Raw genomic sequence first — 902,126 nt, forward strand, 5'->3', positions numbered from 1 at the left:
TTCTTCGTCATCGTGATCGTCGCCATCTTTGTCGCGGCTGGCGCCGGCGCGTTGCTCGGATTGCCGGTGCTGAGGCTGAAAGGCGACTATCTCGCCATCGTCACGTTGGGCTTCGGCGAGGTCATCCGCGTTCTCGCCAACAACCTCGACAAGCCCGTAAACATCACCAACGGCCCGCAAGGGATCGCCGGGATCGCGCAACCGCTCACGGAGGCCGCTCGCGTTCTCGCAACCGACACGGCGGTGCCCGCCTTCAGATGGCAGGCGCTGATTTATTACGCCGTCGTGCTCGCGCTGGTGCTCGTGGCCGTGCTCGCCAATCGCAGACTGGACAGCTCCAGTATCGGACGCTCGTGGGTCGCGATCCGCGAGGATGAGATCGCCGCGCAGGCCATGGGCGTTCCGCTGGTCAGGACCAAGCTGATCGCCTTTGCGACCGGAGCGGCCTTCGCGGGGACGATGGGCGTCCTCTTTGCCGCGAAGCAGACCTTCGTCAGCCCCGAAAGTTTTGATTTCAATCAGTCGATCGGCATTCTCGCAATGATCGTGCTGGGTGGGCTCGGCTCGATACGTGGCGTGATGATGGGGGCCGGGCTCGTCACGATCCTCAACCTGCAGATCCTCAAGTCGCTTTCGGCCGGATTAAACCACCTGCGCGCGACCGGATTTGAGATTTTCGGCTGGTCCTTCGCCAACCTGCCGACGCAGTTCGAACCCTCCAAATACGAACGGCTGATCTTCGGTCTCATTCTCATCGCCATGATGCTGTACCGGCCGCGCGGGCTGGTCCCTGCCGAACGGCGTCCCATTTCAGCGAGAGACGCCGGGAGAGCCTCGTGACCAGCAATCTGCTCCTGGATGTGACGAACCTGCGCAAGTCGTTCGGCGGCCTGACCGCGGTCGATAACGTCACGCTCAAAGTCGCGCGCGGGTCGATCATCTCGGTGATCGGGCCGAACGGAGCCGGCAAGACCACGTTCTTCAATCTGATCACCGGGATCTACCGGCCGGACGTTGGCGTGGCGCTGCTCGACGGCGTTGACCTCGTCGGCCTCCGGCCCGATCAAGTCGCAGCCGCAGGCCTTGCGCGGACGTTTCAGAATATCCGCCTGTTCGCGGGAATGACGGCCCTCGAAAATGTCGTCGTCGCGAGATCGATGCATATGCGTTCGGGCTATTGGGGCGCCCTGTTCCGCACGCGCGCCTATGCAAATGAGGAGCATTCCGCGATTGCGGACGCCATTCAACTGCTTGGGTTCGTCGGCCTTGCCGACAAGGCGGACGTGCCCGCCGGCAGTCTTGCATATGGCGAGCAGCGCCGCCTTGAAATCGCTCGCGCCCTCGCCACGAGACCGAAGCTCCTGCTGCTCGACGAGCCGTCGGCCGGGATGAATCCGCAGGAAACGGAGGACGCCAAGGCGCTGATCCTGCGGATCCGCTCGGACCTCGGCATAGCTGTCGTGCTGATCGAGCACGACATGCGGCTGGTCATGACCGTTTCCGATCACATCGTCGTCCTCGACTACGGCAGCAAGATCGCTGAAGGCGGAGCAGACGATATCAGGACGCATCCCAAGGTGATCGAAGCCTATCTCGGACGCGGCGTTGCGGCGCGCACGGCCACATCGGAGAGCGGAAAGACGTCATGACGAATGCATCGGGATCGGCCGGCCGGCCTCTGCTTGAGGTCAAGAATATCGACGTGTTCTACGGAGCAATCCACGCGATCCGCGATCTGTCGGTGATCGTGAACGAGGGCGAAATCGTCACGCTCATCGGCAGCAACGGCGCTGGAAAGACGACAGCCCTCGGTGCGATCTCGCGCCTGCTGCCCATCCGCTCCGGCGAGGTCCTGTTGGACGGACGCTCCCTCGGATCGGTTCCGCCGCATGACGTCGTGCGCCTTGGACTCGCCCACGTCCCGGAGCGGCGTCGCATCTTTGCCGATCTGACCGTGATCGAGAACCTCGAAATGGGCGCCTTCACGGTCAACTCGAAGGCCGATATCGCCAGCCGAATGGCCGAGATGCTCGAGCTGTTCCCGCGCCTTGCCGAGCGACGCAAGCAGTTCGGCGGTACGCTGTCGGGAGGTGAACAGCAAATGCTCGCTGTGGCCCGCGCGCTGATGCAGCGCCCACGGATACTCCTGCTCGACGAGCCATCGATGGGACTTTCGCCGCTCTTCGTCGAGCGCATCTTCGATATCATCGAGACGATCAACAAAAGCGGGGTCACGATCCTGCTTGTGGAGCAAAACGCCCATATGGCCTTGGCAATCGCCGACCGCGGCTACGTGCTGAAGAGCGGTACGATCGTCGATCAAGGCAGTGGTGCCAACCTCATGTCGGACGAGAGCATACAAGCGGCCTATCTCGGCGCGCACTGACACCCGAGACAATCGTCGCTACCGGTGCTTACAGGCGTTGACCTGGATCAAGGAAAGTCGCGACCTGCTCAGGACGCCGCCTTATGCGGTGCGAAACTAGCCACGCCGCGGCCTTTGTCGCAGCTCCCTATTGCTTGAGCTGCTTGATGAGGTCTTCGATCTCGCGATTGCCCTGCATCAGGCGTGAGAGCTGTTCGGCGTAGCCGACGGCAGATGCGGAATCCCCTCTCTCGCGACTCAGCGTGAGCGCCGCGGAAAGCATATCGCGATCGTTGGGATGCATCTGCAAACCGTTCCTGAGCACAGCAATCCGCAGCCTATCGACACCCCTCGGTTCAATCCCATTTTCACGTTCCGATTCCATCAGCGACTCCATCACCAGATTCGGCGATGTGATCCCGCAGTTCGCCCTGCGCTGGAATGCCGGCGTCAACAACTACATGACCTACATCACGGGCGACATCCCGGTCGGGGCTTACCAGTCGGGACGCCTTGCCAATCTCGGGGTCGGGCACGGCACGATCGATGCGGGCGGTGGCTATACCTATTTCAATCCGCAGACCGGACATGAGTTCTCCGGCGTGCTCGACTTCACCTACAATTTCGAGAACCCGGACACGAAGTATCAAAGCGGCGTCGACATGCACTTCGACTGGGGCGCCTCGCAATTCCTTAGCAAGCAGGTCCAGGTCGGTTTGGTCGGCTACGTCTACAAGCAGCTCGGCTGCGATAGTGGCTCTGGCGATCGCGTCGGTTGTTTCCGCTCGCAGGTGGCTGGTATCGGCCCGCAGATCGGGTTCATTTTTCCGGTCGGTGACATGCAGGGCTATCTCAACTTCAAGGCCTATGGGGAATTTGCTGCCGAAGCCCGACCAGCGGGCTGGAACGCCTGGGTGACATTTGCAATCTCGCCGCCCGCGCCTCCGCCAGCGGTCACGCCGACGAAGCACGTGATCACAAAATAACCGGCTTCCAGCAAGCCGCGACGATTGATGATGCGCGACTTCCCGCTCGAACCGAAGATTTTGGTTCTTCGAACAATGAACCGGCCCGGCCCCGCACTGCAGCAGGCGGAGCGCTGGTTGATCTGAATCAACACTCGCCCGGAACACTGTGGCTCCCTGCAAACGACGTTTACCGAATGCAGGAGAGTGTTAGTGTTCTTCAATGCATCGCGCGTCCTCACGCTTGCCGCTGCGGCTTTCGCAATAACCGGCACTGCAACCGCCCAGACAGCTGCGCCGCAGATGACGATTGACGCGGGCACGCCCGAGGTGGTGCCATCGCTCTCCGTCCGCTATTCCAAGAGTGCCGCGCTGCAAAGTGCCCAACCGGTGCGGGCCGTAGTGTCACCGAATGCGATCGTCTTCGCCGGTGGCTGCAAGAGCAGCTTCATCTGCCGGCAAGACCTATTCGATCGCAACAGCAGGAATAACCTGCGGTCCGATTGGCCCGCTCCGCCGGCTCAACCAGGTCAGTTCTGACGCGGCGCCTTTCGGTGCGGCGAAGCAGTTCAATTGCCAGTACTTGAAGGAGGTTGAGATGAAGATTGCGGCATTATCTGCAGCGTTTCTCGGAAGCCAATTGTTCGTGATACCCGTTTCCGATCGCGTCCCCGAACTGAAGGTCGAAGCGCAGTGCCAAGCCACCACCGCGACCGACAAGGCGATGGGTCTCTCGGAATCCCAGAGTTTTGCCGACTGCATGCGCGACGAAACGGACGCGCGGCAGCAACTCCAGACGCTCTGGACGGCGACCCCAGGGCCCGTTCGCGACAGTTGCCTGGGCGAAGCGACAGGCGAAGGAAGTCCGAGCTATGTCGATCTTCTCACCTGCATCCAGATGCGGCAAATCGCCAGTGCGACTGCGACGGACACGGCGCCGAAATTGCGAGGCGCTAGCAAGAACCGAAACAAGCAACACTAGCTCGCCGGAGTGGGAAGGCCGGCAGCTCCGTCAGCGCCGCCGGGGTTGCGCGTCGAACCACGCGGCGAGCGGTTGTGGGAGGCGCGGCGGTTGGGGCGGCGTTCCGATCGAGGTGGAACTCCCGCAAGGCCCATGCCGCGACGATGGCATCATCTCACTGTTTTGCCCGACGGGTCAAATCGATTCGCAAAATACGAAAACACCTTTGAGCCCGCGACCGGGCCGCGGGCTACTGTGCATGGGGTTGTTTTCACGTTTTGTTATTCGAGCTCGACCACTTGGCCGTTCGACAGCGACACGCGCCGGTCCATCCGGCCGGCGAGTTCCATATTGTGGGTCGCGATCAGCATCGAGACCTTGGTCGCCTTGACCAGCTGCATCAGCGCCTGGAACACGTGGTCGGCGGTGTGCGGATCGAGATTGCCGGTCGGCTCGTCGGCGAACAGCACGCGCGGCGCATTGGCGACCGCGCGCGCAATCGCGACACGCTGCTGCTCACCGCCCGACAGCTCCGCCGGACGATGGGTGATGCGGTCGCCGAGACCGAGATAGCCGAGGATCTCCTTGGCGCGCTTGACGCTCTCGGACTTCTTCAGGCCGCGGATCATCTGCGGCATCATCACGTTCTCGAGCGCCGAGAACTCCGGCAGCAGCCGGTGCGACTGGTAGACGAAGCCGATATCGGTGCGCCGCAGCTGGGTGCGCTCGATGTCGGGCAGTTGCGAGGTCGGCGCGCCGTTGACATAGACCTCGCCGGAATCGGGCGCCTCGAGCAGGCCGGCGATGTGCAGCAGCGTCGACTTGCCCGAGCCCGACGGCGCGACTAGCGCGACCGACTGGCCCGCCCACAGCGCGAGCTTGGCGTTGTCCAGAATCGTCAGCGCCGCCTCGCCCTGCAGGTACTGCCGTTTTATCTCGTGGAGATAGATGACCGGTACATCTTCCGCCCCCTGCTGCTGCTCCATCAGCCCCTCACTCGTACCGCAGCGCTTCGACCGGATCGAGGCGCGCGGCGCGCCACGACGGGTAGAGCGTCGCCAGGAACGACAGCGTCAGCGCCATGATGACGACGGCCGTGGTCTCGCCGACGTCGATCTCGGCGGGCAGTTTCGACAGGAAATAGAGCTCCGGCGAGAACAGCTCGGTAGAGGTCAGCCAGGACAGGAATTGCCGGATGGATTCGATGTTGAGGCAGATCACAAGGCCGACGAAGAAACCGACCAGCGTGCCGACCACGCCGATGGAGGCGCCCGTGATCAGGAAGATCCGCATGATCGAGCCTTGCGAAGCCCCCATCGTGCGCAGGATCGCGATGTCACTGCCCTTGTCCTTCACCAGCATGATCAGGCCGGAGACGATGTTCAGCGCCGCGACCAGCACGATCATGGTCAGGATCAGGAACATCACGTTGCGCTCGACCTGGAGCGCGTTGAAGAACGTCGAGTTGCGCTGCCGCCAGTCGACCAGGAACACCGGCCGGCCCGCGGCCTCCGTCACCGACTTGCGGAAGGCGTCGATCTTGTCGGGATTGGTGGTGAACACCTCGATCGAGGTGACATCGCTGCTGCGGTTGAAATAGGCCTGCGCTTCGGCGAGCGGCATGAAGACGAAGCCGAGATCGTATTCGGACATGCCGATCTCGAACACCGCGACGATCTTGTAGGGCTTGATGCGCGGCGTGGTGCCCATCGGCGTCACCGCGCCCTTCGGCGCCACCAAGGTCACGCTGTCACCCGCATGCAGCGACAACTGGTCGGCGAGCCGCCGGCCGATCGCGACGCCCTGCCCGTCGTCAAAGCCCTCGAGCGAGCCCTGCTTGATGTTCTTGGCGATCGAGGTGAGGTTGTTCAGGTCGTCGGAGCGGATGCCGCGCACCAGCACGCCCGAGGCGTTCCAGGGCGAGGACGCCAGCGCCTGGCCGTCGACAACGGGGGCAGCGAGCCGGATGCCCTGGACCTGGCTGATGCGCTCGGCGACGTCCTTCCAGTCGGTCAGCGGCGATTCCAGCGGCTGGACCAGAATGTGGCCGTTCAGCCCCAGGATCTTGTCGAGCAGCTCTTTGCGGAAGCCGTTCATCACCGCCATCACGATGATCAGCGTGGCCACGCCGAGCATGATGCCGAGGAAGGAGAACCCGGCGATGACCGAAATGAATCCCTCCTTGCGCCGCGCCCGCAGATAGCGGGCCGACAGCATCCACTCGAAGGGTGCGAACGGCGCAGTTTGAACGGTTTCGGTCATGGTTTCATCCATCGCTCGATAATCCCATGATTCGGGGTCAATTGTGGCCGGATTGGCGGCCGGGATATCGGGCGATGAACAATATTCAGCCGACCAGGCGCGCGACCACGTCCGCCGGAGACAGATTCTCGCGTGAGCCGTCGGCGCGGCGCTTGAGCTCGATCTTGCCGTCAGCCAGCCCCTTCGGCCCGATCATGATCTGCCAGGGGATGCCAATCAGGTCGGCGGCGGCGAATTTGGCACCGGCGCGCTGGTCGGTGTCGTCATAGAGCACGTCGACGCCCTTGGCCTGGAGCTCGGCATAGAGCTTTTCGCAGGCCGCATCGACCGCGGCATCGCCCTGCTTCAGATTGAGGATCGACACGCGGAACGGCGCCACCGCCTCCGGCCATTTGATGCCGGCATCATCATGGCAGGCCTCGATGATGGCGCCCAACAGGCGCGAGACGCCGACGCCGTAGGAGCCGCCATGGATCGGCACGTCCACGCCGTCCGGGCCCGCCACCATCGCCTTCATCGGCTCGGAATATTTCGTGCCGAAATAGAAGATCTGGCCAACCTCGATGCCGCGGGTATTCACGCGCTTGTCCGCTGGCACTTCCTGCTCGAACCGCGCGGGATCATGAACGTCCTCCGTCGCGGCATAGACCGAGGTCCACTGCTTGATGATCGGGGTCAGGTCGCCCTCATAGTCGACATCCTCGCCGGGCACCGGCAGGTCCAGCACGTCGCGATTGATGAACACGCCGGATTCGCCGGTTTCGGCGAGCACGATGAATTCGTGGCTGAGGTCGCCGCCGATCGGGCCGGTCTCGGCGCGCATCGGGATCGCCTTCAGCCCCATCCGCGCAAAGGTGCGCAAATAGGCGACGAACATCTTGTTGTAGGCGACGCGCGCGGCGGCCTCGTTGAGATCGAAGGAATAGGCATCCTTCATCAGGAACTCGCGGCCGCGCATCACGCCGAAGCGCGGACGCTGCTCGTCGCGGAATTTCCATTGGATATGATAGAGATTCAGCGGCAGGTTCTTGTAGGACTTCACGTAAGCGCGGAAGATCTCGGTGATCATTTCCTCGTTGGTCGGCCCGTACAGCAGCTCGCGCTTGTGGCGATCGGCGATGCGCAGCATCTCCGGGCCGTAGGCATCATAGCGGCCGCTCTCGCGCCAGAGGTCGGCGAGCTGGAGCGTCGGCATCAACAGTTCCAGCGCGCCGGAACGGTCCTGCTCCTCGCGCACGATCTGCTCGATCTTCTTCAGCACCCGGAAGCCCAGCGGCAGCCAGGCATAGATGCCGGCCGCCTCCTGCCGGATCATGCCGGCGCGGAGCATCAGCCGATGCGAGACGATCTCCGCCTCTTTCGGATTTTCCTTCAGAATGGGCAGAAAGAACCGCGACAACCGCATGGGAATACTCTGGGAATCAGTGATGGCCCGCAGTGAAACCGGATTGGGAGCGAAAACACAAGGCCGGGAATGAGGAAAAGCCGCTAACGCGGCGGAATTCCTGTCATTTTTCCGTTGCCTTCAGGTTCGACATGAACCGTGTTCGCCTTAAGGCGGTGCGACCTCGAGATCGTCCTCGAGCGTGATCTTCTCGAAATCGGTCACCAGCGCGTCGATCCGCACATGCCAGCGGCCGGCGAAGGGCAGCTCGACCTTGCGGACGTGCCAATAGCCGTCAGGCCCGAGCTTGGCGTCGCGCTCCATCGGTTCGATGTCGCGCTCGGGCAGGCTAAGCGTCAGAGTAGCCTCCTTGGCCTTCAGCGGCGTCGCCTCGCCGGTCATGAGCTGGAGCACGAAATCGTCAACGCCGGCCTTGCCCGGCGACACCAGCACCTGGAACATGGCTTTGTCGGTGTGGATGTGGATTGCCAGCGGCGTCTCCGGAACGATAGTCCGCGGCGGCGGCGTGAAGCGCCAGCCGGCGACGACGGCGAAGATACCGAGCGCGGCCCCACATTCGAGCAGGATCGAACGCTTGAGCGCAACCGCCGCACCCTGGCCTTTCGCCAGCGCCGGCGTCAGCCGAGTGCGATTGAGCCCGGCGAGCGCCAGCAGGGACAAGACCAGCGCCAGCTTGACCGAGAGAATGAGCCCATAGCTGGTCTCGACCAGCGCAGAAAACTTTTCCAGCTGGATGACCGCAAGCGTCAATCCGGTCAGCGCCAGCGCTGCGACCACCGGCATGGCGATGCGCGAGAAGCGGTTCAAGAGCGGCAGCACCGCCGGCGTCGGCTTCGACAGCAGCGCCGCGAGCGGTGCCAGCGCGCCGATCCAGAAGGCAACGGCGAGGCCATGGAGAAAGATCGCCGGCCGCGTTAACACCTCGGGCGACGCCGTTGCCGCGTGCCCGGTGATGGCAAGCGAAAGCCCGACGCCGGTGAACGCAATGACCGCAAGAGCGCGCGCATACCACGCGCGGCCCAGCGCCATCAACGCGAGCAGCATCGCCGCGATGGCGACGAGCAAGGCGGGGCCAGCGCTGGTCGCGAACGCGATTTTCCAGGGGGCCCCCGTCGTGATCGATGCTGGCGGCAGACCGAGGAGATCGAGCCCAAGCGCACCGAGAGAGACAATTGCACTCGGGAGGCCAACAAGGAGCGCCGCGCGGGGCACGCTCATGCCCGTCATCGACCACGAGATCCAGCGGGCAAAGAATACGCCGCCTACACCGACAAACAGTCCGATATAGAGACCGATCCGCGACAGCCAGATCAGCGCGTTCAACCGGCCATCCTCATTGGCCGGAGGCTGCGTCGCCGTCGGCCTGCCGACCGAGAAGATCACCGATCCCGCGACGGGATGACCGTCCTGCGAGATTACCCGGTAGCTCACGACTGCGGTGCCCTGCGGCAGGTCCGGCGGCATCGTGATCGAAACGCCCTCGCCTGATGTCGTGACGGTTGCGTCGTCGCGAGCCCTCCCCGCGCCATCGATCAGCTGGATCGCACCGGGGGTCACCGCCTCGTTGAAGCGCAGCTCCACCGCCTTTGGCGCGCTCGCCAGGATGCTGCCACTCGCCGGCTCGACCGAGATCAGCGCCGCATGCGCCAACGCGCCGGTCGAAGTGCCGGCGACGACGAACAGCATCGCGAGCGCAGCGAGACGACGCATTACGGCTTGGGCAGAAGCTTCACGCCTGGCGCCGGCGACTTGTCCTCGTGCGAACGCGCGGCCCCTTCGGCCGGAATTTCGATCCAGCGGCTGACGCCTTTCTCGCATTCCTGCACCACCGGGAAATACAGCGTGGTGTCAGGCTTCAAGCTGTCGGTGAGGAAGCTGCTGACGACGAACTCGTCGTAATTCTGGTCCAGCAACTTGCCGCCGGACCAGACCACTTCCTTCACGCCCGAAGTCAGCTTGTTGCCGTGATAGTCGTAGGCGCTGGCATACTGCCCCTCGACGACATCGACGTTCCAGCCGGCCTTCGGCATCGGCTTCACGGCGATGACGCCTTCCGGAATCTGCACACGGATCTTGACCGTCGGCGAGCCGGAGCAGCCGTGCGGCACGGCGAACACGGCCTTGTAGGACGCACCGACCGTGGCCTGCTTGCCTTCGAGATAGACGTGTGCGGCCGCAGGCGATGCGGCAAGCGCAGCCATCACGATCAGCCAGATTCGCTTCGACATGTTTAGCCTCTTCGACACCGTCACTTGATCAGGATCGGTGATTCCACGTTGACATGATCTGCCTCGGAGATCGCAATTCCGAGGCCCAGCATCCAGCGCCCCGGCGTCAATTGCGCGACCTTCACGCGCCAGCCGTCCTCGCCGTCGCGCCTAGCTTCGACCGGCGTGAGCTTCCGACCCGTCTGCGTGTCCACCAGTGTCACCGACACGGCCTTTGCCGTGAGCGGCGCCTCGTCCGTCGTTTCGAGTTGGATGGCAATCTCGACCGGACCGGCGCGACCGGGCGAGACCGTAACATTGGCCATCGCCTTCTCGGTATGCAGATGGGTAAAGAAACTGTCGTCGTCAGCCGCAACGGGTGTTGCCGCGGCCGACAACAATACAGCCGCTCCGAGCACCAGGCTCGTGATGGTTCGACGCAGGGTCATCTGGGACTTGATCAGCTTCATCACATCTTCATTCCCGAATGATCGGGCATTTTCTTCATCATCATGCTTCCGCCGCCGCCAGGCGCCTGCGCACCGACACCCTGGACGTCGAGCGACACCACGACCTTGCCGGCCTTCTCGAACTCCAGCGTGACCGGCACCTTCTCGCCCTCCTTGAACGCGCCCTTGAGATCCTGGAGCATCAGGTGATAGCCGCCCGGCGCGAGCTTCACGGTCTTGCCGGGCTCGATGACGAGCCCCTTGTCCAGCGGGCGCATCTTCATCACGCCATTGTCCATCGCCATCTCGTGGACCTCGGTCTTCCCGGCGATCTCGGCGGTCACTGCGACGAGCTTGTCGGGCGCCGAGCCCTTGTTCTCGATGGTCAGGAAGCCGCCAGCGACCTTTGCGCCGCCAGGCGTCGCCCGGCTCCAGGCCTGGGAGATCACGAGATCGCCCGCCTTGACGTCGTCGGCGCGGACGGGAGCCGCGATGACAACGGCCGAGAACGCCGCAAGCGTGAAGATGCGTGAGAGTTTGTTCATATCGATTGCCTTTCTTGTCGCCATTCAGAGTCTACCACCCGTCAGAACGTGTACTTGCCGGCGAGAACGAAAGTTCGTCCCGGGAACGGATGGAACAGGATGTATTGCTCGTTGAAGAGATTATCGATGCCAAAGTCGAACGCGAAATTCTTCGTCGCGTTGTAGTGGATCTTCAAGTCCACAACGAAAAAGTTATCGAAGGCGCCGTAGACGTGCGGGATGATATCCGAATTATCCAACGTCGAATACTGCTTGCCGCTGTAGCGCGCCGCAACCGTATAGGCCCAGCTATCATTCGGCCGATAGGTGACGCCGAACTTGGCGCGCCAGTCAGGAACGAAAGGTACGCGCTTGCCGACGACGCTGGTCGGGCCCTTCCAGTTCGGATCAGAGATGATTCTGGAATCGACGTAAGTGACGCTGCCGAAGACTTGCAGTCCGCTTACCAGCACATTGTCCTTATCAGCCGACAATTCGACGCCCTGCATTCGGATCGCCGCGACGTTGCCAACCGCCGTCTGCACCGATTGCGCCCCGCTCGCGTCCGTCACCGTGGTTGATTGCGAGATAAGCGCATTGTTGGTCCGCTCGCCGAACACGGTGAGCCGCACCCGCCCATCGACCCAGCGCCGCTCGAGATTGAGCTCGCCGGTGAAATCCTGCTCTGGCGACAGCAGCGGATTAGCGAGATAGGTGACACCGCCGACGCTGATGTTCTGGTAGAGCTCGGTCACCGTCGGATAACGGTAGGCCTCACCGAAATTCGCGGTGACATTCCAGTCCTTGTTGGGATCGAACGACAACGATGCCTTCGGCGAGAAATTGGTCGAGGACAGGCCCGGCTGCCACGTCGGCACCGCGGACGTGATGACGCCGGCGCTGGTCGTCGTGGTGTTGAGATTGAAACCCTCGACCGCCTGCCAGCTCTCCAGCCGTCCACCGAGCGTCAACTTGACCATTGGCGTGATCTTCCAGGCATCCTGTACCCAGAGAGCTTCGGTGCGCGTCTCGCCAACACCGGTCGAATAGAGCTGGCCGTTGCCGGTCGAGGGCGCATTGAACCAGACGGTCGAGGCATAGACCGGGTTTTCAAGCCGGTAGCGGTCGCCGTGCAGGCCAAAACTGATCTCGTGCGGACCATCGATTCCGAACGGACGCCAGATGCCCTTGGCGTCAGCGTTCTGCCAGTTGGTGCCGTCCATCCGCGTCACCTTACCGTTCAACGAATAGCCAAGGCCCGGCGGCGCCACCACCGTAAAGGGATTGACCAGGGTATCCTCGAGATAGTTGTAACTCGAGGCCGCAAGATCGAAGTCGAACACGCCCTTGGTATCGCTCTTAAGCGAGACAGCGTTGCTCATATGGAGCTGATCCCAGGTGTACTTGCTGCTCGCAAAGCTGCCGATGCCGCCGAACGTCGGCAAGCCCGTTGCGGTCGATCTGAGATAGGTCTGCGGGTCGGAGGTCTGGTGATTGTTCCAGATGCCGAGCGAATACGTCGCCTGCACGAGCGGCGTAATGTCGTAGGCGAGCCGCAGATTGCCGGAGGTCTGCTGCGAATGCGCCAACGTGCCGGTGCCAACGACGTTGGCAGCGCCGCCCGTCTTGTTGAGCGCGGCAAAGCCGCCTGTCGTGCCAGCCGGGAACGTCGCATTGGTCGTGTACGTCAGCGGCTGCTGATAACTGTCGAGATGATTGGCGCTGACGAGCCAGGACAGCTTGCCGTCGCGATTGCCTGCAGCAGCGCTCGTCTGGCTGGTGACATAGGTGTCCTTGGTGCCGTATTGATTCCACGGCATCACCGAGACGGTTTCCTTGGCCACCGCAAAGGGCTTGTCCGGCATCTTGGACGTGATCAGCAGAACGCCGCCGATGGAATTGCCGGGATAGGCGGCCGCGAACGGACCGTTGAGGAAATCGACCCGCCCGATCGCTTCGGGCGAGATCAGATTCCATTTCGGCGAAGCGCCGGAGTTGTTGTTGCCGATCAGCGCCGAAATCAGCAGATCGTCATAATAGATCAGCGTCCGCGCACTCGAGTTCAGGCCCCAGCTTCGCGTCGCGAGCACCGCCTGATTGTCGCCGTCATTGCGCTTCCGCACGAACAGGCTCGGCATATATTTGACGGCGTCCTCGGGGTCCTTGAGGTTGATGGTCTCGTCGACCTGCTTTGCCGTGATGCTGAAGGACCGCTGCGGCAGTTGATAGCGGGCCACCGCCGCCGGCTGATCGAGCGACGCACGGGCGCTGCCCGCACCCTGCTCATTGGTTGCAGCCACCGAAGCCGGCTGTTCGGCCACCGGCTTTGCCGAATTCCTCCTGGCGCCTGCGGTTTGCATGGCCGGCTTGCGCGGCTTGGGTTTCACCGTCGCGGGCGCATCGACGGTCACCGCAGGCAGTTCTCTGGGGCTGCTCTGGGCGAAAACGCCGCTCGACGAGGCAAGCAGCGCGGCCTGAACGGCAACGAGGCTCACGCCGCAGCGGGCATGACGAGGTAACATGGGGACATTCCTGACGCCGGCTTTCTTTCCGGCCATTCGACAGCATCAATCGCCAACGGGTGAACCAAGGCGATCACGAGAGGTCGTCAGGAGAAGTGGGGAGGCCCCCGCGCCTGAGCGCTTGAGCCTTTATGGGCGGCGAGAGCGGACGCATCCGCCTCATGCCACACCACTCGCGCGGCGTGGCGCAAGGGAACGGAGAGCGTCGCGTGCGGCGGCGAATCGAAGGATGCGTTGGCCTGCGCCAGGCAACACAGCGCGCAGGCACCGGCATGCGCGGTCGGCGCTCCGTTCTGGTCGTTGGGTGTACCCTGCTCGCTGACGCTGTGGCAGATGACCCCCGCGCCAAGCGGATCGGCAACGGCCTGGCCGGCCGCCCAGCAGGCGGCGATCGGCGCCAGCACCTGCATCGCCAAAGCGAGCAGGACAACCGGTAAGAATTTTTGCAGCCGAGCGCGCATCCGCCGAACCATTCGTTCGTCTGCTAACTAAACACTGCGCCCGCTCCGAGTCGAGATCACATCGCCGCCTTGGTTGGGGAGGCGCAAACTCCCAAAAAATGTGACCAGCGGACCCCACCGAAGGCGGACGCCCAGCATTTGAGGCAGTTTGGCCACCCTCGCCAATCCACATATTTCTTATATTTGTCATATGCTTATGGGACAAAAAGCCCGAACATTTCGTCAACTGCTCGAATTTTGAACAATCGTTGCCGAAAATGATGACAAGTGAGAAAAGTTGATCTAGCATCCCTCTTGCTCAGGCTAGCCGCGAGGTCAAAGTCTGGTGGTCCAAGTCTCGGGAGGAGCCCCTGGCGCGCAAAACGCAGCGTCGCCCCGCCAATCAAGATCAAATCTTAGAATCGGGGATAATAGGGTCGACACAATTTTTGAGCGGGGCTAGGGCCCCGCTCTTTTTTTGTCTTTTGCGGCTGATGGGCCGATGAGTGCTTCTCCCAACTTGATCGAACAAAGCTTTGAGCTTGTAGCCTCGCGCTGCGCCGATCTCACGCCCCTCATCTATCAACGGCTGTTCAACGAACGTCCCGAAACGCGGGCGATGTTCCGTTCGCAGGGCAGCGAGTTGGTGATGGGATCGATGCTTGCCCTGACCATCGAGGCGATTCTCGACTTTGCCGGCGAGCGCCGTGGCCATTTCCGGCTGATCGCCTGCGAAGTCGTCTCGCACGACGGCTATGGCACGCCGCGCGAGCTGTTCATCGCTTTCTTCGCCGTCATCAGGGATACGCTGCGCGATCTGCTCGGCGACGAACGGTCAGCCGAGATGGCGCAGGCGTGGGACGCGCTGCTCGCCGAGATCGAGGTCTTCGCTGGCATCGCAGCGTAGCGCTTTGCGCTGCACCAACACGGGCCGCGACGATACCGACGTTGATTGTACGTTGAGTGGCATCAACTCTTGTGAGACACTTTCCGCCTCGGTAGCGCAATCAATGACGCGCCGACGATAAAATATATGGGAGCGAGCGATGTCCGGGACGAAAGATTTCTCGACGACGAGGCGCGATCTTCTTCAGGCGGCAGCAACCGCCGGCGCCGCTACTGCCATCCTCGGCAGCATGGGCATAAATCCAGCACTTGCAGCCGAAGTCGGACGATCCGAGAAGCCGCTGAAGGCGGCGTTCTCCAACGCAGGCCTCCAGGCGACCTGGTGCGCACAGGGCAAGCAGGCGGCGGAATTCTGGGGCAAGCTGTTCAATGTCGAGGTCACCTGGTTCGATGGCCAGCTCGACGCCGTGAAGCAGCGCGCGGCGATCGACAACATGGCCTCGCAGAAATGGGACTTCGTCGCGATCCAGGCCTTCGGTATCGGCACCCTCACCCAGCCCGTGCAGAAGATGATCGACGCCGGCACGCCTGTCATCGACATGGACACGCTGATTGCGCCGCTCGACCAGATCAACGTCCACTCCTTCCTCGCCCCCGACAACGAGTTCATGGGCGCCTCGGTGACGCAGGCGCTGTGCAACGCGATGGGCGGCAAGGGCAAGATCATCATGACCCAGGGCGCGCTCGGCCACACCGGCGCACAGGGCCGCGCCAAGGGCTTCAACAACGTCGTCAAGCAATTCCCCGGCATCGAGGTGCTCGACACCCAGCCGGCCGACTGGGACGTCTCCAAGACGGCGCGGCTCTGGGAAACCTATTTGACCAAATACCCGCAGATCGACGCGGCGTTCTTCCACAATGACGACATGGCGCTTGCGGCCGCCAACATCATGAAGGCGCACAACCGCACCAATATCCTGATCGGCGGTGTGGACGCGATGCCGCCGGCGATCCAGGCGGTGAGCGAGGGCCGCATGTTCGCGACCGTACGCAATCCGTCATGCCGCATCCATGGCGGCGCGATCATCGCGGGCGTCGCGGCCGTCGCCGGTGGCGAGAAGAGCGGCCAGGGCATCCCCAAGAACGTCGTCACCGACGGTCCGGTCGTGACCAAGGCCAATGCCGCCGGCATGCAGTGGATGCAGGATCACTTCCTGATCTGAAATCCTCCAAGATCTGATCTTGCATGCCTGAGGGTCAACAGCCCATCCTGGAACTCCAGGGCATCACGAAGAGCTTCGGCGGCGTCGAAGCGCTTCGTGGTGTCGACTTCGCGCTTCTTCCCGGCGAGATCCATGGTCTCGTCGGCGAGAACGGCGCCGGCAAAAGCACGCTGATGAAGATCATCGCCGGCGTGCACACCGAATTCTCCGGCCGCTTCCTGGTCGACGGGGCGGAGACCCATTTCCGCTCGGCCCGCGATGCGCACGCGGCCGGCATCGCCATGGTGCATCAGGAGCTCTCTGTCGCGCCCGATCTGACGGTCGCGGAGAATGTCTTCCTGGGCAATCAGCCGACCAACCGCCTCGGCCTCGTGCAATGGCGGCGCATGGCGCGCGAGGCCGGCGAGCAGCTTTCGCGTTTCGGCATCGACGTCGATCCGATGAGCAGGCTCGGCGATCTGCCGATCGGGCTGCAGCAGCTGATCGAGATCGCCCGCGTGCTGTTCTCCGGCGCCCGCATCGTCATTCTGGACGAGCCGACATCGGCCCTCTCCCCGCCGGAGGTCGAGCGGCTGTTTACGACGCTGCGGCGGCTGCGCGAGCAAGGCACCGCCATCGTTTTCATCTCGCATTTCATCGAGGACATTCTTCGCGTGTCCGATACGGTGACCGTGTTCCGCAACGGGCGGAAGGTCGCAGAAACGGCAAGCGCCGCGACCAGCAAGGGCGCGCTGATCGAGGCCATGATCGGCCGCGGCGGCGAAGCGCTCGAGCACAGCTACACGGACGATCTGATGCTGCCCAAGCCAAACGACAGCTCCGTCGTGCTGAAGGTCGACCAACTGTCGCTGGCGCGCAGCCTCAACGACGTCTCCTTCGAGGCCCGCGCCGGCGAAGTGCTCGGCATCTACGGCTTCATGGGCTGCGGCCAGCAGGAGCTGTCGCGCATCCTGTTCGGCAAACTGAAGCCGGACGCCGGAACGCTCGCCGTCGACGGCACGCAAAAATCCTTCGCGAGCACGGCGGCGGCGCGGCGCGCCGGCGTGGCGCTGGTGCCGGAAAGCCGGCGTGCCATGCTGTTTCACCAGGAGCCGGTCTTCAAGAACATCTCGATCAGCATCCTGGACCGCATCTCCTCGCTCTTGCTGAAGCCGGCGCAGGAGCGCGACATCGCGCAGCGCCAGGTCGAGCAGTTGCAGATCAGGCCGCCGGTGGTCGGCCTCGATCTCGGCATGCTCTCCGGCGGCAACCAGCAGAAGGTCGCGCTGGCGAAATGGCTCACCTATCCGCCAAAGCTGCTGGTGCTGTGCGAGCCGACCCGCGGCATGGATGTCGGCGCCAAGAACGACGTCATCAACATCGTCCGCGACCTCCGCGCCAAGGGGCTCGCGATCATCGTGCTGTCGACCGAGCCGGAAACGGTGCTGTCGCTGGCCGACCGCATCCTCGTGCTCAAGCGCGGCGCGGTGGTGCGGGAATTCAAGAACGAGCCGGTCAGCAAAGACCGCCTGCTGGAGGCGGCGTGACGGAGAAGCACCATGGCGAGCAGTGAGACGGCACCAGCGGCGGGTCACCGCGCAAAGGGCCTTGCGCCCTTCCTGCGCTCGCAGATGCGCAACATCGCGCCGTTCCTGACGCTGATCTTCCTGTCCGCCTTCTTCGCCTTCGCCAGCCCCTCCTTCGCGACGATCGACAATCTCGGCAACATCCTGACGCAGGTGTCGGTCACCGGAATCATCGCGGTCGGCCTCACCTTCGTGATCCTCTGCGCCGAGATCGACCTGTCGATCGCCAGCATCGCCAATGTCACGGGCATCGCGGTCGCCTACTTCACGCTGCAGGAATCCTACGTCAACATTCCCAACATCCCCCTTCCCGGTGTCGCCGCGATCCTGCTGGCGCTGCTGCTCTGCGCGGCTCTCGGCCTCGTCAACGCGCTGGGGCTGACCGTGATCGGCATCCCCTCCTTCATCATGACGCTCGCCATGATGCAGATCGCGGCCGGCATCTCGGCGCTGCTGGTGCGCGGCCAGATCGCCTACAAGGTGCCGGGCCTGATCTCGACGCTCGGCTCCGGCTCGATCGGCGGCATCCCCTGGATCGTCATCGTCGCGGCCATCATGCTGCTCGGCGGGCACCTGGTGCTGACCTACACGCGCTTCGGCCGCTACGTCTACATGGTCGGGGGCAATCGCGAAGCGGCCGAATATTCCGGCCTCAACGTCAAGCTCATCCTCGGCGCCGTCATGGTGATCTCGGCGGTGTGCTCCGGCATCGGCGGCATGCTCGGCGTCGCCCATTTCGGCAGCGCGCAGCAGAACGAGTTCGACACCTATCTGCTCGACTCCATCGCCGCGGTCGTGGTCGGCGGCACCAGCCTGTTCGGCGGCCGCGGCGGCATCGGCAACACCATCGTCGGGCTGTTCGTTCTCGGTGTTCTCAATAACGGCCTCGACCACGTCAACATCGACAGCTTCCTGAAGATCCTGATCCGCGGCGTGATCCTGCTGGCGGCGCTGATCATCAACGTCTATGCGCAGCGCTTGCGAGAAAAAGCGGCGGACTAGACGCCTTCAACGCAAAAGCGCGAAAACAACCCCATGCACAGTACGGATCATTGGGGACTTTCGCGTGGAGCAACCTGCGCCATTTCCGAAATTCAATTTGACACGTCGGGCAAAACAGGAGCACAATTCCATCATCGCGCCGATCGCGTGTCTCGGGAGCACTGAGCTCAAGCCGGGGACGAGCGGCTCTGTGGTTCGAGCCGCACGCGTCTCCTCAGGAGCTTGAATCACGGCTCGACGACCAAGCGGACAACACGCAGCCCCCAAGACCTCGCGCGCCCTCCGAGTTCGACGCGCCGTCTGGTGTGGGTACCCACCTGTTGTAGCCCGGCGGAGCAAAAAGCAGGTGCGGCGCCCCCCACGACAGGCGCGCCACGTCTGTCGTTCTGCTATAGTGTCATGATGACGATCGGGATTTCCGGACCCGAACGGAAGGCACCAGGGCGAGGCGCCGTGGTGGGATTCATCATCGCGGCCATCATCGCCGTGATCGGCCTGATCCTGCTCGCTCTCGCCGGCGACGTCCTGGTCGACTGGATGTGGTTCTCGTCGATCGGCTACAGGCAAATCTTCTGGACCACGATCGGCGCGAAAGCCGCCGTCTTCCTCGTTGTTTTCGCGGCGAGCGCCACCATCTTGTGGACCAACGCGCGCCTTGCACTTGGCCTCGCCGGGCGCCGACGCCGGTTGCCTGCCGCCTTCGCCCCGACGTTTGCGGCCGTCGTGACGCCGCCCGATCCGTTGGAATTCCTGCGCGAGCGGCTGCCCTGGCGCATTGTGATCGGCGCGGGCAGCGGCCTCTTCGCTCTGTTCGTCGCCTGGGGCGAAGTCGGCAGCTGGAGCACTCTGCTGCGCTTCATCTATCAGGTGCCCTACGGCACCAACGATCCCTTGTACGATAAGGATATCGGCTTCTACCTCTTCTCCCTGCCCGCCTTTGTGGCCGTGAAGAATTGGGCATTGCTGATGCTCTTCACGGGCGCACTGTTCGCCGGATCGATCTACTGGGTGTTTGGCGACATCGAAGACAGAGCCCAACAAGTATCGCCAGCAGCGATCTCGCACGGTTCGGCGCTTCTCGGCCTCTTCTTTGGCGTGAAGGCGTGGTCCTACAGTCTCGACCGCTATCTCCTGCTGTACGGCGACAATGGCGTGGTGGTCGGTGCGGGCTTCACCGACGTCAATGTGGAACTGCCGGTCCTGTGGCTGCTGATCGCACTTTCGATCGTCGCCGCCTTGGCGGCATGCGCGAACCTGTGGGTGCGAACCTACCGCCTTCCCACAGCCGCGATTGTGCTGTTGTTCGGCGGCGCCTTGCTGCTGTCGGGCATCGTCCCCGCGGTATTTCAGCGCTTCTACGTCGGGCCGAACGAGCTGGAGTGGGAGCGGCCCTACATCGAACGCAACATTGCCCTGACCCGCGAGGCCTACAATCTCAATCGGATCGTGCCGAAGCCTTTCCCTGCGGAACAGAACCTGACTTTCCGGGCACTCGAGGCCAACAAGGCCACCATCGAAAATATAAGGCTGTGGGATTGGCAACCCTTGGCCGACACCTACGCGCAACTGCAGGAGATTCGCACCTACTACAAACTGCGCGATCTCGATGTCGATCGCTACTGGCTTGGCGATACCTACCAAAGCGTGATGATCTCAGGCCGCGAGCTGAATTCCGCGCTGCTGCCATCCAACGCGCAAACCTGGGTCAACCGGCATATCCTGTTCACCCACGGCAATGGTGTGGTGATGAGTCCGGTCACCCAGAAGAGCGGTGAAGGACTTCCGCTGCTCTATCTGCACGACATTCCTCCGGTCGCGCACGGAAGTCCCGCCATTCATGAACCGCGCATCTATTACGGACAGCAGACCGAGGACTACGTCATCGTCAAGGGAACCGTGCCGGAGTTCGATTATCCCAAGGGAAAGGACAATGTCTACGCGTCCTATGACGGCTCCGGCGGCGTGCCGCTGTCGGGCATGGTGCGGAGACTGATCTTCGCCCACCATTTCAACGATGTGAACCTGGTGCTGTCAGACTACATCGGCGACGACAGCCGGATCATGATCCGGCGCAACATCCAGAAGCGGGTCGGCACGATCGCCCCGTTCCTCGCGCTCGATCGCGATCCCTATCTGGTCGTCAGCGAGGGCCGGATGTTCTGGATGCAGGACGCCTACACGACGAGCGAATATTTTCCCTACGCACAGCCTGCGCCCGGCCTCAACCTCAACTATATCCGCAATTCGGTGAAGGTCGTGATCGACGCCTACAACGGCACCGTCGACTTTTACCTGATGGACCCGGCGGACCCGATCGCCGCGACCTATCGACGAATCTTCCCGGACCTGTTCAAGCCGTTCGCGGCCATGCCGTCCGATCTTCAGAAGCACATTCGCTATCCCGAAGACCTCTTCCTGATCCAGGCGCGGCTCTTCCAGACCTACCACATGGAAGCGGCCGATGTTTTCTATAACCGCGAGGACCTCTGGCAATTTCCGCGTCAGCCGGCCAGTGACGGCGTCTCTTCAATGGACGGCATCACCGCGATGGTCCCTTACTACATCATCATGCGGCTGCCCGGAGAGGCACAAGCCGAGTTCTTCATCATGATCCCGATGGTGCCGAGCCGTCGCGACAACATGATCGCATGGCTCGCCGCGCGCTGCGACGAGCCCGGCTATGGCAAGCTGGTCGTGTACGAATTTCCCAAGGAGAAGCTGGTCTACGGACCGTTCCAGATCGAGGCGCGAATTCATCAGAACACCGACATCTCCCAACAGATATCGCTGTGGAACCAGATGGGGTCGCGGGTGATCCGGGGAAATCTGCTCGTGATCCCGATCGAGAATTCGATTCTCTACGTGTCACCGCTGTATCTGCGGGCCGAGCAAGGACATTTGCCGGAGCTCAAGCGGGTGATTGCCGCCGATGGCGAGCATGTCGTCATGAGGGAAACACTTGCTGAGGCCCTGTCGGCACTCTTCGTGGACGACGGAGCTGCGTCGGCGCCGGCTGCGACCGCGGAATCGCCTGGCGATGAGGCCGCGGCAAGGCGCGCGCAGGAGGCGCTCGATCACTACAATCACGCCATGGAGCGGTTAAAATCCGGCGATTGGACAGGCTTTGGCAAAGAGATCGGCCTGATGCGCGGCATTTTGGAGGATATCCGCCGGCAATCGGGTAGCCGCTGATTGACCCATCAGCGGATTTTGGGCCATCCGTGCGCTTGGAAACGCCCAAGAGTTGCAAAGTGTTGGACGCTCGTTGCAAGTCCAACCGCTGCATGCCAAGCTCTACCACGAGGGGCGCCCTGCACCATCCATTTGCACGGCTTCGCGCGATCAAGTTTGCCGCGTTGCGAACATTGGCTCGACAACGGGGTGTTCCTCGATGAGCGAGGTCGTAGTAGCTTGAGACATTGTTCAATCAGGAGTGGATTTCATGGCTAAGGAAAAGGACGAGGGCGTTCCTCTCGCCAAGGATTTTGTTGCGGTTCGTGTCAACGTGACCTCGTCGCAACTGGACCAGGTCCTCTCGGCGCTCGGCATTGCAGCGAAGCATAGGGCCAGTTTTGCTGCCGGCAGCGTGTTCATCGTGCAGAAGAGGAAGCCTGCGGCGAAAAAGAAAGCGCAGCGGCGGCCAGTGAAGAAAAAGAAGTAGGCGTGACCGAAATTGACAAGTGACTGGAAGCTTACGTCGGTTCTTAGACGCTCGGGATCGTTCAAACGGTCTCGATGGATCAAGCGCCCAGCCTTTGAGGGAGATGTTGGCGCGTTCAAGCTCCTCGCAAGTGAAGCGCCCATCTCCCTGGAACACCCATCCGGCAGGTCGATGGCGGTCCTGCCGGGTGACATTTTTGTTGCGACGCCCGGTCATCGCGAGTCGACCCGATGGGTGGTCGGTGGCGTTCCCAAGGAGGGCCTCCTTCCGGACAAGGAGTATTCGGTCCTGTCGAGCTGCGGCATTGTCGGCGAGTTGATCGGTTCGTCTTCGCAACGGAAAAGCCCGCTCGGCAAGGTCGAGTTTCTCGGAACGTTGGGATCGCAAAAGGCGAATATTCGGGATTTTTCGGCTATCAACGACGAAGAAGGCTCTGACAAGGGCGCAGAGCTCTATCTGATCGTGGGCACTTCCGCAGAAGTTGGAAAAACGACGGCCGGGCTCACAATCCTACGGTCGCTTCTTCATCAGGGTCACTCGAAGATCGCGGTCCTCAAGGCCACCGGTACCTCGTCCATCGTCGAGCTTTTAACCTACCGGGATTTCGGAGCTTACACGACGATGGATTGCGTCGACTTCGGCCTTCCCACGACGTATCCCTCCGAGAGAAGCGATATCGCGCCGGTATTTGATCGCGCCATCCGGCATATGCTCGGATTGCCCGCAGAAGCCGTGTTGATCGAGTGCGGCGGCGACATCCTGGGTGCAAACGTTCCTGTTTTCCTCGAACGTCTCAAGAAAGCGCGCCCCGTTGACAAGCTCGTGCTCGTCGCGCCGGATTCACTGGCGGCCTTTGGCGGCCTCCGTATCCTGGATAAGATGGGCTACGCGGTGGATCTGCTGACTGGCCCCTGTACCGACACGCCGACCCTGCTGGAAAGGACACAGAAACTGTGTGGGGTCAAAGCGATGAATATGCTGGGGCCACGTCCTTGATGGTGGGTTCGGGCTCACGCGCCAAGGCGCGACGATCATGCTTTAGTCACGCGCCTTCACGCGCGCGCTGACCGCCCAGAAATGTCTAAGTCGAGTTATGCGTACGCGATCGCAATGTTCCGAAAGCGAGTGCCTTAGACCATCATCGTCAGGATAATTCTTGACGATCTCATAGAGCACGTCGTCCTTGCCCACCCTGATCTCATATCTATCTCCAGATCGATCATGCCTCGACATCGGGTTCTTCGCCGCATCCTTGCGATAGGCCTCATCGACGAGCAGGAGCTTTGCGCCCGGCGCAAGTCGCGACAAGAATTGCGCGATGAACCTGCCCTGCTCCTGCTTCTTCAGATGTGACCACCAAAGCACCGCGATCCCGACTTCGAATTGGGTCTCGAATGCGGGTAGGCGGAATGCGTCCGCTGTTACGAACGAAACCTCCGAACCGAGGCGCCGTCCGGCTGCAACGGCCAATGTATTGGCATTGTAGTCAGTGGCGACGACCAGCCTGGCGGACCGGGAACATACCTGTGTCCAATAGCCCGTGCCTGCGGCTATCTCCAACACCGTCTTTCCGTTGACGTGCCGCGTGACCCATCTGCGCAGCCAGGCAAGGTCTGACTGACGCCGGCGCAGTTTGTAGATGTCATCGTACTCGAACGCTCGATGCTTGTAGTATGCCTTGAGCGCGCCCGAGCCTCTGCGGATCATGACTCCGCTCGATTTCAGCATAGGAATGCCTCAGCCCTCTGAATGATTCTCGGACAGGCACGGCGCGCCGATGACGGCCGTTATCTGCGCGAGAAGCTCTGAGGCCACCCTGAATTCCGACATCGATTGACCTTCGGTCAAGCCAGCCAAAGCTGGCAAAAGAACCTCGTACGCTGCGTCGACTCTTCCTTCGGCATGCCAGCATCTTGCCTGAGCGGTGGCGGCCCTCAACTCCCAGAGCCTTGCTCCCTGCTTCCTGGCTATCGCGATGGCTTCGGCGAGCCACAGATCTCTTTCGCCGACCTTTGCGGCGCAAACCAGAGCCCGCATTCGCATGATCTCGGACTTGCACCAAATCTCGCCCGTCTGCTCCACCAGGTGGAACGCTCTCTCCAGCAGCAAGGACGCCTCGGCACCCTGTCCCTGCTCGTGGTGCACTTCCGCGGCCGCCGCCATGAACAACGGGAGGATGACCGAGTGGCCAGCTTCGTGCAGCTCCGCAATATGGCTCCGCATGGCTTCCAGATGAGTTGTGGAGGGTTCCATCCGCGACAACGCCCACGAGTGGAAAAAGCCGCCTTCACGCGACCCGAGGAAGGTTTCGTGGTCCTTGTTGACTTCCAGAAGTCGTCCGGAAAGCGCTGCGCAGCCCTCCACGTCCCTCCACATGATACGCTGTACGCAAGCTCTCCTGACGGCGAGCACCAGCGTTATGACATGATTGAGCGATTCCGCATGCCTCACGCCTTTCATTGCCGTTTCGCATCCGGATTCAGGATAGCCCATCGCGGTCTGCGACATTCCGACTATCGTATACATGGACGCCTTCATGTCCCGACTGGCCAAATTGGCCTCTGGGCCATCCCGATCGACCTCGTAGTCGGTCAGTAATCTGGAGAGGACGTCGCAGGTCTCGCTGAATTCTCCGCGAATGAAATGAGCCAATCCGGCGGCCCGGAACGACATCATCCGCGACTGGGAGTCGGCCAGTCTTGCGTCCTGGTGAAGCTCTCTGATGTCAGCGGCGCATCGCGCCAGGCTGTCCGCATCGGAATGAGTAAAATAATGATTGATCAGACCATCATGGACTCTGAGGAGAGATATCGCATCACCGGTCTGAAGGCTCAGTTTGCGGGCTCGCTCATAGCAGGTGAGGACTTCCTCGCTGCCAGATCCACGCAGATCTATCAGTGCCCGCCCGAGCTGCAATTGCAAGAACAGCTCCCGTTCAGCACTCTGTGCCTCCGACGGAAGCAAGTCTTGCTGACGAAGCGCATTCTTCAAATGACTGGCTTTCTCGGCCAGCGCGGAGCGACCGGATGCTTTTTCTGCAGCGAGCAAGTAGTACTTGATCGATCGGTCCGGCTCGCCGGCTTCTTCAAAATGAAACGCCAGTACCTCCGCGTTCGCAATCGGACTATGCTCAGCGGCTTTCTCCAACACTTCGGCAAGGCGTAGATGCAGCTGGCGTCTGCGAGTACGTAAAATGGAGTCATAAGCTGCGTTCTGAACCAGGGCGTGCTTGAACGAATAAGAGCTGTCTGGCACGCGCCCGCGACCATGCACGAGCCCCGCCGCAGTCAACTCGTCCAGCGCGGCAATCAGGGCGCCCTCATCCAGGTCACCGATGCTGTTGAGGACGTCGAACGAAAACTCTCGCCCGATCACCGAAGCAGTCTGGGCCACTTCCTTGGCACTCGGATAACGATCCAATCGCGCGGTCAAGGAGGCATGCAGCGAAGGAGGCACCAAGGACGTATATCCCGCACCACCCTTGAGCTGGTCCAGCTGGCTCTCCAAAACCGACTTGGTCAACTCCTCGATATGCAACGGCACGCCATCAGAGCGGGATATGATTTCATCGATGACTTCTGCCGGAAGGGCGTGCTCGCCGGATACAGCATCGACTAGCAACGCTGCATGCCGCCGATCAAACCCGGTCAAGATCAAGTCGGTGACCTGCGGACGGGTAATCCAGGGCGGCCGGAATTCCAGACGACTGCTGGCAATCAACATCAGGGGAAATTGATCGATTTCGTCGATCAACCTGTCGATCAGATCCAGCGTAACTTGATCCGCCCAATGCAGGTCTTCAAAGACAGCCAACCTGGCGGATTGAGACGCCTGCATTCTCAGCAGCCGAATGATCGACGCCAGGGTCATGTCCCTTTTCCTGCGCGCCGGCAAATCGGGCGGCAGTCCTGGCGTTGGCATCGCAATCGAAAGGAGGTCGCCGATCAGAAAAGCATCGGCTTCCGTAGCACCATATTCATCGAGGAGACGCGCCAGTTTCTCCGCCCTGACCGGCATGGAATCTCCGCCTTCGATCTTCGCTGCGAGCTCGATATGGCGGATGATCGGGTAAAGCGGTGCGTCCTGTTGGTGTGGTGAACATGAGAACTGCAGCGGCGGAAATCGATCTCCTTCCTGGCTCGCACGTTCAAGGACTGAAATGAGTCTGGATTTTCCGACGCCTGCTTCGCCGATCAAGAAACAGACCAGCCCCTGACCGGCGACGACCTGCTCCCATCGACGCAGAAGCAGGCCCTTTTCGTCTGCTCGGCCGATGAGCGGCGTCTCGCTTGAACGGAGCGCCTTGAAACGGCTCTCGATGACATTTTCCTTGGTCACCGCCCAAGCGGTGACCGGACCCTTCAGGCCTTTCAGATCCAAGGGGCCGACACGTCGGTACTGAAACATCTCACCGATAAGTCGACGCGTAGCCTCGTCGATAACCATCTCACCTGCCTCGGCGACGGCTTGTAGCCTGGCTGCGAGATTGGGAGTTTCTCCGACCGCAGTCTGGGAATCCCTATCCCCCTCCACGATGGCGCCGATAACGGCTATGCCCGTTGCGATTCCAACGCGACAGTTAAGCGAACCGGGAGGTCCCGCAGGGCTGCTCAGATGATGAACGGCCTCAACCGCAAGCAAGCCGCTTCGCACGGCGCATTCGGCATCGTCCTCGTGTGCACTTGGATAGCCAAAATACGCAAGGATGCCATCGCCAATGTAGCGAGCGACGTATCCTCCGTTTTTCGAAACCAGGTTCGTGACACATTCGTGGTGAGCGGAGATCGCCTCTCGCAAATCTTCCGGATCGAGCCTCGTTCCAAGCGATGTCGACCCGACCAGGTCAACGAACATGACCGTCAGCCGGCGCCGCTCGACTTGGGGCTTTGCGACGGCTTCGGGAGCACCTGCTCCGCGATCTCCAGAAAATTCTTTGGCGCTCGTCTGACCGCATTCAGAGCAAAATCGCGCGCCCGCAGCGTTCTGGTGTCCGCATGAACCACATTGCCACGAAAGTGGCATGCCGCAATCGCGGCAAAACTTCGAGCCAGCAGCAACACGCAACCCACAGCGGGAGCAGAGCATATCAACCTGCTAATCCGATCGGTAAAAGGCCTGACCCTTTCCAAAAGTCTAGATTCCAGCAGACCTGCTGTCACGTGTCAGGAGAAGCGTACGGAGACAATTATGCAATTATTACGCCTCGGCAGCACCGCGTACTAAGGCGCGGGCTGGGCTTGCGCTCCGTCCGGGGGATGACCGCTTCCCTTCGAGACCGCCACCAGCCGACCCGCAATCTCCTCGCTCCGCCAGCACCGCACCGCATGCCCATCCGGCCGCGTCTCCAGCACGGGCCCCGGCTCGTGACGGCACACATCTTCCGCATATCGGCAACGCGGGCTGAAGGCACATCCGTTCGGCGGATTGAGAGGATTGGGCAAGTCGCCGCCAGTCGTCGCCAGCGGTGCATGGTGCAAGGGATCGGGGATCGCCGCGATCAGGGCTTGCGTATAGGGGTGCGCCGGCCGTTCGAAAATTTCGCGCCAGTCGCCGTTCTCGACGATGCGGCCGAGATACATCACGGCGACCCGGTCGCTCATGTGCTCGACGACGCCGAGGTCGTGGCTGATCATGATGTAGGAGAGACCGAGCGTCTCCTTCAGCTCCAGCAGCAGGTTGATGATCTGGGCGCGGATCGAGACGTCGAGCGCCGAGACCGGTTCGTCGCAGATGACGATCCTGGGGTTGAGGATCAGCGCGCGGGCGATGCCGATGCGCTGGCGCTGGCCGCCGGAGAATTCGTGGGGGTAGCGGTCGGCCTGTTCGGGCCGCAGGCCGACATGGCGCAGCATGGTCGCGACGCGATCCTCGATCTCGCTTCTCGCGGTCACGCCATGCACGCGCAAGGGATCTTCCAGCGTGCGCCGAACGGTCTGGCGCGGATTGAGCGAGGCGTAGGGATCCTGGAAGACGATCTGGACGGTCCGAGCGAGCGATTTGCGGTCGCCGGATTGCCTGTTGGTCACGACCTGCCCGTCCAGCACGATGCGGCCGCGCGTCGGGGTGAGCAGACCAAGGATCGACAGGGCGACCGTCGATTTGCCGGAGCCGGACTCGCCGACGAGGCCGAGGCATTCGCCACGTTTCAGCTTGAGATCGACACCGTCAACGGCACGGAGCACCCGACCGCCGCGGCCGAGCAGGCCGCCACCAATCGGAAAATGAACCGCGAGATCCTCGACGCTGAGGATGAGATCGTCGTCCGCCCTTCCCTCGCCCGGTCTGCTCTGGGGTTCATGCATGGTGATGACACCTCACCAAACCGCCCGACTCCAGAGGATCCGCCACCGGCACGACGCTCCTGCAAATCTCGGTCGCCTGCGCGCAGCGCGGATTGAACCGGCAACCATCAGGGAAGTTCGTGATGGCCGGGACGACGCCCGCGATCTCCTTGAGCCTGCTGCGGCCAAGTGCTGCGCGGCTGCCGAGCCGCGGCAGCGAGTCGACCAGGCCTTGGGTGTAGGGATGCGAGGGGGTGCGAAAAATGTCGGCGGAACCGCGCTCTTCGACGATGCGGCCGGCATACATCACCGCGACGCGGCGGCAGACATTGGCGACCAGGCCGAGATCGTGGCTGATCATCAGGATGGCCGTGCCGCGTTCGGCGCAGAGATTGCGCATCAGTTCGATGATTTCGGCCTGCACGGTCACGTCGAGCGCGGTGGTCGGCTCGTCCGCGATCAGGAGATCCGGACCGCAGGCCAGCGCAATGGCGATCATGACGCGCTGGCGCATGCCGCCGGAGAGCTGGTGCGGGTAATCGTTCACGCGCCGCTCCGGCGCCGGCACGCGGACGCTCGCCAGCGCCTCGACCGCGAGCTGGTTGGCCTCCCGCCAGCTCTTGCCCTTGTGCAGCACGAACATCTCGGCGATCTGGCGTCCGACGGGCGAGACCGGGTTGAGCGCCGTCATCGGCTCCTGGAAGATCATGGCGATGCGGTTGCCGCGCAGGTCGCGCTGGGCGGCCGCGGACAGGTGCTGGATCTCGCGCCCGTCAAACCGGATGACGCCGCTTCCGATCGACAAGGGCGGCCGCAGCAGGCCGATCAAGGCGAGTGCCGTGATGCTCTTGCCGCAGCCGGATTCGCCGACCAGGCCGAAAGTCTCGCCGCGATCGATGCGGAACGAAATGCTCTCGGCCGCCGCAACGCGTTTCGTTCCATCGTCGAGATCGATGCGGAGATCCTCGACTTCGATCAGGGGCGCGCCGGTCATGTGCGCCGGCTCCGCGACTGGGGATCGAGGATGTCGCGCAGGCCATCGCCAAGCAAATTGAGGCCGAGCACCGTCAGGAAGATGGCCAGCCCCGGGAAGATCGAAAGCCACGGCGCCGTCGTGATCTGGTCGCGGGCATCCGACAGCATGCTGCCCCAGCTTGGGAATGGCGGCCGAACGCCGAGCCCAAGGAACGACAAGGCGGCCTCGGACAGCACCGCGCTGCCCATGCCGAGCGTGCCGATGACGACGATCGGTCCCAGCATGTTCGGCAAGAGCTGCGTGATCATGATGCGGAGATCGCCGTAGCCGAGCACGGTCGCGGCCTGCACATAGCCCTGGCTTCGAAGCGACAGCGCCGAGGCCCGCGCGATCCGGCAGGTGAAGGACCAGTTGGTGAGGCCGAGCGCAATCAGGAGGCTGGTCAGGCCCGGTCCGAGCACCGCCATGATGGCGAGCGCGAAGATCAGCGAGGGGATCGCCAGCATGACGTTGGTCAGGGCGTTGACGACGTCGTCCCACCAGCCGCCCCAATAGCCGGCGCTGAGGCCCAGCGCGACGCCGATGACGCTGTTGATGAGCTGCGAGACGATGCCGACCGTCAAAGAGACCCGCGCGCCGTAGACGACGCGGGAATAGATGTCGCGGCCCTGGTCGTCGGTGCCGAACCACCAGGTCCAGCTCGGCGGCTCTTCCGCATTCATGAGGTTGGCGTCCAGGACGGGATCGGTGTGCGCCAGCCAGGGCGCGAGCACGCCGACCAGGATGGCGAGCGCAAACAACGCGCCGCCAATGATGAGGTTGGCGCGCAGCTTCATGCGTATCTGATCCTGGGATCGATCACGCCGTAGAGCAGATCGATCAGCAAATTGATCGCGAGGAAGGCCAGCACGACCACGAGAATGGAGCCCTGGACGGCGGGAATGTCGCGCTGGAGGACGCTGTCGACCAGCAGCGAGCCGATGCCCGGCCAGGAGAACAGCTTTTCGACCACGACCGCCTGCCCCATCAGCCCGCCGAATTGCAGGCCGACGGTGGTGAGAATGATGACGAGCGCATTGCGCATGACGTGCCACTTCACCACGCGCGTCTCGCTCATGCCCTTGGAGCGCGCGGTGCGGACGAAATCGGCTGTCATGATCTCGAGGACGGCGGCGCGCGTCGTCCGGGCAAACAGCGCCATCGGCGAGACGCCGAGCGTCAAGGCCGGCAGCAGCAGATATTTCAGGCCGCCATCGCCATAGCCGAAGCTCGGCAACCAGCCGAGCTTCAACGCAAAGACGTACATGATCACCAATCCGAGCCAGAATTTGGCGATGGAAAGGCCGGACACCGCCACGACCATTGCGAGCGTGTCAACAAGTCCGCCCGGCCGCAATGCGGCGACGAAACCGAGCGGCACGCCGAGCAGAACCGCAAATGCCATGGCCGTGAAGATCAGCTGCAACGTCGGCCAGGCCCGCTTGGCAATCATCGATGTCACCGGCTCGCGCGTCCGGAACGAGGTGCCGAAATCACCGGTCGCGAGCTTGGCGATGTAATTGCCGAAGCGCACATAGACGGGATCGTTCAGGCCGAGCTGCTGCTTCAGGCGCAGCTCGACCTGGGGATCGACGTCGTCGCTCATGGTCGAGGCGATGCTGCCGGGAACGACGCTGAACAGCACGAAGACCAGCAGCACGACGGCCAGCACGGTCGGAATGGTCTGCAGGAGGCGACGGATCAGGAAGGAGAGCATCGGCACTTTCTTCCCTCCCTTCATCGCTCATGGCGATGAAGGGAGCACGAGAACGCGTGTTACTTTGCCGGCGAGGTCTCGTCGACCCAGAGCTCCTCGACGTTCTGATGGGTCAGCTCCGTCGCATTGAGCTGAACGCCATGGAGCCAGGGCTGCACGGCCATGACGGCCTTGTTGTAGTTGAAGAACCAGACCGGCGCCTCCTCGTAGAGCAGCGCGTTGGCCTTTTGCAGCAGCTGGGTGCGCTTAGATGAATCGTCGGCCTGCCCTGCCTCGTCCATGATCTTGTCGAACTCAGGGTTCTTGAAGATCATGTAGTTGCAGGCCGATTGCGGCGTCGACGAATGGAAGCATTTCAGCGCGGCCTGGGGGTCCGGACCGGTCTGTTGCGAATAGATGTAGGCCTGGTAGTCGCCGGTGCGGACCACCTCCGACAACACGGCGGCCTCGACCTGCTTGACCTTCACCTTGATGCCGACCTTGTCCAGCATCGGAATGACGGCCGAGACGATCGGCAGGCCCCAGCTTTCGTTCTGGCTGGTGGTCCATTCGAATTCGAAGCCGGAGGCGTAGCCGGCGTCAGCGAGCAGCTGCTTGGCCTTGGCAGGATCGTAAGCGTACGGCTTCATCGTCTTGTCGTAGGCGGTCGAGGTCAGCGGCAGCCAGCTGGTGGCGCGATAGGCCTTGCCCTTGACCAGCTTGCTGATGATCAAATCGGTATCGATCGCGTAGTTGATCGCCTGCCGGACGCGCTTGTCGGAGAACGGCTTGAAGTTGGGGTTCATGCCCATGTAACGCGTGAAGACCTCGGCGACCTCGGCGATGGTGCCCTTGAGATTGGGGTCGGTCTGATAGGCGACATATTGCGCCGGCCCGAGCACGGAGGTGTCGATCTCCTTGTTGCGGAAGGCGACGTCGCGGGCCGCCGCCTCGCCCATGATCGAGACGATCAGCTTGTCGGCGTAGGGCTTGCCGGGCTTGTAGAACTTGTCCCACCGCTCCATGACGATGCGCGAGCCCGGCACGTGCTCGACGAACTTGAACGGGCCGAGGCCGATCGGATGCTGGATGAAGCTGTCCTTGGCGGCCTCGTCGGCGGGGTAGATCGAGGTCAGCGCCGTGAAGAAGTAGAAGCCGGGCTCGACCTTCTCGGTCAGCTTCATCTCCACCGTGAAATCGTCGATCTTCTTCAGGCCGGAGATTTCCTTCGCCTGCCCTTTCTCGACCGCGGCCGCGCCCTCGATGACGCGAACATAGCGCGCACCGGGATAGGCCTTGGTGCCGTCCATGATGCGGTTGAACGACCAGATCACGTCGTCAGCCGTCATCTTGCGGCCGTTGTGGAAATAGGCGTCGTCGCGGAGCTTGAAGGTCTGAACGAGCCCACCGCTGGAGACGATGACCTCCTTCGCGAGTTCAGGGACCGGCTTTCCTTCCGCGGAGTCCCAGATGTAGAGCGAGCGATGCAGGCCCTTGGCGTAGATCTCGTCCTGGGCGCGCTGGGTGGTGTGAATGTCGAGACTGGTGAAGCTCGAGCCATAGGGCGCCGTCATGCGGATGGTTCCGCCCTTGCGCGGCGTCTGGGCCTCTGCCGGGGCGGCGAGCGCCAGTCCCAGGCCCGCGACGATCGCCAACATCCTGAACATCATGTGTCCCCTAATGCAGGTATTCCGATCAGGGATTTGATCATTCACAGCCTGTCGAACGCAAGCTTCGTTTTGCGTCCCCGGCAATGCAAGCCACCGATTGACGCGGTGCGTCATCGCGCAATGGGAACAGTGAACATTTTTCGCAATCGACGCGACCAAGCTCAGGATCGTTGTCTGAGCCCCAGGGATCGCGGAAAAAATGAAACGCCGAATGCTAGGTATCCTGCTCGTGGGCAGTCTGGTCGCCGCGACAGCGGCGATGGCGATCCCTGTTACGCCGGATCCGGGCCCCGCTGACGGCATCGACGTCGGCTGGTATCGCAGCACGGGCCTGGACACGGCCGTCGACCAGACCTGGTGGGCGACCAGGAACCGCTGCGTCCCGGACACTCTCGGCGAACGCCTGATCTGCGGCGCTCTCGGGTATTTGGCGCGGGCAGCAGGCCGGACCTTCGAGGCCAAAATGTCCGACGACGCCGGTCTGCCGCTGCCGGCCGGCTGGGACCTGATGACCACGAAGAACGCGTCCTTCATCAGGTCGGCGCATGTCGAGACGCCGCTCGATCTCGCAGCCGTGCTCGACTTCTATCGCGCCTCGCTCGGACAGCGTGGCTGGACCGAGACGAACGGCGCGGTCATCGCGCCCGACAGGGCCGAGATCGCTTTCACGACGTCAGACGGACCGGCGACGCTCCGGCTCGTCCGCCAGGACAACAAGACCATCGCCGACCTTTCCCTGCGCAAGCGGTGGAGCGTGACGGCCGGCATCGCGCCAAAACCGGGGCAAGTGAAATTGATGCTCGGCAACGAGACGGATAAAGCGGCAGTTATCACCGTCAATGAGCGAACCGTCAGGCTGGCGGCGCACGCGGGAGAAAAACTGACCCACACCGACGATGCGGCGAGCGAAAAGTCCGATATCCCAAAGCTCGATCTGCCGCCAGGCAAGCACAAGATCACTGTCAAGGCCGAGGGCAGCGCTGCGCGGAGCCGGGAGCTCGAGATCGCAGCCAACGAGACCTGGGGCCTGCTGGTCGGCCCGGATGGCGCACCGCTGCCGATACGGCTGTATTGAGGCGCGCGACGCTCTCTCTCCGTCAGCCCGACAGCTCCGGCTGCCAATCCCCCAGCTTCCGCGCAGCCCCCGTGATGTCGGCGATGGTTCGAAACGCCACCGCCTCCACCATCATCCCGCGCGCGAGCCGCACGGCGCGGGCCTCGCTCACCGCCCGCACCTTCGGATCCTCGATCAGCTCGAAATCGATGTTGTGGGCAAGGCCGAAGATGCGGCGGATGGTTTTGGCGGCGGCGAATCCGACCGTGTCGGTGAACAGGCGCTGCATGTAGGCCTGCCGCTCGGCCTCGAGGCGCATCGCGCCCTTCTCGCCGGCAAAGAGCGAGACCGGATAGGCATCGCCGCGGGCCTCCGACCGCCAGAGATCGAGGAATTTTCGCGAAAACTCATTCCAGACCTGGTCGACCGTCTCCAGCACCCAGCCCTCGAATTCGCGGCGCTCGCCCGGCCTGCGCTCGTGGCCGGCAGAGGCGAAATAGGCCATCAGCAGATTGGCCAGCACCGCGCCGACGTCAAAACCCATCGGGCCGTAGAAGGCGAATTCGGGGTCGATCACCCGCGTCTCTGCCGACGTCACCATGATCGAGCCGGTGTGGAGATCGCCATGCAGCAGCGCTTCCGGGCTCGCCATGAATTTCAGCTTCAGCCGGGAGATCGCGACATGCAGCTCCATGTCCTCGCGCAAGGACGCGGCCAGGCCGTCGAGATACGGCGCCGTCCAGCGGTTCTGCTCGGCGATCCTATAGGGATCGGTGAAGATCAGATCCTCGGTGATCTTGCACAGCGCATGATTGCCGGCGAAGGCGGCGATGGCCTCCTTCTTCTCCGCGGCCGTGAGCGCGAGGTCGGAGGTGAAGAACAGCGTCCGCGCCATGAACGTCGTGATGTCATCGACGAAGCGCGGATAGGACGTCGCAGCCACCAGCCCCTTGCGCATGATGATATGGGGCTCGAGCAGCTCCATCACCGTGAGTGCCAGCGTCTCGTTGTGGTGCAGCAAGGCCGGCACGAGGCCGGGCGCGAGCTGGGCCTGCCGGGACAGCGCGAGATATTCGTAATGGGCCCGCGACAGCGGCAGCGGCCAGCTCTCGCCGACCAGGCGAACGTAAGGCAGCGCCTGCTTCACGGCGATGCCGCCGCTGGCGCCTTTCACGATGAAGACGAGGTTGAGATTGCCGTCGCCGACCTCGGTGATCCCCCAGGCGGCCGGCGCGCCGCCAAGCAGTGCCGCGATGTCAGGCAGGCCCGCGAGATAGTCCCGCAAGGCCGCTTCCTGAAGAATCCGGTAATCCCCCGCCTGCCCTTGCGCCATGACGATCCCATCCCATGCTCGATGGCCGGATCGTTACTCCCGCTCCAGGAAGCTCGAGCCGATCTCGGCCTTTCTTTTGATCGGATCGTAATCGCAATAGACGTTGTCCGCCACCAGCGTGTAGCTGGCGCTAACGGTGTATTTATCGAGCTTGACCGAGTTCAGACCGATCACCGAGGTGCTTTTTCCGCCGTTCCATTTGAACGGCGTCGAGCTCTTGGCCTGCTCGCAGGCCATCACGGCTTCGTTGAACACGTAGCCCTCGACGAACGCCTTCAGCGTTCGCGCCTGCAAGGCGATCTTCCATTCGACATAGCCAATGGCACCGAGACCGGCGACGATCAGCACCAGAAGCGCGACGACGATCCTCTGAAAAGTCATTCGTTCCCCCAACAACGACGCAACGCGAAAAATCCGGCAAAATCGCTAAAACGGCATCCCCATCAATTTCGACAGCCGTTCGATCGAGAGATAGCCGGCCTGATAGGCCGCGACCCCGATGCCGTAGATGATGGCCGAGATGATCGTGGTCCAGATCAGCTTGCGCTTCATGCCGGTCAGGACAGGTGCGCCGGGGTCGGTGCCGGGCGCACCGACGCCGTCCTCGTGCTGGCTGCGCACGCCGAACGGCAGCGTCAGGAACAGCGCGATCCACCAGATGACGAAGTAGATCGCGAGCGCGGTTGAGATCTGGATGGCCATGGGGCGGTCTTACGCCTGCTCGATTTCGACGAGCGCGCCGGAAAAGTCCTTCGGGTGCAGGAACAGCACCGGCTTGCCATGGGCACCGATCTTCGGCACGCCGTCGCCGAGGACGCGGGCGCCCTCCTTCACCAGGGTGTCGCGCGAGGCGATGATGTCGACGACCTCGTAGCAGATGTGGTGGATGCCGCCGTCGGCATTGCGCTCGAGAAATTTCGCGATCGGCGAGGCCTCGCCGAGCGGCTCGATGAATTCGATCTTGGTGTTGGGGAGCGTCGCGAACACGGTGATGACGCCATGCTCGGGCAGCGGCACGGCTTCCGAGATCTGCGCCCCGAACGCCGCGCCGTAGATTTTTGCGGACTTGACGGCATCCCTGGTCGCGATCGCGACGTGGTTGAGGCGACCCAGCATGTTTTCTTCTCCCTCAGCGCATGATCCGAAGACCACGCTTAGTCTACACTGTCAGGACGTGGACCAGACAGGGGGGCTTTTTGCCCCAATGTTCGTTGATGACGGCCCGGACGGCGCGTCGCACCGATTCCGCCAGCGCATCCGGATCCCGGCGGCGCGCCTTCGGCAGGCCCTCGATGGTGGACATCACGGCGTCGAAGACGATGTCGTCGAACGGCTCCCCCGCCCGGTTCTTCTCGGGGATGCCGATCAGATCGACCTCGGGCTCGTCCACAAGCTCGCCCTGCGCGGTCATCGCGATGGCGACGAAGGCGCAGCCGGAGAACGCCATGCGGCGGCGCTCGACCACGGCGCGGGACTTGGAATCCTCCAGGATGGTGCCGTCCTTGTAGAGCCGGCCCGACGGCACCTCGCCGACCACGCCGGGATCGCCGGGGCCGAGCTTGACCATATCGCCGTTGCGGACCACCAGCACGCGCGGCACGCCGGCGGCGCGCGCGAGTTTTGCGTGCTCGTTCAGGTGCAGCGCCTCGCCATGGACGGGGATCAGCAGTTGCGGCTTCACCCAGGAGATCATGTCGCGCAGCTCGTCGCGGCGGGGATGGCCGGAAACGTGGACCAGATGATCGCGGTCGGTGAGGACCTCGACGCCCTGCAGCACCAGATTGTTGATGATCGAGCCGACGGCCTTCTCGTTGCCGGGAATGGTGCGCGAGGAGAAGATCACGCTGTCGCCGCGGTTCAGCGTGATCTCGGGATGGTCGTCATTGGCGATACGGGCCAGCGCCGCGCGGGACTCGCCCTGGCTGCCGGTGCAGAGCGCGAGCACCTTGTCCTGCGGCAGATGGCCGTAGACCTCGGGCGAGCGGAAATTCTGGACGCCGTCGAGATAGCCGGTCTCGCGCGCGACCTGAACCACGCGCTCCATGGCGCGGCCGACCACCACGACCTCGCGGTCGGCGGCCTTCGCGGCATCGGCGACGGCCTTGATGCGGGCGACGTTGGAGGCGAAGGTCGTGACCGCGACGCGGCCCTTGGCCGCCTTCACCAGGTCGATGATGGTGCGGGCGACCTCGGCTTCGGACGGCGAGCGGCCATCGCGCACCGCGTTGGTGGAATCGCCGATGAGAGCGAGCACGCCCTCCTCGCCGAGTTCGCGCAGCCGCTTTTCATCGGTCGGACGACCCAGCGTCGGGGTCGGATCGATCTTCCAGTCGCCGGTGTGCAGCACCACGCCGGCCTCGGTGTGGATCGCCAGCGCATGCGCTTCCGGAATCGAATGCGCGACCGGGATGAACTCGACGTTGAACGGGCCGACATCGATGCGCCCGCCTGACGGGACCACGGTGACGGGGATCACGGGCGCATTGCGCTCGGCGGCGCATTTGGCCTCGAACAGCGCGGCGCTGAACTGCGTCGCATAGATCGGGCATTTCAGCCGCGGCCAGAGATCGATGATGGCGCCGAAATGGTCCTCATGGGCGTGGGTCAGCACCAGGCCCATCAGGTTCTTGCGTTCCTTCTCCAGGAAGCTGATGTCCGGCATGATCAAATCGATGCCGGGCAGATGCTCCTCGTCGCCGAAGGAGACGCCGAGATCGACCGCCAGCCAGGAACGCTGGTGGCGGTTGCCGAGGCCGTAGATCGACAGGTTCATGCCGATCTCGCCGACGCCGCCGAGCGGCGCAAAAACCAGTTCGTCGGGTCTCGCCATCACGCAGCTCCCACCGAACGGACCGGGCCAAAAAACACCTCGCCCGCGGCGATCGGCACGCGACGGCCCTCCGCGGTGCGGACGATCAGGCAGCCGGTGTCGTCGATCGTGTCAAATATACCTTCCAGCACCTTGGTTCCCGTGTGGATCGCGATCGGCTCACCAAGGCGCGCGGCGCGCTCCAGCCAGAGCTTTCGGATCTCGGCAAAGCCACGGCCATTGTCCCAGATGCCGCGGAATTCCACCCAGGCGTCCGACAGGGCCGAGAACAGCTCTTCCGCGCTGATCTGGACGCTGAGGGCTGCCAGCGACACCGCCGGCGTCGGCGTGCCCTCGGGCGCCGCCACGATGTTGGTGCCAATGCCTGTGACGATGGCCAGGCGATCGCCGACGGCTTCGGCCTCCAGCCCGATGCCGACCAGCTTCTTGCCGTTGGCAAGGACGTCGTTCGGCCATTTCAGGGCGTATCGGGGACGGTCGGGGCCGAGCCGCAGCGCAGCCTCGAGGCTGACTTTCTCCAGCGCAGCCTCCTCGGCCAGTCCCGCGGCAAAACCGATCGTGGCAGCCACCGCTGGCGCGATGTCGAGGACTTCGAGGACGCTGGCTGCCAAATTGCCCTTCGGCGCGATCCAGGGCCGCTGACGGCGGCCGCGGCCGGCCGTCTGCTCATCCGTCACGAACCAGATCGGGCCGCGCTCGCCGGCGCGGGCCGCTTCGATGGCATCGGTATTGGTCGAGCCGGTCCGCTCCAGGGCTGCGAGCTTATAGCCCGCCGCGATTGCGCGAGGACCGAGCGCGAACCCCATCCTAGAACAGCGATTTTGCGGCGGCGGAGGCGACGTTCACCACCGGACCCGCGAACAGCGCGAACAGAATTGTGAACAGGCCCGCAACCGCCAGCACCGTCTTGACCTCGGCGCGCATCGGATCGATCTGGCCGGCCGGTTCGTCAAAGTACATCGTCTTGACGATAGTGAGATAATAGTAGGCGCCCACCACGCTGGAGAGCACGCCGATCACGGCGAGCGTGAACAAATTCGCCTTGATGGCCGCGACGAAGACGTACCATTTGGCGAAGAAGCCGGCGAGTGGCGGAATGCCCGCGAGCGAGAACAGCAGCATCGCGAACATGAAGGCGAGCAGCGGGTTGGTGCGCGACAGGCCTGCGAAGTCGCTGATCTTCTCGACGGCCTGGCCGTTACGCTTCATGGCGAGGATGACCGAGAACGAGCCGAGCGTCATCGCGACATAGATCACGATGTACATCAGCACGCCCTGCGCGCCCTCGACGGTGCCGGAGGCAAGGCCGACCAGGGCGAAGCCCATATGGCCGATCGAGGAGTACGCCATCAGGCGCTTGATGTTGCTCTGGCCGATCGCGGCGAACGAGCCCAGCGCCATCGAGGCGATCGCCACGAACACCAGGATCTGCTGCCACTGCGAGACGATGCCCGGGAATGCGGTCAGCGTGACGCGGGTGAACACGGCGAGTGCAGCGACCTTCGGCGCGGACGCGAAGAAGGCGGTGACCGGCGTCGGGGCGCCTTCGTACACGTCGGGCGTCCACATGTGGAACGGCACGGCCGAGACCTTGAAGCAGAGGCCGGCGAGCAGGAACACCAGGCCGAACACGAGGCCGACATTCGCGGCGGTCGCAGCCGTAGCGATGCCGGCGAAGCTGACGGTGCCGGTGAAGCCGTACACCAGCGAGGAGCCGTACAGCAGCATGCCCGAGGACAGCGCGCCCAGCACAAAGTACTTCAGGCCGGCTTCGGTCGACTTGGCATTGTCGCGGTTCGAGGCCGCCACGACGTAGAGCGCGAGCGACATCAATTCGAGGCCGAGATAGAGCGAGATCAGGTCACCGGCCGAGATCAGCACCATCATGCCGAGCGTCGAGAGCAGCACCAGGATCGCGTATTCGAAGATGCGGCGCGACGGATCCGACAGGAACTCGGTCGACAGCACCAGCGTCACCGCCGAGCCGATCAGGGCCAGGATCTTCATGAAGCGGGCGAAATCGTCGACGATGAAGCTGCCGCCGAACGTCACCTGCTTGCCGGCGGGCAGCATGTATTCGAGCACGCCGACCACGATCAGCAGCAGCACCGCGAGCGTGGTGACCGCGCTGGTGGTGCCCTGCCCGCGATAGGCGCCGAGCATCAGAAGCGCCATGGCGCCGATCGCGAGCACGATCTCGGGCAACACCGGCGCCAGTTGATAACCTGCAGTCGTAAAGCTCATGGCGATATCCTGACCTGCCCGATCACTGGAGCAGTGCGGCGGCCTTCACGGCCGTCACAGCGGTGTTGTAATTATTGACGAGTTGCTGGACCGAGGCGGCCGACATGTCGAGCACCGGCTTCGGATAGACGCCGAACAGGATCGTCAGCGCGATCAGCGGGAACAGCGTCACGCATTCACGCAGGGTGAGATCCTTCATGCTCATCAGCGTCGGCTTGACCAGCGCCCCGAACACGACCTTGCGGTAGAGCCACAGCGCGTAGCCGGCCGACAGGATCACGCCGAAGGTGGCGAAGAACGCGGTCGGGATCGAGACCTTGAAGGTGCCGAGCAGCGTCATGAACTCGCCGACGAAGCCGCTAGTGCCGGGCAAACCGACGTTCGCCATGGTGAAGATCATGAAGGTCAACGCGTAGAGCGGCATCCGGTTGACGAGGCCGCCATAGGCCGCGATCTCGCGGGTGTGCAGGCGGTCGTAGACCACGCCGACGCAGAGGAACAGCGCGCCGGAGACGATGCCGTGCGAGATCATCTGGAACATGCCACCGGCGACGCCCTGCATGGTGCCGGCGAAGATGCCCATGGTGACGAAGCCCATATGCGCGACCGACGAGTACGCGATCAGCTTCTTCATGTCCTCCTGCATCAACGCCACCAGCGAGGTGTAGATGATGGCAATCGCGGACATGGTGAAGATCAGCGGCGCGAAGTCGTGCGAGGCCAGCGGGAACATCGGCAGCGAGAAGCGCAGGAAGCCGTAGCCGCCCATCTTCAGCAGGATCGCGGCCAGAACCACGGAGCCCGCAGTCGGCGCCTCGACGTGCGCGTCAGGCAACCAGGTGTGCACCGGCCACATCGGCATCTTCACCGCAAACGAGGCGAAGAAGGCCAGCCACGCCCAGGTCTGCAACGACCGCGGCACCGCGGTGTGCATCAGGGTCGGGATGTCGGTGGTGCCGCCGTTCCAGTACAGCGCCATGATGGCGAGCAGCATCAGCACCGAGCCGAGCAGCGTGTAGAGGAAGAACTTGAACGACGCGTAGACCCGGCGCGGACCGCCCCAGACGCCGATGATCAGGAACATCGGGATCAGGCCGCCTTCGAAGAACAGATAGAACAGCACGAGATCGAGCGCCGAGAAGGTGCCGATCATCAGCGTTTCCAGGATCAGGAACGCCATCATGTATTCGCGGACGCGGTTCGAAATCGCCTTCCAGCTCGCGATGATGCAGAACGGCATGATCGCGGTGGTGAGGATCACCAGCGGCAGCGAAATGCCGTCCACGCCCATGTGGTAGGTGATGCCGGTGGCGAGCCAGCTCGCCTTCTCGACGAACTGGAAGTCCGCATTCGACGGGTCGAAGCGCATGACCAGGAGCACCGACACCGCGAAGGTGATCAGCGTGGTCCACAGCGCGATCCAACGCGAGTTGCGCCGGGCCGCCTCGTCATCGCCACGGCTCAGGTAAACGATCAGCGCGCCGACCAGCGGCAGGAACGTCGTGACCGAAAGGATGGGCCAGGTTGTCATTTACTGGCCTCCAAAGCCGAACATGAACCAGGTGATCAGGCCGGCGGCGCCGATCAGCATGGCGAATGCGTAGTGATAGAGATAGCCGGTCTGGATCTTCACGACGTTACGGGTGATGTCCAGCACGCGGGCCGAAATGCCGTCGGGACCGAAGCCGTCGATGATGAAGCCGTCGCCCTTCTTCCAGAGCTGGTAGCCGATCCACTTCGCCGGACGGACGAAGATGAAATCGTAGAGCTCGTCGAAGTACCATTTGTTGAGCAGGAACTGGTACAGCATCGGCTGCGTGTTCGCGAGCTCGACCGGGAGGTACGGCTTGCGGATGTAGAAGGTGTAGGACACCAGGAAGCCGCCGACCATCATCACGAAGGGCAGCCAGCCCAACAGATGCGGCATGTGCTCCATATCCTCGAGGATATGCGGGTTCATCTTCACGGACTCGCGGAAGAACTCTTCCACGCCGTGAGGACCGGTGAAGAGCTCCTTGAACGGGAAGCCGGCCAGCACCGAGCCAACCGCCAGCACGCCGATCGGGATCAGCATCCAGATCGGGCTCTCATGCGCGGCCTCGTAGTGCTCCTGGTCGTGGGGCTCGCCGAAGAAGGTCTTGAACACCAGACGCCAGGAATAGAACGAGGTCAGGCCCGCGGCCACGATCGTCATCAGATAAGCGTAGGTCGAGAACGGGTTATGCGAGGCATAGGCCGCCTCGATGATCGCGTCCTTGGAGAAGTAGCCGGCGAACAGCGGGAAGCCGGTCAGCGCCAGCGTGCCGACGGTCATCACCGCGAACGTGTACGGGATCTTCCTCCAGAGGCCACCCATGTTGCGGATGTCCTGCTCGTGGTGCATCGCGTAGATCACCGAGCCGGAGCCCAAGAACAGCAGCGCCTTGAAAAAGGCGTGCGTGAACAAATGGAACATGCCGACCGAATAGGCCCCTGCTCCCATCGCCACGAACATGTAGCCGAGCTGCGAACAGGTCGAGTACGCAACGATGCGCTTGATGTCGTTCTGGACAAGACCGATGGTCGCGGCGAAGAACGCCGTGGTGGCACCGAAGAACATCACGACGGCCTGGGCGTTCGGGGCGAGCTCGAACAGCGGCGACAGGCGCGCCACCATGAACACGCCGGCGGTGACCATGGTCGCGGCATGGATCAGCGCCGACACGGGCGTCGGGCCTTCCATCGCGTCCGGCAACCAGGTGTGCAGCAGGAACTGCGCCGACTTACCCATCGCGCCCATGAACAGCAGGAGACAGGTCAGCGTCAGCGCATCGGCATGCCAGCCGAGGAAGTCGATGGTCTTGCCGGTGAGGCCGGGAGCCGCATGGAAGATGGTCTCGAAATCGGTCGAGCTGGTCAGCATGAAGATCGAGAAGATGCCGAGCGCGAAGCCGAAATCGCCGACGCGGTTGACCACGAAGGCCTTGATGGCGGCGGCGTTCGCCGACGGCTTCTGGTACCAGAAGCCGATCAGCAGATAGCTCGCCAGACCCACGCCTTCCCAGCCGAAGAACAGCTGCACGAGGTTGTCCGCCGTCACCAGCATCAGCATGGCGAAGGTGAAGAGCGAGAGATAGCCGAAGAAGCGCGGGCGGTACGGATCCTCGTCCATGTAGCCGATGGAATAGAGGTGCACGAGCGAGGACACCGTCGTCACCACCACCAGCATCACGGCGGTGAGCGTGTCGACGCGTAGCGACCACCAGACCTCGAGCTCGCCGGAGAAGATCCAGGGCAGAATCTGGATCCGGGCGTCGTGGCCGTTGAAGCCGACGTCGACCAGCGTCATCCAGGACAGCGCGGCCGCCACGAACAGCAGTCCGGTGGTGATCAGCTCGGCGCCGCGCGAACCGGCGGCCGCCGGCTCGACCGGACCATGGCCATGGTCGTCATGGGCGTGATCGTCGTGGCCATGATCGTCATGAGCCGCCGATGCGTGCGCATCGCCGTGACCATGATCGCCGTGATGCTCGACCTCGTCACCCGAGGGGTTGCGGGCATGCGCGCCGGCCAGGGCGATGATCCCGGCCAGAATGGCGCCCAGCAGGGGCAGGAAAACGATTGCCTGAACCATGACTGCGCTCAGCCCTTCATCAGATTGACGTCCTCAACCGCGATCGAGCCACGGTTGCGGAAATAGACCACCAGGATGGCGAGACCGATCGCGGCTTCGGCGGCCGCAACGGTCAAGACCAGCAGCGCGAAGACCTGGCCGACAATGTCGCCGAGGAAGGTCGAGAATGCCACCAGGTTGACGTTGACCGAGAGCAGGATCAGCTCGATCGACATCAGGATGACGATGATGTTCTTGCGGTTCAGGAAGATGCCGAGGATGCCGAGCGTGAACAGGATCGCGCCGACCGCCAGATAATGTCCGAGCCCGATCGTCATTTCACCCACTCCGCCGCGTCGGCGTCCGAAAGCCCCTGCCCCGGTGCCACCTTGCGCATCGCCATCGCCATCTCGGGCGTGCGTGCGTTCTGAACGTTGATGTCCTGCCGCTTCACGCTCGCCTTGTGGCGCAGCGTCAGCACGATGGCGCCGATCATGGCGACCAGCAGCACCATGCCCGAGAGCTGGAAGTAGTGGACATACTTCGTATAGAGCACCAGGCCGAGCGCCTCGGTGTTCGACACGTTGGTCGGGATCGGCGCCGTGATGGTCTTGCTCACGGTCGGGTTGATGACCCAGGCGCCGACGGTCAGCAGCAGCTCGAACAGGAAGATGCCGCCGATCACGACACCCACCGGCAGGTACTGGATGAAGCCTTCGCGCAGCTCGAGGAAGTCGACGTCGAGCATCATGATGACGAACAGGAACAGCACCGCGACGGCGCCGACATAGACGACGATCAGGATCATCGCGAGGAATTCGGCGCCCATCAGCACGAACAGGCCGGAGGCGTTGACGAAGGCCAGGATCAGGTACAGCACGGAGTGAACGGGATTGCGCGAGACAATCACCATCACCGCCGAGGCGACGCAGACGCCGGCGAAGAGATAGAAGAACAGCGCAGGAAGGATCATGCTCTCATCTCACCGGTAAGGCGCATCGAGCTCGATCGCTTTCGCGATCTCGCGTTCCCAGCGGTCGCCATTGGCGAGCAGCTTGGCCTTGTCATAGAACAGTTCCTCGCGGGTCTCGGTCGCGAACTCGAAGTTCGGACCTTCGACGATGGCGTCGACCGGGCAGGCCTCCTGGCAGAGGCCGCAATAGATGCACTTCACCATGTCGATGTCGTAGCGCACAGTACGGCGGGTGCCGTCGTTGCGGCGCGGACCGGCCTCGATCGTGATCGCCTGCGCCGGGCAGACCGCTTCGCACAGCTTGCAGGCGATGCAGCGCTCTTCACCGTTCGGATAGCGGCGCAGCGCATGCTCACCGCGGAAGCGCGGCGAGATCGGGCCCTTCTCGAACGGATAGTTCAGCGTCGGCTTCGGCTGGAAGAAATAGCGCATGGCGAGGAAGAACGCCGAGACGAATTCCGACAGCAGCAGCGAGCGTGCAGTGGCGTTGATGTTGATACCCATGACGGCCCTCACTTCGGCGCGATGCCGGCGAATTGCAGCACGCCCGCCACCACGACCACCATCACCAGCGAGAGCGGCAGGAACACCTTCCAGCCGAGGCGCATCAGTTGGTCGTAGCGGTAGCGCGGCACGATCGCCTTTGCCATCGCGAACAGGAAGAACATGAAGAAGAGTTTGAGCGCGAACCAGATGATCCCCGGCACCCAGTTGAAGGGCGGCAGATCCACCGGCGGCAGCCAGCCTCCGAGGAACAGGATGGTTGCCATCGCGCACATCGTGACGATCGCGACGTATTCGCCGAGCATGAACAGCAGATACGGCGTCGAGCCGTATTCGACCATGAAGCCGGCGACCAGCTCGGACTCGGCTTCGACGAGGTCGAAGGGCGGACGGTTGGTTTCCGCCAGCGCCGAGACATAGAACACCACGAACATCGGGAACAGCGGCCAGACGTACCAGTTCAGGATGGTGAGCTGCGGCAGCCCGATCAGACTGGCGAGGCCGCGGACATGCTGGGCCTCGACCACGGCCGAGAGGTTCAGCGTGCCGGCGCAGAGCAGCACCGTGATGATGACGAAGCCGATCGAGACTTCATACGACACCATCTGCGCCGCCGAGCGCAGCGCGGCCAGGAACGGATACTTCGAGTTCGACGACCAGCCGGCCATGATGATGCCGTAGATCGACAGCGACGAGATCGCGAAGATGAAGAGGATGCCGACATTGATGTCGGAGATCACCCAGCCGAGATTGGTCGGGATCACCGCCCAGGCGGCGAGCGCGAGCACGCATGAGACCAGGGGCGCAAGAAGGAAGACGCCCTTGTTGGCGCCAGCCGGAATGATCGGCTCCTTCAGCACGAACTTCAGCAAATCGGCGAAGGACTGGAACAGGCCCCAGGGCCCGACCACGTTCGGACCGCGGCGGATCTGCACCGCCGCCCAGATCTTGCGGTCGGCGAGCAGGATGTAGGCGATCGCGACCAGCAGGACCACGAGCACCAGCACGCTTTCCGCGATCATGATGATCAGCGGCCAGAGAAAGCCGGTCCAGAATGCGCTTGCGAAAAATTCCATCTCGCTCACTCCGCTGCGGTCAGCATCTGCCCGGAGGCAAGCCGCGAGCATTCCGCCATCACGGCCGACGCACGCGCGATTGGGTTGGTCAAATAGAAGTCCTCGATCGCAGCCTTGAACGGCGCCTTCTCGGGCGAACCGCCCTTCCCCGCGAGCTTCTTGATCTGGTCGGCTGCGCCCGCTTCGATCTGGTCGAGACGGATCAGGTGCGGCACGGCCTTGAAGAGCGCCTGGCGCAGCGCGGCAAGCGAGTCGTAGCCGAGCTTCTTGCCGAGCGCCTCGGAGAGCGCGCGGACGATCGCCCAGTCCTCGCGGGCTTCGCCCGGCGGGAACGCGGCGCGACCGGTCATCTGCACGCGGCCTTCGGTGTTGACGTAGATCGCGGACTTCTCGGTGTAGGCGGCCGCCGGCAGGATCACGTCGGCGCGGTGCGCGCCGCGGTCGCCATGGGTGCCGATGTACACGACGAAGGTACCGTCCGGCGCCTTGATCTCGTCGGCGCCGAGCAGGAACAGCAGGTCGAGCGTGCCGAAGGTCGTCATCTGCGCGGCGTTCAGCCCGCCCTGACCTGCGACGAAGCCGATGTCGAGCGCGCCGACGCGCGAAGCGGTCTCGTGCAGCACGCCGAAGCCGTTCCAGCCGTCCTTCACCGCGCCGACGTCGAGCGCGAGCTTGGCGGCGGCGGCGAGAATGGCGGCGCCGTCGTGACGCGAGGCCGCGCCCGCGCCGATCAGGATGATCGGGTTCTTGGCGTTCTTCAGCACATCCATGAAGGAGTGCTTGCCGGCCGCGAGCTCACCGAGCGTTTCGGTGCCCGCACCGAGATGATCATAGTCGTAAGTGAGATCGGCCTTGGCGCCGATCACGCCGACCTTGAAGCCGCCGGCGCGCCAGCGCTTGCGGATGCGGGCGTTGAACACGGCCGCTTCCTTGCGCGGATTGGCGCCGACGATGAGCAGCGCATCCGCCTGCTCGACGCCCGCCAGCGTCGGGTTGAAGATGTAGGAGCCCCGGCCGAGCGCGGGATCGAAGGCGTCGCCGCCCTGCACCGCCAGATTGGCCGAACCGAATTTCGCCAGCAGATCCTTCACCGCGAACATCTCTTCGACGCCGGCGAGGTCGCCCGCAATCGCGCCGATGCGCTTGCCGTCGGTGCGGGCCGCCTTCGAAGCGATCGCCGCGAACGCTTCCTGCCAGCTCGCCGCACGCAGCTTGCCGGCTTCACGGATATAGGGCCGGTCGAGGCGCTGGGTGCGCAGGCCGTCGACGATGTGGCGGGTCTTGTCGGAGATCCACTCCTCGTTCACGGCCTCGTTGATGCGCGGCAGCACGCGCATGACTTCGCGGCCGCGGGTGTCGACGCGGATCGCGGAACCCACGCCGTCCATCACGTCGACCGACTGGGTCTTGCCGAGCTCCCACGGACGCGCCGCGAAGGCATAGGGCTTCGAGGTCAGCGCACCGACCGGGCAGATGTCGACGAGATTGCCCTGCAGTTCCGAGGTCAGCGCATGCTCGAGATAGGTCGTGATCTCCATGTCCTCGCCGCGACCGGTCGCGCCCATCTCGGGGGCGCCGGCAACTTCCGCCGAGAAGCGGACGCAACGCGTGCACTGGATGCAGCGGTTCATCGAGGTCTTGACCAGCGCACCGAGGTACTTGTCCTCGACCGCGCGCTTGTTCTCGGCGAAGCGGCTGGTGTCGACACCATAGCCCATCGCCTGGTCCTGCAGGTCGCACTCGCCGCCCTGATCGCAGATCGGGCAGTCCAGCGGATGGTTGATCAGAAGGAATTCCATCACGCCTTCGCGTGCCTTCTTCACCATCGGCGAACGCGTGGAGATTTCCGGCGGCTCGCCCTTCGGGCCCGGACGGCAGTCGCGCACGCCCCAGGCGCACGATGCGACCGGCTTCGGGCCACCCTTCACCTCGACGAGGCACATCCGGCAATTGCCGGCGATCGACAGGCGCTCGTGATAGCAGAAGCGCGGAATCTCGGCGCCGGCCGCCTCGCACGCCTGAAGCAGCGTGTACTCGGCCGGAACATCGATCTCTTTGCCGTCGATGATGAGCTTGGTCATTCTCTCTACTCCGCCGCGACCATGTTCACGGGATCGCGGACGCCGGCATCGTCGATGTCGGCCTTGTGCGAATACTGGTCGATACGCGCTTCGATCTCATGACGGAAATGCGCGATCAGGCCCTGGATCGGCCAGGCGGCTGCGTCGCCGAGCGCGCAGATGGTGTGGCCTTCGACCTGTTTTGTCACTTCGAGCAGCATGTCGATTTCGCGCTTGTGGGCGCGGCCGTCGGCCATGCGGGTGAGCACGCGCCACATCCAGCCGGTGCCCTCGCGGCACGGCGTGCACTGGCCGCAGCTCTCATGCTTGTAGAAATAGGAGATACGGGCGATCGAACGGATCAGGTCGGTCGACTTGTCCATCACGATCACGGCCGCGGTGCCGAGGCCCGAGCGCAGCTTGCTGAGGCTGTCGAAATCCATCGGCGTGTCGATGATCTGCTCCGCCGGCACCATGCGCACCGAGGAGCCGCCGGGGATCACGGCCTTGAGGTTGTCCCAGCCGCCGCGGATGCCGCCGCAATGCTTGTCGATCAGCTCACGGAACGGAATGCCCATGGCCTCTTCGACGTTGCAGGGCCGCTCGACATGACCGGAGATGCAGAACAGCTTGGTGCCGACATTGTTCGGACGGCCGATGCCGGCGAACCACGCCGCGCCACGGCGCAGGATGTCCGGCGCAACCGCGATGGACTCGACGTTGTTGACGGTGGTCGGGCAGCCGAACAGGCCGACGTTGGCCGGGAACGGCGGCTTCAGGCGCGGCTGGCCCTTCTTGCCCTCGAGGCTTTCGAGCAGCGCGGTCTCTTCGCCGCAGATATAGGCGCCGGCGCCGTGCGCGACGTAGATGTCGAACGGCCAGCCGTTGACGTTGTCCTTGCCGACCAGCTTGGCGTCATAGGCCTGGTCGATCGCGGCCTGAAGATGCTCGCGCTCGCGGATGAACTCGCCGCGGACATAGATGTAGCAGGTGTGTGCGTTCATCGCGCAGCTGGCGATCAGGCAGCCCTCGATCAGGAGATGCGGATCGTGCCGCATGATCTCGCGATCCTTGCAGGTGCCGGGCTCGGACTCGTCGGCGTTGACGACGAGATAGCTCGGACGACCGTCGGTGGACTCCTTCGGCATGAAGGACCACTTCAACCCGGTCGGGAAGCCGGCGCCGCCGCGGCCGCGCAGGCCCGACGCCTTCATCTCGTTGATGATCCAGTCGCGGCCCTTGTCGATGATGTTCTTGGTACCATCCCAGGCGCCGCGGCGCCGCGCACCCTCGAGGCCCCAATCATGGAGGCCGTAGAGGTTCTTGAAGATGCGGTCCTTGTCCTCGAGCATATCAGTGCTTTCCGATCAACGATTGGCCTGCTTGTAGGCAAGCCCGGCGGCGCAGACGGCGAAGGTCAGCGCCCAGAGCAGACTGGTTTCCTGCGTCGCGTTCATCACGAAGCGCTGCAGCAGGAACATGAAGGCGGCCGCGAGCGCGGCATGCATGGCAACGAAGCCCCATTTGTTCACGGCTTCGCTCCCCCGGTTCGTCGGAAGACCCATCAGGAGGTCTCCTTCAGCGTGGTCGGTCCGCCCGACGGCGCGGAGAACTGGCGGCCGTTCTGCGGACCGGGCTTCGGCGGATTGCCCGAGGCGAAGCCATCGAGCACCTTGCCGAAGGTCTCCTTGGTCAGGTCCTCATAGGTGTCCTTGCCGATCAGCACCATCGGCGCGTTCACGCAGGCGCCGAGGCACTCGACCTCTTCCCAGCTGAAATTGCCGTCCTTGGAGAGATGGAAGGGATCGTGATGGATCCGGCTCTCGCAGACATGGATCAGGTCTTCGGCGCCGCGCAGGCGGCACGGCGTGGTGCCGCAGACCTGGACGTGGGCCTTCTTGCCGACGGGAGCGAGCTGGAACATCGTGTAGAAGGTCGCGACTTCGAGCACGCGGATATAGGGCATGTCGAGCAGGTCGGCGACGGCGCGGATCGCGGCCTCCGACACCCAGCCCTCGTGCTGCTCCTGGACGCGCCAGAGGATGGCGATGACGGCCGAGGCCTGGCGTCCGGCCGGATATTTCGCGATCTGCTGCTTGGCGAAGGCAAGGTTCTCGTCCGTGAACGCAAAGCTCGCGGGCTGGACTTCCTTCGGTGCTAATCGGCGAACGGACATGTCTTATCTCTCACTGCATGCGGCGCGCGGTTTTCGCATTCAGGGCATTGATCCTGTCCTGCCAGAATGCGCTTGCGGTGCCGAAAACGTTGTAGCCGACGTGGGTCGAGACCTTGATGCGATCGAGGATCGACAGCTCGGTCACGGTCTCCAGCCGGTTGGTGCGCGGATCGAGCACGATCAGCTTCAAGGGCGTCTGCTCGAGGATGTAGCGCGACACCGCATGCGTGCGGTCACTGCCGTGCTCCTCGCACATGATGACGCTGTCGGTCTGGAGCAGCCGGGCGCCGCCCTTGATCGCCTCGATCTCGACGCCTTCGACGTCGAGCTTGATCAGGTACTTGCCGGTGGCGGCGACCTTGCCGTCGTCGATGAGGTTATCCAGCGCCAGAACGGGCACGTCCTCGCCGCCATCCGACGGAGCGCCGGCGATGCTGAAGGCCTCGTGCTTGGTGCCCGACAGGCGCGCGGTGCCGCGGGCCGCGCCGATCGCGCACTTCAGGGTCTCGAAGCGGTTGCCGTTGACGCGGGCATTGTTGGCAAGCTTCGGATAGTTCTGGCCCGACGGCTCGATCGCGATCGACTTGTGCGAGCCGAACGGCTTGCTCGACACCAGCACCGACCAGTAGCCGTAATTGGCGCCGCAATCGAGCAGCGTGTAGTCGACGTCGATGGAGTCGGCGAACAGCAGCTCCAGCTCGTCCTCGTAGCAATAAGAACGGTTGAGCAGCTTGCTCCAGTAGCCGTCGCCGTAAGGGAATTCGAACACGGCGTCCGGGTTGAGCTTGATCGCGATGTTGCGCTCGGGCAGCGTCTTCCGCAGCAAATTCGCACAGGCGATGTAGCCCATATGCGAGAAATGCGACGAGATCTTCGACCCCGTCACCAGCGCCAAGGCAGCCGTCCGCTCCCACAGGTTGGCCCCTTCAAGGGCCCCCGAGGCACGGTCAAACTGGATTGGCGCCTGAGCCATCACCGATCGACCTCTCCGAACACGATGTCGAGCGAGCCGAGAATGGCCGAGACGTCGGCGAGCAGATGGCCGCGGCAGATGTGGTCCATCGCCTGCAGATGCGCAAAGCCCGGCGCGCGGATCTTGCACTTGTAGGGCTTGTTGGTGCCGTCCGAGATCAGATAGACGCCGAACTCGCCCTTGGGCGCCTCGACCGCGGCATAGACCTCGCCTTCCGGCACGTGGACGCCTTCGGTGTAGAGCTTGAAGTGGTGGATCAGCGCTTCCATCGAACGCTTCATCTCGCCACGGCGGGGCGGCGCGACCTTGTTGTCTTCGACGACGACGGCGCCCTTCCCTTCGGCTGCGTTCAGCTTCTGGATGCACTGCTTCATGATGCGCACGGACTGGCGCATCTCTTCCATGCGGATCAGGTAGCGGTCGTAGCAGTCGCCGTTCTTGCCGATCGGGATGTCGAAATCCATCTCGGCGTAGCACTCATAGGGCTGCGACTTGCGCAGGTCCCAGGCTGCGCCCGAGCCGCGCACCATCACGCCCGAAAAACCCCACTCCCAGGCTTCCTTCAGCGGCACCACGCCGATATCGACGTTGCGCTGCTTGAAGATGCGGTTGGCGGTGAGCAGGCGGTCGAGGTCGTCCACGACCTTCAGGAACGGATCGCACCAGGCCTCGATGTCGTCGACCAGCTTCTGCGGCAGGTCCTGATGCACGCCGCCGACGCGGAAGAAGGCTGCGTGCATACGGCTGCCCGAGGCGCGCTCGTAGAACACCATCAGCTTCTCGCGCTCTTCGAAACCCCACAGCGGCGGGGTCAGCGCGCCGACGTCCATCGCCTGCGTGGTAACGTTGAGAAGATGCGACAGGATGCGGCCGATCTCGCAATAGAGCACGCGGATCAGCTGGCCGCGGCGCGGCACCTCGATGCCGAGCAGCTTCTCGGCGGCGAGGCAGAAGGCGTGCTCCTGATTCATCGGCGCGACGTAGTCGAGCCGGTCGAAATACGGGATCGCCTGCAGATAGGTCTTCTGCTCGATCAGTTTTTCGGTGCCGCGATGCAAGAGACCAATGTGCGGGTCGACGCGCGCGACGACCTCACCATCCAATTCAAGCACAAGACGAAGAACGCCGTGCGCCGCCGGATGCTGCGGTCCGAAATTGATCGTAAAGTTGCGAAGCTGTTCAGGTTGCTCGTTCATGATCAGGCCTTCGGTCCTGCCTTCTCGTCACCGGGAAGCGGATAGTCCGCCCCTTCCCATGGCGAGAGGAAATCGAACTTGCGGAATTCCTGGTTGAGCCGGACCGGCTCGTACACCACGCGCTTCTCCTGGTCGTCGTAGCGGACCTCGAGGAAGCCGGTGAGCGGGAAATCCTTGCGCAGCGGATGCCCCTCGAAACCGTAATCGGTGAGGATGCGGCGCATGTCGGGGTGACCGACGAAGAACACGCCGTAGAGGTCGTAGGCCTCGCGCTCGAACCAGTCGGCGCCGGGGAACACCTCGATCAGCGACGGAACCTGCGTGGTCTCGTCGGCCTGGGCCTTGAGGCGGATGCGCGTGTTCAGGGTCGGTGACAGGAAGTGATAGATCACGTCGAAGCGCTTCTCGCGCGACGGATAGTCGGCCGCCGTGATGTCGGTGAAGTTGACGAAACGGCAGTTCGGATCGTCGCGGAGGTACCTGACCACCTCGACGATCTTGCTGGCCTCGACATCAACCGTGAGTTGGTTGAAGGCCACCGAATGACCGATGGCGGCGCCCGGAAGCGCGCTCACGATCGTCTGCCCCAGGGCGTCGAGCTTGGCGTCGTCCATGACGTAAAACCTTAGCGTTCGATGGTGCCGGTGCGGCGGATCTTCTTCTGCAGCAGCAGCACGCCGTAAAGCAGAGCTTCCGCCGTGGGCGGGCAGCCCGGCACGTAGATGTCGATCGGCACGATGCGGTCGCAGCCGCGCACGACCGAGTAGGAATAGTGATAGTAGCCGCCGCCGTTGGCGCAGGAGCCCATCGAGATGACGTAGCGCGGCTCGGGCATCTGGTCGTAGACCTTGCGCAAAGCCGGAGCCATCTTGTTGGTCAGCGTGCCCGCGACGATCATCACATCGGACTGGCGCGGCGAGGCACGCGGCGCGAAGCCGAAGCGCTCGACGTCGTAACGCGGCATCGACACCTGCATCATCTCGACCGCGCAGCAGGCGAGACCGAAGGTCATCCACATCAGCGAGCCGGTACGGGCCCAGGTGATGAGGTCGTCGGTCGCGGCCACGAAGAAGCCCTTGTCGGACAGCTCGTGATTGACCTCGAGGAAGAACGGATCATTGGCCCCGACCGGCCGGCCGGTCGACGGATCCAGAATGCCCTTGGGGGCCGGCGCGATCGCCGGGCCAGTGGACGGCACAGGGTTCAATCCCATTCGAGTGCCCCTTTCTTCCATTCATAGGCGAAACCGACTGTCAGCACGGCAAGGAACACCAGCATCGACCAGAAGCCGGTCGCGCCAAGCTTGCCGAACGCCACAGCCCAGGGAAACAGGAACGCCACTTCGAGGTCGAAGATGATGAAGAGGATGGCGACCAGATAGAAGCGGACGTCGAACTTCATGCGGGCGTCGTCGAAGGCGTTGAAACCGCACTCATACGCCGAGAGCTTTTCCGGGTCCGGCTGCTGGAACGCCACGATGAAGGGCGCGATCAGGAGCACCAGGCCGATGATGGCCGCTACCCCTATGAAGACGACGAGTGGAAGATAGTTCTGTAGAATGCCGCTCATTGACGAGCCCTTTTTCCCGCAGCCTCGGGACAGCCACGGATTCGTCCGATTTGGAATTATTCTGAGCCTTAGCGCAGTGCACCAATGGGCGCAAGACACGCTCTTTTTAGGCCCTTTGCTGCTCCCAGACCGGTGGAAATCCCGGAATCACCCCGCGGCTGGTATGGAGCAGATCGCCGAACCCGACAAGGGCGGCCATAGTTTTGCAGGGTAGCAGGTTCGAGATTGGGGCGCACGGGCCGCGTCGGCTATCTGCCGCGCGTCGCCTGCGAAAATCGCACGTTTTTCTTGCTGCGGCGGCGCACCCAAACCCAGGCGACGACCGCAACAGGCGCCCCGACTGTCACCCAGGCGACATACTGGCCGACCGTTCCCCACAGCAACGCAGCCAGCAGGCCCATGATCGTCGCCGCGGCGAGCAGACCAGGTGCAGCAAAGACACGTATCCACAGGCGCGCGCGGTCAGAGGAGCCATGCATCACGACGGGACCGGGGCTCGTCTGGCGAATGCGTCGGCCTTGGCAGGGGCACGCTTGCGCCGCCGCGCCACCCAGAGATAGAGGCCGCTGCCGATCACAACGATGGTGAGCCCGTCGAGGGCGGCCCAGATCACCTTCAGCGGCATCCCGCCATAATCGCCGAAATGCAGCGGCTGCGAGATCAGGAGCGCCTGGAGATAGAGCGGCAGCGCGCGGGTATCGGCCACCTCCCCGGTTTCGCCGTCGAGCAGCACCGGCTTCAGAAGCCGCGCCGTCAGCACCGTGTCGCCGCGCATGAAGGCCGCGAAATGGTGCGAGGACGTGAACGGCGTGCCCGGGAACGCGATGAAGGCGACCTCCATGCTGGGCGCAGCCTGCATGGCGCGCGCGACGACGTCGTCGAGCGACGCGAGATGCGCAGGCGCCGGCTTCCCGGAATACGGCGCGACCATGCTGGCGAGCTCGGTCGCCTTCCACTGGTTGAGCATCAGCTCGGCCCAGGTGTTGACGACGCCGGTCAAGCCCACCACCAGCGCCCAGGCCACCGTCACCACGCCGATCAGATTGTGCCAGTCGAGCCAGCGGACGCGGCGCGCGGCACTGTCGCGGATGGTGGCAAAGCGCAGGCGGCGGGTGAACGGCCAGTACAGCACCACGCCGGAGACGATGGCTGTCGCAAACAGCAGCCCCATCGCGCCGAGGAACAGCTTCCCGGCCTGTCCAGCGAACATGTCGGTGTGCAGCTTGAGCACGATCAGCATCGGCCCGACGCCGACCGGCCCGAGCAGCTTGGCCGAAACCGCATCGAACGCACGTACGGTCGCGTTGTCGGGCGCACCGTCAGGGGCGCTGTTGGTGAAGGCCATCACCAGCCCGGGCTCGTCCTTGTCCCAGGACACGTATTGCAGGACGCGGCCGGGATCGGCGGCGAGCGCGGCGGCGGCGACGACTTGGGGCGTCGCGCGCGCCGCGCTCGCATGAGCTTCGGGCTGGGGGGCGTAGCCCAGGAGCTCATCGATCTCGTGATGGAAGATCAGCGGCAGCCCGGTCAGGCAGAGCAGCAACAGGAACAACGTCGAGATCAGGCTGGTCCAGGTGTGGACCACGGACCAGAGCCTGACCGTGCGCGCCTTCACAAAGCCCTCCCCTTGCCGAGCCTTACCATTTGTACGAGACGCTGGCGGTGACGCGGCGGCGATCGCCGTAGAAGCAGGACGAGGCCGAGGCGCAGCTCGCGACGTAGATCTTGTCGGTCAGATTGAGCACGTTGATGGCGGTGCGCCAATTCTGCCATTCGTAGTGGACCGCGAGATCGCCGAGCACCACAGCGGGAACTTCCAGCGTGTTGGCGGTGTCCGCCCAGGACGAGCCGACATAACGCACGCCGCCGCCGAAACCAAAGCCCTCCAGCGGACCGTCCTTGAAGGTGTAGTCCGCCCAGCCCGAGATCAGCGTCTCGGGCGTATTGGTCGGCGTCTTGCCGATCAACGACGGATCGAGATCCTTGCTGTTGAAGAGATGGTAGGCAGTGAAGGCACCGATCAGCTTCAGCTCCTTGGTGGCGTTGGCCACCGCTTCGAGCTCGATGCCGCGCGAGGTCACCTCGCCCGTCTGGTTCTGCAGGAAATTGCCGGATGCGTCGGCGGTGACCGCCGTCGTCGGGACGTTCTGCCGCTTCAGGTCGAACACCGAAGCCGTGAAATAGCCGTCAAATCCCTTCGGAGCGACTTTCACGCCGATCTCGGCCTGCTGGCCTGTCTCCGGCAGGAACAGCTGGTTCGACGCATTGAGGCCGATGATCGGATTGTAGCTCGTGGCATACGAGACGTAAGGCGCGATGCCATTGTCGAAATTGTAGATCAGCCCGGCGCGCCCGCTGAACCTGCTGTCGTCGCGTTGGGCAATATTTGCTCCGGTGTCGCGGGCAGCCTGCGTCGTCTCCACCCAGTCATTGCGGCCGCTCAAGACCAGTGTGAAGTTACCGAGCTTCATTTGGTCCTGGACATAGGTGCCGGCCTGCTTCTGCGTGAGCAGGAAGTTGCGGAACGGCGCGCCCGTCAGCGGAATGTCGAGACCATAGGTGGGATTGAAGACGTTGATGGACGGCACAGTGCCGAAGTTGAACGCCTGGTAGTCGTCGATCTGATAGCCCTTCAGATCGACCCCGAACAGCATCGTGTGCTTCACGGGACCGGTGTCGAAGCGGTACTCCAGCTGGTTGTCGAGATTGGCCTGGTTGGCAGTGTTCTTCGCATACCAATTGTAGCGGCCCATCGTGGCCGTGTTGATATTGTCCCAGCCATTGCCGACGAAACCGCGATAGGTCAGGTCGATATGCGCGAACCGCGCATTCTGCCGGAACGTGAGGTCGTCGGTGAGATTGCGCTCGAACTGATAGCCGAGCATCTCCTGCTCGCGCGTGAACTTGTCGACATTGGGATCGCCGACGAAGAAACTGGTCGGGATCTTGCCGAACGGCGCATTGGTCACCGTGCCCTGATAGGGCAGGAAGTTGATGCCGCGGGTGTCCTGCTTCGAGGCCGACGCCAGCACCGTGAATGTCGTGTCGGCGTCCGGCTTCCAGGTGAAGGACGGCGCGATGAAGTAATTGTTGTCGGGCGTGAAATTGACCTGCGTGTTGCCGTTCTGGACCTGGCCGACGACGCGGTAAAACAGCTTGCCGTCCTGTGGCTGCATCGCGACGGGACCGCCGACATCGAAACCGACATAAGCGTTGCCGAAATTGTTGACGCCGGCCTCGATGTAGCGGACCGGCTCGGTCGGTGGCATCTTGCTGATGACGTTGACGATGCCGCTCGGGCTCGATCCGCCATAGAGCACGGCCGACGGACCGCGCAGCACCTCGACGCGCTCCATGTTCGGCGGCTGCAGCTTCCAGCTCGCATAGGACGTGTAGAACAGCTGCATGCCGTCGAGAAACAGCCCGACGTCGTCGGACTTGAAGCCGCGGATCAGCCACCAGTCGTTGCGGGTGTCGGCGCCAAAGGTGCCGGCGCGGACGCCGGCGGTGTAGCGCAGAACTTCGTCGAGCTTGTTCGGCTTCTGGTCGCGGATCTGGTCGGCGCCGATCACCGATACCGATTGCGGCGTCTCCATGATCGGCGTGTTGGTCTTGGTGCCGGACGAGCTGCGCCTGGCAACATAGCCCTGCACCGGACCACGCGGATTCTCGACGACACCGACATTGCGTTGTTGTTGCGGTTTGCGGCTGTTCGCCGCCTGCACCTGGCTTTGCGTCCGGCGCGGCGCGCGGACGGCAGCGCGGCGGCGTTCCTGCGGTGCAGCCACGTTCACCGGCGGCAGGCTCTGCGCACCGCCTTGCGATGCGGATTGTGCGAGCGATGCCTGCGGCATCAAAACCAAAGCGGACACGGTCGCCAACACGGCCGACCGCAGCATTCCAAGACTGTTCAACGCGCCACCCCAATGTGCATTTGATCGTCATGCCGCCTGTCCCGGGACGGCATGCGTTGGGGTGACGCTTAGGGGAGCGCGTGCGGTTCCCCTAATTGAAAGGCTCTTAGAACATCTCTTAGAGACGCTCTTAGAAGCACTCGAATATTTCCGGAGATTGCTGCGCGATCAGCGCGAAACCTTCTCGGCTTCGAGCATCGCTTCCGCCGTCGCGGTGAGACGCTCGACCTGCGCGAGCAATGTCTCCAACTCGGCCTCGCTCAATTGCTCGAGCAGCATCCGGTTGCGCTCCTGCGCGCCTTCGACGATGGCGTCATGTGCCGCGAGCCCGGCAGGCGTCAGCGACACCAACACCTCGCGGCTGTCTTTCGGATTCGCCGACTTCGCGATCAGCTTGCGCGAGACCAGCTCGGCCAGCGCACGGCTGATCTGGCCCTTGTCCTGACCGACTGCCTCGGCAAGCCGGGCAACGCTCATCGGCGGTCGCCGGCCGAGCGAGGCGACCAGGCCGAACTCGACCGAGGATAGGCCTGCGAGGCGCTTGTAGCGCAGGATGGCGCCGCGCTTGAGCAGGTTGGCGAGCACCATCAGCCGTGATGACAGCATCACGGTGATCGGCGCCGGCGAGTGATTGTCGTCCGTCTCGGACGATTCACGCCCGTCCGTGCTCGATGTCTGGCTCATGATCCACCTCTGCCAAGAAAGCCAAGACGTGCCAAGCCTTGGTAGCGCAACCTCCCCAACCTGTTCCGAATGCGATTAAGACGCATTCTGGAGGATCGTTGACATTGTCATCGAATTATCTTTCACTGGGACAACACAAGGCGACCCGGCCACCAAGGCCTGCGGCGGGAGGAACAAGCATGACGATCACTCAGCGGGATCGCGATCTCGGCACGGCCTATGCGATGAAACCGGCGCACACCCGCACCGAGCTCACCTCGGTCGTGCGCGGCACGCCGATGGGCGAATTGCTCCGCCGCTATTGGCATCCGGTCGGCTTGACCGGCGACGCCACCGACACGCCGAAGAAAGTGCGCGCGCTCGGCGAGGACCTCATCCTGTTTCGCGACAAGCACGGTCGCGTCGGCCTCCTCCACGCCCGCTGCTGTCACCGCGGCACGACGCTCTACTACGGCAAGGTCGAAGAGGACGGCATTCGCTGCTGCTATCATGGCTGGAAGTTCGACACCGAAGGCCATTGCCTTGAGCAGCCCTGCGAGCCCGACGGCGGCCAGTTCAAGGACAAGGTGCGCCAGCCCTGGTATCCGGTCGAGGAGCGCTACGGGTTAATCTTTGCCTATATGGGCCCGGCCGAGAAACGCCCGGTGCTGCCGCGCTACGAGTGCCTCGAAAACATGGACGACGGCGAGTTCGTCGAGGCCGACGATTCCTCGATCGGCGGCGGCGGGCCCGCGGTCATCCCCTGCAACTGGCTGCAGCATTTCGAAAACGTCGTCGATCCCTACCACGTGCCGGTGCTGCACGGCTCGTTCTCGGGGCCGCAATTCACCACCATGATGGCGTCGATGCCGGAGGTGAAGTTCGACAAGACACCGCGCGGCATCGCCGTGCGCTCGATCCGCAAGCAGGACGACGGCCGTGTGTTCTACCGCGTCACCGAAGCCGCCCTCCCCACCTTGCGCGTGGTGCCGAACCCGCGCGTGGCGCAGTTCGCTCGCGTGGAATCGATCGGCTGGACGCTGCCGATCGACGACACCTCGTTCCGCATCTACGTCGCCGGCCGCGTCAAAAATTCCGGCGACATCGGCCGCATGCGCTCGAAGTTCAACGGGAAATTCTGGTGGGACATGACGGAACAGGAGCACCAGCAATTCCCCGGCGATTACGAGGCCCAGGTCGGCCAGGGTCCGGTGACGGTGCACTCCGAAGAGCACTTCGGCCAGAGCGATCGCGGCATCCTGATGATCCGGCGCATGCTCGGCGACCAGCTCGAAGCGATGGAAGCGGGCCGCGACCCCATCGGTATCTCATTCGACGCAAGCGCGCCGCTGGTCGAGTTCGAAGCGGGGAACTACATTCGCGAAGGGTAGCCACTTCGCTCGAAAAAGCTCTCACGCAACCAGCTCCGATAAGGGCTGGACCCATAATGATAACAAAGACAAATTGGGGGAAGCGATGGTCGATGTGACGTCAGAGGTGCCGGTGCAAACGGCCGCCGCGGCAAAGCCCGCGGCGCGGCGCTATTACGTGCTGGGTCTGCTCACCATCATCTACGCGCTCAACTTCCTCGACCGCACCATCTTCAACGTCCTGATCGAGCCGATCAAGAAAGAGTTCCAGCTCAGCGACACCATGATGGGCCTGCTCGCAGGCTTCGGCTTCGCGCTGTTCTATTCCCTGCTCGGCATTCCCATCGCGCGCGTCGCCGACCGGCTCAACCGTCGCAACATCGTGGCGCTGGCGTTCGCGTTCTGGAGCGCGATGACGGCGCTGTGCGGCATGGCCTCAAGCGTGACCGCACTGGCCTTTGCCAGGATCGGCGTCGGCATCGGCGAATCCGCCGGCTCCCCCGCCTCGCAGTCGATCGTCGCCGATCTCTTCGCCAAGAACGAGCGCCCGCGCGCACTCGGCATCTACGCCATCGGCACCTATCTCGGCGTCTTCCTCGGCTATTTCGTCGGCGGCTACGTCAACCAGCACTATGGCTGGCGGATGGCCTTCTATGTCGCAGGCGTGCCCGGCATCCTGCTGGCGCTGATCCTGTGGCTGACGATCTCGGAGCCGAAGCGTGGCGCGATGCAGGAGAACTTCGTGCCCGAGCCGCTCGGGCCGACGCTGCGCTTTCTCACCTCGCAGCAGAGCTTCGTCATCGTGCTGATCGGCTTCTGCCTCACCACCTACACGAATTATGCGACGGCGGCCTGGATCCCGCCGTTCCTGGCGCGCGTGCACCATCTGTCGAGCGCCGAGATCGGCACCTATGCCGGCACGTTCAAGGGGCTCGCGGGCATGGCCGGCACCCTGCTCGGCGGCTTTGTCGTGGCGCAAGTGAGCCGCCGCGACGACCGCTGGAAGCTGTGGGCGCCGGCGATCACCTCAGGCCTCGCCGGCCCCGTCTTTGCGCTCTGCATGCTGACGCAGGATTTCTCGATGATGGTCGCGATGCTGGCGCTGACCTCGTTCCTGGTCGGCTTCCATCTCGGGCCGATCTTTGCGATCGCGCAGACGGTGGCCAAGCCCAGCATGCGCGCGCTCGCCTCCGCGCTGATCGCGCTGACCGCGACCTGCTTCGGCCAGGGCGTCGGTCCGCTCGCGGTCGGCGTGGTCAACGACGCGCTGAAGGGCAGCTACGGCGCCGACGCCGTGCGCTATTCCCTGCTCTCGGCCGCGGTCACGACCACGCTCGGCGCCCTGCTGTTCGTCTGGGCGGCGCGGACCATCCGCGCCGACATCAAACGGGCGAGCTGAGCCCTCTCACGCGCTCATGAAGGCGAGCATGTCAGAGATGAGACGCTCGCCATGCGTCAGCGGCAGCGGGTGTGGCCCGCCCTCGTAGACAATCAGCTTGCTGCCCTTGATCAGCTTTGCGGTCTTGGCGCCCGTCAATGGCAGCGGCGCGCTGGCATCCTTGTCGCCATGGAGGATCAGCGTCGGGCGGTCGATCCTGGCGGCCGCCGCACGCAGATCGGCGAAGCTGATTGTCTTGCGGCATGCCAGCGCCACCGGCAGCGGCACGCTGAGCATCATCTCGCGGATCCAGGTCCGCGTGATCTCCGGCGTATCCGGGAGAAAGAACGGCGCTTCATTCGCCGCGATCCATTTCGCGAAGTCGCGTGCGACGGCCGCATTGTCGGCCTCGATCATCGCCTTGGGAACCGCATCCGGATTGTCCTCGGTCTTGACCAGGAATGGCGTCGTCGGCGCGACCAGCACCAGCCTGGCGATCCGGTCCGATCCGTATCGGGCGAGATAGTTCACCGCCTCGACCGTCCCCATGGAGAATCCGACCAGCGTCACATCGCGGAGGTCGCGCGCCTCGATCACGGCTGCGACGTCGTCGGTCAGCATGTCCAGATCATAGCCTGATGACGGCATCTCGGACCGGCCGTGCCCACGCCGGTCGGGCGCGATACAGCGGAAACCTTTTTCGTTGAGTGCCGCAATCTGGCTGCCCCAGGTGCTGGCGTCGAACGTCCAGGCCGTCAGCAGCAGCACCGGCTTTCCGTTGCCCCAGTCCTGCACGAACAGCTTTGTGCCGTCCGTGGCCGTCACGAAGGACGGCCGCGCGACCGGCTGTGCCGCGGCGGCTGGTGCGTTCCTGCTCGACGCCGCCGCGAGGGCGGTTCCAAACAACGTGGCTTCGAGGACGGTTCGACGGTTCATGGTGCTTCTCCCTTGCCGGATCGTTCGCGGCCGATGAGAACCATCATGACGAAGGGATTTGGCCTCCGCGATTACGCGGCAGGTAAGAGCCCATCCGGCGTCCGGCCGGCCCTTCAGGCCCGCCCACCACGAAACCCGCCAAATGGCCGGATGAAACCATTTTGCGGAACCCGCGAAACGATCCGGAAACAGATGCTCCTTAAGACATCAGCCTACAGACGGCGCCAAAGCCCGTCGGGAGGCTTACGATGAACCACTCAATTCACTCTGCAGATCGGGGTACCCACCTGAAGATCGTGGTGGTGGCGCTGGTGGCCGGCATCGCAGTGGCCGCCTTCGGGATCGCAGCCCGCACCAACGCCGATTACAGCCAGACCGCCCAGTCCACCCACGTGATCAAGGCCGGCAAGCCGGTGGCGATCACGAGCTCGGGCACCTCGACGGTGCGCTGACTGCAGGAAAAAGGTCCGGTTTGAGACGCAATGGCCGCCCTGGGGCGGCCTTTTGCTTTTGGCCATCATTTGGCCTGCGCCGCGCAACAGCCCCGCCAGCGCTCATGCAGTTCGATCGCCTCCAGCAGCAGCGCCATCAGCGTGTTGCCGAGATTGGTCGGGGCCATCGGGAAGTTCGGGTTGAGCGCGATCCCCTTCTCCTGAATGGCGCGGGCGTCCTCATAACGCTTGAGGTCGAACAGCACTGTGCCGAGATCGAATGGACATTGGACACACGCGGGCTGACCGAGATCGCGGCGCGCAGGACCTGCTCTGCCTCATCAGCCGCTTTGGATCGCTGCTGAGACAGACCCCAAGCGCATGCAGTGTCGAAATGGTCGGGATGATTCGGAGCCCGGAGGCAGCCGTCCGGGCCGTAGCGATACGGTCCCGCCCCGTTCCAACAGGCGTTTGCTCCCCATCAACGCAACGTCCTTGACTTCACCATGTCCCCCCTTTAAGTCCCCCCTCGTTCCGCGCGGACACATACGCGTCACGCGGGAGTAGCTCAGTTGGTTAGAGCGCCGGCCTGTCACGCCGGAGGTCGCGGGTTCGAGCCCCGTCTCTCGCGCCATTTTTGGCGGAATATCAATCACTTAAATTAGGCCGATCCGGACCCTTCGATATCGAAGTGTCAGGCTTGCCGGTGTCCTGAGTTCAAAAGTTAACGCTTGTTGACGGCACCGAACTCCGTCTCGCCGGTTGTTTCTCGTGACGGAACGGACCTCGGCTTTTGTCCGTGATGAGAACGCCTCCTCGCGCTCCGCCGCGCCGACGAGGCACCCCGCAAATTTCCCGATGGCGGCCTCGACGCGATTGGTCAGGCGCGCGGGTTGCCCCGCCGGTTACCGGCGTCATCAAGTCTCCGGTTTCAGAAACCGCTCCGTAGCCGCGTGCGGCAAAACTCGCCAAATCCGATCGCACCGGCGGCCATCGCGGGCGGCTCTGCGTCATCGGAAAGGTGCAGCACCGCGGAAAACACCCATGAACACATCTGAGCGACCGGCTGTTGAGTACGATACGCCGCTTTGCGATATCGACGTCAGCAATCCAGCCATCTACCAGCAGGACATCTGGCAGCCGTTATTCGCCCGTCTGCGGCGCGAAGCGCCGGTCCACTACTGCGCCGAAAGCCGCTATGGTCCGTACTGGTCGGTGTCGAGCTACAACGACATCATGGCCGTCGAGCTCGACCATGCGACTTATTCCTCGCAACTCGGCGCCGGGTTCCAGATTGCGGACATACCGGCCGATATGAACCGCCGCAGCTTTATCCGCATGGACCCGCCGCGCCATACGGCGCAACGCAAGGCGGTCGCTCCAGTGGCGGCGCCCAAGAATCTCGCAAGCTATGAGATCTCCATAAGGGAGCGCACCCGCGCCGTGCTCGACGCGTTGCCCCGCAACGAGAGCTTCGATTGGGTGGACAAGGTGTCGATCGAGCTCACCACCATGATGCTGGCAACGCTGTTCGATTTTCCCTGGCAAGAGCGGCGCAAGCTGACCTATTGGTCGGATGTCGCCGTCTGCGATATCAACGCGCCCGATGCACTCGTGCACTCAGAGGAGGCACGCTCCGCCGAGCTGATGCGGATGGCCGACACCTTCAAAGGCCTGTGGCAAGAGCGCGCGAAGGCGCCGCCGCGGCTCGACTTGATCTCGTTGATGGCGCACAACGCGGAAACGCGCGACCTGCCCGCGATGGAATTTGTCGGCAACCTGACCCTGCTCATCGTCGGTGGCAATGACACAACGCGCAACTCCATGTCGGGCGGCTTGCTGGCTCTGTCGGAGAACCCCGATCAGCTTGCAAAGCTAAAGGCCAATCCTGGGCTCGTCCCTGGTCTGGTCGCCGAGACGATCCGCTATCAAACGCCCGTCATACACATGCGGCGGACAGCGACGCGCGATTGCGAGCTTGCCGGCCAGCACATCCGCCAAGGCGACAAGGTCATCATGTGGTATGTTTCCGGCAACCGCGACGAGAGCGTGATCGACCGCCCGGAGCATTTCATCATCGATCGAGCCAAGCCGCGCCAGCACCTCTCCTACGGCGCGGGTATTCATCGCTGTGTCGGTGACCGGTTGGCGGATCTGCAACTCCGGATACTCTGGGAAGAAATCCTGGCCCGCGACCTCGACATCGAGGTGTTGGGACCGCCGCGGCGGCTGCACTCCAACTTCATCCGCGGCATCCGGGAGCTGCAAGTCCGGATCAATGGATGAGTCGCCTGTTGGCCCATCGATACGCCGAGTACAAGACCACGAGCCTACTCAAAGCTCAGAGGGCTGTTCTGTTCGCTTGAGCACATCAGCAACACGCACCGGCGCGGAACCGGTTCTGGCGACTCGTTGTCGCACCGCTGTAGCGACCAAGTGTGGTCACGATGAATAGCCGCCTGACCGGCACCGCCCGCCTTGTGCGTCGCCTGCTGCGCTTCCGCGCCCTCGCCTTCAACACTATCGACGATTGCTCGAGCGTGTCACCGCAGTTGTAGCCCTGCGTGAAAGCCTCGAGGAACGAACGGCAATCGACCGCGATCTCGTTCAGCCCTGCGACGATTTCTCCCAGTCGCGTTGACACAGAATTCGCTCATTGAGGACGTCCGATATCTCAATGAAGGACGACCTACATCGGAACACGTTGCCGTTGGTGCGAAGACGTTCGCGGTCTGCGCCCGACGGCATGAGGACTATTTCGAGTGCGATGCCGGCAGTGTTGTCCTTGGTCCAAGTACCGCTTGTAGGGCCAGTCAAGGAGCTGTCATGAAAGCGTCGGAAGTCATTTCGAGATTGCAGGCCGTCGTCAACAACCGCGGCGATCTTGAAGTATTCGTCGGGCACCACAAGGGCTTGATCCGAGACATTCACTTCTGCCGCGATGAAGAGATGCTGGAAGGCGATTTCATCACGATTGCGACGGAAAGCTTTATCATTCAGCGGACCGTGCCTGACGATCCAGCCTAAGAATTATGGCCCCGATATATACAGCCTCGAACCAAGTTCGGATCGGAAGTGAGTGGGAGGTCCGGCCGGCACACGAAAGTCGCTCAGTTATCTCGTGCGCGAATATGCACCTCTGAACATTCCCCGATGTCCTCCCGAAAACCAAACATTGGTTGGTGCGGGAACATCTACTCCAACAGACAATGCCCCACCGGGGCTGGCTGCATATTTCACGTCGATTTTTCACCCGGTTCATTTGACCACGCGGGCCGCAGCTGCCCCCAGCTGCGGCCTTCGCATTCGGTTCGAAGGATTGACCCTATGCCCAACGAACATTGCCTGATCGTCCACGCAGCTGGAAGACAGCTGGATCTGCTGCGCGGAGAGGCTTCGCGCATCGCCAAAGGGAAACTCATCAACTGGTGGACCGATCGCGCCGAAGTCGGCACGCGGTTTTGTTTTGAAGATCTCGCGGCGAAAGAAGCCTTTGCGCTAACCTGCGACGACTTTGGCATTCGCTGCCGAGACGGCTAGTCCAAAACAAATCCGCCGGCACGCCGGAGGTCGCGGGTTCGAACCCCGTCCCCCGCACCATTTTGGCAACATTTTCAAAAACTTATCTGAACATCCTCAGCCAGAGTGACGATGCCTGTGTCGAAACTCGCCCCTTGCGCTCGTCCGGAGCCGGCAGAAACGTGCGGATTCGTCTGAACAAGCACGCGAAAACCCCGCTCCCGTCGGCCGGCATAGTCAGTCCCAGCCCGAATCGTCTAGGCCTGCGGGAACTTGGCAGCTGGGAGCCCGGCAAGCTTCCGCGACACACCCGAGGAGGCCAGACATGGCGAAAAAGGATTCGACGAAGAAGGATTCGGCGAAGAAGGCAGCGGCTCCAGCCACCATCACGCTCAAGCACCTGGCCGCCGACATCGCGGAAAGCCAGGACCTCTCCAAGAAGCACGCCGAGGCCGTCCTCACCGACATGGTCGACCTGATCACCAAGCACCTGAAGAAGGGCGACCGCGTCCGCATCGTCGGGCTTGGCATCCTGCAGGTCCGCAAGCGCGCCGCCCGCACCGGCCGCAATCCCGCTACCGGCGAGGCGATCCACATCAAGGCCAGCAAGAAGGTCGCGTTCCGGCCGGTCAAGGAACTGAAAGAGGCGATCTAGCCGGTCATTTTTCGTTAAGCCTGATCCGCCGTCCTTCGGCCGCAACGCGGCCCGCTTTTCTGGTATACCGGCTGCTTCCTGCTCCCAAAAGCTCCCGTGGTTTGACCAGACATGTCCCTGACCTTCGCGCATACCGTGACCGAGCGCTTTCTGCGCTACGTCACCATCGACACCCAGTCCGATCCGAATTCCCCGGCCTCGCCATCGACCGAGAAGCAAAAGGATCTCGGCCGCGTTCTCGTCACCGAGCTGAAGGCCATGGGCGTCACGGACGCCCATCTCGACGATTACGGCTATGTCTACGGAACGATCCCGGCCAACACCGACAAGAAGGTGCCGGTGATCTGCTTCTGCTCGCACATGGACACCTCGCCCGACGTCACCGGCAAGGATGTGAAGCCGCAAGTCGTGAAGAACTATCGCGGCGGCGACATCACCTTGCCCGGCGATACGACCCAGGTGATCCGCTTCACCGAGCATCCCGCGCTGAAGAACCAGATCGGCAACGATATCATCACCACCGATGGCACCACGCTGCTCGGGGCCGACAACAAGGCCGGCGTCGCCGAGATCATGGATGCCGCGCATTTTTTCATCAACAATCCCGATGTGAAGCACGGCACCATCAAGATCCTGTTCACGCCGGATGAAGAGATCGGCCGCGGCGTCGACAACGTCGACATCAAGAAGCTCGGCGCCGATTTCGGCTACACCATGGACGGCGAGAGCGCGGGCAGCGTCGAGGACGAAACGTTCTCGGCCGACGGCGCCACCATCACCATCACCGGCGTCAGCGCCCATCCCGGCTATGCCAAGGGCAAGATGGAGCACGCCATCAAGATCGCGGCCGCCATCGTCGAGCGTCTGCCCAAGGAAGGCTGCTCGCCCGAGACGACGTCGGGCAAGCAAGGCTTCCTGCATCCTGTCGGCATCGAGGGCGCGCTGGAACAGGCGACCCTCGCCTTCATCGTACGCGACTTCACCGAGGAAGGGCTGAAGGAGAAGGAGGTCCTGCTCGAGGACATCGTCAAGGACGTGATGAAGGATTTTCCGCGCTCGAGCTACAAGTTCGAGGTGCGGGAGCAGTACCGCAACATGAAGCAGGTGATCGACCGTCACCCGCACATCCTCGAATACGCCATCGAGGCGATCCGCCGCGCCGGCCTGCGTCCGATGCGCACCGCGATCCGCGGCGGCACCGACGGTTCGCGCCTGTCCTTCATGGGCCTGCCCTGCCCCAACATCTTCGCCGGCGAGCACGCGTTTCATTCACGGCTGGAATGGGTGAGCCGGCAGGACATGGAGAAGGCGGTGCAGACCATCGTGCACCTCGCCATGATCTGGGAGGAGAAGGCGTAAGCCTTCTCCTCTACGGCACCGGCATCGCACGCCGGCCGCGGTGGAAACGGTTCGAGCTCGCCATCCAGTTGGGCAACGGCTCGCCGTCGCGGTGCCGCCCGCCGGCAACGGCTGCAGCCCAGGCGACCGCGGCACCGATCAGGGCCGCCGCCGCAATCGAGAAGGCGACGATCACCGAATTGCGCCGGGCGCGGTTGATCGCCGTATGCGCGTCCACGATCGATGCATCCACCCGCTTCTCGGCGTCCGCCGCAGATAGTCCCGTCAGCGCCGTGACCTGCTGCGCCAGATAGTTGCGATCATCGAGCACGACGCCACTATGGCTCGACGACGTCATCAGGATGCGCCCAGCCTCCGCGCGGGCTTCCCGCATGTCGGCGGGAGGCCGCCGCGGTGCGCGGAACAGCTTGTCGAGCTCGTAGCTGAGCAGCGGCTCGGCGGATGATGCATTGCCGCTCGCGCTGCGCACCGGCGAGCGTTCGAGCGCCGCCGCCCCGATGATCGCCAGCAGCGTCGCGCCGAACAGCACGGCCATCGCCCAGGATGCCAGCCCATGAAGCCCGTCGCGCCGCTCACCGTCATCTTCGATCGTTGCCAGACCAGGGGCTGGCCGTGCCGTCCGGCCGGCGATGTAGCCGCCGAAGCCAAAGCTGATGATCGCCTGGATGATCAGGTAGAGTCCCGACAGCAATGCCAGCGCCGCCGAGGCATCGCGCCACGTCGGCGAAGCCGAACTGACACCAAGCCCGATCGCGACGCCAAAGCTGACCAGGATGAACGACATCGCGCCAGACGCGAAAGCGCCGGCGATGACGGAGCTCCACTGGATGCTCCGGCTTTCCTCGGCGGCGACGAGGCCGCCCTCCATCACGTCTTCCCGCACGAGAGTTTCGATCGCCATAGCAGCTCTCTCAGCGCAGGCCAAAGAACGACAGGATCGCCATGATCACGACGATCAAGCCGATCAGATAGATCAGTCCGTCCATAGTCCCATCCTCCTCAAATGCTCCGAGGCGCTAATGAGGGGGACGGGAGAACGTTCCTAATTTTGCACCGGGCTACGGAACGAACCGCTGGGACGCGGATTGTCGCCGCAAGTCCCAAAGGATGAGATTGTGAGCACAAGAGGCCTCAGCCCGTCAGTCGCGGGCTGAGGCCTTTTCGTCTAGGCTCGTGCGACATCGAGTTCCCCACACGTAACAATGTTGCGGGTCGACACTGTTCCCGGCTCCGTGCTACCCGAAGCGGATCAGGAACCTGAGTGTCGCAGTGACCACGATCCGCCGCCCCCACAGCTTTTACTCCTTGCGCCACTGGCGCGGGCTCGTGGCTGTGCTCGTTGCGGTGATGTACCTGCTGTCGGGCGCGCTGCATGGCGCGCACGACATCGATGTGACGAGCCCGGCCGGCGGTTCGGAGATCGCCTCGATCCTCGATGACGGCCCAGCCGGTCATGGCGATCACAAGGCCATCGGTGGTCATCACTGCCACGGCTGCTTCTCGGTGGCCGTCATGCAGACCGCGCAGTCCGAAACCGCGACCGACATGGTTGCCACGCCGGCTCTGCAGCGCGCGCCCGCGCTCGTGGGTATCGCGCCGGACACGGACTCCCCGCCCCCCAAACATCTGACCTGAACTGATCAGCCGGGCGCTGCATGCGCCCACGATGCTTTTGTTCACAGGTCACCTTCATGTCTTGCAGACGAACTGCCGCGCGCCTTGCGTGCGCGATGGCGATTTTGGTCAGCCCCTGGCTGACCCAGCACGCCCACGCCCAGACGCTGACGATGCGCGCCGCGCTGTCGCGTGCGCTAGCCGCGAGCCCGCGCCTGACGGCGGCGGAGCGCGATGTCGGCATCGCCACGGGCCAGCGCATCCAGGCCGGTGCCCTGCTCAATCCGGAACTGTCCTATGAGCAGGACAATTCGTTCGGCTCCGGCATCTATCGCGGCACCAAATCGGCCGAGACCACGCTCCAGATCAGCCAGGCCTTCGAGCTCTTCGGCAAGCGCGACGCGCGGATCGCGGCCGGCGCGGCCGGCATCGAGGTCGCGGCGATCCAGCGCAAGGCGATCAGGCTGGAGGTGCTGTCGGAGACGGCGATTGCCTTCCTCGGCGTGCTCGGCGCGCAACGGCGCATCCAGATCCTGGACGAGCAGATTGCAGCCATCGACAAGCTCACGCCGCTGTTGCGCCGCCGCGTCGAGGCCGGCGCCTCCTCGCCGGCCGAGACCGGCCGTGCCGAGGTCGCCTCCGCCCTGGTCAAGGCCGACCGCGAGCGCTTCAAGGCGACGCTGGCAAGCGCCCGGCGCGAGCTGGCGGTGCTGATGGGCGATCCCGCTGCAAAATTCGGCGAGGTCTCCGGCCGGCTCGACACCATGGGCAAGCCGCCGACGTTCCAGTCGGTCGTCGCCGCGATCGATGCCAATCCGCAGCTGGTGCGCTGGACCGCGGTCTATGCGCAACGAAACGCCGAGCTGTTGATGGCGCGGCTGAGACCCTACCCTGACGTGCGGATCGCGGCCGGCTGGCGCCATTTCAACGAGACCAATGACGATGCCGTGCGCCTCTCCGTCTCGGTGCCGATCCCCGTGTTCGACCAGAACCAGGGCAACATCCTCTCGGCGCAGGAGAGCCTCGCCAAGACCCGGGCCGAGCGCGAGGCCAACCGCAACACGCTGATCGTTATCGCGGGCCGCGCTTACGACTCGCTGCAGGGCTCGCTGCGCGAGCTCGCGGTGCTGCGCGAAACCGCGATCCCGAAGGCGACTGAAGCATCTGAGGCGATCTCGCAAGGCTACGGCCAGGGCCGCTTCAGCCTGCTCGAAGTGCTCGACGCCCAGGCCAGCGTCGCCCAGGCGCGCTTGCGCGAACAGGAGGCGCTGCAGAACTTCCATGCCGGCGTTGCGACCATCGAAGGCCTCGTCGGCAATCCCTTTGCGCTGGCCCGGGAGAGCGCACGATGAAGACGTCGTCCACCATCCTCATCGCCATCCTTGCCGCCGCGCTCGGCGCCTACGGCTATTCGCGGCTCGGACCGTCCAAGGTCGCGCACACCGACCATGCCGAGCATTCCGAACAGAAGAAGCCGAGCGACCATGTCGAGCAGGACGAGCATGGCGCCGACCGCATCCGTATCTCCGACGTCAAGCTCGCCGCAGCCGGCGTGACGCTCGCGGAAGCCGCGAGCGCCACGTTGACCGATACGCTTTCCTTCAACGGCATCCTGCGCGCCAATCAGGAGGCCGTCGTGCAAGTCACGCCGCGCTTTCCGGGCCTCGCAAAATCGATCCAGAAACGCATCGGCGACAAGGTCGGCAAGGACGATTTGCTCGCCACCATCGAGAGCAACCAGAGCCTCACCGTCTACGAGCTGAAGGCACCGATCGCCGGCACCATCATCGAACGGCAGATCTCGCTCGGCGAATACGCCTCCGAGCAGAAGCCGGCCTTCGTCGTCGCCGACCTCTCGACCATCTGGGTCGATCTCTCGATCTACCGGCAGGACCTCAAGCGTGTCCGCCTCAAGGATGAGGTGCTGATCGACCCCGACGACGGCCGCGGCGAGATCAGGGGCACGATCTCCTACATCGCACCCGTGGGCTCGAGCGAGACCCAGACCGCGCTCGCGCGCGTGGTGCTGCAAAATCCCGACGGACGCTTGCGACCTGGACTGTTCGTCACCGCGCGGCTGATCCTCGCCGCCCGCAATGTCGCGGTGGCCGTGCGCCGCAGCGCGATCCAGACATTGGAAAACAGGACCATCGTGTTCGTCCGCGAGGACAGCGACAAGATCGAGGCGCGCCCGGTCGAGCTTGGGGATTCCGATCCGCAATTCATCGAGATCAAGGCCGGCCTCACAGCCGGCGAGCACTACGTCGCCGAAAACAGTTTTGTCGTGAAGGCCGAGATGGGCAAGGGCGAGGCCGAACATGATTGAGCGACTGATCGCCGTTTCGCTGAAGCATCGCTGGCTCGTGCTCCTGCTCGCACTCGCGGCCACAGCCTTCGGCGCCTGGAATTTCCAGCGGCTTCCGATCGATGCCGTGCCGGATATCACCAACGTCCAGGTCCAGATCAACACCCGCGCGCCCGGCTATTCGCCGCTGGAGACCGAGCAGCGCATCACCTTCCCGGTCGAGACCGCGATGGGCGGCCTGCCCAAGCTCGACTATACGCGCTCGCTGTCGCGCTACGGCCTCAGCCAGGTGACGGTGGTCTTCAAGGACGGCACCGACATCTATTTTGCCCGTCAGCTGGTCGGCGAGCGCATCCAGCAGGTGAAGGACCAGCTCCCGGCCGGCGTCGAGGTCGCGATGGGCCCGGTCTCGACCGGGCTCGGCGAGATCTTCATGTACACTGTCGAGGCGAAGGCCGGCGCGAAGACCCAAGGCGGCCACGACTATTCGCTGACGGATTTGCGCACCGTGCAGGACTGGATCATCCGGCCGCAGCTTCGCAACGTGCCGGGGGTCATCGAGGTCAACACCATCGGCGGCTTCGAGCATCAGTTTCACGTGCTGCCGGACCCCGGCAAGCTGATGGCCTACCGTCTCGGCTTCCGCGACGTCATGACGGCGCTCGCGGCCAACAATGCCAATGTCGGCGCCGGCTATATCGAGCGCAACGGCGAGCAATATCTGGTTCGCTCCCCGGGCCAGGTCGGCAATATCAGTGAAATCCGGGACATCGTCATCGGCTCGCGCGGTGGCAACCCGGTCAGGATCAGGGACGTTGCTGTCGTGACCGAAGGCCGCGACCTGCGCACGGGCGCGGCAACGCGTGACGGCGAGGAGACCGTGCTCGGCACCGCCATGCTGCTGATCGGCGAGAACAGCCGCGCGGTGGCGACCGGCGTCGCCGCCCGTCTTGCGGACATCGCCAAATCACTGCCCGAGGGCGTGGTCACGCGCACCGTCTACGACCGGACGCATCTGGTCGAAGCAACCATCCGCACGGTCGAGAACAATCTTCTCGAAGGCGCCGCGCTGGTCGTGGCCGTGCTGTTCCTGATCCTCGGCAACATCCGCGCCGCGCTCGTGGTGGCCTGCGTCATTCCGCTCTCCATGGCCATGACGGTCACCGGCATGGTCGAGACCAGGGTGAGTGCCAATTTGATGAGCCTTGGCGCGATCGACTTCGGCATCATCGTCGACGGCGCCGTGATCATTGTCGAGAATTGCCTGCGCATGCTTGCCGAGGCGCAACGCGAGAAAGGCGGGCTGCTCTCCACCTCCGAACGGCTGCGCACGATCCTGCGCGGATCGAGCGAGGTCATCAAGCCGAGCCTGTTCGGAACGCTGATCATCGCCGTGGTCTATCTGCCCGTCCTGACGCTGACCGGCGTCGAGGGCAAGATGTTCACGCCGATGGCGCTGACCGTGCTGATGGCGCTGGGCGCCGCCGCGCTGTTCTCCATCACCTTCGTGCCGGCGGCCGTGGCGATCTTCGTGACCGGAAAAGTGTCCGAGCATGAGAACATATTCATGCGGATGGCCAAACGGGCCTATCTCCCCCTGCTCCGCCTCGCCATCGACAATCGCGTCGCGGTTGCCGTCATGGCCGCCGTGATCGTCGTCGCAAGTGGCGTCGCCGCCTCGCGCATGGGCGGCGAGTTCATCCCGAGCCTGGACGAAGGCGATGTCGCACTGGCCTCGATCCGGATTCCCGGCACCAGCCTGACGCAGTCGCTGGACCTGCAAAAGGCGCTGGAAAAGCGCGTCACGCAGGTTCCTGAAGTGAAGGAGTTCTTCACCCGCATCGGAACGGCGGAGGTCGCGACCGACCCGATGTCGCCGGCGCAGACCGATGGCTACATCATGCTCAAGCCGCGCGCCGAATGGCCGGATCCGCTCAAGCCGAAATCCGAGGTGGTCGAGGCTATCGACAAGGCTGCCGACGACATTCCCGGCAGCGCCTATGAAATCTCCCAGCCCGTTCAGCTCCGCGTCAACGAGCTGATCTCGGGCGTGCGCAGCGATGTCGGCATCAAGGTGTTTGGTGACGACCTCGACATCCTGCAGGGCGCTGCCAAACAGGTGGAGGCCGCGATCCGCGGCATTCGCGGCGCCAGCGACGTCAAGATCGAGCAGGTCTCCGGCCTGCCGATCCTCACCGTTCGGCTCGACCGTCAGGCGCTGGCCCGCTATGGCCTCAGCGTCGGCGAGGTGCAGGGCAACGTCGAGATCGCGGTCGGTGGCAAATCGGCAGGAAAACTGTTCGAGGGCGACCGGCGCTTCGAGATCGTGGTGCGCCTGCCGGAGCACCTGCGCGGCAATCTCGATGCGATCAGGGCGATTCCGATCCCGCTGCCGCCGAGCGAGGAAGCCCCATCCAGCACCGCCATTCGAACCGCGCTGTCCGCTTCTCCCCTCGCCCAGATGCGCTACGTGCCGCTTTCGTCGGTTGCCACCGTCGATGCGACGCCCGGCCCCAATCAGATCAGCCGCGAGAACGGCAAGCGGCGCATCGTCGTCACCGCCAATGTCCGCGCGCGCGACCTCGGCTCCTTCGTCGCCGAGGCACAAGCCGCCGTCGCGGAGAAGGTCAAGCTGCCGCCGGGCTACTGGATCGGCTGGGGTGGCCAGTTCGAGCAGCTGGTCTCTGCGACCAAGCGGCTGACCATCGTGGTGCCGGTGGCGCTCGCGCTGGTGTTCCTGCTGCTGTTCATGGGCATGGGATCGGCGGCGGACGCGGCGCTGGTGTTCTCCGGCGTGCCGCTGGCACTCACCGGCGGTGTCGCCGCGCTGCTGCTGCGCGGAATCCCGCTCTCGATCAGTGCCGGCGTCGGCTTCATCGCACTGTCGGGCGTCGCCGTGCTCAACGGCCTCGTCATCATCGCCTTCATCGAGCGCCTCCGCAGCGAGGGGCGCCCGATCGCCGAGGCCGTGCGCGAGGGCGCGCTGACGCGGCTGCGTCCGGTGCTGATGACCGCGCTGGTCGCCTCGCTCGGCTTCGTGCCGATGGCGCTCGCGACCGGCGCCGGCGCCGAAGTGCAGCGGCCGCTCGCGACCGTCGTGATCGGCGGCATCATCTCCTCGACGGTGTTGACGCTGCTCGTGCTGCCGGCGCTCTACGTACTGTTCCGGCGTGACGCGACGGGCGAAACGCCTACAATGGCGCCTGATTTGGCGATTTCCCGGGAGCGCTAGGTTTGGGCAGCCACGACCATCACGGTCATCACCACCACGATCATGCCGGCCATTCGCATGATCATGGTCACGACCACAGCCATGATCATGGTCTTGGCCATGCGCATGTCCATGCGCCCGCCAATTTCGGCAAGGCGTTCGCGATCGGCATCACGCTCAACACAGCGCTGGTCGTGGCCGAGGCCATTTACGGCTATCTCGGCAACTCCACCGCCCTGCTTGCGGACGCCGGCCACAATCTGTCCGACGTGCTCGGCCTCGTCGTGGCCTGGGGCGCCTCGATCGCGGCGCGGCGCGCGCCGAGCGGCCGCTTCACCTATGGCTTCCGCGCCTCCACCATTCTGGCGGCGCTGGCGAACGCCGTGTTCCTGCTGGTCGCCACCGGCGCGATCGGCTGGGAAGCGATCCTGCGGCTGCGCGAGCCCGCGCCGGTCGCGGGCGTCACCGTGATGGTGGTCGCCGGCATTGGCATCCTCATCAACGGCTTCACCGCGTTGCTGTTCGCCAGCGGCCGCAAGGACGACATCAACATCGAAGGCGCGTACCTGCACATGGCCGCCGACGCCGCGGTCTCGCTCGGCGTCGTGATCTCGGCGGCGCTGATCATCTGGACCGGCTGGCTCTGGCTCGACCCCGTCACCAGCCTCGTCATCTGCGCCAGCATCCTGTGGGGCACGACCAGCCTGCTGCGCGGCTCCATCGACATGTCGATGGCGGCGGCGCCGAAGGGCACCGACCTCGTCGCCATCAAGGACTTCCTCCTCGCGCGCCCCGGTGTCTCGGCGATCCACGATCTCCACGTCTGGCCGATCTCGACCACCGAGACCGCGCTGACCTGCCACCTCGTGATGCCCGCGGGCACCGTCGATGCATTCCTGATGGAGACCGCTCAGTTGCTGAAGACCAGCTTCCGCATTGGCCACACCACGCTCCAGGTCGAGACGCATCCGGACAATGGCTGCGCGCTTGCGCCGGACGATGTGGTGTAGGGTCTGCGTCGGGCGCCAAACTCCGCTGTCGTCCCGGACAAGCGAAGCGCAGATCCGGGACCCCCGCGCGAGCGCTTGCGCTCGTCGCGAGAACCACAGGAAGCGGTTTTACGAAGACTCGGAGTTGTCAGCTCGCGCCACAACCACTCCCTGTGGTTATGGGTCCCGGCGTTCGCCGGGACGACACCGAGTGTGTGGCGACGCCTACTCTGCCTTCGCCGTCACGATCCAGATCGCACCCGGAAGTGCGACGCTCTGCCCCTTCAGGAACGGCGCAAGCGTCTCGCGGATCGAGGCCTTCGCCGCCGCGTACGTCTCCGGCGGATGGCCTTGCAGCGCGCGGCTGGCGGGGCCGATCTGGAGCGAGCCATCGACGGCGGCATCGAGCCCACCGCCGATGGCGATGTCCATCGGAAGGTTATGCGGCTCCATCGCCACGTCGACGAAGCCGGCGCCTTTCAGGATGCGCGTCACGCGTTCCTCCGAGGCGAAGGCGAACGGGCCCGGCTCTTCCGGCCCGACCGGCGGCATTTTGGGAACGTGTTTGTAGACCGCCATCAGCGGCGCCATCATCCACGGATTTTCCTTCGGCTCGCGCCAGCAGACGAAGGCGAGCCGCCCTGTCGGTTTCAGCGCGCGGTGGAGGTTGGTGAAGGACGCAATCGGATCGGCAAAGAACATCACGCCAAAGCGTGAGGCGAGCAGATCAAAGCTCGCCGGCTCGAACGGATGCACCGTTGCATCCGCCAGCACGAAATCCAGCGGCAAACCCTTCGGTGCAAACGTGCGGGCCTGCGACAGCATCGGATCGGAGACGTCGAGGCCGAGCGCGAAGCCATTTGGCGCGACAGCCTTCGCGAATGCAAAAGTCGTCGCCCCCGAACCGCAGCCGACATCGAGAACGCGTTCGCCCGGCTTCGGCTTCGCGCGGTCGATCAGCACATCGGCGATCGGTCCGAGCAGGCTCTCCTGCGCTGAGTGCCGGTCGGCCCAGCGCTGGCCGCTCGGGCCGTTCCAATAGGCAATCTGGTCGGCGTTTTGCTCGTGTCCGCTGGGCTGTTCCATTGGGGCCTCTGTCATTTTTGCAGGCGGGTGATACCACGCCGGAGGCCCATCAAGCGGTCAAATGACCGCGGTTTGGCATGCGGCGACCTCTTGCTCCGACACCCACGGGGGCGCTAAAGAGGCGCCGTGGGGCGGTTAGCTCAGCTGGTTAGAGCATCTCGTTTACACCGAGAGGGTCCGCGGTTCGAATCCGTGACCGCCCACCAGCCTTCGCTCGCTTCGCGAGCTTCGGCTCGGCAAGCCAGCCATTGACCTTATTGGCGCGAAGCGAGCGAAGGCTGCCGCGCCGAAGCCCAACGGGCGAAGGCGGGCTTTGAGCGGCAAGCTACGGCTTGGCAAGCCCGCCCCTCAATCTTCCGGCCGGCCCGGCAGCAGCGGCACCGCATCGATCCAGACCGCGGCCGACTGGCACCAGATCTGCCTGACGGGCCGCAATTTGTCGCGCTGGCGGATAGATCCCCAGCGGATGCCCCAATCGTCGGCCTGGTCGCCCTCGCCGCTGGTGAACAGCGGGGAACCGCAATCGGCACAGAAGTGCTGGAAGCGCATCCGGCCGTTGTCGCCGCGCTTGCCGTAGACCTTCGGCGCGCCGGCGGTGAGCCTGACGTCGGCGGCGGTGCAGATCGCGGTCACCCGGAATGGCGACCCCGTCAGGGTCTGGCAGTCGCGGCAATGACAAACCGAGACCGCCTCGGGGTCGACCTCGGCCTCGAAGGTGATCTGCCCGCAATGACAGTGACCGTCGACCTGCATCGCACTCCCCCCGCTAGCCGCCGCTATCCTATGACGTTCGCCGCAGGGAAGCGATTTCGAAGATCGTCGAGGATGCTAGCCCGGCTGGTGGTAACCTCTATGAACGTATCGTCGTGCGCGATCACCTCGATCAAGGAGCCTTCGATCCGCGGTCCCGGCTCCCCCTCAGCGGAAACTTCTTCGTGCAAGACAACCGGATCGCTTGAGAGAGAAAATCCTGCAAACAGTCCGAAGTCGAGTTGGTAGAAGCTAAGGCTCCCAAGCAGTTCGAGCACCCGACACGTGTTTCCGATTGGAAGAGCCACGGGGCCCGCATACGGCGCAAGGGGTCCGAGGGCAGGCTCGAAATCGCCCGCATACCAGAGCAGATCACGCCCTTCAGGGTACCCGGCTATCAGCCGGAACATGGCAATGAGTTGTGCGACGGTGCAAGAGTGTTGATCGCCGTCGATATCCGAGCCGCTCAATTGAATTGTAGCCACAGCGGTTCCCAACGGTTGCCAACGCGGCGCGCCCCAAAACAAAAACGGCGCCCGAAGGCGCCGTTTTATCATCTTTTCGAATTGCGATCTCAGTGCGCGGTCAGGCCGCCGGCGGCTTCGTCGCCATCGGGCTTCACCGTCACCTTGGTGTCCTCTTCCCAGACGATCGGCACGGGCTTCTTCACCAGTGCCTTGGCGATGACGTCGTCGAGACGGGAGACCGGGATGATCTCCATGCCGCCCTTGATCGCATCGGAAATCTCCGTGAGATCCTTGGCGTTGTCCTCGGGGATCAGCACCGTCTTGATGCCGCCGCGGGCCGCGGCCAACAGCTTCTCCTTCAGACCGCCGATCGGCAGCACGCGGCCGCGCAGCGTGATCTCGCCGGTCATCGCGACATCGTGGCGGACCGGAATGCCGGTCATGACCGAGATGATCGCGGTGGCCATCGCCACGCCCGCCGACGGACCGTCCTTCGGCGTCGCGCCTTCCGGCACGTGCACGTGGATGTCGCGCCGGTCGAACAGCGGCGGCTCGATGCCGTAGGTGATCGCACGGGAGCGGACGTAGGACGCCGCCGCCGAGATCGATTCCTTCATGACGTCGCGCAGGTTGCCCGTGACCGTCATCTTGCCCTTGCCGGGCATCATGACGCCTTCGATGGTCAGCAGCTCGCCGCCGACATCGGTCCAGGCAAGGCCGGTGACGATACCGACCTGCGGCTCGCTCTCGATCTCGCCGAAGCGGTACTTCGGCACGCCGAGCAACTCTTCCAGAGTCTTCTCGGTGACCTTGACCGACTTCTTCTTGGAGATCATCAGCTCCTTCACCGCCTTGCGGGCGAGCGTGGAGAGCTCACGCTCCAGGTTACGCACACCCGCTTCGCGGGTGTAGCGGCGGATCAGAAGCAGCAGCGCGTCGTCGTCGATCGAGAACTCCTTGGAGTCCAGGCCATGCTTGGACACCGCGGTCGGGATCAGATGCTTGCGCGCGATCTCGACCTTCTCGTTCTCGGTGTAACCCGCGATCCGGATGATCTCCATGCGGTCCATCAGCGGGCCGGGAATATTGAGCGTATTCGCGGTCGTGATGAACATGACGTTCGACAGATCGTAGTCGACCTCCAGATAGTGGTCGGCGAAGGTCCCGTTCTGCTCAGGGTCGAGGACCTCGAGCAAGGCCGAGGACGGATCGCCGCGGAAATCGGCGCCCATCTTGTCGATCTCGTCCAGCAGGAACAGCGGATTGGACGACTTCGCCTTCCGCATCGACTGGATGATCTTGCCGGGCATCGAGCCGATATAGGTGCGGCGGTGACCGCGGATCTCGGCCTCGTCACGCACGCCGCCGAGCGACACGCGCACGAACTCGCGGCCGGTCGCCTTCGCGATCGACTTGCCGAGCGAGGTCTTGCCGACGCCGGGAGGTCCGACGAGACACAGGATCGGCCCCGTCAGCTTGTTGGCGCGCGACTGCACCGCGAGATACTCGACGATACGTTCCTTGACCTTCTCGAGCCCGTAGTGATCGGAGTCCAGAATGGCCTGCGCCGATTCCAGATCCTTCTTCACCTTGGACTTCTTGTTCCACGGGATCGACAGCAGCCAATCCAGATAGTTGCGCACGACGGTCGCTTCCGCGGACATCGGCGACATCTGGCGCAGCTTCTTCAATTCATGCTGCGCCTTCTCGCGCGCTTCCTTGGAGAGCTTGGTCTTGGAGATCTTCTCTTCGAGATCGGCGAGCTCGTCGCGACCATCGTCGTCGCCGAGTTCCTTCTGGATCGCCTTCATCTGCTCGTTGAGATAATACTCGCGCTGGGTCTTCTCCATTTGTCGTTTGACCCGAGAACGAATCCGCTTCTCGACCTGCAGCACCGAGATTTCACTCTCCATCAGGCCCAGCACCTTCTCCAGGCGCGTCGTGACGGACAGCGTCTCCAGGATGCCCTGGCGATCCGCGATCTTGACAGCAAGATGAGAAGCAACGGTGTCGGCGAGCTTGGCGAAGTCGGTGATCGCCTGCACGACACCGACGACCTCTGCCGAGATCTTCTTGTTGAGCTTCACATAGCTCTCGAAGTCGGACACGACCGAACGCGCCAAGGCTTCCGCCTCGACCGACTTCGCATCGGTGTCGGCGAGCGCCACGGCAGTGGCTTCGTAATAGTCGGCGCGATCGGTGTACTTCTGCACGCGCGCACGCTCGAGCCCTTCGACCAGCACCTTCACGGTGCCGTCGGGAAGCTTCAAGAGCTGCAGCACGCTTGCGAGCGTACCGGTCTCGTAAATGGCATCGGGCGCCGGATCATCATCAGACGCATTCTTCTGCGTCGCGAGCATGATCAGCGCGTCGTTCTTCATCACCTCTTCGAGCGCGCGGATCGACTTCTCGCGACCGACGAAGAGCGGAACGATCATGTGCGGGAAGACGACGATATCGCGCAGCGGCAACACGGGATAAGCGTGCGTCTCACCATGGACGATGGTTGGCCGGGGTTTTGGATTAGTCATGGCCTTTTCCTTTTGCTTTGCCCCCTCGCACGCAGCCCGCTTCTCTCATGCGCAACCGCCACAAGGTGCCGAGGTGATCCACAAAACCAGCCTACCATTTGAAGGTTGGACCGGGCTTGCCGGATCGGAACTGAGGCGAATCTTGAACAGAATTCTCGCTCGCCGCCGACATTAGGTGGCTATCGACCCGGGGGGTGTCAAGTCATTGAAAAACACGCGCCATCAGGCGCTTACGCACTTGGGTAAGCGACGCAACGCCGGCTGCGGAGGACATGTCCGCAGCCGCTACTATGAATGACGACAGGAGCGTTCCAGCGCCGCAAAATCAGGCGCTGGCGTTCTCGACGGCACGATCGGACCGATCGGCGTAGATGTAGAGCGGACGCGCCGTACCTTCCACGACTTCGCGGGAAATCACGACTTCTTCCACACCTTCCAGGCCCGGCAGGTCGAACATCGTCTCGAGCAGGATCGCTTCGAGGATCGAACGCAGACCACGCGCGCCGGTCTTGCGCTCGATCGCCTTGCGGGCAACCGCGCCAAGCGCCTCGTCGGCGAAGGTCAGCTCGATGTTCTCCATCTCGAACAGCCGCTGGTACTGTTTCACCAGCGCGTTCTTCGGCTCGGTCAGGATCTTCTTCAGCGAGGTCTCGTCCAGATCCTCGAGCGTCGCCACGACCGGCAGACGGCCGACGAACTCGGGGATGAGGCCGTACTTCAGGAGATCCTCAGGCTCGACGTGACGGAAGATCTCGCCGGTGCGGCGGTCTTCCGGCGCCATCACCTGGGCGGCGAAACCGATCGAGGTCGACCGACCGCGCGCCGAGATGATCTTCTCGAGGCCGGCGAACGCACCGCCGCAGATGAACAGGATGTTGGTGGTATCCACCTGCAGGAATTCCTGCTGGGGATGCTTGCGGCCGCCCTGCGGCGGGACCGAAGCCACCGTGCCTTCCATGATCTTCAGCAGCGCCTGCTGCACGCCCTCACCCGACACGTCGCGCGTGATCGAGGGATTGTCGGACTTGCGGCTGATCTTGTCGATTTCGTCGATGTAGACGATGCCGCGCTGGGCGCGCTCGACATTGTAGTCGGCGGCCTGGAGCAGCTTCAGGATGATGTTCTCGACGTCCTCACCGACATAGCCGGCTTCGGTCAGCGTCGTCGCATCCGCCATCGTGAACGGCACGTCCAGGATGCGCGCGAGCGTCTGCGCGAGCAGCGTCTTGCCCGAACCGGTCGGACCGATCAGCAGGATGTTCGACTTCGCGAGCTCGACGTCGTTGTGCTTGGTCTGGTGGTTGAGGCGCTTGTAGTGGTTGTGCACCGCGACCGACAGGACCTTCTTCGCATGGCTCTGGCCGATGACGTAATCGTCGAGAACCTTGCAGATTTCCTTCGGCGTCGGAATCCCGTCGCGCGACTTGACCAGCGAGGATTTGTTTTCCTCGCGGATGATGTCCATGCAGAGCTCGACGCACTCGTCGCAAATGAAGACCGTGGGACCCGCGATCAGTTTGCGGACTTCGTGCTGGCTCTTGCCGCAGAACGAGCAATATAGCGTGTTCTTGGAGTCGCTCGTGCCGACCTTACTCATTCATGTCTCCGTCCGCGGTTCGATCCCGTCCGCTCGATCGTCCCATCCCGAAACGTTGGCGGGTAAGGGATTCAAATAGAGCAAATTCCGTACCAAAAAAGACCCTACGCGTTACATCCCGTGCGAATCACGGTCACTCGATTCTCCGCGATCATAGCCGATCAATCGTAGCCAACCATGCTGTCACCCGACTATCAAGAATTCGCTAATCGGGGGCTCGCTGGCTACCCGTGACAATACCGTGATTTCACGTCTTGGCACGGGCGAAGTGACCGAAATCACCCCAGCGTTGCTGGATTACCACGAAAAAACGAGCACGAAAGCGGAACTTTCTGCCTGCCGCAGGGCGCAAAACTGGATTTTGCGCCCGTGCCAACGCGTCCTTAACGTGAACGCGGTGCTGACGATCCCCGCTCACTCCGGGGATCGCTGTTGCGGTCCCGCGAGTGCTACGGGGTCTTCGCTGCTGCGGCCTCTTCGGCGCGCTTGTCGATGACCTTGTCGACCAGACCAAACTCCTTGGCGTCGTTGGCGGTCAGGAACTTGTCGCGTTCCAGCGCGTCTTCGATCGTCTTGTAGGTCTGGCCGGTGTGCTTCACGTAGATCTCGTTGAGCCGCTTCTTCAGGTTCAGGATTTCCTGAGCGTGCAGCATGATGTCGGTGGCCTGGCCCTGGAAGCCGCCGGAGGGCTGATGCACCATGATGCGCGCGTTCGGCAGCGAGAAGCGCATGTCCTTCTCGCCGGCGCAGAGCAGCAGCGAGCCCATCGAAGCCGCCTGGCCCGTGCACAGCGTCGAAACCGGCGGGCGGATGAACTGCATGGTGTCGTAGATCGCAAGGCCCGACGTCACCACGCCACCCGGCGAGTTGATGTACATCGAGATTTCCTTCTTCGGATTTTCCGCTTCGAGGAACAGGAGCTGCGCGACGATCAGCGTCGACATGCCGTCCTCGACCGGTCCGGTCACGAAGATGATGCGCTCTTTCAGCAGGCGCGAGAAAATGTCGTAGGCGCGCTCGCCACGGTTGGTCTGCTCGACCACCATGGGCACGAGGTTCATGTAGGTTTCAACCGGATCGCGCATGAGTCACCTAGGTTTTCGGAGGACGCCGCCACTCTTGCCGGAAGGCCGATGGACGTCCCGTGATGCAGGAAGTTGGTAGAACAGGAACGCTTGCAAGTAGAACGCTTGGGTACAGGGTGCACCGACAGATATAGCCCAATTCGCGCGAGACAAGTGCGGAACGAATTAAGGCTTAATCTACCGGGCACTTGAAGCTGATTCTCGCAAAAAGGCCCAGCCGGCCATCTGGCTAGCTGGGTCCCTTCGCAGATCATCCTTAATAGAAGACTGTCTCAACGCCTTCAGGCTGCAGTCTTTTCCTCGTCGTCCTTGTACAGATCCTCGCGCGAAACCTTCTTCTCGGTCACGTTGGCGAGCTCGAGGATGAAGTCGACGACCTTGTCCTCGTAGATCGGTGCACGAAGCTGGGCCAGCGCCTGGGCATTGCTGCGGTAATAGTCCCAGACTTCCTTCTCGCGGCCCGGCATCGAGCGCGCACGCTCGATCACGGCACGGCCGACCTCGTCGTCCGTCACGGTGATCTTGTTCTTCTCGCCGATCTCGGAGAGCACGAGACCGAGACGCACGCGGCGGTCGGCGATCTTGCGGTACTCCTCCTTGGCCTTGTCCTCGGTGGTATCCTCGTCGGCGAAGGTCTTGCCGGCGGAATCCATCTCGGCCTTGACCGAGTTCCACATCAGATTGAACTCCTCGTCGACGAGCGAGGGCGGCGCCTCGAAGCGATGCGCCTCGTCGAGACGGTCGAGCAGCGCGCGCTTGACGCGCTGGCGCGTCGCACCGGCGTATTCGGCAACCAGCCGCTCGCGCGCGGCTTCCTTGAGCTTGTCCAGCGACTCCAGGCCGAGCGTCTTGGCGAACTCGTCGTCGATGGTGAGATCCTGCGGCGCCTCGATCAGCGTCGCGGTGGTCTCGAACTCGGCCGGCTGGCCGGCCAGCTTCTCGCTCATGTAGTTCTTGGGGAACGACACCTTCAGCGTGCGCGTCTCGTTCGCGCCGATGCCGATCAGCTGCTCCTCGAAGCCCGGGATGAAGGTGTTGGATCCGATCGCGACCTGGATGCCCTCGCCGGTGCCGCCCTCGAAGGCCTCGCCGTTGATGGTGCCCTTGAAGTTGATGGTGACGCGGTCGCCGGAGGCGGCCTTGGCGCCCTCACCCTTGTCGGCATAGCCGCGGTTGGTGTCGGCGATGCGCTTGATCGCCTCGTCGACGTCCGAATCGGACACGTCAGCGACGGGCTTCTCGACCTGGAAGGTCTTGAAGTCGGCGAGCGCGATCGCGGGCACCACTTCGATTGCGACCGTGTAGGTCAGGTCGGACTTGCCCGACAGCAGCTCCTCGACCTCGGCCTGCTCGGTCGGCATGGTGATCTTCGGCTCGGTCGCGAGCTTGAAGCCGCGCTCGGAGAACAGCTGGGTGTTGGTGTCGCGGATGGTCTGGTCGATGGTCTCGGCCATCACCGAACGGCCATAGACCTTCTTGAGGTGGCCGACCGGCACCTTGCCGGGACGGAAGCCGTTGAGGCGAACCTTGTCCTTGAGGTCGACGAGCTTGGCACCAGCCTTGGCGTCGAGATCAGACGCGGGAACGCTGATCTTGAACTCGTGCTTCAAGCCTTCCGAGAGGGTTTCTGTGACCTGCATGGCGTTCAATCTTCTTCCCGTTCGGTCCCGGCACGCTTCCCGCGTCGGGACGCTGTCATTAATCGATCCGGCGCGAGGCAAACGCCTCAACACCGGTGGTTCATCGAGCCCGGCTCCATGCGGAAAAACGTCCGCGCGGAGCGAGGCCCCTCAGTAATCCGTGCAAACGCTGAAAGCGCTTGGTGCGGGCGGAGGGACTCGAACCCCCACAACTTTCGTCACTGGAACCTAAATCCAGCGCGTCTACCAGTTCCGCCACGCCCGCGTAAATTTGCATCAAGACCGGCCGCGATGCCGCGGGCGGCCGGGCTTATAGCATGTGCCCGATTGTTCGCAGCAAAAAAATGGCCTGTTGGAGGCACTCTCCAAGTAGGCACGATGGCTGGACTTATCCAGCGCGGCATGGTCCGGATCGCGCTTATGACACCGCGGATTTTTGACCTGAACCGGCGCGAGGTTTTGGCCGGAATTGGCACCTCCCTGGGGGCCTCGGCCGCCGGCCTGATGGCCGGCGGTGCCGGCCCGATTCCGACCGCCCAGGTCGCGCTTCAGGCGAGGCCGGCCACGCTGGCTCTGAGGCCGGGTCAGCCGGCTACACCGATCTGGGAGCTGGCCGCCGCAAGCCACATCGGGAATGTGCGTTTCAAGCGCGGCGACCGCTGCGAGGTGGTGTTTCGGAACGATCTGCCTGTGCCGCTTGCCCCAGCCTGGTACGGCCTCGATGGCACCCCCGTACCGGACCCGTTGGCGGGACGGGCACCCACTGCACCGGGCTCGACCGAAACATCAATTATTTCAATACCAAACGCGGGAACCTTGCTGGCCAACTTCCGTCTCTTTGAGGACCGCCTGAACCAGCCGGCACGCCCGCTCCCGATCATCGCCGCGGAGACGAGCCCCGTCGCCACCGACCGCGACGAGGTCCTGCTGATCGAGGAATGGCGCGTGAAGCCGGACGGCACCGCGCTTCCGCCGGGCCGGGATCCCAAGGACACGACCCCGCTCTACACGCTGAACGGACGCACTTCATTCGAACTCTCAGCCTCGGCCGGCGAACGGCTGCGGCTGCGCTTCATCAACGGCTCGCAACGCTCTGTTCTGGCAATCAAATTGGAAAGCCACGAGGTCCAGGTGATGGCGTTGGACGGTCAGCCGGCCGAGCCCTTCCCGGCCCGCAACGGCGCCCTGGTGCTCGCCCCCGGCGCGCGCGCCGATGCCTTTGTGGATGCGGCCACATCGGCCGCGTTGGTGCTGCACGACGGCAACGAGGCGCGCCCGATCGGGCGCCTCACCGTTTCCGGCAAACTGGAGCGGCGCACCCCGCTGCCCGCGCCGCAGCCGCTGCCTTCGAACGACCTTCCCGAAAAACTCGATCTGAGGGGCGCCCTGCGGTTCGATGTCGCGCTCGGCCCCGCCGACGCCGGCTGGGCCCGGACGGCCAATTTCTCCACTGCCTCGGCGCCTGCCTTCCGCGCCAAGACCGGCCGGACCGTCGTGCTGGCGGTGAAGAACTCCGGCCCTGCGACCAACGTCTTCCACCTGCACGGCCACCATTTCCGCCTGCTCGACCGGCTCGACGACGGCTGGAAGCCCTACTGGCTCGACACGCTCGCCATCGAGCCCGGCCAGACCCAGCGCGTCGCCTTCGCCGCGACCTCGCCGGGACGATGGCTGATCGAATCCGTCGTCACCGATTGGGCCGCGCCGCGGCTGGTGCGGTGGTATGGGGTGGAGTGAGCTAGGCGCGCCGCCAGGCGTAGCGGGCGTCCGGCTCCCGCTCCTCGTTACGCGCCCCGTCGGTCGCCTCGACCATCCTGAACCCGCGCGCCTCATAGAAGCGGCGCGCCGGAGCGTTGCGCTGGAAGGTCCAGAGCTCGAGCCGCTCGCTGGCGCCCTTGGCGATGTCGAGCAGTTCCGTGCCGATGCCGCGTCCATGGAAAGCGGGAAGCACGTAGAGCTGCTCGATCCAGCCGTCACGGAAGGCGATGATCCCGCTCAGCTCATCGCCGTCGAAGCGTCCCCACACGCGGCAAGTCGGAAGGATTCGCTCGCGATAGAACCAGTGATCCTCGTCGGGCGTATGCAGCCCGGTGAGCCACGGCATCGCCCGGTCAAACGCGGCCCGATGGACCCGCGCCGCCGCGCCCATGTCGGGGAGCGCGAGCGGCCGAAGCATCAGTATTCGATCCCGAGCGCGCTGTAGATCCGCCGATGCACGGCCGGCAGCGTCTCGGTGAGGTCTTCGGCGATCAGTCCGGGCCCCGCTTCGCTTGCCGCCTCGCCATGCATCCAGACGCCGATGCTGGCGGCCTCGAACGCCGGCACGCCCTGCGCCAGGAGACCCGCAATGATGCCGGCGAGCACGTCGCCAGCGCCGGCGGTGGCGAGCCAGGGCGGCGCGTTGGCGGCGATGGTGGCGCGGCCGTCGGGGGCGGCGATCGTGGTGTCGGGGCCCTTCAGGAGCACGACGGCGCCGGAGCGTTCCGCGGCAGCGCGCACCCGCTCGAGCTTCGAGCGACCCGGAGTCTTGTTGCTGAGGTCGGAGAACAACCGCGGAAACTCGCCCTCATGCGGCGTCAGCACCACCTCGGCCTCAGCCGCGGACTTGATCGATTCAAACAGCCGCTCGGGATTGGCGGCAAAGCTCGTCAACGCATCCGCATCGAGCACGACATGGCGCTGCGCCGAGATCGCGGTGTGCACCATGTCGCAGGTGCGCGCACCGACGCCGGCGCCGGGACCGATCATGCAGGTATTGTAGCGTTTGTCGGCGAGCAGCTCGCCGAACTCGACCACGGTGTCGACGGGACGCACCATCACGGCGGTCAGTGCGGCTGCATTGATCGCGAGCGCATCGCGCGGGGTCGCGAGCGTCACCAGGCCAGCGCCGGCCCGCAAGGCGCCGCGGGCGGCGAGCCGCGCAGCCCCGGTCGCGGCCGCATCGCCGGAGAGCGCCAGCACATGGCCACGCGCGTATTTATGGCCGTCGATGCGCGGTACCGGAAAGGCGGCGCCCCAGAAATCCGGATCGTTCTCGAAGAGCTGCGGCGCGATCTCGTCGAGCACCTGCGCGTCGATGCCGATGTCGGCGACGCGCACGCGGCCGCAATGCATGCGACCCGGCAGCAGCAAATGCGCGGGCTTCTTGCGAAAGAACGTGACGGTCTCGGCGGCATTCACCGCGACGCCCAGCACGGCCGCGCTGGTGCCGTTGATGCCGCTCGGCAGATCGACCGCCAGCACCGGCGCGCCATTGGCATTGATCGCCTCGATCATCGCGCGTGCCTCGCCCTCGACGGGACGGCTGAGGCCCGCGCCGAACAGCGCATCGATGATCAGCGCCGGCTTTCCGATCGCCTGCGGATTGAACGGCAGCACCGGCTGCTTCCAGCCGCGCGCGGCGGAGGCGGCGTCGCCCTGCAGCTGATCGCGCTCGCACATCAGGATGATGGAGACCTCGCGCCCCTGCGCGGCGAGCTCCGCGGCTGCGACAAAACCGTCACCGCCGTTGTTGCCGGGGCCGGCAACGATCAGGATTGGCCCCTCCTCCACCAATGCGTTGGCGGCCTCCGCGACCGTCTGGCCCGCACTCAGCATCAGCTTGAAGCCGGGCGTGCCGGCAGTGATGCTGAGTTGATCAGCGCGCTGCATTTCGGCGGTGGTTAGAACTTCCATGCCACTTCCCTGGTCTAAACGCCTTTTCAACAGGCACGTTTCATGCCGATCCGGGCAACGGAACAACGATCTGCACAGATATTGAACCGTTTGCCTATTTCGTAGTCTGCGGTATTTTGAGCCGGTCGGCTCCACCTATCAGAGATGCTCGTTAAAAGGCTGATAACGCTCCAATAATCAGGGCATTTGCAACTTGGCATAGACCCTGCTTTCGAGGAAGTCGCTTCGGCTCGTCGTGCTCACTGGCATTATCTGGGTGTGGCCGGCCGTTGTTGCCGGGCTGGTCAGGTCCCGGCATAGCGAAGACAAGATCGTGCGTTAAGAAAAGCGCATCCTGACGAAGACGTTGCTAATTGATCGAAAGGCCGGGAGGCGCGCAGTGAAGAAAATCGAAGCCATCATCAAGCCGTTCAAGCTCGACGAGGTGAAGGAAGCGCTTCAGGAAGTCGGCCTCCAGGGCATCACCGTGACCGAGGCCAAGGGCTTTGGCCGGCAGAAGGGCCACGCCGAACTCTACCGCGGCGCAGAATACATCGTCGACTTCCTGCCCAAGGTGAAGATCGAGATCGTGATCGGCGACGACCTGGTCGAGCGCGCGATCGACGCGATCCGCCGTGCCGCGCAAACCGGGCGCATCGGCGACGGCAAGATCTTCGTCTCCAATATCGAAGAGGCGATCCGCATCCGAACCGGCGAATCCGGGCTGGACGCTATCTGAGCCGGGTGCTATCCCGAATTTTGCGACACTCTGAAAGAAAAAAGGCTGCTTCGGCGGCCTGATTTCGTTTGTGCGGTTGCGCCAACTCGCCGAAAGCGAGAACGAATCTGCTCATCTGGAAACCGACCCGCAGAGCCAAAAGGGGTATGCATGAAGACCGCCAAAGACGTCCTGAAATCGATCAAGGACAACGACGTCAAGTACGTCGACCTGCGCTTCACCGATCCGCGCGGCAAGTGGCAGCACGTGACGTTCGACGTCAGCATGATCGATGAGGACATTTTCGCCGAAGGAACGATGTTCGACGGCTCCTCGATCGCCGGTTGGAAGGCGATCAACGAGTCCGATATGTGCCTGATGCCCGATCCGGTGACCGCGACGATCGATCCGTTCTTCGCCGAAACCACCATGGTCATCACCTGCGACGTGCTCGAGCCGACCACCGGCGAGCCCTACAACCGCGACCCCCGCGGCATCGCCAAGAAGGCCGAGGCCATGGTGAAGTCGATGGGCGTGGGCGACAGCGTGTTCGTCGGCCCCGAAGCCGAGTTCTTCGTGTTCGACGACGTCCGCTTCTCGTCGGGCCCCTACAACACCGGCTTCCGCGTCGACTCCTCGGAGCTGCCGACCAACTCCGACACCGAATATGAAGGCGGCAATCTCGGCCACCGCATCCGCACCAAGGGCGGCTACTTCCCCGTCCCGCCGCAGGACTCGGTGCAGGACATGCGCTCCGAAATGCTCGGCGCCATGGCCAAGATGGGCGTGAAGGTCGAGAAGCATCACCACGAAGTCGCTTCCGCCCAGCACGAACTCGGCATGAAGTTCGACACGCTGACGCTGATGGCCGACCACATGCAGATCTACAAGTACTGCATCCACCAGGTCGCCCACATCTACGGCAAGACCGCCACCTTCATGCCGAAGCCGGTCTATGGCGACAACGGCTCGGGCATGCACGTGCACCAGTCGATCTGGAAGGACGGCAAGCCGGTGTTCGCCGGCAACAAGTACGCCGACCTGTCGGAGACCTGCCTCCACTACATCGGTGGCATCATCAAGCACGCCAAGGCGATCAACGCCTTCACCAACCCGTCGACCAACTCCTACAAGCGTCTGGTCCCGGGCTATGAGGCGCCCGTGCTGCTCGCCTACTCCGCGCGCAACCGCTCGGCCTCCTGCCGCATCCCCTACACCGCTTCGCCGAAGGCCAAGCGCGTCGAGGTGCGTTTCCCCGATCCGCTCGCCAATCCCTATCTCGGCTTCGCCGCGATGCTGATGGCCGGCCTCGACGGCATCAAGAACAAGATCGATCCGGGTCCGGCGATGGACAAGGACCTCTACGACCTGCCGAAGGAAGAGCTGAAGCAGATCCCGACCGTGTGCGGTTCGCTCCGCGAGGCGCTGGAAAACCTCGACAAGGACCGCGGCTTCCTCAAGGCCGGCGGCGTGTTCGACGACGACTTCATCGACGCTTACATCGAGCTGAAGATGACCGAAGTCGCCCGCTTCGAAATGACCCCGCACCCGGTCGAGTTCGACATGTACTATTCGGGCTAAGCGGCTCGAAAGATCACGACAGAAAGGCGCCCCTCGGGGCGCCTTTCTTGTTTTGGCGCGTAGGATGGGTAGAGCCATTGCGAAACCCATCACGTCACAACACGCAAGCACGATGGGTTTCGCTACGCTCTACCCATCCTACGACGGCTGAAAACTTTCGTTCTGCATCTGACTCCACTTCGTTCTCAAAGAACGAATCGGAATCGAAAAAATCGGCGCCTACCAATTCTTGCTGATTGGTTTACTCCGTCGGAGATTTCGCAATGTGACGACCAACCGCAATCGCACGCGACGTCGGATTCACTTGTCCGGAAAATTCACCCCGATCTCCGTCACCACCGGCGCCCACTTCAACAGCGTCGCGTTGTCGGAGAGGACCTTCACGCCGTCGCCGAGCAGCGACTTGGGCGCGGCCGCATTCCTGTCGAAACGCACCGTCACCGTGCAGCCACCCTGCATCGGACGGCCGAGTGCGCCACCCTTCCAGTCAGTGACGAAGCCACCGTAATCCCACTCGAAGCCGGCCACCAGGAACGGCCTGCCGTTGACCTTCTGCACGTCGGAAAGACTCGATCCGATCGTGATGCCACTGACGTTCCATTTGCTCGTCCTGGCGGTGTCGTGCAGCATCAGGCCGGAAACGCGCTTCGATTTGTCTTCCGCGAAGGCGACTTCGAGCCGCTGGTCCTTTGCCTTCGGAAACAACACCAGCCCCTTGTAAGTCTCACCTTCCGCGCCCGACAGATCCTGCATCACCGCCTCCTTGCCGTAGCGTTGCATGAGGCTCTTGGCTGTGTCGTCCGGCGCGATCGGCGATGCACAGGTGACCGGGCCCTCGGTCGGCGCGGCGGTTTGAGCGATGGCGGGGAATGCGAGCAGGATCGAGACAGCAACGATCGATCGACAAATCATCGTGCGCAATTCCAGTTTGAAAAATTCAATTCAACAAAATAGCACGCGGCAGAGTGTCTGACTCTGCTGCGTTCGCGGTGCCTGCGGCCAAAAGATCGGCCTACGCCGCCGCCTTCTGCTTCGCCACCATCGCCTCGCCAAACGCCTCGAACAGCTTGCGGTTGATGGGATTGCGTTGCGGGTCGTATTCGGCGTGCCACTGCACACCGAGCGCGAAGGTCGGCGCTTCCGCGATGCGGATCGCCTCGATGGTGCCGTCCTCGGCGATGCCTTCGATCAGCACCCGCTTGCCGGGATCGAGGATGCCCTGCCCGTGCAGCGAATTGACCCGGATCTTCTCGCAGCCGAGCAGCTTTGCGAACGCACCGCCCGGCGTGAGGTCGACGTCGTGACGGTCGGCGAACACGACGGTCGGATCGGGATGGATCTCGCCATTCTCGAGCCGGGGCATGCGGTGGTTCATGCGGCCGGGAATCTCGCGGATCTCGGGGTGCAGCGAACCGCCGAAGGCGACGTTCATCTCCTGCAAGCCGCGACAGATGCCGAACAACGGAATGCCGCGGGCGACGCAGGCGATCGAGAGCGCCAGCGCGACCTCGTCGCGATGGATGTCGTAGGGCTCGTGCTTCTCGCAGGGATCGACGTTGAAGCGGGTCGGGTGCACGTTGGCGCGGGCCCCGGTGAGCACGATGCCGTCGACGGCGTCGAGCAGTGCGGCGATATCGGTGATGTCGGGCGACCCCGCGAACATCACCGGCAAGCCGCCGGAGACCTCGGCCACGGCGCGCAAATTGCGCTCACCGACCATCTGGACCTGAAATCGATTTTCGACGCGATGGGCGTTCCCGATCACACCGACGACCGGCTTTCTCATCTCCCGTTCCGACCTCCCGCGAAAAAGATTCTCCAAACATGCCCCTCGGATGGAACAAATTCAACAGAAGGGTTCGCGGGACGGCAATGCAATTTTTCGCGCAAATGCGCCCTTTCGGGGCACCCCGGCGGACCCAAGGCGTTGGCCCGGGGTCCGAGGGCGCTTCAATCCGGCGCATGGGCCCGGCTTGATCCCCGGCCGGATTTCACCAAAGAGTGCGTCGCAGCTACGCCGAAGTCTTGGCCACGCCGAATTGGCCACTCCGGAAAGGACAAGAAGTGACCGTCTCCAGAGATGACCAACCCGAAACCCGCTCCGATCTCGCCTGGGCGATCACAGTCGGCGGCATCGGGGTCGTGCTGTTCACGGCGATGCTGGTCTTCACCTGGTACTTTGCCGCCACCCTGCTCCTGATCTTCACCGGCATGCTGCTCGGCGTCGGCCTCAACGCGCTGACCAATGCGCTCGGTCGCCGCGTTCAGCTGCCGCATGCGGCGCGGCTCGCGATCGTCTGCATCGTGCTGGCGGCATTGCTCGCAGGCGTCGCCTATCTCGGCGGCGCAACCATCGCCGAGCAGGCCTCGGTGCTCAGCAACACCATCAAGTCGCAGATATCGCATGTCAGGTCGTTCCTGGAGAACCACGGCATCGACACCAGCGTCTTCGATCTCGGCAATGCCGGCTCCGCCGCCTCGTCCTCTGGTGACACGGCGCCGGCGCCTGCCGCGAACCAGACCTCACACGGCCCATTGCCGGGCGCGGGCGCACTTGCCTCCAGCGGCGGGGCGATCGTCAGCCAGACCTTCAAGCTGCTGTTCGGTGCGATCAGCGCCGTCGGCAACATCTTCATCGTGCTGTTCCTGGGATTGGCCTTCGCCGCGCAGCCCGGCGTCTATCACGACGGGCTGCTGTTTCTCGTCCCGGCCAGACATCGCATCCGCGCGACGCTCATCGTCGACCGCATCGGCGAGACGCTGGAGCGCTGGCTGATCGCGCAGATCATCGTGATGATCGCGGTTGGCGTGGTGACCTGGATCGGGCTTGCCATCATCGGCATCCCCGGCTCGTTCATCCTGGGAATCCAGGCCGGCCTGCTTGCGTTCATCCCGACCGTCGGCGCCATCATCGCCGGTGTCGTCGTGGTGCTGGCGAGCCTCGCCTCGGGCTGGATTCCGGCGCTGTCCGCGCTGATCCTGTTCCTCGGCGTCCACGCGATGGAAAGCTACGTGCTGACGCCGATCCTGCAGCGGCAGGCGCTGGACATCCCGCCGGCCACGCTGTTTGCGTTCCAGATCCTGCTCGGCGTCGTCTTCGGAATCTGGGGCCTGGCGCTGGCGCTGCCACTCGTCGCCATCGCCAAGGTCATGATCGACCATTTCAAGACGTATGAGGCGCCGCCTCTTGCAGAGGCGGCGTAGAGCAAGCTCAGGTCGTCAGCACGGTCTCGGTGTGCTCGACCTCCGGGGGCGAGGCAAAGTACTGACCGACCAGCCCGCGCCATTCCGTGAAATTCTCGGAGCCGCGGAAATCCACCGTGTGGTTCTCCAGCGTCGCCCATTTCACCATCAAGCGGTAGCGCTGCGGCTTCTCGATCGATTTGTGCAGCTCGAACCCGTGAAAGCCCTTGGAGCGGCCGAAGGCGGCCTTGGCCTTGGCGACAGCGGCCTCAAAATCCTTCTCGCTGCCCGGCTTGACGTCGATTTGCGCGATCTCGGTGATCATCGGTTTCCACCCTTTTTGTTTGGCGGCCGTGTCTACCGCAGCCGGGGCCAAAGAAAAAGGCGCCGAAACGGCGCCCTGCCCGGTCGAAAATGCGGCGCTCTCAGGCGAACAGCAGCGCGGTGCCGAGGACGATCAGCGTACAACCGATGAACAACGCGACCGGCCAATAGCCGCGGTCCTGCGTGTAGCGCCCCTGGGCACGGCGCTCGGCGATCAGCGCGGTCTCGTATTCGTCCGCGGTCGAGAACAGGCAGGCGAAGCCGCCGCGAGCCGACGCCGCAGCAGCTTCGAGCGACATCAGGGCAGCTTGCGGGTTCTGTCGACGGATCGATTCCATACCTGCAATGGTAGGAACCGAATGGTAAACAGGGGATTACCGCGCGACCCTTTCGCCTCAGGCCGTCGCCGCCTGTGTCTTGGGTGCACCGACCCGCGCGGCGCTCTGGCGGCGCCAGTTCTCCAGCGACAACGGCAGCTCCTCCGCAGCCTCGACGCGGTTACGGCCGCCGCGCTTGGCCTGGTAGAGCGCGGTGTCGGCCGAGGCCAGCAGCACCTCGAGCTCGGTGCCGGCGGGGCCGCCGGCCACGCCGATGCTGACGGTGGTGTCGACCGGGCCTTCATCGACCGCGATGCCGGACGTCTCGAATGCTTCGCGCACGCGCTCGGCGACCAGCACACCCTCCTCCAGCGCGCAAGGCAGCAGCGCTGCGAACTCCTCGCCGCCGATACGGCCCGACAGGTCCGAGATGCGGAGATTGTTGACGACCACGGTCGAGAACAGCTTCAGCATCTCGTCACCGGCAGGATGGCCGAAGCGGTCGTTGATCGACTTGAAGTGGTCGATGTCGAAGATCATCACGGTGACGGGCCGGCCCCCCTTGGCCTCGCGCTCGATCATGCGCGCGCAGGCTTCCGAGAAGCCACGGCGGTTGAGCATGCCGGTCAACGGATCGGTCGACGCAGCGGTGCGGTGCGCAGTCACCGTGCGCTCGGACACCAGCATGAAGATCACGAACACGGTGCCGACGGCATAGAGCACGAGCTCGACCGCGAACACGGTGACCCAGACGCTGTGGGAGAAGCCGGCATCGTTCGGACGCAGGAAGCTGCCGAGCAGGATGGGCAGCATCAGCACGCAGCCGTGCATCACCGGCACGACGAAAGCCGGCCAGCGCCGTTGCAGGCTCTTGCGCCGCTCGACCCAGAGCTCGCTCGCGGTCAGCGCCGCATAGACGGAGACGATACCGGCGCCGATGATCATGCGCAGCATCGACGCCGCGGGATCGAGCAGCGTCACCGTCGCGATCCAGGCGAGCGCGCCGAGCACGAGACCGGGCCAGTTCGGCTTGCGGCCGTGGAAGACGCGCGCCGCATTCCACACCATGCCGCAAGCGACGAAGCCCACCGCATTGAGTGCGAGATAAAGGTGCGGGCCGAGCTTGTCGCCGGTCGCAGTCCACAGCGCGACGGAGGCCGCGCCGAGCAGATAGGCGGTGCCCCACCATTTCAGCGCGGGGCTGTTCTCCTGTCTGCCGAAAAACACCATCATGGCGCCGAGCAGTGCGGCGACCATCGTGGCGACCAAATAGAGCGTGATGCTATCGAGCGACATCATGTCGGCCCCCTCTTGAACATAGCAGTTACGCGATCGGCACATCCGATTTGCGCGCCCTTCCAGATGCGACGCTATGTCCCGCGAGTTCCAATCAGGTTTTCATCGGGGCCCAAGTTTTCGGGAAAGTCGTCTTCAATTTGCGTACAAACGAACAACAAAAAGGGCGCTGAAATCAGCGCCCTTTTGCCTATCATTGAAGCCGCTTTCGCAGCGAATGTGACCGAAGCGATTAACGCTTCGAGAACTGGAAGGACCGGCGGGCCTTGGCCTTGCCGTACTTCTTACGCTCGACCACACGCGAGTCGCGGGTGAGGAAGCCGCCCTTCTTGAGCACGCTGCGCAGCTCGGGCTCGAAATAGGTGAGCGCCTTGGAGATGCCGTGACGAACGGCACCGGCCTGACCGGACAGACCGCCGCCGGCGACGGTGCAGACGACGTCGTACTGGCCGGAACGCGCGGCCACGGAGAACGGCTGCTCGATCATCATGCGCAGCACGGGACGAGCGAAATAGACCTCGACCTCGCGCGAGTTGACCGTGACCTTGCCGGCGCCCGGCTTGATCCAGACGCGGGCGACGGCGTCCTTGCGCTTGCCGGTGGCATAGGCGCGGTTGAACTTGTCGACCTTCTTCTCGTGCTTGGGCGCATCGGGCGCCGCCGCGGTCTTGAGCTGCGAGAGCTGGTCGAGCGACTGAATGGATTCGGCCATGATTATGCGGCCCTCGTGTTCTTGCGGTTCAACTTGGCGATGTCGATCTTCTCAGGCGTCTGGGCCTCGTGCGGATGATCAGCGCCGCCATAGACGCGGAGGTTGCCCATCTGGACGCGGCCGAGCGGACCACGGGGGATCATGCGCTCGACGGCCTTCTCGAGCACGCGCTCGGGATGCTTGCCTTCAAGGATCTGGCGCGCGGTGCGCTCCTTGACGTGGCCGACATAGCCGGTGTGCTTGTAGTAGGTCTTCTGCTCGCGCTTGCGGCCGGTGAGGACAGCATGCTGGGCGTTGATGATGATGACGTTGTCGCCGCAATCAACGTGCGGGGTGTAGGTCGGGAGGTGCTTGCCGCGCAGACGCATGGCAACGATGGTGGCGAGACGGCCGACGACCAGACCCTTGGCGTCGATCAGCACCCACTTCTTCGTCACCTCGGCCGGCTTTGCCGAAAAGGTTTTCATGTCAGAGTTTCCGTGGACGGGGAATAGCGGCGCGAACACCGCACCGGACTGGGCGGGTTTCTAGAGAAGAGACATGCAACGGTCAATGCCCGTCAGCGTAAATTACATCAATAAAATCAGTTATTTAAAAATATGGTGTTATATTACCCGCAAAAAGCTCAAACGTTTGGAATGGAATAGGTCGATGTGACATGGGCGATCGGATCGGGCGACGTCCCCGAGAGGAGCTTGACCTCCCCGACCGCGAGGCGCTTGCCAAGCTTAAGCAGCCGAGCCTCCGCCAGCACGTCCTGTCCCGGCTGCCCCTTGCGCAGGAAGTTAATGTTCAGATTGGTGGTCACCGCGAGCCCGATCGGTCCGATCGCCGACAGCAGCACCACGTACATGGCGAAATCAGCCAGAGCCATCAGCGTGGGGCCGGACACGGTTCCACCCGGCCGCAGCATCCGCTCGCTGTAGCTCTGGCGCAAAAGGCAGGTCTGGCCGTCCGCGCTCTCGATCGTGATGTCGTCGCCGCCGAACGCTTGGGGAAACTCGGCACGGAGAAACTGCTCGACCTCCGCCACGCTCATTTTCGCTAACGCCATTCTGTTCCCCACCCTCGCTTCACGTGACCTGTTACATTAGGTTATCTGCATCATCCAATTGCAATAATCCAACCGGAAACGCCTTGATGTCCACCCAGGCCGCCCGCGCCCCCTCCCCGCAACCGCCAATTCTGCTGCGCGAAATGGTCGGCCCCATCGCGGTGCTGACCCTCAACCGGCCGGCCGCGCGCAACAGCCTGTCGCGCGCGATGATCGCAAGCCTGCATTCCGCGCTCGATGACATCCGCAACGACAAGTCCATCCGCGGCGTCGTGCTCGCGGCCAACGGTCCCGCCTTCTCGGCCGGTCACGACCTGAAGGAGCTGACCACGCGCCGCACCGACCCCGATCGCGGCCGCGCCTTCTTCGCCGAGACCATGAATGCCTGCAGCGCGGTGATGCAGGCGATCGTGCACCTGCCGAAGCCGGTGGTCGCTTCCGTCCAGGGCATCGCGACCGCGGCCGGCTGCCAGCTCGTGGCGAGCTGCGACCTTGCGATCGCCTCGGACGCGGCGAGCTTCGCCACCCCCGGCATCGACATCGGCCTGTTCTGCTCGACGCCGATGGTGGCGTTGTCGCGCAACGTGCCGCGCAAGCAGGCAATGGAGATGCTGCTCACCGGCGAGCCGGTCCCGGCTGTGCGGGCCCGCGAGATCGGCCTCGTCAATCGCGTGGTCGCAGCCGGTACCGAGCGTGACGCCGCGATCGCGCTGGCGCAACAGGTCGCGCTGAAGTCGGCCTACACCGTCAAGCTCGGCAAGGAGGCGTTCTACCGCCAGGCCGAGATGAGCCTTGCGGATGCCTATCGCTATGCGGCAGAGGTGATGACCGAGAACATGATGGCCCGCGACGCCGAGGAAGGCATCGGCGCCTTCATCGAGAAGCGCACGCCGTCATGGCGGGATGAGTGACAACAAGAAAAGACGCCAGATGAACCACGACGCCTATCCCGACAATTACATCCGCAGCATCCTCAACAGCGTGAAGTCGATCGCGATGGTCGGCGCCTCGCCGGTCAATGTGCGGCCGAGCTATTTCGCGTTCAAATATCTGGCGCAGCGTGGCTACGACATGATCCCGGTCAATCCCGGTCATGTCGGCAAGGAGCTGCTAGGAAAGCCCTTCGTCGCCTCGCTCCGCGACATCGGACGTCCCATCGACATGATCGACATCTTCCGCAATTCCAGCCACATCATGCCCGTCGTCGACGAAGCCCTCACGCTCGATCCGCTGCCGAAAGTGATCTGGATGCAGCTTGGCGCGCGTGACGATGCAGCGGCGGAAAAGGCCGAGGCCGCGGGCATCAAGGTCGTGATGAACCGCTGCCCCAAGATCGAATATGGCCGGCTGTCGTCCGAGATTTCCTGGATGGGCGTCAATTCGCGCACGCTCAGCTCCAAACGCCCGCCGGCGCCGACGCAGGGCATGCGTCTATCCCTCAATCGGATGAGTGTCGGCGGTGGCGACACCGCAGCCTCCGATCGCGCCGCGAAGAACAAGACCGAACAAAGCTGACGCAATACATTTCCATTGCACGAACGTGACAATGCGTAGCGCCGTCGTGTGAAGCGGCAGCTTGACGGCAGCCGCGACGCCGATCAGCATGCCGCGCGATTTCAGACCACAAGAACAGGACGCCCCAATGAGCGATCGCCTTCCGGGATTTTCGACCCTCGCCGTGCATGCCGGTGCACAGCCCGATCCGACCACCGGTGCGCGCGCGACTCCGATCTATCAGACGACGTCGTTCGTCTTCAACGATGCCGACCACGCCGCCTCGCTGTTCGGCCTGCAGGCATTCGGCAACATCTATACCCGCATCGGAAATCCCACCAACGCGGTACTGGAAGAGCGCGTGGCCGCGCTCGAGGGCGGCACTGCCGCGCTTGCCGTGGCCTCGGGGCATGCCGCACAGGTCGTGGTGCTGCAGCAATTGCTCCAGCCCGGCGACGAATTCATCGCCGCGCGAAAACTCTATGGCGGCTCGATCAACCAGTTCGCGCATGCGTTCAAGAGTTTTGGCTGGAACGTGGTGTGGGCCGATCCCGATGACATCGCCAGCTTCGAGCGCGCGGTGACGCCGCGCACGAAGGCGATCTTCATCGAGTCCATCGCCAATCCCGCCGGCAGCATCACCGATATCGAAGCGATCTCGACGGTGGCGCGCAAGGCCGGCGTGCCCTTGATCGTCGACAACACACTGGCTTCGCCCTACCTGATCCGCCCGATCGACCACGGCGCCGACATCGTCGTGCACTCACTGACGAAGTTTCTGGGCGGCCACGGCAATTCGCTCGGCGGCATCATCGTCGATGCCGGCACGTTCGATTGGTCGACCGGCGGCAAATATCCGATGCTGTCGGAGCCGCGGCCGGAATATCACGGCATCCGTCTCCAGGAGACGTTTGGCAATTTCGCCTTCGCCATCGCCTGCCGCGTTCTGGGCCTGCGCGACCTCGGGCCTGCGCTGTCGCCGTTCAATGCCTTCATGATCCTCACCGGCATCGAGACGCTGCCGCTGCGCATGCAGAAGCACTGCGACAACGCCAAGGCGGTCGCCGAATTCCTCGCCGGCCACCCGGCGGTGTCCTCTGTGAACTATGCCGGTCTTGCCAGCGACAAGTACAACCAGCTCGCGCGCAAATATGCGCCGAAGGGCGCAGGCGCCGTGTTCACCTTCAGCCTGAAGGGCGGCTACGACGCCGGCGTCAGCCTGGTGTCGAAGCTGCAGCTGTTCTCGCATCTGGCCAATGTCGGCGACACCCGCTCGCTGGTCATCCACCCGGCCTCGACCACGCACAGCCAGCTCGACGACGCCGCCAAGGTCAAGTCCGGCGCCGGCCCGGACGTGGTCCGGCTCTCGATCGGCATCGAGGACAAGGAAGATCTGATCGCAGACCTGGAGCAGGCGCTGGCGTAGCCAGCTCCAAACCATCCATCCGCACCGGGATCTGGCGCTGGCCTTGGCGAAGGCTCCGCGCCAGCTTCCGCCGCTATCGTCGTTCAACGCGCCTCGGACTCACCGAGCGTCATGATCGCGACTGCACAAGGATGGCCATGAATATCGCCGTGCCGGACATCGGAACGCTTTTCCCAATTCCCTCGCAAACAAGCGCTCACGATAAAAGGTTCTTGTTGCAGACCATCGCTCTCGCCAAGAGAGTTTTGGGGTCGTTTTCTTACGTCGAGATCGGCTCCTATCTCGGCGGCAGCCTGACCCCGTTTCTGCTGGATCCCACCTGCAAGGCGGTGCTTTCAATTGATGAACGCGGGCGGCAACAGCCGGACGAGAGGGGCGCCAAATACGACTATTCCGGTATCACGCACCAGACCATGATCGACAATCTGGTGTCTCGTGGCGTTCCGACGTCCAAGCTGACGACGTTCGACGGCTCGGTCGATTCGGTCCAGGGGGCGGAACACAGCTTCGATATCGCCTTCATCGACGGCGAGCACACCGACATCGCCTGCTTCAGGGACTTCCTGTGGACGCTTCCACTGGTGAAGAGCGACGCCATCGTGCTGTTTCACGACAGCACGCTGGTCTACAAGGCGCTCCGCATGATCGGCCTGTACATGAAGAAGTCGGGACAGAAGCATGTGTTCGCGAAGAACAATGACTCCGACGTCACGGCCCTCTTCCTCGGAAAATTCGCCGAGATCGATTTCGCCAGAGAGTTCGGTCAAGCCGCGAACTGGGATGAGTTTTTCGACAAGTCGGAAACAGAGGTCATCCAGCACGTTCTGAAGAACAGGGTGAGCATTCAATTCGACGCGGTCGTCACCCCCGTCAGGACGTTCCCTGCCTGATCAGGGAGTGCGTGAAAGCGCGCCCCTGAATGGTCGGCGGTTAACAGTCATTAACCATATCTGTCGCATAGATCGTCTTTGGATCGCCCTGTTGATTCGGAGCCGACAATGCTGCGCTGGATGGTGCCTGCCCTGGCAGTGATGCTGACGGTTTCAGCCGCTGTTGCCGCCGACCTGCCTGCCAATCCGAAGCGGCGGGCCGTCGCTCCGCCGCAGGAGCCGCCAAAGGTCTATGTCGAGACCGATCCGGATGCACTGATATCGCCGGCCTACGGCATCGGCAGCTACATCCGCAACCTGCCGGGCACGCCGTTGCTGCCGGGCTCGCATACACTGCCGGGCTACTACGGCCGCCCCTGGGACTACGACTATCAGGGCGCCTATTACGGCGGGAAGCAGGTCGATTATTTTTGGCGCCTGCCCTATTCGTGCGGCATCTACGGTTATTGCTGATCATCAGCCGGGCTGATGGCAATCAGCCGGGCTGACCGACCGGAATGACGCGCGACTGCACCTCGGCCGATTGCTTCGAAGCGAGCCGTTCCGCCTGCATCACCGCAAGCGTGAGCACCACGATCGCGACCGCCTGATGCGAGAGCGCGAGATCGATCGGCACCTGGTTGAGCAGCGTGAGGATGCCGAGCACCGCCTGCACGCTCACGGCCGCGAACAGCCAGAGCGCACCGCTCGCCGCCGAGCCCGCGCGGGAACGCACCGCGTCAAACGCATGCAGCGCCGCCAGCGTGAACAACAGGTAAGCCGTCATGCGGTGCTCGAACTGCACCGTCAGCACATTGTCGAACATGTTGCGCCACCAGGGCGTCTCGAACCACAGCCGTTCCCCAGACGGAATGAAGGCGCCGTCGATCTGCGGCCAGGTGTTGTAGGCGCGTCCGGCGCGCAGGCCGGCGACCAGCGCACCGAAATAGATCTGGATGAAGGTCACGATCACCAGTACCGCGCTCGTAAACCGCAGCCGCATGGAAACAGCAATCTGCGGCCGATCGGCGAGCCGCCGCACCGTCCAGACGATGCCGGCAAAGATCAGCAGCGCCAGCACCAGATGCGTCGCCAGCCGATATTGCGACACCTCGACCCGCTCGGACAGCCCTGACGCCACCATCCACCAGCCGACGGCGCCCTGGAGACCGCCCAGCGCGAACAGCAGCCACAGCCGCCGCTTCAACTCGCCGGGCAGACCGCCGCGCCACAGGAAGAACAGGAACGGCAGCAGATAGGCGACGCCGATGAAGCGGCCGAGCAGCCGGTGGCTCCATTCCCACCAGAAGATCTGCTTGAACTCGGACAGCGACATCCCGGCATTGAGTTCGCGATATTGCGGGATCTTCTTGTAGGCCTCGAAGGCGTCGGTCCATTGCGCCTCCGACAGCGGCGGAACGCTGCCGGTGACGGGCTTCCACTCGACGATCGAGAGACCGGATTCCGTCAGCCGCGTCGCGCCGCCGACCAGCACCATCAGCGCGATCAGGGCGGCCACGGAGACCAGCCACCAGCGCACGGCGCGATGCGGGTTGGGCGGGGCGGAAATCGTCGTCATTTCAGGGGTTAAAACCAAAGCTTGAACCGGACTGCGTGCCCCTTATAGTCCCCCGCTCCCGCAGCGCAAGTTACGCGAAAGCCGCAAGTCTCCGCCATGACGATCCGTACCCGCAAGTTCCTCGGCGCCATCCTGCTCCTGGTGCTGGCCACGGTCTGGGCCCTGCTCGGCATGGCCGCGGCGCAGATGCCGTGGATCGCCGAGTCCGGCTGGCGTCAGGCGATCTACTACGTGGTGGTCGGCATGGGCTGGGTGCTGCCGGCCATGCCGATCGTGAGCTGGATGCAGCGGCCGGACCGCGCCAAGACTAGCTCGTAACGCTGCCCGTCGGTTTCACCGGCGCAAACGCAACGCCGGACACCAGCGCGCGCATCATGCGCAACGAGCGCACCCGTCCGTCCCAGGAAATCCGCGGCAGTGCGCGCAGATTGGTGCGCCCTTCTGCGTCCACAATGCCGGGGATGGTCGATACCGCGCTGGCAAAGCCGGCCTCCTCCGCCATCACGACGTGACTGCGCCGGAACGAGGCGCGGTCGCCGAACGGAAACGCCAGATGCCGGATCTCGCGGCGGAACGACGCTTCGGCCACCGCCTTGCCCATCGTCATCTCACGCAACGCGGCAGCGTCCTTCATGTTGGCAAGAACGGGATAGTTCACGGTCGCACTGCCGATCGTGACATGCGGATCGGCAGCCAACTTGGCCAGATCCTCCCAATCCATCGACGCCTCGCGCGAGAGTGCAGCGAGATCGATCCGGTGGCGCGTGCAGAGATCGGCGATCGCGGCTGATAAATCCGCCGGCGCCAGCGAGCGCAACCAATTCTCGAGATGCGAAAACAGCGCCTGCTTGCCGGCACGATCCGTGACGGTGAAGCGCTGCTCCTTGTCACCCATCATCAGATTGATGCGGCTCTCGCGCGCGATCACCTGCTCGAGCCCGAGCCACCACGCCTCGCCGACGCCATCGGGAAAGGCGGTGGGAACATAGAGCGTGAACGGCACGGCGTGGCGCGCCAACACCGGATAGGCAAAGCTGATGAAGTCCTTCGGCACACCGTCGAAGGTGAGCGCCACGAAACGCCGCTTCTCCGGCAGCGTCACCGCGCGCCGGCAGACCTCGTCCATGCCGAGAAAATCATAATTCCAGCGCTTCAACGCGCGAATGGTGCGATCGAGAAATTGCGGCGTGATCTCGTTCCGGCGCAGCGGCTGGAACGCGCCGCTCCGCCGCGGTCGCACACGTTCGAAACGCAGGATTGCGCCTGCGCCACGGCTGCGCAGCAAGGGCTGCCCCGTGAACCAGGCCAGTTCGAGCCGCAACCGCCCCAGCCATCTGTCGTCGGATGCCAATATCCCACCTTCGCGTTCGCCGGCGGCCTGTTCCCTCAGCTATAGTCATTACCCTTTGTTGACATTTATTTGCAAAGGTCGGCCACGGGCCGAAATACGTATTTTTCGTTTTCTCGACAGGTTTCGCGAATGACCATGGCTGCGGCGATGCAAAGCCGGACGGCAGAATCGCCAGCGCGGTCGAAAGCGAGCCGTATCGCGCATGTCGACCTCATCAGCGATATCGCAGAGATCGAGGCGGTCTGGCGCGCCCTCGAGGAGCCCGGTCATCTCTTCACGCCCTATCAGCGGTTCGATCTTTTGGGCTCATGGGCACGATGGGTCGGGGAACGCGAAGGCGCCCGCCCCTTCGTCGTGATCGCTCGCGACGCCGAACAGGCACCGCTCGTGCTGCTTCCGCTCGCGCTGCGCCAGGCCCACGGTGTGCGCACGGCCTGCTTCATGGGCGGCAAGCACACGACCTTCAACATGGGGCTGTGGAACGCCGAGTTCGCTGCACAGGCAGTGACCGCCGATCTCGACGCGCTGTTCACGCCCTTGCACGATCAGGTCGACGTGCTCGCGCTGACACAGCAGCCGAAGCGCTGGCACGACCAGCAGAACCCGTTCGCACTGCTGCCGCAGCAAAGCGCGATCAATGGCTGCCCGCTGCTGGCGATGGAGCCGGGCGGCGCGCCCGCATCCCGCATCAGCAACTCCTTCCGCCGCCGGCTGAAGAGCAAGGAAAAGAAACTCCAGACGCTCGCCGGCTATCGCTACCACCTTGCCACGACGGACGCGGACGTCACGCGCCTGCTCGACTGGTTCTTTCGCGTCAAGCCGGTCCGGATGGCGGAGCAGAAGCTGCCGAACGTCTTCGCCGAGCCGGGCGTCGAACAGTTCATCCGCAGCGCCTGCCTCGCGCCGCGCGGCGAAGGCCGTGTCATCGACATCCACGCGCTCGAATGCGACGACGAGGTGATCGCGATCTTCGCCGGCGTCGCCGACGGCCAGCGCTTCTCGACGATGTTCAACACCTACACGATGTCGGAGCACGCGCGCTACAGCCCGGGCCTGATCCTGATGCGCTACATCATCGACCGCTACGCCGAGCGCGGCTATCGCTCGCTCGACCTCGGCATCGGCACGGACGAGTACAAGCGCATGTTCTGCAAGGACGACGAGGACATTTTTGACAGCTTCGTGCCCCTGACCTCGCGCGGCAAGCTCGCAGCCATGGCAATGTCTTCGCTCAACCACGGCAAGCGCCTGGTCAAGCAGAACCAGATGCTGTTCGACCTGGCACGACGGCTACGGCAGGCGTTCGGTTAGCAGGCTCAAGCCTTCTTAGACTCTATCGACCTGCTGCCCTTTCCTTCTCCCCTTGTGGGAGAAGGTGGCGCGAAGCGCCGGATGTGGGGTATCTCTCCGCACGCACCAATGGCGAATGGGACTCGCGGAGAGAACCCCTCACCCGTCTCGCCGCTACCGCGGCGAGCCCCCCTCTCCCACAAGGGGAGGGTAAGAAACGTCAAGCCGCCACCACGCGCGGCGGCGTCTCGCCGGCATCGGACGGCTGCACCGGCCGGCTCAGCATTGTCACCTCGCTGAAGCCGACGGCCTTGAGCTGCTCGCACATCAGCACGCGTGCATCCGCCTCCATCGACGGATCCGGCACCACGACGGCGCAGGCATTCGCCGTCAGCAGCTCTGCAGGCAAGTCTTCGGCACTGCCGGCGTCCACGAGCACGTGGTCGTAGGCGCGAAGCAAGGCATCGATCGCCAGCGTCACACGCGGTGACTGAAGCAGGCTGCGATCGAAACCGGGCCGACCGGCCATGACCAGGTGCAGCCGCGAGAGCTTGTCGCGCGTGATGATTTGGGCGAACGAGGCCTGCCCCTGCATCAACTCGGCAAGACCGGGCGCCGTCGGATCGACGGACACCGCGGCAATCGTCGGTGAGGATGCGGCAAGATCGACCACGACGACACGCGCGTCGCGCGCCAGATGGCGGGCGAGCGTCAGCGTCGACAGCATGATGGCATCGCCCGATGCGGTGCCGAGCACGGTGACCTTCTTCGCCCCCGCTCCTGCGGCAATCAGGCTTTCGGCCAGCTGCCCGATCTCGGCGAACTCGCTGACATCGGCATTGGCCGTCATCGATGGCTGGAGCGGCGCCGGCTCGATCTCGACCTGATCGACAACCGGCTCTTGACGAACCAATGCCGGCGCGAGCGTGGCCATGGCACGCGGCGCGGTCTGGCGCAACAGCTCACCGGTGACGACGAGGCCGGACGAGAGCAACAACGTTGCCAGCGTCGCGATCAGCACGATCGGCAGCTTCTTCGGATAGGCCGGTGTGTTCGAGACGATGGCGCGCGAGATGATGCGGCCTTCCGCGGGCGCGGTGTCGATGGACTCGCGCGCACTCGCCTCGCGATACTTCCCGAGATACGTCTCGAGCAGATCGCGCTGCGCCTTCGCTTCGCGCTCGAGTGCACGCAGCTGGACATCCTGGCCGTTGGTTGCAGCCGCCTGCTTCTTGAGCTGCTCGAGGCTCGCCGTCAGTTCGGTGACCCGTCCGCCGGCGGCACGCGCATCGTTTTCGAGCGCGCGGGCAATCTTCGCAGCTTCGTCCCGGATCTGAGTGTCGAGGTCGGCGAGCTGCGCCTTTAATTCCTTGATACGCGGATGGTTGCCGAGCAGCGTCGACGATTGCTCGGCCAATTGGGCCCGCAACGCCACGCGCTGTTGGGATGGGTTGCGCACTGATTCGGAGTTCAAGACTTCCGATGATTCAATCGGCTTGCCGCTCTGGATCATCTCGCGGATCAGCCGGGCCTTGGATTCGGCATCGGCCTTCAGCGCGCGCGCATTGTTAAGCTGGGTGTTGATCTCGCCCATCTGCTGGTTCGACAGCGTGGTGTTGTTGGTGCCGACGAAAAGGGACGATTTGGAACGGAAGTCCTCGACCTTGGCTTCAGCGTCGGAGACCTTCTTGCGCAGCTTCTCGATCTCGACTGAAAGCCACTCGCTGGCGTTGCGGGCCTGATCCTGGCGGGCATTCTGCTGCAGCACGAGATAGCCGTCAGCGATCGAATTTGCGACGCGTGCGGCGAGATCCGGATCGGCGGACTGGAATTCGACCACGATCACGCGCGACTTGTCGACGGCGTAGGCCTGGAGGCGCTCGTAATAAGCGTCGAGCACCCGCTCCTCCGGTGTCATGGAGAACGGATCGCGGCCAATGCCGATCAGCGCCGCCAGCGACTTCAGCGGCGAAATGCCCTGCAGCACCGGATCGAATTCGGGGCGCTCGGCCAGCTTGTTCTTCTTGATGATCTCGCGTGCGAGGTCGCGCGACAGCACGAGTTGCACCTGGCTGGTGACGGCCTCGGGGTCGAGTGCCTGCCGCTCCTCGGTGCTGCGGTCGCTGCTCGGCCGCAGGAAGACGTTCTCGCGACCATCGATCAGGATGCGCGATTCGGACTTGAAGCGCGGCGTGATGAGATTGACGATGGCGACGGATGCGACGAGTGCCAGCACCGTCGGCACGATGATCCAGCCGCGCTTGCGCGCGAGCGCGCCGCCAAGCGCGTGCAGATCGATGTCACCAGATTCGGCTGGCGCGGGCTGCGCAACGACCGGTGCGGGCCTGGCTTCAACCCTGGGCTTGGTCTCAGGCTTAGTCTCAGGCTTGGCTTCGTGCTTGGCCTTCGAAACGGCCCGCTCGATGACGGCCCTGTCCTTGCCGGCACGCCAGAACGCTAAACGCATCGAACACTCCCGCAGGGCAACGCCACTCGTGTACCTCAATGGGGCCGATTACACTCCATTAAGGTTGCCGCTGGGTTAATCGCACCGTCCCGCGGGCAGCGCACGCGCGCTCGTCACCGTTTGTTAACCACGAGGGTCCTTAATCCCTCTCGATATTTCGAGAACATTGTTCGGCATTCGCCGTCGAGCGCTGGTTGTGATCATGCCCCCCTCTCCCGACCAGCCGCTTCGCATCCTGCACGCCGTGCGCGCGCCCGTCGGTGGCATTTTCCGGCACATCCTCGACCTCGCCAACGGTCAGGTCGATCGTGGCCATCATGTCGGGATTCTGGCCGACAGCCTCACCGGCGGCGACCGCGCGGACAAAGCGCTGGCCGAACTCGCGCCGCGGCTGAAGCTCGGCGTGCATCGGCTGGCGATCCGCCGCGAGCCCTCGCCGGAGGACTTTCTGGTGTGGCTGCGGATGCGCCGCCTGATCGCCGCACTCAAGCCCGACATCATGCATGGCCACGGCGCCAAGGCCGGCGCCTTCGTGCGCATGCGGCGACGCGCGGACGATACCATCCGCATCTACACCCCGCACGGCGGCTCGCTGCACTATCCCCTCAACACCCTGAAGGGCGAGTTCTACGCGCGGCTCGAACGTACGCTGATGGAAGCGACGGACCTGTTCCTGTTCGAGAGTGCCTTTGCCCGCGACACCTATCAGCGCATCGTCGGCACGCCCAAGGGCGTGGTGCATTGCGTCTTCAACGGCGTGACGCCGGAGGAGTTCGAGCCCGTCGCCATCACGGACGACGCCACCGATCTCGCCTATGTCGGCGAGTTCCGGCACATCAAGGGCGCCGACCTGCTGATCGATGCGGTGGCCCGGCTGCATGAAGGCGGCAAGAAAGTCACGCTGACGCTCGGCGGCGACGGCGAGGAGACGGCGGCGTTGAAGGCCCAGGTCGAGCGGCTCGGCCTGACGGACGCGATCCGCTTTATCGGCCACGTCAAGGCGCGTTATGGTTTTTCCAAGGGACGGCTGCTGGTCGTTCCCTCGCGCGGCGATTCCATGCCCTATGTCGTGATCGAGGCGGGCGCAGCCGGCATCCCCATGATCGCGGCGCGTGTCGGCGGCATTCCCGAGATCTTCGGATCCGAGAGCCCGGCCCTGTTCGCGGCGAGCAACGCCGAAGCCATGGCCGAAGCGATCGCGGCCGCGCTCGACAATCCGCAAGGAACCGCGCAACGCGCGACCTCCCTGCGCGAGCGAATCTCGGCGCATTTCTCCCAGCAGGCGATGGTCGACGGCGTGCTCGCGGGTTACCGCGACGCATTTGCAAATCATTAACTATCCTTAGGGCCGCTTTAGAGAATCTTCCGATTTGTCCGATAATCGAAGCGCCAGGGGATGCTTGCCCGGGGACGCACAGTCGCGTCCACGGGTCTTTGGAATGGACGTGGACGCCCGTGGAACCGCTCAACGCACGCTCGATGCTCGATGCCGCGGCCAGCGCCGCGGCTAAGCCGGCTGACCAGCCCTTTATCGAACGCCGCCGCCGCCTGACGCCGGCCGCACTCGACGTCGTGAACCAGAAGGTCGCACGCGCCTATTCTCCGATCGTGATCGCCGGCTTTGCGCGCGCGATCGATTTCGTGCTGCTGAGCGTGGTCGGCATCGCCGTGTATGTTGGCTACGTCATGCCGGTCGTCGGCTTCAGCTGGGTCTATCCCGCAGAGATCATCGCCATCGCGGTCGCCGCCGTGGTCTGCTTCCAGGCCGCCGACATCTATCAGGTCCAACTGTTCCGCGGGCAGCTCCGGCAGATGACACGGATGATCTCGTCCTGGTCGTTCGTCTTCCTGGTGTTCATCGGCATTTCCTTCTTCGCCAAGTTCGGCAGCGAGATGTCGCGGCTCTGGCTCGCCGCCTTCTACTTTCTCGGGCTCGCCGCGCTCATCGCCGAACGGCTGGTGCTGCGCTCGCTGGTGCGTGCCTGGGCGCGCGAGGGCCGGCTCGACCGCCGCACCATCATCGTCGGCTCCGACAGCAATGGCGAGCAGCTCGTCGAGGCGCTGAAGGCACAGGAAGATTCCGACATCCACGTGCTCGGCGTGTTCGACGACCGCAACGACAGCCGTGCGCTCGACACCTGCGCCGGCGCGCGCAAGCTCGGCAAGGTCGACGACATCGTCGAATTCGCCCGCCGTACCCGGGTCGATCTGGTGCTGTTCGCACTGCCGATCTCGGCGGAGACGCGCATCCTGGAGATGTTGAAGAAGCTCTGGGTGCTGCCGGTGGACATCCGCCTCTCCGCGCACACCAACAAGCTGCGCTTCCGCCCCCGCTCCTATTCCTATCTCGGCGAGGTGCCGACACTCGACGTGTTCGAGGCGCCGATCACCGACTGGGATCTGGTGACGAAATGGCTGTTCGACCGCGTCGTGGGCAGCGTCGCGCTGCTCGTGGCGCTCCCGGTGATGGCGCTGGTGGCATTGGCCGTAAGGCTCGACAGCCCCGGCCCCGTCCTGTTTCGCCAGAAGCGGTTCGGCTTCAACAACGAGCGCATCGACGTCTATAAATTCCGCTCGATGTATCATCACCAGGCCGACCCGACGGCTTCAAAGGTCGTGACCAAGAACGATCCGCGCGTCACCCGCGTCGGCCGCTTCATCCGCAAGACCAGCCTCGACGAACTGCCGCAGCTGTTCAACGTGGTGTTCTCCGGCAATCTCTCGCTCGTCGGCCCGCGTCCGCATGCGGTGCAGGGCAAGCTCCAGAGCCGCCTGTTCGACGAAGCCGTCGACGGCTATTTCGCCCGCCACCGCGTCAAGCCCGGCATCACCGGCTGGGCCCAGATCAACGGCTGGCGCGGCGAGATCGACAACGAAGAAAAGATCCAGAAGCGCGTCGAATTCGACCTCTATTACATCGAGAACTGGTCGGTGCTGTTCGACCTTGCCATTCTCCTGAAGACGCCGCTCTCGCTGCTGACCAAGAACGAGAACGCGTATTGAGTTGGTGGTTTCAAGAACGCGCTGTCATCGCCCGGCTTGACCGGGCGATCCGGTAAACGCCGGCGGCGAACGTCGCCACTGACAGCGCGGAGTACTGGATGCCCCGCCTTCGCGGGGCATGACGGCGGAAGTTGTGTGTGTGTGCGAGTAGCGTGAGCGTATAATGGCCTATGCGGCGACTGCCGGTGGAATGAAATTGGCCGCACCGGCCGCGCCCGGCGTGCTGGCCCTGCAGCGCGCGCTGGTATGGCTGGTCGGCGCGTCCGGTGCGATCGTCTTCATCGAGCCGAGCCCCTACGAGATCGCGACGCTGCTCGCCACCGTCGCCTTCTTCGCCACCGGCCTGCGGCTCAAGCTCGTGCTGATGCCGCTGGTGCTGGCCCTGGTCCTGCTCAATGTCGGCTACACCATCAGTGCGATTCCGCTGCTCGACCAGTCCGAGGTCGCAAGCTGGATCGCGACCTCCTGGTACATGGCGGTGACCGTAGTGTTCTTCGCCATGGTGACCTCCGAGGATACGGCGGCGCGGCTGGACATGCTGCGGCGCGGCCTCGTGGTCGGCGCGATGATCGCTTCGCTTTCGGCGATCGCCGGCTATTTCAACCTCGTTCCCGGCGGCCACGATCTCCTGACGCTCTACGAGCGCGCACGCGGCACCTTCAAGGACCCGAACGTGCTTGGCGCCTTCCTGATCCTGCCGGCGCTGTTTGCGCTCCAGAGCGTGGTCTCCGACAAGTTCGCCAAGGCGCTCCGCAACGTCATAGCTTTCGGCATCATGTCGCTGGCGATCCTGCTCGCCTTCTCCCGCGCCGCCTGGGGCGGGCTGGTCCTGACCTCGGCCTTCATGCTGGCGCTGATGGTGCTGACCAGCCGCACCAACGCACAGCGCTCGCGCATCATCATCATGGCCATCGTTGCAGTGGTGCTGGGCCTCGCCCTGATCGCGGTGCTGCTGTCGTTCGACTCCGTCGCCGAGATGTTCAAGCAGCGCGCGAGCTTCGACCAGAGCTACGACGAAGGCCGCTTCGGCCGGTTTGGCCGGCACATTCTCGGCGCGGAGATGGCGCTCGACCTGCCGTTCGGCATCGGTCCTCTGCAGTTCCACCGCTTCTTCCCCGAAGACACCCACAATTCCTATCTGAACGCCTTCATGTCTGGCGGCTGGCTCTCCGGCGTGTGCTATCCCGCGCTGGTCTTCACCACCGTCATCACGGGCTTCCGCCACATCTTCGTCCGCGTGCCCTGGCAGCGCGCTTATCTCGCGGTGTTCTCGGCCTTCGTCGGCACCGTCGGCGAAAGCTTTGTGATCGACACCGATCACTGGCGGCACTTCTGGATGATGCTGGGCGCGATGTGGGGCATGATCGCGGCCGCACAGGCCTACAAGATCAGGGACATGACCGTTCCGATGGAATCGGAACGGTAATGTCCCGATTCTATTTTGACACGTCTTCTTGACGCGAACCGGTATCCGCTTCGCTCGAAAACGCTTTAGCGAGGATGCTTCTTCAGCTTGAGCGCGGGCCGCTTCTCCGGCGGCGTATCGAGCAGGCCCTTCAGCGCCGCGGTCGCCGCGAGCACGCCCTTGTAACCCTCATTGGCAAAACGCAGCAGTAGGCGCAGTTCGTCGTCGGAATAGGCGCTCCAGACCTTCTCCATCGCCTGCTGCATCGGCACATAAAGCTCGCCGATTTTCATGGCCGTCTCCGGCACGACGGCGATGAAGACCTTGCGCCGATCGGCCTCGTCCCGTTCACGGCGCACGAGGCCAGCTTTCTCGAGCCGATCGACCACGCCGGTGATGGCGCCGGTCGTGAGCCCCGTCACCTCGGCGAGCCGGCCCGCGGTCACGCGCCCCTCGAGATAGAGGATGTCCATGCATTCGAGGTCGGAGTTGGCAATTCCGGCCACGTTCGCAACGGCTTGCCCATAGAGCACACCCTGCGCCGACGACCGCCGCATCGCCTCTTCCAATTCTCCCAGCAGCGCCGCGCGCGCCTTCGCCCTTGACAAGGCTCACCTCATATCTTAGTCGATATATATCTTAGCCACTAAGAGATTTAGTGACCGTAATTTCTCCTAGCACCACGGAAACGTCGGGAGCAAGCCAATGCCTCATCGTCCCCGCAAAGCCCTGATCATCGGCGCCGGCATCGCCGGGCCCGTTGCAGCGATCCTGCTGCGCCGTGCCGGCATCGAATCCGCGATCTACGAAGCCTGGCCCTACTCCAAAGGCATCGGCGGCGGCCTCCAGATCGCGCCGAACGGCATGCAGGTGATGGACGAGATCGGGCTTGCGGGAGAGCTGATCAGCCGTGGCTCGATCGCGGAGTCCTTCGACTTCTATTCGCAAGGGGGCGACAGGCTCGGCTCGATCAACCGCGACATGGCGCGCCGCTTCGGCCAGCCCGCGGTCAACGTCTGCCGCGCCACGCTGAACGAGATGCTGATCGACAAGGCCTGGTGCGCCTGCGTCTCGCTCTATTTCGACAAACGCCTGATCAAGATCGAGGATCGCGGCGACCAGCCGATCATCGCCTATTTCGCCGACGGCACCACCGCCGAGGGCGATTTCCTGATCGGCGCCGACGGCGTGCACTCGATCACGCGACGCCAGGTGGTGCCGGACGGGCCAACGCCCTTCAACACGGGCCTGCTCGGGTTCGGCGGTTTCGTGCCCCACGCGATCCTCGACGGCCGAACGATCGGCCGGCATGTCGAAACCACGTTCGGGCAGAGCGGTTTCTTCGGCTACGGCTATTGCAGCCCGGATCCGAAGGACGGCGTGATGTGGTGGAGCACGCAACCGGCCCACGGCATGGATGCCGCGATGTTCCGCGCGCTCGACCAGCAGACGCTGAAGCAGCATCTGCGCGGCTTCCATCACGGCTGGCACGATCCGATCCCGGCCATTATCGAGGCGGCCGAGAACATCGTGATCACCGACACGCTCGATGTCGCGACCTTGCCGACCTGGTCGCGCAAGCGCTCGCTGCTGATCGGCGATGCCGCGCATGCAACCAGCCCCCATGCCGGCCAGGGCGCCTCGCTCGCGCTGGAAGATGCGATGCGGCTTGCGCGATTGATGCAGGAGGGCCAGGAGCTGACCGCGACCTTCCAGGCCTTCGAGGCCGAACGGCGCCCCCGCGCCGAGAAGATCGTCGCGATCGCCCGCCGCAACGGCAACAACAAGCGCGAATTCAGCGCCACCGGTGCGTGGGTCCGCAATCAGATGATGAAATGGCTGCTGCCGCTGGGCTCGAAGAGCATGGATTTCATGTACGCGTATGACGCGCGGGCGGCTTAGCACACGAGCAGTGCCGTAGAGTGGGCAAAGGCGCGTTCTTCGCGCGTCGCGCCCACCATCTCTCTCGAATCGCGACAATGGTGGGCACGCTTCGCTTTGCCCACCCTACGGAAGCTATGCCTGGGCTTCGACCTCAAACCTCAGCCCGGCGTGATCGACCAACCGCTTGATCAGCTTGCCCTGCATCGCTGCGCCCGGCGTCCAGAGTCCGGCCGGCACGTCCTGCGCGTCGCGCAGCAGGCAGATCGCGCATTCGGAAATCATCTTCGCCGTTGACGCATAGCCGGGATCGAGATCGCCCTTCACGGCCGCGCGAACCTGACGGCCATCGGGTGCGATCGCGACGTAGAGCAGGTCGTAGTGACCGTTCTCCCGCTCCTCCTTCGACGGCCCTTCGCCGGGCTTGAGCGCCTCGGGGCCGGTCTTTTCACTGTTGGCGGCCATCACGAGCCTGGCGTTGGCCTGGCCTTCATCCCCCGGTCCCGTCAGCACCATCTCGTCGTAGACAAAGTCCCTGCCATACGGAAATCCCATCAGCATGTTGGAGCGATGGACGTTGCGCGTATTGAGCGTCGCCATCGCGAACGGAGCGGACCAGGACTGCAGGTCTTCCTCGAAAACAGGCTTGTTGCCGCGTGGTTGCTTGGGCCCCTCGAAGCCGGGCGTGAAGGCGAAGGGGTTCTTGAGGATCGACACCAGGCTGAGATCCTGCGCCACCGCTGCGAAGGTGACCCGTGCGCTCGCCGAGGTGCCGCCGGAGAACTTCCAGCTGAGATCGCGGACCCGCCCCTTGACGCGGGGCGCCGGCGATCCGAACACGCGCCTGGCTTCCTCCTGAACAAAGAACGCACCCAGCTCGAACGGAATGGAATCGAAGCCGCAAGAGAATATGATGCGCGCGCCGCTCGCCTTGGCGGCCGCCTCATGCCTGTCGATCATCTGCTTCAACCAGATCGGCTCGCCGCAGAGATCGATGTAGTCGGTGCCGGATGCGACGCAGGCGGCAAGCAGATCGGACCCGTAAAGCTGGTACGGACCGACGGTGGTGACGATCAGTTTCGCCTGATCTACCATCGCGCGTAACGATGCAGGATCGGCGGCGTCGGCCACGATGAGCGGCGTGTCCTTGGGTGCGCCGATCGCGTCGCGAACAGATGCGAGCTTGTTTCTGCCGCGCCCGGCCATCGCCCATGTCGGCGCCCCCTGACCGACATAGTGCGAGGCGAGGTACTCGGCCACGAGTTGGCCGGTGTAGCCCGTTGCGCCATAGAGGACGATATCGAACGTCGCGGGCATGGATCACGCTCTCTCAGGCGTCGCAGGCCTCATGCTTCCACGGCGAACGTCAACCCCGCATTATCTTGCAGCCGCTTGATCAGCTTGTGCTGCATCGCTGCGCCCGGTGTCCAGAAGCCGGCCGCGACGTCGGTGACGTCGCGCAGCATGCAGATCGCGCATTCGGAGATCATCTTCGAGGTCGAGCCGTAACCGGGATCGCGGTCGCCGGTGACACCGGCGCGAACCGCACGGCCGTCGGGCGCGATCGCGACATAGAGCAGATTGAAGAGCCCGTTCTCGCGCTCCTCCTTCGAGGGTCCCTCACCCGGCTTCGGCGCGCTCGGGCCGGTCTTCTCGGCGTTGGCCGCCATCACGCGCTTGGCGTTGGCCTCGCCCTTCTCGCCGGGGCCGGTCAAAACCATCTCGTCGTAGACGAAGTCCTGACCGTAGGGGAAGCCCATCAGCATGTTGGAGCGATGGACATTGCGGGTGTTGATCAGTGCCATCATGAACGGCGCGGCCCAAGATTGCAGATCCTCCTCGAGCAGCGGCCTGTTGCCCTTCGGCTGCTTCGGGCCGGTGAAGCCCGGCGTGAGCGCGAACGGATCGCTCAGGATCGCGACGAGGCTCATATCCTTGGCGACGGCGTCGAAAGTTGCCTTCGCGCTCGCCGCGGTGCCGCCCGAGAGCGTGCCGCGCATGTCGCGCACACGGCCCTTCACGCGCGCGGCGGGTGCGCCGAACACGCGCCTGGCCTCTTCCTGCACGAAGAACGTACCGAGCTCGAACGGCACGGAATCGAAGCCGCAGGAGAACACGATGCGCGCGCCGCTTTCCTTTGCAGCCGCCTCGTACTTGTCGATCATCTGCCGCATCCAGATCGGCTCGCCACAGAGATCGAAATAATCCGTGCCGGTGGCGACGCAGGCCGCCAGCAGTTCCTCGCCGTAGAGCTGGTACGGGCCGACCGTCGTGATCACCGACATCGTCCGCTCCGCCATCGCTTTCAGCGAGGCCGCATCGGAGGCATCAGCGACAATCAGCGGCGTGTCCGCGGATGCGCCGATCGCGTCGCGCACGGATTTCAGCTTGTCGAGGCTGCGACCTGCCATCGCCCATTTGAGCTGCTTGTCGTTCTTGTAATGCGCCGCCAGATATTCGGCGACGAGCTGACCGGTGAAACCGGTCGCGCCGTAGACGACGATGTCGAATTTCGCAGAGCTCATGACTGGCCTTTTTACTTCTTCGCGTAACTCACGCCCATGCCGGCACGGACGTCGCTTTGAATACCATAGGGCGGGATCGGATAGCGCAGGCCGTTCTTGGCCAGCGCCTTCATGCCCTCGATCGCCTTGGCGAGATGCGCAGGCTTCAGGGCCATCAGCATCTCCTCGTCCGGCACGCCGCCATAGCGCCGTTCGGCATAGCATGGCAAGGACAGGCTGGGCTCGCCGCTTTTGAGCGCCCGCCCCCAGGAATCCGCGCACGCGGTCTCGCCGACCACGCCCCATTCGAACTTCTTGTAGCCGGTATATTGCAGCCCGTTGATCAGGATGATCATTTGCCCGGGCGTCGCATAAACGAGGCAGATGTCGGGCGGATCAAGCCGCCCGCTCGCCAGCGGGCTGACCGCGAGTGCCTGATATTGCCCGAACGGAACCACGTCCAGCGCCTCCTGGCGCTTGCGCGCGTCTTCGGCAGTGCCGTGCCAGACGCCGACATAATTTTCGCCGGCGAGCCATTTCTCGTCCTGCGGCGCGAGCCCAATCACCGCGCGGCACTGCGCGCCGACGAGATCATCGCCGGTAATGCCGACGGTCCACCCCAGGCGCGAGGCCATGCTGACGACCTGGTCGGTGGTGTGGACTGCATTCGGCCGCCGGATCTTCGGGATCGCCTCCATGTCCGCGGCATGGGCGAACAGCTTCATGCCGATCACCGTGGTCTTCAGCCGCAAGAGGCTGTTGAGATCGGCCACGAGGCCGGCAAGATCGATCTTATCAGCGACTGGCTGCTGCATGGCATCCTCCCGGCGCGTCGTTACCGACGCCTATTGTTGGGCTTCCGAGGCCTGTTCTAGTCCTTGGCCGGCCCGGGAAGCAACTCGCTGGTCCTGCCCATGAGGCGGTAGGCGACGAGGCCGATCCATTCGCGTACAGCCACGTTGGTCCTTTCGAGCCCGTCTGCGCCATTGTTCGTGAAGGAGAGAACATCGTCAGGCCCGCCGGTCCGCCAGTCTACGGGATAGGCCTCGACGTCGAAGCCCGCCTTGCGGAAGATTCCCATCGAGCGCGGCATGTGGAAGGCGGACGTGACCAGGAGCCACCGCTCGCCCGGTTTTGGCGCAACCAGCTTCTTCGTGAAGATCGCATTCTCCCAGGTGTTGCGGGAATCGCGCTCAAGGATCAGGCGCTCCTTGGATATGCCGAGGTTTTCCAGGATCGGCGCGGAATAGTCGGCCTCCTTGGCGTCGGTCGAGATCAGGTTCGACGTGCCGCCGGTGAAGACGACGCGCGCATTCGGATAGCGACGTGCAAGCTCGGCCGGCGCGAAAAAACGATCGGCCGCGTGCAAGACCACCGGCGTGTGATGTGCGGCCGACAGGTCGGTATCAACCGAGCCGCCCAGCACGATGATGCCGTCAGGCGCGCCGCGCGATGGATCCCACGCGGGAAAGCGTGCCTCCAGTGGATAGAGCAGCAGATTGTTGAGCGGCGAAAACGCGGCGAGCGCGAGCAGGATCAGCGTGGTCGCGGCCAGTTTCCGGCCGAGCCCGGCAAAGCGCGTTGCCATCAGCACGACCGAGATGATCCCGAGCTCGACCAGAAAATTGATCGGCACCACTGCGGCGCCAAACGTCTTGGAAAGAAAGAAGTACAGGGGAAGCCTCGCTGAAATGATCGTGGTGCCCGGGCTTGACCCGCCCGCCCATCTTCAGAAATCTTCTTGGGAGTGGATCGATTGCCGGGTCAAGCCCGGGCATAACAGATCCCATGACAAGTTCTGATGAAACCGATTGGACGCGGCAAATGACCCATCATCACCTGCATTCAAGTCCCGAAACCTGCCATTGGGGCTTCTTTGAAGCCGCGCTCAAGCCCGTGCTCACCATCGCCAGCGGCGATGAGGTGACCGTCGACACCATCAGCGGCGGCCCGGACATGCTACCCGACCGCAGCAAGTTTCACATTCCGCCGGAGATGTTCGAGGTTCATGCCAAGAACGAGCGCATGCTCCCCGGCCACATCCTGACCGGCCCGATCGCGGTCGAAGGGGCCGAGCCCGGCGATGTGCTCGCAGTCGAGATCCTCGACGTCCAGCTTCGCCAGGACTGGGGCTGGAACATGATCAAGCCGTTGTCGGGCACCCTGCCCGACGATTTCCACGAGACGCGGATCCTCAACATTCCGCTGGACCGGTCGCGGATGGTCGGCCGGATGCCGTGGGGCCTCGATTTGCCGCTCAAGCCGTTCTTCGGCGTGATGGGCGTTTCGCCGCCGCCGGCCTGGGGCCGAATCTCCTCGCTCGTTCCGCGCGCCATGGGCGGCAATCTCGACAACAAGGAGCTCGGCGCCGGCGCGACATTGTATCTGCCGGTGTTCGTCCCGGGCGCGATGTTCTCCTGCGGCGACGGTCACGGCGTTCAGGGCGACGGCGAGGTCTGCGTCACCGCGATCGAGACGGCGTTGCAGGGCCGCTTCCGGCTGACGCTGCGCAAGGATTTGAGATTCGAATATCCGCGCGCGGAAACGCCGACCCACTACATGACCATGGCGATGGACCCCGACCTCGACCAATGCGCGGTGCGAGCACTGCGCGACATGATCGTGCTGCTCGGCGAGACGCGAAACCTGTCGCGCGAGGACGCCTATACACTGTGCAGTCTCGCGGCCGATCTGCGGGTGACCCAGACCGTCAACGGCTCCAAGGGCATCCATTGCATGATCGAAAAGGCGATCGTGCACGGCTGATCGCGCCGGCACCTCCTGACCGTTTCACGCTTCCCCACCGCCCGGACACTCCGGGCGGCGCGCTGATTCACGCCTGATTTCCTTCACGATTCCAATGGATTAGGCGATGACCTCAGCCGGCATTTGACTTCTGCCCTCGAACCTAAATAGAGTCTTAATCGTTACTTTTATGTACCCGAGTAAGAGGCTAGCGTTCGGGCCATGGCCACCGAAAAAGCCGAGACTGACCGCATTCCCGTAACCTTGGCGCTCTCGACCATCACCTACCTGGAGAAGTTGGTGAGACAGGGCACCCACGGCACCAGCGTTCCCGGCGTCGCACGTACCTTGATCGAGGAAGGCATCCGTCTCGCCATCAAGGACGGGCTTTTGTCGATTCGCGACAATGGCAGGACGTGAGCACGCCAGGTACGTGAAGCGGACGGATCTCGCGAAGCGGATGGCCGACATCTGCAACCTGGGACCGTTACAATGCCTGTTCTCTCACCAACCTGGACCAACGAACGAATTGAACTTCTGAAGCTGCATTTCGAAGCCGGCCTCTCCTGCCGCGAGATCGCCGCCGACATCGGCGTCAGCCGCAACGCTGTGATTGGCAAGCTGTCGCGGCTCAATCTGACGCGCAGCCGCGCGGTCGAAGACCGCAGGCTCGAGCGCAGCCTCGCACCGCCGGCGCGCGCGACGCGAACTGTGCCGCGGCTGCAATACGCAATGCTCGCAACGATCTACGGCGAGGCCGATGCGCCTGTGGTGGCAGGTCAAATTGATGACGCCAATCGCTGCTCGCTGATGGAGCTCGGCGAAAACCGCTGCCGCTGGCCGATCTCGACGCCCGGTGCAGAGGATTTCTGCTTCTGCGGCAACGCCGCCCACGACGGACAGCCCTATTGCGCCGGCCACAGCCGCCTCGCCTACCGGCCGAACTCGCGTGCGCGTGTCATGCGCGGCTGACGCGCGCCGTCCCTTGGACCCATAACCCGGCCCCACAACGAAAAACCTCCGGCAGGGCACTACCGGAGGTCTCTGGAGGCTTAGCGTGAAGCTAAGAGCCGTGATCTTTTGAAACCGGCTGACAGCTATATAGCTGAGCAGCTCAGGTAAGTAAATAAGTTTGGTAGCGATCGATACGCATAGCTCGTCTTCGCCGCGCGTGCAGGAGAGTTCGGTTTTTCGAAATCGCCATCGCGGCAGAAAAAAGCCCCGGCGGTTTCCCGCCGGGGCTCTCTGATCGATTGACGCGACCAATCTTAGAAGTTGCGCTGAGCGCGCAGCATCATGGTCACCGAGTTCTGGTCCTTCAGCTCGTACACGGCGCCCGGCTTGGCGGCAGTCGAAATGGCCGGGGCAGTGATCGTGCCGGAGTACTTCTGGTCCAAACGCGACCAGCTCACGTCGGCCGTGAACGCCAGGTTCTTGACCGGGGTCCAGACGGTGTTGACGCCGACGACGCCGAAGTTGAAGTCCGGGTTACAGGTCGCACCGGCCCCTGCGATCGAAGCGAAGTTGGCGCAGATCAGGGCCTTGCCCGTGGTACCGTACTTCAGCTGGGCATAACCGCCGTAGACGGCGCTCGACCAGTTCGGGCTCCAGTTGTGGGTATAGCCACCACGGACGCCCCAGGTCTTGACGGTATCGATGCTGCCGCCAGCGCCGAACACGCCGTCAGCAAGACCGGCAAAGCCGATGCTCTGGTACGCCGCGCTGCTACCGCTGAACATGAAGAAGCTCTGCGGGAACAGGCTCTGGAAGTTGTAGCGCGTTGCACCGTCGGTGTAGACGGCCTGCAAGTTGATAACGTCGCCAGCACCAGTCGGGATGTTCTTGATCGACAACGAACCCTGGACAGCCCAGCCCCACTTGTCCGACGGATGACCGCTGGATTCCGTGGTGCCGTAGTAGCCGGGATGCAGATCCTTCGCAGCAACCGACAGCTGGGCAAGACCCCAAGCCTGGTCGACACGAACCTGACCAATGATATCCGGCGTGCGCGTACCACCCCAGGCCTGGACGCCATAGTTGCCCTGGATCAGAGCAGCGGCAGCGTTTGCAGCAGCAGAGGTGGTGACGATGGCACCCGCGCCGTTAACAGCGCTGGAGGCCGTGAAACCGGTGACGTTCCACAGGTTCGACTGGCCGTTCGACGCCGTCGTTTCTTCTTCCAACGCCAGCGAACCGGTGATGCCCTGGCCGAAGTCAGCCGTATAAGCGAACTGGTTCACGCCGTTGACGTGGTTGGAGCCGCCCGGAATGGAATCGGGACCGCCAGCCGGATAGCTCTGCCACGGGGCGTCGAAGATCGAGACCGTGCGGCCCATGGTGAACCCAGCGAACTGGATGAACGCATGGTAGAGACCGAGCGCAGGCGTGCTGGACGAGATCGTCGACGGGCTGCTGCCGGTGACGTTGGACGTATCATAGGTGAAAACCATGTCGGCGTAGGTGCGAACAACGCCGTACTCGGTCGCCGTGCGGGTGTCGACGTTCAGGTCGAAACGGGCGCGGCTGTAGTAGTAGTTGGTGACGCGGTTGTTTGACCCACCGTTCACGGAGCTCGTGCTGTTATTGAAACCATAGTCGCCGGCGCCGCCAAGAATTGCGTCAGCGCGCAGGTAGCCACCCAGCTTGATGCAGGTGTCGGTGCCCGGGATGTAGTAGAAACCCGCACCGTACAGCGAGCAGATCTTCACGTATTCGACCGCCTTGGCCTTGACCGGAAGATCAGCCGCCTGAGCTCCACCGACGGCGATCAGACCCGCCGCAGTGCCGAGCAAAAGGCTCTTCACCACTTTCATATAAAACCTCCAAGTTGCTCATTTAGCGGAGACCGGACCGTGAGGCCCCCCAGATCCCCGTCTCTTCAAATCCGCTCGGCCGCTTAGCGCTTTCGGACACACCCGCATTCGACGCGAGGGACGTGAGCGAACCACCTGCAACGGGACGATCGAGAACCCCCCACCGTCACGGATCAATATGCCTGCGCCGTTCCCTTAATCAAAATAGTTTATTAGCTCAGCTTTGTTGTTTCACTAACTCTGTGTCCGTAGCGCAACACCGGACCTGAGCCAAAATGCTGACCGGATCATATTTGTAATTTCCGTGACACAATTACCCTGCTCTGCACTTGCGTCAGGGCAGACTTGCGTGGACTATCGCCGCCGCGAACACCGGCCAGAAAGAAACCAGCTTGCGGGAGTGACGCTGTGTCAGCGACGAGGAAAGAAGGAGCGCGCCTCCGCTCCATCGGCAATCTGGATCTCATCAGGCGATTCACCTGGGAGATATCGTCGATCAACATGTATCTGGAGGAGCTGCGTCAGTTCTGGGCGAGGACGCTGGGCATCAGTGGCCCGCAATGGCTGATCCTGATGGCGATTTCCGACCTCGACAAGGACGACGGCGTCCCCGTCAACGTGGTCTCCAAGCTGCTTCACGTCGACCCGTCCTTCGTCACCACCCAGTCCAAGCTGCTGGAGAAGAAGGGCCTGCTGCGCCGCCGCCCCTCACCGACCGACGCCCGCGTGGTGCGGCTGTCGCTGGTGGAAAAGACGCAGAAGCACATCGCGAGCCTCAACGAGCAGTACAAGACGATTCGCGAATTCGTCTTCCAGGAGTTCGATGAGAACGAGCTGACCGAATTCACCGCCAAGCTGGCGACGCTGAAGACCCGGCTGGAAAAGGCCTGCGTCAGGATCTCCCTCGACTTCTGAGGCGCATCCGGATGTGAGCCAGGAAGCTGGCCGCGCTCAGATCCGTTTGCCGACGGCCCCGAGTCGCGATTCGAGCCAATCGAAGATGTATTCGTTGGCAAGGCTCGGATTGTCGGCATGAGCCTGGGCCGCGCCGGTCTCTGCCGCGGTGAACACTTTCAGCACGATGTCCGAGCTGCCGAGCTTGGATTTCTGCACGATCTGGCGTGCCCGGTCGGCCTTGAGCCAGCCGTCCTCGCCGAGCGTGATCAACACCGGACATTCGGCGCCGGAGGCCATCAGCGGCGCATGCGGCACCGGCACGATGCCGAGGTCGCTCACGGCGAAACGGCTTGCGAAGAACGACCGCTCGTGCAGGTCCCACAGGCCGCCGTCGCAGACGGCCGCAGCAAGACGCGGCTCCTGCAACACCGCACGCGCCACGAACGAAGAGCCCCACCCGTCCGCCACGATCGCAACGCGATCGAAATCGACGTCGTCGCGCTGCTCCAGATAATCCATCGCGCAGCCAACCGAGCTTTCGAGATCCCGCCGCTGCATCAGCATGTCGGCATAATCGTCGCGCTGGTCGCCGAGCAGGTCCAGCGCGAGCATCGACAGCCCACGCTCGCGCGCATGGGGCGCGAGCTTGAACAGGAACTCTTCCTTGCGGTGGCCGGGCTCACCGATGCAGATCACCGTCGGCGCGCGACCGTTCCCCGCAGGCGCAGGCAGGAAGTACCCCTGCAATGAATGTCCTTCGACCCACGGGATCGTCACGACCTCGCCGGCCGGCCCACGCGCGGTGAGGAAACGGCGGGCGCATTCCTGCATCGCCAGCACCGCGACCCAGCGGCGCTCGTCGGCGGGGTCGAGCGGCATCGCAGCCGCACCGTAGTAGTTCATCGCGCGCAGCCAGTTGCGCTGTGCCGTTGCCATATGGCCTTCCGCGAAGGCGGCCTCGGCACGATGCCGGTTGGCCTGGGCCAGCCTCTTCCACTCGCGATGCCAGGACTGCTCATCGTCGCGCTTCAGTTGCCGCGCGATCATGAGGCATTCAGCGATGGTGGCGCCGCCCTCTTGAGCCGCTGTCAGCAGCCGCGTGAATTCAGCAGAGATATCCTCTCTCTCCGGGCAGAGGATGAAGTCGTCGGAGAGGCATGCGGGTATCATCGGAGCTACGCTTTATGTGGCGCTAGCTTGATTCAGTAAACTATTTCAGTTCACTAACCAAGCAGCCGCGCGCCGAATGAGACCCGTTCGAGATCACCATCGCTTGAACGCACGTGATAAGTCGCATGCGTGACATGCCGTATCGTCATGAGAGGGCGAACGCGCGCGTGGGCAGGCAAATTACTTGGGTAAAATTGCCTGCCCACCTCTTGCAATGATGATCATCATACCCATTTTTGCGCGCGCTCGTTGACGGTCTCGGCCAAATGGAATCAGCCGAGCCGCCAGCCGACTTCCTGGGTGAAACTTTCGTAGAAGGCGCGGTCATAGGCCTGCTCGGGCGCCGCGCGCACGCGTTCGTCGAGCCGCTGGGCATCCTCGCCGACCAGGATGCGCCAGCGCTCCGCCTTCACGCCGTCGAGGATGATCCGGGCGGCCTGCGCCGCCGTCGTCGGGGCATCCTCGAGGAAGGTGCGGGCGCGTTCGGCGAACGCCGCCTGGATCTCCTCGTCCGATTTTTTGTCAGCATCTGGCACGCCCGCCGCAACCATGCGCTTGCGCGTCAGCTCCACCTCCTCGGCATTGAGACGCTCCGATCCGTCGCCGCTCTGCACCTTGCGTGAGTTGGAGACGATGGAGGTGCCGATATGGCCGGGCATCACCACCGAGCATTTGACGTGCGGGGCGTGCAAGCGCAGGTCGTTGATCAGCGCTTCGCTGAATCCCTTCACCGCGAACTTCGCCGAGCTGTAGGCGGTGTGCGCCTGGCCCATGCCGATCGAGGCCCAGAAGCCGTTGACGCTGGCGGTGTTGATGATGTGGGCTTCGTCGGCCTTGACCAGCATCGGCAGGAAGGTGCGGACGCCGAGATAGACACCGCCCCAGCAGATGTTGAAGGTGCGCTCCCACTGCTCGCGCGTGTTGGTGAACAGGCTGCCGCCGCCGCCGATACCGGCGTTGTTGAACAGCAGATGGATCTTGTCCGTCTTCTGCTGCTCGGCGAGCTCGTCGCGAAAACGCTTGAGATGATCTTCGATCGACACGTCGGCGACATGGGTCGTGACGCGCAGGCCCTGCGGCAGCTTCTCGACCTCGCAGAGCCGCTTGGTCTCCGTCATCGCGGCTTCCGAGACGTCGCACATGGCGACGTTGCAGCCTTCGGCAACAAGCTGCCGGGCGAGCTCGCGCCCCATGCCCGTGCCACCACCGGTGATGACGGCGATCTTTCCAGCAAATTCCTTCATGGGACTTCGGCCCCTCCCCTTGTCGGCATGTTTCTTCGTCGTTGGCGCGCCGCGCGTGCGGCGCGCGCAAAATGTAGCAGCGCCGCATCCGCAGGTAAAAGCGGATCGGCGCTGCTGTTCGACATCAGTTATTTCGGGCTACGGACTATTCGGCCGCCTCGACGCGCACGCCCTTCAACGCGCCGAGGGCCTCCAGCGCCTTGCGTGTCGCGGCCTGCTGCGCCGGCGAGGCCTCCGGCATCGGCGCACGCGGATAGGTTTTGGGCAGGCCCTGGAGGGTCTGCGCGTAACGCGTACAGGCCGGCAAATTGTCGGCGATGACGGCGTTCCACAGCGTCAGCAGCTTCTTGTGCAGGTCGAGCGCACGCGGGTGATCGCCAGCCTTCACCGCATCCCACAACGCGACGGAGGCGTGCGGTGCCGCGGTCAGGATCGCGGCGATCGAGCCGTGCGCTCCCAACGTGTAGGACGGATACATCAGCGCATCGACTGCGCTGTAGATCAGCTTGTCCGGCGCCATCATCATGAGGTCCGCGAACAGTTTCAGATCGCCCGCGCTCTGCTTGACGCCGACGACCAGTGGCACCTCGGTCATGATCCGCGTCAACAGCGCCGGCGACAGATACGACCAAGGCACGACGTTGTAGATGATGATGGGCATGCCGGTCTCATCCGCCATGGCACGGAAATGCGCCACCATCGCCTCGTCATCGGGCTTGAACAAATAGTGCACCGGCGTGACCTGGAGGGCTGCGACATTCATGTCGCGCACCAGCTTGCCGCGGCGGATCGCATCGCGCGTGGAATCGACGATGATGCCGGCGATGACGGGAATGCGTCCCTTCACCGCCTCCACCGTCGCCGCCATCAGGTCGCGATATTCCTCATGGTCGAGCGTGTGCCCCTCGCCGGTCGAGCCGCCGGCCGCGACGCCGTGCGCGCCGGCGCCAATCATCCAGTCGACCTGCGGCGCCACGAGCTTGGTGTCGATCTCGCCGTCTTTCCGGAACGGCGTCGTCATCGGCGGAATCACGCCGGTCGGTCGTACCTTCATGGTCTGCCCTCGCGTTTCCTTTGGTCCTGCGGCGGTCTCGCTCTTTTGACGAGTATCCGCACACGTCGAAGCGTATCGGCTGCGCCGGCCTTGTGAAGGGCGGATCACGCGGCGCAGCCCCCACAATCGCTCATTCCTGCGCGTATTTGTTGGGGGTTCCCGTAGTTGTCCGGCTTCGGTTTAGGGGCATTTTTTTTACAATCCGAATCGTCAAATGAGGAACGCTGAGGCGAGCAGGCTCAGCCGGCGTGTCGTTTGCGACACAGGCTGTGGCACTCGGCTTGCATCCTCCTCGTGGTCGAAACTACCGATGAGGTGACTGGAATGTTCATAACCGTCGTTGCCGTGCTCTGCCGGCTTGGCGCTGCTGCCTCAGGCAGCTGCGTCGAGGAAATCGTGACCGACAGCAACATGACGCCCGATATGTCGATGATGGCGTGTGCGGTCGGTGCGCAGGCACCGCTTGCAAAATGGATGGGCGAGCATCCGATCTATCACACCAACTGGCGCCTCGACCGCTACAAATGCGTGCCGGGTCACTACGAGATCAAGGGCCACGCCTAAGGCCCCGCAAAACTACTGATACCGAGGAAACGCCCGGGGGCCGCCCTTCCCCGCGCGAATTTGCAGCGCCAGACCCGTCACGGCGGCGCCTGCGTGACAACGATCACGCCTTCCCCTCAAGCCACCACACGCAGAATATCCGCACGCGCCTGTCGCCCCTCGGGCGTCGGCATCAGCGCATAATTGTGCGGCTGGTCACGCAGCAGATGCAGCTCGACCGCCACGCCGGCCGCCCTCGCCCGCGCGGCAAGATCGACACTATCGGGGTAGAGCAGATCGCGCGTGCCCGAAAAGATCGTCATCGGCGCGAGCGAACGGAAGGCACCGTTCAACGGGCTGACGAAGGGATGGCCGACATCGAGCTCGCCGGCATAGAGCCGCCCGACTTCGATGATTCCCGGAATGTCCTGGATCGGATCGCGCGCGGCGATCTCGACCTGCTCCGGACGACTCACCGAGGCATCGGCCGCCGGCGAGATCAGGATCAGCCGGTTCGGCTGCCGATGTCCGCGATCGCGCAGCCACTGGCATGCGGCGAGCGCGAGGCCCGCGCCGGCCGAATTGCCGACCACGGCGACCTTCGCGGCCCCCGCATCCTCCAGCAGCATCCGCAGCAGCTCGGCCGTCCGCGGCACGACATCCTTCGCGGTCGCGCGCGGCGCCAGCGGATAGATCGGCACGACGCAGACCACGCCCGCCTTGCGCGTCATCTGGCCGACGAAGCGCCAATGCGCCGGCACGATCTCGTTGATATAGCCGCCGCCATGCAGGAACATCACGTGATTGCAGCCTTCGTGCCCCGATGACGGCGCCGTGTAATAGACCGGCCAGCCGCCCATCTTCGTCAGCGTCACCTCGACACTGCGGCCCAGATCCGGAGGCTCGAACGAGACCGGCTCCAACGCGAGCTTCTGCACATGCGCCTGCACGGCTTCGGCCGAGGCGAGCTGCCGCTTGTAGGGAAGCAGCCCGAGCAGCAGGTTGAAGGCGCGGCTCTGCAAGCTCGGCGCGGGATCGCTCGAGGACTTGGCCCACGCAAAGGGGCATTCGCACAGCCGCCCGACCGACAGCATCTTCGCAACGCTCATGCTCCTGCCCTCATTTTGCTGCGCCCGGCCGGCTCCAACTTGCTTCTATCCATCGGCTGCCGACCCTGCCTATAATGCGAGCATTCACTCGCTTTTCCTACTCGCATTCGGAATGCAGGGATCATGGCGCGCAAGCCACCGACAAAACCCCGGAAAAATGCCCTGCAGGAGCGATCCCGCGCCACCGTCGACGCGCTGGTCGAGGCAACTGCTCGCATTCTGGTTCGCGAAGGTTTTGAGAAGACGAGCACCAACCGGATCGCCGAAATCGCCGGCGTCAGCGTCGGCTCGCTCTATCAGTATTTCCCGAGCAAGGAGGCGCTCGTGGCCGCTGTGATCGCGCGCCACAACGAGGAGATCATGGGCATCGTCCGCACCACGCTCACCGAGGTCATGGACATGCCGCTCGAGAAAGCCGTGCGCCGCCTCGTCACCGTCGCGATCGAGGCGCACCGCATCAACCCTGAACTGCATCGCGTTCTCGCCGAGCAAATCCCGCGCGCAGGAAAGCTCGACGTCGAAGCCTTCAACCGCGAGGTCCACAGTCTCGTCCGCGCCTATTTCGAGAGCCACCGCAAGGAAATGCGCAAGATCGACCTCGACGTCGCGACCTTCATCTGCGTCAGCACGATCGAAGCCGTCGCGCACAACACGGTGCTGAACCAGGCCGAGTTGCTGTCGGAGAAGATGGTGAGGACGCTGGTGGATGAGACGACGCGGATGGTGGTTGGGTTTTTGAGGCCAGCCACGTAGCACTCGTTGTTGGACAACGCTCCGGCGCTGGACTTGATCGAATCAAAGCCGCAATCGGGTCGCGGCGATCAGTACGACACGCGTCACCTCGCTACAAAACCGTCGTGCTTCAAGAAGGCGTGCGCAAACCGTCCGAGGGGTTGAATCGTACGCAGGAATACTTACTTGAGTAAGTCAAATGACTAATTCACCAGAATGGAAGGCGATCGCCATCGCAGTGACGGTTGCGTTCGTGTCGATATCCCTGTTGGCAGTCGACGCGGCGCTGGACCTGAACGTCAACGGGCTGGCCAAACGCCTGGAGAGCGCGCAAGCCTCGTTCGTCGACACGATGGGGCAGCACCAACTTGCCTTCGCCATTCCGACATGGGCCCGCGACAAGTCCCGCGCAGAGGAGAACTGTCAGGAAAGTCGGTGTTGACCGCCGGCCACTGACACCGGATCACTCGGAAGACAGGACATCGCCTGCCGATCAGTGATCGTGCAAACCGCTGGTCGATTTCAGAAGTAAAATGGTCGGAGCGAGAGGATTTGAACCTCCGACCCCTAGTCTCCCAGACTAGTGCGCTAACCGGGCTGCGCCACGCTCCGAACGTCGTTCCATTAGCTAGGATCGCTGCTTTGCGCAAGGCGACCGGCACCATTTTGGTGTCTTCGCCGAAAGCCCCCGGAATGGACCACCAAGTGGACCAAAAGGCCGGTCAGGCGTCCTTCATCGCCTGATCGAGCATGTCCTTGCAGGCCACGAGGTCGGCAAGCACCCGTTCCAGCCGCTCCCGGTCCAGCGCGCTGGGGCCGGCCGGCGCGGCGGGGGCGCCGCCCTTGCGGAAGGTGGTGAGGATCTCTTCGTCGTCGACCTCCGTGAAGCGGAAGTCGATGCCCTCCTCTTCGTCGCCCTGGTAGTCGTCATCGTCGGCATCGGTGATGCCCTTGATGGGCGGCTCGTCGTCCGGCTCCATCAGGCTCGCGCCGATGGCGTCCTCGATCGCCCCGAACGAGACCGCGGCCGAGCCGTCGGCCAGGCCCTGCACCGATTTGACGCCGTGCTCTTTCAGGATCCGCTGCACCCCGCGGATGGTGTAGCCCTCTCCGTAGAGCAGACGGCGGATGCCCTTGAGCAGATCGACGTCGTCGGGGCGGTAATAGCGGCGGCCGCCGCTGCGCTTCATCGGCTTGATCTGGGAGAATCGCGTCTCCCAGAACCGCAGCACGTGCTGCGGAATGTCGAGTTCCTGCGCTACTTCGCTGATGGTTCGGAACGCATCCGGCGCCTTGTCCAAATGCCAAATCCTTTCCGAAGACGGTTAGGCCTCGGGTTGAGCCTTGCTGGCATCGCCATTGGTGCGGTGCTGGGAATTGATCCGCTGCTTCAGGATCGCCGACGGCTTGAACACCATCACCCGGCGCGGCGAGATCGGCACCTCGGTGCCGGTCTTCGGATTACGACCGATACGCTGACCCTTCTTCCGGACCATGAAGGAGCCGAACGAGGACAGTTTCACCGTCTCGCCCTTCTCAAGGCAGTCGGTGATCTCCTTCAGCACGAGTTCCACGAAGGCGGACGATTCCGTGCGCGACAGACCCACCTTCTGGTAGACGGCCTCGCAGAGATCAACACGCGTTACGGTTTTACTTGTATCGGTCATCGCCCTGCCCCACATCACGGCGAACAATTGTTGTCTGAAATTATGAACTTACGTTACGGCGGTCAACACCGTTCATCAATGCAGACGCATTGATAATCGCGGCCGATTCCGGCAAAATTTTATCGAATGTGGCTTTACCAGCGCACCAGCGCGGAGCCCCAGGTGAAGCCGCCGCCCATCGCCTCCAGCAGAACCATGTCGCCGCGCTTGATGCGGCCGTCCTTGCGCGCCACCGACAGCGCCAGCGGAATCGAGGCGGCGGAGGTATTGCCGTGACGATCCACCGTCAGCACCACCTTCTCCGGCGCGATATGGAGCTTGTGGGCGGAGGCGTCGATGATTCGCTTGTTGGCCTGGTGCGGCACGAACCAGTCGATGCTGTCGGCATTGAGCCCGGTCGCCTCGAAGGCATCGACGATCACATCGGTGATCATGCCGACCGCATGCTTGAAGACCTCGCGGCCCTCCATGCGCAGATGGCCGACGGTCTGGGTCGAGGACGGTCCGCCGTCGACGAACAGCTTTGCCTTGTGGCGGCCGTCGGAGCGCAGATGCGAGGTCACGATGCCGCGGTCGGTTGCGGCCTGGCCCGGCTGCTCCTGCGCGTCCAGCACGACTGCGCCGGCGCCGTCGCCGAACAGCACGCAGGTGCCGCGGTCGTTCCAGTCGAGGATGCGCGAGAAGGTCTCGGCGCCGATCACCAGCGCACGCTTGTAGGCGCCGGTACGCAGGAAATTATCGGCGGTCGCCAGCGCGAACACGAAGCCCGAGCACACCGCCTGGAGGTCGAAGGCCGCGCCGTGATTGATGCCGAGCGCGTGCTGCACGGCAACCGCGGTCGCAGGGAACGTGTTGTCCGGCGTCGAGGTTGCGAGCACGATCAGCTCGATCGACTGCGCATCAACGCCGGCGTCGGCGAGCGCGGCCTGTGCCGCCTTGATCGCAAGATGCGAGGTGAACTCGCCGTCGGCCGCAATGTGCCGCTCGCGAATGCCGGTGCGCTGCACGATCCACTCGTCGGAGGTGTCGATGCGCGCCGCCAACTGGGCATTGGTCACCACCTGCTCCGGCAAGTAAGAGCCGCAGCCCAGCACGACCGAACGAATCTTGGTCACGAAACATCCTCCGGCGCGGTTGGCGCGGAACTGAGCGCGCCCCCATCGCGGTTGAGCATCTGATTGATCTTGTTCAGAAGATCGAATTTGGCCATCTCATAACCAACATCGATCGCATAGGCAAAGCCTTCGGCGTTAATGCCGCCATGGCTCTTCACCACAAGCCCGTTCAGCCCAAGCAGCACGCCACCATTCGACTTGTTCGGGTCCATCTTGTCCCGCAGGGCCTGGAAGGCATTGCGGGCAAAGAGATAGCCGAGCCTGGACAGCCAGCTCCGCTGAATCTCGTCACGAAGTAAATCCGCCATCTGGCGCGCGGTTCCCTCGGCAGCCTTGAGCGCGATGTTGCCGCTGTACCCTTCGGTCACGATCACATCGGCCATCCCCTTGCCGATACCGTCGCCCTCGACGAAGCCGATATAGTCGAGCTCGGGCAGATTCCGCGCGCGCAGCATCTCGCCGGCTTCGCGGATCTCCTCGTGCCCCTTGACCTCCTCGGTCCCGATATTGAGCAGGCCGACCGTGGGGCGCTTCTTGTTGAACAGCACGCTCGCCTTGGCCGCGCCCATGACCGCCATCGACACCAGATGGTGCGCATCGCCACCGATGGTGGCGCCGAGGTCGAGCACGACGGACGAGCCGCGCTTGGTCGGCCAGATCGCGGAGATGGCCGGCCGGTCGATGCCCGGCAGCGTGCGCAGATGGAATCGCGACATCGCCATCAGCGCGCCGGTATTGCCGGCGGAGACCGCGACATCGGCCTCGCCTTTCTTCACGGCGTCGATGGCAAGCCACATCGAGGAGGTCTTGCGGCCGCGCCGCAGCGCCTGGCTCGGCTTGTCCGAGCCGCTGACGGCAATTTCGGTATGGATGATCCGGGAGGCGGCCTTGAGCCTGGGATGGCGATCGAGCTCGGGCTCGATTCTGGCGCGGTCCCCGACCAGCAAGAACTCGGTCTCGGGATGCCGGCCGAGCGAGATGGCCGCGCCTGGTATGACGACAGGGGCGCCGACGTCGCCCCCCATGGCGTCAAGCGCGATACGAACCTTGCTTGGCATCAAAATCCCGGAAACCTGGTCTGGCGCGGTCGTCGATCAGCGGGGCCGCGGAATGGGCTCGCCATGGACATGGCGACCGGCCGAGCGCCACGCCGCGCCCGAACCGGGCGGACAATAGCGTTTTGTTATCCCGAAACAACCTCTTGCCCCCAGCCTTTTGGATTAAGGGCGATCCGCCGGCGGATCCTCGAATTGGCAAGAAAACAATAGAAATCAAAGAGCTAAGACGGCCTTTCAAACCAGTCCCGCAAACACCTCACGCTCCGTCACACAGCGGTCTTACGGGGAATGCCCAGCTATTTGCCTTTCTTCTTGCCCTGCTTGTTGTCCTGGAGTGCTTTCAGCGCCGCGAACGGATGATCCTCGGGATCGAGTGCGGTGACCTCCGCCTCGAACACGGCCCCCGGTTTGCGGGGGTAAGGGTCGATCGCCAGGAACACCGCGTCGGTCGCGATACGGCCGAGATCGATGATCCCGTTGACGATAGCCTCCGGTGGATCGGCGACCTCCGGGGGTTCCTCGTTGTCCTCGCCTTCCTCGATCAGGTCAGCCAGCCGCCGCGCCTCGGCCTCGGGCGCAAAGGTCAGATCGACCTCCTCGTCGATGTCGCTCTCCATCGGATCGAGCGTGACCACGCAGGTCTGGCCGATCCGAGCGCGGACCCGGCCCGTGACCTGGAGCCGGCCGCCGCTCTTGGGCACGACGTCGAGGTCGGCATGGACCGACAGGACCTCACGCACGCCCGCGAGATCGGCCATGGCCTGACGCTCGGCCGCCGATGCTTCGAGCTCACGATGCAAGCCGGTATCCGGAATATGCGCCACCATCACGGGCACGCGCCAGGGATCAGGTTCGGATCCGGTCATCGGTCGATTCATGACGTTCCATCCTCCCGAAGCGGTGCGGGAAATTTGAAGGATCCGCGCAGCAGCGCAGCATCTTCGGTCTGGCCGAGATCAGCATCCGTCGCCACCGCGTAGGCCGCCAGCCGCCGTGCGTGATCCATCCCGGCGCCATTCAAGATATTCTTGCAGATTGCCTGCGCCAGCGCCTCGGCGCCCGTATCGATTGCCTGGTCGTAAGCCTGGACGCGGCCGTAAAAGGCCTCGCCGAAGGCCCGCATCCGCTTCGGGACGGTCTGATCGCCGATGCCCATCTCGCGCAGATTGTCGTCCATGTCCTCGCAGAAGCGGTCGAACAGGGCCTGCGACAGCTCCACCCCGCCGTGGGCGACAGTCCGCAGCCGCCGCAGCAACAGCCAGAGGTGCAGCAGCAACAGGTCAAAACGGCCATTAACCGTATCAGGCACGCCCAAGTCCCGGTAAAATATGGGTTCTCGCGCCTGCGTCACGATCATGCCATAGATGGCCTCAATGGTGCCGGCCGGGGCTAGCCGGGGTTTCCTGAAGTGATTGAACGGCCAAAGCATTGTGGTTTCCGCAAGCGGGCGCGCGCGAGTTGCATTCAGAGCCTCCGCCCGGTACTTCAGCGCCTCGCGCGACGCAAGGGGACGGAATCAGTTCCACTATGACGATAACGAACCAGACCAGCCTGCGCGCAGACAAGCGGCGCGGCCTTCATGCACGCTGGCGCGGCTTGCGCATGCTCGCGGCCGTGGCTCTGGTCGGTGGCGCCCTTGCGGGATGCACCGGCGAGCAGTTCCAGAAGGGCTACATCCTGCCCCCCGGCGCGCTCGAGCAGATTCCGATCGGTGCGAGCCAGGATCAGGTGCTGATCGTGATGGGCACGCCCTCCACGGTCGCGACGCTGGACGGTGAGGTGTTCTACTACATCTCGCAGCGCTCGGAGCGCATGGTCGCCTTCATGAACCAGAAGGTGGTCGACCAGCGCGTCATCGCCGTCTATTTCGACAAGAACCGGCGCGTGCGCAGGCTTGCGAATTACGGCCTGCAGGACGGCAAGATCTTCGACTCCATCAGCCGGACCACGCCGACCTCGGGTCAGGAGATGAGCTACCTCGCGCCGCTGTTCAAGCTGCTCAGCTTTAACTGAGGCTCAACCCTGCGGCGTCGTGCCGCCCTTGGCGCGGCACCTGCGGGCGCGCGCGACTTGCCGTTGCACGCCGGGTTCCATACGCTCTCTGCAAAACAAGAAGCAGGGAGTGGATTCGTGCCCAATCAACTTCAGAACAAGATTCTGTCCCGCCGCCGCGTGCTCGCCGGTGCCGCCGGCCTCTCGGCCGCAGCCATCCTGCCGCGATCGAGCCTTGCGGACTGGAAGCCGACCGAGAACATCCGCGTGATCGTGCCGGCTGCGGCCGGCGGCTCGACCGACGTCATGGGACGGTTGCTCGCAGCCCATCTCCAGTCCGCCTGGGGCCAGACCGCGGTCGTGGAGAATCGATCGGGCGGCGGCGGCACGATCGGTACGGCCGAAGTGGTTCGCTCCAAGGCCGACGGCCACACCATCCTGATCGGCAACCCCGGGCCGAACGCGATCGCCTACAGCATTTTCAAGAACCTCAGCTACAAGCCGGACCAGCTCCAGCCGGTCTCCAACATGATCCGGATCCCGAACATCGTCTCGGCGCATCCGAAGACCGGCATCAAATCGGTCGCCGAGCTGATCGCGTATCTGAAGGCCAATCCGGACAAGCTCAGCTACGCCTCCTCCGGCGTCGGCCAGAGCCCTCACCTCACCGGCGCCTGGTTCCTCCAGCTCACAGGGCTGAAGATGACGCACATCCCGTTCCGCGGCGCCGGGCCCGCGCTTCAGGCCGCGCTTGCCGGCGACATCCAGATCCTGTTCGACAATCTCTATCCGAGCCTGCCGCAGGTTCAGAACGGCACGCTCAACGGCCTTTGCGTGACCACGACCGAGCGGAGCGATCTCGCGCCGAACCTGCCGACCATGCGCGAGAGCGCGCCGGAGCTTGCGAACTTCGATGTGTCGTCATGGTTCTCGGTGTTTCTGCCGAGGGCCGTCCCTGCCCCGGTGCTGGAAGCGCTCAATCTCCAGGTCAAGGCGATGCTCGAGCGCGACGACATGAAGAAGCAGATCGCCGCCATGGGCGCCCGCGCCGACTACGGCACGCCGCAGCAATTCGCAGACTTCGTGGACGCCGAGACGAAGAAATTCGCCGGCATCATCCAGAAGGAAGGCCTGCAGATGGACGTGCAGTAGGCGCCTCCTCCGTCATCGCGACTCGCAATGACACGGTGACCCGGCAAACAAAAACCCCGCGGCTCACGCCGCGGGGTTTTATCTTGTGTCATCGACGGATCAGTGCGCCAGGATCGCCAGCAGCAGCAACGCCACGATGTTGGTGATCTTGATCATCGGGTTCACCGCGGGGCCCGCGGTGTCCTTGTAGGGGTCGCCGACGGTGTCGCCGGTCACGGCCGACTTGTGGGCATCAGAGCCTTTGCCGCCGAAATGACCGTCCTCGATGTACTTCTTGGCGTTGTCCCAGGCGCCGCCGCCCGAGGTCATCGAGATCGCGACGAACAGGCCCGTCACGATCACGCCGAGCAGCATGGCGCCGACGGCCGAGAACGCCGCCGACTTGCCGGCCACGCCGCCGCCTGCGATGGCGTAGATCAGGAAGTAGACGACGATCGGCGACAGCACCGGCAGCAGCGAGGGGATGATCATCTCCTTGATCGCCGCCTTGGTGAGCAGGTCGACCGCCTTGCCGTAGTCCGGCTTGTCGGTGCCCTGCATGATGCCCGGCTTCTCGCGGAACTGACGACGTACCTCCTCGACGATCGCGCTGGCCGCACGGCCGACCGCCGTCATGCCCATCGCACCGAACAGGTACGGCAGCAGGCCGCCGAACAAGAGGCCCACCACGACGTAGGGATTGTTCAGCGAGAAGTCCGGATTGACGCCGGCGAAGTAGGGATGCTGAGCGGAGTCCGCAACGAAGAACTTGAGGTCCTGGTTGTAGGCCGCAAACAGCACCAGGGCACCGAGACCGGCGGAGCCGATCGCATAGCCCTTGGTCACCGCCTTCGTGGTGTTGCCGACCGCGTCGAGTGCGTCGGTCGACTTGCGCACTTCTTTCGGCAGGCCCGCCATTTCGGCAATGCCGCCGGCGTTGTCCGTCACCGGGCCGAAGGCATCGAGGGCGACGACCATGCCGGCCAGCGCCAGCATGGTGGCGGTCGCGATCGCGATGCCGAACAGACCGGCCAGGCTATAGGTGACGAGGATGCCGGCGATGATGACGATGGCGGGCAGCGCGGTCGCTTCCATCGAGACGGCGAGACCCTGGATCACGTTGGTGCCGTGACCGGTCACCGAGGCCTGGGCGATCGACTTCACCGGACGATAGTCGGTACCGGTGTAGTATTCGGTGATCCAGATGATCAGGCCGGTGACGACGAGGCCGACGATGCCGCATTCGAACAGCGCCATGCCGGTGTAGTCGACGCCGTCGAGCTTGCCGAAGCCGATCAGATAGTAGATCACGCCGGCAACGCCGATCAGCGACAGGACTCCGGTGGCGATCAGGCCCTTGTAGAGCGCGCCCATGATCGACTGGCTCGGCCCGAGCTTCACGAAGAAGGTGCCGATGATCGAGGTGATGATGCAGATGCCGCCGATGGCGAGCGGCAGCGTCATCATGTTGGAGAGGATCGGCGTCTTGGCGAAGAAGATCGCCGCGAGCACCATGGTGGCGACCGCGGTCACCGCATAGGTCTCGAACAGATCGGCGGCCATGCCGGCGCAGTCGCCGACGTTGTCACCGACGTTGTCGGCGATCGTTGCCGGGTTGCGCGGATCGTCCTCCGGGATACCCGCTTCGACCTTGCCGACGAGATCGCCGCCGACGTCCGCACCCTTGGTGAAGATGCCGCCGCCGAGACGGGCGAAGATCGAGATCAGCGAGGCGCCGAAGCCGAGCGCCACCATGGCATCGACCACGGTGCGGCTATCGGGTGCGAGCTTCAGCGAGTGGACCAGGAAGCCGAAATAGAGGGTCACGCCAAGCAGCGCGAGACCCGCCACCAGCATGCCGGTGATCGCGCCCGCCTTGAAGGCGAGTTCGAGGCCGCCGGCGAGCGACGTCGTCGCAGCCTGGGCGGTACGCACGTTGGCGCGAACCGAGACGTTCATGCCGATGAAGCCGGCCGCCCCCGACAGGATGGCGCCGATCAAGAAGCCGATCGCGACATAAAGCCCAAGGAAATAGGCAAGCAGCACGAAGATGACGATGCCGACGATGCCGATCGTGGTGTACTGGCGCCGGAGATACGCTTGTGCGCCTTCACGCACAGCTCCCGCGATCTCCTGCATGCGCGGTGACCCCGCATCTGCACTCAACACCGAAGACGTCGCCCAAATCGCGTAGACGACGGAAAGCACTCCGCAGAGCACTATCAACCATAATGCTGTCATGTGATTTTTGCCTCAGATCCTTGATGTACGTACCCCCGGTGCCTTTTGTTTTTCCGTCAAGCGGTGCGGCACCCTTATGTTGAACAGGGCCGCCCCTTGCACGAAGGGGTGGCCCTAGTCGGTCACAAGCTTGCCAAAATCAAATTGAGGGTGCAACGCCGGATGAGGCCGAAAAAGCCGATCTCGGCAAGTATTTAGACCTAATCCCGAGCGGCTGGCCGCCGGCCTGGCGCATTTCCTAGAAGTGGCTGTAGGACAGCCGCTTCAAGGCCAGCTCCTGCCCCTGCCCGTCAAGGAAGCGCGGCCGCTCAAGGCCCGCGACGATGGTGCCGATCGCCGTGACGGCCAGACCCGCCGCCCGCCCCGCTTCCATCAGCGCATCGCTCTGTGCCGGCGGCACCGTGCACAGCACCTCGTAATCGTCGCCCCCGGCAAGCAGCGTCTCAACGCAAATGGCATTGCGGGCGACCAGGCCTGCCGCCGCGGCCGAGAGCGGCACGCTCGCCACGTTGACCGTGGCGGACACACCGGATGCTGCACAGAGTTTCGTCAGGTCGCCGGCGAGCCCGTCGGAGACGTCCATCGCCGCCGTCGCGTGATCACGCACGGCCTGCGCCAGCACGTTGCGCGGCTGAGGGATCCGATAGCGCGAGATCAGCGCTTCTCTTGCTGCCGGATCGGAGGTCAGCGCCGTGGCCGCCGCGCCGCCGGTCAGCATATCGAGGCCGAGCGCGGCATCGCCGATCGTCCCCGTCACGAGGATAACATCGCCCGGCTTGGCACCGGTGCGGCCGACCATCCGCCCCTTCGGCACACGGCCGAAGGCGGTGATCGAGATCATCTGCGGTCCCGGCGTCGACACCGTGTCACCGCCGAGCAGCGGGCAGGCAAAGGTCTTGGCGTCCTCGCCGAGCGCATCGGCGAACGGCCTGAGCCAGGCGTCTTCCTTGCTCCGTAGCGCCAGCGTCAGCACGAATCCGGCGGGCGCAGCTCCCTTGGCGGCGAGATCGGACAGGTTCACCCGCAGCGCCTTGCGCGCGATGGTGTCGGGGGGATCGGTGGCAAGATAATGCACGCCCTCAACCACGGCGTCGGTGGTGACGACGATATCGTCGCCCGACGAGGACAGGATCGCGGCATCGTCGACGAGGGCGAACGCGCCGGGATCAGTCGCCAGCGGCTTGAAATAGCGCGCGATCAGGGAGTCTTCGGCGGAGGCTTGGTTTTTGTCCTGCGTCACGATAGCAGACCCGTCATCCTGAGGTGCGAGCCCTTGCGAGCCTCGAAGGATGCACGGCCGAGGTGCAGCCCAGTGGCACGCCGCCGCCCTTCGAGGCCTCCGCTTCGCTCCGGCACCTCAGGGTGACGGCTACGGCGGAAGTCGTCGTCTCAATTACCCCCGCCCGAACTCATCACCGCGAAACTGGCGGCCGATCTGGTCGAGCACCGCGTTGACCATGCCGGTCTCCTCGCGGTCGACGAAGGCGTTGGCAACATCAACGTATTCCGAGACGACGACACGGCCCGGCACGTCCTTGCGGTGCTGGAGCTCATAGGCTCCTGCCCGCAGCACCGCGCGCAGGATCGCCTCGATCCGCTTCAGCGGCCATCCCTTCGACAACGCCTCGTCGATCAGAGGATCGAGCTTCTTCTGGTCGCGAACGACACCGGAGACGACGTCGCGGAAGAATGCCGCTTCCGCCGGCAGGTAAGTATCGCCTTCGACCTCGTTGCCGAGCCAGTGGCTCTCGAACTCCGCAAAGATGTCGTTGATGCCGGCACCGGCGATATCCATCTGGTAGAGCGCCTGGACGGCCGCGAGCCGCGCCGCACCGCGCCGGTTCGCTTTCTTCTCCGCAGGTCCCGCCGGTTTTTTCGCGTCAACCATGGCTCAGGCCCGCGCCAGACGGCGTTTGATGCGCAGCATCGCAAGCGCTGCGCGCGCGGCATCGCCGCCCTTGTTGAGCTCGCTGGCGCGCGCCCGCGCCCAGGCCTGGTCCTCATTGTTGACGGTGAGGATGCCGTTGCCGAGCGGCAGCTTGCGCGCCACCGCAAGATCCATCAGTGCGCGCGAGGATTCCTGCGAGACGATCTCGAAATGAATGGTGTCGCCACGGATCACGCAGCCGAGCGCGATCACGGCGTCATAGGGCTTGCCGTTGCCAGCAGCCGCATCGACCGCGATCGCAATCGCCGCCGGAATCTCCAGCGCGCCGGGAACCGTGATGACGTCATGTGTCAGGCCGGCCGCCTTCAGCTCGGTGACCGCGCCGTCGAGAAGCGCGTCCTGGAGATCGTCATAGAACCGCGCCTCGACAATGAGCGCACGTGCGCCGGAGATGTCGGTCTGGTCCTTCAGGGGTGCGCGCCGCGCGTCTGCCATCGTCTCAATCCGTTTCGTGAAGTCGTCTTTTGGTCGGTTTCTTGGTCGGTCTCTTGGGTCGCCGCGTTATGTAGTCGCCGCAGGCGGGTAAGCCAAGTTTTAAACCGTCATTTCCGTCAGCCGCGCCGCATAGCGGGCCATCAAATCGACCTCGATATTAACCTCGGTCCCGGCCTTCCAGCCGCCGATCGTCGTGACATCAAGCGTATGCGGGATGATCAGCACCGAAAAGGTCACGTCCTTCACGGAATTGACCGTCAGCGAGACGCCGTCGAGCGTGATCGAGCCCTTGGTGGCGATGAAGCGCGCCAGCTCCCGCGTGGTGGAGAGCTCGAACCGCGCCATATCGGGCAGGTCCTCGCGGCTGACGATGGTTGCGATGCCGTCGGCATGGCCGGCGACGATGTGGCCGCCGAGCTCGTCGCCGATCTTGAGCGCACGCTCGAGATTGAGCTTCGTGCCCAGCTTCCAGTGCTTTGCCGTCGTCAGCGCCAGCGTCTCGGCCGCCGCATCGACGTCATACCAGGTTTTGCCGTCTGCGACGCCGGAAGCAACCACAGTCAGGCACACGCCGTTGCTGGCGATCGAGGCGCCGTCGGCGATGGTGGTCTGATCGTAGCTGCAAGCGATACGCAGGCGGTGCAACTGCCCCTGTGCCACGGGCTTGAAGCTGACGATCTCGCCGATATCGGTGACAATGCCGGTGAACATGTTAGGCGCGCTCGTAGATGGTGAGAGTATCGTGATCGAATGTCTCGCTAGCATGAACCTTGTAGGCCTGCGACTGCGTGATTTTCGACAGGGGCAATGCATCGAGCGCATCGACCCCGCCGGCGCCGACCTCTTCCGCTCCGCGGAACAGCCAGATCTCGTCGACGAGGTCGGCGGAGACGAACGATGCCGCCACACGGCTACCGCCCTCGACCATCAGGCGCGTGATGCCCTTCTCGGCCAGCGCATGCAGCACGGCGGGAAGATCGAGCCCGGATGCGCCTCCCGGTGGCATGCGCATGATTTGCGCACCGGCGGCGCCAAGCCGCGTGGCGGCCGCAGCCTCGGCGAGCTCCGAGCCGATCACCCAGACCGGCGTCTCGCGCGCGGAGCGCACGAGCTGGCTCGAGGCCGGGATGCGCAAATTCTGGTCGAGCACGACACGCACCGGAGAACGCGCGTCCATACCCGGCAGGCGGCAGTTGAGCTGCGGATCATCCGCCAGCACCGTGCCGATCCCGACCAGGATGGCATCGCTCGAGGCGCGGAGCAGATGCACGCGGTTGCGCACGGCTTCGCCCGTAATTGCGAGCGGCTTGCCACCGGCGGCGCCGATCTTGCCGTCGGGCGCGACCGCGAGCTTCAGGATCACGTGCGGACGGTGATCGCGGATACGGCGGAAATGGCCGGCGTGGTCGAACGCGGCCTCTGCCGCACACAGCCCCACATCCACGGTAATGCCGGCCGCGCGCAAGCGCGCATGGCCCTGGCCTGCGACGTCCGGATTGGGATCCTCGATCGCTGCGACCACCCGCTTGATGCCGGCGGCGATCACCGCGTCGGCGCAAGGCGGCGACTTGCCGAAATGCGAGCAGGGTTCGAGCGTGACGTAGAGCGTCGCGCCGCGCGCGGCCTCACCAGCCCGTCGCAGTGCTTCAACTTCGGCATGCGGCCGTCCACCGGGCTGGGTCCAGCCGCGGCCGACGATCACGCCGTCCTTGACGATGACGGCACCGACGGCAGGATTGGGCCAGGTGCGCCCCTGCCCGCGCCGGCCCAACGCGAGCGCAAGCTGCATGAACCGGCGATCGGAATCCTTCGTCTCACGGATCTTCTGGGCGAACTGATCCTCCAGGATGCGGAAGATCATTTGCGGATCGCGGCGAGCCGCGCTTCCTCCTCACCGGAGAGCTCGCCGAGCACCTCGGCGAAATCCTTGGCCTCGCGAAAATTGCGATAGACGGAGGCGAAGCGCACATAGGCGACGTCGTCGAGCGTGCGCAGATGCTCCATCACGGTCTCGCCGATCACCTCGGAGGAGATCTCGGCCTCGCCGCCCGTCTCGAGCTCGCGCACGATGGTGGAGACCATCTTCTCCACCCGCTCCGGCTCGACCGGCCGCTTGCGCAGACTGATCGACACCGAGCGCATCAGCTTGTCACGGTCGAACGGCACGCGGCGGCCGTTGCGCTTGATCACCGTGAGCTCGCGCAATTGCACGCGCTCGAAGGTGGTGAAGCGGAATTCGCAGGCGACACATACGCGCCGCCTGCGAATGACGGAGGAATCCTCGGTCGGACGCGAGTCCTTTACCTGCGTATCGAGACTGTTGCAGTTCGGGCAGCGCATCCGTGTATCCAGACCTTACTGATAGATCGGGAACCGGTCGGTGAGCGCCTTAACCCGTTCCTTGATCGCGGCCTCGACCAGCGGCGCCTTGCCGTCGTCGGACTGCGCGATCGCGTTCAGGACCTCGGCGATCATGCCGCCAACCTGCTGGAATTCAGCGACACCGAAGCCGCGGGTCGTCGCCGCCGGCGTGCCCAGCCGAATTCCGGAGGTGACGAACGGCGACTGCGGATCGAAGGGAATGCCGTTCTTGTTGCAGGTGATGGCGGCGCGGACCAGCGCCTTCTCCGAAACGTTGCCCTTCAGGCCCTTCGGCCTGAGGTCAACCAGCATCAGATGGTTATCGGTGCCGCCGGAAACAATATCGAAGCCGTGGCTCTTCATCGCCTCGGCCAGCGCCTTGGCGTTCTCGACGACGTTCTTCGCGTAAACCTTGAAGTCCGGACGAAGCGCTTCGCCGAACGCAACCGCCTTCGCCGCGATCACGTGCATCAGCGGGCCGCCCTGCAGGCCCGGGAAGATCGCCGAGTTGAACTTCTTGGTCAGCGCCTCGTCGTTCCACAGCATCAGACCACCGCGCGGACCGCGCAGCGACTTGTGCGTGGTGGTCGTGGTGACGTGGGCATGCGGCACCGGCGAGGCATGCACGCCGCCGGCGACGAGGCCCGCGAAGTGCGCCATGTCGACCAGCAGATACGCACCGACCGAGTCCGCGATCTCGCGGAAACGCTTGAAGTCCCAGGCGCGCGAATAGGCAGAGCCGCCGGCAACGATCAGCTTCGGCTTGACCTCTTCGGCCTGCTTGGCAACCGCGTCCATGTCGATGAGCTGGTCCTCGCGGCGCACGGTATAGTGCGCGGCCTTGAACCACTTGCCGCTCATGTTGACGGGCGAGCCGTGGGTGAGATGGCCGCCGGCCGCGAGGTCGAGACCCATGAAGGTGTCGCCGGGCTGCAGCAGCGCCAAAAACACCGCCTGGTTCATCTGGCTGCCGGAGTTCGGCTGCACGTTGGCGAAGTTGGCGCCGAACAGCTTCTTGGCGCGATCGATCGCGAGGTTCTCGGCGACGTCGACCCACTCACAACCGCCGTAGTAGCGCGCGCCCGGATAACCCTCTGCGTATTTGTTGGTCATGACCGAACCCTGCGCTTCCAGCACGGCCCGGCTGACGATGTTCTCGGAGGCAATCAGCTCGACCTCATGGCGCTGCCGGCCGAGCTCGCCCTTGATGGCGGCGGCGATTTCCGGGTCGGCCTGCTCGAGCGAGGCGGTGAAAAACGAATCGGGCGCAGAGGCGGACGCTGCAGAGTTCTTGGCGAGGGTCATCTTGCGAATATCTCCACCGCCGCAGCCTTTTGGCGGGCTACGGGGGTCTTGGTGTGGCGATCGGAAGCGGCGAGCGCGATCTACCACATCGCCCGCCCCCGGCCAAGTAGTTGCGGGTCGGGCCTGATATTTATGCAAGATATGGTGGGGATCGGAGCATTTTGGGATGGAAGACTCTCTGGAACCGCCTCCGATCCACCCCTCCCTGAAGGGTCCGCTTCGGACCCTAAATGACGGCCCTGGCGCCGGCTCAAATTCCCCTACAGCCCGGTATACCCCGCCTTCACGGGGTCCACGCTGCCGTCGAGCTGGCGCAGATAGGTCAGGCCGCAGACCGTCAACCTGTGGGTGTCTTTCTCGCCTGCTTCCATCAACGTATTCAGATAGTTCGTGACCTTCAGGCGCGCCTCCTCGCTCGCCGCCGCCGTCCGGTTGGCGAGCAAGTCATAGGTCTGCATGATGCGGTCGATGGCAGCTTCCATGGCACCCTCTGGTCTTTCGGAATTTTGGGAGTCTTGATCAGGCAACCGCTCTCGCCTCGGCCTGCGCCTCGAAGCGCGCGATCGCCTTGTTGGCGAGCCTGATCTTGTTGAATTCGCCGTGCTGGAGCAGCTTGATGATGATCTCGAGCAGGCGTTCGTTGGTGACGAGCGTGTCGGGGATCGCGCCGGAACGACGGAGGTAGTTCGCGGCGATAGCATAAGCATCGCTCACGAGCTCGACGTTCATTGCCTGCAACCCGCGCTCGACCAGCATTGCATCCTCCGATCCCGAGGAGACAACTGCGACGCGAACAACTGGTTCCACCCGGCCGTCATATTTTTCGCAAGTGCGAAAACAACGACAAAACGCACCGGTCCGGGGCAAGCCGGGCCGGCGCGCTTGGGGAAGCAGGCACGTTCGGGAAGGCTTGCCGGTCTTGTTTTGGGCCGGCTTGGCCAAATCCCTCGGAAAACTCGGAAAACTCAGAGCCGATACAGGATCTGGTCGGTCCAGAACCGCTCGAGGCGGTGCAGCGACTTGTTGAGGGTCGAGAACTCCTCGCCCGAGATGCCGCCGACCTGTTCAACGGTCTTGACGTGCTTCTGGTAGAGGCTGTCGACGATGCGGCGGACTTCCTGGCCCTGCGGCGTCAGGCGAATGCGCACCGAGCGGCGGTCAACGCGCGAGCGCTGATGATCGAGGAAGCCGAGCTCGACGAGCTTCTTCAGATTGTAGGAGACGTTGGAGCCGAGATAGTAACCGCGCGTGCGCAGCTCGCCCGCGGTCAGCTCCTTGTCGCCGATGTTATAGAGCAGGAGCGCCTGCACGGAATTGATGTCGGCGCGGCCACGACGATCGAACTCGTCCTTGATCACGTCGAGGAGACGGCGATGCAGCCGCTCCACCAGAGTCAATGCTTCCAGATAGAGCGACTGCACCGAACCCTGCGGGCCCGAAACGCGCTCTGCGGTATCTGCCGCAGTTGCGACGGCTTTCATCATGACACTTCCCCTGTTGTCGTTTTTATCGACACTTATTCGACGAAACTTGTGTCCCGTCTGATAGGTGCAACTTAAGGGGGGCGTTTGAAGATCGGCTTAAATAAGAGAATAAAGAGATCATGAATTTAAGACAGTGAATTGCGGATTAAGCCTGTGCCACAAGGGCTTTTCGCAACCGTCTGTTGACCTTCGCAAGGTCCTGTTCACCCTCCGTGCGCCCGTTCTGTCGCATTCCAGAACAGCCCCGCCCCGTTTCGAAACGCACGCGTAACAGCTGTGGCGGATACCGCTAGGTCAATGAAAAGTTACCTCGAATTTTACGCAACGAGTGGTCAACCAAACGCGCGTGAAATCGCTGGTGTCCCGGAGCTGAACAGATCGTGGGATGGGTAGAGCGAAGCGAAACCCATCATCCTCGCGCGGTTGCATCGATGGGGTTCGCTTCGCCCTACCCACCCTGCAAGATGCCTGCGCGCGACCGCTATGGCGGCCGTTCGCGCGCGGCCATCCAGGCGAGTGCGAGATAGGCGGCGAGCATGAAGGCCTCGACGCCGACCACGATCAGGCTGCCGCCATAGATGCCGGGGAACATCAGCTCGATCACCGCCATCGACACCACGGTGGTGAGCCACACCACCGCGCCCCAGGGCGTGGCGAGCCAGAGGCCGACGGCGGCGACGAGCTCGATCACGGCGAAGTAGATGGTCGAGGCCTGCCAGGCCATCGACTGGTTCTCGAACGCCTCATCCTCGCCGCCGACGAAGCCCGTCACTTGCGCCCAGTGATAGAGGCCCTTGAGGATCGACAGCAGCGCCATCACGCGCAGGAACAGCACCAGCCGCCGCGTCCAGACATTGTCGTCGGACTCGGGGCGCTCCGACGAGATCGCCGCCACCGACATCGCATTGTCGCGGGCGCTGTCTCTGACGGCATCTCTGGCATTGGCGCCGTCGCGGGCCGCATCGCGGGTGGAGATCTCGGACATGGCCCCCTTCTGGCTGGTTCGCCCCGCAAAATCAATCGGCAGCGCAAGTCGGTTCAATTCTGCCTTGCGGCAGGTCAAGCCGCGGTGGCGGGAACCATGCGAGCTGGTATAAGAATAATTCCAGCCGGAGGAAGAGTGATGGCGATCAAATACGGACGTCCGATCGAACTGCGCGAGGTTGCGCGCGGGACGGGTGCAGCTGTGCCCCATGCCCTCGATCTGACCGTCCGCCCGCGCCGCAACCGCAAGGCCGAATGGGCCCGGCGGATGGTGCGCGAGAACGTGCTCACCACCGACGATCTGATCTGGCCGCTGTTCCTGATCGACGGCAACAACAAGCGCGAGCAGATCGCCTCCATGCCCGGCGTCGACCGCCTCAGCGTCGACCAGGCCGTGCGCGAGGCCGAGCGCGCCATGAAGCTGACGATCCCCTGCCTGGCGCTGTTTCCCTACACCGACCCGTCCTTGCGCGACGAGGAAGGCTCGGAAGCGACCAACCCGAACAATCTGGTCTGCCAGGCGGTGCGCGCGATCAAGAAGGAGTTTCCCGAGATCGGAATCCTCTGCGACGTCGCGCTCGATCCCTTCACCAGCCACGGCCATGACGGCCTGATCGTCGACGGCAAGATTTTGAATGACGAGACGGTCGCGGTGCTGGTGCGCCAAGCGTTGGTGCAGGCCGAGGCCGGCTGCGACATCATCGCCCCTTCCGACATGATGGACGGCCGTGTCGCGGCGATCCGTGAGGGGCTGGACCACTCAGGCCTGCTCGACGTGCAGATCATGGCCTATGCGGCCAAATACGCCTCCGCCTTCTACGGCCCGTTCCGCGACGCCATCGGCTCGGCCAAGACGCTGACCGGCGACAAGCGCACCTATCAGATGGACAGCGCCAATACCGACGAAGCGCTCCGCGAAGTCGAGCTCGACATCTCTGAAGGCGCCGACATGGTGATGGTGAAGCCCGGCATGCCCTATCTCGACGTGGTCCGCCGCGTGAAGGACACGTTTGCGATGCCGACCTTCGCCTACCAGGTCTCCGGCGAATACGCGATGATCGCAGCCGCCGCCAACAACGGCTGGCTCGACGGCGACCGCGCGATGATGGAGAGCCTGCTCGCGTTCAAGCGCGCGGGTGCCGACGGCGTGCTCAGCTATTTTGCGCCGAAGGCGGCGGAGAAGCTGCGCGCGCAGACGTAAGTATCGTAGCAAAGGCGCATTTGCGCCGTGCCCACGATTGGTCGCGATCATTACCGGATGGTGGGCACGCTTCGCTTTGCCCACCCTACGAGACTTTCGCTGTCGGCCTCCCCCGCCCCCGAATTGCCGGAATATTTCGGCTTGTTGACGCGGGCGCACCCTTGGCAGGGGAATAGCCTGTTCCCATGTCCTGCCACGGGAGTTTTCCCTGGGAGGACGGACAATGTCTTATGACTCGGGTAGTTCAGGCGCCTGGCGCAGTGATGGCGCGGCTCACGCCTACGACCCCTATCTGCATCCGGAACTGTTCCGCGGCGTCGCGACGCGGCGGGTATTCGCGTTCCTGATCGACATGGTCGTGATCTCCGTTCCCGTCATCCTCGGCTACATCTTCATCGCCCTGTTCGGCGTGGTGACGCTCGGCATCGGCTGGGCGCTGTTCTGGCTGGCTTGGCCGGCTTCCGTGATCTGGGCCATCGTCTATTACGGCGCCTGCATCGGTGGTCCCTCGTCCGCGACCATCGGGATGCGGATCATGGATCTTGAGCTGCGCACCTGGTACGGCGCGCCCGGCTACTTTGTCCTCGGCGCCACCCATGCCGTGCTGTTCTGGGTGACGGTCTCGTTCCTGTCGCCGTTCGTCGTGCTGGTCGGCCTGTTCAACGGCCGCCGGCGGCTGCTGCACGATTTCGTGCTGGGAACGGTCGTGATCAACAATTCCGTTCGGGCGCCCGTGCCGCAAACGGCAAGGACCTACTAACCAGGCTCCGCTAGACTGACTGACCTGACCTGCCAAGCGGACCGATTGACCGGGGGCTTTCGTAGCGCGATGCTGATACTCACTTCGGAGGCCCACGACGTCCCTTGACCCAGCACTCGCGCGACACCCCCCAATTTTACCTCACGGCGCCGTCCCCCTGCCCGTATCTGCCGGGCCGGCATGAGCGCAAGGTGTTTACGCACCTCGTGGGTGATCGCGCCGGCGACCTCAACGACCTCCTGACCCATGGCGGTTTCCGCCGCAGCCAGTCGATCGCCTACCGGCCGGCCTGTGACCAGTGCCGGGCCTGTGTCTCGGTGCGCGTGGTCGCCAACGAGTTCCGCCCCTCCCGCAACTTCCGCAAGGTGATGGCGCGCAATTCCGACATCATCGGCGAACAGCGCAGCGCGGTACCGACCTCCGAACAATATTCGGTGTTTCGGGCCTATCTCGACGCCCGCCACCGCCATGGCGGCATGGCCGACATGACCGTGCTCGACTACGCCATGATGGTCGAGGACAGCCATGTCGAAACCCGGATCATCGAGTATCGCAAGCGCGGTCCCGACAGCGGCATCACCGGCCGCGGTGAGGAGCTGATCGCGGTCGCGTTGACCGACGTGCTCAGCGACGGTCTGTCGATGGTCTATTCGTTCTTCGAGCCGAGTCAGGTCAGCCGCTCGATGGGCACCTTCATGATCCTCGACCACATTGCGCGCGCCCGTCGCCAGGGCCTGCCCTACGTCTATCTCGGCTACTGGATCGAGGGCTCCAAGAAGATGGACTACAAGGCCCGCTTCCTGCCGCAGCAGCGCCTCGCCCCCTCAGGCTGGCTGCGCATCGACGCGCAGGGCGATGCGGCGTCCGAGCCGCAGGATTAGCTGCCTCACATTGTCATGCCCCGGCTTGACCGGGGCATCCAGTACGCCGCGGCTTTTCGGCTCAACAACAACTGTCTCTGGAATACTGGGTCGCCCGGTCAAGCCGGGCGACGACAGTGGGGAGTAATTAGCCGAACAGCGTATCCACCAACAGCTTCACGTTCAAAACCACGATGACGCCCGCGACGATCCACGCGGTCGCAGCGACATAGGGTGCAATCGCAAACTGCCCCATCTTGCGGCGATCCGACACGAAGCGCACCAGCGGGATGACGGCGAACGGCAGTTGCATCGACAGCACGACCTGGCTGAACACCAGCAGATCCGCCGTGCCGCGCTCACCATAGATCGCGGTGACGACGATCACCGGGATGATGGCGATGCCGCGCGTGACGAGGCGCCGCGCCCAGCTCGGCAGGCGCAAATCGAGAAAGCCTTCCATCACGATCTGGCCGGCAAGCGTCGCCGTGACCGTCGAGTTGAGGCCTGACGCCAACAGCGCCACCGCGAACAACGTCGAGGCGATGCCGAGGCCGAGCAGCGGCGAGAGCAGCTCAAAGGCCTGGCCGATCTCGGCAACATCCGAGTGACCACTCTTGTGGAAAGTGGCGGCCGCCACGACGAGGATCGCGGCGTTGATGAACAGCGCCAGCATCAGCGCGACGGTCGAATCCGTCGTCGCCCATTTGATCGCCTCGCGACGGCCTTCGTCGTTGCGCTCATACGCACGCGTCTGCACGATCGAGGAATGCAGGTACAGATTATGCGGCATCACGGTTGCACCGATGATGCCGATCGCGATGTAGAGCATCTCGGAATTGGTGAAGATCTCGCTCTTCGGCACAAAGCCGTGCAGCACCTCGGCGACCGGCGGCGCGGCGGCGACGATCTGGACCGCGAAGCAGACCGCGATGACCGCAAGCAGCGCCATCACGAAGGCTTCGAGGAAGCGGAAGCCCCGGTTCATCAGCACGAGCAACAGGAACGCGTCGAGGGCTGCGAGCAGCGCGCCGCCGACCAGGGGAATGCCGAACAGCAGCTTCAGCGCGATCGCGGTGCCGATGACCTCGGCGAGATCGCAGGCGATGATCGCTGCCTCGCAAGCCAGCCAGAGCAGGAAGTTCACGGCCGGCGAATAGGTCGCGCGACAGGCCTGCGCGAGGTCGCGATCCGTGACGATGCCGAGCCGCGCCGCCAGCGACTGCAGCAGGATCGCCATCAGATTGGAAAGCAGGATGACCGAGAGCAGCGTGTAACCGAACCTGGATCCACCGGCGAGGTCGGTCGCCCAGTTGCCGGGGTCCATGTAGCCGACCGAGACCATGTAGCCTGGGCCGACGAAGGCCAGCAGCCGCCGCCACCACGCCCCCGCTGCGGGGATGGCGACCGTGGCGTTCACCTCGGCCAGGCTCTTCGTGGTCGGCGCGTCGGTGCGCCAGCCGGTACCGGCGGCTTGGGTCAGGTCCTGGGTCAAATCAGGCGATCGGGCATCCATGCTGGCAGAATACCGGGTTTGAGCCTTATTGCAACTCATTTGCAACTGCATCTAGCCGTATCAGTTCCATGCAGCCGGCCCATTTTGCCCGATCCTGTCGGGAAGCGGGTGGGTTTGGCCGTCCCCGGCGCGAATACTGGCCCCAATCCGACTTTGCAGGAAATGAGCCATGTCAAATCCGCCCCGCCTCCCCGAAACCTTCAACCGCCTCGCCTGGTCCAACCTCGCGGCGCAGTCGGCCGAACAGATCGCGCTGGCCGCAGCCCCCATCGTCGCCGTGCTGACGCTGGGCGTGGCGGAGGGCCAGACCGGCCTGCTCCAGACCGCTCTCACTCTGCCCTTCGTCCTGTTCGCCATTCCGGCTGGCCTGCTCGCCGACCGCATCTCCCGCCGCTCGCTGATGGCGGGGGCCGAGGCACTGCGTGCGGTGGCGCTCGCGACCATCGTGCTGCTGCTCGTGCTCGGCGCGCTCAATCTGTCGCTGCTGGCGCTGCTCGGCTTTGCCGCCGTCTGCGGCACCGTCGTCTACAGCGTGGCCGCGCCGGCCCTGGTGCCCTCGCTGGTGAGCGCGGAGCTGTTGCCGGCTGCGAATGCCCGCATCGAGCTCGCGCGCACCATTGCCTTCGCAAGCGGGCCTGCGCTCGGCGGTGCGCTGGTCGGCTGGTGGGGCGCAAGCCTCGCCTTTGGCTTTGCCGCGGCGCTCTCGGCCATCGCCGTCGTGCTACTCTCCGGCATCTATGAGCCTGCGCGTGCGCCCGTGCCGCGCCGCCACCCGTTCCAGGATATCCGCGAAGGCGCGGCCTTCGTGTTTCACCATGCGCTGCTGCGGCCGGTGTTCATCACGCAGTTCATCTTCAACACCGGCTGGTTCTTGCAGATCGCGGTGTTCGTGCCGTACGCGGTGCGTCATCTCGGCCTGACCGCTGCCGGTGTCGGCACCGTGCTGACGATGTACGGCGTCGGCATGGTGATCGGTGCGCTGTTCGCCACGCGCGTGATGAAGCGCATCGCGTTCGGCACCGTGGTCGGCCTCGGCCCGGTCACCGGCTTCGTCGCCGCTGTCGTGATGGCGCTGACGGTGCTGGTGCCCTCGCCGTGGCTCGCGGGTCTCAGCTTCTTCCTGCTCGGCGTCGGGCCGATCCTGTGGGTGATCTCGACTACGACCTTGCGCCAGTCGGTGACGCCGCCGCGCCTGTTGGGCCGTGTCTCCGCCATCAACATCATGAGCTACGGCGCCCGCCCGCTCGGCTCGGCGCTGGGCGCCATCGTCGGCGGCCTCTACAGCGCGGAAGCGTGCCTCTATCTCGCGGCCGCCGTGTTCGGCGTGCAAGCGCTGATCATTTGGCTCTCGCCTGCGGTCGCGCTGGATCGGCAGCCGGCCATGGTGGGGGACGAGGTGGCGGCGCGGTGCTAGCCACGTCGTGATCGAAGCGAAATCCAGCAACAATCTCCGCCGTCGTCCCGGCGAAGGCCGGGACCCATAACCACAGGGCGACGTTTGACGAAGGCTGGCAGTTGCAAGGATCCGTTGGGACGAACGCCCTGCGCCACGGATAGATCACGCGGTATGGGTCCCGGCCTTCGCCGGGACGACAGCGAGGCCTAATTCGCCAGATACCGTTCGTAGCTGCCCGTCACCGGTTCGCTCGCGTCGACCTCGGGATCGAGCGTGTAGAGGTCCTGCGCGCGGCCGATGCCGCGCAGGGCATAGCGACCGGTGGAGACGAGATAGCGACGGCCGGCGGCATCCAGGCCCTTGTAAAACTCGGCTGACGCCAGCAGCTCGCGATCGACCGAGCGGCTCATCGAGGCGATCCGGCTGACCTCGTTGACCGTCGGCCCCACCACGGTGAAGTCGAGCCGGTCCTCGCTGCCGATATTGCCGTAGAAGACCTCGCCGACATGCAGGCCGATATAGGCCGACGTGGTCGGACGGCCGTCGGCCTCGCGCCGCACGTTCAGCGCCGCGACGTTCTGGCGAAACAGGTGCTCGGCGCGCAGCGCGGCGCGGCGGGCATGGGCCATGTCCTCGCCGGTGAACATCGCGAGCACACCGTCGCCAATCAGCTTCAGCACGTCACCGCCGGCCTCGTGGATCGCGTCGATCACGGCCTGCGCATAATCGTTGAGGAACGGGATGATCTCGTCGGGGCCGATGCTCTCGCTGATCCCGGTCGAGCCGCGCAAATCCGAATACCAGAGCACGGCGTTGATGCGTTCGGTGACGCCGCGCGAGATCCGTCCGCCCAGCACCTGTTCGGAGGCGCCGCGGCCGAGATAGACGCGCCCGAGCGTCCGGGCAATGTCGACCTGCTGCGCCGATTTGATCGCAAGCCCCAGCACCGGCACGAGATCGCGCAACGCGACGAGCTCCGGCTCGGAGAAGCCTTCATCGCGCCGCGTGGTCCAGCAGGAATAGAGGCAGTCCATCAGCCCAAGCGCGCCGTTCTCGCCGAAGCGATGCACGAAGGCGAGATAGTGCTTATGGCCCTTCTCGGCGAGATCGCCGATCTGCGAGAAATCCATCGAGGGCGCATCGGCCAGATCGATCACCATCTCGTCGTGGCCGTGCTCGAGCATGTGGAAGAACACCGAACGGCGCCAGTTCTTGGCGGCGTCGCCCTCGGCGGTCGAGCCGTATTCGAACACGTCCCTCTCGTTGCTGGCCCTGTCGTTCCAGAGGAAGCCGCGGCCCTCATAGATCGGATGCAGCGTGTCGATGACGACGAGCCCGCGCGAGAGTTCCAGCCCTTCGGCGCGGCAGCGCTCGCAAAAACCGCGCAGCATCTCGTTCTCGGGAAGGCCGGTGAGGCCCTGACCGGTCAGCCAGTTCATCAGCGCAAGGCGGGAGGTGAGTTGCATACGCCATTATGGCGTGCATTCGTGACGAGCGAAAGGCCGCGCACAACCAAGGCCCTCACCCGCCGCGGGTCGAATATGTCGCGGACGCTGTTGACGCGCGCGCGCCTCGGGCCGCAAATGCAACCAATGACACCGTCGACCAGAAACACTGGACTATGAGCCAGCGCCAGCTTCCGATCATCCTGGCGCTCGGCACGACGCAGACCCTGGCCTGGGCCTCCAGCTATTATTTGCCGGCCCTGATCGCCGACCCGCTGGCGCACGACCTCGGCATCTCCACCAACTGGATCTTCGGCGCATTCTCGGCCTCGCTGGTGATCTCGGCGATGCTGGGGCCGCGCATCGGCCGGCAGATCGACCTCGTCGGCGGGCGGCAGGTGCTGTCGGCCTCGAACCTGACGATCGCTGCAGGCCTCGTGCTGCTTGGATTCTCGCAATCGGTCGCGGTGATGGCATTTGCCTGGCTCGTGCTCGGCATCGGCATGGCGATGGGGCTCTACGATGCTGCTTTCGCCGCGCTCGGCCGCATCTACGGCACGGAGGCGCGCGGCTCGATCACCGGCATCACGCTGATGGCGGGCTTTGCCTCGACCGTCGGCTGGCCCCTCACCGCCTGGGGGCTCGCCCATATCGGCTGGCGCGACACCTGTTTCGCCTGGGCTGCCGCCAATATCCTGATCGGCCTGCCGCTCAACTTCTTCATGCTACCGGCGATCAAGGGGGCGAAGCAGGCCGCGGCAACGGCGGAGAAACCGCACGTCCCGCTCGACCGGACCATGATCCTGCTCGCCTTCGTCTTTGCGGCGGTCTGGACCGTCACCGGCGCCATGGCCGTGCATTTCCCGCGCATCCTCGAGGCAACGGGCGCGACCCATGTCGAGGCGATCGCGGCCGGCGCGCTGATCGGCCCGGCGCAGGTGATCGCGCGCATTCTCGAAGCCAGCGTTCTCAGCCGCTTCCATCCGCTGTGGTCGACACGGCTCGCCTGCCTCACCCACCCGATCGGAGCGGCCGTCGTCGCCATCTTCGGCGCGCCCGCCGCGAGCGCCTTTGCGCTGCTGCACGGCTCCGGCAACGGCATTTTGACGATTGCCCGCGGGACGCTGCCGCTCTCGATCTTCGGCCCGAAAGATTTCGGCTATCGCCTCGGCATCATCGGCGCGCCGGCGCGAATGGCGCAGGCGGTGGCGCCGCTGGCCTTCGGCCTGCTGATCGACGTCATGGGCGCCAAGGTGCTGATAGTCTCGTCCGCCCTCAGCCTGTCAGCGCTGGCTGCGCTGTTCCTGATCCGCGCCGAGAAGCGGGCCGATTGACCGTGCCACCGCTTTCGCGCACAAGCGCAGCATGACCGACGACAAAACTCCGCCTCGCACCTTCAAAGGCCTCCTGCGCTGGGCCATGACGCCGCCGCAGGCCTGGGGCGTCTATCTCCTCGCCATCTTGCTGGTGTGGTTGGTCTCGTTCTATGCCGGAACGCTGAAGCCGAAGAAGACGCCGGATACGAGCCCGCCGCCGGTCACCGCGCCGAAAAGCTAGGCCGGCTTCGGCTGGCTGGTTGCGATCCAGATGCCAGCGAACACGGCAACCAGCCCGATCAGCAGATTTGGCGTGATCGGCTCGCCGATCAGCAGTGCCGCCAGCAAGGTCGCCGCGATCGGATTGACCGTCATCGTATTGGCAACGCGGGTTGGCGTCGCGCGCGCCAGCGCCATGACCCAGAGGATGAAGGCGAGCGCGCCGCCGCCGGCGCCGAGATAGATCCCGGCAATCCATTGCGCCGTCGTGAAATGGTCGAGCGCGGCAAAGCTGCCCTTTGCAAGACCCACGAGCACCAGCACCGCAGCGCCCGCGCCCATGCCGACCGTCAGAAACCCGAGCGCGCTGGAGCGCTGCATCAGCGGCCGTGACAGCACGTTGTAGAAGGCCATGCAGAACACCGCGCCGGTCATGATCAGTTCGCCGCGCCAGGAACCGGGCGGGCTTTGTGCCAGCCCCACGGCCAACGCCGCGGCCACACCGAGCACGGCGATGCCGACGCCGACGATCTTGCGCGCCGTCAATCGTTCGACGCCAAGGATCGCTCCGACCACCATGGTGTGGAGCGGCAGCGTCGCCAGCGCGAGACTGGCACGGGCGGCGGTCGTGTAGGACACCGCGATGTTGTAGAGGATGAAGAACAGGCCAAAGAAGCAGATGCCGAGCGCCATCACGGCCAGCCAGTCCGCCCGCTGCGGCCAGCGGACGCGCAGCAGCAGCGCACACGGCAGCAGACACATGAAACCGATCCCCCAGCGCAGGATCGCCAGCAGGACCGGATCGGCGCCGACGACGAGGTAACGGGTGATCGCGGCAGCAGTGCCGCCGATGCTGCTCGACGCCAGAGCGATCGCGACCCCGAGCCATTCCCCCACAGCGGCCTCCTGATCGGGAGCTTCCGGAGGCGCCTAGCACAGCCCTGCTGCCATCATGGTGGCAACAGGGCGCCGGCGAAGCTAATCATAAAACTCCGGCGACATCTTCTGGCTGTCGCGCTGGGCCTTGTCGTGATTGATCCAGAGCTGCGCCTTCTCCTTGTCGAGCGTTTCGGCGATCTTCTGCATCGAGGCGACCGACTGGTCCTTGCTGACGTTGTTGACGGGAACGCGCCGGTTCTCCCAATTGCTCTTGAAGTGGGCGGCGTCACCGGAAAGCACGACCGCTCCGGTCCTCGGCAATTTCACCAGCAACGACTGGTGCCCCGGCGTGTGACCGGGCGTCGAGAGGACGGTGATGCTGCCATCACCGAACACGTCCTTGTCGCCCCTGAGCAGCTCGACCGGATGCGACGGCTTGAAGCGCGGCTCGTTGTTCGCGCCGGGCCAGTCATATTCGGCCTTCTGCACGTAGAGGGTTGCCTGCGGAAACATCTCGACATTGCCGATGTGATCGGGATGCGTATGCGAGACGCCCATGGCCTTGATGTCGGCGGGCTTGACACCGATCTGCTCGAGTTGGGCGGCGAGCGTCTTCGGCCGCTTCCAGGTCACGGCCTTCGGATCGGCCGGCGCAAGCCCGTTCGGCATCGCCGCGACCGCGTCGGGGATGCCGGTATCCCACAGGAACCAGCCCTGGCTGTGCTTGATGAGATAGCAGGTGTCGACGAAATCCATCGACTGGCCTTCGTTCACCCCCGGCGACCAGCGCCCGATGTCGCCGGCAACCCCCTCCCCGCAATTCATGATGTAGAGTTTCTCGACGCCCGGCTTTTGCGCGAACGCAGCCTGGGCGGACAGCGCGAATGCCGCGACGGCGAGAGCGAGCGTGATCTTGCGTGTCATCCTTGGTCCTTCCCTGCAGCGCCGACTTGCTGCGACCGAGGATCAACCCCGCTTGCGCCGCAGAATTCCGCTTCCACTGAGGACTATAGGCGGCCACAGCATATCTTTCTAACGTTCAATGCGGATGAAACCAGCGATTGACAGTATCGCGGAGTTTCGTTGTAATCAGCGCCATGGGGATTTGAGCGATCTCCCCACGAGGCGACATGCCCAAGTATCGCGTCCCGTTTGCTTTATGCGAGGACGCATCATGTCAACGTTCACGACCATATCATCCGACAAATTGGCGCGCCTGATCGGCACGGCCAATGCCCCTGCTCTGATTGATGTCCGGACGGAGGAGGATTTTGCCGCCGACCGGCGACTGATCCCCGGCTCTGTCAGGTTCAGCCACGAGACCGTTGCGGAATGGGGCGGCGCATTTGCCGGCCGTTCCGCCATCGTCTCCTGTCTGCGCGGCGGCAAGCTCGCACAGGGCACCGCGGCGTGGCTCCGCCAGCTCGGCGTGGAGGCCGAGACTCTCGACGGCGGCTTTGAGGGTTGGAAGGAAGCGAAGCTGCCGTTGCTCGACACCCGCAAGCTACCGCCGCGCGACAGCAAGGGACGCACCGTCTGGGTCACGCGGGCGCGGCCCAAGGTCGACCGCATCGCCTGCCCCTGGCTGATCCGTCGCTTCGTCGATCCCAACGCGGTGTTTCTGTATGTGGCGCCGTCCGAAGTGGTCGCCGTCGGCGAGCGGTTCAATGCCGCGCCCTTCGACATCGAGAACGTGTTCTGGAGCCATCGGGGCGAGCTCTGCACCTTCGACGTCATGATCGAGGAGTTCGGCGTTGCGACGCCGGCGTTGCTGCGGCTGGCCACGCTGGTGCGCGGCGCCGACACCGCGCGGCCGGATCTCGCACCGGAAGCGCCCGGCCTGCTCGCCGCGTCTCTCGGGCTGTCGCGAATGTACGATGACGACCTCGAACAGCTCGAGGCCGGCATGCTGCTCTACGATTCCTTCTACCGCTGGTGCCGCGACGCCACGGGCGAGACCCACAATTGGCCGACCAACAAGGTGAAGGCGTAATGGATATCCGTAACGCCCAGGCAGGAGCTGATGCCGGTCACGGCATCAGCTTCGGCGAAGCCTTTCGCGTCTGGCTCCGGGTCGCCTGCCTCAGCTTCGGCGGGCCCGCGGGCCAGATCGCGGTGATGCACCGCATCCTGGTCGAGGAGAAGAACTGGATCTCCGAGGGACGCTTCCTGCATGCGCTGAATTACTGCATGCTGCTGCCGGGACCGGAGGCGCAGCAGCTCGCGACCTATGTCGGCTGGCTGATGCATCGCACCGCCGGCGGGCTGATGGCGGGCGGGCTGTTCATCCTGCCCGGCATCATCGCCATCATGGGGCTGAGCTACATCTATGCAGCCTATGGCAATGTCAGTTTCGTCGAGGCGCTGTTCTTCGGGCTGAAGGCCGCGGTGCTCGCCATCGTCATCGAGGCCGTTGTCCGCGTCGGCAAACGGGCGCTGAAGAACCGCATCATGATCGCGCTGGCCGCAATCGCCTTTGTCGCGATCTTCTTCTTCGCGGTCCCCTTCCCGATCATCATCATTGCCGCCGGCGTGATCGGCTATGCCGGCGCCCGCGCCGGCCGGCCGGAATTTTCGCCTCCCGGTCACGGCCATGGCGGCAGCGGTGCCGTGATCGACAGCATGCTCGGCGAAGCCGTGCCCGAGCATGTCCGCCCCAACACGGCGCGCGCGATCCGCACCGCTGCGTTGTGGCTTTCGCTTTGGCTCGTGCCGGTGATCGCGCTGCTTTCGGTTCTGGGCCAAGCCAGCGTGTTTAGCCAGATCGCGCTGTTCTTCACCAAGATGGCGCTCGTCACCTTTGGTGGCGCCTACGCGGTGCTGGCCTATGTCGCCCAGCAGGCGGTCGAGCATTATCACTGGCTGAAGCCGCACGAGATGCTCGACGGGCTCGGCATGGCCGAGACCACGCCGGGCCCTCTCATCATGGTGCTCCAGTTCGTTGGCTTCATGGCTGCCTATCGCGACCCGAGCGGCCTGTCGCCGATGCTGGCGGCCATGCTCGGCGGCCTGCTTGCGACCTGGGTCACCTTCACGCCCTGCTTCCTCTGGATCTTCGTCGGTGGCCCCTATATCGAGCGGCTGCGCGGCAACACGGGGTTGGCCGGGGCCCTCAGCGCGATCACCGCCGCCGTCGTCGGCGTGATCCTCAACCTCTCGATCTGGTTCGCACTCCACACGCTGTTTCGCGAGACCGTGCCGGTGCATGCCTTCCCGCTGGATTTCGATAGGCCCGTCCTGACGAGCGTCGATATTCCCGCGCTCGTGCTGTCGATTGCGGCTGCGACCGCGATCTTCCGGTTCAAGCTGGGGATGTTGACGGTGCTCGCCGGCAGCTGCGCCGCCGGCGTGGCGTTGCGGCTGGTGGGGGTGATCTAGGACGTCGAGGCTAGAGGCCGTGTTGCAACGCCTGTCGAGCAGGACAGTCGCGGAACTCCGTGAGCATTGACTTGGATCAGTACTGCCGACGGTCGGAGTGCCACCGGTGTGTTGGGCCAACCTGGAGGAAGCCACAATGCGCAAATTGGCTTTGACGATTTTGACAGTGGGTATCGCCCTGACAGCGGGGCACGCCCGGGCTCAAAGATATGATCCCGCTTTTCCCGTCTGCCTGAACGTCGTCTCTTTCGGAACCAGCCCGTACTACAGATGCAGCTATACGACGATGGACCAATGCAGAGCGTCGGCTAACGGTCAGATGTGCGTCCTCAACCCGTATTACGTTGGTACGAAGGCCAGAGGGAGCAATCGGCGCAATTCCCGCCAAACATACGCGCCGCCCAGGCCGCCGATCCACTCCCGGGCTGCGCCGTACAATCAATACAATGAACCCTATTATGGAGCTTCCCAAGGTTACGCACCGGGCGAGAAAGAGCGATTTCTCCAAAGCGTGAGACAATACATGTGAAGATGACGGGCCGACCGTGTTCGCGCGCGCATGTCATCTGGGCTGGAGGGCACTGTCTCGAAACGTCCGTCATTCCGAGCGGGTATGCCCCCCGCAGAGCTACCGCATCATCATCCGAGCGATCGCCTCGCCAATCACCACCGTCGTGAAGTGGGTGTTAGCACGGCAGTCGGACGGCATGATCGAGGCATCGGCGACGCGCAGGCCCGAGATGCCCTTCACGATGCCATCAGGATTGACCACACCATCGGCATCGTTGACGCCGGTCATGCGGCAACTGCCGGCGGCGTGCTGGATGTCGCCGGTTTCGCGGCGCAACAGCGCGTCGAGCTCATGATCCGGCAGCGCCGCCGCCTGCGGCAGCGTCAGGTCGGTGTCGGCCAGCCTGATCCAGTCGGCGATACCGGCAAGCGCGGGCTGGGAGGTGATCACGGCCAGCCGTTTCACCGCATCCATCATGCGCTGCATGTCGCGGGGATCGGCAAGCATGTTCTCCTCGACGATGGGATCGACGGACGGATCGGTGGAGGCGAGCTTGAGCGTGCCGCGCGAATAGGCGTTGAACAGCCCGGCCCCGATCGCGCCGGGCACGCCGATGCCGCGATGGTTGAACGCGATCAGGATCATGTCGCGCTTGCCGCCATCGGCGAGACCGGACGAATAGGTCACGCAGCAATTGGTGTGGCGGGTGTCGGGATCGGCGGGCCGCAGGTTTTGCTGCAGCTGGATCGTCGCGCGGAACAGCGGATGATCGAAGAAGTGGCGGCCCACCGGCAGGTCGCGTGCGACCGCGATCCCCATCGCCTTCAGCTCGTCGGCCGGCCCAATGCCCGAGCGCAGCAGGATCGCCGGGCTGTGGATGGCGCCGGCGCAAAGCACGATCTGGCGCGCGCTGATGTCGCTGGTGCCCTGCCCCTCGGTGTGAACGCGCAGACCCGTCGCACGGCCGTCGCTGATCAGAACGCGATCGACCAGCGTCTTGCCCCGGATCTCCAGATTGGCGCGGCCGCGCGCAGGCTCCAGATAGCCCTCATTGGTGGTGATGCGGCGACTGTCGCGGCTGTTGATGGGATAGCAGGCGACGCCCTCGCCATCAGGGCCGTTGAGGTCGGCGCACCAGGGATAGCCGCTTGCCAGCGCCGCATCGCGCAGGCCGCGATCGATCGGGCCCCATTTCTCCGGCGGCGCACGATAGACCGGCAACGGTCCGCCGCGGCCGTGACCTGCGGCATCGCCAAATTCGAGATCGTCCTCGATCACCGAGAACAGCGGCATCACCTCCCTGGCCGACCAGCCGTTGCAGCCATTGGCGGCCCATTCGTCGAATGCATCCGCGACGCCGCGAATGGCGATCTGGCCATTCATCATCGACGAGCCGCCGAGCCCCTTGCCGCGCCAGTAGAAGCGCGGCTCCTGCCCCGCCACACGGCGCGTCAGGAGATCAGGCCACTGCCATTTCTCCTGATACTCGCGCTTGTGAATGATCGGGATCGGGTTCGGCGTCCTCACCTCCCAGGGCGCTTCATCAGCACGCCAGTCGAGGCCCGCCTCTAACAGCAGCACGCGACGTGCGGGATCCTCGGAGAGCCTCGCGGCCACGGCGGCGCCAGCCGAACCGCCGCCGACAACAATGACATCGTACATCGCGTTACTTCTCAACGTTCCAGAACACCGGGATGGCGGACGGTATCAGACCGCGCAGAGTGGCGCGATAGGCGGCGGGCTGCGCGAACTGGCCCCACGGAATCGCGGGCGCCTGATCGTACATGACGCTCTGGATCTCGCCGGCAACTGCCTTGCGATCCGCTTCGGCAGGCGCTCTCGCAAAGGCTTCCATCAGCGGCGTGATGCGCGGATCGCACTGCCAGCCGGTGAAGTCGGCGCAGTTGAAGGCAACCATGACGTTGGTCAGCGGCGAGCCGAGGTCGAAACCGCCGGCGTGAACGCCGTAGACGCTCCAGCCTTCCTTCTTGGCACGGCGCGCCAGCACGCTCGCCCAGTCCATCACCTGGAGATCGACGTTGAAGCCCGCCGCCTTCAGCCGCTCGGCCAACACCTGCGCCGACACGCGCGGGGCCTCGAGATCGTTGGCCTCCATCACGACCACCGGCTCGCCGGCATATTTCGTCGCCTTCAGCGCCACCTTCGCCGCTTCGATCGAGGGATTTGCCGCAGCCTCAATGCCGGCCTTGCTCTCATAGGCGGTGCCGCAAGTGAAGAACGTCGCACAAGGCGTGGCGTATTTGGCATCGAGCCCGAGCGCGTCGAGCACCTCGCGCTGATCGACCAGCTTCCACAGCACGCGCCGGATCGCGGGATCGTCGAATGGCTTTGATGCGGCATTGAGGCGATAGGCGCCCGCGAACATGTTGCCGCCAGTGAAATTGACGACCTTCACGCGTGAGTTCTTCTCGAGCTGAGGGAGCAGATCGAACGGCGCATATTGCATGAAGTCGATTTCGCCGGCCTGCAGCGCGGACGCCGCGGTCGAGCCGTCCGGAATGACGCGGATCTCGAGCGTATCGATGTTGACGCGCTTGCCGCCGGCAAGGAAATCGGCGGGCTCGGAACGCGGCACATAGTCGGCGAATTTCTTCAGGATCATGCGGTCGCCGGTCCGGTGATCGGCCTTGCTGTAGACAAACGGGCCGGAGCCGATGATCTCGGTGATGCGCTGATCGCCGGGCGTTTTCGCGATGCGCTCGGGCATCATGAAGGCGACGGGGCTGACGGGATTGCCGAGTGCGTCGATGATGAGCCCGGATGGCTCCTTCAGCGTCAGCACGAAGGTTTTTGCATCCGTCGGCTCCAGCGAAGCCGAGATCGCAAAAATGCGGCGGCCGAGCGCGCTGCGGGTGCCCCAGCGGCGCAGCGACGCGACGCAATCGGCCGCGGTGACTGGTTGGCCGTCATGCCATTTCAGGCCGTCACGCAGCGTGAATGTATAAGTCAAGCCGTCCGCGGAGACCTTCCAGTCCTGCACCATCTGCGGCTTGACGTCGCCCTTGGAGTCCTTCGCGAACAGCGTGTCGAACACCATGTAGCCGAAGGTGCGCGAAATATAGGCCGTGGAGAAATGCGGATCGAGCGTGACGATCTCCGCTTCAAGCACCGCGACGAGATTTCCTGCGGCGTGCACGGGCGCCGCAACGAGTGCCATGCCGAACAGCGCCGGAATGAAGGACTTCAGTTTGAACATTGGTTTCTTTTTGCCTTTTGACTGACACGTTTGCAGTCACCAGGAAAAAGCAATGTTCGTGCCCACACGTATGCGCTCGTGGCTATCTGCCACGCGTTTGCGGAGATGCGCACTTTGAGTTGGAGCGCGACGCTCTCGCATCCCGTCATTGCGAGCGCAGCGAAGCAATCCAGTCTGCCGCCGCGGAAAGATTCTGGATTGCTTCGCTGCGCTCGCAACGACGATGTGGAGGTAGCGCACCGCTCCACATTGTCATCTGCGGCGAGCGCCTACCCCTACTCGATCACCTTGCCGAACTTGTTCGACTTCGGGAAACCCTTCGGCGGCAGGCGGCCGGCGTCGGCGCGGGTGCCTTGCCACTCGGCAAGCTCCTTCATGGTCGCGGAGAATTCGCGACCGGCGGAGTCCTTCCAGGTGAGGCCAGCCTTGGCCTCGAAGACGGCTACGTCCGACAGACCGCCGTCCTTGTACTTCTGCAGGCGCACGCCGCGGCCGCGCGCCATCTCCGGCACCTGGTCGAGCGGGAAGATCAGCATCTTGCGATTGTCGCCAATGACAGCAACGGTGTCGCCGAGCACCTCGGTCACCGTGCGCGCCTCGTTCGGCATGTCGACGTTGAGGATCTGCTTGCCCTTCTTGGTGGTGCCGACGCAGTCGTCCTCGTTGACGACAAAGCCCTGGCCTTCACTGCTTGCGACCAGGAATTTGCGACCACCCTTGTTGACGAACAGAGCAACGGGCGCCGCTTCCTGTTCGAGTTCGATGAACAGGCGGATCGGCTCACCATGACCGCGACCGCCCGGGAGCTTCGCGACATCGAGCGAGTAAAACTTGCCGTTGGTGGCGAACAACAAGAGCTTCGAGGTCGTCTCCGCGAAGAACGCGAAGCCGAGCTTGTCGTCCTGCTTGAAGGCCAGCCCCGAGAGATCCTCGACATGGCCCTTCATGGTGCGGATCCAGCCCTTGTCGGAGACGACCACCGTCACCGGCTCGCGCTCGACGAGGGCCTCCTCCATCGCGGCGAGATCGTGCTCGGGCGCATCGGCGAAGGTGGTGCGGCGCTTGCCGAGCGGCGTCTTCGGTCCGAACATGTCGCGGACCTTGCCGACCTGCTCGCCGACCTTCTTCCACTGCTCGGGTTCCGAGGCGAGCACCGCGTTGATGCCCTTGAGCTCGGCGCGGAGGTTCTTGTCCTCGGTGCGGATCTCCATCTCTTCGAGCTTGCGCAAGGAGCGCAGGCGCATGTTGAGGATGGCTTCGGCCTGCACCTCGGTGAGCTTGAACGCCTTCATCAAGGCCGGCTTTGGCTCATCCTCGGTCCGGATGATCCTGATCACCTCGTCGAGATTCAGGTAGGCGACCAGCAGGCCGCCGAGGACTTCCAGCCGGTGCTCGATCTGCGCTTTGCGGAAGTTGGTCCGCCGGATCAAGACATCGCGCAGATGGTCGAGCCACTCGCGCAGGCACTCCGCGAGCCCCACCACCTTGGGGATGCGGCCCTTGATCAAAACGTTGAGGTTCAGCGGAATCTTGTTTTCGAGCTCGGTGAGCCGGAACAGCGATTCCATCATCAGGGCCGGGTCGACGTTCTTCGACTTCGGCTCGATCACGATACGGACGTCTTCGGCCGACTCGTCCCTGATGTCGCCGACCAGCGGCAGCTTCTTCTGGTCCAGCAGCTCGGCGACCTTCTCGATCAGCCGCGACTTCTGCACCAGGAAGGGAATCTCGGTGACGACGACGACCCAGGTGCCGCGCGCGCCCTCTTCGTGCGACCACCTGGCGCGGACTCGGAACGAGCCACGGCCGGTCGTGTAGGCTTCAGCGATGGCCTGCTTGGAATCGACGCAGATGCCGCCGGTCGGGAAATCGGGTCCCTTGACCCACTTCATCAGCGCCTTGGACTTCGCGTCGGGCTTCTCGATCAGATGCAGCGCGGCGTCACAGAGTTCGGCGGCGTTGTGCGGCGGGATCGAGGTCGCCATACCGACCGCGATGCCCTGCGCACCGTTGGCGAGCAGGTTCGGGAAGCCGCCGGGCAGCACGACCGGCTCTTTCGACTGGCCGTCGTAATTGGCGCGGAACTCGACGCCGTCCTCGTCGATGCCCTCGAGCAGAAGCCGCGCGACATCGGTCATGCGCGCTTCGGTGTAGCGGTAGGCGGCCGGATTATCGCCGTCGATATTGCCGAAATTGCCCTGGCCGTCGACCAGCGGATAGCGCGAGGAGAAATCCTGCGCGAGACGCACCATGGCGTCGTAGATCGCCTGATCGCCATGCGGATGGAACGAGCCCATCACGTCGCCGACGATCTTGGCGGACTTCTTGAAGGCCGTGCCGGGATCGAGTCTGAGCAGGCGCATGCCGTAGAGGATGCGCCGGTGGACCGGCTTCAGGCCGTCGCGCGCGTCGGGCAGCGCGCGATGCATGATGGTGGAGAGCGCATACGCGAGATAGCGCTCTTCCAGCGCGTCACGCAGCGGCACCTCATGAATTTCAGCCGGTTCTTCCGGAGGAACGATTCGTTTTCCCATGCCGCCCGGTTAAACCGTGGAAGCGAATCGGGCAAGGATGGATTGTTCCCTGAGGGCTGCTACTGCCCTCCCCACCCGGCGGTTATGGTTGGCTGGACCTTGGTCGGGGCCGTCGCCGGCATATTGGCGACACAGCGGCGGGCGGCCTCGATTTCGGCTTCGGTGGCGCCGTGGGATCGCGCCCATGTCTCTGCGGCCGCAGCGGAATATTTCGCCACATAGTACCGGACGACCGTGCAGGAGGCCCGGCGAAACACGCCAGGTTGCGGCTCGCCGGCCGTTGCGTCAGGCACAAAAGCAAGCAGCGCCGCGGTCAGCGCAAAACCCCTGATCAACATTTGGGCTGTCCCCGTTGTGGAACCAGCCCGGCCAACGCAGCCAGCCGGACTTGGTTCCCGGGGGAACTTCATATTTTTCTGGCGATGCTGCGGCGCGATCAGCTCATGATGCTGGTCTTGTTGCCTTTTTTGGGTGCAGAAATCTTTAGGGTGCAGGAAGCGCCGCCCTGGCCTGCTGCCGCGTCAGGGCATTGATGAACCCGGCGCGCGCATCGGAATGGACCTGCCCCCGCGGCTCCAGAACATGGCGCAGCAGGAACAGGCCGGTCAGCCGAAAGCCGTCCTGGAGATCCTCGTCGGTGAGGTCGCTCGCGGCTTCGCCATGGCGCAGGAATGGCGGCAGCCGCAACAGCCGATCGCGCCACGGCTCGCCCGCGCCGCGCGACACCGCGCCGCCGGATTTGGGCGATACGTAGATCAGATCCGTCGTCTCCCCCGTCACCGCGCAGTTTTCGAGCGCCAGCCCGAAGCCGAGCTCGGAGAGCATCGCCAGCTCGAAATGAATGAGGTGCACGGCAGCGCTGCCGATGTCGTCGAAATCGTCGAGCGAATGTTCGAGCAGCGAGAAGATCTCCTCGTGCGGATCCCGTTCGGGCAGAAGCCGTGCAATCGAGGCCAGATGGGTGACGCCATAGACGCCATGGGACGAGCCCAGTAGCGTCGCCGCCCGCAGCTTCAATCCCTCGATCGCGTAGGTGCCGAGATGCTCGTCGAGCCGCGCCCGCCACACCGCGCTGACGCTGTTGCCGGGCTGAAGCAGCGGCCGCAGCCGCGAGCTGGCACCGCCGCGCACGAGACCGAGATGCCGGCCGTGCTGGCGCGTCAGCAGTTCGACGATGGCGCTACTCTCGCCATGCCGCCGTACGCCCAGCACGATGCCTTCGTCGGTCCATTCCATGGGAGGAAGTCTAGCGGATTTCGAGGTGCCGTAGGGTGGGCAAAGCGAAGCGTGCCCACGATTTTGATCGTCACGCGTTGAACCAGCCCTGCGCGTCGCCGGTGAACGAGAAGTACAGCCCGAACATCGTCAACACGCAGGAGACGATCTCGATGACACTGTCGAGCTCGAGGCCCTTTTCGCCGATGATCTGACCGAGCGAGATCACGGACAGAACCAGCGCAGCCGCCAGCACCCAGCGCGGCCAGTTCTTGCGCCAATGGGCGGCCAGCCAGACGAAATAGACCAGCAGCAGGATCATCCCGCCGGCGAGCAGCGTTGCCGTCATGATCATCTGGTCGGTCATCTCGATGGTGGGCGTGCGGTCCTGCACCGCCACCGACACTGCATCCAGCATCAGCGATGCATAGAGCAACGCTTCGAAGCGCCGGACGTTCGTAGGCACGCTCATCAAATACCGATCTTTTCTTGCTTATTCCTTGGGAAATTCCAGGCCCATCTCGCGGTAACGATCGGGATCGTCACCCCAGTTCTCGCGCACCTTCACGAACAGGAACAGGTGCACCGGCACGCCGAGGATCTCGGCGAGCTCCTTGCGCGAGTCTGCGCCGATCGACTTGATGCTGGCGCCACCCTTGCCGAGCACGATCTTGCGCTGGCTTTCGCGCTCCACGAAGATCGTCTGCTCGATGCGCACCGACTTGTCCTTGCGCTCCTCCCACTTGTCGGTCTCGACCGTGGACTGGTAGGGCAATTCCTGGTGCAGCTTGCGATAGATCTTTTCGCGGGTGATCTCGGCCGCCAGATGTCGCATCGGCGCATCCGACATCTGGTCCTCGGGATAGAGGAACGGACCCGGCGCCACCATCTCGGCAAGCGTGCTGCGAATGTCGTCGACACCATCGCCCGAGATCGCCGAGACCATGAAGGTCTTGGTGAAGGGCATGCGCTCGTTGGCGGCCTGCGCCAGCGCCAGCAGCTTCTCGCGCTGGACCAGGTCGACCTTGTTGATCACCAGAATCTTGTCGTGATTGACGCTCGCGACCTTGGTGAGGATCGCCTCCGCCTCCTCGTCGATACCGCTTTTGGCATCGAGCAGCACGCAGACGAGGTCGGCGTCATGCGCCCCGCTCCAGGCGGTCGAGACCATGGCGCGGTCGAGCCTGCGCTTGGGCAGGAAGATGCCGGGCGTGTCGACCAGGATGATCTGCGCGTTGTTCTCGATCACGATGCCGCGGATCAGCGCGCGCGTGGTCTGCACCTTGCGCGATACGATCGTGACCTTGGCCCCGACCAGCGCATTGACCAGCGTGGATTTGCCGACGTTGGGCGCGCCGATCAGCGCGACAAAACCGCAGCGCGTCGTGGCAGGCGTCTCGCCGCTTGTTTCAGCCGTCATTGCCGCCGCCAACACCTTCACGTTCAATCATCACCGAAGCAGCCACCTTCTCCGCCGCGCGTTTGCTGCCGCCGATGCCTTCGGCCGGCGCGAGCCCTGGCAGGTCGACGGCTACGCGGAACTGCGGATCGTGGTGCGGGCCGGTGCGCTCGACCTCGCGATAGACAGGCGTCGGCAGCCCCTTCCCCTGCGCCCATTCCTGCAACACGGTCTTGGGATCGCGCAGCGGCCGCCGCGGCTTGTGCATGCGCTCGGTCCAGTTGCGTTTGACGAACTCGTCCGCCGCAGCATGGCCGCCGTCGAGGAAGATCGCTCCGATCACGGCTTCGCAGATGTCACCGAGGATGGACTTGCGCAGGCGCGCATCGGCGCTGGAGCCGACCGAACCGAGCTTGATGTCGTCGAGCAGACCGAGCGACTTGGCGACGTCGGCGCAGCTTTCCTTGCGCACGAGCTCGGCAAGCCGCTTGGACAACTCGCCCTCATCGGCATTCGGGAAGGCATGATAGAGCATGTCGGAGACGACGAGCCCCAGCACGTGGTCGCCGAGGAACTCCAGCCGCTGATAGCTATCGCCGCGCTTGCGTCCGGACTTCAGCGCCGAGACGTGCGTGATCGCCTGCATCAGCAGGTTCGGATCGGCGAAGCTGTGGCCGATGCGCGCCTCGAGCGCCGCGTTCGCGTCGGCTGCCGCCTTGGCCTTGTCCTTGGCCTTGCTGCTTCGCGTCCGCTTCTTCGCAGGCGTCTTGGTTTCAGCAGATTTGGCTTCAGCAGATTTGGTTTCAGCAGTCTTGGTATCAGGAGTCTTGGTCGCAAGCGTCTTTGTTGCAGCTTCGCCCTCAGGAGCGGCTTGCGCCTCGATTGGTTGGGTCGCGATGTCCTTGGCTTCGTCTTTCATCGGACGATTTTGAAGAACCGATTCCAGCGCACCGCCCAGGGCCAGCGCCAGAACATCCAGGCATGCTCGCCTTCGGCGATCGAGAAGAAGATCATCTGGGCGCGGCCGATCAAATTCTCCTGCGGCACGTAGCCGACCTGACCGAGGAAACGGCTATCGGTGGAGTTGTCGCGGTTGTCGCCCATCATGAAGAAATGGCCGGGCGGCACGGTGTAGACGTTGGTGTTGTCCATGTAGCCGTTGTCGGCGCAATCGAGCGTCTCGTAGGAGACACCGTTCGGCAGCGTCTCCTTCCAGCGCTTCACGCGCGAGATGCCGCCGCCTTCGGAGCCGCAGGGATCCTCGCCGACATACTCGCTCATGCGCTGGCGCTCGACCGGGGTGTCGTTGATGTAGAGCAGACCGTCCTTCATCTGGATGTGGTCGCCGGGCAAGCCGATCACGCGCTTGATGTAATCGGTGGTGTCGTCCTTCGGCAGCCGGAACACGACGATGTCGCCGCGGTTCGGATCCGAGCCCCAGATCCGTCCCGAGAACAGCGGCGGCGAGAACGGGATCGAGTAGTGGCTGTAGCCGTAGGAATATTTCGACACGAACAGGTAATCGCCGACCAGCAGCGTGGCCTTCATCGAGCCGGACGGGATGTTGAATGGCTGGAACAGGAACGTGCGGATCACCAGCGCGATCAGGAGAGCATGGATTACGACCCGGATCGTTTCGCCGACGCCGCTTTCAGTTTTCGTTCCCGAAGTCACGCTCATTGCTCTCTCAATTCCGGCCGGCGATCACAGAACGCCCTCCTCCCGCGAACGGCCCACCGGTTCGCGGTCCAAGGAGATTGTCCTGATTCTGATAGTGAGGGCCAATTCCGGCGTAAAGCCGAATTCGCCCAGCCTGATTTGCGTCCGCGGACTTTTAGACGGTTGCCGCAGGCCACGCAATCAAGGATCGCATCAAAAACCCGTAAGACGTTGAATTTTAATGAGAATTATAAAATCGCCACCCCACCCCCGAGGAATCGGTCAGGGCTTGGCCAGTGGCACGGCGGAAATGATCACGAAGGCCTGCGCCAACGGCCAGTCGTCGGTGATCGACAGATCGATCTGGGCCTCGAATCCCTCCGGCGTCAGGGCCTGGAGCCGGGCCAGCGCCCCGCCGGTCAGCCGCATCGACGGCCGGCCCCCGGGCAGGTTGACGACCCCCATGTCGCGCCACCAGACGCCCTGCCTGATGCCGGTGCCGAGCGCCTTGGAGCAGGCTTCCTTGGCGGCAAAACGCTTGGCGTAGGTTGCCACCACCATCTTCTCGTTCTTGGCCCGCCGCTCCGCCTTGGCCCGCTCGGCCGCGGTGAAGATGCGGTCGAGGAAGCGCTCGCCGTGGCGCTCCATCACCTTGCCGACGCGGGTGATGTCGATGAGGTCGGAGCCGATGCCGATGATCATGCCCGGCTCCGTCCGACATCCATCGCGGCGCGCATCTTGCGCACCGTCTCGCCGAGACCAACGAAGAGCGCCTCGCCGATCATGTAGTAGCCGATGTTGAGCTCCATGATTTCAGGCAACGCGGCAATCGTCTCGGCGGTCGCGTAGTCCAACCCGTGGCCGGCATGGACCTCGAGCCCGGCGTCCTTGGCGACCTTCACGCCCGCCACGATCCGCTGCCATTCGGCCTCGGCCTTATCGGCATGGCCGTCGACGACGGCGTCGCACCAGGCACCGGTGTGGATCTCGATCACGGGCGCGCGCAGCCGCGCCGCCATCGCGATTTGCGCGGGGTCCGCAGCGATGAACAGCGAGACGCGGATGCCGGCATCGTTGAGCCGCGCGATATAGGGCGCAAGCGCATTGTGCTGGCCGACAACGTCCAACCCGCCTTCGGTCGTCACCTCCTGGCGCCGCTCCGGCACCAGGCACACCGCATGCGGCTTGGTGGCGAGCGAGATGCGCATCATGTCGTCGGTCGCCGCCATCTCGAAATTCAGCGGCTTGGAGATCTCCGCCTTCAGCCGCGCCATGTCCTCGTCACGGATATGGCGGCGGTCTTCGCGCAGATGCGCGGTGATGCCGTCGGCGCCGGCCTCGATCGCAAGCAGCGCCGCGCGGACCGGATCGGGATGGCGGCCGCCGCGTGCGTTACGGACGGTCGCGACGTGGTCGATATTGACGCCGAGGCGGAGCGGAGGTGCGGGCATTTCAGGACTCACGAGATCGGAGGAACAGGCGACGACAGTGGCCTATCCATTAACACGTTCGACACGGGCGACGACCGCCTTGGCGCGTAGCTGGGCCAGGATCGCGCTCAAATGCTTGAGATCGTAGACTTCGAGATCGATCGTCGTCTCCGTGAAGTCCGGCGAGCGGCGCTGCATGCTGATATTGTCGATGTTGCCGTCGTGCTCGGCGATCACGGTCGCGATCTGCGCCAGCGCGCCGGGCTCGTTGACGTTCTCGACCTTGATGCGCGCCGGGAAGCGTTGCGGGGCGGAATCCTCGATGTCCCAGCGGGCGTCGAGCCAGCGCTCCGGCTCCTCCTCGAAATCCTTCAGCGCCGGCGACTGGATCGGATAGATCGTGATCCCCTCGCCCGGCGTGACGATGCCGACGATGCGATCGCCGGGCACGGCGCCGCCGTTCGGCGCGAACTTCACCGGCAGGTCGGAATTGTTTCCGCCAATGGGGATCGCAACCGGGCTGCGCGACGGCTCCAGCGCCTTCTCCTTGAGCTTTGCGGCGAGCCCCTTCTTGACGCCGTAGCGCGCGACGCGCTCCTCCTTGTAGTCGGGATACATCGCGCGCGCGACGTGGGACGCCTTGATCTCGCCCCGGCCGACCGCCGCCATGACGTCCTCGATCGAGGTGCGCGCCAGCCGCGGCAGCGCGCCCTTGAGCTTGTCGTCGGCATATTCGATCTTGGCGCGCTCGAACAGGCGCTCGACGATGCGCCGGCCGAGGCCGACATATTGATCGCGCACCGCGGTACGGGTGGCACGGCGGATCGCAGCGCGGGCCTTGCCGGTGACCGCGAGCGTCTCCCAGGCCGAGGGCGGCGCTGACTGCGCTTCCGAGGTCAGCACCTCGACCTCATCGCCGTTCTGGAGCTCGGACGACAGCGGCGCGAACTGGCCGTTGATCTTGCAGCCGACCGCGCTGTTGCCGACGTCGGTATGCACGGCATAGGCGAAGTCGATCACATTGGCGTGGCGCGGCAGCGCGATCAGCTTGCCCTTCGGAGTGAAGCAGAACACCTGGTCGTGGAACAGCTCGAGCTTGGTGTGCTCGAGGAATTCCTCGGGGTTGGCGCTCTCCGAGAGGATGCCGATGGTATGGCGCAGCCAGGCGAATGCGGTGGACTCGCGCTTGAGGAACTCGGTCGGCGAGCCCACGCCTTCTTTGTAAAACACGTGCGCGGCGATGCCACGCTCGGCGATCTGGTCCATCGCCTCGGTGCGGATCTGGAGCTCGACGCGCTGGTTGCCGGGGCCGATCACGGTGGTGTGGATCGAGCGGTAGTCGTTCTGCTTCGGCGTCGAGATGTAGTCCTTGAAACGCCCCGGCACGACCGGCCAGGTGGTGTGGACGATGCCGAGCGCGCGATAGCAGGCCTCGATGTCGTTGACGACGACACGGAAGCCGAAAATGTCGGACAGCTGCTCGAAGCCGACCGATTTGCGCTCCATCTTGGTCCAGATCGAAAACGGCTTCTTGCTGCGGCCATAGACCCGCGCACCAAGGCCCTTGTGGCGCAGATTGTTGGAAAGCTGCGCCTCGATCTCGCCGATCAGATTGCGATTGCGTTCGGCGAGCGCGTCGAGCCGCTGCATCACCACCGAATAAGCATCAGGATCGAGGGTGCGGAAGGACAGATCCTCGAGCTCCTCGCGCATCTGCTGCATGCCCATGCGTCCGGCCAACGGCGCATAGATGTCGAGCGTCTCCTCGGCAATACGCCGGCGTGATTCGGTCGGCACGAAGTCGAGCGTGCGCATGTTGTGCAGGCGGTCGGCGAGCTTGACCAGCAGCACGCGAACATCGTCGGCAATGGCCAGCAACAATTTGCGCAGGTTCTCGGCCTGCTTCGCCTCGCGCGACACCAGCTCGAGCCGCTTCAGCTTGGTCAGGCCCTCGACCAGCGCGCCGATCTCGGGGCCGAACAGCTGGTCGATCTCCGCCCGCGTCGCCTCGGTGTCCTCGATCGTGTCGTGCAGCAGCGCGGCGACGATGGTCGCGTCGTCGAGCTTGAGGTCGGTGAGAATCGCCGCCACTTCGAGCGGGTGTGAGAAATACGGATCGCCCGAAGCACGCGTCTGCGAGCCGTGCGCCTTCATGGCGTAGACATAGGCGCGGTTCAGCAGGTCTTCGTTGGTGTTGGGATTGTAGGATCGCACGCGTTCGACGAGGTCATATTGACGCATCATCCGCGCGCGCGGCTTCGCTGGCCGTGCCACCGGCGCAGTCGGGGCCACGGCAACCGATTCGGTTGCGCCCTGCATCTGCGTGGATCTGCGGCGTCGATACACCATACCGTCCTGCCTTCAAACGGACCACGAAACGGCCCGTTGTATACACCCTAAGCTCCGATCGCGGGCGCGGCCGATCAATTCGATGACAGGCGCGCGGCGCAAACCGGCAACGCTATGGTAACCACGAAAACGCCAACAAAAGCAAAGGCCCGAACGCGGGTTCGGGCCTTTGATAAGATCACAAGAAGTCGACGATCGCGAGTAAGACGATTACTCGTCCTCCTCGGGCTGCTCTTCCGGCGGCGCGAGGCCTTCGAGGCCCTTCAGGAGCTCCTCTTCGGTCATGCGCTCAACAGCAACTTCGGTATCGTCGGCATCGACGCTGGCGCCGGCGGAACCGATCAACGGCACCGTATCCGGCTCGGGCTCGTCCACCTCGACGAACTTCTGGAGCGAGTGCACCAGCTCCTCGCGGAGATCCTCCGGCGAGATGGTCTCGTCGGCAATTTCGCGCAAAGATACAACAGGGTTCTTGTCGTTATCGCGGTCAACCGTTAGTTGTGAACCGGACGAAATCATGCGGGCACGGTGGGCGGCCAGCAGGACCAGGTCAAACCGGTTGTCGACCTTGTCGATACAATCTTCTACGGTGACGCGAGCCATAGACTGTCGCTCCGTTGTGGGTGGGACGAAATATGTGGATGATCGGGGCTAGTTATAGGGGCTGGGGCGGTTTCGCAAGGCAAATTTGTGATTTGGCCTCGCCAAACGCCTCTGATACCTCCACATTGGGGCTGGGACGGGTGGTTTCCCGGGTTGCCATTGAGGGCAGCGCCGGGTGTAGGAAAGTCCGCCATAACTATACCTTGATTGCCCCGACTTCTCCGGATTTGCGGTTTCGACGGGTTTCGGCAGCACTTTGAACTGCGCGGTAGGCTGCCGTCGCGCCAACAATAAAACGATCAATCACGAACACACTACGCGAGCAAACTGAATGTCACCTTCCCCTACCAACAAGATCGCGCTCTTCATCGACGGGGCCAATCTTTACGCAACGGCGAAAACTCTAGGCTTCGACATCGATTACAAGCGCCTTCTGAAGGAATTTCAGAGCCGGGGGACGCTGCTGCGGGCGTTCTATTACACCGCGATCATCGAGGATCAGGAATATTCCTCGATCCGTCCCCTGATCGATTGGCTCGACTACAACGGCTACACCGTCGTCACCAAGGCGACCAAGGAATTCATCGACGCCTCCGGCCGCCGCAAGGTCAAGGGCAACATGGACATCGAGCTCGCGGTCGATGCCATGGAGCTCGCCGAGCACATCGACCAGATGGTGCTGTTCTCGGGCGACGGCGACTTCCGCTCGCTGGTCGAGGCCGTGCAGCGCCGCGGCGTGCGGGTGACCGTGGTCTCCACCATCGCCAGCCAGCCGCCGATGATCGCCGACGAGCTGCGCCGCCAGGCCGACGTCTTCACCGATCTCGTCGAGTTGCAGTCCAAGCTTGGCCGCGACCCGTCCGAGCGCCCCGCCCCGCGTGATCGCGGCGAGCGCGAGGCGCGCCACCACGCCCCGCAGTTCCTCCAGCGCGCGACCACGATGGCGCCGAGGGGCGATGACGACTTCGAGGAGTGAGGCGGCCCGGTCCAGCCGCCAGGCCCCCACCCTCGTTCCCGACCGTGACTGCCCGCTCTGTCCGCGCCTGGTCGCCTTTCGCGAGGCGAACCGCGCGCGCGAGCCGCTGTGGCACAACGCGCCGGTGCCGCCGTTCGGCGATATCAAGGCGCGCCTGTTGATCGTCGGCCTTGCGCCGGGAATGCAGGGCGCCAACCGCACCGGCCGCCCGTTCACCGGCGATTATGCGGGCGACCTGCTCTACGCCACGCTGCTCGAATACGGTTTCGCCAAGGGCACCTATCAGGCGCGTCCCGACGACGGGCTGAAGCTTGTCGACTGCCGGATCGCCAATGCCGTGCATTGCGTTCCGCCACAGAACAAGCCGCTGCCGATCGAGATCAACACCTGCCGCCCGTTTCTCGTCGCCAACCTCGAGACGATGCCGAACTTGCGCGCGATCGTGGCGCTCGGACGCATTGCGCACGACACTGTGCTCAAGCCGCTGAAGCTGAAGGCCTCGCAAGCGCCCTTCGGCCACGGCGCCGAGCACCAGGCAGGCCGGTTCAAGCTCTACGACAGCTATCACTGCTCCCGCTACAACACGAACACGGGCGTGCTGACGACGGACATGTTCCGCAGCGTGTTCGCGAAGATAAAGGCCGACCTCGACTAGGTCTTTGCCGGAGTCTTTGCGGGATTGGCCTTCAGCCAGTCAAGCACATCGCCGGCGTTCCGATCGGGCGGGAACACCGGATAGAACACATGCGTGATCCTGGCGTCGTCGACGATCAGCGCGAGGCGCTTGATCAGCGTCAGGCCCGCAACCTCCATGGTCGGCAGGTTCAGGGCGCGCGTGAGCGCAAGCTTCTCGTCCGAGAGCACCGGGAACGGCAGATGCAGCCGCGACGCCATCTCGGTCTGATAGGCGTTGCTCTGGGTCGAAAGGCCGTACACCTGGCCGGCGCCCGCGGCTTTCAGATCGGCAAACAGGTCGCGAAACGCACATGTCTGCGGCGTGCAGCCTCGCGCCCCCGGGATCATGTCCCAATCGTCGACCAGCGCGATCTTGCCGGGCTCGCCGGTGCGCGGATAGGCGAACACCACGGTGCGGCCCGGGAGCGCCGACAGATCGACCGAATTGTCATCGGTCGCTCGCAGGCCGATCGCAGGCAGCGTCAGCCCCTTCAGATGCGCGGCACCGCCATCGTCGGCGGGTGCCGGGATCTGGCTCCAGTCGACCTCGAGCAGGTTTTTCTGAGACATCCCGTCCTCTACCCCCTCGCCCGCATCAGCCGGCCCTTCTCCCGGCTCCAGTCGCGCTTCTTCTCGCTCTCGCGCTTGTCGTGCAGCTTCTTGCCCTTTGCTACCGCGAGCTGCAGCTTGGCCCGCCCGCGCTCGTTGAAATAGAGCTTGAGCGGGATCAGCGTCATGCCTTCACGGTCGACCGCGCCCATCAGCTTGTTGATCTGCCGGCGGTGCAGCAGCAGCTTTCGCGGCCGCTTGGGCTCGTGGTTAAAGCGGTTGCCCTGGAGATATTCGGGAATGGTGGCGTTGATCAGCCAGATCTCGCCGTCCTTGGAGTCGGCGTAGGACTCCGCAATCGTGCTCTTGCCGTTGCGGATCGACTTCACCTCGGTTCCGGTCAGCGCAATGCCCGCCTCGACCGTATCCTCGATCGCATAGTTGAAGCGGGCCTTGCGATTTTCCGCCATGACCTTGATAGGACGTTCGTTCTTATCGGCCATGGCACAGAAACCTGATCGAGATACGCAGCGACGCTAACAGATTGGATGAAGCGCGCGCGTCACTTCTTGAGGAGATCGCGGATCTCGGTCAGCAGCGCGACCTCCGCCGACGGCTTCGCCGGCTCCGCGGGCTTGACCTCTTCCTTGCGCTTGAACTGGTTCATGGTGCGGATGACCATGAACAGCACGAAGGCGACGATGGCAAAGTTCACGACCAACGTGAAGAAGCTGCCGTAAGCCAACACGGCCCCCTGCTTCTTGGCATCGGCGAGATTGTGCTCCGTGACCTTGCTCGAGAGTCCGACGAAATAATTGGAGAAATCCAGGCCGCCGGTGATCGCGCCTATGATCGGCATGATGATGTCGTTGACCATCGACGTCACGATGGCGCCGAAGGCGGCGCCGATGATGACCGCAACGGCGAGATCGACGACATTGCCTTTCATTGCGAAATCGCGAAATTCCTTGAGCATGCGCATCCCCTATGTTTCGACGCCTTGCATTGAATTCGCTAGGGCAGCCTCCGATCGCCTCAGTTGATCAGTCCGGCGTGAACCATGGCGCTGCGCACGGCAACGCGCGTCGGTTCGGACACCGGCACCATCGGCAGCCGCAGCGTCTCGTCGAACTTGCCGAGCAGCGACATCGCGTACTTGATCGGCGCCGGATTGCTCTCGATGAAAAGGTTGTTGTGCAGCGGCATCAGCTTGTCGTGGATCGCGAGCGCCGCCTTGGCGTCGCCCTTCTGCCAGGCGGCGTGGAACTCGGCGCACAGACGCGGCGCGACGTTCGAGGTCACCGAGATGCAGCCGTGGCCGCCATGCGCCATGTAGCCGATGATGGTGGCGTCTTCGCCGGAGAGCTGGTTGAAGTCCTCGCCGAGTGCCGCGCGCTGTTGCGACACGCGCACCATGCTGGCGGTGGCGTCCTTGACGCCGGCAATGTTTTTCAACTCCCACAGACGCTTCATGGTGTCGACCGACATGTCGATCACCGAGCGCGGCGGGATGTTGTAGATGATGATCGGAATCCCGATCGCATCGTTGATCGCCTTGAAGTGCTGATACATGCCTTCCTGGGTCGGCTTGTTGTAGTAGGGCGTCACCACCAGCACGGCGTTGGCGCCCGCCTTCTCGGCGTGCTGGGCCAGCTCGACTGCTTCCTTGGTGGAGTTGGAGCCGGCGCCGGCAATCACGGGCACCCGGCCCTTGGCTTCCTCGATGCACCATTCGACGACCTTCTTGTGCTCGTCGTGGGAAAGCGTCGGGCTCTCGCCGGTGGTGCCGACCGGGACCAGGCCATTGGTGCCCTCGGAGATCTGCCAGTTGACCAGGGAGCGGAACGCCGCTTCGTCCAGCGAGCCGTTTTTGAAGGGCGTGACCAAGGCGGTGAACGACCCCCGGAATTTCGTCTTGGCTGCCATGGACTTCCTCCGTACGCGGCGAGATTTTAGAGCAAGCCCCATTCTTATCGGGTCTATCCGGCCGGTAAAAGACCTGCTGCCGACTGACGCACCGTTTAGGCCGCGATTTTGCCGCGGTAGTGGTGCAAACCGGGCGAAGGTAAGCGGCTGTTGGTATTTTGTCCGCATATTCAATCAAATACAGCCAGATCTTGTACAGACAGGTCTTGAGCCAATTGACTGATTCGGGGCGACGAACCTCCGTGACCTCCTTTCCGCGTACCGCATGGCGATCCGCCGGTCTGGCCATAGGCCTGATGGCCGGCCTGTCGATCGGCTGCGTCGCCCTCGCCAAGTCGAATGAGACCGCCGACGACACCGCGAAGGAACCGGCCAAGCAGGCCGCCACGGGAACTGACAAGGGAACTAATAAGGGAACTGACAAGGGAACTGCGAAGCCGCCCGCGAAGGACGCTTCGAAGGGATCGGCCAAGGACACAGCCAAGGGCGCGAGCAAGGGAGCAGCGGCTCCCGCCCCGGCCAAGAATGGCGCGACGGAAGCGGCGAAGAAATCCGCCAAGGATTCCGGGAAGGATGCTGGCAAGACCGCCAGCAAGGATGCCGCGAAGGACAAGCCGAAGCCCGCCGCGGCAGCCACCGCGCCCAAATCACGTCCAGCCGCCAGTGCTCCCGCCTCCCACGCCGCGCCGGCGGTGACGGCCACCGTCAAACCTTCCGCGCCCGCCCCCGCGAGACCGGTCGCAGCGCCGGTGCTGGCACCGGCGACCCGCCAGCACGCCGCCCCGCGCAAGCCGGTGACGCCGGCCGCCGTTGCGGCGACATCGTCGACGTCGCAAGCCGACAAGGACACGCTGGAAAACGTCATTGAGCTCGTGCGCAAGCGCAAGCCGGGCGATGCCAGCAGTTACGCGGATTCGATTTCGGACCCCGTTGCGCGGAAGCTCGCGGAATGGATCATCCTGCGCAGCGAGGACAATGGCGCGAGCGTTGAGCGCTACCGCGCCTTCCTCTCGGCCAATCCGAGCTGGCCGTCGCAGACCTTCCTGCGCCGGCGCCTGGAGGCCGCGATGTGGGACGACAGGCGCGACGATTCGGTCGGCTGGTCGTGGTTCGAGAACGAATCCCCCGTTTCGGCGAAGGGCCGCTTCGTGCTGGCCAAGGCGATGCTGGCACGCGGCGACCGCGCCAATGCCGAGCGCCTCGTGCGCGAAGCCTGGCGCAGCGATCCGATGTCGGAGGATACCGAGAACAACGCGCTCGACCAGTTCGGCGCCCTGCTTACGCCGGGCGACCAGAAGGCGCGGATGGATACGCTGCTCTACGGCAGCGAGACCGAGGCAGCACTGCGCGCCGCGAGGCGCCTTGGCGCCGGCTATGTCGCGCTCGCCAAGGCCCGCATCGCCTCCTTCAAGAAGGCGCCGAACACGCGCGCTCTGCTCGAAGAGGTGCCGCGCGAGCTGCACAGCGATCCCGGCTTCATCTTCAGCAAGATCCAGCTGCTGCGCCGCGAAGAGAAGTTTCCTGAGGCGGCCCAGCTCATGCTGGCGGCGCCGAAGGATCCGAACCGGCTCTACAATCTCGACGAATGGTGGATCGAGCGGCGCCTCCTGGCGCGCAAGATGATCGACACCGAGGACTTCCGCAGCGCCTATCTGATCGCACGCGACGCGGCGCTCCCCTCACGCGACATCTACAAGACCGAGCAGGAATTCACGGCGGGCTGGATCGCACTGCGCTTCCTCAATGATCCCGCGGCAGCCGCCCAGCACTTTGCCCGCATCGGCGTCGGCAGCGTCAACCCGACCACGCTGGCGCGTGCCGGCTACTGGCAGGGCCGCGCCGCGGAAGCCGCAGGCCGCCAGCAGGAGGCGCGCAACGCCTATGCCCGCGCTGCCGAGCAGTCGACGAGCTATTACGGCCAGCTCGCGCGCGCGAAGCTCGGCTTGCCGCAGATCGAGCTGAACAGCCAGCCACGCGGCCGCGGCGCCGAACGGCTGGAGATCGTGCGCGCGGCGCAACTGCTTTACGAACTCGACGAGCGCGAGATGGCGGTGCCGATGCTTGCCGACATGGGCGAGAACGGCGATCCCGAGGCGCTCACCGGCCTCGGCGAGCTCACCCAGCGCTACAGCGACGCGCGTGGCATGCTGCTGGTCGGCAAGGCCGCGCTCAACCGCGGCCTTCCGTTCGACTTCTACGCCTACCCCGTCAACGGCATTCCGCAGTTCACGCAGATCGGTCCCGAGGTCGAGCGCAGCATCGTCTACGCGATCGCGCGGCAGGAAAGCGCGTTCAATCCGGCCGTGGTCTCGCCCGCGCAGGCCTACGGCCTGATGCAGGTGACACCGGACGCCGCGCGTTACGTCTGCAAACGGCACGGCGCGACCTATGACCTGTCGCGGCTGAGGAACGATTCGTCCTACAACGCCACGCTCGGGGCAGCGGAGCTCGGCGGCCTGCTCGAGGATTATCGCGGCTCCTACATCATGACCTTTGCGGCCTACAACGCGGGCCGCGGCAGCGTGAAGAAATGGATCGACCGTTACGGTGACCCGCGCGAATCCAAGATCGACGCGGTCGACTGGGTCGAGCTGATCCCGTTCTCCGAGACGCGCAATTACGTGCAGCGGATCATGGAGAACCTCCAAGTCTACCGCGCTCGCTTCGGCGGTGGCACGCGGCTCCAGATCGAGGCCGATTTGCGCCGCGGCGCCGGCAGCGTGGAATAACCGGCCTTCTCTCTCGCGCGTAAGAGGCTGCTCCCGCGACAACGGACGTGCGCCTCGCTCAGGCCGAAACGATCGTCGCCTTCGCAGCAACGAGCGTGAAGACCCGTGCCGCCGCACTCTTGCCGCGCCTTAGCCTCCAGGCCTGCGAGCTCTCCAGAACGATCTCGAGATTCTCATCCTCGGACCGGCGCCGCCCGCCGGCTCGTGTCCGCCATGTCGAGCCGTTCGACTTGGGCTCTCTTGTTCGGTGTTTGAACCCGCCCGCTTGACTGACGCCGCGAGCCCACAATGGTGCCGGTTGATGGACCACGCTTGAAGGATAGACCTTCAGGCTTCCGAAACTCGCTCGACGACAGTCGAGTGTCGGACCAGGCTCTGCCCCAGGCACGCCACATCGCCCAACAGAAAAAGCCCCCGGCGGTTTCCCGCCGGGGGCTCTCTACCGATCGTTAGATCGATATTAGAAGGTGCGCTGAGCGCGGAGCAGCAGGGTCAGGGAGTTCTGATCCTTCAGCTCGTACGTCGCAGCCGGCTTCGCGAAGGCCGAGATGGCCGGGATCGCGATCGTGCCCGAGTACTTCTGATCCAGGCGCGACCAGCTCAGGTCAGCCGTGAAGGCCAGGTTCTTGACCGGGGTCCACACGGTGTTGACGCCGATAACGCCGAAGTTGAAGTCGGGGTTACAGGTTGCAGTGGCGGCACCGTAAGCGGCAACGAAGTTGGCGCAGATCAGAGCCTTGCCCGTGTCACCGTACTTCAGCTGAGCGTAGCCACCGTAAATGGCGCTCGCCCAGTAGGGGCTCCAGTTGTGGGTGTAGCCACCACGAACGCCCCAGGTCTTGACGGTATCGATACCGGTACCGGCACCGAAGACGCCATCAGCAAGACCCGCGAAACCGAGGCTCTGATAGGCGCCGACGCCCGAGCCGCTGTACATCGAGAACTGCTGCGGGAACAGAACCTGGAAGTTCTGGCGCGTGTCGCCATCGGTGTAGACGGCCTGCAAGTTGATCGAGTCACCCGCACCAGTCGGGATGTTCTTGATCGACAACGAACCCTGGACAGCCCAACCCCACTTGTCGGAGGGATGACCGGTCGGTTCGGTGGTGCCGTAGTAGCCGGGATGCAGGTCATGCGCGGCGACCGAAATCTGGGCAAGACCCCAGGCCTGGTCAACACGAACAGCACCGACGATGTCGGGCGAGCGCGTGCCACCCCAAGCGTTGACGCCGTACTGGCCCTGGACCAGCGCGTTGCCAGCGTTCGTAGCAGCCGAGGTCGTCACGATCGCGCCAGCGCCGCTAACAGCACTGGAGGCCACGAAGCCGTTGACGTTCCACAGGTTGCCCGCACCGTTGGACTGGGTGTCGGGGCTTTCCAACGCCAGCGAACCGGTGATGCCCTGACCGAAGTCCGCGGTGTAGGCGAACTGGTTGATACCGGTCACGTGGTTGGAGCCGCCCGGAATGGTGTCGGGACCGCCAGCCGGATAGCTGTTCCACGGAGCGTCGAAGATCGAGACGGTACGGCCCATGGTGAACCCAGCGAACTGGATGAACGCATGGTAGAGGCCGAGGCCGGGGTTGGTGCCGTTGAACGTCGCCGGGCTGCTGCCGGTGACCTGGCTCGTATCGTAGCTGAAGATCATGTCAGCGTAGGTACGGACAACGCCGTATTCAGTCGCCGTGCGGGTATCGACGTTGAGGTCCATACGAGCGCGGGTGTAGTAGTAGTTCGTCAGACGGTTGTTCGAACCACCGTTCGCGGTCGCCTGGCTGTTGTTGAAGCCGTAGTCGTTGGCGCCACCGGCAACCATGTCAGCACGGACGTAACCACCCAGCTTGATGCAGGTGTCGGTGCCCGGGATGTAGTAGAAACCCGCACCATACAGGGAGCAGATCTTCACGTATTCGACCGCCTTGGCCTTCACGGGGAGATCGGCTGCCTGTGCTCCGCCCACGGCGATCAGACCCGCCGCTGAGCCGAGCAAAAGGCTCTTAACCAACTTCATGTTAAACCTCCAAGTTGCTCTTCAGGGAAGGTCACTGACCCGAATGGCCAATTCCCCAACCCCCTTTAAATCCCCGCCTTGGTCACCTTCGCGTCTTCGGACACACCCGCATGAACGCGAGGGACTTAAGCGAAAGACCTAAACGGGACGACCTTGGGATGCCCCCCTCCGTCGCCCGATCACAATTACCGAACGTCCTTGCACACACAACAAGAGAACGCTCCGAAACGGCCCTACGACGTGTGTTTTCCGATGGGTGTTGCACAAATAACACGCAGATGTGATCGGAAGGCGCCCGCAACATATTGTTTTTACTATATTTTTTTGAGCGGTTCCATTTGCCGCCGAAATTCCCGATCCGAGGACGCGCGCGTCGGCTTACACACAGAGGCGGCTCTGACGCGCGCGAATCGTGGAATCGGGACGCAGACTCAGGGGATGTGTAACGCGCCGTAACTCTCGGTGATCCCCGGCAGTTCAGCCCCCTTTATGGTGCTGAAGTCACTTGGCCGATTGAAGAATCGGGCCGGCATCCCCGCTGGCGAAGATCAAAGGTTCGCCGTCGATGCCTTATATAAGTGGCGAACGGCGCGGCGAGCCGGCCACTTGCCTCGCAGAGCCAGCCGCCGCAAGAAACTTCGAGTAAATTCAATCGCTTGATCGCGGAGACACAGCGTCGCCCGCAGATACTCTCTCTGTCACCCCTGCCCAACGCCTTGGTTCTGCCCCCGCTCTTCCGGCGTGAAGTGTCTCGACCGGAAAGCAAACCATCGTTATCGGCGCGCAGCGCTGCGGAAATCGTTGGGAATTCGAGCAAAAACACACGCTTCGAAATTGACCGGCCCAAGCAATTAGATGCATAAGGCTCGCACCGGAGAGGTGGCCGAGTGGCTGAAGGCAACGCTTTGCTAAAGCGTCATACGGTCTCAAGCTGTATCGAGGGTTCGAATCCCTCCCTCTCCGCCACCCAGCAGAATCCAGATCCATTCATCTGAAAGCGATCGTCGCGCGGCTGCGACAGCCTGGCGCAAGGATTCGCACAGCCGAGCCCAGCCCGATTCGCGCGCTCCTTATATATGTGTGCCCGCGCCTAGACGCCGGATCGCCAGATCCGCCAATGCGAGGGTGATATCAGCACCGCCTCGCCGGCCCAGACATTGAACCAGACGCCGGCCCTGCGTCGACACGGAAAGGTCAGCGGAAGAATGCCGGTCTTGTGCGGCCGTCCGAGTTCCAGATCGCAATCGTCGGGCGCGATCTGAATCGGCAGCCATTCGTCGTGCTTCTCGATGTCGCTCATGCCGCGGGTCTAGGCGGCGGCGCGACTCATTGGCTTGATCCAGCGCAATCGCGTCGACCCATGAAAACACGGGCCAGTTGCGCGATTAGATTGGCGCCAGTGCCCGCTCAGTGCGCGGACACCCACGCCCTCGCGTCACGCTGCGCGGCCGAGATCTCGGACTCCGACATCTGGCCGGCCACTTCCTGGCGCAGCGCGACGGCGTCCTTGCGGCCCTTCAGCGCAGCGAGGTTGAACCATTTGTGCGCGGCGACGAGGTCGACCAGGCCCGAGCGGCCGCTCGCCCAATAGATCCCACGCTCGAACAGAACGTCCGACAGCGCGCTTGCATCGATCGGCGTTGCCGCATCGAGATCGAAAGTACCCTGAAACATAACGCATCCCCTTTTTTCTTATGCCGCCTCGTTCCCCCGAGCGCGGCTCCCGTCCAACTCTGATTTGCCTGACCCCTTCTGGGATCGTGCGCTGTTCAACTCTTCCCCAATGCCGTTTGCCGGCTTGTTGGAGGCGATGATGGCGGGCAAATTTGAATGGCAGTTTAAGTATCGCGATGAAGCAGACGTAAACGGAGGCGCCTGCCGCGCGCGCAGGGAATTCAAGAAGTCCCTGATTTGCAGGCACTTCTGCGATTCGTCAGATTTGGTTTACCGTGGGATTTTTGGACATCGATAACCATCGCGCGCAGTGGCGCGTGCCCTGTGGTTACAATTTGTGGGAGCGGCGGCGCTGGCGTGACCGCAGCCGCCTGTCGTTCCCCACGCAGGCGGGGTGATCCAAGCGGACGCCTACAAGGACTATGGGGCGCTGCGCCCAGGTCGGGCAGCTCCATGACGTAAAGGCCGCCATCACCGGCATGACGGCTAACGGCGTGTGGCAGCTCGCCTGGAACACGCCGCCCCGATCCTCGCCGATCTCAAGAATGGCTCGAGATGCAGCAGCGGCCGCTTTCCTCGAAGACCGCGCTCTACAAGGCGATTGGATATGCGGTGACGCAATGGGATTCGCTCATCCTCCACGTCGCCGGCGGGCACGTCAGCATCGACAACAATTTGGCCGAACGGTCCCTGCGCGGGATCGCGCTCACCAGAAAGAATTTCCTGCTCCTGGCTCCGAGGGCGATGGCGATCGGGCGGCCGTCCTGTACACAGTGCTGGAGACGACGAAGCTCAACGGGCTCGCCCCGGAGGTCTATCTGGTCGACGTCATCGACCGCATGGCCAAGGGACATCCGATCAATCGGCCGGCGGAGCTTCTCCCCTGGAACTGGACGCAGCAGGCTGTAAAATTGGCGGCATGATAAACGGGCCGCCTTAGCGCATCGCGTCCAATGGAAGGAGCGGTTCGATCTGCTCGTGAGGGATTTTGGAGCGCCGCGCGGTACAGCGGTTTGCACGAGTTACGAATCCATTCGACCGTACATCGGCCAAATGCGTGAGGCCGGCTACACGTCCTCTTCCTTTGGCCCTGGAAGAGAGGGATATGAGTGCTCTTGCGCTGACTTGATTGAGGTCTTGAGCGAATGGGGTTGGTGCGGGGATGGTCCAGCCCCGACATGGATCGCCCCTGCAGACGCTGAAGGCGAAGCCTAATCTCCGCCACCAAATCAGGTCTGTCCCGCTGACCGTGGACCCTGGCTGACGCTTAGCGTCATTGTCAGATCAGCAATGTAGGAAAAGGGAATGCCGGCAATACCCCGGCCTCAGGGAACGAGGGCGTCGGCGAACACGTCAGGACCAAATTCCAAATAAGCCCGAGGGCCGTCTGTGGAATTGCGGAGCCCTTGTTCAGGGAGCCGCACTGAACGAAGAAAACTTGTTTCTTCTGCCGGACCGGGCTTTGACGAGCGAGCCCGTGAAAGCTGACGATCCGACCGTTGACCTGATGTCTCGCCGACACCCTCTATCGTCGACCAGAACCTCTAGGAGGCGCTGATGACGTGCCGGCTGCGAGAGCCGGCAACTTCAGAAGCGAAGTTACTTCTTCTTCTTCGCGACCTTGCGGGTCTTCTTCGCAGTCTTCTTCACTGCGCTCTTCGCCTTCTTCGCCTTCTTCGCTTTCTTGGCCATGTTGCCCTCCGATGTGTGAGATGGCTTTAATCGCTGCGCGCATTCGGGGATCGAATGTGCACTCACCCCGAATACACCAACACGACGAAAAAAACATCTTCTCACTTAAGGAAGTGTTGACGACGCAGCGCGCGTGCGCCAGCCGCGCTTGATTTGCCGACGCGCAGAGACACGCGTCTGCAGTTGCAAATGCTTCTCGCAACATCGACGTCGGCAACAGCCGCGATTGCAAGAATATCCTATGCAGCAAGTATTATTCTGCGCGCGCACATCACGCGTGATCAACGTGATGACGTACGCTGCAATGCGCGCGAGCGCCTCGCGGAGGCGAGTCGCGGACTCTGAGTCGCGAATTTTGGCAACGAAATTATTTTCATGCTTAACGGCGGAAGCGCTCATCGGAGCGCGTGTAAGTCGCCGCTTTGTGCGAATCGCGCCCCCGCGATTCGCAACTGCATCGTGACCTCAACGGGGTGAAGTTTGCCATCTGCGATGCGTGCGCGCGTCTCGTCTCGACGTCGCGCGAGGTGACGGCGAGCGTCTCGCCGTCTCGTCCGAACGCGTGACGTCAGACGCCGAGCTTGGACTTGAGCAGCTCGTTGACCGCCTGCGGGTTCGCCTTGCCGCCGGATGACTTCATCACCTGGCCGACGAACCAGCCGAGCGACTGCGGCTTGTCCTTCACCTGCGCGGCCTTGTCGGGATTGGCCGCGATGATGTCGTCGACAACCTTTTCGATCGCCGAAAGATCCGTGACCTGCTTCATGCCGCGGCTTTCGACCAGCGCACGGGGATCGCCGCCCTCCTGCCAGACGATCTCGAACAGATCCTTGGCGATCTTGCCGCTGATCGTGCCCTCCCCGATCAGGTCGACGATTGCAGCGAGCTGCTCGGAGGTAACAGGAGAGCCCGTAATATCCCGGCCTTCCTTGTTGAGACGACCGAACAGCTCGTTGATCACCCAGTTCGCCGCCATCTTGCCGTCGCGGGCGCGGTTGGCGAGCCTGTCGAGCACCGTTTCGTAGAACACCGCGCTCTCGCGCTCGGCGACCAGCACGCTCGCGTCATAGGCCGACAGGCCGAAGTCGGCGACGAAGCGCGTCTTCTTCTGATCCGGCAGCTCCGGCAGCTTCGCCTTCAGCTCGTCGACGAAGTCTTGCGAGAACTCCAGCGGCAGCAAATCCGGATCGGGGAAGTAGCGGTAGTCGTGCGCCTCTTCCTTCGAGCGCATCGAGCGCGTCTCGCCCTTGTTGGGGTCGTAGAGCCGCGTCTCCTGGTCGATCTGGCCGCCATCCTCGAGGATCTCGATCTGGCGGCGCGCTTCGTACTCGATCGCCTGGCCGATGAAGGTGATCGAGTTCATGTTCTTGATCTCGCAGCGGGTGCCGAGCGGCGCGCCCGGCTTGCGCACGGAGACGTTGACGTCGGCGCGCAAGGACCCCTTCTCCATGTCGCCGTCGCAGGTGCCGAGATAGCGCAGGATCGAGCGCAGCTTGGTCACGTAGGCCTTGGCCTGCTCGGCGTCGCGGATGTCCGGTTTTGATACGATCTCCATCAGCGCCACACCGGAGCGGTTGAGGTCGACATTCGACATCGTCGGCGACCGGTCGTGCAGCAGCTTGCCGGCATCCTGCTCCAGATGCAGCCGCTCGATGCCGATGGAGACACTGCGCCCACCGTCGAGCTCCACGACCACTTCACCCTCGCCCACCACGGGCGATTTGTACTGGCTGATCTGGTAGCCCTGCGGCAGGTCTGGATAGAAATAGTTTTTCCGGTCGAACACCGAACGCAGGTTGATCCTTGCGTTGAGGCCAAGCCCGGTCCGGACAGCCTGCCTGACGCATTCCTCGTTGATCACGGGCAGCATGCCCGGCATCGCGGCATCGACCAGCGACACGTGGCTGTTCGGCTCTCCGCCGAACGCCGTCGATGCGCCCGAGAACAGCTTCGAGTTCGACGTCACCTGGGCATGGATCTCCATGCCGATGACCATCTCCCAGTCGCCGGTCGAGCCCTTCAGAAGCTTGTGCGTGGCCGTGCTCATGTCTTGCTCCCGAGCAGCGTGGCAGCGATCCGCTCCCACTCCGCTTCCAATGAATCCTTTGCCGCAGGCTGGCCGGCCTGGCGGTACCAATAGCCGGCATTGCCGAGATCGCCTTCGACGCGGTGCAAGTATGCGTGCACCCAGGCGGCGTCGCGGCCATTGTCGTCCTGGACGATCTTGTGCGCCTCGTCCCAATCGCCCTTCGCCGCCCACCAGAGACCGACGAGCGGCGCGCTCAGGCCAGGCGCGGGCGCCGCGCCGTCGAGGCTCGCGATGAAATCAGCGACATTCACCACCACCTCGCGGGCGTGAAGCGGCCGGCGGCCTGCTCGATCACCTCGCCGAGCGAGAACAGCGTCTCCTCGTCGAAGGGTCGGCCGATCAGTTGCAGGCCGAGCGGCAGGCCCTGCGCGTCCTTGCCGGCGGGCACCGCAATGCCCGGCAGGCCCGCCATGTTCACGGTCACCGTGAAGATGTCGTTGAGATACATCTCGACGGGGTCGGCGCCGCCCTTCTCGCCGATGCCGAAGGCCGCCGACGGTGTCGCCGGCGTCAGGATCGCGTTGACGCCCTTGGCGAAGCAATCCTCAAAGTCCTTCTTGATCAGCGTGCGCACCTTCTGGGCGCGCAGATAATAGGCGTCGTAATAGCCGGCGGAGAGCACATAGGTGCCGATCATGACGCGGCGGCGCACCTCCGCGCCAAAACCTTCGGCGCGGGTGTTCTCATATTGCTCGATGATGTTCTTGCCCTGCTCGCGCAGGCCGTAGCGGACGCCGTCATAGCGCGCGAGGTTGGACGAGGCCTCCGCCGGCGCCACGATGTAATAGGCCGGCAGCGCGTACTTGGTGTGCGGCAGCGACACTTCGACGAGCTCGGCGCCGGCCGCCTTCAGCCAGGCCGCGCCCTCGCTCCAGAGTTTCTCGATCTCGGCCGGCATGCCGTCGAGACGATACTCCTTGGGAATGCCGATCTTGAGACCCTTCACGGACCTGCCGATCGCAGCCTCGTAATCCGGCACGGCAACATCGACCGACGTCGTGTCCTTCGGATCGTGCCCGGCCATCGAGCGCAGCAGCATCGCGGCATCGCGCGTGGTGCGTGCGATCGGGCCGGCCTGGTCGAGCGAGGACGCAAAGGCGACGATACCCCAGCGCGAGCAGCGGCCATAGGTCGGCTTGATGCCGACGGTGGCGGTGAACGCGGCCGGCTGGCGGATCGAACCGCCGGTGTCGGTCGCGGTCGCGCCCATGCACAACAGCGCCGCCACGGCCGAGGCCGAGCCGCCGGACGAGCCGCCCGGCACCAGCGTCGTATTGCTGCCATCGCGCCGCCAGGGATTGCCGACGGGGCCGAAACACGAGGTCTCGTTCGCCGAGCCCATCGCGAACTCGTCATTGTTGAGCTTGCCGAGCATCACGGCACCGTCGCGCCAGAGCTGCGAGGTGATGGTGGACTCGTAGGTCGGCACGAAATTGCCGAGGATCTTCGAGCACGCCGTGGTGCGCACGCCCTTGGTCGCGAACAGATCCTTGACGCCGAGCGGGATGCCCGCGAGCGGGCCGCCCTCACCCTTGGCGATCTTCTCGTCCACGGCCTTCGCCATGGCGCGCGCCTGGTCGGGCGTCTCCATCACGAAGGCGTTGAGCACGCGCGCGGCTTCGATCGCGTTGAGATGCGCGTCGGTCAGCTCGAGCGACGTGAAAGTCTTGTCGGCGAGACCCTTGCGGGCCTCGGCGAGCGTCAGCGATGTCAAATCGGTCATTTATTGATCGGGCTGCAGAAGAACGGAGACAGGGTCTTGTCGTTGGCCGGGTCGTCTTTCTTGGCAGCGGCATTCGCGGCGGCCTGAAGCTCGTCGAGCACGGCATTGACGGCGACATTGGGGTCGGCGGCCTTGCCCTGCCGCTCCATCTTGTCGAGGTAGTTCATGTAGGCCTGATAGGCCTTCTCATCGTCGCAAAGCATGCACATCGGACAGCGTCCTGAGACTCTTTAGTTTGACGCGTTTTCTTTACGCGAACCGGTATCCACTTCGCTCGAAAACGCTCTGAAAACTATTCAACAACCTTGGGCACCAGGAAGAAGTGACCTTCGGTCGCAGGCGCGTTGGCAACGATATCGTCGGCGATCTCGCCGTCATTGACCACGTCTTGCCGCTTCTTCATCTGCATCGGGGTCACCGAGGTCATGGGCTCCACGCCCTCGACATTGACCTCCGAGAGCTGCTCGACAAACGCGAGCATGGCGTTGAGCTCGCCCTGCAGATGCGGAACTTCGTCCTCGGACACCGCAATGCGCGCCAGATGCGCGATGCGGCGGACGGTAGCGGCGTCGACGGACATTATATAAGGCCTCTCACGGCAAAACCTAAGTGCCGTATAGCAGAGGCCGGTTTTGCACCGCAACCGGCGTGGGCGGCCTAGCCGGCCAGCGCCTTCATACGGGCCAGCGCCGATTTGGCGAGATCCCGGGTCAATTCGGCGGCGGGGACTTCGCGGCCGAGAGCAACGGCCTGTCCGGCCCAGAGATTGGTGAAATCCACCCTGCCCTGCTTTTCGGCAGCCGTCTTCAGCGGCCCCAGCGCGGTCGCCGCATGGGGAAATGGCGGCGCATCCGGCGAGATCGGGCCCGCCTCGCGCATCAGGCGGTTCTGGACGCCACGCGCCGGGCGGCCCGTCATAACATTGGTGATGACGGTGGAATCGTCCCGCGCCTCGGCAAGCGCCTTGCGGCCGCCCGCGCTGACCTTGGACTCCGGACAGCGCAAATAGGCGCTGCCGATCTGCACGCCGGAGGCGCCGAGCGCGAAGGCTGCCGCAATGCCGCGCCCGTCGGCGATGCCGCCGGCCGCGATCACCGGTACCTTCACGGCATCGGCGACCTGCGGCACCAGCGCAAACGTGCCGGGCTGCTCGGCAATCTTGTCGGTCAGGAACATGCCGCGATGGCCGCCGGCCTCGGCGCCTTGCGCGATGACGGCATCGGCGCCGCGCTGTTCGAGCCAGACCGCTTCCTTCACCGTGGTGGCCGACGAAATGACGAGACAGCCCGCCGCCTTGACGCGCTTGAGCAGCGCCGCCTCCGGCAGACCGAAATGGAAGCTGACCACCTCCGGCTTCAGCTCCTCGACGACTTCGCAGAAAGAGGCATCGAACGGTGCGCGGTTCGCCGCACTGATCGGTGCCGACGGATCGAGGCCGTGCTCGGTGTAATAGCCCGTGAGCCGCTGCTTCCAGCGCGCTTCGGCTTCCGCCGTGAGCTCGATCGGCGTGTGGCAGAAAAAGTTCATGTTGACCGGCGCCTTCACACGCTGGCGAATGATGTTGACCTGCTCGCGCGCCTTCTCCGGCGACAGCATCGCACTCGGCAACGAGCCAAGTCCGCCGCCTTCCGCCACGGCGATCACCAGCTCCGCATCCATCACGCCGGCCATCGGCGCCAGCACGATCGGGAATTCGGTCTTGAAGAGATCGATCAGTCGACGGTCAGGCCACATGGTGTGTCTCTCCTGGTTCAGGCGAGCGATGCGAGCGAGTTGCGCCGGCCGGCAAGCAACTGCTCGGCTTCGGTCGCAATCCGTTCGACGATCTCGGCCGCCGGTGGAATATCATGGATCAGGCCGACCGCTTCTCCCGCAAAGACGGCCGCGATTTCGAAATCGCCCGCCATTTTTGCCGCGGCATAGTCCTTGGCAATCTCGTCAGCGCGCTGCAGCAGCTCGACCTCGCGGCCGGTCCAGCTCTTGATATGGGTGTTGATCAGCGTGCGTGCGGTGAACGGCGCCGGCCAGAACAGTTTTCGCGACCAGTCGGGAACGACGCCGCGCACCGTGTTGTTTGCATCGGCCGTGCGGATGCGCTCCTTCGCTTCCGCAGCGCCATTGGCCTCGACGCTTGCGTAGAAGCGCGTGCCGATCAGCACGCCGGATGCACCTAACATCATCATTGCGGCCAGGCCCCGGCCATCGGCAATGCCGCCGGCCGCGACGACCGGCACGCGCCCGGCGGCGAGATCGACGATCGCGGGCACGATATCGACGGTGGTGCGCGATGCGCCGTGGCCGCCGGCTTCCGTCCCCTGCGCGATCAAGATCTCCGCGCCGGCATCGAGCGCCTGTTTCGCCATGTCCTCGCTCTGCACCTGGCAGATCAATCGCGCGCCGCTCGCCTTGATGCGCGGCGCGAACGGCGCGGGATCGCCGAAGGACAGCATGACCGCCTGTGGGCGGGCATCAAGCGCGATGTCGAGAAGCTCGGGCTGCTTTGCCAGGCTCCAGGTGATGAAGCCGATCCCGAACGGCGCAAAGCCCTTCAGCTCGGCGGCCTCGGCCTGAAGCCGGGCGCGGTCACCGTAGCCGCCACCGAGAATCCCAAACCCACCGGCCTCGCTGACGGCGCGCGTCAGCCGGCTGCCCGCGATCGTGTCCATGGGCGCCGACAGGATCGGATGCCTGGTCCCGAGAAGCTCCGTCAGCGGCGTGGTGATCGGCATGGGGTCTTCCACTCTGGACAGGAACATTAGGCGCAACTAGCATTCTCGAAAAATGAATTGTTGCGAACGCTGCCATCACAAAAGCGAAACGACGCCATGGAACTGAGCGACATCCAGACCTTTGCCGCGGTGGCCCGGACCGGCGGCATCACCCGCGCCGCCGAAGAGCTCAACACGGTGCAATCCAATGTCACCCAGCGCATCAAGGCCCTGGAGGCCGAGATCGGCACACCGCTGTTCGAGCGTCACAGCCGCGGCATGGCGCTGACCGGCGCCGGCAAGCGCCTTTTGCCTTACGCCCAGCGGATGGCCGCGCTATCGCACGAGGCCGTGCTCGCGGCGCGAGACGATGGCGAACCCAAAGGGCCGCTGTCGATCGGCTCGATGGAGACGACAGCAGCCGTGCGGCTGCCGCCGCTGCTCGCCGATTTTCATCGCCGCTTTCCCAACGTGCGCCTCTCCTTGCGCACCGCAACGACGGCCGATCTCGTCACCGGCGTGCTCGAAGGCACGCTCGATGGCGCCTTTGTCGCAGGTCCCATCGCGCATGCCGATCTCAGCGCGACCAGCGCATTCCGCGAAGAGCTGGTGCTGGTCAGCGCACGGCGCTGGGCCTCACTCGCCGAGCTGCGCGCCGGCACGCCGGACTCCGGCCCGACGGCACTGGCGTTCCGCGCGGGCTGCACTTACCGCCAGCGCCTCGAGCAGATCTTTGTCGAGTTCGGTTGGCCCTCGGCCGCGCGCTTCGAGCTCGGCACCCTCGACGGCATGATCGGCTGCGTCGCCGCCGACATGGGCGTGACGCTGTTGCCGCGCGCGGTGGTCGAGCGCAGCGCGATGAACGGCAGCGTGACGATGCACACGCTCAATCCGCTGCATGCACGCGTCGAGACGCTGTTCATCCAGCGGCGCGCCGGCCATCAAACCAGCGCGCTGAGTGGCTTCTTGTCGTGCCTGACCAAGGACGACGAAATCATAGCGGCCTGATCCACCATCGCCGCAGCGCAACCAAGGCCCAGATCGCCTCGACCAGACCGAACGGCCAGGCGCCCTGCAGGAAGCCGTAGGTCGAGCCGAGCGCGCAGGAGGCCGCGAACAGCAGCACGAACCAGTGACTGCGGTCTTCGAGAGCATAGCAGACCAGCATCGCGCTGACGGCAAACAAGCCGAATAACGTCAGTGCATCCATTGTTCCGGGTTCACTCCGCTGCGCGACGCGTGATATGCGCTACACCATGCCGGCTCTTATCCTGCCTCTCGTCGATGCTGCAACCCACTGGCCCGAACGCGGCGGGCTGATCGGCCTTGACCTCGGCACCAAGACCATCGGCGTTGCCGTATCCAATCCGGACCGCAGGCTCGCCACGGGCGTCGAGACCATCCAGCGCAAGCAGTTCAAGCAGGACGCCGCCCGCCTCCTTGCGATCGCCACGGAACGCAAGGTCGTCGGCTTCGTGCTCGGCCTGCCCATCAACATGGACGGCAGCGAGGGCCCGCGCGCCCAGTCGACCCGCGCCTTCGCCCGCAATCTGGCCAATCTGACCGCGCTTCCCATCGGCCTCTGGGACGAGCGCCTCTCGACCGCCGCCGTCGAGCGCGAGCTGATCGGCATGGACGTCAGCCGCGCCAAGCGCGCCGAGGTGATCGACGAGCACGCCGCCATCTTCATCCTGCAGGGCGCACTCGACCGGCTCGCCAATCTTCGACAAGGCTGATTGGAAGCGACGAATGCAATTGCCGGCAAGAACAAGAATATCGATCGGCGCCCTTCTCCTTGCTCTGCTCGCCGTCCAGGCTTCCTTTGCCACGGAAGATCATGCCGCCTCGGAGCTCAAGGGCATCTGGTCCGGGACGTTCAATCAATATTCGCACGACATCAACGACAGCTTCGCCGTCAAAGTGACCATCGACGCGATCTCGGGCAATGAATTCACCGGCATGATGGAGTGGCCGACCTTCGACACGACGACAAAAGTGAAGGGAGCGGTCGAGGGCTCGCTGATCAAGTGGACCGAAACTGGATACATCAAGGGCGATGACGCCGTCCTCAATGGGCTCTATGTCGCCCACTTCACCGCCGCGGACGAGATCACCGGCGACTGGATGGACCCGAAGCACACCATCACGCCAAAGGGCCCCCGCTTCGGGACGCGCGGGGCCGATTTCGTGTTGAAAAAGGAATAGGCGCATGGCCGTCGTGATCGCGGCTCTGCTGCCGGTCTTCGTCCTCATCGTGCTCGGCGTGGTGCTGCGGCACAGCCTGATGCGGCTCGACACGCAATGGCACGGGCTGGAGCGGCTGACCTATTTCGTGCTGTTTCCGATGCTGCTGATCCAGACGCTGGTGAAGGCGGACCTCTCACAGGTGCCGGTCGCCGGCGTCGGCGGCGCGCTGCTGCTGTCGGCGCTCGCGATGTCGCTGCTCTGCCTCGCGCTCCGCCCTGCCCTGTCGCGACTGAACATCGACGGCCCCGCCTTCACCTCGATCTTCCAGGGCGCAACGCGCTGGCAGACCTATGTGGCGCTGTCCGTCTCCGCCAATTTGTATGGCGACGTCGGGCTGGCGCTGGCCTCGGTCGCGATGGTCGCGATCATCCCGCTGGTGAACGTGTTCAGCGTCGCCGTGCTGGCGCACTACGCTTCCCCCGAGAAGCAGTCCACGCGCGCGATCATCATGACGGTAGTCCGCAATCCCCTGATCTGGGCGTGCGTCATAGGTCTCGTCATCAATGTCATCCATCTGCCGCTGCCAAGGATCTGGCACGAGGTTGCGGACGCGCTCGGCCGCTCCTCGCTCGCCATCGGCCTGCTCGTCACCGGCGCCGGCCTCCAGCTCAAGGGCCTGCTTCGCCCGAGCCTCGGCGTAACCCTCGGCGTGGCGTTCAAGCTGGCGCTGATGCCGGTGCTCGCGCTGGCGCTCGCCGTCTGGTTCGGGCTGACCGGCACCAACCTCGCGATCGTCGCGATCTGCGCCGCCGTGCCGACCTCGCCGAGCGCTTATGTGCTCGCCCGCCAGATGGGCGGCGATGCGCCTCTATTGGCACAGATCATCACGCTGCAGACGATTTTGGCGGCGATCACGATGCCGATCGCGATCGCGCTGGTGGCGACGGGAAGCTAGGTGTAAGGCCCGCCGAGGAAGACGATCGCCATGTTCATGCCCGAATGGAGCATGACGGTCAGCCAAGTCGAATTGGCTCGCAGGCGAAAATAGCCAAGCGTGAGACCGGTGACAAAAATCCAAGAGCGCTCATACCAGCCGTACTGCGTATGGTTGAGCGCCCACAGTGCCGCTGTCAGCACGATGGCACCGTACGGCCCCAGAAACGACTGAGACCACCCTCGAAACATAAATCCTCGGAAGAGGAACTCCTCCAGTACCGGCGCCCCAACGCACATTCCGATCGCGAAAGTGAGCAATCCTGCCGCCCCTCCAACGACGAGATCGGAACTGGTTTGTGGCCTCACCAGACCGAGCTTGATCGTGACAAAAGCTTCGATGGTTATCAGAATGATCATGACGCCGAACCCGCAGACCACCACGTCGCGACTCGGCCAGTTCAGCGCCAGATAATCAGCGAAGCCTCTCCCGGCTATCCGGACGGCCGCCCACAGCACTGCGATCGCAGCTGGCGTTCCCAAGATGATGCCGGAGGCCTGCCAGCGGCCCTGCTCCCATACAGCCTGAAACTCGGCCGTCGTCAGGTTCTTCGTTCCACCATAGGCGGCGAGCAAGAGCATCAGCGCGACGCTACCCGTCAGCACGAATGCGCCGTCAGCAAGCAACGCGACAAACAGCGTCTCCATGAAATCCCAGGTGCGGGAATTCGGCGCTGAGCCAGCTGCCGGCGGGACGGCACTTTGGAGATCGGACATGCGGGCTTTCCGCGACAACGTCGCAGCGAAGGCGGGAGATGGTTCTACCTAACCTATCCGAGGATCATCAGGCCGGCAATTGCGACCGGCCTTGGCAGAAGCCTTCTCTAACCGTCGCCCTACTCTCCCAGCCACATCGTCAGCACCACCGCCGTCATGTTGTTCAGCGCGTGCAGCACGATGGTGAGCCAGAGCGAGTTGGCGCGATGGCGCATGTAGCCGAACCAGAGGCCGATGGAGAACACCTCGGCGAGGAAGTACAGATCGTATTGCAGATGCACCGCCGTCCACACCAGTGACGACAGGATGATCGCGCCGGGCACGCGCAGGAAGCTCGCCGACCAGCCGCGGAAAAGGAAGCCGCGCGCGAGCACCTCCTCCGACATCGGTGCCGCCACGCTGAAGGCGAACAGCAGCAACAGCGCCGCGCCCTTGTCGCGGCCCGATTTCAGGAGATCGGTCATGAAGCCCGGCGTGGCCTCGCGGCCGAGCGATCGCGAGACGATTTCCCAGGCCATCACGACCAGGATGAGGCCGGCGGCGCCGAGCAGGAGCTGCCTCCAGGTCGGCCAGCGCAGCGCGAGATAGTCGACGAAGGATGCTTTCTTGATGCGGATGGCGAGCCACACCGCAGCTAACGTCGCAGGCAGGCCCATGATGACGGACAGCGCCAGTGCCTGCGGCTCATGACCGACCGACTGGATCGAGGCCATGTCGAGCGGCAGGGCGCGCAGCGCGACCAGCAGCAGGATCGCCCCGACCTGCCCGACGAACATCGCGACGAAGACGAGCAGGCCCCACAGCGCCGTGCCCCAGAACTTCCAGACGCGCAGCGGCGCCTGCTCCGCCGATGTTGCGGTGAGCGCCGGATGGACGGGATCGAGGGAATTGACGTCGTCGGTCGTGATCGCGGGCTCTGTCATGGTGCTTCCTGCGGCCGGAATCAGTTCCGCCGCGGCTGGATCGGGAAATCATAGGCCGCCCCGCCCGCCCCCGGCAGGGAAAAATGCCACCACTCCTTCGAATAGTTCACAAAGCCTTGCTTCGCCATCGCAGCCACCAGCCGCCTGCGCCAGGCGCGCTGATCCTGTGTGATCGACGGTGCTGCGGTATGCCCCATCGCATCGGTGCAATCATAGCCGGTGCCCATGTCGACGCTGCCTTCCGGCAACCGCGCCGCGACCGGCGCCGTGCAGTCGGCGTAGGATTTTGACGGATCGATCCTGGCGGAATTGTCGGCCTTGAGATCGACCAGCGTCAGATCCAGCGCCGCACCCGTAGAGTGCTGCGAGCGGCTCGCGATATAGCCGAGGCGAAACAGCTCGGTCTTGGCGATGCGCGGATTGTAGCGCCGGTCGGCGGCGGTCTCGTGGCCGTTCTGCGACCATTTCACCATATCGAGCGAGGCGCGCGCCGGCCGGTAGCAGTCGAACATCTTGAGCGACAGATTCTGTGCCGCCAGATCCTGCTGCACGGCTTTCAGCCGCAGCCCGACTTCGCGCTTCACCACGCATTCGCCGGCGCCGTAGCCGGCGATCGGGCGGCCGATGAAATTGTTGGAGCTCGCGTAGCGGATGTCCTGGATGATGGTGGGATCGACGTCGCGCAAATAGACGAAGCCGCCGGGAAGCGATTGGGCGTGGGCGAACGGGACTGCAATTGTTGCAATGGCCGCAATCAGGAATGATCTCACAAGCTGCCTCCGCATCCGTCATGGCCGGGCTTGTCCCGGCCATCCACGTTCTTTTGCGTTAAATTCGATAGAAGATCGTGGATGCCCGGGACATAGGCTAGCGGAAGCGACGCCGTCCTTCGAACGGCTATGCCCGGGCATGACGGAGAGAGTGCGGCAGACATCAGGGGATAACTCCCCGCCCCGGCATTGGCCCTTGCTCCCCCCGCCATCCACGCCTATAGCTCTCGCTTTAATGACATCGAAATCGACCTTCGTCCTCGGCCACCGGCATTTGCTGGGCATCGAGGGCCTTTCCGCGGCCGACATCAGCGGCCTCCTCGACCTGTCCGAAGAATATGTCGAGCTCAACCGCCAGGTTGACAAGAAGCGCACCGTCCTGCGTGGACGGACGCAGGTAAACCTCTTCTTCGAGGCTTCGACCCGGACGCAGTCCTCGTTCGAGCTCGCCGGCAAACGCCTCGGCGCCGACGTCATGAACATGTCGGTGTCCTCCTCGTCCATCAAGAAGGGCGAGACGCTGGTCGACACCGCGATGACGCTGAACGCCATGCACCCAGATATATTGGTGGTGCGCCATCACGCCTCCGGTGCGGTGGAACTGCTGGCCCGCAAGGTTGACGGTTCCGTGATCAATGCCGGCGACGGCGCACACGAGCACCCGACCCAGGCTCTGCTCGACGCGCTCACCATCCGCCGCAACAAGGGCCGGATCGAGGGCCTCGTGGTCGCGATCTGCGGCGACGTGCTGCATTCGCGCGTCGCGCGCTCCAACATCATCCTGCTCAACACCATGGGCGCTCGCGTCCGCGTTGTCGGCCCCTCCACGCTGCTGCCGCCCGGCATCGAGCGGATGGGCGTCGAGGTCGCGCGCGACATGCGCGAAGGGCTCAACGGCGCGGATATCGTCATGATGCTGCGGCTGCAGCGCGAGCGCATGAACGGCTCCTTCGTGCCGTCGACCTCCGAATATTTCCACTACTTCGGGCTCGACCAGAAGAAGCTCGGCTACGCCAAGCCGGACGCACTCGTGATGCATCCAGGCCCCATGAACCGCGGCGTCGAGATCGACACGGCCGTGGCCGACGGCGCGCAGTCCCTGATCCGCGAACAGGTGGAGATGGGCGTCGCCGTGCGCATGGCCGTACTCGAAGCGCTCGCCCGTAACCTGCCGAACGCGTGATGCCCATGCTGACCGACCGCCGCCCGATCCTGCTCGCCAACGCCCGCGTCGTCGATCCCTCCCGCGATTTCGACGGAACCGGCGACGTCCTGATTGCCGACGGCATCATCCGCGAGACCCGCCGCGGCATTGGCGCGGCCGGCGTCCCCGAGGGCACCGACGTCGTCAACTGCTCCGGCAAGATCGTGGCCCCCGGCCTGATCGACATGCGCGCCTTCGTCGGCGAGCCCGGCTTCAGCCATCGCGAGACCTTTGCCTCCGCGAGCCAGGCGGCCGCGACCGGTGGCATCACCACCATCATCTGCCAGCCCGACACCTCGCCCGTCATCGACAACTCCGCCACCGTCGATTTCGTGATGCGCCGCGCGCGCGACACCGCGATCGTCAACATCCAGCCGATGGCGGCGCTCACCAAGGGCATGCGCGGCGAGGAGATGACCGAGTTCGGCCTGCTCAAGGCCGCCGGCGCCGTCGCCTTCAGCGACGGCGACCGCAGCGTCACCAATTCGCAGGTGATGCGGCGTGCGCTGACCTACGCGCGCGATTTCGACGCGCTGATCGTGCATCACACCGAGGACCCCGATCTCGTGGGCGAAGGCGTGATGAACGAGGGCGAGTTCGCCTCGCGCCTCGGCCTGATGGGCATCCCGAAGGCCGCCGAGGCCGTGATCCTCGAACGCGACATGCGTCTGGTCGCGCTGACCGGCGGCCGCTATCACGCCGCGGCGCTGTCCTGCATCGAGTCGCTCGAGATCCTGAAGCGCGCCCGCGACGCCGGCCTTGCCGTCAGCGCCTCGGTCTCGATCAATCATCTGGCGCTGAACGAGAACGACATCGGCCCCTACCGGTCCTTCCTGAAGGTGTCGCCGCCGCTGCGCACCGAGGACGATCGTCGCGCGCTGGTGGAGGCGGTGGCCTCGGGCCTCGTCGACGTCATCATGTCCGATCACAATCCGCAGGACGTCGAGGTCAAGCGCCTGCCGTTCGCGGAAGCAGCTCCCGGCGCGATCGGCCTGGAGACCATGCTGCCGGCAGGCCTGCGGCTGGTCCACAATGACGAGCTCGACCTCAAGACGCTGATCCGGGCGATGTCGACCCGGCCGGCCGAACTGCTCGGCCTGCCCGGCGGAACCCTGCGCACCGGCGCACCGGCCGACGTCATCGTGATCGACCCCGACGTGCCCTGGGTGGTCGATCCCGCCGACCTCAAATCGCCCTGCAAGAACACCCCGTTCGACGAAGCCCGCTTTACAGGCCGCGCTATCAGGACCATCGTCGGCGGGCGAACGGTTTTCGAGCATGTCTGACGTGCGGAGGGACAGACATGGGCGCTGGCTATGTCAGCCATGGAGACACCGCCATGGCGCTTGATGCATTCCTGCCGGTGGCCTTCGTCATCGGCTATCTGCTCGGCTCTGTACCGTTCGGGCTGGTGCTGACCAGGCTCGCCGGCACCCAGGATCTGCGCTCGATCGGCTCCGGCAATATCGGCGCCACCAACGTGCTGCGCACCGGCCGCAAGGGCCTCGCCGCCGCCACCCTGCTGCTCGACGCGCTCAAGGGCACCGTAGCCGTGGTGATCGCAGGCTACATCGGCGGCCCCAACGCCGCGATGCTGGCCGGCCTCGGCGCCTTCCTCGGCCACCTCTTCCCGGTCTGGCTCAAGTTCAAGGGCGGCAAAGGCGTTGCCGTCTATATCGGCATCATGCTCGGCCTGTTCTGGCCCGGCGCGGTGGTGTTCTGCCTGATCTGGCTCGCGACCGCCTTCACCACCCGCTATTCCTCGCTCTCGGCGCTGGTGGCGGCCTTCATCACGCCGCTGTTCCTGTGGTGGTTCGGCCAGCTCGCGCTCGCAGCGCTCGGCGCGGTGCTGACCATGCTGCTGTTCTACATGCATCGCGAGAACATCAAGCGATTGCAATCGGGAAAAGAAGGCCGGATCGGCGAGAAGGCGTAATTCCGGAAAAAGTACGGATACCGCCGCAAGGCCTCCGCATTATATGCCAAATCCTGTTCGCAACTCGTCGCCGGCTCGCCGGCGATAGTGGCGAACGGGTTCCATGCCTGTCATCCTGACAGCGGAGATGGCGTTACGCGGTTGCTCAGAATGAGCGAGAAGATTGACGGCACGCATGACGACGGCGGCTCGCAGGGCACTGCGGCAAGCCGGCTGCTCTCTTCGACCAACATCTGGTCCGACGCACCCGTGCCGCCGCCCACACCAAAACCGGTCGCCGTTTCGACGCCACCCGCGCCCGTCTCGCAGGCTCCTGTCCCGCTTGAGATCGTCACCGCCCCCGCGCATGCTGCGCCTGCTCAGCCGCACGCCGATCAATGGCCACCGCGACGATTGTCGCTGGCGCTTCAGGGCGGCGGGACTTTTGCCGCCTTCACCTGGGGCGTGCTGGAGCGGTTCCTGGAAGAGCCGTCCATTGAATTCGACACGATCAGCGGCGCCAGCGCCGGCGCCATCAACGCGCTGCTGCTCGCGGGCGGTCTTGCCGAAGGCGGCCGCGAAGCGGCACGCGCGCGGCTGAACCGGTTCTGGCTCCGGCTGATGCACGAGGCCTCGTTCCGCTCGCTGATGCTGATCGGCGGCTTTTCGCCGGCGGGAAGCTCGGTCGCGTTCGGGCCGACGCTGCGCTCCGGCCAGTTCGATCCGTTCGATCTCGATCCGCTGCGGCAGGCGCTGTCGCGCGACATCAATTTCGCCGGCTTGCGTGATGCCAAATGCCCAAGGCTTCTGATCGCGGCGACGCGGATCCGCGACGGCCAGCAGCTGATTTTTGGCAATGACGCGATCACTGCCGACGTCGCTCTCGCCTCGACCTGCCCGCCGCTGGTTCACTGCGCCGTCGAGATCGACGGTGAAGCCTATTGGGATGGCGGCCTTGGCGGCAATCCGCCGCTGATAGCACTGGCGCAGCAATCGACCACCGCCGACCTGCTGCTCGTCCAGGTCACGCCCACGCGCGACAGCTACGTGCCGATCACGCTCGCTGCGATCGATCGCCGCCTCGACCAAATCGCGTCCAACGCCGCGCTCAAAGCCGAGATCGCGGCGATCGCATGGGCGCAGTCGCACGCAGCCCCCGCGCTGAGGCTCTCGACGATCGCCGCGGAAGACTCGATCGAGGGCCTTGCACAGCGCTCATCGACCGATCTCGGCCGCGGCTTCATTCGCCTGCTGCACCGGAGCGGCCGCGAGGCAGCCGAGCGCTGGCTCGGGCAAGGCGCCGGCGTCTTGCAGCCGGCGCGCGCACGCGCCGCCGAGCCCGTGCTAGCCTGATTTCGCCAGCGCGTTCTCCAAGAACCACGCCGCCGCCAACGCAACGGGATCGTTGCCGAAGCGCGCGATCACCTGCACGCCGATCGGCAGGCCACCGATCTTCATCACTGGCACGTTGACGCAGGGATTGCCCATCAGCGTCCACAGCCGGTTGTAGCGGGGCGAGCCGGTCGAGGCGAGCTCCTTGGCCGGCGCTACGCCCGGCGCCGAATAGGTGAGCAGCACGTCGAAACCTTCGAACAGCTCGCCGAGCTCGCGACGGCCGCGGCGTGCGATCCGGCGGGCGTCGTCATATTCCTTCGGCGTCAATCCGACGGTGGCATCGAGGCTTTCGCGCAGCATCGGCGCGATCTCGTCGTGATGCTGGTCAAACTCCCAGGCGAGCGCGCGATGCGCCTCGAAGTCCTGGATGATCGGATGGATGCGCCAGGCCTCCTTCACCGACTCCGGCAGATCGATGGTCCGGACGCTGGCGCCGGCCTTCTCGGCCGCCTTGATCGCCGCCAGCAACCCCTCTTCCGCCGCCGGCTCGACGGCCTCGGCAAATTCCTGCCTGACCACGCCGATGCGCGGCGCCTTGGCCGGGACGATGCCGTCGAATTCAGTGCGCCCGGTGATCCCCAAAAGTCCGCGCGCGAGATCCTCCGCGCGCGATCCGAACAGGCCGACCGTGTCGAGCGCCCACGAATAGCATTTCACGCCGATGGTCGGCAGCATCCGGAACGACGGCTTGATCGCAGCAGCGCCGCAATAGGCGGCGGGCCGGATCACCGAGCCGCCGGTCTGGGTGCCGAGCGCCAGCGGGATCATGCCGGCGCCGATGGCGGCCGCCGAGCCCGAGGACGAGCCGCCCGGCGTATGGCCCAGATTGTGCGGATTGAGCGTCGGCGTCGGATCGCGCGAGGCGAACGCCGTCGTCGTGGTCTTGCCGATGATGGTGGCGCCTGCCCGCTTCAGCATCATCACGACCGGCGCGTCCGCGCGCGGCTGCCAGCCGCGATAGATCTCCGAGCCCATCTCGGTCGGCATATTGGCGGTGTCGATGATGTCCTTGATGCCGACCGCTATGCCCCGCAGCGGGCCGGAGGATTGTGCTTTCGCCGACTTGTCATGACGGACGAAGGCACGGACGTCCTTCTCGCGTGCCTCGATCGCCGCGTGCGACTGGGCGACCGCGTCATCCGGCGAAAGCTCGCCGCTCGCGATGCGGCGCTGGAGGTCGGCAAGTGAGATCATGGCAAAATCCTTCTTATTGGGACCGCTTTTAGCATCGCGACGAGGCCGTGCAAGCGCACGCTGCTGTTGCCCACGCCCTCAGGTTGTTCCATGCTGCCGCCACAAGGAGACGCCGTGGACGCCATCAACCAAAGCGTGGAGCTGACCGAGCTCGAGCGGATCGACCACCTGCGGCTGATCCGCTCCGACAATGTCGGGCCGCGCACCTTCCGTTCGCTGGTCGATCACTTCGGCAACGTCCACGCCGCGCTGGAGCGGCTGCCGGATCTGGCGCGCCGCGGCGGTGCGTCGCGATCCGGGCGCATCTGCAGTGTGGACGAAGCAAGCACCGAGCTCGCCGCGAGCCGCAAGTTCGGCATCGCCTGGCTCGCGCCCGGCGAGGACGGCTATCCGACGCGGCTGGCGACGCTCGACGATGCACCGCCTTTGCTCGCCGTGCGCGGCGACAACGCAACGCTGATGCGCCCGATGATCGCCATCGTCGGCTCGCGCAACGCCTCCGGCGCCGGCTTGAAATTCGCCGGCCAGCTCGCGCGCGAGCTCGGCGAGGCCGGCTTCATCGTCATCTCGGGGCTCGCCCGCGGCGTCGATCAGGCCGCGCATCGTGCCAGCGTCGAGAGCGGCACGATCGCGGTGCTCGCCGGCGGACATGATTGCATCTATCCGCCCGAACATGGCGATCTGCTCACCGCGATCCTCGATCACCAGGGCGCGGCGATCTCCGAAATGCCGCTCGGCCACGAGCCGCGCGCCCGCGACTTTCCCCGCCGCAACCGGCTGATCTCGGGCGCCTCGCTCGGCGTGGTCGTGGTGGAGGCCGCGCACCGTTCAGGTTCGCTGATCACCGCGCGCATGGCCGCCGAACAGGGCCGCGAAGTGTTCGCCGTCCCCGGCTCGCCGCTCGATCCGCGCGCCGCCGGCACCAATGATCTGATCAAGCAGGGCGCGACCCTCGTCACCGAAGCCTCCGACATCATCAACGCGGTCCAGCCGATCATGGAGCGGCCGCTGATGAGTCCTGCGAGCGAGCCCGACAGCGAGCCGTTCGAGAACGATCCGCAGGGGCACGACCGCGACCAGATCACGAGCCTGCTCGGTCCCACGCCGGTCTCGATCGACGATCTCGTGCGGATGTCCGGCGCCTCGCCCGCGATCGTGCGCACGGTGCTGCTGGAGCTCGAACTCGCCGGCCGGCTCGAACGCCACGGCGGCGGTCTCGTCTCGTTGCTCTAGCCGCCGTTGCGCTCGTCGAAGCGCGTGCGTGCAGCCTCAATTTGCATCAGATGGCCCATCGCCCACTCGCCCAGCGCCTTCACCGGCTCCTGGAGTCCACGGCCGAGATCGGTCAGCTCGTAATCAACGCGCGGCGGAATGGTCGGGAAGATCGTGCGCGTGACGAGGCCGTCGCGCTCCAGCCCGCGTAGCGTCAGGGTCAGCATCCGCTGCGAGATGCCGTTGATCATGCGCTTCAGCTCATTGAAGCGCTTCGGTCCGTCGCTCAAGTTCATGATGACGAACACGCTCCATTTGTCGCCGACGCGCGACAGCACGGATGCCACGCCGCGACAGTCGGAATGGTCGGGGTTCGGCCTCCGTTCGGCAGGCAAATCAGTGTGTGCAGGTCTCAAAGATGTGCCCATGGCTCAAAAAAGTGCGTTCTTGCGGGGTTTTTGATAGTCACTCATGTAGTGCGGGTTACAAATCTATACCATGGGTGACCCCAAATGAAACTCCTCCATATCGACTCCAGCGTGCTCGGCCCCCACTCCGTCTCCCGGCAGGTTTCCGCCGCCATCGTCGACCGGCTCAGACAGGCGACGCCCTCGCTCGAAGTGGTCTACCGCGATGTGACCCAGGTCCCGCTCGCCCACCTCTCAGGACCTCACCTGGCCGTCGCACAGGGCGCTCCCGCGCCTGCCGAACTCGGCCCTGACCTCGCTGCCGGCGCTGCCGCGCTGGACGAGTTCCTGGCGGCCGACATCGTCGTGATCGGCGCGCCCATGTACAATTTTACGATTCCGAGCCAGCTCAAGGCGTGGATCGACCGTGCCGTCGTCGTCGCAGGAAAGACGTTCAGCTATGGCGCGAACGGACCGCAGGGCCTTGCCGGCGGCAAGCGCGTGATCCTCGCGATCTCACGCGGCGGCTACTATGGCGCGGATACGCCGATGGCCGCGCTCGAGCATCTCGAAACCTATCTGCGTGGGGTGTTCGGCTTCATCGGCATCAATCCTGAATTCATCGTTGCGGACGGAATCCAGGTCGGTCCCGATCATCGCGAAAAGGCGCTGGCCGGCGCGCTCCAGGCGGCCACCAGCTTGCGCGCGGCGTAAGGTAACGCCGACGACAGCCGCTGCCGGACTCCGGCGGCGGCTGACAGTTCGAATGGACTAAAACCAGGCGCCCTGCACGCCCAGGATCACGGCGAGAAGCGAAATGAAAAGCCCGATGCCGGAGAAGATGGCGACCCCGATGAACTCGGACGTGTCGGAGTGCTTGGCGGGAACTGCTGAACGTTCGGTGTAAATACGCGGTGCTGAAATCGGAGAATAAATGCGTGCTGCTTTTGGCATAACGGGCTCCCTTAAATGGGTCTTATGACCCTGCCCGTAAAAAGGTCTTGGCAACCTGCGCGAAGGTTCAACGCATCACGCAAGCTTCAGAAAACATGTCTCGCAAGATGTGGGAACCGGCCGACGCAACCGCACCTCGCGCGCCGACCGATTCAATTTTCGCAAATGTCGATCAACCGCGATAGATCGGCGCGCCCGCTGGCGAGGCCACCGCGCCGCCATCGACGAAGATCTCCTGGCCCTGAATGTGCCCGGCATCGTCGGACGCAAGGAACAGCACCGTCTTCGAAATGTGATCCGGTTCACCAATTCGCCCGAGCGGCGTCGACAGCCCGATGCGCTTCTCGAAGGCCTTCTCCGCTTCGGGCGTCGCGATCGCAGCGCCCCAGATCGGCGTGCGGATCGCACCGGGCGCAACGACATTCACGCGGATGCCGCGCGGCGACAGTTCCGAGGCCATGATCCGCGCCATCGCCCGCACGCCGGCCTTCGCCGCGCCGTAAGCCGAATAGCCGGGAATGCCGAGCACGGAGATCACCGAGCCGTTGAGGATGATCGAGGCGTTGTCGTTGAGATAAGGCAGCGCCGACTGCACGGTGAAGAATACGCCGGTGAGATTGGTGCTGATGACTTTCTCGAACACATCGAGCGTCGCCGATCCCAGCGGCGTGCCGCCGGGAATGCCGGCATTGGCAAACAGGATGTCGAGCTTGCCGAACTTTTCGGTGCCCTGCTTGATCGCGGCCTCGGTCGCGGCGATGTCGGTGGCATCGGCAACGAGTGCGATCGCATTCGGGCCGAGTTCCTTCGCTGCGGCCTCCAGCGTCTCCTTGTTGCGCCCGGTGATGATGACCTTGGCGCCCTCGGCCACGAACAGCTTTGCCGTCGCCAGTCCAATGCCGCTGTTGCCGCCGGTAATCAGCGCCGTCTTGTTCTTCAGCCTCATGGTCGTCTCCAGTGGTTGCATTATGAAACTATGTTGCCATCTAGGCCAAATGGTTTTATAATGCAACCACACAAGCGCGTGATCGGCGCCGAAATCGTGCGAACGCGACAGGACCAGGACGATGGTGAAACGAACGAGTTTTGAGGGCGACGGCTGCCCGGTCGCGCGGTCGCTGGAGGTGATCGGCGACTGGTGGACGCTCCTGATCATCCGCGAAGCGATGCTGGGCCTGCGCCGCTTCGGCGAGTTTCAGAGCAAGCTCGGCATGGCCAAGAACATCCTGTCGGTGCGGCTGCGATCCATGCTCGACCATGGCATCCTGGCGATGACCCCCGCCTCCGACGGCAGCGCCTATCAAGAGTACGTGCTGACGCCGAAGGGACGCGGCCTCTTCCCGATCCTGGTCGCGCTCCGACAGTGGAGCGAGGAGTTCGACGACAGCCCCGAGGAGATCGACACCATCATGGTCGATCGCGCCAAGGGCCGTCCGGTGAAGAAGCTCGAACTGCACGCCGAGGACGGCCGCTTGCTCAGCCTGGCCGACATCACCTTGAAGCCGCGACCAGCACCGCGGCGTCGGTCGGCGTAACGAAGGCAAAGTGCTCGCAGTGACGGCGCGGAGGGACTTGTACAAAAGATAGACGGCGTCGAAGATGGCCCGACACCCAAAGTGGCGCCACATGCCCCTCCTCGCCGTTGCTTACTTCTCCATCTCCGGCACCACCGAGAAGCTGGCGCATGCGATGGCGCACGGCGCGGACGGGATGGCGGAGGTCGCGCTGTGTCGGATCGCCGGCGACGACATCGTGTCGGGCCGCTTCCAGAACGAGCGATTGCTGGAGACGATCGACCGCGCCGACGCAGTCGCGTTTGGCAGCCCGACCTACATGGGCGGACCATCGGCGCAGTTCAAAGCCTTCGCGGACGCCTCAAGTGATCGATGGAGCGAGCAGCGATGGGCCAACAAGATCGCAGGCGGCTTCACGACGGGCGCATGTGCAAGCGGCGATCAACTGCACACGCTGACGTACTTTTCCATTCTGGCGGCCCAGCACGGCATGCTCTGGTGCGGGCTGGATGTCCCGGGCGGAGAGGATCCGGGCGGTCGCAATCGCCTCGGCAGCCAGCTCGGACTGGCGACGCATTTGATCGACGATGCCTTGCCGCAGAGTGATGTGAGCACGGCCGAATATCTCGGCCAGCGCTTGGCCAGGATGGCTGGGCGCAACGGCTAACCACGTCCGTGAGAGCGGCGCGCTCAACTATCTCCCCGTCACCCTGAGGTGGCCGCTTCTTCAGCGGCCCTCGAAGGGCGACGGCCTGGCTGCATCTCGGCCACGCATCCTTCGAGGCTCCCCATGGGACGCGATGCGTCCCATGCCTCGCGCCTCAGCGACTGTGTTCTTCGTCAAGCGGGTTGCCATGGTTTTCGATCCCTGAGCATGGCGTTGAGGATGGTGAGGAGCTTGCGGGCGACCGCGATGAGGGCGACCATTTTCGGCTTACCGGCGCTCACGAGGTGACGGTAGAAAAGCTTGAGCTGCGGGTGGCATCGGATCGCCGAGAGGGCAGCCATGTAGAGGGCCGCCCGCAAGGCAGTTCGTCCACCGCCGATCTTGCTCCTGCCTTTCCATCGGCCGGACTGGCGAACGAAGGGAGCAAGGCCGGCAAGGCTTGCGATCTGACGCCGGTTGAGGGTGCCGAGTTCGGGCACCTCGGCAAGGAAGGTGCGTGCGAGTGTATTGCCGACCCCCGGGAAGGTGATCAGCAAATCTTCTTGGTCCCGCCAGGCCGGCGAGCCCCGTACCAGCGTGTCGATGTCGTTGTCGATGTCCGGCAGCTCCTTCTCGAGGACCTTGATGTGGCGGGCAAGGCTCTTGCGGACGCGAACATTCTCCACCCGCTTCTCGCGCTGGCGTTCGGCGACGATCATCTCGATGATCTGCCGGCGTCGGGCAACCAGTTCGGCCAGCAAGCGAGCTTGCTCGTCCGGGACGGGACGCAGGGCGGGCTTCACCGCCTCAACGAACCGTGCGATCACCGCGGCATCGATCGGATCGGACTTGGCGCGCTGGCCAATCGCCTGCGCGAAGTGCCGGATCTGGGCCGGATTGATGACCGCCAGCGGCAACTGGGCGCCGGCCAGTGCTGCCGCGACCACCGTCTCGAAGCCGCCAGTCGCCTCCAGCCCAATCAGGCTCGGCGAACAGGCCGCAAGCCGCGCAACAAGATCTTCCAAGCCCTTGCCGTCGCGCGCCACGGCAAACACTTCTCCGCTCGGACGCATATGAACATCCAACCGGTCCTTAGATACATCTATGCCAACATAGATCGCGTCCATCTGCACCCATCCTTGCGCAACCGGGCTCGCCAGGCGGCCCTCGCGACTGTTCGGGTTCGATGGAACAACGGACGGGGCGCCGCGCTGAGGCACGGGCTTCATAGCCCTTGGATGAAGCGGTCTCCCGTCCGTTACCGCACCGGCTATCTTAGCCGATCTGGCGCGATCTGACTTACAAGGATGACGGGTCTGATAAAAGCACCGGCCCCTCACGACAGCTTGCGCTTGCTCCGCAGCCGCAAATGCTCGTCGGCCTCGAGCTTGGTCATCCCCAGGAGATAATGCAGCACGTCGAGCTTGTGCCGCTCGGCGAGCTTGCGCAATGCGCCCACCTGCTCGGCGATGAAGCCCACGGCCTCATCGACCCCGCCCTCCCCCGGTTCCTCGTTGCGCGAGCCTCCCCGCACGCCCGTTGCGGCGCGCGCCCGTTTCTTTCCTGGCTTTGCCACCAGCCCCACCCGAATCCATGCCCCGCGGAAACATTACGCCGACACCGGCCACAACTCCAAGGTGGTATTTCGCAACTTTCTCGATATGAAACTTTTCCCATTTGGCGGGCTTTCAACACCCTTCGATTTGACAGCGAGGGCCTCACCACCCATGTTCGGGTCGAAACGGCCGACCCGAATCTTGTCGATTTCGGCCTAAGATTTTCCCGTAAGTCACTGGAACTACATGAATATCGTCATTGTGGAGTCGCCGGCGAAAGCCAAGACGATCAACAAGTATTTGGGCTCGTCCTACGAGGTTCTGGCCTCGTTCGGCCATGTCCGCGACCTTCCGGCGAAGAACGGTTCCGTCGATCCCGACGCCAATTTCAAGATGATCTGGGAGGTCGACCCCAAGGCGGCCTCCAGGCTCAACGATATCGCCAAGTCCCTGAAGGGTGCCGACCGCCTGATTCTGGCGACCGACCCTGATCGCGAGGGCGAAGCCATCTCCTGGCACGTGCTGGAGGTGATGAAAGAGAAGCGCGCGCTGAAGGACCAGAAGATCGAGCGCGTGGTGTTCAACGCCATCACCAAGCAGGCCGTCACGGACGCGATGAAGCATCCGCGCGAGATCGACGGTGCGCTGGTCGACGCCTATATGGCGCGCCGCGCACTCGACTATCTGGTCGGCTTCACCCTCTCCCCCGTGCTGTGGCGCAAGCTGCCGGGCGCCCGCTCGGCCGGCCGCGTGCAGTCGGTCGCGCTGCGGCTGGTCTGCGACCGCGAGCTCGAGATCGAGAAATTCGTCCCGCGCGAATATTGGTCGCTGATTGCAACGCTGCTGACGCCGCGCGGCGACGCCTTCGAGGCGCGTCTGGTCGGCGCCGACGGCAAGAAGATCCAGCGCCTCGACATCGGCACCGGCGCGGAAGCCGAAGACTTCAAGAAGGCCCTGGAACTCGCGACCTACGCGGTGACGTCAGTCGACGCAAAGCCCGCGCGCCGCAATCCGCAGGCGCCCTTCACCACCTCGACCTTGCAGCAGGAAGCCAGCCGCAAATACGGCTTTGCGCCCGCGCACACCATGCGCATCGCCCAGCGCCTGTATGAAGGCATCGACATCGGCGGCGAGACCACCGGACTCATTACTTATATGCGTACCGACGGCGTGCAGATCGCCCCCGAGGCGATCACCCAGGCGCGCAAGGTGATCGGCGAGGATTACGGCAACGCCTACGTGCCGGACGCGCCGCGCCAGTACCAGGCCAAGGCCAAGAACGCCCAGGAAGCGCACGAAGCGATCCGCCCGACCGACATGTCGCGCCGCCCCGACAGCATGAGCCGCAAGCTCGATGCCGACCAGGCGCGGCTCTATGAACTGATCTGGAAGCGCACCATCGCCAGCCAGATGGAATCGGCCGAGCTGGAGCGCACCACCGTCGACATCACGGCGAAGGCAGGTGCGCGCACACTGGAGCTGCGCGCCACCGGCCAGGTCGTCAAGTTCGACGGTTTCCTCGCGCTCTACCAGGAAGGCCGCGACGACGAGGAGGACGAGGATTCCCGCCGTCTGCCCGCCATGAGCCAGGGCGAGGCGATCAAGCGGGACTCGCTCTCCGTCACTCAGCATTTCACCGAGCCGCCGCCGCGCTTCTCTGAAGCGTCTCTGGTCAAGCGCATGGAAGAGCTCGGCATCGGCCGGCCCTCCACCTATGCCTCGATCCTCCAGGTCCTGAAGGACCGCGGCTACGTCAAGCTGGAGAAGAAGCGCCTGCACGGCGAAGACAAGGGCCGCGTCGTCGTCGCGTTCCTCGAAAGCTTCTTCAACCGCTACGTCGAGTACGATTTCACGGCCAATCTGGAGGAGCAGCTCGACCGCATCTCCAACAACGAGATCTCCTGGCAGCAGGTGCTGAAGGACTTCTGGACCGGCTTCATCGGCGCCGTCGACGAGATCAAGGATCTGCGCGTCGCCCAGGTGCTGGACGTGCTCGACGACATGCTGGGCCAGCACATCTATCCGCCGCGCGCCGATGGCGGCGACATCAGGCAGTGCCCGAGCTGCGGCAATGGCCGGCTGAACCTCAAGGCCGGCAAATTCGGCGCCTTCGTCGGCTGCTCGAACTATCCGGAATGCCGCTACACCCGTCAGCTCGCCGCCGACAGCGAGACCACCGCGGACCGTTCGCTCGGCCAGGACCCCGATACGGGTCGCGATGTCTGGGTCAAGGCCGGCCGCTTTGGCCCCTACATCCAGCTCGGCGAGCAGAAGGATTATGAGGAAGGCGAGAAGCCGAAGCGCGCGGGCATCCCGAAGGGCACGTCCCCCTCCGACATCGAGCTTGAGCTTGCGCTGAAGCTGTTGTCGCTGCCGCGCGAGATCGGCAAGCATCCCGAGACCGGTGAGCCGATCACCGCGGGCCTCGGCCGCTTCGGGCCGTTCGTGAAGCACGAGAAGACCTATGCCAGCCTCGAGGCCGGCGACGAGGTCTTCGACATCGGCCTCAATCGCGCCGTGACGCTGATTGCCGAGAAGGTCGCCAAGGGCCCGAGCCGCCGCTTCGGCGCCGATCCCGGCAAGGCGCTGGGCGATCATCCGACGCTCGGCACCGTCACCGTGAAGAGCGGCCGCTACGGCGCCTATGTCACCGCCGGCGGCGTCAACGCAACCATCCCCGCAGAGTTCGAAAAGGACACGGTGACGATTGCACAGGCGATCGCGCTGATCGATGAGCGCGCGGCCAAGGGCGGCGGAAAGGCCAAGGCGAAGAAGGCGGCGAAGCCGGCCAAGGCCAAGAAGGCCGCGGCAAAGGCCGCCGACGGCGACGACGCCGCGCCGAAGAAGAAACCGGCCGCGAAGAAGGCGGCCAAGACCAAATCCGATTCCACCAGCAAGGCACGCGCAGCCGTGTCGTCGACCGCCAAGACTTCAGCAGTCAAGACGTCGCCGACCAAGGCGTCCGCCGCCAAAGCTCCGGCCAAGAAGAGTGCCGGCACGACTTAAGAGGTTAAGTGAAACGCAAGAATGACCATGGCTTTCCCGACAGGCAAGCCATCGTCGCCTTCATCAAGGCACATCCAGGAAAGGTCGGGACCCGCGACATCGCGCGCGAGTTCGGCCTGAAGAACGCCGATCGCATCGAGCTCAAGCGCCTGCTGCGCGAGCTCGCCGACGACGGCACCATCAAGAAGAAACGCCACACCGTCTCGGAGCCGGACACCCTGCCGGCGACGCTGGTCGCCGACATCACCGGTCGCGACGCCGACGGCGAGCTGATCGCCTCTCCTGCCGAATGGGACGAGGTCGAGAGCGGCGAGCCGCCGAAGATCCTCATCACCCTGCCGCGCCGGCCGAAGCCCGGCACCGCAGCCGGCGTCGGCGACCGCGCGCTGCTGCGGGTCGAGCCGACCAACGAGAGCGAAGGCCCGGCCTATCGCGGCCACGTCATCAAGGTCTTCGACAAGACCAAGAGCCGCATCCTCGGCGTGTTCCGTGAGCTGCCCGACGGCGGTGGACGGCTGATCCCGGTCGACAAGAAGTCCGCCGACCGCGAGCTGAACATCGCCGCCGCCGACACCAAGGGCGCGCAGGACGGCGACCTCGTCAGCGTCGACATCGTCCGCACCCGCAGCTTTGGCCTCGCTTCAGGCCGGGTGAAAGAGAAGCTCGGCTCGGTCAAGTCCGAGAAGGCGATCAGCCTGATCGCGATCTACGCCCACGACATCCCGCTGCAATTCTCCTCCGCCGCCGAGCGCGAAGCGGAGGCCGCAGAGCCGGCGAACCTGAAGGGTCGCGAAGACTGGCGCGACGTCCCCCTCGTCACCATCGATCCGCCGGATGCGAAGGATCACGACGACGCGGTGCATGCGCAAGCCGATCCCGATCCGAACAACAAAGGCGGCTTCATCGTCGATGTCGCCATCGCGGATGTGAGCTTCTACGTGCAGCCCGGCACCGCGCTCGACCGCGCCGCGCTCGACCGCGGCAACTCGGTCTACTTCCCCGACCGCGTCGTGCCGATGCTGCCCGAGCGTATCTCCAACAATCTCTGCTCGCTGGTGCCGGGCGAGCCGCGCGGCGCGCTCGCGGTGCGGATGATCATTGCCCCGGACGGGCGCAAGCGTTCGCACTCGTTCCATCGCATCCTGATGCGCTCGGCCGCCAAGCTGAGCTACGCGCAGGCGCAGGCCGCGATCGACGGACGGCCGGATGACACCACCGGCCCTCTGCTCGATCCGATCCTGAAGCCGCTCTATGCAGCCTACGCCTGCGTCAAGCGCGCCCGCGACGAGCGCGATCCGCTCAATCTCGATCTGCCCGAGCGCAAGATCCTCCTGAAGAGCGACGGCACCGTCGATCGTGTCGTCATTCCTGAAAGGCTCGATGCGCACAAGCTGATCGAGGAGTTCATGATCCTCGCCAACGTCGCGGCGGCCGAGATGCTGGAGAAGAAGTCGCTCCCGCTGATCTACCGCGTGCATGACGAGCCGACGCTGGAGAAGGTCCACGCGCTCCAGGAATTTCTGAAGACGCTCGACGTCCCCTTCGCGAAGGGCGGCGCACTGCGCCCCGCGCTGTTCAATCGCGTGCTGGCCCAGCTCGAAGGCCACGACCACTTCCCGCTGGTCAGCGAAGTCGTGCTGCGCGCGCAGGCGCAGGCCGAATATTCGTCCGAGAATTACGGGCATTTCGGCCTGAATCTGCGCCGCTACGCGCATTTCACCTCGCCGATCCGCCGCTATGCCGACCTCGTCGTGCATCGCGCGCTGGTCCGCGCGCTCGGGCTTGGCGAAGGCGCCCTGCCCGACAGCGAGACGGCGGAAACCCTCGGCGAAGTCGCCGCCCATATTTCGCTGACCGAGCGGCGCGCGATGAAAGCCGAGCGCGAGACGGTCGACCGCCTGATCGCGCATCACCTCGCCGACCGCATCGGCGCCAGTTTCCAGGGCCGCGTCTCCGGCGTCACCCGCGCCGGCCTGTTCGTGAAGCTGAGCGAGACCGGTGCCGACGGCTTGATTCCGATCCGATCCCTCGGCACGGAATATTTCAACTATGACGAGGGCCGTCACGCGCTGGTCGGCACGCGCAGCCGCACCATGTACCAGCTCGGCGATGTCGTCGACGTCCGCCTGATCGAAGCGGCCCCCGTCGCGGGTGCGCTTCGTTTTGAGCTGCTGTCGTCGGATAGCGCAACTGCGCCGCGCGACCGCAGGCAGGCTGGCCCGCAACGCCGTCCCTCGCTCAAGGCGCACCCCGGACGCAGCCCGGACAGAAAACGCAAGCCGTCGAAGCCAAAATCCGGCAAGCCGAAGAAGGGCAAAGGCAAGAACAAGGGCAAGAGCAAGAAGGGCAAGGCATGGTGACCATGAGCACAGCCCCGAAGATCTGGACGCGCGAGACCGGCCTCGTCGAGAAGCGCGATGTCTGGGCAGCGATGAAGCGCGGATTTCGCAGCCGCTGTCCGCGCTGCGGTGAAGGCAAACTGTTCCGCGCCTTCCTGAAGACCGCGGACAATTGTGCGACATGCGGCCTCGACTTCACGCCGCATCGCGCCGACGATCTCCCGGCCTATCTCGTGATTGTCATCGTCGGCCACATCACCGTGCCTGCGATCCTCTGGATCGAGACCAATTACACGACGCCGGGCTGGCTGACCTTTGCGGCCTATCTGCCCTTCACCTTCTTCGCCTCCCTCGGACTGTTGCAGCCGGTGAAGGGAGCTGTGGTCGGCTTGCAATGGGCTCTGCGCATGCACGGGTTTGACGAGAACCCGCCGGATGGTATTCCGCCTGTGTAATCAAAATAAGCAAAAAGCGGTTTGGGTGAGGATATGAGCGATACGGCGCAGACGGCCGAGAAGGCCAAGGTCCACGAGGAAAAGGAAGCCGACCACCATCCCTATTTCCGTCCCCGGGATGCGGCGACACTGATCCTGGTCGATCGCAGCGGCGCCGTTCCGAAGGTGCTGGTCGGCAAACGCCACGACAAGGTGGTGTTCATGCCGGGAAAATTCGTCTTCCCCGGCGGCCGGGTCGACAAGGACGATTATCGCGTGCCGGTTGCAGCCCCGATCACCACCGAGCTGGCGGCCAATCTCGCCAAGGGCAGCCCGAAGACGCCGGCCTCGCGCGCAAAATCGCTGGCGATCGCCGCGATCCGCGAGGCCTGCGAGGAAACCGGCCTCTGCCTCGGGCGCAAGTCCGAGGGCAAGGCGAAGCTCGAAGGCCCCTGGAAGCCGTTCGCGGACGCAGGCCTCTTGCCTGATCCGTCCAGCCTGTTCCTGATCGCGCGCGCGATCACGCCACCCGGCCGCGTCAAGCGGTTCGATACGCGCTTCTTCACCGCGGATGCATCCGCGATCACCCATCACGTCGAGGGCGTGATCCATGCCGATGCGGAGCTGGTCGAACTGGTCTGGGTCGAGCTCGGCTCAAAGCCGCTCGCCGATCTGCATCCCATGACGCGGAATGTGCTCAACGAGCTCGACACCCGCCTTGCCACCGGCCCCTTACGCCACGACGCACCGGTGCCGTTCTTCCATTTCTACGGCGGCAAGATGCAGAAGGATATTTTGAGCTGACGTCGCGGACGTCGCCGCACGCCGCCATCAATTCCCGTCTGACGCGATGAGGACGCTCAGCGCAGCGCCTCTGAAGGCACGGTCTTCGCGGCCTCCTTGTCCGTAGCCGATCGCCCAATGCCGGGGCCATGACAGCTGCTCCAGCCCCTGCGCCGTCGCAGAGGTGAAGGACGACCAGCGCGCGGAGTCGTGACGGCGATACAACAGACCGCCCGGACCCATGTCCGGGTACATCGTGACGTAAATATCGAAGTCCTCGCCCGGCGAAAGATCCGGTCCGAACCAATAGGTCGGGCTTCGCCCCGGCTGACGGCCCACGATGGCCGTCAGGGTTTGCCGCGGTCCGCGCGTGCCAAGCCAGAACGGCGCGATCGAGCCGGGTTCAAAAGCCGTGAAAATCGTCTGCGCCGTTGCGACATCGGCCCCAGCGCTTTGCCCGACGAGCCTCAGCGCGATCCGGCGCCCGCTTTTCACCTCTCCGCTGAAAGGCGCTTCGACATTTCCGGGCTGTAGCTCTCTCCACCCGGCGGGATCAGCATCGGGCAGCGGCCATTCCAGCCTCTCCCTGACGACGCCGTCGGTATCGAGCACCTGGTAGCGCAGGCCTTCGTCGTCGAGCGCGGCCTGGATGCAGTGCAGATACTCCACGCCTTCCGGCATCCTGTGCGCCGTTCCCGCGCCTGCAGTACAAATCTGGAGAACGCCGCGATGTGCCTGCACGTCGAAGGCGAGGATGTGGCTGCACAGATAGGCCAGCACATTTTCGTTCACGAGGATGTCCCAGAACGGGCGGGAATATTCGTGGCCGATCTCGCGCTGATACGTCCCGGTAAAGCCATTGACGGGAAACACCGGGTGATGGCCCAGGACGAGCTTATGCCGGGCATCGCGATGGTCTCGAAGCGTGGCCTCCAGCCACGCGAGCTCGACATGGCCCTCACCGCCAAGGCCGCTCCAGAGCGTGTTGACGAACACCATCAGGAGGTCGCCGCGCCGCACGAAATAAGAGAGACCAGTCTGGCCCGGTGGCCCATTGTCCGGCAGGTCGAGCACGTCGCGAAACACCGCCTCGCTCATCACATCGTAGGTCGTGTGATTGCCGGTGGTGTGCCACATCGGAATGGCCGCACGGTCGAGCCAGGCCATCTCAGTGTCCAGCCAATATCGCCACTGCGCACGCAGGGCGTCCGGATCAGGCGTAAGTCCGATGATCTCGTCGCCCGGAAAGAGAATGAAGTCAGGCTGCGGCCTCAGGCGCTGTACGACTGCGTTGACCGAGGCGAAGGTCTTTTCGTGCAAGGCGCCAGGCACGCCCGAACAGGCATCGCCATACAACAGAAACTGGTGGCCCTTGCCGCGCGGCAGCAGCGCGGGAATGAAATTTTTGGCGGAGGTCATGGTCTTCCATCGCGGATTCTGCCGCGAGGATGTCAATTTCCGGAATGGATCGCAACCCGGCCTCGATCACTCCGCGTCCGGCTCGGTGCCGACATAGTCGCGCGCCGGCAGTTTTAAGACGCGGCCGATCTCGCTCGCGAGCTTGTCCGCCTCCTCGCGCTTGGTAAAACTCTGAAGCGTGATCGGCTCGGTGCCCTTGTTGCCGCAGAGATTGACGTCGTAGGTCGTCAGCTCGGGATCGTAGTCGTCGGTGATGCTGATGAAGTGATAGTCGGCGAGATCACGCTGCTTGCGGATATTCAGCGGCCCGAACTGCCGCGTGATGACGATCTGGCGCAGCGCCTCGTTGAGCATGACGTAGGTCCGGAACGTGAGCAGGATCACGCCGGGGATGCCGACGAGCAGCCCGAGCCCCGTGAACACCAGCACCGGCACGAGGTCGTCGGCGAGCCTGCCGAATCCGGAGAAATCCTGGCGCAGGCCGAGCCCGACATTCCACAGCAGATAGGCGCTCGCCGCCAGCAGCGGCAGCGACAGCAGCCGGCCGAACCAGGGCATCGGCCGGTCGATCCGGACGATGCCGTCCACGGTCATTGCAACTGCCATTGAAGTCTCCTCACGGGTCATGGCTTGGTCGGGCTGAGCGGCGGGATGGTTCGACCGCCACCGCCGCACGCCGCCCCGGAATGACGCGATTGTGCTGAGCCTGTCGCGAAAAACAAAAAATTCTTCCCGCCTCCCCCGATGGCGGAGTTCCCCAGCGTGCCTATGTCTTTGTCCAACGACACCAGAACGGGATTTTGGGCGCGATGGCACAACGGCAACTCAAGCTCGGCGCGTTCATGCGCCCGATCAGCATCCATACCGGCGCCTGGCGCTATCCCGGGGCCTGGCCCGACGCCAATTTCAACTTCGGCCACATCAAGACGCTGATCCAGAAGCTCGAGGCCGGCAAGTTCGACGCCTTCTTCATGGCCGATCACCTCGCCGTGCTGAACATGCCGGTCAACGCGCTCAAGCGCAGCCACACCGTGACTTCGTTCGAGCCGTTCACGCTGCTGTCGGCGCTGTCAGCGGTCACCGAGCGCATCGGCCTGATCGCGACGGGATCGACCACGTTCGACGAGCCCTATCACGTCGCCCGCCGCTTCGCCTCGCTCGACCATCTCAGCGGCGGTCGCGCGGGCTGGAACATCGTCACCACCTCGAACCCGGATGCGGCGCTGAATTTCGGCCTCGACGACCACATGGAGCACGCCGAGCGCTACAAGCGCGCCCGCGAGTTCTACGACGTCGTCACCGGACTCTGGGATTCCTTCGCCGATGACGCCTTCGTCCGCGACGTCGAGAGCGGCTTGTTCTTCGATCCCGCGAAGATGCATGTGCTCGACCACAACGGCAAATATCTGAAGGTCCGCGGGCCCCTCAACATTGCCCGCCCCGTGCAGGGCTGGCCGCTGATCGTGCAGGCCGGCGCCTCCGAGGACGGCAGGCAGCTCGCCGCCGAGACCGCGGAAGCCGTCTTCACCGGCGGCGGCAGCCTCGCCGACGGACAAAAGCTCTACGCCGACATCAAGGGCCGCATGGAAAAGATCGGCCGCGATCCCGAGCACCTGAAGATCCTGCCCGGCGCCTTCGTCGTGGTCGGCGACAGCGTCGATGAGGCCAAGGAGAAGCGCGCCCTCCTCGACAGCCGCGTGCATTACGACAGCGCCATCGCCTCGCTCTCGGTCATCCTCGGCACCGACGCCTCCGGCTTCGATCCGGATGGACAGCTGCCTGACATCCCCGAGACCAACGCCAGCAAGAGCGGCCGGCAGCGCATGGTCGACCTCGCCAAACGCGACAAGCTCACCGTGCGCCAGCTCGCCCAGCGCGTCGGAGGCTATGGTGGGCTGTCCTTCGTCGGCACCGCCAAAACCATCGCCGACCAGATGGAGGAATGGCTGGTCGGGCGCGGCTCGGACGGATTCAACATCATGTTCCCGTTCCTGCCGGCCGGGCTCGATGATTTCGTCGACAAGGTCGTCCCGGAGCTGCAGCGGCGCGGGATTTTCCGGAAAGAGTATGAAGGGGCCACTTTGAGGGAGAATCTGGGCCTTCCCCGGCCGAAAAACCGCTTCTTCGAGGCCTGATGAGCCCGATTTGAGTGGTTTTCAGGGTGTAAAACCTTGACATCAGGCGGTTTCTGGCTAGGTTGCCGGCCAACGCGGGCCGTTTGGCCGGCTCCAGATTCCCCAATATTCTGAGGTTCAGAACATGGCCAAAGCGGTCACCATCAAGGTCAAGCTCGTGTCCTCGGCCGACACCGGCTTCTACTACGTCGCCAAGAAGAATTCGCGCACCATGACCGACAAGCTGGTCAAGAAGAAGTACGACCCGGTCGCGCGCAAGCACGTCGAATTCAAGGAAGCCAAGATCAAGTAAGATCTCGGTACACTGAAGACTTTTGCGGGGCCCTGACGGGCCCCGTTTTCGTTTGGGCCCTCTCTCCACGCCGTCATTCCGAGGAGCTCTCCGCGCGCTGCGGGCTCGACGACGCACCGCCGTCAGCCTCGCGAAATCCTGGCGTGGTTAGAGGGAAGAGCCTCGCCGGCTTCAATTGCGAGGCTGCCTCGGATCAATCTCCAGCCGTTCATGAATCTCAGAGAGCGCCCCGCCGCGGCCATACCATCCGGACAGGTGACGCCCACCGCGCTGTGCCAGGCGGGCCTCGCACATCTTCAATCGGGGCGCATTGCCGAGGCCGAGCTGTGCTGCCAGCAGGCGCTGACGCTAGACGAGCAGCACCCGGATGCCCTTCACCTGCTCGGCATGCTCTGTCTTCACGCGCAGCAGCCCGACGCCGCCGTGGAATGGATCGGGCGCGCCGTCCAGCAGTCGCCGAAGGCGGAATACCTCCTGAGCCTCGGCACGGTGCTGGAGCGGCAAGGTAAGCTCGAGGACGCACGGCAGCATTACGCCCAGGCGTTGAGCCTCAGGCCTGATGATGCGGTCCTCCAAAATCACCTCGGCAATCTGCTCTGGCAACTCGGGCAGAACGACGAGGCCGTGCTGCACTACCAGCAGGCCCTGAAACGCGATCCGCAATATTGGGAGCCGGCGCAAAACTGCGGCATGCTGCTGCTTGAACTCGGCCGGCATGCGGAAGCCCTGGAATGCTTCGATATCGCCGAGCGGCTCAATCGAAATTCCGCAGCCCTGTACCAGATGCGGGCCGTCTGCCTCTCGAACGTCGACCGCTTCGAGGACGCGCAAGTCGACTACGAAAAATCCATCGCGCTGGACCCGAGCCTCGCCGAGACGCACAACAATCTCGGCCTGCTGCATTGGCGATTTGGACGATTGGAGCAGGCCTTTGCCTGCTTCGATTCCGCGCTGGCGCTTCGCCCCGATTTTCATGCCGTGCTCAACAACAAGGCCGTGGTGTTGCTGCATCTGCAATTGCTGGATGAAGCGTTCGCGACCCTGCACAGGTCGCTCGCGGCCGCTCCCAACGACGCGCAGACGCTGTTCTATCTGGCGACGCTTCAGCTCCTGACCGGCGACTTCGCACGCGGCTGGCTCGCGCGCGAGGCGCGTTGGCGGCTTGCCTCGGTCGGCCTGGTCGATCGCGGCTTTTCGAAACCGCTCTGGCGTGGCGACCTGCCGATCGCAGGCAAGACCATTTTGTTGCACTCCGACGAGGGACTGGGCGATGCGATCCAGTTCGCGCGCTACGTGCCGATGGTCGCCGCGCTCGGCGCCAAGGTCATCCTGGAGGTCGAGCCGCCGATCCAGCAGTGTCTCGGCGGCATCGCCGGGGTCGCAGAGTGTGTCGGCCGATCGTCGACGCCGGCGTTCGACCTGCACTGCCCTCTGGGAACGCTGCCGCTAGCCTTCGGGACACGGCTCGATACGATCCCTTATGCGCACGGCTATGTGCCTGCGCCCCCGGCGGCGCGCGTGAAGGCGTGGCAAGAGCGGCTTGAAGACCGGCTTGAAGATCGGCTTGAAGATCGGCTTGGCCCCCGCCCCCGCTTCCGCGTCGGCCTGGTCTGGGCGGGCAATCCCGATCACAAGAACGATCACAACCGATCGATGGCGCTGCGCACGCTTGCGCAGCTGCTCGATTGCGACGTCCAGTTCATCTCCTTGCAAAAAGGCGTCCGGGATCAGGACCGGACCTTCCTCAGCGAACGCCCCGACATCGTCGACCTCACGCAATATCTGACGGATTTCAGCGAAACGGCCGCGCTGATGTCGTGCCTCGATCTGGTGATCTCGGTCGACACCAGCGTTGCCCACCTCGCCGGTGCGCTTGCGGCGCCCGTCTGGACGCTGGTGCCGTTCAATCCGGACTGGCGCTGGCTGCTCAATCGCGACGACAGCCCGTGGTACCGGTCAATGCGGCTGTTCAGGCAACCCGAGCGCGGCGACTGGGCCAGCGTCGTGGACGACGTTCGCATCGAACTCGACAAGCAGGTCGCCGCATGGCGGGCCAGGCAGGATCGGTCGTCGCTCCTGACAGCCTGATCCGGATGCGGGCTGCGTCCGGGGCACGAGAGCTGAACCCGCCGTCCGAGCGGCGGAGCAAGTGTGACCCACGTCAAAGAGCCTCATGAGGCGATCCAATATCTCCAGCGGGATCGTTGCATGAATCTGGTTCATTCCCGTGAAAAGCCATTTGCCGTTGCTGGATCCGCTGCGCTTCGCCGCCGCCCTCGGAGTCGCGATTTTTCACCAGATGTTCTGGTCCTGGGCCTGGACTTCGATCGGCGTCCCGGGGTTCGAGCGCACCGTCGCCGCCGATGTTCTGTACCCGTCGGCTGCGCCCTTCACATGGTTCGGCTGGGTCGGCGTCGAGATCTTCTTCGTCATTTCCGGCTTCGTCATCGCAAATTCCGCGAGCCAGTCTTCGCCGGGCGAGTTTCTTCTGGGGCGCGCGCTCAGGCTTTATCCGGCGGTCTGGGTCTGCGCCACCGCGACTTTCCTCGTTCTGCTTCTCTTCGGAAGCGGACCGGCATCCGAACTCGTTCTGCCCTACATCCACGCCATGCTGATGGTTCCCAAGGGCGTCACGGGTGAATGGCTCGACGAGGTCTACTGGACGCTGGCGGCCGAGACCGCGTTTTATGGCCTCGTGTTTTGCGCGATGCTGACAAGGAAGATCACCTTGCGGCACCTCGCCTGGGGTCTCACCATCTACAGCGCAATTTTCAACGCCATCGCGCTGCTGGTCGCGTCATGCACGACGCCGTCCGACCTGCCCTATCTCGTCATCCTGATGTTTCGGGTGCCGTGCGCAGCATTTCTGCTGAGCCATGGCTGCTTCTTTGCGCTGGGCATCTGGCTATTCATTTTCGCGAACAGAGAACTGAGGGCCCTCGAACAGGTCGCGATTGCCGTCACCTGTGTTTCGGGCGCCGTCGAGATCTATATCTTTGCCTCTTTCTTTTTGACGTCCATACCCGCCATCGCGGATCAATCAGCTCTTGTGCCGATCATGGTCTGGGCCGCCGCGGTTCTCCTCATTGCCCGTGCCGCGCACCGGAACAGGCGCTCCGCGAGCGCTGCTCCTGCCGAAGCACCAGCCCATTTGCGAACGCTTGGACTGATCACCTATCCGCTCTATCTCACCCACAACGTCATTGGCTCCGCAATCATCCGAGCCCTGGTCGAGGCCGGGGTGGATGCCACCTCGGCCGTATGGGTCGCACTCGGCATGCTCGCGCTGGTCTGCTGGTTCATTTGCGCGAGGATCGAGCCAGCCATCAGGTCCGCGCTGATGCAGACCCTGTCGCGTTTCGGACAGCTGCCGAAGCGGCAGCCGGCCTTCACGCGCCCGGCGCTGGCCCGGGGACTGCGCCTTCCGCTGCCCGTCTCAGCGAAGGTGAACGTCGTGGCGTCGTAACTTACGCCGCCTTCAACACCGGCGTCGGCGGCTGCGCCGGCCGGATCAGGGCGAAGGCGACCTGGATGATGCCGCCGGCAAGGCCGAGCGCGACGCCGATGCGCCAGGCCATATTGTACGAGCCGAGCGCGTCGTAGATCACCCCTCCGCCATAGGCGCCGAGGAAACTGCCGATCTGGTGGCTCATGAAGGCGAGGCCCTGGATCATGGCCTGCCAGCGCAGGCCGAACATCTCGGCGACGGCGCCCGCGACCAGCGGGCCGACGCCCATCCAGAGGAAGCCCATGATGGCGCCGAACAGCAGCGTCGAGAATGGCGTTGCCGGCAGCATGAAGTACCAGGCCAGCGCGAGCGAGCGCAGGATGTAGATGCCGCCCAGCAGCGCGAGCTTGTTCCAGCGCTGGCCGGCCCAGCCGAAGAACAGCGAGCCCAGCACGTTGAAGCCGCCGATCATGCCGAGCGTCTGCGCGCTCAGCATCGGATCGAGGCCGCAGATCGCCAGATATGACGGCAGATGCGTGGTGAGGAACACCAGCTGCATGCCGCAGACGAGATAAGCACAGGTCATCACCACGAAGGAGGCATTGCCGAATGCTGCCTTTGTCACGGACGCGGCCGTGGCGTCGCCGATGTCGTCGGCGGCCGGCTTCGGCAGCGGAACGGCGTCGACGCGCCCGGCATACCATGCGGCCGGAATCATCAGCACCGACATGACGACGAAGCCGGCGAGCCCGATGCGCCAGCCAAAGCCCTCGTTGAGCATCTGCCCGATCGGCGCCGACAGCAGCGCGCCGAGCGAGCCCGCGCCGGAGACGATGCCGAGCACGGTGGAGCGCACCGTTGCCGGCACCGCACGCGCCGCCACCGACATCGCGATCGCGGCCGCGGTGCAGGCCAGCGAGGTGCCGATCAGCACGCCGGCGCCGATCATGATGCTGACCAGCCCGTTCGCGGTCGCCATCAGGATGAGGCCGACGATATACATCAGCGCGCCGACGATCATGATCGGACGGAAGCCGTAGCGCACCGTCATCGCGCCGGCGAGCGGCTGCAGAAAGCCCCAGGCGAGGTTTTGGACGGCCAGCGCCAGCGTGAAGTCGGACACCGAGAGGTGGATGTCGTGCGTCAGCGGCTGCATGAAGATGCCGAGCGATTGCCGCAGCCCCATGCTCAGCGTCAGCATGATCGAGGCGCCGATCAGGATCGGCAATGTCGGGCGCAGGACCTGCAACAGGGGCATTTTTCTTCTCCCTCATGGGCGCTGGACGCGCGCCGGCATCTGCAATTGACGTTGATTTTGGTTACACAGACCTGTGTAATTAGTCTATAGAAGGACCGAACTGTCAAGCGAACAGGACTTGTCCGGCCGCATGGCTCCCCCGCCCGCCCCACAGACGATGAAAGAGCGGATCCTTCAGACCGCCGACAAGCTGTTCTATCTGCAGGGCATTCGCGCCATCGGCGTCGACACCATCGCGGCCGAGATCGGCATCTCCAAGCGCACGCTCTACAACCACTTCCCGTCCAAGGACGCACTGATCGCGGCCTATCTGGAGCGCCGCTTCGTCCATGCCCGCCCCTCCGACAAGCCGCCGGCCGAGCAGATTCTCGGCACCTTCGATTCGCTGGAGCGGCGCTTTGCAGCGAAGGATTTTCGCGGCTGCCCGTTCGTGAACGCGGTCGCCGAGCTCGGGCCCACCGACCGCGCGGTGAAGAAGATCGCTATCGCCTTCAAGGAAAGCCGCCGCGTCTGGTTTCGCGAGCGGCTGACCGAGCTCGGCGTCACGGAAGCGGACGCGCTCGCCACACAGCTCGTGCTGCTGGTCGACGGCTCGATCGCGCAGGATCTCGTCCGCGACGACCCCGCGATGGCGCGCGCGGCAAAGGAAGCCGCAAAGGTGCTGCTGCGGAATGCGGGGGTGGATGTGGATGGTGATGCGAAGCCGACACCCGTGAAAGCCAAGCGGTCGCCGCAATCGTAATTGTCGTCCCGGACAAGCGCAGCGAAGCGGAGCGCAGATCCGGGACCCATACGCCGCACGAGCAGTTTGGCGAAGACTTGGAGTTACCACTTCGCGCGATATTGCGCCCAATGGTTATGGGTCCCCGCGTTCGCGGGGAATGACAGCCGAGTGAGTGCAATAGTGCATCGTGTCGCGATGGGCCGCCTGGGGGCGCGTTTAACGCTACGCCAGCAAGCCGAAAGTCCTTGACGCAACAGAAGAGCATCGATTTGGATCAGTCGGGAGACCTTGATTGGTCGATAGACGGAGCCGACCCGTGAGATTTTTACTGAGAATTGTGCTCGCAACCGCTCTCGTGAACATTGCTCCAGCCGTCGCCCAGGCGCCAAAGAAAGCCGTCGCTTCTCCTGCCTTGCAAAAGGAATTCGATGGCTTCATCGAGAAGTTTCGCGCGGCGCTGAAAGCAAACGATTCCGCCGCCGTCGCTAGTATGAGCCGATTGCCGTTCATGAACGACAAGGAAATTCGCGACGCCGCGCAATTTCGCGCCAAGATCTATCAGACCGACTTCACGGCAAAAAATCGCGCGTGTATCCAGCGTGGCAAGGCGGTCTACGATCGCGATCAAGAGAACAACGACAATTACGGCATCTTCTGCGGCGACACCATCTTCGTCTTTACCAAGACGCCGGCGGGATTCCTCTTTACGGACATCGGCGTGAATGACTGATCGGGCGGCTATGCACTGACGCCGCATGTATGGAAAGCTTTCGCGTGAAAGCGGGGTGACGCGAAGCCGACGCCGGTGAAAGGCAAGCGCTCGCCAAACCCGGAACTGTCGTCCCGGCGAAGGCCGGGACCCATACGTCGCAGCAGCAGTTTTGCGAAGACTCGGAGTTACCACGTCACGCAATAACTGCGCTATGTGGTTATGGGTCCCGGCCTTCGCCGGGACGACGGCTGAATATGAGGCGCAATCAGCGCGCCAGCCTCACGCCGCCTGCGACACCACGCGATTGCGTCCGTCGTGCTTGGCGCGGTAGAGCGCGGTGTCGGCGCGCTTGAGGACGTCGGCCACCGCCTCGCCCTTCTGCTCCAGCGTGGTGAGCCCGATCGAGATCGTGACCTCGATGCGCTTGGTGCCCTTGTGGACGGCGAACGGCTCGCCCGCGATCGAGCGGCGCAGGCGCTCGGCAACCATGCCGGCGACGTGCAGATCGGTCTCCGGCATCACGATCACGAACTCCTCGCCGCCGTAGCGGCAGGCGAGATCGATGCCACGGATCGACTTGCGGACGCGCACGGCGAACTCGCGCAGCACGTCGTCGCCGGCATCGTGCCCGTAATTGTCATTGATCGACTTGAAATAGTCGATGTCCAGAATCATCAGCGCCAGCGGCTTGCCGCGCGTCGAGGCCTGTTCGGCGAGCGTTGCCAGATGGCTCTCCATGTAGCGGCGATTGTGCAGGCCGGTGAGCGCATCGGTGATCGCCATCTCGATCGAGTTCTGGACATTGTCGCGCAGATGATCGGTGTAGCGGCGGCGGCGGATCTGGGTGCGGGCGCGTGCCAGGAGCTCGGTCTTGTCGATCGGGCGCAGCAGGTAGTCGTTGACGCCGATCTCGAGGCCGCGCAGCAGCCGCGTGGCGTTTTCCGCTTCCGCGATCGCCAGGATCGGAACGTGGCGCGTGCGCTCCAGCGAGCGCGCCTGGCTGCAGAGCCGCAAGCCATCGAAATTGTTCAAATCGAGCGAGACGATCAGCAGATCGTAATTGCCCTCGGCGGCGTGGAACAGCGCTTCGGTCGGATTCGGCTCGACGTCGATGGTGTGCTCGGCGGCGAGGATCGTCGCCAGCCGCTCGTAGGACGATGGCCGGTCGTCGACCAGCAGGATCCGTCCGCCCTTGCCCGCATCGGCGATGGCGCTGCGCTCGGGCGCCTGCATGCCGATCTCGAGCGAGGTGATGGCGCGCATGCGCAGCTCGTCCGTCATCATCTTCAGCCGCGTCAGCGAGCGCACGCGCGCGATCAGCACGACATCGGAGACGGGTTTTGTCAGGAAATCATCGGCGCCGGCTTCCAGTCCGCGATTGCGGTCTGACGGGCTGTCGAGCGCGGTGACCATCACGACGGGAATGTGGTGCGTGGCCGGATCGGTCTTGAGGCGGCGGCAGACTTCAAAGCCGTCCATGTCGGGCATCATCACGTCGAGCAGGATGATGTCGCATTCGGCGCGGCTGGCCAGCGCCAGCGCCTCGGTGCCGTTCGAAGCGGTCATCACGTCGAAATATTCGGCGGAGAGACGGGCCTCTAACAGTTTGACGTTGGCGGGAACGTCATCGACAACCAGGATACGCGCGGACACTGTGAACTCACTTCCTATCCGATAAAACGCCGGACCGTCTCAATGAATTTGCCGACCGAGATCGGCTTGGACAAATAGGCTTCGCAGCCGCCCTCGCGGATGCGCTCTTCGTCGCCCTTCATCGCGAAGGCCGTGACCGCGACGACGGGGATGGCGCGCAACTCCGGATCGTCCTTGATCCAGCGCGTCACCTCCAGGCCAGAGACCTGCGGCAATTGGATGTCCATCAGCACGAGGTCGGGCCGCATCTTGCGCACGAGGTCGAGCGCCTCGTAGCCGTTGCTGGTTCCCGAGGTCTGGTAGCCGTGCGCCTCCAACAGGTCGCGGAAGAGCTTCATGTTGAGCTCGTTGTCTTCCACGATCAGGACGGTCTTAGCCATCCCGCCCTCCTGTTTGGTCCTGAAGACCGGTGCATGTGACGCCTGAGGCGCCGCTTTCCGGCGCTTCGAAAACTGGATTCAAACTAGCCTCAGATTCGCTCTAGTTTCGTTAAACCCGAGGGGCCACTTTCTGCGATGTGGTTTCCAGTTGCTTGTCTGAGGCGGCAAGACTGAAGCCCAAGACTCAATCGAAGACTCAGTCCCAAGACTCGGGCATATTCCAAAGTAGACACCGAAAGTTAACGGAAAGGCAAACCGGGCCCGTGAAAAAGCCTGTTCACAACCCTCGCGAAGTCGCTGAAATCGTTGCGATTCAGGCGCTCTCCTTCGTGGCCGGCGAGCCTGAGCGGCTGGGCCTGTTCCTGGCTGAGACAGGGGTCGGCCCGGAGACGCTCCGGAACGCCGCCTCGAACCCGAATTTCCTGCTCAGCGTGCTCGATTTCGTGCTGCGCGATGACGACACCGTGAAGGCTTTTGCCAAGGTTTCGGAACTGCACCCGACCAACGTTGCCGCAGCGCGGCAGGTGCTGGGCGATGCGCTCGGCGACCGGACCTGGGAGCGCGACGTGCCGTGAGGGCCGCCGACCCGGCCGGGCCCCGCTGCTTCTGCCGGGATTGTCTGGCCGATCTGGATGTGGCCGTGCGGCGCTGTTCCGCCTGCGGCTCCCCTCGCCTGGTCCGCCATCGCGCGCTCGCGAACCTGACCATCGCCCATGTCGATTGTGACGCCTTCTATGCGACGGTCGAGAAGCGCGACAATCCTGATATCGCCGACAAGCCCGTCATCATCGGCGGCGGCAAGCGCGGCGTGGTGTCGGCGGCCTGCTACATCGCACGCACCTATGGCGTGCGCTCGGCGATGCCGATGTTCAAAGCGCTGGAGGCCTGCCCGCACGCGACCGTGATCCCGCCTGACATGGCGAAATATGTCCGGGTCGGCCGCGAGGTGCGCCAGGCCATGCAGGCGCTGACGCCGCTGGTCGAGCCGCTCTCGATCGACGAGGCCTTTCTCGATCTCTCCGGCACCGAGCGCGTGCACGGCATGATCCCGGCAAAGGTGCTGGCGCGCTTTGCGCGCAACGTCGAGCGCGACGTCGGTATCTCCGTCTCGGTCGGGCTGTCCTGCAACAAGTTTCTGGCCAAGATCGCCTCCGATCTCGACAAGCCGCGCGGCTTTGCGGCGCTCGATCAGGAGGAAGCGCGCGAGATGCTGGCTTCGAGACCGGTCGGCTTCATTTTTGGCGTCGGACCTGCAACGCAGGAGCGCCTCATGCAGCGCGGCTTCCGCATCATCGCCGATTTGCAAAAGGCCGATGAGATCGAGCTGATGCGGCAATTTCCGAGCGACGGCCGCCGGCTGTGGCGGCTCGCCCGCGGCATCGACGACCGCCGCGTCGAGGCCGATCGCGGCGCCAAGACGATTTCGAGCGAGACCACGTTCGAGACCGACATCCGCGATTTCGCGTCGCTGGAGAAGATCTTGTGGCGGCTGTGCGAGAAGACGTCGTCGCGGCTCAAGAGCAGCGAGCTCGCCGGCTCGACCGTGACGCTGAAGCTGAAGACCGCGGACTTCCGGCAGCGCACCCGCTCGCAATCGATCGCAGCGCCGACGCAGCTTGCCGCAAAGATCTTCTCGATCTGTCGCGAGATGCTGGCGAAGGAAATCGACGGCACCGCCTTCCGCCTGATGGGCGCCGGCGTCAGCGCGCTGCGCGACGGCTCCCCCGCCGACGACACCGACATGCTCGACCGCCGCGCCGCCCATGCCGAGCGTGCCGTGGACACCCTGCGCAAGAAGTTCGGCAGTGCCGCCGTGATCCGCGGCATCGCCTATGAGGGGCCGGAGAAGGCCGAGGAGTGATGGCCTCCTGCTCAAGTCAGTCGCGTTCGAAGATCAGTGCACCCGGATAGGCGCGCCGGGCATATTGAACGACCAACTGCCGATCCTGGGTTTCCAGGAACGGGGTTCGGATATGACTGGACCCGACGACGAGGTGCCACAAGCCGTTGAGCTTCCGAATGACGACGTTCATTTGAGCTTCCTCGCAGTGACCCGCGTGGACTCAGATTGTCAGAATCTTCCGCCGTCGCTCAATTGTACCAGCGTAAGATCAGCGCATCAGAAGGATTACAGAGGATATACAAAGGTATGTTGCATCTCGCTTCAACGGCCGCTGGCGCCAAGGGCTTCGCAGCGGCCCAAACGATCTTGCCGATCTGGAGGCCGGCACCGTGACGGGCGAACGCGATCTCGACGCACTGCTGAACACCATGAAGCCGGAGCTGCAGCCGGGCACTTTCGTCTTCTGCACGATCGCGCCGAACGCCCCCATTCCCGCAGCACTCAATCCGCGGCTGACGTTCCGCGAGCAGGAAGGGACGACGCTGGTCGTTCTGCGTGAAGAAGCCGAAGCGGCAGGATTGCCTTACGCATTCCCCTCCAGCCTGATCACCCTCACGGTTCACTCCGCACTCGACGCCGTGGGATTTCTAGCGGCGATCACGGCGCGCCTGGCCAGGGCCGGCATCAGCGTGAATGCGGTTTCGGCGTTCCATCACGACCATCTCTTCGTGCCCGTGGATCGCGCCGACGAGGCGATAACCATTCTGCAAGCGATATCCGGGAACGCTTCGTAGCCCGGGTTCTCACCGCTTTCGGAAAAATGCCAGCATGACATCATGCCCCTGTTTTGCCCGACGCGTCAAATGGAATTCGCCAAAAACGAAATCCGCGCCGGACCGCGCTTCTACTGTGCATGGGGTTGTTTTTCAGTTTTTGCTGGAGCGGAGGCTACGGGGCCGGCCGCGCGCACAGCGGGAGCAGCTTGTCGCGTGTCAGCGGTGCGAGCTTGACCGATCCCGGCGCGTTGGGGTCCAGCCAGAGAATTTCCTCGATCTCCGCGCCGGGATTGACCGACCGCGCGATGGCGATGCGAAAGATTTCCGCATCGACCAACCAGCCAGGCTCGTGCGCGGCAGGCGCGGAATATCGTCCGACATAGGTCATCTCACTCGGATCGACCTCGATCCCGAGCTCCTCGGACAATTCCCGCCTGAGCGCGGCCTGCGGATGCTCACCGGCCTCGATCTTTCCACCCGGCTGCATGAAGCTTTCCGTGGCACGCTTCCTGACCAGCAGGACATGCCCATCGCTCCGGCTCATCAGCGCTGCCGCGATCCGGATCGAATCTTTCGACATCATGGTCTTCCCACTCAATCCGTGACTGCGATCGCCTCGATCTCGATCAGCCACTCCGGCGCCGCAAGCGCGGAGACGCCGACGAGCGTCGAGGCCGGCGGCTCCATGCCTTCGAAGAAGACCGAGCGGGCCTTGCCGATGATCGGGCGCAGCTCGGGCTTGTAGCCGACGACGAAGGTCGTGATCTTCACGATGTTGGCATAGCTCGCGCCGGCTGCCTTCAATGCATGACCGAGATTCTGCATCACCTGCGTGGTCTGCGCGGCGATATCGCCCTCGCCGACGATCCGCCCCTCCTCGTCCACCGACACCTGGCCGGAGATGTAGATCGTGCGCGCGCCGGAGGCGGTGACGACGTGGGAATAAGCGGGATTGTGGTGCAGGCCGCTGGGGCGGAGATGGTCGAGCTTCGGCATGGGGCTGGCTCCCTGAGTTTGTCGTTAGGGGGAGCGTAGCTGGAGACGCTGTCGAGGGCTAGCCTCGGCGCTCAATTGCAGGGCTTGCTGTCCTTGACGTCGAACTTGCCCATCGCACCGGAAATGACGAAGTCGTTGTAGTCGAGCACGAGTTGGCGGGAGACACCGTTTTCATAGAGCTCGAACGACATCGCATAGACCGGCGTCTGCTCGCCTTCCTTCTGCTGAACCTCGCGGTCGAAATAGCTGACGGTGACCGGCCAGCGCTTCAGCGATTTCATGTGCTCGTCCGACGTCGACGGATCGGGCGACGCGGCGCGGTCGGCGGGGATCGCCTGACCGATCACGGTCAGCGTGTTGTAGACCTTCTGGCCATCGTCGGAGCCGTCATAGACGGAGAGCTCCAGGAGCGATTTGCCTTCTTTCGCCGCTGCAATGATGTGCTGGATCTGCTCGGTCGGGAACACGATCTTGCCGTCGAGGGTGAAGTTCTTCGGCGCCGGCAACTTCAGCTTGACGTTGATGTGGTCGCCGTCGCGCTCGGCCGAACCGTCGACCAGGCCGGCCTCGGTCTCATTCATCCGCGTCTCGATCTTGAAGCGGTAGCTTTTCCCTGTGGCGTCCTCCCAGGAATTCGAGCGAAGATCGCTGAGCGTGATCTTGCCCTCGCCGCTGTCGAGCTCGGAGACCTGGCGGAATTCGGAGGTGTAGCCTTCGCAGCTGCTGCCGGCGAAATTGTAGAGGATGCGGCCGCGCGCGCTGTTGATGGAATTGGAGCGCGATTTGACCAGGCTCAGATCGTAAAGCGCCTGATGCGCGAGGAACGGACCGTTCGCGGCATGGACGCCGCCACTGGAGCCGAGCGCGGCCGCCGCGAGCGCCATCACACCGAGTGAAGTCCGGAAAAGGTGCACCATGTCTGTTCCCTGGGGACGCGCAGATTCGACACTTTAATGACCGTTCCATTGCGTCGCAACTGCGGCGGTTTCACGTAAAGTTGCGCCTCTTCGTTGAACCTCCTGACCTGCCTCGAGAAATACAATCCACCCCGGCGTCCGACCCCCCCATCGGCTTGCTTGCATGTGGCGGCATGATGGGCGAAACAGGGCGCGCCCGGCAGTCACCAGACGTGCCGGTGCGGATGATTTTTCAGACATCGAGGTCGAGACATGGCGGGCACGGTCGAGCAGAAACTGGCGGAACAGGGCATCAAGCTGCACGAGGCCCCCACCCCCGTCGCCAATTACGTGCCGTTCGTGCGCACCGGCAATCTGCTGTTCGTCTCCGGCCAGGTCTGCTTCGATCCCGCCGGCAAGCTGATTGCCAAGGGCAAGCTGGGCGCGGGCGTCTCGATCGAGGAAGGTGCTGCGGCCGCGCGCGGCTGCGCCGTCAACCTGCTCGCACAGGTCAAGGCGGCGCTTGGCGATCTCGACAAGGTTGTGCGTGTGGTGCGCCTCGGCGGCTTCATCAACTCGGCACCGGACTTCCTGGACGGGCCGAAGGTTCTCAACGGTGCCTCCGACCTGATGGTCGCGGCCTTCGGTGACAAGGGCCGCCACGCCCGCACCACCGTCGGCGTCGCTTCGCTGCCCGCTGATGCGGCGGTCGAGGTCGAAGGCGTGTTCGAGGTCGCCTGAGGTCAGCATCGTGCGTGCTCCGGATTGGCTGACAGCGCGGCCGGTCGCCCATCGCGGCCTGCATGACATTTCGCGTGGCATCGTGGAAAACATGCCGGGCGCGGTGCAGGCGGCGATCGCCGGCAACTTCTCGATCGAGGTCGACATCCAGCTCTCCGCCGATGGCGAGGCCATGGTGCACCACGACCATGCGCTCGGCCGCCTCACCGAGGCCAGCGGCCCGGTGGTCGCAAAGACCGCGGCCGAGCTGAAGGCCATCACCTTCAGGGATACGGCCGAGCGGATGATGTCGCTCGACGACCTCTGCGCCATGGTCGCCGGCCGGGTGCCGCTGGTGATCGAGGTGAAGAGCCATTTTGACGGCGACCGCAAGCTGGTGAAGCGGATGGCCGAGGTGCTGGCGTCGTATCAGGGGCAAGCGGTCGGGATGTCCTTCGACCCCGACCAGGTGCTGGCGCTGCGCGAGCTGCTGCCCAACCGCCCGCGCGGCATCGTCGCGCAGCGGAGTTATGAGGACGAATACTGGGCCTACCTGACGCAAGCGCAGCGCGACAGCATGCTGTACCTGCGCCACGGCTTCCAGACCCAGCCGCATTTCGTCGCCTTCAAGGTCGACCACCTGCCGGCGCCCGCCCCCTGGATTGCGCGCAACGTCTTCGGCTGCGCTCTGCTCGGCTGGACCGTACGTACCCCGGAGCAGCGGACGCGGGTCGGGCAGTATGCGGACCAGATGATTTTTGAGGGGTTCGTGCCGCAGGCTTGATGTTCCCCACCCTTGAAGTCGCTGCTGCAATGCACGATCTTGGGCGCAATGGCATCATCCGACATCACGCTGGAGGCCGTACCGTCCATTGGCGAGGTATCGCCGGAGGATTGGGACGCCTGCGCCAATCCTGGCAGAGCCTGCAACGGGCATGGCATGGGAACCTCATCCGGGCTCCCAGGCGATTCGCTCGGCATTTTAAGGCCCGCCTATAACCCATTCGTATCCCACGCGTTTCTTTCCGCTGTCGAGAAATCGGGTTCAGCCACGGTCCGCACTGGCTGGGGACCGCGGCATCTGGTGGCCAAGATCGACGGCCGGGTCGCCGGCGTCGTGCCCTGCTATCTGAAATCACATTCGCAAGGCGAATACGTTTTCGACCGCGGCTGGGCCGACGCCTATGAGCGTGCCGGTGGACGCTATTACCCGAAGCTGCAGGTCTCTGTTCCCTTCACGCCGGCAACGGGGCCGCGGCTCCTGGTCCGCGACGGCGTCGACCGCGAGCGCATCACGGAGGCCCTGGCAAGCGGGCTGGTGGCACTGTGCGGAGTCAGCAAGGCCTCCTCGGTCCACGTCACCTTCGCCCGCGAGGCAGAGTGGAAGCTACTTGCCCAGCACGGATTCCTCCAGCGCACCGACCAGCAGTTCCACTGGCGCAACGAGGGCTTTGCCACCTTCGACGATTTCCTGGCGACGCTGAACTCGCGCCACCGCAAATCGATCAAGCGCGAGCGGCGCGATGCGCTTGCCGCGGGCATCACGATCCACTGGCTCACCGGCAAGGACATCACCGAGGACGCCTGGGACGCGTTCTTCATGTTCTACATGGAGACCGGCTCGCGCAAATGGGGCCGACCTTACCTGACGCGCGAATTCTTCTCGCTGATCGGCGAGACCATGAGCGATGACGTGCTGCTGGTGATGGCCCGCCGCAATGACCGCTGGATCGCGGGCGCGATCAACTTCATCGGTTCGGACACGCTGTTCGGTCGCAACTGGGGTGCTGTCGAGCATCACCCATTCCTGCATTTCGAGGTCTGCTACTATCAGGCGATAGATTTCGCCATCAAGCGCGGCCTCACACATGTCGAGGCCGGCGCTCAGGGCGAGCACAAGATCGCGCGCGGCTACCTGCCGCGGACCACGCACTCCGCCCATTTCATCGCCGATCCCGGCCTGCGTCGCGCCATCGACAATTACCTCAAGCGCGAGCGCGCCTACGTCGCCGAGGCCGGACGCGAACTCGCCGAGCTCGGCCCGTTCCGGAAAGGCATCGACGAGGCGCCTTGACGGTTTGCCTTCGCTGGTGACAGTAAGCGCAAAACTAAGCTCGAAAAATTCCTGGGAGCCGCCACCATGACCGCCTACGACCCGAACAACATCTTCGCAAAGATCCTGCGCGGCGAGTTTCCCTGCCACAAGGTCTACGAGGACGAGCATGTCTTCGCTTTCCTCGACATCATGCCGCGCGTACCCGGCCATACGCTGGTGATCCCGAAGGCGCCTGCCCGCAACATCCTCGACATCAAGGCCGACGATTACGCCCACGTCGCCCGTGGTGCACACAAGATCGCCGCCGCCGCGATGAAAGCGTTCAAGGCCGATGGCATCACCGTGCAGCAGTTCAACGAGGCCGCCGGCGGACAGGTGGTGTTTCATCTCCACATGCATGTGATGCCGCGCCATGACGGCGTGGCGATGCTGCCGCCCGCGAGCCGCAAGGAAGACGTCAAGGTGCTGGAAGAGAATGCGACGAAGCTGATCGCAGCGCTGAAGGCCTGATCGTCACTCCGTCTGAAAATCCCCCGGCTGCGGCGCAGCCAGTGGCGTGAACTCGCAGCGATCGGGCTTGATATCGATCAGCGGCGTGTTGTCGAGGCAATCAAGGCCGCGCACCAGGATCGTGCCGCCCTCGATACCGACGAGCTTCACGATCGAGGTGCCGATCGGATTGGGCCGGACCGGCGAGCGCAGCGAAAACGTGCCGCGGGTCTTCTCGTTGTTCTTCGGGCTTTGCAGCACGATGTCGCGGCGCGACTTGTCGAGCCAGTAGAGCACTTCGAGATTGCTGTAGAAATCGACGCCCTTGATCGCAGGCAGGAAGGGCTCGAAAATCTCGAGGCGACACACCGGACCGTCCGCGCGCCCCTGGCGCGGCGTTTCGAGCCGCGAGGTCCAGGGCGTGCGGATGCGGCCGATGAAGACGAGGCCGGCATCCTCCGTCGACGGCAGCTCGATGGCGACCTCGCCCTCGCGGAGTTCGTTTTCGCGAACCATGTGTCCTGTTCCTTGGCTGTTCGGCGGCGGTTTTAGCCCAACCACCACCTGCCGACCAGCAGGAAGACTTCGCCGGCGACAACGCCCGCGAAAATCGATCGGCGGGTCAGCAGGAACACGACGAGGCCGGCAGCGACCGCGCCGTAGCGCAAGCCGTCCGGCACGCTGGCGAGCGCGCCTGGCGGCTCGACCACGATCTGGGCGATGACGCCGGCCAGGATCGCGGTCGCGACCGCCCTCACCCAGACCAGCAGTTCTGAGCCCTCGTCGATGCCGCCGCCAAACCAGAGGCCGAGCATGCGCCATATCTGGTTGGGAATGACGCCGGCGACGAACAGCACGACCAGCGCCTGCCAGTCGCCGATGAGTTGCGCGGCACTCATGCGCGCACCTCGCGCCACCAGTGCACGCCATAAGCGATTGTGCCCGCCGCGAGGCCGCTGACGAGGATGTCGAGGCCGGAGTTCATCTTCGCAGCCAGCGGATAGAGCAGCACCCCAAGCGCGAGCGCGACGACGTCGGCGACCTCGCGGCTGTTGCGCGCGGTCGAGAACAGGAAGGACAGCGGCGTCAGCAGCAGGATCGCTGCACCCAATGTCTGCGTCAGATTGGCGGCGAGGAAATAGCCGATCGTGTTGGCGGTCAGGCACACCGAGACCAGACCGAAGCCAAGTCCATTGACGAAGGCGATGCGCCGCTCGCGCGGCACCTGCGGCAGGAAGCGATGACATTCGACCCACAGCGTCACGGCCGTCAGATGCGCCGCGAAGAACAGCTCGCGTCGCTTGGTCGTCGGCGTGCGCATCAGCGGCAGCACCGAGACCACCATCGGAAATAGCCGGATCGCGCTGACGGTGACCGCGATCGCCGACTGGATGACCGTCGCGCCCGAACCCAGCGTGGTGATCAAGATGATCTGGGCCGGCCCGGCCCAGACGAACAGCGTCGAGCAAAGCGCCCAGGCCAGGCTGAAATGGCTGTCATGGGCAAGCGCGCCGATGCCGAGATAGGTCGCGAACAGCACGAGCGTGAGGATCGTCTGCGTGATCGAGCGCAGCCCCCAGGTGAAGGCGCGCCACGGACTTTGCCATTGAGGGGAATCGAGCGGAGGAAGCGCCACGGGACGGCCGGCTGAGGTTTGCGGAATCGTGCCTGCATAACGGGCAATGCGGGCGGCCGCGTCAAGGAAGCGCGCGGCGGGGCTGGCATGCGCGCGCTCCCTACCCGCTCACGCCCCGGTTCTTCAGCACGAAGCACGCCCCACCCGCCTTCCGGATGCGATTGCAGAGATCGTCGGCTTCGGGGCGCGTGTCGGTGCCGATGCGTACCTGGTAGAAGGCGTGCGAACCGCGGCTGCGCATCACCGAACTCAACAGGCTGGGATCGCGCTCACCGATCACCGCGCTCAGCCGCGTGACGGCGCGGGAGTACATCGCCAGCGCCTTGTTGCGATCGAATCCGGCGGCGAGCTGCACGCCCCAGATCTTGGCGGCGGCAAGCTCCACATGCTGCTCCAGCTCGGCGACGAACGGATTCGGCGCACGCTTCAACAGGGCCATCAGGTCGCGGCAGCTTGTCGGCGGTGAGCTCGGCGGTCCCTTGCCGGTGCTGCCGGCCTTGGCCCATGCGTCGACCGTAGCACCCGTGATGGCGTAGACGTAGTTGCGGGTCTGCTCCGGCATGCCGCCGGTGCCGGCGAGCCATTCCTGTACTCGCCGCGGTCCGGCATTGTAGGCGGCAGCGGCGAGGCCGAGATTGCCGAACTGGTTGCGCAGCTCGTTCAAGAACTCGGCTGATTTCGGCAGAGCCTGCACAGGATTGAAGGGATTGAGGAGCCCGCGCTCGCTCGCGGTGCCCGGCATGAACTGCGCGATCCCTTGCGCGTGCTCGCCGCTGCGCGTCATCGGGCCCACCGCATCGGCCTGGAAGCGGCTCTCCTGCCAGATCACGCGGGCGAAGAATTCCAGCGGCAGATTGGCATCGCGCGCGGCCGCCTCAACGATCAGGCAGATCGATTCCCGGGTGTCGCTCTCGCGCGCATCGGGCCTCTCCGGAGGATGTGCGAGCTCCTCGACGCTGGGCACGGCGACATTGGTCTTAGCCGGTGAGCTGTCCCATGCGATCGCCTGCGTCGCTGATGTGAACACTACGAGGATGATGCGTGATGCAATTCGCATCAGCCGTGCCCAAGTATCGCCGTGGCACATGCGGGCGCAGCATGCGACAAGATGATCTGCCATGTCGTGGCGTCGTGCCATGGTTCGACGAGTTGCCAATAAATGCTGCCTGACCTGCTTCTCCCAATGCGCTTCCCCGCCAAACGGATCCGCGCCCTCCTTGCCCTCGCCGCACTCATCCTGTCCGCCGCGCCAGCTGCGGCGCAAGTGAACTGGCGGATGACCACCGAATATCCCGAGAACAACATATCCGGGATCGGGCTCAGCAGTTTCGCCGATCGCGTGGCCGCGCGCACAAACGGTTTCGTGAGCGTGACCAACGCCTTCGACAATCAGCTGAAGATCAGCTCGGGCGAAATGCCGCGCGCGGCGCTGGACGGCCGGATCGCCGGCGGCGACGCCTTTGCGGGCGCGCTTTCGGGCCTCGACCCCGTGCTCGGCCTCTCGACGCTGCCCTTCCTGGTACAATCAGTCGACATCGCTCACGCCGCCAATGCGCGCGCACGACCGCTTTACGAAAAGGCCCTCGCCGCGCGCGGCCTCAAGCTGCTCTATCTGACGATATGGCCGGCCACCGGCCTATGGTCGGACCGGTCGCTTGCAGGCGCCGACGACCTGCCGAAACTCAATTTGCGCGCTTACGATACCAATTCCAGCGAGGTGATGACGGCGGCCGGTGCCAACGCGCAGTTCCTGCCGATGGACAAGGCGCTTGTGGGCCTGAAGGAGCATCAACTGAATTCGTTCCTCACCTCCGGCGACGGCGGCGCGGGGCGTAAGCTCTGGGACTTCCTGCCCTATTTCACGGCCATCAATTACGCGATGCCGGTGTCGATCGCCTTCGTCCGCACCGACGCATTTGCCGCGCTGCCAGAGCCGATTCAGCGCGCGGTGCTGGCGGCTGCAGCCGAGACCGAGCAGAGCCAGTTCGCGCTGCTGGCCCACCGCACGACCGAGAATTATGCGCGGATGCGCGACAACGGCGTCAACATCGCCGAGCCAGCGCCGCAATCTCTCATCGCGGCGCTGCGAACGGTAGCAACGCCCACAATTGCCGCCTGGGAGGCGCAGGCGGGCGCGGAGGCCACCGCGATCGTCGAATGGGCCAAACAGCAATGAGGCGATGGGTCTTGACTTGAGACCCGATCCGACTAGCAACGGGCCGTCAATTTCAACGCGGGCCGGCTCCTGATGGCGACAATCTTCTTCGATCTCGACGGTACGCTGACCAACCCGAAACCGGGGATCACCCGCTCCATCCAGTACGCCCTGGAGCGGTTGAGCCTCGCGGTGCCGAGCGAGGACGAATTGACCTGGTGCATCGGGCCGCCGCTGCATGCCAGCCTGAAGAAGCTCACCGGAACCGACGCGCTGGCCGACCAGGCGCTGCTGCTCTACCGTGAGCGCTTCAGCGACATTGGCCTGTTCGAGAACGAGGCTTATGCCGGCATCATCGACACGCTGACGACGATTGCCGCGACCGACCAGCGCATGTTCGTCGCGACCAGCAAGCCCGCGGTCTACGCCAGTCGCATCGTCGAGCACTTTGGCCTGAAGCCGTATTTCGAGCACGTGTTCGGCTCCGAGCTCGACGGCACCCGCGTCGACAAGCGCGACCTGCTGCGCTACGCGCTCGACGAGACCGGCGTCGATGCGACCAGCGCCATCATGATCGGCGACCGCAGCCATGACGTGGTCGGCGCCCGCACCAACGGCATGACCGCGATCGGCGTGCTCTACGGCTATGGCAGCGAGGCCGAGCTCAGGGACGCCGGCGCCCATCACATCTGCGCCGCACATCCGGAGCTGCTCGGCCATTGTGCCGCCTAGGCGGTGACCGTCTCGACCGCCGCAAGCATTCCCGTCTTCGGATGGCAGTTCAGATATTCGAAGAACTGCTCGTCCGCGGCCGCCACCGTAACCTCGTGATACAGCCGCAGCTTCGCTGACGGCCCCAGCGTCGAGAGATATTTCATCGCCGCACCGAAGATTTTCACATGGGTCGGATGCGAATCCGCCCAGCGCTCCAGTGCGGCGAGACTTTTCCACCAGCTCTGGCCGTAGGATTTTTCACTCGCCTTGCCGTCAGCCGAGAGCACCTGCATGTAGCGGTTGGCATAGCAGCCGATCGCGAGCCCGTCGTCGCGCAGGAAATCCATGCCCTCGCGGAGTACCGGCTCGACGTCGTCGAGATAGAGCTTGCGCTCGGATGCCTCGGTATCGCTCCAGTCCTGCCCGGAGCGGATCAGGCAGAGATTGTCGTTTGCCTGCACACGCAACCGCGCACCATCGCGGATCAATTCCGGATGGCCGCCCGGCGACATTGGATCGGTCTGCGACAGCGGAATGCGATCGCGCATGCCGCCCCAATAGGCGTGCTCCTGCACTTCCCCGCTCATCCCGTCGGCGATCACGGCGACACCTTCGGGCCTGCCGAGCGAGGAGAACAGCGTCTCGTGCCGCGCCACCGTGGGACGCAGCACCTCGATGAAGGTGCCGATCCCGTCGCGGTGCTTTCCAGTCCACGCCTCGCGTGCCCGCACAAACCAGGCGTCGAAACGCGCGATGTCGTCCCAATACGCGACCGAGACAATGTTCGCGTGGCCGGCTTGATCGACATAGTGCGCACGGTCCCAATGCGAGGGACCACCCTCGCCGGCGAACAGTCCGGCGATGTCAGCAAGCGCTTCCGTCGCAGCCGCCGGCGTCGCCCCAAGATACTGCACGCCGAAATAGGCCATCACGACGCGGCCGACCGCGGGCTTGTAGCGGGCCACGAACGACGGATACGGCGGCTGGTAATCGTCCGGCACGCGCTTGTGGCGCGTGCGCTGGGTTTCGAGATGCAGAGGAATTGCGGACTCCATGATCGTGCCTCCTCTTGATCCCGGCGATCAGCTCGCTGCAGCGTTGATGTCTGTGGGCTCAATGGCGTCCACCGGCAGCGCGAACTGCTCGACGCGCTTGTACGGCTTCTTGTTGAGCAGCAGCCGCGTGACGTCGGGCCGCGAATAATGCCCCGCGGGATCGGCAGCATTCTTGGCGACGCCGATGGCGCCGAGGTCGATCTCCGCGATCAGCAGCCCCTCCTGGTCTGGCGCCAGCTTGTCGCCGATCTGACTGCCATCGGGCCCGTAGATCGCCGCAAAACCGCCGCCCACATGCAGCAGCGCGTTCTTGTCAGGCCGGTCGCAGAGCTCGTCGATCATCGCCTGCGAGACCGTCGCGCAAGGTGCAAGCACGAAGCAGGAGCCTTCCACCGCATAGACGCGCGAAGCCGCGTTATTGACCTCGGCGCCGAGCGCGGGCGCGAAGGGATCGTAAAGCGAGAAGCTCGGCCATGCCGCAACATGCACCTGCTCGTTCTGGGCGTACATGGCGTATTTCGACAGCGGCTGGAGATGCTCCCAGCAGCACAGCGCACCGATACGGCCGATGTCGGGGCGCGCATGGACCGCGAGATCGCTGCCGTCGCCCTCGCCATAGACGGTGCGCTCGGCATGGGTCGGCCGCAGCTTGCGGCGTTTTGCGATCGTCTCGCCATCCGGCCCGATCAGCCATTGCGCCAGATAGAGGCTGCCGCCGTCGCGCTCGGACAGGCCGAACACGGCCGTAAGCTTGGCTTTCCGCACCGCATCGCGCAGCTTCTCGGCCTGCGGGCTGTCATAGGACAGCGAATTATCGAAATAGCGCTGCACGAAACCGCGACCGATCGCCCAGGCCGGCGAGTCCATCCAGATGTGCCAGGGGTAACCGGGGATGAAGGCTTCCGGAAAAGCGATCAGCTTGGCGCCTTTCTCGGCCGCCTCCTTGATCAGCGCGATCGACTTGTCGATGGACGCGTCGAGATCGAGCCAGGCGGGCGCCGCCTGCACCACCGCGACCTTGTATTTCGGATGTTCAATGCCCATTGCCGCCTCCATTGCCGGTTGATCCAGGACCACGTCCGATGCAGTCTATTGGGCCAAGCCGGGCGGCCGCGCGCTCGACCACGGCGGAACAAAAACTCGACTGGAAGGGATCTCGCCCCGGTACGGAACTTGCCTGCGGTCAGGCCGGATCTGCACCACCATGCGGTTTTGCTGGATGTGAAAGGGAGGCCTGCCGATGACAATCCAGTTCACGACAGACGGCAGCCCCGGCTACCGCCGGCTCGCCCTCTGGCAGGACATCGTCTGCGACGTCTTCGTCGGGCTCGACTGCAAGTCGGACCTCGGCAGCGCCTTTCACGGCTCGGTGACACAGGCTTCGCTGGGCAAGGCCGTCTGCTCAGAGGTCTGCTCCGACCGTCAGCACGTTTTCCGCACGCCCTCGCGCATCGCGCGCTCGGATCAGGACTATGTTCTCGTTGCGCTCGGCCATCGCGGCGATGGCGGCGTGGTGCAGGATGGCCGGGAGACCGTGATCCATCCCGGCGAGTTCGCGCTGTACGACACCACGCGTCCCTATGAGCTGAAGTTCAAGGACGCGTTCTCCCAGACCATCTTCAAGGTGCCCCGCGAGATGTTGCAGCGCCGGCTCGGCGGCACCGAGACACTTACCGCGATCACATTCGGGACCGATCTGCCGCTCGAGCGGCTCGCCTATGACTTCATCTTCCGCCTCTGCCAGAGCGCGGACCGGCTCGCGCCCAACAGCGCCGCCGCCCTGTCCGAGCAAGCCGTCGACCTGCTCGCGATGGCGCTGAGCGAACGGCTTGGCGGAACGTCGCTGCCGTCGTCGACCCATCGTTCCGCCCTGCTCTACCGGCTGAAGGCGCATATCCGCACACGCCTCGCCGACCCCGACCTCTCGCTGGCCGAGACCGCCGCCGCGCTCGGCATCTCCTCGCGCTACGTCAACGATCTCCTCGCCGACGAGGACACCTCGTTCCAGCGCCATGTGCTTGCGGAGCGTCTCGCCCAGTGCAAGCGCGACCTTGCCTCGCCGGTGCTCGCCCAGCGCCACATCAGCGAGATTGCGTTCGCCTGGGGCTTCAACGACCTCTCGCATTTCGGCCGCGTTTTTCGCGAGCACTTTGGAATGTCGCCGCGCGACTTCCGGCAGAGTCAGCTGCGGCACTGAGGGCCATCCCGGTCAGCCATCATTGCAAGCCTTCGTCCCAGGCGAAGGCATTGCTCGGCAATTCCAGATTGCCAGGTCGTGCAGTCTGCATCAGGCTCGCATGTATGAGGACTCACGCGACGATAAGCGGGTCGGAACTGCTGCTGGGCGTGATCGCGATCCGCCTCGCGGTGCTGGTCCTGGTGGGCTGGGGCCTGACGTTCCTGCCGCGGCAGGCCCGTGAGCCAGTCTGCGTTTCGTCCGCCACGAGGATCGAAACGCCCGCTCCTGCGACGACGATCGGTGCGCACGTCGCAGATGCAGCATTCGATGACATGCGTCTGCACGACTAGGCCATTTTCCAAGCAAGGCGGGTATGTCAGCGCGCGATAGGACAACGCGGCTGCTTGCATTACGATCTGCCTCCAAGGCCGCGCCAATCAATCAGCGGCCGCGAGGAGCAGTTCGATGGAATACCGACGCTTGGGCCGGTCCGGCCTCATGGTGCCCGCTTTGAGCCTTGGCACGGGCACGTTCGGCGGCGTCGGCCGTCTCGCGGCCTGGGGAACGACCGACGCCACCGAAGCGCGGCGCCTGCTGGACATTTGTCTCGAGGCCGGCGTGTCGATGTTCGACACCGCCGACGTCTATTCGCTCGGTGAATCCGAACGGGTTCTCGGCGAAGCCATCAAGGGCCGCCGCGACAAGGTGCTGGTCTCGACCAAAGCCACCTTCCGCTTCGGCGACGGCCCCAACGACGTCGGCTCGTCACGGCAGCATCTGCTCGCCGCCATCGACGCTTCGCTGAGCCGGCTCGGCACCGACTATATCGACCTGTTCCAGCTCCATGGCTTCGATGCCATGACCCCGCCTGAAGAGGTGCTCAGCACCCTCGATGTGCTCGTGCGCGCCGGCAAGATCCGCTATGTCGGCGTCTCGAATTTCTCGGGCTGGCACCTGATGAAGTCGCTCGGCGTCGCCGACAAGCACGGTTTTCCGCGCTACGTCGCCAACCAGACCTACTATTCGCTGGTCGGACGCGACTATGAGTGGGAGCTGATGCCGCTCGGTCTCGACCAGGGGCTCGGCGCCGTGGTCTGGTCGCCGCTCGGATGGGGCCGTCTCACCGGAAAGATCCGCCGCGGCCAGCCGAAGCCCGAAGTCAGCCGCCTGCCCCAGACCGCCGATTTCGGGCCGCCCGTGCCGGACGAACACGTTTACCGCGTCGTCGACGCCATCGACGAGGTCGCCAAGGAGACGGGCAAGAGCGTCTCCCAGATTGCGCTGAACTGGCTGCTGCAACGTCCGACCGTTTCGACGCTGATCATCGGCGCCCGGAACGAGACACAGTTGCGCGAAAACCTCGGCGCGGTCGGATGGTCCTTGACCAAGGACCAGATCGCGAAGCTCGATGCCGCGAGCAAGGTGACGTTGCCCTATCCGTACTGGCACCAGCGGGGGACCTTCTCCGACCGCAATCCGCCGCCGGTGTAAGTGCGCCGCACCTAGCGCAGATTGGCACGAAGCTCGCGCACGCCTCGCCCGAGGCGCTCGCGCAGCAGCGTGCGTAACGTCGCGCCGTCGACGTAACCGACCTCGGCGGCGATGGCGTCGAGGTCGAGCCCACTGCCGTGAAGCAGGGACTGGGCGCGCTCGACCCGGAGATCCTGGAAATAGGATAGCGGTGATTTGCCGAGTACGGCCTCGCAGCGCCGCTGCAAGGTGCGTGCGCTCGTCGCCAATGCGTTCGCGGCCTTTTGCAGCGAAAACCCCTCCTTGAGGTGATCGCGCGCCCATCGCTCGAAGCGAAGGATGAGCGGATCGGCCTGCGCCAGATGATTGGGGATGATGTAGGGCGCCTGCGAAGAGCGGATGTCGGCAAGCAGATAGCGCGAGACCAGCGTCGACAGTTCCGGGCTCGCCTTGCGGATCAGCCAAAGCGCCAGATCAAGATGCCCCAGCGCTGCGCCTGCCGTGACGCCGACGTCCGTCGGCACCAGCATTCGGGATTCATCGAGCCTGACGTTCGGATAACGCTGCCGAAACAGTGGCGCGAGCCACCATGTCGTCGTTGCCTCGCGATGATCGAGCAGTCCGGCCTCGGCCAGAAGAAACGTGCCGATGCAGGATGCCGCGATCTGCGCACCTTCGGCGTGCCATTTGCGCAATTGCGCCTGCGCCCGAACGACGTCTCGGCGCTGGAGCGCCGCAATCAGCGGCTCGGGCCTGCCCGTGTTCAACGCCGGCACGACAACCCAGTCCGGCTTCAGGTCCGGCGATACTGGCTGTGTGGGGATCGAGAGACCCTGACCGGACCGAACCCGCCGCCGCATCCCCACGATCGACACGTCGAAACGCGGTGTGCCGTTCGCAAAATTGTTGGCGAGCGTGAACGCATCGAGCAACACGGTGAGCCCGGTGTCGAACAGATCATCAAGCGCGAGGATCGCAAGACGCATGGCGTGAATGACCTTAAAGTTGGCAATTACGACGATACCGAAATCAGCGCATCGCGCCTACACCAATCCTGCGCAAGGTTGAAACGGCGCAGCTCGAATTGGCCGAAACCGCGGCACGATCGCGTGGATAATGCCTGCTTTTCCGCCCGTCCAGCCGTCCAACCTCTCGCGGCGTGAATGACACCAAAATTGTCGTTTCCGCCTACATCAACGAGCGATGGATCGGTCCATCCGATCCTCACCCGCACCTGGTCACAGAAGGAGATCACTCATGAAAGTCATGGCTGTCGCATCGATCACCAAGCCGCTCTCGCCGGAGCAGCGGCAGCAGATCATGCCGAGCGAAGTCCCCGCGACCCTCAAGCTCTATCTCGACGGCAAGATCGAGCAGTTCTGGTATCGCCAGGACGCACCTGGCGTGATCTTCCTCATGAACGTCGAATCCGTCGAGCAAGCCAAGACGACGATCGAAGCGCTGCCGCTCGTGACCAACGGATTCGCGAAATATGAATTCATGCAGGTTGGCCCCCTCGCCCCGCTCGGTCTGCTCATTCAGGCCAAGTGACCGGAGCTTTGGCGTCACGTCTCAAGCACAACACGCGTCGCCGCTCTTGTTCGGCGGCGACGCGATGACGACGGTCCGAGGACAGGATGGACACGTAGACGTGACAGGTTCGAGCGTGGCACGGCTCTGGTCCAGACGTCTCTTGAAAAGCACATCAATGAATCTGAATGCACGTCCCATCGGGAGGACACATGCAAAAGTCTATCACTTTCGCCTTCATCGGCTTGGTTCTCAGCTTGGCAAGTCCGGCTGCCGGACATGCCCAATCCGCCAATCCACCGACACCGACAACGCATATCCTCGCGATCGGAACGCTGAACCCCGGCGTCGATCCCACGGCCGCGCGCGCGATCCTGCCGACGGAAGTCAAGGAAACGGTGAAGCTCTATCTCGATGGCAAGATCGAGCAGTGGTATTCGCTGCAGGGACGTCCCGGCGTCGCCTTCATCCTGAACGTCACGGACCCCGTGGCGGCACACGAGATGTTGGAGAAGCTACCGCTGGGTCAGGCCCATCTCATGAGCTTCGAGCTTATCCCGCTCGGCCCGCTCAATCCGCTGCGGCAGTTGCAGGGCATGGCGCCGGGCTCGCCGTAGGCGGCTTGAGCTGCATCAAGCCGGCCTCGATGGATCGTGGCATCGTGCGGCCTTGCGAGGCAGCCCGATGCGCCGATTTGCCATGAAGGCCCTGTTCGCCGTCCTCAATCTCGATCGCGCCGAGCGGACGCGGATCGATTGGGATCGCACCGCCATCGTCGTCTCCACGGCGGTGACGCTCGGGCTTGTCGCGCTCTACGTCGTCGGCAAGGCGACCTCACGCTGGTGAGTGTGCGAACGGCCCGCCGATCCATGCCTGTGGCGCCGGGAGGCCTGTTTCCGGCACAGGAACCGCCCGTGTCCTGCCGGGTTGCGGTGGATAGCGCAATTTCCTAATCCGGAGAGCATTCACGGCTCGAATCAAGCACGCTTTCATTATGTCGTCTGTCCCGATCGAGCATGCCGACGGCTTGCCACAGCCCCAGCGCAATCAGGCGATCCTCACCATTGCGCTCGGCATCCTCATGGCCGTCGTCGACAGCGCCATCGCCAATGTCGCGCTGCCGACGATCGCAACCGACCTGAACGCGAGCCCGGCTTTCTCGATCTGGATCGTCAACGGCTATCAGCTCGCGATCACGATCTCGCTGTTGCCGCTGGCGTCACTCGGCGAGATCGTCGGCTATCGCCGCGTCTACCTGGTCGGGCTGGCACTGTTCACGCTCGCATCCGCCTTCTGCGCGCTGGCGCATACGCTGCCGTTGCTGACGATCGCGCGCATCATCCAGGGGTTCGGCGCGGCCGGCATCATGAGCGTCAACTCGGCCCTGGTGCGCTTCACCTATCCGCGCAACCTGCTCGGCCGTGGCATCGGGCTCAATGCGCTCGTCGTCGCCTTCTCCGCCGCGGTCGGGCCGACGCTCGCCGCCGGCATCCTCGCAGTCGGCAGCTGGCCCTGGCTGTTTGCCATCAACGTTCCGCTCGGCGTGGTCACGCTCGTACTCGGCCTGCGCAGCCTGCCGCACACGACGCCCGCGAGCCATTCCTTCGACTGGCAGAGCGCGGGGCTGTCGGCGATCACCTTCGGCGTCGGCATTGCCGCGATCGACAGCGTCGGCCACGGCGAGGCGCCGATCACCTGCCTCGTGCAGTTCGCGATCGCGATCGCCGCCGGCGCGCTGCTCATTTATCGCGAGACGCACATGAAGTCGCCGCTGCTGCCGGTTGACCTGTTGCGCATCCCGGTGTTCGGACTCTCGATTGCGACCTCGATCGCCTCGTTCTGCGGGCAGATGCTGGCGTTCGTCGCGATCCCCTTCTACCTCCAGAGCCGCTTCGGCTATTCGGCCGTGCATATGGGCCTCTTGATCACACCGTGGCCGATTGCGGTGGCGTTCGCGGCGCCCCTCGCCGGCCGCCTGGTCGAGCACTATCCCGCCGGCCTGCTCGGGGGCATCGGGCTGACGCTGTTTGCCGGTGGCCTCGCCGGTCTCGCCTTCCTGCCCGCAAGCCCGACACCGCTCGACGTGGTCTGGCGGATGGCGCTGGCGGGCTTTGGCTTCGGCCTGTTCCAGACGCCCAACAACCGCACCATGATCGCAGCCGCCCCGCGCGAGCGCTCCGGCGGGGCCAGCGGCATGCTGGGCACCGCGCGGCTGCTGGGCCAGACCACCGGCGCTGCGCTGGTGGCGCTGTTCCTCGGCCGCTATCCGGTCGAGGGAACCCGGATCGCGCTCCTCACCGGCGTTGGATTTGCGCTCTGCGGCGCCATGCTGAGCATGCTGCGGCTGTCGCCGGCGGGTGCACGCGGTGCCGAGCACGTCCGTGTGCAGGACGACCAGCGCCTGCGGGGCGAATAGCGGCACCGACCCTGGTTAGCACGCCCCCAACGCGCAACCTGTGCGTGGCTTAACTATCTGTACGAATGACGTATTGCCCTCCCGCTCCGGTTGCGCTTGATTGGCGGCGGGGAACCAGGGGCATTTCATGCGTTTATTTGGAATAGTGGCGCTCAGCGTCATGCTGGGCGGCTGCGCGTCTGTCACACGCGGCACGACCGAGAATATCAGCATCTCGTCGACACCATCAGGCGTTGAAGCTGTCGTCAGCGGGATGGAAGTGCCAACCACCTGCACGACGCCTTGCTCGGTGGTCGTCAAGCGCAACGCCGACCTCTCCATCACCTTCCAGAAGGAAGGCTATGAACCACAGATCGTGCCGCTCAGCCGGGACATCCAGACCGGAGGGGCCGCGGGCTTCGCCGGCAATCTTCTGCTTGGCGGTGTCGTCGGCATGGGCGTCGATGCCGCGACGGGCGCGGCAACCGACCACAAACCAAATCCGGTCATCGTCACGATGCAGCCGTCGGCCCCTCCCCGCGCACGACCGCCCGCCCCAAGGAAGCCGCGACCGCCGGCTGCGGCGGCTCCCGAAGCCGGCACCTAGAATCCGGCACCGCGACGCAAACAAAAAGGCCGGCTTTACAGCCGGCCTTTTCGATTCATGATGCGCCAATCAAGCCTTGACCAGCGGGCCCTTCGAGGTCGGCCCCTTGGAGCCGCCGGGGCCGCCCGGCTTGTTGGGCTTGCCCGGCGGGCGCTTGCGCGCTGGCAGCTTTTCCTGCTTCGGCGTGACCGGGCCCTCGACGAACTCGAAACCGATCTTCTCCTTGGTCTCGTCAGCCTCGTCCTTGACCAGGACGACGCGGACATGACCGCCGCCCTTGAGCTTGCCGAACAGCACCTCGTCAGCCAGCGGCTTCTTGATGTGCTCCTGGATGACGCGGGCCATCGGCCGCGCACCCATCTGCTCGTCGTAGCCGTGCTGGACCAGCCAGGTCTTGGCGGGCTCCGACAGCTCGATGGTGACGTCGCGGTCGCCAAGCTGCGCTTCGAGCTGAAGCACGAACTTCTCGACCACGGTGCCGATGACCTCGACGCTGAGATGGCCGAACGAGACGATGGCATCGAGACGGTTGCGGAATTCCGGCGCGAACTGCCGGTTGATCGCCTCGTGGTCATCGCCTTCCCGCTTCGAGCGCGTGAAGCCGAACGCCTGCTTGGCGAGATCCGAAGCACCCGCATTCGTGGTCATGATCAGGATCACGTTGCGGAAGTTGACCTGCTTGCCGTTGTGGTCGGTGAGCCGGCCATGATCCATGATCTGGAGCAGCACGTTGTAGAGGTCGGGATGCGCCTTCTCGATTTCGTCGAGCAGCACCACGCAGTGCGGATGCTGGTCGACGCCGTCGGTCAGGAGACCGCCCTGGTCGAAGCCGACATAACCGGGAGGCGCACCGATCAGGCGCGACACGGTGTGACGCTCCATGTACTCCGACATGTCGAAGCGCAGCAGCTCGACGCCGAGTGTCGCCGCGAGTTGCTTGGCAACCTCGGTCTTGCCGACGCCGGTCGGGCCCGAGAACAGGTAGCAACCGATCGGCTTCTCCGGCTCGCGCAGGCCCGCGCGTGCGAGCTTGATCGAAGCGGCAAGCGACTCGATCGCCTTGTCCTGGCCGAACACGGTGCGCTTCAGGGTCTGCTCGAGATGCTTGAGCACCTCGGCGTCGTCCTTCGACACGCTCTTCGGCGGAATCCGCGCCATCGAGGCGATCGTGGTCTCGATCTCCTTGATGCCGATGGTCTTCTTGCGCTTGTTCTCGGCGACCAGCATCTGCGCCGCGCCGGACTCGTCGATCACGTCGATCGCCTTGTCGGGCAGCTTGCGGTCGTGGATGTAGCGCGACGAGAGCTGCACCGCGGCCTCGATCGCCTCATTGGTGTACTTCAGCCGGTGGTAGTCTTCGAAGTACGGCTTGAGGCCCTTGAGGATCGCGATCGCGTCCTCGACGGTCGGCTCGTTGATGTCGATCTTCTGGAAGCGCCGCACCAGCGCGCGGTCCTTCTCGAAGTGCTGGCGGTATTCCTTGTAGGTGGTCGAGCCCATGCAGCGGATCGTGCCCGAGGCAAGCGCCGGCTTGAGCAGGTTCGAGGCATCCATCGCCCCGCCCGACGTCGCACCCGCACCGATCACGGTGTGGATTTCGTCGATGAACAGGATGGCGTTGGGATGGGCTTCGAGCTCCTTGAGCACCTGCTTCAGGCGCTCCTCGAAGTCGCCGCGATAGCGCGTGCCGGCGAGCAGCGTGCCCATGTCGAGCGAGAACACGGTCGCAGCCGCCAGAACCTCCGGCACCTCGCTGTCGACGATGCGCTTGGCCAGGCCCTCCGCGATCGCGGTCTTGCCGACACCGGCCTCGCCCACGAACAGCGGATTGTTCTTCTGCCTGCGGCACAGCACCTGGATCGCGCGGTTGATCTCGGAATTACGTCCGATCACCGGATCGATCTTGCCGTCACGTGCCTTCTTGTTGAGGTTGACGCAATAGGTCTCGAGCGCCTCGCCCTTCTTCTTGGCGTCCTCGGCACCCTTGGTCTCGGTCTCCTCGTCGACGCCGCGCACCGGCCGCGCCTCGGAGACGCCCGGCCGCTTGGCAATGCCGTGGCTGATATAGTTGACGGCGTCGTAGCGCGTCATGTCCTGCTCCTGCAGGAAGTACGCGGCATGACTCTCGCGCTCGGCGAAGATCGCGATCAACACGTTCGCACCGGTCACCTCTTCGCGACCGGAAGATTGCACGTGGATCACCGCGCGCTGGATCACGCGTTGGAAACCGGCAGTCGGCTTGGCGTCGTCGGCGCCGTCCGTCACCAGATTTTCGAATTCGGTCTCAAGATAATTGACGAGGCTCGTGCGGAGCTTGTCGAGATCGACGCTACAGGCACGCATGACCGCGGCTGCATCGGAGTCATCGATCAAGGAGAGCAGGAGATGCTCGAGCGTCGCATACTGGTGATGACGCTCGTTGGCGATCGCCAGTGCACGATGCAGGGATTGTTCAAGGCTTTGGGAAAAAGTCGGCATTCGCGTCCTCTATGGCCCCCACCATCATGATCGCCATCGCCCGGTCAGGCAACAACAACCTTTGTCACATATAGTTATACAAGACCGCGGCAAAAGACCGGTTCCGCGACTCGATAGGCATTACGCGCCCACCGCATTCTCGATGCAAAACCCGTTCCGATTTGGGCAAAACTACCCATTTGGGCAGGATCGGCGTCGGCGCTGATTTTCGCCGGATCGCGCAGCGGTATCCGCCGGCATCACACACGCACGATCAGAACCGATCTAAAGAACGCGGGACTCGAACGCGCAGTTATTTCTTTTCCATCACGCATTGCAGCGGGTGCTGGTGCTTGCGGGCGAAATCCATCACCTGCGTCACCTTGGTCTCGGCAATCTCGTAGGTGAACACGCCGCACTCGCCGATCCCGTGATGATGGACGTGCAGCATGATCTTGGTCGCGGCTTCGACGTCCTTCTGGAAGAACTTCTCCAGCACGTGGACGACGAATTCCATCGGCGTGTAGTCGTCGTTGAGGATCAGCACGCGATAGAGGTTGGGCCGCTTGGTCTTCGGCTTGACCTTGGTGATGACGGACGTGTTCGGACCCGTCGGGCCACCGGAACGGTTCTCATCATTGCTCATCCGGGGAGCGTGGGCGGCGGCAGCCGCGGACAGGTCGAGTCTGGAAGTCAGTTGCGGCATGGCTCAGGCGTTCAAATTCCCCACGGAAGCGTATGACGGTTTACCGCGCGGTCCCGCACCGGGAGCCTCGCACGGACGCGCCGCCTTGTTGGATCGCCGCTTCCAACCGGCCCGGTCGAAGCCGGATCGATTTCAGGGAATATGGGCCCGCCCCCGGCCCGCCGCAAGCATGCAGGGGCTCAGCCGATGCGGCCGCGACGGTCCCGATTCCCGTCCGGACGATCCGGGCCAAGGTTAACCAATCCAGACTGATTTGCCAAAAATTTCCCGCTGGCCCGTTCAGAAGGTGTTGACCAGGAACCTGACGCGGGCGTGACCGCGGCGGTTTGGCGCGGGATTTCCCCGTTTTTCTACGGCCTAATTTACCCGACATTCAAAGCTGTGGCGTGAAATCGGGCAAAACCACAGATCTCGGGGCTCGTCATGTTTCGCCTACCCGCCGACTCCCGCTTCGGCCGATTGCTTGCCCGCTTTGTGTCCGCCGAGCAAGGCAACATCGCCGTCATTTTCGCCATCACCCTGCTCCCGATCCTCTGCATGGTCGGCGCCGCCGTCGACTACTCTCGCGCATCGCGCGCACGCTCGTCGATGCAAGCCGCCCTCGACTCCACCGCGCTGATGCTGTCGAAGGATTTGACGGCGGGAACGATCACGACTTCGGACATTAGCACGAAGGCGCTGAGCTACTTCTCGGGTCTATATACCGATACCGAGGCCAAAGGCGTCAACATCACCCCCACCTACACGGCCGCGACCACGAGTGCGGCAGCCACCCTGCTGCTGACTGGCACCGGCTATATCACCTCCGATTTCATGCAGATTGCCGGCTTTCCGACGCTCGGCTTCAACACCACCTCGACCTCCACCTGGGGCAACGCGAAGATGCGCGTTGCGCTTGTGCTCGACAACACGGGATCGATGGCACAGGACGGCAAGATCACGGCACTGAGAAACGCCGTGGCCGGATCCGGCGGCCTCATCGACCAGCTCAGCGCCCTCAGCAAGAACAGCGGCGATGTCTATATCTCGGTCATCCCGTTTGCCAAGGACGTGAATGTTGGATCCAGCAATTACACGCAGAGCTGGATCGATTGGACGAGCTGGGAAGCGGAGGCACCGGACCTCGTGTCGTCTAAGCCCTCGAATTGGGCGAACATCGGACCGGGCTCCAACTGCCCGTGGTCGATGTCAAATAACGGCTTCACTTGCGTGAATGGTCCGGGCAGCACATCGGCGGTCAGTACCATCCCGAATTCGGGCTCGAACAAAGGGCTGATCTGCCCCGGTACCAATGGCAGTGGCTCGTACAAGTACCACTATTTGATCAATGGCTGCTATAACAGCGTGGCATCGGGCTCGACGTATACGCACACGTGGCAGCCGAATTCCCACTCGACGTGGAGCGGATGCATTACGGATCGGACCCAGCCGTACGACGCGCAGTCCACGGCGCCGAACTCAAGCACTGTCGCCACCTTGTTCCCGGCAGAGCAATACTACGAGAACAGCACTTCCTTTTGCAGCAGCAGCGCTTCGACCCAGCTCGAGCCGATCATCCCGCTGAGCTATAATTGGAGCACACTCAAGACCGCGGTCAACGCAATGCAGCCAACCGGCGGCACCAACCAGGTGGTGGGTCTGGCCTGGGGATGGCTGTCGCTCTTGCAGAGCGCTCCGTTGAACGCGCCGGCGGAAAGCGGCACCAACGGCACCACCTACAACAGGGTCATCATCCTGCTATCCGACGGCCTGAACACCGAGAACCGCTGGCCGGCCTACGGCGACGGCAGCAGCCAGACCACCACCTACGGCAACAGCACCTTCCCCGGTTCGATCGACGCCAGGCAGCAAGTTCTGTGCGACAACCTGCACAACGCCAGGGACTCCGGCGGAGCACCGATGTACACGATCTACACGATCCAGGTGAACACGAGCTCGCCCGCCGATCCCACGTCGGCGATCCTGAAATACTGCGCGAGCAGTCCGGACAAGTTCTACATGCTCACCAGCTCGAGCCAGATCGTGACCACGTTCAACACGATCGGGACTGCTCTCAGCAAGCTGCGGCTGGCGAGATAGTCCTGCACAATTTGCAAAGAGAAAGCCGGTTTGCAAAGAGAAAGCCGGGCTGAACCAGCCCGGCTTTCTTGATTCCAAAACCTGTCGCGCGAATTACTGGGCGGCCGGGGTGAACTTCGACACGACCGTTTCGACCGGCTTGAACGCCTGCTTGGCGAGGTCGCTGTAGAGGCCGGCGATCTTCTGCGATTCCGCGACGAAGGTCTCGTAGGCGGAACGGGCGAAATCGGTCTGGGCTTCCATCGCCTTGTCCAGCGACTTCACGCCGGAAAGCTTCTCGACGAAGGACTTGGTGTCTTCAAAAGACTTCTTGGTGTAGTCGCCATAAGCGCTGGCGATCGCCTGGAGGCCGTGCTGCACCGAGGTCGCGGAAGCAACGCACGTCTCGAAATGCTCTTTCCCGTAGTTCTGAAAGTCTTCAACCTTGAACATCTTGGAATCCTTTTCCCTGGCTCGCGTCCGGAAGCCCCGGCTCCCTGACTCTGCCCACAATTAGTGCAACGCACAAAAAAGTCAAGAATCTTGTGCGACGCACAAAAGTCGGCGCAAGTTACGGAAATTCCCGGGCTTTCCCGCAAGGGTTTCTTAAGCTTTTGGAAACCGCGGCGCCCTACCTTGATTCCCTGGACGTGTTCACTTCCGCAGACGGTCAAAAGCCGTTTGAGAACATCACCTTAGCCAGAACAGCGGCTCAGGCCCAACGTCTCCCGCGGCGATCACCAGCGGAGAGACAGCCTGAGCAGGTAATGATCCCGGGTCCGCAGGGCACAATTTCGCCTCACGAGCCGGTGATCAAGTCACAAACGGGGACGGGGTTCCATGCTTCGTAACAACTGGTCTTCCTCGCGCTTGGCGCGGGTTGGCGTTTTCGGGCTTCTTACGGTCACCACAGCCGTCATCTTCACGACTGACGCAGCCGATGCGCGGCGCCATCGGCGCCACTATGCGCACCACCGGGTGCAGCGTGAAGCGTCCGAGAGCTCCAGCCCGAAATTCGCGTCGATCATCGTCGACGGCAATTCAGGCACGGTGCTTCAGTCGAACAGCCCCGACGGACTGCGCCATCCCGCCTCGCTCACCAAGATCATGACGCTTTATCTGCTGTTCGAACGTCTCGAGTCCGGCAAGATGAAGCTCGATACCGAGATGCCGGTATCGCAGCACGCGGCCGACCAGGATCCGACCAAACTCAACCTGCGTGCCGGCCAGACCATCCGCGTCGAGGACGCGATCAAGGGTCTCGTCACCCGCTCCGCCAATGATGCTGCCGTTGTGATCGCCGAAGCGATCGGCGGCGACGAGGACGATTTCGCCGCGATGATGACGCGCAAGGCGCGCGCGCTCGGCATGTCCAAGACAGTCTACCGCAATGCCAACGGCCTTCCCAACGACGAGCAGGTGACCACTGCGCGCGACCAGGCCACGCTCGGCCGTGCCATCCAGGAGCGCTTCCCGCGCTACTATCGCTTTTTCTCGACCACCTCGTTCACCTGGCGCGGCGAGCAGATCCGCAACCACAATCATTTGCTCGGCAGCGTCGAGGGCGTCGACGGCATCAAGACCGGCTACACCCGCGCCTCCGGCTTCAACCTCGTGACCTCGATGCGCCGCGGCAACCGCCACCTGATCGGCGTGGTGCTCGGCGGCCGCAGCGGCGGCTCGCGCGACGCCATCATGCGCAATCTGCTGGCGGAGAACCTCGAGAAAGGCGCGACCACCCACACGGTCGTGGCGGTGACCGAGCGCAATAGCGCCGACACCAGCACCGACGTTGCCGACGCTTCGGATACCCCGGCCCGTCCGGCTGCGCCGGTTCAGGTCGCGGCGGCCCCTGCTCCCGAAGCACCCGCACCGCGTCCCGCCTCGCGCCTGTCGGCCCTGGCAGCTGCGACCGCGGCAATGCCGCCGGTCCAGCCCAAGCCCGAAGCCAGGCCCATCGAGTCCAAGATCGAGCCCGCGCCGCTCACCAATGGCGTGATCTCGAGCCAGCCGCTCGCCCTCATTCCGGGCTCGTCCGAGCCGATGAAGCCGGTCCGGGTCAAGACGGTCCAGGTCAAGGCCGGCGCGGTCAAGGTCGCCTCCGCCGCCCCCGCCCAGGTCGCGCCCCAGGTCACCAACACGATTTCGTCCCGCTCCGACGTCGCCGAGACCTCCGGCGCCGTCGTCGCCAGGGCCGACATCATCAACAAGCCGGAGCCCGCCCGGGCCGAGGTCGCCCGGACCGAGATGCCGCAGCAGCCGGCGGGCTTCGGCACCGGCAACGGCATCCTCGGCGTGCTGCCGGCGACCAGTGCCGCTGCCCCGGCGCCCGCCCCGGTCGCCAAGCTCGCTTCCGCCGATCCGTCACCGCAGCCGATCCAGATGAGCGCCACCACCAAGCCGGTCGCTACCCATAGCGGCTGGATCGTCCAGGTCGGCGCGCTCGAGAGCGAGAGCGAGGCCCAGCAGCGCATTGAAGCCGCGCGCAGCTCGGCCCGCGGCCTGCTCAGCAAAGCCGATCCGTTCACCGAGCCTGTTGTCGCCAGGGACAATCGCAAGCTCTACCGCGCCCGCTTCGCCGGGCTCGAGCGCGACCAGGCCGAAGCGGTGTGCAAGGCGCTCAAGCGCGCCGACATCTCCTGCATGACCGTCCGCAACTGATCTTCCTGCCCCTCCAAGCAAAATGCCCGCGCCCTGCGCGGGCATTTTTGTTTTTGGGATGCGGTGGCGCTCGAGGCTGTTCCGCGACAACTTCTCGTCAAGGATTTACGGTTAAAACTTTACTCAAGGGATCGACCACGCCGACAATGGCGGGCATCGGGCGACGGCAGACAGAGCAAGCGGAGCTTACGCGGTACGGGCGTTTGTGGCGTGGTGCCGGAGTTAGCCGTTATGCGTACGAAGCAGAGTATCCTTGGCCTCGTTTACACGGGCAGCGAGGTACGTCGAGCCCCCCTGGTCGGGATGCAGTTTCTTCATGAGGGATTTGTGCGCCCGGCTGATGTCGTCGCGCCCCGCTCCCGGCTGCAAGCCAAGGATTTGATAGGCTTCCTCCGCCGTCATTTTGCCGCTCGACGCCGTGCGGCGCTGCCCCCCTGCCGCGTTGCCCTGCGCGTTCTGACGCCAAGCGGGAAACCGGCGGTCCAGATAGCTTTCAAGTAAGGCCACGCTCTCGGCGTCGAACGCCGGGACCATCGCCAGCAGGCTTGCAAGATCGAACTCGTCGAGGCCGCGCCCGGCGTGAGGCCCGGCGACGATCTGGCCCGAGAGCTGGCCGGACTCGTGATCGAGCCGCATGTCCAGGAATTGCGAGCGTACGCGCGAGCTCTGGTTGGGCGAGCGCGCAGCGCCGCCGCCAAACATGCCCCCGATATTGCCGAAGCCGGCGTTTGCCAACGGCGTCCAGCCGAGCAGTCCGGCGCCAAATATCCCGAGCGGGATCGCCACCGCCAATTCACCCCTTAAGCCCGTGAAGGCCGCCACCGCGAGCGCGACTACGCCGCCCCCGACCTTGATGGCGCGCGCCAGCACGGCCGGATTGGCGGCGCGGAACATCTGGAGCAACAGATACAGCGTGATGATAGCGACAAGGCCGGCAATCAGGGTCATGGCGGGAATATAGTCGCCCTCTTGTCAAAAAGCATGGTGTCCTTCCTTCCCGCCACGATCGGAAGATGACACGCCAGGCCGTTTTGCCGATAAGCAATCTGCCCGATCTCTCCGGCACGCGCGGCCGTAACGACGATCGCGCCATCATCGTAGGAGCGATGGCAAGGGTTTGGGGGAGACGATGAGCAGCGGATTCAAGCCACCGATCGTGCCGGCCGGTTTCTTCGGCATCGTCCTTGGCCTTGCGGGTCTCGGCAACGCCTGGCGTGCCGCGCACCACGTCTGGCACTTGCCGGCGATCGTCGGCGAAATCATCTTCGCCTTCGCCTCGATCGTCTGGGCGGTGCTGATCGCGTTGTTCGCGCTACGCTGGATTTTCGCGCGCGCGGAGTCGCTCAGCGAAGCCCATCACCCGGTCCAGTGCTGCTTCATCGGCCTCGCCGGCGTCTCCACCATGCTGATCGCGATTGCCGTGGAGCCCTATTCGCGCCTCGCCGCCATCGTCCTGTTCGGCCTCGGCGCCGCATTCACGCTCGGTTTCGCACTGTGGCGGACGGGACTGCTGTGGCGCGGCAATCGCGACCACACGGCGACGACGCCGGTGCTCTATTTGCCGACCGTTGCGGGCGGCTTCGTCACGGCCGGCGTTTCGGCGGCGCTCGGCTACCCCGATTGGGGACAGCTCGCGTTCGGCGTGGCGCTGTTCTCCTGGTTCGCGATCGAATCCGTGCTGTTGCACCGGCTCTATACCGTCGAGACCCTTCCCACCGCGCTACGTCCGACGCTCGGCATTCAACTCGCACCGCCCGTGGTCGGCGCGGTCGCCTATCTCGCGATCAATGGCGGTGTCCCCGACATGTTCGCGCATATCATGGTCGGTTACGGGCTGATGATGGCGCTGCTGCTGCTTCGGCTGCTGCCCTGGATCCTGGAGCAGCCATTCTCGGTGTCCTATTGGGGCTTCACCTTCGGTGCGACCGCACTTGCGATCGCTCCGATCCGCATGGTCGGGCACGGCGATACCGGCGCGATCGCAATGCTCGCGCCCTATCTGTTCGCGGCCGCCAATATCGTGGTTGGACTGATCGCGCTTGGCACGCTGCGCCTGATCCTGCAGGGCCGATTGCTGCCGCCTGTCGCCGCACCGCCCGCGGCGCAGGCCGCACGGGCCTGACCTGCTACTTCATCTGTCCGATCAGCTGCGCCGCGCCGCTCGCCGTCTTCGCCAGCTTCAACAATGCCTCGCGACCGCCGGCGGCATAGGCCGCAGCGGCCCGCAACAGCTCGCGCAGCTGCGCCGCCGCGCCCGGATCGAACCGGCACCAGGCGCCGCCGGTCAGGCGCGCGATCTCGCGAAACGCCTGTTCGGCGATCGCATCATGGCCTTCCTGAAACAGGAACAACGGCACCTTCAGCATGCCGAGTTCGCCGGCCTTGGCACAAAGTGCGTCGACCTTCTCCTCCATGGCGTCGCCGACGAAGACCACAGCACGCACACCCGATGCAACCGCCTCGCGCCGGGCGTCGGTCAGCACTCTGCCGATCTGGGTGTCGCCGCCACGGCAATCGATCTTGCTCATCAGCGTCGCGAGCTTGCTGCTGTCCGAAATCCACCCGGTGGCACGGCATTCGTTGAAGCCGCGATAGTAGACGAGCCGGATGTCGAGGCTGCCGAGCGATGCGGCCTCGCGAAACATATCCGCCTGAAGCGCACAGGCCATGTCCCAGGTCGGCTGCCGGCTCATTGTCGCATCCAGCGCGAAGATCAGGCGGCCCTTTGCGCCGGGTGCATGCGGCGACAGCGCACGCGCCTTGGCGACGAAGGCGGCGACGTCGTCCGCGGTCGAGGTCTTCGCCTGCGGCAACGCGCCGTCGTCTTCGGCTCGCGCCGAGACGGCATCGCTACCGCGCGGTTTAATGGGGTCGCCGGACATCTGGGGTCGCACTCGGTCTCACACCACCAATGTGGATAGCGTGCCCTGCCCGGTCAATGCACAAAGCCTCCGCCGGCCGAAGGCCAACGGAGGCTTTGAAAGTAGTTCCAGCGAACGTCTGGCTGATCAGCTCTTGGCTGGCGACATCAGGGCCACGGGACCCGGCTCGAGCACCTTCGGCGGCGACGTCGAGGTATCGACCGGCGCGATGGCGCTGTCGGTGTCGCTCAGGAATTTATCGAGCATGCCCTGGATCGAGTTCTTGGCCGCATCCGGACCGGTGTCGCGCATGTCGTTGTGCTGGAATTCGGTCTTCACGACCTGAATGCCTGCCTTCTCGCACTCCTCATCGGTCGGGATCACGCCCGCGTCAGTCTTGAACTGCGGATCCTGCGAACGGAACGACAGGATCTTGAACTTGCCGGCGGTGACGAAGGGCACGCGGAGATTGTCCAGCGTCACGACCTTCTTGACCTCGTCCGGATACTGCTTGGCGAAGTACATCGTGATGTCGCCGCCCATCGAATGGCCGACCATCGTCACCCGCGAATAGTCGGCGTTGGGCTGGACCTTCTTCATCTCCTGCATCGCCAGATGGATATTGGCGACACCGCGCAGGATCTGCGGCAGCCGGCCGACATAGATTTCGCCGGGCTTGGTCACCATCGGCGGATCGGTCGGCAAATCATGCTGCGGGCTGACGACGAGATAGCCGCGCGCGGCGAAGATGTTGGCGAGGAAGCCGTACTCGGTGTTCTTGACGGTGTTGCCGTGATTGATCACTGCGACCGGCATGGTGATCAAGCCGGCATCGGCCTGCATTTCCTTGTCGCGGCGAATTGCGATGTCGACAGGCACGGGACGGTTGTCGCGCGAAGCGTCGTAGAAGGTGATGGTCTCGTGCTTGATGGCCCACTTGCTCGCCGTGAAATAGGCGACGCCGCAGAGGGCTCCGACAGAAACCAGAACGGCAATTCCACGCTTCATTTTCGTCCTCAGCCTCAGGTCTTGCGACCTGATCCCTGTTGAAAATCGTGTTGTTCGAGGAGCTCTTCGGCCCCTTCGCGCCTATTCCCTAATATATGTCACAGCCGCGTGACAGGAAGGCCAAATATTGTGAACTGGCAGCCCTTTCATTGTGCGGCGCACACGTTTCTTGGGCATCCCGTTCTCACAAGGCTACGTCAGGGTGCAGGTCACCATCCGACGCAACCGGTCTAGATTGGGTTCAATTTCGCGGTAAACGTGGGATGAAAACGGTCGAACACGGCCGCAGTTCCCGCGGGAACCGGTGACTTTGATCGACTGGAAGTAGCGCTATACCGCTTGGGTCAGGCGCCGAGGATGTCGTGGACCTCGAGCGGCTTGTCGACCTGGCTGAACCACTCGGCGCGATTTGCCGCACGGCGACGGCCGCGCTCGTCGAGCGGCAGCTTGAGCTGGCGGAGCAGGCTCGTCACCTCTTCCCGCGCGGTAAGATGTCCGAGATTGGGCCGCATCCCGAGCGTGGCCTCGTCGATCTCGTCGAGCGCCGTCAGGCCGCGCGGAAAAAACTCGCGATAGACGACGCGCTCGGCGAAGCCGTCGACGTAGCGGAAGCCGAGCCGCAGTGACAGATCCTTCAGCCCCTCGGCGACGAGCTGCTTGTTGCGGGAGCCGAGCATCGACAGGCGGTTGCGCACCACGATCCAGTCGGTGGTCGAACCGTCGAGCTGGCGGCGCTTGCGCCTGACGTCGCGCACCATCTCGGCGTAATGGCTTTCCCCCGTGACCGCGTAATTGGCGGGGTCGACGGTGCCGAGCACGTCGAAATCGAGGAAGCTGTCGTTGATCGGCGTGACCAGCGTGTCGGCCATCGAATGGGCAAGCCGCATCAGGTAGCTGTCGGTGCCAGGCGTATCGATAACGATGAAGTCGAAGCTGCTCTCGACCGCCGAGACTGCCTCCATGAATTGAAGGAACTCGGAGTTCTCGTTCTCGGCGACCTGCATCGTCTCGCCGAGCTTGATGCAGCGATGCATCGGCAACTCGAGGTCGAGCTTGGTGCGGCGCGCCCAGGCGGAGCGGTTGTTGATGTAGCGGGTGAAGCTTTGCTGGCGGCAGTCGAGATCGATGGTAGCGACGCGCTGGCCGGCCTTCAGGAGCGCAACTGCGATGTGCAGGGCGGTGGTCGATTTGCCGGAGCCGCCCTTTTCATTGCCGAGCACGACGACATGCGCCGAGCCGGATTGGCTTTGGCTAGCCTGCACAAGCATAGCGATCCTCAACACCCCTGAACAATATCTTCGAGTTGGCCGCGTCTGCGGTCAAGTGAAATGCGTGACAGGATGACGAAATCAATGTGCACTGGTCTTCATCAAGAATCGCATCGCGATGTCGCCTCTGTAATCCGACCGCAATGGCGCGACATCCTCGCTGCGGAGGATGCTGTGCCGCATGTCGATGCATGGCGTCCACGACCGCCGCTTGTTAAGGTTAGCCGCAAGCGCGGCAGACCGCGCCCACCCCCAACGATTCCCGAGTCTTGATGTCACGAAGCCCCTTGATCACCCGCACGGTGCCCGCCCTGCGACGCGCCGTCGACAATCTCCGCAAGCGAAAGGCCACGGTCGCGCTGGTTCCGACCATGGGCGCCCTCCATGACGGGCATGTGTCGCTGGTGCGCCTGGCCAAGCGACGCGCGAGCCGCGTCATTGTGTCGATCTTCGTCAATCCAACCCAGTTCGCCCCGACCGAGGATTTCGGCGCTTATCCGCGAACCTGGAAAGCCGACATCGCCAAGCTCGCGGCCGAGGATGTCGACATCGTCTGGCACCCCGGCGTCGAGGCGATGTATCCGGAGGGCTTTGCGACGCGCGTCGTTCCGGAGGGACCGGCACTGGCCGGCCTCGAGGACCGCTTCCGCCCGCACTTCTTCGGCGGCGTCGCCACCGTCGTCGGCAAGCTGTTCACGCAGTGTCGGCCGGATGTCGCGATCTTCGGCGAGAAGGACTTTCAGCAATTGCGCGTGGTGACGCAGATGGCGCGCGATCTCGACCTTGGCGTGAAGGTGATCGGCTCCCGCACGGTGCGCGAACGCGACGGGCTCGCGATGTCCTCGCGCAATGTGTACCTCTCACCCGAGGAGCGGCAGACCGCCACCACCCTCTACCGCGCCATGAAGGACAGCGCTCGCCGGATCCAGGCCGGCGAGACAATCGCGAGCGCGATGGCGCGCGGCGCCGAGATGATCGAGGCGACCGGCTTTGCGCTCGACTATTTCGAAGCGCGTCATGCCGAGACGCTGGCGCCTGTCACCTCGCGCAAGGACGGGCCGTTGCGGATTCTGGTGGCAGCCAAGCTCGGCACGACGCGGCTGATCGACAATATCGCGGTGCGATAGCCGAGGTTGATCTTGAACCTCGCCTCAACCCTATGGATGATCGTGGCGAGGGAACAAGCCAAGCGACAGGTCCATGTCATCGATCCGCGCCATCATCGTCGGCTGCCTATGGGCGCTGATTGCCGCCACCGCTGCGCAGGCGCAGGAGCGGCCGCCGATCGGCGTGTACGGCTCCCCGCAGGACGCGATGATCTTCTATGTCGCCCACGGCCCCACCGGTGCCTGCGGTCCGGGCTGCTCCGACTGGATTGCAGCCGAAGGCACCGTGCAATGGGACAGCTGGAAGCGGTTGATTGCGATCCTCGACCGTCAGCAGGGACGCAAGCTGCCGCTGCTCATCCATAGCTGGGGCCCTTCCAACCTCAACGTCGCGACCAGCATGGGCCGCATCCTGCGCGAGCACGGCCTGGATGCGACGGCGGGCGCGACCGAGGTCGAGGCCTGCGCCGGCCGGTCGGAGGCGGATTGTTTTGCCGTGAAGCGTCCGGGCGGCCCGCTCGACGCCACGGTGTCGGTGCCGGACCCGGCTTGCGATCTGGCCTGCGTCCTGGTGCTGGCCGGCGGCGTGCATCGCAGCCTGCCCGAGGGCGCCAAGGTGGTGCTGACCGGCCGCTCCATCCACAACCGCCGCGCGCCCAACGTCTCGGCCGAGCAGCGCGAGAGCCTGACGGTGATCTTTGGCGAGCGCTACCGGAAATACCTGCTCGAGATGGGCGTCGAGCCCGGGCTGGTCGACATCGTCGACAGTCTCGACGAAGGCAGCCGCCCGTTCATAGTGCCGCCCGCCGAAGTGGCGCGGTTGCACATCGTCACGCCGCCCTGAGCGGCATTCCTCAGAGCAATCCGAGATCGCGCAGCTCGCGCCGCATCGGCTCCGGCATCGCCGCGATGGTGCCTGCGGCGGACTTGCCGAGATCCGGCGGCACGGAATCGTCGGTGAGATAACGCCAGCCCTGGAACGGGCGCATCGGCCGCGGCGACACCGAGATCACTTTCGGCTGCATCACGATCCGGCAACGCCCGATACCGTCCTTGTCGCGGAACGGCTCGATGCCGATGATCTTTTCGCGCGCCGCGATCTCGCCCTTGATGACCCAATAGAGCGATCCGCCCGACAGAATCTCGGCGTCGCGCTTGGGCACCATGCGGGTGACGTGGATGTGGTGTTGCGGCAGGCCTTTTTTCTTGGCCGTCTGCATCCGCTCGGCGATCCACCCCTTCAATTCCTTGACGGAGTCGCAGCCGACGGCAAGCTTGATCAGATGAAGTGGCATGGCCCAGCATTAGCGGGCCGGCCGCAGGTTTTCAAAGCCGAACTAGTACCTCGTCACACTGATTATGACTGGTTGATTCCGAGCCAGTTCAGGATGGGCAGGTCTTTCGGAGCCACGAGGATTTGGATGCTTCGAGCGACGCCGGGTTGGCGCCGAATGAGACCATTTCGTTCGAGGGTCACGATCATCTGGTGGACCGAAGGCGGGCTGACTTGAAAGTGGCGCTGCATGTCGGTCTCGGCGGGCGGGCGTCGGAACATGTGCGCGTAGGTGTAGATGAAGGCCAGGTACTGGCCCTGCTTTTCGGTGAAGCCTTGAGGGCTGAGGCTGCGAGCGGCGCCTGATTTTCGATTCATTTGTCGATTCGTCCGGTCCTCCGACAAGGAGGTCGCGATGAATGTACGTTATCGGGTCGAATTGAGCCAAGCCGAACGCTGTGAACTCACCGCGATGTTGAGCAAGGGCAAGCGGGCTGCCCGCAAGCTCAAGCGCGCCCAGATATTGCTGGCGGCCGATGCCGGCCGCAGCGATGAAGAGATTGCCCGCGCCGTGGCGGTGGGCGGTTCCACCGTGTACCGGACCAAACGGCGCTTCGTGGAAGGCAATCTGGAGCGGGCGCTGAGCGAGGATCCGCGTCCAGGCGCGGAGCGCAAGCTCACCGGCAAGGAGGAAGCCCTGCTGGTGGCAACGGCTTGCGCAACCCCTCCCGAGGGTCGCGCCCGCTGGACGCTGGAGCTTTTGGCCGACGCCATGGTCAGGCTCACCGACCACGAGAGCCTGTCGGGCGAGACGGTGCGCCGGCGGCTGGCCGAAAACGGCCTCAAGCCGTGGCGCAAGGATATGTGGTGCATTCCAAAGGTCGATGGCGAATATGTCGCCCGCATGGAAGACGTGCTCGACCTATATGCCGAGGCGCCTGATCCCGACCGGCCGGTGGTCTGCTTCGACGAGAGCCCGGTCCAGCTCATCGGCGAGGTTCGCGAGCCGATCCCCGCCGAGCCGGGCCAACTCGAACGTTACGATTGCGAGTATCGCCGCAACGGCACCGTCAATCTCTTCGTCTGCATCGACGTGCATCGGCCATGGCGCAAAGTCAAAGTCACAGAGCGACGGGCGGCAGAAGATTACGCCCAGTGCATGCGCGAACTCGTCGATGTTCATTATCCCGACGCCGGGTGCATCCGCGTCGTGCAGGACAATCTGTCGACCCACTCCGTAGGCTCCCTCTATGAGGCATTCGCGCCTGACGAAGCCCGGCGAATTCTGCGCCGCCTGGAGTTCCACTACACCCCAAAGCACGCCAGTTGGCTCAACATGGTCGAGATCGAGATCGGCGTGCTCCGCGGTCAGTGCCTCGACCGCAGGATCGACGACCCAAACTGGCTCCGCCGCGAAATCGCCGCATGGGAGAAACAACGAAATGCCGCTGGCGCCCGCATCAAATGGATGTTCACGACCGAAAAAGCCCGCGCCAAAATGGGCCGCGCCTATCCCGCAACGTCCAAAGAGTCACAATCACTGTGACGAGCTACTAGTCGTTATCCGCAGCCGCGGGAGCCGAGCCCGGCGGCGGCGCGAGCGGAACCGGCGCCGGCGGCGCGGCGGCGGGTGCGCGCGCAGCCTTCGGCGCCGGCGGCTTCTTCGCAGCCGGTGCCGCGGGTGCTGCGGCCTGTGCCGAGGTCGCAGCCGGGGCACGTGGCGCCGGCGCCGCAGCCGCATTGGCGGCCGGTGACTGGCGCGCGGCCGGCTCAGGATTCATGATGCTCACCGGCGGCGTCGAAGAGGCGCTCGGGAACTCCGCATTGGTCGGTTTGCCCGTCGGCATCGACGGCGGCAGCCCGGCGATCGCACCCAGGGGTGCAGTCCCCGCCGGCGCCGCGGCGGGCGCGTTCCAGGTCGGCGCATAACGCGCGACCAGCATGTCGTAGAGATGGGAGTCCATGTTGGCGGCGACCTGCTGCTGATCGGTCAGCGAGCGGAAGGTGGCACAGTCGAACTGGGTGCAGCCGTCGCGCACGACCAGCACCTGGGCAACGAGGCCGTAGCGATCGCGCTCCAGCGACTTGCGCAGCACCTTCGTGTCCACCGTCATGCTCTTGTCGGCGGTCGCGGCGTCGCCGAGCGCAGTCAGCCGATCGATCCGGGCTGCCGTGTAAGCGACGGCGGCAGCCGCCGCGTCAGGCGCACCGAACAGCGCCTTCTCGCAGCCAGCGGCGACGGCATCGCCGGCGAGGTCGTCGAGGCAGGACAGCGCCGGCAGGCTTGTATTCGCCACGGCCAGCGCACGCGCTTCACTCGGCGCGGCCTGCCCTGCGGGTCCGTAGACGCGCATGGTGGCGGCCACCGCAATGCTGATCGAGAGTAGCGTGATGACGGTGAGCGCACCGTTGGCGACCGATCTTTCGGCCCGCAGCAACGTGATCAGCAGGATCAATCCGAAGAAGCCGGCAGCCGCCAGCGTCATCCACATCGGAAAGGCCGGCGAGCGCCAGATTTGGTCGAGCGACGAGGCCGATGCCCAGTCCATGCGCGATGTCCCCTCACGCGAGCCGAGTGCGAATGGTCAAGCGAGCACCGCGAGTCGGCAACTGCCCCCGCCCACCTTGTCGAGGCGAAGCGGGCCTTTTAACGGCGGGCGAGCGAATTCGCCCGCAATATCAATGCGTGGTGCCGTCAGCGCATTACGAGAGTGCGAGCTGGCTTTCCTTCGCGACTCGTTCGAAGGCCTCGGTCGAGCTCTTGATCCGGTACTGGCAGTCGTCACCTTCCGTCGGCAGCAGGCGAATGACCTCGTACGAACCACTCGCAGCCGGGCGCGCGACGTTGCTGGCAGTGAACAGTACGCGCGTTCCAATCGGGAATTTGTGCTTCAACACCCTCTCCATCACTCAAACAACGCCTGCCTCGCCCGTGGTCCCACTGCGAGGCCGGCTGGAAACCCAGCCGCTGTATAGCACGCATGCGGCGTTTTTGACCAGCCTCATGCGAGCATGGCGAACGTGCCAATTTTGAAGTCTTTTCAGGACGATAACGGGAACAGAGCCGGCCTGGACGACCGCTGGAACCAGGCCTCAGGCGCCATGAGGCAGATGGCCCTGCGGGCTTGCCTGATCCACCGCCTTGGGCAGCTCCTGGGCCAGGATCTCGCCCAGCTGGTCGACCGGGATGTTGTAGCGCGCGGCAAGCTGCCGGACGGTGTCGTTGCCGAGCACGGCGCGGAGCTGGTCGGCGGAGATCGGCAGGTTCTGGCCGTTACCGAGCCAGGATTTGACCTGGTCGCCGAAGCCCGCCTGCTGGAGCTTTGCGACGATCGCGCCCAAGCCGCCCTGGTTGTTGCTACCGAACACCTCGTTCATCACGGCCGGCAGGACGGCGGCGCCGAGCTGGCCAAGCGCGCTGCGCAGCGCGGGATTGTTCTCCAGCGAGTCCAGAATTCCCATGGCCGTCCCTTCTTTCGTTGTTCCCCGTGATTGAGCGCCGCGAGCGGCCGTGCCGTCAAGCTGCGCCCATTCACATTTTCAAGTGAGCATGATCTCGCCGGAGAACCGGTGTCCGCTTCTCCGGATCATGCCCGCAATTACACAGTCTCGAATTTTTCGATGACAAGCGTTTCGGCGAGGCCATCGCGGGTCCACTCCTGGAACGCCGGCATCGCCAGCATCGTGTCCATGTAGGCTTTGGCCTCCGGCGTGACCTCGATGGCGTAGGTCCGGAAGCGATGCACGACCGGCGCATACATCGCATCGGCCGCGCCGAAGCGGCCGAACAGGAACGGGCCGCCGGCACCGTAGCGGGTCCGGCACGTGCGCCAGATCTCCTGCACGCGCGCGACGTTGGCCTTGGCATCCGCCGACAGCGTCACGGGACGCACGGGACGGTGCAGGTTCATGCCGCATTCGCTGCGCAGCGCCATGAAGCCGGAATGCATCTCGGCGCACACCGAACGGGCAAACGCGCGGGCCGCGACGTCATCGGGCCACAGCTTCACTTCCGGATAGCACTCGGCGACATACTCGATGATGCTCAGCGAATCCCACACCGTGATGTCGCCGTCGACCAGCACCGGCACCTTGCCGGCGCGGCTGAAGGACAGGATCTGCTCCTTGTCCGCGGGATTGTCGGTGTAGAGCGGGATCACGGTCTCCACGAACGGGATGTCGTTGGCGCGCAGCGCAAGCCAGGGCCGCATCGACCATGACGAGTAGTTCTTGTTGCCGATCGCGAGCTTGAGCGCTGCCATGTCACGGGTCCTTCGTTAAGTCCTCTGGATGCGGCTGCTTTTAACGCCATCGCCTGCCGCCAATCAATCGTTGCCGCAACCCATCATGCATGGCAATCGTTGCGACCTCGCGAGGAGAGAGACATGAGCAGGCATTGGGTCGACATCACCGCCGTCGGCTTCTTCATCATCGAATGGCTGGCCTATGCCGCAACCCTCGAGCACTCCGCCTATGGCCGCGACAGCCTGTCGGCGCGGATGAATCGCTACCGCGAGGTCTGGGTCCGCCGGCTGCTCGATCGCGAGGCACGCATGGTCGACATGCAGATCATGGCCTCGCTCCAGAACGGCACCGCCTTCTTCGCCTCCACCAGCCTCTTCGCGCTTGGCGGCGCGCTGGCGCTGCTGCACGCCACCAACGACGCCATCACCATTCTGGGCAAGCTGCCGATCGACCTCAGCACCTCGCCCGCAATGTGGGAGCTGAAATGCGTCGGGCTGGTGTTGATCTGCGTCTATGCGTTTTTCAAATTCGCCTGGGCCTATCGCCTGTTCAACTATGTCGCGATCCTCTACGGCGGCATGCCGCCGGCTGCGCTGCGCGACACGCCGGAGGCCGAAGCCCACGTCATCCGCACCACGCGCGTGTTCGAGTCCGCCGGCCGCCATTTCAACCGCGGCCAGCGCGCCTTCTTCTTCGCGCTCGGCTATCTCGGCTGGTTCGTGAGCCCCTGGGTGCTGTTCGTGACCACGGCCGCCGTGGTGATCGTGACCTGGCGACGCCAATTTGCGTCCAGCGCATGGGCGGCGATGGCGCCGGATGTGGTTGATGACGACAAGGTGACGAAGCGCGGTCATTGAGGACCTCATGTGAAGGTGCGAGCGACGCGGCGCGGTGCCGTAGGGTGGGCAAAGCCGCAACGCGCACGCGCCGCTTGACATGGCGTGCACGTTTCCTCGACAACTCACGCCGTGATCAGTTTTCCCAGAATTGCCGACCTGCCGACCACGCCCTTCTCCGGGGTCGATGTGGTTCGGGGCGTCGAATGCGCGGCGTCCGATGGCGACGGCGCGGGACGCGTTTTGGTCGAGGTCGACGGCAAGCCTGACGTCCTCGCGTTCTATGGCGCGGCGCCCGAAGGCGCGCCGGCCGATCCCGTCATCTTCCTGCGCGGCGATGCCGTCGAGAAACGCGATGACGACGTCGTGGTGGCCAACGAGTGGTACGTCGCGGCGACGGCCTACGACGTGCAGGCGCTGGCTGAACAGTTCAGCGCCTGCTTCCATCGCCCCTATGTCCACCTGGCGCGCCCGGGTATCCTCGGTTCGACGGGGCACCATCTCGACCGGCGCCGGCCGCGCGAAGTTGCACTGGTCGATGCGGCGCTGACCCGGCTCAAGGCGCATTTCGGCTGGCGCCGCCTCAATCTCGTCGGCCAGTCCGGCGGCGGCCATCTCGTGGCTGCGCTGATCGCGTGCCGCGACGATATCGGTTGCGCGGTGATCACCTCGGGGAATACGGCGGTGGCCCAGCGCAATCGCGAGAACGGCTGGGCCGCCGACATCACCGGACACAGCGACTTCCTCGACCCGATCGACCATGTCGCCGAGGTCGCGCGCCATCCGCCGGAGAAGATCATCGTGCTGACGGACCCGCAGGACCGGCGCGTGTCGGCGTCCGTCCAGACCGCCTATGTCGAGGCACTGCGCCGCGCCGGCGCCGCCGTGGACCACCGCCTCCTGCCGGCCTCCGGCAAGCTTCGCCACGATCTGCAACTGCCGGGAATTTTGGCAGCCTTCACCTGGCTCGCGAACCAAAACACCTAGCCCGGACATACCGCTCGCTATTGACGCGGGAAAATTTCCCACATATCCCTGCCGTCGCGAATTCAGCGGCAGCCGGACGTAAATGCATCCTGACCTTCGGCCGGCACCGGCACACACTGCAATCGAGCCGAAACGATCGGGAAACGCCGCCTACGCCGGGCTGCTGGCATCGATCATCGCCATGGTTGCAGCCGGCCTCCTGGTGCGGCTGAATTCATTCCCCGGCTTGCACGGTGACGAAGCCTGGGTCGGACTGCGCGCGCTGGAGCAGCAGGCCCGCGGAATGTTCACGCTTCGCGGCATGAACGGCTATACCGGATCACTGTTCCCCGAAATTACGAGCCTGGTCTTTTCGATCATCCCGGCGAGCGTCGGCAGCCTGCGACTGGCGGGCGCGATCTTGAATGGCCTTGCCCTGGGCTTGACCGCGCTCGCCCTCTGGAAACGCGGCGCGGCCGCGCTCTATTTCGCGCTGGCGATGGGATCCTCGCTGCTATTCCTGTTCTACAGCCGGGTCGCCTGGGAGGTGAACGCGCTCCAGAACCTCCTGCTGGCGCTCGTGCTGCTCGCTCTCCCACACCTGCTGGAGCGAGGTCGAAGCCTTGATCGCTGGCTTTTCCTTCTCCTGCTCGCCTTCTCATTGGGGTGCTGGAGTCACGCCATCTTCATTGCCGCAGCGCTGTCCTTTGCTGCCGCGACGCTCCTCGTCGCGCTCACATGGCCTGGCGAAAGCAGCGCAAGGCTGCTGCTGATCGGCCAGCTGAACGTTCTGGTCCAGATCGTCCTGTGCGGACGGCATTTTGTCGGCGACGGCGCATTCGCGACCCGGGCCCTGCCGGCGATGCTGGCCGGTCTCGGCCTGATCGCGCTCGCAACCCGTGCCTATGTCCGCGTCGAGGGCCATCTGCTTCCGCACACGATCAGAGCCTTGACCAATCGGCGTGTCGCGAGGCTTGCAAACGTCGTCCTCGTCGGTTTCGTGGTGCTCTCGCTCGCAGCATCGCTGATCGGCGATGTCAGCTTCTTCGGCACGGTCTCGGGCGTGATCCTGCTCGAGCGTGTCGTCTCCTACCTGCCCGGCCCGATCGAAATGATCGCGCTGCACATGCGCATGGCGCTGCTGCTCGTATTGTTCGCGGCGGCTGCACTGCGATCCCTCCGCGCCAAACCGAGCGCGCCGGAGCAGCTCCTGCTGCCGCTGTTCTGCCTGTGGACGATCGCGTATTTCCCGGCGCTGCGGCTTTCGATCGCGAGCGTTGCCGATCGCTACTACATCATCCCGCAATTCCTGTTTTTCGTGTCGATCGCGCTCGCCATCGACGGCCTTCGCGCAAGCTGGAAAATGCCTGCCTTAACGCTGCTGCTCGCCGGTTTCATCCATGCGCAAGTGACGATGGTCCGCGAAGCCTTTCGCGACGAGGACCGGCCGCCGTTCGAGCTGTTCGACTATGCCGGCTATACCGACACCTCTCGCCATTTCATGAAGCTCCACGCGCTCACGAATGAGCTGAAGTCACGAGCCACTTGCCGGGTGGAGTCATCCAGCTTCTTCATCGCGCAGCCGATGCGCTTCCTGATGGCGGTGGGTCAGCCCTGCTCGGGCAAGGCCGGGGCGCGGGTGGAATATTGTGCCGCGTGTCTCGCACCGGTTCGTGGATTCGAGCTGCAATTGCAGGAATAGCCGGTCATCGGTGCGTAACGCGGCCGCTACCCGCCAAAATCCTGCGGCGCGAACGACAGGTCCATCACCTTCCATTCGTCGTACTTGTCGACGGGCAACATCTTGTAGGGCTGGCAAGCCTGCAGCGCGCTCATCGCTGATTGCACAATGGCCACGCCCTTGGTCGACGGCGGCGCCTCGATCAGGATCGGCGGCCGCGCCAGCGTGCCGTCGGTGGCGAGCACCGCACGCAGCCTGATGTGAACGGCATCGGTCGGTGCAACCCCGGCCGGAAGTTTCGAACAGCTCCTCAAGTGCCGGCGAAGCTCGGCAATGACCTCGGGCGGCAACTTGGCGCCGATCGAATCCTTGGCATCGCCGCCGTCATCCTTGGGCACGTCTTTCGGCACGGGCGGCAATGCCGGCGGCAGGCCCAGCATCACGCCGTATTTGACGGTGACGTCAGGCTCCGGCGTCCGATAGGCGGGGGGCGCGGCCTGCGGCTGCGGCATCGCCGGAGGTGGCTGCTGCGCCGCCTGAGGCTGAGGCGGCGGCTGTTGCGGTGGCACCTGCGATGGCTGGGGCTGCGGCTGCTTCTGCTGCGGCTCCTGCGCGGCCTGCTGCGCCGCCTTCTCTGCTGCCTTCTCCCTGGCCGCAGGCTTGGGCGCTACATCCGCCTTATCCTTGTCGGTGAAGTCCAGCTTCGGCAGCTTCAGGTCAGGGAGCGGCTCCGGCGGCTTCTCCTTCGCCTCCTGTTGGGCCTTTTCCTCCGCCTTGGCCTCCTCCTCCTTCACCTGCTCCAGCGTGACGATATCGACCGCGACGGTCTCGGGCGGTGCGGAATGAAACGGATGGACCTCGCTGATCACGATGATCAGCGCCACCAGCGTCAGATGCGCGATGGCTGACGCCGCAATGTCCGTCCGTATGATCTTCCGCCGTTCCATCGCCCGATCTTGGGTTGCCGACCTGCTCCTAGCATACCGGAACAGCCCCTCAATCCCATTTCGGCGCGAAGCCAAAATCGGTCAGGCGGCCCCTGGGGCTGGCAAGCGCGGCGACCTCCGCCATCTCGTCGTGCGAGAGCTCGAAATCGAAGATCTCGATATTCTCCGACAGCCGCTCGACACGCGACGTTCTGGGAATCGCGGACACATTCTGCTGCACCAGCCAGCGCAGGCAGATCTGTGCCGGCGTCTTGCGATGGGCGCGGCCGATTCCCGCGAGTGTCGGGTCGGCCTTGATGCGGCCCTTGGCGATCGGGCTGTAGGCAACGAGGGCCATCCCATGCCGGTCGCAGGCCGCCCTCACCTTCGCCTGATCGAGGTAGGGGTGATATTCGACCTGGTTGCAGACGAGCGGCTCGGGTGACAGCGCGACCGCCTGCTCGATCAGCGCCACCGTGAAATTGGAGACGCCGATGTGGCGTGTCAGGCCCATCCGCTTGGCGTGCGCCAGCGCACCCAGCGTCTCCTCCAGCGGCACATGCGAATTGGGCCAGTGCAGCAGCACCAGGTCGACGGCGGGAAGCCGCAACCGCACCAGGCTCTCCTTGACCGATCGCTCGAGATCGTGGGGTGCGAAATGGTTGGTCCAGACTTTTGTCGTGACGAAGATGTCGTCGCGACGGACACCGGAGGCGCGCAATCCGTCGCCGACCTCGCGTTCATTGTCGTAGACTTGGGCGGTGTCGATGTGGCGGTAGCCGAGCCGCAACGCCTGCTCGACCACGCGCGCGCAGGTCCGGCCGCTCAGCTCCCAGGTCCCCAGCCCGATCGCCGGAATTTTCGCGCCATTGGCCTCGACGAACAGCATGAGGAATCCTCTCTGTTGCGGCAGCCCCAAATGTCATCACCGGCGTCATTATGGACCCGGTCCGCCAGAGTGCAACGAAGGATGCTAACGTGAGGTTCGTGTCAGGCGTTCAGGCTTTGGCGAGCGCCTGGAACACCGTGTCGGGCGCATGCGCGATCACGGCCAGCAATGCGCGCGCGGGTCCGCGCGGGGCGCGCTTGCCCTGCTCCCAGTTGCGGATGGTCTCGACGGGCACGCCGAGCTTGGCGGCGAACTCCATCTGGGTGAGACAGGCGCGCCGGCGCAAATCGCGCACCGCGAGCGAACCGGCCTCCGCCGCCGGAGTCTCGGCTGCAGACGCGACCGGCTGGACGGGAAACTCTTGCCCGTCCCGCAACTCAACGACCCGTCCGTCCGCCTTCAGCCGCAACCGCATGCTCATTCCCCCAAGCGGGAGGGATCATGCGGCAGCACGCTTAAGGTGGGATTAAAGGTGGTCTCGTGCCCCGGCCGCTGCGCAGCACGAAGTGATGCGCTGCAGAGCCGGGGCCCATCGGACCGCGGAGTTTGTCGCCTCATGGGTCTCGGTTCTGCGCAGCAACGCAAAGAGCGTTGCAGCGCGCCCGGGACACGAGAGCGTGGTTGGCGCCCCCTACTTCAACCCGAACCACAGCGTGGCGATGCCGAGGAAGGAGAAGAAGCCGACGACATCCGTCACCGTCGTCACGAACGTGCCCGACGCCACCGCCGGATCGGCCCTGACGCGTTCGAGCGCCATCGGGATCAGGATGCCGCCGAGCGCGCCGGCGACCAGGTTCACGATGATCGCGAGCCCGATGACGACACCGAGGCCGGGGATCTTGAACCAAGCCACCGCGGCGACACCGGTGATCACGGCGAAGGCCACGCCGTTGATGAGACCGACCAGCGTCTCGCGGATGACGACGCGCCAGGCGTTGGAGGAGCCGAGCTCGCGGGTCGCGAGCGCCCTGACCGCGACCGTCATGGTCTGGGTCGCCGCATTGCCGCCCTGGCTCGCGACGATCGGCGCCAGCACGGCGAGCGCCACCATCTGTTCGAGCTGGCCCTCGAACAGGCCGAGCACGGAGGACGCCAGGAAGGCCGTGGCCAGATTGATCAACAGCCAGTTGAAGCGGCCGCGCGCGATGGTGAGAAACGTGTCCGACAGCTCTTCGTCGCTGGTGACACCGCCGAGCGCCTTGAGGTCCTCGTCCGCCTCTTCCTCGATGACGTCGACGACGTCGTCGACGGTGATGACGCCAACGAGGCGGTCCTGGGTGTCGAGCACGGGTGCCGCGACGAGGTTGTACTTGCCGAACATGCGCGCCACCTCCTCCTGGTCCTCCAGGACGGAGACGCGGCGACGATCCTCGTCGGTCAGCTCGGTGAGAGGCACCGGGCGGCGCGCCCGCAGCAGCACATCCAAGGGAACCGCGCCCTGCCAGTGCCGGTCCTTGTCGACGACATAGATCTCGTAGAAGCGGTCCGGCAGATCGGGCGTGTCGCGCATATAGTCGATCGCCTGCCCGACCGTGAAATCCTGCGGCACCGCGATGAACTCGGTCTGCATGCGCCGTCCGGCAGAGTTTTCCGGATACAGCAGGCTGCGTTCGAGGGCGACGCGCTCCTGCAGCGGCAGCTTCTCGAGGATCTCCTCCTGCTCCTCCTCGTCGAGGGTTTCGAGCAGTTCGACCGCATCGTCGGATTCCAGCTCGCGGACGCCCTCGGCGACCGTCTCGGGCGGCAGCTCGTCGAGGATCTCCTCGCGGACGGTCTCGTCGACCTCGTTCAGTGCGGAAAAGTCGAAATCGGCTCCCGTCAGCTCGACCAGGCGGACGCGGTCGTCGGGCGCGAGCGCCGCGATGAGATCGCCGAGATCGGCCTCGTGCAGGTCGGCGACGCAGGCCCGCAGCGCAGCGCTGTCGCCGGCCTCGATCGCATGGGCGATTTCCTCGACGAATTCGTGCCGAATTTCGCCCTCTTCATTGCGCATCGGGACGTGGTCGAGTACCAATGCCTCGGCGGCCGCAGCACCATCGATATGTTCATCCATGGAACGCCTCGCCGTTGAACAGGTTGGTCATTTTGGGCTGACGGTCAGCCAATACCCTCAACGTAATCGGGAGCGCAATGGCAAAGATGCAGCGGCCGAAATGGACCTCGATCACGATGGGCGTAGCTCTTGCCGCCCTCACCGCGATCGGCTCAGTCAAGGCCGCGGACTGCCCGCGGAGCGATGCGCTCGGCACTTCGCGGATCCTGAGCGTCGATGCCAAGACCACGCCGCGTGTCGGCCTGAAGAGTTTTCCGCAGACGCTGCCGCTCGCTGATCATGAGGTGGTGCTGACCTTCGACGACGGCCCGCGTCCGCAGACCACCTCGAAGGTGTTGGCCGCGCTGGCGCAGGAATGCGTGCGCGCGACCTTCTTCCTGGTCGGCCGGAGCGCCGCCGAACATCCCGACATGGTCAAACGCATCGCCCGCGAGGGTCACACCATCGGCCACCACACCTGGTCGCATCCATACATGGGCCGGATCCCGGCCGATGCGGCCAAATACGAAATCGACCACGGCATCGCCACCGACGAGATGGCGCTGCACGGGGTCGCAACGACGACGCCGTCGACGCCGTTCTTCCGCTTCCCCTATTTCGAGTCCACGCCGGCCCAGCTCGATCTGCTCCAGTCGCGCGGCATCGTCGTGTTCGGTGCCGATCTCTGGGCCAGCGACTGGAACGACATGACGCCGGAGCAGGAATTGAAGCTGATCAGCGACCGCATCACCGCTGCCGGCAAGGGCATCATCCTGTTCCACGATGCCCAGGCGCGTACGGCGGCGATGATGCCGGCCTTCCTGCGGTTTTTGCGGGAAAACGGCTTTCACATCGTCCATATCGTCCCGGCGGATACACCACAGAAGAACGCCGACGCGCATTGATGCCGGAATGTCACGCCGGTGCAAAATGGGGTGATTTGAGCCCTATTAACACTCTGTTCATGCTACCCCATGCAAAGATTGGAGGGTGTTGCGCCTGAACCGTTTCCGGGCGTCTCCGACCTACGGATATGGGCGCAATCGCAGACGAGGACTTACGAGCTTCATGATCGGCAGTAGCGTTGTTTTTCGGACGCGATCGTGGACCGTCCTGCTCCTGGGGTTCCTGACCACGGCATCGCCCGCGGCCTTCGCTGCCGAATGCCCCGGCCATCCGGACGCGCTCGGCACCTCACGCACGCTCGTCGTCGATCCGCATGAGCATCCGCGCATCGGCACCATGCAGTACCGCGAGACGCTGCCGCTGAAGGACCACGAGGTGGTGCTGACCTTCGACGACGGTCCGCTGCCGAAGTATTCCAATCAGGTGCTCCAGATCCTCGCCGACGAGTGCATCAAGGCGACCTTCTTCATCATCGGCGAACAGGCCAAGGCGAATCCGGAAGGCGTGCGCAAGCTTGTCGCGGCGGGCCACACCGTCGGCACCCACAGCATGAACCATCCGCTGACAATGGACCGGATGCCGCTCGACAAGGCCGAGGCGCAGATCAACGGCGGCATCGAGTGGACGTCGGCTGCGATGAGCGATCCGTCCAAGCTCGCGCCGTTCTTCCGCATTCCCGGCCTGATGCGCGCCGATGGCGTCGAAAACCTCCTGATTTCGCGCGGCATCCAGGTCTGGAGCGCCGACTTCCCGGCCGACGACTGGCGCCACATCTCGTCCGATCGCGTCTACCAGCTCGCGATCCAGCGGCTGGAGGCCAAGGGCAAGGGCATCCTGCTGCTGCATGACATCCAGGCGCGCACCGTGGCGGCGCTGCCCAAGATCATCCGTGACCTGAAGGCACGCGGCTATCGCATCGTCCATGTGGTGCCAGCGACCGCCGACCGGCCGGCGACGCCGACCACCGCCGTGGAGTGGCTGCTGCATCCGCCGACGGAAACGACGCCGATCGCACGCTGGCCCGCCGTGCCCAACTTCGTGTTCGCGCAGACCGCGACGCTGCCCGCGCCTGGCCTCGCCGATCTCAACACGCAGACCGCGCTCCAGCCGCAGGTATTGCCGCACAAGACCAGGGCGCAGGACGATGTCGCCGCCACGCTGCCCGCGCCCGGACGCGATCTCTTCGCGATCCCCGAGGGCTCGGTCGAGGTGCTGCTGTCGACGACCTTGTCGCGGCGGGCCGCAACCTGGCTTGCAATGGCAGCCGAAGCACCGCGTGCGGGCAAAGGCAAGGCGGCAAAGATGCAGGCCCGGCGAACCGCGCATGCTGCACACGCAGCGCCGAAGCGCGCCGCTCAGGCCAAAAGCACGGCGCCCCGCCCGACCCGCGTCGCCACCAGCGTGAAGAAGCGCGCCTGAAGCGCGACGAGGTCATCGCGCTTCAGGTTGTTGTTTCGAGCATGATCTCCGCGCAAACGCGTTCCGCGTTTGTCGCGAGGGAAAACCGCTGCACGCTTGTCCGGATCGTGCTTCAAGCTGTCACTGCCGCATGATGTTGGCGACGCAGAGCAGCACGATCAGCGCCAGGAAGAACAAATCCATATAGGATTTGAGCTCGCCGTCACGGCGCAGCCGTGCGACATCCATCACTATCTGCTTGCGCCCGCTGGTTCCGCCCGAGCCGTCATTGATCGGCGCCTGCAGGCGCTTGGTCTCGGCTTCCAGCTTCTCGATCTTCTGGAAGAAGTAGAATGCGCGGAGCGTCGAGGCCGCGCGCATGCCGCTATAGACCAGCACCAGGATCGCGAGGACCGCGCGGTTCTGATACTTTTCCATGAAGTTCAGACTGAAATAGACCAGCGCCATGAATGCGAAGTTGGTCAGGAAGCGGTAGACGAAGCTTAGAAAGACCATGCTGGCTCCAGCCCGAGAGAGGTCGTGCGAGGCCCGTCTACGCCGATTTTGTTTCAACAAAGATACCAGCGCCCGCGTGCCGCCGCCTTTTAGCCACGCGCCGCCATAATGCAAGCGAGAGCGGGGCTGCCCGTCCGCGCAGTCCGCGGCTCGATGGAGATTCGACCGAAGCTACGGTAGACTGCTGCCGCTGCCATATCTGAGGTCTGCGGATTGGGGTCTGCCGATGCCGAAGAAGGGAATCACGGGCCACGACGACTGGGTCCTGACCGAGGCGCTCGCAACCGCGCTGGTCGCGCTGGAGCAGCTTGAGGCCAAGCACCAGCCGAGCGCGCATATGGACGACATCCGCAAGCTGCTCTCGAACGGCAAGGAGCCGTCCGCGGTGAGCCTGCATCTCGCCCAGGCCAAATGCCGCCTGTTCCCGGAGACGGATCCGCTCGAGATCTACAAGGAATACGGGATCGGCGAGGAATATGGCTAGCCGCCCATTGAGCGGTGCCATCCAGCGCGATTTCAACGAGTTGCCGACGGTCCTTCAGGCTCAGGCTTCACCTGAGCCGCGACCGGCGCCGCCATGCCGCGCGGAGAATCGAATTGAAAGCCTTCAGGACCACGATCGCAAAGAGGCAGACCGCTTTCAGCAAGGCGAGCTAGCATGCCAGCTTGCACGGCTACTTCGCCGCCGACGTGATATCGCCCGCCGTTCCCGTTCCGCCTTCCTGTCCATCCGAGCCGAGTGAAAGGATCTCGTACGGATCCTTCGCCCCGGGCCGTCAGGATCCCCGGCCGGCGAACGCGATGGCATTCCACCCTTCGCGATTCCTGCCCCTTCGGCAGTCCGACCGGCGGCGGCCCTGTGCGCCAAGCCGGTATATCCCTGTGGATAGCCTGTGGAGAGGTCGCGCCAAAGCGCGCCCTACGGACCGCAAAACTTCAACAATTTCAGGAGAGTGTGGTGCGCTCGGAGGGACTCGAACCCCCACGATTTTACTCACTGCCACCTCAAGGCAGCGCGTCTACCAATTCCGCCACGAGCGCTTTGGGGATGCCGGCTTAGGGCTTGAGGCCTGCCGGATCAACGGCGCCGATCTAACAAATCCATCAGTGGGGTACAAGCCTGCAAAGGCCCCGAATTCCACAAGCTTGGCAGGAAAATTCCTGCCCCGCCCCCTATCGGCCTTATCTCGTGCCTTGCGTCCGCGGCAGCATCTGCTTGACCTCGACCGCGATCCGGTTGCGGTCGACCAGCACGACGCCGGAGGCCACGGGCAGATTGTTGGCGAGAACCTTGACCTCGTCGGCCTCGGTTGCGTCCAGCTCGATGATGGCGCCGCGGGAAAGACGTAATACTTGATGGATGGGCATGGTGGTCGTCCCGAGGACGACCATGAGATCCACGGTGACTTTGTCGAGAGTAGGCACTGTCAGCACCACCGCAACTGGAGACTTACGCCAAAGGACTTGGCATTTGCGCCTGCAATCATCACCACGTTATGGTTAGCCAATGGTTAATTCGCCCCAAAACCCCCGCCAAGAGCTCGATTTGACGTCGTTTTCCGCCGCAGGCGGCGAACCCGTCGAATGGCGAATCTCGGACGCGCCCGTGCCCTATCCGGAGGCCGTGGCCGCCATGGAGGCCCGCGTCGCCGCCATTGCGGCGGGCGAGGCACCCGAGCTGGTCTGGCTGCTCGAACACCCCCCGCTCTACACGTCCGGAACCTCCGGCAAGGCTTCCGACCTGCTCGATCCCCGATTCCCGACCTTTGCCACCGGGCGCGGCGGCCAGCTCACCTATCACGGCCCGGGCCAGCGGGTGGCCTACATCATGCTCGACCTCAAGCGGCGCCGGCCGGACGTCCGGGCCTATGTCGCGAGCCTGGAGGAACTGATCCTGAAGACGCTGGCCGCCTTCAACGTCCGCGGCGAGCGGCGCGAGGATCGGGTCGGCGTCTGGGTGAAGCGGCCCGACAAGGGGCCTGAGCACGAGGACAAGATCGCGGCGATCGGCGTGCGGCTGAAGCGCTGGGTCTCGTTCCACGGCATCGCCATCAATGTCGAGCCGGAGCTTTCGCATTTCGCCGGCATCGTCCCCTGTGGTGTTGCCGATCCCCGTTACGGCGTCACCTCACTGGTCGATCTCGGCCAGCTCGTGACGCTGGCCGATGTCGACGTCGCGCTTCGGCAGGCTTTTGAAGAGCTGTTCGGGCCGACCCGTGCCCTGCTGCCGGAGGTGGCGGTCTAACTCATTCCTGTTGGACGCACACCGATCGCGTTCTCGATGAGCGCGAATCGGTTACGCTTGGTTCAGGTGCCGCCCACACCTCCCCCCTCCGCCGGGAAAGCAGACCTCATGCCGGGCGACTAAACCATCGGACCGACTGTTCGAGCACTGGGCATAAGGAGGGATTGCGTTATCTGCTCGCAATGGGAGGTTTGACGATGAAATTGTCTGCGCCGATCTATCACCTGAAGCGAAAAGCAAAGCGCCTCTCCCGCGAGGAAGGAATTCCGCTCCACGACGCGCTTGATCGCGTTGCCACGACGGAAGGGTTTTCCGCCTGGAGCATGCTTGCTGCGAAAGCCGCCGCACTGACGCCTGCCAACAGACTGTTCCCGCAATTCAGGCCGGGCGATCTGGTGCTGGTCGGCGCGCGCCCTGGTCAGGGCAAGACCTTGATGAGCCTCGAACTCGCCGTGGAGGCCATGAAGTCCGGTCATCGCGCCGCGTTCTTCTCGCTCGAATACACCGAGAAAGACGTGCTGGACCGCTTGCGTGCGATCGGCGTGGAGCCGGCGGAGTTCGACAAGCTCTTCGAGGTCGATTGCTCCGACGCCATCAGCGCCGACTACATCGTCAAGCAAATGGCCACGGTCCCCCGCGGGACGGTCGTGGTGATCGATTATCTGCAACTGCTCGACCAGCGGCGGGAAAACCCCGATCTGACCGTTCAGGTGCGCGCGCTCAAATCCTTCGCGCAAGACAGGGGGCTGATCGTCGTCTTCATCTCCCAGATCGATCGATCCTATGATCCTTCGATCAAGCCCTGCCCCGATCTCGGCGATGTCAGACTGCCGAACCCGCTGGATCTAGGGTTGTTCGACAAGACGTGCTTCCTGAACAATTCCGAGGTTCAGTTCCGCGCGGCAAGCTGACAAGAAATGCCGCGGGTGAGATCCCTCACCCGCGGCTCGCAGCCTCACGCCGCCTTCAAGGAAACCTCGAGCTTTCCGGCGATGTAGCGGCGCTCCTGGGTCAGGCCGCCGAAGCCGTAGGCATCGCCCTTGACCTCGTCGACGTGCAGGTAGGTCTCGGGATGCAGCGGGCCAAGAATCTCGGCCATGCGCTTGAACATTGCGGCGAGATAGGCGGCCTTCTCGTCCTTGGTGTTGGTGCCTTCGGTGATGTGGATGTCGATCCAGTAGCTCGCGAGCTTCTCGTCGGCGAGCGACTTGCCGCCGGCGAACCAGTCACCCGGATCGACCGACTTCACGATGATGGCGGTGACCTTGGGATCCTTGTGCAGGATCTTTGCGGTGAGCTCGGACACGGCGCTCGCGATGTCGGCCTTCAGCGACGGCGACTGGCGGGACGAAGTATAGGACACGGTGATCAGGGGCATTGTCGTTCTCCTCAAGAAGCTGCGCTGTTTGCGCGGCGTTAGTGAGAAGCTAGACCTTGCCTCATCATTTTGGTATCTTATCTATTCTGATACCAGTGATAAACATTCATAATGACAGCCACACTCGACATTGCGACCGTCCAGGCCTTCCTGCTGGTCGCCGACCTCCAGAGCTTTACCCGCGCCGCCGAGGCACTCGGCACGACGCAGGCGGCCGTCAGCCTCAAGCTGCAACGGCTCGAGACCTTGCTGGGCAAGCGTCTCGTCGAACGCTCGCCGCGTGCCGTCCGCCTCACCGCCGAGGGCGCGACATTCCTCGATCGCGCCCGCGCGCTGATGGCGGCGCATGACCGTGCGCTCTCGGGCGAGGCACCGGCCGCGCAATCGCTCTCGCTCGGCATCTCCGATCATGCCGCCGGCCCGGAGCTCGTGCCGCTACTCGAACGGCTGCATGCGATGTCATCGAACCTGACGCTGGCCGTCACCATCGGCTTCTCGCGCGAGATGCAGGACGCCTATGACGCGGGCGAGCTCGACGCGGTGATCGTCCGCCAGGAAGGCAGCCGCCGCGGCGGCGAAAAACTCACCGAGGACGAGTTCGGCTGGTTCGCATCGCGACGCTTCGCGCTACCGAAGGGCGAAGCGCTGCCACTTGCGACGCTCGCCCCGCCCTGCGGTGTCCGCGCCGTCGCTGTGCGCGCGCTCGACAAGGCCGGCATTGCCTGGCGCGAGCGCTTTGTCGGCGGCGGCGTGACAGCGGTGGTCGCGGCCGCGATCGCGGGACTTGCGATCGCGCCGCTAGCGCGCCGGATTGCGCCTCCTGGGCTCATCGACATCGGGCCTGCGCACAAGCTGCCAAAACTCGGCAGCTCCAAGGTGATGCTGCATTCGAAGGTCAGCGATCCGGCAAAACTGGCGGCTCTTCGTGCGGTAGCGGCGACGTTCCGGAGCGCAGCGACTTAATGCCTCGACCCTCCACGCTCTTCGCCGGCGTATCGGCCTGCGATGGACCAATAGACCGTTCCGGCGATTGCCCCCACCACGACAAACAAAGCACTCAGCTGGGGGAGGATTCGAAATATAAGCGCGCCGCTCATCGCTCCAATCGCGGCACCACCTGAGATATAGAACAGCCTCGAGCGTACTCGCAGAGCTTCAGCGAAACTGATCAAGAGCGCGGCAGGAAGCCCTGTGAACAAACACACGAGAACGAGGGTGAACGGGAACCCCACAACCATGGAAGGAACAGCGCTTAGGGATTGCTCCAACCAGAGCCGGACTGCGAGCATAACCGAGTCCAATGCAAAAGTTGCCGTCAAGCATCCACGAAACCAGCCGCTCGTAACGCGGGGACATGCAGCGCAGGCCATGACGTCACCTCACAGGATCGCCTCGAACGCGCTGCGCAGTGTCTCGTGCCGAAACACAAAGCCGCGGCTCAGCGCCTTGTTCGGCAGCACGCGCTGACCGCCGAGCAGGAGCTCGTCGGCAAAGCCGCCACCGATCCGGCGCAGCAGGCCGCCGGGAATGCGGAACACCGCGGGCCGGTGCAAACGGCGACCGAGTTCTTCCGTGAACTTTGCGTTGGTGACGGGGATCGGCGCGGTGGCGTTGACGGGACCGGCGAGATCGGGCGTTGCCATCACATAGGCGATCAGCCTGATCAGATCGTCGCGCTCGATCCAGGACATCCACTGCCGCCCGGTGCCGAGCGGACCACCAAGCCCGAACTCGAACGGCGTCAGCATGCGCGTGATGAAACCGCCTTCCGTGCCCAGTACGAGGCCGATGCGCAAATTGACCACGCGCACGCCGAACTCTTCCGCCGGCCGCGCCGCACTCTCCCAGGCTGCGCACAGCTCGTGGCTGAAGCAGGCGTGAGATTTCGCCGACTCCGTCAGCACCTGGTCGGCCCACAGGCCGTACCAGCCGATCGCGGAGCCGCTGACGAGCACCTCGGGCTTGCGCTCGAGCCGCGCTATCAGTTTTACGACCTCACCGGTCATGTCGACGCGTGAGCCGATGATCTTCGCGCGCTTCGCCTCGGTCCACAGGCCGTTGCCGATCGGCTCGCCGGCGAGATTGACGATGGCGTCGATTGGCGTGTCCGCGGCAAGCTGATTGAGGCTGGTGATCAGCGTCACCGGGGGCGGCAGCATCTCGGCCTTGGCGGGGTTGCGGATCAGCGCGATGACGTGATGCCCTGCCCCACTGAGACTCGCCGCGAGGCGGCTGCCGATGAACCCGGTGGCGCCGGTGATCAGCACGGTCTTGCGGCCGGAGATCTTCTCAACGAGTCCTTGCGCGGGCACGCTCTTCATCCGGCCGAGCCGACGCATCGCGGCAAAATCCCTGACGCCGCAGAGCGCTGCACCAACTGCGCAGGCAGTCGCGGCGAAGCTGAGCAAGCCCTGATGCACGACCTTCACGCCGAACGGCTGCATCGCCCAATCGATCAGCACGGGCAGCAACAGCACCAGGATAGCCCCGTAATTGATCGCAAGCAGCGTGTGATTGATCCGTTCGCTCGGCGGCAGTTTCCGGCTCAGATCCTCCTCGACGAAATCCATCAGCGTGATGACGATCTCGGCAACGAGGACCGCGACGATCGCCAGCGCCAGCACGCCGTAGACCTCGAGCCACCCGAGCAGCAGGAACAACAGCGCGTAGAGCATGTTGCGGATGCCGTGCAGCTTCAGCTCGAAGCGCTGCGACGGACGCCAGGCGAGGCGCTCGGTGAATTCGTGGTGATAGAAGGTGTCGAACACACCCATCACGATCTGGATGGCGATGAGCGTCCACAAGAGCGGGGTCATGACACGGCCTCCCTGAACACGGCGGACTGGTGGATCAGCGCGCCGTAACGCGGATGAATGACATCGAGGGTGAAGCGGAATGCGCCCTCGCCGAGATCGGAATGCGTCACCGTGAGGTTGCCCGGCGTGAGCCATTGCGGCAGCGGAATCCACAGACTTCCGAGCTGCAGTCCATAAGCAGCGCTGCGGAAAGTCAGCGCCTCGCCTTCAACCGCGATACGCAGCGCCATCGAGACGCCGAAGCCGACATATTCCTCGAGCCCGGTCGGGCCGGCGAAACGCTTGGCGGAATGGATCACCTGCGGAAAGCCGCGCTTGCGCGCGCAAATGCGGGTCCAGGTCTGGCCGCCGGTTGCGCCATCCTCGGTCACGGTCACGATCATCGGCACGCCGGTGTCGCGGCCGGTCGGCAATGGCCCGCCGATCAGGCGCGCGGCCTGCGCAAACCACCAGCCGATGTCGCTGAAGGAGACCTCGTCGACGACCCCGACATAGACCACGCTGTCGCCGTCAGCGACGCGCTTGGAAAAGCGCCGCCAGGTTGCGAGCGGCAGCCGGCCCCAATCCTCATCCGACAACAGCGCGCGGAAACGGCGGTCGTCGAGCAGTTTGATGTGAGCGGAGGGAGTTGCGTTGGAGCCTGATAATCTCGCCGACGTCATCACACCCTCCTCGAAACTATTTGGCCTTGCCCAGCGGCAGCAGGTTGGCGATCTTCTCGCCAAGCCGCATCAGAGCGACCAGCCGCGGCCGCGGCACTTTCAGCATCTGCATGAACCAGTGGTCGGCGAGCTCGGTGAAGGCGAGCATCTCCTTCAGCCGTTTGCTCGCGACCGGATTGATGGTTGGATCGTCGGCAGCATCGGTCACGCAGGCCCGCAGCGCCGTGATCGCCGGATCGAGCTCCCGCTCCTTGCGCCGCGCCGCAATCCTCGCCGCAACCTCCCAGATGTCGGTCTCGGCCTCGTAATGATCGCGGCGGTCGCCGAGGATCGGCACCCGCCGGATCAGGTTCCAGGCGAGCAACTCCTTCAGCGAATTGGAGACGTTGGAGCGCGCCATGCCGAGCGTTTCGGCGATGTCCTCGGCCGTCATCGGCGCTTCGGCGAGATAGAGCAGCCCGTGGATCTGGCTGACCGAGCGGTTGACGCCCCACTGATCCCCCATGTCGCCCCAATGCAGGATGAAGCGCTCGACGGCGGCTGGGAGTTTCTTCTTTCCGGTTGTTTCTGTCATAACAGAAATATCTGACGAATGCGATTGCGTGTCAAGTGCCGGACGACGGCTTGCAACGTGCATACCGGTGGTCGTATTTGCCTAAAAAACATCCGAGCAACGGGAACCAAACGCCTTCTGGAGCGTTTGCACCCGTTAAGGCGGGGTCCGGAATGTTCAAAAAGTCCAGTCAACAGAGAGACTTGTTCGAGAGCGAGCGGAGTTTCCGGCTGTTGGTGGAAGGAGTCGCGGATTACGCGCTCTACATGCTCGACCCCACCGGCATCATCACCAGCTGGAACATCGGCGGCGAGCGGATCAAGGGCTATTCGCCCGAGGAGATCCTCGGACAGCATTTCTCGCGCTTCTATACCGAGACCGACCGTGCCAACGGCAAGCCTGCCCGTGCGCTCGGCATCGCGCGGGACCAGGGCCGCTACGAGGAGGAAGGCTGGCGGGTCCGCAAGGACGGCACCTTTTTCTGGGCGAGCGTCGTGATCGACCCGATCTATGAGGACGGCAACCTCGTCGGCTTCGCCAAGATCACCCGCGACATCACCGAGCGCCGCAACACGCAAATCAAGCTAGAGGCAATGCAGACGCAGCTCGCCGAGTCGCAGAAGTTCGATGCGCTCGGCCAGCTCACCGGCGGGGTCGCACACGACTTCAACAATCTGCTGATGATCATCAGCGGCAGCCTTCACATTCTGAAGAAGGGCGACCCCGACGATTCCAAGTTTCAGCGCGCAGTCCTGGCGATCGAGACCGCCACCAAGCGCGGCGCCGCGCTAACCGGACAGCTTTTGACTTTCGCAAGACGCCAGAGCGTCAACCCGCAGGCAATCCATTTCGGCGACCGCATCGAGGCGATCCGCGAGGTTCTCAGCGCCGGCCTCGGCAGCGCGGTTCGTCTCGCCTTCGACATCGATCGCGAGGTCTGGCCAGTCCGGGCCGACGTCTCCGAACTCGAGACGGGGCTGCTCAATCTCGTCATCAACGCCCGCGATGCCATGCCCGACGGCGGCACGGTGACGATCGGCGCGCACAACGTCGTGCTGCACGATCCGCTCCGCAGCGGCGAGTTCGTCGCGATCACGGTGGCCGATACCGGGCTCGGCATCCCCTCCGACGTCGTCGACAAGATCTTCGAACCGTTCTTCACGACCAAACCGGTCGGGAAAGGCACCGGCCTCGGCCTGTCACAGGTGCACGGCTTTGCGCATCAGGCCGGCGGCACGGTCAAGGTCGCAAGCGAGCTCGGCAAGGGCACGACCTTCACCATCCTGCTGCCGCGAGAGACCGGAGCCACACCGCGCGAGGCGCCTGAGCCCGCGCCGATGCGCGGCAGCGGCACGGTGCTGCTGGTCGAGGACAATCCTGATGTCGCCATCGTCAGCATCGGCTTGCTGGAGCAGCTCGGCTACCGCGTCCGCCGGGTTGCCGACGCAGAGGCCGCACTGCGCGAGCTCGAGCACAACGGCGTCGACTTCGTGTTCTCCGACATCGTCATGCCGGGCAAGATGGATGGGCTCGGCCTTGCCCATCACCTCCGCGAGGTCCACCCCGAACTGCCGATCCTGCTCGCCAGCGGCTACAGCGAAGCCGCCGCCGGTGTGCGCGGCGATTTCCCGATCCTGCGCAAACCCTACGAGATTCACGAGCTCAGCGAGGCGATCTCGAAGCTGCCGAGGTGACTCTTAACCTCTCGATCTCAAGGCACCCAAGCCTCCACGGCGTCATGGCCGGGCTCGTCCCGGCCATCCACGTCTAGCGGCACGAAGAACGTGGATGCCCGGGACAAGCCCGGGCATGACGATCTTCTCCAACGCTACACCGTCGCCAGAACCGAAAACGCTTCCCCTGCCCTGCGCAGATTCAATTCATCCACACTGGCCGTTTCACTCGTCACGCTGTCCACCCGCGATGACGGCGGACCGTGGCGGCACAGCGCGACCATGTCGGCAACGTGCGTCGGCGCTCCCGCGAACAGCGCTTCCACGCTGCCATCGCGGCGGTTGCGGACCCAGCCTTCGAGGCCGCTCGCCGTCGCCTGGTATTCGACCCAGGCCCGGTAACCGACGCCCTGCACGCGGCCGCGGATCATGACCTGGAGGATCGCCCGGCTCATTTTTTCAATCCGAGAAGGTCGGCGCTACGCGCTTTTACCTCGGCTTCGCGCGTGACGCGATTGGTCAGCTCCGCTGACGGCAGTCCCTTCAGCGCTTTCGGCGCCGTGCCCTCTCGCAATGCCTTCTGGACGTCGTAGACGGCTTGCGTTGCGGCCGCGATCGGCGCGTGGCCCTGAAGGGCGATGCGGACGCGTTGGCTGGCAAGATAGTCGATCGCGTTCAATTCGTCCGGCGCCCCGCCAAGCACGATCGGCAGGCGCGTTGCGGATACGATGGATTCGAGCTCGGCGCGCGACTTGATGCCGGTGAAGAACAGCGCATCGACGCCGGTGGCTTCATAGGCCCTGGCGCGGCGGATCGCGTCCTCGATCGAGGTGATCGAGGCAGCTCCGGTGCGGCCCATGATGACCAGTGTGGGATCGCCACGGCCATCGAGCGCAGCCTTCATCTTGCCGACCCCCTCCTCCAGGGAGATCAGCTGCGCCTTCGCTTCACCGAAAGCTGCGGGCAGCAACGTGTCCTCGATGGTGAGACCGGCCGCCCCTGCCGTCTCGAGCTCCTGCACCGTGCGGCGCACGTTGAGCGCATTGCCATAGCCGTGATCGGCATCGACCAGCACCGGCAGCGCGGCGGCACGCGACATCCGCCGCATCTGCTCGGCGAGCTCTGTGAGCGTGATCAGGGTGACATCGGGATCGCCGAGCACGGCAAGCGAGGCCACCGAACCGCCGAACATGCCGAGCGGAAAACCGAGATCCTCGGCAATGCGGATCGAGATCGCGTCATAGACCGAGCCGGGATGGACGCAAGCCGTGCCGGACAGGATGGAACGAAGTTTCTCGCGGCGGGAACGAAAGGCCATGGTGCCCTCTCTCAGTCGGAATGCATCCCCAGCGTCGTCCCGGCGAAGGCCGGGACCCATAGCCCCAGGAAGGAGTTCGGCGAAGGCTGGTCGCCAGAGACATTCCAACGCCGCTGACACCGCACTTTACCGATAGATCACGCGGTATGGGTCCCGGCCTTCGCCGGGACGACACAGAGACCCTTACGCAAACTCCAAAATCAGCGCGTCCACCGCGAGCGTCGCGCCGGCGCTGGCGTGGATCTTCTTCACGGTGCCATCCTGCTCGGCGCGGAGCACGTTCTGCATCTTCATGGCTTCGACCACGGCCAGCGTCTCGCCGGCCTTGACCTCCTGCCCTTCGGTCACTGCGATCGAGACGATGAGGCCCGGCATCGGACACAGCAGCTTCTTGCCGCTGTCGGACGCCGTCGTCACCGGCATCAGCCGCGCCGAGGCCGCTTCCGCTTCGGTCCAGACATAGACCGGCACCTCGACGCCCTGATGTGCGAGACGGATGCCGTTGGCGATCGGGCGCGCCTGTACCGCGATGAAGTGGCCGTCGATGGTGCCCTGCCAGACCGGATCGCCCGGCTTCCACGCCGACTGCAGCAGATGCGCATTGCCGGCCTTGCCATCGGCGTCGATGAAGCGGATCGCGATCGCGTCGCCCTCGCGGGCAACCTCGAGCAAGATCTCCTGGCGGTCGAGCCACACCGCGCGACGACGCTCGCGCTGCACGATCCGTCCGCCCATCTGGCCGGAGATCTGCCGCTTGCGCTCACCGAGCACGTGATCGATGGCGGCGCCGACCGCGGCGATGCGACGTGCAACCTCACCTTCGGGCACGCGCACCGCAAAGCCCTTCGGGAATTCCTCGGCGATGAAGCCGGTCGAGAGATTGCCCTCGCGCCAGCGCGGATGATGCATCAGCGCCGACAGGAACGGGATGTTGTGCCGGATGCCGTCGACATAGAACGAATCCAGCGCGGTCGCCTGCGCCTCGATGGCCGCCGCGCGCGACGGCGCATGCGTGACGAGTTTTGCGATCATCGGATCGTAATGGATCGAGATCTCGCCGCCCTCCTGCACACCGGTGTCGTTGCGCACGGTGATGCCGTCCTTGCTTAACTCCGCCGGCGGGCGATATTTCACCAGCCGCCCGATCGAGGGCAGGAAGTTGCGGAACGGGTCCTCGGCGTAGAGACGCGATTCCACCGCCCAGCCAGTGAGAGTGACGTCCTTCTGGGTGAGCGCAAGCTTCTCGCCGGCGGCCACGCGGATCATCTGCTCGACGAGATCGACGCCGGTGACGAGCTCGGTGACGGGATGCTCGACCTGGAGGCGCGTATTCATCTCCAGGAAGTAGAAGCTCTTGTCCTGGCCTGCGACGAACTCGACCGTGCCGGCGGAATCGTAGTTCACGGCCTTGGCCAGCGCGACCGCCTGCTCGCCCATCTTGCGGCGGGTGGCTTCGTCGAGCAGCGGCGACGGCGCCTCCTCGATGACCTTCTGGTTGCGACGCTGGATCGAGCATTCGCGCTCGCCGAGATAGATCACGTTGCCGTGCTTGTCGCCCAGCACCTGGATCTCGATGTGGCGGGGATCGACGATGAACTTCTCGACGAAGACGCGGTCATCGCCGAACGAGGCCTTGGCTTCTGCCTTGGCGAGATTGAAACCTTCCGCGACCTCGGCCTTCGAATGGGCGATGCGCATGCCCTTGCCGCCACCGCCGGCGGAGGCCTTGATCATCACGGGATAGCCGATCTCGTCGGCGATCTTGACCGCGTGCTTGTCGTCCTCGATGACGCCGAGATATCCAGGCACGGTCGAGACCTTGGCTTTCGCAGCCGCCTTCTTCGATTCGATCTTGTCGCCCATCGCGGCGATCGCGCCGGGGTTCGGGCCGATGAAGACGATGCCGGCGGCCTCCAGCGCGCGCGGAAACGCCTCGCGCTCGGACAGGAAGCCGTAGCCGGGATGCACGGCCTCGGCGCCGGTCTTTTTGCACGCCTCGACGATCTTCTCGATCACCAGATAGCTCTCGGCCGCGGCAGGCGGCCCGATCAGGACGGCCTCGTCGGCCATCTCGACATGGAGGGCGTCGCGGTCGGCCTCGGAATAGACGGCAACCGTCTGAATTCCCATCTTGCGGGCGGACTTGATGACCCGGCAGGCGATTTCGCCGCGGTTGGCGATCAGAATGCGTTTGAACATGCTTTTCTTGAGTCTCGACCTTGGGCGGGACCCATCCCTGGCCGTTGGGGCCTATGGAACGGGCCGTGTGGCTCCCGTGGTACATCAAAATGGGCCGGAGGCAACGGTCTAAATCCGGCCCCGCTGGCGTACCAGCGCAAGACCGATCGGGCCTGGCGAACCCCTTGGATGACCTAGGGCTTCCCGGCCTTGGCCCTATCCTTGGCCACGTCCCGGACAAGGCTGTGAATGAAGCCCAGTTTCGTCACCACCGCGGGCGAGAGAATGAAGGGATAAAGGTCGTGCAGGCCCATGGCGCGGTTGACGCTGTTCATGGCGAAGGTGAAGGGCAGCCATGCGTCGACGATCGCCTCGACGCCTCTCGCCTCGTAGGGGTTGAACCGGATTCGCGTCGACAACTCCCCGTCACGATCGACCTTGGGCCGCACCTCCATGCCGAACTCGCTAGCCATCTCCAGCGTATCGATGATGTGGAGGTAATGCGCCCAGGTCTCCGCGAAGTCTTCCCAGGGGTGCATCGTCGCATAGGCCGAGACGAAATTCTGCTGCCAGTCCGGCGGCGCGCCTTCGGCATAGTGGCGCTGCAGGGCCTCGCCGTAGTCAACGGAATCGTCGCCGAACACCGCGCGGCATTCATCCAGTTTGCCGCCGTCGCGCACCAGTACGTCCCAGAAATAGTGACCGACCTCGTGCCGGAAATGCCCGAGCAGCGTGCGATAGGGCTCGCCCATCTCCAGCCTGCGCCGCTCACGCTCGATCGTATCGGTCTCGGTCAGCGCGATCGTGATCAGGCCATTATCATGGCCGGTCAGGATTTTCTGGCCGCTGTTGGGATCATCGGCGAGGAAATTGAAGATCAGACCGTGCTCGGGGTTCTCCTGCCGGGTCTGGAGCGGCAGCTTCCAGCGGATCAGGGAGTAGAACAGCCGGTGCTTCGCCACCTCCAGCTCGCGCCAGCCGGCGAGCTGCACGGGATCTGACAGATCAGGCACGATGCCGTTGTGGCGGCAGGCGCGGCAATAGCCGGTGGTATCGCCGGCATCGGTCAGCCAGTTGCAGGCGTCATACTCGGCATTGCTGCAGAGCATGCGGCGTTCGCCCTTGTCGGCCAGCGTCTTCCAGCCCTCGTCGTCCGGCTCGATCGCCGACATCGTCTCCTTCTCGGGCAGGAAGGCGACCCGGTGACCGCAACGTTCGCAGGCGCGGTTCTCGAAATAGAGAACATTGCCGCAGGCCTGGCAGACAAAGAGCTTCAAGATTTAGCCTCTCGGGAAAGGGAGCCTTACGAATATCAGTTGTGACGCCTCGCAGATACGCGGGCCGACGGCCGGTCGTTCCAATATCAGGAACAAATAACCAGACCCCGCGTTCGTTCATACCCGCCAAACATCGTTCGGTGGGCGTTTCCCGATCAATTCCCTTTTGAGCAATGGCTATCACGCTTTGTCTGTGTGAATATCGGTTCGGCACGCGCGCTCCCGCATCACAACGGCCGACGCCTTGAACGATCCTTTGCCCGAGACCCTTGCTGCCGAAAGGCTGCGCCAGCACCTCCAAGACATCGCGCGGGAGCGCGATGAAGCCTATCGCGCGCTTCAGGAGCGCGAGGCCGAACTTGCGCGCATTCAGCGCATCGGCAAGGTCGGTGGCCTCGAGGTCGACTTCCGCGAAGGCTTCAAGAACCGCCGCTCGCCGGAATATCTGATGATCCACGGGTTGCCGCCCGAGGCTGCGGACGAAACGCACGAAGACTGGGTCAGCCGCATCCATCCCGATGACCGCGACGCGACCGTCAAACACTTCTTCGAGGCGCTGGCCGGGACCAGCGAGGACTATACCGCCGAATACCGCATCATCCGCCCCAGCGACCGCGAGACCCGCTGGATCCGCGTCGTCGCCAAGATCGAGCGTGACGGCGACGGACGCGCCATCCGCCTCGTCGGTGCCCATATCGACGTCACCGACCAGATGCTGGTGCGCGAGACCTTGCGCGAGAGCGAGGAGCGCTTCCGGCTGATCGCCGACAGCGCGCCGGTGCCGATCTGGGTGACCAAGCTCGACCGCACGCGCTCCTTCGCCAACCAGGCCTATGTCGATTTCGTCGGCCTGCCCTACGATCAGGCCATCGCCTTCGACTGGCGCAAGGTGCTGCATCCGGACGACCTGCCGCATGTCCTGCAGCAATCGGTCCAGGGCGAAGCCTCGCTCAAGCCGTTCGTGCTGGAGGCGCGCTACAAGGATGCGTCCGGAAGATGGCGCTGGCTGCGCTCGGAATCGCAGCCGCGCTGGGACCCGACCGGCAAGCATATCGGCTTCATCGGCGTTGCCCACGACATCACGGTCGCCAAGCAGGCCGAGATCGAGCTGCGGAGCCTCAACGAGACGCTGGAAGAGCGCATCGCGCAGCGTACCACCGAGCTCGAATCCAACGAGGCGCGGCTGCGCGCGATCTTGGAGACCAGCAACCAGTATCAGGGGCTGGTCAACCTTAGGGGTGAATTGCTCTACGCCAACAAGACTGCGCTCGACGGCATCAGGGCGAACTCCTCCGACGTCATCGGAAAGCCGTTCTGGGATACACCCTGGTTCACCGGCACCCACGGCATGAGCGCGACCGTGCGCGAGGCCTTCGACACTGTGCTCAAGGGCGAAGCGGTGCGGATGGAGATGCGGCTGCGGCTGCCCATCGGCGAGCGCGATTTCGAGTTCGGCATGCGCCCGGTGCTCGACCACCACGGCAACATCACCGGCGCGGTGCCGGAAGCCGTCGACATCACCGAACGCCGCCGCGGCGAGGAAGCGCTGCGGCAATCGCAGAAGATGGAGGCGATCGGCCAGCTCACCGGCGGCGTCGCGCACGATTTCAATAATCTGCTGACCATCATCCGCTCGGCGACCGACTTCCTGCGCCGGCGCGAGCTGCCGGAAGAGCGCCGCCGCCGCTATGTCGATGCCATCTCCGATACTGTCGAGCGCGCCTCGAAACTGACCGCACAGCTGTTGGCCTTCGCGCGACGGCAGCCGCTGAAGCCGCAGATCTTCAACGTCGGCAGCCAGGTGGAGGGCGTGGCGCAGCTGGTCCGGCCATTGGTCGGTGGCCGCATCGAGATCATGGTCGAGATCGACGACGCCGATTGCTTCACGGTCGCCGACATCGCGCAATTCGAGACCGCGCTGATCAACCTTGCCATCAACGCCCGCGACGCCATGGACGGCGAAGGCCGCCTCACCATCGCCGTCCGCAAGGTCCAGGGCATCCCGAACCTGCGTGCGCAGTCGGCGCGTGGCGGCGACTATGTCGCAATTTCGGTGGCGGATACCGGCACCGGCATCGCGCTCGAAAATATCGACGCCATCTTCGAGCCGTTCTTCACCACCAAGGAGGTCGGCAAAGGCACCGGCCTCGGCCTCAGCCAGGCGTTTGGCTTCGCCAAACAGTCCGAAGGCGACATCGCCGTGACGAGCACGCACGGCCAGGGCGCGACCTTCACGATCTACCTGCCGCAGGCGCAGAGCCCTGCCGCCGAGAAGGAATCCGCATCACTCACCAGCGAAGGCTCGACCACCGGGCGCGGCTACCGCGTGCTCGTGGTCGAGGACAATGACGATGTCGGCCAGTTCTCGACCGAGCTTCTGGAGGACCTCGGCTATGTCGTCCGCCGCGTCGCCAACGCCAATGCCGCGCTCTCCATCCTCGCCGAGAACGAGTTCGCGGTCGATCTGGTGTTCTCCGACGTCATCATGCCCGGCATGAACGGCGTCGAGCTCGCAGGCATCATCCGCGAGCGCTATCCGGGCCTGCCGGTGGTGCTTACCAGCGGCTACAGCAACGTGCTCGCCGAGAACGCCCATCGCGGATTCGAGCTGATCCAGAAACCGTACTCGGTGGAGTCGCTCTCGCGCATTCTGCGCAAGGCGATCACGGAGAAGCTGTCGGTGGCAAGGTGAGTGTTGGGCCACGCAACGCGATGTCGTCCAGGACAAGCGAAGTATTGGGCTGCAATCCACGCCACGACCAGATGAAAGCAATATCCCGATGAAACCCGCCCTCTTCTCAGCCTGGCAGACCTGGGCGCTTCTCTCCGCCTGCTTCGCCGCGCTGACCGCAATCTTCGCCAAGGTCGGCGTCGAGAACATCAATCCCGATCTCGCCACCTTCATCCGCACCATCGTGGTGCTGCTGGCCTTCTCGGTGCTGCTGTTCTTCACCGGCCAGTTCGCCGTCCCCTCGGCGGTCTCGTCGCGAACATGGCTGTTCCTGGTGCTGTCGGGGCTCGCGACCGGCGCGTCGTGGCTGTGTTACTTCCGCGCGCTGAAACTCGGGCCCGCAACATTGGTGGCGCCGATCGACAAGCTCAGCGTCGTACTGGTCGCCCTGTTCGCATTCGCTTTTCTCGGCGAGCGCCCGACAGCGCAGGGCTGGGTCGGCATCGCCATGATCGGCGCCGGCGCGGTTCTCCTGGCCGTGAAGTTTTAGGGCGGAACAAAGCGGCCTGAGATCGGTTTCTGCCGGGGCGCTTCCCTGCCTCGATCGAGAGACCGATGTCGCGCGAAATCCCCGATCAGGCAAGGCAGGCCGGCCGCGCGCTGGACGCCGCTAATTTCTTCCTCGCCGACGTCCGCGACGGGCTCGGCCCCTATCTCGCCGTCTATCTCCTCACCGAGCAGCACTGGGACGAGGCGCGGATCGGTCTCGTGATGTCGATTGCGACCATTGCCGGCATCGTGGCGCAGACGCCGGCCGGCGCACTGGTCGACGCGACACGGGCGAAACGGATGGTGATGGCGATTGCCGCCATGATGGTCACCCTCGCCTCGCTGTCGCTACCGCTGTTTCCGACCTTCGTGCCGGTCGCAATCTCGCAAGGCATCGCCCAGGCCGCCGCCGTCATCTTTCCGCCGGCCATCGCCGCCGTCTCACTCGGCATCTTCGGCCATGCCGCCTTCACCCGGCGGATCGGCCGCAACGAAACCTTCAATCACGCCGGCAATGCGGTTGCGGCCGGTCTCGCCGGGCTCTCCGCCTATTGGTTCGGTCCCACCGTCGTGTTCTACCTTCTCGGCGCCATGGCGGTCGCGAGCCTCGCCAGCATCCTCGCAATTCCCGAACGCGCCATCGACCACGACCTTGCGCGCGGGTTGGACGACGCCGATGCACAGAGCGAGCAGCCATCCGGCCTCGCCGTGCTGCTGACCTGTCGCCCGCTGCTCGTCTTCGCGATCTGCACCGCTCTGTTCCACCTCTCCAACGCGGCAATGCTGCCTCTGGTCGGGCAAAAGCTCGCTCTCCAGGACAAGAACATGGGCACCAGCCTGATGTCAGCCTGCATCGTGGCAGCCCAAATCGTGATGGTGCCCTTCGCAATGCTGGTCGGAGCCAAGGCCGACCAATGGGGCCACAAGCGCTTCTTTCTCGCCGCGCTCCTGATCCTGCCCATTCGCGGCGCGCTCTATACGCTCTCGGACAATCCGTTCTGGCTGGTCGGCGTGCAGTTGCTCGACGGCGTCGGTGCCGGCATTTTTGGCGCGATCTTCCCTGTGATCGTCGCCGACCTCATGCGCAACACCGGCCGCTTCAACGTCGCGCAGGGCGCCGTCATCACCGCCCAGAGCATTGGCGCGGCGCTGTCGACGACCCTCGCCGGCTTCGTTGTGGTCGGTGCTGGCTACAGCGCAGCCTTCGTCACGCTCGGCGCGGTCGCCGCGATCGGCGCCGTGATCTGCCTCCTCGCCTTCCCCGAGACGCGGCAAAGCGCAGACGGCGGTCCGCGTCCACAGGGGAAGACAGCGGCCGCGGCTTCCGCTATCGCTGCCAAATGAACTCACGCCACAAGGATTGAACGTGCCGTCTGACGCCATCTGGGCCTGGAGCATCATCGTCGCCGCGACCGCGGGCGTCATCATCCGCCCCTTTCGACTGCCCGAGGCGATCTGGGCCGTGCTCGGCGCCGGCGCCCTGGTGCTGCTCGGCTTCCTGCCATGGCAGGACGCCCTCACCGGCATCGAGAAAGGCGTCGACGTCTATCTCTTCCTGATCGGCATGATGCTGATCGCCGAGCTCGCCCGGCTCGAAGGCCTGTTCGATTATCTCGCAGCGCTTGCGGTGGAATATGCCGCGGGCTCACCACAACGGCTGTTCCTGCTGATCTATGTCGTCGGCACGGTCGTGACCGTGCTGCTCTCAAACGACGCGACGGCGATCGTGCTGACGCCGGCCGTCTATGCCGCCACGCGCGCGGCGGGCGCAAAACCGCTGCCTTATCTGTTCGTCTGCGCTTTCATTGCGAACGCCGCAAGCTTCGTGCTGCCGATCTCGAACCCCGCCAACCTCGTCGTGTTCGGCGCGCGCATGCCGCAGCTTGTCGAGTGGCTGCGCCTGTTCGCCCTGCCCTCGGCCGCCTCGATCCTGCTCACCTATATCGTGCTACGCCTGACCCAGCATCGCGCGCTGAAAGACGAGACCATCGCGCGCAGCGTGCCGCATCCCAAGCTCAGCCGCGGCGGCAAGCTGACGGCCGTCGGCATCATCGCCATCGGCGCCGTACTGGTCACGGCATCGGCACTCGACAAGCAACTGGGCCTGCCGACCTTCATCTGCGGCGTGGTGACGGCCGCCATCGTGCTGCTGATCAGCCGCCAGTCGCCGCTCCCCGTGCTCAGGGGCGTGTCCTGGAGCGTGCTGCCGCTGGTCGGCGGTCTGTTCGTGATGGTGGAAGCGCTGGTGAAGACCGGCGTCATCGGACAGCTCAGTGCGCTGCTGCATCAGGCCGTCGCACACTCCGTGACGCACGCCGCCTGGAGCGTCGGCATCGCGACAGCGCTGGCCACCAATATTGCCAACAATCTGCCCGTCGGCCTTGTCGCGGGCTCGGTCGCCGCCAGCGATCATCTGCCGGCCCCTGTCGTCAGCGCCATCCTGATCGGCGTCGATCTCGGACCCAATTTGTCGGTCACCGGCTCGCTCGCGACCATCCTCTGGCTGGTCGCGCTGCGGCGGGAGAAGATCGAGGTCGGCGCCTGGCCGTTCCTCAAGCTCGGCATTTTGGTGACACCGCCCGCCCTGATCGCGGCGCTGGCGGCCGCGATCAGGTGAGCGTGCTCAGTCGATCTCAAAAATATCGAAAACAACCCCATGCAAAGTAGCCGACCACCGTCCGCGCGTCGCCATGCGCATTTTCCGAACCCGTTTGACACGTCGGGCAAAACAGGGGCACAATGTCATCGTCGGCGACACGACACTGCGGCCCATTGGAGGGCCGTCAGTATCCCAACGCCCTCGGCAGGGCCGTGCTGATCTCCGGGACAAAGGCGATCAGGATCAGGCAAAGGAAGAGTATCCCGAGATACTTCAAGATCGGCACGATGGTGTCCTCGAGCCGCACACCGCCGATGAGGCACGCACCATAGAGGCCAAGACCGAGCGGAGGTGCAAATAGCCCGATCCCCATGCCCACGACAAGGATGACGCCGTAATGGAGGGGATCAACGCCGAGTTGCCGTGCCACCGGCATCAGCAGCGGCGCGAAGATGATCAGTGCAGCGGCTCCCTCCAGAACGGATCCCATCACGATCAGGATCAGGACAGAGAGAAGAAGAAAGACCCAACGCCCGTGCTGGGCGGTCAAAGCCACCAAGACATCCGCAATCGCGTGCGGGATCTGTTGCAGCGTCAGGACATAAGCCAGGCTCTGGGCGGCCGCTACGATGAAAAGAACCATCCCTGAGCGCACGGCCGCGTGCCGCATGACCGAGCCGACTGCCGTCCAGGTCATCTCCCGGAATAAGACCCACCCGACGGCCAGTGCATAGACAACCGCAAAAGCAGAAATCTCCGTCGCAGTTGCAAAGCCCGATCGATAGCCGCCGAAAATCAGCACGATCAGGCCGAACGCCGCGACGCCGCTGGTCGCCATGCTCGTCATGGATTCGCCGGCGCCGCCGACAATCGCGGCCTGCGTGGTGCGACGCCCCGCGACCACAGCCGTGAGAATGAGGGCGAGTGCCATCAGCGCCGAAGGGAGCAGACCCGCCATGAACAGGCCGCCGATCGACAAGTTCGCGACAAAGCCAAGGATGATGAGATTCACGCAGGGAGGAATAGTCTCTGCCATGACCGCCGAGGCCGCGAGCAGCGCGACCGCGTCTCCCGGCTTCTGTCCGGATTTGCGGGCCGCTGGCACCAACACGGAGCCGACGGCCGCGATGTCAGCCATCTTCGAACCGGAGATGCCGGAAAAGATCACCATCGCGAGGACCATCACGACGTCGAGGCCCCCGCGAATCCGGCCAGCACCTCGTTGCAGAAGTGAGATCAGACGGACGGACATGCCGTTCGCCTCCATCAGATAGCCGACCAGGATGAAGAACGGCACGGCAAGCAGCACAAAGTTGTCGATGCCGCGCGCCATCTGCTGGGCAAGGAACTGGCCCGGCAACATGTCGCCGCACCAGACAAAAACCAGCGCGGAAAGCGCCAGAACGAAAGCGATCGCGACACCGGCCACCAAAGACGCGACAAAGACGAGACCCATGATCCACGGCAGTCCTGGCGTGGTGTCTGGCGAGAGCGACAGCCAGGCCGTCCAGAGGGCGGCCAGGATCGCATAGCCGGCGACCGCCGCGACGGTATCCCGCCGGCGGAAACGCAGGCAGGTATCGATCGCAAAAAGCGTCATGGCAGCGGTCGCAACGCACAGGGGAGCAAAGAAGACTTCCTGTGGCACCCCGGCCCCGACCGTCTGACCCGACGTTTCAACCAGCAACTGGGTTGCGTAGTAGAACGACGCAGCCGTGATGATCACAACAAGCGCAGCCACCGCGGCATCGAGTTGTTCGCGCCGGCGCGGCGCAATTCGATCGACAAAGAACGTCACGCCGGCATTGTCGCCGCGCGCCAATGCCGCAGCCGCGCCGAGAAAGGTCACGGCAAGGAGCAGCGCGCGAGCAACATCGTCGCTCCACTCCACCGGCGTGTCGAACAAATGCCGGGCGAGGACCGATCCGATGACGACAAGAAGATCAGCCGCGAGCAGAGCCGTTGCCGTCCACTCGAGAACGAGCAGCAGGCCCTTCAGGAAAGCCGGCCAGATGCCTTCGACCGCCAGTTGTCCGGTTCGCGCCACGGTGACAGGCGTCGTCATCGATCTAGCCGTTTTCGGTCTGGCGGATCGCATCCAGCAGCGGCTTCGCGGCGGGTGTGCGCTCGGCGAAGCGATCCCACATCGGTCGAACGTGCTCCCGGAACGCGCCACGATCGCATTCAGAAATGGTCACGCCGAGCTTCTTCAATTCCGCCGTCGCGTCCGCCTCGATCTGACCGGCTTTGGCAAAGTGTTCATCCGTGGCCTGCTGGATGGCCTTGATCAGGCCGTCGCGCTGCGCCGCGGGCAGCCTGGTCATGGTGCGGTCGCTGATGAAAGCGCCGAAGGGCGTGTGAATATGCTTGGTCAGCGTGAAATTCTTGGCCGTTTCATAGAATTTCGCCGAAATGATCGTCGGGGCGTCGTGCTCCAGCCCGTCGATCACACCAGCCTGAAGTCCGGTGTAGATCTCGCCGAACGCCATCGGCGTTGCAGCGGCGCCCATCAGCTTGACGGTCTCCGTCACCACCGGATTCGGCAGGCAGCGAATCTTCTTGCCGGCGAGCTCGGCGGGCTCCTTGAACGCGAACTTTGTCATGAAATTGCGGGCGCCGAGATTGCGCCCCCAAGCAGGGAAATGCACACCGGCCTTTTTCACCAGGAGCTGTCGCACGGCCTCGCCCCCTGGTGAGGATGCAACTCTTCGCATGTGATCATAGTCCGCGAAGATGTAGCCGAGATCGAACGCGCCGATCTCGGGCACGACGTTGGTCCAGATCGACGTGCCGACAAGCATCATGTCGACGACGCCCAACTTGACCTGGTTGACGACATCGGCCTCCTGGCCGAGCTGATTGTCCGGGAAGAATTGTGTCGCAACCTGCCCGTCGGTCGCCTCCTTCAGCCGCGGCAGAAAGAGATCATACCAAATCCGGGCCGTCGAAAATTTCGGGTCATTCGGAAACGACGTCGAGACTTTGAGCGTCGTGGCAGCGGCTGCCGGCCTGATCAGGGCCGGAGCTGCAAGCCCTCCTGCGATACCCGCCAACATCGCGCGGCGCGAAAACTTCGTCATGATGCCTCCCCTTCGGTTTGTTGCTTTGGCGTTATCCGTCAGTCGTTCTCGTAGCCGTAGACTTCCGGCAGGATGAAGATTGCGGCGAGCAATCCGATCAGCGGGAAGATCGCGACCATCAGGGTGGCACTGGCCTGCCCGACTGCAGCGAACACCGTCGGGAATAGGAAGATCGCCAAGAACGACGGCAGCTTCACGAACATGTAGGCGAAGCCGCTCGCCGTGCCGCGGTACTTCGGCTTGGCGACCATGGTCGGGATCGTCATGCAGTTCGACGCGTCCCAATAATGCCCCCACAACATGGCGGCCGCCGCGAACGGCAGCAGGATCTTGTTGTCGGTGTAGAGCGCGAAGGCGGCGACCAGCAGCGAGGCCAGCACGATCGAGAAGCCGGCGATCGCGATGCCGCGGTGGCCGATCTTCGGCGTCAGCAGCGGACCGACCCAGCCGGACAGAGCCGCGAAGCAGAACAGCGCCATGGTCACCAGGTTGATGCCGAGCACGCTCGACACGCCGACCATCACGAACAGCACGGGCAAATAGAACGCGAAGGTCGAGAACTCGCTGCCTTGGGCGAAGCAGGCGATCCAGCCGTAGACCGTCGCGCGCCAGCGGATCGGGTCCTGCTTGAGGTCGGCGAGGAAGGCACGAGTCGAGACCTTCGGCACCGGAACGTCCTGGTCCGGCAGCATGGCGAGGTCGTCGTTGAACATCTCGCGCGCGACCTGCTTGGCCTCACGATAACGCCCCTTCTGCACCAGCCACACCGCCGTCTCCGGCACGTCGTGGCGCATGATCAGGATGATCAGCGCCGGTACCGCACCGAGGCCGAGCGTCACGCGCCACAGCATCTCGTGCTGAATGTCGAGCAGCAGGAAGATCACGATGACGCCGATGGTCAGCACTTCGCCGACGGCGAACATGAACTGCCAGCGATTGCCCATCACCTCGCGCTCACCTTTCGCCATGGATTCCATGATGTAGGTGTAGCCGGTCGAGATATCGGAGCCGAGCGGAATGCCGAGCAGGAAGCGGATCACGACGAGCCAGGCAACGCTCGGCACAAAAGCCTGCGCCAGCGCCAGCACGATGAACATCACCATCGTCACCAGGAACATCACGCGGCGGCCGATCTTGTCGGACAGCCAGCCGCCGAGGAGCGCGCCGATCAGCGCACCGCCTTGCGTGCCGGCCGCGGCAAGGCCGAGCATCAACGGATCGGGATTGTACTGCTCCTTGATGAAGATCAGCACGAAGGCGATCGAATAGAGATCCCAGGCCTCGACCAGGATCGAGGCCATCATCAGCCAGCCGACCTTGTTGCCCTTTGGACTGTAATTGGTGATGAGATAGCGGACCGCGGCTTCGCTCGCGGTCGGTTGTGGCACGGCCATCGTTGACATGTTGGTCCTCTCTTCGAAATTTTTCTACGCGTCGAGCAACGGCTCGATGCTGCAATCGAGCAGGCGCGGATCGATCCCCGTCTCCATGCCGACGAATATCGTATCCATGAAGTCGATCAGCGCGTCGCTCGCCTTCACCGCAGCTTCAACGCGGCGTGTGGCGATCGCATTCAAGATGTCGAGATGGCGATCGATGGTGCTCGACAAGTCGGTCCGCCCCGGCATGTGGCGGTGATGGATGAAGCCGATGCGCCGGTAGAGCGTGTGCAGTGGCCGCATCGTATGCGCGAGGAAGGGCTCGCCGCCGGCCTCGAGGATCAGCGCGTCGATACGGCGGTCGAGGTTGTTGAACTCGTCGAGCGTCAGGTTGGCGCGTCGCTCGCGCAGCACGCGCTCGATATGCAGGGCTTGATTGCGATGCGAGAGGCTGGCGCGATCAGCAGCCAAGCGGATCACGAAGCGTTCCATGTCGCGGCGCAGGCCCAGCAGCATGCGCTCGCGCGCCAGATCGATCGGGGCAACCTGCAAACCATGGCGCGGACGGATAATGATCAGCGTGTCGGCGGCAAGCGTGTTGACCGCATGGTGTACCGGTGTGCGGCCAAATCCAGTGATGTGCTGCAGCTCCAGCATGGTCAGGAACTGACCCGGCCTCAGCTCGCAACTGACAAGAAGATCCTCGATCTTCTGATAGGCAAGCTCGACGAAATTGACGCGGTTGCGCCTGCTGATGGCGCCTTCGCTCTCCGCGTTGACCAACTCGAGCGCGCGTTTGCGCCGCACCATGCTGTCCTCCCCATCGCCCTCGCCTCGTCTTGGGCCAGGTCGCATCATTGTTGTGACATGCTTAAAACATGTTGTGATATATTACAAGTGCGCGTATGACGGCGTCTCCAAGGCTGCGGAGCGGCCAAGGAAGAACGACCAAGGAAGAACAACAAGACGGGCGCTAGCCGCGCTCACGATGGGAGGACAATTGCCGTGAAGATCACGTCGATCGAGACGCTGCGCACCGAGGAATTCTCCAACGTCATCTGGGTGCGCGTCCACACCGATGCCGGCGTCATCGGCTTGGGTGAGACCTTCTATGGCGCGGGCGCGATCGAAGCGCAGATCCACGACACCTTTGCCGGCCGCCTGCTCGGCCGCAATCCGCTCCACATCGAGGCGATCCATCGCGACATGCTGAACCTGCCGATGGCGCAGTCATCGACCGGCGTCGAATATCGCGCAGCATCGGCGATCGACATCGCGCTGTGGGATCTGTTCGGCAAGGTCTGCAATCAGCCGGTGCATCAGATGCTCGGCGGCCTCTGCCGCGACAAGCAGCGCATCTACAATACCTGCGCCGGCACGCAATATGTGCGCTCCACCAATATCAGCCCGGTCTCCAACTGGAATCTCGGCGCCTCCAAGGGCCCCTATGAAGACCTCGACGGCTTCATGAACCGCGCCGATGCGCTCGCCGAAAGCCTCCTGGAAAGCGGCATCTCGGCGATGAAGATCTGGCCGTTCGATCCGGCAGCGCAGGAGAACAAGGGTCTCTACATCACGGCCGCCCAGATGAAGCAGGCGATCGAGCCGTTCGAAAAAATCCGCAAGGCCGTCGGCGACAAGATGGAGATCATGGTCGAACTCCATTCGCTGTGGAATCTGCCGACGGCAAAGCAGATCGCCCGCGCGCTCGAGCCCTACAAGCCGACCTGGTACGAAGACCCGATCCGCATGAACTCGCCGCAGGCGCTCGCCGAATACGCCCGCTCGACCGACGTCTGGGTCTGCGCCAGCGAGACGCTGGGCTCGCGCTTCCCTTACAAGGACATGCTCGACCGCGACGCCATGCATGTGGTGATGGCCGATCTGTGCTGGACCGGCGGCCTCACCGAGGGCCGCAAGATCGCGGCGATGGCCGAGACCTATCACCGCCCCTTCGCCCCGCACGATTGCATCGGCCCGATCGGCTTCATCGCCGCCATCCACATGTCGTTCAGCCAGCCCAACACGCTGATCCAGGAATCCGTGCGCGCCTTCTACAAGGGCTGGTACAATGAGCTCGTCACCACCATGCCCACGATCAAGGACGGCTATGTCTTTCCGATGGAAGGCCCCGGCCTGGGCGTCGACCTTCTGCCCGCCGTATTTGAGCGCTCCGATCTGACCGTGCGCCGCTCCAACGTCTAAGGATCTTTTGAGATGAGCACCGCCCTCTTCGACCTTTCCGGCCGCACCGCGCTGGTAACCGGCTCCTCGCGCGGGCTTGGCCGGGCCATCGCCGAGGGCATGGCCAAGGCCGGCGCCAAGATCATCATCAATGGCGTCGATCCGAAGCGCGTCGAGCAGGCTGTCGCCGAGTTTCGCGCCGCCGGACACCAGGCCGAGGGCGCGGCGTTCAACGTCACCGATGAGCCCGCGATCGTGGCGGCCTTCAACGACTTCGACAAAAAGGGCATTGCGGTCGACATTCTCGTCAACAATGCCGGCATCCAGCACCGCAAGCCGCTGGTGGAATTCACCACCGACGAATGGCGCAAAGTGATCGAGACCGACCTCACCAGCGCCTTCGTGATCGGCCGCGAAGCCGGCAAGCGCATGATCCCGCGCAAGCGCGGCAAGATCATCAACATCGGCTCGCTCGGCAGCGAGCTGGCGCGGCCGACGATTGCGCCCTACACCGCGGCCAAGGGCGGCATCAAGAACCTGACCCGCTCGATGGCGGTGGAATGGGCCCAGCACGGCATCCAGGCCAATGCGATCGGCCCCGGCTACATGCTGACCGACATGAACGAGGCGCTGGTCAACAACACCGATTTCAACAACTGGCTGATGGGCCGCATCCCCTCCAAGCGCTGGGGCAAGCCGGACGAGCTGGTGGGCGCGGCGATCTTCCTCGCCTCGGATGCCTCAACTTATGTCAATGGCCAGATCATCTATGTCGACGGCGGCATGATCGCCGCGATGTAATCGCGAAACAGGGAACGAAACCATGCGCGCTGTCGTCATTCACGCTCCGAAAGACCTGCGGATCGACAACTATCCCGATCCGGCGCCCGCCCCGGGTGAAGTCCGCGTCAAGATCGCCAACGGCGGCATCTGCGGCTCCGATCTGCACTATTACCACCACGGCGGTTTCGGCGTCGTCCGCATCCAGCAGCCGATGGCGCTGGGGCACGAGATCGCCGGCGTGGTCGCGGCCGTCGGCGATGGCGTCACCAGCGTGAAGGTCGGGACGCGCGTTGCGGTCAACCCGAGCAAGCCGTGCGGCCAATGCCTGCATTGCCAGGAGGGCATGCGCAACCAGTGCCTCGACATGCGCTTCCTCGGCAGCGCGATGCGCTTTCCCCACGTGCAGGGCGGGTTTCGCGAGTTCATCTCGGTCGACGCGACGCAGGCCGTGCCGATCTCCGACAAGCTGTCGCTCGCCGAAGCCGCGGTCGCCGAGCCGCTCGCGGTGTGTCTCCACGCCGGCAAGCAGGCTGGCCCCCTCCTCGGCAAGCGCGTGCTGATCACCGGCTGCGGCCCGATCGGTGCGCTGATGATCCTGGTGTCGCGCTTCGGCGGTGCGTCCGAGATCGTCGTGACCGATGTTGCCGACGCGCCGCTCGCGGTCGCCAAAAAACTCGGCGCAACGCATGCGATCAATGTCGCGACCAATGCGTCCGCACTCGATCCCTGGCGCACCGGCAAGGGCGTATTCGACACGCTGTTCGAGGCTTCCGGCAATCAGGCCGCCCTGCGCACCGCGCTCGACGTGCTCCGTCCCGGCGCGACGCTGGTACAGCTCGGCCTCGGCGGCGAGATGACGCTGCCGATCAACTCCATCGTCGCCAAGGAATTGCAGCTCCGCGGCACCTTCCGCTTCGATCCCGAGTTCGAGCTCGCAGTGCGGCTGATGGGCGAAGGCCTGATCGACGTAAAGCCGCTGATCACGGCGACCATGCCGTTCGAGAACGCAGTCGCCGCGTTCGAGCTCGCCAGCGACCGCTCGCAATCGATGAAGGTGCAGCTGACGTTCTAAGCCCGGCCTCAGGGCTGCGCCAGTGCGGCCATGACCTCGCGGGAGACGAAGATTTCGGCACGCTCCCACGATTCGTCGTTGTCGCCGCGGAAGGTGTAGAGCTTGTCCATCACGACCTTCCTGGCGCCAACGTCGATCACCGCGACCTTGGCCCATTGCACCAGCGTGCTCGTCTTCTGGATGCCGCCGATGACCTTGAACGCCGCCCCCTCCTGCACGGACGGCGCAAGCCGGTAGCGCGGGTCGGCGGCGATGTCCCGCCGGAGCGCGACCATGAACGCCTGCAGCCGCCGCTCGTGGGCGGCACTCTGGTCGTTCGGCTCGGCCGATGTGTCGGTGTAGCTGAAATCGTCGAGCGCAATGGCGGTGGCCTCGGCGGCCAGGGCCCGGCCATCCGGCCCGGCCGCGAGAACAACAAGGAAAGACAGCAACGACAGGGCACGGCGCATCGCGAACCTCGCATGATGGAAAGGCCGCAAGCTAGGCGGACGTTTCCCGCGCCGCAGCCGGGGCGATCCCGACCAGTTCCGGGAAAATTTCACGACGTTGCACCGCGGTAAGGGTGTCGCTTTGCGTCGGTCCCGTTCTGCCCTTTAATGCAGAGGCGACAATTCCGTTCGCGCCAGGTGCCCGCCGATGTGGAACCGCCCGAGATTCGATCTCAAGGTCCGCCTGACCTTGCGCGTGGCCGCCATATCGGCGGCCTGCTTTGCCGCGATCTCCGCCTATTTCCTGATCACGGCCGACCGCGCGGCCCATGCGCGCATCGACGGTATCGCCGCCATCGTGGCGAAGACGCTGGAGCTGCAACAGGGCAAAGTGCTGTGGGCTGCGAGCCCCCGCTCCGACTTTCCCAACCTCGACCCCGTTTCGGCCTATGTGATGACGCCCGGCCTGTGCCTGGCTTTCCGCGGCACAAGCGGCGAGATGCTGCAGCGCTTCTGCAGCGGCGCGCCGATTCCGGAGGATCCGCCGCCGCAGATTTTTACGGCGTTCTATCATGGCCTGTTCGACCCCGGTCGCGAAGCGGCCCGGCCCGTGATCCTGCGCGGCACCAAGCTTGGTGAAGCGGTGGTCTCGGTCGATCCGGCCGTGCAGACGGCCGAGGCCTGGCATGAGGCCGGCCGCCTGATGCTCGCGCTCGCGATCGCTTTGCCGCTTTTGTGTGTCCTGGTCTATGCCGCACTGGCCCGCGCGCTGCGCCCCACCCGCATGATCCGCGCCGGCCTCGAGCGGGTTGCCGCGGGCGACCTCACCGCGCGACTGCCGCCGTTCGATCTTGCCGAGCTGTCCGCGGTGCGCGACGTCTTCAACCATCTCGCCGAGAGCCTCGATACCGCCCTTGCCGAGCGCGCCGAGCTGACGCGAAAACTGATCGCGCTCCAGGACGAGGAGCGCCGCCATCTCGCGCGCGAGCTGCACGACGAGTTCGGCCAGTCGCTGGCCGCCATCCGGGCGCTCGCCTCCTCCGCCCGCCAGACGGCGGCGCAGGACTGCCCCTCCTTGCTTGGCGAGTGCGACGGCATCGCGCGAACCGCAACCGGCATGATGGAGACATTGCGCGGCGCGCTGTTCCGGCTGCGTCCGCCGGATGTCGAGGAGCTAGGGCTTGTGGCCAGTCTTGAAGGCCTTGTTGCGGGCTGGAATGGACGCAGCCGCGGCGAGACCCGTTTTTCGATCCGGTTCGACGGCACGTTCGAAACCCTGCCCGCCACGATCAGCGCCAATCTCTATCGCATCGTGCAGGAAGCGCTCACCAATGCCGCCAAGCACGCCGGCGCCACCAAGGTCAGCATGGAATTGGCGATGCATGCCGGCGAGATCGCGCTCGCCATCGACGATGACGGGCGCTCGACCGATCCTGCGGCAAAATCCGGCATGGGCCTGCTCGGCATGCGCGAGCGCGTGGCGGCGCTACGCGGCCGTCTGAGTTTTGAACCCGGCCCCGCCGGTGGCTCCGCGCTGCGCGTCGTCATTCCGCTCGCAGCCGCCGCTCCGCAAGCGCTGGAGCACGCGGCATGACCGCAACCATTTTGCTGGTCGACGACCATTCCGTCGTCCGCGAAGGCTATCGCTCCGTGCTCGAGAAGCAGCCGGGCCTGCGCGTCATCGCCGAAGCCGGCGACGGCGCTGAGGCCTATCGCCTGTTCAAATCCGAGACGCCCGATCTCGTCATCATGGATCTCAGCATGCCCGGCATCGGCGGCGTCGAGGCCGTCAGGCGGATCAGGCAATGGGACAAGGGAGCAAAGATCCTGGTCTTCACCATGCACGAGAATGCCGGTTTCGCCGTGCAGGCGATCCGCGCCGGCGCGAGGGGCTACGTCACCAAGACCAGCCCGCCGGAGACGCTGGTGCGCGCGGTGATGGACGTGCTCGCCGGCAAGATCGCGATCAGTCCCGATATCGACCACGAGCTCGCCCTGAGCCGGATCAGCGGCGAGAGCTCGGCCGCCGACGTGCTGACGCCGCGCGAGTTCGAGGTGCTGCGGCTGCTGCTCGCCGAGAACACGACGGAGGAGATCGCCGAGACTCTCCACGTCAGCCCGAAGACCGTGGCCAACCTGCATTCGCTGATCAAGGACAAGCTCGGCGTCGGCTCCGACATCGAGCTGGTCCGGCTGGCGCTGCGCCAGGGCATCCTGACTGAGCCGAATCTCGGCGACGCCTGAAGCCGACGCCGATCATTCGCGCGCGACCACCTGGTCCAGCCACGCGCAATTCAGCGGCGGCACGCGCGGATCGGCGACCCGCACGCCGCGCGCGGCCGCATCCATCCGCATGTCGCGCAGGCGCTTGCGCTGCTCTTCGGGCATGTTGAGCCGTTCGTGCCCCCACAGCGACGGACCGTCAAAGGTCTCGTGCGGCTGCCAGGTCTGGGGATCGATGATGCGCCCGCCCCAGCCATATTCGATGAAGAAGCCGGACGGCGTGTTCACATAGAACGACGTCATGTGGTCGTTGGTGTGCCGGCCCAGCGTATAGACGACGCGGCCGTCTTCGAGCTGCGCGAGATCGTAACCCTGCCCGACATCGTCGAGACTGCCGAGCTCCACCATGAAATGATGCAGCGCCTTGCGTCCCGAGCCGACCATCGCAAAGGAATGATGCCGGCCGTTGACGTGGAAGAAATAGAGTCCGTAGGGCTTCAGCCCGAAATCGGAGACGTGAAAGCCGAGCACATCGCGATAGAACGGCACCAGCGGCTCGACATCCTCGACATACAGCACGACGTGCCCCATGCCGAGCGCGCCGGTGCGAAAGCCCGAGATCGGGCGGCCCGGTTTGAAAGGCTCGCTGGCAAGCTCGGGGTTGCAGAACGCCTCCAGCCGATTGCCGGCAGGATCGGCAAACGTGATAAGTTCGGCCACGTGCCGTTCATCGGCGAGCGCGCGCGATCCGCGCGTCACCTTGACGCCGTGGCTTTCCAGTCGTCCGGCCAGCTGGTCCAGTTCAGCAGTGGAGAGAACTTCCCATCCCATCACCGCAAGGCCGGCATCGCTGCTGCCATCGACGATCAGGCGCTGCTTGCGATCGTCCATGCGAAAGGCGCGCATCTTGCCGCCGCGATCGACCTGCTGCATGCCGAGCAGTCCGGTCGCCATCTGGCCCCACTGGTCGAGCTGTGATGAATTGATCCCGATATAGCCGAGCGCGGTGATTTCCATCGACGTTCTCCCAAGGGCCTCGCATCCGCTGCACTGCGGCGAACTTGATACCGGCCGCGCTCGATCCTACGGTGTCGTCCCGCAATCGCTTCGCGTTCGCAGAGACGATAGTCGACGGGCCACACGCCACAAGGGAGGAAATACGAAGTGTCCAAGGAGCGGACGCGGAACGGCCAGCCGCGGCAGTCGGAGGGCGTCCGCGCCTTCAAGCGTGGGCTGGACGTGCTGCAGGAGGTCAACCGCTCCGGCGGCATCCGCGCCGGCGATGTCGCCCGCGCGCTCGACCTGCCCCGCCCGACCGTCTACCGCCTGCTCGAGACGCTGGAGGAACTCGGTTATGTCGCCCGCAGCGCCAGCGACGACCGCTTTCGCGTCACCCGCCTCGCCCTGAGCCTCGGCGATGGCTACGACCCCGGCGTGGTGATCTGCCAGGCGGCCGCGCCTTATCTCGCCGAACTCAGCAAGACCCTGGTCTGGCCGGTCGATCTCTCCACCTACGAGAATGCCGCGATGGTGGTGCAGGAAACCACCCATTCCCGCAGCCCGCTCTCGATCGACCGCGGCATGATCGGCAAGCGCCTGCCGATGCTGCGCACGTCGGCGGGCCGCGCCTATCTCGCCGCCTGCCCCGCACGCGAGCGCGACCTCATCGTCGGCCATCTCCGCCGGATCGACGAGGCCGACGATCGCCCCTTCCTCGACCAGGGTCGACTGGACCAGATGATCGCCGAGACGGCCACGCGGGGTTACGCCATCCGCAGCGAAGGCGAGTACAATCCGAAGACGGCCTCGATCGCCGTGCCGATCGTCCGCGACGGTGCCGTCTACGGCTGCATCTCCATCATCTGGATCCGCTCAGCGCTGGCGATCGAAGACGCCATGGCTCAGTTCGTCGGCCCATTGCGCGATACGGCCGAAGCGATCCCGGTCAGCCCCTAGCTCACTCTGACGGGCAACGATGCAAGGCCTCGCAGAACGTTGTTGAGCGCCAGCACGGGCTCGCCGATCTCGAAGCGAACCACCTTCTCGACCAACACTTCCAACAGTGCGGTCATCTCCAGCCGGGCCAAATGCAGGCCGGCGCACATATGCGTCCCGTTGCCGAAGCCGAGGTGGTCGCTGGCGCGCCGGCGCACGTCGAAACGTTCAGCGTCTTGCCATTTCCGCTCGTCGCGATTGGCCGAGGCATAGAGCAGCAGCACCCGGCTTCCGCCCGGAATTCGCACGTCGCCGATCGTCGCGTCCGTGGCAAGATGGCGGGTGAAGCCGCGAATGGGCGATTCCAGCCGAAGCGACTCGTTGATGGCGTTGGGGATCAGCGTGGGCTCGCCTCGAACCAGATCCCATTGCGCGGGATATTTGCCGAACAGCATGATCAGGTTCGCGGTCGCAAAGATCGTGGTGTCGAGGCTTGGACCGAGATAATCGCGCATCAATACCGGACAACGATCCGGCTCGACCTCACCGCGTTCTCCGGCCTGGAAAATACGATCTCCCCAACTGCCCGGCCGCAAATGCGCGCGAATGCTCGTGCCGCCGAGATAGCCGCGCATTTCCTGGACGTCGGTCATGGCGGCACATCCACGTGCGTTCATCGTCCCGAGCACGTTGAACGTGGCCGACGCCCAACGCAACATGCTGCCGCGGCCGTAGTCTTCCAGCCCCACCAGCTTGGACACGATTGTGAGCGGCAGGTGCTGCGCAAGATCCGTCACTGCATCGAATTGTCCGCGCATCACGAGGTCGTCAACCAGCCGCCGCGCCTCAGCGCGAATCTGCGGACCGATCTCTTCGAGAGCGCGCGGCAGCAGTGGCGCGGCAATGATCGCACGCAACCGGTCATGCAAAGGTTCGTCGCTCGCGAGTGTTGTGCCACGCGACATCTCGTTGACGTGATCGTTCGCTGCAACCCCTTGCGCCGATGAAAACACACCGGGGTTGCGCAAAGCGGCGCGGACGTCCTCGAAGCGTCCCAACACATAGAGCCCGTTGTGCGGCAGCCACACCGCGGCGCCCAGATCGCGAAGCGCCCGGTAGTGCGGATAGGGATCGCGCAGGACATCGTCGCCGTAGAGATCGACGTCGTAGACCGGGCACTCCGCTATCGCCGGCATAATCCCTGCTCCGTTCTGCTGCTCAGCGCACGGCAACCCATTCACCCTTGTCAAGCTTGCCGAGCGTCAGCGCGCTCTGGTCCAGCCCTGTGTGGTCGTTCGGCCCGTAATTGTAGACACCGCGCGACCCGGCGATACCCTTGAGCCCCTCGATCGCGCTGCGCAGACCCTCGCGAAATTCCGCGGTTCCGGGCTCTCCCGCCTTCAATGCCGCAGGTACCGCACGCTCGATCAAGATCACTGCGTCGTAGGCCGAGCCTGCAAAGATGTTGCGGCTCCCGGGTCCGAACTTGGCCTCGTAGCGCTGGATGAACTCAAGCGCTGCCTTCTTCGCGGGATAGTCGTCCGGGAAGGACGCGGCGCCGACCGCCGGGCTCAGCGGCACGAAAATGCCCTCGCCCTGCGCGCCGGTCAGCTTGCGGAAATCGCCGAATGTGGCGCCGAGCGTGCCGTAGATCTGGCCCTCATAGCCCTTCTCCCGCAATTGCAACAACGGAAGGGCCGCCGGTGCGCCCGAGGCAGCAATCAGAACCGCATCCGGCCCAGCCGCCATGATCTTCAGGATCTGCCCAACCACCGTGGTGTCCGTCCGTGCATATTTCTCATCGCCGACGAGCTCGATCCCGGCGGCCTTGCACATATCGGCGCTGACCTTGCTCCAGGCGTCGCCATAAGAGTCGCCAAAGCCGATCAGCGCGAGCTTCTTCACGCCGGTCTTCTTCATATTCGCAAACAGCGGCGTCGCCTCGTGATCGTCATTGGTCGTGGTCTTGAAGATCCAGCGCCGCCTGGCATCGACCGGGGCGACCAGCGCGTTGACAGGCGCGAGCGTGATCACCGGCAGTTTGTACTCGACCGCCGGATCGATCGCGGCAAATGAGCCTGGAGTCGAGGTCGGCCCGACCAGGATGTCGATCTTGCTCTCCTGATATAGCTTACGCAGCGCAGCAACCGCCGCCGTGCTGTCGGAAGCCTCGTCGAGGAAGAGATAGTTGACCTTCTTGCCGGCAATCTCTGTCGGGCCGAAAATCGTGCCGTTCCGCTCGGCGTTGCCAATTGCGGCGGCAGGTCCCGTCGCCGACAGGATGATCCCGACATTGATATCGGCGGCAAGGCCTGGTGCCACAAACAATTGCATCGCAAGGCACACGCCCAGCACAGATCGCGGCATGGCTCTCTCCTCCCGCCGGCCGCCTGGTGGGCAGCCTGCATTTTATTGCCTTTGACCCTTCCCTAGCCAAAATGAGCCCGCGGCGCGTAGCGCTATCGCCGAGTTGTCCGGCTGGCGGACAGCAGAGGCCGACAGTGAGATCTCGTGTCCCGATGATCCCCCATCCGCTGGGCGGAGGCTTCGGCCGGCGCCGTTGAAGCGGTGGCATCGTTGCGCGAAACGATGGCCGCCATCTCGATCGAGTCCCCGCGCGCCTTCTACGGGACCTTGGATCCGGCACGTCGCTGCGAATTCAAGGCCTGGGAGGACGCGTCAAAGACAACGCGGCATTGCGGGCTGAGCTGATCGCGCTGAGCCGCCATGCAACTCCTGATCTGGGCGCGGTCGGGAACGTAAGCGGCGCAAAGCCGAAGAGCATCTCCCATGCAGGCCTGCCGCTGGTCAGCCTCGCTCGGCCCGGACTGAGCAAGGGCCGGCGTGATCGTTGCCGTCAGCAAAGCAAGAACAAGACGAAATTGCATAGGACTCACTCTCAGGTTGGGATTTCAGCGAGGCTGGCGATGCCATCCAGCATCATCGTGGAAGGTGAAGAAACGTCGCGATGGTCGTCTCGATCAGCAGATCGCGAGAGGTTTCCGGATCGATCTCCGGCGCGATGCGATTGAGCAGCATCGGAAACGCTGGCGGCTGGTTCAGCGCAGCATTGAGCAGAGCGAAAAACAACGCCGGGTGGCGGCTGCGGATGATGCCTGCTTCAATGCCTGCGGAAAACAGCTCGCGAACCGTCGCGTAGGCGGGATGCAGAAGCCGATCCAGCACCAGTACGGCCCTCTCCGGCGCGTCCGTGGCATGCCGAAGGACGAAATCCCTGACATCCGGATGCGCAGCATAGAAAGCAGCGATCTCTGTGATCACGCCGCGAAGCCGTTCTCCCAGCGGGCGGGCAGAATCGCAGGCGATCTTCTGCACGCCGGCCATGGCGGGAAGCCCGATCGACACCACCCGATCCAGGCAAGCCTCCCAGAGCGCCGCCTTGTTGCCGAAGTGAACGCGAACCAGATTGGCGCTGACCTTGGCGGCAGCGGCTACGCTGCGCAGATCTGCGCCATCGAAACCATGGCAGGCAAACGCGTGGGTGGCCGCCGCCAGGAGCGCCTGGCGACCATCCGGCATATCCTTGCTCCGCCGCCCTCTCGGGCGCGCCGGCACAGCACTCTTCCTGGCCTTCGCCATCATCACCTGCGTATATGTTCATATGTACATATATTCGTCGCTGGCTCATTGCAAGCCCCGATCCCGCGCACGCTTGTCCCGCCGAGGCGTCAGGGAGCCGTGTGTCCGCTGGACGGACACTCGGCGCAGCGCCGTTGAAGAGGCGGCACCGCTTGGGGAAGAGATAGCCCCATGCAAGATAAATCCGCCCCCGAGGAATTCGACGTCGTGATCGTGGGCCGTGGCCCGGTCGGCGCGACGCTTGCCAATCTGCTCGGCCTCTGCGGCCTGCGGACGCTGGTGCTGGAACGCGAGGCGCGGACCTATCATCTGCCGCGCGCGGTGCATTTCGACGACGAATGCATGCGCATATTCCAGACCATCGGTCTTGCGGACGCGATCCTGCCGCACGTCACCCTGAGCCCCGGCATGCTGTTTCTCGACGCCGACGGCAAGATGCTGCTGGACTGGTCGCGGCCGCAGACGCTGACGCCGATGGGCTGGAATCTCAGCTATCGTTTCCATCAGCCTACCCTGGAGGATCAACTGATCGGCGGCCTTGCGCGCTGGCCGCATGTCAGCTTGCGCAGCCGCTGCGATGTCTTCGCGCTCGATCAGGACGAGCGTGGGGTGCGCGTCCGCTACGAGGATCTTTCCAGCGGCAAACTCAGCGAGGTCCGCGCCGGCTATGTGATCGGCTGTGATGGCGCACGCTCTCTCGTCCGCCGCTTCATCGGGTCCGGGATGGACGATCTCGGATTCCATGAGCGCTGGCTGGTGGTCGACGTGCTGCTCAAGCTCGCCCGCGACGACCTCGGCGACTACAGCATCCAGCATTGTGATCCGCACCGGCCGGCGACCTATGTCCGTGGCACCGGCACACGGCGGCGCTGGGAGATCACGGTTCGTCCGGACGAGGATTCGAACGACGTCGCGCAGCCGGCAAAAGTCTGGGAGTTGTTGTCGCGCTGGATCACGCCCGACGATGCGGAGCTCGAGCGCGCCGCGGTCTACACCTTTCATTCCGTCATCGCGCAGCAATGGCGCAACGGCCGGCTGCTGCTTGCCGGCGATTCCGCGCACCAGACCCCGCCCTTCCTCGGCCAGGGCATGTGCGCCGGCATCCGCGATGCCGCCAATCTCGCCTGGAAACTCGCGAGCATCATTCGCGGCGGCGCATCGCCCGATCTGCTCGACACGTATCAGAGCGAGCGCGGGCCGCATGTGCGCGAGTTCATCGAGCTCGCCATTCGCCTGGGCGGCGTCATCAACACCAAGGCGATCGAAGCCGGCCTTGCCGCCGGTGAGGCGCGCGAGAATGCGCCGGTCAAGCTTGAGTCGAAAAAGCCCCTGCTCGGCCCCGGGCTCGCACTCGGCGATCTTCCGCTCGCCGGACATCTCGCGCCGCAGTTCAAGCTCAAGAACGGCGGCCGCGGCGACGATCTCATCGGCTACAGCCACGTGCTCCTCGTCGAGAGCGCGGCGCGTCCCGCGCTTTCGCAAGCGGGAATCAAAATCCTGACCAGCGACGATGCCGAAGGCATCGGACCCTGGCTGCGCCAGCACGGCATCACCGCCGCGCTGGTTCGCCCCGACCGCTACATCCGCGGCACCGCCCGCGATGATGCCGAGCTCGACCGGCTCGTCGCCACCATCATGCCTCCAACCCACGTGCCGTCCGCGGCCTGACCGAACAAACCTCAGGGATATCTCATGAAGCTGCTCTCTTTCATCGCCAACGGGCGCGCCTCCTTCGGAGCCGTCAAGGACAATGGCGTCGTCGATCTCGGCACGCGCATGGCGCCTTGCACCACGCTGCGTCAGTTGCTCGAAGCCGGTCGCGAGGTCGAAGCGGCAAAGCTGGTCGCATCCTCGTCGCCCGATCATCCTCTCGACGCCATCAGCTTCGCCCCCGTCATTCCCGATCCCGGCAAGATCATCTGTGTCGGCCTGAACTATCGAGATCATGTCGCCGAAACCGGCCGCACCGTGACCGAGAAGCCGGCATTGTTCGTCCGCTTCCCCTGCAGCCAGGTCGGCCATCTTCAGCCCATCGTGAAGCCTGCGGTGAGCGACGATTTCGATTACGAGGGCGAGCTCGCGCTCGTCATCGGCAAGCAGGGCCGCCACATTCCAGCGAGCCGTGCGCTCGACCATATCGCCGGCTATGCCTGCTACAACGAGGGCAGCGTCCGCGACTGGCAGCGTCACACCAGCCAGTTCCTCTCCGGCAAGACCTTTGCGGAGAGTGGAAGCTTCGGCCCGTGGCTGGTGACGACGGACGAGATCCCCGATCCGTCGAAGCTCACCCTTCAGACCCGCTTGAACGGCACCGTCGTGCAGAACACGACGACGGATCTCTTGATCACCGCCATCCCCGAGCTCATCGCCTACATCTCGACGATCTGCCCGCTCGTCCCCGGCGACGTCATCGTCACGGGCACACCGGGCGGCGTCGGCCTCAAGCGCACGCCACCACTGTGGATGCGACCCGGCGACACCGTCGAGGTCGAAATCTCCGGCATCGGCATCTTGCGCAACAGGGTCATTGCCGAGGCGGCCTGACCACCGCACCCGATCCACCAACGATAAAATCAGGAAACGCCATGGCCATCATCCGCACGACATCCACAGCCATCCTGCTGACCACGCTGGCGCTCGCGGGCTCCCCTGCGCGCGCCGAGATCAAGGGTGACGCCATTCGCGTCGGTGTCCTCACCGACATGAACGGCATTTTCGCCACCGCGATGGGCCCGGGTTCGGTCGAGGCGGCGCGGATGGCGGCGGAGGAGTTCGGCGGCAAGATCAACGGCAAGCCGATCGAGATCTTGCAGGCTGACCACCAGAACAAGCCGGACCTCGCGGCCTCGCTCGCACGAAAATGGTTCAGCGACGGCGTGCAGGCGATCGCGGATGGCGGCAGCTCCGGTGCGGCACTCGCCGTGCAGGAGCTGGTGCGCGGCAACGGCAAGATCTTCCTGGTCTCCGGCGCCGGGGCCAACCAGCTCACCGACGACGCGTGCGCGCCCAGCAGCGTGCAGTGGACCCAGGACGCCTATTCCACCGCGACTGCGGTTGTCTCCGGCGTCATGCAAACCAGCAAGGAGCCGTGGTTCTTCATCACCGGCGATTACGCCTTCGGCCATTCGATCGAGGCGACCGCCCGCGATCGCATCGCGGCGCTCGGCGGCAAGGTCGCCGGCAGCGTCAAGGCCCAGCTCGGCACGCCAGACTACTCGTCGTTCCTGCTCCAGGCGCAGTCCTCGGGCGCAAAGATCCTCGCGATCAACGTCGCCGGCGATAACGCCACCGCGATCAAGCAGGCCGAGGAATTCGGCCTCGCCGACCAGGGCATCAAGATCGTGCCGATGTCGTTCCAGAACGTCGATATCGAGGCCGTCGGCCTGAAGGCGACGCGCGGCGATCTCATCGTCACCTCGTTCTTCGAGGACGTCTCGCCGGCGGCGCGAAAGTTTTCAGACGCGTTCTACGCGCGCCGCAAGGCGATGCCGTCACAGATCCAGGCCGGCGTCTATTCTGCCGTGCGCCACTATCTGCAAGCCGTGAAGGACACCGGCTCCGATGACAGCGCAACGGTGATGGCGAAGATGAAGGCGACGCAGGTCGCGGACGCCTACACCACCAATGGCCGCATCCGCGAGGACCAGCGCATGGTGCACGATCTCTATCTGGTGCAGGTCAAGACACCGGAGGAATCCAAGGGTCCGTGGGATTTCGTCAAGCTGGTCGCGACCATCCCGCCCGATCAGGCCTTCCGCCCGCTCGACCGCAGCAAGTGCAGCCTGGTTGGGAAGTAAGCAATCAGGCGAGATAGCGCGTGAGATAGCCTTCCATGGCGTAGAGCGCGCAGAGCGCGAGGCTCGACCAGACGGCGGCGCTGAAATACAGGAACATCCAGGTCAGCTCGCCCTTCCAGTGCGCGATGTCATGGGTCACCACCCAGCGCGTCGAGACGTCATGCAGGCCTTCGAGGAAGCCGAGGAACCTGCCACCCTCTTCATGTCCGGCCCGCCAGCGGCTGAGATACATCGGCACGTCAACGGTCACGAGGAAGGCGAGGAAGCAGGCGATGCCGACGATGCCGGCGATCAGCGCCCAACGCACCGGGCCCTGGAATTCCGGCATCAGGCGGCACAGTGCGATGCCGGCGAGGAAGAACGTCACCGCCCACAGCGAATTCTCGATCGCGTTGAACAGGAAGTTGGTGGTGACCACCGCGTACCAGGAGAAGCACTCCGCGATGATGATGATCGGCACGATCACCAGCGCGATGTTCACCGCGGTCTCCGCGCCAGTCATGCGACCGAGCTGATGCAGGATGATCGCCCATTGCGCGGCGAAGCAGACCTCGGCCACGGTCGCCACCGTGCGGCCGATGAAGACACTCGACAGCCAGGTGTCGAACAGGCAGATGCGCTGCACGTCGGCGCGCGGCAGCACCGAGCGGAAGGCGCAGCCGAACACATAGCCCGCGCAAAGCAGGAACATGAGCCCGATATCCGAGCCGCCGCCGACGCTGCCCGCGACGGTCGGATAGAACTCGCGGTACAGCATGAACCAGACGAGAATGTTCGCCGCACTGACAAGCGTCAGGGACCCCCACCACCACGCAAGGGGATTTGACCTTGCCTGCCACTGCAACATGAATCGCTCCGCTGTAGTCAACATGACATCCAACGGTAGCAATTCTGTCATAAATCAGCAGCACGGCGCGACAAAAATCTGCGTGACGGCACTGTCATAATTCGCCTGCGCACTGTCATAATCCGCAGAAGCGCCAGCGTTTTTCGGGCTGATTTCGGGGACGCCATGTCGAGGGCGCCCCCGAATCACGCAAGGCCCTTATTTCTTCAGCCCGCCGACATAGGCCGCGAGCTTGTCCAGCGTCTGGTAGCCGAATTCGACGGCGCCAAAGCCGATCATGCCATCGCGCTGCTCGGTGCTCGCCGCCAGCTGCCGCATCATCAGCACGGTCTTGCCGTTGGCCTGCTCCGCAAAGGTGATGGTGAAGCGGAACATGCCGGGGTCATCGTCCTGGTCGTCGCCGTGGTACATCTCCATGAACGACGGCCGATCGATGCGGAGGAAGCGCATGCGGTTCGGATAGACCGTGCCGTCGGGTCCGATCATGTTGAAGCGCCAGACGCCGCCGACACGCACGTCGATCTCGAAGGTCTCGATCTTGAACCCTTTCGGCCCGAACCATTGCGGCAAATGCCTGGGATCGGACCACGCCTCGAAGACGAGATCGCGCGGCGCATCGATCACGCGCGACATCACGATCTCGCGGTCCATCGACCATTGCGACAGGGCAGCGTTCAACATCACTCAGTACCTTTCCGTTTGCTTGGTTTGTTGGTGGTCTTCTCGGTCGTCTCGTCAGATCTCCTGGACGGCCGCTTGGCGGCCGCCCTCTCCTGCTTGAGCCTCATCACGTAAGCCTCGAACCGGTCGAGCCGCGCCTCCCAGATCGCGCGCTGGTGCTGGAACCAGTCTTCCGCACCGACAAGCGCATCCGGACTGAGGCGGCAGGTGCGCACGCGGCCGGACTTCTCCGACTGCACGAGCCCGCTCAGCTCCAGAACGTGGATGTGTTTCATGAAGCTCGGCAGCGCCATCTCGAACGGCTCCGCGAGCTCGCCGACCGAGGCCTCGCCGGCGCATAGCCGCATCACGATGGCCCGCCGCGTAGGGTCGGCGAGCGCTGCGAAGACCTGGTCGAGCTGGGATAATTGGTTAGCCATACAGCTAACTATAGAGGCACGCCGGTCCGGCGTCAATGATTGTTAGCCCATAAGCTAAGTAATTCTTCCGATATGGAACCCATCACGCGCAATCGTGAATTGGGAGACCGCCCTCGCCTCACTAAAATAGTCAGCGGGGGCGCACATCACCATCGTCAGAGCACGTGCAGCCTATTGTCATCTCACCACAAATCACCCGGCGGGCCCTCGCCGGCGCCGCGCTGGGCTCCTTTGCGGCCGCGCTCGTCCGGCCACGCGGCGCATTGGCGGACTCCGACATGATCGCGCAGATGCGCGACATCGTCGCCGCAGAGCTTGCGCCGACCGCAACGCCAGAGCATCCCGGCGGTCTTGTCGCCGCGCTCTACGCCGGCCGGCATGTCGAATTCTTCACCTACGGCTTCGCAGACGACGCCACCAGGCGGCCGGTGACGCCGGACACGCTGTTCAACCTCGCATCCCTGAGAAAGCCGTTCGAGGCGACGTTGGTGGCGCTCGGCACGCTCCGCGGCGAGCTGCGGCCCGACGATCCCCTGCCGAAATATCTGCCGGAGCTCGACGGCGACTATATCCGCCGGGTCACCGTGGGCGAGCTCGCGACGCACACCTCGGGGCTATTGCTACCGACCGATCACCCGCCCTGGCCGAACGAATCCTACTCGCAGGCGCAATTCATCGCGATGCTCAATGCCTTCGCGCCGCCCGCGGGCGTCGCGCCCGGCAAGCAGCGCATCTACAGTCACGCCGGCTACGTGCTGCTTCAGCTCGTGCTCGAGGGCTGCTATCGCGCACCGGTCGCAAGATTGATCGAGAGCCGCATCCTCACGCCGCTCGGCATGCACACCACATCCATTCCCGAATGCGGACCAGACAACCGCGCGATCATGGATGACGCTGCCATGCGACGCGTTGTGCAGGGCTATTCCGACCAGGGCACGGCCATCGGCCCGGTCGGCAACCAGCAGAGCTATTTCGACTTCCCCGGTACCGGCCAGATGTTCTCATCCGCGCGGGAGCTTGCGACCTTCGTTGCAGCGAACGCCGATGGCCGCTCAATCGATCCGCACCTGCGCGAGGCGCTGCGCATGACACAGCACGAGAGTTTCCACGTCGACCAAAAGTTCGAGCAGGCCACGTTCGGCCAAGCCATGTCGTGGGAGACCGTGCACCTTCCCGGCGTCACCGTCGTCGACAAGCCCGGTGGCCTCAACAACGCCTCCGGCTATATCGGCCTGGTGCCTGCGCACCGGATCGGCATCGTGCTGCTCGCCAATCGCGGCGAATATCCGCACGAGATCGCCCGCTACAAGATCCTGCCTGCGCTGGCGCGTCTGCTCGCCTTGCACGGCGCCTGAGCGTCGAAACAGAAAGCCCCGGCCAGGCCGGGGCTTTCCTCACCAAATCGGAACAAGATTCAGCTCAGTATCGGGCGACGACCGGTCCGCCGAACTTGTAGTTCACGCCGACGCGCACGATGTTCGACTTGATGTCAACCGAGTGCGAGTAGACGTTGCTGGGGAAGGCAATGGCCGGCGTGAAGGCGGCCAAATTGGTGCTTGTCGTGCTGGCGCGGCCGAGATCGACATAGAGGTATTCGGCCTTGAACGACCAGCCGCCGCCGAAGGCATATTCGGTGCCGGCACCAGCAGTCCAGCCGACGCGGGTATCGCGGATCGCGGCCGACTCGGTTGCCGTTGCGAATGTGTCGGTGAAGTTGAAGTTGCCCTTCACGTCGGCGATCGCCGCACCGCCCGTGGCGTAGAGCAGCCAGCTCGGCGTGGCGAGGAAGCCGATGCGGCCGCGGATCGTGGCGAGCCAATCGGCCGAGACCTGCGACGACACGGTAAAGGCGGTCGGGGCGCAGCAGGGATAGACCGCCGAGCCCGACGCACTGCCCTTGAAGCCGAAATAGTTGATGTCGCCTTCAAGGCCGAACACCGCCTGATTGACCTGCCAATTGTAGCCGGCCGTGAAGCCCCCGGTCACGCTGGAGCTGTTGACATTCTGGGCGCCGACCGCGCCGATCGCGGGAACGCTGCTGGTCGCGAAATAGCCGGTCGGCGAAAATACGGTCGATGTCGTCGGATCGGCACTGCCCCACTGCCCGCCGAGATTGGCGCCGACATAGAAGCCGGTCCAGTTGTAGGCCGGCGCCATCATCGGCGCCTTGGTGTATTGTGCCGCGAGGTCGGCGGCCTGCGCGGACGCGGCGCCCAAAACAACCATCGCTGCCGCCAGCAAAAGCTTCTTCATTGCAGTCTCCTTTGCCCCACGCGATCGAAGCCCGCGTTTTTCGAATGCACCGGCGAGGTGTTTCCGGCACGGGTCAGGCATAGGCGGTACACCGCGCAGCGTCTTGGGCTGCCGCGAAGTTCGCTGGGACTGCGACGTAGTATGCGCGCGACGTCGTGCGAACGCATGAGAAGTGTGACCTGGAGGCCACACACCTTTCTTCATCTGTGACGCGCGATGCAGCGCCGTGTCGCATCAGAACAAGACAACGAGAACGCGACTCGGATGAACGCGCCTCAGACCGAGCGCGTCAGCCCGCCGTCGACGCGGATGTTCTGGCCGGTAATATAGGCGGCGCCGTCGGACGCGAGGAACGAGACCGTCGCGGCGATCTCCTCGACCTTGCCGTAGCGCTTGAGCGGCACGCTGTCGCGGCGCGCATCGGTTTGCGGCAGGCTGTCGATCCAGCCGGGCAGCACGTTGTTCATGCGGATGTTGTCGGCCGCATGGGTATCGGTGAAGATTTTCGTGAAGGCGGCGAGGCCTGCGCGGAACACGGCCGAGGTCGGAAACATTGCGCTCGGCTCGAACGCCCAGGCGGTCGAGATGTTGATGATGGCGCCGCCCTTCTGCGCCTGCATCACCGGCATCACCAGCCGGGTCGGACGGATCACGTTCAGCAGATACGTGTCGAGACCGAGGTGCCATTGCTCGTCGGTGATCTCCGTGATCGCCGCGCGCGGGCCGTGGCCGGCACTGTTGACGAGCACGTCGATGCGTCCCCACTTCGCCAGCGCACCATCGACGAAGCGCTGCAGGTCGTCATTGGACTTGTTCGAGCCGGTCACGCCGAAGCCGCCGAGCTCGGCCGCGAGCGCCTCGCCCTTGCCGGAGGACGACAGGATACCCACGCGGAAGCCATCGGCTGCGAGCCGGCGCGCGGCCCCTGCCCCCATGCCGCTGCCGCCTGCGGTGACGAGTGCGACCTTCTCTGCTGCCATGACCGATCATCCCTGTGATAGCGTTGTGGCGAGCCCAAGATTCAGTCTGCCAAGGCTCAGCCTGTCGTCAGGCCTTCTACAACCAGACTTGCCCGCAAACCAGACTTGCCGACAAGCCCGCCGCCACGAGGCCACGCGAGATGAGCGATTTGCAGATCCGCAATTTGCAGCCCGACGAGATCTCCATCGCGATCGACTGGGCCGCGGCAGAGGGCTGGAATCCCGGCCTGCGCGACGCCGCCTGCTTCGCCATTCCGGACGCGAACGGGTTCTTCGTCGGCGAAATCGACGGCGAGCCCGTCGCGACCGTCTCCTGCGTCAATTACGACGACCGCTTCGCCTTCCTCGGCTTCTACATCGTGCGCGCAGGTTTTCGCGGCAGAGGTCACGGCCTGCGCATCTGGAACGCCGCGATCGCGCATGCGGGCTCGCGCGTGATCGGGCTCGACGGTGTGGTGGCGCAGCAGGACAATTACCGAAAATCCGGCTTCCAGCTTGCTTACGCCAATATCCGCTATGGCGGCATCGTTTCCGCACCACCGAAGCCGCCGGGCGACGTCGTCGCGCTCGACTCGATCCCGTTTGCGGATGTTGAAGCCGATGACGCCACGGTCTTCCCGGCTCGGCGCAGCGCCTTCCTGCGCGCCTGGATCAACACGCCCGGCCACGTCGGCCGCGCGCTGCTGCGCGACGGCAGGGTCGCCGCATGGGGCGTGATCCGGCCCTGCCGGAGCGGCTGCAAGATCGGCCCGCTGGTAGCAGATAACCGCGCTGCGGCGGATACCATTCTCCAGGCTTTGCTGGCGAGCGGCGGAAGCAGCGAGATTGTGCTCGACATCCCCGCGGTGAACCGCGATGCTGTGGCGCTTGCGGAATCCCTTGGCCTAAAGCCGACATTCGAAACGGCACGAATGTACACTGGAGCAGTCCCGTCACTGCGGCTCGACCGCGTGTTCGGCGTAACCAGTTTTGAACTGGGCTAGTACCGACTCTTAATCCGCCGGCTTGAAATTTGTAATCTGTTTCACGCTCCCGCTGCGACGCAGCGGGTATTGGTGTTGTATCCGGCGATTTTGTCGGGCCGCTCGACGATCATTTTTCTGACCATCGATATTTCATGCGAGAGAGGATTTCATGACCGAAGCCAGAAGCAAGGCACGCGCTTCTCATCACACGGCCGACGAGATGCAGCGCCCCACAGTTGCGGTTGCGCTGGTGCTTGCCGTCGTGACGGCCTTCGCCCTTCATGCGCTCGTCGCGGCGCCCGCGCTGCGCCAGGCCGCCGAGGCGGAGCTCGCGCGCGTCATTGCGGATGAGGATCGGGATGTCTGCGGCCAGTTCGGGCTGCGCCCTGGCACGTCGTCGTTTGTGGCTTGCAGCCGCGAGCTCGCGAATGTCAGGCGGAAGCAGTCCGACCGCGACCAGGCGGCCGCGGCAGGAATTCTGTAACGCAGTCTCTCGCGCGCTACGCTGCTCAGTAGCAGCGCATGATGTTGACGGTGTGCTCGCCGCCGCCGCGGCCGGGCACCGTCACGGATTCCGTCGGGCAGCTCGGCACATAGGGGCGGTCGGACGGCACGACGTTCGGCGGGAAGCGATGCGACCAGTCCCAGGGAACGTCATAGGTGTAGGTGTAGCGCACGTCGGTGGAGGCCGGCTGCCCGGCATCGACGAAAGGCGGGCTGTAGCCCGCATTGTCGTAGGCGAACGCACCGCCGCCCGGCCAATAGACCCAGGGCGTGTTGCGGCCGCGGAACCGCGCGCCCGGCGCGATCGGCGGACGTACGGCGGCCGGCGGTGGAGCTGCGGTCACCATGGCATGCGGGGCGGCACCGCCCGGTCGTGCAAAACTGTCGCCGGGGCTAAGGAGCAGCGCGGCTGCGCTGAGCGAGGCGAGCAACGCCCCATTTGATCTGGACATCATGATACGCACCAACTCGTTTGGCTTCGCGAATAGCGGCTCCCCACCGCACGCTAGGCCGGGCTGTCGCCCACCCGCAAACGTATAATTAATTATTGGTTAAGGCACGGGATTAACGGGGAACCGGCTGCGGCAGAACGCCCGGAATCTTCATCCGGCGTCAGGCCTTCGTTCCCGCGAATGCGGCGCGTCAGCGGCCCTGCTGCTTGCGCAGCCAGTCCAGCATGTCCTGCGCATTTCCGCTGCCCTGCGACACGATGGCGGTATTGCCGCCGCTGCGGCGGTAGACGGTGGTGCGGCCCGGCTCCTTGTCGACCTTGACCTCGGCCTGCGCCGGATCGCCGCTTTGCGTGATGATTGCGGTTCCGTTTTCGTCCTGGACCACGGTGGTATGGCCGTCACCGGTCTCCCCGGCGCCGGCTGGCGACATCGCAATTGCGCTCATGAGGGTCATTCCGGATGCGAGCAGGAGGAACTTCATGTCACACCTCTTCATCTCGATCATCGCCCGAACTGAAATATCGCCGCCCAGTTGAAGCGTCCGAACTGCCTGACCGTTCCCGTGTTCATGTCGCCGACCTGGAGCAGCAGCGCATTGGTCGAATTGCCGACCTGGGTGATGTCGGCGATGTTGCTGACGCCCGATTGGCCGATCAGCGCATTGGTGGTGTTGCCGACCTGAATCAGATCGACATAGTTGTGCATCCCGTTCTGGACAATCGTCGCATCGACCGTGCCGGTCCCGATTTCGACCACTCGCGCGATGTTGATGAGGCTGTTCTCGACGATCGTGACCGGCTGCGGGTTGTTGCCGGATTGCACGACCGTCTCGATGCTCACATTCCTGTTGATCCAGGAGAGCGCGGGGCCGGCAATGTTTAGCGATTGCCTGGATCCTGCGGATGCCTCGGACGCAACGCTGATGGCGGCGAGCAACGCCGCCAAGGCCAGGAACCCTCGACCATATCTCATCGCCCTGCCCCATCAGCTCACGGACCGGTCTGGATCACCGTCGACGAGTTGACCGCGCCGAATTGCGCGATGGCTCCTGTATTCATAGCACCGAGCTGCGACACGATGCTCGTCGCCGATTGGCCCGTCTGGCCGACGAAGGCAAAATTGTTCATGCCTGTCTGGCCAACCGACGCCGATGTCGTTCCGCCGAATTGCAGGATGCCGGTGGCGTTGTTGCTGCCGTTCTGGGTGACGGTCGCGCTGGGCGCGCCGCCAATCTGGAATACGCCGACCATGTTGAGCGAGCTGCTCTGGTTCACGACCACGGGCGGCCCGTTGATCGAAACGATCGTCTTGATGTCGGCGCCCTGCGCTCGCGCGGGTCCGTTCGCGGTGAAACAGGAGACGAGAACCGCCGTTGCGACGACCAGAAGATGCTTGTTCATCATATGCCTCCACTATATCTGCCGAGTCACCACACGATCCCAGGTCAAGGAGCCTGCTGCAGAATCGTGGAGCCGTTCAGAATGCCAAGCTGGGATACCCCGGCGGCATTGTTCAAACCGATTTGGCCAATCAAGCTCGTGTTGGCGCCTCCGACTTGGCCAGCCGTAGCGATATTGGTCGCGGTGGCCGTCGTGCCGCCTTGTCCAATCGTCACCGAATTGACCGAAGACAATGAACCGAGTTGCATGCTCGATGCCTGGTTGAAGGCCCCGAATTGCAGCGTCGTCGCGGTATTGTTCACCGGGCCGGTCTGCGTTGTGGACGAGAGATTTGTGGTACCGAACTGCAACACGCTGATCGTGTTGGCGGCTTTGGCATCGACAGCGGTCAGCGCGCTCAGCGTGACGACGGCCGTGATGAGAAATTTCGTGCGCATGTCATATCCTCCGTAAAATATCAGCCTTCGACCCGCGGCCCCCGCTCAGGCAATCTGATCGCGGTCATTTCGAGCATGCCGTGTCGAGTATCGCCCGGACGCGCCGCTCGATGGACGCGCCCGGGCCGACACCGGGGCTGGCTTAGTGCTGCGTGATGGTGCTGAGGTTGATGCCGCCACCCAACTGCCCAACGCCAGCGGAGTTGTTCGGCGGGAGGCCGAACAGCGTGGACTGGCTGATCCCGCTCGTGTTGTTGCCGGTGGCAACCTGCCCGGTGGTGGCCGAGTTGCCAAAGACGCCAATCTGGGTCACCGAGCTGACGTTGTTGAGCGACGGAGAGGTCGTGCCCTGCATCGTGCTCGCGCTGTTCACGAGGCCGAGTTGGGACGTGGTCGAGGTGTCATTCACGTGGCCCTGCTGGTTCACGGTGGAGCCGTTTGCGAGACCAATCTGCACAGTGGTCGCGGTGTTGGCAGCCTGAGCGGCAGACGACAGGGCGAACACGGCGACGGAAGCGAGGAGCAATTTGCGCATGGAGTATCCCTTTCGGTTCAAGTTGTCTAACCAGTTTACGGATGCCGTCTTGGAGGAGGTCGACATCGTGGGATGACTCTGAACCGATCGTGCTCCGTGCGACAGACTGCAGTTCATGCTAATCGGTAAGGACTAGACTTTGTGCCGCAAGTCGCCGCGCGAAAGCCTAGCTGTGCGGTTGTCCGGCGGCCGCGCGCGCCGCCGCATCGCGCTCCATGTTGTCGACGAGCCGCACCACTTCGATCGGAGAGCGCAATTCCAACTTGCGCATCATCCTGGCGCGATGAACTTTCGCCGTCACTTCGCTCACGCCAAGCCTTGCCGCGATCTGCTTGGCGACGAGCCCCTCGGCCATCAACAGCAAGATCTCGCGCTCCCGCGCCGTCAGCGCCTCGACGCGCTGCCGCGCATCGCGCACGGCGTCTTCGCGATGCATTCGCTTGCGGTCGCGCTCGATGCCGTGCCTGATCGCGTCGAGGATTTCCTGCTCGCGAAAGGGTTTCGGTAGAAACTCGACTGCACCGCGCTTCATGGCCTCGACCGAGACGCGGACGTCGGAATGGCCGCTGATGAAGACGATCGGAATGGATACGCCGGTCTCGGCCAGCCGGCGCTGAAGCTCGAGGCCGGTGGGCGACGTGCCGGGAAAGCGCACGTCGAGCACGAGACAGGATGGTCCGACGGACAACTCCTCCTCGAGGAACTCGTCTGTCGAGGCAAACAGCCTCACCTGATGTCCGGTCTCCTCGCAGAGATTGCCAATCGCGTTTCGTACCTCAATTTCGTCGTCAACGACATAAACTGTGGCTTGATTTGAAATCATTGCAACAGACTCCCGGACTCAACGCTCGATGATCCAGCAACGAGCCATCCATTGTTCTTGCAAGCGATAACAAGGTGCTTGAATGCATGCGCGATGACCTAGCGAATCTCCTCGGTCCGCAGCTCTCACGTCTTAGGGCCAACAGCCCCTCGAGACGAGTGAAGGCGTTCACATATCTGGTTTCGTGATTGAAAGGACCGGGTACCGCCAAAAGCGGCATCACGCCGAGATACCATGTCAGGGATGTGACAGTCCGGCGCTGCAGCCCTGATATCGCCCACTGCGTCATGGCGTCGCCATCCATGCGCCGACGTGAACGCCAACAGTCCGCAAACAGACGGGACGTTCAGTCAGCTGTCGAGTTTCGATACCGCGCGCATCTTTTTGAATACGCCCGGTATGCGTTCCGCGCAAATCACGAAAGGTCGCAGCCCGCGGACTTTACTTCTGGATCATGGAGCGCACCCGTCCGTCGCCCTAAGAACAGCGACATACTGCCAAGCCACAGATATCGAATTCGATGAAATACAACCATTACGAGAATACAACCACTGCACGATTTTGAACTTCTGCCGCCAACGCAATCATTTTCAAGAGGGCGGGTTTTGATATGCGATTTGTGCCAGTTATTGCCTTGCTGGGAACTGCATGCGGCCTCGCCGCGATCTACGCCACGGGACCGGCCGCTATTGCCGGCGCCGCCGGCAGCGCGGCCGACAAGGCCGCGCGTGCCTATGCCTCGACGAAGCGGCTGCTTGTGCCAGCGACAAGCGAAACTCCGACCTTCGGATCGGACGCCCCATTGTTCCGCTATGCCGCGATCCAGCGCGGCAGCATCGAGCAGACCGTCACCGTCACGGGCGCCTTGCAACCCGTCAAGACGATCGAGGTCGGCTCACAATTGTCCGGGCAACTCGCCCGCGTCTATGTCGATTTCAACGATACCGTCAGCAAGGACCAGCCGCTTGCGCTGATCGATCCCCGCAGCTTCGCGGCCAAGGTCGACGAGGCCAAGGCGGCGCTGGCCGTCGCTGATTCCCTCGTTGACATCGAGCGAGCCAAGCTCGATCGCGCCAGAATCGATCTGCAAAACGCCAAGGGCAGCCGGGACGTGCTGGTCGCCAAGCTCGACAGCGCCCAGGCCGTCAAGGCGTCGGCGCAGAAGACCCTGCAACGCAAGCTGGCGCTTCAGTCGCAGAACGTCGTGGCCACGTCCACCGTCGACGATGCGCAGACGGACTTCGCCGCGCGCGTGGCCCAGGAGCGCGAGGCCGAGGTGATGATGTCTCTCAATGCCTATTCGGTGGAAGGCGCACAGGCCGACGTTCGCCGGATCGAGGCCGAGCTCGACCAGGCCAGGATGGCTGTGCCGGAGAAAGCCGCCGTCCTTGCGGCGGCGCAGGCCGATCTGGACCGCACCGTGATCCGCTCGCCGATCGACGGCGTCGTGGTCGGGCGGTTCGTCAATGAAGGCCAGACACTCGCAGTAGGCCTCGAATCCCGCACGACCTTCGTGGTCGCCCACCGCCTCGAGGACATGGAGATCCACGCGCAGGTCGACGAAGCCGACATCGGGCGCATCGCGCCCGGCCAGCGCGCTCACTTCACGGTCGATTCCTATCCCGACCGCCGCTTCGAAGCCGCGGTGCGGCAGGTCCGCAAGGCGCCGCAGAACCAGCAGCACGTCGTCACCTACACGGTCGTCCTGTCGACCTCCAATCTCGACGGCGCGTTGCTTCCGGGCATGACGGCCCTGGTCAAGATCGTGATCGAGCAGCAGGACAACGTGCTGAAAGTTCCTCTCGCGGCGCTACGGTTCCAGCCTTCGGGCGCGCGGACAGACACAGCCCCCGGACGCAGCGGAGTCTGGGTCCGCACCGCCAGCGGCGCACTCCAGCGGGTCCCCGTGACCGTCGGCGCGGCGGGTACGGAACAGGTTGCGCTCAAGAGCGGAGAGCTCGTCGAGGGCAGCCAGGTTGCGGTCGGACAGGCGATCCGGCCTGCCGGCATGGAATTTCTCGGCATCAGGTTCGGATCATGACAACCACCCTGCCCCTTATCAGCCTCCGATCCGTCGGCAGGACGTATCGCACGGACGGAGTCGCGGTCGCGGCGGTACGCAACGTCAGTTTCGACGTCGATCGGGGCGAGATCCTCGCGGTGATGGGGCCGTCCGGCTCCGGCAAGTCCACCTTGATGAACATGATCGGATTGCTCGACCTCCCGAGCGAGGGATCGATCTATCTCGAGGGCACCAACGTTGCCGATCTTTCGGAAGACCGCCGATCGACCTTGCGCGCCCGCAGTATCGGTTTCGTGTTCCAGTCCTACAATCTGCTCGCGCGCCACAACGCGATCGAGAACGTCGCCCTGCCACTGGTCTATTGCGGCGTGGGCCACAAGGAACGCCTCGGCCGCGCCGAGCAGAGCCTGGCGGCTGTCGGCATGCTGCACCGGGCGCATCACTTCCCGCGGCAATTGTCGGGCGGCGAGCAGCAGCGCGTCGCCATCGCGCGCGCGCTGATCGCCTCTCCGCTGATCATCCTCGCAGATGAACCGACCGGTGCGCTCGATAGCCGCACCGGCGCCGAGATCCTTGCGCTGTTTGCCGCGCTCAACCAGCTCGGTCAGACCATCGTGATGATCACGCACGATCCCGGCATTGCGACCAAGTGTCGCCGCACCATCCGCCTGCACGACGGCGAACTCGTCAGCGACGAGACGATAGTGCCGTTGCTGCCCAAACGGAGCGTCGGGTCATGACGATGTTTCAGGGCTTTCAGATCGCTCTGCACGCCTTGCGGCTGAACCCGTTGCGCAGCTTCCTCACGATGCTCGGCATCGTGATCGGCGTCGCTTCGATCGTGACGGTCTTCGCGATTGGCGCGGGCGCGCAGTTGCGCCTCCAGGAGCAGATCCGCTCGATCGGCGCCAACGTGCTGATGATCATACCCGGCGCGGTCTATCAGGGCGGCGTGCGCCTCAAGGACGGCACCAAGCTGACGATGACCGAGAGCGACGTGCAGGCCATCCTCGAGCAAATTCCGGAAATCCAGGCCGCAGCCGGCTCGATCGCCGGAACGGCGCAAGTCATCCACGAGAGCAAGAACTGGAACACGACGATCAACGGCACGACGACCGGGCACTTCATGGTGCGCGACTGGCAACTTTCCTCCGGGCGCTACTTTTCCAGCGCCGAGGAAGCCGCCGCCGGCAAGGTCGTGATCCTCGGCAGCACCGTTGCGCGCGAGCTGTTCGCGCCGGGCGATGATCCCATCGGCGCGCAGATCAGGATCATGAAGGTCCCGCTCGAAGTGGTCGGCGTTCTCGACGCCAAGGGACCTACGCAGGATGACGTCGCCTTCGTCCCCCTCACCACGGCCAAGCTCCGCTTCCTCGGCAGTGCCAGCAACATCAACCGGGATTCGGTCGCCTACATCATTGCCAAGGTGGCCGCCGACGGTCAGATGGCCGGCGCGCGATCCGAAATCGAAAGCCTGCTGCGGCAGCGGCATCGCGTCCCGGCCGGTCAGGAGGACGACTTCAAGGTCCAGGACCCAGCCGCCGCCATGGAAGCGCAGCAGGGAGCGATCCGCACCGTCGCGCTGCTGCTCGTCGCCATCGCCTCGGTCTCGCTGCTGGTCGGCGGCATCAGCATCATGAATGTCATGATCGTGTCGGTGACCGAGCGCACCCGCGAAATCGGCATCCGCCGCGCGCTCGGCGGGCGGATGCGGGACATCCGTCTCCAGTTCCTCTGCGAAGCGCTCGTGCTCTGCCTGCTCGGCGGCGCCATCGGCGTCCTCAGCGGCGTAACGCTGTCGATGACGGTCGCGCGCATGGCCGGCTGGATCACGTCAATCGACGGCGATGCGATTGCCCTGGCCCTCGCCTTCTCAATCGCGACCGGCCTCATCTTTGGTTTCTATCCTGCACACAAGGCGTCCAAGCTCAGTCCAATCGAGGCGCTCAAGACGGAATGAGAACACGCTGGGTTTGCCGCGACATCAAACCAGAGGCCTGGGAGGAGCAAGTCATGAGCCCGGATTCGACAGATTTGATTACGCCGACGCCGCGTGAGCGTGAGCTGATGATGCTCATTGCGCGCGGACTGCAAAACAAGAACATCGCCTACGAGCTCAAGATCTCGGAGAACACGGTGCGGGCGCATATCGGCAACATCATGCGCAAATACCGCCTCCATAACCGAACCCAGATCGCGATCGTCTATGCCCTCAAGGCGGCCCCGCTTTCACCACGGCGCGATCCAGCCGGGAACGGAGCCAGCCCGACGAAGGTCAAGCCGGTCCAGACGCTCGCACAAGCTCCGCTGGCGCCGACCGTGCCGGAATGACCGTCGCGGCCTCAATCCCTTGCGTGACCCGTCGGGCAAACCGAAGCCCGGGGTCAAGAGCATGGCGACAAAATATTTCTCTTTATTCGAATTCGGAATTTTGTTAGAAGATAATCACTCCCGCCCAAGGAAGAGAGGGCTTATCGCGATCGTCACGACGCCGGCACCCGGTCTTCCCTGCGCCCTCTTTCAATGGAGGGTGAGGCGATGAAAGCAAAGCTCGGGCGAACAGCCGCGAGAACGCGAAGGTGTGTCTACTGGGGCGTAGGATGGGTAGAGCACTTGCGAAACCCATCATGTTTCCGCGCGGAGAAAGCGCTGATGGGTTTCGCTTCGCTCTACCCATCCTACACCTCCGTCATTGAGAGGAGCTCTTGCGACGAAGCAATCCAGGATCTGTCCGCGGAAAGACTCTGATTGCTCCGCTGCGCTCGCAATGACGATGTTGCGACAGTTGTGCGCCCACACCACCCTTTCTTCACCCCGCAATGACAAATGCGTGGACGCCGGGCCACCTCCCCGTCACTTCTGCATGCCAATCCGCTTCTGTAACAAAACTGTCATACAGCAAAACTAAACGATTGCCGGGGGCCGCGGTTCGGCGGCCAAGCCGCCTTACCGCTAGGAGATTACGATGCGCCGTTCACTGGTGTTGCTGTCAGCCGGACTGACAGTGCTGTCCACCGGATTTGCCTCCGCCGAGAATAACACGCCCCGCAACCTGATCCTGTTCATCCCCGACGGGCTGCGCGCGCTGAAGATCACCCCCGAAACCGCACCGGCAATGGCCGAGGTCCGCGACAAGGGCGTCAATTTCAAGAACTCGCATTCGCTGTTCCCGACCTTCACCATGGCCAATGGCTCGGCGATGTCGACCGGCCATTATCTCGGCGACACCGGCGTGTTCTCCAACACGATCTGGACCAACTACACCTCGGTCCCTGCCGGCGACACCGTGGTCCCCTTCATCGAGAACGACTCCGTGCTCGGCGACATCGACGAGCATTTCAAGGGCGATTATCTCAACGAAGAGACCGTGTTGAAGATGGCCCGCGACAAGGGCCTGAGCACGGCCGCGATCGGCAAGGTCGGCCCGACCTATCAGTGGGACCACACCGACAAGCCCGAGAAGCCGGGCAAGCACTCGATCGTCATCGACGACGCCACCGGCAGCAAGGCCGGCGTGGCGCTCTCGGACGAGATGAAGGACGCGCTGACCAAGGCCGGTCTCGCCCTCACCGCCCCCGGCCGCGGCGACAACGGCAAGGCGGGCGACGCCAAGACGCCCGGCACCACCACGGCCAACGTGGTGCAGCAGGCCTATTTCGCTGACGTCGCCACCAAGGTGGTGCTGCCGATGTTCAAGGCGCGCAACAAACCGTTCGTGCTGGTGTTCTGGTCGCGCGATCCCGACGGCACCCAGCATAACCAGGGCGACAGCCTCAACCAGATCCTGCCGGGCATCAACGGCCCGAGCACGATGGCGAGCATCAAGAACGTCGACAACAACCTCGCCCAGATCCGCAAGGCACTGGACGAGCTTGGCCTCGCCGCCAACACCAACATCATGATCCAGGCCGACCACGGCTTCTCGACCATCTCCAAGGAGAGCAAGACCAGCCCCTCGGCCAAGCTCAGCTATGACGACACGCCGAAGGACTTTTTGCCGATGGGCTTCCTCGCCCTCGATCTGGCCAAGGCGCTCGACCTGCCGCTGTTCGACCCCAACGACAAGAACGCGGCCGTCACCGGCAATGCCCATCCGAAGGCCGGCAACGGCGTGCTCGGCAAGGATCCGACCAAGCCCGACCTCGTCGTCGCCACCAATGGCGGCTCGGACCTGATCTACCTGCCGAACAAGGACAAGAAGCTGGCGGCCAAGACCATCAAGGCGCTGATGGAGCAGGACTACATCTCCGGCCTGTTCGTCGACGACCAGCTCGGCCGCTTCCCCGGCACGCTGCCGCTGTCGAGCATCAATCTGCGCGGCAAGGCGGCGACACCGACGCCGGCGATCGTGGTCAACTTCCGCTCCTATGCCAGCGAGTGCGGCGAGGCGCCGACCAACTGCTCGGTGCAGGTCGCCGACACCGTGCTGCGTCAGGGTCAGGGCATGCACGGCAGCTTCAGCCGTGGCGACACCTACAACTTCATGGCCGCGATCGGTCCGGACTTCAAAGCCGGCTTCGTCGACGAGCTGCCGGTCAGCAATGCCGACGTCGGCATGACTGCCGCTCAACTCCTCGGCCTGCGCGGCTCGGAGAATGGCGGCCTGGTCGGCCGTGTGATGTCTGAAGCGCTGCCCAACGGCATCGTGCCGAAGGCATTCAAGGCCGTGGAGAAGTCGAAGAAGAAGTCCGAGAATGGTCTCGAGACCGTGCTCAACGTCCAGCGCGTCGGTAGCCAGCGCTATTTCGACGCCGCCGGATTCCCCGGCCGCACGCTGGGCCTCGAGCCGGAAGCCGGCAAACAAAAAACGGCGGGGAAATAACCCCGCCGCTGTCTCTCGCGCCTCGAAAGGGGCGCGAGAATATTTCCGATGTTACGTGCCCGGATCTTTTACATTCCGATGTCGAACACGTTCGGCAATTGGCCCGCCAGAGGCAGCGCGGTGGCGCCCAGGAAGGTCGCCACCATCGCCATCAGACGACGGTTGTTGTGGCGCTTGCCGCGCATCTGGCCGGCGATCCACTCCAACATCTCGCTGTTGACCTTGGACGCATAAGACGGCGCCCAGCTCTCGATGTCCTGCGCCAGCGCGACGTTGCGCGGCGGCACCTTCAGGCCGGAGGCGCTCGCGGCGTAATGGGCCACCGCCTTGGTCAGCAAATCGTCGAACCGGCCGCCGTCGGTGCGCTCGGTCGCAGCTTCGTTGATCTCGAACAGCGCTTCGGCTTCGGCGCGGCTGATCGGCTGGTCGTTGACGGCGGTCGCGGTCAGGATACGAGCACACCAGGCGGTGTCATCGGCATCGAGCGAGCGGGAAAAATGCACCCGCCCCTTGGTGGTCGGGCCTTCGCCCGTGATGACGCCATCGCGCACGACAGAGAGTGCATGGGCCGCGGTATCGCGGCAGGACGGTTCGAGGGACGGCGCTTCAACGGACTTTTGAGCGGACTTGGGCAGTGCGGCGGACATAGTTCACTTCCAGATTTCTTCTGATCGACCAGCATTTTCATGCGGGCGTAAAGGGGTGGTTAATGATTCGATATGGGGATCGCGACTTTTCTCAATGGTTGCCGATTAGTCGCTACGAGGACCGTTTCGGTTCCGGAGAGCGTCGGGCGGGCGTGATGCGGGTCATAAAAGGCTTTATCGGGGCAATCCAGACCGTGAAGCCCCGGTGGAGATGTTTCGCCGCAGCTGCCGCCGTAACAAAAATGTGCTGACAAATCAGCCCTTCAGAGGAAGAATTCACATTTTACTTGAAGCAGTTCAGTTGCCGTTCACTTGGGCTCATCGAGCCCCTATACTTCCGGCGACGGCCAGGCAGGAATTTCCGTGTAAATTCAAAGCGATGAGGTAGAACCATGACACTCCCGATCGGCACCACCGCCCCCGACTTCGAAGCCGAGACCACCGAAGGGAAGATCAAGTTCCACGACTGGATCGGCAACAGCTGGGCTCTGCTGTTCTCGCACCCGAAGGATTTCACGCCGGTTTGCACGACCGAGCTCGGCGCTCTCGCCAAGCTGAAGCCGGAGTTCGACAAGCGCGGCGTCAAGCTGATGGGCCTCTCGGTCGATCCTGTCGACCGCCATTCGAAGTGGTCGGAGGACATCAAGGAGACGCAAGGCGCTGCGCCGAACTACCCGATGATCGGCGACACCGATTTCAACGTCTCGAAGCTCTACGGCATGCTGCCGGCTTCGACCTCGGGTGATCCTCTCACCCGCACGCCGGCCGACAACCAGACCGTCCGCAACGTCTTCATCATCGGGCCGGACAAGAAGATCAAGCTCGTGCTGGTCTATCCGATGACGACGGGTCGGAACTTCCAGGAGATCCTGCGCGTGATCGACTCGCTCCAGCTCACCGCCAAGCATCGCGTCGCGACGCCGGCCGACTGGTCGCAGGGCGAGGACGTGATCATCGCGGGTTCGGTTTCCAACGACGAGGCCAAGACGATCTATCCGCAGGGCTGGAAAGAGCCGAAGCCCTACATCCGCATCGTGCCGCAGCCCAAATGACGACTTGAAGTAACGGCTTATCCGGTCACACGATCCGCCACCAACAGACCCGCGGTCGACGAGACCGCGGTCACCACCGCGCCCCAGCCGATGTCGAGGAACGCGACCGGCCAGCTCCAATGCTTCAGGAGCGCAAGCGCAGTGAGATCGAACGTCGCGTAGCAAAACAGCCCGAACAGCGCGCCATAGAGCAGCGTCGATTGCCACGTCGCGCCAACCGAGCCGCTGACGAAGATCAAAACGCCGCCGACATAGAGCAGATAGAACAGGATCGCCGGAAAAGGCTTCAGCTCGCCCAGCATGTCGCCAACCTCAGCGGTGAAGAAGCCCTTGGCGACCAGTCCCAAGAACAGGAAATCCAGCCCGGTCAGGATGACGAGGGTTGCGAGATAGAGCACGACAAGGCGGTTCACTGGCGGTCTCCCTGCCCGCAGGCCTCGCGGGCAGTCACATCATGCCGTCAGTTACGTCACGGCGGGCCGATGGTTTCAGCCCGCCAGTCCCCGATCAAGCCGCCTGAACGCGATCGAGGAAGCTGTCGACCTCGGCCTTCAGATGCAGGCTCTCGCCTGACAGCGCCTGGGCAGAGGCAAACATCCGGCTCGAGGTCTCGCCCGTCTCGCTGGCGCCCTCGGCCGCATGACGGACATTGACGGCAACATCGGCGGTGCCCGAGGCCGCGGCGCGAACGCTGGCGGCGATGTTGTGGGTGGCGCTGCGCTGCTGCTCGACCGCAGCCGAGATCGAGCTCGCGATGCCGCTGATACGCTCGATGGTCTCGGTGATCGCCTTGATCGCGGTCACCGACTCCTCGGTCGCAAGCTGCATGCTCGCGATCTGGGTCGAGATCTCGTCGGTCGCCTTGGCGGTCTGGCCGGCGAGCGTCTTGACCTCCTGGGCCACCACGGCAAAACCGCGCCCCGCATCGCCCGCGCGCGCGGCCTCGATGGTGGCGTTCAGTGCCAGCAGATTGGTCTGCTCGGCGATCGAGGTGATCAGCTTGACGACGTCGCCGATGCGGGAGCCTGCTTCCGACAGCTGCGCGATGCGCTGGTCGGTGGCCTCGGCCTGCTGCACCGCCTCGGCGGAGATCGCGTTGGATTCCTGCACCCTTCGGGTGATCTCTGAGATCGATTGAGACAGTTCGTCGGAGGCGGACGCCGCCGAACGGACGTGGTCGGAGGCCTCCTCGGACGCGCCGGCCGATTTCGCCGAGAGGTCGGCGGTGGACCGGGCCGTGTCGGTCAATTGCCGCGCCACGCGCTCGAATTCGCCCGAGGCGTGCAGCACCTTGTCGAGGATGCCGCCGACACTGCCGCGGAACTCGGCGACGAAGTTGCGCAGATCGGCCTTGCGCTGCTCGGCCGCCGCAGCCGCGGCTTCCGCCTGCTCGCTGCGCATGCGCGCCCGCTCCAGCGAATTGCTCTTGAACACCGCAACCGTGCGGGCGATCTCGCCGATCTCGTCGGCACGGTCGTCGCAATCGATCGCGACGTCGCTCTGGCCGTTGGCGAGCGCCGTCAACGAGCGCGTGACCGAGGTGAGCGGCCGGGTGACGCGGCGGACCACCAGCATGGTCAGGACCAGAACCAGCAACGCGGCGATGCCGGCCGCCACCGCCATGCTCTCGATCGCCTGGGCCAGCATCGCCTCGAACTGCGCCATGGGGATGCCGACATAGAGAATGCCGACGATCTTGCCGCTTGCATCCGCGATCGGAAAATAAGCGGTCATGAAGGACTTGCCGAACAGCGTGGCCGGCCCCTTATAGGCTTCGCCACGCCGCAAGACGGCCTGCGCCGGATGGTCGGCGGCAAGCTGGGTGCCGACAGCGCGGTCGCCGTTCTCCTTCTTCACATTGGTCGAGCGGCGGACGAACTGCCCGCTCGCATCGTCAAACACGAACAGGGTCGCGTTGCCGCCCACATAGGACACCGCACGATCGACGATGGCGTGATCTTTGAAGTCCGGCATCTTGGCGATTTCGGCACGCGCCACCGCGCCATCCCGCATCGTGATCCTGGCATCGGGAACGATCTCGGCGAAGGCCAGGGCCAGCGTGCGCAGGCTGACCTCGATGTCGCGCAGCGCGCGATCGTTGAAGGCGGAGGTGAGCGACCAATAGCCGGCGCCGACCACCAATGCGGTGTTCATCGCAATCAGCAGGACGGCACACAGGACGGCCTTGGTACCCAGCTTGAATTGCGGCACGAACTTCGCCGTTAATGAGTTGGTCATGAATGGAACTACCCCCGGAATTCCTGCATATTCATGCAATCCGCTTACGACCCCATTAACGACGGTTCACAGCGCCCCGCGCGACACCCTTTCCAGATCGTAAACGAGGACATTCCCTGACCCCGCCAAGCCCCCCGCCTGTCATCGTCTGGTTTCGCGACGACCTTCGTCTGTCCGATCATCCCGCCCTCCATGCCGCCGCCAAGACCGGCGCGCCGGTGATCTGCCTCTACGTCCTGGACGACGCAGCCGGACGGGCACCCGGGGGCGCAACGCGCTGGTGGCTGGCGCAATCGCTGCGCGCACTCGGCGCCGATATCGCGGCGCGCGGCGGATCGCTGGTCCTGCGCAAGGGACCGGCTGCGAGGGTGATCCCCGACGTGGCACGTGAGAGCCGCGCCGGCGCGGTCTATTGGAATACGATCGCTCAGGGCCCACATCAGGCCGTCGGGAAACAGCTCGAAGCAGCGCTGGCAAAGCTCGGCGTGGACTCGCAAAGTTTTCCCGGCGACTTGCTGGTTCCGCCCTCGGCGATCCGCAACAAGGAAGGCCGGGGCCTGCGCGTGTTCACGCCGTTCTGGCGGCGGGTGCTGTCGCTCGGCGATCCACCCAAACCGCTGCCCGCACCAAAGGAGCTTCGCCCAGCCGCGAAGATCGCGAGTGACAGCCTCGAGAGCTGGAAGCTCGAGCCGACCAAGCCAGACTGGGCCGGCGGCCTGCGGGAGAGCTGGACGCCCGGCGAAGCCTCAGCACGTGCAAGATTGCGCGACTTCCTCAAGCACACCGCGCGCACCTATGTCGGCGACCGCGATCGCCCGGATCGCGAGGGCACCTCAGGTCTCTCGCCGCATTTGCGGTTCGGCGAGCTCAGCCCGCGCCAGGTCTTTCACGCCGCGCGGTTTGCCGCGGCGGAGAATCCGGCGATCGGATCCGGCATCGACAAGTTCCTGAGCGAGCTCGGCTGGCGCGAGTTCTGCCGCCACCTGCTCCACGATCATGCGAACCTCGCCACCGAGAACCTGCAAGGCAGCTTCGACGACTTCCCCTGGAAGTCCGACAAGAAGGCGCTTGCCGCCTGGCAGCACGGCCGCACCGGCTATCCCATCGTCGATGCCGGCATGCGCGAGCTTTGGCACACCGGTGTGATGCACAATCGAGTCCGGATGGTGGTCGCCTCGTTCCTGGTCAAGCATCTCCTGATCGACTGGCGCGACGGCGAAGCGTGGTTCTGGGACACGTTGGTCGATGCGGATGCCGGCAGCAATCCGGCCAACTGGCAATGGGTCGCCGGCTGCGGCGCCGACGCCGCGCCCTACTTCCGCGTGTTCAACCCAACGCTCCAGGGCGAGAAGTTCGATCCTGACGGAACCTATGTCCGACGCTGGGTACCGGAACTGAAAGACGTGCCGGCGAAGCTGATCCATCAGCCCTGGCAGGCGACACCAATCGAGCTTGCGAGCGCCGGCGTCACGCTCGGCAAGACCTATCCGCAACCGATCGTCGATCATGCCAGGGGACGCGAGCGCGCGCTCGCCGCTTACGCCAAGATCCGCAAAGGTTGAGCGTTGCTTTGACACAATGATGAAACCCGCTATCGTCATCGCTCCATACAAACCGTGGGGGACACGATATGGACGATGACAAGCCGATCACCGAGCAGGCGATGGAGACGATCACCAGCGCCGTGGAAGCGACCAAGGACGCAGCGGTCACCGCCGTGAAGAAGGTGAAGAAGGCCGCCAAGAAGGTCGCGAAGAAGGTCGCGCCGAAGAAGGCAAAGAAGGCTTCCAAGAAGAAGGCCAAAAAGGCCGCCAAGAAGTCGTCGAAGAAGGCGGCCAAGAAGTCCGCGAAGAAGGCCGCCAAAAAGACCGCTAACAAAAAGACCGCTAAGAAGGCTGCCAAGAAGAAGGCCAAGAAGGCCAGGCGCTGATCGCGGCGCGACGAGGTCTCCGGGTGCGGGCGCCCGGAGATGTCTGCTCTCGAGGCCCTAGCCTCTCCGCTTCGACGCGCGCCGGCCCGGGTGGTGCTTTCCCTTCGGATCGCGAAACTCGCTGCGATGGCCGCGCCGGTCTTCAGCGTTGAAGCGCCGCCGCTTTGCGGGTGAGCCGAACGCCTTGATCACCTTCCTCCCGTTGACCTTCTTGATGACGTAGCCACCCTCGGTCATCGAGAACGGCGCCTTCAGCGTTCCCTTGTGATCGAACTTGGTACCACGGGGATGCTTGAATGGCTCGAACCAGGACGGATAGACGAAGTTCGACATCGGCAAGCCGTCGACGTCGAAGGAGTCCTCCTCCACCGCGTCGCAGACCTCATAGGCATATTGGGTATTCGGATTCTTGTCGGCCCAGAGATTGGCCATGGGGTCGAGCACCATCTCGAACAGCTCGTGCGAGGCCGCAACACTGATCGGCTCGTCGCCCAACGCCTTGACGAAGATCTTCGAGATCGGCTGGCCGCGGTGGGTCAGTTCGTGCCGCCCGAGCATGTTCTTATGCAAGGCATCGTCGAAATAGACCAGTTGCCAGTCGGTGGCCTTCGGCTTGCGCGTGACATAGAGGTCGATCGGATAGCCCCACACCGGCAGGAAATGCTTGTCGTAGCACCTCTGGAGCGCCGCGGTGAGCCGGCTCATATCGCGATCGCCGATGGATTCCCTGGCGTAGTTGATGCAGGCAATCCGAACCGGCCTCAGGGACTTGCCGAGCAGTGCGCGCTTCGCCTTCTTCATGGAAATCACCGCGTGAAAGGGCAACTGAAATGCGGCAAGCCTAGCACGAACGCGACGCGCACGTCAGGGATGTATTCCGGCAACGGGCCTACGCTCCGAAGCGCCGGTTGACCACGAACACCGCGGCCGCGCACATCGCCATGCCGCCGATCGCCAGCGCATCGAGCTTCTCGCCGAACAGCAGATAGGCCATCAGCGCGGTCACCGCGGGCACCAGATAGAACAGGCTCGCAACCGACGTCGCCGCCGCGTGGCGGATCAACCAGTACAACAGCCCGATCGACCCGATCGAGAGCGCGACCGCAAGCCAGCCGAGCGCAAGCACGAACTCCCGCGTCCAGTGCACGACGCGGTCCTCGAACAGGAAGGCGCCGACCGTGAAGAAGATCGTGACGGCCACATACTGGACGAGGTTGCCCGCGCGCCAATCGATGTGATTGCAGTAGCGGCGCTGATAGAGCGTGCCGAGCGTGATGCTGATCAGCGAGACCACCGAAGCGAGCCAGCCGAGCCCCGCCTCGCCGGTCATGGGACGATTGTGCAGGATCAGCGCCACGCCGCCGAGACCGAGCAGCAAACCGCCCCATTGCACCGGCGTCACCTTCTCGCCGAGCCAGCGGTTGGCGATGGTCGATGTCAGGATCGGCTGCAGGCCGGGAATGAGCGCGGAGAGCCCCGCCGGAATCGAATGCGCGATCGCAATCGCGGTGCCGCCGAGATAGAAGCCGTGAACGAGAATACCGGCGACGGCACTGTGCGCGATGCCGATACGGTCAGGCCATTTCGGGCGGGCAATCGCCGCAATGATCGCCATCAGCACGACCACCACCGCCATGCGGATGGCGAGATAGGTCAAGGGATCGGCGTTGTTGATGACGTATTTGGTGCCGATGAAGCCGGTGCTCCACAGCAGCACGAACAGCACCGGCGCCGCCCGCGCGGCCAGATTTTCCTGGTTATGATTCATTGCCGCCCTCATTGCCCGAGTGGTGGCGGTGCGGCAATGCGAATTTCGGATGCTGCGCTGCGAGGGAGACGCGGCTCGGATCAGCCGATCACCATTCTTCCGGACAGGGATCGATGATCTTCCAGAGCTCGACGCCGTTCTTGATCTTCTTCATGTCGGTGGTGAGCCCGCCATTGCGTCGGATCCAGTCCTTCACCGTGTCAGGATAGTAGGACATCAGGTCGGACGTCCCTTCCGAGCTCGTGACCTTGATGCCGAAGGTGAAGGCCTTGTCGTAATAGGCTTGATGGAAGCCGAGGCTCGCGCGCGGCGTCACGCAGATCTTGTTCATCGGCACGATGCCGAGCACCAGCGTGCAGGCCGAATTGCAGATGCCATCGATGATGACCCGCTCGCCCTTGTCGCGGACGCGCTTGTACTTGACCTTGTACTCCTCGACGTAGCCGCCATGGTCGCGGGTGATGTGCAGTTCCGCGCGCGCTGGCGTGGCAGCAGCGACGAAGAGCAACAGCAGGCTGAGGAGCGTGATGCGCATGGCAGCGTGACGACGAAACCCTTGCAGGAACGAACCGGCCGCGACGAGCCCCCAAGGAAAACCCCGGGCCGGGAGGAATCTTAAACCGAATTCTCTTTGGCCATACTTGTGTGGGGAATTCGTTAAGCATCCCGAAAAGGCCAAAAATGGGCAGGCTTCGGCCCCGGTTCCGGCAATTCTGTCACACCCACCCGGGAATCTGCCCGATCTGCCCCGATTTCCGGGCCTGGGACGGGTGCCTCGGCGGCCCGAAATGGCTATAGATGGGAGACTTATTCGCGGGTTCCGGAGAATCGAGATGAGCAAGTTGAAGCTTGTAGCCGCGGTTGCTGCCCTGTCGGCCGCAATCCTTGCCCCTGGCCTTGCGGAGGCACGGGGACATCACCGGCACCACCGCTACTACGCCAACCCGCTACCCTACCCGATCAGCTATCTGCACAATTACGGCCCGGGCATCACTCCCGGCACCTTCGCCTTCTATAATGGCCCGTCGACCAACCACTGCTACCAGAGCGCGGCCGCCTATGTCGGCCAGGACCGCCGGCGGCACCCCTGCTTCTGAGGGCGCGGCTGCGTTGTCTTGCGGCGGGCGGCCTCACCGGTGGCCCCCGCAGCACCTGCTTCTCGATCTGATAGACCGGCCGCTTGACGAGGTTCTTTCCCACCTCGTCCCGGAGCGCCGAGCGTCCGCTGCACACGACGATCCAATCCTGACAAGCCCACTCTTCGAATTTGGCGGAAGATTGCCCGTGACGACAAGGTTACGGATGAAGCCGCGCCGCCGGATTGCGTAGAAACAAGGATACCAATGGATGTCCTGCGGGCAGTCGAAGCATTGGTCACACGCGAGAACCTGGGATACTCTTGCTGAGTTGAGGTCAGGCCTGCGGCGGGCAAGCTGAAGATTTGTTCATCAGCATTACATTTCGGTTCTGCCACAATTTGATCAGAACAACTTCGATACCCTGTATCGCGTAAGCGGAGGAAGACATTATGAAGCTTAAGATCGGCCTCGTCGTCGCGTCCCTTTTCGGTGCCATCGCGGCATCGCCGACGGCGTCAGCCATGCCCGTTGCGCCCGCGCCTGCGGCACCGCAGGTTTCAAACGTCGAGCAGGTCCGTATGGTCTGCGACGCTTGGGGGCGCTGTTTCTGGCGTCCGAATTATTATGGATATTACGGCGCGCCGGCGCCGTATTACGGCCCCCGATATTATGGACCGCCGCGCTATTATGGCCCGCGTGTCTATGGGCCCGGCTATTACGGCTATCGCCGCTGGTGAAATCTGAGGGGGCCCTCCGGGCCCCTTCGCATTTGCGAGATCGCGGTGGCGCTCTCGCCTGGAGCAATTCCAAAACTGATCTAGATCAAAGATGAAATTCGTCGCGCAGCCATTCTGTGCCGATGGCCGATCTGATTGTTTTCCGGTGCCCGCAGACGGGCATGAACGTGCAAACCCATCTCGAGAAGCGGCAGGGACGCGAGGGGCGAAGCTTCGAGTCCTTCGCCTGCCCTGCCTGTACGCGGCTCCATTTCATTGACCTCACAACGGGTCAACCTATGAGCCGAGACCGTTGACGGTGACATCAATCCGATCATCCTCGTGGGATGATGTCCGCAATATTACGGCATGGAATCCTGTTTACTGAATCGTCCTGTTTCGCCATTGATGGCCATGTACTGACGTTCATTTTATTGTCACATTGCAGCATCCGGCCAGACGCATGTTCTTCGACGCTCTCGCCCCATCCTCCGCGCTCCAACTGACCCGGTTCACCGACGTCGACGCGTTTCGACCGGCTGAATCACTGGAAGACGCCCGGAGCATTCCGCTCGACGTCGCAAATTTCGCCGCGGCGCGAGCGATCGTGAACCTGCCGGCCTGCCGCATCATCGTGGCGCGGTCGTTTGCACGCATCCTGGAGACCACCTATCGCGCGCCGGGCGGCATGGTCATCCTGCCGATGAGCGATGATCTGCGCGCCAGTTCGAGCGGCATGGATCTCGACGCGCGCTTTTTCGTCGCCTTGCGCGGCAATCATCACTGCCATTTCGTCGAGCCCAAGATCAATCATCATGCACTGATCATGTTCTCGCCTACGCTCAGGGATCGCGGCTGGTTCGATCGCGCCGACGCGTTGTGGGTTCGCATCGCCGACCCGGTTGCGCATCTCTATGCGCGACAGCTTGTGCTCGACATCCTCAGGACCGCGTCGTTCGCGCCGCACATGTTCGAGACCACGGAAGCCGCCAGCCATCTCCAGGAGGGGCTGTTGCTCGCTTTCGACGACCTGTTTCGAACGAACCCATTGTCGGAGCGTAGCGCCCCGAATGCGGGTGCGCGATCCGCCAGGCTCGTGCAGCAGATCGACGACTACGTCGCAGCCTATCCGACCGCCCCGATCTATACGGCCGATCTCGCCGGTGAGTTCGGCGTCTCGATCCGGACCCTCGGCGGTGCCGTAGCCAAGGTGCGCGGCATGAGCCTGCATCAATACATCCGCCTGAAGCGGCTGTGGGCCACCCGCACGCAGCTCCTCAGGAGCGGTGGCGCGTCGGTCGCCTCGTGCGCGCGCGCCCAGGGCTTTCATCACCTCGGCGAGTTTGCCGCAGCATACCGCGCGACCTTCCACGAGGCGCCCTCGGACACGCTGGCGCGGGCCCGCTCGCGCACGGCTGCTCCGGAACAAGTGCTGATGAACCACGTTGCCAGTGCCGGACAGTTTTGAAGCCACGCACGTGCTGCACGGCGTTTCTTCACTGTCAGCAACCTTGGTTCAAAGGAAACGGATGTCCATTAGCCGCAATCTGTTGTTTCTCATTATTGGCGCATTGGTCGTGACGGCGGGGGTACTTGGCTACAATCTCTATCAGGCGAAGAAGCAGCCTGACGGCCTCCAGATCAACGTTGGCCCCAACGGGCTCAAGATCCAGGGCAAGTAGGCGAGATTTACGGATTGCGTGGTCAGGCCTGAAGGCTGTGGCCTGACAAATGGCGCGCTCGGAGAGATTCGAACTCCCGACCCTCGGAATCGAAATCCGATGCTCTATCCAGCTGAGCTACGAGCGCCCGGGCCCCGGTCTTGGGCCACAAACCGAAGCGCCGCTGACGCTGACTGGCAGGCCAGCTGGCTGCGACGCTCGGATCGGTTCGAATTAGCAGAGAGACCGGACAATAAAAAGCCCTCCCCGCCTTTATCGAGGCGGAGCAGAGGCGCGCTTGTTACCAGGTCGAGTTGAAAAAACCGAAATGCGGCTGCTGTGCCACCAGCATCATCGGCTGGCCGCGCTGCGGCGCCGGACGCGCCCGGGCCACCTTCCGTTTGGGCTGAACGGGGGCCTGAACCTGCGGAGTCTGCGTCGTTTGGGCCTGAGCTTTCGGCGTGAACTGAGCGAAAGTCTCGCGCACCCGCGCCTTTGCCGAGATGTCAGCCAGCGGGTCCGGCTGCGCAGTCGCCTGAGGCGCCGCGGCGGCGGCCGTCTGCACGACCGGCACGGCGACGGTCGGCTGGCTGGTGTCGAGTACGACACGATCAGGCAGATGACGATCGGACCGGATCCGGATCAGCGGCTGGTCATAATAGCCTGCAGTCGCAACCGCTTGCCCGGCCGGCGACGTCGGCCAAACGAAATCAGCCGCGAACAACAGTGCGAGCAGCGCTCCACCGACGAACATGAAATACCGAAAGATGGGCATTGGCCGCGCTCCGCCCCCCGCAATCCCCGCGTGGGCTCTTCGCCTCAACCGGCGATCCTCTAATTGGTTCCTGCACCCTGCCCTTTGGTTCAAATGGGAACGCCAAGATTCTGGCCAAGGGACTAGGACGGTAACTTTTCCGCTAGCGGAATGTCTGGCTCCTTAGGCGCGCCGCGCCGTGACCAGCGAACATGTCGCCTGATCGGCATTCACGTTGACGAATCCGACCGGGACGCGCGCAAAAGTCTTGCGACTCTTCATGCCGACAATGTCGGCCAGCACGCGGCCGCGGTCGGTCAGATGGCTGCCGTCGCGCCGCGTGAAGGCGCAGACGATCTCGACATCCTTAACGGCATAGTCATTGTCATTTCGCACGGTGAAGGTCACGAGCGCCTTCGAGCCGAGCCCGCCGCGCCGCCAGGTCTGCGATGAAATCTTCATCCGGTCGAGCCCGGCCGGCTCAGCAGCGGAGGTATCTGAGGCGGTTGTCGGAGCAGCTGGATCGATGCTTGCCAGCGCCAATTTGGTCGGCTCGGTTGGCGCGACATTGCCTTCGGAGGGCGGCATCAATAGCCAGACAGCCCCGCCAACCACAAGTGCCGCCAGCAGCCACAACACGCCTCGCTTGAGCCAGACGCTTGCTGGGGAGCGGAGCCGCGGCGGCCCCTCGCCATTCCCGGCGAAGCTTCCCAATCCGATCCGGCCAAACCCTGCGTTCATGGGTGCGTCACTCGCCTCCTTCCTCAATCCGCGAGAGGAACTAAGGTTCCCGCAAGGGCGCGAATCTCGGATAGGAGCCATGGTGGCGATCGTCGGTCGGGATCGCTAACATGCGCTGCAACATCGCGAAGACCCTATCGGGAGGAATTGAAATGCCAGTCGTCGTCACTTGGGATCACATCCATCTGCGCAGCCCTGATCCGGAAGCGACCGCGGCCTGGCTGCGCGACGTCCTCGGCGGCGAGATCGTGCGCGCGCCGGGACGCATCGACGTGAACCTGGGCGGCGCCAGGATCTTCATCGCATCGCTGGAAGGCGAGAACGCCGTCAGCGCGCCGCCGCCACACCCTCATCAGGGCCTCGACCATTTCGGGCTCACGGTGAAGGACATCGACGCTGTCGCCGCCGAGCTCAAGGCCAAGGGCGTGACGTTCACCCGCGAGCCGACCACGATCCGGCCCGGCGTCCGCATCTGCTTCATCCGCGGCCCCGAAGGCATTTCCATCGAGCTGCTCGAGCGCGACAAGAAATATACCTGACGCGACTCCGCATCCGACATCGAGGCGAAGCCGGGCGAGCGCTCGCCCCGCTAAGTCATGCTACCGGGCATAAAGCATCGGATCGTGACGCCCGTGTAGCCGTAGATCGGCCAGACCATGGTGCGTCCGACCCGGTTCGGCTCCGAGATCACGGCCTCCTCGGGCACGTCGACCCAGACGAGCTCCTGCTCCCGGCCTTCGATCACGTAGCCAAGGCGCGGGATACGCACGCGATAGTGCCCGTCCTTGCTCTCCCAATCGGAGTCCGAGATCGCCGAACCGTCGGCATCGGAGCAGCATGGCCCCTTGCCGCTGCGCAAGCCGTCGAACCAGGCTTTAAGCTCCGTACTGGTATTGACGAACTGGCCGCGGTCGCGTGCGTGCCCGAGCGGGGCAATCAGCGCCAGCGCGCAAGCAAGACTTGCCGCGCTTCGCCACCGTGTGGGACGGCCAATTTGCCATCGTCGTGTTTCGCAGTTCGTGGGACGCGCACTGTACAGACGCGGCTCAGCGCCGCCGGAATCGATCCAGTTGCTCACGTTCGTCTTGCTCCAGCACCCCGCGGCCAGTGCAACAATGGTTATGCATTTCGCGGGCCAACTCTGATTCGCAACGACTGGCCTCGCAGCGTGATGAGACCGTCATAACCGTGTCACACACAAGCCGGGACAATTACGGTTAGCAGTGCCGGCATGGGACACCATCGCTGGCGAAACTGCCGCGTTGCGCGAGTGGTTGCGCTTTGGCATAAAAGCTACACCGGTTACGCCATTGGGCGATGGTGGCCGGCAGACGGGGCGTGATGAAGAACGGCCTCTATTCGATTCACGTGAGCCTGCTCGATGGTCGGGTCGGTAAGGGCAGCGGCGTGATTCTTTTTCGCGACGGCAAGATCCTTGGCGGCGATGCCTACCTCTATTACACCGGCAGCTACGTGGTGAAGGACGACCACACCTTCAAAGGCGAGGTGCTGGTGCAACGGCACACCTCGCCGCGAGGTGATGACAACCCGCTGTTCGGCGGCCCGGCTCCGGTCGGCATCGGTGTCAGCGGGACCTACACGGACACCCGCGCGGAGATGACCGGAACGGCGCTGGTCGGCAAGGCCAGCCTGATTTTCGGCGCCACTCTGCACAAGCTCACAGAAGCTGATTAGCGACTGAACTATTCCGCAGCCTGTTCCAGCGGCGCTGTGCGCGGCAGGATCATCTGGATGCGCGTGCCTTCGCCCGGCTCGGAATCGAGGTCGAGCCGCCCGCCGAGCCGGTTGGTCACGATGCTGTAGACGATGTGCAGCCCAAGACCGGTGCCGCCCTGATCGCGCCGCGTCGTGAAGAACGGATCGAAGGCGCGCCGGCGCACGTCAAGGCTCATGCCGCAACCATTGTCGGCGACGATGATCTCGACATTGTCCTTGCCGGACTCGCGCACCCGGATGTCGATGATCCCCGGACGTCCATCCGGGAAGGCGTGCGCCACCGAATTCAGGAACAGATTGGTCAGCACCTGGCCGTACGGGCCGGGATAGCTGTTCATGGTCAGGTTGGGCTGGCACTCGACGTTGAGCGTCAGGTTCTGCTTGCGCAGGCCCGGACGCAGGCTCATCACCACCTGCTCGGTGAGGTCGGCGAGGTCGAAGCTGCGCTGGTCCGAATAGTTGCGGTCGGCCGCGACCTGCTTGAACGACTGGATCAGCTCGGCTGCGCGGTTGAGATTGGAAACGAGCTGCGAGGACGCATCGCGGCTGGTGTTGAGGTAATCGTTGAGCGTCGAGCGGCGAAGCTCGCCGCGCTCGACGTCGGCGCTGAACATCGCCGTCTTGCGCTCTAGCGCGGAGGCAACCGTGAGGCTGATGCCGACGGGATTGTTGACCTCGTGCGCAACGCCGGCGACGAGGCGTCCGAGGGCCGCGAGCTTCTCTGCTTCGATCAGAGAGGCCTGGGTTTCGCGCAGATTGCGCAGCGCGGTTTCGGCGGAGTCCTTGGCCTTGCGCATCTCCTGCTCGCCGCGCTTGCGCTCGCCGATGTCGAGCGCCACGGTGACGATCCGCTCGATCTCGCCCTCGGCATCCAGCAGCGGCAGCTTGTTGACCAGCCATTGCCGCATATTGCCTGAGGAGTCCTTGTACTCCTCCTCGTAGAAGCCGAGCCCCTTGCGGAGCCTGAGCACGTTCTTGTCGTTCTCGTCGGTCTTGGCTGCGCCATAGCGCGACATCAGATCAGCGGTGGTGCGGCCGAGCGCGTCGCCAGGCTCGATGCCGAAGATGCCGGCCATGTAGCGGTTCATCAGCACGTAACGGAGGTCGCGGTCCTTGACGTTGATGACGGCCGGCACGGTGTCGATGACCTGCTGGAGCAGGCGCCGGCCTTCGGCGATGGCGTCTTCTGCCCGCTTCTGGTCGGTGATGTCGCGCAGCGTGCCCTCGTAGCGGACGATCCGGCCCTGCTCGTCCCGTACGCCCGTCGCGCTGTCGGAAAGCCAGAGGATGTTGCCGCTACGCTGGCGCACCTGATACTCGAACTCACGCACGATGCCGTCGCGGTGCATCAGCCGCTGGTACTCCTCGCGCGCCGCGGGATCGACGTAGATGGTGTGGGCGATGTCGTTGATACTGTCGATCAGATGCTGCGGGCTGTCATAGCCCATCATCCGCGCCAGCGCCGGATTGGCGTTGAGGAGATCGCCGGCCGGCGTCGTCACGTAGATGCCGTCGACCGAGCCCTCGAACAGTTTGCGATAGCTTTCCTCGGCCAGCCGCTGCTCGGTGAGCGCCCGCACCGCCGCCTCACGCGCCGTGTCGGCCTCCTCCAACGCACGGCGGAACACCTCTGCCGCGCGCGCGATGTCGCCGATCTCGTTGTCGAGATCGGCCGACGGGATCGACGTCCTTTTCTCACCGGCCGCAAGGGCCCGGATCGAGCGCGCGATCTGGGCCAGCGGTCGCACCGTCCGACGCACCACGAATCCGGCGGCAAGGATGCCGATCAACACACCCATGCTGCCGAGCACGATGCTCTGCCAGCGCGCCTCGGCAAGCGTCCGGGCAAAATCGCGCGACAGCACATGGCCACGGCGGTCGCTGACGTCGCGGAGCAATTCGGTGACGCGGCCGATCAACCGGCCCTCGGTTCCCAGCACCTCGCGGTCGATATCGGCGATCTGACGTTCGCGGACGGCTACCGCGATGATGGCATCGGCGTAGCTGTCCACGGCCGACTTCAGCCGAGCATCGCTGATGGCCATCGCTCGCATGCCCTGCGCGGCCTGTTCGGCAGCCGACGGATTGCGTGCAAGCAGCCCGAGCGCAATCCGGCTTTGCGCTTCCGACAGGCGGGCGGCGAGATCGCGGTCCCCACTTTCGGAGACCGCTGCATCGAACTGATCGCGCAGCGGCGGCAGCCCGGCGAGCAACTCCGCACGGCGATCGATCAGGGTCGAGATCCGCTGCAGCCCGCTGCGGTAAGTCGCAAGCCGTTCGGAGACGCCGTCGATCATGTCCTGTTGCTCGGGGGCAAGATCGATACGGGTCTTCTTGAGGATGTCGCTCAGGGTCGAGGCGGCCTCGCCCACCTGCTTGAACTGGATACCGGCGCCGGGATCGGTGACGAAGTCACGCGCGGCGAGCCGCAGATCGTTCATGCGGCGGTCGATATCTTCGGCGAGATCGCCGACGCTCTGGAGCCGCTGCAGCTCGGCGAAGGTGGCGTCGATATGCCGGATCGCGATCACGCTGGCGGTCGAGGTGACGATGATCACCGCCAGCACCAGGATGAAGCTGCCGAACGTCATCTGGCCGATCGACAGCGAGAACGATCGCTTCGGCGGCGAATTCGGTGGCGTTTCGACGGGCATTGGGGCGGAACCGGACTCCATACCCGCCCAATATACGCTGTATCGCCCCTCCGGGGGAACATGCCTCCGGCAGCCGGAAGCGGCTGTTTTTCATGATGGTTTAGCGACAGCCGGGCGCCGGGCCGGGATCGTCATGGCGGCGACGCCGAGGACGACGCAGGCGAGGCCGATCCAGGCGGTCTGGCTCAGGGTTTCCCCCAGGAAGGCGACGCTGATGGCGACCCCGATCGGGACGCGAAGATAGGCCTGGGCGGTGGTGCCGACTGAGCCGAGGGTCTGGATCAGGCGGAAATAGATCGCGAACGCCGCCGCGGTCGAGAACACCGCGAGTGCCAGCAGCGCCAGGACCGAGCTCAGCGACGGCGACAGCGTCCAGGGCTGCTCGAGCACGAGCGAGGCCGGGATCAGCACGGCCGCGCCCGCCAGCAGCGACCCGGCAGCCGGCGCCATGGGATCGAGGCCCTTGAAGCTCCGGCCGAAGATGGCGGCGCAGGCGTAGCAGATGGTGGCAGCGACGATGGCCGTTTCCGCTACGAGGCCGCTGCCAATGTCGTGGAACGCATCGACGCCGACGATCAGCAGGATGCCGGCCATGCCGGCGACCACGCCGAACAGTTTTCGCGGGGTCGTGGCCTCATGACGGGTGACGACCGCTGTGAGCAGGAAGGTGAAGATCGGCCCGGCCGAGTTGAGGATGGTTGCCAGCGCTGCATCGACATGGCGCTCGCCCCAGGCGATCAGCGTCCAGGGAATGACGCTGTTGAGCACGGCCTGGAAGGCGAAGCGCTGCCAGGTCTGCCCATCCGTTGGCACCCTGATGCCCCTCGCCCACATGACGGCGAGCAGCAACAGGCCCGCGATCGTCGTGCGGGCGGCGATCAGCGTGACCGGCGGGATGGTGGCGACGCCAAGCTTGATGAAGGTGTAGGAGCCGCCCCAGAGCGTTGCGAGCGCGACCAGCAGCGCCAGCTCGACGGTGATGTTGGTGTCCTGCCGGTTGTCCATCGGATGCGTTCTATCCATTCGTGATGGACGGAATTTAGCGCATCCGCGGCCAGCGATACTTCGCTCGATGTCGAACTGTCCTAGCCGACGGCGCCGACCTCGAACACCTCGCCATCATAGCCGGCCTCGCGGGGAATGCGGAGCTGGCGGCCGGTCTCGGTCTTGGTCATGACCGGCATCACCGTGACGATCGACAGGCCCTTCGCATGGTCGAGCGCAGACTTCACCGTCGGCTGCTTCGCCAGCCGGATCAGATTGCGCGTGGTCGGGAATGGCAGCTTGAAGCGGCCGCTGTCACCGCCCTCCACCGCGTCGCGTGCCGACAACCAGATCGAATCTGTCGACTCCCGTCCGTCATGCGCGCCGAGCTGGTCGGGCGGTGCTGCCGCCAGGAAGAACCAGGTGTCGAAGCGCTTTGGCATGCCCTCCGGCGTGATCCAGTGCGCGTAGGGCACGAGCGTATCGAGCGCGAGCTGGAGGCCGTTGTCGGCCAAAATGCTGAGGAAGCTGATCTTGTGCTCGTTGAGCGCGACGCGATGCGCATCGGCGATCTCGCCGGCACGCTTCGCATCGATCGGCGTATTGGTCCCCTTCGCGCGCGCCAGCAGGATGCCGCTTTCCTCAAATGTCTCGCGGATCGCGGCGATGCGGAAGCCACGGTCCGCCTCGCTGAGACCCTCGCCGCCCGAATACAGGTCGGACCGCTTGACGATCTCCTGATCGCCGGCATCGACGCTGCCGCCCGGAAACACCAGCGCGCCCGAGTTGAACTCGATCTGATGATGGCGGACCATCATGAAGATCTCGACTTCCTTCGCGCCATCGCGCAGCAGGAGGATCGTCGAGGCCGGGCGTGATGCTGATGTCTCGGGCATTCAACTAACCTGCGGCGCTGGATTGCGGACCGAGATTGGCGCGCTTGTCGACGCGGCCAACGCGCGACAGCAGGTAATCGACCTCCGCCTTCGCCGCCGGCGTGATGGTCGCGCCGGGCTTGCGCTGGGCGCTGGAGGCGATGATGCCGCGCTTCTGCAGCACGTGCTTGCGCACGGCAAGGCCTGCGCCCGGCTGCTGCTCGTAGCGGATCAGCGGCAGATGGGCGTCGAACAGATCATGGGCGGCGTCGCGCTTGCCGGCCTTGGAGAGATTGACGACGTCGATCAGAAGCTCGGGGAAGGCATAGCCGGTCATGGCACCGTCGGCGCCGCGCTCCATCTCGAAGTCGAGGAACATGCCGCCATTGCCGCAGAGGATCGAGAGCGGACGGAGCGAACCATCCTTCTGGAAATTGCGCAGCGTCGAGATCTTTTCGAGGCCCGGCCAGTCCTCGTGCTTGAGCATCACGCAGTTCGCATTGTCCATCACGATCTTGCGGATCACCGCAGGCGTGAAGATCACCGAGAGCGTCAGCGGATAATCCTGGAGGACCCAGGGCACGTCAGGACCGATCGCCTCGGCCGCCTGCTTGTAATAGCCGATGATCTGGTCGTCGGTGCGGAGCGAAGGCGGCGGCGCGATCATGACGCCGGCGGCGCCTGCGTCCATCGAGGCCTTCGCCAGCGAGCGCATGGTGGCAAAGCCCGGCGCGGAGACGCCGACGATCACCTGCATCTTCTTGGCGCGCTTGACGAAGCGCACCGCCACCTGCTCGGCCTCGGCGGCATCGAGCTTCGGCGCCTCACCGAGGATGCCGAGCACCGTGACGCCATCGCAGCCGACCTCCTCGTAGAAATCGGTCAGGCGGTCGATCGAGCGCTCGTCGATCCGTCCGTCATCGTGGAACGGCGTCGGCGCGATTGCGAAAGTGCCCTTGGCGTCGGCGGTCAGTTTCATCGTCTTTCCTGTCTCTCTCTCTATTCGTCATTCCGGGATGGCCCGAAGGGACAGGCCCGGAATCTATAACCACAAGTCGGGGTTATGGATTCCGGGCTCGCGACTTCGTCGCGCCCCGGAATGACAGTTTTGGCTAAAACCGCCGCGCGCCCATCTTGATCTGCTCCTCGGAGAAGAAGATCTCCTTGGCATGCTCAACGACGTCCTGGGCCTTCCAGCCCGTGTGCGGCGGTTTCCAGCCTTCCATCTCCATCATCCGCATTTCGCGCACGCCGCGGGGCCCGGACACGCCCAACACCTTGCCGGTCTGGTCGCCCGACAAATCGCTGACCATGTATAGCACGGCCGGCGCGATCCCGTCCGGCCCCAGCGCCGCACCGGGGTTCTCCTTATAGCGGGGCAGGTCTGCGGTCATGCGGGTCAGGGCGCCCGGGGCGAGCGTCCAGATCCGGATGTTGTACTTGCGGCCCTCGATCGCCAGCACGTTGGACAGGCCCCAGATGCCGCCCTTGGCCGCGCCGTAATTGGTCTGGCCGAAATTGCCGATCAGGCCCGATGTCGAGGAGGTGTTGACGATGACGCCCCCGCCGTTTTCCCGCATCCAGCGAAACACCGGCATGGTGCAACAAAAGGTGCCCTTCAGATGTACCTTGATCACCTTGTCCCAATCGGACTCAGAGGCCTTGGCGAAGGTCTGGTCGCGCAAAATGCCGGCATTGTTGACCAGGATGTCGGCGCGGCCGAAATGCTTGATGGCGTCGTCGAACACCGACTGGCCGCCCTCCATGGTCGAGATGTCGGCGCCGTTGGCGACGGCCTTGCCGCCCTCGGCCGTGATCGCGTCCACCACGAGCTGCGCCATCGACTTGTCGGCGCCGGAGCCGTCGCGAGGCCCGCCGAGATCGTTGACGACGATCGAGGCCCCTTCCCGCGCGAACAGCTTTGCGTAGGCCTCACCGAGGCCCCCGCCCGCGCCGGTGATCAGCGCAACCTTGCCGTCGAGTAGTCCCATGGTGGCTTCTCCCTGTTTTTGTTGTTTCGTGTCCCGGACGCGATGCAGCGTGAAACACTGCTTCGCAGAGCCGGGACCCAGATCTTTCTTTGCCAGGGCTCTCTGGGCCCCGGCTCTGCAGCGCACCGTTACGCGCTGCGCCGCGTCCGGGGCACGAGACCTATTTAACCCAGCACCGTCTTGCCGTTCTTGATCACCGTGACGCCGCGTGACTTCACCTTGGCTTCGAACGAGATCGTGTTGCCGTCCTTCCAGAGGTCCATGGTCACGGTCTCACCGGGATAGACCGGCGAGGAGAACCGCGCGACGTGCTGGCGGAACGCGCTGGCATCATAGTCGGCATAGGTCTGGAGCACGCTGCGGCAGGTGATGCCGTAGGTGCACATGCCGTGCAGAATTGGACGCGGGAAGCCGGCCTTCTTCGCAAACTCGGGATCGCTGTGCAGCGGATTGCGGTCGCCGCAGAGGCGATAGACCAGCGCCTGGTCGGGACGCGTGACGATGTCGATGGTCTTGTCCGGCGAGCGCGTCGGGATCTTGTGCGGATCGGGCTGGGTCAGAGCCGGCCCGCCGAAGCCGCCGTCGCCGCGGGCGAAGCGCGAGGCGACAAGAGTTGCGAGCTTCTCGCCCTTCTCGTTTTTCAGCACGGTCTGGTGGCTGATCACCACGCCCTTCCCCTCGCCCTTGTCGTAGACTTCGAGCACGGAAGAATCGGCGGTGATGTTGGCGGCGACCGGCAGCGGCTGATGGAAGGTGATGTCGCGCTCGCCATCGACCACCATCACGCGGTTGAGATTCATCTCGCCCGGCCCCGAGCCCCATGCGGCGACCGAGGCGAAGGTCGGCACCACCTTGAGCGGCCGCGGCGTGAATGCGCCCTCATTGACGAAGGCGAGCTCGTTCTCGTCCATCGGATCGGCGCCGAGGCCGATGCCGTAGGCGTAGAGCATGACCTCGCGATCGCCGTAGGAATATTTCTGGCCGATGTTTTTCAGGCCTTTGAGCTCTTCGTATCTGGCGGACATTTTTCTGATTTCCTCTCCGGATTCTTATGCGCCGCGGTCAGTCGAAGTGCCTTCGTAGGATGGGTAGAGCGCAGCGAAACCCATCATTGCTGGCGTCGGTGGGTTTCGCTTCGCTCTACCCACCCTACGCAGCAGGCTATCTCAGGCCGGCGTGAAGAACGGCAGCGGTGCGCCGTCCGTCGGCTTGAACACCACCTTCACCTTCTGGCCGATCTTCAGCTTATCGAGATCGCAGTCGACGAAATTGGTCTGCACCGACGGTCCCTCCTTCAGCGTCACGTAGCCGATGGCGTAAGGACCGGTCGGCGACTTCCGCATCAAGCTCCAGGTGTAGATCGTGCCCTCGCCTGACGCCTCTTCCCACACCGTCTTGTCGGAGTAGCAGAACGGGCAGATCGAGCGCGGGAAGTAATGCGCTTCACCGCACGCGGTGCAGCGCTTGATCATGAACTTGCCTTGCTTGGCCGCGTCCCAGAACGCGGCGGTCTCCGGATTGGTCACCGGGGCCGGATACTTTTTCGCTTCGCTCATCACACGCGCTCCAGAATGGCCGTCGAGGCGGCGTGGCGAACACCGAGAAGGCCGCCGGTGCCGTGGGCGATGGCGAGATCGCAATTCTTGACCTGCACCTTCGGATGCGCCTCGCCGCGCAACTGCCGGACGGCTTCGATGATCTTGGTCATGCCGCCACGGTTGACGGGATGGTTGCTGCAGAGGCCACCGCCATCGGTGTTGAACGGCAGCTTGCCGACGCCCGAGATGAGGTTGCCGTCGGCGACGAACTTGCCGCCCTCGCCCTTCTTGCAGAAGCCGAGATCCTCGAGCTGCATCAGCACCGTGATGGTGAAGCTGTCGTAGATCGAGGCGTATTTGATGTCCTTCGGCGTGATGCCGGCTTCCTCGAACGCACGCGGACCGGACCAGATGCCGGCGGAGTAAGTGAGATCGAGATCCTTGCCGCCGCGCGGCCCCTTCATCGCTTCGCCATGACCGATCAGCTTGACCAGCGGTTTCTTCAGGCTCCTGGCGATCTCCGGCGTCGTCACGATCAGCGCACCGCCGCCGTCGGACACGACGCAGCAATCCATGCGGTGCAGGGGATCGGAGATCATCGGCGAGTTCAGGACGTCCTCGACGGTGACGACGTCCTTGAGCATCGCATGCGGATTGTATTGCGCATGGTGCGAGGCCGCGACCTTGATCCAGGCAAGCTGTTCGCTGGTGGTGCCATAGTCGTGCATATGGCGCATGGCACACATGCCATAGGCATTGTGCGTGGTCGCGCCGTAAGCGGACTCGAAATCGACCTCGGCGCCGGCCGCGCGCGGCGGCATCACGCCGGTCCGCGGCTTGCCCGCGAGTGTGATCAGCGCGATCGAGCACTTGCCCGCCGCGATCGCCTCGGCGGCATGGCCGAGATGGATGATGTAGGAACAGCCACCGGTCTCGGTGGAATCGACGTGGCGGAGTTTCTTGGTGTTCAGGCCGAGATAATCGACCATCGGCCAGGCGCCGCCGGGCGCGTCGCCCGCGCAGAAATAGCCGTCGACATCGTCCTTGCTGATCCCGGCATCCTCGATCGCGCCCTTGGCGACCTCGGCGTGAAGCTGGGCGGTGGATTTGTCCGGCGCATGCCGGGTCGGGTGTTCGTAGATCCCGGCAATGTAGGCCTTGCCCTTGATGGTCAAAACAGAGGTCTCCGCTCGCGTTTCTTCTTGGCTCTTTTTTCTGAACCGCACCGGGCTGCTTGGCAAGCGCGGAAATATTCCGTCGGGCGAGAGGGCAGCGGGTTGGCGCAAGTGCCGACGATCATGAGGCGCTCGTCTGCTTCACATCGACGTTGCGAGCGCGGCAACGGAGAAGACGGACAAAATCCTAAAGGTGTTTTGCCCGACGGCACAAGCGGCTTTTCGCTTTATCGAAAGCGTCCGCTTTTACGAAAACAACCCCATGCACAGTAGAACGGTGGTTGATTTCAAAAGAGAATCCTTAGGGTGGGCAAAGCGACTTGTCCGCCGTAGCTCGAAGAGCGAAGGCGGAAGCGTGCCCACGTCTTTTGCGCAATTTTCGGCGAGATGGTGGGCACGGCGCAAGTGCGCCTTTGCCCCTTTGACTACACGGGTCGCATCTCGCGGCCCGTTGGATCCATCTCGAGTATCGATTCATACAGCCCGCCCATGACCACCGTCGGTCTCTCATCCTCGTCAATTTGAAAAAGCCGCCACGCAACGCCTCTCGCTTCCTCCTCCAGGGAGCCAGGATCATCGAGCAACCGGCAAAGTCCGAATAGCAGTCGCCACTGCATTGCCCTTACCACCGCGGTGAGATCGCTTTCTGCTGCGCCGGCGGAGAGCAAACGCTGGAGGGCAGGACCAATCTCGCCGCCCGGATTGCTCGAAACATCATTGATGCGATCACGTATCCAGCCTGCTCCGTCATCCGCGACGACAAGCTTCCAGGCCTCGCGCAAGAACAGGAACCGCGCCAACTGCGGAAGGTCCTCGTCGAGCTGAGATCGCGCCCAGTCTGCGGGATTGCGAGCCCCTAGTCTCCGGAATAGTTCTGTCAGTTCATCGGGTTTCATATCGCTCTTCCACAGAAGGCGCTCGACACTCCAACTCGGTGTCGCAATTGCAAGCGTGCCAACTCTGGTTCAATCCCGGTGACATGGTCGGCACCGTGCCATGCGCATTCGCCCGTGGATCCGGCACTACTGGCACGGCTCGGGCTCGAGAACCATAGGCTTCATCCCCAGCGACAAGTGGATGATTTTGCCCGCTTTCGTGGTGAAGAGGATTGATCGCTCGTGATCGGGGCTCTCCACCTCGACCTCGTACTCAGGAGAATCCTCACCCTTGGCGTTCTTCGAATCCTGCTCCGCCTTGGCATCGACCGCATCGTTCTCGCCGCGATAGTAGAAGCCGAGACTCTTCTTCACCGGCCCATAAGCGCTCAGGATGGCGTCCTCCGCGGAGCCAATTCCGAGACCGTGCGCATCCGCGACGTCAGGCGCCTTCCCGTCTGAGTCATAGACCTGGATGACGGTGATCCTGCCGTGCTCAAGGACGTAGGCAAGGCCCGGCTCCTTTCCGTCGGCGCGCCAGGTCAAGTAGCACTGGTCATCTTCGAAGGGGGGCTGTCGAGGGAGCAGCTTGGTCTTCAGCGCCTTCTCAGCCGCTTTCACATCCATACCTAGGCGAATGGGGCCGACGCCCTCCCAAGACAAGGTTTCGGCAGTAGCCGGACTCGTCAGCAGCAAGGCTGCCATCATCAACAACCCACGCCGCATTTCGCCACCCCAGAGCATAGTATCGATCGTGCCCCACTTGTAGCCGTGATAGAGCAAAGCGGCCCACGTCTTTTGCGCAGTTTCGGCGAGATGGTGGGCACGGCGCAAGTGCGCCTTTGCCCACCCTACGGCACCTGACCTACTCGGCTGCGATCTGCCTTGGCGCCGGCGGCGGGGTCGCGAGGTCGGCGGCGAGCTGGGCGTAGCGGGCCTTGGCGTCGGCGACCGCCTTCTCCTTCACCGGGCCGTAGCCGCGGATGCGGTCGGGCAGCGAGAGCAATTCGACCGCGGTGTCGACCGTGACGGGCGACAACAGGCCGAGCACGGTGGCGACGTCCTTCTCGTAGCCGACGATCAAATCGCGCTCGAGTTTGCGGTCGGCGCTGCGGCCAAAAATGTCGAGCGGGGTGCCGCGCAGGAATTTGAATTTTGCCAGCACGCCGAACACCTTCAGCATCCACGGGCCGAAGGCACGCTTCTTCGGGCGGCCCAGCGCATCGACGCCGGACGCCAAAATCGGCGGAGCCAGGTTGAAGCTGAACTTGAAGTCGCCTTCGAACTGATCCTGGAGCTGCTTTGCGAAGGCGCCGTCGGTGAAGAGACGCGCAACTTCGTACTCGTCCTTGTAGGCGAGCAGTTTTGCGTAGTTGATCGCGACCGCGCGCGGCAGCGCATCGCCGTAGCCGCCCTTCACCGCGGCATCGCGGACCTGGTCGACCAGCTTGCGATAGCGTTTTGCCAGACGGCCGTTCTGGTAGGCAGTGAGATGCTTGGCGCGATGCTCGATGACCTCGTCGAGCGTCATGGCGTCCAGCGTCTTGGGCGCTTCGACCTCGTCCGTTCCCTTCAGCATGTCGGCAAGGCGCGCGGGGTCCGCGACGGCAAGACGCCCGAGGCGGAAGGCCTCCTTGTTCATCTTGATCGAAACGCCATTGACCTCGATCGCCTGCTCGATCGCCTCCGCCGACAGCGGGAACAGCCCCTTCTGATAGGCATAGCCCATCATCATCATGTTGGTGGCGATGCTGTCGCCGAGCAGCTGCTCGGCCGGCTTGGTGAAGTCGAAGAACACGGAATCCTTGTGCAGCGCCGTCTCCAGCAGCCCGTTCAACTTGCGGGTCTGGAAGTTGAAGTCGCGGTTGAGGACGAAGTCGGCGGTGGGAATAACGTGGCTGTTGATGATGCCGCGGGTGCGGGTGGAGTCGCACAGCGAGATCGTGTCCTTGGCGACCGCGACCACCTCGTCGGCGGCGAGCACGACGTCAGCGGTGCCGGTAACGATGCGCGAGCACGTCACCTCGGCCGGATGATCCGACAGGCGGACGTGGCTCAGCACCGCGCCGCCCTTCTGCGCCAGGCCGGACATGTCGAGGATCATCGAGGCCTTGCCCTCGATATGCGCGGCCATGCCGAGCAGCGCGCCGATCGTGAGGACGCCGGTGCCGCCGACGCCACCAACGGCGATGTTGTAGGGCTTGTCGAGCGACGGCCGCGAGGCCGGCTCGGGAATCGCACCGATATCGCCGAGATCGGCAGGCGCACGGTGGCGCGGCTTGCCGCCGTCGACAGTGACGAAGGACGGGCAAAAGCCCTTGAGGCAGGAATAGTCCTTGTTGCAGGCGGACTGGTTGATGGCGCGCTTGCGGCCAAATTCGGTCTCCAGCGGCTCGACCGAGATGCAGTTCGACTGCACCGAGCAGTCGCCGCAGCCTTCGCAGACCGCCGGATTGATCATGACGCGGCGCGCCGGATCTTCCATCAGGCCGCGCTTGCGGCGGCGGCGCTTCTCGGCGGCGCAGGTCTGCACGAACACGATCGCGGACGTGCCCTTGTACTCCCGGCACATCTTCATGACGTTCTGCAGCTCGTCGCGATGATACAGCTTCACGCCCGGCGCGATGGTGTCGGCCGGATATGCGTCGGGCGCCTCCGAGACCAGATAGATCTCGCGAATGCCTTCGGCGTGGAGCTGGAAAGTGATCTGCTGCGGCGAGAGATCGCCGTCGTGACGCTGGCCGCCGGTCATCGCGACGGCGTCGTTGTAGAGGATCTTGTAGGTGATGTTGGTCTTGGAGGCGACTGCCTGCCGGATCGCGAGAAGGCCGGAATGGAAATAGGTGCCGTCGCCGAGGTTCGCAAAAATGTGGTTCTCGTTGGTGAAAGGCGCGATGCCGACCCACGGCACACCCTCGCCACCCATATGCGTGAACGTCTCGGTCGAACGGTCCATCCACAGCGCCATGAAGTGGCAGCCGATGCCGGCGAGCGCGCGGCTGCCTTCGGGGACCTTGGTCGATGTGTTGTGGGGGCAGCCGGAGCAGAAATACGGGGTGCGGGAGACCGGCGCCGTGGGGATCATCTGGGACGCCTGGCGGCCGTTGAACCAGTCGGCCTTGGCGCGGAGCATCTCCGCAATCTCGGGGTTGAGATTAAGTCGAAGCAGACGTTCGGTCAGCGATGTCGCCAGTGACGCCACGCTCAGCTCGGCGGCGAACGTGAGAAAACGCTTGTCGTGCTCATCCATCTTGCCGACGATGCGCGGGCGGACGTCGTCGCGCCAGTTGAACAGCACCTGCTTGACCTGGTTCTCGACGATCTCGCGGCGCTCCTCGACGATGAAGATCTCCTCGAGACCGACGGCGAATTCATGCACGCCTTCCGGCTCCAGCGGCCAGGGCATGCCGATCTTGTAGAGGCGGAGGCCGATCTTGGCGGCAACCTCTTCAGTCACGCCGAGCTCGCGCAGCGCCTGGCGCACGTCCTCGTAGCTCTTGCCCGAGGCCATGATGCCGAAACGGGCGTTCGGCGAATCCATGGTGACGCGGTTGACCTTGTTGGCGCGCGCAAAGGCGATCGCGGCGAAGCCCTTGTAGTCCTGCAGGCGGCGATCCTGCTCGAAACGGTCGTCCGGCCAGCGCAGATTGAGCCCGCCGGGCGGCAGCTCGAAATCCGGTGGGATGATGAAAGGCTTCATCTCGTCGGTGAGGTCGATCTCGGCGGTGGTCTCCACCGTTTCGGTGATCACCTTCATGCCGACCCAGCAGCCTGAATAGCGCGACATCGCGATGCCGAGCAGGCCCATCTCGATCATCTCGTGGATGCTCGAGGGATAGAGATACGGCATCAGCGCCGACATGAAGGCGTGGTCCGACTGATGCGGGACGGTGGAGGATTTGGCGCCATGGTCGTCGCCGGCCAGACACAGCACGCCGCCGTTCTTGGCGGAGCCGGCGGCATTGCCGTGGCGGAAGACGTCGCCGCAGCGATCGACGCCGGGGCCCTTGCCGTACCAGATGCCGACGACGCCGTCGTATTTGGCGCCGGGCGAAAGGTTGAGCTGCTGCGAGCCCCAGACCGCGGTCGCCGCCAGATCCTCGTTCACGCCGGGCTGGAACTTGATGTTGTACTGCTCGAGGTGCTTTCGGGCGGCGAAAAGCTGCTGGTCGTAGCCGCCGAGCGGCGAGCCGCGATAGCCGGAGATGAAGCCCGCGGTGTTCAGGCCTGCGGCACGGTCGCGGCGAATCTGGGCCATGGGCAGGCGGACCAGCGCCTGGATGCCCGTCGTGAAAATATGACCGGTGTCCTGGGTGTATTTTTGATCGAGACTGATCGGACCCTGGTTGATTCCCATGTTGTCCTCTTTCGCCCTTTTGAGCGTTTGGCTGCTTAAGCCGTTGCCTGCCCGTTGTTTTTAGCTAGGGCGCGCCGACCACCTGCGCCACTCTATGTCGGATATTTAACGCGGCGCATCACAAATCTGGCGCTTCCGCGGCGGCAGGAAAAAAACGCAATTTCGTGGCCGGAAAGGCATGGGCGATTTTCAATTTGTGTCACCATAGCCCTGCGTCGCGAAATGACGTGACGTCCGTATGATGCGACAGGGCTGATGAGTCGCAGCAAGAAGGGTCGACGATGCGGAGGATTCTGGCTGGCCAGGCTCTGGTAGGTTTGATCTTGTGCAGTGCGGTTGCGAGCGCGGCCCTCGCCGCCGAGCCGTCGCCCAAGCTGATCGCCTACGGCAAGACGCTGGTCGAGGCCGGCGACTGCGCAGGCTGCCACACCGCCGATCCCGCAAAGCCCTTCGCCGGCGGCAAGCGCATCGACACGCCCTTCGGCGCGATCTATGCGCCGAACCTGACGCCGGACCGCGACACCGGGATCGGTGCATGGACCGACGATAATTTCACCCGCGCCGTGCGCACCGGCACCGCGCCGGACGGCTCGCTTTATTACCCGGCCTTCCCCTACCCCTACTTCACCCGGATGACCAAGGACGACACGCTGGCGATCCGCGCCTATCTCGGCACACTCGCGCCGGTCGCCAGCCGCAACAAGCCGCCGGAGCTGCGTTGGCCATTCGGCTATCGCGGCCTGATGCGAGCCTGGAACTTGCTGTTCTTCACGCCCGGCCTGTTCGAACCGGACCAGAGCAAGAGCGCGGTGTGGAACAGGGGCGGCTATCTCGTCACAGGGCTCGGCCATTGCGGCGCCTGCCACACGCCGAAGAACTATTTTGGTGCCGACAAGGCCGCGCAGGCCTTGTCCGGCGGCGATCTCGGCGGCTGGTATGCGCCGCGGCTCGATGGTGCCGCGCGCACCGGATTGCAATCATGGAGCGCCGACGACATCACCGAATATCTGCAGAGCGGCCGTAACGCCAAAAGCCATGCCGGCGGGCCGATGGCCGAGGTGATCGTCAATTCAACCTCGAAGATGAGCGATGCCGATGTACGTGCGATCGCGGTGTACCTGAAGAGCCTGCCGCCGGTGCGCCGGGAAACCATCGTGACGCCGCCCGACGAGACCGAGATGCAAGCGGGCCAGGCGGTCTACGCAAAACTCTGCGTCGCCTGCCATGAAGCCGACGGCTCGGGCGCGCCGCGCATCTATCCGCCGCTGCCGGGCAATGCGCTGCTGCAATCGATCAACCCGTCCTCGACCTTGCGCATCATCCTCGACGGCGCCCATACCGTGACGACGCCGCGGGCGCCGAACACCGGCGAGATGCCCGGCTATGCCAAGCAATTGTCGGATGACGAGATCGCTGCGGTGACGAACTATATCCGCAATTCCTGGGGCAATGCCGGCCCGCTGGTGACGCCTGCGCAGGTGAAGAAGGCAAGGAAGCAGGAGCCGTAGCTACTGCGCCGCCGCAAAGACGGCGCGCTCCCTCGCCCCGTTCTTACGGGGAGAGGGTTGGGGTGAGGGGCTGCTTCGGCAGAGACGGCGTCAGTTCGACTCGCGGAGACTCCCCCTCACCCGGATTGCATCTAACGATGCAATCCGACCTCTCCCCGCAAGCGGGGCGAGGTGAAGAAAGCGCCCTACTGCTCCTCATCCCCCGTGAACACGAACTTCGGCATCTCCCATTTGTAGCGCACCGCCAGCAGGCGGAGGCTGATGCCGAGGACAAACGTCAAAATGGTCCAGAGCTCGGCGTTGAGATTGAGGCCGAAAGCGGTGGCGTAGAACAGCCCCGTCACCACCGAGACGGTGGCATAGAGTTCAGAACGAAACAGCAGCGGCACGTCGTTGCAGAGCACGTCGCGCAACACGCCGCCGGCGCAGCCCGTCACCATGCCGGAGACGATGACGATCGGCAGCGAGGCATCCATCTGCCAGGCGACGTCGCAGCCGGTCATAGTGAAGACCACGAGGCCGATGGCATCGAGCACGATGAAAGCGAGCTTGAGCCGATGCACGAGCCGCGCGAACAGAATGGTGAGAAAGGCCGCGCCGCCTGCGAGCGCGAGGTAGATCGGGTTTTGCACCCAGGACAGCGGATAGTGCCCAAGGAAGAGATCGCGCAGCGTGCCACCGCCGAGCGCGGTGATGCAGCCGAGGAAGCAGACGCCAAGCCAGTCCATGCTGCGGCGGCCGGCCGCCAGCGCAGCGGTCATGCCCTGCGCGGCCACCGCGACCAAAGAGAGGAAATGCAGCACGCTATCGCTCGGCGGCAGGCTCCACATCGCTTCTGTTCCCTTCTCCGTGCGATGGAACTTACGCACAAGGTTCCCGCATGAACAGGTTCCCGATTCCTCGCACGAGGGCAACATGCGACGAAAGCATAACGCGCACGGAACAGAATCTCGCAGCTGAGGGTTGTCAGGGGGCAATCAACGAGGAGACCCAATCGATGGCTGACGACCGTTTTCCCAACGATCCGTACCGCCCGAACCTCGCCGACGATGAGTACCTTCGCGCGGCGCGCCGGGATGCCGACCTTCAGGCCGATCCCGAGCTGGGTGAAGGCCCCGCCTCCAGCGGCAAGGTCGCGCTGTTCGCAGTGGCTGTCGCGCTGGTGCTGGGCGCCGTGTTCTATGGCTTGAACAATAGCAGCACGGGCAACCAGGCAAGCAATGCGCCGACCACGCAGACCGCGCAGCAGACGGCTCCGGCCAATCCGGCCGCGCCTCCCGGCATGCGTGACGTGACGCCGCGCAACAACACCGCGCCCGGCGTGACCACGGGTGCTGCCCCGAGCAAGCCGGCCGCTCCGGCGGATATGCCTGCGGCAAAGCCGGATCCGGCTCCGCCGGCTGAGGGCGCGAAGTAACGATTTACAACAGATTGCGACGGCGGCGGGATCGAAAGGTCCCGCCGCTGTTCGTTTGGTCTAGCTGAACATCTTGTTGAGCTCGCCGCCGGAATAGCCGCTGCCGAGTTCGGTGAACGTTCCCTTCTCCGCCATCTCCTTTGCCGCGCGCATGAAGCCGCCCCAGGCGGCGCGGGCGAGCGAGCCGCCGACGCTGATCCGGCGCACGCCGAGATCTTCGGCTTCCTTCAACGACAGGCCGGAGCCACCGATCAACAGGTTGAACGGTCTGGGTGCGACAGCCTTCACCACGGCCGCGATGTCCTCACGCGTCTTCAGGCCCGGCGCGTAGAGGCAATCGGCGCCGGCGTCCGCATATGCGGTAAGCCGGTCGATGACGAGCTTGAGATCGGTCACGCCCCACAGGAACGCCTCGCAGCGGCCGACCAGCAGGGTGTTGCTGTCGCCGATCGCCTTGCGCGAGGCCTTGATGCGCTCGACCGCCAGCGCGCGGTCATAGAGCGGCTTGTCCTTGTCGCCGGTGGAATCCTCAATCGAGAGGCCGGCCACGCCCGTGCGCACGCCGCGCTCGACATTGTCGGCGACCTTGTCCGGTTCGACCGCGAAGCCACCTTCGAAATCCGCATTGACGGGAATGTCGACGGACGAGCTCAGTGCTGCCAGATGCTGACAGACGTCCTCGACGGTGACGCGGTTGTCGGCCTTGCCGATGGTCCAGGCGAAGCCCGCGCTCGATGACGCCAGCGCCTTGAAACCGAGATGCTGCAACGCCTTGGCGCTGCCGACATCGACCGGATTGGGCAGGATGAAGCAGCCGCTCTCGTGCATCTTCCTGAACGTCGCGCGCTTGTCAGCAGTTGTCACATGCATGTTTCTCTCCCTTGTTGGCCGCGCAGAGATAGGCACGCGTTTTGGGCAGCGCTAGTGCGCGCCCGGCAGCGCTAGTGCGCGTCGTGCACGGCGCGGCTGTCCTTTGGTGCCTGCTCGCGATCCGTCATGCCGTAATCGCGGACGACGCTGGCGATGCGCAGGTGATAGTCCGCGAAAATCTTCGCCCTGCCCTTGGCCTGGGTGCGGCGGTGCTCCATCGTGTTGCGCCAGGCTTGCACCGCGGCCTCGTCGCGCCAGAACGACAGCGACAGGACCTTGCCCTTCTCGGTCAGGCTTTCAAAACGCTCGACCGAGATGAAGCCGTCGATGGTTTGCAGGATCGGCTTCAGATCGGCCGCGAGGTCGAAATAGTCCTGGCGATGTTCCGGCTTGGGCCAGACTTCGAAGATCACGGCGATCATGGGCAGCTCCTGCTGTTGGTCTCTTACAGTACCACCTTGCGCAGGAAGGTGCGCTCTTCCGCGAGGATGAATTTGTTATCCTCGGCGAAATGGAAATTGGCCATGCCCTCGGCATCCTGACGCAGCCGCGCGCGATAGGCCTCATAGGCGGCGAGGCTTTCGAAGGTGATCAGCGCGAACGCGATGTTGTTGGTGCCCTCATGCGGCATGAAATAGCCGATCAGGTCGCCGCCGCATTTCGGGATGATGGTGAGCCAGCGCTTCGAATATTCCTCGAACTGCGCGCGCTTGAAGGGATCGAGCTGATAGCGGATGAAGACGGTGACGGGCATGGTTGGCTCTCCTGTGTGTGCTCCTCATCCTGAGGAGCGCGGAACGCGCGTCTCGAAGGATGGAGGCCCGGCCGGTGGCCTCGCCCTTCGAGACGCGCGCAAGAGCGCGCTCCTCAGGGTGAGGATCGGGCTTGCTGTTTCGCTTCGCTGTTCGTTCGCAACAACGATGTGAGACACGCTACGCGCTTGCCCAACCACAATGCTTCGGCTACCATCGAAGCATGAAATCAGGACCCGACATCGCCATGGTCGCCGCGCTGGTCGGCGACCCCGCCCGCGCCAACATGCTCACGGCGCTGATGAACGGACGCGCGCTCACGGCAAGCGAGCTCGCGCAGGAGGCCGGGATCACCCCGCAGACCGCGAGCTCGCATCTGGCAAAGCTCGAGGCCGGCGGGCTGGTCGAGCCGGAGAAACAGGGCCGCCACCGCTACTACCGCCTCACCGACGACGACGTCGCCGGCGTGCTCGAAGGTCTCGCGGGGCTCGCCGCACGCACCGGCCACATGCGCGTGCGCACCGGGCCGAAGGATCCCGCGCTGCGCCGCGCGCGGATCTGCTACGACCATCTCGCCGGCGATCTCGGCGTGCAGATGCTGGATTCCCTGCGCGCACGAAACCTGGTCAGGCAGAAGAAGCAGGACATCGAGCTGACCGCCGAGGGCGAGCGCTTCCTCGCCAAAAATCTGCAGATCTCGCCTGACATGCTCAGCCACCCTCGCCGTCCCGTCTGCAAGGCCTGTCTCGACTGGAGCGAGCGGCGCCACCATCTCGCCGGCACGCTTGGCGCCGCGATGATGCAGCGTTTCGCCGAGCTCAAATGGGCCGCGCGCGACGCCACGCCCGGCAGCCGCGTGGTGAACTTCACCCGCACCGGCGAGAAGCAGTTTGCGGCGCTGTTCGGCGGTGAGAAAGACTGACAACACGATTGCGTGTGGACACTCACAGTCGTCATGGCCGGGCTTGACCCGGCCATCCACGCGGTTATGCGAACGTCATTCCGTGACCGCCAGAGACCTCCATGATCCGCATCCTCCCGGCCGCCCTCGCCGCCGCCCTGCTCGCTTCCCCACTGACCACCGTGCACGCCGCAGACACGCCCCAACGCGAGCCCTACGGCATCGCGCTCGAAGGCTTTGCCTATCCCTATCCAGTGCACCTGCTGCCACTCGTGAACGACGGCGAGCAGCTCAGCATGGCCTATATGGACGTCGCGCCGGCGCAGCCGAACGGCCGGACCGTGGTGCTGCTGCATGGGCGTAATTTTCCGTCGAGCTATTGGGCGCCTGTCATCAAGATGCTCACCGACGCCGGCTATCGCGTCGTGGTGCCGGACCAGATCGGCTTCGGCAAATCGTCCAAGCCCACCGGCGAACTGCATTTCGACAATCTGGCGCGCAACACCATCGCGCTGCTCGATCACTTAGAGATCAACAAGGCCGATGTCGTCGCGCATTCGCTCGGCGGCATGCTGGGCGTGCGCATCGCGCGTGCGTATCCTGATCGCGTCGCCCATCTGGTGCTGACCGCGCCGATCGGGCTCGAGGATTATCGCCTCTACGTGCCGCCGACGCCGACCGACAAGATCATCGAGACCGAGGACAAGCTCACCGCCGACGGGTACCGGAAACAGCTCCAGACCAATTACGCGATCAAGCTGCCGGGCGACGCGATCACGCCGTTCATCGACGCCCGCTTCAACATCAAGGGCAGCCCCGATTATCCGCGCTGGCTGCGCGCCTTCGTCTCATCCGGCCAGATGATCTATCGCGAGCCGGTCGCGCATGAGATTCCGCTCATCACCGAGCCGACGCTGTTCATCATGGGCGCCGACGACCACAACGCGCCGGGCCGGCCGAACGCGCCGGAAGCGCTGCGCGCCAAGATGGGGCAGAACGCCGAGCTGGCAAAAGCGTTCGCGGCGAAGATGCCGAATGCGCGGGCTGAAGTCATTCCGGACACGGGCCACCTCGTCTTCCTGGAGGCGCCCGACAAGTACAAGGAGCTGGTGCTGGGATTCCTCGGCCACTAGCGCCATCCATGTCGCGCGAGGCCGTACGCGGACAATGTTCATGCCGCATTCAGGTCATGATTGGCAGGTTTGGATCGCGCCGTGCCGACATGTCGCAAAAATTAACATGTCGAATCGTATGGTTTGATTCATTGTGCGCCGCAAGCGCCAAGCCCCCTAGTCTACCCTCAGAGACTTTGCCCCCAAGGACCAGAAGGAAGATCACATGAAATATCTGTTTGCCGCCGTGATGCTCGCCAGCGCGGTCGTCGGCTTCAGCGAGGCGGCCAGCGCCGCCGGCGGTTGCGGCCCGGGCTGGTACCGCGGCCCCTATGGCGGCTGCCGTCCGATGGGTGGTCCGGTGGTCGTGGCCCCGGCCCCGGTCGTCGTCGCTCCGCCGGTCGTCGTCGTGCGTCCGCGCGTGTGCCCCTATGGCTTCCGCTGGTACGCGGGCCGCTGCCGCCCGTTCTGATCTTTCGCACTTGCGAAATGGCCGCGCGGGATCAGCCTGCGCGGCCATTTTCGTTTTGAGAGGCTTGGCGCATGGAAAACTGGCGCATGAAAAAAGGGGATCGCCATCGCGATCCCCTTTTTCAGTTCAAGCGTGGCGTTACCAGTGACGCCAGTGGTGGCGGTGCCAGCGTCGGCGCCAGCCCCAATGACGGTGGCGCCATCCCCAGTGACGGTGATGCCAGCGACCGCCGCCATGCCAGTGCACCTGCTCGGGCTTGAGCTGGGCTGCTTCCTCGCTGCTGGTGACGGCGGGATGAGCGTCCGGATTGGCGAGCGGCATGCCGCCATTGCCGAGCGGCTGCGGCGCCAGCGGCGCGGCCTGCGCGGCGGCAGAGAATGCGGCCGCACCGGCCGCGACGCCGATGGCGAGTTTCAGAAAATTGCGGCGTTCCATGACTTCTTCCTCTCGGGCGAGCGTTGCATGATGCAAGAGGAAGTCTCGGGCTCGCGACATGAACTGCCGCTGAATCGCGCGTTCAGGTTCATTGCAATGCTGTCAGGGAAGCGCGCTACGTCGCAAATCAGCGCATCGCCTTCCAACATCGCGTCCTGTTGTTTGGCCGCAGCATAGCTGGTTATAGTGCCTGCAACAAAAAGCCAGCGCGACGGAACATGACGAGCGCGCGACATCAGGGAAGGACCGCCATGCGCAGGATCATCACGGGCATCATCGCGATCGCTGGCCTCCTTCCCCTCGCCTCGCGCGCCGAGATCGTCCGCTTCGATATCACCGAGCGCGTGCCCGCCTTCGCCGGGCGCAGCTTTGGCAATGTCGGCACCTATGAGCGCATCACCGCGCGCGCGACCTTCGCGCTCAACCCGGCCGACGACCGCAACGCCATCATCACCGATCTGGCGCTGGCACCGCGTAACGCCGACGGCAAGGTGGAAGCCACCGCCGATGTCGTGATCCTGCGGCCGACCGATCCTGCGCACGGCAACGGCACGCTGCTGCTGGACGTGCCCAATCGCGGCAGAAAACTCGCGCCGCAATTGTTCGACGATTCCGCCCAGCCCGGCGCCAACAACGCCGACAAGGCCGAGGACGCCGGCATCGGCTTCCTGCACCGCCAGGGCTTCACGATGGTCTGGGTCGGCTGGCAGGGCGACATTCCCTCCAAGCCGGGGCAGCTCGCGATGACGGCACCGGTGATCAAGAACATCAGCGGTCCTGCGCGCGAAGAATTCGTGTTTGACTCGACGGCGAGCCCGGCTCGCGCGACGCTGACCTGGCCCGCGGCGGATGCCGCCAACCTCAACGTCACCGTGCGCGCCGCCTGGGCCGATGCGCGGCAGACGCCGCCAGGTCTCTCCGCAAAGCTGGTCGATCCCAACACCGTGGAGATCATCCGCCCCGACGGTTTTGACGCCGGCGCGCTCTACGAGATCACCTACACCGCGCGCGATCCGGTCCCGCTCGGCATGGGCTATGCCGCCGTGCGCGACGTCGTCAGTTTCCTTCGCCACGACGAAACGCAGGCCAACCCGCTGCTCGACGGCCTGCATCCGTCAATCAGCCGCGCCATCGGCTTCGGCGTCTCGCAATCCGGCCGCTTCCTGCGCGACTTCCTCTATCTCGGCTTCAACGAGGATCTTGGGGGACGCATGGTGTTCGACGGCTTGATGCCGCATGTCGCGGGCACGCGGCGCATGGCAACCAATGTCCGCTTCGGCCAGCCCGGCCGCAACCCGCGCCACATGCAGGATCCGGCGTGGCAGGCCGATCTCTTTCCCTTCACCTATGCGACGCTCAGCGATCCCTATTCCGGCAAGACCGACGGCGTGCTGCGCCGCTGCTCGCTCTCCGTCACCTGCCCCAAGGTGATGCAGACCGACAGCGAGCACGAATGGTGGGCCTCGCACGCATCGCTGCTCGTGACTGATCTCGCCGGCAACCACCTCGACCTGCCCGACAACGTCCGCGCCTACATGATCGCGGGCACACCGCATTTCGCGGAAGCCACTGATGTGATGAAGAAGGGCCTGCCGGCGATGTCGCTGCCGCAGAACCCGATGCATGCAGGCGGGCCGATGCGCGCGCTGCTCACCGACCTCAACGCCTGGATCAGCGACGGCACCAGGCCGCCCGCAAGCCGCGTCCCCATGCGCGCGCACGGCACGCTGGTTGCGGCGAAAGGCGCCGTGCCGACGGATATCCCCGGCCTGCCCTATGCCGGCATCCACACGCTCGCCGCCTTCTCCGACCAGAGCGTGCTGCCGCCGAAGGAGATCGGCCGCTATCCCGTGTTCGTGCCCAAAGCCGACGATGACGGCATGGCCATCGCAGGCATTCGCCAGCTCGCGCTCGCCGTGCCGCGCGCGACCTACACCGCCTGGAATCCGCGCGCGATCGGATTTGGCCCGACGGCGCTCTATCCCTTGCAGGGCGCGGTCGTGCCGTTCGCACCGACCGAAGCCGCGCGGAAAGAAGTGCACGATCCCCGGCTGTCGATTGCGGAGCGTTATGCCGACGACGGCGCGTATGTGGCTGCGGTGAAGCGTGAGGCGGCAAGGCAAGTGGCCGAGCGGATATTGCTGCCGGAGGATGCCGAGCGCGCGGTGGAAGCCGCAAAGCAAGGCAAGCTCGCGAAGCTCGGGCCGTACTGACACCCGCCAGCCGGCGCATCACACCAGCTTGATCGGCGCGTTGCCTTGCGGTTCCGCAGCACGCGGCGTAGCCTGCCACCACAGGTAGCGGGTTCGAAGCGGTTCGGCCTAGCGGGAGAGAGCGATGGTGGACCAGGTCTCATCTCAGGTCTCGTCTCAAGTGTCCTGGAATCTTTCTGGTGACTATTTCGAGAACTGCAGTTGCAGCATCGTGTGCCCGTGCCTGGTGTCGGCGGGTCCGCCGCTGACTGCGCGGCCAACCGAAGGTTTTTGCAACGTGCCGCTGGTCTTCCACATCGAGAGCGGCCGCTACGGCGAAACCACTCTCGACGGCCTCAACGTTTTCGTCGTCCTCCATTCACCCGGAATCATGGCCGATGGAAACTGGTCGCAGGCGACCTATGTCGACGAGCGCGCCGATGATCGGCAGACCGAGGCGCTGGCTGCGATCTTCGGCGGCACCGCCGGCGGTCCCATGGCCGCGTTCACGCCGCTGATCAGCAAGAACCTCGGGGTGAAGAAGGCCCCGATCACGTTCCGGATCGACGGCAAGACGCGATCGGCGGAGATCCCGGGCATTTTGCACATGTCTGTCGACCCGCTGCCGACCATGCATCCGAGCGGAGAGATGTGGGCGAACATCGGCCATCCCGTGAGCCCCGACAGGATGGTGATGGCGGTCGGCGCCACCGACAACACCTATAGCGACCATGGCATGCGCTGGGACAATTCGGGCAGGAACGGTCTCTATGCGCCGATCCAGTGGTCGAACCAGGCCTGACGCGGCCGTTCGCGCGACGGCCGGTGACGCGCATCGCACATGACCAACAGCGCCATCGAAACCGTGCTGCGGCGCGACCGCTGGATCGTCGGCGGCGCGATCGCGATCATCGTCGTGCTGGCATGGGCCTATGTGCTCTGGCTTGCCGACGACATGGACATGGGCGGCATGGACATGACCGGCTACCGCATGATCCCGGCCGGGATCGCAATCATGCTGCCGGCTGATGAGCCATGGAGGACGATCGAGTTCGCCTACGTGTTGCTGATGTGGACGGTGATGATGATCGGCATGATGGCGCCATCGGCCGCGCCCATGATCCTGATGTACGCCCGCGTGGGCCGGCAGTGGCAGACCCAGGGTCGGCCGTTTGTGGCAACCGGATGGTTTGCGGCCGGCTATCTCTTCGCCTGGACCGGGTTTTCGCTGGTCGCGACCTGTCTGCAATGGCTGGTCGAGCGGGCGGCGCTCCTGGATTCCCGGATGACCCTTGCGAACAACCTGATCGGCGCGCTGGTGCTGATCGCGGCCGGCATCTATCAGTGGACGCCGATCAAGGACACCTGCCTCGTCCAGTGCCAGTCGCCGCTGATGTTCCTGATGCGCCACGGCGGCTTTCGCGACAATGCGCGCGGCAGCCTCCTGCTGGGATTTCGGCACGGCGGCTATTGCGTCGGCTGCTGTTGGCTTTTGATGGCGCTCCTGTTCATCGGTGGCGTGATGAACGTGCTCTGGATTGCGCTGCTGGCGCTACTCGTCCTGCTGGAGAAGCTGACGCCGGCCGGACGATGGGTCGCGCGGGCGGCCGGCCTCGCATGTGGTGTCGCGGGCGCCTCGCTACTGGTGTCGTCGCTGCACTGAGCGGCGCGACGAAAAAAATTACGACCATGTCGGATCGCCCGTCCCTCATCCGTCCTATGCCTAGGACAGCACGGAGACGCCACATGCCCGACCTCACCTTGATCACCTACGACTGGGTTCCCCCACCGCCGCGCGGCTATGTCCGCGACCTCAGGGTGCGCTGGGCGCTCGAGGAAGGTGCCCAGCCCTATCGCGTTGCCAGCACGCCGTTCGACGACCGCGGGCCAGCGCATCTGGCGCACCAGCCGTTCGGCCAGGCGCCATGGCTGACCGATGGCGATCTCTCGATCTTCGAGACCGGCGCAATCCTGCTACATCTCGGCGGGCTCAGCGAGAAGCTAATGCCATCAGATCCGCGCGGCCGCAGTGATGTAACGGAATGGGTGTTCGGCGCGCTCAATTCGGTGGAGATGGCGACCCTGCCCTGGACGATGCTGAAGTTCATGGGCGAGCCGGGCTCGAAATTCTTCGACAACTTCATTGAGCTTCGCCTCAAGCGCATGGAAGCGGTGCTGGCCGATCGCGAATGGCTGGTAGGCACCTTCTCCGTCGCCGACATTTTGATGGCGGACGTGCTGCGCATCGTCGAGCGTTTCGACGGGCTCGCCGGCAGTCCGGCCTGTGCCGCTTACGTCGCGCGTGCCACGGGCCGCCCGGCATTCGCCAAGGCGCGGGACGACCAGATGGCGCATTTCGCAGCGGCAGATGCAGCGCGTGCCTAATCCTTAGGGCGGATTAGGCGAAGCCGTGATCCGCCCTCCCCTTGTCGGTGTGGCCTACCGCACATCATTAACCCGTGGTTAGCCATACGCTTACGGCCACTGGAACGAAGCAATTTGCCTCAAATTATCCCGGCGGAAGGTGACACATGGCCCGCATCGATTATCTCAGAGAGCAAGTCGCCCGCGCCGAGCGTCTCGCGAAGGCGATCCTCGACCAACAAGCCGCCGAACGACTTCAGGCGTTCGCCGCCGAATGCCGCGCGGAAATGCAGGTTCTGTCTCTCAAGACTGCTGCGTAAGGCAGCGCGCTACACCAGTTTCATCGGCGTATCGGCAACCACGCGCAAATCGATCCTGCCGATCAACGCCGAACGTCGCGCCTCCGCAGCACCGATCGCATCGTCCGTCTGCCGCAACGTGCTGATGTTCGAGCCGAGGGATACAATCCCGCCCAGCACCAAGGCAATCGATCCGAGCGCGGCAGTCTGACCAAAACCAAACAGCCCGAGGATGGTGACCAGGAGCAGCGCCGCGCCGCTGCCGATCGCGATCTTGGACGCCAATATGTACTTCCGGCAGCGCTCGGCAATCTCGGCGAGCCGCTCGATCCGATCTTCGATGTCGGAGATTTCGTCGGTCGGATCGTCTTCGGTCATCGGATTTTGGATACCGATTGTAGGGCGGATTAGGCGCAGCCGTAATCCGCCGCGTGCATTATCGAAAAAGATGGCGGATTACGCTTCGCTAATCCGCCCTACACGACTACGCCCCCTCACAACGGCAAATTGTCGTGCTTCTTCGCCGGGGCTTCCACCTTCTTGTCCTTCAGCATCGCCAGCGCCCTTGCGATCCGCTTGCGGGTCGAGTGCGGCATGATGACGTCGTCGATGTAGCCGCGCTCGGCTGCGATGAAGGGCGACAGGAAGCGGTCTTCGTATTCCTTGGTGCGGGCGGCGATCTTGTCGGGGTCGCCGATGTCAGAGCGGAAGATGATCTCGACCGCGCCCTTGGCGCCCATCACCGCGATCTGGGCGGTCGGCCAGGCGTAGTTCATGTCGGCGCCGATTTCCTTCGACGCCATGACGTCGAAGGCGCCGCCATAGGCCTTGCGGGTGATGATGGTGACCAGCGGCACGGTGCACTGCGAGTAGGCGAACAAGAGCTTCGCGCCGTGCTTGATCAGGCCGCCATATTCCTGCGCGGTTCCGGGCAGGAAGCCCGGCACGTCGACGAAGGTGACGATCGGAATGTTGAAGGCGTCGCAGAAGCGGACGAAGCGCGCGGCCTTGCGCGAGGCGTCGGAGTCGAGCACGCCGGCCAGAACCATCGGCTGGTTGGCGACGAAGCCGACGGTGCGGCCCGCGATGCGGCCGAAGCCGGTGACGATGTTCTTGGCGAACATGTCGGCGATCTCGAAGAAATCGCCCTCGTCCACGACCTTCAGGATCAGCTCCTTCATGTCGTAGGGCTTGTTCGGATTGTCCGGGATCAGCGTATCGAGCGACATGTCGATCCGGCCGATGTCGTCAAAACTCGGCCATTCCGGCACGCCGTCGCTGTTGTTGGACGGCAGGAAGTCGATCAGGCGACGCATCTGCAACAGCGTCTCGACGTCGTTCTCGAAGGCGCCGTCCGCGATCGAGGAGCGCGTGGCGTGCACCGAGGCGCCGCCGAGCTCTTCGGCGGTGACGACCTCGTTGGTCACCGTCTTCACCACGTCGGGCCCGGTGACGAACATGTAGCTGGTGTTCTTCACCATGAAGATGAAGTCGGTCATCGCCGGCGAATAGACGTCGCCGCCGGCGCAGGGGCCCATGATGACGGAGATCTGCGGGATCACGCCCGAGGCGAGCACGTTGCGGCGGAACACATAGGAATAGCCGGCGAGCGCGGCGACGCCTTCCTGGATGCGGGCGCCGCCCGCGTCATAGAGGCCGATGATGGGCGCCCGTGCCTTCATCGCCATGTCCTGGAGTTTTGTAATTTTCAGCGCGTGCGTCTCCGAGAGAGACCCGCCGAACACGGTAAAATCCTTGGCGAAGACAAACGTCTTGCGGCCGTTGACGGTGCCCCAGCCGGTGACGACACCGTCGCCAGGCACCTTGTTCTTCTCCATGCCGAACTCGGTGGAGCGGTGCTCGACGAACATGTCGAACTCCTCGAACGATCCCTTGTCGAGCAGGAGCTCGATGCGCTCGCGGGCGGTCAGCTTGCCGCGGGCGTGCTGCGCCTCGATGCGCTTCTCGCCACCGCCGAGCTTTGCGCCGGCACGACGGTCTTCAAGGGCGTCCAGGATATTCTTCATTTGCTCCCGCCAGTTCTTAGCCTAAATGCGATTGCCGGGGGTTCTAACACGGCATTTTGCGGACCGGGAAGCGGCTTTCGGCGCCGCAGGGCTGCCTTGCCGCAGCGTGAAAGCGCAAGGAATTACAAAGTTTTGCCTGGGAGGCGACCATGGACGAGAGAGCGGCCGAGACCGGGGCTGCAACCGGCGGCGTCAACATCATGCTTCGGCTGGAGGGCCTGACCCTGTTCGCAGGCATGGTGATGCTCTACGCGACCTGGGGCGGGTCCTGGTGGGTGTTCGCCCTGCTCTTCTTCGTCCCCGATCTGAGCTTCCTGGCCTATCTGTCGGACGCCAAATTCGGCGCGCTGATCTACAACGCCGCCCACAGCTACATGGCGCCGGTGGCGCTGTTGACGTTCGGTTTCGGCCTCGCCTCGCCGCTCACCCTGTCCATCGCCCTGATCTGGCTTGCCCATATCGGCATCGACCGGGCGCTGGGCTATGGCCTGAAATATTCCGCAGGGTTCGGCTTCACCCATCTGGGGCGGATCGGGCGGCAGAAAAACGCCTGACCTGCGCGGCACCCGCGGCGGGATGAGCGCGATTTGCCCGTGCTGATCGGTTGACCCGGCGCGGCGATTCAGGCTTGCTCGGGCTTACGATCAGGCGCCGAATGTTGCGTGAGCTCAGTCGGTACGGCGGCGGTCATCACGTCCGGCTGCAAGCATCACCTCATGTCCGCCAAGGTCGTTCCCCTGCCTCCGAACAGCGCGTCCGAGACCACCGACTTCCTGCGGCGGATGGCCAGCATGGTGTCGGGGCGGAACGGCGAGATGCTGCTGCGCGCGGCAAGCCTGATCGAGTCGCTAGCGCAGCGGGCGATGTCGGCCGAGCGGCTCTATCATCAGCAGCAGGAAGAGAACAAGCGCCTGGTGGAGCTGCGCGAAGCCACCGAACTCGCCTCCGACGCCATGGTCAGCCAGATCGCGGCGCTGCGGGCGCAGCTTGCCGAGGTGACGGCGGCTGCGGCCGCCGAACGGGCCGCATTCGACAGCGAGCGCGGCAGGCTGCTCGACCTGATGCAGCATGCGGAAAGCCACATCGGCAAGCTCACCACCGAGCTCGACACGCTGCGTGCCTCCGTCGACGCCTTCAACGAGACCGTGATCTCCGTGCCGATCGAGGTGCTGCGGCTGGCGCGCACCCAGTTCGATTATCTCTCCAGCGGCTTCGCGCGGAAGGGCGACGTGATCTCGCAGGCGATGAGCGAGATCGGCGGCTTCGCCATCGACCAGGCGCTGACGGCAAAGAAGCCCGCCGACAAGGCGTGACGCGCCCGCGCGAAAATTGACAGCGCGCATTCCGGTTGATCTACTTCCCAAAAATCATAAGGGAGGATCCGATGCCGACGGCATTCCGCGTCGTTGCCACGCTCGTTGCGCTCTGCGTTTCAACCGCGCTTGCCGGTGCTCAATCGCTTCCCAAGGATGCCCCGGCGCGGACCGAGATCTTCCCGATCTCGTCGCTCACCCTTTCCGACCAGCAATTCCTCAGCGGCGATGCCGGGGCCGGCAAGCCCGTCACGGTGGCCGGCGAATTCCGCGTCGCGCAAGGGTCGGGCAAGATGCCGGTCGTGGTGCTGATGCACGGCTCGAGCGGCGTCGGTGCCACCACGGAAGCCTGGGTGCACGAATTCAACGCCATGGGCATCTCGACCTTCGTGATCGACGGCTTTACCGGCCGCGGGCTGACGGTGACCGGGCCGAACCAGGCCCTGCTCGGCCGGCTCAATTTGATCATCGACATCTACCGGTCGCTGGAGATTCTGGCGAAGCATCCCCGCGTCGATCCTGACCGCATCGTGCTGATGGGATTTTCGCGCGGCGGCCAGGCGACGCTCTATGCCAGTCTCGATCGCTTCAACAAGCTCTGGAACAAGTCCGGCGTGCAGTTCGCCGCCTACATTCCGTTCTATCCGGATTGCTCGACGACGTATCAGACCGACACCGAGGTCGAGGCGCGCCCGATCCGCATCTTCCACGGCACGCCCGACGACTACAATCCCGTGAAGAGCTGCAAGGCCTTCGTCGAACGGCTCAAGGCGGCGGGCCGCGACGTGGTGCTGACCGAATACCCCGACAGCGCCCATGGTTTTGACAGCGGCCTGCTCGGCGTCAACACGGTCACGGTGTCCGCCAACGCGCAGACCGTGCGCAACTGCCATATCAAGGAAGGTGACGGCGGCCTGCTGATGAACGGCGATACCAACACGCCCTTCACCTACAAGGACCCTTGCATCGAGCTCAACCCGCATGTCGGCGGCAATCCCACAACGGCTGCGGAGTCGCGCAAGGCCGTGGTGGAATTTTTGCAGGCGCTGTTCAAGCTGGGGTGAGGAGCAGCCCGATTTGCACCGATGTCGTAGGGTGGGCAAAGCGACTTGTCCGCCGTAGCTCGAAGAGCGAAGGCGGAAGCGTGCCCACCGAAACGCGGAGAGAGATCGTGGGCACGGCGCTGCGCGCCTTTGCCCACCCTACGGGATCTCGCATGGAGCCCTACGGCTCACCCGGCTTGAACGGCTCCTGCTTGTCAGGCGGCACCGTTTCCTCGGCCATCGCGAGCAGCATCGCCACCATCACGTAATTGCCGGTGAGCGAGGTGAGATCGACGATCTGCTGGTCGTTGAGGATCTTCTTGGCGCGCGCATAGGTCTCGTCGGTGACCTTCCTGGTCGTGGTGAGCTCTGTGACGAAATCGTAGACCATGGCCTCGTCCTCGGCCATGTTGGACGGCCGCTTGTTGGCCTTGAGTTCGGCGATGATGTCCGCCGACAGGCCCGCCTTCGCCGCCAGCGGCGCATGCGCGAACCATTCCACCTGCGAGCGCCATTGCCGGCCGATGATGATGATCGCGAACTCGTTGAGCTTGGTCGGGACCGAGGTTTCCCAACGCAGATAATGCCAGAGGTCGAACAGACGCTGGCCGAGCACCGGGCTGCGGATCAGGGGATTATAGGGTCCGCCGATGCCGACGCTCGACACCTTCATGATCTGCTCGCCGAGCGGCTTCTGCGTGGCGTCGAGCTGGTCCATGGTGAGCTGCGGAAAGCGCGGCTCCTTGCTGGTGGCCGGTGCGGCAAACATCGTCGCGGCGAACCAGCCGCCGGCCGCAGCCAGCGTGAGCGACGACAGCCAGAGCGGCGTTGATGTCATGAGTGTCCTCCCGACCTTTTCTTGTGCTTGGTCGGAGGATGCTAGTCGAGCCGTACGTTGCGCGCCAGCTTGATGCGCTACCGCGCCCGGCCCGACAGCCGCAGCACGAAGACGAGGACCTCGGCCACGGCCTTGTAGAGATCAGGCGGAATCTCCTCGCCTAGCTCGACCTTGGAGAGCGCGCCGGCCAGAATCTCGTTCTCCTCGATCGGGATGTCGTTGGCCTTGGCGATCTCGACGATCTTTTCGCCGATCGTACCCTTGCCCTTGGCGACGACGACGGGCGCATTGGTGCCCTTCTCGTAATGCAGCGCAATGGCAAGCTTTGATGGATCGCTCATGTGGCGCGATCCAGGAAATGACCGGCGCGGGCCGGCGGTGCCTGCGGCGGCGTACCGTCGCGTACGATGATGTCACCGGGCTTGAGCTCGGCCCTGGTCAGCGCCTGATTGAGCTCACCGATCCCGGCGCGGAGCTGCTGCGCGGTCGCCGGCCGCTCGGCCCACATCCGCACAAAGGTCTTGTCGCCGTTGAGCGTGATCAGCGCGTGCACGGGCCCGCTCGGCTCGACATTGAGCGTGAAGCGCGCGCGCCAGGCGCGCTTCGCGGGATCGGCTTGCTCGTTGCCGCCGTCGCGCGAGATCTCGAACTGCGCCATCGCGGTGCCCTGCTGGGTCGCGAACGGAATCTCGAAATTCCACTGCGGCACGCTCGGATCGATCCGATGGCCGCTGGCATCGGATCGATCGGGCAGCGAGGCGACCTGCAATAGCGTCTGCCGCGCAATCGCGGCATCGGTATCGTCGAGCAGGCGATGCACGGTCGCGGCGAGCGGCGTGTCCGGCGTCAGCGATGGCGAGGCGATTGCTTGCGGCGACGGCAGTGCGCCGCGAAACGGCGGAGGCGTGGTCGTACGCGCGGCCGCTTCGAAGGCGTGGCCGTCGGGCACGGCCTTGGTGGCGCCCTGAACATTCCCGATCAGGCGCGGCAGGTTTTGCGTGACCTCTTGCAGCAGGGTCGCGGCCAGACTTGGGGAGATCGTCCGCGGCAGCGCCGCCTGCGGCGTTTCGCCGGCTATGTCCGCGAGCACGGCGGCCACGACATTGGCGTTGCGCTGCATTTGCGGCGGTGGGGCCATCTCTGCGTCAGGCACCGCCGCCGGCACTGCGTTGCCGGCAGCTTGAGCCGGCGAGCTTGCGGCCTGCGGCGTGGTGACGGCGCTCGTTGCGGCCGCAACGGCCGGCGTCGGTGGCGCGGCAGTTTCAAGCGTGCCTGATGTTGCTGCCAGGGTCTGACGCAGCACCAGTAGCGCGGCCTTCAAATCCGGCACCGCGCCTGACGGTGGCGTCGTGCCTGAGGCAAGCGAGGCCTCGAGAAACAGGCCGGACTTCTGGAAGGCGGATTCGATATCGCCGCCATCAAGAGCGGTATTGAGCGGTGTCTGTTGCGCCAGCACGTCCAGCACGGCCTGCTTCAAGCCGGCCGGCAATTCGCTGCCGGTCACGACGGACGCCAGATTGGCGAACAGCGGCGCCTGGCTGCCTTGCTTGGTCACCGCCTCGGCTGAAGCCACGGTGACGGCGATCTGCTCCGTCGGCGTCAGCGGATTACGCGCCGTGGCCGCGGATGGCGCAAGCGACGGGCTGTCGACCAGCGACGCGGCGGTCGGCGTCAGCGTGACCTGATCCGCGCTCGCCCCGCCTGCCCCGTTGACGACGGCCAGCCGGATGGTGCCGTCGTTCTGCGATACCGCGAGTTGGAGATTTTGCCCTGGCGTCAACGACACCTCGGACATGACGTCCATCGAGAGGTTGGCGATTGCGATCCGCACCAGATTGTCGGCGAGCACGCTCACGACCCTGGCGTCGACCACGCTGCCGGCCTGGAGCACGAGATCGGGCGTCGCCGCATCAGCCACGGGGCTGGCGGCACTGACGGGTATGATCGAGCTTATCGGCGTCGGCATCTTAGGGCAGCCCGGGGAGCGCTACTCCCACCCTAGGGTCCCGTCGTAAACCTCTCGTTAAGGACCTTCGGCCCCGGGCGGATTAACCGCCGCCAGGACCGCCACGGCAGCGTCGAAATCCCGCAACCGGGTCACCCGGCGGGCAGCCGCCTCCTCGTCCACGCCCCATTGGTCGATGTTCCAGTCCTCGTCGACATGGGCGGCGGCCCAGACCTGGCCGGCGTCACGGACGCCATGGGCCAGCGCCAGCGCCAGCAACGCCGAGCCGGTCAGGGTCGTGACGATATGGAGGGCGGCGACCGACCAGGGATCCCCCGGCAGCGCAGCGCGGGCGGCCCGGAGCGCCTCGTCCGGCTGCTTCACATGCATGATGCCCTCGGACAGGATGAAATGCGCCCCCAGCGCCTCCGCGGCCCAGAACAGCACCGGATCCCAATGCGCGGCCTCGCGGGCGACCAGCCCTTCGGGATGGCCGGCGCGATAGAACAGCAGGTCGGTCTCGAAGTATTTTGCGAGGTCATCCGTGACGAGTTCGACGCGGTCGACCACCCCCTCGACCACGCTGTTGGCGATCCGCGTCAGCGGCATGGTCACGGGATCGATCGCCTCGCCCTGCGCCGCCCATTCCGCGGCCACGGCATCGGCGAGCGCCCGCACCGGGATAACCACCTGACGGGCGGAGGGCGTGCGGATCGGCTTGCCATCGAGCGTGATGGCAAAGCCGCCCTCGGCCTCGGTCACGCCGGCCTCCTTGTAGAAGCGCTTGCGCAGCGGCGTCCGTGCGGACGCACGCGCCGATTCCCGCGGATCCGGTGGGGGTTGGCCTGCTGCTTCTTCGAACAATTCGCGCATGTGAGTTTTCGGTCTCCGCCGCGAGTGCAGCCTTTTAGAGTAAGATCGGCTTTTAAGGTAAGATCGGCGGCCGATAAAGCGAGCGGGCATGAGGGAACTTGCGGGCATTGCGGCCCTGTTCGCCGGGCTTTGGCTGGCCGCGGCCGAGGCCGGCTTTCGCACCCCGGAATCGCTGGTCCGCAACATCTACGGCTATTATGGCGAGGGCGCGCCGGAGCTATCCAAGGGCCTGCCGCGGGATGAGGCAACCTCCCGGCAGTTCTTCGACCCCTCCTTGCGCAAGGCGTGGTCCGCCCCGCGCACCGAGCCCTACGATTTCCTGGTGCAGAGCCAAAGCTGGAAGCTCGGCCCGGTCGCAATCGCAATCATCCGCAGGCAATACGACAAGACCTATGTTGCGGCGAACTTCGACAATCTCGGCCGGCCGGTGACGTTGAACTTCATCCTGGTCAACGGGCCCGAGGGCTGGCTGATCACGGATGTCGAGAGCCCGCACGACAGTTTGCGGATGTTTCTGGAGCAGTTTCGGAATTGAGCGTGTTGTGGCGGTGAGCTCGTCGCCCAATACTCCGCCGTCGTCCTGGCGAAAGCCAGGACCCATACCGCGTGATGTATCAAGAGGACGAAATCGAAGTACCGGACGACAAGCCTTCGTCGAACTGCTCCCTGGGGTAATGGGTCCTGGCTTTCGCCAGGACGACGATAGGGAAGCAGCTCGGCCTACTCCTCCGGCGCGTTCTCGATCGGGTCGAACCGGCTCGCGTCCAGCCCGAGCAGATTCCACGACTGCTGCATGTGCGGCGGCAACGGCGCGGTGGCGTCGATCACGCCACCGCGCGGATGCGGGATGACGATGCGGCGCGCCAGCAGATGCAGGCGGTTTTGCAGGCCGCCCGGCAACTGCCAGTTCTCGATGTTGAAATATTTGGGATCGCCGACGATGGGATGGCCGATATGCTCCATATGGGCGCGCAGCTGATGGGTGCGCCCCGTCACCGGCTTCAGCGACACCCAGGTCAGCTTGTTGCCGGCGGTCTCGACCACCGCGTAATACGTCACCGCGTGGCTGGCGCCCTCGTCGCCGTGCTGCGCGATGCGCATGATGGTGTCGTCCTCGCTCTCCTCCTTGGCGAGGAAGGTCGAGATGCGGCCCTGCTTCGGCTTCGGCAGGCCCGGCACCAGCGCCCAATAGGTTTTCCGTGCCGAGCGGGAGCGGAAGGCGCCGGTCAGATGCGAGGCGGCGAAGCGCGTCTTGGCGATCAGGAGACAGCCCGACGTCTCCCGGTCGATACGATGCACGAGGCGCGGCTTCTGGCCCTTGGAATCGCGCATCACCTCCAGCATCTGGTCGACGTGGCGCGTCATGCCCGAGCCGCCCTGCACGGCGAGGCCAGCCGGCTTGTTCAGCACGAGGACGTCGTCATCCTCGTAGATCGTCATCTCCTTCAGCGTGGCGAGCGTCTTTTGCGCGCCTTCCGACAGCTCGCCGACAGCCTTCGGCGTGTCGAGCTTCAGCGGCGGGATGCGGACGCTCTGCCCCTCCTCCAGCCGGTCCTTGCTGTCGACGCGTTTGCCGTCGACGCGCAGCTCGCCTTTGCGGACGACGCGCTGGATGTGGGAGAACGACAGGCCGGGAAAGCGTGCTTCGAGGAAACGATCGACGCGCATGTTGTTCTCGTCGGCCGTGACCTTGACGGTCTGCACCTTGGTCGGCAGGAGCGCCTCGACCGGTTTTGCCGGCGCGGCCTTCTCCAGCTCCGCTCTGGGCGGACGCCGTTCAGCGCGCTCGGCCGCAAAGCGCGGCGGCTTGCCACCGGGCTTGCCGCCCGGACGCGGCCCGGCCTTCTTCGCGGTCCGTGCCTTGAACGGGCGCGATTCCTTGCGCTCATCGCGCGAACGGGGCTCTTGATTGGTTCTTTTGATGCGGCGGCTCATGCTTGCCTGCCTACCCTAAAAGCCGGCTCCCGTCACGGCGAAATGGCCGATTCTAGCGCGAGCCGCCCCGCTCCTTGCGCAGCTTGGCCCAGTACTCCAGCCGCTTGCGGATCTCCCGCTCGAAACCGCGCTCCGGCGGGTCGTAGAAGGTCTGGCGGCCCAGCGCTTCCGGGAAATAGTCCTGGCCGGAGAAGGCGTCGGGCGCGTCGTGGTCGTATTCGTAGGCTGCGCCGTAGCCCTCCGACTTCATCAGCTTGGTCGGCGAGTTCAGGATATGCTTCGGCGGCAGCAGCGAGCCGGCCTGTTTGGCGACCTGCATCGCCGTGCCGAACGCCGTGTAGACCGCATTCGATTTCGGCGCGGTGGCGAGATAGACGACCGCTTGCGCGATCGCGAGCTCGCCTTCGGGATGGCCGAGGAAGTCGAAGGCATCTTTCGCCGCATTGGCGATCACGAGCGCCTGCGGATCGGCGAGCCCGATGTCCTCGACCGCCATGCGCACGACGCGGCGCGCGAGGAACAGCGGATCCTCACCGGCATCGAGCATGCGGGCAAGGTAGTACAGCGCCGCATCGGGATCGGAGCCGCGCACCGATTTATGCAGCGCCGAGATCAGATTGTAATGACCGTCGGCCGATTTGTCGTAGATCGGTGCGCGGCGTTGCAGGATGTCCTGCAACTGTGCGGCGTTGAAAATCTCATCCGCCCGCGCCGAACGCCACACCTCTTCGGCGAGCGTCAACGACGCACGGCCATCACCATCGGCCATGCGCACCAGCACGGCGCGCGCCTCCTCGTCGAGCGGGAGTTTGCGACCCTCGACCTCCTCGGCATGCGCGAACAGTTTTTCGATCGCGGCGGCATCGAGCGAACGAAACACCAGCACGCGCGCGCGGGACAAAAGCGCCGCGTTGAGCTCGAAGGACGGGTTCTCGGTGGTGGCGCCGACCATGACGACGGTGCCGTCCTCCATCACCGGCAGAAACGAATCCTGCTGGGCGCGGTTGAAGCGATGCACCTCGTCGACGAACAGCAGCGTGCCCTTGCCCATCTCGCGGCGGGCACGCGCGGCGTCGAATGCTTTCTTCAGGTCAGCGACGCCGGAGAACACCGCGGAGATCTGCTCGAAATGCAGGTCCGTCGCATCCGCGAGCAGCCGTGCCACCGTGGTCTTGCCGGTGCCGGGCGGCCCCCAGAACACCAGCGAACCAAGCGTGCGCGTCTCCAGCATGCGCGTCAGCGCGCCGTCAGGGCCGAGGATGTGATCCTGGCCGACGACCTCCGACAGCGCACGCGGCCGCAAGCGATCCGGCAGCGGATGCGGGGCCTCGTGATCGAGCCCCGCCGCGGCAAAGAGAGTTGGCGTCTCCTGTGGTCGCTTCGGACTCATCCGCCCAGCGTGACGTTGATCTGCTGACCGCCGCGCACCAGCGTGATGCGCCAGAGCCGCTGGCTTACGCCTGCCGCCTTCTCGAGGTCGCCGGTCTTGCCGATCTTCTGGTTGTTGACGGCCAGGATGATGTCGCCCTTCTGGAAGCCGACCTGAGCGGCCGGCGAGTCATCACCGAGCTCGGTGATGACGACACCTTCGGTATCGGCATCGAGATGCAGCTCGTCGGCCACCGCGGGCGTGATGCTCGCGACCTTCGCGCCCTGGAACGGCGAGCGCGCGGTGACGACGAGCTCGTTGCGGCCGGTATCGGGCGCGGTCTCGAGCGCGATCGTCAGCTTGAGCGGCTTGCCGCTGCGCTGCACGTCGATCTGCGCACTGCCGCCGAGCGGACGGGTGGCGAAGCGGTAGTCGAACGCATTGGGATCGTCCACGGCCTGGCCGTCGATCCCGGTGATGAGGTCGGAGGATTTCAAGCCCGCCTTCGCGGCCGGCCCGTTGGCGACGACGCTCGCGACCAGCGCGCCAGACGGCGAGCGCAGGCCGAGGCTCTCGGCAATCTCGGGGGTCACTGCCTGCAGCTTTGCCCCCAACCACGGCCGCTTCACCGCCTTGCCGCCGCTCTTGGCGGAGGCGACGACGACGCGCACCATGTTGGCCGGGATCGCAAAGCCGATGCCCTGCGAGCCGCCGGAGCGCGAATAGATCGCCGTGTTGATGCCGGCGAGCCGGCCGTTCATGTCGACCAGCGCGCCGCCGGAATTGCCGGGATTGATCGCGGCGTCGGTCTGGATGAAGAACTGGTAGTCGGTGATGCCGACCTGCGTGCGCGCCAGCGCCGAGATGATGCCGTGGGTCACGGTCTGGCCGACGCCGAAGGGGTTGCCGATCGCCATGACGACGTCACCCACCATCAGCTCATCCGAATTGGTGAATTCGAGTGCCGGAAATTTCTCCTTGGTATCTTTCAGACGCAGCACCGCGAGATCGCTGCGGGAGTCCTTCAGCACGATTTCGGCCTCGAACTCGCGCTTGTCCGACAGCGACACCTTCACCTGGTCGGCGCCCTCGATGACATGGACGTTGGTGACGACGAGCCCGGAGGCATCGACGATGACGCCCGAACCGAGCGACCGCTGCACCTGCTCCTGCTGCTGGCCGCCGCCGAAGAAGCGGCGGAAGATCGGGTCGTCCAGCAGCGGATTGCGGTTCTGCACCACCTTGGCGGCATAGACATTGACGACGGCCGGCTGCACCCGCTGCACGATCGGTGCATAGGACAGCCGGAGCTCGGCCGGCGACGACGGGACGCGACGGTCCTGCGCCGCAGCAGGATTGAAGTGGGCCGAAAAGGCTATGCACAATGCCGTGACGATGGCGGTCCAGTTCGCTCGAAACATTCCTACCTCTTGGAAAAGACGCCGGAATATAGGCGTGTTCGCCCCCCAATAGAAGGGCGCCGGGCGGCAATATTCAGCCCCTTACCAGTGTGGCCGGGACGCAAGCTCCGCGTGCAAAATGACAATTTGGGAGGCGCCGCACATTGGCATGATGCACGTCATCTTGCATGCTGCCCAATGGCGGATTCGGCTGCGGCGAATTTGCATCAGGCGGAACCATTGCAGCCGTGGCGCGCCGTCGCGGGACAGTCATCGATCCTTCTTAGGCTCTCCCGTTACGACTTGGGGAAGTTGGTCTAACCGATGGAGTGGTGACGTGAGCAGGACAAGAATGACAGCCGCCGCGATTGGTCTCGCCGGCGCACTGGCGGCCTCGCAGGCCCAGGCACAATCAGCAAGCAACAGCGATCAGGAGATCGCGCTTCTGAAGCAGCAGCTGAAGATGCTGGAGCAGAAGCTCGACAAGCTCCAGAACCAGACCGCCGCGAATACGGCGGCCGCAGCAAAGACGAGGGCAGAGGCGAAGGCTGAAGCAAAGGCCGAGGCGCGCTCGGAGGCGAAGGCGGTCGTCGCCAACGCAAATGCAGCCATTCCGGTCAAGGGGCCAGTCGCTCCGTCCGGCGTCGTGGTGACGATGCCGAACAACCGCCCGACCATCTGCACCGCAGACGAGCAGAACTGTGTGGCCATCACGAGCCGTGTGCACTGGGATGTCGGCGGTTACAACTACCGTCCCAACACGGCAGCGACGACGCCGCAACAGCTCGATAACGGCGAGAACCTCCGCCGTGCGCGCATCGGCGTCGTCGGCAAGTTCTTCGGCGACTGGAACTATGCCCTGATCTACGACTTCGGCGGCTCGGCCGACGGCTTCGGCGGCGCGGCGGCCGGCTCACTGCCAGGCGGAGGGACATCGGGCGTCGAAAATGCCTATCTGAGCTACACCGGTCTCAAGCCGTTCGGCGGCAAGATGGCGATCGAAGCCGGTATCATGGATATCGCCTGGACGATGGACGAATCCACCAGCTCGAACGACATCATGTTCATGGAACGTGCGTCGGCCGGCATCATCGCGCAAAACATCGCAGCCGGTGACTTCCGTTCCGCCGTCGGCACCCGCTGGTGGAATGACCAGCTCTGGATGGGCGCCTATGTCACCGGACCGACCACGGGCCAGATCCACTCTGCGTCGAGCGTCACTCCGCCCGGCTCCAGTGAGCAATATGGCGCGGTCGCGCGCATCGCCGGCAACCCGATCAATGGCAACGGCTACTCGGTGCATATCGGCGCGGACGCGGAATGGCTGATCCAGCCGCCGCGCAATCTGGTGACGCAAGCGCAGACGCTCACGCTCAGTGACCGGCCGGAGCTTAGGATCGATCCGACCACGCTGATCTCGACCGGCGCGATCGCCAACGTCTCCGGGGCTCAGGTCTACGGCGTCGAGGCGGCTGCGACCTATGGCTCGTTCATCGCACAGGGCGAATATTACTGGTTCAACGTCGACCGCACCGCCAATACGGGCCTGCCGCCGTTCGGCGCGTCGAGCCTGAAATTCGACGGCGGCTACGCGCAGGTCGGCTACGTCCTGACCGGCGAGAGCCGTGCCTACAATGCCGCGAACGCCGCCTATGGCGGGATCAAACCGGCCAATCCCTTCTCACTGGCCGGCGGCGGCTGGGGTGCCTGGGAAATCGCCGGACGCGTGAGCACGATGAACCTGAACGATCAGCTCGCGACCGCAGCCGGCATCGCGGGTGGACGCCAGACCATCTACACCGCCGCGCTGAACTGGTACGTCAACAACAACGTCCGCTTCATGCTCGACTATCTGCATGGCGACATCTCCAAGCAGGCGAGCGCCGTCTCCGCGGTAAACACGGGCTCGACGTTCAACGCGATCGCAATGCGTACGCAGGTCGCATTCTGACGTGACGTTCTGACGAAAAGCGCCGGGAGCGGCACAGGCCGCTCCCGGCGTAATAGTATCCAATCGGATACTATGTTCCCGAACTTGCAGTACTTGCCAAACAGGAGCCGGGGCGACAGTTAGAGCGGCAGGCGAATACGCCATCTGATGGAGACAAGCCATGAAGGCCGTCGGCTACAAAAAATCGCTTCCGATCGAGGATCAGGACGCGCTGATCGATTTCGAGACCACCAAACCCGAGCCCAAGGGGCGCGATATCCGCGTCGCGGTGAAGGCGATCTCGGCCAATCCGGTCGATTACAAGGTGCGCAAGCGCGCCGCCCCGCCCGAGGGCGAGACCAAGATCCTGGGTTATGACGCGGCCGGCGTGGTCGATGCGGTCGGGCCCGAGGTCACGCTGTTCAAGCCCGGCGACGAGGTGTCTTACGCGGGCTCGATCCTGCGCCAGGGCACCAATTCCGAATTCCACCTGGTCGACGAGCGCATCGTCGGCAACAAGCCGAAATCGCTCTCGTTCGCCCAAGCCGCCGCCCTTCCCCTCACCTCCATCACCGCCTGGGAGTTGCTGTTCGACCGGCTCGGCGCGGTTCCCGGCAAGAGCGTCGATCCACGCACGCTTCTCATCACCGGCGGCGCCGGCGGCGTCGGCTCGATCCTGATCCAACTCGCGCGCCGCCTCACCGGCCTCACGGTGGTCGCGACCGCGACCCGACCGGACTCACAGAAATGGTGTCTCGATCTCGGCGCGCATGCGGTGATCGACCACGGCAAGCCGATGAAGGAACAGATCGAAAAGCTCAAGCTGCCGCCGGTCGCGCTGGTGGCGAGCCTCACCTTCACCGACCAGCACTACAAGAGCATCGCCGAGTTCATGGCGCCGCAGGGCCGGTTCGGCCTGATCGACGATCCGCCCGAGTTCACTATGGGCACGTTCAAGGGCAAGGCGATCTCGGTGCACTGGGAATCGATGTTCACGCGCTCCTCGTTCCAGACACCCGACATGATTGCACAGCATCACCTGCTCAACGACGTCGCCGATCTCATCGACAAGGGCGTGCTGCGCACCACGCTCGACCAGACCTTCGGCACGATCAACGCAGCCAATCTCAAGCGTGCGCACGCGCTGCTCGAGAGCGGCAAGTCGCGCGGCAAGATCGTGCTGGAGGGGTGGTAGCGACGGTCTCGTAGGTCGAGATCCCGTAGGGTGGGCAAAGCAAAGCGTGCCCACGCACTGCAACATTCGGTCAGAGATGGTGGGCACGGCGCAAGCGCGCCTTTGCCCACCCTACGATTTCTGTTGTTGTCTCACGATCCCGGACAACGCCGACAACAGCCGGTCGATCTGCTCATCCGTACCCACGGTGATCCGCAGATAATCCGAGATGCGCGCTGCGGAAAAATGGCGGACGATCACCGCCCGCTCCCGCAGCGCCGCCGCAAGCGCGGCACCCTGATGCGCGGGATGGCGCGCGAAGACGAAGTTCGCCAGCGACGGTAGCACCTCGAAGCCGGCAGCCTTCAGTCCGCGGGTCAGCCGCTCCCTGCCCTCGATCACGCGACCGCGGCTCTGCTGGAAATAGGCGTCGTCTTCCAGGGAGGCGATCGCGCCCGCCTGGGCAGGCCGGCCGAGCGGATAGGAATTGAAGCTGTCCTTCACACGCGTCAGCCCATCGATCAGATCGGCGTCGCCGATCGCATATCCGACCCGAAGCCCGGCCAGCGCGCGCGATTTGGACATGGTCTGCACGACCAGGAGATTCCGATGCGACGCCACCAGCGGAATTGCGGTCTCGGCGCCGAAGTCGACATAGGCCTCGTCGACGACCACAGGCACATCCGGATGCTGCTCCAGCAATGTCGTGATCTCGGCGCGAGACAGCGCGATCCCCGTCGGCGCGTTCGGATTGGGGACGATGATCGCGCCGGCCGGCCGGCGATAATCGGCGATGCGGATCTGCATGGCCTGGTCGAGCGGCACGGCCTCGTAGGCAATGCCGAACAGGCCGCAATAGACGGGATAGAAACTGTAGGTGATATCGGGAAACAGCAGCGGTGCATCATGCTTCAGCAGCGCGACGAAGGCATGCGCCAGCACCTCGTCCGAGCCATTGCCGACGAACACCTGCTCGGGCCTCACGCCGTGATACGCGGCCAGGGCGGCCCGCAGCGCGGTCGCCTGCGGGTCCGGATAAAGACGCAGCGTGTCGGCTGCCGCGTCGCGGATCGCCTCAAGCGCACGCGGAGACGGACCGAGCGGGTTCTCATTGGTGTTCAGCTTGACCAGATCCGCCATGCGCGGCTGTTCGCCCGGCACATAGGGCTTCAAATCGTGCGTCAAGCTGCTCCAGAAACGGCTCATTTTCCTTCCTCCTCACGCGGACGCGTCGCCCGCTCGACGAAGCCTTTTGCGAGCGCGTGATAGATACCTTCCTCGCAGATCATTCGCGAGACGAAATGCGCGATCAGCGCGGCCGCCATCAACGGCACGACCATGCCGTGATTGTCGGTCATCTCGGTCACGATCACGAAGGCGGTGATCGGCGCCTGCACCACGCCGGCAAAATACGAGACCATGCCGAGCAGCATGATCGCACCGAGCGGCGCGTCGTGGAACAACGCCGCGATGTTGCAGCCGATGCCGGCCCCGACGGCCAGCGAGGGCGCGAAGATGCCGCCCGGTATGCCGCTGATCGCAGCAAAGGTGGTGGCCAGAAGCTTGAGCACGCCAAAATCTCCCGGCAGTGACGAGCCGTGCTCCAACGCCATCTTCACCTGTTCATAGCCGGTGCCGTAGATCGTATCGCCGGACACCAGGCCGCAGATCGCGACAGCCAGGCCGCAGGCGAATGCAAACCACAGCGGGTGGCCCCTGATCGCGCGGCCGAGCGGGTTCTTGAAGCCGCGCGCCATGGCGATGACGACGCGGCTGAACAGGCCGCCCGCGAGGCCACCGGCCACGCCACAGAGCGGAACGGCCAACCAGTCGGCGCCGCGCGCCAGCGACATCGCGCTACTGCCGAAATAGGCGTAATTGCCGGCCAGCGCGAGCGAGGTGAGGCCTGCCGCGATGACGGCCGCAATGATGAGGCTGGACGTGCGGGTCTCGAAGGCGCGGCTCATCTCCTCGATGCCGAAGACGATGCCGGCGAGCGGCGTGTTGAAGGCCGCGGCCACGCCTGCGGCGGCGCCGGCCAGGATCAAGCCGGGCTGACGGCGTGGCGAGACGCGGCCAAGCGCGAACATGATGGAGGCGCCGACCTGAACGGTCGGCCCTTCCCGCCCGACCGAGGCGCCGCAGAGGAGCCCGAACAGAGTGAGGATCATCTTGCCGATCGCGATCCGGATCGAGACCAGGCTTTCGCGCGCCGCCTGATCGGTCAGGTGCCGCGCGGCAATGGCCTGCGGGATGCCGCTGCCCTGGGCATTCGGAAACAGGCGGATGGTCAGGTAGGCCGAGAGCATAAAGCCGAGCGGCGTCACCGCCAGCACGGCATAACGCGATTTGGCCAGGAGCAGCGTAAAGGCGTGTTGAGCGAGATCGGCAAGCTGCGCCAGCGCGACCGCCGCGGCGCCGATCCCGATCCCGCCAAGCAGAAAGATCGCCCGCCGCTGCCATCGCGCGGATGTCAGCCTGAACAGGCGTTTGTGGCGGGTCGAGAGGGGCCAGAGCATGGAGCCCCCGTTTTAGCCTGTCCGGTCCCGAATTGAAGCGGCAAGTGGGCAGACCAGCTAGGTCGGAACCACGCCCTCGACGAACAGCAGCCGCCGTTCCAGCACACCGGCGCGGATCTTCAACGCCTCGGCATATTCCGGCGAAGTGTACCATTCCTTCAGCCGCGCCATCGACGGAAATTCGACGATGACGATAGCCTTCGGCGGAAGGTTGCCCTCCGCCAGTTCCGCCCTGCCGCCGCGGACGAGGTAATGCCCGCCATACTGCGCAATCGTCTTTGCAGCGAGCGCGCGATAGGCTTCGAAGCCATCGGGATCGCGCATCTCGACCTCGGAGATCACATAAGCCGTCATGCGCGCAGGCTCTTCTTTTTGAGCATGATCCTGGCGGACAACCGCTTCACACTTTGCGCTAACGCGGCCCTTCGGGTCCGGATCATGCTCTTACGCAATCGTATTGACGATGCCGCCCTCTGCCCGCAATGCCGCGCCATTGGTTGCGGACGCCTCCTTCGAGGCGACGTAGACCACCATGTTGGCGATCTCGTCGACGCTGGCAAAGCGCTGGATCAGCGAGCTCGGACGATGCTGCTTGACGAAATTGGCGGCCGCCTCGTCGACCGATTGGCCGTTCTGCTTGGCGAGATCCTTCACAAAAGTCTCGACGCCCTCGGACATGGTCGGGCCAGGCAGCACCGAGTTCACGGTCACGCCGCTCCCCCGGGTCAGCTGCGCCAGCCCGCGCGCGACCGAGAGCTGGGCCGTCTTGCTCATGCCGTAGTGGATCATCTCGACGGGAATGTTGAGCCCGGACTCCGACGAGATGAAGACGATGCGGCCCCAGTTGCGCTTGAGCATGCCCTTCATGTACGCGCGCGACAGCCGCACGCCGCTCATGACGTTGACCTCGAAGAAGCGGCTCCAGTCCTCGTCCGGAATCTCGAAAAAGTCCTTCGGCTCGAAGATGCCGGCATTGTTGATGAGGATGTCAACCTCGGGCAGATCAGCCACGAGGGCCTTGCAGCCGGCAGCGGTCGAGACGTCTGCGGCGATGCCGCGCACCTTGGCCCCCGTTCCTTCCAGCTTGCGCACGGCCGCATCGACCTTGTCCTGGCCGCGCCCGTTGATCACCACGCTCGCGCCCGAGCCGGCGAGGCCCCTGGCGATGGCGTGGCCGATGCCGGCGGTCGAGCCGGTCACGAGGGCGGTCTTTCCGGAAAGGTCGATCTTCATGAATCGTCTCCATTGATGTCAGAGCGGATATCGTGCGCTGCACAGGCGCGTGCAATCGCCGCTCACCGACGCGTGAGGATCAACCGCGTGAGTTTGGGGATGGTGGGCACGGCGCGCGAACAGCGCGCCTTGGCCTACCCTACGATTTCGGCGGCAACGTCCGGACGAACGCGACGATGGCATCGAGATCCTGCGGCGACATGGTGGCGTATCCAGCATAAGCCATCGGCGGCTTCAGCTTGTGACCGTCGCGCGCGATGCCTTGCGTAATCGCACGTTTGATTTCGTCGTCGCTCCACTGCCCGAGACCAGCCACGGGATCCGCGGTGATGTTGGGAGAGACGGACTCGCCCCACGGTCCCCGAAAAGTCCGGCCGCCCTTGCCGCTGGCGCCCGCGAAATCGTGCACTGCGGATGGCCCTTCCGGCGTATGGCATTCCAGGCAATGGGCGATCGTCAGAAGATAGCGGCCACGGGCGAGCTTATCGGACAGTTCCGCCTCGGTTGCCTGCTTGCCGGCATAGGTCGGCATCTCCGGCTTCAGCGCGACCTTGTATTCCGGCGCCGGCGTCTCGTGGCGCACGGACGGCACGGAACGCAAGTAAGCCGTGAGCGCATCGAGATCGCGCCCCGTGAGCACCGTGTAGAAGACGGTCGGCATGATCGGCGCCACGGCCGATCCGTTCGGCCTGATGCCGCTGACAAGGAAATGCTTCAGCTCGGCATCGCTCCAATTGCCGATGCCGGTTTCCTTGTCGGGCGTGATGTTGGAAGCGGTGACCTTGAAGGCGGGTTCGTCAAAGGTCTGCCCGCCCGAGAGCATGCGCGTCATATCGAGGCCCTGCGGCCCGCGCGGGGTATGGCAGTTGTTGCAGACCATCACGCTGTTGACGAGATAGGCGCCGCGCTCCACCAGCGTCTCGGCGGCGGCCGGCGACAACAGCAGCGCCAGCACGATCCCAAACACAATCCTCATCAGAGCCCCCGGCCAGAATCGCGTTTCACCACAACGATGCGCGGCATGAGATATCGCCGCCGCATACAAAAAAGCGGCGCCCAGGGGCGCCGCTTTCGAAGATCGCTGTACCGGCCGGCTTACGCCGCCTCGGCTTCCTTTGCCTGCACCGGACCGGAGTCCTGGCCCTTGGCATCGACGTCGCGATCGACGAACTCGATCACGGCCATCGCCGCGTTGTCGCCGTAGCGGAAGCCCGCCTTGATGATGCGGGTGTAGCCGCCCTGGCGATCCTTGTAGCGGGGCGCCAGCACGTCAAACAGCTTCTTGACCTGGTCCTTGTCGCGCATCTCGGAGATGGCCTGGCGGCGCAGGGACAGTCCACCCTTCTTGCCGAGGGTCACGAGCTTCTCGACGATCGGACGAAGCTCCTTGGCCTTGGGCAGCGTGGTGACGATCTGCTCGTGCTTGATCAGCGCGGCGCACATGTTGGCGAACATCGCGCGGCGATGCTCGGCCGTGCGGTTGAGCTTCCGATGAACCTTGCCGTGACGCATATGTCTATTCCTTACGTATGAACTGCCGCGACGGTTCGTCGGATCAGTTGCTCAGGTGGGCTGCCTGCGTTCGCCCATAAAAATGACGGCCGGAAACTCCGGCCGTCACGGTGAAGTACGGATCAGTAGTGATCCTCGAAGCGCTTGGCGAGCTCGTCGATGTTCTCCGGCGGCCAGCCCAGCACTTCCATGCCGAGGTGCAGACCCATCTGGGCCAGCACTTCCTTGATTTCGTTCAGCGACTTGCGGCCGAAGTTCGGGGTACGGAGCATTTCCGCTTCCGACTTCTGCACGAGGTCGCCGATGTAGACGATGTTGTCGTTCTTCAAGCAGTTGGCCGAACGCACCGACAGCTCGAGCTCGTCCACCTTCTTGAGGAAGGCCGGGTTGAAGGCGAGGTCCGGGATGATCTCCTGGGCAACTTCCTTGCGCGGCTCTTCGAAGTTGACGAACACGTTGAGCTGATCCTGCAGGATGCGGGCGGCGTAAGCCACCGAGTCATCCGGCGAGATCGCGCCGTTGGTCTCGATCGTCATGGTCAGCTTGTCGTAGTCGAGGATCTGGCCCTCGCGGGTGTTCTCGACCTTGTAGGAGACCTTGCGGACCGGCGAGTACAGGCTGTCGACCGGGATCAGGCCGATCGGCGCGTCCTCGGGACGGTTGCGCTCGGCGGGCACGTAGCCCTTGCCGGTGGAGACCGTGAACTCCATGCGGATCTCGGCGCCCTCGTCGAGGGTGCAGATCTGGAGGTCCGGGTTGAGCACGGTGACGTCGCCAACCGTCTGGATGTCGCCGGCGGTGACAGTGCCCGGGCCCTGCTTCTTCACGACCATGCGCTTGGGGCCTTCGCCCTGCATCTTGATCGCGATGTCCTTGATGTTCAGCACGATGTCGGTGACGTCCTCACGGACGCCAGCGATCGAGGAGAACTCGTGCAGCACGCCGTCGATGTGCACCGACTGCACCGCCGCGCCCTGAAGCGAGGAGAGCAGGATGCGACGCAGCGCGTTGCCGAGCGTCTGGCCGAAACCGCGCTCGAGCGGCTCGGCGACGATGGTCGCGAAACGCGAGGGGTCGCTGCCGGGCTGCACCTGGAGCTTGTTCGGCCGAATCAGTTCTTGCCAATTTTTCTGGATCGTCACTGTTTCACCCATACAGGCCAGTCGATTTGAAAGTTCAAATACTGGCGTTGGAGAAAGGCCGCAGATCAAACCCGCGGCTTCTTAAAAAAAGCATCGCGGGCGACGATGCGCCCGCAACTTCGTATCAGACGCGCCGACGCTTGCGCGGACGGCAGCCGTTGTGCGGGATCGTGGTCACGTCGCGGATCGAGGTGACGGTGAAGCCCGCGGCCTGCAGCGCGCGGAGCGCCGACTCACGGCCCGAACCGGGACCGGCGACTTCGACTTCGAGCGTGCGCATGCCGTGTTCCTGCGCCTTCTTGGACACGTCTTCGGCGGCGACCTGCGCGGCATACGGGGTCGACTTGCGCGAGCCCTTGAAGCCCATCGTGCCGGCGGAGGACCAGGCAATCGTGTTGCCCTGCGCGTCGGTGATGGTGATGGTCGTGTTGTTGAACGACGAGTTCACGTGCGCGACGCCGGAGGCGATGTTCTTGCGCTCACGACGACGAACGCGGGTGGCTTCCTTGCCCATAGACTACCTTTCCTGGAGATCTCAAACGCCGCCGTAATGCCAGCGGCTACACCTGATGGAACGAAAGGCGCGTGGCGAACGGGTTTCCCCTGTCGCCACACGCCGCGATTGGATTCGAAAACTTACTTCTTCTTGCCGGCGATGGCCTTGGCCGGGCCCTTGCGCGTGCGCGCATTGGTGTGGGTCCGCTGACCGCGCACCGGCAGACCGCGACGATGACGCAGGCCGCGATAGCAGCCGAGGTCCATCAGACGCTTGATGTTGATACCGACCTCACGACGCAGATCGCCCTCGACGAGATAGTCGCGGTCGATCACTTCGCGGATCTGGAGCACTTCAGCATCGCTGAGCTGATTGACGCGACGATCCTCGGGGATCTTCACCTTTTCGAGGATCTCACCAGCGATCTTCTGGCCGATGCCATGGATGTACTGGAGCGCGATCAGCACGCGCTTGTTGGTCGGAATGTTCACGCCGGCAATACGGGCCACGGCCTTCTCTCCTGTTGCCGATCCCTCGTCAGGAATCGGGCTTTAAGTGCTTATGTTTCTCGGGCAGGTGTTCACAAACGCGAACACGACGCCCACCCCTAGTCTTCCTGGGGCCCGGCATCGTTTGAAACTATCCGACTTGGATGCGGGGCTTATTAAGGGATTCAGGGGGCTTTCGTCAACCGCCGCTAGCGCTTGGCTCGCTTTTTCGTGACCTTTTTTGGACCCTTCTTCGAACCTTTTTTGACGACCTTTTTAGCGGTCTTTTTGACCGTTTTCTTGACGGTCTTCTTGGCTGCCTTTTTGGCGCCCCTCACGGCCTTTTTGGCGGATTTGGCCGATTTGGCAGCCTTTTTGGCCGCTTTCGCCGGCTTTTTGGCCGTTTTCTTCGCGGCCTTGGCCTTCGCCTTAGCCTTCTTGGCCCCCGTCTTGGCCGGTGCCGCCTTGGCCGCGCTGCGGGCATGGGTCTTCGGCTCGACCGCGCCGAGCGCCAGGAGCTGCCGGTGGATGGCGCGGGTGACCTCGTCGATGGCCATCATGCCGTCGATGGTCGAGAGCTTCCGACGCTCGGAGTAGTAGTGAATCAGCGGTTCCGTCTGGCTGCGGTAGCTGGCGAGCCGCTTGGTCAGGACCTCCGGCGTATCGTCGACCCGGACCTCCTCCCCGCGCTCCCGCATCTGGGCGACACGGGTCTCGACGCGACTCAGCAGCGCGCTCTCGTTGACGCGGAGCTCGATCACGGCGTCGAGCTTGAGATGCTTGTGCCGGAGCAGATCGTCCAGCGCTTCGGCCTGCGGCACGGTGCGCGGGAAGCCGTCGAGGATGAAACCGTTCTTCGCGTCCGGCTGGTCGATGCGATCGGAGATGATCCCCACCACGACCTCGTCGGGCACGAGCCCGCCACCAGCCATGATCTCCTTGGCTTTCAGCCCGACCGGCGTTCCGGCCGCGACGGCTGCACGCAACATCTCACCGGTCGAGAGCTGGACGATGCCATAGCGCTGCACCAGCAGCTGCGCCTGGGTCCCTTTGCCCGATCCTGGCGGTCCCAGAAGTATAATTCTCATTGGCGTACGCCCCCCGGATTGGTGAGCGATACGTCGCGCACCTGTGTTTGAAAGTTCAGTAACAGTGCAAATCATAATCGGCGCCGCACCGCTACCCATATCATAGGGGAGCAAATGCCCGGACGCCAAGAAGGCCTTTGAAATCAGTGATTGCGCTGCAGTGAGAGCAGCTCTGCCGCCGCAGCCGAATGACCGGCTGATCGTTTCGACGGGCGCCGCGCGTCACTCGCGCGGCGAATCGGCGGCGCGGGCGCGCCGCCGGAAGGGACGCCGCGTCTTAGCGGCGGCGGCCCCGGAGCTTCGACTTGCGGATCAGGCCTTCATACTGATGGGCCAGCAGATAGCCCTGCACCTGAGCCACCGTGTCCATCGTGACGCTGACGACGATCAGCAGCGAGGTGCCGCCGAAGTAGAACGGCACCGAGGCGTAGGAGATCAGGATTTCTGGGATCAAGCAGACGATCGCCAGATAGATCGCGCCGAGCACGGTGATGCGCGACAGCACGTAGTCGATATATTCCGCCGTGCGCTCGCCCGGACGGATGCCCGGAATGAAGCCGCCATGCTTCTTCAGATTGTCCGCGGTCTCGGTCGGGTTGAACACGATCGCGGTGTAGAAGAACGCGAAGAACACGATCAACGCGAGATAGAGGATCAGGAACAGCGGACGGCCGTGGCCGAGCTGGGTCGTGATCCACTGGAACCATTCAGGCCCACTGCCCGCGTTGAAGTTGGCAACCGTGGTCGGCAGCAACAGCAGCGAGGACGCGAAGATCGGCGGAATCACGCCGGAGGTGTTGAGCTTGAGCGGCAGATGCGAGGACTGGCCCTCGAACATCTTGTTGCCGACCTGGCGCTTCGGATACTGGATCAGCAGCCGGCGCTGGGCGCGCTCCATGAACACGATGAAGGCGATCACGGCGACCGCCATCACGATCACGACCAGGATCAGGCCGGTCGACATCGCACCCTGACGGCCGAGCTCAAGCATGTTGGCGAGCGCCGCCGGCAGCTCGGCGACGATGCCGGAGAGAATGATCAGCGAGATACCGTTGCCGATGCCGCGCGAGGTGATCTGCTCGCCCAGCCACATCAGGAACATGGTGCCGCCGGTCAGCGTGATCGCGGTGGAGAGACGGAAGAACATGCCGGGGTCGCTGACGACATTGCCGGCGCCTTCGAGGCCGACCGCGATACCGTAGGACTGGAACGCGGCCAGGATCACCGTGAGATAGCGGGTGTACTGGTTCAGCGTCTTGCGGCCCGCCTCGCCTTCCTTCTTCAGCGCCTCGAGCTGCGGCGAGACGGTGGTCAGAAGCTGGATGATGATCGAGGCCGAGATGTACGGCATGATGTTCAGCGCAAAGATCGCCATGCGGTGGATGCCGCCGCCGGCGAACATGTTGAACATGCCGAGGATGCCGCCCGCCTGCGACTTGAACACCTGCTCCCAGATGTTGGGATCGATGCCGGGCAGCGGGATGTAGGTCCCGAGCCGATAAACGAGCAGCGCACCCAGGGTGAACCAGATGCGCTTCTTCAGTTCGTCGGCCTTGGCAAACGCGCCGAAATTGAGGTTGGCTGCCAGTTGTTCCGCTGCTGAGGCCATATTGGACTTTCTCCCGCCGCCTATTGCGCCGTCATACCCGCGGCCGGGCTATACTAGCGGACGCCGGACATTATCTGGGGCTTCGGCTTCGATAAGTCCATCGTCCCGCATGCGTAAAGGCCCGCGAGCCGCGGGCCGATGACGCAGTTGTTACGCCGCCTCGCCTTCTTCCTTGGCAGGGGCGAGGATCTTCACCGAACCGCCGGCCTTCTCAACCGCTTCGATCGCGGTCTTGGTGGCGCCGTGCACTTCGATGTTGAGCTTGGCCTTGAGCTCGCCGCGGCCGAGCAGCCGCAGGCCGGCCTTGGCGCGGCGCAGCACGCCGGCCTTCACCAGAGCCTCGACGTTCACGACGCTGCCGGTCTCGAGCTTCTTGGCATCGACCGCGTCCTGGAGCCGGTCGAGATTGATCTCGGCGTACTCGACGCGGAAGATGTTGTTGAAGCCGCGCTTGGGCAGACGGCGATGCATCGGCATCTGGCCGCCTTCGAAACCCTTGATGCGCACGCCCGAACGCGCGGTCTGACCCTTGCCGCCGCGGCCGGACTGCTTGCCCTTGCCCGAACCGATGCCACGGCCGACGCGCATGCGCTTCTTGCGCGAGCCGGCGTTGTCGGCGATATCGCTGAGCTTCATCGCCCTGCTCCTTTTACTTCTCGTCGACAATGCGAACGAGATGGTGAACCTTTTCGATCATGCCGCGGACGGCCGGGGTGTCCGGCAGTTCGCTGGTGCGGCCGATCTTGTTGAGCTTGAGCCCGATCAGCGTCGAACGCTGCGAGTGATGGCGGCGGATCGCGCTGCCGGTCTGCTCAAGCTTGATCGTCTTTGCGGCCTTGGCCATCGTGGTCTACTCCGAAAAGCGTTCGTTAGTCCGCAGCCGCCTCGGCATCGCCGCCGACGCGACGACCCTGAAGGGTGGACACCTTGATGTTGCGGCGCGCCGCGACCGAACGCGGGCTGTCCTGGTGCTTCAGCGCATCGAAGGTCGCGCGAACCATGTTGTACGGGTTCGACGAGCCGATCGACTTCGCCACCACGTCCTGGACGCCGAGCGTCTCGAACACGGCGCGCATCGGACCACCGGCGATGATGCCGGTACCGGCCGGAGCGGCACGCAGGTAGACACGGCCCGCGCCATGACGGCCGGCGATGTCGTGATGCAGCGTACGGCCCTCGCGCAGCGACACGCGGGTCAGGTTGCGCTTGGCGGACTCGGTGGCCTTGCGGATCGCCTCAGGCACTTCGCGCGCCTTGCCGTGACCGAAGCCGGCGCGGCCCTTCTGATCGCCGATCACGACCAGCGCTGCGAAACCGAAGCGCTTACCGCCCTTGACGACCTTCGCCACGCGATTGATGTGGACGAGCTTGTCGACGAACTCGCTGTCGCGCTCCTCGCGCTCCTTGCGCTCACGTCCGCCGCCGCGCTGATCGCGTCCACCACGCTGTTCGCGTTCTGCCATGGTTTTTCCAATCCTTCAGAGGCTTACGCCTCAATCCTCAAATTCTGTTAGAAGCTCAGCCCGCTCTCACGCGCTGCGTCGGCAAGAGCCTTGACGCGCCCGTGGTAGAGGTAGCTGCCGCGATCGAACACGACTTCCTTGACGCCCTTCTCGGCGGCGCGCTCGGCCAGCAGCTTGCCGACCGCCTTCGCCGCATCGATGTCGGCGCCGGTCTTGCCGCCGTCGCGCATCGACTTCTCGAGCGACGAGGCAGAGGCCAGCGTCTCGCCCTTCAGGTCGTCGATGACCTGGGCGTAGATGTGCTTGGACGAGCGGAACACCGACAGACGCGGACGACCACCACCGGAGCGGCGCAGCTTCAGCCGCACACTCCGCTTGCGCCGGGCATTGGTAACCTTGGCTTTGGACATGACCGGCTCCGTTACTTCTTCTTGCCTTCCTTGCGGAAGATGAATTCGCCAACATACTTCACGCCCTTGCCCTTGTAGGGCTCCGGCGGGCGATAAGAGCGGATCTCAGCGGCGACCTGGCCGACGCGCTGGATGTCGCTGCCCGTCACCGTGATCTCGGTCGGCTTCGGCACGGTGATCGTGATCCCTTCCGGGATCGCATAGACCACATCGTGGCTGTAACCGAGCGCGAGCTGCAGGTTCTTGCCCTGCATCGCGGCGCGGTAACCGACGCCGGTGATTTCGAGCTTCTTCTCGAAGCCCTTGGTGACGCCTTCGACCAGATTCGCGACCTGGGCGCGAGCCGTACCGTACAGCGCGCGCGCGCGGTTGGTCTCAGCCCGCGGCTTGACCTTGACCTGGCCGTTCTCGAGCTTCACCTCGACGTCGTCATGAACGACGAACTGAAGCTGGCCCTTCGGCCCCTTCATCTTGACGGTCTGCCCGTCGACGGTCGCGGTCACACCCGACGGCACCGCAACCGGCCTTTTGCCAACACGTGACATGGATCAAAAATCCTTCTCAGAACACCGTGAAGAGGACTTCACCGCCCACGTTCGCTTCACGCGCACTGTGGTCGGCCATGATCCCCTTCGGCGTCGACAACACCGAAATACCGAGTCCGTTATTGACCCGCGGCAGAGCCTTCACCGAGGCGTAGACACGACGCCCGGGCTTGGAGACTCGTTCGATCTCGCGGATGACGGGCTCGCCGTCGAAATACTTCAGCTCGATCTCGATCTCGCTGCGGCCCGAGGCGTGCTCGACCGTGGCGAAGCCGCGGATGTAGCCTTCGCTCTTCAGCACTTCGAGCACGTTCTCGCGCATCTTCGAGCCGGGCGTGGAGACCTTGCTCTTGGAACGCAGCTGCGCATTGCGGATGCGGGTGATCAGATCGCTGATTGGATCGTGCGTAGACATCTAAACGACCCTCCTTACCAGCTCGACTTCACGAGGCCCGGGACCATGCCCTTGGAGCCAAGGTCGCGGAGCGCGATACGGGACAGCTTGTTCTTGCGATAGTTCGAGCGCGGGCGGCCCGACAGCTCGCAACGCAGACGGATGCGGGTGGCCGACGAATTGCGCGGCATTTCCGCCAGCTTCAGGGTCGCGGCGAACCGCTCTTCCATCGGCAGCGTCTTGTCGGCGATGATCGCCTTCAACCGCTCGCGCTTCGGGGCGGCGTTCTTCACCATCCGCTTGCGCCGGTTGTTCTTCTCGACTGAACTCTTCTTTGCCATGCTTGGCTCCTGGGTATCCGCGTTTGAGAGGCTTTAGGTCAGCGTCTCACTGCCGGAACGGGAAATTGAAAGCGGTCAACAAGGCCCTCGCCTCTTCGTCGGTCTTGGCCGTGGTGCAGACGGTGATGTCCATACCGCGGGCTTCCGTGACCTTGTCGAAGTCGATCTCGGGGAAAATGATGTGCTCCTTGATGCCGAGCGAGTAGTTGCCGCGGCCGTCAAAGCTCTTCGGGTTCAGGCCGCGGAAGTCGCGGACGCGCGGCAGCGCGACCGTCACCAGGCGATCGATGAACTCGTACATGCGGGCCTTGCGCAGCGTGACCTTGCAGCCGATCGGCTGATTTTCACGCAGCTTGAAGGTCGCGATCGCGATACGCGAGTAGGTCACGATCGCCTTCTGGCCGGCGATCTGGGTCAGCTCGGCAGCGGCGGTCTCGGCCTTCTTGCGGTCGTTGACGGAATCGCCAACGCCCATGTTCAGCACGACCTTGTCCAGGCGCGGAACCTGCATCACGTTCTCATAACCGAACTTCTCGGTCATGGCCGTGCGGATCTTCGCGTCGTATTCCGCGCGCAGGCGCGGGGTGTAAGCGGCCTCAGCCATCGATCTCAGCTCCCGAGCTCTTGGCGATGCGGACCTTCTTGCCGTCCGCCAGAATCTTGAATCCGACGCGGGTCGGCTTTCCATCCTTGCCGACATACGCGATGTTGGACAGTTGGATCGGCGCCTCTTTCGAGATGATGCCGCCCTCCTGGGCCTGCGTCTGCTTCTGGTGACGCTTGACCATGTTGATGCCGCGCACGAGGGCCGTGCCGGCCTCGGGCCGCACCTCGAACACTTCGCCGCTGCGACCCTTGTCGCGGCCGGTCAGCACGACGACCTTGTCGCCCTTGCGGATCTTCGCAGCCATCACAGCACCTCCGGCGCGAGCGAAATGATCTTCATGTGGTTCTTGGCGCGCAGCTCGCGCGGCACGGGCCCGAAGATACGGGTGCCGACCGGCTCGGACTGATTGTTGATCAGAACGGCGGCGTTGCGGTCGAAGCGGATGACCGAACCGTCAGCGCGGCGGATGTCCTTGCGGACACGCACCACGACGGCCTTCATCACGTCGCCCTTCTTCACCTTGCCACGCGGAATGGCTTCCTTGATCGAGACGACAATGATGTCGCCGATCGTGGCGTAGCGGCGCTTGGAGCCTCCGAGCACCTTGATACACATGACACGGCGTGCGCCAGAATTATCGGCCACGTCGAGGTTGGTCTGCATCTGAATCATTGATGCACCTCGTCCTCTTTCTCTTTGCGCCAGCCTAGCCGGCGCTCAACATTTCCCTGAAGTCAGTCGGCCAAGGCCAACAGATCAGGCGCTTTTCTTGTGTTCGCCCCGGATCACGATCCAGCACTTCAACTTCGAAATCGGCTTCGTCTCTTCGATCCAAACCATGTCGCCCGGCTTGAACTCGTTGTTCTCGTCGTGCGCGTGGTAGTTCTTCGAACGGCGGATCGTCTTCTTGTAGATCGGATGCGTGAAGCGGCGATCGACGCGCACCACGACGGTCTTGGCAGTCTTGTCGCTGACGACCACGCCTTGCAAAGTACGTTTCGGCATATCCGTTAGCCCCTTACTTCTTCTTCGCGCGCGCTTGCGCGGCGACGGTCTTGATCCGGGCGATGTCACGACGGGCCTCGCGCAGGCGCGAGGTGTTCTCGAGCTGCCCGGTGGCACGCTGGAAGCGCAGGTTGAAGCGCTCCTTCTTCAGGTTCAGGACGGCGTCGTCCTGCTGGTCGGGGCTCATCGCGCGGATGTCTTCGATCTTCATCTGGGCCATGACCATTACTCCGCAATGCGCTCGACGAAGCGCGTCTTGATCGGCAGCTTGGCGGCCGCGAGCGTCAGCGCTTCGCGCGCCGTCTGGGTGTTGACGCCGTCGATCTCGAACAGCACCCGGCCCGGCTTGACGCGGGCGACCCACAATTCCGGCGAACCCTTGCCGGAGCCCATGCGGACTTCGGCCGGCTTCTTCGACACCGGAACGTCGGGGAACACGCGGATCCAGACGCGGCCGGCGCGCTTCATGTGGCGGGTCAGCGCGCGGCGGGCAGCCTCGATCTGACGCGCAGTGACGCGCTCAGGCTCGGTTGCCTTCAGGCCGAACTGGCCGAATGCCAACGTCGCGCCCGAAGTCGCAACGCCGTGAATCCGGCCCTTATGCGCCTTCCGGAACTTCGTTTTCTTAGGTTGCATCATGGCTTTAAGCCCTCAAATTCTCAGGTCGATCAGGCTGCAGCCGTGTCGCGGCGCCCACGGCCACCACGATCGCTGCTACCACCCGTCTCGCCTTCGGCCATTCTCTTGTCCTGGGCCATCGGATCGTGCTCGAGGATCTCACCCTTGAAGATCCAGACCTTGACGCCGCAGGTGCCGAAGGTCGTGAACGCGGTCGCAACGCCGTAGTCGATGTCGGCGCGCAGCGTGTGCAGCGGCACGCGACCTTCCCGATACCACTCCATGCGCGCGATTTCCGCACCGCCCAGACGACCCGAGCAGTTGATGCGGATGCCTTCCGCGCCGAGACGCATCGCCGACTGAACGGCGCGCTTCATGGCGCGGCGGAACGCCACGCGGCGCTCGAGCTGCTGCGCGATCGACTCGGCCACCAGCGTCGCATCGAGCTCCGGCTTGCGGATTTCGACGATGTTGATGACGACGTCGGACGAGGTGATGTCCGCGACCTTCTTGCGAAGCTTGTCGATGTCGGCGCCCTTCTTGCCGATCACCACGCCCGGACGAGCCGAGTGGATGGTGACGCGGCACTTCTTGTGCGGACGCTCGATCACGATGCGGGCGACGGCCGCCTGCTTGAGCTCCTTGTGCAGGATCTCGCGGATCTTGACGTCCTCGTGCAGCAGCTTGCCGTATTCCTGCTTACCGGCGAACCAGCGGGAATCCCAGGTCCGGTTGATGCCGAGACGCAGACCGATCGGATTGATCTTTTGACCCATCGTTTTCTCCTGCGACCCTTAAGCCGCTGCTGCTTCGGCTTCGACCTGACGAACAATGATCGTCAGCTGCGAAAATGGTTTGTAGACACGGCCCGAGCGGCCACGGCCGCGGGCGGCAAAGCGCTTCATCACGAGGCCGTTGCCGACGAAGGCCTGCGCCACGACGAGATCGTCAACGTCGAGGTCGTGGTTGTTCTCGGCATTGGCGATAGCCGATTCCAGGCACTTCTTCACGTCAACCGCGATCCGCTTGCGCGAAAACTGCAGGTCGGCGAGCGCAGCGGAAGCCTTCCGGCCGCGAATGAGCTGGGCGACCAGGTTGAGCTTCTGCGGGCTCACCCGCAGCATCCGGGCGACCGCCTTGGCCTCGTTCTCGGCGAGGCTCCGTTCGCGCTTAGGTTTGCTCATCGTTTAATCCTCAAGCCTTCTTGGCTTTCTTGTCGCCGGAGTGGCCATGGAAGGTCCGGGTCGGCGAGAACTCGCCGAACTTGTGACCGACCATTTCCTCGTTGACGGCCACCGGCACGTGCTTCTGACCGTTGTAGACGCCGAAGGTCAGGCCGACGAACTGCGGCAGGATCGTCGAGCGACGGCTCCAGATCTTGATGACGTCGTGACGGCCGGACGCGCGCGCGGCATCTGCCTTCTTGAGCAGAGAACCCTCGACGAACGGGCCTTTCCAGACTGAACGAACCATGTCCGTCGTTCCTTACTTCTTCCGCTTGTGGCGGCTTAGGAGAATGAATTTGTTGGTCGACTTGTTGCTGCGGGTCTTCTTGCCCTTGGTCGGCTTGCCCCACGGAGTAACCGGGTGACGACCGCCCGAGGTACGACCTTCACCACCGCCGTGCGGATGGTCGATCGGGTTCATCGAAACGCCGCGGTTATGCGGCTTGCGGCCCAGCCAACGGTTGCGGCCGGCCTTGCCGATCGAGGTGTTCATGTGGTCCGGGTTCGACACCGCACCGATCGTGCCGCGGCAACGGCCGTGCACCAGGCGCTGCTCACCCGAGTTCAGGCGGATGATGACGTAGTCCTGGTCGCGGCCGACCAGCTGCGCGTAGGTGCCGGCGGAACGGGCGAGCTGGCCGCCCTTCCCGATCTTGACCTCGATGTTATGGATGATCGTGCCGACCGGCATGTTGCCGAGCGGCATGACGTTGCCCGGCTTCACGTCGACGTAGTTGCCGGCAATCACGGAATCGCCGACCGCCAGACGCTGCGGCGCCAGGATATAGGCCTGGGTGCCGTCTTCGTACTTGACCAGCGCGATGAACGCGGTGCGGTTCGGATCGTATTCCAGCCGCTCGACGGTCGCCGGCGCATCCACCTTGTCGCGCTTGAAGTCGACGATGCGCAGGGTCTGCTTGTGACCGCCGCCACGGAAGCGCACGGTAATGCGACCGGTGTTGTTGCGGCCACCCGAGGAGTGCTTGCCCTCGGTGAGCGCCTTGACCGGCTTGCCCTTGTAGAGGGCTGAACGATCGACCATGACCAGCTGGCGCTGGCCCGGTGTCGTGGGATTGAATTTCTTCAGTGCCATCGTCGTGCGACCTTACAGACCGGTGGTCACGTCGATCCGATGACCCTCTTCGAGGGTCACGATCGCGCGCTTGGTGTTCGACTGCGAGCCGAGGTTGCCGCGGAAGACCTTGGTCTTGCCCTTGCGGACCAGCGTGTTGACGCTCTTGACCTTGACGTCAAACAGCTTCTCGATCGCTTCCTTGATCTGCGGCTTGGTCGCCTTCGCGGCCACCTTGAACAGAACCTTGTTGTGCTCGGACGCCAGCGTCGCCTTTTCGGTGACGACCGGAGCGACGATCACGTCGTAATGGCGAGCCTCGATGTTCTTCGTCATTTGAAGCGCGCCTCCAGCGCATCGATGGCGGCCTTGGTCAGAACGAGCTTCTGACGGCGCAGGATGTCATAGACGTTGATGCCCTGGATCGGCAGCACGTCCATGTTCGGGATGTTGCGGGCCGCAGCGGCAAAGCCGTTGTTGAGCTCGGCACCGTCGATGATCAGCGCGTTGGTCAGGCCGAGGCCCGAGAAGTGACCGAGCAGCGCCTTGGTCTTGGCGGCTTCCAGCGCGGCCTTGTCGATCACGAGCAGATCGCCGTCCTTGGCCTTGGCCGAGAGGGCGTGCTTGAGAGCGAGCGCACGGACCTTCTTGGGCAGGTCGGTGGCGTGCGAACGCACCACCGGACCGAAGGCACGACCACCGCCGCGGAACTGCGGCACGCGGGCCGAGCCGTGACGAGCACCGCCGGTGCCCTTCTGCTTGTACATCTTCTTGCCGGTGCGCCAGATTTCGGCGCGGCCCTTGGCCTTGTGGGTACCGGCCTGACGCTTGTTCAGCTGCCACTGCACGCAACGTGCAATGATGTCCTGGCGCGGCTCGAGGCCGAAAATGGCGTCGGAAAGCTGGACCGAGCCGGCTTCCTTACCTTCGAGCGTGGTGACCTTCAATTCCATCTCACGCACCCTCTTGCTGGGCCGCAGCCTCGGCTTCGCCGCCCGCAACCTTGAACTTGCCGGGCTTCGGAGCGTCCTTCGGCAGCGGCTTCTTGACGGCGTCGCGCACGCGGATCCAGCCGCCCTTGGAGCCGGGAACGGCGCCTTCGACGAGGATCAGGCCACGCTCGACGTCGAGCTGAACGACGCGGAGGTTGAGCGTGGTGATGCGATCGACACCCATGTGGCCGGGCATCTTCTTGTTCTTCCAGGTCTTGCCGGGGTCCTGACGACCACCGGTCGAACCGATCGAACGGTGCGAGATCGACACACCGTGCGTGGCGCGCAGACCGCCGAAGTTCCAGCGCTTCATACCGCCGGCGAAGCCCTTACCGACCGAGGTGCCGGTGACGTCGACGAACTGGCCGACGACGAAGTGGTCGGCGAGGATCTCGGCGCCCACGGGGATCATGGCGTCCGCGGAAACGCGGAACTCCTCGACCTGCCGCTTCGGCTCGACCTTGGCGACCGCGAACTGGCCGCGTTCTGCCTTGGGCATGTACACGGTCTTGCGGCTGCCAGAACCAAGCTGGAGCGCGACATAACCGTTCTTCTCTTCAGTGCGGTGGCCTACGACCTGGCAATTGCCGAGCTTCAGCACGGTCACGGGGATATGTTCGCCGGCCTCTGTAAAGACCCGCGTCATCCCGACCTTTTGTGCGATCACTCCGGAGCGCATCGGCGTGCTTCCTGTTCTTTCTGTCCGCTAGGTGCGAACGTGATCCAAAATCTTAGAGCTTGATCTCGACGTCGACACCGGCGGCCAGGTCGAGCTTCATCAAAGCATCGACGGTCTGCGGGGTCGGATCGACGATGTCGAGCAGACGCTTGTGAGTGCGCATCTCGAACTGTTCGCGGCTCTTCTTGTCGACGTGGGGCGAACGGTTGACGGTGAACTTTTCGATGCGGGTGGGCAGCGGAATGGGTCCGCGGACCTGCGCACCGGTGCGCTTCGCCGTGTTCACGATCTCGCGGGTCGACGTATCGAGGATACGATGGTCGAACGCTTTGAGACGGATGCGAATATTTTGGCCGTTCATTGCCGTGGTCTCTCTTCGTTGGGTGGCGAATAGCGAATAGCGAATGTCACCATTCGCTACTCGCCGGTCCCTATTCTCGTAATTACTCGATGATCGAAGCGACGACGCCGGCGCCGACGGTGCGGCCACCTTCGCGGATCGCGAAGCGGAGCTTCTCTTCCATCGCGATCGGCACGATCAGGTGCACTTCCATCGCGATGTTGTCGCCCGGCATCACCATCTCGGTACCTTCCGGCAGATGCACGACACCGGTCACGTCGGTGGTGCGGAAGTAGAACTGCGGACGGTAGTTGGTGAAGAACGGGGTGTGGCGACCGCCCTCTTCCTTGGTGAGGATGTAAGCCTCAGCCTTGAACTTGGTGTGCGGCTTGACCGAACCCGGCTTGCACAGCACCTGGCCGCGCTCGACGTCTTCGCGCTTGGTGCCGCGGAGCAGCGCACCGATGTTGTCGCCGGCCTGGCCCTGATCGAGCAGCTTGCGGAACATTTCGACGCCGGTGACGGTGGTCTTCTGGGTCGCACGGAGACCGACGATCTCGATTTCCTCGCCGACCTTGACGATGCCGCGCTCGACACGGCCGGTCACGACGGTGCCGCGGCCCGAGATCGAGAACACGTCTTCAACCGGCATCAGGAACGGCTGATCGATCGGACGCTCCGGCTGCGGGATGTAGCTGTCGACGTTCTTCATCAGCTCGATGATGGCGTCGTGGCCGAGCTTCTTGTCCGAATCTTCGAGAGCGGCGAGCGCCGAACCCTTGATGATCGGGATCTTGTCGCCCGGGAAGTCGTACTTGGAGAGCAGTTCGCGGACTTCGAGCTCGACGAGCTCGAGCAGTTCCGGATCGTCGACCATGTCGCACTTGTTGAGGAACACGACGAGCGCGGGAACGCCGACCTGGCGGGCGAGCAGGATGTGCTCGCGGGTCTGCGGCATCGGGCCGTCAGCAGCCGACACGACCAGGATTGCACCGTCCATCTGGGCGGCGCCGGTGATCATGTTCTTCACGTAGTCGGCGTGGCCGGGGCAGTCGACGTGGGCGTAGTGGCGGTTCGGCGTCTCGTACTCGACGTGCGCGGTCGAGATGGTGATGCCGCGCGCCTTCTCTTCCGGCGCCTTGTCGATCTGGTCGTACGCGGTGAACGTCGCACCGCCGGCTTCGGCGAGAACCTTGGTGATCGCCGCGGTCAGCGACGTCTTGCCATGGTCGACGTGACCGATGGTACCGATGTTGCAGTGCGGCTTGTTACGTTCAAACTTAGCTTTGGCCATTTGACTCTCCGTTCAATCGTCAGTTCGTGACCGACGACAATCAGGCAAACTTCTTCTGGACTTCTGCCGACACGTTAGCCGGCGCTTCTGCGTAGTGGTCGAACTGCATGGTGAAGGTCGCGCGCCCCTGGCTCATCGAGCGCAGGTTGTTCACGTAACCGAACATGTTCATGAGCGGCACCATCGCGTTGATGACGTTGGCGTTGCCGCGCATGTCCTGCCCCTGGATCTGACCGCGCCGGGAATTCAGGTCGCCGATGACCGAGCCGGTGTAGTCTTCCGGGGTCACCACTTCGACCTTCATGATCGGCTCGAGCAGGACGGACTTGCCCTTCTGCAGCGCTTCGCGGAAAGCCGCGCGCGATGCGATTTCGAAGGCGAGCGCCGACGAGTCGACGTCGTGATACTTGCCGTCGACGAGCTGAACCTTGACGTCGACCACGGGGAAGCCCGCGACCACGCCAGAGCTCATCACGCTGTTGAGGCCCTTTTCCACGCCGGGGATGTATTCCTTCGGAACCGCACCGCCGACGATCTTGGACTCGAACTCGTAGCCCTTGCCGGGTTCGTTCGGCTCGACCACGATCGACACTTCCGCGAACTGACCGGTACCGCCGGTCTGCTTCTTGTGGGTGTACTTGACCTCGGCCTTCTTGGTGACGCGCTCACGGAACGCAACCTGCGGCGCGCCGATGTTGGCATCGACCTTGTAGGTGCGGCGGAGGATGTCGACTTTGATGTCGAGATGGAGTTCGCCCATGCCCTTGAGGATGGTCTGGCCGGACTCCTGGTCGGTCGAGACGCGGAAGGACGGATCCTCCGCAGCGAGCTTCGCCAGCGCCACGCCCAGCTTTTCCTGGTCGGCCTTGGACTTCGGCTCGATCGCGATCTCGATGACCGGCTCGGGGAATTCCATCTTTTCCAGGATCACCTGCTTGTCGGGATCGCACAGCGTGTCACCGGTGCGCGCTTCCTTCAGGCCGGCCAGCGCGACGATGTCGCCGGCATAGGCTTCCTTGATGTCTTCGCGGTTGTTCGCATGCATCAGCAGCATGCGCCCGATGCGCTCCTTCTTCTCGCGGGTCGAGTTCACGACGCCGGTGCCGCTCTGCAAAATACCGGAGTAGATGCGGCAGAAGGTGATGGTGCCGACGAACGGATCGTCCATGATCTTGAACGCGAGCAGCGCGAGCGGCTCCTTGTCGTCCGCCTTGCGCACGACTTCGTTGCCGGAATCATCGGTGCCCTTGATCGCGGGCACGTCGATCGGCGACGGCAGATAATCGACGACGGCGTCGAGCAGCGGCTGCACGCCCTTGTTCTTGAAGGCCGAGCCGCACAGCACGGGATAGAACGCGCCGGTCAGCACCGCCTTGCGGATCAGCCGCTTCAGCGTCTCTTCGTCCGGCTCCTTGCCGTCGAGATAGGCAGCCATGGCGTCGTCGTCGAGCTCGACGGCGGCTTCCACCATCTTCTCGCGATATTCCTTGGCCTGCTCGACCAGATCTTCCGGGATGTCGACATAGTCGAACTTCGCGCCGAGCGATTCATCGTTCCAGATGATGCCCTGCATCTTCACGAGGTCGACGAGACCCTTGAAGTTGTTCTCGGCACCGATCGGAAGCTGGATCGCGATCGGCTTGGCGCCGAGGCGGTCGACGATGTCGGCCAGGCACTTGAAGAAGTCGGCGCCGGTCTTGTCCATCTTGTTGGCGAAGACGATGCGCGGAACCTTGTACTTGTCGCCCTGGCGCCAGACGGTCTCGGTCTGGGGCTCAACGCCCTGGTTCGAGTCGAGCACGCAGACGGCGCCGTCGAGCACGCGCAGCGAACGCTCGACTTCGATGGTGAAGTCGACGTGGCCGGGGGTGTCGATGATGTTCAGGCGCTTGCCGGCCCAGAAGGCGGTGGTCGCAGCCGAGGTGATCGTGATGCCACGCTCCTGCTCCTGCTCCATCCAGTCCATCGTCGCGGCACCTTCGTGCACTTCGCCGATCTTGTGGCTCTTGCCGGTGTAATAGAGGATGCGCTCGGTGGTCGTGGTCTTGCCGGCATCGATATGCGCCATGATACCGAAATTGCGGTAGTTCTCTATGGCATGAACGCGAGGCATGGGCTGTTCCTTAGATTCCGTGTGTCGCCGTTACCAGCGATAGTGCGAGAAGGCGCGGTTGGCTTCGGCCATCCGGTGCACATCTTCACGCTTCTTGACGGCGTTGCCGCGGTTGTTCGACGCGTCCAGGAGCTCGGCCGAAAGCCGCTCGGTCATCGTCTTCTCGTTGCGCTCGCGCGCAGCCGAGATCAGCCAGCGGATGCCCAGCGCCTGACGGCGCACCGAGCGAACCTCGACCGGAACCTGGTAGGTCGCGCCACCGACGCGGCGGGAGCGCACTTCGATCGTCGGCATGACGTTCTCGAGTGCCTGCTCGAACACGCCGAGCGGGTTCTGCTTGGTCTTGCTTTCGATGAGACCGAACGCACCGTAGACGATGCCTTCGGCGACCGACTTCTTGCCGGCGTACATCACCGAGTTCATGAACTTCGTGACGATGATGTTCCCGAACTTCGGATCGGGAAGAACTTCGCGCTTTTCCGCTGAGTGGCGACGAGACATTGAGCTGGTTCCCGCTTACTTCGGACGCTTTGCGCCGTACTTCGAACGACGCTGCTTACGGTTCTTGACGCCCTGGGTATCCAGAACGCCGCGGAGGATGTGATAGCGCACGCCGGGCAAGTCCTTGACGCGACCGCCGCGGATCATGACCACCGAGTGCTCCTGAAGGTTATGGCCCTCACCCGGGATGTAGCCGATCACCTCGAACCCGTTGGTCAGGCGCACCTTGGCGACCTTACGAAGCGCCGAGTTCGGCTTCTTCGGGGTCGTGGTGTAGACGCGGGTGCAAACACCACGCTTCTGCGGCGACTGCTGCAGCGCCGGCACCTTCTTGCGCGACTTCTGCACTTCACGCGGTTGAGCGATCAGCTGGTTGATCGTCGGCATCCTGGCCTTACCCTTCGTTATCGCGGTCCCTCGCGGGTCCGCTGTCTTGCCGCGGCCCGTTCCCGGGACCGCAAATTCTTGTCGCACTACCCGTTCGACGGGGCCCACCTCGCACGGAACAATCCGCACAAAGCGAAATCGCGCCAACCGCTCATTGCTGAGTGGAAAGCGCTTCGACGCCACAGAGGACCGCAGTATTGAGGCCGATCAGCGTAAAGCCGCGGCCCGCGCACTGAGGTCATGCATCCGAATTCGGTCTCAGGAGAACATGCTCGAGAGGCCTAAAATCGCACTGGCATTGCCTAGCTATTATCGACAGCGTTTGAGCGGCATTCGTCGAGGTTGGTGCCCGCTTTAGCGACCCCTGGGGATCAACGGGTGGCCCGTTCCGACGTTGGCAATGCTCACCGCCTGTCGTTAAGTGAGGCGCTTTCTATAAGTGAGAATCGCTCAAGTCAAGGCGAAACGACAGTCCGAAAGCGCTTCTCGCGCCTTTCGAAATCGCCTGCCTGGCCCCCTCACCGCGCCTCCCGAATATGGGAACGAAGCCCCGGTTCCGCCAGCCCCAACCGCATTTATATCCGGGAGAAATATACTTTTATAACCCGCGCTAAGGCTTTTTTTCCTCTTGATGCGTCAATCTGCCCTCTCCGGCAGAGACAGACGCCATGCGGTACACGGATATTGCCATCATTGGCGGGGGACTTGCCGGTTCGACTGCCGCCGCGATGCTCGGGCGTGCCGGCATTTCGGCGGTGCTGATCGACCCGCACGAGACCTATCCGGCCGATTTTCGCGTCGAAAAGCTGAGCGGTCATGGCCAGGTCGAGCGATTCCAGCGGACCGGAATCGCCGACTCAGTGCTGCGCCGGGCGACCTTCTCCAGTGAGAACTGGATCGCGCGGTTCGGGCATCTCCTCGACAAGGCGCCGAGCCGGCAGTTCAACATCCTCTACGATTCCCTGGTCAACGCGATCCGCGACGAGATTCCGGAAACCGTCGAGCGAATCTGGACCAAGGCGGTGTCGGTCGAGACCAGCCCGGAGCGCTCGCGAATCGCGCTCGACAATGACGAGATGATCTCGGCCCGCCTTGTCGTGCTCGCCAACGGCCTGAATGTCGGCCTGCGCCACCAGCTCGGCATCACGCGAAATATCGTCAGCGCCTGCCATTCGATCTCGATCGGGTTCGACGTCGCGCCGGCCGGACGGCATTCGTTCGACTTCCCGGCGCTGACCTATTTCTCGGAGCGGCCGAGCGACCGCATCCCCTACATCACGCTGTTTCCGATCGGCACGCGGATGCGCGCCAATCTGTTCGTGTATCGCGGCTTCGACGATCCCTGGCTGCGCGAGCTGCGCCGCGCGCCGGCCGCGACGCTGGACGCTGCCCTGCCGCGGCTCAAGCACATCACCGGCGCCTTCGACATTTTGGGCGAGCTGAAGATCCGTCCGGTCGATCTCTATGTGAATGACGCCACCCACCAGAGCGGCGTGGTGCTGGTGGGCGATGCCTTCGCGACCTCCTGCCCGGTCGCGGGCACCGGCTGCGACAAGGTGTTCACCGACGTCGAACGGCTCTGCAACGTCCACATCCCGCAATGGCTGGCGTCCGACGGGATGGATGCGGACAAGATCGCCGCCTTCTACGCCGATCCGGTCAAGCGGGCCTGCGACGAATGGTCGGCGGCAAAAGCCTTCGACTTCCGCTCGGTGTCGATTGCGACGAGCCCCTACTGGACCGCGCAGCGCTGGGCGCGCTTCATGGCGTGGTCAGCCCAAGGATTGTTGCGGCGATTGGGAGGCGTGGTCCACCTGGAGCCGAACTTCCTCGGTCACTCCTCCTCGTCGTCCTCGTCCTCATCATCCTCGTCGAGGTCGTCCTCATCCTCGTCGTCTTCGTCATCATCGTTGTCGTCGTCGGCCTGAGCGGCCGCGCCGTGCGGCTGATGGATCTGGTCGTTCCATAGCTTGCGATAGGTGCCGTTCTTGGCGAGCAGCTCGGCATGAGAGCCGCGCTCGATCGCCCTGCCCCCTGAAATCACGATGATCTCGTCCATCTCGACCACCGAAGTCAGGCGGTGGGTCGACCAGATCATGGTGCGGCCCTTGGCGACCTTTAGCAACGTGCGGTTGATCGCGGCCTCCGTGGTCTGGTCGAGTGCCGAGGTGGCTTCGTCGAGCAGCAGCACGGAAGGATTGCGGATGATGGCGCGCGCGATCGCGATGCGCTGGCGCTGGCCGCCCGAGAGCGTGTCGCCGCGCTCGCCGACCGGGGTGTCGTAACGCTGCGGCAGGCCCATGATGTAGCGGTGGATCTCGGCCTTCTTGGCGGCCTCCTCCACCTCCTCGTCGGTCGCGCCTTCCTTGCCGAGCCGGATGTTCTCGCGGATCGACATGTTGAACAGCATGTTCTCCTGGAACACCACGGCCATGCTCCGGCGCAGCGAATCCAGCGTCACCTTGCGCACGTCGACACCGTCGATCGAGACGCGGCCCTCATCCGGGACGTAGAGCCGCAGGATCAGGTTGAGCAGCGTGCTCTTGCCTGAGCCGGAGGGGCCGACGATGGCGATGCTCTTGCCGACGTTGAGCTTGAGGCTGAGATTGTCCAGCACCGGCGTCTGGCCGCCATCGTACTGGAACGTGACGTGGTCGAAGGTGATGTCGTGGGTGATGCGCGGCAGGTCGGGCGCGCCGGGACGATCGGCGCCGCGCGTGGGCTCGTCCAGCAACTCCTGGATGTGGCGGATGGCGGCGGCCGAGGAGATCGACACCGGGATGAAATGCATCACGTGGGCGATGTTGTAGGAGACCTCCCAGAACGCGCTCTCGAAGGTGACGAAGGTGCCGATGGTGATCTGGCCCTTGGTCGCCAGATAGGCGCCGATCGCGAGCACGACGAGGTGCAGCAGCAGCACCGAGATGGTGACCGTCCGCTCCACCATGGTCGACAGGAACGCAGCCGCGGCGATCCTGTTGCGGGTCTCGTCGTTGCGGAAATTGAAGAAGCCGAACATCCTGCGTTGCAGGCTGAACGCCTTGATCACGGCCTGCGCCGCCACGTTCTCCTGCACCATGCCGAGCAGCGCGCTTTCGTTGAGCTTCTGCTCGTAATTGGCCTGCACCGCCTTCGGCGTCAGGATGCGCGGGCCGATCAGGGTGATCGGGAACACCAGCAGCGCGACCACCGCGAGCTGCCAGTTCAGGAACAGCATCAGGATGATGCCGGCGATCAGCTCCAGGAACGGCAGCGCGGCGCTGTTGGCAAAGGTCTTGACCGAGCCTTCGAAGGCCGAGAGATCGACCGAGAAGCGCGACAGGATCTCGCCGCGCTTGGTGCGGCCGAAATAGGCCGCCGGCAGGTCCTGGACGTGCTCGAACAGGCGCTTGCGGACGTCGGAGATGATGCAGGCGGCAAGCCGCGCGTCCCAGCGCTCGTACCAGACCGCGACGATCGAGGTGAAGATGCCGGCGGCCGCGAGCACGCCGAGGATCTTGTACAGCGCCTGGAAATCCTCCTCGCCGAGCGCGTCGTCGATCAGGTACTTCAGGCTGAGCGGCATGATGACGTTGAACAGCGTCTCGACCAGAACGCCGAACGCCACATAGCCCAGGATGCGCTTGTAGTTGGACAGGAACGGCTTGACGAAGCCCAGGATGGTCGCGAGCGCGCCGGCGGCTTCGCGGGCGGTAAAGACGACGAGCTCCTCGTCATCATCGTCGTCGAGCTCAAGCTCGTCGTCGTCCTCGTCTTTGTCTTCCTCGTCGTCTTCCAGCTCCGGCTTGTGATCCGCGGCGAGCTTGTCCTCGAGCTCGGCCGCCTCGTGCGAGGCGAGCGTCTGTTTGTCGGGAGAAAGAGGCTTGGACGCCATGAAACCAACCGATGCTGACGGCCGGCCTGACCGCAGAGAAACCAGAGAAATAGCGGAACGCCGCTACTGCCATCGATTCTATGCGATCAGGATGAATTCGGCAAAACAATTGGCGAATTCATCCGCCTTGTGAGGCTAGTCGTCGTCTTCGTCCTCGACCTTGTCGAAGAAGGAATAACGCAAGCTATCGGCGTCGGCATACCACTGGCCCGGGCCCTTGTTGGCGGCGAGCGTCGCCGCCCAGAGCGCATCGGTGCAATCCTTGCGGTGCATCGACAGATCAAAGCCGTTGCCGAAGAACAGTTCGGACCATTCCCACCAGGTGCCGAGCTTCTTGACCCCGCGCAGCAGATCGTAGCGGTCGATCACGGCTGAGGCCATGTCCGAGGTGATCGAGCCGAACACGAGGCCGGTCTTGACCACGCGGTTCAACTCGCGGATCGCGCGGACCACCTGCTTCGGGGCAACGTGGCAGAGGCTGGTCTCGAACACGTAGTCGAACGCGCCGTCCTTGAACGGCATGTCCAGGATCGATCCCAGCTTGTTGTACTTCTTCAGCGCCTTTGGCGTCCTGGCGTGGATGGCGCGGTTGTTCTCGATGCCCCAGGCATCGATGCCGCGATCGCGCAGCGCACCGACCAGCTCGCCGCTGGCCGAGCCCGCGACCAGGAGTTTCGCGCCCTTCGCCTTCCCCCAGACGATGCCGATCAGCCTGGCAAGGTAGTCGGGATCGGTGAACTGCCGCCACGCTTCGCTGTAAGGCCCGACGCCGCGATAGTTCTCGAAATAGTCGCGGTCGATCTTGTCCGAAACCGGCTTGCCGTCCTGGGCGTGCTCGCGGCGCAGCCGCATCATCTCGGTCAGGATGATATCGGTCGCCGCGTCCGACGAATCGAGCAGGCCGTTCAGCGTGGAGTCGAACAGGTAATCGCCGACCACGACGATGCCGGGATGTTCCTTCGGTTCGGGCCGGTGATTGGTCATGACGTCGCGCACGGGCAGACCGCCCGGTATCGCGTTCACCGACGACAGCCAGCGGTGGATCTTGCCTTCCATGAAATGCGCACGGGCATCGCCGAGCGAAGCCGGCAGCGATTTCAGCGCGGCATCGATCAGCTCCTGGTCCGACAGATTGGCGAACGCCAGCGCATCGGAACCGGGAATCAGCCAGTTCAGGACGCCGTGCTTGCCGACGTCATGGCGCGCGCCCTCATTGTAGACGCAGCAGCCGCCGAACGCTTCCGACATGAACCAGGCGCCGGGAATCTTCTCTCCCCAGAACGGGGAATCAAACAGGATCGAGACGCGCAGATAATGCGCGGGACGGTCGAAATAAGAGACGTGCTTGACCATCGACTTGCGCAGCTGCTCGCCTTCCCAGCCGACGGTGGAGAGCCAGGAATGCGGCAGGCAAACCAGCACGAGATCGAAGTCGCGCGTCTCCGGTCCCTTCCCGTTCATCATCTTGAGCTGATAGCGGCCGGTCGGCGCCTTGCCGACGGTGAGCACGCGGTGATTGAGCTGGATGTCGGCGTTGACCTCCGACTGCAGGCATTCGATCAGCTGCTCGTTGCCGTTCTGGATGGAATAGAGGCCGATATAGCCGTCGACATCCATCAGATAGTTCTTGAGCGCGTTGAGGCCGTTGGTGTTGTGGCTCTCGGTCGCGATATCGGAGCGCGCCATCACCTTGAAGAAGCGCTTTGCGATTTCGTCCTTGACCTCCTCGTCGAGCACCTGCTCGGCGGTCTTGTAGGCCCAGGGGTTCTCGTTGTCGTGCGCGCCGACGCCCTCGTAATATTCGATCGGCGACATCTCGTCGGCGCAGCGCTTGCGGAACTGTTCGATCGCAGCCGCAGTCTTGGCGCCGTATCTGCGCCGCATGCCGGCGACGTCGTCGAGCAGCTCGCCGCCGAACTGCACCTGCTCGGCGTCCATCGGAATGGTCTGCAGGCCGAAATGCTGGATCAGCTCGCGCAGCGGATCGGGACCCGTCATCGAGTAGTCGTAGATCTCCGCAACGCCCGCCTCGTACATCGCCGGCGCGGAATCGAATTTGCGCGTGACGATCTTGCCGCCGAGGCGGTCGGAGGCTTCATAGATGGTGATGCGGCAGAGGTCGCCGAGCTTGCGCTTCAGGTACCAGGCGCTCATCAGCCCGCCGGGGCCGCCGCCTACGATTGCGAGATCAAGCATGTCAGTTCCGTGGTCTCCGGCCCTGCCCCCGTCACGGGACCACCGGTCTAAGTTCCCTTAGCAGAAGCGCTTTTGCGCCTGAAGGAAAGATGAACAAAGGTTGATCCTGCATCGCAACAGGCAATCAAAGCAGCAAAAAGGCCGGCTTTCGCCGGCCTTTTCATTGTCCTCGGTATTCCTACGGATGAACCATCATTCCGCGGGCGGAAGCGCAGGAAGCTCGGCTTCCGGAGCGGGCGACACGACGGCCGCCTGCTTCTCGCGCTCGTCGAGGATCAGCTTGTCGCGCTTCATCGCGACTTCGCGGATCTTCGCCATGGAGGCGCCGGTGCCCGCCGGGATCAGCCGGCCGACGATGACGTTCTCCTTGAGGCCTTCGAGCGGATCGACCTTGCCGTTGACTGCCGCTTCCGTGAGGACGCGGGTGGTCTCCTGGAACGAGGCCGCCGAGAAGAACGAACGGGTCTGGAGGCTCGCCTTGGTGATGCCGAGCAGAACCGGCGTACCCGTAGCGACCTTCTTGCCCTCTTCCTTGGCCTTCTCGTTCAGCGCGTCGAACTCGATCTTGTCGACCTGCTCGCCGGAGATCATGTCCGTGTCGCCCTGGTCGGTGACTTCCACCTTCTGGAGCATCTGACGGACAATCACCTCGATGTGCTTGTCGTTGATGAGCACGCCCTGGAGCCGGTAGACCTCCTGGATTTCGTTGACCAGGTAGGCCGCGAGCTCCTCGATGCCCTTGACCGCAAGAATGTCGTGCGGCGCCGGGTTGCCTTCCACGATGAAGTCGCCCTTTTCGACGACGTCACCGTCCTGAAGGTGGATGTGCTTGCCCTTCGGGATCAGGTACTCGCGCGGCTCGTCGGTCTTGTCCATCGGCTCGATCGAGATGCGACGCTTGTTCTTGTAGTCGCGTCCAAACCGGATGGTGCCCGCGATTTCGGCGATGATCGCCGCATCCTTCGGACGCCGAGCCTCGAACAGTTCCGCCACCCGCGGCAGACCGCCGGTGATGTCACGCGTCTTGGCGCTTTCGGTCGAGACACGGGCGAGGATGTCACCCGGGTTGACCTTGGCACCAACGTCGACCGACAGAATGCCGTCGACCGACAGCATGTAGCGGGCATCGCCGCCACGGGCGAGCTTGAGCACCTTGCCGTCCTTGCCCTTGACCACGATGGCGGGACGCAGGTCCGCGCCGCCGCGGGTCGAGCGCCAGTCGATGACCACGCGCTTGGCGATACCGGTGGCCTCGTCCAGCGTTTCCGAGATCGACTGCCCTTCGACCAGATCCTCGAAGCCGATGGTTCCTTCGACTTCGGTGAGCAGCGGACGGGTGTAGGGATCCCACTCGACGATACGCTGGCCACGCTTGACCATGTCGCCCTCGTCGACGTGCAGACGCGCGCCGTACTGGACACGGTGCGTCGCACGCTCGGTGCCGTCGGCATCGACGATCGCGACCACCATGTTGCGCACCATCGCGACCAGGTGACCTTCGCTGTTGCGGGCGATGGCCTTGTTCCGGATCACGATCTTGCCGTCGAAATTGGCTTCGACGAAAGACTGCTCGTTGAGCTGCGCCGCACCACCGATGTGGAAGGTGCGCATGGTGAGCTGGGTGCCCGGCTCGCCGATCGACTGCGCCGCGATGACGCCGACCGCTTCGCCGTGGTTGACCGGCGTGCCGCGGGCGAGATCGCGGCCGTAGCACTTGCCGCAGATGCCGTTGACGAGTTCGCAGGTCAGCGCCGAGCGGATCTTCACCTCCTGCACACCACCTTGCTGGATGGCGTCCAGATGGCTCTCTTCCATCAGCGTATCGCGCTTGATGATCACCTTGCCGGAGCTGTCACGGATGTCTTCGCAGGCCGTGCGTCCGAGGATGCGCGAACCGAGCGAAGCGACCACGGTGCCGGCATCGACGATGGCGCGCATCTTGATGCCGAGCTTCGTGCCGCAATCGGACTGCGTGATGATGCAGTCCTGCGCGACGTCGACCAGACGACGGGTCAGGTAACCCGAGTTCGCGGTCTTCAACGCGGTGTCCGCGAGGCCCTTACGGGCACCGTGGGTCGAGTTGAAGTACTCGAGAACCGAGAGGCCTTCCTTGAAGTTCGAGATGATCGGCGTCTCGATGATCTCACCCGACGGCTTGGCCATCAGGCCGCGCATGCCGGCGAGCTGGCGCATCTGGGCCGGCGAACCGCGGGCACCGGAGTGAGCCATCATGTAGATCGAGTTGATGTCGGCATCGGCTCCACTCGCCGTCTTCTTGGTGGAGGAGATCTCCTTCATCATCGCCTTGGCGATTTCCTCGGTCGCCTTCGACCAGGCGTCGACGACCTTGTTGTACTTCTCGCCGTGCGTGATCAGGCCGTCGTTGTACTGCTGCTCGAAATCCTTCGCCAGCGTACGGGTGGTGTCGACGATCTTCCACTTGGAGTGCGGCACGACCATGTCGTCCTTGCCGAACGAGATGCCGGCCTTGAACGCATTGTAGAAGCCGAGCGCCATGATGCGGTCGCAGAAGATCACAGTCTCCTTCTGGCCGCAGTGACGGTAGACCTGGTCGATGACGCCGGAGATCTCGCGCTTGGTCATCAGCTTGTTGATGATCTCGTACGAGATGCGCGGGTTCCGCGGCAGCAAATTGCCCAGCATGACGCGGCCGGCGGTGGTCTCGATCCAGCGCTTGGAGACCTTGCCGGTCTCGTCCATGCCTTCCCACCGATACTTGATCTTGGTGTGGAGGTGGATGACCTTCGCATGCAGGGCGTGCTCGAGCTCGGCCATGTCGCCGAACAGCTTGCCCTCGCCGGGCAGGCCTTCGCGCATGATCGAGACGTAGTAGAGACCCAGCACGATGTCCTGCGACGGCACGATGATCGGCTGGCCGTTCGCCGGATGCAGGATGTTGTTGGTCGACATCATCAGGACGCGCGCTTCCAGCTGCGCTTCCAGCGACAGCGGAACGTGCACGGCCATCTGGTCGCCGTCGAAGTCGGCGTTGAACGCGGAGCAGACCAGCGGGTGAAGCTGGATCGCCTTGCCCTCGATCAGCACCGGCTCGAACGCCTGGATGCCCAGGCGATGCAGCGTCGGCGCGCGGTTGAGCAGCACGGGATGCTCGCGGATCACCTCGTCCAGGATGTCCCAGACCTCGGGCCGCTCCTTCTCGACCAGCTTCTTCGCCTGCTTCACGGTGGTGGACAGGCCCTTGGCGTCAAGCCGCGAATAGATGAACGGCTTGAACAGCTCGAGCGCCATCTTCTTCGGCAGGCCGCACTGATGCAGGCGCAGCTCGGGACCGACCACGATCACCGAACGGCCCGAATAGTCGACGCGCTTGCCGAGCAGGTTCTGGCGGAAACGGCCCTGCTTGCCCTTCAGCATGTCGGCGAGCGACTTCAGCGGGCGCTTGTTGGCACCGGTGATGACGCGGCCGCGGCGGCCGTTGTCGAACAGCGCATCGACCGCTTCCTGAAGCATGCGCTTCTCGTTGCGGATGATGATGTCGGGCGCGCGCAGCTCCATCAGCCGCTTCAAGCGGTTGTTGCGGTTGATGACGCGACGGTAGAGGTCGTTGAGGTCCGAGGTCGCGAAGCGGCCGCCGTCCAGCGGCACCAGCGGACGCAGGTCCGGCGGGATCACGGGAACGACGGTCAGGATCATCCATTCCGGCTTGTTGCCGGAGTGGCGGAACGCTTCGACGATCTTCAGGCGCTTGGCGAGCTTCTTGTGCTTGATGTCGGAGTCGGTCTCCTGCATCTCCGCACGCAAGGTCAGCTCGAGCTTCTCGAGGTCCATGCCCTTGAGCAGCTCGCGGATCGCCTCTGCGCCGATCATGGCGGTGAAGGAATCCTGGCCGTACTCGTCCTGCGCCTTCAGATACTCGTCTTCCGACAGCAGCTGACGGTCCTTCAGCGCGGTGAGACCCGGCTCGAGCACGACGTAATATTCGAAGTAGAGGATCCGCTCGAGATCCTTCAGCGTCATGTCGAGCAGCAGGCCGATGCGCGACGGCAGCGACTTCAGGAACCAGATGTGAGCGACCGGAGCCGCGAGCTCGATATGGCCCATGCGCTCGCGCCGGACGCGCGACAGCGTGACCTCGACCGAGCACTTCTCGCAGATGATGCCCTTGTACTTCATGCGCTTGTACTTGCCGCACAAGCACTCGTAGTCCTTGATCGGCCCGAAGATGCGGGCGCAGAACAGGCCGTCGCGCTCGGGCTTGAAGGTACGGTAGTTGATGGTCTCCGGCTTCTTGATCTCGCCGTAGGACCAGGACAGAATCTTCTCCGGGGACGCGATCGAGATGCGGATCTGGTCGAAGACCTGAGCCGGCGTCGTCGGATTAAAGAGATTCATAATTTCTTGGTTCATCGTCTTCTCCTCGCGTACCGGTCGCCTCCGGCCGCAAATTCGAAAATCACTCAAGCGGGGCGCCCTGCCCTCAAGGCATCGGGAGGGGCGCCAATGCCCGGCCGCGAAGGCCGGGCATGAAAGGTCGTATTACTCGGCTGCTTCCGACGTCGGCGCCGGTCCCACCTTGGAATTGTGCAGATCGACGTTGAGGCCGAGCGAGCGCATTTCCTTGACCAGCACGTTGAACGATTCCGGAATACCGGCCTCGAAGGTGTCGTCGCCACGCACGATCGCCTCGTACACCTTGGTACGGCCGGCGACGTCGTCCGACTTCACGGTCAGCATTTCCTGAAGCGTGTAGGCCGCGCCGTAAGCTTCGAGCGCCCACACCTCCATTTCGCCGAAACGCTGGCCGCCGAACTGCGCCTTGCCGCCCAGCGGCTGCTGGGTGACGAGCGAGTACGGACCGATCGAACGCGCATGGATCTTGTCGTCGACGAGATGGTGCAGCTTGAGCATGTAGATGTAGCCCACCGTCACCTTGCGATCGAAGGCATCGCCGGTGCGGCCGTCATAGACGGTCGACTGACCCGAAGCGTCGAGACCTGCAAGCTTCAGCATCTCCTCGATGTCGGCTTCCTTGGCACCGTCGAACACCGGCGTCGCGATCGGCACGCCGCGGCTGAGGTTATGGCCGAGTTCAAGCAGCTCGTTGTCGTTGAGCGTCTTGATCGTCTCGTCCTCGCCGTAGACCTTCTTCAAGGTTTCCTTCAGCGGCTTGATGTCCTGCTTCGACAGGTAAGCATCGACCGTCTGGCCGATACGCTTGCCGAGGCCGGCGCAGGCCCAGCCGAGATGGGTCTCGAGGATCTGTCCGACGTTCATGCGCGAGGGCACGCCGAGCGGATTGAGCACGATGTCGGCGTGCGTACCGTCTTCGAGGAACGGCATGTCCTCGATCGGCACGATCTTCGACACCACGCCCTTGTTGCCGTGGCGGCCGGCCATCTTGTCGCCGGGCTGGATCTTGCGCTTCACCGCGACGAAGACCTTGACCATCTTCATCACGCCGGGCGGCAATTCGTCACCGCGCTGAAGCTTCTCGACCTTGTCGAGGAAGCGCTGCTCGAGCCCCTTCTTCGACTCGTCGTACTGCTTCCGCATGGCCTCGATCTCGGCCATCAGCTTGTCGTTCGGCGAAGCGAACAGCCACCACTGCGACTTCGGGTACTCCTCGAGCACCGCACGGGTGATCTTGGTGTCCTTCTTGAAGCCCTTCGGGCCCGCAATGCCCTGCCGTCCCTCGAGGAGCTCGGCAAGACGGTTGTAGACGTTGCGGTCCAGGATCGCCTGCTCGTCGTCGCGGTCCTTGGCCAGACGCTCGATCTCTTCCCGCTCGATCGCCAGCGCACGCTCGTCCTTGTCGACGCCGTGACGGTTGAACACGCGGACTTCCACGATCGTGCCCTGCACGCCCGGGGGAACGCGCAGCGAGGTGTCGCGAACGTCGGAGGCCTTTTCACCGAAGATGGCGCGCAGAAGCTTTTCTTCCGGCGTCATCGGGCTCTCGCCCTTCGGGGTGATCTTGCCGACCAGGATGTCGCCGGCGCGCACTTCCGCACCGATGTAGACGATACCGGCTTCGTCGAGGTTCTTCAGCGCTTCTTCCGAAACGTTCGGAATGTCGCGGGTGATTTCCTCAGGCCCGAGCTTGGTGTCGCGGGCCATCACCTCGAATTCCTCGATATGGATCGAGGTGAAGACGTCTTCCTTCACGATCCGCTCGGAGAGCAGGATCGAGTCTTCGAAGTTGTAGCCGTTCCACGGCATGAACGCGACAAGCACGTTACGGCCGAGCGCGAGTTCGCCGAGATCGGTCGACGGACCGTCAGCGATGATGTCGCCCTTCTTGACGATATCGCCCACCTTCACCAGCGGACGCTGGTTGATGCAGGTCGACTGGTTGGAGCGCTGGTACTTCATCAGCCGGTAGATATCGACGCCCGACTTGGTCGGATCGAGATCTTCGGTGGCGCGGATGACGACGCGGGTCGCGTCGATCTGGTCGATGACGCCCGAACGGCGTGCCGCGATCGCAGCACCCGAGTCACGCGCAACCACGCCTTCCATGCCGGTGCCGACGAACGGCGCCTCGGCGCGAACCAGCGGCACCGCCTGGCGCTGCATGTTCGAGCCCATCAGCGCACGGTTGGCGTCGTCGTTCTCGAGGAACGGGATCAGCGCCGCGGCGACCGAAACGAGCTGCTTCGGCGACACGTCCATGTAGTCGACCTTGTCCGGCGTCACCGGCAAGACTTCGCCGGCGTGACGGCAGACCACGAGGTCTTCGGTGAAGCGGCCCTTCGGATCGAGCGGCACGTTGGCCTGCGCGACCGTGTAGCGGCCCTCTTCCATCGCCGAGAGGTACACGACCTCGTCGGTGACGCGGCCGTCCTTGACCTTGCGATAAGGCGTCTCGACGAAGCCGTACTTGTTCACGCGCGCGAAGGTGGCGAGCGAGTTGATCAGACCGATGTTCGGACCTTCCGGCGTCTCGATCGGGCAGATGCGGCCGTAATGCGTCGGATGCACGTCGCGCACTTCGAAGCCGGCGCGCTCGCGGGTCAGACCGCCCGGTCCAAGTGCCGACAGGCGACGCTTGTGGGTGATCTCCGACAGCGGGTTGGTCTGGTCCATGAACTGCGAGAGCTGCGAGGAGCCGAAGAACTCGCGCACGGCGGCAGCCGCCGGCTTCGCGTTGATCAGGTCCTGCGGCATGACCGTGTCGATGTCGACCGAGGACATGCGCTCCTTGATCGCGCGCTCCATGCGCAGGAGGCCGATGCGGTACTGGTTCTCCATGAGCTCGCCGACCGAGCGCACACGGCGGTTGCCGAGATGGTCGATGTCGTCGATCTCGCCCTTGCCGTCGCGCAGATCCACCAGCGTCTTGATGACGGAGAGGATGTCTTCCTTGCGCAGCGTGCGCTGGGTGTCGGGCGCATCGAGGTCGAGGCGCATGTTCATCTTGACGCGGCCGACCGCGGAGAGGTCGTAACGCTCGGCGTCGAAGAACAGCGACTGGAACATCGCCTGCGCCGAATCCAGCGTCGGCGGCTCGCCCGGGCGCATCACGCGGTAGATGTCGAACAGCGCGTCTTCACGCGTCATGTTCTTGTCCGCCGAGAGCGTGTTGCGGATGTAGGCGCCGACATTGACGTGGTCGATGTCGAGCAGCGGCAGTTCCTTGTAGCCGTGCTCGTTGAGGGCCTTCATCGACTTGTCGGTGATTTCCTCACCGGCTTCGGCGTGGATTTCACCCGTCTTCGGATTGACGAGGTCTTCGGCGAGGTAGTTGCCGACGAGCTCCTCATCCGACAGACGCAGAGCCTTGAGCCCCTTCTCCTGGAGCTGGCGGGCGGCGCGGACGGTGAGCTTCTTGCCGGCCTCGAGCACGACCTTGCCGGTGTCGGCGTCGATCAGGTCGTTGATGGTCGAGTAACCGCGGAAACGGTTGGCGTCGAACGGAACGCGCCAGCCTTCCTTGGTCCGCTTGTAGAGGATCTTCTTGTAGAACGTCGACAGGATCGCCTCGCCGTCGAGGCCGAGGGCGAACATCAGCGACGTCACCGGAATCTTGCGGCGACGGTCGATACGCGCATAGACGATGTCCTTGGCGTCGAACTCGATGTCGAGCCAGGAGCCGCGATACGGGATCACGCGGGCAGCGAACAGCAGCTTGCCCGACGAATGGGTCTTGCCCTTGTCGTGGTCGAAGAACACGCCCGGCGAACGGTGCATCTGCGAGACGATGACGCGCTCGGTGCCGTTCACGATGAAGGTGCCGTTCATCGTCATGAGCGGAATGTCGCCCATGTAGACGTCCTGCTCCTTGATGTCCTTGACCGACTTCGCGCCGGTTTCTTCGTCGATATCGAACACAATGAGGCGCAGCGTCACCTTGAGGGGAGCCGCGAAGGTCATGCCGCGCTGGCGGCACTCGTCGACGTCATATTTCGGCTGCTCGAACTCGTAGCGGACGAATTCCAGCATCGAGGTGCCCGAGAAATCCGAGATCGGGAACACCGAGCGGAACACGGCCTGCAGGCCCTCGTCGAGGCGCCCGCCGACGGGTTCGTCGACCATCAGGAACTGGTCATAGGACGCCTTCTGAACCTCGATGAGGTTCGGCATCTCGGCGACTTCCTTGATGTGTCCGAAGAACTTGCGAACGCGTTTGCGACCGGTGAATGTCTGCTGCGCCATCGTGGCCTCTCATTTCGTCGCCCGCTCTGGGCGCGCCGTCCGGAACGCGGCTGCCACCGCTCCCCGGGTTGAATTTTTCGAACCCGTTTTGGGGGACCGAAAATCCAGTTTCAGGCCGTCATGTCCTGAATCTGTTCTTCAGACCTTCAAAACGCAAAACGACGCGCGGGGCGCATAGGCACGCCCGCCCGTCACAACGATCTTCTTCACGGACTGCAAAAGCCCGAAATAGCCTGCTCTCCCAACGGCTTACAGGGAAATCCGGCATCCCTGCCCACCGCGCTTTCGTGCTGCCGACCCGATATGGGGCGACAATAGTGGAGATTCGAGGGGTATACCCTCAAATCCCCACACATTTTCGTGTTCGGCCTGCGTCGGGACGATCCGTCGCACGCCTTTTGCATCCGGCCCATCCTTTTGAGGGATGAACCAAGGTCCCGAGCCATGGCCCGGAACCCCGCCAGTAAGCGTTGCTTACTTGAGCTCGACCTTCGCACCAGCCTTCTCGAGCTGGACCTTGATCTTGTCGGCCTCTTCCTTGTTCACGCCTTCCTTGACAGGCTTCGGCGCGCCCTCGACGAGGTCCTTTGCTTCCTTCAGGCCCAAGCCGGTGATGGCGCGGACTTCCTTGATGACCTCGATCTTCTTGTCGCCGGCGCTGGCGAGAACGACCGTGAACTCGGTCTTCTCTTCCGCCGGAGCGGCGGCAGCGCCACCACCAGCCGGGCCGGCCACGGCGACGGCCGCGGCAGCCGAAACGCCCCACTTCTCTTCGAGGAGCTTCGCGAGTTCGGCAGCTTCGAGCACGGTGAGGCTCGAGAGGTCGTCAACGATCTTCTGCAAGTCAGCCATTGTTCAGTTTCCTTGAGTGTAAGTCTGGTTCGGGTTTGAGTTTTGCGAAGGGCGTCAGGCCGCTTCGCCCTTTGAGGCATGAGCCTGGATGACGCGCGCGAGCTTGCCCGCGGGCGCGTTGGCGAGCTGAGCGATCTTGGTCGCCGGGGCCACAAGCAGGCCGACGATCTTGCCGCGCAGTTCATCAAGCGACGGCAGCGAGGCAAGCGCCTTCACGCCGTCGACATTCAGGACGGTCTTCCCCATCGAGCCGCCGACGATGACGAACTTTTCGTTCGCCTTGGCGAATTCGATGGCGACCTTTGGCGCCGCTACCGGATCGTTCGAAGTGGCGATCACGGTCGGTCCCTTCAGCATGGGGCCGATGGCAACGACGTCAGTGCCTTCAAGAGCAATTTTGGCGAGACGGTTCTTCGAGACCTTCACCGAGGCACCCGCCTGCTTCATCTGCTGGCGCAGCTTCTGCATCTGGGCGACGGTGAGGCCGGAATATTGAGCAACGACCGCGACGCTCGTGGTCTTGAAGACCCCATTGAGCTGTTCGACCGCTTCCTTTTTTGCCGCTCGTTCCACAGCAAGCTCTTTCCGGTTGGCGGTCATCGCGAAAGCGGGACCGCCGGGTTGCACCCATCGTCCCACCCAAAACCTGAACCTCAGGGCCAAAACCCATCGGACACGCGCCGGGCGAGACGACAATTCAAAGCCTGCCCTCCGGGAGCTCGCTGGAGCCCACGGCGTGTCGAGGTCCGAACCAAACTCCTTCCGCGACCACCCTAAAGTGGGAAGCGAGGTGAAATCCGGTCTTCACCCGTCTATGCAGGCCATGCGATTAAGCCGTTGAGAAATCGAAATTTCCCGCGGGCGCCTGCAGTCTTGGACAGGACAAGGCCAGCCGGCGAACCGCCTGACCTCTGCTCGCACCCCCACCGGCCGATGGATTTTCCTTCCTTTTCGGGCAAATCCTTGCGGACGTCCTGAAAAGGAATGATCTCCTGCGTGTCGGGTTTTCGGAATGCGTGCACGAACGCGCCAGCCAAGGCCGGCACGTCCGGAAGCGGTTCTTTAACCGCTCTCTGCCGGATTGCCAAGAGCAAAATTCACACCAGTTCCAATCCGTTGCCGACCGGGCATGAGGCGGCCTGACAAGGGCCGATTCAGGCCGATTTGACCCCATGGGGCAGCGGCTTGCCCTCGAAAAATGCGCCGAGATTGGCCAGCACGCAGTTCTGCATGGCGACGTGCGATTCGAGGGTGTGGCCACCGATATGCGGGGCGAACACCACGTTGGGGAGCGCGGTCAGGGTGTCGGGGGCGTGAGGTTCCTTCTCGAAGACATCGAGGCCGGCGCCGGCGATGGTCTTGTCGGAGAGCGCTGCGACCAGGGCCTCCTGGTCGATGACCGAGCCCCGCGAAATGTTGACGACGTAGCCGTCGGCACCGAGGCGCCCTAGGATATCGGCGTTGACGACGTGCTGGGTCTCAGCCCCCGCCCGGACCGCGATCATCAGCACGCTGCACCAGTCGGCCAGCGCCTCCAGCGACGGGAAATATTGATAGGGCAGATCGCATTTGCTGCGGCTGAAATAGCCGACCTCGCTCTCGAAGGCGGCGCAGCGCGCGGTGATCTTGCGGCCGATCTCGCCCATGCCGTAGACGCCGATGCGGCGCCCGGGCATCCCCGCCTGCGGGCGCATCATCGGCGACTGCTTCGAGGCCGCCCAATCGCCGCTGCGGACATATTGATCGGCGACCAGGATCCGCCGCGTCGTCGCCAGCATCAGGGTTATCGCGATGTCGGCGACCGAGGCGGCATTGGCGCCGGGGCTGTGACCGACCGCGATGTTGCGGCTGGCTGCCGCCTTCAGGTCGACGCCGTCATAGCCGGTGCCGTAGCAGACGATCGCGCCGAGCTTCGGAAACAGGTCCATCGCCTCGGCGCCGAGCGGCGAGCCGCCGGCCGTCAGCATCGCACGGATGCCGCCGAGTTCTTCCGCCGAAAACACCTCCGTGGCCTTCCTGCCGCCGGTGTCGAGCAGTTCGAACCGCTCGGCGAAGCGCGCCATCATCGTCTTGGGAAAGCGCGAATAGATCAGGACCTTGTCAGCCATTGTTGTTGTTTCCGGTGAGTGCCGTCGAAAATGGAAAGGGGCGGAATCGGTCGCCCGATTCCGCCCCTCGCCTCATGCAATTTCCAAACCTTAGCCGAGGCAAGCCTTAGCCGAGGATGGTGCCCGGCTCGACCTTCACGCCTGGGCCCATCGTCGAGGACACTGCAACGCGCTGGATGTAGGTGCCCTTGGAGCCAGCCGGCTTCGCCTTCGAGACAGCATCGGCGAGCGCCTTGATGTTCTCGACCAGCTTCTCCTCGGAGAACGAGGCCTTGCCGACGCCGGCCTGCAGGATGCCGGCCTTCTCGACGCGGAACTCGACCGAGCCGCCCTTGGCACCCTTCACCGCACCGGTGACGTCCATGGTCACGGTGCCGATCTTCGGGTTCGGCATCAGGCCGCGCGGGCCGAGCACCTTACCGAGGCGACCGACCAGCGGCATCATGTCGGGGGTCGCAATACAACGATCGAAATCGATCGCGCCGTTCTGCACCTTCTCGACCAGGTCTTCGGCGCCGACGACGTCGGCACCTGCGGCCTTGGCTTCGTCAGCCTTGGCGCCACGGGCGAATACGCCGACGCGGAGCGTACGGCCAGTGCCGTTCGGCAGGGTCACGACGCCGCGGACCATCTGGTCGGCGTGACGCGGATCGACGCCGAGATTGATCGCGACCTCGATGGTCTCGTCGAACTTCGCTTTCGCGCGTTCCTTGACCATCTTGATGGCGTCCGCGAGCGGGTAAAGCTTTTCGCGGTCAACACCTTCGCGGGCTTTGTTCAAACGCTTTCCGATTGCCATAGCCGCTTACCCCGCCACTTCCAGACCCATCGAACGGGCAGAGCCCTCGACCATCTTCATGGCCGATTCGATGGTGTCGCAATTGAGATCCTTCATCTTCTTCTCGGCGATCTCGCGCACCTGCGCCTTGGTCACCTTGCCGGCCTTGTCACGGCCCGGCGCCTTCGAGCCGGACTGGATCTTGGCAGCCTGCTTGAGGAAGAAGGACATCGGCGGCGTCTTCATCTCGAAGGTGAAGGAACGGTCCGCATAGATGGTGATGATCACCGGGATCGGGGTGTTCTTCTCTTCCTTCTGAGTCTGGGCGTTGAACGCCTTGCAGAACTCCATGATGTTGAGACCGCGCTGACCGAGCGCGGGACCGATCGGGGGCGAGGGATTCGCCGCACCGGCCGGGACCTGAAGCTTCAGGTATCCGGTCACTTTCTTTGCCATGTATCACTCCTGTTGTGCCGGCCTGGACCGGCGGTTTCAGGTTCGTGGTCTGGGTCGGATGCGGCTGGCAACCGCCCTCTCCCTCCCACGGCCTCTGCTTGCGCGAAAACTTTCGGCCTCGCGCCTTACCCGATCAGACCTTCTCGACCTGACCGAATTCCAATTCCACAGGCGTGGCGCGACCGAAGATCGACACCGCGACCTTCACGCGCGAGCGCGCCTCGTCGATTTCCTCGACCACACCCGAGAACGAGGCGAACGGGCCATCGGCCACGCGCACGTTCTCGCCGATCTCGAACGACACCGACGCCTTCGGCCGTTCCACACCCTCCTGCACCTGGTGCAGGATGCGCATGGCTTCGTTCTCCGAGATCGGCATCGGCTTGTTCTCGGCGCCGAGGAAGCCCGTGACCTTCGGCGTGTTCTTGATCAGATGAAACGCCTCGTCGGTCAGCTTCATCTTCACCAGCACGTAGCCCGGGAAGAACTTGCGCTCGGCGTCGATCTTGCGGCCGCGGCGCACTTCCGTGACCTTCTCGGTCGGAACCAGCACCAGCTCGAACAGCTCTTCGAGCCCGCGCTGCTTGGCCTGCTCGCGGATCGATTCGGCGACCTTCTTCTCGAAGTTCGAATAGGCGTGGACGATGTACCAGCGCTTGTCGGACGATTGGGTTGCGGCGGCTGTTGCCATCAGTGAATGCCCAAAAGGAAGGTGATGAGGTAACGGATGATCTGGTCGGCGGCGAAGAAGAAGATCGAGGCCACGGCGACCATCACGAACACCATGATGGTGGTGATCGTGGTCTCACGACGGGTAGGCCAGGTGACCTTGGCGGTCTCCGAGCGCACTTCCTGCAAGAACTTGAACGGGCTGACTGCCATCGTTTGCGACGCCATTAAGAATTTCAGGGATCCGAACAGCCGCCTGTGGCCCAGCCCTCTGTCTCGAAGGATGAGCCGGAAAACCGGGCTCGATTGTTCGGGGGATTTCAAAGCCGCGCCGGAGATCCGCGTTTAACGGGCCGGCTGCGAGTGCCGGGTATCTACTGCGGATGGGGCCAAAGGTCAAGGTGCGGGCGGGCTGGAATCCACACCGGCCCGGCTGACGGACGTGATGCGGATCAAGGGCTTATGGGCCCCGCATGACCCAGCGCCCGAGCTATTCAGCCCGGCGCCGTCCTGCCTTCAATCCGGATTGTCTGGGATTAGCTGGCAGGAGTGGCAGGGCTCGAACCTGCGACCCCCGGTTTTGGAGACCGGTGCTCTACCAATTGAGCTACACTCCTACGGACCCTTGCGTCGCCGCCGGATCAGGGGCGCTTTCAAGCACAGGGGACGGCCGGATTGCAAGGACGGATTGCAAGGGTGAAGCGCGCTGGCTTCGCTTGTTTGTGCAACGGCTTCTGGGCCACTCTCCGATCCCGATAATCAAGAACAACCGGGAGCCCCCATGACTACCTTAGCGTCGACAGCCGCCGCCCACCCCTCGACCGCGCCAAAAACCCCGTCTCTTCCCGAAGCCAAGCCGGAAACGCTGGGCCTGTCGCGGCCCCGCCTCCAGGCGATGTCGGACGCGTTCAAGCGCGAGATCGACAAGGGAACCGTCCCCGGCGTGACCGTGCTGGTGGCGAGGGGCGGCCAGGTCGGCTGGTTCGAGGCGCTCGGCAAGCAGAGCCCGGCGGGCCCGGCGATGGCGCTTGATTCGATCTTCCGGATCTTCTCGATGACCAAGCCGATCGTCTCGGTCGGCATCATGGCGCTGGTCGAGGACGGCCACCTCCTGCTCGGCGATCCCGTCGCAAAATTCATCCCGGAGTTCGCGGACCAGAAGGTCGGCGTCGTCAGCGGTGGCAAGCTGGAACTGGTTCCACCGAGGCGGCCGATGACGGTGCAGGACCTGCTCCGCCACACCTCGGGTCTCACCTATGAGCACCAGGGCGACGGCCCGGTGCACAAGCTCTACCAGGAGTCCCGCGTCCGCAGCCGCAAGATCACCAATGCCGAGCACGCCGCGCTGGTGGCGAGCTTCCCGCTGGTCTGCCACCCCGGCGACGAGTTCAACTACAGCCGTTCCACCGACATCCTCGGCCGCATCATCGAGGTCGTCAGCGGCAAGTCGCTCGGCACCTATCTCACCGAGCGCATCCTCGCGCCGTTGCAGATGACCGAGACCGGCTTCTCGACCTCAGAGGCCAACGCCGGCCGGCTCGCGCAGCCATTCGAAGCCGATCCCTGGACCGGTGACAAGGTCGCGCTGTTCAACATGCTCGAGCAGCCGGTGATGGAATCCGGCGGCGGCGGCCTGGTCTCCACCACGACGGACTACGCCCGCTTCGCGCTGATGCTGCGCAATGGCGGCACCCTCGACGGCAACAGGATCATCGGCCGCAAGACGCTGGAGCTGATGGCGTCCGATCACCTCGGGCCGCACGTCGTGACCAACGGCACGCTTCTTTCGCCCGGCCACGGTTTCGGTCTCGGCTTCGCCGTTCGCCGCGACGCCGGCATCGCGCCCTTCCCCGGCAGTGTCGGCAACTATTTCTGGAGCGGCATTGCCGGCACGTTCTTCTGGATCGATCCGAAGGAGGATCTGTTCACGGTGTTCATGACCCAGGGACCGGGACAACGCGATTTTACGCGCACGCTGGTGCGGGATCTGGTTTACGCGGCGGTAGAGTGAGGGCGTTCGCTTAGTCGCGCGAGCCGCGAGGCCGCATCCACACACTCACCGTCATGCCCCGGCTTGACCGGGGCATCCAGTACTCCGTAGCGGCAGTTTGTTCACACCACTTCGGCCGCGGAGTACTGGATCGCCCGCTTTCGCGGACGATGACGCTGATGCTGGAGTGAGCTTAGGTGCCCTTCTCCGCAAACCTCAACTGATCGTCGCGCCGCCGTCGATCACCATGGTCTGGCCGGTCATGAAGTCGCCGGCCGCGGATCCCAGGAACACCGCCGCACCCGCGATCTCGTCGGGGATGCCGATGCGCAGCAACGGCGAGCGCGAGGTCGAGGCCTTCAGGTTCTCCGGATTGTCCCATAGCGCTTTCGCGAAATCGGTCTTGATCAAGCCGGGCGCGATGCAGTTCACGCGGATGTTGTGCTTGCCGTATTCGCAGGCGAGGTTGCGTGCAAGCTGCATGTCGGCGGCCTTGGAGATCGCGTAGGCCCCGAGAATGGTCGAGCCCTTGAGGCCGCCGATCGAGGACACGATGATCACCGAGCCGTCCTTGCGCTCGATCATCTGCGGCACCACCATCGAGATCAGCCAGTTGTTGGCGACGATGTTGTTGTCGAGAATTTTGCGGAACTGATCGTCGGAGATGCCGGCAAGCGGACCGTAATACGGGTTCGACGCGGCGTTACACACCAGCACGTCGATCTTGCCGAAGGCGCGGTTGCTCTCGTCGACCAGGTTTTGCAGATTCTCCTTCGATGAAATGTTCGCCGCGATCGCGGCCGCGGTGCCCTTGCCGAACTTGTCGTTGATGCCCCTGGCGACCTCGTCGCAGACATCGGCCTTGCGCGAGGAGATCACCACCTTGGCGCCGTGCTCGGCCATGCGCTCGGCGATGGCAAGCCCGATCCCGCGCGTCGAGCCGGTGATGACGGCAACTTTGCCCTTCATGTCGAACAAGGTCATGTTTCTCTCCCAGGATATGATTTGATTTGCCTGAATCCTACGCCGCGTCCGCGCGAACGGACAACAGCCTCAGGCGAGCTTCTTGACTTCCGGTCCCGCCGGCTGATGCATCTCGGAATGCGCATCGTCCGCGATCCACGGCTGCTGGTTCACCATGGGCAGCCGCCAGACCGAGCGCTCGGGGCTGGCGAAATAATCGAGCCGCGTGATCGAGACATTGTCGATGTCGAACGACAGCGCCCGCTCCACCTGGCCGTCGAGTGCGAGACCGATCGCCGCCTTGATGGTGCCGCCATGCGCGACGGCGATCACGTCCTGCCCCGCCGCCTCATTGTTGATCCGCTCGACGGTGCGGCGCGTGCGGTTGTAGAGATCCATGAAACTTTCGCCGCCGGGCGCGGGCTCGTTGATGTCGGCAAACCAGCTCGAGCCGACGGGACGGCTGGCGATGAACTCGGCGCGATTCATGCCCTGCCAGCGACCGAGATTCTGCTCGGCGAGGTCCGCCTCCCATTTCATCGACACGGGCCGCGGATAGCCCGCCTCCCAGATCGCTTCAGCCGTTTGATGCGTGCGCATCAGATTGCTCGAATACCACACTGCCTTGCGTGGCAGCACCTTGGCAACAGCATTGAACACGTAGGTGTCGCGGGTGTCGCAGGCGAGATCGCTCTGTCCGTAGATGTTGCCGCCGTCATTGCGCACCGGCGCATGACGAACCCACCACCAGCGTGTCGTGACCACATTCGGCTTGTCTGCGGTTGCCATTGAAGCCCTTCCATCTCGTGTGATGTCGCTGTACGTCAGGTGTGAACGTGTCTCAAGACACTTTACTGTTTCAAATTCTGTTTGAAATTCCGTCGCGCGGCAAGCGTCGCACGGCATACCAAAGGGAGAATCGCATGGGCCGTCTGCAAGGCAAATCCGTCATCATCACCGGCGCGGGCAGCGGCATCGGCCGCGCCGCTGCACACCTCTTCACCAAGGAAGGCGCCAAGCTGATCGCGGTCGATCGCACCGAAGCGGTGAAGGAGACGGTCGACGAGGTGAAGAAGGCCGGCGGCGTTGCGGAGGCGATGATCGCCGATGCCGGCTCCGAGCAGGACGTCATCGCCGTCATCGACAAGGCGGTGAAGACGCATGGCCGGCTCGACGTGATCTGGGCCAACGCCGGCGTCTCCGGCGGGCTCGTTCCGCTCGGCGAGCAGACCGTCGAACAGTGGCAGGAGGTGCTGCGCGTCAATCTGATCGGACCGTTCCTCGCGGTGAAGCATGCGATGCCGCACATGGTGAAACAGCAGTCCGGCGCAATCGTGCTCACCGCATCGGTTGCGGGCCTCAAGGCCGGCGCGAGCGGACATCCTTATGCCGCCAGCAAGGCCGGCGTGATCTCTCTGGTGCAAACCACCGCTTATTCGCTCACCGGCACCGGCGTGCGCATCAACGCGGTGTGCCCCGGCCTGATCGAGACCGGCATGACCAAGCCGATTTTCGACCGCGCCAAGGAGCGCGGCACCCAAGACAAGATCGGCCAGCTCAATCCCTTGAAGCGCCCCGGCCAGCCGCACGAGCTCGCCGCGATGGGACTGTTTTTGGCCAGCGACGAAGCGTCCTACGTGAACGGCCAGGCCTTCCCGGTGGACGGTGGCCTCACGGCGTCGATGCCGTATACGGGGAAGCCGGTCTGACAAAGGTCTCGCCTTTGGCTTCAGCAGCGCCACACTCTCAGTGTCGTCCCGGCGAAGGCCGGGACCCATAACCTCAGGGAGCAGTTTGGCGACGACTCGTCGATCGGTACTTTCACTTGAATGCACTCGATGGGTTCCGCGGTATGGGTCCCGGCCTTCGCCGGGACGACGGCGGAGAGAAATCGCGCATAACTGCATCAACATCGTCATTGCGAGCGCAGCAGATTGTAGGATGGGTAGAGCGAAGCGAACCCATCAACGCTTCCTCCGCACCGGAGCATGATGGGTTTCGCAAGTGCTCTACCCATCCTACGCCCCGTTGACACGCCTTCTCATCCTCGCGGCGCATGTCGCCCGAGCTTTGCTTTCGGCGCCTTGCGCCTCTGCCCACCCTACGAGACCGATTGAGCCGCGAGCGCTACGATAAACAGCGCACAGCCTCCAATCGACGCAATCGTCCGCACATGATTCCAGAACACCCAATCCTTCAAATACGCCGCCCATACCGCGCCCGCCTCTGGCGATGACGGCTGCACCGCGGCCAGCGCATCGTTGAGCGGCACGTTGAGCGCAACTGTCACGACGAACATGCCGATGACGTAGAGGCCGCCGCCTGCGATCATGCTCACCGCGCCGGGCTCACTGAAGCGCAACGCGCCCAACACGACCAGCGCCGCGCCAGCCACCGTCGTGCCGAGGAACAACGGCATGAACAGCGAGCGCACGATGTCGACATTAATGGCATTCATCGCCGCGATACCGGCGGCCTGATCGAGCCGGCCGAGCGCGGTCATGATGAAGGTCGAGAACGCGAAATAGATGCCGGCCATGAGGCCGCAGCCGAGCGCCGAGAACCAGAGCAATCCGTTCGTCAAAACCTGCCGCATGCCACGCCTCCTCAAATACGATAAACTCTCGCATTTGATAAAGGCGATAAACTCTCTTATTTCTGACGTCAAGCGCGGATGGTGGGAACAACGATGCCGGAACGGAAGATCAGGGCGGGCAAAGCGACGCAGGCGGCCGGACGGCGCACGCCGCTGGTTCCGACGCAGGAACGTAGCCGGGAGCGGTTCGATCGCATCCTGACCGCCGCGAGCGAGATATTGACGGAAAAGGGCAGCGACGCCTTCCGGATGAGCGACATCGTCGAGCGCACCGGCATCGCCTTCGGCTCGCTCTACCAATATTTTCCGGACAAGAATGCCGTGATCGGGACGCTCGCCGAGCGTTGCAACGCCATCGGCCGCGAGTGCGTGGCGCGCGATCTCGCCGAGATGAAGAAGCTGTCGGACCTGCACGCCGCGCTGTGCCGCATCACCGACGGCTACTACCAGATGTTCCGCGATCACCCGGTGATGCATCACATCTGGCAAGCGACGCAAGGCGACCGAACGCTGCAAGAGATCGACAGGGAGGACGTGGCTTTCCTGGCCGGTCTGTTACGCGAGGCACTCAAGCGTGTCGCGCCGAAACAGCCCGCCGCCGCCCTCACCTCCTTTTCGCAACTGGCGATGGTCCAGATTGCCGCTGCGGTTCGTCACGCCATCGCCTTGCCGCCGGCCGAGGCGCGGCGTACGCTCGACCTGTTCAAGCGAATGCTGCCGAAGGATCTCTCCGCACTCGGCTGAGTCTCGGCGAAAGCAGCCTTCGCGATCGGGTTTGCCCGAACCCGCCACTCCATTGGTATGTTTCGTGCAAGCGGCGATGCCATCCTCCATCTCATGAACGAGACAATGCCCAACCCGATTTTCCCAAGTTCCAGAGCCGATCGCATCCGCAACCTCCTCGCCGACCTGGTCGGCTTCGACACCATCAGCGATCGCACCAACTTGCCCCTGATCGCGCATATCGAGAGCTATCTCGCCTTCCTGGGCGTCAAGGGCGAGCGCATCACCGACGAGACCGGACAGAAGGCTTCGCTCTGGGTCACGATCGGCCCGGAGGACAAGCCCGGTCTCGTGCTATCGGGACATACCGACGTCGTGCCGGTCGTCGGCCAGGACTGGAGCCACGATCCGTTCAAGCTGGTCGAGCGCGACGGCAAGCTGTTCGGCCGCGGCACCACCGACATGAAGGGTTTTGTGGCGGTGTGCCTCGCCATGGTGCCGGAGATGCTGGAAGCGAAGCTGACGACGCCGATTCATCTCGCCATCTCCTATGACGAGGAGATCGGCTGCATCGGTGTGCGGCCGATGCTGGCCGAGGTCGCGAAGAAGAAAGTTCGACCGCTCGGCGCATTCATCGGCGAGCCGACCGAGATGAAGGTCATCATCGGCCACAAGGGCAAGCACGGCGTGCGCGCGACGTTCCACGGACTTGCCCGCCATTCCTCAATCGCGCCCGACGGTGTCAACGCCATCGAATATGCCGCCGAGATGATCACCGAGATCCGCCGCCGCGCGGTGAAGCTCGCGGCCGAGGTCGAGCGCAACAGTCTCTACGATGTCCCGCACTCGACGCTGTTGACCAGCATCGTGCACGGCGGCGCGGCGCTGAACATCGTGCCCGACACCTGCACCGTCGACTTCGAATGCCGCGGCATCGGCATCACCGAGTCCAAAGAGGTGACGGATGCGATCGTCGCCTGGGCCAAGGCCGAGCTCGAGCCCGCGATGAAGAAGCAGCATCCCGAGTGCGGCATTGATTTCGAGGAGATACTCGACTATCCCGCGCTCGACACCAAGGCCGACGCAGCGATCGTCACGCTGGCGAAGCAGCTCGCCGGCCGCAACGATCACGCCAAGGTCGCCTTCGGCACCGAGGCGAGCCTGTTTGCCAGCATGGCCGACATCCCGTCAGTGGTGATAGGCCCCGGCTCGATCGCGCAGGCGCATACGCCGGATGAGTTCGTGGCGATGGCGGAGCTGGAGAAGTGTGCGGGGTTCGTGGAGAAGCTGATCGCGCATTGCGCGAAGGGGTAAGAGCGTAGGGGGCGGACCAGCGCAGCGTAATCCGCCATCTGCCTCGCGTCGTGTGAATGGCGGATTACGCTGCGCTAATCCGCCCTACGAAACTGCGACGGCGAATAGTCCACCGGCACCAGCAGGCGATCCTCGATCTGGCCGACCATCAGGCCGTGCTCCGCGTGGGTCACACGCTTGATCTCGCTCCACTCGGTGTCTGCCATGAAGGCCGCCCACGCGGATGTCTTCGCGGCCTCATCCGGCCACTCCAGAATGTAGGCGAACTCGGTACGCTCGCCGAATTTCGTCTCCCACATCGCCACGATCTGGAAGCCATATCTGGTCCGCATGATGCGCGCGGCGTGGTCGCGGAACCGTGCGTGAAAGGCAGTCTTGTTCTTTTCGAAGATTTCGTAGATGCGCAGTTGCTGGATCATGACCGTCTCCTTGCAGCGGAGATATGGTCAAGCATGGTGCGTGGACAAGGCACACGCGCTCTTCCTCGTCATTGCAGGAGCGAAGCGCGGCGTGCCAAAACAAAAGGCGCGGCCATGAGTCGCGCCTTCGTTGTTTCTACACCGCGCCCGCCTTCTGGGCGTATTCCCATGACGCCTTCGACAGCGGCACGGTGCGCTTGGCGGACTCCAGCGCCTTGGCGTTGGCGGCGGTGCCGTCGCGGACGCGGCCGGCGATGCCCTGCGTGATGCCGGCGAGGCGGAACAGGTTGTAGGCGAAGTACCAGTTGAGATCCGGCACCGTCATCTTGGTGACGTTGCAATAGATCTGCGCGGCCTCCTCCACGCTCGGGATGTTGAGTGCCTTGAGGTCGGCACCGTCGAGGCCCGGCATGATCCACTGCATCAGCAGATAGGTGAAGTCTGCCATGGGATCGCCGAGCGTCGACAGCTCCCAATCCAGCACGGCCTGCACGCGAGGTTCCGTCGCGTGGAAAATCATGTTGTCGAGGCGGTAGTCGCCGTGGACGATCGAGACGCGCGCCTGCTCCGGCACGGTCTTGGGCAGCCATTCCGCCACCTTTTCGAATTCCGGAATGTGCTGCGTCTCGGACGCGCGATACTGCTTGGTCCAGCGGTCGATCTGCCGGGCAAAGTAATTGCCGGGCTTGCCGAAGTCGCCGAGGCCGATCGCAACGGGATCGTACATGTGGAGCTTTGCCAGCGTCTCGATTTTGCTGGTGAAGATCTTGCGGCGCGCATCGTTGTCCTGGCTCGGCAGCGTCGGATCCCAGAACACGCGACCGTCTTCCATCGACATGATGTAGAAGGCGGCGCCGATGATGCTGTCGTCCTGGCACAGCGCATAGGCGTGCGCGACCGGAAAACCCTGCTTTCCGAGGGCTGCGATGACGCGATATTCGCGATCGACCGCATGCGCCGAGGGCAGCAATTTGCCGAACGGCTTGCGGCGCATCACGTAGGAGCGCTTCGGCGTGTTTAGCCGGTAGGTCGGATTGGACTGGCCGCCCTTGAACTGCAGGACGACCAGCGGGCCCTCATAGCCTTCGACGTTGTCGCGCATCCAGGCTTCGAGCCGCATCTCGTCGAAGCGATGACGCTCCTCGACCGGCTTGGTGCCCGAGAACTCTTCGTCTTTCCTGACGCCGTCAGCCACGGTGACGCTCCCTCTTCAGTCCGAACGTGATCCTAATCGGTAACCGCTGACGCACTTGCGTCAAGCGGTTACCCAATCACGTCCTGTCGTTTCTTCAAGTCAGGAGCGCCGCTGGGCTCCCCCGCTTAATGCTTGGGAGAGTTGGCATACTTCCGAACTTCGAGCCGTGCAATGGCGCGATTGTGCACCTCGTCCGGACCGTCGGCGAGACGGAGCGTACGGATGTGCGCGTAGTCCTTGGCAAGACCGGCTTCGTCGGAGACGCCCGCGCCACCAAACGACTGGATCGCCTCGTCGATGATCTTCAGCGCCATGTTGGGGGCTGCGACCTTGATCATGGCGATCTCGGCCTGCGCGGTCTTGTTGCCAACCTTGTCCATCATGTCGGCGGCCTTGAGGCAGAGCAGACGCGTCATCTCGATGTTGGTGCGGGCATCGCCGATGCGCTGCTCCCACACCGAGTGCTCGACGATCTTCTTGCCGAAGGCGGTGCGCGAGGTCAGCCGCTTCACCATCTTCTCCAGCGCCTCCTCGGCCTTGCCGATAGTGCGCATGCAGTGATGAATACGGCCGGGACCAAGGCGGCCCTGCGCGATCTCGAAACCGCGGCCTTCGCCGAGCAGGATGTTCTCCTTGGGAACACGCACGTTCTCGAGCAGCACCTGGGCATGGCCGTGTGGCGCGTCGTCGAAGCCGAACACGGGGAGCATCTTCTCGACCTTGATGCCGGGGGTATCGAGCGGAACCAGGATCTGCGACTGCTGCTGATGTTTTGCGGCGTTGAAATCGGTCTTGCCCATCAGGATCGCGATCTTGCAGCGGGGATCGCCGACGCCCGACGACCACCATTTGCGGCCGTTGATGACGTAATGATCGCCGTCCTTCTCGATGCGAGTCTCGATGTTGGTGGCATCCGACGAGGCCACCGCCGGCTCCGTCATCAGGAAGGCGGAGCGGATCTCGCCGTCCATCAGCGGACGCAGCCATTTGCGCTTCTGCTCCTTGGAGCCGTAGCGAATGAACACTTCCATGTTGCCGGTGTCGGGCGCGGAGCAGTTGAACACTTCCGAGGCCCAGGTGATGCGGCCCATCTCTTCCGAGAGCAGCGCGTATTCGAGATTGGTCAATCCCGCGCCGCGGAATTCGTCATCCTCATGCTCGCTCGGCGGCATGAACATGTTCCAGAGGCCTTCCGCCTTCGCCTTCTTCTTGAGGTCTTCGAGGACCGGGATCACCTTCCAGCGCTCGCCGCTGTGGTCCTGCTCATTGTAGATCGGCACCGCCGGGCGCACGTGCTTGGCCATGAAGGACTGCACGCGGTCGAGCCATTCCTTCTGCTTGGGGGACAGATCGAAATCCATGGGACGCTCCTCGGTCTCGCTTTGAAAGCCTGTTTTGCGCCGGACTGTCCTCCCGCAATGCGCGGCCCGCAAGCGCCATTCGGCGGATCGCGGCTGCGCGGAACTCGCGCCGCTCTCAACAGCGGCGCAATTCCATCATGCGGATTGACTTTCTCCGGCCTTCAAACGATAGTTTCATACAAGTGTTTGAATTGCAACTCCCTCCCTCAGGGGGCATCCATGGCCAGCGATCATACGAGGTCTGCCATTCTCGCCGCCGCCGAACGGCTCTATGCCGATCGCGGCTTTGGCGACGTCACGCTCCGCGACATCGTCGCGGAGGCCAATGTCAATCTGGCTGCCGTGAACTATCATTTCGGCTCGAAGGACGAGCTAATCGCGGAATTATTTGTCACGCGCTCGATCGCGACCAATCGCGAACGCCTGCGCGAGTTAAGGGCCGCCGAAGAGCAAGGCGGCGGCCGCGCACCGATCGAGGTGATCTTGCGCGCACTGGTCGGCCCCACCTTGCGCGGCTGCCTGGGCCCGGAAAACCAGCGCTCCACCGCGGCGCGCTTCATGATCCGCGCCTCGATCGAATCCGTGCCGCCGATCCGTCGCATCAAGAACCGCGAGATCGACCACTTGCGGAAATTCGCAGGCGCGATGCGACGGTCCCTGCCCGACCGCAGCGATGTCGATATCTATTGGGGCCTGAATTTCGCGCTGGCGATGGCGCACCACACCATCCGCGAGAGCGAGCGCCTGACCAAGCTGTCGGAAGGAAAATGCGATCTCGACGACGTCGAGGACGTGGTCGCGCGCGTCGTCAGCGTCGCGACGATGGCGCTGACAGCGGGCAAGGCCGAAGCCAGGGCGCCGTCAAAGGTCGCTGCGCGCTAGCGCAAGACCGTCGCCGCGCCGACGGTCCGCTCCCTCGCCCCGTTCTTACGGGGAGAGGGTTGGGGTGAGGGGCCTCTCTCCGCACGTGAGATCGTCGAGGGACCTGTACCCCCTCACCCGGAATCCGCGCGACGCGCGCATTCCGACCTCTCCCCGCAAGCGGGGCGAGGTAAAGTAACCGCTAGCGCCTCACATCATTGCGATGCAGTCGATCTCGACGTCGAAGGGGCCGAACCATTCCGGCGTGACGACGAAGATCCGCGCCGGCGGATCGACCGGGAAGTAGCGCGCATAGATCGCGTTGAACGTGGCGAAGTGTTTGGCCGAAGTGCCGTAGACGTTGCACTTCATGACGTTGTCGAGCGAGGCGCCGGCCGTCTCGAGGCATAGCTTCATCTGCTCCATGATGATTTCGCTCTGCCGCTCGATTCCCATCCCGCCGATCGCACCCGTCTCGGGGTCGAACGGCGGCAGGCCGGCGACGAAGATCATGTTGCCGGCCCGCGTCACCGGCGAGGTCGGCGCCTTCACGCGATCGAGAAAGGACGAGATCGGTTCGACGCGGAGCGCTTCGCGTTTCATGGGCCACCTTCGGTTCGAGCGAGACTGACGCCTGACTACATTATTTTGCAGCCGGCATGTTTCGCTTCTGATCGAAGTGTGTTCGCTCCCGCGGGGCTTTTATTTGAGCATGATCTTGCCGGAAAACCGCGGCACACTTTTCCGGATCATGCTCTAGGCCCGCTGCGGCATCTCTTCGGCCTCTTCCTTGGCGAGCAGCAGCAGCATCTCGATGCCCATGTCGCCTTCCTGCGGCGAGCGGATGAACTTTATTTCCTCGGCACTTTGCCGCAGCGCGGCAATGATCGCGACAGCCTGGTTGGCCGTCGCCGCCTCGGTCGCCAGAATTGCCTTCTGGTCTTTCGCTTGGAACCCGATCGTATAGGACATGCACTTGTCTCCCAATCCCAGTGGGAGAGATCGAATCTGAGTCGCGCGCGAAGCGGAAGCCGGATGTACTACGGACCGGGTTTATCTGGGGATTGCGCGCAAGCCCCGCACAAGGCCGCGAGATCGTCATGCTTTCGTCAACAACCGAGCGACGACGGCGTGGCTTCTACGCCAGCCCGAGCATCGCGCGCGCCTCCTGCGCACTCGCAACACCGGCGCCAAGGCTCTTCAGAATGTCCGCCGCAAGCGCAACCAGCTCCGCGTTGGTCTTCGCCAGCACGCCCTTGGACATATAGAGATTGTCCTCCATACCGACGCGGACATGGCCGCCGAGCAAATAGGCCTGCGCCACCATCGGGAACTCGGCGCGGCCGATGCCGAAGCCGGACCAGATCGCGCCCGGCGGCAGCAGGCTGCGGGCATAGAACATCGTCTCCGGCGTCGCGGAGAAGCCGTACTTGACGCCAAGCACGAGCGAGAACAGGCCCGGCCCCTTCAGTGAGCCGTCGGCGAGCATGTCGCGCGCCAGATGGCAGTCGCCGGAATCGAACAGCTCGATCTCCGGCAGCACGCCGGCCGCCTTCATCCGCTCTGCCATGATGCGGACATTGCGCGGCGTGTTGATCACGACCTCGCCGCCGGAATTCATGGTGTTGAGGTCGAGCGTGCAGATGTCGGGCTTCAAGAGCTCGATATGCTCGACGCGCTTCTCGGGTTGCAGCAGCGTCGTGCCGGGGCCGGCGATGCGGGGATCCTCGACCGAGGGCACGAAGCGCCCGCCGGGCCCGGTCGTGAGATTGATGACGAGGCTCTTGTTGCGGGCGCGGATGCGCTCCACGACGTCGCGGTAGAGGTCGACCGACATCGACGGCCGCCCCGTGGCGGGATCGCGCACATGGATGTGGGCGATCGCAGCACCGGCTTCGGCGGCCTCCAGCGCCGAGGTCGCGATCTGCTCGGGCGTGATCGGCAGATACGGCGACTGCTCGGGCTTTGTCAGGTTGCCGGTGATCGCGCAGGTGATGATGGTCTTGCCGGTGCTCATGCGATGTTGCCTCTGCCCGTCTGTCTCAATCCGATCGCGGCCTCTTTCCTTCTCCCCTTGCGGGAGAAGGTGGCGCGAAGCGCCGGATGAGGGGTATCTATCCGCTCGCAGATCGATCGTGAGGATAGATACCCCTCACCCGTCTCGCCGCCTTGCGGCGATCCACCCTCTCCCGCAAGGGGAGAGGGTAAGAGCGCGCGCCGCTTCGTAAGGCGCTAGATGATCCCCTGCTGCTTCAGCTCCTCGATCTTCCCGGCATCATAGCCGAGCTTGCCGCCGAGGATCTCCTGGGTGTGCTCGCCGAGCAGCGGCGGGGCGCGGTAGGTCTCGACCGGGGTTTCCGAGAAGGTCAGCGCGTTGCGGATCAGCGACAGGTTCGGCTCGAAGGGATGGTCGACCTTCACCCGCATGCCGCGCGACTGCACGTGCGGATCGGAAAACACCTGCTCGAAATTGTTGATCGGACCCGACGGCACGCCGGCCTCCTCCAGCTTGTCCAGCCAATAGGCCACCGGCTTCTTCAGGAACAGGCCGGCGAAGATCGCCATGATCTCCTTGCCGTGCACGACACGGTCGTTGTTCTTGACGAAGCGCGGATCGCTCGCAAGCTCCGGCTCGCCGAGCACGGCGCAGGTCTTCCGGAACTGGCCGTCATTGCCGACCACCAGCATCAGCTCGCCGTCGGTGCAGCGGAACACGCCGGCCGGCATGCCGCCATTGCCCCAGGTGCCGCGGCGCGGCGGCATCTTGCCGTTGACGAGATAGATCTGGAGCCAGTGCGACAGCGAGGCGATGACGGTGTCGAACAGGCAGACGTCGATGTGCTGACCCTGCCCGCCATTGACGTCGCGATGGTAGAGCGCCGACAGCAGTCCGATCGAGGTGTTCATGCCGGTCATGTAGTCGACGATCGACGGGCCGACCTTCATCGGGCCCTCGCCCGGCTCGCCGTCGATATGACCGGTGACGCTCATCAAGCCGCCCATCGCCTGCAGGATGGCGTCATACCCGGCGCGCGGCGCGTAGGGGCCAGTCTGGCCGAAACCAGTCACGGAGCAATAGATGATCTTCGGATTGATCGCCTTGATCGTCTCGTAGTCGAGGCCGTAGCGCTTGAGATCGCCGACCTTGTAGTTCTCCATGAAGACGTCGGCGTCCTTCGCGAGCTCGCGGATGATCGCCTGCCCCTCGGGCTTGGCGATGTTGACCGTGACCGACTTCTTGTTGCGGTTGGCGCAGAGATAGAACGAATTGTTGTTGTTGGCCTTGCCCTCGGGATCGGTCAGGTAAGGCGGGCCGAAGGCGCGCGCGTCGTCGCCGGTGCCGGGCCGCTCGATCTTGATCACCTCCGCACCGAGATCGCCCAGCATCTGGGCCGACAAGGGCCCGGCGAGCACACGCGTGAGATCAAGGATCTTGATGCCTGAGAGCGGCAGGGCCGACATGTCGATTTCCTCCGGGGAACTGGATCTTGGCGCGGCGGCGATGTCGCGGACCGCGCTTCCTGCGGATACACCATTTTGCGGTCCCGAGCACTGCGCGCCGGGCATACGGCCATCCCCCGCCCCGCAGCAGCGGTAGGCTGCGGCGGCGAATTCCGCGTTGCGAATTACCCGGTCGCGGGTGCCGCGGCCAGATGCGGACGACGCCGGCCCAGCAGGATCAGGATCAGCACGGTCGCACAGGAAAAGGCCAAAGTGAGCCCAAGCGCGCCGCGGCTGCCGAACTGGGTGAGCAGGCCGGCCAGAAGCGGCGGCGAGATCGCGGACGCCAGATTGAGCGGCAGTGCGATCATCGACATTGCCTTCGCGAACTCGGCCTGGTCGTAGAACACGAGCGGGATCGTCGCCCGCGCCACCGCCATCGCGCCGCTGCCGGCGCCATAGAGGAGGATGAAGGTCGCGACCGCCCAGGTCGCGCCCTCGCTCAGCATCAGCAGCACCATGGCGACCGGCAACGCCGTGCCGGCGACGAGCCCAGTGGTGATGCCGTCCCACCGGCCACCGCCGAGAAAATCGAGGCCGCGGGCGCTGACCTGGATCACGCCCAGCATCGAGCCGAATGCAAGCGCCTGCGCCGGCGCAAGGCCCTCCGCCCGCAACAGCTCGATCAGGATGGCGCCGATGCCGAAATTGACGAAGGCGTTCATCGTGATCACGCAGACGACCAGACCGAAAGTGCTTCTCGGAATCGCAGGGGGCGGCTCAGCCTGGGCTGCCTCGCCGCCATCATCCGCCGCAATTTTCCGGCGTGGCGCGATAAACGCATAGAGCGGAAGGTTGATGGCGAGCAGCATCGCCGCGTAGACGAGACAGGTCCCGCGCCAACCGAGCCAACCACTGAGAAACGACGTGGTCGGCCAGAAGATGCTGCTGGAGAGTCCCGTCACCAGCATCAGCCCGCCGATGGCATTCTTGGCGCCCCGTCCGGCGACCTCGTTCAGCATGATATAGGCGCCGGTCGACAGCGTGGCGCTGCCGCCCATGCCGAGAATGACCCAGCCGGCGAAATAGAGCACCGGGTCGCGCGCGAAACACAGAACGATGTAGCCCGGCACGGAGACAACAGTGCCCACCATCATCACCTTGCGGGCACCGTGCCGCGCAAAGGCCTTGGCAAGCCAGGGCGCGCACAGGCCCATGGTGACATAAAGCACTGAGCTGCCCGCAAACACCGCCGGCAAGCTCAGCCCGAGATCGGCTCCGAGGTCGCGGCCGACCACGGCCGGAAGGCCGATCGTCCCCCATCCGATGAGTTGGGTAATTGCCAGCACCAGCAGGACCCCGATGAGCCTGCTGTCAGATTTCAAGAACCGCATTCCACTCGTCGCCTGCCCGGCAGGCGCCGATCACGCCTGTAGGCCTGTCTTACCCGGAGACTCAGCTCACGGGAATGTCGGTTCCGAATGGCAGAAGGCAGCCAGAAGCATGTCAGGAGCAGGCAGTAGCCCTATCCTGCGAGCCCGAGCAGGGACCGCGCCTCGGCCGCGGTTGCAACGCGCCGGCCATGGCGTGTGACGGCCTCGGCGGCGATGGTCACGAGCTCCGCGTTGCTCGCCGCGAGCCGCGTCTTGTCGATCCTGACATTGTCCTCGAGCCCGGTGCGAACCGCGTCGGCGCCTCGCTTGAGCGCCCAGTCCATGACCTCCGCCTGATGGCGTCCAATCCCCGCCGCAGTCCAGGTCGCCTGCGGGATCAGCCGCCTGAGCTCAGCCAGTAGGATGTCGAGGACATGTTCGTCGGCCGGCATCGCATTCTTGACGCCCATGACGAATTGCACGTGCGGACGCGCATCCATCAGCCCCGCCTCGATCAGGCGGCGCGCGCCATGCAGATGCGACAGATCGAAGATCTCGATTTCCGGGCGGATGCCATTCGTCTTCATCCCGGTCGCGAGCGTGTCGACCAGGGCCGCGCTGTTCTCGTAGACAATCGTCGGAAAGTTCACCGATCCCGTCGAGAGCGAGGCCATGTCGGGCTTGAGATAGAGCGATGATCCCCGCGCCGAGGGATCGCGGCCGCGCCCGCCGGTCGAGAACTGCACGATCATCCCGGGACAATGTTTCCTGATCCCCTGCTGCACCAGGGCAAAACGCTCCGGGTCGGACGACGGCGTCTCATCGTCGTTGCGGACGTGGATATGGGCAAGCGTGGCGCCGGCTTCGAAGGCTTGCTGCGTCGACTCAATCTGTTCGGACGGCAGGATGGGCACCGCCGGATTGTCCTTCTTGCGCGGAACGGAGCCGGTGATGGCGACAGCAACGACGACGGGGTTCATCCCTTGACCTCATGATGATCGCGCTCGCGCGCACAAAGTTCGAATATGTAGTCATAAAATGCCCTGCCGCTGCAAACACGATCGATTGCAGCGGCATTGCCTTCAGCCGTTTATCAGGTGTGGACTGCGGTCGCACCGCTCGCGGCTCCTGCACGCTGCCGCTCATAGTCGGCCCGCGGCATCGGGACGGCCTTGGGATTGCCGAGATCGTCGATGCTGATCCGGTAGGTTTCCCGGGCCGAGACGGCCGCCAGCGCCGCGATGACCGTGATGCCGAAGGCGATCGCCCCGACCGTCAACGGAATGTTGGCCGAGCCGGGAGGCGCCACGGTCGCAAACAGGGCCGGAAGCAATGCCGTGATCGTCGTTCCGATGTTCTGCGAGATCGCCATCGCCGACACACGGGTGCGGGTCGGAAACAGTTCCGGGTAGAAGCTCGGGAAGATCGCGTTGTAGCCCTGATAGACCACGCCCCACATCAACAGCGACAGCAGGATCGCGAGCGGCACGTTCTTGATGCTGATGGCATAGAGATAGCCGAAGGCGAGCAGACCGGAGAGCAGCGCGCCCACGATGATCGGCGGCTTGCGGCCGACCTTGTCGGAGAGATTGCCGACGAAGGGAATGACGAACACGGCCAGCATGTTTCCGAGCACCGGGATCCAGAGATAGACGTCCTTGGCAAAACCGATGCCGTAGGCCGGCTGCACCGCATAGGCCGCGCCGAAGATGGTCGCCACGACCGGAATGACGTTCATCAGCGCCATGCAGATGACCCTGAGCATGTCGCGCCAGCTCAGCTTGATGGCCTGAACAATGGGCGCCCGCGGCGTTTCTCCGCGCTCGCCCTCGCGGGCAAAGGCAGGGGTCTCGTCGACTTCGCGACGGATGATGTAGCCGGCGACGATGACGAAGAAGCTCAGCAGGAACGGAATCCGCCAGCCCCAGCTGTTGAAGGCGTCGTTCGGCATGTAGGCCGCCAGCGGCAGGAAGACGGCGGCTGCGAGGATCTGTCCGGCCTGCACGCCCTGAAGGGCGAAGCTCGCATAGAAGCCGCGCCGGCCGAACGGCGCGTGCTCCAGGATCATCGAGCTTGCGCCGGAGATTTCACCGGCCACGGCAAATCCCTGGATCAGGCGCAGGACGACGAGCAGGATCGGCGCCAGGATGCCGACCTGCTGATAGGTCGGCAGGATACCCACGGCCATGGTCGAGATGCCCATCAGGAACATGCAGACGATGAGAACCGTTTTGCGGCCATGGGTGTCGCCCCAATGTCCGAGGACGAAGGCACCGATCGGGCGAGCCACATAGCCGACGCCATAGGTCGCAAGCGAAGCGACGATCGCGACGGTGGGATTTTCCGACGGGAAGAAGACTTGCGGGAAGACCAGCGACGCGGCGGTCGCGTAGATGAAGAAGTCATAATATTCGAGAGCCGACCCGATCCAGCCGCTCGCGGCGGCCTTCCTGGACTGACTCATGTCTTGGATCGCGGTCATCTCAAAATTCCTCCACTGGTTTGCTGGTGTCCCTTGGCGGGCTTCTTGGAGAAATTGGGCAGCACATTCCGCGCGCTCTGCGGACTCTCCGCAAGCGTTTGTCACTGCCGATAGCTACTTGATTGAGCGCGACAATAGGCTTTCGCCGGGCTAACACAATTACCCAGTTATGCGATAAACCTAACATGATGTTAGCTGTGCCGGAGCACCCGGGCCGCGGCCGTGCGCGCGAACCCTCAGCGCGCTACTCCGGCGGATTGAAGGTCCGCACGAAGTACACGGGCTCCCTGCCCTTCTTCGAGCGATAGAGCTGCGCCGGGCGGTTCGGGCCGCGCCGCATCTTTGCGACGGGCTCGATCATGTCGGCCGACAATATCCGGGTACGGAAGGCGCTCTTTTCGAGCGGACGGTCGAGCACGATCTCGTAGACGCGCTGCAGATCCGGCAGCGTGAACTCGGCAGGCATCAAATAAGCGGGCAGCGAGGTGTATTCCACCTTGTTGCGCAGGCGCTGGATTGCGGTTGCGAGGATGTCGCCGTGGTCGAAGGCGAGCTTCTCCTTGAGCCTGCCGTCTCGAATCGGAAACCAACGCGCATCAGGTGTGAGTACGCCCGCCTCTTCCGGGATGAGCGCGAAATAGGCGTGGGTTGCCGACCAGCCGCGCGGGTCGCGCGCAGCGCTTCCCCAGCTTCCAAGCTGCTCCAGATAAGGGCTCGTGACGCCGGTCTTCTCCTTCAGCTTGCGCGCCGCGCAGGCTGCGAGATCGCGGTCTTTCGCGACGTCGACGAAGCCGCCCGGCAGCGCCAGGCTCAGCGGGAACGGTTCACCGTCGCCGGCCGGACGCTGCACCAGCAGCACCTGGAGCCTCTCGTCGAGAATCGCAAAGATCGCGACGTCGACCGTGGTCAGGGGGCGCGGGAAGTCCAATTGTCCTGCTTTTCCAAACCCTTCGACCCGAGCTTCACCCGCCATAGGCGACCTCCCCTGTTCCGGCTTGACAGTAGCATACTTAGTTGTACAGTCCAACTTACTTAGTTGCCCAGACCAACTTATAGTCAATGACAGGAGTAAGCCATGTTCGGCCTCAGGTTCATCAAGGCGCAGCCCACCACCTATCTGATGAAGTACCGCGCCGGCGCAGTCGTCGCCGAGGGCACCGGCCTCTCCACGTTCTACTACGGCCCGGTGACCACGCTCGTCGCCGTGCCCGTCGGCAGTCGCGACGCCTCCTTCATCTTCCAGCAGATCGCGCGCGACTTTCAGACGCTGACCGTGCAGGGCCATGTCACCTATCGCGTCAGCGAGCCGAAGAAGGCGGCTTCGATGCTCAACTTCACCCTGAAGTCCGACGGCAAGACCTATGAGACCGACGATCCGGAAAAGCTGCCGGAACGCATTCTCGGCACGGTCGAGGTGCTCGCGCAGCAGGCGATCAAGGAATTGACGCTGAAGGACGCGCTGCAGGCTTCCGACCGCATCGCCGATATCATCGCGGGCGGCTTGCGCGGGCGCGCCGACATCGAAGCGCTCGGCCTCGAAATCCTCGGCGTGTCGATCCGCGGCATCAAGCCGGCGCCTGATACCGCAAAGGCGCTGGAAGCCCAGGCGCGCGAAGCGATCCTGAAGACCGCGGACGAGGCGATCTTCGCCCGGCGCAATTTCGCCGTCGAGCAGGAGCGCGCCATCCGCGAGAGCGAGCTCGACACCGAGATCGCGGTCGAGCAGAAGAAGCGGTCGATCCGCGAGACCCAGATGGATGCCGAGGCGAGCGTCGCCGCCAAGCGCAACGAGCTGCGCCAGGCCGGCATGGCCGCGGACATCGTGCTGGAAGGCAAGCGCAAGGATTTCGTCGGCCTCAATGCCGAGAACACCAGGACGCTGGCCGACGCCGAGGCCTATCGCGTCGGCGCGCTGATGAAGATCTTCGAGGGCGTCGACACCCGCGTGATCCAGGCGCTCGCCGCAGCAGGGATGCAGCCGGGACAGCTGATCGCACAAGCCTTCTCCGGCATCGCCGAGAAGGCCGAGAAGATCGGCCAGCTCAACGTCTCGCCGGACCTGCTCAGCCAGCTGATCGAGAAGCCGAAGCCGGAGGCCGCCAATGCCCGCCGCCAATGACCGCAAGATCGTGCTGGTGACGCGCAAGACCAGGTTGGAGGACCTGGTCGCGCGTTACCTGACGGCGGCGCAGGCGCGCTTCTACGTCGAGCATCTCGGCGCCGACTTCTCCGACTATGAGCGCGAGCACGAGGTCTATCATGCGCAGCGGCATGCGACGCTGCAGGTGCTGGAGCAATGGGGGCGCTATCAGGTCATCGAGCGCGGATTCCTGCCGACCTTCATCTTCGCGCCTGACGACATCGTGGTCGCGCTCGGCCAGGACGGCGTCGTCGCCAATACGATGAAATATCTCGACGACCATCCGCTGATCGGGCTCAACCCGGACCCCGCGCGTTACGACGGCATCCTCCTTCCCTTCGCGCCGGGCGACCTCGCGAAACTGCTGCCGGAGGTCGCCGCCGACAAGCGCAACAGCCAGGCCGTGACCATGGCCGAAGCACGGCTCAGCGACGGCCAGGTGCTGCACGCCGTGAACGATCTCTTCATCGGCGCCCGCACGCATGTCTCGGCGATCTACGAGATCGCGGCCGGCGGGACGACGGAGCGTCAATCCTCGAGCGGACTGATCGTCGCGACCGGGCTCGGATCGACCGCCTGGTTCAAGAGCATCGTCACCGGCTCGCTCGCCATCGCCGGCAGCTTCGGCCACCCTCCCCCGCTGGCCGGCTACGACGCGCTGCCCTGGGACGCCCCCGAGCTGCGCTTTGCCGTGCGCGAGCCCTTCCCCAGCCGCCACTCGCAGACCAATCTCGTCTGCGGCCGGCTCGCGGTTGAGGAGCAGTTGCGTATCCGCTCATTGATGGCGGAGAACGGCGTCATCTTCAGCGACGGCGTCGAGGCCGACCGCCTCGATTTCAACGCGGGCGCCGAGGTCACGATCGGGATCGCCAGGCGGCACGGGCGGCTGATCGTGTGAAGACTATTGCGCGGGAATCGAGGCGGCAGCCTGATACGCCGCATAGGCACGCTTCAGGCCATCTTCGAGCGACGTCGTCGCGCGCCAGCCGAGCCTTTCCAGACGGCCAATATCAAGCAGCTTGCGCGGCGTCCCGTCCGGGCGCGAGGTGTCGTAACTGATCTCGCCGCGATAGCCGACGATCCCGGCGACCACGCGTGCGAACTCTGCAATGGCGATGTCCTCGCCGGTGCCGATGTTGATCAGGTCCGCACCGGAATAGGTCTTCATCAGGTGCACGCAGGCATCCGCCATGTCGTCGACATAGAGGAATTCGCGCCGCGGCGTGCCGGTGCCCCAGACCACGACGCTGTTTGCGCCCGAGACCTTTGCCTCGTGGAAGCGACGGATCAGCGCGGCGACGACGTGGCTCAGCTCAGGGTGATAGTTGTCGCCGGGGCCATAGAGATTGGTCGGCATCACGCTGATGAAGTCGGAGCCATACTGACTGCGATACGCCTCCGCCATCTTGATGCCGGCGATCTTGGCAATGGCGTAGGGTTCGTTGGTCGGCTCCAGCGGGCCGGTCAGCACGGAGTCCTCGCGCAGCGGCTGCGGTGCGAGCTTCGGATAGATGCAGGACGAACCGAGGAACATCAGCTTCTCGGCGTTGTTCTGTTGCGCGGCCTGAATCACGTTCGCCGCGATCGCGATGTTGTCGTAGATGAACTCGGCGCGCAGCGTGTTGTTGGCGACGATGCCGCCGACTTTTGCTGCGGCGAGGAAGATCACCTGCGGCCGCGCCTTCGCAAACCAGTCGAACACCGCGGCCTGGTTGCAGAGATCGACCTCGCGCCGGTCGACCGTGACGAGGTTCACGTCCTCCCGCGCCAGCCGGCGCACCAGCGCGGCACCGACCATGCCGCGATGGCCGGCGACATAGACGCTTTTGCCCTTCAGCTCAAACGGTACGCTTGCCATTTGCGATGTCCCGTTTGGCCTCGGCCAGATCGCTCGCCACCATCTCTTCGACGAGCTGCGCAAAGGTCCGCTTCGGCTTCCAGCCGAGCACCGCGCGTGCCTTGCTGGCGTCGCCGATGAGAAGATCGACCTCGGTCGGGCGGAAGTAGGTTGGGTCGATCTTCACCACCGTCTTGCCGCTCTTGGCATCGATGCCGGTCTCCTCGACGCCAGTGCCGCGCCACTCGACGCGACGGCCGACCTGCGCGAAGGACAGCTCGACCATCTCGCGCACCGAACGCGTCTCGCCGGTGGCGAGCACGAAATCGTCGGGCTTGTCGGCCTGCAGGATCATATGCATGCCCTCGATATAGTCCCGGGCATGACCCCAGTCGCGCTTGGCCTCGAGATTGCCGAGATAGAGCGTCTCCTCGAGGCCGACCTCGATGCGCGCCACGCCGCGCGTGATCTTGCGGGTGACGAAGGTCTCGCCGCGGATCGGGCTCTCATGATTGAACAGGATGCCGTTCGAGGCGAACATCCCGTAGGCTTCGCGGTAGTTCACCGTGATCCAGTAGCCGTAGAGCTTTGCGACGCCATAAGGCGAGCGCGGATAGAACGGCGTCGTCTCCTTCTGCGGGACCTCCTGCACCAGGCCGTAGAGCTCGGAGGTCGAGGCCTGGTAGAACCGCGTCTCCTTCTCCATGCCGAGGATGCGGATCGCTTCCAGGAGCCGCAGCACGCCGATGGCGTCGGCGTTGGCGGTGTATTCGGGGCTTTCGAAGCTGACGGCGACGTGGCTTTGAGCGGCGAGATTGTAGATCTCGGTCGGCCGGATCTGCTGCACCAGGCGGATCAGATTGGTCGAATCCGTCATGTCGCCGTAATGCATCAGGAACGGCACGTTGCCGACATGCGGATCCTGGTAGAGATGGTCGACGCGCGCGGTGTTGAACGAGGATGAGCGGCGCTTGATGCCGTGCACGACATAGCCGAGCGACAGCAGATATTCGGCGAGATAGGCGCCGTCCTGGCCGGTCACACCGGTGATGAGAGCGACCCGCTCAGCCATATCAGTAACTGCTCCCAAAATGCCCCGGCGGGGCGCCGGCTTCCAGCTCAGTCCGAGAAGCCGTCCCTCTCTCTGACATATCGTTCGCCGGGGTCAACCCACTATGGCGGTGCACCGTTCTTTTTCCGAGGAATTGGCCCCGCGCGGACGAGGATGCCGCCGGTCGCTGCAGGGAAACCTTGAGACGCTGGTAACACTTCTGTGGTGAGATTTTCCCGCATGATTTGACGGGTTTTGAGGTTCAAGTGACGTTCCGGGAAACAGCAGCAGTCACCGATCCGCGCGAGGCCAATCCGCGCCCCTTTCCCCGTGAGCACGGAGATATCCAGACTGCCGTCGTGAACCTCGTCGACGGTCTGGCCTCCATCATCCCCGTCGCGCGCCAGGTGGATGTTGCGCGCGAGATCGCAAGCGTGATCGCGCAACTCCCGAGCACGATGCGCAACAACATGTTTCTGCGCCAGAGCATCATTCGCCGCGGCACCGCGACGGCCGATCAAGTGATCGACGGCTTGGCGGCCTGGGTCACCGTCCTGTTCGACCTTGCCAATCTGCAGCAGGATCGCGACAGGGCGATGAGCCTTGAAGCGAAGATCCCGAAGGCGGCGCTTGGTCGCCTCGCACGGGCGCTCTCGAAATCCCGCAATGGCTGCATCATTGCCGTGCCCCACATCGGCAGTCTCGAACTGTTCGCGGCCCACCTCAGGAATCGTGGGTTCAACGTCGGCTTCGTCTATTCGATCGGTCGCCAGCCGACGCCGACCGAACGCTGGATCTATGCAGGGCGAAGCGCGACCGCAGCCACGCCGATTGCGTTTGCAAGACGCAATACCGGAGCCGAGATCTCCAGGGTGCTTCAAAACAACGGCGTCGTCTTCATGGTCGTGGACGTCTACCCCAGCGCCAAATATGCTGGCATCACCGTCAAGACCCACGATTCCGACTTCCGCTATCCACCCGGACCGGCGCGTTATGCGCGAACGGGCACGTTGGTCCTGCCCGGCTTTGCCTCACGCCGCGACGCGGCGGGCTTTTCGATGAACATCCTCGCTCCGATCGAGTACCGGACCTGGATGCCGGCCGAGGCCGCCGCGTCCGAGTTCACACAAGAGATTGCGGCCCACGTCGATGGCTTCACCGTAGAGCAACCCGCGGCTTACTGGCTCTGGCACCCGATCCCCAACGATCCCTACCTCGCGATCGCGCAACGCCAGCGCCCGGACCTTCTGACCGCGATGGCGCCTGCAGACGACGAGGCCGTCGCCCGAACGGTGGAAGCGGCACACGCCAAATGGTCGGCACCTGATCTGATCGATCCCATCCTCCGGACAGAGGCCCCACCGCTTGCACCGTCCGCTCTGGCGGAAGGTGTATCGGCTGACTGACGGGCGAAAGAATCCCATGAGCCGGCCGCTCGCAGCGATCCTCGCCTGCGCCGCCCTCGAGGCATCAGGCATTGCGCTGATCTTTCCGACGCTGCCAAATCTGCTGCGCGTGATGGCCGACACCGACAACGTGTCCGCGCTCTACGGGACGCTGCTGGCGCTGCACGCGTTCACGCAATTCGTCGTCACTCCGGTGCTCGGCGTCCTGTCGGACCGGCTCGGCCGCCGGCCGGTGCTGCTGCTCGCCCTCGCCGGCTCGACCATCGACTATCTGGTCATGGCCTTCTCGCCCTATCTATGGCTCCTGTTCGTCAGCCGCACCATCGCCGGTCTGACGGCGGCGGGCGTCGCGATGATCACCGCGACCATCGCAGACATCACGCCGGAGGCGATGCGCGCCCGCCGCTTCGGCCTGTTCCACGCCTGCTTCGGCGCCGGCTTCGTCATCGGACCTGTCATCGGCGGCATGCTCGGCGACATCTCGCTCCGCGCACCGTTTCTCGCCGCTGCCGCGTTGAGCGGCGTGAACGTGCTGATTGCGCTGTTCGTTCTCCCGGAGACCCACCGCACCGAGCGCAAGCCGTTCGAATGGCGGACGCTGAACCCGTTCGCCCCGCTGCGCTGGGCGATGAGCTTTCGCGCGCTGATCCCGCTGCTGCTCGTGTTTGTTCTCGTCAGTCTCGTCGGCCAGACCTACAGCACGGTCTGGGTGCTCTTCGTCACGGATCGTTTCCAGTGGACCGCGACCGATATCGGCATTTCGCTCGGCATCTTCGGCGCATTGGTTGCCCTGGTGCAGGCCTTCGCCATTGCGCCACTGACGGGATGGCTCGGTGAACGCGGCACATTGCTTCTCGGCATCTGCTGCGAGGCCATCGCCCTCCTCGTGCTCGCCTTCGCGCAAGCGGGCTGGATCGCGTTCGCGGTGATTCCGCTGATCGCGTTCGGCGGCATCAGCGCGCCTGCACTGCGCGCGCTGCAGTCGAAGGCCGTCGATGGCGAGCGCCAAGGCCAATTGCAGGGGGTCGTCGCAAGCTTCGTCAGCCTCGCCGCCATCTTCGGCCCGCTCGCCTTCGGCGGGATTTATGCCCTGTCCCGGCCGGGCTGGACCGGGCTCGTGTGGATCATGGGCGCCGCGATTTTCGCCGTTGCGGTGCCGATGGTCCTGACGGTGCCGAAGCGGGCGATCCAGCGAGGGTAAGTGGACGGCGATCTCGTCGCAAGATCGCCGCCCCTTGCAGCACGTGTTACTGCGTACGGTCCGAGGTCCAGCCCTTGTAATCCTTGATATTGTCGCGGGTCACGAGCTTCGACGGCAGCAACTCGACGGTCGAGGCCGGCTTCTGCCCGTTGAGAATGCCGACGCCGACCTGCACGGCGCGCCGCGCCATGAAGAACGGGTCCTGCGACGCCGACGCCTGGACCTGCGGTGACGCCGGATCCTTCAGCGCGGCCTCGATGTCGGGCGCGCCGTCGACTGCGGTGATGATGATGCCGCTGCGGTTTTGCTGTTTCGCCGCAAGGTCGGTGCCGATCGCCTGCGGATCATTGATGGCGAAGATGGCGTCGATCTTGGGGAAGCGGGTCAGATAACCTTGCGCAACCGTGAGGCCGCCTTCACGCGAGCCCTTGCCGTCCTGATCGCTCGACAGCACCTTGATGCCGGGATTCTTGCCGAACACATTCTTGCAGCCGGTGACGCGGTCGATGACGGCGGAGACCTGCGGGCCGTTCTCGATGACGACATCGCCCTTGCCGCCCAGCTTGTCGACGATGTACTGGCAGGAGATCTCGCCGGCCTGGACGTTGTTGGTCGTCACCGTGGCATCGGCGCCCTCGGCCGCGGTGTCGACCGCGACGACGACGATGCCCGCTGCCTGCGCCTTCTTGATGGCCGGCCCGATCGCCTTGGGATCGCCGGGGTTCAGCAGGATCAGGTCGACGCCGGCGGCGATGAAATTGTCGATCTGGGTGACCTGCTTGCCGAGGTCGTATTCAAAGCCGACGGTGGTGATCTTTACATTGGGATTGGTCTTCTTGGCCTCGAACTCGGCGCCCTTCGACAGCGCGACGAAGAACGGATTGCCCATCGAACCGAGCGAAACGCCGATCGACTTGAGCTCCTTGGCAGAGGACGGAACGGTGGTGAGAGCGAGCGCCATCGCGGCGCCGGCAAGCGAAATCGTCTTCAACATTGGCTTCCTCCCTGGTCTGTCTTCATCCCCGGTACGGCAGACCAGTTGCCGCAACCGAATCTCACACCGCGCGCTCAGATGCGCGCAAAGCCGTTTAGGTCCTGGCTGAGCCTTGCAGCCGGTAGCGATCCAGCGCCACGGCGCCGATGATCACCAGACCCTTGATCACATATTGCCAGATGTCGGAGACGCCTGTGAGGATCAGGCCGTTCGAGAGCACGGCGATGATCAGCGCGCCGACCAGCGTCCCCCAGATCGAGCCGATACCACCGACGAACGACGTGCCGCCGAGAATGACGGCGGTGATGGCGTCGAGTTCGTAGCTTTGCCCGAGCTGCAGACCGTTGGCCGCGTAGAGCCGCGCGGCCTGCATGGCGCCGCCAAGGCCGGCCAGCAACCCCGACACGCCATAGACGAAGATTACGACGGCCCAGACCTTGATGCCGGCAAGCCGTGCCGCGCTCTCGTTGCCGCCCACTGCATAGATATGCACGCCGAGCACGGTCCGGCGCAGCACCAGCCACGAGACCAGGATGACGAGCAACGCGATCACCGAGAGCCATGGGATCGACGCCACGCCGGGCACGAGCGTCAGCGATCCGTTGCCGATGAAGGCGTAGGGAATGGATGGATTGAACACCGTGGTGTCGGCGCCGAGCAGCCGCGCCAGGCCACGCACGGCGGTGAGTGAGCCCAGCGTGACGATGAAGGGTGGCAGGCGCAGCAGCGCAATCAGCGCGCCATTGACGATTCCGAAGCCGAGGCCGGTGAGAACCGCGGCCGGCAGCCACAGCGCACCCAAGTCGGGCAGTTTCGACATCGTCAGGCCAGCCATTGCCGACGCCGCCAGGATCGAGCCGACCGAGAGATCGATGCCGCCGGTCAGGATGACGAAAGTCATGCCGGCAGCGAGCACGGTGTTGACAGCAGCCTGCTGCAGGACGATGCCGAGATTCTGTCCGGTGAAGAAACGGCCGTCCGACAGATAGTGAAAGCCGGCGCATAGCAGCAGCAGCACCGGCAGCATGCCAGCCGCGCGGATCAGAAGCCTGATGCGCTGTCGCTTGGTCTCCTGCGCGGCGGCAAGGCCGTTTGCCGTGGCGGCCTTCGCCGGCGTCGATCCGTTGTCAGGCATCGAGATGCTCCGTCCCCGTGGCGAGGGCCATGATGTCTTCCTGGGTTAATGGCGCCGTCTCGGTTCGCCTGACTTCGCCCGCGACATGTCCCGACCGCATCACGATGACCCGGTCGCAGATGCCGATGATTTCAGGCAGATCGGACGAGATGACGAGGATCGCGGTACCGGTCTTGGCAAGATTGTCGATGATCGAATAAATCTCGGACTTGGCGCCGACGTCAACGCCGCGGGTCGGCTCGTCGAGGATCAGGACCTTTGGTGCAATGGCGAGAAGCCGCGACAGCAACACCTTCTGCTGGTTACCGCCGGAGAGGCCACCGGCGGGCACGCCGACATTGGCGGCGCGGATGCTGAGCCCCGCAAACGCCCTGTCGGCACGCTCGCGCGCCTTGTCGCGATCCAGGAACCAGCCGAGCTTGGCATCGCGCCCAAGCACGGCGAGATTGATGTTGTCCAGACACGACATGTCCAGAAACAGGCCAAGCGCCTTCCGGTCCTCGGTCAGATAGGCGATGCCGGCCTCGAGCGCTTCGCCGGGCGTGCGGATCTCGATGGGCTGGCCTTCGAGTTCGAGACGGCCCGAAAGTCTTGGCGCTGCGCCGATGATGAGATGCGCAAGCTCGGTGCGGCCGGCGCCGATCAGGCCGGCAAGCCCCACCACCTCGCCCGCATGCACGGTGAGCGAGCAGCCCCTGACGCGCAGCCCGTCCGCCATGTCAATGGCGCTGAGCACGGGATGCCCCTTCCCGGCCTCGGGATCATGATCCTTCTTGTAAAACGACGAGACGTCGCGCCCGACCATCATGCGAACGATGGCGTCGGCACGGATGTCCTGCTTGTCGAGCGAGCCGACCAGGCGGCCGTCGCGCAGCACGGTGACGCGGTCACCGAGCGCATAGACCTCGTCCATGCGGTGCGAGATGTAGATGATGGCAAGCCCCTCGGCGCGGAGCTGACGGATCAGCGCAAACAGCCGCTCGCTTTCGCCGGCTGACAGCGCGGTGGTCGGCTCGTCCATGATCAGGATTTTCGAGCGCGCGTGCAGCGCACGCGCGATCTCGACCAGCTGGCGCTGGCCCATGGAAAGATGCGCGACCAGTGTCGACGGCAGGAAGTCCGCCCCCAGCCGCTCCAGGATCGGGCCGACGCCCTCGCGCATGGCACCGCGCGCCAACAAACCTGAACGCGACATCTCGCGGCCGAGATAAATATTCTCCGCAACGCTCAGATTGGGGGCCAAAGATAGTTCCTGATAGATGATCGAGATGCCCGCGGCACGACCGCCAAGCGGGCCTTCGATCCGCGCCGGCTTGCCCTCGATGCGGATCTCGCCGCCGGGATCGGGCCGGTAGGCGCCCGACAGGATCTTCATCAGGGTCGATTTGCCGGCGCCGTTCTCGCCCATCAAGGCATGAATCTCGCCGGCATAGACGGTCAGGTCGACCGCACGCAGCGCCTTGATGCCGAAGAAGGATTTTGAGACTCCCCGCATCTCGAGGATCGGATCGTTCATCGTGCCTCCCGGCGCACAATGCGTTTCCTGTCCGCGTTTCGTTTTCGAGCGCGGTTCATCCATTAAACAAAAGCCCGTCGCGCAGGGCAACAGCGAACAGGCCAAAATGCGCAACCAAAGCGATGCTAGTGGCGCGGCCGATACAATTCATGCCAGGCGGGACGCCGTTCGGCGTAGGCCTCGACCAGCACGCGATCGGGCTCGAAAGTCTCGACGCGTTGCGGCGGCGTGCAGACGGTTTCGATTGCCTCGCCGGTGACAGCAAGCCGCCCCAATCTCGCCGCACCAAACGCCGCTCCGGTTTCCCCGTCGGCAAAGCGATGAATCGGAACATTGAGAACATTGGCCAGCACCGACAGCCAGAACCGGGACCGCGAACCGCCGCCGATGACATCGGCCTCCGCAACCGCGATGCCGGCGTCGCTCAGCGCGTCCCGGCAATCGGCCAGCGCGAAGGCCACGCCCTCGAGCACGGCCTGCACGATCGCAGTGCGGTCGGTGCCGTGGCTCAAGCCATCAAGCACGCCGCGCACGACGGGATCGTCATGCGGTGTCCGCTCGCCGGCGAGATAAGGCAGGAAGCTCACGGGCGACGGTGCCTGCGGGCGCGCGCCCAGCGGCGCCAGCAACTCGCCTTCCGCGACGCCGAACAACCGCGACGCCCAGGCTAGACACGAAGCCGCCGAGAGGATCGCACCGGCCTGAATCCACATTCCGGGGATGGCATGGCAGAACGTGTGGACCACACGGTCCGGATTGGCGGCGATGTGGCTGGTCGGCGCCAGCAGGGCGCCTGAGGTTCCCAGCGAGATGAACGAGGTTCCGGGCCTGATTGCGCCGATGCCGACGGCACCCGCTGGATTATCGCCGGCGCCGCCCGCGATCATCGGGCACCGCGCCATGCCCCAGCGCTGCGCCAGCTCGCTGCGCAATCCGGCTGCGGGCGCGCATCCCTCGACCAGGCGCGGCATGTGCGCGCGCGACAGGCCGGTCGCGGCCAATGCCGCATCCGACCAGTCCCGGCGCGCCGCGTCGAGCCACAGCGATCCCGACGCGTCCGAGACATCCTCGATCGCCTCGCCCGATAGCACCAGCCGCAGATAGGCCTTCGCCATCAGGACCCGTGTGGTCGCCGCAAAAATCTCCGGCTCGTGCGCCGCGATCCAGAGCAGTTTTGGCGCGGTGAACCCGGGCATCGCCTTGTTGCCCGTGATCGCGCGCAAGGCGGGCCAGCGCTGCTCCAGGATGCGGCACTCCTTGGCGGAGCGTCCGTCGTTCCAGAGAATGCAGGGTCGCAACGGCTTGTCGTTCGCATCGAGCAGCGTGGCGCCATGCATCTGCCCGGACAGTCCGATGCCTTCGACCGCCGCCAGCTGTTTTCCGTGCGATGCCCTCAAAGCATCGAGCGTGGCAAACGTCGCCTCGATCCACTGCGCCGGATCCTGTTCGTAATAACCGGGCTGCGGCGAGGCAATCGTCAGCGCCCGGCTCTCGCTCGCAATCACACGCTGCGCGCCATCGACGAGAACGGTCTTGACTGCCGAAGTGCCGAGATCGATGCCGAGATACATGACGGAGGTGGCTCCCGAGGTCGGCGTCGCGGCGGACGCGACGTCAAACATGACGTGCGTATTTATAAGAACTTTGCGTCCGCAGCCTAGTGCGTCGCGGCTTTGCGCGCAGATGTTACATGAATGCAGCAGTTGACGGTTGCGAGTTCTGGTTGATTGGACCACAGTCCTAGAAAGTGGACGTCGTCTGTTGCGCTTGCGCTGCACAGGCGCAATCCCTTTTGTGCGCCGGAGCAGCCATGCAGCGATCCAGGGCAGTCTTTATCACGGGTCTCGTCTACGCCTTGATCGGCTTGGTCCTCGCGGGAGGCGGCCTCTGGCTCGCCACACTGGGCGGATCCATCTTCTACATCGTTCTCGGCGTCGGCATCATCGCCACCGGCGCGTTGTTGCTGGCGCAGCGCCGTTCGGCGCTGTGGCTGTTTGCGATCGTGCTGGTCGGCACACTGGCGTGGGCCCTCTTCGAGGTGCAATTCGACTGGTGGCCGCTCGCATCGCGCGGCGACATCGTCGTCCCCATGGCGCTCTGGATGCTGACGCCGGTGATCGTTCGCGCCCTGTTGCGAGACGAGCCGGTGTCTTACCTCAGCGCGACGCTGCCACTCTGGATCGGCGTAGCCGCTTCTTCGGTCGTACTCGTCATCGCCCTTCTGTCGAGCTATCACGACATCAACGGTACGATCGCCGCGTCCGGCGCGGCCGTACAGCAAAGCGAAGCCGATCCTCAGCCTGATGCCGATTGGCGGGCGTATGGTCGTACGCAATTCGGACAGCGCTATTCGCCGCTGAAGCAGATCACGCCTGACAATGTCGGCAAGCTCCAGGTCGCCTGGACCTTCCGCACCGGCGACGTCCCGACGCCGGAGGATTCCGGCGAGACCACCTTCGAGGTCACGCCGATCAAGATACGCGACACGCTCTATCTCTGTTCCCAGCACCAGGTGCTGTTTGCGCTCGACGCCAGGACCGGCAAGGAACGTTGGCGATACGATCCCAAGCTGGTGTTCAACAAGACGTTCCAGCATATGACCTGCCGCGGGGTCTCCTACCATGAGACTGCGGCAGGCGCCGTCGACAGCAGCGGCAGTCCCGCGCCCGCCGAATGCCCCCGGCGAATCTTCCTCCCCGTCAATGACGGGCGCATGATCGCGCTCGATGCCGACACCGGCAAGCTCTGTGAGAGTTTCGGCGATCATGGCAGCCTCGACCTCCAGCAGGGCATGGGGATCAAGACGGCGGGCTTCTTCGAGCCGACGTCACCGCCGGTCGTCAGCGACAAGATTCTCGTCGTCGCCGCCGCGGTGATCGACAATTATGCGGTGGAAGTGCCTTCGGGCGTGATCCGCGGTTTCGACGTCTATACCGGCAAGCTGGTTTGGGTCTGGGACTCCGGCGCGGCGGACGAGAATGAGCTGCCGTCGCCGACACGGCACTACACCAACGGTTCGCCGAATTCATGGATCGCGGCCTCGTTCGATCCGAAATTGAACCTGGTCTACATCCCCACCGGCAACAACGGACCCGACATCTGGGGAGGCAACCGCAACGCGCTGGTCGAGCGCTATTCGAGCTCGATCGTCGCGCTCGACGTCAACACCGGCAAGCGCGCCTGGTCGTACCAGACGGTGCATCACGACCTCTGGGACATGGACGTGCCCTCACAGCCGAGCCTGGTCGACGTGACCACAGCCAAAGGCGTCGTTCCCGCGATCATCCAGCCGACCAAGGTCGGCAACATCTTTGTGCTCGATCGCAGGACCGGCGAGCTGATCGTACCGGCGCCGGAGCGCCCGGTGCCGCAAGGCGCCGCGCCCGGCGACCGCACCGCGCCGACACAGCCGTTCTCCGAGCTGACATTCCGGCCCGAGGCGAAGCTGACCGGTGCGGACATGTGGGGCGGCACGATCTTCGACCAGCTGCTGTGCCGGATCATGTTCCACCGGCTGCGTTACGAGGGCACATTCACGCCGCCGTCGTTGCAGGGCACGCTGGCCTTTCCGGGCAATCTCGGGATGTTCGAATGGGGCGGCATCGCGGTCGATCCGGTGAGACAGATCGCCATCGCCAATCCGATGTCGTTGCCGTTTGCCTCGAGGCTCATTCCGCGCGGTCCACAAAATCCTCCCGCACCGACGGCCGAGAAGCCGGTCGGCAGCGAGGTCGGGACGCAGCCGATGTATGGCACGCCGTTCGGGGTGGATATCTGGAGCTTCCTCTCGCCGCTCTCCGTGCCGTGCTACCGGCCGCCCTGGGGATCGATGGCCGCGATCGATCTGAAGACGATGAAGATCGTCTGGCAGCATCCCAACGGCACGATCCGGGACACCACGCCGCTGCCCCTTCCCTTCAAGATGGGCGTGCCGATGCTGGGTGGGCCGATCACGACCGCCGGCGGGGTCGCGTTCTACACCGGGACCTACGAGTACGCGATCCGGGCTTACGACGTGCGCGACGGCAAGGTAATCTGGGAAGACCGCCTGCCGGCCGGCGCCCAATCGACGCCGATGAGCTACGAGGTCGACGGCAAGCAATACGTCGTCACCGCGGCCGGCGGCCACGGCTCGTTCGGCACCAAGCGAGGCGATTACATCATCGCCTATGCGCTGAAGGATTGAAGCGCGGCGAAGTCGCCTTTGGGTCATAAGCGGGCTTCGCCGGGTTGCCTCTCAATCGTCCGCTAATGGTTCGAAAGCCGTCACCAACAGAGTCGGATGCGAAGGTCCCCAAGGGCGCAAAATGGTTTCGGGCTGACTGTCGTTATCGACTCTGTTCGTCGCGGATACCGGTAACTTGCAAACGTGGGTTTATGGTGCGCTCGGAGGGCGGTTGGATTTCTAGCGATTTCAATAAGTTGCATAGGCCCGTCAACGCATGAGGTGCCTTTCCAACCCAAAAGTGTCTTAGAAAAGGTGGCGCTTTGAGATCATCCCATCTCACCCCCGCGCCTACCAATCCGTTCGGAGGTTCCTTGGTTTCGGTCGAATGTCCGGTCGACGGCTCGCCCGGCGAGACTTCAAGCGAGCTTTCGAAGAACAGGTCAGAACGGACGAGACGCGTTCGGCATACCCGAGTGCTCTGGGCATTCCGGCAAATGAGTCGAGTTTGTGCGGAATATCCAGCGCCATCCAACACGATAACGCACAACATACTGGACGAGGCACCTACATCACTTCATATCAAACTGTTGCAAAGGTGTATTGTTTGTTCGCTACAGAAGGCAATCAACGTTACGGGGCTGGCGTCACGGCGCAGCGGGCGGTGCTTGGTCACGCCAAGACCATGAGCCGAGATACTCCTAGCCGGTAGAGTTATGCGACTGTCAATGGATATGCCGTCGCACAGAATCCGTATCGGCTACAGCGGTGGGCGGGACGAAGCTTCGTCCTCGATATCGGCCTTGATCGACCAGCCGTCCAGACTGGCTCGGCGGCAATATTGGATCATTCTCATCGTGCCTGCCGCGACAATAGCCATCGGCCTGCTGTACCTGCCCGTCACCCCCTCGCAATACACCGCGACAGCTACGCTTTTGATCGACGGCAGCACGCTGCGCGTCATGCAGAACCAATTGCAGCCGCAGGCGGATATTCCGCTCGACACGCTTCAGGCGGGCTCGCTTCGGCGGGAGCGAGCTGTAGGATGAATAAACCTATCGCGCTCATCACCGGTATCACCGGGCAGGACGGCGCCTATCTCGCCGAACATCTGCTGTCGCTCGGCTATGTCGTCCACGGCATCAAGCGCCGCTCATCCTCGTTCAACACCGCGCGTGTCGACCATCTCTACCAGGATCCGCATGTCGGTAACGTGCCGTTCCTGATGCATTACGGCGACATGACGGATTCGACCAATCTGATCCGCCTGGTGCAGCAGATCCGGCCGACCGAGATCTACAATCTCGCCGCTCAAAGCCACGTCGCCGTCAGCTTCGAAAGCCCCGAATACACCGCCAACGCCGACGCCATCGGCGTGCTGCGGCTCCTGGAAGCGATCCGCATCCTCGGCATGGAGAAGGAGACGCGGTTCTACCAGGCCTCGACCTCCGAGCTCTACGGCCTGGTGCAGGAGATCCCACAGAAGGAGACCACACCGTTCTATCCGCGCTCGCCCTATGGCGTCGCCAAACTCTACGGCTACTGGATCACAGTGAACTACCGCGAAGCCTATGGCATGTTCGCGAGCAACGGCATCCTCTTCAACCATGAGAGCCCGATCCGCGGCGAGACCTTTGTCACCCGCAAGATCACCCGCGGCGTGGCGCGCATCGAAGTCGGGCTCGAGCAGACGCTCTATCTCGGCAATCTCGAGGCCAAGCGCGACTGGGGCCATGCCAAGGATTACGTCGAGGGCATGCACATGATCCTGCAGGCCGACAAGCCCGACGATTTCGTGCTCGCCACCGGCGAGACGCGCTCGGTGCGCGAGATGGTCGAGCTGTCCTTCGCGCAGGTCGGCCGCCGCGTCGAATGGCGCGGCACAGGCGTCGACGAGACCGGCATCGATGCCAAGAGCGGCAAGACGGTGGTGAAGATCGATCCGACCTATTTCCGCCCGACCGAGGTCGATCTGCTGATCGGCGATGCCAGCAAGGCGCGTCAGGTGCTGGGCTGGAAGCCGAAGCGGACCTTTGCGCAACTTGTCGAAGAGATGATGGCAAGCGATCTGGCCGAGGCCAAATGGGACGTCGCAAGTGGTAAGCGCACCGTTTGAGCTGACAGGCAAAAGCGTCTACGTCGCCGGCCATCGCGGCATGGTCGGTGCCGCGCTGGTGCGTCGGCTGGCGCGGGAGGACGTGAAACTCGTCACCGTGGACCGGCGCGAGGTCGATCTCTGCAATCAGGCCGCGGTGTTCGACTGGTTCGCGCGCGTGCGTCCCCAGGTCATCTTCATGGCCGCGGCCAAAGTCGGCGGCATCGTCGCCAACAACACGCTGCGCGCCGAGTTCATCTACGACAACATCGCGATCGCGGCGAACGTGATCCAGGCCGCGCACGTCAATGGCGCCGAGAAGCTGATGTTCCTCGGCTCGTCCTGCATCTATCCGAAACTCGCACCGCAGCCGCTGCGCGAGGATGCTGTGCTGACCGGCCCGCTGGAGCCGACCAACGAGCCTTACGCCATTGCCAAGATCGCCGGCATCAAAATGGCGGAAGCCTATCGCAGCCAGTATGGCTCCGACTTCATCAGCGTGATGCCGACCAATCTCTATGGCCCCGGCGACAATTATCACCCTGAACTGAGCCACGTCGTCGCCGCGTTGATCCGTCGCTTCCACGAGGCCAAGGTCTCCGGCGCAAAGAGCGTCGTCGTGTGGGGCACCGGCACGCCGCGGCGCGAGTTCCTCTATGTCGACGACATGGCCGATGCCTGCGTGCACCTGATGAAGACCTATTCGCAAGCCGAGCTGGTCAACATCGGCACCGGCGAGGACAACACCATCGCCGAGTTCGCGCGCGTGGTGGCCGAAATCGTCGGCTATCGCGGCGAAATCACCTACGATACCTCGCGTCCCGACGGCACGCCGCGCAAGCTGCTCGACGTCTGCCGTCTCGCCAAGCTCGGCTGGCGCGCGACGACGTCGCTTCACGATGGCCTGAAGCAGGCATACGCGGCGTATCTGTCGGATCATCCAGCCGCGACACGTCTAACCGTCTCAAGTCTTGCGCTGGACTAGTGAGGAAGAGGGCAGCCCGGAGGCGCCGGTTCTGGCGCTCGCCGCGGCGTCACGGTCCGCATCAATAGGCGTTACGTGGCTAGCCCTCTGGAAGCCGTGCTGCGGAGCGATCGCTGGGTCGTCGGCGACGCGATCGACATCATTGTCACGCGGACATGGAGCTATGTGCTCTGGCAACGACATGGACATGGGCAGCATGGACATGAGCGAGTTCCGCATGATCCCCGCAGTGAGCTGGTGGTGTCCTTGCAGCGGTGATGGGCGACCCGCTTCATGTTCAGTTCGGATTGCCTTCAGGAACACCGCAAGCGTAACTTTGCCGACACCGTCCGCACCTTAACTGAAATCACACCATGGCGCCCCCGCGAGACTGCTTTCGCGGAGATCCATTCAATTTGAAGCAATCGCTTAGCGGGATCGCGAGCTGTCTCTGCCAGCCTTCCATTCGGAATCTGATGGGGAACGGGCATGACGAGATTCTGCATGAACGGGCGGACCGCCGCCACACGGCTTCGCGCATGGACACTTGCCGCGATTGCCGTGGCTGCCGTCTTCGCGTTGGATGCTCTCCCGGCTCGCGCCTTCCTTGCCCGTCCGGCGCTGTTCGCCGCGATCGGCGGGGCGACGAAGGCGCCCGGCGGATGGTTGCAGCTCTGCGCCGCAGATACCGACGAATGCAAGCCCTTGGCCGATCAGGCGCGCGAGGTGACCCTCACGCCGGATCTGCTCCAGCAGCTTTACGAGATCAACAAATACGTCAACGACCGCGTGACCTGGACTAGCGATTCCGAGCTCTACGGAAAAGCTGAACGTTGGGCCTACCCGCTCGACCGAGGCGATTGCGAGGACATGGTTCTGCTCAAACGCCGGCTGCTCGCCAAGGCCGGTTGGCCACAGGGCGCCTTGCTGATCACCATCGTCGAGGAGCGCGGCCAGGAGAAGACGCGTCACGCGGTGCTGACCGTCCGGTCCGACCGCGGCGAAATGATCCTCGACAACCAGACCCCGGAAATCCTGTTCTGGTACGAGACCAGCTACCGTTATCTGTCACGGCAGAGCGCCGACGACCCGAATGTCTGGGTGTCCTACGGCGCCGGCCAGACCAAGCCGGCGACCGCGGTAGCGAGTTCGGCTCCGGTTGCGCCCTCGCCCTACCCCCTGCCTCCCCCGTTGGGGATCAAGCCCTAAAGCGCGAACGCGGCCCTCCAGGTGCGGATCAAGTTTCAGCCCTTCTCGGGACGCCGAGGCCGCGGCTCATGCCGTGCACGAAGTTCCTCTTCGTACTTCAGCTTCTCCAGCAACATGTCAGTAACAAGACGTCGCAATTGGGCGTTTTCGAGCTCCAGTCGCTTGATCGTATCGCCAGACGAGGCATCGCGCGGTCCACCCACGCTGCTCATGATGTCGTTGTCTGCGTCATCCGCCCCCGCATCAGGAGATTTGATCATCTTCTTCCAGCGGTGATAGGTCATGACACTCACGCCAAGAGCTTTCGATATTTCGCGCTGAGTCTTGCCTCTGGCCACGAGTTGATCTGCCTGGGCCAGCTTGGCCGAAATCTCCTCCGAGGCATGCCTTTTGCCAACCATATAGTGGCCCTCTCCGGCCGATTCTTGCCCACCAAGAGCTAGTAATCGCAAATCGTAAACCTTTTCAATAGGCCGACGATACCCCTGGACCAGCTATTCGTCGCATGGCGACCTTGGCGCTGCGATCGCTCGCACGGGGTACATGAGGCGACAAGCCGAGCAACCAGGGTCAAAATGCCAGACAGGCCACTTAAAACCGTTGCGAGCCCGTTTCGCGACGCATGCTCGCCTCGATATGCGTCGGGCGATCACATCAACTATCAGTACGATATCGAGCGTCAGGCTCCGGGCATACCATAGCATAGACCGAGCGCGGTCACGCCGGCATCGATTATCCGCGCCGGCCAAGCGGGCAAGATGAGCCACGGCAAATCAGCCGTCTCGGGCGCTGTCGGAACGGCGCTACTAACGCTCAGAACATCGTCAGCGATCAATAACATCCAAGCCGATCATATTCGGCGTGGTGGATTCATGACGTCGAAATTCGTAGAGATCAACCTTGGCAGGAACGATGACCTTGGGCAGATCGGAAATTTCAGCGCGTCGCTCTCAGCACTTCCTGACCCGAGATCATAGCGGTCACCACGCTGGCAACGACAAGCCCCCAAACGACTCCGGTCAACCCTGACTCCCGTTGCAGGATCAACGCCGAGCCGAGGAATGCGATCAAGCCTGCGGCCCGGACAAACATAATAGCGCGCGTCCGGTTCAGCGCCAGCAGCGCTCCCGCCATGCCCTGGTTGACGGCTTCGGTCACGACCAAGATTGCAAATGGCCACATCAAAGGAGCAGCGGCAACGATCTCGGCTCTCCTGTAGAAGAATTCCAGGACCTGGGCAGGCCATCCGACAAGAATGATCGAAAATCCGGATGCGAGAAGCACGAACACTGCCGTCACGGCCGATACGCGCTTGCGCATGGCGTGGCCATCCGATCGGGTCGCAGCTTCGGCAAGCCGCGGCACGGTCAACTGATTTATGGCAACGTTGATCTGACTGATCGGTGTGACGATGTTGAACAGCGCACGCAGGGCTCCTCCAGCGGCTGGCCCGGCAAACGTCGCCACAAGCGGAATGACACCCTGGCTGCCGACCCAGGAGATCAAAGACGCGCCCAGCAACCAACGGCTGGACCGGAACACGTCGCGAGCCACCTCATAGATGGCTGCACGCGAGACGACATCGACCGGTGATATCCGGGCCGCGACACCAAAAATCACAGCTGGAATGCTGGCCGCCGCCCAAACGAAAATCGCCATCACCGGCGTAAGCCGGTCAAGCAGAACGAGACATGCGAGGAGCCCGAAAATCGTTAACGCATAACTCACGCCGCTCAGCGCGGCGATGTCAACGCGATCTTCGATGTAGCAGAGACGACGAACAAATGATTGGAAGCGTTGAACCGGATTTACGACGGCCAGGCAAAGCAGAATTGCGCCGAGCTCCGGCGACCAATACAAGATCGTGATGCCCGCGGCGGCGACGGCAACGCTCGTCAATCCGCCCAATGCTATGCTGATCCACGCGACCGCGCTCCTGAAGTCCCCACGCGGGCCACGCACCCGCGTACTGGCGAATGCCGGCAAGGCGTCGTTAATCAGCGCGCCCGTCACGGTCTCGGCCAATATCGAGGTCGTCCAGGCAATGCTGTAATAGCCAAAACTTTCCAGGGAAACGTGGTTGGCCAGCACGATCGTGAAGAGGAAATTCGACAGGCTCACACAGCCCTGATCAACGAGCGCGAACAGCGCGCGGCCTTTCCATCGACCGGCGACGCGCAAGGCACTCGTCAGCATCATTGCTCCCCCACGACCGCGTTGGCCGATGAGGCAGTCCTTAACCGGCCTTTGGAACAGGTATGCGACAAGCCGGGCTGCTTTCCGAAGAACCGTGTCAGAGTTCGATATTGGCGAGACACAAAGCGCTCGACCGAGCAACGCAGCGACGGGCGCGATCGGTTGATTTGCCTACAGCAACTGCTGTGCTTCAATGTGACGCCACTCGATCGTCGGTTGCTCAGTGGGCGTAGTCGGGTTGCGCGTAGTAGCCGACCACGTGATGTTCGTGGCGGCGAAATGCGTTCATGTCGACCTTGTTGAGAACGGCTCCCAGCAGCCGGTCGTGAACCTCGGGCGCCGCCAACATCTGCTGTCGAACGGCCACCAGGCTGGTCCGTCCCCACTCTATTACGTAGACATAGGAATCGACGAGGCTGGCGCTCGCGCGCACTTCCGTGACAGGCCCCAGCGGAGGCAGGTCGACGATAATGGTATCGAACTGCTCCCGCAGGCGTGCAATCAGCATTCTGAACGACTCCGAGGCGAGAACCTCCCGCGACGGCGCGAGCGGGGAGCCAACAACGGCCGGGAGAAACGCCAGTCCAGTCGTTGCATCGGTGCGCACCGCATCGTCGAGCTCGACCGTTCCGTCCAGGACCTCCAGCAGTCCGTTCCCCTCCTGTGCACCGGCGACGCGGCTCAACGACGGATTGCGCACATCGATATCTATCAAAATGACCTTCTTACCAGCCTGGGCGATCAATTCGGCAAGATTGCTCGCCACCGTCGACTTTCCCTCCGCCGCGTAGGTCGACGTGACACCGATGACCTTGCAGGGCTGGCCGCGTCTGCCGATATCCGCTGCCACCTTGATCGATCTGATCGCGTTCGCAAATGGCGACAACGGCGCAAAGACGACGAACCGGAAAAATTCGCCTCGTCGGGGCGGCGGATGATTTCCCGCTTCTGCGGCCTTGGGCCATGACATGCGCCAGCGCCGACGCGGGTGCGGCTGCACACCGTGCATCAACCGCGGCACGACGGCGAGGCAGCTCGTCTGCAAGATCTCATGCACCTGCCGGGTCGTACGAAATACGCGATCAAGCACTTCCCATGCAACGGCAACGATGACGCTCAACCAGAGCCCAACGAGAATAGAGCCCCCTAGCACAGAGAACGTCTTCGGCCCGCTCTTTGGCGCTCGCGGGTTCGCCGGGCTGACGAGGCGGGCCTCGGTGATCGGGAACGACTGCTGTTGAATCGCTTCCATGTAGCGCGTCAGAAAGTTGTCGTAGATGCTGTGATAGGCTTGAGCGTTGGTTTCGAGCTCCCGTAGACCGATCCGCTCGCGACTGGTCGTGCGGGCGTCCGACACCATGTCGGCGAGCTTGGTCTTGAGCGTTTCCTCCCGAGCCTTTGCGATCTCGTAATCGCTCGTGTTGCTCTCCGCGATGCGGCGAAGCTCGGCCCCGATCGACTGGCGGATCTGGTACATTTGTTCGCGTAGATTGATCGTGGCCTGGTGGTCATTGCCATAACGGGTCGACAAGAGTCCCTCCCGCGCGGCGAGGTCGAGGTACTGGTTGCGCAACCGGATGACGACTTCGCTCTTGATCGATTCCGCCACCCCCGCGTCAGGGATATCCTGCTTCAATATCTCCTGGATGCGATCGACCCGCGTCTTCGCATCGCTGCTCGCCATGCGAGCGGCGCTCAGCTGGCTTGCCAGGTCCCCCAGCTGCTGCTCCTCGAGGGCGCGCATGCTTGTGCTCGCGCCGCCCGGCGAGGAGGCGATCCCAATGTCGACGATATTGTTGTTTTGCTTGTAGTCGAGAACCGCGCGATCGACGGCGGTGGCCTGCGTCCGGAGCTCAGTCATTCGCTCTTCGAGCCATTTACTGGCTCGTCGCGTCGCCTCGTATTTCGCGTCAAGCTGATCGACGATGTAGGCCTCAACAATGGCATTGGCAATCTCGGCTGCCTGGGCCGGGCGCCGCGAGGTGAAGGCAACGTCCAGCGCGTAGCTCCGCCCGACACGGGTGATAGCACGCCGACGAAGGAAGCTGTCGAGAGCAACCGCAATGCGCTCGTCTTCCGAATGGTCCGGGCCCCGCATGTCGTCGCCGCCGAACAGCCAAATGGAGGGCGTCAAGAGCGGGCGCCAGAGCCCTGCCCGCACGAATTCAGGATCGTCCATGAGGTGCAGGTCCCTGACGACGGACTTGGCGACCTTGTCGGACTTGAGCAACTCGACCTGGGATTCCACCTGGGCGGTGTCAAGCGGGACATCGGCCGGTGAGGGCTGCAGCGCCCGTAGCTTGCTGGAGTCGATCATCAGCACCGCATGGGCGGTGTACTCGGCCGGAGCCGTCAACAGATAGACAAGACCAATGCCGGTAGCGAGCCCGGTCACGATCGCGAATATCATGTAGCGGCGCCGGAGAAAGCCGCTGATCCGCTCGACGAGGTCGGAAATGGACACGGATAGGCCCGCCAGCTCGCGCTCGGACAGATCAGCCCCTCTCTCGTGCAAGTGCGTTCGGGTATCCATGTTTGCAGAGTCCAGATTCCGTTGCGCTCGCAGGGAACCACTCGCAGTCACCCCTCCCCCCACTGACATGATAGCTTTACAGTATCATGACGTCATACCTTATCATCATGATAGGGCTTCAAACGCGCACGGCGGGTCATCATGTTGATAACATTACCGACTACGCTTGCCGGCGCTCGATCAAGCCTGATGGAAACCCCGAACAGGCCCCGAAACGATGCTGAAAGGCGACCATGCCTGCGAGTGGGAATTTGCTGGAAACAACCGGATGAGAGGCCGCGACCAAGCATCCAGGCTCGAGGTGTATTTCGCCACCGCCCTGCTCGTCTTTTCTTCCGGAGTGGTATACGTCGCATTCTTGCCGGACCCTGCTGGCGAAACATTCGTCGCAGCCGGTGAGTCCGTTGTGTACGGGGCGTTATGGGCAGCTGGATACCTTGTATTGGCCTTGTTCGTCGGCATGCACTTCCGCGGTGTTCTAACGGTATTCACGACGCATTGGCCGATGCTGGTCTTACTCTTTGCGCACCTACTGCCGGAACTCATCGAATCTCATTCCTGGCCACGTCTCGTGCTGCTGTTTGCCACCGTGACGTTTTGCGCATGGATGGCGTCTCGCTTTTCTCCGCGCCAGATGATTGTCACGCTAACCTACGTCCTGCCGATCGTGATCATCATCCATTCCTTGAGCCCAATCGTGAATACGACTTACGAAGCTGATCTGGCCGAACGGGAAACCCTTATCGGCTCTATAGCCTATGCCGGCCTGTTTTCACACAAACAGCAGGCGGCAATGACATTCAGCATCTCATTCATTTTCTACACGTTGCTGATCTTTGCATCGCGGGTTTCCTGGCAATGGAACTTGCTGGGCGCTGCGACGAGCCTTCTTTTTCTCCTTCTCAGCGGATCGGCGAACGGGATCGTGGTGACCTTGGTGACGCTCGACGTCTCGCTGTGTCTGTGGGCGCTCATAAGAAACAGGACATACCTCTTCTATGTCAGCGCGTTCACTTCCATCGTCATGGCGACGTTGCTGTATGTCCAATCAGACCTGCTGTTCGGAGCGCTGGACCGCTCGTCTGATCTGACCGGGCGGACGACCCTGTGGGAGCAATGGCCTGGATTCTTCTATGACCGCCTGCTCACCGGGTACGGCTACTCTGGCTTCTTTGTAGAAGACGGCCCGGCCGAACGACTGTGGGCCCTGGATGACTATTTCCGTGCCCCGAACTTCCACAATTCATTTCTCGATGTCGGCATAGCGGCGGGCGCACCCGGTTTGCTTTCGCTGCTGCTGATTTTGTTGTTCGGTCTCATCGGCACCTGCTCGGCGGCCTGCAGGTCTCGCCGGTCGTTCGTCGTGATCTTTTTTGCACTGTTCCTGGCGGCCTGCCTGTTCGGAATAGGCGATGGCTCGCTGTTGGTTCACAATAACTTCGTTACGATCTGTTTCGTTACGATCTATTTCAAGTTCGGGATCAAGTTGCGCGCGCGGATCACCCCTGAATTTGCAATTCCACTTCGACGAGAGGACGCATGGCCGCTTCCGCGCGCGGCGGAGTGAAGCAACACGACATCGCGGACGAGGCCAACGACGGATTGATTGTCCGCGAAGAGCGAGCGCTTTCAGGCTGGGATGAGCCACATTTCGAGGCCAAGCCGAGTGAAGCATGGATGTAGGGACTAGAGCGTGCGCCGGCAGCAGTTCGTAGTAGTGGGCGGAGGATTCTTCGGTTTGTATCTATCCGAATTTCTTGCCCTAAATGGCCATGCGGTCCTGCTTTGCGAGCGCGAGCCCGATTTCATGCGGCGGGCGTCACATAACAACCAGGCCAGGGTTCACAACGGCTACCATTATCCGCGAAGCGTTCTGACCGCGCTGAGATCTCGTGTATCGTTCCCTCGTTTCGTGGCCGAGTTTCGGGATTGTGTTGTTTCCGATTTTCACTCGTTCTATCTGATCGGCTCGAAACTCGGCAAAGTGACCCCAGCGCAGTTCGCGAAGTTTTGCGAGAGGATCGGGGCACCATACGAAGTTGCTCCGAACTGGCTGCGGAGCCTGACCAATCCGAATTTCATCGAGGCATGTTTCTCTGCTGTGGAATACGCCTTCAACGCCGACGCTCTGCGGTCAGTCATGCACCGCCGCATCGCGTCGGCCGGCGTCGAATGGCGGCTGCAGACCACAGTCGAGAAGGTGCGCATCGAAAGGGACCGCCTGGCAGCGACCATTCGAAATGCCGATGGCTCGACCGAGGACGTCATAGCCGATCAGATATTCAATTGCGCTTATTCCAACATCAATCATTTGCTGACTAATTCTGCGCTTCCCGCGATCGCACTCAAGCACGAAATGACCGAGATGTGCATCGTTCAGGTTCCCGAGGTGCTCCAGAACGTCGGGGTCACCGTGATGTGTGGTCCATTCTTCTCGGTGATGCCGTTTCCTCCGCTGGCGCGGCATTCATTCAGTCACGTGCGATACACGCCTCGCTACGAGTGCTTCGAGGAACCAGGTGGTGATCCGACCAGGCTCTGGACCGCGAAGCCGTCTGCTAGCTCCTGGGAATTCATGCGCCGCGACGCCGCTCGGCACATGCCCATCCTCGGTGACTGCCGCCATGAAGACTCGCTGTGGGAAGTCAAGACCGTGTTGCCTCGGAGTGAAACCGATGACTCCAGGCCAATCCTCTTCCGTCCCAATCACGGCCTCCCAGGGTTGCACAGCATACTCGGGGGCAAGATCGACAATGTCTACGATGTGATTTCAGTCATTGAAGCGCAGGGCCTCGTGACACGAACCGGGAGCACGCAGCGGTGAAAAGTGACGCCTTCGTTTCCGTCATCATCATCGTCGAGCGCCCGGATGACTCTTTGAGGAGCGGCGTGGCGGCGGTATGGGACGAACTTAATACGCGGTATTCGGATTATGAGCTCATCCTGATCGTACAAGGACCGGCGCGGCGTCTCGTCGACGCCCGCCTCGCCGATATTCTTGCCACAACACCGAGTCTTCGCCTCATTCAACTGGCCTACGCGGTGGACTACGAAGTCGCCTGCAGCGCTGGGATCGACAACGCCATCGGCGATTTCGTTGTCATTTTTGATCCGATCGTCGACCGCCTGCAGTCGATCAGCGATGGGGTCGTCGCCTGTCAGAAGGGGACCGACATCATCATTGGCGTCAACAGCCGCCCGCTGCCGCCGCTCTATGGTTTGACGCGCAGCTTGGCCAGCCGACTGCTCGCCGCAATCGATTACCAAATCCCGGCGAATGCGACTGGATTTCGTTGCGTGAGCCGGCGAGCGATCAACGCTGTCATCGAAACCGGTCGGTTCCACCATCAGTTCGCCCAACGCCTCCAGAAGACCGGCTACTCGTCAGAAGCGCTGGTTTATGAAACCAAAGTCGACGTTCATCGGCAGCGATCGCTGTTCCGCGCGGCCAGGAGATTTCTCCGCCTGCTCGTCTTCAATTCGTCACGACCTCTGCGGTGGATGTCGGGCGTCGGGCTGCTAGGAAGCTTTCTGGGCTTTTCCTTTGCTGTCTACGTTTTGCTCGTCCGCCTCTTGAAGCGCGGCGTGGTCGAAGGTTGGACGACGACGGTCCTCTTCTTGTCAGTGCAGTTCATGCTGTTGTTCGTCATTCTCGCTTTCATCAGCGAATACCTCAGTCGTTTGCTCGAGGAGCAACGGGGGACGAGCGACTACGCCGTCATATATGAGAAGCACAGTCCGGTTGGGCTCGGCGACGCACGGGTAAACGTCCTGTCGCAATCGACGTCTACGGAAATCAATGAGGTTCAGACGGCAATCGGTGCATAGCTCGTTTGGACAATGTGAGGTCCTGGCTTGTGGATCTGGATTTGAAAGCGGCGCAAGGCGCGGAGAGCGAATGGCAAACGCACTAGTTGGTCATACCGGGTTCGTCGGAACAAATCTCCTTCTGGCACACGAGTTCTCGGCCCGCTTCAACTCGCAAAATATCTCCGATATCGAGGGCAAGCGGTACGAACTGGTAGTCTGCGCCGCCGCGCCCGCGTCGATGTGGGCCGCCAACAAGGACCCGGACGGCGACCTGGCCAATATCCGCAGGCTGCTGTCCCATCTTGAGAAAGTCACCGCCGAGCGTTTCGTGCTGATTTCGACCATCGCCACGCTCGCCGAGCCAACCGGCCTCGATGAAGACGCCAACCGCTTCGAGGCGAACAAAGCCTACGGCTCCAATCGTCGTTTCCTTGAAGAAGCGGCAGCGGCGCTGTTTCCAAAGATACACATCCTGCGCCTGCCGGCACTCTACGGCGTCGGCCTGAAAAAGAATTTCATCTTCGACATCGCCAACCCGATCCCCTCGTTCTTCACCGAAGCGAAATTCGCCGAACTGAGCGATCGCCTTCCCGGGCCGGCAGCTGCGGTTCTGCGCGCCGTCTATCACCACGATGCAGCATTGGGAATGCTGCGCTGCGACCGCAAGGCGCTCGTCGGCACCGGCCGGATCGCGTTGACGGACGCCCTCTTCGACGCCGGCTTCACCGCGGTACACTTCACCCATGCCGACAGCACCTTCCAGTACTACGGCCTCGATCGCCTTTGGCGGGACATCGAAGTCGTCATCGCGAACGAATTGCCAATCGTCCATCTCGCTCCAGAGCCGTTGCGGGCCCGCGACATCCACCAGACGCTGACCGGGCGCCCCTTCGACGGCAGAACTGCTCCTCTCTATCATGAGGACATGCGAACGCGTCACGCGACCTTGTGGGACGCGAAGGACCCATACCTCGTCAACTCCGCGGGTGTGCTGCACGATCTCAAAATCTTCTTCGAGAAAGGCGCGGTGTCGTGAAGTTTGCCGTTTCCAACATCGCTTGGCTCTACGCCGAGCGATTAGACGCTTACGCGGTCCTTCGCGACCACGGCTTCTCCGGCCTCGAAATTGCGCCGAGCCTGCTGTTCGCCGAAGAGAACGATCCCTTTGCCCCGTCCGTGCAGGCGGTGGGCTCGCGCGTCGCTGAATTCGAACGGTTCGGTCTGGAGTTGGTTTCCGCCCAGTCGCTGCTTTTCGGTGTCGATGACGCGGATCTGTTCGGCTCTCCGTCAGGTCGGGAACGTTTCGATACCGGCCTTGCACGCGCGATCGAGTTCGCCGGGCGTCTCGGCATCCCCAATCTCGTCGTCGGATCACCGAAACAGCGCATCGTGCCCCCAGGCCTCTCGGAGGACGACGTGACGGGCCGCGTGAGGGACGCGTTCTGCCCGCTGGGCGATCTCGCAGCCGCAAACGGAACGCGGCTGGCGATGGAACCCAACGCTGTGGGCTACGGCACGAACTTCATGACCACCGTCGACGAGACGATCGCCGCAGTTCGCAAGATTGGCCATCCGGCAGTGACGCTGAACTTCGACACGGGCGCACTCTACATGACGGATGGCTACGACGACGTCGCCGCCAGCGTTGCTGAAGCCGCGGCCTATATATCCCATGTCCACGTCTCTGCTGCGAATCTAGCGCCCTCACCGGTAAGTGAAGCCGACGCACACTCCCTGCTCGATGCCCTCGCCGACATTGAGTACGATCGCGCCGTATCGATCGAAATGAAAGCCGTTTCGGATGGTCTTAAGACACTGAAGGCGTGTGTCGTCCGCCTGCGCGCCGCGGCCGAAAGCTGGTCATGAAGATCCTGGCGTTTCCATCTTGGGAAATGCTGCGTTTCGCGGCCGTGATCGTCACTGGACTAGCCGTGGACCTAACGACGGCCTTCGGCGTCACCGCGGCTCTCGGCCTGCCCGTGGCGGCGGGAGTGGCCGCTGGCTTCTTCGTCGGAGCGTTGTTCAACTATGCCTGCCACGAGCTCTGGACGTTCCGCGAGAAAGGACGCGCGCTCTCGGCGCATCGAGCGTCGCTCTACCTGATGTCGGCCGTCCTCGTCCTCTGCGTACGCGTTCTCGTCGCCTCTTCGCTATCGCCGTGGGCGGCGAACCTAGCGTCGCGCTTCGCCGTGCTGATCGCGGCGGCCGGCGTCTCGTTTGTTGTGAATTATCTACTTAGCCGTTTCATGGTGTATCGCCGCGTGTCGTCACGCTGCGAGACAGTCTGATGCAACGCGGCGCTCAGGTTCCAGCACGGTGTCGAGAGGTCCAAAACGGAATGGAAGTCATTACGCAGGAGCCATCGACGGCTCGCCAAGTTCCCGCCTTCGACATCCATCTCTACAATCCCAAGCGAAGCCGCCACGCGCTGGTCATTCCCGTGATCAACGAGGGCGAACGAATACGCCGCCAGCTACGGATGATCGCGGACGTCGCTCCCCCCGTCGATGTGATCGTTGCCGATGGAGGCTCCACGGACAGTTCGGTCAATGCGGAATTTGTTTCGGCCCTTCCCGTCCGCGCCGTGTTGGTCAAGACTGGGCCGGGTAAACTCAGCGCACAGTTGAGAATGGCTTACGCTTGGTGCCTCGACGAAGGTTACGAGGGAATCATCACGATGGATGGCAACGGCAAGGATGGCGCGGAAGCGATCGCCTCGATGTGCGCCAAACTCGCCGAGGGTTACGATTATGTCCAGGGCTCTCGATATCTTCCAGGCGGTAAGGCGGAGAATACGCCCCTGGAACGCACCCTCGCGAACCGCTGCATCCACGCGCCACTGCTGAGCTTCGCCGGACGGCATTGGTATACTGACACGACCAACGGCTTCCGCGGGTACTCCCGTCGTTATCTTCTGGATTCGCGGGTTGCGCCTTTCCGGGATGTGTTCCAGCGGTACGAGTTGCTGTTTTATCTCACGGCACGGGCCGGTCAGCTGGGGATGAAAGTCTGCGAGGTACCGGTCCGCCGTAGCTATCCCCTCGGCGAAGCGCCCCCCACAAAGATCGCCGGCTTCAAGGGCAAGCTTGCCATGCTCGGCGAGTTATTCGACGTCGTCAGGGGCGTCTACGTCCCGTGAAGCAACGCGTCTCCCTGTTCACTCGTGCAGAGCGTTCACAGCGATCCGAGAGGCAGCTTGCCGCTCGATACCTCCGCAGGTTTTTCACCCCAATTTGCGGACAGACGACATTTTGAATCGACGATGCTCGCCAGTCCGAGAGGAATGTATAGCAAGTACCACAAAACGAAATCGATATGCGTATGAATGTACGAATGGCCTTTAGCCAAGACGAACCAGGAGGCAGAACATAGGAAGCTTGCCAAGGTAACTGCGGAGAGGCTCGATCGACGCTTCACCAAGGTATGAAAGACCGCGAGGTTGAACGCCAGAAACGCGAGCACGCTGATCCCGGCTGAGGCGATGGACACAATCAAGGATCGGTTCATGCCGACCGCGATGCGCACAACGCCTTGCATGCTGTGAGATACGATTGCAATCTTAAGCTCGTGCGCGAGCGCACTGATCTCGCTCTTTTTTTCCTCGGACATGTCAGAAAAATAATCGATCCACGGCACAAAATGCTGCATCAACAAATACCTTGGGATCATCTTGTAAACGGATGCGCTGAGAGATGCCCGTAGTCGTCCGACACAGATCCCTGTCTTCTCTTCGGCGGATTTGGCACCCTCGAATTCCGTTGCGCATGCGGCCTTGATACATGCCTCGTCGCAATACTTGGCCGACAAGCGTTTCGCGGCGACTTCGGTGACCTGGCCCAAGCCGGACGCCATGTCGGGTCCGATCACTCGCGCATGAAGCATGACCGCCGTCGCGAACGCCAGCAACGATATGCATCCGACTGCAACAACGAGCGCCAGAATGCGCCACGCCGAAACGCGCTCTCGAAGGCCGTGCAGGAGCAAGAATACGAAACTTGCGAGAACGACCGTGGAGGCGAACTCGTAGCCGCTCAAGAGCCTTAACAGGAAGCTCGCGAACATAAGGATGCAGAGCAGCGCGAACCAACGTAGAGAGAGGTACGCTCGGCCGCCCATCAAGAGCGCGATCAACGCCGGAAGAAACCACGTGAATTCGACCCAGTACAGGTTTGCTGCGAATGCCGCGACCCATGGGGAAATCAACAACGGTAATGCAAACGCAAGCCCGAGCGTATCGGTTGAGATCGACGCGATGCCGACAAAGAAGCCGCAGACGACCGCTGCCATGAGAGCGGAAGCCACCAATTGCATGACCCGGTAGTCACGGCTGACATATTTTGAGAAATGGAAGAAGAAATAATACTGCATTCCGAATTGCGACGTGTATCGGCGGAATTCTCCAGACGTATCCCGATCAACATAAAGCTTCCGCTCGATACCGGGCGAAATGTCGATTAGCCTGTTATACCGCCCAATCATCGGGGTACCATTTTCACCGTGCAAAATTCCATCCAGAATCAACTCCTCTGAATCAGCATTCGTTTGCGCGAAGAACGATGGATCCGCGACGCGGAACAAATTCCAATTGTACGAGGCGATTCCGGCGGAGAAGATCAAGAGCACGAGCAATGTTCTGCGCATGGCGATAGACAGGATCAAAACGCCCTCCATTTCTTCATTGTCGTGAGTACTTTGCATAGTGCCGCGACAATATGGTGAATCGGGAACTTCCACCGAGCGCGCGTGCGGACGACTTTGCACGACCAAGCTATCTCCGAGGACGTGACCTCATGCGACAGTTGCCGCCGGACGCATACGGTCGCAAGGCGTCTTCCGCGGTGGGCACTCGCGCGGGGGGGGGGCATGGACCAGCGGCAGCACGTCAACGATTTCGTTGATCGGCTGATCACGCCAATGATTTAGGAGGCCTCAGCGCCGTAACCATCCCGGTTCGATTGTTGCCAGCGCCAATGGTCGATGCACATTTCCATGATCGACCGTTTTGCTTTCCAGCCGAGCAGCCATTCGGCGACGGTGGCATCTGCATAGGAGGATGCGACGTCACCGGGGCGGCGCGGACCAAACATCACGGGAATATCCCGGCCGCTTGCTTTCGAAAAGGCCTCCACGATCTCCAAGACGCTTGTCCCCGTCCCGGTTCCCAGGTTCACCGTCGTGATTTGTGGAGACTGCAACTTGTTCAACGCCATGAGATGGCCAACCGCAAGATCGACCACGTGAATGTAGTCGCGGACCCCCGTGCCATCCGGCGTCGCGTAATCCTTTCCCCAGACGTTGAGGTACTCTCTGCGACCGACGGCGACTTGGGCTACGTAAGGCAGCAGATTGTTCGGCACCCCCACGGGACTCTCCCCAATCAACCCGCTCTCGTGCGCACCGACTGGATTGAAATAGCGCAGGATTGCGATCGACCAATCGGGCGTCGCGACAAACTGATCGCGCAGTATCTCCTCGATCATCAGCTTGCTGCGACCATAGGGATTCGTGGCCGACAACGGGTGATCCTCACCGAGTGGCAGCCTGTTTGGCTCGCCGTAGACGGTGGCCGACGAACTGAAGACGATCTTCTTCACGCCGACCTCCTGCATCGCTGCGAGGAGCTGAAGGGTACCGCCGACATTGTTATCGTAGTAGGCCACCGGCTCCTGGACGGAATCGCCGACCGCCTTCAAACCTGCAAAATGGATCACTGCGCTGACCTTATGGGTCCGCATCAAGTCCTTCAGCAAAGCGCGGTCCCGAATGTCACCTTCCCGAAACTGCAACGACCGGCCGCATATCTGTTCGACCCGGCGGAGAGAAACTTGACTCGAGTTGCTCAGGTTGTCGACCACGATGATGTCTCGGCCGGCTTTCAGGAGCTCGACGCATGTGTGCGAACCAATATAACCTGCGCCGCCTGTTACCAGTATCATAATCGCTCCAACGATCGACCAAGCACCATCAGAGTGGCGAGCTGAACCTGGTTGATTTGGTATCATCAAATCCAAATGTTATTATGATACTATGATTTCATTTCTGGATTGAAATGGATCCCGATCTTGAGCGCTATGACCGTGGCGCAGCACGACGCTCGCCATCGTCCGCGACGTCAGTCGCGAGATGGCGTTTGAGTTTTCCTTGGCCGAACCAGCCAGATCCGCTCACAGCGGCATCACCAGCACGGAATGGAAGAGACTCTCGAGCCATCCTCGTCTGCAAACGCTACTGACCCTGGCGCTTGGTATTCTCCTCAGGATTCGCACTCTCCCCGGAGTTCGTGCTCGCTCCAGAAGGAGTAGCTTCGGAACTGCCGTCGCCGCCGCCGTAGCCGACCACTTCCACGATGAAGACCGAGGCCCGTTCCCCCCCGCCCGAGGCAGTCGGCGTTTCCGCGCTCTTCGCCGCGGCACCCGCTGTATTCGAAGCCGCGCTGAGCGCGCCCACGTTCGGGACGGAGGTAATCTGAACGCCCGTCGTCGAGCCTCCGACCTTGACGTTGAACGCATTGACCACCTGAACGGCGGCAACGATCAAATTGCCAGAAACCCGGATTCCCGCGGTCCCCGCATCCACGGTCCCACGCGGCGCAAGAAGATAAAGGTTCGAGGTCGTCGCGGCGCTGGAGGTCTGGAGCACCGCGATGCCGGCGCCGGTCACCAGACCGCCGAGATCAGTCGACGCGTAATCATCCTGGTCGAAATGAACCTGAATCGGCGGCAGCGAGAGAGTCGTCTTGGCACCCCGGCCAGCATCGAGATCGCCGTTCGAACTCCACATCAGGATATCGCCGCCCTGCTCCGTGAACACGCGGCTCGAATTGACGCGCACGCTCTGATCCGTGAACGTGTCGATGGACCCGCCCGCAAGCGTCATGATGCCGAGGTCGTTGAGCTTCAGAAGCTGGTTCGGCTCGGTCGCCAAAGAGCCGACCCGAATATTTCCACCCGGGCCCATGATGGAGACGTTGCCTCCCTGCTGAGTCTGGATGGTCGCATGCAGCATGTCGAGATCACCGGTCGCGATCAATTGATTGGCGCCATTCGATCCGCCACCCAGCGCGTTCGCCGTGTAGCCGAGGCCGGCCGGGAAGAGAGTGTTGATCGCCTGGTAACCGCGCTGGTAATTGCCGGATGAATTCGTTTGAGCTTGTCCGACCGCCTTGAGCTCGGCGTAGAAGATCTGGTCGGCGAACACGTGCTGCAGATCCTTCGAGAGGCCCTGGAACGTGGTCCAAGCCGAACTTGCATCGGCCGCTGGGTGACCGATGCGAGCCAGGAAGGATTGAAGTTCGCTCGTGTAATTATGCGCGGCCGGCGTCGTCGAAGCCGCCTGATAAGTACCCAGCGCTGCAGTTTGCGTCGTGCCCGGATTCGCAGCCAGAAACTGCTTCAACTGGACCGATAGCGCCGAATAGTCTCCCGAAACAATCGGATCGATCGAGCCCCGCGCCGGATTCAGATATGCGTCGATGACGCCCGGATAGTAGACGGGTTGATTGGTCAGCGGGTCGAGTTTCCAGAACCCGTCATAGTTGATTCCGTTGGCCACCCCGAACTGCACGATCAAGTCAGCACCCGACTGAGCGAGTAAGGGATTGCGTTGTTTCGGCGTCTGTCCGGTAGGTCCGAGCAGCAACGGATCATACATTCCGGAACTCGCTTGAACGACATAGCGATTTCCAACCGGCGTGAAGCTGGCGTTGCCGACAGCGGTGATGCCCTGCTGCATGACGGCTTCGCTGGCGTTGTCGTGGACCGCCGGAAGCAACGGCCCGAGGTCTCGTCCGGCCTGCACGACGAAGAACCCGGGACCCGCAACCTGCAAACCGCCGGCCAGATTGAAACCTGTGTAGTAGATGTCGCGACCGGCATCGACTTTGCTGACGTCCGACTCGGAGATATTCTGCACGATCAGGTTCAGGTCCACGATGTCGCGGCCGGCATGGACCTCTGCCGGACTGTTGATCTCCACTCTCTGGATGTCGGAGATGCTGACCTGATTGTTGCTGATGCTGGACTTGACGGTGCCGACGCCGACGATATCTCCGGTCATCGCGTAGATGTGAGCGACCTCGGTGTCGTCCTGATGCGCGAGCACTTCGCTGCTCAGCCTGTCGCCAAACCCGTTGTTCGGCCGGAAGGGGTTGAAGGCCGTATCCAGCAATGACGGCCCGGCGGAGAAGGTCGGTCGATTGAGGCCGGACGTCGGGGTGTAGCCGCCCGTCAGGTCGATCGATCCCTGCGCCAGCAACTGGAATGAGCCGCTGGTCGAGCCGCTCAGCATGATGCCCGAGTTTTGGACGGACGTCATGCCGGTGGTCTTGATGTCGCCGCTCAGCGCGACGGCCTCGAAGCTCGACGGATAGGCCAAGTCACGACCGCCATAGAACACTCCAATCGGAGCGACGCCGATCGTTAGGTCGCCCCCGACCGCCAGGATCGAAGCCGCACTGTTCGGTCCATAAGTATCCATGAAAACAGCAGCAGAGCGTCCAAGCGGGTCGCCATAACTTCCGGATTGAGAGTGAATGGCGGCGGGATTGATCACACCGGCAGTGGTGACGGATCCAGTTGCGGCAAGCGCAATTTGCCCGGAGTCGACGGCGAGCAGCGGATAATTGACGGACGAACCGTTGCTGGCGACCAGGTTTCCGGCTTGCCCGACGGAGCCGCGCACCACGACGCTCGCGTGACCGGAACCCTCATACAGGGCGCCGCCAAGCAGGTTGCGTCCCACCTGAACGCTCAAATTCCCGCTGCCATAGACATGGGTCTGCGGCGTGCTGGCAGTGGAGAGGCCGCCACTCACCCGCCCGGTCGTCGGGAGGGAGACGGAGACGTCCACCATATCCCGACCGACCGTCAGCGTGACATCGCCGCCCGCGCTCAGGACGCCTTGCTGAAAGCTGCCATACTGGATCCACCACGCGGATTGCGAGGCGATGCTCGTGCCCGTCGGTGCGAAAACGCCGGCCCCCATCAGGCGGGTGCCGGTGTTAACGGGGACGGGAGTCAACTCCGCCTGCGCCAGCAGCCACGGCGCGAAGTACTGGAAGCTCGTCTGGTTGCCCGATGTCGTCGTGGTGTTGAAGCCGATGAAATCGCGTTGCGCCACGATGTCCACGTTCCCACCGTTCTCCGGGAAGGCCGCGGCAGTGGGCGGACCGTAAAGGGTCGTATTGGCGACCCTGACATTACCATTGTACGCCAGAACTTGCGGGTCGAAAAAGCCGTCCGGATTTTGGGCGCTCACCGTCGTCCCGCTCAACTGGTATTGCGGGTCGGCAAGCCGCGCCGTGTTCACGCCGGCCGAATAGATCGTTCCGGGAGCTGTCGTGTCATTCAGGACGACGTCGCGGGCAGCGGCGATGCTGATGTCGCCTGTCCCGGTCCGCACCATCGTCGCAAGATTGACTGAACTGACAGCGCCCGATTGGGACTTCGGCTGGTTGTACGTCGTATGATGATCGATGATCACGCTGCCGCTGACAACGGTCGCGAGCGACTGCATGGCGATGGGATTGGCGCTCGCCACGTCGGCGCCTGCCGTGAAGCGGTACGTCCATGACCCGGGGTCGACCACCGAAACCTTGGTGCCCCAGCCATTCCCGCAGTAAGTCTGACACGTCAACAGGCTGTGCGGGAACAAATCCGCGGCAGCAAGCGCATCCGAGCCGGGGCTGATGCCGTTCGCCGCCTGGTTGTAGGGAGCGATCGGCACCTTGGATTGTGGGTTGAATCCGTTCAGTAGATACAGATAAACATTTTGCCCGGTGCCGCTGAGACTTCCGTCCATCCCGCGGACCTGGCCTGAGCTTGCGAGATTTGCAAGATAGGTCGCGACTTGGCTGACATACGTCGGATCCAAATAGTTGCTGAACTGGAAGAAGCCATCGGAGATCGACGCATTGACGTTGATGTTCCCGCTGGTCCGCAGCGTCAGCGCGCCCGGGCTGCTGACGCCGAACAGCGCACCAACATTGGCACCATACACGTACGGCGAAAGACGATAGTCGAACTTCACGGAACTGCTGTTGTAGTCGAAGTAAGTCACGCCCCCGCTCGTTTTCAGGTCATAGGCGGTGCCGGAGGCCAGGTTCCAGTTGCTGGCAATCGTGATGTCGCCGTTGTTGACGGACTTGTTGTTATTGATCAGCTCAAGCCCGGGCTGGACAGTGACCATGCCCGCCCCGAGCTGTTGCGCCAACGGGGTGAGCCGGGCGAAGGTGCCGGCGAAACCGTAAATCGTCTGGCCCTGCACATACGACGCGATGAGGTTGTAGAGGAACGGGTCGTTGGCCGGATCGATGATTCCGTTCCAGTGGTACCAGCTTCCATTCAGGCCGATGCTGCCATCGGAGGAAAGAGTGACGTACGGCTCCACGGTCACTGCGCGCATGCCGGTCATGCTGGAGTTGAGGGCGGCAATTCTGACGTCACCTTGTCCAAGGGCATTGCCCATGATGATCGGTGCACGCAAATGAATGGTGCCGCCCACTCCTCCCTTCGGACCGGAGACGTTGATGCCGCCTCCTCGAAGATCAATATAGCCGGCTGCATTCGTGCCGATGCCAAGCACGACGTCCCCACCCCGCTCGTTGCTATGCGCGGTTGAAGCGTCGATATTCGCGCCCGCAGTCAGCACGACGGCATTGTATCCGTAGAGGGACGCCTGCCCGCCTGCCTGGCCAGATCCGTCGATCGTATCGGTGGCGGAGCCGCTTGCGTCAATCTTGCCAGAGATGATCACCTGGCCGTTGTATCCGTCGGTGCCATTCCAGCGCTGATCATCGGCCGTGAGCACGACGCTGTTGGCCTTCAGCGTGGATCCCGCGGAGAGAACCAGATTGCCCGTGCGCGTGTGAATGTCCACCGAGCCATTGAGGCCGCCGGCACCAAGCGTGCTCGCCAAGGTGTCAAGATTGGCCGCGCCCAGGATATCGAGCTTGAAGGTGCCGCCAAGCCCCGTCCCTCCGGAGCCCATCAGCGCGCCCGCGACGACGGCGTTGCCGCTCCGCGCCGTCACGTCGATCTCGCCGCCGTGGCCGAGACCTCCGACGGGCTGCCCGACGTCCACGACGCTGTTCTGGCGCATGTTGACGTTGCCGGCGTCGGACTGGAGAACGACCTTGCCACCTGGAGCATATGTGGTCACGTCGATGAAGGTCTTTTCGTATCCTCCGGCAGCGATATACGCGCCCGGATTGAGGGTGACGTCGCCACTGGTGGCGTGCAGCGTGATGTTGCCGGCCTGCGCCTGAATGATGCCGCCAGCCAGCACCGGCTGGCCGTTTGCATCGACTTCGCCGAGGCGAATGCTCGCCGCCGTGACTGCGAGATTGCCGCCGAGATCGCTGCTGTCGTCCGGCCGGGATACGAGGGCCCTCGGGTCACCGGGCCGAGTGAACGTGACCGTGCCGTTCGTCGTGAGAGCGAATTGCGCGCCGGTTGCGGCTCCAGTCTGACCGCTTACCTGAACGAGCGGTGTATTGATGTTGATGTCGACGGCGGCGGCCTGGCCGGTGGCACCCAGAGCAAGCGAGCCGGGACCGGCAATGTTGAGCTGCTTGGCAGCCGTCAAGTTGACGTTCGAGAAGCCGGCGATTGTCTGCGTCCCGCCTCCAAGTACGATCTTGCCGGCGTCGAGTTCGAAGGTTCCTGAGGTCGACGTGATCGCAGCCTCGCTCGCCGACGAACTGCTGACGAACGTAGCGGTGCCGCCGATGGCAAGCCTGACGTCGCCACCGGTTCCGGCGATCGTGCGAGCGTCCAACGTCAGGTTCTGCATCGCTCCGCCGGGTGTGAAGGCAACATCGCCATAGAACGTCACCGGGCCGGAGAGCGCCTTTAGCGTCAGGCTCTGCGCGCCGGCGAGCTGGCCGAAATTCGTCTGCGAGAGCAGCAGCGACTCCGTCCGGCCCGGGCTCAGGTTGCTCTCGAACCCGATGCTGCGCGCGGTGATGTTGATCTGTTTGGCGTCCAGCACCGCGGGCGGCGCGGCGGGATGGGCCGTCGTCGAGGCGTTGAGGACGACCGCGTTGGTGTTGCTGGTCGCCTGCAGCGACAGGTTCTCGGTCGAGATCCGGCTGCCGGCCTCGATCAGGACTTGGCCGGCGAATGGCAGGTTGATCGTACCGGTCACGGCGGCCCCTCCCGCCGCTGCGACGGGCGCGAAGCTGATCGTCAGGTCCGGCCGGTTCGCGGCTGGACCTGTTACCGTCAGGCTGGAATCGTTCGAGGCGACAAACAGCGCACCTTGGCCGATTGCGAGCGCCGCCAGTTGGCTGGGTCCCACCGCTCGGCCGTCGGGAAGGGTCAGGGGGAGTCTCGTGAGATCGGCGTTGCTGATCTGCGTCCCGTTCAGCGTGCCTCCCAAAGCAGTCGCGAGTTGTTGCGCCGTGACAGGAGTTGATGGCGCAAACACATAATGACGACCGAAGCCCGACTGAATGGCGCCGGTGGTCTCGATAACGCTGCCAGAGGCAATCGTGACCCCGCCGCCGCCAGCCGGGAGCGTGACCTTGACGTCGCCGAGGCCGGCGACGTTCACGGTCTGCACAAGAGAATTCGCGGGTTGCGCCGCGAGCACGAGCTCTGGAGCCGTCAGCGCCGCGCCCCTTGTGTCGATCGTGACCTGGCCAGCGGTCGGTGTGATCAATGTGTCGCCGCTGGCCGTGTCCGTGCGCAGCCCGCCGAGCAGCATGCTCTCCAATCCGAGCGCGTTGAGCTGATCGACCGAAAGCCAGACCCAACCATCGCTTGACGCATAGGTTGGTTCAACGCCGATCGGATTCGTCTGGCTCACGACCAGCTTGCTCGCGGAAATGTCGAGCTCGCCTCCGCGACCGCCTGGCGCCGCTTGCGCTGCGATCGTGCCAGCCAGGTCAAGCGACTGCGATGCAACCGCAGCAAGCCGTCCGACATCGATGGGCAATCGGGGCGCCAAGACGCCATCATGTGCGGCCTTGGCGACGAAATAACTGTTCGCCGAACTCAGGGTGTATTCGCTGTACTGCTTCCACACCGCACCGGTCTGCACCGCGAACAGCTCCTGGCCGGCCGACCGCGTTCCCGGTTGCGTCGACGAGGTGTAATAGCCCGTCGTCAACACGGTGCCATCCGGCAGGGTCGTCCCCGACGCGAGGTTCTTGCCGACATTGCTGCCGTAATCAACGACACGCAGCGCGCCCGGAAGCGTGGCGTAATGACCCGGATAGAGCGTGTAGGTTCCCGCCGGGATGCCGTTTCCGCCATCGATGTAGATCTGCTTGCCGGCCAGCGGATAGGCATCGGCGGCGGTGATGGTCTTGCCACCGTCCAGGCTGCGCGCGGTCGTGAAGTGAATGTCGAAGGCCGCGACCCCATCGTTGCGCGACGGCAGCAACGCATACACGGTTTGTCCGGAGGGTGTGGTGGCGAGCACGTCGCGGCTGCCACCCTTGCCCGAGACGAACTCCATGGCCTGCAGATCGCCGCCGCCCCTCAGGTCGATCTTGGCTCCCGACGCCACTGTCACGTTGGCGCTGTCGAGCACCAGTCCCTTCGACGGGAGCACCGGAGACGTGCCGTTCGGCTCAACGACAGCGCTTCCGTCTGCGTTGCGCGCCTGGAGCGGATAGAGGCTGGCGTTGTAGTACCAGTTCGTACCGTCTGCGGTCTCGCCGTATGGAACCAGCGTATCGGCGAGCGTCACGGAGGTCAGACTGCCCGGGACGAGATCAATCTTGCCGGTCACGACCCCGCCGGTGTTGCGCGCGGCCGTTCCGTCATCGCCCAGCGTGATTTTGCCGAGCGGTGCGAACAGGTTTCCGCCCTGCTCGATGCTCGCCGCATACACCGTGATGCTGCCACCGGCCGAGAGCGGGATCTCGAGATTGCTGCCAGCCGAAGCGCTGAAAGTCACGCTCTTCGGCGTTCGAATGAAGAAGTCGACGGAGGACACCGGATAGATCCGCTGCGCGTCGAGTGTGATATCGCCGGAGCTATCCAGGAAACCGCGATAGGTGGTGGTATCCTGCAGTGCCTGCGGTAGCCCGGATATGAGGCCGTCCGCAACCTTCGGGGTGCTCAGGCGGATGTCACCTGAACTGCTCAGCCTGACCGACGAGAAACCGTTGAAGGCCGCCCCCTCGATGTCGATCGTTTGCGCATTCTTGACATCAAAAGTGCTGGCGCCCGCGCTTGTTGTTCCGTTGCCATTGGGGAATCCACCCGTGAGCAGGACGTAAGGCGCTGCGAGCGTGACCGAGCTCTGCGGCGTCGCGCTGCCAGGCGTCACCGACCGGATCGAGCTCGCGGCGATCTCCAACCGACTGGCTATGTGCAAGTCGAGCGTGCCATCGACGACGAGTTCGGACAGGCTCGGGGCGACGATGTTGTAGGTGCTGCCCGACAGATCGGTGAAAATGCGCCCGGGTCCGCCGGCGGATGTCCCGCTGTAGAGGAACACATTGTCGAACGCACCCAATCGGCTCGAGTCGGCGGCGGCGACGATCGACACCGAGTGCCCGGCTGCCGCAGTCAGTTGCGTCAGAAGCGATTGTGACAGGGTGCCCAGATTCGCCAGCGATGCCTGACCAACGTTGGACAGCGCGGCCGTGACGGCGGTCGAGTCCTGCCGTAAGGATATTGCGCCTCCCCCGAGCATGAGGGTCCCACCCTGGGCTCGCGGATCGATCGCGCGCGCCACGAAGGTCCCTCCCCACGCGAACGCGCCGACGTCGATGCTGACGGAGCCAGCGTCGCTCCACGAGCTCATCAAGGTGAATGTCGACGGACGCGTGCTTCCCGAATTCGCCACCTGGAGCGTGCCGGCGGCGCCGGATACGTCGACCTTGGCGCCTGTCATCGCAACAAGTGCGGTTCCCGACAAATTGGGATTCGTGCCTTTGACACTCGGATCCGCCGCCTCGACAATCAGGTTACCCCCGGCCAGAACCGTGTCGCTCACGGCAGGCCCGCCGCGGCTGCCGAACAGAGCGTTCGTTTGCAGGATTCCCGACAAGTCGATCAAAGCGTTCTGATCGAGCCAGGTTAGCGCGGCGTTCACCGACACCGTTCCCGAATGGTCGATGATCGAACCGCGCAACAGCACGTTCGCTGCCCGCTGCGGCGTCTCCCCTGACGTTCCCTGCTGTGCGGGTGTCCCGGCGATCGTGATCACGGCCCCGGGATCGGTTTGGATCGTTGCTCCTGCGTCGAGCAGAATGTTGTCCGACTTGAGCGTCAGGTTGACGGGCGTTCGCTGACCGTCCGGCGCGGTCACGACGGGCGCGATCGTGGCAATCTTGGTGCCGGTCGCCACCGCGCTATAGTCGGCAAGACTGCTCAAGCTTTGCTTTTGCAGCTTGAGAGAGGTTCCGGCCGAGACCACGATCGTTCCCGTCCCGGGCGAAGTAACCTGGGCGTTGGGTGACCAGCCGCTTGGCGCAGACTGGATCACGAAGCTGCCGAATCCATTGTTCGCGAACAGCGAAACCGGGAGCGTCGCCAACGTTCCCCCGATCCGAATCCCCGACGCGCTGTCAGAGTGCGACGTATTGTCGATCGTTATCGTTCCCGCCGCGGCGAGCGTCAGCGTGCCGCTATCGGCGAACCCATACCCCCGCATGGCGCCATCGAGCTGAAGGACGGCGATGCTTCCCGTCGTTGGGGTGACCGGGGTGTCCTGGCCGCTCGGATCGAAAAACCCCTTGCCTTGATAGACCTTCAGAGAAATGCTGCCGGCGGCGCCGGCCATCAGGCCGCTCGAGACCGTCTTCGGCGTTCCCTTCGCCGAGATGTATCCTCCGCTGGAGACGTCGAGCAGGCTTCCCGCCGCGAGCAGAATGCTTCCCGTGGTGTCCAGACCGTTGCTGCTGTTCTTGTTCGTGGAAATCGTGATGGTGCCGCCGTTGATATAGCCCGGACCCGACGCATCATTGCCGAAGCGACCCGTGTCGTTTGTCCATTGCCCGCTGACATCAAGGACGCCTGAAACGAACACGTTGGCAGGCATGGCGGCGCCCGAGAGCGTCACGGATGGCTTGAACAGATTTTTCAGCGGTGAACTGGTGCCAACTACATAGCCATCTGTCTTCAGATTGACCTTGCCGCCGGCTGCCTGAACCGTTCCGGCAACGTCGATCGCGCCACCCGTCGTGACGGACAACTGCCCGCCCGCCGCCAGACGGAGCGTGCTGCCCTTGGTCACGACCAGATCGTTGGACGTGATGGAAAGCGCGCTGAGCCCGTAGCCCGAAAGCTCGTCTGCCGACAGGAACGTCTGGTAAGCGCTCGTCGACGCGAAATTATCCGAGGACACGAGATCTGTCGCGTTGGTCGGATTCGGCGGGAGCAGCGCTGTCCCCTTGCCGATCAGCGTTCCATTGGCCGAATAGATATTCTGGTTGTATCTGGAATCGAAATCGGCAGGCAGCGACGTCGCGTTCGCCCCGATCACGACGGTCGATGGCGTGGTGAGCGTCAGGTAGCCCTGCGAGGGCAAACTGCCGGACGCGATCTGGCGCTCGCCGGCGACCGAGCCGAACAGCAGCGTCCCCGCCAGCACCGGGTTCACCGTGCTGACGGCAACGCCGCCCGCACCCTGCCCGTCGGTATACCCCGAGACCTGCATCGTGGTGTTGGTGTTCCAGATCTGCTTGTACGTGTCCCCCCAATGCGAATGAGCGGAAGTGAACACGCCGGCAATCCCGACATAGGTCATGTCGGGACTGGCATTTTGCATGCTGTATCTGCGGCCGTCGCTGCCCAGAAGGATTGTAACCGGAACCGTTCCGGGCAGATAACGAATGCTGCCGCCTGCCGTGTTGATCACAGACCCGGACTGAAGCACCACCTCCTGGCCCGCAGCATTGAGTTGGGGCGTGGTCAGCGACACATTGCCGCCGGCCGTCATCAACTGGAAGATGCTCCGGCCGACCGCATTGACGACGTCGTTCGCGTTCGCGAGCGGTGTGCCGAGCCACGTCGTGCCGTCGCTGCGCGTTCCGGACGCGCGAATATCGATCCACAGCGGCTGTCCGTACAGCGCGCCGCTGCGCTGAAGCGGCATGTCCGCAAACTCGTTGGTCGGTGTAAAAGAGATGAAATTGTAGCTCGCCGGAAGCTCGACGTTCTGCAATCCGGCCACGTCGATGGTGGCGCCGGGCGCGAGCAGCACGCGTTGCGGGCCCGACAGCGATGCGTTCACCGATACATCGCCGAACAGGGTTCTGCTGCTGCCCTGACTGCCTGTCAGGTCCGCGACATTGATCGAAATCGACGCGGCAGGAGCCGACACGAGGCCGCTCGATTCGACGGTGACCTGACCTTGTGCCGTCGCTTCGACGTAGGCTGGCATGAAGCTCTGGACGTTGCTTCCCGCGCTGCTCGACTGCGGAAGCGTCGCGCCAGTGTCGGACGGGAGCATGCTGATCGTGCCGCTCAGGTCGACACTCGTCGCCGCATGAAGCAGCACCATGCTGGGAAGGCTGATGCTGGTGTCCGCCGAAATGACACCCTGGGCGCCGATGCTGACCCGGTCACCCGCCATCTCGACGATGGCGCTGCGTGTTTCGATCAGCCCGTTATTGGCGACGGAGCCTGTCCCCGACAAATACGGACCACTGGGGGTTCCAGCGAAATTGTATGAGTTTGCATATGGCGAAAGTTGGAACCCGGTCCCGCGGAACGTCACCTTCGCCGGCAGGACAGCAGACGGAAAACTAGCGGCGGCGTCGCTGTTTGGCGTCAGAAAGATAGCACGCGCCGAAATCAGGGCTGCTTCCCCGTTCGGTACACTGATCTCGCCGTAATTCGCGACGTTCGAGCCGAACAGATAGGCGAACCCACCCGGCTTATCCGGGCCCGGATCATCGGTCTGTATCGTGGCGCCGGCCTGAACGACCACGCCACCGCCGATCGCTTTCGTCTGCTTGTCTTCCCCTCCGATCGAAAAGCTTTTGACGGCAAGCGTTCCATTGGCGATGCCGGTGCCGAGGAAGAACTGATCGCGGTCGAACCGCGTCTGCCCGAGCGTCCCGACATCGAGATCAGAAGCCACCAGCGCGTGAACATTGATCTGGGAGCCGCCGCCGAAGATGATGCCGTTCTGGTTGATGATGTAGACGCCCCCCTTCGCGCTGATCTGCCCGAGGATCGTGCTCGGAGAGGCAGACGGGTCCGAGACCCGGTTCAGGACCGTCCAGTCGCTCGCCTGCTGATCGAAGGTGAGCGTGGTGTTGCGGCCGACGTTGAACGTCTTCCAGTTCAGGATCGCCTTTTGCTGTGTCTGTTGAATATCGACCAGCGTCCGGCCATTGGCGACGGTTTGGGTGGGCGCCAACGCGCCTTGCCACAAGGTCGGGTCGCCGGCGATTCCATCGGCCGGCATCAGTCCGTTGGTCGTGATGCCGTCCGGGACCCCACCCTTCAAGGTCGATGCCAGCGATTTTGCCGATTGCTGCGCAGCCCGCGCCGCCTGGAGTGCCGCGGCTGCACGGGCAAGCGATTGCGACGATTGCTGCGCCGCCGCGGCAGCCTGTATCCCCGCAGCCAATTGCGCCGCGCTGGCGGCGTTCGTGAGCGAAATGCTTGACGAGCTGTTGAGGCTGCGCGCGCCGGCGGTACCGCCGCCCGCCAGCAAGGCGACAATGCTGACGCCACGGAGATAGGTCGAAACGGCGGCGGCGCCCTGGCCACGAAACGCTCGAAGGATTGTCACGCGCAACGTCCTGCAGTGAACATATTCAAACTCCTCGGCTTTCACCCGGCGCCTGGCGACGGTTGCCGCGTGGAGCGCCCACGGCTTTCGCCTGGCGCCCCAATTGTCCGCATATCGTTACGCTAACGTTTACACAATGTTAAGCAACATTGATGTGTCAGTTTTGATGTGTTGCCGGCAATTCACCACCTGTGGATCGGGAACCCGCGCGCATCCTTTCGGCGCCAAAAAAAATGTGCACCCGGTTTCCCGGGTGCACACAGGTCTCGCCAGACGAGACGGAGCGTCGTATCAGGCGCCCGACTTGGCGTTGCAGACGCCGCCGTCGCCGGTGTGGCCGAACGGCGAAGTCGTGGTGATCAGCTTCTGGATCTCGTTGACCCAGGGAGCCGGGGGAACCGCCATGCCGTTGTCGGCAAGGACGCTCGCCGACAGCGCGTTCGCGTAGTGGAAGTTGAGATACTGCGGGATGACCGCAGCCACATCCGCGCCGGCGTAGCACTGGTAGAACAGGAACCACGAGAAGCCCGCGATCGGGTAGGAGCCCGGCAGCGCCGGGTTCGGAACCGTACCTTGAGCCGCCCAGTTCAGCGGGTTCGAACGGCTGGTGTCATCAAACACCGGGGTCACCGCAGCCATGGCTGCCTGAGCACCGGCAGCGGTCGGGAGATGATACAGGCCGGTCGAGTTGTCGATGTCATACTGCGACTGCAGCATGGCGACCTGCGGACCAGAGGCAACGATCGGCTGCACCTGGTCGGCCGTGTTGTACCCGATCGCACCGTTGACGGACTTCACAGTGCTCGCAACGCCGCCGTTGCCGTTCTGGCCATTGAACACGCCACCACCCGGGTTGGAAATCGCGTGGCCGCACTGGTCGTTGACGCCTGAATCGGGCCAGTTGTTCTTGTTCGCACCAACAGCCGGCAGCGCCGGGCACTGGGCGACCGCAACACCGTTGTCGGTCCAGGGGAACGAGTACAGCACCAGCGTCGAGTCGGACTCGTTGTTCGTTCCGAACACGGACCGGCACTGGTTGGCCAGCGCGTTCGTCGTCAGGAAGTTGGTGCCGCTGCCGTCCGTACGGTGAACGACAGTGATCTGACCGGTGCCGACGGTGGTGCCGTTGTCCGCGGTGATCGAGGCGTTATCCCACTTCGTGATGTGGCCGGAGAAGATGCCGCAGACCGACTTGCGCGACAGCTTGATGGTGTTGGCAGGCACGGCCCACGCGTTGTTGCTGCCGTCCTTGGTCGGGTTGATCGAGATAGCCACCGGGCCGATGACGGCCGGCATGAACAGGATGTTGCCCCAATTGGCAGGTCCGTTGTTCGTGTTGTAGGCCGAGACGTCGCTCGGGAGCAGAAGGTCGTCCGAGCCAGCGAACTGGATGCTGGCATACGGCCAGGTGGGAGCAAACGTGTTGTCGGCGTACGGGACGTTGCCCGACACCTTGGCAGTCCAGTTGTTGCTGCCGCCGGGGCTGGCGGTGTGAGCCACGAAACCGGCCTTGCCGGCGCCCGAACCAACCGGCGCGTACAGGAAGAGATACGCATCATGCGGGAAGTTCGGGCCAATGCCGACGCACGAAGCCGAGAGCGGCTGCGTCACGCCAGCGGGGGTGCTGAAGCTGGGGCCGAAGGGCTGGAAGGTCGCGCAATCGAACAGATTGCGATAGGCGATTGAAGGGAAAGTAGCGCCGCCGCCCCGGATGACCGTTTGCGCGCTGGCTGCATCGGCGGCGAACATCGCCCCCAAGGCAACCGACGCCAGGACAAGACTCTTTTTCATTTTCCAACTCCAGTTGGGTTCAGTTTGCCGCAACGGCACCTCGCCAATTGCGCGGGGCACTCATAAATGCCGCGAGTGAAGCTTTGATATTAATTATGTGAACTAACATTGCGGCGATATCATCCCACCAATGATCTGTGGATAAGGATGCGGTCCACCGAAGAACAAGCCCGAACATCTATCGGTGTGGCTCGCGCAAACCATGCATTCAAGCGAGCGACGACAGCGCTGGCACAGCCCCTCGAGCGCGCACGTTCTGATGTTCGCTTGAGAGGATGCTACGCCGCGCACAGCACCAACGTCCGGCCTAAAAGCGCTGAAATCGCAGACGGACCCGCAAGAATTGGGGCGAATTTGTCGGCCTCTCGCGACAACCGATCGCTGCGGCGCGGCTGATAAATTCAACCCGGCGGGCTGCTCCATTGACCGTGCGATGCGCTGCATCGAAGCCGGCCGACGCTCTCATTCGAGCATTTCCCGCACGAGCTCACCGCATCGCGCCTGTGAGACGTCATTGCTTCGTCTCACCTCATTCATCATAACGTTAATAACACAACATACCTACACCGATAACATCTTCCTTCGCATAACTCCGAGCTGTGCCCAACCGCTCCGATCGAGCGGCTTTCGTCTTGGGGCCCCGGGTATGCGAACCGCGCGAGATGTTGGGCTTGCAGAGATCAGGATTGTTCAAATGATAGGTCTACCGCGTCTTTCTCCGATTGCGCCGATTGCGGCAGCCGGGCGGCGTCGCACAGCAGCTTCGACGACAGCCCTCTCGACGATAGTTCTGTTGGGCTCTTTGGCGATCGCCTGCACGTCGAGTTTCGCGCAGACACCGGCGAGCGACCCCGTCGTCGGCGTCGTCGGAGCGACCGAGCTTCACCAGAGCGATATCCAGTTGGCCGAGGAAGATATGGGCAAGATGCTTGCCGGCCTCGATGAGGAGAGCAAGCGCCTCTATATCGCGACCTATCTCCATGACCTCGTCATCCTTTCCAAAGCCGCCAAGGATAAGGGCCTGGTCAACGAGGCCGATCTGCAAAGACGCATGGCCTACACCCGGAACAAGGCGCTGATGAACCGGATGTTGCAGGTCACGGCGGATAACGTGACCGATGCGGATGTTCGCAAATTCTACGATGACGCGATCCGGAATACAAAACCCGAACGCGAGCTTCATATCTGCGCGATCATCTTCAAGTTCTCCAACCCCAACGACGAGGCGGCGATTGCAGCCGCGGAAGCGAAAGCAAAGAGCGCTCTCGAACGCGTCGCCAAAGAAGATTTCGCCGCGGTCGCCCGAGATATGACCGACGCCGAAAATGAAAAGAAGAACGGTGGAGACCTGGGTTGGCTCTCGGCGGCCCAGATGGGCAAGGAGTACGCTGACGTTGCATTCACCCTCGGCAAGGGCGGCGTTTCGAAGCCGATAAAGACCGAGTTCGGATGGCACATCATCAAGATCGAAGACGAGCGGACTCGCAAGCCCAACGAATTCGCTGCCGTACGCGAACAGGTTGAGAACGTCGTTCGGCGCAAGGCCCAGGTGGAGCTTGTCGACAAATTGCGCGCCGAAACGCCGATCGCGTGGCGCGACGACAAGATCAAACCGCAATAGCCCCGCGAAACACGCCGCCAAAAATCAGCGCCCAATCCTGCGGCGCCGCAGAAGCAAAAATCCGGTCGTTTCGCGTATCGGAGGGAGAGCCGACGTCATGTCTGTTGTGTCCGACCAATACGCACCTGTCGTCGGAATGGTCCCCGCGGGGACAGCCATCGCCGAATTAGCAGATCGCCCCAATGACCGGGTGACCGAGCGCTTCTGGATTGTCGGAGCTCCAGTGAGCGTCGTTGACATGGCATCCGCGACAGCGATTGTCCGCGAGTGGATCCAGGAGAAGAAGAGCCGTTACATTTGCGTTACCGATGTGCATAGCATCATGCTCTCTCGGTGGAATCCGGCTCTCAGCCGCGCCCTGAAAGGCGCCGACCTCGTCATCGCGGATGGTACACCTCTGGTTTGGACCGCATGGTCGCGCGGTGTGAAATCGATCGGTCGTGTCCCCGGCCCCGATTTCATGCAGGAGCTTTGTCGTCTGTCTCCCGGGGATTGGAGCCATTTTCTGCTGGGCGGCGCGAAGGGCGTTCCTGATCGGCTGGCCCAGACGCTAACGACACTCAATCCCCGGCTCACGATCTGTGGCACCGAATCGCCGCCGTTCCGGCCGCTCACAGATGACGAGGACAACGAACTGATCGAGCGCATCAACGCATCGAAACCCAACATCGTGTGGATTGGGCTTGGCTGCCCGAAACAAGAGATTTGGATGTCCCAGCACACAGGAGCGATTCCCGGTGCGATCATGATCGGTGTCGGAGCGGCGTTCAATTTTCTGTCCGGAAATACGCCGCGCGCGCCGCTCTGGATGCGGAACAATGGCCTAGAATGGCTTCATCGTCTGGTGACGGAGCCCCGGCGTCTTTGGAGACGCTATCTCGTGATCGCCCCGATATTCGTATTTCTGTCCCTCTTCGAGACGATCGCAATTCGGTTCCGGCAATCTCAAACCCCGAAGAAGCTCCATCACGTTTAGCGCGCCGCGACCGCAGCGCGGCTCACGCGACCGCATCGGGACATTGCGCGATCGAGGTTGGCTTTGAAGATTCTGGTCATTCACAACACCTATCAGGAGGCCGGCGGCGAGGACACGGTCGTCAACCAGGAGATCAATCTTCTCAGACAGCGCGGCCACGACGTGCAGACCGCGTTCTTTGACAATTCGGAGATCAGGAACACCGGCGACCGCATCAGGGTGACGCTGCAGGTTGGACGGAACGGCACCTCGGCTGCCCGCCTGGGCGACATGATTTCGACGTCTCGTCCTGATGTCGTGCATGTGCACAACTTCTTCCCCCTCGTGTCGCCGGGCGGATTGGACGTGATTGCACGCGAAGGCATCCCGGTGGTGCAGACGCTACATAACTTTCGTACGATTTGCCCCGGCGGAATCCTCATGCGCGACGGACAGCCGTGCGAATCCTGTGTCGGCCGCAACCGATGGCCAGCGGTCCGGTGGAGGTGTTATCGGGGATCCGCCATCGGCTCGGCTGCTGCAGCCTATATGGGTCACGTGTTCCGGCGAGTCCTGGATCGCCATCGCGCCCGCATCACGGTCCTGACCATGACGCAGTTCGCAAGGTCGCGATTTCTCGCCGATGGTTTCACGGAGGACCAGATCGTCGTGCGCCCCAACTTCGCGCCGGATATCGGGCCTGGACTGCCATTACGCGACGGGCGCCTGGTCTATATCGGCCGGTTGAGCGAGGAAAAAGGCGCCGATATCGTTGTGAAGGCAGCCGCAAAGGTGCGTGGCGACGTCGAGATCGTGGGCGACGGCCCAGAAACGGATCGCTTGCGGTCGATCGCTCCCCCGAATGTCACCTTTGCCGGACGCATCGCCCGCGAGGAGGTGGCGAGCAGACTGCGGAGCGCGAGCGCGGTCCTCGTTCCGTCGCGCTGTTATGAAGGATTCCCGATGATCGTCGCCGAAGCGATGGCGTGCTCCACCCCGGTCATCGCCAGCAGGATCGGCGCGCTCGCAGAAATCGTGGAGGACCGCAAGACCGGACGATTGATCGCGACCGACGACATCGACGGATGGGTGCACGCCATGAACGAAGCGATCGACGATCCCGGTCAATTGGCGCAATGGGGCCGGTCCGCGCGTCAGGCCTATATTCTCATGTGCAGCGAAGACCGCGGCTACGACAGCCTGATCGGTATCTATCAACGCGCGATCGAAAGGGCTCGCGCCGCCTGATCAAGCGCGCTAATGACGTCGCGAACTGTCCGCGTCAGCCCAGCGAGCTCTTTCTGCCATCACAGCACAGCGTCGGAATACAGCGCGGTAACGCTCGGGGGGGCCGCGCCGGCCGATCTGAAGACATGAGGGCGCGGCTCGGCCAGCCTGACCGCGATCATCGGCCGGCTCGGTAGAAAACGCGGCTGGCAGAGTGACGCCCAGCAGCCGTCGAGTGTGCGGTAGGTCGACAGAAACAGCGTCATCCATCGACGAAAGTGGCCGTAGTCGCTGAGATAGATCGGAATCGAGAGCGCAACGCCCTTGCGCGTTTCGATCGTATGGACCGACAGGCACCATTGGCTTCCGTCCGTCACCAGCACAAATCGGCCACGGCTCCCCCTGCCGTGATCCGACATGATGCGCTTGTGGCGCTCATCGACGATCGCGAATATCTCGTCGAATGAGGTGAGCACGCGCAGCTTGCGTGTCGCGAACGAAACTCCAACGTTGGGAAGCAAGTAGACATGGTCGTCGAGTTTCTTCCAGCCCAGGCCACAGACGATCTTTGCGACCTCCCTGATCGGAGAAAATCCTGTCAGGTTCAACTCCTTCTGCGCCATCATCGCTTTCATGAGACGCAGGCTTTCCCTTCGGTAAGCAGGCTTCACGCACCAATGCGCCAGGTTGGCGAACCGCTCCACCCTGCCCTCAATCATCTGCTCGGAGTGGATGACGATCAGGACGCCGACCACGCCCTCGTTCGGACGAACCAGCGCTATGCCGTAGTCCGAATTCGGTTGCAGCCAGGGATAGCGGAGCATCGATTTCCAGCCTTCGACGGAAATATCACCGTTCAATTCGTGATGGAGGAATTCGCAGGTCGCCGGCAGGAGGTCGTCGGTGATCCGAACCAGTTGCGAGCGCGACGGCGCCGCGGAACCGCTTCCTTTGGCACCATTTGCTGTCGCATTGTCGGCGCCCGCCGGCGCCGCATCGGATATCACGCTGTCAGCCACCTGTCCGTCCTCGCTCGTCGACATCCTGGAATAGTTCATCCTGGCTTTCTCAGTCAGGGGCGACATCGGCACCGCTTCAGGTCGCGGACGCAAGCTTCCTTGCGGCCGGCGGCGGGCCCGCTGCCGCGAAGTTCAACCCGTCAACGTACCTGCGCGCCGATCGATTGAGGTTGAATTGCGATGCGGCCTGGATCGCGGCCTGCGACATCGCCGACCAGCGCGCGGGATCGTCGACCAGCCGCGAAATCGCGGCCGCCCACGGCTCGACCTCGAGCGGGCGCACCAAACCGCAGGCGTCGTCGATCACGAGTTCGTCCGCTGCCCCGACGAATGGAGAGACGATGCATGGCGTGCCGCATTGCATCGCTTCGTTGCAGACCAGTCCCCATGCGTCCGACTTCGACGGCAAGGCGAGCACGCGCGCGGTGGAGAAGACCGACGCAATCTCCTCCGGCGGGACATGCGAAGTATATTCGAATGCGACATCCGCCGCAGAGAGCTGGTCGAGCTCCTCGGGCCTCGACGGGCTATCCGCGATGATGCGCACCGACAAGGCCCGCAGGCGTCCCTTCAGTTCAAGCACGAGCTTGACGAAGAAGGGCCAGTTCTTTCGCTCGTCATTCACCCGTCCGCACCACAGCAGGTCATAGCGGCGCCGGGCGAATTCCGGAATGTCAGCTGGTCCGCCCCAGGCCGGAACGATGTTCGCCACGAAGATCTTCTCCGGGTCCGCGCCCTGCTCCACGAAGAAGTCTCTCCCCTTCGCGCTCGCGCAGATGATCGCCCGGCAACGGTCGACGACCGCCGGTCGCGTCAGGCGATGATAGATGCTTTGCGGCATCATGATCGCCCACCCGTCGGTCAGAAACACCAGCGGTTTCCTGTGGACCCGGCTCCAAGCCGCGGCGACCAGCATCGTCGGATAGACACCGTTGATGGCGACGAGATCGGGAGACAGACGGCACAGCGTGCTCCACATCCCCACATTGATATGCGCCGACCTCGATCCGGGCAGATCGAACTCGATTCCGCGAAGCAGGATGTGGTTATACCGTGCGGCGTACCGTTCCGACCACTGGCGGTTCTTCTCCCGGGCGGCACACGATATCACCGTGAGATCGAGCCCGTGACAATCGATCATGTGATTGAAGAGCCGGTTCGTATACGGCGTGACCATGTTGTTGCAGATCGCGATACCCGGCATTGATTCTGCCCAACAGTCGAACTAACAAAGCCGCCAGATTTCAGCTCGCGCATTGGCCGCCGAAGCGGCCTTCGTCGCAGCCCGGGTGTTCCGGGCCGACGATTTTGAATAGTCAGCAACTATAACGACGTGATGACCAATAACATTTGATCGGCTGCGGCTTATGGCTTCGTTGCCTGTCACAATCAAACGAGATTTCGAATGATAAGAATTGTGTCATGACGTATACTGCAACGCGGCTCCGCGCTTCTATTGGCGCGTTTCACAGAGCGTTCCTGCGCCGGCCTCTTCCGGACAAGCTGGCGCTTTATCTCCATTCGTTGAGCGGACGGGCCTCGGCCGTGGAACAGCTGATGCGGCGGTTTGCCGACCTCGGCTACAGCTTCGTCGGCCCGAACGAATTCCTGACCGGATCAGGCCGGATGATCATGCTGACGCTCGATGACAACTACCAGTCATGGTACGCCTGCCTGCCGATGTTCGATCGGCTCGACGCGAAAGCGACCTTCTACGTCAATACCGTTTCGTTTCGTGACCGCGCTGACGAAGCCGAGCTCCGACGGTTCTTTTCAAGTATTTCCGCGGAGCCCGAGCCGACGCTGACTGTCGAGGAATTGAAATGCATTGCCGCGGCGGGACACGTCATCGGCGCGCATACCCACACACACCCGAATTTGGCGGCCATTTCCCTGGAGAAGGCGAAGCACGAGATCAGGACCAGTAAAGCCATCCTGGAAGACATCCTTCTCGAGCCCGTGATCCACTTCGCCTATCCGTTCGGCATGCGCAGGCATTTTTCCTCGCCCTTGAAACAATACTGCTTCGAGATCGGGTTCAAGACCGTCGCAACCGGCCTTCCTGCCCTGCAGTATGTGAAACCGGAGAGTGGCGTTATTCATCGTTCCGTTGTCCAGCTCGATGTGCCGTTCGAGCGATATGTCGAAAACCTTCAAGTCGATGGGCGGATTTTCGAACGGATCACCGGCCGCAACCCCGTCGCGGTGTGAGTGCGACGACTTTCATCATGCACGGACTTGTCCTGGGCATCGACGTCTTTGCATTCTGACAGCCTGGCGAAGACGTGGATGGCCCGGCCATGACGAGAGCTTCATACCGCTATGGCAGCGCGATTATCGATTGCCAAATGCGCGAACCAATCAAGGCTTGAGAATGAATATCGGCGAGTTTGTCAGCGTGACCTGGTTGCCGGTTATCGTAGTGATGCTACCCGACACATCCTGGTATCGGCTATAGCCCGGACTGAGCGGAAGAACCGTCGGGTTTCCGCTCGAGTCCCAGGCCAGTATCACGGAAGATCCGTCCGCGCGCGTATAGGTCCCCTGCCAGGTGGTGCCATTGTCGATGCTCGGCCGGGCCAGTCGGAGGGTGACGTCGACCGGCTGTCCCGCGCTATAGCCGAACGCAACCGTCGGCACCACGAACGCGCAATACGGGCTCTTGGTGATCGCCATGATCGGATTGTGCTGGAGCGCATAGTCCAACGACGTCGCCGGGGCGTTCTGGCCACTGGTGAAGGTTATAGGTTGCTGAGAGCCATTGTACTCGACGAGGCCGGTCCAGACCGTGACATTGTTGTAGGATCCCTCGATCAGGCTCTGGTTGAAGCCGCCGAACCATTGAGTGCCCTGCACGGACGCGATCGTGCCGGGGGTTTCGAATTCGATCCGGGCAAAAGTACGCGTGGTCGTCGGCGTCCCCTGGATGCGGAAGTCGACAGCGTCGCCCGCGACATTGACGACGTTAATCGCGAGGCCATCGGCGGCAATGACCCGCCAGGACGTCGGGGCCGCTCCGGGAGAGCCGACCATGGCTCCGCTCGCGGAGGGGTTGCTGATCCGGTTCGTGGTCGCTTGACGCGCGACCGGTGTGGCCGGCGTCGTACCGACCAACTGGCCCAGCAAGGCGTAGGCTGTTCCCGTCCCGTTGAGGCTCGTTCCCTGCCCACCCCAGAGATAACCGAGGGCGATATTGTCGTAGGCATACCAGTACGAACGCGCCAGCCCGCCGGCCTGCATCAGCATCGTTGTCTTGACAACATACTCGGCGGACAATTGCCGATTTTGCAGATAGATGGGATTCGTCAGGCAATCCACTGCCTGACAGGACGGGAGCTGTCCGTCGATTCCGTAGTTGTTCTTAAGCCAGACACCAAGGCCGCCCTCGGTGCTCCACACGGCTTCGAGGCCGTAGGTTGAGGCAATGTTCTTGTATTTCTGGATGTCAATGATGGCCTGTTCGCCAAGAAGCGGGTAGCTCGCCGGATCGATAACGCCCAGATAGATATTGCCTTCACCAGTCTGGATGGTGCGCTGGCTCATGAGCGTCTGGTCGCCGAGCTCCGCCCAATTCACCGGATAGCCGTGATAGGCTAGAATGTCCGCGCACGGCGGCGCCGTCGTGCTCCCCGCCGGCGGCACGCTGCACTGCCTGAGAAACTCCATCATCCACGCGACGCCGTCGGTCGCAATCGTGCCGCCCGTGGGATCGGAATAAACAGCCGGCGTCAAGACCTTCGCGGTTGGATCGATACTCTTTATCGTCTGATAGGCCTGCCGCGCCAACGCTACCATCGTCGGAATATCGCCCCTCCAAAAGCCGCCGTCGTTCGGCTCGTTCCATATTTCCCAGAATTTCACCCTGCCGGCGGCATGAGTCACCGCCGCTGAGATCCAGGCTGCCCAATATTGCGTCTGGGGCGCCACACAATTTCCATTAAAGCCCCATGCACATGGACCCGCGCTCGGATTGGACGATGCCCATGCCGGGAAGCCTCCCAGATCGAAAACAACGTCGGCACCACTCGTCGCTGATCTCGCCACGATGGCATCGAAAGCTGTCCAATCGTATTGACCAGGGCCAGCGCTGATGTCCCACCAATTCGCATTGACTATCATGCGGCGCGAGCCGATTGGCAGCGCCGGCCATGGATTGGAATCGCTTAGAATGTGCATTCCGAAATAAGAGAGGGGAATCGGTGACTGGGCTGAGGCGGTTGCGCTCAGAAGCGATATCACAAGCAGTAGGCCAAGTCGGATCAGCAAGGTCGACATCGCCAGCTCCGTGCTTCTTGTTGATCCGTTGACGGAATGGGTTCGAATACGTTCGATGACTGTTCTAAAATGCAGCTCAGCTGTTCGCGATTCCCACACCCATTTCCGTTGCCCGTCTCCGTCTATGGCCTTCCGCTATCGGTCCAGGTCGGACTGACCAGCAAGTCCGCGTGACCGACCGTCAACTCGAAATAAAAAACTCGGAAACTCCCGCCGTTTCTCGACCTTGCGGACGGAGGATCACCGATGCGCCCAGCATCGTCGTACGACTCTAGAGTCCGCGACGACGCACTCTACTTAACATTGCATCATGTTAGCATCATGTCGCCGTGCGGTAACGTTGGTCCGCCAGCGCTAAATTAGAGGTCAAGATAACTGATCATGGTCACGTCGCGGCCGAGGACGCCTCTCCAGTCACCCTCGAGCAGACGCGTCTCATCCGTAAACAGTGGACTGCCAGGATGGCACATCAATTCGACCGTGCCGGTCCAGGGGCACCCGGCGACGACCCGCTCATAGAGCGTCGCAAATTCGGTGAAGGCGTTGGTCGTCTGCGTGGGAACGATCGTGGTGAACGCCGCGTTCCACGCCGTTGTGGCCGCTCGTATCGCCGGTCGCCGGCGGCCGATGTTGAAGATGTTGCGCCTCAGGCGCGCCTTGCGAATGTTGAAGCGGAGCTGGACGCGCTTGAACACGGCGAACAGCGCCGGATGGGTATGGACATGATGGTGCGAGTCGAGATGCGACACCGGTACGCGCAGGTCGAGAGCGCGCTCGACCTGCGCGCACCATTCCTGGAACACCGCGTCCCTCGTTGCTCCGCTCAACGCCAGCTTCTTGACCCAGCCTGTCGCCAGCGCGCCGCTCTCGTCGCACAAAGCGTCGAGCACGGCACCCCGTGTCAATGGCGGAAATTCAGTGACGTTGAGGTGAACCCCGAACGACGCCCGTGGGAAGTCCTGTAGCCGGGCCACCGCCGCCTCAACGGCCGGCCCATTTGTCAGAATGGTCGCTGAGGTCACGCTCCCGGCTTCGATGAACCGGAAAATGTCCTCGTTCACGACGCGGTCGTACCCGAGATCGTCGGCGTTGACGATCAGGCGCCTCATGCAGCGACTTTGTCGCCGGCCAAATCGCTCGCATCCAGAGCAATCACTGCCCCGTCCTCGAGGTCGGCAGTCGCCAGATCAAGCGCCAGCAGGACCCTGCCCGCTTCTTCCTTCTCGGTCGAGAAGCGCATGTCCTCGAACACCTTCAGCAGCGGCTTGTTCTTGGACGTCGGCCGCAGATCGGCCAGCAGCTTCCGATGTCCACGTTCGCGCGCGCGGCGCGCCAACCAGCCGAACACGCTGTGTTCGACACGCTTCTGCGCCACGCGGCAGGACATGACGAAATCCAGCAGCGTGGGTTGCCCGGCGTCTTCGACGACGCTGGCAAACCCGACGATCCCGTAGTTGCCGAAGCGGTCTTCGCACTCCATGGCAAGGCAGAGATTGCCGGGAGCGCGGAGCAGCCGGTCGAACGCCTCCGCATCGTAACTCCGGCCGGAAAGGTTGAGCTGATTGGTGCGCTCGATCAGCTCGAGGCAGCGCAAGGTCTCTGCGGCGGTCGATGGCTTGAAGATGCGCAGTTTTATCGCGCATGAGCGGAGGAAGTCGAGATAATCGCCCCCGAAGACCTCGCGGGCGCGATCGCGGTGCACCTCGGTGAGATAGGACAGCCGCCGCTGGCGGCTGGCCGACGTCACGGGCACATCGAACTCCGGCCGGTCAAGCACGGATTCGAGGCCCTGCTCCGAATAGACCCGCACCATCGGTAGCGCGGTCCCGACCTCTTGCCTTTCGAAGGGAGAGTCGTCGATCAGCGCGAACGTGTCGATGTTGATGTTGAGGCGATCGGCGATCTGTTGCAGGTTGGCGCTCTTCTGGCCCCAATTGATCGCCGGATAGAGGAAATAGTCGCTCAAACCAAAATTGGCGATGACTGTCATGGCGTCGTCGTGATTGTTCTTGCTGACGACGGTCTGAATGATGCCGCGGGCGTCGAGCTGCTCGATCAACGCGGCGGCCTCCGGTCGCAGCCTGAGCTTGGCAACACCGTCCTCGACGAGGATGCCGTGCCACAGGGTGTTGTCGAGATCCCAGGCGACGCATTTGACCTTGCGTGCCGGGCCGCGCACCTCTCCGCCAACAACCGGGAGGTTCGCACCCTGGCGCAAGGCGACGAAGTCAAGCCATGTGAAGATCACCCGAACCTCGTGATCGACTTCAGGCTCAATCGTCAGAAAATATTCTCTTTCAGCGAGATCGTGCGGAAGCGGGACAGGAATGGAGAAGAAGTTCGGTCCCGGCGCCACCTCGACGGCATGGCGGAAGATGGTCGCATCATCGACCCGCAAATTGACCGCCAAGCGAAACGGCGCACTTTCCGGACTAAAGCATTCGATGACGAAGGCGTTGTATCGAGCATGGGCCCGGCCCAGCCGGCGCAACACCCGGCTGCGCAGCCTGGCCAAGAGGTCATGGGAGACGCTGCGCGTCGAATCGATGTGCCGGATCGCCGCATGGGCCGCGCTCACCGCGCCGCTGGCGGCGGCGTCGAACCGCTCGATCACCTGATGTGACCGGGTCGAGACAAGGCAGCCGGTCAGTTCGGTCTCGAGCTTGGCCCAGCGGCGGAAACGAATGTCGGCGCCGAAGCCGAGCCCGCCAGTCGCGGCGGTGTTACGAACGATACCATAGGCAAATCGCGCACAACGCCCATCGCCGCGCGGAACGTACAGGCGGCACGTCGAATAGCATTGCGGCACGGCGCATTCGACGCAGTGCTCCTGCCAGTGCAGCAGCATCACGCCAGCCACATCCGCCACCGGGAGACGCGAGCGAAATTCCGGGATTGGCGCCTCGGTGCACGCCGAGAGGTCGGCCCGCGCCCATTCAGACTGATACATGCCCTTACTCGACCTCCCCCGAGGCGCGCTGGACGTATCAGCGCCTCAGCGAGGCTTAGTGGAAAAACTTGTCAGCGAGATGACTGTTAACATAACGACTAACACGCTTATCACGAACCGTGATGGCCGCCCGCCGACCCGCCTTCCGAGGCCCCGGAAGGCTTGCGGCGATCATTCCGCCGGTGGACCGCGACGGCCAGCAATGGATTGCGGCGGGCAGGCCTGCCCGTTCGCTTCGTTCAATTTCTGTGGGGTGGTCAGCACCAGCGCGCGCAACGCCGGATCCTCCAGCACCACGCCTGCGCCGCGAACAAATGTGTTTCCGGAAATCAGGTTGTACCTCGGTTGTCCGGGCTGCTCCTGCAGCAGCTCAGCCAGGTGCGGATAGCGCGAGCGGTAGGGCTCGCGGTCATAGGGAACAGCGACGAGCCTGCGGCGAATCTCGGATGACGGATCGTTCACCGAGGCTTTGGCCCAGCTCAGGCCGCGCCCGTCGAGCAGGACCCCGAACTGATCTGCATCGGTGATCGTATTTTCCATGACGATATTATCGCGGCCGCCGCCAACCAGGACTCCCCGCCGCAGGCTCACGATTACGTTGCGCCAGACGACGATGCCGCTTGCGGCATCGTCGAGGTAAATGCCGCTCACGTCCCGATCGGGTGCCGGCGTAATTCCGTGGATGACGTTGCCGTCGATACAGGTGCCACGCGCGCTCCAGTCCCTGCCCGTGTAGATCGCAGCGCAGTCGCCACACTCCGACATGGTGCGCGAGATGTCGTTGTGCCGGATGAGATGATCGTTGCCCTGGAAGCCGATCGCCTGCGACGGCCCGCTGCTGAGGACATTGTCTTCGACGACGATACCGACGCCATCGATCCGGATTCCATCCCGACCGCTGCGGATGCGCCGCCCAAAGCGAAACAGAGTGTTGGAGAGGATCCTGTGCCCGGCAGAAACGAGGTTCTGCCGGTCCCCACCCGTGACCCAGGCGCCTTCGTCGCCAGTATCGTGGATCACGGAGTTTTGCAGCAGAAAGTCGTGGCCGCCCTCGACAGCGACCCCGCGCATCCCGCTGTCCGCGACCTGGATGCGATCCAATTGCACGTCGTCACTGTTGACGACCCGGATGGCGTCGCCACGCACGCCCAGCACGCTGAGCCCTTCGATCCGCACGTGCCGCGCGCCCGTCATCACGATCGCGTTGGTCAGGATCGAGGCCTGAATGGTTCGCGCGTCATTGGCGGGCGCCCAGACCGCGAGCACGCGATTGGCGCGATCGAGATAGAACTGATTGGGCGCGCTGAACAGGCTCGGCGGGCCTTCCAGCGCGGCGAAATCGCGCCATCTCGGTGGATAGAAGAACGGGCGAACGGCCCGGATGACACCCGAGACGGGATCGACATCAGCGACCCGCACACGCTCGTAACCCCACTCGACGCCGGGAAATCCCGCGAACCAGACGTCGGTGCGACCGGCAACGGCGGAAAGCGGCGCGTCACGGATCACGACCCGCGATCCATCGACGGCGCGCATGATTTCCGAATAGCCTGTGGCGGGCCACCGGGCCGGGCTCAGGGGCGTATCGCCGAGGAAGAATTCCATCTCCGCCGCATGGCGCGGCAGCGAGTGCCCTCGCGGCAGCTCCACCCCGAGATCAGGAAATTCGGATTGCGGCAAAGCGTAATATTTTATCTTGCCGCGCGCGATCGCGGGAAGCTGGTCTTCGATGTCCTTCGCCGGAGGAATGATACTCTCGACTTTTTTCCAGCCGACGAGGCGCACGTCTGCACCAGGCTTTGCCTTGAGCGTGATCCCGCCATCGCCTGCGAGGCGCGCATCGATCACGATAGGCTTATCCAGATCATAGGTTCCAGGCTGCAATTCGAGCTCGAGCGGCGTCGCGGCATCGGCAACGCGCCGCCTGGCGGCTTCCTCCAGCGCGGCGCCCAGGCTCAGGGGTCCATTCGGCGACTGGCGTGTGTCGGCGCCACCGTCGGGAGCAACCAACAGTCGCTGCGGCTGCCGATCGGCCCGGACCGCTTCTTCGCCAACCGACGAACCAACGGTCGCGAGCAACGCCCACACCGCGATCGATGGTGCAGCCATGACCAATCGTCGGAATAACATGTGGTCCAAACCTTGGATGTGGTCCCGATCACCGAGCGGCGCGGAGAGCCGTTGCTCGCGAAACTAGCCAGCCGTGGCTACTACATCAAATGAATGACAGTCAGTCATGACGCGCGACTTGAAACCGGTCCGGTCAATACGCATTCTGCGCGCGGACCAGTTCAAAAACCGTCCTCAGGATGATCCGGATATCGAGCACCACGCTCCAATTATCAATATACCAGAGATCCAGCGCAATTCGGCGTTCCATGAGCTCCAGTCGCGGCGTACCGCCTCGATATCCGTGCACCTGCGCCCAGCCGGTAATTCCCGGCTTCACGTGGTGGCGAAACGAATAGTTCGCGATCATGCGTCCGTACTCATAGTCATGGACCAAGGCATGCGGACGCGGCCCGACGACGGACATATGCCCTTGCAGCACGTTCAACAATTGAGGGAGTTCGTCGATGCTGGTCGAGCGGAGCACACGTCCCACGCGGGTGACACGTGGATCGCTTGTCGTGGCCTGCACCACGGCAGCGCCATCCTCCTGAACCTTCATGGTCCGCAGCTTGTAGATGGTGAAGGACCGGCCATTGAAACCATGGCGCTGCTGCCGGAAGATGACTGGCCCACGTGATTCAAGCTTGATCGCAATCGCCGCTGCGAACAACAGCGGCGTCAGCAACATTAGCGACGTCGCAGCGACCGTCACGTCAAGCATCCGCTTCACCCCCCGCTCAAGCGTGGTCAGTGGGGTGCGCTGCAACTCGACCATATACAATCGCTGCGGCATCGAGGTCTGGCGCTGAAGCACCGTCGACACCGCGCGATCGGGAAGCAGGCGAACCGGAAGCGGGACCGCCCTCAACTGATCGAGCAGCCACTGAATGTCTTCCGGGCCCGACCACGACAATGCGAGGACGATCTCCTCTGCCGCGGCCTCCCGTACGCGATCCAGCACCGTTTCGGCGTACGCTTTCGATTTCGAGGACGGCGGCAATAATACGCGCCCGACTTCGTCCAGACCGAACCTGACCAGAAGATCGAGCCGCCCGAAAGAAGCCAACTCGCCTTTCGTTCCAATCACGATCGCCCGCCGGCCGCGAATGGCGCCTGTCATCAAAGCCGCACGCAGGCGACGCTTGGCCAGCCTCCGTGCGAGAACGAGACCGATCCCTCCAAGAACGAACAGGCAAACGATCGCGCCGCGCGAGGTTTCCGCACTGGACTTGAAGAGAAACAGGATGACGGCGAGAACCGGAATTGCCACGCTCCAGCAGGTCCAGATCCGCCCGCTATCGTACTCGCGCTGGAGCAAATCGTTCAGCCGATAGAGGCCAAGACAATGCGCCGCGAGCACATAGGCCAGGCTCGCCACCAAACCCAAGCCAGCACAGACGCCGGGATCGCCGGTCCCGGCGCCGAGCACGCCGTGATATAACAGGCCACCCAACGCGCCCGCTGCGACGATGACCAGGACGTCGGCCAACGCGAAAAGCGGCTCGATCAGGCCGAACGGAACGCTGATGCGCGGCCTTGATGCACTCTCGAAGGTTGTCGACGCTTCGATTGCATCGCTTCGGTCGGTTACGTCGGTCACGGCCCACCCGCTTTAATGGCGTTCCCGCGTAACACGTCGTTCATATCATAATTATGATACTTACCCAATTATTAACGCTATGCACACCAGGGTAATTCCCGCCAACGTCACACAGAACTGTCGGATCTAGAGCGGATGCCCGGCACAATACGGCCGGGCCCGTCGGATCAAGCCCGGCACGTGTTCTGCCGTGCGCACTAACGCGCCGGCTGCGCCTCTGACTTTGTCTGGAGCAGTTTCGACAGCGCGATTTCGTTCACGACCGGCGGGGTTTGCTTAAGCAATTCCGTCACATAGGCGCGGCGGTTGGCCTCGACGCGTTCAGCCCGCATGCGCTGGATCAGCGCGTCCCTCACCTCCGCATACGGCCGGGTGTGGGCTGCCTCGGTATCCAGCAGCTTCACGATGTGCCAACCGTCGTCGAGCCGGACGGCGTCGGTGATGCCTGATTTCGGCAGTCCCGTGACCTGGCCACGAATTTCGCCGCGCAGATCAGGCTCGTTCACCCAACCGATGTCGCCGTCATGCTCCGCCGACACAGACTCGTCCGATGAGCTACGCGCAATCGCTGCGAAATCTGCGCCCGGCTGCTTGACCTTCTTCACAACGTCATCGAGCTTCTTCCGCGCGGCGTCCTCGGCGGCCTTGTCCGCATCCTTCGGCACGGCGACCAGGATCTGGGCCAGGCGGAACCGACGCGGGACGAGCAACGCGCTCGCGTTGGCCTCGTACACGCCCTTGATCTCGGCCTCACTCGGGAAACTGTCCGGCGGCGTTGTCACGGATTGGAGATAGCTCTCGACGATCAGGCTTTCGCGGGCGCGAGCCAGCTGGTCGACGACGGCCGGCTGCTGCTCCCATTTCTTGGCCATCGCCTCCTTGAGCACGAGGCGATTGGCGAGGATCGCCCGCACCGTCTGGCTGAGCAGAGCCGGATCGCGTGCCAATGCGGCCTGCTGGCGCGCATCGAGCAGCTGGATCGTCGCACGCACCTGGTCCGCCGTGACGTCGCTGTCACCGACCCGCGCGATGACCTCGCTTGCCTTGGCCACGCCCGAAGTCTCCTCGGCGGCCGCCGGCCGGGTGGGAGCTGCCGGAGCGGGGCGCGCTGGCGTCGGCGTCGGCTGCGGAGCGCTGCGGGTCTGGGCCATGGCCACGGACGAGGTCGCAATGAAGAGCGCGCCCGCAAGCATGGCGGTCTTGAATGCATCATGGGTCATGGCTTGGCCTTCTGTTCGATGATCTTGTCGCGGTAGTCCTGGGCGGCATTCTGATGCTCGACGCGCTTCAAACCAAATACGGGATCGTGGTCGAGAACCTTCTCGAACGGATCCATCGCCTCGTATTTGGTCACGACCTCGTTGGCCGTCTTCACGAGCTGAACGTTCTTGGCCTCGCAGGCCTTGGTGCTTGCCTTGAATGCGGTCGCTTCAGCCTCGAACTTGGCGCGCTCGGCATCCTTGGCGCGCGCCACGCCGGCCGCCTCGGCATAGGCGACCTTCCACTTCTCGAGGGAATCATCACGCTCAGTGAGACGCTCGTTGAAGTCCTTCACGGCCTGGCGATAGGCCTGCTCGGCTTCCTTGACCTGGGCTCGATAGGCCTCGTTCTGCTTACGCAGACGCTCACGTTCCTGCTCGGCTGCCGTCAGCTTGGCCTGGAGAGCGGCACGCTGGTCTTCGGCCGCACGCGCCTGCGCGGTAGCGGATCGCAACGCCTCGCGCAGACGATCGCCTTCCTGATCCGCATGCGCGGTCGAGCAGACCATCAACCCCAATGCGACCAGGGAGGAAACACGCAACAGCCGCATGATCAGAACCTCGCGTTGAGATCGAGCTGGACGACGTCGACGGCGTAAGGCAGCCCGGCAATGCTGTTGGCGCTCATCCAGCGCACTGAAGCCCAGACATTCTCGGCGAGGCCGACATTGCCGCCGATGAAGTAACCCTTGAGATTGGTGCCGCCGAGCCCGAAATCGGAATCGACGAATGCGTCGACCGTTGCGTCCGACTGGAGATATTTGTAGCCGACATGGGCATTCCAGTCCCAGAGATGCTTGATCTCCTTGTCACCCACGGTGAGACGCGCGAGCCAACCCTGGTTGCCACCGTTGAAAGGGCCAGCCGCGCCGGTCGATGTACCGGCAAAATTGTTCACCGCAACGGCTGCCACGGCTGCGCGATCGAATGCCGTGTTCCAGACGTATTCCGCATCGAGAGTAATGTGGATCGGATTGAACTGGGCGAAGTCGAGCTGGGCACTGGCGACAACCGGCCGGAAGTCGGTAGCCAGCCCATAGAACTGGTAGTCCAGCGTGGTGACGGGCGTCGTCAACGTCGGAATGTCGCGTAGCCGCATGTAGGTGTTGCCCTTCTGCGCGAACAGGGGACGCAACAAATCTGTGTCGCAGCTGTCAATGACGGTAATGACCAGGCAGGAGCTCGATAGCTTGCCGCGCAGGTTGGTGAAGTCGTAATAGGCCACCGCCAGTTTCAGGTTGGTCTCGGGATCAAACCGGGCGCCGAAGCCGGTCTGCGCACCCAACAGCCATCTATCGCGGCTGGGAGACTTGATCGGTCCGTTCAGGTCGACGGTGTTGAGCCCCGCATTCAAATCTGTGTTGAAGATCGGAAAGGCACCGCCGACAAAGAAGGGTGTGAAGCCCTCGTCGACTTCGTGCTTGGCCTGGATAGCAAATCCGTCGAAACCGAGATCCTTGTACCAGGCGAGATCGGTCGGCGACCAGAACGGGTTGTCGAACCGGCCGACAGTGGCAACGAAATCCTGCACAGGCTGGTACCTGATGAAGGCGCGATCGAGCCAAAGCGCGTATTTGGAGAAATTCCCGCCATTCCCGCCAAACGTCTGGTTGGTGGAGACCGGTGAGCTGCTATCGCCCGTTGCGATCCGCAGGCCCGCCGAGAAGCCGTCGGACAGATCGACGTCGGCGCCAAGACGGGCGCGGAAGCGGAAACGGTTTCGATCCTGGGTCACGTTGTAGAACGGCGGGAAATAGAGATTGGGTGGGAAGTTGCCATTCTCCTCTTGAAACGGGTTTCCCGTGTTGATCGCGTTGTAGTTCTCCTGCGGCAGGTTACCAGCGGGAAAATGATCGCCCTCGTATCGCGCACGGATGTCGCCGTAGAACCGGATCCGCTGTGCCCATTCCGGATATTTGCCTGGAGACGCCCAGTTCTCCTTCTCCGCCTTCGCCATGACTTCGGCGCGAATTTCGTCGCGCAGCTGTTTCTTGACGATCTCGGGGACATAAGTGACACGCTTCGTGCCGGGCGGAGAGACCGCGTCCGTCGCGGTCGTGGCTGCCTTCGCGGCACCCTCCGCTTTGGTCGTGGCGTCGCGCGTCGCCTGGCGGGCGACATAGGCCTCGTCGTCAGCCTGCTTGATCAGAGCCGCAGCCTGATCCTCGCTCAGCGTGCCCTGCTTCACCAGGAGGTTGATCAAATTGACGGTCGCATTCGACGACGGCGGTGCGTCGCGCGAAACGGTGGGACGCTTGCCCGTCGGTGTATCGTCCTGGGCCGACGCGGGAACGGAAAGCGCAAGCAGGATAGCTGCGGTTCCCGCAAGCTGTCGCTTTGTCATCTCTGCACGCCACATAGCATCAACCCTTCTTCACTCTTCAACTCGTTTGCGGCGACGGCTCTCGCCGTTCCGCCCTCTTCTCACCCCGGACTATGCGCCGTGACTTGCATCACGATCGGCATCGGCATTTCCTTCGGCGGCGGCTCACGCAACGTCATGCCGTTGAGCACCTGGTCGCGGATCACGGCGTCGAGCTCGTTGTTGCCGGTCGAAGACACCAGCTGCACGCGCGTGATCCGGCCGGTCGCATCCGGCCACAACCGGACCCTGACCCGCATCACGGCGTGACGCGTCTTGTCGTTGGCGCGCAGTGCCGCCTCGATCTGGGCCTGCACGATGCTCGCGTACCAACCCCATTTGCTGCTGCCACCACCACCGCCGCCACCTCCGCCGATCAGGCCGCCCTTGCCGCCCTTCAGCGTGCCCGGCCCCGCCGTGTTGGCTTCGAGCGAGGGCGGAGCGTCCATCGGCGTGTCGGGCGCATCCGGCGGCGCTTCCTTGGGGATGTCGACCGGCTTCTCCTCGATCATCTCCTGCTTGACAGGAGTCTGCTCGACCACCTTGTCCTCGGGCTGCTTTTCCGGTGGCGGCGGTGGAGGCGGAGGTGGTGGCGGCGGCAAGATCATCGTGACCTGGAGCTCGTTCACCTTGCGCGGCGGATTCTTGTCGCCGCTCATCAGCACCATGATGCCGCCGACCATCAGCGCGATGACGAGCAGACCGCCACCGCCCAGCAGCAAATAGCGCCGCCAGGCCGGTCCTTCGTTTTCCTCGTTGGTGTCGCGCGGGTCCATCGGCGTCACATGCGCTTTCGTTCACCGGGCCACCGGCTTGGTCGCCATGCCGACCTGGGTGAAGTTGAGGCGGCCGAGCATGTCGAGCACGTCGACAACGTTCTGGTACTGGGTCTGGGCGTCGCCGCGCACCACGATCGGAAACTCCGGCGTCAATGCGCGCTGCTGCACCAGCCGCTGCTCGAGCTCGGGCAGCGTGACGGGAATGGTGTCGAGGAACAGCTTGCCGTCACTGGCGACCGTAATCGCCTTGGTGGTCTGCTGTGCGAGCGACGGCGCCGCGCTCGCCTTCGGCAGGTTCACCTTCATGCCTTGTACGGTCGCCGTGGTCATGATGATGAAGATCACCAGGAGCACGTAAGCGAGATCGAGCATCGGCGTGATGTTGATGTCGTCGTACGGCTTGCTCTCGGATTGGACTTGCATGGATCTACTCCGCCGCCTGCTTCACCGGCTCATCCGGCAGCTCGTAGGATTCCGCAATGCGCGTGATGAATTCGTCGACGAAGACCTGCATCTCGCTGGAGACGTCCTTGATGCGGATCGTCAGATAATTGTAGGCAAACAACGAGGGGATCGCGACGCCGAGGCCGGCGACGGTGGCAACGAGCGCGGCCGCGATGCCCGGCGCGATCGCGTTGACGTTGACGTCGCCGCTCGCTGCGATCGCCGCGAAGGTGATCATGACGCCGACGACGGTGCCGAGCAGGCCCAGGAACGGACCGCCTGAAATCGCGATGGTGAGCATCACCATCAAGCGGTTGAGGCGCTGGCTCTCCCGCACGAAGCCGCTGTCGAGCACGGCACGGATCGACTGGATCGCCTGCGGCGACAGCCGGCGATAACCGCCGCCAGCGAAGCGACGCCGGATCTCCTGCGCGCCGGCTGCGAACAGGCGATACAGCGGCGCACCGTGCACGGCCTTGCGCTGCTTCTTGCCCATCTCACCGCCGAAGCTCGGATCGTTCTCCTCGCTGTCGAGCTGCAGCAGCCCGCCGATATCGGTCGAGGTCTGGCGGAAATGCCCGAGGAACAGCTCGTTGCCGCGTGAGACGCGATTGAGATACGAGATGCGATCGACCATGACGTACCAGCTGATGAAGGCCATGATCGCGAGCAAGCCGATGACGACCCAGCCGTCGAGCGTCACCGAGCGCAGGATCACGCCGAAATAGCCGCCGCTGAACCAACCCGACGTCTCCTCGTCGACGCTGAACGAGATCAGCTTGGCTTGATCCGGCCCCTGCCCGATCGCCTCGAGCTTGATGAAGCCGGCAGGACGCGCGACCTTTGCGATCTGGAATTCGTCGACGTCGCCGGCAAAGCCGACGGCCGCGCTCGCCGGTGCAGGCGCTGGCGGCGCCGCCGCATCGCCTGCGGCCGGAGCCGCCGCGGCGTCCGCAGCAGGGGCTGCTGGCGCGGCCGCAGCCGCACCGAGTTGGGCCACACCCGTCATGGTCGGCAGGCTTGCCGCCAGCGTTGCGGTCTGGCTGCCGTCAACATAGAGCGCGATCTGTCCGCCCTTGGCCGTAAAGGCGACCTGATGCCAGCCGGCGGCCGCAATCGCCGCGCCGCCGGCGCTGCGCTGCGTGTTGCCGCCATTCGCGACCTCGACAAACGCAACACCGTTGTCCAAGCCGACCGTGAGGGCGTTCGCCCCCTCGGTACGGGAGAACAGCACGGCGCCCGGCTGCGGCGCGGTCATCTTGACCCAGATCGACCAGGTCAGTTCGCCGCCTTCCGCGAGCACGAGCGAGGGAGAGCCGGGAAGCGCGATCGCGGTCTGCCCGTCGAGGCGCGCGCCCTGCCCGATGATGGCACCGTCGGCCGCGGGCACCGCGTTCTGTGCGGAGTTCGCCCAGGCGGTGATGTCCTGCGCCGGCGTGCCGCGGTCGTTGAAATGATAGACCAGCAGCGTGTCGGGATCGTAGGTGCCCTTGGCGTCGACCGCGGCCGGCGCCTTCTGGTTTCCGTAGTAGAGCCAGATGTCGTTCTTCGTGCCCGGCTTCAGATCGGGAACACTGACCCACACCAGCGCCTCGCCGAGCAGAGAGTCGTATTTCTCGACGTGATGCTTGAGCGGCGTCTTGTCGTCCCCGGCGATGAAGCGGAGATCGCCGCCATCCTCCTTCGCCGCGCCGAAGCGGAAATTACCGACATGCAGGCGCACCAGCACCGGCGCCGAGCCGATGGCGTCGCTGATGCCGGCGCCGGACTGGCCGGTGTCGATGGTGATCTTCTTGCGCAGCGTCCACTGGTCGTTCCACCACGCGGATGCGGGCTTCGGCCACAACACTGCCATGAGAACGAGAAGCAGCATCACCGGTGCGCTCAGGCCGTGTCCACGGCGTGATCCAAAGCGAAGGAGCGACATCTAGAATTCTCCCCAGACCCGAAAGCTGAACCGTGGATGGTTGGCGACGGTGACCTGCTGGCTGGTCAGCGGCATACCGACGAAAATAATGCTGTTGAGATAGCGAAGAGATTTCATCCGCATGCCGACACCATAGCTGGCGAGGTCGAAATGCGACTGCTGGTCGATCAGCGGCTCAAAGATCCGGGCGTTACCGCCGTCGACGAATGCGAAGAAGCGCCATTCGTCGAACGCGTTGTACTTGATGGATTCGCCGAGCGGGTTGGGCAGCTTTTGCTGCATGTATTGCGCGAGGTTGGGCGTGCGCAGCTCCAGCGTCCCGGCGACGCCGTAATCGCCGAGTACCTCGGATTCGAGATAGCCGCGCACCGTGTCCTGTCCGCCGAGGCTGAGCTGCTCGCTCGACACCAGCGGCTGGTCGGCCGCCTGGCCCTGGAGCTTTGCGTAGAGCTGGAAGCCGCCGGCGAAATCCTGGGTGTGCGAGATATCCGCGTGCAACGTGATGAAGCTCGCCGTGGCATCGAAGCGCTTGGCGTCGAACTCATCGCGGCTCGAGCCAACGCCACGCAGACCGGTGGTGACGGTGGCATTAAGCTGCGTCAGATGCCCCTCGCCCTGCCAGGTCGCACCGTAGCTCGCGACCAGCGGCACATAAGTCACCGGCGAGTCGAAGGCGTCGCTGCCAAGCTTCAGCGATTGCTTGAAATCCTTGTAGTCGACGCCGAGTGACAAGGTCTGAAACAGGTCGCCCTTCGTGGGCAGTGTCAGTACCGCGCGTCCGCCGATCACCTGGCCCGGGCCGACCACGTTCGCGCCGCCGACGGTTGCCACCGAACTGTCCGAGACCAGGCCGTAGACGAGAACGCTGAGCCAGTCGATCTCGGTACGCGCCAGATACGAGCCGGAGACCACCATCGCGTCCTTCGGATTCATCGGCGCGAACTGGTAGGTCCAGGTCATGGAATGGCCAAGCTGCCAGAGGTTGTCATAGTGCATCGAGACGCTCGACCGTAGCGGCGTCGTGCTCGGGCTCTGCTTGTTGTTGAGCTCGATGCTGCCATGCAGCGGAAACGTATCCTCGACATTGAGATCGACGTCGACCGTGCCGGGCGCGACACCCGCGCGCAGCGCCGGCGTGATGCGCCGGTCGGCCCAGCGATTGAGCGCGACGATGTCCTTCGTCACATCCTGGAAGTTCGGCAGCGTCCCCTCCTTCAGCGAGGGGGCGTTGTCCTTGATGTTCTTGAGGTCGAAATAGCGCGAGTCCTTGACGCGCAGACGCCCGACGCGGCTCTCGGTGACCTTGAGCACGATGAATCCGCGCTGCGCATCCTGCTGCGGGACTCCCACGCTCACGGTCTGCAGACCCTTGTCGTGATAGGCCTTCTCCACCGCGGCGCGTGCCTTCTCGACGTCCTGTGCGCTCTTGTTCGGACCGAGGAAGGGATAGACCGCCGCCTCGACCTCGATCTGCGGCAGATTGTCCGCGCCCTCGACGCGAAACTCGTCGATATCGAAATGAGCCTCCGGAGCCGCCGGTTTGCCTGGCTCCGTGGCATTCTTGGCCGGCGTGCCAGCTGCGGGCTTAGCCGGAGCAGGCTTGGCGGCGCTGGCCTCGGTCTTCGCCACCGCGGGCCTCGCACAGACTGCGCAGATCAACAGACCGCAGAGAACGAGCTGCGAAGCGCATGCGGCGGCCGACCGGCTTCTCCGCACATCGCGCAACCGAAGACGCGCATGGCGACGCGCGCTCCTCTCATACAGACCACGCGAATTCACCACAGCCTCGATATCGTTCTCGCATTGCGGCCAGCCTGTGCCGACCGCAGTGATGTTCGGAAAGCCCGAACCAACCGGGATGCACCAGTGTGCCGGGCCTTATTCGGTAGACGTCGCGTTCGCGGCGGTTGCGAAAAGATTCTCGCGCTGCGCGACGCGTCGCGATCATCGGTGTGGTGATTTCACGCAACATAACACGACTATCGTTAGACAACTGTTATTGACTAACAGTTCGTCACATTATCGTTGTGCGCCCTCTCTACCGTCCCGCAAAATTCGGGGTTTAATAAGTGGGGCGTAACATGACGATCGACATCATCTCCAACCTGCGCAGCCTGCTGCTCGCCGAATATGTCGACTTCGACCGGCGACTGACGCGCCGCCTCGGCTCGCCGGACCTCGCCTCCGAGGCCCTCAACGAAACCTATCTCCGTCTCGCCGGCATGCGGGAGATCGGGACCGTGCGCAGCCCCAAGGCTTATTTGTTTCGGATCGCCCTCAATATCGCCACCGACCGCCGCCGCGCCGAGAAGCGCCGCCTGACCTCCGACGAAGTCGATGCCGTGCTCGAGATCCCGGACGATCGGCCGGATGCTGCGCGCGTGATCGAGGATCGTTCGGACGTCGAGCAGCTCAAGCGCGCGATCGCCGAGCTGCCGGAGCGCCGGCGCCGCGTCCTGATGCTCTCGCGCATCGAGGGCCTGCCCAACCGCGAGATCGCGGTCCTCCTCGGCGTCACGGTCCGGACCGTCGAGACCGATCTCAAGCAGGCGGTCGAGCATTGCGCCGAGCGCCTCAAACGACCCGTACGCGGCAAATTCGGTTTTCAGCACGTCGCATCGTCTCACCTACAGAGATATGTCGATCGGGGCCATCCGCTCATGACCGGCATGGGCGGGAAAGCGCTGGGTCGTGACGAAACGAAACCATCAGGTCGATCACTTAGATCCGTTAACCCGTGAGGCATTGTCATGGATCATGCGCCTCAAATCGGGTGAGGCGACGATTGCGGATGCCGAACAGCTGATGGACTGGCGGGGCAGAAGCACCGCCCATGAACATGCGTTCCGCGATGCTGTAAAATGCTGGCGCGCGATTGGCCAGGCGCTATCGACCAGCCGTCCGACGCCTGCGGTGCGGCGTCGGCGTCCGATGGGCGGCAAAAAGCGGGCATGATACCCCGCGCTTGATCCAGGACCGCCAACTTATCTCAGCAGTATGAGATCGATAAACGCCTGATCAACGCAGATCGGAGGGCAATTTTCGCTCGGCTGCGCTGCGCAGACGCGTGTTGAGCTCTGCGAAATTGATCGTACTGCCGACGGCGGTCCGGATCCGGCCACGGCTGGCGCCGCCATTACTCCCACCACCAGCGCTGGCGGACGACCTTCCGAACGTCGGCTGGGGAATAGAGCCGGTGACGGCAACGCCGTTTGCTGCCAGATGCGCGCGAACACGCGTGCAATATTCGACCGACAAATAGGAGAACCGCGTCTCGCCGTGGCCGGCACGATATTTCATCGTCGCCGTGCACAGATCGCCGCCGGCCCTGCGCCAGGCGCCGGCGAGATATTGGACGCCATAGTGGACGTTGACTTCGGGCGTGGCGAGCTCCGATGGTGTGCCGGCAAATCCCATCATCCGGGCCGTCGGCAGCATCACCTGCATCAATCCGACCTCGCCGTCCGAGCCGACGACGTTCGGATTGTACCTGCTTTCGACGGCCATCACGGCATCAACGAGTGCTGGCGGCAGGCCAAACGCGAGCGATTCACGCTCGATGAGTTGACGATACTCGGCACGGCCGGCGCGCCAGTCGCGACCAAATACTGCGCTGCTTCGGAATGAGTAGTTCGCAAGCAGCGGATTGGCCGGCGGAAAATCGGCAGCCGTGAGCGCACGCGGCGCGAACCGCTCGAGCGCCAGTGGTTCGAACGCGCTGTCGTCCGCATCCACCGGCGGAGCGCCGCCGATTTCGGTGCCTTGGCCGGCTTCGTCCTGTTGTGCCCTCACCTGCTCGCTCAGGATGGCGAGCAGGCACACCGCGATCGAGGACCACAGCAATTGACGTGAGGGCGTCGCGGCCCCGCTTTGGGGAGGAGATTTCGACATCAGCGATGCGGCAGCACATTGGCGATGGGCGGCGGACGATAGGGAGTGATTGAGCGACCGTAGTTGGACCCTAACTGTTGGCGGACGGACGCCTCGTTGCCAAGGCCCACGCGCACGTCGGACGATCGCGCATCGATCGGAGGCAGGTTGAGCGACGGATTGACCTTGTCCACCTCTCGACGAAGCTTCTCATTCAGACAGCCGAATGCGCTGTCGCCTCCGATCTGAACATCGACGCAGCGTTGAACGGTGGAACTCGGGGTTGCGCCACCGACAATCGTGCCCGCCCCAGGTCCAGCCGGCAAATTAAGCGGACCTGGCGCCTGTGCCATCGCTGGGATCGCCATGGTCGCGACGAGCCAAGCCGCCAGGCCGGCCCGACGGAGAAATCTAAACCTCGACAGAGCATCGCCCATGCCGCGAAGCCTCCATTAGCCAGCGTGCCTGATGCCGGGGAGCCGAGCGATGATATCATCACCGAACACCGCCCCGGTTGAGACTCTCATGTTAACATGACTCGTCGAAAATGACGCGTTCCCATTTCAGAAAGGCGCGCGCCTTCATCCTTCGGCCTGTTGCGCCCGTCATCACTCAGAGCCTGCTTCGAACCACCTTGATATCGTTGACGAGGAGCGCCCCGTTGTCGGCCGTTCCGACCGCCGTGTTGATGAAATTGAGAACCTTGGTGATGTCGACCTGAGGCGCATTGGCGGCATAAAGCACGTCGAAGGGACGCATCTGCATCTTGGTGGCGACGAAATAGCCCGCAGGGTCCTGGAAATTGACGTTGAAGATAACAGGAACGGTCTCGCCGTCGTATTTTGAACAGTCAATGCCGAGCTGACTTGCGACATCGCGCGGCTCGCGGCGATAGAGAAACACCGAGGCCGGGTCGGCTTGCAGGTCGAGCAGGCCTCCGGCCTTGGCGACGGCCTGCGTCAGATTGATACGCCATGCGTCGAAGTTGAATTCACCTTGCTGGCCGGTCGCGCCAAAGGCGACGAACTTCATCGGCTCACGATAGAGATAGATGCGGTCCCCCGGCTGCACGAAGACGTTGCTTGCGGGGAAATAGACAAGGTTTCCGAACGGTAGCGTAGCGCGCTTACCGCTACGCTCGAGGACAACCCAGGTTTCCCAGCCGGCGCCGCTGATGCCGCCTGCACGGGTGATCGCGTCGGTGATGCGATCCTGCGCGCCGGCAGCCGGCATCGGGAAGCGTACCGGCGTCCTGACCTCGCCAAACACGCTGACCAGCGATGAGCGCTGCTGGCTCGATGTGACGACAACTTGCGGATCGATCGCGCGCTTCTTGATCTGTGCGAGGATGTCATCCTGGATCTGCACATTGGTACGACCCGCCGCGCGTATCCTGCCGGCATATGGCACCGTGATGTTGCCATCGTTGTCGACGGCCTGATCAGGGAGGTTGACGAAGTTGCCGGGCCGGACGCCGGCTTCGAGCGGGATGTACAGACCGCCGGCCGACGCCTCAAAGATGGTGACGCTAACGATATCGCCGATGCCGAAACGGATGCTGGAGGGAGGACGGGCATCCGTTAGACCGCCAGGCAAACCGCTCGGCTCGAACTTCTCCAGCTTATGCACGATATCGGGGGTGAGCTTGACCATGGCGAACGGCAGGACGCTCGTATTCTCCGCCTTGACGTCGACGCTCGCCGGCCCTGACATCGAAACAAATCCGCAGCCGCCCAGCAGCGTGGAACAGATCAGATAACACGCGATCGCTAGACCATCTCTCAATCGCATGATCGTTTCGTACTCAGCCTGCGTACCGCTTGCTGAGCCTGCAAGGCGCGGCGCGCGCCTGCACGCTTTCCGCGACCAATTGCGGATCAGCTTGCGTTTCCTGCTTCATAGACGCTGCAGGTGCGGCGACCACGAAAACAAGGTGTACGATATTGTTCGGAGAGTGCGCGGGAAACCTTCAGAAAAGCAGCCGCGAAATAGTGAACGATCGACGCACCGGCGGCTCATGACAACATCGGCCAGCCGAAACGCGCAGCGATCTTCAGGTGCCGGAGAGGAGTTCGCGTAGGCGCTCGACTTCGAGCTGGGTTTGCTCGAACACGAGCGTCAGAAGCGCGTTCTCGCGCTTGAGGTCTTCGATGCGGCGAAGGCGGCTTCTTTCATCCTGTTTCAGGCCGAGATCGTAGACGTTCTCGTTGGGATCTTGCGCCGCGGACTCAAGGCGAGCCAGATCCGTCGCATTTATCGCGCGCATGTCTACCCCCGAACAAAAACACACGCTCAAAACGTCGAGCGCTCGCGAGGACAGCAGCCCGCTGCCTAGCGACGCATATTTGCCATCGTTGTAAGAATGTTTCTTATCGTTGCTGTGACCGATACTAAAAACAATTTCAGATTTGCGAAGAAAAGCGATCGTTATGTTGGACAAAATGCGGTCATTGCGTGACGACGGTGCAATTTCGATCGATTGTCGCGAATTCCCAGCCCGGAAATAGCTACAGTCCGACCACGTGCGTTCGAGGTACGGCTGTCATCTCTACGGCCGCCCGCAACGACACTCGGGTCTGGCGCGATTATCGCTAGCATTCAAATCAGGCGAAGACGCTCGCCCGCGGCCGGTGCGACACGGTTCACTGACTACCGCGGCCACTGCTGCGCGAATGGATTGGCTAAATTGGCCGGAAGCTGTCCGCGCTGCATGTTCGCATTCGTTGGCGTTGGAGGAATACCGGGCGACTTCGCGTTGACGGCGAGCGCCGCCGGCGAAGGTGGCGGCGGAGCCGCAGCGAGCGCCGCTGGGGGGCCCGGCTTCAGGTCGGGAGGCGGCATGTCGAGAACTGTACTGTCCAGCCCCTTGGCCAACTCGACCTGACGGGGCCGCACCTCGTGCAATGTCCATCCCTGATGGTTCTGTCCCCGCTTCAGCCGCAGCACGGCCTTGCTGGTGGGGTCGATGAACAATCCGATCCTCTCACGCGATCCGGCGACCGTGCCCAGCAACGTGAGCTGCGGCTTCTCAGGCTCTTGCCGCGGTGGCGCAGCGACCGGCGCCGGAGCCGGGCGCGCCAGCAGTTCGGGGCGCGGCGCCGGACGGCGCGACGGCGCGAACAACGGTTGATCGCGGGTCGCGGACAATCGCGCCATGGGAATTGACCAGAGCGGATTTCCGCTCGTGATGTGCTCATTCGATTGCACAGCCGCAGCTGCGGCAGCAGGCACTGCGGGCGGCGTCACGGCGGGCGACGCAGCCACAGCTGGTGTTGGCTCCACGGACCTAGGCGTGAACAGATCGCCGCCACCGGGATCGACGGCCTGCGCATCCATCGTCAGCGGCGTATTCGCGGCCCGCGCCGAGGCATGGCCGATCAGCAACGAACCAATCAGCAGTGCAAGTGCGCGCATTTCCACGCATTTCCCCGTATCGACTTGACGGCGATCAATAACGTTCGCATCTCTCTGAAATGCGACACTATGATAATAATGATATCGCCGCAACTTGATCAAGCCCGATCTCGTGAACAATGATCGTAACGGACGCCCTACTTCTGGCTTTGCCGCTGCCCGGAGACGCCGAGCACGATGCGTAGCTTTCCACCCTGCGTCGATGCTGACGGCGCCTGGATGACCAGCTCGTCGATGAACAGAAGCGGCATACCCGCCTCGAGGTCGTAGAGAAGCGGTTGAAGCTGGACAGGATCGATTTCCAGGCTTGAGGTTGCCGTGATGAAGCCTGACTTCGACTTCGGCCCAAGGAGATCGACCTGCGACGACAGTGTATTGCCGCTTACCCGCTTCGTCGCGGCCGCTAGGCGCTGGAGCAACGCGGCGCCGGCGAGCGAGGCGCTGTTGCCCTCGAGAAAGGGTGAACCCGGCGGGATATTGACGTTGGCTCGCGCGGCCGGCACCCGCTCCGCGCCCCGCACCTCCAGCCGATCGAGGATCTCGGCGGCCGCCCCAACTGCACTACGCCGCTCCAATATGTCGAGCGCTGTACCGATCGTGGCAAACAGAAACAGAGCGATCAGAGCGAGATAGGCGGCAGCCGCCGCGATCGGAAACCGTCCGAGGAGTGCCTGGATTTTCTGCATGCCCATCATGTGCCGGACCCGAAATATGCCTTGAGCTTTGTTTCAATGTGAAAGCGGTCGCCCGGCTCATTGGCGGCGTGTGTCGTCGGCGCAAAAAAGCCCGCGCTGGAAAAGTGTGGCGACTGCTCCAGGATCGAGATCAGCGACGGCGCATCGCGGGTAACCCCGACGATCTGCAGTTTGTCCCCTTCGATCCGGACTTCGGTCGCATAAGTATCCTGGGGCAGCAGCGCCGACAGCGCATCAATCACAATCACGCTGGCGGGTGTGCTCTGCTTGCGGCGGATCAATAGCTCGAGCGGGCTGCCGCCCGCGCCGGTCTGATTGCCCCGCATGATCGCGCGCCGCTCCGAAATCCGCTGTTGGATCTGCTTGGCTTGCGTGTCATAGGAATCGGCGACGAACCCGCCGAACCCAAACGACAGCATCGCCAGCACACCGGTCGTCGCGAGCGTTGCGACGAGGCCGGTTCGCAGCCGGCGGTTTTCGGCCTGCTTGCCGCCGCGCTGGTCCAGCACGACGATCCTCCCGTGATCCGATGTCACGGTCGAGATCTCGACAGCGGTGGCGCCCAGATCGGAGAACGCCTGCGCCAGAGAAGCCGCCGCCGCACGCCCGGTCGTCACCACCGTGGTTTCGATACGATCACCGCCTATGTCACGCGGTGGCGTCCAATGGAAGAGCGCTTCGCTCGCGTTCCAAGGAGTGATGCGATCGATCTGCGCCCGAATGATGCCGTCGAGGAACTCGGCGGCGCGACCGGGCAGCTCGATGGGACGGAACACGAAGCGGGATGGCTGTAACCGCAATTCGACCACACTACCGCGAACCGCGGCGGCCCATAGCGGAGATAGCTCCTTGCCGATGGCACCGTCCGCCATCTCGATCGCAAAGGGAGCAAGATCGCCGTCGGTGGTTTTCGTTCCTGATGAGAGCCGCATTGCGAAGGCGCCGGCCTCATCCTCAGCCACCTCGATGCGACGTACCGGTTTCACATGCGCAAGCCGTGCGCTCACGATGCCGGCGACCGTGTCGATCCACATGGATAGCGCTGCTGTAACATTACTCGCCAGGCTCATCGCTGCGCCGCTCCTGTCGCTGGATCGATTTCGTCCCGCCAGGTGAACACCCGATAGGCAGTCTTCGCGCCGGGTCCGGAAAGCATAATGACGCCTTCCGATATGCTCTTTCGCCCGTCGGGCAAGATGATCTGCATCCGAACGCGATAAGCATCGCTCCCGGCCACCGACGCACCGGCCACCCTGCCGCCGAGCGCACCCAGCACGAATTCCGGATCGGTCGACGGCAATGAGTCGCGCTGATTCAAGAATGCGTCGAGCTTTGTGGAGCTCATCTCGGGCAATGCGGAAATAACTTGCGGAGCGGCGTCCAGCACGTTGATCGCCGCAGTTCCGCTATACACCGTCAAGTATGGCCGTGCCTGCTGCAAAAGCGTCGCAGGCGCACCCAGCACGAGTGAGAGTTCATCGACGCTACTGAAGGGAGCATGGCGTGGCAGGTAGTTCAACCCGGCGGCGACGTACAGCGCGTCTTCGCTGTCCTGCCCGTTGTGCCGGGGCGCGCTCCGCCACGCGACCACTCTGTTGGCAAGTTGACCGGCCGTATCGGCATCTACGCCGAGGGCTGAAAACAGGCCACTGATCATGGACTGAGGAGCCATGTTGAGATTAATGCGTGCCGACTCCGCCTGATACTCGATCGTCACGCTCGCGTTCGCCAGCCGGAAGGCAAATCCGCCATGCGTCGGGCGCGAAACCGCAGCGGGAGCCGAGAGCCTGTAAGCGGTCATTTCGATGCCGGCCGATGATATCATCCCGAGCTGCACGGGCGCATCGAGCGCGGCGAGCGAAATCGCCGACTGCGTCATGTACGCCGAGCTCACCAAGGCAAGCGCTGCCAGCGCAGCGAGCAGCCACAGGGCAGCGACAACAATGAACCCGCGCTGACCGGAGCGCGAACCTTGGATCGTTGCGGAGGTCTTGGTCACCTTGCCTCCGGCGCATTGTTATTCGGTTTGACTTGAGCCTCCGCAGGGGCAGCGTCATCGGCACGGTCCGGCTGCGGCGCTCCCATCTCAGCGCGTATACGGACGGCGGTCGAAATTACGATTCCGCGGTCACCGTCACGAATGTCGAAGCGAACTGCGGCAGGCATACTGGCCCAACTCGGCCACTTGCCGGTCCACCCCCCACCGGCGCCGTCATACGCAAAGGTGACGCGGAATGGCGCGCGCAGCAGCACGACCGGATCCGCGAACGGTATCGGATCAACCAGCGGATCCCCAGTCGGGAGCAGGACGAAAGGTGCGCGCGATCGCACCAGCACCCGACCCTTGCGGTCGCTCGTTTCGGCAATCCGCACGATCTCCAGGCCCGAGCGGTTGTTCGGACCCAGTGCTGAGCGCACGAAGGTGACGGCGGCCTCGTCACCTCGAAACAGCGCCCTGTTGCTGGTTCGATCAGCCGTGACGAACTCGGCCGCGGACAGGTCGGCCGCCAGGCGATCGAGCGCGATCGTCATCTGCTCGTTGCGCTGGGTCTGGAGCAGGCCACGATTCCACGGCGGCAACCACTCGCCCGTCACACTCGCCAGCGCGCCGAGAACCAATCCCATCAAAGCAATGGCGACGAGGGCTTCGAACATGGTGAAACCCGCAGTCAATCTCCACGCTGAGCGCCGGAGCGGCCTCATTGGCGCGGCTCCTCGCGATATTGCAGGCGCACGGTCTCGAGCGAAACGATCGCACCGGTTGGCGACTGCACGCGCAGCTCGATGCGGCGCGGGATGAACGGTGAATCCGGAACCGCTGTCTCGTCATCCACGAATGGCGAGATCCGCATCTGCCAACGATAGCCGGCCTCCCTGCCCGCAAGCTCGGTCGGAAGCGGCTGACCGCCCTGCGGCAGACGTGATGCGATCAGCCGCGCCGTCTGCATCAACGCGGTATGCTGCTCGAGCTGCTGCGCGCCGCGCACGTTCCTGGCGACGAGTGAGCCGATCGCGGCCAGCACGATCGACACCAGCGCCAGCGCGACCACCGCCTCGATCATCGTGAAGCCGGCTTCACTGTGACGCCTGGACGATATCCTGCGCGACAATGTCTACCCCTCCCGTCAACCAGTTCACCCTTACATCGAATCCGCTTCCGAGCCGCGTCAGCCGTATCGCTCCGCCACAGGACATCCCGCTCGGCAGAAACGTGATGGTCGACGGCACGTCGCGCCCGTTGCAGCGCTGCGGCAGCAGCGCGTCGAACTCAACATCGTCAGGCACCCTGACGATGCTCGGGCTTGAGCCCGCCCTGATCGTCCGTCCCGGCGCATCGACGACGGCGCCGACCGCGAGCCGGCGTCCCAGCGCCGCATTGCGGTCGGCCTTGAGCAAGGTCGCGATCTGGATCGCGTAGGCTTCCAGCTTCGGCCGCGACGTCGATATCGGCATGCGCGGCAGCGCGATGGCAACGAGCAGCGCCATGATCGCGAGAACACAGACCATCTCCAGCAGCGTGAAGCCGGCCTCGCCGCTATTTCGCGACTGAAGTGATATCGCCCGCCGTTCCCGTTCCGCCTTCCTGGCCATCCGAACCGAGCGAACGGATTTCGTAAGGATCCTTCTCACCGGGCTGCTTGTAGACATAAGGATTGCCCCATGGATCGTTGGGAACGCTGCCGCCCTTCACATAGGGACCATTCCAGGAGTTCACGCCGCTGATCGGACGCGCGAGCGCAGCCAGACCTTCCGAGCTCGTCGGGAAGCGGCCGGCATCCAGATAGAACAGGTCGAGCGCGCTGCCAAAACTCTGGATCTGGATCTTTGCGGCCTTGACGCGGGACTCGCTGAGATAATTGAGCACGCGCGGGCCGACCAAGGCCATGATCATGCCGATGATGGTGATGACCACCAGCATTTCGACCAGCGTAAAACCTTCCTCCCCGCGACGGCGCCGACGACGCCGCGGCGGAGCGAGCAGGCTCCCCCTGGAAAAACGGATCATGCGTGCCCTCCTCTGTTCATCCGACAACTTGCGTAACCGACAACAGCGCCGTCATGACCGAGACGATCAATCCGCCGACGACGACACTGATGAGGATGATCGCCGCGGGGCCAATGATGGCCACGACGCGATCGAGCTGCCGCTGAAGCTTCTCCTCGTAGAATTCCGCGACCCGGCCTGACAGCGTCGGCAGCTGGCCCGTCTCTTCGCCGAGCCGCAGCATGCGCACCGCGACCGGCGGCAACACGGCCGAGGCGGCCAGCGCTTCGGCGAGCCGACCACCGTGACGGACGCGATCCGCCATCGCCGCCCAGGCCGGCACGTCGCCGGTGGCGGTCATGATGTCGATCAGGATGCGCAGCGTCGCCGTCAGCGTCACGCCGCTGCCGAGCAGGATGCCGAGATTGCGCGAGAACAAAGCGGCGCGATGGAATTCCACGACCGTGGAGATCACCGGAAGCCGCGCGAGTTGCGTCACGACACTGGCCCGGACCCCGGGCCTGCGCCAGGCGAGCCAACTGCCGATGACAACGATGCCGACCACGGCGCCAACCTCGAGGCCATGGCCGCGCAGAATATCGGACAGCGTGAGGAACACCTCGATGACCGGGTCCGTCTTCGCATTGAAGTCACGCAGCACGGCGGAGAATTGCGGCAGCACGAACGTGACGAAGAAGATCAAGACGCCGCCGGCCGCGAGCAGCACGAAGGCGGGATATTGCAGGGCGCCGGTGACCTTGCGCCGCAAAGCCTCGGCCCGCGTGCGCTCGATGCCGATCGTCTCCAGGATGTGATCGAGCCCGCCGGACATCTCCCCGACCCTGACGAGGGCGACATACATCGGCGGAAACAGCGTCGGCTCGCGCCCGAGTGCCTCGGCAAAGCTTTCGCCCGACAGGATCGCGTTCTTGATCTCGTTGATGACGGGCCGCACCCGGCCCACATCCATATCGTTGGCGAGCAGCTCGAGCGCGTCGTTGAGCCGTGCCCCGGCCTTCAGTAGCAGCGCAAGATCGCGGGTGAAGATGGTGACGTCGGCTGGGCCCGGCTTCGACAGCGTCAGCGAGGCCAGCGACAGCGACCAGCCCTTGGCTTCCTCCTCGGGGCCCGCATCGATCGCGACCAGGCCGAGATATTCGATGCGCTGGGCGACCTCGGAGAGATCGGCCGCGGTGATCGAGCCGGAAACGACTTCGCCCTTCTGTGTCAGGGCGCGATAGCGGAAGTTCGGCATCTCGTCACCGCACGGTGGTCACGCGAAGGATCTCCGCCGCCGAGGTCATGCCCGACAGGCATTTTGCAAGGCCGTCCTCGATCATCGTCGTCATGCCGTTGCGGATGGCGACCTTGTCGATAGATTCCCAGTCGGACTGCTCCTCGACCAGCGCGCGGACCTCTTCGTTCATCTCCAGCACCTCGAACACGCCAATACGGCCGCGATAGCCGACGCCGCCGCAACGCTCGCAGCCGGCCGGTTCGAAGATGACGTTACCGACGGACAGACCCACCGCCGTGTAGCGCGGGTCGGCTTCGACGTCGGCATGGGTAAGCGGCCGGCTGGTCTTGCAGCGGTCGCAGAGCTGACGCACCAAACGCTGCGCGATCACCGCGCGCAAGGTCGAGCGCAGCAGGAATGCCTCGACGCCGAGATCGAGGAGACGCGGCACAGCGGCAGCCGCCGTCTCGGTGTGCAGCGTGGTCAGCACGAGATGGCCGGTGAGCGCGGCGTGGATGGCGACATGCGCCGTCTCGGAATCACGGACCTCGCCGACCATGATCACATCAGGGTCCTGACGCACGAAGGAGCGCAGCGCGGTCGCAAAGGTCAGGCCGATCGACGGCTTGGCCTGGGATTGCGAAATGCCGGGGATTTCGTATTCGACGGGATCCTCGATGGTCAGGATCTTCCGTGTCGGCTCGTTGAGCAGCGACAGCACGGTCGCGAGCGTCGTGGTCTTGCCGCTGCCGGTCGGTCCGGTGACGATGATCATGCCGTGCGGCAGGGCCAGCATCCGGCGCAATTTGCCCTGATCGCTCGCCAGAAAGCCCAGCTTGTCGATCGACAGCAGCGCGCGATCCCGCGGCAGCAAACGGATGACGGCGGACTCGCCATGCTGCGTCGGCATGATCGCGACGCGCACGTCGATCTCCGATCGCGCCGCACGTACGCGCGCTCCACCGTCCTGCGGCAAACGGCGCTCGGCAATGTTGAGCCCCGCCAGGATCTTGATGCGGGAGATCACCGCCGCCGGCGGCACGCCGCTCGGCGTTGCCACATTGCGCAGCAGACCGTCGACGCGCATACGTATGGTCAGAGACGAGCGACCCGGCTCGATGTGAATGTCGCTGGCCCGCAGCTCCACCGCCGTCTCGAACAAGTCGTTGACGGCCCGGACGACCGGCGCGCCGCTGGCGAGGTCGCGCAAATTGTCGATGTCGTCGTCCTGCACCGTGGCATTTACGGCGTTGTCGGTGGCTGCAGCGTCCTCCTCACCAAGACGCTGATCGAGCACGGTGCCGATATCCTCGAACGAGGCCACTTTAATAATAGGCGCCGTCCCAAGTACGATACCCGCCGCCTGGATCGACGCGCGATCGGTCGGGTCGGCCAGCACAAGCACCGGCGATCCCCCGGAAGGCTGACACGGAAACACCGCCATCTCGCGCAGAAACCGCCGCGAGAACTGCTGCACCCGGGATTCCGCCGCCATCATCTCCTGCAGCGTGACCCGCGGCAGCTCGAAGAACAGCGCGACCTCGTCGGCAAACTCGCTGGCCGACAATTCGCTCATTTCCCAGAGCTTGCGCAGGCCGCCCTCGGCGGGACCGGATCCGTTCAACCTGCCGAGCTTGTCCGCATCCGCCTTCAGGCCGGTTTTCTGGCTGAAACGAGCTGCAAACTCGTGCGCATTCGGGGAAGCCATGAACGTCTACCGGCAAAACTCTGACAGCCGCTCAAAGCGGCGAGCGCGCCGTTTACCTTACTTGTCCGAATGGAAATGTGACGGTGCGATTGCCCGTGCCGGCGCCTCCGGCTCGGTCCATCGGGACGACACTCAAGGACGTTGATATTCCAGCGCGATTTTCTCCGCCACGCGATCACATAACATTTTGATCACATTCGTAGCATCATCGGCAACATTGATAACACATGACTGTCACAGGACAGCGTTAAGCAGTCGCCCATTCGGCCCGCCCCGCCTCGCGGCGGCAACGGGCAGCGCGTGAGTGGGGTTGATTGTGGGCCGAACAGCATTCCGGATCGGCTTCGTCCTTCAATGCGCACTGATGTCCGTGCTGCTCGGGTCGTGCAACACTGTGAGTAACATCGAGGCCGACTACAATAACAGCAAGGACCCCGACGTCTTCGACAAGGTCCGCTCAGTCGACCTGATGCCGCGTTATCCGAACCAGTTGCCGCAGCGGCAGCTCAGCACTGGCCCCAAGGCCAAGACTGCGATCTATGCAGCCGATCCCGGCGACGATACGCCGATCGCGACATCGGCGCAGGCCGCCACGGCAAGCACGGACAAGTTCGAGTTGAATTTCGACAATTCGCCGATCGCCTCGGTCGCCAAGATCGTGCTCGGCGACATCCTGGGCGTCGGCTACGTCATCGACCCGCGCGTCCAGGGCAATATCAGCCTGTCATCGGGCCGGCCGATCCCCAAGACGGATGTCGTGTTCGCGCTCGAAAACGGGCTACGCCTGGTCGGTGTTGCGCTGGTGCGCGACGACACCGGTTACCGGTTGATGCCCCAGTCCGACGCGGTCGGGGTCGGCTCGGCGGATGCGGCCGACCGCATGGTCCCCGGCTACGGCATCACAGTCGTGCCGCTGCAATATGTCTCCGCGCAGACGGTCATCAAGCTGGTCGACAGCTTTGCCACCAAGCAGGGCATGATCCGCGCCGACACCAGCCGCAATCTCATCCTGGTTCAGGGCACTGGAAGCGAGCGACGTAACGCGGTCGATCTCGTGCTCTCCTTCGACGCGGACTTCCTGAAGGGACAGTCCGTCGGCATCTTCCCGGTGCAGAACAGCAATCCGGGACCGATCATCGCCGAACTCGACAAGATCGTGGATTCCGGCGAAGGCGGCATGACCCAGGGCGTCATCAAGTTCCAGTCGATCGCCCGCATGAATGCGGTGCTCGCGGTGACGCGGAAGCCGGAATTGCTGAGCCGCGTCGAGACCTGGATTCACCGTCTCGACACTACCAATACCGGACGATCGGCAGTCCACGTCTATCGGGTGAAATTCGGCGATGCCAAGCAGATCGCGCGGGTGCTGAACGACGTGTTCGGCGGCAGCGGCTCTTCAGGCTCCTCCTCGTCGCCGCTCGATAGTCCATCCGGCCAGGTCGCGCCGGGCTCCGGCATGTCGGCAAGCTCGAGCGGCGGCTCAGCACTCAATCGCCTGTCGGCCTCGCCGACCGGCCAATCCGGCTCCGGAGGCTTCGGGTCGAGCGGACGCAGCGGCGGCAGCAGCAATGCATCGGCCGACGCCTCCTCCGGCAATCAGGGCGGCTATGGATCGAGCGCCGGCGGCGTCCAGGGCGGCGGTGGCCTGTTCGACAACTCCGCATCCGGCCAGAGCGGCGGACGCTCCGGCCCTGGCGGGGCCGGCGTGCTCGATGGCGTCCGCATCACCGCAGACAGCGTCAACAACACGCTGCTGATCTATGCAAGCCAGGAGCAGTACCGCACTATCGAACAGACCATCAAGGAAGTCGACCAGCCGCAGCTCCAGGTCGCGATCGATGCAACGATAGCCGAGGTGACACTGACGGACGACCTACAGTACGGCGTGCAGTCCTACATCATGAGCCGCGATCTCGGGCTCAAGCCTGATACCGGCTCGTTCGGCTACAATGGCGCCACCTCCGTCGTCGCCGCGGCGGCCGACGTCGCGCTCCAGCGCGCCATTCCCGGCTTCAATTTCCTCGTCGGCAGCGCTTCGACGCCGCGGGCCGTGCTCAACGCGCTGCACTCGATCACTGACGTCAAAGTCCTGTCGAACCCCTCCGTCGTCGTGATCGACAACCAGATCGCGACGCTGCAGGTCGGCGACGAAATCCCGATCCAGACCGGAAGCGCAACCGTGCTGACTGGCAGCAACACCATCGCCAACACCACCGATTATCGCAGCACCGGCATCATCCTGCGCGTGGTGCCGCGGATCAACGCCAACGGTAATGTCAGGCTCGACGTCGAGCAGGAGATTTCCAATCCCGTGGCCGCCTCGCCGTCATCGAGCTCGTCCTCGACCTCGACCAACTCACTCACCCCGACCGTGTCGACCCGCAAGGTGCGCAGCTCCGTTGCGGTCGCGAGCGGCCAGACCGTGCTGCTGGCGGGCCTGATCAGCGACAGCCAGACCAAATCCCGCGCGGGCATTCCGGGGCTCGACCAGATCCCCGTCCTCGGCGAGGCCGTATTCGGGCAGACCGACAAGCAGATCAAGCGCACCGAGTTGATCATCTTCATCCGCCCGCAAATCATCCGTGACGGCGCGGACGCACATTTCGTCGCCGAGGAGTTGCGCACCAAGCTGCGAGGCACGATCAACGCGATCGGGCCGAAGCAGATTGCACCCACCACCTACCGCTGAACCTCGGAGCGGATCTATGATCAAGTCGGGCAGACTCCTCTTGCTCATGGCCGTCCTGGGGATCGCCACAACTGGCGTTGCCCACGCGGATACGCTCGGCGCCGGAAACGCTGCATTCTCCCGTGGCAATTACAGCGGCGCCGCACGTCTGTTGCTGCCGCTGGCCGAGCGAGGAAACGCCCGCGCTCAGGCCATGGTCGGCTTCATGTACGCGACAGGACAAGGTCTTCCGCAGGCCTACGACGCCGCGGGCTATTGGTACCGCCTTGCAGCCGAACAAGGTGATGGTACGGCGCAATATCTGCTGGGCCTCGCCTACGACAAGGGCCAGGGCGTTCCGCAGGACGACGTCGCCGCCTACAAATGGCTCAACCTGGCCGCGGCGCATGCCCCGAAACGAAACCGCGAGAATTTCGCCAAGCTGCGCAACGCGGTCGCCTCGAAAATGAGCCGCGGCCAGATCGCAGCCGGCCAGTGGCACTCGCTGCGATGGCCTGTGGCCTCGCCGTTCTGAGCAACCCCGCAAGCGAAACCATGTCGCAGTCGCGCCCTCACAGCGGTTTACCCCGCCTGTGTGATCGCACGGATAATATTCAAGTAACATAACCGGACAGGAGTAACGTTACCTGCACGATGACGATGAAGCAAAGCAGGATGCACAAATGAAACGCATCAAGCGGCGCGTCAGGCAAGCGAAGGGAAAGTGAACGTTTGTCAGAATGAAAAAGCGCGCTCTGTCAGAATTAGACAGACTTGGCAGACTAAGCCATTGAAAACATTGGAGCGGGTGAAGGGAATCGAACCCTCGTATTCAGCTTGGAAGGCTGCTGCTCTACCATTGAGCTACACCCGCGACACCGGCTCCCTAACACGGCCGGGCGGCGGTCTCAACTGCCACTCACTCCCCTTGGACCGCTTTCGCTGGTTGTCCTGACCTTGCGCACAGGCCTGGTTCCGCTCCTCGCCGCGGCCCCTTAACAGCGACGGCCTTCCTGCCTATATTGAGATCTCCCGCAATCAACGAAAGGAGGTGATCCAGTGTCTTTTACCAAGCGCTGTCACCTCGCTGGGATCGCCCGCTAAGCTCTCGATAAGGGCTTGGCATCGGGGCGCTCTCAGCCCTGGACCAGCGAGCAAGAAATCGGGCGCGACGGGGTCTCCCCGCCGCGCCTTTTTCGTGGTCGGGCCGCTTTCGCCGGTGCACGCTCTGCCTAGAGCGGCAGTTCGCCCGCGAGCATCTCGCGAATCTTCTGAGACAGGTCGGCCTTCCGGTACGGTTTCGGCAGCAGCGCCACGCCGGGATCGAGATGTCCCTCGTGGACGATGGTGTTGTCGGTGTAGCCGGAGGTGTAGAGCACCCGCACGCCCGGCCGACGGAGCCGGACCGCTTCGGCCAATTCCCGCCCGTTCATGCCGCCGGGCATGATGATGTCGGTGAACAGGAGATCGAAGCTCACCCCCTGGTCGACCAAGGCGAGCGCGGTTGCGCCATCGCTGGCAGTCAGCGTGCGATAGCCGAGGCTGCCGAGCTGGGCGATGACATAACCCTGCACGAGCGGATCGTCCTCGACCACGAGGATGGTCTCGTGCCCTCGCGCCGGCGCGGGCGCCGCCACCGGCCCGGTCCTCGTGGCCGCTTCGCCTGCCGATCGGGGCAGGAACAGCCGCATCACCGTGCCGTGGCCCTCCTCGCTCTCGATGGCAACGCTGCCACCGGTCTGCTTGGCGAAGCCATAGACCATGCTCAGACCAAGTCCGGTGCCGCGACCGACCCCCTTGGTGGTGAAGAACGGCTCGAACACGCGGTCGCGGATGTCGGCCGGGATGCCGTGACCGGTGTCGGCCACGGCGACCATGACATAGGAGCCGGCATCGCCGTCGCCAGTGCCGCTGCTGTCGAGCTCCCGGTTTACCGTCTCGAGCGTAAGCGTGCCGCCATCCGGCATCGCATCGCGCGCATTGACGGCGAGGTTGACGATCGCCGACGAAAGCTGCGACGGATCTGCCATCGCCAACCACGCATCGTCTGCGAGCCTAGTCACGATCTCGACATGCTCGCCGAGGATCGGCCGCAACAGCTTTGCCGTCTCGACCACGAGACCATTGACGTCGATCTCGCGCGGCTCCAGCGGCTGGCGCCGCGCGAAGGTCAGGAGCTGAGACGTGATCTCGGCGCCGCGCAAGGCGGCATCGTCGATGAGCTGGGCGATCGCGGCGAGCTCCGGCTTGTCGGCGAGCCCCTCCTGAATGATCTCGATGGTGCCGGTGATGACGGTGAGCACGTTGTTGAAGTCGTGCGCGACGCCGCCGGTGAGCTGGCCGATCGCATCCATCTTCTGGGACTGGCGAAGCCGCTCCTCGGTCTCGTGCTGCGCGGTGAGATCGGTGGAGGAGCCGCGATAGCCCATGAAACGCCCGTCCTCGGCGAACACCGGCTGACCGTTGACACTGAAAGAGTGCAGACGCCCCGTCCGATCGCGGCCGCGATACTCGAACTTCCGGAACGGCTCGTGGCGATCCAGCGTCGCCATGTGATTGCGCCATTTCTCCGCTTCGGCGTCGTGGTCGAAGGCCGCATCGGGACGGCGCTTGCCGATCAGGGCCTCGCGATCCATGCCGAAGGCGCCGGCCCGGTCCGATATGTAGGTGAACACGTGATCCGGCCCGGTTTCCCAGAACCAGTCGGATGCGGTTTCGGCATAGTCGCGAAATCGCTGCTCGCTCGCGCGCGCATCCTCTTCGGCGCGCCGGCGGATCTTCAGGTCACGTTCGAGATTCGCATTGGCCTCGCGCAGCTCGCCATAGGCACGGCCGAGGTTGGCGCACATGGCGTTGAACGCATCGATCACCTTGTCCAGCTCATCGGGATCGTAAGGAGGCCGTCGCTCCAGATGCAACGGCGGCGGCGGCCGCGCCAGGCTGTACTTGCTGACGAAGTCGGCGATGGCGACCAGATGCCGCGTCACCAGAAGATGAACCATGTAGATGATGAACAGCGAGACGAGGAACGTCTTCGCCGCCTGGCTTGCCAGGATGACGAGAGCCCGGTTCAGCAATTGCTGATAGACATCACTCAGCGTCGCCTCGACATGGAGCACGCCGATGGGACGCGCAGTCCCCTGCACGGTGGTGGTCAGGGGATAGTCGCGCGTCACGACCGAGCTGCTGCCTCGCTCGCCGACGGCGACACGGATGGGATTGGGGCGATCGGCAACCTCACGGACCTCGGCGGCGCGGATACTGGGCAGCCGCAGGATGCCGTCGAGCTGGAGCCTGAGCTGGTTCTGGTCGAGATTCCACAGGCTCTCGCCGAGGCTCGCCGTGCTGCTGCGGCCGACCTCATCGAGCCGCGTCTCGATCACGCCGACTTCGCGATCATAGTCCAGATAGAGCTGGAGCGCGGTCAGTGTCAGCGTCACGATCGAGGAGAACAGCAGTACGGCGGCAAGCAGGCGAGGTCCGATGCCGCTGCGTGACCAGTTGAAGATTCGCGACAGCAGCGCCGCGAGCATCGGGGACGTGAACGCGGATCTGATGCCGTTCAAATCCTGCTTCGCAGCCGCAGGCGTAACAGCGCGGCTGCGATCGGGATTGCTGTCACCTGCGTTGCCCATGCACCCCGTCCCCGAAAATGGCGACACCTCTCCGGCCTGCCGGTCGCAGCCTCACACAATTCAACGGTTTTGAATCTCCCTCAGCACGTGATGCGCGCAGCAATCCTGTCGGCCCTTGAGCGATCTGAGGTCGGTGGGGTCATGTCTTGCGGTCCGGCAGCGGGATCCTCGCGCAAGCTACCACTTCGCATGCTAGAATGACATCGGTGAAAATCGGGAGTCGCCCCCATGGCGGGCGAAGGGTCAGTGTTGTTGCTCCGCGCAAGCGCCATCTCCGGTAGATCGCGCGGGCACCAGAACCCAGTGGTAGCATGACCCGACCAGAGAGGCACCTCATGTGGCGGATAGTCGTCGTCTGCGTGTCGCTGTTCGCAGCCGGTTCGTCCTCCGCGCAGTCGGTGATTCGGCTCGCGCGGATCGCCGACATCCCCGATCAGTATGTCGGCGGCGAGATGCTGCGGGCCGTCTATGCCAAGCTGAACATCAAGCTCGAATTCGAGGATGTCCCCGGCAAGCGGGCGCTGGCCCTGTCGAGCGCCGGCGAGGTCGATGGCGAAATCCAGCGGATCGGAACGCTGTCGCGCGAATATCCGACGCTGCTGCGGGTGACGCCGGCGATCAACTACATCGAACCCGCAGTGTTCGCGACCAAACTCCATTTCGACGTGAACGGCTGGAATTCGATCAGGAACTACAGCATCGGCATCGTCCGCGGCGTCGGCTCGTCTGAAGCCGGGACGCGCGGCATGGACCACGTCACGGCGACCACGAGCTTGGAGAACATGATCAGGATGCTGGATGCCGATCGTTTCGACGTGATGGTCACCGACCTCTTCAGCGGGCTGGTCGCCGTTCGCAAGCTCAATCTACAGGGAAGGATCTATCCGCTCTCCCCACCGCTCGAACGCATCCGCATCTTCCACTATTTGCACGAACGCCACCGCGATCTCGTGCCGAAGGTTGGACAGGTGATCGAGCAGATGGAGACGAGCGGCGAGCTGGCGGCGCTGCGCGAGACCCTCGTCAAGCAGGTCCTGAGCGCCCCCTGACAACCCGGCTCAGAAGCCGAAGATGGCGAGCACGGACGGACGCTTGCCGCGGCGGCTCTCGACGATACGCTCTCCGCCACTCTCGGCCGAGCTGCCATAATAACGGTGATGGCCGGCCTGGTCGTGCAGATCGGCAGGTTCGGACTTCCCTGCCCGTCGCGCGTCGCAGATGATCTTGATGGTCTGACCCGACATTGCCGCCTCCGATGAGCCTTAACTGCTCTTGTGGCAATCAGTCGCCCCGTCTCCGGACGGCGTTCACTCCGCCGGGTGGTAATCGGGTTTCAGGACCGTTTCGTCGCACGCGCCGCGGCGCAATATTTTCCGGTCGGCCGTTGTCGGTCTCGGCGGCGACCATACGTCCTTCGGGCTGCGTGCCCGAAAAACAAACGAGGTGAAGATGCTTTACGCGATCCTGGCTTACCATGTGGAAGGCGAGATCCTGTCGTGGTCCGCGGCGGAGGACGCCGCGGTCGTCGCCAAGGTCATCGAGGTTCAGGCGCCCTTGAGGGCAAGCGGGCACCTTGGGCCGGCCGCCCGTCTGGACGACACCCACAAGGCCCGCACCTTGCGTGGCCCCGGCGCCGGCATCGTGCTGGACGGCCCGTTCGCAGAGACCAAGGAGCAGCTTCTGGGCTTCCACCTCGTCAACTACGACACGGAAGAGGAGGCCATCGCGGCCGCGCGATTGCTGCGCCAGGTCAATCCCAGTGCGGTCTATGAAATCCGACCGGTCAAGCTTTACGTGCCAGCCGATGGGTTCGGCGCGACGCCATCGAGCAAATAAGCGCGCGGCCTACGCGTTCGGGCCGCTCGGCGCCCCATAGAAGCGCCGGATCAGGAGCCCGCCGAAGGCAATGAACCAGAGGAAGGGCGCGACATGCGGCGCGAATGCCGCAACGATCGTGCCCGGAATGAACACGAGCAGCGGAAACAGCGAGGCCATGGTCTCGCGCCGCCAGCCGCCCAGAATGATCCACCACAGCCACGCATTGAGGCCTGCAATGGCGGTCAGGTGCAGACCGTAGAGCACGGCCACCGCACTGCTCATGCTGTAATTGGTGTAGAGGCCGTTGGTCACCGGCAGCAGCACGATCGAGAGCAGGAAGAACAGATTGAGGATCACCATGCCGCGGCTGCCCACGGGCTGACGTGCCAGCCGCCGGTGATGACTGATCCAGAACAGGCCGGCGATGATGAAGCTGAGCGCAAAGCCCGCCAGCTTGCCGGAATAGGCCTGGGCGAGATCGCTCCAGTCCGGCGCGCTGGTGAACACCGCCGCTTTGGGCAGGTCGTAGGCCAACAGCGTCATGGCGACACCGAAGATGGTGTTGCTGAGCGATTCCAGCCGCCGCATCTCGAACTGGTCGGGCTTGAGCTCGGTCATGCCGGGCGCGCTCTCTTCGGGCTGGAACCTTGGGCCGTCTTTCCCCCTAAATCCTAATTCTGGTTCCGTCCAGCCGCATTGCGATTCGCGCCGGGATCGCCGACTCTCGGTCTTTCACCGGGGCGATTCGTGACGACCTATCTGGACACGCTCAATGCGGAGCAGCGCCGCGCCGTAGAGCATGGCGTGGCCGATGGCGCGACCGTGGGCGCGCCCCTGCTCGTCATTGCCGGCGCCGGTTCCGGCAAGACAAATACGCTCGCCCACCGCGTCGCGCATCTGATCGTCGCCGGTGCCGATCCGCGCCGCATCCTGCTGATGACGTTTTCCCGCCGCGCCGCCGCCGAGATGGCCGGCCGGGTCGAGCGCATCGCCCGAAAAGTGCTGGGCGAGAACAACGCCGCGATCATGCGCGATGCGCTGACCTGGGCCGGCACCTTCCACGGCATCGGCGCGCGACTGCTGCGCGAATATGCCGAACGGATCGGCGTCGATCCCGCCTTCACCATCCACGACCGCGAGGATTCCGCCGACCTGATGAATCTGGTTCGGCACGAACGCGGCCTGTCGAAGACGGAGAGCCGCTTTCCGGCCAAGGGCACCTGCCTGTCGATCTACTCGCGCTGCGTCAATGCCGAGATGGAGATCGAGAAGGTGTTGGGGGCGCACTACCCCTGGTGCGCGGGCTGGGCCGCCGAGCTGAAAGGTCTGTTCGCCGCTTATGTCGAGGCCAAGCAGGCCCAGCACGTGCTCGATTACGACGACCTGCTGCTGTACTGGTCGCAGATGATGAGCGACGCGCTGATCGCCGACGAGATCGGCGGCCGCTTCGATCACGTGCTGGTTGACGAATACCAGGACACCAACCGCCTGCAATCCTCGATCCTGCTGGCGCTGAAGCCGGATGGACGCGGGCTCACCGTCGTCGGCGACGACGCCCAGTCGATCTATTCGTTCCGCGCCGCCACCGTGCGCAACATCCTGGATTTTCCGCAAAGCTTCTCGCCGCGCGCGGAGATGATCACGCTCGATCGCAACTACCGCTCGACGCAAGCCGTGCTCGCGGCCACCAACGGCGTCATCGGGCTTGCGCGCGAGCGCTTCACGAAAAACCTCTGGACCGACCGCTCCTCCGCGCAGAAGCCGCAACTCGTCACCGTGCATGACGAGGCCGACCAGGCCCGCTACATCGTCGAGCAGGTGCTGGCCAATCGCGAGCAAGGCGCGCTGCTTAAGCACCAGGCGGTACTGTTCCGCACCTCATCGCATTCCGGCCCGCTCGAAATCGAGCTGACCCGCCGCAACATCCCATTCGTGAAGTTCGGCGGGCTGAAATTCCTCGACGCCGCGCATGTCAAGGATGTGCTGGCGCTCTTGCGCTTCGCCGAGAACCCGCGCGACCGCGTCGCCGGTTTTCGCATCCTGCATCTGCTGCCGGGCATCGGCCCCGCGACCGCGCAGCGCGTGCTCGACCAGATGGCCGAGAGCATGGACCCGCTGCACGCGCTCGCGCACCTCCCGGTGCCGGCGCGCACCGGCGATGACTGGACCGCTTTCGTCCGCACCGTCGAAAACCTGCGCTACTCGGAATGGCCCGTCGATCTCGAACGCGTCCGGCTCTGGTACGAACCGCATCTCGACCGCATCCACGAAGACTCCGAGACGCGCCGAGCCGATCTGATGCAGCTCGAGCAGATCGCCAGCGGCTATGCCTCGCGCGAAAAATTCCTGACCGAGCTTACGCTCGATCCGCCGGATGCGACCAGCGACAAATCCGGGCCGCCCTTGCGCGACGAGGACTATTTGATCCTCTCCACCATCCACTCGGCCAAGGGCCAGGAGTGGAAGTCGGTGTTCGTGCTCAATGTCGTCGACGGCTGCATGCCGTCCGACCTCGGCGCCGGCACCAGCGCCGAGCTGGAAGAAGAGCGCCGCCTGCTTTACGTCGCGATGACGCGGGCCAAGGACGATCTGCATCTCGTGGTGCCGCAACGCTTCTTCGTCCACGGCCAGCAAGCCAAGGGCGACCGCCATGTCTACGCCTCGCGCACCCGCTTCATCCCGGAGCAGCTGGTCTATCTGTTCGAGCGCGCCGCCTGGCCGAAGGCCGCCGCGGGCGCGGCGCGCACCGGCGCACAGGGGCCGAAGGTCGACATCGGCGCGCGGATGCGGGGGATGTGGCGGTAGACGCAAGAGGCTAGTCTCGGAATCTGCCAGAATGACTGGAACAACAGAGGTCTGAGATGAAAGCCGTCGTCGTCGAGCAATACGCCCCGATCGATCAGATCGAACTCAAGGAGATCCCGTCTCCGCGCATTGAGCCCGGACAGCTGCGCATCCGGGTGGAAGCGGCGGGCATCGGCTTTGTCGACGGCTTGAAGATCGAGGGACGCTACCAGACCAAGGATCCCCTGCCCTTCACCCCCGGGACGGAATTCGCGGGCCTTGTCGTGGAAGCTCCCGGCGCACCGGGCGGCTATCAACCCGGCATGCGCGTGATGGGCATGACGCGATCAGGTGCGCTTGCCGAGGAGATCGTCGTCAAGGCCGACGCGCTCCATCCCCTGCCGGACGGCGTCGCAGCCGAAGTCGCCGCCTCGTTTCGTGCCAATTACCTGACCGCCCTCTATGCGTTGAGCGCGCGTGCGTCGCTCTGCGCAGGCGAACAGCTTTTGGTGCTGGGCGCGGCCGGTGGAACCGGCACCGCGGCCGTGCAGATCGGCAAGTTGCTCGGCGCCCGTGTGATCGCGGCCGCGTCAACACCGGAGAAGCGCGAGTTCGCGCGGGCGCATGGCGCCGACGCCGACATCGACTACACGCAGACCGGCTGGCGCGACACGCTGAAGGAACTGACCGGGGGACACGGCGCCGACGTGATCTTCGATCCGGTCGGCGGCGACATCTCGGTGCAAGCTTTTCGCTCGATTGCCTGGCGGGGACGCCATCTCGTGGTCGGTTTTGCCGGCGGCGCGATCCCCGCGCTGCCGTTCAATCTGCCGCTGCTCAAGGGCGGCGCCCTGCTCGGCGTCGACCTCGCGCAGATTCCGACGCGCGAGCCCGAGGTGCAGAAGCGCCTGATGTCGGAGCTGATCGGCTGGCTTGCCGAGGGCAAGCTGACGCCCGCGGTCGGCCGCGTCTTCGGGCTCGAAGACTTCCGCGAGGCCTTCAAGACGATGCAGACGCGCGCGGCGCTCGGAAAGATGGTCGTGCGCATCTCGAAATAGGATGCACAAACGGAAACCGAGCATTTCCGAAAGCCGCCTTGTGACCCGGCTGCCGTCGATTAAATCTGGTCGATCCTCCCCACAGAGACCTGATCGATGACCGCACCGCTCGAATTCGGACTGGATACCTTTGGCGACGTGACGAAGGACGCCTCCGGCGCCATGATTCCGCATGCGCAGGTGATCCGTAACGTCGTCGACGAGGCGGTGCTCGCCGACGAGCTCGGCATAGACTTCATCGGGCTCGGCGAGCATCACCGTTCCGATTTTGCGATCTCCTCGCCCGAGACCGCGCTGGCCGCGGTCGCCTCGCGCACCAAGCGCATCCATCTCGGCTCGGCCGTGACGGTGCTGAGCTCCGATGATCCCATTCGCGTGTTTCAGCGCTTTGCCACGCTGGACGCGCTTTCGAACGGACGCGCCGAGGTGATCCTCGGCCGCGGCTCCTTCACGGAATCCTTTCCGCTGTTCGGCTTCGACCTCCGCAAATACGAGGAGCTGTTCGAGGAAAAACTCGATCTGTTCGCCGCATTGCTCTCGCAGAAGCCGGTGACGTGGCAGGGCAAGCTGCGTCCCTCCCTGAAGGATCAGCTCGTCTATCCGCCGGTCGAGAACGGCCGGCTCAAAACCTGGATCGGGGTCGGCGGCAGCCCGCAATCGGTGGTGCGCGCCGCGCATTACGACCTGCCTCTGATGCTCGCCATCATCGGCGGCGATCCCGAACGCTTCGCGCCCTACGTCGATCTCTATCACCGCGCCTTCAAGGAGTTCGGCCGCCCCGCGCAGCCGATCGGCGTGCACTCGCCCGGCTACGTCGCCGAGACCGACGAACAGGCGCGGGAAGAGCTGTGGCCCGACTACAAGGCGATGCGCGACCGCATCGGCCGCGAGCGCGGCTGGCCGCCGATGGGCCGCGACGAATTCGTCAGCGAAGCCGAGCACGGCTCGCTCTATGTCGGTTCACCAGAGACTGTCGCACGCAAGATCGCCAAGACGGCCAAGGCGCTTGGCATTGCCCGGTTTCAGCTGAAATATTCGGCGGGACCGTTGCCGCACGAGAAGCTGATGAAGAGTATCGAGCTCTACGGGCGGAAGGTGGCGCCGATGGTGCGGGAGATGCTGGCGTAGCGCGGCAGTCCGTCTTCGCTCTCGCTGCGCTTAAGCTACGCCGGACACGCTTCGCCCTGACGGGCTACGCTCGGCTGCGCCATGCGTAGCCCTTAAGGGCGAAGCATGGTGGGGGAGGCAGGACTCGAACCTGCGAAGCCATGAGGCGGCTGATTTACAGTCAGCTCCCTTTGCCACTCGGGACACTCCCCCGCTCGACGGCAGCACAATCGGGCCGGACCTTGCCGGCGGACCGAAGACGGCCATGGAACGTGAAGGCCGCGACAGCCCGGATGGGGGCGCGACCGGGCGCGGTTATGGGCGAAGCGATGGGGTAAAGTCAACCGAGGCGAACAGCTAAAATCATCCTCTTGGGCGTCCAAATTGCCATATTCCGGGACCCGTGACACAAGCGAGCCCATGAAGGATCGAAAATTCATCCCCAAGGGCCCCCGGAGCGGGTCTAAGCCCTTCAACAGGCCCGGGAAATCGGCCGGCCGGCCAGCCTGGCGCGAACGTGATTCGCATGCCGACGGGCCGGTCATCCTCTATGGCTGGCACACCGTCACCATGGCGCTCGCCAACCCCGAGCGGAACATCCGCAAGCTGACATTGACCGAGAACGCCGCAAAGCGCCTGGCGGACGACAACATCCAAACCCGGATCGCGCCCGTGATCGTCCGGCCGCAGGACATCGACCGCCTGCTGTCGCCCGACGCGGTGCACCAGGGTCTGCTGGCCGAGGCCGATCCCCTGCCCTCACCCGACGTCGAGGATTTGAAGCAGGAAGGCCTGGTGCTGGTGCTCGACCAGATCACTGATCCCCACAATGTCGGTGCCATCCTGCGCTCGGCCGCGGCGTTCGCGGTGAAGGCGATCGTCACCACCGCGCGCCACAGTCCGGAAGCGACCGGCGTGCTTGCCAAAGCCGCCTCCGGCGCGCTTGAGCTGGTGCCGATGGTCACGGTGCCAAACCTTGCGCGCGCGCTGACCACGCTGAACGAGATCGGCTTCCAGACCGTCGGCCTCGACAGCGAAGGCAGCGAAGACCTCTCGAACATCACACTGCGCGAGCCACTCGCACTGGTGCTCGGCGCCGAAGGCACGGGGCTGCGGCGATTGACCCGCGAGACCTGCAGCGTCGTGGCACGGCTCGACATGCCCGGCGAGATCAAGAGCCTCAACGTTTCGAACGCCGCCGTGCTCTCGCTCTATGTCGGCGCGAGCCGGCTTGGCTTGATGAAGCGATAAAAAAGAAAACGCCCGGCCGTGAGGCCGGGCGCTTCGTCAGCTCAACCGATCAGAGATCAGTAGTAGCGGCGCAGCACGCGATGGCCGCCGTAATACGGCGCGTAGCGATGGGCGTAGCCATAGCGCGGGCCATAGCCGTAATGCGTGCGCGGCAGGTAGCCGTAGCGCGGACCGTAGCCGTAGCGATACGGACGGTAGTACGGGCGGTGATGATAGGCGTACGGCGCGACGGCAGCCGCGCGATAGCCATAGCCGTAGCCGTAATTGGCGGGCGCGACGACCGCGTCTTCCTGGTAGGTCGGGGTCGGCGCGAAGGCGCCCGGACCGGTGTAGGTCGGGCCCTGGTTGACGTAGTAGTACTGCGAGCTCGGCTCGGCGAGGCGCTCATAGCCGCCGTAGCCATAGCCGTAACCACCGCAACCGGTGTTGCAGCCGGAATAGACCGGAGCAACCGGCTGGCACGGGTTGAAGCCGCAAGCCATGGCGGGCGCAGCGCCCACAAACATCACGGCAGCCGCCGCGACCAGTCCCGAAATCATTTGACGCATTACTCTCTCCTGTTGATGTCCGTCTTGTTGGATTCTGACGTTTCTTAACCCGGCGGTTTGCCGGGCATTCCTGCACGCGGCCGTGGTCGCGGAGGCCGCGGACGGTCGTTGATTTCTGGGGCGAGGATCACCGGCGGCGGGTTGACCGGCACATCCATTTGCGGCGGCAGCGGCGCGGACGACGCACCCCAGCTCTCGTGATAGCTCTCGGCGGGCTTCGGCAATTTGCGGTTCGCGGGCGGCTCGATTTCGAGGCGGCCATAGCCGGGCTGCAAACCCATGCTCGGGTAATAATGGCCGACGTCGGGGGGCTGCCGTTCAGCCACGTAGCGCCCGCCATAGATCGTGGGCTGGACCTGGACGTTCTTGCCAAGGCCCCAGACACCTTCGACGACGCTATAGGACGCATCGATATTGTTGATGATGATGGGCACGCCGGGACGGCCGGGCACGACAATATCGAAGCCGCCGCCGGCGAAGGCCGTCGCGGGCAGTCCGATCAGAAAGGCCGCGAGCGCGTATGCGCGCATGGAAGGATCCCGGTTGTCCGGATCACAACCTAACGGATGGCGGCGTAGAGAGGGTTAAGGACAGCTGAGCAAATTCCGGTAAGCCTAACGCGTAAGGATCGCGCGCTGCTCAAATGCGGCGAAGCGCGCTAGTGAAGCGTTAACGGGAGAGACGGCCGTTCCGCCGCTGGCGCCGACAAGGTTGCCTGGCACAGGCTGCACATCCTGCGCGGGTTCACGTCGATGTGACCCCGCAGGCCAGAAAACGCGGCAGACAACGCGGAACGACAGCGTCACGTTGCACTTAGCACAGGTCTCAACAACATGGAGGAAATGCCATGACGAGCCTGAAGCTACTTGGCTTGGCCGCGATCGTTGCGTCCACGCTCGCCACACCAGCCTTCCCGCAAACTGCGGCCGACAATGCGGCCCGCTGCACGGGCTTGTTCCAGGATCCCGCTTGCCAAAATCTCGGCCCCGGCAATCCCACCACCGATCGCGCCTATCGCCGCCGGCACATGGCCCATCAGCAAGTGAACCCGAATGATCAGGGACAATCGGGCTTCTGGCCGGTCGACACGGCGGGGGCGGTGGCAGGCGCCGCCGTCGGCACAGCAGCAGCGGTCGCCGCCGCGCCGTTCCAGGGCTGGAGCAATTCCTATGCGAGCTACGACCGCAGCGGGCCCGGCTGGTACGGCAATTGGGATGCCTATGCCGCCCGCAACGGCATCGTGTGCAGGCCCGGCACGTGGTTCAAGGGGGACGACGGCCGGCAGCATCTCTGCCAATAAGCCCCAAAAACTCAGTCGAAACGGCTCAGGCGGCCCCGATCGGGCCGCCTGTTTCATGCCGGCGGACACCACCGCAGGTTCTGGCACTTCCCGGACAAGTCTGGTATTGCGACCGCGAACAAGCGGACATGCTGGCGCCAGCCGGCAGCCCGCATGGGTTCCTTGCAAGTGGCCGGCTTAGCTCAGCGGTAGAGCAGCGGTTTTGTAAACCGAAGGTCGGGGGTTCAATCCCCTCAGCCGGCACCACGCGCGATGCGTTCGTCAGCTCGACGTCTTCCTGATGCTGCCGTGTGGGAGATGCTCGACGTCTGCGCCGGTGATCTCCACCCATACATGCTTCGACCGCTCGAAGACCGATTTGATTGGCGCGGGGAAGTTCGGGTCTGCGATCGCGCCGAGGGCGACGCCGATCATCGCCGGCAGATTGTCGGCTTTCCAATAAACGGTCGAGCCGCAATCGGGACAAAAATAGGAGCGGACCGTGCCGCCGCTCTCGGCGGGACGGACATATTCCTTCGTCGTCCCTGAAATTGTGACGGTGTCTGCAGGATAAAAGGCACCGACGCCAAATGGCGCGCCGCTCCGCCGCTGGCATTCGATACAATGACAGGCCGCGACCAGGTTGGTCGGTCCCGGAAGCGAAACTACGACTGCGCCACAACTGCATCTGGCATCGATCATTGACTACACTCCTTGCGTCTAACTCTTGCATGTCCGGGCATTTTGTTCCGCCGAATCTCGCATGGCCTCATGCGCAACCATCCGTATCGCGCTCCGTAATTCGAAGCGGTGGACTCGGAGCTTGCATGGCTATTTTGACCAACGAAGAAGATCTCGCCGTTCAGGCGAAACTCAATTTCATCCTCGGTGCCAAGACATACGATACATATTTCCAGGGATTTCACTGCTCGGAATTGTCTGACGGGATCGCCATCGCCTATGCCAAGAGCGAGTACATGGCCGGTGTCATCAGCGCGGAATTCAGCGGCGAGATCGCAGTGGCGGTCGAAAGTATCGTCGGAGAACGCGTGACGGCCGTGCTGGTCTTGCCGCCTCCCACGTTGCGGCGATGAGCGCGGAGCGGCCGGTCAAACGGCCCCCGCGCCGCCGTCCGGCAACTCATCCATCCGCCAGAGCCCGATACTCTTGTCGCGCCAGCCGCCACCGCCCTCGTCGCAGCGCTCATCGATCAGCTCGGACGGGCGCGGCCAGTGGAACGGCGCCTTGGTCATGTTGAGCGCGCGCCAGTCGCCGTCCTCGCAATCGCCATTGTTGTCCCACTCCGGAAACGTCGTAACCAGCAGGAATTGCGCGCCGCTTGCACGAAAGCGAGCGATGGCGCGCGCGATGTTCTGGAAGCTCAGATGCACGAGGCAGTCGCGGCACAGGATGACGTCGCAACCCGGCAAGGAATCGCGCGTGATGTCGGCGACCAGAAAGCGGCCGCGCACATCGCCTCGCGCCACGCGCGCCATGTTGGCCGCGATCAGCGACGGCACGATGTCGATGCCGGTATAATCGACCTCGAGCTCGACGCTGCCGATCCAGCCCGCATCGCCGCAAGGCGCATCGAGCAGCGAACGCGCGCCAAGCCGCTGCAACAGGCCGGGCAGCGTCTCGCGGATTCCTGAGGTGGCATGCCCCTCCGACCCAAGACCCGAGACCGAGGTCGGAGCGCCCCACAGGTTGGTCCGCTGAATCCGCTCGAAGCGCGCGGCAAGATCGAGGCCGGCAAAATTCTCGCGGTCGGCAACGAACCGTTCATGGGCGAGAACAGAGGGACGATGGACAATCATCGGGTGGGAACTCGCGTCAAGATTCCGTCGCAAGCATACTATAAGGGCGAGCCATTCAATCCGGAATCTCTCGCAAGCGAGTTCGTTGATGATCACCCGACGAATGGCCCTGGGCGGTCTCGCCGCTCTGCTGTCACCCATTGCCGCGCGCGGCGCACCCGGCGAGCAATTCAACGTCGCGAGCGGACATGACAGCCTGCCGGTGTCGCGTTATGCGGCGGCAGTCGACGGAAAACGTCCCGCCGTCATCGTGCTGCACGGCTCCCGCGGGATTGAGCTCAGGGCCCGCGCCTATGAGCGATACGCCGACGCGCTGACGGCACAGGGCATCGACACCTATTTTCTCCGCTACATGACACCGGCCGACATGGCTGCGTTGACATCCACCTCGCACGACATCCGCGAGGCCTATGAGACGACGCGGTTCGACGGCTGGGCCGATACGGTCGCCGCCACCGTGACAGCGGTCCTCGATCGATCGGACAGTTCGGGACGCATCGGCCTGCTCGGCTTCTCGCTGGGCAGCTATGTTGCGGCTGAGGCTGCCGCGCGCGACACCCGCGTCGCAGCCCTCGCGGTGCTCTATGGTGGCATGCCGCAGGCCATGACCACCAGGATCAAGCATATGCGGCCGTTGATCGCGCTGCATGGCGAAGCGGACAAGAACGTCCCGATCGCGGAAGGCCGGCAACTGGTTGCGCTCGGCAAGTCGGTCGGCGCCGAGACCGAATTCGTGCCCTATCCGGGCAAGGCTCACGGCTTCGATTTCTCGGACAGCGATCCGATGACCCAGGATGCGATCGATCGGGTCACGCGGTTCTTCCAGGCCAAACTCATCGTCTGAGCTTAATCCGGCTTCTGCCACTCCATGACGTGGAAGAACGGCACGCGACGATGATGGGCAATTCTATTGGGATCGCCGGCTGTGGGCTGCGGTTCAACGAACAGGCGCAACTGGAGGCCGTGATCGAGTAGCAGCGTCATATAGGTGCTGAGCGGACGATGCCAGTTCTGGACACGGATGCCGCTCCAGCTGACCCAGATCGGCCGCTCGTCCATGTAGTGGTCGATCGCGAAGCGCGGGATACCCTCGCGGTCGCGCGTCCATCCATCGGGCTGGCCCGCGGTGTTGAAGCTGGTCAGATTGGCGATCAAAAGCGTGCCGCCGGGCCGCAGCGCCGCCACCATCTTCGCGATAGCCCCAGCAAGATCTGGCATGTCGATCAGGCTGAGGTAACTGACAACCAGGTCGAACTCCGCCTCGACCTCCATCGTCTCGGCGGAGCCGAGCCGGTAGTCGCCCTGCGGATCCAATTCCCTGGCGCGCGCGAGCAGCACCTCGGTCGGATCGATGCCGGCGGTGCGGATGCCGGCACGCTGCATGATGCGGCAGAACCGCCCTTCCCCGCAGCCGACATCGAGCGCATTGCGGAAGCCGCGCCCCTCGACGCGCGCCCGCATCGGTGCATCCAGCACAAAACGCCGGCCATAGTCACCGTGTTCACCCTGCTCGACGATCCATGCAGACGCGGACGCGGCCCAGCCGTCGCCGATGTCATCGCTCATGGCGTAGCCTTCGCGAATGGAGTTGGCCGCTTGCCAGCGGGGACGGCTACTGACCACAGATTGGATCAGAGTTCAACATGAGGTAGCATGCGAGCCGCATGCCGTCCTACACCAACAGAGAAAACGCCAAGATCATCGCCGGAGCCGTCGCGGCCGTCGTCGCGACGCTGTTTCTTTTCGCGGTCGCGATGGCGTTCTTGCTGCAATAAGATCTGTGGTCCGCCGGCGGCTTGGAGTGCCACCGGATCTTCTCCGTCGCGCGGCTCAGGCCGCGCGCACTGTCCGCAGGAATTTTCCGACTTCGTCCTTCAGCCGATTGCTGTCGGTCGCCAGCATCTTCGCGGTCGAGAGCACCTGCGAGGACGCCGAGCCGGTCTCGGCCGCGCCGCGCTGCACGTCCGTGATGTTGGTCGAGACCTGCTGGGTGCCGTGCGCGGCCTGCTGCACGTTGCGCGAGATCTCCTGGGTCGCGGCGCCCTGCTCCTCGACGGCGGCGGCAATGGTCGAGGACACTTCCGACAGCCGCTCGATGGTCGCGGAAATGTCGCGGATCGCCGTCACCGATTCCTGCGTGGCGTTCTGGATACCGGAGATCTGCTGGCTGATCTCGCCGGTCGCCTTTGCGGTCTGCTCTGCCAGTGTCTTCACCTCGGAGGCGACGACGGCGAAGCCGCGGCCGGCCTCGCCCGCGCGCGCCGCCTCGATGGTGGCGTTCAGCGCCAGGAGATTGGTCTGGCCCGCAATGGTGTTGATCAGCTCGACGACGTCGCCGATGCGCGTTGCCGCGACCGAGAGCTCGCTGACGCGCTCGGTGGTGGTGCGGGCCTGATTGACGGCCTCGCTCGCCATCCGCGCGGATTCCTGCACCTGCCGGCTGATCTCGTTGACCGAGGACGACAATTCCTCGGTTGCGGTCGCGACCGACTGGACGTTTCCGGTGGCTTCACCGGAGGCAACCGCGACCACCGAGGTCAGCTCCTGCGCGCGGTGCGCTGTGGTGGCCAGCGTCGAGGACGACGCTTCGAGCTCGGTGGAGGCGGATCCGACGGTGTCGATGATCTCGCCGACCGCGCGCTCAAAACCATCGGCCAGGTTGAACATGTCGCGGCGGCGCTGCTCGGCAGCCTGCTTCTCGGCTTCCACCTGGGCCGCCTTGAGCCGCTCGACCTCGAGCGCGTTGGTCTTGAACACTTCGACCGTCTTGGCCATCTCGCCGATCTCGTCGTGGCGATCCTTCTCCGGCACCTCGGTCTTGAGATCGTTGCGCGCCAGGCCCTCCATGGCGAACTTGAGCCGGGCGATCGGCTTCGACATCGCCACGAGGCCGATGAAGAGCGCAATCGCGATGCCGACGATCAGGCCGCCGGCGCTGACGCTCACCACGGTCCAGGTCGCGGATTTGGTATCACGCTCGATCGCTTCCTTGCGCTGGGTCACGGCCTTGGACGTATCGGCCGTGAACTTGGCAACGCGATCGAGGGCGGCATCGATCAGCGGGTCACACTCCTTGTGAGCACGATCAGCGGCCTTGGCGTTTTCTTCCGGGCTGTTCGCAGCCGCGCCGGCCTGGAGCACGGGATCGCAGCCTGCAAAGGCAGCCGTCAACTGCGCGCCGACGCTCTTCGTCTCGGTTGCTCGCGCCGGGTCGTCCTGCTCCGCAGCGTCCAGGTATTGGCGAATCTCATTGCGATTCTGGTTCGCGATCTTGAGGCGATTGGCGTTGCCCGCCTCGGTCGTCTCGGTGAACACCGCATAGAGTGCGGCGTGGTAGGTCTCGATGCGGCGTTGGGCCCGCGTGAGGTTGAGGGCCGACGACTGCATGGCGGTAAGCTCGCTGAAACCGTCGACGGCCGCCGACAGCTCGCGGATGCCGAAGGCGGCGACGGCGACCAGGGCGAAGCCCATCACGGTCACGATCAGCGCAACCTTCAACACGATCTTCAAATTGTTCAAAAAGCTCATCGCAGCCGCCTAAATTTTTCGATCACCATTGACCGAAGCAGTCCCAGCGGCGGCATTGGAACCCGCTAACGTTAAAATTTGATACTAAATGACGCGCGTAACCTTACGGGAAAATACCCATTCGGCGGCCACCCGTAAGCCTCACGTAAGTTTCGATCGGTTATAGGGCCGCCCGAGCCGCCACGGCTCGCCCGGAACCAACCGCCGGGCTCGCTCGTTCTCGCCCCCATGCGGATCAGAGAAGACAATCGAAACATGTTCCTGCTGACGACGGTCGCGCTGTGCTGCGCCCTTGTCGCCGGCGCGCTCGCGGTGCTCAAGCCCGCGCCCGCGGTGCTCGAGCCCGCGCTTGCGGTGCTTCAGCCGGTGTATGGAGAGCCTCCAGCGAAGCAGGTCGCCGACAGCAGGCCGATCGATAGCTCAGCCCCATCTCAGGTCCGGGTGGTCGGCGGCGCCGCGTTCGTGCCCAACGTCAATCCGCGTCAGCGCTAGCTCGCGATCAGGTCGGAGAGGCCTCGTGGCCGTCCTCGGACCGGGCTTGGGCACGCAGCAGATTCTCGACGAACGCGATCACCTCCGCCCGCTTGTCAGGTGGCAATGACAGAAAGGCGCGCACGAGCCGCAGGCCCTGCGCTTCCTCCGACTGGTCGGCCCCGGAATCCATCCATCCAATGTCGGGCGCCCGGGAAAAATATGCAATCCCTTGCAGACAGCCTGCTTGATTCGGCGCCCCGGCTTTGGTGGAATAGCTCCAAACAGGGTGGTGGATCATGAAGTGGATCAGAGAGCGCGACGCGCTGATCGCGCAGACACTGGCCTTCGTCCAATCGGTTTCCGGCAAGAAGGACGACATCCGTCAGCCGGATACCGCTGCGGCTGCGCCGGTTCTGGCTGCGGAGATCGTCTCCGTCCAGACCGTGACTGTCGCGTTCGAGCCGCAGCCGGCCAATCCACCGCCGCTCGCCCCGCTGCCGCAGCCCCCGCCGGTCCCTTTGCCACCTCGCGCGGCAGGCGATTTCCGCAGCGAGATGCAGGCCCGCATCGCCAATTTCAGAAAGCATCAGGAGCGCTTTGAGCGCGAGCGCGAGGAGTATTGCGCGGCGACCCTGAGCAAGTTGCGCGCCGCCATCAGCGCTTCCGGCCCGCCGCCGGCCCAGAAGTAGGGCCGGCCCGGCTCCGACCTTACAGCCAAGATCTTACAGCCAAGACCAAACCAGCCAGAGATTGGCTGCGCAGGCGCCTAAAAGTGCCAGCGTCAGTGGCAGAAGCATGTGCCCGCAGCAGGTTTTCAGGTCGGTCGTCATGGCCGGAAACATCCGCTGATTCCGCCAAACGAGTCCCAATGTTTCTTTTTTTGCGGATTCAGGACTCGTTAAGGACTCAAGGCCCCAGCTCCCTCCCCCCTCGATCACGGCCCCGTGATCGCTCCGGAACCTCCCATGCCATGAAGTCGTTAACGCGCTTTCCGGGAGCGGGAAGCATGCCCTACGCCCTGTTCTGCAACGACAGCCAGATCAGCAAAGCCTATCCTGATGAGGCCGACGTCTGGAAGCTCGCGCAACGAAGCGGCCTGGTCGTGGACATCGGCACCGACGACGAGCGGCACGGTCCGCGCCGGGTGCTCGACAACGACTATGAGATCAAATCGTGCCGGGCCGCCCAAGGCGAGGACCCCGCCAAGAACAAGGCGGACGCCGAGCGGGAATCCAGGATGGAGCTTGAGCTCAACTCGTGAGATCGGGCCGGAAGGTTCGCCGCGTGCCTCAGGGCGTCGCTGTCGCCAGCGAGGCCTGCTCACCGGCCAGCGCCACGCAGGCCTTGCGGCGGTGCAGCCCGCGGATCGCGCCCGTCACCTTCAGCACCTTGCCCGACTGACAGGAGGCGTCCTTCACGAAGGCGACCTCGTAAGGTGCCAACATCAGAGGCTCGGATTTGAGGATTGTTTGGGCAGAGCACGGCAGGGCGACGAAGCACGAGACCACCACCACCGACGCCAAGATACGCATGTTCGTTGTCCCACCAGCCGGCAATTGAGTAATTAACGCTTTCCGGAGCGCGAGTTCCGTAAGTCGCAAAAATTATTTTTGCTTTACCCGATCCCCGTGACACGCGTGAGAAGGCGCACGCCAGACTGTTTGCTTGCAAATGACGCGCCAGATGGTTCACGTAAGGCAAACAAGCGGTCGGCATGGGGTTGGCAGACGACATGGGCTGACAAACGAAAGGCCGGCGGGAAGCCGGCCTTTGTCAGATCGTGGTCGTGCTAGTGCGCGGCGGATCAGTAGCGCGAGGCCGCCGGGCCGCCCCAGCCGAAGCGGTAGTTCACACCGACCTTGACGGTATGCTCGTCGTCCCGGCCGCGAACGCCGACGACGTCGGCCGGACCGGACGTGATCGTCGTGCTGCCGAAGTTGTAATACTGGTATTCGGCCTTGGCCGACCAGTTCGGCGCGAACATGTATTCCAGGCCGGCGCCGACGGTATAGCCGTCCTTGCTGTTGCCGGTGGCGGTGAAGGTCTGCGGCACGCCGGCAATGTTCACGCCCAGGCCGCCGTTGCGCCAGGCGTAACCGCCCTTGGCGTAGAGCAGCGTCGGGCCCCAGGTGTAGCCGATGCGGCCGGTCACCGATCCGAGTTGGTCGGTGCCGGACGTCACCTGCGTGCCCAGCGGGAACGTGACGCCCTTGTTGTTGGTCGGCAGCCAGGAATACTGCGCCTCGATACCCACCACCCAATTGGGCGCGAACTGGTAGTCGAAGCCGCCCTGCACGCCGCCCAGGAAGCGGGCGTCGCTGGACTGGAAGCTGCTGTCCCCGGCGAAGGCGCCGCCAACATGGCCGCCGATGTAGAAGCCGGTCCAGTTGTAGATCACCTGCGGCGGCGTATAGGCCGGAGCCTTGGTGTAGGTGCGCGGCTGCATATCCGCCGCTGCCGCCGGTGCGGCCAGCGCAAGCAGAGCTGCTGCACCGAGCAAAATCGTCTTCATGGTCATCCCCGTTCTTTCAGTTACGACACTCAGGAAACAACGTGGCGTGAATTGGGTTGCTTCGCGGCGATGCCGGAACGTTGATCGTTCGTGACTGTGACGGAGCGGCAACATCGCGCTTTTGTTCCATCACGTCGGCCTGCGCCGACAGATTTTGTCGTCCGCACAAGTCCGGCCGTAACGATTTGTCGCAAGGCAAAACCGATCCGTTCAAAGCTCGCCGAAATGTGATCCGGCGACTCCGGCGGTTGTTGTCCTAACACCGCGCGATGAAGACGGGCTTTGCGTTACCGCGTCATCTTTTCCAGTTCTGGAAAGGGTGCGTAAACCGCGCCTGCGCAGATCTCGTTGGCGCGATCGATGACGCGGTCGGCGCGGCCGTTGACGTAGACGACGGCGCGCTCACGCACCGTCTTGTAGCTGCCGTCGGTCTCGCGCGGGGTGAAGTGCAGGCAGCTGATATAGAACTGCCGGCCACCAATCTCCCGCAGCACCGGATCGGCCATGCTGGCGTCGCGCACGCCGACCGGATTGTTGAGATAGGCACGCATCAGGGCTAGCGCGTCGGTGCGGAAATTGTCGGGAAACGGCTGAGGGCCTCCGGCCTGGCTTCCCTCCATCAGGCTGGGACGGTCACCGTCGCTGCCGAAACATCCCGCGAGCGCCAACGGCAATGCCAGGATCAGTGCCAGGCTCGCCGCACGTTTCGCCAATCGCCCCACAGTTCGCGCTCACCGCTCAATCGACCTGGAGCGTTCCAGCCCCGAGGTTGCAATGATGCATCTCTAGAGGTGTTTTGCCCGACGAGTCAAACGGATTCGCAAAATCCGCAGACGCGTGTCCATCAGCTCGTTGCTGTCATCTACTGTGCATGGGGTTGTTTTCGAGAGTCCTGCTTGCGCTCTCGACGCGACGGAAATTCGTTGCGGCAAACGGCGCACCGGCCCGCCGCCAGCACCTCGCGCTTGCGCGCGGGGGGTGACGTGCGAGCCGGGCCTGAACTCCACACGCGGCAGCAGGGCAATCCAGGGATGCCGCCGCGCGGGATCAGTTTTTAGCTGCGCTTCTCGGTGGTCACCGGCTTGGTGACACTCGACTGCGTCTTCAGCGACTTCTTGGCCGACAGATGCTTGTGGTGATGGCGATGCGTCCGCACCGTCTTGTGCTCGTCCGGCGTGATCGCTGCATTGGCGTTCATCGCCTTGGTCTTGGTATCGACCTTGGCATCGGCCTTCACATCCGGCTTGGCGGTCGACTTGACGTCGGCGCTCTTGCCATCCGTCTTGACGCCCGTCTTGGCGTCGGCCTTCACGCCGGCGTCGGGTTTGGCGGCGGTGGTCGAGACCTTGCTCTGGGTCTGGTCCGCCTTGATCACCGGTGCAGCGGTCGTGGTCTTGCCGGCTTCAGCGGCAAAGGCCGGGGCTGCGATGACGGAGGCTGCGAGCAAGGCTGCGGAAATGGTCTTCAACATGGTGGTCTCCTCTTGGAAGGATCTTAGGCGGCGCCCTCTCGCCAACCCTTCGATCATGGGTCAGAGCCTAGGGGGAGCGCACTGAACCCTGTCTGAAGCCCTCTGCCAGCTTCCGTTCATCTGGATGACAAGTTTGTCATCTGAGGAAAGGCGAATAGACCGGGGGGCCGGGGAATGTTTTTGCGAACCGGGTGTTCCGGTATTCGGGCAATCGTGTAGGATCGCCACGTTCCATACGGGAGAACTTCAATGCGCAAACTCTCAATGCTAGTTGTACCGGGACTCGTCGCCATGTCGCTGGCGGCCGCGCCGGTGCTGACCAGCGCCTATGCCGCGGGCAGCGACGAGCCCTCCTCGCCGCCAAAGTCGGACTCCTCGTCCACCAAGAAGGGCAAGAAGAAGAGCTCTTCCGTCAGCGATCCGAAATTCCTCGCGGCCTATCGCACCGCCTACACCACGATCTACGACAATCACGACTACACCGGCGCGATTGGCCAGCTGAAGTCGCTCAAGCGTGACGACGTCGCCGACGTCGCCAACCTGATCGGCTATTCCTATCGCAAGCTCGGCGACTACCAGTCGTCCAAGGTCTATTACGAGATCGCGTTGAAGGACGATCCGAACCACGTCCGCACCTGGCAGTATTACGGCCTCTGGCAGCTCGAGCAGGGTAACCGCGAACAGGCCCAGTATCATCTGAACAAGATCGCCATGCTCGCCGGCACCGACAGCTCCGAGTATCGCTCGCTGGCGGCCGCGCTCGACAAGCCGACCGGCGCGACGCTCGTCTACTAAAGGCATCGCATCTTCGCATCACGCGAACGGGCACAACCTGACGGTTGTGCCCGTTCTGCTTTCTCGGCTAGCTTCTCGCAACCAATCCCCTCGCAAACCGGTAGCGCAATGGACAAGTGGCTGCGATCCGCGATCGACTACATCAGCTCCTGGATCGAATTCCAGCAGACGACCTTCCAACAGCCCGGCGTCCTGGTTGCCTTCGTCCATCGCGGCGAGGTCGTCGCCGAGCATGCGTTCGGCCTTGCCAATCTCGACACCGGCGAGAAGCTCACCCCGCGCCACCGCTTCCGCATCGCCTCGCACTCGAAGAGCTTTACCTCGGCCGGCATCATGAAGCTGCGCGAGCAGCGCAAGCTCAGGCTCGACGATCCCGTCGGCCAATATGTCAGCGGCCTGCATCCGCGTGTGGCGGAGACCACGATTGCGCAGGTGCTGTCGCACAGCGCCGGGCTGACGCGCGATGGCGCCGATTCCGGCCAGTTCATCGACAGCCGTCCCTATCTCAACGCCAGGGAGCTGCTCGCCGAGTTGAAGGGGCCGACCGCGATCGAGCCCGGCACGCGCTTCAAATATTCCAATCACGGTTTTGCCCTGATGGGCCTCGTCATCGAAGCCGTGACCAAGGAGCCCTACTCCGCCTGGATCAAGCGCGAGATCATCGAGCCTGCGGGCTTGCGCGAGACGGAGCCGAACGCGCCGCTTCCGAAGGGCGCGCTGTTTGCGCGCGGCCACACGCGCAAGCTGCCGTTCGGCGAGCGCTGCGTCATCCCGGGCGACAATCCGGCGCACGCGATGGCGTCCGCCGCGGGCTTCGTCGCCACCGCCGCGGACACCGCACAATTCTTCGCGCAGCTGGCGCCCAATGCCAGGAAGAGCGTCCTGTCGGTCGCGAGCCGACGCGAGATGACGCGGCATCAATGGCGCGTGCCGCAGAGCTTCGAGGCCTATTACGGCCTCGGCGTCAACGCCGGCAAGACCGACGGCTGGGATTGGTTCGGCCATGGCGGCGGCTTCCAGGGCTATATCTCGCGGACCTGCTCCATCCCCGGATGCGAACTCTCGATCAGCATCCTCAGCAACGCCATCGACGGCGTGGCTCCGTTCTGGATGGACGGTGCGATGCAGATCCTCCGCGTGTTCAAGACCCGCGGCGCACCCGACCGGCGCGTCCGCGACTGGACCGGCCGCTGGTGGACGATCTGGGGCGCGACCGACCTCGTGCCCGCCGGCAATCGCGTGCTCGTCGCCAATCCCCAGTTCAACAACCCGTTCATGGATGCCGCCGAGATCGAGGTCACCGGCCGCGACACCGGCAAGCTCGCCTGGGCGGCCGGCTATTCCAGCCATGGAGAGCCGGTGCGCCGCATCCGCGACAAGCGCGGCAAGATCAGCGACGTCTGGCTTGGGGGAGCAAACCTCAAACCTGCGAGCGCCGTCGCGCGCGAGATCGCGCGTCGGTATCAGCCGCAGAAGAAGAAGCGATAGCAACCGCGCGTCGGAGCATAGACGGGCCACGCTCGGTCAGGGCACACGGCGCCCATTCTGTGGGCTTGACAAATTTTCCCCCGACTTCAACTCTCCCCGGAGATCGCAAGCGATTGTCGCGGATGGTGGAAGATCATGTTCTCAGTATCACGTCGCAGATTCCTGACGGGTTCAGCAGCAGGTGGCCTTGCCCTCGCAGCACCGCGCGCATTTGCCGCCGATAAACTCAAGGTCGCCGGCATCCACGCCTCGCCTGTCGAGAATGCCTGGAATTCACGACTGCACGAAGCGCTGCAATCCGCGGCCAAGGACGGCGTCATTGAGTATGTGTTTTCGGAAGGCGTGTCCGGCACCGATTATCCGCGTGCCATGCGCGAGTATGCCGAGCAGGGCCACAAGCTGATCGTCGGGGAATCCTATGCGGGCGAGGCTCAGGCGCGGCAATTGGCCGCCGACTATCCGCAAACCGCTTTCCTGATGGGATCGAGCGGCAAGCCATCAGGAGACAATTTCGGCACCTTCGGCACATGGAATCACGAGGCCGCCTATCTCGCCGGCATGCTCGCCGCGCCTCTTTCCAAGAGCGGTACCTTCGGCACGGTCGGCGCAATCCCGATTCCGGAAGTCAACATCCTGATCAACGCGTTTCGATCGGGGGTGAAGGAGGTGCGGCCCGACGCCAAATTCCTGATCGGGTTCATCGGTACTTTCTTCGATCCTCCCAAGGCGCGCGAATCCGGCCTCGCGCAGATCGATGCCGGCGCGGACATTCTTTTTGGCGAGCGCATCGGGACGGCCGACGCCGCCAAGGAGAAGAAGATCAAGTCAATCGGTTCACTGCTCGACTACACGCCGCGTTACCCGGACACGGTGTTCGCGAACGCAATGTGGTACTTCCGTCCCATTCTTGACGCGGCCATCGCTGATGCGAAAGCCGGCGCCAAGGCAGGCAAGGACTACTCCTCCTTCAGCTTCATGAAGGCGGGAGGCAACGACGTCGTGTTCAGCAAGAGCATGGTCGCTCCGGAATCGATTGCCGCAATGGAAGCCAAGCGGGACGCGATCAAATCCGGCAGCTTCACTGTCCCTGTCGACCCCAAAGAACCAACCTAGTTCCTTGAGGAGTTGACTGGCGCCGTTTCTCCCAGTCCTTCGGGGATGTGCATTGTGACAGACGCACGCGATCCGCAGGATGGTGTGACCCTCGGTGCAGCCGTTCGTGCTGGACGAACGACAAGCCGCGACGTCCTCGAAGCGGCCCTCGAGCGCGCAAGCGCCGTCAGCCGGTTGGGGGCGATCAGCCATCTCGCGGCCGACATAGGTCAGCAGCAGGCCGCATCGATCGACGCACGCCGTGGACCGCTCGCACAAGACGACCGAGGTCCCTTTTGCGGCGTCCCTTTCCTGATGAAGGACCTCGGTGCTGCGGCCAAGGGCCTTCCCGTCGTCTGCGGCTCGCGCGCGCTCAAGCCGGTGCCGGCCGACAGTGATGATGTCCTTGCACAGCGCTTCCGCAAGTCCGGACTTGTTCCGTTCGGTCTCACCACCGTTCCGGAGTTCGGCCTGTCCCTGAGCAGCGAGCCCGCCCTGGGGCCGATCGCACGCAATCCTCTCGATCCGTCTCGGACGCCCGGCGGATCGTCCGGAGGTGCCGCGGCCGCCGTCGCCGCGGGCGTGGTGGCGCTTGCGCACGCCACGGACGCCGGCGGATCGATTCGTGTTCCGGCGGCCTGTTGTGGTCTCGTCGGGCTGAAGCCAAGCCGTGGTGCCGTCCCTGGAGGACCGAGCTTCCAGAACCACCTCGGCGGTCTCGCCTCGGAACTCGTCGTCAGTCGCTCGCTCCGCGACACGGCCGTCGCCCTCGACTGCTGTAGCGGAGCGGCTGGCGGACCCTGCCCCGATCCCGACCTTGGCAAGCCGCTGGCTGATCGCCTCGACATTCCTCCCAACGGCTTGCGGATCGGGCTCTGCTCCGACGTCAGCGAAGGCGCGCCGATCCAGCCGAGCTATCGCGAGGCCGTGCATCACGCGGGCTCCGTGCTGGCCGCCGCCGGCCATCAGGTCACCGATATCGGTCCCGAAATTCTCAATCCTCTCGCCCGCAACGCCGCTCTGGTTTTTGACAGGGTCATCTCAGTCAATCTGGCGCGAACACTTGGTGACGTCTCCGCCGTGGAGCCGCTGACCGCCGCCGTCGTACAGCGTGGGCTTGCCATCACCGCGCGCGAACTTCAGGATGCCGAGCTCACCGGCGTCCGTGTCGCGCACAACCTCTGGCGGCTTTTCGATGAGTTCGACGTGATCATCACGCCTATGCTGAGCGGGCCGCCGCCATCGATCGGGTCCTTTCCCATGGACCACCGCGACGTCGACCTGCACTGGCGGCGAATGTCGGATTTCGCACCCTACGCCATGATCTCAAATGTGGGCGGCACGCCGGCGCTGTCGATCCCGCACGGGATCGACGACCGGGGCCTTCCGCTGTCCGTGCAACTGATCGGTCCCATGGCGGCCGATGGCCTGCTGCTGCGCCTTGCGCGCCAGCTGCAAAAGGCGGTGCCGTGGCATTTCGCCGCGCCAATCGCCGGATTGCCGCGATGAACGAGACCGTCCTGAGCCTGGAGGGGATCACCAAGCGGTTCGGTTCTCTCATCGCGAACGACGACGTCACTCTGAATTTGCGGCGCGGCGAATTGCTGGCTCTGCTTGGCGAGAATGGCGCCGGCAAGACGACCTTGATGAACATCCTGTTCGGTCACTACGCAGCGGATGCAGGTCGCGTCATCGCTTTCGGCCGCGAGCTGCCGCCCGGGCGCCCTCGTGCGGCGATCGACGCCGGGATCGGCATGGTCCATCAGCATTTTGCGCTCGCGGCAAACCTGACCGTCCTGGAGAACATCGTCGCAGGAACGGAGAACATCGGTCGGCTTCGTGGCCGCTGGCGAGAGGCGCGCGCCAAGCTCACGGAGATTGCCCGGCGCTTCGGCCTTGCGATCGACCCTGATGCGCGGGTCGGCGACCTCTCGGTCGGCGAGCGGCAGCGGGTGGAGATTCTCAAGGCACTCTATCGCGACGCCCGCATCCTGATCCTTGACGAACCCACCGCCGTCTTGACGCCGCAGGAAGCCGAGAAGCTATTCGATACGCTGCGTGTCATGGCTGCGAACGGCCTTTCGCTCATCTTCATTTCGCACAAGCTGCATGAAATCCTTGCTGCCGCAGATCGGATCGTGGTGTTGCGCGCCGGCAAGGTCACGGCCGAACGGATCACGGCCAACACCAACAAGAACGAACTTGCCGAACTGATGGTGGGGCGGCCCGTCACGCGGCCCGCCCGGGAGCCACAACAACCGGGCGCGCTGGTCATGCGGGCCGAAAATGTCAGCGTCGCGGGCTTCAAGCCGCTTTCGGATATTTCCTTCGAATTGCGCGCGGGCGAGACGCTCGGCATCATCGGCGTCTCCGGCAACGGACAGTCGACGCTCGGTCGGCTTCTCGGAGGCCTCGTCAAGCCGACGGCGGGCCGTTTCGAGCTCCTTGGAGCAACCGTTGCAGAGCCGACGCCGGCCTCGTTCGTTGCATCAGGTGTTGGACGCATTCCCGAGGACCGCAATGTCGATGGCACGGTCAGCGACATGACGCTGTGGGAAAATTCCGTGCTGGAGCGGATCGGCGAGCAGCGCTTTTCAGCCTTTGGCCTGGTTCGTCGATCAGGTGCGCGCGCCTTCGCGAAAGCCATCATCGAGCGGTTCGATGTCCGCGGCGGTGTGCCCGACACACCAATCCGCCTGCTGTCCGGCGGCAACATGCAGAAGCTCATTCTCGGGCGAAACCTACTGACCTCGCCGCGTATTCTGATTGCGGCCCAGCCGACCCGCGGGCTCGACGAGGGCGCGGTCGCTGCGGTCCACGCCGAGATCCTCGCGGCGCGTCGCGCCGGCGCCGGGGTCCTTCTCATCTCGGAGGATCTCGACGAAATCCTGCAACTGGCGGATCGGGTCCAGGCGATCGCAAACGGTCGTCTCTCGCCGTCGATCCCGATTGATGATGCAGAGCCGCGCCGGCTCGGCCTGATGATGGCGGGCGCCTGGAGCGAGATGGCTTGATGCGGCTCGATCGACGCGCCCATGTTCCTGTGACGCTCGCCGTTGCGGCCCCGTTCGGCGCCGTTCTGGTCGCGCTGTTGCTCGCCGGCATTCTGATTGCGATGAGCGGCGCTCCGGTCCTGGAGGCCTATCGACGCATCCTGACCAGCGCGTTCGGCTCCAAATCGTCGATCACCGAAACGCTCACGCGGGCGACACCGTTGATCCTCACCGGCCTCGCGGTGGCGGTCGCCTTCCGGACGCGTCTGTGGAATATCGGTGCCGAAGGCCAATTCTATTCCGGAGCGCTGGTCGCGGCGATGCTGGGCTCGCAACACGGGCTACAACTGCCGGGCCCGGCACTGATCCCGGTCCTGATGGTCGCCGGAGCAGCGGCCGGCGCGCTATTGATGCTCGCCCCGCTCGGGCTGCGACTGCGTTTCGGCGTCGACGAAGTGGTCACGACGCTGCTGTTGAACTTCATCACGATCCTGACGGTGTCGATGATGATCGACGGCCCGCTGAAGGACCCCATGGCCTTCGGCTGGCCTCAGTCGGTCCCGATCGTTGGCGACGCCTTTCTGCCCAAGCTCGTTTCGCGCTCCAGGCTGCATATTGGATTTCTCATCGCGATCGGCCTCGCCCTCCTGATCTGGTTCGTCCAGGAGCGGACTGTGTTCGGCCTCAAGACTCGCGCCGCAGGCCTCAACCCCGCAGCGACCAACTTCGCTGGTATCAAGGTCAATCGTCTGCTGGTTCAGGCTGCTTGCGTCTCTGGCGGCCTCGCCGGCCTTGCCGGTGCGATCGAGGTTCTTGGCGTGAAGGGGTATGTGACGACCGACCTGTCGCCCGGTTTTGGCTACACCGGTATCATCGTTGCGATGCTCGCGAGCCTGAATCCGATCGGCGTCGTCGTCACGGCCATTTTCGTTGCGACAATATTCGTCGGGTCGGACGGCATGAGCCGCGGGCTCGGCGTGCCGAGCTTCATTGCCGATGTCATCGTGGCTCTGTCGCTGCTGGCCGTGCTGGTGGCGCTGGTGCTCACCAATTACAGGATCCGCCGTTGACCGCCGCGCTGGACCTTTTCGCATCTGCCGGGCTCTGGGCGGCCATGCTTCGCATCGCAACGCCGCTCATCTTCGGCACGCTCGGCGCGCTGCTCTGCGAGCGGTCGGGCGTTCTCAACCTCGGCATCGAGGGTATCATGACGTTCGGCGCAATGATCGGTTGGCTGACCGTCTATCATGGCGGCGATCTCTGGCTCGGTCTGCTCGCCGCGGCGCTCGCTGGGGCAGCGTTCGGTCTGCTGCATGCGCTCCTCACCGTCCCGCTCGGCGTCTCGCAACATGTCGCCGGCCTCGGCATCACGCTGTTCGCGTCGAGCCTTGCCTATTTCATCTTCCGCCTCGCGATCCCCGTATCGGGTTCGCCACCGACAATCGTGCCGTTCCAGGTCCTCCAGATCCCGCTGCTCTCGAACCTTCCGTTTCTCGGCGAAGCGCTGTTCCATCAGACCGCTCCCACCTACATCGCGATCCTGCTCGCCCTGTTGCTCGGTTACGTGCTGAGCGCGACGCCGTTGGGGCTGGCCATCAGGATCGTGGGCGAGAACCCGCATGCAGCCGAGGCCCAGGGGCTGGATCCGATCGCCATCAGGGTCGGCGCGATCGCCTTCGGCAGCGCCCTCATGGGCCTGGGCGGCGCGTTTCTCACCCTGTCGGCCTTCAACAGCTTCTTCCCGACCATGGTGCAGGGACGTGGCTGGGTCTGCATCGCGCTCGTCGTCTTCGCATCATGGCGCCCGACACGGGCGCTTCTCGGCGCGCTACTGTTTGCACTGTTCGACGCCTATCAGCTTCGCCTCCAGCATATCGTTGGCAAGGCGGTGCCGTATCAGCTTTTCCTGATGCTGCCCTATGTAATGTCGATCGTCGCCTTGCTCGTGATGGCGCGGCGTGCGCGGGTCCCCCAAGCGCTGATGCAACCGTTCCGGCGCGGCGAACGCTAGGATACCCTCGGCGGTCTCCTACTCCCTGATCAGGGTCTCGACCTCGCTCCGAAGCGCCTGTCGCGAGCCGTCGCGCGAATAGAACATGTGGCCGCCGGGATAGACAACGAACTTCACGCGCGACGTCACAAAGGACGGCAGCTGGTCGAGCGCCCGCTTCGTGCCGAAATAGGGCGTTGCGAGATCGAACAGGCCGTGCGCGACCAGCACGTTCAGCTTCGCATCGGTGGCGAGAATCTGGCGCAGCTCCGACAGCGATTGCGGCGGGTTGATGCCACCACCAAAGTCCCAGTTGCGCTCGACCGCGCCATTGAGGACTTCATAGGATCCGTCGGGGCGCCAATTGAGCTTGCGCGTGAGCACATCGACCGCGGCACTCGTCAGCGGCGCCTGAAGCGCATCGCCTGAGGGATCGCCGAAGCGCGAGCTGCTCGAATCCGGATAGGGATCGAGACCGCGCACGGAGGCGTCATAGCGCCCGGTCACCATGCCGTTCTTGCGGTCGAGCTCGCGGCGGAATTCACTGACGTCGAAGCGTCCGGCGAGCCTGCGGCTCACCGCAGGGTCGAGGCCGGTCAGCTCGGCGACCTTGTCGGCCAGGCGATTGGTGGCTTCCTTGTCTGCCTCGCCCTTGACGAGGTCGGCTAGAAACTCGCCGCGGGCGTAGGCCTCGACGTCAGCGAGATCGGCGCGCTTGACCGGCCCCTTGGCTTCACGCGCCACCGCCACATAGCTCGGCAAGGTCGCGACATATTGCAGAAGGCTCGTGCCCGTGAACTCGCGGAAATCGAGGAGCGGCGACACCAGGATCAACCCTTTGACGCCGACGCCGTGCTGAATCTGCAACTGGCGCACGACCTTCGGCCCGCGAATCCCACCATAGCTCTCGCCCGCCACATATTTCGGCGAGGTCAGTCGGTTGTGCTTCTCGAGCCAGCGGCGGATCACGAGCGCAATCGAGTTGACGTCGCCGTCGACCGAATAGAACCGCTTGCGTGTATCCTCGCCGCTCGCGATGACACGGCTGTAGCCTGTGCCGATGGGATCGATGAAGACGAGATCGGTGAAGTCGAGCCAGGTTTCCGCATTCGGCTTCACCTCGGGCGAAGCCGACGGCGACAACCCCTCGCCGTCGAGCGGCAGCCGCCACGGCCCGGCCGCGCCGAACTGCAGCCACGCCGACGAGGCACCGGGCCCGCCGTTGAACAGGAACGTCACGGGACGCGTGGCGCGATCGGCACCGTCCAGCTCGTAAGACGTGGTGGCGATGTCGGCGAGCGGCTCCCCCTTCTCGTCGAATACGCGGACGGAGCCGGCGGTCGCGGCGAAGTTGAGCGTTCGGCCCGGCAGATCGAGGGTCTGCTTGGTGGTCTGGTCGCCCGGCAGACGATGCTGGTCGGCGGCCGCGGGCGACGCCTGCGCTGCATTGCCGCCCCGCCCGCCCTTCTGCCCCGCGGGCGCCGCCGCCTCGTTGCGCGGCTGCGGCGGATCGTCCGCGCGCGCCAAATCCGTGAGCGCCAGGCCCGCAAGCGCGAAAGCAGACACCGCCAGCACCAACCCCGCGCGGCGCAGCATCGGCAAGCTCATGATCATGATCGTTCTCCCAGCCGCCCGTCGGTCCCCGGCCACAGCTGTAGCGGGCAATTGCGACGGTTTGGGGGATCGGAAGCCTTGGGAAGGGCATTCCGGGCCGATCCGCATCGCTTTTGTCTGGAATCGGGATGCCGGGCCGACCGACCCGTTTGCCTTGCCGGGCGGTCGTCCTCGACAATAGAGGCCCAGGTCGTATAGACGACCTCGGCGGAACTTTCTCGAGCCAGCGACACCTGCCTGGAAGCCAAGATCTGGAAGCCATGACCAAGCCATCGCGATACGACCGGATCGCCTTCGTCGCCAGCCCGAGCAGCGACGCAGAGGCCGCCCTCCACCAGCTCACCACGCAATATGGCAATTGCGATCCGAGCGAGGCCGACGTCGTGGTCGCGCTCGGCGGCGACGGGCTGATGCTCCAGACGCTGCACCAGCACATGCGCTCGGGAAAGCCGATCTACGGCATGCACCGCGGCACGGTCGGCTTCCTCATGAACGAGTACTCGACGCACGATCTGCGCACGCGCCTCGAGGCGGCGCATGAATCCGAGATCAACCCGCTGCTGATGCGCGCGACCGATACCAATGACCGCGTCCACCTGCATCACGCCATCAACGAGGTCTATCTGTTCCGCCAGACCTCCCAGGCCGCGCGCCTGCGCATCCTGATCGACGAGCGCGAGCGCATGCCCGAGCTGATCGCCGACGGCATCATCGTGGCGACGCCGGCAGGCTCGACCGCCTATAACCTCTCCGCCCAGGGGCCGATCCTGCCGATCAACGCCGCTTTGCTGGCGCTGACACCGATCAGCGCCTTCCGGCCGCGGCGCTGGCGCGGCGCACTGCTGCCCAACACGGCCTATGTCGTGATCGAGGTGCTCGAAGACGACAAGCGGCCCGTCGCGGCAGTCGCCGACCATGAGGAGGTACGCAGGGTCCGGCGCGTCGAGATCCTGTCCGACAAGACCATCTCGATGCGTATGCTGTTCGACCCCGGCCACAGCCTGGAAGAACGTATCCTGCGCGAGCAGTTCGGTTACTGACCCGCCTGCCCCGCACCCCTCCGGGCGCCCGATCGCAACGCTTCGTTAACCCTCCGCACGATATGGTTAATGAAAGTTGACCCTTTGGCCTGGGCGTCATGTTTCGCATCGACTTCAACAAGCTGCGCTTCCTCGTCTGCGACGACAATCCGCACATGCGCCGCATCCTGCGGACGCTGCTGCATTCGTTCGGCGCGCGCGAGGTCTATGAGGCGGAGGACGGCGCCACCGCGCTGGAAATGTACAGCCATTACGTGCCCGACATCGTCATCACCGACTGGGCGATGCCGATCTTCGACGGGCTCGAGCTTGCGCAGATGATCCGGCAGCCGGAATCCAAGGGTAACCCCTACGCGCCGATCATCATGCTGACGGGGCATTCCGAGAAGCGCCGCGTCACGGTCGCGCGCGATGCCGGCGTCACCGAATTCCTGGCCAAGCCGATCTCGGCCAAGGGCCTGTACCAGCGCATTCTCAACGTGGTCGCCAGTCCACGGCCCTTCATCAAGACCAAAACCTATTTCGGCCCGGACCGGCGCCGCAACACCAATTCCGCCTATATGGGTCCGGAGCGCCGCGTCGGCGAAAAGCACGAGGTGCTCCAGCAGCCCTCACTGCTCGACAAGGCCCGCTCCTCCATCTAGCGCAACGTCTCACCCGACGAGGCAGGCATCATGGCGAAGAACAGCGCAAAGGACATCGAGGTCACGGCCTTCGCCACGCATCATGTGATCACGCAGCCCAATCCGCTGCGCAAGGTTCTGCGCCGGGTCGCAGAAAAGGACATGGACGATCCGATCGCACGCGCCGAGAAGGCGCTTGCCGATCTGTCCGGCGAGTTCAAGAGCTGGATGACGACCGAGGTCAACCGGCTATCGTCTGCCTATGTCGTCATCCGCAACGACGGCTTCACCAAGGAGCGGCGCGACGAGCTGTTCCACGCCGCCCACGACATCAAGGGCGACGCCGCCACGTTCGGCTTTCCCGCCGCGGCGGGAGTTGCCGAGAGCCTGTGCCGCGTCATCGAGCATGCGCCGGATCTCGAGAAGGTGCCGGCCGAGCTGTTCACGCACCACATCAACGCGATCCTCGCCATCGTGCACGAGAACACCAAGCTCGACAGCATCAGCGTCTCCGCCGAGCTCAGCCGCCGTCTGCGCAAGGTCGCCGATGATTATCTCGCCGACGTCAACCGCGACCGCCCCGAGCATCTCGAAGTGATCCTCGCGCCGAGCATCGTACCGGCGGAGTAGTTCTCGCTTTCGGCAAGGCAAGATATCGTAGGGTGGGCAAAGCGGAGCGTGCCCACCAGTCAGCTCATTAGGCGGATAAATCGTGGGCACGGCGCCGCGCGCCTTTGCCCACCCTACGGCATCTCGTTATGCCGCAATCAGATCGTCATACATGGGATCGATTGTGTCTTCCGCGACGAGCTCGTCGCAGAACAATCTCGCCTCTTCGCGCGCGGATTCGGTGGCGAAGCGGCGCAGCAGGACCATCAGCGGCTCGGTGGCGCCGCGGTCGGTCTCGCAATGGGTGAGCACGCGCTCGACCATGCGACGGCGCAAGCGTGCCGCGGTGTCGTCGGTGTCGACAAAGCCCTGCTCGTGGCAGGCATCGAGCGCGACCTGGAAGGCCGCAAACGTTGCCTCGGGCAACCCGGCACGACGGAGTAGCGCGTGCAGGCTATTGCCGCCGCGGTCGTGCAGCAGCGCGGACACGCGCGCGAGCGGCAGATCGGCGAGTTCAGCGAGCGCGGCGTCGAACAGGTCGAGATTGCTCGACAGCAGCGCACGCAGGATCAGACCCGCGGTGAGCTGGCCGGTGATCCGCAGATGCTTCACCAGGCCCTGCATGTCGTCGCCGCGCGAGCGCGCTGCGATGTTGATGGTGGAGCGATCGCGCGCCTCGATCGTCATGCGCTCGGCACGGTCGGCGCTCAGCCAATTCCGCGCCACCACGAACTGCGCCAGCGTCTCGGAGAGCTTTGCCACCAGCGCGGCGCGGGTTGCAGCCGGAATGTCGTCCAGCACCAGCATCGCCTCTCGGATCGCGGCGAGATGGCCGTGGCGCTCGACGATGCGATTCCACGAGAACGGTGCCAGCTCGGCGTGCGGATTTTCGATGAGCTCCAGCGCGGCGGCCGCGCAGCCCACCTCGGCAATGGCGGCGCAGACCGAGACCGGCAGCGCGATGCGGCGTGCGACCGCACATTGCACGTCGTCATTGCCGGTCGCGACGATGTCGACGAGATCGGCATCGATCAGCAGCGGTGAATGTTCGAGCACGGGCAGCGCCACGGTCGGCTGGTCCGCCGACAGCGCCCGCACGATCGACGCCGGCGCATCCGTGCTGCGCGCAAAAGCCTCGGCCATCGCCTGCCGCACCAGCGGCGAGGGATCGTCGAGCAGCATCAGCAGCGCGCCTTCGGCGGCGACACGGTCGTCGTGAGAAAGGTCCGAGATCAGCCAGGCCCGGGCCAATGCCCGCGTTGCCTCCGCCCGCTCACCGGCGGGCGCGGTCCTGATCCAATTGATGAACTGCCGAACAATCATGGTGCTTCCGGCTTACGCAACGAAAAAACGAAACGGTGACGGCTTGTCACCTGCAACACAAAATAAACCACGACGCTTAACAAAGCGTTCACCATAACTGGCTGGTTTTATTGATGATTTGTTAAGGGCTGAAAACGGCCCGACGGCCGCGACCGCGCGCTAGCTCGAGAACGTGCCGCTGCGATCGCTGAAGAGATCGAGCGGTTGCGGCGGCCGCACGTCGGGCGTTGATGACGCGACCGAAGTGAGCGAGGCGTTGTTGCCCCACAATTTCTGCACCGTCGTCGAGACCGGCTGCGTTGTATCGCCGGGTTGATAGATCGAACGGAATGCCGGCGTGACGGGCGCGCTGTCGGCGACCGTCGTCGACGACGTCGCGCTCGCCGGCGTCACGCCACGTGCATCCGGGAAGGTCTGGAGATAGGCGGCGCTGTTGGCCATCGGTGCGGTGGGCTGCACGCCGTTGGCGGCGGCAACCTGCGTGGTCGACGGCGTGTCGCCATACATCGCCATCGCGCTGCGCGTCGATTTCGCATTCGAGGCGCTGGCGTAACGCGCATTCAGCACCGAATAGACTTCGGAGACGCTGCGCGCACGACCATCCTTGGCATAGAAGATCGAGCGGTTGGAAGATGCCGCATTGGGAAACAGCCGCGCACCGACTGCTTGCGGGTTGTCCTCGGCATTGGCGATCAGTTTCGCCGCACCGCCGACGCCCATGAAATGCGCCATGTAGAGCTCGCTGTCGGACGGCCGGCGGCCGAGCAGACCGGTGAGCTTGAAGCTGTTGGACTGCGTCAGCGCCGCCGCCATGCTGGACGCGGCCTCGGGATCGTCGCGCAGCTTCATGATGGATCGCTTCATGAAGGGATCGTCGACGGTATATGTGCCTGACGACGTCCGTGTGATCGCGTCGGAATAGTTGCCGTAGCCGAGCTGGGCGCCCGCCTCCTTCACCGTGCCAAGCCAGGTCTGGTCGATGAACTGATAGAGGCCGTGGGCGGACGAGGTGGTGGCGCTGGCCGACGGATCGAAATCCGATTCCATCTTGGCGGTAGTCAGCATGTATTCGAAGCTGACGCCGGTCTGGTTCGAGCCCTGCTTGATCGCACCAGCGACGCGCTTCAAGCCGTCGGTCGCGGCTGTCTGCGAGGCACTGGAATTGTCGACCGACATGATGGACTGCCCGCCCCGCGCGGCGTTGAGCGGCGCCGGCAATTCGGCGGCCTGATCGTCCCACCGTGGGACAGTTATGGTTAACGCGGGGTTAATTTGGCGATCGCGCTCATTCCGGTGCCCATCGGCAGCGGGCAAGCCCTACTTCTTGTAGACCGCGTTCGGATCGAACAGCCTGTCGGCATCGACGAAGACGAGCTTCGCACCACCACCCTCGGCTTCGACCTTGCGATAGAAGCAGGACCGGCGGCCGGTGTGGCAGGCCGCGCCGATCTGCTCGACGCGGAGCCAGACCGCATCCTGGTCGCAATCGGTACGGATCTCGACCACGCGCTGGGTCTGACCTGAGGTCTCACCTTTTCGCCACAAGGCATTGCGCGAGCGGCTGAAGTACCAGGCTTCACCGGTGGCAATGGTCCTGCGCAGCGCCTCGTCATTCATATGCGCGACCATCAGCACGTCACCGGTGGCGACGTCCGTCGCCACGCAGGTCACGAGGCCGTTCGCATCGAACTTGGGGAGGAAGGCCAGGCCTTCCTCGATCTCGTGGGAGTGAGCGGACACGACAAATCTCGCCGGTTGTTCGCGAGGTCAGCGCGCCATGCCTCGCACCATGGACAGGAAGCGGGCCTGCTCCGCCGGGTTGTCGCGGAACATGCCGGTGTAGCGGCTGGTGAAGGTCGAGGCGCCATGCTTGGCGACGCCGCGAACCGACATGCAGGTATGCTCGGCCTCGATCAGGACAGCAACGCCACGCGGCTTCAGGATCTCGTCGATCGCGGCTGCGATCTGCGCCGTGAGATGCTCCTGGGTCTGGAGCCGGCGGGCGAAGATGTCGGTCAGGCGCGCAAGCTTCGACAGGCCGACGACGCGCTCCACCGGCGTATAGGCGATGTGTGCCTTGCCGTAGAACGGCATCATGTGATGCTCGCATTGCGACGTGAACTCGATGTCTCGCACCAGCACGAAGTCGTCATAGCCGGCGGTCTCGCCGAAAGTGCGGTCCAGCACCTCGGCCGGGCACTGGTGGTAGCCCTGATAGAGCTCGTCGAAAGCCTCGACCACGCGACGCGGCGTATCGAGCAGGCCTTCACGCCCGGTGTTCTCGCCGATATAGGCGAGCAGCGTTTTCACCGCCGCTTCCGCCTCGGCACGCGCTGGACGCGGCTGGTCGGCGCGGACGGCGGCCGCAAGGAATTCGGCAGGATCGAGCTCGGCCGGGCGGCTCTCGAGCTGCTTGTCAGAGGGCTTGCTCGGGCGGATAGATTTGATTGCAGCGTCCATATCGACTCCGTTCGACGGCCTTGCGGCCGGAGTGTCACCGGCAGACGGGGCGGACAAGCCGCCGGACGCCTGAAGAGAACAGTATTTGGCGAAAGAGGTCTCTTGGCAATAACGCCGGCAATGCAGATCTGGATCATCGCCTGCGCACCGCCGGACTGTTTTTCCGCCAGTTCCAGCCCTATATAGGTCCATGGACCGCGCCCGCCAAGGCCGATCCGGCAGGTAAGTGTTGGACTCCATCACATGCTGAACGACATCTATAACAAGCGGATCATCGAGCTGGCCGGGAATATTCCGCGCCTCGGACGGTTGTCGGACCCCGACGCGAGTGCCACCGCCCATTCCAAGCTGTGCGGCTCGACCGTGAAGATCGACCTCAAGATGGAGGGCGACACCGTCACCGACTTCGCCCATGACGTGAAGGCCTGTGCGCTGGGCCAGGCCTCTTCATCCATCATGGCAAGTCACGTGGTCGGCTCGACTGCGAGCGAACTCCGTGAGTTACGCGAAACCGTTCGCAAGATGCTGAAAGAGAATGGTTCGCCTCCCGAAGGCAAGTGGGAGGAAATCAAATTCCTCGAACCGGTCCGCGACTACAAGGCACGCCATGCCTCGACGCTGCTGACCTTCGATGCGGTGGTGGATGCGATCGGCCAGATCGAGGCCAAGGCGAAGCAGCCGGTCCCAGCGCAGGGCTGAGACCACGCTGAAGCCTCTACTTCGGTGGGAGCGCAGCCGGCGTCGCGGCACCACCTGTCGGCACTACAGCTTCGGCCGTCTTGGTCGACTTGGCAGGCTGCGCCTGCTCCTCGCCGAACCTTGCCTGCGTCTTCGGCGCAAGCTCGGCTACCGCAGGCGCCATCACGTCCACATGCGGCAGCACGTCAGCGACCAGATCGGTCGTCACGAGGTTGGTCAGCTTCAGCTCGGCTGCGTCGAGCTCGTGAAGATCTTCCCAGGGCGGCACGTTGAGCGCGAGCGACAGCAGGTCGCCCGCCCCGCCCATGTCGAAGGTGTATTTGGCGAGCCGGCCGATGTCGCGTTCCACGATCATCAGATCCTGCGCGCTGTAGCTCGCCGCCTTGGCGTCATCGGCGCGATCGCCCATCCAGATCTGATGGACGCGGACATGGGCCGCTTCCGGCACGTAGCGCTTCTTGCCGGCCAGCAGCAGGAACACGCACATGGATTCGCAATAGGCTTCCGAGGCAACCGCCGGACGGGTGCCCTGCTGCGTAATGCCCACGGTGGTGAGAAGGCCGAGATTGCGGAAGCGCCGGCCGAGCGTGATGGCGTCGTTGACGGAACCGCCACTGGAATCGAGCACGACGGTGGCGCCGCCGAGCTGGCGTCCGCGGGCGAAGTCGTCGAAGTCCTTCGGTGTATCAGCAGTGATGATGCCGACTGCGCTGACCCAGCCTCGGCAATTGGGCTCGCAGGCCACCCAGCCAAACTTCATCGGCAGCTTGCGCTCTTCAAGCGAGGCGCCGGCGCTGGCCGACGAACCGAAAGTCGCGATGGCGCCCGCCAACACGACGCCACAAGCGGCGGTTCCCATCAGCAACCAGCCACGAAGGTTGAGCGACTTCAGAACTCTCAAACTGGTTCCTTCCCCAAGCCCCAAAAGCAATCAGGTAAGCCCCGTTTCGACGTTCCCTGAGTCTACACATGGACGTCACAAAAATGGTATCCGGGGGAATACAGATCGTCCATAGGTACTTGCTGCACTGCTCCCAGAAAGCAGGCAAACTATGGCGTAGACACAACAGCTCGCTGTTCCCTGCGCTGGAACTGCGCAACCGGACGCTCACGATGGCGGCAAAGCGCACATGAAGCACACAAGCTGCGAGCACTGCTCCACCCCTGTCGCTGAGGCGCTGCGGCTGCCTCGCAGATTCGGCCGCGCGCTGATCTGGCTCTATCGGCACACGCTGTCGCCGTTGGTCGGCTACAACTGCCGGCATCTGCCGACCTGCTCCGTGTATGGCGACGAGGCGATCGAGCGGTTCGGACTCTGGGCCGGCGGCTGGATGACGCTCGCGCGCCTGCTGCGCTGCAACCCCTTCGGCACCTCTGGCATCGACAACGTGCCTGTCGCCGCGCCGAGGGGCGCGCGCTGGTACCTGCCCTGGCGCTACGGCCGCTGGCGCGGTGTCAACGCCTCGTAAGCATGCTGCGGTGCTTTGCGCATCGCTGCTCCGACCGGAACCGGAACTTTTCCATCGCGTTGTCGTGTTGCTCCTCAGGGAGGAAACAATAATGCGCTGGAAAATCAGCCCTCATTCTCACGTCCGGCCTGGTTCACATCTTGGCTCCCATCCGCGGGATCACGACCCCCGCACCATCGACATGGTCGCTATCATCGCGCTGCTCGTGCTCGTCGTCGGCTCCGGCTGGTATCTGGCAACAAGCCTTGCAACGCCGCCGAGCACAACGGCGTTCATCGTGCCAAGCCAGAGCGTGCACTGGTAGCTAGCGGAACCAGAAGAAGCGTCCCGGCGGCGGCGGGATCGACTCGGGCGGACGCAGCCGCTTCGGCCGCGGTTTCGGCGGCGGTTCAACAAACGAGGTCGTCTCCGCGGTCGGCGCGACCTCGCTCCCGGGGATCTTCACCGACAGCAGCAAGTTCGACTCGTGCATCCGCCAGCGATAGCCGACGCCGAAATCGATCGGCTGGGCGCGTGTGAACAGCTCGGCGTAACGCTCCTGATAGCGGCCAGGGAATTCGTCGATCGGCCCCAGATAGCGGCCGAACGGGAAGAAGCGCCACTGCCGCGAATTGTAGTTGGCGAGCGGAATGCCGGAATCGTCCTGGATGATGGTCGCGCTGTTGGCGAGCAGCCAGTCGCGGGCGACGGTGAAGTTTCCCGCGTGCAAGAGATACGACGCACTCTTGAGCAGGCTGTTGCCTGGCCCGAGCGTCTCGCAGAACTTCAGGAAGCCGGTTGCGCGCGCCCCGGAATTGGAAAGATCGGTCGAGAAATAATACAGCGTGCGCACCTCGCCGTCGGCACCTGCAAAGATGATGCGAACCCCGCGCGTGGCGTTCGGCCCCGGATTGTCGTTGCCCGTGTGCACCCCGCCCTTGTTGTCGAGCGCGACCGTCTCGACGTTGCGGATGGTTTTGCCGGAGCGCGCCAGGAAGACGTAGAGGATCGGCAAGGTGCCGTTGACCTGATTGGCGTGCAGGTCGACCTTCATCTGCTTGGTGATGAAGAAGGAGAAGCTCAGGATCGAGCCGAGCGAGCGCTCGACATTGTAGAGCGCGGCACCAACCGAGCCGCGCGGCAGCCTGGTCAGATCGGGCACCGCACCGACCGGCTCCAGCGCACCCAGCACGTAGGTGCTGGCCTTGGAGTAAAAGGCGTTGGCGTAGAGGAAATCCGGGCCGCTGAAGAAATAGAACATGGTCGGCCGCGGTGCGGCGAGATTGACGTCCGACCAGCTCCGGATCTTCGATAATTGCCGCTGCTCGAGTTGGGCGAAGGCGCCGTCGAAGAATTTTGCGTGATGCTGCCAGGACGGGTCCCTGGTCAGCGCAACCAGCGGCGAGTCGGCCGAAGGCTGCATGCCCGCGAGGAAGCGCGCGGTGTCGTCGAAGGTGACGTCGGCCGCGCGCGCGGACGAGATGGCCGCAGCCATAAGGGCAAGAGCGACGGCCGCAATTCTCATGGGTCGAAACATGTCTATTCGCGATTGTGAGACGTAGCAGCGGCGACCGGCCGCCTGCGGAAAACAGCATAAATCACAAGGCCCGAGAGCATGACGAGCATGCCCGACAGCGACTGCACAGGCCGCTCGGTCAAGAGGTAGTACATCATCGACGCGGTCACGAGCAGGAAGATGAGCGGCGTGAACGGGTATCCCCAAGCGCGATAGGGCCGCGGCAAATCGGGATCGGTGATGCGCAGCTTGATGACGCCGGCAACCGTGAAGAACGAGCAGAACAGCAGCGAGAACTGGATGAAGTCGAGCACCGCCTCGAAGCTGCGCGTGAACAGCAGCAGGTTGGCGACTGCGAGCTGAAACAGGATGGCGTAGGCCGGCGCGCCCCTCGCCGATCGCGTCGAGAACATCCGCAGCGCCGGGATGTCCTCACCCATCGTCATCATCACGCGCGGGCCGATCCACATCATCGCGCTGATCGAGGAGATCAGGCCGACGCAGATCATGGCGCCGACGATCCGGCCGCCGAGGCCTCCGAAGATGGCGCTGCCGGCTACGCTTGCGACGTCGAGCTGGCCGGCCAGCGCGCTGATTGGCGTCGAGTAGAGGAACACAGCGTTGAGCGCGACATAGAGCACCAGCACGATCACCGTGCCCGCGAGCAGCGCACGCGGCAGGCTCTGCTGCGGTGTGTTCATCTCGCCGATGATGTAGGTCGCGGCGTTCCAGCCCGAGAACGAGTACATCACGAAGACAAGCCCGATCGCGAAAGGCGCGCTCAAGATATAGGAGAGATCACCGGCGTGCGGCGCAAAGGAGATCGGCTGCGGCGTGCCGACGACGAAGCCGGCGACCAGGAAACCGACGATCAGCACGACCTTGAGGATGGTCGAGATCAGCTGGAAGGTCGAGGAGTGCCTGACGCCAGTCAATTGCACGATCGAGACCAGCCACACCACGCCGATGGCGAGCGGGATCGGTGGCACCTCGGGCATGACGGACTTGGCGTATTCGCCGAAAGCCATGGCCGCGAGCGCTACGGGTGCGGCAAAGCCGACCGTCGCCGAAACCCATCCCGCAAGAAAGCCGAAGGCCGCATGATAGGCGCGGCCGAGGAAATTGTACTCGCCGCTCGAGCGCGGAAACATCGCGCCCAACTCGCTGTAGGAGAACACGCCGCACAGCGCGACGATGCCGCCGACGGTCCACAGCGCGAGGATCGAGAAGCCCGAGGGGATGTCCTTGACCTGGAAACCGAGGCTGGTGAAGACGCCGACCCCGATCATGTCGGCAACGACGATCGCGGTTGCGACCAAAACGGAAACCCCGGAGCCACCTCCGCTCAGCCGCCCGGTCCAGGGCGCCGTTCCCGCATCTGATGCCGTCATCTGGGTCCTTAGCCTCAGGCGTCGCGCCTCGTGGGAGGCATCGTGCAGATTGGTCCAGTCAATTCAAGCAGGGTTAACAAGGGTTAAATGAGGCGGCCAAGATAGGTAACCAGCCACCTTTTAAGCCGGCCTTTGGGCAATAAACCCCTATTTGGCCGCGGAAATACGCACTCCCCTCCCACAATCGCGACACGATTGCATGGTCTTTTTTGACCGTTCCGGATGTGGGGAAGTTTCTCCGGACGCTTAACGTCACCTAAACGCCAGTCGGCTCAATTGTCTCAAGATCGCCGATGGACGTGTGACTTGGGGTCATGGGTGGATGGTCGGGGCCGTTCCGAAATTGAAGGCAGACGTGCGCGCTGACCGGACCAAGGCGTCCGGGGCGCGGCGTCGTGCGCTTCGGATCGCCCTGATCTCAGGCTTGGTGCCGTTGTCACTGACGCTGGTTCAATGCGGCAGGGCTCCCAATCCGACGGCGCTGGCGGCGAACTCGCAGGCCAACGTCCAGGTCGTTGCGAAGACCAATCCGCAAGCCCAGAGCGGTGACACGTTCGAAGATCGCTTCCCCGCCCCGCAGTTCAGGGAGCGCTTCCCTTCGGCGAGCGAGAGTCTTCTGCAACGACAGATGTCGGACTTCTCGCCCAAGCGCGCCGTACAGCAACCGCCTCAGCCGGAGCAGGCACCCTACAAGATCGCCTCGCTGGAGCCGCAAATCCCCTACCAGCGTCCACCACGGCAAGACCTGACGACGCTGGTCAGCATGAAGTCCTCGGCCTTCCCTTATTTCGGCAACAACCCTGCGTCCGACGCGCCCTTCCTCAACATCTCCAAGGGCGACCGCCGCGGCCACCGCAGCTATTCCGGGCGCGTGTTCTGGCAGGACGAGACCTACAACGACAGCCGCGTGCTCATGCACGTCCCCGAGCATTTCGACGTCCGCAAGCCAGGCGTGATCGTGGTGTTCTTCCACGGCAATGGCGCAACGCTCGAGCGCGACGTGCGCGACCGCCAGCTGGTGCCGCGGCAGATCACCGATTCCGGCGCCAATGCCGTGCTGCTTGCGCCGCAGATGGCGGTCGATGCCGCCGATTCCAGCGCTGGAAAGTTCTGGCAACCCGGTGGCCTCAAGCGCTTCATGGAAGAGTCTGCCAGTCACCTCGCGCAGCTGACCGGTGATCCCAACAGCGCGCGTGCCTTTGCCAACATGCCGATCGTGATCGTCGGCTATAGCGGCGGCTTCCTGCCGACCGCCTGGAGCCTCGAGGTCGGCGGCATCAGCGACCGCGTCCGCGGTGTCGTGCTGCTCGATGCGGTCTATGGCGAAATGGACAAGTTCGCCTCCTGGATCGAGAGCCATCGCTCGGGCTTCTTCGTCAGCTCCTATACGCACTACACCGCACGGCGCGACCGCGAGTTGATGAGCATGCTGCGGCAGAAGGGCATCGGCGTTTCCGAGGACATGGATGGGCCGTTGCGTCCTGGCAGTGTCGTGTTCGTCGAAACCGGCGACGGCATTACCCACCGCGACTACGTTAACCGCGCGTGGACGCAATACCCGCTCAAAGACGTGCTGGTGAAGATGTCGGCAACACCGGCGCTGGCGCTGACGCGCGTCGCAGCCACCAGCTCTTCCGCGCCAAGCCGTTAGTCTGGATTTTGCGCGCGCCGGCATTTCGCTGCGTTGGCTGCGATTCCGTCGGGCCGTGATCAAAATGCGGTGTTGATGGCCGACAATCCCCGGCAGCTACCGGATTGCTTCTGCCGGCCACGACCATAATTTGCCGGCCAAGCTGCACTTGAACCAGTGCACCTGGAATACCGCGGGGACAGGCAGTGCGTCAGGGACTGTACAAGGTCGACTTCCATACCGTTCATGGGACGGGCTGCGGAGTCGTCTATGTGACGGATGGCAAGATGCGCGGCGGCAATTCGGCCTTCGCCTTCATTGGCACCTATGCGGGCGAAGGCGACAGCATCAAGGTCAAGATCTCGACCGAGCGCTACAACGACGACCCGTCGTTCAAGGCGCTGTTCGGCATCGACCGGATCACGCTGACCCTCGCCGGCCGCGAGGACGGCGACACGGCCGAGTTCGAAGGCACCGCGCTGCAAGTGCCGGGCGTTGCCTTCAGGGCTGTGCTGAGCCGGATCGCCGACTAGGCGCCCGGCCCTCGAAGCTCGGCCCTAGGTCTTGGGCAGCTTTGGAATGCTCTCGGCAAAGCCGTTGAAGCAGGCCAGCCGCTCGTCCTCTTCCTTGAAGAAACGGCAATCGGCGTAGCCCTTGGCCTTCGCCGGCTTGGGCTTGGGCGTCGGTGGGATAATGGCGTCGTAGCAGTTGAGCCGGTCCTTGGTGCCATCGTCGGTTTCGAGGCAGGCCTGGAGCCGCGCCGCGACCGATTGCGGCTTGCCCTTGGGCGCTGCAGCCGGCTTGGCGGCGGCTTCCTTGGTGCCGGCCTTGGTCCCCTTGGGCTTCACCTGCACCAGCGGCTTGTCCCCCACCATCGGTGGCTTGTCGGTCTGCGCAAATGCGGAGGCTGAATAGAGCACCGCGGCAACCGCCAGAATCATCCTCATTTCAGTCAACTCTCTTTGGTCCCCATGCCTCGCCTTCTAGCGCTCCCGCGCGCGGTTTGCCAAGCGCCTTGCGCACAGGAAAACGCGCGATTCAGGCCGGAGCGGCGGCCCGCTGGGGCCGGCTCAGGATCACCAGGATCAGCGCCAGCACGACGAAGCCGGACGCCACGAAGCCGAGCGGATGCAGCAGCTCGCGGGCGAACAGCAGTCCGCCGATGGCGGAGCCGACGGCCTGGCCGATATAGAGCACGGAGGTGTTGAGGGCGACGGTCGCCGATGCAAGCTGCGGGGCGGCTGCGACCAGCCGCACCTGCTGCATCGAATTGGTCGATGCGAAGCCCAATCCCCAGATCGCGACCGCGCCCGCCATCGACATGAGCGTGCCGGCACCGAGCGCCCAGCCCGTGATGCCCGCCAGCAGCAGGCAGGTGAACAGCAGCGAGGTTCGGTAAGGTCCCCAGGTGTCGACGATGCGGGTCGCGATGACGACACCAAGGAAACCGCAGACGCCATAGGTGCCGAACACCATGCCGATCGCATCGGGGCTGGCATCGGTGAGCTTCTTGAGCAGCGGGCCCATGAAGGTAAACACCACGAACTGACCGGACATTTGCAACATGGTGATCGCAAGCAGCAACAGGATGGTCCGGCTGCGCCCGACCGCGCTCCAGGTTTTCAGGTCGACCGGCGTGCCCTTCAAGCCGGCCGGCAGACGCACCAGCAGCAACAGGAAGCTGACGCAGCCGAGCGCACCGATCCCGCCATAGGCGGCGCGCCAGCCATAGCGGCTGGCAATGAAGGTGATCAGAGGAAGGCCGATGGCGGCAGCCAACGACCAGCCGAGGAAGATGTAGGCAATCGTACTGCCACGCCGCTCCGCCGGCACGATCAGCGCCGCCGTACCGGCGGCCTGAGGCGTGTAGAGCGCGCCGACCGCGAGCATCACCAGGCGGATGACGAGGAGGCTCGCGTAATCCGGCGCAAAGGCCGAGGCGAGATTGCCGAGGGCGAGCACCGCGAGTGTGGTCGTGAGCAAGATCCGCCGTTCGATGCGGCTGGTCAGCCATGCCGTCAGCGGCGAGCCGATGCATAGTGTGATCGCACCGAAGGTGATGAGCAGCCCGGCCGCATGGATGCTGATCCCGAGCCCCGCCGACAATTCCGGCAGCATTCCCGCCGGCGCCAGCACCGAGCAACCGGTGACGAGATTGCCAAGCATCAGGGCGGTGGGCGCGAAACGGCCGGCGCGGGGATTTTCCATGCAAATGCATGTAGAGCAGGCGCGCCGCCAGCGAAAGGGCGCGGTTCGAAATAGTTCGGCCTCGCCCCGGCTTTTGCGCGCCACTTTCTTGGAATTGCCGGATTGCGCAGGCCGAATCGCCTGATATATCGCTCGTTCCCGCTTACCTGCGCTCGTTCGCAGGAGTGAGCCTCAGGAGAAAAGCAATGTCCGATCAGCCCAAATCCGAATCCGGCTTTCAATATAGCCTCAGCAATCTCAAGCCTGTGACCCCAGCCGCCAAAGTCACCCTCACCTTCCCCGACGGCGCCCAGCGCCAATATGACAAGAGCATCACTGGCCTCGAGATCGCCAAGGGCATATCGCCCTCGCTGGCCAAGCGCACCGTCGCAATGGCGCTCGACGGCGAGCTCGCCGACCTCAACGATCCCATCGAAGCCGATGCGAAGATCGAGCTGGTCAACCGCGACGATCCGCGCGCGCTCGAATTGATCCGCCACGACTGCGCGCACGTGCTGGCTGAGGCCGTGCAATCGCTTTGGCCGGGCACTCAGGTCACGATCGGCCCGGTGATCGAGAACGGCTTCTATTACGACTTCTTCCGCAACGAGCCGTTCACGCCGGAAGACTTTGCCGCGATCGAAAAAAAGATGCGCGAGATCATAGCGCGCGACAAACCCTTCACGAAAGAGGTTTGGGACCGCGAAAAGACCAAACAGGTGTTCCGCGACAAGGGCGAAGCCTTCAAGGTCGAGCTGGTCGACGCCATTCCCGGCACCGAGCCGATCAAGATCTACTACCAGGGCGACTGGTTCGATCTCTGCCGCGGCCCGCACATGACCTCGACCGGCAAGGTCGGCAACGCCTTCAAGCTGATGAAGGTGGCCGGCGCCTATTGGCGTGGCGACAGCAACAACCCGATGCTGACGCGCATCTACGGCACGGCCTTCGCCAAGCAGGAGGACCTCGACGCTTACCTCAAGCAGATCGAGGAAGCCGAGAAGCGCGATCATCGCAAGCTTGGGCGCGAGCTCGACCTTTTCCATTTCCAGGAGGAAGGTCCGGGCGTCGTGTTCTGGCACCCGAAGGGCTGGACCATCTTTCAGCAGCTCATCGCCTACATGCGCCGCCGCCTGACTGGCGACTATAACGAAGTCAACGCGCCGCAGATCCTCGACAAGTCGTTGTGGGAGACCTCGGGCCATTGGGGTTGGTACCGCGAAAACATGTTCGCGGCGCAGTCGGCCGGCGACGAGGCCGAGGACAAGCGCTGGTTTGCGCTCAAGCCGATGAACTGCCCCGGTCACGTCCAGATCTTCAAGCACGGCCTGAAGAGCTACCGCGATCTCCCGCTACGCCTCGCCGAATTCGGCGTGGTGCATCGTTACGAGCCGTCCGGCGCCATGCACGGATTGATGCGCGTGCGCGGCTTCACCCAGGACGACGCGCACATCTTCTGCACCGAGGATCAGCTTGCCGACGAGTGCCTGAAGATCAACGATCTCATCCTGTCGACCTATGCCGATTTCGGCTTCACCGGCGATCTCACCGTGAAGCTCTCCACGCGGCCGGAGAAACGCGTCGGCACGGATGCGATGTGGGATCACGCCGAACGCGTGATGGCAACTGTGCTGCGCGAGATCCAGGCGCAGAACAATCACATCAAGACCGAGATCAATCCGGGCGAAGGCGCCTTTTACGGGCCGAAGTTCGAGTACGTGCTGCGCGACGCCATCGGCCGCGACTGGCAGTGCGGCACCACGCAGGTCGACTTCAATCTGCCGGAGCGGTTCGGCGCGTTCTACATCGACCATGACGGCGGCAAGAAACCGCCGGTGATGGTGCACCGTGCGATCTGCGGCTCGATGGAGCGCTATATCGGCATCCTGATCGAGCACTATGCCGGCAACTTCCCGCTCTGGCTCTCGCCGGTGCAGGCGGTGGTCACGACCATCACCTCGGAAGGCGACGAATACGCCAAGGTGGTTATGGAGCAGGCGCGGCGCGCGGGGCTGCGGGTCGAGATCGACCTGCGCAACGAAAAGATCAACTACAAGGTCCGCGAGCACTCGCTGGCCAAGATCCCGGCACTGCTCGTGGTCGGCAAGAAAGAGGCCGAGACGCATTCGGTCTCCGTCCGCCGGCTCGGCAGCGACGGCCAGAAAGTGATGACGACCGAGGAGGCAATCGCCGCCCTGGTCGACGAGGCGACCCCGCCGGATGTCCGGCGGATGCGCCAGGCGGTCTGATCCCTGAAATCGATCTAAATTCGCTTTCGGTTGCGGGCGTGCATGCTTATCTCGGCATGGCACGCCCGTTGCCCATCTGAAGAGGCCATCGCAATGCCCGACGCCATCGAACTCCTCAAGACCCGCCGCTCCGTCAAGCCGCGCGAGATGACCGGCCCCGGCCCCTCGCCGGCCGAGCTCGAGACCATTTTGACCATCGGCGCGCGCGTGCCCGATCACGGCAAGCTCGCACCATGGCGCTTCATCATTTTCGAAGGCGATGCTCGCCAGCGCGCCGGTGAGGTGATCGCCAAAGTCTTCGCGCGGAAGAATCCCGGCGCACCCGCAGCCGATATCGAGACCGAGCGCAAGCGTCTCACCGATGCGCCGCTGGTGATCGGCATCGTCAGCTTCACCAAGCCGCATCCCAAGGTGCCGGCGTGGGAGCAGGAATTGTCGGCGGGCGCGAGCGTCATGAACATCGTCACGGCCGCGACCGCGCTCGGATACGGCGCCTGCTGGCTGACCGGCTGGTTCTCCTTCGATCGCGACGTGCTGGACGGGCTTGGCCTCAAGGCCGACGAGAAGCTCGCCGGCCTCGTTCACATCGGCACGCCGACCAAGCCGAGCGAGGACCGTCCGCGACCGGTCCTTTCCGAAATCGTGACGCGCTTTTAATCGAAGTCTTGTTGACGCATCGGACGTCTTGCGGCTTTGTTCCCTGCTTGGGAGGAAGCCCGGATGAAGCGTCGTGAATTTTTGGTCGGAGCCGCGATGCTGGCCGGCTCGATGGCGCAAGGCCGCGCCGCCGCCAACATCCCGGCCCCGTCGCCTGACGGACTCGACCGCATCACCGACTATTTTAACAACGAGGTGACGACCGGCCGGCTGCCGGGCGCCATCGTCCTGGTGCAGCAGCACGGCAAGGAGGTCTATCGCAAGACCTTCGGCGTACGCGACACCAGGACGGGCCTCGCGATGACGCCCGACACGATCTTCTCGATCCACTCGATGACCAAGCCGATCACGTGCCTTGGCGCGATGATGCTGATCGACGAAGGCAAGCTCGCGCTCACCGACCCCTTGTCGAAATACGTTCCTCTCTTTGCCGACACCCAGGTGGGCATCGAGCCGGATGGCACCTCGAAACTCGGACTGGAGCCGCCGAACCGCCCCGTCAACATCGAGGATCTGCTGCGGCAGACCTCGGGTATCAGCTACGACTACATCGGTGCCCCCTGGGTCATGGAGGTCTATCAGGCCGCCAATATTTTCGAGGGCCCGTTCAACAACAGGCAATTCGCCGACCGCATCGCCAAGCTGCCGCTGACCCGTCAGCCCGGGACATTGTGGCGCTACGGCCATTCCACCGACGTGCTCGGCGCCGTCATCGAGATCATCTCGGGCCAGACGCTGTACCATTTCCTCAAGCAACGCATCCTCGATCCGCTCGGCATGACCAGCACCAAATTCGTGCTGACGACGCCGGAGGAGCGCACGCGGATGGCGCGGCCGCTGCCGAACGACCCGATCCTGCTCGCCGGCGAGCGGGACCGCCTCGCCCATCCCGAATGGGAATCCGGCGGTGGAGGCTTTCTCTCGACCATCACCGACTATCAGCGCTTCTCGCAGATGCTGCTCAACGGCGGCGAGTTCGAGGGCAAGCGTTACCTCAGCCCGGCGGCCTTCAAGGCGATGACGACCGACCACGTCGGTCCCGGCTCCGGCGTCGGCCGCGACTATTTCTATTTCCCCGGCGATGGTTTTGGCTATGGCTACGGCATCGGCGTACGCACCGATCCCGGCAACGCAAAGCCGCCGCCAGCAGGTTCGATCGGCGAATTGAAATGGGACAGCGGCAGCGGCACCTATTTCGGCGTCGATCCGAAGCTCGACATGGTCTACGTCCTGATGCAGCAGACCCAGAACGAGCGCGGCCGCATCACGCCTGCGTTCAAGGAACTGGTTTACGGCTGCTACCCACCCGAGTTACGCCGCCCGTGAGGCGCGCTGGCCGAAATCGGCCAGCAGCTTTGCGATGTCGGCAGCGGGCCGCGCCGCGCTGAACAGAAAACCCTGCACCTCGTTGCAGCCTTCGGCGCGCAGCCAGTCGAGCTGGTCCTCGGTCTCGACGCCTTCCGCGGTCGTGGTGATATTGAGGCTGCGCCCGAGGCCGGAGATCGCACGCACGATCGCCCCGCAATCGGGCCGCTGCGCCAGATCCTTCACGAAGGAGCGGTCGATCTTGATCTTGTCGAACGGGAAGCTGCGGAGATAGCTCAGGCTGGAATAGCCGGTGCCGAAATCATCCATGGAGATGCTCACGCCGAGCTCGCGCAATTGATGCAGGATCGCCAGATTGGCATCGGTCTCGGCCAGGAAGATCGACTCGGTGATTTCGAGCTCGAGCCGTTTCGGCGACAGGCCGGATTGCGCCAGCGCCGAGATCACGACCTGAACCAGGTTGCGGCTGCGGAATTGCGCCGGCGACAGATTGACCGCGACCTTGACGTCGGCTGGCCACTTCACCGCTTCGGCGCAGGCCTCGCGCAGCACCCACTCGCCGAGCTGGGTGATCAGGCCGATATCCTCCGCGACCGGAATGAACTCCGCCGGCGAGATCATGCCCTTGTCGGGATGACGCCAGCGCAGCAGCGACTCGAAGCCTGAGATGCGGTCGGAAGCGATCGACACCAGCGGCTGGTAGTGCAGCTCGAACTCGCCATTGGCGAACGCACGACGCAGGTCGAGCTCCATGTCGCGACGCTTCTGCGCCTGCAGATCCATCTCGCGCTCGAAGAAATGATGCACGCCGCCGCCGTCGGATTTCGCCCGATACAGCGCCATGTCGGCGTTGCGCATCAACTCCTCCGAGGTCACGCCGTCGCCCGGCGACAGCGCGATGCCGATGCTGGCGCCGATTACCATCTCCTGGCCATCGATGTCGTAGGGCGCTTTCAGCATGTCGATCAGCAGGGCCGCACAGGCGCTGGCCTCGTTCGGCGAGACCTCGGCCGCCAGGATCACGGCGAACTCGTCGCCGCCGAGCCTTGCTGCGAGGTTGACGCCGCGGACCACGGTGGAGAGGCGTTGGGCCACCTCCTTGAGCAGACGGTCGCCCGCCGGGTGCCCGAAGGAGTCGTTGATGTTCTTGAACAGGTCGAGGTCGATATAGAGCACGCCGACACGCTTGCCTGCGGCCTGATCGAGTGCCTGCTTCAGACGCTCCTGGAAATATTCGCGGTTCGGCAGATCGGTGAGCCCGTCATGGTGGGCCATATGCGCGATCCGTGCCTCGGCCTTGCGCCGTTCGGTGATGTCGACGACCGCGACCAGGTAGCCGTCGCGATCGTCGAAGGTGACGCGGCGGCCGAAGGTCAGCACCTCGATCTCGCTGCCGTCGGCGCGCAGATGCCGCCAGTTGCGCGAGGAATGATAGGTGTCGCCGATGCGCTCGAGCGCCTCGGCATGGCTGTCCCATTCGTCCTGCGGCCAGATCTCGGGCAACGTCATGCGCAGGAACGCAGCGCGGCTGTAGCCGTAATGCTGGACCGCGGCATCGTTGACGCCAAGGAACTGCTTGGTGTCGGCGTCGAACACCCACATCGGCATCGGGTTGTTGTCGAACAGCAGGCGGAACGAGGCGTCGCGGCGCTTCAGCGCTGTGACATCGGAGATCGTCAGCGAGACCACGTCGGCGAAGGCCGTGGCGCTGAACCGGAGGTAACGCCCCTCGTGCTCGATCTCGAGCTGCTCGCCGCGGCCGCCGGAGACGGCCTTGAGCAGAAAATGCATGATCTCGGGCGAAGCCAGCAGCGTGCTTCCCTCGCCGATCCGCCGCCAGAGCAGGCTTCCGCTCGCGACCTTCAGCAGCAGGCCCGCGCTCTTGTTGTGGTGCACGACCTGCAGATCGAACGGCGCGCCGTTGGCGTCGCGCAGGGTCGCCAGCGACACCACCGCGTCATCGGTCGACGAGAAGATCGCGTCGAGCAGATTATATTGCGCGCCGCGTTCGTTGACGTAGGCGCCGACCAGCGTCGCGCCCCAGCGCGAGGCCGTCGGCAATGCCAGCACATCGTAGGTCCGGACCATGCCGTCGCGCACGCAATGGGCGGCGGCCTGGTGCGGCTGTCCGTTCTTGAGCGCGCTTGCCACCGCTTCCGACAACGCAGTGGCGCAGTCCGGCGACAGCTCGGCGACCGGAATGTCCCAGCGCTCCTCGCCGAGCCATTTCTGCACGTAGCGTCCGCTGCGCGAGAGTTCGAGCGCGCCATCCCCCTTGAGCAAAGCGATATGGTCGGCCAGCCGTCCGAGGCTGCCGAGCATCACGTCCTCATAACGCGGCAGCCGGTCACCCGGCTTCAACGCGGCACGCCATTTGCGCTGAAGCACCGGGATGTCGTCAAACATTTCGGTGACCGGTTTGCCCGGCATCTTCTTCGCGGCACTCATTGTAGTCCCCAACGCACTTTCCCACCGCATCCAATGCAAGCCCGCTTAATGGCATGTAAAAAGGCCGCAGCCGCGGTTCCATTTTAGCGATTATGACAGTTTTAAGTCGCGCCTTGGTTAGTGCGCGTTAGAGACTATGACGGTTGCTTAAAATGCGATGCAGAGCTCCTCGCAATGACTGAGTAGTAGGATGGGTAGAGCGAAGCGAAACCCATCAGCGCTTTCTCCGCGCGGAAACATGATGGGTTTCGCAAGTGCTCTACCCATCCTACGCCCCTCGTTGCAGACACGCCTTCGCATCCTCGCGGCGCATGTCGCCCGAGCTTTGCTTTCATCGCCTCACTCCATTGAAAGAGGCGCAAGGAATTGTGGCCTGAAACCTTGCAGCCCGGATGGAGCGAAGCGCAATCCGGGACTCTATCGATGCCGGCACAGCGGCCCCGGATTTCGCTTCGCTCCATCGAGGCTACGGCCGCGCGTCTGCCATCTTCTCGATCACCAGATCCAGCAACGCCCGCAAACGCGCCAAACGCCTGAGATCGCGGTGATAGCCGACATAGGTGTCGCGACCGGGCGGGCTGGCGCCGATGTCGAGCGCGACCAGGCGGCGATCGCGATCACCAAGTGGACGTGGCAGCACAGCAAGGCCGCCACCACCGGCGCAGAGCTCGGCCTGCGCCTGGCGGTTGTTGCTGCGTGAGGCGATCTCCGCCTTCGGCAGCGTGCGCTTCAGCCAGACCGCGTCGGGCATATCGGAAAATTCGGCGTTCATGGTCACGATGCGGACGCCGCTGCCGTCACCGGCACGCGGCGGCTTGCTGCCCTTCTTACCGTAGAGCCCGTAGGGAATGTGGAGCAGTTTCCTGGAAATGACCTCGGGCTCATCGAAAGGCTTGATGCGAAACACCAGATCGGCTTCGCGCCGCGGCAGGCTGTAGAGCCGCGCATCGGTGAGGAGCTCGACGACCACCTTGGGATGGCGTTTGCCGAAGGCCGCGATCACCGGCGACAGCATCACCGCGCCGAACCAGTCCGACGAGGACAGGCGCAAAGTCCCGTCGAGCTGCGTCTCCGTGCCCGTCGCCTGCCGTTGAAGCGCGATCGCCTCCTCCTCGATCCGCTCGGCATGCGCCAGCACGGCCGTGCCTTCATCGGTGAGGACAAAGCCGTCGGCGGTGCGCTGGAACAGCGTCTGCCCGAGCGCCTGTTCGAGCGCACGCAGCCGCCGCCCCATGGTCGGCTGGGTCTGGCCGATTTTTCGCGCGGCAGCGCCGAGCGTGCCCTCGCGGGCAATCGCCAGGAAGATGCGCAGATCGCCCCACTCCATAGGAGTTCCCCCGATCAAAACCTGGTCATTCAAAAATGCACGATCGTCGTACATCCTTGTTCGTTCCCATGCAAAAAATCATGGGCATATTGGAGGGCGACAACGGAGCAAGACGATCATGACGAGACAATCGACAATGCGCGCAGGCGTGCTGGAGACCCATAACGCGCCCTTGCGCATCTCCACCATCTCAACGCCCGAGATCGGCCCCCGCGAGGTGCTGGTGCGGGTGCGCGCAAGCGGGGTCAATCCGCTCGACACCAAGATCCATGCGGGCGCCGCCGCCCATGCCCGCCATCCGCTGCCGGCGATCCCCGGCATCGATCTCGCCGGCATTGTCGAGCAGGCCGGCCGCGAGGTCTCGCGGTTCAAGGCTGGCGACGAAGTCTATGGCATGACCGGCGGGGTCGGCGGCGTGCAGGGGTCGCTCGCCGTATTCGCCGCAGTCGATGCCGACCTGCTGGCGCTCAAGCCGGCCAATCTCAGCATGCGCGAGGCCGCCGCGCTCCCCCTGATCTTCATCACGGCGTGGGAAGGCCTGATCGACCGGGCTGGCCTCAAGGCCGGACAGAAGGTCCTGATCCATGGCGGCGCAGGCGGTGTCGGCCATGTCGCGATCCAGATCGCGCGTGCGTTCGGCGCGGAGGTGTTCGCGACCGGCTCGGCATCCCAGCGCGCGACGATCGAAAGCTTTGGCGCTGTATTCATCGACCGCGACACCACGGTTGAGACCTACGTCGGCGAACACACCGGCGGCCGCGGCTTCGACATCGTCTACGACACCGTCGGCGGCAAGGTGCTCGATGCGTCCTTTGCGGCGGTGCGCCGCTTCGGTCATGTCGTGAGCGCGCTCGGCTGGGGCACGCATGCGCTGGCGCCGCTGTCGTTCCGCGCCGCCACCTATTCCGGCGTGTTCACGCTGCTGCCGCTGCTCTCCGGCGAAGGCCGCGCGCATCACGGGGAGATCATGGCGGAAGCCGCGCGGCTCGCCGAGGCCGGCAAGCTGGTGCCGCTGCTCGATGCCAGGCGCTTCACCATGGAGAGCGTTGGTGAGGCCTATGCGCTGATCCGGGACCATGCCGCCAAGGGCAAGCTGGTGGTCGATATCTGAGGGCGCGAACTCTTGTAGCCCGGATGGAGCGAAGCGAAATCCGGGCAACCAAGCTTCACGCGCCCCTAATCCTCGCTCGACGCCGTGAAGCGGTTGCGCAAATGGGCCTGCGACAACAGGAAGAACAGCGCGCGCTCGCCATAATATTTGGCGGACGGCCGCGAACGTTCGAAGCCGTCGGCAAATATCTTGCCGGACTGGTCGCAGACCTGCCACCGCCAACCGAACCGTTTGCGTCTGGTGAGGATCACTTCGAACATGCCGACGAGTTTGCCCCTGCTCCTTGCCGGTCGCGCAAGCCCACAAGGCTGCGCCGGCCTCCCCCATTGGACGGATGCCCGACATATAACCCAGCAGGAAGGAAAGCGAATTAAATTGATTATCGGAAATACGTATCCTGCACCGGTATGACGAAGTCGCAACGCGCCTGGAATAAGCCGGTGCCTCCGGTGTTTTTAGTGCCTACGCGGCGGAGCTTGGTAGCGCTTACAGCGATACACAGGGGAGAAATGTCCGGTAAGCGAACGCTCACCGGGCATTCACAACAAATGTTAGCGGCCGACCCGCGCCTGGAGATGTGCGGGGTAACGGTCACCTTGCACCGTCACATTGGCCAGCTCCCCCAGAATCGCAGCGAGATCCGCAGTCGACAGTGTCACCGCAGCCGCGCCGAGATTTTCCGCGAGCCGGTGCAGCTTGGTGGTGCCGGGTATCGGCACGATCCAGGGCTTCTGTGCGAGCAGCCAGGCCAGCGCGATCTGTGCAGGAGTCACATTTCGCGCTGCGGCGAGCTCGCCGAGCAGATCGACCAGCGCCCGATTAGCTTTGCGTGCGCTCGATGAGAAGCGCGGCACGATATTGCGGAAATCGCTGCTGTCGAACGCCGTGCTCTCGTTGATCGCGCCGGTCAGAAAGCCCTTGCCGAGCGGGCTGAACGGAACGAAGCCGATGCCGAGCTCCTCCAGCGTCGGCAAGATCTCCTGCTCCGGCTCACGCCACCACAGCGAATATTCGCTTTGCAGTGCGGTGACGGGCTGCACCGCGTGGGCACGACGGATGCTCGAGGCGCCTGCCTCGGACAGGCCGAAATGCAGCACCTTGCCCTCGCGGATCAAATCCTTGACCGCGCCGGCGGTATCCTCGATCGGCACCGCCGGATCGACGCGATGCTGATAGAACAGATCGATGCGGTCGGTCCTGAGCCGCTTCAACGCAGCCTCCGCCACCGCCTTGACGTTGGCGGGAGAGCTGTCGAGCCCGGCGTCGACCTTGCCGCCCTTGAAGCCGAACTTGGTGGCGATCACCGCCTTGTCGCGGAACGGCGCTAGCGCCTCGCCCACCAGCTCCTCGTTGACGAAGGGGCCATAGGCCTCGGCGGTGTCGAAGAACGTCACGCCGCGTTCGAACGCCGTCCGGATCAGTGTGATTGCTTGTGACGTCTCGGTCGGGGGGCCGTAGCCGTAACTCAGTCCCATGCAGCCGAGGCCAAGGGCCGAGACCTCGAGACCACTCTTGCCCAGTTTGCGCGTCTGCATTGCTGCTCTCCTCTAGAGATCAATTTCGGCAGCAAATTTAGGCCGCGCGCGGGCCTGCGATTAGGTGATAAAATCGGCATGTACTCATGACCTGGACTCATGAATGGCCCGCACCAACACCAACGATCTGCTCGCCTTTCTCGCCGTCGCGCGCGAACGCAGCTTTACCCGCGCAGCGGCCCAGCTCGGCGTGTCGCAATCGGCGCTCAGCCACACCGTGCGCGCGCTGGAGGAGCGGCTGGGCTTGAGGCTTCTCACCCGCACCACCCGCAGCGTCGCGCCAACGGAGGCCGGCGAACGGCTGCTCCGAACCATCGGGCCGCGCTTCGACGAGATCGATGCCGAACTGTCAGCGCTCACCGCGTTGCGCGCCACACCTGCCGGCACGGTCCGCATCACCACGGGCGAACACGCGGCGCAGACGATCCTGTGGCCGGCGCTGGCAAAACTCTTGCCGCGCTATCCCGACGTCAAGGTCGAGCTCGTCGTCGACTATGGCCTCACCGACATCGTCGCAGAGCGTTACGACGCCGGCGTCCGTCTCGGCGAGCAAGTCGCCAGGGACATGATCGCGGTGCGGATCGGGCCGGAGATGCGGATGGCCGTGGTCGGCGCGCCCGCCTATTTCGCCGCGCGCGGCAGGCCGAAGCGGCCGCAGGATCTCACCGAGCACAATTGCATCAACCTGCGCCTGCCGACCTATGGCGGGATCTATGCCTGGGAGTTCGAGAAGCGCGGCCGCGTCATGAAGGTACGCGTCGACGGCCAGCTCGTGTTCAATACCGGCCTGCTCAGGATGAATGCCGTGCTGGCGGGGCTCGGCCTCGCCTACATCCCGGAAGATCTCGTCAAGCGCGAGATCGCCGACGGCCGGCTGGTCCGCGTGCTCGCCGACTGGTGCGCGCCGTTCGCCGGCTATCACCTGTATTACCCCAGCCGGCGGCAGTCGACGCCGGCGTTTGCGGTGCTGGTGGAGGCGCTGAGATACCGGAAGTGAGGGAGCACGCTCTCGTGCCTCGGACGCAGCGGAGCGTCACTTCGTGCCGCACCGCGTCCGGGACACGAGCAAGGTTAGCGCGCGACGACTTCGACTTCGCCGTCGACGCCGTTGACGACGTTGAAACCGCGCTCGTAGACCTTGCCCTCGTTCTTGGCGATGGCGCGGTACTCGCCTTCGGAGAGCACGACGCGCGGGAAGGCGCCGATCGATTCCTTGATGACGTCGCCACCCGGGGTCAGCACCGACCAGGCGGTGTTGGCGAGCGCCTCGCCGCCCTTGTCGCTGACGAGCTTGAGCGTGATCACGGCGGCGCGGTGGGTGATGGTGACGTCGGTCAGCTTGCCGGCCTGGACGCGGATGTCCGAGCGCACCACCGAGTTGGCGTCGCCATAGTTGGAGATGATGTAGTAGGTGCCCTCCGGCAGCAGCACCACGTCGCCGGCGGCGACGTTCGGCACCAGCGAGGCACGCTCGCCGGACTCGAACTGGCTGCCTTTGTAGATCGCGAACGAGATCTGGTTCAGCGGAATGCGGCTGGTGCCGACGCGGCCCTCGATGCGCAGACCGCCGGCCGGCAGCACGAAGGATTCGCGATCGGTCTCGGCCTTCAGGCTGACGGTGCGCACCGCGCTGACGAGGCCGAAGGCGACGTGCACGACGTAATTGCCCGGCGGCAGCACGATGTTGGGCGTCGCACTGCGATCCTCGCGGATCAGCTTGAAGGTGCCGTTCTCGTCGGGACGATCGGCGAACACCCGCCACACCAGGCCGCTGCTGATCGCCGGCGTGTCCTTGCCGTATTTGGCGCTCAGCGACAGCACGGCCTGTCCGGGTGCGGCCGCATTGAGGGGGGCTGCCGGCGGAACGCTCGTCACCGCGGGCGGCGGCATGCTGGGCGTATTCGGCTGTGTCAGGGTCGGCGGCAGGCTCGGCGGGGGACCGGCGCCTGGACCGGAGGGCGGCGCCAGGCTGACGGCCCCGCCCGGATCGGGCACCGAAGCCGGAGGCACCGGCGGCGGCCGATCCGAGAAAAGCTGCGCTTGGGCGGCAGTCTGGCCGAGAACGACAAGGCACGCGGCAAGGACAAGCGCCGGCAGCAGCCTGCCGCCGCGCCGCCATCCGATGATGCCGTCACCCCCGAGAGTCATACTCTCTGCTTTTCACCGAAAACGCGGCAAATTCAAGCCTCTGAAACCCCAAGAACTACGGCCTCAAGGCATTCTTTGGAACCCGGTTGACGCCTGCGTGATTACATCAGAGGCAACCGGCCCCCGCCACACTCCTGCCCCCAGCGTCCCAAACGCTATAAACCAAGCTTTGCCGTCTTTCTGGCGAAGCGGAAGCGCGGCGCCTACTCTGGAGTGAGGACGGCCCGGAGTAGGAGAGTTTCGGTGCTGGAAATCTTGAGAGGTCGCGGCGTGAACGGCGCGAACGGAGAAAAAGTCGGCCTCGGCAGCATCCGCCGGCCCGTCATTGGCCTGGCGCTGGGCGGCGGCGCGGCGCGCGGTTTTGCCCATATCGGTATCATGAGGACGCTGCTGGCCAACGGTATCGTACCCGATGTCGTGGTCGGCACCTCGATCGGCGCGGTGGTCGGCGGCCTCCATGCGGCCGGCCGCCTCGATACGCTCGAAGAGTGGGGTCGCAGCCTGCAAGGCATGCGCAACATCCTCGGCTATCTCGACATCCGCCTCGACGGCTCCGGCCTGATCGGCGGCGAGAAGCTCGCCATCCGACTTGAGAAGGCGGTCGGCCAAACCCTGATCGAAGACCTTCCGATCAAGTTCGCGAGCGTCGCGACCGAGGTCCGCACCGGCCACGAGATCTGGCTGACTCGGGGACGCCTGGTCGAGGCGATGCGCGCCTCCTATGCGCTGCCCGGCATCTTCTCGCCGGTGATGATCGGCGACCGCTGGCTGGTCGACGGCGCGCTGGTGAACCCGGTGCCGGTTTCGGCGGCGCGGGCGCTCGGCGCCGAAATCGTCATCGCCGTCAATCTGTCCACCGACGTCTTCACCCATTCGACGACGATCTATCAGCACGGTGCGGTGCCCGCGCCGGTCGCCCAAGTGACCGAGGAGGCCCCGGCCAAACGGCGCTTTCCGCGCTTCTTCTCGGCGGAGAAAACCGTCAAGCGCGAGTTCTTCGGCAGCGCCGGACGTCCCGGCATCTCCTCGGTGATGATCGACGCCTTCAACATCATGCAGGACCGCATCACCCGCGCGCGGCTTGCCGGCGATCCGCCGGACCTCCTGATCACGCCACGGGTCGGTCAGTTCGGCTGGTTCGACTTCCATCGTGCCGAGGAGCTGATCGCGCACGGCACCCGCGCCGCCGAACGCGCGCTGGAGTCGATCCAGGAAACGATCGACGTGCTGGCGCCGGCGCCCGAAGGCACCGCGCCCAAAGCGATCGAGTAAGCCCGGCGCGTAAGCCCGCTCAGGCCGTCTTGATGTAGTCGCGCAGGGCTTCCTGCTCGGACTCGTATTCCTGGACCCGGCGCTTGACGATGTCGCCGATCGAGATCAGCCCGACCACCTTGCCGTTTTCGACGACGGGCAGATGGCGGAACTTGCCGGTGGTCATCATCTCCATGAGCTCGGCAACCGTGTCGGTCTCCTTGCAGGTGACGACCTTTCGGGTCATGACCTGAGACACCGGCTCTTCCAGCACACCCGCACCGCGCTCGCCAAGCACACGAACGATATCGCGCTCCGACAGGATGCCCTCGAGTCGGCTCTGGTTCATCACCAGCACCGCGCCGATCTTCTTCTCGGCGAGCAGCTTGACCGCGGCAGCCAGCGTCGCGTCGGGCTCGACGCTCATGATCTGGTGGCCCTTGGTATTGAGAATGGAACGTATTGTCATTGTCGCCTCCCTGAATCGAATCCGTCCGCTTGGCGCGGTTTGGACTTGTTCGCGAGTCTTCAACTAACAGTTTCGGCGCCGGTTTCACGTTCAGGCGCTTTGCGAAGCGCAGCTTCTATGAGCTTGCTGCTTCGGAACATTCTTCCAGCGAATGATGGATGAATTCGGGCCGCGCCGCAAGCGCCGCGTCAAATACCGTCCGAAATGTCCTGTGATGACGCATCCGCAGCATCATCGTTTCGCACGCGCGGCACGGGATCGAACAGCGCGAACAGCAACAGCCCTGCGAAGAAGCCACCGATATGCGCTTCCCAAGCGACACCCGCGCTGTCGCTTTCGACACCGATGGCGCCGACGCCGAAGACGATGTTCATCACGAACCAAACGCTCAGGAAGCCGACGATCCGCCGGTCGCGCAGTGCCTGCAACAGCGGCAGTGCCGGAACCTTGGCGGCGGTATCGGCGTCCGAACGGCTGAACGACAGGAAGCTGCCGCGCACGAAGGCGAACCGGATCGCCGCCGCCATCGCCCCCGACACCGAAGCCGAGGCGCCGATCATCGGCACCACCGCGTGCTCATGGGTGACGAGATGGGCGAGCGCGCCGGCAGCCGCCGTCACCGCCAGGAACACGAAGAAGCGCACCGCGCCAAAGCGCCGCGCCAGCGCACTGCCGAACGGCAGCAGCCACAGCACGTTGAAGGCGAGATGGGTGAGATTGGCATGCAGCAGCGAATAGGTGACGAAGGTCCACACCTTGGCACCGGCGCCGCCCTCGAACTGCAAATTGACCAGCGAGGAATCGTAGCGCTTCGGGATGAAGCCGAACACGTCGATGGTCCAGTTCTCCAGCTCCGGCGGCAGCAACACCCGCAGATGGATCACCGCCAGCAGGACGACATAGGCCGTCAGCGGCCAGGGCAGCGTCAGGATCGGCTCGCGCGGGGCCTCTTCGGCGACGACCGGCTGGTCTGACGGTGGTTCTAGCGGGGAATCCAAGGCGGTTCGCTTTCAGGCGCGATCGAAGCAAGAACTTGGAGATAGTCGCCTTTACCGGCCTTGCGCAAGTGCACAAAAGGAAAAGGCAGGGCCCTGGGAAAGCCCTGCCTGTCCGTGTCGATCTTCCTGACACCGCAGAGGAACAAGGCGTATCCCCACCCCTCCCCGCGGCCAGTGACCAAACTGTTTGACGCCTGTGTACAGGCCTCGCCGAGAACCTGGATGAAAGCGGCGAGGCTTGCGACCGCGATGACCTTAGCAGCCGCGCGGCCGAGCGAAAGCGCATAGTTAATTTAACGTTAACGACGCAAAGACGGCCCGCACGAGGCCAAAAACGCTCCCACGGCATGGACGCTGCAATTCCCCTCCTGCACAACAACACAGGGATCTCAGGTGCACTGAAGCGGGACAGATTTGTCCCATGAGGTTGCGCCGAGGGGTGAGCGTCAGTCATGAAACATCCATCGAGCCGCGCGTTCTTCGCGTATTGGGACAAGAAGCGCGGCGGCGCGCGAGCGCCTGACCGGGCCGATATCGATCCCGCCGCCGTGCGCGAATTGCTCGGCGACATCTTCGTCCTGTCCTGCGAGCCGAAGCTTGGCTTCCCCTTCCGCGTTGCCGGCACCCGCGTCTGTGCGCTCGCAGGCTGCGATCTCAAGGACGCAAGTTTTGCCGCGCTGTTCACCGAAGCTTGCCGCAGCGAGATCGAGGAGATCGCGACGATCGTCGCCGACGAGACGTTAGGTGCCATCGCCGGTCTCACGGCCACGCGCGAGGACGGCAGCAAGGCCCATCTCGAGCTGCTGCTGCTACCTTTCAACGCCCGCCCGCACACGCCGGTCAGCGTCACCGGCGTGCTCGCGCCGTTCGACGACGAATGCGGCGCGCTCGGCCCGTTCACCGTCACCTCCTGGCGCTATCTGCACCAGCCGGAGAAATTGTTGCCGCGCGCGATCCGAAAATTGCAGATCGCACGCGGGCTGATGGTGTATGAGGGGCTGCGGTAGCTTTCGTTTCGACGTGAGCGAGCGCCGCAGCTTCGATGCAGCCCCCTCACCTGGACGAAGAACCATGTCCGACATCATCAATTTCGGCGCGCTCGCGCTCCGCTTCCTGCACAGCAAGGATGACACCGGCGGCAGCGTCGACATCTTCGAAATGACGTTGCAACCGAATGCGCGGATGCCGATCCCGCATTATCACGACCGCTGGGACGAAACGATCTACGGGCTGTCCGGCGTCTCGACCTGGACGATCGACAGCAAGCAGAACGACGTTGCCCCCGGAGAATCGGTCTTCATCAAGCGCGGCATCGTGCACGGCTTTACCAACCGCTCCACGGAGCCGGCGACCTGCCTGTGCATCTTGAGTCCCGGGGTGTTGGGCCCGCAATATTTTACGGAGATGGCCGCGCTGCTGTCGGCCGGCGCGCCACCCGATCCCACAAGGATGAAAGAGACGATGCTGTGCTACGGTCTGGTGCCGGCGCCGCCTGCGTAAAACCCGCGATGCGAGGACAGGCTGCATGGTACAACCCGCCCCGCGCGTCTTCGAGATCGCTTACGGCATCGCCAGATGCCAGGCGCCGTTCAGGAAGCCGTCGCCGGTGACATCACCGGGCTTGGTGTCCTTGGCGAAGGTGTAGAGCGGCTTGCCCTTGTGGGCCCACTGCTTGGAGCCATCGTCGCGGGTGATGATGGTATAGCCGTCGCCGGCGGCGTCGCTGGCCTCGGCCTTCAGCGCCGGCCAGTTTGTCGCACACGGGCCGTTGCAGGCCGACTTGCCGTCCATGTCCTTGTCGAAGGTATAGAGCGACATGCCCTTGGCGTCGGTGAGCACGTTACCCTTGTCGGTCTTGCCGGTCTTGGTCGGCGGCGCCGCGAAGGCGGCCGAGGTCATCGCGAGCGTTGCGGCGAGCGTCAGCGCGAGGCGGATCGAGGATGTCGTCATGGTCTCTCCTGTCATGCAATTGGCTTGCACGAGGTAGGACGCCGCGCGACAACTCATATTCCTGAGACGGCAGCAAAGATATTTTTGGCTGCGCACATCAGCGCGGCGGAATAAATCGCGATGGTTGATACGGAACAAGCAAGATGAGCAAGCCGCACTGGCGCCGCGCGCACGCCGGCGACCTCGCCGCGATCAGCGCGATCGCAGCGCGCATTCATCCCGATCTCCCCGAGCGCCCGGACGTGTTCGCGGAAAAGATGCGGCTTTATCCGGATGGCTGTTGCGTGCTCGCTGCAGGCGACGAGATCGCAGGCTACGGCCTCGCGCATCCCTGGATGCAGCAACAGATTCCACCGCTCGACGGATTCCTCGAGCGATTGCCCGATGCTGCAGACTGTCTCTATGTGCACGATGTCGCCGTGCTCCCCGACTTCCGCGGCGGCACGACGCGCGCTTATGTCGTGGAGATCGAACAGCTCGCGCGATCATCAGGCATCACGACGCTTGCGCTGGTCTCGGTCTACACCACGCGACCTCTGTGGGAGCATCTCGGCTTCCGAGGCGTCGTGCCGGATGCGGCGCTGCGCGACAAACTCTCGTCCTACGGCGCGGGCGCGACCTACATGCTACGCGAACTCGCCCAATAGCCGCCCTCTCCGCGCAGTCGGCCTCACGCGGGCGTGAAGCCGATCCCCGAACCGATTTCCACCAGCCGTCGTCGAAGACCTGTGCGAGCCCTTCCGGTCTCGCCGAACAGAGGCTGGAGAACTCCCATGAAACTCACATTGCCTGGCGTGGCGTTGATTGCACTCGCGGCGACGACCGCGTTCACCGCAACCAGCGCCAACGCGCTGCAGCTCCGCACCTATCGCTGCGACGTTCCCTTCTTCGAAAGCTGCGGCGTCATCAACCTCCAACCGCAGCCCCCTGCACCGCCCCCCATCACCCGCCGCAACCGCGATACGTCGCCGACCTACATGAAGCAGATCGATTCGCGTTACAGCTCCGCGATGAATAACGCCGGCGGAGGCGGTGGTGGCGGCGGTGGCGGCGGCGGTGGCGGTGGCGGTGGCGGCGGTGGTGGCGGTGGCGGTGGCGGCGGTGGTGGTGGTGGTGGTGGTGGCGGCGGCGGAGGTCGCTGAGCTCACACTTTGCTTTTCAGATGATGTCGCCGGTGCAACCCGGCGGCATCATCGCTGTCTGCGCTGACGGTCGGCCGCTCAGCCGCGGTGCTTCTTCTTGTTCTTCTTCCCGGCAGCACCCGGCCATTCGGTGACGGACGGCGCATATTTGGCGTCACCCGATTTGTTTCCGAATTTCTTGTTCTTCTTCCCAAACGCCGGCTTGCCGAATTTGTCGCCGTCGTGAGGCTTACCGTGGGGCTTGGCCTGCGGCTTACCCTGGTGCCTGGCTTCCGGCTTTCCGCGCGGCCTGTCGTGAGGCTTCGGCCCCTTCGCGTTCCAGGGATCGTCACTGCGGCGGACAACATGATCGTCGTCCCCTTCATCGCGCTGCGGAGCGCGTGAGCGCTTCTCCGCAGGTGCCTGCTCTTGCGGCGCGCCCGTCATCGGCTCGATGCGGATGCTGTCTTCCTTGTCCGGACGCTTGACCTTGGCGGCGAAGGACTCGGCGACACGCTCGGAGATCTCGAACTCGGTGGTGGTGTCCGAGATCTTGATCGCGCCGATATCGCGCTTGTCGATGCCGCCACGGCGGCAGATCATCGGCAACAGCCAGCGCGCTTCCGCATTCTTGCGGCGGCCGATGGCTGCGCGGAACCAGACCGTGGGCTCCGCCATCACATGCTTTTTGCCCGATTTGGCGCGAGGCCTCTCGGACCGGTCGTCGTCACGCGGCCTTCGATCGTCGCGCGATGTGCGATCGTCACGATGACGCTCATCGCGCGGCCGGCTGCTTCGCTCACCGGGATCGATGATGTCTTCAGGCGACGGCAGTCGCGCCCGATAGAGCCGCGCCAGCGCTGCGGCGATATCCTCGGCCGACCGCTCGGCCAGCAGGGCCTTCGCCAGCTCGAGATCGTCGGCGGTCGTCTCCTCGGTGAACAACACGTCCTTCATGCGCTCATGATCGAGCTTGCGGATCTCATCCGCCTGCGGCGCCGTACCCCAGACCGCGTCGGTACCCGAGAGATTGAGCAGCAGCTCGGCGCGACGCCGTCGCGCTGGCGGCACCAGGAGGACGCTTGTCCCCTTGCGGCCCGCGCGCCCGGTTCGGCCGGAGCGATGCTGCATCACCTCGGGGTCGTTCGGCAGGTCGGCATGAATGACGAGGTCGAGGCTCGGCAGATCGATACCGCGGGCGGCAACGTCGGTCGCGACGCAAACGCGGGCGCGCCCGTCTCTGAGCGACTGGAGCGCCAGAGTGCGCTCGTTCTGCGTCAACTCGCCTGACAGAGCGACCACGGAGAAACCGCGCTCCAGCAGCGCCGCCTGCAAATGCCTGACGGCATCGCGCGTGTTGCAGAACACCAGCGCGCTCGGCGCCTCGTAGAAGCGCAGCACGTTGACGGCCGCATGCTCGACATCGCCGGGAGCGACCCGGATGGCGCGATACTCGATGTCGGCGTGACCGCCCTCGTCGCCGGCGACCTCGATCCGGAACGCGTCCTGCTGGTACTGTTTTGCCAGTGCCACGATGCCGCGCGGGAACGTCGCCGAGAACAGCAGCGTGCGGCGCGTCTCCGGCGTGGTCTCGAGGATGAACTCCATGTCCTCGCGAAAGCCGAGATTGAGCATCTCGTCGGCCTCGTCGAGAACGACGACCTTCAATTCGGAGATGTCGAGGCGGCCGCGTCGCAGATGATCGCACAGGCGGCCGGGCGTGCCGACGACGATATGGGCGCCCGCGGCCAGCTCGCGCTGCTCGCGGCGCGGGTCCATGCCGCCGACGCAGGAGACGACGCGCGCGCGCGCTTGCGCATAGAGCCATGTCAGCTCGCGCTGGACCTGCAAGGCGAGCTCGCGGGTCGGCGCGACGATCAAAGCCAGAGGTGCTCCGGCCTGCTCGAACTGCTCGGCGCCATCGAGCAAATCCTTGGCCATGGCCAAACCGTAAGCGACGGTCTTGCCCGAGCCGGTCTGGGCCGACACCAGGAGGTCGCGGTCGACCGCATCCTCGCCGAGCACGGCGAGCTGAACGGGGGTCGGGGAATCGTAATTGCGCTCAGCCAAGGCACGGGCGAGCGGCGGGGTCAGGGCCGGAAAGGACACGGAATGGAAAACCTTGGTTGGTCCGGGGGCGCGGAACGGAAAGCCGAGGGGCCCGACGCTGCAGTCACTGCAGAAGGCCCGGTCACACCCATGATGATTTTGATTTGGAGGCTCTTTACGCCAGAAGCGGCTAAATCACCATGGCTTTGATGCATGGCATTGGCGACAGGGTGAACAAGGCCGGGATGCTCAACCCCGCACTTTTGGCGCGCTTTAGCCCCTTCAGCGCACTTTTGGGCCGGAACGGCGGATTTTTGCGGTCATCTCGCCTAGATTGCGCGCGGTCGGGCGTACCAGGGATGCATGAATGACCTCGGCGGGCGAACGTCGGTGCGGCGACTGCACGCTCTGCTGCAAGGTCATGGCGATCGAGGCGCTCGCCAAGCCGGCCGGCAGCTGGTGCGCGCATTGCAAGCCCGGCCGCGGTTGCGCGATCTACGCCGACCGGCCTGCCGAATGTAAGGAATTCGCCTGCCTCTGGCTCGTCAACGAGCTCCTCGACGAACGCTGGAAGCCGAGCCGCTCGAAGCTGGTCGTGACCACGTCGGACGACGGCGTCGAGATCCGCTGCGACCCGGGGTCTCCCAACGCCTGGCGCAAGGAGCCTTACGCCACCGATATCCGCACCTGGGCCGTCGAAGGCGAGCACAACGACATGACGGTGCTCGTGATCATCGGCCAGCGCATGATTTTGGTCACGCCGGAGCACGAGTTCGATCTCGGCATTGTGGGGCCGGACCAACGTATCGTCCGTGAGCTGGAGGGCACGAAAGTGGTGGGCGTAACGGTGGTGAAGAACGAGTGACTTTGATGCCGCCTCGAATCGCAGAGAAGCGAAATCGATGGGCTGATGGATACACGTCTTGTCGCGCCGGCTGTCCGATCCCATCTTGCGTCACGGGAACGCACATGGGGTGAAATATGGCCGACAGCATATCGCTTGCCGACAAGCTCGCGACCTTTCAAGATTTCTGGTCGCCGCGCACGGTCACGACCTTCAACGATTGCGACGTGATGGTGGTGAAGGTGAAGGGAGAGTTCACCTGGCACAAGCACGACGACACCGACGATTTCTTTCTCGTGCTGAAGGGCACGCTCGACATCGAGTTGCGGGACCGCACCGTGACGCTCGGACCGGGCGAGCTCTATGTGGTGCCCAAGGGTGTCGAACACCGCCCGGTGGCCCGCGAGGAGGTTCACCTGGTGCTCATTGAGCCCTCGGGCACGCCGAACACAGGCGACAAGGCCACCGCGGCAGCGCGCAAGCTCGCGTAGCAAGTGCGGTGCTAATCCCTTGAGGCCACCAGCCTGCTGACACCGCCGGCCAGCCTTGCCTTGGTCCGCACCACAAAATCTTTTGCCGCACGGCTCAAGGCGCGGATGGCGCGCCAGGCCTCGGTCGCCTGCAGCCATGCCTTCATCTCGGAAAACTTCCCGTAGACCCAGGCGAACGCCGGAATTCGCATCAGCTTGTCGCGCGTGAGGTGGAACAGGCGCTCGACCAGCACGAGCTTGAGCAGCTCGCAACCGATGAACGCCGCTACGCCGCTCAGGAACTGCCCGGTCGCGACGAGGTACGCGGCCACCGGCTTGATCGGCTCCAGGATGATCACTGGCACGGAGAACAGCGCGAGCGACGGATAAGGCGGCAGCGACTTGATCCAGGCGCGCAGCCGCTTGAATTCGAAATGCCGCGAAAGCCAGCGCGAGATCGGCCGCGCCACGGCCATGAACACCGCATCCACCAGAAAGTAGATGGCAGCCAGGATGTAGGTGATGGGCTTCAGGATTCGCTTCACAATGACTCTCCCGCGAACTGAAAGCCGGAACCTTGGCCTAAGTTTCACCGCGACGTGAATAAGTCGCGGATTCCCTGTGGAACTTTTGGGGCAGTTGCCCTGCCCTGATTAGATCTCGGCGTGGATCTCCAGATTCATCGCAACAAGCCGCCACTATACCGCAGTTCGTAAAGCGATGCGCCATCATGCCGCGCGATCGTCTCGATGCCATGGAAGCGATCGAGCGCGCCCTCGGCCTCGTTGCGATAGATCATGCCGGCCTGCTCAAACCGGCGCGGTCCTCGAACGGGCTCCTCGACGCTGACGCCCAGCAGCGCCTGGCGCAGGAATTTGTAGACGGCGAGAAAACTGTCCCGCTCCTTGATCTCTGCGCCCACGCCTCCGCTGTAGCTCATCGACCAGATGACGCGATCGTCGCGCGACACGGTTTCCTGCCCAACGAAAAATCCCATCCCGAAATAGATATCGCGATAAGCGTAAGGCGGCGCACGGTGATCGAGCTGCTTTGAGCCGGCGAGCAGCGGCGCGGCCACGGTCGCGTCGTCATCGAGGCCTGCATAGGTGCGCCGCTTGGCTTCGACCAGAAATGCCGCGAGATCGGGCGGAATGGACGACATCGTCTACTCCACCAAGTCCGGCCACGGCACGATGGTCGACTTCACCGTCTTCATCGCCATCGCGTCCTTTACGGCTTGCGAGACGCCCTCCTCCGTGAACGGATAGATCGTCTGCATTTTCAGCCAGGGATATTTGTCCCGCGTGCGATAGAGCATGTCGACGCCGAGCGGCAGATCGTTGCCGGTGAAGCCCCAGGATCCCAGCACGTTGAGGTCCTTGGTGCAGATGCGGTGCCAGGATGTCTCGATCGAGCCGGCGTCGGTGAACTGGCCCATCTCGACATAGGTGCCGCCGTCGCGCAGCATCTCGATGCCCTCGGGCCCCGCGGTCGGGTGGCCCGAGCAATCCATCACCAGATCAGCACCAAAGCCGCCGACGATCTCGCGCACGCGCGCGATGCGCTCCTGCGGTGATTTGATCTCCTCGATATTGACCGTCGCTTCCGCGCCGAACTCGCGCGCCAGCTTGAGGCGCGGCTCTTCCGGCGCGCCGACGCAGATGACGCGCCCTGCTCCCATCTCGCGTGCCGCCGCAACCGCCAAAATGCCGATCGGGCCGGAGCCCTGGATCACCACCGTGTCGGCCCAGGTGAACCCGCCGGCGCGGGTCGCGCGGTTGAAGGCGCGGATGCAGGAGGTCAGCGGCTCCGACAGCGCGCCAAGGCGCAGCGACATGTCGTCGGGCAGCTTGTAAATCTTGGTGCCCGGAAGCATGTCGAGATCGACATAGACATATTCGGCCCAGCCGCCCCACATGTGCGGCGCCTTGTCGAAGCCGAGATAGCGGCCGTAATAGACCGGCGTCAGGCATTTGTTGGCGGTCTGCGGATAGTGAATGCAGTAATAGCATTTGCCGCAGGGCATCAGCGGCGGGATCATCACCTTCGATCCGACCTTGAGCGGCTTGCTCATGAAATCCTCGGTGAACTCGTCACCGCATTCGACGATGACGCCGCCGATCTCATGGCCAAGCGTGAACGGCCAGGGCAGCGGCTTCGGCCAATGGCCTTTCAGGATATGCAAATCCGTGCCGCAGACGCCGCACGCGCCGATCTTGATCAGCGCACCCTTGCGGCCGACCTTCGGCCACGGCACGGTCTTGATCACGGGCTCCGAGCCCGGTCCGGCGTGGGTGCAGACGCGGATCTGTTCCATGGCTGTTTCCTCGGGGCCCGTCTGTTATGATTGATGGGTGCGGGCGTGGGGCGAAGCGTATGTGAGATGCGCGGTCGTGCCAAGCTGCGATAGTTCGGGGACAACGCCGATGCTGCGTGATTATCGCGACGACGATGCCGAAGCGATCATACGCGTCGCGCTCGCCGCATTCGCCGAGTTCGAGCAGCACTATTCCGACTGGCCGTTGTTCAACACCCATGTCGCAAAAATGCCGACGCTCGCGAGAACCGGCGAGATCATCCTCGCCGAACATGACGGCCAGATCGTCGGCGCCGTGGCCTATGTCGGCCCGAAGGCGCCGAAGCCGGCCTTCTTCGAGCCGGCCTGGCCGATCATCCGCATGCTGGTGGTCGACCCCGCTGCACGCGGCAAAGGTATCGGCCGGCGATTGACGGAGGAATGCCTGCGCCGCGCTGAGCGTGATCAGGCGAGCGTCATCGCGCTCCACACGACGCCGATCATGACGGTCGCGCTGCCGATGTATCAGCGCATGGGATTTGTCTGGGTTCGCGAGGCGCCGGATATTCTGGGCGTGCCGTATGGGGTGTATGTGAAGTCGCTTGCGTAGTCTCCTGGCTACATCGCCGCGACAAACTCCGCCGTCATCCTGAGGTGCTCGTCTTGCGAAGCAAGGCGAGCCTCGAAGGATGGGCCGCGAGCGCTTGCGGCTCATCCTTCGAGGCTCGCTTCGCTCGCACCTCAGGATGACGGCGGTGTGTGTGGCGACAGTGCATGGCAGATGCCTGAGCACATCCAAGTGTCTTGAGCGCCCGCCGTCGAACGTGTAAGGCCCGAGCAGTCCCCACCCAGGTGCCCCCTTGAACCCCCTCCCCCAAAATCCCGTGGCTGCGTCTGGCTCGTTCGCGGCGATGAAGTCCGTGCCCTACCGGCTCCAGTTCATCGCTTACGTGCTGGCGATGATGGCGGACAATATCGAGCATGTGATCAGCTACTGGGTGGTGTTCCAGAAATTCCACTCGCCGACGCTGGGCGGTTTTGCGGTGCTGTCGCACTGGCTGCCGTTCCTGCTGTTCTCGGTCGTGGTCGGCGGGCTCGCCGACCGGTTCGATCCGCGCCGCATCATCCAGTGCGGCATGCTGCTGTTCATCGTGGCCTCGGCCGGCTGGGGCTTCTTCTTCATCACCGACACCATCCAGATGTGGCACGCGATGCTGCTGCTGGTGATCCATGGTTGCGCCGGCGTGCTGTGGCAAACGCCGAACCAGCTGCTGCTCTACGATCTCGTGGGTCCTGCCGACCTTCCGAGCGCGGTGCGGCTGAACGCGATGGCGCGCTATCTCGGCATCCTGGTCGGGCCTGCGGTGGGCGGGCTCATCATGCTGACGCTCGGCACCTCGCACGGCATCATCTTCAACACGCTGTTCTATCTGCCGATGCTGCTGTGGCTGTTCTGGGCGCCGGTGCGCGACAGCAGCATGGCCGTGCGGCGCTTCGCCGTGCGCGGCTTTGCTGACATCCTGCTGACAATGCGCGCCATCGGCTCCCAGCCGGTGCTCACCGCCATGACATGGCTCGCCGGCCTCACCTCCTTCATGATCGGCAACGCCTATCACGCGCAGATGCCGGGCTTTGCCGGCGATCTCGGCCATGGCGATCCCGGCGTCTCCTACAGCGTGCTGCTCGCGGCCGATGCCGCCGGCGCGCTGCTCGCCGGCATCGCGCTGGAATCCTGGGGACGGTTGAAAGGCACGCCGCGCACCGCGATCCTGCTGGCAACGCTGTGGAGCGTCGCGCTGCTCGGCTTCGCCGCGGTGCGGATCTATCCGGTCGCGATCGTGCTGCTGTTCTTTGCCGGCTTCTTCGAGCTGTCGTTCAACACCATGGCGCAGGCGCTGGTGCAGTTGAATGCGCCGGCCGATATCCGCGGCCGCGTCGTAGGTCTCTACAATATGGCGGGACTTGGCATGAGGGCGTTCAGCGGCATCACCGTCGGCGTCTTTGGTGCCGCGATCGGCATTCACTGGTCACTGGGACTATCGGCCGCAGTGCTGCTGATGCTGCTGCTGTTGCTGTATCAGCGCGCGGCGAGGAAGACTGTCGGTTGACTCTCGTCCCTCCCCACCGCACGCTCGATCAGCGGGCGGGGGAGATCAGGCATTGCGCAATCGCTGGACCATTCTTGCGATCCTGTTCGTCGTTCGCCTCACCATCGCGTTCCAGTTCCAGAGCGTGGCGGCCGTCGCGCCGCTGCTCAGCAAGACATTCGGTGTCGGGCTCGCCGACATCGGCATCCTGATCGGGCTCTATTTCACGCCGGGTGTCGTGCTGGCGCTGCCGGGCGGCGCGATCGGCCGCACCCTCGGCGACAAACCGACCACGATCGCCGCGCTGCTGCTGATGACGGCCGGCAGCCTGGTGATGGCCACCACCGAGATCTGGGGCTTGCAGATGGCGGGCCGGCTGGTCTCCGGCGCCGGCGGCGTGCTGCTGACGGTGCAGCTCACCAAGATGGGCACCGACTGGTTCGCGGGGAAGGAGATCGCCACCGCAATGGCGATCTTCGTCAACTCCTGGCCGGCGGGCGTTGCGATCTCGCTGCTGGTGCTGCCGGCGATCGGCACCGCCTATGGCGCGGGCGCCGTATTCGCAGCGACGGGCGCGCTGAGCGCGATCGGTGTTGCGCTGATCATGTTCTATCAGCCGCCACCGGGCGCAACGGTCAGCGCCGCGGGCTCTGCCCGTCTCGATCCGCTCGCGCTGCTCGCGGTGATCGTCGCGGGCCTGATCTGGGGCCTCTTTAATGTCGGCTTCGCCATGATCTTCTCGTTCGGCCCCGCCTTGCTCGCCGAACGCGGCTGGAGCATCGCCGCGGCAGGCTCGGCGATCAGCGTCGTGATGTGGCTGTCGGTGGTTTCGGTGCCGGCCGGCGGGTACCTCGCCGATCGTTTCAAGCACCCCTTTATATTGGTGATCACCGCCAGCCTCCTGGTGGCCGCCCTGCTGGCCTGGTTGAGCCGGTCCGACGCCGTCATCACGATTCTGGTCCTGATCGGCCTGATCGGCGGCCATCCGGCCGGCCCGATCATGAGCCTGGCCGCCCGCGTGCTCGTGCCGGAGACCCGGGCGATCGGGATGGGCGTGTTTTACACCCTCTTCTATGCCGCGATGATGCTGGGGCCGGCGGTGGCCGGGCGGCTGGCCAAATCGGCGGGGACGGCGGCGGTCGCGCTCGACCTCGGCGCGCTGACGGTATTGGCCTGCCCGCCCTTGATGTGGCTTTTCGAACGCATTGTGTCGGTGCGTATTCGTCGCGCCAAATCATAACGCGGCATTAACCCTATGCACCTTAGGGTCGTGCCGGACTCCGCCCGGGCGGGGGGTCGGGTAGTGAAAATGGCGTTGGCGAACAAAAAATTTCTTCCGGCCGCCGAGGAACGTCGGCGTTTCCAGCGGGTGAAGGTGCACCTGCTCGGCCGTTACATGCTGCCGGATCGCCGTGAATTCCCCTGCCAGGTGATCAACATGTCGCCCGGCGGGCTGGCGCTGCTGGCGCCCGGCATCGGCAATGTCGGCGACCGCGTGGTCGCCTATCTCGACCATATCGGCCGCGTCGAAGGCAAGATCACCCGGATCATCGACAACGGCTTTGCCATGACGGTCGGCGCGACGCCGCGCAAGCGCGACAAGCTCGCCGCCCAGCTGACCTGGCTCGCCAACCGCGACATTCTCAACCTGCCGGAAGATCGCCGCCACGACCGTATCGTGCCGCGCAACCCGATCGCGGTGCTGACGCTCGAGGACGGCACCAAGATGACCTGCCGCATCATCGACCTCTCATTGTCCGGCGCGGCCATCGCGGCCGAGAACCGCCCGCCACTGAAATCGACGGTGATGCTCGGCCGGGTCCAGGGCCGCGTGGTCCGAAACCTCGAAGACGGCTTCGCGCTGGAGTTCCTGCACTCGCAGCCGATCGAGACACTCGAAGAGAGCGTTACCGCTCGGTAAAGCGAGAGCTCGCCAAAACCCCTGTTTTCCAGGCCTCAAAGGCGGCTTCCGTGATCCGGACGCCGCCTTTTTCGCGTCTGGCTGCGGCCTGACGCGGGTTAACGCACGACCTGTTCGCGCGCTGAAACGTCGGTTCCGCCAGCGTTTCCGCGTTAATCCCTAAAATTTGAATCAATTGCAGTATTCTCAAATTTTACTCGAATTATCTTCAAGTATAGATCGAATTCACCGCGCCTTTTACTTGTATTCGTCTCGACTTGACTTGGCCGACTTAGCGGCAACTCAAAAGCTCCATGCGAAATGTGGTCCCAACAAGAAACGGGGGCCGCAATGTTGGACTTCAGGGGACGGGGGAAGGCACTGGCACTTGCTGCCATGCTCTTCGGGATCAGCGCTGCAGCGCAGGCCGGTGAAAGCCGTCTGCTCTACGCGAGCCTCGGCGACACCACGCGTGCGCCGATCGGCTGGGTCGAGTTTTGTGCAGAGAATGCCGCTCAGTGTCAGGGCGGGCCGACGCAGCCGCGCGACATCGTGATGTCGCAGACCGCGTGGCGCGATCTGACCAAGGTCAATCGCTGGGTCAACGAGACCATCAAGCCTTTGACCGACCAGGAGCACTGGGGCGTGATCGAGAAGTGGTCGCTGCCGACCGACGGTTACGGCGACTGTGAAGACTACGTGCTGTTGAAGCGCAAGATGCTGATTGATGCCGGTTGGCCGCGTGAGGCCCTGCTCATCACCGTCGTGCGTGACAAGAAGGGCGAAGGACACGCGGTGCTGACGGTGAAGACCGACAAGGGCGAGTTCGTTCTCGACAATCAGAACGAGAGCGTCGTTGCCTGGACGGAGACCGGCTACCGCTTCGTCAAGCGCCAGTCGCAGGCCGATCCCAATGTCTGGGTGTCGCTCGGCGATACCAAGCCGGCGGTCTCCACCGCCAGCGCAAGAGATCAGTAGGAACGAGACAACGAGTTACGCGACCCGGTCACATCCCCACCCCTCCCCGTCCCAGACCGGTTCGCGCGCGGCCAGCCATCCCCCAATGGCTGGCCGCAACTTTTTTGGGCCTGTAAGGCCGCGACGTGCAAACGACGCGCGCCTTCGTCAGCGCGGCAGGATGTTCTTGTAGACCTTGCCGTCCTTCATGATCACCACAAAACTCTTCGCGGGATCCGCAACGAGGGTGATGTCGTCAAGCGGATTGCCATCGACCAGCAGGAGATCGGCGAGCGCGCCCTCCTCGACCACACCGAGCTTGCCGGGATAAGGATTGCGCAGGCCCGACAGGCTCAGCAGTTCCGCGTTGGTCGACGTCGCCATGACCAGCGCTTCGGCCGGCGTGTACCAGCGCGTCAGCGCGGCCAGCATCGAGCCCTGCTTCTCCGCCAGCGCCTGCGAGAACAGGACGTCGGTGCCGAAAGCGGTCTTGAGGTGGTATTTCTTTGCCAACTCATAGACACGGTCGGTGCCGGCAACGACCTGCCGCAACTTGTCCTGCTCCGAAGGCCCGAGCCCGGCGCCAGCCGACATATCCAGGAACGGCTGTGTGCTCAGCCAGATCCCCTTCTCCGCCATCAGCTTTGCGCTGGCCTCGTCCATGAGGTGACCGTGCTCGATGCATTTCACGCCGGCGGCGATGGAGCGCTGGATCGCGACCGGCGTATAGGCGTGCGTGGCGACGTAGGTGCCCCAATTGTCGGCGGCCTCGACGGCGGCGCGCAGCTCGGGCTCGGTGAAGGTAGAGACGTCGAGCGGGCTGAACGGGGATGCGACGCCGCCGCCCGCGGTGAGCTTGACCTGCGAGGCCCCCTGCATCAGCTGCTCGCGGGCACGCACGCGCACCTCGTCGGGACTGTCGGCAACCATGCTGCCGCCGATCCGCTCCATGCGGCTGAGCATGCCGCCGATGGTGCGCGGCAGATCGGAGAGCTGGCGGAAGTCGCCGTGACCGCCGGTGATGGTGATGATGGCGCCGGACGGATAAATGCGCGGACCGGCAACGAGGTCCTCGTCAATGGCCTGCTTCAGGCCAAAGGTCGGCCCACCCATGTCGCGTATGGTGGTGAAGCCGCGCATCAGCGTTGCGGTCGCTTCGCTGGCGGCGAGCAGATTGTTGTAGCCGATATCGCCTGCAAGAGCCGCCGTCGGCGACGGGCGCACCAGCATGGCGTGCCAATGCGCGTCGATCAGCCCCGGCATCAGCACACGGCCGCCGCCGGCGATGATCTGGCTGGTCGCGGTGATGTCCGTGGTCGAGATCTTCTCGATCTTGCCGTCCCTGACGAGGACATTGGATGCGGCCGAGAGCGTCGCGTTCCTGCCGTCAAAGATCCTGACGTTGCGGAACAGGACGGTCGAGTCCTGCTGGCCGGCCGCGGGCGATGCGCTGCAGACAATCATCGCGAGCAGCACCGCGAGGCCGGCCCGCATACTCAATCCCGACATGTTCGATCTCCGCGCTGAGGTGCCGCTACGCGGCGGCTCCGACAGGCCGCCAGGCAATGGTCAGCCAGCCGATGCCGTGCGACAGCAGATCAATGCCGAGCAGCATGCCCAACACCCAGAGCCCTGTCATCGGAAAGCCGGTGAGAATGACCAGACCGGCGAGCACGCCGAACAGTCCGGACGCCAACATGATGCCGCCGCCCTGCTGCCAGCGGCCGATGCCGATCAGGATGCGGACTATTCCGGAGATCAGGAGTGCAAGGCCAAGCGCATAGGTCAGCAGCAGCGCGCCGGTCAGCGGCTGGCTGATGAGCACGATGCCGAAGGCGATGTAGAGAACGCCAAGCACCACCTGCCAGACAAAGCCGCCCCAGCCCTTGGTCCAGAACGCGTGGAAGACCTCGAAGGCGCCGGTGGCAATCGCCATCCAGCCGATGAACAGCGCGCTGATCACGGTAAAGAAGGCAACATCGCCCAGCACCATCAGCCCCGTGAACACCATGAAGAGACCCAGGAGCACGCAGACCCAGCGGCGTGGCTGCGGCAGGCCGGTCGCGCCCATGGGCGCACCATGATCGTAAGTCGTCATGACCTTCTCCCTTGATTATCTCCAGCGCCAGCCGCAATGGCGCCGACCGCGATGCCACCAGCACACCCAGCGCCGGCGCTTCCGATGCCGCGGCGGTGGCCGGTGCGGCGGTCGATGTGGCGGTCGATGCGGTGGACGGTGTGGTGGCCGAGGCGATGGGCGGTGGGGTGACGCCGACGACGGACCGGCACCTTGCGCGTAGGTTTGGCCGGCAGGATCACGCGCGCCGGAGGCAGAATGATCGGCCGGCGATGCCTCAGGCAGAGCCTCGGCGTCCCCTGACCAAATGCTTGCTCCTGCGCCCGCCAGGATAACGCCGCCGAACAGCGTTCGCAGCGCATCGCGGCGATCGATCTCATGCATAGGACTCTCCTTCACAAAGTCCCCTGCCCTCTGAACTCACGTCTTTGCAGCCGACTCATCACTCGGAATCTCACCCGGCAGATAATCCGGCAGCCGCCCGGCCGGGATGATCGCGATCAGTGCGAGGCCCGCCATGAAGAGCAGTCCAATCTTCAGCGCACGCAGCCGCGCTTCGGTATTCACGCGCACGGCTTCGGCGACCTGTTGCGGCGATCCGTTCGTGCGTTCCAGAACGCTGAGCAGACGGTCGTTGCTGACGAAGGTGATGTTGTCGAGATCGACCTGGGCTTGCAGCTCCGGCGTCAGCACCGGGCTCGCCGTGATCTTGCCGAGCGCAATCGTGCTGAGCAGGCCGACCATCAGCGCGCCGGCCACGGCCGTTCCGACCGCGGAAGCCAGGTTCTGCGTCGTCCCGCGCAGGGACCCGACGTCGCCGGCGAGTATCTTCGGCGACGACGTCACCAGGACGTTGAACAACAATGTCACCAGCGAGCCCTGACCGATGCCGAACAGGACGAGCCCGAACAGCACCGGAACCTCGCTCCAGTCGTTGTGCACGACGAAGGCGAGCCAGGCCAGCCCGACGGTGCAGAAGGCGAAGCCGTAGCGACCGATCTGGCGCGGTGTAAGCCGGTCGTAGACATTGACGATCAGCATTGCCGCGAAGAAGACGGTGAGGTTGAACGGCATCATCGCGATCGCGGTCGCGAGTGGCGTGCGCCCCTGCACGATCTGGATGTAGAGCGGCACGGTGAAATTCAAGGCCGCCTCGAGCGCCACCACCGCGAACAGCGAATAGACGGCGCAGCGTTCTTCGGGAGAGTCGATCACCGCAAGCGCCAGCAGCGGCGTCTTGCCGGCGGCCTGCCGCCGGTGCGTCCACATCAGGAAGGCCTGGCCCAGCACGATTCCGAGTACGATCATGACCGGCGCGGGCGAAAGACCGACGAGATCGAACGGCGCATTCGCCGTCGCAACCGCAAGGCCCCATCCGTTGAGATTGTTGAAGCCGAAACTGATAAGGACAATCGCACTCGCGGCGAGCACGACGCCGACGAGATCGATCTCCACATCCGGCCGGCCGTGATCGGGCTTCAGACGGAAGCTCAACAGGAACGCGATGGCGGACGCCGCAATCAGAACGCCGAACGTCGGCCGCCAGCCGATATAAGTTCCGAGCACGCCACCGATGATGAAGGCCAGAACGCCGGCCGCAGCGCGTGCCGAACCAAGTGCACCAAGTGCGGTTGCCTGCTGCTTGCCTGCATAATTCTCGGCAATCAGCGCAACCAGCGAGGGCACGATCACCGATCCCGCCGCGCCACAGAGCGCCTGCGCAGAGATCATGACGGAAGCCGACGGACTGAAGGTCATCATGATTTGCGAGATGAAGAACAGCACCACTGCGCCGCGAAAAACCCGCAACGCACCAAAGCGCTGGGCAAGCTTGGCGCCGAGCATCACAAAACCGGCGACCAGCATCGAATACGCCACGATGCCCGTCGCGACGGTCGTTGGCGGCACACCGAAACTCGCGACCATTCCGCCCATCGCCACTGGCAGCGAAGCGACATTGAACGACATGATCATCTGGCCCAGCGCAATCGCGATCATGGGAACCCATGACGCGCGCTCCTCCTGGTGAATGCCGCCGATCGACATTGTCTGCGTGACCATGACGTCCCTCCGGCTTGGTTAGCGTTGCGATCAGTCAGGCCTGCGGGCCCGCCGATCTTTTTTGCGCATTCATTGTTCCGGTTGCGATACGAACAGATCCATTCCCAGCCGCTGCGACAGGAATTTTGCCGCAAGCTGTCCCCGCACGCTGTTGCCGGCTGCGTCGAGCGGCGGGGCGAAGGTGCCGAAGCCTCCCTTGCCCGGCGACACCGCGACGATGCCGCCGCCGATCCCGCTCTTGCCGGGCAGCCCAATATCGTAGAGCCAGTCGCCCGACGTCTCATACAGCCCGGCGGTGATCATGACGGCGAGCGCGTAATGGCAGACCGCGGCATCGACGACACGCTGCTTGGTGACCGGGTTGACGCCGCCATCGGCCAACGTCGCTCCCATCACAGCGAGATCGCGGGCGCTCACGTTGAGCGAGCACTGCCGCGTGTAGAGATCAGTCGCTTCCTTGGCGTCGCAATAGATGCGGTCGTAGCTCTCCAGCAGCCGCGCGATGCTGCGGTTGCGGAAATTGGTCTGCGACGCCGACGTATAGACCTCTTCGTTGAGCGGCAGCGTGCGGCCGGCAAAGCGCGACAATCCGTCGTGGATGAATGACCACCGCGCTTCGGCAGTCGCGCCCGGCGCAAGGCTCGTCGTCGCGATCGCGCCGGCGTTGACCATCGGATTGGTACGGCCGCTACCCTGCTCGATTGCGGCAAGCGAATTGAACGGAAGACCGGTCGCGTTGGCGCCGAGCTTCGCGCGCGCTTCCTCGGGTCCGATGGTCTCACAGACCAGCGCGAACAGGAACGGCTTCGACACGCTCATGATCGAGAATTCGTAGTCGACGTCGCCGGCGCCATAGACGTGCCCGCCGGTGCCGACCACGCAGACGCCGAACAACTCGCTCGGCACCCGGGCAAGCGCAGGATAGACCTGCGAGTTCTCGCCATCGCGATTTGATTTGAAGCGCCGCTGCGCCTCGTTGACCAGCGACTGCACAGTGTCTGGGGCCGGCAGGTGGCCGGTCGAGACATAGGCCGGCTCCCGCTCTTCGACTGCCGAATGCGACGCCATTGCACTACTCCGTGGAACGGATTCGACTGTGGCCGAAACAGATCCAGAACTCTCCGCGCGACGGTAAGTTGATGCTCCTGTCCTACCAGAGTCAATTTGCAACTATAGGGCGATTTTGCAATTCAGCCATACGCCTCCAATGGAAATACATCTCAAGAGGCATTTGTTTGGGACGCTTCGACAAATGAGTAAGCGAGGCTGCCTCGCTTACATCAAACTCTCGTCAAAATCGAGCAGCGCGCACAGCCTCCAGACAACGCAAGATTGCAACCGAAGCTGACAGGCGTACGATCGGGCGATCTGCGCGCCAGGAGACCAATGGGGCGAGCGGTGGGCTTCAAGCCCAAGGCGCGCAGCAAGCGGTGAGGCGTAACATGGTGGCACAAACGACTGATGGTCCCGTCCTGCTCATCAAGAAACTCGGCGGACTCTTCGCAATCATTATCGGATGCCTGCTGACCGCGGTCGGCGTGACCTTTGAATCCGGCGGCACGACGTTCATCGGCGTGCTTCTGCTGGTCATTGGCGCTGTTCTGCTGGTGCTGAAGATCATCAGGCGCAACGAAGGATCTTCGCTGTCCTAGCCGACCGGTGCGGTTCGCTTACGCGCCCAGCACGTCGGCGAGCCGCAGCTCGTCGGCGGCGGGATCCTTCAGGAACAGCTCGGCCTCGATCTCGTTCAGATGCGACAGCATCTGCGAGCGCGCAGCCTGCTTGTCGCGCTTGCGGATCGCGGTGACGATCTCGGCATGATGATCGGTGCCGCAGGCCGGCGTGTCGTGACGGCGATAGAGCAGGATGATCAGCGAAGAGCGCGCGATCAGCTCCTTCAGAAAGCCGAGATAGATGCTGTGACCGCTCATCTCGGCGATGAGACGGTGAAATTCGCCAGAGAGCCGAACTGACGCGCGCGCATCGCCGCGCAATTCCGCCTCACGCTCTTCGGCGAGATGTTGCTGGAGACGATTGATCCATGCGGGCGAGACGGCTTCGCAGGCGTGATCGACGATGGTGGGCTCGATCAGGCGGCGCGCTTCGAACACCTCGCGGGCATCCGCAGGCGTCGGGCGCGCGACGAAGGCGCCACGGTTCTTCTCGATGTTGACGATGCCCTCATGCGCGAGCTGCTGCAGCGCGGTACGGACCAGCGTGCGGCTCGCGCCATAGATCTCGCCGATCTCGTCTTCGCCGAGCTTGGTGCCCGGTAGCAGGCGATGCTCGAGGATCGCCGCAGTCACGCCTTCCCTGATCCGGCTGACGCGATCGCTCACGTCGGGCGCATCGGATTTCGGGCGGGATTTGGCGGCCATTCGTTCGAGGGTTGGGTTTGAGGGTTTGGTCGGCGACGTTCGGTCTCGAATGGTAATCGACGAGCTGTATCCAATCACAGGCGAAACTTTATACAATCTTCGCCCATTTTGTGTGCATACTATCGCCCGCGCGGCAGGTCGCGCAGCGCTGCTGGATTCGATCTAACGATTTGACTCCACTGCACAGTTCTAAGATTCGGCCGGCCAAGGGCGGTTGGCACGGACCTTGCGGAGAGACGCGGAGCACCGCCCCTCCTTCGGACACACCATGGCCACTCCTGCCGCTCTCGAACTGGTCGCCGTCACCAAGCGCTACGACACGACGCTGGCGGTCGACACAGTCAATCTGAAGATCCCCGCCGGCACCTATTGCTGTCTGCTCGGACCGTCCGGATGCGGAAAAACCTCGACTTTGCGGATGATCGCGGGCCACGAAGCCGTCAGCGAGGGCGACATCATCCTGGGCGCGCAGAACGTCACCGACCTCGAGCCCGCCAAGCGCGGCACGGCGATGATGTTCCAGTCCTACGCGCTGTTTCCGCATCTGAGCGTGCTCGACAATGTTGCGTTTGCCCTGAAAATGCGCGGCGTCGACCGCGCGACGCGGCACAAGCGGGCCGGCGAATTGCTGGAGCTGGTGGCGATGAGCCCTTACGCCGGCCGCCTGCCGGCCCAGCTCTCCGGCGGCCAGCAGCAACGCGTCGCGCTCGCCCGCGCGCTGATCACCGAGCCGCAGATTCTGCTGCTCGACGAGCCGCTGTCCGCACTCGATCCGTTCCTGCGGGTGAGGATGCGCGGCGAGCTGAAGCGGCTGCAGCGCGAGCTCGGCATCAGCTTCATCCAGGTCACCCACGGCCAGGAAGAGGCAATGGCGCTCGCCGACCACATCGTGGTGATGAACCAGGGCAGGATCGAGCAGCAGGGCACGGCCCGCGACATCTTCCATCATCCCCGCACCGAATTTGTGGCCCGCTTCATCGGCGGCCACAACGTCCTCAGCGACGCCGGCAAGCTCATCGCCGTGCGCGCCGATCAGCTCGGCATCAAGCCGGTCACTGACGGCGCGTTCGGCGCACCGGCGCTGCTGACCCAGACCGAGTACCAGGGCTCCTACGTCGCCGTCTCGCTCACGCTCGACGACGGCACCGCCTTGTTCTCCCATGTTCCCGAGGCCACCTTCGACGTCCACCCGTTCCGTCCGGGCGACCGCGTGCTGGCCACCTGGGATCCCGCCAAGGCGCAACGTCTGCAATAGCGCCGTCATCATAGAAAATGCGCAACACAGAGGAGTGACTGGAATGACTGAGACCACCAAGAAGACCGGCGTCAGCCGCCGCACGCTACTCAAGAGCACCGCAGGTCTCGCCGGCCTCGCCGCCGGCTCCGGCGCCATCACCGGCTTCCCCTACGTGATGTCGGCCGAGCCGAAGGTGCTGCGCTATCTCGGCACCGCCGTGAACGAGGGCGACGACATCTCCAAGCAGTGTCTGAAAGACACCGGCATCAAGATCGAATACATCACCGCGACCACCGACGACGTCACCAAGCGCGTGATGACCCAACCGAACTCCTTCGACGTGCTGGATACCGAATATTTCTCGCTGAAGAAGATCGTGCCGTCGGGCAACATCCTTGCCCTCGACGCCAAGAAGATCAAGGAATTCGACAACATCACGCCGGTCTTCACCAAGGGCGAGACGCCCGGCGGCAAGAAGATCGGCGGCCAGGGCACCGCGCCCTGGAAGGTGCTGTACCTCGAAGGCAAGGACTCCAAGAAGTTCGCGACGTCGGCGACCGAGTTCGTCACGCTGATTCCGACCGTCTACAACGCCGACACGCTCGGCATCCGCCCCGACATCATCAAGCGCCCGATCAACTCCTGGGCTGAACTGCTCAACCCCGAGTTCAAGGGCAAGGCCTCGATCCTCAACATCCCCTCGATCGGCATCATGGATGCCGCGATGGTCGTGGAAGCCACCGGCAAGTACAAATATGCCGACAAGGGCAACATGACCAAGGAAGAGATCGATCTCACCATGAAGGTGATGACCGAGGCCAAGAAGGCCGGCCAGTTCCGCGCGTTCTGGAAGGACTTCAACGAGAGCGTCAACCTGATGGCCTCGGGCGAAACGGTGATCCAGTCGATGTGGTCGCCGGCGGTGACGAAGGTGCGCTCGATGGGCATCGCCTGCACCTTCCAGCCGCTCAAGGAAGGCTATCGCTCCTGGGCCTCGGGCTTCTGCGTCTCCAAGGGCGTCTCGGGTCCGAAGCTCGACTGGGCCTATGAGTTCGTGAACTGGTTCTTGTCCGGCTATGCCGGCGCCTATCTCAACCGCCAGGGCTATTACTCGGCCGTGCTCTCGACCGCGAAGGCGAACATGGAGCCCTACGAGTGGGCCTACTGGATGGAAGGCAAGCCGGCCGAGAAGGACATCAAGGCGCCCGACGGCTCGCTGCTGGAGAAGGCCGGCGCGGTGCGTGACGGCGGCTCCTACGAGGACCGCATGGGCGGCGTCGCCTGCTGGAACGCCGTGATGGACGAGAACGACTACATGGTCCGCAAGTGGAACGAGTTCATCGCCGCGTGATGGATACGTCGGAAGACATCCTGCAACAGCCATCCCCGGACCTCGTCCGGGGATCGGTGACGGCGCGCCCTGCGAAAGCGGCGCGCCTGTCGCCCTCCTTCATCTCCTGGCTTCAGGCCGGGCCGATGATGCTGGTGTTTCTCGCCTTCTTCCTGATCCCGCTCGTCTTCGTCGTCATCGTCTCGTTCTGGGACTACAACGAATATCAATTGCTGCCGGCCTTCTCCGGCCGCGGCTACACCGACACGTTCGAAGGCTGCATCGCGCAGCTCCCCGACCTCTGCACCATCGCCAAGACCTATCTGAAGACGCTGAAGCTGTGCTTCCTGGTCTGGGCCATCACGCTCTTCATCGGCTTCTGGGTCGCCTATTTCCTCGCCTTCCACATCAAGTCCAAGACCTGGCAGATGGGACTGTCGCTGCTCTGCACGATCCCGTTCTGGACCTCCAACGTCATCCGCATGATCGCCTGGATCCCGCTGCTCGGGCGCAATGGCCTGGTGAACTCGGGCCTGATGAAAACGGGCCTGATCGGCCAGCCAATCGAATGGCTGCTGTTCTCCGAATTCTCCGTGGTGCTGGCGCTGGTTCATCTTTTCACCTTCTTCATGGTGGTGCCGATCTTCAATTCGATGATCCGCATCGACAAGTCGTTGATCGAAGCCGCCTATGACGCTGGCGCCACCGGCTTCCAGACGTTGGTCAACATCATCATTCCACTCGCCAAGCCCGGCATCGTGATCGGCTCGATCTTCGTCATCACCATCGTGATGGGCGACTTCATCACCATCGGCGTGATGGGCGGCCAGCAGATCGCGGCGGCCGGCAAGATCATCGAGACGCGGGTGAACGCGCTGCAATTCCCGGCCGCGGCCGCCAATGCCGTGATCCTGCTCGTCATCACCTTCCTGATCATCACCATGATGTCGCGCATCGTCGACATCAAGAAGGAGCTGTAGGCGATGAAGGAAGGACGCCCGCGCTCGTTTTACGTGCTCGCGATCTTCTTCGCGGCCTATGTGCTGTTTCTCTACGGCCCGATGATCGCGATCTACGTGTTGTCGTTCCAGGGACCGCAAGGCGGCCTCACCTTCCCGATGAACGGCGTATCGACCTACTGGCTGACAAAGCTGTTCCAGGGCACCGGCATCGTCGATCTCGGCGCGGCCTTCCGCCGCTCGCTGCTGCTCGGCGTCATCGTGATGGCCGTCACCGTCGTGCTGTCGGTCGCCGCCGGAATGGCCTTCCGCAGGAAATTCAAGGCGCAAAGCATCCTGTTCTACTCGGCGATCGCTAGCCTGATCGTGCCCTCGATCATCACCTCGCTCGGGATCTCTCTCGAATTCCGCATCGTCGACGACCTGATCAAGGCGCATTGGAACGAGAACTTCGAGACCTCGATGGGCCTGCTCACCTCCGGGCTCGGCGCGCATCTGACCTGGACGCTGCCGTTCGGCCTGCTCATTATGTTTGCGATCTTCAACCGGTTCGACCCGCGGCTCGAAGAGGCCGCGCGCGATCTGGGCGCGACGCCGTGGCAGGCGTTCCGCCATGTCGTGCTGCCGATCATCCTGCCCTCGGTGATCGGCATCGGCCTGTTCGGCTTCACGCTGTCCTGGGACGAGCTGGCGCGCTCCAGCCAGGCGATCGGCGCGGTGAATACGTTGCCGCTCGACCTCCAGGGCCTGACCACGACCGTGACGAACCCGGACATCTATGCGCTCGGCACCATAATCTCCGCGGTCTCCTTCGCGGTGATCACGCTTGCGCTCGGTACCATCCACATGCTCAACAAGCGGCAGGCGGCCAAGGGCTCGGACGCCGGCAAAGGACTTGTCTGATCGCGATGCGGCTGCACGTCGTCAATCCCAACACCACCGCCACGATGACGGCGAAGATCGCCGCGGCTGCGCGCGCGATCGCCCAGGCCGACACCGTGATCGATGCACGCCAGCCCGCGATGGGGCCGGTCTCGATCGAGGGATTTTACGACGAGGCCTTCGCCGTCCCCGGCATGCTCGGCTGCATCCGTGAAGCCGACCGCGACGGCGCGGACGCGCATATCATCGCCTGCTTTGACGACACCGGTCTCGACGCCGCGCGTGCGGCGGCCAGAGCGCCGGTGATCGGCATTGGCGAGGCCGGCTTCCATGTCGCGAGCCTGGTCGCGGCGCGCTTTGCGGTGGTGACGACGCTCGGTGTCTCCATCGTGCCGATCGAGCATAATTTGCGGAAGTACGGCCTCGCCGAGCGCTGCGCCCGCGTGCGCGCCGCCGAGGTCCCCGTGCTCGCGCTCGAGGAACGCAACGCGGACGCCCTCGGTAAAATCTCCGCGGAAATCGCCGCCGCGATCCGCGACGACCGCGCCGAGGCCATCGTGCTGGGCTGCGCCGGCATGGCCGATCTTGCCGCCGAGCTCTCTGCCACCCACGGCCTGCCGGTGGTCGACGGCGTCGCGGCCGCGGTGACGCTGGCCGAGGGACTGGTGCGGCTTGGGCTGACGACCTCCCGACTAGGCCCCTACGCGGCGCCGCGTTCGAAAACCTATTCAGGCCCGTTCGCGCCGTTTCAGCCGTGAGCCTCCTGTACCCTGATACTCTCGCTCCTCCCGAATTCGGCCCGGACGGCGACTTCTTTTAGGCCTGCCGGCCGCGCCCGCCGGAGCCGCGGCCTTGGGCGAATTGCGCTTTTTCCGCCTGCGGCCACCTTTTCGTCCCATTTGTTGCTGAACTGTAACGCTTTCGGGACGCCCCGGCCGCCTTGTTCTGCGTTCTTGTGCTGCCGCTCTTCGCCACGCACCAAGTTTCAATTTGGGTTTTGTCAGCGATGCTCGATCTCGCAGAGGACACACCGTCCAATCCGTTTCTCCGTCTCGGTGGCCAGCCGATCGCGCTGACGGCCGCAGCGCTGGTGCTGCTGATCGCCGGCGTCACCTCGATCGCGGTCTGGCGCGCCTATAACGGCGTTGCGCCCGAGACCGACCGGGTGGTCGCGTCGCGGCAGCTTCAGGCGCGCACGGCGCAGGCCTCCGAGCAGCTCGTCGAGAAGACCAGGGGACTGGAGGCGACCCAACAGGAATCGATCGACCAGCTTCAGGTCGTGCAAGACCAGCTTTTGACCATGAAGAAGCTGCTCGCCTCGCAGCAGGCCGACACCAAGCGCCTGTCGGACCAGGTCGCCAGCTTGAACGAATCGATCGACGGTCTGCGGCAATCCTTTGCCAGCGTGCGCTCCACCGAGGCGGATACGCCCTCGGTTACCCGGAAGAAACCTGTGCGTCACCGCGTCCATGCCAGCGCCCGCAAACGCTCACGCGGCTGATTCGATCCCGGGCCGCCGCCTTTTATTTTCGCTACTTGTGAACTGGATCACATTCATCCGTATGATTCCGCGCGATGCTCGCCCATACCGGATGGCGTGAGCCGATTTTAATATCCGGGGCTGGCAAGGTCGTTGACGGTATACTGCGTCAACGGCCTTGTTTTTTACTGCCGCGGTATTCTGATGCCTCGGCCAGGCCCCCACACTCCTCGCAGCCCCTATTCGCAGACCTGCGCGCGACGAACGCGCCAGCCCGACTGCGTCATGACGCGCTTCCGCACGAGATAGCACTGCGCGCCATAGCCGCCATCATCGTAGCCAGCGCCGTAATAATAGGGATCGCCGTAGTACGGGTAGCCGTAGCCATAGGCACCGTAATAGCCGGCGCCTGCGATGCCGGCGCCGATTGCGACACCCGGCCAGAAGCCGCCGCCGTGCCAGCCATGGCCCCAGCCACCGTGTCCCCAACCACCGCCGCCGCCCCAATGGCCGCCTCCGCCAAAGCCGCCTCTCGCTTGCGCCGCCTGGGGCGCTGCGAGCCCGACCGCCGCGATGGCCAGTGCGGCCATGATCGTCTTGCGCAACATCAACTCATCCTCCGCGTGGAAACGCTCCACATTCCAAAGAGAGGCCAAGCTAATGTCACCCGATCATTGATGATAGGCAGGGTGGCTCACTTCCGCGCGAGCGTCAGCAGCCGCGGCAGATGCTCTTCATCCTCTCGTCGAGCAGCTGGTTCTCGGCGTTCACATCGGCTTGAAACAGGGAGGCAGAAACGATCATGCGCAAACTGATCGCGTTCGACGAGGATACGTTCGACAAGCTGAAGCAATTGGGGCGCGACAGGATGGCGACGTTTCAGGAGCTCGCCGACGAAGCTTTCGCCGACCTCCTGAAGAAGCACGGCATCCCGATCGACCTCAGGGACGCACTGCGCAAGAGCGCGAAACTCGACGCCGCGGCGGACAAGACAACGGCGCGCACCCGAACCCGAAAGGCAAAAGCACGATGACGGCTGCTAGCCGATCCGCTTCAGGCCCTTCTTGAAGCGCGGACCGTTGGCGACGTAGAAGCGCGCAGCGCTCCCCATCTTCTGCACCTGGGCGTCGTCGAGCGTGCGGATCACGCGCGCGGGCGAGCCGATGATCAGCGAGCGTTCGGGAAACTCCTTGCCCTCGGTGATGACGGAGCCGGCGCCGACGATGCTGTTGCGGCCGATCTTCGCGCCGTTCATCACGATCGAGCCCATGCCGATCAGCGCGCCCTCTTCGATGGTGCAGCCGTGCAGGATGACGTTGTGGCCGACGGTGCAGTTCTTGCCGACCACCATGGGAAAGCCGAGGTCGGTGTGGCAGGTCGAGCCGTCCTGGATGTTGGCGCCCTCGCCGATCTCGATCCACTCATTGTCGCCGCGCAGCACCGCGCCGAACCAGACGCTCGCGCCCGGCTTCAGGCGCACGCGGCCGATCACGGTCGCAGTCTCCGCGATGAAGTAATTTCCGTCGGAGGGAAGATCGGGCGCCTGCCCGTCGAGCTCGTAGATCGCCATGGAGGTCTCCTGTCGCGTCAACCCCAGCCATAGCGAAACGACGACGAACAGGCAAAGGGCTGCCGCGGCGGGCAGTCCTGCGAAACGTCAGCCCAACACGCCGGTCGCGCGCAGCGTCATCAGGAAGAAGGTGCCGCTCATCATGCTCCAGAAGCCGGCGATGACGGTCGCCATCATCACGAACTCGAAGCGGCGGCTTTCCAGCCGCATGCCGCGCAGCGTGTTGCGCATGATGATGAAGGGCGCGGCGAACACCAGGAATGGCACCGCCGCAAAGGTCTTCGGTGCCACGCCTTCCTGCAACAGCCCGAAGCCCGCGGGCCGCTGCGACATCGCCTGGTATCCATTTGCGAGCGCGCCCGCGAGCGCAAAGCCGATGCAGATCGAGAAGAGGGTGTTGAAAGCTTCAGGTGTCATCGGAACAGTCCGCCCATACGCAACGCCGGTACCTTCCTGTGACAAATAGTGCCGGTTAACGCTACATTATCCTTAAGCGAAGGTTAACGCTGCCGCCCGGCCCGCGCAGAGCCCTCCTCCGTTCCCGCCGCGCGGAACCTTCCGCGATATCGCCGCCGCGTGGCATATTCGCCGGTGATTCGTCGGCCACCGGCCGACACCCCGGGCCCATGTGCGCGACGTCATGACGGTGTTTTCGGCAACCTCTCCTCGCTCCTCCAGGACCAGCGCAAAGGCGCGGACGCATCTCATCCCGATTGCACTCACCGGCATCTTCGCGGCGAGCGCGGTCGCGCTGGTTGCCTATCTCTTGTGGCCGACCTGGAGCACGGGCGGTGCGGACGCGCCGGACAAGCTGCCGGTGAGCGTCGGCGGAACGCTGTTCAACCTGCCGATCTCCGCGATCCGTATGAAGATCCAGCGGCACTCCGGACCGCAGGAGCGCATCGACCTCGATTTCCTCTATCCCTCGCTGGAGGCGCCCAATGGGCCGCGGCACGTGACGGCCGAGACTGTCGACACGGCGATGCAGCCGATCGACCGCATCTTCCTGTCGATATCGGCGCATCACGATGCGCTGTCGCCCGAGCAGCGCACCGCGACGATCTATCCGCGCTATTTCGACCAGGCCGCGGCGACGCCGGACGACGGGCTGACGATGCGGACGTTCCGCAGCGACACGCCCTATGGCAGCGAGGATCTCTATTCCGCGACGAGCCCTGCGCTCACCGCGCGCTGCACGCGCGATGGAGCCACGCCCGGCATGTGCCTGTCCGAGCGCCGCGTCGGCGGCGCCGACCTCACCTTCCGCTTTCCGCGCAGCTGGCTGTCGCAATGGCGCGACGTCGTGGACGGAATGGAGAAGCTGACGACGCAGTTGCGCGGGCCGCACAGCTGAGCGCGGACTTCCGGCTTCGCACGAAAGCCGTTCCGCAAAAATTCGAAAACAACCCCATGCACGGTAGCCGGGAGCAAATTCGTCTTTTTCGAAATCCGGCTTGACCCGTCGGGCAAAACAAGCGCATGATGGCACTATGAGGCGATCGACTTGGATGAAGCGGCCGCATGCCGCCGCGCTCCCTGGTGCTGGGATGGCCGCACCGCTGTGTGATAGAAATCACAGATTGTAGATTGCACTCGCCCATTCTGCGGATAATCTGACGCTATTGCATTCGGGGGCTGGAATGCGGTTTCGGCTGTTTGTTTTATTGATTGTTGCGACCTGGCTTTCGATCTGGCTCGGAACCGGCTCTGCACTCGCCGAGAAGCGCGTCGCGCTCGTCATCGGCAACTCGGCCTACAAGCACGTGGGAAGGCTGGCGAACCCCGCAAACGATGCCGCGCTGGTCGGCGGCCTGTTCAGGAAAGCCGGCTTCGACGCCGTGGACGTCAGGGTCGACCTGAACGTGGTCGACATGCGCAAGGCGCTGCGCGAATTCGGCGGCAAGGCCCGCGAGGCCGATGTCGCGGTCATCTACTACGCCGGCCATGGCATCGAGCTCGACGGCACCAACTATCTGATCCCGACCGATGCCGCCCTTGAGACCGACACTGACGTTCTGGACGAAGCGTTCCCGCTCGACAGGGTGCTGTTCGCCATCGAACCCGCCAAACAGCTGCGCCTCGTCATCCTGGACGCCTGCCGCGACAATCCCTTTGCCAAAACGATGAAGCGGACGGTGGCCTCCCGTGGCATCGGCCGCGGCCTAGCCAAGGTGGAGCCGACCAATCCGAATACCATGATCGCCTTCGCGGCGAAGGCCGGTTCGACCGCTTCGGACGGCGACACGAAGAACAGCCCGTTTGCCACAGCTCTCGTCGAACGCCTCCCAACGCCGGGTCTCGATCTGCGCAAGGCTTTCGGTTTCGTGCGCGACGATGTTCTCAAGGTCACCGGATCCAAGCAGGAGCCGTATGTGTACGGCTCGCTTGGAGGCGATGACGTGTCGCTCGTTGCAGCAAAGCCAGTTGTCGCCGGACCGCAAGCCAACCCGGATGCCGAGGTTCGGCGCGACTATGAACTGGCGCTTCAGCTGGGTACGCGTGACGGATGGACGGCCTTCCTGAACCGCGTTCCCAGCGGTTTCTATGCGGATCTCGCCAAGGGCCAGCTGAACAAGATCGCCGCCGAAGAAACCCGCGCCGCCGCTGCGGAAAGGGCCAGGCAGGCCGAGGACGAGAAGGCCCGGCTCGCGACCGAGCGGGCCAAGAAGGCCGAGCAGGAAAAGGCCGCAGCCACCGCGAAGGCCGCCGAAGACGCCCGGCTTGCGGCGGAGAAGACCAAGCAGATCGAAGAGGCCAAGGCGGCCGCAGCCGAGCAGCGGCGGAAGGAGGCCGAAGCCGCAGCGGCAAAGGTGACGGCCGATCAGCAGTCTTCCGAGAACGAGCAGAAAACGGCCGCCGTAAGTCCTCCACCTACGCAGCCGAGCCTGTCTCCGCAGGAGACAACGAGGCTGGTTCAATCCGAACTGCGCCGCGTCGGCTGTCTGGCGACATCGGCAGACGGCGACTGGAATACGTCATCGCAGCGCTCGCTGACGCTGTTCAACAAATATGCGGGGACGACGTTCGACGCCAAGCTTGCGAGCTTCGAAGCGCTGGACGCCATCAAGGCCAAGCCGGGCTGGGTCTGCCCGCTTGTTTGCGATCGCGGCTTCAAGGCCGATGGCGATGCTTGCGTCAAGATCGCATGCCGCGCCGGCTATCGCGTCAATGATGATAACGAGTGCGAGAAGGCGCAAGACAAGAAGCCGGTCGTGACCCGCGAGGATACCAAGAAGCGCGATACGGAGCGGAAACAGCTCGAAGCCGCACCGACGAAGCCGTCTGCATCCGGTCAAATGATTTGTAACAACGCGGGGTGTCGGCCGGTGAGGCCCGGCTGTCGGATCGGAACCCAAAAGTATGGCTCCGCAACCTCCATGGTAGGAGGGGGACAAGCGGAAGTGTGCGACTGAGCCGCGGCCGGGTGGTGTCTCATCAAACTGAGACACCACCCGCGGCCGAGACGATAGCTGCGCCATTCACGGCGAAAGCGCAGGACGTGTCGTCATCTCGCTGGCGAGTAAATTGATCGAGCCAACGACACGAGTCGTCACGCTGTTCACGCAGCCGCGCCCGCGCGGGCCGGTAGATTGCCGCTCTCGGCGAGCACCTGCGCGAACCGGTCGACATCCCCGGCGGTGTTGAACAGGCCGAAGGAAATGCGGATGCCGTCGCGCTCGGGGGATACGCGCACCTGCCGGCTGGCCAGATAGTCGGCCCACGAATCCGCCGGCAGATCCAGCACGTAGATGTGCGGCGAGCGATCGGCGCGCGCGCGCGGCCCGACGAGGCGGACGCCGAGATCATCCATACGCTCGATCAGGCGATCGCCGAGATCGTAGAGATGCGCCTCGACGGCGGATTGGCCGACGCTCTCGATTAGCGTCAGCGAGGCGTCGAGCGCGTGGATATCGGGCAAATTCAAATTGCCGATCTCGAACCGCCCGGCGTCCGCCTTAAGCTGCATGTTGTCGGCGCGCGCGATGTAGTCGCCCGGCGGATGCGCGAGGCTGGACATAGCAAGGTAAGCCGGCTGGAGTTCGTCCAGCCCCTGCCGGCAATAGAGGATGCCGAGACCCTGCGGCACCAGCAGCCCCTTGTGGCAGCCCGACCCGATCAGGCTCGCGCCGCTCGCCCTCGCATCCAGCGGGATGACACCGGTCGACTGCATCGCGTCGATGACGAAATAGAGCTTCTTCTGCGCACAGAGCGCTCCGATGCCGTCGATGTCGAAACGATGTCCCGCATGAAAGGTGACGTGCGAGAGCGAGATCGCGCGCGTGCGGGCATCGATATGAGGCGCGAACATCTCGGCGCGCGCCGTCTCGCCCGTCATCGGCACGAAACGCACCTCCACGCCCTTCCGCCGCAGATTGAGGAAAGCGTAGGCGTTGTTGGGATGATCGCCTTCGACGAGAAGCACGTTGTCTCCCGCCGTCAGCGGCAACGCGTTCGCCGCAATATTCATTCCCTCCGAGGTGTTCTTGGTGAAAGCGATCTCGGCCGGCGCAGCGTTGAGCAGTTTTGCCACCCGGGCGCGGACCTGCTCGATCCGGTCAAGCCAGACAGGCTTGGGGCCCGCCGTCTCGAGCCCTTCCCGATAGAAACCGATCAGGGCTTCGCGAACGCTGGTGGCAAGCGGCGTCTGATGGGCGGAATCGAGATAGAGCAAGCGCTCGGTCACGGGGAACTGGCGGCGGATTGCGGCAACATCGTAGTGCATGATGATTGGCCCTGGCATCAATCGACGAAGGACGGAACGGGGTGGGCCGCAGCGAGCTCCTTCAGCCAGCGAAGCCGCGCCGAATTGACGGGAGCCTTCGGGCCGGCACGCAGGATCTCCGCAACCTCGCGACCGAGCCTGGTTGCCTCGGCCGTGTCGAAGCCGCGGATCGTCAGCGCGATGCTGCCAAACCGGAAGGCGGTCCGCGGTTCGCCGGCCTGCCCCGGCGCACGCATGGCGTTGCCGATGATCCCGTGAGCAGCGAGCCCCGCGACCAGCTCCGGCTGCGTCCAGCTCTCGCCGGTGTAGGCCATGATCATGTGCGAGTCCGTGCCGCCGGTGTAGAGCTCAATCCCGCCCTCCTCCAGGCCGGCGCCGAAGGCCTTTGCATTCGCGACGACGTCACGCATCAGTTGCGCGAAGGCGGGTCGCGTAATCATCTCCATCTGTACCGCCCGCGCCGCGATCATGTTCGAGGCAGCCGGGCCCTGCAGACCGGGATAGACGGCGGCGTCGATGGCGGCGCCGAAGCGCTGCCTGGCGAAGACGAAGGCGCCGTTGCGCGGCCCGCAGAGCGTCTTCTGCGTCGAGGTCGTGGACACGTCGGAGAAGGGAACCGGATTGGCATGAAGACCGGCGGCGATCAGCCCCGCGACATGGGCGATGTCGGTGAAGAACAGCGCGCCGACCTCGTCGGCAATGGTCTTCAGTCCGGCAAAGTCGATCTCGCGCGGATACGAGGATGGACCGGCGAGCAGGACGTGCGGCTTCACCTTGCGCGCGAGGTCACGGGCCTGATCCAGGTCGACCGCGCCGGTGCGGGTGACGCCGAACGACACCACCTCGCGGTTTGCGCCAGTGATATGACGCATGGCGCCGTGGCTGACATGGCCGCCGGCGAGCTCGTCGAAAGTCAGCAACCGCGCGCCTTCGGCCGGCAGGATCGCGCGCAGCACCGCGACGTTGGCGATGGTCGAAGACAGCGCCTGCACGTTGACATATTCGGCGCCGAAGATCGCCTTGGCCCGATCGATGGCGAGGTTCTCGATCGCGTCGAGCTCTTCGCAATTCGCAACGCTGCGACGGCCGGGCAGTCCCATCGGCGCACGGTTGACGAGATGCGTCCCCTCGATCTGGCGGAGTCCGAGCGGCGCATAGGACGCCGAAGCGATCATGTTGAGGGATGACGTCTCCCGCTTCCGATCCTGGTCGATCAGCGCGACGACGTCGGCGCCGATCTGATGGGCATTGGCGCCGAAGAGATCGGGCCAGTTGGCGTCAGTTGAATGGGCCTGAACGGCCGTCGAAAGTGACATGTGTCGTCCTCTTTGCAGGTGATCGGAATGCGCTCGGTTCGCGCGTGCGTGGGCGCCAGCTTCGTCAGTGACGGAGGACGCGCGAGAGAAAGGTTCTGGTACGTTCATGGGTCGGCCGGTCGAAGATCTCCGCCGGCGTGCCGACCTCCAGAATGCGTCCGTGATCGATGTAGACGACGCGGTCGGCGACCTCGCGGGCAAAGCCCATCTCATGGGTCACGATCATCATGGTCATGCCCTCGCGCGCGAGCTCGCGCATGACGTCGAGAACTTCACCGACCATCTCGGGGTCGAGCGCCGAGGTCGGCTCGTCGAACAGCATGATGTGCGGCTCCATTGCGAGCGACCTCGCAATGGCAACGCGCTGCTGCTGACCACCGGACAACTGGGCCGGAAGCTTGTGGGCGTGATCGCGCAAGCCCACCCGCTCGAGCAGACGCAATGCGTTCGCCCTCGCCTCATCCGGCTTGCGGCCGCGAACGCGGATCGGCGCGATCGCGACGTTGTCGGTCGCGCTCATATGCGGAAACAGATTGAACTGCTGGAACACCATGCCGACGCCCTTGCGGATCCGGGCCAGCTCCTTCTCGCCGCCGATCGCACGATCGGCCTCCGTCGGCATGCTGAAGCCGTCCACGGTCAGCCGTCCGCTCTGGTACATCTCCAGACCGTTGACACAGCGGATCAGGGTCGACTTTCCCGACCCGCTGGCACCGATGATGACGACGACTTCGCCGCGCCCGACGTCGAGATCGACGTCTTTCAGGACCTGAAACGCGCCAAAGGACTTGTTGAGATGGCCAATGCTGACGATGGCATCGCGCGACTGCACGGCCGCCGGACTCTGGATGGCGTTCATCGTGATCCCCTTGCGAGATGGGCTTCGAGGCGGCGCGAGGCGTAGGTGATGGCACCACCGATGGCGAGATAGACGGCGAACAGGAAGACGTAGATCTCGTAGGTCCGGCCGCTGTTCTGCGGATCGGCCAGGATCATCTGCCCGGCGCGCAGGAAATCGGTCAGGCCGATGATGAAGACCAGCGTCGCGCCGTTGAAGATGTCGAGGATCTGTCCGACCAGCGAGGGAACGACGACGCGCAGCGCCTGCGGCAGGACGATATCGACGTTGAGAGTCCAGCTGCTCATCGCGAGCGACTTTGCCGCTTCGATCTGGCCCTTCGGCACCGCCTGAAGTCCGCTGCGGACATATTCCGCGACATAGGCTGCAAAGAACAGCGCAAAGCCCGCCATGCCGCGCAGCAGCCCCGGGACCGACGTATCCGGCGCCAGCAGCGGCACGATGATCCAGATCCAGTAGACGACGAGGATCAACGGCACCGACCGCATCGTCTCGATATAGGCGGTCGAGATCACGCGCAGGCTGGTGATGCGGCTCTGCCGGCCGAGCGCGAGCAGGATTCCGAAGGGCAACGTCAGGATCGAGACCGCGATCGTCAGGACGACGCTGAGCAGCAGACCGCCCCAGACCTCGAAGCCCGGCGGCGAGAGCACGACGAAGATTGCGACCACGCCCGCGAGCAGTCCCGACAGCACAATGCGCTGGTCCACAGCCCAACGGTGGGCGCCGATCCATGCCGCGATGCCGAGCGCGGCGCTGGCGGCCGTGAGCATGCCGGAATGCACGTCGATCGCGGTTGCTACCGCTGCCGAGATCAGGATCGCGAGCACAGCGACTGCCGTCAGCGCCGATCGGCCCGGGCGGAGTGAAAGGCCGAGCCCCGCACCGAACATCGCGCAGAGCGTCGCGACGGAGAACCATGCCCGCCACAACTGGTCGGCAGGATAGATGCCGGTCATCAGCACCTTGAAGCTGCCGGCGACGACTTGCCAATGCGCCTGGACCAGCACCCAATAGCCAAAGGCATAGACCGCCCAGGCCAGCAGCGGGATCACGACAAGCGACAGCGCGGCATCGAACGGTTTTGCGAAGAGGTTGCGGTGGACCCACCGCAGCGCGAGCGTGGTCATCGCGTCCTCCGTCCGTTGACACGCGCGTTGAGGCCATTCACGCAGGCGCTGATGATCCAGCTCAGCGCGAGATAGGTCAGCATCACGATCACGACGCCTTCGAGATTTCTCCCGGTCTGGTTCGAGACGGTGCCATAGACGTTGAACAGGTCGGGGAAGCCGATGGCGATCCCGAGCGAGGTATCCTTGGTCAGGCTGATGTAGCGGTTGGCCAGCGACGGCAGGACGATCCGGAAGACCTGGGGAAGGATGATGTCGCGCAGCGTGTGGGAACGCGACAATCCGAGCGAGGCAGAGGCCTCCCATTGCCCCTTCGGCAACGACTCGATCGCGCCGCGGACGATCTCGGCGACATAGGCGGAGCTGTTGACGACGATCGCGATGAGCAGCGCCGTCATTTCCGGTGAAATGGCAAAGCCTCCACGCGCGCCGAACCGGGTCGCGACCGGCAGGTCAAGGCCAAGAGGAAAACCGATGACGGCGGCTACGATCAGGGCCGCGATCGCTGCTGCCAAGAAGATCAACCGGAATCGCGGCCCGCGCAGAATTACGCAAGCGGCAACCAAGGCGAAGGCCGCAGCGAGCAGTCCCCACGACGCAACGCCTGCGCGCTCGGAGACCGCAAGGCCGGGCAGGAACACACCCGAACGACTGGCAAGCAGGCCGCCGAACCAGTTCGACGCGGCGTTGGCGGGAGGAAACCGCAGGACCACCGCAAAATACCAGAACACGATCTGGATCAGCAGCGGCGTGTTGCGGATGGCTTCGACCAGTCCAAAGCAAAGGTTACGCACCAGCCAGTTGGTCGAGAGCCGGCCGATGCCGACCAGCGTACCGAACATGGTGCAGAGGACGATCGCCGAGAGGGCGACCTTGAGCGAATTCCAGAGGCCCGCGAACAGCGCCTGCAGATTGGTGTTGGACGGAGAGAAAGGCTCCAGAATTGGCCACCCACCCGCGAACGAAGGCACGACACCTTCACTGAGGGAGAAGTTCGCGACATTGCCGAGATAGCCGAACGAGAACTGGATGCCCTTGCGGGCGAGCGCCTCACGGACCGCGAGGCCGAGCCAGATCACGAGCCCCGCCACCGCAATGACGATCGCCGCCTGCACGAACCATTTGAACGCGATCAGCAGGCCGCGACGCGCCGGCGGGATGCTGTGATATTCGGCGATCTCTGTGCTCATGATGCCCTCCCGAGATCGAGGCGAGCCCGTTGGCTCGCCCACGACCATGTGGCTCAGTTCCACGGAGGCGAGTACTCGGCGCCGCCCTTGGTCCACATCGCGTTGGGGGTGCCGGCACGGTCGATGAAATACGGCGTCTTGGGTCCGAGGTTACGGTCGTAGATCTCGCCGTAATTGCCGACCGACTTGATCATGCTGGCGACGAAATCGTCAGCGACGCCGAAGTCCTTGCCGAAGCCGTCCTTCACGCCGAGGAATTTCTGGACGAAAGCGGTCTCGTCCTTCTGCCTGTCGGCGAGATTAGCCGACGTGATGTCCCATTCTTCCGCCTGGAACAGCGCGAACGTCGCCCAGCGCAGGAGATTGCGCCATTTGGAATCGTTGGCGATGACGAAGCCCGCGAACGGCGACTTGTTGAGAGTCTCGGGCAGGATGGTGAAATCATCCGGCTTGGGCGAGTTGCCACGCCAGGCCGCAAGCGCGGATTTATCCGTCGACATCGCGTTGCAGCGGTCGCTTTGCAGCGCCCCAAACAGCTTCTCGAGATTCTCGAAGGTGAGAACTTTTGTGGTCTTGAAACCGCGCACGCGGACGAAGGCAGCGAGCGTGGCTTCGGTGCCGGAGCCCTGCGTCGTACAGATCGTCGCGCCGTCAAGCTCGGCCACGGATTTCACGCCGGATGCCGACTTCACCATCATGCCGGTGCCGTCGTAGAAATTGATTGGCAGGAAATCGATGCCGACCGCGGATTCGCGCACCGGCTTGACCGTCGTGTGCGCAAAGACGACATCGGCCTGTCCGGTCTGAAGAGCGTTGAAGCGGCTCTTGTCGGTGACGATGACGAAGTTGACCTTGCTGGCATCGCCGAGAACGGCCGCGGCCATGGCGCGGCAGAAATCGGCATCCAGCCCCTCGATCTTGCCGGTCTTGGTGTTGAGGTAGCCGAAGCCGGGAGCGGTGTTGTCGGTGCCGCAGTTGAGGATGCCGCGCTGCTTGACGTTGTCGAGGACGGAGGCGGATGCACCGCTTGCCCACAGCGATGCTGCGGCGAGCGCAGCGACCAGGAATTTGGAACGAGCCATCTGAAACCCCTCTTTGCCTGTTGTCGTCCAACGCGTGTCAGCCGGGCTTGGGATGTGCTCCTCTTGTGACGACCCGAACTGCTCTGGGAGTAAGGCTACAGCCGCAAAACAATTCTGGTCTACTTAATTAATTTCGCGATATACATTAGAGAATATGCATGATTGTGTTCTGGGCATTTGTTGGAGCTAAAGGATGGATTTCGCCCGACTCCGCACGCTTCGTGAGCTTTCGCTGCGAAAAACAATGGCAGCGGTGGCCGAGGCCCTGCTGATCTCTCCCTCTGCGGTTTCGCAGCAAATCGCGCAGCTCGAGGACGAGACCGGCGTCGAACTGGTCGAACGCAGAGGCCGCGGCGTACGGCTGACGCCGGCGGGACAGCGACTGGCAGACCATGCCGGGCGGGTCATCGGCGTCCTGGAGGAAGCAAAGACCGACCTTGCGGAGCTGAAGAAGACCGTCGCGGGCGAATTGCGCGTCTCGGCTTTTCCCTCGGTCGCCGCATCGCTCATTCCGCCGACGATCCGGGCGATGTCGGCGCGCTTCCCTGATCTGGTGACGATATTCGAGGAGCTCGAGCCCGACGACAGCCTGGCCGCGCTGCGCGCCTGGCAGACCGATGTCGCGATCGTCGACGACCTGACGACGTCGGCAAGCCTCTCGGAGACGCAGGTCGAGATGCTGCATCTTCTCGACGATCACCTCCACGTCCTGCTGCCGCGCGACCATCCGCTGGCCGAGCGTCCTCACCTCACCCTGCCCGAGCTGGCCGCAGAACGATGGGTCCTCGACACGACCTCGGCCACCTATTCGGACGTGATCGTCGGCGCCTGCCGCAGCGCCGGCTTCGATCCCATCGTCAATGCGCGCTGCCACAGTTTCGAAGTGGTCAGGGCCATGGTCGAGGCAGGCTGCTCGGTATCGATCAATCCCGGCTTGCGCGGTCGCGACCATATCGGCACGTTGCGGCTGAAGGAGATCAAGCCGATCATCACGCGGCGGATCTTCGTGGCGTTTCGCACCGGTGAAAGACGCAATCCGGCGATCGCCGAATTCGTCAGCGCGCTTCGGGTGGTGGCTGAGTCGATGAAGGCGCAGCGGTGATCGATATGAGCGATGCAGCAGCAAACCTGCCACCGGGCGCCCGGCTCCTGGGACGCGAATGGATTGGCTTTGACGAGAGCGGCGACGCCGTGATCCGCTTCCAGGCTCAACTCGTCTTCACCAACAGACACGGGACCGTCCAGGGCGGATTTCTCGCGGCGATGCTGGACTCCGCGACCGGAATTTGCGCGCTCGCAAAACTCTCGCCCGACCTGACGGTGGTCACCAAGAGCCTCGACACTCGCTTCCTGAAGCCTGCGGCGGTGGGAGCCATCACGGCACGGGCGCGGGTGATCGAGCAGACGGAGCGCGACATGGTGGTGCAAGCCGAGCTTGTCGATGCCGATGGCATCGCGGTCGCCGACGCAACGGCGCGGTTACGCATTCTTGCAAAGAAATAGATTATGGAGACAGATATGCCTCGCGCCTTCAAAGTCGTCGATGCGTTTTCGGCAAAGCCGCTCCTGGGCAATCCCGTCGCAGTCGTCCTCGATGGTTCGGGACTGACCGACAACGACATGCAGGCCATCGCCGGTTGGACGAACCTTTCCGAAACGACGTTCGTTCTGCCGCCGACCAAGCCCGGCGCGGATTATCGCCTGCGCATTTTCAATCCGGCCACGGAAATGCCGTTCGCCGGCCATCCGACATTGGGGAGCGCCCACGCCGTCCTGGAAGCCGGCGTCGCGCGGCCGAGGCATGGCAAGCTCGTTCAGGAGTGCGGTGTCGGGTTGGTGGACGTTGCGGTGAATGGCGAGGGTCCCGATCGGACTTTGACTCTCACGCTTCCGCCGGCGACGGTGACCTCACTGACGGACGATGAGATTGACGAGGTTGAAGCGATCCTGCGGCACCCGATCTTGCGCGATGCCAGGCCCGCGATCATCAATGTCGGGGCCGTCTGGATCATCGCGCAGCTTGCAAGCGTCGGAGCCGTGCTCGGCCTGCAGCCCGATCTGGTCCGCTCGGCCGCGTTCGAAAGGCGCAAGGGTGCAACCGGCATCACGGTGTTCGCGACGCAACCCGAAGGCAGTCATGACATCGAGGTCAGGACCTTTGCCCCGTCCTGCGGCGTCAATGAAGACCCGGTCTGCGGAAGCGGCAACGGCAGCGTTGCCGTGTTCCGGTCAACGCGGGGCCTGCTGCCTGCCGGCGGGACGCGCTACAAATCCGAGCAAGGCAGGCGTGTCGGGCGCGATGGCAAGATCAGCGTTGCGGTCGACGCAGACGGCCGCGTTCACGTCGGCGGAGCCTGTGTTACGACCGTCGACGGGCTGATCGCGTCATAGCGCGGGTCCGCCTTCGACCGATCTCGCGCACGGCCCGTACGGTCATTGCGAGCGAAGCGAAACAATCCGGTTCCCTTCGCGGAGACAGCCTGGATTGCTTCGCTCGCAATGACGAAAGTGACTATTCCTGATCGACCAGATCGTCCTCGAGGATCGCCATCTGGAACTGGAACGAGCGATCATCGTCCTCGTCGTCGACGAAGAGCACGCCGATGAACTCCTCGCCGATATAGACCTCGGCGCTGTCATCCTTCTTCGGCCGCGGCACGACGCGGATCTTGGGATTGCCGAATACGCGTTTCAGATACGCATCGAGCTTTCTGACTTCTTTGACGTCCACGGCAAGTCTCCGATCAAAATTGGTCGGCGGGTTTTAGGACGAGACGCGGCGAACCGCCAGCAGGAATTGCCAAAGAATTTGGGGACGAAAAGGGCCGGAGAATCCGGCCCTTAACGCGCGAGTCTAGAGCCCCATCGCGTTGATCATCTGGTCCATGGTGCGCGACGGCTCGGCGCAGCCGGCTTCGCCCACGATCTTGGCGGGCACGCCCGCGACGGTGACGTTGTGCGGCACCGGCTTGACCACGACCGAGCCGGCGGCGATGCGCGCGCAATGGCCGATCTCGATGTTGCCGAGGATCTTGGCGCCGGCGCCGATCAGCACGCCATGGCGAATCTTGGGATGACGGTCCTCGTTCTCCTTGCCGGTGCCGCCGAGCGTGACGCCGTGCAGGATCGAGACGTCGTCCTCGATCACAGCCGTCTCACCGCAGACGAAGCCGGTGGCGTGGTCGAGGAAGATGCCGCGGCCGATGCGCGCGGCGGGATTGATGTCGGTCTGGAACACCGCGGACGCGCGGCTCTGGAGATAATACGCAAAATCCTTGCGGCCCTTCAGATAGAGCCAGTGCGCGAGGCGATGGGTCTGGATGGCATGGAAGCCCTTGAAGTAGAGCAAGGGATCGATGAAGCGCGAGGTCGCGGGATCGCGGTCGTAGACGGCGACGAGATCGGCGCGGAAGGCGTTGCCCAAATCGGGATCGTCGCGCAGCGCCTCGTCGAAGGTCTGGCGCACCAGATCGCCCGACAGCGCGGCGTGATCGAGCCGGTCGGCGACGCGGTGGACCACCGAATCCTCGAGGCGGCTGTGATGCAGCACCGTCGAATAGATGAAGGTCGCAAGCTCGGGCTCGCGATGGACGATGTCCTCCGCCTCGCCGCGGATCCGGTCCCAGATCGGATCGAGCGTTGCGAGCTTTCCTCCCGGATTGACCTGATGCACTGCCATGGGATCTGCTCTTTCGAATTGGCTCGTTTGGCTGGGTCTATACCACAGTCTAGACGACAAAGTCCTGACCGGCTTGCCTGAGAGTGAACAGCGCCTTGCCCCGCGAAAGCATACCAACGCGTTGAAACACAAGAGTTTCCCGGAACGCCCCCAAGCGGCAAGGTCGGCTTGAAATGGTCAGAGTTGCGCCAAATTCAAGCCGGGCGGCGTCAAACTATTGGTGAATTTCGTCTCAACCGTTATTGCGGGCATGGTCCGGACGAGGACGGAGCGGATTTGAGCATCACCACCGACAGTTTGCGCAGGCGCGCCACGGATAGCTTTTGGCTGCGGCTGGCGGCGGTGGCACTGCCCCTCCTCCTGATCGCGCCGGCGTTCTGGAACGGCTATCCGCTGTTACAATGGGATACCGGCGGCTATCTGGCGCGCTGGTACGAGGGCTATCTGGTCCCCAGCCGCTCCACCGTGTTCGGCCTCTATCTGCATTACGGCGAGAATTTCGGCTTCTGGATCAACCTCGCGATCCAGTCGCTGGCGACGCTGTGGCTGTTGCAGCTGACGCTGCGCGTGCTGGGCTTGATGCAGACATTCCGCTTTGTTGCGATCAGCCTGCTGCTGATCCTGTCAACGGCGCTGCCCTGGCTCGCCAGCATGCTGCTCACCGACATCTTTGCAGGACTGTCGATCCTGTCGCTGTTCCTGCTGATCGTCGGCGCAGGCCGGACGTCGACGCTCGAAAAGATCTCGCTGTTCGTCTTTACCGCCTTTGCCGCCGCGACCCACAGCGCCACGCTCGGCGTGCTGCTCGGGCTGTGCGCCGCCGGCTGGATGGTGCGGCCGTTCCTCGGGCCTCGCCTCCCGATGGCCGGACTGGCGCAGGCGAGCCTGACGATTGTCGTGGGCGGCTTGATGCTGGTGTCGGCGAACCATGCGCTATCAGGCAAATGGGCCTGGACGCCCGGCGGCACCGGCGTCGCCTTCGGCCGCATGATGCAGGACGGCATCGTTGCGCAATATTTGAACGACCACTGCCCGCGCGAAAACTTCAAGCTCTGTCCCTATCGCAACGAGCTGCCGGCGACCGCCGATGAGTTCCTGTGGGGCCACAGCATGTTCAACACGCTCGGCCGCTTCGAGGGCATGAACGACGAGATGGGCACCATCGTCGTGCAATCGCTCGCGGCCTATCCGGCCTGGCAGGCCGAGGCGGCCTTGCGCGCGATGGGGCAGCAATTGCTGCATGTGGCGACCGGCGAAGGCACCAGCGGCTGGATTCCCCATACCTACGGCATCATCGAGCGCTACATCCCGACGCAGGTGGCGGCGATGCGCGAGGCGCGGCAGCAGCAATGGGGCCTCGATTTCAGCTACGTCAACTGGCTGCACGTGCCGGTCGCACTGGTCTCGATGCTGGGACTGCTCGCACTGCTCGGACGCGGGCTCGGCGATCGGAAGCTCGACGATCTGACGCTGCTGGCCGCGACGGTGACGCTGGCGCTGCTCGGCAACGCCTTCATCTGCGGCATCATCTCGGGGCCGCACGACCGCTACGGCGCGCGCATGGTGTGGGTTGCGACCTTCGTGGTGCTGATGGCGTTGTTCCGGTCGATCGGCGACGACGACGAGCCGGCGGACGAGGCCTCAGCCGCGGCGTGACAGGAAGTCGAGCACGCCGGTCTTGTAGACCTTGTCGCCGACCGCGCGCATGTGATCGCGGCCCGGGATATCGAGCACTTCCGAGCCGGGGATGATCGCACCGAGCGCGCTGGCCGAGCCCGCAACATCATCAAGACTACCGACCGCGATCAGCACGGGCACGTCGATGCGCGCCGCCTCCTCCCTGGTCATGAGATCGCGCGTGCCGCGCAGGCAGGCGGCGAGCGCGCGGCGGTCGGATCGGGTCTGGTCCGCAAACGCACGAAAGGTGCGGCCGACGGGATCGGTGACGTCGTCGAGCGAGGGCGCTTCCAGCGCCTTGGCGACGTTCTCGCCGGGCCCGGTGCCCTCGATCAGGCCGCCGATGCCGATGCCGCCGAGGATCGCCGAGCGCAGGCGCTGCGGCTCGTTCAGCCCAAGCCAGGCCGTCATCCGCCCGCCCATCGAATAACCCATGATGTCGGCCTGCGGGATGGCGAGATGGTCCATCAGCGCGAGCACGTCGCCGGCCATGGTCGGAATCGAGTACTGCGCGGACTCGTAGAGTTTTGCGCTGTCGCCATGGCCGCGATTGTCCAGCGCAATGACGCGGCGGCCGTTCTTGCGCAGCTCCGAGACCCAGGTCGGGTAGACCCAGTTCACGTTCTTGCTCGAGGCAAAGCCGTGCACCAGGATGATCGGATCGCCCTCGCCTTCGTCGAGATAGGCAATTTCAACAGCGCCGTTGTGAAAGCTCGGCATCAGCAGTTCCGCAGATTTGAGGGAAAGGGTGATCTTAGGCCGTGACGGCCGCACTGGCCAGAGCGGCCTCGGCGGCGGCCTGTGCCCGGCGCAGCCGCCGGGCCCGCCTGCGATCGCACCAGGCTTGCGTCAGGCGCTCGGTGGTGGCCTTGATCGAGGACAGCAGGCCGAACAGCGTCAGTGCCGCACCGAACAGCCACAGCGTGAGATCGAACGCGCCGCCGACGAGCAGCAGCGCGCCGCGGCCGAGCAGCTTCATGATCGCACGTGTCTTGCCGCCCTGCGCTTCCGCAAGCCGCGCCGCGCGCGCGACGTCTTTCGGGCCCTCTGCGATGCGCAGCGTGTCCATGGCGCCGCGCGTGCCGGTCTTCTCGGCCACGCGCGTGACGTCCTTGCCGAGCCGGACCAGCGCACCGGCCTTCTCGACGCGGAACGCGGCCTTGATCGCGCTCACCGTCTCGCCCGGGCGGAACACCGAACCCTTGGCCACGGCGTTCTGCAGCATCGGCGTGTCGACGACGTCGCGCGCCGAACGGCCGGCCCATGCGGCGAGCCCTTCGCCGAGCCGTCCGACCTTGCGCGCATCCTTCACCAGCGTCAGCCCGGCCCGCACCGGCGCGGCACCTCCGGCCGACACATAGGTCACGGCCGTCACCGCGAGGCCCGCGGTCGCAAGGCCGAGCACGAGACGATCGGTGTCCTCGCCCATGGCGAGATGCTTGCTCTCGCGGACGACGTCCCTGACATCGCCGATCACGAAGAGATCGCCGGCCACGGTCCCGGACAGGCTCGCGACATCGTCGGCATTGCCGGTGACGAGCCCCGTGGCGAAACGCTTGGCAAAATGCGAGGTCGAATTTTCGGTTTTGACGGCATCGCCGACCCGGCTCAGGAGATCATCGGGCAGCGCGATGTTGCGGTCACGCGCGAGCGCGACAAAACTGTCGGCGAGATCGGCATCGCCTGCACCAAGCGCCGCCTCGATATTGTCCTGGACCAGGCGGTCGTTGTTCGCGAGAGCCGCATCGAGCTTGAGCTCGGACAGAGCGGCGGGATCGTCCTGGGCGGCGAGAATCGCGCCGGCCTCGCGGGCATGCGGTGCTACCTGCGCGAGCACAAGGCTGCATGCAGCGATCCCGGTCAACGCTGAGCTGATTCGCAGCCACTTCATGTTGAAAGCCTGGACGGTCCTAAGATCGGTTGCCTAAGATCGGTTGCGCCTGATCGTTCGTCTTTTGCCGCAATTGGACGCGTCCACAGACATAGTATGCCAAAATTGCGACACAACGTCCCCGACGAAAGAAGGGCTTCTCTCAGGCCGCAAGATTGTGTCGAATTTGCATGAGCAAATGAGCATGGGGCAATTGCGAACCTTTCGGTTCCGGCGGGCTAGCAATCACCTGCACCCATCAGTATGGTCCGCGGCGTCGAAATTATGCCGCGTCACCGCTGATTGTGTCTGCCGCCATTGCCACTCCAGGATGAACTACGATGTCCGACCATGTCGTCCCGCACTTCCATAACGATGCCGGTGTCCCCGTCATCGAGATCGGCTCGCAAGAGTTCATGTGCGTCGGCGCCAACCCTCCGTTCGATCATCCGCACGTCTTCCTGGACCTCGGCAACGACAACGAGATCATCTGCCCGTACTGCTCGACGCTGTACCGCTTCGCGGCCGACCTGAAAGCGGGCGAAGCCCGTCCGCCGGAATGCGTCTTGAAGGACAAGGTCGCCTGACCGCTCACCTCGGTCAGGGGTGGCTCTCCCGCGAACGATCGTCATTGCCGGTGCCGGAATCGGAGGACTGACGGCTGCGCTTGCGCTCGCCGCCCGCGGCTTTCGCATCGTCGTGCTGGAAAAGGCCGAGCGGCTCGAAGAGGTCGGCGCCGGCCTGCAACTCTCCCCCAATGCCAGCCGCGTGCTGGTCGAGCTCGGTCTGACCGAACGGCTGAAGCTGCGCGCTGTCGTGCCCGAAGCGGTCTCGATCATGAGCGCGCGGGCCGGCGGTGAACTTTTGCGGATGCCGCTCGGCGAGGCCGCGGCCACACGCGCCGGCGCCCCCTATTGGGTGGTCCACCGCGCCGATCTGCAATCCGCGCTCGCCGGTGCCGTCGCGGATCATCCCGACATCGACTTGAAACTGGGCGCGACATTCGAGGATGTCGCCCCCCATGCCAAGGGACTGACAGTGGTCCATCGCAGCGGAACCATCCGCCGCAGCGATCTCGCCAGCGCCCTGATCGGTGCCGACGGCATCTGGTCGACAGTCCGCCAGCATCTGTTTCCCGAGGTGCAGCCGCGCTTCTCCGGACTGATCGCTTGGCGCGGCACGCTGGATGCCACGCAGCTGCCCAAGGACTACACCGCGCGGCGGGTGCAGCTCTGGATGGGCGCGAACGCCCATCTCGTCGCCTACCCGATCGCCGCCGGCCGCCAGCTCAATGTGGTGGCGGTGCTGCCGGGCACCTGGAACAGGCCGGGCTGGAGCACGCCAGGCGATCCCTCCGAGGTGATGGACGCCTTCGCCGCACCACGCTGGCCGCCGATGGCGCGGATGATGCTCGCGGCGGTCGAGAGCTGGCGCAAATGGGCGCTGTTCGGCGTACCGGACGGATGTCCCTGGAGCGAGGGCCCGGTCGCCCTGCTCGGCGACGCCGTGCACGCGATGCTGCCGTTCGCGGCCCAAGGCGCCGGCATGGCGATCGAGGATGCAGCCATGCTCGCCCGGCATCTGAGCATCGAAGCTGCCGAGAACGCAGGCAGCGTCGCGGCTGCGCTGAAGCAATATGGCCTGGCACGTCAGGTCCGTGTCAGGAAGGTACAGCGGACCGCGCGGCAGCAGGGCCGGATCTATCATCTCGGCGGCCCCTTCGCGCTCGCGCGCGATCTCGCCATCCGCGCGCTCGGGCCGGAGCGCATGCTGGCGCGGCAGGACTGGATCTACGGCTGGCGTCCCTAGAGCATGATCCGGAAAAGTGCGCAGCGGTTTTCCCTCGCGACAAACGCGGAACGCGTTTGCGCGGAGATCATGCTCAAAGAAACTAACGGACGCGGAAGCCTCAGCGCTTCGGCGCGGGCTTGATGTCCGGCCGTTGCGGCGCGGCCGCCACCGGTGGCGTATTGGGCGGCGTTTCCCGGCACTTGTTGCGGCGCCAGGCGTCGTCGGCCAACTGCGCCATGCCACGAACCGCGACGTAATCGTTGCGATAGGCAAGCTCGGACACGACGGCGCCGCCGGCCCCGGTCTCCGCCTTGTTCATCAGCTTCTGCAAATCGGCGGTGCGGTCGGCGAGCGCCTTGCGCTCCCCTTCGAGCTGCTTGCAGTCGTACAATTCGTATCGGGCGGGATCGGCGAAGGCCGGAGCGATTGTCTCGCTCACGCCGGCGCAGCCGGACAGCGCGAAGCCCGCCGCGACCAGCGCGGCAACCGCGCAGCACGCGCGCAGGGAAGAGGAAAGCGAAGCAGGCATGGCCGGAAAAATAGTCCCCGTGAATTGAGAATGCCTAAAGCAGGGCCAGATGTCCGGATTGAGGCTTTGCCTTGTGCCGCCGGCTCGCTTAAGGAAGAACCGCCTGTCCGGCGCACCAGCGCCAATTCCAGACCGCTGGACAGGACTTAAGTGTTTGATCTCGTTGGATCAAGCGGGCATGGCGGAATTGGTAGACGCAAGGGACTTAAAATCCCTCGGTGCGCAAGCGCTGTGCCGGTTCGACCCCGGCTGCCCGCACCATTTGACAACGTGACGAACGACCGGTCACTTCTTACGATTACATCAGCTGTGCCGCATTGAAAACTCGCCCCGTAGTTGATGCCCCCCTTCCGTCAATGTATTGCATGCTTCTATAAACAAGAAGCAGCCGTCCGAGTACGGACCTGAGCATAATCGGAGTATTTCAATGGAGACTACCCGGTTTCTACCTGTCACGTTGCCGAACGGAAACACCGTTCATGTCGAAGCTACAGTGCTCCCTTCCGAGTACGATGTAGCGGGACAGGACTTTGATTTTGGGGACATTTCGGCCCCTCTTGAGGGAATTGCAAAAGCTGTATCAAGCTCCTTAGACGTCATAAAGCCTAAGAAAGCATCCGTCGAATTTGGATTAGAAGTCGGCCTTGAATCTGGAAAACTTACGGCTCTACTCGTCAAAGGCACTGCGAAGGCGAACTTGAAGATCACGTTGAATTGGGAAAACTAATACGTGAGTTACGACTCCGGCATCTACAAACTGCTGCGTAGCTGCACCGTCAAGATCACCTCCAAGGACCTAAGGAAGTCTGGCAGCGGCTTTTTTGTCGCTCCAGGACTCGTCGCGACATGTGCGCATGTTGTCTCAAACGGGAATGTGCCCGCCAAAGAAGTCGTCGTACGTAGAGAAGGAAAGGAGTGGACCGCAAAGGTGCGGCTTTCCTCTATCAATCCTAAGGTGGACGTTGCGCTTCTAGAGATTGACCCTGACGGCGATAGCACGCCCGAATACGTCTGTTGGGGGGACGTTCCCGAGTCAGGAAACAGCTTCTACTCGTTTGGATTTCCTATCTTTGACTCGGCAGGAAGACAAATCCCAACCAGCGAAATACGGGGTGAATCGGTCACAGTTGAATATGAAGGCGTGCAACAAATCGAAGAGAGCAACGAAAATTTATACTTCCAAAAGTTCAAGGGAGGGCAGGTGATCGGGGGCTCAAGCGGTGCTCCCCTTCTCAATCAAAATACTTGGCACGTCTGCGGCATCATGAAGCGAACGCGGGACGGATCGAGCAACCTCGGAGGAACTGGAATACCTATTTCCTATTTGCTCGATTGTTTTCCTGAACTGAAAACGTATCAGCTCAAGGAATCTGCGTTATGGAGGCAAAGCCGGGAAAATCAAGTTCAAGCAAAGAAACGGGATCAACAGCATGACAGAGAGCGTGGCCGCCATCTCCGGAGTTGGGCCCGCACCACATACGTTTTTTTGCTATTTTCATTGATCGTCTACTGGAGCGTTATTGGCTTCCAAAGCTGGCATATTGCGACACTGGTCTATTCGGAGCCAGGCTCATTTCAAGACCAACCAATTTTTCGGATATTGAACTACGACCCTCAGAAACAACTTCAAAGCCGCTTATCTGATACACGGCTGTTCGCGAATTATTCTTACCGAGAATTCCAACAGATTGTTTCTTTTCGAGAAATCCCAATCTTTGTCATCAAGACGCCCTTCTACTATGAGCCCTACAATAAGGATAAATACGTCCTGCATTTCAACGAGGATTGGTATCTGAAGGCGGGCTTCAGCGGATATGGCGCGCAACTCCGGGTTCGCGAGGACACTGCAGAGTACTCGGATGAATTTGCGGTTCAGAATAAATGCCTTGAAGAGTACAAGCGCCGGCTGCGTGATGACAGAGAGCATAAATTTATTGAGGTAGTCGCACCACCATTCAGATCACTCGGCTTTCTGCTTCCGCAAGAGGCATGCTGGCTGTTTTTGGAAACGTTTGCGAGAGAAGCCAGCTTCTCCGAACTGCTCGACCGCGCCAAACGCGTACGCGAATGGAAGGAGACTGTTTTCCTCATTCCAGAGGGTGTCGGTTATCGCGCCGAACTGACCGGTGGGCGCACGGTCACTTCTAGTACCAATGATTATTTCCAACCAGATGATCTCTATGCTCTTTCCACGAACGATTGCTCCACCAGAGACAGTTGCGTTGCCTACGGTGATAGTGGAAGAATTCGCAGAACGATGCGTGATACGGGAGGTCCACGAAGGGCTGTTGGAATATATGATGATTTCTTTATGGACTCTCACGTCTCTACCAAAAATCCCATCAAAGATCTCTCGCTCTGGTTTTGGCTCAAGGTTTGGCCAGAGAGGGTCCCCGAAGAATTCACGATCTTTGACATCGAAATGCTCGAGCACCTGCGGAATTTTCCGATGCGTGTCGGAATCGTCGACGCCGGTTTATCGAAGCTTGAGTTCGCGAAGCGGGCTTGGACCACAATTGGCAGGTATGCGAGTGTTTCGAATTTTGGTTTAAACATCGACACGTTTGTTGTTTTTATTGGGGTGCTGATCGCGGCATGCATGGATTGCGCTATGCTGATCTTTACGAAGGTCAGAACTACGCTCGGGGCTTGATCGCGGATATCAACGGCAACCTCGTCGGACACTCGCCGCGCATCGCACTGCTTGGTACGGGCTCTTCGAGCAATCTGTTATTTGGCCTGGGACTTAAAATCCCTCGGCACCCGCGCGCCGTGCCGTCTCGCCCCCACCGGCCCGCACCGCCTGCGCTGACGAGGCCGACTGCGTCCACAGCATGATCCAGAAGCAGACGATCGCGACCGTGAGCAAGTCGAATCCGTCCACGAACGCAACGCCCGCGACCGCCACCGCGAAGGGGATGGCGATCGCCATTGTCAGCATCACCGCTATCATCATCGCGGGCAAATCGACGATGAGGATGGCGGCATAGAGCGCCGCCTCGAAGAAGGCATAGACCTTCAGTCTCGGCGCGCAGAGATAGAGCGCGTACATCGCGAGCACGGTGATGCGCATCGCGGCGTCGGGATGATCCATCAGCCAGTCGTCGAGCGCCCTCAGCGGCGGGATCTTCGTGCCCCTGCGCTGTGCCCTGACCATGCGCCACACGACGACGGCGAGCGGCGCGAGCAGAAGCGCGACCGCAATGAGCCCGTAGAGCGCGGCAACGACCGGCTTGCTGTCGGCGCGCGACACGCGGTCGGCAAGCGTCTGGGCGAAGAAGAGCAGCGACGGATTGTCCTCGCCTCCCGGCGAGTGCTGTTCGGGAATCTGGCCGAGGATCGCGTTCAACCAGCTTGAAGACAGCTCCGGATAGAACACCACCGACACCAGAATCGGCAGCGCGAACATGCCTGCCGCCACCGCGATCAGGACGAGTTTCCGATGTCTCGGTTGCGGCAGCAGATAGAGCGCGGCGAGGACCGGAACGAACACCAGCTTGAAAGAGGTGACGAGACCGAGCAGGGCCGCACCGGCGAGTTGCGGCACGAAGCTCGCGTCGCCGTGCCCTTCGGACTGCGCGGGACGCAGCAGCAGCGCAAGCGATGCAGCCGTCAGCAGGCCGCTCAGCATCGCGAAATTGCCGCTCGCCAAAACCCATTCGAAGCCGAGAAATCCACCAAGCGTGAACACGCCACGCAGCACGGCATCGCGCGGGCCCTCGCGCCTCCCGCCGAGACCGGGCAGCAGCAGGACGCAGATCAGCCCAAGAACGAGATAGATGGCCTTGTAGTGCGCGACCAGAAAGCCGCCGGCACAGAGCGGCCGAAAGGCATCGAGGGTGACTGGAAGATAGGGATAGGAAAGATCGGTGTCCTTCAGGTTTTTGACGAAATAGGGATCGCGTCCCTCGCGATGGGCGTCCACCGCCGCACAGTTGACCCGCACGTCCGAGCCGAAGGTGTTGTTGACGCTGAGATCGACGGCGACGGCGGTCGGAAGCAATACGGCCAAAATCAGCAGGAAGCGGCTCAGCCGGCCCCTCGGCGGCATCCCGGCCGCAAGCGGCCGCCCCTCACCCGCATCTGCGGACGAGGCAACGCTCGTCATGGACGCACGCCGTGTTGCTCGAGACGCGTCGGCTCGGCGCGAAAATCGAGCAACAGGATCCAGAAGCACATCAGCGCGACCGCGACCTGGACGAAGCCACCTTCGATCGTGATGCCCGTGATCGAGACCAGCGTCGGCACGGCAACGCCGATGGTCAGCACGGCTGCAAGGGCCGCGGCCGGAAGATCGACGATCAGGACGGCGGCGTAGACCGCGAGTTCGAAGAGCGCATATTCCTTCAGGCGTGGCGAGCAGAGATAGAGGCCGTACATCGCAAGCACCGTGATCCGCATCGCGGCCTGCGGATGATCGATCAGCCAGCGGTCGAGGCGCGCCGGCAACGATCCCTCATTGTTGCGGATCGCACGCAGCAGCGACCAGCCGAGCGGCGCGAGCACGAATGCGGTCGCCGCCAGCGCGTAAATGGCGAATACGAGCGGCTTGCTGTCGACAAGTCCGACATGGTCCACGATGGTCTGGGCCAGAAGCAGCAGCGACGGATTGGTTTCCTCGATCTGGACCGAATGCTGACCGGGGATCCCGCCCGTGATCGCGAGCAGCCAGCTCGAGAACAAGCCTGGATAGAAGACGATCGAAGCCAGGATCGGCAGCGCGAAGCCGAGGCCCGCCACAATCATCAGGACCAGTTTCCGCCGCCGCGACAGCGGCAGGAAATAGAGCGCGGCCAGGACCGGGCAGAACACCAGCTTGAACGACATCACGAGACCGAGCAGCGCCGCCCCTGCAATCCGAACAACGTCATTTCGATCGTCGGGCTTCGCGGGGCGAAGCAGAAGGGCAAGTGCCGCGGCTGTTAGTCCGCCGCCCAGGATCGCGAAATTGCCCGAGGCCAGCACCCATTCGAAGCCAACGAAGGCGCCGAGCACATAGAGGCTCCGCAGCGCCACATCACGCAGACTGCGCGTCCGGCCGATCCCGGGCAGCACCAGGCCGCAGAGCACGGCGATGACGAGAAAGACGCCGCGGTGATGCCCGACGAGAAAGCCGCCCGCGCACAGCGGACGAAAGGCGTCCAGCGTCACCGGCAGATAGGGATAAGAGAGCTTGGTGCCCTTCAGATTTTTCACGTAGTACGGATCGAGCCCGTCGACATGCGCATCGACGGCCGCGCAGTTGACGCGGACGTCCCAGCCGTAATTCACATCGAGCGCGCTATCGTTGGCGAGATTGCCGATCACCAACACCGCCACCAGCGCGATCAGGCAGGCAAGCCAGGCGTTGCGCTTGCCGGCCATGTCGGCCGACGGTCCCGACCATCGTGCAGTTCCGGTGATGTCGGACACGTCTGATACCCTGCCTGTTGCCTGAGTTCCCTCGGCGCCTGACCCGGCGCCCGGTCTGGCCACATTGGACAGGATGCGTTGCGGATTCATCTCTCCGATGGGTTGTCCCCGCGGTTATGGTGAATCCCTGGTTTCCAACCATCGCCTATCGCGACGCGCGGGCGGCCAGCCACGCATCGAGCGCCTCGCGCGTGTTCTGCGTCGCTGCCATCCGTGCGAACTGCTCGCTTTCGATGGCGAGGCCCTCCGCGATCGAGACGTTGAGGCCGCGGGTGGCAGCGGTGATGACCCGGGCCACCGCGAGAGGCGAATGCCGCGTGATGCGGCCGGCCAGCGTGAGAGCGGCGTCCAGGAGCTGCTCGTGCGGGACGACGCGATTGACCAATCCAATCTCGAGCGCGCGTTGCGGCGAAAAGGAATCGCCGGTCAGAAGATATTCCAGCGCCCGCTTCCGGCCCGCGAGCCGCGGCAGGCGCTGCGTGCCGCCGAAGGTCGGCGTGATGCCGATCGCGATCTCCGGCTTTGCAAATGTGGCGCGCTCGCTGGCGATTGCGAGATGCACGGCTTCGGTGATCTCGCAACCGCCGCCGAAGGCGATGCCGTTGACGGCGGCGATGACCGGTTTCGGAAACGCTTCCATGCGCGCCGTCATCGCCTGCCCGCGCCGCACGAAGGCTTTTGCCGCGGCATCGGGACCGGCCTTCACGCTCTCGGAGAACTCGGCGATGTCGGCGCCCGCGGAGAAGGCGCGATCTCCGGCGCCGGTCAGCACGACCGCGCGAATGTCTTCGTCGTCCTCAATGCGGTCGAGCATCGTCATCAGTTGATCGATCAGCGCGTAGCTCAGCGCGTTGAGCTTGTTCGGGCGGTTGAACGTCAGCAATGCGACGGCGCCGCGTGTTTCCGAGAGTACGAGATCAGGCAAGTGCAGGCTCCTTCCAGGCGCGAACAGGCGCGGAAGTCAGCCACAGCGGTTCTGTTGTGTATACTCACTAGGCGGTATACATTGCGCCGATGACGCCAAGGGGTGACAGCACACGCGAGCAGATCGTCGTCGCGGCGACGCGCCTGTTCTATGGCGAGGGCATCAGGGCGGTCAGCATGGATGCCGTCGCCGAGAAGGCGGGCGTCACCAAGAAGACGCTCTATTATCACTTCACCAGCAAGGACGAGCTCGTCGCCGAAACCATCGCAGCCCGGGACCAGCCGACGCTCGAGCTCTACATGCGCTGGTTCGCCGAGACCGACGGAACGGTAGCGGACAAGGTCCGCGGTCTCTTCACCAGGCTCGGCAAATCGGTGGATACGCCGAAGTGGCGCGGCTGCGGCTTCCTGCGCACCATCGCCGAGCTCGCCAACACGCCCGCACACCCCGCGGTCAAGGCCGGCGCGGCCCACAAGAAGCGTTTTGAGGCGTGGCTGGAGACGGAGCTACGTGACCACGGCATTCACGGCGCGGCGGGGCTTGCGCGGCAGATCGTGATCCTACTCGACGGCGCCACGACCGTGATGCTGATCCATCGCGATCTCGATTATGTCGACACGGCCGGCCGACTGGCGCTCGATCTGGTCGAACAGGCACGTCGCGCGGGCTGATCCCGGGCTGCCTGAGCCAGCGACGTCTTCACCATTTGTTGTCCGTCCCCGGCCCCGCCGGACAGCCATCCCAAAACATGGGTTGTGCGATGCAGCATGTACCTTAGATATGGCCTTTGAAATCAGGGGTGAGCTGCTTGTCCGACGTCAATGCCGACGACTGGGTGTCCTCCGGGCACCGTCCGATGGGATTTCCCGAATTCGTTGTCGTGATTGCGTCCATCATGGCGCTTAATCCGCTGGCGATGGACATGATGCTGCCGGCGCTGCCCAATATCGGGGCGGCCTTCGGCATTCCCAACGCCAATCATCTCCAGCTCGTGCTGTCGACCTTCCTGATCGGCTTCGGTGCCGGTCAGTTCGTCATGGGTCCATTGTCCGATCGGTTCGGGCGCCGGCCGGTGCTGCTCGGCGGCATGGCGGTCTATGCAGTGGCGAGCGTGCTGGCGGTCGCGGCGCCCTCGTTCGAGACGCTGCTGCTCGCCCGCGCGCTGCAAGGCCTCGGCACCTCGGCGACGCGCGTGATCGCGACCTCGATCGTGCGCGACTGCTATGCCGGCCGCCGCATGGCGAGCGTGATGTCGCTGGCCATGATGATCTTCATCGCCGTCCCCGTGATCGCGCCCTCGTTCGGACAGGCCGTGCTGCTGGTCACGCAATGGCGCGGCATCTTCGTCGTGCTGATGCTCTACGGCATCATCGCGCTGGCGTGGAGCGTGTGGCGGCTTCCGGAGACGCTGCCCGAGACGGAACGCAGGTCGCTCGCGCCCGCCGATGTGCTGTCGGCCTTCCGCCAGACCGTCACCAACCGCCAGACCATCGGCTATGCGTCGGCCGCCGGCGCCGTCATGGGCGCGCTGTTCGCCTTCGTGTTCTCGGCCCAGCAGGTGTTCACCGGCATCTATCACCTCGGCCATTATTTCCCGCTCGCCTTCGCGGCGATCGCGGCCGGCACAGCGGTCGCCGGCTTCCTCAACGCAAAACTGGTCGGGCGGCTCGGCATGCGCGTGATCTCGCACGGCGCGCTGACGCTCTACACCGTGGTCGCCGGCGTGATGCTGCTGACCGAGATCCTCGGCGTGCTGCCGCTTCCGCTGTTCATGGTGCTGTCGGCGCTGATGATGTTCTCGTTCGGCATGATGGTCGCCAATTTCACCGCGCTTGCGATGGAGCCGCAGGGCCACATCGCCGGCACGGCCTCCTCGCTCTACGGCTCGATCACGACGCTGATCGGCATCGTGGTCGGAACAGCGATCGGCCAGAGTTTCGACGGCACGCTGCTGCCGTTCTCGATCGGATTCTTCCTGTCGACGCTTGCGGCGCTGGCGATCGTTCTGGTGGTGGAGAAGGGGCGGCTGTTCAAGCCGCATCATCGCCCGATCGTGTGAGGAACTTCGCAGGCGCCTCGATGTTGTCCTGCAGCATTTTCGAGAGGTCGCCTCATGGAACCGAAACGCAACGAAACCGATCACGCGTCGGAACCGACTGAGGCGCAGCGAAAGGCTGTTGGCGCCAAGCAGCCCGCCTTCACACCTCCCTTCGCAAGCGAAGGCCTTGAACGGGTGCGCGACAGCCACTGCTGAGAGATGCGCCCTATTCCGGGCTGCGCCTGCTGGCGCCGAACTCCAGCTCTGCGCTTTCGGGCGATGCGCCGCTGTTCGCACGCGGGGGCACCATCAGCACGATGACGTCCCGGCTCAGGCCCGGCCGGCCCCATAGCGAGGCCTGCACGGTGAACTCCCGCCGGACAAAACTCCCGGCGCGCGAAGACACAAATTCCATCCAGCGGCCGCAATAATCCTGGCCACGGAAGCAGAGCGCGGCCCAGCCACGATCGAGCGTCGTCTTTCGCGGCAAGCCCCAGTCGTACTGGTGCTCGAACGGCCGCGCATAATGCGGATGATCGGGGCTGTAGAAGGCCGTGGCGAAGGCGAGCGAATCGTCGCCGCTGACGGCGCCGAGCGGCTCGCCGGTCAGCTCGCGCCATTGCCGGGTGAGCTCGCCAGCCGCTTGCGCGTAAAGGTTCCGTCCCTCTTCATAACCGCGGCTGTTGCGATAGACGGCATGGATTGGTGCGGCGACCAGCACGGCGACAAGCGCAACGCCGGCGACAATGACCGTGACATTGACGGTGTAGAAGCGTTCGAGCGGGTAACGGGCACCACAGACGATCAGCACGACGAACAGGAACAATCCCTGCAGGGCCCATAGCGACGGCAAATCCGTCCCCATCGCGAGCGCCGTGAGCACCGGCAGAGCGACGGTACCGATGGCCACGTAGAAGAGAAGCCGGAGGCTCAGGCTCATCGCGACGAAGTCGGCCGGGAACTGCTTGAGGCGCGTGCCCGCGATGAGCACCCAGAGCACGGCCGCGACGCTGATGGCCGCGACCAATCCCAGCAGGAAATTCGTCACGTCGTCGAGCGAGCTGACGGCATTGCCGTTGGCATGGTTCAGCGCGTAGGTGAAGGTCGATGCCCCCGTGGTCGCGAGCCAGTGGATGTGCGGCGACAACACCGCGAGCCCCGTGACGACCGAGATCCACGGCGACGCGGAGGTGAAATAGGCGCGCCGCGCCGGATGCGCCAGCGCGGCGAGTGCAAAGCTCGCGAGCAGGAAGATCGAGTAATATTTCCCGACCATGGCGAGCGCCGCGGTGCATCCAAGCGCGACCGCCCAGACGGCGGACCTGGTCTCGAACGCGCGCAGAAAGCACCATGTGGCGAGCGGCCAGGTCGCGAGCAGCACGGCGTTGGCGTTGAAGCGCTGGGCGTGGAATTGATAGGCCGGCGTCAGCATCAGCAGCAGCAGCACCAGGATGCGCTTGTGCCCGGTCACGAATTGCCGCGCGACGCAATCGACGAAGACCAGCGCGAGGCCCGCGTTCACCATCGCCATCAGTTGCAGCGACCAGTCGCTGACCGGGAAGACGGCGGTCCAGCTGGCTGCGATCCAGCCCATCAGCGGCGGATGCTTGTGATAGCCGAAGGCGAAGTGCCGCCCCAGCGTCCAGGCTTCGAGCGTATCGGGATGCAGGCCGCCGCCGGCATAGGCGATGGCGAGATACAGCGTCCAGACCGCAACGAAGCACGCAATGAGAAGCGGCACGGCCCAGCCGGCCTCCACGCCGTCGAGCCAGCGCAGCAGCGGCCGCCGCCAGCGCGCCGGCGCGCGATCCGACCGTTCGGCCATCGCCTGGAGTGCAAAATCGATCGGCACGGGAATCAGATCAACAGATTCAAAACGATGGAAGGGAAAGTGATACTCGAAGACGAGCCATCTATTTCAGTTTGGAAACAAATAGCAATCATTGGAGTCTGGAAGACTTAAAAGCTCCCCGGCTTTCACCTCCACGGGGACCGCCAGGAGACACCGGCGCCGCTGATCACGGGTGGCGTCGCGTGCTGATCGGCACCAAAGGTGCAGGAAGCACCCTTGCCCGGGTTCCGGCGTGCCTCACTCGGACTTGTCGATGTTCCAGAACACCGGGGTCGCCGGGCCGTCGATGACGCCGCTCAGCGACTTGCGCCATGCGCTCGGCGACTGATACTGGCCGAGCGGTATGTACAGCACCTGGTCGTAGGCTTCCTGCTGGATCTCGGCCGCAATCTTCTTCTGCTCGTCAAGCGAGGCGGCGCGGACGAAGGCGTCCTTCAACTGTTCCACCTTGGCGTCCTCCGGCCAGCCGAACCAGCCGCCCTTCGTGCCCTGCCCACCGACGGCGATGTTGGAAATCGGGTTCGAGGCGTCGGCGCTGACAAAGTTTGTGACGAACATGTTCCAGCCGCCCTCCTTCGGAGGCTTCTGGCTGGCGCGCCGGCTTACCACCGTCTGCCAATCGGTGGCCTGCAAATCAACCTTGAAGCCGGCTTCGCGTAGGTGCTGGGCCATTACGATCGGTTGAGCCTTCAGCGTCACGACGTCGCCCGGCGCCATGAGCACGACCGGTGTGCCGTCGTAGCCCGACTCGGCCAGCGCCTTTCTGGCCGCAGCCATGTCGCCGCCCTTCGCAAGGACCTCACCGCCAATCTCCGTCGCGAACGGCGTGTCGCAGATGAAGGCCGCAGCGCACGTCTTGTAGTATTTGGGATTGCCGATCAGAGCATCGAGCACGTCCTTCTGGTTGACCGCCAGGAATGCCGCGCGACGAACCTTGACGTTGTCGAATGGCGGATGGAGGAAATTCATCCGCGCACCAGTCTGGAATCCGAACTTGTTCAGGATATCAACCTTGAGGTCCTTGTCGGCCTCAATGGTGGGCAACATTTCGATGGCAGGCACTTCCATGAAATCGATGTCGCCCGACTGCAGCGCGTTCAACGCTGTCTGCGCGTCCGGCATGGTGATCCATTCGACGCGGTCGACCTTCACCACCTTGCCGCCGGCCGTCCAGCTCGGCGGCTCCTTGCGTGGTACGTAATCAGTGTTCTTGACATAGACCGACTTCACGCCCGGCTGGAATTCAGTCGGAACGAATTTGAAGGGGCCGGAGCCTATCTGCTCGGGAATCTGCTTGTCCACCGGGGTATCGGCCAGACGCTTCGGCATCATGAAAGCGACGCGCGAGGACGGCTTGCCGATCGCGTCCAGCACCAGCGCATACGGCTCCTTCAGCTTCAGCGTGATCGTCTTGAGGTCAGTCGCCTCGATACTCGCAGTGAACAGCATCATCTGCTGCCCCATGCTGTCGACGGCGGCCCAGCGCTTCAGCGAGGCGACGCAGTCTTCCGCCGTCACCGGCGTACCGTCATGCCACTTCAGGCCATCGCGCAGCGTAAAGGTGTAGGTCAGCTTGTCGTCGGAGATTGTCCAGTCCGCCATCTGCGGCTGGATCTTGAAGTTGGAATCCGTCGCGATCAGCGTGTCGTAGACCATGTAGCCATGGTCACGTGCGATATAGGCGCTGGTGAAAATCGGATCGAGGATGCGCAGATCCGAATGCATCACCGCGGTGATGGTCTTGCCTGCGGCAAGAACCGGCGTGGCCAGAGCCGAAAGCGCCAAGACTGAAAGCGCGGAGACTGAGAGCGCCGAGACCGAAAGCGCAACTCCGGAGGCGAACGCACGACGCAAATGTCGGAACATTGAAGCTCTCCTGGAAAGCGGCGCCGCTGACGACAGCGGCGCCGCTTGATGATCGGGACCAAAGGCGCCAGACGCGCCTTGGTTTGACTCGGTTTGACTTGGCCTTACTCGGACTTGTCGATGTTCCAGAAGATCGGCGTCGCCGGGCCGTCGAGCACGCCGGACAGCGACTTCCGCCATGCGCTCGGCGCCAGGTACTGACCAAGCGGGATGTAGATCACCTGGTCATAGGCTTCCTTCTGGATCTCGGTCGCGATCTTCTTCTGATCGTCGAGCGAGGCCGCGCGGACGAAGTCGTCCTTCAGCTTCTCGATCTTGGCGTCTTCCGCCCAGCCGAACCAGCCGCCCTTCTTGCCCTGGCCGCCGATCGAGAGATTGGAGATCGGGTTGGACACGTCGGCGCTGACCCAGTTGGTGAAGAACATGTTCCAGCCGCCCTCCTTCGGGGGCTTCTGGCTGGCTCTGCGGCTCACAACGGTCTGCCAGTCGGTCGCCTGCGCATCGACCTTGAAGCCGGCTTCGCGCAGCAGCTGCACCGCGACGGTCGGCTGCGCCTTCAGCGTGACGACATCGCCGGGAACCATGACCACGACGGGCGTGCCGTCATAGCCGGACTCGGCGAGCGCCTTCTTGGCTTCCGCCATGCCGTTGCCCTTGACCAACGTCTCGGAACCGACGTCGGTCGCGAATGGCGTATCGCAGATGAAGAAGGCGCCGCAGATCTTGTAGTATTTCGGGTTGCCGACCAGCGCGTCGAGCACGTCCTTCTGGTTCATCGCCAGGAAGGCGGCGCGGCGGATCTTCGGATTGTCGAAGGGCGGATAGAGGAAGTTCATGCGACCGAGCGTCTGGTAACCGAACTTGTTCAGCGTCTCGACCTTGAGGTCGGAATTGCCTTCAAGCACGGGGAGCAGATCCCACGGCGGCACTTCCATGAAGTCGATGTCGCCCGACTGCAGCGCGTTCACCGCGGTCTGCGAGTCCGGCATGGTGATCCACTCGACGCGATCGACCTTCACCACCTTGCCGCCGGCGGTCCAGCTCGCCGGCTCCTTGCGCGGCACGTAGTCGGTGTTCTTGACGTAGACCGCCTTCACGCCGGGCTGGAATTCGCCCTGCACGAACTTGAAGGGGCCGGAGCCGATCTGCTCGGGGATCTGCTTGTCCGGCGGCGTCTCGGCGAGGCGCTTCGGCATCATGAAGGGCACGCGCGAGGACGGCTTGCCGATCGAATCCAGCACCAGGCCGTAGGGTTCCTTCAGCTTCAGCGTGATGGTCTTTGGATCGGTCGCCTCGATGCTGGCCGTGAAGGTCATCATCTGCTGGCCCATGCCGTCGACGGCGGCCCAGCGCTTCAGCGAGGCGACGCAATCCTCGGCGGTGACCGGCGTGCCGTCATGCCACTTCAGGCCGTCGCGCAGCGTGAAGGTGTAGGTGAGCTTGTCGTCGGAGATCTTCCAATCCGCCATCTGCGGCTGGATCTTGAAGTTCGCATCCGTCGTGATCAGCGTGTCGTAGACCATGTAGCCATGGTCACGCGTGATGTAGGCGGTGGTGAAGATCGGATCGATGATGCGCAGATCCGAATGCATCACCGCGGTGATGGTCTTGCCGGCCGCAAATACCGGCGATGCCATCGCCGTCGAGAGCGCGACGACCGACAGCGCGAGTGTGGAGGCGAACGCGCGTCGCCCCCGGCGCATCAAGCTCAACATAGAAAGTTTCTCCTGACGTGAAACTGTTCAAAGGCGGGTTATTGGTTGAGCATTCGGTTCGTTCCCTAGGCGAACTAACCTCATGCAATGCCTTTATCTTTCGAGACTTGCAGACAGTCTTGAGCGCGTCAATCCGGTTTCGGTGCAAGCCCTTGCGGCGCATGCACGGGCTCCACAAAGATCGGTTTGGCTCTACAACTCTCCCCGCTTGTCCTGCCCGCGCTGATGCAATGCGCATTCCATCTTTCGAAGCTTGAGAGACATTAAGATGAATCCAGCCAATCTTCCCTTCGATTCCGAGGCGATGCTCGAGGGCCTGCGCACCTGGGTGGAATGCGAAAGCCCGACCTGGGATGCGGGCGCGGTCAACCGCATGCTCGATATCGCAGCGCGGGATATGGCGATCATGGGTGCGACCATCGAGCGCATCGCCGGCCGTCAGGGCTTCGGCGGCGTCGTTCGCGCGCGCTTCCCGCATCCCAGGCAAGGCGAACCCGGCATCCTGATCGCCGGGCACATGGATACCGTCCACCCGGTCGGCACCATCGAGAAGCTGAAATGGCGGCGCGAGGGCAACAAGTGCTACGGCCCCGGCATCTACGACATGAAGGGCGGCAACTATCTGTCGCTGGAAGCGATCCGGCAGCTGGCGCGCGCGTCCTTCACCACGCCGCTTCCGATCACCATCCTGTTCACGCCGGACGAGGAAGTCGGCACGCCCTCCACGCGCGACATCATCGAGGCGGAAGCCGCGCGCAACAAATATGTGCTGGTGCCCGAGCCCGGCCGCGCCGACAACGGCGTCACCACCGGACGGTACGCGATCGCGCGCTTCAATCTGGAAGCGACGGGGCGGCCGAGCCACGCCGGCGCGACCTTGTCGGCGGGACGCTCGGCGATCCGCGAGATGGCACGGCAGATTCTCGCGATCGACGCGATGACGACGGAGGACTGCACCTTCTCGGTCGGCGTCGTGCATGGCGGGCAATGGGTCAATTGCGTTGCCACGACCGCCACCGGCGAAGCGCTGTCCATGGCCAAGCGCCAGGCCGATCTCGACCGCGGCGTCGAGCGGATGCTTGCGCTCTCGGGCACGGCGAATGATGTCTCCTTCAAGGTGACACGTGGCGTGACGCGGCCGGTGTGGGAGCCCGATGCCGGTACCATGGCGCTGTATGAAAAGGCGCGCGGCATCGCCAAATCTCTTGGCGCGGAATTACCGCATGCGAGCTCCGGCGGCGGCTCCGACGGCAACTTCACGGGCGCGATGGGCATCCCGACGCTCGACGGCCTCGGCGTGCGCGGCGGCAATGGCCACACGCTCGAAGAGTTCATCGAGGTCGATAGCCTGGTTGAACGCGGCCGCCTGATGGCGGGACTGCTGGCGACGCTCGACTAAAGTGAATCAACTTCGCACTGCACAATGCGTTGGCAGTCGCGGATGAAATTTGGCCTTGTCTAAAAATGAGGCGCATCGTACTGCTCGATGGTCCACGCGACGATGCGGGAGAGATCGCAATGAAGGCATCCAGCTTTCATTGCGGCGCCGACGGAGCAACCGCCCCGGAAACTCTCAGGCAAAAGGACTGTATCGTCAGGACGATCTGGAGAGAGACGGCACGATCGACGTCGTGACGTCCACCGAAGGGGATAGTCTGCGCAGGTCTCGTGAGGTTCTGCCTCGTCGAGGTCCGCGCCGGATCAAGCTCTCAGGTAACCGTGACAGATGGGGCGCCGCCAACGGCTTTCGGGCCGGCGGTTAGCCTATCCTAACTCACGGGAGCCCCTGCTCAACATGACACATATCGCCATCATCGGCGCCGGCATCACCGGCGTGACGACCGCCTATGCCCTGCTCGAACGCGGCTTTGAGGTCACGGTGCTCGACAAGCATCGCTACGCCGCGATGGAGACCTCGTTTGCGAACGGCGGACAGCTCTCCGCCAGCAATGCCGAGGTGTGGAACAGCACCGCGACGATCCTCAAAGGCCTGCGCTGGATGTTCCGGCGCGATGCGCCGCTCTTGATGAACCCGCGGCCGAACTGGCACAAATATTCGTGGATGAGCGAGTTCGTCGCCAATATCGGCAACTACCGCGCCAATACGATTCTGACGACGCGGCTCGCGATCGAAGCCCGCAAGCACCTGTTCGAGATCGCGACGCGCGAAGGCATCGACTTCGATCTCGAACGCCGCGGCATCCTCCACATCTATCACGACAAGAAGGGTTTTGAATCCGGCCTGCGCGTCAATGCGCTGCTGCAGGAAGGCGGACTCGATCGCCACCCGGTGACGCCGGAAGAAATCCGCACGATCGAGCCGACGCTGCGCAAGGATTATTACGGCGGCTTCTACACGCCGTCGGATGCTACCGGCGACATCCACAAGTTCACGCGCGGGCTGGCAGAGGCCTGCAAGCGGCGCGGCGCAACCTTCATCCATGAGGCCAATATCGATTCCATCGCGCAAGCTCGCGGCGCCTTCGTCATCGGCTGGGCCGATCTCAGCGCAAGCGACGCGGTCGCCTCCGCGCGCGGCATGCTGAAGGTCGATGGCGTCGTGGTCTGCGCCGGCGTTGCCAGCCGTCATTTCGCGGCGATGCTCGACGAGCGCGTCAATGTCTATCCGGTGAAGGGTTATTCGATCACCGTCCAGCTCGACACCGCCGAGAGCCGCAACGCGACGCCGACCGTCAGCCTGCTCGACGAGGCCGCCAAGATCGTCACCAGCCGGCTCGGCGCCGATCGTTTTCGTGTGGCCGGCACGGCCGAGTTCAACGACTTCAACCGCGACATCCGCGCCGATCGCGTGCAGCCGCTGGTCGACTGGGTGCGCAGCAATTTTCCGGCGGTCGAGACGTCTCGCATCATTCCGTGGGCCGGGCTCAGGCCGATGATGCCGAACATGATGCCGGTGGTGCGAGCGGGCCGGATGCCCGGCGTGTTCTTCAACACCGGCCACGGCCATCTCGGCTGGACCTTGTCGGCCGCGACCGCGCAGATGATCGCTGGAACCATCGACGGCTGGCGCGGGCTCAACGCACCGCCAACCGTGCCCTCATTTCGGGGCGAACTTGGGGTTGAGCGCGAGATGCGTCGTGCATCCTGAGTGGTCGCAAATCGATGCGGGGCGGCCCCTTGCGACCGCCCTGCCCTTGGCACACAATTTGCCCCACGAGGACGGCTCTCCGGCCGGGTCTTCCAGCCCGAGAGAGAGGCGCGCATGATAGACACGACCGAATCCACGGGCGCCTCTCGGCCCCCCACAATCTGCAGCCGGAGATAGGTGCATGCTAGGTTATCTCATTCGCCGCGTTCTGGCTGCGGTGCCCGTGATGGGCGTCGTGGCGCTGTTCGTGTTCCTGCTGCTGCGGCTGACGCCCGGCGACCCCGCCGCGATCCTCGCCGGCGACAATGCGACACCGGAACGGCTGGAACGCATCCGCACCTCGCTCGGCCTCAATGAACCCCTCATCGTGCAGTTCGTCACCTGGGTCGGCAAGCTGCTGCACGGCGATCTCGGAACCTCCCTGATCTCCAACCTGCCGGTCATGAAGATGATCGGCCAGCGCGTCGAGCCGTCGATCTCGATCGCGCTGTCGACCATCATCCTCGCCGTCATCGTTGCGGTGCCGCTCGGCGTCATCGCGGCCTGGAAGCACGGCACCTGGATCGACCGTTTCGTGATGGGCCTGTCCGTGCTCGGCTTCTCGGTGCCGGTGTTCGTGGTCGGCTATGTCCTGATCGAGGTCTTTGCGATCGACCTGCGCTGGGTGCCGGTGCAGGGCTTCAAGAGCATCTCTGCCGGCTTCGGCGCGTTCTTCGAGCGCATCATCCTGCCGACCTGCGCGCTCTCCTTCATCTACATCGCGCTGATCGCGCGCATGACGCGCGCCGCAATGCTCGATGTGCTCGGCGAGGATTACGTGCGAACGGCGCGCGCCAAGGGCATCAACGAGGTCGCGGTGATGATGCGGCACGCGCTGCGGAACGCCGCCGTGCCCGTGATCACCGTGATCGGCACCGGCTTCGCGCTCCTGATCTCCGGCGTCGTCGTCACCGAGAGCGTGTTCAACATCCCTGGCATCGGCCGCCTCACCGTGGATGCGGTGCTGGCGCGCGACTATCCGGTGATCCAGGCGATGATCCTGCTGACGTCGCTGATCTACGTCGTCGTCAACCTCCTGATCGACGTCGCCTACACGCTGCTCGATCCCCGGATCCGGTACTGAGGCAAGGACAACAACAAGATGTCAGTCGATACCCTTCCCCAGTCGTCCATCCCGATCACGTCGCCGCTGCGGCCGCGTTTCGGCTTCCTCACCTCGACGCCGATCATCGCCACGGCGACGGTGTTGCTCGCGCTGATCGTGCTGATCTCGATCCTGGCGCCGTTGATCGCGCCGCACGATCCGATCCAGCTCGCGCCGTCGCAGCGGCTCAAGCCCGCGTCGGCGCAGTTCCTGCTCGGCACCGACGCCTACGGCCGCGACCTGTTGTCGCGCGTCATCTATGGCGGCCGCATCTCGCTCCTGATCGGCATCGGCTCGGCGATCCTCTCGATCGCCATCGGCCTTGTGATCGGTCTCGTCTCCGGCTTCTTCAAGCTGATCGATTCCGTCCTGATGCGCATCATGGACGGCCTGATGGCGATGCCGAGCATCCTGCTTGCAATCGCCGTGGTGTCGCTGTCCGGCGCAAGCATCTGGACGGTGCTGGTCGCGATCACGATCCCCGAAATCCCGCGCGTGGCGCGCCTGGTGCGCTCGGTCGTCCTGTCGGCGCGTGAGGAGCCCTATGTGGAAGCCGCGATCTCGGTCGGCTCCTCGCTGCCCAAGATCATGTGGCGGCACCTGATGCCGAACACGATCGCGCCGCTGATCGTCCAGGGCACCTATGTCTGCGCGTCCGCGATCCTCACCGAGGCCATCCTCTCCTTCCTCGGCGCCGGCATCTCGCCGGAGACGCCGACCTGGGGCAACATCATGGCCGAGGGCCGCCAGTATTTTCAGCTCAAGCCGACCCTGATTTTCTGGCCGGGCCTGCTGCTCTCGATCGCCATCCTCAGCATCAACCTGATCGGCGACGCCGCGCGCGACGCACTCGATCCCCGCATGAAGCAGCGGGAGGGCAAATAATGACCGATCAAGTGATGACCAAAGACATCGTTCTCGACATCAACAACCTCGTCGTCTCCGTCGGCAAGAAGCCGGGCGGCGCGAAAATCATCGACGGCATCTCGATCCAGGTCCACCAGGGCGAGACGCTGTGCCTAGTCGGCGAAAGCGGCTCGGGCAAGTCGGTGACCTCGCTGACCACGATGGGCCTGCTGCCGAAGGGCACATTGGTTCCGACCAGTGGCAGCGTAAAACTCGTCGGCGAGGAGATCCTAACGGCGACCGATCGCCGCCTGCGCCAGCTGCGCGCGACGAAGATGGCGATGATCTTCCAGGAGCCGATGACCGCGCTCAATCCGGTCGTGCCGGTCGGCCGACAGATCGATGAAGTCTTGCGCGCCCACACCAAGCTCGACGCGAAGGCACGGAAGAAGCGCATCCTCGACATGATGGAGCAGGTCCACCTGCCTCAGGTCGAGCGCATCTTCGCCTCCTACCCGCATCGGCTCTCCGGCGGCCAGCGCCAGCGCATCATGATCGCGATGGCGCTGGTGCTGGAGCCGAAGCTGCTGATTGCCGACGAGCCGACCACCGCGCTCGACGTCACCACGCAGAAGCAGATCCTGTCCCTGATCCGCGAGCTCCAGCGCGATCACGGCACCGCCGTGCTGTTCATCACCCACGACATGGGCGTGGTCGCCGAGATCGCGGACCGCGTCGCGGTGATGCGGCAGGGTCGCCTGGTCGAGACCGGCCAGCTCGAGACCGTGCTGCGCAACCCCACGATGGAATACACCCGCAATTTGCTCGCTTCGGTGCCGAGCCTGGTGCCGCGGCCGCCGCGCGAGGAGAGCAAGGAACCGGTGGTGCTCGAGGCCAACGATCTCAGCAAGATCTACAAGGAGCGCGCGTTCTTCGGCAAAGGCCGCGAGGTCGTCGCCGCCGACAAGGTGACGCTGACGCTGCGCAAGGGCCGCACGCTCGGCATCGTCGGTGAAAGCGGCTCGGGCAAGTCGACCGTGGCGCGCTGCATCGTCCGCCTGATCGATCCGACCTCCGGCGGCGTGCGGCTGGCCGGCCGCGAGATCTCCGACATCTCGCGACGCCTGCTGCAGCCGCACCGGCAGAAGATCCAGATCGTGTTCCAGGATCCCTACCGCTCGCTCAACCCGCGCATCACCGTCGGCGAGAGCATCGCGGAAGGCCCGATCAACTACGGCACCTCGCATGCCGCCGCGATGAAGCGCGCGCGCGAACTGCTCGAACTCGTCGGCCTGCCGGCCGACGCGGTCTCGCGCTATCCGCACCAGTTCTCCGGCGGCCAGCGCCAGCGCATCGCCATTGCCCGCGCGCTCGCGCTCGATCCGGACGTGCTGGTCGCGGACGAAGCGGTCTCCGCGCTCGACGTCTCCGTGCAGGCGCAGGTACTGGAACTGCTCGACGAGATCCAGAAGCGGCTCGGCATCGCCATCCTGTTCATCACCCACGATCTGCGCGTCGCAGCCCAAATCTGCGACGAGGTCGTGGTGATGCAGCACGGTCGCGTCGTCGAACAGGGCCCGGCCGCCGAGGTGCTGACGCATCCGCAGGAGGCCTATACCAAGGCCCTTCTGGATGCGGCACCAGGACGCAACTGGGACTTTGCGAATTTCCGGCCGGTGTCGGAGGGTGTGGCGGCTGCGCTGTAGCGAGACTCTCGGCTGTCGTCCCGGCGCACGCCGAGACCCATACCGCGGAATATATCGATCGCGCCTGGTGCTGATCCCGAACGACCAGCCTTCGCCAAACTCCTCCCTGGGGTTATGGGTCCCCGCGTGCGCCGGGACGACACTGAGTGTTTAGAGGCGCCTTCGCTGACAATACGGACCGCATCCGCAGCATTCCCAAAACGGCCTGAGGCCATGCGTGGCGCGACTGCTTCCCACCTTGCCCTCGCCGCAGCGCCATGGCTAATTTCGCGCAACTTTTAACGCTGGACTTGCATTGATGACACGCATCGCCGTCGGCGGCTTCCTCCACGAGACCAACACCTTCGCCCCGACGAAGGCGACGTTTGCGGACTTCCAGCATGGCGGCGGCTGGCCGGCGATGACCACAGGTCCCGACGTGCTGAAGGTAATGCGGCGCATCAATGTCGGGCTGGCCGGTTTCGTCGACAGCGCCGAGGCCAACGGCTGGGAACTCGTTCCGACGATTGCTTGCGGCGCGAGCCCCTCGGCGCACGTCACCAAGGATGCGTTCGAGCGCATCGTGAAGGTGATGGTGGACGGCATCGCAGCCGCGGGCCCGATCGACGCTGTCTGTCTCGATTTGCACGGCGCGATGGTCACCGAACATCTCGACGACGGTGAAGGCGAGATTCTGGCGCGCGTCCGTCGCGTCATCGGCAAGGATGTCCCGCTGGTCGCGAGCCTCGACCTTCACGCCAACGTCACGCCCGAAATGATGGAACATGCGGACGCGCTGATCGCCTACCGCACCTATCCCCACGTCGACATGGCCGAGACCGGCCGTGCCTCGGCCAAGCACCTTGCTCTGCTTCTGAAGACAAAGCAGCGCTTCGCAAAATCGTTCCGGCAGTTGCCGTTCCTGATCGCGATCAGCTGGCAATGCACCAACGATTTTCCGACCAAAGGCATCTACGAGAAGCTCGCAGCGCTGGAGAACGATGCGGTTCCCACGCTCTCCTTCGCGCCGGGTTTTCCAGCCGCCGATTTCCGCGATTGCGGGCCGAGCGTGTTCGCCTACGGCAGGACGCAAGAAGATGCCGACCGCGCGGCAGATGCGATCGTCAGACTGATCGAAAGCCACGAGGACGACTTCGACGGCAAGATCTGGTCGCCCGATGACGGCGTCCGCCACGCCATGGAACTCTCGAAGAACGCCAGCAAGCCGATCATCATCGCCGATACCCAGGACAATCCCGGTGCCGGTGGTGATTCCGACACTACCGGCATGTTGCGCGCGCTGGTGCGCAACAAGGCGAGCGCCGCGACCGGCGCTATCTACGATCCGGTCTCTGCCAAGGCAGCTCACGAAGCCGGCGTCGGCGCCACCGTCACGCTCTCGCTCGGCGGCAAGTCCGGCATTCCCGGCGACGAGCCCTATACCGAGACCTTCGTCGTCGAAAAGCTCTCCGACGGCCGCTTCATCGCGCCCGGCCCCTATTATGGCGGCCGCGAGATGGAGATGGGCCCGTCCGCGGCCTTGCGCATCGGCGATGTCCGCGTCGTCGTCTCCTCGCACAAGGCGCAGCTCGCCGATCAGGCGATGTACCGCTGTGTCGGCATCGAGCCGACCGCAGAAAAAATTCTGGTCAACAAGAGCTCGGTGCATTTCCGTGCCGATTTCGAGCCGATCGCGGAAAAGCTGATGATCTGCGCAGCGCCCGGCGCGATGCCGGCTGACACCGCCACCCTGCCCTGGACGCGCCTGCGGCCGGGCATCCGCATCAAGCCGAACGGCCCCGCTTTCGCGCCCAAATCTCGCTAATCAAGTCACGCCAACCGGACAGGACACATGCCCACCATTGACCGCATCGACGGCTACGCCGACGAACTCACCGCCATCCGCCGCGACATCCACGCCCATCCCGAGATCGGCTTCGAGGAGGTCCGGACCTCCGGCATCGTCGCCGACAAGCTGCAGAGCTGGGGCATCGAGGTGCATCGCGGCCTCGGCGGCACCGGCGTGATCGGCGTCATCAAGGGCAAGGGCTCGGGCAGCAAGCGCATCGGCTTGCGCGCCGACATGGACGCGCTGCCGATGGAAGAGAACACCAATCTGAAATGGAGCTCGAAAATCCCCGGCCGCTTCCACGGCTGCGGGCACGACGGCCACACCACCATGCTGCTCGGCACCGCGCGCTATCTCGCCGAGACCCGGAATTTCGACGGCACCGTGCACCTGATCTTCCAGCCGGCCGAGGAAGGCCTCGGCGGCGCGCGCGCGATGATCAAGGACGGCCTGTTCGAGAAGTTTCCGTGCGACGAGCTCTACGGCCTGCACAACGCGCCCGACCTCAATCTCGGCGAGATCGCGATCCTGCCGGGCCCGGCGATGGCCAGCGCCGACTTCTTCGACCTCCGCATCACCGGCTATGGCGCGCATGGCGCGATGCCCGAGCGCTCCAAGGACGCGGTGATCATCGCGACCACGCTGGCGCAGGCGATCCAGACCATCGTCAGCCGCAACGTCGAGCCGCTGCAGGCTGCTGTCGTCTCGATCACCCAGATCCACGCGGGCTCCGCCTACAACGTCATTCCCGGCGACGCGCATCTTTGCGGCACCATCCGCACCTTCTCGAAGGAAGTCCGCACCCTGGTCAGCGAACGCATCCGCACGATCTGCGCCGGCATCGCGAGCGCCTATCAGTGTGTGATCGACGTCGACATCCGCGACACCTTCAACGTGCTGGTCAACCAGGTCGAGCAGTCCAAGGTGGTCGAGGACGTCGCCCGCACCATCATCGACCCCGCCAAGGTGATCACCCGTAGCCAGCCGAAGATGGGCAGCGAGGATTTCGCCGACATGCTGGAGACCATTCCCGGCGCCTATTTCTGGGTCGGTCATGATGGCTCGGTGCCGGTGCACAATCCCGGCTTCGTGCTCGACGACAAGATCCTGCCGATCGGCGCCAGCATGTTCGCCCGGATCATCGAAACGCGCATGCCGGTCGCTTAACAATGCAGAAAAAGAGCGTCGAAGAGGCGGTCACCTCGCTGCACGATCTGTCCGCCGTCGATCTGATCGCGGGCTATCGGGCCAAGCAGTTCTCGCCGAGCGAGGTGCTGGAGGACGTGCTTGCGCATGTCGCTGCGTGGGAGCCGCACCTGAAGGCGCTCTATGCGTTCGATCCCGACAGCGCGCGCGAGGCCGCAGCCGCCTCGACCGCGCGCTGGTCAGGCGGCGAACCGTCAGGCCCGCTCGACGGCGTGCCCGTCACGGTGAAGGACAATATCGCGACCAAGGGCGTGCCGGTGCCGCTGGGGGCTGCGAGCGTCAAGCTCGTGCCGGCCGAGAAGGATGCCCCGCCCGCCGCGCGTCTGCGTGAGGCTGGTGCGATCATCTTCGCCAAGACCACCATGCCCGATTACGGCATGCTGTCATCGGGGCTCTCCTCGTTCCATGCGCTCGCGCGCAATCCCTGGGATCTCTCAAAAAACCCCGGCGGCTCCAGCGCGGGTGCAGGCGCTGCTGCGGCGGCCGGCTATGGCCCGCTGCATCTCGGCACCGATATCGGCGGCTCGGTGCGCCTGCCCGCGGGCTGGTGCGGTCTCGTCGGCCTGAAGCCCAGCTTCGGCCGCGTGCCGATCGATCCCACCTATGTCGGCCGCGTCGCCGGCCCCATGACCCGCACGGTCGATGATTGCGCCCTGATGATGAGTGCGATCGCAAAGCCCGACCGCCGTGACGGCATGAGCCTGCCGGCAGAGCCTCTGAACTGGAAAGGGCTGGAAAAATCTCCGCGCAAATTGCGCATCGGCCTGATGCTCGATGCCGGCGTCGGCCTGCCGGCGGAAAGGCCGGTCCGCGACGTTGCGGTGAAAGCCGCAAAGGCGTTCGAATCCGCTGGCAGCGTCGTCACCGAGGTCGACGGCATTCTCACGCGCGAGATGCTCGATGGTCTCGACAATTTCTGGCGCGCGCGGATGTGGGACGATCTGGCGAAGCTGACGCCGGCCGAACAGGCAAAAGTGCTGCCCTATATCTTCAAATGGGGCGCGTCCGGCGCGAAGCTGTCGGGCGTCGACGTCATCCGTGGCTTCAACCAGACCATGGCGATCCGCGCTGCGGCCTCAAAACTGTTCTGCGAGCTCGACTATGTGATCTCGCCGACCGCGCCGAACGTGAACTACGCGGCGGAATGGGCCTCGCCCACCAACGATCCGATGCGGCCGTTCGAGCACATCTGCTATACCGTGCCGTGGAATATGTCGGAGAACCCGGCCGTCTCCATCAATGGCGGCTTCGACGCCAACGGTTTTCCCATCGGCGTGCAGATCGTCGGTCGCCGCTTCGACGATATCGGCGTGCTCGGCATGGCCAAGGCCTTCGAGGGCCTGCGCGGGGCGCAGCAGCCCTGGCCGAAGCCGCCGGCGAAGTAGCTTTGTCCGTCATGGCCGGGCTTGTCCCGGCCATCCACGTTCTTGTACTGCATCATCAGATGCCCAGTCCGCGCAAGACGGACAGTGGCGACCGTGCGTCTCGTCTCATCGAGACCGCATTTAAGCTAAGGAAGGGAACCACATGGCGTATGAGACGATCAAATACGAGGTCGCCGAGCAGATCCTCACCATCACGCTGAACCGGCCCGACAAGCTCAACGCCTTCAACGCGCAGATGCAGGCCGAGCTGATCGACGCGTTCGATGCCGCCGACAAGGACGACAATGTCCGCGCCATCATCGTCACCGGCGCCGGCCGCGGATTTTGCGCAGGCGCGGATCTCTCCTCGGGCGCCGATACCTTCGATCGCGACGCGCGGCGCGGGCCCGTCAAACGCTTCGCCGACGGCAAGGTCGATTACAGCGATCCGCAGGTGCGCGATGGCGGCGGCCAGGTCACCTTGCGCATCTTCAAGTGCCTGAAGCCGGTGATCGCCGCGGTGAACGGGCCAGCCGTCGGCATCGGCGTCACCATGCAGCTCGCCATGGACATCCGCATCGCCTCGGACGCGGCGCGCTTCGGCTTCGTGTTCTCCCAGCGCGGCATCGTGCCGGAGGCGGCCTCGAGCTGGTTCCTGCCGCGCATCGTCGGTATCTCGCAGGCGCTGGAATGGTGCTATTCGGGTCGCGTCTTCCCGGCGCAAGAGGCTCTCGCCGGCCGTCTCGTCAGCAAGGTCGTAGCGCCGGATGATCTGTTGCCGACCGCCCGCGCGCTCGCCAAGGAATTCGCGGCCAAGACCGCGCCGGTGTCGGTGGCGCTGATCCGCCAGATGATGTGGCGCATGATGGGCGCGGACGATCCGATGGAAGCCCACAAGGTCGACAGCCGCGGCATCTACGCCCGCGGCCGCTCCGAGGATGTGAAGGAAGGCGTGGTATCGTTCCTGGAGAAGCGGCCGGCGCAGTTCAAGAACAAGGTGTCGAGCGATATGCCGGACTATTTCCCTTGGTGGACGGAGCGGGAATACAAGTAGCTTCGTAGGGCGGGTTAGCCGAAGGCGTAACCCGCCACTTCTCTCGCGGCAATCAAACGGCGGATTACGCTTCGCTAATCCGCCCTACGAACATAGCGGCACCGTCAATCCATCACCAGCGCCACGCGCCCGATCGCCTTGCGGTCGAGCAGCAGCCGCATCGCCTTGGCGTAGTCCTCCAGCGGCAGGCGATGCGAAATGTTCGGGCGCAGCTTGCCCTCCTCCGCCCATTGCAGCAGCGCCTTCAGGCGCACTTCGCCAAGTGCGGGATTTTTCCGCACCGCCTCACCCGCGCGCACACCGAGCACGCTGGCGCCCTTGATCAGCAGCAGGTTGGTCTTGGCCGAGCCGATGCCTCCGGTGAAACCGATCACCAGCAGCCGCGCGCCCCAGGCGATGCAGCGCATCGAGCTCTCGAACACGTCGCCGCCAACGGGATCGAACACCACGTCGGCGCCGCGGCCATCGGTGATGCGCTTGACGGCATCGCGAAATGGTTCGCGGTCGTAGCGCACGAGATGATCGGCACCGCGCGATTTGGCAATGGCCAGCTTCTCGTCGCTGGACGCCGTCGCGATCACGGTCGCGCCCAGCATCTTGCCGATCTCGACAGCGGCAAGGCCGACGCCGCCGCCGGCGCCGTGCACCAGCAATACCTCGCCCGGCTCGACCCGGCCGCGATCGATCAGCGCGTGATAGGCCGTGCCGTGGCCGGCGAGATAGGTCGCACCTTCCGCGTAGTCGAAGGTCGACGGCATCGGCGTGAGCTGCGCCGGCGTCACCACGGCCTCATCCGTGAAGGCGCCGTGACGCATCTTGACGATGACCTTGTCGCCGACAGCGACGCCCTTCGCCTCCGCGCCGACTTCGGTCACGTCGCCGGCGGCTTCCATGCCGGGCGTGAACGGCAACTCGGGCTTGAGCTGGTATTCGCCGGCCGCCATCAGCACATCAGGGAAATTGAGGCCCGCGGCGCGGATCGCGACGCGGACCTCGCCCGGCTTCAGGGCACGCGAGGGAAACTCTTCCAGCAGCAAGCTCTCGGGCGCGCCGAGCGCGCGGCAAACAACAGCCCGTACCATCAGGCCGCGCTCGCCTTGCTGCGCTTAAGCGCCTCGCGGATCAGTGGCAGGCGGTCATTGCCGAAATACATGTCGGTCTTATTGACGAAGATCGTCGGCGAGCCGAAGCCGCCGCGGGCGACGACCTCCTCCGTGTTGGCTTTGAGCTGGTCCTTGATCGCCTGCTCCGAGATGCCCGCGAAGAACTTTTGCTCGTCGATGCCCGCTTTCTTGCAGATCTCGGCCAGCACCGCATCCTGCGAGATGTCCTTGTCACCGCCCCAATAGGCCTCGAACACGCTCGTGGCGAACGGCACCATGTCCTTGCCCAACCAGATGCAGCCGCGCATCGCCTTGACGCTGTTCACCGGAAACACCGTCGGCGGCATCTTGATCGCAAGACCAGCCGAGCGCGCCCAGTCGGCGAGGTCCTTCTTCATGTAACGCGCCTTCAACGGCACCGGCGTCTCCCGCTGCGCGTAGACGCTCGGGTTGACGGTGTTGAAGATGCCGCCAACCAGGATCGGCCGCCAGATGATCTCGGCGCCGAGCTCGCTCGCGAGCGGCTGGATGTTGTGGAAGGCGAGATAGGTCCAGGGGCTGGAACAGTCGAAGAAGAACTCGATCATGGTGTTTCCTTTGCTGACGGACCTCATCCTGAGGAGGCCGCATAGCGGCCGTCTCGAAGGATGGCCGCGGGTGACAACCGGGCCTTCATGGTTCGAGACGCGCCTGCGGCGCTCCTCACCATGAGGAGCACTACCTCTTTCCCAACACTTCCTTAGCCCTCTGGCCGAACATGATCTTGCGTGATTCCTCGTCGAACGGCTCCTTCACGAATTTTCCGATCGCGAGCCCCGCCTGTACCTGCGGCCTGGCCCGCACCTCGGCGTACCAGCGCTTCACATTCGGATAGTCGTCGAGGGTAAAGCCCTGCGCCTTGTGGGTCATGGTCCAGGGGAAGCAGGCGATGTCGGCGATCGAATAGTCGCCGGCGACATAGGCGCCGGTCTTGGCGAGTTGGCGATCGAGCACGCCATAGAGCCGCGCGGCCTCGTCGCGGTAGCGCTCGATCGCGTAGGGAATCTTCTCCGCCGCATAGAGCGCAAAATGGCCGTGCTGACCAAGCATCGGCCCGAGCCCCGCCATCTGCCACATCACCCATTGGATCGTGGTGGAGCGGCCGCGCAGGTCGCTGGGGAGGAAACGCCCGGTCTTCTCCGCCAAATAGATCAGGATGGCACCGGTCTCGAATACCGAGAACGGCCCGCCGTCATCGGCGGGATCATGATCGACAATCGCGGGTATGCGGTTGTTGGGCGAGATCGCCAGAAAGTCGGGGCTGAACTGCTCGCCGGCGCGGATGTTGACGGGCTTCACCGTATAGGGAAGCCCGAGTTCCTCCAGCATGATCGAGATTTTCCAGCCGTTCGGCGTCGGCGCGTAGTGGAGGTCGATCATCACCTTCCCTGTCGTCGCCAATGGAATAGAGAGCGACTTTTGTTGTTCTGTACCTCGACGTTAAGACATGGCAGACAGAGGCGCAATCACAACCCGCCGGGAGGGACCCATGCTGTTTCCAACGACGATCGCCGGCTCCTTGCCGAAGCCGGAATGGCTCGCCGAACCCAACATGCTCTGGGCGCCCTGGAAGTCGCAAGGCGACGAGCTGCTCCGCGCCAAACGCGACGCCACGCTGATCTGGCTGAAGATCCAGGAGGACGCCGGCATCGACATCGTCACCGAGGGCGAGCAGGCCCGGCAGCATTTCGTGCACGGTTTCCTCGAGAAGATCGAGGGCATCGATTTCGCCCACAAGGTCGAGATGGGCATCCGGAAAGATCGCTACAAGGCAATGGTGCCGCAAGTGGTCGCGCCGCTGCGGCTGAAGGGGCGCGTCCACGACTTTGAGGCCCGCGTGGCGCGCGCGCATACGAAGAAGAAGCTCAAGTTCACCCTGCCCGGCCCGATGACCATCATCGACACCATCTCCGACAGTTACTATGGCGACCGCGTCAAGATGGCGTTTGCCTTTGCCGAGCTGTTGAACGAGGAAGCCAAGGCGCTGCAGGCCGACGGCATCGATCTCGTGCAGTTCGACGAGCCTGCCTTCAACGTCTACATGGACGAGGTCAACGACTGGGGCATCAAGGCGCTGGAGCGCGCCGCACAGGGCCTCACCTGCACCACCGCCGTCCACATCTGCTACGGCTACGGCATCAAGGCCAATACCGACTGGAAGGAAACGCTGGGCGCGCAGTGGCGGCAGTATGAGCAGATTTTTCCGGCGATCGATGCCAGCCCGATCCAGCAGGTCGCGATCGAGTGCCGCAATTCCAAGGTGCCGCTCGATCTGCTCGCGCTCTTGAAGACCAAGATCGTCCAGGCCGGAGTGATCGATGTCGCCAGCGACACGGTCGAGACCGCCGAGGACGTCGTCAAGGTGATCGACGCGGTGTCGAAATTCGTGCCGAAGAGCAACATCATCGCCACCACCAATTGCGGCATGGCGCCGATGCGGCGCGAGATCGCCGAAGCCAAGCTGATGGCGCTCGGCGCCGGCGCTGCGCTGGCGCGTGAGAAACTCGGGTGATGGTGGTTGTTCGGACGGCACTCGCGGTCGCCGCGCTGGCAGCGCTCATGCTGCCGGCGCAGGCGGAAGACCGCTCGGTGCTCATGAATTGCAAGGCGATGGTGGAGCGTGCGTCGAAGGATGCCGGTGCCGCGAGCGAAGCCGAGCTGACCCGCTGCCGCCAGGTGATCCGCGAATGGGCGCTGCGCGATGCGCGCACGACGGTGGATGAAGAGGGCAAGCCGCTGCGCTAGCCGCGTGCGGTCGGATGCAGCACGGGCTGGTAGCCCGCATTCATCGTGCGCAGCGTCGATGGCGGCGTCAGCAGCGTTGCTTCGGCGGGGTGACGCTCGACAGCGCCATAGCCCTCCGGCGACCACAGCAGCGCCCTGCCCTGCGTGACCAGATAGCTCTCGTCCCCCTGCTGCAGCATCGCGCCTTCGGGAAGCTGGTCGAGCGGCACCAGCAGCGCGTGCAGCCGCTTCCTGCCGTGATCGAGCCGCTCGTGGTGCAGCACAGTGTCGATGTCGTGCATGCGGACGTCGTGCACGCGGTTGCCCTTCTCCCACGCGGCGCGGAAGCGGTTGGCGTCGTCGCGACGGCAGTAGAAGCAGGGGCGATGGCCGGCGGCGAGCGCGGTCGCCTCATCCAGGAAGAACAGCTCCGTCCAGCTCCGCTGCGCCATCACCTCGCGGCGGCGGCCGCGAAATTCGCAGGTGCAGGTGAGCCAGGCCGGCGACGACCAGCGCTTCTTCAGCAGCGTCTTCGTCGCGGGATCGTGGATGATGCCGCGGTTGCCGGTGAACAGCCCACGATGCGGGGTGGCGATGATGTCGCCGGTGGGCGTGACGCGGTTTTGCAGGGGCATTATTTTGTCGCCGCTGTGACACGCATCTTCCAGAGATTCCAGACGCGATCGAGCACCTGAACGTTGACCGCATCGGCCTTCGTCGCCTCGGTCGGGGTCAGATAGTTGACCTCGCCGCCGAGCGCGAGGGCCTGCGACAGCAGCCGCGCATCGACGTCGGTGTAATAGGCGCGGAACACCGCGAGCTTCACGGATGGGCCGACCGTCGCATCGCCATGGCCACGCATCAGCACCACCGATTTGTCTGCGAGCGCGAGCGCCAGCGACTTGCCGATCGCCGCGTTGCTCACGAGCATGTTGGTCTCGCCGAACTCCTTGCGTATCTCCCAGACCGGCGCCCCCGCGCCGAGGAAGGCCGCGTTGTGGAAGATGGGCCGCAAGCTCACCTGGCTGACCGTGAACGGGATCACGCCAGGCGAGTGCGTATGCACCACCGCCATCACGTCCGGCCGCGCCTTGTAGATCTCGCTGTGGATGTAGCGCTCGAGGAAGACGGTGCGGCCCTTGGCATCGACGGCGTTACCGTCGAGATCGAACTCCATGACGTCGTCGGCGGTGACCAGCGCCGGCGCCAGCGAGCGCGACATCAGGAAGCGATCGGGATGGCCGGGATCACGCGCGCTGACATGGCCGAATGCGTCAACCACACCGAACTCGGCGAGCACCCGGCTGCCGACCACGATGTCGTCGATGACAGAAGCACGATCCTGGCTGCGCGCCTCGGCCGTCACAAAGATCGCCGCAAGCGCGACGATGAAGCCACAAAGTGCCAACCGCGCGCGTCCGGCCATGGCCATCAGCCTTTCGTGCCTACGCAGCACCGTCGCGGAGCGGCGGGTGGTAGGAAAGCGCAGTGTCCCAGGGGAAGAAGATCCAGGTGTCCTGCGAGACTTCCGTGATGAAGGTGTCGACCAGCGGACGCCCCTTTGGCTTGGCGTAAACTGTCGCGAAATGCGCATCGGGCAGCATCTCGCGCACCAGTTTGCCGGTCTTGCCGGTGTCGACGAGGTCGTCGACGATCAACAGCCCCTTGCCGGTGCCGCCGCCGAGCTTCATGGCTTGTTCGGAAATACCCTTAAGCACCTGCAGCTCGCCCTGCTTGTCGTGGTCGTAGCTGGCGATGCAGACCGTATCGATCACGCGCACGCCCAGCTCGCGCGCCACGATCGCGGCCGGCACCAGGCCGCCGCGGGTGATCGCGATCACCGCATGGAACGGACCGACCTCATTCAGCCGCCAGGTCAGCGCCCGGCAATCCCGGTGGAACTGATCCCACGACACCGGAAAGGGCCGGCCCGCCCGCTCCTGCGCGCTCAGTTCCGGTGCTTCACCAGCCATCATCGTCTCCTGCATTCGTCTGCCGGCAGCTCCATTTGCTACCGGGTGATGTTCAATCCCGCCAGCATTTCCTTCACCGCCGACATCGCGGATGCGAGCTTATCCGCATCGCGCGAGCGCACCACCAGATTGGTGTTCGGCTTTTGCTCCTCGTCCATGAAGGGATAGCTGCCGATGATGGTGTCGGGATGAGCGGCGGCGATCGCCCGCAGCGGGCTGCCGATGTCGCCTTCCCGCGCATTGGCACGGACTGATTCGGAAAGCATCCGCACACCCGATTTCAGCTTGGGCGAAACGATGTCCATCATGGCCTGCATGATTGAGGGCACGCCGGCCATCACGATGACATTGCCGATCTTGAAGCCGGGGGCGAGGATGGTTGCGCTCTGGATCAGCTCGGCGCCGTCGGGAATGCGGGCCATGCGCAAGCGGGCCTCGTTGAGGTCCTGCTCGCTCCAGCGCTCCTTGAAGCGGGCGACCACCTCCGGGTGATGGTCGATGCCGACGCCGAACGCCTTGGCGACGCTATCAGCAGTGATGTCGTCATGGGTTGGCCCAATGCCGCCGGTGGTGAACACATAATTGTAGCGATGCCGCAGTGCATCCAAGGCGGCGATGATGTCGGGCTCGTCGTCGGAGACGACCCGGACTTCCTTCAGGTCGATGCCGATATTGGTCAGGTATTCGGCGATGAAGCCGATATTCTTGTCCTTGGTCCGGCCGGACAGGATTTCATCCCCGATGACCAGAATGCCCGCCGTGACGATCTCGCTCATGCCTTAAGTCCCTCACCTCTGGTCCCGACTTTGCCGAGGTAACGCGTTGAAGTCACGCGGTTTTGCTGCCGAAATAAGCAGTCCTCAGCCATTTTTTCAGGCAGCTCACCGGTCATCCCCGGCAAATGCCCCTTCTCAATGCTTATAGCGCTGGCCCGCCCCTTGCTACCTCCTCAGAGTCATGCACTCTTGCCGCATGGCCAGGACGTTGCGGTCTTCATCAAGGCCTGACGACCTGTCCAATGGCGCAACGCCTAGCGGAGACAAGTCGGGATCTATGGCAGTCGCGTTTGACGAAATGAATATTCCGGGTGGGGACCTACGCCCCGCCTATCAGGAGCTGGCACGCTGGCTCAAGGAGACGCCTCCAGAGGCGCTCGAATATCGCCGCCAAGAGGCCGAGCTCCTGTTCCGCCGCATCGGCATCACCTTTGCGGTCTATGGGGACTCCGAATCCACCGAGCGCCTGATCCCGTTCGACGTGATCCCGCGGATCATGTCCGGCAAGGAATGGACGCTGCTGGAGAGGGGCCTGAAGCAGCGCGTCAAGGCGCTGAACATGTTCCTGCGCGACATCTATCACGGCCGTGACATCCTCCGCGCCGAGATCGTGCCCGACGATCTGATCTTCCAGAACCCGGTCTTCCGCCCCGAGATGAACGGCCAGCAGGTGCCGCACGACGTTTACGTGCACATCGCCGGCATCGATATCATTCGGGTCGATGCCAACGACTTCATCGTGCTGGAGGACAATGCGCGCACGCCGTCGGGCGTGTCCTACATGCTGGAAAACCGCGAGATCATGATGCGGCTGTTTCCGGATCTGTTCGCCCGCCACAGGGTGGCGCCGGTCGAGCGCTATCCGGACGAACTGCTCTCCGCGCTGCGCTCGGTCGCACCGAACAGTGCCTCAGGTGAACCGACGGTCGCCCTCCTCACGCCCGGCGTCTACAACTCCGCCTATTACGAGCACTCCTTCCTTGCCGACAAGCTCGGCATCGAGCTGGTCGAGGGCCGCGACCTCATCGTCAAGAACAACGAAGTGTTCATGCGGACGACCGAGGGCGTGAAACGGGTCGACGTGATCTACCGCCGCGTCGACGACGATTTCCTCGATCCCCTCACCTTCCGTCCCGACTCCGCGCTCGGCGTGCCCGGGCTGATGTCGGCCTACGCGGCCGGCAACATCACGCTCGCCAATGCGGTCGGCACCGGCATCGCCGACGACAAGGCGATCTACTCCTACATGCCGGAGATCGTGAAATTCTACCTCGGCGAGGAGCCGATCCTGAAGAACGTGCAGACCTGGCGCTGCCGCGAGCCGAAGGATCTCGCTTACGTGCTCGACCATCTCGGCGATCTCGTCGTCAAGGAAGTGCACGGCTCCGGCGGTTACGGCATGCTGATCGGCCCCGCGGCGACGAAAGCAACGATCGAAGCTTTCCGCGAGAAGCTCAAACGCGAGCCGGAAGGCTTCATCGCCCAGCCGACGCTGGCGCTCTCGACCTGCCCGACCTGCACGGCAAGCGGCCTCGCGCCGCGCCATGTGGACCTGCGCCCCTTCGTGCTCACCGGCAGCAAGAGCACGACGATCGTGCCGGGCGGGCTGACACGTGTTGCGCTGAAGGAAGGTTCGCTCGTGGTGAATTCGAGCCAGGGCGGCGGCACCAAAGATACCTGGATTTTGGACGAGTAGAGATATGCTGTCGCGTACCGCCGAAAACCTCTACTGGCTCGCCCGCTATGTCGAACGGGCCGAATATCTCGCGCGCACCATTGATGCGACCTTGCGCGTCACCGCGCTTCCCGCCGCCTATATCGGCAAGACCAACGAGTGGGACTCCGCCCTGCTCACCGCCGGCGTCGCGGAAAGCTTCTATCAGACCCACGAGGAAGCCAACGAGCACAACGTCGTCGATTACCTGTCGTTCTCGGCCGACAACCCGTCCTCGATCAGGAACTGCATCGAGGCCGCGCGGCTGAATTCGCGCTCGGTGCGCACCGCGCTGACCAGCGAGATGTGGGACACCATCAACTCGGCCTGGATCGAGCTGCAGGCGGTCTGGAGCAAGGGCACCTCCACACGCGAGGACCTCGCGAAATTCCTGCGCTTTGTGCAGGAGACCTCGCTGCGCTTCGACGGCTCGGCATACCGCACCATGCTGCGCAACGACGCCTACTGGTTCTCGCGCCTCGGCCTGCATCTGGAGCGCGCCGACAACACCGCACGCATTCTCGACGTCAAGTATCACGTGCTGCTGCCCGAGGAGGAGCACGTCGGCGGTCCGCTCGACTTCTATCAGTGGAGCTCGATCCTGCGCTCGGTATCGGCGCTGACGGCCTATCACTGGGTCTACCGCGAGACGCTGAAACCGTGGCTGGTCGCGGATCTGCTCATCCTCAACGGCACGCTGCCGCGCTCGCTTGCGAGCTGCTACGACAATCTCACGCGCAACCTCGACCAGATCGGCGTCGCCTATGGCCGCCAGGGTCCGGCGCAACGCCACGCCCGCGGCATCCGCAACCGGCTGGAACACAGCAACATGAACGACATTTTCCAGCACGGCGTGCATGAATTCATTCAGGAATTCATCGCGGACAATTCCAGGCTGGGCGAAATCATCACGAAGCAGTATTTGATCTGATGTCCCCCGGCTGACGAAACGGGATATCGTCATGGCCGGGCTTGTCCCGGCCATCCACGTTCTTGCTGCCGCGCGGTGAGGAAGAGCGTGGATGCCCGGGACCAGCCCGGGCATGACGAGCTTCTTCGCGAAAGGCAGTCGGGCCTAACCACTAACTGCACGGTTCCCCATGCGCCTGCGAATCCAGCACACCACGACCTATCGCTACGAGCCGCAGGCGACGAGCGTGATCCAGATCCTGCGCATGACACCGTGCAGCCATGATGGGCAATATGTGGCGGAATGGCAGATCGACGTCTCGACCGACACCAAGCTCGATATCCATGAGGACGCCTTCGGCAACGTCACCCATGTCTTGTCATGCGGACCCGTCGGCGACATCAAGATCACGGCCGAGGGCCTGATCGAGACCCACGATACCGGCGGCGTGCTGCGCGGCGCCGACGAGCGCTTTCCCGCCGACATGTTTCTGCGCACCACCGATCTCACGACCGTCAATCCTGCAATGGCAGCGGTCGCGCGCCAGTTGCGCAGCGAGGCCGAAAGCGACACGCTGGGCTTCCTGCACACGCTGATGAGCGAGATCAGCGACCACATGACCTTCGACGAAGATCCGACCAATAGCGGCACGTCGGCGGCCGAAGCGTTCACGCTCAAGCGCGGCGTCTGTCAGGACTATGCGCATATCTTCATCGCTTGCGCCCGCACCGGCGGCGTGCCGGCGCGCTTCGTCTCCGGACACTTCTTGCGCTCCGACGGCACCGTGCATCAGGACGCCGGCCATGCCTGGGCGGAAGCCTACGTTCCCGATCTCGGCTGGGTCGGTTTCGACCCTGCCAACAGCATCTGCACCACCGACGCCCATGTCCGCGTCGCCATCGGACTCGATTATCTCGGCGCGGCACCGGTGCGCGGCACCCGCTATGGCGGGGGCGCGGAGACGCTGACGGTCGCGGTCAAGGTCGAGCAGGCCGGCCGCGGCGGCCAGTCGCAATCGCAATCCCAGCGGCAGAGCTAGGCCCGGCAGCAGGCGTTACAGCCGTAATCGACGGCGACCGCGCTGAAACCGCATCGTAGCGCCGTCTCTTCAACCTCCGTTGCGATCCATCCCGCAACAGAGGTTGAGACAGATGCGGCTTCAAGAAAAAATCAGCAATTCCCTGGCACTGCGCGATCCCCACAAGGGCATGCTTCTGGGCATCGGCGAGTTGGCGCCCGAGATCACGGCACGCGCCGCCGAGATCGAAGCTGCGCGCCGTCTCCCGCCCGATCTGGTGGAACGGCTGAAATCGATCGGACTGTTTCGGATGTTCGTGCCGCGGAGCCATGGCGGGCTGGAGCTCGATCTGCCGGCCGGGCTCGAGGTGATGAAGACGCTGACCCGTCTCGACGGCTCGATCGGCTGGATCGCGATCGTTGCCGGCGTCGGCGGCCTTTTCGCCGCCGCGGCGCGTCCTGAACTGTATCAGCAGATCTATCAGGATGGACCAGACGTGGCGATCTGCGGCTCGTCACAGCCGGCAGGAACGGCGGAGCGCGTGGCCGACGGCTATCGCGTCAAGGGGCGCTGGCCGTTCGCCAGCAGCTGCACCCATGCCGACTGGATCGGCGGATTTTGCGTTGTCACCGACCGCGGCAAGCCGGTCCCGGGCCCGCAGGGCAAGCCGTTGGTTCGTGCAATCATGCTGCCGGCGCGCGATTGGGAGATCGAGGACACCTGGCACGCAGCAGGGCTCAAGGGCACCGGCAGCCATCACATCACGCTGCGGGAGACATCCGTTCCCGATACCCACGTCTTCGATGTCGATGCTGCCCCGCGCCTGTCGGGTCCGCTCTATCAGGCGTTGCGGCAATGGCTGCCGTTGCTGCACGGGACATTCTCGGTGGGCCTGGCCGAGGGCACCGTCGACGATCTGCTCGCGCTGGCCCATACCGGGCGGCAGCAATTATACGCGGCGGTGCCGATGCGGGAGTCCGAGATTTTCCAGTACGAGCTCGGCCGGATTTCCGCGGACCTGAAGGCGGCGCAGGCGTTTCACGAGGTGCAGGTCGCCAGCCATTGGCGGCGCGCGTTGTCGGGAACGCTGAACGATCCGGATCTCCTGGTCGAGGGGGCTCGATCCGCGGCCTGGCTCGCCACGACCTGCGTCGGCATTGCGGACGCCTGCTTTGCGCTGGCGGGAAGCAGCGCGGTCTATGACAGCTCGCCGCTGCAGCGGCGTCTGCGCGACCTTCACATCGGCGCGCAGCACGCTCACGCACAGCAGCGGCAATATGTCGAGGTCGGCAGGCTGGCCTTGCGTCGCTCGGCCGAGCAGGCCTGTTGACCGCACCAGCCGTGCTACACTCGCAGGATCCACCCCGACCCTGCGAGGACCCCCATGGCGACCGTGAAGCTGCTCTCGGACGATGAACTCTCCAGCGAGGCGCGCGCCGTTTTCGACGACATCCGAAAAGTCCGACAATCGGATTTCGTCAACAATTTCTGGCGCGCGCTGGCGCATGATCCGAAGACGCTGCGGCGGACCTGGGAGAGCATCAAGGAGGTGATGGCGCCGGGCGCGCTCGATCCCAAGGTCAAGGAGATGCTTTATGTCGCGGTCTCGATCGCGCATGGCTGCAGCTACTGCATCCATTCGCACACCGCGGCCGCCCGGGCCAAGGGCATGACCGAGACCGAATATGGCGAGCTGCTTGCCATCGTCGGCATGGCTTCGGAAACCAACCGGCTGGTCACCGCGCTCGGCGTCCCCGTCGACCGGGCGTTTCTCGCCGATGCCGCTGACTGAGCTAGGCTTTTTGCCCCGTCTATGCGTGCCATTGGGGGTTTCATGCGCCCCCGAAATTGGCTACTAGATTGGCGCCGGCAAAAGCGCTCGCGTTCGGGGACTGGAAATGACCTATTGTTGTGGAATCCTGGTTCGGGACGGGCTGGTCATGATCGCCGACACCCGCACCAACGCCGGCCTCGACAATGTCTCGACCTTCCGCAAGCTGCACATCTTTTCCAAGCCGGGCGACCGCATCATGGCGATCGCCAGCGCCGGCAATCTCGCCATCAGCCAGTCGGTGCTCTCCACCCTGACCGAGGGTCTCGAGGACCCGAACACGGGCGAGATCGAGACGCTGATGAACGCGCCGACCATGTTCCAGGCCGCCCAGCGCATCGGCCGGGCGATCCGGGCGGTGCACGCGACCGAAGGCCCCGCGCTGAAATCCGAGGACGTGTCGTTCGACGTTTCCTTCCTGTTCGGCGGCCAGATCAAGGGCGCACGGATGCGCCTGTTCATGGTCTACACGGCCGGCAATTTCATCGAATGCACCACCGACACGCCCTACCTGCAGATCGGCGAGCACAAATACGGCAAGCCGGTGCTCGACCGCGCCATGCATTACGACGTCGAGCTCTACGAGGCGCTGAAGACCGGCCTGATCTCGATGGACTCGACCATGCGCTCGAACCTCGGCGTCGGTCTTCCCATCGACGTGCTGGTGGTGCGCGCGGATGCCTGCGATGCCGATCTCAACCACCGCATCGAGGCAGGCGAGCCCTATTTCCACGACCTGCGCTCGCGCTGGTCGGCGGCGTTGCGCGCGGCGCATCAGAATATTCCGCGTCCGCCCTACAAGAACGAAAAAGAACCCAAAACCTGACAACTGAAGAAAAGGCAGGAAACGATGAGTGAAGCAAAAAAGATCGCAGTGGTGACGGGCGCCGGCACCGGTGTCGGACGCGCCGCGTCGCTGGCGCTGATGAACACCGGCTTCACCGTGGTGCTGGTCGGGCGCCGGCTCGACATGCTCGAGGAGACCGCCAAGCTCGGCCCCGCGGGCAAGAGCCTGTGCGTCACCGCCGACATGACCAAGCCCGACTCGATCGCCGCGCTGTTCGACAAGGTGAAGGCGACCTACGGCCGGCTCGACGTGCTGTTCAACAACGCCGGCATGGGCGCGCCCGCCGTCAACTTCGAGGACCTCAGCCTCGAGCAGTGGCAGGCGGTGGTGAACACCAACCTCACCGGCCCGTTCCTGTGCACCCAGCACGCCTTCCGCATCATGAAGGACCAGAGCCCGCGCGGCGGCCGCATCATCAACAACGGCTCGATCTCGGCGCATGCGCCGCGGCCGTTCTCGGCGGCCTACACCTCGACCAAGCACGCCATCACGGGCCTCACCAAGGCGTCCAATCTCGACGGCCGCATGTACGACATCGCGGTCGGCCAGGTCGACATCGGCAATGCCGCGACGCCGATGACCGACCGCATGGTCAACGGCCCTGGCGTGCTGCAGCCGGACGGCACCACCAAGCACGAGCCGCGCATGGATGCGAAGGCGGTCGGCGATGCGGTGGCCTACATGGCCGGCCTGCCGCTCGATGCCAACGTGCTGACCATGACGGTGATGGCCAGCAAGATGCCGTTCGTCGGACGCGGCTGAACCAAAACTACGAAAACAACCCCATGCACAGTAGGCGTCAAGAGGCGCCTGCTGCTGCCCGGCTTGCGGGGTGACGCGGCGTAAGTCCACGCGCTGCTTCAGCAATCGTCATTACGCGCGCAGACTTGCCGCTCTCGTGCCCCGGACGCAGCGCGGCATGCAATGACGCGTTGCTGAGCCGGGGCCCATGCCTCCGCGATCTCGCTCTCGGCCTTCTGGGTCCCGGCTCTGCGCAGCAACGCTCCGCGTTGCAGCGCGTCCGGGACACGAGCCCTACTCCAGGCTCTCCACCTGCCGCAGGCTGGGGAACAGCTTCATCCACAGCAAGGCCACCGCAACCGTGCAGACGCCGCCGAGCACAGCGGCGGGCATCGCGCCGAACAGCGCGGCCGTGACGCCACTCTCGAACTGGCCGAGCTGGTTCGAGGCGTTGATGAAGAGGAAATTGACGGCGCCGACGCGGCCGCGCATCTCGTCGGGGGTGGACAATTGCACCAGCGAGAAGCGGATCACGACGCTGATCGTGTCGGCGGCACCCAGAACTGCGAGCGACAGCACCGACAGCCACATCCAGGACGACAGCGCGAACACGATCGTGGCCACCCCGAACACGATCACCGCCTGGAACATGCGCAGGCCGACATGCCGCGTGATGGCGTGGCGTGCCAGCACCATGGTCATCAGCAGCGCGCCGACGGCCGGCGCGGCACGCAGCACGCCGAGCCCAACCGGACCGGTCTGCAAGATGTCGCGGGCATAGATCGGCAGCAGCGCGGTGACGCCACCGAACAGCACCGCGAACAAATCGAGCGAGATGGTGCCGAGGATCGCCGGATTGCCGCGGATGAAGCGAACTCCGGCAAAGATATTGTCCGTGCTGTCGTCCCTGGCCACGGCCTGCGGACGCGGCTGGATGAAGCCGGTCAGGATCATCCCGAGAATCCAGAACAGCAGCATCACGGCGTAGGCCAGATGCGGCGCGATCGCATAGGCAAAGCCGCCGAGCGCCGGCCCGGTGATGGTCGCGACCTGGCCTGCGCCGCTCGCCACGGCGGTGGCTCGCTGCAGCGAGCCCTGCGGCGCGATCAGTGGCAGCAGGGCCGCCGTGGTCGGGCTCTCGAAGGCGCCGGCAATGCCGAGCACGAAGGTCGCGACGAAAATCTGCACCTCGCTGACCGCGCCGAGATAGGTAATGACGGCGAGATAGAGCGCGGTCGCGGCTTCGACGAGCTGGCAGAGCTGGACCACGCGCTTGCGCTCAAAACGGTCGGCGGCGTGGCCAGCGACGAAGACGAGCAGCGCGGTGGGCGCAAACTGCACGAGGCCGACCATGCCGAGGTCGAAGGCCGAGCCGGTGAGATCGTAGATCTGCCAGCCGATCGCGACCGCCGCGATCTGGCTGGAAAAGCGTGACAGGCTGCGCGAGAGCAGGAAGAACAGGAAGGCGCGGTGGCGGAGGAGCTCTCCGGCGCTGACCGCCGGACGGGCTGCAACTGGCTGCTCTGGCATCGCCTCTTTGGTCACGCTCGGCTGGTCCGCCCCTGATATCGACGCGCCCCCGCGTGGCTGACGCGGGCCTGCTTGTCAACAGCGGGCGGCCCCCGGCGCCATCCGGCATTGCGTTTGCAACGCACGCGCGGCCATAATCATTGGGGCTTTGGGGACATCATGCTGCGGCTGCAATCGACACTCGGCGTTTTCGCATTGCTGCTGATCGCGTTCGCGCTGGCGGAGAATCGCCGCGCCGTCTCGCTTCGGCAGGCGCTGATCGGCCTCGTCGTGACCTTCGCCACCGCGATCGTGCTGCTGAAGGTGCCGATCGTGGCGCACGCCTTCGGCGCCATCAATGACGCGGTTGGCGCCATCTCGGCAGCCTCGCGCGCGGGCTCCTCCTTCGTGTTCGGCTATGTCGGCGGCGGTCCCCTGCCCTTCGACCTGAAGGTACCGGGCGCCGATTTCATCCTGGCGTTCCAGGCGCTGCCGATCGTGCTCGTCATGAGCGTGCTGACGACGCTGCTGTTCTATTGGCGCGTGCTGCCGCCGATCGTGCGCGGCATGGCGTGGCTGCTCGAACGCACGCTCGGCGTCGGCGGTGCCGTCGGGCTCTCGACCGCCGCCAACATCTTCCTCGGCATGGTCGAGGCGCCGCTGTTCGTGCGGCCGTATCTCGCGCAGATGAGCCGCAGCGAATTGTTTCTGGTGATGACCGGCGGCATGGCCGGCATCGCCGGCACCGTGCTGGTGCTCTATGCGACGCTCCTTGCTCCTCTTATTCCCGATGCGGCCGCGCATTTCGTCATCGCCTCGGTGCTGGGGGCGCCGGCCGCGATCCTGGTCAGCCTGATCATGGTGCCCGAGACATCAGACAAGCGCACCGGCGGCGCGCTGGAAGATCCGGAGATGGAAGTCTCCGGCACCATGGATGCGATCGTGAAGGGCACGACCGCGGGGATCGAGCTATTGATCAACATCGTCGCAATGCTGCTGGTGCTGGTGGCGCTGGTCTACCTCGTCAACGCCATCCTCGGCCTGCTGCCCAACATCGGCGGCGGTGCGATCTCGCTGCAGCGGTTGCTGGGCCTCGTGATGGCGCCGGTGTGCTGGCTGATGGGACTGCCCTGGGACCAGGCCGTCACCGCCGGCAGCCTGATGGGCACGAAAACCGTGCTCAACGAGCTGATCGCCTATGTCGACTTCTCAAAACTGCCGCCGGGTACGCTCGATCCGCGCTCGCGCCTGATCATGCTCTACGCGATGTGCGGCTTCGCCAACTTCGCCAGCCTCGGCATCATGATCGGTGGCCTCGGTGTGATGGCGCCGGAGCGGCGCGACGAGATCAACGCGCTGGGGCTGAAGTCGATCGTGTCGGGCACGCTGACGACGTGCTTGATGGGCGCGATCGTGGGGGTGTTGACGTAGGCCCTTTCTAAGCCAAAGCTCCAGCCACGGCGCGAAATGCCGTGACCGCGCGCTCAATATCCGCGTCCTCGATATGGCGATGGGTCACGCAGCGCAATCGCTGCTTGCCCCAAGGCCTCGCCTTCACGCCCATCCCCTCCAGAGCCTCCGACCACGCGGCGCTGTCGCGCCCGGAGCGAGAGACATCGACCTGCACGATATTCGTCTGCGGGATTGTCGCGCTGATCCTCGGATGCATCCCGTTCAGCGCATCGCTCAGGGCGCGCGCACGCCGGTGGTCCTCCACCAGACGCGCACCCATGACCTGAACGGCCTCCAGGCCGGCGGCAGCCAGGATGCCGATCTGGCGCTGCGTGCCTCCCAGCATGCGGCGAAATCTGCGGCTCCGGTCGATCGCCGCGCCCGGCCCTGCGAGCACGGCACCAGCCGGCGCGCTCAGGCCCTTCGATAGGCACAGCGAGACCGTGTCGCAATGCCGCGCAACCTCGGCCGGCGCCGTTTCGAGCGCGACCGCGGCGTTGAAGAGCCGCGCACCGTCGAGATGCACCGGGACGCCACGCGCCGAAGCCATGGCGTGCACCGCCTGCATGTGCTCCAGCGGCAGCACGGCGCCACTTGCATTGTTGTGCGAGGTTTCCATCGCGACAAGGGCGGTCCTGAGCTTGTGCCCGTCGCTCTGTAGGGCGTCCTCCAGCAAGTTCAGGTCCATCGCGCCGTCGGTACCGGCAACAGCGAGGTAGAACTGTCCCGTGAATGTCGCCGCTCCTCGCTCGGACGTGTACATATGGGCTCGCGATTCCAGCACGATCTGTTCGCTGCGCTGCGACTGCGCCAGCGTCGCCAGCAGATTGGCCATGGTGCAGCTTGGCACAAACAGGCCGGCCTCCTTGCCCAATGCGGCAGCCGCGACGGCCTCCAACTCCCGTACCGTGGGGTCACCGTCCAGCCCGTCATCGCCGATCGGCGCCGAGGCCATGCGGGCATACATCGCCTCGGTCGGCTTGGTGACCGTATCGCTGCGCAGGTCGATGGGCGGCGCCCCGGCGCCCGCCGCGTTCGTCACATGTTGATCTGCCATTGCGGGACCTCTAGAGCGCCTGGTGCTTCATTCGTAGGCTGCCGGGTCGCCGGAATCGGTTGGATTGGCCAGCGCCCGCTTGAGGGCGGCGCTCATCGGAAATTTCAGGTTGAGTCCATACGGCGGGATCGGTGAATTGAAATATTTGTCGTAGAGCGCCGCAATCTGTCCGTTCTTCATCAGGTCGATCACGGCTTCGTCGACCACCTTCTTGAAGGCAGGATCATCCTTGGGTTCGACGATGCCGTAAGGCGCCATCTCGAGACCCTTGCTGCCGATCACGAAGTCATCCGGCGTCCTCGATGTGGCGACCGTGGCATAAGCGAGACCGTCGTCGTTGGCGGTGCCGGCCGCACGGCCCGACGACAGCATCAGGAAGGTCTCGGCGGTGTCCTTGGCCGGAACCACCGAGATGCCGAGATTGTTCTTGGCGTTGATCAGCGTGATCACCTTGAACGTCTGGCCGCCGGCCTGGGCGGCGATGGCCTTGCCGCGAAACGAAGTCGGGTCGTTGACATCGACCCCGCCATCCTTGCGCGCGACGAGGACCACCTGCGCAACGAAGATGGTGGGAGAAAAAGCGGCGAGCTTGTGCCGCTCGATATTGTTGGTGGTGTTGCCGCATTCCAGATCGATCGTGCCGTTGGCTAGCAGCTGAATGCGCGTCGCCGAGGTGATGGGTTGATAGCGGATCTCGAGCTTGGGGAGCTTGAGGGCCGTCTTGATCGCCTGCACCACCTGTTCACAGATTTCCACGGTGTAGCCGATCGGCTTCTGGTTGCCATCGAGATAAGCGAAGGGCACCGAGGTCTCGGGATACCCCAGCGTGATCGAGCCGGTCTCACGGATCTTGTCGAGCCTGCCCGCACCCTGCGCCATGGCCTCGCCGGAAAGAACAACAGCAGCGACGGCCGCCGCGGCGAGCGCCTTGATCGTTATCGCTTTCATCTCGTCCCCTTCTTCCGCTGATGTCCGTGATGCCGTCCACGGTAGCCAACGAAAGGACGGCCCGGCGCGAACGGCTTCATGCTCTGGACTATCGTCCAAAAGCTCGATCTGATGAAATTCCAGTTTCACACTCTCCTATACGGATTTGATATGGCCACCAGACGGATGGGCTTGAAGCATGTGGAGGCCTTTCGGGCGGTCTTCGTGACGGGATCGATGACGCAGGCGGCTCAGCGCATGCATACCTCGCAACCCCAGATCAGCCGCCTGATCGGGCAGCTGGAAGCGATCACGCAATTCCCGCTGTTCGACCGCAGCGGCGGCCGTCTCCGCCCGACCGTGGACGGATCGCGCTTTTTTCAGGAGGTCGAGAAAACCTTCATTGGCCTCGCCGGACTGGAGGCCAGCGCAGCCAGCATCCGTTCGTTCGGCATGGGTCGGCTAAGCGTTGCGGCGATGCCGCGCCTGGCCGGCGGCCTGCTGACGCGCATCGCGGCGCGTTTCAAGATGGACTATCCGCATGTGATGATCTCGATCCGGTCCGGCACGGCGAGCGCCGTGCACGACTGGATCAGCTCCGGGCTCTGCGACATCGGGTTGGCCATGCTCTATGGCGAGGTTGCGGGGGTGCATGTCGAGCCGGTGCTCAAGACACGTTGCGTCGCAATCATGCCGAAAGCACATCGCCTTGCGCAGAAGAAGACGCTGCGCCCTGCCGACTTCGCCGATGAGGCCTTCATCTCCTTCGCCACGGGGAGTCCGCTCTACGATCGCATCGATGCAATCTTCGCGCAGGCGGGCGTTGCACGCCGCATTGTTGCCGAGACCGATCTGGGCGCATCGGTCTGTGCCCTGGTCGCAGCCGGCCTCGGCGTCAGCATCATCAACCCGATTGCCGCACACGACGAAAGCTCCGGCGCGGCTCTGGTCACGCGCCCCTTCAACCCTATCGTCCCCGTGACGATCGCGCTGCTCCATCCACCTCATGCCGCGCCCGGCCGGTTGATTGATGCCTTCGGCGAATATGCCCGCAAGGTCATGGGCGCGGAGTTGGGCTATCTCGAGCGGTAGGCGACCGGCGCAATTCCGCTCAGCTGCACAGTTTCTGCTTCTGCAGGATGCGACGCACTTCAGCCATCTTGGCGCGGCACGGCTCGGCCGCCATGGCCTTCGCCTCGCTGGTTCGTCCCTGTGCCAGCAGCAACACCGCCATCAGGCTCTGCGCGCCGGAGCGCACCGGCCCGCCCGCGACATCCGTGGCGGCAAGCGACATGGCGGTTCGCGCTTCGGTCTCGGCGGAGTTGAAGCTGGCTTTTTCCAGGTAGGCGATCGCGCGGAACAGATGAGCCCGCGGGTCCTTCGGATAGCGGGTCACGAGATCGAGCGACCGGCTGGCCATCTCTTCAGCATTCGTCGGCGCTTCCGACGCGCGGATGTAGTGCAAGGCATCGGCCATGTAGGACGAATAATGCATGGCGGCGAAGCCGGCGCAGACCAGGGACACCGCCAATCCTGCGAGCAACGTCATGCCCGCGCTCCGCGGCAGGCTGTCATAGGACCAGAAGGCGAGCCACGGCGTGATCGCAAGCGCGGCGCCGGCCAGCGCACCGCCTGCATGGGCATAGTAGTTGACGTTGCCGGAGGCGCCAAAGGCGAGCGGCAGCAGCGCGGGAATGCCGAAGAACAGCGACGTCTTCAGTCGCGAGATTGTTTGCGCGGCGTCCGCCTCCGGATCGAAGCTCGAAACGAACAGCGCGGCGATGAGCCCGGTAATGGCGCCGGACGCACCGACGCCCACCGCGACGGCGGGGCCATTGCCCAGCAACGAGCCGATTTCGCCGGCGACTGCGCTGGCGACGAAGATCAGCGAAAACCAGCCACGGCCGATGAGGCTCTCCAGCCTGACGCCGACGATGAACAGCGCAACGCAATTGCCGACGAGGTGCCACTGGCTGCCATGCAGAAGCGGCGCAAGGCCGATGCGCCACCATTCCCCTCGTCCGACGACCAGATCGTAGCCGGATGCGCCCTGAGCGATCAGCGAGCGGACATCGAGTGAGCCGTCCTTGGCAATGTCGATGGCCAGACTGCGTTGCAGCGCATAGACGAGCAGCAGAACGAAAATCAGGCCAATGGTGAGGAAAGGGATATCGGCCAGAAGCTTGTTGTCGCGAAACAGCGAGCCCTCATCGGACGAGGGCTGAGTGTCGTCGCGCTCGACCGCCGGGGCGATCGGCGCGGCGGGTTGAAACGATCGACCTGGAGCTGGCGCTACAACGCCGCGTCGGCCAAAAGTGGTCGCCATGAATGCATCTCTCGCGTTCTCACAGCCTTGAGTTGACGCGAGGAATGTTTTCGACGGGTTAGCGCGAGCCCTGCGGGCGGCAGGAACCTTCCGACTGGTAACGGCCCGGTTTCCCGGATCGCGGGCTTTTTAGGGATTGCCTGGAGCCCTTCATACGGACGCCATAGCTCGGATGGAGCGCAGCGCAATCCGGGACCAGCTTCGCCGCGGAGAGACTTTCCCGGATTTCGCTTCGCTCCATCCGGGCTACGCGCTGTCATCGCGAGCTTCTCGCAACGACGTGGAGAGAGTGACCTACGCCTTCAGCTCCACCGTCTTGAACTCCGCCGGCAGGATCACTTCCAGCAGTTCGACGTCATCGGAGTAATCCAAAATCATGTGCTTGATCTTCGGCGGCTGCGTCCAGGCGCTGCCTTCTTTCATCAGGGTCTCGCCCTGCCCGTCCATGTAGGTCTTCACCCAGCCCTTGAGCACGTAGACCATCTGGAAGTCGACATCGTGGAAGTGGAGCTTCGAGACCTCGGCAGGATCGCAAGGACCCTGCAGGCGGATCACGTGGGCTTGCGCGAGGCCGTGGCTGGCCGCGGCGATGCCGAGGTCGCGATACTTGGCGTAGGCGCGCAGGCCGTCGGCTTTGAAATCTTCCTCGCGGTGATGGCTGATGGCGATGCGCTGCCTTGGGCGGGCGGGTTTCTTCGTCGCGGACGTTTTCGCTGAAGTCTTGGCGGTTGTCGTGCGCGCCTTCGACTTCACGGCCTTGCGTGCGGAGGAACGCGCGGCGGCCTTGGCACCGCTCTGCTTCTTCACCGCGGTCTGGGCTGCGCTACGCGATTTTGTTTTTTTGGTTGTTGTCTTGGCCATGGGCCGGCCTCCCCTGTTGTTATGGGAAGAGGCTAACACAGAACGAGATATCGTAGGGTGGGCAAAGCGACTTGTCCGCCGAAGCTCGAAGAGCGAAAGCGTGCCCACGTTCTGCGCGCGATCATCGAGAGATCGTGGGCACGGCGCGCGAAGAGCGCGCCTTTGCCCACCCTACGAGAGCGGTGCTCGCCGCGAGACCTGGGCCCTATCTCAATTCAATCGGAACACGCCGTCCACGGCGCGCAGCTCGGCCGGCTTGATCAGCTTGGAATGCGCCACCGTCACCGAGTGCAGCGGGCCGTCGAGCTTCTCGGTCCAGAACGCGAGGAAGTCGGTCAGCGCCGGGAATTTCGGAAACATGTCGTAGTTCTGCCAGACGTAAGTCTGGAGCAGCGACGGATGATCCGGCATCCGGTAAAGAATCTGCGCCGTCGTCAGCCCGTAGCCCAGCATCTGTTTCCGGAAGTCCTCGGAAACGCCCCCAACCCGCAATCCCATGCCAACCTCCTTTGCAGGAGCGCATTCAGGGGGCGGCTTGCCGGTACGCTGCTTACGAGCCACCCGGTGGAGATGCGCTCACATGAGAGAAATGTGACGCAAACTGATAATCCATCTCAAGCCCAAAAGTTTAACAAGCTGTTGAAATTCAATGCTTTAGCAGCAGAGACGGCTGCGTGCTAATACGGCCCCGGCACGTCCCCAAGCTCGGTTAACGATGGTAAAGAGATTTTGGCAGGCGGGCCTTCAGAGTGCCGAATTTTCTGCTAGAAGCCCTTGCCCCCGCAAAATTCCTGTCCTATTTCAGCCTCGCCTGTGCTAGCACTCGCGGGCACAGACTGCTAATGCCAAAAAATCCTTAACTCGTGCAAATGCTTAGGAGAGCTGCATGAAATTCCGTCCGCTTCACGACCGCGTCGTGGTCAAGCGTATCGACGCAGAAGAGAAGACCGCCGGCGGCATCATCATCCCCGACACTGCCAAGGAAAAGCCCTCGCAGGGTGAAGTCGTCGCCGTTGGCCCCGGTGGCCGCGACGAGGCTGGCAAGCTGATCCCGATCGACCTGAAGGTCGGCGACCGCGTGCTGTTCGGCAAGTGGTCCGGCACCGAAGTGAAGATCGACGGCGTCGATCTCTTGATCATGAAGGAAAGCGACATCATGGGCGTCCTCGACGTCCCCGCTTCCAAGAAGAAGGCGGCCTAACAGCCCCTCTCTCCCTCCCGTCATTCATTACCCAAGGAAAAACTCCAGATGGCAGCCAAAGAAGTCAAATTCTCGGTTGAAGCGCGCGACAAGATGCTGCGCGGCGTCGACGTTCTCGCCAACGCGGTGAAGGTCACGCTCGGTCCGAAGGGCCGCAACGTCGTGCTCGACAAGTCGTTCGGCGCTCCCCGCATCACCAAGGACGGCGTCACCGTCGCCAAGGAGATCGAGCTCGAGGACAAGTTCGAGAACATGGGCGCGCAGATGGTGCGCGAAGTCGCCTCCAAGTCCGCTGACGCGGCCGGCGACGGCACCACCACCGCGACCGTGCTCGCGGCTGCAATCGTCCGTGAAGGCGGCAAGGCGGTTGCCGCCGGCATGAACCCAATGGACCTCAAGCGCGGGATCGACCTCGCCGTCGAGGCCGTCGTCGCGGATCTCGAGAAGAATACCAAGAAGGTCACCTCGAACGAGGAGATCGCCCAGATCGGCACCATCTCGGCCAACGGCGACCAGGAGATCGGCAAGTTCCTCTCCGACGCCATGAAGAAGGTCGGCAACGAGGGTGTCATCACCGTCGAGGAAGCCAAGTCGCTCGAGACCGAGCTCGACGTCGTCGAGGGCATGCAGTTCGACCGCGGCTACATCTCGCCCTACTTCGTCACCAACGCCGACAAGATGCGCGTTGAGATGGACGACGCCTACATCCTCATCAACGAGAAGAAGCTCTCCTCGCTGAACGAGCTGCTCCCGCTGCTCGAGGCCGTGGTGCAGACCGGCAAGCCGCTGGTCATCGTCGCCGAGGACGTCGAAGGCGAGGCTTTGGCCACGCTTGTTGTGAACCGTCTGCGCGGTGGTCTGAAGGTCGCGGCTGTCAAGGCTCCGGGCTTCGGCGATCGCCGCAAGGCCATGCTGCAGGACATCGCGATCCTGACCGGCGGCCAGGCGATCTCGGAAGATCTCGGCATCAAGCTCGAGAACGTCACGCTCAACATGCTCGGTCGCGCCAAGAAGGTGATGATCGACAAGGAGAACACCACGATCGTCAACGGCGCCGGCAAGAAGGCCGACATCGAGGCGCGCGTGGCCCAGATCAAGGCGCAGATCGAGGAAACCACCTCGGACTACGACCGTGAGAAGCTCCAGGAGCGTCTCGCCAAGCTCGCTGGCGGCGTCGCGGTGATCCGCGTCGGCGGCGCGACCGAGGTCGAGGTGAAGGAGCGCAAGGATCGCGTTGATGACGCGATGCATGCGACCCGCGCGGCTGTCGAGGAAGGCATCGTTCCGGGCGGCGGCGTCGCCCTGCTCCGTGCTTCCGAGCAGCTCAAGGGCCTGCGCACCAAGAACGACGACCAGAAGACCGGCGTCGAGATCGTTCGCAAGGCTTTGTCGGCTCCCGCTCGCCAGATCGCGATCAACGCCGGTGAAGACGGCTCGGTGATCGTCGGCAAGATCCTGGAGAACAAGACCTACGCTTACGGCTTCGACTCCCAGACCGGCGAGTACGTCAACCTCGTCACCAAGGGCATCATCGACCCGACCAAGGTGGTTCGTACCGCGATCCAGAACGCAGCTTCGGTTGCGGCGCTGCTGATCACCACGGAAGCCATGGTCGCCGAGCTGCCCAAGAAGGGCGGCGCCGGTCCGGCGATGCCCCCGGGCGGCGGCATGGGCGGCATGGACTTCTAAGCGACGAAGTCGTCCCGGACGCGGCGCAGCGCGAAGCGGTGCACCGCAGATCCGGGATCTCGCTCCAAAAAATACGAAACCCCGGCAGCAATGCCGGGGTTTTTGTTTGTGGGGATCGTCATTCCGGGGCGCGCCCGCTTGGGCGCGAGCCCGTGACGAGACGAGAGACGCGGCTGCCTCACCCCACCTTCCCCATCCGATCCGGACGCAGCTCGCCTCGGGAATCGAGCGACCAGAAGATCCGCGTCACCTTGCCGACGAGATTGTCCATCGGCACGAATCCCATTGCGCCCATCGCACGGCTGTCGGTGGAGTTGTCGCGGTTATCGCCGAGCACGAAGACATGGCCGGGCGGCACCGTGACGATATTGGTGTTGTCGTAATAGCCGTTGTCGATGCAGTCATAGGTGACGTAGTTCGCGTCGTTCGGCAGCACCTCGCGCCAGCGCTTGATCTTGGCACCGGCCTCCAACCCGCAAGCAGCCCCGCCTGCGGCAAAATCCTTGAGCGCGACACGTATCACCGGCTTGTCGTTGAGGACGAGTTGCCCCTGTCGCATCTGGATGCGGTCGCCGGGCAGACCCACCACGCGCTTGACGTAGTCGACAGAAATGTCCTTCGGGTTGCGAAACACCACGATGTCGCCGTAGCGGGGCTCCGCGGCAAGGAAGCGGCCCGAGATCCATGACGGCGAGAAGGGAAACGAATAACGGTCGTAGCCATAGGCATATTTGGCGGCGAAGACGTAGTCGCCGACCACCAGCGTCGGCATCATCGAGCCGGATGGAATGTTGAACGGCTGATACAGGAAGATGCGAAACAGGAACGGCGGCGACCACAACACGGGGACGAGCAGGATCAGGATGACGATCGCCTTCCATTCGCTGGATCTTGTCCGCGGCCGGATGGTGTCCTGAAGAGTGGTCATCGCCTGCCTGCCCAACGAGGTCGCGTGGAGAGACTAGCGCAATCGATAGCGCGAGCAATCCCGATGCGTTCGATCATGTTGGTCGCGGCGGCGCCGGCACACGTTCAACGCATCAATGCGACGGATGGATGAAGGGCCGCCCGTGGGCGGCCCTTCGGTTTCACGCGCTCTCGGGCGCCTTCAGGCGCACGAGCCGGGTCAGGAGGGCATCGAGGCCCTCGCCGTTGCCGGCGTGGAGATCGATGCGGCCGACCTTCTCGACCAGTCGCTCCAGCGACTCCAGCTCCTTGAGCCGAAGCAGCAGGGGGTTCTCCTCCATCAGGCGGGCGGTGTTCAGGAGCGACCGCGTCGCCGCGGTCTCCTCCTGCCGGCGGATCAGGTTCGCCTTCGCGACCCGCTCCGCCTCCACCACCTTGTTCACCAGCTCCCGGATCTCGCCGGGCAGGATCACGTCCTTGACGCCGAGCTCGGTGACCTCGACACCGGACTCCGCGACGCGTGCACGCACATAGTCGCGCAGCTCCGCATCCAGTGCCGCCTTCGCAGACAGCACCTCGTCCAGCGTACGACCCGCAACCGCCTCGCGGATCGCGAACTGCACCAGGCGGTACAGCCACGCATCCACGTCGGGCACGGTCGCCACTGTGCGCTCGGGGTCGACCACCCGGCGGAACGCCGTCAGCGTCACCCGCAGCGCGATGCGATCCTTGGTCAGCATCTCCTGCGCGGTGATCTCGACCGCCTGGGGCCGCAGGTCGAGGCGCTTCACCTCGATCTTGCGACCGACGGTCCAGAACGCGTGCCGGCCAGGCGCGAGCCGCTCGACGAGCCGGCCCTCGACGTAGAGCAGGCCCGCCTCGTGGTTCTCGACCACCGTCTCGGACGACACGGCCGAACGGTTGCGCTCGATCATGCTCAGGTGGCGCGCGTCGATCCTGGGATCGCTGGACACATCGATGCGCTCGACATCGATGCGGGTCGCGACCTTCCAGTAGACGCGCACCTGCCAGGGCGTCATCAGATGCACGGGCCGGCCGTCGAGGCTGACGATGGCGACCTCGTCCGCCCTGGTCTCGACTGCCTCGAACAGTTCGGCGGCAAGATCGGGACGCGCGGCCTTCAGCACCGCGTAGCGATCCGTGGGGAATTCAGTTCCCACGACGTTGTACACGGTGGCGGTCAGCTCGTTGCGCCAATCGAACAGACGATGCCGACCAGGCGCGAGCACCCGCTCGAGCTGGCCGTTTCGCGTGAGTAGCGCGCGCTCACCGTCCTTCACGGTGACAGTGGTCGTCAGCAAATGCCAGGTCATGGCACGCCTCCTTGGTTTGCGCCCGGCCGGATGCCGGACAACACGTTTCGTTTGCAAAGGATGTGAGGACGCGGACGACGCTTCCTGCAGAGATCGACGGGCCGTGGCTTGAGCTTGCACGATGACGGGCGCACGCGCGCGATCGCGCGACATCTGTCGCGCGGCCGTGCGGAGCCACCCGGCATCGGCGCAAGCGGTATCTACCCGCGGCGCAAAGCCGGTCTCACAGTGTCTCGGTTCGGACGGAAAGCCTTGCGGCAAAACGGCCGGACTGCGACTGAAGCGCGCGTCCGGTCCCCTTCAGAGGAATCAGCTTTTCAGGCTGAAACGGAGCGCTGGAGCGGGATTCGAACCCGCGTCACGATGATTAACAGTCATCTGCTCTACCAAACTGAGCTATCCTTTGTGCAAGAGACCGGAATCGAACCGATGCCTTCGGGATTTCAGCCCGACGCTCTCCATGAGCTACGTCCTGCGTTTGCTCTTCATTCGGCGGAACACGAAACCGCAGAGCGGCTCGCGCCAGCCGGGATCTCAACGAGCCCGGGCACATGGCCTAGCGAAGGAGCGCGCTAATAGACGAAGCACGTTCGGGTTGCAAGGGGGCGGTGCAGGATTTTTCGTCGCGCGCCTTCCGCTGTGACGCAATCGTCACACCGCAGCAACGCCTCAACTGCGCGACATGTCCTGGAAACACGCCCTCACCCAGTCGATCGTCACGCGCGTTGCGGCGTCGCGCTTGAGGTGATTTTGCACGAGCAGCCAGACGTCGCGCCGTTTCGGCAGCAGCGTCGCGCGAAGGCGACGATCGCGGAGCAGATCCGTGCAAACATACTCCGGCAGCACGCCGGCAGCCTGATACGAGCGGATCAGGCTGCGGATGACGCGGACGTTGTCGGTGACGCAGCGCGCACGTGCCTGCTTCGTGCGCAGGAATTGCATCTCGGGAATCGCGCCGAGCTCGTCGGGATAGGCGCACAGCACCGGCTCGCCCTCGCTCGCAACAGGCTCGAAATAATAGATGCGGGTCTCGCCGAGTTTTGAGATGGCGAAGTCGCCCTTGTCGGGCTTGCGCAGCCGGATGGCGAGATCGGCCTCCCAGCGCGAGAACCTGACGTTCTCGCTCGAGGTGAGGAATTGCAGCGTCAGGCCGGGATTGTTGCGCAGGAAGTCACTCGCACGCGGCGACAACACCTCCTCGGCGACCGTGTTGGTGGAGGCGATGCGCAGGCGTCCCACCGGACCGGCCAGACTTGCACCGACGCGACCGATCTCGGCGGCATGGGCGGCCATCGCCTCGACATGCGCCAGCACCGCCTCGCACTGCCGCGTCGGCCTGCGGACGCCGTCGGCGGCCTCGAACAGACGCAAACCGAGCGCGCGCTCGATGCGCGCCAACCTGCGTCCGACCGTCGTCTCGTCGATGCGCAGCCGCGCGCTGGCCCCGGCGTAGGTGCCCTCGTCCCTGACGGCAGCGATGATGCGCAGATCGTCCCAGTTCATCGATCGAGGCTATACCGGCCGGTGGCAGCCTGCAATATCGCAGCCACCCGCTGCAATATCCCTGCATATCGGCAGGCGTTCCCGGGGCTATCCTTTGCGCGTTTCTGTCCCGGAGATTTCCAGACCATGACGACCGCAAAGACCCTGCTGCAGCTCGCCGGTGCCGATCTCAACCCGCCGCGTCTTGGCGACGCCGCGCTAGTGCTGATCGATATCCAGAACGAATATCTCGCAGGTCCCCTCGCCTTGCCCGACGCCAAGCCCGCGATCGCGCGGGCGGCTGCGCTGCTGGCGCGGGCGCGCGAGGCAAACGCGGCGATCATCCATATCGCGCATCGCGGCAAGGCCGGCAGCCTGTTCGATCGCGGCGCCGACCGCGGCGCCATCGTCGCAGAGCTGACACCTCGCGCCGGCGAGCTGGTGATCGAGAAGGAGTTGCCGAATGCGTTTGCCGGCACTGATTTGCAGGCGCGCCTTGCCGCAACCGACAGGAAGAACATCGTGCTGGCCGGCTTCATGACGCATATGTGCGTCAGCTCCACCGCGCGCGCCGCGCTCGATCTCGGCTTTCGCACGACAATCGACGCCGACGCCTGCGCCACGCGCGACCTTCCCGACGGCCGCGGCGGCACGCTGGATGCCCGAACCATCCACGAGGTCGCCCTCGCCGAGCTATCCGACCGCTTCGCGATCATCGCGCGCGGCGATGCGCTGACATAACGGAGCAACGCGATGCTGCAGCTCTATTTCTCGCCGATGGCCTGCTCGCTTGCGAGCCGCATTGCGCTGATGGAAGCCGGCCTCGATGCGCACTATCATCTGGTGCATCTCGGGACCAAGAAAGTCGCGGACGACGACGGTGATTTCCGCGGCATCTCGTCGAAGGGCGCCGTGCCGGTCCTGGTGCTGGAGAACGGCGAGCGGCTGACCGAGAGCGCGGCGGTGCTGCAATACATCGCCGACCTGAATCCTGAGCGTGGCCTTGCGCCGCGGCCGGGAGAAGCGGATCGCTACCGCCTGCAGGAATGGCTGAGCTTCATCGGCGCCGAGATCCACAAGGCGTTCCTGTTTCCGACCTTCTGGTACAAGGACGAGGGCTCGCTCGCCAAGCCGCGCGCGAGGATCGGACAGACATTGTCGGTGCCGGCAGCGTATCTTGCAGACCGTGAATTCCTCGTGGGTCAACGCTTCACTGTTGCGGATGCCCATCTCACCTGGGCTTTACTGCTGCTCCGTGCCGCAGGTGTCGACGTCGCACAATGGCCGTCGTTGACTGCCTATCTCGAACGCATGCAGGCGCGGCCCACGGTGAGAGAAGCCGTCGCGACCGAGATGGCGCTGCGCAAGACCATGGCAGCCAGCCCGGCGTGACGGGATGTCACGACCGCCAGATCTGACGGTTCCATAACGGCGAAGCCATTGATGCCGGCGCGGCATGCGCTAATCTGGGAGATATTTTGGATATTTCCCAGGAAGGCATTCATGCGTGCTGCTTCTGGAATTTTACGTCGAATTTCCCTGACTCTTCTCGCCCTCTGGCTGAGCTTTGTCCCCGCGTCGGCGGACAGGCGCGTTGCACTGGTGATCGGCAACGGCGCCTATGTGAGCACGGCGCAGCTGGCCAACCCGTCGCACGATGCGGAGGACGTCGCGGCCTCGCTCAGGCGCAGCGGCTTCGAGGTCCTGCAAGGCATCGACCTGCGCCAGGCCGACATGCAGGACCTGACCATCCGCTTCGCGCGCGCCGCGAGCCAAGCCGACGTCGCCCTGTTCTATTACAGCGGCCATGCGATGCAGTACAACGGCGTCAACTATCTAATGCCGGTCGACGCCGTGCTGGCCGATGAAGCGGACCTCAAGCGCTTCGTGCGGGTCGACGACATCGTGAACGATCTGCAGCAGGCCAAGAACCTGCGCATCCTCGTGCTCGATTCCTGCCGCGACAATCCGCTCGCCGAAAACCTCAAGCGTTCCGCGACGCGCGCCGCCTCGATCGGTCGCGGCCTGTCGAAAGTCGAAGCGCCGCGCGGCACGATCGTGTCGTTCTCGACCCAGTCCGGGCAGACCGCTGCGGACGGCAGCGGTCGCAACAGCCCCTATACGACCGCGTTCCTGAAGCACATCGAGGAGCCGCAGGAGATCGGCGACGTCTTTCGCGACATCAGCAGCGACGTCTATGATTCCAGCGGCAAGACGCAGCTCCCCGAGCTCTCGCTCTCGATCATCGGCAAGTTCTATCTGAACGGGCCGGTGTCGGTCACGGTCGCGCCAGCTGCGCCGCAGGCTGCGCCGAAGGCCGATCCCTGCGCCTCCGCCGAGGCGCACTGGAAGGCGGCCGACAGCATCGGCACGGCCGCTGCCTTCGAGGATCATCTTGCGCGGTTCTCGAATTGCAGCTTCGCCAGTCTCGCCAAGGGAAGGATCGAAGCCCTGAAGCAGAAGATGGTGCTGGCGCCGGCAGCCGGCGACAGCAAGACGTTCGACGGCAAGTGGGACGTCACCATAAGTTGCACGAACTCCGGCAAAGCGCTCGGCTACACCCGATCCCTGTCGGCCACTGTCACGAACGGCGCGCTCCATGCCGAGGATTCGGAGCCGCGCACGAACAACACGCTTGCGATCGACGGACAGATACCGGCTGACGGAAAGACGACGCTGAGCGCTCGGGGCACGACGGGACCGAGCGCCTATACTGTCAACAACGCCGTTCCCGGCTCGCCTTACGCGTACACGATCGACGCGCAATTCGAGCGCACCCGGGGCAGCGGAAAACGCAACGAGCTGCGTCCGTGCAGTTTCACTTTCGTCAAACGCTGATCGTGCGATATCACGCACGAGCGGAGACGGCGATCGGCCTCGATCCCGTAGCAAGCTGACATCTCACAACGGGAACAAGATCATGACATCGCATGACGCTACGAAGATATTGGCCGGCAAGGTCGCGCTGGTGACCGGCGCAGGGCGCGGGCTCGGCCGCGCCTTTGCAGAGAAGCTCGCCGCGCTCGGCGCCGATGTCGCCATCCACGGCATGCGCGAGAACGGGCCGGCGGAATATGGCGAGGGCACGACGCTGACCGCAGTGGCCGCGGAGATCGGCCAGCAATTCGGCGTCCGCAGCCAGCGCGTGCTCGGCGATCTCACCAGGGGCGACGACATCGCGCGCGTGGTGGCCGAGACGGAAGGCGCGCTCGGACCGATCGACATCCTCGTGCACAATGCCGGCGGCGACATCGCAGCCGCGGGCGGCAAGCCCGATCCGAACGACGCGGTAAACATCAGGGAGGCCGATGTGCGCGCGGTGCTGGAGCGCAATCTGCTCTCGACCATCCTGACCTGCCAGGCGGTCGCGAAAGGCATGATGCAGCGGCGGCGTGGCCGCATCGTCACGCTCGGCTCGGTCGCCGCCTTCAAGGGACGCACCCAGGGTTCGATCTATGCGGTGTCGAAGGCCGGCGTGACCCACTACACGCGATGCCTGGCAGACCAGCTCCGCGAATACGACATCGCCGTCAACTGCATCGCGCCCGGCGACACCCGCACTGGCCGCTTTCTCGGCACCCGCGCGGTCGACCCCAACCGGATGGTCGAGACCGGCACGCTCGACCGCATCGCGACCGTCGACGAGGTCGCGCGCGTCGTCGAGTTCTTCGCAGGTCCGATGGGCGCCTTCGTTTCGGGCCAGGTGCTGCGGATCGACGGTGGCGCGCAGTGCTGGCCGGGCTGACAACGCAGAGCCAAAAAAGAAAAGGGCCGCAGCGAGCGGCCCTTTTGCATTGCCTGGACTTGGCTGAGATCAGTCGACCCGCGCCAGCACCGCGAGCTTGCGGATGCCCTTATTGCGATAAGCGTCGAGGAACGCGTAATAGTCCTTGAACGACACGCAGCCGTTGGAGTCGCCGTTCGGCCCGAGCATGAAGGTGTGCGCAAGCAGACCGTCACGGCCGTAGATCGCGCTCTCACCGCCGATCGGGGTCAAACGCAGCGCCGGCACGCCGTGGAACAGCGCTTCGCGCGGCTTCAGATTGTAGATGTGCGGTGGCGTCACGCCGCGCATGCGGACCCGCGAGGAACGGGGATCGTCGAGATTTGAGCCGAGGCCGGAATGCGCCTCGAGCCTGGTGCCATCGGGCAGGTAAACCGTCTTGGCGGTGATGTCGTAGACCGCGGTGTCGCGCTCATAAGGCGCCGAACCGCCAAGCATCGGGTTCTGCTCCTTCGGCGCGATGGCCGAGGTCACGCTGGCATCGGCCGAGGCATAGGCGAGCAAGCCGCCGGACGGCTCACGCTTGCCCCAGAGCTTTTCCACCATCGACTGGCGCGGACCGGTGATCGACATCACCGCGGCCTTGGCGCGATCGGCAAAGGATTTTGGCTTGGCTTCAGGCGCCGGCACGATCTGAGCCGGATCCGCAGAAGCCAATTGCACCGGCGCTTCGGTGCGCTTGGCCTTCGCGGCGTCCGCGATCTTCTCGACGGCCTTGACCGGGCTCTTCAGGACTTCCGCGACCTTGGCGACGACAGTCGGCTTCGCCACGTCCTTGGCTTCGGCGACCTTCGTCGCAGGCACAGCACTCGCGGCGTTGGACTCGACGCCCTGCGTCGCGGCCGCGGCAAAGCGCTCGTTGAACATTTCGCGTGAAATCGGCGCAGCCACCTGCAGCCTGTCGGGCAGCAGTGCAAAGGTTTCCCGGATGGCCTCGCCCGCCTCGCGCAACGCGACCCTGGGCTCACGCTTGATCACGGGCTCGTCGTAGCCGGAGCTGCCGACGGTCGGATAGACGCTGGCGGCGAAGATATTGTTGTAGACGGTCCAGCCGGCAAGCGCGACGCAGCCGATCACGGCCGCGCCAAGCACGTTTTGGGTGGTCATTTTCCGGGAAGACTTCCGATGGAAATTTTTCGGATTCCGTGCCGCGTAACTTTGCGCAGCGATACTCGTACTCATTCGCCTTGCGTCCAGGACGGTGTCACTCAGTCCCCCTTCGAAGTGCCGCTGGTCACGTTCCGGAACCAGCATTTCGCAGAGGGTCGGAGCGTCATTAAGGCGACTTTTAGTTAAATGCGGATTAAGTTCTGGCAGATGTAGGGCAGCCCGTTAACGCTGTGCCATTTCGAGAAAAAGGTCCGCAAAACTACGGACTTAAGCGAAACTGTTAACCATAATTCTCGGCCGGTTCGGCACGGTCAGAGGACGTCTCCGGCCCGCATCTCTAGACCCACCAACCAAGTCGTTTTCGTGGTCATCAATATCCGGAAGATAGCGGAGAAGCGTTGCGCGAGGCTGGTGCAGTCAACTGCAGATGTCAGCAGAACGGCGGCAGCGGATCACAGAGATCACACATCACGCATCGCGCGACGATCGCTCACGCGGCACGGCGCCATGACTGAAAGTTGATCGCGCCGGTCTGGAAATTGCCGCAGCGCAAAAATAGCTAAACGACCCGGCACTTTTCAGCAGCCTCTACGCGTGATACGGTACCGTATCAACATCGCCTTGGACTGTGCCGAGCACGCAAACGGAGGCTGGCATGAGAGGGTTTTCGCGCGCCGGGTTTTGCGCCCTGGCGTGGTCATTCGTGTTGATCGGATCTGCAACTGCACAGCCGGCCGCCAATGCGGGCTGCACGGCATCGGCGTCGGCCGCTGGGACTCAGACCTGGCGTTGCGACAACGGCATCACCATCGTTGCCGAAAACGGCGCCCGATTTGAACTAAACGACGCCAACCGCGACGGACATATTGACTCCGTGGAGTTGAGCAGCAAGGCGCTGCTGATCGAAGTGCCCAAGAAGCCGGGCGGCAATCCCTTCAAGGTGCTGACGCCGCAAGCCATCGCCGCCGTGCGGGGCACCAAATGGGCGGTCGATGTCGCCGAGGCCAAGACGTCGGTGTTCGTCGCCAACGGCCGGGTCGGCGTGACCCGCAGGGCGGCGCGTGGACGAGGCGTCGTGCTGGGAGTTGGCGAAGGCGTCGACGTGGAAGCGACCGGTCCGCTGACCGTCAAGACATGGGGCCAGCCGCGCGTCGACGCGCTGATGGCAAGACTGGGCCAGTAAGACTCGACCAACAAGACTCGGCCAACAAAACTCGGTCGTCACGACCTGCCCAGGCAGGCCCCGACAACAAAAAGAAGATTGCAGTACGGCGGCATGAAGAGACGCGTTCAAATTCTGGTGGCACTTGTCCTCGCCGCGCTGTGGGGCGCGGGCATCTATGCGGGCCACGCCAACGGTCACCTGCGTTTCCTCGATCGGCTCGAGGCCACGCTGACGGATTGGCGAACGCAGGTCCGCGGCGTGCAGGCTCCGCCCGATCTCGTCACCATCGTCGCCATCGACGACACCGTGGTGAAACGTGGCGGCAGCTATCCGCTACCGCGCGCCGATCTCGCCCGCGTGGTCGACACCATCGTGCAGTTCAAGCCGAAGGTCGTCGCGATCGACCTGCTGCTGATCGACCGCAGTGCTGCAATCGGCGACGCCACGCTGGCCAACACGCTCGCCACCGGTCCCATGGTGCTCGCAGCCGCCGCGATCTTTCCGAGCGCGAGCGAGACCGTGGCGCCCGCCAGCGCCGGGCCGCTCGCCGCCCTGCCCCAGGCCGAGCGCTTCCTGCTGCCGTTGCCGGCGTTCGCCGATCACGCCGATGTCGGCATCGTCAACGTCGCGACCGGGCAATCGGGCTCACCGCTCTCGGTGCCGATGCTGTTCCGGACGGACGACAAGGTCGAATTGTCGTTTCCGCTGCGGGTCGCGAGCCGCGCACTGGACAAGCCGCTGACGATCGCCCCCGATCATCTCATGCTCGGCGATCGCGCCGTGCCGACCGACGCCGACTTCGCGCTGCCGATCACCTATTACGGCCCGCGCCGCACCATCCGCACCGTGAGCGCACAGAGCATTTTCGACGGCACGCTCGACCGCAAGGCGATCGAGAACCGGATCGTCGTGATCGGCGCCGCCGTTGCCGGCGGCGGCGATTTCTTCCCGACGCCGTTCGATTCCCTCATGCCGGGCGTGGAGGTGATCTCGACCGCGATCACGCATCTCGTTGCCGGCGACAGCGTCGTGCGCGATCGCAAGGTTCACATCGCCGATGCGCTCATCGCGATCCTGCTGCCGATGCTGCTGGTGGGCCTGCTGGCCTGGCGACGCAGCGCGCTCGGCTTCGTGGCGGCGGCCGTGGTGATGATCGCCTGGGCCGGGCTCAATCTGTTCGCGTTCACGCACGGGATCTGGCTCGATGCCGCGACCACGCTCGCGGCCGCGGTGCCACCGGTTGCGGTGTTCATCGGCGTGCAATTGTGGGCAGGAGGTCGCCGCACGCAGTATCTCGCCGCCAAGAGCCGGTCGCTGGCGCAATTCCAGGCGCCGGCCGTGCAGGAGTGGCTGGCACGCGATCCCGATTTCCTGGCGAAGCCCGTCCGGCAGGATGCGGCCATCGTCTTCATCGATCTCTCCGATTTCACTGCGCTGAGCCAGCGGATCGATCCGGACGAGCTTCAGGATATCTTGCAAGCATTCCACGCGCTGATCGACCGGGCCGCGGTCGATTGCGGCGGCATGATCACGAGCTTCCTCGGCGACGGCGCGATGATCCTGTTCGGCCTGCCGGGCGCGATGCCGGATGACGCGGCGCGGGCGCTGAAATGTGCGATCGACCTGCATCGCGGCGTCGAGCGCTGGATCGCATCATTGCCGCCTGCGATCGGTGGCCGGCTCGGCTTCAAGATCGGGGCGCATTTCGGCCCGATCGTCGCGTCGCGTCTCGGCGAGAGCCATCAGCACATCACCGCAAACGGCGACACCGTCAATCTCGCGAGCCGGCTGATGGAGGTCGCGGCGCAGAACGGCGCCCGGCTCGCGATGACCGACAAGCTGCTCGATGCGGCCGACTTTCACGGCGCGCCTGACGGGGTCCTGGCGGGCCCCCTGCTGACGCAGATCCGCGGCCGCTCCGGCGTCGTGACCGTCTGGTTCTGGCGCGACCAGGACAGGCCGAGCCAGGCCGCGGCCAAAGCCGAGATGATCGACTGAGGCCGCGGGCCAAGCTCCGGCTATCGCGCCTTGCGCTTCAGCACGCCCAAGCCACCCAGCTTGCCGCGCGACATCAACTCGCGGAAACTGTCGTTGAGGAGGATCTCGTCGACTTCGTCAGAGATCAGCTTCGCTTCGGCTTCGGTCATGACGTTGGATATGAACGTGCCGCTCGCCTTCATGGCGTTGAGCACATCCTTGACCAGGGGGGCGCCGTTGGACGGGATCTCCGGCGGCTGCCAGTCGAGATCCTCGATCACGAACAAGCCGCCCGGCTTCAGCGAGGGAAACAGCACGCCGAGCGTCAGGTGCTGGTGCACCGAGGCGTGAGAACCGTCGTCGATGATGATGTCCAGCGCGTTCTCTTTGCTTGCGAGCTCCGCCAGCATGGTCCGGTCGCCCTGATCGACCCGATGGATCCTGACCCGCGAATGGGAGAACCAGCTGAAGTCCTCGATGTCGACGCCGATGACTTCCGCATTCGGGAAGTAGTCCAGCCACATCTGCAGCGACGGCACCTGATCCTGAGTCCAGCCTTCGACCCGCCCGCGGCACAGGCCGATCTCGAGGATGCGAATGGGCTCGAGCGCCTTCGATCGGAACAGCTCGTGATAGACGCGCGTGTAGTGATGGGCAAGGTGGCCCTTGTAGACTGCGCCCTTGTCGGAGTCGTATTTCGCCGCAAGCTGCGTCAGCCAGTTCGGCTCGAGCACCAGCTTCTTGAGATAGCCCGCCACGCTCTGCTCGGGGACCGCATCGAAGCGCAGACCCCGTTCGGCCCACATTTTTCCCCAGAGATGGACACCCGTGACACGGGGATCGCTCAGAAGATCGAAGCCGGCGCGGCCTTCGGCCGCGAACCGATCCACTTCGCGCCAGTCGATCGCGTTGAAGGTCGTCGGCGGCAGAATCGAGGATTGGAGCGCCTCATCGCCTGCCACAAGCAGGTATTCGCTGAGCAGCAGCGGCCCAACCGCGCCGTATTCGACGCGCTTTTCGCTGAACAGCCGCTGCAGCGACAGGGCATACAGATTGGCCATGTGAACCGAGCCCTTGGGCGCGCGCATCACGTCGCCGACGCAGACATGCCCGTTCTCGACTCCCGACCACTGCGCGGAAAACACATGCTCCCGGCCAAACTCCAGCGGCTTCACCAGCACGATGTCCGTGTCGAGCCACCAGCCGCCGAACTCGTGGAGAACGGCGTAGCGGAAGATGTCGCTGAAGTAACGGATCTCGCTGTTCAGGACGGCGTGCTGGTAGATCGCACCCGGCACGAGATTCCCCGCATCGACCACCATGACGCCGGGCGGCACGCGTGCCTGCATGGCAGCGACATTGTCGTAGGTGTACAGCTTCACCGGATGGCCCTGGCGGACCATCGACTGGAGCGAGAGACGCGACATCTCGCTCAGCGGGGCATTCGACCAGAAGCAGTGAATGGGATCGCGGGCTTCAGTTGCGCCCGGGCGGCTCCGAAGATGCGGATTGAACTGCGCCGTCAGGGCATTCCAATCGCTGCGCGGGACCGAACGGCACTCCGCGAGGAATGGCAATTTCTGATATGCCCGCGCGATCAGAACGCAAAGGCTCGCCTGGTTGACATGCCCCGTCCTGCTCAAGGCGTTGCCGAAATTCTCCCAGATTGACGGATCGACGGGATCGAGCGCCACCGCGCGCTGAAACGCCTCCAGCGCCTCCGCCTGGAGACCCTTGCCCAGCAGAGCCGTTCCGAACGTTGCGAGATAGGTCGCCTTCATCTCATTGGTGAGGGCGCGGCCGGCCCACTCCAGGGCGGCATCGTAATTCCCGTTGAGCAGAGAGACACCGGCCATCAGATGAAGCAGACCGGCGTGGTTTCCATCGGAGGCAAGCCCTTCCCGACAACGGGCTTCGGCCTGTTCGAGCTCACCCGTTTTCAGATGCCGAAGGCAGATCTGGTAAACTTCATCCCGCGTCAGCGAAGACGGCCCAGTCGAGATCTCGTTTGTTCTTGCGAGAGTGCCGTCGTGATAATTCATCGGGGACCTTCCGGATCAAGGGAGAGCAGGCAGCAATCCGATTCCTGACAGTGCAGGAAGGTTGCCGCTTCTCAATTATCCCGTGGAGCTTGCTCGAAGCTGGACACCACATTCGCCTCGCCACGCCGGCGCGTGGCGAATCAAGGGGCCCGTTGATATGCCTCAACCAGCGGTCGACGCTTTATCCGAACTTTGAATCTGGTCCTTTCCATGAAGAACTTCGTCGTCAACCTCAACCGTCAGCCGGAAAAGTACGAAAGCTTCCTGAGACTGAATGCCGGATCGAAGATCGCCTTCGAACGATTTGAGGCATCCGAAGGCGCATCGTTCTCATCGCAGGACGCGCTCGGGATGAACCTTGTCGTGCCCGGAGCGCAGTTCACGCCCGGTGCCGTCGGTTGCGCCGCCTCGCACTTGCGGATCTGGCAACAGACCGTTCAATCCGAAGCCCCGGCGCTCGTGTTCGAGGACGACGCGATCATCCGCAATGACATCACCGAGCGCCTGGATTTCCTTCATCGTCTCAAGGACTGGGACTACGTCGCGCTCGGCTACAATACGGACTCCATTCTCGCCCTCGAGCTGACGCCCGGCTTCAAGACCGAGATGGTGTTCACGCCCAAGCATCAGAGCAATGAAAGCGCGCCGGTCTTTCAAAGATCGACCTCGGAGGTCGCCGCGTTTCGGCTCGTCAATTGCTTCGGCACGGCGGGTTATGTGGTTTCGCCCCGAGGCGCGAAGAGGCTCCTGGAGCTCTGCTTCCCGATGGAGAACCGGTTTCTGCAGGTTGCAGCGCTCAATCGCACGATCGCGGTGATGGGGGTCGATGGCATGATGAACTTCATCTACAATTCGATCGAGGCCTTCGCCTGCCTCAGCCCGCTCGTCATTCCCAAGAACAACAACGCGGTTTCGACGACCGTTCCGACCGGCGAAATCCCCCGCTGGTGAGTGCAGCCCGCACCCGCGAGGTGCGGCCGGTTCAGGGCAGAAGTTCAGGCGGCGGCGAGCGGTCCAGCACGTCGCCCTTGGCGCCCTCGAGCAGATCCACGCCGTAGGTCTCGACCACGAGCGGCCCGCGCTTGCGCTGCAGCTCGGCGACACGGCTCACCTGCGTGAAGAGGTCGTTCAGGAACGGATGGCCGTCGGGGCGCAGCTCGTCGACATAGATCAGCTTCCCCGCGAGCAGTTTTGGATCGGGATCGGGCATGTTGACCCAGCGGATGCGCTGGTTCTGCTGCACCACGCAGGTGCCGCGCGGCAGATAGAAGGCAAGCCAGCCCGTGGTGCCGTAATCCGGCGTGAGCACGCAGGTCGCGCCTGCGCGGACACGTGCCGCTTCGATCTCCGCGGCAAGCTCCCGCCAGCCGACGCCGACGCTGCGGACCGTCGCATCGCGGCGATAGCCGGATAGCCAGCCCGTATTGGCCTGAAGGATCAGCGCGGCAAACATCACGATGCCGGTCGGCGCGGCCCAGCGCAGGCAAAAATCCACTAGGCGTTGCGCGCGCGGTTTCCATTGCACGAGATTGGCCGCGGCGGCGGCGGCAACGACGAAGGGCGGATAGACCGGCGCAAACCAGTTGGCCTCGACGCGGGCATGCAGCGAATGCCAGACGAAATAGGCGACGATGGTCCAGAACATCGTCTCGATCAGCACGCGCGAGGCCAGCGCGCCGGCTCTCCGCCAGGTCAGCGCGTGCAGGCCCATCGCACCGAGGATGAAGACCAGCGGGGTCGCAAACGCGATCTGGGTCGGGATCAGCTCGGCAATGAAGACCGGCCGAAAATCCTCGATCCTGGCGCGACCGAGCTGCTTGACGAACGAAACCCAGTGATGATCCGCATTCCAGAGGATCACCGGCGAGAACAGCGCGAGCGCGACGAGGCCGCCGAGATAGGGCCAGGGCGAGAGGAACCAGCGCCGCAGTTTCGGCACGGAAGCGAGCCAGATCAGGATCGCCGCACCAAAGAACATCGCGGTGTACTTCGACAGCAGCGCCGCGCCGACGGCGGCACCGACCGCGAGCCACCAGGCACCGCGACCGGTCTCCAGCACTTTTGCGAGGAAGAACAGCACGAAGCTGGAGGCGACCAGCAACGGCGCATCCGGCGTCACGATCAGCGTGCCGACCGAGGCCATCATCGTCACGTTGAGCAGGATGGCGCTGGTCGCTGCCACCCGGGCACCGCCGAACAGGATCGCGGCCGAACGATAGATCGCATAACTCATCGGCAGCGCGAGCAGGATCGAGACCAGGCGGACGCCGAGCTCGGTGTCGCCGGCGATCATGGTGCCGGCGCGGATGACGTAAGCCACCATCGGCGGATGGTCGTAGTAACCGCCCGCCAGGTTCTGCGACCACATCCAGTAATAGGCTTCGTCGAAGGTGATCGGCGTGAAGGCGGCCGCGACCAGCCGCAATGCGACCAGCGCAAGAATCACCAGCGCCGTATTGCGGACGATCCGCGCGTCAGCCCCGCCCATACCCGAATCCTTGTCCGTTTTCTGGGCGCACTATTTCTTGCGCCAGACGAACAGTCCGGACATCGCGTAATTCCACACCACGCCCATCAGCGCGCCGGCGAGGCCCGCCAGCCACCAGATCGGTTCCTGGTCGTAGACCGAGAAGGCGACGCCGACATTGGCGAGCAGACCGACGCTGCACACGATGTAGAACATGATCAGGCCGCGCAGGATCGCAAAGCCCTTCAACCGCTGATCCCGATAGGTGAGGAAATTGTTCATGATGAAATTGGTCGTCATGGCGATGATGGCGCCTGCCGCCTGCGCCTCCGCGAACGGCGCCTTGAACAACTGAAGTCCGATGAACAGCGTGGTGAGATGCACCACGAGGCCGATGCCGCCCACCATCGCGAACAGGATGAAACGCAGCGAGACGATGTCGTTGGTGAGCTTCGCCAGCACGAGGCCAAGGAAATCGAGCGCGACCATGGAATCGAGCTTGCTCTCGCCATGCTGGCGGGCGCCGAACGTGTAGGGAATCTCGACCGCGCGCAAATTGCCCTGCGCACTCGCGACGAGATCGAGCAGGATCTTGAAGCCGTGCACCGACAGCTTTGGTGCCAATTGCTCGAACCGGTCGCGGCGGACCATGAAGAAGCCGCTCATCGGATCGGCGATCTCGACCCGGAGCATCTTCTTCGCCACCTCGGTCGCCAGCGCACTGGCGCCGGCACGCTGCTTGTTGAAGCCTTCGCTCTTGTAGCCCTCGATGTAGCGGCTGCCGACGACGAGGTCGGCCTGATCGCTTGCGAGCAGCAACAGCATCTTCGGCAGCTGTGTCTCGTCGTGCTGGAGGTCGGCGTCGATCACGGCGGCGAAAGGCGCGCTGGAGGCCAGGATGCCCTCGATGCACGCGCCCGACAGGCCGCGGCGGCCGATGCGGCGGATGCAGCGCACGCGGCTGTCCTGTTGCGCCAGCGCCCGCACCACGTCGGAGGTGCCGTCGGGCGAATTGTCGTCGACGAACACGACTTCCCAGGCAACGTTGACAAGCGTCGCCTCCAGCCGCCGGTACAGCACCGTGACGTTGTCGCGCTCGTTGAAAGTCGGGACGATGACCGACAGTTCCGGCCCCTCTTGAGCCTGGCCGCCGACGCCCGGTCTGATCGCTTCATTCATGACGGCAGCGTATATCTGCCGCGTCCTGCGATGCCAAGCCGGGGTTCTCGGGAGATGGCCCAAAACAGGCCCAAAAATGCCAACGACCCCGGAATGGTGGACCGCGCGTACATCCGGCGCTAGCCCAAGCTATTCCAAGGTCGTCTCAACAACGGAGATTGTTACTCAACGTTGCCGTTGTCACTTAAATGGGTACGACGCGGCCGCTCCGCAAGGGGGCCAGGAGGTCTTTTTCAGGCCATTACTGGTTCGGGACTTCCCGGATCACCGGGCCCCGCGGCGCCGGCGCAGCCGGGGCTGCGGGCGCCATGGCGGCGGGGGCCGGCTCGACCTTGGCCGGCTTCGGCGGCTTGCCGTACTGCCCGATCGGCCCGAAGACGACGGCGACCGCCAGCACGACCGCCGCGACGATCGCGCCAAAGATGCCACCTACCGACTCAGACGACATGCCAACCCGTCCCCGCTCCAGATGCCGCCAGTCATACCACGGATGATCGCACGGCCGGAAGGGCCGCCGGACCGCGACGGTCTGCCGCCCTATTTCTGCGGCGGCCGGTGCTTGACGAAGGCGGTCACGATGTCCTTCTGCGCCGCCTCCACCGCCCTGTTCGCGGTCGCGAGATGGGCACCGGATTCGATGTTCGGATACTGCGAGGTCAGATAGTCGAGCAGCGCCACCCGGTAATATTGCCGTTCCGAGGGGCAGGCCCCCGAAACCGACTTTCCAAAATCCTGTTCCGACATGCCCTGATTGCTGTCGCGCGAATACTCCCGCGCCAGGCAATGCCAGTAATCGTCGCGGCCCTGCATGGCGAGCTTCTGCGCGCCCTTCGCGTCGTCATCGTCAGCCATCGCAACAGACGTCATGGCAGCAGATGTCATCATGACGAGCGCCGCTCCCAGCATCAGCATCCGCATCTTGTTCTCCTTTTTGCGCAGATTTCTTCGTCAGCTTAGACGGGACACCGCAACTGGCCAATCACTTCTGGTTTGACTAGGATGCAGATCTCCCCTTCCCGTCGATGCGAGATCCCCCGTGGCCAAAGCAAAAACCGCGACCAAAAAATCCGGCAACATCTTCATCGGAATCGGCGGCTGGACCTTCGAGCCGTGGCGTGGCGTGTTCTATCCGGAGAAGCTGACGCAGGCGAAGGAGCTGTCCTACGCGGCCTCGAAGCTGACGTCGATCGAGATCAACGGCACCTATTACGGCTCGCAGAAGCCGGAGAGCTTTCGCAAATGGGCAGCCGACGTGCCCGAGGGTTTTGTGTTCTCGGTGAAGGGGCCGCGCTTTGCCACCAACCGCCGCGTGCTGGCCGAAGCCGGCGATTCCATCAAGCGGTTCTATGATTCCGGGGTGCTGGAACTCGGCGACCATCTCGGCCCCGTGCTCTGGCAATTCGCGCCGACCAAGAAATTCGACGGCGCCGATTTCGGCAAGTTTCTGGAGCTGTTGCCGCGCAAGCTCGAGGGCCGCGCGCTGCGCCACGTGGTGGAGGTGCGCCACGACAGTTTTTGCGCGCCGGACTTCATCGCGCTGATCCGCGAGTTCGAGACGCCCGTGGTATTCGCCGAGCACGGCAAATATCCGGCGATCGCCGATGTCGCCGGCGACTTCGTCTATGCCCGGCTGCAGAAGGGCAATGACGAGATCAAGACCTGCTACCCGCCGAAGCAGTTGGACGCCTGGGCCGAGCGCTTCCAGGCCTGGGCCGACGGCGGCGAACCGGACGACCTGCCGAAGGTCGACAAGGCGAAGCCCAAGAAAGAGCCGCGCGACGTGTTCGCCTATGTCATTCACGAGGGCAAGGTGCGCGCGCCGCACGGCGCCATGGAACTGATCGCGCGAGTCTCGTGAGGAGAGTCCATGGCCAAGGCGAAGAAGCTCTTCACCATCGGCTATGAGCAGACGCCGCCCAAGGCCGTGCTGGACGAGCTGGAGCAGGCCGGCGTCAAGCTGGTCGTCGATGTGCGCGCGGTGACGTCGTCGCGGCGGCCGGGCTTTTCCAAGAAGCAGCTGGCCGCAGGCCTCGACGAGCGCGGCATCGCCTATGTGCATCTCGCAGCACTCGGCACGCCGAAGGAAGGCCGCCTCGCCGCGCGCAGTGGCCAATACGACGTGCTGGAAAAGATCTTCTCAAAGCACTTGAAGGCGCCTGAGGCCAGGGAAGCGATGGACGAGCTCTCGGCGCTGGTGAAGAAGGCCGGCCCCGTCTGCCTGCTCTGCTACGAGCGCGACCACACCCACTGCCACCGTCAGATGATCGCCGAGATCATCGAGGAGCGCGATGGCGTGGCGGTGAGGAATCTGGCTGGACGGCAGGTGTAGTTGCCTCCGTAGCCGTCACCCTGAGGTGCCGTAGCGAAGCGGAGGCCTCGAAGGGCGGCGGCGTGGCATTGATGCTGCGACACATCGGCCGCACATCCTTCGAGGCTCGCAAGAGCTCGCACCTCAGGATGACGGGTCTAAGTCTGTTGCCCGGATTTCGCTGCGCTCCATCGGGGCTACAGACTAAGCCTCTCCCGCCAACCTGAACGTCCCCTCCATCATCTGCACGCAAGCGCCGCCGACATGGGCTGATACGACCTTACCGTCCTGCTTACGCACACGGGTGCGCAGAATGCTCGGCCGGCCCATGTCGAAGCCCTGGCCGACCGTGAGCTGCAATTCGCCCTCGCGCGTGGGATCGAGATCGGCGAATAGCGCGGCGGCCGCAACGGTCGCGCTGCCGGTGGCGGGATCTTCGGTGAGGCCGCTCGCGCCGCGCATGAACATGCGCGCCTGCCGCTCGCAGGGCGCCTCGGCCGCAGGCACGTCGCGCGTATAGAACCACACCGAGCGGGCGCCATCGCGCGGCAAAATCTTGCCGTAGGCTGCCGCATCGGGGCGGGCCCGCTTCAATGCCTCGCGCGAATGCAGCTCCATCACCAGAAACGCGTTTCCGACGGTGACGACATGCGGTGCGTGGTTGTCGGTCCTGACATCATCCGCGGTCAGCGAAATGCAGCTCGCGGCTTCAGCCGGTGACAGCGGCGCATACCGCGCCAGCGGCTGCGGCGCGGTAAGCTCCGTCCTGATCACCCGGCCCTGCTCTCTCACGATCTCGACCGGCACGAGCCCGGCTTTCTCCTCGAACAAGAGCCGGGGCTTCGGCTCTTTCGCCATCGAGGCGAGTACGAAGGCCGTTCCGACATTGGGGTGGCCGGCAAAGGCAATCTCCAGCACGGGCGTGAAGATGCGCACCTCGGCGTCGTTGGCCTTGTCGCGCGGCGGCAGCACGAACGTCGTCTCGGAATAGTTGAACTCGGTCGCGATCGCCTGCATCTGCTGCGTGGACAGCCCGCCAGCGTCGAGCACCACGGCAAGCTGGTTGCCGCCGAAGGCGCGGTCCGTGAACACGTCGACGGTGATGTAGCGGCGCTGCATGTAAAGTCCTCACGCAAATGGCGGCAGCAAACCGGCCGCCTCGCGCAGCACTCTACAAGCCCAAAACATTGTCCGTCATGCCCCAAAATAGAGAGCAATCGGAGCAATCGCGATGCGTGTCAGAAACGAAAGAGCGGTCGCGGCGATGCCAACACTTGCGCGCGCTCGCTCGTGTCGACAATGAGCGTGTCGAGGAATTGCCGGTTCTTCGCGTAGCTCTGCGTTGCCTCGAACTGCGTATGCGGCCAGTCGCTGCCCCACAACAGGCGATCGAGGCCGTACGCGTCGCGCAGCAGCGGATAAGCCTCTTTCGCAAAGCTTTCGCCCGCCGCCCCGTTGCGGTACGGCGCGGAGATCTTGACCCACACGTTTCGCGTCGCGCCAAGCTTCAGCACCGATCGAAAGCCGGGATCGGCGACACCGAGTTTCGGATCTGGCAGCGCGTAGTGATCGAGCACGACGGTGACGCCGAGATCGAGCAGCTGCGGCGCGAGCAGCGCGAGATCGGAGGCGTTGCGCTGGATCTCGACCTGCCAGCCCATCGCCTTCACATTTACGAGCAACCCCTTCCATTCGCTCGCAGCGAGATCGGGCAAGGGCTGGCCTACGAGATTGAGGCGAATGCCGACCACGCCGGCGCGATCGAGCTGGCGCAACTCGTCCGCGCTGATCGCGGGATCGACGACCGCGATGCCGCGCAGGCGGCCGTTGGTCTGCTTCAGGCAGTCGACCAGATAGGAATTTTCGGTGCCCAGGAAGCTCGGCTGCACCAGCACGCCGTTGGTCATGCCGTTGTGGTCGAGCTGCTCGAGATAGAGCGACAGCGGCGCGTCATAGTCCGGCGCATAACGCCGGCCCGGCGCGAGCTTGAGCTCGCGATGAAAGACATGGGCGTGGGTGTCGATAACGGGCAATGCCGCCTCACTCCTGGCTGTGGTCGCGACCACGGTGGCGAGCGACGCGAGGCCCGCACCAAACTGGCGGCGCGTCAGGCCGCGCTGGGACAATGTCATGATGGCTGCTCCTCATACTTCGTCAGGCGCGCGTCGCCACGGCCTGCTCGAACACCTTGCCGCGGGTCTCGGGCAGGAGCAGCACCGCGATCAGCACCAATGCATAGGCAAACGCCGCATCGATGCCGATCGCGGGCCCGAGACCGATGCGATCGCCGAGAAAGCCGACCAGGAAGGGAAACGCGGCGGAGACGACGCGGCCGAAATTGTAACAGAAGCCGACGCCGGTGCCGCGTACGCCGGCCGGATAGAGCTCGCTGAACAGCGCCGCCATGCTGGCGGGAAGGCCGGCCGAGAAGAAGCCGAGCGGAAAGCCGAGCAGCAGCATTTCGCCGTTGGTCAGCGGCGCAAAGATGTAGACCAGCACGGTTGCGATGCAGGCGCTGGCGAACAACGCGACATTGGCCCGGCGCCCGATGCGGTCGCTGATGATGCCGCTGGCGACACAGCCGCAGAAGAAGGCGACGATGATGACGGCGAGATAGCCGCTGGAGCCGAGCACCGACAAGTGCCGCACTTCGCGCAGATATGTCGGCAGGAAGGTCGTCAACGCGGCATAGCCGCCATGGGCACCGATGCCGAACAGGCCGCCGACCAGGGTCGAGCGCAGCACGTCGCGGTGGAAGATGCCGGAAAGCGTGGCAAGGAACGGCATCTCTGCATCCTTGGCAACGGCGCGCGGCGGCTCCTTCAGCCCGCGGCGGATGAAGATGATGAGCAGCGCCGGCAACAGTCCGATCGCAAACAGGATGCGCCAGGCGATATCGGCCGGCGCATAGGTGAAGACCAGCGCCGATAACAGCACGGCCGCGCCCCAACCGACGGCCCAGGCGCTTTGCACCGTGCCAAGCGCCTTGCCGCGATGCTCGGGCCGGATGATCTCGGCCATCAGCACCGCGCCGCAGGCCCATTCGGCGCCGAAACCGAGGCCCTGGATCGCCTTGAGCACCAGGAGTTGGGTGTAGCTCATCGCAAAGGCTGAAGCGAACGTCGCCAGCGCAAAGGTCGCAACCGTGATCTGGAGCGCCTTCACCCGGCCGAAACGGTCGCCGAGCGCGCCGCCGAGCCAGCCGCCGAACGCACCGAAGAACAACGTGACCGAGCCGAGCAAGCCGGCATCGGCCTTGCTGATGCCGAAGGCCGCGATCAGCGCGGGGATGGCAAGGCCGAACATCTGGACGTCGAGCGCATCCAGCGCCCAGCCGCCAAAGCTTGCCCAGAACGTGCGCCGCTCCAGCGGCGAGCTTTCACTGTACCAGTTCGACATGTTTCCTACCCCTGTACTCGTTTATTGCTTGATGTCGTTGAAGGCCGCCGTCAGCGGATCTCGGCGTGGTAGCGGAAGCGATCCGCCGGCCCGCGCGAACGGCGCCATTCGATCGGCCGCCGCTCCAGATCGAGCGCGAGGCGTTCGATCACGATCAGCGGCGCGTGGGCCTCGAGCCGCAACAATCGCGCCTGCATCTCGTTGGCGGTCTCGACCGTCAGGATTTCCTCGGCGGAAACCACGACCTCGCCGCAGCGCTCCTCGTAGAGCGGATACAAGAGGTCGCCGAACTCGGCGGTGTCGATCTCGAGAATTTTTGCGAAACGCGATTGCTGGAGCCAGATCTCCTCGGCCAGCAGCGGCACATCGTCGATCAGCCGCAGACGCGAGAGGCTGATCACCGGCTCGCCCACCGGGATACGCAGCGCCGAGGCGACGGCCGATGTCGCGGGCACGCTCTTGCGCCGGATGATGCGGCTCTTCGGCACGCGCCGCTCGCCGCTTTCGGACTGGAAGCGGAAGAAGCGGAACAGCGAGGAGTTGAAGCGCGCGCGGCGCACGAACGTGCCGCGGCCCTGCTGGCGCTCCAGCACCGCGTCCGCGGCGAGCTGGTCGATCGCCTTGCGCACGGTGCCGATGGCGACGCCATAATGGGCGCCAAGCTCGGCCTCCGACGGAATCGGCTCGCCCGGCCGCCATTCATTGCGGTTGATGCGCGCGGCGAGGTCGTCGCGCAGAAGCTGATAGCGGGGAAGGCGTTCGTCGCGCGGAGCTGAATTCATATAGTCATATAGATGACTAGATGAGAGAGGAGTCAAGAACTACCAGGATACCGAAGGAAGATCGGGGCACGCGGGCGCGAGGCCGGGTTGGCTGACGTCGCCCCACCCGGCCTCGCCTGACTTCGATTGTCAGTTCGTCTTCGGCATGCAGGGCGGCTCCTTGTACGGCGCAGTCGCGTACGCACCCTCCGCCGGAGCCCGCGCGCAGTCCGCCGTCGCATGGGTCGCGCCGCGCCGCATCGGAGCGACGTCACGAGCCGCAGCGGCCTGTATTTGATAGACCGAAGCAGCGATCAGAGCAGCCGAGACAAAGGTCAATCGGGTCATGGTTTCCTCTCCAGGTGATATCAGGAAGCCGGGTTGCGGCTTCCTGAAGTCCAAGAGCGGAATGGTGCCGCGGATATTTCAACGCGCGCCTTCAAAGAAACGCGAGCGGTCCCCTCACCCCAGCTGAAACACCGCGACCGGCTGCTCGTAACCGCGCACCGTGACCTCGCCGAGCGCGACCGCATCCTCGCCATCGTCGCCGAGCGCCTCGCGTACGGAGGCGGAGATCAGGAGCTGCGAGCCCAACTCCTTGTTGAGTGCTTCCAGCCGCGAGGCGAAATTCACGGTGTCGCCGATCACCGTGTATTCCTTGCGCCGGGGTGAGCCGATATTGCCGGCGACGACCTCGCCGAAATGGATGCCGATGCCGATCCGCAGCGGCCAGCTCGTCTGCGCATTGATGTGGTCCATTGCGGTCAGCATGTCGCGGCCGGCGGCGACCGCGCGATGGGCGGCATCGGATGCCTCCAGCGGCGCGCCGAACAGCGCGAGAAAGCCGTCGCCGAGAAACTTGTTCACGATGCCGCCGTGGCGGTCGAGAATATCGACCAGCACCGCGAAGGCACCGTCAAGCCGGTCGACGACCTCCTGCGGCGTGCGCGACTGCGCACCGGCGGTAAAGCCGCGGAAATCGACGAACATCACGGCGACGCAGCGGAGGTCGCCCGCCGCGCTCGTCCCCTCCGCCATCAGCCGCTCGACCACTTGCGGCGAGACGTGCTGGCCGAACAGGTTGGTCACCCGGTCGCGCGCGGTGGCCGCCGCGATGCTCGCGGCGAATTGCCGCCGCAGCTGCGCGCCGACGGAGCCCGCCAGCACGCCGCAGACCAGGATGACCATACTGCGCACGGTGTGGAAGTAGATCAGAGGCTCGCCGGCGTCGCTCACCGGATTGTAGTACAGCGCAACAGCCAGCAGTTCGGCTGCGGCGACAAATCCCGTGAAGGTGGACAGCCAGAAATCAAGCCGCAGCGTCGAAAGAATGACGAAGATGAAATAGACCAGAGGCAACACGAAGCCGAGCGCCTGGCTCGCGCCCATGCTGCGGATCTGGAGGATCAGGATGAGCGTCGGCAGCGACGTCTCGATGAAGGCGCCGATATAGCGCCTGACCACCGGCAGGTCGCGATCGAGCTTGATGTTTCTCCTGATCTGGCTGTGGACCCAGACCTCGAACAGCAGGAACCCCGCCACGAGGACATATTCGCGGACCATGCCCTCGGTCCCGCGCCAGATCCGGTTCGAGATGGCAGGATCGATCACGAAGGTTGCCGTGAGCATGACCATCATGACGCAGCCGGTGGCGATCAACGCCTTCACCCGCAACAGCTCGGTGCGCAGCACTTCGCGCGTCAGCTCGCGCTCGAACTCCTCCGACAAGACGGCTTTCTGCCGGACTTTCCCGCTGACCAGGCTGACCATTTCACCCCCTCGATTCCGGGGCAGTCTGCCTCAATCCAGCGTGCGGCGGAAGCGCGTCACGGCGATGGTCATCGCGACCAGCATCAGGATGGCGAGCGCTGCCGCGTCGAAACGCAGGTTAGGCATGGAGGCGCCCTTCAGCATGATGGCGCGGACGATGCGCAGATAGTGTGTCAGCGGCAGGCATTCGCCGACATATTGCGCCCAATTCGGCATGCCCGCGAATGGGAACATGAAGCCGGACAGCAGGATGCTCGGCAGGAAGAACATCATCGACATCTGCATGGCCTGGAGCTGGTTCTGCACCAGGGTCGAGATCGTGTACCCGATCGAGAGATTCGTGGCGATGAAGAGCGTCGACAGCAACGCCAGCAGGAGGACGTTGCCGAGCAGCGGCACGCCGAACAGGCCGATACCGATGCTGATGATCAGGAAGGCCTGGATAAAGCCGACCAGCACGTAAGGGATGATCTTGCCGAACATCACCTCGACCGGCTTGATCGGCATCGACAGCAGGCTCTCCATCGTGCCGCGCTCGACCTCGCGCGTCACCGAGAGCGCGGTGAAGATCAGCATGGTCATGGTGAGGATGGTGCCGACCAGGCCCGGCACGATGTTGAGGCTGGAATTCGCGGCCGGATTGTAGCGGGCGTGCGCGCGGATCTCGAACGGCATTTCCGGGGGATCGCCGATGTAGAGATCGTGCGCCAGCGCAGTCTGCACGATCATGCCGAGCGAGCCGAGTGCGGCGCTCGCCGCGACCGGATCGGTGGCATCGGCCGCGACCAGCAGCGCCGGCTTGTCGCCGCGGCGCACCGCGCGCTCGAAGCCGCGCGGGATCTCGACGCCGAACAGCACCTTGCCGGATTTCAGGAGGTTGTCGAACTCGTCGACGTCATGCACCTCGTAGATGAAGCGGTAATAGGCGGTATTCTCCAGCGCCTTCAGGACCGAGCGGGCGAGATCGGAATCTTCCTGGAGCAGCACCGCGCTCGGCAGATTGTGCGGCGTGGTGTTGATGGCATAGCCGAACAGCAAGAGCTGCATCACCGGCAGCATCACGATCATCGCGAACGAGACCCGATCGCGCTTGAGCTGGATAAACTCCTTGACCAGCATCGCATAGGAGCGCTTCCAGAAGCCGAACCGCTCCCGGATTTCGTGCGCTGGCGCGGGATGATCGACGGCGCTCATTGCAACTATCCTTGAAAATTGTCCTTGGAGCGGCCCATCAGCTCGATGAACACGTCTTCCAGCGAGGGCGCCGATTTGTGCCAGCGCAGACCGCTGTTGTCGCGCCACGGCGCGATGCTGGCCTCGAGCGCTGCGACGTCGCGCCCGGAAACATGCAGCGATGTGCCGAACGGTGCCACCATATCGATTCCGGGCTTGCCGGTGAGCGCGGCCGTGAGGTCGTTCAAATCCTCGCCCGTTACGGTGTAGGTCGAGAGCGCGGATCCCGCGATCACCTCCTCCACCGTGCCGTGCGTCAGCAGATGACCGTAGGCGATGTAAGCGATCTCGTGGCAGCGCTCGGCCTCGTCCATGTAATGGGTCGAAACCAGCACGGTGAGCCCTTCGGCCGCGAGCGCATGGATCTCGTTCCAGAAATCGCGCCGCGCCTTCGGATCGACACCAGCCGTCGGCTCGTCGAGCAAGAGCAGCTTCGGGCTCGGCAGCGTGCAGGCACCTAACGCGAGCCGCTGCTTCCAGCCGCCGGAGAGCTCGCCGGCGAGCTGCTCCTCGCGGCCCGAAAGCCCGAGCCGCTTGATCATGTCGCGCGCCGCACCGCGCGGGTCGGTGATGCCATAGAGCCGCGCGACGAATTCGAGATTCTCGCGCACGGACAGGTCCTGGTACAGGCTGAAGCGCTGGGTCATGTAGCCGACCTGGCGCTTGATCTTGTCGGCGTCCTTCAGGATGTCGTAGCCGAGGCAGGTGCCCTCGCCGCTGTCGGGTGTGAGCAGGCCACAGAGGATGCGGATGGTCGTGGTCTTGCCCGAGCCGTTCGGCCCGAGAAAGCCGTAGATCGAGCCGCGCTTCACCTGCATCGACAGATCGTGCACGACCTCGCGGCCGCCGAACGACTTGGTCAGGCCCTTGACGTCGATCGCGATGTCGTTGCCGGCGTTCATCGCTTGTCCGCCACCGGCGTCTTGGGATGGAGATAGACGTCGATCGGCTGCCCCACCCGCAAGGCATCGGGCCGCGAGGGCCTCGCCTGGATCAGGTAGACGAGCTTGTTGCGCTCCTCCAGGCTGTAGATCACTGGTGGCGTGTATTCAGCCGAGGTCGCGATGAAATAGATCTTGGCGGTGAGATCGGCCGCGCAATTGTCGCAGGCGACCCGCACTTCGTCGCCGATCGACAATTTCGGCAACTCCGCTTCCGGCACGAAGAAGCGCAGCTTCATGTTGCCGGGCGGCATGATCGAGAGCACCGGCCGCTGCGCCGCGACCATCTCGCCTTCGCGGAAATAGATCTGCTGGATGGTCCCGGCGACAGGCGCAAAACCCTTGCGCCGCGCCAACCGCGTCTCCGATGTGACCACCCGCGCCTGCGCGACCCGCAAGTCGGAGACGGCGGAATCGAGTGCTGCTTGCGTGCCCGAGCCGGTCTTGCGCAGGGAATCCGCGCGATCGAACACCTGCTGCGCGTTGGCAAGCGTCGCCTTGGTCTGGTTGAGATCGGCAAGCTGGAGATCGTCGTCGACGGAATACAGGGGATCGCTGACCTTCACGACATCGCCTTCGCGGATGTCCAGCTTGATGACCCGGCCCGCCTCGTCCGGACTGACATAGATCATGTCAGCTTCGACCCAGCCCTGGAAGCCGGGATCGCGCTTCTCATTGCAACCGGCAAGTCCGGTTGCGAGCACAGCGGCCAATGCGATTGCAAATATGATTTGCGACGACCTCATGTCGTCCTCCGTTCGCCAAAAATCAAATCGAGATGGACGCGCAGCATGTCCTGCGCATCGAGCGGCGCGTGCCGCGCAAACAGGCTCTGCCAGATCACCGCGATCATCGCGGGCGCGATCAGGATCTGCGGATAGCGAGCGAGATTCTTCTGGTGGATCTCGCCGCGGGCCACGCCGAGCTCGATCAGGGCGCGCATGCCCGCGATCCCGCGCGACACGACCTCGCGGTAGTAGAAGTCGGCGACCGATGGAAAGCGCGGCCCTTCGGCCACGATGAGGCGGACCAGATCGCCGCGCCTCGTCCCGATCACCTCTTTGAGAAAGTTGCCGGCAAAGGTTTCGATCAGATCGCGCACCGAGCCCGTCGGCGGCGGCAACGCATTGAGCCGCGCCACCACCGGCACGATCACGGTGCGCACCAGCTCCTCGAACATCGATTCCTTGTCCTTGAAATGCAGGTAGATCGTGCCCTTCGCGACGCCTGCGCGCTTGGCGATGTCGTCGAGCCGCGTCGCGGCAAAGCCGCGCGCGATGAACTCCTCCATCGCAGCCTCGACGATCGCATCGCGCCGCTCGGCCGCGCGCGTGGCGCGGCTCGGTGCCGGAGCAGCGGCTTCCCCGTCCGCTTCCGGCTTGCGACTTGCTGCTTTGGCCGCAGCCGCTTTGGTGGGCTTCTTTGTCATTCGTTATTTATGACTGACTAGTCAGTCATAGTCAATGGGAATCGCGGCCATTGACGCCGAACAAATTAGTATTGACTAATGCATTAGCCAATGCTAATTGATTGACATGATCGAAGCCGCCCCAAACCCTGTCTCCGTCGTGATGCGCGCCCTCGCCGATCCGACCCGCCGCGCGGTGTTCGAGCGCGTGTTCGAGAGCAAGGAGATCAGCGTCGCCGAACTCACGCGCGGCAGCGGCGTGACGCAGGGCGCGATCTCGCAGCACCTGAAATCGTTGAAGCAGGCCGGCCTCGTCGCCGAGCGCGCCGAAGGCCGCAACGTCTATTACCGCGCCGCGCCGCAAGGCCTCGAGCCGCTGGTGACCTGGATGGATCATTACGGCGTCTTCTGGCGCGAGCGCTTCCAGAACCTGCGTGACCTCTTGAAGGAGATCGACCCGTGAGTGCAGCCGCGTTGAAAGCCGAGACCAAGGACATCGTTCTGGACGACGTCTTCCCTCACGCACCCGAGACGATCTGGAAAGCGCTGACCAGCGCCCAGCTGATCGCGCGCTGGCTGATGCCACCGACCGATTTCGAAGCCGTCGTCGGCAATGTCTTCACGTACCAGACCAAGCCTGGCGGCAACTGGGACGGCGTCATCCATTGCCGCGTTCTGGAGGTCATACCGAACCGGCGCCTCGTCTATGCCTGGCGGGGCGGCGACGAGCGCAACATCGGCTACGGCGCGCCGCTCGACACCGTCGTGACGTGGTCCCTCACCCCGGTCGAAGCCGGCACGCGGATTCAACTGGTGCATGCGGGTTTCGTGCTGCCCCGGAACGAGAGTGCCTACACCATCATGAGCGGCGGCTGGAAGAAGGTCGTCCGGCAGCTCGACGAGATCAGCGGCGAATAAAAGTAACGAGACAGTCGAGGAGTGATCACGATGGACAAGCCCTACACCGGCGGCTGCGCCTGCGGTGCGATCCGCTATTCGATCGCCGGCGAGCCCCTGTTCGCCAACCATTGTCAGTGCCGGGACTGCCAGCGTGAAAGCGGCACCGGACATGGCTCCTACGCCACCTTCGCGCGCGAAGGCGTCACGGTGACAGGCGACGCCAAAAAATGGGACATGACCGGCGACAGCGGCAATGTGAAGACGCGAGCCTTCTGCCCCGCGTGCGGCGTGGCCGTCTACATGACCTTCAAGGCCATGCCCGACATCTTCACCATCCGCGCCGCGAGCCTCGACGAGCCCGCCCGCTACAAGCCGCACGTGGTGACCTACGCGGCGCGTGCGTATGACTGGGACCATCTCGATGCTGGCCTGGCCAAGTTCGAGACGATGCCGCCGAGCTGAGGTGCGCTCCCTCTCCCGCTTGCGGGAGAGGGTTGGGGAGAGGGTTTCTCCGCAACGGGACAATCCCCTAGAGGAAAGAACCCTCACCCGGCGCGTTGCGCCGACCTCTCCCGCAAGCGGGAGAGGTGAAACTCATCAGCACCTGCTTCAACTATGAAATTTTAGGCCGTCGACGATCTTGTCGATCACTTTGCGATCGGCGCGCATCGCGATGCCGACGAGATTGAGATCGGTACGCGCAACCGTCTTCACCGCCTCGCGATTGGCGGCATCATGCGTGGTCTTGAACATGTCCTCGGTATAGACCGCGGGCGTGACGCTGCGCGTGAGTGCACGATCGAGTGCACGCGACAATGCCGGACCATCGGCACCATAAATCAGGATCGGCTGGCCGATCAGCGCAAGATATTTCGTAGCCGAGGCGTCCTCATAGGTGTCGCCGATGCACTCCGGAAAGGCGGCCGCGACGCCGCTCGTCAGGAACGATGCGACATTGAGCTTCTGCCAGGCCTGGAGATCGTTGCGAATGACAACGGCGATCTTGGTGTCGAACTGCATGATTTCTCCCAACACACGTCCAAGCGTCGGGAAAGAAAGAAGATTCCCCGCGCGAATGACGGCGGACATGAACGTAACCCGGATTGACCCATTGATCACAGCTCGGAAATTTCAATGGAGATGCGACGGCTCGCGCTTCTCCCCGCGAGTCAAGTCGGGTATATGTCTGCGCTCTGTCACCGAACTGTCATAAAGCGTGTATGTCCGAAACCGGCGCCATCAAGCGAGCCCTCGACCCCGTACAACGGCTTGCGAAGGCCAACGGCCATCCGATCCCTGAGGATGGGAAGAAATCTAACGATTTTGTTGTTCCTCCCCCTGGTGAGGCGCCCGGCTCCGCGTTCCCCGACGATGCATCTTCGCACGACGAGTCTTTGCAGGCCGGGTTCTCCGCTGATGACGCGCGTGCGGAGACGACAGCGCCGGAACTCCCGCCGTCTCGCGATGACGTGCCGCGCGCGACCGAAATCGAGCTCAAGCTGCTCGTGGCTTCCGACCGCCTGGCGGGGTTCAACGCTGCGCCCATCATCGCGACGAATGCGCGCAACAAGGGCACGCGCAAGCACCTGAAGGCGATCTATTACGACACGGCCAAGCATGCGCTCCAGCGTAGCGGATTGAGCTTTCGAGTCCGTCAGAGTGGCGCGCGTTTCACGCAGACAGTGAAAGCCGAATTGGCCAACGATCCGTTGCGGCGCGGCGAGTGGGAGGCAAGCGTGCCTTCCATTGCGCCCGACATCGCGCTGGCGCTTCCCTTTATTCCGGAGAAGCTGCGCGCCGATCTCGAACGTCATCCGCTCGAAGCGGTCTTCACGACCGACATTCGTCGACATCAGCGCATGGTGGACCTGCCGTCCGGCACAGTCGAGATCGCCTTCGACCAGGGCCAATTGATATCCGGTGATCGCTCGCTGCCGGTCAGCGAGATCGAACTGGAGCTCAAGAGCGGTAGCCCGTCCGCAATCTGGGAATTGGCTTTGCGGCTTGCCGAGCATGGTCCGGTGAAGCCTTCGATCCGGACCAAATCGGCGCGCGGCTTCGATCTCGCGGCCGATGTGCCGCCGCGGGCACCGAAGCCGCCAAAGCTTCGTCTCGATCCGTCCATATCGCTCGATGAGGCCTTTTCCGAGATCCTGCGATCCTGTCTTTTGCATTTGCTGCAGTCGTTGCCGGCTGCCGAGGACGGGCGCGATCCCGAAGGGATGCATCAGCTTCGCGTCGCGTTGCGACGCCTGCGATCCGCGCTCGATCTGATGCGATCAGTGGTGTCGCTGAACAAGCTCGACCTGATGCGCGCCGAGGCGAAGTGGCTCGCGGCAAGTCTCTCCGGCGCACGTGACTGGGACGTGTTTCGACAGGAGACGTTGCGGACCGTCGCGGATGGCTGTCCGTCTGTCGCCGGCTTCGACACGCTGGGCGCACTCGCCGACGAACGTCGCGCGACCTGCTACGAGGAGGCCCGCCTCGCCCTCGCCGACCGGCGCTGCCAGTATTTCGTGATCGGGCTCGGCGCCTGGATCGAAGCGCGCGGCTGGCGCAGCGAGGTCGCTCCCGAAGGTCTGGCGCAACTCGCAGAGCCCGCGATCAATTTTGCACGCAACATCCTCGCTGCTCAGCATGCAAAGGTGCTGAAGCGCGGCCGTCGCTTCAAATCGCTGCCGACCGAGCAGCGGCACCGCGTCCGTCTCGCCGCGAAGAAGCTGCGCTATGTCGCCGACTTCCTGCTCCCGCTCTGCGAGCACCGCAAATCGGCGCGGCGCTTCTCGCGCAGGCTCGCCGACCTCCAGCAGGAGCTCGGTGTCTACAACGACATGGCGACGACGACGTCACTGCTTGCGGATGTCGGCGCGGGCTCGACCGGCAGCGGCGTGGCCGCCGCGGCAATCGCCGGCTGGCAGGCCCATGCCATGGTCGGCATCGAAGCGCGCCTCTTGAAAGCCTGGTCGGAATTCACCGGGGGCAAGGTGCCTTGGTCGGTGGATGCGCAGGAGCAGCCGGCAAAACTGGTGCAGACCAACGCGGGATGGTTGCGCTAGTCCTGGATGGCTGCGCTAGCCTTGGATCGCTGCGCTAGGCTTGGAATCGCTGCGCTAGCCTTGGATCAATCCTTGATCAGCCTTTGGCGTCGCAGGCCCAGGCGCGGATCACGCATTCCTTGCCGCCATATTTGTAGCATTCGCGCGTGGCCGCATTGAGCGTGGCCGAGATCTTCGGCTTCACGGCATAGCCATAGGCGCCGCAGGGATTGGCCATGTCGACCGACATCGCCGCGCAGGCGCGCTTCATCGTCACGGTCGTGCAGTCGCCCTTGCACTGCTTTTGTGCCGCGACACGCGCTTCGTGCTCGGCACCAAAATCATAGGCCTGGCCATAGGCGCCGCACTTGCCGACGGCAAATGCGCCGGCCGCATGGGCTTCGGTAATATGACGGGCGCCGGCGACACAAACCGACAGCGCAAAGAAAAACATCGCGCAGCGGCGCGCGACGACGTTCGAAATCATGGAAACCCCTCACCCCCAAGGCAGGTGGAGAGGACTCTAAGCGGGGGACCGTTTCCAGATGGTGAACGAGGGGTTGAAATTGGTGATCTGGAATGTGTCGCTGCGGAAACCGCGCCGTAGGGTGGGCAAAGCGACTTGTCCGCCGTGGCTCGAAGAGCGAAGGCGGAAGCGTGCCCACGATCAACTCACTGCATGGCGAGATCGTGGGCACGGCGCTGCGCGCCTTTGCCCACCGGCACCGTCAACTGCGTCTTGCGGCTTCCAAGGCCTGCGGTGTGTCGATGTCGAGAAAAGCGCCCTCACCGTCGACTGGCACTTCGGCGACCGCTTCGGTGTGCCTGGCGATCAGGTGCCGCGCACCGACGTCGCCATCGAGCGTCATCAACTCCTTGAAGAAGCGGCGCGACCACAGCACGGGATTGCCGCGGCGGCCGTCGGCTACCGGCACAACGATGAGATTGCCGCGGTCCGGCGCAAACCCGTCGATGAGACGGTCGATCAGGCCGGCGTCGATCAGCGGCATGTCGCCCAGGCAAACCACGGCGCCGTCGCTCGTTTCGGACACGGCCGCGATGCCGGCCTTGACCGAGCTCGCGATGCCGCCGGCGAAATCCGGATTCTTGACGAAACGCACCTTCAGGCCCTTCAGTGCCTGCTCGACCAGCTCGGTCTGATGGCCGGTGACGACGATCACCTCGGACGCTTTCGACGCCAGCGCCTGCTCGGTCGCGATCCTCACCAGCTTCTTGCCGTCGAGCTCGGCCAAGAGCTTGTTCGGCCCACCCATGCGGGTGGAGCGCCCGGCTGCGAGCACGATGGCGGCGACCTGGCTGTTACCCTCGATCTCCGGCTTGGCGCGTGGCTGCGGCCGCGTCACGATCTCCATCAGGAGGCCGCCGACGCCCATGCCCATCAGCTCGGAGCGCGTCACCTTGATGCCGGCCAGAAGCCGCATCAGCACCCAGTCGAAACCGTTCTCGACCGGCGAACGTGCACAGCCCGGCGCGCCCAGCACCGGCACGCTGCCGGCACGCGCGATCAGCAGCAGATTGCCAGGATCGACCGGCATGCCGAAATGCTCGATCTCGCCGCCGATCTCGGTGACCGCGGCCGGGATCACATCGCGGCGGTCGGCAATCGCCGATGCGCCGAACACGATCACGAGCTCAGCGCCAAGCGCCAGCAATTCCTTGATCGCCGCCGACAGCGCGCGCTCGTCATGCTGCACGCGACGCTCGGCAATGATGCTGGCGCCCGCCGGCGCGAGGCGCTCGGCGGTGACGCGCAGCGTCTTGTCGACCACTTTGGAGGACAGACCCGGTAGCAGCGTCGAGACCACGCCGACGCGCTTGACGACGTAGGGCGCGATTTTCAGCACGTCGTGGCCTGCGGCCTTCACCGCGGCGTCGCGCAGATTTCCTTCAACGCCGAACGGAATGATCTTGACGGTGCCGACCATCTCGCCTTCGACCACCGGCTTGTAGGCGGCGAGCGTGGCGAAGGTGATGGCCTCGTCGATGTTGTTGATGCGGTCGACCGCGGCGCGGTCGATCACCAGCAGGCCGGGACGCGCGGCAAACAGGTTGGCGCGGCCGGTAAAGGCGCGCTCGACGTGAATCCCCTCGCCGCCGATCGCAAGCGCGATGCTGGCGGCCGCGACGTCTTCAGAGACGTCGCCCTCCTCCATCCGCACCACGACGACATCCTTGATGCCGGCGCGCGTCAGCGCCTCGACCTCGGCAGGCCCGATGGTCGTGCCTTTCTTCAGCACCAGCGGACCCTGACGCAGGGTGTGGACGGTCACCCCGCCGATCGCATCCTTGGGGCTCGCCGGGCCGAACTTCATGCCGCTTCTTCTTTTTCTTTTGGTGGTAGCCGCAGCACCGCCGTGATCTCGGCCATGATCGACACCGCGATCTCGGACGGCGAGACCGCGCCGATTGCAAGCCCGATCGGCGCGTGGATGCGCGCGATGTCGGTGTCCTTGGCGCCCTGCGCCCGCAGCCGGTCGCCGCGCTTGGCGTGCGTCTTCCGCGAGCCGAGCGCGCCGATATAGAAGCAGTTACGCTCGAAGGCATGCAGCAGCGCGGGATCGTCGATCTTCGGATCGTGCGTCACCGCAACGAAGGCGGTGTAGGCATCGACATTGAGCGGCGGCAGCGCCGTGTCCGGCCACTCCGCGACCAGCGGAATATCGGGGAAGCGTTCGGGGCTCGCAAATGCCGTGCGCGGATCAACGACGGTGACGTCGTAGCCGAGCGAGCGCGCCAGCGGCGCCAGGGCCTGGCTGATATGGACTGCGCCGATGATGACGAGCTTTGCGGTCGGCGCGTAGACGTTGAAGAACAGCTTCTTGCCGCCGGCCTCGACATTGGCGCTCTTGCCCATGCGAAGCTGCTTGTCGAGCTCGGCGCGCAGCGGATCCCTGGCGAATTCCGCCGCCTTCACCAGGCGCTGCTCGCCGCTCTCGGTATCGGTCACCAGAATCACGGGCCGGCGCGCGGCGCGCTCGGCGTTGAGTTCGTGCAAAATCGCGAGCTTCACGGCTAGCCGACCTTCTCGACGAAGACGCGGATGGTGCCGCCGCAGGACAGACCGACATTCCAGGCGGTCTCGTCAGCGACGCCGAACTCGAGCATCTTGGGCTTGCCGCTCTCGATCACGTCCATGGCCTCGGTGACCACGGCGCCCTCGACGCAGCCGCCGGAGACCGAACCGAGAAACGTGCCTTCGTCGTTGATGACGAGGCTCGAGCCCGCCGGGCGCGGGGCCGAGCCCCAGGTCTCGACAACCGTTGCCAGCGCGACGCCACGGCCGGCCTTCTGCCAGTCCTCCGCCGCCTTCAGAATATCCTCGTCGCGATCGAGCATGGCTTTGCCTCTCAGGCTGCGGGGCGGATCAGGCTGCGGTGATGCGGCGGCAGCGGCCGGGACAGCGTGGTGATCAGCTCCTGGATAGAGCTCAAATTATGCACCGGACGAAATTCGTCAACGTGCGGGAGCATCATTTTGATGCCCTGGGCCTTGGCCTCGAAGCCGCCGAACCGCAGGAGCGGGTTGAGCCAGATCAGCCGCCGGCAGGAGCGGTGCAGCCGGTCCATCTCGAAGGCGAGCTTGGAATCGGCCTCCCGCTCCAGCCCGTCGGAAATCAAGAGCACGATGGCGCCCTGGCTCAGCACGCGCCGCGCCCACAATTTGTTGAAGTTGTGCAGCGAGGTCGCAATCCGCGTGCCGCCGGCCCAGTCCTCGACCGCGGCCGAGCAGCTCGCCAGCGCCTCGTCAGGATCGCGCTGGCGCAACGCGCGTGTCACATTGGTGAGCCGCGTGCCGAACAGGAACACCGAGACGCGTTTTCGCGCGTCCCCGATGGCATGGAGGAAATGCAGGAACAGGCGGGTGTACTCGCTCATCGAGCCGGAGATATCGAGCAGCGCCACGATCGGGGCCGGCTTCTCGATCCGCCCCAGACGATGGATATCGATGATGTCGCCTCCGGTGCGCAAGGACGCGCGCAGGGTGCGACGCATGTCGAGCCGCAGGCCGCGCGGATCGGGCTGGTGCCGGCGCGTCAAGAGCTCCGCCTGCGGCAGCCGCATCATCTCGATGGCACGGAGCGCCTCGGCGATCTCGGCCGCGCTCATCTGCGCAAAATCCTTCTTCTGAAGGATTTCCTTGTCGGAGACCGACAGGCGCAGATCCTGCTCCTGGTGCTGCGGCGTCTCCGTCATCCGCGGCTGCGACATCGCTTCCTGGACGCGACGCGAGGCGGCCGGCGGCTTCTTCTTGGCGCCATCCGGCAACGGCACCGAATCCAGCATGTGCTTCCACTCTTCCGAGGCGCGGAAGAACAGGTTGAAGGCCTGCTTGAAGATCAGCGCATGCTCATGCCGCTTGACGAAGATCGCCTCCAGCGTGGTGAAGACGTCGGCGCGGCTGCCGATGTCGATCACCTGCAGCGCATTCATGGCATCGATCACCGCGCCCGGACCAACCGGCATGCCGGTCGCACGCAGCGCACGCGCAAAGCCGACGATATTGTCGGCGAACTGCTCGGTCTTTTCAGGCGCGAGGTGGTTGATGGCCATGGTTCAGCACTCTCACTCATCCCCGTCGCGACGCGCCGGTTGACGAGTTCAGTCGTGGCGCGAGATCAGCTCTCGCTCGTCGCGTCCTTCAGCGCCTTCTGCAAGGTATCGCCCTGCATCCGCGTGATGTCGTCCTGATATTTGAGCAGCGCGCCCAGCGTGTCTCCGACCACCTGCGGGGTCAGTGAGCGGGCGTCGAGCTCCGACAGCGCGGTGGCCCAGTCGATGGTCTCGGCGACACCAGGCGATTTGTAGAAGTCCTGGTTGCGTAGCGCCTGCACGAAGCGCACGACCTGCTGCGACAGCTTTGCCGAGATGCCGGGCACACGCGACTTGACGATCGCGAGCTCGCGCTCGGCGGCGGGATAGTCGACCCAGTGATAGAGACAGCGCCGCTTCAGCGCGTCGTGGATCTCGCGGGTGCGGTTGGAGGTGATGATGACGATCGGCGGGTGCGGCGCCTTCACGGTGCCGAACTCGGGGATGGTCACCTGGAAGTCGCTGAGGATCTCGAGAAGGTACGCCTCGAATGCTTCGTCGGCGCGGTCGAGCTCGTCGATCAGCAGCACCGGCGGACCGGCCACGTCGGGCTCCAGCGCCTGCAGCAGCGGCCGCTTGATCATGTAGCGGTCGGCGAAGATGTCGCTCGAGAGTTGCTCGCGGTCGGTATCGCCGGCGGCTTCCGCCATCCGGATCGCGATCATCTGCGCGGCGCTGTTCCACTCATAGACCGCGGAGGAGACGTCGAGGCCTTCGTAGCACTGCAGGCGGATCAGCTTCCGCCCCAGCGCCGCGGACAGCACCTTCGCGATCTCGGTCTTGCCGACGCCGGCCTCGCCTTCGAGAAACAGCGGCCGTCCCATACGCAGCGAAAGATACGCCACCGTCGCCAGCGACCGCTCGGCAAGGTAGCCGCGCGAGGTCAAGAGTTCGAGCATCGCATCGACCGATGCCGGCAAGGTCGCTGAAGTCATGAAAGAGCCAGTCTCGCTACGCCCTCACAAGGGCAAGTATTGGGCCAGATCGTGAGGCCCACTCATTCCTTGGCATTGGCGGCATCGAGCGCACGCCGTGTCAGCACGCCGATGAGATGCGCGCGGTATTCGGCGCTGCCGTGGATGTCGCTGTTCAGCCCTTCCACCGGCACCTCGATGCCATCGAGCACCTTCGACGAGAACCGCTTCTTCAGCGCCTCCTCGAATGCCTCGACGCGGAACACGCCGTCCGAGCCGGCACCGGTGACGGCAACCCGCACGTCCGACGGACGCCGCGCCACGAACACGCCGACCAAAGCGTAACGCGAGGCCTGGTTGCGGAACTTGATATAGGCGGCCTTCTTCGGCAGCGGGAACATCACCTTGGTGATGATCTCGTCGGCTTCCAGCGCGGTCGAGAACAGGCCCTGGAAATACTCCTCGGCCTTGAGGCGACGCTTGTTGGTGACGATGGTCGCGCCGAGTGCAAGCACGGCGGCCGGATAATCCGCGGTCGGATCGTTGTTGGCGAGCGAGCCGCCGATCGTGCCCTTGTGGCGCACGGCGGGATCGCCGATCTGGCTGGCGAGGCTGGCCAGTGCCGGGATCGCCTCGCCGACGATGGCGGAGGTCGCGACCTCGGCATGCTTGGCGGTGGCGCCGATCACCAGGGAACGGCCCTTCATCTCGATCGTGTTCAGCCCCTCGATGTGGGAGAGGTCGACCAGATGCGGCGGGCTTGCGAGCCGCTGCTTCATGACCGGAATCAGCGTGTGACCGCCGGCGATCACCTTGGCGTCTTCGTTCTTCACCAGGAGGTTGGCAGCCTGCCGCACGGTCCCGGGGCGATGGTATTTGAATTCGTACATGAGGGTGTCCTGATCGCGGAGGGCGCGCGGTTACGCGAGATCGGATTTCGCCATCGCCTTCGCGCCGGCGGCGATCGAGGCGACGATGTTCTGGTAGCCGGTGCAACGGCAGAGATTGCCTTCCAGCTCCTCGCGGATCGTATGGTCGTCGAGCTCGTGGCCCTTGCGATGCACGATGTCGATCGCGGTCATGATCATGCCGGGCGTGCAGAAGCCGCACTGCAGGCCATGGTGCTCACGGAAAGCCTCCTGCATCGGATGCAGCGGCGCGCCGTCGGCGGCCAGCCCCTCGATGGTCTTGACCTCGTGGCCGTCGGCCATCACGGCGAGCGTGGTGCAGGACTTCACGGCCTTGCCGTCGAGATGCACGACGCAGGCGCCGCACTGCGAGGTGTCGCAGCCGACATGAGTGCCCGTCAGCCGCAGATTCTCGCGCAGGAACTGCACCAGAAGCGTACGCGGGTCGACATTGCCGGTAACAGGATTGCCGTTCACGATAAGGGAGATTTTTGCCATAAGCACTCTCTATCAGCGCCCCGACGGGTCCCGTCGAAGCGGTTCTTTTTTATAATTATTCCAACCCATCATATTGGCCCTTGTCCCCTTGGGCAACATCGCCCGGGACGCAAGCCGCCATGCCAAAAGGCGGTAGGTTTCAGCCTTGTACCGCCTTGGCGAAATTCGCGAAAAACTCGTCGGCCAGCTTCTTGGCGGTGCCGTTGATCAGGCGCTGCCCGAGCTGCGCCAACTTGCCGCCGATCTGCGCCTCGACCTCGTAGGACAGCAGCGTGCCGCCATCCTTCTCCGCAAGCTTCACCACGGCGCCCCCCTTGGCAAAGCCGGCCACGCCGCCCTCGCCTTCGCCCGAGATCTTGTAGCCGTTCGGCGGGTCGAGATCGCTCAGCGTCACCTTGCCCTTGAACCGCGCCGAGACCGGGCCGACCTTCATTTTTGCGGTCGCGCGAAAGCCGCCGTCATCGGTCTTCTCCAGCTCCTCGCAGCCGGGGATGCAGGCCTTCAGCACCTCGGGATCATTGAGCTTCTCCCACACGGCCTCGCGCGGCGCCGCAAGCTGGACTTCGCCGTTCATTGTCATGGCCATGGGGGAGCCTCCCGGATCGCATCAGAATAATATTGCTCAAGTAACGCACGGAGGCCGCAAAGGAAAGGGCAGCCCCCGGTCACGTGCAATGCATATTCGCACCTGCAAAATGCCTTGTGCGGTCGGTCAGGGATTGGCAGAGCCGGGGCATGGTGATTAGGTCCGCCGCAACATGAGCACAGCCCTCTCCCCCCTGCTTGCGCCGATGCTGTCGAGCGCAGCCATGCGCAACGTCTGCGACGACCGCTCCACCCTGCAAAACATGCTCGATTTCGAGGCAGCCCTGGCCCGGGCCGAGGCCGCCGCGGGTGTGATTCCCGCATCCGCCGTGGGCCCGATCGAAGCCGCCTGCAAGGCCGACGCCTTCGATCTGACCGCCCTCGCCGAGGCCGCGACCCGGTCGGGCAATCTCGCGATTCCCCTGGTCAAGGCGCTGACCGCCAATGTCGGCAAGGCCGACGTCGAAGCCGCCCGCTACGTGCATTGGGGGGCGACCAGTCAGGACGTCATCGACACCGCGACCATGCTCGGCTTGCGCGCCGCCATCGATGCGCTGGACGCTGATCTCAGCCGCGCCATCAAGGGCTTTGCGACACTTGCCCGCGCCCATCGCAACACCGCGATGGTGGCACGGACCTGGCTTCAGCACGCGCTGCCGATGCCGTTCGGGCTGAAGGCGGCCGAATACGCATCGAGCCTCGCCCGCGCCCGCTGCCGCCTGCGGCGGCTCCGCCGCGAGGGCCTTGCACTGCAATTCGGCGGCGCCGCCGGCACGCTTGCCGCCCTCGGCGACAACGGGCTCGCGGTGGCCGAACGGCTGGCGCGGGAGCTGAGCCTGCCGCTGCCCGAGGCACCCTGGCACACCCATCGCGACCGCATCGCGGAGGCCGCTTCAAGCTTCGCGATTCTCGCCGGCACCTGCGGCAAGATCGCGCGCGACGTCTCGCTGATGATGCAGACCGATGTCGGTGAAGCCTTCGAGCCCGCCGGCGAAGGCCGCGGCGGCTCGTCGACGATGCCGCACAAGCGCAACCCGGTCGCGGCCGCAAGCGCGCTTGGCTGCGCGACCATGGCGCCGCAACTCGCCGCGACAATTTTCGCGGCCCAGGTGCAGGACCACGAGCGCAGCGCCGGCCCCTGGCACGCAGAATGGCCGACGCTGCCGCAATTGATGCTGGTCACCTCCGGCGCGCTTGCCGCGATCGTCGACATCGCCGAGGGGCTGGACGTCGATGCCGCGCGCATGCGCAGCAATCTCGATGCGACGCACGGGCTGATCATGGCGGAAGCCGTCACCTTTGCGCTGGCCGACAAGATCGGCAAGAGCGACGCCCATCATCTGATCGAGGCCGCGAGCAAGCGCGCGGTTGCCGAGAAGAAACACTTGCGCGAAATTCTCGCCGCCGATTCGCAGGTCACTGCGCATCTGACGCCCGAGAAAATCACGGCATTGTTCGAGCCGATGGCCTATCAAGGGGCGTCGCAGGCCTTGATTGACCGGCTGCTCGACAGCCTCGATCGCGAATAGAGCAGCCCTGAGCGGACATAAAACGGAGACGCCGCATGCCCATGATCGATGCCGACGGTTGCCTGATCAATGTCTCCGTCGAGGGCCGTGACGGCGGGCCGACCTTGATGCTCTCCAACTCGCTCGGCTGTACGCTGCAGATGTGGGAGCCGCAGATGAAGGCGCTGACGCAGGTGTTCCGCGTCATCCGCTACGACCGCCGCGGCCACGGCAAGTCAAGCGTAGCCCCCGCACCCTATACGATGGAACGCTTCGGTCGCGACGTGCTGGCGATCCTCGACGACCTCAACATCGAGAAGGTGCATTGGTGCGGCCTGTCGATGGGCGGCATGGTCGGGCAATGGCTCGGCGCCAACGCGCCGGAGCGCTTCGGCAAGCTCATCCTCGCCAACACCTCCTGCTACTACGCCGAGCCGACCAAATGGCTGGAACGCATCGACGCCGTGAAGAAGGGCGGCATCGCCGCGGTCGCCGACGGCGTGATCGCCGGCTGGCTCACCCAGGATTTCCGCGAGCGCGAGCCTGACATCACCGCCAGGATGAAGGCGATGCTGCTCGCGACCCCGGTCGAGGGTTATCTCGCCTGCTGCGAAGCGCTGTCGACGCTCGACCAGCGTGCGCTGCTGCCTGACATCAAGAGCCCGACGCTGGTGATCGCCGGCCGCCACGACCAGGCAACCCCGATCTCTGCGGGCGAGCTGATCCGCTCGAGCATTCCCGGCGCCAGCATGACCATCATCGACGCCGCCCACATTTCCAATGTCGAGCAGCCGCACGCGTTCACCGACGCGGTGGTGGGATTTTTGACGCAAAGGTAGTTTCGCAGCTCGTCATTGCGGAGAGGAGGATAGATATGGACGATCAGAAGCGCCGCGATGCCGGCATGAACGTGCGCCGGAAAGTGCTGGGCAATGCCTGGGTCGACAAGTCGATCGCCAACCGGAACGCCTTCAACACCGACTTCCAGGACATGATCACCCGCTACGCCTGGGGCGAGATCTGGACGCGGCCGCATTTCGACGAACGCACGCGGCGGGTCCTGGTGATCGGCACCATGGTCGCGCTCGGGCAATGGGACGAATTCCGCCTGCACGTGCGCGCGGCGCTCGCCGAGGGCGGCTTCACCCCCGACGACATCAAGGAAATTCTGCTGCAGCAGGCGATCTATTGCGGCGTCCCGGCGGCAAACCACGCTGTCAAGGAAGCCTCAGCGATTGTGCAGGAGCTCGGCCTGCTCAAGCCCTAGCGATTCAAGACCTGTCGGCACAGTGTCCGCGACATCGACGGTCTTCGGCGCAGGCGCCGGCCGCTCGATCACCAGCACGACCGCGGCACCGAGCAGCAGCAGAAGCTCGGTGGCATGCAGCCGAAGCGCGGCCATCTCGCCGACCTTCGAGGCCATCACCATGCTCACAAACGAGATCAGGCTGCCGATCGCGAGCGCAATGCCGAGCGCCTCGTCGCTGGCGCCGCTCTTGCGGGTGCGCGGAATGGCGAGCAGCGCAAGGTAGATCGCGAAGAACGCCACCACGGTCAGACGCCCGAGCGCCAGCAGCCAGGCCGCGCGCACCGTGCTCATGCCGGACATCTGAAGCTGGTCGCTGAGGAACAGCGCCACCGCGACGCTCGGCCGCTCATAGAGGCCGTGCACGGGCGCCACCATGATGTTGAAGGCGACCATCGTCCAGGCCGGGACGAAATAAGCCGCCAGCAGCGCGCCGTTGATCGAGCCGATCCGCCAATTCGTGAACATGCCGCTTCCCGCTTCGCCTGCTACCCGCCTTCGAGGGAAGGCTTTGCCGGGAGCTAACTCGCATCGGACTGTGGCGGCAATTTAAACCCTTTGTTTACCTTAATCGCCCGGCTGGCCTCCTCATCCAAAGAAAAAGGCCCCGCCTTGCGGCGGGACCCTCTTTGTTACTCTTGTTGTTACGCCTGGGTGGTTGCGCTTGGGCTCCCAAAACTACCTGTTGTCCTGACGAGGCTGACCGCCCTGCTGCTGGCCGGGCTTGTCGCCCTGGCGCTGCGGATCCTGCTGCTGCTGGCCCGGCTTGTGACCGCCACCCTGCTGCTGGCCCGGGTTCTGGCCTTGCTGGCCCGCGTTCTGGTTCTGCTGCTTCGTCATGGGGGAAACTCCCTTGTTGGACGTCAGTGGGGAAACAACAGGCGGCAGCTCATTTGGTTGCTATGCGGAACCCGGTTCCTCGCAGTTGCGGGAACTGGACATGACATCCGTCACCGAAATGACCTCTGTACAAGCCTTTATGCCGAGACATCGACAGTTGCAGCCGCCAGTTCCCTCCTGTTACAAAACGGGAAGAACGCTCAAGGGCTGCCGGGGCCCGAGAAGAAACTTTATCACTCTCTCGAAGTCCTCCCTTTGAGTCGCGTCAGGTTTGGGTAACGGCAGCCTATGGATTATTTCACCCAGCAGCTCATCAACGGCCTCGTGCTCGGCTCCATCTATGGCCTGATCGCGATCGGCTACACGATGGTCTACGGCATCGTCGGCATGATCAATTTCGCCCATGGCGACGTCTTCATGATCGGCGGCTTCATCGCGCTGATCACCTTCCTGATCCTGATCTCGCTCGGCTTGACCGCGATCCCGGTGATCCTGCTTGTGGTACTGCTGGTCTCGATGGCGATCACGGCACTCTATGGCTGGACCATCGAGCGCATCGCCTACCGGCCGCTGCGCCACTCCTTCCGCCTCGCGCCGATGCTGTCGGCGATCGGCATGTCGTTCGTGCTGACCAACTACTCGCAGATTGCGCAAGGCGCGCGCGTCAAGCCGATCCCGCCCTTCATCACCGGCGGCTACACGCTGCATGAGAGCGCGGACGGCTTCGTGATCCAGCTCTCCAACATCCAGATCATGGTGGTCCTCACCACCATCGTGCTGCTGGCGATCTTCACCTGGCTGGTCTCGCGCACGCGGCTCGGGCGCGACATGCGCGCCTGCGAGCAGGACCAGACCATGGCGGCGCTGCTCGGCGTCGACGTCGACCGCACCATCTCCATGACCTTCGTGATCGGCGCTGCGCTCGCCGCGGTCGCAGGCCTGATGTACCTGCTCTATTACGGCCTGGTCGATTTCTTCATGGGCTTCGTCGCCGGCATCAAGGCCTTCACCGCCGCCGTGCTCGGCGGCATCGGCTCGCTGCCCGGCGCCATGCTCGGCGGCCTCGCGATCGGCCTGATCGAGACGTTCTGGTCGGCCTATTTCTCGGTCGAGTACAAGGACGTCGCCGCGTTCTCGATCCTGATCGTCGTGCTGATCTTCATGCCGACCGGCCTGCTCGGCCGTCCCGAAGTCGAAAAAGTCTGACGGACCGCCCCGCGTGACAGCCACCCCACACGAGACCACCAAAGCAAGTCGCACCGCCGGCATCCCCTTCCTTCTGAAGACCGCCTTCATCAACGCAGCGATCGCGCTGGTGCTGTTCTCGCTGATGGTCGGCATCCGCACCGAGGCGGGCTCCGACGGTCAGCTCACTTATTGGACGCGCTTCGGCGACCTCGCCTCGCTCGTGGGCGCCGTGTTCGGCGGCTCGATCGTGATCGAGCTGCTGAGGCAATGGATCGGTCCGACCGGCGCCGAGAAGCTGGTGCCGCCGGCCGTGCAGAGCGGGATGTCGTTCATCGGCCGCTACCTCGCCCCGGCGCTCCTGATCTTCACGCTGCTGGTGCCCGTGATCTTCTATAACCAGCGCTACATCCTCGACCTCGCGATCCTCGTGCTCACCTATGTGATGCTCGGCTGGGGCCTCAACGTCGTGGTCGGGCTCGCGGGCCTGCTCGATCTCGGCTACGTCGCCTTCTACGCGGTCGGCGCCTATTCCTACGGGCTGCTCGCCACCAGTTTCGGCTGGTCGTTCTGGACCTGCCTGCCGCTCGCCGGCATCCTTGCCGCGTTCTGGGGCGTGCTGCTCGGCTTTCCCGTGCTGCGCCTGCGCGGCGACTACCTCGCGATCGTGACGCTGGCCTTCGGCGAGATCATCCGCCTCGTCATCATCAACTGGCAGGAACTGACCGGTGGTCCGAACGGCGTCTCCGGCATTCCCCGGCCCTCGTTCTTCGGCATTCCGCTCGACAACAGCGACGACGGGTTGGCCGCAAAGCTCGGTATCGAATACTCGCCGACCCATCGCATCGTCTTCCTGTTCTATTTGATCCTGGCGATGGCGCTGCTGACCAACTGGGTCACGATCCGCCTGCGCCGCCTGCCGATCGGCCGCGCCTGGGAAGCGCTGCGCGAGGACGAGGTCGCCTGCCGCGCGCTCGGCATCAACACCACGACCACCAAGCTCACGGCATTCGCAACGGGCGCCATGTTCGGCGGCTTTGCCGGCGCGTTCTTCGCCACGCGCCAGGGCTTCATCAGCCCGGAATCCTTCACCTTCCAGGAATCGGCCCTGGTGCTCGCCATCGTCGTGCTCGGCGGCATGGGTTCGCAGCTCGGCGTCGCGCTTGCGGCACTCACCATGATCGGCGGCTTCGAGCTGTTCCGCAGCCTTGAGACCTACCGCATGCTGGTGTTCGGCATGGCGATGGTGCTGATCATGATCTGGCGGCCGCGCGGCATCATCGGCCATCGTGCACCGACGGTGTTTCTGACCAAGGCGCAAGCCATCTCCTCCGACCTCGTCAAGGAGGGGCACGGATGAGCGGCCAGCCAATTCTCAGCGTCGACCGGCTCACCATGCGTTTCGGCGGCATCGTCGCCGTGCAGGAGCTGTCGTTCGCGGCCGAACGCAAGAAGATCACCGCGCTGATCGGGCCCAACGGCGCCGGCAAGACCACCGTCTTCAACTGCATCACCGGCTTCTACAAGCCGAGCGGCGGCGCCATTCGCCTCACGCACGACGATGGCCGGCAAATCGCGCTGGAACGGCTCAACGATTTCCGCATCGCCAAGCAGGCCAAGGTCGCCCGCACCTTCCAGAACATCCGGCTGTTTCCCGGCATGACGGCGCTGGAGAACCTGATGGTGGCGCAGCACAATGCCCTGATGCGCGCCTCCGGCTTTACGTTTCTCGGCCTAATCGGCGTCCCGACCTATCGCGACGCCGAGAAGCAGGCGATCGCGCTCGCCACCGACTGGCTCAAGCGGATCAATCTGCTCGACCGCGCCGATGACGCCGCCGGCAATCTCGCTTATGGCGACCAGCGCCGGCTCGAGATCGCGCGCGCGATGTGCACCGAGCCCGCGCTGCTCTGCCTGGACGAGCCGGCCGCCGGCCTCAATGCGCGCGAGAGCGCCGCGCTCAGCGAGCTCTTGCTGTCGATCCGTGACGAGCTCGGCACCTCGATCCTCCTGATCGAGCACGACATGTCCGTGGTCATGGAGATTTCCGACCACATCGTGGTGATGGACCATGGCGTGAAGATCGCGCAGGGCACGCCGCAAGAGGTCCGCGACGATCCCAAGGTGATCGCCGCCTATCTCGGCACCGACGAGGAAGAGGCTGCGGCCGTGATGGAGAGCGGGACGTGACGTCGGCTTCCACTCCCCTGCTCGCGATTCGGGGCTTGCGCGCCGCCTACGGCAAGATCGAGGCGCTGAAGGGCGTCGACGTCGAGATCAGTGCCGGCGAGATCGTGGCGCTGATCGGCGCCAACGGTGCCGGCAAATCGACCCTGATGATGACGATCTTCGGCAAGCCGCGCGCCCGCGCCGGCCAGATCCTGTACGAAGGCCGCGACATCACCGACGTCCCCACCCACGAGATCGCGCATTTGCGCATCGCGCAGTCGCCGGAGGGGCGCCGCATCTTCCCGCGCATGAGCGTGGCGGAAAACCTCCAGATGGGCGCTGACGCCACCGAATGCACCGATGCGGAGCGCGCGGCGACGCTGGAGCGCGTGTTCACGCTGTTTCCACGGCTGAAGGAGCGCTACGTCCAGCGCGGCGGCACGCTGTCCGGCGGCGAGCAGCAGATGCTGGCGATCGGGCGCGCCCTGATGAGCCGCCCGCGCCTGCTCCTGCTCGACGAACCCTCGCTCGGGCTCGCCCCGCTGATCGCCCGCCAGATTTTTGACGCGATCCGGACCCTGAACCGGCAGGACGGCCTGACCGTCCTGATCGTCGAGCAGAACGCCAACCACGCGCTCAAGCTCGCCCATCGCGGCTACGTCATGGTCAATGGCCTGATCACGCTTGCCGGAACCGGCGCCGAGTTGCTGCAGCGCCCTGAGATTCGCGCCGCCTATCTGGAAGGCGGCCGGCACGGCTGAGCCGCCCAGGTCCGGGGGGCGTCCGCCTCGAACGCGACGGAATGCGCCGAAATATCTGCGCTTATGCCCGTATTTTGCCGGTGACTTCTCCCAGGATTCAATCAAGAATGGCGCCGGTTTGAACCGGGCGAACCCGGCAACTTCCACAGGCGATCACCCGCGAGGTATCTCATGAAATCACTAAAGCTCATCGGTCTGGCATTCGGTGCGTCGATCGCGCTGTCGAGCGCGGCATTCGCGCAGGATGTCACCATCGCAGTCGCAGGCCCGATGACAGGCACGGAGTCCGCATTCGGCCGGCAGATGAAGAACGGCGCCGAGATGGCCGTGGCTGATATCAACGCCGCCGGTGGCGTCAACGGCAAGAAGCTCGCGCTCAACGTCGAGGACGATGCCTGCGATCCCAAGCAGGCCCGCTCGGTTGCGGAAAAGATCGCCGGCGCCAAGATCCCCTTCGTTGCCGGCCACTACTGCTCGTCATCGTCGATCCCGGCGTCCGAAGCCTATGCCGACGGCAACGTGCTCGAGATCACGCCGGCCTCGACCAACCCGCTCTTCACCGAGCGCAAGCTCTGGAACGTGGCGCGCGTCTGCGGCCGTGACGATCAGCAGGGCCTGATCGCGGCGCAGTACATCGCCAAGAACTTCAAGGGCAAGAACATCGCGATCCTCAACGACAAGACCACCTACGGCAAGGGTCTTGCGGACGAGACCAAGAAGGCGCTCAACAAGGCCGGCATCACCGAGAAGATGTACGAGTCCTACAATAAGGGCGACAAGGACTTTAACGCGATCGTCTCGCGCCTGAAGCGCGACAACATCGATCTCGTTTATGTCGGCGGCTACCACCAGGAAAGCGGCTTGATCCTGCGCCAGATGCGCGACCAGGGCCTCAAGACGATCCTGATGGCCGGCGACGCGCTTGCCGACAAGGAATACGCCTCCATCACCGGCCCCGCCGGCGAAGGCACGCTGTTCACCTTCGGTCCCGACCCGCGCAACAAGCCGACCGCGAAGAAGATCGTCGACGCGTTCAAGGCCAAGAACATCGATCCCGAAGGCTACACGCTCTACACCTACGCGGCGATGCAGGTCTGGTCGCAGGCTGCCAAGAAGGCCGGCACCACCGACGCCAAGAAGGTCATGGAAGCGATGAAGGCCGGCAAGTGGGACACCGTGATCGGCCCGATCGAGTATGACGCCAAGGGCGACATCAAGCAGCTCGACTACGTCGTCTACAAGTGGGACGCGAAGGGCGGCTACGCCGAGATCAAGGGCAACGGCACCTGAGACAGGACGCCTGACCCTTTAACCAGACCGACGTCAACGCCCCGGTTCGCCGGGGCGTTTTCTTTTTCAGTCCGATCAGACGGCCGCGGACAACTCGTCGCCCGCGGCATCTTGCGCCTTCCGGAGCGCTTGCAGCAGGTCATTCGGCCGAAACGGCTTTTGCAGGCAGACCACGCCGTCCAGGCCGGGTGCCTCGCCCATGAAGTCCAGCGTCGTCATGCCTGATATCGCTACGATCGGAAATCCGGGAACCCGCTCGCGAATGGCGGCCATGATCTCGATACCGCTGGTGTCGGTCAGGAAAATATCGACAATCGCTGCATCGAAAACGTCCTCGCCGAAGGCTTTCAGGCCGGCCGCGCCGCTCTCCGCTTCAACGACGTCGAAGCGGTTGACCCGAAGCACGATCGAGACCATGGCACGGACGTCCTTCTGGTCGTCGACAACAAGGACACGAGGCATGGGAACAACTCCCGGATTCATATCATTAATTGGTTCAATTCAACGGCGACGTGCGCCAAGGCAGTATGGGTCGGTCCAGTAAAGCCAACCTTACCGATTGCCTATTCCGATTCCCTGTTCGAGTTAAGTAAGCTGTAACCCTCGGTTGAGTCGTGGGCGCTTCCCGTTCGGACACGCGCCCGGAGCCGGCTACCATGAAGACCAAGGCAGCCGGCCAACGAAGTCATGTGGACTACCCATGCCGACCCAGCGAGAGGTCAACGTGCACGCAAAGAACGACCGAAGCACATTCCTGTCGACCTTGCCGGCCGCGCAGAGCGATCGCACTGCAGCATTGGCGATCGTCGGCATCTCCGCGATCCTGTTCGCGCTGACTGTCCCGTTCGCCGGCAGGCCGCTGGCCCAGGTGCCGGCCTTCGTGGCCAGCTACCAGTCGGCGCTCGCCGTGAGCGACATCATCACCGCGGTTCTGCTGCTGTCGCAATTCGCCGTGCTGCGCAGCCGCGCGCTGCTGCTGCTGTCGACCGGCTATCTGTTCACCGCGGCAGCGGCGGTGACCCACGCCCTCACCTTCCCCGGTCTGTTCGCACCGACCGGGCTGTTGGGCGCGAGCACGCAGACCACGGTCTGGCTCTACATGATCTGGCACGGCGGGTTTCCGCTGTTCGTGCTGGCCTATGGCTGGCTCAAGGATGGCAACGGCGATAGCAGGATCGACGGACCGACCGCGCGTCCCATCATGCTCGTCATCCTCGGCGTGATCGTCACGATGGTCGCCATCGCCTGGATTGTCACGGCGCAGCACGATCTGCTGCCGGTCCTGCTCAGGGACGGCCGCTACACCACCACCATGATCGGCGTGGTGTCGTTCGTCTGGTCCTTGAGTTTCGCGGCGCTGGTGACGCTGTGGTTCCGCAAGCCGCATACGGTGATCGACGTCTGGCTCATGGTCACGATGTGCGCCTGGCTGTTCGACATCGCGCTGTCGGCGATCGTCAACGTGGCCCGCTACGATCTCGGCTTCTACGTCGGCCGCCTCTACGGCCTCCTTGCCGCGAGCTTCGTGCTCGCCGTGCTCCTGATCGAGAACGTCCGCCTCCAGGCGCACACCGTCGGCCTCGTCGGCCGGCTGCGCGAGCAATCGGCGTCAGATCGCGACTTCTACACAAAACGTCTCGCGCTGTATGGCGCCGTCGTCGAGTCCTCCAACGATGCGATCATCACCGAATCGCTCGACGGCATCATCACCGGCTGGAACAAGGCTGCCGAGCACCTGTTCGGCTATTCCGCGAGCGAGGCGGTCGGCCAGTCGATCTACCTCGTGGTGCCGGAGGACCGGAGGGCCGAAGCCAGGGGCATGCTCAACCGCGTCAGCAGCAACGAGTCGATCGCCCAGCACGAGACGGTCCGCACCCGCAAGGACGGCCGTCAACTCGACGTCGTCCTGAACGTCTCGCCGCTGCGATCGGACAACGGGCAAATCATCGGCGCATCCAAGATCGCCCATGACATCACCGAGGAAAAGCAATCGCGCGAGAAGCTGCGCCGCGAGACCGAGGAGCGCCAGCGCATCTTCGAAACCTCGCGCGACCTGATCCTCGTCACCGACGGTTTCGGCAATTTCATCCAGGTCAGCCCGAGCGTGAAGGACATTCTCGGCCTGAGCCCGGAAGACATGATCGGGCATAGCGCGACCGACTTCATCCATCCCGACGATCTCGAGAATACGCGCAGCGAGATGCGCGCGGCGCGCCGCGGCCAGACCAAGCGCAGCTTCGAGGCGCGCTACTACCATTTCGATGGTCACGAGGTCTCGCTGAACTGGATGGGGACCTGGTCCGAGCCGGTGAAGCGCCATTTCTTCATCGGTCGCGACCTGACCGAGAAGCAGGCCGCGGAAGCCCAGTTCCGGCAGGCGCAGAAGATGGATTCGATCGGTCAGCTGACCGGCGGCGTCGCCCACGATTTCAACAACGTGCTCACCGTCATCACCGGCACGATCGGGATCCTGGCGGATGCGGTTGCCGACCGGCCAGAGCTCGCCGCCATCACCAAGCTGATCGATGATGCCGCCGAGCGCGGTGCGCAACTGACCAAGCACCTGCTCGCCTTCGCCCGCAAGCAGCCGCTTCAGCCGCGCGAGATCGACGTCAATGCGCTGACGCTGGAGGCGGCCAAGCTGCTGCACCCGACACTCGGCGAGCAGATCTCCATCATGCCGCAGCTCACCGAGGATGCCTGGCCCGCCCTGGTCGATCCGGGCCAGCTCTCCACCGCGATCCTCAATCTCGCGCTGAACGCCCGCGATGCGATGCCCGACGGCGGCACGCTGGTGCTGGAGACCCGCAACATCTTCCTCGACGACGGCTATGCCAGCATGAATCCCGACGTCGTCGCCGGCAATTACGTGATGATCGCGGTCAGCGACACCGGCTCGGGCATTCCGGCGGAGCTGATCGAACGGGTGTTCGACCCCTTCTTCACCACCAAGGAAGTCGGCAAGGGCACCGGCCTCGGCCTCAGCATGGTGTTCGGCTTCGTCAAGCAAACCGGCGGCCACATCAAGATCTACAGCGAGGAGGGCCACGGCACGAGCGTGAAGATCTACCTGCCGCGCTCCACCGGCGTGCAGGAGACCGAGTACGAGGCGCTCCAGAACGTACCCATCGCCGGCGGCGACGAAAGAATCCTCGTCGTCGAGGACGACGCGCTGGTTCGGCAGTATGTCATGACCCAGGTCAAGAGCCTCGGCTACACCGCGCTCGAAGCGGCCAACGCGGCCGAAGCCCTCGTCATCATCGATGCCGACAAGGACATCGACCTGCTCTTCACCGACGTGATCATGCCCGGCAACATGAACGGCCGCCAGCTCGCCGACGAGGCGGCGCGACGACGTCCCGAGCTGAAGACGCTGTTCACCTCAGGCTACACCGAAAACGCCATCGTCCATCACGGCCGGCTCGATTCCGGCGTGCTGCTGCTGGCAAAGCCCTATCGCAAGTCGGAGCTCGCCAAGATGCTCAGGACGGCGCTGGCGAGTTGAGCCTGCCGCTCGGCTGCGCTATCGCTGAGACGATGCAGCGGAGTGCCGTCCTTGAAAAACCTCCTCACCGATATCGCCGGCGTCCGCGTCGGCCACGCCCATGATGCAAAACTCGCCTCGGGCACGACGGCAATCGTGTTCGACCAGCCGGCGGTGGCGGCGATCGATGTCCGCGGCGGCGGCCCCGGCACGCGCGAAGACACGTTGCTCGACCTTGCCAGCACACAGGATCGCGTCGATGCGATCGCGCTGTCCGGCGGTTCCGCCTTCGGGATCGAGGCGGGCGGCGGCGTGCAAGCCTGGCTCGTCGAACAAGGCCGCGGCCTCAATATCCGTGGCGCGTTGATTCCTCTGGTGCCGGGCGCGATCCTGTTCGACCTGCTCAATGGCGGCGACAAGGCGTGGGGCCGCTTCGCGCCCTATCGCGATCTCGGCTACGCCGCGGCCGTCTCTGCCGGGACGGAGTTCGCGCTCGGCAGCGTCGGCGCCGGCTTCGGTGCCACCACCGCGACGTTCAAGGGCGGGCTCGGCTCGGCATCCGCCGTCACCAGCAGCGGCGTTACGGTCGCAGCGCTGATCGCCGTCAATGCAGTCGGCAGCGCCACCGTCGGCGATGGGCCGTGGTTCTGGGCGGCCCCGTTCGAGGTCAACAACGAGTTCGGCGGCCGCGGCCTGCCTGCTGCGTTCACGGACGACATGCTCAGGATGCGCATCAAGGGTGGCCCCGCCGCAACCGAGCGCGAGAACACCACGATCGGCATCGTCGTCACCGATGCGGTGCTGACCAAGCCCCAAGCCAAACGGCTGGCGATGATCGCGCATACCGGCTTCGCGCGCGCGATCTATCCGGTCCATGCCCCGACCGATGGTGACGTGCTGTTCGCCGCCGCGACCTGTGCGAAGCCGATCGATCCGCTTATCGGCATGACCGAGCTCGGCATGGTCGCTGCCAACGTCGTCGCGCGTGCGATCGCCCGCGGCATCTACAGCGCAACCGCGCTGCCGTTCCCGGGCGCGCTGCCGGCGTGGAAGGATCGGTTCGGCTAGGACCTCAGAGCGCGCTTACACGCTCATCGACATCGAGGAAGAGGCCGAGGCAGCGGACGATCCCTGCCCCTGGCGCTGCATCATCTGCGCAAACCAGTCATAGGGCGAATTGCCTGCGCCCGAGCCATTCGAAGAGCTGGAAGCGCCCGGGACCGTCGTCGTCATCTTGAAGCCGTCGGCATAGGTGACGGTGGTGGTGGTCGAGCCGTCGGCGCCGGTCGTCGTGGTCGAGGTCGACCCGCCGCTCGACGATGACGATGAGGAGTCCGAGCCGCTGCCGGACGCATCGTCCGAGCTGCTCGCAGCCTGCGCGTGATGGTGGCCGCCGTGATGGCCGCTGCCCTTCAGCGCCTTCGACATCTCGTCGAGGCTGACGCTGCCGTCGGAATTGCCATCGAGCTTGGAGAACACGTCGTCGGCCTGCGCCAGATTGGTGCCGCCGGCGCCCAGTGCGTTCTCGAACTCGGACTTGCTGATCTGGCCGTCGCCATTGGCGTCGAGCTGCGAGAACAGATCCTTCAACGCATCGTCCCGGCTCGTCGACGTCGAGGACGTCGCGCTCGACGATGTGGAGCTGGTCGAGCTGGACGTAGCACTCGTGCTGTCCGACGACTGGCTTTGCGCGGCGATCAGCGCGCTCATCGTCTCCGGCGAGATCTGCGCGCAATTGCCGGAATTGACCGACGAGGTCGCACCACTGCTGGTGCTGTTGCTGCTGGTGTCGATCGCGAACGGATCGGTCGCTCCTTGCGACGACCCCGTCTTCTGGGTCGACGACGAGGACTTCGAGTTCGTCAGCGATTGAATCGCATCAAGCGCACTCGAGACGGCGCCAAGCGCAAACAACATTGCACAACTCCAACCCATGCGGCATGCCGCAGCCAATGTTCTGGCCGTAAGGTCAGCAAGCGACGTGCCAGCGCGAAAAGCTCAATGAAATCCGTGTCCGCCTCGCTTCTCAGGACCGGGGAACATCGGCAATTCGTGCCGCCGACGGCAGAATTTTCCGCCCACAGGAAGCTCGCCCTCCCTGCATTGCCCGGCTGAGAGGCCCATGTTAGGCGAGGCCATTCGCCCCCATGCCGCCACGGGAAACAGCGCCATGACCCAAGCCTTCGCCCCCCGCCCCCTGGCAATCGCGCCCTCGATCCTCGCCTCGGATTTCTCCAGGCTCGGCGAGGAGGTGCGCGCGGTGGACGCCGCGGGTGCCGACTGGATCCATCTCGACGTGATGGACGGCCACTTCGTTCCCAATATTTCGTACGGCCCCGACGTCATCAAGGCGATGCGCCCGCACACCAAGAAGGTGTTCGACGCGCATCTGATGATCTCGCCCTGCGATCCCTATCTCGAGGCCTTTGCCAAGGCCGGCTGCGACCACATCACCGTGCATGCCGAAGCGGGTCCGCATTTGCACCGCTCGCTCCAGGCGATCCGCGCGCTCGGCAAGAAGGCCGGCGTCTCGCTCAATCCGGGCACGCCGATCAGCGCGCTCGAATACGTGCTTGACCTGGTCGACCTCGTGCTGGTGATGTCGGTCAATCCGGGCTTCGGCGGCCAGGCCTTCATCCGCTCCGCGATCGGCAAGGTCAGCGACATCCGTGCGATGATTGCCGGCCGGCCGATCGACATCGAGGTCGATGGCGGCGTCGGCCCCGACAATGCGGGCGCGCTGGCAGCGGCCGGCGCCAATGCCTTCGTCGCCGGCACCTCCGTGTTCAAAGGCGGCACGCAGGACGCCTACAGGACCAACATGGCGGCGATCCGCAACGCGGCGCTCGGGGCCCGCGGCGAAGCGATCTGAAGCACACGCCATCGCTCGATCAACCGGCAAGGGTCGCGACTCGTCGCGACTCCTGGCGCGCCGCAGCGCGCAATAGTTAAAATTACAACCTCTTTCCGTACTCCTCCGGACTTCCCTGATTCGCGCAAATCACTGCTAGTGATTCTTGCCTGTTTTCACGGGAGCACATCATGACGACGACCCTGGTTTGGACTGGCGTGGCGTTGTGGCTTGGTTTTTGTGCGTTTGTTGTGTTTGGCCCGTCGGCCGGACCAGTGCAGGTCCCGGTGCGCTCGGTTCGTAACATCCGTCGCGACCGGATCTGACACCGTGCAATTCGCACTCGTGAAGCGTCAGCCGAAACGCAGGTGCCGTCTCCCGCGGCGTCCGCATCCGGATCTCGATTTCTTCTTCGGCCGGCTCGAACGCCCCGAAGGCGATATTCGCGAGGATCCGGTCGCCGACACGGCGGACCTCGACTACCCGCTCCGGTCACCACACCGGTACTGAAATTCTAAACTGGACTCTGAACTAATGAAGCCGCACTGCCCGAACTGCCTGAAGGAAATGACCAAAGCGTCAGCGTCGCGTAACCTCTTCAATTGCGAACCCTGCCGCGAGATCATTCAGTACTTCGGCGGCGGCGCGGATCACGGCGAGCCGGGACCTCAATTCTCCTGGCCGATCCGCCGCAAGCGTTCGGTCCAAACCGCCTGCGCGGCGTGATCGTCCCTAGCCCCACACCACGCCGGCGTCTGGTTTCGCCGCCGCCATCCGCGGCGGCCGCACGACGGTGACGGTGCAGGTCGCCTCTGCAGCCACCTTGGCCGAGACGCTGCCGAGCCAGGTACGCCTGAACGAATTCTGCCGCGCCCCGATGATGAGGTGGTCGACCGAGTTCATCTCGGCGAATTCCAGCAGGGCCGTGGCGGGATCGACGGCTTCCAGCACATGAACCGACAGCCGGCTTTCGTCGAGCTTCAAGGGCGTAGCCCAATGCCGGAGCGCAACGAGGCGGTCGATGTGCTTGTTGGAGCCCTGCTCGTCCAGCGTCTTGTCGACCGCAATGCGATTGAGCTTCAGCACATTGACACAGGTGAGCCGTGCTGACGGCAAGGTTGTCAGGATGCGTTCCGTGGTGACCCGCAGCGCCTCGTTCAGCTCCGGCGCACCCTCCGCCGTGTCGAGCGCGACCGCGACGATCGGGCTCATCGCCATTTGAGTCGCGAGGTCCGATCTCGCGCCCGGCTGTTTGACGTCGGGATTGAAACGGCGCCGCCAGGCGACACTGAGCGGATCGCGCTTCGTCCGCTCCGCGCGCGCAGTGAGCTTGACCAGGTCCGGATGGGTCAGATCGAACGCGAGCTGGGCGGCCGTCGGATAGCGCCAGTCCGGCTCGATCTCGAGGCACCGCAGTACCACCTCCTGGAGCCAGGGCGGATAGTCCGGACGAAGTGCGCGCGGCGGATAGGGATCACGCCACAACCGGCGCCGGATCGCGCGCAGCGTCTCGCCCTCGCCAAACGGACGTTCGCCGGTGGTGAAGAAATACAGCAGCACACCGAGCGAAAACAGATCGCTGCGCGGATCGTCGCGCACGCCCCGAAGCCGCTCCGGCGCCATATAGGGCGCGGTGCCGTAAGGCAGGCGGAACTCCGCCTGCAACAGATCGGGCAGATGGTTGTGATGCGACAGGCCGAAGTCGATCAGCACCGCCTCACCATCGTCCCGGAACATGATGCTGCTCGGCTTGATGTCGTGATGGATCACGTTCTGCCGGTGCAGATCGGCGAGCGCGGTCGCGATCTTCGCGACGAGCAGCCGGACTTCGTCGTAAGGCAGCGGCAGGTCGGGCAGCCGCTTGTAGAGTGTCGTCCCCGAAATGCGCTCGATCACGGCGTAGGCCTGATGCGCGAAATCGCCGGTGCCGTAGCAATGCGGCACATGGGGGCCCGTCAGGCGGGGCAGGATCATCATCTCCATCTCGAAGGAGACGATCGCCGCCGGGTCCTCGCCCTCGGACGCTCGCGGAATCTTCATCAGCAGCGGCGCGTCGATATCGGCACGCGTGACGGTCCAGAGCGTCGCCATGCCGCCGGCATGCACGCATTCGCCGATGGTGTAGCCGTCGATGACGGCGCCGGGTTTGACCAGGGGTATCGGCATCGGCTTCTAGCGCCCCTCCGACAGCCGGTCGGCGAGCCAGTGCGGCAGGCCGTTCGCACGGATCCGGCTCGCCGCGGTCGCGACGTCATAGGGCGCGCGGCAATACGTGACCTGGCATGAGACCGTGTCGAACAGCGCGAACGCCGCCGATGGATCACCGTCACGCGGCTGGCCGACCGCGCCGAGCACGGCCAGCCATTGCCGCCCGCGCAGGAGCGGCACGGACACATCGGTCTTCGGCACGAGTCCCGTCATCTTCGCCGTCACCGACATCGAATAGAGCGCGGGACGGTGAATGTGGCCGCAGAAGGTGACGTGGGCGGGGGTCGATATCAGGCTCCTGGCGGCGTCCGCCGTCGAGCGAATGTAGTGCCAGCGCTGGGGATGAGACGCCTCCGAGTGCACGAACAGGCGATCACCGTCCTCGACGAGCATCGGCAGCTCGGCGAGAAACCGGCGCTGCGCGACGTCGAGCCGTCCGCGCGTCCATTCCATCGCGATCTGGGCTTCATTGTTCATGGTTTCGGACGAGGAGTTCACCGCCTGGTCGTGATTACCGCGGACGGCGACGGCCCCCTGGGCGACCAGCTCCATCGCGGTATCCACGACCCATTCCGGATCGGCACCATAGCCGACGAAATCGCCGAGCATGACGAAGCGCTCCGCACCCCTGGCGCGGGCCGCCTTCAGGCATGCCTCGAACGCCTGCCGGTTGCCGTGGATATCCGAGAAGACAGCGAGAAGCACGCACCCTCCACCCTCAAACTCCTAATTGACGCCGATAAAGCCAATTTGAGGGAGGCGGGCAAGATGCGCCAGCGCGGGGCGGTTGACCAGCGCCGCGCTGACGTGATGGTGAAGAGCCTATTCCTCGTCCTTGGGCGGCATCCGGGGCGGCGGAATTGGCGTGAACACCGCGCCTTGCGCACCGGCCGGCGGGGCGTTGAACTCCCCGGTCGAGGAATCGCCGCCGCTGGTCTCGAGGATGACCTTGGGCGTCACGTATTCCCGGACCATATCGATCAGGCTGCCCTCGCCGCCGCCGAAATCCGCCGCGCGTCCGCCTTGCGGGTGGCCGGCCGCGATCTCGTTCTCGGCTGCATGGGTCTTATCCGCCAGGGTGTCGTTGTAGGGAACGCGGAAGGCGCGCGGGATGCCGCTCGGACGATGATCCTCGTCGAGTTCCTCGACCCACAGATAGATCGAGCCGGGATCGCCCTCCAGCGAATGCGGCTCGACGATCCGCGCCTTGAGCAGCTTGAAGTTGGCAGGCAGCCGGTCGGTGCTGGCCCAGCCGAGCAGCCCGCGCATTTCGGTGAAGCTGACGACATAGAAGGCGCTGGTCACCACCACTGCGACAGCCTTGAGCGACCAGTGCAGCCGCGCATAGACCAGCACGACCAGCAGCAGCGCGCCGATCACGGCATAGGCAACAGACAGCGTGAGGATGACCGTCTGCAGATTAATCACGGCGGATCCTCTTTACGTTCGCGCTCACACCGGTGCTCGGGTCGAGGTCGGCCCCATTGCGCCAGGTGCTGCGAAAGGTCTCCATCAGCGATTTCGGCCTTTGGCTGACATCGATGACCTTGCCCTCGGCATCGAGCCGGAACCGCACTGCCGTTTTCTCGTCACCGGTGTGGTCGAGCGTGAACTTGTTGTCGAAGACCACCTGCGCGGTCGGATTGAGTTTCTGCACCTTCACATTGGCCGTGACAGGCTCACCTGTCGTGGCGACGAAATGCGAGACGTTGACGGTGTATTCACCGGGCACGATACCGCGCAACGTCACGATCTCCTCGCGAATGGGCGAAGCGATCTTCTTGCCGGCGACCATGATGAAGTCGTTGGCCCCGCCGCGATCGTCGCGGTCGAGCGTGAGGAAGCCGGCCTCGCGGTGGCGATACCAGGCGATGTTGCCGGCGGGGTCCTGCACGAACAGGTCGAGATCGTCCGGGTGATTGTCCGGCCAGTCCAGCGTGATCATGAACTCGGCCTTGGAGTCGATCTTGCCCTCCTTGGCATCCGGGGAGACCGCAAGCAGCGCAAGGAAGAACAGGAAGGCGACCACCTGGAGCGCCTTGAACAACATCACGCCCAAGGGATCGAACTGCTCCTCGCGCGGATAGAGCCCGAAATCATCCATCATGACGGCGTTCCAGCGCCTTTGCGCTCGAGCACCGGCGTCACATAGGTCTCGGTCAGCACCACGGCATCGGAGAACACCCGCTGGGTCGCGGAATCCAGCATGTAGTACTGGATGCGGACCAGGATGGAACCGACGAGGCCGGCCAGCGTCGTGTACATCGCAACCGCCATGCCGTCGCTCATCAGCCCCATCGAGGAGCGCATCGCGACCTTGTCGGCGGCATCCAGTCCGGCGATCGGCGCCAGCATGATGATGAAACCGATGATGGTGCCGAGCAGGCCGAGCTTCATCAGCGTGTCGGAGACGAAGGCTCCGAACCCGTTGGAGCCGCGGAGCCGGTCGGCGAGCGTCCGCAGCAGCAGCGTCTGATCGACCGGCCGGTAATCCTGCGCGGCGGCCTTGGTCACGAGGCTCTCGATGTGATCCCGCACCAACCCGCGCGGCAGCGCAGGCGCGCTCGCATCGAGCACCCTGCTGCCGTCGGGCGCTGCCAGCACCGTGCGGCACCGCCGTGCGGCCGCCCCCTCACGCGCAATCGCCCGCGTGCGCAGGAAGCAATGACCGCAGGTCAGGATATAGAGCACCGCGATCACGCTCGAAATGTAGGTGCGGTCCGAGGTCAGCATCAGATGGATCAGGCCGAACCGCCACAGCAGCACCACGGCAAAGATCGATAGCCCCGTGAAGATCATCCAGAACAGCAGCGCGCTGCGCTCGGATGGGTCGGTCGCCGTGTTCGCGATCGGTCCAATCGTCATCGAACTCATGCTGCACTGCTCCTGACCTGCGATTCCACCCCGATTAGATCAAAGCCGCCGCATCCGGTCCAAAGACCCATGCCCAATCCGGCTTGGGAAATTTGCCCGAGCTGCAATCTTGCGGTGCCCTGCAATTGGCAAGGCGCGACGGCGTTGTTAGGCTGAGCTTACCAAACTTTGGGGTGATCGCATGCGCCTCGTGCTTCAGCTTGTCGCCCGTCTGCTTCTCATCGTTGCGCTCTGCCTGGGCGCGGCGACCATATGGGCCACGTTCGATGCCTATCGCAGCGTCGACCGGGCGACTGCGACGTCCGCGCAGCGGGTCGCGCAGGCGCTTCAGGGGCTGTATTGGCACGAGCTCTTGCTGCGCAGCAGCAGAATGCGCGAGCATCTCATGCCGGTTCCGGAGTGGCGAACGCTGGAAACGATGAAGCTGATCTCGCCCGGCGTCTGTGTCGAGTTCCAGCCGGCGACTGCATTCGAAAAGCCGCTGTGCGGCCAGAGCCAGGGGATTGGCAGGGTGCCGCCACGCTGGTTCGCGTCCATCGTTCCGACCTTCCTCGGCAGCCACGCCGAGGTGGTACGGCCGGTCAGCCCCCGGGCGGCGGCCGCCGGAACGGTGGTTGCGACACCGGATCAAGCGGCCGCAATCTCGCTCGCCTGGGAGTACATTCTCAATGTGATCGACGTCGCGCTGCTGATGGCGGCGGCGATCGCCCTGCTCGCCTCGCTCGCGATCGCGCACACGCTGGCACCGGCGCGGGCCATTGTGCTTGCCCTGCAACGCATGGCGCGCGGCCAGTATCGCACCAAGCTGCCGCGCTTCCGCTCCATGGAGCTCGGGATGATCGGCGGGGCCGTCGATGCACTGGGCAGCCGGCTGGAAGAATCCGTCGAACAACGCGCGGCGCTGACACGGCGCCTGATCGAGATCCGTGACGATGAGCGGCGCGCGCTCGCCCGCGAACTGCACGACGAGTTCGGGCAAAATCTCTCCGCCATCCTCGCTTTCGCCAACACGATCGAGACGGCGAGTACGAAAGACAGGGATCATGGCATCGCGCAGGACGCGCGCATGATCTCGCAGGCCACGCACCATCTGATGGCCTCGCTGCGCGACGCACTGAAGCGCCTGCGCAATCCACTGCCCGAGGAGCTCGGGCTGGAAGCCAGCCTCGTCAACCTCGTCGACAGCTGGCGCTCGCAGAGCGCGACGCAGCCGACGATCCAGCTCGACCTCAAGGGCGACCTCACCGACATCAGCGGTCCGGCCGCCACGACCGCCTATCGCGTCGCCCAAGAATGCCTGACCAATGCGCTGCGCCACGGTGCGGCCCGCGAGATCTCGTTGCACGTCGAACGCTGCGCAGGCGAGGACGATGCGCTGCTGATCCGCGTCGAGGATGACGGCGGCGGCGATGCGGCGCGCGTGGCGCGCTCGGCCGGTTTCGGCCTCACCGGCATCCGCGAGCGTGTCGCAGCCGCCGGCGGATCATTGTCGATCCTGCCCGCAAGCCGCGGGCTCAGCGTCGCCGCGACGATCCCGCTTGCCGCATGAGGCCGTCATGAGCGAGGTCGCAGCAACAGGCATCTCGGTGCTGCTGGTCGACGACCATCCGATCGTCCGCCAGGGCTACCGGCGCGTGCTGGAGAGCCAGGGCGATCTCCACGTCGTGGCGGAAGCCGACAACGCCGCCGACGCCTACGGCGCCTTCAAGGCGCACGACCCCGACGTCGTCGTGATGGACATCTCGATGCCCGGCGCCAGTGGGCTCGAGGCGATCCGCAACATCCGCGCGCGCAATGCGCGGGCACGGATCCTCGTCTTCACCATGCACAACGAAGCCGTGCTGGTGAAAGCCGCCTTCAGTGCCGGCGCTTCCGGCTTCGTCACCAAGAGCAGCGCGCCCTCCGCCGTCGTCAACGCCATCCGCAGCGTCGCCCGCGGCGAGCGCGCCATGAGCGACGACATCGCGCATGTCCTGGCCGAGGACAGCCTGTCGACAGGCTCGGCGCTGGATCAGTTGGGCGAGCGCGAGATCGAGATCTTGCGCCAGTTCGCCGGCGGCGCCACCACCGAAGAGATCGCGACGCATCTCAATCTCAGCGTCAAGACGGTCCAGAATTATCACTATCTGATCAAGACCAAGACCGGCACACGCACGGATGCGCAGCTCGTGCGGCTGGCGGCTAGCTGTGGATTGACCAGGATTTAAAGCTTAGCGACGACGTGCTCGCATAAGTTCCCAAGGCCCCTCATCAAAGCTCTGCTGCCCCAACGAAGGTCTCCAGCCTCCCTCAGATTGTGCTAGGCTCGATCGCCGGCACGGCATCGAAGCCACCCTCGTTCCCGTTGTATGTTTCGCACAACAGCAGGAGACGCTTCCATGAACATCAGGGACAGTCTTCTTGCAGCACTGATCGCCTTCAGCGTTTTCGCGAGTGGCCCCACCGAAAGCGCGGCAACCGAGGCGAAGGACCAGATCACCATTCTTTATGACGCCTTCGGCACCAATGACGCGATGACAAAGGACTGGGGCTTCTCCGCCCTCGTCGAAGTCGCGGGAAAACGCATCTTGTTCGACACGGGTAACAACCCCGAAATCTTCGCTGCAAACGTGAAGGCCAAGGGTGTCAACCTCTCGGACCTCGATTTTGTCGTTCTTTCGCACCGCCACTCCGATCACATGGCGGGTTTGTCCTACGTCCTGAGCGTCAATCCGACCGTCAAGATCTACGCGCCGAAGGAAGGATTTGGCATCTACGGCTCTTCGCTGCCGTCCGGCTTCTACCGGAAGGACGAGGCCTTGCCGCCGGAGATGCGGTACTATGGAGGCAAGCCCCCAGCGGTGATAAAATCTGGCTCGGCATGGGCCAATGCAAACTTCGAGCTGATCGATCAAACGACCGAAATTGCTCCTGGTATCACGCTTATTTCGCTGATCTCCGACGTGCCCGGGACGAGAGAACTCAAGGAGCTATCTTTGGCCGTCAACACCGCAGAAGGCGTAGTCCTTCTGGTCGGTTGTTCGCACCCCGGGATCGAGCGCATTGTCGAAGCGGCAACCGCCATCAATCCCAGGATTCATCTCATCGCCGGTGGATTTCATCTGGTCGTCGCACCTGACGAGGCCATCGCGAAAGTCGTTACCGCTCTGAAGGACAGATTCAAGGTCGACGCCGTCGCACCGGGACATTGCACCGGTGAGCCGACTTTTGCCGCGCTCAAGCAGGCGTTCGGCGACAACTATCTCTATGCCGGTCTCGGCACGTCGATTTCGGTTGGAACGAGTGGGAATACCAGACGCGGGGAGGGTCCGACGCTTGACGACCTTGCGACGTATCGCAGACTGGCCGGGCGCGAGGACCCGTTCGGCATATTGCGGTCGCGCAACTTGCGGTCGGGATCCGCGCTCTAGCACATCGGCGCGGTTCGCATTTTATCCAACGCTTGAGCCGAGCGGAATGGAACCGACACCGTCGCGCGTTTGTTGGCAGCAGAGTGAAGGAGTTGCGCCATGAGTAAGGCTATGCACCGAACGCTCGTCGATCCTCCGCTCCTCACCGTGGGCGACCTCATCGACGAACTCTGCCGCCTGCCGGATACGGCGGTCGTCCACTTCCGCTGCCCCGCGCTCGATCAGGAGCTTACATTCCACCACCTTCGGAGGCAGTCAAAGAACATCGTCGAAATCGCGGTGAATGCATATCCGCAGAGCCCGCCGGTTGTCCCATCCGCCGACGCCGCTTTTCACGCACGAAAACAATCGTCCCCCTCGCCTTCTCTTCGCGAGGACACCCTTCTGCGCAAGGCGAAAGGCTGAAGCGGCGCTTTGGTGGGAGGGTGTCGGCTTAGGCCGCCTTCAATCCGCGCAGCAACAGCGCGAGCGTCGCGTCGACGCGCGCGGGCAGATCGGCATCTTTCCACTCGTCGGCATGGGCCGGATGGTGGAAGCGGCAGGTCGCATCGAACAGCGCGCGCGCGGTGGTCTTGACGTCGTCCACGGCGAACACGCCCTGCTTGACGCCGTCGGTCAGGATCGCCGCGATCTGATCGATCATCGTGTCCTTGTGACACTTGACCGCCGCGCAGGCCTCGCGCGCCAGCGTGAGATAGGTCTCGAACATCTCGGGGTCGTCGAGCACGCGCGAACGCTTGGCGGCGAACAGCGTGCGCAGCCAGCGGTCGAGCCTGTCGGGCGCAGGGCCCTGCTCCTTGGTGATCGCCAGCAAAGGCGCGTCGATGCGGTCGAGCCAGCGCTTGGCGACGGCCTCGCGCAGCGAAGCCTTGCTCGGGAAATGGCGATAGACGCTGCCGTGGCTCACATCGAGCGCACGGGCAACGTCGACCACGGTGGCCTTGGCAAGTCCGTAGCGCCGCAACACGTCCTCGGTGACTTCGAGGATCCGCTCCGGCGTCAAGACAACAGCTTCATTCATGCCAGCACCATGTTCCCGTTCAGGGTCCAGTTACCCGGCGATGGATGCTTACCGAAGCGCCCATACCGGTCGGTTCGGAAAGCTCTCGCCTTAATGAGGCAGTTTTGCAGCCTGCGCCGCGATCTGGCGCGCAACCAGTAAATTGAGCCAATGCCCAATCGTCCCGGTGAGATTGATGATTTCGGTCGTCATTGTCGTAAGTCTCCATTCGTCCGCGGCCCTCGTCCTTGAATGACGACCCTCGACCCGGTGTTGTTTCGGATCTCGGGCTCCCCCTGGAGGTGGCCACGGGACGCCCAATCGGAGCGTCTGGAAACGGATATACACGTCTCGCTGACAGATTTCAATATCTGTCAGTCAATGATCCGTGATTGACAGCCAATATTTGCGGGACTCTGCCTGGGTTGCCGAACCACACCCGCCTCCGCGGACCATGGTACCTTTCGGCATCATCATCCCCGGCCGCCTTGCCACGCCGTCTGTTTCGCCCTCCCCCTCCGCCACATCACGGCGTAAAAAGCATCTTCGCCGGCGTACCCCGCTTTCGCCCGCCGCCCGCCTCCCCTGCGGCGTACGCTGCGTCCACCCGTCCCACGAAGAAGAAACGGATCCCCTCCATGCCCATCGTGAACCGCATCGCCGCCCTCTCCGATGAAATGGCCGCCTGGCGCCATGACTTCCACGAGAACCCGGAGCTGCTCTACGAAGTCCATCGCACCGCCGGCATCGTCGCCGACAAGCTTCGCGAGTTTGGCTGCGACGAGGTGGTGACGGGCATCGGTCGCACCGGCGTCGTCGGCGTGATCCGTGGCCGCAAGTCGGCCTCCGGCAAGACCATCGGCCTGCGCGCAGATATGGACGCGCTGCCGATCCTGGAAACCGCCGATGTGCCCTATGCCTCGAAGATCCCGGGCAAAATGCACGCCTGCGGCCATGACGGCCACACTGCGATGCTGCTGGGTGCCGCAAAATACCTCGCCGAGACGCGCAATTTCGACGGCACCGCGGTCATGATCTTCCAGCCCGCCGAAGAAGGCGGCGGCGGCGGCAAGGCCATGGTCGAGGATGGGCTGATGACGCGCTGGAACATCGACCAGGTCTACGGCATGCACAACATGCCGGGCCTCGCCGAGGGCCATTTCGCGACCACGCCGGGTCCGCTGCTCGCCTCCTCCGACAACATCCGTATCACCGTCCACGGCAAGGGCGGCCATGCCGGCGCCACCCCGCACCAGGCGATCGACAGCGTGCTGATCGGCTCGCAGATCGTCAACGCGCTGCAATCGATCGTCGCGCGCAACGTCAATCCGCTGCAGTCGGCGGTGGTCTCGATCACGCAATTCCACGCCGGCACCGCCTTCAACATCATCCCCGAGACCGCCGAACTCAGCGGCACCGTGCGCACGCTCGATCCTGACGTGCGCGATCTCGTCGAGCGCCGCATCGGCGAAGTCGCCGAAAGCGTCGCCCGTGCCTATGGCGGGGCGGCGGAGACGACATACACGCGGATGTATCCGGTGACCTTGAATCATGCGCGCGAAGCCGGCGTCGCCGCCGACGTTGCCCGCGACATCGTCGGTGCCGACCGCGTCAACGACAAGATCATCCCGATGATGGGCGCGGAGGATTTCTCGTTCATGCTGGAAGCACGCCCCGGCGCCATGGTGCTGGTCGGCATGGGCGACAGCCCGGCATGCCATCACCCGGCCTATGTCTTCAACGATAACATCCTCGGCCACGGCGCCTCGTTCTGGGTGCGCCTGATCGAAACCGCGATGCCGGTCGGGTAGTCTTGGTCTCGTAGCTGCGTAGGGTGGGTTAGCCGAAGGCGTAACCCACCTCTTCTGCTTCCGCGGTGAGAGACAGCGGTGGGTTACGCTTCGCTAACCCACCCTACGACTGCGTACCTCTCATCCCTGATATTGCAGCACGTGCATGCCGGCGTTCCAGTCGCTGACGAACATCATCCCGTCGGGCCGGACATAGGCGTCGCACGTCTTCGCCGCGAGCGCGACGTTCGGACGGGGGTCGATGAGCTTCTTCGGCGTCGGCGGCACCCAGTAGGCGAGCTCCTTCGGCGCAAAGGCGTCCCTGACGTCGAACACCCGCACGCCGGCATTGTTATAGGTCGCGAAAATCGTCTCCTCGCTCTGGAACGCGCCGGGACGGTTCTCGTGCAGATTATGCGGACCGAAGGTGCCGTTGGTGCAGAAATCGCGGTCGCGCGGCGTCGGCAGGGTTGCGATCGGCACCGGGTTTTCCGGCGCGCGCACGTCGAGCACGAAGGTGTGGAACAGGCCCTTGGCGCATTGGTCCGCGTTCGCTTCATCCGCGACGATTGCGAGCTGACGCTTCGGCAGCGGCAGCGGCGTATGCGTGCCGCCGGCGAAGGGCGGCGACCAGTTGATGTGCGACAGCAGCTTTGGATTGGTGGGATTGCTGATGTCGTGGATGGTGAAGCCGCCGTCGCGCCAGGCCGCATAGCCGCGATCGCCCGCCGTGATCATGTGATGGAGCGCAAAGCGCTTGCCCTTCGGCGTCGCCGGCTCGCCGGCCGCACGGTTCATCCCCGGCAGCCACCATTTCGCGACGATCTCCGGCTTGGTGATGGTCTTGAGATCGACCACGCAGAGGATGTGGTCGGTGAAGCCGTCGAAATGCGCCGACACATAGGCATAGCGCCCACCAGGCCACCACAGCCGGTTGATGCCGAAGCCGGGCATTTCCAGGAACGCGATCTCGCGCATCTCGCCAGGTTTGGAGATGTCGTGGATGGAGAGGCCAGAGCGGAATTTCTTCGCCTTGGTGATGCTGTCGACCAGCGTGTTCTCGAAATAACCGCGCATGTTGTCGTACGACTGCATCGCGACGATGTTGGCGCCGTTCGCAAGCAGCAGCATATCTTCAGCCACCTGCAGATGGTGGGTGCGGGTGTACTGTCCCGCGGTGAAGAAATTGACCGGCTTCAGCGCACGCGGATCGGAGGCGTCCAGGATCGTCACGCCGTCGCTGAACATGTGCCCGACATAGATGTGCTGCCGGTTGAACATCACCTGCACGCTGTCGGGCCGCCCGCCGATGTCGCTGTAGGAGATGTGCTGGATGCCCTTGCCGATGCCTTCAGGGGGAACGTCCGGCTCTGCAGCCCGTGCCGGCCCCGACCAGCCAGACAGCGCGGCAGATCCGAGCACGGCCGACAATTGCCGAAGATGGCTACGGCGAGTGACTTCAGGCATCGCGTTTCCCCCATTTTTTGGGGAGATGATGCTCGCTTGCGGCGAGGCACGCAAGCCTTGTGTCGTCCGCCATGCAAGCGTCACGATCGACGAGCTGCGTCAGCAAATTGGTGAAGACGCGCTGCGCGCACCGCCCGTCAGCGGGCCGCAGAGCGTAGACCTATTGGCTCATCCGCCCTCATCGGGCGAGGTGCGGTCTGGTCTGACGCGAGAGGTAGAGTGAACTGGAAGACGGCGCCCCGCGGCTCGTTTGCACCAGCCCACATCCGTCCGCCATGCGCCTCGATGATCGAGCGGCAAATGGCGAGGCCCATCCCCATGCCAGTGGGCTTGGTGGTGTAGAAGGCTTCGAACAGGCGCTCCACGTTCTTCGGATCCAGCCCCAGACCGGAATCCCGCAAAGTGACGTGCACGCCGTCCGATGCATCCCAACCGGTGCTGATCAGCAACTCGCGCTCCCCCTCACCGACAGCGGCCATCGCCTCGATCGCGTTGACGATCAGGTTGAGCACCACTTGCTGAAGCTGAACCCGATCTGCCTGAACGGCCGGCAAGCCCTCGGCAAACTGCGTTCGCACCGAGACGCTGTTCTTGAACGCTTCGCTGCGGGTCAGCGCGATGACCTCAAGCACCGCCGGGTTGATCTCCAGATTCTCTTTTTGCGGGGGAGCATTCCTGATGAGCGCCCGAATCCGGCCGATGATGTCGCCGGCGCGCATGCCGTCACTGGTAATCCAGCCGAACGTCTGTCGAACCCGCTCCAGATTTGGCGGCTGGGCCTCCAGCCAGTTCAACCCGGCCTCGGCGTTCGCCACCATCGCGGCGATCGGCTGGTTGACTTCATGGGCAATCGAAGCGGTAAGCTGCCCCATCGTGGTGACGCGATTTGCGTGCGCGAGCTCCATCAGGGCTTCACGGTAGCGCCGCTCGTGTTCGCGGCTTTCGGCTTCCGCCCGCTTGAGTGGCGTCAGATCAAGGACGAAGCCGACGCCATTATCGGTACCTTGCCCAAACATGGTCCCGCCGATCAGCACCGGAACACGGCTTCCATCCTTCCGCACATACTCCTTCTCGAATGGTTGCGCCGACCCGATCCGCTTCAATTCCGTCACGGTCTGCAAATCGCGGCCGCGCCATTCCGGCGGTGTGAGGTCGGTCCGATGCAAACGCCCTGAGGCGAGATCCTCCCGGTCGTATCCCACGATGCGAAGGAATGCATCGTTGGCCTCCAGAATGCGTCCCTCGACTTCCCAGATGATGATGCCGATGATGTTGGCATCGAACAGGCGCCGGATCTTGATATCTCGTGCTGCAAGATCACTCTGGAGCTGGATGTTCTCCTCGGTCGCCATTCTTCGCCGTTTCGCTTCGAGCCGCGCGAGCGCCAGCGCAGCTCCGGCCAGCGCGACGACGAGGACAACGGCGCCGGCGATCAGCCAGGTCCAGCGTCGCTCGAATGCTTCAGCGCGCGCCTCCCGGTCGGCGAGCTGAAAGCGCTCGTGATCCACCATCTGGTCGATTTGCGAGCGGATCTCATCCATGCTGCGGATCATAGCCAGCGCGGCCAGCCCGGACGTGCCGGCCGTCTTCAGCAGTTCGTCGATCTCGCGTAGCGTTGCTGCAACGGTCAGTGCCAGATGTCCGGCCCGAAGGCCTTGCAACGGATCGTCCGCGACCAGCGTCTGCAGCGCCTGAGCCTCCCGTCGTACACTTTCGTCAGAGACGCCGTAGGCCTTGAGATAGGCGGGGTCGAGAGTCATGAGATACCCGCGCCGTTCGGTCTCCAGTTCCGCGACGATCGCCCGCAGCCGATCGAGCGTTTCGAGCACCTGGCGGCTATGCTCGGTGAATTGATGAGCTGCTTGCCGCTCCTCCCAATATTGCAGGCCGAGGAGGCCGGTCGCGGTAAACAGGGCCACCAGCACTGCGACCGCAAGGATCAGCGGACGAGTAAACCACCGCAGATAATACCCAGGAGCGAAGACTGGCATGGCCGTGGATCATCGACGCGCGTCGGAGCGGAGTGTTGCCGGAACGATAGCATGGGTGGGTCCGCGCAGGTGAGCGGGGAACCAGCCATTCTCGACGCACGCTACGCCGGCGCCGAAATCCGCCGGTTGGCGGGGCACAATGTCACGGCTGACGTCCCCTTTGGTGCAATTGACTGCCCGCAATTTGAAGCGCCAACATGGTACCAGGCGGAAACTCATGGAGCGGTGGGGTGTCAACCAGCCGTCGGAGCTTCGTCAAGGGATTGGGAGCGGCGGGAGCCGTCTTGCCCGCAGTCGGGCTGTTGCCGGGGCGAGGCCTGGCGGAAGATGCTCCCCCGGGCTATGCCGCCGCGATCGACTGGAAGCAATTTGCGGGACAGACGATCGCGCTTTCGGGAGCGATCCATCCATGGTCGAATGCGATCGCGCCGCTGTTGCCGGAGTTCACCATACTCACCGGCATCAACGTCACCATCGATTTCCAACTGGAAACCACCTACCTCGGCGCCACGCCGATCAAGCTCGCCCGCGGCAGCAGCACGCCCGACGTCTTCATGTTCACGACCTATGGCCAGGGCATCTCGAACGGATGGCTGGAGCCGCTCAACGGCTATTTTTCCAACAGGTCGCTGACCGATCCTGCGTGGTATGACGAGGGCGACCTGCTCAAGACGGCTAGAGCTTTCCCGCTGTGGTCGGACGGCGAACGGTATGCCGTTCCGATTACCTCCGAGGCGATGACGCTTTTCGTCAACAAGGATGCGCTGGCAGCCAAGGACCAGCCGCTTCCCCGGACTTTCGACGAGCTGCTTGTGGTGGCCAGGGCGGTCAAGACCAACGGGATGTCGGGGATCACCATGCGGGCCCAGGCCGGCGGCAATTCCTCCCCACCGGCCATGGGTTTCGTGTTCTCCTACGGCGGGGCCATGGTCGAGCACAACAAGGTCGCTTTCGCGAGCCCGGAGGCGATCGCGGCCGTCGAGATGTACGGACAGCTGCTCAGCCAGGCCGGGCCTGCCGGCGTCGGCAGCTATGAATGGTACAACGTGCTGGACGACTTCCTTCAGGGGCGGACGGCGATGGCGATCGACAGCAGCAACTTCGCGACCGACATCTCCAATCCTGCGAAAAGCCATGTCGCCAAGCAGGCCGGGTTTGCAACCTTTCCGCATCTCGCCGGTCGCGGACCCGTCCCCTTCATGTCGCACTGGCAGGCGTGCATCAATTCCAAATCGCGAAACAAGCGGGCGGCTTTCCTGTTCCTGCTCTGGGCGACGAGCAAGGCGACCTCGTTGCGGACTGCCGCTGCGGGGCTGGCGACGACACGCGTGTCGGCCTGGTCGAGCGAGGGCTTCAAGACGGCGTTCGGCTCGGAGGCAGCAGAGGCGGCGCTGACCAACTTGCAGAATGCCGATGTCGACCGCGCCAAGGCGATCCTTTTCCATCCGCAATCGAGACCGATCCTGGACGCCTTCATGATCGGCGTGAATGAAGTGGTCAACGGTGCGAAATCGGCGAAGGATGCGATGACGGGGGCAGCCGAAAGGGCCAATGCGGCGATCCGCGGGTAGCGGCGATGCGCCATGCGATCGGAAGACATGGGGCCATGCCGCGTGCGGCCCCATCGCGCTTACCCCCGATTAGCCGAAAACCACCTCATGCCGCATCACGAACGGGTCGAGCAGCGCGTGCACCTCGCCGGCGACCGCCTCCTGCTTGTCCCCCGGCGCGCCCACAACCGTTACGGTTGCGATCGAGCCGTGGCTGCCATGGGCGCCGACCTTGACCTTGCAGTCGATGCCGCGCGCGGTCAGCGGCATCAGCACTTTCGTGAACACGCGCTGCGCCGCGTCCCAGCGCAGTTGCGGCTTGAACACCTTGCCGACGCCGGTCACCGGCATCGGATCGATCGGAATGATCTGCACCGGAACGGCGGCGCGCTCCGGCGTGCGCTCGCGCACCCACGTCTCGAGCTCGCCGGGCTCGACGGACGCACCGGGCTTCAACTGTACATATCCAACCGGCAGCTCGCCTGCGTAAGCGTCGGGTTGGCCGACCACCGCAGCGAAACCGACGGCGGGATGGCGGAACATGATCTCCTCGATCGGTGCCGGATCGATGTTGTGGCCGCCGCGGATCACGAGGTCCTTGGCGCGGCCGGTGATCCAGAGATAGCCGTCGGCATCGAGCCGGCCGAGATCGCCGGAATTGACCCAGACCTCGTCGACGAAGGCCCCCTGGTTGTGGGCGTCGTTGAGATAGCCGCCGAACACGCCGGGCCCGGCCATGATGACGACGCCGATCTCGTCCGGCTTGCAATCGCGGATCAGGTTGCCATCGGCATCGAGCTGCACGATGCGGACGCGCGCGTATGGCATGGGAAGACCGACCGAGCCGAGCCGGATCGGTCGGCTGGGATAGGCGAGCGTATGCACGCTCGATGTCTCGGTCATGCCGTAGACTTCGACCACCGGCAGCTTGAGTTTCTCCTGGATCGCAGACCCCACCGCGACCGGGATCGCCGAGCCGCCACCGGCTGCATATTTCAGACTGGAGATGTCGGCATTTCCGGGGGGCACCGCGAGCGTCGCGGCGAGCACCGTCGGCACGCTCGACAACGCCTCGGGCTTGAAGCGCTCAACCAGGCCCCAGATGTTCTTCACCGCGTTCGGATTGCGCCAGCCGCTCGGCGACAGCACGACCAGCGAGCCGCCGGCGGAGAGCGTCAGCAGCACCTGCGTCAATGATCCGCCGACGTGAAACAGCGGCATGCCGAACAGCATGTTCGCGCCCGGTTTCGACTTCAGCAGCAGGTTGAGTGCCCAGGCCTGATAGACCTGGTTGGCGTGGGTATGCCGCACCAGTTTTGGTGTGCCGGTGGTGCCGCCCGTGTGGAAGTACGCAGCGATGTCGCTGCCCGAAATCTTGCGCCCGCCGACAAGCCGATCGGACGGCTGCTGCTTGATCAAATCGTTGAACGCGAAAATTCCGTTGGCGGGATCGCCGCCGGCCACCTGCACGATCGCCTTGAGGTGCTTGAGCTGCGGGCGGATCTGCTCGACCTTCTGCCAGATGTCGGTGCCCGGCATCGGCCCGAGCGCCACCAGGATTTTCGTGTTCGCCGCCTCCAGAATTTCCGCGATCTGGTGCGGCTCGAGCAGCGGATTGACGGGATTGGCGATGCCGGCGGCCTCCGCACCGAACAGCGTCACGAAGGCATCGGGCAGCAACGGCAGCATGAAGGAGATGACGTCGCCCTTTTCCGCGCCGAGCGCGTGAAACATGTTGGCGGCCTGCGTCACGCGCGCGATGAAGTCGCGGTAGGTGACGACGAGCGGCGTGTCCGCCGGATCGGCATTTTGCAGAAACTGGATTGCCGCCGCGTCGGGATTGCGCGCAGCTCCGAGCCTGATGGCATCATAGGTGCTCTCTGCCGCGACACGGTCCGCGTAAGGGACCTGCTCGAAGGCCCGGACCTCCTCGTCCGTCAAGAGCTCCGGATAGTCATTGCCGATGAACCGATCGAGCGCGTGGATGCCCGCCATGGAATTCCGTCCTCCCTCGGATGCATTCCCTCGCCGCCTGTCTTTTGACATTTTGGTTCGGCGAGACCTCGACCGATGACCGGTCGAGCGCGGACAGAATGCTGGATGATTTGGCGTTCGTCCATGGCCTAACGGCTACGGTCGTAGCACTCGGGTGCGCGTCCTTTTGAACCTCCGCGTCCGATCCGGGGACCAAGAACATGCGTCGGATTCGCCGGCCAGCGTCCTGCCGCAAGACTCGAGGTGATCATGACCACGCCCCCGCGGGACCGCGCCACACGGCTGATCGTTGCACTCGCCATGACGTCGGCGATCACGGCAACGGCGATCGCCCTGCCGCGCGCCGCGCTCGCCGATGGCCCGCTCGACAAGATGCGGGCCAAGGTCACGGCCTTCATCGGCGACAAGATGCAGACGCTCGGCGGGTCACGCATCGTCTACCAGGTGGACAGCTCCGGCCTGCGCGAAAGCGTCGTCACGGATCTGCGCGACGAGGTCTACAAGACCTTGCACGACGGCCATGTCGCCTTCTCCAATCTTGCGATCCGCGACGGCGGCGTCGACGTGAAGATCGCGGACGCCAAGGGCCGCGATCAGCTGGCGCGCAAACTCGCCTCGGCCGCGGACGGACTGCCCTCGCATGCGATTGCCGTGACCGACGGCGGCGACGGCGCGGTCAGGCTCGCGCCGACCGATGCCGCATCCGCTGCACGGCTGAATGACCTCGTCGAAGATTCCATTGCCATGATCGAGCAGCGCCTCAAGGATTCCGGCGTCAAGCTCGTCAGCGTCGTCCCTGACGGGACTGACCGCATCCGCATCGTCCTGCCTGGTGTGACCGACCCCGAGCGCGTCACCGCGATCTTCGCCCGGAAGGTCAAGGTCAGCTTCCGCCTGGTCGATGCCTCGATGTCACCGGAGCAGGCGCAATCCGGCACACCGCCCGAAGGCACCGAAGTCCTGCTCGGTTTCAAGGACAAGCGACCCTATCTGGTCGCCAAGGACAGTGCGCTGGACGGCGACGACATCAGCTATGCGGCGCCCGGCTTTGCGGCCGGCACCAAGGACCCGGTCGCTTCGTTCCGCTTCAACGGACGCGGCACCCGGCGCCTCGCCCACGTCACGGAAGAGAGCGTCGGCAGACCCTTCGCCATCGTGCTCGACGACAAGGTGATCTCGGCCCCCGTGATCCGCGAGCCCATCACCGGCGGCTCGGTCCAGATCTCGGGCAATTTCACCCTCGAGGAAGCCAACAGCGTCGCCATGCTGGTCCGCGCCGGCGCGCTGCCCGGGCACCTGACCCTCGTCGATCAGCAGGTCATCCAGCCGGCCACCAAGCCCTGAGGCCCGGAGCCCCCGCCGCGCCGGACAGCTAAGTTCGCTCAAACTCCGTCCAAAGTCCGTTCGCGACGCCCGGGCCCACACCCCGGCAGCCCCGAATCACGGCTGCATCAAGGCCATACGCGCAACCAACGGGCAATTGCCGAAATGCCCGATCAGGCTAAAATTTGCCTCTTGCAGCATGACGGCCGAAGGCTTCATTCAAGCGGTCGTCATTCGATTTCGGCTATACGAATACCGAGCAGGACTGAAGGCCTTACGCAGGGATAGTACCATGCCGTCCGGCAGCGCAGACATTTCCTCGATCCTCGACCGCATTCTGGACGCGGCGACGGATAATCTCAGGATCGCGAAGATCCTGGTCCAGATGGGCCTCGATCCCAACAACGTCACCTACGACGCGATCTTCAACCGGCTGCTGGAGATCTTCGTCCACAACATTACGCTGGCCAACATGTTCGCCGCGGTCGGCGCCGGCTTCTTCGTCGCCACCCTGCTGATGCGGACCATGGTGCCCTTGCGCGTCGCCAACATGATCGGCTGCGCCTTCTTCGCCATCTTCGGCGCGCTTTCGGCCAATGTCTCGACGTTCCTGCTGTATCTGCTGTTGCTTCCGATCAACGCTCTTCGCCTGAGGCAGATGCTCAAGCTGGTCAAGAAGGCGCGGCATGCGGCCGAGGGCGACATGTCGATCGAGTGGCTCAAGCCGTTCATGACCGAGCGCAAATATCGCCACGGCGACACGCTGTTCAAGCTGGGCGATCCGGCCAAGGACATGCTCCTCACGGTCACGGGCAAGTTCCTGGTCAAGGAGATCAACGTCGAGATCGGGCCCGGCGCGCTGATGGGCGAACTCGGCTTCCTCACGCCCGATAACCGGCGCACCGGAACGATCGAATGCATCGAAGACGGCCAGGTGCTGACGATCACCTATGACCGGCTGCTCGAGATCTACTTCCAGGATCCGCAGTTCGGCTATTACTTCCTGGTGTTGACCAGCCAGCGCCTCCTGCAAAACATCGATCGCCTGCAGAAGCAGCTGGCTGCGGCGCGGGCGCCGACCACGAACAGGATCGCGTAAACCGGGCGACCAATTCGGCCGCCCGATTTTCCGATTTTTCCCGCGATCAGGCGTTGGTGCCACCGTCGACCGTAAGATTCGCACCCGTAATGTAGGACGCCTCGGGGCTGGCGACGAAGGCGACCAGCGCCGCCACCTCCTCCACCTTGCCGTAACGGTTGAGGGCGGTCGCTGCCTTCTGCGGGGTCGCCCAGTCGCCGGAGGCAGGGTTCAGATCCGTGTCGATCGGCCCCGGCTGCACGTTGTTGACGGTGATGCCGCGTTCCCCGACCTCGCGCGACAGCCCTTGTGTGAACATCCGGATCGCGGCCTTCGTCGCCGAGTAAGGCACCAGTCCCGGTGTCATCATGCGCTCGCCGACGCATGAGCCGATCGAGATGATTCGGCCGTTGTCGTTCATCTGCTTCAGCGCGGCCTGCGTGGCGATGAACACGCCGCGGATGTTGAGGTTGATCACCTGGTCGAGTTCCTCCAGCGCGGTCTCCTCGAACTTCTTGGGGATCGCGGTGCCCGCATTATTCACGAGCACGTCGAGCTTGCCGAGCGTACTGACGGTCTTGTCGATCGCGGCCTGCACGGCCTTGGGATCGGTGGCATCGGCCTGGATGGCGATGGCCTTCCCGCCTGCGCCTTCGATCGCCATGACGATTGCGGCCGCAGCATCCGCGCCTCGGCTGTAGGTGATGGCGACCTTGGCGCCATCAGCTGCGAGCCGCTTGGCGATGGCAGCGCCGATTCCGCGCGAGCCGCCGGTGACGAGTGCAGTTTTGCCTTCGAGTTTCTTTGACATGTTGGACTTCCTTTTGAGGTCGGGAAAGAAACGGCGGCGGCCAGCTCAGAGTTTCGAGCCTCCGTCGACGTGAACTGTGTCGCCGGTGATCCAGCGCGCATCGGGAGAGGCGAGGAAGGCGACGGCATCTGCGATGTCGTCGGGCTCGGCGATCCGCTTCAAAGTCTGCATGCCGAGCGCATAGTCGCGCCCCGCATCGGTCTTGGTGAAGGACGACATCTCGGTCCCCACCACTCCGGGCGCCACCGCGTTGACGCGCACGCCTCGCGCGCCGAGCGCTGCCGCAAAATGCTTCACAAGCGTGTCGATCGCGCCCTTGGTCGCGGCATAGGCCGGCAGCGTGCCGACCACGGCATGTGCAGCCAGCGAGGAGACCAGCACGACGCTGCTGCCCTCATGCAGGGTGGGCAGCAATTGCTGCACCAGGAAGAACGGCGCGCGGACGTTGACGGCGAACAGCCGGTCGAAATCCTCGACCGTGGTGTCCTCGATCATGGCCGCCTTGGCGACACCGGCGTTGGCGACCAGGATGTCGAGCCGGTCGCCGACGATGCCGCGCACGCGGCTCGCCAGTTGATGCGCCCCGTCAGGCGCGCCGAGATCGGCCCCGATGGCGTCGGCGCGACCGCCGTTCTTGCGAATCTCGGCGACGACGGCCTCCGCCTCCTTGGCACTCTGGCCGTAATGCACGAGCACCTGCGCACCGCGCTGGGCGAGCGCCAGGGCCGAGGCGCGGCCGATGCCGCGCGAAGCGCCGGTGACGAGAGCAGTCTTTCCTTTGAGGTCGGTCATGGTCTTTCTCACTTTCTCTGGAATGCTCTGGAAACGACTTAGCTGGCGGTCTTGCCGCCGTTGACGCGAATGATCTGGCCGGTGATGAACGAAGCTTGCTCCGATCCGACGAACAGCACCGCGTTAGCGATCTCGTCTGGCCTTGCGCCGCGCTTGAGGGGCACGGCGGCGTAGAACGCCGCCTTCTTCTCCGGCGATCCGGTCAGGCGATCGAGCATGGCGGTATCCGTCGGACCGGGAGCGACCGCATTGACGCGCACGCCGAAGGCCGCAGCTTCCAGGGCCGCTGACTTGGTCAGGCCTTCGACGGCATGCTTGCTGGCGGTGTAGAGTGCCAGGTTGGCCGCGCCCCGTTCGCCCATGGTCGAGGAGACGTTGATGATGCTGCCCGCGCCCTGCGCCTTCATCACGCGCAGCTCGTGCTTGATGCTGAGCAACGTTCCGAGCACGTTGGTGTTGAAGATGTCGGCGTAGCTTTGCTCGGTCTGCTCCCACACCGGGCCGGGAGTGCCTTCGACGCCTGCGTTGTTGACCGCAACATCGAGGCGACCAAACCGCTTGACGGTCTTGTCAACGAGATCGCTTATCTCAGCTTCATTGCGGACGTCGGCCTTGACGAATTCGGCCTCCGCGCCAAGGTCGCGCAACTCTGCGGCCAATGCCTGCCCGGCATCGTCTCGCCTGCCGGACACCACCACCCGATGACCGGATCGCGCGAAGGAAACGGCAGTCGCCCGGCCGATACCAGCGAGCGCGCCCGTGATCAATACAACCGGCAAAGCCATGAAAATCCCTTTCCTTCTGTCCTTTCCGACGCCGCCAGATCGATTGGGTCCAACAGCATCGCTTCCGTGAGATAGGGAAAGGCTCTTTTCGTCGCCAAGACTTTGTTAGTTGCCTTTCATGCCTGACAGGTATGGGATGGTCGCCAGCGGCGCCTTTGCCTGGAGGCAATTGGGCCGCGAACCTGTTGAGAGGCATTTGCTCATGGAGCTGCGTCACCTCCGGTACTTCGTCGCTGTCGCCGAGGAAGGCAGCTTCACGGTTGCCGCCGAGAAGCGGCTGCGCACCGCGCAGCCCTCGCTCAGCCGCCAGATCCGTGACCTCGAATACGAGGTCGGCGTGCCCTTGTTTGCGCGCAGCGTGCACGGCGTCGAGCTGACGGTCGCGGGAAAGACCTTTCTCGATCACGCGCGCCTGGCGCTGACGCAAGCGGACGCGGCAATCGAGGCAGCGCGGCGCGCCGGCCGCCCCGAAAAATCACGCTTGGCACTCGGCTTCCTCACCGGGCAGGAAATCGACTGGCTGCCGGAGGCAATGCGCGTGCTGCGCGACGAGTTGCCGAACATCGACGTCACAGTGACGAGCGATTTTTCGCCCGTGCTGGCGGAGGGCCTGACGCGCGGCAGCCTCGACCTGGCCTTCATGCGGCGTGAGGCACACTCGACCGATCTCGTCTACCAAACCGTGATCAAGGAGACGCTGGCCGCTGTGTTGCCGAGCGACCACCGCCTCGCGAAGCTGGACCGTGTCGAGCTTGCAAGGCTTGAGGGGACGCCTTTCATCAACGTCTCCGACACCGCGCCCGAGCTTCTCAAGATCATCAACGACCATTTGCGCGACAGCGGACTCGGCATCGCGACTGCCCATGAGGCCGACAACATCGTCATGGCGGTGTCGATGGTCGCCTCCACCCGCGGCTTCGCGCTGCTGCCAAGCTATGTGAAGAACTTTCTGCCCTGGTCCGTCGTCAGTCGCCCGCTCAAGGGCAACGCGCCGACGATCGACCTCGTCGTCGGCTATCACAAGGCCAATGCCTCGCCGATCCTGGCGAAATTCATCTCGCGATTAGGCGACCTGATCGAACGCGCGACGAAGCACGCGCCGCGGTGATCGTGCCCGCGTGCTGCTCAGCTCAAGAGCAGCGCCATGCCGGGATCGCCCTTCTCCATCGCACGCCGGTAAGCCGGACGCGCGCCGATACGGCCGAGATATTTGACCACGTTCGGGCATCGCGCGAGATCGTAGGGCTGGAAATAACGCATCGTCGTGAGCGAGAAGCCCATCATGATGTCGGCCGTGGTAAAGGTGCTGCCCGCGAGATACTCGGCATCGCGCACGCGCGCATCGACGAGATCGAAAGCACGGTCGACGCGCGCCTTGGTCGCGACCAGCATCGGATTATCCTCGGCGAGCTTGAGCCGGTTCAGCAGCATCAGCCGGCCCATGCCGGCTTGCAGCGTGCCGTTGGCGAAGTGAAACCAATAGAGGAATTGCGCGAAATCGGGCGCGTCCGGGCCGAGCACGAGGCGGCCCTTGCCGTATCTGGTCATGATGTAGTCGACGATGGCGCCGGATTCGGCGAGCACGAGATCGCCATCAACGATGACCGGCGCCGACCCGATCGGATGCAGCGCCTTGTAGTCGGGCGGCGCCAACATCGTGACGGAATCGCGCGCATAGCGCTTCAGCTCGTAAGGAATCCCGAGCTCCTCGCAGAGCCAGACGATGCGTTCGGATTGCGATTTGCCGAGATGATGGACGGTGAGCATGGGCGTCTCCTGCGGGCAGAGTTCCGCCCGGCCCAAGCATAGCGTAGCCAGGTGTCACCTTGAAGGTCGTTCAGGCGACCAGGCTGCGCAGCGCTCCGATCATCTTGTCCGGCGCGTAGGGCTTGTTGAAGAAGCGGCTTCGTTCCGGCAGCTCGGCGTGCTCGACCAGCATGTGCCCGGAGACGACGACCAGCTGAATCGGTGGCCAGCGATTGCGCACGACGGCGGCCAGACGCAGCCCATCCATTGAGCCGGGCATGTCGACGTCGGTCAGCACGATCCGGATATCATCACGGCTTTCCAGCATGACGATCGCCTCGTCCGCATTGTCTGCGAAGATCGGCGTCAAGCCGGCATCCTCCACGAGGTCGCCCGCAATCATCATCTGGAGAGGATCGTCCTCGACGACGAGCACGACGGGCTTCGCTGTCACTTCAATCTGCCCGTCCACTGTCTAAGCCTGCGACGCCGTGAGAGGTTCGTTCCGCAATCTGCCACCTGGCCGCGCTCGCCACCAGCCTCGGATCGTGCGTTCGATGAGATGCCACCTTGTCCCGCATCGCGCTCGTGCCCGCGATGATGGCAGCGTGTGAGTGAACTCTATAAGCTCGAGATCACGCGAAGGTTCCGCCCCGCTTGGGTCACGGCGGCGTGACCCAGCGCATCGCCAACGACGATGCGACGGATGAAACGTGGCGAGCGTTGGCTGCCTTACGCCGCCTCGTCGGTCACCATGCGCGCCACGACGCGGTCGCGGCGGATGAAGTGGTGCCAGAGGGCCGCGATCACGTGGACCGCGATCAAGGCCAGCAGCACATAGGCAAAGAAGATGTGCCGATCCTCGAAGGCATCCGCCGCCGCCTTATCCGGAGAGGTGAATTGCGGCACGTGAAACAGGCCGAAGAAGTCCGAATAGTTGGTCGCGCGCGCACCGGAATGCGCCCAGCCCAGCATCGCGACCAGGATGACGACGAGATAGAGCGCGCCATGGCTGACATGGGCCGCGATCTTCTGCCAGCGCAAGGTCTCGACCGGCAGCGCCGGGGTCGGATTGATGGCGCGCCAGACCAGGCGCAACACCGTGAGCAGCAGGATCACGTAACCGATGTCGGCGTGGATCGAACGGTAGAAAAACCGATCTGGCCGTGCGGGAAAGTGGTTCATCCACCAGCCGAAGGCGATCATGCCGATGATCGCCAGCGCCAAGCCCCAGTGAAACCAGCGGGCAACGCTCCCCCAGCCGGTCCTCGTGTTTCTGATCATGTCGGCTCCCGAAAATTTGCGGATGTCCCAACCGCAGCGCAGCACGGCTGCAAATAGCGGGAACATGCGGCAAAGGTGAAATTGAATCGTTCCAAACTGGGCGTCGGCCGCCCCCGCCGCAAAACCGCCCTAAAAACCGAATGGTAACCATGGCGGGCTAGGGTAATCACGTGACCAATTCCCCGACGATCCTGGTATTCGACTCCGGTCTTGGCGGTCTCACCGTGCTGCGTGAGGTCGTGGCCGCGCGCCCGGACGCCCATTACGTCTACGTCGCCGACGATGCCTTCTTCCCCTATGGCCATCACAGCGAGGACGAGATCATTGCCCGCGTGGTGCCGCTGATGGGGGAGCTGATCGGCACCCATGATCCTGACCTCGTCGTCATCGCCTGCAACACCGCCTCCACCCTGGTCCTATCGCATCTGCGGGCCGCTTATTCCGTGCCCTTCGTCGGCACGGTGCCGGCGATCAAGCCGGCCTGCGCCCGCTCGAAGACCCGCCGCGTCTCGGTGCTCGGCACCAAGGGCACGGTGAAGCGCGAATACACCAAGGCGCTGATCCGTGATTACGCACTGGGCTGCGAGGTCACGCTGGTCGGCTCGCCCGAATTGGCCTCGCTCGCGGAGCGCGAGCTCAGCGGTCACCCGATCAGCGACGGCGATATCCTCACCGAACTCACCCCCTGCTTCGTCGGCGATGCCGCGGACGCGGGCGCGCGCACCGACACCGTGGTGCTTGCCTGCACGCATTATCCGCTGCTGCTCGACCGGATGAAGAAGCTCGCGCCATGGCCGGTCGAGTGGATCGACCCGGCACCTGCGATCGCCCGCCGCGTCTCGGATCTGCTTGGCGCATCGACCTGCGGCATCGCGCAGTCCGGCGCCGAGATGATTTTCACGTCCAACCGCGTGCATGGCCTCAGCGCCACGCTGACGCCGTTCTTCGGCGGGCGCGCGGTCGCCTGACTTGCGCCGCGGCGGCGCGCTGCTAGGCTCCGCCGTCGTCATCCCTCCGCAGGTCATCACATGCCGGTCCCCGCAACGCCGCTCAATCGCCTCCGCCAATTGTGGAGCGAAGGCCGCCCCGCCTTCGGCGCGATCGCAACGATCCCGAGTGTGCAGATGGTGCAGATCATGGCGCGCTCGCTCGATTGGATCATCGTCGATCTCGAGCACGGCCCGATCGGATTGACGGAAGCGCATGCAATGATCGCCGCGACGACGGGCACGCCGTGCACGCCGCTGGTGCGGATCGCGGCGAACGAGCCGTGGCTTGCGAAAGCGCCGATGGACATCGGCGCCTTCGGCATCAATTTCCCGATGATCACGAACCGCAGCGAGGCGGAGAAGGCGGTGCGCAGCGTACGCTATCCGCCGCGCGGCGATCGTCTGTGGGGTCCGTTCCACGCGCCGTTCCGCTGGGGCCAGTCGATGCCGGACTACATGGCGTCAGCCGACGACGAGATGATCTGCATGATCACCATCGAGCATGTCGATGCCGTCAACCGCATCGATGAGATCATGGCAACGCCGGGCATCGACGTCGCCGTCATCGGCCCGGGCGATCTCGCCACGTCCATCAACAAGCGCGGACGGATGGACGATCCCGAGCTGCTCGAACTGGTCGCCCGCGCGGAGGCCGGCATCCTCAGAAGCGGCGTCCCGATCGGCGGCGTGGCCCGTACCGCAGACCAGGCCAACGCCCTGATTGATCGCGGCTACCGCGCGATCGCGCTCGGCTTCGACTGGTCGCTGTTTCAGCGCGGCATCATGGCAGCCTTCGACGGTATCAAGCGCTGAACAGGCCGGTTGCCACCTTGCCGGGAACAGCGGCACTGCTAGGGTCGGCCATTCCAGAGAGGAAAAACCATGCTCAAAAAGACTTTGCTCGCTCTGACCTTCACCAGCCTCGCCGTCGCTGCCTTTGCCCAGCAGACCGGCATCAAGCGCACCCCGCTCCAGAAAGTCGAATTCCCGGATGGCTACAACACCGTTACCGCCATCGCGGAAGTCCCGGCGGGCGGGGCGGCAGGCCGCCATACCCATCCCGGCGTTGAGACCGGCTACGTGCTCGAAGGCGAGCTCAATCTGCTGGTCGATGGGCAGCCGGAGAAGACCCTGAAAGCCGGTGATTCCTACCAGATCCCGGCAGGTGTCGTGCACGACGCCAAGGCTCATGGCGATAAGGCTATGAAAGTGCTGGGAGTTTACATCGTCGACAAGACCAAGCCGCTGGCCTCGCCGGCCCCCTGATAGGGCCGAACCGATACGCCCCCAGGCGGTTGGTTCGTGCTAGAGCAGACGGCGAGCGGGCGCCCCCTCGCCGTCGCTCATTTTCAATCCGCGGGAACCGGAGAACGATGCGCGGTCAACCTAAGAACATTTCGCTGCCGCGCCGCCTGATTATCGACCTCATGCGCGCCTCGATGGGCGTGCCGTTCGTCTCGCTGTCCCGCTCGCTCAATATCCGGCCGCTGCTGGAGGCCCGTGGGGGCGCGATGGCGCCTGCCGGCTGGGCCGCGATGTTCGTCAAGGCCTTCGCCCTAGTCGCCAGGGACGAGCCGGTCCTGCGCACCGTCTATGCCAAATGGCCCTGGCCATCGCTCTACGAGCTGCCGAAGAGCGTGGCCCTCATCGCCATCGCCCGGGTCGAGAACGGCGAGGAATGCGTGATGCCGCAGCGAATCGCGGCTCCCGAGACCATGACGCTGGCCGCGGTCGACGCCGAAATCCGGCGCGCCAAGACCGCGCCGATCGACGACGTCCCGATGTTCCGCAAGATCATGCGGGCGACCCGCCTGCCGCTGCCGCTGCGGCGGCTGTCCTGGGCGGTGGGATTAAATTTCGGCCGGCAGCGGGGCAATTGGTTCGGCAGTTTCCAGGTGAGCTCGGTGGCCGCCTATGGCGGCGGCGAGCTCCACCCGGTCACGCCCGGCCCCTTCATCGTCAGCTACGGGGTCGTCGAGCCCGACCAGACCATCCATGTCGTGATCCGCTGGGACCATCGGGTCACGGATGCCGCCCCCATCGCCCGGGTCCTGACCCGGCTGGAACAGGTGCTGAACACTGAAATCGCTGCCGAATTACGGGCGGCTGGCGCCAAACCAATCCGGGCCGTCGGAACCTGATTCCGGGGCCGTTCGCATTGACAAATCGGCCCAAACTCTCCTAAAAGCCCCCTGCTCGCGGGCCGATTTCGGCCCGCGAAGCGTTTCGCGACCCGTGGTCCTGTTCCTTCAAGCTTTGGGGATCGGACCTGTCAGTGCCGGGCTAGCCCGTCACCCAGGAGGGCGCGTTTCCTCAAACCATGCAACCGAAGAGGACGCGATGACTAAGCGCAGTGAGGCGAAGTACAAACTCGATCGCCGTATGGGCCAGAACATCTGGGGCCGCCCGAAGAGCCCCGTGAACCGCAGGGAATACGGCCCCGGCCAGCACGGCCAGCGCCGCAAGGGCAAGCTCTCCGACTTCGGCGTGCAGCTGCGCGCCAAGCAGAAGCTGAAGGGCTACTACGCCAACATTTCCGAACGTCAGTTCCACGGCATCTATGTCGAGGCGAGCCGCCTCAAGGGTGACACCGGCGAGAACCTGATCGGCCTGCTCGAGCGTCGTCTCGACGCGGTCGTGTACCGCGCCAAGTTCGTCTCGACGATCTTCGCCGCGCGCCAGTTCATCAACCACGGCCACATCAAGGTGAACGGCCGCAAGGTCAACATCTCGAGCTACCAGATCAAGGTCGGCGACGTGATCGAGGTCAAGGAAGCCTCCAAACAGCTCGCCCACGTTCTCGAAGCCAGCCAGCTCCCCGAGCGCGACACCCCCGACTATCTCGAAGTCGACCACGGCAAGATGACCGCCAAGTACGTGCGCATCCCCGGCCTCTCCGACGTGCCGTTCCCGGTGCAGATGGAGCCCCATCTGGTCGTCGAATTCTATTCGCGCTAAGATCTGAATATCGAAAGGCCCCGGTTCGCCGGGGCCTTTTTGCTTAAGAGCCACACTTCAGTGGCCGCAATGCTTTCAGGAGCCGTCGCATGCTCTACACCCCGCCCCCGATCGATTCCAAGGCGCCGCCGGTGCGCATCAATCTGCTCTCGGACACGCAGACCAAGCCGACGGCTGCGATGCGCGAGGCGATGGCGCGGGCCGAGGTCGGCGACGAGCAGGTCGGCGACGATCCGACCGTGAATGCGCTGTGCGAGCGCGTCGCCGATCTGATGGGCAAGGAGGCCGCGGTCTACATGCCGTCGGGCACGATGTGCAATGTCACCGCGACGCTGGTGCATTGCCGTCCCGGCGACGAGATCCTGGCGCATGAGACCGCGCATATCATCGCCCGCGAAGGCGGCGCGCATGCCGCGATCGGCGGCTTCCAGGTGACGCAGCTCAAGGGCGCCGATGGCCAGTTCACGCCGGAGACGTTCCGCAAGGCCCTGCATCCGCGCACGCGCTACCAGCCGACACAGACCGTCGTCAGCGTCGAGCAGACCGCCAATATCGGTGGCGGCACGATCTGGAAGAAGGCGGCGCTCGACGAGATCGTCGCAATCGCCAGACAACATGGCCTCGTCACCCACATGGACGGCGCGCGCCTGCTCAACGCCACGGTCGCGAGCGGCATCTCGCCGCGCGACATGACCGCGGGCTGGGATTCGGCCTGGATCGATTTCTCCAAGGGCCTCGGCGCGCCGATCGGCGGCGTGCTCGCAGGCACGCGCGCCTTCATCGACGCAGTCTGGCAGTGGAAGCAGCGCCTCGGCGGCTCGATGCGGCAGGCCGGCGTCTGCGCGGCCGCCTGCATCTACGCGCTCGACCATCACGTTGACCGCCTCGCCGACGACCACGCCAATGCGCGTACGCTGGCCCGCGGACTGTCGCAGATCTCGGGTGTCGAGGTGCAGGAGCCCGAGACTAACCTCGTCTTCTTCAAGCCCGACGGCGCCGGCATCTCAGGCGACAAGATGGTCGCCGCACTGCGCCAGCGTGGCGTGACGCTCGCGATGATGGACGGCCGCATCCGTGCCTGCACGCATCTCGACGTCAATTCGAGCCAGATCGAGGAAACGATCGGCTATGTCAGAGAGATCGTGCGCGGGGCTTAAGACTTAAGTCCCGTGTAGCCCGGATGGAGCGCAGCGAAATCCGGGCGACGAAAGCGGACAACCGAACGCGATCACCGCCCCATCGCCTGATAGATCAGCGTCTTCAGCGCGAGCTGAATGCGGCCGCGCTGCGACGGGGTCTGCACCATGAAAATCCCGAACAGATCGTCTTCGGGATCGATGAAGAAGAAGGTGCCGCCGACGCCATCCCAGCGATATTCACCGAGCGGCCACGATGTGCCTGACGGCACCGAGATGCGCACGGCGACGCCGAGGCCGTAGCCCGAGCTCTCCCCCGGGTAATAGTTCTTGTCACGCTCGACATGGGTGTCAGGACCGATGTGGTCCGACGCCATTACGGCGAGCGTTTCAGGCTTGAGATAGCGTCGTCCCTCGAAGGTGCCGCGGTTGAGTAGCATCTGCGAGAAGCGCGCATAGTCGCCGATGGTGCCGACGAGCCCCCCGCCGCCCGACTCCCATCGCAATGGTTTCCGGGGATCGCGGACCTGCGTCATCGGGCTGATCGCGCGATCCTGCGGCATCGGCTCGGCGATGCGCGGCCACTTGGCGGGATCGGCGACATAGAACGCGGTGTCCTTCATCCCGAGTGGATCGAGCAGCCGCTCCTTCGCGAAGGCGAGCAGCGATTTCCCCGAGATCACCTCGATGATGCGGCCGAGCACATCGGTGGAGTGGCCGTAATCCCAGATCGTGCCGGGCTGTTCGGCGAGCGGCAACGCAGTGATCTTCGCGACGAGCTCGGCATTGGTCAGGTCTTTGCTGTCGAACAGACCGGCGTCCGCATAGAGCTTGTTCACCAGGCCCCCGCCGTAATAGCCGTAGGGGATCCCGGCGGTGTGGCGCATCAAATCCTCGATCGTCACCGGACGATTGAGCGGCTCGAGCTCCAGCGAGACCTTGTTGTCCTCGGCCTTCTTCTCGACGCCGACCTTCATGCCGGCGAACGCCGGAATGTATTTCGAGACGGGATCGTTGATCGCGAGCCTGCCCTCCTCGACCAGCATCATCGCCAGGACGGAGGTGATCGGCTTCGACATCGAATAGAGCCGGAAGATCGTGTCCGCGCTCATCGAAAGTTCGGTCGCGACGTCGCGGATGCCGAAATTCTCGTAATAGACCGGCTTGCCGTGCTGCTGGAGCAGCAGGATCGCGCCCGGAAACTTGCCGGTCGCGATCTCGTTCCTGATGTAGTCGGAGACTTTTGCCAGGCCATCCGGCGTGAAGTTGTGCGCGCGGTTCTCGGAGCCCGCTTGCGCACCGACGACGGCGAACAAAAGGACGAGCGCCGCAATCAGCCCGCGGCGCCCGTGCATGTCAGTTCTCCATGGCTTCATAGATCAGTTGCTTCAATGTCCGCTGGATGCGCTGGCGCTCGGTCGGGGTCTGTTCAAGCAGGACAAAGAACATGTCCTGCTTGGGGTCGATCACGAAATAGCAGCCGGAGGCACCGTCCCACTTCAATTCACCGAGATCGCCGGGCGGCGGCGGTTTTGCGTTGCCGGGATCGGTGCGCACGGCAAGACCGAGCCCGAAGCCGAAACCGTCGCCGGGAAAGTAGAAATAGTCACGACTGACGCCGGAATTCGGGCCGACCTGGTCGGTCACCATCAGCTTGAACGTCTCGGGCTTGAGGATGGTCTTGCCGTCCAGCGTGCCGCCGTTGAGCAGCATCTGGGCGAAGCGCTCATAGTCGGCCATGGTCGTCACCATGCCGCCGCTTGCAAACTGGATCTTCTTGACGACCGTCGGATCGTTGATGCGGCCGACCCGGAAATCGCTGTCGTTCGGCACCGGCTGGGCGAGGAGCTTTTGTTTCTCGGGGTCCGTGACGAGGAAGCCGGTGTCGACCATGCCGAGCGGACCGAGCAGCGTCTCCCGCTCGATATCGAGCAGCGGCTTGCCCGCCGCGACCTCCATGACGCGCGCCAGGATGTCGGTGGAATGGCCGTATTGCCAGAGCGCCCCCGGCTGGTTGTGCAGCGGCAGCTTTGCGATGCGTTCGGCGAACTCCGCGAGGTCGAAATCGCCGGCATAGATATTGGCGTCGCGATAGGCCTTGCGGACCAGGGTGTCGCCATAAAAGCCGTAGGTGACGCCCGAGGTGTGCGTCATCAGATCATGCACCGTCATCGGCCGGTTTGGCGGCACGAGCTCGAGCGACTTGGTGCCGTCGTCGGCCTTCTTCTCGACGCCGACCTTCACATTGGCGAAGGACGGGATGTATTTGGAGACGGGATCGTCGAGCTTGATCTTGCCGTCCTCGAGCATTTTCATCGCGACCACGGCAGTGATCGCCTTGCTCATCGAGAACAGGCGGAAGATCGTCTTGTCGGTGATCGGCGCCTTGCTGACCACGTCCTGCACGCCGAAGGCCTCGTGGTAGACCGGCTTGCCGTGCTGCTTGATCAGCACGGTTGCACCCGCAATCTTGCCGGTCGCGACCTCGTTCTTGAAGAACTCGCTGACCTTCGCGAGCTTGTCCTGATTGAAATGTGCGCCGGCCGGAATCTCGTAAGTGCCTTCCGCGCGCGCGAGCGACATCGTGCCAAATGACACAAGCGCGCCGCAAACCAACGCAAATCGTCCAAAACGAAAAATCATATCCCCTCCACGGAACATGGGCGGGCGGAGTGTACTGACGGCGCCATCAGGCACAAGGGCCGCTATGTCGCGCGAGCGCCTCGGCATGGAGTTCGGCGCTCGACTCAGAGAAGCAGCAGAAGACGACCCGATCAACGGATGGCGTGGCGGGCAACATCTCGACCGTCGTGCGGACGGCGATCTCGGCCGCCCGGTCGGCCGGAAAACGATAGACGCCGGTCGAAATCGCGGGGAACGCCACCGAGGTCAGCGCGTGCTGTCCGCACAGCTCCATCGCGCGGCGGTAGCAGGAGGCGAGCAGATCGTCCTCGCCGATCGTGCCGCCGTTCCAGACCGGTCCAACGGTGTGGATCACGTGCGCGGCCTTGAGCCGATAGCCTTTGGTGATTTTGGCATCGCCGGTCTTGCAACCGTGGAGCATCCGGCATTCGGCAACGAGCTCAGGCCCGGCCGCCCTGTGGATCGCGCCATCCACGCCGCCCCCGCCAAGGAGCGACGTATTGGCGGCGTTGACGATAGCGTCAACGCCGAGGGTCGTGATGTCAGCAACGAGGACGTCGAGCTGGACGGCGCCGATCTGGCGCGTCAGCACCGTCACGGATCAGGCCGCGACCGCGACGCCCTTCTCGGAGAAGAGCTGCTGTAGCTCGCCGGCCTGGAACATCTCGCGGACGATGTCGCAACCGCCGATGAACTCGCCCTTCACGTAGAGCTGGGGGATGGTCGGCCAGTTCGAGTATTCCTTGATGCCGTTGCGGAGCTCCGCGGATTCGAGGACGTTGAGGCCCTTATAGCCGACGCCGATGTGGTCGAGGATCTGCACGACCTGGCCGGAGAAACCGCACTGCGGAAATTGCGGCGTACCCTTCATGAACAGAACCACGTCGTTCGACTTCACTTCGTTGTCGATGAATTCCGCGATGCTCATATCCGTATCCTTCTGGGGCAGAGCCCTTACCTGTCATTCCGGGCCGGCTCAGCCGATCTAACCCGATACCTGCCTATATATGTAGCCCAAACCGTTGTGCATCCAAAGTAAAATGGCGGCGAACGGCCCCTGGACGGCCGGCCAGGGCACCCCCGGGTCCATTGCATGATGGCACGAATATCATCGCCGGGGAGGACTTTCATACCGTAACGGAGCCCCTATCTAGGACGAACCTTGGTTTTGGAACCGGGTATCGCCAACAACGTTCTCTTGTCCTGTCTGGAGAAAAACGTGACGAAACAAGCCTCCGCAACGGCCAGTCCGCCGCTTTCGTCACCCTCCCCCGACCAGGGCGGCCTCGCCCAGCGGCTCGAGGCCGCGTTTCTCGCGGTCCGCAACGAGACCGAGCGCCGGGCCGCGCCGCTCTCGCCCGAGGACCAGCAGATCCAGTCGATGCCGGATGCGAGTCCGGCGAAATGGCATCGGGCGCATACCACCTGGTTCTGGGAGCAGTTCTTGCTCGGCGAGCACGCCCCTGGCTACCGGCCCTTCCACCCCGATTTCGCGTTCCTGTTCAATTCTTATTACGTCAGCGCCGGCCCCCGCCATGCCCGCAATCATCGCGGCGACATCACCCGGCCCAGTGCCGACGAGGTCGGCGCCTATCGCCGCCATGTCGATGCTGCCGTCGTCAAATTCTTCCGCGAGGCCGGCGAGGACAAGCTTCGGGCCGTCGCGCCACTGGTCGAAGTCGGTCTGAACCACGAGCAGCAGCATCAGGAATTGATGTTCACCGACATCCTGCACGCGTTTGCGCAGAACCCGATCTATCCCGCCTACGATGCAGACTGGCGCTTTCCGGCCGCGACGCGCATGGGTGAGGACTGGCTGACACTCAATGAAGGCATCCACACCGTCGGCCATGTCGACGACAGCTTTCATTTCGACAACGAAAAGCCCGCGCATCGCGCCCTGATCGGCCCGGTGAAGATCGCGCGCAATCTGATCACCAATCGCGAGTGGCTCGCCTTCATGCGCGACGGCGGCTACCGGACCGCAACGCTCTGGCTGATGGACGGCTTTGCCGCGGCCAGCAAGGAAGATTGGCAGGCCCCAGGTCATTGGCGCGAGATCGATGGTCAGTGGCATGTGATGACGCTTGCCGGCGTCAAGCCCGTCGATCCCGACGCACCGGTCTGCCATATCAGTTATTACGAGGCCGATGCGTTTGCGCGCTGGGCCGGAAAGCACCTGCCGACCGAAATGGAATGGGAGGTCGCTGCACGCGCCGGCCAGCTCAACGACGCCTTCGGCATCGTCTGGCAGTGGACGCGTTCATCGTATTCACCCTACCCCGGCTACCGCGCCATTGAGGGCGCGCTCGGCGAGTACAACGGCAAATTCATGGTCAACCAGCTGGTGCTGCGCGGCTCGTCACTTGCGACGCCCGACGGTCATAGCCGTGTCACATATCGCAACTTCTTTTATCCGCACCACCGCTGGCAATTCACGGGGTTGCGGCTCGCCGATTACGTCTGACGTCTTTGAAGTCTCATCCGACGACAACCGCGCGCCGGACAGCGCGTTCAGGAGAGTATCATGAATGTGCACGCCAGCGCCTTGGCCGAAGCCCATCTCCCCGACGAGCAGACGACCGCCTTCGCCCGCGAGGCCATCGAGGACCTCTCGCAGCAGCCGAAAAAACTGTCGCCGAAATATTTTTATGACGCGACCGGATCGGAGCTGTTCGAGGCGATCACGCGCCTGCCGGAATATTATCCGACGCGCACCGAGCTTGCGATCCTGAAGGAGCGCGGCAGCGAGATCGCAAAGATCATTCCCGAAAATGCCGCGCTGGTCGAATTCGGCGCGGGTGCGACCACAAAAGTTCGCCTGCTGCTGAACCAGTCCAGGTTCGCGGCCTACGTGCCCGTCGATATCTCCGGCGATTTCCTGAAGGCACAGGCCAATGGGCTGAAGCGGGATTTCCCCTCGCTCGGCATCTATCCGGTCGCGGCCGATTTCACCACGCCGTTCGAGCTGCCCAAGGCGGTGGCGTCAATGCCCAAGGTCGGCTTCTTCCCGGGCTCGACCATCGGTAATTTCGAGCCGCACGAGGCACAGGCGTTCTTGAAGAGTGCCCGCCAGATCCTCGGCAAGGGCGCGCAGATGATCATCGGCGCCGACCTCGAGAAGGAGGAGCGTCTGCTCCACGCCGCCTACAACGATGCCGCCGGCGTCACCGCGCGTTTCAACCTCAATGTCCTCGTGCGGATCAACCGCGAGCTCGGCGGCAATTTCGACCTCTCCGCCTTCACCCACGGCGCGATCTACAATCACGACCGGCACCGGATCGAGATGCACCTGATCAGCCGGAAGAGCCAGACCGTGCGCCTGCTCGGCACCAGCTTCTCGTTCCGGCCGGGCGAGAGCATCCACACCGAGAACAGCTACAAATACAGCCTCGAGCGCTTCGCCGCGCTGGCGCACGGCGCCGGATGGCGGGTGCGCGAGAGCTGGACTGACGCGGCGAAGATGTTCTCGGTGCACGCGCTCGAGGCGGCGGAGTAAACGCTCGGGCGCCATCGCATTTCAGAGCCGCTTCCTGCAGCGCATCCTTCGAGACGCCCGCCTCAGGCGGGCTCCTCAGGATGAGGACGGATTGTGCGGCAACAGCTCTAACGGGCACTTATGCTGATCAGCCTCATCCTGAGGAGACCGCGCAGCGGTCGTCTCGAAGGATGAGGCGCCTGCTCAGGCCTCCCCGGATTCCTCCTCGGCCGCTTCCGGCTTCGATCCCAGCGACACCGATTCCCATACCGCGACGACGATCATGATCACGCTCGTCGCGACCGAGAGCCAAAGTGGCGAGAGATCGGCGGCGAACCACCACAGCGCCACCAGCAGGATGATGCCGATGCCGTGGGAGAGCTGGAGGAAGCCGCGGATCGAGTGCTTGAACAGGATGGTGCCGACCAGAAACACCAGTGGGCCGCCGATCGTGCTCACGATGGTGCGGATGTCGGAATGTCCGGTCGGGTGCTTCAGCACCAGCTCGTCCGAAACCGCGGTCAGGATGATGCCGGCGACGATCGGCATGTGCAGATAGGTGTAGGCGAGCCGCGCCAGCCGGCCGGACTCGGCGCTCTTCGAGATCCGTTCGGAGCCGGCCTCCGCGCCCTTGTGGAAATAGACCCACCACATCGCGACGCTGCCGACAAGGCACGAGACAAAAGCCAGAATGTTGTCCGCGGTCCAGTCCAGCTCGGCGAAGGTCGCGCCGTTGACGACGACGGCTTCACCGAGCGCGATGATGATGAAGCCGGCGCAGCGCTCGGCCATGTGGCCGCCTTCGACGGCCCAGGCCTCGACCGACGAGAAGCCCAGCTTCGGCACCCAGAAACGCACCGCCGGCGAGACGTATTCGATCGTCAACGCCACGATCCAGAACCATAGCCTCTCCTCGCCGTGCGACAGGCCACCGAGGATCCAACACCGCGGAGCCGCAGAGCCAGACCAGGATGCGGATTGCGTTGTGGCGCACGGCGGTGCGATGGCGCGGGGTCGCGAACAGCCAGAACGCGGTGCGTCCGACCTGCATGACCGCGTACGCAATCGCAAACCACAGGCCGCGGCCGTCGAACGCGGTCGGGATCGTCGTCGACAGCACGAGGCCGCCGAGCATCATCAGGAAGATCAGGATCCGGACCGGCGTCAGCTCGGGGTTGAGCCAGTTGGTGACCCAGGCGGTGTAGACCCACACCCACCACACCGCGAGGAACAGCAGCGTGACCTCGACCGCTCCCAGCGGCGTGAAGTGGTGCAGCAGCGTGTGCGAGATCTGCGTGACGGCGAAGACGAAGACGAGGTCGAAGAACAGCTCGGCATTGGTGACGCGGCTGGGCTGGTTCGGCACGATCACGCGAAACATCGCGCCGCGCGGATTGTCGGCCGCCATAACCGCCCCCGTCGCTCGATCAGGTCAGGCGCCAGGTACGCCGGTTTGCAGCGCCAGCGCATGCAATACGCCGCCCATCTGGCCCTGCAGGGACCGATAGACGATCTGGTGCTGCTGAACGCGGGACTTGCCGCGGAAGGATTCCGAAATCACGGTCGCGGCATAGTGGTCGCCATCGCCGGCGAGGTCACGGATGGTCACCTCGGCATCGGGGATTGCGGCCTTGATCATCGCCTCGATATCGTGGGCGTCCATGGGCATTCGGGTCTTGCTCCTGTCTCGGCATCGAATCGCTTTGCCGGGGGTCCGGATCTGTAAGGCCAAACCTGCCGGCTGGGTCAAACTTAGCGTGAACGGCCTTCTACGTCACGCCTTCAGGCACTATATCCCTGATCCCATCAGGATAAAGGCACGACAAAGTGCCGCGCGCGGCAGATTGAACGAAAAGGCGTGAAATCATGAAGCTTCCCGGGCCGGATCACCCCATCACCATCACCCAAAACCCCCGGCGCGTCCGCGTCACGGCGGGCGATATCGTGATTGCCGAGAGCACCAAGGCGCTGACGCTGAAAGAGGCCAGATATCCGGCGGTGCAATATGTGCCACGCGAGGATGCCAACATGGCGCTGCTGGAGCGCACCGATCGCACCACCCACTGCCCCTATAAGGGGGACGCCAGCTATTACAGCATCAAGGCCAGTGGCAAGACGCTCGATAACGCGATCTGGACCTACGAGACGCCGTTTCCCGCCATGACCGAAATATCAGGCCATCTCGCCTTCTATCCGGACAAGGTGAAGATCGAGGAAGTGGGCTAAGTTCACTGGCGCCGTGACGCCGGGCGATCATCAGGCCGCCTCCCTCAGTCGACATCGGGCATGAGATGCCGCGCAAGGCCGCAAGACTGATTGGGGTCTCGTTGCTGGGATTGGCCGGCGTCCTCGTTGCATTGACCGTTGCCGGACTGGGTTTTCGCGCCTACCGCCAGCATCTAGCCACCGAAACTCTCGCGATCCGCTCTCCCAACGGCATCCAGGAGGGCGCGTTCGTCGATATCGGCGGCATCAAGCAATGGATTCAAATTCGCGGCGAGGATCGGGATAACCCGGTTCTCCTGTTCGTTCACGGTGGACCTGGAGGCTCAACCTTGGCGATTTCGTCGGGCTGGCGTCCCTGGGAAAGGCATTTCACCGTGGTGCAGTGGGACCAGCGCGGCGCCGGCCGTACCTATGGCGCCGCCGGCGACACGCTCGCGCCAACCATGACGCTGGAGCGAATGACACAGGATGGCATCGAGCTGGCCGAATATCTGCGCGCGCATCTGCACAAGGACAAAATTGTCCTGGTCGGACATTCCTGGGGCTCGTTCCTGGGCATTCACATGGTGAAGAGGCGCCCGGATCTGTTCTCGGCGTATGTCGGCACCGGCCAGGTGGTTGGCAGGGTGACGTTCGAGAAGCAATTCGAGATCACGATCGCGCATCTGCAAGCGTTGGCGCAGTCCGCTGGCAACAGCGAGGCCCAAGCCGAATTGGCACCAATCGTGGCGCGCCCTCTGATCAATCCACAAAATCGATTGGTTGCGGACAAGTGGAGCAAAGCGCTGGGGCTACCCTCCATTGAGAGCGTCCAGTTGGCGGGTCCCATTCCACCCCCGTTCATGCCGGATTTCTCGCTGCTGGACTGGTACAACTGGCGCAAAGGCATGGCCTTCTCCGCAAAATATCTGCGCGGACGAGAGGGCCCCATGTTCAAGCGCGACGTCGCCTCGCTGGGACTCGCTTTTTCGATCCCGATGATCTTCATCGAGGGCGATGCGGATGACAACACACCGGGTGGGCCGGCCGAACAACTCTTCAATCAGATCACGGCCCCGCATAAGGAATTTGTCTGGGTGCGCGGCGGCGATCATTTCATTCCGTTCGATCGTCCCGACGAGTTCCTGGCGGAGCTGCTGGCCCACGTCGTGCCGTTCACGCGTAATTGAGAGCGGCGCTACGCTCGGAAGATCGTAAGTCCGAGTATGAGCAGCACCAGGAAGATCACCACGAAAACGTAGAACAGGAAGCGGGCGACATCGGCGGACGCCGCCGAGATGCCGGTGAAGCCGAGCACACCCGCCACGATCGAGATCAGCAGGAAGATCAGTGCCCATTTCAAGATTGTCATCGCCAGCTCCGCGACTGCGGCCACCGCAATCGGCGGCCGACACCTGTTTCGGAAACGCTAACCGTGTTGCGCGGAACTGGTTCCTAAATACACGACGCAAGGTTGTCGTGGCACCAACTGCCCTTGGTGAATCGGGTTCCCCGCCGCACATTCCGACCGGCGCAAGGGGGCAATCGGGGCGATCATGATTTCGATGTCACATTCTGCGGCGATCGGCGCGGAGGCGCATGCCGAGCCGAAGGCCAAGGTGCGCAATCTGTCGCTCGACCGCGCCCGCACGTTCCTGACGCTGGTGGTGCTGCTGCATCACGCCGTCATTCCCTACACCTATTTCGGCCACACCGATCCGACCTCCTGGATCGGCTTCGACATCGTCGTGCTCGCCACCGACAGTTTCTTCATGGCGATGTTCTTCTTCCTGTCGGGGCTGTTCACCTGGCCCGGCATCGCGCGCAAGGCGCCGTCAGTCTTCCTGCGCGACCGCCTGCTACGATTGGGGCTGCCATTCGTGATCGCAGCCTTCACCGTCATTCCGCTCGCCTATTACGCGATCGCGCTGCGCGAACAAGCCGAGCTGACCTTTGCCGCGTTCTGGTGGAAGACGATCACCGTCGGCCCGTGGCCGAGCGGTCCGATCTGGTTCGTCTGGGTGCTGCTCGCATTCGACCTCACCGCAAGCCTGCTCTACCGGGTCTCGGCGCATCTGGTCGATCCCGTCAACCGCATTTCGGTTCGGGGCTTTGGACAGCCGGCCATCTTCTGGCTGCTGCTCACCGTCGTCACGGCCATCGTCTACGTGCCGGCACTGGCCTATTTCGGCGTCAACAAATGGTTCGAGTTCGGGCCGTTCTCGGTGCAGGCGAGCCGCGTGCTGCTCTACTTCGCCTATTTCTTCTTCGGCGTCAGCGTCGGGGCTGCGAACTTCAATCACGGCATTCTCGGCGCCGACGGCCAATTGCCGAGGAGCCGCTGGCTCTGGGCGATCGCGACGCTGATCCCTTATTGCGGGATGTGGGGCATGATCTACATCAAGCGCGGAATCCTGGGCAATCCGGAGGTGCTGCCGGGTTGGTACCAGGCCATCTACGGCACGTTCTTCGTGCTGTTCTCGGCCGCGATCCTGCTCGCGATCCTCGCCTTCTTCCTGCATGCGAAGACGCCGGGACCGACGTTGCTCGACCGCATGCAGGCGGATGCCTATGGCATGTTCCTGGTGCACTACCCGATCGCGCTGTGGACCCAGTACGTCCTGTTCGACTACGGACTGCCGGCCATCGTGAAGGCCGCGATCGGCTTCGTGCTCACGGTGATTTTGAGCTGGGGCCTGACGGCGGCGTTGCGGAAGCTTCCGGGCGCGTCGCACGTGTTGTAGACGTGCTCGTAGCCCGGATTTCGCTACGCTCCATCCGGCTACGGGACTGAAGTTGTGGCGGTGCCTTACGCCGCCTTGCCGCCCATATAATCCGGCAACCAGCGCTCATGCGACGCCTTCAGTGCGTCGATCGACACGGGCGTCTCGCCCGCGATCGAGATCGTATCGCCACCGGTGGTGCCGATGCGCACGCAGGGCACCTCGCAGCCGCGCATCTTGGCGAGCACGCGGCCGGCTTCCGTTTCCGGCACGGTGACGAGATAGCGCGCCTGGTCCTCGCCGAACCAATAGGCATGCGAGACCAGCGACGTCGGCGCTGCCAGCAGCTTTGCACCGATGCCACCAGCCATCGCCATTTCGGCGAGCGCAATCAGCAGGCCACCGTCGGAGAGATCGTGCACGGCGGTCGCAGTGCCCGCATGGATCATGCCGCGCACGCAGTCGCCGTTGCGCTTCTCGGCCGCAAGATCGACCGGCGGCGGCGCGCCCTCCTCGCGACCGCAGATGTCGCGCAGGTAGACGGACTGGCCGAGCCAGCCATGGGTGTCGCCGACCAGCAGGATCGCCTCGCCCTCGGCCTTGAAGGCGAGCGACGCAGACTTGGTGAAATCGTCGAGCAGGCCGACGCCGCCGATCGAGGGCGTCGGCAGGATCGCGCGGCCGTTGGTCTCGTTGTAGAGCGAGACGTTGCCGGACACGACCGGGAAGTCGAGCGTGCGGCAGGCTTCCGAGATGCCCTTCAGGCAACCGACGAACTGGCCCATGATCTCGGGCCGCTCAGGATTGCCGAAATTCAAATTGTCGGTGATCGCGAGCGGCTTGCCGCCGACGGCGGTGATGTTGCGCCAGGCTTCCGCTACCGCCTGCTTGCCGCCCTCGAACGGATCGGCCTCGCAATAGCGCGGCGTGACGTCGACGGTCAGCGCCAGGCCCTTCGGCCCGTCCTGCACGCGCACGACGGCAGCGTCGCCGCCGGGGCGCTGCATGGTGTTGCCGAGGATGACGTGGTCGTACTGCTCCCACACCCAGCGCTTGCTGCACATGTCGGGCGTGCCGATCAGCTTCTCCAGCGCGCTACCTACGCCCATCGGCGCCGGCACGTCGCGCGCATGCACGGTCGGCAGCGCGGCGGAAGGGACATGCGGACGGTCATAGAGCGGCGCCTCGTCGCCGAGCTCCTTGATCGGCAGGTCGGCCATGACGTCGCCGCCATGCTTGACCACGAAGCGCTTGCTCGGCGTGGTGTAGCCGACCACGGCGAAATCGAGGCCCCATTTCTTGAAGATCGCCTCGGCTTCCTGTTCCTTCTCGGGCTTGAGCACCATGAGCATCCGCTCCTGGCTTTCCGAGAGCATCATCTCGTAGGCGCTCATGCCGGTCTCGCGGGTCGGCACCGCGTCGAGATCGAGGTCGACGCCGAGGTCGCCCTTGGCGCCCATCTCGACCGCCGAGCAGGTCAGGCCCGCCGCGCCCATGTCCTGGATCGCGATGACGCAGCCCTTCTCCATGATCTCGAGGCAGGCCTCGAGCAGCAGTTTTTCGGCGAAGGGATCGCCGACCTGAACGGTCGGGCGCTTCTCCTCGGACTTGTCGTCGAACTCGGCCGAGGCCATCGAGGCGCCGTGGATGCCGTCGCGGCCGGTCTTGGAGCCGAGATAGACGATCGGCATGTTCACGCCGGAGGCGGCCGCATAGAAGATCTTGTCGGCGTCGGCGAGGCCGACCGCCATCGCGTTGACGAGGATGTTGCCGTCATAGCGGGTGTGGAAGCGCACCTGGCCGCCGACCGTCGGCACGCCGAAGGAATTGCCGTAACCGCCGACACCGGCAACGACGCCGGAAACAAGGTGACGAGTTTTCGCGTGCTCGGGCGCGCCAAAACTCAACGCGTTGAGGCAGGCGATCGGGCGCGCGCCCATGGTGAAGACGTCGCGCAAAATGCCGCCGACGCCGGTGGTCGCGCCCTGGTACGGCTCGATATAGCTGGGGTGGTTGTGGCTCTCCATCTTGAAGACCACGGCCTGGCCGTCGCCGATGTCGATCACGCCGGCGTTCTCGCCGGGCCCCTGGATCACCCAGGGCGCCTTGGTCGGCAGGCCCTTCAGATGGATGCGCGAGGATTTGTACGAGCAGTGCTCGTTCCACATCGCCGAGAAGATGCCGAGCTCGGTGAAGGTCGGCTCCCGCCCGATCAGCTTCAGGATGCGCTCGTACTCGTCGGGCTTGAGCCCGTGGGCGGCAACCAGTTCGGGGGTGATCTTGGGTTCGTTCTTCATGGATTCGGGGCTTTCGGCGGGCGTTTGGCCGTTCTTAGGAACATCGGGGGCTCTCGAAAAGCCCTTTATGAGGCATTTTCCCGCTGTCCCACGTTTTGCAAGCGGGGTCGGCGGGAACGGGAATTGCAAGGCGCTGACGGATCGGATTTAAGGGCTAAAGACCCGTAATTGAAGGCCCATTTCCTTGCACGAATTGACCAAAGTCCCCGCCACCCGCCGTCCCGACCTGCACGTCGCCACCGAGGGCGAGTTCAAGGGCTGGCGGACCTCGATTCGCGACAGTTTTGAGAGCCATATCGGCCCGTTCTGGCACAAGGTCGAGGACGACGGCAGCGTCCGCTCGGCGTTCCGGGTCGAGAAAAAGCACCTCAACGGCTCCGGGAACGTCCATGGCGGCTGCTTCATGGCCTTCGCCGACTATTGCCTGTTCGCCATCGCCACCCACGAGCTGGACGGTCCGGCCGTGACCACCAATTTCGCCTGCGATTTCCTCGACGCGGCCCGCGAGGGCGAGCTGGTCGAATGCACCGGCGAAGTGTCCCGCGCCGGCGGCTCGCTGATCTTCCTGCGCGGCCAGCTGACCTCGGCAGGGCGGCCGCTGTTCACCTTCTCCGGCACGATCAAGCGGGTGAAGCGGAAGCCGGCCGTGCCGGCAAACGCATAGCCTCGCAGCTTCCCGTTTGGCACGCCCTCGCCCGGGGTTATCTCGGCCGGCTCGTCACACTGACCGCGAATGCGCAAGCGGACTCGCGCATTCCGATCGGATGGGCCTCTGCCATTGGCGATGACAAGGGAAAATTTCGGTTGTCACCGCCCATTGCTCCAATCAAGCAGCCACGTTCGGCTGCCGGAAGGCCGCTTCCATCTCGCGGCGCACCCGCACGGCGAGACTGTTGGGATCGTACTCCACGTCTTCCCATTTCAGGCGCTGGCCCGGCTCGATGTCGGTCTTGAGCTTAACATGGTGGGCGAGGCCGAGCGGCAGGTAGCCCTGCTTCAGTGACGCGTCGGCTGGGGTCTGCTTGCCCCAGACGCAGAAGCCGCCCTCGCCGTCGAGCATCTCGCCGGCCTTCAGCTTGCGCTTCGCGGTCGCGACCACGTCGGAGTTGAAGACGATCGGCGCGCCGGTGGGCTCCTTGCGCAGCGCCGCGGAGGCCACGGAGATGCCGAGCTCGAGCCCGATCATGTGGATCGGCCGATACAGCGAGGCATATTTGCCGGTCTTATCCGGCAGCATGCTGTATTCGCGGAAGCATTCCTCCGAATAGGCGCTGTCGGTCTCGAACACGACATAGGTGCCCATCACGAGGCTCTGCGGCACGTCGGTGCCGTCGCGATAGACCGAGGAGGTCACCTCGGTGACCCCTGATCTCTCCAGCGTGCCGCCGTCGGATTTCGGCTTGCAGATTTCGGCGTGCTCGAAGCGCGTGGCCGGCGGGAAGGACAAGCCTTCGCTCTGCGCATGCAACCCGGTCGCGTTGCACACCGCGGTCATCTCGATACCCGACTTGGTGCCGTCGACGAACGAGTTGAACATCTTCGGATTGATCGAGTTGCGATCCTTGATCTTCATGTATTTGTCGAGGATGTCCCAGACCGTATCCGGCGTCGACTGATGATAGGTCGGGTGATAGCGCGTGCCCTTGCCGGCGGCGACGACCTTGAATCCGGCCGCACGTGCCCAATCGACGTGATCGGCGATCAGTGCCGGCTGGTCGCCCCAGGCCAGCGAATAGACCACGCCGGCCTGCCGTGCCTTGCGCGCCAGGATCGGGCCTGCGACAGCGTCCGCCTCGACATTGACCATCACGATGTGCTTGCCGTTCTCGATCGCCTTCATCGCGAAGCGGATGCCGGCGCCGGGATCGCCGGTCGCCTCGATGATGACCTCGATGGCGGGATGAGTGATGAGCGCATCGGCGTTGTCGGTGACGATGGTGCGGCCGTGCTTGAGCGCATCGTCGATCGTAGCAGCCGCATATTGTTCCTCGGGCCAGCAACCGAGCTTGAGCTGGGAACGGGCGCGTGCGGTGTTCAGGTCGGCGACGCCGACGAGATGCATGCCGTCGGTCTGGCGCACCTGCGACAGGAACATCAGGCCGAATTTTCCGGCGCCGATCAGGCCAATGGTAACGGGCCTGCCGGCCGCCTTGCGCTCCAGCAGCATGCGATGAAGATTCATCTGGATTTCCTTAGCGTTCCTCGGGTGACGACGTTGCTGCAGCCGTGGATTCCGGCCGCGCTCGCCTTGTCCGGAAACGTTAGGCAGCTGCGAATCCGAGGGCAATTCAGATTATCTGCCGCGACGATGTAGGCGCGCTAAACAATCCGCGCGCTTTGGCTCCCAGTTTGCAGCATGATCTTTCTCGGAAAACCGCTTCACACTTTTCCGGATCATGCGCGTGCGCTCCAGGCATCGCGTTCCCCGCGCAACCAATCGAGGAAGGTGCGGGTCTTGCGGTGGCGCAGATGGCCATGCGGACAGACGATCCACTGCGTGGTCAGCACGACCTCCGGCGGATTCCTGACCGGGCAGACCAGGCGGCCGTCGCGCAATTCGCGCCAGGCCAGCAGTTCGCTCTCCAGCCCGATGCCGAGCCCGTCGACGGCAGCGTCGATCGCCATGTGGCTGCGGTCGAACAGCACGCGCTTCCAGCGCTCCGCAGGCTCGATGCCGGCCTCCATGAACCAGCGCGGCCATTGCATCTGCGATTTCACCGAATGGATCAGCCGGTGCTTGAGCAGGTCCTGGGCCGAGAGGCTGCCCGCCGCAAGAAACGAAGGCGCGCACAGCGGGAAGAATCGCTCCTTGCCGAGGCTTTCCACGAACAGGCCGGCCCAGCCGCCTTCCCCATGGCGGATCTCGAGGTCGACATTCTCCTTGCGGAAATCGGTCGGCTCATTGGTGCCGTCGAGCCGCAATTCGATGTCCGGATTGGCGTCGACGAAGCCTGCCAGCCGGGGCAGCAGCCATTTGCTCGACACGCTCGGCGCGGCACGCACCGTCAATGTGGTGGCCGAACGGATGCCGCGAACGTGTTGCGTCACGTCGGTGACGTGCTCGATCTCGCGGCTGATCATCTCGAAATAGCGCTCACCCGCTTCCGTCAGCGTGATGTTGCGCCCGACCCGCGACGTCAGCGCCGTGCCGAGATGCAGCTCCAGCGCCTGGATCTGCTGGCTGACGGCCGACGGCGTCACCCGCAATTCGTCCGCCGCGCGGGAAATGCTGCCCGCGCGCGCCACCGCGTGGAAGACGATGATGGCGCGGAACGGTATCTGCATCGGGAAACCTTTTAGGCCAGCTAAAGTGACGGCGAATATAATTCAATTGTCGTGCATGACCAGCGATCTAGGCTTCAACCTCAAGGCAACCCGCGACAGACGGGTGCCAAAGAGGAAACAGGACCGCGCAGGCAGCCGGTCCGCCCGGGGGAAGGAACGCAAGGCTCAAGCCCTTTCACCAGCTCCAACGATTTTGACGACCGGCGCAGCAAGGCCTGTGCGCGGCAACGAACACGTGCGCCGACAAGGCGCCGCAGGGATCATCAAGGGAGGACCAAAGATGTCGGGCAAAAGCCACAGGATTTCACGCCGCAATTTCATGGTCGCGGCTGCCGCCGTTCCGCTGGTCGCGATCCGCACCAGGCCGGCGCAGGCCGCGGAGTTCGAATACAAGCTCGCTACCGGCCAGTCGCTGACGCAGCCGATCAACACCCGCCTCGATCAGGCGGTGAAACGGATCAGGGAAGCGAGTGGCGGCCGGCTGGAGCTCAAGTTCTTCCCTGCCTCGCAGCTCGGCTCGGACACCGACCTCTTGACCCAGATCCGCAGCGGCGGTGTCGATTTCCTCAACATCGCCGGCTCCGTCCTGTCGACTGTGGCGCCGATCGCCGGCATCGCCAATGTCGGCTTCGCGTTCTCGGACTACGGCCAGGTCTGGAATGCGATGGACGGCGACCTCGGCAAGCTGATCGCCACGCAGATCGAGAAGACCGGCGCACTGGTGATGGCCAAACCCGCCGACAATACGTTCCGGCAGATCTCGTCGTTCACCAAGCCGATCAAGACGCCGGCGGATCTTGCCAGCTACCGCATCCGTGTGCCGGTGTCGCCGATCTTCACCTCGCTGTTCAAGTCGCTCGGCGCCAATCCAACCTCGATCAACTTCAATGAATTGTACACGGCACTGCAGACCCATCTCGTCGACGGCCAGGAGAACGGCCTCGTCACCATCGAGGCCGGCAAGATCTACGAGGTGCAGAAGTACATATCCGAGACCAACCATATCTGGGATCCGTTCTTCATCCTCGGCAACCGCCGCTCGGTGAAGGCGCTCCCCGACGATCTGCAGGCGCTGGTCCGCAAGGAATTCGATCAGGCCGCGATGGAGCAGCGCGCGGACACCGCAAAACTCAATCTGACGCTGAAGGACCAGCTGATCGCCAAGGGCATCACCTTCGAGGCCTCCGACAAGGAAGCGTTCCGCAAGGAGCTGTCGGCCGCCGGCTTCTACAAGGAATGGCGCGGCAAGTTCGGCGAAGACAATTGGAAGACGCTGGAGGCAGCGGCGGGAGCACTGGCATGAGCGCAGTGATCGACATGTCGGAAACGGCGACGCTCGGCAAGGCCCAGCCGTTGCGCGGCCGGTGGCTGGAGCAGTCGCTGCGCTGGCTGGTGGAGATCCCCGCGGCGATCGCCGTCGTCGCCGAAGTCATCATCCTGTTCGCCGGCATCGTGGCGCGCGGCGTCTTTCATCGGCCAATCATCTGGTCGGACGAGCTCGCCTCCATCCTGTTCCTGTGGCTGGCGATGCTCGGCAGCGCGATCGCCGTGCAGCGCTCGGCGCATATGCGCCTGACCTTCTTCACCTCGTATCTGTCGCCACGTGTCGAGGCCTGGGCGTCGACACTCGCCGCGGGCGCCGTCGCGCTGTTCCTCGCGATCATCCTGCATCCGGCGCTGGACTATGTCGAAGATCAGGCCTTCGTGGAGACGCCGGCGCTTGGCTGGTCCGGCATGATCCGCGCGGCCGCCATTCCCGTCGGTTGCGTCATCGCGCTCGCCAGCATCTGCCTCACCCTCGTCAAGCGGTCGGCGAGGGACCTGCTTGCCGTGACTGTCCTGTTTGCGGCAATTGCCGGCGCACTCTATCTCGCAGGTCCCTCGCTGAAGCCGCTGGGCAACTGGAACCTGCTGATCTTCTTCGTCGGCCTGCTCGGCTGCGCCGTGATGGCCGGCGTGCCGATCGCGTTTTCCTTTTGTCTGGCGACCGTCGCCTTCCTGCTCACCACCACGCGGACGCCGTTGCTGGTCGTGGTCGGACGGATCGACGAGGGCATGAGCTCGCTCATTTTGCTCGCGGTGCCACTGTTCGTGCTGCTGGGCCAGCTGGTCGAGCAGACCGGCATGGCGCGCGTCATGGTCGCGTTCCTGGCGTCGGTACTCGGCCATATCAGAGGCGGGCTGTCCTATGTGATGTTAGGGGCCATGCTGCTGGTCTCCGGCATCTCCGGCTCCAAGACCGCCGACATGGCGGCGATTGCCCCGGTGTTGTTTCCCGAGATGCGCAAGCGCGGCATGAAGGATGGTGAGCTGGTGTCGCTGCTGGCAGCGTCAGGTGCGATGAGCGAGACCATTCCGCCGTCGATCGTGCTGATCGCGATCGCCTCCGTCACCGGCGTGTCGATCGCGGCGCTGTTCACCGCCGGCATCCTGCCGGGCATCGTGCTGGCGATCGTGCTCGCTTTCGTCGCGCGCTACCGGGCGGGCGCGGAGGAGAACGCCGCGCTCAAGGTGGCGCGGGCGCCGATGTCGGTGGTGGCGAAGACGTTGTGGGCGGCATTGCCGGCGCTGGCGTTGCCGTTCCTGATCCGCAGCGCGGTGGTCGAGGGTTATGCCACCGCGACCGAGGTCTCGACCATCGGCATCGCCTACTGCCTCGTGCTCGGCCTGATCGTCTATCGCGGCAGCCTGGCCTGGAAGAACGTGCTGCCGATGCTGGTGCAGACCGCCTCGCTGTCCGGCTCGATCCTGTTCATCGTGGGAGCTGCGAGCGCGATGGCCTGGGCGCTGGCGCAATCCGGATTTTCGCATGATCTGGCGGCGCGCATGGCCGGCGTGCCCGGCGGCGCCTACGGCTTCCTGCTGATCTCGGTGATCGCCTTCATCGTGCTCGGCAGCGTGCTGGAGGGGATTCCGGCGATCGTGCTGTTTGGCCCGCTGCTGTTCCCGGTGGCCGCAACGTTCGGCATCAACGAGGTGCACTATGCAATGGTGGTGATCCTCGCCATGGGCCTCGGCCTGTTCGCGCCGCCGTTCGGCCTCTGCTACTACGCCGCTTGCACCATCGGTGGCGTGTCGCCCGATGCCGGCATGCGCCGGATCTGGATCTATCTCGCCTGGCTGTTCCTGGGCCTGCTGCTGATCACCTTCGTGCCCTGGATATCGCTGGTCTTTCTATGAGGGTCACACGATGGAGGTCCATGAGCGAATTTGCATCATGCGCTGCGGACCGCATCGCGCAGCAATCCGCTCGCCAACTGTCGAAACGCGTCCACGGCCTTGTTCAGTACGGCTTTCGGATCGTCGGCCGCGGCGACCCATAAAGCAGCGCTGAGCGCGGCGCCGTTCAGCAATCGCCCCGCCGCTTCAACGTCCACGGGCTTCACCACCTTTTCGTCGATCAGCGAACGGACCGTTCGCATGGTGACCTCCAGGCAGGCGTTCTCGCCGGGCCATTTCGATGGATCACCGAGTACGGCCGGTCCATCCAGAAGCATGATGCGCTGAATTTCAGGATCGAGCGCCATTTCGATATACGCACTGCCCTCTGCGAGGAGGCCTTGCCACAAGGTGGGCGCCTGCTCGCGGATCGCGCGCAGCCGCTCCGCCATTTCGGCGTCGATCTGCTCGACGACGGCCCAGAGCAGCCCCTTCTTGTCTTCGAAATTGTGATAGAGCGCGCCCCGCGTCAGCCCGACCGAGGCCGTCAGCTCATCCATCGACGCGTCTGCATAACCTTGCGTGGCGAACGCCTTGCGCGCGGCCCGGATGAGCTTGACCCGATTTTCCGCCATGGCTGCGGCGCGCTTTCCTTCGACCATGCTCGCTCCACTTTTCAGTTGACATACGCCTCGTATGTGAGCGATACCCACTCACATACGGAACGTATATGAAGAATGTCACGGCCGGCGCCGCAAGGCAATTCGGCCGCCAGCTCCACAGTTTCTTTCGAAAGGCTCAAGCCATGCTCCAACGCGAGGCAATCTTCCCCGCTGACCGCCACGCGCTTTACCAAGCGCATCGGTATTCTCCGGCGATCCGATCCGGTGACTTGCTCTTCGTTTCGGGCCAGGTCGGTAGTCGCGAGGACGGCTCACCCGAGCCGGTGTTCGAGGATCAGGTCCGGCGTGCGTTTGCCAATCTGCGCGCCGTGCTCGCAGCTGCCGGATGCACACTGAGCGATGTGGTGGATGTCACCACGTTTCACACCGATCCTGACAAGCAGATCGATACGGTGATGGCCGTCCGCAGCGCAGAGATCGGCGACGCCCCCTATCCGAACTGGACGGCCGTGGGAGTGAATTGGCTCGCAGGGTTCGACTTCGAGATCAAGGTCATCGCCCGGATCCCTTCAGCCGCGTAAGGCCGTCTCCCGCCAATGCGGGAGAGACGCCTACGGCTTGGCGTCGTCCGCCAGCATCTTCCGGTACTTCTCGACGTCGCGCGTCACGAGTTTTTGCAGCACCTCGGGCGTGTGCTCGTCGGGATCGGGCGCGACGGTCGAGAGATCAGCAAAACGCTTCTTCACCGCGTCGGTCTCGACCGCGGTGCGCGCGGCCGCATTCAGCTTGGCGATGATGGCCGGCGGCGTGCCCTTCGGCGCGAACAGGCCGTTCCAGCCCTGCGCCTCGAACTCGGGCAGGCCGGCTTCGGCCGACGTCGGCAGGTCGGGCAGCGTGGCGAGCCGCACGGTCGAGCCGACCACGAGCCCCCTCACCAGCTTCTCGTTGATCGACTGCGACACCGAGGCCGCAGCATCGCAGACGCCATCGATCTGGCTGCCGATCGCATCGGTGAGCGCGGGCGAAGCTCCGCGATAGCCGACCAGCGTCGCGTCGATGCCGGCGGCCGTGACAAAGCTCTTGCAGATGAGATAGTTCGACGAGCCGACGCCGGCGTGTCCCAGGTTGATCTTGCCCGGATTGGCCTTGGCGTAGGCGATGAACTCCTTCAGGTCCTTCGCCGGAAAGTCCTTGCGCAGCGCGATGATGCCGAAGGTCTTGGCGACCATGGCGATCGGCGCGAAGGAGTCCGGCGTGAACGGCAGCTTCGGATAGATGGTGTAGGTCGCAGCATTGGTGCCGGCATTGCCGATCGCGATGGTGTAACCATCAGGCTCGGAACGGGAGGCACGCGCCAGCGCGGTCGAGCCGCCGGCGCCTGCAACGTTCTCGATCACGATGGATTGGCCGAGCGCCACGCCCATCTGCTCGGCCACAGTGCGCGCGATCACGTCCGAGGTGCCGCCGGCCGCGAACGGCACGATCATGGTGATCGGACGCTTGGGGAAATCCTGGGCGAAGGCGGCAGATGTCAGCGACAGCGCCGCAATCGCGGCGAACGCGCGCTTCAACACGAACGAGATCACGCGGCCTTTTCCAGATGCGCGGTGAGGCCCGCGAACAGGCCGCGGCCATCGGTGCAGCCCATGATGTCTTCGACGTGGTTTTCCGGATGCGGCATCATGCCGAGCACGTTGCCCTTGTCGTTGACGATTCCGGCGATCGAATGCGCGGCACCGTTGATGTTGGACTGGTCGTCGACCGTGCCGTCCGGGGAGCAATAGCGATAGAGCACGCGCCCCTCGCCCAGCAACCGCTTCACCGTCTCTTCGTCGGCCGCATAATTGCCCTCGCCATGCGCGACGGGCACGCGAATGACCTGGCCGGCATTGTAGCCGCGCGTGAACGGCGTATCCGAACGCTCGACCCGCAGGTGAACATCCTTGCAGATGAATCTCAGCCGCGAATTGCGCATCAGAATGCCCGGCAGGAGGCCGGATTCGCAGAGGATCTGGAAACCGTTGCAGACGCCGAGCACGAGGCCGCCCTTGGCCGCATAGTCACGCACCGCATCCATCACCGGCGCCCGCGCCGCAATCGCACCACAGCGCAAATAGTCGCCGTAGGAGAAGCCACCGGGCACGACCACGAGGTCGGTGCCTGAAGGCAGCGAGGTCTCGGCGTGCCACACCATCGCGGGCTCATGGCCCGAGATGAGCTTCAGCGCGCGCGCCATGTCGCGTTCGCGGTTGATGCCGGGGAAGACGAGGATGGCGGCTTTCATCAGAGCAGCTCGACCCGATAGTTCTCGATCACGGTGTTGGCGAGCAGCTTGTCGGCGGCTTCCTTCAGCGCGGCTTCCGCCTTGGCCTTGTCGGCGCCGGCGAGCTCGATGTCGAACACCTTGCCCTGGCGGACGCTGGCGACGCCGTCGACACCGAGCGACTTCAGCGCGCCTTCGATGGCCTTGCCCTGCGGATCGAGGATACCCGTCTTCAGGGTAACGGTAACACGTGCCTTCACGTCAAATCCCTCTCAGCTCTTCACCAGCACCGGACCGGAACCTACCGGACGCTCATTCTCCATGAGGATGCCGAGGCGCTTGGCGACTTCGGTATAGGCCTCGAGCAGGCCGCCGAGATCCCTGCGGAAGCGATCCTTGTCGAGCTTCTCGTTCGACTTGATGTCCCACAGACGGCAGCTGTCCGGCGAGATCTCGTCGGCGACGATGATGCGCATCATCTCGTTCTCGAACAGCCGGCCGCACTCCATCTTGAAGTCGACGAGGCGGATGCCGATGCCGAGGAAGAGGCCGGTGAGGAAGTCGTTGACGCGAATGGCGAGCGCCATGATGTCGTCGATCTCCTGGGGCGTGGCCCAGCCGAACGCGGTGATGTGCTCTTCCGACACCATGGGGTCGTTGAGCTGGTCGTTCTTGTAATAGAACTCGATGATCGAACGGGGCAGCTGGGTGCCCTCCTCGATGCCGAGGCGCTGCGACAGCGAGCCGGCGGCAACGTTCCGCACCACCACTTCCAGCGGCACGATCTCGACCTCGCGAATCAACTGCTCGCGCATGTTGAGGCGGCGGATGAAGTGGGTCGGCACCCCGATGTCGTTGAGGTGCTGAAACAGGTACTCCGAGATCCGGTTGTTGAGGACACCCTTGCCCTCGATCACCTGATGCTTCTTCGCATTGAACGCTGTGGCGTCATCCTTGAAGTGCTGGATCAGGGTACCGGGCTCCGGACCTTCGTAAAGAACCTTTGCCTTGCCTTCATAAATGCGACGCCGACGGCTCATTGGGATGTACCGTGTTTTGTTGAAATCCATGTATTTGGTGTGCTCCGGTTACCAGGTTACGACCCACAGCGGAGCTGCCGTGAACGGCCCGGAACCCCTTCCGAATCCTTGGAAACAGAACGGGAACCAAGCCTTTAGGCAACCTATCCGATTGGCTGTCCCAGCACAATCGATCCGGCCCATCCGACGCTGACTTATACCGCCTCGCCTGCGGCTTTACGGCTCGTTGTTTCGTCGATCGTGCCCTCTATCTAGGCATGCGTGGGGGCCCTCGCAACGAGGGCCGCCAGGTCCATAGCCCCGAGGAATTGGAAGACGCATGAGCGAATTCAACAAGCGCGAAGAAGGCTTTGAGAAGAAGTTTGCCCTCGACGAGGAGCAGAAGTTCAGGGCGGAGGCCCGCCGCAACCGGCTGCTGGGGCTGTGGGCGGCCGAAAAGCTCGGAATCACCGGCGAAGCCGCCACCGCCTATGCCAAGGAGGTGGTCGCGGCCGATTTCGAGGAGGCCGGCGACGGCGACGTCCTGCGCAAGGTCATGGCCGATTTCGCCGCCAAGAACGTCGCCCTCACCGAACAGGCGATTCGCGGCAAGATGAGCGAGCTGATCGCGGTCGCGGCCGCCGAGGTGAAGGCCGGGAAGTAAGCTTAACAGCGAGCGGTGGACGGCCACGGAAGGCCTCCCCGCCGCTCGCGCTGCCGGGCTTGCAGCCGGCCCCCAGCAATGCCAAATGGGCGGCATGTCCCAGGAAAACCGCCAAGATCACATCTCCAACGTCCTCGCCCAACGCTATGCCTCGCCCGCCATGCGGGCCATCTGGAGCGGTGAAGGCAAGGTTCGCCTCGAACGCGATTACTGGATCGCCGTGCTGAAAGGCCAGCGCGAGCTCGGCATTGCCGTACCCAATGGCGTGATCGAGGCTTACGAGCGCGTGAAGGACCAGGTCGACCTGGATTCCATCATGCGGCGCGAGCGCATCACCCGCCACGACGTCAAGGCGCGGATTGAGGAGTTCTGCGACCTGGCCGGTCACGAGCACCTGCACAAGGGCATGACCAGCCGCGACCTCACCGAGAACGTGGAGCAGCTCCAGGTCTATCGCGGGCTGCAGCTGATCGAGACCAAGAGCATCGCCGCACTCATCCGCTTTGCCAAGCACGCCAAGCAGCTCCGCGACATGCCGTTCACGGCGCGCACGCACAACGTCGCCGCGCAGGTTACGACGCTCGGCAAGCGCATCGCCATGTTCGGCGAGGAGATGCTGGTGTCGCATCAGAGCCTGGTCAGCGTGCTCGACAGCTATCCCGCGCGCGGCCTGAAGGGCGCGGTGGGCACAAGGCTCGACCAGATCACCCTGTTCAACGGCGATGCCGGCAAGGCCCGCGCGCTCGAACAGCAGATCCTCAAGCACCTCGGCCTGCCCAAGAGCTTTGATGCGGTCGGCCAGGTCTATCCGCGCAGCCTCGACTTCCGCGCGGTCAGCGTGTTGACCGAGCTCGCCAGCGGTCCCGGCAATTTCGCCAAGACGGTGCGCCTGATGGCGGGCCATGAGCTCGCCAGCGAAGGTTTCGCCAAGGGCCAGGTCGGCTCGTCCGCGATGCCGCACAAGATGAACAGCCGCTCCTGCGAGCGCATCAACGGCCTGCACGTCGTGCTGAAGGGCTATCTCGCGATGGCCGCAGGCCTTGCCGGCGATCAGTGGAACGAAGGCGACGTCTCCTGCTCCGTCGTCCGCCGCGTCATGCTGCCCGATGCCTTCCTCGCCATGGACGGCCTGCTCGAGACGCTGCTATCGGTGCTCGACCAGATGGAAATATTCGACGCCGTCGTTGCGACCGAGCTCAATCGCTACCTGCCGTTCCTGCTCACCACCACGGTGATGATGGAAGCGGTCAAGAAAGGCGCCGGCCGCGAAGGCGCGCATGAGGCGATCAAGGAGCATGCGGTCGCGGCCATCCGCGATCTGCGCACCGGCAAGATCGTGCAGAACGACCTGCTCAAGCGTCTCGCCGCCGACCAGCGTCTCGGCCTCAGCGAAGCCGAGCTGAGCCAGGTGCTCGAGCACGGCCGCGCCAATTCCGGCGATGCCGGCGCTCAGGTTGATTATTTCGCCGAGCAGGTCGATGCGCTGGCGAAGGCGAAGCCTGAAGCGGCCAAGTACACGCCTGGCGCGATCTTGTAAGCGAACAGTTGCGAGCAGCGAATATTCGCTGCTCGCCATTCGCTCCCTCACTCTTCCTTAAATCCATACTCCGGCACGTTGCCGCTGGCGCCGTAATATTTGTACGGCAGGAATTTGCCTGACATCGTGATCTTGACACGGTCGCCCTTCGGGTTGGCGACGCGTTCGATCGCCATGTCGAAGTCGATCGCCGACATGATGCCGTCGCCGAACTCTTCCTCGATCAGCGCCTTCCAGGCCGGACCGTTCACCATCACCATCTCGTAGAAACGGTAGATCAGCGGATCGGTCGGCGGCATCGGCGTGCCCTGCCCGCGCATCGGCACCTCGTTGAGCATCGCGGTCTCGGTCTTCGACAACCCGAACAGCTCCCCGGCGTTGGCCGCTTGCGGCTTGGTCAATTTCATCTGGCCCATGATCGCGCCGACGATCAGCACTTCCGAATAGCCGCCGATTTTCTCGCAGATGTGTTTCCAGCTCCAGCCCTTCTCGCGCTTGATGTCGAGCAGCTTCTCGGTGAGGTCTTCGCGTTTCATGTCGGGGTCTCCCTTGGTCAGGCATGTGACGGGCCTGCCGCTTTGGGAGGCACGAAACGTGCCAATAAATGAGGCTTATCGCTTCAGCGTTTCCATGAATCGCCTGATCGCCTCCAGCACCGGCTGCTGATCGCCGGCAAAGAACCAGTGATCGTGGCCGTCGAGCTCGACGAACTGCGCGCCCTTGATCCGGCTCGCCACATCGCGGCCGGCCGCGATACGCACGGCCTTGTCGTCCCGCCGATGCAGCACCAGCGTCGGCACGGCGATCTGCGGCAGCAGACCGCGCACGTCGGCGTCGCGAAACGCTTCCAGCACGGCCGAGATGCCGCCGGGACTGGACGCGGCGCGCAACAGGCCCGCCCACCAGGCGCGCGCCTGCGGATCGTCCGCAAGGCTCGGCGCAAACGCTTCGATCCCAACCGGGCCGCCCCATTGCGCGATCAGATGCCTGCTCCAGGCGTCATACTGGCTGGCGCGCAGCGCATGCGGATAATCTTCCGCCCAGCACCCCTTGGCCAGCGCGCCGAATAGAATGAGCCCCGCGACGCGGTTCTCGTCATCGGCCGCAAATTTGATGCAGGCCGGTCCGCATTCCGATGCACCGAACAGCACGACGCGACGCGAGCCCGCAGCGCGCAGAACGGTGCCGATATCCTCTGCGGTAACATCGATGCTCGGCGCCGAGCCGACACGGTCGGACAGCCCGATGCCGCGGCGATCGAACACGATGAGGCGCCCGAGCTTCATCAATGACGCCAGGAACGTCCGGCACGCGGGATGCTCCCAGGCGCGCTCCACATGGGAGACGAAGCCGGGCATCACCAGGATATCGAGCGAGCCGCTGCCGTAGGTCTGATACGCCAGATGCACGCCCGCGCCCTTGACGTAGCGCGTGGTCGGAAGCGCATGCGGTGCAGCGGCGGGACTCATCAGCGCTTCGGTCTCGGCTTCCGGCGCAACGTCAAGCTCTCCGCGCAGCCGCTGCGTCAGGGCCGCGTAGTGCCGTTCCGCGGCGCTGCGATCGCCTGATAGCAGCAGGCTGCGGATCAGATGCCGGCCATAGACCTCGCTGAGCGGATCGAGCTCGACCAGACGCCCCGCATGCGCGGTCGCTGCGAAATGGTCGCCCGCGGCGTTCTTGTCCTGCACCAGCCGCTCCAGCGCATGCACGAGCCGCCCCCGCAGCGCCTCGCGACGAAAGAACGCCCAATCGTCGAATTCGGGCGCGTCCTCCGGAGAGAAGCCCGCGAGGAAGTCACCGCGATAGATCCGGCAAGCCTCTTCAAACGCGCCGCGGTCGCAGGCGCTCTCGAACAGATGCGTATCGACCGTCAGTTCGATATCCGGCGACCATCGCACGCTGCTGCGGTCGGTCTCGAACACCGGCTCGCCCAGCGCGAGCTCGATGCGATGAAGCAGGCGCCGCAAGCGCGCCAGCCCGGTCTCGCGGTCGGCCTCGGGCCACAACTGCGTCGCGATCAAATCCCGCGCAACGGCGCCCTTGGCCTCCGCGAGATAGATCAGCAGCGCAAGCCCCTTGCGCAAGGCGAGCTTGATCGGGCGGCCGTCAGCGTGGATCTCGGGGAACCCGAACGTCCCGAGCGAGAAAGCCGTCATGGACATCCTTCCTTCGCAGCAATCCCAGGGGACGCGCAGGGGACGGTCGCGCGGTAGCCATCGGGCTAGATCGAGCCGCCTCGCCTTCGAGCGATTCAGGCTCCTGCATGCGTCACCGCTGCAACAGGCACAATAGGAAAAAACATGATCTCGCGCGTCCTGACCCTGCTCTACGCTCTCGTGAGCTACGCCCTGTTCACGATCTCATTTCTCTATGCGCTCGGTTTCGTCGGCAATTATGTCGTGCCGAAGTCGATCGACGTCGGCAGCCCCACAAGTCCGGGCGAGGCCATCGTCGTCAATCTGCTGCTGATGAGCCTGTTTGCCATCCAGCACAGCGTGATGGCGCGTCCTGCATTCAAACGATGGTCGGCCAATTTCCTTCCCGCGGCCTGCCAGCGCAGCACCTATGTGCTGCTCTCCAGCTTGGTCCTCCTCTTGCTGTTCTGGCAATGGCGACCGATACCGATGCCGATCTGGCAGACGCGCGGAGTTACGGCATGGTTGCTGACCTCTGTGCACTGGCTCGGCTGGTTGATCGCGTTCGCCTCGACCCACATGATCGATCATTTCGATCTGTTCGGCGTGCGCCAGGCCATCGTCGCGTGGCGCGGAGCCAAGATATCAGGTCAATCGTTCCGGACGCCCCTGCTCTACAAGATCGTACGGCATCCGATCATGCTCGGCTTCCTGCTCGCGTTCTGGGCGACGCCCGAGATGACGATCGGCCGTCTGCTGTTCGCGCTCGCGAACACCGCCTACATCCTGGTCGCGCTGCAGTTCGAGGAACGGGATCTGATCGCCGAGTTTGGCGCGACCTATCAGCAATATCGCCAGCGCGTTCCCATGCTGGTGCCGCGGCTGTTCGTGCGCCGCCAGACCGAAGGAGCGCCGCGATGAGAGCGGTTCTTTGTCGTTCTTTCACAGGACCGGCTGACCTTCGCGTCGGCGAGATCGCCGAGCCGAAGCCGGCCGATGACGAGATTCTCATCGACGTCCATGCGGCCTCGGTGAGCTTCATGGACCAGTTGCTGGTCTCGGGCCTCTACCAGATGCGACCACCGCTGCCCTTCGTGCCCGGCACGGAAGCCTCCGGTGTGGTCGTCGCGATCGGCGAGAGGGTCACACAATTCGCCCCCGGCGATCGCGTGGCCTGCAGCAGCTGGACCGGCGGCTACGCCGAACGGATGATTGCCAAGGAATCGAAGAGCGTTCGTCTGCCCGATGGCGTCTCGTTCGAGGCGGCGGCGACCATCCTGCACAATTACGGCACCGCCTATTATGCGCTGGTCGAGCGCGCACGGGCGCTAGCCGGCGAGACCGTTTTCATCACGGGCGCCGCCGGCGGCGTCGGGCTTGCCGCCGTCGATCTCGGCCGCCATCTGGGCCTCCGCGTCATCGCCGGCGTCGGCTCCGACGACAAGGCCCCGCTGGTGCGCCTCTACGGCGCCAGCGATGTGATCAACTATCGCAGCGAGGATCTGCGCGACCGCATCAAGTCGGTCACCTCAGGTCGAGGCATCGATATCGGCTTCGACAACATCGGCGGCGCGATTCTCGAACAGATGGCGCGATTGATGAATTGGGGCGGACGGCTGATGCCGATCGGCTTCACCAGCGGCGAAATTCCACAGGTCCCGATGAACCTGCCGCTTCTGAAGAACTATGCCATCATCGGCGTCTTCGTGGGCGCCTGGGCGGAGAAATTTTCCGCAGAGGCCGCACACATGAACGACACGTTGATGCAATTGCTGGCCGACGGACACATCCGCCCGCACATCGACCGCGTCCTCCCTTTGGAGGAGGCCCGTGACGCCATGCACGCCGTCGCCAACCGGACGGTTCAGGGAAGAATTGTCCTCAAGATCCGATAGAGTAACCCGCACAAGCCCGGCCATGACGCCGTGGAAACTTCAGGAATCTAACCGTTGACCGAGATCATCATCGACAAGCGCTATTGCGGCCCGCCGAACTCCGGCAATGGCGGCTATGTCTGCGGCCGGCTGGCCCAGCACATTCCCGGCGGCGCCGAGGTGACGCTGCGCGCGCCGCCTCCGCTCGACACACCGCTCGCTGCGATCGCAACGGACGACAGCACATGGGAGCTTCGCGATGGTGCCAGGGTCGTCGCCACCGGGCGTGCAGTGAGCGTCGAACTCGCGCGGCTGGAAACAGCCAGCTTCGCGGAAGCCAGCGCCGCCGAATTGCTGACGCCGATCAAGCCGCAGGAGCATCCACTGCCGACCTGTTTCGTCTGTGGCCCCGCAAGGACGAAAGGAGACGGCCTGCGCATTTTCGCCGGACCGCTCGAACGTCACGCACACACGCCCGTCCTCGCAGCGAGCTGGACACCGGATCAGAACCTGGCCGCCGAGGACGGCCTGGTCGCGCCAGAATTTCTCTGGTCCGCACTCGACTGCCCCACCGGCTTCGCCTGCAATTGCGATCCGCAAAACAACGCCGTCGACAAGACGCCGCTCCTGCTCGGGCGGATGTCAGCGCGGATTGAAGCCCGCCCGCGCCCCGGCACGCGCTGCATCATCACGGCATGGCCAACCAGCCGCGACGGCCGCAAGCGCATGGCCGAAGCGGCACTGCATGATGAAAGCGGGACCTTGCTGGCCGTGGCGAAGACGACATGGATTGCCGTCGAACGCGACGTGCAGCTCGGGCGATAGGTGACGGTCTCATAGGGTGGGCAAAGGCGCGAAGCGCCGTGCCCACGAGCTAGAGATGGTGGGCACGCTTCGCTTTGCCCACCCTACGAGACCTTTGCCTTCGACACCTACGCGCCCTGCTCCACCATCCCGGCAAGCCGCACCAGCTCCGCCTCGAGATCGCGCTCGACATCCGCCGCGCGGATCTCCAGCACGCGATAATCGCGCGCCTCCAGCCATGCCCGCCGCGACGCGCGGTCGGCGGCAATCGTCTCGCCCTCGCCTGGATTCACCAGCTCGATCGCGATCCGGTGCGGAAAGGAGACGAAATCCGGGATGTGGCGGCCCACGGGGGTCTGGCGCTTGAACCCACCTGCAAAACGGCGATCGCGCGTGAGCGCCTGCCAGAGCAGGCGCTCGGCATCGGTCGGGTTGCGGCGGAGCAGGCGCGCAAGGCCGCGCACGGTGGAGCCGCTGTCGGGCACGCCGCCGCCCTGGCCGTGCTCGGCCAGCAGCGCGCGCAGGCGCGTGGCCTGCTCGCCATCGAGCACGCCGCCCTTGGCCGGGCCCTTGCGGCCTTCCGCGATGGCCATCACCACGCCGTGGAGCGTGTGCATGTCCTGCTTGGTCGGCTCCATCCTGGAGAAGATGTTGCGCAGGTTGACCAGCATGGTGTCGCGCTTCTCGGCCGGGCGCAAAAATTCGACGCGGTCGAGCTCGCGGATGAGGTTGTCGAAGAAGGACTGCATCTGGTGCTGCGAGGCGCGCTCGGAGCGTTCCGGCATGCCGTGCGGCAGTTCGCCTGATGTCGCGCGCTTGAACCATTCATAGCCGACCAGCAGCACGGCCTGGGCAAGGTTGAGCGAGGCAAAGCCCGGATTGACCGGGAAGGTGATGATGCGGTTGGAGAGCCCGACCTCCTCATTGGTCAGGCCCCAGCGCTCCCGGCCGAACAAGATGCCGGCCTTGCCGCCGGTGGCAACGTGTCCCGAAATCTCCGCGGCGGCCGCTTCCGGCCCCACCACCGGCTTGGCCTGATCATGAGGTCGCGCGGTGGTGGCGAACAGCAGGTCGAGGTCGGCCACCGCCTGCTCCACTGTGTCGAACAGTTCGACCGTTTCCAGAATGTGGTCGGCGCCGGCGGCGGCCCGCTGGGCTGCGATGTTCGGCCAGCCGTCACGCGGGTTGACGATGCGCAAGCGGCTCAGGGCGAAATTACCCATGGCGCGCGCGGCCATACCGATATTTTCCCCGAGCTGCGGTTCGACCAGGATCACGATGGGGCCGTCGAGTGCGAGCCCTGCCTTGGTCTTGTCGGTGCCGGACATCTCAATCCACTTTCTGCTTCAGCTTTCGGCTTCCGAAGAGCTTGAACGTCTGTCCGAAGACCCTGATCCAAACCTTCATCCACGCCGCCCGCCCGCCTTCCGCGCGGCGCAATTTCTCAAGGGAGATAACAGGGTTAGCGGCGTTTGCGAAACCGCAATCGCACCTCAATTGGGGACGATTTCACCGCTCGGCTTGCGCGCGCATTGCTTTCGGATATGGCTATCAACCACAACCAAAGCGAAGCCGAAAGGCCTGAGCTGAAGCAACGATTGAGTGGGGGGATGGCGATGCTGAGCCGATGGAAATTGGCGCTTCTGGGACTGGTCCTGATCGTGGCGGGCGGCCTCATCGCCCATCTGACGCAGACATCAGGCGGCATCCGGATCCAGGATGTCAGGTTCAAGGGCGCCAAGGGCAACACCATGAGTGCCCTGCTCTACATCCCCCAAAATGCCACCGCACAGACCCCGGCACCCGGCATCCTCGCCGTCCACGGCTACATCAATTCCCGCGAGACCCAGGATGGCTTCGCCATCGAATTCGCCCGCCGCGGCTATGTCGTGCTGGCGCTGGACCAGACCGGCCATGGCTATAGCGATCCACCCGCCTTCGCCAACGGCTTCGGCGGCCCTGACGGCCTCGCTTATCTGCGCAGCCTCGACATCGTCGACAAGGCCAATATCGGCCTCGAGGGTCATTCGATGGGTGGCTGGACTGTGCTGGCCGCGGCCACCGCGATGCCGAACGACTACAAGTCGATGGTGCTGGAAGGCTCCTCGACCGGTAAGCCCTTTGCGGCCGACGGCACTCCCAGCTGGCCGCGCAATGTGGCGCTGGTGTTCGCCCAGTACGAGGAATTCTCCACGTTGATGTGGGGCGTCGATCTCGCCCGCGATGTCACCAAGAGCCCCAAGCTGTGGGCGATGTTCGGCACGCAGGGGCCGGTTGAGCCGGGCAAGGTCTATGGCGACCCGGCGGCCGGGACCGCCCGGGTGCTGTACACGCCTGCGATCACGCACCCGGCCGAACACATCTCGCATGAGGCGATCGGCTACAGCCTCGACTGGTTCGCCAAGACGCTGCAGGGCGGCACGCCGCGGCCGGCCGACGACCAGATCTGGTTCCGCAAGGAGCTTGGCACGCTGATCGCGTTTGTTGGTTTCGTCGCGCTGTTGATCGGCACTTTCGACGGCCTGCTCGAAGCGCAGATGTTCTCCCGCCTCCGCCTGCCCGCGGTCCCCGACGGCACCATGCCGCCGCATCACGCCGCCACCGGCCGGCGCTGGACCACAGCTTTCATCCTGTCCGCGTTCATTCCGGCGCTGACCTACTACCCCGCCTTTGCACTGGGCGGCAGCTTCGTGACGCCGTCGGCGTACCTGCCGCAGGGCATCACGAACCAGATCCTGGTCTGGGCCATCATCAACGGCCTGATCACGCTGGCGCTGATGGGCTTCGCCCCGAAGCGCAAGGGGCGGACCGGGCTGCTCGGCCAGTCGCTCGCGATCGCAATTGTCTCTGTCGCCGTCGGCTATGCCGCGCTGTGGCTCGCCGACCTCGCCTTCAAGATCGACTTCCGATTCTGGATCATCGCCCTGAAGCTGATGAACCAGAAGCAGTTTGTGATCTTCCTGATCTACCTGATTCCGTTCACGGCGTTTTTCGTCGTGGCGCTGCACGTGCTGCACCGGAATTTCTCGACCATGGAGGCGCCGCGGCTCGCGCTTTATCTGACCAATATCCTGGCGCTGACGTTCGGCTTCATCGTGCTGCTGGTCCTGCAATACGGCACGCTCTGGCTGACCGGAAAGCTGTTCAACCCGCTCCCCGATCCCGGCTTCGTGCCGCTCTCGACCATCGTCGCCATCCAGTTCGTGCCGCTGCTCGCGATCGTCGCCGTGATCGCGACCTTCACCTGGCGACGGACCGGATCGAGCCTGCCGGGCGCCCTGATCTCCGGCCTGTTCGTGACCTGGTACATCGTGGCCGGCACGGCCACCCAGGCCGCCTTTTAGAAGCGTTCTCGGAGGGCGCCGGTTCGCTCCGGGGATCGGTGCCCAAACAAGGTGCGAGGGCCGTCATTCCGACCTCAGGGAATGGCGGTTCTCGGCGAAAAGATGGGCTGAAAGTGCATAACCGCTCCGCTTCCGCCCGCCCTCGGGCGGTGCTATAGCGCGGGAGATTTCCTCCAGTTCCCAAGAAGGCTTCTCCGATCATGGCAAAAATCAAGGTATCCAATCCCGTCGTCGAGCTCGATGGCGACGAGATGACCCGGATCATCTGGCAGTACATCAAGGACAAGCTGATCAACCCGTTCCTGGATGTCGAGCTGCAGTATTTCGACCTGGGCATGGAGTACCGCGACCACACCAACGATCAGGTGACCATCGACGCCGCCGAGGCGATCAAGAAGGTCGGCGTCGGCGTCAAGTGCGCCACCATCACCCCGGACGAGGCCCGGGTGAAGGAGTTCAACCTCAAGCAGATGTGGAAGTCGCCGAACGGCACCATCCGCAACATCCTCGGCGGCGTGATCTTCCGCGAGCCGATCATCTGCAAGAACGTGCCGCGCCTGGTTCCCGGCTGGACCAAGCCGATCATCATCGGCCGCCACGCCTATGGCGACCAGTACCGCGCCACCGACATCAAGTTCCCGGGCAAGGGCACCCTCTCGCTGAAGTTCGTCGGCGAGGACGGCACCGTGATCGAGAAGGAAGTGTTCAAGGCTCCGGGCGCCGGCGTCGCCATGGAGATGTACAATCTCGACGACTCCATCATCGACTTCGCCCGCGCCTCCTTCAACTACGGCCTGCTGCGCGGCTACCCGGTGTACCTGTCGACCAAGAACACGATTCTGAAGGTCTATGACGGCCGCTTCAAGGACATCTTCCAGGAGATCTTCGACAAGGAGTTCAAGAAGGAGTTCGACGCCAAGGGCCTGACCTACGAGCACCGCCTGATCGACGACATGGTCGCCTCGGCGCTGAAGTGGTCCGGCGGCTACGTCTGGGCCTGTAAGAACTACGACGGCGACGTGCAGTCCGACACCGTGGCGCAGGGCTACGGCTCGCTCGGCCTGATGACCTCGGTGCTGCTCACCCCCGATGGCAAGACGGTGGAAGCCGAAGCCGCCCACGGCACGGTGACCCGCCACTACCGCGAGCACCAGAAGGGCAAGGAGACCTCGACCAACTCGATCGCGTCGATCTTCGCCTGGACCCGTGGCCTGTCGCACCGCGCCAAGCTCGACAACAATCCGGCGCTCGCGAAGTTCGCGGCCACGCTGGAAAAGGTCTGCGTCGACACGGTCGAGGAAGGCTACATGACCAAGGACCTCGCGCTCCTGGTCGGCGCCGACCAGCGCTGGCTCTCGACCACCGGCTTCCTCGACAAGGTCGCTGACAACCTTGTGAAGGCGCTGGCGGCCTAAGCTGCCATCCGCATTTTCGCCCGACTGGGCCAGACATCATCCCGGGCCGCGTCTCACACGCGGCCCGTTCGTTTTTTGAGAGCCCCTTGCGGAGAGATACGACCATGTCGACCAAGTTTGTTGCCCGCTGCCTGCTGCTGCTCGCCGCCATGGCCGCGCCTGCCTCCGCCGCCGAGACGCTGCCCGAGGCCATCGCCGCCGCCGGCGAGAGCGTCGTGCTCAGCGTCCACGCCGAGGGCGCGCAGGTCTATGAGTGCAAGGCCGGCACCGACGGCAAGCTCGCCTGGGCTTTCCGCGAGCCGATCGCGACGCTGCTCTCGGAGGGCAAGACCATCGGCCGCCACTATGCGGGGCCGAACTGGGAGCACGCCGACGGCAGCGCCGTCGTGGGCAAGGCGATCGGCAATGCTCCGGGCGCAACGGCGGCCGATATTCCCTGGCTGAAGCTCGAGGTCGCCTCCCGCCGCGGCAGCGGCGTGCTGACGCCGGTCACCACGGTCCAGCGCATCAACACCCATGGCGGCAAGCTCGAGGGTCCTTGCGACAAGGCCGGCGAGTTCAAAAGCGCGCCCTACTCGGCCGAGTACGTCTTCCTGAAGAAGGGCTGACCGCCTAGCGGTCGGTGCCCTCGCGCTCGGCCTGCGCGAGCTCGGCCGCGGCGAGATCGCCGGTCTCCTCCAGCCGCGCGCGCGCCGTCTCGCGGACGTGGGCGGCGAGCGTCGGCATGCGCGCGATCAGGGCGTGAAAATCCTGGGCGTCGAGCAGCAAGAGCCGCGTCTTGCGCGTCGCCGTCACCGTGCCGCTGCGCTTGGTCTTGTGCAGCAGCGCGATCTCGCCGAAAAACGTGCCGTCGCCGAGCCGCACCTGCTGGCTCGGCAGCGCGATCTCAACCTCGCCGGCGGTGATGAAATACATCGACGAGGCCGCATCGCCCCGCCGCACCAGCACCTCGCCCTGTTCGATCGTGCGCGCGCGGAGCAGCCGCATGATGTCGGCGATTTCGCCGGCCGCGAGATGCGAGAACAGCGGCACGCGGGCGAGCATCCCCCAGGTCACGACGAAATCGCGCCGCTTCACCTCTTCGGCGAAGGCGGTGGAAATGATCGCGACCGGCAGCGCGATCATGGCGAAGCCGCTGATGATGGTGAGGACCGAGATGATCTTGCCGAGCGCCGTCACCGGCACGACGTCGCCATAGCCGACGGTGCCGAGCGTCACGATCGCCCACCACATCGCGTCCGGGATGGTGCCGAGCTTGGTCGGCTGCACGTCGCGCTCGACGGCGTACAGCAGCGAGGCGAACGTCAACACCGCGCCGGTCAGGATGACGAGGCAGCCGATCAGCGCCCGCCGCTCGGCATGCACGGCGGCGAGCAGCGAGCGCATCGCGGGTGAATATCGGATCAGCTTGAAGAACGGCAGCACGCCGAGCGCGGCCAGCGTTGCGTGCCGCCCCATCACCAGCACGATCGCGGCAGGCAGGAACGCCATGAGGTCGATGATGCCGAGCGCCGAGAAGGCATAGCCGAGCCGGTCGGCGAGCGGCGAGCGATTGCGCGGCGTATGGCCCGCCACCGTCCAGAGCCGCGCGGCATATTCCAGCGCGAACACGATGACGCAGAGGATCTTGATCCCGGAGAACAGCGCACCGTATTGCGCATCCAGCTCCGGCACCGAGGCCAGGATCATCGCGAGGACATCGAGCACGATGACGCCGATGATGATCTGGATGAAGCGCGATCCGGCCGAATAGGCCAAGGGATCGTGCTCCAGCAATTCGTAGAGGCGATCCCTCAGATCGGGATCGCGCAGGCCACGCCCTCGCGGAACGAGGCCCATCTGCCTTTAAGCGCCTGCCATCGCTTTTTCGATCGCAGTTAGCGCCTCGGTCGCCTTGCCGCCGTCGGGGCCGCCGGCCTGCGCCATGTCGGGACGGCCGCCGCCGCCCTTGCCGCCGAGCGCTTCGGAGGCGATCTTCACCAGATTGACCGCATTGAAGCGCGCGGTGAGATCGGCGGTGACGCCGACCACGACGCCGGCCTTGCCGTCCTCGGTGACGCCGACGATGGCGACAACGCCGGAGCCGATCTGCTTCTTGCCGTCGTCGGCGAGGCTCTTGAGATCCTTCATCTCGATGCCTTCGACCGCACGCGCCATCAGCTTGACGCCGGCAACTTCGCGCACACCCGAGGCTGCGCCATCACCGGCAGACGCGCCGCCGCCCATCGCGAGCTTCTTGCGGGCATCCGAGAGCTCGCGCTCGAGCTTCTTGCGCTCCTCCATCAGCGCGGTGATGCGCGCCGGAACGTCGTCGATCGAGGTCCGCAGTTCGCTCGCCGCGGTCTTCGCCAGCGCCATCGTCTCGTTGGCGTGCTTGCGCGCGTAGTTGCCGGTCAAAGCCTCGATGCGGCGCACGCCCGAGGCCACCGCGCTCTCGCCGGTCAGCGTGATCAGGCCGATATCGCCGGTGCGCCGCACATGGGTGCCGCCGCAGAGCTCGACCGACCAGCCGAGCGCGTTGGTGCCGCGCTCGCGCGCGGTCTTGCCCATCGAGACGACACGAACCTCGTCGCCATACTTCTCGCCGAACAGCGCGCGCGCGCCGGCCTCGCGGGCCTCGTCGACGCCCATGACGCGGGTGGTGACCTCGTCGTTCTCCAGCACCACGTCGTTGGCGATGTCCTCGACACGCGCAAGCTCTTCGGCCGTGATCGGCTTCGGATGCACGAAGTCGAAGCGCAGACGATCCGGCGCCACCATCGAGCCGCGCTGGGCGATGTGATCGCCGAGCACCTGGCGCAGCGCCTCATGGATGAGATGCGTCGCCGAATGATGCGCGCGGATCGACGAGCGCCTGGAATGATCGACCTCGAGCTGCAGCGCGGCGCCGACCTTCAGCTCGCCGCTCTCCAGCGTGCCGACGTGAACGAAGAAATCGCCGAGCTTCTTCTGCGTGTCGGTGACGCGGAATTTGATGCCGCCCTCGCCCGTCAGCACGCCGGTGTCGCCGACCTGGCCGCCGGACTCCGCATAGAACGGCGTCTGGTTCAGCAGCAGCGCACCGGTGTCGCCGGCCTTGAGGCTGGCAACCTCAGCGCCGTCCTTCACCAGCGCGGAGACCACACCTTCAGCGCTCTCGGTCTCGTAGCCCAGGAATTCGGTGGCCCCGAGCTTTTCGCGCAGCGGGAACCAGATCGCCTCAGAAGCCGCTTCGCCAGACCCCTTCCAGGACTCGCGCGCCTTCGCCTTCTGCCGCTCCATCGCGTCGGTGAACGAGGCCTGGTCGACGCCGATGCCGCGCGACTTCAGCGCGTCCTGCGTCAGGTCGAGCGGAAAACCATAGGTGTCGTACAGCGTGAAAGCGACGTCGCCGTCGAACATGTCGCCCTTCTTCAGGCCCGCGCTCTTCTCATCCAAAATGGCCAAGCCGCGCGACAGAGTTTTGCGGAAGCGGGTCTCTTCCAGCCGCAGCGTCTCCTCGATCAGGTTTTCCGCGCGCATCAAATCGGGATAGGCCTGGCCCATCTCACGGACCAGCGCCCAGACCAGGCGATGCATCAGCGGCTCTTTGGCGCCGAGCAGCTGCGCATGGCGCATCGCGCGGCGCATGATCCGGCGCAGCACGTAGCCGCGGCCTTCGTTCGAGGGCAGCACGCCGTCCGCGACCAAGAAGGCCGAGGAGCGCAGATGGTCGGCGATGACGCGGAACGAGGCGACGGTCTGCTCGTTCGGTCCGCTGCCCAGCGCGGACGAGGTCGCGTCGATCAAATGGCGGAACAGGTCGGTCTCGAACACGCTGTCGACGCCCTGCATGACGCTGGCCATGCGCTCGAGGCCCATGCCGGTGTCGATCGAGGGACGCGGCAGATCAACGCGCTGCTCCTTCGTCACCTGCTCGTATTGCATGAACACGAGATTCCAGAATTCGAGGAAGCGGTCGCCGTCCTCTTCCGGCGAGCCAGGAGGGCCGCCCCAGATGTGATCGCCGCGATCGATGAAGATTTCCGAGCACGGGCCGCACGGGCCGGTGTCGCCCATCGCCCAGAAATTGTCCGAGGTCGGGATGCGGATGATGCGGTCGTCGGAGAAGCCGGCGATCTTCTTCCAGAGTCCGGCCGCCTCGTCGTCGGTGTGATAGACGGTGACGAGCAGCTTGTCCTTCTTCAGCCCGTATTCCTTGGTGATCAGCTTCCAGGCCAGCTCGATCGCGCGCTCCTTGAAATAGTCGCCGAACGAGAAGTTGCCGAGCATCTCGAAGAAGGTGAGATGGCGCGCGGTGTAGCCGACATTGTCGAGGTCGTTATGCTTGCCGCCGGCGCGCACGCATTTCTGCGACGTGGTGGCGCGCTGATAGGGCCGCTTCTCGACGCCGGTAAAGACGTTCTTGAACTGCACCATGCCGGCATTGGTGAACATCAACGTCGGATCGTTGCGCGGCACCAATGGCGAGGACGACACGATCTCGTGGCCGTTCTCGGCAAAGAAGTTCAGAAAGGTCGACCTGATCTCGTTGACGCCGCTCATGTTCATCCAATCGGGTGTGCTTGGACCCGCTTTTCGTGCCATCCAAACCGGTGATTTGGGCTGATATCTGCGGGCCAAAGCGCTTTTAGACAAGGCCAGCTTCGCTGTCCAGAAACTGTGCAGAAAGATCAGAGGGTTGCCGCAGTCGCGCAATCCCGTTGGAAAGCCGCCAGGTGCGCGTTGACAGGCTTGGCCGGGCTGTGGTCTGTACCCATCTGTATCGTACGGCCACGTCGGGAGAGACCGGCTTCATTGCCGGCGCCGAAGGAGCAACCGCCCCGGAAACTCTCAGGCAAAAGGACCGCGTGGCTTTGACGACATCTGGAAAGAGGCGCCGACGGGCTTGAAGCCCGGACTGCGTCCGCCGACGGGATAATACTCTCAGGCACAGCGACAGATGGGGCTTCGACTGGTTGCTTCCGGGGAATCGTCCCCGGGGAACCGCCGAGGACCCCTGCGATGTCCGTGCGTGACGACAAAGACTCCCTGAAACGTACCCCCCTCTACGACCTTCATGTGACGCTGGGCGGCAAGATGGTGCCGTTCGCGGGCTATGACATGCCCGTGCAGTACCCCGCAGGCGTCCTCAAGGAGCACCTTCAGACCCGCTCCTCCGCCGGCCTGTTCGACGTCTCCCACATGGGCCAGATCGCCCTTCGGCCGAAATCCGGCAAGGTCGAGGACGCCGCCCGCGCGCTGGAGCGGCTGGTGCCGCAGGATATTGTGGCGATTGCACCGGGACGGCAGCGCTACGCCCAGTTCACCAATGAAGATGGCGGGCTTCTGGACGATCTGATGGTCGCCAATTTCGGCGATCACCTGTTCCTGGTCGTCAACGCTGCCTGCAAGGCCGAGGACGAGGCGCATCTGCGCGCGAATCTCTCCGACACCTGCATCATCGATTCGCTTGCCGATCGCGCGCTGATCGCGTTGCAGGGCCCAAAGGCCGAGTCAGCGCTGGCGAAATTATGTGCAGCAGCGCCCGCCATGAAGTTCATGGATGCCGGCCCGCACGAGGTTGCCGGCCTCCCCTGCTTCGTCTCGCGCTCGGGCTACACCGGCGAGGACGGTTTTGAGATCTCGGTGGCAGCTAGCGATGCCGAGCGCCTCGCCAAGACATTGCTGGACAACTCCGATGTGATGCCGATCGGCCTTGGTGCCCGCGACAGCCTGCGGCTGGAAGCCGGGCTCTGTCTCTATGGCCACGACATCGACACCGACACGACGCCGGTCGAGGCCGCGCTGGAATGGTCGGTGCAGAAGAGCCGCCGCACCGGCGGCGCCCGCGCCGGCGGTTTTCCTGGTGCCGACAAGATCCTCGCTCATTTCGATCACGGCGCAGCTCGCCGCCGCGTCGGCCTGCGCACTGAGGGCCGCGCGCCGGTGCGCGAAGGCGCGCTGCTGTTCGCGAACAGCGAGGGCGGTGACGCAATCGGAAAGGTCACCTCGGGCGGCTTCGGCCCGAGCCTGAATGCGCCGGTGGCGATGGGCTACGTGCCCACTGCCTCAAGCGCACTCGATACAAAACTCTTTGCGGAAGTGCGCGGGCAACGTTTGCCGCTCACCGTCGCCGCCATGCCCTTCGTGAAAAACACCTACAAACGCTGAGGACAAGAAAATGACCACGACGCTGTACACCACCGACCACGAATGGCTCGCGATCGACGGCGATGTCGCAACCGTCGGCATCACGGATTACGCGCAGTCGCAGCTCGGCGACGTCGTGTTCGTCGAACTGCCCAAGGTCGGCCGCACCCTGAAGAAGGCGGAAGCCGCCGCCGTCGTGGAATCGGTGAAGGCCGCTTCCGACGTCTACGCGCCTGTTACCGGCGAAGTGCTCGAGACCAACGCCGAACTCGCCGCCGAGCCAGCGCTGGTGAACTCGGATGCACAGAGCAAAGCCTGGTTCTTCAAGATCAAGATTGCCGACAAGAGCGAGCTTGGTGGCCTCATGGATGAAGCCGCCTACAAGGCACACACGGCTTAAGGACGATGGAGCAAGCGATGACCGCGCACCGCAAGTCGAACGGCGATACCGCCGCTAATTTCGCACGCCGCCACATCGGCCCCTCGGCGCGCGATGTCACCGCAATGCTCGAGACCGTCAACGCCAAGAGCGTCGACGCATTAATGGCAGAAACGCTGCCCGCCTCGATCCGGCAGGCAGCCCCGCTCGATCTCGGCAAGCCGCTGAGCGAGACCGAGGCGATCGCACATATGGCCGAGCTCGCGCGCCAGAACCAGGTCTTCACCTCGCTGATCGGCCAGGGCTATTCCGGCACGATCCTGCCCGCGGTGATCCAGCGCAACATCCTCGAAAACCCCGCCTGGTACACGGCGTATACGCCCTACCAGCCCGAGATCAGCCAGGGCCGGCTGGAGGCGCTGTTCAACTTCCAGACCATGATCTGCGACCTCACCGGGCTCGACGTCGCCAACGCCTCGCTGCTCGATGAGGCCACTGCCGCAGCCGAAGCCATGGCGCTCGCCGAGCGGCATTCGCGGGTCGAGGCCAAGGCCTTCTTCGTCGACAAGGACGTGCATCCGCAGACGCTCGCTGTGATGCGCACCCGCGCCGAACCGCTCGGCTGGTCGCTGGTCGTCGGCGATCCCCTCACCGATCTCGACAAGCAAGACGTGCTGGGCGCGCTGCTGCAATATCCTGGAACCTCGGGCGCGGTGCGCGACCTCAGGCCCGCGATTGCGGCGCTGAAGGCCAAGGGTGCGCTCGCGATCGTTGCCGCCGACCTGCTGGCCTTGACGCTGATCGCCTCGCCCGGCGAGCTTGGCGCCGACATCGCGATCGGCTCCGCGCAGCGCTTTGGCGTGCCGATGGGTTACGGCGGACCGCACGCGGCTTATATGGCGGTGCGCGATGCGCTGAAGCGCTCGCTGCCCGGCCGCATTGTCGGCCTCTCGGTGGACTCGCGCGGCGCACCGGCCTATCGCCTGGCGCTGCAGACCCGCGAGCAGCACATCCGCCGCGAGAAGGCGACCTCCAACATCTGCACCGCGCAGGTGCTGCTTGCCGTGATTGCGGCGATGTATGCGACCTATCACGGCCCCGAGGGTCTCGCGCAGATCGCACGCAACGTGCATCGCCGCGCGGCCGTGCTCGCGGCCGGCCTGCGCAAGCTCGGCTTTGCGCCGCAGTCTGAGGCCTTCTTCGATACGCTCAGCGTCGATGCCGGCGCTGAGCGAGCCGAGATCATCGCGCGCGCGACCGCCGAGACAATCAATCTCGGCGTTGGTGAAACTGCGCTCCGCATCGCACTCGACGAGACCACGACGCCCGCGACTGTGGAAGCTGTCTGGCGCGCGTTCGGCGGCCAGCTGTCCTACGCCGAGATCGACGCCACCACGCGCGAAGCGCTGCCGGAGGCGCTGAAGCGCACCACGGCGTTCCTGACCCATCCCGTTTTCCACGCGCATCGCTCGGAAACCGAGATGCTGCGCTATATGCGCAAGCTCAGCGATCGCGACCTCGCGCTCGACCGCGCGATGATTCCGCTCGGCTCCTGCACCATGAAGCTGAACGCGACCACCGAGATGATGCCGCTGACCTGGCCGGAATTCGGCAGTCTGCACCCGTTCGCGCCGCGCGAGCAGGCCGCCGGCTATCACGCGCTGTTCGCGCGGCTGGAAAAATGGCTGTGCGACATCACCGGCTATGACGCGATCTCGCTGCAGCCGAATTCGGGCGCGCAAGGAGAGTATGCCGGCTTGCTCGCGATCCGCGGTTATCACGCCGCGCGCGGCGAGACGCATCGAAAGATCTGCCTGATCCCCTCCTCCGCCCATGGCACCAACCCGGCCTCGGCCGCGATGGTCGGCATGGACGTGGTGGTAGTCGCCTGCGAGGCGAACGGCGACGTCGACGTCAACGATCTCCGCGCCAAGGCGGAGAAGCATTCGAACGATCTCGCCGCGGTCATGATCACCTATCCCTCGACGCATGGCGTGTTCGAGGAGCATATCCGCGAGATCTGCGACATCGTGCACGGCCATGGCGGCCAGGTGTATCTCGACGGTGCCAACCTCAACGCGCAGGTCGGGCTGTCGCGGCCCGGCGATTACGGCGCCGACGTCAGCCATCTCAACCTGCACAAGACCTTCTGCATCCCGCATGGCGGCGGTGGCCCTGGCATGGGCCCGATCGGCGTGAAGGCGCATCTCGCGCCGTTCCTGCCGGGTCACCCCGCGACAAAGGCGGATGCTGCGGTCGGTCCGGTCTCGGCCGCGCCGTTCGGTTCGGCCTCGATCCTCACCATCTCCTACATCTACATCCTGATGATGGGCGGCGAAGGCTTGAAGCGCGCAACCGAGATCGCGATCCTCAACGCCAATTACGTCGCGGCAAGGCTCGATGCGCACTTCCCGGTGCTCTACAAGAACGCCAGGGGCCGCGTCGCGCATGAGTGCATCGTCGATCCCCGTCCGCTGAAGGCAACTTCGGGCGTCACCGTCGATGACATCGCAAAGCGCTTGATCGACTACGGCTTCCATGCCCCGACCATGAGCTTTCCGGTGCCGGGCACGCTGATGATCGAGCCGACCGAGTCGGAATCCAAGGCGGAGCTCGATCGGTTCTGCGATGCCATGATCGCGATCCGAAAAGAAATCGCCGAGGTCGAGGCCGGCCGCTTCAAGATCGAGGCCTCGCCTCTGCGCCACGCCCCGCACACCGTGCACGACATCGCGGACGACGATTGGAAGCGCGCCTACGCCCGCAGCGAGGGCTGCTTCCCCCAGGGCACCTCGCGCACCGACAAATATTGGTGCCCGGTCGGCCGCGTCGACAACGTCTATGGCGACCGCAACCTGGTGTGCTCGTGCCCGCCGGTGAGCGATTACGCGGAGGCCGCGGAGTAAATTTCGTAGGGTGGGTTAGCGGGCGGCTGCGCGAAGCGCGGACGCTGGCGTAACCCACCACTTCTGCCTTAACGGAGACAGACACGGTGGATTACGCCTTCGGCTAATCCACCCTACGGCACTGAACGCGTAGCTAAGGCGCAACCAACGACCGGCTTTCGCGATCCCATCGCCAAAGCTTCTCGTTGGTCAGTTCAGTGCCGCCCCACCAGCGCTTGATGGAGTTGTGGCGCCACATGTCGTCTTCGCGGGCGACAAGCGAACGCCCGAGGTCGGTCAGCGTGACCTTCCACTCGCTCCTGCCGAAGTAGCGGTCCTCATTGTCGAACGCCGGATCGCCCAACAGAACCGGCGGCGCCGAATAATCCGCCAGGTCGAGCAAGGAATTTCTCGCTTCGTTTTCGTCGAACACATCGCGAATCCATCTTGCCTCGGTGACGAGCCTTGGGTCGGTATGCCCATCGTTCACATCGGCCAGAATGTCCATTTCGCTGGCACCGAGTCCCGTCACGCTGTCCGGAAGCTCCCCAAGCATCGCAACGAGTGCCGCTCGAAGCCTCGGCAGGATCATCAGATCCGTCATCAGCAGGTCGAAACAGGGTTCTGGCGTTGCAGCCCGATGGGCTCGCCAGGCGCGGCTTGCGGTCACCAAATGGTTGTCGGCCACCTTGCAGGCCGGCAACTTCCATTTTGCGACAGACTCCGGAGCATAGTTCGCGACCTCGACATCCGTATGCACCAAACTCAGCTTCGACGTGATCTCCTTGTAGGGGCGAAGCAGGTCGAGGAGCCAGACCAGCACGAGTTGATCACTATGGAGCGGGTCAACCCACACTTCGATCGAATCGAACTTCGCGCATAGCTCGAAGAAACCGATATCGCGCGTGCCGAAACCATTCAGCGAGCCGCGACAAGTGTCATCAAGCCAATGATCCCCCGAATTGCAGTGCTTTGCCGTTCGCCGCTCCAGCCCCATCAAGAGCTGCTCCTCTGACGGCAACTTCCCCGAGACGAAGCGCAGAGAGAACCCGAGCGCGAGGTTCGCCAGGCCTGATTGGCCAAGGACGTTCTCTGCGAGATGGTTCGTCGCCAAGATCAAATGAGACACGATTGCCGCCTAAAGGTTGATACACAAAAACAGGAACACACATCAGGCCGGCGCAACCAACGAATGGGTCTCCCCGTCCCACCGCCAGAGCCGCTCGTTGGTCAGGTGAGTGCCGCCCCACCACCGATCGATCCGGTTGTGCTGGCGAAAATTCTGGTCGCCTCCCAGCACCGCCTTGCCGAACTCGGTCAGCGACAATCGGGATTGCTTGTACCGTTGGAGACGGTTGGAATCGTTGTGCATGTCCAGTGAAAACGGGCCTTCATCCAATCCAGCGACCGCGGGCCTGTCGCACCGGGCGAGCCCATCAAGCAATTCGCCAACTTCCCAATATCCGTAGACATGCAGCTCCGCGTGCTTCTGACGACCCGGAAAGACATCGAAAGGCTGCAGGCCGCCTCGGGCGATGAGCTGGAGTATCCGCAGCTCCGCGGCTCCAAGGCCCGAAGAGGGGCGCGGCAGCTCTTCGAGGAGAGCCGTTGCATAGGGCGAAAGTTGCGGCAACCAGGCCAAATTCGTCTTGAAGAGATCGCGCCAACTTTCCGGAGTTGGCGCACAATAGGCCCGCCATGCACGGCTGGCTAATTTGAGTTCGTGAGATTCAATCTCGACAATCGGCGGATAGAGCTCTCCCCGCGGCGGCGCGATATCTCTCGCACCCACGGGGAGACAGCGTACGACAAAGCCGGGATCCACGTTGCGCGTACGGCGCCAATGATCGAGCAGCCAGAGCAGGATCAATTGCGCATTTGGCTCCGGCCCTCGCCAAAACTCGACCGCATCGTATTGCGCAAACAATTCGATCAATCCGAGATCCTTCGCGCCCGATTCTTCAAGGCGCCAAGACGGTGTATCGTCGAGCCAATGAAAACCATGTGGCTGCGTTGTACGCGCCGCAAAGAACGCATCGCGCTCAGCAGCGGAGGGCAACGGTCTCCAGACCAGCCGGCGCTCAATCGCAATCACGAGATCAGCAAGGCCTGCCTGTTGGATGGCGCCGGCGATGGACGAGTCGGTCGTCACGATGAGCTTCGTCATGTCGGTCGTCTCAGGGCTTGGTCAGTACAGCGCCGTAGCGCCACAGCTGCTCGTTGGTCAGATGCGTGCCGCCCCACCAGCGGTCGATGGGATTATGGCGGCTGAAGTCTTCCCGGTGGGCCAGGACGGCCTTCCCAAACTCCGTCAACGACAACCGGCTGCGGAGATAGACTTCGTGCCGAGCTCTTAGATTTTGAAGGTCGATGGTACGAAGTTCGTCGCCTAACCCGGCCACAGCAGGCTTGGGGCCGAGGGCGAGGCCTTCGAGCAAATATCCCAGTTCGACCTCACCCCATACGTAAGTGCCGCGTAACGAGCTTAGATGGAACAACGGATTCGTGTTCACATACCAGTCAAGCATCTCCAAAAATCGCATTTCCGTCGCACCGAGTCCTGTCAAGGGAGACGGGAGCTCTGCCAGAAGCTCTAGCAAGGCTGGCCGCAGCATGAGCAAGCCACTCAAATCGCGGTGAAGAAGTTTGGTGCAGGGCTCAGGGGTCGGCGCGCGGTAGGCCGACCACGCCAACTTGGCTGTCTCGAAGTCCTCAGCACGGACGTCCCCGACAGGAATATGCGGCTCGGACTTGGCGAAATCATAATCGGGACTGAACCTCAGATCGGAGTCCAGCAATCGCAACGTGAGCTTCTGGGCCAGCGCAGGACAACCACTGAGGTGGTCGAGCAACCAGACGAGTTGCAATTGGTCTCGGGCGGTCGCCGCGAACCAGAGTTCGATCTCGTCATAAGGCTCGCAAAACTCGGCCAGGGATAATTTGCGCCCCTTGGTACCCCGTGGCCAACGAACCCAATCCGACCAGTGTTCAGCCGGGCCAAGATCTGCCGTGTAGGCCGCGAAATAGGCCGAGAGCTTTTCTGGCGATGGGAGAGGCCCCCACGCGAATTGAAAATGGAACGGGATGACGATCTCGGCCAAGCCCGATCGCGCAAGCTCGCTCCCGCCGCCCCAACCAGTCAAGATCAGACGCTTCATCACACCACCCGATCACGACAACGCAAAGAGAAACGGGCGCTGATGACGTCGGCAACTCAACGTCCTCAGCGCCCGCTCCTCGCGAAACTCTACTGTTTAAGGCTTACTCGTCCGCGGGCTCCTCGCCGTCGGCGTCGCTCTCGGGCGTGCCAGCCAAAATCTGCTCGGAGATCAGGCCGGAGTTCTGGCGGATCGCGGTCTCGATCTTGGCGGTGATGTCGGGGTTGGACTTCAAAAACGCTTTCGAGTTCTCGCGGCCCTGGCCGAGGCGCTGGCTGTCATAGGAGAACCAGGCGCCGGACTTTTCGACGATGCCGGCCTTGACACCGAGATCGAGGATCTCGCCCATCTTGGAGACGCCCTCACCGTACATGATGTCGAACTCGACCTGCTTGAAAGGCGGCGCCAGCTTGTTCTTCACCACCTTGACGCGGGTGGTGTTGCCGACCACTTCGTCGCGCTCCTTGATCGCGCCGATGCGGCGGATGTCGAGGCGGACGGAGGCATAGAACTTCAGCGCGTTGCCGCCGGTCGTGGTCTCGGGCGAACCGTACATCACACCGATCTTCATGCGGATCTGGTTGATGAAGATCACCATGGTGTTGGACTTGTTGATGGAGGCCGTCAGCTTGCGCAGCGCCTGGCTCATCAGACGCGCCTGCAGACCCGGCAGCGCATCGCCCATCTCGCCTTCGAGCTCAGCCTTCGGCACCAGCGCCGCGACCGAATCGACCACCAGCACGTCGACCGCGCCCGAGCGCACCAGCGTGTCGCAGATTTCCAGCGCCTGCTCGCCGGTGTCTGGCTGGGAGATCAGGAGCTCGTCGATGTTGACACCGAGCTTGCGGGCATAGACCGGATCGAGCGCGTGCTCGGCGTCGATGAAGGCGCAGATGCCGCCCTTCTTCTGGGCTTCCGCGACCGTGTGCAGCGCCAGCGTGGTCTTGCCCGACGATTCCGGCCCGTAGATCTCGACGATGCGCCCCTTGGGCAAGCCGCCGATGCCGAGCGCGATATCCAGCCCCAGCGAACCCGACGACACCGCCTCGATATCCATCGAACGGTCGTTCTTGCCGAGCTTCATCACCGAGCCCTTGCCGAACTGGCGCTCGATCTGGGAGAGCGCGGCGGCCAGAGCTTTACTCTTGTCCATGGAAGATCCTTCGACGATACGCAGGGCAGTGGTGGACATTGGGTCGTGCTCCTTATGGCGAGGATTCGGGTGCGGGACAAACGATTGGCGCGGCGGGTCGTCGATAAAAACAACGTACACTATTTGTTCTCAGTTCGCAATATGTTCTTTTGTGGAATTCGATGACAGCCTGGCTCTAGTCGTCACAATGGCCTGTTTTGTTCTGCCAACATCGCGCGTTCCGCCGGGCGAACACCTGATGTAAGGTTCCAGTTTCGAACGTTAATTTCCCTCACGCGTTTTCATTCGGGAGGACGTTCAAATGAAACGCCACCGGTTTAAACAGGATAGAGCGCAGGGCGAGCGCCTTATTGAAGAAGCTCGACGAGCGCGGGAGAGAGCCGAACAGCTGCCGTCCGGCCAGGAGAAGGAAGCCCTCCTGGAGAAGGCTCGACAAGCCGACATGACGGCCCGCATCGATGAATGGTTGAATTCACCGGGCCTCAGAACTCCAACTTGAGCGTCGATAAAAGCGGGCGACTTGCCGCGGCTAAGCAAGGTGGCCTATTTTGCATCTGCGAATGGCCTATTTCGACCAGGCGCCGGGAATTCGGTGCTGGCCGGGTTTTAGCCCCGGCACCCCCAAGTTGATTTTTGTTGTGTCCCGATTGGCTTGTCCCGGTCTAAGGTCGGGAAAAACAAGCAACTGGCTGTGCCATGCAGGACTATCAAAATCAGCTCGAGAAGCTCCGTAAGGACGCCGCAGAATGCGCCCTCATCCGTGACCTTGCGACTGACAAGGCAAAGCAGGAACTATTTGGTCGCCTTGCCGATCATCTGACCGTTCTCGCCGATCAGGTGGAACACGCGATGAATGAGAGGAAGGCCGGATAGTCCCGTCGCTCTCCGACCACGAAGTTGGTTCCGTGGTCTCCGATCCATCTCAAGCAGCGCAGGGCGCGCTTGCCATCCCCTGTCATGGCCATGTGATGTCAGATGCCTGTAAGCCTCTGGGAGCAAGCTCGCCCCATGACGCGCGACAAGCTGCTCTGTCCCTATCGATCGCATGGACTGCCATATTGGCGGGAGCGTTCCTGTACGTCGCCCTCGCGCTTTAAGGCCGCCTCAGATCTGATCGAAGCGGCCCCGGCTAAACCGGGGCCAACGCGCCAGTGTGCTCATCTGCCATCGCGGATGCCAAGCAAAGGGCCGCTGTCCCAAGACAGCGGCCCTCATGCTCCGGGTTTCAATCATTCCGCACTGAAATGGCTTTGCCAGCCCCGGATGTTGCCAGCTTTTCCCGGTTAACAATCCGCTGCCACAACAAATGTGAATCGGACGTGTGTTAATTTCAAATCGCGGGTGAACGAAAAAGGCCCCAGCTCACAGGGGCAAGGAGCCGGGGCAATTCGACTTGGGTCTGCCCTTGGGGAAGGGCATCGGGAAAACTTGGCAGACGAACGAACGTTCCTAAACGCCCAGCATCCACAACGCGAACGCGATGCAGAGACAAGCTCCGCCCACCAGTGTCAGCGCAAGAAAGAACCGTTCCGCCCTATCCATGGCGACCTCCCGCTTGGGTCACCCCATGGCTCTCAACGCAACACCGTTGATAAGTGTCCTAAGCAGGACAGCGCCCGGAATCTGGGGGCCCCGGAACGCAACCTGTTGTTCAAAGAGATGGCAGCGACCTGCCCCACCGTGCCGCCCGGTGCAGTCTTGTCATGTGTCCTAATCCGCCTTTTCAGGTGTGGACCATTGAACCTCTGACTAGTCCATCCAGACTAATCATTACCGGGGTTTTGCGCTTCCCCTCGGGGCTGGAAAGCCGCCGCCCGCAAATATATTTCAAGCGGGCGGCGTTGTTGCTTTCCGACCTGGTTGCTTTCCGACTTGGCTCTCTGCGGCCACTCCTGCCCCTGCCCTTCGCAAGATCTGAGGACGCGTTTGCTTCGAAGATGACGCGCATCAAAGACGCGCCGTCATCATTCCGCAATCTTGTGGCACCGAACCTTTTTCGCAGGCCCGACTTGAAACGGGGCTGCCGCAATGGGGAATTGGATCATGACGGAAAACACGCAAGCCGGTGCTGTCAGGCGCAATTCTCTGCTTGAGGCGGCGCTCGAGGAGATGCGCAAGTTCGAGCGCAAGGAAATCGAGTTCAGCAGGAGGGATCGCGCGGAGCGTGCCGCCGATCTCCGTCTGCCGCTGGACCAGATCAAGGTGCACTAGGAAACGCCAGGCAAAACAGGCTGTTGCCTACTGTGCATGGGGTTGTTTTCGCGCTTGGACCGGCGCGTGCCGCCCGGACCGCCGCTACATCAGCGCCAGCAGCACGATCCCGATGACCGCCACCACGAAGCCAGCCGCCGTTGCGGCGGCGAATGACCGCTCTACCTTGTCCATGATGCCACCCCGTTCGCGGCGCGCCACGTTTCCCCCATGGCTTCGCCGCCCGCAAAGTGTCGCCAACGGATGTGTCTGAAGTTGTGCGCGAGGATGTCTGAATTGGGACGTGAGAGCGGCTCTAAGCGCGAACGCAAGCTCCGCACAAGCTTGAGTAAGGCGCCTGTCAGCCGAATGCTCTAGGAGCCCGTCCAGATATCTTTCTGGTTGGCGCATTTTGACACGAATCCCGCTCATGCGGCCCTTGCGAGGTTAGCGAGCTTCACGAGGTTGTGGGCGGTGCAGATCATCGCCCATTCGGCACGCACGTTGGCCAGGCCCCGCAACAGGAACTGGCGGAAGCCGCGTGCCTGCTTGATCTGTCCGAACACCGCCTCCACGATCTGCTTTCTTAGCCGGTAGGGGGTGTCGAAGCCGCCATCGGCAATCTTTTTTCTCATCGCCTGTGTCAGCGGTCCGCCGACCTTGCCGTTGTCGGCGGTGGGGCGCTTGGCGCGTCCGGTGGCGATGTAGCCGTCGATCCCGCGCTGCTCGAGGCTCGCAAGATTGGCCTCGCTCAGATAGCCGCTGTCGGCGGAAGCTTGTTGTGGCTTGTGGCCGAGATTGGCTTCGATGCCATCGACCAGCGGCACCAGTTGGCCATGGTCGCTCGTGCTCGGCGTCAGCCCGTGTGCAACGATGATCTGCGCTTTGCCATCGACGGCCGCCTGCGCGTTATAACCCTGGATGAAGCCGTCCTTGGTTTTGAGAATGCGGCTTTCAGGATCGGTGAAGTTGCGCTGTGCCTTTGCGGCAGGCTCGTCGGATGGCGGCGCGGCGGGCTTGCCGGTCTTCTTGCGACCCTCAGCCTCGCGGCTCTTCTGCTTCTCGGCCTCGATGCGACGCTCCTCGTCGGCCGCGGCCTTGGCCTCCGCCTCCAGCTCAGCCTTGGCCGCAGCGATCCTGGCGATCCGCTTCTGCTTGTCGGCGACCCAGTCGGGCAGTTCGTCGCCACGTTTGGTGCCGTGCAGCTTGTCGTCTTCGGCATCCGCGGCCTCGGCGGCGGCCAGCCAGCGATCGACCTCGGCCTGCAGTTCGGCTTGGCGCTTCTTCATGTGTCCATAGCTCATCGCCTTGTGTTTGGACGCATTCGCCCTGATCTTGGTGCCATCGAGCGCGACATGCCCAAGCCGTACCAGCCCAGCCTTCTCGGCGAGCTTCAACACCTGCACGAATAGCCCGGCCAGCTGGTTGAGGTGCCGCTTGCGGAACTCGGAGATGGTGCGGAAGTCCGGCGCATCGAGGGCTGCGATCATCATGAAGTCAGCGCGCTCGATGCACGCCTTGGCGATGCGCCGGGAGGAGTAGATGCCGCTCGCATAGCCGTTGAGCAGCAGCCCCACCATCAGGCGCGGATCGAACGGCGGCTGGCCGAGCGCACTCGTGTAGCTGCCGCTAATCTCGGTGAGGTCGAGGCTCTCCCGCACCAGTTCCACGATGAACCGTGACAAGTGGTCCCTTGGTACGAAATCCTGCACGCTGGGCGGCAGAAGCTGCGGCTGATCAATCTTCCAGAGGCGAAAATACTTGCTCATCGCCGCCAATAGAATCAGAAACCCACCCAATTGAACAGGGACTACTCGGACAGGCTCCTAGCGTCACGTGGCCCGGTGGACCAACACCGGGCCTCCATACCATACCCAGTCGACCCCGCTCGATCCCGAGCGGGGTTTTCTGTTTCCGGCGGCCAGAAGCGTTGCCGATTCATGGAATTCGACTTGTGATCGGATCCGTCCCGATCTGTCAGGCTGTCGTAAGCTGAGCGGGCTACGGTTGTCTTGCTATGGTGTTGCAGCCCAGCACCTCAGCCTCCAATAACCTCTTACCCCGCCCGGCTCTCCCCTGGCGGGGTTTTTTTCTTGCGCGCGCATGGATCCATCGCGCGTGCTGCTCGTGCATCTGTCCGTGGTTCTCCCACCATGAACAGAGTTCCTGGCCGAGCGCGGGCCGCGTGAAAACGCGCTCGCGGGTTCCATCTTTCGGAATCCGATTTCGCTTGTTTCGAGCCACGCGCGCTTGCTGAATTCCGATGAACTATCCGCGACTTAACGACAAATTTTGCTTGTCGAAGGAATTTTACGACGCCCAACATGTTAGCCGACATGGCAAGGTGAAGCGTGGAGGTGACCATGAATCACAGGGGCGTTGAGTTCACGGTTGCAAAGACGGCGATCCCGGGCGTTTGGCAATGGCAGTTCCGGATCGGCGACGAGACCAAGACAGGCAAAACCGAGACGAAGATCGACCTGCTGGCGATCCGTCGCGTGCAACTGCGAATCGATCGGGAGCTGAAGGCACATCGGGCCCAGGACGGCCTGAGCCGGCAGGTCGAGAGACCGGACCAGGGCTAGTCGGCGCTGGGCAGCCGCCGCATCGTGAATTCGATGTCGCCGCCGGGCAGCTCGCGCCAGTTCTCGACCTCGCTCATGTAGCCGGCCTTGGGATAGCGCGCGAAGAACGCCTGCGCCCTTGCCCGGGCGGCCGCCCGAGGCAGAGTAAAGCTCTCGCGCAGATAGCCGTCGCCGGCATTGCCGCCCGATCCACCGGCCGGCTTGCGCCGGCGTGCCATCCGCTCGGCGAGGTCCCGCGGGCGATCCGCCATATCCTGCCTCCTCAACGCAACGCTGTGAGGGAATGTAGGATCAGGGCCGGGTCAACGGGAGTCCCGGAAGGAGGCGTCGTCCGCTTCCTGAGCCGCCTACGGTCAGTTGGCGGCCGTGCCGGCCTTGGTCTTCTTGGGCGCGCTGGTGGCGGCGGCGGCCTTCGGTGCGGGCTGCTTCGGCGGGTCGGCGCGCATGCCGCCCCAGGGATCGCTGGACGCCTTTGCGTCCGGAATCTTCTTCAACGTCTCCTTGTAGGCCTTGTCGCGCGCGGCATCTGCGGCCTTCTCGTCCTCGGTCTTGGCAGGGCCATCGGCCATCAGATTGATATGGGGCGACTCCTGCGCAAAGGCCGGTCCAGCCACCAGCGCCAGCACCGCGGCCACACGGAAAAGCTTCATCATTCACTCCTTGATCATCGATAGAGGGGGCGGATGCCTATCCCTGACCTTCTTCACGGGCTCCGAGCGCCGCTTCGCTCCGCTAGAGCCGATCCGATCTGCACGATTTCGGCCCATGGAGCCAGTCGTCCCAGATCGGGCCGCACCTGGTGCAACCGTTCAGCGCCAGACCGAGCGCGGCCAGGCAAATCACAAGGACACATCGACGCAACATCGTCCACCCGCTCCAAGCGTGCCATCATATCGGGCGAAGTCGGGCATTTTCAAGCCGACGGACCCCGGTGACTTTGCCGCTCCCAGGCGGGCAGAATGAGCGAAACATCCGGAAACACAGGAGGGAACGACAACCATGCCACCGCAGCCAGACGCCGAGTTCGGCATCACCGAGGCCAGACGCATCCTCGGCGAGGTCTTTGCGCCCTGGATCCAGGATCTTAACCTGTCCGTCGAGCGCATCGAGCACATCCCACCTGCCGATGCGCCGGATTGGCAGCCGGGCGCGCTGCTCCACATGCCGTTTTCGGAGCGGCTGTGCCGCAATGGCGGGGTGGTCTGCGGTCAGGCCTTGATGGCGCTCGCCGACACCGCGATGGTGATCGCGAACCTCGCGGCCAATCGCGGCTATCGTCCGATGACGACGGTGGACCAGACCACGCATTTCATGCGCGCGGTCTCCTCGTCCGACGTGCTGGCGGATGCGCGCGTGGTGCGGCTCGGACGCACCATGAGCTTTGGCCGCGTCACCCTGCTCTCCGCCACCGACAACAAGCAGGTCGCGATGGTGTCGAGCGCGTTCGCGATGCTGCCGGGTTGAGCATCCCCCAAAAGAAGAGAGCCGCGTCGCACCGCGGCTCTCCATCACGTTTGCATCGAAGCGAGAGACCGAAATTGCATCCGCGCTTCAGTCGACACGCTTCAAGAATTACTTGCCGAGAATTTCGTCGGCCGCGGTGACGACGCTGACGGTTGGATTCTTTCCGCAATAGGCACCGAACTTCTTGGCGTTCTCGATGAACACCTCGGTGTCGATGATCGCGTTGTCCTCGTCGCCCTTGTACCAGCCGTCCATCCAGGTCAGCACGACCGCGATGTTGTCCTCGCCGCTCTCGAGGAATTGCTTGCAGGTCATGGTCGAGAGGTCCCACTTGACGGCGTGGGCGGGCATTGAAGTCAACGAGAGCGCTGCGGCGAACAAAATCGAAAGCGTGGTCTTCATCGGAATCTCCATCGGCGCGTAACGCCATAAAGGAAAGGCTTGCGGGGTAAACTCGGCGGGAAGGAAGTGACTCGCCGCTTCAACGTCGTAAACGAAGTCTGAAGCGCTGTGCAAGTAGCGCCAGTATTGAGTTTAGATCAATGAAATTTCTATGCGCTATTTCACAATCATCGTTATGGATTAACGCGGATGATCGAGAAACGTGCAGCGCAACGTCACCGGGTTTTCAAGGGCGGCACGATCACCTTTGAAAATAGCGGTATCGCGTGCACTGTGCGCAACATGTCCGACGGCGGTGCCGCGATCGATCTCGAAAACCCCGCCATATTGCCGCAATCGTTCACGTTGTCGATTTCACGCGACAATTTCGTGCGGGATTGCCGCACGGTGTGGCGCAACGACAAGCGCATCGGCCTCGCCTTCGTGCAATAGCGCGCACGATGTGAATGACTGTTCGCATCGCATGCACGCAAACATCATGTCGACCTGATACGACGACGTCGGCGACGCCAGCGCAGCGCAACGATCACCAGCGCGACAATCGCGAGCGCGATCGCCGACGATGCCGCAAAGAACCGCCCGCCCGGGCGGTCGATCGTGCGCGACCACAATGACGGCGCTTCGCCCGGGCGCGCGAGACGAAACGCGACGACGCTGTCGCCAATCGAGGTGCCGGCCTCGGAATGACCGCCGGCGCCGATCGCGACATATTGCTCGCCCTTCCAGGCATAGGTCATGGGATTGGCAACGCCGGGCACCGGCAGCCGCCCCTGCCACAGCTCTCGTCCGCTTCGCGCATCGAAGGCACGCAAGTAGGCGTCCATCGCGCCTGTGAAGACGACACCGCCTGCGGTCACCGCGAGCCCGTTCACCAGCGGCGCGCCGAAGGGCAGCGGCACGCCGAGCGGCGCCACATCCTCGGTGGTGCCGACGGTCGAACGCCAGAGGATCCCGCCGGCCTTGAGATCGACCGCGACCATCTCGCCCCAGGGCGGCTTGTTGCAGAGCAGCCCGAACGGCGACATCACCACCGAACGCGACATCGCGAACGGCGCGCCCTTCTGCTGGCCGAAATCATGACCGGGCGGCGGATTGAATCCGGCCGCCTCCGCGCGCGGGATCAGCTTGATGAGATGAACGGCGCGGCTGGTGTTGGCATAGAGGATCTGGTTGACGGGATCGAATGCCGCACTGCCCCAGTTCACCCCGCCGCCGGTGAAGGGAAACACCAGCGTGCCTTGCGTCGACGGCGGCGTGAAAAGACCTTCGTTGCGCGCTTCTGCAAACTGACGTTCGCAGGACGAGCGGCGCAGGCCGGGCAATAGCGAGAGTGCATCGTCGGTCGAGATCGTCTGCGACGTCAACGCCGGCACATGCGTCGGGAACGGCTGCGTCGGCGAAAGTCGTTCACCCTCGGCGCCGCCTTGCGGCACCGCGCGCTCCTCGACGGGCCACACCGGCTTGCCGGTGTCGCGGTCGAGCACGAAGACGAAACCTTGCTTGGTCGGCTGGATCACGACATCGCGCGGGCCGTCGCCCGTGTCGATGCGCGCGAGCGTCGGCTGCGCCGGCAGATCGTAGTCCCAGACGTCGTGATGCACAGTCTGGAATGCCCATACGAGTTCGCCGGTCTCGATGCGCAGTGCGACGACGGAATTGGCATGCTCGTTATTGCCGGGCCGCTTGCCGCCCCAGAAATCCGGCGACGGCGAGGATGTCGGCAGGAACACCAGCCCACGCGCCGCATCGACCGACATGGCGGCCCAGACATTGGCATGGCCGGCCTCGATGCCGTCGCGCTTGAGCGGCTCGAAGGTCCAGCGCGGCTCACCGCTGCGCGCGTCGAACGCGCGCACCACGCCGCTCGGCGCATCGACCCGGCGGTTATCGCCGATCGAGGAGCCGACCACGACAACGCCGTGGCCGACCGCCGGTGGCGACGTGATCTGGAATTCCCCGGGCCACTCCAGCGGCATGCCGATATCGAGCTTGATCTCGCCGCCCTTGCCGAAATCCGCACAGGGAAGACCTGTCCTGGCATCGAGTGCGATCAGGCGAACATCGTTCGTTCCCATGAAGATGCGCGATCGGCAGGCGGCGCCTTGAGGCGCAGCGTCGTCAACCCAGTGGCTGACGCCACGGCAGACATAGCGATTGGCCGGACGCTGGTTGATGGCGATCTTCGGGTCGTAGCGCCACTTCTGCGCTCCGGTGCCCGGATCGAGTGCGATCACCTCGTTGAAGGGCGAGCAGAAGATCAGGCTGTCCTCGACGAACAGCGGTGTCGCCTCGAACTTGGTTCGCCGCATCACTTCGGGAGGACGCGCCGCAACATCGCCGGTGTGAAATTCGAAAGCGCGGATGAGTTGGCCGACATTGTCGGAGGTGATCTGGCGCAATGGCGAGAAACGCGAACCGCCGGGATCGCCACCCCAGTTCTCCCAGGCGACACACGGCCGCGCAACAAGCAGAACAACGAGGCCAACCAGATATCGCAGCCGGCCCGCCACGACACCACCTCGCGCTATTTCGGCTTCTTGGCAGGCTCGCTCGGACGCGCCCCACCCCACGGATCGTATTTTTCCTTGGGGTCCGGAATGCGTTCGAGCGCGGCCTTGTAGGCCTTCTCATCGACCTTGGGCTTGTTGTCCGGCTTCTGGCCGCTGTCCTGCGGCTGGCGCCGGCCGCCGCCCATCTGCGCCTGCGCGGAGGTAACCGCCAGTGCCAGCAGCGCGGCCGCGATGACCAAAACTCTCATTGGTGCAATCCCCCTCATCCGGGGTACAAATTAGCCCGCAATCGCATAATAGCAAATGTGGCCGGTTCTACCCCTTCAGCAAATGTTGATCGGCCGGGACTTCGTCCCGTCGAATTCGCGCCTATCTGTTGGCCCGCAGGGGACCTTCACGAATGTTGCGGATTGTTGCTCATGTGGCGCTGCTCGCCGGCGTGCTCGCGCTCGGCGCGTGCGGCTTTGCCGACAGCCGCGCGCCTGTGCCCGACTTCATGCGCCTCAAGGAGGCCGACCAGCCGCCACCCGAACCGCCGCCTGACGTCAAGCGCGTGGTCCGCGAGCAGATCGACGTGGTTTTCCTCAACACATCCTATCCGCGGGAGGTGCAAGTCGCTCTGCCCCATCACGAGGTCCGCGGACAGGGCTGGACGGCCTGCGTCCGTGCGCAACTCACCTCGGCCACCGGCTCGGCGCTGGGCACCCAGACCTACATCGTGACGATCAATGGCGGAAAGGTCATCGACCGGCGGCGCGCGGAAGCCGACGATATCTGCGGGTCGGAAGCCTACGAGCCGATCTAGCGATTGATCGCGCCGCATGGCGATTGGTTCCGGGAAAAACCTGTAATTTTGCCGGAACGATCACAGCCTCCCATTCTTGTTACCGCCGAGGGCAGTTTCGGAGGAGAACAGGATGAGGACGTTCACGATTGCACTGCTGGCCGGTGTCGGGGCTCTCGCTGCGGCGAGCGGCGCGAAGGCTGCGGATCTGTACACGACCAGCGAATACACCAGCCCCGATCTCATTCAGGAGGTCCGGCTCGTCTGCGATGACGCCGGCAATTGCTATCGCACCCGCGGCGGCGCGCGCGTGATCGTGCGCGACTCCTATGATGCCATGCCGCGCGAGCGCTATTACGAGCGCCGCACCTATCGCGATCACGACTGGGACGACGGTCCGCGCGCCGGCGTCGGCATTCGCGCGCCCGGCGTCAGCGTGGGCGTCGGTGTCGGCGACCGCTGGTAAGCCACACGGCATGACTGCAAAGGACCGGACGAGATCGCTCGTCCGGTCCTGCCTGCGTCAGGACTCGAGCGGATGAACCGGCGCCGCGACGCGCGTCGCTGATGGCAGTTGCGCGATGAAGCGGGCCAGCATCATGCCGGCGCACATCGCGGCGACGAAGATGACGGCCGAGGTCGAGCCGAAGCCGAGCGCGGTCAGCGCCGGTCCCGGACAGAAGCCAGCCAATCCCCAGCCGATGCCGAAGATCGCAGGACCAACGATGATCTTTGGATCGATGTCGCTACGTGTCGGCACGTGGAAGCTTTCGGCGAAGACGGGACGTGCAAGCTTCAAGACGTGCCTGAAGCCGACGAAGGTCACGGCGACCGCGCCGGCCATCACGAAGGCGAGGCTCGCGTCCCATGTGCCCGCCGGGATGCCGCCGAGGTCGAGGAAGTTCAGCACCTTTGCCGGATTCGACATGCCGGAGACGATGAGCCCGAGGCCGAACAGCAAGCCGATCGCGAATTGAACGAGAATGGTCATTGCCGTCAGCTCCAGTGCCGGATGACGAAGACGGTGGCTGCGGCCGTCACCATGAAGGTGATGGTCGCCACCAGCGAGCGCACCGACAAGCGCGACAGGCCGCAGACGCCATGGCCCGAGGTACAGCCGCTGCCCCACACCGCACCGAACCCGGTGAGCAGCCCTGCGACAATCAGCACCGGCGCTCCCGCGGCAATCGTCTGCGCCGGCAGGCTTCCGGTCACAAGCCGCACCAGCACGGGTGAAGCAATGAGGCCGGCCACGAAGGCGAGCCGGCCGGCGAATTCGCGGTCCTCGTAAGGCGGAAACAACCGCGCCGCGATGCCGCTGACGCCGGCGATCCGCCCCGTCGCCCACATCAGGAGCACGGCGGACAGGCCAATCAGCGCACCGCCCAGGAGCGATGCAATCGGCGTGAAGGACGTGGCGACCATTTTTGTTCTCCGGATCGAGACGGCATCCGCCGGCCGGCCGGATGCTCAATGAGACGTTAACAATACCACTCGAATTGAAGCGGCGTCCCAACGGGATTTTCCAATCTTTGCGCTAAGCATGACCTTGTAACGCAGGGCTTCTGCCCGCGCGAACGGGGACGACTGGACGTGGTCGACATCGCGCATCAGGCTGCGATCAATCCGGCATCGGCGAAGGATGCGACGCCCGCGCTCGTCCCGCTCACGGCGATCGAGCCCGGGCAATGGCGCGCGCTGGCGCAGCGCGCGGTCGAGCCGAACGGCTATTACCTGCCCGCCTGGGAGCTCGCCGTCAGCGCAACCGCGCGCGATCGTGTCGGTGCCTCGGCCCTGTCCGTCTGCGGCGGTTCCTCGACGCGGCTGATCGGGTTGATGCCGGTGGTCTCGCTCTGGCATGCCCTGAAGATCCCCCTGCCCGCGCTGGTGAGCGCACATCCCTATGGCACGCTGTGCAGCCCGCTGATCGATCGCGACGCTTCGCTCGAGGCCGCGACGCGCCTGCTGCAACGCGCGCGCGAGGCCGGCGTGCACGCGCTGGTCCTGCGCGATGTCGCGCTCGACGGCGCTGCGATGGCATCGCTCAGGCAAGCGCTCGGGCAGGCCCGCCTGAAGCCGCGCGTGCTCGCCTCCTACATCCGCGCCAGCCTCGATGCGACACAGGATGGCGACAGGCTGCTGCACGAGGCGCTCGGTGCCAAGAAGCTCAAGGAGCTGCGCCGGCAGCGCCATCGCCTGGAAGAACATGGCGCGATCAGCTTTGACGTTGCGCGCAAGGTGGAGGAGATCAAGCCCGCGCTCGAGACCTTCCTGCAGCTCGAATCCAGCGGCTGGAAGGGCGAGCGCGGCACTGCGTTGATTCAGGACGCGGGCGATGCGACCTTCATCCGCCGCGCCGTCCCCGCGCTTGCCGAGACCGCGCAATGCGAGATCGTCACCCTGCGCGCCGGCACCACCCCCGTGGCCGCCGGCATCGTGCTGCGCCATCAGGACCGCGCCTTCTTCTTCAAGCTCGGCGTCGACGAGCGTTTTTCCAAATATTCGCCCGGCGTACAGCTCACGCTCGATCTGACGCGTCATCTCTGCGCCGATCCCGCCATTGCCAGCGCGGATTCCACCGCGAATGCCGACCATCCCATGATCAACCCGATCTGGCGCGGCCGCTTTGCGATCGGCGACGTGCTGATCCCGCTGCGGCGCAACGATCCGATGGTGGCGCTGATCCATGCAGCGCTAAGCGCGCGCGGCCTGGCGCGCGAAGCGGCGCGCCGCGCGATCCACCTGCTCCGCAAATAAGCGTTCGCTACTCCGCGGCCTGCGCGTTGATCTCCGCCGAGACCTGGCGGATGGCGCGCGCAAGCAGGTTCGGATCCTGCGCGCCGGAGACGGCGTATTTCTGCGCGAACACGTAGGTCGGCACGCCGGAGATGCCCTTCTCGGCAGCCTCCTGCGCGTCGGCCGACACGCGGGCGACATCCTCGTCGGTGGCGAGGCGCTTGCGCACGTCGTCGGCATCGAGGCCGATATCGGCCGCGGCCTGCACCAGCACGTTGACGTCGGTGAGATCGCCGCCGTCGCGGAAATACAGCTCCATCAGCCGCTGCTTCATCTCGGGCGCCTTGCCGATCGCCTCGGCCCAGAGGATCAGGCGGTGGCAATCGGTGGTGTTGGGCTGGCGCGCGACGAGCTCGGGCTTGTAGACGAGACCCTCTTCGCTTGCCGCAGCGACCACGCGGCCGGCGATGCCCTTATAGGCCTCGACCGAACCGAACTTCTGGGTGAGATAGTCCTCGCGGCTGATGCCTTCGCGCGGCACCCAGGGATTGAGGAAGAACGGGCGGAAATTCAGTTTGACCGGAACATCGGGGACGAGCGCGAGCGCGCTCTCGATCCTGTGCTTGCCGATATAGCACCACGGGCACACCACGTCGGAGACGACATCGATCTGGAGCGGTTTCAGCGTGCTCATGAGCGCCTCCTTTGGGCGGCAAGAATTTGGGGCGGTGCGGTTTTGTCGGAAGATAAGCCGAACGCCGCCCGAGGCAAGGGGGACTCGATGAGCGTGCTAGGCCATATTTGCCGCCGTCTGCTTCAGCCACGCCGCGGTCCGCTCGTCGGCCGGAAAGAACGTCTCCAGCGCCAGCTCCGACAGGGTGATATCGACCGGCGTGCCGAACACCATGGTGGTTGAGAAGAAACTTAGTATCCCGCCGTCATGGCGCAGCTTGAAGGGGATCGCGACATTATCGCTCGACAGCGGGCCCGAGCGCGCCGGGATCGGATAGCTCTTGAGGTCGTGGTAGAGCTTGACCAGTTCCGGATCGGCCGTCGCCTCGCATTGCCGGTGCAGGCGCTCGAGCAGATGCGCGCACCATTCCGCGAGATTGACCGTGCGCGGTGCCAGCCCCTCCGGATGAAACGCAAGCCGCAACACGTTGAAAGGCTGGCCCAGCAACCGCTCCGGAACGCCCTGCAGCAGCGGTGCCACCATGCGATTGGCGGTCACCAGATTCCAGTGCCGGTCATAGGCCAGCGCCGGATTGGGCTCATGCGCTCTCAGCACGAGGTCGATGGCCTGCCGGGCTGATTTCAAGGCGGGATCCTCCAGCGAGCGCTGCGGAAAGGCCGGCGCGAAGCCTGCGGCCACCAGCAGCACGTTGCGTTCGCGCAAGGGCACGTCGAGACGCTCGGCCAGCCGCAGCACCATCTCGCGCGAGGGCGCGGCGCGTCCGGTCTCGACGAAGCTGAGATGGCGCGCGGAGATCTCCGCCTCACCGGCGAGATCGAGCTGGCTCATGCGGCGGCGCTGCCGCCATTCGCGCAAATGGTCGCCGATATGGACCGGCTGGCTGGGCTCAGTGCGTGCCGTGGATGCATGTGCGTTCATGGTCGAAAACCTACCACGCGCATTTCAGCTCATCCATTACCCCCGAGGTAATCGAATTGGGCCCCCGACCGGCGCATCTTCCCGAGCACAGGAGATGACCATGATCGCGCTGCTGCTCTACCGCACTCTTGCAGACCACCTTCTTCCCTGGGCGATGACGCTCGCGACCCGGATGCTGGCCCGCAGCCTCAACATGCCGGAGCCGCCGGTGCATTCGACCGGCGACTATGTCGTCGCCCAGGTCACCGCCTTCGAGCACAGCGTCGGCAGGAGCCTCTGCCCGTTCCGCCTCGCCCGCCTGCTCCGTGCCTGGTGGCGCGGACCGCACTGAGTTCACCCCAAGTTCACCCAAAGCCCACCCCAACCAAGGAGTCCGACGATGATTGACGCATCCACCTTCCTGCGCCGTGCCCTGCTCGCCGACGCCGTCTTCAGCGGCGTCGCCGCGCTCGGCTTCACTTTCGGCGCCGGCGCGTTCGCCACGCTGTTCAACCTGCCCGAGGCGCTGTTGCGGGAAACCGGCCTGTTCCTGATCGCCTACACCGCGCTGGTCGGCTGGCTCGCCTCGCGCACGGCGGTGCCGAAGCCACTTGTGCTGCTGGTCGTGGTCGGCAACGCCGCCTGGACCGTAGGCAGCATCGCGCTGCTGTTCTCCGGCGCGGTGTCGCCGAACCTCGGCGGCGAGCTGATGGTCGTCGCGCAGGCGATTGCGACCGGCGTGTTCGCCGAACTGCAATATGTGGGATTGCGGAAGAGCGGGAGTGTGGTGGCGGCGTGACACTCACGTGTCCCGGACGCACAGCGCGGTTAGCGTTGCTGGGCAGCGCCAAAGTGGCGCGGCGTTGCGTTCGGGACACGAGGCCGGCGGCGGCGGTCGAACCGGACCTAGACTTTGCCGCGGCCGACCTTGCCGGCAAAATGCTTGCCGTTCAGCTTTTTCTTTTTCACCGCGGTGGTTTTCGCGCCGGCCTTCTGCGCCTTGCGCTCGGCACGGGCCTTGACCTTGGCGCGTTCGGCACGGACCTCGGCGCGCTGCTTCTTGCGCTTGTTTTCGCAGGAGGGGCACTTGCAGCCGATCGGCTTCAGATAGGCTTTGAAATAGTCGGTGCCGTAGTCGTAGTTGATCTCGTCGCCCGGCTCGATGTTCTTGATGGCGCGGATGAAGACCTTGCGCTCGCGCGGGCGGACGTCCGATTCGGCGTTGGGCCGGCAGGAATGGTTGATGTAGCGGGCGAGGTTCTTGCGCACCGAGCCGTCGATGGTCCAGCGGTTGTTGAGCTCGAACAGATATTTGTTCTCGATGTCGTCCTGCGCAGGGATTCGGCAGTCCAGGATCGGTCCGAAATAACGGATGATCCGGGTGCCTTTCTTGATCGGCATGGTGGCGAAGAGGCCGAGTCCCGTCTTGGAACGGCCGACACGATAGGATTTGCTGGAAGCGGTGACTGGCATGATCGATTGTGACGAGGACGCGAACCAGGCTGCATGAGCCCAAGCGAAGCCGCCCTTCTAGAACGATTCCGCGCCGCTGTCAGGTCTATCGAAAGCGCGTTTCGAACCTTGCCCACAATGAAAGATGTGCAGGGCCGCGAGTTCCGCTGCCCGACAACCAAATGTCGCTAACGTTGCGATCTGCCGCCTGATCAAGAAGCGGACAGCCTGCCCGCCACCGTCGACTTCAGGATCGCTTCCAGCAGCTGCTCGGCCGTCGTGCCATCAGGCAGCCGCTCCAGGATATCCTCGAGCCGACCGTCGAGCAGCAGCATGGTGAAGCCGTGCACCATCGACCAGGCCCTTGCGATCGCAGCGCCCTGCTCGATGGTCAGTGCATCGCCGCTGATCGGCTCCTGCCGCATCGCGCCGATGGCATTGGCCAGACCGGCAAAGGAGGATTCCGCGGCCTCCTGCAGCGAGGGCCTGGAATAGTCGAGCCGCTCGGTGCGAAACATCAGGCCGTACATGCCGGGATGGGCCTGGGCATAGGCGACATAGGCTTTGGGCCGCGCCAGCGCCCGCTCCAGCGGCGAGGTGGCCGCGTCGCAGGCCGACGCCATCGCCGCGTTGAACTGGCGGAAGCCGATCGCGGCGAGCTCGCTGACGAGGCCGGTGAGATCGCCGAAATGATGGGTCGGCGCGGCATGCGAGACGCCCGCCTCGCGCGCCACCGCACGCAGCGTCAGGCCGGCGAGCCCGTCGCGTTCCATCACCCGCTCGGCTGCCTGCAGCAGCGCCTCGCGCAAGGCGCCGTGATGATAGGGCGTCTCGGTCTTCGCGCTCGCCGGACGGCGCGCCGGGCGAGATGCCGGCGATGTCTTTTTCGGGGTGCGCAGGCTTCGCGCGGTTTCGCCCTTGGTGTCGGTCTTGGCCATTTGCAAGCTATATGACGCAATATTGACAGTGTAAAGATTTCACTTGACGGAAGCCGCGCATGGCCTTATGGCATCTTTACGATGTAAAGATAGGGAGGGATACGCCGTGCAGCAGGACGCCGTCACCGAGCGCCGCAACAATATCGCACCGATTCCGTTCGAGGCGGACGCGCCTTTCCTCAAGGTCGTCGGCGAATTGCCGCGCGAGCTGAACGGCACGCTCTACCGCAACGGCCCCAATCCGCAGTTCGAGGTGCCGGGTGCGCACTGGTTCGTCGGCGACGGCATGCTGCATGCCTTTCATCTGGAGAATGGCCGCGCCAGCTACCGCAACCGCTGGGTCCGCACCCCTAAATGGCAGGCTGAGCACGACGCCGGCCGTGCGTTCTTCGGCAAGGGTTTTGGCAGCAGGTTGCCGGACACGCCCGCTCACGTCACGGACGGCGGCGTCGCCAACACCAACATCGTCTTCCATGCCGGCAAGCTGCTCGCACTGGAAGAGGGACATCTGCCGACCGAGATCGAGCCGGGCACGCTGGCCACGCGCGGCTATCACACTTATCAGAACCGCATCGCGGGCGCCTTCACCGCGCATCCGAAGGTCGATCCGGTCACGGGCGAGCTGGTGTTCTTCGGCTACAATGCGGCGGGACCGCTGACACCCGCCCTCTCCTACGGATCGATCGACGCAAGCGGCAAGGTGACGCGCTTCGAGCGTTTCGACACACCCTATGCCAGCATGGTGCACGACTTCATCGTCACCAAAAATCACGTGCTGTTTCCAGTCCTGCCGATCACCGGCAGCATGGAGCGCGCGATGAGCGGCAAGCCACCCTATGCCTGGGAGCCCGAGAAAGGCGCCTATGTCGGCGTCATGAAGCGCAACGGCACGGCAAAGGACATCGTCTGGTTTCGCGGTGAAGCCTGCTACGTCTTCCACGTCATGAATGCGTGGGAAGAGGGAAATCGCATCGTCGCCGACGTCATGCAATTCGAGGAGGCGCCGCTGTTTCCGCATCCCGACGGCTCGCCCATCGAGCGCAAGACGCCATTCGCGCGCCATTGCCGCTGGACCTTCGATCTCGCCGGCAATACCGACCGTTTCCAGCAGACCTATCTCGACGATCTCACTGGAGAGTTCCCGCGCGTCGACGATCGCCGCGCCGGCCTGAAGAGCCGGCACGGCTGGTACGCCTGCGCGCATCCAAAGCAGCCGATGTTCGGCGCGCTGTCCGGCGTCGTGCATGTCGACGGCACCGGCAAGCGGCTCGGGCACTATCAGCTGCCGGCCGGCGACACCATCTCCGAGCCGGTGTTCGTCGAGCGATCGAAGGATGCGGAGGAAGGCGACGGCTGGCTGCTGGCGGTGGTCTGGCGCGCGCGGGAAAACCGCAGCGACCTCGCCGTGTTCAACGCCACCGACATCGAGGCCGGCCCCGCCGCGCTGGTGCAGCTCGGCCATCGCGTGCCCGACGGCTTTCACGGCAATTGGGTGGGAGCGCAGTAGCTCCCTCCCCTGTCGTTGCGGTTGCACCACCAGCGAGGCCTCGCATGCACATGCCCTCGATCACGGCGAACTATCTCGCGATCCTCGCGCTGATCTACGCCGCGCTTGCGCTGCAAGTGATCCGGCTGCGGCGAAACAGCAACGCCCCGTTCAACGATGGCGGCAGTGAAGGCCTGCGCAGCGCGATCCGTGCCCATGGCAATTTCATGGAATACGTTCCGATCATCACGCTGATGGTCGCGTTTCTCGAAATGTCCGGCGCATCGCCCTTGCGCATTCACCTGTTGATGGGTGCGCTGGTGCTGTCGCGGCTGTTGCATCCGCTCGGCATGTACGCGACGCCGGGCTCGCTCAAATTCATGATCTGCCGCGGCGGCAGCATCTTCCTGACCATCGGCCTGCTGATCAGCACCGCGCTGACCATGCTGTCGCGCCTGCCCTGGGCCGCCGTCGCCGACGAGATATCGGATCAAGCCATTGCAACAATTCAGTTTTTACAGGTCATCCATACCATTTTGACACTGTAAAGATTTCGCTTGACCCGGCGCCGGCCCTGAACTATCAATCTTGACATCGTAAAGATTGGTTCGATCGAGGCGACCATGACGATTTTCCTGATCCTTGCCCCCTATGGGGTCTACACCTTCCTGATGATGGTGACGTCGGCCGCGACCAGCGTGTTCGTGGCCTCCGCCATCTGCCTTGCGACCATCGCGATCGACGTGACCCGCGGCCGCTCGGTGAAGATCCTGGCCGCGGGTTCGGCGATCCTGTTCGCCGGCATCGGCCTCACCCTCGTGCTGTTCGATCCGAAGCTTGGCAGCCTCGGCGTCAAGCTCTCGGTCGATATCGGCATCTTCGTCATCTCACTCGGCTCGATGCTGGCGCGCCGGCCGTTCACGCTGCAATACGCGATCGAATCCGTGCCGGCCGAGACCGCGGCGATGCCCGGCTTCCTCACCGCCAATTACATCATCACCGGCGCGTGGACCGTCGCGGCGCTGCTGATGATGGCCGCCAACATCGTGCTGCTCTACTTCCCGGGCCTGCCGGTTTGGCTCGGCCTTGCAGTTGCCTTCGCCGCCCGCAACAGCGCGATCTACTTCACCAAATGGTATCCCGAATATCGCCAGATCAAGTATGGTGCGCCCGCCGGCGCGCTGACCGACGCGCAGTGAGACAGGACCGACCATGAAGGACGTATTCGCCCGCCTCGCCTCCGACTTCCTCTCGGCCATCGTCTTCCTGGTGATCTACCTCGTCACCGACAACGTCATCCTCGCGACATCGGTCGCGATTGCCGGCGCGATCGCACAAGTTGTCTATGCCCGCATCAAGGGGCGCGAGCTCGGCTACATGACCTATGCGAGCGTCGCGCTCGTCATCGTGCTCGGCACCGTCACGCTGCTGACCAACGATCCCCGCTTCATGCTGGCCAAGCCTGCGATCGCGCATTTCGCGATCGGCGCGATCATGCTCAAGCGCGGCTGGATGCTGCGCTACATGCCGCCGATCGTGGTCGAGACCGCGCCGGAATACGTCACCGCCGCGGGCTATGCCTGGGCCGCGCTGATGTTCGTCCTCGGCGCCGGCACGATCGCGGTCGCCGCCACCGGCGATCTGAAGCTGTGGGCGTTCTACATCTCGGCGGTCGCAGGTGGCGCCAAGGCCCTCGCCTTTGCCGTGCAGTACGTGGTGTTCAGGCTCGTCGTCACCAGCCGCCGACGCGCCGCCGCCCGCGCCTGAATGCCGCCCCAAGAAGCGTTGAAGGCACGTTAGGCGCGCGAGCCAAGTTGCGCTATACGCTCGACCCAGGACTGGTTGCGGATCATCGCAGCCCGCCGGGACAATGTTCGGGAGACGCGAATGGCCGTGGACGGCAACTGGAATCTGACCATGACGACGCCGATGGGCGAGCGCCAGGCGACGCTGAGCCTGAAGGAAGCGGGCGGCACGCTCACGGGCACGCAGGGCGCGGAAGGCAATACCGCCGAGATCTTCGACGGCACCGTCAGCGGCGACGCCGTCAACTGGAAGGTCTCCATCACCAATCCCATGCCATTGACGCTCGAGTTCATAGGCAAGGTTTCCGGCGACAGCATGAGCGGCGAGATGGGCATCGGCCCGATGGGCAGCTTCCCGTTCACCGGCGCGCGCGCGTAAGCCCGCGCGGCATTCATGCGTGCCCTCCATCGTATCGCGGCAGTGATCCTGTGTGTCGCGGCACAAGCGGCGCGTGCGGATGACACTCAACCGGCGTGGCGCGCAAGCGCGCTCGCCATGGTGCCGGCAGGCTACGTTGCCGGCACCGCCTACAAGACCGAAGGTTCGACCGGCTATCTCGCCGTCTATCCTGCATCGTCGAACGATCCGAAGACACCGGCAAGCGTGTTCGCCGCGCGCCAGGCCCTCGTCGTCACGCTGACGCCGGATGCAACGCGTGCACTGTCAGCCGAACTGAAGCCGCGTGCCGCGCCGGATCCTGACAACGACGACACCGATTTCGCAAAATTGCACGCCGATCTCGCCGCCAACCGGGCAACGCTGCCCGAAGGTACCGAGCCCTGCGATCTCGGCGCCTGGTCGATCGACAAGGATCCGAACGGCCTCAACGTCCGCGCCGAGCCTTCAGCGAAGGCGCGCGTGCTCGGGACCCTGCCGCCGCCCTACCGGCTCAAGCTTGGCGGCGCCGAGAACACGCCCGATGGCGGCTGGCTCACCGAATTCCGCATCATCGGCTTTAGGGACGGCTGGTTCCTGATCGAAGGCGCGAGGCCACCCGGCAAGGATTACGAGGACGAGAAGCGGTATCCGCAGAGCGCGCCGAAGCCTTACGCCGGCCGCGGCTGGGTCGCTTCCAACAAAGTCGGCGCGTCCTACGCCAATGGCGCGACGCGCATGGGCGGCCTGTTTCAGGCGCCCTTCGTCGATGCCAAATGGATGCCTGCCCAGCGCGAGCTCGGCGGCGCGATCGACACCGACGGCGGGCCGAAGCGCATCTTTGCGTGCAGCGGCCTCTGGGGGCTGGTCGAGAGCGAGGACGGCGTCCGCGGCTGGTGGCGCGCGCTGTGTTCCAACCAGGTCACGAATTGCAGTTAGCTTTTTTACCTCTCCCCGCAAGCGGGGAGAGGTGAAAGCAGGCTAGCCCAGATTCAATTCCTTGAAGAAGTCGTTCCCCTTGTCATCGATGATGATGAAGGCCGGGAAGTCGACGACTTCGATGCGCCAGATCGCTTCCATGCCGAGTTCGGGATATTCGAGCACCTCGACCTTCTTGATGCAGTGCTCGGCGAGGTTTGCCGCCGCACCGCCGATCGAGCCGAGATAGAAGCCGCCATATTTCTTGCAGGCCTCGCACACGGCAGGCGCGCGATTGCCCTTGGCCACCATCACCATCGAGCCGCCCGCGGCCTGGAACTGGTCGACGAAGGAGTCCATGCGGCCCGCCGTGGTCGGACCGAACGCGCCGGAGGCGTAGCCCTCGGGCGTCTTGGCGGGACCGGCGTAATAGACCGGATGGTTCTTGAAATAATCCGGCAGCGGCTCGCCCTTCTCCAGCCGCTCGCGCAGCTTCGCATGGGCGCTATCGCGCGCGACGATCATGGTGCCGGTCATCGAGACCCGGGTCTTGATCGGGTTCTTGGAGAACGTCGCAAGGATGTCCTTCATAGGCTGGTTGAGATCGATCTTGACGACCTCGCCGCCGAGCGACTCCTCGACCTGCGGCAGATATTGCGCGGGGTTGTGCTCGAGCTCCTCGAGATAGACGCCGTCCTTGGTGATCTTGCCGAGCACCTGGCGGTCGGCCGAGCAGGACACGCCGAGCCCGATCGGCAGCGAGGCGCCGTGGCGCGGCATCCGGATCACGCGCACGTCGTGGCAGAAATATTTTCCGCCGAACTGCGCGCCGACGCCGAGCGACTGCGTCATCTTGTGGATTTCCTTCTCCATCTCGACGTCGCGGAAGGCGTTGCCGTCGGGCGAGCCGTGAGTCGGCAGCGCATCGAGATAGCGCGCCGACGCCAGCTTCACCGTCTTCATGCAGAGCTCGGCCGAGGTGCCGCCGATCACGATGGCAAGGTGATAAGGCGGGCACGCGGCGGTGCCCAGCGTCAGGATCTTCTCCTTCAGGAAGGCGAGCAGCCGGTCCTTGGTCAGGACGGACGGCGTGGCCTGGAACAGAAAGCTCTTGTTGGCGGAGCCGCCGCCCTTGGCCATGAACATGAACTTGTAGGCGTCGTCGCCCTCGGCGTAGATCTCGCACTGCGCCGGCATGTTGTTGGCGGTGTTCTTCTCCTCGTACATCGAGAGCGGCGCGACCTGTGAGTAGCGCAGATTGCGGCGCAAATAGGCATCGCGCGCGCCTTCCGACAGCGCCGCTTCGTCGTCACCGTCGGTGATGACGTTGCAGCCCTTCTTGCCCATGATGATGGCGGTGCCGGTGTCCTGGCACATCGGCAGCACGCCGCCGGCGGCGATGTTGGCATTCTTCAGAAAATCCAGCGCCACGAACTTGTCGTTCGGGCTCGCCTCGCCGTCCTCCAGGATCGCGCGGAGCTGCTTCAGATGGCCCGGGCGCAGATAATGGTTGATGTCGCCGAAAGCCGCCTCCGACAGCGCCCGCAGCGCCTCACGCGACACCACCAGCATGTCCTTGCCCAGGACCTTCTCGACCCGGACGCCCTCGGCCGTGATCTTCTTGTAGGGCGTCTCGTCCTTGCCCAGCGGGAACAGCGGGGTGTGCTTGTAGGGCGGGACGGGTTTTGAGGCGTCGGGGAAGGCGGTGGGAGCGTTCATGGGGGCAATCTCGGGGTTCTGGAGCCCTCGCGGGCCTCTAAGCATAGAAGCGTTCTAAGCTTTTTTGCCGCAAAGGGAAGGCGTTCCGGCGCGGCCGGGGCATCCGGATTCGGGGCCATTGCGGCCATTTTCCTACCCCCTCCTTCGATCAGAGGGGGGTCGTAGTTGTGCCCAATCAAGCCGGGTTGCACCCCTTGCGCTTCGCGCGCGGCGACGGTTGAATGCGCGCGCTCAAGGGGCTTTTCATCATGATTTTCAAACTGCACGTCCGCGGCGCGATTGTGGTCGCCGCCGCAATCATCGGCCTTGTGACCCTCGCCGCGCCTGCGCGCGCGGACCAGTGCGACGACATCGCAAAGCAGCTCGCCGGCGGCATCGACGGGCTGAAGGTGAACTTCAAGGCCGCCAATATCATCTACCTCACCCACCCGGCAGCGAAGGAGCTGTCGCTCGGTTGCCGGTCGCAGGGACAGACCTATTCCAACGAGCTCTATGCCAAGGGCGACCGCAAGCCGACGCCGCAATTCTATGATCTGGTGGCGTCCGCGGCCGCGATCATCTTCACGGTGACGAAGGACGACACCACGACCGGCGCGACGCGCTGCCTGAAGCGCATGGGCCTGTTGCGCGGCGACAAGGTGACGATGCGCTACAAGCGCCTCAACATGGAATGCACGCGCACCAAGACGGAAGCCGCGATCACGATCACGCGGCCGAAGGACGAGTAGGCCGAGCTGCTCTCACCGCAGTCGCGACACGCATGTGTCGCTTCGCAAGCGGCCACAGACTCCGACATTGCGAGCGCAGTGTGATGTCGGGCGCGAAAACGCCTTCCTTTTCGCACCAGATCCCTCACATTTTAACAATTGGCTTGACGGAGCTTTCGTCCCTCACAGGGCAGGGTCAATTGTTTCAATCTGTGAGGATTTGTGGATGAGCGTTTCCAGTGTTGCGCCGCCGCCTGTGACGATCGTGGTCCCGAGCTACGACACGACCAAGGAGCCGGACGACCAGACCAAGACCAAGGACAACGACCCGACCTATCAACCGACGCCGCCCGCGCCGCTGCCGCCGGGCCAGGGCACGCGGATCGATCAGCTCGCCTGATCCGGCTTGCCTGCGATGGATCGCCCGGTCCGGTTGACCGGGCCTTTCGCGCGTCCGGATTTGCCGGATAGCGCGGCCTCTCCTTGTTTGATCTCACACATCGCGAAGCGAGCCCGCCGGGCCGCGCCGCCGGCCTCGGGCGTGATTGTTCCCAGCCCTGAAGTGTGATCCGGCTCATCAAATTTCCACATCCGGCGTGCTCATGTGCGAGGCCGAACGAGTCCATCCACGCGTTCATGGGACACGCCAATGGAACTGAATGACGAGCTGCTCTCGCTGGTGGGGAACATCTACGACGCAGCGCTCGACGATTCCCGGTGGACGACGACGCTTGCCAGTATCGTCGAACTCGCGGGCGGCCAGGGCGGTGGCCTCGTCCGGATCGGGGCTCGCGGCGAGGCCGTGATCTCGCATGCCGTCGGTGTCGATCTCGCCTATGTTCGATCCTATATCGAAACCTACGAGCCGTTCGATCCGTCGCGCGCGGTGCTCCACGCGCCGGTCGGTCAGATCCAGACCATCGGGGACTGGATCGACGTCGACGAATTCCGAAAGACGATGTTCTACAACGAATGGACACGGCCGCAGGGTCTCGAGGACGCTGCCAACATCCTGCTCGACAAGTCCAGCGATGGAATATCCCGCCTCTCGATCATGAAGGCCGGCGGTCCTGTCGATCGCAAGATGTATCGGGTGATCTCTCACCTCACCCCGCACATGCAGCGGGCGATGCACATCCGGCAGAAGCTGCAACAGCAGAACGCATTGGAGGCGACGTCGGCCCGCACGCTCGATGCCTTGCGAGCCGCCATCCTGCTGCTTGATGCCAACGGTCACATCACGCACTCCAACGCGAGCGCGCAGGAGATTCTGGACGAAGCCGACGTGCTTCGTTCGGTCCATGGCCGGCTCGTGACGTCCGACCTGAATGCGGATCGCATGCTGCGGCAGGCTCTGGCGGGCACGGCTCTCGGCGACCGGGCGGGCCTCTCGCTGCATCTGGCGGCCCGCGACGGATCGCATTATGTGGGGCATCTCGTGGCGCTGACCGCCGGGCGCCGCAAAACATTCGGCGCCGGCTACGAGGCCTGTGCCGTCCTGTTCGTCAGCAAAGCGGCGATCGATACGATCGTTGCACCCGACCTCATCCGCAAGCTCTTCAAGCTGACGCCGGCCGAGTTGCGCGTGTTCCTGTCCATCGTCGAGGTCGGCGGTGTCCCAGACGTTGCCAAAAGCATGGGCGTCGCCGATACGACGATCAAGACCCACCTCGCCAGGATCTTCACGAAGACCGGAACCAAACGGCAGGCCGATCTGGTGCGGCTCGTGGCGGCCTTTACACCGCCCATCAAGATCTGACGCCAACGCCGTCGCGCCGGCCGCTTGTCGGCCGGAAGCGTGCTATCAATGGCCCGGCGCGTGATGGAGGCAGATCGAACATGATCGCACGCCTGTTGTTACAGAACACCGTCCTCACCGCCGGAATGGGCGCGCTGCTGTTCGCTGCCGCCGGCACGCTGCATTGGCCCGGCGCGTGGGTATTTCTCGTCACCTCCGTCCTGCTCGGCCCGCTCTGCGGCTGGTGGCTCTACCGGATCGATCCGGCGCTTCTGGCCGAACGTCTGCGCCCGGTTCTTCAGAGAGACCAGCCGGCTGCCGACAAGGTCTTCATGGTCGCGTTCGTCGTGGCGATGCTGGGCTGGCTCGTCGTGATGGGGCTCGACCGTCGTCATGTTGCATCCCACATGACCATCGCATGGCAGGTGCTCGGCTTCGTGCTGTTCCTCGCCTCGACCCTGTTCACGCTATGGGTCTTTCGCGAGAATTCGTTCGCCGCCCCCGTGGTGAAGCTGCAGACCGAACGTGCGCAGCGCGTGATCTCGACAGGTCCCTACGCCCATGTCCGCCATCCCATGTACAGCGGCATGATTCTGTTCTTTGCCAGCGTGCCGCTGATCCTCGGCTCGTTGTGGGGATTGGCGATCGCGCCGCTCTTCCTGGCGTTGCTTGCGGTCCGCATCCGCATCGAGGAGCGCACGCTGATCGCGGGCCTCGCCGGCTATGCCGACTATGCGGCACGCGTGCGCTACCGCGTGCTGCCCGGACTGTGGTGAGCGCGCGTCACATCGGCGCCTCCTGAAAAGACCTGCGCGTCCTCCGATCGACTGACGCCGTGGCGAATGGACCTCGCTAGAGAAGGCTCGCACCTGCACGCGATTCCGATCCGGATGCGCAACGCGAGAGGCGATGATGTTCTGCAAGCCCCCCTGCCCCGACGAGCATGATCTCTATCCCGTTCCCGATCGCTCGGACGGTCGATCCGGTCCCGAGCGCGCGCAGCCAGTCGGGAGCCATCCCGCCTTTGGGCGACCGATCGCGCCCGAAGCGGCCGGTCCGGAACGGGAGCTGCCGCCAGCCTCCGTCCGGACCGGCTAAAGCTTCTTGCTTTGACGCGTTGTCTTCACGCGAACCGGTACCCACTTCGCTCGAAAACGCTCTAATAATCCAACTCGCGGTAGCGCCGGAAGATGCCCTGCTCGTTGAACGGAATCCGGCGCTCGCTTGCGAGATAGGCCTTGATATTCGGCCGCGCTGCAATCCGGTCGTGCAGACCAACGAGGCCGGAGATATTCTTCTCGAACGCCTTCATGCGCTTCGGGAAGGCATAGCGCAGGCCGGCGACAATCTGGAACAGTGAGAGATCGACGTAAGTCAGGCGCCGACCGGTGACATAGGCGCCGCCATTGTCGTCGAGAAGCTGCTCGAAATAGTCCAGATATTTCGGCACGCGTTCGTCCCAGAATTCGGCGGTGCGTTTCTTCGCCGGCGGCTTCTGGTCCTCATAGTACAGCGAAGGCCCGAGCGGATGATGGGTGTCGTGGATCTCGACCACGAAGTCGGTAATGGTGAGCTGAAGCTGGTGTACCCAGAGTTGTCCTGCTTCCGTCTTCGGCGCGAGAGCGTGCCGGGCGCCGAGATAGAGCAGGATGTTGGCGGTCTGGCCGATGACGAGCTTGCCCGCTTTCAGAAACGGCGGCGCAAAGGGCGGCGTGCCCTTGTGCGCCTCCATCATCTTCATCATCGCGGCCGAGCCACGCGGGCCGCGTGCGACGTCGTCATAAGCCGCCCCCGCCTCCTCCAGCGCCAGCCGCACATATTCACCGCGGCCCTGGATCTCGGGCCAGTAGTAGAGCTCGTATTTCATGAGACAGTCCTTTGAGACGCGCGCAGGAAAGCCTAGCACGCGACGCAAGTTCCGTCGTCGTGAGCGTCCCATTGGCCCCACACGTCATTGCGAGCGCAAGCGAAGCAATCCAGACTGTCACCGCGGAGGGACTCTGGATTGCTTCACGGAGCCTGTCATCGGGCCGCGCTTCGCGCGGACCCGGTGGCTCGCAATGACGGAGGAGAGCTCAGTCGCTCAGTTCGCCGCAAAACAATACAGCAGGCCGTCGCCGCCGGTGGTCTTCAGATCGGCCTGCGAGCAGCCGCCATCGGGGCCGCGCGAAGGGTGAGAGCTGTTCCAGGACTTTGACGGCTCGTCGTCGCGCAGGCCTTGACGGTCGACATGACCGAGCATCGCCGCGCCTTGCGTGCTCGACGTCCAGTTCTTGCAGGTCTTGTCCTCACCCGCGGCAAAGGCGGTACCGTCGGCCTGCGATCCCGTAAGGATGTCATGCCGGTTCGGCGTGTCGCCGCGGCCGTTGATGACCTCGCCCTTCTCGCTGAGCGCGGTCTGCTTGGTGAGATTGTTGGCCGCGCTGTGCAGGTCGGCAACGTCCTTGGCGACCACCACGCCCTTGGCGTTCTGCCACGGTCCCTTGCCGATGCGGTCTTTTGCGTTGACGGCGGGCTTGCCGTCGGCCGCTTGCGTCGAGAGATAGGCGTGCCAGGTTTTTGCAGTGGCGCCGCCGGCCTGCGCCAGCTTCTGGCACTGCGCATCGGCGCCATCGAGGCCGCCGAGATCGGCGCCCTTGCCCGGACCGTTGGAAGTCACGAAGAACGTCATGCCGGCCGACTGCGCCTGCGCCGATGGCGTCGCAAGCAAGGCTGCAGCGAGCGCGAGGCCTGACACCGTCACGGATCTTGCGATGCGGATCATCCTGTCCTCCCAGTTGTATTTGTATTTAGCCACCTGATGTCAACCCGACGCGCGCCCGCTTATTCCGATGCCGCGATGCGAGACGTCCAAAAGAAAAAGGCGCCGTGCCGGAAGCACGACGCCTCGGTTTCTCATGTCGAGCGCGATCAGTTGGTCTGCTGGATCGCCGACAATTCCCAGGCGCTGCCGGGGCGGCGAGCAAACGTCCAGACTTCAGTGACTTCGCCCGGCTGCTCGCTGCCGGCGACGATCGCGCCGGTGTTGCGGTCGACCGTCTTGTCGGTGAGCGCGAAGCGCATCGCCACCGTCGCGTAGTCGGTCTCGCCTTCGCGCCAGGCTTCCGCGAGGTCGCCCTGCAACAGCTTGACGTTGGTCACCTTGTTGACGGCATTGCGCGCGCGGTTCTCTGCGAGATCCCTCTCGAAATAAGAGACCATCTCCGGGGTCGCGAGCGTGTGCAGCTTTGCAACGTCCTCGTTCGACCAGGCCGCCTGGATATCGCCAAGCAGACGCTCGAATGCTTCGTAATCGTCCGGCTTGATCTCGAGCGGCGCGTTGTTGGCGCCGAAGCCGAAGCCGCCGCCAAGACCTGAGCCAAGACCACTGCCGAGGCCGCTGCGATAGTTCGTCTGCGGTCCCTGACCGGCGCTGCCGTCAGCGCCGGCATAGGCCGCCTGCGGCGCGTTGCGGCGCTGCCACCAGGACATCGCCAGCCGCACCACGAACACGACGAGCACGATCTGGATGATCAGACCCAGGATCGATGAGAGCCCGCCGAGGCCGCCGAACAGGCCACCGCCGAACAGCATGCCCAGAAGGCCTGCGCCGAGGAAGCCGGCCGCAAGACCACCCAGGAAGCCGCCGCCGCGGCCGAACAGGCCACCGCGCGCGGGCGCAGCCGTGTTCATGCCGGCGCCCGGCTGGCTGTAGGTGCGGTTGAATTGCGAGGTTGAGCCCGGCGAGGTCGTAGTCGACGGCGGGGCCGAGAAGGTCCGCGAACCGCGCGAACCCGACGAGACGCCGCCGCCAACGCGGGCGTCAGCGGAGGAGATCGCAAGCGCCGTCGGCAGCGCGAGCGCCAGAACGACGGCAATCGTCTTCACCAGACTGCGGGACCATTGCGAGAAATTCATGTTCGTTTCCCAAATCCCCGGCATGGGGAAGCGCTCCTAAGATGGGCAGCCTTCTACAAAAAGGAAGCCGGTTTCGGAACCCCCGGCTGCGGCCCTCAGTCGCGGGGATGTGGCAAAAGCCCATATTTGCCGGGGAGTTGGCCGAATGCGGGAGGGAACTGTGGTCGCGGATTACCGGCGGGTTCAATGCGATATCCGCGATGTCGTCCTGGCAAAAGCCAGGACGACAGCTGAGCCTCACCCCTGCTTCGTCATCGTCTCCTTCACCGCCGCCACGAGCTGGCTGAGCGTGAACGGCTTTGGCAGGAAGTCGAACTGCTGGCCCTCGGGCAGGCTCTTCTCGAAGGCATCCTCGGCGTAGCCGGAGACGAAGATGAAGCGAATGTCGGGGTTCTTCTCCCGCATCGCCTTGAGCAGCGTCGGCCCATCCATCTCCGGCATCACCACGTCGGAGACGACGAGATCGATGCCGCCGCTCTGCTCCTCCAGCACCTCCATGGCCTCGACGCCGTTCTCGGCTTCGACGACGGTGTAGCCGCGCGAGCGCAGGCCGCGTGCGTTCAGCGCGCGCAGACCCTCTTCGTCCTCGACCAGCAGGATGGTGCCCTGCCCCGTGAGATCGGTGCGCGGCTTCGCCTCCGCGGCTGCAGGTGCAGCTTCCTTCGCAGCACCATTGGTCGCGGCAACCGCCGCGGGCTGCTCGACCTGCACTTCCGGCTCGGCGTGATGGCGCGGCAGGAAGATGTGGAACGAGGTGCCCTGACCCGGCTCGGAATCGACGTAGATGAAGCCGCCGGTCTGCTTGACGATGCCGTAGACGGTGGACAGCCCGAGGCCGGTGCCCTTGCCCACTTCCTTGGTCGAGAAGAACGGCTCGAAAATCTTGTCGCGGATGTCGGCGGGGATACCGGTGCCGGTGTCGGCGACCTCGATCCGCACATAGTCCGCCGCCGGCATGCCCTTGTAGGCGAGCTTGCCTGCCTCGTCGGTCGCGACATTGGCGGTGCGGATGATCAGCTTGCCGCCGTCGGGCATAGCGTCGCGCGCGTTCACCGCGAGATTGACGATGACCTGCTCGAACTGGGAGACGTCGACCTTGACCGGCCAGAGATCGCGACCGTGGATCAGGTCGAGCTTGACCTTCTCGCCGATCAGCCGGCGCAGCAGCATGGTGAGATCGGACAAGGCATCGCCGAGATCGAGCACCTGCGGCCGCAGCGTCTGTCGCCGCGAGAATGCGAGCAGCTGACGCACCAGGGTCGCAGCCCGCGTCGCGTTCTGCTTGATCTGCATGATGTCCTGGAACGACGGGTCGGTCGGCTTGTGCGCGTTCAGCAGGAAGTCGTTCGCCATCATGATGGCGGACAGCACGTTGTTGAAGTCGTGAGCGATGCCGCCGGCGAGCTGGCCGACCGTCTCCATCTTCTGCGACTGGTTGATCTGGTTCTCCAGCGCGCGCCGCTCGGTGGTCTCGAGCATGTGCACGATCGCGGCTTCGGCGTCGTTCTCGGCCGCATCGACCGGCGTGACGAAGAACTGGCCCCAGCGCTCCTTGGTCCCCTCCAGCGCCACCTCGACCGGCGCGATGTCGGCCTGGTTTTCGGCGGCCTGATTGATGGCTGCAATCAAAAGGTGGCGGTCGCGCGCGTTGACGGCGCGGAAGATCGACTTGCTGGCGCTGTCGAGCCCGAGGCCCTGCGCGAGCTTGGCGTAGCGCGCGTTCGCCCGCACGACGTTGCCGCCGCGCTCGACGGTGGCGATCGCCATCGGGGTGTGGTCGAAGAAGCGCATGAAGCGCACTTCGGCGGCACGATCGGGATCACTGCGCTCGTCGCGTGCCCGGCTGATGACGAGCGTGCGTGACGGCCCCGGCGCGCCATCGGCACCGAAGGCGAGCTTGTGATAGAGCCGGACCGGCATCGTCTTGCCGGTGCGCATGCGCAAATCGATGTCGAAGACTTCGGTCTTCACTTCGCCCGGCACCGCCACGATCGCGCTCAGCAGCGAAGCGCCGTCGCCGGAGACGATGTCGGCGAGCTTCAAGCCGCCCGAGCCGATCTCGGCGAGATCATAGTCGAGCCAGTTCGCCAGCGTCGCATTGACATAAGCGAGCTCGCCGGCGGGATTGACCGAGAAGAAGCCGCACGGCGCGTGATCGAGATACTCGATCGCGTGCTGAAGCTCCTGGAACACGTCCTCCTGGCGTTCGCGGTCGCGGGTGATGTCAGCGATCGACCACACCGCATATTTGGCTTCGCGCTTCCCGGTGCCGAGCGGACGCACGCGCATGCGCAACCAGCGCCCATGGCTGCCGTCCTGGCCGGAAATGCGCACTTCTTCCTGCTGTCGTTTTCCTTCGCGCGCCGCTTTGAGCAGGCGGAACACGGCTTCCGAAACGTCGGGATTGCCGATGAAGACGCGCTCGACCGGCCGCACGTCCTGCGGGCCGGAGGCGCCGGTCAGCGTCAGATAGGCCGCGTTGGAATAGACCACATGGCCGCGCGGATCGGTCACCGCGAGGCCGTCGAAGGCGTGATCGGCGATGCGGCCCATCACGGGATCGTCGAGGCTGCGATCGACGAAGCGGATGATGCCGGCGGCGAAGGCGAACAGATTGAACAGGCCGATCATCGCCAGCACGGCGAGGATGCCGAGGATATAGGGCTGCGCCTGCGCGCGCCCGAGCGTCATCAACCCGATGGCGACCGCGACAAGGCCGGCGGCCACCAGGAGCACCAGCACAATGCTGCCCGAGCGCGGCGACGGCTCATGCGCCGCAACGGGCTCGCGTGACAGGTCGTGGTCGGTCTCGGCGGTCATTTCACGCTTGTGCAGCCTGTCGGCAGAGAATCAGCGCGCTACGCGGCGCGTGGGGTCCTCCCTGCCTGAATTGGACCCGCGGACGCAAGGGCGGCAGGGGCGAAACGTACGCTGATTCCCAGTTTACAGCCATTTCCGGTACTTTTCGGGGGTTTTATTGCCGCGCGGCGCTGAAACCGCGCTTCAGCCGGATGACGTAGCCGATGACTTCGGCGACCGCATGGTAGTGCTCGACAGGGATTTCCTTGTCGATTTCGGCGGTGGCGTACAGCGCGCGGGCCAGCGGCACGTTCTCGACGATCGGAATGTCGTGCTCGCGCGCGATCTCCCGGATCTTGAAAGCGAGATTGTCGACGCCCTTGGCGACGCAGATCGGCGCCGACATGCCGCGCTCGTAGGACAGCGCCACCGAATAGTGGGTCGGGTTGGTGATGATCACGGAGGCCTTGGGAACCGCAGCCATCATGCGCTTCTTGGAGCGCTGCTGGCGCAACTGCCTGAGCTTGCCCTTGATGTGCGGGTCGCCTTCGGACTGCTTGAACTCTTCCTTGATCTCCTGGAGCGACATCTTCTGCCGCTGGAACCAGCTGCGATACTGGAAGAAATAGTCGCCGATGGCGATGATCGCCAGCGCTGCGACCACCGCGCCGAGCAGATGAACGGTCAGGCTGGTAATGGCGCCCATCATCGCGGCCGGATCGAGTTTGACCATCGCCTCCATGCGATGCCGCTCTGGCCACAGGATCGTGGTCATGACCACGCCGAGCACGATGAGCTTGCCGATGCCCTTGAGAAAATTGGCGCCCGCCTGCTTGCCGAAGATGCGCTTGAAGCCGGCAGCGGGCGAGAGCTTGCTGAATTTGGGCGTGAGGGATTCCGCCGACCATACCAGCCGATGCTGCAGCATGTTGCCGGCGATGGCCGCGATCACCAGCATCAGGAGCGGCACGCCGACCGCCGCCAACACCGCGACCTCGATCTGCTGCATCAACGCGAGCAGGTTCCCGCCATCAGTCTTGATCATCCAGGAATTGGCGAGCAGGTTGCGCAACGGCGTCAAGAGGCCGCTGCCGACCGAGCCGGAGAAGGTCGAAACCACGAGCGTGCCGCCCGCGATCATGAACCAGGTGTTGATCTCCTGGCTCTTGGCGACGTCGCCGCGTTCGAGCGCCTGTTCGAGGCGCTTTTGCGTCGGGTCTTCTGTTTGACTCTCTGGATCGTTGTCTTCCGCCATCGATCTCTCTTATTTCAACGGAAGCATCTGGTGCATGACACCGATGAAGTAGTCGAGATAAGTGCCCATCATCGCCGCAAGCACCAGGGCCAGCACCATGAAACCCACAAAGATCGACAGCGGCACGCCGACGAAATAGACCTGCATCTGCGGCATCAGCCGCGCCAGCACGCCGAGCCCGATATTGAAGACGAGGCCGAACACCAGGAACGGCCCCGACAACTGCAAGCCAAGCAGAAACGCGGCCGAGAAAGCCCGCGTGGCAAGCGAGGCGATGTCGCCGCTCGACACCGTCTCGCCCGGCGCGAAGATCGCGTAGCTGTCGTTCAACGCAGCGATCACCAGATGATGGCTGTCGGTGGCGAACAGCAACGTCACGCCCAGCATGGTAAGGAAATTGCCGACCAGAACACCCTGCTGCCCTTGCGTCGGATCGACCGAGGTCACGAAGCCCAACCCCATCTGCTGCGCGATCACGGCGCCGGCGACCTGGAGCGCCGACAGCGTCACGCGCGCGATCGCGCCCAGCACGATGCCGATCACGATCTCATGCAGCATCAGCACCAGCATCGGCGCGAGCGAACCCATGTCGACCTGATAGGCGTTGCGATGCAGCGGCAGGATGATCAGCGTCAGCAGCAGCGCGATCGACAGCTTCACCCGCGTCGGGATGTTGGTCTCGCCGAGCCCCGGCAGCAGCATCACCATCGCGCCGACCCGGGCGAAGGCGAGCATGAAGGCCGCGGCAAGCGCCGGCAGCAGCGAGACGTCGATGCGCATGGTGGGCGCATTGTGCCTTACCCGCCGATGATTCGCGACGAGATCCGCATCATGTGGGAATGGAGCGCGTCGGCCATGAACGGCAGCGCCAGCAGCATTGTGGCGAAGATGGCCAGGATCTTCGGCACGTAGACCAGCGTCTGCTCCTGGATCTGGGTCAGCGCCTGGAACAGCGACACGATGACGCCGACCACGAGGCCGACCACCATGGGCGGCGACGACACGATCACGATGGTCCAGAGCGCATCGCGCGCGACGTCGAGGGTCTCGGGTCCGGTCATTGCAGAATTCCGTTGTTGGTTGTCTTGATGGCTGCGAATGGTGAGTAGCGAATGGCGAATGGGAGCAACTCCCCACTCGCCATTCGCTACTCACCGCTCTCGTCAGATCGGCATCTTCATGATGTCTTCGTAGGCCGCGATCACGCGATCGCGGACCGAGACCAGCGTGGACACCGCGACGTCGGTGTCGGCGACCGCCGTCACCACATCCATCACGTTGGCCTTGCCGGAGGCCATTGCGACGGTCTGCGCGTCCGATTTGCGGCCGGATTCCATGACGCTGCCAACCGCGTCTTTCAGCAGCGAAGCAAAGGACTGCCCGCTCGCCTCGCTGCCCTTGCCGGCGCCGGTGTTTTCCAGCACGCGGGCAAGGTTGGCATAAGCATTGGCCGCGATTGTCGGTGTTGCCATGGCCTAGGGTTTCCTGTTCAGCTCTTGAGGATGTCGAGCGTGCGCTGGATCATCCGGCGCGTTGCACTGATGATGTTGACATTGGCCTCGTAGGACCGCTGCGCGTCGCGCATGTCGGTCATCTCGACCACTGAATTCACGTTGGGATACTTGACGTTGCCGGTGGCATCCGCCGCCGGATTGCTCGGCTCGTATTTGACGCGGAAGTTGGACTGGTCGGGCTTGATCTTGCCGAGCGTCACGACCTGCGCGTCGAGCGCACGGTCGAGCGCCGAGGAGAACGTCGGCACCTTGCGCCGATAGGGATCGCCGCCCGCGGTCGGCGCGGTCGAGTCGGCATTCGCGATGTTTTCCGAGATCACCCGCATGCGCCCGGCCTGCGCCCGCAACCCGGAGGTCGCGATCGCCATCGAGCGGGCAAAGTCACTGCTGTCGTTCGCCATGATGCGGCTCCCCTAGCCCTAGCCCTTGCCGATCGCGGTCTTCAGAAGATGCAGGCTCTTCGAGTAGAGCGAGGTGACGGCCGCATAATCCATCTGGTTGTTGGCGGACTTCATCATCTCCTCCTCGAGATTGACGGCGTTGCCCGCCGGACGGGTCTCGAAGCCCGCATTCTTGTTCTGGTCGAAGCTCGAGGCCGCGCCTGACGGCGTCATGTGCGAAGCGCTCGTGACGGCCATGGCGAGAGGCCCCATCGAGCCCGCCGGAGCGCCGGTCTTGTCGAATTTCGGCTCGACCAGCTCGCGCGGGCGGAAATTGGGGGTGTCGGAATTGGAGACGTTCTCGGACAGGACGCGCTGGCGTTCCTGGTGCCACTGCATCTTGGTGCGAAGCGCCGACAGCACCGGAAGATCGTTGATGGACATCGTTGCGGCTCCTTCCGCCTCTTGCGGACCCCAAGTGCGGAGTGTGGCCCGAAGCTAGGCAGAATTTGCCGCGTGTATGGTTAACAGGTGGTTAAGGCGAGGCAGATGCGTGTTTCCGATTGAGACACGCATTGTGTCCCCCCGTGATTCTACGCATTCCAAAAGCCGTATTAACCCAACCGCTTGGCGGCCCACGCACAGGCCAAGAAGTCGTTTTGGATCGGGCGATTCATAGGTTATTAAGGGTTGGGGACGGCAAAACTTGCCGCGGAACGTTAAGAGATCGCAGTTTTTGGGGCATCGCACGCCGGTGGTTGGCTGACCATGGGCACGAGAGAAGCGCCATTTACCGGGGACAGGTATGAACGGTAGCCCTATCACTTTCATCGTCGCGTTCATCGTCGTGCTGGCGTTGATCGGCGTCGCGGCGTGGCTGGTCCGCCGATTCGCGACCACCCGGCTCGGCGCCAACACCCAGCGCGGCAGGATGCCCCGGCTTGCCGTGATCGACGCGGCCGCCGTCGATGGCCGCCGGCGCCTGGTGCTGGTGCGCCGTGACAATGTCGAACATCTCCTGATGATCGGCGGCCCGACCGACATCGTCGTCGAACCGAATATCGTGCGCGCCGCAGCCGGCCGCGACCAGATTCCGCAGCGTCCCAGCGCCGCCGAGCCGCCGCGCCTCGCCCCAATGCCCGATGCCGGCAGCTGGGCCGACGAAGCGCCGCGCCCCGAAGTGCTCGACCATCCCGAGCCGCAGATGCCCGAGCCGCCGCCGCGGCCCGCACGTCCGCCCTTCGCCGACGAAGTCCGCCGGCCGGCGCCCGCTCTGGCCGAACGCCGCAGCGAACCGGCCCTCGGCAGCTTTTCGCCGGAACCGATGCCGCCGCGTCCCGAGCGTGAGCCCCGCCCCGAGCCGATGCCGCCGCGCGTTGCGCGCAGCGAGCCGCCGTTGATGCCGCGCCCGCCGCGCGCGAGCGAGCCGGCCAAGGTGCCGCCGGTGCGTGCCGAGCGCGCAGCCGCGCCACCGCCTCCGCCGCCCGTGCCGCAGGCCCCGCCGGGACTACAGGCTCCGCCCGTTCCGCCGCCGGCCCCTGCCGCCGCGCCGTCGAGTGCCGAGCAAAATCTCGCCGAGATGGCCCAGCGCCTCGAGGCGGCGCTCCGTCGTCCGGCCGGCGAGACCATCGCCCCGCCGGTTGCGCCGGAGCCGCCCGCCGCTCCGCCGCGCGCCGCCCGCGTTGAGCCGCCGGCCCCTCCCGCGCCGCCGGCCAGACCGGCTCCGGAAAAGACCAGCTTTGAAAATCTCGAAGACGAGATGGCCTCGCTGCTCGGCCGTCCGAAGCCGTCTTCGTGAGGCTGCCGTCCTTCCCGCGTAGAGTTCTTGTCCCTTCTGTTCTGATCGCCGCGGCCTTGCTCGCCACGGGTTTGCTTGCCTCGCCTGCGCATGCGCAGGACATCAGCATCAATCTCGGCGGCGGCGGTGCTGGCGGTGGCGGCGTCACCGAGCGCGCGATCCAGCTGATCGCGCTGCTCACGGTGCTGTCGATCGCGCCGTCGATCCTGATCATGATGACGTCGTTCACGCGCATCGTGGTCGTGCTGTCGCTGCTGCGGACCGCGATGGGCACGGCGACAGCGCCGCCCAACTCGGTGATCCTGGCGCTGGCGATGTTCCTCACCTTCTTCGTGATGGGACCGGTGCTGCAGAAATCCTACGACGACGGCATCCGCCCGCTCGTCGCCAACCAGATCGGCGTCGAGGACGCGCTCCAGCGCGCCTCCGTGCCCTTGCGCGGCTTCATGCAGAAGAACGTGCGCGAGAAGGATCTGAAGCTGTTTCTCGATCTCTCCGGCGAGCCGCCGCCGGCGACGCCCGATGAGCTTGCGCTGCGCATCCTCGTCCCCGCCTTCATGATCTCCGAGCTGAAGCGCGCCTTCGAGATCGGTTTCCTGCTGTTCCTCCCGTTCCTGATCATCGACCTCGTCGTCGCCTCGGTGCTGATGTCGATGGGCATGATGATGCTGCCGCCAGCGACGATCTCGCTGCCGTTCAAGCTGATCTTCTTCGTGCTGGTCGACGGCTGGTCGCTGGTGGCGGGAAGCCTGGTGCAGAGTTACGGGGGGTAGTCGCCGCGATTTCCGCAGGCCCCCTTACTTCACGTCATACTGCTTGCTGAGGTGATCGCCGATCTGCACCAGCATGGCGACGCTTTCGGGAAAGCCGGGCTTGGCGCGCGTCGCCTGGTCGGCATCGGCGCGGAACTCCCAGCTGTCGCCGTCGCGGACGATCGAGATGGACATGCCCTCGGGGCCGTCGGTATGGACCTTCAACTCGGCACGCGCCATGGCGATGAGTTCGGCTTCGGTCTTGGCAGGCTTGCTCATATCGTCGCTCTCCCGGCGTGAAGATACACAGGTTGCCGTCTCGCCCGGCGCCTGTCGAGAGGCCAGAAGTAGCAGGGTTCCTAAAGCGCGATACGCGCTTTAGGTTATTGTTTGAGCATGATCTCCGCGCAAACGCGTTCCGCGTTTGTCGCGAGGGAAAACCGCGGCGCACTTTTCCGGATCATGCTCTATCGCGTCATCTTGATCTGCCGCACGACCGGAATCGTCGGCAGCGAGCCGGTATGATCGGTCTCGTCCTTGGCCTGCGGGGCGGCCGGTGCGCGGGCGGTGGCGTCGGGGAAGCGCTGCTTCATCTCGCGGAGGAAGCCATCGAGCGTGTCGACGCTTGCGGCGAGTTTTGCAATGTCGGCGAATTCGGCGCTGGACGCCGCGGCCGGCTTGCTGGCGATGTCGAAGGCGAGCCGGTCCGCGCTCTCGCTCATCAGGGGTGCGTATTTCTCGCGGAAGCGTGACAACCCGATCGAGTCGTCGGCCAGCGCATAGCCGACGGCGGCGCGGATGATGTCGCTCTTCTCCACCGCATTGAGCGGCTTGAAGTCGCGGAAGCGGTCGCCGTAATAGAGCTCGATCTGTTCGGCGGATTCGCGCCAGCGACGACCTGCCCAGAAGATGTCGGACCGCAGCCGCAGCACCTCGCGGCCACTGACGTTGGAGACGATGTCGAGTGCGAGATCATGGCGGCCGACGTCGCTCTGCGCGCGCGCTTCCAGCAGCAGGCGTTGCTGTCGCAACTCGCCGGAGAGATCGCTGATGCGGCTCGCGCGCAGCGCCGTGATCGCCATGTCGGGCTTGCGGTTGGCGAGGTAGATCATGGCAAGGCGCGCGGCGACCTGCGCGCGCGCGGCACCTTCGAGGCGGTGGTCGACCTGGTATTGCAGCAGCTCGGCGGCCTGGTCGAGCAGATCGATCGAGGCGAGACGATCGGCCAGGCGGCGGATCAGCTCGTCACCGCGGCGGCCGATCGGCGTCAGCTCGCGGAACTCATAGAACATCCCGAGCGCCTCGACCGGCGGCAGCTCGTCGCCCTTCGGCCCCAGGAAGATCTGCGTAAACAGATCAGAGGCCAGATCCTGCGCCTGGCGCGAGGCTTCCGCATTCGGCTGCAGCTTGGTCGCGGTCCGCGCCGCGGTGAGCGCATCGCGATAACGCCCATTCTCGGAATAGAGCTGCGACAGCATCTGCAGCGTCTTGACCTCGATCGCGTCACCGCGCCACGTCATCGACAGCGTCTCGAGCTCCTTCAGCGCGTCTTCCTTGCTGATCTCGTCACGCTTCTGCCGCAGCGCGACCTCGAGCTGCTTGGCTTCCGCCGCTGCCTGCCGGTCATTCGAGGCGCCCGCGAACTTGTAGTCGTCGAGCGCGTCCTTGTCGTGGCCGAGCGCCTCGGCGAGCCGGCCGCGCAACACGGCAAAGCCGGGCGCAGCTTCCGGCGACACGCCGACCACCTCGATCTCGCCGCGGCGCTTGGAGGCGCCGGCATAGTCCTTCACCTCGAGCGAGGCGCGCATCGCATCCATCGTCACGATGCGCTGGATGTCGAGCGGCAGCGAGGCGATGGCGAATTCGACATTCTTGAACTTCTCGCGGGCATCCGCCCATTTGCCCTGGCGCGCATAGGCGAGCGCCTTCCAGAGCTGCGAGTCGTGGCTGTTGCCGATCACGGGATTGGCGAGATCCTTCAGGCCTAATGCAGGCCGTCCGATCAGGATGCTCGAGATCGCATGCACGATCAACGCGCCGCTCTCCTCCTTGTTGAGGGGATCGCTCAGCATCAATTCGGTCACGGACTTGGCTTCGTGATACATCGCGCGCGACATGTAGAACTGCGCGAGGTCGAGCCGCGGCAGCGAACGCTGTGCCGGCTCGACGGCGGAGATCGCCGCAATCAATTCGCTCTGGCGCGTCCAGAACTCTTCCGACTGGCCCTTGCGCCAGCCCTCGGGATTGAAGACCGGCCGCACCGCAGTCGGTGCGCGCTCGGCCGAAACGTCGACCGGCGACAGCGTCAGGCCGCCCTTCTTGCCGAGGATGACCTTGTCCGATCCGACCTCGACGCCGACCTCGTCGGAGTTCGGCCGGATCGCGATGCCGTGGGCAGATTCCAGCAGCGAGAGATCGACGAGATCCTGCCGCTTGATGAAACCGCGAACCGGCCGCTGCGCGGTGACGACATAGAGCATGTCGCCGGCGTCGGGATCGGTGAGCTTGTGCATCAGGCCCGGATTGGCGAAGGGGATCGCGATGTTGGCGAGCGCGGGATCGGTGATGTTGCGCGACATCATCAGCGGCAGCGGCGTTGCCTGGATCTTGTCGGCGAGCGTGAGCAGCCAGTTGGTCTCCTTGCCGACCTCCTCGCTGGTCAGCGAATAGACCAGCGGACGGGTGAGACGGATGCGCACCGCCTGCCCCTTCTCGAGCGGCATGCGGCTGACCTCGCCGATCATGGCACCGCCTTTGGTGCGGATCGCTTCGACGTCGATCGGCTTTGGCGAGTCGAACACCAGCCACACCGTGTCGCCGCGGCGGAACGCGGCGGCGGGCGTTGAGACCTGAAGCGGGAACGTCACGCTCAGGCCGTCGCTGTCACGCCGCGCATCGACACTCGCCGCAGCGGGCGGTGGCGAAGCTTGGGCTTCGACGGGCGCAGCCTTGGACGTTTCCTTAGGCGTTTCCTTGGTCGCTTCCTTCGGTGCTTCCTTGGCAGCTTCCTTGGGCTCTTCCTTAATCGGTTCCTTCGCGGCTTCCTTCACGGCCTCTTTGGGCGCTTCGGTCACCACGGGCTTGGCAGGAGCGGCAGGCACGGCGGCTTCCGTCGCGGGTGGCGCGGGCTTGGGCGCTTCCGTGACGCGCGGAGCTTCGGTCGAATTTATTGCCGCTGCCGGCTTTGGCGCCTCGGCGGGCGGCATCGCCGCGGGCGCTTCCGGCTTCACCTCGGGCTTCACGTCAATTTTGGCTTCGCGCGCGATCGTCTCCGAGGTCGGCGGCTTGATCTCGCCATGGGCGTCCTTCGGCTTTGCGGCCGCCGGCTTTTCAGTGGCCGACGCCGGCCCGTGACCGCTGGCTTCGGCCTTCGCGATCGCCGCTTCAGGTGTTGCCGCCGTCTTGCCCTTGTCGGGCTGGAAGGCGATGTCGACGACGTAGTTCTTGTCGTCGCGGAAGGAGTGCACGTCGGAATCGCCGATCAGCGCAATCTCGACGCTGGTCTGGTCGATATCGGACTTCTGCTTGATCGACGCGACGTTCGGCGGCGCGGCGACGACGGCATCTGCAAGGTCGAAGCTGAGATTGGCGTTGAAGGCGAGCGTCAGCTTCTGCTCGTTGAGCACGGAGGAGACACCGACGCCGTCGGGCATCTCGAACACGAAGCGCACGAAGGTCGGCTGCATCGAGGCGCGCACGCGGATCGGCGGACGCTTCTTGCCTTCGGCCGCCGCGCGCTGGGCGCGCAGCGCGCGTTCGGCAGCGCGCGCGCGCTCGGCGAGTTCCTTGACCACCTCCTGAGGCAGGCTGGGCGGCGGCCCCTTCCAGCCTTCCGGCATCAGATCGACGAAGGTACGCTCGCCGGCATTCATGGTGTTGACGGTGACGCGACGCGCCAGCGACAGCCTGATCGCGCTGCCGTCGGGATCGCGCCGGGCCGAGTTGACGTAGTCGGGTGCGCCTTCCGGCACCCGGTCGACGGGAACGTCAACGGGACGATCGAAGCGGATGATGAGGATGGAACCGGCGGTCGTCACCTCGGAGGGCACGTCTTCGCCGAGCTTGATCACGAGACGGGCAAAACCACCGCCGGCTGAAAAGCTCGCCTCGCCCCGAACCGTATCGGCCGCTCGGGCACCATGATGAAGGCCGATCAGCAGGCAGGCAGCCAGCACGGGTGCCTTGCTAATATGACGCGACAGCGCCTGCGCCAAAGCGCGGGCTCGCGACACAAATCCAGCGGCAGCCTTCTGCGCCATTGGCGGCATTTCTTCCGGTTCGGCGGGTCATGCCGGCACTGGCGCCGGCCCGTGCCGTCGACTGTAGGTTTTGCCAATTAAGGACTTGTTAATGCTGTAATGAGGACTTGATCGCGCACAGGGGGACGCGACGCCTCGCTCGTGGACCGAGACGTTCGCGCGCCGAATCTGGGAAGCAAAGGGTTAAGGAGGTGTTAACGCCCCGTCCTCGCGCGCACCGTCATCGGCCGCGTGGGCGCAAAAAGACGGCCAATCAAGCGCCGCCATTGGCCGGCAAGAAGCTTATCTCGCCTTGCGCTTCGCGAACTGACTGCATGCTCGATCGCTCTTCCGAGATTCGACTCTCGATGTACTCACGCTCGAGATCCGTCAGCTGCGTGTTCAACAACCGCTGATAGCGGCGAATGCTGTCGTCGTGAGCTCGAATGAGCGCGAACCTTGCATCCATATGCACCTCCGATTCGTTCCGCGTGACCAGGCCAACTCAGTCGGAAGCGACGCCAAAACGTGTGAACTCGTCGCCGATGTTCCCCTGAATTGTCTTGGCTGCCGAAATGTCGGCATCCCCGCCAACCCCGTCGCCTTGCTTCAGTTTGGCAAGCCCGCGGCCAAAAAGCGCGCTGGCCAATGCCGGGGCAGCTCGCAGGGCAGAATTGTAGTCGTTGATCGCGGCGCCGAATTCACCCATCTTCAGGTGGATTAGTCCGCGCGAATCGTACACGGCAGCGCTGGTCGATCCCGATTGAAGCGCTCTGTCGCAATCCTCCAGCGCCGCCTGCCAGGCGCCGAGAACGGCCCGGGTCCAGCATCGTCCGCTCCATGCGGACTGCAGGTCGGGCTGGAGGCGAATTGCCTCGTCGTAGTCGCGCGCCGCGCGCTGGTGGTCCTTCTTCTTCAGATAGGCTCCGGCGCGGTTGACGAAGGCAGCGCCGTAGCCGGGATCGAGCTTGATCGCACTATCGAAGGCTTCGATCGCGAGTTCAAATTCGCCTTGCCTCAGATGAGCCACGCCGCGGTTGTTGAAAGCCTTCGCGTATGTCGGATTGAGTGTGATCGACTGATCGAAATCGCGGAGCGCCCTGTCATAGTCGCCCCTTGCGGTGTAGGCGTTGCCGCGATTGTTATAGGCGATGGCCAGAGCTGTGGTCGGACCTTGACGCGCCTCTATGAAAGCCGTGCAGGCGTCGATCCGGGTATCGAGCGGGGTGGCACCGGTCCCGTTGCATAATTCGATCTTGCTGAGATAGCTGTCCTTCACCTTGGCGTTCTGGGCTGCGACCGGCAGGCCGACCAACAGCAAGACGACAAGTGCGATTCCGCCTTCAGCGATGGAGGACCTTGCTTCCATGTCAGGCTCCCGATCTTCTGAGATCTGGCGATGGCACGGTTAGCACCAATTCTAGCAGCCGCGGCAAATGTTCAGATTGAGCCTGTGCTCGACCCTTTGCTCGGCTTTGGGCGCCCCCGCTGCGCCGGACTTCTTCGTATATTTGTTCTTGCCCTCTTCGATGAGAGTGGAGAATCTGGTGGTTCCGTCGTCCGAAATTTCGACGTGAGGTGTGGTCCCTCGAATGCCCATCGTGGCAACCGGCGTTTCGATCTTCATGTCGCCGGTCTTCGCAACCTGGCCGGCAACAAAAACGAACGTCCCCCGGGTCAGATTGAAAACCGTCGAATTGGACTTCCCAGTCGGGTCGTAGACATATTCGTCCAGCGTCATGTGGGCGTTGCTCGACAGGTTGAACGAAGTTCCATCGACAAAGTTGATGCCGACCCGTCCGTCGGCACCGGTTCGGACCACATCGCCCGAATAGACGGGATCTCCGATCTTCGTCTGGATGGCGTCGCCCGCGACGTTTGCCTGGACAATGGCGGCACCCGCATGCTCGATGATGACCGAGCCATCGGCCGCCACAACTTTCCCGATTGGCGTTGACGCCGAGTCCAGCACGGCACGACGCGGAGAATCGCTCTGCGCCTGGACTGCGCAGGCGGCCTGCGCGAGGACGAGACCTGCCACGAGAATAATCGTTGCACGAGTGCCCATGGCTTCCTCCTCTAGAAAAGATATCGTCCTTGAGCATCCGAACGGCTTGGACAGCGTCGGTGAAGCCATCGCGCATCATGGCAGACCCGTCACAACAAGCCACGACAGGCAAAATGGTTATTCCGGCTTAATCCGAATGGCTGATCGCGGTGCCCAAAAGAGCCACTATCCGCGCCCGGCAATTTCAAACAGCTTTTCTCAAAGCCGTGGCATCCGGCAAACGACAGCAGTTCTGCCGTGATCCGCCTGGGCGGAATTCTCGGAGACCACGGCCTTTAGCGGGCCTGACTGACGTTGCCGGCACAAAATTGTTCCCGATCGCGTGACGCGGCAAGCCGGCCAAGGTACGGCGACGGCTGCGGCCGACTGTTCGGGCAATCGGGGTTGAACAATGTTCGGCACGTCCACTGCAAGGCACGGGGACGAGCGCGAAGCCGCCATGGCCCGGCACCGCCAAGTGAAGACTGCGAAGAGCGGCGCTCTTGATGCGCCCGCTACCCAGATTCGTGAGCGAGCCTCTGCGGGGGGCTTCGGGATGCTGTCGCTCACGGCATTGCTCCTCTCGATGATCAAAGAGGTCGAGGCGGCAGACCCGAACGTAACGTTCCTCGACGACGATACGATTGCGTACAAGGACCTTGCGCACGGCGCGTTCGAGCTCACCACCAAGGAGGCCATCCCGCGGCACATCATCGTCGAGGATCCCGGACAAACGGTCGTCCTGAGTAAGGTCGGCTCCGGGGTTTCCGTGAACCAGCTCGACAACAGCGCGACGCGCATGGAGGAGCTGCGGGCGGTCCAGCAAGAGGCGCTCGAAAATTTCGCGAAGGGATATGGCACGCATGGGTCCGGCACCCCTCCGTTCGTCAAATCTCTGCCGCTGGAGCCGATCCATTTCATAGCGCCCGACGCACCCGCGGCGCCGAACACACTGCCAGCGGTGCCCGTCATCATGATGCCCGAGATCATGATCGTGAAGACGCCGCCGACCTTGAATGCTCAGGCGCCCCCGCTTGAACTCGACACGGCCGTGTTTGACGTCTTCACCGCAACGAGGGGAACGTTCAGCGCCAGCAGTTCCAGCTCCAACGCCGCGCTGACTTTCGCCATCAGCGGAGGCGCTACGGGCAATACCGTGCTGGATGGAGCAACCTACGACGTATCGAAGACCAGCGCTTATGGCACGCTTTATCTGAACAGTACGACTGGCGCCTATGCCTTCGTTCCCGACAATGACGCGATCAACGCGCTGAAGACGTCGACCACCGATAGCTTTGTGATCGCCGTGTCAGACGGGTCGCTTTCGGCACAGCAGGTCTTCACGATCAACATCAATGGCGTCGACGACGCGGCGATCATCTCCGGCGTGACGACCGGCACATCGATCGAATCCGGCGGCGTCGCCAATGCCTCGTCCGGATCATCCGTCACAACCGGCAAGCTCTCGGATGTCGATGTCGACGACCCCGCCAACACTTTCACGGCCGTCAATTCGCCGACGCCGAGTGCACACGGCTACGGCACTTTCACGATGACCGCCGATGGCGTCTGGGCCTACACGCTCGATCAATCCAACAGCGCAGTACAGGCGTTGAACATTGGCCAGACGCTGACCGACACTTTTACGGTGACGAGCATCGGCGGGACCCCGCAGTTGATTACCATCACGATCAACGGCTCCAACGATGCTGCCATCATCTCCGGGACGGCGACCGGCACCGTAACGGAAGCCGCGTATGGGAATCGCGGGACACCGACCGCAACCGGCAGGCTCACCGATACTGATGTCGACAATACTCCCGACAGCTTCACGCCGGTGACCTCGCCAAAGGTGAGCGACCACGGTTATGGCAGCTTCCAGATGACGGCAGACGGCGTCTGGACCTACCTGCTCGACAACGCAAATTGCGCCGTCCAGGCGCTGAACGCCTGCGATACCCTGACGGACACCTTCACGGTGACCACCATCGACGGCACTGCGCAGGTGGTGACGATCACCATCCGCGGCACGAACGATCCCGCCATCATCCACGGCTGCACCACTGGCTCGGTGACCGAGCCCGACTGCGAGGAACGAGGCAAGCCGACGGCGAGCGGCAGACTGACCGACACCGACGTCGACAACCCGCCCAACACATTCACGCCGGTCACTTGTGCGACGCGGAGCGCGGGCGGCTACGGCACCTTCACGATGACCGTCGCTGGCGTGTGGACCTACACGCTCGATACCACCAACTGCGCCGTAAAGGCGCTTTCTTCCTGTGACACATTGACCGACACCTTCACGGTCACCACCATCGATGGCACGGAACAGACGATAGCGATCACAATCCACGGTGCCGACGATCGCGACCATTTCGGTCACGCGGCGGCTCACGATGCCGCCGCCCCGTCCCATGCTACCGCGATCCCCGAAGTCAATACGGCTGCAGATGGTTTGGCCGCCGTTCAGACGGCGGCTGCGAGCACCCACGACGCGCGCACCGGTGACACCGCTGTCTCCGGCGAAAGTCCGGATGATGGCAAGATCAGTTCACAGGACAGTTGCGATGCCCATTCTGGCGAACACGAGTGGAATCTTCTTGCCGGTAGTTCCAGAGACGACCATTTCGTCTTTGCCTCGACATCAAATCCCGGTGCGGCGCGCCCTGATATCGTCTCTGCATTCAAGGTAGACTCTGATCGCATCGACCTGACGGCTCTCGGCGTCGACCGCAGCATCCACTTCGGCACAGGTCCCATCGAGACGTCACACCATGAAAATCAGTTGCTCGAGCATCATCACCGGGACCCGACAGGCGAGAACGACCTTCCTCGTGTTGCCTGGGTTCGCCTCGGCGACTCCTTTCATTTCAAGCAGCCAGCCCCAGACGGTTCGGGTGTCCTTGCGCCCGAGCCGAGACACGCGGCGGCCGAACCCCACGCCACCGAGGATGGCGCTTTGCATGACCACCGCTCAGGGTCCGGCGCAGGATTGGATGATCCCTCGGACCCGTCCGGTCATCACCAACATGCCGGCGTAATCCATGGATTCGGGGCGGCGCCGATACCTGAACTGTCCCCGCCGCATGTTGATCCAGCTCACGGGGCAGGCTCAACTCACGCCCTCGTACCGCACGATCTGATCGTGTGATGCCCGCAGGGCGACGGTGTCAATGTCGCCTTCTCGCGCTCCGCGCCTCTCGAGCCCTCAATTCGGCTTTTGCGTCGGCTTGCCGTCGATCTTGGGAAGATCACTGGCGGAGGCAGCCTGATCGCCGCCCCCATTGGCGCGGCGGGCCATTTCGACGGTCAGCCGCTCGGCCGCTTCCGACGACATCAGTCCCAGGATGTCGGACATCTTGCGCGGGGCGATCGCCGAGGCGATCTCGATCAGCACACCCATTTCCAACCGGTCGAACACCCGCGCCGCGTCCTTGGGCTTCATGCCCTCATACATGGTCACGAGGCCCTTCAAGCGCTGGGCCTCGGCGGCCTTCTGCTCGGCCTGGGTCGCGGTGATGCGGGATTCCACCGCCTTCATCTCCTCGACCTTGTCCTCGATGCGCTTCTCGGCCGACTTCAAAAGGCTCTCGCGGATATCGATCTCGCGCTGACGGGACTCGATCTCCTGGCGGCGCGCCTGCAACCGTTCCAGGATCGCGCGCTCCGAGGCCGAGACCTGCGGCTGGGCTTCGTCCATCTTGACCGGGGTGCCCTCGAACTTGGTTTCGGGCGCGGCCGGCTTCGGCGCCTCCTTCGGCGCGCCATGCGTGGAGCCGGTGATGTCAGGGTCCTCGCCCCCGGGAAAATTCAAATTCTCCTGCGCCCAGGACTTCTTCACCTGCTTCGGCTGGTAGTCGAAGACATAGCCGCCATTGATCACGAGCCCCGCCACTTTCAGCGTGGCGAGACCTGCGACCGCAACCAGGACGACCGGAATGACGCGGATGTTACGAAAGGACTTCATACCCTGACTTTATGCGGCGAGACCGTTGGACCTTCGGCGCTCGGAGAACGCTTCGGCGGCAGCGGCCACCGCCTTCGCCGCCGACGGCTTGGCGACCGGGGCGGCCGCGGTTTCCGGATTCGTGACGGGGCGCGCCGCGATCGCGATCTTGGAGAGGCGACGCACCACGTTGTCGGCTTCGCCGAGCTGCTTGTGGAGCTGGTCGGACATCTGCGTGGCGGCGGCAAGCTGGCTGCCGAGATTCTCGTTGACGTCGCGCACCGCGAGCTTGAGCCCGCCGATCGCGCGCTCGGCGATCTCGGTCGCGGTGATGAGCTCGCCGATCACAGCCTTCAGCGAATGCTCGTCCGCCTTCAGCCGCGTCAGCCGCTTGTTGAGCAGGATGCAGTAGCCGATCGTGAGCATCAGCAGGATAGCCACCAACGTCTCGATCGCCATTCCCAGAGAGTGGTTCATGGGGCCTCCATCAGCTTGTTCTGTTCGTCCACCTTCTCGAACATCGCAAGTGTCGTACTTGGCTTGCGCAAGGGTTTCGTCACGCGGATCGCAACGCGTTCCCCGACCCGGCCCATGCGTCCTTCGGTGATCGTGACGTCGCCGCAGCGCACGGTGACATTGGCATCGGCGCGCATGTCGAGCGGCAGCGTGTCGCCGACCTTCAGCCGCATCAGCTGCTTGAGCGGAATGTCGGCCTCGTAGAGCACGGCGTCGACGGAAATCTCGGCCTGCACGATCTCGGTGGCGAAATGGCCTTCCCAGATCGGGTCGCGGCCGAACTTTTCGCCCATGAACATCTGGAGCAGGACGGCCCGGATCGGTTCGATGGTCGCGTAGGGCAGCAGCAGTTCGATGTTGCCGCCGCGATCTTCCATGTCGATGCGCAGGCGCACCAGGATCGCGGCGTTGGCGGGACGGCTGATCGCGGCGAAGCGCGGATTGGTCTCGAGCCGGTCGATCGTGAAGGTCACCGGCGACAGCGGCCGGAACGCCTGCTCGGCATCGGCCAGCACCACCTCGACCAGGCGCTTGACCAGCTCGGTCTCGATCGTCGTGTAGGGCCGGCCCTCGATGCGGAGCTGGCTCGAGCCGCGGCGGCCGCCGAGCAGCACGTCGATCATCGAGTAGATCAGGCTGGAATCGACCGTCGCCATGCCGAAATTGTCCCACTCCTCGGCCTTGAAGACCGAGAGCACGGCGGGCAGCGGGATCGAGTTCATGTAGTCGCCGAAACGCACCGAGGTGATGCGGTCGAGCGAGACTTCGACGTTGTCGGAGGTGAAATTGCGCAAGGAGGTCGTCAGCAACCGCACCAGACGGTCGAAGACGATTTCGAGCATCGGTAGACGCTCGTAGGAGACCATCGCCGAATCGATGATCGCGCGGATGCCGGAATGGTCGTCGAGCGTGACGTCACCGACGGTGAAGCCGAGGAGATTGTCGATCTCCTCCTGCGACAGCACCCGCTCGCCCGAGTTCTTGCCGTTGCCGAGATCGCGGCTGCCGTCCTCGACCATGGCCGCCCATTGCAGGGCCATGGTCTCCGAGAGTTCGTTTTCGGCAGCAGCCTTCGCGGCCTCTGCGGGATCCTCGGAATCGAGCGACGCCTCCCATTGGGCGGCAATCGCATCCTGGTCCATCTGCTCGTTGCCGGCCATGACGCTAGCCCGTTACCTTCTCTGAACCGTCACTGGAGCACGACTTCCTTGAACAGCACCGCGCTGACCTGGATCGGCGCGACTGCGGCGTTGACGCGCTTGGTCAGCTCTTCCTTGAGGCGGAAGACGCCGGCGGAACCGTTGAGGTCGGAGGAGCGGAGCTCGCGCACATAGGTCTGGAAGATGTCGGTGACCCGCGGCATCGACGGCTTGATCGCCTCGATCTGCTTCTCTTCCTTCAGCTCAAGCACGATCTTGAGCTTGAGATATTGCACGCGCTCGCCGGGCGCACCGGCGAGGTTGACCATCATGTCGGGCACTTCGACGAAGGCCGGCGGTTTCGGCGGGGGAGCGACCTCGGCATGATGCTCGTCTTCGCCATGACGGAAGAACAGGAACCAGGTTGCGGCACCGCCGCCGAGCACGACCAGCGCGCCGACGATGATCAGGATCAGCTTGAACTTGCTTTTGGGGGCAGCGGCTTCCGCGCCTTCGGCGGCTCCGCCGCCTTCCGCTTCATTCTCTGCCATGATCGTCCGGGCTCGCTCATCTCAAAAGGATCGAAAGAGCGAAGCCTCCTGGCAGACAGTGACGCGATACAAATGCCCCAGCGCAAAGCGCTCCTCTTACAAGCAAACGCTACGGTAATAATGGTTAACGGAACCTTTCGATTGGGCCTCCGCTAGGAAAAATCTGCCGGGCAAACATGGCTAACAGAACCTTTCTGCCTCCCGCCCGCGCCGCCGAAAAATCGACAACCCATTGGAATTTAACACCATTTCAAGTTGGCACGGCTTTCGCTGAGAGAGGGGCGAGACCGAACGGTTTGGGAGAACCCGACGGTCTCGTTCACGGGATCGGCCAAGGCGCTTGGGAGAGCGAAATGGCAGATCTCACGCAGGGGAGATCTACCGATGCAGAATGCGCTTCTGATCGGCTTGTCACGGCAGATGACGTTGGAACGGCAGATGGATGTCATCGCCAACAACGTCGCCAATGCCAACACCAACGGCTTCAAGGCCGACCATTCGCTGTTCGAGGAGTACCTCAACTCGAACGCGCATGAGGACAATTTCGTCGGCTCCGACCGCCGGGTCTCCTATGTGCAGGACCGCGGCACCTACCGCGATGTCGGCCAGGGGCCGATGGAGGCGACCAACAACCCGCTCGACATGGCGATCAGCGGCAACGCGTTCTTCGCCGTGCAGGCCAATGGCGCAGAGCGCTACACCCGCGACGGCAAGTTCGCGCTCAGCAGCACCGGCCAGCTCATGACCTCCGACGGCAATCTCGTGCTCGGCACCGGCGGCCCGATCGTCTTCCAGCCGACCGACCACGACATCAACGTCGCCGCCGACGGCACCGTGACCGTGCTCGAAGGCACGGCCAAGACCGACTCGATCCGCGGCAAGATCCGCATGGTGGAGTTCGACGATCCGGCCAAGCTGACCAAGCTCGGCGCCAATCTCTACGGCGCCGGCTCCGCCAACCAGCAGCAGACCACTTCCAAGTCCACCCTGCAGCAGGGCTACATCGAGAAGTCGAACGTGAATTCGGTCGGCGAGATGAGCCGCATGGTCGAGGTCATGCGCAGCTACACCGCGATCGCCAACCTGCTCCAGCAGCAGAGCGACCTCCACAAATCGGCGATCGAAAAGCTCGCCGACGTTCCGGCCTGATTAGGGGACCACTGACATGCAAGCGCTCCACACCGCTGCGACCGGAATGGCGGCACAGGAACTGAACGTTCAGGTGATCTCCAACAACATCGCCAACCTGCGCACCACCGGCTTCAAGAAGCAGACCGCGGCGTTCCAGGACCTGATCTACGAACACGTCCGCCGCGTCGGCGCGCAGGCCTCGGACCAGGGCACCATCCTGCCGGTCGGCGTCGATATCGGCGGCGGCGTCAAGACCGTCGGCACCCCCCGCAGCATGACGCAGGGCACGCTGTCGCAGACCGGCAACGACCTCGATCTCGCGATGTCCGGCGAAGGCTTCTTCAAGATCCTGATGCCCGACGGCACCTACCAGTACACCCGCGACGGCACGTTCCAGATGGACAACCAGGGCCGCGTCGTCACCGCGCAGGGCAATCCGGTGCAGCCGACCATCACGATCCCGAACAACGCCTCGGGCATCACCGTCAACGAGCAGGGCCAGGTGTCGGTGACGCTGCCGGGCTCGTCGAGCAACACCATTCTCGGCCAGATCGGCGTGACCCGCTTCATCAACAAGGCGGGCCTGCAGCCGGTCGGCAGCAACCAGTTCACCGAGACGACCTCATCCGGCGCGCCGCAGGACGGCACCGCGAACTCCGAAGGCTACGGCAAGATCACGCAAGGCAGCCTCGAACAGGCCAATGTCGACGTCGTGTCGGAGATGAGCGACCTGATCGCCGCGCAACGCGCCTACGAGATGAACGCCAAGGTGATCAGCGCCGCCGACCAGATGATGCAATCGACCACGGCGCTGTTCCGCTGAGGTGATGACCATGATCCGCACCACGCTTGCCACTCTCTCCGCTCTGCTCGTGCTGGCGCTGCCGGCGCAGGCCGCCGACGACGGCATCGCCGTGCCGATGCTGCGCGCCAACGTCACCGTCACGTCCGACGTGGTACGGGTCGGCGACCTCATCGAGAACGCCGGCTCGGCCGCGCTGATCGCGGTCTATCGCTCGCCCGATCTCGGCACCACCGGCGCGCTGCCGGTTGCCCAGGTCCTGAGCGTGCTTCGCGCCAAGCAGGTGATCGGCGTGATGACCGGCGACATCAAGGAAGTCCAGGTCACGCGGCTCGCCCGCACCTTCGCCAACAAGGATCTCGAAAACGCGGTCGCCTCCGCGCTCGAACGCCGCTTCGGCCTTGGCGACGCGGCCAACATCACCGTGACCTTCGACCGCGGCGTTTCGGACATGCGGCTCGATGCCTCCAACACCGGCGCGCTGCAGCCGGTCGCGACGCGCTACGACGCCCGCAGCGGCCGCTTCGACCTCGCCTTCGAGATCAACAACGACAGCACCCCGACGCCGACCAAGCTGCGCTTGACCGGTACTGCGATCGAGACCGTGGAAGTCGCCGTCCTGACCCGCGACGTCGAACGCACCGAGACGCTGAAATCCTCCGACGTCGCGCAGGAGCGACGGCCCAAGGCGGAAGTGCCGGGCGAGGCCGCCACGCGCGACCGCACCGTCGGCATGCAGCTCCGCCGGCCGATGCGCGCCGGCACGCCGATCCGCGTCGCCGACATCGCCAAGCCCGAATACGTGTCACGCGACCAGAGCGTCACCGTCATCTACCAGGTCCCCGGGATTTATCTCACCACCCGCGGCAAGGCGATCGAGAGCGGCGCCGAGGGCGACACCGTGAGCGTCCTCAATTTGCAGACCAAGCGCACGCTGACCGGCATCGTCACCGCCCGCGGCCAGGTGACCGTGCAGGGCGCCAGCCAGTCCGCGCCGATGGAGGCTGCGGTCGAGCAGACCTCCTCGCTCAAGCGTGACGAGGCGCCCGCCCCCGTCGACACCGCAGCCCTCCTCCGGAACCTGGTCCAGGCCCCCGCGTCGCCGGCCCAGATCGCAGAAGCCCAGATCCCGCAAGCTCGCGTCTCGCAAGCTCAAGCAAAGTAAGAGTTCGTCATGTCCGCTTTCAGTTCGGCTTACCGTCTTCGTCGCGTCGTGATCTCGGCCCTGCTGCTCGCCACTTGCGCGCTCGCAAGCGGCTGCTCCTCGATCGACCGCCTGTCGCAGATCGGCGAGCAACCGAAACTGTCGGCGATCGACAATCCGACGACGCAGCCCGGCTACAAGCCGGTGCAGATGCCGATGCCGAAGCCGGAAGTCGCCTCCTACAATCCGAACTCGCTGTGGCGGAACGGTAGTCGCGCCTTCTTCAAGGATCAACGCGCGACCCATGTCGGCGACCTCCTGACCGTGACCGTGAACATCACCGACAAGGCCAACCTCTCCAACGAGACCCAGCGCAGCCGCACCAATTCGGAAGATTCGGGCATCACCGATTTCATCGGCTCGAAGACGCTCGGCGTCCAGGCCCAGAAGGTGCTGCCCGGCCGCATCCTCACCGCCGACTCCACCGCCTCGAGCGACGGCAAGGGCTCGGTCAATCGCACGGAAGCCCTGCAGACCAACGTCGCAGCGGTCGTGACCCAGGTGCTGCCGAACGGCAATCTCGTCGTCGAAGGCAAGCAGGAGATCCGCGTCAACTTCGAGATCCGCGAACTCGTGGTCGCCGGCATCGTCCGGCCTGAGGACATCCAGAGCGACAACACCATCGATTCCAGCAAGATCGCGCAGGCCCGCATCGCCTATGGCGGCCGCGGCCAGATCACGGACGTGCAGCAGCCGCGCTACGGCCAGCAAGTCATGGACGTGCTGCTGCCCTTCTAAGTCTCTCCCGAGCTCCCACATCGTGTTCGCGAACCTAGGCGCGAACGACGATGTACTACGCGGCCCTCGCTAGCTCCCCTGGCGAGGGCCGCATGTATTTTGGCGGTGGTGGCGCTTCACACTCGGCCATTGCAAGCGGAGAGAGCGTTCACGTGAACTCCGCCTCCACCGTGCCCAGCCCGTCCAGCTCCATCCGCACCTTGTCGCCGGCTTTCAGCCATAACGTCTTCACCAGACTGCCGGTCAGCACCAGCTGTCCCGCATGTAACCCCTTGCCTTCGGCGGCGAGATGGTTGGCGAGCCAGGCGAGTGCGTTGTGGGGATGGCCGAGCACGTCGGCGCCGGTGCCGTGGCTGACCTCCTCGCCATTGACGAGGGCGCGGCCCTTGACCGCCTTCAGGTCCGGGACCGACGAGCGCGGTACCGCCTCGCCCAGCACGCAGCCGGCGGCGAAGAAATCATCCGCAATCAGCGTCGGCGCGCCCATCGTCTCCCATTTCACGTAGCGGTCGTCGACGATCTCGATCGCGGGATGATAAGCCTCGACGGCTTCGCCGACCCATTCGGCGGTGAACGGCGCCTCGCCGGCGGCGAGGTTCCGCTTCAGGCGCACCGCGATCTCGCACTCGACGCCGACGCGGACATAGTCGGAGGCCGCGAGCTTGACGCCGCTGTCATGCACCCCCTTCTGGAACACACCGCCGCCGCAGGGGTGCGGGATGCCGATATAGTCCTGCATCACCTGGCTGGTGCAGCCGATCTTGTAGCCGACCAGCGGTCCGACATTCTTCAGCAGAAGATCATGCAGCGCACGCTGAACCTCATAGCCCTCGGCTTCATCGGCGGGGGGAACTTCAAGCGCCGCGAGCGGCGCATGGTTGCGGCGCGCCAGTGCGATCGCCTTTGCGGCTTCGAGAATTTTGTCCATCGGCGCCGGCTCCCACGCTACGCACTTGAGAGCCGCACTTCAGCATCCCCGCCCGGGCATGACAAGCGCGGGCGCATATGCCGTCACGCCTTGACCAGGCCGAGCCGGATCAGGCTCTCGGCCGTGGCAAGGATCGCCTCGTCGTTGGAACGGGGCTGCCAGCCCAGCATCGACCTCGCCTTGGCGCTGGTGGAATGCCTGACGCGGCCGAGCATCGGCACGACCGCCTGCAGCAGGGAAATCCGGCTCGCGGCGAGCCGCACCAGCCAGTCCGGGGCCTGGAGCCGCGGAACCCGGCGCGCCCGCGATCCCAGTTCCCGCCGCAGCACCTTGCCGATGTCGAGGATCGACATCGTCTCGCCGGAGACCGCGATGAAGCGCTCGCCTTTCGCCGCCGGCGCGGTCATCGCCCGCAAATGCAGGTCGGCGACATCACGCACGTCGACCACGCCGAAATAGACCCGCGGCACCGCCGGCATGGCGCCGTCGAGCAGCGATTTGACGATCTCGATCGAGCCGGAGAAATCCGGCCCGAGCACCGGACCGAAAATCCCGGAGGGATTGATTACCGACAGTTCGAGCCCGCC

At 64.1% G+C, this 902,126-nt stretch carries 882 protein-coding genes, 14 tRNA genes, 7 pseudogenes and 3 riboswitches (2 of these 906 cut by a window edge); of the genes and pseudogenes, 376 read left to right on the forward strand and 527 right to left on the reverse strand.

Annotated features, from left to right (window positions below):
• The 3 genes in view from NLM31_RS24605 to NLM31_RS24615 are tightly spaced (each overlapping or abutting the next) and all read left to right on the forward strand, a layout consistent with a single transcriptional unit that may run on beyond the window.
• Positions 1-840, forward strand: partial view of a branched-chain amino acid ABC transporter permease gene (locus NLM31_RS24605; RefSeq protein ID WP_254193959.1) — the 3' portion only. The gene continues 435 nt to the left of window position 1, outside the view; the window shows 840 of its 1,275 coding nt (coding positions 436-1,275); its start codon lies off the left edge, out of view; its stop codon occupies positions 838-840.
• Positions 837-1,649: an ABC transporter ATP-binding protein gene (locus NLM31_RS24610; protein ID WP_254131830.1), complete on the forward strand. Its 813-nt coding sequence runs from the start codon at positions 837-839 to the stop codon at positions 1,647-1,649. The genes NLM31_RS24605 and NLM31_RS24610 overlap by 4 nt, the downstream gene beginning before the upstream one ends.
• Positions 1,646-2,386, forward strand: coding sequence for an ABC transporter ATP-binding protein (locus NLM31_RS24615; RefSeq protein WP_254193960.1), 741 nt, complete (start codon positions 1,646-1,648; stop codon positions 2,384-2,386). Before NLM31_RS24610 ends, NLM31_RS24615 begins: the two co-directional genes overlap by 4 nt.
• Positions 2,387-2,513: 127 nt before the next feature.
• On the opposite strand, the gene NLM31_RS24620 is transcribed toward NLM31_RS24615, so the two are convergent.
• Entirely contained in the window at positions 2,514-2,750 is a 237-nt protein-coding gene (locus tag NLM31_RS24620; RefSeq protein ID WP_254135575.1) for a hypothetical protein, read from the reverse strand.
• On the opposite strand from NLM31_RS24620, the pseudogene NLM31_RS24625 reads away from it, so the two are divergent.
• Positions 2,701-3,351, forward strand: a pseudogene (locus tag NLM31_RS24625) (transporter); the annotation flags it as partial. The gene NLM31_RS24620 and the pseudogene NLM31_RS24625 overlap by 50 nt on opposite strands.
• 577 nt (positions 3,352-3,928) lie before the next feature.
• Positions 3,929-4,312: a hypothetical protein gene (locus NLM31_RS24630; protein WP_254193961.1), complete on the forward strand. Its 384-nt coding sequence runs from the start codon at positions 3,929-3,931 to the stop codon at positions 4,310-4,312.
• A 260-nt stretch (positions 4,313-4,572) separates the two neighbouring features.
• Here NLM31_RS24630 and NLM31_RS24640 read toward each other — a convergent pair whose 3' ends face one another.
• The 9 genes from NLM31_RS24640 to NLM31_RS24680 all read right to left on the reverse strand — a co-directional run bounded on the left by NLM31_RS24640 (position 4,573) and on the right by NLM31_RS24680 (position 14,133).
• The gene (locus tag NLM31_RS24640) at positions 4,573-5,277 is read right to left on the reverse strand and encodes an ABC transporter ATP-binding protein (RefSeq protein ID WP_254131834.1); all 705 of its coding nucleotides are present in this window, start codon (positions 5,275-5,277) and stop codon (positions 4,573-4,575) included.
• A 7-nt stretch (positions 5,278-5,284) separates the two neighbouring features.
• The gene (locus tag NLM31_RS24645) at positions 5,285-6,565 is read right to left on the reverse strand and encodes a lipoprotein-releasing ABC transporter permease subunit (RefSeq protein ID WP_200467568.1); all 1,281 of its coding nucleotides are present in this window, start codon (positions 6,563-6,565) and stop codon (positions 5,285-5,287) included.
• A gap of 73 nt (positions 6,566-6,638) precedes the next feature.
• Positions 6,639-7,958 carry a proline--tRNA ligase gene (gene proS / locus NLM31_RS24650; protein ID WP_254193962.1) on the reverse strand — a complete coding sequence of 440 codons (1,320 nt, stop codon included), beginning with the start codon at positions 7,956-7,958 and terminating at the stop codon, positions 6,639-6,641.
• A gap of 147 nt (positions 7,959-8,105) precedes the next feature.
• Positions 8,106-9,668, reverse strand: coding sequence for a CopD family protein (locus NLM31_RS24655; RefSeq protein WP_254193963.1), 1,563 nt, complete (start codon positions 9,666-9,668; stop codon positions 8,106-8,108).
• Positions 9,668-10,186: a YcnI family protein gene (locus NLM31_RS24660; RefSeq protein WP_254193964.1), complete on the reverse strand. Its 519-nt coding sequence runs from the start codon at positions 10,184-10,186 to the stop codon at positions 9,668-9,670. The genes NLM31_RS24655 and NLM31_RS24660 overlap by 1 nt, the downstream gene beginning before the upstream one ends.
• Before the next feature lie 20 nt (positions 10,187-10,206).
• Positions 10,207-10,635: a DUF5060 domain-containing protein gene (locus tag NLM31_RS24665; RefSeq protein WP_254193965.1), complete on the reverse strand. Its 429-nt coding sequence runs from the start codon at positions 10,633-10,635 to the stop codon at positions 10,207-10,209.
• Entirely contained in the window at positions 10,635-11,159 is a 525-nt protein-coding gene (locus NLM31_RS24670; protein WP_254131839.1) for a copper chaperone PCu(A)C, read from the reverse strand. Before NLM31_RS24670 ends, NLM31_RS24665 begins: the two co-directional genes overlap by 1 nt.
• Positions 11,160-11,200: 41 nt before the next feature.
• Complete coding sequence (locus tag NLM31_RS24675; RefSeq protein WP_254193966.1) at positions 11,201-13,660, reverse strand: TonB-dependent receptor; 2,460 nt, start codon at positions 13,658-13,660, stop codon at positions 11,201-11,203.
• Positions 13,661-13,746: 86 nt separating this feature from the next.
• A complete protein-coding gene (locus tag NLM31_RS24680; protein ID WP_254131841.1) occupies positions 13,747-14,133 on the reverse strand; it encodes a DUF2946 family protein in 387 nt (128 codons plus the stop codon).
• Between the two features lie 469 nt (positions 14,134-14,602).
• Here NLM31_RS24680 and NLM31_RS24685 point away from each other — a divergent pair, with 469 nt between their 5' ends.
• From NLM31_RS24685 to NLM31_RS24715, 7 genes are all read left to right on the forward strand, one after another.
• Complete coding sequence (locus tag NLM31_RS24685) at positions 14,603-15,007, forward strand: globin (protein WP_254193967.1); 405 nt, start codon at positions 14,603-14,605, stop codon at positions 15,005-15,007.
• A 139-nt stretch (positions 15,008-15,146) separates the two neighbouring features.
• Complete coding sequence (locus NLM31_RS24690; RefSeq protein WP_148753658.1) at positions 15,147-16,169, forward strand: sugar ABC transporter substrate-binding protein; 1,023 nt, start codon at positions 15,147-15,149, stop codon at positions 16,167-16,169.
• 23 nt (positions 16,170-16,192) lie between these two features.
• Positions 16,193-17,695 (forward strand): sugar ABC transporter ATP-binding protein, encoded by a 1,503-nt coding sequence (locus tag NLM31_RS24695; protein ID WP_254193968.1) that lies wholly within the window; start codon positions 16,193-16,195, stop codon positions 17,693-17,695.
• A 12-nt stretch (positions 17,696-17,707) separates the two neighbouring features.
• Entirely contained in the window at positions 17,708-18,736 is a 1,029-nt protein-coding gene (locus NLM31_RS24700; RefSeq protein ID WP_254193969.1) for an ABC transporter permease, read from the forward strand.
• 402 nt (positions 18,737-19,138) lie between these two features.
• The gene (locus NLM31_RS24705) at positions 19,139-21,928 is read left to right on the forward strand and encodes a UPF0182 family protein (RefSeq protein ID WP_254196256.1); all 2,790 of its coding nucleotides are present in this window, start codon (positions 19,139-19,141) and stop codon (positions 21,926-21,928) included.
• Between the two features lie 250 nt (positions 21,929-22,178).
• Positions 22,179-22,397, forward strand: coding sequence for a hypothetical protein (locus tag NLM31_RS24710; protein ID WP_254131845.1), 219 nt, complete (start codon positions 22,179-22,181; stop codon positions 22,395-22,397).
• Between the two features lie 171 nt (positions 22,398-22,568).
• Entirely contained in the window at positions 22,569-23,393 is an 825-nt protein-coding gene (locus NLM31_RS24715; protein ID WP_254131846.1) for a hypothetical protein, read from the forward strand.
• A 42-nt stretch (positions 23,394-23,435) separates the two neighbouring features.
• On the opposite strand, the gene NLM31_RS24720 is transcribed toward NLM31_RS24715, so the two are convergent.
• The 7 genes from NLM31_RS24720 to NLM31_RS24750 form a co-directional block, all read right to left on the reverse strand.
• Positions 23,436-24,125 carry a class I SAM-dependent methyltransferase gene (locus tag NLM31_RS24720; RefSeq protein WP_254131847.1) on the reverse strand — a complete coding sequence of 230 codons (690 nt, stop codon included), beginning with the start codon at positions 24,123-24,125 and terminating at the stop codon, positions 23,436-23,438.
• A gap of 9 nt (positions 24,126-24,134) precedes the next feature.
• The gene (locus tag NLM31_RS24725; protein WP_309143702.1) at positions 24,135-27,482 is read right to left on the reverse strand and encodes an adenylate/guanylate cyclase domain-containing protein; all 3,348 of its coding nucleotides are present in this window, start codon (positions 27,480-27,482) and stop codon (positions 24,135-24,137) included.
• Positions 27,483-27,616: 134 nt separating this feature from the next.
• Positions 27,617-28,699: an ABC transporter ATP-binding protein gene (locus NLM31_RS24730; protein WP_254193971.1), complete on the reverse strand. Its 1,083-nt coding sequence runs from the start codon at positions 28,697-28,699 to the stop codon at positions 27,617-27,619.
• Complete coding sequence (locus NLM31_RS24735; RefSeq protein WP_254193972.1) at positions 28,692-29,672, reverse strand: ABC transporter ATP-binding protein; 981 nt, start codon at positions 29,670-29,672, stop codon at positions 28,692-28,694. The genes NLM31_RS24730 and NLM31_RS24735 overlap by 8 nt, the downstream gene beginning before the upstream one ends.
• Positions 29,669-30,490 (reverse strand): ABC transporter permease, encoded by an 822-nt coding sequence (locus NLM31_RS24740; protein WP_254193973.1) that lies wholly within the window; start codon positions 30,488-30,490, stop codon positions 29,669-29,671. The genes NLM31_RS24735 and NLM31_RS24740 overlap by 4 nt, the downstream gene beginning before the upstream one ends.
• Positions 30,487-31,410: an ABC transporter permease gene (locus NLM31_RS24745; RefSeq protein WP_254196257.1), complete on the reverse strand. Its 924-nt coding sequence runs from the start codon at positions 31,408-31,410 to the stop codon at positions 30,487-30,489. The genes NLM31_RS24740 and NLM31_RS24745 overlap by 4 nt, the downstream gene beginning before the upstream one ends.
• 59 nt (positions 31,411-31,469) lie before the next feature.
• Positions 31,470-33,059, reverse strand: coding sequence for an ABC transporter substrate-binding protein (locus NLM31_RS24750; RefSeq protein ID WP_254131852.1), 1,590 nt, complete (start codon positions 33,057-33,059; stop codon positions 31,470-31,472).
• A 199-nt stretch (positions 33,060-33,258) separates the two neighbouring features.
• On the opposite strand from NLM31_RS24750, the gene NLM31_RS24755 reads away from it, so the two are divergent.
• Positions 33,259-34,134, forward strand: a complete 876-nt coding sequence (locus NLM31_RS24755; protein WP_254193974.1) for a hypothetical protein — start codon at positions 33,259-33,261, stop codon at positions 34,132-34,134.
• 22 nt (positions 34,135-34,156) lie between these two features.
• On the opposite strand, the gene mtnK is transcribed toward NLM31_RS24755, so the two are convergent.
• The 26 genes from mtnK to NLM31_RS24885 form a co-directional block, all read right to left on the reverse strand.
• Entirely contained in the window at positions 34,157-35,446 is a 1,290-nt protein-coding gene (gene mtnK, locus NLM31_RS24760) for an S-methyl-5-thioribose kinase (RefSeq protein ID WP_254193975.1), read from the reverse strand.
• Positions 35,447-35,479: 33 nt separating this feature from the next.
• Positions 35,480-35,827, reverse strand: coding sequence for a hypothetical protein (locus tag NLM31_RS24765; protein ID WP_254193976.1), 348 nt, complete (start codon positions 35,825-35,827; stop codon positions 35,480-35,482).
• A 45-nt stretch (positions 35,828-35,872) separates the two neighbouring features.
• Positions 35,873-36,148: a DUF1467 family protein gene (locus NLM31_RS24770; RefSeq protein ID WP_254131856.1), complete on the reverse strand. Its 276-nt coding sequence runs from the start codon at positions 36,146-36,148 to the stop codon at positions 35,873-35,875.
• Positions 36,149-36,157: 9 nt separating this feature from the next.
• Positions 36,158-36,562, reverse strand: a complete 405-nt coding sequence (mce, locus tag NLM31_RS24775) for a methylmalonyl-CoA epimerase (protein WP_254131857.1) — start codon at positions 36,560-36,562, stop codon at positions 36,158-36,160.
• Positions 36,563-36,605: 43 nt separating this feature from the next.
• Positions 36,606-38,276: a ribonuclease J gene (locus tag NLM31_RS24780; protein ID WP_254193977.1), complete on the reverse strand. Its 1,671-nt coding sequence runs from the start codon at positions 38,274-38,276 to the stop codon at positions 36,606-36,608.
• Positions 38,276-39,082, reverse strand: coding sequence for a biotin--[acetyl-CoA-carboxylase] ligase (locus NLM31_RS24785; protein ID WP_254193978.1), 807 nt, complete (start codon positions 39,080-39,082; stop codon positions 38,276-38,278). The genes NLM31_RS24780 and NLM31_RS24785 overlap by 1 nt, the downstream gene beginning before the upstream one ends.
• 1 nt (position 39,083) lies before the next feature.
• Positions 39,084-40,520 carry an NADH-quinone oxidoreductase subunit NuoN gene (gene nuoN, locus NLM31_RS24790; RefSeq protein ID WP_254131860.1) on the reverse strand — a complete coding sequence of 479 codons (1,437 nt, stop codon included), beginning with the start codon at positions 40,518-40,520 and terminating at the stop codon, positions 39,084-39,086.
• A gap of 22 nt (positions 40,521-40,542) precedes the next feature.
• Positions 40,543-42,051 carry an NADH-quinone oxidoreductase subunit M gene (locus NLM31_RS24795; RefSeq protein ID WP_254193979.1) on the reverse strand — a complete coding sequence of 503 codons (1,509 nt, stop codon included), beginning with the start codon at positions 42,049-42,051 and terminating at the stop codon, positions 40,543-40,545.
• A complete protein-coding gene (gene nuoL, locus NLM31_RS24800) occupies positions 42,052-44,133 on the reverse strand; it encodes an NADH-quinone oxidoreductase subunit L (RefSeq protein WP_254193980.1) in 2,082 nt (693 codons plus the stop codon).
• 8 nt (positions 44,134-44,141) lie between these two features.
• Positions 44,142-44,450 carry an NADH-quinone oxidoreductase subunit NuoK gene (nuoK, locus tag NLM31_RS24805; protein ID WP_008136131.1) on the reverse strand — a complete coding sequence of 103 codons (309 nt, stop codon included), beginning with the start codon at positions 44,448-44,450 and terminating at the stop codon, positions 44,142-44,144.
• Positions 44,447-45,085 (reverse strand): NADH-quinone oxidoreductase subunit J, encoded by a 639-nt coding sequence (locus NLM31_RS24810; protein WP_254131863.1) that lies wholly within the window; start codon positions 45,083-45,085, stop codon positions 44,447-44,449. The genes nuoK and NLM31_RS24810 overlap by 4 nt, the downstream gene beginning before the upstream one ends.
• Positions 45,086-45,094: 9 nt before the next feature.
• Positions 45,095-45,583: an NADH-quinone oxidoreductase subunit NuoI gene (gene nuoI / locus NLM31_RS24815; RefSeq protein WP_026232873.1), complete on the reverse strand. Its 489-nt coding sequence runs from the start codon at positions 45,581-45,583 to the stop codon at positions 45,095-45,097.
• 14 nt (positions 45,584-45,597) lie between these two features.
• On the reverse strand, positions 45,598-46,665 hold the full coding sequence (gene nuoH, locus NLM31_RS24820; protein ID WP_254131864.1) for an NADH-quinone oxidoreductase subunit NuoH: 1,068 nt from the start codon (positions 46,663-46,665) through the stop codon (positions 45,598-45,600).
• A gap of 5 nt (positions 46,666-46,670) precedes the next feature.
• A complete protein-coding gene (nuoG, locus tag NLM31_RS24825; protein WP_254131865.1) occupies positions 46,671-48,746 on the reverse strand; it encodes an NADH-quinone oxidoreductase subunit NuoG in 2,076 nt (691 codons plus the stop codon).
• Between the two features lie 5 nt (positions 48,747-48,751).
• A complete protein-coding gene (gene nuoF / locus NLM31_RS24830) occupies positions 48,752-50,077 on the reverse strand; it encodes an NADH-quinone oxidoreductase subunit NuoF (RefSeq protein WP_254131866.1) in 1,326 nt (441 codons plus the stop codon).
• A gap of 15 nt (positions 50,078-50,092) precedes the next feature.
• Complete coding sequence (locus NLM31_RS24835) at positions 50,093-50,290, reverse strand: hypothetical protein (protein WP_254131867.1); 198 nt, start codon at positions 50,288-50,290, stop codon at positions 50,093-50,095.
• The gene (gene nuoE / locus NLM31_RS24840; protein WP_254193981.1) at positions 50,290-50,901 is read right to left on the reverse strand and encodes an NADH-quinone oxidoreductase subunit NuoE; all 612 of its coding nucleotides are present in this window, start codon (positions 50,899-50,901) and stop codon (positions 50,290-50,292) included. The genes NLM31_RS24835 and nuoE overlap by 1 nt, the downstream gene beginning before the upstream one ends.
• Before the next feature lie 10 nt (positions 50,902-50,911).
• Positions 50,912-51,874 (reverse strand): FkbM family methyltransferase, encoded by a 963-nt coding sequence (locus NLM31_RS24845; protein WP_254131868.1) that lies wholly within the window; start codon positions 51,872-51,874, stop codon positions 50,912-50,914.
• Complete coding sequence (locus tag NLM31_RS24850) at positions 51,874-53,070, reverse strand: NADH-quinone oxidoreductase subunit D (protein ID WP_254193982.1); 1,197 nt, start codon at positions 53,068-53,070, stop codon at positions 51,874-51,876. Before NLM31_RS24850 ends, NLM31_RS24845 begins: the two co-directional genes overlap by 1 nt.
• A gap of 2 nt (positions 53,071-53,072) precedes the next feature.
• The gene (locus tag NLM31_RS24855; protein ID WP_254193983.1) at positions 53,073-53,684 is read right to left on the reverse strand and encodes an NADH-quinone oxidoreductase subunit C; all 612 of its coding nucleotides are present in this window, start codon (positions 53,682-53,684) and stop codon (positions 53,073-53,075) included.
• An 11-nt stretch (positions 53,685-53,695) separates the two neighbouring features.
• Entirely contained in the window at positions 53,696-54,277 is a 582-nt protein-coding gene (locus NLM31_RS24860; protein WP_375167553.1) for a NuoB/complex I 20 kDa subunit family protein, read from the reverse strand.
• Positions 54,274-54,639, reverse strand: a complete 366-nt coding sequence (locus NLM31_RS24865) for an NADH-quinone oxidoreductase subunit A (protein WP_092290902.1) — start codon at positions 54,637-54,639, stop codon at positions 54,274-54,276. The genes NLM31_RS24860 and NLM31_RS24865 overlap by 4 nt, the downstream gene beginning before the upstream one ends.
• A gap of 248 nt (positions 54,640-54,887) precedes the next feature.
• Positions 54,888-55,118 carry a hypothetical protein gene (locus NLM31_RS24870; protein ID WP_254131871.1) on the reverse strand — a complete coding sequence of 77 codons (231 nt, stop codon included), beginning with the start codon at positions 55,116-55,118 and terminating at the stop codon, positions 54,888-54,890.
• The gene (locus NLM31_RS24875; RefSeq protein WP_254193985.1) at positions 55,118-56,254 is read right to left on the reverse strand and encodes a PepSY domain-containing protein; all 1,137 of its coding nucleotides are present in this window, start codon (positions 56,252-56,254) and stop codon (positions 55,118-55,120) included. The genes NLM31_RS24870 and NLM31_RS24875 overlap by 1 nt, the downstream gene beginning before the upstream one ends.
• A gap of 22 nt (positions 56,255-56,276) precedes the next feature.
• Positions 56,277-58,538 carry a TonB-dependent siderophore receptor gene (locus tag NLM31_RS24880; RefSeq protein WP_254193986.1) on the reverse strand — a complete coding sequence of 754 codons (2,262 nt, stop codon included), beginning with the start codon at positions 58,536-58,538 and terminating at the stop codon, positions 56,277-56,279.
• 183 nt (positions 58,539-58,721) lie between these two features.
• Positions 58,722-59,237: a MarR family winged helix-turn-helix transcriptional regulator gene (locus NLM31_RS24885; protein ID WP_254131873.1), complete on the reverse strand. Its 516-nt coding sequence runs from the start codon at positions 59,235-59,237 to the stop codon at positions 58,722-58,724.
• 179 nt (positions 59,238-59,416) lie between these two features.
• Between NLM31_RS24885 and NLM31_RS24890 the strand changes: the two genes are divergently transcribed.
• Positions 59,417-60,607, forward strand: a complete 1,191-nt coding sequence (locus NLM31_RS24890; protein ID WP_254193987.1) for an aromatic ring-hydroxylating dioxygenase subunit alpha — start codon at positions 59,417-59,419, stop codon at positions 60,605-60,607.
• An 85-nt stretch (positions 60,608-60,692) separates the two neighbouring features.
• The gene (locus tag NLM31_RS24895) at positions 60,693-61,985 is read left to right on the forward strand and encodes an MFS transporter (protein WP_254193988.1); all 1,293 of its coding nucleotides are present in this window, start codon (positions 60,693-60,695) and stop codon (positions 61,983-61,985) included.
• 6 nt (positions 61,986-61,991) lie between these two features.
• On the opposite strand, the gene NLM31_RS24900 is transcribed toward NLM31_RS24895, so the two are convergent.
• On the reverse strand, positions 61,992-62,900 hold the full coding sequence (locus NLM31_RS24900; protein ID WP_254193989.1) for an alpha/beta fold hydrolase: 909 nt from the start codon (positions 62,898-62,900) through the stop codon (positions 61,992-61,994).
• 248 nt (positions 62,901-63,148) lie between these two features.
• On the opposite strand from NLM31_RS24900, the gene NLM31_RS24905 reads away from it, so the two are divergent.
• Positions 63,149-63,352: a hypothetical protein gene (locus tag NLM31_RS24905; RefSeq protein WP_148773714.1), complete on the forward strand. Its 204-nt coding sequence runs from the start codon at positions 63,149-63,151 to the stop codon at positions 63,350-63,352.
• A gap of 65 nt (positions 63,353-63,417) precedes the next feature.
• On the opposite strand, the gene NLM31_RS24910 is transcribed toward NLM31_RS24905, so the two are convergent.
• Positions 63,418-63,597: a tetratricopeptide repeat protein gene (locus NLM31_RS24910; RefSeq protein WP_254193990.1), complete on the reverse strand. Its 180-nt coding sequence runs from the start codon at positions 63,595-63,597 to the stop codon at positions 63,418-63,420.
• A gap of 291 nt (positions 63,598-63,888) precedes the next feature.
• Between NLM31_RS24910 and NLM31_RS24915 the strand changes: the two genes are divergently transcribed.
• The 6 genes from NLM31_RS24915 (at position 63,889) to pepT (ending at position 68,864) form a co-directional block, all read left to right on the forward strand.
• A tRNA-Asp gene (locus NLM31_RS24915) sits at positions 63,889-63,965 on the forward strand.
• 410 nt (positions 63,966-64,375) lie between these two features.
• Positions 64,376-65,617 (forward strand): cytochrome P450, encoded by a 1,242-nt coding sequence (locus tag NLM31_RS24920; RefSeq protein WP_254193991.1) that lies wholly within the window; start codon positions 64,376-64,378, stop codon positions 65,615-65,617.
• A gap of 540 nt (positions 65,618-66,157) precedes the next feature.
• Entirely contained in the window at positions 66,158-66,358 is a 201-nt protein-coding gene (locus NLM31_RS24925) for a hypothetical protein (protein WP_254193992.1), read from the forward strand.
• A 300-nt stretch (positions 66,359-66,658) separates the two neighbouring features.
• On the forward strand, positions 66,659-66,871 hold the full coding sequence (locus tag NLM31_RS24930; protein ID WP_254193993.1) for a hypothetical protein: 213 nt from the start codon (positions 66,659-66,661) through the stop codon (positions 66,869-66,871).
• 304 nt (positions 66,872-67,175) lie between these two features.
• The gene (locus NLM31_RS24935; protein ID WP_254131880.1) at positions 67,176-67,505 is read left to right on the forward strand and encodes an HU family DNA-binding protein; all 330 of its coding nucleotides are present in this window, start codon (positions 67,176-67,178) and stop codon (positions 67,503-67,505) included.
• Between the two features lie 111 nt (positions 67,506-67,616).
• Positions 67,617-68,864 (forward strand): peptidase T, encoded by a 1,248-nt coding sequence (gene pepT / locus NLM31_RS24940; RefSeq protein WP_254131881.1) that lies wholly within the window; start codon positions 67,617-67,619, stop codon positions 68,862-68,864.
• A gap of 10 nt (positions 68,865-68,874) precedes the next feature.
• On the opposite strand, the gene NLM31_RS24945 is transcribed toward pepT, so the two are convergent.
• The gene (locus tag NLM31_RS24945) at positions 68,875-69,765 is read right to left on the reverse strand and encodes a hypothetical protein (protein WP_254193994.1); all 891 of its coding nucleotides are present in this window, start codon (positions 69,763-69,765) and stop codon (positions 68,875-68,877) included.
• Between the two features lie 368 nt (positions 69,766-70,133).
• On the opposite strand from NLM31_RS24945, the gene NLM31_RS24950 reads away from it, so the two are divergent.
• From NLM31_RS24950 to NLM31_RS24970, 5 genes are read left to right on the forward strand one after another with little or no spacing between them, the layout of a single operon-like run.
• Positions 70,134-70,499, forward strand: coding sequence for a hypothetical protein (locus tag NLM31_RS24950; RefSeq protein ID WP_375167497.1), 366 nt, complete (start codon positions 70,134-70,136; stop codon positions 70,497-70,499).
• Between the two features lie 56 nt (positions 70,500-70,555).
• Positions 70,556-71,830 carry a divalent metal ion exporter subunit IhpA gene (ihpA, locus tag NLM31_RS24955; RefSeq protein WP_254193995.1) on the forward strand — a complete coding sequence of 425 codons (1,275 nt, stop codon included), beginning with the start codon at positions 70,556-70,558 and terminating at the stop codon, positions 71,828-71,830.
• Positions 71,827-72,804 (forward strand): divalent metal ion exporter adaptor subunit IhpB, encoded by a 978-nt coding sequence (ihpB, locus tag NLM31_RS24960; RefSeq protein WP_254193996.1) that lies wholly within the window; start codon positions 71,827-71,829, stop codon positions 72,802-72,804. Before ihpA ends, ihpB begins: the two co-directional genes overlap by 4 nt.
• Complete coding sequence (locus NLM31_RS24965) at positions 72,797-76,015, forward strand: efflux RND transporter permease subunit (protein ID WP_254193997.1); 3,219 nt, start codon at positions 72,797-72,799, stop codon at positions 76,013-76,015. Before ihpB ends, NLM31_RS24965 begins: the two co-directional genes overlap by 8 nt.
• 2 nt (positions 76,016-76,017) lie before the next feature.
• Positions 76,018-77,004 carry a cation diffusion facilitator family transporter gene (locus NLM31_RS24970; RefSeq protein WP_254193998.1) on the forward strand — a complete coding sequence of 329 codons (987 nt, stop codon included), beginning with the start codon at positions 76,018-76,020 and terminating at the stop codon, positions 77,002-77,004.
• Positions 77,005-77,208: 204 nt separating this feature from the next.
• Here the strand turns inward: NLM31_RS24970 and NLM31_RS24975 are convergent, their stop codons facing one another.
• Positions 77,209-78,069: a class I SAM-dependent methyltransferase gene (locus tag NLM31_RS24975; protein WP_254193999.1), complete on the reverse strand. Its 861-nt coding sequence runs from the start codon at positions 78,067-78,069 to the stop codon at positions 77,209-77,211.
• 129 nt (positions 78,070-78,198) lie between these two features.
• Here NLM31_RS24975 and NLM31_RS24980 point away from each other — a divergent pair.
• A tRNA-Val gene (locus tag NLM31_RS24980) sits at positions 78,199-78,275 on the forward strand.
• Between the two features lie 142 nt (positions 78,276-78,417).
• Here the strand turns inward: NLM31_RS24980 and NLM31_RS24985 are convergent.
• From NLM31_RS24985 to NLM31_RS25015, 7 genes are all read right to left on the reverse strand, one after another.
• Positions 78,418-78,822, reverse strand: a complete 405-nt coding sequence (locus NLM31_RS24985; protein WP_254194000.1) for a GFA family protein — start codon at positions 78,820-78,822, stop codon at positions 78,418-78,420.
• 23 nt (positions 78,823-78,845) lie between these two features.
• Positions 78,846-79,304, reverse strand: a complete 459-nt coding sequence (locus NLM31_RS24990) for a hypothetical protein (protein WP_254194001.1) — start codon at positions 79,302-79,304, stop codon at positions 78,846-78,848.
• Positions 79,305-79,393: 89 nt separating this feature from the next.
• Positions 79,394-81,817: an endopeptidase La gene (gene lon / locus NLM31_RS24995; protein WP_254131890.1), complete on the reverse strand. Its 2,424-nt coding sequence runs from the start codon at positions 81,815-81,817 to the stop codon at positions 79,394-79,396.
• 325 nt (positions 81,818-82,142) lie between these two features.
• Entirely contained in the window at positions 82,143-83,414 is a 1,272-nt protein-coding gene (gene clpX, locus NLM31_RS25000; RefSeq protein WP_018320118.1) for an ATP-dependent Clp protease ATP-binding subunit ClpX, read from the reverse strand.
• Positions 83,415-83,863: 449 nt separating this feature from the next.
• Positions 83,864-84,499: an ATP-dependent Clp protease proteolytic subunit gene (locus NLM31_RS25005; RefSeq protein WP_254120080.1), complete on the reverse strand. Its 636-nt coding sequence runs from the start codon at positions 84,497-84,499 to the stop codon at positions 83,864-83,866.
• A 281-nt stretch (positions 84,500-84,780) separates the two neighbouring features.
• Complete coding sequence (gene tig / locus NLM31_RS25010) at positions 84,781-86,139, reverse strand: trigger factor (RefSeq protein ID WP_254131891.1); 1,359 nt, start codon at positions 86,137-86,139, stop codon at positions 84,781-84,783.
• A 180-nt stretch (positions 86,140-86,319) separates the two neighbouring features.
• Positions 86,320-86,404 (reverse strand) — tRNA-Leu (locus NLM31_RS25015).
• A 155-nt stretch (positions 86,405-86,559) separates the two neighbouring features.
• Here NLM31_RS25015 and NLM31_RS25020 point away from each other — a divergent pair.
• Positions 86,560-87,876, forward strand: coding sequence for a multicopper oxidase family protein (locus NLM31_RS25020; RefSeq protein ID WP_254196259.1), 1,317 nt, complete (start codon positions 86,560-86,562; stop codon positions 87,874-87,876).
• Position 87,877: 1 nt separating this feature from the next.
• Here NLM31_RS25020 and NLM31_RS25025 read toward each other — a convergent pair whose 3' ends face one another.
• Positions 87,878-88,315: a GNAT family N-acetyltransferase gene (locus tag NLM31_RS25025; protein WP_254194002.1), complete on the reverse strand. Its 438-nt coding sequence runs from the start codon at positions 88,313-88,315 to the stop codon at positions 87,878-87,880.
• Complete coding sequence (locus NLM31_RS25030) at positions 88,315-89,814, reverse strand: NAD(P)H-hydrate dehydratase (RefSeq protein ID WP_254194003.1); 1,500 nt, start codon at positions 89,812-89,814, stop codon at positions 88,315-88,317. Before NLM31_RS25030 ends, NLM31_RS25025 begins: the two co-directional genes overlap by 1 nt.
• Before the next feature lie 379 nt (positions 89,815-90,193).
• Between NLM31_RS25030 and NLM31_RS25035 the strand changes: the two genes are divergently transcribed.
• The gene (locus NLM31_RS25035; RefSeq protein WP_007603495.1) at positions 90,194-90,532 is read left to right on the forward strand and encodes a P-II family nitrogen regulator; all 339 of its coding nucleotides are present in this window, start codon (positions 90,194-90,196) and stop codon (positions 90,530-90,532) included.
• 150 nt (positions 90,533-90,682) lie between these two features.
• Complete coding sequence (gene glnA / locus NLM31_RS25040) at positions 90,683-92,092, forward strand: type I glutamate--ammonia ligase (protein WP_092228756.1); 1,410 nt, start codon at positions 90,683-90,685, stop codon at positions 92,090-92,092.
• A gap of 300 nt (positions 92,093-92,392) precedes the next feature.
• On the opposite strand, the gene NLM31_RS25045 is transcribed toward glnA, so the two are convergent.
• Both NLM31_RS25045 and NLM31_RS25050 read right to left on the reverse strand, forming a co-directional pair.
• Positions 92,393-93,004, reverse strand: coding sequence for a hypothetical protein (locus NLM31_RS25045; RefSeq protein WP_254194004.1), 612 nt, complete (start codon positions 93,002-93,004; stop codon positions 92,393-92,395).
• A 100-nt stretch (positions 93,005-93,104) separates the two neighbouring features.
• A complete protein-coding gene (locus NLM31_RS25050) occupies positions 93,105-93,878 on the reverse strand; it encodes a gamma-glutamyl-gamma-aminobutyrate hydrolase family protein (protein WP_254131897.1) in 774 nt (257 codons plus the stop codon).
• Between the two features lie 278 nt (positions 93,879-94,156).
• On the opposite strand from NLM31_RS25050, the gene NLM31_RS25055 reads away from it, so the two are divergent.
• A complete protein-coding gene (locus NLM31_RS25055; protein ID WP_254194005.1) occupies positions 94,157-95,296 on the forward strand; it encodes an AI-2E family transporter in 1,140 nt (379 codons plus the stop codon).
• 7 nt (positions 95,297-95,303) lie between these two features.
• Here NLM31_RS25055 and NLM31_RS25060 read toward each other — a convergent pair whose 3' ends face one another.
• The 6 genes from NLM31_RS25060 to NLM31_RS25085 form a co-directional block, all read right to left on the reverse strand.
• Positions 95,304-95,600, reverse strand: coding sequence for an antibiotic biosynthesis monooxygenase (locus NLM31_RS25060; RefSeq protein ID WP_035673823.1), 297 nt, complete (start codon positions 95,598-95,600; stop codon positions 95,304-95,306).
• A 100-nt stretch (positions 95,601-95,700) separates the two neighbouring features.
• Positions 95,701-95,937, reverse strand: a complete 237-nt coding sequence (locus NLM31_RS25065) for a hypothetical protein (protein WP_254131899.1) — start codon at positions 95,935-95,937, stop codon at positions 95,701-95,703.
• A 57-nt stretch (positions 95,938-95,994) separates the two neighbouring features.
• Positions 95,995-97,215 carry a GGDEF domain-containing protein gene (locus NLM31_RS25070; RefSeq protein WP_254194006.1) on the reverse strand — a complete coding sequence of 407 codons (1,221 nt, stop codon included), beginning with the start codon at positions 97,213-97,215 and terminating at the stop codon, positions 95,995-95,997.
• A 229-nt stretch (positions 97,216-97,444) separates the two neighbouring features.
• The gene (gene rpsI, locus NLM31_RS25075) at positions 97,445-97,924 is read right to left on the reverse strand and encodes a 30S ribosomal protein S9 (protein WP_254131901.1); all 480 of its coding nucleotides are present in this window, start codon (positions 97,922-97,924) and stop codon (positions 97,445-97,447) included.
• Positions 97,925-97,926: 2 nt separating this feature from the next.
• Entirely contained in the window at positions 97,927-98,391 is a 465-nt protein-coding gene (gene rplM / locus NLM31_RS25080; RefSeq protein WP_008137961.1) for a 50S ribosomal protein L13, read from the reverse strand.
• A 158-nt stretch (positions 98,392-98,549) separates the two neighbouring features.
• Complete coding sequence (locus tag NLM31_RS25085; RefSeq protein ID WP_254131902.1) at positions 98,550-98,978, reverse strand: PaaI family thioesterase; 429 nt, start codon at positions 98,976-98,978, stop codon at positions 98,550-98,552.
• A gap of 86 nt (positions 98,979-99,064) precedes the next feature.
• On the opposite strand from NLM31_RS25085, the gene NLM31_RS25090 reads away from it, so the two are divergent.
• The 5 genes from NLM31_RS25090 (at position 99,065) to NLM31_RS25110 (ending at position 103,241) form a co-directional block, all read left to right on the forward strand.
• On the forward strand, positions 99,065-99,889 hold the full coding sequence (locus NLM31_RS25090; RefSeq protein WP_254194007.1) for an enoyl-CoA hydratase: 825 nt from the start codon (positions 99,065-99,067) through the stop codon (positions 99,887-99,889).
• Positions 99,890-99,908: 19 nt separating this feature from the next.
• A complete protein-coding gene (locus tag NLM31_RS25095) occupies positions 99,909-100,493 on the forward strand; it encodes a CoA-binding protein (protein WP_254131904.1) in 585 nt (194 codons plus the stop codon).
• 127 nt (positions 100,494-100,620) lie between these two features.
• Positions 100,621-101,898 carry an O-acetylhomoserine aminocarboxypropyltransferase gene (locus tag NLM31_RS25100; protein WP_254131905.1) on the forward strand — a complete coding sequence of 426 codons (1,278 nt, stop codon included), beginning with the start codon at positions 100,621-100,623 and terminating at the stop codon, positions 101,896-101,898.
• Between the two features lie 137 nt (positions 101,899-102,035).
• Positions 102,036-102,788 carry a class I SAM-dependent methyltransferase gene (locus NLM31_RS25105; RefSeq protein WP_254194008.1) on the forward strand — a complete coding sequence of 251 codons (753 nt, stop codon included), beginning with the start codon at positions 102,036-102,038 and terminating at the stop codon, positions 102,786-102,788.
• 108 nt (positions 102,789-102,896) lie between these two features.
• Positions 102,897-103,241 (forward strand): hypothetical protein, encoded by a 345-nt coding sequence (locus NLM31_RS25110; RefSeq protein WP_254194009.1) that lies wholly within the window; start codon positions 102,897-102,899, stop codon positions 103,239-103,241.
• A 22-nt stretch (positions 103,242-103,263) separates the two neighbouring features.
• Here NLM31_RS25110 and NLM31_RS25115 read toward each other — a convergent pair whose 3' ends face one another.
• Positions 103,264-104,346, reverse strand: coding sequence for a COX15/CtaA family protein (locus NLM31_RS25115; protein ID WP_254194010.1), 1,083 nt, complete (start codon positions 104,344-104,346; stop codon positions 103,264-103,266).
• Between the two features lie 96 nt (positions 104,347-104,442).
• Here NLM31_RS25115 and NLM31_RS25120 point away from each other — a divergent pair, with 96 nt between their 5' ends.
• On the forward strand, positions 104,443-104,664 hold the full coding sequence (locus NLM31_RS25120) for a DUF2842 domain-containing protein (protein WP_254131909.1): 222 nt from the start codon (positions 104,443-104,445) through the stop codon (positions 104,662-104,664).
• Here the strand turns inward: NLM31_RS25120 and NLM31_RS25125 are convergent.
• Positions 104,654-105,697 (reverse strand): polysaccharide deacetylase family protein, encoded by a 1,044-nt coding sequence (locus NLM31_RS25125; protein WP_254194011.1) that lies wholly within the window; start codon positions 105,695-105,697, stop codon positions 104,654-104,656. The genes NLM31_RS25120 and NLM31_RS25125 overlap by 11 nt on opposite strands.
• 129 nt (positions 105,698-105,826) lie before the next feature.
• Between NLM31_RS25125 and NLM31_RS25130 the strand changes: the two genes are divergently transcribed.
• A complete protein-coding gene (locus tag NLM31_RS25130; protein WP_254194012.1) occupies positions 105,827-107,008 on the forward strand; it encodes a GNAT family N-acetyltransferase in 1,182 nt (393 codons plus the stop codon).
• 199 nt (positions 107,009-107,207) lie between these two features.
• Here the strand turns inward: NLM31_RS25130 and NLM31_RS25135 are convergent, their stop codons facing one another.
• Complete coding sequence (locus tag NLM31_RS25135) at positions 107,208-109,454, reverse strand: exopolysaccharide transport family protein (RefSeq protein WP_254194013.1); 2,247 nt, start codon at positions 109,452-109,454, stop codon at positions 107,208-107,210.
• Positions 109,455-109,656: 202 nt separating this feature from the next.
• Between NLM31_RS25135 and NLM31_RS25140 the strand changes: the two genes are divergently transcribed.
• The 3 genes from NLM31_RS25140 to NLM31_RS25150 all read left to right on the forward strand — a co-directional run bounded on the left by NLM31_RS25140 (position 109,657) and on the right by NLM31_RS25150 (position 113,883).
• Positions 109,657-110,790: a glycosyltransferase family 4 protein gene (locus NLM31_RS25140; RefSeq protein WP_254194014.1), complete on the forward strand. Its 1,134-nt coding sequence runs from the start codon at positions 109,657-109,659 to the stop codon at positions 110,788-110,790.
• 119 nt (positions 110,791-110,909) lie between these two features.
• Entirely contained in the window at positions 110,910-112,457 is a 1,548-nt protein-coding gene (locus NLM31_RS25145; RefSeq protein ID WP_254194015.1) for an undecaprenyl-phosphate glucose phosphotransferase, read from the forward strand.
• A gap of 163 nt (positions 112,458-112,620) precedes the next feature.
• Complete coding sequence (locus NLM31_RS25150) at positions 112,621-113,883, forward strand: O-antigen ligase (protein ID WP_254194016.1); 1,263 nt, start codon at positions 112,621-112,623, stop codon at positions 113,881-113,883.
• A 65-nt stretch (positions 113,884-113,948) separates the two neighbouring features.
• Here NLM31_RS25150 and NLM31_RS25155 read toward each other — a convergent pair whose 3' ends face one another.
• Positions 113,949-114,419 carry a MarR family winged helix-turn-helix transcriptional regulator gene (locus NLM31_RS25155; protein WP_254196260.1) on the reverse strand — a complete coding sequence of 157 codons (471 nt, stop codon included), beginning with the start codon at positions 114,417-114,419 and terminating at the stop codon, positions 113,949-113,951.
• A 148-nt stretch (positions 114,420-114,567) separates the two neighbouring features.
• Between NLM31_RS25155 and NLM31_RS25160 the strand changes: the two genes are divergently transcribed.
• Positions 114,568-115,764 (forward strand): FAD-dependent monooxygenase, encoded by a 1,197-nt coding sequence (locus NLM31_RS25160; RefSeq protein WP_254194017.1) that lies wholly within the window; start codon positions 114,568-114,570, stop codon positions 115,762-115,764.
• A gap of 114 nt (positions 115,765-115,878) precedes the next feature.
• On the opposite strand, the gene NLM31_RS25165 is transcribed toward NLM31_RS25160, so the two are convergent.
• From NLM31_RS25165 to NLM31_RS25180, 4 genes are read right to left on the reverse strand one after another with little or no spacing between them, the layout of a single operon-like run.
• A complete protein-coding gene (locus NLM31_RS25165) occupies positions 115,879-117,060 on the reverse strand; it encodes a trans-acting enoyl reductase family protein (RefSeq protein WP_254194018.1) in 1,182 nt (393 codons plus the stop codon).
• A gap of 29 nt (positions 117,061-117,089) precedes the next feature.
• Positions 117,090-118,268 (reverse strand): trans-acting enoyl reductase family protein, encoded by a 1,179-nt coding sequence (locus tag NLM31_RS25170; protein WP_254194019.1) that lies wholly within the window; start codon positions 118,266-118,268, stop codon positions 117,090-117,092.
• A gap of 11 nt (positions 118,269-118,279) precedes the next feature.
• Positions 118,280-119,062: a DUF169 domain-containing protein gene (locus NLM31_RS25175; RefSeq protein WP_254194020.1), complete on the reverse strand. Its 783-nt coding sequence runs from the start codon at positions 119,060-119,062 to the stop codon at positions 118,280-118,282.
• A gap of 56 nt (positions 119,063-119,118) precedes the next feature.
• Complete coding sequence (locus tag NLM31_RS25180) at positions 119,119-119,886, reverse strand: YdcF family protein (protein ID WP_254131920.1); 768 nt, start codon at positions 119,884-119,886, stop codon at positions 119,119-119,121.
• Between the two features lie 185 nt (positions 119,887-120,071).
• Between NLM31_RS25180 and NLM31_RS25185 the strand changes: the two genes are divergently transcribed.
• From NLM31_RS25185 to NLM31_RS25195, 3 genes are all read left to right on the forward strand, one after another.
• Entirely contained in the window at positions 120,072-121,013 is a 942-nt protein-coding gene (locus NLM31_RS25185; protein WP_254194021.1) for an acetamidase/formamidase family protein, read from the forward strand.
• A 201-nt stretch (positions 121,014-121,214) separates the two neighbouring features.
• Complete coding sequence (locus NLM31_RS25190; RefSeq protein ID WP_007603456.1) at positions 121,215-121,412, forward strand: hypothetical protein; 198 nt, start codon at positions 121,215-121,217, stop codon at positions 121,410-121,412.
• A gap of 72 nt (positions 121,413-121,484) precedes the next feature.
• Positions 121,485-121,964 (forward strand): GcrA family cell cycle regulator, encoded by a 480-nt coding sequence (locus NLM31_RS25195; protein WP_254194022.1) that lies wholly within the window; start codon positions 121,485-121,487, stop codon positions 121,962-121,964.
• A 296-nt stretch (positions 121,965-122,260) separates the two neighbouring features.
• Here NLM31_RS25195 and NLM31_RS25200 read toward each other — a convergent pair whose 3' ends face one another.
• Positions 122,261-123,805 (reverse strand): porin, encoded by a 1,545-nt coding sequence (locus NLM31_RS25200; RefSeq protein ID WP_254194023.1) that lies wholly within the window; start codon positions 123,803-123,805, stop codon positions 122,261-122,263.
• Positions 123,806-124,213: 408 nt separating this feature from the next.
• Between NLM31_RS25200 and NLM31_RS25205 the strand changes: the two genes are divergently transcribed.
• Positions 124,214-124,720: a MarR family winged helix-turn-helix transcriptional regulator gene (locus NLM31_RS25205; RefSeq protein WP_254131924.1), complete on the forward strand. Its 507-nt coding sequence runs from the start codon at positions 124,214-124,216 to the stop codon at positions 124,718-124,720.
• A 36-nt stretch (positions 124,721-124,756) separates the two neighbouring features.
• Here NLM31_RS25205 and NLM31_RS25210 read toward each other — a convergent pair whose 3' ends face one another.
• From NLM31_RS25210 to NLM31_RS25220, 3 genes are all read right to left on the reverse strand, one after another.
• Positions 124,757-125,872, reverse strand: a complete 1,116-nt coding sequence (locus NLM31_RS25210) for a S9 family peptidase (RefSeq protein ID WP_254131925.1) — start codon at positions 125,870-125,872, stop codon at positions 124,757-124,759.
• 272 nt (positions 125,873-126,144) lie between these two features.
• A complete protein-coding gene (locus tag NLM31_RS25215) occupies positions 126,145-127,116 on the reverse strand; it encodes an SDR family oxidoreductase (protein ID WP_254194024.1) in 972 nt (323 codons plus the stop codon).
• A gap of 145 nt (positions 127,117-127,261) precedes the next feature.
• Entirely contained in the window at positions 127,262-128,170 is a 909-nt protein-coding gene (locus NLM31_RS25220; protein ID WP_254131927.1) for a dihydrodipicolinate synthase family protein, read from the reverse strand.
• Between the two features lie 324 nt (positions 128,171-128,494).
• On the opposite strand from NLM31_RS25220, the gene NLM31_RS25225 reads away from it, so the two are divergent.
• Positions 128,495-128,734, forward strand: a complete 240-nt coding sequence (locus tag NLM31_RS25225) for a hypothetical protein (RefSeq protein ID WP_254131928.1) — start codon at positions 128,495-128,497, stop codon at positions 128,732-128,734.
• 116 nt (positions 128,735-128,850) lie between these two features.
• Here NLM31_RS25225 and NLM31_RS25230 read toward each other — a convergent pair whose 3' ends face one another.
• Positions 128,851-129,822: an alpha/beta hydrolase fold domain-containing protein gene (locus NLM31_RS25230; protein ID WP_254194025.1), complete on the reverse strand. Its 972-nt coding sequence runs from the start codon at positions 129,820-129,822 to the stop codon at positions 128,851-128,853.
• A gap of 123 nt (positions 129,823-129,945) precedes the next feature.
• Between NLM31_RS25230 and NLM31_RS25235 the strand changes: the two genes are divergently transcribed.
• Both NLM31_RS25235 and NLM31_RS25240 read left to right on the forward strand, forming a co-directional pair.
• Positions 129,946-130,575, forward strand: a complete 630-nt coding sequence (locus NLM31_RS25235) for a TetR/AcrR family transcriptional regulator (protein WP_254194026.1) — start codon at positions 129,946-129,948, stop codon at positions 130,573-130,575.
• 178 nt (positions 130,576-130,753) lie between these two features.
• Entirely contained in the window at positions 130,754-130,996 is a 243-nt protein-coding gene (locus tag NLM31_RS25240) for a hypothetical protein (protein ID WP_254131931.1), read from the forward strand.
• A 92-nt stretch (positions 130,997-131,088) separates the two neighbouring features.
• On the opposite strand, the gene NLM31_RS25245 is transcribed toward NLM31_RS25240, so the two are convergent.
• The 7 genes from NLM31_RS25245 to NLM31_RS25275 all read right to left on the reverse strand — a co-directional run bounded on the left by NLM31_RS25245 (position 131,089) and on the right by NLM31_RS25275 (position 135,823).
• Positions 131,089-131,166 (reverse strand) — tRNA-Pro (locus tag NLM31_RS25245).
• 110 nt (positions 131,167-131,276) lie between these two features.
• Complete coding sequence (locus NLM31_RS25250) at positions 131,277-131,855, reverse strand: MerR family transcriptional regulator (protein ID WP_254131932.1); 579 nt, start codon at positions 131,853-131,855, stop codon at positions 131,277-131,279.
• Between the two features lie 24 nt (positions 131,856-131,879).
• The gene (locus NLM31_RS25255; RefSeq protein WP_187436991.1) at positions 131,880-132,221 is read right to left on the reverse strand and encodes an integration host factor subunit alpha; all 342 of its coding nucleotides are present in this window, start codon (positions 132,219-132,221) and stop codon (positions 131,880-131,882) included.
• Positions 132,222-132,355: 134 nt separating this feature from the next.
• Positions 132,356-133,336, reverse strand: a complete 981-nt coding sequence (locus NLM31_RS25260) for a beta-ketoacyl-ACP synthase III (protein ID WP_254131933.1) — start codon at positions 133,334-133,336, stop codon at positions 132,356-132,358.
• On the reverse strand, positions 133,333-134,394 hold the full coding sequence (gene plsX, locus NLM31_RS25265) for a phosphate acyltransferase PlsX (RefSeq protein ID WP_254131934.1): 1,062 nt from the start codon (positions 134,392-134,394) through the stop codon (positions 133,333-133,335). The genes NLM31_RS25260 and plsX overlap by 4 nt, the downstream gene beginning before the upstream one ends.
• Positions 134,395-134,690: 296 nt before the next feature.
• On the reverse strand, positions 134,691-135,272 hold the full coding sequence (locus NLM31_RS25270) for a DUF177 domain-containing protein (RefSeq protein ID WP_254194027.1): 582 nt from the start codon (positions 135,270-135,272) through the stop codon (positions 134,691-134,693).
• Entirely contained in the window at positions 135,269-135,823 is a 555-nt protein-coding gene (locus tag NLM31_RS25275) for a ubiquinol-cytochrome C chaperone family protein (protein WP_254194028.1), read from the reverse strand. The genes NLM31_RS25270 and NLM31_RS25275 overlap by 4 nt, the downstream gene beginning before the upstream one ends.
• A gap of 98 nt (positions 135,824-135,921) precedes the next feature.
• On the opposite strand from NLM31_RS25275, the gene NLM31_RS25280 reads away from it, so the two are divergent.
• A complete protein-coding gene (locus NLM31_RS25280) occupies positions 135,922-136,407 on the forward strand; it encodes an outer membrane protein assembly factor BamE (protein WP_254131937.1) in 486 nt (161 codons plus the stop codon).
• A gap of 117 nt (positions 136,408-136,524) precedes the next feature.
• Positions 136,525-137,538 carry a tripartite tricarboxylate transporter substrate binding protein gene (locus tag NLM31_RS25285; protein WP_254194029.1) on the forward strand — a complete coding sequence of 338 codons (1,014 nt, stop codon included), beginning with the start codon at positions 136,525-136,527 and terminating at the stop codon, positions 137,536-137,538.
• 99 nt (positions 137,539-137,637) lie between these two features.
• On the opposite strand, the gene NLM31_RS25290 is transcribed toward NLM31_RS25285, so the two are convergent.
• From NLM31_RS25290 to NLM31_RS25345, 12 genes are all read right to left on the reverse strand, one after another.
• The gene (locus tag NLM31_RS25290) at positions 137,638-139,758 is read right to left on the reverse strand and encodes a sodium-translocating pyrophosphatase (RefSeq protein ID WP_254131939.1); all 2,121 of its coding nucleotides are present in this window, start codon (positions 139,756-139,758) and stop codon (positions 137,638-137,640) included.
• A 238-nt stretch (positions 139,759-139,996) separates the two neighbouring features.
• Positions 139,997-140,998: a thiamine-phosphate kinase gene (gene thiL, locus NLM31_RS25295; RefSeq protein WP_254131940.1), complete on the reverse strand. Its 1,002-nt coding sequence runs from the start codon at positions 140,996-140,998 to the stop codon at positions 139,997-139,999.
• 153 nt (positions 140,999-141,151) lie between these two features.
• The gene (nusB, locus tag NLM31_RS25300) at positions 141,152-141,646 is read right to left on the reverse strand and encodes a transcription antitermination factor NusB (RefSeq protein ID WP_254131941.1); all 495 of its coding nucleotides are present in this window, start codon (positions 141,644-141,646) and stop codon (positions 141,152-141,154) included.
• Between the two features lie 3 nt (positions 141,647-141,649).
• Entirely contained in the window at positions 141,650-142,141 is a 492-nt protein-coding gene (gene ribH, locus NLM31_RS25305; RefSeq protein WP_254194030.1) for a 6,7-dimethyl-8-ribityllumazine synthase, read from the reverse strand.
• Positions 142,142-142,240: 99 nt separating this feature from the next.
• Complete coding sequence (locus NLM31_RS25310) at positions 142,241-142,852, reverse strand: riboflavin synthase (RefSeq protein ID WP_254194031.1); 612 nt, start codon at positions 142,850-142,852, stop codon at positions 142,241-142,243.
• A 1-nt stretch (position 142,853) separates the two neighbouring features.
• Positions 142,854-144,002: a bifunctional diaminohydroxyphosphoribosylaminopyrimidine deaminase/5-amino-6-(5-phosphoribosylamino)uracil reductase RibD gene (ribD, locus tag NLM31_RS25315; RefSeq protein WP_254194032.1), complete on the reverse strand. Its 1,149-nt coding sequence runs from the start codon at positions 144,000-144,002 to the stop codon at positions 142,854-142,856.
• Entirely contained in the window at positions 143,999-144,481 is a 483-nt protein-coding gene (nrdR, locus tag NLM31_RS25320; RefSeq protein WP_063683081.1) for a transcriptional regulator NrdR, read from the reverse strand. The genes ribD and nrdR overlap by 4 nt, the downstream gene beginning before the upstream one ends.
• Before the next feature lie 15 nt (positions 144,482-144,496).
• On the reverse strand, positions 144,497-145,807 hold the full coding sequence (gene glyA, locus NLM31_RS25325; protein WP_254194033.1) for a serine hydroxymethyltransferase: 1,311 nt from the start codon (positions 145,805-145,807) through the stop codon (positions 144,497-144,499).
• 260 nt (positions 145,808-146,067) lie between these two features.
• Positions 146,068-146,289: a hypothetical protein gene (locus tag NLM31_RS25330; protein WP_254131946.1), complete on the reverse strand. Its 222-nt coding sequence runs from the start codon at positions 146,287-146,289 to the stop codon at positions 146,068-146,070.
• Between the two features lie 37 nt (positions 146,290-146,326).
• A complete protein-coding gene (locus NLM31_RS25335) occupies positions 146,327-146,563 on the reverse strand; it encodes a hypothetical protein (protein ID WP_254131947.1) in 237 nt (78 codons plus the stop codon).
• 209 nt (positions 146,564-146,772) lie between these two features.
• Positions 146,773-147,291, reverse strand: coding sequence for a transcriptional regulator LdtR (ldtR, locus tag NLM31_RS25340; protein ID WP_027529973.1), 519 nt, complete (start codon positions 147,289-147,291; stop codon positions 146,773-146,775).
• A gap of 481 nt (positions 147,292-147,772) precedes the next feature.
• Complete coding sequence (locus tag NLM31_RS25345) at positions 147,773-148,276, reverse strand: DUF6163 family protein (protein ID WP_254131948.1); 504 nt, start codon at positions 148,274-148,276, stop codon at positions 147,773-147,775.
• A 138-nt stretch (positions 148,277-148,414) separates the two neighbouring features.
• Between NLM31_RS25345 and hemB the strand changes: the two genes are divergently transcribed.
• From hemB to NLM31_RS25360, 3 genes are all read left to right on the forward strand, one after another.
• Positions 148,415-149,476 (forward strand): porphobilinogen synthase, encoded by a 1,062-nt coding sequence (gene hemB, locus NLM31_RS25350; protein WP_254194034.1) that lies wholly within the window; start codon positions 148,415-148,417, stop codon positions 149,474-149,476.
• 223 nt (positions 149,477-149,699) lie between these two features.
• Complete coding sequence (locus NLM31_RS25355; RefSeq protein ID WP_254131950.1) at positions 149,700-150,236, forward strand: RDD family protein; 537 nt, start codon at positions 149,700-149,702, stop codon at positions 150,234-150,236.
• A gap of 104 nt (positions 150,237-150,340) precedes the next feature.
• Complete coding sequence (locus NLM31_RS25360; RefSeq protein WP_254131951.1) at positions 150,341-151,117, forward strand: arginyltransferase; 777 nt, start codon at positions 150,341-150,343, stop codon at positions 151,115-151,117.
• A gap of 127 nt (positions 151,118-151,244) precedes the next feature.
• Here NLM31_RS25360 and NLM31_RS25365 read toward each other — a convergent pair whose 3' ends face one another.
• A complete protein-coding gene (locus tag NLM31_RS25365) occupies positions 151,245-152,612 on the reverse strand; it encodes an Nramp family divalent metal transporter (RefSeq protein ID WP_254131952.1) in 1,368 nt (455 codons plus the stop codon).
• A 169-nt stretch (positions 152,613-152,781) separates the two neighbouring features.
• On the opposite strand from NLM31_RS25365, the gene NLM31_RS25370 reads away from it, so the two are divergent.
• The gene (locus NLM31_RS25370) at positions 152,782-154,026 is read left to right on the forward strand and encodes an MFS transporter (protein ID WP_254194035.1); all 1,245 of its coding nucleotides are present in this window, start codon (positions 152,782-152,784) and stop codon (positions 154,024-154,026) included.
• A 188-nt stretch (positions 154,027-154,214) separates the two neighbouring features.
• Here the strand turns inward: NLM31_RS25370 and NLM31_RS25375 are convergent, their stop codons facing one another.
• Complete coding sequence (locus NLM31_RS25375; RefSeq protein WP_254194036.1) at positions 154,215-155,474, reverse strand: adenylate/guanylate cyclase domain-containing protein; 1,260 nt, start codon at positions 155,472-155,474, stop codon at positions 154,215-154,217.
• A 155-nt stretch (positions 155,475-155,629) separates the two neighbouring features.
• Between NLM31_RS25375 and NLM31_RS25380 the strand changes: the two genes are divergently transcribed.
• Both NLM31_RS25380 and NLM31_RS25385 read left to right on the forward strand, forming a co-directional pair.
• Positions 155,630-156,787 carry an MFS transporter gene (locus NLM31_RS25380; RefSeq protein ID WP_254194037.1) on the forward strand — a complete coding sequence of 386 codons (1,158 nt, stop codon included), beginning with the start codon at positions 155,630-155,632 and terminating at the stop codon, positions 156,785-156,787.
• A gap of 31 nt (positions 156,788-156,818) precedes the next feature.
• Complete coding sequence (locus NLM31_RS25385) at positions 156,819-157,010, forward strand: hypothetical protein (RefSeq protein ID WP_254131956.1); 192 nt, start codon at positions 156,819-156,821, stop codon at positions 157,008-157,010.
• On the opposite strand, the gene NLM31_RS25390 is transcribed toward NLM31_RS25385, so the two are convergent.
• Both NLM31_RS25390 and NLM31_RS25395 read right to left on the reverse strand, forming a co-directional pair.
• A complete protein-coding gene (locus NLM31_RS25390) occupies positions 157,007-157,885 on the reverse strand; it encodes a DMT family transporter (RefSeq protein ID WP_254194038.1) in 879 nt (292 codons plus the stop codon). The two genes, NLM31_RS25385 and NLM31_RS25390, sit on opposite strands and share 4 nt — an antisense overlap.
• Before the next feature lie 81 nt (positions 157,886-157,966).
• On the reverse strand, positions 157,967-158,791 hold the full coding sequence (locus tag NLM31_RS25395) for an N-acyl homoserine lactonase family protein (RefSeq protein WP_254194039.1): 825 nt from the start codon (positions 158,789-158,791) through the stop codon (positions 157,967-157,969).
• 250 nt (positions 158,792-159,041) lie between these two features.
• Between NLM31_RS25395 and NLM31_RS25400 the strand changes: the two genes are divergently transcribed.
• The 3 genes from NLM31_RS25400 (at position 159,042) to NLM31_RS43250 (ending at position 161,774) form a co-directional block, all read left to right on the forward strand.
• Positions 159,042-159,860: a chromate resistance protein ChrB domain-containing protein gene (locus NLM31_RS25400; protein ID WP_254194040.1), complete on the forward strand. Its 819-nt coding sequence runs from the start codon at positions 159,042-159,044 to the stop codon at positions 159,858-159,860.
• Positions 159,860-161,245 carry a chromate efflux transporter gene (gene chrA / locus NLM31_RS25405; protein ID WP_254194041.1) on the forward strand — a complete coding sequence of 462 codons (1,386 nt, stop codon included), beginning with the start codon at positions 159,860-159,862 and terminating at the stop codon, positions 161,243-161,245. The genes NLM31_RS25400 and chrA overlap by 1 nt, the downstream gene beginning before the upstream one ends.
• Before the next feature lie 136 nt (positions 161,246-161,381).
• Positions 161,382-161,774, forward strand: a complete 393-nt coding sequence (locus NLM31_RS43250; protein ID WP_309143703.1) for a DUF3551 domain-containing protein — start codon at positions 161,382-161,384, stop codon at positions 161,772-161,774.
• Positions 161,775-161,873: 99 nt separating this feature from the next.
• Here NLM31_RS43250 and NLM31_RS25415 read toward each other — a convergent pair whose 3' ends face one another.
• From NLM31_RS25415 to rpoZ, 13 genes are all read right to left on the reverse strand, one after another.
• A complete protein-coding gene (locus NLM31_RS25415; protein WP_254194042.1) occupies positions 161,874-163,418 on the reverse strand; it encodes a GMC family oxidoreductase in 1,545 nt (514 codons plus the stop codon).
• Positions 163,419-163,422: 4 nt separating this feature from the next.
• Positions 163,423-164,973: an ABC transporter substrate-binding protein gene (locus NLM31_RS25420; RefSeq protein ID WP_254194043.1), complete on the reverse strand. Its 1,551-nt coding sequence runs from the start codon at positions 164,971-164,973 to the stop codon at positions 163,423-163,425.
• A gap of 275 nt (positions 164,974-165,248) precedes the next feature.
• Positions 165,249-167,507: a DNA topoisomerase IV subunit A gene (gene parC / locus NLM31_RS25425; protein ID WP_254131963.1), complete on the reverse strand. Its 2,259-nt coding sequence runs from the start codon at positions 167,505-167,507 to the stop codon at positions 165,249-165,251.
• A 59-nt stretch (positions 167,508-167,566) separates the two neighbouring features.
• Complete coding sequence (locus tag NLM31_RS25430; RefSeq protein WP_254131964.1) at positions 167,567-167,845, reverse strand: hypothetical protein; 279 nt, start codon at positions 167,843-167,845, stop codon at positions 167,567-167,569.
• Positions 167,846-167,990: 145 nt separating this feature from the next.
• The gene (gene recO / locus NLM31_RS25435; protein WP_254131965.1) at positions 167,991-168,743 is read right to left on the reverse strand and encodes a DNA repair protein RecO; all 753 of its coding nucleotides are present in this window, start codon (positions 168,741-168,743) and stop codon (positions 167,991-167,993) included.
• 70 nt (positions 168,744-168,813) lie between these two features.
• A complete protein-coding gene (locus tag NLM31_RS25440) occupies positions 168,814-169,194 on the reverse strand; it encodes a hypothetical protein (RefSeq protein ID WP_254131966.1) in 381 nt (126 codons plus the stop codon).
• Positions 169,195-169,215: 21 nt separating this feature from the next.
• On the reverse strand, positions 169,216-170,142 hold the full coding sequence (era, locus tag NLM31_RS25445; protein ID WP_254131967.1) for a GTPase Era: 927 nt from the start codon (positions 170,140-170,142) through the stop codon (positions 169,216-169,218).
• Entirely contained in the window at positions 170,132-171,040 is a 909-nt protein-coding gene (rnc, locus tag NLM31_RS25450; RefSeq protein ID WP_254194044.1) for a ribonuclease III, read from the reverse strand. Before rnc ends, era begins: the two co-directional genes overlap by 11 nt.
• Positions 171,037-171,801 carry a signal peptidase I gene (gene lepB / locus NLM31_RS25455; RefSeq protein ID WP_254131969.1) on the reverse strand — a complete coding sequence of 255 codons (765 nt, stop codon included), beginning with the start codon at positions 171,799-171,801 and terminating at the stop codon, positions 171,037-171,039. Before lepB (NLM31_RS25455) ends, rnc begins: the two co-directional genes overlap by 4 nt.
• 261 nt (positions 171,802-172,062) lie before the next feature.
• Positions 172,063-172,482 carry a holo-ACP synthase gene (gene acpS, locus NLM31_RS25460; protein WP_254131970.1) on the reverse strand — a complete coding sequence of 140 codons (420 nt, stop codon included), beginning with the start codon at positions 172,480-172,482 and terminating at the stop codon, positions 172,063-172,065.
• A complete protein-coding gene (locus NLM31_RS25465; RefSeq protein WP_254194045.1) occupies positions 172,479-173,231 on the reverse strand; it encodes a pyridoxine 5'-phosphate synthase in 753 nt (250 codons plus the stop codon). The genes acpS and NLM31_RS25465 overlap by 4 nt, the downstream gene beginning before the upstream one ends.
• 42 nt (positions 173,232-173,273) lie before the next feature.
• The gene (locus NLM31_RS25470) at positions 173,274-175,559 is read right to left on the reverse strand and encodes a bifunctional (p)ppGpp synthetase/guanosine-3',5'-bis(diphosphate) 3'-pyrophosphohydrolase (protein ID WP_254194046.1); all 2,286 of its coding nucleotides are present in this window, start codon (positions 175,557-175,559) and stop codon (positions 173,274-173,276) included.
• A 210-nt stretch (positions 175,560-175,769) separates the two neighbouring features.
• Positions 175,770-176,162: a DNA-directed RNA polymerase subunit omega gene (rpoZ, locus tag NLM31_RS25475; RefSeq protein WP_014494742.1), complete on the reverse strand. Its 393-nt coding sequence runs from the start codon at positions 176,160-176,162 to the stop codon at positions 175,770-175,772.
• A 331-nt stretch (positions 176,163-176,493) separates the two neighbouring features.
• Here rpoZ and NLM31_RS25480 point away from each other — a divergent pair, with 331 nt between their 5' ends.
• Both NLM31_RS25480 and NLM31_RS25485 read left to right on the forward strand, forming a co-directional pair.
• Positions 176,494-177,138 carry an NYN domain-containing protein gene (locus NLM31_RS25480; protein ID WP_011087827.1) on the forward strand — a complete coding sequence of 215 codons (645 nt, stop codon included), beginning with the start codon at positions 176,494-176,496 and terminating at the stop codon, positions 177,136-177,138.
• Complete coding sequence (locus NLM31_RS25485) at positions 177,119-177,793, forward strand: uracil-DNA glycosylase (RefSeq protein ID WP_254131973.1); 675 nt, start codon at positions 177,119-177,121, stop codon at positions 177,791-177,793. Before NLM31_RS25480 ends, NLM31_RS25485 begins: the two co-directional genes overlap by 20 nt.
• Here NLM31_RS25485 and NLM31_RS25490 read toward each other — a convergent pair.
• The 4 genes from NLM31_RS25490 to dapA are packed head-to-tail and all read right to left on the reverse strand — an operon-like array spanning position 177,790 to position 180,288.
• Positions 177,790-178,383 (reverse strand): peroxiredoxin, encoded by a 594-nt coding sequence (locus tag NLM31_RS25490; RefSeq protein WP_254131974.1) that lies wholly within the window; start codon positions 178,381-178,383, stop codon positions 177,790-177,792. The genes NLM31_RS25485 and NLM31_RS25490 overlap by 4 nt on opposite strands.
• 8 nt (positions 178,384-178,391) lie before the next feature.
• Positions 178,392-178,865, reverse strand: coding sequence for an SsrA-binding protein SmpB (gene smpB, locus NLM31_RS25495; RefSeq protein ID WP_254194047.1), 474 nt, complete (start codon positions 178,863-178,865; stop codon positions 178,392-178,394).
• Positions 178,866-178,924: 59 nt separating this feature from the next.
• Entirely contained in the window at positions 178,925-179,338 is a 414-nt protein-coding gene (gene mscL / locus NLM31_RS25500; RefSeq protein WP_254131975.1) for a large conductance mechanosensitive channel protein MscL, read from the reverse strand.
• Positions 179,339-179,397: 59 nt separating this feature from the next.
• Entirely contained in the window at positions 179,398-180,288 is an 891-nt protein-coding gene (gene dapA / locus NLM31_RS25505) for a 4-hydroxy-tetrahydrodipicolinate synthase (RefSeq protein WP_254131976.1), read from the reverse strand.
• Between the two features lie 296 nt (positions 180,289-180,584).
• On the opposite strand from dapA, the gene NLM31_RS25510 reads away from it, so the two are divergent.
• Positions 180,585-183,017: a lytic transglycosylase domain-containing protein gene (locus NLM31_RS25510; RefSeq protein WP_254196261.1), complete on the forward strand. Its 2,433-nt coding sequence runs from the start codon at positions 180,585-180,587 to the stop codon at positions 183,015-183,017.
• Positions 183,018-183,477: 460 nt separating this feature from the next.
• Here the strand turns inward: NLM31_RS25510 and NLM31_RS25515 are convergent, their stop codons facing one another.
• Positions 183,478-185,028 carry a porin gene (locus NLM31_RS25515; protein WP_254194048.1) on the reverse strand — a complete coding sequence of 517 codons (1,551 nt, stop codon included), beginning with the start codon at positions 185,026-185,028 and terminating at the stop codon, positions 183,478-183,480.
• A gap of 873 nt (positions 185,029-185,901) precedes the next feature.
• Between NLM31_RS25515 and NLM31_RS25520 the strand changes: the two genes are divergently transcribed.
• Positions 185,902-185,994: transfer RNA gene (locus NLM31_RS25520), tRNA-Ser, on the forward strand.
• A gap of 124 nt (positions 185,995-186,118) precedes the next feature.
• On the opposite strand, the gene NLM31_RS25525 is transcribed toward NLM31_RS25520, so the two are convergent.
• Complete coding sequence (locus NLM31_RS25525) at positions 186,119-186,328, reverse strand: hypothetical protein (RefSeq protein WP_254194049.1); 210 nt, start codon at positions 186,326-186,328, stop codon at positions 186,119-186,121.
• Positions 186,329-186,435: 107 nt separating this feature from the next.
• Positions 186,436-186,702 (reverse strand): hypothetical protein, encoded by a 267-nt coding sequence (locus NLM31_RS25530; RefSeq protein ID WP_234678771.1) that lies wholly within the window; start codon positions 186,700-186,702, stop codon positions 186,436-186,438.
• Between the two features lie 549 nt (positions 186,703-187,251).
• On the opposite strand from NLM31_RS25530, the pseudogene NLM31_RS43450 reads away from it, so the two are divergent.
• Both NLM31_RS43450 and NLM31_RS25535 read left to right on the forward strand, forming a co-directional pair.
• Positions 187,252-187,422 (forward strand): annotated as a pseudogene (locus NLM31_RS43450) (transposase); the annotation flags it as partial.
• 53 nt (positions 187,423-187,475) lie between these two features.
• Entirely contained in the window at positions 187,476-187,625 is a 150-nt protein-coding gene (locus NLM31_RS25535; RefSeq protein ID WP_254194050.1) for a transposase domain-containing protein, read from the forward strand.
• A 1,337-nt stretch (positions 187,626-188,962) separates the two neighbouring features.
• Here NLM31_RS25535 and gatB read toward each other — a convergent pair.
• From gatB to NLM31_RS25570, 7 genes are all read right to left on the reverse strand, one after another.
• Positions 188,963-190,441 carry an Asp-tRNA(Asn)/Glu-tRNA(Gln) amidotransferase subunit GatB gene (gene gatB / locus NLM31_RS25540; RefSeq protein WP_254131980.1) on the reverse strand — a complete coding sequence of 493 codons (1,479 nt, stop codon included), beginning with the start codon at positions 190,439-190,441 and terminating at the stop codon, positions 188,963-188,965.
• The gene (locus NLM31_RS25545; RefSeq protein WP_254194051.1) at positions 190,438-190,740 is read right to left on the reverse strand and encodes a hypothetical protein; all 303 of its coding nucleotides are present in this window, start codon (positions 190,738-190,740) and stop codon (positions 190,438-190,440) included. Before NLM31_RS25545 ends, gatB begins: the two co-directional genes overlap by 4 nt.
• Positions 190,731-192,206: an Asp-tRNA(Asn)/Glu-tRNA(Gln) amidotransferase subunit GatA gene (gatA, locus tag NLM31_RS25550; protein WP_254131982.1), complete on the reverse strand. Its 1,476-nt coding sequence runs from the start codon at positions 192,204-192,206 to the stop codon at positions 190,731-190,733. Before gatA ends, NLM31_RS25545 begins: the two co-directional genes overlap by 10 nt.
• Positions 192,203-192,415, reverse strand: coding sequence for a hypothetical protein (locus NLM31_RS25555; RefSeq protein WP_254194052.1), 213 nt, complete (start codon positions 192,413-192,415; stop codon positions 192,203-192,205). The genes gatA and NLM31_RS25555 overlap by 4 nt, the downstream gene beginning before the upstream one ends.
• 83 nt (positions 192,416-192,498) lie before the next feature.
• Positions 192,499-192,786 carry an Asp-tRNA(Asn)/Glu-tRNA(Gln) amidotransferase subunit GatC gene (gene gatC, locus NLM31_RS25560; protein ID WP_008548395.1) on the reverse strand — a complete coding sequence of 96 codons (288 nt, stop codon included), beginning with the start codon at positions 192,784-192,786 and terminating at the stop codon, positions 192,499-192,501.
• A 77-nt stretch (positions 192,787-192,863) separates the two neighbouring features.
• A complete protein-coding gene (locus tag NLM31_RS25565; protein ID WP_254194053.1) occupies positions 192,864-193,940 on the reverse strand; it encodes a nitronate monooxygenase family protein in 1,077 nt (358 codons plus the stop codon).
• 17 nt (positions 193,941-193,957) lie between these two features.
• Entirely contained in the window at positions 193,958-194,935 is a 978-nt protein-coding gene (locus tag NLM31_RS25570; protein WP_254194054.1) for a nitronate monooxygenase family protein, read from the reverse strand.
• Positions 194,936-195,031: 96 nt separating this feature from the next.
• Here NLM31_RS25570 and NLM31_RS25575 point away from each other — a divergent pair, with 96 nt between their 5' ends.
• A complete protein-coding gene (locus NLM31_RS25575) occupies positions 195,032-195,922 on the forward strand; it encodes a LysR family transcriptional regulator (RefSeq protein WP_254194055.1) in 891 nt (296 codons plus the stop codon).
• On the opposite strand, the gene NLM31_RS25580 is transcribed toward NLM31_RS25575, so the two are convergent.
• Positions 195,909-196,124: a hypothetical protein gene (locus NLM31_RS25580; RefSeq protein WP_254131987.1), complete on the reverse strand. Its 216-nt coding sequence runs from the start codon at positions 196,122-196,124 to the stop codon at positions 195,909-195,911. The genes NLM31_RS25575 and NLM31_RS25580 overlap by 14 nt on opposite strands.
• Positions 196,125-196,170: 46 nt before the next feature.
• On the opposite strand from NLM31_RS25580, the gene ruvX reads away from it, so the two are divergent.
• Genes ruvX through NLM31_RS25595 form a run of 3 tightly spaced genes read left to right on the forward strand, consistent with a single transcriptional unit; the run spans position 196,171 to position 198,056 of the window.
• Positions 196,171-196,650 carry a Holliday junction resolvase RuvX gene (ruvX, locus tag NLM31_RS25585; protein WP_254135435.1) on the forward strand — a complete coding sequence of 160 codons (480 nt, stop codon included), beginning with the start codon at positions 196,171-196,173 and terminating at the stop codon, positions 196,648-196,650.
• A 13-nt stretch (positions 196,651-196,663) separates the two neighbouring features.
• Positions 196,664-197,119: a hypothetical protein gene (locus tag NLM31_RS25590; RefSeq protein ID WP_254131988.1), complete on the forward strand. Its 456-nt coding sequence runs from the start codon at positions 196,664-196,666 to the stop codon at positions 197,117-197,119.
• Between the two features lie 4 nt (positions 197,120-197,123).
• Entirely contained in the window at positions 197,124-198,056 is a 933-nt protein-coding gene (locus NLM31_RS25595; protein WP_254131989.1) for an AEC family transporter, read from the forward strand.
• On the opposite strand, the gene NLM31_RS25600 is transcribed toward NLM31_RS25595, so the two are convergent.
• The 3 genes from NLM31_RS25600 to NLM31_RS25610 all read right to left on the reverse strand — a co-directional run bounded on the left by NLM31_RS25600 (position 198,053) and on the right by NLM31_RS25610 (position 200,504).
• Entirely contained in the window at positions 198,053-198,811 is a 759-nt protein-coding gene (locus NLM31_RS25600) for a CPBP family intramembrane glutamic endopeptidase (RefSeq protein ID WP_254194056.1), read from the reverse strand. The genes NLM31_RS25595 and NLM31_RS25600 overlap by 4 nt on opposite strands.
• Positions 198,812-198,930: 119 nt before the next feature.
• Positions 198,931-199,734 (reverse strand): CPBP family intramembrane glutamic endopeptidase, encoded by an 804-nt coding sequence (locus NLM31_RS25605; protein ID WP_254194057.1) that lies wholly within the window; start codon positions 199,732-199,734, stop codon positions 198,931-198,933.
• A gap of 20 nt (positions 199,735-199,754) precedes the next feature.
• The gene (locus tag NLM31_RS25610; protein WP_375167498.1) at positions 199,755-200,504 is read right to left on the reverse strand and encodes a M15 family metallopeptidase; all 750 of its coding nucleotides are present in this window, start codon (positions 200,502-200,504) and stop codon (positions 199,755-199,757) included.
• 235 nt (positions 200,505-200,739) lie between these two features.
• Here NLM31_RS25610 and NLM31_RS25615 point away from each other — a divergent pair, with 235 nt between their 5' ends.
• From NLM31_RS25615 to NLM31_RS25630, 4 genes are all read left to right on the forward strand, one after another.
• Positions 200,740-201,687, forward strand: a complete 948-nt coding sequence (locus NLM31_RS25615) for an aspartate carbamoyltransferase catalytic subunit (RefSeq protein WP_200515468.1) — start codon at positions 200,740-200,742, stop codon at positions 201,685-201,687.
• Positions 201,688-201,692: 5 nt separating this feature from the next.
• Positions 201,693-202,994 carry a dihydroorotase gene (locus NLM31_RS25620; protein ID WP_254196262.1) on the forward strand — a complete coding sequence of 434 codons (1,302 nt, stop codon included), beginning with the start codon at positions 201,693-201,695 and terminating at the stop codon, positions 202,992-202,994.
• Between the two features lie 53 nt (positions 202,995-203,047).
• Positions 203,048-203,644 carry a glycerol-3-phosphate 1-O-acyltransferase PlsY gene (gene plsY / locus NLM31_RS25625; RefSeq protein WP_254135437.1) on the forward strand — a complete coding sequence of 199 codons (597 nt, stop codon included), beginning with the start codon at positions 203,048-203,050 and terminating at the stop codon, positions 203,642-203,644.
• A gap of 150 nt (positions 203,645-203,794) precedes the next feature.
• Positions 203,795-204,976 (forward strand): patatin-like phospholipase family protein, encoded by a 1,182-nt coding sequence (locus NLM31_RS25630; protein WP_254194059.1) that lies wholly within the window; start codon positions 203,795-203,797, stop codon positions 204,974-204,976.
• Here the strand turns inward: NLM31_RS25630 and NLM31_RS25635 are convergent.
• A complete protein-coding gene (locus NLM31_RS25635) occupies positions 204,968-206,212 on the reverse strand; it encodes an amidase (protein ID WP_254194060.1) in 1,245 nt (414 codons plus the stop codon). The two genes, NLM31_RS25630 and NLM31_RS25635, sit on opposite strands and share 9 nt — an antisense overlap.
• Before the next feature lie 90 nt (positions 206,213-206,302).
• Between NLM31_RS25635 and dprA the strand changes: the two genes are divergently transcribed.
• Complete coding sequence (dprA, locus tag NLM31_RS25640; RefSeq protein ID WP_254194061.1) at positions 206,303-207,445, forward strand: DNA-processing protein DprA; 1,143 nt, start codon at positions 206,303-206,305, stop codon at positions 207,443-207,445.
• Here dprA and NLM31_RS25645 read toward each other — a convergent pair.
• Positions 207,442-207,852, reverse strand: a complete 411-nt coding sequence (locus NLM31_RS25645) for a helix-turn-helix domain-containing protein (protein WP_254131996.1) — start codon at positions 207,850-207,852, stop codon at positions 207,442-207,444. The two genes, dprA and NLM31_RS25645, sit on opposite strands and share 4 nt — an antisense overlap.
• Before the next feature lie 84 nt (positions 207,853-207,936).
• Here NLM31_RS25645 and NLM31_RS25650 point away from each other — a divergent pair, with 84 nt between their 5' ends.
• On the forward strand, positions 207,937-208,545 hold the full coding sequence (locus NLM31_RS25650) for an FMN-dependent NADH-azoreductase (RefSeq protein WP_254131997.1): 609 nt from the start codon (positions 207,937-207,939) through the stop codon (positions 208,543-208,545).
• 57 nt (positions 208,546-208,602) lie between these two features.
• On the opposite strand, the gene NLM31_RS25655 is transcribed toward NLM31_RS25650, so the two are convergent.
• Positions 208,603-208,785: a hypothetical protein gene (locus NLM31_RS25655; protein WP_254131998.1), complete on the reverse strand. Its 183-nt coding sequence runs from the start codon at positions 208,783-208,785 to the stop codon at positions 208,603-208,605.
• A 172-nt stretch (positions 208,786-208,957) separates the two neighbouring features.
• A complete protein-coding gene (locus NLM31_RS25660; protein ID WP_254194062.1) occupies positions 208,958-209,731 on the reverse strand; it encodes an SDR family NAD(P)-dependent oxidoreductase in 774 nt (257 codons plus the stop codon).
• A gap of 121 nt (positions 209,732-209,852) precedes the next feature.
• Here NLM31_RS25660 and NLM31_RS25665 point away from each other — a divergent pair, with 121 nt between their 5' ends.
• Both NLM31_RS25665 and NLM31_RS25670 read left to right on the forward strand, forming a co-directional pair.
• A complete protein-coding gene (locus tag NLM31_RS25665) occupies positions 209,853-210,320 on the forward strand; it encodes a helix-turn-helix domain-containing protein (RefSeq protein WP_254132000.1) in 468 nt (155 codons plus the stop codon).
• Between the two features lie 91 nt (positions 210,321-210,411).
• A complete protein-coding gene (locus NLM31_RS25670) occupies positions 210,412-210,966 on the forward strand; it encodes a flavodoxin family protein (RefSeq protein WP_254194063.1) in 555 nt (184 codons plus the stop codon).
• 173 nt (positions 210,967-211,139) lie between these two features.
• Here the strand turns inward: NLM31_RS25670 and NLM31_RS25675 are convergent, their stop codons facing one another.
• On the reverse strand, positions 211,140-212,072 hold the full coding sequence (locus NLM31_RS25675) for an IS110 family transposase (protein WP_254130737.1): 933 nt from the start codon (positions 212,070-212,072) through the stop codon (positions 211,140-211,142).
• Between the two features lie 209 nt (positions 212,073-212,281).
• On the reverse strand, positions 212,282-212,521 hold the full coding sequence (locus NLM31_RS25680) for a hypothetical protein (protein ID WP_254132002.1): 240 nt from the start codon (positions 212,519-212,521) through the stop codon (positions 212,282-212,284).
• A 226-nt stretch (positions 212,522-212,747) separates the two neighbouring features.
• Here NLM31_RS25680 and topA point away from each other — a divergent pair, with 226 nt between their 5' ends.
• From topA to NLM31_RS25700, 4 genes are read left to right on the forward strand one after another with little or no spacing between them, the layout of a single operon-like run.
• Positions 212,748-215,507 (forward strand): type I DNA topoisomerase, encoded by a 2,760-nt coding sequence (gene topA, locus NLM31_RS25685; RefSeq protein WP_254194064.1) that lies wholly within the window; start codon positions 212,748-212,750, stop codon positions 215,505-215,507.
• An 8-nt stretch (positions 215,508-215,515) separates the two neighbouring features.
• Positions 215,516-217,867: a ribonuclease R gene (rnr, locus tag NLM31_RS25690; RefSeq protein ID WP_254194065.1), complete on the forward strand. Its 2,352-nt coding sequence runs from the start codon at positions 215,516-215,518 to the stop codon at positions 217,865-217,867.
• Complete coding sequence (locus tag NLM31_RS25695) at positions 217,861-218,301, forward strand: DUF983 domain-containing protein (RefSeq protein ID WP_254132005.1); 441 nt, start codon at positions 217,861-217,863, stop codon at positions 218,299-218,301. The genes rnr and NLM31_RS25695 overlap by 7 nt, the downstream gene beginning before the upstream one ends.
• A gap of 33 nt (positions 218,302-218,334) precedes the next feature.
• Positions 218,335-219,084 carry an NUDIX domain-containing protein gene (locus tag NLM31_RS25700; protein WP_254194066.1) on the forward strand — a complete coding sequence of 250 codons (750 nt, stop codon included), beginning with the start codon at positions 218,335-218,337 and terminating at the stop codon, positions 219,082-219,084.
• A gap of 27 nt (positions 219,085-219,111) precedes the next feature.
• Here the strand turns inward: NLM31_RS25700 and NLM31_RS25705 are convergent, their stop codons facing one another.
• Both NLM31_RS25705 and NLM31_RS25710 read right to left on the reverse strand, forming a co-directional pair.
• Positions 219,112-220,482: a metallophosphoesterase gene (locus NLM31_RS25705; protein WP_254194067.1), complete on the reverse strand. Its 1,371-nt coding sequence runs from the start codon at positions 220,480-220,482 to the stop codon at positions 219,112-219,114.
• Between the two features lie 66 nt (positions 220,483-220,548).
• Positions 220,549-221,088, reverse strand: coding sequence for a hypothetical protein (locus NLM31_RS25710; RefSeq protein ID WP_254132008.1), 540 nt, complete (start codon positions 221,086-221,088; stop codon positions 220,549-220,551).
• Between the two features lie 203 nt (positions 221,089-221,291).
• Here NLM31_RS25710 and NLM31_RS25715 point away from each other — a divergent pair, with 203 nt between their 5' ends.
• The 4 genes from NLM31_RS25715 (at position 221,292) to NLM31_RS25730 (ending at position 226,375) form a co-directional block, all read left to right on the forward strand.
• Positions 221,292-222,617 carry an LLM class flavin-dependent oxidoreductase gene (locus tag NLM31_RS25715; protein ID WP_254194068.1) on the forward strand — a complete coding sequence of 442 codons (1,326 nt, stop codon included), beginning with the start codon at positions 221,292-221,294 and terminating at the stop codon, positions 222,615-222,617.
• A gap of 124 nt (positions 222,618-222,741) precedes the next feature.
• Positions 222,742-222,909, forward strand: a complete 168-nt coding sequence (gene rpmG, locus NLM31_RS25720) for a 50S ribosomal protein L33 (RefSeq protein WP_057756569.1) — start codon at positions 222,742-222,744, stop codon at positions 222,907-222,909.
• Between the two features lie 210 nt (positions 222,910-223,119).
• The gene (locus tag NLM31_RS25725; RefSeq protein ID WP_254194069.1) at positions 223,120-224,997 is read left to right on the forward strand and encodes a tetratricopeptide repeat protein; all 1,878 of its coding nucleotides are present in this window, start codon (positions 223,120-223,122) and stop codon (positions 224,995-224,997) included.
• Between the two features lie 139 nt (positions 224,998-225,136).
• Complete coding sequence (locus NLM31_RS25730; protein WP_254194070.1) at positions 225,137-226,375, forward strand: acyltransferase; 1,239 nt, start codon at positions 225,137-225,139, stop codon at positions 226,373-226,375.
• A gap of 1 nt (position 226,376) precedes the next feature.
• Here NLM31_RS25730 and NLM31_RS25735 read toward each other — a convergent pair whose 3' ends face one another.
• Entirely contained in the window at positions 226,377-227,615 is a 1,239-nt protein-coding gene (locus NLM31_RS25735; RefSeq protein ID WP_254132013.1) for an MFS transporter, read from the reverse strand.
• A gap of 130 nt (positions 227,616-227,745) precedes the next feature.
• Here NLM31_RS25735 and NLM31_RS25740 point away from each other — a divergent pair, with 130 nt between their 5' ends.
• Together NLM31_RS25740 and NLM31_RS25745 are read left to right on the forward strand one after the other, a co-directional pair.
• Positions 227,746-228,357, forward strand: coding sequence for a TetR/AcrR family transcriptional regulator (locus tag NLM31_RS25740; RefSeq protein WP_254194071.1), 612 nt, complete (start codon positions 227,746-227,748; stop codon positions 228,355-228,357).
• A 298-nt stretch (positions 228,358-228,655) separates the two neighbouring features.
• Positions 228,656-229,069, forward strand: coding sequence for a hypothetical protein (locus NLM31_RS25745; protein ID WP_254194072.1), 414 nt, complete (start codon positions 228,656-228,658; stop codon positions 229,067-229,069).
• Between the two features lie 261 nt (positions 229,070-229,330).
• Here NLM31_RS25745 and NLM31_RS25750 read toward each other — a convergent pair whose 3' ends face one another.
• Together NLM31_RS25750 and NLM31_RS25755 are read right to left on the reverse strand one after the other, a co-directional pair.
• Positions 229,331-230,704 carry a PleD family two-component system response regulator gene (locus NLM31_RS25750; RefSeq protein WP_254194073.1) on the reverse strand — a complete coding sequence of 458 codons (1,374 nt, stop codon included), beginning with the start codon at positions 230,702-230,704 and terminating at the stop codon, positions 229,331-229,333.
• Positions 230,705-230,718: 14 nt separating this feature from the next.
• On the reverse strand, positions 230,719-231,084 hold the full coding sequence (locus NLM31_RS25755) for a response regulator (protein WP_008566616.1): 366 nt from the start codon (positions 231,082-231,084) through the stop codon (positions 230,719-230,721).
• A 263-nt stretch (positions 231,085-231,347) separates the two neighbouring features.
• Between NLM31_RS25755 and NLM31_RS25760 the strand changes: the two genes are divergently transcribed.
• Positions 231,348-231,659, forward strand: coding sequence for a DUF3572 domain-containing protein (locus tag NLM31_RS25760; protein ID WP_254132017.1), 312 nt, complete (start codon positions 231,348-231,350; stop codon positions 231,657-231,659).
• Complete coding sequence (locus NLM31_RS25765; RefSeq protein ID WP_254194074.1) at positions 231,656-232,945, forward strand: DNA polymerase IV; 1,290 nt, start codon at positions 231,656-231,658, stop codon at positions 232,943-232,945. The genes NLM31_RS25760 and NLM31_RS25765 overlap by 4 nt, the downstream gene beginning before the upstream one ends.
• 16 nt (positions 232,946-232,961) lie before the next feature.
• Here NLM31_RS25765 and NLM31_RS25770 read toward each other — a convergent pair whose 3' ends face one another.
• On the reverse strand, positions 232,962-233,117 hold the full coding sequence (locus NLM31_RS25770) for a hypothetical protein (protein ID WP_254194075.1): 156 nt from the start codon (positions 233,115-233,117) through the stop codon (positions 232,962-232,964).
• A 199-nt stretch (positions 233,118-233,316) separates the two neighbouring features.
• Between NLM31_RS25770 and NLM31_RS25775 the strand changes: the two genes are divergently transcribed.
• Entirely contained in the window at positions 233,317-233,721 is a 405-nt protein-coding gene (locus NLM31_RS25775; protein ID WP_254194076.1) for an ACT domain-containing protein, read from the forward strand.
• Between the two features lie 154 nt (positions 233,722-233,875).
• Here NLM31_RS25775 and NLM31_RS25780 read toward each other — a convergent pair whose 3' ends face one another.
• The 3 genes from NLM31_RS25780 to NLM31_RS25790 all read right to left on the reverse strand — a co-directional run bounded on the left by NLM31_RS25780 (position 233,876) and on the right by NLM31_RS25790 (position 235,616).
• Entirely contained in the window at positions 233,876-234,286 is a 411-nt protein-coding gene (locus NLM31_RS25780; RefSeq protein ID WP_254194077.1) for an NUDIX domain-containing protein, read from the reverse strand.
• 11 nt (positions 234,287-234,297) lie between these two features.
• The gene (locus NLM31_RS25785; RefSeq protein ID WP_254194078.1) at positions 234,298-234,699 is read right to left on the reverse strand and encodes a RidA family protein; all 402 of its coding nucleotides are present in this window, start codon (positions 234,697-234,699) and stop codon (positions 234,298-234,300) included.
• A 71-nt stretch (positions 234,700-234,770) separates the two neighbouring features.
• Positions 234,771-235,616 carry a cell envelope integrity EipB family protein gene (locus tag NLM31_RS25790; RefSeq protein ID WP_254194079.1) on the reverse strand — a complete coding sequence of 282 codons (846 nt, stop codon included), beginning with the start codon at positions 235,614-235,616 and terminating at the stop codon, positions 234,771-234,773.
• 252 nt (positions 235,617-235,868) lie between these two features.
• Here NLM31_RS25790 and NLM31_RS25795 point away from each other — a divergent pair, with 252 nt between their 5' ends.
• The 4 genes from NLM31_RS25795 to NLM31_RS25810 all read left to right on the forward strand — a co-directional run bounded on the left by NLM31_RS25795 (position 235,869) and on the right by NLM31_RS25810 (position 238,881).
• Positions 235,869-236,336, forward strand: coding sequence for a RidA family protein (locus NLM31_RS25795; protein WP_008130072.1), 468 nt, complete (start codon positions 235,869-235,871; stop codon positions 236,334-236,336).
• Between the two features lie 10 nt (positions 236,337-236,346).
• On the forward strand, positions 236,347-237,099 hold the full coding sequence (locus NLM31_RS25800) for a glycerophosphodiester phosphodiesterase (protein WP_254194080.1): 753 nt from the start codon (positions 236,347-236,349) through the stop codon (positions 237,097-237,099).
• 48 nt (positions 237,100-237,147) lie between these two features.
• Positions 237,148-238,389 carry a GNAT family N-acetyltransferase gene (locus tag NLM31_RS25805; RefSeq protein ID WP_254194081.1) on the forward strand — a complete coding sequence of 414 codons (1,242 nt, stop codon included), beginning with the start codon at positions 237,148-237,150 and terminating at the stop codon, positions 238,387-238,389.
• 66 nt (positions 238,390-238,455) lie between these two features.
• A complete protein-coding gene (locus NLM31_RS25810; RefSeq protein ID WP_254132027.1) occupies positions 238,456-238,881 on the forward strand; it encodes an HIT domain-containing protein in 426 nt (141 codons plus the stop codon).
• A 3-nt stretch (positions 238,882-238,884) separates the two neighbouring features.
• On the opposite strand, the gene tsaA is transcribed toward NLM31_RS25810, so the two are convergent.
• From tsaA to NLM31_RS25830, 4 genes are all read right to left on the reverse strand, one after another.
• Positions 238,885-239,376, reverse strand: a complete 492-nt coding sequence (gene tsaA / locus NLM31_RS25815; RefSeq protein ID WP_254132028.1) for a tRNA (N6-threonylcarbamoyladenosine(37)-N6)-methyltransferase TrmO — start codon at positions 239,374-239,376, stop codon at positions 238,885-238,887.
• A gap of 32 nt (positions 239,377-239,408) precedes the next feature.
• The gene (locus tag NLM31_RS25820) at positions 239,409-239,759 is read right to left on the reverse strand and encodes an AzlD domain-containing protein (protein ID WP_254132029.1); all 351 of its coding nucleotides are present in this window, start codon (positions 239,757-239,759) and stop codon (positions 239,409-239,411) included.
• On the reverse strand, positions 239,756-240,496 hold the full coding sequence (locus tag NLM31_RS25825) for an AzlC family ABC transporter permease (protein WP_254194082.1): 741 nt from the start codon (positions 240,494-240,496) through the stop codon (positions 239,756-239,758). Before NLM31_RS25825 ends, NLM31_RS25820 begins: the two co-directional genes overlap by 4 nt.
• 100 nt (positions 240,497-240,596) lie before the next feature.
• The gene (locus NLM31_RS25830; RefSeq protein WP_254194083.1) at positions 240,597-241,553 is read right to left on the reverse strand and encodes a lytic transglycosylase domain-containing protein; all 957 of its coding nucleotides are present in this window, start codon (positions 241,551-241,553) and stop codon (positions 240,597-240,599) included.
• A 102-nt stretch (positions 241,554-241,655) separates the two neighbouring features.
• Between NLM31_RS25830 and NLM31_RS25835 the strand changes: the two genes are divergently transcribed.
• Positions 241,656-242,672, forward strand: coding sequence for a TRAP transporter substrate-binding protein (locus tag NLM31_RS25835; protein ID WP_254194084.1), 1,017 nt, complete (start codon positions 241,656-241,658; stop codon positions 242,670-242,672).
• A gap of 72 nt (positions 242,673-242,744) precedes the next feature.
• The gene (locus NLM31_RS25840) at positions 242,745-243,383 is read left to right on the forward strand and encodes an HAD family hydrolase (protein WP_254194085.1); all 639 of its coding nucleotides are present in this window, start codon (positions 242,745-242,747) and stop codon (positions 243,381-243,383) included.
• Here the strand turns inward: NLM31_RS25840 and NLM31_RS25845 are convergent.
• Positions 243,380-244,420 carry a phenylacetaldoxime dehydratase family protein gene (locus NLM31_RS25845; protein WP_254194086.1) on the reverse strand — a complete coding sequence of 347 codons (1,041 nt, stop codon included), beginning with the start codon at positions 244,418-244,420 and terminating at the stop codon, positions 243,380-243,382. The genes NLM31_RS25840 and NLM31_RS25845 overlap by 4 nt on opposite strands.
• A gap of 27 nt (positions 244,421-244,447) precedes the next feature.
• A complete protein-coding gene (locus tag NLM31_RS25850) occupies positions 244,448-245,464 on the reverse strand; it encodes a carbon-nitrogen hydrolase family protein (RefSeq protein ID WP_254194087.1) in 1,017 nt (338 codons plus the stop codon).
• Between the two features lie 196 nt (positions 245,465-245,660).
• Between NLM31_RS25850 and NLM31_RS25855 the strand changes: the two genes are divergently transcribed.
• The 3 genes from NLM31_RS25855 (at position 245,661) to NLM31_RS25865 (ending at position 248,090) form a co-directional block, all read left to right on the forward strand.
• The gene (locus tag NLM31_RS25855) at positions 245,661-246,617 is read left to right on the forward strand and encodes a helix-turn-helix domain-containing protein (RefSeq protein ID WP_254194088.1); all 957 of its coding nucleotides are present in this window, start codon (positions 245,661-245,663) and stop codon (positions 246,615-246,617) included.
• A 104-nt stretch (positions 246,618-246,721) separates the two neighbouring features.
• A complete protein-coding gene (locus NLM31_RS25860; protein WP_254194089.1) occupies positions 246,722-246,949 on the forward strand; it encodes a hypothetical protein in 228 nt (75 codons plus the stop codon).
• Between the two features lie 115 nt (positions 246,950-247,064).
• On the forward strand, positions 247,065-248,090 hold the full coding sequence (locus tag NLM31_RS25865) for an aldo/keto reductase (protein WP_254132038.1): 1,026 nt from the start codon (positions 247,065-247,067) through the stop codon (positions 248,088-248,090).
• Between the two features lie 11 nt (positions 248,091-248,101).
• On the opposite strand, the gene NLM31_RS25870 is transcribed toward NLM31_RS25865, so the two are convergent.
• Positions 248,102-249,055, reverse strand: a complete 954-nt coding sequence (locus NLM31_RS25870; RefSeq protein WP_254194090.1) for a GlxA family transcriptional regulator — start codon at positions 249,053-249,055, stop codon at positions 248,102-248,104.
• A 271-nt stretch (positions 249,056-249,326) separates the two neighbouring features.
• On the opposite strand from NLM31_RS25870, the gene NLM31_RS25875 reads away from it, so the two are divergent.
• From NLM31_RS25875 to NLM31_RS25895, 5 genes are all read left to right on the forward strand, one after another.
• Positions 249,327-249,620: a hypothetical protein gene (locus NLM31_RS25875; protein WP_254194091.1), complete on the forward strand. Its 294-nt coding sequence runs from the start codon at positions 249,327-249,329 to the stop codon at positions 249,618-249,620.
• Positions 249,621-249,811: 191 nt separating this feature from the next.
• Positions 249,812-250,216 (forward strand): hypothetical protein, encoded by a 405-nt coding sequence (locus NLM31_RS25880; RefSeq protein WP_254194092.1) that lies wholly within the window; start codon positions 249,812-249,814, stop codon positions 250,214-250,216.
• 67 nt (positions 250,217-250,283) lie between these two features.
• Positions 250,284-250,445, forward strand: coding sequence for a hypothetical protein (locus NLM31_RS25885; protein ID WP_254132042.1), 162 nt, complete (start codon positions 250,284-250,286; stop codon positions 250,443-250,445).
• A gap of 148 nt (positions 250,446-250,593) precedes the next feature.
• Positions 250,594-252,015, forward strand: a complete 1,422-nt coding sequence (locus NLM31_RS25890) for an MFS transporter (protein WP_254132043.1) — start codon at positions 250,594-250,596, stop codon at positions 252,013-252,015.
• Between the two features lie 127 nt (positions 252,016-252,142).
• Positions 252,143-252,601: a PEGA domain-containing protein gene (locus tag NLM31_RS25895; RefSeq protein ID WP_254194093.1), complete on the forward strand. Its 459-nt coding sequence runs from the start codon at positions 252,143-252,145 to the stop codon at positions 252,599-252,601.
• Between the two features lie 69 nt (positions 252,602-252,670).
• Here the strand turns inward: NLM31_RS25895 and clpA are convergent, their stop codons facing one another.
• Together clpA and clpS are read right to left on the reverse strand one after the other, a co-directional pair.
• Positions 252,671-255,079: an ATP-dependent Clp protease ATP-binding subunit ClpA gene (gene clpA, locus NLM31_RS25900; protein ID WP_254132045.1), complete on the reverse strand. Its 2,409-nt coding sequence runs from the start codon at positions 255,077-255,079 to the stop codon at positions 252,671-252,673.
• A gap of 292 nt (positions 255,080-255,371) precedes the next feature.
• Complete coding sequence (gene clpS / locus NLM31_RS25905) at positions 255,372-255,704, reverse strand: ATP-dependent Clp protease adapter ClpS (protein WP_015685564.1); 333 nt, start codon at positions 255,702-255,704, stop codon at positions 255,372-255,374.
• Positions 255,705-256,187: 483 nt separating this feature from the next.
• Here clpS and NLM31_RS25910 point away from each other — a divergent pair, with 483 nt between their 5' ends.
• Entirely contained in the window at positions 256,188-257,843 is a 1,656-nt protein-coding gene (locus NLM31_RS25910; RefSeq protein ID WP_254194094.1) for a pilus assembly protein, read from the forward strand.
• A gap of 93 nt (positions 257,844-257,936) precedes the next feature.
• Here NLM31_RS25910 and NLM31_RS25915 read toward each other — a convergent pair whose 3' ends face one another.
• On the reverse strand, positions 257,937-258,275 hold the full coding sequence (locus NLM31_RS25915) for a phasin family protein (RefSeq protein ID WP_148754857.1): 339 nt from the start codon (positions 258,273-258,275) through the stop codon (positions 257,937-257,939).
• 387 nt (positions 258,276-258,662) lie between these two features.
• Between NLM31_RS25915 and NLM31_RS25920 the strand changes: the two genes are divergently transcribed.
• A complete protein-coding gene (locus NLM31_RS25920) occupies positions 258,663-260,483 on the forward strand; it encodes a serine hydrolase (RefSeq protein WP_254194095.1) in 1,821 nt (606 codons plus the stop codon).
• 222 nt (positions 260,484-260,705) lie between these two features.
• On the opposite strand, the gene NLM31_RS25925 is transcribed toward NLM31_RS25920, so the two are convergent.
• Positions 260,706-261,431: a DnaJ domain-containing protein gene (locus NLM31_RS25925; protein ID WP_254194096.1), complete on the reverse strand. Its 726-nt coding sequence runs from the start codon at positions 261,429-261,431 to the stop codon at positions 260,706-260,708.
• 181 nt (positions 261,432-261,612) lie between these two features.
• Here NLM31_RS25925 and tehA point away from each other — a divergent pair, with 181 nt between their 5' ends.
• Positions 261,613-262,605 carry a dicarboxylate transporter/tellurite-resistance protein TehA gene (gene tehA, locus NLM31_RS25930; protein WP_254194097.1) on the forward strand — a complete coding sequence of 331 codons (993 nt, stop codon included), beginning with the start codon at positions 261,613-261,615 and terminating at the stop codon, positions 262,603-262,605.
• 4 nt (positions 262,606-262,609) lie between these two features.
• On the opposite strand, the gene NLM31_RS25935 is transcribed toward tehA, so the two are convergent.
• The 3 genes from NLM31_RS25935 to NLM31_RS25945 form a co-directional block, all read right to left on the reverse strand.
• Positions 262,610-263,365 (reverse strand): VWA domain-containing protein, encoded by a 756-nt coding sequence (locus tag NLM31_RS25935; RefSeq protein WP_254194098.1) that lies wholly within the window; start codon positions 263,363-263,365, stop codon positions 262,610-262,612.
• Between the two features lie 126 nt (positions 263,366-263,491).
• The gene (locus NLM31_RS25940) at positions 263,492-264,352 is read right to left on the reverse strand and encodes an alpha/beta fold hydrolase (protein WP_254194099.1); all 861 of its coding nucleotides are present in this window, start codon (positions 264,350-264,352) and stop codon (positions 263,492-263,494) included.
• 344 nt (positions 264,353-264,696) lie between these two features.
• Positions 264,697-265,620 (reverse strand): division plane positioning ATPase MipZ, encoded by a 924-nt coding sequence (locus NLM31_RS25945; protein ID WP_148754852.1) that lies wholly within the window; start codon positions 265,618-265,620, stop codon positions 264,697-264,699.
• A 272-nt stretch (positions 265,621-265,892) separates the two neighbouring features.
• Between NLM31_RS25945 and panC the strand changes: the two genes are divergently transcribed.
• Positions 265,893-266,747, forward strand: coding sequence for a pantoate--beta-alanine ligase (gene panC, locus NLM31_RS25950; RefSeq protein ID WP_254194100.1), 855 nt, complete (start codon positions 265,893-265,895; stop codon positions 266,745-266,747).
• Between the two features lie 73 nt (positions 266,748-266,820).
• The gene (locus NLM31_RS25955; protein ID WP_254132053.1) at positions 266,821-267,570 is read left to right on the forward strand and encodes a hypothetical protein; all 750 of its coding nucleotides are present in this window, start codon (positions 266,821-266,823) and stop codon (positions 267,568-267,570) included.
• A 10-nt stretch (positions 267,571-267,580) separates the two neighbouring features.
• On the opposite strand, the gene NLM31_RS25960 is transcribed toward NLM31_RS25955, so the two are convergent.
• A complete protein-coding gene (locus NLM31_RS25960; RefSeq protein WP_254132054.1) occupies positions 267,581-268,021 on the reverse strand; it encodes a DUF1489 family protein in 441 nt (146 codons plus the stop codon).
• A 62-nt stretch (positions 268,022-268,083) separates the two neighbouring features.
• Positions 268,084-268,377, reverse strand: a complete 294-nt coding sequence (locus NLM31_RS25965) for a LexA family transcriptional regulator (RefSeq protein WP_254128687.1) — start codon at positions 268,375-268,377, stop codon at positions 268,084-268,086.
• 37 nt (positions 268,378-268,414) lie between these two features.
• On the opposite strand from NLM31_RS25965, the gene NLM31_RS25970 reads away from it, so the two are divergent.
• Positions 268,415-269,545, forward strand: coding sequence for an IS630 family transposase (locus NLM31_RS25970; RefSeq protein WP_254191295.1), 1,131 nt, complete (start codon positions 268,415-268,417; stop codon positions 269,543-269,545).
• A 7-nt stretch (positions 269,546-269,552) separates the two neighbouring features.
• Here NLM31_RS25970 and NLM31_RS25975 read toward each other — a convergent pair whose 3' ends face one another.
• The 4 genes and pseudogenes from NLM31_RS25975 to NLM31_RS25990 form a co-directional block, all read right to left on the reverse strand.
• The gene (locus NLM31_RS25975) at positions 269,553-270,548 is read right to left on the reverse strand and encodes a hypothetical protein (protein WP_254132055.1); all 996 of its coding nucleotides are present in this window, start codon (positions 270,546-270,548) and stop codon (positions 269,553-269,555) included.
• A gap of 154 nt (positions 270,549-270,702) precedes the next feature.
• Entirely contained in the window at positions 270,703-270,906 is a 204-nt protein-coding gene (locus NLM31_RS25980) for a hypothetical protein (protein WP_148773938.1), read from the reverse strand.
• Between the two features lie 186 nt (positions 270,907-271,092).
• A pseudogene (locus tag NLM31_RS25985) lies at positions 271,093-271,476 on the reverse strand (YidB family protein); the annotation flags it as partial.
• Positions 271,477-271,598: 122 nt separating this feature from the next.
• Positions 271,599-272,261 (reverse strand): glutathione S-transferase family protein, encoded by a 663-nt coding sequence (locus NLM31_RS25990; RefSeq protein WP_254194101.1) that lies wholly within the window; start codon positions 272,259-272,261, stop codon positions 271,599-271,601.
• A 123-nt stretch (positions 272,262-272,384) separates the two neighbouring features.
• Here NLM31_RS25990 and NLM31_RS25995 point away from each other — a divergent pair, with 123 nt between their 5' ends.
• From NLM31_RS25995 to NLM31_RS26005, 3 genes are all read left to right on the forward strand, one after another.
• Complete coding sequence (locus tag NLM31_RS25995) at positions 272,385-273,101, forward strand: DUF599 domain-containing protein (RefSeq protein ID WP_254132058.1); 717 nt, start codon at positions 272,385-272,387, stop codon at positions 273,099-273,101.
• Between the two features lie 111 nt (positions 273,102-273,212).
• Positions 273,213-274,067: a S9 family peptidase gene (locus NLM31_RS26000; RefSeq protein ID WP_254194102.1), complete on the forward strand. Its 855-nt coding sequence runs from the start codon at positions 273,213-273,215 to the stop codon at positions 274,065-274,067.
• 181 nt (positions 274,068-274,248) lie between these two features.
• Positions 274,249-275,748, forward strand: coding sequence for a hypothetical protein (locus NLM31_RS26005; RefSeq protein WP_254194103.1), 1,500 nt, complete (start codon positions 274,249-274,251; stop codon positions 275,746-275,748).
• Positions 275,749-275,774: 26 nt separating this feature from the next.
• Here the strand turns inward: NLM31_RS26005 and NLM31_RS26010 are convergent, their stop codons facing one another.
• From NLM31_RS26010 to mgtE, 4 genes are all read right to left on the reverse strand, one after another.
• On the reverse strand, positions 275,775-276,674 hold the full coding sequence (locus NLM31_RS26010; protein ID WP_254194104.1) for a hypothetical protein: 900 nt from the start codon (positions 276,672-276,674) through the stop codon (positions 275,775-275,777).
• Positions 276,675-276,723: 49 nt separating this feature from the next.
• Positions 276,724-277,542, reverse strand: coding sequence for an aldo/keto reductase (locus NLM31_RS26015; RefSeq protein WP_254194105.1), 819 nt, complete (start codon positions 277,540-277,542; stop codon positions 276,724-276,726).
• 109 nt (positions 277,543-277,651) lie between these two features.
• The gene (locus NLM31_RS26020; protein WP_254132063.1) at positions 277,652-277,963 is read right to left on the reverse strand and encodes a DNA-binding transcriptional regulator; all 312 of its coding nucleotides are present in this window, start codon (positions 277,961-277,963) and stop codon (positions 277,652-277,654) included.
• 210 nt (positions 277,964-278,173) lie between these two features.
• Positions 278,174-279,595 carry a magnesium transporter gene (gene mgtE / locus NLM31_RS26025; protein WP_254194106.1) on the reverse strand — a complete coding sequence of 474 codons (1,422 nt, stop codon included), beginning with the start codon at positions 279,593-279,595 and terminating at the stop codon, positions 278,174-278,176.
• Positions 279,596-279,672: 77 nt separating this feature from the next.
• Here mgtE and NLM31_RS26030 point away from each other — a divergent pair, with 77 nt between their 5' ends.
• Together NLM31_RS26030 and NLM31_RS26035 are read left to right on the forward strand one after the other, a co-directional pair.
• On the forward strand, positions 279,673-280,479 hold the full coding sequence (locus NLM31_RS26030; protein WP_254194107.1) for a polysaccharide deacetylase family protein: 807 nt from the start codon (positions 279,673-279,675) through the stop codon (positions 280,477-280,479).
• 163 nt (positions 280,480-280,642) lie between these two features.
• Entirely contained in the window at positions 280,643-281,899 is a 1,257-nt protein-coding gene (locus tag NLM31_RS26035) for a polysaccharide deacetylase family protein (protein ID WP_254194108.1), read from the forward strand.
• A gap of 120 nt (positions 281,900-282,019) precedes the next feature.
• Here NLM31_RS26035 and NLM31_RS26040 read toward each other — a convergent pair whose 3' ends face one another.
• Complete coding sequence (locus NLM31_RS26040; RefSeq protein ID WP_254132067.1) at positions 282,020-282,394, reverse strand: hypothetical protein; 375 nt, start codon at positions 282,392-282,394, stop codon at positions 282,020-282,022.
• 226 nt (positions 282,395-282,620) lie between these two features.
• On the opposite strand from NLM31_RS26040, the gene NLM31_RS26045 reads away from it, so the two are divergent.
• Entirely contained in the window at positions 282,621-282,878 is a 258-nt protein-coding gene (locus tag NLM31_RS26045; protein WP_254132068.1) for a hypothetical protein, read from the forward strand.
• 190 nt (positions 282,879-283,068) lie between these two features.
• Here NLM31_RS26045 and NLM31_RS43100 read toward each other — a convergent pair.
• The 3 genes and pseudogenes from NLM31_RS43100 to NLM31_RS26055 form a co-directional block, all read right to left on the reverse strand.
• Positions 283,069-283,155, reverse strand: a pseudogene (locus tag NLM31_RS43100) (type II secretion system protein GspG); the annotation flags it as partial.
• Positions 283,156-283,350: 195 nt separating this feature from the next.
• A tRNA-Leu gene (locus NLM31_RS26050) sits at positions 283,351-283,435 on the reverse strand.
• Positions 283,436-283,576: 141 nt separating this feature from the next.
• The gene (locus tag NLM31_RS26055) at positions 283,577-283,819 is read right to left on the reverse strand and encodes a FliM/FliN family flagellar motor switch protein (protein WP_008141759.1); all 243 of its coding nucleotides are present in this window, start codon (positions 283,817-283,819) and stop codon (positions 283,577-283,579) included.
• 82 nt (positions 283,820-283,901) lie between these two features.
• Here NLM31_RS26055 and lipB point away from each other — a divergent pair, with 82 nt between their 5' ends.
• Both lipB and NLM31_RS26065 read left to right on the forward strand, forming a co-directional pair.
• The gene (lipB, locus tag NLM31_RS26060) at positions 283,902-284,639 is read left to right on the forward strand and encodes a lipoyl(octanoyl) transferase LipB (protein WP_254194109.1); all 738 of its coding nucleotides are present in this window, start codon (positions 283,902-283,904) and stop codon (positions 284,637-284,639) included.
• A gap of 197 nt (positions 284,640-284,836) precedes the next feature.
• Entirely contained in the window at positions 284,837-285,550 is a 714-nt protein-coding gene (locus NLM31_RS26065; protein WP_254132070.1) for a DNA helicase, read from the forward strand.
• Between the two features lie 44 nt (positions 285,551-285,594).
• Here NLM31_RS26065 and NLM31_RS26070 read toward each other — a convergent pair whose 3' ends face one another.
• Positions 285,595-286,017 carry a 4-oxalocrotonate tautomerase family protein gene (locus NLM31_RS26070; RefSeq protein WP_254132071.1) on the reverse strand — a complete coding sequence of 141 codons (423 nt, stop codon included), beginning with the start codon at positions 286,015-286,017 and terminating at the stop codon, positions 285,595-285,597.
• A 111-nt stretch (positions 286,018-286,128) separates the two neighbouring features.
• Here NLM31_RS26070 and NLM31_RS26075 point away from each other — a divergent pair, with 111 nt between their 5' ends.
• Positions 286,129-286,980 carry a LysR family transcriptional regulator gene (locus NLM31_RS26075; protein WP_254194110.1) on the forward strand — a complete coding sequence of 284 codons (852 nt, stop codon included), beginning with the start codon at positions 286,129-286,131 and terminating at the stop codon, positions 286,978-286,980.
• Positions 286,981-287,396: 416 nt separating this feature from the next.
• Here NLM31_RS26075 and NLM31_RS26080 read toward each other — a convergent pair whose 3' ends face one another.
• From NLM31_RS26080 to NLM31_RS26090, 3 genes are read right to left on the reverse strand one after another with little or no spacing between them, the layout of a single operon-like run.
• Positions 287,397-288,833 (reverse strand): TIGR01777 family oxidoreductase, encoded by a 1,437-nt coding sequence (locus NLM31_RS26080; protein ID WP_254194111.1) that lies wholly within the window; start codon positions 288,831-288,833, stop codon positions 287,397-287,399.
• A complete protein-coding gene (locus tag NLM31_RS26085; RefSeq protein ID WP_254194112.1) occupies positions 288,830-289,495 on the reverse strand; it encodes a DUF4166 domain-containing protein in 666 nt (221 codons plus the stop codon). Before NLM31_RS26085 ends, NLM31_RS26080 begins: the two co-directional genes overlap by 4 nt.
• Before the next feature lie 16 nt (positions 289,496-289,511).
• Positions 289,512-290,069: a GbsR/MarR family transcriptional regulator gene (locus NLM31_RS26090; protein WP_254194113.1), complete on the reverse strand. Its 558-nt coding sequence runs from the start codon at positions 290,067-290,069 to the stop codon at positions 289,512-289,514.
• 152 nt (positions 290,070-290,221) lie between these two features.
• Here NLM31_RS26090 and NLM31_RS26095 point away from each other — a divergent pair, with 152 nt between their 5' ends.
• Positions 290,222-291,742, forward strand: a complete 1,521-nt coding sequence (locus tag NLM31_RS26095; RefSeq protein ID WP_254194114.1) for a PAS domain-containing sensor histidine kinase — start codon at positions 290,222-290,224, stop codon at positions 291,740-291,742.
• A gap of 134 nt (positions 291,743-291,876) precedes the next feature.
• Here the strand turns inward: NLM31_RS26095 and NLM31_RS26100 are convergent, their stop codons facing one another.
• From NLM31_RS26100 to NLM31_RS26115, 4 genes are all read right to left on the reverse strand, one after another.
• A complete protein-coding gene (locus tag NLM31_RS26100; RefSeq protein ID WP_254194115.1) occupies positions 291,877-292,176 on the reverse strand; it encodes an acylphosphatase in 300 nt (99 codons plus the stop codon).
• Positions 292,173-293,039: an oxaloacetate decarboxylase gene (locus NLM31_RS26105; RefSeq protein ID WP_254194116.1), complete on the reverse strand. Its 867-nt coding sequence runs from the start codon at positions 293,037-293,039 to the stop codon at positions 292,173-292,175. Before NLM31_RS26105 ends, NLM31_RS26100 begins: the two co-directional genes overlap by 4 nt.
• Positions 293,040-293,222: 183 nt before the next feature.
• On the reverse strand, positions 293,223-295,238 hold the full coding sequence (locus NLM31_RS26110; protein ID WP_254194117.1) for an acetyl/propionyl/methylcrotonyl-CoA carboxylase subunit alpha: 2,016 nt from the start codon (positions 295,236-295,238) through the stop codon (positions 293,223-293,225).
• A gap of 173 nt (positions 295,239-295,411) precedes the next feature.
• On the reverse strand, positions 295,412-296,494 hold the full coding sequence (locus NLM31_RS26115; RefSeq protein WP_254194118.1) for a putative zinc-binding metallopeptidase: 1,083 nt from the start codon (positions 296,492-296,494) through the stop codon (positions 295,412-295,414).
• A gap of 226 nt (positions 296,495-296,720) precedes the next feature.
• Between NLM31_RS26115 and NLM31_RS26120 the strand changes: the two genes are divergently transcribed.
• The 4 genes from NLM31_RS26120 (at position 296,721) to NLM31_RS26135 (ending at position 302,331) form a co-directional block, all read left to right on the forward strand.
• The gene (locus NLM31_RS26120) at positions 296,721-299,186 is read left to right on the forward strand and encodes a PAS domain-containing sensor histidine kinase (RefSeq protein WP_254196263.1); all 2,466 of its coding nucleotides are present in this window, start codon (positions 296,721-296,723) and stop codon (positions 299,184-299,186) included.
• Positions 299,187-299,274: 88 nt separating this feature from the next.
• Entirely contained in the window at positions 299,275-299,715 is a 441-nt protein-coding gene (locus NLM31_RS26125; protein ID WP_254132081.1) for an EamA family transporter, read from the forward strand.
• Positions 299,716-299,780: 65 nt separating this feature from the next.
• Positions 299,781-301,058, forward strand: coding sequence for an MFS transporter (locus NLM31_RS26130; RefSeq protein ID WP_254194119.1), 1,278 nt, complete (start codon positions 299,781-299,783; stop codon positions 301,056-301,058).
• Between the two features lie 22 nt (positions 301,059-301,080).
• Complete coding sequence (locus NLM31_RS26135) at positions 301,081-302,331, forward strand: arsenic transporter (protein ID WP_254194120.1); 1,251 nt, start codon at positions 301,081-301,083, stop codon at positions 302,329-302,331.
• Positions 302,332-302,497: 166 nt separating this feature from the next.
• On the opposite strand, the gene NLM31_RS26140 is transcribed toward NLM31_RS26135, so the two are convergent.
• From NLM31_RS26140 to NLM31_RS26155, 4 genes are read right to left on the reverse strand one after another with little or no spacing between them, the layout of a single operon-like run.
• Positions 302,498-304,378 carry a TRAP transporter large permease subunit gene (locus NLM31_RS26140; protein ID WP_254194121.1) on the reverse strand — a complete coding sequence of 627 codons (1,881 nt, stop codon included), beginning with the start codon at positions 304,376-304,378 and terminating at the stop codon, positions 302,498-302,500.
• A gap of 4 nt (positions 304,379-304,382) precedes the next feature.
• Positions 304,383-305,393 (reverse strand): TRAP transporter substrate-binding protein, encoded by a 1,011-nt coding sequence (locus tag NLM31_RS26145; protein WP_254194122.1) that lies wholly within the window; start codon positions 305,391-305,393, stop codon positions 304,383-304,385.
• A gap of 38 nt (positions 305,394-305,431) precedes the next feature.
• On the reverse strand, positions 305,432-306,796 hold the full coding sequence (locus NLM31_RS26150) for an MFS transporter (protein WP_254194123.1): 1,365 nt from the start codon (positions 306,794-306,796) through the stop codon (positions 305,432-305,434).
• A gap of 24 nt (positions 306,797-306,820) precedes the next feature.
• Positions 306,821-307,582, reverse strand: a complete 762-nt coding sequence (locus NLM31_RS26155) for a GntR family transcriptional regulator (protein WP_254194124.1) — start codon at positions 307,580-307,582, stop codon at positions 306,821-306,823.
• Between the two features lie 195 nt (positions 307,583-307,777).
• On the opposite strand from NLM31_RS26155, the gene NLM31_RS26160 reads away from it, so the two are divergent.
• Genes NLM31_RS26160 through NLM31_RS26170 form a run of 3 tightly spaced genes read left to right on the forward strand, consistent with a single transcriptional unit; the run spans position 307,778 to position 310,811 of the window.
• On the forward strand, positions 307,778-308,977 hold the full coding sequence (locus NLM31_RS26160; RefSeq protein ID WP_254194125.1) for a mandelate racemase/muconate lactonizing enzyme family protein: 1,200 nt from the start codon (positions 307,778-307,780) through the stop codon (positions 308,975-308,977).
• 12 nt (positions 308,978-308,989) lie between these two features.
• The gene (locus tag NLM31_RS26165; RefSeq protein ID WP_254132089.1) at positions 308,990-309,757 is read left to right on the forward strand and encodes an SDR family oxidoreductase; all 768 of its coding nucleotides are present in this window, start codon (positions 308,990-308,992) and stop codon (positions 309,755-309,757) included.
• A gap of 22 nt (positions 309,758-309,779) precedes the next feature.
• Positions 309,780-310,811 carry an L-idonate 5-dehydrogenase gene (locus NLM31_RS26170; protein ID WP_254132090.1) on the forward strand — a complete coding sequence of 344 codons (1,032 nt, stop codon included), beginning with the start codon at positions 309,780-309,782 and terminating at the stop codon, positions 310,809-310,811.
• An 11-nt stretch (positions 310,812-310,822) separates the two neighbouring features.
• Here the strand turns inward: NLM31_RS26170 and NLM31_RS26175 are convergent.
• Positions 310,823-311,260 (reverse strand): annotated as a pseudogene (locus NLM31_RS26175) (DUF2380 domain-containing protein); the annotation flags it as partial.
• Positions 311,261-311,447: 187 nt separating this feature from the next.
• Between NLM31_RS26175 and NLM31_RS26180 the strand changes: the two are divergent.
• Both NLM31_RS26180 and NLM31_RS26185 read left to right on the forward strand, forming a co-directional pair.
• A complete protein-coding gene (locus NLM31_RS26180) occupies positions 311,448-312,833 on the forward strand; it encodes a HAMP domain-containing sensor histidine kinase (RefSeq protein WP_254194126.1) in 1,386 nt (461 codons plus the stop codon).
• A complete protein-coding gene (locus NLM31_RS26185) occupies positions 312,830-313,483 on the forward strand; it encodes a response regulator transcription factor (protein WP_254132092.1) in 654 nt (217 codons plus the stop codon). The genes NLM31_RS26180 and NLM31_RS26185 overlap by 4 nt, the downstream gene beginning before the upstream one ends.
• Positions 313,484-313,495: 12 nt before the next feature.
• Here NLM31_RS26185 and NLM31_RS26190 read toward each other — a convergent pair whose 3' ends face one another.
• Positions 313,496-314,479: a VOC family protein gene (locus NLM31_RS26190; protein WP_254194127.1), complete on the reverse strand. Its 984-nt coding sequence runs from the start codon at positions 314,477-314,479 to the stop codon at positions 313,496-313,498.
• 147 nt (positions 314,480-314,626) lie between these two features.
• On the opposite strand from NLM31_RS26190, the gene NLM31_RS26195 reads away from it, so the two are divergent.
• Positions 314,627-315,418, forward strand: a complete 792-nt coding sequence (locus tag NLM31_RS26195) for a DNA-binding transcriptional regulator (RefSeq protein ID WP_254132094.1) — start codon at positions 314,627-314,629, stop codon at positions 315,416-315,418.
• On the opposite strand, the gene NLM31_RS26200 is transcribed toward NLM31_RS26195, so the two are convergent.
• The 3 genes from NLM31_RS26200 to NLM31_RS26210 form a co-directional block, all read right to left on the reverse strand.
• Positions 315,415-316,629, reverse strand: coding sequence for a cytochrome P450 (locus NLM31_RS26200; RefSeq protein ID WP_254194128.1), 1,215 nt, complete (start codon positions 316,627-316,629; stop codon positions 315,415-315,417). The genes NLM31_RS26195 and NLM31_RS26200 overlap by 4 nt on opposite strands.
• Positions 316,616-317,764: an ABC transporter substrate-binding protein gene (locus NLM31_RS26205; protein WP_254194129.1), complete on the reverse strand. Its 1,149-nt coding sequence runs from the start codon at positions 317,762-317,764 to the stop codon at positions 316,616-316,618. Before NLM31_RS26205 ends, NLM31_RS26200 begins: the two co-directional genes overlap by 14 nt.
• 573 nt (positions 317,765-318,337) lie before the next feature.
• Complete coding sequence (locus NLM31_RS26210) at positions 318,338-318,937, reverse strand: TetR/AcrR family transcriptional regulator (RefSeq protein WP_254132097.1); 600 nt, start codon at positions 318,935-318,937, stop codon at positions 318,338-318,340.
• 231 nt (positions 318,938-319,168) lie between these two features.
• Here NLM31_RS26210 and NLM31_RS26215 point away from each other — a divergent pair, with 231 nt between their 5' ends.
• From NLM31_RS26215 to NLM31_RS26225, 3 genes are read left to right on the forward strand one after another with little or no spacing between them, the layout of a single operon-like run.
• A complete protein-coding gene (locus tag NLM31_RS26215; RefSeq protein ID WP_254194130.1) occupies positions 319,169-320,665 on the forward strand; it encodes a bifunctional 3-(3-hydroxy-phenyl)propionate/3-hydroxycinnamic acid hydroxylase in 1,497 nt (498 codons plus the stop codon).
• Positions 320,666-320,689: 24 nt separating this feature from the next.
• The gene (locus NLM31_RS26220; protein ID WP_254194131.1) at positions 320,690-321,541 is read left to right on the forward strand and encodes a fumarylacetoacetate hydrolase family protein; all 852 of its coding nucleotides are present in this window, start codon (positions 320,690-320,692) and stop codon (positions 321,539-321,541) included.
• Positions 321,542-321,582: 41 nt separating this feature from the next.
• The gene (locus NLM31_RS26225) at positions 321,583-322,794 is read left to right on the forward strand and encodes an ABC transporter substrate-binding protein (RefSeq protein WP_254194132.1); all 1,212 of its coding nucleotides are present in this window, start codon (positions 321,583-321,585) and stop codon (positions 322,792-322,794) included.
• 4 nt (positions 322,795-322,798) lie between these two features.
• Here NLM31_RS26225 and NLM31_RS26230 read toward each other — a convergent pair whose 3' ends face one another.
• The 3 genes from NLM31_RS26230 to NLM31_RS26240 form a co-directional block, all read right to left on the reverse strand.
• Positions 322,799-323,641 (reverse strand): hypothetical protein, encoded by an 843-nt coding sequence (locus NLM31_RS26230; protein ID WP_254194133.1) that lies wholly within the window; start codon positions 323,639-323,641, stop codon positions 322,799-322,801.
• Positions 323,642-323,839: 198 nt separating this feature from the next.
• Complete coding sequence (locus tag NLM31_RS26235; protein WP_254194134.1) at positions 323,840-324,322, reverse strand: SRPBCC family protein; 483 nt, start codon at positions 324,320-324,322, stop codon at positions 323,840-323,842.
• Positions 324,322-324,741 carry a helix-turn-helix transcriptional regulator gene (locus tag NLM31_RS26240; protein WP_254194135.1) on the reverse strand — a complete coding sequence of 140 codons (420 nt, stop codon included), beginning with the start codon at positions 324,739-324,741 and terminating at the stop codon, positions 324,322-324,324. The genes NLM31_RS26235 and NLM31_RS26240 overlap by 1 nt, the downstream gene beginning before the upstream one ends.
• Before the next feature lie 278 nt (positions 324,742-325,019).
• Between NLM31_RS26240 and NLM31_RS26245 the strand changes: the two genes are divergently transcribed.
• The gene (locus NLM31_RS26245) at positions 325,020-326,096 is read left to right on the forward strand and encodes a serine hydrolase (RefSeq protein WP_254196264.1); all 1,077 of its coding nucleotides are present in this window, start codon (positions 325,020-325,022) and stop codon (positions 326,094-326,096) included.
• A 64-nt stretch (positions 326,097-326,160) separates the two neighbouring features.
• On the opposite strand, the gene NLM31_RS26250 is transcribed toward NLM31_RS26245, so the two are convergent.
• Together NLM31_RS26250 and NLM31_RS26255 are read right to left on the reverse strand one after the other, a co-directional pair.
• A complete protein-coding gene (locus NLM31_RS26250; protein ID WP_254194136.1) occupies positions 326,161-326,994 on the reverse strand; it encodes an outer membrane protein in 834 nt (277 codons plus the stop codon).
• A gap of 275 nt (positions 326,995-327,269) precedes the next feature.
• Positions 327,270-327,974 (reverse strand): SDR family oxidoreductase, encoded by a 705-nt coding sequence (locus NLM31_RS26255; protein ID WP_254194137.1) that lies wholly within the window; start codon positions 327,972-327,974, stop codon positions 327,270-327,272.
• A 140-nt stretch (positions 327,975-328,114) separates the two neighbouring features.
• On the opposite strand from NLM31_RS26255, the gene NLM31_RS26260 reads away from it, so the two are divergent.
• Entirely contained in the window at positions 328,115-328,957 is an 843-nt protein-coding gene (locus NLM31_RS26260) for a GNAT family N-acetyltransferase (protein WP_254194138.1), read from the forward strand.
• A gap of 151 nt (positions 328,958-329,108) precedes the next feature.
• Positions 329,109-329,423 (forward strand): hypothetical protein, encoded by a 315-nt coding sequence (locus tag NLM31_RS26265; protein WP_254194139.1) that lies wholly within the window; start codon positions 329,109-329,111, stop codon positions 329,421-329,423.
• A gap of 25 nt (positions 329,424-329,448) precedes the next feature.
• On the opposite strand, the gene NLM31_RS26270 is transcribed toward NLM31_RS26265, so the two are convergent.
• The 7 genes from NLM31_RS26270 to NLM31_RS26300 all read right to left on the reverse strand — a co-directional run bounded on the left by NLM31_RS26270 (position 329,449) and on the right by NLM31_RS26300 (position 333,090).
• Complete coding sequence (locus NLM31_RS26270) at positions 329,449-329,898, reverse strand: hypothetical protein (protein ID WP_254132108.1); 450 nt, start codon at positions 329,896-329,898, stop codon at positions 329,449-329,451.
• 187 nt (positions 329,899-330,085) lie between these two features.
• A complete protein-coding gene (locus NLM31_RS26275) occupies positions 330,086-330,376 on the reverse strand; it encodes a hypothetical protein (protein ID WP_254132109.1) in 291 nt (96 codons plus the stop codon).
• Positions 330,377-330,396: 20 nt separating this feature from the next.
• A complete protein-coding gene (locus NLM31_RS43255; protein ID WP_254194140.1) occupies positions 330,397-330,735 on the reverse strand; it encodes a curlin in 339 nt (112 codons plus the stop codon).
• A gap of 149 nt (positions 330,736-330,884) precedes the next feature.
• A complete protein-coding gene (locus NLM31_RS26285) occupies positions 330,885-331,295 on the reverse strand; it encodes a curlin (RefSeq protein ID WP_254194141.1) in 411 nt (136 codons plus the stop codon).
• Positions 331,296-331,339: 44 nt separating this feature from the next.
• Complete coding sequence (locus tag NLM31_RS26290; protein WP_254194142.1) at positions 331,340-331,732, reverse strand: curlin; 393 nt, start codon at positions 331,730-331,732, stop codon at positions 331,340-331,342.
• A 142-nt stretch (positions 331,733-331,874) separates the two neighbouring features.
• Positions 331,875-332,267 (reverse strand): curlin subunit CsgB, encoded by a 393-nt coding sequence (locus NLM31_RS26295; RefSeq protein WP_254132113.1) that lies wholly within the window; start codon positions 332,265-332,267, stop codon positions 331,875-331,877.
• A 166-nt stretch (positions 332,268-332,433) separates the two neighbouring features.
• A complete protein-coding gene (locus NLM31_RS26300) occupies positions 332,434-333,090 on the reverse strand; it encodes a response regulator transcription factor (RefSeq protein ID WP_254132114.1) in 657 nt (218 codons plus the stop codon).
• Between the two features lie 610 nt (positions 333,091-333,700).
• On the opposite strand from NLM31_RS26300, the gene NLM31_RS26305 reads away from it, so the two are divergent.
• From NLM31_RS26305 to NLM31_RS26325, 5 genes are all read left to right on the forward strand, one after another.
• On the forward strand, positions 333,701-335,131 hold the full coding sequence (locus NLM31_RS26305) for an efflux RND transporter periplasmic adaptor subunit (protein WP_309143704.1): 1,431 nt from the start codon (positions 333,701-333,703) through the stop codon (positions 335,129-335,131).
• Positions 335,128-335,853, forward strand: a complete 726-nt coding sequence (locus NLM31_RS26310) for an ABC transporter ATP-binding protein (RefSeq protein WP_254194143.1) — start codon at positions 335,128-335,130, stop codon at positions 335,851-335,853. Before NLM31_RS26305 ends, NLM31_RS26310 begins: the two co-directional genes overlap by 4 nt.
• Positions 335,850-337,073 carry an ABC transporter permease gene (locus tag NLM31_RS26315; RefSeq protein ID WP_254132117.1) on the forward strand — a complete coding sequence of 408 codons (1,224 nt, stop codon included), beginning with the start codon at positions 335,850-335,852 and terminating at the stop codon, positions 337,071-337,073. The genes NLM31_RS26310 and NLM31_RS26315 overlap by 4 nt, the downstream gene beginning before the upstream one ends.
• A 53-nt stretch (positions 337,074-337,126) precedes the next feature.
• A complete protein-coding gene (locus tag NLM31_RS26320; protein ID WP_254132118.1) occupies positions 337,127-337,444 on the forward strand; it encodes a response regulator transcription factor in 318 nt (105 codons plus the stop codon).
• Positions 337,445-338,078: 634 nt separating this feature from the next.
• A complete protein-coding gene (locus NLM31_RS26325) occupies positions 338,079-339,935 on the forward strand; it encodes an alkaline phosphatase family protein (protein WP_254194144.1) in 1,857 nt (618 codons plus the stop codon).
• A 68-nt stretch (positions 339,936-340,003) separates the two neighbouring features.
• Here NLM31_RS26325 and NLM31_RS26330 read toward each other — a convergent pair whose 3' ends face one another.
• On the reverse strand, positions 340,004-340,582 hold the full coding sequence (locus tag NLM31_RS26330) for a hypothetical protein (RefSeq protein ID WP_254132120.1): 579 nt from the start codon (positions 340,580-340,582) through the stop codon (positions 340,004-340,006).
• 392 nt (positions 340,583-340,974) lie between these two features.
• Here NLM31_RS26330 and NLM31_RS26335 point away from each other — a divergent pair, with 392 nt between their 5' ends.
• Positions 340,975-341,634, forward strand: coding sequence for a peroxiredoxin (locus NLM31_RS26335; protein ID WP_148777002.1), 660 nt, complete (start codon positions 340,975-340,977; stop codon positions 341,632-341,634).
• A gap of 17 nt (positions 341,635-341,651) precedes the next feature.
• On the opposite strand, the gene NLM31_RS26340 is transcribed toward NLM31_RS26335, so the two are convergent.
• Positions 341,652-342,047, reverse strand: a complete 396-nt coding sequence (locus tag NLM31_RS26340) for a DUF2177 family protein (RefSeq protein WP_254194145.1) — start codon at positions 342,045-342,047, stop codon at positions 341,652-341,654.
• Positions 342,048-342,141: 94 nt separating this feature from the next.
• Entirely contained in the window at positions 342,142-343,872 is a 1,731-nt protein-coding gene (locus NLM31_RS26345) for a methyl-accepting chemotaxis protein (protein WP_254194146.1), read from the reverse strand.
• Positions 343,873-344,042: 170 nt separating this feature from the next.
• Between NLM31_RS26345 and NLM31_RS26350 the strand changes: the two genes are divergently transcribed.
• On the forward strand, positions 344,043-345,434 hold the full coding sequence (locus NLM31_RS26350) for a deoxyribodipyrimidine photo-lyase (protein ID WP_254196265.1): 1,392 nt from the start codon (positions 344,043-344,045) through the stop codon (positions 345,432-345,434).
• A gap of 68 nt (positions 345,435-345,502) precedes the next feature.
• Positions 345,503-345,802 carry a histone gene (locus NLM31_RS26355; RefSeq protein WP_254194147.1) on the forward strand — a complete coding sequence of 100 codons (300 nt, stop codon included), beginning with the start codon at positions 345,503-345,505 and terminating at the stop codon, positions 345,800-345,802.
• Positions 345,803-345,859: 57 nt separating this feature from the next.
• On the opposite strand, the gene NLM31_RS26360 is transcribed toward NLM31_RS26355, so the two are convergent.
• The 3 genes from NLM31_RS26360 to NLM31_RS26370 form a co-directional block, all read right to left on the reverse strand.
• A complete protein-coding gene (locus tag NLM31_RS26360; RefSeq protein ID WP_254194148.1) occupies positions 345,860-346,603 on the reverse strand; it encodes a hypothetical protein in 744 nt (247 codons plus the stop codon).
• An 88-nt stretch (positions 346,604-346,691) separates the two neighbouring features.
• Positions 346,692-347,570, reverse strand: a complete 879-nt coding sequence (locus NLM31_RS26365; RefSeq protein WP_254194149.1) for a DMT family transporter — start codon at positions 347,568-347,570, stop codon at positions 346,692-346,694.
• 88 nt (positions 347,571-347,658) lie between these two features.
• Entirely contained in the window at positions 347,659-348,105 is a 447-nt protein-coding gene (locus NLM31_RS26370; RefSeq protein WP_254132126.1) for a hypothetical protein, read from the reverse strand.
• Positions 348,106-348,403: 298 nt separating this feature from the next.
• Between NLM31_RS26370 and NLM31_RS26375 the strand changes: the two genes are divergently transcribed.
• From NLM31_RS26375 to NLM31_RS26390, 4 genes are all read left to right on the forward strand, one after another.
• Positions 348,404-348,667: a hypothetical protein gene (locus NLM31_RS26375; protein ID WP_254194150.1), complete on the forward strand. Its 264-nt coding sequence runs from the start codon at positions 348,404-348,406 to the stop codon at positions 348,665-348,667.
• A 431-nt stretch (positions 348,668-349,098) separates the two neighbouring features.
• Entirely contained in the window at positions 349,099-349,386 is a 288-nt protein-coding gene (locus tag NLM31_RS26380; protein WP_254194151.1) for a hypothetical protein, read from the forward strand.
• A 442-nt stretch (positions 349,387-349,828) separates the two neighbouring features.
• Positions 349,829-350,833, forward strand: a complete 1,005-nt coding sequence (locus NLM31_RS26385; protein WP_254194152.1) for a helix-turn-helix domain-containing protein — start codon at positions 349,829-349,831, stop codon at positions 350,831-350,833.
• A 61-nt stretch (positions 350,834-350,894) separates the two neighbouring features.
• Complete coding sequence (locus tag NLM31_RS26390) at positions 350,895-351,047, forward strand: hypothetical protein (protein WP_187437379.1); 153 nt, start codon at positions 350,895-350,897, stop codon at positions 351,045-351,047.
• A 50-nt stretch (positions 351,048-351,097) separates the two neighbouring features.
• On the opposite strand, the gene NLM31_RS26395 is transcribed toward NLM31_RS26390, so the two are convergent.
• The 3 genes from NLM31_RS26395 to NLM31_RS26405 all read right to left on the reverse strand — a co-directional run bounded on the left by NLM31_RS26395 (position 351,098) and on the right by NLM31_RS26405 (position 352,521).
• A tRNA-Arg gene (locus NLM31_RS26395) sits at positions 351,098-351,174 on the reverse strand.
• A gap of 153 nt (positions 351,175-351,327) precedes the next feature.
• The gene (locus NLM31_RS26400) at positions 351,328-351,801 is read right to left on the reverse strand and encodes a hypothetical protein (protein WP_254194153.1); all 474 of its coding nucleotides are present in this window, start codon (positions 351,799-351,801) and stop codon (positions 351,328-351,330) included.
• A 162-nt stretch (positions 351,802-351,963) separates the two neighbouring features.
• Entirely contained in the window at positions 351,964-352,521 is a 558-nt protein-coding gene (locus NLM31_RS26405; RefSeq protein ID WP_254194154.1) for a hypothetical protein, read from the reverse strand.
• A 152-nt stretch (positions 352,522-352,673) separates the two neighbouring features.
• On the opposite strand from NLM31_RS26405, the gene NLM31_RS26410 reads away from it, so the two are divergent.
• Positions 352,674-353,060 carry a VOC family protein gene (locus NLM31_RS26410; protein WP_254194155.1) on the forward strand — a complete coding sequence of 129 codons (387 nt, stop codon included), beginning with the start codon at positions 352,674-352,676 and terminating at the stop codon, positions 353,058-353,060.
• 50 nt (positions 353,061-353,110) lie between these two features.
• On the opposite strand, the gene NLM31_RS26415 is transcribed toward NLM31_RS26410, so the two are convergent.
• Entirely contained in the window at positions 353,111-353,599 is a 489-nt protein-coding gene (locus tag NLM31_RS26415) for a hypothetical protein (protein ID WP_254194156.1), read from the reverse strand.
• Between the two features lie 263 nt (positions 353,600-353,862).
• Here NLM31_RS26415 and NLM31_RS26420 point away from each other — a divergent pair, with 263 nt between their 5' ends.
• Positions 353,863-354,216: a GrlR family regulatory protein gene (locus NLM31_RS26420; RefSeq protein WP_254132135.1), complete on the forward strand. Its 354-nt coding sequence runs from the start codon at positions 353,863-353,865 to the stop codon at positions 354,214-354,216.
• Between the two features lie 8 nt (positions 354,217-354,224).
• On the opposite strand, the gene NLM31_RS26425 is transcribed toward NLM31_RS26420, so the two are convergent.
• From NLM31_RS26425 to NLM31_RS26475, 11 genes are all read right to left on the reverse strand, one after another.
• On the reverse strand, positions 354,225-356,912 hold the full coding sequence (locus tag NLM31_RS26425) for a PAS domain S-box protein (protein ID WP_254132136.1): 2,688 nt from the start codon (positions 356,910-356,912) through the stop codon (positions 354,225-354,227).
• 90 nt (positions 356,913-357,002) lie between these two features.
• Positions 357,003-357,917, reverse strand: coding sequence for a DMT family transporter (locus tag NLM31_RS26430; protein WP_254194157.1), 915 nt, complete (start codon positions 357,915-357,917; stop codon positions 357,003-357,005).
• A gap of 80 nt (positions 357,918-357,997) precedes the next feature.
• Positions 357,998-358,792: an NUDIX hydrolase gene (locus NLM31_RS26435; RefSeq protein WP_254132138.1), complete on the reverse strand. Its 795-nt coding sequence runs from the start codon at positions 358,790-358,792 to the stop codon at positions 357,998-358,000.
• Between the two features lie 4 nt (positions 358,793-358,796).
• Positions 358,797-359,750, reverse strand: a complete 954-nt coding sequence (locus NLM31_RS26440) for a dihydrodipicolinate synthase family protein (protein WP_254194158.1) — start codon at positions 359,748-359,750, stop codon at positions 358,797-358,799.
• A 133-nt stretch (positions 359,751-359,883) separates the two neighbouring features.
• Positions 359,884-360,762 (reverse strand): SDR family oxidoreductase, encoded by an 879-nt coding sequence (locus tag NLM31_RS26445; RefSeq protein ID WP_254194159.1) that lies wholly within the window; start codon positions 360,760-360,762, stop codon positions 359,884-359,886.
• A gap of 164 nt (positions 360,763-360,926) precedes the next feature.
• Positions 360,927-361,787 (reverse strand): MaoC family dehydratase, encoded by an 861-nt coding sequence (locus NLM31_RS26450; RefSeq protein WP_254194160.1) that lies wholly within the window; start codon positions 361,785-361,787, stop codon positions 360,927-360,929.
• A 141-nt stretch (positions 361,788-361,928) separates the two neighbouring features.
• A complete protein-coding gene (locus NLM31_RS26455) occupies positions 361,929-362,318 on the reverse strand; it encodes a Zn-ribbon domain-containing OB-fold protein (RefSeq protein WP_254194161.1) in 390 nt (129 codons plus the stop codon).
• A complete protein-coding gene (locus tag NLM31_RS26460) occupies positions 362,318-363,475 on the reverse strand; it encodes a thiolase domain-containing protein (RefSeq protein WP_018322309.1) in 1,158 nt (385 codons plus the stop codon). Before NLM31_RS26460 ends, NLM31_RS26455 begins: the two co-directional genes overlap by 1 nt.
• A 425-nt stretch (positions 363,476-363,900) precedes the next feature.
• Positions 363,901-364,371: a hypothetical protein gene (locus NLM31_RS26465; RefSeq protein ID WP_254194162.1), complete on the reverse strand. Its 471-nt coding sequence runs from the start codon at positions 364,369-364,371 to the stop codon at positions 363,901-363,903.
• A 126-nt stretch (positions 364,372-364,497) separates the two neighbouring features.
• Positions 364,498-365,184, reverse strand: a complete 687-nt coding sequence (locus tag NLM31_RS26470; protein WP_254194163.1) for a hypothetical protein — start codon at positions 365,182-365,184, stop codon at positions 364,498-364,500.
• Positions 365,185-365,215: 31 nt separating this feature from the next.
• On the reverse strand, positions 365,216-368,707 hold the full coding sequence (locus NLM31_RS26475; RefSeq protein ID WP_254194164.1) for an indolepyruvate ferredoxin oxidoreductase family protein: 3,492 nt from the start codon (positions 368,705-368,707) through the stop codon (positions 365,216-365,218).
• Positions 368,708-368,988: 281 nt separating this feature from the next.
• Here NLM31_RS26475 and NLM31_RS26480 point away from each other — a divergent pair, with 281 nt between their 5' ends.
• The gene (locus NLM31_RS26480) at positions 368,989-370,215 is read left to right on the forward strand and encodes a cytochrome c (protein ID WP_254194165.1); all 1,227 of its coding nucleotides are present in this window, start codon (positions 368,989-368,991) and stop codon (positions 370,213-370,215) included.
• A gap of 185 nt (positions 370,216-370,400) precedes the next feature.
• On the opposite strand, the gene NLM31_RS26485 is transcribed toward NLM31_RS26480, so the two are convergent.
• A complete protein-coding gene (locus tag NLM31_RS26485) occupies positions 370,401-371,045 on the reverse strand; it encodes a trimeric intracellular cation channel family protein (RefSeq protein WP_254194166.1) in 645 nt (214 codons plus the stop codon).
• Between the two features lie 167 nt (positions 371,046-371,212).
• Between NLM31_RS26485 and NLM31_RS26490 the strand changes: the two genes are divergently transcribed.
• Positions 371,213-371,632 carry a hypothetical protein gene (locus NLM31_RS26490; RefSeq protein WP_254132144.1) on the forward strand — a complete coding sequence of 140 codons (420 nt, stop codon included), beginning with the start codon at positions 371,213-371,215 and terminating at the stop codon, positions 371,630-371,632.
• 60 nt (positions 371,633-371,692) lie between these two features.
• On the opposite strand, the gene NLM31_RS26495 is transcribed toward NLM31_RS26490, so the two are convergent.
• From NLM31_RS26495 to NLM31_RS26505, 3 genes are all read right to left on the reverse strand, one after another.
• Positions 371,693-372,502, reverse strand: a complete 810-nt coding sequence (locus tag NLM31_RS26495; RefSeq protein ID WP_254194167.1) for an oxaloacetate decarboxylase — start codon at positions 372,500-372,502, stop codon at positions 371,693-371,695.
• Positions 372,503-372,573: 71 nt separating this feature from the next.
• On the reverse strand, positions 372,574-372,924 hold the full coding sequence (locus NLM31_RS26500; protein WP_254194168.1) for an antibiotic biosynthesis monooxygenase: 351 nt from the start codon (positions 372,922-372,924) through the stop codon (positions 372,574-372,576).
• A 23-nt stretch (positions 372,925-372,947) separates the two neighbouring features.
• Positions 372,948-373,256 (reverse strand): NIPSNAP family protein, encoded by a 309-nt coding sequence (locus NLM31_RS26505; protein ID WP_254194169.1) that lies wholly within the window; start codon positions 373,254-373,256, stop codon positions 372,948-372,950.
• 221 nt (positions 373,257-373,477) lie between these two features.
• Here NLM31_RS26505 and NLM31_RS26510 point away from each other — a divergent pair, with 221 nt between their 5' ends.
• From NLM31_RS26510 to NLM31_RS26520, 3 genes are all read left to right on the forward strand, one after another.
• Positions 373,478-374,176 (forward strand): winged helix-turn-helix domain-containing protein, encoded by a 699-nt coding sequence (locus NLM31_RS26510; RefSeq protein WP_254194170.1) that lies wholly within the window; start codon positions 373,478-373,480, stop codon positions 374,174-374,176.
• Positions 374,177-374,277: 101 nt separating this feature from the next.
• Positions 374,278-375,288 carry an alpha/beta fold hydrolase gene (locus NLM31_RS26515; RefSeq protein WP_254194171.1) on the forward strand — a complete coding sequence of 337 codons (1,011 nt, stop codon included), beginning with the start codon at positions 374,278-374,280 and terminating at the stop codon, positions 375,286-375,288.
• Between the two features lie 205 nt (positions 375,289-375,493).
• Complete coding sequence (locus NLM31_RS26520) at positions 375,494-375,739, forward strand: GCG_CRPN prefix-to-repeats domain-containing protein (protein WP_254132150.1); 246 nt, start codon at positions 375,494-375,496, stop codon at positions 375,737-375,739.
• A gap of 138 nt (positions 375,740-375,877) precedes the next feature.
• Here NLM31_RS26520 and NLM31_RS26525 read toward each other — a convergent pair whose 3' ends face one another.
• Complete coding sequence (locus NLM31_RS26525; RefSeq protein ID WP_254132151.1) at positions 375,878-376,174, reverse strand: twin-arginine translocation signal domain-containing protein; 297 nt, start codon at positions 376,172-376,174, stop codon at positions 375,878-375,880.
• Positions 376,153-376,410: a hypothetical protein gene (locus NLM31_RS26530; protein WP_254132152.1), complete on the reverse strand. Its 258-nt coding sequence runs from the start codon at positions 376,408-376,410 to the stop codon at positions 376,153-376,155. The genes NLM31_RS26525 and NLM31_RS26530 overlap by 22 nt, the downstream gene beginning before the upstream one ends.
• Before the next feature lie 15 nt (positions 376,411-376,425).
• Here NLM31_RS26530 and NLM31_RS26535 point away from each other — a divergent pair, with 15 nt between their 5' ends.
• From NLM31_RS26535 to NLM31_RS26555, 5 genes are all read left to right on the forward strand, one after another.
• A complete protein-coding gene (locus tag NLM31_RS26535) occupies positions 376,426-378,387 on the forward strand; it encodes an alpha/beta hydrolase domain-containing protein (RefSeq protein WP_254194172.1) in 1,962 nt (653 codons plus the stop codon).
• 124 nt (positions 378,388-378,511) lie between these two features.
• Complete coding sequence (locus tag NLM31_RS26540; protein WP_254194173.1) at positions 378,512-379,168, forward strand: DUF1326 domain-containing protein; 657 nt, start codon at positions 378,512-378,514, stop codon at positions 379,166-379,168.
• Between the two features lie 39 nt (positions 379,169-379,207).
• Positions 379,208-380,029, forward strand: coding sequence for a DUF2182 domain-containing protein (locus NLM31_RS26545; RefSeq protein WP_254132155.1), 822 nt, complete (start codon positions 379,208-379,210; stop codon positions 380,027-380,029).
• Between the two features lie 83 nt (positions 380,030-380,112).
• Positions 380,113-380,751 (forward strand): glutathione S-transferase family protein, encoded by a 639-nt coding sequence (locus tag NLM31_RS26550; RefSeq protein ID WP_254194174.1) that lies wholly within the window; start codon positions 380,113-380,115, stop codon positions 380,749-380,751.
• 146 nt (positions 380,752-380,897) lie between these two features.
• On the forward strand, positions 380,898-381,050 hold the full coding sequence (locus tag NLM31_RS26555; RefSeq protein WP_254132157.1) for a hypothetical protein: 153 nt from the start codon (positions 380,898-380,900) through the stop codon (positions 381,048-381,050).
• A gap of 9 nt (positions 381,051-381,059) precedes the next feature.
• On the opposite strand, the gene NLM31_RS26560 is transcribed toward NLM31_RS26555, so the two are convergent.
• Together NLM31_RS26560 and NLM31_RS26565 are read right to left on the reverse strand one after the other, a co-directional pair.
• The gene (locus tag NLM31_RS26560) at positions 381,060-381,407 is read right to left on the reverse strand and encodes a hypothetical protein (protein WP_254194175.1); all 348 of its coding nucleotides are present in this window, start codon (positions 381,405-381,407) and stop codon (positions 381,060-381,062) included.
• A 116-nt stretch (positions 381,408-381,523) separates the two neighbouring features.
• A complete protein-coding gene (locus NLM31_RS26565; protein ID WP_254194176.1) occupies positions 381,524-383,056 on the reverse strand; it encodes an acyl-CoA carboxylase subunit beta in 1,533 nt (510 codons plus the stop codon).
• Between the two features lie 149 nt (positions 383,057-383,205).
• On the opposite strand from NLM31_RS26565, the gene NLM31_RS26570 reads away from it, so the two are divergent.
• The 3 genes from NLM31_RS26570 to NLM31_RS26580 all read left to right on the forward strand — a co-directional run bounded on the left by NLM31_RS26570 (position 383,206) and on the right by NLM31_RS26580 (position 385,433).
• Positions 383,206-383,610 (forward strand): DUF4260 domain-containing protein, encoded by a 405-nt coding sequence (locus NLM31_RS26570; protein ID WP_254194177.1) that lies wholly within the window; start codon positions 383,206-383,208, stop codon positions 383,608-383,610.
• Positions 383,611-383,772: 162 nt separating this feature from the next.
• On the forward strand, positions 383,773-384,369 hold the full coding sequence (locus tag NLM31_RS26575) for a hypothetical protein (RefSeq protein ID WP_254196266.1): 597 nt from the start codon (positions 383,773-383,775) through the stop codon (positions 384,367-384,369).
• A 71-nt stretch (positions 384,370-384,440) separates the two neighbouring features.
• Positions 384,441-385,433: a dienelactone hydrolase family protein gene (locus NLM31_RS26580; RefSeq protein WP_254194178.1), complete on the forward strand. Its 993-nt coding sequence runs from the start codon at positions 384,441-384,443 to the stop codon at positions 385,431-385,433.
• A 160-nt stretch (positions 385,434-385,593) separates the two neighbouring features.
• Here NLM31_RS26580 and NLM31_RS26585 read toward each other — a convergent pair whose 3' ends face one another.
• The 4 genes from NLM31_RS26585 to NLM31_RS26600 form a co-directional block, all read right to left on the reverse strand.
• Positions 385,594-386,250, reverse strand: coding sequence for a carboxymuconolactone decarboxylase family protein (locus NLM31_RS26585; RefSeq protein ID WP_254194179.1), 657 nt, complete (start codon positions 386,248-386,250; stop codon positions 385,594-385,596).
• Positions 386,251-386,327: 77 nt separating this feature from the next.
• Positions 386,328-386,591, reverse strand: a complete 264-nt coding sequence (locus NLM31_RS26590) for an EscU/YscU/HrcU family type III secretion system export apparatus switch protein (RefSeq protein ID WP_254132163.1) — start codon at positions 386,589-386,591, stop codon at positions 386,328-386,330.
• Complete coding sequence (locus NLM31_RS26595) at positions 386,588-388,216, reverse strand: flagellar hook-length control protein FliK (RefSeq protein ID WP_254194180.1); 1,629 nt, start codon at positions 388,214-388,216, stop codon at positions 386,588-386,590. Before NLM31_RS26595 ends, NLM31_RS26590 begins: the two co-directional genes overlap by 4 nt.
• A gap of 57 nt (positions 388,217-388,273) precedes the next feature.
• Complete coding sequence (locus tag NLM31_RS26600; protein ID WP_254194181.1) at positions 388,274-389,068, reverse strand: ATP12 family chaperone protein; 795 nt, start codon at positions 389,066-389,068, stop codon at positions 388,274-388,276.
• A gap of 88 nt (positions 389,069-389,156) precedes the next feature.
• Here NLM31_RS26600 and NLM31_RS26605 point away from each other — a divergent pair, with 88 nt between their 5' ends.
• Complete coding sequence (locus NLM31_RS26605) at positions 389,157-389,603, forward strand: hypothetical protein (RefSeq protein ID WP_254194182.1); 447 nt, start codon at positions 389,157-389,159, stop codon at positions 389,601-389,603.
• A 185-nt stretch (positions 389,604-389,788) separates the two neighbouring features.
• On the opposite strand, the gene NLM31_RS26610 is transcribed toward NLM31_RS26605, so the two are convergent.
• Genes NLM31_RS26610 through NLM31_RS26620 form a run of 3 tightly spaced genes read right to left on the reverse strand, consistent with a single transcriptional unit; the run spans position 389,789 to position 393,793 of the window.
• Positions 389,789-391,003 (reverse strand): RluA family pseudouridine synthase, encoded by a 1,215-nt coding sequence (locus tag NLM31_RS26610; RefSeq protein WP_254194183.1) that lies wholly within the window; start codon positions 391,001-391,003, stop codon positions 389,789-389,791.
• Positions 391,004-391,055: 52 nt separating this feature from the next.
• Positions 391,056-392,393, reverse strand: coding sequence for a replication-associated recombination protein A (locus NLM31_RS26615; RefSeq protein WP_254132168.1), 1,338 nt, complete (start codon positions 392,391-392,393; stop codon positions 391,056-391,058).
• Entirely contained in the window at positions 392,390-393,793 is a 1,404-nt protein-coding gene (locus NLM31_RS26620; RefSeq protein WP_254132169.1) for a DegQ family serine endoprotease, read from the reverse strand. Before NLM31_RS26620 ends, NLM31_RS26615 begins: the two co-directional genes overlap by 4 nt.
• 316 nt (positions 393,794-394,109) lie before the next feature.
• On the opposite strand from NLM31_RS26620, the gene NLM31_RS26625 reads away from it, so the two are divergent.
• Together NLM31_RS26625 and NLM31_RS26630 are read left to right on the forward strand one after the other, a co-directional pair.
• Positions 394,110-395,723 carry an OprO/OprP family phosphate-selective porin gene (locus NLM31_RS26625; protein ID WP_254132170.1) on the forward strand — a complete coding sequence of 538 codons (1,614 nt, stop codon included), beginning with the start codon at positions 394,110-394,112 and terminating at the stop codon, positions 395,721-395,723.
• A gap of 160 nt (positions 395,724-395,883) precedes the next feature.
• Positions 395,884-396,897, forward strand: coding sequence for a zinc-binding alcohol dehydrogenase family protein (locus tag NLM31_RS26630; RefSeq protein ID WP_254194184.1), 1,014 nt, complete (start codon positions 395,884-395,886; stop codon positions 396,895-396,897).
• Between the two features lie 111 nt (positions 396,898-397,008).
• On the opposite strand, the gene hisC is transcribed toward NLM31_RS26630, so the two are convergent.
• From hisC to rpsL, 36 genes are all read right to left on the reverse strand, one after another.
• Positions 397,009-398,082, reverse strand: a complete 1,074-nt coding sequence (gene hisC, locus NLM31_RS26635; protein ID WP_254194185.1) for a histidinol-phosphate transaminase — start codon at positions 398,080-398,082, stop codon at positions 397,009-397,011.
• Entirely contained in the window at positions 398,079-399,395 is a 1,317-nt protein-coding gene (locus NLM31_RS26640) for a chloride channel protein (RefSeq protein WP_254194186.1), read from the reverse strand. Before NLM31_RS26640 ends, hisC begins: the two co-directional genes overlap by 4 nt.
• A 57-nt stretch (positions 399,396-399,452) precedes the next feature.
• Positions 399,453-399,749 (reverse strand): DUF1330 domain-containing protein, encoded by a 297-nt coding sequence (locus NLM31_RS26645; protein ID WP_254194187.1) that lies wholly within the window; start codon positions 399,747-399,749, stop codon positions 399,453-399,455.
• A 90-nt stretch (positions 399,750-399,839) separates the two neighbouring features.
• Positions 399,840-400,628, reverse strand: coding sequence for an SDR family NAD(P)-dependent oxidoreductase (locus NLM31_RS26650; RefSeq protein WP_254194188.1), 789 nt, complete (start codon positions 400,626-400,628; stop codon positions 399,840-399,842).
• Between the two features lie 139 nt (positions 400,629-400,767).
• Entirely contained in the window at positions 400,768-401,604 is an 837-nt protein-coding gene (locus tag NLM31_RS26655; RefSeq protein ID WP_254194189.1) for a c-type cytochrome, read from the reverse strand.
• A 119-nt stretch (positions 401,605-401,723) separates the two neighbouring features.
• A complete protein-coding gene (gene rplQ / locus NLM31_RS26660) occupies positions 401,724-402,140 on the reverse strand; it encodes a 50S ribosomal protein L17 (RefSeq protein ID WP_212324938.1) in 417 nt (138 codons plus the stop codon).
• Positions 402,141-402,262: 122 nt separating this feature from the next.
• Positions 402,263-403,294 (reverse strand): DNA-directed RNA polymerase subunit alpha, encoded by a 1,032-nt coding sequence (locus tag NLM31_RS26665; RefSeq protein ID WP_254194190.1) that lies wholly within the window; start codon positions 403,292-403,294, stop codon positions 402,263-402,265.
• 112 nt (positions 403,295-403,406) lie between these two features.
• Positions 403,407-403,796, reverse strand: a complete 390-nt coding sequence (rpsK, locus tag NLM31_RS26670; RefSeq protein ID WP_007603045.1) for a 30S ribosomal protein S11 — start codon at positions 403,794-403,796, stop codon at positions 403,407-403,409.
• Positions 403,797-403,918: 122 nt separating this feature from the next.
• Positions 403,919-404,287, reverse strand: a complete 369-nt coding sequence (gene rpsM, locus NLM31_RS26675) for a 30S ribosomal protein S13 (protein WP_014494511.1) — start codon at positions 404,285-404,287, stop codon at positions 403,919-403,921.
• A 188-nt stretch (positions 404,288-404,475) separates the two neighbouring features.
• Positions 404,476-405,354 carry an adenylate kinase gene (locus tag NLM31_RS26680; protein ID WP_254194191.1) on the reverse strand — a complete coding sequence of 293 codons (879 nt, stop codon included), beginning with the start codon at positions 405,352-405,354 and terminating at the stop codon, positions 404,476-404,478.
• A gap of 277 nt (positions 405,355-405,631) precedes the next feature.
• Positions 405,632-406,963, reverse strand: coding sequence for a preprotein translocase subunit SecY (secY, locus tag NLM31_RS26685; protein WP_254132179.1), 1,332 nt, complete (start codon positions 406,961-406,963; stop codon positions 405,632-405,634).
• 150 nt (positions 406,964-407,113) lie between these two features.
• A complete protein-coding gene (gene rplO, locus NLM31_RS26690; protein WP_254194192.1) occupies positions 407,114-407,599 on the reverse strand; it encodes a 50S ribosomal protein L15 in 486 nt (161 codons plus the stop codon).
• 13 nt (positions 407,600-407,612) lie between these two features.
• On the reverse strand, positions 407,613-407,807 hold the full coding sequence (gene rpmD, locus NLM31_RS26695) for a 50S ribosomal protein L30 (protein WP_011088137.1): 195 nt from the start codon (positions 407,805-407,807) through the stop codon (positions 407,613-407,615).
• A gap of 25 nt (positions 407,808-407,832) precedes the next feature.
• The gene (gene rpsE, locus NLM31_RS26700) at positions 407,833-408,426 is read right to left on the reverse strand and encodes a 30S ribosomal protein S5 (protein WP_194482266.1); all 594 of its coding nucleotides are present in this window, start codon (positions 408,424-408,426) and stop codon (positions 407,833-407,835) included.
• Between the two features lie 47 nt (positions 408,427-408,473).
• Entirely contained in the window at positions 408,474-408,836 is a 363-nt protein-coding gene (rplR, locus tag NLM31_RS26705; protein WP_007603036.1) for a 50S ribosomal protein L18, read from the reverse strand.
• A gap of 11 nt (positions 408,837-408,847) precedes the next feature.
• On the reverse strand, positions 408,848-409,381 hold the full coding sequence (gene rplF / locus NLM31_RS26710; protein WP_254132181.1) for a 50S ribosomal protein L6: 534 nt from the start codon (positions 409,379-409,381) through the stop codon (positions 408,848-408,850).
• Positions 409,382-409,397: 16 nt separating this feature from the next.
• Complete coding sequence (gene rpsH / locus NLM31_RS26715) at positions 409,398-409,796, reverse strand: 30S ribosomal protein S8 (RefSeq protein ID WP_254132182.1); 399 nt, start codon at positions 409,794-409,796, stop codon at positions 409,398-409,400.
• Positions 409,797-409,810: 14 nt separating this feature from the next.
• The gene (gene rpsN / locus NLM31_RS26720; protein WP_057745473.1) at positions 409,811-410,116 is read right to left on the reverse strand and encodes a 30S ribosomal protein S14; all 306 of its coding nucleotides are present in this window, start codon (positions 410,114-410,116) and stop codon (positions 409,811-409,813) included.
• A 46-nt stretch (positions 410,117-410,162) separates the two neighbouring features.
• Entirely contained in the window at positions 410,163-410,720 is a 558-nt protein-coding gene (gene rplE / locus NLM31_RS26725) for a 50S ribosomal protein L5 (protein ID WP_011088141.1), read from the reverse strand.
• On the reverse strand, positions 410,713-411,027 hold the full coding sequence (gene rplX, locus NLM31_RS26730) for a 50S ribosomal protein L24 (RefSeq protein ID WP_212235942.1): 315 nt from the start codon (positions 411,025-411,027) through the stop codon (positions 410,713-410,715). Before rplX ends, rplE begins: the two co-directional genes overlap by 8 nt.
• On the reverse strand, positions 411,027-411,395 hold the full coding sequence (gene rplN, locus NLM31_RS26735) for a 50S ribosomal protein L14 (RefSeq protein WP_007603030.1): 369 nt from the start codon (positions 411,393-411,395) through the stop codon (positions 411,027-411,029). The genes rplX and rplN overlap by 1 nt, the downstream gene beginning before the upstream one ends.
• Positions 411,396-411,479: 84 nt before the next feature.
• Entirely contained in the window at positions 411,480-411,728 is a 249-nt protein-coding gene (rpsQ, locus tag NLM31_RS26740; RefSeq protein ID WP_057745481.1) for a 30S ribosomal protein S17, read from the reverse strand.
• A gap of 13 nt (positions 411,729-411,741) precedes the next feature.
• Complete coding sequence (gene rpmC / locus NLM31_RS26745) at positions 411,742-411,948, reverse strand: 50S ribosomal protein L29 (protein ID WP_027535297.1); 207 nt, start codon at positions 411,946-411,948, stop codon at positions 411,742-411,744.
• A gap of 5 nt (positions 411,949-411,953) precedes the next feature.
• Positions 411,954-412,367, reverse strand: coding sequence for a 50S ribosomal protein L16 (gene rplP, locus NLM31_RS26750; RefSeq protein ID WP_027535296.1), 414 nt, complete (start codon positions 412,365-412,367; stop codon positions 411,954-411,956).
• A 29-nt stretch (positions 412,368-412,396) separates the two neighbouring features.
• Positions 412,397-413,122, reverse strand: coding sequence for a 30S ribosomal protein S3 (rpsC, locus tag NLM31_RS26755; RefSeq protein WP_254132183.1), 726 nt, complete (start codon positions 413,120-413,122; stop codon positions 412,397-412,399).
• Positions 413,123-413,140: 18 nt separating this feature from the next.
• Entirely contained in the window at positions 413,141-413,530 is a 390-nt protein-coding gene (rplV, locus tag NLM31_RS26760; protein WP_057745488.1) for a 50S ribosomal protein L22, read from the reverse strand.
• A gap of 10 nt (positions 413,531-413,540) precedes the next feature.
• A complete protein-coding gene (gene rpsS, locus NLM31_RS26765; RefSeq protein ID WP_008136357.1) occupies positions 413,541-413,819 on the reverse strand; it encodes a 30S ribosomal protein S19 in 279 nt (92 codons plus the stop codon).
• A 12-nt stretch (positions 413,820-413,831) separates the two neighbouring features.
• Complete coding sequence (gene rplB, locus NLM31_RS26770) at positions 413,832-414,665, reverse strand: 50S ribosomal protein L2 (RefSeq protein WP_254132184.1); 834 nt, start codon at positions 414,663-414,665, stop codon at positions 413,832-413,834.
• Positions 414,666-414,677: 12 nt separating this feature from the next.
• Positions 414,678-414,980 (reverse strand): 50S ribosomal protein L23, encoded by a 303-nt coding sequence (locus tag NLM31_RS26775; protein ID WP_027535292.1) that lies wholly within the window; start codon positions 414,978-414,980, stop codon positions 414,678-414,680.
• Positions 414,977-415,597 (reverse strand): 50S ribosomal protein L4, encoded by a 621-nt coding sequence (gene rplD / locus NLM31_RS26780; protein ID WP_011088150.1) that lies wholly within the window; start codon positions 415,595-415,597, stop codon positions 414,977-414,979. The genes NLM31_RS26775 and rplD overlap by 4 nt, the downstream gene beginning before the upstream one ends.
• A 1-nt stretch (position 415,598) precedes the next feature.
• Positions 415,599-416,315 (reverse strand): 50S ribosomal protein L3, encoded by a 717-nt coding sequence (rplC, locus tag NLM31_RS26785; protein ID WP_254132185.1) that lies wholly within the window; start codon positions 416,313-416,315, stop codon positions 415,599-415,601.
• A gap of 52 nt (positions 416,316-416,367) precedes the next feature.
• Entirely contained in the window at positions 416,368-416,676 is a 309-nt protein-coding gene (rpsJ, locus tag NLM31_RS26790) for a 30S ribosomal protein S10 (RefSeq protein ID WP_002712302.1), read from the reverse strand.
• Positions 416,677-416,758: 82 nt separating this feature from the next.
• Positions 416,759-417,949 carry an elongation factor Tu gene (gene tuf / locus NLM31_RS26795; RefSeq protein WP_212301602.1) on the reverse strand — a complete coding sequence of 397 codons (1,191 nt, stop codon included), beginning with the start codon at positions 417,947-417,949 and terminating at the stop codon, positions 416,759-416,761.
• Positions 417,950-417,989: 40 nt separating this feature from the next.
• Positions 417,990-420,062 (reverse strand): elongation factor G, encoded by a 2,073-nt coding sequence (gene fusA / locus NLM31_RS26800; protein ID WP_254132186.1) that lies wholly within the window; start codon positions 420,060-420,062, stop codon positions 417,990-417,992.
• A gap of 30 nt (positions 420,063-420,092) precedes the next feature.
• Positions 420,093-420,563: a 30S ribosomal protein S7 gene (gene rpsG / locus NLM31_RS26805; RefSeq protein WP_148750332.1), complete on the reverse strand. Its 471-nt coding sequence runs from the start codon at positions 420,561-420,563 to the stop codon at positions 420,093-420,095.
• 15 nt (positions 420,564-420,578) lie between these two features.
• Positions 420,579-420,950 (reverse strand): 30S ribosomal protein S12, encoded by a 372-nt coding sequence (gene rpsL, locus NLM31_RS26810; RefSeq protein ID WP_007603006.1) that lies wholly within the window; start codon positions 420,948-420,950, stop codon positions 420,579-420,581.
• Positions 420,951-421,618: 668 nt separating this feature from the next.
• Here rpsL and NLM31_RS26815 point away from each other — a divergent pair.
• Positions 421,619-422,878 (forward strand): NAD(P)/FAD-dependent oxidoreductase, encoded by a 1,260-nt coding sequence (locus NLM31_RS26815; RefSeq protein ID WP_254194193.1) that lies wholly within the window; start codon positions 421,619-421,621, stop codon positions 422,876-422,878.
• Here the strand turns inward: NLM31_RS26815 and NLM31_RS26820 are convergent.
• From NLM31_RS26820 to NLM31_RS26875, 12 genes are all read right to left on the reverse strand, one after another.
• Positions 422,785-424,824, reverse strand: coding sequence for an ABC transporter ATP-binding protein (locus NLM31_RS26820; RefSeq protein ID WP_254194194.1), 2,040 nt, complete (start codon positions 424,822-424,824; stop codon positions 422,785-422,787). The two genes, NLM31_RS26815 and NLM31_RS26820, sit on opposite strands and share 94 nt — an antisense overlap.
• 135 nt (positions 424,825-424,959) lie before the next feature.
• The gene (locus tag NLM31_RS26825) at positions 424,960-427,020 is read right to left on the reverse strand and encodes an FAD-dependent oxidoreductase (RefSeq protein WP_254194195.1); all 2,061 of its coding nucleotides are present in this window, start codon (positions 427,018-427,020) and stop codon (positions 424,960-424,962) included.
• Between the two features lie 192 nt (positions 427,021-427,212).
• Positions 427,213-431,409: a DNA-directed RNA polymerase subunit beta' gene (gene rpoC / locus NLM31_RS26830; RefSeq protein ID WP_254132190.1), complete on the reverse strand. Its 4,197-nt coding sequence runs from the start codon at positions 431,407-431,409 to the stop codon at positions 427,213-427,215.
• Positions 431,410-431,538: 129 nt separating this feature from the next.
• Entirely contained in the window at positions 431,539-435,657 is a 4,119-nt protein-coding gene (rpoB, locus tag NLM31_RS26835) for a DNA-directed RNA polymerase subunit beta (protein ID WP_254132191.1), read from the reverse strand.
• 474 nt (positions 435,658-436,131) lie between these two features.
• Positions 436,132-436,509 (reverse strand): 50S ribosomal protein L7/L12, encoded by a 378-nt coding sequence (gene rplL, locus NLM31_RS26840; protein ID WP_212092210.1) that lies wholly within the window; start codon positions 436,507-436,509, stop codon positions 436,132-436,134.
• A gap of 54 nt (positions 436,510-436,563) precedes the next feature.
• Entirely contained in the window at positions 436,564-437,082 is a 519-nt protein-coding gene (gene rplJ / locus NLM31_RS26845) for a 50S ribosomal protein L10 (RefSeq protein WP_254194196.1), read from the reverse strand.
• A 581-nt stretch (positions 437,083-437,663) separates the two neighbouring features.
• Entirely contained in the window at positions 437,664-438,617 is a 954-nt protein-coding gene (locus NLM31_RS26850; protein WP_254194197.1) for a 2-hydroxyacid dehydrogenase, read from the reverse strand.
• 106 nt (positions 438,618-438,723) lie between these two features.
• Positions 438,724-439,416, reverse strand: coding sequence for a 50S ribosomal protein L1 (gene rplA, locus NLM31_RS26855; RefSeq protein WP_063682741.1), 693 nt, complete (start codon positions 439,414-439,416; stop codon positions 438,724-438,726).
• Positions 439,417-439,422: 6 nt separating this feature from the next.
• Complete coding sequence (gene rplK, locus NLM31_RS26860; RefSeq protein ID WP_027554142.1) at positions 439,423-439,851, reverse strand: 50S ribosomal protein L11; 429 nt, start codon at positions 439,849-439,851, stop codon at positions 439,423-439,425.
• Between the two features lie 133 nt (positions 439,852-439,984).
• The gene (gene nusG, locus NLM31_RS26865) at positions 439,985-440,542 is read right to left on the reverse strand and encodes a transcription termination/antitermination protein NusG (protein WP_092294124.1); all 558 of its coding nucleotides are present in this window, start codon (positions 440,540-440,542) and stop codon (positions 439,985-439,987) included.
• Positions 440,542-440,733, reverse strand: a complete 192-nt coding sequence (gene secE / locus NLM31_RS26870; protein ID WP_007611620.1) for a preprotein translocase subunit SecE — start codon at positions 440,731-440,733, stop codon at positions 440,542-440,544. Before secE ends, nusG begins: the two co-directional genes overlap by 1 nt.
• A gap of 328 nt (positions 440,734-441,061) precedes the next feature.
• Positions 441,062-441,137 (reverse strand) — tRNA-Trp (locus NLM31_RS26875).
• A 164-nt stretch (positions 441,138-441,301) separates the two neighbouring features.
• On the opposite strand from NLM31_RS26875, the gene NLM31_RS26880 reads away from it, so the two are divergent.
• Positions 441,302-442,531, forward strand: a complete 1,230-nt coding sequence (locus NLM31_RS26880; RefSeq protein WP_254194198.1) for a serine hydrolase — start codon at positions 441,302-441,304, stop codon at positions 442,529-442,531.
• A 195-nt stretch (positions 442,532-442,726) separates the two neighbouring features.
• Here the strand turns inward: NLM31_RS26880 and NLM31_RS26885 are convergent, their stop codons facing one another.
• Together NLM31_RS26885 and NLM31_RS26890 are read right to left on the reverse strand one after the other, a co-directional pair.
• Complete coding sequence (locus tag NLM31_RS26885) at positions 442,727-443,494, reverse strand: SDR family NAD(P)-dependent oxidoreductase (RefSeq protein ID WP_254194199.1); 768 nt, start codon at positions 443,492-443,494, stop codon at positions 442,727-442,729.
• A 69-nt stretch (positions 443,495-443,563) separates the two neighbouring features.
• On the reverse strand, positions 443,564-444,262 hold the full coding sequence (locus tag NLM31_RS26890) for a histidine phosphatase family protein (RefSeq protein WP_254194200.1): 699 nt from the start codon (positions 444,260-444,262) through the stop codon (positions 443,564-443,566).
• Between the two features lie 134 nt (positions 444,263-444,396).
• On the opposite strand from NLM31_RS26890, the gene NLM31_RS26895 reads away from it, so the two are divergent.
• Positions 444,397-445,182: an SDR family NAD(P)-dependent oxidoreductase gene (locus NLM31_RS26895; RefSeq protein WP_254194201.1), complete on the forward strand. Its 786-nt coding sequence runs from the start codon at positions 444,397-444,399 to the stop codon at positions 445,180-445,182.
• A gap of 392 nt (positions 445,183-445,574) precedes the next feature.
• Here the strand turns inward: NLM31_RS26895 and NLM31_RS26900 are convergent, their stop codons facing one another.
• Positions 445,575-446,069 (reverse strand): DUF1772 domain-containing protein, encoded by a 495-nt coding sequence (locus NLM31_RS26900; RefSeq protein ID WP_254194202.1) that lies wholly within the window; start codon positions 446,067-446,069, stop codon positions 445,575-445,577.
• A 93-nt stretch (positions 446,070-446,162) separates the two neighbouring features.
• Between NLM31_RS26900 and NLM31_RS26905 the strand changes: the two genes are divergently transcribed.
• Both NLM31_RS26905 and argE read left to right on the forward strand, forming a co-directional pair.
• Positions 446,163-446,813: a TetR family transcriptional regulator gene (locus NLM31_RS26905; protein WP_254194203.1), complete on the forward strand. Its 651-nt coding sequence runs from the start codon at positions 446,163-446,165 to the stop codon at positions 446,811-446,813.
• 105 nt (positions 446,814-446,918) lie between these two features.
• Entirely contained in the window at positions 446,919-448,106 is a 1,188-nt protein-coding gene (gene argE / locus NLM31_RS26910) for an acetylornithine deacetylase (RefSeq protein ID WP_254194204.1), read from the forward strand.
• 74 nt (positions 448,107-448,180) lie between these two features.
• Here the strand turns inward: argE and NLM31_RS26915 are convergent, their stop codons facing one another.
• The 3 genes from NLM31_RS26915 to NLM31_RS26925 form a co-directional block, all read right to left on the reverse strand.
• Positions 448,181-448,525 (reverse strand): NIPSNAP family protein, encoded by a 345-nt coding sequence (locus NLM31_RS26915; protein ID WP_254132200.1) that lies wholly within the window; start codon positions 448,523-448,525, stop codon positions 448,181-448,183.
• A gap of 136 nt (positions 448,526-448,661) precedes the next feature.
• On the reverse strand, positions 448,662-449,720 hold the full coding sequence (locus NLM31_RS26920) for a phosphotransferase (protein ID WP_254194205.1): 1,059 nt from the start codon (positions 449,718-449,720) through the stop codon (positions 448,662-448,664).
• Positions 449,721-449,845: 125 nt separating this feature from the next.
• Complete coding sequence (locus NLM31_RS26925) at positions 449,846-451,081, reverse strand: acyl-CoA dehydrogenase family protein (protein ID WP_254132202.1); 1,236 nt, start codon at positions 451,079-451,081, stop codon at positions 449,846-449,848.
• Between the two features lie 219 nt (positions 451,082-451,300).
• Between NLM31_RS26925 and NLM31_RS26930 the strand changes: the two genes are divergently transcribed.
• Positions 451,301-451,963 carry a TetR/AcrR family transcriptional regulator gene (locus NLM31_RS26930; protein WP_254194206.1) on the forward strand — a complete coding sequence of 221 codons (663 nt, stop codon included), beginning with the start codon at positions 451,301-451,303 and terminating at the stop codon, positions 451,961-451,963.
• 189 nt (positions 451,964-452,152) lie between these two features.
• On the opposite strand, the gene NLM31_RS26935 is transcribed toward NLM31_RS26930, so the two are convergent.
• The 8 genes from NLM31_RS26935 to NLM31_RS26970 form a co-directional block, all read right to left on the reverse strand.
• Positions 452,153-452,545, reverse strand: a complete 393-nt coding sequence (locus tag NLM31_RS26935) for a RidA family protein (RefSeq protein ID WP_254194207.1) — start codon at positions 452,543-452,545, stop codon at positions 452,153-452,155.
• Positions 452,546-452,698: 153 nt separating this feature from the next.
• On the reverse strand, positions 452,699-452,914 hold the full coding sequence (locus NLM31_RS26940; protein WP_148778652.1) for a hypothetical protein: 216 nt from the start codon (positions 452,912-452,914) through the stop codon (positions 452,699-452,701).
• Between the two features lie 166 nt (positions 452,915-453,080).
• Positions 453,081-453,959 (reverse strand): 3-keto-5-aminohexanoate cleavage protein, encoded by an 879-nt coding sequence (locus tag NLM31_RS26945; RefSeq protein WP_254194208.1) that lies wholly within the window; start codon positions 453,957-453,959, stop codon positions 453,081-453,083.
• Between the two features lie 215 nt (positions 453,960-454,174).
• Positions 454,175-455,404, reverse strand: a complete 1,230-nt coding sequence (locus NLM31_RS26950; RefSeq protein ID WP_254132206.1) for a CaiB/BaiF CoA-transferase family protein — start codon at positions 455,402-455,404, stop codon at positions 454,175-454,177.
• Positions 455,405-455,568: 164 nt separating this feature from the next.
• Positions 455,569-456,777: an MFS transporter gene (locus NLM31_RS26955; protein WP_254132207.1), complete on the reverse strand. Its 1,209-nt coding sequence runs from the start codon at positions 456,775-456,777 to the stop codon at positions 455,569-455,571.
• Between the two features lie 131 nt (positions 456,778-456,908).
• Entirely contained in the window at positions 456,909-457,736 is an 828-nt protein-coding gene (locus NLM31_RS26960; protein ID WP_254194209.1) for a 3-keto-5-aminohexanoate cleavage protein, read from the reverse strand.
• 113 nt (positions 457,737-457,849) lie between these two features.
• A complete protein-coding gene (locus NLM31_RS26965; protein ID WP_254194210.1) occupies positions 457,850-459,238 on the reverse strand; it encodes an MFS transporter in 1,389 nt (462 codons plus the stop codon).
• A gap of 244 nt (positions 459,239-459,482) precedes the next feature.
• Positions 459,483-460,211 (reverse strand): NUDIX domain-containing protein, encoded by a 729-nt coding sequence (locus NLM31_RS26970; RefSeq protein ID WP_254194211.1) that lies wholly within the window; start codon positions 460,209-460,211, stop codon positions 459,483-459,485.
• Between the two features lie 102 nt (positions 460,212-460,313).
• On the opposite strand from NLM31_RS26970, the gene NLM31_RS26975 reads away from it, so the two are divergent.
• On the forward strand, positions 460,314-461,357 hold the full coding sequence (locus NLM31_RS26975; RefSeq protein ID WP_254194212.1) for an SPFH domain-containing protein: 1,044 nt from the start codon (positions 460,314-460,316) through the stop codon (positions 461,355-461,357).
• Positions 461,341-462,276 (forward strand): sugar kinase, encoded by a 936-nt coding sequence (locus NLM31_RS26980; protein ID WP_254194213.1) that lies wholly within the window; start codon positions 461,341-461,343, stop codon positions 462,274-462,276. The genes NLM31_RS26975 and NLM31_RS26980 overlap by 17 nt, the downstream gene beginning before the upstream one ends.
• A 3-nt stretch (positions 462,277-462,279) precedes the next feature.
• Here the strand turns inward: NLM31_RS26980 and NLM31_RS26985 are convergent, their stop codons facing one another.
• Both NLM31_RS26985 and gmd (NLM31_RS26990) read right to left on the reverse strand, forming a co-directional pair.
• Positions 462,280-463,236 (reverse strand): GDP-L-fucose synthase, encoded by a 957-nt coding sequence (locus NLM31_RS26985; RefSeq protein WP_305884452.1) that lies wholly within the window; start codon positions 463,234-463,236, stop codon positions 462,280-462,282.
• A complete protein-coding gene (gmd, locus tag NLM31_RS26990; RefSeq protein ID WP_254194214.1) occupies positions 463,217-464,287 on the reverse strand; it encodes a GDP-mannose 4,6-dehydratase in 1,071 nt (356 codons plus the stop codon). The genes NLM31_RS26985 and gmd (NLM31_RS26990) overlap by 20 nt, the downstream gene beginning before the upstream one ends.
• Before the next feature lie 245 nt (positions 464,288-464,532).
• Here gmd (NLM31_RS26990) and NLM31_RS26995 point away from each other — a divergent pair, with 245 nt between their 5' ends.
• Together NLM31_RS26995 and NLM31_RS27000 are read left to right on the forward strand one after the other, a co-directional pair.
• A complete protein-coding gene (locus NLM31_RS26995) occupies positions 464,533-465,672 on the forward strand; it encodes a lysophospholipid acyltransferase family protein (RefSeq protein WP_254194215.1) in 1,140 nt (379 codons plus the stop codon).
• A gap of 16 nt (positions 465,673-465,688) precedes the next feature.
• Positions 465,689-466,873: a TCR/Tet family MFS transporter gene (locus tag NLM31_RS27000; RefSeq protein WP_254194216.1), complete on the forward strand. Its 1,185-nt coding sequence runs from the start codon at positions 465,689-465,691 to the stop codon at positions 466,871-466,873.
• Between the two features lie 46 nt (positions 466,874-466,919).
• Here NLM31_RS27000 and NLM31_RS27005 read toward each other — a convergent pair whose 3' ends face one another.
• The 4 genes from NLM31_RS27005 to xylB all read right to left on the reverse strand — a co-directional run bounded on the left by NLM31_RS27005 (position 466,920) and on the right by xylB (position 472,089).
• Positions 466,920-467,867 (reverse strand): ABC transporter substrate-binding protein, encoded by a 948-nt coding sequence (locus tag NLM31_RS27005; RefSeq protein ID WP_254194217.1) that lies wholly within the window; start codon positions 467,865-467,867, stop codon positions 466,920-466,922.
• A gap of 94 nt (positions 467,868-467,961) precedes the next feature.
• Positions 467,962-469,002, reverse strand: a complete 1,041-nt coding sequence (locus NLM31_RS27010) for a ribose ABC transporter permease (RefSeq protein ID WP_254194218.1) — start codon at positions 469,000-469,002, stop codon at positions 467,962-467,964.
• Positions 468,995-470,518, reverse strand: a complete 1,524-nt coding sequence (locus NLM31_RS27015; RefSeq protein WP_254194219.1) for a sugar ABC transporter ATP-binding protein — start codon at positions 470,516-470,518, stop codon at positions 468,995-468,997. The genes NLM31_RS27010 and NLM31_RS27015 overlap by 8 nt, the downstream gene beginning before the upstream one ends.
• A 125-nt stretch (positions 470,519-470,643) precedes the next feature.
• Positions 470,644-472,089 carry a xylulokinase gene (gene xylB, locus NLM31_RS27020; RefSeq protein WP_254196268.1) on the reverse strand — a complete coding sequence of 482 codons (1,446 nt, stop codon included), beginning with the start codon at positions 472,087-472,089 and terminating at the stop codon, positions 470,644-470,646.
• A gap of 239 nt (positions 472,090-472,328) precedes the next feature.
• On the opposite strand from xylB, the gene NLM31_RS27025 reads away from it, so the two are divergent.
• The 5 genes from NLM31_RS27025 to NLM31_RS27045 all read left to right on the forward strand — a co-directional run bounded on the left by NLM31_RS27025 (position 472,329) and on the right by NLM31_RS27045 (position 478,951).
• A complete protein-coding gene (locus NLM31_RS27025; protein WP_254194220.1) occupies positions 472,329-474,704 on the forward strand; it encodes a glucose/quinate/shikimate family membrane-bound PQQ-dependent dehydrogenase in 2,376 nt (791 codons plus the stop codon).
• A gap of 707 nt (positions 474,705-475,411) precedes the next feature.
• Positions 475,412-475,732 (forward strand): Wzz/FepE/Etk N-terminal domain-containing protein, encoded by a 321-nt coding sequence (locus NLM31_RS27030; RefSeq protein ID WP_254194221.1) that lies wholly within the window; start codon positions 475,412-475,414, stop codon positions 475,730-475,732.
• Positions 475,729-476,799 (forward strand): GDP-mannose 4,6-dehydratase, encoded by a 1,071-nt coding sequence (gene gmd, locus NLM31_RS27035; protein ID WP_254194222.1) that lies wholly within the window; start codon positions 475,729-475,731, stop codon positions 476,797-476,799. Before NLM31_RS27030 ends, gmd (NLM31_RS27035) begins: the two co-directional genes overlap by 4 nt.
• Entirely contained in the window at positions 476,780-477,763 is a 984-nt protein-coding gene (locus NLM31_RS27040; protein ID WP_309143706.1) for a GDP-L-fucose synthase, read from the forward strand. The genes gmd (NLM31_RS27035) and NLM31_RS27040 overlap by 20 nt, the downstream gene beginning before the upstream one ends.
• A 483-nt stretch (positions 477,764-478,246) precedes the next feature.
• Entirely contained in the window at positions 478,247-478,951 is a 705-nt protein-coding gene (locus NLM31_RS27045) for a transglutaminase-like cysteine peptidase (protein WP_254194223.1), read from the forward strand.
• Between the two features lie 35 nt (positions 478,952-478,986).
• On the opposite strand, the gene NLM31_RS27050 is transcribed toward NLM31_RS27045, so the two are convergent.
• From NLM31_RS27050 to NLM31_RS27060, 3 genes are all read right to left on the reverse strand, one after another.
• Positions 478,987-479,352: a helix-turn-helix domain-containing protein gene (locus NLM31_RS27050; protein ID WP_254194224.1), complete on the reverse strand. Its 366-nt coding sequence runs from the start codon at positions 479,350-479,352 to the stop codon at positions 478,987-478,989.
• Positions 479,353-479,887: 535 nt separating this feature from the next.
• Positions 479,888-481,150 carry a lipopolysaccharide biosynthesis protein gene (locus NLM31_RS27055; RefSeq protein ID WP_254194225.1) on the reverse strand — a complete coding sequence of 421 codons (1,263 nt, stop codon included), beginning with the start codon at positions 481,148-481,150 and terminating at the stop codon, positions 479,888-479,890.
• A 217-nt stretch (positions 481,151-481,367) separates the two neighbouring features.
• Positions 481,368-483,680, reverse strand: a complete 2,313-nt coding sequence (locus tag NLM31_RS27060) for a polysaccharide biosynthesis tyrosine autokinase (protein WP_254194226.1) — start codon at positions 483,678-483,680, stop codon at positions 481,368-481,370.
• A 217-nt stretch (positions 483,681-483,897) separates the two neighbouring features.
• Here NLM31_RS27060 and NLM31_RS27065 point away from each other — a divergent pair, with 217 nt between their 5' ends.
• The 8 genes from NLM31_RS27065 (at position 483,898) to NLM31_RS27100 (ending at position 490,629) form a co-directional block, all read left to right on the forward strand.
• Positions 483,898-485,247, forward strand: coding sequence for an O-antigen ligase family protein (locus NLM31_RS27065; RefSeq protein ID WP_254194227.1), 1,350 nt, complete (start codon positions 483,898-483,900; stop codon positions 485,245-485,247).
• Positions 485,220-485,363 (forward strand): hypothetical protein, encoded by a 144-nt coding sequence (locus NLM31_RS27070; RefSeq protein WP_254132228.1) that lies wholly within the window; start codon positions 485,220-485,222, stop codon positions 485,361-485,363. Before NLM31_RS27065 ends, NLM31_RS27070 begins: the two co-directional genes overlap by 28 nt.
• Before the next feature lie 10 nt (positions 485,364-485,373).
• Complete coding sequence (locus tag NLM31_RS27075) at positions 485,374-486,504, forward strand: FAD-dependent oxidoreductase (RefSeq protein WP_254132229.1); 1,131 nt, start codon at positions 485,374-485,376, stop codon at positions 486,502-486,504.
• Positions 486,501-487,508: a hypothetical protein gene (locus NLM31_RS27080; protein WP_254194228.1), complete on the forward strand. Its 1,008-nt coding sequence runs from the start codon at positions 486,501-486,503 to the stop codon at positions 487,506-487,508. The genes NLM31_RS27075 and NLM31_RS27080 overlap by 4 nt, the downstream gene beginning before the upstream one ends.
• A 70-nt stretch (positions 487,509-487,578) precedes the next feature.
• Positions 487,579-488,526, forward strand: coding sequence for a hypothetical protein (locus NLM31_RS27085; RefSeq protein WP_254194229.1), 948 nt, complete (start codon positions 487,579-487,581; stop codon positions 488,524-488,526).
• Positions 488,523-489,356 carry a sugar phosphate isomerase/epimerase gene (locus NLM31_RS27090; RefSeq protein WP_254194230.1) on the forward strand — a complete coding sequence of 278 codons (834 nt, stop codon included), beginning with the start codon at positions 488,523-488,525 and terminating at the stop codon, positions 489,354-489,356. The genes NLM31_RS27085 and NLM31_RS27090 overlap by 4 nt, the downstream gene beginning before the upstream one ends.
• Positions 489,353-489,778: a GtrA family protein gene (locus NLM31_RS27095; protein ID WP_254194231.1), complete on the forward strand. Its 426-nt coding sequence runs from the start codon at positions 489,353-489,355 to the stop codon at positions 489,776-489,778. Before NLM31_RS27090 ends, NLM31_RS27095 begins: the two co-directional genes overlap by 4 nt.
• A gap of 50 nt (positions 489,779-489,828) precedes the next feature.
• Complete coding sequence (locus NLM31_RS27100) at positions 489,829-490,629, forward strand: glycosyltransferase family 2 protein (RefSeq protein WP_254194232.1); 801 nt, start codon at positions 489,829-489,831, stop codon at positions 490,627-490,629.
• A 35-nt stretch (positions 490,630-490,664) separates the two neighbouring features.
• On the opposite strand, the gene NLM31_RS27105 is transcribed toward NLM31_RS27100, so the two are convergent.
• The 4 genes from NLM31_RS27105 to NLM31_RS27120 all read right to left on the reverse strand — a co-directional run bounded on the left by NLM31_RS27105 (position 490,665) and on the right by NLM31_RS27120 (position 507,986).
• A complete protein-coding gene (locus NLM31_RS27105; RefSeq protein ID WP_254194233.1) occupies positions 490,665-492,257 on the reverse strand; it encodes a hypothetical protein in 1,593 nt (530 codons plus the stop codon).
• Positions 492,258-492,409: 152 nt separating this feature from the next.
• Entirely contained in the window at positions 492,410-493,429 is a 1,020-nt protein-coding gene (gene galE / locus NLM31_RS27110; RefSeq protein WP_254135445.1) for a UDP-glucose 4-epimerase GalE, read from the reverse strand.
• Positions 493,430-493,715: 286 nt separating this feature from the next.
• Positions 493,716-506,195, reverse strand: coding sequence for a filamentous haemagglutinin family protein (locus NLM31_RS27115; RefSeq protein WP_254194234.1), 12,480 nt, complete (start codon positions 506,193-506,195; stop codon positions 493,716-493,718).
• A 291-nt stretch (positions 506,196-506,486) separates the two neighbouring features.
• Positions 506,487-507,986, reverse strand: coding sequence for a substrate-binding domain-containing protein (locus tag NLM31_RS27120; RefSeq protein WP_254132237.1), 1,500 nt, complete (start codon positions 507,984-507,986; stop codon positions 506,487-506,489).
• A gap of 694 nt (positions 507,987-508,680) precedes the next feature.
• Here NLM31_RS27120 and NLM31_RS27125 point away from each other — a divergent pair.
• The 3 genes from NLM31_RS27125 to NLM31_RS27135 all read left to right on the forward strand — a co-directional run bounded on the left by NLM31_RS27125 (position 508,681) and on the right by NLM31_RS27135 (position 511,810).
• On the forward strand, positions 508,681-509,607 hold the full coding sequence (locus NLM31_RS27125; protein WP_254194235.1) for a peptidylprolyl isomerase: 927 nt from the start codon (positions 508,681-508,683) through the stop codon (positions 509,605-509,607).
• Positions 509,608-509,704: 97 nt separating this feature from the next.
• The gene (locus NLM31_RS27130) at positions 509,705-510,583 is read left to right on the forward strand and encodes a WecB/TagA/CpsF family glycosyltransferase (RefSeq protein WP_254194236.1); all 879 of its coding nucleotides are present in this window, start codon (positions 509,705-509,707) and stop codon (positions 510,581-510,583) included.
• Positions 510,584-510,646: 63 nt separating this feature from the next.
• A complete protein-coding gene (locus tag NLM31_RS27135; RefSeq protein ID WP_256561723.1) occupies positions 510,647-511,810 on the forward strand; it encodes a glycosyltransferase family 4 protein in 1,164 nt (387 codons plus the stop codon).
• Positions 511,811-511,869: 59 nt separating this feature from the next.
• Here the strand turns inward: NLM31_RS27135 and NLM31_RS27140 are convergent, their stop codons facing one another.
• A complete protein-coding gene (locus NLM31_RS27140) occupies positions 511,870-512,808 on the reverse strand; it encodes a hypothetical protein (RefSeq protein ID WP_254194237.1) in 939 nt (312 codons plus the stop codon).
• 76 nt (positions 512,809-512,884) lie between these two features.
• On the reverse strand, positions 512,885-514,012 hold the full coding sequence (locus NLM31_RS27145; RefSeq protein ID WP_254132241.1) for a glycosyltransferase family 4 protein: 1,128 nt from the start codon (positions 514,010-514,012) through the stop codon (positions 512,885-512,887).
• Between the two features lie 218 nt (positions 514,013-514,230).
• On the opposite strand from NLM31_RS27145, the gene NLM31_RS27150 reads away from it, so the two are divergent.
• On the forward strand, positions 514,231-515,019 hold the full coding sequence (locus NLM31_RS27150; protein ID WP_254194238.1) for a polysaccharide deacetylase family protein: 789 nt from the start codon (positions 514,231-514,233) through the stop codon (positions 515,017-515,019).
• Positions 515,020-515,169: 150 nt separating this feature from the next.
• On the opposite strand, the gene NLM31_RS27155 is transcribed toward NLM31_RS27150, so the two are convergent.
• The 12 genes from NLM31_RS27155 to NLM31_RS27210 form a co-directional block, all read right to left on the reverse strand.
• A complete protein-coding gene (locus NLM31_RS27155; protein WP_254194239.1) occupies positions 515,170-517,083 on the reverse strand; it encodes a hypothetical protein in 1,914 nt (637 codons plus the stop codon).
• A 359-nt stretch (positions 517,084-517,442) separates the two neighbouring features.
• Positions 517,443-518,192, reverse strand: coding sequence for a carbohydrate deacetylase (locus NLM31_RS27160; protein ID WP_254132244.1), 750 nt, complete (start codon positions 518,190-518,192; stop codon positions 517,443-517,445).
• On the reverse strand, positions 518,189-520,033 hold the full coding sequence (locus tag NLM31_RS27165; protein WP_254194240.1) for an HAD family hydrolase: 1,845 nt from the start codon (positions 520,031-520,033) through the stop codon (positions 518,189-518,191). Before NLM31_RS27165 ends, NLM31_RS27160 begins: the two co-directional genes overlap by 4 nt.
• 171 nt (positions 520,034-520,204) lie before the next feature.
• Positions 520,205-522,121: a right-handed parallel beta-helix repeat-containing protein gene (locus tag NLM31_RS27170; protein ID WP_254194241.1), complete on the reverse strand. Its 1,917-nt coding sequence runs from the start codon at positions 522,119-522,121 to the stop codon at positions 520,205-520,207.
• Between the two features lie 175 nt (positions 522,122-522,296).
• The gene (locus tag NLM31_RS27175; protein ID WP_254194242.1) at positions 522,297-523,745 is read right to left on the reverse strand and encodes an undecaprenyl-phosphate glucose phosphotransferase; all 1,449 of its coding nucleotides are present in this window, start codon (positions 523,743-523,745) and stop codon (positions 522,297-522,299) included.
• A 197-nt stretch (positions 523,746-523,942) separates the two neighbouring features.
• On the reverse strand, positions 523,943-524,965 hold the full coding sequence (locus NLM31_RS27180; protein ID WP_254194243.1) for a peptidylprolyl isomerase: 1,023 nt from the start codon (positions 524,963-524,965) through the stop codon (positions 523,943-523,945).
• Positions 524,962-525,555 carry a hypothetical protein gene (locus tag NLM31_RS27185; RefSeq protein WP_254132249.1) on the reverse strand — a complete coding sequence of 198 codons (594 nt, stop codon included), beginning with the start codon at positions 525,553-525,555 and terminating at the stop codon, positions 524,962-524,964. Before NLM31_RS27185 ends, NLM31_RS27180 begins: the two co-directional genes overlap by 4 nt.
• Positions 525,556-525,557: 2 nt before the next feature.
• Positions 525,558-527,348 carry a putative porin gene (locus tag NLM31_RS27190; protein ID WP_254194244.1) on the reverse strand — a complete coding sequence of 597 codons (1,791 nt, stop codon included), beginning with the start codon at positions 527,346-527,348 and terminating at the stop codon, positions 525,558-525,560.
• A gap of 80 nt (positions 527,349-527,428) precedes the next feature.
• Positions 527,429-528,142: an energy transducer TonB gene (locus NLM31_RS27195; RefSeq protein WP_254196270.1), complete on the reverse strand. Its 714-nt coding sequence runs from the start codon at positions 528,140-528,142 to the stop codon at positions 527,429-527,431.
• Between the two features lie 21 nt (positions 528,143-528,163).
• A complete protein-coding gene (locus NLM31_RS27200; protein ID WP_254194245.1) occupies positions 528,164-528,568 on the reverse strand; it encodes a biopolymer transporter ExbD in 405 nt (134 codons plus the stop codon).
• 4 nt (positions 528,569-528,572) lie between these two features.
• Positions 528,573-530,516, reverse strand: coding sequence for a DUF2341 domain-containing protein (locus NLM31_RS27205; RefSeq protein ID WP_254194246.1), 1,944 nt, complete (start codon positions 530,514-530,516; stop codon positions 528,573-528,575).
• Complete coding sequence (locus NLM31_RS27210; protein WP_254194247.1) at positions 530,517-532,145, reverse strand: ShlB/FhaC/HecB family hemolysin secretion/activation protein; 1,629 nt, start codon at positions 532,143-532,145, stop codon at positions 530,517-530,519.
• Positions 532,146-532,597: 452 nt separating this feature from the next.
• Here NLM31_RS27210 and NLM31_RS27215 point away from each other — a divergent pair, with 452 nt between their 5' ends.
• Complete coding sequence (locus NLM31_RS27215; protein WP_254194248.1) at positions 532,598-533,257, forward strand: RNA polymerase sigma factor; 660 nt, start codon at positions 532,598-532,600, stop codon at positions 533,255-533,257.
• Between the two features lie 16 nt (positions 533,258-533,273).
• A complete protein-coding gene (locus NLM31_RS43455) occupies positions 533,274-533,471 on the forward strand; it encodes a FecR/PupR family sigma factor regulator (RefSeq protein WP_375143576.1) in 198 nt (65 codons plus the stop codon).
• Positions 533,472-533,534: 63 nt separating this feature from the next.
• Here the strand turns inward: NLM31_RS43455 and NLM31_RS27220 are convergent, their stop codons facing one another.
• From NLM31_RS27220 to NLM31_RS27285, 14 genes are all read right to left on the reverse strand, one after another.
• The gene (locus NLM31_RS27220) at positions 533,535-534,407 is read right to left on the reverse strand and encodes a lytic transglycosylase domain-containing protein (protein ID WP_254194249.1); all 873 of its coding nucleotides are present in this window, start codon (positions 534,405-534,407) and stop codon (positions 533,535-533,537) included.
• The gene (locus NLM31_RS27225; RefSeq protein ID WP_254194250.1) at positions 534,407-534,823 is read right to left on the reverse strand and encodes a hypothetical protein; all 417 of its coding nucleotides are present in this window, start codon (positions 534,821-534,823) and stop codon (positions 534,407-534,409) included. Before NLM31_RS27225 ends, NLM31_RS27220 begins: the two co-directional genes overlap by 1 nt.
• Before the next feature lie 175 nt (positions 534,824-534,998).
• Positions 534,999-536,099 (reverse strand): polysaccharide biosynthesis/export family protein, encoded by a 1,101-nt coding sequence (locus NLM31_RS27230; RefSeq protein WP_254194251.1) that lies wholly within the window; start codon positions 536,097-536,099, stop codon positions 534,999-535,001.
• 340 nt (positions 536,100-536,439) lie between these two features.
• On the reverse strand, positions 536,440-536,826 hold the full coding sequence (locus NLM31_RS27235; RefSeq protein ID WP_254194252.1) for a hypothetical protein: 387 nt from the start codon (positions 536,824-536,826) through the stop codon (positions 536,440-536,442).
• Between the two features lie 209 nt (positions 536,827-537,035).
• Positions 537,036-537,902, reverse strand: coding sequence for a hypothetical protein (locus NLM31_RS27240; RefSeq protein WP_254194253.1), 867 nt, complete (start codon positions 537,900-537,902; stop codon positions 537,036-537,038).
• Between the two features lie 35 nt (positions 537,903-537,937).
• Positions 537,938-538,486: a type II secretion system protein GspM gene (gene gspM, locus NLM31_RS27245; protein ID WP_254132259.1), complete on the reverse strand. Its 549-nt coding sequence runs from the start codon at positions 538,484-538,486 to the stop codon at positions 537,938-537,940.
• A gap of 5 nt (positions 538,487-538,491) precedes the next feature.
• Positions 538,492-539,529, reverse strand: coding sequence for a PilN domain-containing protein (locus NLM31_RS27250; protein WP_254194254.1), 1,038 nt, complete (start codon positions 539,527-539,529; stop codon positions 538,492-538,494).
• A gap of 32 nt (positions 539,530-539,561) precedes the next feature.
• The gene (locus NLM31_RS27255; RefSeq protein ID WP_254194255.1) at positions 539,562-540,494 is read right to left on the reverse strand and encodes a general secretion pathway protein GspK; all 933 of its coding nucleotides are present in this window, start codon (positions 540,492-540,494) and stop codon (positions 539,562-539,564) included.
• Positions 540,491-541,198, reverse strand: coding sequence for a type II secretion system protein J (locus tag NLM31_RS27260; RefSeq protein ID WP_375167499.1), 708 nt, complete (start codon positions 541,196-541,198; stop codon positions 540,491-540,493). Before NLM31_RS27260 ends, NLM31_RS27255 begins: the two co-directional genes overlap by 4 nt.
• Entirely contained in the window at positions 541,195-541,605 is a 411-nt protein-coding gene (locus NLM31_RS27265; protein WP_254194257.1) for a prepilin-type N-terminal cleavage/methylation domain-containing protein, read from the reverse strand. The genes NLM31_RS27260 and NLM31_RS27265 overlap by 4 nt, the downstream gene beginning before the upstream one ends.
• Positions 541,571-542,086 (reverse strand): prepilin-type N-terminal cleavage/methylation domain-containing protein, encoded by a 516-nt coding sequence (locus NLM31_RS27270; protein WP_254132264.1) that lies wholly within the window; start codon positions 542,084-542,086, stop codon positions 541,571-541,573. The genes NLM31_RS27265 and NLM31_RS27270 overlap by 35 nt, the downstream gene beginning before the upstream one ends.
• On the reverse strand, positions 542,031-542,501 hold the full coding sequence (gene gspG / locus NLM31_RS27275) for a type II secretion system major pseudopilin GspG (RefSeq protein WP_254194258.1): 471 nt from the start codon (positions 542,499-542,501) through the stop codon (positions 542,031-542,033). The genes NLM31_RS27270 and gspG overlap by 56 nt, the downstream gene beginning before the upstream one ends.
• A 16-nt stretch (positions 542,502-542,517) precedes the next feature.
• Positions 542,518-543,735 (reverse strand): type II secretion system F family protein, encoded by a 1,218-nt coding sequence (locus NLM31_RS27280; protein WP_254194259.1) that lies wholly within the window; start codon positions 543,733-543,735, stop codon positions 542,518-542,520.
• 4 nt (positions 543,736-543,739) lie between these two features.
• Positions 543,740-545,425: a GspE/PulE family protein gene (locus NLM31_RS27285; RefSeq protein WP_375167500.1), complete on the reverse strand. Its 1,686-nt coding sequence runs from the start codon at positions 545,423-545,425 to the stop codon at positions 543,740-543,742.
• 394 nt (positions 545,426-545,819) lie between these two features.
• Here NLM31_RS27285 and gspD point away from each other — a divergent pair, with 394 nt between their 5' ends.
• Together gspD and NLM31_RS27295 are read left to right on the forward strand one after the other, a co-directional pair.
• Complete coding sequence (gene gspD, locus NLM31_RS27290) at positions 545,820-548,114, forward strand: type II secretion system secretin GspD (RefSeq protein WP_375167501.1); 2,295 nt, start codon at positions 545,820-545,822, stop codon at positions 548,112-548,114.
• A 46-nt stretch (positions 548,115-548,160) separates the two neighbouring features.
• The gene (locus NLM31_RS27295) at positions 548,161-548,628 is read left to right on the forward strand and encodes a tetratricopeptide repeat protein (protein ID WP_254196272.1); all 468 of its coding nucleotides are present in this window, start codon (positions 548,161-548,163) and stop codon (positions 548,626-548,628) included.
• A 265-nt stretch (positions 548,629-548,893) separates the two neighbouring features.
• Here the strand turns inward: NLM31_RS27295 and NLM31_RS27300 are convergent.
• Positions 548,894-548,967: transfer RNA gene (locus NLM31_RS27300), tRNA-Gly, on the reverse strand.
• 358 nt (positions 548,968-549,325) lie between these two features.
• Positions 549,326-551,728, reverse strand: a complete 2,403-nt coding sequence (locus tag NLM31_RS27305; protein WP_254194261.1) for an ATP-binding protein — start codon at positions 551,726-551,728, stop codon at positions 549,326-549,328.
• Positions 551,729-552,063: 335 nt separating this feature from the next.
• Between NLM31_RS27305 and NLM31_RS27310 the strand changes: the two genes are divergently transcribed.
• Positions 552,064-552,777 (forward strand): ABC transporter substrate-binding protein, encoded by a 714-nt coding sequence (locus tag NLM31_RS27310; protein ID WP_254132270.1) that lies wholly within the window; start codon positions 552,064-552,066, stop codon positions 552,775-552,777.
• A 9-nt stretch (positions 552,778-552,786) separates the two neighbouring features.
• Here the strand turns inward: NLM31_RS27310 and NLM31_RS27315 are convergent, their stop codons facing one another.
• Entirely contained in the window at positions 552,787-552,972 is a 186-nt protein-coding gene (locus NLM31_RS27315) for a hypothetical protein (RefSeq protein WP_254132271.1), read from the reverse strand.
• 205 nt (positions 552,973-553,177) lie between these two features.
• On the opposite strand from NLM31_RS27315, the gene NLM31_RS27320 reads away from it, so the two are divergent.
• Positions 553,178-553,564 (forward strand): YciI family protein, encoded by a 387-nt coding sequence (locus NLM31_RS27320; RefSeq protein ID WP_254132272.1) that lies wholly within the window; start codon positions 553,178-553,180, stop codon positions 553,562-553,564.
• A 9-nt stretch (positions 553,565-553,573) separates the two neighbouring features.
• On the opposite strand, the gene NLM31_RS27325 is transcribed toward NLM31_RS27320, so the two are convergent.
• Positions 553,574-554,164: a TMEM175 family protein gene (locus NLM31_RS27325; RefSeq protein WP_254194262.1), complete on the reverse strand. Its 591-nt coding sequence runs from the start codon at positions 554,162-554,164 to the stop codon at positions 553,574-553,576.
• Between the two features lie 129 nt (positions 554,165-554,293).
• On the opposite strand from NLM31_RS27325, the gene NLM31_RS27330 reads away from it, so the two are divergent.
• The 3 genes from NLM31_RS27330 to NLM31_RS27340 all read left to right on the forward strand — a co-directional run bounded on the left by NLM31_RS27330 (position 554,294) and on the right by NLM31_RS27340 (position 558,516).
• Entirely contained in the window at positions 554,294-556,351 is a 2,058-nt protein-coding gene (locus tag NLM31_RS27330; RefSeq protein ID WP_254194263.1) for an ATP-dependent helicase, read from the forward strand.
• A gap of 56 nt (positions 556,352-556,407) precedes the next feature.
• Complete coding sequence (locus NLM31_RS27335) at positions 556,408-557,388, forward strand: NADPH:quinone oxidoreductase family protein (protein ID WP_254194264.1); 981 nt, start codon at positions 556,408-556,410, stop codon at positions 557,386-557,388.
• Between the two features lie 96 nt (positions 557,389-557,484).
• The gene (locus tag NLM31_RS27340) at positions 557,485-558,516 is read left to right on the forward strand and encodes an LLM class flavin-dependent oxidoreductase (protein ID WP_254194265.1); all 1,032 of its coding nucleotides are present in this window, start codon (positions 557,485-557,487) and stop codon (positions 558,514-558,516) included.
• A 106-nt stretch (positions 558,517-558,622) separates the two neighbouring features.
• On the opposite strand, the gene NLM31_RS27345 is transcribed toward NLM31_RS27340, so the two are convergent.
• A tRNA-Tyr gene (locus tag NLM31_RS27345) sits at positions 558,623-558,708 on the reverse strand.
• Between the two features lie 207 nt (positions 558,709-558,915).
• On the opposite strand from NLM31_RS27345, the gene rlmB reads away from it, so the two are divergent.
• Positions 558,916-559,746, forward strand: coding sequence for a 23S rRNA (guanosine(2251)-2'-O)-methyltransferase RlmB (rlmB, locus tag NLM31_RS27350; RefSeq protein WP_254194266.1), 831 nt, complete (start codon positions 558,916-558,918; stop codon positions 559,744-559,746).
• 56 nt (positions 559,747-559,802) lie between these two features.
• Here rlmB and NLM31_RS27355 read toward each other — a convergent pair whose 3' ends face one another.
• Entirely contained in the window at positions 559,803-560,294 is a 492-nt protein-coding gene (locus tag NLM31_RS27355) for a hypothetical protein (RefSeq protein WP_254194267.1), read from the reverse strand.
• A 44-nt stretch (positions 560,295-560,338) separates the two neighbouring features.
• Positions 560,339-560,824 (reverse strand): hypothetical protein, encoded by a 486-nt coding sequence (locus NLM31_RS27360; RefSeq protein WP_254132279.1) that lies wholly within the window; start codon positions 560,822-560,824, stop codon positions 560,339-560,341.
• Positions 560,825-561,141: 317 nt separating this feature from the next.
• Here NLM31_RS27360 and NLM31_RS27365 point away from each other — a divergent pair, with 317 nt between their 5' ends.
• Both NLM31_RS27365 and NLM31_RS27370 read left to right on the forward strand, forming a co-directional pair.
• On the forward strand, positions 561,142-561,594 hold the full coding sequence (locus tag NLM31_RS27365) for a hypothetical protein (RefSeq protein WP_254194268.1): 453 nt from the start codon (positions 561,142-561,144) through the stop codon (positions 561,592-561,594).
• 171 nt (positions 561,595-561,765) lie between these two features.
• Positions 561,766-561,840 (forward strand) — tRNA-Thr (locus NLM31_RS27370).
• Between the two features lie 15 nt (positions 561,841-561,855).
• Here NLM31_RS27370 and NLM31_RS27375 read toward each other — a convergent pair.
• Positions 561,856-562,275 carry a GFA family protein gene (locus NLM31_RS27375; protein ID WP_254132281.1) on the reverse strand — a complete coding sequence of 140 codons (420 nt, stop codon included), beginning with the start codon at positions 562,273-562,275 and terminating at the stop codon, positions 561,856-561,858.
• 125 nt (positions 562,276-562,400) lie between these two features.
• Between NLM31_RS27375 and NLM31_RS27380 the strand changes: the two genes are divergently transcribed.
• Positions 562,401-562,667 (forward strand): hypothetical protein, encoded by a 267-nt coding sequence (locus tag NLM31_RS27380; protein ID WP_254194269.1) that lies wholly within the window; start codon positions 562,401-562,403, stop codon positions 562,665-562,667.
• 15 nt (positions 562,668-562,682) lie between these two features.
• Here NLM31_RS27380 and NLM31_RS27385 read toward each other — a convergent pair whose 3' ends face one another.
• On the reverse strand, positions 562,683-563,390 hold the full coding sequence (locus NLM31_RS27385; RefSeq protein WP_254194270.1) for a class I SAM-dependent methyltransferase: 708 nt from the start codon (positions 563,388-563,390) through the stop codon (positions 562,683-562,685).
• A gap of 88 nt (positions 563,391-563,478) precedes the next feature.
• Between NLM31_RS27385 and NLM31_RS27390 the strand changes: the two genes are divergently transcribed.
• Positions 563,479-564,234, forward strand: coding sequence for a dienelactone hydrolase family protein (locus tag NLM31_RS27390; RefSeq protein ID WP_254194271.1), 756 nt, complete (start codon positions 563,479-563,481; stop codon positions 564,232-564,234).
• Between the two features lie 2 nt (positions 564,235-564,236).
• Here NLM31_RS27390 and NLM31_RS27395 read toward each other — a convergent pair whose 3' ends face one another.
• Together NLM31_RS27395 and NLM31_RS27400 are read right to left on the reverse strand one after the other, a co-directional pair.
• Positions 564,237-564,956 (reverse strand): bifunctional 2-polyprenyl-6-hydroxyphenol methylase/3-demethylubiquinol 3-O-methyltransferase UbiG, encoded by a 720-nt coding sequence (locus tag NLM31_RS27395; RefSeq protein ID WP_254194272.1) that lies wholly within the window; start codon positions 564,954-564,956, stop codon positions 564,237-564,239.
• 264 nt (positions 564,957-565,220) lie between these two features.
• Positions 565,221-566,918 (reverse strand): methyl-accepting chemotaxis protein, encoded by a 1,698-nt coding sequence (locus NLM31_RS27400; protein WP_254194273.1) that lies wholly within the window; start codon positions 566,916-566,918, stop codon positions 565,221-565,223.
• Positions 566,919-567,173: 255 nt separating this feature from the next.
• On the opposite strand from NLM31_RS27400, the gene NLM31_RS27405 reads away from it, so the two are divergent.
• Positions 567,174-567,410 (forward strand): hypothetical protein, encoded by a 237-nt coding sequence (locus tag NLM31_RS27405; protein WP_254132287.1) that lies wholly within the window; start codon positions 567,174-567,176, stop codon positions 567,408-567,410.
• Between the two features lie 7 nt (positions 567,411-567,417).
• On the opposite strand, the gene NLM31_RS27410 is transcribed toward NLM31_RS27405, so the two are convergent.
• The gene (locus NLM31_RS27410) at positions 567,418-567,690 is read right to left on the reverse strand and encodes a hypothetical protein (protein ID WP_254135576.1); all 273 of its coding nucleotides are present in this window, start codon (positions 567,688-567,690) and stop codon (positions 567,418-567,420) included.
• On the opposite strand from NLM31_RS27410, the gene NLM31_RS27415 reads away from it, so the two are divergent.
• Positions 567,689-568,081: a hypothetical protein gene (locus tag NLM31_RS27415; RefSeq protein WP_254132288.1), complete on the forward strand. Its 393-nt coding sequence runs from the start codon at positions 567,689-567,691 to the stop codon at positions 568,079-568,081. The genes NLM31_RS27410 and NLM31_RS27415 overlap by 2 nt on opposite strands.
• 317 nt (positions 568,082-568,398) lie before the next feature.
• Entirely contained in the window at positions 568,399-568,653 is a 255-nt protein-coding gene (locus NLM31_RS27420; RefSeq protein ID WP_254132289.1) for a hypothetical protein, read from the forward strand.
• A 28-nt stretch (positions 568,654-568,681) separates the two neighbouring features.
• Here the strand turns inward: NLM31_RS27420 and NLM31_RS27425 are convergent, their stop codons facing one another.
• The 4 genes from NLM31_RS27425 to NLM31_RS27440 form a co-directional block, all read right to left on the reverse strand.
• Positions 568,682-568,924, reverse strand: a complete 243-nt coding sequence (locus NLM31_RS27425; protein WP_254132290.1) for a hypothetical protein — start codon at positions 568,922-568,924, stop codon at positions 568,682-568,684.
• 272 nt (positions 568,925-569,196) lie between these two features.
• The gene (locus NLM31_RS27430) at positions 569,197-569,904 is read right to left on the reverse strand and encodes an outer membrane protein (RefSeq protein ID WP_254132291.1); all 708 of its coding nucleotides are present in this window, start codon (positions 569,902-569,904) and stop codon (positions 569,197-569,199) included.
• Positions 569,905-570,191: 287 nt separating this feature from the next.
• Positions 570,192-570,626 (reverse strand): hypothetical protein, encoded by a 435-nt coding sequence (locus tag NLM31_RS27435; RefSeq protein ID WP_254132292.1) that lies wholly within the window; start codon positions 570,624-570,626, stop codon positions 570,192-570,194.
• Between the two features lie 332 nt (positions 570,627-570,958).
• Positions 570,959-571,375, reverse strand: a complete 417-nt coding sequence (locus NLM31_RS27440; RefSeq protein WP_254194274.1) for a His-rich protein BRANT — start codon at positions 571,373-571,375, stop codon at positions 570,959-570,961.
• A 249-nt stretch (positions 571,376-571,624) separates the two neighbouring features.
• Between NLM31_RS27440 and NLM31_RS27445 the strand changes: the two genes are divergently transcribed.
• The 7 genes from NLM31_RS27445 to NLM31_RS27475 all read left to right on the forward strand — a co-directional run bounded on the left by NLM31_RS27445 (position 571,625) and on the right by NLM31_RS27475 (position 579,754).
• Positions 571,625-572,170: a lipopolysaccharide assembly protein LapB gene (locus NLM31_RS27445; protein WP_254132294.1), complete on the forward strand. Its 546-nt coding sequence runs from the start codon at positions 571,625-571,627 to the stop codon at positions 572,168-572,170.
• Between the two features lie 108 nt (positions 572,171-572,278).
• Positions 572,279-573,658: a serine hydrolase gene (locus NLM31_RS27450; protein ID WP_254194275.1), complete on the forward strand. Its 1,380-nt coding sequence runs from the start codon at positions 572,279-572,281 to the stop codon at positions 573,656-573,658.
• Between the two features lie 135 nt (positions 573,659-573,793).
• Positions 573,794-574,771 (forward strand): BMP family protein, encoded by a 978-nt coding sequence (locus tag NLM31_RS27455; RefSeq protein WP_254194276.1) that lies wholly within the window; start codon positions 573,794-573,796, stop codon positions 574,769-574,771.
• Between the two features lie 54 nt (positions 574,772-574,825).
• Entirely contained in the window at positions 574,826-576,259 is a 1,434-nt protein-coding gene (locus tag NLM31_RS27460; protein WP_254194277.1) for an amidase, read from the forward strand.
• Positions 576,256-577,764 (forward strand): ABC transporter ATP-binding protein, encoded by a 1,509-nt coding sequence (locus tag NLM31_RS27465; RefSeq protein WP_254194278.1) that lies wholly within the window; start codon positions 576,256-576,258, stop codon positions 577,762-577,764. Before NLM31_RS27460 ends, NLM31_RS27465 begins: the two co-directional genes overlap by 4 nt.
• Positions 577,764-578,813, forward strand: a complete 1,050-nt coding sequence (locus NLM31_RS27470) for an ABC transporter permease (RefSeq protein ID WP_254194279.1) — start codon at positions 577,764-577,766, stop codon at positions 578,811-578,813. Before NLM31_RS27465 ends, NLM31_RS27470 begins: the two co-directional genes overlap by 1 nt.
• Positions 578,814-578,857: 44 nt before the next feature.
• Entirely contained in the window at positions 578,858-579,754 is an 897-nt protein-coding gene (locus NLM31_RS27475) for an ABC transporter permease (RefSeq protein WP_375167554.1), read from the forward strand.
• An 18-nt stretch (positions 579,755-579,772) separates the two neighbouring features.
• On the opposite strand, the gene NLM31_RS27480 is transcribed toward NLM31_RS27475, so the two are convergent.
• On the reverse strand, positions 579,773-581,347 hold the full coding sequence (locus tag NLM31_RS27480; RefSeq protein ID WP_254194281.1) for a S10 family peptidase: 1,575 nt from the start codon (positions 581,345-581,347) through the stop codon (positions 579,773-579,775).
• Positions 581,348-581,607: 260 nt separating this feature from the next.
• Here NLM31_RS27480 and NLM31_RS27485 point away from each other — a divergent pair, with 260 nt between their 5' ends.
• The 3 genes from NLM31_RS27485 (at position 581,608) to NLM31_RS27495 (ending at position 583,640) form a co-directional block, all read left to right on the forward strand.
• On the forward strand, positions 581,608-582,387 hold the full coding sequence (locus NLM31_RS27485; protein ID WP_254132302.1) for an NAD kinase: 780 nt from the start codon (positions 581,608-581,610) through the stop codon (positions 582,385-582,387).
• A 98-nt stretch (positions 582,388-582,485) separates the two neighbouring features.
• Complete coding sequence (locus NLM31_RS27490; RefSeq protein WP_008133731.1) at positions 582,486-583,031, forward strand: response regulator; 546 nt, start codon at positions 582,486-582,488, stop codon at positions 583,029-583,031.
• 30 nt (positions 583,032-583,061) lie between these two features.
• Entirely contained in the window at positions 583,062-583,640 is a 579-nt protein-coding gene (locus NLM31_RS27495) for an Hpt domain-containing protein (protein ID WP_254194282.1), read from the forward strand.
• A 126-nt stretch (positions 583,641-583,766) separates the two neighbouring features.
• On the opposite strand, the gene NLM31_RS27500 is transcribed toward NLM31_RS27495, so the two are convergent.
• The 4 genes from NLM31_RS27500 to folE form a co-directional block, all read right to left on the reverse strand.
• Positions 583,767-584,942, reverse strand: a complete 1,176-nt coding sequence (locus tag NLM31_RS27500) for a DUF2336 domain-containing protein (RefSeq protein WP_254194283.1) — start codon at positions 584,940-584,942, stop codon at positions 583,767-583,769.
• 159 nt (positions 584,943-585,101) lie between these two features.
• Complete coding sequence (locus NLM31_RS27505; protein ID WP_254194284.1) at positions 585,102-586,118, reverse strand: lytic transglycosylase domain-containing protein; 1,017 nt, start codon at positions 586,116-586,118, stop codon at positions 585,102-585,104.
• Between the two features lie 141 nt (positions 586,119-586,259).
• Complete coding sequence (gene hisI / locus NLM31_RS27510; protein ID WP_254194285.1) at positions 586,260-586,682, reverse strand: phosphoribosyl-AMP cyclohydrolase; 423 nt, start codon at positions 586,680-586,682, stop codon at positions 586,260-586,262.
• Positions 586,683-586,709: 27 nt separating this feature from the next.
• Entirely contained in the window at positions 586,710-587,402 is a 693-nt protein-coding gene (gene folE / locus NLM31_RS27515) for a GTP cyclohydrolase I FolE (protein WP_254194286.1), read from the reverse strand.
• A gap of 243 nt (positions 587,403-587,645) precedes the next feature.
• On the opposite strand from folE, the gene NLM31_RS27520 reads away from it, so the two are divergent.
• Positions 587,646-588,101 (forward strand): iron-sulfur cluster assembly scaffold protein, encoded by a 456-nt coding sequence (locus NLM31_RS27520; protein ID WP_254132308.1) that lies wholly within the window; start codon positions 587,646-587,648, stop codon positions 588,099-588,101.
• Between the two features lie 16 nt (positions 588,102-588,117).
• Here NLM31_RS27520 and NLM31_RS27525 read toward each other — a convergent pair whose 3' ends face one another.
• On the reverse strand, positions 588,118-588,960 hold the full coding sequence (locus NLM31_RS27525; protein WP_254196273.1) for a hypothetical protein: 843 nt from the start codon (positions 588,958-588,960) through the stop codon (positions 588,118-588,120).
• A 271-nt stretch (positions 588,961-589,231) separates the two neighbouring features.
• On the opposite strand from NLM31_RS27525, the gene yidD reads away from it, so the two are divergent.
• Entirely contained in the window at positions 589,232-589,570 is a 339-nt protein-coding gene (yidD, locus tag NLM31_RS27530) for a membrane protein insertion efficiency factor YidD (RefSeq protein WP_254194287.1), read from the forward strand.
• A 91-nt stretch (positions 589,571-589,661) separates the two neighbouring features.
• Positions 589,662-589,874 (forward strand): hypothetical protein, encoded by a 213-nt coding sequence (locus NLM31_RS27535; RefSeq protein ID WP_254132311.1) that lies wholly within the window; start codon positions 589,662-589,664, stop codon positions 589,872-589,874.
• Here the strand turns inward: NLM31_RS27535 and NLM31_RS27540 are convergent, their stop codons facing one another.
• Together NLM31_RS27540 and NLM31_RS27545 are read right to left on the reverse strand one after the other, a co-directional pair.
• Complete coding sequence (locus NLM31_RS27540; RefSeq protein WP_254194288.1) at positions 589,875-591,086, reverse strand: hypothetical protein; 1,212 nt, start codon at positions 591,084-591,086, stop codon at positions 589,875-589,877. It abuts the gene before it with no gap.
• A gap of 2 nt (positions 591,087-591,088) precedes the next feature.
• Positions 591,089-592,456 (reverse strand): APC family permease, encoded by a 1,368-nt coding sequence (locus NLM31_RS27545; RefSeq protein WP_254194289.1) that lies wholly within the window; start codon positions 592,454-592,456, stop codon positions 591,089-591,091.
• Between the two features lie 322 nt (positions 592,457-592,778).
• Here NLM31_RS27545 and NLM31_RS27550 point away from each other — a divergent pair, with 322 nt between their 5' ends.
• Positions 592,779-594,107 carry an alpha/beta hydrolase gene (locus NLM31_RS27550; protein ID WP_254194290.1) on the forward strand — a complete coding sequence of 443 codons (1,329 nt, stop codon included), beginning with the start codon at positions 592,779-592,781 and terminating at the stop codon, positions 594,105-594,107.
• A 185-nt stretch (positions 594,108-594,292) separates the two neighbouring features.
• On the forward strand, positions 594,293-594,619 hold the full coding sequence (locus NLM31_RS27555; RefSeq protein ID WP_254132315.1) for a GrlR family regulatory protein: 327 nt from the start codon (positions 594,293-594,295) through the stop codon (positions 594,617-594,619).
• Between the two features lie 24 nt (positions 594,620-594,643).
• On the opposite strand, the gene NLM31_RS27560 is transcribed toward NLM31_RS27555, so the two are convergent.
• Together NLM31_RS27560 and NLM31_RS27565 are read right to left on the reverse strand one after the other, a co-directional pair.
• Positions 594,644-595,033 carry a hypothetical protein gene (locus NLM31_RS27560; RefSeq protein WP_254132316.1) on the reverse strand — a complete coding sequence of 130 codons (390 nt, stop codon included), beginning with the start codon at positions 595,031-595,033 and terminating at the stop codon, positions 594,644-594,646.
• 91 nt (positions 595,034-595,124) lie between these two features.
• Positions 595,125-596,294 carry an MFS transporter gene (locus NLM31_RS27565; protein ID WP_254194291.1) on the reverse strand — a complete coding sequence of 390 codons (1,170 nt, stop codon included), beginning with the start codon at positions 596,292-596,294 and terminating at the stop codon, positions 595,125-595,127.
• A 185-nt stretch (positions 596,295-596,479) separates the two neighbouring features.
• On the opposite strand from NLM31_RS27565, the gene thrS reads away from it, so the two are divergent.
• The 3 genes from thrS to NLM31_RS27580 all read left to right on the forward strand — a co-directional run bounded on the left by thrS (position 596,480) and on the right by NLM31_RS27580 (position 600,505).
• Positions 596,480-598,522 (forward strand): threonine--tRNA ligase, encoded by a 2,043-nt coding sequence (gene thrS, locus NLM31_RS27570; protein ID WP_254194292.1) that lies wholly within the window; start codon positions 596,480-596,482, stop codon positions 598,520-598,522.
• A gap of 93 nt (positions 598,523-598,615) precedes the next feature.
• The gene (locus tag NLM31_RS27575) at positions 598,616-599,179 is read left to right on the forward strand and encodes a nitroreductase (protein WP_254132319.1); all 564 of its coding nucleotides are present in this window, start codon (positions 598,616-598,618) and stop codon (positions 599,177-599,179) included.
• A gap of 63 nt (positions 599,180-599,242) precedes the next feature.
• Entirely contained in the window at positions 599,243-600,505 is a 1,263-nt protein-coding gene (locus tag NLM31_RS27580) for a beta-lactamase family protein (protein WP_254194293.1), read from the forward strand.
• Here NLM31_RS27580 and NLM31_RS27585 read toward each other — a convergent pair.
• On the reverse strand, positions 600,491-602,953 hold the full coding sequence (locus tag NLM31_RS27585) for a bifunctional diguanylate cyclase/phosphodiesterase (RefSeq protein ID WP_254194294.1): 2,463 nt from the start codon (positions 602,951-602,953) through the stop codon (positions 600,491-600,493). The genes NLM31_RS27580 and NLM31_RS27585 overlap by 15 nt on opposite strands.
• A 466-nt stretch (positions 602,954-603,419) precedes the next feature.
• Entirely contained in the window at positions 603,420-604,280 is an 861-nt protein-coding gene (locus tag NLM31_RS27590; RefSeq protein WP_254194295.1) for a LysR family transcriptional regulator, read from the reverse strand.
• Between the two features lie 118 nt (positions 604,281-604,398).
• Here NLM31_RS27590 and NLM31_RS27595 point away from each other — a divergent pair, with 118 nt between their 5' ends.
• Positions 604,399-605,391: a zinc-dependent alcohol dehydrogenase family protein gene (locus NLM31_RS27595; RefSeq protein ID WP_254194296.1), complete on the forward strand. Its 993-nt coding sequence runs from the start codon at positions 604,399-604,401 to the stop codon at positions 605,389-605,391.
• A gap of 65 nt (positions 605,392-605,456) precedes the next feature.
• Here the strand turns inward: NLM31_RS27595 and NLM31_RS27600 are convergent, their stop codons facing one another.
• Together NLM31_RS27600 and NLM31_RS27605 are read right to left on the reverse strand one after the other, a co-directional pair.
• Positions 605,457-605,651 carry a hypothetical protein gene (locus NLM31_RS27600; protein WP_254132324.1) on the reverse strand — a complete coding sequence of 65 codons (195 nt, stop codon included), beginning with the start codon at positions 605,649-605,651 and terminating at the stop codon, positions 605,457-605,459.
• Positions 605,652-605,942: 291 nt separating this feature from the next.
• Positions 605,943-606,926, reverse strand: a complete 984-nt coding sequence (locus tag NLM31_RS27605) for an aldo/keto reductase (RefSeq protein ID WP_254194297.1) — start codon at positions 606,924-606,926, stop codon at positions 605,943-605,945.
• 103 nt (positions 606,927-607,029) lie between these two features.
• Here NLM31_RS27605 and NLM31_RS27610 point away from each other — a divergent pair, with 103 nt between their 5' ends.
• Positions 607,030-607,923, forward strand: coding sequence for a LysR family transcriptional regulator (locus NLM31_RS27610; protein ID WP_254194298.1), 894 nt, complete (start codon positions 607,030-607,032; stop codon positions 607,921-607,923).
• 74 nt (positions 607,924-607,997) lie between these two features.
• Here NLM31_RS27610 and NLM31_RS27615 read toward each other — a convergent pair whose 3' ends face one another.
• Positions 607,998-609,074 carry a hypothetical protein gene (locus NLM31_RS27615; RefSeq protein WP_254132327.1) on the reverse strand — a complete coding sequence of 359 codons (1,077 nt, stop codon included), beginning with the start codon at positions 609,072-609,074 and terminating at the stop codon, positions 607,998-608,000.
• 243 nt (positions 609,075-609,317) lie between these two features.
• Between NLM31_RS27615 and NLM31_RS27620 the strand changes: the two genes are divergently transcribed.
• A complete protein-coding gene (locus tag NLM31_RS27620) occupies positions 609,318-610,346 on the forward strand; it encodes a patatin-like phospholipase family protein (protein ID WP_254194299.1) in 1,029 nt (342 codons plus the stop codon).
• 19 nt (positions 610,347-610,365) lie between these two features.
• Here NLM31_RS27620 and NLM31_RS27625 read toward each other — a convergent pair whose 3' ends face one another.
• Both NLM31_RS27625 and NLM31_RS27630 read right to left on the reverse strand, forming a co-directional pair.
• Positions 610,366-610,794, reverse strand: coding sequence for a CBS domain-containing protein (locus NLM31_RS27625; protein WP_254132329.1), 429 nt, complete (start codon positions 610,792-610,794; stop codon positions 610,366-610,368).
• Positions 610,795-610,982: 188 nt separating this feature from the next.
• Complete coding sequence (locus NLM31_RS27630; protein ID WP_254132330.1) at positions 610,983-611,792, reverse strand: rhomboid family intramembrane serine protease; 810 nt, start codon at positions 611,790-611,792, stop codon at positions 610,983-610,985.
• Positions 611,793-612,244: 452 nt separating this feature from the next.
• Here NLM31_RS27630 and NLM31_RS27635 point away from each other — a divergent pair, with 452 nt between their 5' ends.
• Complete coding sequence (locus tag NLM31_RS27635; RefSeq protein ID WP_254194300.1) at positions 612,245-612,799, forward strand: PAS domain-containing protein; 555 nt, start codon at positions 612,245-612,247, stop codon at positions 612,797-612,799.
• Between the two features lie 64 nt (positions 612,800-612,863).
• On the forward strand, positions 612,864-613,292 hold the full coding sequence (locus NLM31_RS27640; RefSeq protein ID WP_254194301.1) for a cupin domain-containing protein: 429 nt from the start codon (positions 612,864-612,866) through the stop codon (positions 613,290-613,292).
• A gap of 60 nt (positions 613,293-613,352) precedes the next feature.
• On the opposite strand, the gene NLM31_RS27645 is transcribed toward NLM31_RS27640, so the two are convergent.
• Entirely contained in the window at positions 613,353-613,742 is a 390-nt protein-coding gene (locus tag NLM31_RS27645; protein ID WP_254132333.1) for a hypothetical protein, read from the reverse strand.
• Positions 613,743-613,885: 143 nt separating this feature from the next.
• Between NLM31_RS27645 and NLM31_RS27650 the strand changes: the two genes are divergently transcribed.
• Positions 613,886-614,389: a GNAT family N-acetyltransferase gene (locus tag NLM31_RS27650; RefSeq protein ID WP_254194302.1), complete on the forward strand. Its 504-nt coding sequence runs from the start codon at positions 613,886-613,888 to the stop codon at positions 614,387-614,389.
• A 126-nt stretch (positions 614,390-614,515) separates the two neighbouring features.
• Complete coding sequence (locus NLM31_RS27655; RefSeq protein ID WP_309143707.1) at positions 614,516-614,884, forward strand: hypothetical protein; 369 nt, start codon at positions 614,516-614,518, stop codon at positions 614,882-614,884.
• A gap of 78 nt (positions 614,885-614,962) precedes the next feature.
• Here NLM31_RS27655 and NLM31_RS27660 read toward each other — a convergent pair whose 3' ends face one another.
• The gene (locus NLM31_RS27660; protein ID WP_254132336.1) at positions 614,963-616,972 is read right to left on the reverse strand and encodes a DEAD/DEAH box helicase; all 2,010 of its coding nucleotides are present in this window, start codon (positions 616,970-616,972) and stop codon (positions 614,963-614,965) included.
• A 307-nt stretch (positions 616,973-617,279) separates the two neighbouring features.
• Here NLM31_RS27660 and NLM31_RS27665 point away from each other — a divergent pair, with 307 nt between their 5' ends.
• Positions 617,280-617,777, forward strand: coding sequence for a hypothetical protein (locus tag NLM31_RS27665; RefSeq protein ID WP_254194303.1), 498 nt, complete (start codon positions 617,280-617,282; stop codon positions 617,775-617,777).
• Positions 617,778-617,893: 116 nt separating this feature from the next.
• Complete coding sequence (locus NLM31_RS27670) at positions 617,894-618,247, forward strand: cupin domain-containing protein (protein WP_254194304.1); 354 nt, start codon at positions 617,894-617,896, stop codon at positions 618,245-618,247.
• 11 nt (positions 618,248-618,258) lie between these two features.
• On the opposite strand, the gene NLM31_RS27675 is transcribed toward NLM31_RS27670, so the two are convergent.
• The 3 genes from NLM31_RS27675 to NLM31_RS27685 all read right to left on the reverse strand — a co-directional run bounded on the left by NLM31_RS27675 (position 618,259) and on the right by NLM31_RS27685 (position 620,543).
• Complete coding sequence (locus NLM31_RS27675; RefSeq protein ID WP_254194305.1) at positions 618,259-618,771, reverse strand: hypothetical protein; 513 nt, start codon at positions 618,769-618,771, stop codon at positions 618,259-618,261.
• Positions 618,772-618,905: 134 nt separating this feature from the next.
• Positions 618,906-619,388 (reverse strand): DUF5680 domain-containing protein, encoded by a 483-nt coding sequence (locus tag NLM31_RS27680; protein WP_254194306.1) that lies wholly within the window; start codon positions 619,386-619,388, stop codon positions 618,906-618,908.
• Between the two features lie 3 nt (positions 619,389-619,391).
• Positions 619,392-620,543 carry a zinc-binding dehydrogenase gene (locus NLM31_RS27685; protein WP_254132342.1) on the reverse strand — a complete coding sequence of 384 codons (1,152 nt, stop codon included), beginning with the start codon at positions 620,541-620,543 and terminating at the stop codon, positions 619,392-619,394.
• Positions 620,544-620,652: 109 nt separating this feature from the next.
• Here NLM31_RS27685 and NLM31_RS27690 point away from each other — a divergent pair, with 109 nt between their 5' ends.
• From NLM31_RS27690 to NLM31_RS27710, 5 genes are all read left to right on the forward strand, one after another.
• The gene (locus tag NLM31_RS27690) at positions 620,653-621,132 is read left to right on the forward strand and encodes a GNAT family N-acetyltransferase (RefSeq protein WP_254194307.1); all 480 of its coding nucleotides are present in this window, start codon (positions 620,653-620,655) and stop codon (positions 621,130-621,132) included.
• Positions 621,133-621,382: 250 nt separating this feature from the next.
• Positions 621,383-622,630 (forward strand): MFS transporter, encoded by a 1,248-nt coding sequence (locus tag NLM31_RS27695; RefSeq protein ID WP_256561737.1) that lies wholly within the window; start codon positions 621,383-621,385, stop codon positions 622,628-622,630.
• Between the two features lie 52 nt (positions 622,631-622,682).
• Positions 622,683-623,849 (forward strand): CynX/NimT family MFS transporter, encoded by a 1,167-nt coding sequence (locus tag NLM31_RS27700; RefSeq protein ID WP_254194308.1) that lies wholly within the window; start codon positions 622,683-622,685, stop codon positions 623,847-623,849.
• A 69-nt stretch (positions 623,850-623,918) separates the two neighbouring features.
• Complete coding sequence (locus NLM31_RS27705) at positions 623,919-624,530, forward strand: PilZ domain-containing protein (RefSeq protein WP_212331855.1); 612 nt, start codon at positions 623,919-623,921, stop codon at positions 624,528-624,530.
• Positions 624,531-624,860: 330 nt separating this feature from the next.
• Positions 624,861-625,487, forward strand: coding sequence for a transglutaminase-like cysteine peptidase (locus NLM31_RS27710; RefSeq protein WP_254132346.1), 627 nt, complete (start codon positions 624,861-624,863; stop codon positions 625,485-625,487).
• A 147-nt stretch (positions 625,488-625,634) separates the two neighbouring features.
• On the opposite strand, the gene NLM31_RS27715 is transcribed toward NLM31_RS27710, so the two are convergent.
• From NLM31_RS27715 to glsA, 4 genes are all read right to left on the reverse strand, one after another.
• Entirely contained in the window at positions 625,635-626,975 is a 1,341-nt protein-coding gene (locus NLM31_RS27715; protein WP_254194309.1) for an amidohydrolase family protein, read from the reverse strand.
• 25 nt (positions 626,976-627,000) lie between these two features.
• Positions 627,001-627,564: an HdeD family acid-resistance protein gene (locus NLM31_RS27720; protein ID WP_254194310.1), complete on the reverse strand. Its 564-nt coding sequence runs from the start codon at positions 627,562-627,564 to the stop codon at positions 627,001-627,003.
• A 399-nt stretch (positions 627,565-627,963) separates the two neighbouring features.
• Positions 627,964-629,604 carry an MFS transporter gene (locus NLM31_RS27725; protein WP_254194311.1) on the reverse strand — a complete coding sequence of 547 codons (1,641 nt, stop codon included), beginning with the start codon at positions 629,602-629,604 and terminating at the stop codon, positions 627,964-627,966.
• 69 nt (positions 629,605-629,673) lie between these two features.
• Positions 629,674-630,672 carry a glutaminase A gene (glsA, locus tag NLM31_RS27730; RefSeq protein WP_254194312.1) on the reverse strand — a complete coding sequence of 333 codons (999 nt, stop codon included), beginning with the start codon at positions 630,670-630,672 and terminating at the stop codon, positions 629,674-629,676.
• Positions 630,673-631,046: 374 nt separating this feature from the next.
• On the opposite strand from glsA, the gene NLM31_RS27735 reads away from it, so the two are divergent.
• Entirely contained in the window at positions 631,047-631,256 is a 210-nt protein-coding gene (locus NLM31_RS27735) for a hypothetical protein (RefSeq protein ID WP_254132351.1), read from the forward strand.
• An 18-nt stretch (positions 631,257-631,274) separates the two neighbouring features.
• Here NLM31_RS27735 and NLM31_RS27740 read toward each other — a convergent pair whose 3' ends face one another.
• Positions 631,275-631,982 carry a GntR family transcriptional regulator gene (locus NLM31_RS27740; protein ID WP_254132352.1) on the reverse strand — a complete coding sequence of 236 codons (708 nt, stop codon included), beginning with the start codon at positions 631,980-631,982 and terminating at the stop codon, positions 631,275-631,277.
• Positions 631,983-632,250: 268 nt separating this feature from the next.
• On the opposite strand from NLM31_RS27740, the gene NLM31_RS27745 reads away from it, so the two are divergent.
• The 6 genes from NLM31_RS27745 (at position 632,251) to NLM31_RS27770 (ending at position 637,891) form a co-directional block, all read left to right on the forward strand.
• On the forward strand, positions 632,251-633,237 hold the full coding sequence (locus NLM31_RS27745) for an ABC transporter ATP-binding protein (RefSeq protein ID WP_254194313.1): 987 nt from the start codon (positions 632,251-632,253) through the stop codon (positions 633,235-633,237).
• A 43-nt stretch (positions 633,238-633,280) separates the two neighbouring features.
• Positions 633,281-634,570, forward strand: coding sequence for a PotD/PotF family extracellular solute-binding protein (locus NLM31_RS27750; RefSeq protein ID WP_254132354.1), 1,290 nt, complete (start codon positions 633,281-633,283; stop codon positions 634,568-634,570).
• Complete coding sequence (locus tag NLM31_RS27755; protein ID WP_254196275.1) at positions 634,570-635,529, forward strand: ABC transporter permease; 960 nt, start codon at positions 634,570-634,572, stop codon at positions 635,527-635,529. Before NLM31_RS27750 ends, NLM31_RS27755 begins: the two co-directional genes overlap by 1 nt.
• Positions 635,530-635,532: 3 nt before the next feature.
• Complete coding sequence (locus tag NLM31_RS27760) at positions 635,533-636,411, forward strand: ABC transporter permease (protein ID WP_254132355.1); 879 nt, start codon at positions 635,533-635,535, stop codon at positions 636,409-636,411.
• A 5-nt stretch (positions 636,412-636,416) separates the two neighbouring features.
• Positions 636,417-637,148 carry an aspartate/glutamate racemase family protein gene (locus NLM31_RS27765; RefSeq protein WP_254194314.1) on the forward strand — a complete coding sequence of 244 codons (732 nt, stop codon included), beginning with the start codon at positions 636,417-636,419 and terminating at the stop codon, positions 637,146-637,148.
• A 248-nt stretch (positions 637,149-637,396) separates the two neighbouring features.
• Positions 637,397-637,891 carry a hypothetical protein gene (locus NLM31_RS27770; protein ID WP_254194315.1) on the forward strand — a complete coding sequence of 165 codons (495 nt, stop codon included), beginning with the start codon at positions 637,397-637,399 and terminating at the stop codon, positions 637,889-637,891.
• A 218-nt stretch (positions 637,892-638,109) separates the two neighbouring features.
• Here the strand turns inward: NLM31_RS27770 and NLM31_RS27775 are convergent, their stop codons facing one another.
• Positions 638,110-638,478 (reverse strand): hypothetical protein, encoded by a 369-nt coding sequence (locus NLM31_RS27775; protein ID WP_254194316.1) that lies wholly within the window; start codon positions 638,476-638,478, stop codon positions 638,110-638,112.
• Between the two features lie 194 nt (positions 638,479-638,672).
• Here NLM31_RS27775 and NLM31_RS27780 point away from each other — a divergent pair, with 194 nt between their 5' ends.
• Positions 638,673-638,903, forward strand: coding sequence for a hypothetical protein (locus NLM31_RS27780; protein WP_254194317.1), 231 nt, complete (start codon positions 638,673-638,675; stop codon positions 638,901-638,903).
• Between the two features lie 6 nt (positions 638,904-638,909).
• On the opposite strand, the gene NLM31_RS27785 is transcribed toward NLM31_RS27780, so the two are convergent.
• Together NLM31_RS27785 and NLM31_RS27790 are read right to left on the reverse strand one after the other, a co-directional pair.
• Positions 638,910-639,440 carry a gamma carbonic anhydrase family protein gene (locus NLM31_RS27785; protein ID WP_254132360.1) on the reverse strand — a complete coding sequence of 177 codons (531 nt, stop codon included), beginning with the start codon at positions 639,438-639,440 and terminating at the stop codon, positions 638,910-638,912.
• Positions 639,441-639,527: 87 nt separating this feature from the next.
• Positions 639,528-639,857 (reverse strand): DUF6949 family protein, encoded by a 330-nt coding sequence (locus NLM31_RS27790; RefSeq protein ID WP_254132361.1) that lies wholly within the window; start codon positions 639,855-639,857, stop codon positions 639,528-639,530.
• Between the two features lie 223 nt (positions 639,858-640,080).
• Here NLM31_RS27790 and NLM31_RS27795 point away from each other — a divergent pair, with 223 nt between their 5' ends.
• Together NLM31_RS27795 and NLM31_RS27800 are read left to right on the forward strand one after the other, a co-directional pair.
• Positions 640,081-640,794 (forward strand): hypothetical protein, encoded by a 714-nt coding sequence (locus tag NLM31_RS27795; RefSeq protein WP_254194318.1) that lies wholly within the window; start codon positions 640,081-640,083, stop codon positions 640,792-640,794.
• Between the two features lie 286 nt (positions 640,795-641,080).
• Positions 641,081-642,853 carry a caspase family protein gene (locus NLM31_RS27800; RefSeq protein WP_254194319.1) on the forward strand — a complete coding sequence of 591 codons (1,773 nt, stop codon included), beginning with the start codon at positions 641,081-641,083 and terminating at the stop codon, positions 642,851-642,853.
• Positions 642,854-642,999: 146 nt separating this feature from the next.
• Here NLM31_RS27800 and NLM31_RS27805 read toward each other — a convergent pair whose 3' ends face one another.
• From NLM31_RS27805 to NLM31_RS27830, 6 genes are all read right to left on the reverse strand, one after another.
• Complete coding sequence (locus NLM31_RS27805; protein WP_256561740.1) at positions 643,000-644,163, reverse strand: aminotransferase class V-fold PLP-dependent enzyme; 1,164 nt, start codon at positions 644,161-644,163, stop codon at positions 643,000-643,002.
• A gap of 17 nt (positions 644,164-644,180) precedes the next feature.
• Positions 644,181-645,479 (reverse strand): serine hydroxymethyltransferase, encoded by a 1,299-nt coding sequence (glyA, locus tag NLM31_RS27810; RefSeq protein WP_254194320.1) that lies wholly within the window; start codon positions 645,477-645,479, stop codon positions 644,181-644,183.
• Between the two features lie 64 nt (positions 645,480-645,543).
• Complete coding sequence (locus tag NLM31_RS27815; RefSeq protein ID WP_256561741.1) at positions 645,544-646,338, reverse strand: amino acid ABC transporter ATP-binding protein; 795 nt, start codon at positions 646,336-646,338, stop codon at positions 645,544-645,546.
• Positions 646,335-647,468 (reverse strand): amino acid ABC transporter permease, encoded by a 1,134-nt coding sequence (locus NLM31_RS27820; RefSeq protein ID WP_254194321.1) that lies wholly within the window; start codon positions 647,466-647,468, stop codon positions 646,335-646,337. Before NLM31_RS27820 ends, NLM31_RS27815 begins: the two co-directional genes overlap by 4 nt.
• Entirely contained in the window at positions 647,465-648,658 is a 1,194-nt protein-coding gene (locus tag NLM31_RS27825) for an ABC transporter permease subunit (protein ID WP_254194322.1), read from the reverse strand. Before NLM31_RS27825 ends, NLM31_RS27820 begins: the two co-directional genes overlap by 4 nt.
• Positions 648,659-648,711: 53 nt before the next feature.
• Positions 648,712-649,740, reverse strand: coding sequence for a transporter substrate-binding domain-containing protein (locus NLM31_RS27830; protein ID WP_254194323.1), 1,029 nt, complete (start codon positions 649,738-649,740; stop codon positions 648,712-648,714).
• A gap of 193 nt (positions 649,741-649,933) precedes the next feature.
• On the opposite strand from NLM31_RS27830, the gene NLM31_RS27835 reads away from it, so the two are divergent.
• The 3 genes from NLM31_RS27835 to NLM31_RS27845 are packed head-to-tail and all read left to right on the forward strand — an operon-like array spanning position 649,934 to position 652,131.
• Positions 649,934-650,842: a LysR family transcriptional regulator gene (locus tag NLM31_RS27835; protein ID WP_254132367.1), complete on the forward strand. Its 909-nt coding sequence runs from the start codon at positions 649,934-649,936 to the stop codon at positions 650,840-650,842.
• 5 nt (positions 650,843-650,847) lie between these two features.
• Positions 650,848-651,243, forward strand: coding sequence for a PaaI family thioesterase (locus tag NLM31_RS27840; RefSeq protein WP_254194324.1), 396 nt, complete (start codon positions 650,848-650,850; stop codon positions 651,241-651,243).
• A gap of 15 nt (positions 651,244-651,258) precedes the next feature.
• Entirely contained in the window at positions 651,259-652,131 is an 873-nt protein-coding gene (locus tag NLM31_RS27845; protein WP_254194325.1) for a PhzF family phenazine biosynthesis protein, read from the forward strand.
• A gap of 121 nt (positions 652,132-652,252) precedes the next feature.
• Here the strand turns inward: NLM31_RS27845 and NLM31_RS27850 are convergent, their stop codons facing one another.
• Positions 652,253-652,471, reverse strand: a complete 219-nt coding sequence (locus tag NLM31_RS27850; RefSeq protein ID WP_007602550.1) for a DUF3126 family protein — start codon at positions 652,469-652,471, stop codon at positions 652,253-652,255.
• Between the two features lie 123 nt (positions 652,472-652,594).
• Positions 652,595-653,419, reverse strand: a complete 825-nt coding sequence (gene cysE, locus NLM31_RS27855) for a serine O-acetyltransferase (RefSeq protein WP_254132370.1) — start codon at positions 653,417-653,419, stop codon at positions 652,595-652,597.
• 276 nt (positions 653,420-653,695) lie between these two features.
• On the opposite strand from cysE, the gene NLM31_RS27860 reads away from it, so the two are divergent.
• Positions 653,696-655,075: a hypothetical protein gene (locus tag NLM31_RS27860; RefSeq protein ID WP_254194326.1), complete on the forward strand. Its 1,380-nt coding sequence runs from the start codon at positions 653,696-653,698 to the stop codon at positions 655,073-655,075.
• Here the strand turns inward: NLM31_RS27860 and NLM31_RS27865 are convergent.
• Positions 655,061-655,816 carry an alpha/beta fold hydrolase gene (locus tag NLM31_RS27865; RefSeq protein ID WP_254194327.1) on the reverse strand — a complete coding sequence of 252 codons (756 nt, stop codon included), beginning with the start codon at positions 655,814-655,816 and terminating at the stop codon, positions 655,061-655,063. The genes NLM31_RS27860 and NLM31_RS27865 overlap by 15 nt on opposite strands.
• Positions 655,817-655,850: 34 nt before the next feature.
• Positions 655,851-656,987: a hypothetical protein gene (locus NLM31_RS27870; protein WP_254194328.1), complete on the reverse strand. Its 1,137-nt coding sequence runs from the start codon at positions 656,985-656,987 to the stop codon at positions 655,851-655,853.
• Positions 656,988-657,307: 320 nt separating this feature from the next.
• Here NLM31_RS27870 and NLM31_RS27875 point away from each other — a divergent pair, with 320 nt between their 5' ends.
• Together NLM31_RS27875 and NLM31_RS27880 are read left to right on the forward strand one after the other, a co-directional pair.
• Complete coding sequence (locus NLM31_RS27875; protein ID WP_007602543.1) at positions 657,308-657,553, forward strand: zinc-finger domain-containing protein; 246 nt, start codon at positions 657,308-657,310, stop codon at positions 657,551-657,553.
• A 19-nt stretch (positions 657,554-657,572) separates the two neighbouring features.
• Positions 657,573-658,775, forward strand: a complete 1,203-nt coding sequence (locus tag NLM31_RS27880) for an FAD-dependent monooxygenase (protein ID WP_254194329.1) — start codon at positions 657,573-657,575, stop codon at positions 658,773-658,775.
• A 100-nt stretch (positions 658,776-658,875) separates the two neighbouring features.
• On the opposite strand, the gene NLM31_RS27885 is transcribed toward NLM31_RS27880, so the two are convergent.
• Entirely contained in the window at positions 658,876-659,286 is a 411-nt protein-coding gene (locus tag NLM31_RS27885) for a twin-arginine translocation pathway signal (protein ID WP_254132375.1), read from the reverse strand.
• A 172-nt stretch (positions 659,287-659,458) separates the two neighbouring features.
• On the opposite strand from NLM31_RS27885, the gene NLM31_RS27890 reads away from it, so the two are divergent.
• From NLM31_RS27890 to NLM31_RS27900, 3 genes are all read left to right on the forward strand, one after another.
• A tRNA-Leu gene (locus NLM31_RS27890) sits at positions 659,459-659,547 on the forward strand.
• Between the two features lie 166 nt (positions 659,548-659,713).
• The gene (locus NLM31_RS27895; protein ID WP_254194330.1) at positions 659,714-660,013 is read left to right on the forward strand and encodes a CU044_2847 family protein; all 300 of its coding nucleotides are present in this window, start codon (positions 659,714-659,716) and stop codon (positions 660,011-660,013) included.
• 3 nt (positions 660,014-660,016) lie between these two features.
• Positions 660,017-661,939 (forward strand): serine protease, encoded by a 1,923-nt coding sequence (locus NLM31_RS27900; protein WP_254194331.1) that lies wholly within the window; start codon positions 660,017-660,019, stop codon positions 661,937-661,939.
• A 93-nt stretch (positions 661,940-662,032) separates the two neighbouring features.
• Here NLM31_RS27900 and NLM31_RS27905 read toward each other — a convergent pair whose 3' ends face one another.
• From NLM31_RS27905 to NLM31_RS27915, 3 genes are all read right to left on the reverse strand, one after another.
• Positions 662,033-663,394 (reverse strand): hypothetical protein, encoded by a 1,362-nt coding sequence (locus NLM31_RS27905; protein ID WP_254194332.1) that lies wholly within the window; start codon positions 663,392-663,394, stop codon positions 662,033-662,035.
• Positions 663,391-664,698, reverse strand: coding sequence for a hypothetical protein (locus NLM31_RS27910; protein ID WP_254194333.1), 1,308 nt, complete (start codon positions 664,696-664,698; stop codon positions 663,391-663,393). The genes NLM31_RS27905 and NLM31_RS27910 overlap by 4 nt, the downstream gene beginning before the upstream one ends.
• Positions 664,699-664,843: 145 nt before the next feature.
• Complete coding sequence (locus tag NLM31_RS27915; protein WP_254194334.1) at positions 664,844-665,623, reverse strand: crotonase/enoyl-CoA hydratase family protein; 780 nt, start codon at positions 665,621-665,623, stop codon at positions 664,844-664,846.
• An 89-nt stretch (positions 665,624-665,712) separates the two neighbouring features.
• Between NLM31_RS27915 and NLM31_RS27920 the strand changes: the two genes are divergently transcribed.
• Positions 665,713-666,294: a TetR/AcrR family transcriptional regulator gene (locus tag NLM31_RS27920; protein WP_254194335.1), complete on the forward strand. Its 582-nt coding sequence runs from the start codon at positions 665,713-665,715 to the stop codon at positions 666,292-666,294.
• A gap of 137 nt (positions 666,295-666,431) precedes the next feature.
• Entirely contained in the window at positions 666,432-667,682 is a 1,251-nt protein-coding gene (locus NLM31_RS27925) for a multidrug effflux MFS transporter (RefSeq protein WP_254132381.1), read from the forward strand.
• A 205-nt stretch (positions 667,683-667,887) separates the two neighbouring features.
• On the opposite strand, the gene NLM31_RS27930 is transcribed toward NLM31_RS27925, so the two are convergent.
• The 3 genes from NLM31_RS27930 to NLM31_RS27940 all read right to left on the reverse strand — a co-directional run bounded on the left by NLM31_RS27930 (position 667,888) and on the right by NLM31_RS27940 (position 673,094).
• Entirely contained in the window at positions 667,888-669,486 is a 1,599-nt protein-coding gene (locus NLM31_RS27930; protein ID WP_254196278.1) for a glycosyltransferase family 39 protein, read from the reverse strand.
• A 264-nt stretch (positions 669,487-669,750) separates the two neighbouring features.
• Positions 669,751-671,379 carry an ABC transporter substrate-binding protein gene (locus NLM31_RS27935; RefSeq protein WP_254194336.1) on the reverse strand — a complete coding sequence of 543 codons (1,629 nt, stop codon included), beginning with the start codon at positions 671,377-671,379 and terminating at the stop codon, positions 669,751-669,753.
• A 104-nt stretch (positions 671,380-671,483) separates the two neighbouring features.
• The gene (locus NLM31_RS27940; protein ID WP_254194337.1) at positions 671,484-673,094 is read right to left on the reverse strand and encodes an ABC transporter substrate-binding protein; all 1,611 of its coding nucleotides are present in this window, start codon (positions 673,092-673,094) and stop codon (positions 671,484-671,486) included.
• 268 nt (positions 673,095-673,362) lie between these two features.
• Here NLM31_RS27940 and NLM31_RS27945 point away from each other — a divergent pair, with 268 nt between their 5' ends.
• The 9 genes from NLM31_RS27945 (at position 673,363) to NLM31_RS27985 (ending at position 685,351) form a co-directional block, all read left to right on the forward strand.
• Positions 673,363-674,493 (forward strand): M20/M25/M40 family metallo-hydrolase, encoded by a 1,131-nt coding sequence (locus tag NLM31_RS27945; RefSeq protein ID WP_254194338.1) that lies wholly within the window; start codon positions 673,363-673,365, stop codon positions 674,491-674,493.
• A 95-nt stretch (positions 674,494-674,588) separates the two neighbouring features.
• A riboswitch (glycine riboswitch) is annotated at positions 674,589-674,693 on the forward strand.
• A 3-nt stretch (positions 674,694-674,696) separates the two neighbouring features.
• Positions 674,697-674,822, forward strand: a riboswitch (glycine riboswitch).
• Positions 674,823-674,889: 67 nt separating this feature from the next.
• Positions 674,890-676,203 carry a D-amino acid dehydrogenase gene (locus tag NLM31_RS27950; RefSeq protein ID WP_254194339.1) on the forward strand — a complete coding sequence of 438 codons (1,314 nt, stop codon included), beginning with the start codon at positions 674,890-674,892 and terminating at the stop codon, positions 676,201-676,203.
• Between the two features lie 181 nt (positions 676,204-676,384).
• Positions 676,385-677,326 (forward strand): ABC transporter permease, encoded by a 942-nt coding sequence (locus NLM31_RS27955; protein WP_254132386.1) that lies wholly within the window; start codon positions 676,385-676,387, stop codon positions 677,324-677,326.
• 18 nt (positions 677,327-677,344) lie between these two features.
• The gene (locus NLM31_RS27960) at positions 677,345-678,232 is read left to right on the forward strand and encodes an ABC transporter permease (RefSeq protein WP_254194340.1); all 888 of its coding nucleotides are present in this window, start codon (positions 677,345-677,347) and stop codon (positions 678,230-678,232) included.
• The gene (locus NLM31_RS27965) at positions 678,232-679,899 is read left to right on the forward strand and encodes an ABC transporter ATP-binding protein (protein ID WP_375167502.1); all 1,668 of its coding nucleotides are present in this window, start codon (positions 678,232-678,234) and stop codon (positions 679,897-679,899) included. The genes NLM31_RS27960 and NLM31_RS27965 overlap by 1 nt, the downstream gene beginning before the upstream one ends.
• Positions 679,900-680,197: 298 nt before the next feature.
• Positions 680,198-681,703 (forward strand): M81 family metallopeptidase, encoded by a 1,506-nt coding sequence (locus tag NLM31_RS27970; RefSeq protein ID WP_254194341.1) that lies wholly within the window; start codon positions 680,198-680,200, stop codon positions 681,701-681,703.
• A 27-nt stretch (positions 681,704-681,730) separates the two neighbouring features.
• The gene (locus tag NLM31_RS27975) at positions 681,731-682,894 is read left to right on the forward strand and encodes a M20 aminoacylase family protein (protein ID WP_254194342.1); all 1,164 of its coding nucleotides are present in this window, start codon (positions 681,731-681,733) and stop codon (positions 682,892-682,894) included.
• Positions 682,895-682,896: 2 nt separating this feature from the next.
• On the forward strand, positions 682,897-684,318 hold the full coding sequence (locus NLM31_RS27980; protein ID WP_254194343.1) for an amidase: 1,422 nt from the start codon (positions 682,897-682,899) through the stop codon (positions 684,316-684,318).
• A 142-nt stretch (positions 684,319-684,460) separates the two neighbouring features.
• On the forward strand, positions 684,461-685,351 hold the full coding sequence (locus tag NLM31_RS27985; RefSeq protein ID WP_194482029.1) for a crotonase/enoyl-CoA hydratase family protein: 891 nt from the start codon (positions 684,461-684,463) through the stop codon (positions 685,349-685,351).
• A gap of 104 nt (positions 685,352-685,455) precedes the next feature.
• Here the strand turns inward: NLM31_RS27985 and NLM31_RS27990 are convergent, their stop codons facing one another.
• The 3 genes from NLM31_RS27990 to NLM31_RS28000 all read right to left on the reverse strand — a co-directional run bounded on the left by NLM31_RS27990 (position 685,456) and on the right by NLM31_RS28000 (position 687,873).
• Complete coding sequence (locus NLM31_RS27990) at positions 685,456-686,433, reverse strand: NADPH:quinone oxidoreductase family protein (RefSeq protein WP_254194344.1); 978 nt, start codon at positions 686,431-686,433, stop codon at positions 685,456-685,458.
• Positions 686,433-687,041, reverse strand: a complete 609-nt coding sequence (locus tag NLM31_RS27995; protein WP_254194345.1) for a 2-hydroxychromene-2-carboxylate isomerase — start codon at positions 687,039-687,041, stop codon at positions 686,433-686,435. The genes NLM31_RS27990 and NLM31_RS27995 overlap by 1 nt, the downstream gene beginning before the upstream one ends.
• A gap of 130 nt (positions 687,042-687,171) precedes the next feature.
• Positions 687,172-687,873, reverse strand: coding sequence for a glutathione S-transferase N-terminal domain-containing protein (locus tag NLM31_RS28000; protein ID WP_254194346.1), 702 nt, complete (start codon positions 687,871-687,873; stop codon positions 687,172-687,174).
• Between the two features lie 109 nt (positions 687,874-687,982).
• Between NLM31_RS28000 and NLM31_RS28005 the strand changes: the two genes are divergently transcribed.
• Complete coding sequence (locus tag NLM31_RS28005) at positions 687,983-689,005, forward strand: methionine synthase (RefSeq protein ID WP_254194347.1); 1,023 nt, start codon at positions 687,983-687,985, stop codon at positions 689,003-689,005.
• Positions 689,005-689,238, forward strand: a complete 234-nt coding sequence (locus tag NLM31_RS28010) for a hypothetical protein (RefSeq protein ID WP_254194348.1) — start codon at positions 689,005-689,007, stop codon at positions 689,236-689,238. The genes NLM31_RS28005 and NLM31_RS28010 overlap by 1 nt, the downstream gene beginning before the upstream one ends.
• Here NLM31_RS28010 and NLM31_RS28015 read toward each other — a convergent pair.
• From NLM31_RS28015 to NLM31_RS28030, 4 genes are read right to left on the reverse strand one after another with little or no spacing between them, the layout of a single operon-like run.
• Complete coding sequence (locus tag NLM31_RS28015) at positions 689,235-689,852, reverse strand: hypothetical protein (RefSeq protein WP_254132397.1); 618 nt, start codon at positions 689,850-689,852, stop codon at positions 689,235-689,237. The two genes, NLM31_RS28010 and NLM31_RS28015, sit on opposite strands and share 4 nt — an antisense overlap.
• Positions 689,852-690,649, reverse strand: a complete 798-nt coding sequence (locus tag NLM31_RS28020) for a class II aldolase/adducin family protein (RefSeq protein WP_256561749.1) — start codon at positions 690,647-690,649, stop codon at positions 689,852-689,854. The genes NLM31_RS28015 and NLM31_RS28020 overlap by 1 nt, the downstream gene beginning before the upstream one ends.
• 13 nt (positions 690,650-690,662) lie before the next feature.
• Positions 690,663-691,190: a xanthine phosphoribosyltransferase gene (gene gpt / locus NLM31_RS28025; RefSeq protein WP_194482023.1), complete on the reverse strand. Its 528-nt coding sequence runs from the start codon at positions 691,188-691,190 to the stop codon at positions 690,663-690,665.
• Positions 691,191-691,228: 38 nt separating this feature from the next.
• Positions 691,229-691,966 carry a molybdopterin-binding protein gene (locus NLM31_RS28030; protein WP_254132399.1) on the reverse strand — a complete coding sequence of 246 codons (738 nt, stop codon included), beginning with the start codon at positions 691,964-691,966 and terminating at the stop codon, positions 691,229-691,231.
• Positions 691,967-692,243: 277 nt separating this feature from the next.
• On the opposite strand from NLM31_RS28030, the gene NLM31_RS28035 reads away from it, so the two are divergent.
• From NLM31_RS28035 to NLM31_RS28065, 7 genes are all read left to right on the forward strand, one after another.
• Positions 692,244-693,662: a circularly permuted type 2 ATP-grasp protein gene (locus tag NLM31_RS28035; protein ID WP_254132400.1), complete on the forward strand. Its 1,419-nt coding sequence runs from the start codon at positions 692,244-692,246 to the stop codon at positions 693,660-693,662.
• A gap of 4 nt (positions 693,663-693,666) precedes the next feature.
• The gene (locus NLM31_RS28040; RefSeq protein WP_234679117.1) at positions 693,667-694,611 is read left to right on the forward strand and encodes an alpha-E domain-containing protein; all 945 of its coding nucleotides are present in this window, start codon (positions 693,667-693,669) and stop codon (positions 694,609-694,611) included.
• Between the two features lie 169 nt (positions 694,612-694,780).
• On the forward strand, positions 694,781-695,629 hold the full coding sequence (locus NLM31_RS28045) for a transglutaminase family protein (protein ID WP_254194349.1): 849 nt from the start codon (positions 694,781-694,783) through the stop codon (positions 695,627-695,629).
• 112 nt (positions 695,630-695,741) lie between these two features.
• On the forward strand, positions 695,742-696,938 hold the full coding sequence (locus NLM31_RS28050) for an acyl-CoA dehydrogenase family protein (protein ID WP_254194350.1): 1,197 nt from the start codon (positions 695,742-695,744) through the stop codon (positions 696,936-696,938).
• A gap of 54 nt (positions 696,939-696,992) precedes the next feature.
• Entirely contained in the window at positions 696,993-697,400 is a 408-nt protein-coding gene (locus NLM31_RS28055; protein WP_254194351.1) for a carboxymuconolactone decarboxylase family protein, read from the forward strand.
• A 106-nt stretch (positions 697,401-697,506) separates the two neighbouring features.
• Positions 697,507-698,265, forward strand: coding sequence for a proteasome-type protease (locus NLM31_RS28060; RefSeq protein ID WP_011088363.1), 759 nt, complete (start codon positions 697,507-697,509; stop codon positions 698,263-698,265).
• A 24-nt stretch (positions 698,266-698,289) separates the two neighbouring features.
• Positions 698,290-699,048 (forward strand): SDR family oxidoreductase, encoded by a 759-nt coding sequence (locus tag NLM31_RS28065; RefSeq protein ID WP_254132404.1) that lies wholly within the window; start codon positions 698,290-698,292, stop codon positions 699,046-699,048.
• 273 nt (positions 699,049-699,321) lie between these two features.
• On the opposite strand, the gene NLM31_RS28070 is transcribed toward NLM31_RS28065, so the two are convergent.
• Positions 699,322-700,557 (reverse strand): MFS transporter, encoded by a 1,236-nt coding sequence (locus NLM31_RS28070; protein ID WP_254194352.1) that lies wholly within the window; start codon positions 700,555-700,557, stop codon positions 699,322-699,324.
• Positions 700,558-700,716: 159 nt separating this feature from the next.
• On the opposite strand from NLM31_RS28070, the gene NLM31_RS28075 reads away from it, so the two are divergent.
• Positions 700,717-701,967 (forward strand): NupC/NupG family nucleoside CNT transporter, encoded by a 1,251-nt coding sequence (locus NLM31_RS28075; protein ID WP_254194353.1) that lies wholly within the window; start codon positions 700,717-700,719, stop codon positions 701,965-701,967.
• A 7-nt stretch (positions 701,968-701,974) separates the two neighbouring features.
• Here NLM31_RS28075 and NLM31_RS28080 read toward each other — a convergent pair whose 3' ends face one another.
• The gene (locus NLM31_RS28080) at positions 701,975-703,045 is read right to left on the reverse strand and encodes a low specificity L-threonine aldolase (RefSeq protein WP_254132407.1); all 1,071 of its coding nucleotides are present in this window, start codon (positions 703,043-703,045) and stop codon (positions 701,975-701,977) included.
• 27 nt (positions 703,046-703,072) lie between these two features.
• Positions 703,073-703,993: an amino acid ABC transporter substrate-binding protein gene (locus tag NLM31_RS28085; RefSeq protein ID WP_254194354.1), complete on the reverse strand. Its 921-nt coding sequence runs from the start codon at positions 703,991-703,993 to the stop codon at positions 703,073-703,075.
• Between the two features lie 150 nt (positions 703,994-704,143).
• Here NLM31_RS28085 and NLM31_RS28090 point away from each other — a divergent pair, with 150 nt between their 5' ends.
• On the forward strand, positions 704,144-705,064 hold the full coding sequence (locus tag NLM31_RS28090) for a LysR substrate-binding domain-containing protein (protein WP_254194355.1): 921 nt from the start codon (positions 704,144-704,146) through the stop codon (positions 705,062-705,064).
• 19 nt (positions 705,065-705,083) lie between these two features.
• On the opposite strand, the gene NLM31_RS28095 is transcribed toward NLM31_RS28090, so the two are convergent.
• The 3 genes from NLM31_RS28095 to NLM31_RS28105 all read right to left on the reverse strand — a co-directional run bounded on the left by NLM31_RS28095 (position 705,084) and on the right by NLM31_RS28105 (position 707,657).
• On the reverse strand, positions 705,084-706,298 hold the full coding sequence (locus tag NLM31_RS28095; RefSeq protein ID WP_254194356.1) for a rhomboid family intramembrane serine protease: 1,215 nt from the start codon (positions 706,296-706,298) through the stop codon (positions 705,084-705,086).
• Positions 706,299-706,592: 294 nt separating this feature from the next.
• Positions 706,593-707,159, reverse strand: a complete 567-nt coding sequence (locus tag NLM31_RS28100; RefSeq protein ID WP_254194357.1) for a cupin domain-containing protein — start codon at positions 707,157-707,159, stop codon at positions 706,593-706,595.
• A 210-nt stretch (positions 707,160-707,369) separates the two neighbouring features.
• Positions 707,370-707,657 (reverse strand): usg protein, encoded by a 288-nt coding sequence (locus NLM31_RS28105; RefSeq protein ID WP_254132412.1) that lies wholly within the window; start codon positions 707,655-707,657, stop codon positions 707,370-707,372.
• Between the two features lie 388 nt (positions 707,658-708,045).
• Here NLM31_RS28105 and NLM31_RS28110 point away from each other — a divergent pair, with 388 nt between their 5' ends.
• A complete protein-coding gene (locus NLM31_RS28110) occupies positions 708,046-708,360 on the forward strand; it encodes a co-chaperone GroES (RefSeq protein WP_014494241.1) in 315 nt (104 codons plus the stop codon).
• 48 nt (positions 708,361-708,408) lie between these two features.
• Complete coding sequence (groL, locus tag NLM31_RS28115) at positions 708,409-710,049, forward strand: chaperonin GroEL (RefSeq protein ID WP_254194358.1); 1,641 nt, start codon at positions 708,409-708,411, stop codon at positions 710,047-710,049.
• Positions 710,050-710,227: 178 nt separating this feature from the next.
• Here the strand turns inward: groL and lepB (NLM31_RS28120) are convergent, their stop codons facing one another.
• From lepB (NLM31_RS28120) to NLM31_RS28140, 5 genes are all read right to left on the reverse strand, one after another.
• Entirely contained in the window at positions 710,228-710,977 is a 750-nt protein-coding gene (gene lepB / locus NLM31_RS28120) for a signal peptidase I (RefSeq protein WP_254194359.1), read from the reverse strand.
• 160 nt (positions 710,978-711,137) lie between these two features.
• On the reverse strand, positions 711,138-712,289 hold the full coding sequence (locus NLM31_RS28125; protein ID WP_254194360.1) for a slipin family protein: 1,152 nt from the start codon (positions 712,287-712,289) through the stop codon (positions 711,138-711,140).
• 336 nt (positions 712,290-712,625) lie between these two features.
• A tRNA-Asn gene (locus NLM31_RS28130) sits at positions 712,626-712,691 on the reverse strand.
• A gap of 4 nt (positions 712,692-712,695) precedes the next feature.
• Positions 712,696-712,765, reverse strand: a tRNA-Phe gene (locus tag NLM31_RS28135).
• A 193-nt stretch (positions 712,766-712,958) separates the two neighbouring features.
• A complete protein-coding gene (locus tag NLM31_RS28140) occupies positions 712,959-713,792 on the reverse strand; it encodes a LysR family transcriptional regulator (protein WP_254194361.1) in 834 nt (277 codons plus the stop codon).
• A 126-nt stretch (positions 713,793-713,918) separates the two neighbouring features.
• On the opposite strand from NLM31_RS28140, the gene NLM31_RS28145 reads away from it, so the two are divergent.
• The 4 genes from NLM31_RS28145 to NLM31_RS28160 all read left to right on the forward strand — a co-directional run bounded on the left by NLM31_RS28145 (position 713,919) and on the right by NLM31_RS28160 (position 717,516).
• Positions 713,919-714,512, forward strand: a complete 594-nt coding sequence (locus NLM31_RS28145; RefSeq protein ID WP_254194362.1) for a cysteine hydrolase family protein — start codon at positions 713,919-713,921, stop codon at positions 714,510-714,512.
• Between the two features lie 12 nt (positions 714,513-714,524).
• Positions 714,525-715,163, forward strand: coding sequence for a glutathione binding-like protein (locus NLM31_RS28150; protein WP_254194363.1), 639 nt, complete (start codon positions 714,525-714,527; stop codon positions 715,161-715,163).
• 111 nt (positions 715,164-715,274) lie between these two features.
• The gene (locus NLM31_RS28155; RefSeq protein ID WP_254194364.1) at positions 715,275-716,609 is read left to right on the forward strand and encodes a caspase family protein; all 1,335 of its coding nucleotides are present in this window, start codon (positions 715,275-715,277) and stop codon (positions 716,607-716,609) included.
• An 82-nt stretch (positions 716,610-716,691) separates the two neighbouring features.
• Positions 716,692-717,516, forward strand: a complete 825-nt coding sequence (locus tag NLM31_RS28160; protein WP_254194365.1) for an SDR family NAD(P)-dependent oxidoreductase — start codon at positions 716,692-716,694, stop codon at positions 717,514-717,516.
• Positions 717,517-717,585: 69 nt separating this feature from the next.
• Here NLM31_RS28160 and NLM31_RS28165 read toward each other — a convergent pair whose 3' ends face one another.
• Positions 717,586-718,662: a DUF2778 domain-containing protein gene (locus NLM31_RS28165; protein ID WP_254194366.1), complete on the reverse strand. Its 1,077-nt coding sequence runs from the start codon at positions 718,660-718,662 to the stop codon at positions 717,586-717,588.
• 658 nt (positions 718,663-719,320) lie between these two features.
• Here NLM31_RS28165 and NLM31_RS28170 point away from each other — a divergent pair.
• Positions 719,321-719,848 carry a FecR domain-containing protein gene (locus NLM31_RS28170; RefSeq protein WP_254132422.1) on the forward strand — a complete coding sequence of 176 codons (528 nt, stop codon included), beginning with the start codon at positions 719,321-719,323 and terminating at the stop codon, positions 719,846-719,848.
• Positions 719,849-719,941: 93 nt separating this feature from the next.
• A complete protein-coding gene (locus NLM31_RS28175; RefSeq protein ID WP_254194367.1) occupies positions 719,942-721,828 on the forward strand; it encodes a CHASE2 domain-containing protein in 1,887 nt (628 codons plus the stop codon).
• A gap of 20 nt (positions 721,829-721,848) precedes the next feature.
• Here the strand turns inward: NLM31_RS28175 and NLM31_RS28180 are convergent, their stop codons facing one another.
• Positions 721,849-723,663, reverse strand: coding sequence for a glycosyltransferase (locus tag NLM31_RS28180; protein ID WP_254194368.1), 1,815 nt, complete (start codon positions 723,661-723,663; stop codon positions 721,849-721,851).
• A gap of 396 nt (positions 723,664-724,059) precedes the next feature.
• On the opposite strand from NLM31_RS28180, the gene NLM31_RS28185 reads away from it, so the two are divergent.
• Positions 724,060-724,800 carry a glycosyltransferase family 25 protein gene (locus tag NLM31_RS28185; RefSeq protein ID WP_254194369.1) on the forward strand — a complete coding sequence of 247 codons (741 nt, stop codon included), beginning with the start codon at positions 724,060-724,062 and terminating at the stop codon, positions 724,798-724,800.
• A gap of 31 nt (positions 724,801-724,831) precedes the next feature.
• Here NLM31_RS28185 and NLM31_RS28190 read toward each other — a convergent pair whose 3' ends face one another.
• The 4 genes from NLM31_RS28190 to NLM31_RS28205 form a co-directional block, all read right to left on the reverse strand.
• Complete coding sequence (locus NLM31_RS28190; RefSeq protein ID WP_254194370.1) at positions 724,832-726,337, reverse strand: glycosyltransferase family 39 protein; 1,506 nt, start codon at positions 726,335-726,337, stop codon at positions 724,832-724,834.
• Positions 726,338-726,367: 30 nt separating this feature from the next.
• On the reverse strand, positions 726,368-727,495 hold the full coding sequence (locus tag NLM31_RS28195) for a glycosyltransferase family 2 protein (RefSeq protein WP_254194371.1): 1,128 nt from the start codon (positions 727,493-727,495) through the stop codon (positions 726,368-726,370).
• 241 nt (positions 727,496-727,736) lie between these two features.
• The gene (locus NLM31_RS28200; protein ID WP_254132428.1) at positions 727,737-727,943 is read right to left on the reverse strand and encodes a hypothetical protein; all 207 of its coding nucleotides are present in this window, start codon (positions 727,941-727,943) and stop codon (positions 727,737-727,739) included.
• Positions 727,944-728,032: 89 nt separating this feature from the next.
• The gene (locus tag NLM31_RS28205; protein WP_254132429.1) at positions 728,033-728,413 is read right to left on the reverse strand and encodes a hypothetical protein; all 381 of its coding nucleotides are present in this window, start codon (positions 728,411-728,413) and stop codon (positions 728,033-728,035) included.
• A gap of 118 nt (positions 728,414-728,531) precedes the next feature.
• Here NLM31_RS28205 and NLM31_RS28210 point away from each other — a divergent pair, with 118 nt between their 5' ends.
• Positions 728,532-729,353 (forward strand): DUF72 domain-containing protein, encoded by an 822-nt coding sequence (locus NLM31_RS28210; protein ID WP_254194372.1) that lies wholly within the window; start codon positions 728,532-728,534, stop codon positions 729,351-729,353.
• A gap of 9 nt (positions 729,354-729,362) precedes the next feature.
• Positions 729,363-729,824 (forward strand): DUF488 family protein, encoded by a 462-nt coding sequence (locus tag NLM31_RS28215; protein ID WP_254194373.1) that lies wholly within the window; start codon positions 729,363-729,365, stop codon positions 729,822-729,824.
• 183 nt (positions 729,825-730,007) lie between these two features.
• On the opposite strand, the gene NLM31_RS28220 is transcribed toward NLM31_RS28215, so the two are convergent.
• The 10 genes from NLM31_RS28220 to NLM31_RS28265 all read right to left on the reverse strand — a co-directional run bounded on the left by NLM31_RS28220 (position 730,008) and on the right by NLM31_RS28265 (position 739,336).
• Positions 730,008-730,922, reverse strand: coding sequence for a PhzF family phenazine biosynthesis protein (locus NLM31_RS28220; protein ID WP_254194374.1), 915 nt, complete (start codon positions 730,920-730,922; stop codon positions 730,008-730,010).
• A gap of 119 nt (positions 730,923-731,041) precedes the next feature.
• Positions 731,042-731,935: an amidohydrolase gene (locus NLM31_RS28225; RefSeq protein WP_254194375.1), complete on the reverse strand. Its 894-nt coding sequence runs from the start codon at positions 731,933-731,935 to the stop codon at positions 731,042-731,044.
• A 22-nt stretch (positions 731,936-731,957) separates the two neighbouring features.
• Entirely contained in the window at positions 731,958-733,202 is a 1,245-nt protein-coding gene (locus NLM31_RS28230; RefSeq protein ID WP_254194376.1) for an MFS transporter, read from the reverse strand.
• 50 nt (positions 733,203-733,252) lie between these two features.
• Positions 733,253-733,984 (reverse strand): GntR family transcriptional regulator, encoded by a 732-nt coding sequence (locus tag NLM31_RS28235; protein ID WP_254194377.1) that lies wholly within the window; start codon positions 733,982-733,984, stop codon positions 733,253-733,255.
• Between the two features lie 129 nt (positions 733,985-734,113).
• A complete protein-coding gene (locus tag NLM31_RS28240) occupies positions 734,114-734,311 on the reverse strand; it encodes a hypothetical protein (RefSeq protein WP_254194378.1) in 198 nt (65 codons plus the stop codon).
• A 114-nt stretch (positions 734,312-734,425) separates the two neighbouring features.
• Positions 734,426-735,733, reverse strand: a complete 1,308-nt coding sequence (locus NLM31_RS28245; protein ID WP_254194379.1) for an adenylate/guanylate cyclase domain-containing protein — start codon at positions 735,731-735,733, stop codon at positions 734,426-734,428.
• 30 nt (positions 735,734-735,763) lie between these two features.
• Positions 735,764-736,927, reverse strand: coding sequence for an ABC transporter permease (locus NLM31_RS28250; RefSeq protein WP_254194380.1), 1,164 nt, complete (start codon positions 736,925-736,927; stop codon positions 735,764-735,766).
• Positions 736,928-736,932: 5 nt separating this feature from the next.
• Positions 736,933-737,868, reverse strand: coding sequence for an ABC transporter ATP-binding protein (locus NLM31_RS28255; RefSeq protein WP_254194381.1), 936 nt, complete (start codon positions 737,866-737,868; stop codon positions 736,933-736,935).
• Positions 737,865-738,653 carry an HlyD family secretion protein gene (locus NLM31_RS28260; RefSeq protein ID WP_254194382.1) on the reverse strand — a complete coding sequence of 263 codons (789 nt, stop codon included), beginning with the start codon at positions 738,651-738,653 and terminating at the stop codon, positions 737,865-737,867. The genes NLM31_RS28255 and NLM31_RS28260 overlap by 4 nt, the downstream gene beginning before the upstream one ends.
• Positions 738,650-739,336 carry a TetR/AcrR family transcriptional regulator gene (locus NLM31_RS28265; RefSeq protein ID WP_254194383.1) on the reverse strand — a complete coding sequence of 229 codons (687 nt, stop codon included), beginning with the start codon at positions 739,334-739,336 and terminating at the stop codon, positions 738,650-738,652. Before NLM31_RS28265 ends, NLM31_RS28260 begins: the two co-directional genes overlap by 4 nt.
• A 106-nt stretch (positions 739,337-739,442) precedes the next feature.
• On the opposite strand from NLM31_RS28265, the gene NLM31_RS28270 reads away from it, so the two are divergent.
• The 3 genes from NLM31_RS28270 to NLM31_RS28280 are packed head-to-tail and all read left to right on the forward strand — an operon-like array spanning position 739,443 to position 740,677.
• Positions 739,443-739,778 (forward strand): helix-turn-helix transcriptional regulator, encoded by a 336-nt coding sequence (locus NLM31_RS28270; RefSeq protein ID WP_254194384.1) that lies wholly within the window; start codon positions 739,443-739,445, stop codon positions 739,776-739,778.
• Positions 739,775-740,233, forward strand: coding sequence for an SRPBCC domain-containing protein (locus NLM31_RS28275; RefSeq protein WP_254194385.1), 459 nt, complete (start codon positions 739,775-739,777; stop codon positions 740,231-740,233). The genes NLM31_RS28270 and NLM31_RS28275 overlap by 4 nt, the downstream gene beginning before the upstream one ends.
• Before the next feature lie 30 nt (positions 740,234-740,263).
• Positions 740,264-740,677: a GFA family protein gene (locus NLM31_RS28280; RefSeq protein ID WP_254194386.1), complete on the forward strand. Its 414-nt coding sequence runs from the start codon at positions 740,264-740,266 to the stop codon at positions 740,675-740,677.
• 147 nt (positions 740,678-740,824) lie between these two features.
• On the opposite strand, the gene NLM31_RS28285 is transcribed toward NLM31_RS28280, so the two are convergent.
• A complete protein-coding gene (locus tag NLM31_RS28285) occupies positions 740,825-741,235 on the reverse strand; it encodes a DUF2000 family protein (protein WP_254132445.1) in 411 nt (136 codons plus the stop codon).
• Positions 741,236-741,435: 200 nt separating this feature from the next.
• Here NLM31_RS28285 and NLM31_RS28290 point away from each other — a divergent pair, with 200 nt between their 5' ends.
• On the forward strand, positions 741,436-743,271 hold the full coding sequence (locus NLM31_RS28290) for a CYTH and CHAD domain-containing protein (protein ID WP_254194387.1): 1,836 nt from the start codon (positions 741,436-741,438) through the stop codon (positions 743,269-743,271).
• A 76-nt stretch (positions 743,272-743,347) separates the two neighbouring features.
• Here the strand turns inward: NLM31_RS28290 and NLM31_RS28295 are convergent, their stop codons facing one another.
• From NLM31_RS28295 to NLM31_RS28335, 9 genes are all read right to left on the reverse strand, one after another.
• A complete protein-coding gene (locus tag NLM31_RS28295; RefSeq protein ID WP_254194388.1) occupies positions 743,348-743,737 on the reverse strand; it encodes a DUF4189 domain-containing protein in 390 nt (129 codons plus the stop codon).
• Between the two features lie 241 nt (positions 743,738-743,978).
• Entirely contained in the window at positions 743,979-745,583 is a 1,605-nt protein-coding gene (locus tag NLM31_RS28300; protein WP_254194389.1) for an NTP transferase domain-containing protein, read from the reverse strand.
• A complete protein-coding gene (locus tag NLM31_RS28305; RefSeq protein WP_254194390.1) occupies positions 745,580-746,281 on the reverse strand; it encodes an XdhC family protein in 702 nt (233 codons plus the stop codon). Before NLM31_RS28305 ends, NLM31_RS28300 begins: the two co-directional genes overlap by 4 nt.
• A 2-nt stretch (positions 746,282-746,283) precedes the next feature.
• Positions 746,284-746,607: an XdhC family protein gene (locus tag NLM31_RS28310; RefSeq protein WP_008564652.1), complete on the reverse strand. Its 324-nt coding sequence runs from the start codon at positions 746,605-746,607 to the stop codon at positions 746,284-746,286.
• Between the two features lie 11 nt (positions 746,608-746,618).
• Entirely contained in the window at positions 746,619-747,821 is a 1,203-nt protein-coding gene (locus NLM31_RS28315) for a VWA domain-containing protein (protein WP_254132450.1), read from the reverse strand.
• Positions 747,822-747,886: 65 nt separating this feature from the next.
• Positions 747,887-748,795 (reverse strand): MoxR family ATPase, encoded by a 909-nt coding sequence (locus NLM31_RS28320; protein WP_254132451.1) that lies wholly within the window; start codon positions 748,793-748,795, stop codon positions 747,887-747,889.
• A 62-nt stretch (positions 748,796-748,857) separates the two neighbouring features.
• Complete coding sequence (locus NLM31_RS28325; RefSeq protein ID WP_254194391.1) at positions 748,858-749,664, reverse strand: xanthine dehydrogenase family protein subunit M; 807 nt, start codon at positions 749,662-749,664, stop codon at positions 748,858-748,860.
• 30 nt (positions 749,665-749,694) lie between these two features.
• On the reverse strand, positions 749,695-750,180 hold the full coding sequence (locus NLM31_RS28330) for a (2Fe-2S)-binding protein (protein WP_057748873.1): 486 nt from the start codon (positions 750,178-750,180) through the stop codon (positions 749,695-749,697).
• A gap of 139 nt (positions 750,181-750,319) precedes the next feature.
• The gene (locus tag NLM31_RS28335; protein WP_254132453.1) at positions 750,320-750,766 is read right to left on the reverse strand and encodes a carbon monoxide dehydrogenase subunit G; all 447 of its coding nucleotides are present in this window, start codon (positions 750,764-750,766) and stop codon (positions 750,320-750,322) included.
• Between the two features lie 172 nt (positions 750,767-750,938).
• Here NLM31_RS28335 and NLM31_RS28340 point away from each other — a divergent pair, with 172 nt between their 5' ends.
• Genes NLM31_RS28340 through NLM31_RS28350 form a run of 3 tightly spaced genes read left to right on the forward strand, consistent with a single transcriptional unit; the run spans position 750,939 to position 753,540 of the window.
• Positions 750,939-752,294 carry a 3-carboxy-cis,cis-muconate cycloisomerase gene (locus tag NLM31_RS28340; protein WP_254194392.1) on the forward strand — a complete coding sequence of 452 codons (1,356 nt, stop codon included), beginning with the start codon at positions 750,939-750,941 and terminating at the stop codon, positions 752,292-752,294.
• A 35-nt stretch (positions 752,295-752,329) separates the two neighbouring features.
• A complete protein-coding gene (pcaD, locus tag NLM31_RS28345; protein ID WP_254132455.1) occupies positions 752,330-753,112 on the forward strand; it encodes a 3-oxoadipate enol-lactonase in 783 nt (260 codons plus the stop codon).
• Between the two features lie 35 nt (positions 753,113-753,147).
• Positions 753,148-753,540, forward strand: a complete 393-nt coding sequence (locus NLM31_RS28350) for a carboxymuconolactone decarboxylase family protein (protein ID WP_135169198.1) — start codon at positions 753,148-753,150, stop codon at positions 753,538-753,540.
• Here the strand turns inward: NLM31_RS28350 and NLM31_RS28355 are convergent.
• Complete coding sequence (locus NLM31_RS28355; protein WP_254194393.1) at positions 753,502-754,047, reverse strand: hypothetical protein; 546 nt, start codon at positions 754,045-754,047, stop codon at positions 753,502-753,504. The genes NLM31_RS28350 and NLM31_RS28355 overlap by 39 nt on opposite strands.
• 210 nt (positions 754,048-754,257) lie before the next feature.
• A complete protein-coding gene (locus NLM31_RS28360) occupies positions 754,258-754,419 on the reverse strand; it encodes a hypothetical protein (protein ID WP_254132457.1) in 162 nt (53 codons plus the stop codon).
• 288 nt (positions 754,420-754,707) lie between these two features.
• Between NLM31_RS28360 and NLM31_RS28365 the strand changes: the two genes are divergently transcribed.
• The 5 genes from NLM31_RS28365 (at position 754,708) to NLM31_RS28385 (ending at position 759,824) form a co-directional block, all read left to right on the forward strand.
• Positions 754,708-755,625 carry a branched-chain amino acid ABC transporter permease LivH gene (locus NLM31_RS28365; protein WP_254132458.1) on the forward strand — a complete coding sequence of 306 codons (918 nt, stop codon included), beginning with the start codon at positions 754,708-754,710 and terminating at the stop codon, positions 755,623-755,625.
• 13 nt (positions 755,626-755,638) lie between these two features.
• Positions 755,639-756,964: a high-affinity branched-chain amino acid ABC transporter permease LivM gene (livM, locus tag NLM31_RS28370; RefSeq protein ID WP_309143708.1), complete on the forward strand. Its 1,326-nt coding sequence runs from the start codon at positions 755,639-755,641 to the stop codon at positions 756,962-756,964.
• Complete coding sequence (locus NLM31_RS28375) at positions 756,961-757,794, forward strand: ABC transporter ATP-binding protein (protein WP_254194394.1); 834 nt, start codon at positions 756,961-756,963, stop codon at positions 757,792-757,794. Before livM ends, NLM31_RS28375 begins: the two co-directional genes overlap by 4 nt.
• Positions 757,791-758,534, forward strand: coding sequence for an ABC transporter ATP-binding protein (locus NLM31_RS28380; protein ID WP_254132460.1), 744 nt, complete (start codon positions 757,791-757,793; stop codon positions 758,532-758,534). Before NLM31_RS28375 ends, NLM31_RS28380 begins: the two co-directional genes overlap by 4 nt.
• Positions 758,535-758,705: 171 nt before the next feature.
• Positions 758,706-759,824 carry a branched-chain amino acid ABC transporter substrate-binding protein gene (locus NLM31_RS28385; RefSeq protein ID WP_254132461.1) on the forward strand — a complete coding sequence of 373 codons (1,119 nt, stop codon included), beginning with the start codon at positions 758,706-758,708 and terminating at the stop codon, positions 759,822-759,824.
• A gap of 75 nt (positions 759,825-759,899) precedes the next feature.
• Here NLM31_RS28385 and NLM31_RS28390 read toward each other — a convergent pair whose 3' ends face one another.
• A complete protein-coding gene (locus NLM31_RS28390; protein ID WP_254132462.1) occupies positions 759,900-760,286 on the reverse strand; it encodes a response regulator in 387 nt (128 codons plus the stop codon).
• A 238-nt stretch (positions 760,287-760,524) separates the two neighbouring features.
• Here NLM31_RS28390 and NLM31_RS28395 point away from each other — a divergent pair, with 238 nt between their 5' ends.
• Positions 760,525-763,329, forward strand: a complete 2,805-nt coding sequence (locus tag NLM31_RS28395) for a PAS domain S-box protein (RefSeq protein ID WP_254194395.1) — start codon at positions 760,525-760,527, stop codon at positions 763,327-763,329.
• Positions 763,330-763,380: 51 nt separating this feature from the next.
• Positions 763,381-764,376: a P1 family peptidase gene (locus NLM31_RS28400; RefSeq protein ID WP_254194396.1), complete on the forward strand. Its 996-nt coding sequence runs from the start codon at positions 763,381-763,383 to the stop codon at positions 764,374-764,376.
• A gap of 15 nt (positions 764,377-764,391) precedes the next feature.
• Here the strand turns inward: NLM31_RS28400 and NLM31_RS28405 are convergent, their stop codons facing one another.
• A complete protein-coding gene (locus NLM31_RS28405; RefSeq protein ID WP_254194397.1) occupies positions 764,392-765,225 on the reverse strand; it encodes an EF-hand domain-containing protein in 834 nt (277 codons plus the stop codon).
• A 253-nt stretch (positions 765,226-765,478) separates the two neighbouring features.
• Here NLM31_RS28405 and rpe point away from each other — a divergent pair, with 253 nt between their 5' ends.
• The gene (gene rpe, locus NLM31_RS28410; RefSeq protein WP_254194398.1) at positions 765,479-766,180 is read left to right on the forward strand and encodes a ribulose-phosphate 3-epimerase; all 702 of its coding nucleotides are present in this window, start codon (positions 765,479-765,481) and stop codon (positions 766,178-766,180) included.
• Between the two features lie 170 nt (positions 766,181-766,350).
• Positions 766,351-766,485 carry a hypothetical protein gene (locus NLM31_RS43110; RefSeq protein ID WP_256561761.1) on the forward strand — a complete coding sequence of 45 codons (135 nt, stop codon included), beginning with the start codon at positions 766,351-766,353 and terminating at the stop codon, positions 766,483-766,485.
• A gap of 406 nt (positions 766,486-766,891) precedes the next feature.
• Here NLM31_RS43110 and NLM31_RS28415 read toward each other — a convergent pair whose 3' ends face one another.
• From NLM31_RS28415 to NLM31_RS28435, 5 genes are all read right to left on the reverse strand, one after another.
• A complete protein-coding gene (locus NLM31_RS28415; RefSeq protein WP_254194399.1) occupies positions 766,892-768,325 on the reverse strand; it encodes a bifunctional serine/threonine-protein kinase/universal stress protein in 1,434 nt (477 codons plus the stop codon).
• 6 nt (positions 768,326-768,331) lie between these two features.
• The gene (locus NLM31_RS28420; RefSeq protein ID WP_254194400.1) at positions 768,332-769,072 is read right to left on the reverse strand and encodes a metallophosphoesterase; all 741 of its coding nucleotides are present in this window, start codon (positions 769,070-769,072) and stop codon (positions 768,332-768,334) included.
• Between the two features lie 117 nt (positions 769,073-769,189).
• Complete coding sequence (locus NLM31_RS28425; protein WP_254194401.1) at positions 769,190-769,795, reverse strand: hypothetical protein; 606 nt, start codon at positions 769,793-769,795, stop codon at positions 769,190-769,192.
• Positions 769,788-770,474 carry a hypothetical protein gene (locus tag NLM31_RS28430; RefSeq protein ID WP_254132470.1) on the reverse strand — a complete coding sequence of 229 codons (687 nt, stop codon included), beginning with the start codon at positions 770,472-770,474 and terminating at the stop codon, positions 769,788-769,790. The genes NLM31_RS28425 and NLM31_RS28430 overlap by 8 nt, the downstream gene beginning before the upstream one ends.
• On the reverse strand, positions 770,471-771,241 hold the full coding sequence (locus NLM31_RS28435) for a MotA/TolQ/ExbB proton channel family protein (RefSeq protein ID WP_254194402.1): 771 nt from the start codon (positions 771,239-771,241) through the stop codon (positions 770,471-770,473). The genes NLM31_RS28430 and NLM31_RS28435 overlap by 4 nt, the downstream gene beginning before the upstream one ends.
• Before the next feature lie 181 nt (positions 771,242-771,422).
• On the opposite strand from NLM31_RS28435, the gene NLM31_RS28440 reads away from it, so the two are divergent.
• From NLM31_RS28440 to NLM31_RS28455, 4 genes are all read left to right on the forward strand, one after another.
• The gene (locus NLM31_RS28440; RefSeq protein WP_254194403.1) at positions 771,423-772,790 is read left to right on the forward strand and encodes a sensor histidine kinase; all 1,368 of its coding nucleotides are present in this window, start codon (positions 771,423-771,425) and stop codon (positions 772,788-772,790) included.
• A 7-nt stretch (positions 772,791-772,797) separates the two neighbouring features.
• Positions 772,798-773,448 carry a response regulator transcription factor gene (locus NLM31_RS28445; RefSeq protein WP_254194404.1) on the forward strand — a complete coding sequence of 217 codons (651 nt, stop codon included), beginning with the start codon at positions 772,798-772,800 and terminating at the stop codon, positions 773,446-773,448.
• Positions 773,449-773,619: 171 nt separating this feature from the next.
• Positions 773,620-774,651 (forward strand): MBL fold metallo-hydrolase, encoded by a 1,032-nt coding sequence (locus NLM31_RS28450; protein WP_254194405.1) that lies wholly within the window; start codon positions 773,620-773,622, stop codon positions 774,649-774,651.
• Positions 774,652-774,750: 99 nt separating this feature from the next.
• Entirely contained in the window at positions 774,751-775,056 is a 306-nt protein-coding gene (locus tag NLM31_RS28455; RefSeq protein ID WP_254132475.1) for a hypothetical protein, read from the forward strand.
• A gap of 28 nt (positions 775,057-775,084) precedes the next feature.
• Here the strand turns inward: NLM31_RS28455 and NLM31_RS28460 are convergent, their stop codons facing one another.
• Entirely contained in the window at positions 775,085-775,672 is a 588-nt protein-coding gene (locus NLM31_RS28460; protein WP_254132476.1) for a TetR family transcriptional regulator, read from the reverse strand.
• 617 nt (positions 775,673-776,289) lie between these two features.
• Here NLM31_RS28460 and NLM31_RS28465 point away from each other — a divergent pair.
• Positions 776,290-777,462: a M20 aminoacylase family protein gene (locus tag NLM31_RS28465; protein WP_254132477.1), complete on the forward strand. Its 1,173-nt coding sequence runs from the start codon at positions 776,290-776,292 to the stop codon at positions 777,460-777,462.
• Positions 777,463-777,582: 120 nt separating this feature from the next.
• On the opposite strand, the gene NLM31_RS28470 is transcribed toward NLM31_RS28465, so the two are convergent.
• Complete coding sequence (locus NLM31_RS28470) at positions 777,583-778,908, reverse strand: LVIVD repeat-containing protein (RefSeq protein ID WP_254194406.1); 1,326 nt, start codon at positions 778,906-778,908, stop codon at positions 777,583-777,585.
• Between the two features lie 137 nt (positions 778,909-779,045).
• A complete protein-coding gene (locus NLM31_RS28475) occupies positions 779,046-780,899 on the reverse strand; it encodes an ATP-binding protein (protein ID WP_254194407.1) in 1,854 nt (617 codons plus the stop codon).
• Between the two features lie 284 nt (positions 780,900-781,183).
• Between NLM31_RS28475 and NLM31_RS28480 the strand changes: the two genes are divergently transcribed.
• Entirely contained in the window at positions 781,184-782,470 is a 1,287-nt protein-coding gene (locus NLM31_RS28480; RefSeq protein ID WP_254194408.1) for an extracellular solute-binding protein, read from the forward strand.
• Positions 782,471-782,539: 69 nt separating this feature from the next.
• Here the strand turns inward: NLM31_RS28480 and NLM31_RS28485 are convergent, their stop codons facing one another.
• The gene (locus tag NLM31_RS28485; protein WP_254194409.1) at positions 782,540-784,444 is read right to left on the reverse strand and encodes an acyl-CoA synthetase; all 1,905 of its coding nucleotides are present in this window, start codon (positions 784,442-784,444) and stop codon (positions 782,540-782,542) included.
• Between the two features lie 249 nt (positions 784,445-784,693).
• On the opposite strand from NLM31_RS28485, the gene NLM31_RS28490 reads away from it, so the two are divergent.
• Together NLM31_RS28490 and NLM31_RS28495 are read left to right on the forward strand one after the other, a co-directional pair.
• Positions 784,694-785,788 (forward strand): preprotein translocase subunit SecD, encoded by a 1,095-nt coding sequence (locus tag NLM31_RS28490; protein ID WP_254194410.1) that lies wholly within the window; start codon positions 784,694-784,696, stop codon positions 785,786-785,788.
• A 271-nt stretch (positions 785,789-786,059) separates the two neighbouring features.
• Positions 786,060-786,866 (forward strand): Crp/Fnr family transcriptional regulator, encoded by an 807-nt coding sequence (locus NLM31_RS28495; RefSeq protein WP_254132482.1) that lies wholly within the window; start codon positions 786,060-786,062, stop codon positions 786,864-786,866.
• A gap of 46 nt (positions 786,867-786,912) precedes the next feature.
• Here NLM31_RS28495 and NLM31_RS28500 read toward each other — a convergent pair whose 3' ends face one another.
• From NLM31_RS28500 to NLM31_RS28510, 3 genes are read right to left on the reverse strand one after another with little or no spacing between them, the layout of a single operon-like run.
• Positions 786,913-787,656, reverse strand: coding sequence for a 3-oxoacyl-ACP reductase family protein (locus tag NLM31_RS28500; protein WP_254194411.1), 744 nt, complete (start codon positions 787,654-787,656; stop codon positions 786,913-786,915).
• A 45-nt stretch (positions 787,657-787,701) separates the two neighbouring features.
• Positions 787,702-788,448 (reverse strand): SDR family NAD(P)-dependent oxidoreductase, encoded by a 747-nt coding sequence (locus NLM31_RS28505; RefSeq protein ID WP_254194412.1) that lies wholly within the window; start codon positions 788,446-788,448, stop codon positions 787,702-787,704.
• Between the two features lie 38 nt (positions 788,449-788,486).
• A complete protein-coding gene (locus NLM31_RS28510; RefSeq protein ID WP_254194413.1) occupies positions 788,487-789,233 on the reverse strand; it encodes an SDR family NAD(P)-dependent oxidoreductase in 747 nt (248 codons plus the stop codon).
• 202 nt (positions 789,234-789,435) lie between these two features.
• Between NLM31_RS28510 and NLM31_RS28515 the strand changes: the two genes are divergently transcribed.
• The gene (locus tag NLM31_RS28515) at positions 789,436-790,341 is read left to right on the forward strand and encodes a LysR family transcriptional regulator (RefSeq protein ID WP_254194414.1); all 906 of its coding nucleotides are present in this window, start codon (positions 789,436-789,438) and stop codon (positions 790,339-790,341) included.
• A 17-nt stretch (positions 790,342-790,358) separates the two neighbouring features.
• On the opposite strand, the gene NLM31_RS28520 is transcribed toward NLM31_RS28515, so the two are convergent.
• The 3 genes from NLM31_RS28520 to NLM31_RS28530 all read right to left on the reverse strand — a co-directional run bounded on the left by NLM31_RS28520 (position 790,359) and on the right by NLM31_RS28530 (position 792,263).
• Positions 790,359-791,000, reverse strand: coding sequence for a glutathione S-transferase family protein (locus NLM31_RS28520; protein ID WP_254194415.1), 642 nt, complete (start codon positions 790,998-791,000; stop codon positions 790,359-790,361).
• Positions 791,001-791,070: 70 nt separating this feature from the next.
• A complete protein-coding gene (locus tag NLM31_RS28525) occupies positions 791,071-791,415 on the reverse strand; it encodes a response regulator (protein WP_309143709.1) in 345 nt (114 codons plus the stop codon).
• A 296-nt stretch (positions 791,416-791,711) separates the two neighbouring features.
• Positions 791,712-792,263 (reverse strand): cytochrome b, encoded by a 552-nt coding sequence (locus NLM31_RS28530; protein WP_254194416.1) that lies wholly within the window; start codon positions 792,261-792,263, stop codon positions 791,712-791,714.
• A 170-nt stretch (positions 792,264-792,433) separates the two neighbouring features.
• Here NLM31_RS28530 and murI point away from each other — a divergent pair, with 170 nt between their 5' ends.
• The 6 genes from murI (at position 792,434) to NLM31_RS28560 (ending at position 797,367) form a co-directional block, all read left to right on the forward strand.
• The gene (murI, locus tag NLM31_RS28535; protein ID WP_254194417.1) at positions 792,434-793,231 is read left to right on the forward strand and encodes a glutamate racemase; all 798 of its coding nucleotides are present in this window, start codon (positions 792,434-792,436) and stop codon (positions 793,229-793,231) included.
• 60 nt (positions 793,232-793,291) lie between these two features.
• Entirely contained in the window at positions 793,292-794,065 is a 774-nt protein-coding gene (locus tag NLM31_RS28540; RefSeq protein ID WP_254194418.1) for an HpcH/HpaI aldolase/citrate lyase family protein, read from the forward strand.
• A gap of 69 nt (positions 794,066-794,134) precedes the next feature.
• On the forward strand, positions 794,135-794,518 hold the full coding sequence (locus NLM31_RS28545; protein WP_254132491.1) for a cupin domain-containing protein: 384 nt from the start codon (positions 794,135-794,137) through the stop codon (positions 794,516-794,518).
• A gap of 107 nt (positions 794,519-794,625) precedes the next feature.
• Positions 794,626-795,393 (forward strand): acyltransferase, encoded by a 768-nt coding sequence (locus NLM31_RS28550; protein ID WP_254194419.1) that lies wholly within the window; start codon positions 794,626-794,628, stop codon positions 795,391-795,393.
• A gap of 199 nt (positions 795,394-795,592) precedes the next feature.
• Positions 795,593-796,210 carry a 30S ribosomal protein S4 gene (gene rpsD / locus NLM31_RS28555; protein ID WP_092228027.1) on the forward strand — a complete coding sequence of 206 codons (618 nt, stop codon included), beginning with the start codon at positions 795,593-795,595 and terminating at the stop codon, positions 796,208-796,210.
• An 89-nt stretch (positions 796,211-796,299) separates the two neighbouring features.
• A complete protein-coding gene (locus NLM31_RS28560; RefSeq protein ID WP_254194420.1) occupies positions 796,300-797,367 on the forward strand; it encodes a low specificity L-threonine aldolase in 1,068 nt (355 codons plus the stop codon).
• Between the two features lie 71 nt (positions 797,368-797,438).
• Here NLM31_RS28560 and NLM31_RS28565 read toward each other — a convergent pair whose 3' ends face one another.
• The 4 genes from NLM31_RS28565 to grxD are packed head-to-tail and all read right to left on the reverse strand — an operon-like array spanning position 797,439 to position 800,917.
• Positions 797,439-798,701, reverse strand: a complete 1,263-nt coding sequence (locus tag NLM31_RS28565) for a serine hydrolase (protein ID WP_254194421.1) — start codon at positions 798,699-798,701, stop codon at positions 797,439-797,441.
• Between the two features lies 1 nt (position 798,702).
• Complete coding sequence (locus NLM31_RS28570) at positions 798,703-799,989, reverse strand: serine hydrolase (RefSeq protein ID WP_254132497.1); 1,287 nt, start codon at positions 799,987-799,989, stop codon at positions 798,703-798,705.
• 46 nt (positions 799,990-800,035) lie between these two features.
• Entirely contained in the window at positions 800,036-800,587 is a 552-nt protein-coding gene (locus NLM31_RS28575) for an O-acetyl-ADP-ribose deacetylase (RefSeq protein ID WP_254194422.1), read from the reverse strand.
• A 3-nt stretch (positions 800,588-800,590) separates the two neighbouring features.
• A complete protein-coding gene (gene grxD / locus NLM31_RS28580) occupies positions 800,591-800,917 on the reverse strand; it encodes a Grx4 family monothiol glutaredoxin (RefSeq protein WP_122402493.1) in 327 nt (108 codons plus the stop codon).
• 240 nt (positions 800,918-801,157) lie between these two features.
• Here grxD and egtB point away from each other — a divergent pair, with 240 nt between their 5' ends.
• Together egtB and egtD are read left to right on the forward strand one after the other, a co-directional pair.
• Positions 801,158-802,456 carry an ergothioneine biosynthesis protein EgtB gene (gene egtB, locus NLM31_RS28585; RefSeq protein ID WP_254196282.1) on the forward strand — a complete coding sequence of 433 codons (1,299 nt, stop codon included), beginning with the start codon at positions 801,158-801,160 and terminating at the stop codon, positions 802,454-802,456.
• Positions 802,457-802,516: 60 nt separating this feature from the next.
• A complete protein-coding gene (egtD, locus tag NLM31_RS28590; RefSeq protein ID WP_254194423.1) occupies positions 802,517-803,488 on the forward strand; it encodes an L-histidine N(alpha)-methyltransferase in 972 nt (323 codons plus the stop codon).
• 183 nt (positions 803,489-803,671) lie between these two features.
• Here the strand turns inward: egtD and NLM31_RS28595 are convergent.
• Together NLM31_RS28595 and NLM31_RS28600 are read right to left on the reverse strand one after the other, a co-directional pair.
• A pseudogene (locus NLM31_RS28595) lies at positions 803,672-804,875 on the reverse strand (low temperature requirement protein A).
• A 24-nt stretch (positions 804,876-804,899) separates the two neighbouring features.
• Positions 804,900-805,136, reverse strand: a complete 237-nt coding sequence (locus NLM31_RS28600) for a BolA/IbaG family iron-sulfur metabolism protein (RefSeq protein WP_014494139.1) — start codon at positions 805,134-805,136, stop codon at positions 804,900-804,902.
• Positions 805,137-805,333: 197 nt separating this feature from the next.
• Between NLM31_RS28600 and NLM31_RS28605 the strand changes: the two genes are divergently transcribed.
• Positions 805,334-805,693, forward strand: coding sequence for a DUF427 domain-containing protein (locus NLM31_RS28605; RefSeq protein ID WP_254132501.1), 360 nt, complete (start codon positions 805,334-805,336; stop codon positions 805,691-805,693).
• 65 nt (positions 805,694-805,758) lie between these two features.
• Positions 805,759-806,862 (forward strand): alpha/beta fold hydrolase, encoded by a 1,104-nt coding sequence (locus tag NLM31_RS28610; RefSeq protein WP_254194424.1) that lies wholly within the window; start codon positions 805,759-805,761, stop codon positions 806,860-806,862.
• An 8-nt stretch (positions 806,863-806,870) separates the two neighbouring features.
• Here NLM31_RS28610 and NLM31_RS28615 read toward each other — a convergent pair whose 3' ends face one another.
• Positions 806,871-807,044 (reverse strand): DUF1328 domain-containing protein, encoded by a 174-nt coding sequence (locus NLM31_RS28615; RefSeq protein ID WP_092228199.1) that lies wholly within the window; start codon positions 807,042-807,044, stop codon positions 806,871-806,873.
• A gap of 184 nt (positions 807,045-807,228) precedes the next feature.
• Here NLM31_RS28615 and NLM31_RS28620 point away from each other — a divergent pair, with 184 nt between their 5' ends.
• A complete protein-coding gene (locus tag NLM31_RS28620; RefSeq protein WP_254132503.1) occupies positions 807,229-808,416 on the forward strand; it encodes an acyltransferase in 1,188 nt (395 codons plus the stop codon).
• Positions 808,417-808,481: 65 nt separating this feature from the next.
• Here the strand turns inward: NLM31_RS28620 and purL are convergent, their stop codons facing one another.
• The gene (gene purL, locus NLM31_RS28625; protein WP_254194425.1) at positions 808,482-810,692 is read right to left on the reverse strand and encodes a phosphoribosylformylglycinamidine synthase subunit PurL; all 2,211 of its coding nucleotides are present in this window, start codon (positions 810,690-810,692) and stop codon (positions 808,482-808,484) included.
• A gap of 184 nt (positions 810,693-810,876) precedes the next feature.
• Here purL and NLM31_RS28630 point away from each other — a divergent pair, with 184 nt between their 5' ends.
• Positions 810,877-811,356, forward strand: coding sequence for a PaaI family thioesterase (locus tag NLM31_RS28630; RefSeq protein WP_254194426.1), 480 nt, complete (start codon positions 810,877-810,879; stop codon positions 811,354-811,356).
• Positions 811,357-811,518: 162 nt separating this feature from the next.
• On the opposite strand, the gene NLM31_RS28635 is transcribed toward NLM31_RS28630, so the two are convergent.
• Together NLM31_RS28635 and NLM31_RS28640 are read right to left on the reverse strand one after the other, a co-directional pair.
• A complete protein-coding gene (locus NLM31_RS28635) occupies positions 811,519-812,874 on the reverse strand; it encodes an NAD(P)H-dependent oxidoreductase (protein ID WP_254194427.1) in 1,356 nt (451 codons plus the stop codon).
• Positions 812,875-813,086: 212 nt separating this feature from the next.
• Positions 813,087-813,977 (reverse strand): LysR substrate-binding domain-containing protein, encoded by an 891-nt coding sequence (locus NLM31_RS28640; RefSeq protein ID WP_254194428.1) that lies wholly within the window; start codon positions 813,975-813,977, stop codon positions 813,087-813,089.
• Between the two features lie 280 nt (positions 813,978-814,257).
• Here NLM31_RS28640 and NLM31_RS28645 point away from each other — a divergent pair, with 280 nt between their 5' ends.
• Positions 814,258-815,280 carry a TRAP transporter substrate-binding protein gene (locus tag NLM31_RS28645; RefSeq protein ID WP_254194429.1) on the forward strand — a complete coding sequence of 341 codons (1,023 nt, stop codon included), beginning with the start codon at positions 814,258-814,260 and terminating at the stop codon, positions 815,278-815,280.
• A complete protein-coding gene (locus NLM31_RS28650) occupies positions 815,277-817,157 on the forward strand; it encodes a TRAP transporter large permease subunit (protein ID WP_375167503.1) in 1,881 nt (626 codons plus the stop codon). Before NLM31_RS28645 ends, NLM31_RS28650 begins: the two co-directional genes overlap by 4 nt.
• 35 nt (positions 817,158-817,192) lie before the next feature.
• Here NLM31_RS28650 and NLM31_RS28655 read toward each other — a convergent pair whose 3' ends face one another.
• Positions 817,193-817,798 (reverse strand): TetR/AcrR family transcriptional regulator, encoded by a 606-nt coding sequence (locus tag NLM31_RS28655; RefSeq protein ID WP_254194430.1) that lies wholly within the window; start codon positions 817,796-817,798, stop codon positions 817,193-817,195.
• 143 nt (positions 817,799-817,941) lie between these two features.
• Here NLM31_RS28655 and NLM31_RS28660 point away from each other — a divergent pair, with 143 nt between their 5' ends.
• Positions 817,942-818,340: a RidA family protein gene (locus NLM31_RS28660; protein WP_254196284.1), complete on the forward strand. Its 399-nt coding sequence runs from the start codon at positions 817,942-817,944 to the stop codon at positions 818,338-818,340.
• A 30-nt stretch (positions 818,341-818,370) separates the two neighbouring features.
• Here the strand turns inward: NLM31_RS28660 and NLM31_RS28665 are convergent, their stop codons facing one another.
• From NLM31_RS28665 to purC, 4 genes are read right to left on the reverse strand one after another with little or no spacing between them, the layout of a single operon-like run.
• Positions 818,371-819,345, reverse strand: a complete 975-nt coding sequence (locus NLM31_RS28665) for a tripartite tricarboxylate transporter substrate binding protein BugD (RefSeq protein WP_254194431.1) — start codon at positions 819,343-819,345, stop codon at positions 818,371-818,373.
• Complete coding sequence (gene purQ / locus NLM31_RS28670) at positions 819,342-820,043, reverse strand: phosphoribosylformylglycinamidine synthase subunit PurQ (RefSeq protein ID WP_254194432.1); 702 nt, start codon at positions 820,041-820,043, stop codon at positions 819,342-819,344. The genes NLM31_RS28665 and purQ overlap by 4 nt, the downstream gene beginning before the upstream one ends.
• Entirely contained in the window at positions 820,043-820,282 is a 240-nt protein-coding gene (purS, locus tag NLM31_RS28675) for a phosphoribosylformylglycinamidine synthase subunit PurS (protein WP_235545190.1), read from the reverse strand. The genes purQ and purS overlap by 1 nt, the downstream gene beginning before the upstream one ends.
• Positions 820,283-820,294: 12 nt before the next feature.
• Positions 820,295-821,062 (reverse strand): phosphoribosylaminoimidazolesuccinocarboxamide synthase, encoded by a 768-nt coding sequence (gene purC / locus NLM31_RS28680; protein ID WP_208866972.1) that lies wholly within the window; start codon positions 821,060-821,062, stop codon positions 820,295-820,297.
• A gap of 319 nt (positions 821,063-821,381) precedes the next feature.
• Between purC and NLM31_RS28685 the strand changes: the two genes are divergently transcribed.
• Complete coding sequence (locus NLM31_RS28685) at positions 821,382-821,705, forward strand: DUF1476 domain-containing protein (RefSeq protein ID WP_254132512.1); 324 nt, start codon at positions 821,382-821,384, stop codon at positions 821,703-821,705.
• Between the two features lie 94 nt (positions 821,706-821,799).
• A complete protein-coding gene (gene purB, locus NLM31_RS28690; RefSeq protein WP_254194433.1) occupies positions 821,800-823,242 on the forward strand; it encodes an adenylosuccinate lyase in 1,443 nt (480 codons plus the stop codon).
• A 47-nt stretch (positions 823,243-823,289) separates the two neighbouring features.
• On the opposite strand, the gene cynS is transcribed toward purB, so the two are convergent.
• Together cynS and NLM31_RS28700 are read right to left on the reverse strand one after the other, a co-directional pair.
• Entirely contained in the window at positions 823,290-823,778 is a 489-nt protein-coding gene (gene cynS, locus NLM31_RS28695; protein ID WP_254132514.1) for a cyanase, read from the reverse strand.
• 75 nt (positions 823,779-823,853) lie between these two features.
• Positions 823,854-825,398, reverse strand: coding sequence for an alpha/beta fold hydrolase (locus tag NLM31_RS28700; RefSeq protein WP_254194434.1), 1,545 nt, complete (start codon positions 825,396-825,398; stop codon positions 823,854-823,856).
• A gap of 144 nt (positions 825,399-825,542) precedes the next feature.
• On the opposite strand from NLM31_RS28700, the gene mddA reads away from it, so the two are divergent.
• From mddA to NLM31_RS28715, 3 genes are read left to right on the forward strand one after another with little or no spacing between them, the layout of a single operon-like run.
• Positions 825,543-826,298, forward strand: coding sequence for a methanethiol S-methyltransferase (mddA, locus tag NLM31_RS28705; RefSeq protein ID WP_254194435.1), 756 nt, complete (start codon positions 825,543-825,545; stop codon positions 826,296-826,298).
• Positions 826,295-827,272 carry an NADPH:quinone oxidoreductase family protein gene (locus NLM31_RS28710; RefSeq protein ID WP_254194436.1) on the forward strand — a complete coding sequence of 326 codons (978 nt, stop codon included), beginning with the start codon at positions 826,295-826,297 and terminating at the stop codon, positions 827,270-827,272. The genes mddA and NLM31_RS28710 overlap by 4 nt, the downstream gene beginning before the upstream one ends.
• Positions 827,273-827,326: 54 nt before the next feature.
• Entirely contained in the window at positions 827,327-828,076 is a 750-nt protein-coding gene (locus tag NLM31_RS28715) for a hypothetical protein (protein ID WP_254194437.1), read from the forward strand.
• Between the two features lie 107 nt (positions 828,077-828,183).
• On the opposite strand, the gene NLM31_RS28720 is transcribed toward NLM31_RS28715, so the two are convergent.
• A complete protein-coding gene (locus NLM31_RS28720; protein ID WP_254194438.1) occupies positions 828,184-829,383 on the reverse strand; it encodes a TrmJ/YjtD family RNA methyltransferase in 1,200 nt (399 codons plus the stop codon).
• 288 nt (positions 829,384-829,671) lie between these two features.
• Here NLM31_RS28720 and NLM31_RS28725 point away from each other — a divergent pair, with 288 nt between their 5' ends.
• The 3 genes from NLM31_RS28725 to NLM31_RS28735 all read left to right on the forward strand — a co-directional run bounded on the left by NLM31_RS28725 (position 829,672) and on the right by NLM31_RS28735 (position 833,422).
• The gene (locus NLM31_RS28725; RefSeq protein ID WP_254194439.1) at positions 829,672-831,399 is read left to right on the forward strand and encodes a S9 family peptidase; all 1,728 of its coding nucleotides are present in this window, start codon (positions 829,672-829,674) and stop codon (positions 831,397-831,399) included.
• A gap of 200 nt (positions 831,400-831,599) precedes the next feature.
• Positions 831,600-832,814 carry an NADP-dependent isocitrate dehydrogenase gene (locus NLM31_RS28730; protein WP_254194440.1) on the forward strand — a complete coding sequence of 405 codons (1,215 nt, stop codon included), beginning with the start codon at positions 831,600-831,602 and terminating at the stop codon, positions 832,812-832,814.
• Positions 832,815-832,918: 104 nt separating this feature from the next.
• Positions 832,919-833,422: a DUF3455 domain-containing protein gene (locus NLM31_RS28735; protein ID WP_254132523.1), complete on the forward strand. Its 504-nt coding sequence runs from the start codon at positions 832,919-832,921 to the stop codon at positions 833,420-833,422.
• 4 nt (positions 833,423-833,426) lie between these two features.
• Here NLM31_RS28735 and NLM31_RS28740 read toward each other — a convergent pair whose 3' ends face one another.
• Positions 833,427-834,653 (reverse strand): cyclic nucleotide-gated ion channel, encoded by a 1,227-nt coding sequence (locus NLM31_RS28740; protein ID WP_254194441.1) that lies wholly within the window; start codon positions 834,651-834,653, stop codon positions 833,427-833,429.
• Between the two features lie 6 nt (positions 834,654-834,659).
• Entirely contained in the window at positions 834,660-837,338 is a 2,679-nt protein-coding gene (alaS, locus tag NLM31_RS28745) for an alanine--tRNA ligase (RefSeq protein ID WP_254194442.1), read from the reverse strand.
• Positions 837,339-837,562: 224 nt separating this feature from the next.
• Positions 837,563-837,651, forward strand: a riboswitch (glycine riboswitch).
• Positions 837,652-837,797: 146 nt separating this feature from the next.
• On the opposite strand from alaS, the gene gcvT reads away from it, so the two are divergent.
• Genes gcvT through gcvP form a run of 3 tightly spaced genes read left to right on the forward strand, consistent with a single transcriptional unit; the run spans position 837,798 to position 842,210 of the window.
• Positions 837,798-838,946, forward strand: coding sequence for a glycine cleavage system aminomethyltransferase GcvT (gene gcvT, locus NLM31_RS28750; RefSeq protein ID WP_254132526.1), 1,149 nt, complete (start codon positions 837,798-837,800; stop codon positions 838,944-838,946).
• A gap of 10 nt (positions 838,947-838,956) precedes the next feature.
• Positions 838,957-839,325 (forward strand): glycine cleavage system protein GcvH, encoded by a 369-nt coding sequence (gene gcvH / locus NLM31_RS28755; protein ID WP_254132527.1) that lies wholly within the window; start codon positions 838,957-838,959, stop codon positions 839,323-839,325.
• A 17-nt stretch (positions 839,326-839,342) separates the two neighbouring features.
• On the forward strand, positions 839,343-842,210 hold the full coding sequence (gene gcvP, locus NLM31_RS28760; protein ID WP_254194443.1) for an aminomethyl-transferring glycine dehydrogenase: 2,868 nt from the start codon (positions 839,343-839,345) through the stop codon (positions 842,208-842,210).
• A 133-nt stretch (positions 842,211-842,343) separates the two neighbouring features.
• On the opposite strand, the gene NLM31_RS28765 is transcribed toward gcvP, so the two are convergent.
• The 4 genes from NLM31_RS28765 to recA form a co-directional block, all read right to left on the reverse strand.
• Positions 842,344-843,318 carry a hypothetical protein gene (locus NLM31_RS28765; protein ID WP_254194444.1) on the reverse strand — a complete coding sequence of 325 codons (975 nt, stop codon included), beginning with the start codon at positions 843,316-843,318 and terminating at the stop codon, positions 842,344-842,346.
• Positions 843,319-843,360: 42 nt separating this feature from the next.
• Positions 843,361-844,356: a hypothetical protein gene (locus NLM31_RS28770; protein WP_254194445.1), complete on the reverse strand. Its 996-nt coding sequence runs from the start codon at positions 844,354-844,356 to the stop codon at positions 843,361-843,363.
• Positions 844,357-844,366: 10 nt separating this feature from the next.
• Positions 844,367-845,347, reverse strand: a complete 981-nt coding sequence (locus tag NLM31_RS28775; protein WP_254194446.1) for a hypothetical protein — start codon at positions 845,345-845,347, stop codon at positions 844,367-844,369.
• Positions 845,348-845,450: 103 nt separating this feature from the next.
• Positions 845,451-846,539, reverse strand: coding sequence for a recombinase RecA (recA, locus tag NLM31_RS28780; RefSeq protein ID WP_057747344.1), 1,089 nt, complete (start codon positions 846,537-846,539; stop codon positions 845,451-845,453).
• Between the two features lie 262 nt (positions 846,540-846,801).
• Between recA and NLM31_RS28785 the strand changes: the two genes are divergently transcribed.
• From NLM31_RS28785 to NLM31_RS28795, 3 genes are all read left to right on the forward strand, one after another.
• Positions 846,802-846,999: a hypothetical protein gene (locus NLM31_RS28785; protein ID WP_254132532.1), complete on the forward strand. Its 198-nt coding sequence runs from the start codon at positions 846,802-846,804 to the stop codon at positions 846,997-846,999.
• Between the two features lie 197 nt (positions 847,000-847,196).
• On the forward strand, positions 847,197-847,373 hold the full coding sequence (locus NLM31_RS28790; protein ID WP_254194447.1) for a hypothetical protein: 177 nt from the start codon (positions 847,197-847,199) through the stop codon (positions 847,371-847,373).
• Between the two features lie 1,170 nt (positions 847,374-848,543).
• Complete coding sequence (locus NLM31_RS28795) at positions 848,544-848,711, forward strand: hypothetical protein (RefSeq protein WP_254194448.1); 168 nt, start codon at positions 848,544-848,546, stop codon at positions 848,709-848,711.
• Positions 848,712-849,118: 407 nt separating this feature from the next.
• Here the strand turns inward: NLM31_RS28795 and NLM31_RS28800 are convergent, their stop codons facing one another.
• Entirely contained in the window at positions 849,119-850,459 is a 1,341-nt protein-coding gene (locus NLM31_RS28800) for an IS1182 family transposase (protein WP_254191428.1), read from the reverse strand.
• Positions 850,460-851,053: 594 nt separating this feature from the next.
• Between NLM31_RS28800 and NLM31_RS28805 the strand changes: the two are divergent.
• A pseudogene (locus tag NLM31_RS28805) lies at positions 851,054-851,243 on the forward strand (hypothetical protein).
• Positions 851,244-851,271: 28 nt separating this feature from the next.
• Here NLM31_RS28805 and NLM31_RS28810 read toward each other — a convergent pair.
• A complete protein-coding gene (locus NLM31_RS28810) occupies positions 851,272-851,526 on the reverse strand; it encodes a hypothetical protein (RefSeq protein ID WP_254132536.1) in 255 nt (84 codons plus the stop codon).
• A 102-nt stretch (positions 851,527-851,628) separates the two neighbouring features.
• Positions 851,629-851,925, reverse strand: coding sequence for a hypothetical protein (locus NLM31_RS28815; protein ID WP_254135460.1), 297 nt, complete (start codon positions 851,923-851,925; stop codon positions 851,629-851,631).
• Between the two features lie 349 nt (positions 851,926-852,274).
• Here NLM31_RS28815 and NLM31_RS28820 point away from each other — a divergent pair, with 349 nt between their 5' ends.
• Positions 852,275-852,739, forward strand: a complete 465-nt coding sequence (locus NLM31_RS28820) for a PaaI family thioesterase (RefSeq protein ID WP_254194449.1) — start codon at positions 852,275-852,277, stop codon at positions 852,737-852,739.
• A 108-nt stretch (positions 852,740-852,847) separates the two neighbouring features.
• Here NLM31_RS28820 and NLM31_RS28825 read toward each other — a convergent pair whose 3' ends face one another.
• Entirely contained in the window at positions 852,848-853,141 is a 294-nt protein-coding gene (locus NLM31_RS28825) for an HdeA family protein (protein WP_165425184.1), read from the reverse strand.
• 189 nt (positions 853,142-853,330) lie between these two features.
• Between NLM31_RS28825 and NLM31_RS28830 the strand changes: the two genes are divergently transcribed.
• The gene (locus NLM31_RS28830; protein ID WP_254132538.1) at positions 853,331-853,573 is read left to right on the forward strand and encodes a PilZ domain-containing protein; all 243 of its coding nucleotides are present in this window, start codon (positions 853,331-853,333) and stop codon (positions 853,571-853,573) included.
• 44 nt (positions 853,574-853,617) lie between these two features.
• Here NLM31_RS28830 and NLM31_RS28835 read toward each other — a convergent pair whose 3' ends face one another.
• Both NLM31_RS28835 and NLM31_RS28840 read right to left on the reverse strand, forming a co-directional pair.
• The gene (locus NLM31_RS28835; protein WP_254194450.1) at positions 853,618-855,651 is read right to left on the reverse strand and encodes a pyrroloquinoline quinone-dependent dehydrogenase; all 2,034 of its coding nucleotides are present in this window, start codon (positions 855,649-855,651) and stop codon (positions 853,618-853,620) included.
• 14 nt (positions 855,652-855,665) lie between these two features.
• Positions 855,666-855,899, reverse strand: coding sequence for a hypothetical protein (locus NLM31_RS28840; RefSeq protein ID WP_254194451.1), 234 nt, complete (start codon positions 855,897-855,899; stop codon positions 855,666-855,668).
• Positions 855,900-856,051: 152 nt separating this feature from the next.
• On the opposite strand from NLM31_RS28840, the gene NLM31_RS28845 reads away from it, so the two are divergent.
• Both NLM31_RS28845 and NLM31_RS28850 read left to right on the forward strand, forming a co-directional pair.
• Positions 856,052-856,456: a hypothetical protein gene (locus NLM31_RS28845; protein WP_254132541.1), complete on the forward strand. Its 405-nt coding sequence runs from the start codon at positions 856,052-856,054 to the stop codon at positions 856,454-856,456.
• 112 nt (positions 856,457-856,568) lie between these two features.
• Positions 856,569-856,901, forward strand: a complete 333-nt coding sequence (locus NLM31_RS28850) for a hypothetical protein (protein ID WP_254194452.1) — start codon at positions 856,569-856,571, stop codon at positions 856,899-856,901.
• Between the two features lie 57 nt (positions 856,902-856,958).
• Here NLM31_RS28850 and NLM31_RS28855 read toward each other — a convergent pair whose 3' ends face one another.
• Together NLM31_RS28855 and NLM31_RS28860 are read right to left on the reverse strand one after the other, a co-directional pair.
• Complete coding sequence (locus NLM31_RS28855; protein WP_254194453.1) at positions 856,959-857,426, reverse strand: YeeE/YedE family protein; 468 nt, start codon at positions 857,424-857,426, stop codon at positions 856,959-856,961.
• Between the two features lie 5 nt (positions 857,427-857,431).
• A complete protein-coding gene (locus NLM31_RS28860; protein ID WP_254132544.1) occupies positions 857,432-857,860 on the reverse strand; it encodes a YeeE/YedE family protein in 429 nt (142 codons plus the stop codon).
• 168 nt (positions 857,861-858,028) lie between these two features.
• Between NLM31_RS28860 and NLM31_RS28865 the strand changes: the two genes are divergently transcribed.
• Positions 858,029-859,192: a GNAT family N-acetyltransferase gene (locus tag NLM31_RS28865; protein WP_254194454.1), complete on the forward strand. Its 1,164-nt coding sequence runs from the start codon at positions 858,029-858,031 to the stop codon at positions 859,190-859,192.
• A 7-nt stretch (positions 859,193-859,199) separates the two neighbouring features.
• Here the strand turns inward: NLM31_RS28865 and NLM31_RS28870 are convergent, their stop codons facing one another.
• Together NLM31_RS28870 and NLM31_RS28875 are read right to left on the reverse strand one after the other, a co-directional pair.
• A complete protein-coding gene (locus tag NLM31_RS28870) occupies positions 859,200-859,865 on the reverse strand; it encodes a DsbA family oxidoreductase (RefSeq protein WP_254194455.1) in 666 nt (221 codons plus the stop codon).
• A gap of 96 nt (positions 859,866-859,961) precedes the next feature.
• Positions 859,962-860,783: a helix-turn-helix domain-containing protein gene (locus tag NLM31_RS28875; RefSeq protein ID WP_254194456.1), complete on the reverse strand. Its 822-nt coding sequence runs from the start codon at positions 860,781-860,783 to the stop codon at positions 859,962-859,964.
• Positions 860,784-860,883: 100 nt separating this feature from the next.
• Between NLM31_RS28875 and NLM31_RS28880 the strand changes: the two genes are divergently transcribed.
• Together NLM31_RS28880 and NLM31_RS28885 are read left to right on the forward strand one after the other, a co-directional pair.
• Positions 860,884-861,114, forward strand: a complete 231-nt coding sequence (locus NLM31_RS28880; RefSeq protein WP_254196285.1) for a hypothetical protein — start codon at positions 860,884-860,886, stop codon at positions 861,112-861,114.
• A gap of 48 nt (positions 861,115-861,162) precedes the next feature.
• Complete coding sequence (locus NLM31_RS28885; protein ID WP_254132548.1) at positions 861,163-861,561, forward strand: hypothetical protein; 399 nt, start codon at positions 861,163-861,165, stop codon at positions 861,559-861,561.
• A gap of 107 nt (positions 861,562-861,668) precedes the next feature.
• Here the strand turns inward: NLM31_RS28885 and NLM31_RS28890 are convergent, their stop codons facing one another.
• Both NLM31_RS28890 and NLM31_RS28895 read right to left on the reverse strand, forming a co-directional pair.
• Positions 861,669-862,235, reverse strand: a complete 567-nt coding sequence (locus tag NLM31_RS28890; RefSeq protein ID WP_254194457.1) for an SET domain-containing protein — start codon at positions 862,233-862,235, stop codon at positions 861,669-861,671.
• 191 nt (positions 862,236-862,426) lie between these two features.
• Positions 862,427-863,152 carry a TetR/AcrR family transcriptional regulator gene (locus NLM31_RS28895; protein ID WP_254194458.1) on the reverse strand — a complete coding sequence of 242 codons (726 nt, stop codon included), beginning with the start codon at positions 863,150-863,152 and terminating at the stop codon, positions 862,427-862,429.
• Positions 863,153-863,258: 106 nt separating this feature from the next.
• On the opposite strand from NLM31_RS28895, the gene NLM31_RS28900 reads away from it, so the two are divergent.
• From NLM31_RS28900 to NLM31_RS28925, 6 genes are all read left to right on the forward strand, one after another.
• On the forward strand, positions 863,259-864,659 hold the full coding sequence (locus NLM31_RS28900; RefSeq protein WP_254132551.1) for a carotenoid oxygenase family protein: 1,401 nt from the start codon (positions 863,259-863,261) through the stop codon (positions 864,657-864,659).
• Positions 864,660-864,703: 44 nt separating this feature from the next.
• The gene (locus NLM31_RS28905; RefSeq protein WP_254194459.1) at positions 864,704-865,186 is read left to right on the forward strand and encodes an MAPEG family protein; all 483 of its coding nucleotides are present in this window, start codon (positions 864,704-864,706) and stop codon (positions 865,184-865,186) included.
• A 75-nt stretch (positions 865,187-865,261) separates the two neighbouring features.
• Positions 865,262-865,837, forward strand: a complete 576-nt coding sequence (locus tag NLM31_RS28910; RefSeq protein WP_254194460.1) for a hypothetical protein — start codon at positions 865,262-865,264, stop codon at positions 865,835-865,837.
• Positions 865,838-865,850: 13 nt separating this feature from the next.
• Positions 865,851-866,405 (forward strand): inner membrane-spanning protein YciB, encoded by a 555-nt coding sequence (locus NLM31_RS28915; RefSeq protein WP_254194461.1) that lies wholly within the window; start codon positions 865,851-865,853, stop codon positions 866,403-866,405.
• Positions 866,406-866,525: 120 nt separating this feature from the next.
• Positions 866,526-866,822, forward strand: coding sequence for a hypothetical protein (locus NLM31_RS28920; RefSeq protein ID WP_254132555.1), 297 nt, complete (start codon positions 866,526-866,528; stop codon positions 866,820-866,822).
• Positions 866,823-866,837: 15 nt separating this feature from the next.
• Positions 866,838-867,758 carry an SH3 domain-containing protein gene (locus tag NLM31_RS28925; RefSeq protein WP_254194462.1) on the forward strand — a complete coding sequence of 307 codons (921 nt, stop codon included), beginning with the start codon at positions 866,838-866,840 and terminating at the stop codon, positions 867,756-867,758.
• Between the two features lie 42 nt (positions 867,759-867,800).
• Here the strand turns inward: NLM31_RS28925 and NLM31_RS28930 are convergent, their stop codons facing one another.
• Positions 867,801-869,456, reverse strand: coding sequence for a fumarate hydratase (locus tag NLM31_RS28930; protein WP_254194463.1), 1,656 nt, complete (start codon positions 869,454-869,456; stop codon positions 867,801-867,803).
• Between the two features lie 248 nt (positions 869,457-869,704).
• Here NLM31_RS28930 and NLM31_RS28935 point away from each other — a divergent pair, with 248 nt between their 5' ends.
• Positions 869,705-870,184 carry a hypothetical protein gene (locus tag NLM31_RS28935; RefSeq protein WP_254194464.1) on the forward strand — a complete coding sequence of 160 codons (480 nt, stop codon included), beginning with the start codon at positions 869,705-869,707 and terminating at the stop codon, positions 870,182-870,184.
• 205 nt (positions 870,185-870,389) lie between these two features.
• Complete coding sequence (locus NLM31_RS28940) at positions 870,390-870,563, forward strand: hypothetical protein (RefSeq protein ID WP_254194465.1); 174 nt, start codon at positions 870,390-870,392, stop codon at positions 870,561-870,563.
• Here the strand turns inward: NLM31_RS28940 and NLM31_RS28945 are convergent.
• Complete coding sequence (locus tag NLM31_RS28945) at positions 870,551-870,754, reverse strand: hypothetical protein (protein WP_254194466.1); 204 nt, start codon at positions 870,752-870,754, stop codon at positions 870,551-870,553. The genes NLM31_RS28940 and NLM31_RS28945 overlap by 13 nt on opposite strands.
• A gap of 58 nt (positions 870,755-870,812) precedes the next feature.
• Here NLM31_RS28945 and NLM31_RS28950 point away from each other — a divergent pair, with 58 nt between their 5' ends.
• Together NLM31_RS28950 and NLM31_RS28955 are read left to right on the forward strand one after the other, a co-directional pair.
• Positions 870,813-871,922 (forward strand): LuxR C-terminal-related transcriptional regulator, encoded by a 1,110-nt coding sequence (locus tag NLM31_RS28950; RefSeq protein WP_254194467.1) that lies wholly within the window; start codon positions 870,813-870,815, stop codon positions 871,920-871,922.
• A gap of 80 nt (positions 871,923-872,002) precedes the next feature.
• Positions 872,003-872,677 (forward strand): isoprenylcysteine carboxylmethyltransferase family protein, encoded by a 675-nt coding sequence (locus NLM31_RS28955; protein ID WP_254194468.1) that lies wholly within the window; start codon positions 872,003-872,005, stop codon positions 872,675-872,677.
• 383 nt (positions 872,678-873,060) lie between these two features.
• On the opposite strand, the gene NLM31_RS28960 is transcribed toward NLM31_RS28955, so the two are convergent.
• The 10 genes from NLM31_RS28960 to flgB all read right to left on the reverse strand — a co-directional run bounded on the left by NLM31_RS28960 (position 873,061) and on the right by flgB (position 882,190).
• On the reverse strand, positions 873,061-873,768 hold the full coding sequence (locus NLM31_RS28960) for a glutathione S-transferase (RefSeq protein WP_254194469.1): 708 nt from the start codon (positions 873,766-873,768) through the stop codon (positions 873,061-873,063).
• Positions 873,769-873,984: 216 nt separating this feature from the next.
• Positions 873,985-874,665: a lectin gene (locus tag NLM31_RS28965; RefSeq protein ID WP_254132562.1), complete on the reverse strand. Its 681-nt coding sequence runs from the start codon at positions 874,663-874,665 to the stop codon at positions 873,985-873,987.
• A 146-nt stretch (positions 874,666-874,811) separates the two neighbouring features.
• Complete coding sequence (locus tag NLM31_RS28970) at positions 874,812-875,822, reverse strand: Tim44 domain-containing protein (protein WP_254194470.1); 1,011 nt, start codon at positions 875,820-875,822, stop codon at positions 874,812-874,814.
• 213 nt (positions 875,823-876,035) lie between these two features.
• Entirely contained in the window at positions 876,036-878,618 is a 2,583-nt protein-coding gene (cckA, locus tag NLM31_RS28975) for a cell cycle histidine kinase CckA (RefSeq protein WP_254194471.1), read from the reverse strand.
• Positions 878,619-878,772: 154 nt separating this feature from the next.
• Complete coding sequence (gene flhB / locus NLM31_RS28980; RefSeq protein WP_254194472.1) at positions 878,773-879,852, reverse strand: flagellar biosynthesis protein FlhB; 1,080 nt, start codon at positions 879,850-879,852, stop codon at positions 878,773-878,775.
• Between the two features lie 9 nt (positions 879,853-879,861).
• Positions 879,862-880,632 carry a flagellar biosynthetic protein FliR gene (fliR, locus tag NLM31_RS28985; RefSeq protein WP_254194473.1) on the reverse strand — a complete coding sequence of 257 codons (771 nt, stop codon included), beginning with the start codon at positions 880,630-880,632 and terminating at the stop codon, positions 879,862-879,864.
• A gap of 17 nt (positions 880,633-880,649) precedes the next feature.
• The gene (fliQ, locus tag NLM31_RS28990; RefSeq protein WP_254132567.1) at positions 880,650-880,913 is read right to left on the reverse strand and encodes a flagellar biosynthesis protein FliQ; all 264 of its coding nucleotides are present in this window, start codon (positions 880,911-880,913) and stop codon (positions 880,650-880,652) included.
• 102 nt (positions 880,914-881,015) lie between these two features.
• Entirely contained in the window at positions 881,016-881,324 is a 309-nt protein-coding gene (gene fliE, locus NLM31_RS28995) for a flagellar hook-basal body complex protein FliE (protein ID WP_200473261.1), read from the reverse strand.
• A 17-nt stretch (positions 881,325-881,341) separates the two neighbouring features.
• A complete protein-coding gene (gene flgC / locus NLM31_RS29000) occupies positions 881,342-881,767 on the reverse strand; it encodes a flagellar basal body rod protein FlgC (protein ID WP_254194474.1) in 426 nt (141 codons plus the stop codon).
• 18 nt (positions 881,768-881,785) lie between these two features.
• On the reverse strand, positions 881,786-882,190 hold the full coding sequence (flgB, locus tag NLM31_RS29005) for a flagellar basal body rod protein FlgB (protein ID WP_254132569.1): 405 nt from the start codon (positions 882,188-882,190) through the stop codon (positions 881,786-881,788).
• Between the two features lie 361 nt (positions 882,191-882,551).
• Between flgB and NLM31_RS29010 the strand changes: the two genes are divergently transcribed.
• Both NLM31_RS29010 and fliP read left to right on the forward strand, forming a co-directional pair.
• Complete coding sequence (locus tag NLM31_RS29010; RefSeq protein WP_254194475.1) at positions 882,552-883,544, forward strand: flagellar biosynthetic protein FliO; 993 nt, start codon at positions 882,552-882,554, stop codon at positions 883,542-883,544.
• Positions 883,541-884,317: a flagellar type III secretion system pore protein FliP gene (gene fliP, locus NLM31_RS29015; RefSeq protein ID WP_148778219.1), complete on the forward strand. Its 777-nt coding sequence runs from the start codon at positions 883,541-883,543 to the stop codon at positions 884,315-884,317. The genes NLM31_RS29010 and fliP overlap by 4 nt, the downstream gene beginning before the upstream one ends.
• A gap of 24 nt (positions 884,318-884,341) precedes the next feature.
• Here fliP and NLM31_RS29020 read toward each other — a convergent pair whose 3' ends face one another.
• The 5 genes from NLM31_RS29020 to NLM31_RS29040 form a co-directional block, all read right to left on the reverse strand.
• Entirely contained in the window at positions 884,342-884,575 is a 234-nt protein-coding gene (locus tag NLM31_RS29020; protein ID WP_254194476.1) for a hypothetical protein, read from the reverse strand.
• A gap of 188 nt (positions 884,576-884,763) precedes the next feature.
• A complete protein-coding gene (locus tag NLM31_RS29025; protein ID WP_254194477.1) occupies positions 884,764-888,555 on the reverse strand; it encodes a tetratricopeptide repeat protein in 3,792 nt (1,263 codons plus the stop codon).
• 253 nt (positions 888,556-888,808) lie between these two features.
• Positions 888,809-889,003 (reverse strand): hypothetical protein, encoded by a 195-nt coding sequence (locus tag NLM31_RS29030; RefSeq protein ID WP_254194478.1) that lies wholly within the window; start codon positions 889,001-889,003, stop codon positions 888,809-888,811.
• A gap of 36 nt (positions 889,004-889,039) precedes the next feature.
• On the reverse strand, positions 889,040-889,813 hold the full coding sequence (locus NLM31_RS29035) for a tetratricopeptide repeat protein (RefSeq protein ID WP_254194479.1): 774 nt from the start codon (positions 889,811-889,813) through the stop codon (positions 889,040-889,042).
• A gap of 141 nt (positions 889,814-889,954) precedes the next feature.
• Entirely contained in the window at positions 889,955-890,602 is a 648-nt protein-coding gene (locus NLM31_RS29040) for a FecR domain-containing protein (RefSeq protein WP_254194480.1), read from the reverse strand.
• Between NLM31_RS29040 and NLM31_RS29045 the strand changes: the two genes are divergently transcribed.
• Both NLM31_RS29045 and NLM31_RS29050 read left to right on the forward strand, forming a co-directional pair.
• A complete protein-coding gene (locus NLM31_RS29045; RefSeq protein WP_254194481.1) occupies positions 890,601-890,843 on the forward strand; it encodes a hypothetical protein in 243 nt (80 codons plus the stop codon). The two genes, NLM31_RS29040 and NLM31_RS29045, sit on opposite strands and share 2 nt — an antisense overlap.
• 150 nt (positions 890,844-890,993) lie before the next feature.
• A complete protein-coding gene (locus tag NLM31_RS29050; protein ID WP_254194482.1) occupies positions 890,994-893,735 on the forward strand; it encodes a VCBS domain-containing protein in 2,742 nt (913 codons plus the stop codon).
• Positions 893,736-893,792: 57 nt separating this feature from the next.
• Here the strand turns inward: NLM31_RS29050 and NLM31_RS29055 are convergent, their stop codons facing one another.
• Genes NLM31_RS29055 through fliL form a run of 4 tightly spaced genes read right to left on the reverse strand, consistent with a single transcriptional unit; the run spans position 893,793 to position 896,736 of the window.
• The gene (locus NLM31_RS29055; protein ID WP_254194483.1) at positions 893,793-894,551 is read right to left on the reverse strand and encodes a MotE family protein; all 759 of its coding nucleotides are present in this window, start codon (positions 894,549-894,551) and stop codon (positions 893,793-893,795) included.
• Between the two features lie 9 nt (positions 894,552-894,560).
• Positions 894,561-895,007 (reverse strand): DUF6468 domain-containing protein, encoded by a 447-nt coding sequence (locus NLM31_RS29060; protein WP_254194484.1) that lies wholly within the window; start codon positions 895,005-895,007, stop codon positions 894,561-894,563.
• Positions 895,004-896,206 (reverse strand): flagellar motor switch protein FliM, encoded by a 1,203-nt coding sequence (gene fliM / locus NLM31_RS29065; RefSeq protein ID WP_027534776.1) that lies wholly within the window; start codon positions 896,204-896,206, stop codon positions 895,004-895,006. Before fliM ends, NLM31_RS29060 begins: the two co-directional genes overlap by 4 nt.
• A 29-nt stretch (positions 896,207-896,235) precedes the next feature.
• Complete coding sequence (gene fliL, locus NLM31_RS29070; RefSeq protein WP_254132578.1) at positions 896,236-896,736, reverse strand: flagellar basal body-associated protein FliL; 501 nt, start codon at positions 896,734-896,736, stop codon at positions 896,236-896,238.
• 384 nt (positions 896,737-897,120) lie between these two features.
• On the opposite strand from fliL, the gene flgF reads away from it, so the two are divergent.
• From flgF to flgH, 4 genes are read left to right on the forward strand one after another with little or no spacing between them, the layout of a single operon-like run.
• On the forward strand, positions 897,121-897,885 hold the full coding sequence (gene flgF, locus NLM31_RS29075) for a flagellar basal-body rod protein FlgF (RefSeq protein WP_254132579.1): 765 nt from the start codon (positions 897,121-897,123) through the stop codon (positions 897,883-897,885).
• A gap of 16 nt (positions 897,886-897,901) precedes the next feature.
• Positions 897,902-898,690 carry a flagellar basal-body rod protein FlgG gene (gene flgG, locus NLM31_RS29080; RefSeq protein WP_027534779.1) on the forward strand — a complete coding sequence of 263 codons (789 nt, stop codon included), beginning with the start codon at positions 897,902-897,904 and terminating at the stop codon, positions 898,688-898,690.
• Between the two features lie 10 nt (positions 898,691-898,700).
• The gene (gene flgA, locus NLM31_RS29085; RefSeq protein WP_254194485.1) at positions 898,701-899,834 is read left to right on the forward strand and encodes a flagellar basal body P-ring formation chaperone FlgA; all 1,134 of its coding nucleotides are present in this window, start codon (positions 898,701-898,703) and stop codon (positions 899,832-899,834) included.
• Between the two features lie 9 nt (positions 899,835-899,843).
• Positions 899,844-900,611, forward strand: coding sequence for a flagellar basal body L-ring protein FlgH (flgH, locus tag NLM31_RS29090; RefSeq protein ID WP_254132581.1), 768 nt, complete (start codon positions 899,844-899,846; stop codon positions 900,609-900,611).
• 148 nt (positions 900,612-900,759) lie between these two features.
• Here flgH and NLM31_RS29095 read toward each other — a convergent pair whose 3' ends face one another.
• Entirely contained in the window at positions 900,760-901,539 is a 780-nt protein-coding gene (locus NLM31_RS29095) for a 2-keto-4-pentenoate hydratase (RefSeq protein WP_254194486.1), read from the reverse strand.
• Positions 901,540-901,622: 83 nt separating this feature from the next.
• Positions 901,623-902,126, reverse strand: the 3' end of a protein-coding gene (locus tag NLM31_RS29100; RefSeq protein WP_254194487.1) for an aldehyde reductase. 525 nt of this gene lie beyond the right edge of the window; 504 of the gene's 1,029 nt are visible here — the last part of the coding sequence; its start codon lies beyond the right edge, outside the window — the gene reads right to left on this strand; it ends in the stop codon at positions 901,623-901,625.

It is taken from the genome of Bradyrhizobium sp. CCGUVB4N, from assembly GCF_024199945.1.
GTDB lineage: Bacteria > Pseudomonadota > Alphaproteobacteria > Rhizobiales > Xanthobacteraceae > Bradyrhizobium.

Coding starts and splice junctions, on each gene's coding strand:
- rpmD (WP_011088137.1), bottom strand. CDS start 407,807: ATGGCCAAGGCCGCAAAGACGATCAAGCTTGAGCAGACCGGCAGCGCG.
- NLM31_RS26455 (WP_254194161.1), bottom strand. CDS start 362,318: ATGAGCGAAGCGAAAAAGTATCCGGCCCCGGTGACCAATCCGGAGACC.
- NLM31_RS26295 (WP_254132113.1), bottom strand. CDS start 332,267: ATGCGCAAATTGCTCCTCGCTTCCGTCGCCGTGTTCGCCCTGTCGTCT.
- NLM31_RS26190 (WP_254194127.1), bottom strand. CDS start 314,479: ATGGAAATCACCGCGCTCGGCTATATCGGGATCAATTCATCACAGCTC.
- NLM31_RS26440 (WP_254194158.1), bottom strand. CDS start 359,750: ATGAAACTGACCGCCGACGCCAAGGGCACTTTCGCAATCGCGCCGACG.
- NLM31_RS27975 (WP_254194342.1), top strand. CDS start 681,731: ATGCCCACCATTGACCGCATCGACGGCTACGCCGACGAACTCACCGCC.
- NLM31_RS28285 (WP_254132445.1), bottom strand. CDS start 741,235: ATGCAGTTCGACACCAAGATCGCCGTTGTCATTCGCAACGATCTCCAG.
- NLM31_RS26650 (WP_254194188.1), bottom strand. CDS start 400,628: ATGAAGATCGACCTTTCCGGAAAGACCGCCCTCGTGACCGGCTCGACC.
- NLM31_RS28230 (WP_254194376.1), bottom strand. CDS start 733,202: ATGTCGAACTGGTACAGTGAAAGCTCGCCGCTGGAGCGGCGCACGTTC.
- NLM31_RS28320 (WP_254132451.1), bottom strand. CDS start 748,795: ATGACTTCAGCGACCTTGCCGGCATCGGTCGATGCGATGCTCGAACTC.
- NLM31_RS28265 (WP_254194383.1), bottom strand. CDS start 739,336: ATGACAAAGAAGCCCACCAAAGCGGCTGCGGCCAAAGCAGCAAGTCGC.
- NLM31_RS27205 (WP_254194246.1), bottom strand. CDS start 530,516: ATGTCGCTCCTTCGCTTTGGATCACGCCGTGGACACGGCCTGAGCGCA.
- NLM31_RS27715 (WP_254194309.1), bottom strand. CDS start 626,975: ATGTCGGGATTGAGTATGCGGGCCGGCCTCGCGGTGCTGCTCGCGATG.
- NLM31_RS28545 (WP_254132491.1), top strand. CDS start 794,135: ATGCTCAAAAAGACTTTGCTCGCTCTGACCTTCACCAGCCTCGCCGTC.
- NLM31_RS26040 (WP_254132067.1), bottom strand. CDS start 282,394: ATGGTCTTTCTAAGCTTCGTCTACCGCTTCCTGACCAACTTCGCATTC.
- tehA (WP_254194097.1), top strand. CDS start 261,613: ATGAGCAGCGGATTCAAGCCACCGATCGTGCCGGCCGGTTTCTTCGGC.
- NLM31_RS24620 (WP_254135575.1), bottom strand. CDS start 2,750: ATGGAATCGGAACGTGAAAATGGGATTGAACCGAGGGGTGTCGATAGG.
- NLM31_RS28105 (WP_254132412.1), bottom strand. CDS start 707,657: ATGGGATTGCGGGTTGGGGGCGTTTCCGAGGACTTCCGGAAACAGATG.
- NLM31_RS26815 (WP_254194193.1), top strand. CDS start 421,619: ATGCGGTACACGGATATTGCCATCATTGGCGGGGGACTTGCCGGTTCG.
- NLM31_RS25960 (WP_254132054.1), bottom strand. CDS start 268,021: ATGCCACTTCATCTGATCAAGCTTGCCGTCGGCTGCGACTCCGTCAAG.
- NLM31_RS27865 (WP_254194327.1), bottom strand. CDS start 655,816: ATGCCGAGCTTTCACAACGGCGCTGTTGAAATTGCCTATCTCGACGAA.
- NLM31_RS28700 (WP_254194434.1), bottom strand. CDS start 825,398: ATGACGGCTTTCTCGCTCGGGACGTTCGGGTTCCCCGAGATCCACGCT.
- NLM31_RS27220 (WP_254194249.1), bottom strand. CDS start 534,407: ATGTCGAAATCTCCTCCCCAAAGCGGGGCCGCGACGCCCTCACGTCAA.
- NLM31_RS25025 (WP_254194002.1), bottom strand. CDS start 88,315: ATGCTTCGGCCGCTCGCGCTCCCCGACATGGGCGCGGCGGCGCGGGTC.
- NLM31_RS26575 (WP_254196266.1), top strand. CDS start 383,773: ATGTCCGCCAAGGTCGTTCCCCTGCCTCCGAACAGCGCGTCCGAGACC.
- NLM31_RS28920 (WP_254132555.1), top strand. CDS start 866,526: ATGGCCGTGGACGGCAACTGGAATCTGACCATGACGACGCCGATGGGC.
- NLM31_RS26380 (WP_254194151.1), top strand. CDS start 349,099: ATGAAGCTTAAGATCGGCCTCGTCGTCGCGTCCCTTTTCGGTGCCATC.
- chrA (WP_254194041.1), top strand. CDS start 159,860: ATGGATATCCGTAACGCCCAGGCAGGAGCTGATGCCGGTCACGGCATC.
- rpsI (WP_254131901.1), bottom strand. CDS start 97,924: ATGGCCGAATCCATTCAGTCGCTCGACCAGCTCTCGCAGCTCAAGACC.
- NLM31_RS28770 (WP_254194445.1), bottom strand. CDS start 844,356: ATGACGAAGCTCATCGTGACGACCGACTCGTCCATCGCCGGCGCCATC.
- gmd (WP_254194214.1), bottom strand. CDS start 464,287: ATGGCTGAGCGGGTCGCTCTCATCACCGGTGTGACCGGCCAGGACGGC.
- NLM31_RS27190 (WP_254194244.1), bottom strand. CDS start 527,348: ATGACAAAGCGACAGCTTGCGGGAACCGCAGCTATCCTGCTTGCGCTT.
- NLM31_RS27155 (WP_254194239.1), bottom strand. CDS start 517,083: ATGTCGACCTTGCTGATCCGACTTGGCCTACTGCTTGTGATATCGCTT.
- NLM31_RS28300 (WP_254194389.1), bottom strand. CDS start 745,583: ATGAAGTTCGGCCCGGCGAGCCCCAAGGATGCGATCGGCGGGGTGACC.
- NLM31_RS26890 (WP_254194200.1), bottom strand. CDS start 444,262: ATGGCAACCGCAGACAAGCCGAATGTGGTCACGACACGCTGGTGGTGG.
- NLM31_RS27585 (WP_254194294.1), bottom strand. CDS start 602,953: ATGAGTGCCGCGAAGAAGATGCCGGGCAAACCGGTCACCGAAATGTTT.
- NLM31_RS25330 (WP_254131946.1), bottom strand. CDS start 146,289: ATGGAAGCTGCCATCGACCGCATCATGCAGACCTATGACTTGCTCGCC.
- NLM31_RS27185 (WP_254132249.1), bottom strand. CDS start 525,555: ATGCGGCTGTTGCGTGTTTCCTCCCTGGTCGCATTGGGGTTGATGGTC.
- NLM31_RS28055 (WP_254194351.1), top strand. CDS start 696,993: ATGGCGACCGTGAAGCTGCTCTCGGACGATGAACTCTCCAGCGAGGCG.
- NLM31_RS27780 (WP_254194317.1), top strand. CDS start 638,673: ATGCGCAAACTGATCGCGTTCGACGAGGATACGTTCGACAAGCTGAAG.
- NLM31_RS28310 (WP_008564652.1), bottom strand. CDS start 746,607: ATGCTCGATCGCGACGAGGATATTCTGAAGGCGGCGGAGGACTGGCAG.
- NLM31_RS27065 (WP_254194227.1), top strand. CDS start 483,898: ATGCTGAAAGGCGACCATGCCTGCGAGTGGGAATTTGCTGGAAACAAC.
- NLM31_RS26140 (WP_254194121.1), bottom strand. CDS start 304,378: ATGACGACGCCTGTCACCGTGGCGCGAACCGGACAACTGGCGGTCGAA.
- rpsN (WP_057745473.1), bottom strand. CDS start 410,116: ATGGCAAAGAAGAGTTCAGTCGAGAAGAACAACCGGCGCAAGCGGATG.
- mce (WP_254131857.1), bottom strand. CDS start 36,562: ATGCTGGGTCGCCTCAACCACGTCGCGATCGCGACCAGGGATGCCGTC.
- NLM31_RS25290 (WP_254131939.1), bottom strand. CDS start 139,758: ATGACAGCATTATGGTTGATAGTGCTCTGCGGAGTGCTTTCCGTCGTC.
- NLM31_RS26075 (WP_254194110.1), top strand. CDS start 286,129: ATGACAGCCACACTCGACATTGCGACCGTCCAGGCCTTCCTGCTGGTC.
- NLM31_RS25150 (WP_254194016.1), top strand. CDS start 112,621: ATGGCCTATGCGGCGACTGCCGGTGGAATGAAATTGGCCGCACCGGCC.
- NLM31_RS25780 (WP_254194077.1), bottom strand. CDS start 234,286: ATGATGTCGAAAGATTCGATCCGGATCGCGGCAGCGCTGATGAGCCGG.
- NLM31_RS26065 (WP_254132070.1), top strand. CDS start 284,837: ATGAAATTGTCTGCGCCGATCTATCACCTGAAGCGAAAAGCAAAGCGC.
- acpS (WP_254131970.1), bottom strand. CDS start 172,482: ATGATCATCGGCATCGGCTCCGACCTCATCGACATCACCCGCGTCGGC.
- NLM31_RS26980 (WP_254194213.1), top strand. CDS start 461,341: ATGCCCGCCGCCAATGACCGCAAGATCGTGCTGGTGACGCGCAAGACC.
- NLM31_RS28070 (WP_254194352.1), bottom strand. CDS start 700,557: ATGCCAGAGCAGCCAGTTGCAGCCCGTCCGGCGGTCAGCGCCGGAGAG.
- gatB (WP_254131980.1), bottom strand. CDS start 190,441: ATGAGCACGGCCACGCACAAGCTTCTGAAGGGCTCGACCGGCGACTGG.
- NLM31_RS28045 (WP_254194349.1), top strand. CDS start 694,781: ATGCGCCTGCGAATCCAGCACACCACGACCTATCGCTACGAGCCGCAG.
- NLM31_RS26550 (WP_254194174.1), top strand. CDS start 380,113: ATGCCCGACCTCACCTTGATCACCTACGACTGGGTTCCCCCACCGCCG.
- NLM31_RS28640 (WP_254194428.1), bottom strand. CDS start 813,977: ATGCAGATACCGTTCCGCGCCATCATCGTCTTCCACGCGGTGGCGCGC.
- NLM31_RS27725 (WP_254194311.1), bottom strand. CDS start 629,604: ATGGTCACGCAGACAATGTCGATCGGCGGCATTCACCAGGAGGAGCGC.
- NLM31_RS27595 (WP_254194296.1), top strand. CDS start 604,399: ATGACGAGACAATCGACAATGCGCGCAGGCGTGCTGGAGACCCATAAC.
- NLM31_RS26285 (WP_254194141.1), bottom strand. CDS start 331,295: ATGAACAAGCATCTTCTGGTCGTCGCAACGGCGGTTCTCGTCTCCTGT.
- NLM31_RS24705 (WP_254196256.1), top strand. CDS start 19,139: ATGACGATCGGGATTTCCGGACCCGAACGGAAGGCACCAGGGCGAGGC.
- NLM31_RS26315 (WP_254132117.1), top strand. CDS start 335,850: ATGACGATGTTTCAGGGCTTTCAGATCGCTCTGCACGCCTTGCGGCTG.
- NLM31_RS25670 (WP_254194063.1), top strand. CDS start 210,412: ATGCCCCTCCTCGCCGTTGCTTACTTCTCCATCTCCGGCACCACCGAG.
- NLM31_RS26045 (WP_254132068.1), top strand. CDS start 282,621: ATGCCGAAGAAGGGAATCACGGGCCACGACGACTGGGTCCTGACCGAG.
- NLM31_RS28335 (WP_254132453.1), bottom strand. CDS start 750,766: ATGGCCATGACAATGAACGGCGAAGTCCAGCTTGCGGCGCCGCGCGAG.
- rplQ (WP_212324938.1), bottom strand. CDS start 402,140: ATGCGTCACGGCAAGGTTCATCGGAAGCTCAACCGCACGGCCGAGCAT.
- flgF (WP_254132579.1), top strand. CDS start 897,121: ATGCAGAATGCGCTTCTGATCGGCTTGTCACGGCAGATGACGTTGGAA.
- NLM31_RS26615 (WP_254132168.1), bottom strand. CDS start 392,393: ATGAGTCCGAAGCGACCACAGGAGACGCCAACTCTCTTTGCCGCGGCG.
- NLM31_RS25970 (WP_254191295.1), top strand. CDS start 268,415: ATGAATGTACGTTATCGGGTCGAATTGAGCCAAGCCGAACGCTGTGAA.
- NLM31_RS24845 (WP_254131868.1), bottom strand. CDS start 51,874: ATGGCTCAGGCGCCAATCCAGTTTGACCGTGCCTCGGGGGCCCTTGAA.
- NLM31_RS27985 (WP_194482029.1), top strand. CDS start 684,461: ATGGCGTATGAGACGATCAAATACGAGGTCGCCGAGCAGATCCTCACC.
- gcvP (WP_254194443.1), top strand. CDS start 839,343: ATGACCGCGCACCGCAAGTCGAACGGCGATACCGCCGCTAATTTCGCA.
- NLM31_RS28015 (WP_254132397.1), bottom strand. CDS start 689,852: ATGCCCCTGCAAAACCGCGTCACGCCCACCGGCGACATCATCGCCACC.
- NLM31_RS24930 (WP_254193993.1), top strand. CDS start 66,659: ATGCCCAACGAACATTGCCTGATCGTCCACGCAGCTGGAAGACAGCTG.
- NLM31_RS24750 (WP_254131852.1), bottom strand. CDS start 33,059: ATGATGTTCAGGATGTTGGCGATCGTCGCGGGCCTGGGACTGGCGCTC.
- NLM31_RS27315 (WP_254132271.1), bottom strand. CDS start 552,972: ATGTCGGGTCAGACCATCAAGATCATCTGCGACGCGCGACGGGCAGGG.
- NLM31_RS25430 (WP_254131964.1), bottom strand. CDS start 167,845: ATGTTGATCAGGGGTTTTGCGCTGACCGCGGCGCTGCTTGCTTTTGTG.
- flgB (WP_254132569.1), bottom strand. CDS start 882,190: ATGTCCATCAACGATCTTCCGGTGCTGTCGGCGCTTCGCACCAAGATG.
- NLM31_RS25895 (WP_254194093.1), top strand. CDS start 252,143: ATGCGTTTATTTGGAATAGTGGCGCTCAGCGTCATGCTGGGCGGCTGC.
- NLM31_RS27320 (WP_254132272.1), top strand. CDS start 553,178: ATGCTTTACGCGATCCTGGCTTACCATGTGGAAGGCGAGATCCTGTCG.
- rpmC (WP_027535297.1), bottom strand. CDS start 411,948: ATGGCCCAGATGAAGATCGAAGACATCCGCGCGATGAGCCCCGACCAG.
- NLM31_RS27525 (WP_254196273.1), bottom strand. CDS start 588,960: ATGGGAACCGCCGCTTGTGGCGTCGTGTTGGCGGGCGCCATCGCGACT.
- NLM31_RS24740 (WP_254193973.1), bottom strand. CDS start 30,490: ATGAAGCTGCGCGCCAACCTCATCATTGGCGGCGCGTTGTTTGCGCTC.
- rplR (WP_007603036.1), bottom strand. CDS start 408,836: ATGTCCAAAGCCAAGGTTACCAATGCCCGGCGCAAGCGGAGTGTGCGG.
- fliQ (WP_254132567.1), bottom strand. CDS start 880,913: ATGACCGGACCCGAGACCCTCGACGTCGCGCGCGATGCGCTCTGGACC.
- NLM31_RS26970 (WP_254194211.1), bottom strand. CDS start 460,211: ATGGCGGGTGAAGCTCGGGTCGAAGGGTTTGGAAAAGCAGGACAATTG.
- NLM31_RS26345 (WP_254194146.1), bottom strand. CDS start 343,872: ATGACCAACTCATTAACGGCGAAGTTCGTGCCGCAATTCAAGCTGGGT.
- rplN (WP_007603030.1), bottom strand. CDS start 411,395: ATGATTCAGATGCAGACCAACCTCGACGTGGCCGATAATTCTGGCGCA.
- NLM31_RS28005 (WP_254194347.1), top strand. CDS start 687,983: ATGCTGTTTCCAACGACGATCGCCGGCTCCTTGCCGAAGCCGGAATGG.
- NLM31_RS26275 (WP_254132109.1), bottom strand. CDS start 330,376: ATGAAGTTCCTCCTGCTCGCATCCGGAATGACCCTCATGAGCGCAATT.
- NLM31_RS27085 (WP_254194229.1), top strand. CDS start 487,579: ATGGCAAACGCACTAGTTGGTCATACCGGGTTCGTCGGAACAAATCTC.
- NLM31_RS25755 (WP_008566616.1), bottom strand. CDS start 231,084: ATGGCTAAGACCGTCCTGATCGTGGAAGACAACGAGCTCAACATGAAG.
- NLM31_RS27720 (WP_254194310.1), bottom strand. CDS start 627,564: ATGACGACTTACGATCATGGTGCGCCCATGGGCGCGACCGGCCTGCCG.
- NLM31_RS27805 (WP_256561740.1), bottom strand. CDS start 644,163: ATGCACTACGATGTTGCCGCAATCCGCCGCCAGTTCCCCGTGACCGAG.
- ribH (WP_254194030.1), bottom strand. CDS start 142,141: ATGGCAGACGCGCGGCGCGCACCCCTGAAGGACCAGACCGACATCTCC.
- NLM31_RS25955 (WP_254132053.1), top strand. CDS start 266,821: ATGTCATCGATCCGCGCCATCATCGTCGGCTGCCTATGGGCGCTGATT.
- NLM31_RS28030 (WP_254132399.1), bottom strand. CDS start 691,966: ATGAGCGAGATCGTCACGGCGGGCATTCTGGTCATCGGGGATGAAATC.
- flgH (WP_254132581.1), top strand. CDS start 899,844: ATGTCCGCTTTCAGTTCGGCTTACCGTCTTCGTCGCGTCGTGATCTCG.
- NLM31_RS25345 (WP_254131948.1), bottom strand. CDS start 148,276: ATGTCCGAGATCTCCACCCGCGATGCGGCCCGCGACGGCGCCAATGCC.
- NLM31_RS26480 (WP_254194165.1), top strand. CDS start 368,989: ATGCGGAGGATTCTGGCTGGCCAGGCTCTGGTAGGTTTGATCTTGTGC.
- NLM31_RS26130 (WP_254194119.1), top strand. CDS start 299,781: ATGTCGCGCGAAATCCCCGATCAGGCAAGGCAGGCCGGCCGCGCGCTG.
- NLM31_RS26525 (WP_254132151.1), bottom strand. CDS start 376,174: ATGGAACGCCGCAATTTTCTGAAACTCGCCATCGGCGTCGCGGCCGGT.
- cckA (WP_254194471.1), bottom strand. CDS start 878,618: ATGACCGCCGAGACCGACCACGACCTGTCACGCGAGCCCGTTGCGGCG.
- NLM31_RS25555 (WP_254194052.1), bottom strand. CDS start 192,415: ATGTGCATGCTTTGCGACGATGAGAAGGCCTATCAGGCCTACATGAAC.
- NLM31_RS26530 (WP_254132152.1), bottom strand. CDS start 376,410: ATGTCGCGCGCTCGTCATGTTCCGTCGCGCTGGCTTTTTGTTGCAGGC.
- NLM31_RS27165 (WP_254194240.1), bottom strand. CDS start 520,033: ATGTATCAGTCTGAATGGGCGCGGGCCGACCTCTCGGCGTGCACCGAG.
- mddA (WP_254194435.1), top strand. CDS start 825,543: ATGATCTCGCGCGTCCTGACCCTGCTCTACGCTCTCGTGAGCTACGCC.
- rplV (WP_057745488.1), bottom strand. CDS start 413,530: ATGAGCAAACCTAAGCGCGAACGGAGCCTCGCCGAGAACGAGGCCAAG.
- ldtR (WP_027529973.1), bottom strand. CDS start 147,291: ATGATGAAAGCCGTCGCAACTGCGGCAGATACCGCAGAGCGCGTTTCG.
- cynS (WP_254132514.1), bottom strand. CDS start 823,778: ATGAAACGCGAAGACCTCACCGAGAAGCTGCTCGACATCAAGCGCGAG.
- NLM31_RS27560 (WP_254132316.1), bottom strand. CDS start 595,033: ATGAGGATGATTCTGGCGGTTGCCGCGGTGCTCTATTCAGCCTCCGCA.
- NLM31_RS29010 (WP_254194475.1), top strand. CDS start 882,552: ATGAACGGTAGCCCTATCACTTTCATCGTCGCGTTCATCGTCGTGCTG.
- NLM31_RS27990 (WP_254194344.1), bottom strand. CDS start 686,433: ATGGTACGGGCTGTTGTTTGCCGCGCGCTCGGCGCGCCCGAGAGCTTG.
- NLM31_RS25045 (WP_254194004.1), bottom strand. CDS start 93,004: ATGATTTGTCGATCGATCGTTGCTGTCTCGATCCTGCTCGCATTCCCC.
- NLM31_RS27520 (WP_254132308.1), top strand. CDS start 587,646: ATGCTGAACGACATCTATAACAAGCGGATCATCGAGCTGGCCGGGAAT.
- NLM31_RS26620 (WP_254132169.1), bottom strand. CDS start 393,793: ATGTTTCGAGCGAACTGGACCGCCATCGTCACGGCATTGTGCATAGCC.
- NLM31_RS28570 (WP_254132497.1), bottom strand. CDS start 799,989: ATGATTTTTCGTTTTGGACGATTTGCGTTGGTTTGCGGCGCGCTTGTG.
- NLM31_RS27025 (WP_254194220.1), top strand. CDS start 472,329: ATGCAGCGATCCAGGGCAGTCTTTATCACGGGTCTCGTCTACGCCTTG.
- NLM31_RS26955 (WP_254132207.1), bottom strand. CDS start 456,777: ATGCGGTTCTTGAAATCTGACAGCAGGCTCATCGGGGTCCTGCTGGTG.
- NLM31_RS27600 (WP_254132324.1), bottom strand. CDS start 605,651: ATGTTCGAAGTGATCCTCACCAGACGCAAACGGTTCGGTTGGCGGTGG.
- NLM31_RS27475 (WP_375167554.1), top strand. CDS start 578,858: ATGCTTCGCATCGCAACGCCGCTCATCTTCGGCACGCTCGGCGCGCTG.
- lepB (WP_254194359.1), bottom strand. CDS start 710,977: ATGACCACTCTTCAGGACACCATCCGGCCGCGGACAAGATCCAGCGAA.
- NLM31_RS28850 (WP_254194452.1), top strand. CDS start 856,569: ATGAGGACGTTCACGATTGCACTGCTGGCCGGTGTCGGGGCTCTCGCT.
- NLM31_RS24870 (WP_254131871.1), bottom strand. CDS start 55,118: ATGCATGGCTCCTCTGACCGCGCGCGCCTGTGGATACGTGTCTTTGCT.
- NLM31_RS28855 (WP_254194453.1), bottom strand. CDS start 857,426: ATGACCATTCTCGTTCAATTCGCGATCGGCTTGCTGTTCGGCCTCGGG.
- NLM31_RS27640 (WP_254194301.1), top strand. CDS start 612,864: ATGTCCGACATCATCAATTTCGGCGCGCTCGCGCTCCGCTTCCTGCAC.
- NLM31_RS26170 (WP_254132090.1), top strand. CDS start 309,780: ATGCGCGCTGTCGTCATTCACGCTCCGAAAGACCTGCGGATCGACAAC.
- NLM31_RS25795 (WP_008130072.1), top strand. CDS start 235,869: ATGGCGGGCACGGTCGAGCAGAAACTGGCGGAACAGGGCATCAAGCTG.
- NLM31_RS26850 (WP_254194197.1), bottom strand. CDS start 438,617: ATGGCTGACAAGGTCCTGATCTATTCGCGCTTTCCCAAGACGATGATG.
- NLM31_RS27655 (WP_309143707.1), top strand. CDS start 614,516: ATGAAACTCACATTGCCTGGCGTGGCGTTGATTGCACTCGCGGCGACG.
- NLM31_RS25365 (WP_254131952.1), bottom strand. CDS start 152,612: ATGGATGCCCGATCGCCTGATTTGACCCAGGACCTGACCCAAGCCGCC.
- NLM31_RS25935 (WP_254194098.1), bottom strand. CDS start 263,365: ATGTCCGGCGACCCCATTAAACCGCGCGGTAGCGATGCCGTCTCGGCG.
- NLM31_RS28880 (WP_254196285.1), top strand. CDS start 860,884: ATGATCGCGCTGCTGCTCTACCGCACTCTTGCAGACCACCTTCTTCCC.
- NLM31_RS28405 (WP_254194397.1), bottom strand. CDS start 765,225: ATGTTGTTTGCGCTTGGCGCCGTCTCGAGTGCGCTTGATGCGATTCAA.
- NLM31_RS27340 (WP_254194265.1), top strand. CDS start 557,485: ATGACCGCACCGCTCGAATTCGGACTGGATACCTTTGGCGACGTGACG.
- NLM31_RS27750 (WP_254132354.1), top strand. CDS start 633,281: ATGACTGAGACCACCAAGAAGACCGGCGTCAGCCGCCGCACGCTACTC.
- NLM31_RS26080 (WP_254194111.1), bottom strand. CDS start 288,833: ATGACCCCGCTCTTGTGGACGCTCATCGCCATCCAGATCGTGATGGGT.
- NLM31_RS25100 (WP_254131905.1), top strand. CDS start 100,621: ATGAGCGATCGCCTTCCGGGATTTTCGACCCTCGCCGTGCATGCCGGT.
- tsaA (WP_254132028.1), bottom strand. CDS start 239,376: ATGGTTCGCGAAAACGAACTCCGCGAGGGCGAGGTCGCCATCGAGCTG.
- NLM31_RS28540 (WP_254194418.1), top strand. CDS start 793,292: ATGCCGGTCCCCGCAACGCCGCTCAATCGCCTCCGCCAATTGTGGAGC.
- NLM31_RS26390 (WP_187437379.1), top strand. CDS start 350,895: ATGTCCATTAGCCGCAATCTGTTGTTTCTCATTATTGGCGCATTGGTC.
- NLM31_RS27405 (WP_254132287.1), top strand. CDS start 567,174: ATGTTCCTGCTGACGACGGTCGCGCTGTGCTGCGCCCTTGTCGCCGGC.
- NLM31_RS27590 (WP_254194295.1), bottom strand. CDS start 604,280: ATGGAGTGGGGCGATCTGCGCATCTTCCTGGCGATTGCCCGCGAGGGC.
- NLM31_RS25380 (WP_254194037.1), top strand. CDS start 155,630: ATGAGCCAGCGCCAGCTTCCGATCATCCTGGCGCTCGGCACGACGCAG.
- NLM31_RS27670 (WP_254194304.1), top strand. CDS start 617,894: ATGGCCGACAGCATATCGCTTGCCGACAAGCTCGCGACCTTTCAAGAT.
- NLM31_RS27095 (WP_254194231.1), top strand. CDS start 489,353: ATGAAGATCCTGGCGTTTCCATCTTGGGAAATGCTGCGTTTCGCGGCC.
- NLM31_RS27970 (WP_254194341.1), top strand. CDS start 680,198: ATGACACGCATCGCCGTCGGCGGCTTCCTCCACGAGACCAACACCTTC.
- NLM31_RS27800 (WP_254194319.1), top strand. CDS start 641,081: ATGCGGTTTCGGCTGTTTGTTTTATTGATTGTTGCGACCTGGCTTTCG.
- NLM31_RS25185 (WP_254194021.1), top strand. CDS start 120,072: ATGACCCATCATCACCTGCATTCAAGTCCCGAAACCTGCCATTGGGGC.
- NLM31_RS27400 (WP_254194273.1), bottom strand. CDS start 566,918: ATGAGCTTTTTGAACAATTTGAAGATCGTGTTGAAGGTTGCGCTGATC.
- NLM31_RS25965 (WP_254128687.1), bottom strand. CDS start 268,377: ATGAATCGAAAATCAGGCGCCGCTCGCAGCCTCAGCCCTCAAGGCTTC.
- NLM31_RS26335 (WP_148777002.1), top strand. CDS start 340,975: ATGACACTCCCGATCGGCACCACCGCCCCCGACTTCGAAGCCGAGACC.
- NLM31_RS25990 (WP_254194101.1), bottom strand. CDS start 272,261: ATGGCAGCGCTCAAGCTCGCGATCGGCAACAAGAACTACTCGTCATGG.
- NLM31_RS28930 (WP_254194463.1), bottom strand. CDS start 869,456: ATGAACGCTCCCACCGCCTTCCCCGACGCCTCAAAACCCGTCCCGCCC.
- NLM31_RS25160 (WP_254194017.1), top strand. CDS start 114,568: ATGCCTCATCGTCCCCGCAAAGCCCTGATCATCGGCGCCGGCATCGCC.
- NLM31_RS25170 (WP_254194019.1), bottom strand. CDS start 118,268: ATGAGCTCTGCGAAATTCGACATCGTCGTCTACGGCGCGACCGGTTTC.
- NLM31_RS26005 (WP_254194103.1), top strand. CDS start 274,249: ATGGTTGCAGCCGGCCTCCTGGTGCGGCTGAATTCATTCCCCGGCTTG.
- NLM31_RS27690 (WP_254194307.1), top strand. CDS start 620,653: ATGCTGCGTGATTATCGCGACGACGATGCCGAAGCGATCATACGCGTC.
- flgG (WP_027534779.1), top strand. CDS start 897,902: ATGCAAGCGCTCCACACCGCTGCGACCGGAATGGCGGCACAGGAACTG.
- NLM31_RS26680 (WP_254194191.1), bottom strand. CDS start 405,354: ATGAGAATTATACTTCTGGGACCGCCAGGATCGGGCAAAGGGACCCAG.
- NLM31_RS28350 (WP_135169198.1), top strand. CDS start 753,148: ATGGACGATCAGAAGCGCCGCGATGCCGGCATGAACGTGCGCCGGAAA.
- NLM31_RS25725 (WP_254194069.1), top strand. CDS start 223,120: ATGAATCTCAGAGAGCGCCCCGCCGCGGCCATACCATCCGGACAGGTG.
- NLM31_RS26595 (WP_254194180.1), bottom strand. CDS start 388,216: ATGCCGACGCCGATAAGCTCGATCATACCCGTCAGTGCCGCCAGCCCC.
- topA (WP_254194064.1), top strand. CDS start 212,748: ATGAATATCGTCATTGTGGAGTCGCCGGCGAAAGCCAAGACGATCAAC.
- NLM31_RS26125 (WP_254132081.1), top strand. CDS start 299,275: ATGAAACCCGCCCTCTTCTCAGCCTGGCAGACCTGGGCGCTTCTCTCC.
- gmd (WP_254194222.1), top strand. CDS start 475,729: ATGAATAAACCTATCGCGCTCATCACCGGTATCACCGGGCAGGACGGC.
- NLM31_RS24660 (WP_254193964.1), bottom strand. CDS start 10,186: ATGTCGAAGCGAATCTGGCTGATCGTGATGGCTGCGCTTGCCGCATCG.
- NLM31_RS25220 (WP_254131927.1), bottom strand. CDS start 128,170: ATGAAGGTACGACCGACCGGCGTGATTCCGCCGATGACGACGCCGTTC.
- NLM31_RS27395 (WP_254194272.1), bottom strand. CDS start 564,956: ATGAGCGATGACATCGGCGACGGCTGGGCCGCGTCCGCGTCTGCATGG.
- NLM31_RS25195 (WP_254194022.1), top strand. CDS start 121,485: ATGCCTGTTCTCTCACCAACCTGGACCAACGAACGAATTGAACTTCTG.
- nuoL (WP_254193980.1), bottom strand. CDS start 44,133: ATGGTTCAGGCAATCGTTTTCCTGCCCCTGCTGGGCGCCATTCTGGCC.
- NLM31_RS29030 (WP_254194478.1), bottom strand. CDS start 889,003: ATGGATGCAAGGTTCGCGCTCATTCGAGCTCACGACGACAGCATTCGC.
- NLM31_RS26545 (WP_254132155.1), top strand. CDS start 379,208: ATGACCAACAGCGCCATCGAAACCGTGCTGCGGCGCGACCGCTGGATC.
- NLM31_RS26905 (WP_254194203.1), top strand. CDS start 446,163: ATGCCGGAACGGAAGATCAGGGCGGGCAAAGCGACGCAGGCGGCCGGA.
- NLM31_RS27380 (WP_254194269.1), top strand. CDS start 562,401: ATGGCTATTTTGACCAACGAAGAAGATCTCGCCGTTCAGGCGAAACTC.
- NLM31_RS25140 (WP_254194014.1), top strand. CDS start 109,657: ATGCCCCCCTCTCCCGACCAGCCGCTTCGCATCCTGCACGCCGTGCGC.
- NLM31_RS25110 (WP_254194009.1), top strand. CDS start 102,897: ATGCTGCGCTGGATGGTGCCTGCCCTGGCAGTGATGCTGACGGTTTCA.
- NLM31_RS24755 (WP_254193974.1), top strand. CDS start 33,259: ATGAAACGCCGAATGCTAGGTATCCTGCTCGTGGGCAGTCTGGTCGCC.
- NLM31_RS26265 (WP_254194139.1), top strand. CDS start 329,109: ATGACCGAAGCCAGAAGCAAGGCACGCGCTTCTCATCACACGGCCGAC.
- NLM31_RS28965 (WP_254132562.1), bottom strand. CDS start 874,665: ATGATCCGCATCGCAAGATCCGTGACGGTGTCAGGCCTCGCGCTCGCT.
- NLM31_RS27225 (WP_254194250.1), bottom strand. CDS start 534,823: ATGGGCGATGCTCTGTCGAGGTTTAGATTTCTCCGTCGGGCCGGCCTG.
- NLM31_RS24865 (WP_092290902.1), bottom strand. CDS start 54,639: ATGAGCGGCATTCTACAGAACTATCTTCCACTCGTCGTCTTCATAGGG.
- NLM31_RS27965 (WP_375167502.1), top strand. CDS start 678,232: ATGACCGATCAAGTGATGACCAAAGACATCGTTCTCGACATCAACAAC.
- NLM31_RS28170 (WP_254132422.1), top strand. CDS start 719,321: ATGAGAGGGTTTTCGCGCGCCGGGTTTTGCGCCCTGGCGTGGTCATTC.
- NLM31_RS28815 (WP_254135460.1), bottom strand. CDS start 851,925: ATGAAGCTTTTCCGTGTGGCCGCGGTGCTGGCGCTGGTGGCTGGACCG.
- NLM31_RS28460 (WP_254132476.1), bottom strand. CDS start 775,672: ATGAATGAAGCTGTTGTCTTGACGCCGGAGCGGATCCTCGAAGTCACC.
- secE (WP_007611620.1), bottom strand. CDS start 440,733: ATGGCAGTCAGCCCGTTCAAGTTCTTGCAGGAAGTGCGCTCGGAGACC.
- NLM31_RS25465 (WP_254194045.1), bottom strand. CDS start 173,231: ATGCCCGCACCTCCGCTCCGCCTCGGCGTCAATATCGACCACGTCGCG.
- NLM31_RS27735 (WP_254132351.1), top strand. CDS start 631,047: ATGGTGGCACAAACGACTGATGGTCCCGTCCTGCTCATCAAGAAACTC.
- NLM31_RS27425 (WP_254132290.1), bottom strand. CDS start 568,924: ATGCGTATCTTGGCGTCGGTGGTGGTGGTCTCGTGCTTCGTCGCCCTG.
- NLM31_RS24710 (WP_254131845.1), top strand. CDS start 22,179: ATGGCTAAGGAAAAGGACGAGGGCGTTCCTCTCGCCAAGGATTTTGTT.
- NLM31_RS28845 (WP_254132541.1), top strand. CDS start 856,052: ATGTTGCGGATTGTTGCTCATGTGGCGCTGCTCGCCGGCGTGCTCGCG.
- NLM31_RS28730 (WP_254194440.1), top strand. CDS start 831,600: ATGGCAAAAATCAAGGTATCCAATCCCGTCGTCGAGCTCGATGGCGAC.
- NLM31_RS26630 (WP_254194184.1), top strand. CDS start 395,884: ATGAAGGCCGTCGGCTACAAAAAATCGCTTCCGATCGAGGATCAGGAC.
- NLM31_RS27575 (WP_254132319.1), top strand. CDS start 598,616: ATGCCCGACGCCATCGAACTCCTCAAGACCCGCCGCTCCGTCAAGCCG.
- NLM31_RS28775 (WP_254194446.1), bottom strand. CDS start 845,347: ATGAAGCGTCTGATCTTGACTGGTTGGGGCGGCGGGAGCGAGCTTGCG.
- NLM31_RS24615 (WP_254193960.1), top strand. CDS start 1,646: ATGACGAATGCATCGGGATCGGCCGGCCGGCCTCTGCTTGAGGTCAAG.
- NLM31_RS26240 (WP_254194135.1), bottom strand. CDS start 324,741: ATGGCTAACCAATTATCCCAGCTCGACCAGGTCTTCGCAGCGCTCGCC.
- NLM31_RS26370 (WP_254132126.1), bottom strand. CDS start 348,105: ATGCGCATCACGCTCCTCAGCCTGCTGTTGCTCTTCGTCGCTGCTGCC.
- NLM31_RS28050 (WP_254194350.1), top strand. CDS start 695,742: ATGCGGCTTCAAGAAAAAATCAGCAATTCCCTGGCACTGCGCGATCCC.
- NLM31_RS26270 (WP_254132108.1), bottom strand. CDS start 329,898: ATGATGTCCAGATCAAATGGGGCGTTGCTCGCCTCGCTCAGCGCAGCC.
- NLM31_RS27030 (WP_254194221.1), top strand. CDS start 475,412: ATGGATATGCCGTCGCACAGAATCCGTATCGGCTACAGCGGTGGGCGG.
- NLM31_RS29060 (WP_254194484.1), bottom strand. CDS start 895,007: ATGAACCACTCTCTGGGAATGGCGATCGAGACGTTGGTGGCTATCCTG.
- NLM31_RS25875 (WP_254194091.1), top strand. CDS start 249,327: ATGAAAGTCATGGCTGTCGCATCGATCACCAAGCCGCTCTCGCCGGAG.
- NLM31_RS26975 (WP_254194212.1), top strand. CDS start 460,314: ATGTTCGGCCTCAGGTTCATCAAGGCGCAGCCCACCACCTATCTGATG.
- NLM31_RS27935 (WP_254194336.1), bottom strand. CDS start 671,379: ATGTTCCGACATTTGCGTCGTGCGTTCGCCTCCGGAGTTGCGCTTTCG.
- NLM31_RS28155 (WP_254194364.1), top strand. CDS start 715,275: ATGCGTGCTGCTTCTGGAATTTTACGTCGAATTTCCCTGACTCTTCTC.
- NLM31_RS28945 (WP_254194466.1), bottom strand. CDS start 870,754: ATGTGGAAATTTGATGAGCCGGATCACACTTCAGGGCTGGGAACAATC.
- NLM31_RS26085 (WP_254194112.1), bottom strand. CDS start 289,495: ATGACGTCGGCGAGATTATCAGGCTCCAACGCAACTCCCTCCGCTCAC.
- NLM31_RS25850 (WP_254194087.1), bottom strand. CDS start 245,464: ATGGGCATTGAACATCCGAAATACAAGGTCGCGGTGGTGCAGGCGGCG.
- glyA (WP_254194320.1), bottom strand. CDS start 645,479: ATGTCACTTTCGACGGCCGTTCAGGCCCATTCAACTGACGCCAACTGG.
- NLM31_RS28375 (WP_254194394.1), top strand. CDS start 756,961: ATGAGCGGCCAGCCAATTCTCAGCGTCGACCGGCTCACCATGCGTTTC.
- NLM31_RS25420 (WP_254194043.1), bottom strand. CDS start 164,973: ATGTTCAAACTGAAGTCCTTCATTCCGGCGCTGTTCGGCATGGCACTC.
- NLM31_RS26375 (WP_254194150.1), top strand. CDS start 348,404: ATGAGCAAGTTGAAGCTTGTAGCCGCGGTTGCTGCCCTGTCGGCCGCA.
- NLM31_RS28800 (WP_254191428.1), bottom strand. CDS start 850,459: ATGAGCAAGTATTTTCGCCTCTGGAAGATTGATCAGCCGCAGCTTCTG.
- NLM31_RS28840 (WP_254194451.1), bottom strand. CDS start 855,899: ATGAGAGTTTTGGTCATCGCGGCCGCGCTGCTGGCACTGGCGGTTACC.
- rplA (WP_063682741.1), bottom strand. CDS start 439,416: ATGGCAATCGGAAAGCGTTTGAACAAAGCCCGCGAAGGTGTTGACCGC.
- NLM31_RS28165 (WP_254194366.1), bottom strand. CDS start 718,662: ATGACCACCCAAAACGTGCTTGGCGCGGCCGTGATCGGCTGCGTCGCG.
- NLM31_RS28515 (WP_254194414.1), top strand. CDS start 789,436: ATGGAGCTGCGTCACCTCCGGTACTTCGTCGCTGTCGCCGAGGAAGGC.
- nrdR (WP_063683081.1), bottom strand. CDS start 144,481: ATGCGCTGCCCGAACTGCAACAGTCTCGATACGCAGGTAAAGGACTCG.
- NLM31_RS27420 (WP_254132289.1), top strand. CDS start 568,399: ATGCCCTACGCCCTGTTCTGCAACGACAGCCAGATCAGCAAAGCCTAT.
- NLM31_RS28495 (WP_254132482.1), top strand. CDS start 786,060: ATGCCGTCCGGCAGCGCAGACATTTCCTCGATCCTCGACCGCATTCTG.
- NLM31_RS27835 (WP_254132367.1), top strand. CDS start 649,934: ATGGATTTCGCCCGACTCCGCACGCTTCGTGAGCTTTCGCTGCGAAAA.
- NLM31_RS28510 (WP_254194413.1), bottom strand. CDS start 789,233: ATGGCTTTGCCGGTTGTATTGATCACGGGCGCGCTCGCTGGTATCGGC.
- NLM31_RS28255 (WP_254194381.1), bottom strand. CDS start 737,868: ATGAACGCCGGCAACGACATCGCGATCGACGTCAAGGGCCTGACCAAG.
- NLM31_RS25630 (WP_254194059.1), top strand. CDS start 203,795: ATGAGCGAGAAGATTGACGGCACGCATGACGACGGCGGCTCGCAGGGC.
- NLM31_RS27580 (WP_254194293.1), top strand. CDS start 599,243: ATGAAGCGTCGTGAATTTTTGGTCGGAGCCGCGATGCTGGCCGGCTCG.
- NLM31_RS25370 (WP_254194035.1), top strand. CDS start 152,782: ATGTCAAATCCGCCCCGCCTCCCCGAAACCTTCAACCGCCTCGCCTGG.
- NLM31_RS24850 (WP_254193982.1), bottom strand. CDS start 53,070: ATGAACGAGCAACCTGAACAGCTTCGCAACTTTACGATCAATTTCGGA.
- NLM31_RS26500 (WP_254194168.1), bottom strand. CDS start 372,924: ATGATCGCCGTGATCTTCGAAGTCTGGCCCAAGCCGGAACATCGCCAG.
- NLM31_RS28885 (WP_254132548.1), top strand. CDS start 861,163: ATGATTGACGCATCCACCTTCCTGCGCCGTGCCCTGCTCGCCGACGCC.
- NLM31_RS28040 (WP_234679117.1), top strand. CDS start 693,667: ATGCTGTCGCGTACCGCCGAAAACCTCTACTGGCTCGCCCGCTATGTC.
- NLM31_RS26010 (WP_254194104.1), bottom strand. CDS start 276,674: ATGGAACGGCGGAAGATCATACGGACGGACATTGCGGCGTCAGCCATC.
- NLM31_RS27840 (WP_254194324.1), top strand. CDS start 650,848: ATGAGCGATGCAGCAGCAAACCTGCCACCGGGCGCCCGGCTCCTGGGA.
- NLM31_RS29055 (WP_254194483.1), bottom strand. CDS start 894,551: ATGAAGTCCTTTCGTAACATCCGCGTCATTCCGGTCGTCCTGGTTGCG.
- NLM31_RS26450 (WP_254194160.1), bottom strand. CDS start 361,787: ATGTCCGCCAGATACGAAGAGCTCAAAGGCCTGAAAAACATCGGCCAG.
- tig (WP_254131891.1), bottom strand. CDS start 86,139: ATGCAGGTCACAGAAACCCTCTCGGAAGGCTTGAAGCACGAGTTCAAG.
- NLM31_RS25740 (WP_254194071.1), top strand. CDS start 227,746: ATGGCTCCCCCGCCCGCCCCACAGACGATGAAAGAGCGGATCCTTCAG.
- NLM31_RS26535 (WP_254194172.1), top strand. CDS start 376,426: ATGCGCAGGATCATCACGGGCATCATCGCGATCGCTGGCCTCCTTCCC.
- ribD (WP_254194032.1), bottom strand. CDS start 144,002: ATGATCTTCCGCATCCTGGAGGATCAGTTCGCCCAGAAGATCCGTGAG.
- NLM31_RS27250 (WP_254194254.1), bottom strand. CDS start 539,529: ATGTGGATCGACACGGTCGCCGGCATCGTGAGCGCACGGCTTGCGCAT.
- NLM31_RS26320 (WP_254132118.1), top strand. CDS start 337,127: ATGAGCCCGGATTCGACAGATTTGATTACGCCGACGCCGCGTGAGCGT.
- NLM31_RS24880 (WP_254193986.1), bottom strand. CDS start 58,538: ATGCTGCGGTCGGCCGTGTTGGCGACCGTGTCCGCTTTGGTTTTGATG.
- rpe (WP_254194398.1), top strand. CDS start 765,479: ATGACCCAAGCCTTCGCCCCCCGCCCCCTGGCAATCGCGCCCTCGATC.
- NLM31_RS27455 (WP_254194276.1), top strand. CDS start 573,794: ATGTTCTCAGTATCACGTCGCAGATTCCTGACGGGTTCAGCAGCAGGT.
- NLM31_RS26365 (WP_254194149.1), bottom strand. CDS start 347,570: ATGAATCATAACCAGGAAAATCTGGCCGCGCGGGCGGCGCCGGTGCTG.
- rplB (WP_254132184.1), bottom strand. CDS start 414,665: ATGGCACTGAAGAAATTCAATCCCACGACACCGGGCCAGCGCCAGCTG.
- NLM31_RS26030 (WP_254194107.1), top strand. CDS start 279,673: ATGGCAAAGATGCAGCGGCCGAAATGGACCTCGATCACGATGGGCGTA.
- NLM31_RS26300 (WP_254132114.1), bottom strand. CDS start 333,090: ATGATTTCAAATCAAGCCACAGTTTATGTCGTTGACGACGAAATTGAG.
- NLM31_RS28100 (WP_254194357.1), bottom strand. CDS start 707,159: ATGGCCAAGACAACAACCAAAAAAACAAAATCGCGTAGCGCAGCCCAG.
- NLM31_RS26095 (WP_254194114.1), top strand. CDS start 290,222: ATGTTCAAAAAGTCCAGTCAACAGAGAGACTTGTTCGAGAGCGAGCGG.
- fliL (WP_254132578.1), bottom strand. CDS start 896,736: ATGGCAGAGAATGAAGCGGAAGGCGGCGGAGCCGCCGAAGGCGCGGAA.
- NLM31_RS27070 (WP_254132228.1), top strand. CDS start 485,220: ATGGCCGCTTCCGCGCGCGGCGGAGTGAAGCAACACGACATCGCGGAC.
- NLM31_RS28175 (WP_254194367.1), top strand. CDS start 719,942: ATGAAGAGACGCGTTCAAATTCTGGTGGCACTTGTCCTCGCCGCGCTG.
- NLM31_RS27760 (WP_254132355.1), top strand. CDS start 635,533: ATGAAGGAAGGACGCCCGCGCTCGTTTTACGTGCTCGCGATCTTCTTC.
- NLM31_RS26520 (WP_254132150.1), top strand. CDS start 375,494: ATGAAATATCTGTTTGCCGCCGTGATGCTCGCCAGCGCGGTCGTCGGC.
- NLM31_RS27650 (WP_254194302.1), top strand. CDS start 613,886: ATGAGCAAGCCGCACTGGCGCCGCGCGCACGCCGGCGACCTCGCCGCG.
- mtnK (WP_254193975.1), bottom strand. CDS start 35,446: ATGGCGCAAGGGCAGGCGGGGGATTACCGGATTCTTCAGGAAGCGGCC.
- NLM31_RS27895 (WP_254194330.1), top strand. CDS start 659,714: ATGGAGACTACCCGGTTTCTACCTGTCACGTTGCCGAACGGAAACACC.
- NLM31_RS28655 (WP_254194430.1), bottom strand. CDS start 817,798: ATGGTCGAAGGAAAGCGCGCCGCAGCCATGGCGGAAAATCGGGTCAAG.
- NLM31_RS27665 (WP_254194303.1), top strand. CDS start 617,280: ATGACCTCGGCGGGCGAACGTCGGTGCGGCGACTGCACGCTCTGCTGC.
- NLM31_RS28260 (WP_254194382.1), bottom strand. CDS start 738,653: ATGAGGTCGTCGCAAATCATATTTGCAATCGCATTGGCCGCTGTGCTC.
- NLM31_RS26925 (WP_254132202.1), bottom strand. CDS start 451,081: ATGGATTTCGATCTGTCCCCCAAGCAGAAGGAATGGCTCGACCGCGTG.
- NLM31_RS24890 (WP_254193987.1), top strand. CDS start 59,417: ATGACGATCACTCAGCGGGATCGCGATCTCGGCACGGCCTATGCGATG.
- NLM31_RS28145 (WP_254194362.1), top strand. CDS start 713,919: ATGACGACCGCAAAGACCCTGCTGCAGCTCGCCGGTGCCGATCTCAAC.
- NLM31_RS28330 (WP_057748873.1), bottom strand. CDS start 750,180: ATGGCAAAAATCTCCCTTATCGTGAACGGCAATCCTGTTACCGGCAAT.
- NLM31_RS27490 (WP_008133731.1), top strand. CDS start 582,486: ATGTTTCGCATCGACTTCAACAAGCTGCGCTTCCTCGTCTGCGACGAC.
- rpsQ (WP_057745481.1), bottom strand. CDS start 411,728: ATGCCGAAACGTACTTTGCAAGGCGTGGTCGTCAGCGACAAGACTGCC.
- NLM31_RS25790 (WP_254194079.1), bottom strand. CDS start 235,616: ATGGTGCACCTTTTCCGGACTTCACTCGGTGTGATGGCGCTCGCGGCG.
- NLM31_RS26880 (WP_254194198.1), top strand. CDS start 441,302: ATGACTACCTTAGCGTCGACAGCCGCCGCCCACCCCTCGACCGCGCCA.
- NLM31_RS25710 (WP_254132008.1), bottom strand. CDS start 221,088: ATGGCAGTTGCAATGACCGTGGACGGCATCGTCCGGATCGACCGGCCG.
- NLM31_RS27270 (WP_254132264.1), bottom strand. CDS start 542,086: ATGGCCAGGAAGGCGGAACGGGAACGGCGGGCGATATCACTTCAGTCG.
- NLM31_RS28010 (WP_254194348.1), top strand. CDS start 689,005: ATGGTGGTTGTTCGGACGGCACTCGCGGTCGCCGCGCTGGCAGCGCTC.
- NLM31_RS26255 (WP_254194137.1), bottom strand. CDS start 327,974: ATGGCAGCAGAGAAGGTCGCACTCGTCACCGCAGGCGGCAGCGGCATG.
- NLM31_RS27480 (WP_254194281.1), bottom strand. CDS start 581,347: ATGATCATGAGCTTGCCGATGCTGCGCCGCGCGGGGTTGGTGCTGGCG.
- clpX (WP_018320118.1), bottom strand. CDS start 83,414: ATGAGTAAGGTCGGCACGAGCGACTCCAAGAACACGCTATATTGCTCG.
- fliM (WP_027534776.1), bottom strand. CDS start 896,206: ATGGCCGGCAACGAGCAGATGGACCAGGATGCGATTGCCGCCCAATGG.
- NLM31_RS25235 (WP_254194026.1), top strand. CDS start 129,946: ATGGCGCGCAAGCCACCGACAAAACCCCGGAAAAATGCCCTGCAGGAG.
- NLM31_RS24785 (WP_254193978.1), bottom strand. CDS start 39,082: ATGGGGTTCGCGCTCGGTCCTCGCGCAATCGCGGCGGGCTATAAGCTC.
- hisC (WP_254194185.1), bottom strand. CDS start 398,082: ATGAGCCGTTTCTGGAGCAGCTTGACGCACGATTTGAAGCCCTATGTG.
- NLM31_RS28365 (WP_254132458.1), top strand. CDS start 754,708: ATGGATTATTTCACCCAGCAGCTCATCAACGGCCTCGTGCTCGGCTCC.
- NLM31_RS26600 (WP_254194181.1), bottom strand. CDS start 389,068: ATGCGCGAATTGTTCGAAGAAGCAGCAGGCCAACCCCCACCGGATCCG.
- NLM31_RS28740 (WP_254194441.1), bottom strand. CDS start 834,653: ATGGGCCTCGTTCCGCGAGGGCGTGGCCTGCGCGATCCCGATCTGAGG.
- rpsJ (WP_002712302.1), bottom strand. CDS start 416,676: ATGAACGGCCAAAATATTCGCATCCGTCTCAAAGCGTTCGACCATCGT.
- NLM31_RS27680 (WP_254194306.1), bottom strand. CDS start 619,388: ATGTCGTCCATTCCGCCCGATCTCGCGGCATTTCTGGTCGAAGCCAAG.
- NLM31_RS27535 (WP_254132311.1), top strand. CDS start 589,662: ATGCGCTGGAAAATCAGCCCTCATTCTCACGTCCGGCCTGGTTCACAT.
- NLM31_RS28455 (WP_254132475.1), top strand. CDS start 774,751: ATGAGTAAGGCTATGCACCGAACGCTCGTCGATCCTCCGCTCCTCACC.
- cysE (WP_254132370.1), bottom strand. CDS start 653,419: ATGGCAGTGCATCAGGTCAATCCGGGAGGAAAGCTCGCAACGCTCGAT.
- NLM31_RS28195 (WP_254194371.1), bottom strand. CDS start 727,495: ATGAATGAAGCGATCAGACCGGGCGTCGGCGGCCAGGCTCAAGAGGGG.
- NLM31_RS27125 (WP_254194235.1), top strand. CDS start 508,681: ATGATAGGTCTACCGCGTCTTTCTCCGATTGCGCCGATTGCGGCAGCC.
- NLM31_RS28225 (WP_254194375.1), bottom strand. CDS start 731,935: ATGACATTGTCCCAGCGCGGCCTGACGCGCCGCCAGTTTGGTGCGGGC.
- NLM31_RS26235 (WP_254194134.1), bottom strand. CDS start 324,322: ATGTTGAACGCTGCCCTGTCGCAATGGTCGATGGACCGCGAGATCGTG.
- NLM31_RS28240 (WP_254194378.1), bottom strand. CDS start 734,311: ATGACCCGATTGACCTTTGTCTCGGCTGCTCTGATCGCTGCTTCGGTC.
- NLM31_RS28125 (WP_254194360.1), bottom strand. CDS start 712,289: ATGACCTGGCATTTGCTGACGACCACTGTCACCGTGAAGGACGGTGAG.
- NLM31_RS28475 (WP_254194407.1), bottom strand. CDS start 780,899: ATGCCAGTCTTCGCTCCTGGGTATTATCTGCGGTGGTTTACTCGTCCG.
- NLM31_RS25570 (WP_254194054.1), bottom strand. CDS start 194,935: ATGCCGATCACCACGCCGCTGACGGAGCTTCTCGGGACCAGGCATCCG.
- NLM31_RS27645 (WP_254132333.1), bottom strand. CDS start 613,742: ATGACGACATCCTCGATCCGCCTCGCGCTGACGCTCGCCGCAACGCTC.
- NLM31_RS24655 (WP_254193963.1), bottom strand. CDS start 9,668: ATGCGTCGTCTCGCTGCGCTCGCGATGCTGTTCGTCGTCGCCGGCACT.
- purB (WP_254194433.1), top strand. CDS start 821,800: ATGTCCCAGGAAAACCGCCAAGATCACATCTCCAACGTCCTCGCCCAA.
- plsX (WP_254131934.1), bottom strand. CDS start 134,394: ATGCCAAGCAAGGTTCGTATCGCGCTTGACGCCATGGGGGGCGACGTC.
- NLM31_RS26580 (WP_254194178.1), top strand. CDS start 384,441: ATGCCGACGGCATTCCGCGTCGTTGCCACGCTCGTTGCGCTCTGCGTT.
- NLM31_RS26425 (WP_254132136.1), bottom strand. CDS start 356,912: ATGCCCGTCGAAACGCCACCGAATTCGCCGCCGAAGCGATCGTTCTCG.
- NLM31_RS24675 (WP_254193966.1), bottom strand. CDS start 13,660: ATGTTACCTCGTCATGCCCGCTGCGGCGTGAGCCTCGTTGCCGTTCAG.
- NLM31_RS26090 (WP_254194113.1), bottom strand. CDS start 290,069: ATGACAGAAACAACCGGAAAGAAGAAACTCCCAGCCGCCGTCGAGCGC.
- NLM31_RS28960 (WP_254194469.1), bottom strand. CDS start 873,768: ATGAAATACGAGCTCTACTACTGGCCCGAGATCCAGGGCCGCGGTGAA.
- NLM31_RS28200 (WP_254132428.1), bottom strand. CDS start 727,943: ATGTCGTCTGAGTCGGTAGGTGGCATCTTTGGCGCGATCGTCGCGGCG.
- era (WP_254131967.1), bottom strand. CDS start 170,142: ATGACGGCTGAAACAAGCGGCGAGACGCCTGCCACGACGCGCTGCGGT.
- rplX (WP_212235942.1), bottom strand. CDS start 411,027: ATGGCTGCGAAGATCCGCAAGGGCGACAAGGTCGTCGTGCTGACCGGC.
- clpA (WP_254132045.1), bottom strand. CDS start 255,079: ATGCCGACTTTTTCCCAAAGCCTTGAACAATCCCTGCATCGTGCACTG.
- NLM31_RS27180 (WP_254194243.1), bottom strand. CDS start 524,965: ATGACCCATGATGCATTCAAGACCGCCATGCTTGCGGGCGCGCTCTTC.
- NLM31_RS27815 (WP_256561741.1), bottom strand. CDS start 646,338: ATGAACGCCATCCAGAGTCCGGCGGCCGTGCAGTCGCGCGATGCCATC.
- NLM31_RS25600 (WP_254194056.1), bottom strand. CDS start 198,811: ATGTCCGATCTCCAAAGTGCCGTCCCGCCGGCAGCTGGCTCAGCGCCG.
- NLM31_RS28150 (WP_254194363.1), top strand. CDS start 714,525: ATGCTGCAGCTCTATTTCTCGCCGATGGCCTGCTCGCTTGCGAGCCGC.
- NLM31_RS26940 (WP_148778652.1), bottom strand. CDS start 452,914: ATGTCCTATACGATCGGGTTCCAAGCGAAAGACCAGAAGGCAATTCTG.
- NLM31_RS29025 (WP_254194477.1), bottom strand. CDS start 888,555: ATGGCGCAGAAGGCTGCCGCTGGATTTGTGTCGCGAGCCCGCGCTTTG.
- NLM31_RS28725 (WP_254194439.1), top strand. CDS start 829,672: ATGCTGAGCCGATGGAAATTGGCGCTTCTGGGACTGGTCCTGATCGTG.
- NLM31_RS28735 (WP_254132523.1), top strand. CDS start 832,919: ATGTCGACCAAGTTTGTTGCCCGCTGCCTGCTGCTGCTCGCCGCCATG.
- NLM31_RS25860 (WP_254194089.1), top strand. CDS start 246,722: ATGAGGACTCACGCGACGATAAGCGGGTCGGAACTGCTGCTGGGCGTG.
- NLM31_RS27795 (WP_254194318.1), top strand. CDS start 640,081: ATGACGGTGTTTTCGGCAACCTCTCCTCGCTCCTCCAGGACCAGCGCA.
- NLM31_RS25595 (WP_254131989.1), top strand. CDS start 197,124: ATGGCCGTCGTGATCGCGGCTCTGCTGCCGGTCTTCGTCCTCATCGTG.
- NLM31_RS24795 (WP_254193979.1), bottom strand. CDS start 42,051: ATGACAACCTGGCCCATCCTTTCGGTCACGACGTTCCTGCCGCTGGTC.
- NLM31_RS28955 (WP_254194468.1), top strand. CDS start 872,003: ATGATCGCACGCCTGTTGTTACAGAACACCGTCCTCACCGCCGGAATG.
- NLM31_RS27415 (WP_254132288.1), top strand. CDS start 567,689: ATGAAGTGGATCAGAGAGCGCGACGCGCTGATCGCGCAGACACTGGCC.
- NLM31_RS27885 (WP_254132375.1), bottom strand. CDS start 659,286: ATGCCTGCTTCGCTTTCCTCTTCCCTGCGCGCGTGCTGCGCGGTTGCC.
- NLM31_RS26325 (WP_254194144.1), top strand. CDS start 338,079: ATGCGCCGTTCACTGGTGTTGCTGTCAGCCGGACTGACAGTGCTGTCC.
- NLM31_RS28685 (WP_254132512.1), top strand. CDS start 821,382: ATGAGCGAATTCAACAAGCGCGAAGAAGGCTTTGAGAAGAAGTTTGCC.
- glyA (WP_254194033.1), bottom strand. CDS start 145,807: ATGACCCTCGCCAAGAACTCTGCAGCGTCCGCCTCTGCGCCCGATTCG.
- NLM31_RS27785 (WP_254132360.1), bottom strand. CDS start 639,440: ATGGCGATCTACGAGCTCGACGGGCAGGCGCCCGATCTTCCCTCCGAC.
- NLM31_RS27945 (WP_254194338.1), top strand. CDS start 673,363: ATGAATCCAGCCAATCTTCCCTTCGATTCCGAGGCGATGCTCGAGGGC.
- nuoG (WP_254131865.1), bottom strand. CDS start 48,746: ATGACCAAGCTCATCATCGACGGCAAAGAGATCGATGTTCCGGCCGAG.
- NLM31_RS26360 (WP_254194148.1), bottom strand. CDS start 346,603: ATGAAGAAGGCGAAGCGCGCACTGCTCGGCAAGTCCCTGAGGCCGGTT.
- NLM31_RS27605 (WP_254194297.1), bottom strand. CDS start 606,926: ATGCAGACGCGCAAACTGGGCAAGAGTGGTCTCGAGGTCTCGGCCCTT.
- NLM31_RS27215 (WP_254194248.1), top strand. CDS start 532,598: ATGACGATCGACATCATCTCCAACCTGCGCAGCCTGCTGCTCGCCGAA.
- rpmG (WP_057756569.1), top strand. CDS start 222,742: ATGGCCAAAGCGGTCACCATCAAGGTCAAGCTCGTGTCCTCGGCCGAC.
- NLM31_RS26915 (WP_254132200.1), bottom strand. CDS start 448,525: ATGATCCAGCAACTGCGCATCTACGAAATCTTCGAAAAGAACAAGACT.
- dapA (WP_254131976.1), bottom strand. CDS start 180,288: ATGGCAGCCAAGACGAAATTCCGGGGGTCGTTCACCGCCTTGGTCACG.
- NLM31_RS27615 (WP_254132327.1), bottom strand. CDS start 609,074: ATGACTCTCGGGGGTGACGGCATCATCGGATGGCGGCGCGGCGGCAGG.
- NLM31_RS26930 (WP_254194206.1), top strand. CDS start 451,301: ATGGCCAGCGATCATACGAGGTCTGCCATTCTCGCCGCCGCCGAACGG.
- NLM31_RS25660 (WP_254194062.1), bottom strand. CDS start 209,731: ATGAGGCTGAAGAACAAGACGGCGCTGATTACCGGCGGCAACAGCGGC.
- rplF (WP_254132181.1), bottom strand. CDS start 409,381: ATGTCACGTGTTGGCAAAAGGCCGGTTGCGGTGCCGTCGGGTGTGACC.
- NLM31_RS28470 (WP_254194406.1), bottom strand. CDS start 778,908: ATGCCTGAAGTCACTCGCCGTAGCCATCTTCGGCAATTGTCGGCCGTG.
- NLM31_RS25215 (WP_254194024.1), bottom strand. CDS start 127,116: ATGAAGGAATTTGCTGGAAAGATCGCCGTCATCACCGGTGGTGGCACG.
- recO (WP_254131965.1), bottom strand. CDS start 168,743: ATGGAATGGACCGACGAAGGCATCGTGCTGGGCGTACGGCGGCATGGC.
- NLM31_RS25050 (WP_254131897.1), bottom strand. CDS start 93,878: ATGAGAAAGCCGGTCGTCGGTGTGATCGGGAACGCCCATCGCGTCGAA.
- NLM31_RS27625 (WP_254132329.1), bottom strand. CDS start 610,794: ATGACAATACGTTCCATTCTCAATACCAAGGGCCACCAGATCATGAGC.
- NLM31_RS25490 (WP_254131974.1), bottom strand. CDS start 178,383: ATGTCTCAGAAAAACCTGCTCGAGGTCGACTGGAGCCAGATCCCGGCA.
- NLM31_RS24920 (WP_254193991.1), top strand. CDS start 64,376: ATGAACACATCTGAGCGACCGGCTGTTGAGTACGATACGCCGCTTTGC.
- NLM31_RS25835 (WP_254194084.1), top strand. CDS start 241,656: ATGCTGCCTGACCTGCTTCTCCCAATGCGCTTCCCCGCCAAACGGATC.
- NLM31_RS26505 (WP_254194169.1), bottom strand. CDS start 373,256: ATGCCCGTCACCGTCTTCATCCGCTATCAGCTCGATCCCTTCAAGCGC.
- NLM31_RS27195 (WP_254196270.1), bottom strand. CDS start 528,142: ATGGACCCGCGCGACACCAACGAGGAAAACGAAGGACCGGCCTGGCGG.
- NLM31_RS24925 (WP_254193992.1), top strand. CDS start 66,158: ATGAAAGCGTCGGAAGTCATTTCGAGATTGCAGGCCGTCGTCAACAAC.
- rlmB (WP_254194266.1), top strand. CDS start 558,916: ATGAAGGATCGAAAATTCATCCCCAAGGGCCCCCGGAGCGGGTCTAAG.
- NLM31_RS25925 (WP_254194096.1), bottom strand. CDS start 261,431: ATGACCCTGATTGCCGGCCTTGTCGCTATCATCACGCTGTATCTGTTG.
- NLM31_RS27705 (WP_212331855.1), top strand. CDS start 623,919: ATGGCGTTGGCGAACAAAAAATTTCTTCCGGCCGCCGAGGAACGTCGG.
- proS (WP_254193962.1), bottom strand. CDS start 7,958: ATGCGGTTGTCGCGGTTCTTTCTGCCCATTCTGAAGGAAAATCCGAAA.
- alaS (WP_254194442.1), bottom strand. CDS start 837,338: ATGAGCGGCGTCAACGAGATCAGGTCGACCTTTCTGAACTTCTTTGCC.
- NLM31_RS25590 (WP_254131988.1), top strand. CDS start 196,664: ATGCAATTGCCGGCAAGAACAAGAATATCGATCGGCGCCCTTCTCCTT.
- NLM31_RS28660 (WP_254196284.1), top strand. CDS start 817,942: ATGCTCCAACGCGAGGCAATCTTCCCCGCTGACCGCCACGCGCTTTAC.
- NLM31_RS27410 (WP_254135576.1), bottom strand. CDS start 567,690: ATGATCCACCACCCTGTTTGGAGCTATTCCACCAAAGCCGGGGCGCCG.
- glsA (WP_254194312.1), bottom strand. CDS start 630,672: ATGGCGTCGCATTCGGCAGTCGAAGAGCGGGAGCCGGCCTATGTCTCG.
- NLM31_RS25715 (WP_254194068.1), top strand. CDS start 221,292: ATGGCACAACGGCAACTCAAGCTCGGCGCGTTCATGCGCCCGATCAGC.
- NLM31_RS24695 (WP_254193968.1), top strand. CDS start 16,193: ATGCCTGAGGGTCAACAGCCCATCCTGGAACTCCAGGGCATCACGAAG.
- lon (WP_254131890.1), bottom strand. CDS start 81,817: ATGACTAATCCAAAACCCCGGCCAACCATCGTCCATGGTGAGACGCAC.
- rpsK (WP_007603045.1), bottom strand. CDS start 403,796: ATGGGCAAGGAAGCCACCCGCGTTCGTCGTCGTGAGCGCAAGAACATC.
- NLM31_RS27285 (WP_375167500.1), bottom strand. CDS start 545,425: ATGGCTTCCCCGAATGCGCACGAGTTTGCAGCTCGTTTCAGCCAGAAA.
- plsY (WP_254135437.1), top strand. CDS start 203,048: ATGGCGCTTGATGCATTCCTGCCGGTGGCCTTCGTCATCGGCTATCTG.
- NLM31_RS28550 (WP_254194419.1), top strand. CDS start 794,626: ATGCGCGGTCAACCTAAGAACATTTCGCTGCCGCGCCGCCTGATTATC.
- NLM31_RS25065 (WP_254131899.1), bottom strand. CDS start 95,937: ATGGAATCGATCCGTCGACAGAACCCGCAAGCTGCCCTGATGTCGCTC.
- NLM31_RS27260 (WP_375167499.1), bottom strand. CDS start 541,198: ATGAGGCCGCTCCGGCGCTCAGCGTGGAGATTGACTGCGGGTTTCACC.
- NLM31_RS27545 (WP_254194289.1), bottom strand. CDS start 592,456: ATGACGGCATCAGATGCGGGAACGGCGCCCTGGACCGGGCGGCTGAGC.
- NLM31_RS26610 (WP_254194183.1), bottom strand. CDS start 391,003: ATGAGCCGCCGCATCAAAAGAACCAATCAAGAGCCCCGTTCGCGCGAT.
- NLM31_RS24720 (WP_254131847.1), bottom strand. CDS start 24,125: ATGCTGAAATCGAGCGGAGTCATGATCCGCAGAGGCTCGGGCGCGCTC.
- NLM31_RS28505 (WP_254194412.1), bottom strand. CDS start 788,448: ATGACCGACCTCAAAGGAAAGACTGCTCTCGTCACCGGCGCTTCGCGC.
- NLM31_RS27845 (WP_254194325.1), top strand. CDS start 651,259: ATGCCTCGCGCCTTCAAAGTCGTCGATGCGTTTTCGGCAAAGCCGCTC.
- NLM31_RS28645 (WP_254194429.1), top strand. CDS start 814,258: ATGTCGGGCAAAAGCCACAGGATTTCACGCCGCAATTTCATGGTCGCG.
- NLM31_RS24730 (WP_254193971.1), bottom strand. CDS start 28,699: ATGCATGAACCCCAGAGCAGACCGGGCGAGGGAAGGGCGGACGACGAT.
- NLM31_RS24745 (WP_254196257.1), bottom strand. CDS start 31,410: ATGCTCTCCTTCCTGATCCGTCGCCTCCTGCAGACCATTCCGACCGTG.
- NLM31_RS24665 (WP_254193965.1), bottom strand. CDS start 10,635: ATGAAGCTGATCAAGTCCCAGATGACCCTGCGTCGAACCATCACGAGC.
- NLM31_RS27335 (WP_254194264.1), top strand. CDS start 556,408: ATGAAAGCCGTCGTCGTCGAGCAATACGCCCCGATCGATCAGATCGAA.
- NLM31_RS26070 (WP_254132071.1), bottom strand. CDS start 286,017: ATGCCCCTGATCACCGTGTCCTATACTTCGTCCCGCCAGTCGCCGTCG.
- NLM31_RS27230 (WP_254194251.1), bottom strand. CDS start 536,099: ATGTCAGGGCCGGCGAGCGTCGACGTCAAGGCGGAGAATACGAGCGTC.
- NLM31_RS26225 (WP_254194132.1), top strand. CDS start 321,583: ATGGCCATCATCCGCACGACATCCACAGCCATCCTGCTGACCACGCTG.
- NLM31_RS26405 (WP_254194154.1), bottom strand. CDS start 352,521: ATGAACGCAGGGTTTGGCCGGATCGGATTGGGAAGCTTCGCCGGGAAT.
- NLM31_RS25115 (WP_254194010.1), bottom strand. CDS start 104,346: ATGACGACGATTTCCGCCCCGCCCAACCCGCATCGCGCCGTGCGCTGG.
- NLM31_RS26430 (WP_254194157.1), bottom strand. CDS start 357,917: ATGGACAACCGGCAGGACACCAACATCACCGTCGAGCTGGCGCTGCTG.
- NLM31_RS25615 (WP_200515468.1), top strand. CDS start 200,740: ATGACATCGAAATCGACCTTCGTCCTCGGCCACCGGCATTTGCTGGGC.
- NLM31_RS26590 (WP_254132163.1), bottom strand. CDS start 386,591: ATGAGCGATCCATCAAAGCTTGCCATTGCGCTGCATTACGAGAAGGGC.
- NLM31_RS26210 (WP_254132097.1), bottom strand. CDS start 318,937: ATGCCGGATGGTCGCCAGGCGCTCCTGGCGGCGGCCACCCACGCGTTT.
- NLM31_RS27495 (WP_254194282.1), top strand. CDS start 583,062: ATGGCGAAGAACAGCGCAAAGGACATCGAGGTCACGGCCTTCGCCACG.
- NLM31_RS27305 (WP_254194261.1), bottom strand. CDS start 551,728: ATGGGCAACGCAGGTGACAGCAATCCCGATCGCAGCCGCGCTGTTACG.
- NLM31_RS25885 (WP_254132042.1), top strand. CDS start 250,284: ATGCGCCGATTTGCCATGAAGGCCCTGTTCGCCGTCCTCAATCTCGAT.
- NLM31_RS24985 (WP_254194000.1), bottom strand. CDS start 78,822: ATGCAGGTCGACGGTCACTGTCATTGCGGGCAGATCACCTTCGAGGCC.
- NLM31_RS26385 (WP_254194152.1), top strand. CDS start 349,829: ATGTTCTTCGACGCTCTCGCCCCATCCTCCGCGCTCCAACTGACCCGG.
- NLM31_RS25890 (WP_254132043.1), top strand. CDS start 250,594: ATGTCGTCTGTCCCGATCGAGCATGCCGACGGCTTGCCACAGCCCCAG.
- NLM31_RS28280 (WP_254194386.1), top strand. CDS start 740,264: ATGGACAAGCCCTACACCGGCGGCTGCGCCTGCGGTGCGATCCGCTAT.
- NLM31_RS24685 (WP_254193967.1), top strand. CDS start 14,603: ATGAGTGCTTCTCCCAACTTGATCGAACAAAGCTTTGAGCTTGTAGCC.
- NLM31_RS27710 (WP_254132346.1), top strand. CDS start 624,861: ATGTTGGACTTCAGGGGACGGGGGAAGGCACTGGCACTTGCTGCCATG.
- NLM31_RS26420 (WP_254132135.1), top strand. CDS start 353,863: ATGAAGAACGGCCTCTATTCGATTCACGTGAGCCTGCTCGATGGTCGG.
- NLM31_RS28395 (WP_254194395.1), top strand. CDS start 760,525: ATGCCGACCCAGCGAGAGGTCAACGTGCACGCAAAGAACGACCGAAGC.
- NLM31_RS25980 (WP_148773938.1), bottom strand. CDS start 270,906: ATGGAGAGGGTGTTGAAGCACAAATTCCCGATTGGAACGCGCGTACTG.
- NLM31_RS24835 (WP_254131867.1), bottom strand. CDS start 50,290: ATGGGTCTTCCGACGAACCGGGGGAGCGAAGCCGTGAACAAATGGGGC.
- gcvT (WP_254132526.1), top strand. CDS start 837,798: ATGTCCGTGCGTGACGACAAAGACTCCCTGAAACGTACCCCCCTCTAC.
- rplD (WP_011088150.1), bottom strand. CDS start 415,597: ATGGAATTGAAGGTCACCACGCTCGAAGGTAAGGAAGCCGGCTCGGTC.
- ruvX (WP_254135435.1), top strand. CDS start 196,171: ATGCCGGCTCTTATCCTGCCTCTCGTCGATGCTGCAACCCACTGGCCC.
- rnc (WP_254194044.1), bottom strand. CDS start 171,040: ATGAAAGACGAAGCCAAGGACATCGCGACCCAACCAATCGAGGCGCAA.
- NLM31_RS25120 (WP_254131909.1), top strand. CDS start 104,443: ATGACGATCCGTACCCGCAAGTTCCTCGGCGCCATCCTGCTCCTGGTG.
- NLM31_RS27565 (WP_254194291.1), bottom strand. CDS start 596,294: ATGGAAAATCCCCGCGCCGGCCGTTTCGCGCCCACCGCCCTGATGCTT.
- rpsH (WP_254132182.1), bottom strand. CDS start 409,796: ATGTCTACGCACGATCCAATCAGCGATCTGATCACCCGCATCCGCAAT.
- NLM31_RS24780 (WP_254193977.1), bottom strand. CDS start 38,276: ATGGCGAGACCCGACGAACTGGTTTTTGCGCCGCTCGGCGGCGTCGGC.
- NLM31_RS25735 (WP_254132013.1), bottom strand. CDS start 227,615: ATGCCCCTGTTGCAGGTCCTGCGCCCGACATTGCCGATCCTGATCGGC.
- NLM31_RS26895 (WP_254194201.1), top strand. CDS start 444,397: ATGGGCCGTCTGCAAGGCAAATCCGTCATCATCACCGGCGCGGGCAGC.
- NLM31_RS28565 (WP_254194421.1), bottom strand. CDS start 798,701: ATGCACGGGCGCCGCGGGCTGATTGCGGCGCTCGTCCTTTTGTTCGCC.
- NLM31_RS26110 (WP_254194117.1), bottom strand. CDS start 295,238: ATGTTCAAACGCATTCTGATCGCCAACCGCGGCGAAATCGCCTGCCGG.
- NLM31_RS25130 (WP_254194012.1), top strand. CDS start 105,827: ATGACCATGGCTGCGGCGATGCAAAGCCGGACGGCAGAATCGCCAGCG.
- nuoH (WP_254131864.1), bottom strand. CDS start 46,665: ATGGAATTTTTCGCAAGCGCATTCTGGACCGGCTTTCTCTGGCCGCTG.
- NLM31_RS28890 (WP_254194457.1), bottom strand. CDS start 862,235: ATGCCAGTCACCGCTTCCAGCAAATCCTATCGTGTCGGCCGTTCCAAG.
- NLM31_RS27015 (WP_254194219.1), bottom strand. CDS start 470,518: ATGAACGATCCGATCCTCGAGATGCGGGGAGTCTCAAAATCCTTCTTC.
- NLM31_RS25975 (WP_254132055.1), bottom strand. CDS start 270,548: ATGGACTGGGCATCGGCCTCGTCGCTCGACCAAATCTGGCGCTCGCCG.
- purC (WP_208866972.1), bottom strand. CDS start 821,062: ATGAGCCGTCGGCGTCGCATTTATGAAGGCAAGGCAAAGGTTCTTTAC.
- NLM31_RS25395 (WP_254194039.1), bottom strand. CDS start 158,791: ATGACACGCAAGATCACGCTCGCTCTCGCCGTCGCGGCATTCGCGCTG.
- NLM31_RS24715 (WP_254131846.1), top strand. CDS start 22,569: ATGGCGGTCCTGCCGGGTGACATTTTTGTTGCGACGCCCGGTCATCGC.
- NLM31_RS26540 (WP_254194173.1), top strand. CDS start 378,512: ATGGTGGACCAGGTCTCATCTCAGGTCTCGTCTCAAGTGTCCTGGAAT.
- NLM31_RS27045 (WP_254194223.1), top strand. CDS start 478,247: ATGAACGGGCGGACCGCCGCCACACGGCTTCGCGCATGGACACTTGCC.
- NLM31_RS26465 (WP_254194162.1), bottom strand. CDS start 364,371: ATGAAACCCGATGAACTGACAGAACTATTCCGGAGACTAGGGGCTCGC.
- NLM31_RS25105 (WP_254194008.1), top strand. CDS start 102,036: ATGAATATCGCCGTGCCGGACATCGGAACGCTTTTCCCAATTCCCTCG.
- NLM31_RS27920 (WP_254194335.1), top strand. CDS start 665,713: ATGACGCCAAGGGGTGACAGCACACGCGAGCAGATCGTCGTCGCGGCG.
- NLM31_RS26475 (WP_254194164.1), bottom strand. CDS start 368,707: ATGGGAATCAACCAGGGTCCGATCAGTCTCGATCAAAAATACACCCAG.
- fliE (WP_200473261.1), bottom strand. CDS start 881,324: ATGGCAACACCGACAATCGCGGCCAATGCTTATGCCAACCTTGCCCGC.
- lipB (WP_254194109.1), top strand. CDS start 283,902: ATGGTTAATTCGCCCCAAAACCCCCGCCAAGAGCTCGATTTGACGTCG.
- NLM31_RS28940 (WP_254194465.1), top strand. CDS start 870,390: ATGAGCGTTTCCAGTGTTGCGCCGCCGCCTGTGACGATCGTGGTCCCG.
- NLM31_RS25200 (WP_254194023.1), bottom strand. CDS start 123,805: ATGAAAGTGGTGAAGAGCCTTTTGCTCGGCACTGCGGCGGGTCTGATC.
- NLM31_RS24885 (WP_254131873.1), bottom strand. CDS start 59,237: ATGAGCCAGACATCGAGCACGGACGGGCGTGAATCGTCCGAGACGGAC.
- flgA (WP_254194485.1), top strand. CDS start 898,701: ATGATCCGCACCACGCTTGCCACTCTCTCCGCTCTGCTCGTGCTGGCG.
- NLM31_RS28035 (WP_254132400.1), top strand. CDS start 692,244: ATGGCAGTCGCGTTTGACGAAATGAATATTCCGGGTGGGGACCTACGC.
- NLM31_RS28295 (WP_254194388.1), bottom strand. CDS start 743,737: ATGATTTCGAACGTCGTCGCGCGCCGCTGCGCGATGTTTTTCTTTGCG.
- NLM31_RS26220 (WP_254194131.1), top strand. CDS start 320,690: ATGAAGCTGCTCTCTTTCATCGCCAACGGGCGCGCCTCCTTCGGAGCC.
- NLM31_RS26150 (WP_254194123.1), bottom strand. CDS start 306,796: ATGTCAACGATGGCCGTGCCACAACCGACCGCGAGCGAAGCCGCGGTC.
- NLM31_RS26655 (WP_254194189.1), bottom strand. CDS start 401,604: ATGAGGATTGTGTTTGGGATCGTGCTGGCGCTGCTGTTGTCGCCGGCC.
- NLM31_RS27765 (WP_254194314.1), top strand. CDS start 636,417: ATGCGGCTGCACGTCGTCAATCCCAACACCACCGCCACGATGACGGCG.
- NLM31_RS27055 (WP_254194225.1), bottom strand. CDS start 481,150: ATGATGCTGACGAGTGCCTTGCGCGTCGCCGGTCGATGGAAAGGCCGC.
- nusB (WP_254131941.1), bottom strand. CDS start 141,646: ATGGTTGACGCGAAAAAACCGGCGGGACCTGCGGAGAAGAAAGCGAAC.
- NLM31_RS28450 (WP_254194405.1), top strand. CDS start 773,620: ATGAACATCAGGGACAGTCTTCTTGCAGCACTGATCGCCTTCAGCGTT.
- NLM31_RS28095 (WP_254194356.1), bottom strand. CDS start 706,298: ATGGCGACCACTTTTGGCCGACGCGGCGTTGTAGCGCCAGCTCCAGGT.
- NLM31_RS27740 (WP_254132352.1), bottom strand. CDS start 631,982: ATGGCCGCCAAATCCCGCCCGAAATCCGATGCGCCCGACGTGAGCGAT.
- NLM31_RS24690 (WP_148753658.1), top strand. CDS start 15,147: ATGTCCGGGACGAAAGATTTCTCGACGACGAGGCGCGATCTTCTTCAG.
- NLM31_RS28090 (WP_254194355.1), top strand. CDS start 704,144: ATGGCCACCAGACGGATGGGCTTGAAGCATGTGGAGGCCTTTCGGGCG.
- NLM31_RS28635 (WP_254194427.1), bottom strand. CDS start 812,874: ATGAATCTTCATCGCATGCTGCTGGAGCGCAAGGCGGCCGGCAGGCCC.
- egtD (WP_254194423.1), top strand. CDS start 802,517: ATGAATGTGCACGCCAGCGCCTTGGCCGAAGCCCATCTCCCCGACGAG.
- NLM31_RS26490 (WP_254132144.1), top strand. CDS start 371,213: ATGGCTGACGACCGTTTTCCCAACGATCCGTACCGCCCGAACCTCGCC.
- NLM31_RS28915 (WP_254194461.1), top strand. CDS start 865,851: ATGAAGGACGTATTCGCCCGCCTCGCCTCCGACTTCCTCTCGGCCATC.
- NLM31_RS25095 (WP_254131904.1), top strand. CDS start 99,909: ATGAACCACGACGCCTATCCCGACAATTACATCCGCAGCATCCTCAAC.
- NLM31_RS25695 (WP_254132005.1), top strand. CDS start 217,861: ATGGTGACCATGAGCACAGCCCCGAAGATCTGGACGCGCGAGACCGGC.
- NLM31_RS28190 (WP_254194370.1), bottom strand. CDS start 726,337: ATGGGCGGGGCTGACGCGCGGATCGTCCGCAATACGGCGCTGGTGATT.
- NLM31_RS26305 (WP_309143704.1), top strand. CDS start 333,701: ATGCGATTTGTGCCAGTTATTGCCTTGCTGGGAACTGCATGCGGCCTC.
- NLM31_RS28560 (WP_254194420.1), top strand. CDS start 796,300: ATGCTCTACACCCCGCCCCCGATCGATTCCAAGGCGCCGCCGGTGCGC.
- NLM31_RS27000 (WP_254194216.1), top strand. CDS start 465,689: ATGAGCCGGCCGCTCGCAGCGATCCTCGCCTGCGCCGCCCTCGAGGCA.
- NLM31_RS28075 (WP_254194353.1), top strand. CDS start 700,717: ATGCTGCGGCTGCAATCGACACTCGGCGTTTTCGCATTGCTGCTGATC.
- rplE (WP_011088141.1), bottom strand. CDS start 410,720: ATGGCTGAGGCCGCTTACACCCCGCGCCTGCGCGCGGAATACGACGCG.
- gatC (WP_008548395.1), bottom strand. CDS start 192,786: ATGTCCGTCGACGCCGCTACCGTCCGCCGCATCGCGCATCTGGCGCGC.
- thrS (WP_254194292.1), top strand. CDS start 596,480: ATGTCCGATCAGCCCAAATCCGAATCCGGCTTTCAATATAGCCTCAGC.
- NLM31_RS25165 (WP_254194018.1), bottom strand. CDS start 117,060: ATGCCCGCGACGTTCGATATCGTCCTCTATGGCGCAACGGGCTACACC.
- NLM31_RS28390 (WP_254132462.1), bottom strand. CDS start 760,286: ATGCCTCGTGTCCTTGTTGTCGACGACCAGAAGGACGTCCGTGCCATG.
- clpS (WP_015685564.1), bottom strand. CDS start 255,704: ATGAGCAATGATGAGAACCGTTCCGGTGGCCCGACGGGTCCGAACACG.
- NLM31_RS25005 (WP_254120080.1), bottom strand. CDS start 84,499: ATGCGCGATCCGGTTGAAACCTACATGAACCTCGTGCCCATGGTGGTC.
- NLM31_RS28445 (WP_254194404.1), top strand. CDS start 772,798: ATGAGCGAGGTCGCAGCAACAGGCATCTCGGTGCTGCTGGTCGACGAC.
- NLM31_RS28650 (WP_375167503.1), top strand. CDS start 815,277: ATGAGCGCAGTGATCGACATGTCGGAAACGGCGACGCTCGGCAAGGCC.
- NLM31_RS25155 (WP_254196260.1), bottom strand. CDS start 114,419: ATGCGGCGGTCGTCGGCGCAGGGTGTGCTCTATGGGCAAGCCGTTGCG.
- NLM31_RS28870 (WP_254194455.1), bottom strand. CDS start 859,865: ATGAGCACGCTGAAACCGCTCCAGATCGATGTCGTCTCCGACGTGGTG.
- NLM31_RS27280 (WP_254194259.1), bottom strand. CDS start 543,735: ATGCCGAACTTCCGCTATCGCGCCCTGACACAGAAGGGCGAAGTCGTT.
- NLM31_RS27005 (WP_254194217.1), bottom strand. CDS start 467,867: ATGTTGAAGACGATTTCGCTTGCCGGCGCCGCGATGGCGCTCGCTCTC.
- NLM31_RS28615 (WP_092228199.1), bottom strand. CDS start 807,044: ATGACAATCTTGAAATGGGCACTGATCTTCCTGCTGATCTCGATCGTG.
- parC (WP_254131963.1), bottom strand. CDS start 167,507: ATGGGAAAACGAATCGTTCCTCCGGAAGAACCGGCTGAAATTCATGAG.
- NLM31_RS26020 (WP_254132063.1), bottom strand. CDS start 277,963: ATGAGCATGCGGTTGCGGCTGAAGGCGGACGGACGGGTCGTTGAGTTG.
- NLM31_RS27325 (WP_254194262.1), bottom strand. CDS start 554,164: ATGACCGAGCTCAAGCCCGACCAGTTCGAGATGCGGCGGCTGGAATCG.
- NLM31_RS26105 (WP_254194116.1), bottom strand. CDS start 293,039: ATGGCCTTTCGTTCCCGCCGCGAGAAACTTCGTTCCATCCTGTCCGGC.
- fliR (WP_254194473.1), bottom strand. CDS start 880,632: ATGCGCATCGACGTCTCGCTGCTGCCGGCGCTTGCCGCGGCCTTCATG.
- NLM31_RS27955 (WP_254132386.1), top strand. CDS start 676,385: ATGCTAGGTTATCTCATTCGCCGCGTTCTGGCTGCGGTGCCCGTGATG.
- grxD (WP_122402493.1), bottom strand. CDS start 800,917: ATGAGCATCGCGGAATTCATCGACAACGAAGTGAAGTCGAACGACGTG.
- NLM31_RS27770 (WP_254194315.1), top strand. CDS start 637,397: ATGCTCGATCTCGCAGAGGACACACCGTCCAATCCGTTTCTCCGTCTC.
- NLM31_RS26250 (WP_254194136.1), bottom strand. CDS start 326,994: ATGAAGAAGCTTTTGCTGGCGGCAGCGATGGTTGTTTTGGGCGCCGCG.
- NLM31_RS25510 (WP_254196261.1), top strand. CDS start 180,585: ATGGCCGGCCTGTCGATCGGCTGCGTCGCCCTCGCCAAGTCGAATGAG.
- NLM31_RS28290 (WP_254194387.1), top strand. CDS start 741,436: ATGTCCGAAACCGGCGCCATCAAGCGAGCCCTCGACCCCGTACAACGG.
- NLM31_RS27500 (WP_254194283.1), bottom strand. CDS start 584,942: ATGATTGTTCGGCAGTTCATCAATTGGATCAGGACCGCGCCCGCCGGT.
- NLM31_RS25805 (WP_254194081.1), top strand. CDS start 237,148: ATGGCATCATCCGACATCACGCTGGAGGCCGTACCGTCCATTGGCGAG.
- NLM31_RS26935 (WP_254194207.1), bottom strand. CDS start 452,545: ATGAAACGCGAAGCGCTCCGCGTCGAACCGATCTCGTCCTTTCTCGAT.
- NLM31_RS25070 (WP_254194006.1), bottom strand. CDS start 97,215: ATGATGTCGCTCGATAGCATCACGCTCTATTTGGTCGCCACGATGGTC.
- NLM31_RS27050 (WP_254194224.1), bottom strand. CDS start 479,352: ATGGTTGGCAAAAGGCATGCCTCGGAGGAGATTTCGGCCAAGCTGGCC.
- NLM31_RS26565 (WP_254194176.1), bottom strand. CDS start 383,056: ATGAAGAATATCCTGGACGCCCTTGAAGACCGTCGTGCCGGCGCAAAG.
- NLM31_RS24725 (WP_309143702.1), bottom strand. CDS start 27,482: ATGCTCTGCTCCCGCTGTGGGTTGCGTGTTGCTGCTGGCTCGAAGTTT.
- NLM31_RS26290 (WP_254194142.1), bottom strand. CDS start 331,732: ATGCGCACGAAATTTCTCATCACGGCCGTCGTCACGCTGAGCGCGCTG.
- NLM31_RS26965 (WP_254194210.1), bottom strand. CDS start 459,238: ATGACCGCGATCCAAGACATGAGTCAGTCCAGGAAGGCCGCCGCGAGC.
- NLM31_RS27870 (WP_254194328.1), bottom strand. CDS start 656,987: ATGAAGTGGCTGCGAATCAGCTCAGCGTTGACCGGGATCGCTGCATGC.
- NLM31_RS27445 (WP_254132294.1), top strand. CDS start 571,625: ATGCGCAAACTCTCAATGCTAGTTGTACCGGGACTCGTCGCCATGTCG.
- glnA (WP_092228756.1), top strand. CDS start 90,683: ATGAAGACCGCCAAAGACGTCCTGAAATCGATCAAGGACAACGACGTC.
- NLM31_RS24630 (WP_254193961.1), top strand. CDS start 3,929: ATGAAGATTGCGGCATTATCTGCAGCGTTTCTCGGAAGCCAATTGTTC.
- NLM31_RS27310 (WP_254132270.1), top strand. CDS start 552,064: ATGTGGCGGATAGTCGTCGTCTGCGTGTCGCTGTTCGCAGCCGGTTCG.
- NLM31_RS29020 (WP_254194476.1), bottom strand. CDS start 884,575: ATGAGCAAGCCTGCCAAGACCGAAGCCGAACTCATCGCCATGGCGCGT.
- rpoB (WP_254132191.1), bottom strand. CDS start 435,657: ATGGCGCAGCAGACATTCACCGGTCGCAAACGCGTTCGCAAGTTCTTC.
- NLM31_RS24770 (WP_254131856.1), bottom strand. CDS start 36,148: ATGGCCATCCAGATCTCAACCGCGCTCGCGATCTACTTCGTCATCTGG.
- NLM31_RS25190 (WP_007603456.1), top strand. CDS start 121,215: ATGGCCACCGAAAAAGCCGAGACTGACCGCATTCCCGTAACCTTGGCG.
- NLM31_RS25915 (WP_148754857.1), bottom strand. CDS start 258,275: ATGTTCAAGGTTGAAGACTTTCAGAACTACGGGAAAGAGCATTTCGAG.
- smpB (WP_254194047.1), bottom strand. CDS start 178,865: ATGGCCGATAAGAACGAACGTCCTATCAAGGTCATGGCGGAAAATCGC.
- NLM31_RS25270 (WP_254194027.1), bottom strand. CDS start 135,272: ATGAATCGACCGATGACCGGATCCGAACCTGATCCCTGGCGCGTGCCC.
- NLM31_RS28140 (WP_254194361.1), bottom strand. CDS start 713,792: ATGAACTGGGACGATCTGCGCATCATCGCTGCCGTCAGGGACGAGGGC.
- NLM31_RS28235 (WP_254194377.1), bottom strand. CDS start 733,984: ATGAATTCAGCTCCGCGCGACGAACGCCTTCCCCGCTATCAGCTTCTG.
- NLM31_RS28970 (WP_254194470.1), bottom strand. CDS start 875,822: ATGCCGGGGATTTGGGAAACGAACATGAATTTCTCGCAATGGTCCCGC.
- NLM31_RS28220 (WP_254194374.1), bottom strand. CDS start 730,922: ATGCAGCGCCGCTACATCACCGTCGACGTGTTCACGGACCGCGCCTTC.
- NLM31_RS28080 (WP_254132407.1), bottom strand. CDS start 703,045: ATGGCAGATCAACATGTGACGAACGCGGCGGGCGCCGGGGCGCCGCCC.
- NLM31_RS25855 (WP_254194088.1), top strand. CDS start 245,661: ATGACAATCCAGTTCACGACAGACGGCAGCCCCGGCTACCGCCGGCTC.
- gcvH (WP_254132527.1), top strand. CDS start 838,957: ATGACCACGACGCTGTACACCACCGACCACGAATGGCTCGCGATCGAC.
- NLM31_RS26185 (WP_254132092.1), top strand. CDS start 312,830: ATGACCGCAACCATTTTGCTGGTCGACGACCATTCCGTCGTCCGCGAA.
- NLM31_RS27745 (WP_254194313.1), top strand. CDS start 632,251: ATGGCCACTCCTGCCGCTCTCGAACTGGTCGCCGTCACCAAGCGCTAC.
- NLM31_RS28215 (WP_254194373.1), top strand. CDS start 729,363: ATGGCCAAGGCGAAGAAGCTCTTCACCATCGGCTATGAGCAGACGCCG.
- gspG (WP_254194258.1), bottom strand. CDS start 542,501: ATGATCCGTTTTTCCAGGGGGAGCCTGCTCGCTCCGCCGCGGCGTCGT.
- NLM31_RS27440 (WP_254194274.1), bottom strand. CDS start 571,375: ATGTTGAAGACCATTTCCGCAGCCTTGCTCGCAGCCTCCGTCATCGCA.
- NLM31_RS25605 (WP_254194057.1), bottom strand. CDS start 199,734: ATGACAGAGCCCGCGATCACGACCGACGACGTCAATTCCCTCGATCCC.
- NLM31_RS26560 (WP_254194175.1), bottom strand. CDS start 381,407: ATGACCGAAGACGATCCGACCGACGAAATCTCCGACATCGAAGATCGG.
- NLM31_RS27995 (WP_254194345.1), bottom strand. CDS start 687,041: ATGATCGAGTTCTTCTTCGACTGTTCCAGCCCCTGGACCTATCTCGCC.
- NLM31_RS26820 (WP_254194194.1), bottom strand. CDS start 424,824: ATGGCGTCCAAGCCTCTTTCTCCCGACAAACAGACGCTCGCCTCGCAC.
- rpoC (WP_254132190.1), bottom strand. CDS start 431,409: ATGAACCAAGAAATTATGAATCTCTTTAATCCGACGACGCCGGCTCAG.
- NLM31_RS28440 (WP_254194403.1), top strand. CDS start 771,423: ATGCGCCTCGTGCTTCAGCTTGTCGCCCGTCTGCTTCTCATCGTTGCG.
- groL (WP_254194358.1), top strand. CDS start 708,409: ATGGCAGCCAAAGAAGTCAAATTCTCGGTTGAAGCGCGCGACAAGATG.
- NLM31_RS25175 (WP_254194020.1), bottom strand. CDS start 119,062: ATGCAGCAGCCAGTCGCTGATAAGATCGATCTTGCCGGCCTCGTGGCC.
- NLM31_RS26985 (WP_305884452.1), bottom strand. CDS start 463,236: ATGGCAAGCGTACCGTTTGAGCTGAAGGGCAAAAGCGTCTATGTCGCC.
- NLM31_RS25020 (WP_254196259.1), top strand. CDS start 86,560: ATGACACCGCGGATTTTTGACCTGAACCGGCGCGAGGTTTTGGCCGGA.
- NLM31_RS28830 (WP_254132538.1), top strand. CDS start 853,331: ATGATCGAGAAACGTGCAGCGCAACGTCACCGGGTTTTCAAGGGCGGC.
- NLM31_RS25705 (WP_254194067.1), bottom strand. CDS start 220,482: ATGACCTCCGCCAAAAATTTCATTCCCGCGCTGCTGCCGCGCGGCAAG.
- NLM31_RS25645 (WP_254131996.1), bottom strand. CDS start 207,852: ATGGGCACATCTTTGAGACCTGCACACACTGATTTGCCTGCCGAACGG.
- NLM31_RS25655 (WP_254131998.1), bottom strand. CDS start 208,785: ATGCCAAAAGCAGCACGCATTTATTCTCCGATTTCAGCACCGCGTATT.
- NLM31_RS28520 (WP_254194415.1), bottom strand. CDS start 791,000: ATGCTCACCGTCCATCATCTCGGCAAATCGCAATCCGAACGCATCGTC.
- NLM31_RS28385 (WP_254132461.1), top strand. CDS start 758,706: ATGAAATCACTAAAGCTCATCGGTCTGGCATTCGGTGCGTCGATCGCG.
- NLM31_RS28085 (WP_254194354.1), bottom strand. CDS start 703,993: ATGAAAGCGATAACGATCAAGGCGCTCGCCGCGGCGGCCGTCGCTGCT.
- NLM31_RS28020 (WP_256561749.1), bottom strand. CDS start 690,649: ATGGCCATGGCCGGACGCGCGCGGTTGGCACTTTGTGGCTTCATCGTC.
- NLM31_RS25620 (WP_254196262.1), top strand. CDS start 201,693: ATGCTGACCGACCGCCGCCCGATCCTGCTCGCCAACGCCCGCGTCGTC.
- NLM31_RS28860 (WP_254132544.1), bottom strand. CDS start 857,860: ATGGTCGCCACGTCCTTCACGCCGATTGCATCGCTCCTGGGCGGTGCG.
- NLM31_RS28605 (WP_254132501.1), top strand. CDS start 805,334: ATGAAGCTTCCCGGGCCGGATCACCCCATCACCATCACCCAAAACCCC.
- NLM31_RS26665 (WP_254194190.1), bottom strand. CDS start 403,294: ATGGGTGAAACAGTGACGATCCAGAAAAATTGGCAAGAACTGATTCGG.
- NLM31_RS29045 (WP_254194481.1), top strand. CDS start 890,601: ATGGCTTCCTCCTCTAGAAAAGATATCGTCCTTGAGCATCCGAACGGC.
- NLM31_RS26165 (WP_254132089.1), top strand. CDS start 308,990: ATGAGCACCGCCCTCTTCGACCTTTCCGGCCGCACCGCGCTGGTAACC.
- argE (WP_254194204.1), top strand. CDS start 446,919: ATGCCCAACCCGATTTTCCCAAGTTCCAGAGCCGATCGCATCCGCAAC.
- NLM31_RS25940 (WP_254194099.1), bottom strand. CDS start 264,352: ATGAAGCGTGGAATTGCCGTTCTGGTTTCTGTCGGAGCCCTCTGCGGC.
- NLM31_RS25700 (WP_254194066.1), top strand. CDS start 218,335: ATGAGCGATACGGCGCAGACGGCCGAGAAGGCCAAGGTCCACGAGGAA.
- NLM31_RS25240 (WP_254131931.1), top strand. CDS start 130,754: ATGACTAATTCACCAGAATGGAAGGCGATCGCCATCGCAGTGACGGTT.
- NLM31_RS27940 (WP_254194337.1), bottom strand. CDS start 673,094: ATGTTGAGCTTGATGCGCCGGGGGCGACGCGCGTTCGCCTCCACACTC.
- rpsD (WP_092228027.1), top strand. CDS start 795,593: ATGACTAAGCGCAGTGAGGCGAAGTACAAACTCGATCGCCGTATGGGC.
- NLM31_RS28435 (WP_254194402.1), bottom strand. CDS start 771,241: ATGAGTTCGATGACGATTGGACCGATCGCGAACACGGCGACCGACCCA.
- NLM31_RS27470 (WP_254194279.1), top strand. CDS start 577,764: ATGCGGCTCGATCGACGCGCCCATGTTCCTGTGACGCTCGCCGTTGCG.
- nuoF (WP_254131866.1), bottom strand. CDS start 50,077: ATGCTCGAGGACAAGGACCGCATCTTCAAGAACCTCTACGGCCTCCAT.
- NLM31_RS25090 (WP_254194007.1), top strand. CDS start 99,065: ATGTCCACCCAGGCCGCCCGCGCCCCCTCCCCGCAACCGCCAATTCTG.
- NLM31_RS28820 (WP_254194449.1), top strand. CDS start 852,275: ATGCCACCGCAGCCAGACGCCGAGTTCGGCATCACCGAGGCCAGACGC.
- yidD (WP_254194287.1), top strand. CDS start 589,232: ATGAAGCACACAAGCTGCGAGCACTGCTCCACCCCTGTCGCTGAGGCG.
- NLM31_RS26510 (WP_254194170.1), top strand. CDS start 373,478: ATGAAATCAGGACCCGACATCGCCATGGTCGCCGCGCTGGTCGGCGAC.
- NLM31_RS28270 (WP_254194384.1), top strand. CDS start 739,443: ATGATCGAAGCCGCCCCAAACCCTGTCTCCGTCGTGATGCGCGCCCTC.
- NLM31_RS26645 (WP_254194187.1), bottom strand. CDS start 399,749: ATGACGGCTTATGTGATCTCCGAGGTCGAGATGCGCGATCCCGATGGC.
- NLM31_RS26495 (WP_254194167.1), bottom strand. CDS start 372,502: ATGCATGTGACAACTGCTGACAAGCGCGCGACGTTCAGGAAGATGCAC.
- NLM31_RS25085 (WP_254131902.1), bottom strand. CDS start 98,978: ATGGCGTTAGCGAAAATGAGCGTGGCGGAGGTCGAGCAGTTTCTCCGT.
- NLM31_RS27550 (WP_254194290.1), top strand. CDS start 592,779: ATGGTCGGGGCCGTTCCGAAATTGAAGGCAGACGTGCGCGCTGACCGG.
- NLM31_RS25530 (WP_234678771.1), bottom strand. CDS start 186,702: ATGTTTCAGGGTACTTTCGATCTCGATGCGGCAACGCCGATCGATGCA.
- NLM31_RS28415 (WP_254194399.1), bottom strand. CDS start 768,325: ATGCCGATACCCCTGGTCAAACCCGGCGCCGTCATCGACGGCTACACC.
- NLM31_RS26775 (WP_027535292.1), bottom strand. CDS start 414,980: ATGACGAAGAACATCGAGGCTCGCCATTACGACGTGATCGTCGCTCCG.
- NLM31_RS25770 (WP_254194075.1), bottom strand. CDS start 233,117: ATGAACGTCGTCATTCGGAAGCTCAACGGCTTGTGGCACCTCGTCGTC.
- NLM31_RS26155 (WP_254194124.1), bottom strand. CDS start 307,582: ATGGTGCGGCGCAAACGCGCGCTCGAGTTGGTCAACGCGGAGAGCGAA.
- NLM31_RS25845 (WP_254194086.1), bottom strand. CDS start 244,420: ATGGAGTCCGCAATTCCTCTGCATCTCGAAACCCAGCGCACGCGCCAC.
- NLM31_RS27145 (WP_254132241.1), bottom strand. CDS start 514,012: ATGCCGGGTATCGCGATCTGCAACAACATGGTCACGCCGTATACGAAC.
- recA (WP_057747344.1), bottom strand. CDS start 846,539: ATGTCCACCACTGCCCTGCGTATCGTCGAAGGATCTTCCATGGACAAG.
- NLM31_RS27610 (WP_254194298.1), top strand. CDS start 607,030: ATGGCCCGCACCAACACCAACGATCTGCTCGCCTTTCTCGCCGTCGCG.
- NLM31_RS26205 (WP_254194129.1), bottom strand. CDS start 317,764: ATGCCGCGATCTGTGCTGGGCGTGTGCCTTGCGATGCAATTGTTTGTG.
- NLM31_RS25840 (WP_254194085.1), top strand. CDS start 242,745: ATGGCGACAATCTTCTTCGATCTCGACGGTACGCTGACCAACCCGAAA.
- NLM31_RS25635 (WP_254194060.1), bottom strand. CDS start 206,212: ATGATCTCACTTGCCGACCTCCAGCGCCGCATCGCGAGCGGCGAGCTT.
- NLM31_RS26180 (WP_254194126.1), top strand. CDS start 311,448: ATGTGGAACCGCCCGAGATTCGATCTCAAGGTCCGCCTGACCTTGCGC.
- panC (WP_254194100.1), top strand. CDS start 265,893: ATGTCACGAAGCCCCTTGATCACCCGCACGGTGCCCGCCCTGCGACGC.
- NLM31_RS24935 (WP_254131880.1), top strand. CDS start 67,176: ATGGCGAAAAAGGATTCGACGAAGAAGGATTCGGCGAAGAAGGCAGCG.
- NLM31_RS27010 (WP_254194218.1), bottom strand. CDS start 469,002: ATGCCTGACAACGGATCGACGCCGGCGAAGGCCGCCACGGCAAACGGC.
- NLM31_RS27060 (WP_254194226.1), bottom strand. CDS start 483,680: ATGGATACCCGAACGCACTTGCACGAGAGAGGGGCTGATCTGTCCGAG.
- NLM31_RS27375 (WP_254132281.1), bottom strand. CDS start 562,275: ATGATCGATGCCAGATGCAGTTGTGGCGCAGTCGTAGTTTCGCTTCCG.
- NLM31_RS26230 (WP_254194133.1), bottom strand. CDS start 323,641: ATGTTGCAGTGGCAGGCAAGGTCAAATCCCCTTGCGTGGTGGTGGGGG.
- NLM31_RS28895 (WP_254194458.1), bottom strand. CDS start 863,152: ATGGCCAAGACCGACACCAAGGGCGAAACCGCGCGAAGCCTGCGCACC.
- NLM31_RS27200 (WP_254194245.1), bottom strand. CDS start 528,568: ATGCAAGTCCAATCCGAGAGCAAGCCGTACGACGACATCAACATCACG.
- NLM31_RS43110 (WP_256561761.1), top strand. CDS start 766,351: ATGACGACGACCCTGGTTTGGACTGGCGTGGCGTTGTGGCTTGGTTTT.
- NLM31_RS26960 (WP_254194209.1), bottom strand. CDS start 457,736: ATGAACCCCGTCGTCGTTGCTGTCGCCATCACCGGCTCCGTTCCGCGC.
- ihpB (WP_254193996.1), top strand. CDS start 71,827: ATGAAGACGTCGTCCACCATCCTCATCGCCATCCTTGCCGCCGCGCTC.
- NLM31_RS25470 (WP_254194046.1), bottom strand. CDS start 175,559: ATGGTGTATCGACGCCGCAGATCCACGCAGATGCAGGGCGCAACCGAA.
- mscL (WP_254131975.1), bottom strand. CDS start 179,338: ATGCTCAAGGAATTTCGCGATTTCGCAATGAAAGGCAATGTCGTCGAT.
- NLM31_RS26310 (WP_254194143.1), top strand. CDS start 335,128: ATGACAACCACCCTGCCCCTTATCAGCCTCCGATCCGTCGGCAGGACG.
- rplP (WP_027535296.1), bottom strand. CDS start 412,367: ATGATGCAACCTAAGAAAACGAAGTTCCGGAAGGCGCATAAGGGCCGG.
- dprA (WP_254194061.1), top strand. CDS start 206,303: ATGCTGCCGCCACAAGGAGACGCCGTGGACGCCATCAACCAAAGCGTG.
- secY (WP_254132179.1), bottom strand. CDS start 406,963: ATGGCCTCAGCAGCGGAACAACTGGCAGCCAACCTCAATTTCGGCGCG.
- NLM31_RS24855 (WP_254193983.1), bottom strand. CDS start 53,684: ATGGACGACGCCAAGCTCGACGCCCTGGGGCAGACGATCGTGAGCGCG.
- NLM31_RS25515 (WP_254194048.1), bottom strand. CDS start 185,028: ATGAAGTTGGTTAAGAGCCTTTTGCTCGGCTCAGCGGCGGGTCTGATC.
- NLM31_RS24965 (WP_254193997.1), top strand. CDS start 72,797: ATGATTGAGCGACTGATCGCCGTTTCGCTGAAGCATCGCTGGCTCGTG.
- rplC (WP_254132185.1), bottom strand. CDS start 416,315: ATGCGCTCCGGAGTGATCGCACAAAAGGTCGGGATGACGCGGGTCTTT.
- NLM31_RS27120 (WP_254132237.1), bottom strand. CDS start 507,986: ATGAAAAAGAGTCTTGTCCTGGCGTCGGTTGCCTTGGGGGCGATGTTC.
- NLM31_RS27820 (WP_254194321.1), bottom strand. CDS start 647,468: ATGACCACGCTCGCGCTGCGGTGGGTCCACCGCAACCTCTTCGCAAAA.
- NLM31_RS28185 (WP_254194369.1), top strand. CDS start 724,060: ATGAAGAACTTCGTCGTCAACCTCAACCGTCAGCCGGAAAAGTACGAA.
- NLM31_RS28325 (WP_254194391.1), bottom strand. CDS start 749,664: ATGTACGAATTCAAATACCATCGCCCCGGGACCGTGCGGCAGGCTGCC.
- NLM31_RS26330 (WP_254132120.1), bottom strand. CDS start 340,582: ATGTCCGCCGCACTGCCCAAGTCCGCTCAAAAGTCCGTTGAAGCGCCG.
- NLM31_RS26445 (WP_254194159.1), bottom strand. CDS start 360,762: ATGGGACTACTCGACGGCAAGGTTGCGCTGATCACCGGCGCGGGCGGG.
- NLM31_RS25335 (WP_254131947.1), bottom strand. CDS start 146,563: ATGCTGGTCGAGCGCGGGTTGCAGGCAATGAACGTCGAGCTCGTGAGC.
- NLM31_RS28355 (WP_254194393.1), bottom strand. CDS start 754,047: ATGTTCACGAATTGGCGGATCGGCTCGATCAACGGCGCGCTGCTGGCG.
- NLM31_RS28000 (WP_254194346.1), bottom strand. CDS start 687,873: ATGATCGACCTCCACTACGCGCCGACGCCGAACGGCTGGAAAATCTCG.
- NLM31_RS27355 (WP_254194267.1), bottom strand. CDS start 560,294: ATGCGTCAAATGATTTCGGGACTGGTCGCGGCGGCTGCCGTGATGTTT.
- NLM31_RS26945 (WP_254194208.1), bottom strand. CDS start 453,959: ATGAGCACCGGCAAGACCATCATCACCTGCGCGATCACCGGCAACCTG.
- NLM31_RS29040 (WP_254194480.1), bottom strand. CDS start 890,602: ATGGGCACTCGTGCAACGATTATTCTCGTGGCAGGTCTCGTCCTCGCG.
- NLM31_RS28935 (WP_254194464.1), top strand. CDS start 869,705: ATGATTTTCAAACTGCACGTCCGCGGCGCGATTGTGGTCGCCGCCGCA.
- NLM31_RS25415 (WP_254194042.1), bottom strand. CDS start 163,418: ATGTACGATGTCATTGTTGTCGGCGGCGGTTCGGCTGGCGCCGCCGTG.
- nusG (WP_092294124.1), bottom strand. CDS start 440,542: ATGGCAACAGCCGCCGCAACCCAATCGTCCGACAAGCGCTGGTACATC.
- NLM31_RS28620 (WP_254132503.1), top strand. CDS start 807,229: ATGATTTCGATGTCACATTCTGCGGCGATCGGCGCGGAGGCGCATGCC.
- NLM31_RS28160 (WP_254194365.1), top strand. CDS start 716,692: ATGACATCGCATGACGCTACGAAGATATTGGCCGGCAAGGTCGCGCTG.
- NLM31_RS25225 (WP_254131928.1), top strand. CDS start 128,495: ATGTTCATAACCGTCGTTGCCGTGCTCTGCCGGCTTGGCGCTGCTGCC.
- NLM31_RS43455 (WP_375143576.1), top strand. CDS start 533,274: ATGCGCCTCAAATCGGGTGAGGCGACGATTGCGGATGCCGAACAGCTG.
- NLM31_RS25880 (WP_254194092.1), top strand. CDS start 249,812: ATGCAAAAGTCTATCACTTTCGCCTTCATCGGCTTGGTTCTCAGCTTG.
- NLM31_RS25810 (WP_254132027.1), top strand. CDS start 238,456: ATGACCGCCTACGACCCGAACAACATCTTCGCAAAGATCCTGCGCGGC.
- NLM31_RS26435 (WP_254132138.1), bottom strand. CDS start 358,792: ATGCCCGAGACATCAGCATCACGCCCGGCCTCGACGATCCTCCTGCTG.
- NLM31_RS28530 (WP_254194416.1), bottom strand. CDS start 792,263: ATGATCAGAAACACGAGGACCGGCTGGGGGAGCGTTGCCCGCTGGTTT.
- NLM31_RS28610 (WP_254194424.1), top strand. CDS start 805,759: ATGCCGCGCAAGGCCGCAAGACTGATTGGGGTCTCGTTGCTGGGATTG.
- NLM31_RS28950 (WP_254194467.1), top strand. CDS start 870,813: ATGGAACTGAATGACGAGCTGCTCTCGCTGGTGGGGAACATCTACGAC.
- NLM31_RS27825 (WP_254194322.1), bottom strand. CDS start 648,658: ATGAGCACAGAGATCGCCGAATATCACAGCATCCCGCCGGCGCGTCGC.
- NLM31_RS24975 (WP_254193999.1), bottom strand. CDS start 78,069: ATGGAACAGCCCAGCGGACACGAGCAAAACGCCGACCAGATTGCCTAT.
- NLM31_RS27875 (WP_007602543.1), top strand. CDS start 657,308: ATGTCCGACCATGTCGTCCCGCACTTCCATAACGATGCCGGTGTCCCC.
- NLM31_RS28245 (WP_254194379.1), bottom strand. CDS start 735,733: ATGGTCAGCCTGGTCAGCGGGAAAGTCCGGCAGAAAGCCGTCTTGTCG.
- NLM31_RS25675 (WP_254130737.1), bottom strand. CDS start 212,072: ATGGACGCGATCTATGTTGGCATAGATGTATCTAAGGACCGGTTGGAT.
- NLM31_RS27485 (WP_254132302.1), top strand. CDS start 581,608: ATGACCAAGCCATCGCGATACGACCGGATCGCCTTCGTCGCCAGCCCG.
- NLM31_RS27930 (WP_254196278.1), bottom strand. CDS start 669,486: ATGGCCGAACGGTCGGATCGCGCGCCGGCGCGCTGGCGGCGGCCGCTG.
- NLM31_RS25210 (WP_254131925.1), bottom strand. CDS start 125,872: ATGATACCCGCATGCCTCTCCGACGACTTCATCCTCTGCCCGGAGAGA.
- NLM31_RS28430 (WP_254132470.1), bottom strand. CDS start 770,474: ATGATGGATGATTTCGGGCTCTATCCGCGCGAGGAGCAGTTCGATCCC.
- flgC (WP_254194474.1), bottom strand. CDS start 881,767: ATGGCGAACGACAGCAGTGACTTTGCCCGCTCGATGGCGATCGCGACC.
- NLM31_RS27505 (WP_254194284.1), bottom strand. CDS start 586,118: ATGTCGGTCGACAATTCCAGTGCCTCGCAGACAGCCGCGACCGACGGC.
- NLM31_RS28250 (WP_254194380.1), bottom strand. CDS start 736,927: ATGAGCGCCGTCGATCATCCCGCGCCAGCGCACGAAATCCGGGAGCGG.
- hemB (WP_254194034.1), top strand. CDS start 148,415: ATGGCGATCAAATACGGACGTCCGATCGAACTGCGCGAGGTTGCGCGC.
- NLM31_RS26825 (WP_254194195.1), bottom strand. CDS start 427,020: ATGCTTGATCTCGCAATCGTAGGCGGCGGCCCCGGCGGGCTGATGAGC.
- purL (WP_254194425.1), bottom strand. CDS start 810,692: ATGAAGAACGAACCCAAGATCACCCCCGAACTGGTTGCCGCCCACGGG.
- NLM31_RS28110 (WP_014494241.1), top strand. CDS start 708,046: ATGAAATTCCGTCCGCTTCACGACCGCGTCGTGGTCAAGCGTATCGAC.
- NLM31_RS28875 (WP_254194456.1), bottom strand. CDS start 860,783: ATGAACGCACATGCATCCACGGCACGCACTGAGCCCAGCCAGCCGGTC.
- NLM31_RS25030 (WP_254194003.1), bottom strand. CDS start 89,814: ATGGAAGTTCTAACCACCGCCGAAATGCAGCGCGCTGATCAACTCAGC.
- rpsL (WP_007603006.1), bottom strand. CDS start 420,950: ATGCCGACGATCAACCAGCTGATCGCTCAACCGCGTGAAGTGCAGAAG.
- pcaD (WP_254132455.1), top strand. CDS start 752,330: ATGCCCATGATCGATGCCGACGGTTGCCTGATCAATGTCTCCGTCGAG.
- NLM31_RS28905 (WP_254194459.1), top strand. CDS start 864,704: ATGCACATGCCCTCGATCACGGCGAACTATCTCGCGATCCTCGCGCTG.
- NLM31_RS26145 (WP_254194122.1), bottom strand. CDS start 305,393: ATGACGAAGTTTTCGCGCCGCGCGATGTTGGCGGGTATCGCAGGAGGG.
- NLM31_RS26885 (WP_254194199.1), bottom strand. CDS start 443,494: ATGACCTTGTTCGACATGAAGGGCAAAGTTGCCGTCATCACCGGCTCG.
- NLM31_RS28500 (WP_254194411.1), bottom strand. CDS start 787,656: ATGTCAAAGAAACTCGAAGGCAAAACTGCACTCGTCACCGGCGGCTCG.
- NLM31_RS25870 (WP_254194090.1), bottom strand. CDS start 249,055: ATGCGTCTTGCGATCCTCGCGCTTGATGATCTGTTCGACACCGGGCTC.
- NLM31_RS26485 (WP_254194166.1), bottom strand. CDS start 371,045: ATGTGGAGCCTGCCGCCGAGCGATAGCGTGCTGCATTTCCTCTCTTTG.
- NLM31_RS24810 (WP_254131863.1), bottom strand. CDS start 45,085: ATGATCCTTCCTGCGCTGTTCTTCTATCTCTTCGCCGGCGTCTGCGTC.
- fusA (WP_254132186.1), bottom strand. CDS start 420,062: ATGCCTCGCGTTCATGCCATAGAGAACTACCGCAATTTCGGTATCATG.
- NLM31_RS24945 (WP_254193994.1), bottom strand. CDS start 69,765: ATGGCGATCGAAACTCTCGTGCGGGAAGACGTGATGGAGGGCGGCCTC.
- NLM31_RS27100 (WP_254194232.1), top strand. CDS start 489,829: ATGGAAGTCATTACGCAGGAGCCATCGACGGCTCGCCAAGTTCCCGCC.
- NLM31_RS25135 (WP_254194013.1), bottom strand. CDS start 109,454: ATGCGTTTAGCGTTCTGGCGTGCCGGCAAGGACAGGGCCGTCATCGAG.
- NLM31_RS27960 (WP_254194340.1), top strand. CDS start 677,345: ATGTCAGTCGATACCCTTCCCCAGTCGTCCATCCCGATCACGTCGCCG.
- NLM31_RS27950 (WP_254194339.1), top strand. CDS start 674,890: ATGACACATATCGCCATCATCGGCGCCGGCATCACCGGCGTGACGACC.
- NLM31_RS26245 (WP_254196264.1), top strand. CDS start 325,020: ATGATCGCGCAGATGCGCGACATCGTCGCCGCAGAGCTTGCGCCGACC.
- NLM31_RS43250 (WP_309143703.1), top strand. CDS start 161,382: ATGCGCAAATTGGCTTTGACGATTTTGACAGTGGGTATCGCCCTGACA.
- NLM31_RS25995 (WP_254132058.1), top strand. CDS start 272,385: ATGAGCAGGCATTGGGTCGACATCACCGCCGTCGGCTTCTTCATCATC.
- NLM31_RS27635 (WP_254194300.1), top strand. CDS start 612,245: ATGAAACATCCATCGAGCCGCGCGTTCTTCGCGTATTGGGACAAGAAG.
- NLM31_RS25580 (WP_254131987.1), bottom strand. CDS start 196,124: ATGGATGCACTGACGTTATTCGGCTTGTTTGCCGTCAGCGCGATGCTG.
- NLM31_RS25275 (WP_254194028.1), bottom strand. CDS start 135,823: ATGCTTTGGCCGTTCAATCACTTCAGGAAACCCCGGCTAGCCCCGGCC.
- gspM (WP_254132259.1), bottom strand. CDS start 538,486: ATGCAGAAAATCCAGGCACTCCTCGGACGGTTTCCGATCGCGGCGGCT.
- NLM31_RS25280 (WP_254131937.1), top strand. CDS start 135,922: ATGACGATAACGAACCAGACCAGCCTGCGCGCAGACAAGCGGCGCGGC.
- NLM31_RS28825 (WP_165425184.1), bottom strand. CDS start 853,141: ATGAAGACCACGCTTTCGATTTTGTTCGCCGCAGCGCTCTCGTTGACT.
- NLM31_RS25665 (WP_254132000.1), top strand. CDS start 209,853: ATGGTGAAACGAACGAGTTTTGAGGGCGACGGCTGCCCGGTCGCGCGG.
- NLM31_RS25575 (WP_254194055.1), top strand. CDS start 195,032: ATGGAACTGAGCGACATCCAGACCTTTGCCGCGGTGGCCCGGACCGGC.
- NLM31_RS28720 (WP_254194438.1), bottom strand. CDS start 829,383: ATGTCCGGCACCGACAAGACCAAGGCAGGGCTCGCACTCGACGGCCCC.
- NLM31_RS24670 (WP_254131839.1), bottom strand. CDS start 11,159: ATGAACAAACTCTCACGCATCTTCACGCTTGCGGCGTTCTCGGCCGTT.
- NLM31_RS28315 (WP_254132450.1), bottom strand. CDS start 747,821: ATGGCCATCAACCACCTCGCGCCTGAAAAGACCGAGCAGTTCGCCGAC.
- NLM31_RS27385 (WP_254194270.1), bottom strand. CDS start 563,390: ATGATTGTCCATCGTCCCTCTGTTCTCGCCCATGAACGGTTCGTTGCC.
- NLM31_RS25565 (WP_254194053.1), bottom strand. CDS start 193,940: ATGTGGCCTGACCGTCGACTGATCGATCTCTTCAAGACCGAATTCCCG.
- NLM31_RS24700 (WP_254193969.1), top strand. CDS start 17,708: ATGGCGAGCAGTGAGACGGCACCAGCGGCGGGTCACCGCGCAAAGGGC.
- rplO (WP_254194192.1), bottom strand. CDS start 407,599: ATGAAGCTCAGCGATATCGCCGACAACGCCGGCTCGCGCAAGAAGCGC.
- NLM31_RS27430 (WP_254132291.1), bottom strand. CDS start 569,904: ATGAAGACGATTTTGCTCGGTGCAGCAGCTCTGCTTGCGCTGGCCGCA.
- NLM31_RS27905 (WP_254194332.1), bottom strand. CDS start 663,394: ATGACGAGCGTTGCCTCGTCCGCAGATGCGGGTGAGGGGCGGCCGCTT.
- NLM31_RS28790 (WP_254194447.1), top strand. CDS start 847,197: ATGCAGGACTATCAAAATCAGCTCGAGAAGCTCCGTAAGGACGCCGCA.
- NLM31_RS27830 (WP_254194323.1), bottom strand. CDS start 649,740: ATGGCTCGTTCCAAATTCCTGGTCGCTGCGCTCGCCGCAGCATCGCTG.
- NLM31_RS26015 (WP_254194105.1), bottom strand. CDS start 277,542: ATGCTGTTCGTCGAGGCCAATGGCGCGAAAATTCCGGCGATCGGGCTG.
- NLM31_RS27465 (WP_254194278.1), top strand. CDS start 576,256: ATGAACGAGACCGTCCTGAGCCTGGAGGGGATCACCAAGCGGTTCGGT.
- NLM31_RS28205 (WP_254132429.1), bottom strand. CDS start 728,413: ATGCGGATGCTGATGCTGGGAGCGGCGCTCGTCATGATGACATCTGCT.
- NLM31_RS26570 (WP_254194177.1), top strand. CDS start 383,206: ATGGACGAGAGAGCGGCCGAGACCGGGGCTGCAACCGGCGGCGTCAAC.
- NLM31_RS29095 (WP_254194486.1), bottom strand. CDS start 901,539: ATGGACAAAATTCTCGAAGCCGCAAAGGCGATCGCACTGGCGCGCCGC.
- tuf (WP_212301602.1), bottom strand. CDS start 417,949: ATGGCCAAAGCTAAGTTTGAACGTAACAAGCCGCACTGCAACATCGGT.
- NLM31_RS27365 (WP_254194268.1), top strand. CDS start 561,142: ATGACGAGCCTGAAGCTACTTGGCTTGGCCGCGATCGTTGCGTCCACG.
- flhB (WP_254194472.1), bottom strand. CDS start 879,852: ATGGCGGAAGACAACGATCCAGAGAGTCAAACAGAAGACCCGACGCAA.
- nuoK (WP_008136131.1), bottom strand. CDS start 44,450: ATGACGATCGGGCTCGGACATTATCTGGCGGTCGGCGCGATCCTGTTC.
- NLM31_RS27755 (WP_254196275.1), top strand. CDS start 634,570: ATGGATACGTCGGAAGACATCCTGCAACAGCCATCCCCGGACCTCGTC.
- rplM (WP_008137961.1), bottom strand. CDS start 98,391: ATGAAAACCTTTTCGGCAAAGCCGGCCGAGGTGACGAAGAAGTGGGTG.
- ihpA (WP_254193995.1), top strand. CDS start 70,556: ATGTCTTGCAGACGAACTGCCGCGCGCCTTGCGTGCGCGATGGCGATT.
- NLM31_RS27685 (WP_254132342.1), bottom strand. CDS start 620,543: ATGGAACAGATCCGCGTCTGCACCCACGCCGGACCGGGCTCGGAGCCC.
- nuoE (WP_254193981.1), bottom strand. CDS start 50,901: ATGTCCGTTCGCCGATTAGCACCGAAGGAAGTCCAGCCCGCGAGCTTT.
- NLM31_RS27360 (WP_254132279.1), bottom strand. CDS start 560,824: ATGCGCGCATACGCGCTCGCGGCCTTTCTGATCGGACTGCCCGCGACG.
- pepT (WP_254131881.1), top strand. CDS start 67,617: ATGTCCCTGACCTTCGCGCATACCGTGACCGAGCGCTTTCTGCGCTAC.
- NLM31_RS27150 (WP_254194238.1), top strand. CDS start 514,231: ATGACGTATACTGCAACGCGGCTCCGCGCTTCTATTGGCGCGTTTCAC.
- NLM31_RS25375 (WP_254194036.1), bottom strand. CDS start 155,474: ATGCAACTCACCTCCCGCCTTGCGCTGATGAACTGGCTGACCGGTCAG.
- NLM31_RS24905 (WP_148773714.1), top strand. CDS start 63,149: ATGAACCACTCAATTCACTCTGCAGATCGGGGTACCCACCTGAAGATC.
- NLM31_RS25910 (WP_254194094.1), top strand. CDS start 256,188: ATGTTTCGCCTACCCGCCGACTCCCGCTTCGGCCGATTGCTTGCCCGC.
- NLM31_RS29050 (WP_254194482.1), top strand. CDS start 890,994: ATGTTCGGCACGTCCACTGCAAGGCACGGGGACGAGCGCGAAGCCGCC.
- NLM31_RS26035 (WP_254194108.1), top strand. CDS start 280,643: ATGATCGGCAGTAGCGTTGTTTTTCGGACGCGATCGTGGACCGTCCTG.
- NLM31_RS28785 (WP_254132532.1), top strand. CDS start 846,802: ATGAAACGCCACCGGTTTAAACAGGATAGAGCGCAGGGCGAGCGCCTT.
- NLM31_RS28060 (WP_011088363.1), top strand. CDS start 697,507: ATGACCTATTGTTGTGGAATCCTGGTTCGGGACGGGCTGGTCATGATC.
- NLM31_RS26515 (WP_254194171.1), top strand. CDS start 374,278: ATGATCCGCATCCTCCCGGCCGCCCTCGCCGCCGCCCTGCTCGCTTCC.
- rpsS (WP_008136357.1), bottom strand. CDS start 413,819: ATGGTTCGTTCAGTCTGGAAAGGCCCGTTCGTCGAGGGTTCTCTGCTC.
- rpsE (WP_194482266.1), bottom strand. CDS start 408,426: ATGGCAGAACGCGAACAGCGTGGTGGACGCGATCAGCGCGGCGGCGGA.
- gpt (WP_194482023.1), bottom strand. CDS start 691,190: ATGGCTGGTGAAGCACCGGAACTGAGCGCGCAGGAGCGGGCGGGCCGG.
- NLM31_RS24645 (WP_200467568.1), bottom strand. CDS start 6,565: ATGGATGAAACCATGACCGAAACCGTTCAAACTGCGCCGTTCGCACCC.
- NLM31_RS28810 (WP_254132536.1), bottom strand. CDS start 851,526: ATGGCGGATCGCCCGCGGGACCTCGCCGAGCGGATGGCACGCCGGCGC.
- NLM31_RS26900 (WP_254194202.1), bottom strand. CDS start 446,069: ATGCGGCAGGTTTTGACGAACGGATTGCTCTGGTTCTCGGCGCTCGGC.
- nuoN (WP_254131860.1), bottom strand. CDS start 40,520: ATGAGCTTTACGACTGCAGGTTATCAACTGGCGCCGGTGTTGCCCGAG.
- NLM31_RS25830 (WP_254194083.1), bottom strand. CDS start 241,553: ATGCGAATTGCATCACGCATCATCCTCGTAGTGTTCACATCAGCGACG.
- NLM31_RS25310 (WP_254194031.1), bottom strand. CDS start 142,852: ATGTTCACCGGCATTGTCACCGATATCGGCGAGATCGTCAGCTTCAAG.
- purQ (WP_254194432.1), bottom strand. CDS start 820,043: ATGAAAGCCGCCATCCTCGTCTTCCCCGGCATCAACCGCGAACGCGAC.
- NLM31_RS28485 (WP_254194409.1), bottom strand. CDS start 784,444: ATGGCGGGCATCCACGCGCTCGATCGGTTCATCGGCAATGACTATCCG.
- NLM31_RS26950 (WP_254132206.1), bottom strand. CDS start 455,404: ATGTCGGCCCTGCCGCTCTCAGGCATCAAGATCCTTGATCTCACGCGT.
- NLM31_RS25945 (WP_148754852.1), bottom strand. CDS start 265,620: ATGCTTGTGCAGGCTAGCCAAAGCCAATCCGGCTCGGCGCATGTCGTC.
- lepB (WP_254131969.1), bottom strand. CDS start 171,801: ATGAGCGTGACTTCGGGAACGAAAACTGAAAGCGGCGTCGGCGAAACG.
- NLM31_RS26215 (WP_254194130.1), top strand. CDS start 319,169: ATGCAAGATAAATCCGCCCCCGAGGAATTCGACGTCGTGATCGTGGGC.
- NLM31_RS24765 (WP_254193976.1), bottom strand. CDS start 35,827: ATGACTTTTCAGAGGATCGTCGTCGCGCTTCTGGTGCTGATCGTCGCC.
- NLM31_RS24735 (WP_254193972.1), bottom strand. CDS start 29,672: ATGACCGGCGCGCCCCTGATCGAAGTCGAGGATCTCCGCATCGATCTC.
- NLM31_RS27540 (WP_254194288.1), bottom strand. CDS start 591,086: ATGTTTCGACCCATGAGAATTGCGGCCGTCGCTCTTGCCCTTATGGCT.
- NLM31_RS25230 (WP_254194025.1), bottom strand. CDS start 129,822: ATGAGCGTTGCGAAGATGCTGTCGGTCGGGCGGCTGTGCGAATGCCCC.
- NLM31_RS27450 (WP_254194275.1), top strand. CDS start 572,279: ATGGACAAGTGGCTGCGATCCGCGATCGACTACATCAGCTCCTGGATC.
- NLM31_RS27775 (WP_254194316.1), bottom strand. CDS start 638,478: ATGTTGCGCAAGACGATCATGGCCGCACTGGCCATCGCGGCGGTCGGG.
- NLM31_RS28925 (WP_254194462.1), top strand. CDS start 866,838: ATGCGTGCCCTCCATCGTATCGCGGCAGTGATCCTGTGTGTCGCGGCA.
- rpoZ (WP_014494742.1), bottom strand. CDS start 176,162: ATGGCTCGCGTCACCGTAGAAGATTGTATCGACAAGGTCGACAACCGG.
- gatA (WP_254131982.1), bottom strand. CDS start 192,206: ATGACCGATTTGACATCGCTGACGCTCGCCGAGGCCCGCAAGGGTCTC.
- NLM31_RS25385 (WP_254131956.1), top strand. CDS start 156,819: ATGACCGACGACAAAACTCCGCCTCGCACCTTCAAAGGCCTCCTGCGC.
- NLM31_RS25485 (WP_254131973.1), top strand. CDS start 177,119: ATGACGACTTCGAGGAGTGAGGCGGCCCGGTCCAGCCGCCAGGCCCCC.
- NLM31_RS26585 (WP_254194179.1), bottom strand. CDS start 386,250: ATGACATCAACGCCGCTCTGGCTGTCGTCGCTCACGCTGGCTGCGGCC.
- NLM31_RS28360 (WP_254132457.1), bottom strand. CDS start 754,419: ATGACGAAGCAGCAGAACCAGAACGCGGGCCAGCAAGGCCAGAACCCG.
- NLM31_RS24900 (WP_254193989.1), bottom strand. CDS start 62,900: ATGAACCGTCGAACCGTCCTCGAAGCCACGTTGTTTGGAACCGCCCTC.
- NLM31_RS25060 (WP_035673823.1), bottom strand. CDS start 95,600: ATGATCACCGAGATCGCGCAAATCGACGTCAAGCCGGGCAGCGAGAAG.
- rpsC (WP_254132183.1), bottom strand. CDS start 413,122: ATGGGTCAAAAGATCAATCCGATCGGTCTGCGTCTCGGCATCAACCGG.
- rplK (WP_027554142.1), bottom strand. CDS start 439,851: ATGGCAAAGAAAGTGACCGGATACCTGAAGCTTCAGGTCCCGGCCGGT.
- folE (WP_254194286.1), bottom strand. CDS start 587,402: ATGGACGCTGCAATCAAATCTATCCGCCCGAGCAAGCCCTCTGACAAG.
- NLM31_RS28065 (WP_254132404.1), top strand. CDS start 698,290: ATGAGTGAAGCAAAAAAGATCGCAGTGGTGACGGGCGCCGGCACCGGT.
- NLM31_RS25480 (WP_011087827.1), top strand. CDS start 176,494: ATGTCACCTTCCCCTACCAACAAGATCGCGCTCTTCATCGACGGGGCC.
- NLM31_RS24680 (WP_254131841.1), bottom strand. CDS start 14,133: ATGGTTCGGCGGATGCGCGCTCGGCTGCAAAAATTCTTACCGGTTGTC.
- rplL (WP_212092210.1), bottom strand. CDS start 436,509: ATGGCTGACTTGCAGAAGATCGTTGACGACCTCTCGAGCCTCACCGTG.
- NLM31_RS26410 (WP_254194155.1), top strand. CDS start 352,674: ATGCCAGTCGTCGTCACTTGGGATCACATCCATCTGCGCAGCCCTGAT.
- NLM31_RS27790 (WP_254132361.1), bottom strand. CDS start 639,857: ATGACACCTGAAGCTTTCAACACCCTCTTCTCGATCTGCATCGGCTTT.
- NLM31_RS28710 (WP_254194436.1), top strand. CDS start 826,295: ATGAGAGCGGTTCTTTGTCGTTCTTTCACAGGACCGGCTGACCTTCGC.
- NLM31_RS26400 (WP_254194153.1), bottom strand. CDS start 351,801: ATGCCCATCTTTCGGTATTTCATGTTCGTCGGTGGAGCGCTGCTCGCA.
- NLM31_RS26355 (WP_254194147.1), top strand. CDS start 345,503: ATGGACGATGACAAGCCGATCACCGAGCAGGCGATGGAGACGATCACC.
- NLM31_RS28910 (WP_254194460.1), top strand. CDS start 865,262: ATGACGATTTTCCTGATCCTTGCCCCCTATGGGGTCTACACCTTCCTG.
- NLM31_RS26640 (WP_254194186.1), bottom strand. CDS start 399,395: ATGCTCTGGCCCCTCTCGACCCGCCACAAACGCCTGTTCAGGCTGACA.
- NLM31_RS28340 (WP_254194392.1), top strand. CDS start 750,939: ATGAGCACAGCCCTCTCCCCCCTGCTTGCGCCGATGCTGTCGAGCGCA.
- rpsG (WP_148750332.1), bottom strand. CDS start 420,563: ATGTCTCGTCGCCACTCAGCGGAAAAGCGCGAAGTTCTTCCCGATCCG.
- NLM31_RS25865 (WP_254132038.1), top strand. CDS start 247,065: ATGGAATACCGACGCTTGGGCCGGTCCGGCCTCATGGTGCCCGCTTTG.
- NLM31_RS26260 (WP_254194138.1), top strand. CDS start 328,115: ATGAGCGATTTGCAGATCCGCAATTTGCAGCCCGACGAGATCTCCATC.
- NLM31_RS25525 (WP_254194049.1), bottom strand. CDS start 186,328: ATGAGCGACATCGAGAAGCACGACGAATGGCTGCCGATTCAGATCGCG.
- NLM31_RS28795 (WP_254194448.1), top strand. CDS start 848,544: ATGACGGAAAACACGCAAGCCGGTGCTGTCAGGCGCAATTCTCTGCTT.
- mgtE (WP_254194106.1), bottom strand. CDS start 279,595: ATGGATGAACATATCGATGGTGCTGCGGCCGCCGAGGCATTGGTACTC.
- NLM31_RS27130 (WP_254194236.1), top strand. CDS start 509,705: ATGTCTGTTGTGTCCGACCAATACGCACCTGTCGTCGGAATGGTCCCC.
- NLM31_RS25255 (WP_187436991.1), bottom strand. CDS start 132,221: ATGACCGATACAAGTAAAACCGTAACGCGTGTTGATCTCTGCGAGGCC.
- NLM31_RS27295 (WP_254196272.1), top strand. CDS start 548,161: ATGGCCGTCCTGGGGATCGCCACAACTGGCGTTGCCCACGCGGATACG.
- NLM31_RS26605 (WP_254194182.1), top strand. CDS start 389,157: ATGAGGGAACTTGCGGGCATTGCGGCCCTGTTCGCCGGGCTTTGGCTG.
- NLM31_RS24640 (WP_254131834.1), bottom strand. CDS start 5,277: ATGGAGCAGCAGCAGGGGGCGGAAGATGTACCGGTCATCTATCTCCAC.
- NLM31_RS25400 (WP_254194040.1), top strand. CDS start 159,042: ATGTCAACGTTCACGACCATATCATCCGACAAATTGGCGCGCCTGATC.
- NLM31_RS28180 (WP_254194368.1), bottom strand. CDS start 723,663: ATGGCCGGTGTCTCTCTGCTCAACGGGAATTACGATGCCGCCCTGGAG.
- NLM31_RS28600 (WP_014494139.1), bottom strand. CDS start 805,136: ATGCCCATGGACGCCCACGATATCGAGGCGATGATCAAGGCCGCAATC.
- NLM31_RS28465 (WP_254132477.1), top strand. CDS start 776,290: ATGCCCATCGTGAACCGCATCGCCGCCCTCTCCGATGAAATGGCCGCC.
- NLM31_RS26555 (WP_254132157.1), top strand. CDS start 380,898: ATGGCCCGCATCGATTATCTCAGAGAGCAAGTCGCCCGCGCCGAGCGT.
- NLM31_RS25920 (WP_254194095.1), top strand. CDS start 258,663: ATGCTTCGTAACAACTGGTCTTCCTCGCGCTTGGCGCGGGTTGGCGTT.
- NLM31_RS25785 (WP_254194078.1), bottom strand. CDS start 234,699: ATGCCGAAGCTCGACCATCTCCGCCCCAGCGGCCTGCACCACAATCCC.
- NLM31_RS26100 (WP_254194115.1), bottom strand. CDS start 292,176: ATGAGCCGGGCGATCCTCCAGGTCATGATCCGCGGCCGCGTGCAGGGC.
- NLM31_RS25440 (WP_254131966.1), bottom strand. CDS start 169,194: ATGAGCGTGCCTACGAACGTCCGGCGCTTCGAAGCGTTGCTCTATGCA.
- NLM31_RS27980 (WP_254194343.1), top strand. CDS start 682,897: ATGCAGAAAAAGAGCGTCGAAGAGGCGGTCACCTCGCTGCACGATCTG.
- xylB (WP_254196268.1), bottom strand. CDS start 472,089: ATGTATCTCGGCATCGATCTCGGCACTTCGGCAGTCAAGACCGTTCTC.
- NLM31_RS25355 (WP_254131950.1), top strand. CDS start 149,700: ATGTCTTATGACTCGGGTAGTTCAGGCGCCTGGCGCAGTGATGGCGCG.
- NLM31_RS25650 (WP_254131997.1), top strand. CDS start 207,937: ATGAAACTCCTCCATATCGACTCCAGCGTGCTCGGCCCCCACTCCGTC.
- NLM31_RS27160 (WP_254132244.1), bottom strand. CDS start 518,192: ATGAGGCGCCTGATCGTCAACGCCGACGATCTCGGGTACGACCGCGTC.
- NLM31_RS27390 (WP_254194271.1), top strand. CDS start 563,479: ATGATCACCCGACGAATGGCCCTGGGCGGTCTCGCCGCTCTGCTGTCA.
- NLM31_RS24895 (WP_254193988.1), top strand. CDS start 60,693: ATGGTCGATGTGACGTCAGAGGTGCCGGTGCAAACGGCCGCCGCGGCA.
- NLM31_RS28490 (WP_254194410.1), top strand. CDS start 784,694: ATGACCACGCCCCCGCGGGACCGCGCCACACGGCTGATCGTTGCACTC.
- NLM31_RS25820 (WP_254132029.1), bottom strand. CDS start 239,759: ATGAGTGCCGCGCAACTCATCGGCGACTGGCAGGCGCTGGTCGTGCTG.